This is a genomic window from Pantoea trifolii (genome assembly GCF_024506435.1).
GTDB classification, from domain to species: Bacteria; Pseudomonadota; Gammaproteobacteria; order Enterobacterales; family Enterobacteriaceae; genus Pantoea; species Pantoea trifolii.
Window position 1 is genome coordinate 2352876 of sequence record NZ_JANIET010000001.1, and the last position, 922746, is coordinate 3275621.

The 922746-nt window shown below is 54.3% G+C and carries 824 protein-coding genes, 19 tRNA genes, 3 rRNA genes, 1 other RNA gene, 6 pseudogenes, 1 riboswitch and 2 other annotated features (2 of these 856 running past the window's edge); of the genes and pseudogenes, 338 read left to right on the forward strand and 515 right to left on the reverse strand.

Features of this window, described 5'->3' with window-relative positions; genetic code table 11:
* Positions 1-306, forward strand: the 3' portion of a protein-coding gene (cmoA, locus tag NQH49_RS10945) for a carboxy-S-adenosyl-L-methionine synthase CmoA (RefSeq protein ID WP_097097065.1). Its footprint begins 423 nt before the window's first position; only the last 306 of its 729 coding nucleotides appear in the window; the start codon falls outside the window, past its left edge; it ends in the stop codon at positions 304-306.
* A complete protein-coding gene (gene cmoB, locus NQH49_RS10950; protein WP_256696628.1) occupies positions 303-1271 on the forward strand; it encodes a tRNA 5-methoxyuridine(34)/uridine 5-oxyacetic acid(34) synthase CmoB in 969 nt (322 codons plus the stop codon). The genes cmoA and cmoB overlap by 4 nt, the downstream gene beginning before the upstream one ends.
* A gap of 3 nt (positions 1272-1274) precedes the next feature.
* Here cmoB and NQH49_RS10955 read toward each other — a convergent pair whose 3' ends face one another.
* From NQH49_RS10955 to cutC, 3 genes are all read right to left on the reverse strand, one after another.
* Positions 1275-1895 (reverse strand): LysE family translocator, encoded by a 621-nt coding sequence (locus NQH49_RS10955; protein WP_256696629.1) that lies wholly within the window; start codon positions 1893-1895, stop codon positions 1275-1277.
* A gap of 162 nt (positions 1896-2057) precedes the next feature.
* Positions 2058-2915, reverse strand: a complete 858-nt coding sequence (locus NQH49_RS10960; protein WP_256696630.1) for a hypothetical protein — start codon at positions 2913-2915, stop codon at positions 2058-2060.
* 169 nt (positions 2916-3084) lie between these two features.
* Positions 3085-3837 carry a copper homeostasis protein CutC gene (gene cutC, locus NQH49_RS10965; protein WP_008110505.1) on the reverse strand — a complete coding sequence of 251 codons (753 nt, stop codon included), beginning with the start codon at positions 3835-3837 and terminating at the stop codon, positions 3085-3087.
* A gap of 85 nt (positions 3838-3922) precedes the next feature.
* On the opposite strand from cutC, the gene NQH49_RS10970 reads away from it, so the two are divergent.
* Positions 3923-5062, forward strand: a complete 1140-nt coding sequence (locus NQH49_RS10970; RefSeq protein WP_256696631.1) for a MalY/PatB family protein — start codon at positions 3923-3925, stop codon at positions 5060-5062.
* Here the strand turns inward: NQH49_RS10970 and NQH49_RS10975 are convergent.
* Positions 5059-5619, reverse strand: a complete 561-nt coding sequence (locus NQH49_RS10975; protein ID WP_256696632.1) for a VOC family protein — start codon at positions 5617-5619, stop codon at positions 5059-5061. The two genes, NQH49_RS10970 and NQH49_RS10975, sit on opposite strands and share 4 nt — an antisense overlap.
* A 311-nt stretch (positions 5620-5930) precedes the next feature.
* Here NQH49_RS10975 and NQH49_RS10980 point away from each other — a divergent pair, with 311 nt between their 5' ends.
* The 6 genes from NQH49_RS10980 to aroQ all read left to right on the forward strand — a co-directional run bounded on the left by NQH49_RS10980 (position 5931) and on the right by aroQ (position 12273).
* The gene (locus NQH49_RS10980; RefSeq protein WP_007889544.1) at positions 5931-6053 is read left to right on the forward strand and encodes a hypothetical protein; all 123 of its coding nucleotides are present in this window, start codon (positions 5931-5933) and stop codon (positions 6051-6053) included.
* A 170-nt stretch (positions 6054-6223) separates the two neighbouring features.
* Positions 6224-7954 (forward strand): arginine--tRNA ligase, encoded by a 1731-nt coding sequence (argS, locus tag NQH49_RS10985; RefSeq protein WP_256696633.1) that lies wholly within the window; start codon positions 6224-6226, stop codon positions 7952-7954.
* Between the two features lie 394 nt (positions 7955-8348).
* Positions 8349-9728 carry an MFS transporter gene (locus NQH49_RS10990; protein ID WP_061718574.1) on the forward strand — a complete coding sequence of 460 codons (1380 nt, stop codon included), beginning with the start codon at positions 8349-8351 and terminating at the stop codon, positions 9726-9728.
* 18 nt (positions 9729-9746) lie between these two features.
* Positions 9747-11006 carry a gallate dioxygenase gene (locus NQH49_RS10995; protein ID WP_256696634.1) on the forward strand — a complete coding sequence of 420 codons (1260 nt, stop codon included), beginning with the start codon at positions 9747-9749 and terminating at the stop codon, positions 11004-11006.
* Entirely contained in the window at positions 11006-11845 is an 840-nt protein-coding gene (locus tag NQH49_RS11000; protein ID WP_256696635.1) for an amidohydrolase family protein, read from the forward strand. Before NQH49_RS10995 ends, NQH49_RS11000 begins: the two co-directional genes overlap by 1 nt.
* On the forward strand, positions 11842-12273 hold the full coding sequence (aroQ, locus tag NQH49_RS11005) for a type II 3-dehydroquinate dehydratase (RefSeq protein WP_256696636.1): 432 nt from the start codon (positions 11842-11844) through the stop codon (positions 12271-12273). Before NQH49_RS11000 ends, aroQ begins: the two co-directional genes overlap by 4 nt.
* Here aroQ and NQH49_RS11010 read toward each other — a convergent pair whose 3' ends face one another.
* On the reverse strand, positions 12274-13500 hold the full coding sequence (locus tag NQH49_RS11010) for a LysR family transcriptional regulator (protein WP_256698414.1): 1227 nt from the start codon (positions 13498-13500) through the stop codon (positions 12274-12276).
* Positions 13501-13630: 130 nt separating this feature from the next.
* On the opposite strand from NQH49_RS11010, the gene galB reads away from it, so the two are divergent.
* The 8 genes from galB to NQH49_RS11050 all read left to right on the forward strand — a co-directional run bounded on the left by galB (position 13631) and on the right by NQH49_RS11050 (position 21094).
* The gene (galB, locus tag NQH49_RS11015) at positions 13631-14371 is read left to right on the forward strand and encodes a 4-oxalmesaconate hydratase (RefSeq protein ID WP_061718569.1); all 741 of its coding nucleotides are present in this window, start codon (positions 13631-13633) and stop codon (positions 14369-14371) included.
* Positions 14368-15081 (forward strand): 4-carboxy-4-hydroxy-2-oxoadipate aldolase/oxaloacetate decarboxylase, encoded by a 714-nt coding sequence (locus tag NQH49_RS11020; protein WP_256696637.1) that lies wholly within the window; start codon positions 14368-14370, stop codon positions 15079-15081. Before galB ends, NQH49_RS11020 begins: the two co-directional genes overlap by 4 nt.
* A gap of 3 nt (positions 15082-15084) precedes the next feature.
* A complete protein-coding gene (locus tag NQH49_RS11025) occupies positions 15085-16173 on the forward strand; it encodes a 4-oxalomesaconate tautomerase (RefSeq protein WP_256696638.1) in 1089 nt (362 codons plus the stop codon).
* 3 nt (positions 16174-16176) lie between these two features.
* On the forward strand, positions 16177-17061 hold the full coding sequence (locus NQH49_RS11030; RefSeq protein WP_256696639.1) for an NAD(P)-dependent oxidoreductase: 885 nt from the start codon (positions 16177-16179) through the stop codon (positions 17059-17061).
* A 116-nt stretch (positions 17062-17177) separates the two neighbouring features.
* On the forward strand, positions 17178-17633 hold the full coding sequence (locus NQH49_RS11035) for a GlcG/HbpS family heme-binding protein (protein WP_061718565.1): 456 nt from the start codon (positions 17178-17180) through the stop codon (positions 17631-17633).
* 15 nt (positions 17634-17648) lie between these two features.
* Positions 17649-18176, forward strand: a complete 528-nt coding sequence (locus NQH49_RS11040; protein WP_256696640.1) for a sugar dehydrogenase complex small subunit — start codon at positions 17649-17651, stop codon at positions 18174-18176.
* Positions 18169-19770 carry a GMC family oxidoreductase gene (locus NQH49_RS11045; RefSeq protein ID WP_256696641.1) on the forward strand — a complete coding sequence of 534 codons (1602 nt, stop codon included), beginning with the start codon at positions 18169-18171 and terminating at the stop codon, positions 19768-19770. Before NQH49_RS11040 ends, NQH49_RS11045 begins: the two co-directional genes overlap by 8 nt.
* A 10-nt stretch (positions 19771-19780) precedes the next feature.
* Positions 19781-21094 (forward strand): c-type cytochrome, encoded by a 1314-nt coding sequence (locus tag NQH49_RS11050; RefSeq protein ID WP_256696642.1) that lies wholly within the window; start codon positions 19781-19783, stop codon positions 21092-21094.
* 45 nt (positions 21095-21139) lie between these two features.
* Here NQH49_RS11050 and flhE read toward each other — a convergent pair whose 3' ends face one another.
* The 10 genes from flhE to NQH49_RS11100 form a co-directional block, all read right to left on the reverse strand.
* Positions 21140-21547, reverse strand: coding sequence for a flagellar protein FlhE (gene flhE / locus NQH49_RS11055; RefSeq protein WP_256696643.1), 408 nt, complete (start codon positions 21545-21547; stop codon positions 21140-21142).
* Positions 21547-23634 carry a flagellar biosynthesis protein FlhA gene (gene flhA / locus NQH49_RS11060; RefSeq protein ID WP_008110540.1) on the reverse strand — a complete coding sequence of 696 codons (2088 nt, stop codon included), beginning with the start codon at positions 23632-23634 and terminating at the stop codon, positions 21547-21549. The genes flhE and flhA overlap by 1 nt, the downstream gene beginning before the upstream one ends.
* Positions 23627-24778: a flagellar biosynthesis protein FlhB gene (gene flhB, locus NQH49_RS11065; protein ID WP_256696644.1), complete on the reverse strand. Its 1152-nt coding sequence runs from the start codon at positions 24776-24778 to the stop codon at positions 23627-23629. The genes flhA and flhB overlap by 8 nt, the downstream gene beginning before the upstream one ends.
* Before the next feature lie 284 nt (positions 24779-25062).
* Positions 25063-25893, reverse strand: coding sequence for a uroporphyrinogen-III C-methyltransferase (gene cobA / locus NQH49_RS11070; protein ID WP_256696645.1), 831 nt, complete (start codon positions 25891-25893; stop codon positions 25063-25065).
* Positions 25894-25904: 11 nt separating this feature from the next.
* Entirely contained in the window at positions 25905-28508 is a 2604-nt protein-coding gene (locus NQH49_RS11075; RefSeq protein ID WP_256696646.1) for a nitrate reductase, read from the reverse strand.
* Positions 28505-32572 carry a nitrite reductase large subunit NirB gene (gene nirB / locus NQH49_RS11080; protein WP_256696647.1) on the reverse strand — a complete coding sequence of 1356 codons (4068 nt, stop codon included), beginning with the start codon at positions 32570-32572 and terminating at the stop codon, positions 28505-28507. Before nirB ends, NQH49_RS11075 begins: the two co-directional genes overlap by 4 nt.
* Before the next feature lie 10 nt (positions 32573-32582).
* Complete coding sequence (locus tag NQH49_RS11085; protein WP_256696648.1) at positions 32583-33371, reverse strand: ABC transporter ATP-binding protein; 789 nt, start codon at positions 33369-33371, stop codon at positions 32583-32585.
* 70 nt (positions 33372-33441) lie between these two features.
* Entirely contained in the window at positions 33442-34314 is an 873-nt protein-coding gene (gene ntrB, locus NQH49_RS11090) for a nitrate ABC transporter permease (RefSeq protein ID WP_256698415.1), read from the reverse strand.
* Between the two features lie 11 nt (positions 34315-34325).
* Entirely contained in the window at positions 34326-35582 is a 1257-nt protein-coding gene (locus NQH49_RS11095; protein ID WP_372340025.1) for a CmpA/NrtA family ABC transporter substrate-binding protein, read from the reverse strand.
* Positions 35583-35846: 264 nt separating this feature from the next.
* Positions 35847-37067 (reverse strand): nitrate regulatory protein, encoded by a 1221-nt coding sequence (locus NQH49_RS11100; RefSeq protein ID WP_256696649.1) that lies wholly within the window; start codon positions 37065-37067, stop codon positions 35847-35849.
* A gap of 484 nt (positions 37068-37551) precedes the next feature.
* On the opposite strand from NQH49_RS11100, the gene NQH49_RS11105 reads away from it, so the two are divergent.
* The 8 genes from NQH49_RS11105 (at position 37552) to NQH49_RS11140 (ending at position 46536) form a co-directional block, all read left to right on the forward strand.
* Positions 37552-38046: an SH3 domain-containing protein gene (locus tag NQH49_RS11105; protein ID WP_154156458.1), complete on the forward strand. Its 495-nt coding sequence runs from the start codon at positions 37552-37554 to the stop codon at positions 38044-38046.
* 84 nt (positions 38047-38130) lie between these two features.
* The gene (gene icmH, locus NQH49_RS11110) at positions 38131-39345 is read left to right on the forward strand and encodes a type IVB secretion system protein IcmH/DotU (RefSeq protein WP_256696650.1); all 1215 of its coding nucleotides are present in this window, start codon (positions 38131-38133) and stop codon (positions 39343-39345) included.
* The gene (tssM, locus tag NQH49_RS11115) at positions 39345-41459 is read left to right on the forward strand and encodes a type VI secretion system membrane subunit TssM (protein WP_256698417.1); all 2115 of its coding nucleotides are present in this window, start codon (positions 39345-39347) and stop codon (positions 41457-41459) included. Before icmH ends, tssM begins: the two co-directional genes overlap by 1 nt.
* Before the next feature lie 13 nt (positions 41460-41472).
* Positions 41473-42171 (forward strand): type VI secretion system-associated protein TagF, encoded by a 699-nt coding sequence (gene tagF / locus NQH49_RS11120; protein WP_008107694.1) that lies wholly within the window; start codon positions 41473-41475, stop codon positions 42169-42171.
* A 33-nt stretch (positions 42172-42204) separates the two neighbouring features.
* Entirely contained in the window at positions 42205-43317 is a 1113-nt protein-coding gene (gene tagH / locus NQH49_RS11125) for a type VI secretion system-associated FHA domain protein TagH (RefSeq protein WP_256696651.1), read from the forward strand.
* Positions 43314-44090, forward strand: a complete 777-nt coding sequence (locus NQH49_RS11130) for a PP2C family protein-serine/threonine phosphatase (protein WP_256696652.1) — start codon at positions 43314-43316, stop codon at positions 44088-44090. Before tagH ends, NQH49_RS11130 begins: the two co-directional genes overlap by 4 nt.
* A gap of 13 nt (positions 44091-44103) precedes the next feature.
* Positions 44104-45054: a hypothetical protein gene (locus NQH49_RS11135; RefSeq protein WP_256696653.1), complete on the forward strand. Its 951-nt coding sequence runs from the start codon at positions 44104-44106 to the stop codon at positions 45052-45054.
* Between the two features lie 66 nt (positions 45055-45120).
* A complete protein-coding gene (locus NQH49_RS11140; RefSeq protein WP_256696654.1) occupies positions 45121-46536 on the forward strand; it encodes a serine/threonine protein kinase in 1416 nt (471 codons plus the stop codon).
* A 6-nt stretch (positions 46537-46542) separates the two neighbouring features.
* On the opposite strand, the gene NQH49_RS11145 is transcribed toward NQH49_RS11140, so the two are convergent.
* Positions 46543-47214 carry a gamma-glutamylcyclotransferase gene (locus NQH49_RS11145; protein ID WP_176971707.1) on the reverse strand — a complete coding sequence of 224 codons (672 nt, stop codon included), beginning with the start codon at positions 47212-47214 and terminating at the stop codon, positions 46543-46545.
* A gap of 543 nt (positions 47215-47757) precedes the next feature.
* Here NQH49_RS11145 and chaA point away from each other — a divergent pair.
* The gene (chaA, locus tag NQH49_RS11150) at positions 47758-48843 is read left to right on the forward strand and encodes a sodium-potassium/proton antiporter ChaA (protein WP_256696655.1); all 1086 of its coding nucleotides are present in this window, start codon (positions 47758-47760) and stop codon (positions 48841-48843) included.
* Between the two features lie 118 nt (positions 48844-48961).
* Here the strand turns inward: chaA and kdsA are convergent, their stop codons facing one another.
* From kdsA to hemA, 6 genes are read right to left on the reverse strand one after another with little or no spacing between them, the layout of a single operon-like run.
* Positions 48962-49816, reverse strand: a complete 855-nt coding sequence (gene kdsA / locus NQH49_RS11155; RefSeq protein ID WP_256696656.1) for a 3-deoxy-8-phosphooctulonate synthase — start codon at positions 49814-49816, stop codon at positions 48962-48964.
* Between the two features lie 30 nt (positions 49817-49846).
* Positions 49847-50656 carry an invasion regulator SirB1 gene (sirB1, locus tag NQH49_RS11160; RefSeq protein WP_256696657.1) on the reverse strand — a complete coding sequence of 270 codons (810 nt, stop codon included), beginning with the start codon at positions 50654-50656 and terminating at the stop codon, positions 49847-49849.
* Entirely contained in the window at positions 50653-51051 is a 399-nt protein-coding gene (locus NQH49_RS11165; RefSeq protein ID WP_256696658.1) for a SirB2 family protein, read from the reverse strand. The genes sirB1 and NQH49_RS11165 overlap by 4 nt, the downstream gene beginning before the upstream one ends.
* Entirely contained in the window at positions 51026-51892 is an 867-nt protein-coding gene (gene prmC / locus NQH49_RS11170) for a peptide chain release factor N(5)-glutamine methyltransferase (RefSeq protein ID WP_256696659.1), read from the reverse strand. Before prmC ends, NQH49_RS11165 begins: the two co-directional genes overlap by 26 nt.
* On the reverse strand, positions 51892-52974 hold the full coding sequence (gene prfA, locus NQH49_RS11175; protein ID WP_256696660.1) for a peptide chain release factor 1: 1083 nt from the start codon (positions 52972-52974) through the stop codon (positions 51892-51894). Before prfA ends, prmC begins: the two co-directional genes overlap by 1 nt.
* 41 nt (positions 52975-53015) lie before the next feature.
* Entirely contained in the window at positions 53016-54272 is a 1257-nt protein-coding gene (hemA, locus tag NQH49_RS11180) for a glutamyl-tRNA reductase (protein WP_061718543.1), read from the reverse strand.
* A 216-nt stretch (positions 54273-54488) separates the two neighbouring features.
* Between hemA and lolB the strand changes: the two genes are divergently transcribed.
* The 4 genes from lolB (at position 54489) to NQH49_RS11200 (ending at position 58454) form a co-directional block, all read left to right on the forward strand.
* A complete protein-coding gene (lolB, locus tag NQH49_RS11185; RefSeq protein ID WP_101764109.1) occupies positions 54489-55112 on the forward strand; it encodes a lipoprotein insertase outer membrane protein LolB in 624 nt (207 codons plus the stop codon).
* Positions 55109-55978: a 4-(cytidine 5'-diphospho)-2-C-methyl-D-erythritol kinase gene (ispE, locus tag NQH49_RS11190; protein ID WP_256696661.1), complete on the forward strand. Its 870-nt coding sequence runs from the start codon at positions 55109-55111 to the stop codon at positions 55976-55978. The genes lolB and ispE overlap by 4 nt, the downstream gene beginning before the upstream one ends.
* Before the next feature lie 124 nt (positions 55979-56102).
* The gene (prs, locus tag NQH49_RS11195; RefSeq protein ID WP_006118899.1) at positions 56103-57050 is read left to right on the forward strand and encodes a ribose-phosphate diphosphokinase; all 948 of its coding nucleotides are present in this window, start codon (positions 56103-56105) and stop codon (positions 57048-57050) included.
* 228 nt (positions 57051-57278) lie between these two features.
* Positions 57279-58454: a GGDEF domain-containing protein gene (locus tag NQH49_RS11200; protein WP_256696662.1), complete on the forward strand. Its 1176-nt coding sequence runs from the start codon at positions 57279-57281 to the stop codon at positions 58452-58454.
* Here the strand turns inward: NQH49_RS11200 and ychH are convergent.
* Positions 58451-58726, reverse strand: coding sequence for a stress-induced protein YchH (gene ychH, locus NQH49_RS11205; protein ID WP_256696663.1), 276 nt, complete (start codon positions 58724-58726; stop codon positions 58451-58453). The genes NQH49_RS11200 and ychH overlap by 4 nt on opposite strands.
* 257 nt (positions 58727-58983) lie before the next feature.
* On the opposite strand from ychH, the gene pth reads away from it, so the two are divergent.
* The 4 genes from pth (at position 58984) to NQH49_RS11225 (ending at position 62979) form a co-directional block, all read left to right on the forward strand.
* The gene (gene pth / locus NQH49_RS11210; protein ID WP_256696664.1) at positions 58984-59571 is read left to right on the forward strand and encodes an aminoacyl-tRNA hydrolase; all 588 of its coding nucleotides are present in this window, start codon (positions 58984-58986) and stop codon (positions 59569-59571) included.
* A 111-nt stretch (positions 59572-59682) separates the two neighbouring features.
* A complete protein-coding gene (gene ychF / locus NQH49_RS11215; RefSeq protein WP_008107633.1) occupies positions 59683-60774 on the forward strand; it encodes a redox-regulated ATPase YchF in 1092 nt (363 codons plus the stop codon).
* Between the two features lie 214 nt (positions 60775-60988).
* Positions 60989-62182: a tyrosine-type recombinase/integrase gene (locus tag NQH49_RS11220; protein ID WP_256696665.1), complete on the forward strand. Its 1194-nt coding sequence runs from the start codon at positions 60989-60991 to the stop codon at positions 62180-62182.
* 179 nt (positions 62183-62361) lie between these two features.
* Positions 62362-62979, forward strand: coding sequence for a Fic/DOC family protein (locus NQH49_RS11225; protein ID WP_256696666.1), 618 nt, complete (start codon positions 62362-62364; stop codon positions 62977-62979).
* Here NQH49_RS11225 and NQH49_RS11230 read toward each other — a convergent pair.
* Positions 62976-63146 (reverse strand): hypothetical protein, encoded by a 171-nt coding sequence (locus NQH49_RS11230; protein ID WP_256696667.1) that lies wholly within the window; start codon positions 63144-63146, stop codon positions 62976-62978. The genes NQH49_RS11225 and NQH49_RS11230 overlap by 4 nt on opposite strands.
* Before the next feature lie 265 nt (positions 63147-63411).
* On the opposite strand from NQH49_RS11230, the gene NQH49_RS11235 reads away from it, so the two are divergent.
* Both NQH49_RS11235 and NQH49_RS11240 read left to right on the forward strand, forming a co-directional pair.
* Positions 63412-64398, forward strand: coding sequence for an AAA family ATPase (locus NQH49_RS11235; RefSeq protein ID WP_047053749.1), 987 nt, complete (start codon positions 63412-63414; stop codon positions 64396-64398).
* Between the two features lie 8 nt (positions 64399-64406).
* Positions 64407-66896, forward strand: a complete 2490-nt coding sequence (locus tag NQH49_RS11240; RefSeq protein WP_256696668.1) for a S8 family peptidase — start codon at positions 64407-64409, stop codon at positions 66894-66896.
* Between the two features lie 103 nt (positions 66897-66999).
* On the opposite strand, the gene NQH49_RS11245 is transcribed toward NQH49_RS11240, so the two are convergent.
* Together NQH49_RS11245 and NQH49_RS11250 are read right to left on the reverse strand one after the other, a co-directional pair.
* Positions 67000-68673, reverse strand: coding sequence for a retron Ec67 family RNA-directed DNA polymerase/endonuclease (locus tag NQH49_RS11245; RefSeq protein WP_256696669.1), 1674 nt, complete (start codon positions 68671-68673; stop codon positions 67000-67002).
* Between the two features lie 260 nt (positions 68674-68933).
* Positions 68934-70376, reverse strand: a complete 1443-nt coding sequence (locus tag NQH49_RS11250) for a hypothetical protein (RefSeq protein WP_256696670.1) — start codon at positions 70374-70376, stop codon at positions 68934-68936.
* Positions 70377-71360: 984 nt separating this feature from the next.
* Here NQH49_RS11250 and NQH49_RS11255 point away from each other — a divergent pair.
* Together NQH49_RS11255 and NQH49_RS11260 are read left to right on the forward strand one after the other, a co-directional pair.
* On the forward strand, positions 71361-71813 hold the full coding sequence (locus NQH49_RS11255; protein WP_001543683.1) for a hypothetical protein: 453 nt from the start codon (positions 71361-71363) through the stop codon (positions 71811-71813).
* 70 nt (positions 71814-71883) lie between these two features.
* Positions 71884-73026 (forward strand): restriction endonuclease, encoded by a 1143-nt coding sequence (locus NQH49_RS11260; protein ID WP_256698418.1) that lies wholly within the window; start codon positions 71884-71886, stop codon positions 73024-73026.
* A gap of 55 nt (positions 73027-73081) precedes the next feature.
* Here the strand turns inward: NQH49_RS11260 and NQH49_RS11265 are convergent, their stop codons facing one another.
* The 3 genes from NQH49_RS11265 to NQH49_RS11275 form a co-directional block, all read right to left on the reverse strand.
* Positions 73082-74770 (reverse strand): DUF927 domain-containing protein, encoded by a 1689-nt coding sequence (locus NQH49_RS11265; protein ID WP_256696671.1) that lies wholly within the window; start codon positions 74768-74770, stop codon positions 73082-73084.
* A 166-nt stretch (positions 74771-74936) separates the two neighbouring features.
* Entirely contained in the window at positions 74937-75764 is an 828-nt protein-coding gene (locus tag NQH49_RS11270) for a hypothetical protein (protein WP_256696672.1), read from the reverse strand.
* Positions 75765-75772: 8 nt separating this feature from the next.
* Positions 75773-75964 (reverse strand): helix-turn-helix transcriptional regulator, encoded by a 192-nt coding sequence (locus tag NQH49_RS11275; RefSeq protein ID WP_050919365.1) that lies wholly within the window; start codon positions 75962-75964, stop codon positions 75773-75775.
* Positions 75965-76187: 223 nt separating this feature from the next.
* Here NQH49_RS11275 and NQH49_RS11280 point away from each other — a divergent pair, with 223 nt between their 5' ends.
* Positions 76188-76763, forward strand: coding sequence for a hypothetical protein (locus NQH49_RS11280; protein WP_256696673.1), 576 nt, complete (start codon positions 76188-76190; stop codon positions 76761-76763).
* Between the two features lie 16 nt (positions 76764-76779).
* On the opposite strand, the gene NQH49_RS11285 is transcribed toward NQH49_RS11280, so the two are convergent.
* The 5 genes from NQH49_RS11285 to NQH49_RS11305 all read right to left on the reverse strand — a co-directional run bounded on the left by NQH49_RS11285 (position 76780) and on the right by NQH49_RS11305 (position 80026).
* Positions 76780-77709, reverse strand: a complete 930-nt coding sequence (locus tag NQH49_RS11285; RefSeq protein ID WP_256696674.1) for a tyrosine-type recombinase/integrase — start codon at positions 77707-77709, stop codon at positions 76780-76782.
* Positions 77710-77755: 46 nt separating this feature from the next.
* The gene (gene radC, locus NQH49_RS11290; protein WP_256696675.1) at positions 77756-78208 is read right to left on the reverse strand and encodes a RadC family protein; all 453 of its coding nucleotides are present in this window, start codon (positions 78206-78208) and stop codon (positions 77756-77758) included.
* A 1-nt stretch (position 78209) separates the two neighbouring features.
* Positions 78210-78671: a hypothetical protein gene (locus NQH49_RS11295; protein WP_305961261.1), complete on the reverse strand. Its 462-nt coding sequence runs from the start codon at positions 78669-78671 to the stop codon at positions 78210-78212.
* Positions 78672-78789: 118 nt separating this feature from the next.
* Positions 78790-79182, reverse strand: coding sequence for a DUF2787 family protein (locus tag NQH49_RS11300; protein ID WP_256698419.1), 393 nt, complete (start codon positions 79180-79182; stop codon positions 78790-78792).
* Positions 79183-79528: 346 nt separating this feature from the next.
* Positions 79529-80026, reverse strand: coding sequence for a hypothetical protein (locus tag NQH49_RS11305; RefSeq protein WP_256696677.1), 498 nt, complete (start codon positions 80024-80026; stop codon positions 79529-79531).
* A 121-nt stretch (positions 80027-80147) separates the two neighbouring features.
* Here NQH49_RS11305 and NQH49_RS11310 point away from each other — a divergent pair, with 121 nt between their 5' ends.
* From NQH49_RS11310 to NQH49_RS11325, 4 genes are all read left to right on the forward strand, one after another.
* The gene (locus NQH49_RS11310) at positions 80148-80426 is read left to right on the forward strand and encodes a helix-turn-helix domain-containing protein (RefSeq protein ID WP_050320674.1); all 279 of its coding nucleotides are present in this window, start codon (positions 80148-80150) and stop codon (positions 80424-80426) included.
* Positions 80427-80428: 2 nt separating this feature from the next.
* Positions 80429-80956, forward strand: coding sequence for a hypothetical protein (locus NQH49_RS11315; RefSeq protein WP_256696678.1), 528 nt, complete (start codon positions 80429-80431; stop codon positions 80954-80956).
* Between the two features lie 13 nt (positions 80957-80969).
* Positions 80970-81329, forward strand: a complete 360-nt coding sequence (locus NQH49_RS11320) for an acyl-CoA dehydrogenase (RefSeq protein ID WP_256696679.1) — start codon at positions 80970-80972, stop codon at positions 81327-81329.
* A gap of 393 nt (positions 81330-81722) precedes the next feature.
* Positions 81723-82115 carry a hypothetical protein gene (locus NQH49_RS11325; protein WP_256696680.1) on the forward strand — a complete coding sequence of 131 codons (393 nt, stop codon included), beginning with the start codon at positions 81723-81725 and terminating at the stop codon, positions 82113-82115.
* Positions 82116-82266: 151 nt separating this feature from the next.
* Here NQH49_RS11325 and NQH49_RS11330 read toward each other — a convergent pair.
* Positions 82267-82521: pseudogene (locus tag NQH49_RS11330) on the reverse strand (IS3 family transposase); the annotation flags it as partial.
* A gap of 338 nt (positions 82522-82859) precedes the next feature.
* Between NQH49_RS11330 and NQH49_RS11335 the strand changes: the two are divergent.
* The 7 genes from NQH49_RS11335 (at position 82860) to NQH49_RS11365 (ending at position 92219) form a co-directional block, all read left to right on the forward strand.
* A complete protein-coding gene (locus NQH49_RS11335; protein ID WP_256696681.1) occupies positions 82860-83822 on the forward strand; it encodes a helix-turn-helix transcriptional regulator in 963 nt (320 codons plus the stop codon).
* 3 nt (positions 83823-83825) lie between these two features.
* Positions 83826-84815 (forward strand): dynamin family protein, encoded by a 990-nt coding sequence (locus tag NQH49_RS11340; RefSeq protein WP_256696682.1) that lies wholly within the window; start codon positions 83826-83828, stop codon positions 84813-84815.
* A 220-nt stretch (positions 84816-85035) separates the two neighbouring features.
* The gene (locus NQH49_RS11345; RefSeq protein ID WP_256696683.1) at positions 85036-87090 is read left to right on the forward strand and encodes a dynamin family protein; all 2055 of its coding nucleotides are present in this window, start codon (positions 85036-85038) and stop codon (positions 87088-87090) included.
* A 6-nt stretch (positions 87091-87096) separates the two neighbouring features.
* Entirely contained in the window at positions 87097-87966 is an 870-nt protein-coding gene (locus tag NQH49_RS11350) for a hypothetical protein (protein ID WP_256696684.1), read from the forward strand.
* A 13-nt stretch (positions 87967-87979) separates the two neighbouring features.
* Positions 87980-91219: an ATP-binding protein gene (locus tag NQH49_RS11355; RefSeq protein ID WP_256696685.1), complete on the forward strand. Its 3240-nt coding sequence runs from the start codon at positions 87980-87982 to the stop codon at positions 91217-91219.
* A complete protein-coding gene (locus NQH49_RS11360) occupies positions 91216-91818 on the forward strand; it encodes an HNH/ENDO VII family nuclease (RefSeq protein ID WP_256696686.1) in 603 nt (200 codons plus the stop codon). The genes NQH49_RS11355 and NQH49_RS11360 overlap by 4 nt, the downstream gene beginning before the upstream one ends.
* On the forward strand, positions 91815-92219 hold the full coding sequence (locus NQH49_RS11365; RefSeq protein WP_256696687.1) for an SMI1/KNR4 family protein: 405 nt from the start codon (positions 91815-91817) through the stop codon (positions 92217-92219). Before NQH49_RS11360 ends, NQH49_RS11365 begins: the two co-directional genes overlap by 4 nt.
* A 327-nt stretch (positions 92220-92546) precedes the next feature.
* Here the strand turns inward: NQH49_RS11365 and NQH49_RS11370 are convergent, their stop codons facing one another.
* Positions 92547-93782 carry an MFS transporter gene (locus NQH49_RS11370; protein ID WP_179450519.1) on the reverse strand — a complete coding sequence of 412 codons (1236 nt, stop codon included), beginning with the start codon at positions 93780-93782 and terminating at the stop codon, positions 92547-92549.
* A gap of 63 nt (positions 93783-93845) precedes the next feature.
* Positions 93846-94799 (reverse strand): sugar phosphate isomerase/epimerase family protein, encoded by a 954-nt coding sequence (locus NQH49_RS11375; protein WP_256696688.1) that lies wholly within the window; start codon positions 94797-94799, stop codon positions 93846-93848.
* 321 nt (positions 94800-95120) lie between these two features.
* Between NQH49_RS11375 and NQH49_RS11380 the strand changes: the two genes are divergently transcribed.
* Positions 95121-96002, forward strand: a complete 882-nt coding sequence (locus NQH49_RS11380; RefSeq protein ID WP_256696689.1) for an SIS domain-containing protein — start codon at positions 95121-95123, stop codon at positions 96000-96002.
* An 11-nt stretch (positions 96003-96013) separates the two neighbouring features.
* Positions 96014-96946 (forward strand): ribokinase, encoded by a 933-nt coding sequence (locus NQH49_RS11385; RefSeq protein ID WP_256698420.1) that lies wholly within the window; start codon positions 96014-96016, stop codon positions 96944-96946.
* 75 nt (positions 96947-97021) lie between these two features.
* Here NQH49_RS11385 and NQH49_RS11390 read toward each other — a convergent pair whose 3' ends face one another.
* The 3 genes from NQH49_RS11390 to NQH49_RS11400 are packed head-to-tail and all read right to left on the reverse strand — an operon-like array spanning position 97022 to position 100387.
* Positions 97022-98002: a LacI family DNA-binding transcriptional regulator gene (locus tag NQH49_RS11390; protein ID WP_256696690.1), complete on the reverse strand. Its 981-nt coding sequence runs from the start codon at positions 98000-98002 to the stop codon at positions 97022-97024.
* A gap of 56 nt (positions 98003-98058) precedes the next feature.
* Positions 98059-99132, reverse strand: a complete 1074-nt coding sequence (locus NQH49_RS11395; protein ID WP_256696691.1) for a sugar phosphate isomerase/epimerase family protein — start codon at positions 99130-99132, stop codon at positions 98059-98061.
* Positions 99133-99148: 16 nt separating this feature from the next.
* On the reverse strand, positions 99149-100387 hold the full coding sequence (locus tag NQH49_RS11400; protein WP_256696692.1) for an MFS transporter: 1239 nt from the start codon (positions 100385-100387) through the stop codon (positions 99149-99151).
* A gap of 215 nt (positions 100388-100602) precedes the next feature.
* Between NQH49_RS11400 and NQH49_RS11405 the strand changes: the two genes are divergently transcribed.
* Entirely contained in the window at positions 100603-100992 is a 390-nt protein-coding gene (locus NQH49_RS11405; RefSeq protein ID WP_256698421.1) for a cupin domain-containing protein, read from the forward strand.
* Here the strand turns inward: NQH49_RS11405 and NQH49_RS11410 are convergent.
* Positions 100989-101663, reverse strand: coding sequence for a GntR family transcriptional regulator (locus tag NQH49_RS11410; RefSeq protein ID WP_008107597.1), 675 nt, complete (start codon positions 101661-101663; stop codon positions 100989-100991). The genes NQH49_RS11405 and NQH49_RS11410 overlap by 4 nt on opposite strands.
* Positions 101664-101778: 115 nt before the next feature.
* Between NQH49_RS11410 and NQH49_RS11415 the strand changes: the two genes are divergently transcribed.
* From NQH49_RS11415 to NQH49_RS11430, 4 genes are read left to right on the forward strand one after another with little or no spacing between them, the layout of a single operon-like run.
* The gene (locus NQH49_RS11415; protein WP_256696693.1) at positions 101779-102459 is read left to right on the forward strand and encodes a DUF2848 domain-containing protein; all 681 of its coding nucleotides are present in this window, start codon (positions 101779-101781) and stop codon (positions 102457-102459) included.
* Positions 102460-102467: 8 nt separating this feature from the next.
* On the forward strand, positions 102468-103811 hold the full coding sequence (locus NQH49_RS11420; protein WP_256696694.1) for an amidase: 1344 nt from the start codon (positions 102468-102470) through the stop codon (positions 103809-103811).
* Positions 103812-103813: 2 nt separating this feature from the next.
* Positions 103814-104449, forward strand: a complete 636-nt coding sequence (locus tag NQH49_RS11425) for a DUF4286 family protein (RefSeq protein WP_256696695.1) — start codon at positions 103814-103816, stop codon at positions 104447-104449.
* Entirely contained in the window at positions 104442-105755 is a 1314-nt protein-coding gene (locus NQH49_RS11430) for an MFS transporter (RefSeq protein ID WP_222233300.1), read from the forward strand. Before NQH49_RS11425 ends, NQH49_RS11430 begins: the two co-directional genes overlap by 8 nt.
* Before the next feature lie 74 nt (positions 105756-105829).
* Here NQH49_RS11430 and NQH49_RS11435 read toward each other — a convergent pair whose 3' ends face one another.
* On the reverse strand, positions 105830-106033 hold the full coding sequence (locus NQH49_RS11435; protein WP_101764092.1) for a hypothetical protein: 204 nt from the start codon (positions 106031-106033) through the stop codon (positions 105830-105832).
* A gap of 61 nt (positions 106034-106094) precedes the next feature.
* Positions 106095-106712 (reverse strand): TetR/AcrR family transcriptional regulator, encoded by a 618-nt coding sequence (locus tag NQH49_RS11440; protein ID WP_372340033.1) that lies wholly within the window; start codon positions 106710-106712, stop codon positions 106095-106097.
* Between the two features lie 297 nt (positions 106713-107009).
* On the opposite strand from NQH49_RS11440, the gene NQH49_RS11445 reads away from it, so the two are divergent.
* A complete protein-coding gene (locus NQH49_RS11445) occupies positions 107010-107219 on the forward strand; it encodes a CsbD family protein (RefSeq protein ID WP_008107582.1) in 210 nt (69 codons plus the stop codon).
* Between the two features lie 43 nt (positions 107220-107262).
* On the opposite strand, the gene NQH49_RS11450 is transcribed toward NQH49_RS11445, so the two are convergent.
* The 5 genes and pseudogenes from NQH49_RS11450 to NQH49_RS11470 all read right to left on the reverse strand — a co-directional run bounded on the left by NQH49_RS11450 (position 107263) and on the right by NQH49_RS11470 (position 111021).
* A complete protein-coding gene (locus NQH49_RS11450; RefSeq protein ID WP_256696697.1) occupies positions 107263-107541 on the reverse strand; it encodes a hypothetical protein in 279 nt (92 codons plus the stop codon).
* Between the two features lie 195 nt (positions 107542-107736).
* Positions 107737-108180 (reverse strand): annotated as a pseudogene (locus NQH49_RS11455) (aldo/keto reductase); the annotation flags it as partial.
* A 118-nt stretch (positions 108181-108298) separates the two neighbouring features.
* Positions 108299-109117, reverse strand: a complete 819-nt coding sequence (locus NQH49_RS11460; RefSeq protein ID WP_305961185.1) for an alpha/beta hydrolase — start codon at positions 109115-109117, stop codon at positions 108299-108301.
* A gap of 29 nt (positions 109118-109146) precedes the next feature.
* A pseudogene (locus NQH49_RS11465) lies at positions 109147-109791 on the reverse strand (carboxymuconolactone decarboxylase family protein); the annotation flags it as partial.
* A gap of 18 nt (positions 109792-109809) precedes the next feature.
* Complete coding sequence (locus NQH49_RS11470; RefSeq protein ID WP_256696700.1) at positions 109810-111021, reverse strand: multidrug effflux MFS transporter; 1212 nt, start codon at positions 111019-111021, stop codon at positions 109810-109812.
* Between the two features lie 194 nt (positions 111022-111215).
* On the opposite strand from NQH49_RS11470, the gene NQH49_RS11475 reads away from it, so the two are divergent.
* Both NQH49_RS11475 and gap read left to right on the forward strand, forming a co-directional pair.
* A complete protein-coding gene (locus NQH49_RS11475) occupies positions 111216-112196 on the forward strand; it encodes a GlxA family transcriptional regulator (protein ID WP_256696701.1) in 981 nt (326 codons plus the stop codon).
* A 78-nt stretch (positions 112197-112274) separates the two neighbouring features.
* The gene (gap, locus tag NQH49_RS11480; RefSeq protein WP_256696702.1) at positions 112275-113285 is read left to right on the forward strand and encodes a type I glyceraldehyde-3-phosphate dehydrogenase; all 1011 of its coding nucleotides are present in this window, start codon (positions 112275-112277) and stop codon (positions 113283-113285) included.
* 43 nt (positions 113286-113328) lie between these two features.
* On the opposite strand, the gene phoA is transcribed toward gap, so the two are convergent.
* The gene (gene phoA / locus NQH49_RS11485) at positions 113329-114735 is read right to left on the reverse strand and encodes an alkaline phosphatase (protein ID WP_256696703.1); all 1407 of its coding nucleotides are present in this window, start codon (positions 114733-114735) and stop codon (positions 113329-113331) included.
* A gap of 244 nt (positions 114736-114979) precedes the next feature.
* Here phoA and NQH49_RS11490 point away from each other — a divergent pair.
* Positions 114980-115067 (forward strand) — tRNA-Ser (locus tag NQH49_RS11490).
* Between the two features lie 78 nt (positions 115068-115145).
* Here NQH49_RS11490 and NQH49_RS11495 read toward each other — a convergent pair.
* The 32 genes from NQH49_RS11495 to putP all read right to left on the reverse strand — a co-directional run bounded on the left by NQH49_RS11495 (position 115146) and on the right by putP (position 152412).
* Positions 115146-116489: a VasL domain-containing protein gene (locus NQH49_RS11495; RefSeq protein ID WP_256696704.1), complete on the reverse strand. Its 1344-nt coding sequence runs from the start codon at positions 116487-116489 to the stop codon at positions 115146-115148.
* Positions 116490-116525: 36 nt separating this feature from the next.
* Positions 116526-116966, reverse strand: coding sequence for a type VI secretion system baseplate subunit TssE (gene tssE / locus NQH49_RS11500; RefSeq protein WP_061718496.1), 441 nt, complete (start codon positions 116964-116966; stop codon positions 116526-116528).
* Positions 116967-116968: 2 nt separating this feature from the next.
* Positions 116969-117502 carry a type VI secretion system lipoprotein TssJ gene (gene tssJ / locus NQH49_RS11505; RefSeq protein WP_256696705.1) on the reverse strand — a complete coding sequence of 178 codons (534 nt, stop codon included), beginning with the start codon at positions 117500-117502 and terminating at the stop codon, positions 116969-116971.
* The gene (gene tssG, locus NQH49_RS11510) at positions 117477-118574 is read right to left on the reverse strand and encodes a type VI secretion system baseplate subunit TssG (RefSeq protein ID WP_256698423.1); all 1098 of its coding nucleotides are present in this window, start codon (positions 118572-118574) and stop codon (positions 117477-117479) included. Before tssG ends, tssJ begins: the two co-directional genes overlap by 26 nt.
* On the reverse strand, positions 118529-120292 hold the full coding sequence (gene tssF / locus NQH49_RS11515) for a type VI secretion system baseplate subunit TssF (RefSeq protein WP_256696706.1): 1764 nt from the start codon (positions 120290-120292) through the stop codon (positions 118529-118531). Before tssF ends, tssG begins: the two co-directional genes overlap by 46 nt.
* A gap of 29 nt (positions 120293-120321) precedes the next feature.
* Positions 120322-120819 carry a DUF805 domain-containing protein gene (locus tag NQH49_RS11520; protein WP_256696707.1) on the reverse strand — a complete coding sequence of 166 codons (498 nt, stop codon included), beginning with the start codon at positions 120817-120819 and terminating at the stop codon, positions 120322-120324.
* A gap of 41 nt (positions 120820-120860) precedes the next feature.
* Positions 120861-121571 (reverse strand): YidX family protein, encoded by a 711-nt coding sequence (locus NQH49_RS11525; RefSeq protein WP_256696708.1) that lies wholly within the window; start codon positions 121569-121571, stop codon positions 120861-120863.
* Positions 121572-121590: 19 nt separating this feature from the next.
* Positions 121591-123174 carry a type VI secretion system protein TssA gene (gene tssA / locus NQH49_RS11530; protein WP_256698424.1) on the reverse strand — a complete coding sequence of 528 codons (1584 nt, stop codon included), beginning with the start codon at positions 123172-123174 and terminating at the stop codon, positions 121591-121593.
* Positions 123171-126464 (reverse strand): ImcF-related family protein, encoded by a 3294-nt coding sequence (locus NQH49_RS11535; protein ID WP_372340026.1) that lies wholly within the window; start codon positions 126462-126464, stop codon positions 123171-123173. Before NQH49_RS11535 ends, tssA begins: the two co-directional genes overlap by 4 nt.
* Before the next feature lie 119 nt (positions 126465-126583).
* Complete coding sequence (locus NQH49_RS11540; protein WP_256696709.1) at positions 126584-127702, reverse strand: KPHS_23130 family T6SS system protein; 1119 nt, start codon at positions 127700-127702, stop codon at positions 126584-126586.
* Positions 127703-127707: 5 nt separating this feature from the next.
* On the reverse strand, positions 127708-127962 hold the full coding sequence (locus tag NQH49_RS11545) for a PAAR domain-containing protein (protein WP_256696710.1): 255 nt from the start codon (positions 127960-127962) through the stop codon (positions 127708-127710).
* Positions 127963-128513: 551 nt separating this feature from the next.
* Complete coding sequence (locus NQH49_RS11550) at positions 128514-129611, reverse strand: Tli4 family immunity protein (protein ID WP_256696711.1); 1098 nt, start codon at positions 129609-129611, stop codon at positions 128514-128516.
* The gene (locus tag NQH49_RS11555; protein WP_256696712.1) at positions 129608-131215 is read right to left on the reverse strand and encodes a Tle4 family T6SS lipase effector; all 1608 of its coding nucleotides are present in this window, start codon (positions 131213-131215) and stop codon (positions 129608-129610) included. The genes NQH49_RS11550 and NQH49_RS11555 overlap by 4 nt, the downstream gene beginning before the upstream one ends.
* Positions 131216-131217: 2 nt before the next feature.
* On the reverse strand, positions 131218-133734 hold the full coding sequence (locus tag NQH49_RS11560) for a type VI secretion system Vgr family protein (protein ID WP_256696713.1): 2517 nt from the start codon (positions 133732-133734) through the stop codon (positions 131218-131220).
* 159 nt (positions 133735-133893) lie between these two features.
* Positions 133894-134346: a putative T6SS immunity periplasmic lipoprotein gene (locus tag NQH49_RS11565; protein WP_331482575.1), complete on the reverse strand. Its 453-nt coding sequence runs from the start codon at positions 134344-134346 to the stop codon at positions 133894-133896.
* Between the two features lie 90 nt (positions 134347-134436).
* The gene (locus NQH49_RS11570) at positions 134437-134886 is read right to left on the reverse strand and encodes a putative T6SS immunity periplasmic lipoprotein (RefSeq protein WP_256696715.1); all 450 of its coding nucleotides are present in this window, start codon (positions 134884-134886) and stop codon (positions 134437-134439) included.
* A 52-nt stretch (positions 134887-134938) separates the two neighbouring features.
* Positions 134939-135376 carry a putative T6SS immunity periplasmic lipoprotein gene (locus NQH49_RS11575; protein WP_256696716.1) on the reverse strand — a complete coding sequence of 146 codons (438 nt, stop codon included), beginning with the start codon at positions 135374-135376 and terminating at the stop codon, positions 134939-134941.
* Positions 135370-135927: a type IV secretion protein Rhs gene (locus NQH49_RS11580; protein WP_256696717.1), complete on the reverse strand. Its 558-nt coding sequence runs from the start codon at positions 135925-135927 to the stop codon at positions 135370-135372. The genes NQH49_RS11575 and NQH49_RS11580 overlap by 7 nt, the downstream gene beginning before the upstream one ends.
* An 85-nt stretch (positions 135928-136012) precedes the next feature.
* A complete protein-coding gene (gene yiaA, locus NQH49_RS11585) occupies positions 136013-136450 on the reverse strand; it encodes an inner membrane protein YiaA (protein WP_256696718.1) in 438 nt (145 codons plus the stop codon).
* Positions 136451-136482: 32 nt separating this feature from the next.
* Positions 136483-139083, reverse strand: coding sequence for a type VI secretion system ATPase TssH (gene tssH / locus NQH49_RS11590; protein WP_256696719.1), 2601 nt, complete (start codon positions 139081-139083; stop codon positions 136483-136485).
* Positions 139084-139415: 332 nt separating this feature from the next.
* Complete coding sequence (gene hcp, locus NQH49_RS11595) at positions 139416-139907, reverse strand: type VI secretion system effector Hcp (RefSeq protein WP_064741351.1); 492 nt, start codon at positions 139905-139907, stop codon at positions 139416-139418.
* A gap of 3 nt (positions 139908-139910) precedes the next feature.
* Positions 139911-141434 carry an OmpA family protein gene (locus tag NQH49_RS11600; protein WP_256698425.1) on the reverse strand — a complete coding sequence of 508 codons (1524 nt, stop codon included), beginning with the start codon at positions 141432-141434 and terminating at the stop codon, positions 139911-139913.
* Positions 141435-141568: 134 nt separating this feature from the next.
* Entirely contained in the window at positions 141569-142222 is a 654-nt protein-coding gene (gene tssL, locus NQH49_RS11605; protein ID WP_256696720.1) for a type VI secretion system protein TssL, short form, read from the reverse strand.
* On the reverse strand, positions 142219-143556 hold the full coding sequence (gene tssK / locus NQH49_RS11610; RefSeq protein WP_256696721.1) for a type VI secretion system baseplate subunit TssK: 1338 nt from the start codon (positions 143554-143556) through the stop codon (positions 142219-142221). Before tssK ends, tssL begins: the two co-directional genes overlap by 4 nt.
* A gap of 15 nt (positions 143557-143571) precedes the next feature.
* On the reverse strand, positions 143572-145119 hold the full coding sequence (tssC, locus tag NQH49_RS11615) for a type VI secretion system contractile sheath large subunit (RefSeq protein WP_256696722.1): 1548 nt from the start codon (positions 145117-145119) through the stop codon (positions 143572-143574).
* A gap of 29 nt (positions 145120-145148) precedes the next feature.
* Positions 145149-145646: a type VI secretion system contractile sheath small subunit gene (tssB, locus tag NQH49_RS11620; protein ID WP_154157404.1), complete on the reverse strand. Its 498-nt coding sequence runs from the start codon at positions 145644-145646 to the stop codon at positions 145149-145151.
* 412 nt (positions 145647-146058) lie between these two features.
* Positions 146059-146847: a phosphate starvation-inducible protein PhoH gene (gene phoH / locus NQH49_RS11625; RefSeq protein ID WP_008105319.1), complete on the reverse strand. Its 789-nt coding sequence runs from the start codon at positions 146845-146847 to the stop codon at positions 146059-146061.
* A gap of 72 nt (positions 146848-146919) precedes the next feature.
* Positions 146920-147123, reverse strand: a complete 204-nt coding sequence (locus tag NQH49_RS11630) for a hypothetical protein (protein WP_061718478.1) — start codon at positions 147121-147123, stop codon at positions 146920-146922.
* A gap of 297 nt (positions 147124-147420) precedes the next feature.
* Entirely contained in the window at positions 147421-148698 is a 1278-nt protein-coding gene (efeB, locus tag NQH49_RS11635) for an iron uptake transporter deferrochelatase/peroxidase subunit (protein WP_256696723.1), read from the reverse strand.
* A gap of 2 nt (positions 148699-148700) precedes the next feature.
* Positions 148701-149819, reverse strand: coding sequence for an iron uptake system protein EfeO (efeO, locus tag NQH49_RS11640; protein ID WP_256696724.1), 1119 nt, complete (start codon positions 149817-149819; stop codon positions 148701-148703).
* A gap of 54 nt (positions 149820-149873) precedes the next feature.
* Positions 149874-150707 carry an iron uptake transporter permease EfeU gene (gene efeU, locus NQH49_RS11645; RefSeq protein WP_256696725.1) on the reverse strand — a complete coding sequence of 278 codons (834 nt, stop codon included), beginning with the start codon at positions 150705-150707 and terminating at the stop codon, positions 149874-149876.
* Positions 150708-150927: 220 nt separating this feature from the next.
* Positions 150928-152412, reverse strand: a complete 1485-nt coding sequence (gene putP / locus NQH49_RS11650) for a sodium/proline symporter PutP (protein ID WP_256696726.1) — start codon at positions 152410-152412, stop codon at positions 150928-150930.
* A 390-nt stretch (positions 152413-152802) separates the two neighbouring features.
* On the opposite strand from putP, the gene putA reads away from it, so the two are divergent.
* Positions 152803-156747, forward strand: a complete 3945-nt coding sequence (gene putA, locus NQH49_RS11655) for a trifunctional transcriptional regulator/proline dehydrogenase/L-glutamate gamma-semialdehyde dehydrogenase (RefSeq protein ID WP_256696727.1) — start codon at positions 152803-152805, stop codon at positions 156745-156747.
* A 39-nt stretch (positions 156748-156786) separates the two neighbouring features.
* Here the strand turns inward: putA and NQH49_RS11660 are convergent, their stop codons facing one another.
* From NQH49_RS11660 to NQH49_RS11725, 14 genes are all read right to left on the reverse strand, one after another.
* Positions 156787-157869: an acyltransferase family protein gene (locus NQH49_RS11660; RefSeq protein WP_256696728.1), complete on the reverse strand. Its 1083-nt coding sequence runs from the start codon at positions 157867-157869 to the stop codon at positions 156787-156789.
* A gap of 456 nt (positions 157870-158325) precedes the next feature.
* Positions 158326-159414 (reverse strand): acyltransferase family protein, encoded by a 1089-nt coding sequence (locus NQH49_RS11665; RefSeq protein WP_256696729.1) that lies wholly within the window; start codon positions 159412-159414, stop codon positions 158326-158328.
* A gap of 358 nt (positions 159415-159772) precedes the next feature.
* Positions 159773-160525 (reverse strand): L-cystine ABC transporter ATP-binding protein TcyN, encoded by a 753-nt coding sequence (gene tcyN / locus NQH49_RS11670; protein WP_256696730.1) that lies wholly within the window; start codon positions 160523-160525, stop codon positions 159773-159775.
* Entirely contained in the window at positions 160522-161190 is a 669-nt protein-coding gene (gene tcyL / locus NQH49_RS11675) for a cystine ABC transporter permease (RefSeq protein ID WP_008105335.1), read from the reverse strand. The genes tcyN and tcyL overlap by 4 nt, the downstream gene beginning before the upstream one ends.
* Positions 161190-161990, reverse strand: a complete 801-nt coding sequence (gene tcyJ / locus NQH49_RS11680; RefSeq protein WP_256696731.1) for a cystine ABC transporter substrate-binding protein — start codon at positions 161988-161990, stop codon at positions 161190-161192. Before tcyJ ends, tcyL begins: the two co-directional genes overlap by 1 nt.
* 107 nt (positions 161991-162097) lie before the next feature.
* A complete protein-coding gene (locus NQH49_RS11685; RefSeq protein ID WP_256696732.1) occupies positions 162098-163084 on the reverse strand; it encodes a D-cysteine desulfhydrase in 987 nt (328 codons plus the stop codon).
* Positions 163085-163215: 131 nt separating this feature from the next.
* Entirely contained in the window at positions 163216-163719 is a 504-nt protein-coding gene (gene fliZ, locus NQH49_RS11690; protein ID WP_007891377.1) for a flagella biosynthesis regulatory protein FliZ, read from the reverse strand.
* A gap of 51 nt (positions 163720-163770) precedes the next feature.
* Positions 163771-164493, reverse strand: a complete 723-nt coding sequence (locus tag NQH49_RS11695; protein ID WP_007891379.1) for an RNA polymerase sigma factor FliA — start codon at positions 164491-164493, stop codon at positions 163771-163773.
* A 143-nt stretch (positions 164494-164636) separates the two neighbouring features.
* The gene (locus NQH49_RS11700; RefSeq protein WP_256696733.1) at positions 164637-165605 is read right to left on the reverse strand and encodes an HNH endonuclease signature motif containing protein; all 969 of its coding nucleotides are present in this window, start codon (positions 165603-165605) and stop codon (positions 164637-164639) included.
* 211 nt (positions 165606-165816) lie between these two features.
* Positions 165817-167208 carry a hexose-6-phosphate:phosphate antiporter UhpT gene (uhpT, locus tag NQH49_RS11705; protein ID WP_256696734.1) on the reverse strand — a complete coding sequence of 464 codons (1392 nt, stop codon included), beginning with the start codon at positions 167206-167208 and terminating at the stop codon, positions 165817-165819.
* A gap of 137 nt (positions 167209-167345) precedes the next feature.
* Positions 167346-168674, reverse strand: a complete 1329-nt coding sequence (gene uhpC / locus NQH49_RS11710; protein WP_256698426.1) for an MFS transporter — start codon at positions 168672-168674, stop codon at positions 167346-167348.
* Positions 168675-168684: 10 nt separating this feature from the next.
* Positions 168685-170181, reverse strand: a complete 1497-nt coding sequence (gene uhpB / locus NQH49_RS11715; protein WP_256696735.1) for a signal transduction histidine-protein kinase/phosphatase UhpB — start codon at positions 170179-170181, stop codon at positions 168685-168687.
* On the reverse strand, positions 170181-170771 hold the full coding sequence (uhpA, locus tag NQH49_RS11720; RefSeq protein WP_256696736.1) for a response regulator transcription factor UhpA: 591 nt from the start codon (positions 170769-170771) through the stop codon (positions 170181-170183). Before uhpA ends, uhpB begins: the two co-directional genes overlap by 1 nt.
* Positions 170772-171046: 275 nt before the next feature.
* The gene (locus NQH49_RS11725) at positions 171047-172825 is read right to left on the reverse strand and encodes a FliC/FljB family flagellin (protein WP_256696737.1); all 1779 of its coding nucleotides are present in this window, start codon (positions 172823-172825) and stop codon (positions 171047-171049) included.
* A 337-nt stretch (positions 172826-173162) separates the two neighbouring features.
* Here NQH49_RS11725 and fliD point away from each other — a divergent pair, with 337 nt between their 5' ends.
* From fliD to fliT, 3 genes are read left to right on the forward strand one after another with little or no spacing between them, the layout of a single operon-like run.
* Entirely contained in the window at positions 173163-174587 is a 1425-nt protein-coding gene (gene fliD, locus NQH49_RS11730; RefSeq protein ID WP_256696738.1) for a flagellar filament capping protein FliD, read from the forward strand.
* A 12-nt stretch (positions 174588-174599) separates the two neighbouring features.
* Positions 174600-175007 (forward strand): flagellar export chaperone FliS, encoded by a 408-nt coding sequence (gene fliS / locus NQH49_RS11735; protein WP_008105355.1) that lies wholly within the window; start codon positions 174600-174602, stop codon positions 175005-175007.
* Positions 175007-175360 (forward strand): flagella biosynthesis regulatory protein FliT, encoded by a 354-nt coding sequence (gene fliT / locus NQH49_RS11740; RefSeq protein WP_061718461.1) that lies wholly within the window; start codon positions 175007-175009, stop codon positions 175358-175360. The genes fliS and fliT overlap by 1 nt, the downstream gene beginning before the upstream one ends.
* Positions 175361-175710: 350 nt before the next feature.
* Here the strand turns inward: fliT and yedD are convergent, their stop codons facing one another.
* Positions 175711-176178 carry a lipoprotein YedD gene (gene yedD, locus NQH49_RS11745; protein ID WP_256696739.1) on the reverse strand — a complete coding sequence of 156 codons (468 nt, stop codon included), beginning with the start codon at positions 176176-176178 and terminating at the stop codon, positions 175711-175713.
* A 195-nt stretch (positions 176179-176373) separates the two neighbouring features.
* Between yedD and NQH49_RS11750 the strand changes: the two genes are divergently transcribed.
* The 3 genes from NQH49_RS11750 (at position 176374) to NQH49_RS11760 (ending at position 179668) form a co-directional block, all read left to right on the forward strand.
* Entirely contained in the window at positions 176374-177918 is a 1545-nt protein-coding gene (locus tag NQH49_RS11750) for a methyl-accepting chemotaxis protein (protein ID WP_256696740.1), read from the forward strand.
* An 8-nt stretch (positions 177919-177926) separates the two neighbouring features.
* The gene (locus tag NQH49_RS11755; RefSeq protein WP_256696741.1) at positions 177927-179219 is read left to right on the forward strand and encodes an ABC transporter substrate-binding protein; all 1293 of its coding nucleotides are present in this window, start codon (positions 177927-177929) and stop codon (positions 179217-179219) included.
* A gap of 125 nt (positions 179220-179344) precedes the next feature.
* Positions 179345-179668 carry a DUF6388 family protein gene (locus NQH49_RS11760; protein WP_256696742.1) on the forward strand — a complete coding sequence of 108 codons (324 nt, stop codon included), beginning with the start codon at positions 179345-179347 and terminating at the stop codon, positions 179666-179668.
* A 195-nt stretch (positions 179669-179863) separates the two neighbouring features.
* Here NQH49_RS11760 and iraP read toward each other — a convergent pair whose 3' ends face one another.
* Complete coding sequence (gene iraP, locus NQH49_RS11765) at positions 179864-180157, reverse strand: anti-adapter protein IraP (RefSeq protein WP_061717593.1); 294 nt, start codon at positions 180155-180157, stop codon at positions 179864-179866.
* Between the two features lie 63 nt (positions 180158-180220).
* Between iraP and NQH49_RS11770 the strand changes: the two genes are divergently transcribed.
* Positions 180221-180460: a DinI-like family protein gene (locus NQH49_RS11770; RefSeq protein WP_008105373.1), complete on the forward strand. Its 240-nt coding sequence runs from the start codon at positions 180221-180223 to the stop codon at positions 180458-180460.
* 20 nt (positions 180461-180480) lie between these two features.
* Here the strand turns inward: NQH49_RS11770 and NQH49_RS11775 are convergent, their stop codons facing one another.
* From NQH49_RS11775 to NQH49_RS11790, 4 genes are all read right to left on the reverse strand, one after another.
* Complete coding sequence (locus NQH49_RS11775; protein WP_256696743.1) at positions 180481-180747, reverse strand: hypothetical protein; 267 nt, start codon at positions 180745-180747, stop codon at positions 180481-180483.
* A gap of 156 nt (positions 180748-180903) precedes the next feature.
* Complete coding sequence (locus NQH49_RS11780) at positions 180904-181242, reverse strand: hypothetical protein (RefSeq protein ID WP_256696744.1); 339 nt, start codon at positions 181240-181242, stop codon at positions 180904-180906.
* Positions 181243-181324: 82 nt separating this feature from the next.
* The gene (locus NQH49_RS11785) at positions 181325-181654 is read right to left on the reverse strand and encodes a hypothetical protein (RefSeq protein WP_179450302.1); all 330 of its coding nucleotides are present in this window, start codon (positions 181652-181654) and stop codon (positions 181325-181327) included.
* Positions 181635-182024: a hypothetical protein gene (locus NQH49_RS11790; protein WP_008105381.1), complete on the reverse strand. Its 390-nt coding sequence runs from the start codon at positions 182022-182024 to the stop codon at positions 181635-181637. The genes NQH49_RS11785 and NQH49_RS11790 overlap by 20 nt, the downstream gene beginning before the upstream one ends.
* Before the next feature lie 144 nt (positions 182025-182168).
* On the opposite strand from NQH49_RS11790, the gene NQH49_RS11795 reads away from it, so the two are divergent.
* Entirely contained in the window at positions 182169-182816 is a 648-nt protein-coding gene (locus NQH49_RS11795; protein WP_256696745.1) for a helix-turn-helix domain-containing protein, read from the forward strand.
* 120 nt (positions 182817-182936) lie between these two features.
* A complete protein-coding gene (locus tag NQH49_RS11800; RefSeq protein WP_256696746.1) occupies positions 182937-184148 on the forward strand; it encodes a diguanylate phosphodiesterase in 1212 nt (403 codons plus the stop codon).
* A 32-nt stretch (positions 184149-184180) separates the two neighbouring features.
* On the opposite strand, the gene NQH49_RS11805 is transcribed toward NQH49_RS11800, so the two are convergent.
* Entirely contained in the window at positions 184181-184888 is a 708-nt protein-coding gene (locus NQH49_RS11805; protein WP_256696747.1) for a YnfC family lipoprotein, read from the reverse strand.
* Between the two features lie 138 nt (positions 184889-185026).
* Positions 185027-185338 (reverse strand): flagellar hook-basal body complex protein FliE, encoded by a 312-nt coding sequence (gene fliE, locus NQH49_RS11810; RefSeq protein WP_008105389.1) that lies wholly within the window; start codon positions 185336-185338, stop codon positions 185027-185029.
* A 258-nt stretch (positions 185339-185596) separates the two neighbouring features.
* Between fliE and fliF the strand changes: the two genes are divergently transcribed.
* The 15 genes from fliF (at position 185597) to NQH49_RS11885 (ending at position 199449) form a co-directional block, all read left to right on the forward strand.
* Positions 185597-187327 carry a flagellar basal-body MS-ring/collar protein FliF gene (gene fliF / locus NQH49_RS11815; protein WP_256696748.1) on the forward strand — a complete coding sequence of 577 codons (1731 nt, stop codon included), beginning with the start codon at positions 185597-185599 and terminating at the stop codon, positions 187325-187327.
* The gene (gene fliG, locus NQH49_RS11820; RefSeq protein ID WP_101763955.1) at positions 187324-188316 is read left to right on the forward strand and encodes a flagellar motor switch protein FliG; all 993 of its coding nucleotides are present in this window, start codon (positions 187324-187326) and stop codon (positions 188314-188316) included. Before fliF ends, fliG begins: the two co-directional genes overlap by 4 nt.
* Positions 188309-189010 (forward strand): flagellar assembly protein FliH, encoded by a 702-nt coding sequence (fliH, locus tag NQH49_RS11825; protein WP_137386041.1) that lies wholly within the window; start codon positions 188309-188311, stop codon positions 189008-189010. The genes fliG and fliH overlap by 8 nt, the downstream gene beginning before the upstream one ends.
* On the forward strand, positions 189010-190374 hold the full coding sequence (fliI, locus tag NQH49_RS11830) for a flagellar protein export ATPase FliI (RefSeq protein ID WP_008105395.1): 1365 nt from the start codon (positions 189010-189012) through the stop codon (positions 190372-190374). Before fliH ends, fliI begins: the two co-directional genes overlap by 1 nt.
* 19 nt (positions 190375-190393) lie before the next feature.
* Positions 190394-190837: a flagellar export protein FliJ gene (gene fliJ / locus NQH49_RS11835; RefSeq protein ID WP_008105396.1), complete on the forward strand. Its 444-nt coding sequence runs from the start codon at positions 190394-190396 to the stop codon at positions 190835-190837.
* The gene (locus NQH49_RS11840) at positions 190834-192096 is read left to right on the forward strand and encodes a flagellar hook-length control protein FliK (protein WP_256696749.1); all 1263 of its coding nucleotides are present in this window, start codon (positions 190834-190836) and stop codon (positions 192094-192096) included. Before fliJ ends, NQH49_RS11840 begins: the two co-directional genes overlap by 4 nt.
* 129 nt (positions 192097-192225) lie before the next feature.
* Positions 192226-192711, forward strand: a complete 486-nt coding sequence (gene fliL / locus NQH49_RS11845; RefSeq protein ID WP_176970358.1) for a flagellar basal body-associated protein FliL — start codon at positions 192226-192228, stop codon at positions 192709-192711.
* Between the two features lie 4 nt (positions 192712-192715).
* On the forward strand, positions 192716-193723 hold the full coding sequence (gene fliM / locus NQH49_RS11850; RefSeq protein WP_008105401.1) for a flagellar motor switch protein FliM: 1008 nt from the start codon (positions 192716-192718) through the stop codon (positions 193721-193723).
* Entirely contained in the window at positions 193716-194126 is a 411-nt protein-coding gene (fliN, locus tag NQH49_RS11855; RefSeq protein ID WP_008105402.1) for a flagellar motor switch protein FliN, read from the forward strand. Before fliM ends, fliN begins: the two co-directional genes overlap by 8 nt.
* Positions 194127-194128: 2 nt before the next feature.
* A complete protein-coding gene (fliO, locus tag NQH49_RS11860; RefSeq protein ID WP_256696750.1) occupies positions 194129-194524 on the forward strand; it encodes a flagellar biosynthetic protein FliO in 396 nt (131 codons plus the stop codon).
* A complete protein-coding gene (fliP, locus tag NQH49_RS11865; protein ID WP_154190575.1) occupies positions 194524-195255 on the forward strand; it encodes a flagellar type III secretion system pore protein FliP in 732 nt (243 codons plus the stop codon). The genes fliO and fliP overlap by 1 nt, the downstream gene beginning before the upstream one ends.
* Positions 195256-195280: 25 nt before the next feature.
* Complete coding sequence (gene fliQ, locus NQH49_RS11870) at positions 195281-195550, forward strand: flagellar biosynthesis protein FliQ (protein WP_008105408.1); 270 nt, start codon at positions 195281-195283, stop codon at positions 195548-195550.
* Positions 195550-196338 (forward strand): flagellar biosynthetic protein FliR, encoded by a 789-nt coding sequence (fliR, locus tag NQH49_RS11875; protein WP_256696751.1) that lies wholly within the window; start codon positions 195550-195552, stop codon positions 196336-196338. The genes fliQ and fliR overlap by 1 nt, the downstream gene beginning before the upstream one ends.
* A 629-nt stretch (positions 196339-196967) precedes the next feature.
* Positions 196968-197603, forward strand: coding sequence for a transcriptional regulator RcsA (gene rcsA, locus NQH49_RS11880; protein ID WP_008105413.1), 636 nt, complete (start codon positions 196968-196970; stop codon positions 197601-197603).
* Positions 197604-197745: 142 nt separating this feature from the next.
* Positions 197746-199449, forward strand: a complete 1704-nt coding sequence (locus NQH49_RS11885) for a methyl-accepting chemotaxis protein (protein ID WP_256696752.1) — start codon at positions 197746-197748, stop codon at positions 199447-199449.
* A gap of 124 nt (positions 199450-199573) precedes the next feature.
* Here NQH49_RS11885 and dsrB read toward each other — a convergent pair whose 3' ends face one another.
* Together dsrB and NQH49_RS11895 are read right to left on the reverse strand one after the other, a co-directional pair.
* Positions 199574-199768 (reverse strand): protein DsrB, encoded by a 195-nt coding sequence (gene dsrB, locus NQH49_RS11890; RefSeq protein ID WP_008105417.1) that lies wholly within the window; start codon positions 199766-199768, stop codon positions 199574-199576.
* A gap of 68 nt (positions 199769-199836) precedes the next feature.
* Positions 199837-199995: a YqaE/Pmp3 family membrane protein gene (locus NQH49_RS11895; RefSeq protein WP_007891469.1), complete on the reverse strand. Its 159-nt coding sequence runs from the start codon at positions 199993-199995 to the stop codon at positions 199837-199839.
* A 314-nt stretch (positions 199996-200309) separates the two neighbouring features.
* Between NQH49_RS11895 and NQH49_RS11900 the strand changes: the two genes are divergently transcribed.
* The 3 genes from NQH49_RS11900 to NQH49_RS11910 all read left to right on the forward strand — a co-directional run bounded on the left by NQH49_RS11900 (position 200310) and on the right by NQH49_RS11910 (position 202939).
* Positions 200310-200543 carry a DUF2525 domain-containing protein gene (locus NQH49_RS11900; protein WP_256696753.1) on the forward strand — a complete coding sequence of 78 codons (234 nt, stop codon included), beginning with the start codon at positions 200310-200312 and terminating at the stop codon, positions 200541-200543.
* A gap of 358 nt (positions 200544-200901) precedes the next feature.
* The gene (locus tag NQH49_RS11905) at positions 200902-201693 is read left to right on the forward strand and encodes a mannosyl-3-phosphoglycerate phosphatase-related protein (RefSeq protein WP_256698427.1); all 792 of its coding nucleotides are present in this window, start codon (positions 200902-200904) and stop codon (positions 201691-201693) included.
* A gap of 25 nt (positions 201694-201718) precedes the next feature.
* Positions 201719-202939 (forward strand): glycosyltransferase family protein, encoded by a 1221-nt coding sequence (locus tag NQH49_RS11910; protein ID WP_008105424.1) that lies wholly within the window; start codon positions 201719-201721, stop codon positions 202937-202939.
* A gap of 49 nt (positions 202940-202988) precedes the next feature.
* Here NQH49_RS11910 and NQH49_RS11915 read toward each other — a convergent pair whose 3' ends face one another.
* The 5 genes from NQH49_RS11915 to NQH49_RS11935 form a co-directional block, all read right to left on the reverse strand.
* Positions 202989-203168 (reverse strand): YodC family protein, encoded by a 180-nt coding sequence (locus tag NQH49_RS11915; protein ID WP_256696754.1) that lies wholly within the window; start codon positions 203166-203168, stop codon positions 202989-202991.
* 182 nt (positions 203169-203350) lie between these two features.
* Entirely contained in the window at positions 203351-203485 is a 135-nt protein-coding gene (locus NQH49_RS11920) for a hypothetical protein (RefSeq protein WP_255253243.1), read from the reverse strand.
* A 44-nt stretch (positions 203486-203529) separates the two neighbouring features.
* Entirely contained in the window at positions 203530-204432 is a 903-nt protein-coding gene (locus tag NQH49_RS11925; RefSeq protein WP_256696755.1) for a DUF808 domain-containing protein, read from the reverse strand.
* 14 nt (positions 204433-204446) lie between these two features.
* Positions 204447-204719: a hypothetical protein gene (locus NQH49_RS11930; protein WP_008105433.1), complete on the reverse strand. Its 273-nt coding sequence runs from the start codon at positions 204717-204719 to the stop codon at positions 204447-204449.
* 69 nt (positions 204720-204788) lie between these two features.
* A complete protein-coding gene (locus tag NQH49_RS11935; protein WP_256696756.1) occupies positions 204789-205265 on the reverse strand; it encodes a very short patch repair endonuclease in 477 nt (158 codons plus the stop codon).
* Positions 205266-205393: 128 nt separating this feature from the next.
* Here NQH49_RS11935 and dcm point away from each other — a divergent pair, with 128 nt between their 5' ends.
* The gene (gene dcm, locus NQH49_RS11940; RefSeq protein ID WP_256696757.1) at positions 205394-206785 is read left to right on the forward strand and encodes a DNA (cytosine-5-)-methyltransferase; all 1392 of its coding nucleotides are present in this window, start codon (positions 205394-205396) and stop codon (positions 206783-206785) included.
* Positions 206786-206909: 124 nt separating this feature from the next.
* The gene (locus NQH49_RS11945; protein WP_256696758.1) at positions 206910-208502 is read left to right on the forward strand and encodes a methyl-accepting chemotaxis protein; all 1593 of its coding nucleotides are present in this window, start codon (positions 206910-206912) and stop codon (positions 208500-208502) included.
* A 41-nt stretch (positions 208503-208543) separates the two neighbouring features.
* On the opposite strand, the gene NQH49_RS11950 is transcribed toward NQH49_RS11945, so the two are convergent.
* Both NQH49_RS11950 and NQH49_RS11955 read right to left on the reverse strand, forming a co-directional pair.
* Positions 208544-208792 (reverse strand): hypothetical protein, encoded by a 249-nt coding sequence (locus NQH49_RS11950; RefSeq protein ID WP_256696759.1) that lies wholly within the window; start codon positions 208790-208792, stop codon positions 208544-208546.
* A gap of 76 nt (positions 208793-208868) precedes the next feature.
* Entirely contained in the window at positions 208869-209567 is a 699-nt protein-coding gene (locus NQH49_RS11955) for a phosphohydrolase (protein ID WP_256696760.1), read from the reverse strand.
* A 569-nt stretch (positions 209568-210136) separates the two neighbouring features.
* On the opposite strand from NQH49_RS11955, the gene NQH49_RS11960 reads away from it, so the two are divergent.
* From NQH49_RS11960 to NQH49_RS11985, 6 genes are all read left to right on the forward strand, one after another.
* A complete protein-coding gene (locus tag NQH49_RS11960; RefSeq protein ID WP_008105447.1) occupies positions 210137-210811 on the forward strand; it encodes an ASCH domain-containing protein in 675 nt (224 codons plus the stop codon).
* Between the two features lie 202 nt (positions 210812-211013).
* Positions 211014-211790, forward strand: coding sequence for a DgsA anti-repressor MtfA (gene mtfA / locus NQH49_RS11965; RefSeq protein ID WP_256696761.1), 777 nt, complete (start codon positions 211014-211016; stop codon positions 211788-211790).
* A gap of 103 nt (positions 211791-211893) precedes the next feature.
* Positions 211894-211969: transfer RNA gene (locus tag NQH49_RS11970), tRNA-Asn, on the forward strand.
* Between the two features lie 282 nt (positions 211970-212251).
* Complete coding sequence (locus NQH49_RS11975) at positions 212252-212584, forward strand: XRE family transcriptional regulator (protein WP_256696762.1); 333 nt, start codon at positions 212252-212254, stop codon at positions 212582-212584.
* Positions 212569-212880, forward strand: coding sequence for a HipA N-terminal domain-containing protein (locus NQH49_RS11980; RefSeq protein WP_256696763.1), 312 nt, complete (start codon positions 212569-212571; stop codon positions 212878-212880). Before NQH49_RS11975 ends, NQH49_RS11980 begins: the two co-directional genes overlap by 16 nt.
* Positions 212877-213896 (forward strand): HipA domain-containing protein, encoded by a 1020-nt coding sequence (locus NQH49_RS11985; RefSeq protein ID WP_256696764.1) that lies wholly within the window; start codon positions 212877-212879, stop codon positions 213894-213896. Before NQH49_RS11980 ends, NQH49_RS11985 begins: the two co-directional genes overlap by 4 nt.
* A gap of 117 nt (positions 213897-214013) precedes the next feature.
* On the opposite strand, the gene NQH49_RS11990 is transcribed toward NQH49_RS11985, so the two are convergent.
* From NQH49_RS11990 to NQH49_RS12020, 7 genes are all read right to left on the reverse strand, one after another.
* Positions 214014-214181 carry a hypothetical protein gene (locus NQH49_RS11990; RefSeq protein WP_256696765.1) on the reverse strand — a complete coding sequence of 56 codons (168 nt, stop codon included), beginning with the start codon at positions 214179-214181 and terminating at the stop codon, positions 214014-214016.
* A 136-nt stretch (positions 214182-214317) separates the two neighbouring features.
* Positions 214318-215730, reverse strand: coding sequence for an EmmdR/YeeO family multidrug/toxin efflux MATE transporter (locus NQH49_RS11995; RefSeq protein WP_154157375.1), 1413 nt, complete (start codon positions 215728-215730; stop codon positions 214318-214320).
* 120 nt (positions 215731-215850) lie between these two features.
* The gene (locus NQH49_RS12000; RefSeq protein ID WP_256696767.1) at positions 215851-216600 is read right to left on the reverse strand and encodes an ABC transporter ATP-binding protein; all 750 of its coding nucleotides are present in this window, start codon (positions 216598-216600) and stop codon (positions 215851-215853) included.
* Positions 216593-217468: an ABC transporter ATP-binding protein gene (locus tag NQH49_RS12005; RefSeq protein ID WP_256696768.1), complete on the reverse strand. Its 876-nt coding sequence runs from the start codon at positions 217466-217468 to the stop codon at positions 216593-216595. The genes NQH49_RS12000 and NQH49_RS12005 overlap by 8 nt, the downstream gene beginning before the upstream one ends.
* On the reverse strand, positions 217461-218741 hold the full coding sequence (gene livM, locus NQH49_RS12010) for a high-affinity branched-chain amino acid ABC transporter permease LivM (RefSeq protein WP_256696769.1): 1281 nt from the start codon (positions 218739-218741) through the stop codon (positions 217461-217463). Before livM ends, NQH49_RS12005 begins: the two co-directional genes overlap by 8 nt.
* A 10-nt stretch (positions 218742-218751) precedes the next feature.
* Complete coding sequence (locus NQH49_RS12015) at positions 218752-219666, reverse strand: ABC transporter permease subunit (RefSeq protein ID WP_008105462.1); 915 nt, start codon at positions 219664-219666, stop codon at positions 218752-218754.
* Positions 219667-219748: 82 nt separating this feature from the next.
* Entirely contained in the window at positions 219749-220864 is a 1116-nt protein-coding gene (locus tag NQH49_RS12020) for a branched-chain amino acid ABC transporter substrate-binding protein (RefSeq protein WP_008105464.1), read from the reverse strand.
* Positions 220865-221265: 401 nt separating this feature from the next.
* Between NQH49_RS12020 and NQH49_RS12025 the strand changes: the two genes are divergently transcribed.
* Positions 221266-222714 (forward strand): AMP nucleosidase, encoded by a 1449-nt coding sequence (locus tag NQH49_RS12025; RefSeq protein ID WP_154189992.1) that lies wholly within the window; start codon positions 221266-221268, stop codon positions 222712-222714.
* A gap of 51 nt (positions 222715-222765) precedes the next feature.
* Here NQH49_RS12025 and NQH49_RS12030 read toward each other — a convergent pair whose 3' ends face one another.
* The gene (locus NQH49_RS12030) at positions 222766-223281 is read right to left on the reverse strand and encodes a hypothetical protein (RefSeq protein WP_256699409.1); all 516 of its coding nucleotides are present in this window, start codon (positions 223279-223281) and stop codon (positions 222766-222768) included.
* A 261-nt stretch (positions 223282-223542) separates the two neighbouring features.
* The gene (locus NQH49_RS12035) at positions 223543-224841 is read right to left on the reverse strand and encodes an NCS2 family permease (protein ID WP_008105472.1); all 1299 of its coding nucleotides are present in this window, start codon (positions 224839-224841) and stop codon (positions 223543-223545) included.
* A 387-nt stretch (positions 224842-225228) separates the two neighbouring features.
* Between NQH49_RS12035 and NQH49_RS12040 the strand changes: the two genes are divergently transcribed.
* Entirely contained in the window at positions 225229-225975 is a 747-nt protein-coding gene (locus NQH49_RS12040) for a response regulator (protein WP_061717630.1), read from the forward strand.
* Here the strand turns inward: NQH49_RS12040 and NQH49_RS12045 are convergent.
* From NQH49_RS12045 to NQH49_RS12070, 6 genes are all read right to left on the reverse strand, one after another.
* Entirely contained in the window at positions 225912-226961 is a 1050-nt protein-coding gene (locus tag NQH49_RS12045) for a carbohydrate kinase family protein (RefSeq protein ID WP_256696771.1), read from the reverse strand. The genes NQH49_RS12040 and NQH49_RS12045 overlap by 64 nt on opposite strands.
* A 4-nt stretch (positions 226962-226965) precedes the next feature.
* Complete coding sequence (locus tag NQH49_RS12050) at positions 226966-227826, reverse strand: ketose 1,6-bisphosphate aldolase (RefSeq protein ID WP_256696772.1); 861 nt, start codon at positions 227824-227826, stop codon at positions 226966-226968.
* Positions 227827-227837: 11 nt separating this feature from the next.
* Entirely contained in the window at positions 227838-228521 is a 684-nt protein-coding gene (locus tag NQH49_RS12055) for a D-lyxose/D-mannose isomerase (RefSeq protein WP_061717633.1), read from the reverse strand.
* A 128-nt stretch (positions 228522-228649) separates the two neighbouring features.
* Positions 228650-229588, reverse strand: a complete 939-nt coding sequence (locus NQH49_RS12060; RefSeq protein WP_008105486.1) for an ABC transporter substrate-binding protein — start codon at positions 229586-229588, stop codon at positions 228650-228652.
* Positions 229589-229772: 184 nt separating this feature from the next.
* Positions 229773-230756, reverse strand: a complete 984-nt coding sequence (locus NQH49_RS12065; RefSeq protein ID WP_008105488.1) for an ABC transporter permease subunit — start codon at positions 230754-230756, stop codon at positions 229773-229775.
* Positions 230757-230766: 10 nt separating this feature from the next.
* Complete coding sequence (locus NQH49_RS12070) at positions 230767-232272, reverse strand: sugar ABC transporter ATP-binding protein (RefSeq protein ID WP_256696773.1); 1506 nt, start codon at positions 232270-232272, stop codon at positions 230767-230769.
* 144 nt (positions 232273-232416) lie between these two features.
* Here NQH49_RS12070 and NQH49_RS12075 point away from each other — a divergent pair, with 144 nt between their 5' ends.
* Positions 232417-235005 carry an ATP-binding protein gene (locus NQH49_RS12075; protein WP_256696774.1) on the forward strand — a complete coding sequence of 863 codons (2589 nt, stop codon included), beginning with the start codon at positions 232417-232419 and terminating at the stop codon, positions 235003-235005.
* Here NQH49_RS12075 and phnE (NQH49_RS12080) read toward each other — a convergent pair.
* From phnE (NQH49_RS12080) to phnF, 13 genes are all read right to left on the reverse strand, one after another.
* Positions 234959-235843: a phosphonate ABC transporter, permease protein PhnE gene (gene phnE, locus NQH49_RS12080; RefSeq protein WP_154181652.1), complete on the reverse strand. Its 885-nt coding sequence runs from the start codon at positions 235841-235843 to the stop codon at positions 234959-234961. The two genes, NQH49_RS12075 and phnE (NQH49_RS12080), sit on opposite strands and share 47 nt — an antisense overlap.
* Positions 235840-236703 carry a phosphonate ABC transporter, permease protein PhnE gene (gene phnE / locus NQH49_RS12085; RefSeq protein WP_256696775.1) on the reverse strand — a complete coding sequence of 288 codons (864 nt, stop codon included), beginning with the start codon at positions 236701-236703 and terminating at the stop codon, positions 235840-235842. The genes phnE (NQH49_RS12080) and phnE (NQH49_RS12085) overlap by 4 nt, the downstream gene beginning before the upstream one ends.
* 180 nt (positions 236704-236883) lie before the next feature.
* Positions 236884-237810 carry a phosphonate ABC transporter substrate-binding protein gene (phnD, locus tag NQH49_RS12090; protein WP_256696776.1) on the reverse strand — a complete coding sequence of 309 codons (927 nt, stop codon included), beginning with the start codon at positions 237808-237810 and terminating at the stop codon, positions 236884-236886.
* 26 nt (positions 237811-237836) lie between these two features.
* Positions 237837-238667 carry a phosphonate ABC transporter ATP-binding protein gene (phnC, locus tag NQH49_RS12095; protein WP_061717640.1) on the reverse strand — a complete coding sequence of 277 codons (831 nt, stop codon included), beginning with the start codon at positions 238665-238667 and terminating at the stop codon, positions 237837-237839.
* Between the two features lie 171 nt (positions 238668-238838).
* Positions 238839-239369 carry a ribose 1,5-bisphosphokinase gene (gene phnN / locus NQH49_RS12100; protein WP_256696777.1) on the reverse strand — a complete coding sequence of 177 codons (531 nt, stop codon included), beginning with the start codon at positions 239367-239369 and terminating at the stop codon, positions 238839-238841.
* Positions 239369-240505: an alpha-D-ribose 1-methylphosphonate 5-triphosphate diphosphatase gene (gene phnM, locus NQH49_RS12105; RefSeq protein ID WP_256696778.1), complete on the reverse strand. Its 1137-nt coding sequence runs from the start codon at positions 240503-240505 to the stop codon at positions 239369-239371. The genes phnN and phnM overlap by 1 nt, the downstream gene beginning before the upstream one ends.
* A complete protein-coding gene (gene phnL, locus NQH49_RS12110) occupies positions 240502-241206 on the reverse strand; it encodes a phosphonate C-P lyase system protein PhnL (protein WP_008105503.1) in 705 nt (234 codons plus the stop codon). The genes phnM and phnL overlap by 4 nt, the downstream gene beginning before the upstream one ends.
* 95 nt (positions 241207-241301) lie before the next feature.
* A complete protein-coding gene (phnK, locus tag NQH49_RS12115; RefSeq protein WP_256696779.1) occupies positions 241302-242063 on the reverse strand; it encodes a phosphonate C-P lyase system protein PhnK in 762 nt (253 codons plus the stop codon).
* Positions 242053-242901, reverse strand: coding sequence for an alpha-D-ribose 1-methylphosphonate 5-phosphate C-P-lyase PhnJ (locus tag NQH49_RS12120; protein ID WP_256696780.1), 849 nt, complete (start codon positions 242899-242901; stop codon positions 242053-242055). Before NQH49_RS12120 ends, phnK begins: the two co-directional genes overlap by 11 nt.
* Positions 242894-243970: a carbon-phosphorus lyase complex subunit gene (locus NQH49_RS12125; protein WP_256696781.1), complete on the reverse strand. Its 1077-nt coding sequence runs from the start codon at positions 243968-243970 to the stop codon at positions 242894-242896. The genes NQH49_RS12120 and NQH49_RS12125 overlap by 8 nt, the downstream gene beginning before the upstream one ends.
* Positions 243970-244545, reverse strand: a complete 576-nt coding sequence (gene phnH, locus NQH49_RS12130; protein ID WP_256696782.1) for a phosphonate C-P lyase system protein PhnH — start codon at positions 244543-244545, stop codon at positions 243970-243972. The genes NQH49_RS12125 and phnH overlap by 1 nt, the downstream gene beginning before the upstream one ends.
* Positions 244545-244991 carry a phosphonate C-P lyase system protein PhnG gene (phnG, locus tag NQH49_RS12135; protein WP_008105514.1) on the reverse strand — a complete coding sequence of 149 codons (447 nt, stop codon included), beginning with the start codon at positions 244989-244991 and terminating at the stop codon, positions 244545-244547. The genes phnH and phnG overlap by 1 nt, the downstream gene beginning before the upstream one ends.
* Positions 244988-245704 (reverse strand): phosphonate metabolism transcriptional regulator PhnF, encoded by a 717-nt coding sequence (phnF, locus tag NQH49_RS12140; protein ID WP_256696784.1) that lies wholly within the window; start codon positions 245702-245704, stop codon positions 244988-244990. The genes phnG and phnF overlap by 4 nt, the downstream gene beginning before the upstream one ends.
* A 309-nt stretch (positions 245705-246013) precedes the next feature.
* On the opposite strand from phnF, the gene NQH49_RS12145 reads away from it, so the two are divergent.
* Positions 246014-248179 carry a bifunctional diguanylate cyclase/phosphodiesterase gene (locus NQH49_RS12145; RefSeq protein WP_256696785.1) on the forward strand — a complete coding sequence of 722 codons (2166 nt, stop codon included), beginning with the start codon at positions 246014-246016 and terminating at the stop codon, positions 248177-248179.
* Positions 248180-248225: 46 nt separating this feature from the next.
* On the opposite strand, the gene NQH49_RS12150 is transcribed toward NQH49_RS12145, so the two are convergent.
* From NQH49_RS12150 to NQH49_RS12160, 3 genes are read right to left on the reverse strand one after another with little or no spacing between them, the layout of a single operon-like run.
* Positions 248226-250172, reverse strand: coding sequence for a hydantoinase B/oxoprolinase family protein (locus NQH49_RS12150; protein ID WP_256696786.1), 1947 nt, complete (start codon positions 250170-250172; stop codon positions 248226-248228).
* 1 nt (position 250173) lies between these two features.
* Positions 250174-252222: a hydantoinase/oxoprolinase family protein gene (locus tag NQH49_RS12155; protein ID WP_256696787.1), complete on the reverse strand. Its 2049-nt coding sequence runs from the start codon at positions 252220-252222 to the stop codon at positions 250174-250176.
* Between the two features lie 15 nt (positions 252223-252237).
* On the reverse strand, positions 252238-252684 hold the full coding sequence (locus NQH49_RS12160; RefSeq protein WP_256696788.1) for a GNAT family N-acetyltransferase: 447 nt from the start codon (positions 252682-252684) through the stop codon (positions 252238-252240).
* A 288-nt stretch (positions 252685-252972) separates the two neighbouring features.
* Between NQH49_RS12160 and NQH49_RS12165 the strand changes: the two genes are divergently transcribed.
* Entirely contained in the window at positions 252973-256437 is a 3465-nt protein-coding gene (locus tag NQH49_RS12165) for an Ig-like domain-containing protein (RefSeq protein ID WP_256696789.1), read from the forward strand.
* A gap of 287 nt (positions 256438-256724) precedes the next feature.
* Here NQH49_RS12165 and NQH49_RS12170 read toward each other — a convergent pair whose 3' ends face one another.
* The 18 genes from NQH49_RS12170 to NQH49_RS12255 all read right to left on the reverse strand — a co-directional run bounded on the left by NQH49_RS12170 (position 256725) and on the right by NQH49_RS12255 (position 278733).
* A complete protein-coding gene (locus NQH49_RS12170) occupies positions 256725-257234 on the reverse strand; it encodes an Lrp/AsnC family transcriptional regulator (protein ID WP_008109584.1) in 510 nt (169 codons plus the stop codon).
* 140 nt (positions 257235-257374) lie between these two features.
* Complete coding sequence (gene gabT / locus NQH49_RS12175; RefSeq protein ID WP_256696790.1) at positions 257375-258691, reverse strand: 4-aminobutyrate--2-oxoglutarate transaminase; 1317 nt, start codon at positions 258689-258691, stop codon at positions 257375-257377.
* A 115-nt stretch (positions 258692-258806) separates the two neighbouring features.
* Positions 258807-259940: a M20 aminoacylase family protein gene (locus tag NQH49_RS12180; protein WP_256698428.1), complete on the reverse strand. Its 1134-nt coding sequence runs from the start codon at positions 259938-259940 to the stop codon at positions 258807-258809.
* Between the two features lie 7 nt (positions 259941-259947).
* Positions 259948-260874: a 2-hydroxyacid dehydrogenase gene (locus NQH49_RS12185; RefSeq protein WP_256696792.1), complete on the reverse strand. Its 927-nt coding sequence runs from the start codon at positions 260872-260874 to the stop codon at positions 259948-259950.
* Positions 260874-261719, reverse strand: a complete 846-nt coding sequence (locus NQH49_RS12190) for a GNAT family N-acetyltransferase (protein ID WP_256696793.1) — start codon at positions 261717-261719, stop codon at positions 260874-260876. Before NQH49_RS12190 ends, NQH49_RS12185 begins: the two co-directional genes overlap by 1 nt.
* Before the next feature lie 204 nt (positions 261720-261923).
* Positions 261924-263588, reverse strand: a complete 1665-nt coding sequence (locus NQH49_RS12195) for an ABC transporter ATP-binding protein (protein WP_256696794.1) — start codon at positions 263586-263588, stop codon at positions 261924-261926.
* On the reverse strand, positions 263585-264436 hold the full coding sequence (locus NQH49_RS12200; RefSeq protein ID WP_256696795.1) for an ABC transporter permease: 852 nt from the start codon (positions 264434-264436) through the stop codon (positions 263585-263587). Before NQH49_RS12200 ends, NQH49_RS12195 begins: the two co-directional genes overlap by 4 nt.
* Positions 264436-265389, reverse strand: a complete 954-nt coding sequence (locus NQH49_RS12205; RefSeq protein WP_256696797.1) for an ABC transporter permease — start codon at positions 265387-265389, stop codon at positions 264436-264438. Before NQH49_RS12205 ends, NQH49_RS12200 begins: the two co-directional genes overlap by 1 nt.
* Positions 265390-265487: 98 nt before the next feature.
* A complete protein-coding gene (locus NQH49_RS12210) occupies positions 265488-267092 on the reverse strand; it encodes an ABC transporter substrate-binding protein (protein WP_256696798.1) in 1605 nt (534 codons plus the stop codon).
* 96 nt (positions 267093-267188) lie between these two features.
* Positions 267189-268466, reverse strand: coding sequence for an NAD(P)/FAD-dependent oxidoreductase (locus NQH49_RS12215; RefSeq protein ID WP_256696799.1), 1278 nt, complete (start codon positions 268464-268466; stop codon positions 267189-267191).
* A gap of 14 nt (positions 268467-268480) precedes the next feature.
* Positions 268481-269149 (reverse strand): haloacid dehalogenase type II, encoded by a 669-nt coding sequence (locus NQH49_RS12220; protein WP_256696800.1) that lies wholly within the window; start codon positions 269147-269149, stop codon positions 268481-268483.
* A 29-nt stretch (positions 269150-269178) separates the two neighbouring features.
* Positions 269179-270648 carry an aldehyde dehydrogenase family protein gene (locus NQH49_RS12225; protein WP_256696802.1) on the reverse strand — a complete coding sequence of 490 codons (1470 nt, stop codon included), beginning with the start codon at positions 270646-270648 and terminating at the stop codon, positions 269179-269181.
* Between the two features lie 383 nt (positions 270649-271031).
* Positions 271032-272489, reverse strand: a complete 1458-nt coding sequence (locus NQH49_RS12230; protein WP_256696803.1) for an NAD-dependent succinate-semialdehyde dehydrogenase — start codon at positions 272487-272489, stop codon at positions 271032-271034.
* A 160-nt stretch (positions 272490-272649) separates the two neighbouring features.
* Entirely contained in the window at positions 272650-273609 is a 960-nt protein-coding gene (gene cbl, locus NQH49_RS12235) for an HTH-type transcriptional regulator Cbl (protein WP_008109354.1), read from the reverse strand.
* A gap of 268 nt (positions 273610-273877) precedes the next feature.
* Positions 273878-274795: a nitrogen assimilation transcriptional regulator NAC gene (gene nac / locus NQH49_RS12240; RefSeq protein WP_256696804.1), complete on the reverse strand. Its 918-nt coding sequence runs from the start codon at positions 274793-274795 to the stop codon at positions 273878-273880.
* 450 nt (positions 274796-275245) lie between these two features.
* On the reverse strand, positions 275246-276277 hold the full coding sequence (locus tag NQH49_RS12245) for an ABC transporter permease (RefSeq protein WP_091003268.1): 1032 nt from the start codon (positions 276275-276277) through the stop codon (positions 275246-275248).
* 14 nt (positions 276278-276291) lie between these two features.
* Positions 276292-277776, reverse strand: a complete 1485-nt coding sequence (locus tag NQH49_RS12250) for a sugar ABC transporter ATP-binding protein (RefSeq protein ID WP_256696805.1) — start codon at positions 277774-277776, stop codon at positions 276292-276294.
* A 33-nt stretch (positions 277777-277809) separates the two neighbouring features.
* Positions 277810-278733 carry a sugar ABC transporter substrate-binding protein gene (locus NQH49_RS12255; RefSeq protein WP_256696806.1) on the reverse strand — a complete coding sequence of 308 codons (924 nt, stop codon included), beginning with the start codon at positions 278731-278733 and terminating at the stop codon, positions 277810-277812.
* 506 nt (positions 278734-279239) lie between these two features.
* Between NQH49_RS12255 and NQH49_RS12260 the strand changes: the two genes are divergently transcribed.
* A tRNA-Asn gene (locus NQH49_RS12260) sits at positions 279240-279315 on the forward strand.
* Positions 279316-279380: 65 nt separating this feature from the next.
* Here the strand turns inward: NQH49_RS12260 and NQH49_RS12265 are convergent.
* The 5 genes from NQH49_RS12265 to NQH49_RS12285 all read right to left on the reverse strand — a co-directional run bounded on the left by NQH49_RS12265 (position 279381) and on the right by NQH49_RS12285 (position 284603).
* Positions 279381-280673, reverse strand: a complete 1293-nt coding sequence (locus tag NQH49_RS12265) for an NtaA/DmoA family FMN-dependent monooxygenase (protein ID WP_256696807.1) — start codon at positions 280671-280673, stop codon at positions 279381-279383.
* Between the two features lie 11 nt (positions 280674-280684).
* Positions 280685-281884: a M20 family metallopeptidase gene (locus tag NQH49_RS12270; protein ID WP_256696808.1), complete on the reverse strand. Its 1200-nt coding sequence runs from the start codon at positions 281882-281884 to the stop codon at positions 280685-280687.
* Positions 281885-281995: 111 nt separating this feature from the next.
* Positions 281996-282652 carry a methionine ABC transporter permease gene (locus tag NQH49_RS12275; RefSeq protein WP_256696810.1) on the reverse strand — a complete coding sequence of 219 codons (657 nt, stop codon included), beginning with the start codon at positions 282650-282652 and terminating at the stop codon, positions 281996-281998.
* Positions 282633-283763, reverse strand: a complete 1131-nt coding sequence (locus NQH49_RS12280) for a methionine ABC transporter ATP-binding protein (protein ID WP_256696811.1) — start codon at positions 283761-283763, stop codon at positions 282633-282635. The genes NQH49_RS12275 and NQH49_RS12280 overlap by 20 nt, the downstream gene beginning before the upstream one ends.
* Positions 283764-283775: 12 nt before the next feature.
* The gene (locus tag NQH49_RS12285) at positions 283776-284603 is read right to left on the reverse strand and encodes a MetQ/NlpA family ABC transporter substrate-binding protein (RefSeq protein ID WP_256696812.1); all 828 of its coding nucleotides are present in this window, start codon (positions 284601-284603) and stop codon (positions 283776-283778) included.
* Between the two features lie 212 nt (positions 284604-284815).
* Between NQH49_RS12285 and NQH49_RS12290 the strand changes: the two genes are divergently transcribed.
* The 3 genes from NQH49_RS12290 to NQH49_RS12300 all read left to right on the forward strand — a co-directional run bounded on the left by NQH49_RS12290 (position 284816) and on the right by NQH49_RS12300 (position 287760).
* Positions 284816-285457, forward strand: a complete 642-nt coding sequence (locus tag NQH49_RS12290) for a TetR/AcrR family transcriptional regulator (protein WP_154157341.1) — start codon at positions 284816-284818, stop codon at positions 285455-285457.
* Between the two features lie 74 nt (positions 285458-285531).
* The gene (locus NQH49_RS12295; protein WP_256696813.1) at positions 285532-286914 is read left to right on the forward strand and encodes a D-arabinono-1,4-lactone oxidase; all 1383 of its coding nucleotides are present in this window, start codon (positions 285532-285534) and stop codon (positions 286912-286914) included.
* 18 nt (positions 286915-286932) lie between these two features.
* The gene (locus tag NQH49_RS12300; protein ID WP_256696814.1) at positions 286933-287760 is read left to right on the forward strand and encodes a glycosyltransferase family 8 protein; all 828 of its coding nucleotides are present in this window, start codon (positions 286933-286935) and stop codon (positions 287758-287760) included.
* A gap of 86 nt (positions 287761-287846) precedes the next feature.
* Here the strand turns inward: NQH49_RS12300 and tmaR are convergent, their stop codons facing one another.
* The 5 genes from tmaR to dacD form a co-directional block, all read right to left on the reverse strand.
* Positions 287847-288167 (reverse strand): PTS system regulator TmaR, encoded by a 321-nt coding sequence (gene tmaR / locus NQH49_RS12305; RefSeq protein WP_008110563.1) that lies wholly within the window; start codon positions 288165-288167, stop codon positions 287847-287849.
* Positions 288168-288328: 161 nt separating this feature from the next.
* Entirely contained in the window at positions 288329-289387 is a 1059-nt protein-coding gene (locus NQH49_RS12310) for an FUSC family protein (RefSeq protein WP_256696815.1), read from the reverse strand.
* 242 nt (positions 289388-289629) lie between these two features.
* On the reverse strand, positions 289630-289986 hold the full coding sequence (locus NQH49_RS12315) for a GyrI-like domain-containing protein (RefSeq protein WP_256696816.1): 357 nt from the start codon (positions 289984-289986) through the stop codon (positions 289630-289632).
* The gene (locus tag NQH49_RS12320) at positions 289967-290095 is read right to left on the reverse strand and encodes a hypothetical protein (RefSeq protein ID WP_256696817.1); all 129 of its coding nucleotides are present in this window, start codon (positions 290093-290095) and stop codon (positions 289967-289969) included. Before NQH49_RS12320 ends, NQH49_RS12315 begins: the two co-directional genes overlap by 20 nt.
* An 88-nt stretch (positions 290096-290183) precedes the next feature.
* A complete protein-coding gene (gene dacD / locus NQH49_RS12325) occupies positions 290184-291350 on the reverse strand; it encodes a serine-type D-Ala-D-Ala carboxypeptidase DacD (protein ID WP_256696818.1) in 1167 nt (388 codons plus the stop codon).
* A gap of 201 nt (positions 291351-291551) precedes the next feature.
* Between dacD and sbcB the strand changes: the two genes are divergently transcribed.
* Entirely contained in the window at positions 291552-292973 is a 1422-nt protein-coding gene (sbcB, locus tag NQH49_RS12330; RefSeq protein ID WP_256696819.1) for an exodeoxyribonuclease I, read from the forward strand.
* Positions 292974-293100: 127 nt separating this feature from the next.
* On the opposite strand, the gene NQH49_RS12335 is transcribed toward sbcB, so the two are convergent.
* The 5 genes from NQH49_RS12335 to ltnD all read right to left on the reverse strand — a co-directional run bounded on the left by NQH49_RS12335 (position 293101) and on the right by ltnD (position 298097).
* Positions 293101-294453: a GntP family transporter gene (locus tag NQH49_RS12335; protein WP_256696820.1), complete on the reverse strand. Its 1353-nt coding sequence runs from the start codon at positions 294451-294453 to the stop codon at positions 293101-293103.
* A 116-nt stretch (positions 294454-294569) separates the two neighbouring features.
* On the reverse strand, positions 294570-295349 hold the full coding sequence (gene otnI, locus NQH49_RS12340; protein ID WP_256696821.1) for a 2-oxo-tetronate isomerase: 780 nt from the start codon (positions 295347-295349) through the stop codon (positions 294570-294572).
* Positions 295349-295975 (reverse strand): 3-oxo-tetronate 4-phosphate decarboxylase, encoded by a 627-nt coding sequence (gene otnC / locus NQH49_RS12345; protein ID WP_256696822.1) that lies wholly within the window; start codon positions 295973-295975, stop codon positions 295349-295351. Before otnC ends, otnI begins: the two co-directional genes overlap by 1 nt.
* On the reverse strand, positions 295972-297231 hold the full coding sequence (gene otnK / locus NQH49_RS12350) for a 3-oxo-tetronate kinase (protein WP_305961189.1): 1260 nt from the start codon (positions 297229-297231) through the stop codon (positions 295972-295974). Before otnK ends, otnC begins: the two co-directional genes overlap by 4 nt.
* Positions 297232-297233: 2 nt before the next feature.
* Entirely contained in the window at positions 297234-298097 is an 864-nt protein-coding gene (gene ltnD, locus NQH49_RS12355; protein ID WP_372340034.1) for an L-threonate dehydrogenase, read from the reverse strand.
* A 304-nt stretch (positions 298098-298401) separates the two neighbouring features.
* Here ltnD and ygbI point away from each other — a divergent pair, with 304 nt between their 5' ends.
* Positions 298402-299163: a DNA-binding transcriptional repressor YgbI gene (gene ygbI, locus NQH49_RS12360; RefSeq protein ID WP_061717696.1), complete on the forward strand. Its 762-nt coding sequence runs from the start codon at positions 298402-298404 to the stop codon at positions 299161-299163.
* A 184-nt stretch (positions 299164-299347) separates the two neighbouring features.
* Here ygbI and NQH49_RS12365 read toward each other — a convergent pair whose 3' ends face one another.
* Positions 299348-300706 carry an APC family permease gene (locus tag NQH49_RS12365; protein ID WP_256696823.1) on the reverse strand — a complete coding sequence of 453 codons (1359 nt, stop codon included), beginning with the start codon at positions 300704-300706 and terminating at the stop codon, positions 299348-299350.
* A 372-nt stretch (positions 300707-301078) separates the two neighbouring features.
* Positions 301079-302494, reverse strand: a complete 1416-nt coding sequence (locus NQH49_RS12370) for a glutamine synthetase family protein (protein ID WP_061717698.1) — start codon at positions 302492-302494, stop codon at positions 301079-301081.
* 213 nt (positions 302495-302707) lie between these two features.
* On the opposite strand from NQH49_RS12370, the gene puuD reads away from it, so the two are divergent.
* From puuD to NQH49_RS12385, 3 genes are read left to right on the forward strand one after another with little or no spacing between them, the layout of a single operon-like run.
* Entirely contained in the window at positions 302708-303472 is a 765-nt protein-coding gene (gene puuD / locus NQH49_RS12375; protein ID WP_256696824.1) for a gamma-glutamyl-gamma-aminobutyrate hydrolase, read from the forward strand.
* Positions 303469-304026, forward strand: a complete 558-nt coding sequence (gene puuR / locus NQH49_RS12380) for an HTH-type transcriptional regulator PuuR (RefSeq protein ID WP_008104818.1) — start codon at positions 303469-303471, stop codon at positions 304024-304026. Before puuD ends, puuR begins: the two co-directional genes overlap by 4 nt.
* A 24-nt stretch (positions 304027-304050) precedes the next feature.
* Positions 304051-305328: an NAD(P)/FAD-dependent oxidoreductase gene (locus NQH49_RS12385; protein ID WP_137386093.1), complete on the forward strand. Its 1278-nt coding sequence runs from the start codon at positions 304051-304053 to the stop codon at positions 305326-305328.
* Between the two features lie 102 nt (positions 305329-305430).
* On the opposite strand, the gene NQH49_RS12390 is transcribed toward NQH49_RS12385, so the two are convergent.
* A complete protein-coding gene (locus tag NQH49_RS12390; protein WP_256696825.1) occupies positions 305431-306258 on the reverse strand; it encodes an SDR family oxidoreductase in 828 nt (275 codons plus the stop codon).
* Positions 306259-306434: 176 nt separating this feature from the next.
* On the opposite strand from NQH49_RS12390, the gene hisL reads away from it, so the two are divergent.
* From hisL to NQH49_RS12460, 14 genes are all read left to right on the forward strand, one after another.
* A complete protein-coding gene (gene hisL / locus NQH49_RS12395) occupies positions 306435-306482 on the forward strand; it encodes a his operon leader peptide (protein WP_100396937.1) in 48 nt (15 codons plus the stop codon).
* Positions 306458-306579: a sequence feature (His leader region), on the forward strand. Its footprint overlaps the gene before it by 25 nt.
* Before the next feature lie 53 nt (positions 306580-306632).
* On the forward strand, positions 306633-307532 hold the full coding sequence (gene hisG, locus NQH49_RS12400) for an ATP phosphoribosyltransferase (RefSeq protein WP_008104821.1): 900 nt from the start codon (positions 306633-306635) through the stop codon (positions 307530-307532).
* Positions 307533-307536: 4 nt separating this feature from the next.
* Entirely contained in the window at positions 307537-308844 is a 1308-nt protein-coding gene (gene hisD, locus NQH49_RS12405) for a histidinol dehydrogenase (RefSeq protein WP_256696826.1), read from the forward strand.
* A complete protein-coding gene (gene hisC, locus NQH49_RS12410; protein ID WP_256696827.1) occupies positions 308841-309917 on the forward strand; it encodes a histidinol-phosphate transaminase in 1077 nt (358 codons plus the stop codon). Before hisD ends, hisC begins: the two co-directional genes overlap by 4 nt.
* Positions 309914-310981 (forward strand): bifunctional histidinol-phosphatase/imidazoleglycerol-phosphate dehydratase HisB, encoded by a 1068-nt coding sequence (hisB, locus tag NQH49_RS12415; protein ID WP_256696828.1) that lies wholly within the window; start codon positions 309914-309916, stop codon positions 310979-310981. Before hisC ends, hisB begins: the two co-directional genes overlap by 4 nt.
* Positions 310981-311571 carry an imidazole glycerol phosphate synthase subunit HisH gene (gene hisH / locus NQH49_RS12420; protein ID WP_008104825.1) on the forward strand — a complete coding sequence of 197 codons (591 nt, stop codon included), beginning with the start codon at positions 310981-310983 and terminating at the stop codon, positions 311569-311571. Before hisB ends, hisH begins: the two co-directional genes overlap by 1 nt.
* Positions 311571-312308: a 1-(5-phosphoribosyl)-5-[(5-phosphoribosylamino)methylideneamino]imidazole-4-carboxamide isomerase gene (hisA, locus tag NQH49_RS12425; RefSeq protein ID WP_256696829.1), complete on the forward strand. Its 738-nt coding sequence runs from the start codon at positions 311571-311573 to the stop codon at positions 312306-312308. Before hisH ends, hisA begins: the two co-directional genes overlap by 1 nt.
* Positions 312290-313066, forward strand: coding sequence for an imidazole glycerol phosphate synthase subunit HisF (hisF, locus tag NQH49_RS12430; RefSeq protein ID WP_137386100.1), 777 nt, complete (start codon positions 312290-312292; stop codon positions 313064-313066). Before hisA ends, hisF begins: the two co-directional genes overlap by 19 nt.
* The gene (hisIE, locus tag NQH49_RS12435) at positions 313060-313671 is read left to right on the forward strand and encodes a bifunctional phosphoribosyl-AMP cyclohydrolase/phosphoribosyl-ATP diphosphatase HisIE (protein WP_256696830.1); all 612 of its coding nucleotides are present in this window, start codon (positions 313060-313062) and stop codon (positions 313669-313671) included. The genes hisF and hisIE overlap by 7 nt, the downstream gene beginning before the upstream one ends.
* A 292-nt stretch (positions 313672-313963) precedes the next feature.
* On the forward strand, positions 313964-315106 hold the full coding sequence (locus NQH49_RS12440; protein WP_256699410.1) for a type II toxin-antitoxin system HipA family toxin: 1143 nt from the start codon (positions 313964-313966) through the stop codon (positions 315104-315106).
* A complete protein-coding gene (locus NQH49_RS12445) occupies positions 315103-315438 on the forward strand; it encodes a helix-turn-helix domain-containing protein (protein WP_256696832.1) in 336 nt (111 codons plus the stop codon). Before NQH49_RS12440 ends, NQH49_RS12445 begins: the two co-directional genes overlap by 4 nt.
* A complete protein-coding gene (locus NQH49_RS12450) occupies positions 315425-315901 on the forward strand; it encodes a YbaK/prolyl-tRNA synthetase associated domain-containing protein (RefSeq protein WP_256696833.1) in 477 nt (158 codons plus the stop codon). The genes NQH49_RS12445 and NQH49_RS12450 overlap by 14 nt, the downstream gene beginning before the upstream one ends.
* A gap of 66 nt (positions 315902-315967) precedes the next feature.
* Positions 315968-316765, forward strand: a complete 798-nt coding sequence (locus NQH49_RS12455) for an ABC transporter substrate-binding protein (protein ID WP_256696834.1) — start codon at positions 315968-315970, stop codon at positions 316763-316765.
* Between the two features lie 111 nt (positions 316766-316876).
* Entirely contained in the window at positions 316877-317992 is a 1116-nt protein-coding gene (locus NQH49_RS12460; RefSeq protein ID WP_256696835.1) for a succinylglutamate desuccinylase/aspartoacylase family protein, read from the forward strand.
* A 30-nt stretch (positions 317993-318022) separates the two neighbouring features.
* Here NQH49_RS12460 and wzzB read toward each other — a convergent pair whose 3' ends face one another.
* From wzzB to wbaP, 32 genes are all read right to left on the reverse strand, one after another.
* Positions 318023-319033 (reverse strand): LPS O-antigen chain length determinant protein WzzB, encoded by a 1011-nt coding sequence (gene wzzB, locus NQH49_RS12465; protein ID WP_256696836.1) that lies wholly within the window; start codon positions 319031-319033, stop codon positions 318023-318025.
* 71 nt (positions 319034-319104) lie between these two features.
* Positions 319105-320514, reverse strand: coding sequence for an NADP-dependent phosphogluconate dehydrogenase (gene gndA / locus NQH49_RS12470; protein WP_256696837.1), 1410 nt, complete (start codon positions 320512-320514; stop codon positions 319105-319107).
* 151 nt (positions 320515-320665) lie between these two features.
* A complete protein-coding gene (locus NQH49_RS12475) occupies positions 320666-321079 on the reverse strand; it encodes a WbuC family cupin fold metalloprotein (protein WP_256696838.1) in 414 nt (137 codons plus the stop codon).
* Positions 321066-322280, reverse strand: a complete 1215-nt coding sequence (locus NQH49_RS12480) for a glycosyltransferase family 4 protein (protein ID WP_256696839.1) — start codon at positions 322278-322280, stop codon at positions 321066-321068. The genes NQH49_RS12475 and NQH49_RS12480 overlap by 14 nt, the downstream gene beginning before the upstream one ends.
* Positions 322280-323410 (reverse strand): non-hydrolyzing UDP-N-acetylglucosamine 2-epimerase, encoded by a 1131-nt coding sequence (gene wecB / locus NQH49_RS12485; RefSeq protein WP_256696841.1) that lies wholly within the window; start codon positions 323408-323410, stop codon positions 322280-322282. Before wecB ends, NQH49_RS12480 begins: the two co-directional genes overlap by 1 nt.
* Positions 323411-323419: 9 nt before the next feature.
* Positions 323420-324547, reverse strand: a complete 1128-nt coding sequence (wbjC, locus tag NQH49_RS12490) for a UDP-2-acetamido-2,6-beta-L-arabino-hexul-4-ose reductase (protein WP_256696842.1) — start codon at positions 324545-324547, stop codon at positions 323420-323422.
* Between the two features lie 3 nt (positions 324548-324550).
* Positions 324551-325594, reverse strand: a complete 1044-nt coding sequence (locus NQH49_RS12495) for a polysaccharide biosynthesis protein (protein WP_256696844.1) — start codon at positions 325592-325594, stop codon at positions 324551-324553.
* 26 nt (positions 325595-325620) lie between these two features.
* Entirely contained in the window at positions 325621-326736 is a 1116-nt protein-coding gene (locus NQH49_RS12500) for a glycosyltransferase (RefSeq protein ID WP_256696845.1), read from the reverse strand.
* Positions 326714-328078 carry a hypothetical protein gene (locus NQH49_RS12505; RefSeq protein ID WP_256696846.1) on the reverse strand — a complete coding sequence of 455 codons (1365 nt, stop codon included), beginning with the start codon at positions 328076-328078 and terminating at the stop codon, positions 326714-326716. Before NQH49_RS12505 ends, NQH49_RS12500 begins: the two co-directional genes overlap by 23 nt.
* Positions 328069-329535 (reverse strand): capsular polysaccharide export protein, LipB/KpsS family, encoded by a 1467-nt coding sequence (locus NQH49_RS12510; protein ID WP_256696847.1) that lies wholly within the window; start codon positions 329533-329535, stop codon positions 328069-328071. The genes NQH49_RS12505 and NQH49_RS12510 overlap by 10 nt, the downstream gene beginning before the upstream one ends.
* Positions 329532-330599, reverse strand: a complete 1068-nt coding sequence (gene pseI / locus NQH49_RS12515) for a pseudaminic acid synthase (RefSeq protein ID WP_256696848.1) — start codon at positions 330597-330599, stop codon at positions 329532-329534. The genes NQH49_RS12510 and pseI overlap by 4 nt, the downstream gene beginning before the upstream one ends.
* Complete coding sequence (gene pseH / locus NQH49_RS12520) at positions 330592-331125, reverse strand: UDP-4-amino-4,6-dideoxy-N-acetyl-beta-L-altrosamine N-acetyltransferase (protein WP_256696849.1); 534 nt, start codon at positions 331123-331125, stop codon at positions 330592-330594. Before pseH ends, pseI begins: the two co-directional genes overlap by 8 nt.
* The gene (pseG, locus tag NQH49_RS12525; protein ID WP_256696851.1) at positions 331122-332222 is read right to left on the reverse strand and encodes a UDP-2,4-diacetamido-2,4,6-trideoxy-beta-L-altropyranose hydrolase; all 1101 of its coding nucleotides are present in this window, start codon (positions 332220-332222) and stop codon (positions 331122-331124) included. Before pseG ends, pseH begins: the two co-directional genes overlap by 4 nt.
* Before the next feature lie 2 nt (positions 332223-332224).
* Complete coding sequence (gene pseF / locus NQH49_RS12530) at positions 332225-332914, reverse strand: pseudaminic acid cytidylyltransferase (protein WP_256696852.1); 690 nt, start codon at positions 332912-332914, stop codon at positions 332225-332227.
* On the reverse strand, positions 332911-334071 hold the full coding sequence (gene pseC / locus NQH49_RS12535; protein WP_256696853.1) for a UDP-4-amino-4,6-dideoxy-N-acetyl-beta-L-altrosamine transaminase: 1161 nt from the start codon (positions 334069-334071) through the stop codon (positions 332911-332913). Before pseC ends, pseF begins: the two co-directional genes overlap by 4 nt.
* Before the next feature lie 98 nt (positions 334072-334169).
* Positions 334170-335396: an MATE family efflux transporter gene (locus NQH49_RS12540; protein ID WP_256696855.1), complete on the reverse strand. Its 1227-nt coding sequence runs from the start codon at positions 335394-335396 to the stop codon at positions 334170-334172.
* A 550-nt stretch (positions 335397-335946) separates the two neighbouring features.
* Positions 335947-336960 (reverse strand): UDP-glucose 4-epimerase GalE, encoded by a 1014-nt coding sequence (galE, locus tag NQH49_RS12545; RefSeq protein WP_256696856.1) that lies wholly within the window; start codon positions 336958-336960, stop codon positions 335947-335949.
* 48 nt (positions 336961-337008) lie between these two features.
* Positions 337009-337902, reverse strand: coding sequence for a UTP--glucose-1-phosphate uridylyltransferase GalF (gene galF / locus NQH49_RS12550; protein ID WP_256696857.1), 894 nt, complete (start codon positions 337900-337902; stop codon positions 337009-337011).
* Positions 337903-338190: 288 nt separating this feature from the next.
* Positions 338191-339531 (reverse strand): MOP flippase family protein, encoded by a 1341-nt coding sequence (locus NQH49_RS12555; RefSeq protein WP_008104858.1) that lies wholly within the window; start codon positions 339529-339531, stop codon positions 338191-338193.
* Positions 339528-340751, reverse strand: coding sequence for a glycosyltransferase (locus NQH49_RS12560; protein ID WP_036648512.1), 1224 nt, complete (start codon positions 340749-340751; stop codon positions 339528-339530). The genes NQH49_RS12555 and NQH49_RS12560 overlap by 4 nt, the downstream gene beginning before the upstream one ends.
* Before the next feature lie 4 nt (positions 340752-340755).
* Positions 340756-342018 carry a colanic acid biosynthesis pyruvyl transferase WcaK gene (gene wcaK, locus NQH49_RS12565; RefSeq protein WP_256696858.1) on the reverse strand — a complete coding sequence of 421 codons (1263 nt, stop codon included), beginning with the start codon at positions 342016-342018 and terminating at the stop codon, positions 340756-340758.
* A 226-nt stretch (positions 342019-342244) separates the two neighbouring features.
* Positions 342245-344455 carry a phage tailspike protein gene (locus NQH49_RS12570; RefSeq protein WP_256696859.1) on the reverse strand — a complete coding sequence of 737 codons (2211 nt, stop codon included), beginning with the start codon at positions 344453-344455 and terminating at the stop codon, positions 342245-342247.
* 57 nt (positions 344456-344512) lie between these two features.
* Complete coding sequence (locus tag NQH49_RS12575) at positions 344513-345547, reverse strand: glycosyltransferase (RefSeq protein WP_256696860.1); 1035 nt, start codon at positions 345545-345547, stop codon at positions 344513-344515.
* 157 nt (positions 345548-345704) lie between these two features.
* On the reverse strand, positions 345705-346457 hold the full coding sequence (locus NQH49_RS12580; RefSeq protein ID WP_256696861.1) for a glycosyltransferase family 2 protein: 753 nt from the start codon (positions 346455-346457) through the stop codon (positions 345705-345707).
* A gap of 73 nt (positions 346458-346530) precedes the next feature.
* Positions 346531-347448, reverse strand: coding sequence for a glycosyltransferase family 2 protein (locus NQH49_RS12585; RefSeq protein ID WP_256696862.1), 918 nt, complete (start codon positions 347446-347448; stop codon positions 346531-346533).
* Between the two features lie 74 nt (positions 347449-347522).
* The gene (locus NQH49_RS12590) at positions 347523-348701 is read right to left on the reverse strand and encodes an acyltransferase family protein (protein ID WP_256696863.1); all 1179 of its coding nucleotides are present in this window, start codon (positions 348699-348701) and stop codon (positions 347523-347525) included.
* Positions 348702-348725: 24 nt separating this feature from the next.
* Complete coding sequence (locus NQH49_RS12595; RefSeq protein ID WP_256696864.1) at positions 348726-349448, reverse strand: SGNH/GDSL hydrolase family protein; 723 nt, start codon at positions 349446-349448, stop codon at positions 348726-348728.
* Between the two features lie 15 nt (positions 349449-349463).
* A complete protein-coding gene (locus tag NQH49_RS12600) occupies positions 349464-350600 on the reverse strand; it encodes an EpsG family protein (protein ID WP_256696865.1) in 1137 nt (378 codons plus the stop codon).
* Positions 350601-350781: 181 nt separating this feature from the next.
* Positions 350782-352959 (reverse strand): tyrosine-protein kinase Wzc, encoded by a 2178-nt coding sequence (gene wzc, locus NQH49_RS12605; protein WP_008104875.1) that lies wholly within the window; start codon positions 352957-352959, stop codon positions 350782-350784.
* A gap of 12 nt (positions 352960-352971) precedes the next feature.
* On the reverse strand, positions 352972-353406 hold the full coding sequence (locus NQH49_RS12610) for an arsenate reductase/protein-tyrosine-phosphatase family protein (RefSeq protein WP_256696867.1): 435 nt from the start codon (positions 353404-353406) through the stop codon (positions 352972-352974).
* Positions 353407-353415: 9 nt separating this feature from the next.
* Positions 353416-354546, reverse strand: a complete 1131-nt coding sequence (locus tag NQH49_RS12615) for a polysaccharide export protein (RefSeq protein WP_008104879.1) — start codon at positions 354544-354546, stop codon at positions 353416-353418.
* Between the two features lie 273 nt (positions 354547-354819).
* Entirely contained in the window at positions 354820-356253 is a 1434-nt protein-coding gene (wbaP, locus tag NQH49_RS12620; protein ID WP_256696868.1) for an undecaprenyl-phosphate galactose phosphotransferase WbaP, read from the reverse strand.
* Positions 356254-357042: 789 nt separating this feature from the next.
* Between wbaP and NQH49_RS12625 the strand changes: the two genes are divergently transcribed.
* Positions 357043-358599: a TerC family protein gene (locus NQH49_RS12625; RefSeq protein ID WP_256696869.1), complete on the forward strand. Its 1557-nt coding sequence runs from the start codon at positions 357043-357045 to the stop codon at positions 358597-358599.
* A gap of 32 nt (positions 358600-358631) precedes the next feature.
* Here NQH49_RS12625 and asmA read toward each other — a convergent pair whose 3' ends face one another.
* The 3 genes from asmA to udk all read right to left on the reverse strand — a co-directional run bounded on the left by asmA (position 358632) and on the right by udk (position 361867).
* Entirely contained in the window at positions 358632-360428 is a 1797-nt protein-coding gene (gene asmA, locus NQH49_RS12630; RefSeq protein ID WP_256696871.1) for an outer membrane assembly protein AsmA, read from the reverse strand.
* Between the two features lie 146 nt (positions 360429-360574).
* Positions 360575-361156 carry a dCTP deaminase gene (gene dcd / locus NQH49_RS12635; protein ID WP_256696873.1) on the reverse strand — a complete coding sequence of 194 codons (582 nt, stop codon included), beginning with the start codon at positions 361154-361156 and terminating at the stop codon, positions 360575-360577.
* 72 nt (positions 361157-361228) lie between these two features.
* Positions 361229-361867: a uridine kinase gene (udk, locus tag NQH49_RS12640; RefSeq protein WP_008104883.1), complete on the reverse strand. Its 639-nt coding sequence runs from the start codon at positions 361865-361867 to the stop codon at positions 361229-361231.
* A 230-nt stretch (positions 361868-362097) separates the two neighbouring features.
* Between udk and NQH49_RS12645 the strand changes: the two genes are divergently transcribed.
* The 3 genes from NQH49_RS12645 to yegD all read left to right on the forward strand — a co-directional run bounded on the left by NQH49_RS12645 (position 362098) and on the right by yegD (position 366865).
* Entirely contained in the window at positions 362098-362709 is a 612-nt protein-coding gene (locus NQH49_RS12645; protein WP_008104884.1) for a phosphatase PAP2 family protein, read from the forward strand.
* A 161-nt stretch (positions 362710-362870) separates the two neighbouring features.
* Positions 362871-365435: a diguanylate cyclase gene (locus NQH49_RS12650; RefSeq protein ID WP_256696874.1), complete on the forward strand. Its 2565-nt coding sequence runs from the start codon at positions 362871-362873 to the stop codon at positions 365433-365435.
* 77 nt (positions 365436-365512) lie between these two features.
* Complete coding sequence (gene yegD / locus NQH49_RS12655) at positions 365513-366865, forward strand: molecular chaperone (protein ID WP_256696875.1); 1353 nt, start codon at positions 365513-365515, stop codon at positions 366863-366865.
* Positions 366866-366980: 115 nt separating this feature from the next.
* Here yegD and NQH49_RS12660 read toward each other — a convergent pair whose 3' ends face one another.
* Together NQH49_RS12660 and NQH49_RS12665 are read right to left on the reverse strand one after the other, a co-directional pair.
* Positions 366981-368315, reverse strand: a complete 1335-nt coding sequence (locus NQH49_RS12660; RefSeq protein WP_256696876.1) for a carbohydrate porin — start codon at positions 368313-368315, stop codon at positions 366981-366983.
* A gap of 218 nt (positions 368316-368533) precedes the next feature.
* Positions 368534-369496, reverse strand: coding sequence for an aldo/keto reductase (locus NQH49_RS12665; RefSeq protein WP_256696877.1), 963 nt, complete (start codon positions 369494-369496; stop codon positions 368534-368536).
* A 238-nt stretch (positions 369497-369734) separates the two neighbouring features.
* Between NQH49_RS12665 and NQH49_RS12670 the strand changes: the two genes are divergently transcribed.
* From NQH49_RS12670 to yegS, 8 genes are all read left to right on the forward strand, one after another.
* Positions 369735-370955 (forward strand): MdtA/MuxA family multidrug efflux RND transporter periplasmic adaptor subunit, encoded by a 1221-nt coding sequence (locus NQH49_RS12670; protein WP_256696878.1) that lies wholly within the window; start codon positions 369735-369737, stop codon positions 370953-370955.
* The gene (locus tag NQH49_RS12675; protein ID WP_256696879.1) at positions 370955-374077 is read left to right on the forward strand and encodes an MdtB/MuxB family multidrug efflux RND transporter permease subunit; all 3123 of its coding nucleotides are present in this window, start codon (positions 370955-370957) and stop codon (positions 374075-374077) included. Before NQH49_RS12670 ends, NQH49_RS12675 begins: the two co-directional genes overlap by 1 nt.
* Positions 374074-377142 (forward strand): multidrug efflux RND transporter permease subunit MdtC, encoded by a 3069-nt coding sequence (mdtC, locus tag NQH49_RS12680; protein ID WP_256696880.1) that lies wholly within the window; start codon positions 374074-374076, stop codon positions 377140-377142. The genes NQH49_RS12675 and mdtC overlap by 4 nt, the downstream gene beginning before the upstream one ends.
* A gap of 84 nt (positions 377143-377226) precedes the next feature.
* Positions 377227-378633, forward strand: a complete 1407-nt coding sequence (mdtD, locus tag NQH49_RS12685; RefSeq protein WP_256696881.1) for a multidrug transporter subunit MdtD — start codon at positions 377227-377229, stop codon at positions 378631-378633.
* Positions 378630-380015: an envelope stress sensor histidine kinase BaeS gene (gene baeS, locus NQH49_RS12690; RefSeq protein ID WP_256696882.1), complete on the forward strand. Its 1386-nt coding sequence runs from the start codon at positions 378630-378632 to the stop codon at positions 380013-380015. Before mdtD ends, baeS begins: the two co-directional genes overlap by 4 nt.
* Before the next feature lie 9 nt (positions 380016-380024).
* Positions 380025-380732 carry an envelope stress response regulator BaeR gene (baeR, locus tag NQH49_RS12695; RefSeq protein WP_008104910.1) on the forward strand — a complete coding sequence of 236 codons (708 nt, stop codon included), beginning with the start codon at positions 380025-380027 and terminating at the stop codon, positions 380730-380732.
* Between the two features lie 145 nt (positions 380733-380877).
* Positions 380878-382245: a prephenate-dependent tRNA uridine(34) hydroxylase TrhP gene (trhP, locus tag NQH49_RS12700; RefSeq protein ID WP_256696884.1), complete on the forward strand. Its 1368-nt coding sequence runs from the start codon at positions 380878-380880 to the stop codon at positions 382243-382245.
* A gap of 231 nt (positions 382246-382476) precedes the next feature.
* The gene (yegS, locus tag NQH49_RS12705; protein ID WP_256696885.1) at positions 382477-383376 is read left to right on the forward strand and encodes a lipid kinase YegS; all 900 of its coding nucleotides are present in this window, start codon (positions 382477-382479) and stop codon (positions 383374-383376) included.
* Positions 383377-383416: 40 nt separating this feature from the next.
* Here yegS and NQH49_RS12710 read toward each other — a convergent pair whose 3' ends face one another.
* The gene (locus NQH49_RS12710; RefSeq protein WP_256696886.1) at positions 383417-384538 is read right to left on the reverse strand and encodes a Gfo/Idh/MocA family protein; all 1122 of its coding nucleotides are present in this window, start codon (positions 384536-384538) and stop codon (positions 383417-383419) included.
* Between the two features lie 306 nt (positions 384539-384844).
* Between NQH49_RS12710 and NQH49_RS12715 the strand changes: the two genes are divergently transcribed.
* The 5 genes from NQH49_RS12715 (at position 384845) to NQH49_RS12735 (ending at position 389866) form a co-directional block, all read left to right on the forward strand.
* Positions 384845-384920 (forward strand) — tRNA-Asn (locus tag NQH49_RS12715).
* A gap of 278 nt (positions 384921-385198) precedes the next feature.
* Positions 385199-386209 carry a Zn-dependent oxidoreductase gene (locus NQH49_RS12720; protein WP_256698430.1) on the forward strand — a complete coding sequence of 337 codons (1011 nt, stop codon included), beginning with the start codon at positions 385199-385201 and terminating at the stop codon, positions 386207-386209.
* 83 nt (positions 386210-386292) lie between these two features.
* Positions 386293-387576 (forward strand): MFS transporter, encoded by a 1284-nt coding sequence (locus tag NQH49_RS12725; RefSeq protein ID WP_007889540.1) that lies wholly within the window; start codon positions 386293-386295, stop codon positions 387574-387576.
* A gap of 44 nt (positions 387577-387620) precedes the next feature.
* Entirely contained in the window at positions 387621-389081 is a 1461-nt protein-coding gene (locus tag NQH49_RS12730; protein WP_256696887.1) for a mannitol dehydrogenase family protein, read from the forward strand.
* 98 nt (positions 389082-389179) lie between these two features.
* The gene (locus NQH49_RS12735) at positions 389180-389866 is read left to right on the forward strand and encodes a GntR family transcriptional regulator (RefSeq protein WP_256696888.1); all 687 of its coding nucleotides are present in this window, start codon (positions 389180-389182) and stop codon (positions 389864-389866) included.
* 156 nt (positions 389867-390022) lie between these two features.
* On the opposite strand, the gene fbaB is transcribed toward NQH49_RS12735, so the two are convergent.
* From fbaB to thiM, 3 genes are all read right to left on the reverse strand, one after another.
* On the reverse strand, positions 390023-391075 hold the full coding sequence (fbaB, locus tag NQH49_RS12740) for a class I fructose-bisphosphate aldolase (protein WP_256696889.1): 1053 nt from the start codon (positions 391073-391075) through the stop codon (positions 390023-390025).
* A gap of 147 nt (positions 391076-391222) precedes the next feature.
* On the reverse strand, positions 391223-392023 hold the full coding sequence (thiD, locus tag NQH49_RS12745; protein ID WP_256696890.1) for a bifunctional hydroxymethylpyrimidine kinase/phosphomethylpyrimidine kinase: 801 nt from the start codon (positions 392021-392023) through the stop codon (positions 391223-391225).
* A complete protein-coding gene (gene thiM / locus NQH49_RS12750) occupies positions 392020-392805 on the reverse strand; it encodes a hydroxyethylthiazole kinase (RefSeq protein ID WP_256696891.1) in 786 nt (261 codons plus the stop codon). The genes thiD and thiM overlap by 4 nt, the downstream gene beginning before the upstream one ends.
* 33 nt (positions 392806-392838) lie before the next feature.
* Positions 392839-392934: riboswitch (TPP riboswitch) on the reverse strand.
* Positions 392935-393202: 268 nt separating this feature from the next.
* Between thiM and chiP the strand changes: the two genes are divergently transcribed.
* From chiP to NQH49_RS12765, 3 genes are all read left to right on the forward strand, one after another.
* Positions 393203-394600, forward strand: a complete 1398-nt coding sequence (chiP, locus tag NQH49_RS12755) for a chitoporin ChiP (RefSeq protein ID WP_256696892.1) — start codon at positions 393203-393205, stop codon at positions 394598-394600.
* Positions 394601-394651: 51 nt separating this feature from the next.
* Complete coding sequence (locus tag NQH49_RS12760; RefSeq protein WP_256696893.1) at positions 394652-397315, forward strand: beta-N-acetylhexosaminidase; 2664 nt, start codon at positions 394652-394654, stop codon at positions 397313-397315.
* Positions 397316-397609: 294 nt separating this feature from the next.
* Entirely contained in the window at positions 397610-397813 is a 204-nt protein-coding gene (locus NQH49_RS12765) for a hypothetical protein (RefSeq protein WP_256696894.1), read from the forward strand.
* A gap of 73 nt (positions 397814-397886) precedes the next feature.
* Here the strand turns inward: NQH49_RS12765 and ahpF are convergent, their stop codons facing one another.
* Entirely contained in the window at positions 397887-399455 is a 1569-nt protein-coding gene (gene ahpF, locus NQH49_RS12770) for an alkyl hydroperoxide reductase subunit F (RefSeq protein ID WP_256696896.1), read from the reverse strand.
* A 67-nt stretch (positions 399456-399522) separates the two neighbouring features.
* Positions 399523-400086, reverse strand: coding sequence for an alkyl hydroperoxide reductase subunit C (gene ahpC / locus NQH49_RS12775; RefSeq protein WP_007889514.1), 564 nt, complete (start codon positions 400084-400086; stop codon positions 399523-399525).
* Between the two features lie 316 nt (positions 400087-400402).
* On the opposite strand from ahpC, the gene NQH49_RS12780 reads away from it, so the two are divergent.
* Positions 400403-400855 (forward strand): GNAT family N-acetyltransferase, encoded by a 453-nt coding sequence (locus tag NQH49_RS12780; RefSeq protein ID WP_256696897.1) that lies wholly within the window; start codon positions 400403-400405, stop codon positions 400853-400855.
* Here the strand turns inward: NQH49_RS12780 and apbC are convergent.
* Positions 400852-401964: an iron-sulfur cluster carrier protein ApbC gene (apbC, locus tag NQH49_RS12785; RefSeq protein ID WP_256696898.1), complete on the reverse strand. Its 1113-nt coding sequence runs from the start codon at positions 401962-401964 to the stop codon at positions 400852-400854. The two genes, NQH49_RS12780 and apbC, sit on opposite strands and share 4 nt — an antisense overlap.
* 284 nt (positions 401965-402248) lie before the next feature.
* Between apbC and metG the strand changes: the two genes are divergently transcribed.
* Complete coding sequence (gene metG / locus NQH49_RS12790) at positions 402249-404282, forward strand: methionine--tRNA ligase (RefSeq protein WP_256696899.1); 2034 nt, start codon at positions 402249-402251, stop codon at positions 404280-404282.
* Between the two features lie 134 nt (positions 404283-404416).
* On the opposite strand, the gene NQH49_RS12795 is transcribed toward metG, so the two are convergent.
* Positions 404417-404773, reverse strand: coding sequence for an endonuclease domain-containing protein (locus tag NQH49_RS12795; protein WP_256696900.1), 357 nt, complete (start codon positions 404771-404773; stop codon positions 404417-404419).
* 153 nt (positions 404774-404926) lie between these two features.
* On the opposite strand from NQH49_RS12795, the gene NQH49_RS12800 reads away from it, so the two are divergent.
* The 5 genes from NQH49_RS12800 (at position 404927) to sanA (ending at position 409728) form a co-directional block, all read left to right on the forward strand.
* Positions 404927-405310: a CidA/LrgA family protein gene (locus NQH49_RS12800; protein WP_256696901.1), complete on the forward strand. Its 384-nt coding sequence runs from the start codon at positions 404927-404929 to the stop codon at positions 405308-405310.
* Positions 405303-405995, forward strand: a complete 693-nt coding sequence (locus NQH49_RS12805) for a CidB/LrgB family autolysis modulator (RefSeq protein ID WP_256696903.1) — start codon at positions 405303-405305, stop codon at positions 405993-405995. The genes NQH49_RS12800 and NQH49_RS12805 overlap by 8 nt, the downstream gene beginning before the upstream one ends.
* Before the next feature lie 124 nt (positions 405996-406119).
* Positions 406120-407016, forward strand: a complete 897-nt coding sequence (gene cdd, locus NQH49_RS12810) for a cytidine deaminase (RefSeq protein ID WP_256696904.1) — start codon at positions 406120-406122, stop codon at positions 407014-407016.
* A 160-nt stretch (positions 407017-407176) separates the two neighbouring features.
* Positions 407177-408874 (forward strand): NAD-dependent malic enzyme, encoded by a 1698-nt coding sequence (locus tag NQH49_RS12815; protein WP_256696905.1) that lies wholly within the window; start codon positions 407177-407179, stop codon positions 408872-408874.
* Between the two features lie 134 nt (positions 408875-409008).
* On the forward strand, positions 409009-409728 hold the full coding sequence (gene sanA, locus NQH49_RS12820; RefSeq protein ID WP_008104952.1) for an outer membrane permeability protein SanA: 720 nt from the start codon (positions 409009-409011) through the stop codon (positions 409726-409728).
* Between the two features lie 93 nt (positions 409729-409821).
* Here sanA and mglC read toward each other — a convergent pair whose 3' ends face one another.
* The 7 genes from mglC to NQH49_RS12855 form a co-directional block, all read right to left on the reverse strand.
* Complete coding sequence (gene mglC, locus NQH49_RS12825) at positions 409822-410832, reverse strand: galactose/methyl galactoside ABC transporter permease MglC (RefSeq protein ID WP_007889502.1); 1011 nt, start codon at positions 410830-410832, stop codon at positions 409822-409824.
* Between the two features lie 18 nt (positions 410833-410850).
* Positions 410851-412371 carry a galactose/methyl galactoside ABC transporter ATP-binding protein MglA gene (mglA, locus tag NQH49_RS12830; protein WP_008104954.1) on the reverse strand — a complete coding sequence of 507 codons (1521 nt, stop codon included), beginning with the start codon at positions 412369-412371 and terminating at the stop codon, positions 410851-410853.
* A 70-nt stretch (positions 412372-412441) separates the two neighbouring features.
* Positions 412442-413437, reverse strand: coding sequence for a galactose/glucose ABC transporter substrate-binding protein MglB (gene mglB, locus NQH49_RS12835; protein WP_256696906.1), 996 nt, complete (start codon positions 413435-413437; stop codon positions 412442-412444).
* Between the two features lie 302 nt (positions 413438-413739).
* The gene (galS, locus tag NQH49_RS12840; RefSeq protein WP_256696907.1) at positions 413740-414780 is read right to left on the reverse strand and encodes an HTH-type transcriptional regulator GalS; all 1041 of its coding nucleotides are present in this window, start codon (positions 414778-414780) and stop codon (positions 413740-413742) included.
* Positions 414781-414922: 142 nt separating this feature from the next.
* Complete coding sequence (gene yeiB, locus NQH49_RS12845; RefSeq protein ID WP_256696908.1) at positions 414923-416083, reverse strand: DUF418 domain-containing protein YeiB; 1161 nt, start codon at positions 416081-416083, stop codon at positions 414923-414925.
* Between the two features lie 53 nt (positions 416084-416136).
* Positions 416137-416802 carry a GTP cyclohydrolase I FolE gene (gene folE, locus NQH49_RS12850; RefSeq protein WP_008104975.1) on the reverse strand — a complete coding sequence of 222 codons (666 nt, stop codon included), beginning with the start codon at positions 416800-416802 and terminating at the stop codon, positions 416137-416139.
* Positions 416803-416919: 117 nt separating this feature from the next.
* On the reverse strand, positions 416920-418047 hold the full coding sequence (locus tag NQH49_RS12855; RefSeq protein WP_256696909.1) for a YbfB/YjiJ family MFS transporter: 1128 nt from the start codon (positions 418045-418047) through the stop codon (positions 416920-416922).
* A 99-nt stretch (positions 418048-418146) separates the two neighbouring features.
* Between NQH49_RS12855 and ptrR the strand changes: the two genes are divergently transcribed.
* The 3 genes from ptrR to fghA all read left to right on the forward strand — a co-directional run bounded on the left by ptrR (position 418147) and on the right by fghA (position 421104).
* On the forward strand, positions 418147-419058 hold the full coding sequence (ptrR, locus tag NQH49_RS12860) for a putrescine utilization regulator PtrR (protein WP_101763711.1): 912 nt from the start codon (positions 418147-418149) through the stop codon (positions 419056-419058).
* Positions 419059-419124: 66 nt separating this feature from the next.
* Complete coding sequence (locus tag NQH49_RS12865; RefSeq protein ID WP_064739274.1) at positions 419125-420249, forward strand: S-(hydroxymethyl)glutathione dehydrogenase/class III alcohol dehydrogenase; 1125 nt, start codon at positions 419125-419127, stop codon at positions 420247-420249.
* 12 nt (positions 420250-420261) lie between these two features.
* Positions 420262-421104: an S-formylglutathione hydrolase gene (fghA, locus tag NQH49_RS12870; protein WP_008104985.1), complete on the forward strand. Its 843-nt coding sequence runs from the start codon at positions 420262-420264 to the stop codon at positions 421102-421104.
* A gap of 165 nt (positions 421105-421269) precedes the next feature.
* On the opposite strand, the gene NQH49_RS12875 is transcribed toward fghA, so the two are convergent.
* The 4 genes from NQH49_RS12875 to yieE form a co-directional block, all read right to left on the reverse strand.
* A complete protein-coding gene (locus tag NQH49_RS12875; RefSeq protein ID WP_008104987.1) occupies positions 421270-422055 on the reverse strand; it encodes an ABC transporter ATP-binding protein in 786 nt (261 codons plus the stop codon).
* Entirely contained in the window at positions 422055-423134 is a 1080-nt protein-coding gene (locus NQH49_RS12880) for a FecCD family ABC transporter permease (RefSeq protein WP_154181553.1), read from the reverse strand. Before NQH49_RS12880 ends, NQH49_RS12875 begins: the two co-directional genes overlap by 1 nt.
* Positions 423135-423296: 162 nt before the next feature.
* Entirely contained in the window at positions 423297-424763 is a 1467-nt protein-coding gene (locus NQH49_RS12885) for an amino acid permease (protein ID WP_256696910.1), read from the reverse strand.
* A 136-nt stretch (positions 424764-424899) separates the two neighbouring features.
* A complete protein-coding gene (yieE, locus tag NQH49_RS12890; RefSeq protein WP_256696911.1) occupies positions 424900-425766 on the reverse strand; it encodes a DNA-binding transcriptional regulator YeiE in 867 nt (288 codons plus the stop codon).
* 139 nt (positions 425767-425905) lie between these two features.
* On the opposite strand from yieE, the gene NQH49_RS12895 reads away from it, so the two are divergent.
* Together NQH49_RS12895 and nfo are read left to right on the forward strand one after the other, a co-directional pair.
* On the forward strand, positions 425906-426949 hold the full coding sequence (locus NQH49_RS12895) for a YeiH family putative sulfate export transporter (protein WP_256696912.1): 1044 nt from the start codon (positions 425906-425908) through the stop codon (positions 426947-426949).
* 56 nt (positions 426950-427005) lie between these two features.
* The gene (gene nfo, locus NQH49_RS12900; RefSeq protein WP_008104999.1) at positions 427006-427851 is read left to right on the forward strand and encodes a deoxyribonuclease IV; all 846 of its coding nucleotides are present in this window, start codon (positions 427006-427008) and stop codon (positions 427849-427851) included.
* 57 nt (positions 427852-427908) lie between these two features.
* On the opposite strand, the gene fruA is transcribed toward nfo, so the two are convergent.
* From fruA to NQH49_RS12920, 4 genes are all read right to left on the reverse strand, one after another.
* Entirely contained in the window at positions 427909-429606 is a 1698-nt protein-coding gene (gene fruA / locus NQH49_RS12905) for a PTS fructose transporter subunit IIBC (RefSeq protein ID WP_256696913.1), read from the reverse strand.
* Between the two features lie 16 nt (positions 429607-429622).
* A complete protein-coding gene (gene fruK, locus NQH49_RS12910; RefSeq protein ID WP_256696914.1) occupies positions 429623-430561 on the reverse strand; it encodes a 1-phosphofructokinase in 939 nt (312 codons plus the stop codon).
* Complete coding sequence (gene fruB / locus NQH49_RS12915; RefSeq protein WP_256696915.1) at positions 430558-431688, reverse strand: fused PTS fructose transporter subunit IIA/HPr protein; 1131 nt, start codon at positions 431686-431688, stop codon at positions 430558-430560. Before fruB ends, fruK begins: the two co-directional genes overlap by 4 nt.
* A gap of 279 nt (positions 431689-431967) precedes the next feature.
* Entirely contained in the window at positions 431968-432222 is a 255-nt protein-coding gene (locus tag NQH49_RS12920; protein WP_008105007.1) for a YkgJ family cysteine cluster protein, read from the reverse strand.
* A gap of 152 nt (positions 432223-432374) precedes the next feature.
* On the opposite strand from NQH49_RS12920, the gene yeiP reads away from it, so the two are divergent.
* The 9 genes from yeiP to yejF all read left to right on the forward strand — a co-directional run bounded on the left by yeiP (position 432375) and on the right by yejF (position 443309).
* On the forward strand, positions 432375-432950 hold the full coding sequence (yeiP, locus tag NQH49_RS12925; RefSeq protein WP_256696917.1) for an elongation factor P-like protein YeiP: 576 nt from the start codon (positions 432375-432377) through the stop codon (positions 432948-432950).
* A gap of 106 nt (positions 432951-433056) precedes the next feature.
* Positions 433057-434031 (forward strand): CobW family GTP-binding protein, encoded by a 975-nt coding sequence (locus NQH49_RS12930; RefSeq protein WP_256696918.1) that lies wholly within the window; start codon positions 433057-433059, stop codon positions 434029-434031.
* Between the two features lie 45 nt (positions 434032-434076).
* On the forward strand, positions 434077-434784 hold the full coding sequence (locus NQH49_RS12935) for a phosphatase PAP2 family protein (protein WP_154181557.1): 708 nt from the start codon (positions 434077-434079) through the stop codon (positions 434782-434784).
* A 513-nt stretch (positions 434785-435297) separates the two neighbouring features.
* A complete protein-coding gene (gene mepS, locus NQH49_RS12940; RefSeq protein WP_008105015.1) occupies positions 435298-435873 on the forward strand; it encodes a bifunctional murein DD-endopeptidase/murein LD-carboxypeptidase in 576 nt (191 codons plus the stop codon).
* 282 nt (positions 435874-436155) lie between these two features.
* Positions 436156-437721 carry a cyclic di-3',5'-guanosine monophosphate phosphodiesterase PdeN gene (locus tag NQH49_RS12945; protein WP_256696919.1) on the forward strand — a complete coding sequence of 522 codons (1566 nt, stop codon included), beginning with the start codon at positions 436156-436158 and terminating at the stop codon, positions 437719-437721.
* Between the two features lie 65 nt (positions 437722-437786).
* A complete protein-coding gene (locus NQH49_RS12950) occupies positions 437787-439595 on the forward strand; it encodes an extracellular solute-binding protein (protein WP_256696920.1) in 1809 nt (602 codons plus the stop codon).
* A gap of 10 nt (positions 439596-439605) precedes the next feature.
* Positions 439606-440697, forward strand: a complete 1092-nt coding sequence (locus NQH49_RS12955) for a microcin C ABC transporter permease YejB (protein WP_256696921.1) — start codon at positions 439606-439608, stop codon at positions 440695-440697.
* The gene (locus tag NQH49_RS12960) at positions 440697-441719 is read left to right on the forward strand and encodes an ABC transporter permease (protein ID WP_008105023.1); all 1023 of its coding nucleotides are present in this window, start codon (positions 440697-440699) and stop codon (positions 441717-441719) included. Before NQH49_RS12955 ends, NQH49_RS12960 begins: the two co-directional genes overlap by 1 nt.
* Entirely contained in the window at positions 441720-443309 is a 1590-nt protein-coding gene (gene yejF / locus NQH49_RS12965; RefSeq protein WP_256696929.1) for a microcin C ABC transporter ATP-binding protein YejF, read from the forward strand.
* On the opposite strand, the gene NQH49_RS12970 is transcribed toward yejF, so the two are convergent.
* The 3 genes from NQH49_RS12970 to rsuA form a co-directional block, all read right to left on the reverse strand.
* Positions 443303-443629 carry a YejG family protein gene (locus NQH49_RS12970; protein WP_008105027.1) on the reverse strand — a complete coding sequence of 109 codons (327 nt, stop codon included), beginning with the start codon at positions 443627-443629 and terminating at the stop codon, positions 443303-443305. The two genes, yejF and NQH49_RS12970, sit on opposite strands and share 7 nt — an antisense overlap.
* Before the next feature lie 383 nt (positions 443630-444012).
* The gene (locus tag NQH49_RS12975) at positions 444013-445206 is read right to left on the reverse strand and encodes a Bcr/CflA family multidrug efflux MFS transporter (RefSeq protein ID WP_256696931.1); all 1194 of its coding nucleotides are present in this window, start codon (positions 445204-445206) and stop codon (positions 444013-444015) included.
* Between the two features lie 12 nt (positions 445207-445218).
* Positions 445219-445941, reverse strand: a complete 723-nt coding sequence (gene rsuA, locus NQH49_RS12980; RefSeq protein ID WP_061717809.1) for a 16S rRNA pseudouridine(516) synthase RsuA — start codon at positions 445939-445941, stop codon at positions 445219-445221.
* A 166-nt stretch (positions 445942-446107) separates the two neighbouring features.
* On the opposite strand from rsuA, the gene NQH49_RS12985 reads away from it, so the two are divergent.
* The 3 genes from NQH49_RS12985 (at position 446108) to NQH49_RS12995 (ending at position 452324) form a co-directional block, all read left to right on the forward strand.
* On the forward strand, positions 446108-447862 hold the full coding sequence (locus tag NQH49_RS12985) for a DNA repair helicase RadD (protein WP_256696933.1): 1755 nt from the start codon (positions 446108-446110) through the stop codon (positions 447860-447862).
* Positions 447863-447993: 131 nt separating this feature from the next.
* Complete coding sequence (gene rplY / locus NQH49_RS12990; RefSeq protein ID WP_256696934.1) at positions 447994-448278, forward strand: 50S ribosomal protein L25; 285 nt, start codon at positions 447994-447996, stop codon at positions 448276-448278.
* A 218-nt stretch (positions 448279-448496) separates the two neighbouring features.
* Positions 448497-452324 (forward strand): S6 family peptidase, encoded by a 3828-nt coding sequence (locus NQH49_RS12995; RefSeq protein WP_256696935.1) that lies wholly within the window; start codon positions 448497-448499, stop codon positions 452322-452324.
* A gap of 35 nt (positions 452325-452359) precedes the next feature.
* Here NQH49_RS12995 and yejK read toward each other — a convergent pair whose 3' ends face one another.
* Positions 452360-453364, reverse strand: a complete 1005-nt coding sequence (gene yejK, locus NQH49_RS13000; RefSeq protein ID WP_256696936.1) for a nucleoid-associated protein YejK — start codon at positions 453362-453364, stop codon at positions 452360-452362.
* A gap of 158 nt (positions 453365-453522) precedes the next feature.
* On the opposite strand from yejK, the gene NQH49_RS13005 reads away from it, so the two are divergent.
* From NQH49_RS13005 to NQH49_RS13020, 4 genes are all read left to right on the forward strand, one after another.
* Positions 453523-453750, forward strand: a complete 228-nt coding sequence (locus NQH49_RS13005) for a YejL family protein (RefSeq protein WP_036648480.1) — start codon at positions 453523-453525, stop codon at positions 453748-453750.
* Positions 453751-453772: 22 nt separating this feature from the next.
* The gene (gene yejM, locus NQH49_RS13010) at positions 453773-455527 is read left to right on the forward strand and encodes an LPS biosynthesis-modulating metalloenzyme YejM (RefSeq protein WP_256696937.1); all 1755 of its coding nucleotides are present in this window, start codon (positions 453773-453775) and stop codon (positions 455525-455527) included.
* A gap of 70 nt (positions 455528-455597) precedes the next feature.
* Positions 455598-455674, forward strand: a tRNA-Pro gene (locus NQH49_RS13015).
* 214 nt (positions 455675-455888) lie between these two features.
* Entirely contained in the window at positions 455889-456548 is a 660-nt protein-coding gene (locus NQH49_RS13020; RefSeq protein ID WP_256696938.1) for a phage integrase central domain-containing protein, read from the forward strand.
* 3 nt (positions 456549-456551) lie between these two features.
* Here the strand turns inward: NQH49_RS13020 and NQH49_RS13025 are convergent.
* From NQH49_RS13025 to NQH49_RS13055, 7 genes are all read right to left on the reverse strand, one after another.
* Positions 456552-457720 (reverse strand): IS3 family transposase gene (locus NQH49_RS13025; RefSeq protein ID WP_192415075.1). Its coding sequence is split into 2 segments (ribosomal slippage): positions 456552-457471 and positions 457471-457720, totalling 1170 coding nucleotides; the frame shifts between segments, so codons are not numbered across the junction.
* A 67-nt stretch (positions 457721-457787) separates the two neighbouring features.
* On the reverse strand, positions 457788-458462 hold the full coding sequence (locus NQH49_RS13030; RefSeq protein WP_256696939.1) for a DUF6387 family protein: 675 nt from the start codon (positions 458460-458462) through the stop codon (positions 457788-457790).
* A 466-nt stretch (positions 458463-458928) separates the two neighbouring features.
* The gene (locus tag NQH49_RS13035; protein WP_256696940.1) at positions 458929-460743 is read right to left on the reverse strand and encodes a DEAD/DEAH box helicase; all 1815 of its coding nucleotides are present in this window, start codon (positions 460741-460743) and stop codon (positions 458929-458931) included.
* A gap of 10 nt (positions 460744-460753) precedes the next feature.
* Positions 460754-461635, reverse strand: coding sequence for a HamA C-terminal domain-containing protein (locus tag NQH49_RS13040; protein ID WP_256696941.1), 882 nt, complete (start codon positions 461633-461635; stop codon positions 460754-460756).
* 466 nt (positions 461636-462101) lie between these two features.
* Positions 462102-462527, reverse strand: a complete 426-nt coding sequence (gene arsC, locus NQH49_RS13045; RefSeq protein ID WP_256696943.1) for a glutaredoxin-dependent arsenate reductase — start codon at positions 462525-462527, stop codon at positions 462102-462104.
* A 13-nt stretch (positions 462528-462540) separates the two neighbouring features.
* On the reverse strand, positions 462541-463830 hold the full coding sequence (locus NQH49_RS13050) for an arsenic transporter (protein WP_256696944.1): 1290 nt from the start codon (positions 463828-463830) through the stop codon (positions 462541-462543).
* A gap of 41 nt (positions 463831-463871) precedes the next feature.
* Positions 463872-464192 carry a metalloregulator ArsR/SmtB family transcription factor gene (locus NQH49_RS13055; RefSeq protein WP_256696945.1) on the reverse strand — a complete coding sequence of 107 codons (321 nt, stop codon included), beginning with the start codon at positions 464190-464192 and terminating at the stop codon, positions 463872-463874.
* 306 nt (positions 464193-464498) lie between these two features.
* Here NQH49_RS13055 and NQH49_RS23475 point away from each other — a divergent pair, with 306 nt between their 5' ends.
* The 3 genes from NQH49_RS23475 to NQH49_RS13070 all read left to right on the forward strand — a co-directional run bounded on the left by NQH49_RS23475 (position 464499) and on the right by NQH49_RS13070 (position 465953).
* Positions 464499-464729, forward strand: a complete 231-nt coding sequence (locus NQH49_RS23475) for a hypothetical protein (protein ID WP_372340027.1) — start codon at positions 464499-464501, stop codon at positions 464727-464729.
* A 217-nt stretch (positions 464730-464946) separates the two neighbouring features.
* Positions 464947-465150, forward strand: a complete 204-nt coding sequence (locus NQH49_RS13065) for a hypothetical protein (RefSeq protein WP_008105079.1) — start codon at positions 464947-464949, stop codon at positions 465148-465150.
* Positions 465151-465227: 77 nt separating this feature from the next.
* Positions 465228-465953, forward strand: a complete 726-nt coding sequence (locus NQH49_RS13070) for a 4'-phosphopantetheinyl transferase family protein (protein WP_256696946.1) — start codon at positions 465228-465230, stop codon at positions 465951-465953.
* Between the two features lie 156 nt (positions 465954-466109).
* Here the strand turns inward: NQH49_RS13070 and NQH49_RS13075 are convergent, their stop codons facing one another.
* The 3 genes from NQH49_RS13075 to apbE form a co-directional block, all read right to left on the reverse strand.
* A complete protein-coding gene (locus NQH49_RS13075; protein ID WP_256696947.1) occupies positions 466110-467762 on the reverse strand; it encodes a multidrug ABC transporter permease/ATP-binding protein in 1653 nt (550 codons plus the stop codon).
* Between the two features lie 533 nt (positions 467763-468295).
* A complete protein-coding gene (alkB, locus tag NQH49_RS13080; protein WP_256696948.1) occupies positions 468296-468937 on the reverse strand; it encodes a DNA oxidative demethylase AlkB in 642 nt (213 codons plus the stop codon).
* Positions 468938-468948: 11 nt separating this feature from the next.
* On the reverse strand, positions 468949-469986 hold the full coding sequence (gene apbE, locus NQH49_RS13085; protein WP_256696949.1) for an FAD:protein FMN transferase ApbE: 1038 nt from the start codon (positions 469984-469986) through the stop codon (positions 468949-468951).
* 402 nt (positions 469987-470388) lie between these two features.
* Here apbE and NQH49_RS13090 point away from each other — a divergent pair, with 402 nt between their 5' ends.
* On the forward strand, positions 470389-470547 hold the full coding sequence (locus NQH49_RS13090) for a hypothetical protein (RefSeq protein WP_176973727.1): 159 nt from the start codon (positions 470389-470391) through the stop codon (positions 470545-470547).
* 3 nt (positions 470548-470550) lie between these two features.
* On the opposite strand, the gene NQH49_RS13095 is transcribed toward NQH49_RS13090, so the two are convergent.
* Positions 470551-471006 (reverse strand): nuclear transport factor 2 family protein, encoded by a 456-nt coding sequence (locus tag NQH49_RS13095; protein ID WP_256696950.1) that lies wholly within the window; start codon positions 471004-471006, stop codon positions 470551-470553.
* Positions 471007-471099: 93 nt separating this feature from the next.
* On the opposite strand from NQH49_RS13095, the gene NQH49_RS13100 reads away from it, so the two are divergent.
* Positions 471100-471663: a TetR/AcrR family transcriptional regulator gene (locus NQH49_RS13100; protein WP_256696951.1), complete on the forward strand. Its 564-nt coding sequence runs from the start codon at positions 471100-471102 to the stop codon at positions 471661-471663.
* A gap of 24 nt (positions 471664-471687) precedes the next feature.
* On the opposite strand, the gene ompC is transcribed toward NQH49_RS13100, so the two are convergent.
* The 4 genes from ompC to NQH49_RS13120 all read right to left on the reverse strand — a co-directional run bounded on the left by ompC (position 471688) and on the right by NQH49_RS13120 (position 478241).
* Positions 471688-472812, reverse strand: coding sequence for a porin OmpC (ompC, locus tag NQH49_RS13105; protein ID WP_256696952.1), 1125 nt, complete (start codon positions 472810-472812; stop codon positions 471688-471690).
* Between the two features lie 597 nt (positions 472813-473409).
* A complete protein-coding gene (locus NQH49_RS13110; RefSeq protein ID WP_256696954.1) occupies positions 473410-474579 on the reverse strand; it encodes a beta-barrel domain-containing protein in 1170 nt (389 codons plus the stop codon).
* Positions 474576-476708, reverse strand: coding sequence for a type I secretion system permease/ATPase (locus NQH49_RS13115; RefSeq protein ID WP_256696955.1), 2133 nt, complete (start codon positions 476706-476708; stop codon positions 474576-474578). The genes NQH49_RS13110 and NQH49_RS13115 overlap by 4 nt, the downstream gene beginning before the upstream one ends.
* Positions 476709-476780: 72 nt before the next feature.
* Positions 476781-478241 (reverse strand): Ig-like domain-containing protein, encoded by a 1461-nt coding sequence (locus NQH49_RS13120; protein ID WP_256696956.1) that lies wholly within the window; start codon positions 478239-478241, stop codon positions 476781-476783.
* A gap of 219 nt (positions 478242-478460) precedes the next feature.
* Here NQH49_RS13120 and NQH49_RS13125 point away from each other — a divergent pair, with 219 nt between their 5' ends.
* Genes NQH49_RS13125 through rcsB form a run of 4 tightly spaced genes read left to right on the forward strand, consistent with a single transcriptional unit; the run spans position 478461 to position 483295 of the window.
* On the forward strand, positions 478461-478805 hold the full coding sequence (locus NQH49_RS13125; protein ID WP_256696957.1) for a hypothetical protein: 345 nt from the start codon (positions 478461-478463) through the stop codon (positions 478803-478805).
* Positions 478802-479956 carry an MFS transporter gene (locus tag NQH49_RS13130; protein ID WP_256696958.1) on the forward strand — a complete coding sequence of 385 codons (1155 nt, stop codon included), beginning with the start codon at positions 478802-478804 and terminating at the stop codon, positions 479954-479956. The genes NQH49_RS13125 and NQH49_RS13130 overlap by 4 nt, the downstream gene beginning before the upstream one ends.
* Before the next feature lie 23 nt (positions 479957-479979).
* Positions 479980-482643 (forward strand): phosphotransferase RcsD, encoded by a 2664-nt coding sequence (gene rcsD, locus NQH49_RS13135; RefSeq protein ID WP_256698431.1) that lies wholly within the window; start codon positions 479980-479982, stop codon positions 482641-482643.
* A gap of 1 nt (position 482644) precedes the next feature.
* Positions 482645-483295: a response regulator transcription factor RcsB gene (rcsB, locus tag NQH49_RS13140; RefSeq protein WP_007889370.1), complete on the forward strand. Its 651-nt coding sequence runs from the start codon at positions 482645-482647 to the stop codon at positions 483293-483295.
* 48 nt (positions 483296-483343) lie between these two features.
* Here the strand turns inward: rcsB and rcsC are convergent.
* Positions 483344-486200: pseudogene (gene rcsC / locus NQH49_RS13145) on the reverse strand (two-component system sensor histidine kinase RcsC).
* Between the two features lie 163 nt (positions 486201-486363).
* A complete protein-coding gene (gene gyrA / locus NQH49_RS13150) occupies positions 486364-489003 on the reverse strand; it encodes a DNA topoisomerase (ATP-hydrolyzing) subunit A (protein WP_256696960.1) in 2640 nt (879 codons plus the stop codon).
* A gap of 176 nt (positions 489004-489179) precedes the next feature.
* Between gyrA and ubiG the strand changes: the two genes are divergently transcribed.
* From ubiG to yfaE, 4 genes are all read left to right on the forward strand, one after another.
* The gene (gene ubiG / locus NQH49_RS13155) at positions 489180-489905 is read left to right on the forward strand and encodes a bifunctional 2-polyprenyl-6-hydroxyphenol methylase/3-demethylubiquinol 3-O-methyltransferase UbiG (protein ID WP_256696961.1); all 726 of its coding nucleotides are present in this window, start codon (positions 489180-489182) and stop codon (positions 489903-489905) included.
* A gap of 578 nt (positions 489906-490483) precedes the next feature.
* Positions 490484-492769: a class 1a ribonucleoside-diphosphate reductase subunit alpha gene (gene nrdA / locus NQH49_RS13160; protein ID WP_110866577.1), complete on the forward strand. Its 2286-nt coding sequence runs from the start codon at positions 490484-490486 to the stop codon at positions 492767-492769.
* 53 nt (positions 492770-492822) lie between these two features.
* Positions 492823-493953, forward strand: a complete 1131-nt coding sequence (gene nrdB / locus NQH49_RS13165; RefSeq protein ID WP_007889356.1) for a class Ia ribonucleoside-diphosphate reductase subunit beta — start codon at positions 492823-492825, stop codon at positions 493951-493953.
* 2 nt (positions 493954-493955) lie between these two features.
* On the forward strand, positions 493956-494216 hold the full coding sequence (gene yfaE / locus NQH49_RS13170) for a class I ribonucleotide reductase maintenance protein YfaE (protein WP_008105122.1): 261 nt from the start codon (positions 493956-493958) through the stop codon (positions 494214-494216).
* 36 nt (positions 494217-494252) lie between these two features.
* Here yfaE and NQH49_RS13175 read toward each other — a convergent pair whose 3' ends face one another.
* Positions 494253-495449 carry a nicotinamide mononucleotide deamidase-related protein YfaY gene (locus NQH49_RS13175; protein WP_256696962.1) on the reverse strand — a complete coding sequence of 399 codons (1197 nt, stop codon included), beginning with the start codon at positions 495447-495449 and terminating at the stop codon, positions 494253-494255.
* A 145-nt stretch (positions 495450-495594) separates the two neighbouring features.
* Positions 495595-495903 carry a stress response protein ElaB gene (gene elaB / locus NQH49_RS13180; RefSeq protein WP_256696963.1) on the reverse strand — a complete coding sequence of 103 codons (309 nt, stop codon included), beginning with the start codon at positions 495901-495903 and terminating at the stop codon, positions 495595-495597.
* Positions 495904-496194: 291 nt separating this feature from the next.
* On the opposite strand from elaB, the gene NQH49_RS13185 reads away from it, so the two are divergent.
* Positions 496195-497853, forward strand: a complete 1659-nt coding sequence (locus NQH49_RS13185; RefSeq protein ID WP_256696965.1) for a glucan biosynthesis protein D — start codon at positions 496195-496197, stop codon at positions 497851-497853.
* Positions 497854-497882: 29 nt separating this feature from the next.
* Here the strand turns inward: NQH49_RS13185 and NQH49_RS13190 are convergent, their stop codons facing one another.
* From NQH49_RS13190 to lrhA, 15 genes are all read right to left on the reverse strand, one after another.
* On the reverse strand, positions 497883-498335 hold the full coding sequence (locus NQH49_RS13190; protein ID WP_256696966.1) for a GNAT family N-acetyltransferase: 453 nt from the start codon (positions 498333-498335) through the stop codon (positions 497883-497885).
* Between the two features lie 189 nt (positions 498336-498524).
* Complete coding sequence (gene nuoN, locus NQH49_RS13195) at positions 498525-499982, reverse strand: NADH-quinone oxidoreductase subunit NuoN (protein ID WP_008105131.1); 1458 nt, start codon at positions 499980-499982, stop codon at positions 498525-498527.
* Between the two features lie 6 nt (positions 499983-499988).
* A complete protein-coding gene (gene nuoM / locus NQH49_RS13200) occupies positions 499989-501509 on the reverse strand; it encodes an NADH-quinone oxidoreductase subunit M (RefSeq protein WP_036648497.1) in 1521 nt (506 codons plus the stop codon).
* 84 nt (positions 501510-501593) lie between these two features.
* On the reverse strand, positions 501594-503429 hold the full coding sequence (gene nuoL, locus NQH49_RS13205; protein WP_179450028.1) for an NADH-quinone oxidoreductase subunit L: 1836 nt from the start codon (positions 503427-503429) through the stop codon (positions 501594-501596).
* The gene (gene nuoK / locus NQH49_RS13210) at positions 503426-503728 is read right to left on the reverse strand and encodes an NADH-quinone oxidoreductase subunit NuoK (RefSeq protein WP_007889334.1); all 303 of its coding nucleotides are present in this window, start codon (positions 503726-503728) and stop codon (positions 503426-503428) included. Before nuoK ends, nuoL begins: the two co-directional genes overlap by 4 nt.
* Positions 503725-504276, reverse strand: coding sequence for an NADH-quinone oxidoreductase subunit J (gene nuoJ, locus NQH49_RS13215; RefSeq protein ID WP_008105138.1), 552 nt, complete (start codon positions 504274-504276; stop codon positions 503725-503727). Before nuoJ ends, nuoK begins: the two co-directional genes overlap by 4 nt.
* Positions 504277-504286: 10 nt before the next feature.
* Positions 504287-504829 carry an NADH-quinone oxidoreductase subunit NuoI gene (gene nuoI, locus NQH49_RS13220; RefSeq protein WP_007889332.1) on the reverse strand — a complete coding sequence of 181 codons (543 nt, stop codon included), beginning with the start codon at positions 504827-504829 and terminating at the stop codon, positions 504287-504289.
* 11 nt (positions 504830-504840) lie between these two features.
* Positions 504841-505818 carry an NADH-quinone oxidoreductase subunit NuoH gene (gene nuoH / locus NQH49_RS13225; protein WP_256696967.1) on the reverse strand — a complete coding sequence of 326 codons (978 nt, stop codon included), beginning with the start codon at positions 505816-505818 and terminating at the stop codon, positions 504841-504843.
* Positions 505815-508538, reverse strand: a complete 2724-nt coding sequence (gene nuoG / locus NQH49_RS13230) for an NADH-quinone oxidoreductase subunit NuoG (RefSeq protein WP_256696969.1) — start codon at positions 508536-508538, stop codon at positions 505815-505817. Before nuoG ends, nuoH begins: the two co-directional genes overlap by 4 nt.
* A 103-nt stretch (positions 508539-508641) precedes the next feature.
* On the reverse strand, positions 508642-509982 hold the full coding sequence (gene nuoF, locus NQH49_RS13235; RefSeq protein ID WP_256698432.1) for an NADH-quinone oxidoreductase subunit NuoF: 1341 nt from the start codon (positions 509980-509982) through the stop codon (positions 508642-508644).
* Positions 509983-509984: 2 nt separating this feature from the next.
* Positions 509985-510500, reverse strand: coding sequence for an NADH-quinone oxidoreductase subunit NuoE (gene nuoE, locus NQH49_RS13240; RefSeq protein ID WP_008105146.1), 516 nt, complete (start codon positions 510498-510500; stop codon positions 509985-509987).
* Between the two features lie 2 nt (positions 510501-510502).
* The gene (nuoC, locus tag NQH49_RS13245) at positions 510503-512302 is read right to left on the reverse strand and encodes an NADH-quinone oxidoreductase subunit C/D (RefSeq protein WP_008105149.1); all 1800 of its coding nucleotides are present in this window, start codon (positions 512300-512302) and stop codon (positions 510503-510505) included.
* Between the two features lie 116 nt (positions 512303-512418).
* Positions 512419-513099 (reverse strand): NuoB/complex I 20 kDa subunit family protein, encoded by a 681-nt coding sequence (locus tag NQH49_RS13250; RefSeq protein ID WP_008105151.1) that lies wholly within the window; start codon positions 513097-513099, stop codon positions 512419-512421.
* Between the two features lie 15 nt (positions 513100-513114).
* Positions 513115-513558, reverse strand: a complete 444-nt coding sequence (locus NQH49_RS13255) for an NADH-quinone oxidoreductase subunit A (RefSeq protein WP_007889316.1) — start codon at positions 513556-513558, stop codon at positions 513115-513117.
* Positions 513559-514218: 660 nt separating this feature from the next.
* Positions 514219-515142 carry a transcriptional regulator LrhA gene (gene lrhA / locus NQH49_RS13260; RefSeq protein WP_007889314.1) on the reverse strand — a complete coding sequence of 308 codons (924 nt, stop codon included), beginning with the start codon at positions 515140-515142 and terminating at the stop codon, positions 514219-514221.
* A 969-nt stretch (positions 515143-516111) separates the two neighbouring features.
* Here lrhA and NQH49_RS13265 point away from each other — a divergent pair.
* Positions 516112-517329, forward strand: a complete 1218-nt coding sequence (locus NQH49_RS13265; RefSeq protein WP_256696970.1) for a pyridoxal phosphate-dependent aminotransferase — start codon at positions 516112-516114, stop codon at positions 517327-517329.
* Positions 517330-517399: 70 nt separating this feature from the next.
* Complete coding sequence (gene yfbR, locus NQH49_RS13270; RefSeq protein WP_008105157.1) at positions 517400-517999, forward strand: 5'-deoxynucleotidase; 600 nt, start codon at positions 517400-517402, stop codon at positions 517997-517999.
* 27 nt (positions 518000-518026) lie between these two features.
* On the opposite strand, the gene NQH49_RS13275 is transcribed toward yfbR, so the two are convergent.
* The 3 genes from NQH49_RS13275 to yfbV all read right to left on the reverse strand — a co-directional run bounded on the left by NQH49_RS13275 (position 518027) and on the right by yfbV (position 519798).
* Complete coding sequence (locus tag NQH49_RS13275) at positions 518027-518686, reverse strand: sugar phosphatase (protein ID WP_256696971.1); 660 nt, start codon at positions 518684-518686, stop codon at positions 518027-518029.
* A 14-nt stretch (positions 518687-518700) separates the two neighbouring features.
* On the reverse strand, positions 518701-519195 hold the full coding sequence (locus NQH49_RS13280) for a YfbU family protein (RefSeq protein ID WP_008105160.1): 495 nt from the start codon (positions 519193-519195) through the stop codon (positions 518701-518703).
* 150 nt (positions 519196-519345) lie between these two features.
* Positions 519346-519798 carry a terminus macrodomain insulation protein YfbV gene (yfbV, locus tag NQH49_RS13285; RefSeq protein ID WP_256696972.1) on the reverse strand — a complete coding sequence of 151 codons (453 nt, stop codon included), beginning with the start codon at positions 519796-519798 and terminating at the stop codon, positions 519346-519348.
* A 338-nt stretch (positions 519799-520136) separates the two neighbouring features.
* On the opposite strand from yfbV, the gene ackA reads away from it, so the two are divergent.
* From ackA to NQH49_RS13300, 3 genes are all read left to right on the forward strand, one after another.
* A complete protein-coding gene (gene ackA, locus NQH49_RS13290; RefSeq protein WP_256696973.1) occupies positions 520137-521339 on the forward strand; it encodes an acetate kinase in 1203 nt (400 codons plus the stop codon).
* Between the two features lie 73 nt (positions 521340-521412).
* The gene (pta, locus tag NQH49_RS13295) at positions 521413-523557 is read left to right on the forward strand and encodes a phosphate acetyltransferase (RefSeq protein WP_008105167.1); all 2145 of its coding nucleotides are present in this window, start codon (positions 521413-521415) and stop codon (positions 523555-523557) included.
* Positions 523558-523684: 127 nt separating this feature from the next.
* The gene (locus tag NQH49_RS13300) at positions 523685-524944 is read left to right on the forward strand and encodes a 4-aminobutyrate--2-oxoglutarate transaminase (protein ID WP_256696975.1); all 1260 of its coding nucleotides are present in this window, start codon (positions 523685-523687) and stop codon (positions 524942-524944) included.
* 43 nt (positions 524945-524987) lie between these two features.
* Here NQH49_RS13300 and yfcD read toward each other — a convergent pair whose 3' ends face one another.
* The 3 genes from yfcD to NQH49_RS13315 all read right to left on the reverse strand — a co-directional run bounded on the left by yfcD (position 524988) and on the right by NQH49_RS13315 (position 526492).
* Entirely contained in the window at positions 524988-525533 is a 546-nt protein-coding gene (gene yfcD / locus NQH49_RS13305; protein ID WP_007889295.1) for an NUDIX hydrolase YfcD, read from the reverse strand.
* Between the two features lie 111 nt (positions 525534-525644).
* Positions 525645-526286, reverse strand: a complete 642-nt coding sequence (yfcF, locus tag NQH49_RS13310; RefSeq protein ID WP_154155829.1) for a glutathione transferase — start codon at positions 526284-526286, stop codon at positions 525645-525647.
* Positions 526287-526294: 8 nt separating this feature from the next.
* On the reverse strand, positions 526295-526492 hold the full coding sequence (locus NQH49_RS13315; protein WP_256696977.1) for a hypothetical protein: 198 nt from the start codon (positions 526490-526492) through the stop codon (positions 526295-526297).
* Between NQH49_RS13315 and NQH49_RS13320 the strand changes: the two genes are divergently transcribed.
* A complete protein-coding gene (locus tag NQH49_RS13320) occupies positions 526491-527384 on the forward strand; it encodes a TIGR01777 family oxidoreductase (RefSeq protein WP_256696978.1) in 894 nt (297 codons plus the stop codon). The two genes, NQH49_RS13315 and NQH49_RS13320, sit on opposite strands and share 2 nt — an antisense overlap.
* Positions 527385-527411: 27 nt before the next feature.
* On the opposite strand, the gene NQH49_RS13325 is transcribed toward NQH49_RS13320, so the two are convergent.
* From NQH49_RS13325 to dalD, 3 genes are read right to left on the reverse strand one after another with little or no spacing between them, the layout of a single operon-like run.
* Entirely contained in the window at positions 527412-528692 is a 1281-nt protein-coding gene (locus NQH49_RS13325; RefSeq protein ID WP_256696979.1) for an MFS transporter, read from the reverse strand.
* 22 nt (positions 528693-528714) lie between these two features.
* Entirely contained in the window at positions 528715-530184 is a 1470-nt protein-coding gene (gene xylB / locus NQH49_RS13330; RefSeq protein WP_256696980.1) for a xylulokinase, read from the reverse strand.
* Positions 530185-530194: 10 nt separating this feature from the next.
* Positions 530195-531589, reverse strand: a complete 1395-nt coding sequence (dalD, locus tag NQH49_RS13335) for a D-arabinitol 4-dehydrogenase (protein WP_256696981.1) — start codon at positions 531587-531589, stop codon at positions 530195-530197.
* Positions 531590-531784: 195 nt separating this feature from the next.
* Here dalD and NQH49_RS13340 point away from each other — a divergent pair, with 195 nt between their 5' ends.
* Positions 531785-532732: a sugar-binding transcriptional regulator gene (locus NQH49_RS13340; protein ID WP_256696982.1), complete on the forward strand. Its 948-nt coding sequence runs from the start codon at positions 531785-531787 to the stop codon at positions 532730-532732.
* Positions 532733-532903: 171 nt separating this feature from the next.
* Here NQH49_RS13340 and hisP read toward each other — a convergent pair whose 3' ends face one another.
* The 15 genes from hisP to NQH49_RS13415 form a co-directional block, all read right to left on the reverse strand.
* A complete protein-coding gene (hisP, locus tag NQH49_RS13345; protein WP_008105186.1) occupies positions 532904-533677 on the reverse strand; it encodes a histidine ABC transporter ATP-binding protein HisP in 774 nt (257 codons plus the stop codon).
* Between the two features lie 8 nt (positions 533678-533685).
* Complete coding sequence (locus tag NQH49_RS13350; RefSeq protein ID WP_008105190.1) at positions 533686-534402, reverse strand: ABC transporter permease; 717 nt, start codon at positions 534400-534402, stop codon at positions 533686-533688.
* Positions 534399-535085: a histidine ABC transporter permease HisQ gene (locus NQH49_RS13355; RefSeq protein WP_008105192.1), complete on the reverse strand. Its 687-nt coding sequence runs from the start codon at positions 535083-535085 to the stop codon at positions 534399-534401. Before NQH49_RS13355 ends, NQH49_RS13350 begins: the two co-directional genes overlap by 4 nt.
* 194 nt (positions 535086-535279) lie before the next feature.
* On the reverse strand, positions 535280-536062 hold the full coding sequence (argT, locus tag NQH49_RS13360) for a lysine/arginine/ornithine ABC transporter substrate-binding protein ArgT (protein ID WP_008105195.1): 783 nt from the start codon (positions 536060-536062) through the stop codon (positions 535280-535282).
* 279 nt (positions 536063-536341) lie between these two features.
* Positions 536342-536911, reverse strand: a complete 570-nt coding sequence (locus tag NQH49_RS13365) for a UbiX family flavin prenyltransferase (protein WP_061717852.1) — start codon at positions 536909-536911, stop codon at positions 536342-536344.
* A 116-nt stretch (positions 536912-537027) separates the two neighbouring features.
* Positions 537028-538545, reverse strand: coding sequence for an amidophosphoribosyltransferase (gene purF / locus NQH49_RS13370; RefSeq protein ID WP_101763639.1), 1518 nt, complete (start codon positions 538543-538545; stop codon positions 537028-537030).
* 36 nt (positions 538546-538581) lie between these two features.
* On the reverse strand, positions 538582-539067 hold the full coding sequence (gene cvpA / locus NQH49_RS13375; protein ID WP_008105200.1) for a colicin V production protein: 486 nt from the start codon (positions 539065-539067) through the stop codon (positions 538582-538584).
* Between the two features lie 250 nt (positions 539068-539317).
* Positions 539318-540043 carry a cell division protein DedD gene (gene dedD / locus NQH49_RS13380; RefSeq protein ID WP_331482593.1) on the reverse strand — a complete coding sequence of 242 codons (726 nt, stop codon included), beginning with the start codon at positions 540041-540043 and terminating at the stop codon, positions 539318-539320.
* The gene (folC, locus tag NQH49_RS13385; RefSeq protein WP_256696983.1) at positions 540033-541298 is read right to left on the reverse strand and encodes a bifunctional tetrahydrofolate synthase/dihydrofolate synthase; all 1266 of its coding nucleotides are present in this window, start codon (positions 541296-541298) and stop codon (positions 540033-540035) included. Before folC ends, dedD begins: the two co-directional genes overlap by 11 nt.
* A 66-nt stretch (positions 541299-541364) precedes the next feature.
* A complete protein-coding gene (gene accD, locus NQH49_RS13390; RefSeq protein WP_008105205.1) occupies positions 541365-542273 on the reverse strand; it encodes an acetyl-CoA carboxylase, carboxyltransferase subunit beta in 909 nt (302 codons plus the stop codon).
* Between the two features lie 132 nt (positions 542274-542405).
* Positions 542406-543059, reverse strand: a complete 654-nt coding sequence (locus NQH49_RS13395) for a DedA family protein (protein WP_061717855.1) — start codon at positions 543057-543059, stop codon at positions 542406-542408.
* A gap of 36 nt (positions 543060-543095) precedes the next feature.
* The gene (truA, locus tag NQH49_RS13400) at positions 543096-543902 is read right to left on the reverse strand and encodes a tRNA pseudouridine(38-40) synthase TruA (protein WP_091003723.1); all 807 of its coding nucleotides are present in this window, start codon (positions 543900-543902) and stop codon (positions 543096-543098) included.
* Positions 543902-544912: an aspartate-semialdehyde dehydrogenase gene (locus tag NQH49_RS13405; RefSeq protein ID WP_256696984.1), complete on the reverse strand. Its 1011-nt coding sequence runs from the start codon at positions 544910-544912 to the stop codon at positions 543902-543904. Before NQH49_RS13405 ends, truA begins: the two co-directional genes overlap by 1 nt.
* A 101-nt stretch (positions 544913-545013) precedes the next feature.
* Entirely contained in the window at positions 545014-546138 is a 1125-nt protein-coding gene (gene pdxB / locus NQH49_RS13410) for a 4-phosphoerythronate dehydrogenase PdxB (RefSeq protein WP_256696985.1), read from the reverse strand.
* 56 nt (positions 546139-546194) lie between these two features.
* Positions 546195-546974 carry an AraC family transcriptional regulator gene (locus NQH49_RS13415; RefSeq protein ID WP_256696986.1) on the reverse strand — a complete coding sequence of 260 codons (780 nt, stop codon included), beginning with the start codon at positions 546972-546974 and terminating at the stop codon, positions 546195-546197.
* A gap of 94 nt (positions 546975-547068) precedes the next feature.
* Between NQH49_RS13415 and NQH49_RS13420 the strand changes: the two genes are divergently transcribed.
* Positions 547069-547974, forward strand: coding sequence for a DMT family transporter (locus NQH49_RS13420; RefSeq protein ID WP_256696987.1), 906 nt, complete (start codon positions 547069-547071; stop codon positions 547972-547974).
* 112 nt (positions 547975-548086) lie between these two features.
* Entirely contained in the window at positions 548087-549118 is a 1032-nt protein-coding gene (gene flk / locus NQH49_RS13425; RefSeq protein WP_256696988.1) for a flagella biosynthesis regulator Flk, read from the forward strand.
* Here the strand turns inward: flk and NQH49_RS13430 are convergent.
* Positions 549115-549558 (reverse strand): rhodanese-like domain-containing protein, encoded by a 444-nt coding sequence (locus tag NQH49_RS13430; protein ID WP_256696989.1) that lies wholly within the window; start codon positions 549556-549558, stop codon positions 549115-549117. The genes flk and NQH49_RS13430 overlap by 4 nt on opposite strands.
* Before the next feature lie 86 nt (positions 549559-549644).
* On the opposite strand from NQH49_RS13430, the gene pdxR reads away from it, so the two are divergent.
* Positions 549645-551081, forward strand: a complete 1437-nt coding sequence (pdxR, locus tag NQH49_RS13435) for a MocR-like pyridoxine biosynthesis transcription factor PdxR (RefSeq protein ID WP_256696990.1) — start codon at positions 549645-549647, stop codon at positions 551079-551081.
* On the opposite strand, the gene NQH49_RS13440 is transcribed toward pdxR, so the two are convergent.
* Together NQH49_RS13440 and fabB are read right to left on the reverse strand one after the other, a co-directional pair.
* Positions 551044-552225: an MFS transporter gene (locus NQH49_RS13440; protein WP_256696992.1), complete on the reverse strand. Its 1182-nt coding sequence runs from the start codon at positions 552223-552225 to the stop codon at positions 551044-551046. The two genes, pdxR and NQH49_RS13440, sit on opposite strands and share 38 nt — an antisense overlap.
* A 217-nt stretch (positions 552226-552442) precedes the next feature.
* A complete protein-coding gene (gene fabB, locus NQH49_RS13445) occupies positions 552443-553663 on the reverse strand; it encodes a beta-ketoacyl-ACP synthase I (protein ID WP_008101249.1) in 1221 nt (406 codons plus the stop codon).
* 154 nt (positions 553664-553817) lie between these two features.
* On the opposite strand from fabB, the gene mnmC reads away from it, so the two are divergent.
* Positions 553818-555830 (forward strand): bifunctional tRNA (5-methylaminomethyl-2-thiouridine)(34)-methyltransferase MnmC2/FAD-dependent 5-carboxymethylaminomethyl-2-thiouridine(34) oxidoreductase MnmC1, encoded by a 2013-nt coding sequence (gene mnmC, locus NQH49_RS13450; protein WP_256696993.1) that lies wholly within the window; start codon positions 553818-553820, stop codon positions 555828-555830.
* A gap of 29 nt (positions 555831-555859) precedes the next feature.
* Here mnmC and NQH49_RS13455 read toward each other — a convergent pair whose 3' ends face one another.
* From NQH49_RS13455 to prmB, 6 genes are all read right to left on the reverse strand, one after another.
* Positions 555860-556141, reverse strand: a complete 282-nt coding sequence (locus tag NQH49_RS13455) for a YfcL family protein (RefSeq protein ID WP_008101252.1) — start codon at positions 556139-556141, stop codon at positions 555860-555862.
* Positions 556142-556171: 30 nt separating this feature from the next.
* On the reverse strand, positions 556172-556717 hold the full coding sequence (locus tag NQH49_RS13460) for an elongation factor P hydroxylase (RefSeq protein ID WP_256699411.1): 546 nt from the start codon (positions 556715-556717) through the stop codon (positions 556172-556174).
* 66 nt (positions 556718-556783) lie between these two features.
* Positions 556784-557581 (reverse strand): sulfite exporter TauE/SafE family protein, encoded by a 798-nt coding sequence (locus NQH49_RS13465; protein ID WP_256696994.1) that lies wholly within the window; start codon positions 557579-557581, stop codon positions 556784-556786.
* Between the two features lie 8 nt (positions 557582-557589).
* Positions 557590-558414, reverse strand: coding sequence for a penicillin-insensitive murein endopeptidase (mepA, locus tag NQH49_RS13470; RefSeq protein WP_256698434.1), 825 nt, complete (start codon positions 558412-558414; stop codon positions 557590-557592).
* 8 nt (positions 558415-558422) lie between these two features.
* Positions 558423-559508: a chorismate synthase gene (gene aroC, locus NQH49_RS13475; protein WP_256696996.1), complete on the reverse strand. Its 1086-nt coding sequence runs from the start codon at positions 559506-559508 to the stop codon at positions 558423-558425.
* Between the two features lie 46 nt (positions 559509-559554).
* Positions 559555-560487, reverse strand: a complete 933-nt coding sequence (gene prmB, locus NQH49_RS13480; protein WP_256696997.1) for a 50S ribosomal protein L3 N(5)-glutamine methyltransferase — start codon at positions 560485-560487, stop codon at positions 559555-559557.
* Between the two features lie 159 nt (positions 560488-560646).
* On the opposite strand from prmB, the gene smrB reads away from it, so the two are divergent.
* Positions 560647-561195, forward strand: a complete 549-nt coding sequence (smrB, locus tag NQH49_RS13485; protein WP_256696998.1) for an endonuclease SmrB — start codon at positions 560647-560649, stop codon at positions 561193-561195.
* A 63-nt stretch (positions 561196-561258) separates the two neighbouring features.
* Here the strand turns inward: smrB and sixA are convergent, their stop codons facing one another.
* The 4 genes from sixA to NQH49_RS13505 form a co-directional block, all read right to left on the reverse strand.
* Positions 561259-561741, reverse strand: a complete 483-nt coding sequence (gene sixA, locus NQH49_RS13490) for a phosphohistidine phosphatase SixA (RefSeq protein WP_256696999.1) — start codon at positions 561739-561741, stop codon at positions 561259-561261.
* Between the two features lie 195 nt (positions 561742-561936).
* Positions 561937-564066 (reverse strand): fatty acid oxidation complex subunit alpha FadJ, encoded by a 2130-nt coding sequence (fadJ, locus tag NQH49_RS13495; protein WP_256697000.1) that lies wholly within the window; start codon positions 564064-564066, stop codon positions 561937-561939.
* On the reverse strand, positions 564066-565376 hold the full coding sequence (gene fadI / locus NQH49_RS13500) for an acetyl-CoA C-acyltransferase FadI (protein WP_256697001.1): 1311 nt from the start codon (positions 565374-565376) through the stop codon (positions 564066-564068). The genes fadJ and fadI overlap by 1 nt, the downstream gene beginning before the upstream one ends.
* A 166-nt stretch (positions 565377-565542) precedes the next feature.
* Positions 565543-565839, reverse strand: a complete 297-nt coding sequence (locus NQH49_RS13505) for a YfcZ/YiiS family protein (RefSeq protein ID WP_256697002.1) — start codon at positions 565837-565839, stop codon at positions 565543-565545.
* Between the two features lie 359 nt (positions 565840-566198).
* Here NQH49_RS13505 and fadL point away from each other — a divergent pair, with 359 nt between their 5' ends.
* Positions 566199-567482 carry a long-chain fatty acid transporter FadL gene (gene fadL, locus NQH49_RS13510; RefSeq protein ID WP_008101276.1) on the forward strand — a complete coding sequence of 428 codons (1284 nt, stop codon included), beginning with the start codon at positions 566199-566201 and terminating at the stop codon, positions 567480-567482.
* Positions 567483-567529: 47 nt separating this feature from the next.
* Here the strand turns inward: fadL and mlaA are convergent, their stop codons facing one another.
* Genes mlaA through ccmA form a run of 10 tightly spaced genes read right to left on the reverse strand, consistent with a single transcriptional unit; the run spans position 567530 to position 575288 of the window.
* Entirely contained in the window at positions 567530-568297 is a 768-nt protein-coding gene (mlaA, locus tag NQH49_RS13515) for a phospholipid-binding lipoprotein MlaA (protein WP_256697003.1), read from the reverse strand.
* 35 nt (positions 568298-568332) lie between these two features.
* Positions 568333-569544, reverse strand: coding sequence for a c-type cytochrome biogenesis protein CcmI (gene ccmI / locus NQH49_RS13520; protein WP_256697004.1), 1212 nt, complete (start codon positions 569542-569544; stop codon positions 568333-568335).
* Positions 569544-569999 (reverse strand): cytochrome c-type biogenesis protein, encoded by a 456-nt coding sequence (locus tag NQH49_RS13525; RefSeq protein WP_256697005.1) that lies wholly within the window; start codon positions 569997-569999, stop codon positions 569544-569546. The genes ccmI and NQH49_RS13525 overlap by 1 nt, the downstream gene beginning before the upstream one ends.
* Complete coding sequence (locus tag NQH49_RS13530; protein ID WP_101763614.1) at positions 569996-570553, reverse strand: DsbE family thiol:disulfide interchange protein; 558 nt, start codon at positions 570551-570553, stop codon at positions 569996-569998. The genes NQH49_RS13525 and NQH49_RS13530 overlap by 4 nt, the downstream gene beginning before the upstream one ends.
* Positions 570550-572508: a heme lyase CcmF/NrfE family subunit gene (locus tag NQH49_RS13535; protein WP_256697007.1), complete on the reverse strand. Its 1959-nt coding sequence runs from the start codon at positions 572506-572508 to the stop codon at positions 570550-570552. Before NQH49_RS13535 ends, NQH49_RS13530 begins: the two co-directional genes overlap by 4 nt.
* A complete protein-coding gene (gene ccmE, locus NQH49_RS13540) occupies positions 572505-572990 on the reverse strand; it encodes a cytochrome c maturation protein CcmE (RefSeq protein WP_008101293.1) in 486 nt (161 codons plus the stop codon). The genes NQH49_RS13535 and ccmE overlap by 4 nt, the downstream gene beginning before the upstream one ends.
* Positions 572987-573220 (reverse strand): heme exporter protein CcmD, encoded by a 234-nt coding sequence (gene ccmD, locus NQH49_RS13545; protein WP_256697009.1) that lies wholly within the window; start codon positions 573218-573220, stop codon positions 572987-572989. Before ccmD ends, ccmE begins: the two co-directional genes overlap by 4 nt.
* Positions 573217-573957 (reverse strand): heme ABC transporter permease, encoded by a 741-nt coding sequence (locus NQH49_RS13550; RefSeq protein ID WP_256697010.1) that lies wholly within the window; start codon positions 573955-573957, stop codon positions 573217-573219. Before NQH49_RS13550 ends, ccmD begins: the two co-directional genes overlap by 4 nt.
* Before the next feature lie 57 nt (positions 573958-574014).
* Positions 574015-574674 (reverse strand): heme exporter protein CcmB, encoded by a 660-nt coding sequence (gene ccmB, locus NQH49_RS13555; RefSeq protein WP_256697011.1) that lies wholly within the window; start codon positions 574672-574674, stop codon positions 574015-574017.
* The gene (ccmA, locus tag NQH49_RS13560; protein WP_256697012.1) at positions 574674-575288 is read right to left on the reverse strand and encodes a cytochrome c biogenesis heme-transporting ATPase CcmA; all 615 of its coding nucleotides are present in this window, start codon (positions 575286-575288) and stop codon (positions 574674-574676) included. The genes ccmB and ccmA overlap by 1 nt, the downstream gene beginning before the upstream one ends.
* A 243-nt stretch (positions 575289-575531) precedes the next feature.
* Between ccmA and NQH49_RS13565 the strand changes: the two genes are divergently transcribed.
* On the forward strand, positions 575532-576446 hold the full coding sequence (locus NQH49_RS13565; protein WP_256697014.1) for a formate/nitrite transporter family protein: 915 nt from the start codon (positions 575532-575534) through the stop codon (positions 576444-576446).
* Between the two features lie 87 nt (positions 576447-576533).
* Positions 576534-576608 (forward strand) — tRNA-Arg (locus NQH49_RS13570).
* Positions 576609-576628: 20 nt separating this feature from the next.
* Here NQH49_RS13570 and NQH49_RS13575 read toward each other — a convergent pair.
* The 4 genes from NQH49_RS13575 to NQH49_RS13590 form a co-directional block, all read right to left on the reverse strand.
* The gene (locus tag NQH49_RS13575; RefSeq protein WP_137386226.1) at positions 576629-576838 is read right to left on the reverse strand and encodes a hypothetical protein; all 210 of its coding nucleotides are present in this window, start codon (positions 576836-576838) and stop codon (positions 576629-576631) included.
* A gap of 25 nt (positions 576839-576863) precedes the next feature.
* The gene (locus NQH49_RS13580; protein WP_210081370.1) at positions 576864-577115 is read right to left on the reverse strand and encodes a hypothetical protein; all 252 of its coding nucleotides are present in this window, start codon (positions 577113-577115) and stop codon (positions 576864-576866) included.
* Positions 577116-577136: 21 nt separating this feature from the next.
* Positions 577137-577448, reverse strand: coding sequence for a hypothetical protein (locus NQH49_RS13585; protein ID WP_256697016.1), 312 nt, complete (start codon positions 577446-577448; stop codon positions 577137-577139).
* A 106-nt stretch (positions 577449-577554) separates the two neighbouring features.
* A complete protein-coding gene (locus NQH49_RS13590) occupies positions 577555-578424 on the reverse strand; it encodes an AraC family transcriptional regulator (protein ID WP_179449975.1) in 870 nt (289 codons plus the stop codon).
* Between the two features lie 180 nt (positions 578425-578604).
* Between NQH49_RS13590 and NQH49_RS13595 the strand changes: the two genes are divergently transcribed.
* Positions 578605-579504: a DMT family transporter gene (locus NQH49_RS13595; RefSeq protein ID WP_256697017.1), complete on the forward strand. Its 900-nt coding sequence runs from the start codon at positions 578605-578607 to the stop codon at positions 579502-579504.
* A gap of 38 nt (positions 579505-579542) precedes the next feature.
* On the opposite strand, the gene NQH49_RS13600 is transcribed toward NQH49_RS13595, so the two are convergent.
* Positions 579543-579782: a hypothetical protein gene (locus NQH49_RS13600; RefSeq protein WP_008101313.1), complete on the reverse strand. Its 240-nt coding sequence runs from the start codon at positions 579780-579782 to the stop codon at positions 579543-579545.
* A 269-nt stretch (positions 579783-580051) separates the two neighbouring features.
* Here NQH49_RS13600 and NQH49_RS13605 point away from each other — a divergent pair, with 269 nt between their 5' ends.
* Together NQH49_RS13605 and NQH49_RS13610 are read left to right on the forward strand one after the other, a co-directional pair.
* Positions 580052-581269, forward strand: a complete 1218-nt coding sequence (locus NQH49_RS13605) for an L-lactate MFS transporter (RefSeq protein WP_256697018.1) — start codon at positions 580052-580054, stop codon at positions 581267-581269.
* Positions 581270-581554: 285 nt separating this feature from the next.
* Entirely contained in the window at positions 581555-581713 is a 159-nt protein-coding gene (locus tag NQH49_RS13610) for a hypothetical protein (RefSeq protein WP_256697019.1), read from the forward strand.
* 70 nt (positions 581714-581783) lie between these two features.
* On the opposite strand, the gene NQH49_RS13615 is transcribed toward NQH49_RS13610, so the two are convergent.
* From NQH49_RS13615 to NQH49_RS13630, 4 genes are all read right to left on the reverse strand, one after another.
* Positions 581784-582065, reverse strand: coding sequence for a putative periplasmic lipoprotein (locus NQH49_RS13615; RefSeq protein ID WP_008101319.1), 282 nt, complete (start codon positions 582063-582065; stop codon positions 581784-581786).
* 251 nt (positions 582066-582316) lie between these two features.
* The gene (locus NQH49_RS13620) at positions 582317-583120 is read right to left on the reverse strand and encodes a hypothetical protein (RefSeq protein WP_008101321.1); all 804 of its coding nucleotides are present in this window, start codon (positions 583118-583120) and stop codon (positions 582317-582319) included.
* A gap of 9 nt (positions 583121-583129) precedes the next feature.
* Positions 583130-583582, reverse strand: coding sequence for a universal stress protein (locus NQH49_RS13625; protein ID WP_008101323.1), 453 nt, complete (start codon positions 583580-583582; stop codon positions 583130-583132).
* A 7-nt stretch (positions 583583-583589) separates the two neighbouring features.
* Positions 583590-584375 (reverse strand): IclR family transcriptional regulator, encoded by a 786-nt coding sequence (locus NQH49_RS13630; RefSeq protein ID WP_256697021.1) that lies wholly within the window; start codon positions 584373-584375, stop codon positions 583590-583592.
* A gap of 150 nt (positions 584376-584525) precedes the next feature.
* Between NQH49_RS13630 and NQH49_RS13635 the strand changes: the two genes are divergently transcribed.
* From NQH49_RS13635 to ypdK, 3 genes are all read left to right on the forward strand, one after another.
* Positions 584526-586127: an MFS transporter gene (locus NQH49_RS13635; RefSeq protein ID WP_256697022.1), complete on the forward strand. Its 1602-nt coding sequence runs from the start codon at positions 584526-584528 to the stop codon at positions 586125-586127.
* A gap of 5 nt (positions 586128-586132) precedes the next feature.
* A complete protein-coding gene (locus NQH49_RS13640) occupies positions 586133-587161 on the forward strand; it encodes an HlyD family secretion protein (RefSeq protein ID WP_256697024.1) in 1029 nt (342 codons plus the stop codon).
* Between the two features lie 202 nt (positions 587162-587363).
* Positions 587364-587435, forward strand: a complete 72-nt coding sequence (gene ypdK, locus NQH49_RS13645; RefSeq protein ID WP_099686956.1) for a membrane protein YpdK — start codon at positions 587364-587366, stop codon at positions 587433-587435.
* 41 nt (positions 587436-587476) lie between these two features.
* Here ypdK and alaC read toward each other — a convergent pair whose 3' ends face one another.
* Complete coding sequence (gene alaC, locus NQH49_RS13650) at positions 587477-588715, reverse strand: alanine transaminase (protein WP_008101332.1); 1239 nt, start codon at positions 588713-588715, stop codon at positions 587477-587479.
* A gap of 118 nt (positions 588716-588833) precedes the next feature.
* On the reverse strand, positions 588834-589358 hold the full coding sequence (locus tag NQH49_RS13655) for a GNAT family N-acetyltransferase (RefSeq protein ID WP_256697025.1): 525 nt from the start codon (positions 589356-589358) through the stop codon (positions 588834-588836).
* 124 nt (positions 589359-589482) lie between these two features.
* On the opposite strand from NQH49_RS13655, the gene NQH49_RS13660 reads away from it, so the two are divergent.
* From NQH49_RS13660 to NQH49_RS13670, 3 genes are read left to right on the forward strand one after another with little or no spacing between them, the layout of a single operon-like run.
* Positions 589483-589638 carry a hypothetical protein gene (locus tag NQH49_RS13660; RefSeq protein WP_256697027.1) on the forward strand — a complete coding sequence of 52 codons (156 nt, stop codon included), beginning with the start codon at positions 589483-589485 and terminating at the stop codon, positions 589636-589638.
* 27 nt (positions 589639-589665) lie between these two features.
* Positions 589666-591357 (forward strand): sensor histidine kinase, encoded by a 1692-nt coding sequence (locus NQH49_RS13665; protein ID WP_293793441.1) that lies wholly within the window; start codon positions 589666-589668, stop codon positions 591355-591357.
* Entirely contained in the window at positions 591354-592079 is a 726-nt protein-coding gene (locus tag NQH49_RS13670; RefSeq protein ID WP_008101343.1) for a LytR/AlgR family response regulator transcription factor, read from the forward strand. Before NQH49_RS13665 ends, NQH49_RS13670 begins: the two co-directional genes overlap by 4 nt.
* Before the next feature lie 31 nt (positions 592080-592110).
* On the opposite strand, the gene glk is transcribed toward NQH49_RS13670, so the two are convergent.
* Both glk and NQH49_RS13680 read right to left on the reverse strand, forming a co-directional pair.
* Positions 592111-593076: a glucokinase gene (gene glk, locus NQH49_RS13675; RefSeq protein WP_256697028.1), complete on the reverse strand. Its 966-nt coding sequence runs from the start codon at positions 593074-593076 to the stop codon at positions 592111-592113.
* A 160-nt stretch (positions 593077-593236) separates the two neighbouring features.
* A complete protein-coding gene (locus NQH49_RS13680; RefSeq protein WP_256697029.1) occupies positions 593237-594889 on the reverse strand; it encodes an alpha-keto acid decarboxylase family protein in 1653 nt (550 codons plus the stop codon).
* 214 nt (positions 594890-595103) lie between these two features.
* Between NQH49_RS13680 and mgrA the strand changes: the two genes are divergently transcribed.
* Both mgrA and NQH49_RS13690 read left to right on the forward strand, forming a co-directional pair.
* Positions 595104-596093 carry an L-glyceraldehyde 3-phosphate reductase gene (gene mgrA / locus NQH49_RS13685; protein WP_256697030.1) on the forward strand — a complete coding sequence of 330 codons (990 nt, stop codon included), beginning with the start codon at positions 595104-595106 and terminating at the stop codon, positions 596091-596093.
* A 159-nt stretch (positions 596094-596252) separates the two neighbouring features.
* On the forward strand, positions 596253-596609 hold the full coding sequence (locus tag NQH49_RS13690; RefSeq protein WP_256697031.1) for a DUF2502 domain-containing protein: 357 nt from the start codon (positions 596253-596255) through the stop codon (positions 596607-596609).
* A 45-nt stretch (positions 596610-596654) separates the two neighbouring features.
* Here NQH49_RS13690 and NQH49_RS13695 read toward each other — a convergent pair whose 3' ends face one another.
* The gene (locus NQH49_RS13695) at positions 596655-597896 is read right to left on the reverse strand and encodes an Nramp family divalent metal transporter (RefSeq protein WP_008101352.1); all 1242 of its coding nucleotides are present in this window, start codon (positions 597894-597896) and stop codon (positions 596655-596657) included.
* A 369-nt stretch (positions 597897-598265) separates the two neighbouring features.
* On the opposite strand from NQH49_RS13695, the gene NQH49_RS13700 reads away from it, so the two are divergent.
* The 4 genes from NQH49_RS13700 to NQH49_RS13715 all read left to right on the forward strand — a co-directional run bounded on the left by NQH49_RS13700 (position 598266) and on the right by NQH49_RS13715 (position 602942).
* Positions 598266-599456 (forward strand): NupC/NupG family nucleoside CNT transporter, encoded by a 1191-nt coding sequence (locus tag NQH49_RS13700; protein WP_008101354.1) that lies wholly within the window; start codon positions 598266-598268, stop codon positions 599454-599456.
* A 192-nt stretch (positions 599457-599648) separates the two neighbouring features.
* A complete protein-coding gene (locus NQH49_RS13705) occupies positions 599649-600743 on the forward strand; it encodes an LLM class flavin-dependent oxidoreductase (protein ID WP_256697032.1) in 1095 nt (364 codons plus the stop codon).
* Positions 600743-601333 (forward strand): cysteine dioxygenase family protein, encoded by a 591-nt coding sequence (locus NQH49_RS13710; protein ID WP_256697033.1) that lies wholly within the window; start codon positions 600743-600745, stop codon positions 601331-601333. Before NQH49_RS13705 ends, NQH49_RS13710 begins: the two co-directional genes overlap by 1 nt.
* Complete coding sequence (locus NQH49_RS13715) at positions 601326-602942, forward strand: rhodanese homology domain-containing protein (protein ID WP_256697034.1); 1617 nt, start codon at positions 601326-601328, stop codon at positions 602940-602942. Before NQH49_RS13710 ends, NQH49_RS13715 begins: the two co-directional genes overlap by 8 nt.
* A gap of 138 nt (positions 602943-603080) precedes the next feature.
* Here NQH49_RS13715 and NQH49_RS13720 read toward each other — a convergent pair.
* Together NQH49_RS13720 and NQH49_RS13725 are read right to left on the reverse strand one after the other, a co-directional pair.
* Positions 603081-603156 (reverse strand) — tRNA-Ala (locus tag NQH49_RS13720).
* Between the two features lie 42 nt (positions 603157-603198).
* Positions 603199-603274 (reverse strand) — tRNA-Ala (locus NQH49_RS13725).
* Positions 603275-603637: 363 nt separating this feature from the next.
* On the opposite strand from NQH49_RS13725, the gene NQH49_RS13730 reads away from it, so the two are divergent.
* Together NQH49_RS13730 and NQH49_RS13735 are read left to right on the forward strand one after the other, a co-directional pair.
* On the forward strand, positions 603638-604426 hold the full coding sequence (locus tag NQH49_RS13730) for a formate/nitrite transporter family protein (protein WP_256697035.1): 789 nt from the start codon (positions 603638-603640) through the stop codon (positions 604424-604426).
* 111 nt (positions 604427-604537) lie between these two features.
* Complete coding sequence (locus tag NQH49_RS13735; protein ID WP_256697036.1) at positions 604538-604891, forward strand: YfeC-like transcriptional regulator; 354 nt, start codon at positions 604538-604540, stop codon at positions 604889-604891.
* A gap of 35 nt (positions 604892-604926) precedes the next feature.
* Here NQH49_RS13735 and gltX read toward each other — a convergent pair whose 3' ends face one another.
* The gene (gene gltX / locus NQH49_RS13740; RefSeq protein ID WP_256697037.1) at positions 604927-606348 is read right to left on the reverse strand and encodes a glutamate--tRNA ligase; all 1422 of its coding nucleotides are present in this window, start codon (positions 606346-606348) and stop codon (positions 604927-604929) included.
* A gap of 273 nt (positions 606349-606621) precedes the next feature.
* Here gltX and NQH49_RS13745 point away from each other — a divergent pair.
* From NQH49_RS13745 to NQH49_RS13765, 5 genes are all read left to right on the forward strand, one after another.
* Positions 606622-606697: transfer RNA gene (locus NQH49_RS13745), tRNA-Val, on the forward strand.
* 49 nt (positions 606698-606746) lie between these two features.
* Positions 606747-606822: transfer RNA gene (locus NQH49_RS13750), tRNA-Val, on the forward strand.
* Positions 606823-606862: 40 nt separating this feature from the next.
* A tRNA-Val gene (locus tag NQH49_RS13755) sits at positions 606863-606938 on the forward strand.
* Between the two features lie 4 nt (positions 606939-606942).
* Positions 606943-607018: transfer RNA gene (locus tag NQH49_RS13760), tRNA-Lys, on the forward strand.
* A gap of 161 nt (positions 607019-607179) precedes the next feature.
* The gene (locus NQH49_RS13765) at positions 607180-607509 is read left to right on the forward strand and encodes a FlxA-like family protein (protein ID WP_154155757.1); all 330 of its coding nucleotides are present in this window, start codon (positions 607180-607182) and stop codon (positions 607507-607509) included.
* On the opposite strand, the gene NQH49_RS13770 is transcribed toward NQH49_RS13765, so the two are convergent.
* Positions 607506-608426, reverse strand: coding sequence for a LysR family transcriptional regulator (locus tag NQH49_RS13770; RefSeq protein ID WP_256697038.1), 921 nt, complete (start codon positions 608424-608426; stop codon positions 607506-607508). The genes NQH49_RS13765 and NQH49_RS13770 overlap by 4 nt on opposite strands.
* A gap of 102 nt (positions 608427-608528) precedes the next feature.
* Between NQH49_RS13770 and NQH49_RS13775 the strand changes: the two genes are divergently transcribed.
* A complete protein-coding gene (locus NQH49_RS13775; RefSeq protein WP_256697040.1) occupies positions 608529-609530 on the forward strand; it encodes a bile acid:sodium symporter family protein in 1002 nt (333 codons plus the stop codon).
* Between the two features lie 31 nt (positions 609531-609561).
* Here the strand turns inward: NQH49_RS13775 and NQH49_RS13780 are convergent, their stop codons facing one another.
* From NQH49_RS13780 to zipA, 3 genes are all read right to left on the reverse strand, one after another.
* Entirely contained in the window at positions 609562-609780 is a 219-nt protein-coding gene (locus NQH49_RS13780; protein ID WP_008107783.1) for a DUF3820 family protein, read from the reverse strand.
* Between the two features lies 1 nt (position 609781).
* On the reverse strand, positions 609782-611800 hold the full coding sequence (ligA, locus tag NQH49_RS13785) for an NAD-dependent DNA ligase LigA (RefSeq protein ID WP_256697041.1): 2019 nt from the start codon (positions 611798-611800) through the stop codon (positions 609782-609784).
* Positions 611801-611868: 68 nt separating this feature from the next.
* Positions 611869-612846, reverse strand: a complete 978-nt coding sequence (gene zipA, locus NQH49_RS13790; RefSeq protein ID WP_256697042.1) for a cell division protein ZipA — start codon at positions 612844-612846, stop codon at positions 611869-611871.
* Between the two features lie 217 nt (positions 612847-613063).
* On the opposite strand from zipA, the gene cysZ reads away from it, so the two are divergent.
* From cysZ to crr, 5 genes are all read left to right on the forward strand, one after another.
* Entirely contained in the window at positions 613064-613822 is a 759-nt protein-coding gene (gene cysZ / locus NQH49_RS13795) for a sulfate transporter CysZ (protein WP_256697043.1), read from the forward strand.
* A 140-nt stretch (positions 613823-613962) separates the two neighbouring features.
* Positions 613963-614934 (forward strand): cysteine synthase A, encoded by a 972-nt coding sequence (gene cysK, locus NQH49_RS13800; protein WP_008107790.1) that lies wholly within the window; start codon positions 613963-613965, stop codon positions 614932-614934.
* A gap of 388 nt (positions 614935-615322) precedes the next feature.
* On the forward strand, positions 615323-615580 hold the full coding sequence (ptsH, locus tag NQH49_RS13805) for a phosphocarrier protein Hpr (RefSeq protein WP_008107792.1): 258 nt from the start codon (positions 615323-615325) through the stop codon (positions 615578-615580).
* A gap of 157 nt (positions 615581-615737) precedes the next feature.
* Positions 615738-617465, forward strand: a complete 1728-nt coding sequence (ptsI, locus tag NQH49_RS13810; protein WP_008107802.1) for a phosphoenolpyruvate-protein phosphotransferase PtsI — start codon at positions 615738-615740, stop codon at positions 617463-617465.
* A gap of 41 nt (positions 617466-617506) precedes the next feature.
* A complete protein-coding gene (gene crr / locus NQH49_RS13815) occupies positions 617507-618010 on the forward strand; it encodes a PTS glucose transporter subunit IIA (protein ID WP_008107804.1) in 504 nt (167 codons plus the stop codon).
* Positions 618011-618224: 214 nt separating this feature from the next.
* Here crr and NQH49_RS13820 read toward each other — a convergent pair whose 3' ends face one another.
* The 11 genes from NQH49_RS13820 to NQH49_RS13870 form a co-directional block, all read right to left on the reverse strand.
* Complete coding sequence (locus tag NQH49_RS13820; RefSeq protein ID WP_256697044.1) at positions 618225-619586, reverse strand: ATP-binding protein; 1362 nt, start codon at positions 619584-619586, stop codon at positions 618225-618227.
* On the reverse strand, positions 619583-620263 hold the full coding sequence (locus tag NQH49_RS13825; protein WP_008107810.1) for a response regulator transcription factor: 681 nt from the start codon (positions 620261-620263) through the stop codon (positions 619583-619585). Before NQH49_RS13825 ends, NQH49_RS13820 begins: the two co-directional genes overlap by 4 nt.
* 177 nt (positions 620264-620440) lie before the next feature.
* Positions 620441-621322, reverse strand: a complete 882-nt coding sequence (cysM, locus tag NQH49_RS13830) for a cysteine synthase CysM (RefSeq protein WP_256697045.1) — start codon at positions 621320-621322, stop codon at positions 620441-620443.
* Between the two features lie 72 nt (positions 621323-621394).
* Positions 621395-622483, reverse strand: coding sequence for a sulfate/thiosulfate ABC transporter ATP-binding protein CysA (gene cysA / locus NQH49_RS13835; RefSeq protein WP_008107812.1), 1089 nt, complete (start codon positions 622481-622483; stop codon positions 621395-621397).
* Positions 622473-623345: a sulfate/thiosulfate ABC transporter permease CysW gene (cysW, locus tag NQH49_RS13840; RefSeq protein WP_256697046.1), complete on the reverse strand. Its 873-nt coding sequence runs from the start codon at positions 623343-623345 to the stop codon at positions 622473-622475. The genes cysA and cysW overlap by 11 nt, the downstream gene beginning before the upstream one ends.
* Positions 623345-624178: a sulfate/thiosulfate ABC transporter permease CysT gene (cysT, locus tag NQH49_RS13845; protein WP_256697047.1), complete on the reverse strand. Its 834-nt coding sequence runs from the start codon at positions 624176-624178 to the stop codon at positions 623345-623347. The genes cysW and cysT overlap by 1 nt, the downstream gene beginning before the upstream one ends.
* On the reverse strand, positions 624178-625194 hold the full coding sequence (locus NQH49_RS13850) for a sulfate ABC transporter substrate-binding protein (RefSeq protein ID WP_256697048.1): 1017 nt from the start codon (positions 625192-625194) through the stop codon (positions 624178-624180). Before NQH49_RS13850 ends, cysT begins: the two co-directional genes overlap by 1 nt.
* Before the next feature lie 207 nt (positions 625195-625401).
* Positions 625402-626298, reverse strand: coding sequence for a Dyp-type peroxidase (locus tag NQH49_RS13855; RefSeq protein WP_256697049.1), 897 nt, complete (start codon positions 626296-626298; stop codon positions 625402-625404).
* 102 nt (positions 626299-626400) lie between these two features.
* A complete protein-coding gene (locus NQH49_RS13860; RefSeq protein ID WP_256697050.1) occupies positions 626401-627021 on the reverse strand; it encodes an RpoE-regulated lipoprotein in 621 nt (206 codons plus the stop codon).
* A gap of 63 nt (positions 627022-627084) precedes the next feature.
* The gene (locus NQH49_RS13865; protein WP_256697051.1) at positions 627085-627546 is read right to left on the reverse strand and encodes a DUF2919 domain-containing protein; all 462 of its coding nucleotides are present in this window, start codon (positions 627544-627546) and stop codon (positions 627085-627087) included.
* The gene (locus NQH49_RS13870; RefSeq protein ID WP_007889032.1) at positions 627546-627971 is read right to left on the reverse strand and encodes a GNAT family acetyltransferase; all 426 of its coding nucleotides are present in this window, start codon (positions 627969-627971) and stop codon (positions 627546-627548) included. Before NQH49_RS13870 ends, NQH49_RS13865 begins: the two co-directional genes overlap by 1 nt.
* 211 nt (positions 627972-628182) lie before the next feature.
* Between NQH49_RS13870 and amiA the strand changes: the two genes are divergently transcribed.
* Together amiA and hemF are read left to right on the forward strand one after the other, a co-directional pair.
* Positions 628183-629040, forward strand: coding sequence for an N-acetylmuramoyl-L-alanine amidase AmiA (gene amiA, locus NQH49_RS13875; RefSeq protein ID WP_008107837.1), 858 nt, complete (start codon positions 628183-628185; stop codon positions 629038-629040).
* Between the two features lie 48 nt (positions 629041-629088).
* Complete coding sequence (hemF, locus tag NQH49_RS13880) at positions 629089-630000, forward strand: oxygen-dependent coproporphyrinogen oxidase (protein ID WP_256697052.1); 912 nt, start codon at positions 629089-629091, stop codon at positions 629998-630000.
* 39 nt (positions 630001-630039) lie between these two features.
* Here the strand turns inward: hemF and maeB are convergent, their stop codons facing one another.
* The gene (gene maeB / locus NQH49_RS13885) at positions 630040-632319 is read right to left on the reverse strand and encodes an NADP-dependent oxaloacetate-decarboxylating malate dehydrogenase (protein ID WP_256697054.1); all 2280 of its coding nucleotides are present in this window, start codon (positions 632317-632319) and stop codon (positions 630040-630042) included.
* Between the two features lie 289 nt (positions 632320-632608).
* Between maeB and tal the strand changes: the two genes are divergently transcribed.
* The 3 genes from tal to ampH all read left to right on the forward strand — a co-directional run bounded on the left by tal (position 632609) and on the right by ampH (position 636954).
* On the forward strand, positions 632609-633559 hold the full coding sequence (tal, locus tag NQH49_RS13890; RefSeq protein ID WP_256697056.1) for a transaldolase: 951 nt from the start codon (positions 632609-632611) through the stop codon (positions 633557-633559).
* 69 nt (positions 633560-633628) lie between these two features.
* Positions 633629-635638, forward strand: a complete 2010-nt coding sequence (gene tkt, locus NQH49_RS13895) for a transketolase (protein ID WP_256697057.1) — start codon at positions 633629-633631, stop codon at positions 635636-635638.
* A 146-nt stretch (positions 635639-635784) separates the two neighbouring features.
* Positions 635785-636954, forward strand: a complete 1170-nt coding sequence (ampH, locus tag NQH49_RS13900; protein WP_256697058.1) for a D-alanyl-D-alanine-carboxypeptidase/endopeptidase AmpH — start codon at positions 635785-635787, stop codon at positions 636952-636954.
* Positions 636955-636993: 39 nt separating this feature from the next.
* Here ampH and NQH49_RS13905 read toward each other — a convergent pair whose 3' ends face one another.
* On the reverse strand, positions 636994-638067 hold the full coding sequence (locus NQH49_RS13905; protein ID WP_256697059.1) for a DUF1176 domain-containing protein: 1074 nt from the start codon (positions 638065-638067) through the stop codon (positions 636994-636996).
* Positions 638068-638555: 488 nt separating this feature from the next.
* On the opposite strand from NQH49_RS13905, the gene NQH49_RS13910 reads away from it, so the two are divergent.
* The 8 genes from NQH49_RS13910 to NQH49_RS13945 are packed head-to-tail and all read left to right on the forward strand — an operon-like array spanning position 638556 to position 646482.
* Positions 638556-639386: a DeoR/GlpR family DNA-binding transcription regulator gene (locus NQH49_RS13910; RefSeq protein ID WP_256697060.1), complete on the forward strand. Its 831-nt coding sequence runs from the start codon at positions 638556-638558 to the stop codon at positions 639384-639386.
* A 12-nt stretch (positions 639387-639398) separates the two neighbouring features.
* Positions 639399-640382 carry a substrate-binding domain-containing protein gene (locus NQH49_RS13915; RefSeq protein ID WP_176971105.1) on the forward strand — a complete coding sequence of 328 codons (984 nt, stop codon included), beginning with the start codon at positions 639399-639401 and terminating at the stop codon, positions 640380-640382.
* 2 nt (positions 640383-640384) lie between these two features.
* Positions 640385-641890, forward strand: coding sequence for a sugar ABC transporter ATP-binding protein (locus NQH49_RS13920; protein WP_256698436.1), 1506 nt, complete (start codon positions 640385-640387; stop codon positions 641888-641890).
* On the forward strand, positions 641883-642872 hold the full coding sequence (locus tag NQH49_RS13925) for an ABC transporter permease (RefSeq protein ID WP_256697061.1): 990 nt from the start codon (positions 641883-641885) through the stop codon (positions 642870-642872). Before NQH49_RS13920 ends, NQH49_RS13925 begins: the two co-directional genes overlap by 8 nt.
* Positions 642873-642888: 16 nt before the next feature.
* Positions 642889-643938, forward strand: a complete 1050-nt coding sequence (locus tag NQH49_RS13930) for an ABC transporter permease (RefSeq protein WP_179449942.1) — start codon at positions 642889-642891, stop codon at positions 643936-643938.
* Complete coding sequence (gene alsE, locus NQH49_RS13935) at positions 643938-644630, forward strand: D-allulose 6-phosphate 3-epimerase (protein WP_256698437.1); 693 nt, start codon at positions 643938-643940, stop codon at positions 644628-644630. Before NQH49_RS13930 ends, alsE begins: the two co-directional genes overlap by 1 nt.
* Positions 644627-645520 (forward strand): allose kinase, encoded by an 894-nt coding sequence (gene alsK / locus NQH49_RS13940; protein WP_256697062.1) that lies wholly within the window; start codon positions 644627-644629, stop codon positions 645518-645520. The genes alsE and alsK overlap by 4 nt, the downstream gene beginning before the upstream one ends.
* Positions 645520-646482: a ribokinase gene (locus NQH49_RS13945; protein ID WP_256698438.1), complete on the forward strand. Its 963-nt coding sequence runs from the start codon at positions 645520-645522 to the stop codon at positions 646480-646482. Before alsK ends, NQH49_RS13945 begins: the two co-directional genes overlap by 1 nt.
* A gap of 80 nt (positions 646483-646562) precedes the next feature.
* On the opposite strand, the gene nudK is transcribed toward NQH49_RS13945, so the two are convergent.
* The 8 genes from nudK to NQH49_RS13985 all read right to left on the reverse strand — a co-directional run bounded on the left by nudK (position 646563) and on the right by NQH49_RS13985 (position 653787).
* A complete protein-coding gene (gene nudK, locus NQH49_RS13950) occupies positions 646563-647141 on the reverse strand; it encodes a GDP-mannose pyrophosphatase NudK (protein ID WP_061717931.1) in 579 nt (192 codons plus the stop codon).
* A 167-nt stretch (positions 647142-647308) separates the two neighbouring features.
* The gene (gene napC / locus NQH49_RS13955) at positions 647309-647893 is read right to left on the reverse strand and encodes a cytochrome c-type protein NapC (protein ID WP_008107860.1); all 585 of its coding nucleotides are present in this window, start codon (positions 647891-647893) and stop codon (positions 647309-647311) included.
* A gap of 7 nt (positions 647894-647900) precedes the next feature.
* The gene (gene napB, locus NQH49_RS13960) at positions 647901-648332 is read right to left on the reverse strand and encodes a nitrate reductase cytochrome c-type subunit (protein ID WP_007890846.1); all 432 of its coding nucleotides are present in this window, start codon (positions 648330-648332) and stop codon (positions 647901-647903) included.
* A gap of 11 nt (positions 648333-648343) precedes the next feature.
* A complete protein-coding gene (gene napA, locus NQH49_RS13965; protein ID WP_256697063.1) occupies positions 648344-650830 on the reverse strand; it encodes a nitrate reductase catalytic subunit NapA in 2487 nt (828 codons plus the stop codon).
* Entirely contained in the window at positions 650827-651105 is a 279-nt protein-coding gene (locus tag NQH49_RS13970; RefSeq protein WP_256697064.1) for a chaperone NapD, read from the reverse strand. Before NQH49_RS13970 ends, napA begins: the two co-directional genes overlap by 4 nt.
* Entirely contained in the window at positions 651095-651565 is a 471-nt protein-coding gene (napF, locus tag NQH49_RS13975) for a ferredoxin-type protein NapF (RefSeq protein ID WP_256697065.1), read from the reverse strand. Before napF ends, NQH49_RS13970 begins: the two co-directional genes overlap by 11 nt.
* A gap of 163 nt (positions 651566-651728) precedes the next feature.
* Complete coding sequence (gene ansP, locus NQH49_RS13980; protein WP_256697066.1) at positions 651729-653219, reverse strand: L-asparagine permease; 1491 nt, start codon at positions 653217-653219, stop codon at positions 651729-651731.
* A gap of 295 nt (positions 653220-653514) precedes the next feature.
* Positions 653515-653787, reverse strand: a complete 273-nt coding sequence (locus NQH49_RS13985) for a YdgH/BhsA/McbA-like domain containing protein (protein WP_256697067.1) — start codon at positions 653785-653787, stop codon at positions 653515-653517.
* Between the two features lie 237 nt (positions 653788-654024).
* On the opposite strand from NQH49_RS13985, the gene narQ reads away from it, so the two are divergent.
* The 3 genes from narQ to acrD all read left to right on the forward strand — a co-directional run bounded on the left by narQ (position 654025) and on the right by acrD (position 659718).
* Entirely contained in the window at positions 654025-655713 is a 1689-nt protein-coding gene (gene narQ / locus NQH49_RS13990; protein WP_256697068.1) for a nitrate/nitrite two-component system sensor histidine kinase NarQ, read from the forward strand.
* A gap of 58 nt (positions 655714-655771) precedes the next feature.
* Positions 655772-656407: a response regulator gene (locus NQH49_RS13995; protein ID WP_256697069.1), complete on the forward strand. Its 636-nt coding sequence runs from the start codon at positions 655772-655774 to the stop codon at positions 656405-656407.
* Between the two features lie 194 nt (positions 656408-656601).
* Entirely contained in the window at positions 656602-659718 is a 3117-nt protein-coding gene (acrD, locus tag NQH49_RS14000; RefSeq protein ID WP_061717936.1) for a multidrug efflux RND transporter permease AcrD, read from the forward strand.
* Positions 659719-659865: 147 nt separating this feature from the next.
* On the opposite strand, the gene ypfM is transcribed toward acrD, so the two are convergent.
* A complete protein-coding gene (gene ypfM, locus NQH49_RS23525) occupies positions 659866-659928 on the reverse strand; it encodes a protein YpfM (RefSeq protein WP_139221414.1) in 63 nt (20 codons plus the stop codon).
* A gap of 405 nt (positions 659929-660333) precedes the next feature.
* On the opposite strand from ypfM, the gene NQH49_RS14005 reads away from it, so the two are divergent.
* Genes NQH49_RS14005 through NQH49_RS14015 form a run of 3 tightly spaced genes read left to right on the forward strand, consistent with a single transcriptional unit; the run spans position 660334 to position 662041 of the window.
* Positions 660334-660702, forward strand: coding sequence for an ArsC family reductase (locus tag NQH49_RS14005; RefSeq protein ID WP_008108371.1), 369 nt, complete (start codon positions 660334-660336; stop codon positions 660700-660702).
* A gap of 1 nt (position 660703) precedes the next feature.
* A complete protein-coding gene (gene dapE, locus NQH49_RS14010) occupies positions 660704-661831 on the forward strand; it encodes a succinyl-diaminopimelate desuccinylase (protein WP_256697070.1) in 1128 nt (375 codons plus the stop codon).
* 21 nt (positions 661832-661852) lie between these two features.
* Positions 661853-662041 (forward strand): YpfN family protein, encoded by a 189-nt coding sequence (locus NQH49_RS14015; protein ID WP_008108368.1) that lies wholly within the window; start codon positions 661853-661855, stop codon positions 662039-662041.
* 46 nt (positions 662042-662087) lie between these two features.
* Here the strand turns inward: NQH49_RS14015 and ypfH are convergent, their stop codons facing one another.
* The 6 genes from ypfH to dapA all read right to left on the reverse strand — a co-directional run bounded on the left by ypfH (position 662088) and on the right by dapA (position 668638).
* Positions 662088-662783 carry an esterase gene (gene ypfH, locus NQH49_RS14020; RefSeq protein WP_256697071.1) on the reverse strand — a complete coding sequence of 232 codons (696 nt, stop codon included), beginning with the start codon at positions 662781-662783 and terminating at the stop codon, positions 662088-662090.
* A gap of 73 nt (positions 662784-662856) precedes the next feature.
* Positions 662857-664788: a tRNA(Met) cytidine acetyltransferase TmcA gene (locus NQH49_RS14025; protein WP_256698439.1), complete on the reverse strand. Its 1932-nt coding sequence runs from the start codon at positions 664786-664788 to the stop codon at positions 662857-662859.
* A 26-nt stretch (positions 664789-664814) separates the two neighbouring features.
* A complete protein-coding gene (gene ypfJ / locus NQH49_RS14030; RefSeq protein WP_256697072.1) occupies positions 664815-665684 on the reverse strand; it encodes a KPN_02809 family neutral zinc metallopeptidase in 870 nt (289 codons plus the stop codon).
* 174 nt (positions 665685-665858) lie between these two features.
* Entirely contained in the window at positions 665859-666572 is a 714-nt protein-coding gene (gene purC, locus NQH49_RS14035) for a phosphoribosylaminoimidazolesuccinocarboxamide synthase (RefSeq protein ID WP_256697073.1), read from the reverse strand.
* A gap of 144 nt (positions 666573-666716) precedes the next feature.
* Positions 666717-667745 (reverse strand): outer membrane protein assembly factor BamC, encoded by a 1029-nt coding sequence (bamC, locus tag NQH49_RS14040; protein WP_256697074.1) that lies wholly within the window; start codon positions 667743-667745, stop codon positions 666717-666719.
* Between the two features lie 14 nt (positions 667746-667759).
* Positions 667760-668638: a 4-hydroxy-tetrahydrodipicolinate synthase gene (gene dapA, locus NQH49_RS14045; RefSeq protein ID WP_007884824.1), complete on the reverse strand. Its 879-nt coding sequence runs from the start codon at positions 668636-668638 to the stop codon at positions 667760-667762.
* Between the two features lie 143 nt (positions 668639-668781).
* On the opposite strand from dapA, the gene NQH49_RS14050 reads away from it, so the two are divergent.
* Together NQH49_RS14050 and bcp are read left to right on the forward strand one after the other, a co-directional pair.
* Positions 668782-669348, forward strand: coding sequence for a glycine cleavage system transcriptional repressor (locus NQH49_RS14050; protein ID WP_256697075.1), 567 nt, complete (start codon positions 668782-668784; stop codon positions 669346-669348).
* Positions 669349-669489: 141 nt separating this feature from the next.
* A complete protein-coding gene (gene bcp, locus NQH49_RS14055) occupies positions 669490-669957 on the forward strand; it encodes a thioredoxin-dependent thiol peroxidase (protein WP_008108351.1) in 468 nt (155 codons plus the stop codon).
* Between the two features lie 34 nt (positions 669958-669991).
* Here the strand turns inward: bcp and NQH49_RS14060 are convergent, their stop codons facing one another.
* From NQH49_RS14060 to NQH49_RS14105, 10 genes and pseudogenes are all read right to left on the reverse strand, one after another.
* Positions 669992-671065 (reverse strand): AI-2E family transporter, encoded by a 1074-nt coding sequence (locus NQH49_RS14060; protein WP_256697076.1) that lies wholly within the window; start codon positions 671063-671065, stop codon positions 669992-669994.
* 65 nt (positions 671066-671130) lie between these two features.
* The gene (locus tag NQH49_RS14065) at positions 671131-672723 is read right to left on the reverse strand and encodes a sensor domain-containing diguanylate cyclase (RefSeq protein ID WP_256697077.1); all 1593 of its coding nucleotides are present in this window, start codon (positions 672721-672723) and stop codon (positions 671131-671133) included.
* 165 nt (positions 672724-672888) lie between these two features.
* On the reverse strand, positions 672889-673707 hold the full coding sequence (locus NQH49_RS14070; RefSeq protein WP_305961278.1) for a phosphodiesterase: 819 nt from the start codon (positions 673705-673707) through the stop codon (positions 672889-672891).
* A gap of 100 nt (positions 673708-673807) precedes the next feature.
* On the reverse strand, positions 673808-674791 hold the full coding sequence (locus tag NQH49_RS14075; RefSeq protein WP_256697079.1) for an ABC transporter ATP-binding protein: 984 nt from the start codon (positions 674789-674791) through the stop codon (positions 673808-673810).
* Complete coding sequence (locus NQH49_RS14080; RefSeq protein ID WP_256697080.1) at positions 674788-675600, reverse strand: ABC transporter permease; 813 nt, start codon at positions 675598-675600, stop codon at positions 674788-674790. Before NQH49_RS14080 ends, NQH49_RS14075 begins: the two co-directional genes overlap by 4 nt.
* A pseudogene (locus tag NQH49_RS14085) lies at positions 675597-676480 on the reverse strand (ABC transporter permease). The gene NQH49_RS14080 and the pseudogene NQH49_RS14085 overlap by 4 nt, the downstream one beginning before the upstream one ends.
* Entirely contained in the window at positions 676480-677493 is a 1014-nt protein-coding gene (locus NQH49_RS14090) for an ABC transporter substrate-binding protein (protein ID WP_256697082.1), read from the reverse strand. Before NQH49_RS14090 ends, NQH49_RS14085 begins: the two are co-directional and overlap by 1 nt.
* The gene (locus NQH49_RS14095) at positions 677490-678515 is read right to left on the reverse strand and encodes a substrate-binding domain-containing protein (protein ID WP_256697083.1); all 1026 of its coding nucleotides are present in this window, start codon (positions 678513-678515) and stop codon (positions 677490-677492) included. Before NQH49_RS14095 ends, NQH49_RS14090 begins: the two co-directional genes overlap by 4 nt.
* Positions 678516-678641: 126 nt before the next feature.
* Complete coding sequence (locus NQH49_RS14100) at positions 678642-679250, reverse strand: DsrE family protein (protein ID WP_008108337.1); 609 nt, start codon at positions 679248-679250, stop codon at positions 678642-678644.
* A 23-nt stretch (positions 679251-679273) separates the two neighbouring features.
* Positions 679274-679879 (reverse strand): DsrE family protein, encoded by a 606-nt coding sequence (locus tag NQH49_RS14105; protein WP_008108336.1) that lies wholly within the window; start codon positions 679877-679879, stop codon positions 679274-679276.
* Between the two features lie 641 nt (positions 679880-680520).
* Here NQH49_RS14105 and bepA point away from each other — a divergent pair.
* Together bepA and arsC (NQH49_RS14115) are read left to right on the forward strand one after the other, a co-directional pair.
* Positions 680521-681984, forward strand: coding sequence for a beta-barrel assembly-enhancing protease (gene bepA / locus NQH49_RS14110; RefSeq protein WP_256697085.1), 1464 nt, complete (start codon positions 680521-680523; stop codon positions 681982-681984).
* A gap of 109 nt (positions 681985-682093) precedes the next feature.
* Complete coding sequence (arsC, locus tag NQH49_RS14115; RefSeq protein WP_256697086.1) at positions 682094-682441, forward strand: arsenate reductase (glutaredoxin); 348 nt, start codon at positions 682094-682096, stop codon at positions 682439-682441.
* On the opposite strand, the gene hda is transcribed toward arsC (NQH49_RS14115), so the two are convergent.
* The 3 genes from hda to upp all read right to left on the reverse strand — a co-directional run bounded on the left by hda (position 682438) and on the right by upp (position 685211).
* Positions 682438-683139 carry a DnaA inactivator Hda gene (hda, locus tag NQH49_RS14120; RefSeq protein WP_036649513.1) on the reverse strand — a complete coding sequence of 234 codons (702 nt, stop codon included), beginning with the start codon at positions 683137-683139 and terminating at the stop codon, positions 682438-682440. The genes arsC (NQH49_RS14115) and hda overlap by 4 nt on opposite strands.
* 93 nt (positions 683140-683232) lie before the next feature.
* Positions 683233-684516 (reverse strand): uracil permease, encoded by a 1284-nt coding sequence (gene uraA / locus NQH49_RS14125; protein ID WP_256697087.1) that lies wholly within the window; start codon positions 684514-684516, stop codon positions 683233-683235.
* Positions 684517-684584: 68 nt separating this feature from the next.
* Positions 684585-685211, reverse strand: a complete 627-nt coding sequence (gene upp / locus NQH49_RS14130; protein ID WP_008108331.1) for a uracil phosphoribosyltransferase — start codon at positions 685209-685211, stop codon at positions 684585-684587.
* Positions 685212-685441: 230 nt separating this feature from the next.
* Between upp and purM the strand changes: the two genes are divergently transcribed.
* Positions 685442-686482, forward strand: coding sequence for a phosphoribosylformylglycinamidine cyclo-ligase (gene purM / locus NQH49_RS14135; protein WP_256697089.1), 1041 nt, complete (start codon positions 685442-685444; stop codon positions 686480-686482).
* Positions 686479-687117, forward strand: a complete 639-nt coding sequence (gene purN / locus NQH49_RS14140) for a phosphoribosylglycinamide formyltransferase (protein ID WP_256697091.1) — start codon at positions 686479-686481, stop codon at positions 687115-687117. The genes purM and purN overlap by 4 nt, the downstream gene beginning before the upstream one ends.
* A 43-nt stretch (positions 687118-687160) precedes the next feature.
* Here the strand turns inward: purN and pstB are convergent, their stop codons facing one another.
* The 3 genes from pstB to NQH49_RS14155 are packed head-to-tail and all read right to left on the reverse strand — an operon-like array spanning position 687161 to position 691628.
* Positions 687161-687928, reverse strand: coding sequence for a phosphate ABC transporter ATP-binding protein PstB (gene pstB / locus NQH49_RS14145; RefSeq protein ID WP_256697092.1), 768 nt, complete (start codon positions 687926-687928; stop codon positions 687161-687163).
* Positions 687929-687939: 11 nt separating this feature from the next.
* Positions 687940-689538 (reverse strand): phosphate ABC transporter permease PstA, encoded by a 1599-nt coding sequence (pstA, locus tag NQH49_RS14150; RefSeq protein ID WP_256697093.1) that lies wholly within the window; start codon positions 689536-689538, stop codon positions 687940-687942.
* Positions 689535-691628, reverse strand: a complete 2094-nt coding sequence (locus tag NQH49_RS14155; protein WP_256697094.1) for an ABC transporter permease subunit — start codon at positions 691626-691628, stop codon at positions 689535-689537. The genes pstA and NQH49_RS14155 overlap by 4 nt, the downstream gene beginning before the upstream one ends.
* A gap of 182 nt (positions 691629-691810) precedes the next feature.
* Here NQH49_RS14155 and ppk1 point away from each other — a divergent pair, with 182 nt between their 5' ends.
* The 5 genes from ppk1 to mgtE all read left to right on the forward strand — a co-directional run bounded on the left by ppk1 (position 691811) and on the right by mgtE (position 697924).
* Positions 691811-693871 (forward strand): polyphosphate kinase 1, encoded by a 2061-nt coding sequence (ppk1, locus tag NQH49_RS14160; RefSeq protein WP_008108325.1) that lies wholly within the window; start codon positions 691811-691813, stop codon positions 693869-693871.
* 5 nt (positions 693872-693876) lie between these two features.
* The gene (gene ppx, locus NQH49_RS14165) at positions 693877-695403 is read left to right on the forward strand and encodes an exopolyphosphatase (protein WP_008108324.1); all 1527 of its coding nucleotides are present in this window, start codon (positions 693877-693879) and stop codon (positions 695401-695403) included.
* Positions 695404-695424: 21 nt separating this feature from the next.
* Positions 695425-696030: a tellurite resistance methyltransferase TehB gene (gene tehB, locus NQH49_RS14170; protein ID WP_372340035.1), complete on the forward strand. Its 606-nt coding sequence runs from the start codon at positions 695425-695427 to the stop codon at positions 696028-696030.
* Between the two features lie 154 nt (positions 696031-696184).
* Positions 696185-696370: a YfgG family protein gene (locus NQH49_RS14175; protein WP_008108322.1), complete on the forward strand. Its 186-nt coding sequence runs from the start codon at positions 696185-696187 to the stop codon at positions 696368-696370.
* A gap of 120 nt (positions 696371-696490) precedes the next feature.
* Entirely contained in the window at positions 696491-697924 is a 1434-nt protein-coding gene (gene mgtE / locus NQH49_RS14180; RefSeq protein WP_008108321.1) for a magnesium transporter, read from the forward strand.
* Here the strand turns inward: mgtE and NQH49_RS14185 are convergent.
* Complete coding sequence (locus NQH49_RS14185; protein WP_256697096.1) at positions 697921-698421, reverse strand: helix-turn-helix transcriptional regulator; 501 nt, start codon at positions 698419-698421, stop codon at positions 697921-697923. The two genes, mgtE and NQH49_RS14185, sit on opposite strands and share 4 nt — an antisense overlap.
* A gap of 487 nt (positions 698422-698908) precedes the next feature.
* On the opposite strand from NQH49_RS14185, the gene NQH49_RS14195 reads away from it, so the two are divergent.
* A complete protein-coding gene (locus NQH49_RS14195; RefSeq protein WP_008108319.1) occupies positions 698909-699088 on the forward strand; it encodes a GDFGVC terminal motif YodC-like protein in 180 nt (59 codons plus the stop codon).
* A 27-nt stretch (positions 699089-699115) separates the two neighbouring features.
* Here NQH49_RS14195 and NQH49_RS14200 read toward each other — a convergent pair whose 3' ends face one another.
* The 3 genes from NQH49_RS14200 to guaB all read right to left on the reverse strand — a co-directional run bounded on the left by NQH49_RS14200 (position 699116) and on the right by guaB (position 703198).
* Positions 699116-699892, reverse strand: coding sequence for a DUF3750 domain-containing protein (locus tag NQH49_RS14200; RefSeq protein ID WP_061717957.1), 777 nt, complete (start codon positions 699890-699892; stop codon positions 699116-699118).
* A 186-nt stretch (positions 699893-700078) separates the two neighbouring features.
* Positions 700079-701659, reverse strand: coding sequence for a glutamine-hydrolyzing GMP synthase (gene guaA, locus NQH49_RS14205; RefSeq protein WP_256697099.1), 1581 nt, complete (start codon positions 701657-701659; stop codon positions 700079-700081).
* 72 nt (positions 701660-701731) lie between these two features.
* Positions 701732-703198 (reverse strand): IMP dehydrogenase, encoded by a 1467-nt coding sequence (guaB, locus tag NQH49_RS14210; protein WP_008108316.1) that lies wholly within the window; start codon positions 703196-703198, stop codon positions 701732-701734.
* Positions 703199-703367: 169 nt separating this feature from the next.
* Here guaB and xseA point away from each other — a divergent pair, with 169 nt between their 5' ends.
* The 4 genes from xseA to NQH49_RS14230 all read left to right on the forward strand — a co-directional run bounded on the left by xseA (position 703368) and on the right by NQH49_RS14230 (position 706412).
* Positions 703368-704741, forward strand: coding sequence for an exodeoxyribonuclease VII large subunit (gene xseA / locus NQH49_RS14215; protein ID WP_256697100.1), 1374 nt, complete (start codon positions 703368-703370; stop codon positions 704739-704741).
* 48 nt (positions 704742-704789) lie between these two features.
* Positions 704790-705815 carry a M4 family metallopeptidase gene (locus tag NQH49_RS14220; protein WP_256697101.1) on the forward strand — a complete coding sequence of 342 codons (1026 nt, stop codon included), beginning with the start codon at positions 704790-704792 and terminating at the stop codon, positions 705813-705815.
* Entirely contained in the window at positions 705800-706126 is a 327-nt protein-coding gene (locus tag NQH49_RS14225; RefSeq protein WP_256697103.1) for a protealysin inhibitor emfourin, read from the forward strand. The genes NQH49_RS14220 and NQH49_RS14225 overlap by 16 nt, the downstream gene beginning before the upstream one ends.
* Before the next feature lie 103 nt (positions 706127-706229).
* The gene (locus NQH49_RS14230; protein WP_045814915.1) at positions 706230-706412 is read left to right on the forward strand and encodes a con-10 family general stress protein; all 183 of its coding nucleotides are present in this window, start codon (positions 706230-706232) and stop codon (positions 706410-706412) included.
* An 87-nt stretch (positions 706413-706499) separates the two neighbouring features.
* On the opposite strand, the gene NQH49_RS14235 is transcribed toward NQH49_RS14230, so the two are convergent.
* The 13 genes from NQH49_RS14235 to NQH49_RS14295 form a co-directional block, all read right to left on the reverse strand.
* On the reverse strand, positions 706500-708938 hold the full coding sequence (locus NQH49_RS14235; RefSeq protein WP_256697104.1) for a glucose/quinate/shikimate family membrane-bound PQQ-dependent dehydrogenase: 2439 nt from the start codon (positions 708936-708938) through the stop codon (positions 706500-706502).
* Between the two features lie 328 nt (positions 708939-709266).
* Positions 709267-709494, reverse strand: coding sequence for a zinc ribbon domain-containing protein (locus NQH49_RS14240; RefSeq protein WP_256697106.1), 228 nt, complete (start codon positions 709492-709494; stop codon positions 709267-709269).
* 96 nt (positions 709495-709590) lie between these two features.
* Positions 709591-711081, reverse strand: coding sequence for a ribosome biogenesis GTPase Der (gene der / locus NQH49_RS14245; RefSeq protein WP_256697108.1), 1491 nt, complete (start codon positions 711079-711081; stop codon positions 709591-709593).
* Between the two features lie 178 nt (positions 711082-711259).
* Entirely contained in the window at positions 711260-712441 is a 1182-nt protein-coding gene (gene bamB, locus NQH49_RS14250) for an outer membrane protein assembly factor BamB (protein ID WP_256697110.1), read from the reverse strand.
* Between the two features lie 19 nt (positions 712442-712460).
* Positions 712461-713078 (reverse strand): YfgM family protein, encoded by a 618-nt coding sequence (locus NQH49_RS14255; RefSeq protein ID WP_256697111.1) that lies wholly within the window; start codon positions 713076-713078, stop codon positions 712461-712463.
* A gap of 39 nt (positions 713079-713117) precedes the next feature.
* On the reverse strand, positions 713118-714392 hold the full coding sequence (gene hisS / locus NQH49_RS14260; RefSeq protein ID WP_256697113.1) for a histidine--tRNA ligase: 1275 nt from the start codon (positions 714390-714392) through the stop codon (positions 713118-713120).
* Between the two features lie 106 nt (positions 714393-714498).
* A complete protein-coding gene (gene ispG / locus NQH49_RS14265; RefSeq protein WP_101763487.1) occupies positions 714499-715620 on the reverse strand; it encodes a flavodoxin-dependent (E)-4-hydroxy-3-methylbut-2-enyl-diphosphate synthase in 1122 nt (373 codons plus the stop codon).
* A 38-nt stretch (positions 715621-715658) separates the two neighbouring features.
* Positions 715659-716675: a cytoskeleton protein RodZ gene (gene rodZ, locus NQH49_RS14270; protein WP_256697115.1), complete on the reverse strand. Its 1017-nt coding sequence runs from the start codon at positions 716673-716675 to the stop codon at positions 715659-715661.
* Positions 716665-717399: a type IV pilus biogenesis/stability protein PilW gene (pilW, locus tag NQH49_RS14275; protein ID WP_256697117.1), complete on the reverse strand. Its 735-nt coding sequence runs from the start codon at positions 717397-717399 to the stop codon at positions 716665-716667. Before pilW ends, rodZ begins: the two co-directional genes overlap by 11 nt.
* A gap of 75 nt (positions 717400-717474) precedes the next feature.
* Positions 717475-718644 (reverse strand): dual-specificity RNA methyltransferase RlmN, encoded by a 1170-nt coding sequence (locus NQH49_RS14280; protein WP_007884898.1) that lies wholly within the window; start codon positions 718642-718644, stop codon positions 717475-717477.
* 188 nt (positions 718645-718832) lie between these two features.
* Positions 718833-719264, reverse strand: a complete 432-nt coding sequence (ndk, locus tag NQH49_RS14285) for a nucleoside-diphosphate kinase (RefSeq protein WP_007884899.1) — start codon at positions 719262-719264, stop codon at positions 718833-718835.
* Between the two features lie 168 nt (positions 719265-719432).
* Positions 719433-721757 carry a peptidoglycan glycosyltransferase PbpC gene (gene pbpC / locus NQH49_RS14290; RefSeq protein WP_256697118.1) on the reverse strand — a complete coding sequence of 775 codons (2325 nt, stop codon included), beginning with the start codon at positions 721755-721757 and terminating at the stop codon, positions 719433-719435.
* A 6-nt stretch (positions 721758-721763) separates the two neighbouring features.
* Positions 721764-726647: an alpha-2-macroglobulin family protein gene (locus tag NQH49_RS14295; RefSeq protein WP_256697120.1), complete on the reverse strand. Its 4884-nt coding sequence runs from the start codon at positions 726645-726647 to the stop codon at positions 721764-721766.
* Between the two features lie 147 nt (positions 726648-726794).
* Here NQH49_RS14295 and sseA point away from each other — a divergent pair, with 147 nt between their 5' ends.
* On the forward strand, positions 726795-727634 hold the full coding sequence (sseA, locus tag NQH49_RS14300; RefSeq protein ID WP_256697122.1) for a 3-mercaptopyruvate sulfurtransferase: 840 nt from the start codon (positions 726795-726797) through the stop codon (positions 727632-727634).
* A 43-nt stretch (positions 727635-727677) separates the two neighbouring features.
* On the opposite strand, the gene sseB is transcribed toward sseA, so the two are convergent.
* From sseB to trmJ, 5 genes are all read right to left on the reverse strand, one after another.
* On the reverse strand, positions 727678-728445 hold the full coding sequence (gene sseB, locus NQH49_RS14305; RefSeq protein ID WP_179449864.1) for an enhanced serine sensitivity protein SseB: 768 nt from the start codon (positions 728443-728445) through the stop codon (positions 727678-727680).
* A gap of 49 nt (positions 728446-728494) precedes the next feature.
* Entirely contained in the window at positions 728495-729781 is a 1287-nt protein-coding gene (pepB, locus tag NQH49_RS14310; RefSeq protein ID WP_256697123.1) for an aminopeptidase PepB, read from the reverse strand.
* Positions 729782-729843: 62 nt separating this feature from the next.
* Positions 729844-731016, reverse strand: a complete 1173-nt coding sequence (locus tag NQH49_RS14315; protein WP_256697124.1) for an IscS subfamily cysteine desulfurase — start codon at positions 731014-731016, stop codon at positions 729844-729846.
* Between the two features lie 208 nt (positions 731017-731224).
* Positions 731225-731722 carry a Fe-S cluster assembly transcriptional regulator IscR gene (iscR, locus tag NQH49_RS14320; RefSeq protein WP_008108287.1) on the reverse strand — a complete coding sequence of 166 codons (498 nt, stop codon included), beginning with the start codon at positions 731720-731722 and terminating at the stop codon, positions 731225-731227.
* A 135-nt stretch (positions 731723-731857) separates the two neighbouring features.
* Positions 731858-732601 carry a tRNA (cytosine(32)/uridine(32)-2'-O)-methyltransferase TrmJ gene (gene trmJ, locus NQH49_RS14325; RefSeq protein ID WP_008108285.1) on the reverse strand — a complete coding sequence of 248 codons (744 nt, stop codon included), beginning with the start codon at positions 732599-732601 and terminating at the stop codon, positions 731858-731860.
* A gap of 121 nt (positions 732602-732722) precedes the next feature.
* Here trmJ and suhB point away from each other — a divergent pair, with 121 nt between their 5' ends.
* Positions 732723-733526, forward strand: a complete 804-nt coding sequence (gene suhB, locus NQH49_RS14330; RefSeq protein ID WP_008108283.1) for an inositol-1-monophosphatase — start codon at positions 732723-732725, stop codon at positions 733524-733526.
* 35 nt (positions 733527-733561) lie between these two features.
* On the opposite strand, the gene NQH49_RS14335 is transcribed toward suhB, so the two are convergent.
* From NQH49_RS14335 to NQH49_RS14345, 3 genes are all read right to left on the reverse strand, one after another.
* Entirely contained in the window at positions 733562-734575 is a 1014-nt protein-coding gene (locus NQH49_RS14335) for an MFS transporter (protein WP_256697125.1), read from the reverse strand.
* Positions 734576-734765: 190 nt separating this feature from the next.
* On the reverse strand, positions 734766-735746 hold the full coding sequence (locus NQH49_RS14340) for a nickel/cobalt transporter (protein ID WP_256697126.1): 981 nt from the start codon (positions 735744-735746) through the stop codon (positions 734766-734768).
* Positions 735737-736363, reverse strand: a complete 627-nt coding sequence (locus NQH49_RS14345; RefSeq protein WP_256697127.1) for a DUF1007 family protein — start codon at positions 736361-736363, stop codon at positions 735737-735739. Before NQH49_RS14345 ends, NQH49_RS14340 begins: the two co-directional genes overlap by 10 nt.
* Before the next feature lie 155 nt (positions 736364-736518).
* On the opposite strand from NQH49_RS14345, the gene csiE reads away from it, so the two are divergent.
* Complete coding sequence (csiE, locus tag NQH49_RS14350; RefSeq protein ID WP_008101480.1) at positions 736519-737787, forward strand: stationary phase inducible protein CsiE; 1269 nt, start codon at positions 736519-736521, stop codon at positions 737785-737787.
* On the opposite strand, the gene NQH49_RS14355 is transcribed toward csiE, so the two are convergent.
* Together NQH49_RS14355 and glyA are read right to left on the reverse strand one after the other, a co-directional pair.
* Complete coding sequence (locus tag NQH49_RS14355) at positions 737784-738923, reverse strand: 3-phenylpropionate MFS transporter (RefSeq protein ID WP_256697128.1); 1140 nt, start codon at positions 738921-738923, stop codon at positions 737784-737786. The two genes, csiE and NQH49_RS14355, sit on opposite strands and share 4 nt — an antisense overlap.
* Positions 738924-739052: 129 nt before the next feature.
* Complete coding sequence (gene glyA / locus NQH49_RS14360) at positions 739053-740306, reverse strand: serine hydroxymethyltransferase (RefSeq protein ID WP_176971039.1); 1254 nt, start codon at positions 740304-740306, stop codon at positions 739053-739055.
* 336 nt (positions 740307-740642) lie between these two features.
* Between glyA and hmpA the strand changes: the two are divergent.
* A pseudogene (gene hmpA, locus NQH49_RS14365) lies at positions 740643-741830 on the forward strand (NO-inducible flavohemoprotein); the annotation flags it as partial.
* Between the two features lie 48 nt (positions 741831-741878).
* Here the strand turns inward: hmpA and glnB are convergent.
* The 5 genes from glnB to purL form a co-directional block, all read right to left on the reverse strand.
* Positions 741879-742217 (reverse strand): nitrogen regulatory protein P-II, encoded by a 339-nt coding sequence (glnB, locus tag NQH49_RS14370; protein ID WP_007886217.1) that lies wholly within the window; start codon positions 742215-742217, stop codon positions 741879-741881.
* Positions 742218-742292: 75 nt separating this feature from the next.
* Positions 742293-743624: a two-component system response regulator GlrR gene (gene glrR / locus NQH49_RS14375; RefSeq protein ID WP_256697131.1), complete on the reverse strand. Its 1332-nt coding sequence runs from the start codon at positions 743622-743624 to the stop codon at positions 742293-742295.
* A gap of 2 nt (positions 743625-743626) precedes the next feature.
* On the reverse strand, positions 743627-744298 hold the full coding sequence (qseG, locus tag NQH49_RS14380; protein ID WP_256697132.1) for a two-component system QseEF-associated lipoprotein QseG: 672 nt from the start codon (positions 744296-744298) through the stop codon (positions 743627-743629).
* A gap of 3 nt (positions 744299-744301) precedes the next feature.
* Positions 744302-745729, reverse strand: coding sequence for a sensor histidine kinase (locus NQH49_RS14385; RefSeq protein WP_256697133.1), 1428 nt, complete (start codon positions 745727-745729; stop codon positions 744302-744304).
* A gap of 614 nt (positions 745730-746343) precedes the next feature.
* Complete coding sequence (purL, locus tag NQH49_RS14390) at positions 746344-750234, reverse strand: phosphoribosylformylglycinamidine synthase (RefSeq protein WP_256697135.1); 3891 nt, start codon at positions 750232-750234, stop codon at positions 746344-746346.
* 270 nt (positions 750235-750504) lie between these two features.
* Between purL and mltF the strand changes: the two genes are divergently transcribed.
* Positions 750505-751962, forward strand: coding sequence for a membrane-bound lytic murein transglycosylase MltF (gene mltF / locus NQH49_RS14395; protein WP_256697136.1), 1458 nt, complete (start codon positions 750505-750507; stop codon positions 751960-751962).
* Here the strand turns inward: mltF and tadA are convergent.
* Together tadA and yfhb are read right to left on the reverse strand one after the other, a co-directional pair.
* Entirely contained in the window at positions 751959-752453 is a 495-nt protein-coding gene (gene tadA / locus NQH49_RS14400; RefSeq protein WP_008101500.1) for a tRNA adenosine(34) deaminase TadA, read from the reverse strand. The two genes, mltF and tadA, sit on opposite strands and share 4 nt — an antisense overlap.
* Before the next feature lie 64 nt (positions 752454-752517).
* A complete protein-coding gene (yfhb, locus tag NQH49_RS14405) occupies positions 752518-753156 on the reverse strand; it encodes a phosphatidylglycerophosphatase C (protein WP_008101503.1) in 639 nt (212 codons plus the stop codon).
* A 167-nt stretch (positions 753157-753323) separates the two neighbouring features.
* Here yfhb and NQH49_RS14410 point away from each other — a divergent pair, with 167 nt between their 5' ends.
* On the forward strand, positions 753324-754163 hold the full coding sequence (locus NQH49_RS14410; RefSeq protein WP_256697137.1) for a MurR/RpiR family transcriptional regulator: 840 nt from the start codon (positions 753324-753326) through the stop codon (positions 754161-754163).
* Positions 754164-754218: 55 nt separating this feature from the next.
* Positions 754219-754467, forward strand: a complete 249-nt coding sequence (locus NQH49_RS14415; RefSeq protein ID WP_008101505.1) for a YfhL family 4Fe-4S dicluster ferredoxin — start codon at positions 754219-754221, stop codon at positions 754465-754467.
* On the opposite strand, the gene acpS is transcribed toward NQH49_RS14415, so the two are convergent.
* The 11 genes from acpS to rpoE form a co-directional block, all read right to left on the reverse strand.
* Positions 754464-754844, reverse strand: a complete 381-nt coding sequence (acpS, locus tag NQH49_RS14420; RefSeq protein WP_061718003.1) for a holo-ACP synthase — start codon at positions 754842-754844, stop codon at positions 754464-754466. The two genes, NQH49_RS14415 and acpS, sit on opposite strands and share 4 nt — an antisense overlap.
* Entirely contained in the window at positions 754844-755575 is a 732-nt protein-coding gene (pdxJ, locus tag NQH49_RS14425; protein WP_256697138.1) for a pyridoxine 5'-phosphate synthase, read from the reverse strand. The genes acpS and pdxJ overlap by 1 nt, the downstream gene beginning before the upstream one ends.
* A gap of 70 nt (positions 755576-755645) precedes the next feature.
* Positions 755646-756374 carry a DNA repair protein RecO gene (recO, locus tag NQH49_RS14430; protein WP_256697139.1) on the reverse strand — a complete coding sequence of 243 codons (729 nt, stop codon included), beginning with the start codon at positions 756372-756374 and terminating at the stop codon, positions 755646-755648.
* 3 nt (positions 756375-756377) lie between these two features.
* Entirely contained in the window at positions 756378-757283 is a 906-nt protein-coding gene (era, locus tag NQH49_RS14435) for a GTPase Era (protein ID WP_256697140.1), read from the reverse strand.
* A 49-nt stretch (positions 757284-757332) separates the two neighbouring features.
* Positions 757333-758013: a ribonuclease III gene (gene rnc, locus NQH49_RS14440; RefSeq protein WP_036620136.1), complete on the reverse strand. Its 681-nt coding sequence runs from the start codon at positions 758011-758013 to the stop codon at positions 757333-757335.
* 118 nt (positions 758014-758131) lie between these two features.
* Positions 758132-759103: a signal peptidase I gene (lepB, locus tag NQH49_RS14445; RefSeq protein WP_176971030.1), complete on the reverse strand. Its 972-nt coding sequence runs from the start codon at positions 759101-759103 to the stop codon at positions 758132-758134.
* Between the two features lie 9 nt (positions 759104-759112).
* The gene (gene lepA, locus NQH49_RS14450; protein WP_256697141.1) at positions 759113-760912 is read right to left on the reverse strand and encodes a translation elongation factor 4; all 1800 of its coding nucleotides are present in this window, start codon (positions 760910-760912) and stop codon (positions 759113-759115) included.
* Between the two features lie 218 nt (positions 760913-761130).
* Positions 761131-761595 carry a SoxR-reducing system protein RseC gene (gene rseC, locus NQH49_RS14455; protein WP_008101521.1) on the reverse strand — a complete coding sequence of 155 codons (465 nt, stop codon included), beginning with the start codon at positions 761593-761595 and terminating at the stop codon, positions 761131-761133.
* Complete coding sequence (gene rseB, locus NQH49_RS14460; protein ID WP_256697143.1) at positions 761592-762548, reverse strand: sigma-E factor regulatory protein RseB; 957 nt, start codon at positions 762546-762548, stop codon at positions 761592-761594. The genes rseC and rseB overlap by 4 nt, the downstream gene beginning before the upstream one ends.
* Complete coding sequence (gene rseA / locus NQH49_RS14465; RefSeq protein WP_008101525.1) at positions 762548-763204, reverse strand: anti-sigma-E factor RseA; 657 nt, start codon at positions 763202-763204, stop codon at positions 762548-762550. The genes rseB and rseA overlap by 1 nt, the downstream gene beginning before the upstream one ends.
* Positions 763205-763231: 27 nt before the next feature.
* Positions 763232-763810 (reverse strand): RNA polymerase sigma factor RpoE, encoded by a 579-nt coding sequence (gene rpoE / locus NQH49_RS14470; protein WP_007886161.1) that lies wholly within the window; start codon positions 763808-763810, stop codon positions 763232-763234.
* Positions 763811-764251: 441 nt separating this feature from the next.
* On the opposite strand from rpoE, the gene nadB reads away from it, so the two are divergent.
* Positions 764252-765889, forward strand: a complete 1638-nt coding sequence (gene nadB, locus NQH49_RS14475) for an L-aspartate oxidase (RefSeq protein ID WP_256697144.1) — start codon at positions 764252-764254, stop codon at positions 765887-765889.
* Here the strand turns inward: nadB and trmN are convergent.
* Positions 765855-766604 (reverse strand): tRNA(1)(Val) (adenine(37)-N(6))-methyltransferase TrmN, encoded by a 750-nt coding sequence (gene trmN / locus NQH49_RS14480; RefSeq protein ID WP_256697145.1) that lies wholly within the window; start codon positions 766602-766604, stop codon positions 765855-765857. The two genes, nadB and trmN, sit on opposite strands and share 35 nt — an antisense overlap.
* Positions 766605-766745: 141 nt before the next feature.
* Between trmN and srmB the strand changes: the two genes are divergently transcribed.
* Complete coding sequence (gene srmB, locus NQH49_RS14485; RefSeq protein ID WP_256697146.1) at positions 766746-768074, forward strand: ATP-dependent RNA helicase SrmB; 1329 nt, start codon at positions 766746-766748, stop codon at positions 768072-768074.
* Between the two features lie 186 nt (positions 768075-768260).
* Here the strand turns inward: srmB and grcA are convergent, their stop codons facing one another.
* Positions 768261-768644 (reverse strand): autonomous glycyl radical cofactor GrcA, encoded by a 384-nt coding sequence (grcA, locus tag NQH49_RS14490; RefSeq protein WP_256697147.1) that lies wholly within the window; start codon positions 768642-768644, stop codon positions 768261-768263.
* A 265-nt stretch (positions 768645-768909) separates the two neighbouring features.
* Here grcA and ung point away from each other — a divergent pair, with 265 nt between their 5' ends.
* Positions 768910-769587: a uracil-DNA glycosylase gene (gene ung / locus NQH49_RS14495; RefSeq protein WP_256697148.1), complete on the forward strand. Its 678-nt coding sequence runs from the start codon at positions 768910-768912 to the stop codon at positions 769585-769587.
* A 45-nt stretch (positions 769588-769632) separates the two neighbouring features.
* On the opposite strand, the gene grpE is transcribed toward ung, so the two are convergent.
* Entirely contained in the window at positions 769633-770211 is a 579-nt protein-coding gene (gene grpE, locus NQH49_RS14500; protein WP_154155627.1) for a nucleotide exchange factor GrpE, read from the reverse strand.
* Positions 770212-770333: 122 nt separating this feature from the next.
* Here grpE and nadK point away from each other — a divergent pair, with 122 nt between their 5' ends.
* From nadK to bamE, 3 genes are all read left to right on the forward strand, one after another.
* Positions 770334-771212 carry an NAD(+) kinase gene (nadK, locus tag NQH49_RS14505; protein ID WP_008101540.1) on the forward strand — a complete coding sequence of 293 codons (879 nt, stop codon included), beginning with the start codon at positions 770334-770336 and terminating at the stop codon, positions 771210-771212.
* Positions 771213-771297: 85 nt separating this feature from the next.
* Positions 771298-772959 carry a DNA repair protein RecN gene (gene recN, locus NQH49_RS14510; protein ID WP_256697149.1) on the forward strand — a complete coding sequence of 554 codons (1662 nt, stop codon included), beginning with the start codon at positions 771298-771300 and terminating at the stop codon, positions 772957-772959.
* A gap of 187 nt (positions 772960-773146) precedes the next feature.
* Positions 773147-773494, forward strand: a complete 348-nt coding sequence (bamE, locus tag NQH49_RS14515) for an outer membrane protein assembly factor BamE (protein WP_061718027.1) — start codon at positions 773147-773149, stop codon at positions 773492-773494.
* Between the two features lie 54 nt (positions 773495-773548).
* Here bamE and NQH49_RS14520 read toward each other — a convergent pair whose 3' ends face one another.
* Together NQH49_RS14520 and NQH49_RS14525 are read right to left on the reverse strand one after the other, a co-directional pair.
* Positions 773549-773839, reverse strand: a complete 291-nt coding sequence (locus NQH49_RS14520) for an RnfH family protein (protein WP_061718029.1) — start codon at positions 773837-773839, stop codon at positions 773549-773551.
* Complete coding sequence (locus tag NQH49_RS14525; RefSeq protein WP_008101549.1) at positions 773832-774266, reverse strand: type II toxin-antitoxin system RatA family toxin; 435 nt, start codon at positions 774264-774266, stop codon at positions 773832-773834. Before NQH49_RS14525 ends, NQH49_RS14520 begins: the two co-directional genes overlap by 8 nt.
* Before the next feature lie 159 nt (positions 774267-774425).
* Here NQH49_RS14525 and smpB point away from each other — a divergent pair, with 159 nt between their 5' ends.
* The 5 genes from smpB (at position 774426) to NQH49_RS14550 (ending at position 779476) form a co-directional block, all read left to right on the forward strand.
* Complete coding sequence (gene smpB / locus NQH49_RS14530; RefSeq protein ID WP_007886141.1) at positions 774426-774908, forward strand: SsrA-binding protein SmpB; 483 nt, start codon at positions 774426-774428, stop codon at positions 774906-774908.
* Positions 774909-774952: 44 nt separating this feature from the next.
* Positions 774953-775316: a transfer-messenger RNA gene (ssrA, locus tag NQH49_RS14535) on the forward strand.
* Between the two features lie 193 nt (positions 775317-775509).
* Entirely contained in the window at positions 775510-776715 is a 1206-nt protein-coding gene (locus tag NQH49_RS14540; protein ID WP_256697151.1) for an integrase domain-containing protein, read from the forward strand.
* Positions 776716-776726: 11 nt separating this feature from the next.
* Positions 776727-778808, forward strand: a complete 2082-nt coding sequence (locus NQH49_RS14545; protein ID WP_256697152.1) for a DEAD/DEAH box helicase — start codon at positions 776727-776729, stop codon at positions 778806-778808.
* Entirely contained in the window at positions 778805-779476 is a 672-nt protein-coding gene (locus NQH49_RS14550; protein WP_256697153.1) for a DUF2290 domain-containing protein, read from the forward strand. The genes NQH49_RS14545 and NQH49_RS14550 overlap by 4 nt, the downstream gene beginning before the upstream one ends.
* A 246-nt stretch (positions 779477-779722) precedes the next feature.
* Here NQH49_RS14550 and NQH49_RS14555 read toward each other — a convergent pair whose 3' ends face one another.
* Positions 779723-779992: an ogr/Delta-like zinc finger family protein gene (locus NQH49_RS14555; RefSeq protein ID WP_256698440.1), complete on the reverse strand. Its 270-nt coding sequence runs from the start codon at positions 779990-779992 to the stop codon at positions 779723-779725.
* Positions 779993-780621: 629 nt separating this feature from the next.
* Between NQH49_RS14555 and NQH49_RS14560 the strand changes: the two genes are divergently transcribed.
* From NQH49_RS14560 to NQH49_RS14580, 5 genes are all read left to right on the forward strand, one after another.
* Positions 780622-780888, forward strand: coding sequence for a helix-turn-helix transcriptional regulator (locus NQH49_RS14560; protein WP_256697154.1), 267 nt, complete (start codon positions 780622-780624; stop codon positions 780886-780888).
* Between the two features lie 218 nt (positions 780889-781106).
* On the forward strand, positions 781107-781646 hold the full coding sequence (locus NQH49_RS14565) for a host cell division inhibitor Icd-like protein (RefSeq protein ID WP_256697155.1): 540 nt from the start codon (positions 781107-781109) through the stop codon (positions 781644-781646).
* Positions 781643-781867: a hypothetical protein gene (locus NQH49_RS14570; RefSeq protein ID WP_097096377.1), complete on the forward strand. Its 225-nt coding sequence runs from the start codon at positions 781643-781645 to the stop codon at positions 781865-781867. Before NQH49_RS14565 ends, NQH49_RS14570 begins: the two co-directional genes overlap by 4 nt.
* Positions 781864-782187, forward strand: coding sequence for a DUF5375 domain-containing protein (locus NQH49_RS14575; protein WP_256697156.1), 324 nt, complete (start codon positions 781864-781866; stop codon positions 782185-782187). Before NQH49_RS14570 ends, NQH49_RS14575 begins: the two co-directional genes overlap by 4 nt.
* 14 nt (positions 782188-782201) lie before the next feature.
* Positions 782202-784526: a phage/plasmid primase, P4 family gene (locus NQH49_RS14580; protein WP_256697157.1), complete on the forward strand. Its 2325-nt coding sequence runs from the start codon at positions 782202-782204 to the stop codon at positions 784524-784526.
* A 217-nt stretch (positions 784527-784743) separates the two neighbouring features.
* On the opposite strand, the gene NQH49_RS14585 is transcribed toward NQH49_RS14580, so the two are convergent.
* Complete coding sequence (locus NQH49_RS14585; protein ID WP_256697158.1) at positions 784744-785412, reverse strand: hypothetical protein; 669 nt, start codon at positions 785410-785412, stop codon at positions 784744-784746.
* A gap of 355 nt (positions 785413-785767) precedes the next feature.
* Between NQH49_RS14585 and NQH49_RS14590 the strand changes: the two genes are divergently transcribed.
* Positions 785768-785983, forward strand: coding sequence for a DUF1471 domain-containing protein (locus NQH49_RS14590; protein WP_256698441.1), 216 nt, complete (start codon positions 785768-785770; stop codon positions 785981-785983).
* 143 nt (positions 785984-786126) lie between these two features.
* Here NQH49_RS14590 and NQH49_RS14595 read toward each other — a convergent pair whose 3' ends face one another.
* Entirely contained in the window at positions 786127-786444 is a 318-nt protein-coding gene (locus NQH49_RS14595; RefSeq protein ID WP_256697159.1) for a DUF4440 domain-containing protein, read from the reverse strand.
* A gap of 260 nt (positions 786445-786704) precedes the next feature.
* Between NQH49_RS14595 and dsr1 the strand changes: the two genes are divergently transcribed.
* The 3 genes from dsr1 to NQH49_RS14610 all read left to right on the forward strand — a co-directional run bounded on the left by dsr1 (position 786705) and on the right by NQH49_RS14610 (position 792786).
* Positions 786705-790520, forward strand: coding sequence for an anti-phage defense-associated sirtuin Dsr1 (gene dsr1 / locus NQH49_RS14600; RefSeq protein ID WP_256697160.1), 3816 nt, complete (start codon positions 786705-786707; stop codon positions 790518-790520).
* 714 nt (positions 790521-791234) lie between these two features.
* Positions 791235-791534: a hypothetical protein gene (locus NQH49_RS14605; protein ID WP_256697162.1), complete on the forward strand. Its 300-nt coding sequence runs from the start codon at positions 791235-791237 to the stop codon at positions 791532-791534.
* Between the two features lie 607 nt (positions 791535-792141).
* On the forward strand, positions 792142-792786 hold the full coding sequence (locus NQH49_RS14610) for a hypothetical protein (RefSeq protein ID WP_256697163.1): 645 nt from the start codon (positions 792142-792144) through the stop codon (positions 792784-792786).
* Between the two features lie 253 nt (positions 792787-793039).
* On the opposite strand, the gene NQH49_RS14615 is transcribed toward NQH49_RS14610, so the two are convergent.
* Positions 793040-794245 carry a potassium channel family protein gene (locus NQH49_RS14615; protein WP_256697164.1) on the reverse strand — a complete coding sequence of 402 codons (1206 nt, stop codon included), beginning with the start codon at positions 794243-794245 and terminating at the stop codon, positions 793040-793042.
* A 1116-nt stretch (positions 794246-795361) separates the two neighbouring features.
* Between NQH49_RS14615 and NQH49_RS14620 the strand changes: the two genes are divergently transcribed.
* The 6 genes from NQH49_RS14620 (at position 795362) to NQH49_RS14645 (ending at position 804011) form a co-directional block, all read left to right on the forward strand.
* Complete coding sequence (locus tag NQH49_RS14620; protein ID WP_256697165.1) at positions 795362-797560, forward strand: P-loop NTPase family protein; 2199 nt, start codon at positions 795362-795364, stop codon at positions 797558-797560.
* Positions 797560-799266 carry a LeoA/HP0731 family dynamin-like GTPase gene (locus NQH49_RS14625; RefSeq protein ID WP_256697166.1) on the forward strand — a complete coding sequence of 569 codons (1707 nt, stop codon included), beginning with the start codon at positions 797560-797562 and terminating at the stop codon, positions 799264-799266. Before NQH49_RS14620 ends, NQH49_RS14625 begins: the two co-directional genes overlap by 1 nt.
* Positions 799267-799281: 15 nt before the next feature.
* The gene (locus NQH49_RS14630; RefSeq protein ID WP_256697167.1) at positions 799282-800361 is read left to right on the forward strand and encodes a PDDEXK-like family protein; all 1080 of its coding nucleotides are present in this window, start codon (positions 799282-799284) and stop codon (positions 800359-800361) included.
* A 185-nt stretch (positions 800362-800546) separates the two neighbouring features.
* Positions 800547-801539, forward strand: coding sequence for a PDDEXK family nuclease (locus NQH49_RS14635; RefSeq protein ID WP_256697168.1), 993 nt, complete (start codon positions 800547-800549; stop codon positions 801537-801539).
* Between the two features lie 682 nt (positions 801540-802221).
* A complete protein-coding gene (locus tag NQH49_RS14640) occupies positions 802222-802914 on the forward strand; it encodes a hypothetical protein (RefSeq protein ID WP_256697169.1) in 693 nt (230 codons plus the stop codon).
* Between the two features lie 242 nt (positions 802915-803156).
* Complete coding sequence (locus NQH49_RS14645) at positions 803157-804011, forward strand: PA4780 family RIO1-like protein kinase (protein ID WP_256697170.1); 855 nt, start codon at positions 803157-803159, stop codon at positions 804009-804011.
* Here NQH49_RS14645 and NQH49_RS14650 read toward each other — a convergent pair.
* Entirely contained in the window at positions 803978-804895 is a 918-nt protein-coding gene (locus tag NQH49_RS14650) for a LysR family transcriptional regulator (protein WP_256697171.1), read from the reverse strand. The genes NQH49_RS14645 and NQH49_RS14650 overlap by 34 nt on opposite strands.
* A gap of 106 nt (positions 804896-805001) precedes the next feature.
* Here NQH49_RS14650 and NQH49_RS14655 point away from each other — a divergent pair, with 106 nt between their 5' ends.
* The 3 genes from NQH49_RS14655 to NQH49_RS14665 all read left to right on the forward strand — a co-directional run bounded on the left by NQH49_RS14655 (position 805002) and on the right by NQH49_RS14665 (position 807643).
* On the forward strand, positions 805002-806321 hold the full coding sequence (locus NQH49_RS14655; RefSeq protein WP_256697172.1) for a serine hydrolase domain-containing protein: 1320 nt from the start codon (positions 805002-805004) through the stop codon (positions 806319-806321).
* 182 nt (positions 806322-806503) lie between these two features.
* Positions 806504-806860 carry a KPN_00521 family repetitive protein gene (locus NQH49_RS14660; RefSeq protein ID WP_008101580.1) on the forward strand — a complete coding sequence of 119 codons (357 nt, stop codon included), beginning with the start codon at positions 806504-806506 and terminating at the stop codon, positions 806858-806860.
* Between the two features lie 123 nt (positions 806861-806983).
* Positions 806984-807643, forward strand: coding sequence for an epoxyqueuosine reductase QueH (locus NQH49_RS14665; protein ID WP_008101584.1), 660 nt, complete (start codon positions 806984-806986; stop codon positions 807641-807643).
* A gap of 133 nt (positions 807644-807776) precedes the next feature.
* On the opposite strand, the gene mgtA is transcribed toward NQH49_RS14665, so the two are convergent.
* Complete coding sequence (mgtA, locus tag NQH49_RS14670) at positions 807777-810500, reverse strand: magnesium-translocating P-type ATPase (RefSeq protein WP_256697173.1); 2724 nt, start codon at positions 810498-810500, stop codon at positions 807777-807779.
* A 737-nt stretch (positions 810501-811237) separates the two neighbouring features.
* Between mgtA and NQH49_RS14675 the strand changes: the two genes are divergently transcribed.
* From NQH49_RS14675 to speG, 6 genes are read left to right on the forward strand one after another with little or no spacing between them, the layout of a single operon-like run.
* Positions 811238-812806 carry an ABC transporter substrate-binding protein gene (locus NQH49_RS14675; RefSeq protein ID WP_176971466.1) on the forward strand — a complete coding sequence of 523 codons (1569 nt, stop codon included), beginning with the start codon at positions 811238-811240 and terminating at the stop codon, positions 812804-812806.
* A complete protein-coding gene (locus NQH49_RS14680) occupies positions 812806-813858 on the forward strand; it encodes an ABC transporter permease (protein ID WP_154181619.1) in 1053 nt (350 codons plus the stop codon). Before NQH49_RS14675 ends, NQH49_RS14680 begins: the two co-directional genes overlap by 1 nt.
* Entirely contained in the window at positions 813855-814712 is an 858-nt protein-coding gene (locus NQH49_RS14685; protein WP_256697175.1) for an ABC transporter permease, read from the forward strand. The genes NQH49_RS14680 and NQH49_RS14685 overlap by 4 nt, the downstream gene beginning before the upstream one ends.
* Entirely contained in the window at positions 814702-815535 is an 834-nt protein-coding gene (locus NQH49_RS14690) for an ABC transporter ATP-binding protein (protein ID WP_256697176.1), read from the forward strand. Before NQH49_RS14685 ends, NQH49_RS14690 begins: the two co-directional genes overlap by 11 nt.
* Complete coding sequence (locus NQH49_RS14695; protein ID WP_061718040.1) at positions 815528-816220, forward strand: ABC transporter ATP-binding protein; 693 nt, start codon at positions 815528-815530, stop codon at positions 816218-816220. Before NQH49_RS14690 ends, NQH49_RS14695 begins: the two co-directional genes overlap by 8 nt.
* Positions 816217-816762, forward strand: a complete 546-nt coding sequence (speG, locus tag NQH49_RS14700) for a spermidine N1-acetyltransferase (protein ID WP_008101618.1) — start codon at positions 816217-816219, stop codon at positions 816760-816762. The genes NQH49_RS14695 and speG overlap by 4 nt, the downstream gene beginning before the upstream one ends.
* Positions 816763-817165: 403 nt before the next feature.
* Here speG and NQH49_RS14705 read toward each other — a convergent pair whose 3' ends face one another.
* The 4 genes from NQH49_RS14705 to NQH49_RS14720 form a co-directional block, all read right to left on the reverse strand.
* The gene (locus NQH49_RS14705) at positions 817166-817585 is read right to left on the reverse strand and encodes a hypothetical protein (protein ID WP_256697178.1); all 420 of its coding nucleotides are present in this window, start codon (positions 817583-817585) and stop codon (positions 817166-817168) included.
* An 84-nt stretch (positions 817586-817669) separates the two neighbouring features.
* Positions 817670-818605: a homocysteine S-methyltransferase gene (mmuM, locus tag NQH49_RS14710; RefSeq protein ID WP_256697180.1), complete on the reverse strand. Its 936-nt coding sequence runs from the start codon at positions 818603-818605 to the stop codon at positions 817670-817672.
* Positions 818595-820010, reverse strand: a complete 1416-nt coding sequence (mmuP, locus tag NQH49_RS14715) for an S-methylmethionine permease (protein ID WP_256698442.1) — start codon at positions 820008-820010, stop codon at positions 818595-818597. The genes mmuM and mmuP overlap by 11 nt, the downstream gene beginning before the upstream one ends.
* A 132-nt stretch (positions 820011-820142) precedes the next feature.
* Positions 820143-820481 (reverse strand): DUF2002 family protein, encoded by a 339-nt coding sequence (locus NQH49_RS14720; RefSeq protein ID WP_008101622.1) that lies wholly within the window; start codon positions 820479-820481, stop codon positions 820143-820145.
* A gap of 150 nt (positions 820482-820631) precedes the next feature.
* On the opposite strand from NQH49_RS14720, the gene NQH49_RS14725 reads away from it, so the two are divergent.
* From NQH49_RS14725 to emrB, 11 genes are all read left to right on the forward strand, one after another.
* The gene (locus NQH49_RS14725; protein WP_008101623.1) at positions 820632-820952 is read left to right on the forward strand and encodes a DUF883 family protein; all 321 of its coding nucleotides are present in this window, start codon (positions 820632-820634) and stop codon (positions 820950-820952) included.
* A 434-nt stretch (positions 820953-821386) separates the two neighbouring features.
* Positions 821387-821629, forward strand: coding sequence for a glutaredoxin-like protein NrdH (gene nrdH, locus NQH49_RS14730; RefSeq protein ID WP_008101624.1), 243 nt, complete (start codon positions 821387-821389; stop codon positions 821627-821629).
* A gap of 3 nt (positions 821630-821632) precedes the next feature.
* Entirely contained in the window at positions 821633-822037 is a 405-nt protein-coding gene (gene nrdI, locus NQH49_RS14735) for a class Ib ribonucleoside-diphosphate reductase assembly flavoprotein NrdI (protein ID WP_256697182.1), read from the forward strand.
* Positions 822016-824154 carry a class 1b ribonucleoside-diphosphate reductase subunit alpha gene (gene nrdE, locus NQH49_RS14740; RefSeq protein WP_256697183.1) on the forward strand — a complete coding sequence of 713 codons (2139 nt, stop codon included), beginning with the start codon at positions 822016-822018 and terminating at the stop codon, positions 824152-824154. Before nrdI ends, nrdE begins: the two co-directional genes overlap by 22 nt.
* 8 nt (positions 824155-824162) lie before the next feature.
* Positions 824163-825122, forward strand: a complete 960-nt coding sequence (gene nrdF / locus NQH49_RS14745) for a class 1b ribonucleoside-diphosphate reductase subunit beta (RefSeq protein ID WP_256697184.1) — start codon at positions 824163-824165, stop codon at positions 825120-825122.
* A gap of 399 nt (positions 825123-825521) precedes the next feature.
* A complete protein-coding gene (gene proV / locus NQH49_RS14750; RefSeq protein WP_061718054.1) occupies positions 825522-826712 on the forward strand; it encodes a glycine betaine/L-proline ABC transporter ATP-binding protein ProV in 1191 nt (396 codons plus the stop codon).
* A gap of 2 nt (positions 826713-826714) precedes the next feature.
* Positions 826715-827890 carry a glycine betaine/L-proline ABC transporter permease ProW gene (gene proW, locus NQH49_RS14755; protein WP_154155567.1) on the forward strand — a complete coding sequence of 392 codons (1176 nt, stop codon included), beginning with the start codon at positions 826715-826717 and terminating at the stop codon, positions 827888-827890.
* A gap of 63 nt (positions 827891-827953) precedes the next feature.
* Positions 827954-828949 carry a glycine betaine/L-proline ABC transporter substrate-binding protein ProX gene (gene proX, locus NQH49_RS14760; protein WP_256697185.1) on the forward strand — a complete coding sequence of 332 codons (996 nt, stop codon included), beginning with the start codon at positions 827954-827956 and terminating at the stop codon, positions 828947-828949.
* 708 nt (positions 828950-829657) lie between these two features.
* A complete protein-coding gene (gene mprA / locus NQH49_RS14765) occupies positions 829658-830188 on the forward strand; it encodes a transcriptional repressor MprA (RefSeq protein ID WP_008101638.1) in 531 nt (176 codons plus the stop codon).
* Between the two features lie 148 nt (positions 830189-830336).
* A complete protein-coding gene (gene emrA, locus NQH49_RS14770) occupies positions 830337-831509 on the forward strand; it encodes a multidrug efflux MFS transporter periplasmic adaptor subunit EmrA (RefSeq protein ID WP_256697186.1) in 1173 nt (390 codons plus the stop codon).
* Positions 831510-831526: 17 nt separating this feature from the next.
* Positions 831527-833062 carry a multidrug efflux MFS transporter permease subunit EmrB gene (gene emrB / locus NQH49_RS14775; protein WP_256697187.1) on the forward strand — a complete coding sequence of 512 codons (1536 nt, stop codon included), beginning with the start codon at positions 831527-831529 and terminating at the stop codon, positions 833060-833062.
* Between the two features lie 37 nt (positions 833063-833099).
* Here the strand turns inward: emrB and NQH49_RS14780 are convergent, their stop codons facing one another.
* Positions 833100-834212, reverse strand: a complete 1113-nt coding sequence (locus tag NQH49_RS14780) for a tRNA/rRNA methyltransferase (RefSeq protein WP_256697189.1) — start codon at positions 834210-834212, stop codon at positions 833100-833102.
* Positions 834213-834368: 156 nt separating this feature from the next.
* On the opposite strand from NQH49_RS14780, the gene trxC reads away from it, so the two are divergent.
* The 5 genes from trxC (at position 834369) to NQH49_RS14810 (ending at position 840125) form a co-directional block, all read left to right on the forward strand.
* A complete protein-coding gene (trxC, locus tag NQH49_RS14785) occupies positions 834369-834788 on the forward strand; it encodes a thioredoxin TrxC (protein WP_008101648.1) in 420 nt (139 codons plus the stop codon).
* A 91-nt stretch (positions 834789-834879) separates the two neighbouring features.
* Positions 834880-835584: a tRNA-uridine aminocarboxypropyltransferase gene (locus tag NQH49_RS14790; protein WP_256697190.1), complete on the forward strand. Its 705-nt coding sequence runs from the start codon at positions 834880-834882 to the stop codon at positions 835582-835584.
* An 87-nt stretch (positions 835585-835671) separates the two neighbouring features.
* The gene (locus NQH49_RS14795; RefSeq protein WP_256697192.1) at positions 835672-838329 is read left to right on the forward strand and encodes a bifunctional acetate--CoA ligase family protein/GNAT family N-acetyltransferase; all 2658 of its coding nucleotides are present in this window, start codon (positions 835672-835674) and stop codon (positions 838327-838329) included.
* A gap of 116 nt (positions 838330-838445) precedes the next feature.
* Positions 838446-839801, forward strand: coding sequence for a CDP-diacylglycerol--serine O-phosphatidyltransferase (gene pssA / locus NQH49_RS14805; protein ID WP_256698443.1), 1356 nt, complete (start codon positions 838446-838448; stop codon positions 839799-839801).
* Positions 839802-839804: 3 nt separating this feature from the next.
* Complete coding sequence (locus NQH49_RS14810; RefSeq protein ID WP_256697193.1) at positions 839805-840125, forward strand: YfiM family lipoprotein; 321 nt, start codon at positions 839805-839807, stop codon at positions 840123-840125.
* Here NQH49_RS14810 and NQH49_RS14815 read toward each other — a convergent pair whose 3' ends face one another.
* From NQH49_RS14815 to rluD, 9 genes are all read right to left on the reverse strand, one after another.
* A complete protein-coding gene (locus tag NQH49_RS14815) occupies positions 840126-841430 on the reverse strand; it encodes an MFS family transporter (protein ID WP_256697194.1) in 1305 nt (434 codons plus the stop codon). It lies immediately after the preceding gene.
* Between the two features lie 233 nt (positions 841431-841663).
* Positions 841664-841779, reverse strand: a 5S ribosomal RNA gene (gene rrf, locus NQH49_RS14820).
* A gap of 105 nt (positions 841780-841884) precedes the next feature.
* Positions 841885-844790: ribosomal RNA gene (locus tag NQH49_RS14825) — 23S ribosomal RNA — on the reverse strand.
* 201 nt (positions 844791-844991) lie between these two features.
* Positions 844992-845067, reverse strand: a tRNA-Ala gene (locus NQH49_RS14830).
* 116 nt (positions 845068-845183) lie between these two features.
* Positions 845184-845260 (reverse strand) — tRNA-Ile (locus NQH49_RS14835).
* Between the two features lie 73 nt (positions 845261-845333).
* Positions 845334-846873 (reverse strand): 16S ribosomal RNA (locus tag NQH49_RS14840).
* The 16S, 23S and 5S rRNA genes sit together here with 2 tRNA genes alongside, the layout of an rRNA operon.
* Before the next feature lie 475 nt (positions 846874-847348).
* Positions 847349-849922 (reverse strand): ATP-dependent chaperone ClpB, encoded by a 2574-nt coding sequence (gene clpB, locus NQH49_RS14845; RefSeq protein WP_256697195.1) that lies wholly within the window; start codon positions 849920-849922, stop codon positions 847349-847351.
* A gap of 126 nt (positions 849923-850048) precedes the next feature.
* Complete coding sequence (gene yfiH, locus NQH49_RS14850) at positions 850049-850777, reverse strand: purine nucleoside phosphorylase YfiH (RefSeq protein WP_256697196.1); 729 nt, start codon at positions 850775-850777, stop codon at positions 850049-850051.
* On the reverse strand, positions 850774-851754 hold the full coding sequence (gene rluD, locus NQH49_RS14855; protein ID WP_256697198.1) for a 23S rRNA pseudouridine(1911/1915/1917) synthase RluD: 981 nt from the start codon (positions 851752-851754) through the stop codon (positions 850774-850776). The genes yfiH and rluD overlap by 4 nt, the downstream gene beginning before the upstream one ends.
* Positions 851755-851884: 130 nt before the next feature.
* Between rluD and bamD the strand changes: the two genes are divergently transcribed.
* The 4 genes from bamD (at position 851885) to pheA (ending at position 854634) form a co-directional block, all read left to right on the forward strand.
* Positions 851885-852625, forward strand: a complete 741-nt coding sequence (gene bamD, locus NQH49_RS14860) for an outer membrane protein assembly factor BamD (RefSeq protein WP_008109011.1) — start codon at positions 851885-851887, stop codon at positions 852623-852625.
* A gap of 275 nt (positions 852626-852900) precedes the next feature.
* Positions 852901-853227: a ribosome-associated translation inhibitor RaiA gene (raiA, locus tag NQH49_RS14865; protein WP_008109009.1), complete on the forward strand. Its 327-nt coding sequence runs from the start codon at positions 852901-852903 to the stop codon at positions 853225-853227.
* Between the two features lie 96 nt (positions 853228-853323).
* Positions 853324-853448: a sequence feature (Phe leader region), on the forward strand.
* On the forward strand, positions 853325-853372 hold the full coding sequence (gene pheL, locus NQH49_RS14870; protein ID WP_100703679.1) for a pheA operon leader peptide PheL: 48 nt from the start codon (positions 853325-853327) through the stop codon (positions 853370-853372). (Overlaps the previous feature by 48 nt.)
* 22 nt (positions 853449-853470) lie before the next feature.
* Positions 853471-854634, forward strand: a complete 1164-nt coding sequence (pheA, locus tag NQH49_RS14875) for a bifunctional chorismate mutase/prephenate dehydratase (protein ID WP_154155473.1) — start codon at positions 853471-853473, stop codon at positions 854632-854634.
* 33 nt (positions 854635-854667) lie between these two features.
* Here the strand turns inward: pheA and tyrA are convergent, their stop codons facing one another.
* Both tyrA and NQH49_RS14885 read right to left on the reverse strand, forming a co-directional pair.
* On the reverse strand, positions 854668-855789 hold the full coding sequence (gene tyrA, locus NQH49_RS14880; RefSeq protein WP_008109005.1) for a bifunctional chorismate mutase/prephenate dehydrogenase: 1122 nt from the start codon (positions 855787-855789) through the stop codon (positions 854668-854670).
* Positions 855790-855795: 6 nt separating this feature from the next.
* On the reverse strand, positions 855796-856875 hold the full coding sequence (locus NQH49_RS14885; RefSeq protein WP_061719955.1) for a 3-deoxy-7-phosphoheptulonate synthase: 1080 nt from the start codon (positions 856873-856875) through the stop codon (positions 855796-855798).
* A gap of 287 nt (positions 856876-857162) precedes the next feature.
* Here NQH49_RS14885 and NQH49_RS14890 point away from each other — a divergent pair, with 287 nt between their 5' ends.
* Positions 857163-857684 carry a GNAT family N-acetyltransferase gene (locus NQH49_RS14890; RefSeq protein WP_256697199.1) on the forward strand — a complete coding sequence of 174 codons (522 nt, stop codon included), beginning with the start codon at positions 857163-857165 and terminating at the stop codon, positions 857682-857684.
* Positions 857685-857741: 57 nt separating this feature from the next.
* On the opposite strand, the gene rplS is transcribed toward NQH49_RS14890, so the two are convergent.
* From rplS to ffh, 5 genes are all read right to left on the reverse strand, one after another.
* The gene (rplS, locus tag NQH49_RS14895) at positions 857742-858092 is read right to left on the reverse strand and encodes a 50S ribosomal protein L19 (RefSeq protein WP_007893316.1); all 351 of its coding nucleotides are present in this window, start codon (positions 858090-858092) and stop codon (positions 857742-857744) included.
* 42 nt (positions 858093-858134) lie between these two features.
* On the reverse strand, positions 858135-858899 hold the full coding sequence (trmD, locus tag NQH49_RS14900) for a tRNA (guanosine(37)-N1)-methyltransferase TrmD (RefSeq protein ID WP_036649673.1): 765 nt from the start codon (positions 858897-858899) through the stop codon (positions 858135-858137).
* Between the two features lie 35 nt (positions 858900-858934).
* Positions 858935-859483: a ribosome maturation factor RimM gene (rimM, locus tag NQH49_RS14905; RefSeq protein WP_008108998.1), complete on the reverse strand. Its 549-nt coding sequence runs from the start codon at positions 859481-859483 to the stop codon at positions 858935-858937.
* 18 nt (positions 859484-859501) lie between these two features.
* Entirely contained in the window at positions 859502-859750 is a 249-nt protein-coding gene (gene rpsP / locus NQH49_RS14910) for a 30S ribosomal protein S16 (protein ID WP_007893313.1), read from the reverse strand.
* 143 nt (positions 859751-859893) lie between these two features.
* Positions 859894-861255, reverse strand: coding sequence for a signal recognition particle protein (gene ffh / locus NQH49_RS14915; protein WP_008108995.1), 1362 nt, complete (start codon positions 861253-861255; stop codon positions 859894-859896).
* A gap of 167 nt (positions 861256-861422) precedes the next feature.
* On the opposite strand from ffh, the gene NQH49_RS14920 reads away from it, so the two are divergent.
* Both NQH49_RS14920 and NQH49_RS14925 read left to right on the forward strand, forming a co-directional pair.
* Entirely contained in the window at positions 861423-862217 is a 795-nt protein-coding gene (locus NQH49_RS14920; RefSeq protein ID WP_008108993.1) for a cytochrome C assembly family protein, read from the forward strand.
* Positions 862218-862227: 10 nt separating this feature from the next.
* A complete protein-coding gene (locus NQH49_RS14925) occupies positions 862228-863514 on the forward strand; it encodes an HlyC/CorC family transporter (RefSeq protein ID WP_008108991.1) in 1287 nt (428 codons plus the stop codon).
* Between the two features lie 53 nt (positions 863515-863567).
* On the opposite strand, the gene luxS is transcribed toward NQH49_RS14925, so the two are convergent.
* The 15 genes from luxS to tam all read right to left on the reverse strand — a co-directional run bounded on the left by luxS (position 863568) and on the right by tam (position 874365).
* Positions 863568-864083: an S-ribosylhomocysteine lyase gene (gene luxS / locus NQH49_RS14930; protein WP_007893307.1), complete on the reverse strand. Its 516-nt coding sequence runs from the start codon at positions 864081-864083 to the stop codon at positions 863568-863570.
* A gap of 150 nt (positions 864084-864233) precedes the next feature.
* Positions 864234-865838, reverse strand: coding sequence for a glutamate--cysteine ligase (gene gshA / locus NQH49_RS14935; protein WP_256697200.1), 1605 nt, complete (start codon positions 865836-865838; stop codon positions 864234-864236).
* A 31-nt stretch (positions 865839-865869) separates the two neighbouring features.
* Positions 865870-866298, reverse strand: a complete 429-nt coding sequence (locus NQH49_RS14940) for a YqaA family protein (RefSeq protein ID WP_256697201.1) — start codon at positions 866296-866298, stop codon at positions 865870-865872.
* Positions 866295-866861, reverse strand: coding sequence for a fructose-1-phosphate/6-phosphogluconate phosphatase (gene yqaB, locus NQH49_RS14945; protein WP_256697202.1), 567 nt, complete (start codon positions 866859-866861; stop codon positions 866295-866297). The genes NQH49_RS14940 and yqaB overlap by 4 nt, the downstream gene beginning before the upstream one ends.
* Positions 866862-867101: 240 nt before the next feature.
* A tRNA-Arg gene (locus NQH49_RS14950) sits at positions 867102-867178 on the reverse strand.
* Positions 867179-867222: 44 nt separating this feature from the next.
* Positions 867223-867299: transfer RNA gene (locus NQH49_RS14955), tRNA-Arg, on the reverse strand.
* 55 nt (positions 867300-867354) lie between these two features.
* A tRNA-Arg gene (locus tag NQH49_RS14960) sits at positions 867355-867431 on the reverse strand.
* 85 nt (positions 867432-867516) lie between these two features.
* Positions 867517-867593: transfer RNA gene (locus NQH49_RS14965), tRNA-Arg, on the reverse strand.
* Positions 867594-867601: 8 nt separating this feature from the next.
* Positions 867602-867694, reverse strand: a tRNA-Ser gene (locus NQH49_RS14970).
* Positions 867695-867999: 305 nt separating this feature from the next.
* Positions 868000-868185, reverse strand: a complete 186-nt coding sequence (csrA, locus tag NQH49_RS14975; RefSeq protein ID WP_008104508.1) for a carbon storage regulator CsrA — start codon at positions 868183-868185, stop codon at positions 868000-868002.
* A 249-nt stretch (positions 868186-868434) separates the two neighbouring features.
* Positions 868435-871062, reverse strand: a complete 2628-nt coding sequence (gene alaS, locus NQH49_RS14980; RefSeq protein ID WP_256697203.1) for an alanine--tRNA ligase — start codon at positions 871060-871062, stop codon at positions 868435-868437.
* Between the two features lie 135 nt (positions 871063-871197).
* Positions 871198-871653 carry a regulatory protein RecX gene (locus tag NQH49_RS14985; protein ID WP_256697204.1) on the reverse strand — a complete coding sequence of 152 codons (456 nt, stop codon included), beginning with the start codon at positions 871651-871653 and terminating at the stop codon, positions 871198-871200.
* Positions 871654-871828: 175 nt separating this feature from the next.
* Positions 871829-872899, reverse strand: a complete 1071-nt coding sequence (gene recA / locus NQH49_RS14990) for a recombinase RecA (RefSeq protein ID WP_008104515.1) — start codon at positions 872897-872899, stop codon at positions 871829-871831.
* Positions 872900-872991: 92 nt separating this feature from the next.
* On the reverse strand, positions 872992-873486 hold the full coding sequence (gene pncC, locus NQH49_RS14995; RefSeq protein ID WP_256697205.1) for a nicotinamide-nucleotide amidase: 495 nt from the start codon (positions 873484-873486) through the stop codon (positions 872992-872994).
* Positions 873487-873588: 102 nt separating this feature from the next.
* A complete protein-coding gene (gene tam / locus NQH49_RS15000) occupies positions 873589-874365 on the reverse strand; it encodes a trans-aconitate 2-methyltransferase (protein ID WP_179452275.1) in 777 nt (258 codons plus the stop codon).
* Between the two features lie 166 nt (positions 874366-874531).
* On the opposite strand from tam, the gene NQH49_RS15005 reads away from it, so the two are divergent.
* Entirely contained in the window at positions 874532-875419 is an 888-nt protein-coding gene (locus NQH49_RS15005; protein ID WP_256697206.1) for a dihydrodipicolinate synthase family protein, read from the forward strand.
* 32 nt (positions 875420-875451) lie between these two features.
* Here the strand turns inward: NQH49_RS15005 and NQH49_RS15010 are convergent, their stop codons facing one another.
* The gene (locus tag NQH49_RS15010) at positions 875452-875787 is read right to left on the reverse strand and encodes a zinc ribbon domain-containing protein YjdM (protein WP_256697208.1); all 336 of its coding nucleotides are present in this window, start codon (positions 875785-875787) and stop codon (positions 875452-875454) included.
* Between the two features lie 85 nt (positions 875788-875872).
* Entirely contained in the window at positions 875873-876955 is a 1083-nt protein-coding gene (mltB, locus tag NQH49_RS15015) for a lytic murein transglycosylase B (protein ID WP_154192294.1), read from the reverse strand.
* A 366-nt stretch (positions 876956-877321) separates the two neighbouring features.
* On the opposite strand from mltB, the gene mutS reads away from it, so the two are divergent.
* On the forward strand, positions 877322-879865 hold the full coding sequence (gene mutS / locus NQH49_RS15020) for a DNA mismatch repair protein MutS (RefSeq protein ID WP_256697209.1): 2544 nt from the start codon (positions 877322-877324) through the stop codon (positions 879863-879865).
* A 108-nt stretch (positions 879866-879973) separates the two neighbouring features.
* Here mutS and NQH49_RS15025 read toward each other — a convergent pair whose 3' ends face one another.
* From NQH49_RS15025 to cysG, 15 genes are all read right to left on the reverse strand, one after another.
* Positions 879974-880720, reverse strand: coding sequence for a GolD/DthD family dehydrogenase (locus tag NQH49_RS15025; protein WP_256697210.1), 747 nt, complete (start codon positions 880718-880720; stop codon positions 879974-879976).
* Positions 880721-880746: 26 nt separating this feature from the next.
* The gene (locus NQH49_RS15030; RefSeq protein WP_256697211.1) at positions 880747-882054 is read right to left on the reverse strand and encodes an MFS transporter; all 1308 of its coding nucleotides are present in this window, start codon (positions 882052-882054) and stop codon (positions 880747-880749) included.
* 371 nt (positions 882055-882425) lie between these two features.
* Positions 882426-883424: an RNA polymerase sigma factor RpoS gene (gene rpoS / locus NQH49_RS15035; RefSeq protein ID WP_007893257.1), complete on the reverse strand. Its 999-nt coding sequence runs from the start codon at positions 883422-883424 to the stop codon at positions 882426-882428.
* Positions 883425-883472: 48 nt separating this feature from the next.
* Positions 883473-884588, reverse strand: coding sequence for a murein hydrolase activator NlpD (nlpD, locus tag NQH49_RS15040; protein WP_256697212.1), 1116 nt, complete (start codon positions 884586-884588; stop codon positions 883473-883475).
* Positions 884589-884760: 172 nt separating this feature from the next.
* Entirely contained in the window at positions 884761-885387 is a 627-nt protein-coding gene (locus NQH49_RS15045) for a protein-L-isoaspartate(D-aspartate) O-methyltransferase (protein ID WP_008104533.1), read from the reverse strand.
* Positions 885381-886142: a 5'/3'-nucleotidase SurE gene (gene surE / locus NQH49_RS15050; RefSeq protein ID WP_256697214.1), complete on the reverse strand. Its 762-nt coding sequence runs from the start codon at positions 886140-886142 to the stop codon at positions 885381-885383. Before surE ends, NQH49_RS15045 begins: the two co-directional genes overlap by 7 nt.
* On the reverse strand, positions 886123-887166 hold the full coding sequence (gene truD / locus NQH49_RS15055) for a tRNA pseudouridine(13) synthase TruD (RefSeq protein WP_256697216.1): 1044 nt from the start codon (positions 887164-887166) through the stop codon (positions 886123-886125). The genes surE and truD overlap by 20 nt, the downstream gene beginning before the upstream one ends.
* Positions 887163-887645: a 2-C-methyl-D-erythritol 2,4-cyclodiphosphate synthase gene (ispF, locus tag NQH49_RS15060; protein ID WP_061719965.1), complete on the reverse strand. Its 483-nt coding sequence runs from the start codon at positions 887643-887645 to the stop codon at positions 887163-887165. The genes truD and ispF overlap by 4 nt, the downstream gene beginning before the upstream one ends.
* Positions 887645-888361 carry a 2-C-methyl-D-erythritol 4-phosphate cytidylyltransferase gene (gene ispD, locus NQH49_RS15065; RefSeq protein WP_061719932.1) on the reverse strand — a complete coding sequence of 239 codons (717 nt, stop codon included), beginning with the start codon at positions 888359-888361 and terminating at the stop codon, positions 887645-887647. Before ispD ends, ispF begins: the two co-directional genes overlap by 1 nt.
* A 3-nt stretch (positions 888362-888364) precedes the next feature.
* Positions 888365-888682 carry a cell division protein FtsB gene (gene ftsB, locus NQH49_RS15070; protein WP_007893240.1) on the reverse strand — a complete coding sequence of 106 codons (318 nt, stop codon included), beginning with the start codon at positions 888680-888682 and terminating at the stop codon, positions 888365-888367.
* Positions 888683-888853: 171 nt separating this feature from the next.
* On the reverse strand, positions 888854-889174 hold the full coding sequence (locus NQH49_RS15075) for a DUF3561 family protein (protein WP_008104547.1): 321 nt from the start codon (positions 889172-889174) through the stop codon (positions 888854-888856).
* Between the two features lie 55 nt (positions 889175-889229).
* Complete coding sequence (gene cysC / locus NQH49_RS15080) at positions 889230-889835, reverse strand: adenylyl-sulfate kinase (protein ID WP_154192311.1); 606 nt, start codon at positions 889833-889835, stop codon at positions 889230-889232.
* Complete coding sequence (cysN, locus tag NQH49_RS15085) at positions 889835-891262, reverse strand: sulfate adenylyltransferase subunit CysN (protein WP_256697217.1); 1428 nt, start codon at positions 891260-891262, stop codon at positions 889835-889837. The genes cysC and cysN overlap by 1 nt, the downstream gene beginning before the upstream one ends.
* 10 nt (positions 891263-891272) lie before the next feature.
* Positions 891273-892181 (reverse strand): sulfate adenylyltransferase subunit CysD, encoded by a 909-nt coding sequence (gene cysD / locus NQH49_RS15090; protein ID WP_007893231.1) that lies wholly within the window; start codon positions 892179-892181, stop codon positions 891273-891275.
* A 9-nt stretch (positions 892182-892190) separates the two neighbouring features.
* A complete protein-coding gene (gene cysG, locus NQH49_RS15095) occupies positions 892191-893606 on the reverse strand; it encodes a siroheme synthase CysG (protein ID WP_256697218.1) in 1416 nt (471 codons plus the stop codon).
* A 248-nt stretch (positions 893607-893854) separates the two neighbouring features.
* Here cysG and NQH49_RS15100 point away from each other — a divergent pair, with 248 nt between their 5' ends.
* Positions 893855-894877 (forward strand): aminopeptidase, encoded by a 1023-nt coding sequence (locus tag NQH49_RS15100; RefSeq protein ID WP_256697220.1) that lies wholly within the window; start codon positions 893855-893857, stop codon positions 894875-894877.
* Positions 894878-894886: 9 nt separating this feature from the next.
* Positions 894887-895171: a YciI family protein gene (locus tag NQH49_RS15105; RefSeq protein WP_008104557.1), complete on the forward strand. Its 285-nt coding sequence runs from the start codon at positions 894887-894889 to the stop codon at positions 895169-895171.
* Positions 895172-895236: 65 nt separating this feature from the next.
* On the opposite strand, the gene NQH49_RS15110 is transcribed toward NQH49_RS15105, so the two are convergent.
* From NQH49_RS15110 to cysJ, 3 genes are read right to left on the reverse strand one after another with little or no spacing between them, the layout of a single operon-like run.
* Positions 895237-895971, reverse strand: coding sequence for a phosphoadenylyl-sulfate reductase (locus NQH49_RS15110; protein WP_101762598.1), 735 nt, complete (start codon positions 895969-895971; stop codon positions 895237-895239).
* Positions 895968-897692 (reverse strand): assimilatory sulfite reductase (NADPH) hemoprotein subunit, encoded by a 1725-nt coding sequence (gene cysI / locus NQH49_RS15115; RefSeq protein ID WP_256697221.1) that lies wholly within the window; start codon positions 897690-897692, stop codon positions 895968-895970. The genes NQH49_RS15110 and cysI overlap by 4 nt, the downstream gene beginning before the upstream one ends.
* The gene (gene cysJ, locus NQH49_RS15120) at positions 897692-899494 is read right to left on the reverse strand and encodes an NADPH-dependent assimilatory sulfite reductase flavoprotein subunit (protein ID WP_256697223.1); all 1803 of its coding nucleotides are present in this window, start codon (positions 899492-899494) and stop codon (positions 897692-897694) included. The genes cysI and cysJ overlap by 1 nt, the downstream gene beginning before the upstream one ends.
* A 293-nt stretch (positions 899495-899787) precedes the next feature.
* Between cysJ and queD the strand changes: the two genes are divergently transcribed.
* Together queD and NQH49_RS15130 are read left to right on the forward strand one after the other, a co-directional pair.
* Positions 899788-900150 (forward strand): 6-carboxytetrahydropterin synthase QueD, encoded by a 363-nt coding sequence (gene queD, locus NQH49_RS15125; protein ID WP_256698444.1) that lies wholly within the window; start codon positions 899788-899790, stop codon positions 900148-900150.
* Positions 900151-900279: 129 nt separating this feature from the next.
* Positions 900280-900879, forward strand: coding sequence for an inorganic diphosphatase (locus NQH49_RS15130; protein ID WP_256697225.1), 600 nt, complete (start codon positions 900280-900282; stop codon positions 900877-900879).
* Positions 900880-900912: 33 nt separating this feature from the next.
* On the opposite strand, the gene queE is transcribed toward NQH49_RS15130, so the two are convergent.
* The 6 genes from queE to rlmD form a co-directional block, all read right to left on the reverse strand.
* Positions 900913-901584, reverse strand: a complete 672-nt coding sequence (gene queE, locus NQH49_RS15135; protein WP_256697226.1) for a 7-carboxy-7-deazaguanine synthase QueE — start codon at positions 901582-901584, stop codon at positions 900913-900915.
* Between the two features lie 149 nt (positions 901585-901733).
* Positions 901734-903032 carry a phosphopyruvate hydratase gene (gene eno, locus NQH49_RS15140; protein ID WP_256697228.1) on the reverse strand — a complete coding sequence of 433 codons (1299 nt, stop codon included), beginning with the start codon at positions 903030-903032 and terminating at the stop codon, positions 901734-901736.
* Positions 903033-903107: 75 nt separating this feature from the next.
* The gene (gene pyrG / locus NQH49_RS15145; protein WP_007891723.1) at positions 903108-904745 is read right to left on the reverse strand and encodes a glutamine hydrolyzing CTP synthase; all 1638 of its coding nucleotides are present in this window, start codon (positions 904743-904745) and stop codon (positions 903108-903110) included.
* A 241-nt stretch (positions 904746-904986) separates the two neighbouring features.
* Complete coding sequence (mazG, locus tag NQH49_RS15150; protein ID WP_256697229.1) at positions 904987-905778, reverse strand: nucleoside triphosphate pyrophosphohydrolase; 792 nt, start codon at positions 905776-905778, stop codon at positions 904987-904989.
* A gap of 112 nt (positions 905779-905890) precedes the next feature.
* Complete coding sequence (gene relA / locus NQH49_RS15155) at positions 905891-908122, reverse strand: GTP diphosphokinase (RefSeq protein WP_256697230.1); 2232 nt, start codon at positions 908120-908122, stop codon at positions 905891-905893.
* A gap of 32 nt (positions 908123-908154) precedes the next feature.
* Positions 908155-909471: a 23S rRNA (uracil(1939)-C(5))-methyltransferase RlmD gene (rlmD, locus tag NQH49_RS15160; protein WP_256697231.1), complete on the reverse strand. Its 1317-nt coding sequence runs from the start codon at positions 909469-909471 to the stop codon at positions 908155-908157.
* A 90-nt stretch (positions 909472-909561) separates the two neighbouring features.
* On the opposite strand from rlmD, the gene barA reads away from it, so the two are divergent.
* Positions 909562-912291 (forward strand): two-component sensor histidine kinase BarA, encoded by a 2730-nt coding sequence (gene barA, locus NQH49_RS15165; protein WP_256697232.1) that lies wholly within the window; start codon positions 909562-909564, stop codon positions 912289-912291.
* A 111-nt stretch (positions 912292-912402) separates the two neighbouring features.
* On the opposite strand, the gene NQH49_RS15170 is transcribed toward barA, so the two are convergent.
* The 6 genes from NQH49_RS15170 to NQH49_RS15195 all read right to left on the reverse strand — a co-directional run bounded on the left by NQH49_RS15170 (position 912403) and on the right by NQH49_RS15195 (position 919395).
* Positions 912403-913542 (reverse strand): glycerate kinase, encoded by a 1140-nt coding sequence (locus tag NQH49_RS15170; protein WP_256697233.1) that lies wholly within the window; start codon positions 913540-913542, stop codon positions 912403-912405.
* Between the two features lie 84 nt (positions 913543-913626).
* Entirely contained in the window at positions 913627-914511 is an 885-nt protein-coding gene (garR, locus tag NQH49_RS15175) for a 2-hydroxy-3-oxopropionate reductase (protein ID WP_008101398.1), read from the reverse strand.
* A gap of 19 nt (positions 914512-914530) precedes the next feature.
* Entirely contained in the window at positions 914531-915298 is a 768-nt protein-coding gene (gene garL, locus NQH49_RS15180; RefSeq protein ID WP_256697234.1) for a 2-dehydro-3-deoxyglucarate aldolase, read from the reverse strand.
* Positions 915299-915350: 52 nt separating this feature from the next.
* Positions 915351-916682: a glucarate dehydratase gene (gene gudD / locus NQH49_RS15185; RefSeq protein WP_256697235.1), complete on the reverse strand. Its 1332-nt coding sequence runs from the start codon at positions 916680-916682 to the stop codon at positions 915351-915353.
* A 16-nt stretch (positions 916683-916698) separates the two neighbouring features.
* Positions 916699-918039 carry an enolase C-terminal domain-like protein gene (locus NQH49_RS15190; RefSeq protein WP_256697237.1) on the reverse strand — a complete coding sequence of 447 codons (1341 nt, stop codon included), beginning with the start codon at positions 918037-918039 and terminating at the stop codon, positions 916699-916701.
* A 9-nt stretch (positions 918040-918048) separates the two neighbouring features.
* A complete protein-coding gene (locus NQH49_RS15195; protein ID WP_256697238.1) occupies positions 918049-919395 on the reverse strand; it encodes an MFS transporter in 1347 nt (448 codons plus the stop codon).
* Between the two features lie 509 nt (positions 919396-919904).
* On the opposite strand from NQH49_RS15195, the gene garD reads away from it, so the two are divergent.
* Entirely contained in the window at positions 919905-921464 is a 1560-nt protein-coding gene (gene garD / locus NQH49_RS15200) for a galactarate dehydratase (protein WP_256697239.1), read from the forward strand.
* 123 nt (positions 921465-921587) lie between these two features.
* Here garD and NQH49_RS15205 read toward each other — a convergent pair whose 3' ends face one another.
* Together NQH49_RS15205 and truC are read right to left on the reverse strand one after the other, a co-directional pair.
* Positions 921588-922034, reverse strand: coding sequence for a flavodoxin (locus tag NQH49_RS15205; protein ID WP_256697240.1), 447 nt, complete (start codon positions 922032-922034; stop codon positions 921588-921590).
* Between the two features lie 12 nt (positions 922035-922046).
* Positions 922047-922746 carry the 3' portion of a tRNA pseudouridine(65) synthase TruC gene (gene truC, locus NQH49_RS15210; protein WP_256697241.1) on the reverse strand. The gene runs 80 nt beyond the window's last position, so 700 of the gene's 780 nt are visible here — the last part of the coding sequence; the start codon falls outside the window, past its right edge; it ends in the stop codon at positions 922047-922049.

A 922746-nucleotide genomic window follows, 5' to 3' on the forward strand; every position in this document is an offset into this window, starting at 1 on the left:
GCCCGCCTCGAGCTGCTGAAGAAGATCGTTAATGGATTGAATCCGGGCGGCGCGCTGGTGCTGTCGGAGAAGTTCAGCTTTGAAGATGCCGATGTCGGTGAGTTGCTGTTTAACATGCATCACGATTTCAAACGCGCTAACGGTTACAGCGAGCTGGAGATCAGCCAGAAACGCAGCATGCTGGAGAACGTGATGCTGACCGATAGCGTCGAAGCGCATAAGGCGCGCCTGAAAACCGCCGGTTTCAAACATGCGGAGTTGTGGTTCCAGTGCTTTAATTTTGGTTCGTTGGTGGCGTTGAAATGATTGAGTTTGGCCGTTTTTATCAGCAGATTGCCACCGGCCCGCTGGCCAGTTGGCTGGAAGTGTTACCGGCGCAAGTTGCCGCATGGCAGCGTGAGAATTTGCACGGTAAGTTTCGCGACTGGGAGAAGTCCGTTGATTATCTGCCGCTGCTGACGCCGCAGAAGCTGGATTTGTTGCACAGCGTGAGTGCGGATGTTGAGGATCTGACCGATCGTCAGCGTCTGGGCATTGAGAATCTGCTGCGCAATTTGATGCCGTGGCGCAAAGGTCCCTATTCGCTGTACGGCACCGAGATCGATACCGAATGGCGTTCCGACTGGAAATGGGATCGCGTGTTGCCGCACATTTCGCCGTTGCAGCATCGCACGGTTTTGGATGTCGGCTGCGGCAGCGGTTATCACATGTGGCGCATGATTGGCGCGGGCGCGAAGCTGGTGGTCGGCATCGATCCGATGCAGCTGTTTTTGTGCCAGTTTGAAGCGGTGCGTAAGCTGTTGGGCGACGATCGTCGGGCGCATTTGCTGCCGCTGGGCATTGAGCAACTGCCGGCGTTACAAGCGTTTGATACCGTGTTTTCAATGGGCGTGCTTTATCACCGCCGTTCGCCGCTCGATCATTTGATGCAGTTGAAAAATCAGTTAGTCAGCGACGGTGAGTTGGTGCTGGAGACGCTGGTGATTGAAGGCGATGAGAACGCGGTGTTGGTGCCGGGTGAGCGTTATGCGCAGATGCGTAATGTGTACTTTATCCCTTCTGCGGCGGCGCTGAAGAGCTGGCTGGAGAAGTGCGGATTTGTCGATGTGCGCATCGCAGATTACGCGGTGACGTCCGTGGAAGAGCAGCGTCGCACCAGCTGGATGACCAGCGAGTCGCTGGCCGAGTTCCTTGATCCGCATGACAGCGGTAAGACCGTTGAAGGTTATCCTGCTCCGCTGCGTGCTGTGTTAGTGGCGCGCAAGCCGTAATGCTTAACGCCGCGATAGCGCCAGCTTCGCGGCAAAGCCAATAAAGACGCAGCCCGTCAGGCGATCCATCACTTTCAGCACCGCCGGACGGCGTAAATGCGTCGCAAAGTACTGGCTGCTGCCGATTAGCACCGCATTCCACACCAAACCAATCACCATGTGTGTGAGCGCCATCAGCGTACACCACAGCGGTACCGATGCGCCCGCCGGGATGAACTGCGGCAGGAAGGTGACGTAGAAGACGCCGACTTTAGGGTTTAACAAGTTGCCAAATAGCCCGCGTGTGAAGCAGGCAACATAGCTTTGCTCTTTACTCTGCGCATGCTGGCCTTCTTCCGCTTGGGTGCGCGGGTTGATGAGTAATTTGACGCCGAGATAGAGCAGATAGGCCGCACCGATCCATTTCAGCAGGTTATACGCCATTTCCGAAGCCAGCAGCAGCGCGCCCAATCCCAATCCCACCGCAACGCCCCACACCAGGCAACCCAGCGTGACGCCAAACGCCGTGGCCGATGCACGCTTCCAGCCTTGCGCGGCGGCTGAACGCAACACTAATGCGGTATCAAAACCGGGCGTGAGCGTGAGGATGGTGATGGCGAAAAGGAATGAAAGGATCATTGTCATGTGCGGGCTCCCTGTTTAGTTCCGTGCGTTTCAGGCAAAGAATCAGGGCCGCTCCGTAAAGTCGTCGTGAACACATCCTTGTGGACTCTGCCGCCGCATCCATGCGGCGGAAGCTTTACTCTGCGGCCCTGATTCTTTGCCTTTATGTGGATTTTGTGCGGTTTAATCTTGTGCGGCTGTTTCGCCAGAGGCGTTCCAGTATTGGTATTTATAAGCGGAGCTGAGATGGCGTTCAATGGTGCCTTTGGCGAATACTTCGGTTTCATGCAGATAACTGAGCGTGCAGTTGCCCACTTCATCCCACAGTTGGCACTCATCCACCGAGCGTAGCGTGCTGACTGGCGTGGTCGAGGTGCCGTTCAGGCGCAGTTCCCGCCACTGGTTATCGTAGCTGTAAGTATCTTTGCTACGCGCGCTGCTGGATGAAGTCACCAATCCTTGTGGATTCCAGCGCCAGCTGCTTTCGCCGTTGGTCATGCTGTCGCTGCCGCGCGCCACGCTTTTTTCCACTCTGAACTGTTTGTCATAGCGGTAAGTGGTATCGGTAAAGCCATCTTTGCCCATGCTGGTGAATTTATCGGATGAGCTGACGATGTTGCCGTGCTGGCCGATTTGCCAGCTGATGGTGCCCTGACGGTTATCGACCACTTCCTCCTGCCCCGCTTTGATCACTTTGACCATGTAGGCATATTCCGCCACCCAGCCGCGCTGTACGCGGGCGATATGCTGTTCCATCGTCAGCAAGACGTTGCCTTCATTTTTGTCGTAGGAGATATCGGCCACCATTAAATCGCCGCACTGATCAAACTGGCCGAGTACGCGCTTTTGCGAGTCCACGTCTTTGCCAAATTCGCCCACCACCACCTGACGCACCGCGCCTTTGGCATCGCCACCCAGCATGATCCAGTTGTTGCTGCTGGTGATGTTTTTGCTCATCGGTGGACACGCCGTGCTGACCGCCAGCGCGACACCGCAGTAAGGGAGAATCAGCAGTAAAACTGTATAAGGGATGGATTTCATGAAGGTTATCCGTACGAGACCATAGAGTAATCAAAGCATCATTTACACGATCACGCTATCTCTGCAGGAACGGCAGATAAAAAGAACCCCAGTTAGAAGAACTGGGGTTGGTACTTGCAAACATCACGTCGTTTGGACTGGCGTGCTGCGCGGCAAAATCGGGGCGAATTCAGGCTACCCGGACGGCGCTCATCTGCGTCATGCTTTTCATGGCTTCAACCACATCACCATCAACGCAATAGCGACTGAATTCATCGGTTTCCGCTTCGGAGCACATTGAAACACCGGCTTTACGGTAGCGCATCGGCGAAGCGACTAAACGGCTGGCGGAGCTGTGAACTTCCTGCAATCCACTGTCGATGAACTTCTGGATGTTGCTCAAACGGACGCCCGCACCGGCCATAATAATCGGACCTGTGCTGTGTTCATTTAGTTCCCGTAATAATGCAATTCCTGCTTCGGCGCTCTGTTGCTGGCCAGACGTCAGGATGCGCGCGATGCCTAAATCAGCCAGCACCTCAAGCGAGCGTTTTGGACTGTGGCATAAATCAAAGGCGCGATGGAAAGTGACGTCCATGCCGTCACACAGCGTCATAATTTGCTGCATACGAGCGATATCGACATGCGCATCTTCATCCAGCATGCCAATCACTAAGCCGGGGAAACCGAGTTCACGCATGAGCGCTACGTCCGATTTCATCGACTCAAACTCATAGTTGGTGTAGCAAAAATCGCCGCCACGCGGACGGACGATAGGATGTACCGGGATCGAAATTTCACGTCGTGCCGCTTCCAGCACGCCGGCTGAAGGCGTCAACCCACCTTCGCGCGGTGCGCTGCACAGCTCCACGCGATCGGCACCGGACAGCTGCGCAGTCATTGCGCAGTCGATGCCGTAGCAACAAATTTCCAGTTTCGTCATACCATGCTCCTTCTCATGACTTCTGGCTCGGGATGAATGCTTCAGTTAGTCTACTTAATTGGACAGTTTACGTGGAACTCGCACTATGGCATTCGATTTTAATCAATGGATAGACCGTCGTCACAGCGATAGTTTGAAATGGCACAAATATGGTGATCGCGATGTGCTTCCGCTCTGGGTAGCGGACAGCGATTTCCGTTCGCCGCCGAGTGTGATTGAGGCCATTAAACAGCGTGCTGAGCACGGCGTTTTTGGCTATGGCGCAACGCCAACCGGATTGATTGATATCACCCTTTCCCGTTTAGCGCAGCGCTACAACTGGCAGATTGAGCCGGACTGGATTGTGTTGTTGCCTGGCGTGGTGTGCGGTTTGAATCTTTCGGTCCGCGCATTCACAGAAACGGGCGAATCCACGGTTTCCCCAACGCCGATTTATCCGCCGTTTCGCGGTGCAGCAAGACTGGCCGATCGCGCGCAGGTGCATTTACCGCTGCGTTTACAGGACGATCGCTGGGTGATGGATCTCGATGCCAGCGCCATGCAGGGCAATGAGCGCCTGCTGATGCTGTGTAATCCGCAGAATCCAGGCGGCACGGTTTATCGTCGTGACGAGCTGGAAGCCCAGCTGGCGTTTGCGCAGCAGCATGATTTGATCGTCTGCTCGGATGAAATCCACTGCGATTTATTGCTGTCACCCGGCGCGCAACACATTCCGTTTGCAGCATTAAGTGAAGATGCCGCACAGCGCAGCATCACGCTGATCTCGCCATCGAAAACCTTTAATATTGCCGGATTGGGCGCCTCGATGGCGATCATTCCCAATCCCGAGTTGCGCGCGCGCTTCAAACGCGTGCGTGAAGGCATTGTGCCTGGCGTGGATATTCTGGCGCTGGTGGCGGCCGAAGCGGCGTGGCGCGATGGCGATGAGTGGCTGGCAGCGCAGCTGGATTATCTGCGCGCTAATCGCGACTGGCTGGTGGCGCAGGTCAATGCGCTGCCAGAACTGCAGATGGCCGCGCCGGAAGCGACTTATCTCGGTTGGATCGACGCCAGCAAACTGGATGTCGCCAGCCCAATGGACTACTTCGAACAGCGCGGCCTCGGTTTTTCACCGGGTCACGATTTTGGCGACAATAATTTCGTGCGCTTCAACTTTGGCTGTACGCGCGCCACGCTGGAACAGGCGGTGGCGCGTTTGCAGCAGGCAGTAGCAGCGCGCCGTTAAGCCTGTTCGCTGGCGACAATCTCTTCCAGTCGCCACGGATGAAACTTGATGGTGGTTTGCCCGTCCGTTACCGCCAGCGTCGGATTGGGCAAACGCTCATTCTTACCTTTAGGCGCGCTGGTTTTGAACGAGATGCCCGGCTGCGTCAGCGCATCATCCGAGAGCAGCGCCATCGCGCGCACACCCAGCGTTTCCGGTTCACCGCGCAGCACAATCTCCACGTGTTCCCACCCTTCATGGCGATACAGTTTCTCACCCGGCCACGGCAGTTCAATCACATCGATTTGCCAGCCCGCGAGGTTCAATGGCTGATGCAGTTTGAACAGGCAGATCGGGCGACCATTGATCATGGCCTCAGAAAACTGCGTGCCGATTTGCAGCAGTCCGGTTTTCCAGCGTTCTGCCGTCGCAAACTGGTGGCAGCGTACCGCAACGTGATCGGCTTCATGTTCAGCCAGGTTAATGCCTAAACGTTCAGCAAATCCCTTCAAAGAGTGCTCAAAACGAGCCAGTTCTTGTTTTAAATCATCCAATTCCATAGGAAAGTTGGTCCGCATCACGTTTTACCTCTAATTCAGTTCAGGTTTACTAATCAATATGAAATTTGCTAGCCGTTGATTCCGCTTGACAAAATTGTCGGATTCATCCGATTTAGGCGTCAAAAAGGCTGAAAACCGCATAAATAGACCATTCATTTCGGATTTATCGTCAAAACAGGTCCAGCAGTTACTTTATGAAAGTGGCTTAACCTTCTGTTATTATTCAGGATAGTTAATACAATGAGATAACTCTTATTTAAGTTGCAAACAATTGCAGCCTGATACCCTTTCTTATAAATTTGTGTTTCACAACTACAAGGAACGGCCTTATGTCTATGCTCATTGTTGTCGCGGTCCTGATTGCATTAATGGGATTTGCAATTTCCCGCCATTGGAAGGTGCGTGAAGACAAAAGCGTTAAAAATCCTCGTCGTCACCCACGGCGCCGTTAATCGGCGCTGAGGGCCCGATGTTACGTCTCACTGAATACCGAATAGCTGACTCACTTTAACATTTCACGTATACTTCCCCTCTTATTTTTCCATCCCGCCGCGCAGTTGCGGGATGACGACATCGGCTCGCCGCCTACAGGCGGGCCTTTTCAGCATATGAAGGTAACGCGGTGAATATTCAGGCTCTTCTTTCCGACAAAGTCAGTCAGGCAATGATTGCGGCGGGTGCGCCTGCCGATTGCGAACCTCAGGTTCGTCAGTCTGCAAAAGTACAGTTCGGTGATTACCAGGCAAACGGTATGATGGCCGTGGCGAAAAAGCTCGGTCAGGCACCGCGACAACTGGCTGAGCAGGTAATTCAGCATCTGGATCTTAACGGCATCGCCAGCAAAGTCGAAATCGCCGGTCCCGGCTTTATCAATATCTTCCTCGATCGTGCATGGCTGGCGGCGCAAACCGCACAGGCGCTGCAGCTGCCGCGCCTCGGTGTGAGCAGTGTCGCGCCGCAAACTATCGTGGTGGATTACTCCGCGCCCAACGTGGCGAAGCAGATGCATGTCGGTCACGTTCGCTCCACCATCATTGGTGATGCCGCGGTGCGTACGCTGGAGTTCCTCGGCCACAAAGTCATCCGCGCCAACCACGTCGGCGACTGGGGCACGCAGTTCGGTATGCTGATTGCCTATCTGGAAAAGCAGCAGAACGAACACCACGAAGAGATTGCGCTGGCTGACCTGGAAGCCTTCTACCGCGAAGCCAAAGTGACCTACGATGCCGACGAAGCTTTCGCTGAACGCGCACGTAACTACGTGGTGAAACTGCAAGGTGGCGATGAATATTGCCGCAGCATGTGGAAGAAGCTGGTCGATATCACCATGAGCCAGAACCAACTGGTCTATGACCGCCTGAACGTGACGCTGACGCGCAACGATGTGATGGGTGAAAGCCTGTACAACGACATGCTGCCGGGCATCGTCGCCGACCTGCGTGAAAAAGGGTTGGCGGTGACCAGCGAAGGCGCCACGGTAGTTTTCCTTGATGAGTTCAAAAACAAGGAAGGCGAACCGATGGGCGTGATCATTCAGAAGAAAGATGGCGGCTATCTCTACACCACCACCGACATCGCCTGCGCCAAATACCGCTTCGAAACCCTGCATGCCGATCGTGTGCTCTATTACATCGATTCCCGTCAGCATCAGCATCTGCAGCAGGCGTGGACCATCGTGCGTAAAGCCGGTTACGTGCCGGAATCGGTACCGCTTGAGCATCACGCGTTCGGCATGATGCTGGGCAAAGATGGTCGTCCATTCAAAACCCGCAGCGGCGGCACGATTCGCCTCGCCGATTTGCTGGATGAAGCCGTCGAACGCGCGCATGCGTTGGTCAGCGAGAAGAATCCAGAGATGTCAGCGCAAGAGCTGAAAGATCTGTCGGAAGTGGTGGGTATCGGCGCAGTAAAATACGCTGACCTGTCAAAAAGCCGCACCACCGATTACATCTTCGACTGGGACAACATGCTGGCATTCGAAGGTAACACCGCGCCTTACATGCAATACGCCTATACGCGCGTGCTGTCGGTGTTCCGCAAAGCCGGTATTGATGCCGATAGCCTGAGCGGTGACATCGTGCTGACCGAAGAGCGTGAAGCGCAGCTGGCTACGCGTCTGCTGCAGTTCGAAGAAGTGATTACGCAGGTCGCTCGCGACGGTACGCCACACGTGATGTGTGCTTACCTGTACGATCTGGCCGGCCAGTTCTCTGGCTTCTACGAACACTGCCCGATTCTCTCCGCCGAGGACGAGAACATCCGTCAGAGCCGTCTGCAGCTGGCCGCGTTAACCGCGAAAACGCTGAAGCAAGGTCTGGACACGCTGGGCATCAAAACCGTCGAGCGCATGTAATACCAATAGCGGAGAGCGCCGCAAACGGCTCTCCGCTGCTTTCCATCTTCCTTCCTGTTAAACATCCCCCTTAATCTGCTCTGAACTTGGCTTTTCTCCAGCCCAATATCTGCAATTTCTCTCGCTTCATACGCTTTCTCAATTTTCCGACACAGCTCACCAAATAAACAAAACTCATACCTTCATAACCATTTTATGGCAGACAAAGTCGCATGCCATCCCTAATTTGGTAATGGAAGCAAGACAGTTGAAACATGCAACAAGCTGTTTTAAAAGCTAAAAACTATAAAAATTACCCCTGCAATCGGGTTAAAGTGATGCCCCCGGCCCATGTCAGGGCGGAATAAAATCTCAACCCGATAACGTCATTAATAAAAAAATCAGAGCGTATCCTATGAGCAATCACGACATTATCGATGTAAAAGGCTGGATCGACGCCCGCCCGATCACCGGATACCAGTGGCTGACCCTCAGCCTGTGTTTCATCATCATCATGTTTGATGGCTACGACGCGGCAGCGATGGGTTTCATTGCGCCCGCGCTAATTGAAGACTGGGGCATCAGCCACGCGGAAATGGGGCCGATCCTCGGCGCTGCGATGTTCGGCGTGGCGATTGGCGCGCTGATCGCCGGTCCGTGGTCCGACAAATTCGGCCGCAAGCGCGTGCTGCTGTTGTCGATCGCCGTCTTCGCCTGCTTCAGCCTGATGAGCGCCTTCGCCCGTACGCCGCTGGAAATGGGCGCGTTACGTTTTCTCACCGGCCTTGGTCTCGGCGCGGTGATGCCCAACTGCGTCACGCTGGTGTCGGAATACATGCCGGAACGCCGCCGCAGCCTGATGATCACCGTGATGTACAGCGGGTTTAATATCGGTTCCGGATTGGGCGGATTCATCGCCGCCGGCATGCTGCCGCACTTTGGCTGGCAAGCGGTGCTGGGTTTGGGTGGCCTGTTGCCGTTGCTGATGTTGCCACTGCTGCTGTGGCTGCTGCCGGAATCGGCGATGTACATGGTGGTGCGCAAAGTCAGTCGCGACAAGATAGCTGCGGTGCTCAAACGTCTCGGCGGCGAATTCTCCGCCGGTACCGCCTTTGTGCTCAATGCGCCGATTATCCCGAAAAAAGCCCAGGTGCTGCAGCTGTTCAGCCGCGGCTATGCGGGCGGCACGGTGGTGTTGTGGCTCACCTACTTCATGGGTCTGTTCGTCATCTACCTGCTGAACGGCTGGCTGCCAACCATCCTGCGTTCTGGCGGCGTAACGCTGGAGCGCGCGGCGATTGTCGCGGGCTTGTTCCAGCTCGGTGGCACCTTTGGCGGCCTGATGGTCGGCGGATTGATGGACCGTTTCAAAGCGAAATACGTTATCGCCCTGTTCTATCTGCTAGGCAGCTTCTGCCTGGTGTCGCAGGGCATCTGGAGCTTTGGCCCGAATGTGCTGGCGCTGCTGGTGTTCCTCGCTGGCGTCTGTATCAACGGGGCGCAAACCGGATTGCAGGCATTTTCTCCGGCCTTTTATCCCACTGAAATGCGTGCCACCGGCGTGTGCTGGATGCACGGCATTGGTCGCAGCGGCGCCATTATCAGCTCTTCACTGGGCGGCGTGCTGCTCGGCGTGTTCCCTGGGCAAACAGCCATTTTTATCGTTTTGTCGCTCCCGGCAGTTTTAGCGGCACTTTCCATCACCCGACATCACCCTGCACAGGTGGCCCGTCAGGTTAAAGGCATCGACCTTAATGACCTGCCGTCCCTGTCGCGTACCCTCAATAATCGATGAAGTAGAGGTCAAAAAATTATGGCTAAAATCATAGGCGGTTTAGCGGTTTCTCATACCCCCACCATTGGCTTTGCGGTTGATCACAACAAGCAGCAGGAAGGCGCATGGGCTCCGATTTTCGATGGTTTTGCGCCGATGCAGCGCTGGCTGGAGGAGAAAAAACCGGACGTGCTGCTGTACGTGTTTAACGATCACGTCACCTCCTTCTTTTTCGATCACTATTCGGCCTTTGTGCTGGGCATTGATGACGAATATGCCGTGGCGGACGAAGGCGGCGGCCCGCGCGATCTGCCACCGGTAAAAGGCCATGCGGCGCTGTCACAGCACATTGGTGCCAGCCTGATGGCAGATGAGTTCGATATGTCATTCTTCCAGGACAAAGCGCTGGATCACGGCCTGTTTTCGCCGCTGTCGGCGCTGGCACCGTGGCAAGGCGGCTGGCCGATGCAGGTGGTTCCGCTGGCGGTCGGCGTTTTGCAGTTTCCGATTCCGACGGCGCGTCGCTGCTATAAACTCGGCCAGGCACTGAAGCGCGCGGTGGAGAGTTTCCCGGAAGATCTGAAAGTCGCGGTGGTGGCGACCGGCGGCGTTTCACATCAGGTTCACGGTGAGCGCTGCGGCTTTAACAATCCCGAATGGGACGCGCAGTTTATCGATCTGCTGATCAACGATCCCGAACGTCTGACTGAAATCACTCTGGCGGAATACGCTACGCTCGGCGGCCTGGAAGGCGCGGAAGTGATTATGTGGTTGATCATGCGCGGCGCGCTGTCGGCCAACGTCGAGAAACTGCATCAGGATTACTATCTGCCTTCGATGACCGGTATCGCCACGCTGATCCTCGAAAACCAGTCTCGTGAAGCGCCAGTTGATGTGCATCAGCGTCAGCGTGACAAGATCAACCTGCAAATGAGCGGCGTGGAAAAACTGCCCGGCACCTATCCGTTCACCCAGGCGCGCAGCCTGAAAGCGCTGCGCATCAACCGCTTCCTGCACCGCATGATTCAGCCAGAGTGGCGTAAGCGTTTCCGCGAAGCTCCGCAGGCGCTGTATCAGGAAGCCGGGCTGAGCGCTGAAGAGCAAACGCTGATTACCCAGCTCGACTGGCGCGGCATGATCCATTACGGCGTCAGCTTCTTCCTGCTGGAAAAACTGGGTGCGGTGGTGGGCGTGTCTAACCTGCATATCTACTCGGCGATGCGCGGCGAAACGCTGGAACAGTTCCAGCAGACGCGCAATCAGCAGGTGCTCTACTCGGTAGCGGGGAAAAAAGAGTGATGTTCACGCAACCGGTTATCGACTGCCATCACCACGTTTTTGATCCAGTAAACTTTCCCTGGGCGCCCGAAAGTGCCTACAACCCGGACGGACACGAGCTGGCGACGCCGGATTACTATCGCGCCGTGATGCAGGCCTACAACATTCGCCACTCGCTGATTGTCGGCCCGACGTCGGGCTATAACACCGACAATCGCTGCCTGCTGGATACCATCAAGCGCGGTGAAGGACGCTTCAAGGGCATTGCCGTCACGCCGCGAGACGTGGATAGCGACACGCTCGCCAGCCTAAAAGATCAGGGCATCGTCGGCATTGCGCTGAACGTGGCGATGCTCGGCACCGAGCCGTTTCTCCAGCTTGATGCTCTGATGGGCAGGCTGGCGGAGCTGGATCTGTTTGCCCAGATTCAGGTGCAGAACGATCAGTTAATGGCGCTGATGCCGCTGCTGTCACGCACCCGCACGCGCCTGCTGATCGATCACTCCGGCCGACCAGACGTCAGCGCAGGCGTTGCACAACCGGCCTTTCAGGCGCTGCTGTCGCTGGCCGGTCAGCAACGCACCAGCGTGAAACTCTCCGGGCTGGCGAAATTCTCCCGCCAGCCGTATCCCTTCAGCGATGGACATCCCTATCTGCTGGCCTTGCTGGACGCTTTCGGCGCGGAAAATTGCATGTGGGGATCGGACTGGCCCTTCCTGCGCGCCACTGAACGCATGGATATGGGCACGCAACTGCTGCTGATCGAACAGCTGATCCCCGATGAAAACAGTCGCCGTCAGGTGCTTTGGCACACGCCACAGCGGCTGTTTGGTTTTACTGAATTACAGGAGTCACGATGAGAACCATCTATGTATTGAACGGCCCAAACCTCAATCTGCTGGGCACCCGTGAGCCAGCAACCTACGGCTCCGACACGCTGCAAAGCGTGGAAGCGCTGTGCCGCGCAACGGCGGAAGAGCTGGGCGTGGCGATTGAGTTTCGCCAGACCAACCACGAAGGTGAAATGATTGAGTGGATTCAGCAGGCGCGTTTCGAGGCGCAGGCGCTGGTGATCAATCCGGCGGCGTGGACGCACACCTCAGTAGCGATTCGCGATGCGGTGACCGGCGTGGCGTTGCCGCTGTGGGAAGTACATATTACCAACGTGCACAAGCGTGAGCCCTTCCGTCACCACTCCTATCTCTCCGATGTCGCGCAGGGCGTGATCTGCGGTTACGGCATTCGCGGTTACCGCTATGCGTTGATGGAAGCGGCGCGCACCGGCTGATTATTGGTCCTGCCCGCACACTTCACGCAGGCAGCGGATCAGCGCATCCGCTGCCGGTGAGTGCAGACAGCCCGCCCGCACCGTCAGCCCGATGGCGCGATCGGTATCCGGTAACGGAACCGGTAGCGCCACCAGCGCGCCGGACGCCAGTTCCACTTCCAGCTGGTGCGCGGAGACCGCCGCCAGCATATCCGACTGCATCAGCAAGCCGCGCACCAACGCCAAATCGCCGGTTTCCACCACCGGATCGGGTGCCGGAATGCCCATCGCCTGAAAACTGTTATTCAGCAGATATCGCGCTGGCGTGGCCGAACGCGGTAGCACCCAACGCGCAGCGCGCAGATCTTCGGTAGAAAGCTCACGCCCGACTAATGGATGATCGTGACGCGCCAGCAGCACCATGCGTTCCGAGAACAGCGTCTCGCGCGTGACGTCCAGCGCATCTTCATCGCGGCGCAGCGCGCCAAAGATAAAATCGATATCGCCGGAGCGCATCTCCGAGGCCAGCACGCCAAAGGCGCTTTCACTGGTTACCACGCGCACGCCCGGATAACGCGCCGTCAGCATCACGATCGCCTGCGGCAGGATACGCGTGCGTCCCAGCGGCAGTGCGCCCACGCGCACCGTTCCCTCGAGTATCCCGCTGCGGGCAGCGATATCGGCCGGAATGTGCCGCAATTCATTCAGCGCACGCCGCACGTTGGCTTCTATTTCACGTCCGGCCAGCGACGGCATCATGCCGTGCGGCGTGCGCTCCAGCAGTGCGATACCCGCGCCGTTTTCCAGCACACGCAGCGCGGCGCTCACCGCTGGCTGGCTCAGTCCGAGCCGTGCCGCCACCGTCTGCATATGCCGCGTCTGACACAGGGTGATAAAAATTTGCAGCCGACGCACGTTAAATAGCCACAGCGGTTCCGCATCGTTACGCTGTGCGCCGCGTCCCTGCAACTTTGCCAGCCGCTGCGGCACCTGATGCAGCTCCTCAATCGCCCGCAACGCGCGCGGCAGCACGCATTTACCGAAGTCAGTCAGCATCATGCCACCGGCATGACGTTCAAACAGCGTCACACCTAAGGTGAGCTCCAGGTCGCGAATGGCGCGGGTAATGGCCGACTGGGTGCGAAATAATTCATCTGCCGCCCGCGAGACACTGCCTTGTGCCACCACCTGACTAAATGCCCTGATTTGCATCAGATTTGTCAGCTCCTGCGTGCCCTTTTCCGCCATCATTCCCTGCCCATTTTCGCCGCCGATCGATGTCGCAATATAAATAAAACGCATACCCGCTGCAATTAAATGAATTATCGCCGCCAGGTTGGCAGTGACAGCATGGAAAAAAACAGCGGAGGAGTATGCCATGACTAACAACACCCCAAAAAAAACCGCGCTGGTGGTCAGCGCGCACTCAGCGGATTTCGTCTGGCGCGCCGGCGGTGCCATCGCGCTGCACCATGCGCAGGGCTATGACGTTCACGTTGTCTGCCTCTCGTTTGGCGAGCGCGGCGAGTCGGCCAAGCTGTGGCGCAAAGGAGAGATGAGCGAGGCGAAAGTCAAAGCCGCCCGCCGCAGCGAGGCGCAGGCCGCCGCCGAGATTCTCGGTGCCAGCATTGAATTTTTTGACCTCGGCGATTATCCGCTGCGTGCCGATAAAGAAACCCTGTTCCGCCTTGCCGACGTCTATCGCCGGGTGCTGCCGCATTTTGTTCTGACCCATTCGTTGCAGGATCCCTACAACTACGATCACCCAATGGCCACGCATCTGGCGCAGGAAGCCCGCATTATCGCCCAGGCCGAAGGCTACCGTCCGGGCGAAAAAATTGTCGGTGCGCCGCCGGTTTACTGCTTCGAACCGCACCAGCCTGAGCAGTGCAACTGGAAGCCGGATGTGCTGCTGGATATCACCTCGGTGTGGGACAAAAAATATCAGGCGATTCAGTGCATGGCCGGGCAGGAACATCTATGGGAATACTACACGCGCGTGGCACAGCAGCGCGGCGTGCAGGCCAAGCGCAACGTCGGGATTACCACCAGCCGCGACATCATTTATGGCGAAGGCTATCAGAGCATCTTCCCGCGCGTAACCGAGGATCTGGCATGAGCATCATCGCGAAAAAAGGCGTCGCGGTGCGCCACATTCCCCGCGCGGCAACCGCGGATATCGACGCGCTGGCGCGCTTTGGCGTCGCTACCGTGCACGAAGCGCAGGGCCGCAAAGGCTTGCTTGATCCCGCTATTCGTCCGATTCAACAGGATTGCGCCATCGCGGGTAGTGCGGTCACCGTGCTGGTGGCACCAGGCGATAACTGGATGTTCCACGTCGCGGTGGAACTCTGTCAGCCGGGCGATGTGCTGGTGGTTGCGCCAACCTCACCGTGCAGCGACGGCTTTTTCGGCGATCTGCTGGCGACCTCGCTACAAGCGCGCGGTGTGCGTGGACTGGTGGCGGATGTCGGTGTGCGTGATAGCCGCACGCTGCGCGAGATGGGCTTTGCCGTCTGGTCGCGCGCGGTGTATGCGCAAGGCACCGTCAAAGAGACGCTCGGTTCGGTGAACGTGCCGCTGGTGTGTGCCGGGCAGCTGATCTGGCCGGGTGATGTGATCGTCGCCGATGACGACGGCGTGGTGGTGTTGGCACGCGATGAAGCCGCCAGCGTGGCAGCCAAAGCGCGTCAGCGTGAAGAGCTGGAAGAGAGTAAACGCCTGCGTTTAGCGGCCGGTGAGCTGGGACTGGATATCTATCAGATGCGCCCACGCCTGGCGGAAAAAGGACTGCGCTATCTCGACACGCTCGATCAACTGGAGGAGTAAAGCATGCGCCAGCGTCGCATTCCCTGCTTACTGATGCGCGGCGGCACCTCCAAAGCCGCCTGCTTTCTGGCCCAGGATCTGCCCGCAGATCCTGCGGCCCGCGATCGGGTGCTGCTGGCGGTGATGGGATCGCCCGATATCCGCCAGATTGACGGTCTCGGCGGGGCCGATCCGCTCACCAGCAAAGTGGCGATCGTCACCGTCTCACACCGGGACGATGCCGATGTCGATTACCTGTTTGCCCAGGTCAACGTCGATCAACCCAGCGTCGATTATGGGCAAAACTGCGGCAATATCCTCGCCGCCGTTGGGCCTTTCGCCGTAGAGCGCGGGCTGGTAAAGGCAGGCAATCAACGCACCCGCGTGCGCATTTTCATGCAGAACACCGGGCAGATTGCCGAAGCAGCGTTCGCCACGCCTGATGGTGAAGTCGACTATGACGGAGACCTGCGCATTGATGGCGTACCGGGCAGCGCAGGCGAGATCGCCCTCACCTTCAAAGACATTGCCGGATCATGCTGTGGCGCGCTGCTGCCGACCGGTCAGCCGCGCGATCGTTTTGATGGCATCGATGTCACCTGCATCGACAACGGCATGCCGGTGATTTTAATCCGTGCGGCAGATGTCAATCGCAGCGGCTATGAAAGCCGCGAAACGTTGGATAACGACAGTGAGCTCAAGCAGCGGCTGGAGTCGATTCGCCTGCAGGCCGGGCCGCGAATGAACTTAGGGGATGTCAGCCAGCGTACGGTGCCCAAAGTCACGCTGCTGGCCGAAGCACGTCACGGCGGCGCGATCAGCTCACGCACTTTTATTCCGCACCGCTGCCACGCCTCGATTGGCGTGCTCGGCGCGGTGAGCGTCGCCAGCGCCTGCCTGATCCCCGGCAGTGTCGCCGACGGACTGGCGCGCACCAGCCAGCAACCTCAGCAGCGTCTGAGCGTGGAACATCCCAGCGGCGAATTCAGCGTATTGCTGCAGCGCGAAGGCGATAACCCGCTGGCGGGCTGTGGTCTGCTGCGCACCGCGCGCGCCATTTTTGCCGGTGACGTCATGATTCCGGCGGCGGTCTGGCCCTTCAGCAAGGAGTAAATAATGAACATCACCTTCATCGGTTTTGGCGAAGCGGGCGGCATTCTCGCCCAGGACTTACAGGCGCAGGGCAACACGGTGACGGCGTGGGACCGCAAAGCCCTCGCGGCAGAAACCCTGCCCGCGCTGCAGCAAAAAGCACAACAAGGCGGCGTGCGATTGGCCGCTTCACTGGCGGACGCGCTGCAGGATGCCACGCTGGTGTTCTCCACCGTTACCGCGTCGCAGGCCCTCAACGTGGCGCAGCAGGCGGTAGCGCTGTTAAAGGCTGGGCAGCATTTTCTCGATCTCAATTCCGTCGCGCCGCACACCAAACGCGCCGCGGCTGAAGTGATTGACGCCGCCGGTGCCAGCTATATCGACGTGGCGGTGATGGCGCCGGTGCCACCCAAGCGGCTGGCGACGCCGCTGCTGATTGGCGGCGCTCAGGCTGCACAGGTGCAGCCGCTGCTGCAACAGCTGGGCCTCAACAGCCGCCTGCTGGGTAGCGAAGTGGGTGAAGCTTCAGCGATTAAGATGTGCCGCAGCGTGATGATCAAAGGCCTCGAGGCGCTGACCACCGAATGTTTGAGCGCGGCGCGCCAGTATGGCGTAGAGCAAGCGGTACTCGACTCGCTGCACGCCAGTTTCCCGTCGCTGGGCTGGGACGATCAGCTGCCGCACTACCTGATTAGCCGCGTGGCGGAGCACGGCCAGCGACGCGCCGAAGAGATGCAGGAAGTGGTGAAAACGCTGCAGGACGTCAAGGTACCAGCCGCCATGAGCGCAGCGATTGTTGCCACGCAGCAAGGGCTGATTGATGCGTTAAACGCTCGTTCCCTGCGCTATCAACAACTGACGCCGTTCGTCTGGCAACAGACGCTGGATAAGATCTATCCACCTCAATGAGTTATACGCATAGAGGTATGCGTTTTGTTTATCGGCAATTGTTTACATTTTTGCAACAGCGTAGCGTAAGCGAGACGAGAAGCAGGTTTTAAAACAATAACTATCGGAAGCAAAACATGAAGATTAGAGCATCTGTCGCCCTTTCCCTGCTGCTGGCAGCGGGTATTGGCCAGGCCAGCGCAGCCGCGCTGGACGCCAGCCACACCAACCAGGTTATCACCAGTGTGAAAAACAGCATCAGCGCCCAGCACAGCACCGGCTGCGTGGCGGTGGTTGATGCCAGCGGCACGCTGCTGGCCTTCCAGCGCCTTGACGGCGCGTCGCCGGGCTGTGTCGATGCCGCGATTGGCAAAGCGCGCACCTCGGCGCTGTATCACGCTCCTTCCCTGAAATTTATGCAGCGTCTGCAGAGCGGCGAAACCACCGTGCTTGCCATCCCGCACGCTGTAGCGCTCGGCGGCGGTTTCCCGCTCACGCTGCAAAATGAAGTGGTCGGCGCGGTCGGCGTCAGCACCCCTAAACAGGATCTGGATAACCAGGCTTCAGAGGCTGCCGCTCAGGCGCTGAAATAACGTTCGGGAATTTCCATGATGACTCTTTCACGCCGCCGGTTGCTGACCGGCACGGCGAGCCTGCTGGTGGCTGGCGTCCTGACGCAGGCGCTTCCCGGCAGCCGGGCTCTCGCCTCGCCGCCGCTGGCCGCCGCAGTCGCGCCTTCTGCCAGTTTCACTGCGATTTCTGCCCGATTAACCGGACTGGACCAGCCGGATGCCCTGCTGGCGCAGCGCCTCTACAGCTGGCTGCACGACCACTTCCCGCAGCTGGATAGCCAGCTCGATACGTTCAACGCGCTGCTGCAACAGCAACCCGCCGCCAACGGCAGCAGCCTGCTGGCGCTGCTGAATACGCAGCCTAAAACCCTTAACGATCTTTATCAGGCGCTGGTTTCCGGCTGGTATCTCGGCGTTGTTGGCCCGCTGCCGCGCCCGCAATGCATCGCTTTTGAGAATATCGTCAGCTATCAGCTGCTGCGCGATTCCCTGTTACCGCCGAGCTACGCGCCGGGGCAACCTAACTTCTGGACGCAGCCGCCGGCAAGGAGAGCACATGTCTGATTCATTAAGCGCCGATGTGGTGGTGATTGGCGCTGGGATTGCCGGTTCACTGGCAGCGTTAAAGATGGCCAAAGCCGGCGCATCGGTATTGATGCTGGAGTCCGGCCCGGAGATTAAACGCGATCAGGCGGTGGAGTATTTCCGCAACTCGCCGTTTAAGGGCGACTTCACCGAACCTTATCCGCCGCAGCCGTGGGCACCGCAGCCGAAATTCATTCCCAGCGATAACAATTACCTGATCCAGAAAGGCCCGGATCCCTATCGCGCCCAATATCTGCGCGGCACCGGCGGCACCACATGGCACTGGGCTGGACAAGCGTTCCGCCTGTTGCCGAACGATATGCGCATTCAGTCGCTGTACGGCATTGGCCGCGACTGGCCGATCAGCTATGACGAGCTGGAACCTTATTATTGCGACGCCGAATACCAGATGGGTGTTTCCGGCGACAGCGATCTGGATTCGCCGCGTTCACGCCCTTATCCGCTGCCGGGCATTCCGCTGCCGTACGGCTTCGATCGTCTGAAGCAGCGACTCGGTCCGCTGGGTTATGAGGTCGGCATTGGCCCGCAGGCGCGCAACAGCATCGCCTATGACGGTCGCCCGGCCTGCTGCGGCAACAATAACTGCATGCCGGTTTGCCCGATTGACGCGCAGTATCACGGCGGTATCGCCGCACGTAAAGCGCTGGATGCCGGTGTGAAAATCGTTACCAACGCAGTGGTGTTTCGCATTGAGGCCGACGACAAAGGCACCATTCAGGCGGTGCACTATCTCGATCAGAACAAAGCGCGCCATCGCGTGACCGGTAAACAGTTTGTCCTCACCGCCAACGGCATCGAAAGCCCGAAAATCCTGCTGCTCTCCACCAGCGATCGCTACCCGAACGGCATCGCCAACAGTTCCGGCATGGTGGGCCGCAACCTGATGGATCATCCAGGATCGTCAGTGGAGTTCTACGCCGATGAGCCGGTGTGGTTTGGCCGTGGGCCAATGCGTCCCGGCAGCATCAACAATATGCGCGACGGCGCTTTCCGTGGTGAGCGCTCGGCGCTGCGTATCGATCTCGCCAACACCTCGCCGGTGCGCTATCTCACCGAACGACTGGTGCGTCAGGGCTATTACGGCAAGGCGCTGAACGACAAACTGGCCTTCCAGGCCGAGCGCTTTGTCCAGCTGAAGTGTTTGCTGGAGATGCTGCCGGAACCGCAAAACCGCGTCACGCTGAGCAAAACCGAGAAGGATGCCTGGGGCATTCCCCGCCTTGAGGTTTACTACAGCTTCCCGGAATACGTGCATCGCGGCTATGACCAGTCGATGATCGACTTTCAGCGCATGGCGAAAGAGATGGGCGGAACGGAAGCGGTTTACAGCAAGCGCGGCGTTTACGACAACAACCAGCACATCACCGGCACCATGATCATGGGCAGCAATCCGCAGGATTCGGTGGTGGACGGTCACTGCCGTACTCACGATCACCCGAACCTGTTTATCGCCGGTACCGGCATTATGCCATCGGCCTCGACGGTTAACTCAACGCTGACCGGCACCGCGCTGGCGCTGCGTATGGCCGATAGCGTTCTGGCAAGCTTGTAAGGAGCACCCGATGAAACCTGTATTTATTCAGGCCGCTATCGCGGTGGTCCTGATGCAGTGCGCCATGGCGCAGGCGGCGGACAATGCCGCCCAGATTAAGCGCGGCGAATATCTGGCGCGCGCCGGTGACTGTACCGCCTGTCACACCGCGACCAACGGCCCGCTGTTTGGCGGCGGCTTTGCGGTCAGTACGCCTTTTGGCCAGATCTGGGGCAGCAATATCTCCTCCGATAAGCAGTACGGTATTGGCAGCTGGAGCGACGATCAGTTCGTGGCCGCAGTGCGCGACGGCATTGGCAAAAACGGCGAGCAGCTCTATCCGGCAATGCCGTATGACTCCTTCACTAAAATGAAGCGCGACGATGTGCTGGCCATCAAAGCCTATCTGCTGTCGATGCCGCCGGTGCATCAGGCTTCACCGCAAACCGACCTGCCGTTCCCGTTCAACCAACGCTGGGGCATGCGCTTCTGGAAGTGGTTCAACTTCGATAAGGGCGAATTGCAGACCGATACGCAGCAGAGCGCGCAGTGGAATAATGGTCGTTACCTGGTTGAAGCGCTGGCGCACTGCGGCACCTGTCATACGCCACGTAATCTGACCATGGGCATGGACAACGATAAAGCACTGGCGGGCGGCGATCTCGGCGGCTGGATGGCGTTCAACATTACGCCAGATAAGCAGGCAGGCATCGGTGACTGGAGCCAGCAGCAGCTAGTGACCTATCTGAAAACCGGGTTTGTTGCCAATAAAGCCAGCGCCTCTGGTCCGATGGCCGAAGCGATTGAGCACAGCCTGCAATATCTGCCGGAGAGTGATTTGCAGGACATCGCCACCTATCTGCGCAGCGTCAAGCCGCAGCCGGACGCGCAGCAAACCCGTGCGCGCGACAGTTGGGGACAACCTTCCACCGCGTTGATTGCACTGCGCGGTGCCGATGATGCGACCCGCAACGCCCAGCCCGGCGCGGTCGTGTTTGCCGGTAACTGTGCCAGCTGTCATGGCGCGGAAGGTGCGGGATCGGGCAGCGGTTTCCATGCCTATCCGTCACTGTTCCATCACACCAGCACCGGCGCGGCAGATGCGCTGAACGTGGTATCGGTGATCCTCAACGGCGTTCATCGCCATATGACCGAGGGCGAAGTCTTTATGCCGGCCTTTGCGCCGGAACTGAGTGACCAACAGGTGGCGGATGTCAGTAACTTTGTGACCCAGCAGTTTGGTAATCCGGCGGCGGCCAAGGTGGATGCGAAGCAGGTGAAAGAATTAAGAGAGGATGCAAAACTGGCTTCACCACCGATTTACGGTCAGGGAGATAAGCCTTAATTAACGTATTCGGCGGTGCAGGACGCGCCGCCGATGTAACACGCGTTACTGGTAATTCACCGTCACTTCACTGCTCACCACGCGCAAGCCCGGCGGCAATGCGCCCTTCCCCTGAAAGCCAAACGCCAGATGCAGCGTCTCTTCCGCCGCAACGTTGGCTAAGCCACGCGTACTGCCGCTAGCACCTTCAATCTCGACACAACGATCGCCCGCGCACAAACGTACCTGCAAACCCGAAGGCGCAGGACGGCTGAGCTGATAACGCCAGTTCACCAGCGAGATGTTACCCGGCGCGCTGGAGGGCGCGCGCAGCGCTGGCGTCATCAGCCAGTTACCGCGTACGCCCATGCTCGGGCCGCTGGCGCTGGCGCTCCAGGCACCGCTGGCCGCATCGACAGCGAGCGGCAGCGCCATCATCGGCAACATCATCAATGCCCAGCACCAGCGACGCATTACTTGCCTCCAATGGTGGCGGTCATACGGATTTGACGGTTGTCGGTCAGCTCCATATTCGACAGCACAATCAGCTGCGGCAGGTTGCGGCGCAGGAAACGCGCCAGCAGCGCACGCAGCGGATGATTGACCAGCAGCACCGGCGGCGCGCCCGCCATCTCTTGCTGCTGCAGTGCACCTTGCGCCTGCACCAGTAAGCGATCCGCCAGACCCGGCTCAAGGCCGCCGCCACCCTGCAGCGCCTGCAGCAGCAGACGTTCCAGCGTAGCGTCGAGGCCAATCACCTGCACTTCGCCGTTGCCAGGGAACCACTGTTGGGTAATCGCCCGTCCCAGCGCCACACGTACCACGCTGGTCAGCTCTTGCGGATCGTTCTGCACCGGCGCATGTTCCGCCAGGGTTTCAATAATGGTGCGCATATCGCGAATCGAGACGCGCTCGGTCAGCAGGTTTTGCAGCACTTTGTGCAGCGTGGTCAGGGTAATGACGCCTGGCACCAGATCTTCGGTCAGCTTCGGCATCTCCTGCGTGACGCGATCCAACAGCTGCTGCGCTTCCTGACGGCCAAACAGCTCGCTGGCGTATTGTCCAATCAGGTGATTGAGGTGCGTCGCCACCACGGTGCTGGCTTCGACCACGGTAAAGCCCTGAATCTGCGCCTGCTCTTTCAGGGCGCTGTCGATCCAGATCGCCGCCAGACCAAAGGCCGGATCGACGGTCGGCTCGCCCGGCAGCGAACCGGCGGCGGTGCCCGGGTTGATCGCCATCCAGCGGCCAGGATAGGCATCGCCGCTGCCAATTTCCACGCCTTTCATCAGGATGCGATAACGCGCGGGCGGCAGCTCCATGTTGTCACGGATATGCACCACCGGCGGCAGGAAGCCGACCTCCTGCGCCACCTTCTTACGAATACTGCGGATACGCCCCAGCAGTTCGCCGTTTTGCAGGTGATCGACCATCGGAATCAGGCGATAACCCACTTCCATGCCGAGTGAATCTTCCAGCTGCACATCGGTCCACGACGCTTCCACGGTGGCCGGCGTTTCCTGGGTTTTCACCAGGCTTGAGGCTTCGGTTGGTTTCTTCGGCTGCATTTCGCGTCCGCGTAACCACCAGGCCAAACCCAGCAGCGCAGCGGTAAACAGCAGGAACACCAGGTTTGGCATACCCGGCACCAGGCCAAGCAAACCAATCACGCCGCCACTCAGCATCAGTACGCGCGGGTTCTTGAACAGCTGGGTCACCATCTGCTCGCCGACATCCTGATCGGTGCCCACGCGCGTCACGATGACACCCGCCGCGGTGGAGATCACTAGCGCCGGGATCTGCGCCACCAGGCCGTCACCGATGGTTAACAGCGTGTAGGTTTCGCCCGCATGGCCGAGATCCATGCCGTGCTGCACCACGCCGACCAACAGGCCGCCGATGATGTTGATCACCATGATCAGGATACCCGCGATGGCGTCACCACGAACAAACTTACTCGCACCGTCCATCGAGCCGTAGAAATCGGCTTCCTGCGTCACTTCCGTACGGCGCTGTTTGGCTTCCTGTTCGCCAATTAAACCGGCGTTGAGGTCGGCATCGATCGCCATCTGCTTACCTGGCATACCATCCAGCACAAAACGCGCGCCGACTTCGGCGATACGTCCCGCACCCTTGGTGATAACCATAAAGTTGATGATGACGAGGATGATGAACACCACGATACCGATGGCGAAGTTACCGCCAACGAGGAAGTGACCAAAGGCTTCCACCACGCGTCCGGCGGCATCGGCACCGGTATGGCCTTCCAGCAGAATGATACGGGTTGAGGCGACGTTCAGCGCCAGACGCAGCAGCGTCGAGAACAGCAGAATGGTCGGGAATGCGGCGAACTCCAGCGTGCGCTGGGTGAACATCGCCACCAGCAGCACCATGATTGACAGCGCAATGTTGAAGGTGAACAGCAGGTCAAGAATGAATGCGGGTAACGGCAGCACCATCATCGACAGGATCAACATGATCAGTACCGGTCCCGCCAGCACCTGCCATTGCGTGTCTTTAAAGTTGCCCGGTAAACGCAGCTTCTCGGCTAAATTAGCCATCGTTAGTGTTCTCTCCTGCAAAGTCCATGTCTGCCGGAACCGGCAGGTTTTTTGGTTTGTTTGGAATCAGGCCGCCTTCGCGCTTCCAGCGTCGCAGCTGCCAAACCCAGGCCAGCACTTCTGCCACCGCACCATACAGCGCGCCGGGGATGAACTGACCAATTTCTGTGTGTCGATACAACGCACGCGCCAGCGGCGGTGCTTCGAGAATCGGGATACGGTGCTCTTTGGCGAGCTCACGAATCTTTAGTGCGATATCGCCGGCGCCTTTGGCAATCACTTTCGGCGCACTCATCTTGCCTTCCTGATACTTCAGCGCCACCGAGTAGTGCGTTGGGTTAGTGACGATGACATCGGCTTTCGGCACATCGGCCATCATGCGACGACGGGCGGCGGCGCGCATCGCCTGACGAATGCGCCCTTTGACGTGCGGATCGCCTTCGTTCTGTTTGTGTTCGTCACGAATTTCCTGGCGCGTCATCTTCAGCTTTTTGAAGTAGCTATAAAGCTGCCAGAACACGTCAAAGCCGACCATCGGGAACAGGCCGAGCATGATCAGCCCGCAGCAGGCGGCGATCATTGATAAACCATGATGCAGCGCGTTGATGGGCGATTCGCTCATCAAACGCAGCATCTCTTGCCAGTGGCTCCAGATGTACCAACCGGCGACGATGCCCACCAACACCGCTTTCATAATCGATTTCACCAGCTCAGCGGCGGTTTGACCAGAGAACATGCGGCCGATACCGGTGAGCGGGTTAAGTTTTTTGAGATCGAACTTGATGGATTTACCGCTGAAGTTAAGGCCGCCCAGCGCCATCGGTCCGGCAATTGCCACCACCACTAAGCCACCCATCAGCGGCAGCAGCGCGATCACCGCCTGCTTAATCAGGCTGCCGATATGACCGATGATGACTTTGTCATCGCTGACCATGCCATGGTCAAAACGAAAACCGGTGGCGACCATGCTTGCCAGACGCTCCGCCATGCTGTTGCCGCCAATCCACAGGATCAGCAATCCAATCAACAGCATCATCACTGAAGTCAGCTCGCGCGAACGCGGAATCTGCCCCTCTTCACGCGCTTTTTCAAGTCGGTGGGGCGTGGGCGATTCTGTTTTGTCCTCGTTACTCTCTTCAGCCACGACATACCTCAGCTGGCAGGAATTCTGAGCATAGAATGCCAAAACCCCGTCAGGCTAAAGCGCGGATTAAAGGGGGGAAATGTGAGCTTATTTAGCCATAAGTGAAATTGTGGGCTGATGGGTCGCCATAAATGACGAAACGCCGCTCAGTTAAGCATTAGTTTGCATATGTATGCAGGTGCGCATGAATGCAGGTGCGCATGAATGCACACCCTACGAAAAGCGCGCTAATCCTTTGTAGGGTCGCCATTTATGGTGACCGAAAGATGCTTAACTGACGTGCATTACGCCATAAATGGCGCCGCGACCTTACTCGAATGTGCGTTAATGCTGACCGGATGGCGATAAAAGCGCACCACGTCACCAATCAACAATAACGCCGGTGATTGTGCTTGTTGCACCTCAACGGTATGTGCCAGCTCAGCCAGTGTAGTGATCATCACCCGCTGATCGGCGCGCGTGCCGTTCTCAATAATGGCTACCGGCGTCTGCGCGCTGCGGCCCTGCGCCTGCAGCTGTGCGCTGATGCTGGCACTCCATTTCAGCCCCATATAAAACACCAGCGTCTGGTTGTCGGCGGCGAGGCTAGCATCATCCAGCTGCGGTTCACCGCTTTTGCCGTGACCGGTAATGAACCGCAGCGACTGTGCGCAATCACGGTGCGTGAGCGGAATGCCGCTGGCTGCCGCGCATCCGGCGGCGGCGGTAATACCCGGCACGATCTGGCAGGTGATTCCCGCCTGTTGTAGATAGAGCATCTCTTCACCGCCGCGCCCGAAAATAAAGGGATCGCCACCTTTGAGCCGCACCACTTGCCGCCCGCTGCGGGCTAAATCCACCAGCAGCTGATTAATTTGCGCCTGCTTCAAACCGTGGCTGCCGGGCTTCTTGCCGACATCAATCGCCAGCGTCTCCGGCGGCACTTCCGCCATGATCGCCTCGCTCACCAACCGGTCATACACCACCACATCGGCGCTGTTGATCAGCCGCCATGCTTTTAAGGTGAGCAGTTCTACGTCCCCCGGCCCGGCCCCAACCAGCCAGACGCCACCTTGCGCTTGTTCGCCGTCACGCGGATTAAACAGCTTGTCGAGGGATTCACTGGCTTGAGTCATGATGTTTTCCGTTACTGCGCCACGCGCAGAGATGAGAGCAGTTGTTTGAGCTCCGGAATACAGGAGCCGCAGTTGGTGCCGCATTTCAACACCGCGCCAAGCGCCGCCGGGGAATCACAGCCCTCGGCGATAGCCCGGCGAATCGCCACTTCTCCGACGCCAAAGCAGCTGCAAAGGGTTCGTCCGTGGCTGCCACCCTGCGTTGGTCGTCCACCTAACAGCGCATGTCGCTGCTGCGGCGAATCGGGCGGCTGGCTGAAGGCCTGCGCGATAAAGGGGTGATCGATTTCTGGCAGCCAGGGCGCGGCATAAAAGGCACATGCCAACTTGTCCTCGCGCCAGCCAAGCCAGTGCAATTGCTGTCCTGCCTGCGCCTGCTGCCATTGCAATGCGGACATGCCGGGCAGTTGCATCAGCCATTCTCCAGCATGAGCGTTGCCCGCCAGCACATAGCGCTGTACGCCGGGCTGCGGCGCACGCGACCAGTAGAGTAACGCAGGCGGCGTGATGATGTCCGGCAGCCACAGCCAGCCTTGCCACGTCGGACGCAGGGGTTGCAAACGCACCACTGTTTGTTTCAACGCTGGCTGAGCGGAATCGGGACAACAGGTGGCCGCGACTAATCCATCGACGTTGGCCTGCCCGCTGAACTGCCTTGTCCAGTGCATCGGCACAAAGAGTTGCCCACGCTGCAGGCCGCTGTCGAGGGTCACGCGTCCGCTGTACCAGCCCAGCACCGACTGCACGCGCGTCACATCGCCGTGGCGCAAGCCGTGGGCCGCCGCATCCAGCGGGTTTAGCGCGACAAAGGGTTCATCGTAATGCTGCATCAGGCGCGACACGTTGCCGGTGCGCGTCATGGTGTGCCACTGATCGCGGATGCGGCCGGTGTTCATCAGCAGCGGATAATCATTGGTCGTGAGGGTTTTAATCGGCATCGCGGGCGGCAGCAGACGCGCTTTGCCATCGGCATGGTAAAAGCGGCGATCGGCAAACAGCTGCGCGGTGCCGTTGGGTGACGCGGCAGTGATCGGCCACTGCACCGGCGCTAACTGGTCATATTGCTCACGAGTGATGGTTGCCAGCGCGCTGATATCAAAGGCGCGCGTGCCGTGATTCTCAAAACCGGACAGCGCGGCATGCTCGGCGAAAATCTCGCATGGATGCTGCCAGGCAAAGGCCGCGCCAAAACCGAGCCGCTGCGCCACCTGCGCCAGCAGCCACCAATCTGCTTTGGCCTCACCGGCTGGCGCGGTAAAACTGCGCTGACGTGAGATACGCCGCTCCGAGTTAGTCACGGTGCCGTTTTTCTCACCCCACGCCTGCGCCGGAAGTAGCACGTCAGCAAACTGTGCCGTGTCGCTGTGGGCGCTGACTTCCGACACCACCACCAGCTCGCAATTCGCCAGCGCCTGCGCCACGCGGTTACCTTCCGGCATCGAAACGGCGGGATTGGTACCCATGATCCACACCGCCTTGACGTCGCCGCGTTCGATGGCGTTGAACAGATTTACCGCCGTCAGTCCCGGCTGCTGCGCAACACGATCGCTCCCCCAAAAGCGCGCAACACGATCAACCTCTGCTGCGCTAAAGCCCATGTGCGCCGCCAGTTGATTGGCTAAGCCGCCCACTTCACGGCCGCCCATGGCGTTGGGCTGTCCGGTAAGCGAAAACGGTCCGCAGCCCGCACGGCCGATTTTGCCGCTCAGCAGATGCGCATTGAGGATGGCGTTGTTGTTATCGCTGCCGGTTTGTGACTGATTGATGCCCATGCACCACAGCGTCAGCACGCGCGGTTGCGCGGCGAACAGCTGCCAGAACCCCACAATCTCATGCTCACTCAGCTGGCAAGCAGCGGCGACCGCCGCCACATCCCACGCCTCACAGGCCGCTAAGGTCGCCTCCACATTGGCCAGATGTGGCAACATGCTGGTATCAATACCCGCATTGCGCGCCAGCCAGTTCAGCAGCCCGGCAAACAGCGCGCTATCGGATCCCGGTTGCAGCGCCAGATGCAGGTCAGCAAGGTCACCGCTGGCCGTACGACGCGGATCGATCACCACCAGCTGCATCTCTGGGCGTTCGGCTTTGGCTTGCACCAGCCGCTGCCACGCCACCGGATGCGCCCATGCTGCATTGGAGCCGACCAACACCACGACATCAGCCTGTTCAAGATCGTCATAGCAGCACGGCACCGCATCGGCACCGAAAGCGCGTTTGTAACCCACCACCGCCGACGCCATACACAGCCGTGAATTGGTATCGATGTTGGCAGCGCCGATAAAGCCCTTCATCAGCTTATTGGCGGTGTAATAATCCTCCGTCAGCAGTTGACCGGAGCCGTAAAAGGCCACCGCCTGCGGGCCATGTTGATCGATGATGCGCCGGAAACCCGCTGCCACATGGTCCAATGCGGCATCGATACTGACGCGCTGACCATCAATCTGCGGCCAGAGCAAACGACCGTCATGCGTCAGGGTCTCGCCCAGCGCCGAACCCTTAACGCATAGCCGACCGAAATTAGCCGGATGCTGGCGGTCGCCGCTTACCGGCACATCCAGGGCTTTCACCTCCACGCCACAGCCAACGCCGCAGTACGGACAGGTGGTTTTCATGAGGCCGCCGCCAGCGCAATAATCGGCTGAGGGCCGAGCCACACTTTGCCGCCCTCCACGCGCACCGGCCAGCAGCGCAGTTGATGGTCTGCGTTATCGAGGCTTTGTCCGTCGCGCAGCCGCACGCGCTGCTTGTAGAGCGGTGATATCACCACCGGCTCGCCCGCTACATCGCCGAGAATACCACGCGACAGCACGCTGGCTTGCGTGCCGGGCTCAATATCTTCCAGCGCATAAATCGCCTCGCCCAAGCGGAACAAGGCCACACGCTGGCCGCCCAGCCGCGCACCCATACCCGCAGACGGCGGGATAGCGTCGACAGGGCAAATGGCACTCCAGGGTTCTGCCGGCAACGTGGTGACCGGAATGCTGTCTGCTGTCGCTGGCTGACGCTGACCGCGCACCTGCACATAGTTGAGCGTCTCGTCGGGCTGCGCGCTGTTCACGGTGGCGGTAAACAAGGCGCGACGCGAAGGATCCTGCAGCGTGCTGTGCCATTCGCACTGATAGCGATCCACTACGCGCTGCATCTCCTGCTCCAGTTGCGCGGCCATGCCAAGTGAATCCTCGATCACCACCTGACGCAGATAGTCGAGTCCACCTTCCATGTTATCCATCCACACGCTGGTGCGCTGCAGACGATCGGCGGTGCGGATATAGAACATCAAAATACGGTCAACGTAGCGCAGCAGGGTTTCATCATCAAGATCGCTGGCAAACAGATCGGCATGACGCGGTTTCATCCCGCCGTTGCCGCAGACATACAGGTTCCAGCCTTTTTCCGTGGCGATTACGCCAATGTCCTTGCTCTGCGCTTCGGCGCATTCACGCGTGCAGCCGGAAACCGCCATTTTAATTTTGTGCGGTGCGCGCAGCCCTTTGTAGCGATTCTCTAATGCGATGGCAAATGCGGTGGAATCCTGCACGCCGTAGCGGCACCAGGTTGAACCAACGCAGGATTTTACCGTGCGCAGCGATTTGCCATAAGCGTGACCGGTTTCGAAACCCGCCGCGATTAAGTGTTCCCAGATATCCGGTAGCTGATCGAGCCGCGCACCGAACAGATCGATGCGCTGACCCCCGGTGATTTTGGTGTAGAGATCGTAACGGGCGGCTACTTCACCAATCGCAATTAACCCTTGCGGCGTAATTTCACCGGCTGGCACACGCGGTACCACCGAATAGGTGCCATCTTTCTGGATGTTGGCGAAGTAGCGATCGTTGGTATCCTGCAGCGGCAGATGTTCGGGCTTCAGTAAGTAGTCATTCCAGCATGATGCCAGCAATGATCCCACCAGCGGCTTGCACACTTCACAGCCCTGTCCGCGCCCGTTGAGCTGCAATAGCTGCTCGAAGGTGGTGATGTTGCCGACGCGGATCAGGTGATACAGCTCCTGACGTGAGTAGGCAAAGTGCTCGCAGAGATCCTTCTTCACTTCCACGCCCTGGCTGGCGAGCTGGAACTCCATCACCTGTTTGACTAATGCGCTACACCCACCGCAGCCGGTCGCCGCTTTGGTGCAGCTTTTGATCGCCGCCATGTCACCGCAGCCGCCCTGCACCGCGCCGCAAATGTCCGCCTTGCTGACGTTATGGCACGAGCAGATTTGCGCGCTGTCTGGCAACGCGGCGACGCCCGGCGCTTTAGCCGGCGCTCCCGCTAACTGAGGCAATATGAGGCTCTCTGGCTCTTCCGGTAGCGGTAACTGATTTAGCATCATCTGCAGCAGGCTGGCGTAATCTGCGCTATCGCCCACCAGCACGCCGCCAAGCAGCGTTTTGCGATTTTTGCACACCACCAGTTTTTTGTAGATGCCCTTTGGATTATCGATCCACTGATAGCTTTGGCTGTCAGCGGTACGCCCGTGCGCATCGCCAAAAGAGGCCACTTCCACGCCGAGCAACTTCAGTTTCGTGCTCATGTCGGCACCGCTGAACGCCAGCTCTTCCTGCGCCAGCTGCGCCGCCAGTACGCGCGCCATTTGATACCCCGGCGCAACCAAACCGAAAATTTGCCCTTGCCACAGCGCGCATTCGCCAATCGCATAGACATCTGCGGCGCTGGTGGCGCAAGCGTCGTTGATCAGAATGCCACCGCGTTCGCCCAGTTGCAGTCCAGCGGCGCGCGCCAGTGCATCGCGCGGACGGATGCCGGCTGAAAATACCAGCAGGTCCGTTGCCAGCAGGCTGCCATCGGCAAAACGTAGTTGCAGGCTGCCATCCGGCAGGCTTTCAATCGCTTCAGTTTGCTTGCTGGTATGAACTTGTACGCCCAGTGCGCTGATTTTGCCGCGCAGCATCTGCGCGCCGCCGTCATCCAACTGCACCGCCATCAGACGCGGCGCGAACTCCACCACATGGGTTTCCAGACCGAGCTGTTTCAATGCGTTGGCGGCTTCCAGTCCGAGCAGCCCGCCTCCAATCACCACTCCGCGCGTCGCCTTTCGGGCACAGTCAGCAATCGCATCCAGATCGGCCAGTGTGCGGTATACAAAACAACGCGCATGATCGTGGCCGGGAACCGGCGGTACAAACGGCACCGAGCCGGTCGCCAGCACCAGTTTATCCCAGCTCAATTCCGCGCCGCTGGTATCACGCAGGCTGCGTTTTGCACTGTCAATTGCCAGCACTTCACAACCGCTGCGCAGTTCGATGCCGTGTTGCTGGAAGAAGTTATCGCTGACCAGTGACAAATCGCCCGCACTTTTGCCGTTGAAGTATTCGGTAAGGTGCACGCGATCGTAGGCCATCTGCGGCTCATCGCCGTATACCACGATGTGATAGTGCTGATGCAGTTCACGACTCACCAGCTGTTCGAGAAAATGGTGGCTGACCATGCCGTGTCCAACCACGGCGAGAAGAGGTTTGCTCATCATCTGGCTTCCTGCAGCGCTTGGCTGCGTTGTGTTGTCGTCAAGACCGAACAGCGCGTTAATGCCCACCTGCGCGGCCTGTTGAAGTTGCGGTAGCAGCGTGCCTGCCGCCTGGCTGTCGCCAAACATCAGCACGCCGCGCAGTGCGCCATCGCGCAAAAACAGACGGCGATAGTGCTGGTGCAGCGGGTCAAAGCTGCTGATGGCGTCGCCTTCGCGGATATCGCCCGCACTGAACATCTCTATGCCGCTGACTTTCAGCCGCGTACCGTTTTCCTGGTAGTGAAAGTCGGCCACGGGTTCACCCGCCAGTTGTGCTGCCAGTACGGCGGCCTGCGCCAGGCAAGGCGCAATCAAGCCAAAGGTTTCGCCGCTGATTTCGCAGCACTCGCCGAGCGCATACACATGCGGTAGCGCGGTCTGCAGTTGACGGTTAACCAGAATGCCGCGCTGGCAAGGCACGCCCGCCGCCTGCGCCAACGCGATCTCCGGCTGCACGCCGATGGCGATCACCACCTGTTCCGCCGCGATAATCGCGCCGTCGCTGAGCGTGACGCTTTCCGCGTCAATGGCCTGCAAAGAGACGCCGAGCCGACAGCGAATACCGCGCTGTGTCAGATGCTGCTGCAAAAGCGCACCCGCTTTGGCATCCAGCTGGCGATCAAGCAGCCACGGGCGATGATGCAGCAGCGTGACGTCACGTCCACGCTGACGCAGCGCTGCTGCGGCTTCCACACCAATAAATCCTCCGCCCAGCACCACCACCGGACCTTGCTGCGTTAGCATGGTTTCCACGTCTCGCACCGTGCGAAAACCCTGCACCTGTGGGCGATGGATGCCGGGCATTTCCGGCATGCGCGGCCTCGAACCGCAGGCGAACACCAGCTTGTCCCAGTGCAGTCTGCGCTGGTCGGTTTGTACTGTGCGCGCAGGGATATCCACCTGCAGCGCCTCTTCACCCATCAGCAGTTGCACTTGATGTGCCGCATACCATTCGGGCGCGTGGAGCACCGTGTCAGCAAAGGCTTTTTCGCCCGCCAGCACCGGCGACAGCAGCACCCGGTTATAATTGCCGTGCGGCTCACGGCCAATCACCGTGATGGCGTAGCGACCCGGCGCACGTTGCAGCAAGGTTTCCACCATGCGCATCGCCGCCATGCCGTTACCGATCACTACCAGTCGCTGCACCATGGTTGTCCCCTTACGCCACAGCCGTTTGCTTTTCATACAGGAAATGCAGAATCCGTTGGCGCAGCTGGTGATAACGCGGCTCGTCGGCCAGCGCTACCCGTGAACGTGGACGCGGCAGGTCGATGTTGAGGATGTCACCGACCTGCGCGGCGGGGCCGTTGGTCATCATCAGCACGCGATCTGACAGCAACACCGCCTCATCGACATCGTGCGTAATCAGCACGATGGTGGTGTTGAGCTCCTGCTGGATGCGCATCACGCTGTCTTGCAGATGAGCGCGCGTCAGTGCATCCAGCGCGCCGAACGGTTCATCCAGCAGCAGCACACGCGGCTGCATGGCCAGCGCCCGCGCAATACCGACACGCTGCTTCATGCCGCCGGAGATCTCCGACGGACGCTTATGCAGCGCGTGACTCATCTGCACGCGATTGAGGTTGTGTTCGATCCACTCGCTCATCTCACTTTTGCTCATCTTTCCTTTGAACACTTGCTGCACCGCCAGCTCCACGTTTTGGTAGGCGGTCAGCCACGGCAACAACGAATGGTTCTGGAACACCACCGCACGCTCTGGACCGGGACCGCTGATTTCGCGGTTGTCACATAGCAACACGCCGCTACTCGGCTGTGTTAGGCCGGCGATCAGATTGAGAAGCGTAGACTTTCCGCAGCCGGAGTGACCAATCAGGCTGAGGGTTTCACCTTCCTGGATATCAAAACTGACGTTATCAAGGGCGAGGAACTCGCCGCCTGCGGTATTGAAGCGCTGGCTCATCTGCTGTACGCGAATAATTGGATTCATTTTTCAATTCCCGGTGATTCTGAGTTTTCGGTCGCCATAAATGGCAACCCTACAAAGGCGTCGGATGCCCTTATTTTTCCCAGCTAAAGCGGCGTGCCAGTAGCATCAGCGCCTGTTCGAGCAGTAACCCGACCACGCCGATCACCACGATGGCGATCAGGATGTTTTCCACATTGAGGTTGTTCCACTCGTTCCAGATCCAGAAACCGATACCGAGCCCACCGGTGAGCATTTCTGCGGCGACAATCACCAGCCACGCGATGCCCATCGACAAACGCATGCCGGTTAACACCGCGGGCAGCACCGCCGGGAACAGAATGCGGCGCATCACTGTCCACTCATTGAGCCGCAGCACGCGCGCCACATTGAGATAATCCTGCGGAATTCGCTGTACGCCTTCGGCGGTGTTGATCACCATCGGCCAGATGGAGCAGATGAAAATGGTCCAGCTTGAGGCCGGTTCAGCGCGCTGGAACAGCAGCAGGCCAATCGGTAACCAGGCAAGCGGACTGACCGGACGCAGCAACACGATGATCGGGTTGAGCATGTGCGCGATAAAGGTAAAACGGCCAATCAGGAATCCGGCGGGAACGCCCACCAGTGCCGCCAGACTAAAGCCGATTGCCACCCGCTGCAGCGAAGCGACCACGTTCCAGCCGATGCCCTGATCGTTAGGCCCGTTGTTGTAAAACGGATCGGCAAACAGCGTGACGGCGGCTTGCCAGGTGGCGTACGGCGTGGGGAAGCCTTTGCTCGACATTGAGGCCAGTTGCCAGATAAACAGCAGCAAAATCAGGCCACAACTGGCGGGGATTAGCCGCTGCAGCAGAGGACGGAGCCAGCGTTGACTTCGACGCGGTGCGGGCGTCACCTTGAGCGCAATCACCTGCGCGGGTTGCGCGGCGATCGGCGCGGCATCTAGCGTGCGTGCTTCAGATTTCATCATGACCTCACTTAACTGCGTTTAAGGGCAAAACTGTCGGCATAAGCGGCGGGATTGCTGCCGTCCCACACCTTGCCGTCGAACAGCGTGCTGCTGCGCATCTCGCCGGCTGGGACGCTGATGCCGCCCACCGCGCTGGCGGCCTGTTTGTAGATATCAATTCGGTTGATCTGACGTGCCACTGCTGCGTAATCAGGCGCGGTTTGCACCATGCCCCAGCGCTTCATCTGCGTCAGGAACCACATGCCGTCAGAAATCCACGGGAAGCTCACTTCACCGTCGCGGAAAAAGCGCATACCGTGCGCGTCCTGCCAGCGCTGACCGAGCCCGTTTTCGTACTGACCGAGCATGCGCCCTTCCAGCGTTTCCACTTTGGTGTTGATCCACGCGCGCCCGGCCAGCACCTGCGCGGTCTCTTTGCGGTTAGCGTCGGAGGCATCGATCCAGCGCGCGGCGTCCAGCACGGCGGCGGTCAGCGCGCGGGCGGTATTCGGGTTCTCTTGTACCCAGGCGGCGCGCGTGGCGAGAATTTTTTCCGGATGATCCGGCCAGATTTGCTGCGTGGTCGCGGCGGTAAAACCGATGTTGTCGCTGATGGCGCGCTGATTCCACGGCTCGCCAACGCAGAAGCCACTCATGTTGCCCATCTTCATGTTCATCACCATTTGCGGTGGCGGGACCACCACGGTGCGCACATCCTCAAACGGGTCGATTCCAGCGTTGGCCAGCCAGTAATAGAGCCACATGGCGTGCGTACTGGTTGGGAAGGTATGCGCGAAGGTCAAGCTGCCTTTCGCTTGACTGGCGATTAACTTTTGCAGGCCGGCCGCATCGGTGACTTTCTGATCTTTAAGCTGATTCGCCAGTGTGATGGCCTGCCCGTTGTTGTTGAGCGTCATCAGGTTAGCCATCTCATGCTGAGGCCCGGCAATGCCCAAATGCAGACCATAAATCATGCCGTACAACGCGTGCGCGGCGTCCAACTCACCAGCGGTGAGTTTGTCGCGCACTGCCGCCCAGCTGGCTTCTTTACTCGGTTGCAGCGTCAGGCCATATTTTTTATCGAAGCCTTTTACTGAGGCCATCACCACAGGCGCGCAGTCGGTGAGCGGAATAAAGCCGACGCGAATGTTGCTCTTTTCGGGCGCATCGGAACCGGCAGCCCACACCGCATTGCGTAATCCCGGCAGTAAATAGCTGCCACCGACCACCGCGCTGCCCAGGAGAAATTGACGTCGTGACACCGTGAACCGCGTTTTGCTCATCATGCGCATCCCTAAAAAAAAAAGAATAAAAAAAGGCGTCCTCCCGCATGTCGCAAAAACATGGGGCCGGACGCCTTTATCCAAAGCACTCGCTTCACCGCCGTTGGCGAAACAAATGCGCAATGTCTGTAAGGTAATGCAAAGCCTGTGCCAAAAATATCAGGCCGTTTTATCAAGCCTGGCGCTACAAATGCGCGGAGGGTGCGTCATTTTTGCACTGCGCTGACGCACCCTACGCACAGGGTTTGTGCAGCTACCTCCTTCGGGTTATGCCCTGAGCGTGGCGGCAACCGCCAGCACTGCCTGGGCAATTTCCAGCACCCGTTTGTTCTGGTTCATGGCGCTTTTACGCAGCGCCTGCCACGCATCCTGCTCGCTGAAACCGTGCTGCTGCATCAACCAGCTTTTCGCCTGATCGATAATTTTGCGTTCATCCAGTGAAGCGCGCATCGAGGCGAGTTCATCAGCCTGCGTCTGCAGACGCTGCGACTGCTCACGGATCAACGCCAGCACCGAACGCCCGAGTTGGGGCGCAAGGCCATTGCTGTCCAGCGTGGTTTCAGCGCCTGACAACCAGCTGGCACCCGCGACATAGAGCGAAAAACTGGCCTCTTCTCCGATGGCAATCGGCGGATGTTCGCTGTGCTGGGCAGCCGCAATCGCACACTGACAGCGGTGCATCAGCGTCGCGCACAGCGTATCTTCGATCTGTTTCATCTGATCGAGACGCGAGCTGAGCAGACTAAACCACTGCAACACGCCATTTTCACCGCACTGTGCGCCGGTGCAGGCGATGCGTCTTAGCCGCTCAATCTGGCTGCTGGCATCGGCTATCGCCTGCCAGCGTTGCAGATTTTCCGCATCACAAAATTGGCTGAAGGTCGCAAAGCTTTGCTCCTGCGCAGCGATTAGCACTTGGATGCGCTGCCGTTGCGTCTCGGTAAATGCACCGGCAGCGAAGCCCGCCGATCCGGTGGCGCGCTCCTGTCCGGCCAGCTCTTTGCCTTGCATAAAGCTAAATAGCGCGATTAATGCACGCGAGATGTCCGGCTCACTGGCGGTGTCCGCCGCTTCAAAGACCAGATTCAGTAAGGTGCAGATGATGTGATTAAACGCCTCCATCGCCTGCGCCTGCGTCACGGTGCGGCTGTGTACTTGCTGACGCAGCGCCGGTAGTCCGTCCAGCGCCTGAAGCGCAGTCGCGATCAACATGCAAAATCGGCTATAGCCGGGTTGCGCCTCTGCTTCTGGCAGCACCGCCATCGCACTCTGCTCACGCAATTCAACCTCGGCCGCGCGCTGTGCCAACTCTTCGCCAAACAATTGACCAGCTGAGCACAGCCAAATATTGCTGGCTCCACGTTCACGCTGCAGCACATGGATCAATTCACTGATGGCGGTAATCTGTTCGCCGGTTCGCAACAGCCGTTGCAAACTGGCTATTTCGCTGGCACGGCTGGCACGCAGATAGTTCAAAGCCCGATTCATTGTTTTCTCCAGCGGTTTAGCGGAGTAAACCGAGAATTAAGCAAAAGCCATGCCGTGCTGCGGGTAAAAGTGGCAGAATTGAGCCCGGAAATTCCGAAATTACGAAAATTGTTTCGTTGGGCAATCTTTTTTACTTATCATAAATAGATTAATCTTATTTACCATTTTCGTTTGGCACTAACAGTGACCAAATGTCGTTGCGCATCCGCGCATCGCTAACTGCGACAAATAAATTAACTAAGCTTATCTATCACCGTGACTATGTGTTTTATATCATCGGCCTGCGCTGCTTTTTCGCCCGCTAGCATGGGATTTCTCATGGTGCAATGGTTTGAATTCTCAAAAGTCTTAGGTAGACTTAGTTCAGCACTATCTTTCTGTAATCTGACTGTTTTTTTGATGGCTTTCTCGCTGCCTAATCTGCCTGCCTTAAAGGCTCGTGCCGCAGATTACTCTGCAGCTAATCTGATGAAATTTGAGGATCATGGTGAATAAGAGTCTCGTGCTTGTGTTGCTGGCGGTGTTAAGTTTGGCTGCGTGTAAAGCGCCACCGCCACCCGTCACTGATGACACGCTGGTAACCAGTGAAGTGAATGGCGTCCAACTGGTTCATCGTCATGCGGTGGCAGCACCTGGCGAATTCACGCCGGTCAATGAGAGTTATCGCGCGCTCTATGCGGCATCCGTGATGACCACGCCTGATTTTGGTGGCAAGGTAGTGCGCTATCTTGATAACGCCAAACCGTTTGAAGTGCTGGGCCGCGTTGAACACAGCTGGCTGGCGGTGGCCGATGAGCCTAACGGCCAGTTAATTGGCTATATTCCGCCGAAAGCGGGCGTAGAGAGTAGCCGTTATGACGCGACCATTCGCAGCGATCGCCCGCGTCCTCGCCGCAACAGCAAACAGGTCTGTGTGGCCGTTGGGGGCGCCAGTAAAGCTTGTCGCACTAACGATACCGCGACCTGGATTTTAGATTGATAATGCAATCCGGCGCACAATGCCCGCAGCAGCTTTCGCCGTGCGGGCTGTGATTTTCGCCCTTGCCTGGATAACCAAGATTTAATGACTCAGGATTCCCTTGCTCGCGATGGCATTGTCGCGGGCAATGATAACCTTTTGCTTAATGCCGCAGCACCTATCCTGAATGCCGTGGTACGTATACGGCAGGCCGCTACGCATGACGATCCTGCCGGATTGCGCCAATTACTGATCGAAGAGATCCGCCAATTCGAACAGCGCTGCAAACAAGCGGGCTTACCTTTTGAGATGATCATTGGTGCGCGCTACTGCCTGTGCAGCGTGCTGGACGAAGCGGCGGCACAAACGCCGTGGGGCACGCGCGGCGTGTGGTCCGGTAACGGCATGCTGGTCACTTTTCATAATGAAAGCTGGGGCGGCGAGAAAGTGTTCCAGCTGTTATCGCGCGTTTCACAGAGCCCGCAGCAGCATTTGTGGCTGCTGGAACTGATCCACTATTGCCTGTTGCTCGGCTATGAAGGTCGCTATCGCGGCAGTGACAGCGGTCGCGCGCAATGTGAAGCGATCCGCAAACGCCTGGCACAACTGATTAATGAGCATCGCCCGTCGAGCGCCAATCCCGCTGCACCGCTGGTGGAAGTGCATCCGCTGGTTAGCACCCTGACGCGTCCAATGGTGCCGCTCTGGGCATGCGTTACCTTAGCCACGCTGGTGGCGAGCTTGATTTACAGCGGCCTGAACTGGCGACTCGGCAACGCCGCCGAACCATTGTTGCGCACCATCTATCAAACCCCGCTGCCACAAATCACGCCAGGCCGTCGTCCTACTTCCCCTCAAGCGCTGCTCGATCTGCATCAACGTCTCAATGATGTGATTGCCGCCGGACAGCTGGAAGTGAGCGATGGCGCGTTCGGCAGCAAAGTGATTATCCCCGCTGACAAACTGTTCTCCAACGACGGCACGGTGGTGAATCAGGTCGGTCGTGCGCTGCTGGCGCATGTGGCCAGTGCGATGAAAACCGTGAAAGGCACGGTTTTGGTGTCGGTGTATACCGACAACAGCCCGGTCGATGGCCGTTTCGCCTCCAGCTACGAATTCTCCTCTGCCCGCGCACGTGCCATCACGCAGTTGCTCAATCCGCAACTCGCCGAAGGTCACAGTGTGAAAGCGGAAGGTCGCGGCGACAGCAATCCGCTGCTGCCGAACGACAGCAATGAAAACCGCGCCCGCAACCGTCGGGTGGAAATCACCCTGTTTGTGACACCGGAAACCCTCGGCAATCATCAGGGAGGCCAATGATGCGCGCATCACTGCAACATCTGTTAACCCATCGCCTGCTGTGGAGCCTGATTGGCGTTACGGCACTGAGCTGCGTGCTGTGGATGCTCGGACCGCTGTGGAGCTGGGGCGATACGCGCCCGCTCGAGCCAGTGTTGCCGCGCCAGTTAGCGGTCGGTCTGCTTTATCTGCTCTGGCTGCTGTTCCAGTTTATCCCTGCACTGTGGCGCGGCTGGTTTAACAGCAAGCTGCTCAACCGTTTGCAGCAGATGAGTCAGGAAGAGTTATCCGATCGTCAGGCCACCGAAACCCTGCTGGCGCAGCGCTTCAGTGAAGCGGCGCTGCGTTTAAAGCGTACCCAGTTTGGTCGTCGCCATCAGCAGAGCTGGCTGGCACATTTTCAAAGTCATTACCTTTATCAACTGCCGTGGTACGTGATGATTGGCGCGCCGGGCGCCGGTAAAACCACTGCGTTACTCAATGCAGGCCTGGAATTCCCGCTCACCGACAGCCTCGGTAAAGCAGCGATTCGCGGCGTGGGCGGCACGCGCCATTGCGACTGGTGGTTTACCGATAGCGCGGTACTCATCGATACCGCCGGGCGTTACGCCCTGCAGGAGAGCCAGCGCGCGCGCGACGGCGCGGAGTGGCAGAGTTTTATCAATCTGCTGAAGCGCTATCGTACCCGCCAGCCGATTAACGGCGTGATCATGACCATCAGCGTCTCCGATCTGCTCACCGATTCAGCCGAAGCGCGTCATGCGCAGGCCAGCGCGCTGCGTGAGCGCATGGCGGAGCTGCATCAGCACACCGGCATTCACTTCCCGGTTTACGTGATGGTGACCAAAACCGACCTGCTGAAAGGATTTATGAGTTTCTACGGCAGCCAAAGCAAGCCGCAGCGCGATGCGATTTGGGGCTTTACCTTCCCGTGGGAACCGGGCAAACCGCACAAAGATGACTGGCATCGTAGCTTCAGCCAGCAATATCAGCACTTAGAGCAGCGTTTACAGCAGCAGTTGGCCGAGGTGATGGCAAGCGAACGCGATCTCACCCAGCGCGCCGACAGCTTCCTGTTCCCGCAAGAGTTCAGCTCGCTGCGTCCGCTGCTGAATGAGTATCTCGATGTGGTGTTCTCCAGCCATCAGGAGCCGATCGCCTGGTCGGCGCGCGGTCTGTTCTTCACCAGCGGCACGCAGGAAGGTTTACCGTTTGACCGCATCATGGGCGAGCTGAACCGCAAACTTCAGCTGCCGCACACCGGCGAAAGCAGCCTCGCGGCCTGGGATAGCGTTAATCGCAGCAGCCCCATTCCCGGCAACAAAGGACAGAGTTTCTTTATCCGCGATTTGTTGAGCGATTTGGTGTTCCGCGAAAGCGGTCTGGCGGGCAGCAATCGCCATTGGGAATACCGCAACCGCCTGTTCCATTGGATTGGTTATGGCGTGCTGACCGGCGCGCTGCTGCTGCTCTCCTGTTTGTGGCTCACCAGCTATATTCAAAATCAGCGTTATCTCGATCAGGTTGCAGAGCGGATTGGCCCAATCGCCACGCAAAGTCAGCAGGTGATCCATCAGCCCGCCGATAATATTTTTGATCTGCTACCCTTCTTAAACAACCTGGTGAAACTGCCGCTCTCCGAGCGTTTTTCCCTCGACAATCCACCGCTTACCATGCGCGTTGGGCTGTATCGCGGCAACCAGGTCAGCGATGCGGCGTGGGCGCTTTATCAAAATGCGCTTAAGTCTTTACTGTTACCGCGCGTGGCACAGCAGATCACCAATTTGCTGCGTGACGATCCGGGCACCAATAACGAATACAGTCGCAATGCGCTGCGCGCTTATCAAATGCTGTATCAGCCGCGCAATTATGACGGCGAGTTCCTGCGTGGCTGGCTGATGCAAAACCTGCAGCGCACGCTACCGGATGATGTCAGCGCGCGTGATTTGCAGCAGCTCGACTGGCATCTGAGCCAGCTGCTGGATCAACAAATTCAGTCTTCGCCCTATGCGCGTGACAACGCGTTGATGATGCGCAAGCTTGCGGAGAATCTGAAAAATGCCGGTGACAGCAGCAACACGCTGGCGATTGCGCCGCACGTCGTTTCGCAGCGATTGACCAGACACAGTGAGTAATGGTGAGGTAATCATGCCGACACACACTGCGCCGGGCTGGTACGGCAAGTTACCGGCTACCGGCGATTTTTTGCGCCAGCGTCTGAGCGAAAATACCGTGACGCCGTGGAGCCACTGGTTTCAACAGGGATTGACGCACTGGCATCAGCAACCGGATGCCAGTCCAGCACAGTTTTTACGTGCGCCGGTGTGGAATTTTGTGTTACCGCTTTCGCCGCTGCGTCAGCAGGTGCAGATGGGCTGCCTGCTGCCCTCGTGCGATCGCGTGGGCCGCAGCTGGCCACTGTTGGCGCTGCGCAGCTTCCCGCTGAGCCGCTGGCACAGCGCGCAGCTGGCCATGTCCGGCGACTGGTTTCAGGAGCTGGGCGCGCTGCTGCTGCACGCGGTGCGCGATCGGCTCAATCCCGATGCGCTGGAGCAGCAGATGCAGCGTCTGTCGCCGCTGCTGGTGCCGGATACGCAGCGCAGCGACATCATGGATGTGATTGGTTTTGATGATTTGCCCTGCACGCTGAGCTGGCGTGAAGTGGCTGACAGGTTCGATCCGCAGCAGCACATGAGCTACTGGTGGAGTAATCGCAGTGACGGTTTCAGCCATGCCACGCATAAACACAGTGGCCCGCTGACTGCGCAACTTTTTTCATTATTGTTTAACCCGGCGTCTGGTGCACAGCCGGGCCGCAACGGCCTCTATCCACCGATGTTTGAATAGGCCGTGGCGTTTGCCTTGTTAACGGGATGACTCATGCAATTTACCATTGTGCAGTGCAATACGGATGTGCCCGCCAAGACGGTAGCCTTCAAACCGCCCGGCGGCACCATCGGCCGCAGTCAGGATAACGATCTGGTGCTGCCTGACGAATCGCGCGCCATATCGCGCTTGCAGGCGCTGGTGCACCTTTCGCCAGAGGGTGAGTGTCGCCTGACCAATCAGGGTAGCGTCACGTCGGTGGTATTGAACGGCGTCGCGCTGCAACGCGGCTCGCAAGTGGCGCTGCAGGATGGCGACACGCTGCAAATTGGTGAGTACGGGCTCGAAGTGCGCGATCCCAACAATCTCAAAACCCGCCAGGACGATCCGCTGACGTTCTTTGCCGACAGCAGCGATGACCCGCTCGGCATGATGCAGGAGCCCGAGGTGATTCCCGAGCCGGTGGCGCGTCAGGAACGTCGCAACGATCCGCGTCTCGCCATCGATCCGCAAAGCGATGCGCCGACGCTGCCCGCCACCTTGCCGGGCGTCTCTCAGGACAAACTGATTGCTGCGTTGCTGGAAGGCATGGGGCTGAACAACGGCCACCAAACCACCATCACCGAAGAGCAGATGCGTGTCACTGGTCGCATGCTGAGCCTGTTTTCGCAAGGCACCGTCGCCCTGCTCTCCTCGCGCTCGATTCTCAAGCGCGGCGTGAAAGCCGACATGACGATGATCCTCAATGAGGCCAATAACCCGTTCAAAATTCTGCCGTCCGGTAAAACCGTGTTGATGCAGATGTATCAGAGCCAGATGCCGGGCTTTATGCCGCCGGAACCGGCGGTGCGTGATGCGCTGGTGGATTTGCAGGCGCATCAGCTGGGGATGATTGCCGGCATCCGCGCGATTATCGCCGCCATGCTGCAATCGTTTAACCCGCAGCGCTTAGAAGAAGAAGCGCGCAAAGATGGCGTGCTGCCCAAAATGGCGTTTAGCACCGGACGGAAAGCGGCGCTGTGGGATTACTTCTCTCGCCACTATCAGCGCACCGCTGGTGAAATTGAAGATGACTTCCACACGCTGTTCGGCGAAGCCTTCCTGCATGCCTATGATATGGAAGTGAATCAATACAAAGATTCTCAGACGCGGACCGAAGACGCATGAAGATGATGTTTGCCAGCCGCTGCCAGCAAGGCATGCGTGACGAAAATCAGGATCGTACCGGCGCCGAGCTAGACGACCAAAAAGCCTGTTTTCTGGTGTGCGACGGCGTGGCCGGTTTGCCTGGCGGTGATATGGCAGCGCAGCTGGTGCGCGATACGCTGCTAACGCAGTTACAGCACCACGACACTTTCACCCCTGAAAGCACCCGCGCCGCCATCGAACATTGCCAGCAGGTGCTGATTGAGGCACAGGGAAACAATCCGAATTTTTCCCGGATGAGTACCACGCTCGCTGCGCTGTTTATCGACCGTGAAAAACAGCTCGCATGGTGGGCGCACGCTGGCGACAGCCGGGTTTATCACTTCCGTCATGGGGTGCTAAATCAGGTGACGCGTGATCACAGTTTGGCCCAGCAGTTACGCGAAGCGGGCTATGAAAATACCGGCATTAACAGTAATTTACTCTATAATGCGCTCGGTGTTGAACCGGCCCGTCCGGCCACCTTTAGCGAGGTGATCACGCTGGCCGATGGCGATGCGTTTTTAGTTTGCAGCGATGGATTCTGGCTCAATCTCACCACCCACGAAATGGAACTGGCCCTGCGCATGGTAAATGCCTGCGAAGAGTGGCTGACTTTGATGGAACAAGCCGTTAACCGCAGTGTAAAAAGCGACAATCTCAGCGCTCTGGCAGTCTGGATTGGCGAACCGCAGGAAGCGACGCTGCTTTATTCCCAGGCTGATGCGGCACGTTTTCTGCCGTCACGTTATTGATCCAAGGATTCTTATGAAAGTGTGGTTGACGGGCTTCGCAACCCTGTTGCTGGCCGGAAATGCGCAGGCAGAAGATTATCGCGTGGTCTATTCACCGAGCCTGTCATTGGAAGTCTACATTGATGACGTGGCGAGCAAAGCGCCCAACGATTGGTGCAAAGAGACGCTGCCGCTGCGCATTGTTTCGGGCAAAAGCACCGACTCCAGCGTCCTGACCAGCTTCCTGCCGCGCGTCGGTACGCTGCTGGCCAATCAGTGTGGCTTGCTGGATGAGCTGCCGTGGCAGATGACTAACAAAGAGGGCAGCGTGCTGGCAAACGGTAGCGCGGCCAAATTACAGAACTGGCGTCCCATCGTTATAAACGATGCCACGGCCAGCGCAACGGCCAGGAATGCCGCGCCGCTCGATCTCTCGCGCCCGGCGGATAGCACGCCGCTGCAGAATTTTGCCTTGCCGGGCGGCTGCCATTTCCGTACCTGGTGGGATGATAAAGGTGAATCGCTGTTTATCCCGGATAACCCGAGTCAGCACTGCTCAACCGAAGGCTGGCTGGAAGGCCCGAGCGAAATGACGCTGATGATCGACGGTAAAACGCGCAATACGGCACTGAATTTCTATCAGGGCTACCCGATTGCAGATTTGAAACTCGGCGGCCCGCCGTTGGAAGTGGTCTCGGTGAATAACCAGCGCATGATCGTTACGCGTCCGGATGCCGATGATAGCTGGTTAGTGCTGCCGTTTGATGCACAACAGCATGTGTGGCGCTTCAGCGGCACACTTCTGGTGAAGATGGACAAAACCGCCGAACAGGACAGCGATGTGCTGAAGAAGCGGGTTGAGACGTTACGCGGCGTTTGGTCGCCGCAATTTATGCCACAGCAAAAAGTGACTGTGTTACTGATTGACACCCTGCATGCGGATCTCGCCGATCCGGCGATTGGTGCCTGGCGTAACATTAATTAATTAGCGGTCGTTGCCCGCCGTCATCCTGATGACGGGGCGCTACAGGACGTGTTCAGAGAGTTCACTATGTCGGCAAACGAAAACCATACACCTAATGCCCTGCCTGCGGGCTACCGGTTTAATGAATTTGAAATCAAGGAAGTGATTGGCGGCGGCGGCTTCGGCATTGTTTATCGTGCCTGGGATCATCAGCTGGAACGCACCATCGCCATCAAAGAGTACATGCCCGTCTCGCTGGCGGTGCGTGCGGCGGATATGTCGCTGGAACTGCGCGGAGAGCGTTTCCATAAGCTGTTTACCGCCGGTCGCAATAGCTTTATTCAGGAGGCGCGCCTGCTGGCACGCTTTAATCATCCCGGTTTGCTGCACGTCTTGCGTTTCTGGGAAGAGAACGGCACCGCCTACATGGGCACGCTCTATTACAGCGGCATGACGCTAAAAGAGTGGCAGATTACCAGTCCGGACAGCATTGATGAGAGCTGGATCCGTCGTCTGCTGCCGCCGCTGTTTGGTGCCATCGATACCATTCACGCCGCCGGTTATCTGCATCGCGATATCTCGCTGGATAACATCCAGATTCAGGAAAATCAGCTGCCGGTGCTGCTCGATTTTGGCTCGGCGCGCAAAGAGATCGGCAACCTCTCCGATGAAACCGAGATCATGCTGAAGCCCGGCTTTGCGCCGATTGAGCAATACAGCGAAGAAGGCGAGATAGAGCAAGGTCCGTGGACCGATATTTATGCGCTGGGCGCGGTGCTGCACAACCTGATCACCGGCCATGCGCCGCCGGTGAGCGTGGTGCGCTGCATTGAGGATAACTATCAGCCGTTGGTGGAGCGCAAGCCGGAAGGCTATTCGCTGCCGCTGTTGCACGCCATTGACTGCGCGTTGGCGATGAAGCCGGAAGATCGTCCGCAAAGCATTGATGCCTTTGCCAGCTTGATCGATCTGCCGGTGAGTGATGTCGAAGCGCTCTCCACCACCATTCCTGTCGTAGCTGAACAGGTTGTACCGGCGGAGCCGATGGTGGCAACGCCGGAACCGCAGGTGTTGGCGGTCAATCATGCCGCTGCCGCGGTTGAACCCTTGACGCCGCGCAACGTGCGTCGTTTGTCGCCAGGTTTAGTGGTGGCCGCCGCGATTGCGGTTTTGGCGGTTGTGGTGGTGGTGTGGAAAGCGAATCGTCACAGCGAAGTACCGCCGGTGGCCGCGAGCACCACGCCAACTGCACCTGCCGCGCCAGCCAATACTGTGGCGAGCAGCGCACCGACGGTGGCGACGGTTTATCTGCGTTTGCAGGCGGGTGAGAATGTGATGCTGAATGGCGAAGCCCGGGATGTGAAGCCCTCCAGCAGCGGGTTTGCTTCATTGAATCTGGCTGCGGGGAACTATCGCATTGAAGTGCGTAACGGCAACCAGGTGCACAGCCAATCGTTGACCATCGATAAGCCGGGAACCTGGCTGATTAATCCAGCGCAGTAATGCACATTAGCGCGCTGCTGAATGACTCTGCAGCGCTCTGACCTCTGCCGCCAGGCGCGTCAACGCCGCTTCCTGCATCCCACGTTTGCCCAGCTCCTGCTCCAGCGCATAAAGATATTGTGCGTTGGTGCCGAGCGGACCGCTGGCCTGGGCAATCAGCGGCGCGATGGTGCTGCGGCATGAGTCGGTTTCATACAGCGGATGACGCGGATCCATAATGAACACCAGCGCGGTGACGTTGCGTCCATCCTCCAGCTCCAGCTCACACCAGGTTGGCAGATAGCAACCGGTGATCATTTCACGCTTCCACAGCAGCTCCAGCTCATCATGCAGACGCGATTCCGGCAAGCGGAATGCCAATCCGCTGGTGGAACCACCCTCTTTCAGCGCCAGCATCCGGCCAGGTGCGGTGACGGTGCCGCGACCGGCGATCAGACGCAGACAAAACGCACGGTGCCAGCCCTCTAATCGGCCTGGCGCCACTTCGGCTGCTTCAAAAATCGGATTCCACATCAGCGAGCCGTAGCCAAAAATCCACACCGGGCTTTGGTCAGGACGACAGGCAAGCGTCGCTGACAGCGATGCCGCACGCTTTTCACAGCTCCAGAACAGCGCTTCATCAATATCGCCAAACGATGTTTTACAATCTGCTTTTAATAAAAATTCCCGCGTTAACACTGTGGTCTCCTCTACTTCGCTGACATCTTGCCGGTGTGGTTCCTTAAAACTGATGTCTACAGGCGACGCGCATTGCATCGTCTTAAGAGAAGACATTAATTCATTTTTAACAAAACATTCAAGATTGACCCCGATCACAAAAGGGAAATTCTGTGTAAAGAGCATCGGCTGCCTGGCGAGGAACTTCAATACTGGAAGGAAAAGTGCGAGACGGGCCAAAAAAATCCGCATAAAGTCCCACTTTTACTGGAGGAATGGATTTAAGAGAGTTAAACCTCCATAAGCCGCATTAAACAGGGCAATTATCCAGACCAATCTCATCTTTAATTTAGTGTATGACTGATGCAACATAATGAATACAGGCGTTAATCCAGCGATAACAGGCTCTTTTGCCGTGTTATACATAATAATCGCTTTTGGTAAAATCGCGTAAAGTCACAGCAGCACAGTTGTTGAAAAGTTACACTGCGTTGCGTCAGAAAACTCATTATATTTATCAGGCAATGATTGCCTGCTTTGTACTTTTTCCGGAGAGGATGGTAAATGCCTGGACATGAGAAAACCCGCCATACCGAGTACTCACTGATTTTCCCCGTTGCTGCGCTGGCGGTACTGAGCTTCTTCGGTAACCAGACAGCGCTTCTGCCGGTTATCGGCATCAATCTGCTCGCATTAGTTGCCATTCTGTTTAGCGCGTTCAGCGTGGTACGTCACGCTGACGTTCTGGCACACCGTTTGGGCGAACCTTACGGCTCGCTGATTCTCAGTCTTTCCGTCGTCATTCTCGAAGTGAGCCTGATCTCGGCGCTGATGGCCACCGGCGACGCCGCGCCCGCGCTGATGCGCGACACGCTCTACTCGATCATCATGATTGTGACCGCCGGTTTAGTGGGCTTTGCCCTGCTGCTGGGCGGGCGCAAGTTTGCCACGCAGTACGTTAATCTGGCGGGCGTTAAGCAATATATGATCGCCATTTTCCCGCTGGCGATTCTGGTGCTGGTGTTTCCCAACGCGTTACCCGGCGGCAACTTCACTACCACCCAGGCGCTGATTATCGCAGCGATTTCCGCCGCGATGTACGGCGTGTTCCTGCTGATTCAAACCAAAACGCACCAAAGCCTGTTCGTTTATGAGCATGAAGATGATGGCGACGATCCGCATCATGGCAAGCCTTCTGCGCACAGTTCAGTGTGGCACACCGTATGGCTGATCGTGCATCTGATTGCGGTTATCGCCGTGACCAAGATGAACGCCAATCCGCTGGAGAGCCTGCTGACGGAGCTGAACGCCCCAGCGCAGTTCACCGGCTTCCTGGTCGCACTGTTGATCCTGTCACCGGAAGGATTGGGTGCGATTAGAGCGGTGCTGATGAATCAGGTGCAGCGCGCAATGAATCTGTTCTTCGGTTCGGTGCTGGCGACCATTTCACTGACCGTGCCTGCGGTGACTATTATCGCTACCCTGACCGACCAGCAGTTGGTGTTTGGCCTTGAGCCGCCGCAAATGGTGATGATGAGCGCCGTGCTGATTCTGTGCCACATTTCGTTCTCAACCGGCCGCACCAACGTGTTGAACGGTGCCGCGCATCTGGCGCTGTTTGCCGGGTATTTGTTGACGATTATGCTGTAAGTGCCAGGCCGCCATGAATGGCGACCCTACGGAAATCGTGGATGTTGTAGGGTCGCCATTTATGGCGACCAGCCAATAAAAAAGGCGCCATCGGCGCCTTTTTCACATCTAAAAACAATCAGTTGCTGGTGTCCAGCGCTGGGAAGCTCTTCACCAGATCGTCGATCGCTTTCATCTGTACCAGGAACGGCTCCAGCTTATCCAGCGGCAGCGCCGATGGACCGTCGCATTTCGCGCTGTTTGGCTCTGGGTGTGCTTCGATGAACAAGCCAGCAATGCCCACCGCCATACCGGCACGCGCCAGCTCAGCCACCTGGGCACGACGGCCGCCAGAGGCAGCGCCGAACGGATCGCGCGTTTGCAGCGCGTGGGTAACGTCGAAGATCACCGGGCTATTTTGGGTAACATTCTTCATCACGTTGAAGCCAAGCATATCAACAACCAGGTTGTCATAGCCGAAGTTGCTGCCGCGATCGCACAGAATAACCTGATCGTTACCGCCTTCAACGAACTTGTCATAGATGTTGCCCATCTGACCTGGGCTCACAAACTGTGGCTTCTTCACGTTGATGACCGCGCCGGTTTTCGCCATCGCTTCCACCAGATCGGTTTGGCGGGCGAGGAAGGCCGGCAGCTGAATCACATCAACCACGTCAGCCACCGGCTGCGCCTGCGATGCTTCGTGCACGTCGGTGATGATTTTCACGCCGAAAGCCTGCTTCAGCTCCTGGAAAATCTTCATGCCCTCTTCCAGGCCTGGACCACGATAGGATTTGATTGAAGAGCGGTTGGCTTTATCAAAAGAGGCTTTGAATACGTAAGGGATGCCGAGTTTGTCGGTGACCTTAACGTAGTGTTCGCAGATGCGCATGGCGAGATCGCGCGATTCCAGCACGTTCATGCCGCCGAAGAGAACGAATGGCAGATCGTTTGCGACCTTGATATCGCCGATTTTCACTACTTTCTGTGTCATGCCCTTTCCTTTCCTTTTATCGGGTAACGCTTAGTGCAGCGTGACCTGTTTCTGTTCAATTGCGTGAATCTGCACTTTAATCATCTCGCTGACCGGATCTTCAGGACACTGTTCAACAAAATAGGTCAAATCAGTTAGCGCGATGTGTTCACACTCTAATTGCGCGTAAATCAAACCACGGTCGCGAATCTCGTAAGGATCATCAGGATCGATCTGCAGCAGCACTTTGCTGACGTTCAGCGCCAGCTCCATCTGTTTCTCTTCCATCAGCGCGGATTTCAAGGTGTCGAGCATCTTGCGCATCACGTTGATGGTTTTGGCTTCGTCGAGATCATCGTTATACAGCCTGGCGGTTGGGCTGATATTGCCTTTGAGCCACACTTCTAACGTGTGCGTATCCAGCGTTTCGCCGTTGAACGGGTTGATCAGCCACATTTCGCCATCTAACCAGTCGGCACGCAGAATCAGCTGCGTTGGGAAGATCACTGGCATCAGCGGTAATTCCAGCTCATCGGCGATGTGCAGCAGAATCACGCCCAGCGACACCGCGGTGCCCTGACGGCTCTTCAATACTTTGTCGATCCACAGCGCGTCAGAGAGATTGTAGACGCCGCTGGCGCCGCCAAATCCCCACTGACGATAGAACAGCTCCAGCAACTTACCCAGCTGCAAATCGGCGTCCTGCTCGCTGCTGATGAACTCACGGGCTTCATCGACCATTGCCGCCAACTGTTGTTGCACAGAAGGCGCAGAAAAATCATTGCGTATGGCGCATGTGGCGCCAATCACCGCTTCACTCAACGGTGTTTCACTGTAATCGAGTTGCTCTGGCGAGGTCATACAATCCCCAATAACGGCATTTTGGTCATCGCCAGCTTAATCACAAACAGCAAAGCTACGATTGCAATCAGGAAGGCGATCCAACGTGTCCCTATTTTACGTGGGCGACGGCTCAATGCCACGGAACCTAAGGCGATGTAGATAATAACCGCTAACAGCTTCTCCGTCAGCCAGCTTCCTTGCGGGGTGAACGGATAAAAGTGCGTAATCATCACCAGCAGCGCACCGCTTAACAGCAAAAAGGTGTCGTTGATGTGCGGCGCAATGCGCACCCAGCGGCGCTGCAGCATCGCCGAGCCGGTGGTTTGCCAGTAAAAGCGCAGTAAAAACAGACAAATCGTCAGCGCGACGGTCAGCAAGTGAAAATGTTTAATCAGGGGATACCAGCTCGCCATCGTTATTCCTTGTTAAAAATTGTCCTAGTGTGACGCGCGGATGACCGCCGTAATCGTCAACGGTGCTCACCGCCTGATAACCGTGCTGCGTCATGATGGCACGCACGGCTGCGCCTTGCTGCCAGCCATGTTCCAGCAGCAGCCAGCCACCCGCGTGCAGCCAGTGCGGTGCGCTATGAATGATGAAACGTAAATCGGCCAAACCCTTATCGTCTGCCACCAGCGCGCTGAGCGGCTCAAAGCGCACATCGCCCTGCTGCAGATGTTCATCGGCGGCATCGATATAGGGCGGATTGCTGACAATCAGATCAAAACGTTGGGCGGGAAGATCGCTGAACCAGTTGCTGAGGATGAAGCGGGCATTTTCAATATGCAGACGTTGCGCGTTGTCCTGCGCCAGTTCCACCGCTGCGGCAATACGATCGCAGCCAATAACCTGACAGCCTGGCCGTTCGCTGGCCAGCGCCAGCGCAATCGCGCCGGTGCCGGTGCCCAGATCAAGCAGTGAGGTTGCTGTGGCCGGCAGATGCGCCAGCGCCTGTTCCACCAGCACTTCGGTGTCCGGGCGCGGAATCAGCGTGGCATCGCTGACGCGCAACGGCAGCGACCAGAATTCACGCTCGCCAACCAGATGCGCAATCGGCTCACCGTTGACGCGGCGCGCCAGCAGCGCGTTCAGCTGTTCTTGCTGCTGTGCGTCCAGTTCGGCATCGTCAAAGGCGATCAGCCAACTGCGCGGTTTGCCCGTCACGAAACCCAGCAATATTTCCGCATCGCGCTTCGGGCTGTCGCCGCCACAGAGCGCGATTACAGCCTGCTGTAGCCAGCGACGGATGATCATTAGTCCTGTCCAGCCAGCGCGGCCAGCTGATCGGCTTGATACTCCTGCACAATCGGCTCAATCAGTGCATCCAGCTTGCCTTCCATCACCTCGTCGAGACGATAAACCGTCAGGTTGATGCGGTGATCGGTGACGCGGCCCTGCGGGAAGTTGTAGGTGCGGTTACGATCCGAACGGTCGCCGCTGCCGAGCAGGTTACGACGCGTTGAGGCTTCTGCAGCATTACGCTTCGCCGTTTCCGCCGCATGAATACGCGCGCCCAACACCGCCAACGCTTTGGCTTTGTTTTTGTGCTGTGAACGTTCGTCCTGACACTCCACCACAATGCCGGTTGGCAAGTGGGTGATACGAATCGCGGAATCGGTGGTGTTAACGTGCTGACCACCGGCTCCGGAAGAACGGAAGGTGTCGATTTTCAAATCGCCGGCGTTGATTTCCGGCATTTCCGCTTCTGGCAGCTCCGGCATCACCGCGACGGTACAAGCTGAAGTGTGAATACGGCCCTGCGATTCGGTTTCCGGCACGCGCTGGACGCGATGACCGCCGGATTCAAATTTAAAGCGGCCATACGCGCCGTCGCCGATGATGCGGGCGATCACTTCTTTATAGCCGCCGTGCTCACCTTCGTTGGCGCTGATGATCTCAACCTGCCAGCGACGCGCTTCGGCGTAACGGCTGTACATACGGAACAGATCGCCGGCAAAAATCGCCGCTTCATCACCGCCGGTACCGGCGCGCACTTCGACAAAGCACGAACGTTCATCGTCGGGATCTTTCGGCAGCAGCAGCACATGCAGCTGTTGTTCCAGCTCTTCACGCTTCTCGCGTGACAGCTTCAATTCCTCCTGCGCCATCTCGCGCATTTCCGGGTCTTCCAGCAGCATTTCGGCAGTTTCAACATCTTCCTGCACCTGCTGCCATTCGCGGAAACAACGGGTGACGTCGCTAAGCTGGGCATATTCGCGTGATAACGCACGGAAACGATCCTGATCGGCAATCACGCCGGCATCGCCCAGCAACGCTTCCACTTCCTCGTGGCGTTCCTGGAGCGCTTCCAGCTTGGCAACAATAGAGCTCTTCATGTAATAGCGGGTATCCCAGTGATAGGTCGTGACTGACCAGATTACTCTAAACCGAGGCTGTCACGTAAGATCTGCAGGCGTTCGCTGTCGCCGTCGCGCGCGGCCTGCTGCAGTGATTTGGTTGGTGCATGAATTAAACGGTTGGTCAGCTTGTGCGCCAACTCTTGCAATACTTTCTCGGCGTCAGCACCCTGCTGCAGCGCGGCCAGCGCGCGTTCCTGTAACTCGGCGCGCACCTGATCGGCCTGCGAGCGGTATTCACGGATGGTCTCAACCGCGCTTTGCGCGCGCAGCCAGGCCATAAATTCGCCGCTCTCCTGCACCACAATGCTTTCGGCCTGCACAGCGGCGGCTTTACGCTGCGCCATGTTCTGCTCGATGATCGCTTGCAGATCATCAACGCTGTAAAGATAGGCGTTCGCCAGCTTGCCCACTTCTGGCTCGACATCGCGCGGTACGGCGATATCCACCAGCAGCATCGGCTGATTGCGACGCGCTTTCAGCGCGCGCTCCACCATGCCTTTACCGATAATCGGCAGCGGGCTGGCGGTAGACGAGATAATGATGTCGGCATCGGCCAGACGCGTTTCGATATCGCCGAGGCCAATCACTTCTGCCCCCACTTCATCGGCCAGCAGCTGTGCGCGCTCGCGGGTGCGGTTGGCAATCATCAGCTTCTTGACGGAGTGTTCGCGCAGATGACGCGCCACTAACTCGATGGTTTCACCGGCGCCGACCAGCAGCACGTTAACGGTGCTGAGCGATTCAAAGATTTGACGCGCCAGGGAACAGGCGGCGAAGGCGACCGAAACGGCGCTGGCGCCAATCTCGGTTTCAGTGCGTACACGCTTGGCCACCGAGAAGGTTTTCTGGAACATGCGCTCCAGTTCACTGCTCAGCGCATGATCGCGTGACGAATCAACAAAGGCTTTTTTAACCTGACCTAAAATCTGTGGTTCACCCAACACCAATGAATCCAACCCGCTTGCTACACGCATCAGATGGCTGACCGCCGCGTTATCCTGATGCCAGTAGAGGCTGTTGCGCACATCCTCTTCCCGCAGATCGTGATAGTCACACAGCCAACGCACCAGCTTCTCCTGCAGGTCGGCTTGCTGCTCTACACTGAGGTAGAGTTCCGTACGGTTGCAGGTCGAGAGGACCACGCCGCTCTGCACCATCGGCTGGGACAGCAGGCTATTCAGCGCCAGTTCCAGCGTGTCTGGTGTAAACGCCACGCGTTCGCGTAGCGCAACAGGTGCAGTTTTGTGGTTGATTCCGAGTGCAAGCAGCGTCATGTGATTCGGGTTGGGATATCCCAATAGTTGTCAGGGTTTTGTGCAGCGCATTCTACAAGATGCCACAGGTCAAGAAAAGCCATACAAAGCCTATGACTGTAATAAGATTAAACTGATCGTGCGCAATTATTGCCATAACAGCATTGACGGCTTACATGCGGATGGTTAGCGTTACCGGTTACGAAGTAAAAACGTGTCTGAGGAGATGACCACGTGATGCATTTGCCCCCGCGCAAGTTACTGCGCCTTTTACCCCTTGCCAGCGTGTTACTGGCTGCATGTACCATTAACAAACCACAAGGCCCGGGCCCAAGCACCACGTCACCGCAATGGCAGCAGCATCAACAAGCCGTGGCGAAAATCAGCCAGTATCAGACGCGCGGTGCGTTCGCGTACCTGTCGGATAAGCAAAAAGTCTATGCGCGCTTTAACTGGCAGCAAACCGCTGCCGATCGCTATCGTTTGCTGTTAACTAATCCGCTCGGCAGCACCGAATTGCAGCTGGATGCGCAAGGTTCCGTGGTGCAGATCGTTGATAACAAAGGTAAGCGCTACGTCAGCAACGATGCCGAGAAGATGATTTCACAGCTTACCGGCATGGATATCCCACTCGCTAATCTGCGTCAGTGGATGATGGGCTTGCCAGGCGATGCCAGCGATTATCAGCTGAACAACAATTACCAGCTGCAAAGCCTGAACTACAGCCGTAACGGTCAGCAGTGGAAAGTGAACATTTCTGATTACGACAGCAAAGTGAATCCACCGCTGCCGGCGAATCTGGAGCTGTCTGAAGGCGGCCAGCGCATCAAATTACGCATGGATAGCTGGACCACCCAATGATCACCACGTGGCCCGCGCCAGCAAAACTGAATCTGTTTTTGTATATCACTGGCCGTCGTCCTGACGGCTACCACAACCTGCAAACGCTGTTTCAATTTCTCGATTACGGTGACACGCTGGAAATCACGCCAGACAGCAGCGGCAAAATTACGCTGCTGACGCCGCTGGATGGCGTGCCGGATGAAGAGAACCTGATTGTGCGTGCCGCGCAGGCGTTAAAAACCTTCGCCGCCGCGCGAGGCACCTTGCCCACGCAAGCCGGTGCGACCATCGCGCTGGAGAAGGTTTTGCCGATGGGCGGCGGTCTCGGCGGCGGTTCTTCGGATGCAGCAACGGTGTTAGTGGCGCTGAATCATCTGTGGCAAACCGGCTTAAGCGTTGCTGAACTGGCAGCGATTGGCATCAAGCTGGGCGCGGACGTGCCGGTGTTTATTGGTGGTCACGCGGCCTTTGCTGAAGGCGTGGGTGAACTGTTGCAGCCGGCTGAACCGGCAGAAAAATGGTATCTGGTGGCGCATCCGGGCGTGAGTATCGCAACGCCGGATCTGTTCCGCGATCCCGATCTGACGCGCGATTCACCAATCCGCACATTAGATGAACTGTTACAGCGTCCTTTTCACAATGATTGTGAGGCTGTGGCAAGAAAACGTTTTCGTAAGGTTGATGAGCTGCTTTCCTGGCTGCTAGAATACGCGCCGTCGCGCCTGACTGGGACCGGAGCTTGTGTGTTTGCTGAATTTGACACCGAATCCGACGCACGTCAGGTGCTGGAGCTTGCCCCGAAATGGATTTGCGGATTTGTGGCGCGCGGGCTTAACCTCTCGCCGTTGCAGCGCACACTTTCTGGGCTAAAAGCGTCTACGTGACAGTGTCACCCGTTCCAGACACTGCACGTTGCGCATTAACACACCCGTATGAACATGCTCTTTGGTATTCGCCGGTTACTCTAGAGCCGTTCATTCTCTGGACGCCAAGCCTGAGGTTCTTCTCGTGCCTGATATGAAGCTATTTGCTGGTAACGCCACCCCGGAACTAGCACAACGTATTGCCAACCGCCTTTACACTAGCCTCGGAGACGCCGCTGTTGGCCGTTTCAGTGATGGTGAAGTAAGTGTACAGATCAACGAAAATGTACGCGGTGGTGATATTTTCATCATCCAGTCCACCTGTGCCCCCACCAACGATAATCTGATGGAGCTGGTTGTGATGGTCGACGCCTTGCGTCGGGCTTCTGCTGGTCGTATTACTGCTGTTATTCCTTACTTTGGCTATGCGCGTCAGGATCGCCGTGTGCGTTCTGCTCGTGTACCGATCACCGCCAAAGTGGTTGCCGATTTCCTTTCCAGTGTGGGCGTTGACCGTGTTCTCACCGTTGACCTGCATGCTGAACAGATTCAGGGCTTCTTTGATGTCCCGGTGGATAACGTCTTCGGCAGCCCAATCCTGCTGGAAGATATGCTGCAAATTGGCCTGGAAAATCCCATTGTGGTTTCCCCAGACATCGGTGGCGTAGTGCGTGCCCGCGCCATCGCTAAACTGCTTAACGATACCGATATGGCTATCATCGATAAACGCCGCCCGCGCGCGAACGTTTCTCAGGTGATGCACATTATTGGTGACGTTGCGGGTCGTGACTGTGTACTGGTCGACGATATGATCGACACCGGCGGTACGCTGTGCAAAGCGGCTGAAGCGCTGAAAGAGCGCGGCGCGAAACGTGTCTTCGCTTACGCCACTCACCCAATCTTCTCTGGCAACGCGGTGGAAAATCTGCGTAAGTCGGTGATTGACCAGGTGATTGTCTGCGATACCATTCCGCTGTCTGAAGAGATGAAATCTCTGCCAAACGTGCGTACTTTGACGCTGTCTGGCATGTTGGCCGAAGCGATTCGTCGTATCAGCAACGAAGAATCAATCTCCGCGATGTTTGAACATTAATTCATCGCGTGAAACCGGGCCCTGTGCCCGGTTTTTCTTTGTTCGCTGCCCTAAACCTGACTCACCGATTAAGCCACTTTCGCCGCTGATATTTGCGCGATAAATTTCGTTAAATCCCGCTATTCTCGCTGCCATCCACTCTTTTCCCGCAACTCGCATTGCCGCCCTTTAGCGCTCCAATAATTAATGGTATTTTCTCCCCCACTTTTGCCAAGAGCTCCGACCACTATGACTCTCGACATCTACACACTGTTTATTTGCGAGCTCTATGTGCTGGGGTTTTTAAGTATCATTTTGGTTTTTGCCTGGATTGGCGCGCAGTACGATCGCGTATTGGGTTGCACCACGCTGGCGCTGGTTTTAACGTTGGCCGCGGTATTCCTTAGCAGCTTACGCAGCGCGGGGTTCCAGTTTTTACCGGTGGCGGTCGGCAACATCATGCTGCTGCTGGCTTATGGCAATCTGCTTAATGCCTTCCGCATCTTCTGCGGTAAAACCATTGGGCTCAGCTGGTTAGGCGGCGGTTTATTGTGGGCTATTCTTTGTCTTTTCCCCGAGTTTTATCACAGCCAGCCGAAGCGCGTGCTGGTGGTTTGCCTGCTGTGCATCATCTATACCGGCGCGCTGATCCGCTTGCTGTGGCGCGTGCGCGCTTCGTTAACCGTCACCTTCTGGCCGGCCCAAATCCTGCTGTGGATCCATCTGCTGTTTCACGTGGCGCGCATCTTTCTTGATGATGCGGTGGCAACGCCGGTGCGCGGTGCAATTGGCGGCTCCAGCTTCTCGGTTTATGTGATTCTCGAATCGATTCTGTTTGTCATTGGCCTGAGCTTTACCATTCTGGCGATGGTGAATGAGCGCACGCAAATCGCCCACAAACTGGCATCAATGCTTGATCCGCTCACCAGCGTGTGGAATCGTCGTGCGCTGTTTGAGCAGGCAGATAAAATGGTGCTGCGCAGCGCGCGACAATCACAGCAATTTGTTTACAGCGCGGTGCTGTTCGATCTGGACCATTTCAAAAGCATCAATGACCGTTTTGGCCATCAGCAAGGCGATCAGGTATTAATCGATTTTTGTCAGGTGGTGCAGGCGTTATTGCCAGAGAGTGGACATTTTGCTCGCCTGGGCGGAGAAGAGTTTGCGGCGATTATTCCCGGCGATGCCGAGCAGGCACAGCGCGTGTGTGAACGCATCCGTTTAGCGACACAGCTGTCGCAACCAAACGACGTACGCTATACCGTCAGTATCGGCTTTGCCACCGCGCTGCGGCCTGGCGAACCTTTCCCGCCGTTGCTGGCGCTGGCCGATGAAGCTATGTATCGTGCAAAAGCCAGCGGCCGTAACCGCATCGAATGTTATCTCGCGCAGTTACAGCCGCTGCAGCAAACCGTACTCACTTAATGTGATGAGTGATTGCGACGGCAGCGCTTATCGCCGTAATGACGCAACCAGTAATAGCGATCTTCTACGCGCTCACGTCCGCTGACGCGCGCACCGACCAGCCACAGCAAAGCGCCAACGAAGATGCTGAACATGGCACCGTGCGCGAGAAATTGTGGCAGGTTGAGTGAAGGAAGCTGATTGATAATGGAATAGCCAACGCCTAGAACCATCGTCAGTAAACCCAAACACATCAAACCGTTACCTACAACGCGGCAATTTTGACGTTTCATGATCCACCTCCATCCTTATAAAAGCAAAACAGCACGTATGGTTAACTAGCCATAAGCTTAGGCAATAGTTGCCGCTTAAGTTGCGTACAGGATCACATATCCTTCACAACCTTTGACAAATCTTTACCGCCAGAGCCTTGATTTCGATAGAAAATGATTAGTCACGCAGAGACATTATCTGCTGCTTGCGGCCTTTGTCATCCGTGCCGCCAGGCAGTAAACTATCGCCCTTTCCGCAGCAAGACAGGATAAACATCGTGAGCAGCATTAAACTGATTGTGGGGCTGGCCAATCCCGGCGCTGAATACGCCGCAACGCGCCATAACGCGGGTGCCTGGTATGTCGATTTACTGGCGAGCCGCAACAATCAGTCGTTAAAAGACGAGCCAAAATTCTATGGCTTTACCGCGCGCCTGTCGCTGGCGGGAGAAGATGTGCGCCTGCTGGTGCCCACCACGTTTATGAACCTCAGCGGCAAAGCGGTGGCGGCGATGGCGACTTTCTATCGCATTGCGCCAGAAGAGATTTTGGTGGCGCACGATGAGCTGGATTTATCGCCAGGCGTAGCAAAATTTAAACAAGGTGGCGGCCACGGCGGCCATAACGGCTTGAAAGACATCATCAGCAAGCTGGGCAACAACAATAATTTTCACCGTTTACGCGTCGGAATTGGCCATCCTGGCGACCGCAATAAAGTCACCGGTTTCGTGCTGGGCAAGCCGCCAGCCAGCGAACAAAAGCTGATTGACGATGCCGTAGACGAAGCGGTGCGCTGCACCGAGCTGTGGCTGAAAGAAGATAAGATCAAGGCCATGAACCGCCTGCACGCGTTCAAGGCGGGCTAAGGCCAATTCCCGCGCCGCAGAAGGCAATTCTGTGTATAATGCGCGAAATTTTTTGAATCTGTCGGCGCTGTTTAACGGCGACGCACACTCAGTGAGAAAGGTAATCAGACCATGGGATTTAAATGCGGTATTGTGGGCCTGCCGAACGTCGGTAAATCCACCCTGTTCAACGCGCTGACCAAAGCGGGTATCGAAGCAGCCAACTTTCCGTTCTGCACCATCGAGCCAAACACCGGTGTGGTGCCAATGCCCGATCTGCGCCTCGATCAGCTGAGCGAGATTGTTAAGCCACAGCGCGTCGTGCCAACTACCATGGAATTCGTCGATATCGCCGGTCTGGTGAAAGGCGCGTCCAAAGGTGAAGGCCTCGGCAACCAGTTCCTGACCAACATCCGTGAAACCGAAGCCATCGGCCACGTAGTGCGCTGCTTCGAAAACGACAACATCATCCACGTAGCGGGTAAAGTTAACCCAGCGGAAGATATTGACGTGATCAACACCGAGCTGGCGCTGTCGGATCTCGACACCTGCGAACGCGCGATTCAGCGTTGCCAGAAGAAAGCCAAAGGCGGCGACAAAGATGCCAAAGCCGAGCTGGCTGCGCTGGAGAAGTGCCTGCCGCACCTGTCAGAAGCGGGCATGCTGCGCGCACTGAATCTGGATGCTGACGAGAAAGCGGCAATCCGCTACCTCAGCTTCCTGACGCTGAAGCCAACCATGTACATCGCTAACGTCAATGAAGACGGTTTCGAAAACAATCCGTACCTAGATCAGGTGCGTGCGATTGCCGAAGCTGAAGGTTCAGTCGTGGTGCCGGTGTGTGCTGCGGTTGAATCTGATATCGCAGAGCTGGAAGATGACGAGCGCGATGAGTTCATGGCTGAACTGGGTCTGGAAGAGCCGGGCCTGAACCGCGTGATCCGCGCCGGTTATGCGCTGCTGAACCTGCAAACCTACTTCACCGCTGGCGTGAAAGAAGTGCGTGCATGGACCATCCCCGTTGGCGCTACTGCGCCACAGGCGGCCGGTAAAATCCATACTGACTTCGAGAAAGGCTTTATCCGCGCTCAGACCATCGCGTTTGAAGATTTCGTTGCGTTCAAAGGTGAACAAGGCGCGAAAGAAGCCGGCAAGATGCGCTCAGAAGGTAAAGAGTACATCGTGAAAGATGGCGACGTGATGAACTTCCTGTTCAACGTCTAAATAAAATGTGTTGTCTCATGAGGTTTCATTCAATCTCATAGCTTTCACAAAAAATGATTAAATCCACGTACTTGCGTGGATTTATCGTTTCATAGCGTCTCAAATGATTTCGTAGAAGCGCAGTCAAAAATGAGTACTTAGGTGAGTATATCAAACTTCCATCTTTATTTTTAGTGAGTACAATAACGGTATAATAAATATACAAGGAATTGATATGCTCACTGATACTCAATGTCGCACAGCAAAACCGAAAGAAAAGCTCTATCGTCTAAACGATTTCAATGGGTTATACCTTGAAGTTAAACCTAATGGCAAAAAGGCGTGGCGCTATCGGTTTAAACTTAACGGCAAATCCAGCATGTTTGCTCTGGGTGAGTACCCGTCGGTTAAACTTTCCGAAGCTCGCGAAAAATGCGAGCAAGCGCGTAAACAAGTCGCGAATGGAGTTAGCCCTACTCAGGCTCGCCAGTTAGACAAGATCCGCAAGGTCAATGACGCATCCAACACCTTTGAGCTAGTCGCCAAAGAGTGGTTGCAGATGAAAGACTGGGCCGAAATCACCAAAACGCGGCGACTAGATATGCTTAAACGTGTGGTTTTCCCCGCAATAGGGAAGCTCCCTGTCAAGGAAATAACCCCGCACCACATTCTAATAATTCTTCAGGAAACGGCTAAGCGCGGCGCTCCGTCCGTTGCCGCTGAAGCCCGCCGCACCATTTCATCGATTTTTGAACTAGCAGTAGCGACGCTCAGAGCAGATAGCGATCCTGTCTGGCCAGTGCGTAAGGCGATCCCGGCAAATAAAACGCAGCACAAACAGGCATTGTCTCCACAGCAAATCGGGAAGCTATTAAGTTGTTTTGATAACAGTCGCGGCTCGTATCAGGTTAACTATTGCATGTGGCTAATGTGGTGGACGCTGGCTCGACCAGCCGAAGTCACCGAAGCAGAATGGGCCGAATTTGATCTTGATAATGCACTATGGACCATTCCGGCTACGCGTATGAAAGCTCGCAGAGTACACGTTATTCCCCTGCCCTTCCAGGCTGTCAAAATGCTCAGAACACTACAAGGATTAACCGGGCATCGGCCGCACCTTTTCCCGGGCAGAGATAATCCGCTAGGTTCAATGACATCGCACTCTCTGCGACAGTTACTTAAAAGCCTCGGCTGGAGTGGTATTTATAGCCCACATGCTACCAGAACAACAGGCAGTACACGTTTAAACGAGATGGGCTATCGACCTGATGCTATTGAGGCTCAACTTGCACACGCAGATACAAATAATGTTCGCCGAACCTATAACCATGCGACCTATCTTGATGAACGGAAAGTGATGATGCAGGCATGGGCTGATAAGCTTGATGAATGGGTAAGATGCGCTGACAGCAGGGCTGCTGTTTCGTAAATGATGATGCATTGGTGTGTTAATGCTGATTATTAAAGATTATTTTCAACCAGAGAATAAAAACTACATTTTAACCTACACTTTTGTAACTATCTGATTTTAAGAATATTGTTTGCTGTACTCATCCAGCGTTATACTCCCTCTGTTTTCCCATCCTTCTAATAACACAGGGCATCTCCATGAGCCGATACCATGTATCCAGCAGTGAAGGCCAGTATGAGAAAGACTCTGGCGAGCAGGTTTTGGCTAATAAGCTGGGGATCGCGACTTCTGATGAGATGGATGAGGCTGAACTTGTCCTGTTAGAACAACTCTACCAGTCTGTTTTTGAAGAACAGTTCCCGGAAGGACAGCTCAGCGTAGCCATGCTAAAAAGCTGGCATCGCCGCTGGTTAGGCAACATCTACGAGTGGGCTGGACAAGAAAGAGCGGTTAATATCAGCAAAGGCGGCTTTATGTTTGCCCCCTCAGCACAGTTGCTAAAACTGCTGAACGAGTTCGACACGAAGTATCTGGCTCAAAACACACCATGTAGCGGCATGGACGAAGAACAACTCATCACCGCTATCGCCATCACCCATGTAGAGCTGATACTTATCCATCCATTCAGAGAGGGAAACGGACGCCTATCGCGACTGCTAGCCGACGTGATGGCCGTTCAGGGAGGATACAAACCTCTGGATTATCAAAGCTGGGAGCAAAACAAAGCCCAGTATATCTCGGCTATCCATGCAGGCGTATCAATGGACTACGAGCCGATGAATCACTGGGTCAGTGAGGCATTAAGAAGGGGTTAAACAGCAAGACGCAAATGAGCAAATTTTTTGCGCGTGGCTTCAAGTGAAGCTTCGATCTTCGCGGAGGACTGTCCTGTTTCAACAGCCGTAGATGTTGTAACTGAGCGAACGATGTCAGCACGAGATGGCTTTACGTAGGTTGCCTGCGTTTTTTTGCTATTACCCATCACGATTCCTCAACTCTTAAATGTGTAATCTATAACCATTATACCAAAGTTTCCACACGACTTCACATGCTCCATTTAGTTTGGAGTTTTCGAGGAGCTATCGCGCCTATTCTATGCATGAAACGGCTAACCAAACGATCGCATCCTTATTGATTGATAGTGTAAGCCTGCACACAAATCTTGCCTTAGCTTAAGGTAACGATGTCGAACACCGTGAATCTATAGTAAACTTTGCCAGAGGAGTTTCTGGTATTTATGAGGTTATATGGCTACTGCTGAGCAGATTAAAGCATTATTGAAAAGCCACGTTGATCGCGATGATCAGCGGTTCTTTTCTATTGCTTTGCAAGTAGCAGCTAAAGAGGCAAGACAAGGCCACCATAAACTTGCAAACGATATCAAAAATTTAGTCGATAAAAGCCAGAAATCTACACATACAGTGGGTTTAGTCGAGAAACGATTAAGCACATTTGTGAAGCAGCCTGATGGTGATCTCAAGGGATTGCTTGAACAAATAAACAGGCCAGTGCACCTTCAAGAACTAGTTATGTCTTCAAGTGTAAGGGAGCGGTTAAATCAAGTCCTCCTTGAGCAGAAGCAGAAGGATAAACTTTCTGAATTCGGGCTTATTCCCAGAAGAAAATTACTCTTTACAGGTCCTCCAGGCACCGGTAAGACGATGTCAGCCTCAGTCATCGCTACAGAGTTAAAGTTGCCTCTGTATACAGTTGTTCTTGATAATTTGATAACTCGCTATATGGGTGAGACAGCAGCAAAACTTCGTTTGATTTTTGATCACATAAAACAAACAAGAGCGGTGTATTTCTTTGACGAATTTGATGCTATCGGGACTCAGCGAGGAGCTCAGAATGATGTCGGAGAGATCCGTAGAGTTCTTAACTCCTTTTTAATTTTCGTTGAACAGGATGATTCTGAAAGCATAGTTTTAGCCGCAACAAACCATCCAGAACTGTTAGATCGCGCCTTATATAGACGATTCGATGATATTATACCATTCACAAAACCAGAAGGTGAGTTAATCAAAGCTCTTATTGAGCAAAGATTAGCCGTTTTTGACTTGAAGAACCTATCATGGAACACGATTATTGAAAGTTCTTCAGGGTTAAGTGCGGCCGAGATTACCCGAGCCAGCGAAGATGCTGCTAAAGAGTCAGTACTTTATAATGGGAATAATCTAACCACTGAATTATTAGTAAAGGCTATACAGCGTAGGCAAGAAAGCAGACAATAAGGGATGCAATGACTACCAGCAAACAACATATTTTATTAAATGGATATATTTCTCCTGAAAATTATCGCTCAAGAAGCACTGGTCGAAGCCCTCAAGTTTTGGCGAAAGATAGACTACCCCATGGTACATTATTATTAAATCAGTATAATCAGATAATAGCTCGCTATACTGAAAGGCCGAGAATTCCCCCTATCACTGATGAATATGGGATTTATGTAAGGTTAGTTAGTTTCGAACTTTGTGAACTTCCTATTGACAAGATTGATAACTCATACTTCAAGCTCTGTTCTTTAACTAAGAGAGCCAATCGGGAAATTGCCATCCTGTTCATCAGTGATGCAAATAGAACTAAATTCATTAATAAAATAAATGAATACTTAGATCCCTTAAGAGATGGTGCAGAATTCCCTAGGAACCATTTATTAATTGATAGTATAGAATCAATTGAGCTAGCTGATATTACTTCTTTCTGGACTGATAAAGCAGAACTTATACCTGCTGATCGCAATGAAGAGAAATGGTTTGAACTTTGGTTAAAGGGAAATATTGATGATGCTACAAACATTGCTCAATCGATATGTGAAAGAATTAATGGAAGGTTAGGGAACTCTTCGATTAATTTTTTTGACACTACAGTTCTTCTTATTAAGACAAGTTTAGCAAGGTTAAGCATTTGTCTTGAAATAATCTCAAATTTAAAAGAATTAAGAGCAGCTAGAGATGATATTTCTGTTTTAGTAAATTCACTTCCTACAGAACAACATCAGTGGGCTGATGATGTTACTGTTAGAATTAACCGCAGTATTGATGCAGATGTTTCTATTTGTGTCTTAGATACTGGAGTGAACTATAACAACCCTCTTTTATCTAGTTTTTCTAACACATTGCTATCAACTGCGTGGGACTCATCGTGGCCCCTATTCGATGATTATAATCAAAGGCCCTATAACGATCATGGTTCCAGGCAAGCAGGGCTATGCATTTATGGGGACTTTCTATCAGCGATTTTGAGCAACCAGTTAATTTCAATTCCCTACCATATAGAGTCTGGAAGAATACTACCTCCTCGGACTGCTAATAATCCGGCACTATATGGAGCCATTACTACGGGGACGTCAAGCCGCTTAGAATTGGAAAATCCAAATTGGCGTAGAGTTTATTCACTTGCTGTAACTGCTGAACCTAATGCTATCGGCGGGCAACCATCATCATGGTCTGCTGAAATTGATAAATTTTGTTTTGGTCTAGAAGACGACATCCAAAGGTTATTCGTTATATCAGCAGGGAATTCCCAGCCAACAAACTTAAATTTAGATTATTGGGATTCTGTTACTCTCGCTGAAATTGAAGATCCAGCTCAGTCATGGAATGCCTTAACGATAGGGGCTTATACAGATAAAACCACCCATACAGATCCAGAATACATGGGATGGTCTCCTTTTGCAGCTTCGGAAGATATTGCACCTTCCACAAGATCATCTATATCGTGGGGCTGGAGAAAACATGCGCCTTATAAGCCAGATCTAGTTGAAGAAGGTGGAAACAAGCTTTTATCTCCTAACCGCGATGAAATGACAAACACAATCGAGTTATCGTTACTTACTACGTCCGGTAGAGCCTCAAATCAGTTATTTGAGGTTAATTCTGACACTAGTGCCGCCTGTGCCCTTGTATCAAGACAAGCCGCATTGCTAATGGCTGAGTATCCAGAATACTGGCCTGAAACTATAAGAGGTTTATTAGTCCATACAGCTAAGTGGACTAGCCGTATGCGTGAACGATATAGAACTGAGCTAAGTAGAAGCACAGCAAAATTAGCCAAAGAAACTCTGCTCAGAATGGTTGGTTATGGCGTTCCTGATTTGCAACGAGCAATGCACAGCGCAGAAAATGCTCTGACATTAGTCTCCCAATCAGAAATGACCCCATTTAATCGAACTGGCTCAGGGGATCCCACTCTTAATGAAATGCATCTATTTTCACTTCCTTGGCCTATTGAAGCATTACGCCTGCTACCTCCTGAAACCAATGTCACTTTAAGAATAACGTTATCCTATTTTATTGAACCAAATCCAAGTCAAAAAGGGTTCAGACGACAGTATACTTATCAATCTCACGGCTTAAGATTTGCGGTTATAAGACCTAACCAGTCACTTGATAATTTTAGAGCATCAATAAACCGCAATGCTAATAGTGAGGAGTACAATGGGCCGGAAGGAGATGCATCAGGATGGTCTCTGGGACCTCAGTTGAGAGCTCGAGGTTCCTTACATTCAGATGCCTGGAAAGGTAGTGCTGCGGATTTAGCAGAGATGAATATTATAGCAGTTTATCCCGTAGGTGGATGGTGGAAATATCGAACTGCACAGGATCGCTACGCTAATCGGGTTAGATATAGTTTATTAGTCAGTATTGATGTTCCTGATGAAAATATTGATATATACAGTGAGGTTGAAAATTTAGTTAACATTGAAAATCAAATAAGCATTGATGTATAGTCAATAGCCTTATTTTAACTGTAAAACTAGAAGCAAGGCTGCCTCATATTAATGGTAGCTTTGTTTTCTGGTCTAAGATTATACAGATTATATATGAACAACATTAACTCAGTCTTTTTTGATAATCACAAATCACAAGATAAAACAAATCTATTATCATTTTAAAATTAGAAAAATCTATCTCTTTATGATTTTGTTTGACAATCAATTCTGCAAATTTTCTTTTCCCAAAGTAAAGACTTTTGTCGAAATTATTACTGGCTGAGAATGTTTTATCACCTAATTTTTTTGAGAGGGTTTTACAATCAAAAAAATCTTCAATTTTTGTTTCTCTTTTTTCGTCTATAAGAGGTGTCTTTACAACATAAAGATTTTCACAAACATATGTATATCCATCATGTATTTCTCTCGTATCTGAGAAATCGCGATTAATTAATCCCTCAATACCATTAGAACCACTATCATTATCCATAAGTAATATCACAGGATAATTTTGAGGTGGGCAAACAAATCCACTCATATTTTGCTTATAGGTTTTAATTAACTTAATATTATTTCCAGCACCATCAGTTACATTTAGCAAATGACTTAATGTTTTAGTCTGTTTATAAAGGAATATGTTTATCTTCTTTTTTACTCCCTTTTTAATTAATTGTAATTCTGGATAGCTCCCAACAAGATTCTGGAAAGCATATTGCAGATAGATATTATCTGTTTCTCCTTCACAAATAACTACCGTACTCTTGTTTGCAGCAAATGTTTTGTAAAAAAGGAATTTAGAATACATCTTATCAAAGGAATCAAGCGTGCCTTTATTTTTTGTATCATTATTGTCATTCATTTTACTCCTGATGTGGTAGATAAAACTCAATATTCCATTTAATCTATCTAAGCTAACCTCCTCTATCCTATTATCAATAGAGATATATGCAGAGTTAAGTTTGAAAAAACTATTCGTCATAGCCCTGGCAATATGCTTCAACTCATGCTTAACATTTACTTTTTTATTTACAACCAAACCTGTAACATCTTGTCGTGAGTTTTTAAATTGCAATCTTGTCTTACCGGAATTAATTTTAAATCCGGCTCTTTCAATTTCTTTCTTTAGTTGCCCACTAACAACCACCTCACGTTTCTGAAGACTAATTATTGACGCAGGAAATTTGTTTTGATTCGTAGAAAATGTAATATCATCAACATATCTGGTATAATAGCAATTATATTTTTTCGCTAAAGCGCTGAGTTTTACATCCAATATTTGAGCTATCAGATTAGATATTACAGGAGAACAAGGACTACCTTGAGGAAGCTTATTGTCGTAGCACGCAATTTGAGCAAGGATAGATGAAACCTTATCAGACAAAGCAAACTCTCTATTATGGATAAAATACCCACGAACTCTACCGAAATTAATGGAATCAAAGAAGTTGGCTAAATCTATATTAAGCACCAGATCCTTATTTTTATGTTTATAGGCGTTGGTAAAAATTGATTTCCCTTTCACAAATCCGTGTGAAGATGTTTCAAATTTCCTTTTTGCATTTATCTCATTAATACATTCCTGCAAACCTTTAGAAAGACGCCGTTGCAGTTCTTTAAGCTTCTTTTCTGGAACAGATATAATTCTCTCTCCTCCATTTTTCTTCTTTATTTTGAACTCTGTATATTTAGTCCTATTTTTGTATAAAGTATAAGTCAATGCTGCCGATGAGCATCCAAGGATTTTAGCTATATCAGACGTACTTTGAGCTTGTTTCAGTTTAGCTAAAAATGACATATATAAGCCTTAAATAAAAAATAGTGGGCACTATAGAAACTCTTTAGCACAGCGTGAGGTATTTCCCTCTGGCGTAAAGCATACTAGGGGCGTTGCCTCTAACATTTTTTTCACATATCACGAAACATGATACAAAATCTATCTATAGGCCCGTTTTTTATAGTAACCAATTTTGACTAATTTTTCAACAGGTTACACTGCATAAATTTAAATCAAGATATATTCAAAAATAAATGGATATCGCCCAATGAAGGTGTACTTTAATGTTTTGTCTTCAATTCAAGATAAGGATGGTTCCAGCATATCTCACGGTTGGACACAAGCCCGTCATGCTCAATCGAACCGCATACCCCTGGATTAGCCACCACTGCTTCATACACCGCCTTACTTTCAATACCCTGGATCATATGCGAAAGCACACACCGACGAACACTCGCGGTGATCTTGCCCGGTTTAACCATAAAAGTCTGACGAACGGCATTACGTATGGCCCAGCCACGACCGGGGCAATTAACATGCTCACCAAGATAACGCGCCACCAACTTGTTAAGTGCCCTTCTCACTGGCTGCACAAATTCAATCCACTCGTCAGCCACACACACCGCTTCATTGTAACCATATAGCTCGCAAAGCTTCCGAAACGCAGCGCTGTCCTTGTGCTTACGGAACTCACCCAGAGAGTAAATCAGACTATATATAAGTAACTTAGCAACTTTTTGATCAACGTTGAACCGACGCATGATCTTCTTCTTGGTGATCTTCGCCAGCCGTTTACATTTGATGCCGTATCGCTCCAGTTCATGTTTCAGGATATTCAGTTGGCTGCTTTTGATATCATAGTTAATACCCTCAGCAACTTCCCATTTTATAGCAGCCTTTAGCGCCTGAAAGCCGCCGTTCTTCTCAAAGGAACGTGTTCCCCGCTCCGCCAGTTTATATTCAGGAAAGTATTCAACCACCAAAGGAACGCTTGAAACCATCCTGCAACCACGCTCAGCCAAATGCTGAAGGAAGTGAGACTTCAGAAGAGCCTCCCTTTCGTCCTCAGGAACGTAAGCCTGAAGCTTATCAAGGTTGATACGCAACGCGCCCATACTGAGATATACCTGACGCATATATTGCTGGGTTTCACGGGATACATGCCGCGTAGAGTGGCGAGGCTTATTAAAGTGAGATAATGCTGTGTGGATTAATTGCTCTTCAGTCATGATCTTTTGGTCACGCTGGCGTTTACCCACAGACAGATAAACGTAACGGTCATCGCGCTGTTTGTAGTCATCAGGCGAGCTTTCAAACCAGCGTTTGAGGTATGCCTTAGACAAAGCAAAAGTGCGGCTTTTCCCGTTTCCATAGGAGTGGCTTTTAATATCGATAATTCCTGCATCTTTCAGCAACTCCAGCGCCCGGTCACAACACTGATATTTATCCTGTTTAAAAACGAAAGGTAATTCCTTTTTACCCAGCTCATTATATATTGGCGAATACTTTGTCCATGGATTATCCTCCGGAGTGTCTTTAGTATAAAGAAAGTTATTACAAATCAAATGCTGCAAAAACCGTTGAATATCCAGATAGTATGACGGAGACTGGCGACCATCTTTCCCAATAAAAGGTATGTTATGTACATCCTCAATGAACTTATTATAAGTATCGAGTGTAACCAGAATAGCACGCTTAATAATATAACCCGCAGAATATTTCACAGAACACCTCGTGATTGAAAGTTGCATAACACAAGAAATACAGTCGTTTTTTACAACTGTCCTTTTACACCATTAATTACGAATACCTTCACGAAGGCCAATTTTTTTTCATATTACCAATACGCTCATAACACTCACGCTCTTCTCGCTCTATTCCGCTGCTGCTGATTATCACTATTAATATGGCACTGACATACATATACTATATAGTGAGTATTATAGGGTTATACCTGATAACTACCTTGATGGTTGCATTAACCGGCATAATTAACAAAAATGTAGAGTCGTAAATACAAACATAGATTCTGTGTTATGGGGATAATCATTAATCCCTGCGGTTAATACTGGGATACTAAAGTCAATATTCGGAATAAAAAATCATCGGCGGTTTTCCCCTACCATTGTACGAGGTGCAGATCTGACACAAAACGGCATCGGTAGTTAGCCGGTCTGTCATATCAAAATCCGCCAACGTTAGGCGGTTTAAAGCGATGCTTTTTCGCAAATGATGTATTTCTCCTCCCCCTCTGGCCGACCAATCAATGAAGTAACAGGCCTATAAATCTGCCGGACTGGTCGCCATACAACAGGCTGATGACGAAGCGGACAGTCCCCTTGCTTATGAACGAATTGCTGGTGAAGAACAGCAACCCGACTCTGCGCTGAATGCAGAATTGCACAGCCAGAAACCAGGTTTGCCCACAAAGCCGCAATCACTAAATCACTCAATCACTTTTTTCAAAGCGCCAAATGTTTTCGTCATCGTTAGCCTGCCAGTGCTGAGTAGTGTTGATCGCCCATTTTCAGCAACCAGGCGAGTTAACCCATCTACATACCCTCCCGATATCCTCTTTGAACGATTTCAGCGAAAAGCTCATCAACAAACCTTGTTGCGATTATGGGTATTCAGCGACAGAATAGTCATCACAATCGATCCACATTTCAACAGATTGCGATCACTTACAACGTAAGGTTAAGAGGCCTATGAATACCGATTTGATGCCCAATTTCTGGAAGCTGTCACATGGCTGGAAGGAGTTCTCATTCCTGGATATGGTCGAATGTATTGATGAAAAGCTCGTCTACATTCACCGCACGACCGCTGGTAAAGGGCAGTCTTCCGTCAGCCAAGCAGAGGAGTTTGTAAACGCTCCGATTGGTGATTACTTCTACCTGACCCACGGTAATCAGGGTGTATACCTGCTTGGTCAGTTCACTGGCCCGGTTAACTACTTCACAAAACATAGTGATGGTTGGATGGACAGACCATTCCGGCTGATCCACAAAGCTAATGCCAGAGAGGCGTATTATGGCGTCGAGAAATGGTGGACACCTAATCACAACTCTACCTTTGTTAAGGTTCCGCACCACGAATATGATTTATTTGAAGAGCTGATATTGACGCCCTATTTTGATATCAACCTGAAAGATTTTTAGATAAATCTCAAGGATGATTCTCTAAGGAGAAAATCACTAAGCAATCACTGTAAAATAATAAGGGATAATGATGATTTATCAATGCTATTCATGTTCTAGAACAACCTTCGAAACAAGCTGTCCGTGGTGCTCTCCAGATGTATCTGGAACATTTCGGCAAATGACGCCATTAGATCCATCCTATTACCCTGATTTCCAGTACCAGTCTAAAGGCATCATAAAAGATTTATTTGGTAAGAAGAAAGAGCAGTCCCAACTCAACGCCCTGCTTGAAAATGTTCTTCTGAAATATGCCACACTGAAAGATCCTTATTTTACCAATTTCATTCACACATCAAGATTTTCATATAACAATCAGGAGGGCAACAGTAAAATAAATAGTGAAAGCAATAGTGATTATTCAGAGATCCGATTATTCCAGGAAGTACTGATTAGAAAAGGCTTCAACGAACTGGAGCAGTTACCATCTTTATTAGACAAACTATTGCTGACAACTTCGTTCAACTCTATATATTCAGGGTTTGCCCGTGAGGTTAAGCGCCATATCAAGCCAACCCTTACCGAGACATTAAAATCATGGATAGAAGAGGCCGGTACAACTTATCGTGCAGATCTTTCTTTATTCCTGTATTACCTGTGGAGTAATAAGATTCAGTACCCTGCTATAGTATATAACGAGCAGGCAGAAAGTACACCGGGCACACCATTATTATCATTTGACTCTATCGAAAAATTCCTTACTCTCTGCGAGAGTATATATTTTGATATTTTAGTAGACAGATTAGCCACCCGCCTTGAACATTTTAACCCAAACAAATTTGTCACAATGTATCTTGTCGATGCAATGGATGGTTTCCAGTTTGAGGCCTTCCTGGTTGAAATATTCCAGACTATAGGGTATGACGTTAAAGAAACAAAGAAAACACAGGATCAGGGGGCAGACTTATTCGTTACCCGCTTCGGGAAGAATATGGTTATACAGGCAAAGAATTATTCTGGCTCAGTTGGAAATTCGGCAGTGCAGCAGGCAATTTCAGCAAAAGCATTTTATGGATGTGATGAAGCAATGGTTGTGACAAACTCTTACTTCACCCGGTCCGCTAAGGAATTAGCTGATTCCGCAATGGTTCGTTTGATTGACCGAAAAGAACTTCAAAACTACCTGGATGATTACAATCAGAAAATAATTGAAGATTTCCAGTCAGAATCATGAGGTCACAACGGAGTGGTTATAGGCCACTCCGCTCCCCCCTTATCAAGCTGTAAAACTATTCTTTCATAAACTTATCGAACTTGTTGCATACAAAACAATACCGGCGACCCACCTGCTTACGTTTATAAATAATCTGAATGGTACTGTACTCCTTGTTCACATCAGATAATAATACCCCTTGCTTTGTTAATAATGTTAGAATGCCTTTGCGCTGAGATTTTGACAAGTAGTTGTGTACCAGATCCTTATCAACTGCATATACGGCACGACCTTTAACTTTGTGGATAATGACCGGTGCCTTTTTAATCACCGTTTGGGTTACGCGATCATTTCCAATAAGATTTAAAAGATCATCTTTTTTGCAAAAATCAATAATTGCATTCAATGAATTTCCCATTAGGGGTTTAGTTATTTCAGGTTCAGACAAAACTGCCTTAAGAGAATCCTGGTAGCAGGTTGAGATCCCCTTCATGATCTCCTGCTTTGTAAAGGGTAAAACACCATATTTCACAGCCATGGAACCTGCTACATAAGCGATGGCAAAACGTTTGGCGATACGCACCTGAATGCCGGAGTTACGATCTACCTTGTGCTTATCCAGAAAGAACTCAATCCCTTTTTCAAGCTTCCGTTTTACACTCTCACGATCGTCCTGAATATCAGCCACCAGGCGCTTGAGAAAGGCAGGTTTGGCACTGCCATAATAGCGGTGAGTTGCATCCTTGATCGCATGAACAAGTTCGTTACTGGAATTGACATCATCTGGCAGTGATTCGAAAATCCCCATTTCAGCACCAGCATCTGCATTAACGTCGATTACACGCACATTTTCGCCTTCAAGGCGCTCAATGTTCCCGGAAGCAGCCAGTTGTTGAAGGCTGCACTCGCCCGTACTGAAAATGCTTACCTGCCATTCAGCAACTTTGTTCTCATACATTGCAGAACGTGTTTTCCCTTTACCACCCGATAACGTATACACGCGGTTCTGCATGATTTTAGCGGCTGCCAGTACGTCTTTATCTAACAGCTTCGACTCATCAAGAACCAGGTAGCTGTCGTTATGGGCCACGGCAATCTCCTCAAGCCCCTTATCCGTATTGTTCCACAGTACGACAACATCTTTAGGTGATCCTGCTAATGATGCAAGCATGTAGGCACTGGACGTTTTTCCTATACTACTCATCCCCCACAAATGAAACCCGCCCCCTTCCATACCTGAAAGCTTAAGGAGAAAGCCAGAAAACCCGCAGCACAGAGCCAACATAATGCGCGAGCTATGTAGCGCGTATGGAGCAACATTGATTTTCCATAATTTTAATGTTTCCTGTTTTCCCTCGACAGGTAAATGATTTTTTGCGCTGGGGTGTAATATTGGTTTATCTCCTTTTATCTCACCAACGACTTTATCATTAGCACGCAAATAAGCATCACCATAAAAACCAGGCTTATAGCACAGTGTGATTGCCTTATCAGTTTCCTTAATTACTGCCTGATACGCCCGGCTCCAGTATTCTTTAGTTACATTGGGATTATGCCCACATTTTAATAACATTTTCTTTAGCTCTAATACACTGACAAGTGCCCTTGCCGGTACAAGTACACATGTCGACTCCAGCCCCTGCGAATCAGTTATTTTAATAAGCCGGTATGCAACTGGACATGATTCTGAAATCTTTGTACGAGCCAACAATGTAACAAGTAATTTTTCTTCTTTGTCACTTAATTTTTCTTTATATACTTTCATTAACAGAGCCTTATTTTTATTTAAAGATCCCCTCGCAGTTATTACGATTAACGTCATAATTAGGGCGTGAGGGATTCCTTGCATGATGTCTCATACAACATTAGTATTTGTTTAAAAATCGCAGAAACAGTTTACAACTGGTACATATCGCTAATAGATCATGAAATTATTTTAATATCAAATGATCACCATACTTCCTTACCTTATACATAAAAGTCAATCCGGCTATACCAATAGAATCTAGCTTAATCAGAGAATTAACATATTGCTTACGCAATAGACGGTATTTTTTAGTCCAGCGCTTCCTTTTCCTTTCCTTGCTCCCCAGCATATGATAATCATCATACTGAATTGATTCGACTCGCCACCAGATAGCTTTAAAACGATAGCTCACCTGTCGCATTGGTTTTTTTAACTTGCTCACGAGCACAGGACGGTTTATTACATTCTTTCGCTTATTCATATTCCTTTTGTTCTTCATCTTTAGACGTAGACGTTCAATAGCATTTTTGTCATTTGGAATGATAAGATGGAAATGGGGCATCCACTTATTATCCTCACTATGAAAATCCAATTCGAACCCACCAATCACCATTTCATCAAAGCCGCATTCTTTTAACCAGCGACGAAGCCGTGCTATTAATTTATCGGGTTGCCAGTAAAGCAGTTCATTGTCATAAAATGCATCCTGATAGAATATTAAGGTAGCACTTCGCCATTCCTTGAGGTTCTTACATAAGCGAAGCACCTCGCTAATCATTTCCAGTCGGTGCTTCCTGAAGCATTCAGGACATGCAGCACTCCCGCAAGGATAAAGTGGATGGCAATCTTTAAGTTTTTTAAAAAGATCCCTATAAACTTTCCCTTGGTATTTCTGCAATGACTTTTCCCTGAGACACTTTTCCGCTCGGGCCTTCTCTACTGTTTCAAATTTCGGTAATGCTTCGGCTAACGCTTCATTCTTATCACTTAACCTTGCCAGTGGTATTTTCATTCCTCTCCTTATTGATTTATGGTTGGGCGCTCATCAATCCAGCGCTGAATATCCTCATCTCGCCAGGCAACGGAACGATTTCCAGTTACCGAAACCTGATTTGGAAAATTTTTATTAGCAATCAGGCGATATAACGTTGCCCGGCTAATGGCACAGCGCTTTAATACCTCTTGAATCTTAATTAACTTGCTCTCTTTCATATTTGCCTCCCCGTTAGCTGATGGAGCCATTCTATCAAACTCGAAATATCAGGCTTACAGGAGAAGCGGCTCTTAAAAATGAACAAATTCTTGGATTTTCCCGGCTAAAACCCTGATAGTTGAATCCTAAGAGCCGCTTCTCATCATTGAGGAGTCCTCGACTCTAAAAAGCTCAATTAATAGTCAATATTTCGTAAGAAATTCATGTACTGAGGGGCCATTGATGGCAAATAACAGCAACAAAACCGAAGGCACAGCAGATGATACTGTTCTTTTGGATTTTTATAACATCAAACGCCAAAGGGATGCCGCCAACAAAGCTAGGAAAGAGAAAAAATATACGGACGCAGGATTTTCAAGAACAAAGATATACTTAGGTAAGGACACTTATGAAAAACTTGCCGCAATATTCGAAGACCAGCGGGGAGGTGTACTCAACATTGGGGGGCGTAAAGACATTGATTCACTTAGCCGGGTTGTCAGCTACTGCATCAATAAGGTTTACAAAGAAGTGCATATCAAAAAGAAAGGTGGTCAGTTAGCTGATGTCACTCCCGCTTTTAACGCAAAAAGCCAGGAACTATACGATCTCTACCAGGCTGTGAGCTTCATGCACAGTAAGGGGCTAAGCATCGCTAAAATCAGAATGAAAATGCATACTGATGGGTATCCTGCCCCCAATACATTCACGCTGAATGGTTCGGGGAATCGTTTATCGGTCTGGACGGAACAGCAGGTAAGAGACTTACTGGATTTAGAAATCCTCAATCAAGATATTGATGACCTTCAGAAGCGCTGATATCGACTATTATGAGTTACCAGCATTTAATCCGCATGCTGGCGCTGATTTTCATGCTCTCACCACGACAGTCATAGCGGGTTGTCGTGGATATGTCGCTGTGGCCTGCCAACTGGCGGACGGTGTTGATATCCACGCCCTGCTCCAGTAAGCGGGTAATGAAGGTCCGCCGCATGTCATGCGGGGTAAAACGTGCTATGCCTGCCGTTTGCTGTAACTCAGCCAGGATACCCGTTAACCCGGTTGTTGTCAGAGGCTGGCCTGCGACCTTACCACTGCGCTGGATACGGTTGAACAGTGCGCTGTCAGCCTCTTCTGCGCCAACTTTCAGCCACGCGCGGATAGCCCTGTCTACTGCATCCGCCACGTGAATTTCTCGATATTTACGCCCCTTCCCTTGCCTCACTGTCAGGATGCCGTTGTCATAGTCCCGGCGCTCAAGTTTAACCAGTTCACCGGCCCGCAGGCACGTGCCACACAGTGTCAGCACAATAGCGGCATCACGACAACGCCGTACATGCCGCGGATGCTGTTTTGCTGCCTGAATCAGCGCACGGATTTCCTGCTTATCTAACGCCCTTCCCTTACGCTGAGTATCTCCATTAACGCGCTTAACTGACCGGATACGTGCCAGCGTTTCGGCATTCATGCCATTGAGGTTAAAAGCCGTCTGCGCCACGCCCCGGAGTGCTGACAGCGCCATGTTGACAGATGACACGGCGTAACCGTCATCCAGCAGTGCCGCACGTACTTTAGCGACGGCGGCGTAGTTAAGTTGTTCCCACGGATAACCAACTGCATCCGCACCGTGTTTAAGTATGCTGGCGCTGCGGTTTAACAGGCTGGTGATGCCCCGCCGTCCCGAGGGAGCAAGACCGCCAGTATACGCATCAAACACGGTAGTTTGCACCACCGACTGAATCTGACGTAACGCTGTCCTGCTCATGCGCCTAACCCGCAATAACGTACATTAAACCAAGTAACTGCTCGCATCAGACCAGTCCTCGTTCAGCCATCGAAACTGTTTCAGCGCCAGCAACGATAAAGTGATCCAACAACCGTACGTCCAGCATCTCCAGCAGCCCCTTTAGCTTTTTAGTCAGATTGATATCACTTCGGCTGGGTTCCGGCTCGCCGCTGGGGTGGTTGTGAACGAGGATTGCTGCGGCGGCGTTGTGTTTCAGTACAAGCTTGATTACTTCGCGGGGGTGAACGCTGACCGTATTCAACGTGCCCCTGAACAAAGTTTCCCGATGTAACAGCTGGTTCTGGTTATTTAGCAGGATGATGCCAAACTCTTCATGTTCAAGCGTTGCCAGCTCAACCATTACGCACCGTCTGACATCATCAGGACAGGATAGCTGAACGCCACACTGATAAGACTTGCTGATAATGTCACGTGCCTGCTCAAGGATGCGGGTTTCACGAGTTGTAAACATCGTCATGTCAGAACTCCCGTTCAATAAAATAGATAGCATCTGCAAATAGCTGGCGGTGAGTCAGACCAGTGCGCAGTGAGAAGGCTTTACGTGGCATAGTGGTGCGCCCGTTACTGTCGAAGAACCAGAGCGTTTCTTCATCTATTTTGACCAGAAGGGACCAGTGAAACTGATCGCTGAGAAGGATGAGGCGGGAATGGTCAGTGACGTCCAGAAACCGCTGCATTTCCCTGAAAAGTCGTCCGTCTGCCAGCACCTTCTTTCCAGCAAAGGGTTTGGTGATTTGAACCGGGAACTGGCGGCTGTAATGTCCTTTCTGCAACACCTGAGCTATCAGACAGTCTAAACGGTCTTCTTCAATCCCTTCAGTCAGCCATTCATGCAAAGGCCAGCGCTGCTGATAAGCCTGAACAAGCCGGTTCATTAACGGGCGTCGTTTCACCCTGCCGTCAAACAGCCAGCTCAGCATGTTAACCACGCAATAAGCACCGCAAAGACAGTCCAGTTCTCCCTGTTGAGACGCACGTATCCCTCTGTTATCAGTCACAGATAATTCCTCATAAATAGTTATGGTTAGTGCAGAGGGATTAGCTTTCCCAGAGAACGGTAATGGTGTAGACGTTCATGGTGTGATATTGAATAAAGTTGGATTGCCAGAGTTCAAACAGCTCCCTTCCGGCGTTAAGAGACAGGTCACCCACATGAGCCAGAAAGACGTATTGCTGACTCCAGCTGATATCAATTTCCTTTTCCAGTTCGGGGTATACTGTCCCCATATAACTGTAATCGGTAATGTAATCAAAACACCATTCATCATTGCGTGAAATAAGCCGTATTTCGACAGGATGGTAGCCACCCTTTTCAGCGCCGTAACTCAGATCTTTAAATAATAAACTAACAGCGGTTATTCTGGCTTTATGCGGCGGCGGACTTCCCGCCTCATTTAATATAATGTTTATTAATTCCTGAGCGACGGGCATAGCAAGCCCTTCCTGATGTATTTTATTCATTTCAATCTCATACATTATTTGACTGGTAAATCATTAGTTTCATTTAATAGATTATTAACTAAATCAAGCCTTAAAACATGGTCAGACTGACATTCTTTAAATACAACCATCCCTCCAGTGAAGGATTACTATAAAATGAACATTTAATTAAGTGATAACTTGAATGACTGGCTAGCTGCTAATAATAACACTTTCCAGTAATGGTATTATATCAAACCAATACATAACGAGCAAATAGTTTCATAGGGAAACTATTATTGCGTAAATTAGAAAAGAAGAAAGCAACTCAGGGAAATAAGCGTTTCAGCGCGAACTATTACTTCGAAATAGTCTCCAGCAATTTTTTACGCTGCTCTTCCGAAAACGTCAGTAACTGATGCGCCAGTGAAATCACTTCTGTTGGCAAAGCTGGCTGGGATAACGCAAGATCATCAGCCACCTGTTCAAGCGCCTGCTTCAACAAGCGGTCACGGGAATGGGGCTTCATCGTTTTGAACAACTGAACCCAGAGATTAAGCTGTTCGTCAGTACCATAAGGAGAAACGACAGATTGAGTGGCTTGCTCTGCCCGTTCACTTTTTAGCGACATTCCCGCAGCGCGAATATGGTACTCAAAGCCCTTATGCCCTGTTCTCTTTCTCCTGATTTCCGGGTGCATAGCTGCAAGCTTTTCCAGACGCAGGCGGCAGCCCTTTGCCGTACCCGGCATCCCCGGTTTTCCTGCAAATGCCTGTGCCGGGAGCCACTGCTCACTGCTATCAATACTGCCACTTTGGTTCTTATCAGCAGGCAATATGTCCAAAATATTTTTCATTAACTTAATCCATAATATCAATACGTTAAAAAGGAACACTAGAAAAGACCACAAAGAGAACTTGATAAGTTCCTTTTATTCGCATTTAATATCCCTGTACTGATACAGAGGAGTTAACACTGTGAATAACCACGTAGCATCGCAAAAAAAGCGAACTAAAGGAAGGGTTAAGGACTGGCACAGGGCCGACATTGTGGCTGCACTACACAAACGTGGATTAAGTCTGGCGCAGTTATCCCGCGATCAGGGATTAGGCTCCCGTACACTGAACAATGCCTTCAGTCAGCACTATCCGAAGGCAGAACGGTTGATAGCTGCGGCGTTGGGCATGATGCCCGAGGAGATATGGCCCAGCCGCTATTTTGATAAACAACCTTCAATACATTCCGGCAAGGATTAGCCATGGCTACCACCATCACTTCGGTAACGGAAAGCTTTGAGTACTTCTTTCATTCCCTTTACCGCACTGAGCTTGTAAAAACACTACGCCTTAACGAGTGCAGTGAAAGGGAACTTCTACCGCTAGTTCGTTGCTACCTTTTAGGATGCTTTTCGGATGATGTCTCACCGGAAGTGAAAGGGAAGCTTCCAGGCTCAATCACAGGGAATGGCTATATCGATTTTGTAATTGATGATGTGGCGGTGGAATTCGCCGTCCGTAAGCCCACCGCAGCCAAATCAACGGTATCAGCCACGGTCAATAGCACGGAAATGAAGAAGTTGATGAAGTTCGACGGCAAGGCGTTGCTCGTACTGTTCGACTTCTCTACTACTCCCTATTCGGAAGCCCAGATTGAGGCTTTCCCCGACTGGCCTTCTCTTGTTAAGGGCAATCATAAAAAGTCGGCGTTCAATGTTGCCTATTTTTATGTCGAGAAACGCAGACCGCTCACTTTCGGGAAAATCACCAAAAACATTCGTATTAACTGACAAGGAATAAATAATGAAAAGAGTCATTTTAGCCACCCTGCTGTTGAGCACATCAGCCCTGGCTACCGCTACAGAATACGTTAAACCTGACGGTTCATTATCACTGGCAGCAGGCGGTGATGGCATTGAATTCAGCATTAACGCTGCACCCAAAGAGGCCTCCGGCATCTGCAATATGGAAGGTTCAGCGCAATCTGTTGGTGCCGCAGAAAACCAGGAGCATCGCTGGGTTTATAACGATAAATCGAGCCAGTGCGTAGCTGTCATTAGTGAACAGAACAACGGCAAAATCAGGGTAATAACTAAGGGATGTGAAGGTTATTGCGGCCTGGCCGCTACAGGTGCAATGGATGGGATTTACCGGAAGAAATAACAGTAAAATGAGGAGAACGTAAACGATGAATATAATGAATGGGGCAGCCATCGGTGCGATTGCAGTTTGCATCTGGCACGTCATGCAACTTACCCGTCGCGTTGAAAGACTGGAGTTATTAATAAATACAGATAACGATTCACAACTATCAGCCAGTAAAGAAAGTGATCGCGATAGGGAGTGAAGAATATTATAAAACACTCAGCCTAAAAATGGATAAAGAGCTTTATGAAAAGACTATAAAGTTCATTTCTCAGAACGGGCTAAAACACCTTAATACTAAAACAGCCCAGTTTCACTTTCGCACAGACTTTAACCTCGCAACCAGAGTTATCGAACACATTCGCCTGGAACAAAGTGTTACCGGAAAAAACATCAATAAGGACTAACTCAATGAATATACGATTAGCATTACTGTTTATATCTGCAAGCCTGATGATTGGTTGCGGAGATAACACACCTGAATGTAACAGTAATGATGCCAAAAGGCTGGTTGTTAATATTGCTCAAAAACAGATAAAGAAACAATTCGAGCAACTCAGAAATTCTCAGATGGAAGGGATGGTGCCCGGTAATACCGACAGCCTGATGTTGAAGATTATTAACGTCAGAACATTAGATCATAATTCATCATTAGATACTTATCAGTGTGCCGCCAGTCTTCAAATGGCCCTGACAGATGAGCAATCTAAACTTCCTAATACAACCGAACTACCGATAACTTATAAGATTCAAAAGACAGATGATAATAACGGGCAATTCTATATAAACGTATCTGGTTTATAATCACCTTAGCTAACATCAGGGTTCCTTTTGGGTGAAGTAATTGATGCTTTATCCCAAGAGGAAATACCATGAAAAAAAACGTCACATTCCCCATTATGGCTATTGCCGCATTTAGTTAGTTCATTACACACAACACTATTGTCAGTGCCTAACGGTTAAAATCATTGATAACATTCAGCAGACGGACTGAGCAACCATCTGATAGCTGATCATGCATGAAGTCCATCGACCAGCATTCGTTGCTGCTTTCAGGCACCACCCGCGGTTCAGGTTTATCCCGTTTCAGTCGTTTTTTCAGCTTTATTCGCATGTTCAGCGACAACTCGTAGTAAATTCGGCACACCCTCTTGTGGTTGAACCGGAAGCCTTTTACGTTACTCAGGTATAAATAACACTGACCAAATCCTCAGTTGTGCTGACGACAAACAGCTTACAGACAAAACGCACGCTGACGCTTCGACTTCTGACCACGTGCTGTGCCATCTGCTTTCTACACCATGGCGTCACCACTTAAAAACCTATCAACGATTTTCTCTCTAACCTACCTATATTTTCCTTCCGTTCGCGTCAACATTTTTTGCTATCTCTTAACTGACTGTTATCAAAAGATTTTCAGATAAAAAGTCAAATCAAATCATCTTTCTATGTTTTTAACACACTGTTACTTATCAAGTTTATGTATAATTTGCCGTTAATCACTTCAGGGCAAAAAGTATATCGCTGCATTTATTGATCGTGTCAGGTGTGACACTCCCTGTCATTTCGCCATGGCAAGATGCCTGTGTTCAGGAAAAAAGGGACAGACAGTCAATGAGTAAACGAAATACACAGCTAGCACTTCGCATCGCGGATATTCTGACACGCTTGAATAATGGCGAGACGTTGCATCTGGCAAAACTGGCAGAACAGTATGATGTCTGCACGCGCACGATCCGGCGTGATATTGAAGAACGCCTGCAATTTCTTGAACTCCAGCGCGATGCAAATAATGGTGGCTATACGCTGTCACCGGAAATGCTGGGGCGTTTCGACAGCAACAGTATTGAGCGCTATTCCGGGCTGGCTGGGATTAAAGGCCTGTTTCCGGCACTCGATAAATCGATGCTGAATACCATTTTCCGCCCTTCCGGCCAGCATAATTTTCAGGTGCACGGTCATAAATATATCGACGATGACATGCACAGCGTTAATTTCCCGCGCCTGCAACGTGCGATTGACGAGCAGCGTATTGTGGGGTTTCGCTACCGTCGTAAAGATGCGTTACGCCACTATACCGTTGAACCTTATAAACTGATTAATTACAACGGCATCTGGTATCTCGCCGCTCGCCATGCTGAAAAAATCAAACACTTCACCCTCAGCAAAATCGCCACGCTGGAGTGTACTTTCGAACGCTTCAGCGCCGATGAGAATTTACGCCAGAACATTAATAAGGAAGAAAGCGTCTGGGCAAGTGAGGAGAAGTTCGAAGTGGTGCTGAAAGTCTCAGCGCAGGTAGCCGAATATTTTGAACGCCGTCAACTTTTAAATGAACAGGTCATCGAAAAGAAAATGGCCGATGGCGGTTTAATTATCTCCACGCGAATTTCCCATAAAACTGAAATAACGCCAGTAGTGCGCTACTGGATCCCACATCTGAAAATTATTGCGCCCCAGAGCTTACAAAATGAGCTGGCGCAGGAAATTAAAACTTGGCTGGATGAATAAAATATGTCCTCGTTGAAAATACGAATTATGCGCAAGAATAAAAAACAGCCGCCCCGTCATCTCGTGCGCACCTTACCCAAGGTGAATATAATTGTTGCCGCAACAATGAGCGCCGGGAAAACATCGCTGATCAATGCCCTCCTCGGCACGGATTTACTGTGGTCGGCGAATGAAGCGGCGACGGCAGCCATTACTCGTATTCAGCATGCCGGTCAGGATGAAAAGACCATGCGCGGCATCTGTTTTACCTGGGAGGGAAAGCGCTATCAGATGGCGGACGCCGTGGATAATCAGCTTCTGCACGCCTGGAACGACAGCCCGCTGGTGAAACATATTGAACTTAGCGGTTACGTGAAAGCCTTCAGCAAAAGCCGTTTTTTACCGGTCATTTACGACACGCCTGGCGCGAATAACAGCCAGGACACCAGCCATGCGCAACTGCTGAAAGAGGCGCTGGAAGGGTGTGATGACGGCATTGTTGTCTATGTGCTTAACGCCACCCAGCCCGCAACGCGGGATGATGCCCGTCTGCTGGGGGACATCAAACAGCATCTCGATGCCAGACCGGGTAAGCAGATTATCTTCGTACTAAATAAGGTCGACGAACTTGACGAAGATAAAGGTGAAACCACTGAACACGCCGTGCAGTCCGCCGCCCGCTACCTGGAACAAAATGGCTTTAGCGCGCCGGTCATCATTCCGGCAATGATGCAATGTGCCTTAGTGGCGAGAAAAATGCTCACCCGTCTGGGCACAACCCGTTCACAGACCCGCCATTTGCGTAACGAACTCGCACGTTTTCGTCTGAATAAACACGTTCTTAACAATGCCGCCCTGATCCCGCAACCGCTACGGGAAACATTGCGGCAGGAATTAACACAACGCGCGGTATCCACCGTCAGCAACGATGAGTTTTGCCGGAGCGAACTGCGCCAGTTTGCCGCCTACAGCGGCGTACGGACGCTGGAACTCTATCTGACACATTATCTTTGAAGAGCGCATCATGAATAAAATATATATCGAACATAACCCGTTTATTGTTGAAACCCGCTTTTTAATCAACGGTTCCGAACCTGCCGAAGGCTGCAAACTGTCAAGCTACAAAGAGTTGCGTCTTCAGCTTTGGGTAGAAACTCTTTTCGATGAACTTAGCCGTCTGCTTAACGGCGATCTGGCTTTTAATGTCGAATTCAAAGGCGTTGAATCCGATTATATGGATGTGCTGGAAGCGGCAGACGCCGCCCGCCAGAAAGGTATGACGATCGAACTGGAGCTGACCCGGGTTAAAGAGGTTCATCACCGCCTGAATGTGATTCAGGCAATGATGGAAGAAGCCCGCCAGAATCCGCAGTTTAACGACTACATCGAAAATAACGAAAAGGTCAGCCGCGGGTTCGAGGAGGCGTTTAACCGCGACTTCAACCTGTATGTTGTCGCCACCATGTCATCGGGTAAGTCCACATTAATTAACGCCATGCTCGGCCAGGATCTCCTGCCCGCCGCCAACGAAGCGACCACCGCCACCATCGCGCAGATAACCGACGACAAGATGCTGGGCACCTCCTTTATGGCGCGTCGTATCAGCAGCCACACGGGGCCAGGTGAAGAAATTCCGGTATCGTTAGAGTTGCTTAAAGAGTGGAACCAACTGGAGGACACCCACCAGATTGATCTGCGTGGCAACATTGTCTCGATGCAAGAGCGCGATAATGTGCGCCTGGTGCTAACCGACACCCCAGGGCCAAATAACAGCCAGGACGGCGAGCACGAACGTGTCACCATGAGCTACATCCAGGATTCGCAGCGCAATCCGCTGATCCTGTACGTGCTGAACGCTTCACAGCTGGGGATCAATGATGACCAGCACCTGCTTCGCCTAGTCGCGCAAACCATGATGCGTGGCGGCAAGCAGAGCAAAGATCGCTTTATTTTCGCCGTCAACAAGATGGATAACTTTGATCCTGAAAACGGGGAAAACGTCGGCGCGGCGCTGGAGCGGATCAAAACCTATTTGCAGAATAATGGCATTCAAAACCCGCAGGTTTACCCAATCTCGGCCAACCTGACGCGCCTGCTGCGTAAAAAACCCGATGCTCTCACCCGCAAAGAGCGCGGCGAGCTCAACACCATGACCGAGCTTTTCCTTGAAGAAGCCAGCATGAATCTACCCTCTTATATGCCGCTCACTTCACGCGTCAGCCGTGCGCTGGAGCAACGCAACCTGTCGCGCGCCCTTTACCGCAGCGGGCTGCCCGCCGTTGAGGTGATGATTGACGAATATATTGATAAATACACCTTCCCGAATCGCCTGAAACGGGCCTATGAGGCTCTCAATCAGGCGATAGAGAAAGGCATGCGTGAAGCCGAGCTCACCGAGCAACTGGATCAGGATGAACGCGCGCTCACGCACCTGAACGAACAAATCAGCCAGCTCGAACAAAAGCGCAAAGAAAGCGCAGATACCGACGTGTACAAGCAATCACTGCGCCAGAAAGGGAAAGAACTGCCGCTGCACATTGCTGCCGTGTTCACGCAAAAACTGGCGCAGGTGCTGGCAGCCAGCAAAGCACAAGGTAACGAATTCACAAAAGATTCGCAGCTCACACCAGCCGATGCGCAGCGCCGTCTGGATGCAGCAGAGCGCGACGCAAGTTTTCGTTTTAAAGAGCTGATCAATGCGTTCGAAGCCACATTCCAGACTGCGCAAACGTTAATTAAGGACGAGTTGCAGGTGGAGTATCGCCGCTATATCAGCGAGTTGTTCGGCGACACCCGCGAACTCAAGCTGCCATTGTTCCAGGGGCTGAAAGAAAGCATGGCGAACTTTTCGCTCAATTTGAGCCTAAACGCCAACAATATTAAAAGCCGGGAAGAACGTTATAACCCGCGCGAAGTTAGCGACTCATCGTGGTGGAACCCCTTCTCCTGGTTTAGTACCCGTACCGTCTGGGATTACCGCACGGTGGAATTTGTTGACATGTCCGAACTCTGGAATGAAAAACGCAGCCAAATTGAGGGCAACTTCAGAGATCTGATTGATGCGGCGCGGAAAAAAACCGAAACGGATAAAGACCGCTTAGTCGAAAGCTACATCGCATTTATCGAACGCGAATTTAACAGCAAATTCGACGCCTTGATCACCAGTCTGAAGGAGAAAATGAGCGACCAGCAAGCGCGTGAGAACGCCATTGCCCGGGCTCGTGCGCAAAAATCGTGGATCAGCGAATTTAAATCACGCCTCGACAACACATTGAGCCTGAAGGAGTAACCCCGCATGGAACAGAATTTTCACCACGCATTTTTGGCAGCGCTCAACAGTCCGCAGCGTGATTTTGCGCTGCTGAACGCCATGCTGGAGGAGTCTTACGCGGCGAAACCGGCGCTTTTCGACCCCCACCGGGAGGATAGCGTCTGTGAGGCCATCAACCACGACACCATCGACTGGAACAGCGGTTACTTTGCGTTGCAGGTCAGAAGCCTTGAGCACAACTTCTCGCTGGAACGAGCGCAGCATCTGATTGCCCTCAGCCAGTGGCTGACCGAGCACCAGCATGATGGCTTTCTCGCCCCCCCTGCCGCGCATAAGGACAACGGAAACAGAAACATGAACAACAATGAAACCACAACGTTTACGCCTGGCCAGAGCCTGCTTGCCGCGCTTGAGTCCGGCTCCCTCAACCGCCTGCGTTCAGCACTGGTTGCTGAACTGGAAAATAACCGACTGGATGCACAGACGGTTCGCCAGGCGATGAAATGGGCGGAATCTCGCGCATCCGGACTGTTTGCCGACTATGAAGAAAACACGCTGGCGCTCGGTTTCGAGGCCGATAAAAGCAAGTGGGATGTGGATTACTACAATCTTCAGTCCGCGTATCTGATGATGAACTTCTCACGGGATCGTTTTGAGCACCTGATGGACATCTACCAGGTATTGCGCGATCGCGCGGTTTCCGGCTTTGTCCACCAGCCGAAAGCCGCACCGCGCCCTGCAAGTGCCGCGACGGCATCGGCAGCACCGCGCAGCCCGACGCCTGCACCTGGCGCACCGGTGCGTCAGAGCGGTTCCACTTCGGCCCTGCGCGTTGCCGCGCTGGCAGGGGGTGCGCTCGCCGCGCTGGCGCTGCTGATTTTCGCGCTGCTTTAACGGAGCCATCACCATGAAAAAACCGATGATGCCGCTGCAAATTCAGGAGATGGAGCAGCGCGCGGCAGGTACGCTGGCGTCTGCCAACACGCTGATTAATCGTAGCTATCTGGCTGAGATGCGTCACTACCCGGTGCAGCCGCTTGAAGATTATCAGGGGGTGCCGATCCACCGCGCCGGTGATATCCGTCTGTTTCGCATCGAGCGTATAGTTCAGGAAAACAAGCAATCGGTGCTGGAGAGCACCACTGCCGCCTACACCGCATTAGGCGCGGCCGGGTATAGCGTTTTTTTGCTGCTGAAATCCGATGGCCGGGAAACCGATGTCTATATCGGCACGCGCGGCGCGCCAGGAAAAATGCTGGGACAAAACTCCGGTGAGCTGCTCAATGAGACATTCAAAGGGCATTTCCCCGGCAGCAAGTTGATTGCCCAGAATGCGCAACAAACCGCACTGTTACTGGATGGGGCGCTGGCACAAAAAGAAAACCCGTCATCTTCCGTCACCGCCGTAACGGGAGTGCCGTCGCTGGCAACAGAAGACAGCGAACATTTTATGCAGGGGCTGGAGCATTTTATTGATGCCGCCGAAAGCCGCGTTTATCAGGCCATTATCCTTGCAGAACCGGTTACGCCGCCTGAGCTGGATCGCATTCGCACCGGTTACGAAAAAGTCGCCACCCAGCTCTCGGTGCTGGCGAAGCGCCAGTACTCTTTTGGCGTGCAGGACAGTGACAGCGTAGGCCTGAGCATCAGTGAAGGGCTGAGTCAGTCTCTCGGTGAAAGTTTAGGCATGACGGTATCTCAGGGCACGTCTTTCACCCGTGGCACAAACCACTCCACAAGCGTTGGCACCTCAAGCAGCGAGTCCACCTCCGGGGTCATCGCTGATGTCATGGCGGGCTATAAAAATGGCAGCCAGATATCGCTCGGCGCGGCCTTTAAAGGTGTACTGAAGGGTGCGATCCTGAACCGAACCCACTCTGACAGCGTGAGCGAAAACACCACCACTGGCACGTCGGAAACCTATGGCAGCAACACGTCCGAAAGCGAATCGCGCACGCTGAACCGCAACGATACCACTACCCGCACTGATGGCCAGACCGTCAATAAAACGACCGGCAGCAGCCAGCAGATTTCGCTGGAGGTACATGACAAAACCATCGAGAACCTGCTGGCAAAAATCGATCACCATCTGGAACGTGTAAATGAAGCGCGAACCTACGGGGGTTGGCAAACTGCCGCCTATTTTATTGGTGACAGCACCGCCTCATCAGAATCGCTGGCCAGTATTTTCCTAGGGTTAATGCGTGGGACGCGCTCAAGCACGGAGGATTTTGCTTTAACCACCTGGAACTCACAAAGCAAACGCCCCATTCTTGACTGGCTGTCGGTACTGGCTCATCCACTGCTGAAACCCACTATTGCCCCGGTGCTGGCTATCGACTGGCTCACCCCGGCAACGCTGGTTTCGGGTAAAGAGATGGCCATTCAGTTGAGCCTGCCGCGTCGTTCAACCTCCAGCGTCGCGGTACTGCACACCCAGTCATTCGGGCGCAAAGTCCTGCATCTCGACGGGCCGGAACCTGACGGACAACAGACCCGCGCACTGCGGCTCGGCCAGATGCGTCATTTGTGGAACGATCTGGATATGCCCATCGATCTGGATGTGGACAGGCTCACCAGCCATGTGTTTATCACCGGCTCCACCGGCGCAGGCAAAAGCAACACCATTTACGCGTTGCTGGAACAACTGGGTCAGCACAATGTGCCATTTTTGGTTATAGAACCCGCGAAAGGTGAATATAAGCAAGTCTTTGGTCATCGTGATGATGTCTCGGTCTTTGGAACGAATGCGCGCTTTTCGCCGCTGTTGCGTATTAATCCGTTCCGTTTTCCTGAAACCACCCACGTTTTTGAGCATATTGACCGCCTGGTTGATGTCTTCTCCATGTGCTGGCCGATGTATGCGGCCATGCCAGCTGTATTAAAAGATGCCATTCTGCAAGCCTACACCGTGTGCGGCTGGGATCTGGTAACGTCGGAAAACCACTGGCACCCCGCCACCCTTTTTCCGACCTTTGCCGATCTCCAGGAGCAACTTCGTCAGGTCATTGAACAATCGGAGTGGTCGCAGGAGGTGAAAAGCAACTACATCGGCTCGCTGGTGACCCGCGTCAACTCACTGACCAATGGCCTGAATGGACAAATATTTAGCGGTGAGGAGATAGATAACAGCCTCCTTTTTGACAGTAATACCATTATCGACTTAAGCCGTATCGGCTCTCAGGAAACCCGATCGTTTATTACCGGTATTCTGGTGATCCGCCTCAGCGAGCATCGTGCCGCAATGAGCGGGATGAACCAGGCTCTACGCCATGTGACCGTGCTTGAGGAGGCCCATCACCTGCTGAAGCGCAGCGGCGGCAACGCTGGCGCAGAAGGCGCGGATATCACGGGTAAAGCCGTGGAAATGCTCGCGAATGCCATTGCCGAAATGCGCACCTGGGGCGAGGGTTTTATCATTGCCGATCAGTCACCTGCGGCAGTGGACATGGCCGCCATCCGCAACACTAATACGAAAATCATCATGCGTCTGCCGGAAGATATGGATCGCCGCACTGCCGGAAAATCAGCGGCTCTGAGCGATGAACAACTTGATGAACTGGCGCGCCTGCCACGCGGCGTCGCAGTGGTGTATCAGAACGACTGGCTGGAGCCCGTGCTGTGCAGAGTCAGGAAGTTTGAGTCCCCGGCCGAGCCATGGCAGTACAAACCCACGGCAGCGCCGGTTGCCACAAACCCGCAGGCCTGGACGCCGCTGTTAAGCTGGTTGCTCAGTCACCGTCTGGCTGATCCGGTCGACATCACGGCGCAACAACTGGTCGAGCAGGTCGATACACTGATGCTGTCGACGCGTAACAAAATCCTGCTGCGTTCGTTAATTGCCGAGTTCGCGACCCATCGTACCCTGCGTATTCAACGTGAAGATCAGTTCCGCCAGCTTGCCAGCACCATTACCGGGTTACTCGATTTTCGTCGCGAGATGATGTACCGGCTCAGCCAGTGCAGCGACTTCAGCACTGTGAGTAATACGCTTGATAGCCTGGTGACCCGACGCACCGGTGAGTTACCCGCAGCGCTGCGCATTGCAGTACAACAGTGCCTGATGAAAGACGTTTCGGGGGAATCAGAAACATGGCTGAAGACCTACGCCGGGTGGCGTAAACACGTACAGGAAACCCTGCAATGAGCGAAATGCTGGTTTTAGAAACGACCCTTGAGATCGTGGGTGAGCACGAAGGGCTGACTGAACTCACTAGAGATATCGATATTATCGACATTGACATTGATAAGCTGGATGAGCCACTGAAGACGGTTGATACGCCGCTGACTGAACTGAGTGACGAGATGCGTGAGACGCTGCGTGATAACGGCTACAGTGAAGACGTCATTGAACGCATCGGCAGCGAGCAGGAAGCGCAGATTTACCTTGATGCCGGGCTGGAGTGTGAATCAGTCAACGGGAAAGATGTGCTGGTGCAACCGGATATCAACCCCGACCAGGTGGATGAACTGGGCAGAACGAATCTTGAGCGAATGGAAAAAGGTCTGCCGCCGCAGGATGCCGACGGCAAACCTTATCAGCTTCACCATATCGGACAAAATGCAGATTCACCGTTAGCTGAGCTGACGCAAAGCGAACATATGGGCGGTGGTAATAATAAAATCCTCCATGATGTCACCAAAGAGTCGGAAATTGATCGCGGTGATTTCAAAACGGAACGCATCGACCACTGGAAACAGCGTGCAGAAGATATTAAAAATCAACGCAGCGAGGCCGCAGCATGAAACAACTGAAAACGTTTATCGAACAACATGATGTGATTACCTGCCCGGTTGACACGGCAACGATCAACGCCGCGGAAAAGGCGCTTCATATTACCTTCACCCCGGACTATAAAGCCTGGCTGGAAAACGTCGGGTTCCTCTCTTATGAAGCCACCGAAGTGTGCGGACTGGGGGTGAAGGAGACCGCGTGGTTGAACATTCTGCGCTCGACCGCGGAGTTACGTCAGCAACATCCTGACTTCCCGGCCTGCGCGGTTCCGCTAATGGATGCGGAGGATGGTCACTATTATCTCTATGACAACGCCACCGGCAACACTGTGCGCTGGTCGCCGCTGTCTGGCGTGCGCGAAACCCTGAACGTCTCATTGGAAACCTTCGTGCTACAACAAATCGAGCAATAAAACACGACTGTTGCGTCCCCTGCCATTACAAGGGGCGCAACATTATCGGTTTAACAAGGCCGAACTAAGCTCTCATTCACTCAACATGCAACGTATAGCTAGCAGCTACCATGACAGGTCTTCAGCCTAAATAGCAGGCCTTGGACTGTCAGGCATCATTTTTGCCAAAATGAGTATAGCATTGAGTACAATTTTATTTAACTTAAAAAATAGCATTTAATATCAACAAAATAATATAAAAATCACCGTTCAACGTCTAAACTGTTGATCCCAATAAAAAGCCCAGTTTATTAACTGGGCTTTTTTTATAACAAAATCTCACGTCTGTCAGGCGGCTTTATCCGTCATCGCTACCCGCGCATCCAGTTCTTCAGGCGTTTTGAGGAATGGCGTCAGTACGCCGCTCAGCACATAAAGCCCGGCATAAATCCCCAGCACCCCGCCCGCACCCAGTGATGAATAGAACAGCGCAGTGATGGCAGGTGCGATAAATGCGCCCAGACCTGCGCCCAGATTCAGCACCGACATCGCCGCGCCCTTGCTGTCCGGGGCCAGTAACGGGAACAACGCCGACAGCGGCACATAGCCCGCCATGGTAATGCCGCACAGGCACAGCACGAACGCCATCACATAGAAGTTATGGCCCAGCACCTGCGGCACCGCCCAAACCAGAATCAGCACCGCGGCATAGCCAAAGCCGCCGACCCACATAATGGTGGTACGCCAGCCAAACTTATCGCCGAAGAAGCCAAAGAACAGGTTGGCGAAAATCGCCACCAGGAACACCGCCGACCACATATGCAGCCATTCAGTTTTGCTGTAACCGAAACTGATCAGATACAGCGGCAGGAAGGTGGCTAAACCATATTGCGCGATACCGTTGACCGATTTCACCACCAATCCCATGGCAATAACCGGGCGCTGCAAAATGGTGATGCCTTTAATTAACTCCGCCGCACTGAAGGGATGAATTTCAGATGCCGGCACCACGTCACGGTTCACCCAAATGCCTAACACTGAGCCCACCACCACAAACACCATGCCGATCCACAGCACATGAATTTCGCCCATCACCGGCAATGCCAGCGAGGAGAAGAACGGACCGATGACGCTTAAACCCAGCGAGAAGGTAAACCAGAACCAACCCACTGCGGTAGAACGGCGCTCCACCGGCGTGCTGTAGTTAATCCAGATGAGAAACGAGTAGGCAAACAGCGGATAACCGATGCCGCGAATGGCATAAAACGGCAGCATCCAGGCCATGTGCATGGTCTTGAGGCCAATGCCGATAAACCCGATGCTACCGATGACGAAGGTGATCAGCCCATACACCATCACTTTGCGCGGGCCGAGGGTTTGCACCAGCACGCCGGTAACCCAGGCCGCCAGCGTCACCGTGACACCGTATGCGGTGATCAGATAAGAGGCCTGCGCGACAGACAGCCCTTTATCCACCAGCCAGATGGCAATCCACGCTTGTTCTACACCATCACCGATCATAAATATCGCGAGGCCGATATAGCCCCAAAGCAAGTTTTTAGGCAAACCTATTTTATCGAACATAGTTTCCCCCAGTGTCAGACACTGACTGGTCGTAGTGAATAGAGGTAAGTTTTGATTTTGTTTTTATTCAGCGATGATTTTCATCAGCATGCCCTGCACTTTCAGCGCATCCTGGCTTTTAATCAGCTGATCGATCTCATCAATGCTCAGTCGGTCGATAAAGCTGGAGAGCGCTTTATACATGCGAATATTTTGCGCGCATTCGGCAACCGGATCTTCACGGCTTGGGAAGGTATCGAAATAGATCAGGCCGCTAAAGTTAACGCGTTTTGCGTAATAGATGTATTCCAGCGTCTGCATCAGATGCACGGAACCCAGCATCAACCCATCATCAAAATGGCCATAACCATCATTCAAGTGGAAACCCACCAGACGGTTTTTACGTGCAGACTGGAACAGCGAGAAAGCGGGATTCTCTTTCTTCATGATCATGTGGCAGAAATCGAGGGTAATACCGAGATTATCGGAGCCCACGTCATCAATCAGCATCAGCGTTGAAGAGACATCGCCAATAAAGGAGAAGGTGCGCGGCTCATACGGCTTGTATTCAAAGCTGAATTGCATATCCGCGTGGGCCTGCGTCACGGTCCGTAGTGCGCTGACCAGCCACTCATAGGCGCGGAAATAATCCTGCTGGAACGGATAATCGTAACCATCGTAGCCAAACCACAGCGTGACGGTATTGCCGCCAAGGTATTTGCACATCTCTGCGGCTTCAAGGGTAATGTCAATTGCTTTTTTACGCAGTGCGGCATCCGGATTGGTGAATTCACCGTTAATGAACTCTTTGTCATAACGCAATGCGATGCCACCGACCTGCAAATTGTTATCGGCGATGGTCTGCTTGATAAGCGCTTTATCCTGACCAATAAAATGTTCCGGATAATTCAGCTCAATATGCGTCAAGCCCGCAACGGTACCCATACGCGTAATAAGATCGCAAGTATCCATTTTGTTCTTCGCCGCAAACAGATCGGCTCTGGAGCGAAATGAATTTATACGTGATGAGAATTTCATTTTTAAATTACCTTTAATGGGATTTCCACTTTCTTATAAATGAGAATAGTCATCAGGTAAATGCGGTGAGATAAATACTACCGTTAATAAAATAAATGATAACTTTGTAATAGTGAAATTTTACTGTGAGTAAAATCATTACATTACAATAGGTTAAATACCCATTTTACCGTAAGTAAAATAACACCCGCAAATGTGAACCTTTTATTTTACTACCAGTAAAATTCATCAGTAAAACGTTTTACAGCATGTGATCCAGTTAACACTTTTCCCCTAATCACCATGCTAGCTTAGCGACAACGTTTTTATTGAGTGCTCAACATGCATAACCGACTTAAAGGTAATGAGATATTCCTGCTGGCTCGCACGCTTGCACCTGAGCTGGGAAAAAAGGAACGTTCTATTGCACGTTTTATTGATGATAATCCGCAGTCATTATCTAAAATGTGTATCACTGATATTGCGAATTATCTGAATGTCAGCGTATCGAGCATTACTAAAGTATCGAAGAAACTCGGCTTTACCGGTTTTCACGATCTGAAAATCAATATCGCCCGACAAGTCAGCACGCAGGAAGAGATTATCGATATTCCGGTGATCCCGGATTCAGAGAAATACGTTGAGCAGGTGATTGAAAGCACCTTTTTAAATTCGGTGCTGGCGCTGCAGGATTCCCTGAGCGTGATTAACAGTGCCGTGATCAAAGCGGTGGCCTATCTGTTTATTAATAAGCCAGAAAGCGCGCGCATTTTTATTGCTGGATGCGGTGGCTCAGGCTCAATCTGTGATGACTTCAATCATAAGCTGCTGAAAATCGGCATCTTCTCGTCGGTTTTCAGTGACAGCCACAAGCAATTGATGACTGCCTCATTGATGCAACCCGGCGATATCTTGTTGGCGATTTCCCACTCCGGCCAAACCACAGACATTATCCAGATGGTAAAAGCGGCGAATGAGAACGGCGCAGAAACCATCTGCCTGACCAATTATCCCAACAGCCCACTGAGTTTAATTGCCAGGCACTCGATTATCTCCTCGGTGAAAAACAATCCGATTACCGGAGAAAACGCCACCACGCGCATTGTGCATCTGAATATTCTCGATGCCATTTTTACCATTATCGCCAGCAAGACCAGCGAAAAAAGTCAGACCAGTTTACACAACACCAGAAATGCGGTTGCGTCCAAACGCACCGCCAATTAAGGGCCGAAATGATGAAACATAATATTGTTGTTATTGGCAGTCTTAACTACGACATTCTTGTCCAGCAGGATCGCCTGCCGGAGATTGGGGAGACGTTTACCGGCAACGAGTTAATGCTAATGCCGGGCGGAAAAGGAGCAAACCAGGCGGTTCAGTGCGCCAAGCTGGGCTTGAACGTCAATATGGTGGGCTGCGTGGGCAATGATATTTATGGCAGTGAGCTCATAAAATCGCTGAATGAAAACGGCGTATCGGTGGATAACATTAGCCAACGCGGAAAAACCTCCGGTATTGGCATCGTGCAGATTCTGGAATCCGGTGATTACTGCAGCACCATTATTAAGGGCGCAAACTACCTGATAACCGAATCTGATATTCACGATGGGTTATTCAGCGATCGGCCACTGTTAATCCTGCAGTCGGAGATTCCCGACCATGTGGTTGAACGTGCCATCAGCGTAGCGCGCCGTCACGATTGCCAGATTTTGCTTAACAACGCGCCAGCACGCGAAATCTCTGCGCAGGCGCTGAGCCAGGTTGATTTTCTGGTGGTGAATGAGACCGAAGCCAGCTTTATGAGCAAAACTTCCGTCACGTCGGTCAAGGAAGCGATGGCCTGTGCGGCAGCGTTACAGCAGAAGGTGAATGGCCGGGTGATTATTACGCTGGGCGAGAAAGGCGCGGTGTTATCCGGTGATGCCGGTGCCAGACATTATCCCGCTGTGTTCTGCCCGGATGTGGTGGATACCACCGGCGCAGGCGATTCCTTTATTGGCGGCATCGCCTATTGCCTGGTGAATAACATCGCTCTGGAAGAAGCGATTCCTTTCGCTGCTGAAATCAGCTCCTGCTCAATCCAGAAATATGGCGGCCAGAGTTCTTTCCCGATGCTGCCTGATGTGGCACACGCGCTGACGCAAAACCGCCAGCGGCTGTTTGGGTAAACTGGAAATCCGTGAAGCATTAGTACGTCTCTATCGCCCTCTTAGGCTGTATTAAATCCTTCCGCAAGCAACCGCTCAAGTACTGGCACGCACCACAAAGTGCCAGTCCATCATAATGCGTTGAGCCGGCGAATCAGGTTGGTCGATCTTATTCAGCAGCAAATCGAACGCTTCGCGCCCCATATCGCGCGACGGCTGCGCCAGCGTGCTCAGTGGCGGCGTGACCATTTCGGCGAGGTCGGTGCCATCAAATCCGGTCACCGCAATATCCTGCGGTACGCGCAGTCCGGCGGCGTGAATCGCTGAGAGCGCGCCCGCCGCTAAGGTATCCGACACCGCGAACACGGCATCGGGACGCTCGGGCGCTGCCAGCAAGGTTTCCATCGCCTGTTTACCGGCATTAAAACTCAGATCGTTGGCGTACGTGATGGCCTGCCAGCTGCGCGCTTCCTGCCTAAGCTGCTGCTGATATCCCGCCTGCCGCAGCTGCGCATACTTATAGCTGAGATCGTGGTTGATTAGCGCAATACGCTGTCGTCCCCTGCCCGCCAGATAGGCCACTACGTGTTTTGATGCCTGCACATCATCAATGCCGACGCAGGAGACATCCCCGGCATCAGCGTATTCCGCGCATTGCACCCACGGCGTTTCGCCAATCAGCTGCGCCAGTTCTGGCAACTTACTGAACGCATCCATAGTGATAATGCCATCCACCATTTTACCGGCCAGCAATTGCAGACTGGAGCGGGAGCGCTCGAGGTCTGAGCCAGAATTACACAACAGAATGCGATAGCGGTTCTGTTCCGCCTGCTCCTCAATGCCTTTCACCAACTCGGCGCAGAAGGGATTGGAGATATCCGACACCATAACGAGAATCATTGAGCTACGTGCAGTGCGCAACTGACGCGCTAACAAGTTTGGCTGGTAATTACTCGCTTTAATGGCTTGCAGGACTTTCTCACGATTCTGCGCTTTTACCGTGTCGCTGTTATTCAGCACCCGTGAAACTGTCGCCACAGAAACGCCCGCTAAGCGGGCGATTTTTTGGATGGACATGCTTGAACTCTTGCTCAGTCAGATACTACGGAGGCTACCATAAATCCGCGCCCACCTTAATCATGCGACTCTGCCGCGCTCAAGCCCAGCTGCACGCGGATGCTGGCCGCTTGCTGTGGTTGTGCGGCGAAGTCATCGAATGCCCGATCGGCTACCGGAATGATGTGGCGACGGATGAACTCAGCGCCCTCGCGCGCGCCGGTTTCCGCCTCTTTCAAACAACATTCCCACTCCAGCACCGCCCAGCCGTCATAATCGTACTGCGCCAGCTTGCTGAAAATAGCCGGGAAATCAATTTGTCCGTCACCGGGTGAGCGAAAGCGACCAGCACGATCTATCCAGCGCTGATAACCGCCATACACGCCGCTGCGCCCGTTCGGCAGATACTCGGCATCTTTAACGTGAAATGCCTTAATGCGCTGATGGTAGATATCGATGAACTGCAGATAGTCGATATGCTGCAAGTGCAAGTGACTGGGATCGAACAAGATGGTGCAGCGCGGATGATTATTCACCAACGCCAGGAAGCGTTCAAACGTCACGCCATCATGCAGATCCTCACCCGGATGGATCTCGTAACACACATCAATGCCGTAGCGGTCAAACTCGTCGAGCACCGGCAACCAGCGCCGTGCCAGCTCTGAGAAAGCTTCATTCAGTAGCTGAGGATTGTGCGGCGGCCACGGATAGACATACGGCCAGGCCAGCGAACCGGAGAAGGTGGCGTGGGCCTGCAATCCCAGCCTGGCCGACGCGGCTGCCGCCAGCTTCACCGTCTGAATCGCCCATGCGGTGCGCTTTTCCTTGTCACCGCGTAAAGCGGCGGGTGCGAAGCCATCGAAGGCGACATCATGCGCTGGGTGGACAGCAATCAGCTGGCCTTCCAGGTGCGTCGATAATTCACTGATCTGCAAGCCGTAGTTCGCCAGTAAACCTGTCACTTCGTCGCAATAGGTTTGACTGGTTGCGGCGCGCGACAGATCAAAAATCTGCGGATGATTACAGGGCATTTGTAGCGCTTTATAACCGAGCGCAGAAGCCCATTGCGCCAGCCCTTCCAGCGAATTAAACGGTGGCTGCGGGCCAATAAACTGCGCGAGAAAAATTCCAGGTCCTTTTACCGTTTTCACGTACACCTCCAGTCAATCAAACCTCTTCATCCCGGTATTTAAAGGAGAAGAGGAAAAGAACGGCGATCGCTGCCGCCGCAATCGCGGGGATCCACCAGAATGTTGCCCAGTTTTGCGCCGAGCCTTGTCCGGCAATCAGGCGGTTGTAGAGTGCGCCGGAAATCTGCGAGCCCAGCAACATGCCGATACCGTAGGTGAACATCACCACCATGCTTTGCGCCTGCCCTTTCACTTTTTCCCCCGCGATACGGTCGGTGTAGATAAAGCCCACCACGAAAAAGAAGTCGTAACAGACACCGTGCAGCAGAATGCCCATGTAGATCAGTGCGCGGCTTTCATCGTTCATCCCCGTGGCGAACAGCGCGTAACGCACAAACCACGCCACCATGCCGACCAGCAACATGTATTTGACGCCGAGACGGCGGAACAGCAGCGGGATCACCAGCATGAAGAAGATTTCCGACATCTGACCAAAAGACATCGCGGTACTGACGTTACTCACGCCCGCATCCGCCAGCCAGGACGCGGTGTAGGCGTAATAGGTGCCGAGCGGGATGGAGATCAAGGTGGCGCAGAGCGCAAAGACGAAGAAGTGGCGAATTTTCAGCAGCGCGAAGGCATCCGCGCAGAACAGATCGCGCACTTTTAGCGGCATGCCTTTCGCCGGTGCAGGCGTATGCGGCAGCGTCAGGCTGTAGATCGCTAACGCCACGGAACAAATTGCGGCCAGGGTGAAAATCCCGGTGCTGGATGCAATGCCGGTGACACCAATAAAGATGCCCGCCACAATCCAGCCAATGGTGCCAAACACCCGTACTACCGGAAAACTTTTGTCGCTGCTGGCCAGGCTGTGAAAGGCGATGTTGTTGGAGAGCGCCAGCGTCGGCATAAAACAGAGCGTGTAGCCAAACAGCAATCCGATCAGCAGCGCACCGTTTTCGGCCACCAGCGCGGCCGGGACAAACCATAAGATCACCGCGCCCGCCAGGTTCATCACCGCCATCACCTTCTGCGAAGGAAAGAAGCGGTCAACCAACATGCCCAATACAAACGGCGACAGAATTGAGGCGATCGGCCCCGCCGAAAAGGCGTCACCAATCAGTAATGACATGTTGTGTTGCGTCATCACCAGCCCGAGCGTAACGGACCAACTTCCCCAAATGAAAAACTGCATGAACATCATTAACGACAAGCGGGGAATCAGCAGACGCTGCTGCCTCACCGCGATTTCAGAACCTGTAGTTGTCGAAACCATGCTGACCTCACGCCGAAAAAGAAATCGATTACATTCCACAGAAGGACATAAAGTAATCGATTACTTTAAGCCGTTCTCGGTGACCGATCACAATTCTTTTACAAGCGTCTTGCCCTTGATCGATAGACTTGTATTGGAAGTGAGCGTGCGCGCAGCCTTGCAGATTTGCACTATCCTGTGCGGGAGAGATTTTAATGACTATTCAGGGGAACAAGATGAAAGGTGCCGATAACGAGCATGAAAACAGTGCGGAAACGCTGCTGCAAAGCGGGCAAGCATGGAACGGCCAGCATATTGAACACTATCCCGCCGGTAAGCCCGAGATCACCGTGATGAAAATGACCATTCCTGCGCATTCCGAGCTGCCGTGGCATACGCATCCGATACCTAACACAGCCTATATTTTATCCGGCTCGCTCACCATCGAGGACAAAGCCAGCGGCGAGACTAAAACCTTTAATGCAGGCGAAGCCTTTAATGAATCCATCGACATTGCCCATCGCGGCTTCACCACCGACCAGCCTGCCGAGCTGATCATTTTCTATGCCGGGGTTGCAGGCATGGATCTTTCCATTCCGCTGCCGGGTGAAGAAGCGGAATATTAATTATTCAGCAGCGCCTGCTTAAACGAATAGATATGCACCCGCGCCGCCTCTTCTGCCTGTTCGGCATTTCCCTGCTCCAGCGCGGCAATGATCGCTTCGTGTTCGGCGATCACTTCGTTCATGTGCGCAGCGCTGGAAAGCGTGGTGGCCCAGAAACGCTGTGCCTGCGCGTGGATGATGCTGAGAATATCGGCCAGACGACCATTGGCGGCGATATCCGCCAGCACCTGATGAAATTCGCGGTCCAGCAGCATCATCTGTTCGCGATCGCGTGAAGCGCTGGCATGAGCAATGCGCTGATTCATCTCCCGCAAATAGGCGATCTGCGCCGCATTGACCCGCTGCGAGGCCAGCCGCAAGCACAGCGCCTCATTCACCAAACGCACCTCAATTAACTCCAGCGCATCGTCAATCGACAGCGGCGATACCATCACGCCCTTGCGCGGGATGATCTGCAACAGCCCTTCCGTCTCCAGCCGATGCACCGCCTGATTCACCGGCGTTCTGCCCATCTCAAGATCATCCATCACCTGCGCGATATTGAGATAGTCGCCCGGTTTATAGCGCAGCGTGATCAGCCGGTGCTTGAACGCCAGATAGGCGCGCTCATTAAGCGAAATGCTCTTCGGTGTCGTCGGCGAGCTCACATTTTCAGCCATCACATTACTCATCGCGCAAATCCTTATTAGGTAACTGAGACATATTACACAAAAACCTGGCATGAAAATGGCTAGATTGAAATCACAGTGAAATTTCACACGCATTTCTCAACTGGAGATCTATCCCATGCAATTACGGTTTACGACAGATTACGCCGATGCGGCACTGCTGGATGTTGAGGTAAATCAATTTGTTATCGCGGGCTGGGTTGGACGCGATCAGGAAGCGGTGCTGCACCATATCAGGGAGCTCGAAGCGCTCGGCGTGCCCGCTCCTGGTGCAGTGCCGCTGTTTTACCGTGTCGCGACCAATCAATTAAGTCAGCAAACGCAGCTGGAAGTGGTCGGCGATCAAACATCCGGTGAAGCCGAACCCTTTGTGTTTTTCCATCGCGGCGAATATTGGGTTTCGCTGATTTCCGATCACACCGATCGTCATCTGGAAACCTTCAGCGTGGCGCTATCGAAACAGGCGTGCATCAAACCGGTTGCCGGTCACGCGTGGCGCATGTCCGAAGTCAAAGCGCACTGGGATCAACTGGAGCTGCGTGCCTGGATCAACGTCAACGGAGACTGGGTAACTTATCAGCAAGGCGCCCTCGCCTCTTTGCTGACACCACTTGATCTGCTAAGCCGCTATTTTTCCACGGGCCAGGTCGCGGAGGGTTTTGCCATGTCGTGCGGCACGCTCAGCGCTATCGGCGGGATTCGTCCTGCGAGTGAATTCCGCATGGCGCTGCACGATCCGGTGCTGAACCGCACGCTAGAACACACCTATATCACTGGCTCGCTGCCGGTTATCGCCTGAGGTTTCCTATGACAACGTTATGGCAAGCGAGCCAGCAGCTGCTCGCCGGGCAAATCAGCCCTGAAACCCTGACCCAGGATGCGCTGCGTGCCATCGCAGCGGAAAGCGGAGAAGGCAAGCGCGTCTTCACTAAGGTGTATTCCGATGCTGCACGTCAGCAAGCGGCACAAGCCAGCGCGCGCTGGCAGCAGCAACCGCCGCGCAGCGCGATTGATGGTCTGCCTATCAGCATCAAAGATCTGTTCGATGTCGCCGGAGAAGTGACCACTGCCGGTTCCCGCTTGCTGAGCAACGCCAGTGTAGCCACGGCGAATGCCAGCTTAGTTGATCGGCTGCAGCAGGCCGGTGCCGCCATCGTTGGCAAAACCAATATGAGCGAATTCGCCTTCACTGGCCTCGGCGTCAATCCGCATTACGGTACGCCCGCCAATCCGTGGCAGCGCGCTCAGCAGCGCATTCCTGGCGGTTCCTCTTCCGGTGCGGCGGTGGCGGTGAGCGATGGCATGTGCCTGGCGGCGGTCGGTACCGATACCGGCGGTTCGGTGCGCATTCCAGCGGCGCTGTGCGGCTTAACCGGTTTCAAACCCAGCGCCAGCCGCATTGATCAACGCGGAACGCTGCCGCTGGCGGCTTCGCTCGACAGCATCGGCGTGATCGCCCACGACGTGCGCAGCTGCTGGCTGCTCGATAGCGTGATCGCCGATCAACCGCTGCAGATCGATGAGCGGAATCTGTCGGAGGCGCATTTCGTGATTCCGCAGACGCGGGTGCTGGCTGGCCTTGATGAACACGTCAGCGCCGCCTGGCTGCATGCGCTTGATGTGCTGCGCGCGCAGGGCGTGAAAATCACCGAGCTGCCGCTGCAAGAGCTGGCGGAACTCGACACCATCAACGCGCGCGGCGGCATTACCGCGTGGGAAGCCTGGCAATGGCATCAGCATTACGCCCAATCTCAGCCGGAAGCTTACGATCCGCAGGTTCTGACGCGCATTCAACGCGGCAGTTTGCTGAATGGAGAGGATGCCGCCGAACTTTACCAGCTGCGCGCCAACTGGAAACAGCGCGTCGAGCAGGCGGTCGCGCCCTTCGACAGCATATTGATGCCAACGGTGCCGCTGATTGCGCCGACGCTGGCCGAGCTCGAGGATCCCGCGCGTTATATGCAGGTCAATCTGCTGATGCTGCGCAACACCAGCGTGATCAACATGCTGGATGGCTGTTCAATTTCTCTGCCTTGTCATCAGCCCGGCGCTGCGCCGGTTGGCCTGATGCTCTCTTCCTCCCATGGCAACGATGCTGCATTACTCAGCTGGGCTGCCGCGATTGAAACCACCCTGAAACGGAGTAGCTGATCATGACTCAACCCCACGGCATGCTGTTTGTCGCCACCAATATCGATGCTGCAGATGAAGCGGATTTCAACCAATGGTACGACCACGAACACGTTGAAGAGCGCGTGGCGATCAGCGGCTTTCTTAGCGGTACGCGTTATCAGGCGGTGAATGCCGAACGCAAATACCTCGGCCTGTACGAAACCACATCGCTGGAAGCCTTTACCAGCGCGGATTATCACGCCGCCTTCACAAGCCAGACCGCATGGTCGGTGAAGAATCTCAACAAGATGGTCAATCCGATGCGCCGCGTCTGCACCATCTCCCATCAGCATGGACAAGGCACTGGCAGCCATCTGGCGGTGCTGACGTTGAAAGCCGGTACAGATGTTGCATCGCTGGGCAACTGGCAAAGCAGCGTGCAGCACACGCCGGGCTACATCGCCTCACGTTTGCTGACGCCTGACACCACGCTGAGCTCGCCGCTGCCACGTGAAACCAGCGCAACGCGACCGATGCATCCGATGCTGCTGCTGATCTGCCGCGACGCGCAGGTGTGTAAAACCCTCGCCGCCGACGCCGCGCAGGCGCTTAACGTGGATGTACAGCTCTACTCCCTCAGCTGGCAGTTAACCAAACAGGAGATGGCTCATGGCTAATACCGACTCAACGTTGCCGCACGCTTCCGGCGCGCGCGCCAGCCACAGCAAAACAGGTCGCCTCGCGGCGGCCAGCTCCATTGGAACCGCGCTGGAGTGGTATGACTTCACGGTCTACAACATCATGGCGGCGCTGGTGTTTAACCACGTATTTTTCCCCAGCTTCGATCCGCTGGTCGGCACGATTCTGGCGTTTTCCACCTATGCGGTCGGCTACATCTCCCGTCCGGTGGGCGGCTTTATCTTTGGTCATCTCGGTGATGTCGCCGGGCGTAAAGCGGTATTAATCACCACATTAGTGATTATGGGCGTCACCACCGCGCTGATGGGCCTGCTGCCCGGCTATGCGGTGTGGGGCATCTGGAGTCCGGTGCTGTTGGTGGCCTTGCGCTTTATTCAGGGCATTGCATTAGGCGGTGAGTGGGCCGGTGCGGTGTTGCTGTCGATGGAGCATGGCGATGCCAACAAGCGTGGCCGTAACGCCTCGTTTGCGCAGGTGGGGCCATCGTGCGGGACCTTGATTGGCACCGGATTTATCACGCTGGTGACGGTGGCCTTGAGCGGCGAGCAGTTTCAGGAGTGGGGATGGCGCATTCCGTTCCTGCTGAGTCTGCTGCTGGTGATGTTTGGTTTATGGCTGCGTCGCGGCGTGGAAGAGACACCGACCTTTGTCGCGATGCAGCAGGCGGAGAAAACCACCCATACGCCGCTGAAAGAGGTGTTTGTGCGCTATCCGCGCGAGCTATTGATCGCGGGCGGTTCACGCATTGGCTCTGACGTGCTGTATGCGCTGGTGGTGGTATTCACTCTCACTTACGTCACCACTGTGCTGCAGCTGCCGCGTCCGCTGGCGTTGATGGCCACCATGCTCGGTGCGATCGGCAATGCGATCACGGTACCGATGTTTGGCGCGCTCTCCGACAAACTCGGCCGTCGCCCGGTTTACATTGCCGGTGCGCTACTGGCCATTGTCTGGTCGTTTGTGTTCTTTGTGCTGCTGGATAGCTCACAGCCGGTGCTGATCGTGCTGGCGGTGATTGGCGGCTTGCTGATTCATGCGGTGATGTACGGACCGCAGGCGGCGTTTGTCACCGAACAGTTCCCCAGCCATGTGCGCTACGCCGGATCGTCATTGGCTTATACGCTGGCGGGCATCATCGGCGGCGGCTTTGCGCCCTTGATCATTACAACCTTGTACAAAGAGATGGGCAGCACGCTGTGGGTATCGCTGTATGTCAGCCTGGCATTACTGATCACGCTATTTGCGCTGTGGAAGGCGAAAGAGACCGCGCATCGCCCGCTTTAATCAGAGAGGTGTTTGGCGAGGGATTGCCAGACTTCAGCAGAGGGGAACAACAAGGCGCGGCACGCGCGACCTTATTAGTGCAGTTTTTTCGCCAGGATACGAATGGCTTTCTCGCAGGCAACTTTGGTTTTGCTATCAGTGGAACGCAAACTCAGGCGATACAACGCGCCAATAAGTTCCTGAACGGTAAGCGCTTCATCAGGACGAAGGATACGTGTCACCACCCTTCCCACCAATGCGCGAATCTCTTCCGTAATATCTGAATCTTCGTCTTTCACTTGCCCTCCGGCTTTACGCTTCGCTTATTTAGGAAGTATCCGCCTCCTAATTAGACAAATTTTAGTCCAGCAGCTTCATTACTAACTTGATGGTCTCAGGTTCATCTTTTACATCCGTGATCTTGCCCACAACGCGCATGCCAAAGGCGATACAGAGGATCAATCCGGCGGCGGTATCGACATCCAGATTGGGCGTTACCGATCCATCTTCCTGGCCCTGCTTAAGTAACGAGGCAAGGAAGTTTTTATTGCGTATGACCGCTTCACTCACCAGTTGCGAGAGATCGTCATCCAGCACCTGTAGCTCCACTGCGCTGCCCACCACTAAACAGCCGGTGCGACCTTCCACCGCCCGCGCGGAATCGAGGTAAAACTGCAGCAGCTCGCTGAGCTTCTCGCGGCCCGTGGTGAACTGCGCCAGACGCTGACGCAGATCGGCATTGCGCACCGAAAGGTAGCGTTCAAACACCAGCAGAAACAGGCTGCGCTTGTCTTTGAAAGCCTTATAAATGCTGCCCGCCGTCAGCCCCATCGCCTCGCCCAAATCGTTCAATGAAGCGGCATGAAACCCCTTTTGACGAAAAACGATCATGGCTTTGTCCAGAGCCTGTTCGATATCGAACTCTCTTGGGCGGCCACGCTCTCTGCTTTTCGTGTCGATGGTTGGCGTTTTGCTCATAGCGGATGGCATTGGGTAATGCGGATTTCCAAAATTTGACGGAAATGTCTTATCGGCGGTTACTATATCGCAACAAACCATTGCCTGTATAGCCAGGTAAACATAACGCCTTTTAGAGCAATGAGTTAGCTTGTAAAGCCTGACTTTATCACCGCTCCACCTCACGCAATTTCAAATCTTCGAGTTAGCTCACAGCCCTGCCAGGCAAATCGCAAATCCTGTGCCAGGATTAATTCACCCGCTGGCATCAGGCCAGCAAAGGGGAGCACACAGTAACCACTAACCAGGGAGTTCGACATGAACGAAGATCGTATTAGCGGCAACTGGAAGCAGTTCAAAGGGAAAGTGAAGGAAAAATGGGGCGACCTGACTGATGATGATATGACCGTGGTCGAGGGAAAACGCGATCAGCTGGTCGGTAAAATCCAGGAACGCTACGGTTATGAAAAAGACCGTGCGGAGAAAGAAGTCAAAGAGTGGGAAGATTCGAATAAGTTCCACTGGTAAATCCTGACGTTATGCCGGACAACCCGTGTCCGGCATGCAACCATCAGTGCTTGGTGGAGTCATCCGCCGCGACGTTTTTAGCCCTAAAGCTCATCACGTTCTCTTCAGATTTCTCAGCGTTGTTGGCTGTGCTGCTGCTCTTCACCAAATCTAAAGCCAGTCGGGCGACTCGCACATCTTCCGCCGTGTCACCGGCATGAATCATCTTCTCTAATTGCGCGAGCAGCGTGGTGCGCGAGACCGGTGCATCCTGATTAAATAATTCAAGCACGGCATCACCAATCGCAATGTCGCATAGCTGTTTATCATTACTGTTTTTCATGGGCTCTCTGTAACCGTCTAAACCAATCCTGGCCGGAGGATCCTGACGTGGCTGAGCATACCCATTGAGAAAAAAACGTCAAATATAAAAAAATGTCGATGCAATCGAAAATGCATCGACATGAAGCGCCAGGCATTAAACGTCGAGTTTGCGGCCTGTCAGCCACTCCACCATCGCGGGATCGCGGTGCGAGAAGAAGGCGATGAGATCCGCCAGACGATCTGGCTGGAAGTTGCTGACACCAATCGCTTTGATCTTACCCGCCTGCTGCAACTCTTCCATCGCACGCCAAGCGCCGTGCATATCGCCGTACGGCTGGTGAATCAGATAGAGATCGACATAATCCATCTGCAAGCGATTGAGTGAGCGCTCAAACTGCGCCTTGGCACCTTCATAATTCGTGTCCTGCAGCCACAATTTGGTAGTGACGAACAGCTCATCGCGCGCGATGCCGCTCTGCTTAAGGGCATTGCCCACCTGAGTTTCGTTTTGGTAGGAGGCGGCGGTATCGATCAGGCGATAACCAGTTTCAATGGCGTCGATTACCGCGCGCTCGCACTCGGCGGCATCGGTCATCTGAAACACACCAAAGCCCAGCAGAGGCATATCGAGGCCGTTATTGAGTTTTACAGTGTGCATGGCGTTATCCTTTTGAGAGTTTCCAAAAGCATAACGCCAGCGCATTGATTTGGTCAGACCCGGTAATCAGCTAGGGTTTATTAGTTGTATTCATCAATCCATAAACCCTGCCGTTGAGCTATTGCAGATGCTTCTGCTGCAAAAAATGGCTGACCTGATCGGCGATCTGTACGTTATTCAGGTCGGAGAACGGGAAATGGGTGTTGCCTTTAATGCCGATTTCCGGCAGGTGAATTACCTGCACATCGCCACCGTGTTTATTCACCACATCTCGCCACTGGCGCGCCATCGCCAGCCTTACGCGCCAGCTGTCCTGCGAATGGGTAAACAGAATAGCGGGACCGCTTTTATCGACCACGGCGGAGAGCGCATCCGAAATCACATTGACGTCAAACGACCCGGTATTGGGCGTCATCTGGCGGAAGTATTGGTTCAGCGCCTCTTTGTCCTGTGAGAACTGCACGCCTTTGAAGAAGTTGGGCCACACGCCGAGACGGAACTGATTGAACCACAGCTGCTCATCCGGTTTCGGCGTTAGCGTGCTCTCCACCGTACTGCGACCGGCGCTACCGCGACGCGGCTGATCAACCAGATAGGTGGCAAATCCGCGCCGCAGAAAGAGGTTCTGGAAGCCTTCGCGGCCATCCGGCGTGCTTTCCCAGGTGCGGGAAAACTGCCCGGCGCCGTGCAGCATCACGATGGGATATTTATGCGCATGCGGTGGAATTTGATAAAACACCGCCGCGTGATCGCCATGATAAGTCTGGCCTGCGGCATCCAGCGGCTTTTTGGCATCGAACTGCCCTGGCGCGGTTATCACCGTGCCGCCCGCCGCAAAACTACCTTGTTCCTGAATCACTAAAGGTTCCGCCTGTGCGGCGGCGATAAAGCTGGTCGCCAGCAGACAGATGCTCCAGATTTTAAGCGTATTTTTCAACAATCTTTCCTCTCTAATCAACAGCTAACCTAGATTGCCAGCAATGCGCATTCCGCGCGTTCCGCCGCCTCAACTTCCCCATTAGCGCGCAACACCTCCGCCAGCTGCTGCAACTGGCCGCGCGTGATCCCTACGCGCAAGCTGGCGCGCGTATGTGACAGCAGCTGCGATTCTGCGCCCGGCGTGGCGGCCAATGCGCCGACTGTCGCCAGCTCGCGGCTTTGCCAGTCAAGGTTGTCACGGGCAAAAATATCGCCAAACAGATGGGTTTGCAGGAACTGGTTGATCACCGGTGCGAAGTCGAAAAGTGGTCCTTGCACCGGCGCGCCAGAAATTTTGGTCTGGTTATCGGTGCCCAGCTGACGCAGCGCATCGCCCACCGGAACCGGCTGCACCGGCTCTTTGCCCACTTCATCCCTGATACCGCGCTGCTTGCGCGCTTCCGTGACTTTCATCAGCGCGCTCAGGGCGTTGAGACTGCGCGGAAAACCGGTGTAGGCATACAGCTGCACGAGGATCTCTTTGGCTTCGTTTACCGTCAATCCGGCGTCCAGCCCCTGATTAAGTGCGCCATCCAGTTTTTCCATATTGCTGGTTGCCATAAACGCCGCCATCAGCGGAATGGCTTGTTGACGTGCCGAGAGCGTCTCGGGCTGCATTGTTGATGTATTCATATGAAGGTTTTCCTCGTTTCAGTGGTGCGACTTTGCCGTGGCGGCGGTGATCGCCATGACCGCACTCGCCACGGTAAACAGCGCGATAATCCAGCCCATGGTCCACGGCGTGCCGTCGCTTAACAGCGCCAGCAGCAACGATGAGATGATGCCGCTGCCGTATTGCAGCGAGCCAATCAGCGCCGAGGCGGAACCCGCCATATTCGGCACCGCATCCATCGCTGCCGCAGTTGAAGTGGCGGCGATGATGCCGTTCATCGAGAAGAATACGAACACCGAGAGAATGATCATCACGATGCCGCCGAACTGCAGTTTGCTGCAGAGCGCGAGGATCAGCGCCGCCACGGTGGCGGTTAACACCGCACACTTCAGCAGCGACTCAAGCGGATAGCGATGCACTAAACGTCGGTTGACCATGCTCACCGCCATCAAACCCACCACGTTGACCGCAAACAGCCAGCCATAGTGCTGCGCATCAATGCCGAAGTAAGAGATGTAGACAAAAGGCGAGCCGGTAATAAAGGCATAGGCCGCAACGTAATAGCACGCCACGCACAGGGTAAACCTCATGAAATGGCGATTTTTCAGCAGTGCGAAATAGTTGCGAAACGCGCCTGGCAGCGAGGCTTTCACCCGTTTCTCCGGCGGCAAGGTTTCCGGCAACCAGCAGATCAACATCAGCATCACGCCGCCGATAGCCGCTAAAAGCCAGAAGATGGCATGCCAGGATGTCACGCGGATCATCTGCCCGCCCAACAGCGGCCCGGCAATTGGCGCAATCGCCATAATTACCATCAGCGTCGAGAGCATCTGCGCAGCACGCGAGCGAGCAAACAGATCGCGAATCATGGCGCGCGCCAGCATCGGTCCGGTACAAGCGCCTAAAGCCTGGAACACACGCCAGAACACGATGTGGGTGATGTCAGTGGAGAGCGCACAACCCACTGAGCCGATGACAAACAGTGTCAGGCCAATAAACAGCGGCGTTTTACGGCCGAAGTGATCGCTCAACGGCCCCCAAATCAGCTGGGCAATACAGAAGCCAATGAGAAATCCGGTGATGGTGAGTTCCGCATCGCCGTGCAACTCGCGCGCCATGATCGGCATGGCGGGCAGATAGATATCCGTGGATAGCGAGGTGATCGCCATCAACGCACTCAGAATGAGAATAAACGGCAAACCGCGCGACTTGACGGTGAAGGATTGCGTACGCGTTGAGGCGTGACCCATGTTGAATTCCAGAGAGATCGAATTCCTCCATGTTAGCGGATGGTATTGTGAAGATAATGGCCTGAAATAGTATTGGGTCTATGAGGTTGATTCATTAATACGAGGTCGTCATAAATGGTGATCGGTTGTACATGGCGTTAATCCCTGCCTTATGAGACACTTGGCCTATTCCGTAAAAAAATCCATTTCACGCCATGAAAACCTTTCTGATTATTGTGCCCGACGGCGGCATGCTGTTTGAAGCGGCGGGTATCGCCGACATCCTGATGCGCGCCAATCAGCACCTTCCGGTTGGCGTTGACCAGCAACGCTATCGCGTCAGCCTCGCCACCACTCAATCGCATCAGGTGATCCACGGCCAATCCGGCCTCAATCTATTAGCCGACCTCAAACTGGCCGATCTCGATCCGCGCAGTGCGTGGGACACCATCATGATCACCGGACGCGGCGACAGCGCGGAAGAAGGCAATATGGTGGTCGATTTCATTAAGCTGGCGGCTCCGCAGGCGCGCCGCGTAGTGTCGGTGTGTGGCGGCGCGATGCTACTGGCGGAATCCGGCTTGCTGGCGGGTCGCCGCGCCACCACGCACTGGCGCTTGCTCGATACCTTGCAGTCGCGCTATCCCGAGATTCAGGTGGAAGGCGGCCCGCTGTTTATTCAGGACGGACCGATCTGGACCTCCGGCGGCGTCAGCTCGGGCTTTGATCTGACATTGGCGCTGGTGGAGGAGGATTTCGGCTTTAGCGTGGCGCGTGATATCGCGCAGGATATGGTGATGTATCTGCGTCGTCCCGGCGGACAGATGCAGTTCAGCCGTTTTCATCTGCAAACGCCGAGCGGCATTGGCCCGATCGCTGAACTGCAGCGCTGGATCCGCGCCAACCTCGCCGACGACCTGTCGGTGGAGAAGCTGGCGGAGCGCGTCGCCATGAGCCCGCGCAACTTTACCCGCGTGTTCACCCGTGAAACCGGCGCACCGCCCGCGCGCTATGTGGCCGAAGCGCGCCTCGCCGCCGCGCGTGAACAGCTGGAACAAAGCAACGACACGCTGGATCGCATCGCGCAACATACCGGCTTCGGCAGCAGCATCAATTTACGACGCAGCTTTGAGCGCCAGTTGCATCTCACGCCGGGCGAATATCGCCAACGCTTTCACTGCAGAAAATTGGCGTAAAGTGATCCTTTTTTGGCGTTTACGCCATCACACCATCGGCTTAGAGTGACTCCAGCATCCTCGGAAAAGGAGTCAATCATGACTAAGATCGGCATCAACGGCTTTGGCCGTATCGGACGTAACGTTTTTCGCGCAGCGCTGGGCAGCGATGATATTGAAATCGTCGCCATCAACGACCTCACCGACAGTAAAACCCTCGCGCATCTGTTGAAACACGATTCCCTGCTCGGCAGACTGCCGGCAGAAGTGGAAGCAGGCGAAGGCGAATTGCGCATTGATGGCAAAGCAGTGCGCGTGTTCAGCGAGCGCGATCCGGCGAATATTCGCTGGCGCGATGTCGGCGTGGATATCGTGATTGAAGCCACCGGCTTCTTCACCGAACGCGACAAAGCCGTTGTGCACATCACCAGCGGCGGTGCTAAGCGCGTGATTATCTCCGCGCCGGGCAAGAACGATGACCTGACGATTGTGCTGGGCGTGAACGATCAGCGTTACGATCCGCAGCAGCACTTTGTAGTGAGTAACGGCAGCTGCACCACTAACGGCTTAGCGCCTGCGGCGGCGGTGCTGCATCAAGCGTTTGGCATCGAGCACGGTTTAATGAATACCACGCATGCTTATACTAACAGCCAGGTGCTACACGACCAGCCAGAGAAAGATCTGCGCGGTGCGCGAGCGGCGGCGCTGTCGATTGTGCCTTATTCAAGCGGTGCGGCGAAGGCGCTCGGTCGGGTGATTCCGGAGCTGGACGGTCGATTGACTGGCTATTCCCTGCGCGTGCCGGTGCCGGTGGTTTCGATTGTTGATTTGACCGTGACGCTGAAACGCGATGTGACAGCAGAAGAGGTGAACGACGCCTTTAAAGCGGCGGCGGCAGAAGGTCCGCTGAAGGGGATTCTCGGATACAGCGATGAGCCGCTGGTATCGAGCGATTATCAGGGCGATGCCCGTTCATCGATTATCGATGGGCTTTCTACGCTGGTGATTGGCGGCAATCTGGTGAAGATCCTTGCCTGGTATGATAACGAATGGGGCTTCTCGAATCGTTTAGTGGATTTAGCGCGCTTGATGGCAAAACGCGGATTGTAAGCCAGGGTCGCCATTTATGGCGACCCTTCCAACAATAACGCCGTTACTTCAACCCCATCGCATTCTTCAGGGTAAAGAACAGATCGGTCTGATCGGTCAAGCCCACCACGTTTGCCGCATGCGGGCCATACGCCGCAATACGCACCTGCGAACCGGTGTGCTCTTGCGAATCCTCTTCTGAATTGCCGTAGCTGATGGTCATCACCGCACCATCTTTGGTGTTCACCGCCTGCGTCAGGCCCGGTGCTTTGGTGCCGTTTTCCACGATCTGGCTGCTGTGCGCGTGATCGGCGGTCACCACCACCAGCGTGTCGCCGTGCTCGCGCGCAAATGCCAGCGCCTGCTGCACCGCTTCATCCAGATCGACGGTTTCACCAATCTGACCGCATGGATTAGCCGCATGATCCTGCTTATCAATCGACGCGCCTTCTACCTGCAGGAAGAAGCCTTTCTCATTAGTGCTCAACAGATCGATAGCTTTTTTGGTCATCTGCGCCAGCGTTGGTACCGAAGCTGGACGCTCTTTATTCACTTCGCAGGTCACTACCGGCTTATCAATGTTGCCATGATAGCTGGCTTTCGGTCCCTGCCAGCGCACCGGCATATTGCCGTCGGCGAACAGGCCAAGCACCGGTTTATTCTGATCTGCCTGCTGAATGGCGTTCATGCCATCCAGATTATCAATCCACTGATAGCCCAGCGCTTGAGCCTGTTCGCGCAGGGTTTTGCCCTGATACTCGCCGGCTTTGGCGGTTTCGCCGAAGGATTTCGCGCCGCCGCCTAACGTAACGTCCGCACGGGTTTTCAGCATCTGCTCGGTAATCGATCCTTTACCGCCCTGCTCCAGCGCATTGGTTGGGCACAGCTCGCTGGTTTTCTCCGGGCCGTAGCATTTGCGCGAGGTAACGTGGGCGATCAGGGCCGCTGGCGTGGCGTCCTGCAGCTCAGCAGTGGAGACGTTGCCGGTGGCTTTACCGGCGGCTTTCGCCAGCTCAAGAATCGTTACCTGATCTTTGCCGTTCACGTCGACGCCTATCGCGCCGTTATAGGATTTGGTGCCGGTGGCCCACGCGGTGGCTGAGGCGGCGGAATCCGTCACGTAATTTGGCTTATGGGTTTTCTTGTCTAATGAATAGTGCGTGTATTGACCGGTAAGCGGCAACGCATCAAGACCGGGGAAGAAACCGCCTGCACCACGCGCCTGATTACGCGCGGCGGTGATTTCCGAATCTCCCATGCCGTCACCAATCAGCAGAATCACGTTTTTCGCGGTGCTATTGCTTAGTGAAGCTTTCAGCGCTTCGGTCTGGTCGCCGGTGAGACGACGCGCGCCGCCGTGTTCGGTGACATCACCGTTAGCGGCGCGGGAATATTGCGCATCTTCTGCCACTGCTGATGTCGCGATCAGCGAAGCCAGCAGCGTAACCGTAAAGAGAGGTATCTGTTTCATTTATAAGCATCCTTATCCATAGATATAACCAAATGTTTCCGCGGACAAGTCTGCGACAGTGCGGTGACATTTTTGTGACAGAAAGGGAATGATTTGATGACAGAATCACCATGATGAGCAGGCTAACGGCAATACGCTCAGAGCTTAAGCGAATAGAAAAAAAGGAGAAAATAGCACTTGACCCTTTTCAGCGATCTCCCTATAGTAGCGCCCCGTTGACCCAGCGCGGTTGACAAAAAAATGTGGTGAGGTGTCCGAGTGGCTGAAGGAGCACGCCTGGAAAGTGTGTATACGGCAACGTATCGGGGGTTCGAATCCCCCTCTCACCGCCATATTTTGAAAGAGAGTCTGAACTAACGTTCAGACTTTTTTTTTGCCTGTTTTCTGTAGACCGCAGATTTTGCTTAATCCTATTCTCTTGCTGATGTGACTAACTCTTGATACCTGGCGATAAGCTGCTTCAAGTGCGTTTCCGCTTGTGCTAATTGATGGGGTGGAACGTCACCATCTGATTGCTGCAACACCCGCAACTCCTCTTCCAGTGGCACCGTCCCGTTGAACGCCTGCGTCATATCATAGACTGCCGTTTTCAGTTCGCTCACCGTCAGATACTTTCCGCGCTTCTCGTCCAGTCCGTTCAGGCGCTGTGACAACATGTTGAGCTGCTCCATGCCCTGTTGCCATCCCTGCATCTTCTCAGCAGGCAGCGCTGCCGCTTTAAGTTGCTTGTGCCAGCGTGCACTCAACGTTTTAACCGCATCCGAATCAGGCAACAACAGATTGGCCTGCGTCACCAGTGCATTACCGTGCTGCAGATTCCAGTCCGGCGATACGCCCAGCAGCCAGCTCAGTTGCTGCTGCGTTTGCTCCAGCCATGCACCGTCGTTCAGCCATTCAGGTGGATTAGCCTGTAGTTCGGCAATCCTTTCCGGTGTAAGCGGCGCAGGAATTGGCGATATAGAAGTCAGCAATGCCTGCTGCAACGGTGATTCCTGCTCAGTATTTTGCTTAACGAAATAGTAAGCGGCGAAGATCAGCGACACACTCAGCAGCGTTGCGCCCACACCACTGATAAATGTCCGATGGCGCAGCCGCCTCACATCCGGTAGAGGCGCACCGGGAGCCGGCACATACACCCAACTGCTGGCTTCTGCATCCGCCAGCGCCAGCACGGGCTTCTCAAACGAAACCACTTCAGGCAGCGCTGAAACGGCGTCAGACGTTGAGATATCGCAGCGCTCCAGCATCACCACTGCATTGCGAATGCGGTCCAGTAGCGGATCAATCTGGCTAAGCTGACGCAGTTCAAGACGTTGCAGGTGATCGCCAGCTTCGCTAAGCAAACGCGCCGCCTGGCTGAGAGCCGTTGAGTCAGATTCGGTTATCGTTTGAGTACGCAGGAACTGCTGCAACCGACGGCTCAATCCAGACAACAGTTCCATACGTGAATGCGTCGGCAGCGGCCATAGCGTCGACCATTCACGGGTGACCAATGCTACCAGCACCGCTAGGCCTTCGGCCATCCCTGCCGTTCCTGCCACGTGAGAGCGAGAAAGTGTATACCAAACTGCACTTTGCAATTCGACGCCGTTTTGTTCGAACAGCGTCAGACTGAGCGCAGAGACGTGCGGCCAATCCACATCCGGACGCGCCGGATGCGTGAGTTTCTGCATTTCCTGACGCAGCGCGGCATATTCCGCTAACGCACGCGGATCGCCACCGGTTTTGACATAGCGAGGTTGAGATGAAGTCATTGCTGTGTTCCAAAAAGCCCTAATCAGGCTAAAAAGTTAAACAGATGCCCTGGCATCAAGGTATTGCTGTTGCTTCATGTGGCGGATCATCACGCGCCCTTCCGGCATAAATTCGGTGCCGAAGCGCACCAATCCGCCCTCTTTGAGTTCGGCATCAATGGCATACCGCAGCTCGCCGGGCATGCTCTGTTCCAGTAACACCACATCAATGCGCTTCAGGCGTGGCTCATATTTCAGCAGCACGCCGGAAAGTGTGTGCATCAACTGGTGTGCGGTGCCGGGCATGCCCTGCAGGATACGCGTCATATCGGGCAGGCCGTAATCCGGCAAATGTGCCAAAGCCCCGGCACGGCTGTTGAGAATGCGCTGCATATTGTCCAGCACAGATAAAATGACCTGATTCTCTTCACTGACGGCGTCGAGTTCGAGGTCACCTTCAAAGTTGCCATATAGAATGTCATAGAGTGAAGGCGTCATGATTACTCCTTCTTCACGGCCAGCAAGGTCAACGTTCCGTCGCCCAGCTCAATAATGCGCGCCTTGTCGGGATCGAGGTCGTCGCGCGTCATCACCAGTCGCCATTTTTCATTCTGCTGGTCCGGCGACAGGAACATGCCCGCAATCGCCACAAACTGGGCGCTCTCTTCCATCGGCACATCGATACTCACTGACTCGCCGGGACGCACGCTCACCGATTTCTCCGCCACTAAATCGGCCTTAAGCGCCTGGCTGTCGGCAGCGAGCAGAGACGGATAATCGGAGGTATCAAACGCCTTACGGTCTTTAATTTGCCAGACGCGCACCACGGTGGTCAGTGCCGCGCCCTGCGCGTTGCTGTTAACACCTTCGCGTGCGACAAAGTCGAGATGCAGCGTTTTAATCTGCTTATAGAAAATGGCTTTGGTCATCGAAACAGTGCCGTCCGTCACTTTCTGCGTCAGCCCGCAGCCGCTGACGGCCAGCGCGAATATTATGGGGAGCAGGGTTTTACCAGCGGTAATCGCCTTCTTCATCGGTCTCAATCCTTGATGTGTTTAACCGGACTCGCTCATAGCGGCCGAGCTGAATAGTAATGACGTCTTTTATTTTTACACTCTGCTCCGCTAACTGCGGCAGCACGGCGGTGCGCCCCAGCTGCACAGCGCTGGCACTTTTGCAGCTTAGCTGCGCATCCGGCAGCAGCTGGCGCTCCACGCACAGCTCTAGCCGCGCATCTAGCTTCGCCCCGAGATAAACGTGCAGCATCGCCATAAAATCGCCGTGCAGTTGTCCGCCTGGCAGCCAGCCGCTCACTTCGTCGGGATTGCGCGTGAACAACCGTATCAGTACCTGACCGTTAATGTCGGTGGCGTGCGTGCCCATCACCGGCCGATTTTTCATGCTCACCGGCTGACGTACGCTCATCGCCAGTACGTTACGCTGCTCAATGCGTCGCGGCTCCCAGTGCATGACCTCCGCTCGCGTATCCGGTGCCAGCAGACTCACTAGCGAACTCACGCCCTCGCCGGTACGCCCCGGCAGCAGCATCACCGGTAGCAGCGCCAGAAAACGTGACACTGGCGTTGCCACATTTTCGGCGCACCCTTTAATGCCCAGTCCGGCCAGCCCCAGCAGATACTGCGAGGTATTATCGCGGCCACCTTCTGCGAAGGTTGCCGGATAGGAATACTTGCGCCAGATGCGGTAGAACTGCGTGGTCAGACGGTGATTGAAGATGTCGAGGAAATCCTGCATCGCCTCGTGGCCATCGCGACGCTGGGCGATGTCATCGATATAACGCGTTGGCAGCGGCGATTCGGTGCCATATAACCCCATAAAATTGACGCGCACCGTCGGCGGCAAACCGGGACGGGCAGGATTTTCATAGCCGCGGATTTCGCCCGCCGGGAAGCCCATGCCCGGATGCGGCCGAAAGCGCACCGGCTCATGGCGTACCTGCCAGCCGCTGCCGGGCACTGGTGCATCGGGGTCGCTCCGCTCAAGCAGCTGGCAGAAGCGGTAAAAGTTCATGTAAGGCAGCTGTTCACCCAACTGCGCGATTAGCCGGGCAGGCGCTGGCTGTGATTCTCTTTCCACCGGATGTATTTTCCTTCTGGCCGGATGATGAGGGAGAGCTGAATGAACTGATTCATGTCGGCGTAAAGCGAAAGGAAGCGGTTGAGCATCTCGCCGAAAAGGTTGATGTCGCCGTCACCGGTGAAACCGTTGCTGTCTAGAGTGATTTCCACCTCAAGACCACGCAGCAGATGACCGTTTTCAAAGCGCTGCAGGCGGTGATGCTGCACGTCGAGAATGGCGTCGAGCTTGCGGTTACACAGCTCGTCATCCTGCCAGTTGTAGAGCGCCAGCGTGCCGCGTAGCACTTCTGCACTGCTCATCATATTGATGAAGCCAGAGCCGAGATGGCTCAGCACGCGCCAGTGAAAGCGATCTTCTGCCGGTGGATAAGCGGGCAGCGTTGGACGACATAGGTTGCGCACCGTCACCGGCGTCTGTAATACCTGTTCGCAGCGATCCAGCAGCGTGCTCTGCAGCGCCCGACGCGGTAGTTGACCGTTAGTGCCGGTGATGCGTAGCGACAGCGTGTCTTTCGCCAGCTCCTGACCCGCTTCCCATTGCTGGCCGCCGAGAATGAGCCAGGTATCATGTAGCCCGCTTACGCCTTTACGCACACGAGTATGGAAATAGCGCTCAGGTGCCTGTCGACGCATCATGCCGCCCTTGTGGCGGAAACTGGAGAACGGCACGTAATCCGCGCTGCCGCCAATGCCCGAACCGTTAACCGCATCCACCGCGTAGATTTCGGTATGCCCGTCCTGCAGTCGCTTCGGACGAAGCAGGTATTCGCTCTCCAGTCCGCTGACCGTTAACGGATCGGCCTCCAGCGTGAACAGGTTAATCACCGGCACGCAGTGCAGGCGCAGCGACTCGTCCGTCACCGGCAGATCACTCTGCCACTGCGCGCTGAACACCACCTCAATATCGAAATACGCAAGGCCCGGCGGCAGCGTGATATTCTCCAGCCCGTTGAGATGAACAAAGCGGAATTTCTCCGGGAAGGTGAAGTATTCGAGCAGCAGTTGATAGCCACTAAAAGCGCTATCGCCCTTGGGCCACAGCCGATCCTCCTCGCCAAATCCGCCGGGGCTGAACCAGCCGTCGAGCCGCGCACGCTCTCCCTGACCCGCGAGGCGGATGTACAACGCCGCCTGACGACGCGTCAGCATCTGGTGCAGCGCATTGCCAACCGGCACGTCTTCGCCCAGCCAGAAGCGCAGGCGGCTCAAATCGGTCTGATTCCAGTCAGCCTGGCCGCTGCTGTTGATGCGGATGCGCAACAGTGAACGCCCGTCCGGCTCAGTTGCCATTGTCACACCAGCGACTTCCAGCGGATTCAGCGTCAACGCCTGCGTGGTACGGTAGCGGCACACGGTGTTTTTCGGGCCAACCGGACGTGAATAGACTTCCAGTCCGGCTGGCGCGACCTCTGCCATTTTCATTTTCGGCAGGTCCGGCGTCATCGCCACCACCGACAGCGACGGAATAGTGCGCAGGTAGTGTGGCCACAGCATGCTGACCAGCCCTTCGGTCAGTTCCGGCAGGTCGTCGTCAATTTTCTGCCGCAGCCGACCGACGGAAAAGGCAAAGCCCTCCAGCAGACGTTCAACAAACGGGTCCGGCGCGCCAGCCCGGTCAAGGTTAAGCATCGCGGCGCGATCAGGATGCGTAGCCGCGAATTCCTTTGCGGCATCACGCAGGTAGCGCATTTCGGTATCGTAATAGCGCAGGGTGAGATCTTTCATTATGTAGCTCTGATTTTATTTTTATTGCGTTAATGTGGAAGCGGTGATGGTCTTACTGAAGGTTTGCAACACAAATATGTCAGGTAAAAAATAACGCTCAAATTCAATACGAGACTTGCCCAAATCGATATAGAGAGTGCAATATCCCATGAAAAATGATTTGCAATACTGCTGACCAGAGCACCAAGGAATGCAGGAATAATAAAAATATTGCTAAGTAGCAGGCTACTAAACCACCAGCCACTTCGACCAATATCATGCATTCTTCTTACGCCCAAAGACATAACAGGGATGATAAGGATGCTTATAAATAAAAGTTGAAGAGAAAACCCCATCGAAAGGTACAACAAGATATCAATTATGCCATTGCCGGTAAGAGTCAGCATTCCAGTTATTGCTGAATATAAATTCAAAGCTAATAAGTTTATCAGAATGAAACCCCAAAACTCTTTCCGACTTGCGCATCCTTTATAATTAAATATGTTTCGCCACCCACCGGTGTAACATCTGATGATGCATCTAATCATCTCACCCTCTTATTAGATTGATGAATATCCCTATCCTATTACTACTTTGCAGTAAGTAGATATAGCGGAATAAAAACAACATCCCCAATTAACGTGACAGGTGTCAATGCAAGTTTTAAGGCTACCGAGCCACTGTCGAACTTATCGTAACGATATGATGAATAAAATCGCACCTGATAGCTTTCATCGAGTGATGTTGTCTGAGGGAAAGATGAACCTAACCTCATTCTATTGATAATGATGCCCTCAACGGTCACTGAACGCTGTAAATAGCCTTCAACTGATGAAAACCGCTTATCCTCAAGCGCTTTCTTTTGTGATTGAGTTAATGTAGCTAAAGGTTTTCGAGTTCTAACGCTCACTGTTTTTTGGAATTCTGCATTAGTGTTCTTACTGTAGTAGCCTTTAAGATTCATATCGATAAATTTATCATCATTGTTCATTCTTAATGGCACTTTCTTCATCAAATCGTTCAATGCCAATAATTCATTACCGTTAACCGTCACAAAATAGATATTATCGTCCCCAACGAATCCTACGCCTTCATCTGGAAGTCTAATAATGTCTCTTCCAGTGCCATTATCTCCTTCAGTCAGATGTACATTTTTATACTCGAACATCCCGCTAATTCGATCAGAGAAATTCATTTCTCGCACAGTTGTTGAGCGGGTGTCACTTAAGCTCCATAAGTAATAAGTACAGCCTGTTAATGAAAAAACCATCATTACAATAATCGCGCGTAAAACCAGCATATTAAATTCCTTTTTGTTTTTAACCCAGTAACACCACAGCGCGTGCCGCATCGATATGAACCAGCCCAGCTAACAGTTGTTCCATTTCCGGCTGCACTCGCGCTTTATCCGCTTCACTACGCCCGGCGCGAGTGCGTAGGAGTTTTAACCGCCTCGATTTCACTTCAAACAGCAGTGACGGTTCCCACTGGCCGAGCGTCATGTCATCTGCGCTGCTATCAAGCCCGCTAAGCAGATGTAACGCCATTTCCTGACGCCCGAACTGCTCAGCGACGCGCGCCATCAGCAGACGCAGCAGCCACTGCTGTCGCGGTAAAGCAGTTCCCGGCCGATGCTGCAACCATGTCAGCGCCGTTTCGATACCTTCGCGATCGGCCAGCTCTACGGCTTCGCTTTCCAGTTGCAGAATGTCATCTTCATTGCTGGCACCGGGAGAAGCTGACGACCCTTCGCCCCAACCGGGTTCGGTGTTCATCACCTGCTGCTGTATCCAGCCGAGCGTCACCTCATCGGCAAACGGCGTACCGTCGCTGAACGCCAGCGTTTCCAGCCCGGTCAGGCGCGACAACAGTCCTTTAAGATCGTCCTGCACGATGGCGGCAAGCGTGGTGTTGCCGGCGCGCGTCAGCGCCTGATGGATGTACCACTGCAGGTCAAGCCAGAAATGGTTACCACCACGCGAAAACAGGCTGTCGGCCTGCTCGGTCAGTTCCTGCCAGCTCTGCTGCAGCCAAAGACGTTTAAGCTGAGCGCGCTGGTCGGCCTTAGGCGGTTCGATACGGCTTTTGCCGTCGCCGGAAAGCGGCGGCAGTTGCAGCAGCGTATCGTGGCGCAGGGATTTCATCAGACGGTGCGCAGCAAGCCAGCCGCCAGGTTGATCGCGCAGGTATTTCGACAGCGTGCGCGCCTGATCCAGCAACTCGCGCCCGGAGGCAATCGCCACCATCTGTGGCTCAGCCGGACCGCTTGTTTGATGCTTATCCCCTTCACCCGCTGCCTGCGGCACCACCGCATCCGGGCCACCCGCTTTGAGCAGACGATTTTCCAGTGCCGCATACAGACTGCCCAGCCCGGCACCGCCGTGCTCCAGGCTCGCGTCTTCAATCAGCAACAGTGCGCCTGCGATACGCAACACATCCTGTTTGGTGACTTCTGGATAAAGTGAAAGTGTGTCGAGCATGCGCGAACCGGCGGGCCAGCGCAGCGCCGCTTCACGGCTGCGCGCACGTTGTGGATGCAGGCTGCTGCCAAATTCCGCCAGCAGCCCGGCCATCAATGAAAGGCCATCAGCCAGCCCGGCTTCGCCATCAAGCTGCAGGCGTGCCCAGCTGTACCAGGCCGCCACGCGGATATCTTTAGTAACAGAGGTGAGAAGGTTTTCCGCCAGCTCGCAGATAAGCGTGGTGTCCGCTCCGGAAAGGCGGTTCACCTCCTCTTGCATCTGCTGAAAACCGTCGTGATAGGTCGGGTCTTCCCCGGCGGGATTGTCCGCCGATATCGGCTGCAGCCAGTTATTCCACAGTGCAGTCTGCTGTTTTGCCTGGGCGCGCAGCGTCTCAGCATCGACACCGCAGGCGCTGATTAAGGATTTAAGCGGCATTATTCGTCCTCCGTGACGTTCAGGTCTTCCGGCGCGGCAGTTGTGGCGCTCTGGAGAAAAATATCGGACGGCAGCGTGAAGTTGCGCAGCCGCAATAGCGCCAGCGGGCCTTCACCAGCCTCGGTGCGCAGAATGTAATTCAGCATGCGGCCATCGGGCGCTGTCCAGCTGAGTTGCCAGCTGCTGCTGATACCCGGATTAGCGGTGACCTGCGCCTTGTCCAACAAACGCATCAAGCCCCAGCCTCCCGGCATATCGCCATACAGGCGGGTACCCGCCTCGGTGCTGACCCAGCTCAGCGTTGCGCCCGGCGCTTCGGTATCCGCCGGCCAGGTGAAGCGCTTCCAGGCGGGCATCTGGTTCACGTACTCCAGCTTCTGGCTGTCGATGGTCAGCGTCGTCTGCGAAACACCCGCCGCCGTACCGGGACGCAGCTCAAAGTGCAGTCCCGCTTCACCGGTGGTAAACACCACGTCGGAAATCTGACTCAGTTGGTTAATCGCCTTCAGGAACGCAGGGTTGAAGGTCAGCCCCTGCGCATTGATGCTGTCCGGCACCCAGCGTGTGCCTTCGCGGTGCAGCACGCCGTTAAGTCGCGTTTGCAGGAAGCGGGTGATGCGGCCGGTATCGCTGTTGAGATACTTCGCCAGTAGCGGCAGAGAAACTTCGCTGCTGACGTTTTTGAACGGATAGCGACCGCCAAAGGCACTGTTCCACTCGCTCACTACCGCCTGTTGCCACTGGGCGTTGAGACTTTCAGCCGCCGGACTTAATACCTGCTGCCAGGCCTGCTCCATCGGGCGCACAAACACCGTCTGCCCGAAGCCGCTCCACTCCTGTCCCAGACCAGCAGCAATCAGACTGCCGTAGTCGCGGGTTTCAGTCAGATCGACAGTTTTGCCCTGGAACACCGTCTGCGCCAGCGTCTGCGTCATCGCCTGCGGATCGGCAGCGTTGGTGACCTGCTGCAGACGCAGGCGCACCTGTGTGACGCGGGTCAGGAAGGTACGCAGATTCATTGACGACGTGCTGCCCTGCGCGTCGGTCAGCGACAGCAGCGGACCGAAGGTCGCATCCAGCGGACCGCTCGGCCCGGCATTCTGATCAATTGCCGGCAGCTTCTCTTTGCTGAACAGGTTCTGCGCCGACTTCACCAGCGAGTCGGCCAACGCTCCGCCGGTCTGACCGGTGCGTCCCTGCACGTTCAGCGTGTTCATCAACGCCACTAGCGGCGACTGGCGCACGTCGGCCATCAGCGTCAGCTGGTCAATGGCATCCGACAGTGTCGGCGCGGGCTGCAGGCGCAGGCTGTTGAGGAAGTTCAGCCAGGCCGCGCTGTAATCGGCGAAGTACCGACTTGTGAGCTGTGCTTCCAGTGCATCAGGCGAGGAGGATTTCCCGGTCAAGGGCGGATTATCGCCCAGCACCCAGTCCATCTCCTCGCGCCGGGCATTGGCCACTTTATCAATCGCGGGTTTCACGCCGTCGTCCCATGCCTGACGGGTGAACATACCCGGTACCACTTCATCAGTGCTGAACAGCAGCGCCGCATCGGTATCGCCAGTCATGTCAGTAAGGCGCATATCGGCATAGTTGCGCGACACCTGCGCCAGCACCTGCTGATACAGACGCGATTCGCTGTTGCTGACGCCTAGCTGACGCACCAGTAGCGCGCGCACCTGGCCGGTCATTTCCGGGTCCGCCTTTAGTTTCCATTCAGGATGCGTAACCAGACCTGCGCCGTAAAACGCCAGTAAGCCGGGCGCTGTGCCCTGCCAGTAACCTTTAGCCACATCTGCGCGCTGCGCCCAGTCCTGCATCAGCGCCTGGCTGAACCATGCTGAATCCATACGCTCCGGGCGCACCAGCATCAGCCACAGCTTGAGCTGGGCGTAAGCCGGTTTGGCGAGCGTGTCGCGCAGCGGGCTGTCGGGCGGAAGGTCAGCGATCGTCTGCAGCTCCTTACGCAAATGCGTGGCTGCCGCATCGCGCAGTAACGGCAGCGCCGCCTGCGCGTAACGCGGCCACAGTGCCGCCAGCAGCGCGTCGTTTTGATTCAGCCCAAGACGGCTGTACCAGGGCGCACCGTGCTCCGCACGATGTTGCAGGCGCTGCATGGTTTTCTGCAGATCAGAAAGCGCCATCAGACGCTGCTGCAGCGGTTGTCCAGTATCGGCCGCCTGCATCGCCTGCGTGTGGGCGTTGCTGATAACGCTGCTGTTGGTGGTGAACGACACCAGCAGGCCCGTGCCCCAGGCAATCACCGCCAGGCACGCCACGGATGCTAGTAGCCGCGACCAGGAAAAGCCGCGACGCTGCGGACGCAGGTGCGCCGGCAGCGAAGTGAATGTAGACGGCAGCGCATCCCAGCGGTTATCGCGGCCCCAGTGATTGGGCACCGCACGTTCAGCACCTTCAGACGGCGGGCTGAATACCAGCCCCGCCAGCGGTAGCGGTCGATACGGATTCTGCAGTGGTGCAATAAGCGCGTTGAGTGTTTCAGGCTCATGCGTCAGTTGATCTGCCAGGCTCAGCAGGAAACGATGCTGCGGCGAACCAGCCGCCTGCTGAATACCCTGGGTGGTGAGCTGCGCTGCCAACTCCGCCAGCAACTTGTCTATTTTGCCTGTTGTCAGTGTCTGAACGCCCACCGCCTGAGTAATACGGCCTTGCTGCTTTTCGGCGCGCGGATGCAGCGACCAGACATAAAGCGGCAGCCGCCAGCCTAGCTTCTCATAGCGTGCCGATAACGCATGCGCGGTGGCGTCCATCATGGCTGCAGAGGGCAAGGATGTGGCAGATACACCCGAAATATCGGCAAGATGGTCAATGGCAGAGGTAACCCAGATCATCGCATCCACAGGTCGACGACGCAGACGTTTGAGGGCAGTCAGCCAGCTTTCATCGGGTGAGGATGCGGGATCGCCGCCCCAGAGTATTAATGTGCCGCGATCTTCTTGCCAGAGCTGGTTAGTCAGTCCGGGTGTGAGTCGTTCAACATCAGCCATGCTTCCGGTGACAAGCAGGATCCGTACTTTGCATTTCCAGAAGTGGCCATACTGAAGGCGCAGTGCGTGGCGTATCTGATGGAGGGTATCACCATAATTTTGAGCAGAAACATTTTTAGCTTGTTGTGATGATTTGCCGCTTTCAAGAACTTTTTGAGGATTATATTGCTGCTGACCTTTACTGCTATCCATTTTTTGCAAAAAATAAACAACAAAAACTGCCATTACTAATATCGCAATACTACAGCCCCAAATAAGCCAGACATGTTCCCTGCTCATCCCCATAGCATCAATGCTATTTCTGAAGATATAAATCAGGAATGCACTTGCGCATGCAAGCGCTACAACTAATATGGCATATCCAGTCATACTTATACGTTGTGTAACGGGCAGCATTTTTGTTGTCATGTGAACAACTTCCTTGTAATCAGACAAAGTGAATAAGTTTTATCTCTATTGCCTGAGATTAATAATTGCATTTCTTCCGTCTTAATTGCCGCATCGATTAATAACGAAAGCGAAACAGGAAAAGAGAGTGGCCCCGCAGGTCCAAAAGAATCATTGATAACCAAAAAAGGGTGCCGCGAAGGAAGGGCCCATTTATTGGAGTCTGCATACTGGGCAAGCTTGATTTGATCTGCTTTCTCGATTCCTGACAACCAAACTTTCTTGATATCAGAACCATTCAACTTGTTATATTCAATCAACATGTCAAGTGACTGAATCAATGATTCAGAATGTAAAAATCGTCCAACACCTGCTCTGATATTCAAGGAATCACTCTTGATTACATCTAAATTACATATAAGGCTGGCAGTAATAAATTCGCTATAGTCACCTTCTCTCGCATTGGGCCAATCTTGCAACACAATGATGAGTGTCATTCCTTTCATCGTACAAGATTCAGTTCCTGAATAAAAATCATCAAATGAAGAAAGAATATCCGGAATCATATCCCATTGTCTAAATACTGCCTGAGAAATGGATTGGGTATCATGCTTATTTGTTTTTAGCACAGCGATATTATATAAGTCATTTCTATAACCTGGAGATTCACGCTCAATACCTTCGTCTAAAAACTTAAGCCGGGCGTTTATATCTGAGAGTCTATTATGCAGGGCCCTACACTTTTCAGGATAGGCTGGAATATCCTTCAATTCCCCTATTAAAGACTGACTCCCCTTTTCTTCAGGACATAAGATAATATTCGCTACTATTGGTCTTTGCCACATAGCCCAACGTTGCCATTGAGATTTAGTATGTTGTGTCTGAGCCTCCCATAAAATTGCAGCATTAGTCGATTTCTCATAACGAAACCATGCGATTCCTAATAGGCATAGCCATGCTAACACGCACGGCAATGCTCCATTTATAAAAATATCGATGTAATTTTCGGCATGGAATATAAAAATGGAAAAAAATGCACCAGCTACAATCAAACCTAACAGAGCAATAAGCCAGAATTTACTAGATGGAGCACTCAATGACTTCTTCTGTGGAATGTCAGGAATTGGCCAATTCATCTTATTTATTCAACCATTTCATTCCGAAAACTAATTATTTTACAGCCACATTCACAAATACAATCATGAGTTACCACCTGAACTCCGTTATCCAATAAAGTAGGCTCACCCTGTTTAATGAGGTTATTCCCATGCAATGGACATGACACTATATCTCCTACTAACGCAACTTTCGCTCCTTCAATATACATGGTTGATGAAGCGGATATTACTTTACCGCCGTGTGATGTTTCATCTCCTAAGCAAGTCACTGCTGGCATACATTTCACCTAAAAATTCAAAGTTAGCCCTAATGAACATCATTCGAAAATTGAATGATTTTCAAATTATATAGATACATAATAAATAATGAGCATAGTAACCACATACCCTCCATTGAGTAGACAGGACAAAAAACTTATCAAACTAAACTTTTGACACTTAGTCTTATTAGCAACTGCAAAAACCAATGATCAAATACAAAAAAAGAAGCGAAAAGCATTGATATAAAATAGGTTAAGAAGGATTTTAAACCATTCGCTAAATCAGGCCATGAACCGTGACAAGTCAACGATGAATTAATATATTGAGAAATGAAAACCACTACCACACCTACAAAAAAAGACAATAATGGAAATAGCTCCGTCCAATTATATTTCTTATGATATGACATCTGATAATCACTCTCTTACTTATGACTACTTGCATGACGCTACTGATGTGTTAAAAAACTGCCCTTTTCACTGATGTACTAAACTGGCATTAAAGAAAATGTCAGTACAGTACACATTTATTTCAAAAGAAATGAAGTATTTTAACTGGTTGAGGATGCCTAATTTTTAAAAGCATTCGGACGTATACGAATAGTTTCGGTTATTTTTTGCCAAATTGTCACCGCTTCAACTTGTGTTAGCCTGCCCTCTCCCTCCAGTCCCTGCTGCAGAAAAGTCAGTGATAACATGGGAGTTAAAGGTGACGCTGTTTTTTCATTAATGTTGATTGCAAAGCGCAGAGCTTTTTCGCCATAGGTATCACTTAGCAATCCCTCTGCTAGCCACTGCTCGGCATATAATCCATTCAGATCGCGGCGGCCATTAGCTATGGTATAGCCTTCGGCTTTTTTGATGTTTCGTTCCATCATTTCACTTCTTTCCAACAATGAATCCTCAGAGGCGCTGTAATTATCGCTGTCAAAATCGAAGTCCAACGCAGGATACTCGGATGCTTTATAAACAAAGCCGTATCTTTCCTTTTGATTTTCATTGACATCTTTAATGAATAGCTCTGGCAAGCAGAATCCAGGCTCTACAGGAATTTCATCACTCTGCTTACCAGTAACTCTTTTTAAAAGATCAGTTAATTCAATTATTTTATTTGGGACTGTATTCCCGTAAATTTCTGGAATATCTTTTCGATCCTCATCATAGCGTGAGGATGTTCCATTCCTTGCCTTCATTGTTATTTCAACTGCAACGCCATTAGTATAGATATGGGCTTCAAGAATACGAGAGGAGTCAAGGATTTGATAAGACTCATTTCGTTCAAATATTACCCCATGCATGCCATCAGGCAATGGATATACACCCTTCAGATAGGGCATATCAAGTGTTCTCATTGTCTTTGTGGCTGCTAACTCTGCTTCTCTGAGTTTGATTTTTTGCTCAAATGCTGGACGATAAATACGCTTATATTTAACAGGTGATTTATTAACATAAGCAATTGAACTATCTGACGGAGAAATAAATTTTTCAGGCATGTCAATTAGAAAACGACCAATGCATCGAGTGGTCATTCCTTTTAAAAAATGCGTCACGTTTTTATGCTCCTCACTAGACAAATTTACTCTTGGTGGCAACCAGTTGTAGCCATACCAGCCAACCGAACCGATGGAAAAAAGTAACAGCGCGATAGTTTTTTTTTTGATTTTCATTTGTCCCTCAACGCTGTGTGTTGTATTAGCTGCACGATTTTCACCAGCACCTTAAGAGTGAACTGCTGAGCCTGCCTATTTTGAAAGGCGGGTTCATGTTCAACCGGAACCTGAAACCGACACTGCAAATATTGTTCAGCAATACGCCCAGACCTTTCTGGAACAGTCCCGTCCCCCGCCTCTTCAGCAGGTAGCAATTTATAAGTTTGATTTATACCCTTCGCCCATCCGCTGCCAGATAGAGGAGCAGAAATGGTTCTCTTATCAAACATTTCAGTTTTGTCAAGTGCACGTCCTGCGAGCCCATCACGCTGACGGTTACGATTAAGCCACGAATCAGCACGCGGTGTATTAGCCCTCCAGCAGACATTACCATAAGCTGGATATGCCATATCCGCGCTGTAGAAAGCCCAACTTTTAGGATGGTATTTTCCTGTTAGCTCTTCAATAAATGGCTTCACTTGTTCTTTTATTATTTCAGCGAATATTTTCCAGTCATTGTCACGCTCTGTTTGATTAGTACTCTTATCCGGATTGATAAACTGGTCTTCACACAACCCCCACCACTTATTTCTTTGCAGATAAATTTCGCTATAAGGATCTGTTTCCGGTAATGAAGAAATATTTTTTTCATCCATAATCTTCAGCCAGCGCTGCCCATAGGCTTTTCCCGGTAGAAGTTGCAGAGGACCGGGAGATTGAGAGAGTACTGAAGTCATTGCTTCGGCATTTCCTCCCAATACCTTTGCAGCAACCCAGCCGATGGTGTCGCCCGTACCGTTTTCCGAGCCGGCCTTCATTCTGCGGTAAGTAGCAGCTGCCCCTAATGCAGGCATAACTCCATGTATCACACCCAATACCTTATCTGCCCCACTGAGGTTCTGAGTGTAATGCCGGGCAACTAATCCGCCCATCGAATGGGTAATTAGAATCACTTTTTCGCACTGCCGTCCTTTATGAAGGTAAAACTGTATTTGTTCATCAATATATTTACTCAACGCGGTTGCTGAATCAGCGTTTGATTGCAGCCAGTTATATCCCATGGCAAAGACAGGAAAAAGATAGTTGTACGTTAAATCTACTTCCTCCTTACTCAAGGAAATATCACCAGTTTCAGTTTTCAAAACAGTTGTAAGTAAAGCAACTCTTTCACCATTCTGATAATTATCAAAATCATTAAGAGTATTTTGTAGCCAATCAAGAAAAGTGGCATAGCTGGTGTAACCTACAGTCCCCCAACCGCGTTGTCGTCGGGTTTTAAGTAGATAGGGTTCTTTTTTATCAACTAGATTTCCACCATCATCCACATCTGTCATATTTGGATCCAATAGTTCTTTCCTGGTAACGGAGTTTGCACTAAACCAATCACCTACAATTTGTTTTTTACTATCCAGTCGCCAGACACTTCCTTTTCTACCATTAGTACTTTTTAAATTGCTCCCCATCACTCCCGGAATAAAAATTACAGGAATAACTCTATCGGGATAGACAACACACTGTTGAACAATATTTTTTTCTTTAGGAGTACTATAGAGTTGATAACAAGCATTGCCATTTTCATCAAAAGCAGGCTGAATTTTTGATGCCGTTTGTCCCTCAGACATAATTAACGTTCCTTATTCAAATTTAACTTAGCGCTAGCAATGTCTGGGAAGTTCTGTGGCGTTACATTTCCTGCACCGTCAGAAGTGGCGATGTTTTTGCCAAGGCCGCTATTTATATTTCCCTGAACACTTTTTACAGCTTCTTCCGTTCCTGCCCGAATCAGTTGAGAATTGACTTCATAGTTTCCCTGTTGCCAGGTATTAAACATTTCACTGGCGCTCTGACCACCAAATTTTTGCCATACTGCCGCCCGCTGAATAATTTTATCCGGCGCACCACTTTCAACCTCACCATTACCGATACGCAGATAAGCACCACCACTACCAACCAACAAAATATCCTGCTCTGCACGTATAACAATCTTCCCCTGGCTGCTGCTTACATTTACATCTTTAAGCGCATCCAAAGTCATCTCATCATCTTGAGCTTGAAGCTCAACTTTGCCTTTAGCCGCGAATATTTTTATGCCCAGCTTTTGAGCAAATAGGCTTACTGCTTCTCCAGCCGCCACGGTGAATTTTTCCATCACGCTCAGATCGGTATTCTTTCCCCCGGTCAGCATTAGATTTTCCCCAGCTGACAACTGAATACTTTTCGGTGTACTGGCAGCAATCCCTGCGGGAGCCGATAACAGCAAGGCAGCCTGTTTCAATTCCTCAATACTGTCCTTCAACAACATCTTCTGTGTTTGCAAATCAGCTAATTCAGCTTTCGCCGTTTCCGCCGCTCCACGCAGGGATTCCGTCAACAACTGCGCCTGGTGTAGTTGGCTAATTGCAGCCTGCATTTCCAACATCATTCCACTGGCCGAAGACTGGCAATCCGCCGTGATAAATATGCCGCTACCACCGCGTATTGAAACATGCTTATCACTACGTAGTTCCGCACCTTCCCCACGCAGTGTTCTTGAAGCATCAACGTTATGCCCCAGATTCAGCTGAGTTTTGCCGCCATATTCGGTACTGAGTTTGATGTGCTCTTCGCCGCGCTTATCTTCCATGCGCAGCTTATTCAGCCCAGCGGTGCGAATGACGTTGCGGGTGCTGTTTTTCTCTGTAACGTGATCGACGTGTCGCGAGTCATGCAGCGCATGAGCAATGTAGGGCTGGTCAGGATCCCCTTCACGGAAGGCAATCGCCACCTCCGTTCCCTGAATCAGCGGGAAGTGGAAACCATACATATCACCGCCATAAGGTTTGGCGAGGCGCACCGGCATGCTTTCCTGACCGCGATCTTTGCTCTCTTCATCTGCATCAAACACCACGCGGTACAAACCGGAGGCATCCTGCCAGGCGTAGATATCATTGTCTTTTGCGCTGGTGACACGCGCTGTCATGGTGCCGCTGACTTTTGGCCGTGGTAACAACCTTGGACGCCAGCACAGCGTTTCGCTGTAAGGCACACCGTTGAGGTTAATCTGTAACGCCGACTTACGGCTGGCACTGAGGTGGATGCGGGTGACGACGACCGGACTCTGAAGCTGTTCCGGCAGCGTTGGCAAAACACCATCAATAATGGTCAGCACCTTGCCTGGAGCCAGCGATGCGTCATTGCTGATGCCAGTAATCAGCGTCTGGCCGCACAAAAAACGTTCGTGATCGAGGCGCGCGTAATAGTTCGCAGTCTCCGGCGCGGGCACATATTTATCGCCGCTGTCAGGATGACGCGGACGGTAATGATAAACCTGCCCGTAGTTGATCTCATCACCATCGCCGCGCGACATATCCGCCTGAACCGAACGTAAAATACGTTGCGCCTCGCGATGGTTGTAATCTTTCGCGACCACCCCTGCTTCGACCACTTTGTGGATGATATTCAGTCCCCAGATCGATTCCTGTCCGTTATCTTCCAGGCCGGAAGGGCTGTTAAGTGGCAACGGCTTACCCTGAATAAGCGCAGACTGAGCATCACCAAACCGAACAACTTCAGTCTGGGTGTCTGGCTGGAGCGTGAACATGTAAAAGATGCCGACTTCCGACAGCAAGCGGCGAATAAACTGAAGGTCACTTTCCTGGTACTGATTTATCTGCTCACGCCTGGGATATTCATGCTTCAGGCTGAATTCATATTCCCAGCCCTGAAAACCGTGTTCATCCAGTATCTGGCTTACTACTTCCGGAACCGATTTATTCACAAAGAAACGGTGGGAGCGATATTGCTTATCCAGCAATGCAAGGCGTGGCTCAATAACTATTAGATAAGTCACCTGATCGGCCGAACCCGTCAGACGGTGAAAATCGGTGATGTAACCATGCACCATTTTTTGCCCCGACAGCCCCATCAACTCGCCCGTACCCATGGTCAGCGTCGCTGGTTTACGCAGCATCTGCGCGGCCGTGATGTCTTTATCCGGGCTGGTGAACAGCACATCGTAGCGGTAGTTCTCGCTCAGCGCTTCTGCGCCGTTGAAGTTCTCGACGTCAATACTGGACGAGCACGAAGGGATAGAAAGTTGGTAGCGGTTCAACGTCCCGTTTATTAACGAGGATGCACCTTGCAGTAAATCAGTCATGTTCATGTCATTCACTCCTTGATGACAGCCGGCCACAACGTCTCTGTCACTGGTGGGGACGTTGAAGACTTTCTCTAGGCTTTGTTAGCGTTTTTTTGACAGCGGCTGGATAGATTGTCGTGGATGCTATTACGAGACCGCATTTCACGAATAGTTAACTTTGATTTAGAAATTATTCCCGAGGTAATGCGTAATTTCATTTTCCTGCAGTGGGATGTTTTTAACCTGCTGCCCATTAATTTGGATGGCATTTGAAAACACCCTCGAATTTTGATGCTTTTTAATCGGCTTCAAACTGAATCTCACGACATATTCTCCATCACTAAACCTGTCAATTACTGACTTGCAAAGACAGATAAACCGCCCGTCCTTTAAGTTAGTATTATTGGACATTAAAGATTGTCTATCATCTTCATGCCCCCTTCTGAATATACTCATGGATTTTAGCGTGTAGTCGCTGGCTCCTTGCACTTCAAAGCATGCTGCATTTTCTCTTTGAGTGATATTCGCCGTTTCTGAAAACGTCACCTTATCGCCAAGGCAGCTAGTGAGAAAGACGGAACTCATTATCAGAGTGAAGGAAAACCCTGTTTTATAAAACAGATGACATTTCATCATGATTATCTTAGCGTCATATTTAGTATTTGCCTTACCATTAAAACACTTATCTTGGTGGTTATTTTAGGCGCCAGCTACACACCGATTAAATTATTGATAGCTTCGCGCCATTTCAATATTATGTAACTGAAAGCTACCCACGTTTCCATTAACCACTTTAACAGCAACGACAAAGCTTCTAATCGAATCAAAACCCCCGCCGTTTTTAAGAATAAATTTAACTATATATTCTTTTCCTTCAACAGGCGAAAACTCATCCGGGGAAAGACATAGCATGCCATTTGAGATTTCAACGTCCCTGACAATCCTGTTTTTTTGCTCTGTTCGCGGAGTATATCTCAGATTAACTGACAGATAAGTTGGGATATATCCTTCTGCATTTTTTATGGGAAAGCAAACATCATTTCCTTTATGTACTGCTTTCGTTGTTTCATCGCACCATCCTCTGTCCCCCGAGCCCGGACATCCGCTAAGAAATACAGAACTTATGATCAAAGTAGAAATGACTATATTTCTATTATAAAAACCACGAGCAATCATTTTAACTCACTGAGCGATAAAATTCTTAATCCTTAGATAACTCAAAAACAGATCATTCAGAAATAAAAGAGGGAAGATAATCGGAGTTATATAACTTTAAATTTAAAACCCTCCCATCTATAACCATTATGGATGCGACTTTTCTAAAGGCAGGGAGTTTCGTTGAGGTTGAAAGCAAAGTGTAATGAATGGTATATGCAGTATTTTCTACCATAGGCCACTGTGATGATGAAAGACAACGCTTAGTATTCACTGCTAACAACTCACTTCCCGCGTACGTTTTCCTTAATCCTGAACCATCCTTGTTTTTTATAGAAATGATGCTCAAATAATACGAATCATTTTGGGGAGTGCTAATACAAAGCATATCCTTAACCAGAATAATATTTGCATCACGCTTAAACCCAACCTGTTCTTCTCCCAAAGTACATCCGATCAGAAATAAGCATGTGAGTAAGCTAATAAAATAGTTTTGTAAATGCTTCACCATGGAAACCCTCTAAGAGCTACTTTATGTGCTGCACTGGCTTCAGTCTCACTCATAGCCTTGATTAATTTAACGTAATTATACATTCTAAATTGATTCCAGCGGTCAAATCCCCATTCGGAGAGAATGTAGTTATCAGCAATAATCTGAGCTTGCTGTTCCATCGGGTATTCACTCAATAACCGACCATCAAGGTCATAGGTGTAATCAGCCATAAAACTGACCACTCCCCGGCAGATGACACACATGCCTCTTTCACGTTGCCAGACATGACTGAGTTCATGAATAAATACATGCATGTCAGCGATATCACTCTGTAATAGGTCAGAGAAATCAGCCCTGTATAGCGCGGTTCTGTAATATATTTCACCATTTGGTGTCATGGCGACGCGCTCATGCTGTAGGCCAAAAGGCAAATAACTGTCATGATGGATCCAGACCTTGCCGTAAGAGATCTTCTCGCCAAACACCTTTTTGGCAAGTTGTATTTCACCTGCGGTCATCAAGCGCAGGCTCCCCTCTTTAATAGCCGCTTTTCTAGCTTTATCTGTCATGCTTACTCACCCAAAATCATTACACCGCCCTCCTGGCGTCAACGTTCTCCCGCCACAGCGACGGCAGCGGGAGAGTTCGGAAATATCAGGCCTGAGGTTCGTGCGGCGTTTCATCAGCGCTGTCAGACACGCTGTGCATGCTGTCACGGGTGTTTTTCTGTACCGCTACAGCACCGAATAACGCCATGAAAAATGACACGCCGTAAAAGCCTTTTTCGCTCGGCATCAGCGTTGCATTCCACAGCCCAGCAACCAGCAACACCACGGCAATAGTGAAGGCCAGTAGGCAAACCATGTGATAAAGGTGTGTAGTCGGAATACCTTCCAAACGGTCGCGTACGGTTTTTTGCAGCGAAACCGCCGCGAACAGTCCGAGGATCAGCACCGCGAAGTAATAGCCTTTTTCATTCAGCTCCATCTCCGCGCGCCACAGGCCCGCCAGATAAACCAGCGTGCCGCCAAGCATGGCAATCCAGGAAATCGCGATAAAGGCAGGTGAAACGGGGATATTTTGAGTTTTCATACACACTCCTTGTTATTAAAAACGTCACGTGTTCAGAAGATAAAGCTCACTTCACCCTCTTCATTGGTATCCAGAGTCAGGCTGTTGCCTAAGGTGCCGCTGGCGCGGTGCTGCAAAATCATCTGGCTCAGCACCGGCAGAATCTGCTGATTGAGCAGGCTGTCGACGTTGCGCGCGCCGGTGTCCGGCAGCAGGCAGGCATTGGTGAGCATCTCGTGCAGACCTTCGCCAATGCTGGTGCGGATGCCGTAATGACGCTGCAGACGTTTGCTGACCTGGCTGAGCTTCATTTCCACGATGATGCGCATCGCGTCGCGCGCCAGCGGGCGGTAAATCACCGTCTGGAAGCGCGCCATCAGCGCGGGCTGGAAGTGGTCGCGCAGGATCGGGCGCAGGCACTCCTGCAGTTCGGATTCGCTCGCGTCCGTGGTTTCGTCCAGCAGCTGCATCAGCGCGTCGCTGCCGAGATTCGAGGTCATCAGGATCACGGTGTTACGGAAGTCGATTTCGCGCCCTTCGCCGTCGCGCATAAATCCACGGTCAAACACCTGATAAAACAGGTTAATCACGTCGCGGTGCGCCTTTTCCATCTCGTCGAGCAGCACCACGCTGTACGGGCGCTTGCGCACCGCTTCGGTGAGGATGCCGCCCTGGCCGTAGCCGATGTAGCCCGGCGGCGAGCCTTTGAGCTGGGAAACGGTGTGCGCTTCCTGATATTCGCTGAGGTTGATGGTAATCCGCGACTTATCGCCGCCGTACAGCAAATCCGCCAGCGCCAGCGCGGTTTCGGTTTTGCCGGTGCCGCTGGTGCCGACCAGCAGGAACACACCCTGCGGGCCGTTTTCTGAGGTGAGTCCGGTTTTCGAGGCGCGCAGGCGCTGGGCGATGGCGTTAAGCGCCGCGTCCTGCCCGACCACGCGGGTGGCGAGCTGGTTTTCCAGCGTCAGAAGTTCGGCCTGCTCGTCCTTCATCAGCGACGACAGCGGCACGCCGGTCCAGTCGGCAATCACGCCCGCCACGATGCGCGCGTCCACGTCGGCGGTGAGCAGAGGCTCGCCGGGCTGCAGCGCGTCGAGGTCAGTCTGGAGCTGTGCGATGGCGCTGCGCTGGCTGGCATCTTTGCGATCTTCCAGCATCTGTTGCATCAGCGACTGCACGATGCCGTAGCGCTGCTCCAGCGCCTCCAGCTCTTCATCGGTTACCGCAATCAGGCCGGCGATTTCGGCCAGTCGTTCCTGCGAGATAGCGCCACCTAGCGCCTCATCATCAAGGATGGCGCGCTGCTCAATGTTCAACGCGTCCAGCTTCGCTCTTAAACGGGTAATCGCTTCCGGCGTGGTGTCCTGGCTCATGCGCACGCGCGCGGCGGCGGTGTCGAGCAGGTCAACCGCCTTGTCCGGCAACTGGCGGCCGGTAAGGTAGCGGCGCGACAGCGTGACGGCGGCGCGCACCGCCGCGTCGGTGATGTGCACGCCGTGATGCTCCGCGTAGCGTGATTTCAGGCCGCGCAGCATCAGGCACGCGGTGTCGTCGTCCGGCTCGTCGACCTTCACCATCTGGAAGCGGCGCTCCAGCGCGGCGTCTTTCTCAAAATACTGTTTGTATTCGCTCCACGTGGTCGCCGCGATGGTGCGCAGTTCGCCGCGCGCCAGCGCCGGCTTCAGCAGGTTGGCCGCATCCGCGCCGCCCGCTACGTTGCCCGCGCCGATGATAGTGTGCGCCTCGTCGATAAACAGCAGCACCGGATGCGGCGCGTTCTGCACCTCGGTGATGATGTTCTTCAGGCGCTGCTCGAACTCGCCCTTCACGCCCGCGCCCGCCTGCAGCATACCGAGGTCGAGCGTGCGCACGCTCACCGGCTTGAGGCTGTCCGGCACGTTGCCTTCGGCGATACGCAGCGCCAGCCCTTCGACCAGCGCGGTTTTGCCGACGCCCGGCTCGCCGACCAGAATCGGGTTGTTCTTGCGGCGGCGCGACAGGATATCGACCATCTGGCGGATTTCGTTGTCGCGGCCAAACACCGGGTCGATTTTTCCGCTACGCGCGTCACTGGTGACGTCGCGGGTGAAACGAGTTAGAGCTTCGGTTGATGCAGCTTTGGCTTCGCCTGCGGGAGCTTTCTCGATAGTGCTGATCGGCATCTCCGGCGGCTCCGCTTCCGCACGCTCGTCGGACTGTGCTTCGAGCATCGGCTGTAAACGCCCCAACTGGCTCATGCGCAAACTCAGCAGCGGCCACAGACCTTCGCACTGCGCAAGTTTTGGCTGCTCAGACAGCGCCATAAGCAGGTGGATACTGCGAATTTGCGGGGAATTATCAGATGCTGACGCCATCAGCCACGCCTGTTTTAACAGCGCTTCTAATGAAGAGGAAAGCTGCGGACGTACTCGCACTGCGCGCGGCTGGCGGTCGAGAAACGCCAGCAAATCCTGCCAGATAGCATCCATATCCCACTCGTAGCGGCGCGCAATTACGGTGATATCGCACTCGCCCTGCTCCAGTAGCTTGAGCAGCCAGTGTTCCGGCTGGATTTCAGCGTGGGCACGGGTCTGGCACAGCGACGCGGCGGCTTCCAGCGCCTGCGCGCAGAACGGGTTGAGGCGACGCAGTAAAGCGGCTGACTGACTGTCCATAGCAAAATCTCCTGATTGTGGGCACGCTACCGCCCGTCGCCGTATACCGAAGCGCATAAGGCAGGTAGGTTGAAAGGTGGAAAATGACTTGTGATTTCACCCAACGAGGATGGAATCACTAGGCATCTGCCGTGGTGTGTTTTCGGTCACCATAAATGGCGACCCTACGAAAAGCGTGCCGGACTGAAAGAACAGCCCGGCTGGCGATTACGCTAAATATTTCGTGTCGCAGGAAGGCGGCAAGCGAGTGCAGCCCCGGGAGCTTACATAAGTAAGTGACCGGGGTGCGCGAGCGCAGCCAACGCACCTGCGGCGCGAAATATGACGCGTAATCAGGCTGTGGCGCGTTCGTTCCAGGAATCGGAATGAATGATGTTGCCGTCTTTATATGTCCAGGTGATTTTTTCGTAGCGCAGCTCGATCTGCTCCAGATGGTTGTGTTTCTCTTTCGACGGGTCCTTAACGTCGTGCATCACCGGATTGACCTTCACCACCTTCACGTTCTCCAGTTTGGTGTTGAAGTACTCCACTTCCTGGCCGGCGTCGCTGATGCGATACCACTTGAACTCGGCAGACTTCAGCGTCTGGCCGGTGGTGACCGCCTTGTAAAGGTACGGGCTGGACGAGTCGATTTCCTTGGTGAACAGGAACGGCGTGTGAATACGCGTGCCGGTCAGCTTGCCGGTGTTGTTGTCGGTCGGGATGTACAGGTTATGTTGCTGTGCCACCACTTCGATGCTGCCTTCACGGTCCTGCACGTCCACCGATCCCTTGATGTCCGCACCGCCGTCGTCCTTCAGCCACAGATAAACCGGAATTGCCATGTGTTACTCCTTTTCTTCATGATTGCCGTCACCATCCTGTGATGACGGAGGGATTGCGTCCGGCGCCTTGCAGGCATCGGCCTGCGGCACCAAACTGATTTCTACCCGCCGGTTGGCCGCGCGGCCTTCCGGCGTGTCGTTGCTCATAATCGGGCGGCTCTGACCGAAGCCCTGCACCGCGAAGCAGCTTTCGTCTACGTCGCCGGTGTCGCGCATCCAGTCGCGCACGGATTCGGCGCGCTTCAGCGAGAGGCGCTGGTTCAGCGCCGGATTGCCGCTATCGTCGGTATAACCCGCAACCACAATCAGCCAGCCCGGCTTCGCCTTGATGCCGACCAGCGCGTTGACCAGCACTTTGGTGGAGCCGGTTTTCAGGTCAGATTTACCGGAGTCAAAAAGCGACAGGCTGTCGAGGCGCACGGTCTTCGGCCCTTCAACAATCTGCTGGATAACCGGCGGCGGAGGCGGCGGAGGCGCCCAGCTGTTGATGGCGGCGTCGACCGGCGCGAACAGGCGCATGCCCTGATACAGTCCCAGGCCAAGGCGAAGCGGTTCACCGCCGCGCTGCCAGCCATCAAGCAGTGTGCGATCGGCGATTAACTGCGCGCGCGCGTGAACCTTCGGCTCTGCCGGTTCACCAGACAGGTGTGCCCACAGCGTCAGGTGGTCACCAATAGTGCGGATCAGCCGCTGGTTGTTGAGGAACGACGCCAGCAGCGCCAGCGCCAGAAACACCGCCACAATCATGCCCGCCGCGCGCGCCAGCCGCAGGCATCGGCTGACGCCCTGCCTGCGCGGCAAGCCAGCCAGCAGCGCATCCGGCAATGGCAGCGCGACATCGGTGCCTGCGGGTGCATAAGGCAGCGTGGTCAGCCCAGTAAGATGCTGCTCCCACAGGTTGTCCGCCAGCGCCGTTACCGGCGTCAGGCAAATCCCGGCGCGGCATGGCTTCATCTGCGTCAGTGGCGTAAGGTGCTTTTCCTGCCACATCAGCAGACTGTCCAGCCACTGCATTTGCACCAGGCGCGACGGCTGCTCCCGGAACCATTCAGTCAGCGGCATCGTATCGTTGCCGGCGATGCACGCCTGCAGCGCCCCCTGGCCCGGCGTGATGCTGAACCATTCTGCTTCGTGGTTCGGGTGTGATACCCAGCATGCAGTCCACAGCGGTGGCGCGCACTTCAGCACGCGACGGCACTGCAGCAGCGCACGCTGCCAGCCGTGAAAGTGGGAAGTAAAGTCTTCAGCAGACGTGTGCTGCTCCGGCACCACTGTCAGCAACAGCGAGACCTGTGGCAGCAGAGCCGGACGCTGAGTGGTGATGTAGTCGGCCATCGCAGTCAACTGTTCTGGCGCATCAACCGGCAGATACCAGCCCTGCACGGTTTCACGCGGCTGATTGCCGGAGAACAGCGATGCACTGTCGCCACACACCAGCACTACCGCACCGCGAAAATCTTCAGGCGGCAGACGATCATCGGCCACAGCGATTTCCACATAACGCTGGCGTGCCTGCCGCCATAGCATCAGCCCGGCGACCAGCAACACCAGCAGGCACAGCGCCGCCGCAGTAATGCCCGAAAGCGGCCAGAAGCCGAGGATCAGCCACAATGTAAGCAACGCGGCCAGCACGATCAGGGCGAAGTTGCCGATCCCGCTTCTCACTTGTTCATCCCCGCAATGCCGGACACCATCTGAGCCAGCCAGCCGTCGAGGACGAACCACAGGCCGCCAAGCAGCACGGCGACGACCACCCAGCTCATCCAGTAAAAACGGCGACCTGTGCGCATGCCTGCCGGACGCACCACCAGCGGCGCATCCTGCGCCAGGGCAAACGGTGGCACACGCGTCGCCAACTCGCGCACCACGTCCTCGCGGCGTTCATCATCCTGCTCGCGGTAATGACCAACAAAACCCAGTTGTAACGTGCGATACAGACAGGTCAGCACCGTCTCGTCCGCAGCGGGTTCGCGCAGCAATTCGCGAATACGTTCCCACAACGCCTCGCCACCGTTAAGCGAGTTAAAGAAACGCACCTGCAGCGGGTCACGGCTCCAGCGCAGCCAGCCGTCATCCTGCTGACCGCGGTTCAGCACCGCTTCGTCCAGCAACACACAAAAGGCGTACAGCATGTGGTCGCGATTGGCTTCGCTAAAACCCGCCTCCGTCAGCGCCTGGCGGGCATCGTTCACCCAGCCGGTAGCGCGACGATAGATCGCATCGCCATTGTCAATCTGCTGACCGCAGCGTAGCTGGCTGACCATTAGCCAGCCGGCAAAGAAAAGGCGCTCGGTCAGCGCGTTATTGCTGTTCATGAGCGCAGTACCGCATAGAGTTCAAGTTTCAATTCGCCCAGCGATTCCGGGGTGTAGAAGGTGCAGCCACCGGAATCGAGCATGGCGCGCGCTGCCGCTGTTGACAGGTCTAGCGCAAAGTACTGATTTTCCAGACGCAGCGGGATGGCGGCAGGCACATGCGGCAGCGGGCGGATGGTCATGCCGCTGAGCGCGATGTTGACCACCTCCGACACGTCGTCATGGCTGCCTGCTTTACACAGCAGCGGGAAGCGGCTCTGCAGCTCGTGGTTTGGCAGCGTGGAGCGCACCGACAGATAAAAATCTGCCCCTTCGCGCAGCCGCGCGTCGTGGAATCGCCCCTTCCACAGCACGCCTTCACGGCTTAGGTCGATGGAGATGACGCGCGATGGCAGGCTGGCTTCCAGCAAAGAATCCAGCAGCGAAAACAGCGGCGGAAACACCTGCTCCGGCGCGTCGTGCCGATAAGCCGGGATATTTCCGGCATCGTGTTCGAGAGAGAAAGTCAGCAGGCCGCCAGCCAGGCGCGCCAGCTCGCGGTACAGCAGTTCCGGATGACGGGTTGGTGACTGGAACAACTCCAGCAGCACCGGCTCGGCGCTGTTCAATGCGTTGAGCAGCCAGAACAGCGAGACGTCGGCGACAGCAAAATCGGCCATGCGCTCGTTGCTCTCGCGCCGCAGCGCCATCAGTCGCTGACGGCGGGCACTCAGACGATGTAGCAGGTCACCCAGCGCTGTCAGCACCGCCGGACTGGCCGACAGCGACAACATTGGTGGAATAAATGACGCATCGCGTGTCCACTGTCCCTGCGCGTTACGCACAAGGCGCGCCACCGGACAGGTGAGATACGCGCCGTTTTCCTGATTCGCAAGACGCAGACGCAGAGCAAAACGCTGCACGGCAATGCCGGTGCGCTCCTGCCCCGCCAGCTCCTGCACCTCTTCACGACCGGCCACCCAGCGGCGCGGACGTTCGCTGTCGCTGCCGTCGTCGAGATTACCGCCATTAGCGCTCAGCAACGGCAAAGCCAGCACCACTTCAACCTGTTCCTGGCCGGCTGCAACGGACAGGTCGCAGGCCGGTGGCAGGTTGTCGGAGAGCGCGGTGTCCGTCAGCGTTCCGTCGGGAAAGCGCACCGTCAGGCGGGTGGCGTTGAGACGTGACAGCGCCAGCGCGCCATCGTCAAATTCCGCATGGACCACGCCCCACGGATGCGCCAGGCCCATACGCGCCACTGTGTCGGCGACGTGAGCGTCCCACAGCGACTGCTGCTGAAACTGCTGCGGCGTCAGAAACGCCCCGTCTTCCCATAACGGTCGGTAGATTTTCATCGCGCCTCCTGCGCCTTAAGCCTTGGCCTTCGGCATCTGAGATACCAGCGACAGGTTCACGTCCATGCCTTCCACCTGGAAGTGCGGGATGGCGAACAGCTTGACGCGGAAGAAGCCCGGGTTGTCCTCGATATCTTCCACCAGCACTTTCGCATCGCGCAGCGGGTGCGAGGATTGCAGCTCGTCGCCTGGATCGGTCATCTCGGTTACCAGCGTGCGCACCCAGGTGTTGAGCTCCAGCTCCAGCAGGCGACGATCTTTGGTGGTGCCGATGTTTTCACGCTGAATCAGCTTCAGGTAGTGCGCGATGCGCGACAGCAGGAAGATGTACGGCAGGCGCGCGTTGATGCGGCTGTTGGCCGTCGCATCTGCGGTGTCGTACAGCGCCGGTTTCTGCGTTGAGTTAGCCGAGAAGAAGCAGGCGTAATCGCGGTTCTTGTAGTACGAAAGCGGGATGAAGCCGAGGTTAGCGAACTCAAACTCGCGGGTTTCCGGGATCATCACTTCAGACGGGATTTTCACCTGATTGCCGGTGCCCAAATCGTACAGGTGGATCGGCAGATCCTGCACCGCACCACCGGCCTGCGGGCCGCGGATTTGCACACACCAGCCGTTGCTGATAAAGCTCTGCACCATATTGGCAGCGAAGGCGAACGAGGCGTTGGTCCACAGGTATTTATCATGGTCCGGGCCTTTCACCTCTTCGATGTAGTTGAAGCTGCGCACCGGCACGGTATCCGGGCCATACGGCAAACGACCGAGCACACGCGGCATGGTCAGGCCGATGTAGCGTGAGTCATCGGTGTCACGGAATGACTTCCACTTGATGTATTCGGCGCGGTCAAAGTAGTTGCCGATGTCTTTAATCGCCGCCACTTCTTCCATTGAGTCCTTGAGGAAAAACTGTGGGCCGACCGAACCGATAAACGGCATGTGTGCAGAAGCAGCCACTTTCGACAGGTTGCGCAGCAGCGCCACGTCCTGCGCCGAGGCATCAAATTCGTAAGCTGAAATCACCGCGCCAATCGGCTCGCCGCCCGGCGTGTCGTATTCGGCAACATAGGTTTGCAGATAGAGGCCGCTCTGAATGATTTCCGGCGAGTCTTCAAAGTCCTGACGCAGGTCGTCTTTCGACACGTCGAGCACTTCGATTTTCACGTTCTGGCGGAAGTCGGTTTTATCCACCAGCGACTTCAGGCCGCGCCATGCGGATTCCACTTTTTGGAACTCGTCGTGATGCATTACAGCATCCAGCTGGCGGCTGATCTGGCGATCCAGCTCGGCGATGTGATGATCCAGCAGGTTTTTATCCAGCTTTTCCACTTTCGCGCCGCTGATTTTCAGACGCGTCAGGAATACCTGCATCGCAGCGGTGACGCGCTCGTCGGCGGTGGCATCAGACATCGCCTGATTGTCCTGCCAGACGTTGAGATCACTCAGCTCTGACACCGGGTTGAGGTTGATTTTTTCAAACAGCGACGCGTAGACGCCGCCCGCAGCGGGGCGATCCAGCACGGTGGTTTCACCGGCGGTACGGCTTTCATTATGAACTGACATCAGCATTCTCTCTCTATAGTCCGTTACGGGGATGATCAGGCTTGATCGGTGGCTAACGCAGACAGCTCGCTGCGCAGTTCGTCGCTGAGTGCCGGGTCTTTCAGGATGGCTTCCAGCTCTTTGCGGAAGGTGACGTTATCCAGCAGGTTGGATTTGAGGTCGCGCAGCAGATTGCGCATCGCCAGCATGGCGCGCAGCTGAGGGATTTGGCGGGCAACCTGCTCCGGCTCGAAGTCTTTCATGTCGCGGAAGTTCAGCGCCACGTTCTCTTCGCTGCCGTCGCCGGCCAGGGTATTTGGCACGGCAAATGACACCGCAGGCGCGATATCGGCCAGCACGCTGTTGAAATTGTTTTTGTTAACGTTGATTTTTTCGCGTTCAGACAGCGGGCGGTCTTCCGCGCCGTTGCTGAAATCGCCGGTCACCAGCAGTTTGAGTGGCAGCTCGGTCTTCTTCGCCGCCCCACCTGTGTGCAGGTCGAGTTTTAGATTGATACGGGCTTTGGGGATTTCATTCTGGTAAGAGTTGCTCATGTTTACTCCTTGTAAAAATGGCGTGGAAAGCACGCGTAGGCACACTTTCCCTGTGTGTTACCGCGCGAATATATAGCTGGAGATTTTGGAAGGCAATAAAGCGAGGTGATCTTTGCGACCTGATTTATATAGGAAATTTCTTAATATTTGAGTTAAGGTATTGATGAGCACTGAAAAAACAGCCAGGAATATTCCCAAAATTATTTTTTAGGTTATCGGGATATTTTTTCACCTGACACTTTTTCAAGGATAAACAATAAAGCGATGTTAATCGTTGTCGTAACGTAAAATTTTGGAGGGCTGGGGCAGGCGATAATGTGAAAAAAACGCCCAATGGTATGCCGCCATCATCCCGCACATAAAAAACCCGGCTCACGCCGGGTTTTGCTTAGCTACATTCTCAATCAAACGGTTAACTGTAAGCGTGCAGCGTGCGTTGGCAAAGCGCTGAACGGACGCAATCCTCTTTGCCGAAACGCACCACACCAATCATTTCATCCTCTTCAAAGCGCGCTAACGCATCGGCGAGGCCAGATTTGGCATGGGACGGCAGGTCGCACTGGGTGATATCGCCGTTGACGATAACCGTCACGTTTTCCCCCAGGCGAGTCAGGAACATCTTCATCTGTGCGGCGGTGACGTTTTGTGCCTCATCAAGGATCACCACCGCATTTTCAAAGGTACGTCCACGCATGTAGGCGAAGGGCGCGATCTCTACCTTGGCAATTTCGGGCCGCAGGCAGTATTGCATAAAGGAAGCGCCGAGACGTTTAACCAGAACGTCGTATACCGGTCGGAAATAAGGCGCGAATTTCTCGGAAATGTCTCCGGGGAGGAAACCGAGATCTTCATCCGCCTGCAGAACCGGGCGCGTAACGATAATCCTTTCGATATCCTTATTGATCAGGGCCTCAGCCGCTTTGGCTGCGCTAATCCAGGTTTTTCCGCAGCCGGCTTCACCGGTGGCGAAAATAAGCTGTTTCGTTTCTATGGCATGGAGATAGTGTGCCTGAGCTTCATTTCTGGCTTCAATCGGCCCGCGGTCACGTGCATCACGTGCCATACCAATCGAATCCAACCCACCCATTTGCACCAGCGAAGTGACCGATTCTTCTTCACGCTGACGGTGACTGCGAGAGTCGCTACGAATAACGCGTCTTGCTTCACGACGTGCTTTGATCACTGCTTTCTGTCTTCCCATAGTGGCACCTTACAGTTGGTTTCATTTATCGCGGCGGATCACCCGCGGCGATGACTTGAACGCTTTAGAGGTTTAGTTGGCTTCCTTGTAAGCCGTGTCGAGCCAGTGAGAATGGTACGCATCAGCGCCGAGACGCAGGCGCGCACCGGTAAAGAAAATGAGATTGAACGAGAATGACGTTTGAAAAGTAGAGAGGTTATTTAGCAGGGAAGAAATGCCCCGCAGTGTACTGCGTGTGTTGAAACTATTTAACTGTCCCAGAGAGAGACGAATCATGCGCGAACTCCAGTGGCTTAGCCACACAACTGACAACGCTTATGAATAAAGTGCATCATATTTACGGTGGTTTGCAACATTAATTTTACGTCCCGATAAAGAAAAAAAGATAAGCGAAGCCTGAGGTCTTTTACCTTAAATTAAATTATGTAGATTTATCAGATGGATATTTTATTGGCGGGTGGTAGAACTTTTTAGGAACATTCGGAAGCGGCTGCATCCAGCGTAAAGTTTAAGGAATGTTCAACAAACGCGCCTGCGTATCGCTAGCCTACGCAGGCGCTGCTCATTTATTAATCAGGCCTGCAGTAAAGATTGCCCGAGATAATGGTTTTTATCCGCCACGCCCGGCAGCGCGAAAAAGTATCCGCCGCCAATCGGGCGAATATATTCTTCCAGCGCTTCGCCATTGAGGCGCTGCTGCACGGTAATAAAGCCTTTGGCTAAATCATGCTGGTAACAAACAAACAATAAACCCATATCCAGCTGACCCGATCCGGTAATACCGCTGGAATAGCTGTAACCGCGCCGCAGCATCAAGCTGCTATCGGTCTCCGGCGTACGTGGGTTGGCGAGACGAATATGGGCATCCAGCGCAATCAAATCACCATCGGGATCTTTGCTGTAATCCGGTACGTCATGCTCGTTTTTCATGCCGAGCGGCGCACCCGATAACTTCTCACGGCCAAAGATGGTTTGCTGCTCACCGAGCGGCGTGCGGTCCCACATTTCGACATGAAAACGGATGATGCGCACCGCCTGATAGCTGCCGCCACGCGTCCATGCCGGTTCCTGCTGCTCGTCGGTAACCCACAACAGCTGGTTCATCAACGCTGGATTATGCGTATCAGGATTGGCGGTGCCATCTTTGAATCCCAACAGGTTGATTGGCGTTTCTTTGCCGTTGCTGCGCGCCGCATGGTCGGCAATAAAGCCGTCGCGACGCCAGCGCACCGCCAGCAGATCCGGCGTACGTTTGATGATATCGCGCAGCGCGTGAATCACCGTGTCCTGCGTGTTGGCGCAAATCTGTAGCAGCAGGTCGCCGTGGCACTGTTCAGCATCCAGCGAATCGTTGGGAAAACGCGTCATGGTTTGCAGTTGCGCCGGCTTATGCTTGCTCAGACCGAAGCGCTCATCAAACAGCGAGGTGCCCACCGACAAGGTCATGGTGAGATTATCGGGCGCGATATCGGCACCGAGAATTCCCGAATCCATTGGCGGCAACTGCGGATTGGTGACTGCAGGCGCCGGTCCACCTTGCGTGAGAAACGCGAAGCGCTCGGTCAGTAAGCGTAACAGGCGTTCAAGCTCGGCTTTATCGCTGGCCAGCACGTCAAACGCCACCAGCATCATCGAGGCCTGCTGCGGCGTCACGATCCCGGCTTGATGATCGCCGTAAAAAGGTTGCGCCTGCTGGCGCGAATTGGGTGCAACCGTGCCGGGAGAGAAGCTGTCGGCGGCTGCCGTGTGGAACGGACAACCGCCGCCGAGGGCGGCCGCGCCGCCCAACATGCCTAATCCCTGCAATAATCGACGACGCGACGGCTGCGCCGCGTCATTTTTATCACTCATGATCAGTCGAGACCCAAGGTTCCACGCAGCAGAGAGAGATCTTCCGCCAGCGTGGTAATCGGGCCTTTCAGCGCGTTACGGTCAGCGGTGGTCAGTTTTTCGTACGACTCAAAGCCGTCTTTGGTGCGATATTTGCTGAGGATCCCGTCCACTTTCCTGAAGTTGGCATCCACTTTCGCCAGCAGCTGCGGATTGTTTTTCTGCAGCAGCGGACGCAGCAGATCAACAATTTTCTGCGCGCCATCAATGTTGGCCTGGAAGTCAGAAAGATCGGTACGGCTGTAACGGTCTTCTTCACCCGAGATTTTGCTGGAGGCCACTTCTTCAATCAGACCGGCCGCGCCGCCGACCACTTTCGCCGGTGGGAACGCCAGTTCGCTGATGCGGGTTTGCAGATCCAGCACATCCTGATTCAGCTTAGTGGCGAACTCTTCGGCACCTTTGGTGGTGTTATCGGCGAACAGGATTTTTTCCAGGCGATGGAAACCAGTAAATTTCGGGTCTTCGTTTTTCTTCTCGAAGTCATCTTCACGGGCATCAATGCTGCCATCGAGGTCAGAGAACAACTCCGCGATCGGTTCGATACGCTCGTAATGCACGCGCGTTGGCGCATACAAGGCTTTGGCTTTCTCGACGTCACCGGCTTTCACCGCATCGGTAAACGCCTGGGTGCCCGCCACCAGCGCTTTCACTTCGTTCATCACGTAGACTTTGTAGTCGGCGATAGGGCCAACCAGTTCCAGCACATCCGGTTTGCCGGATGCCGCTTTCTTCGCGTCACCGCTGACGACCAACTTGCCTTTCGGGTTGCTCAGCAGGCCGCAGGTCATGTCATATTCGCCCGCTTCCAGATTGGCGGTCAGTTTCTGGCTGAAGCCTGGCGCGATGTTTTCACGCTCTTCCACCACCATCACTCCTTTCAAAATCTCCCACTCCAGCGCTTTCTGGCTGTTGTTTTTGATGATGAACTGGGTTTTACCGGCCTGCACGTTGAGCGACATCGGCTCACATTGTTTGTCGGTCACAGTAACCGTGACTTGCGGGACGGCAGCAGCAGAAGCGGCACCGGAAAGCGCCAGCATAGCAACCAACAGCGCCTTACGGCGGAAGCGAATCGTCATAGTGATATCCCTGTTACATGGAAGAACAGGCGCGCAATCGCGCCTGATTTAATTTCAGCGAGTGGTACGCGCCGCGTTGATCGAAGGTCGCGCCGGGAAGAAGAACAGCAGTAGCGCTGGAATAATATAGATGAGCCACATCGCCACTTCGCTGACGCTTGGCGCTTCCTGATAGCCCAAAATCCCTTCCAGCAGCGTGCCGAATACCGAGTGCGTTGAGAGCGTGTTGCTCATATCAAACGCCACAGCCTGGAAGTGATTCCACAACCCAGCTTCATGGAAGGCGCGAATGGCACCGGCGGCCAATCCGGCAGCAACAAACAAAATGAACAAGCTGGTCCAGCGGAAAAAGTGCGCGAGGTTGAGGCGAATACCGCCGTAATAGAGCAAAAAGCCCAGCGCTACAGCGGTTGCCAGGCCGAGCACCGCGCCGAGCGGCGGCGCATACCCGACATCCTGAGTGAAGGCGGCCAGCAGGAAGAATACTGATTCCAGCCCTTCACGCGCCACCGCCAGAAACACCATCAGCACCAGCGGAAAGCCGCTGCTACCCTGCTTCTGCAGCGCCTGATCAACCGACTTTTCCAGCGTGGCTTTGATATTGCGCGAGACTTTGCGCATCCAGAACACCATCGAGGTCAGGATCACCACGGCAATCACCGCGACAATGCCTTCGAACAGCTCCTGCTGTTTTTGCGGGAACTCACCGGTGGTTTCATTGATGAAGATGCCCAACGCTAAGCAGAGTGCGGCAGCAATAAATACGCCAGCCCACATGGCGGGAAACCATTGGGTGCGCTGGGTACGTTTGAGATAGCTAGCAATCAGGCTGACGATGAGCGCTGCTTCCAGACCTTCGCGCAGCATGATGAGAAAGGGAACGAACATCACCAACCTCTTGAATTTTAAGAAGAGTAAAGCTTGGGTAAAAAAACGTAAAGTGCGAACGATATCGATTATCATTATCGCAAGAAGAAATACAAGTCACAGCGGGAAATTAATTTTGATTTTGCGGGTTGGTGAAGGGGTTTTGTAAGGTGCGCATTGATGCGCACCTGGGTTTTTAGCGATGTCGGAATGAGGTCGCCATGAATGGCGACCCTACGGGTTATTTGCTCTGATATTCGGCTTCGGCTGCGGCAAAACGCTGCTGCGCGGCTTCAGATGGGCCACGACCCAGCAGGCTGAACACCACAATTGCGATACTGGCAAAGGCGAAGCCAGGAATGATTTCGTACAAATCGGTGTAGCCGTAGGATTTCCACAGCAACACGGTCAGCGCACCCACCACCATACCGGCCAGCGCACCATTGCGCGTCATACGCTTCCAGCACACGCCGAACAACACCACCGGACCGAATGCGGCACCGAAGCCCGCCCACGCATAGCTGACTAAGCCGAGTACGCGGTTTTCCGGATTGGCCGCCAGCGCGATAGCGATCAACGCAATCAGCAGCACCATTAAGCGCCCTACCCACACCAGCTCTTTTTGGCTGGCATTTTTGCGCAGGAAGCCTTTATACAAGTCTTCGGTCAGGGCACTGGAGCACACCAGCAGCTGACAGCTCAGCGTAGACATCACCGCCGCCAGAATCGCAGAGAGTAAGATTCCGGCAATCCACGGGTTGAACAGAATACGCGCCAGCTCAATAAACACGCGCTCGCCGTTCTGGCTTACGTTAGCCGCCTGCTCTGGATGGTTCTGGAAATAAGCGATACCAAAAAAGCCGACGGCAACCGCACCCGCCAGACACAGGATCATCCAGATCATGCCGATGCGACGCGCAGTGCGGATGGTGTGATGCGAATCGGCTGCCATAAAGCGCGCCAGAATATGCGGCTGGCCAAAGTAGCCGAGGCCCCAACCGAGCAGCGAAATCACCGCGACAAAGTTCAGCCCTTTCAGCATGTCGAGATTCTCAAGGCTTTTCGCCTCAATCACCGCCATCGATTCATCCAGGCCACCGACCGCGACAATCACAATCACCGGCGTCAGAATCAGCGCGAAAATCATCAGGCTGGCTTGCACGGTATCGGTCCAGCTCACCGCGAGGAAACCGCCCACCAGCGTATACAGAATGGTGGCTGCGGCACCGGCCCACAGCGCGGTCTGGTAATCCATGCCAAAGGTGCTTTCAAACAGACGCGCACCGGCGACCACGCCAGAAGCGCAATAGATAGTGAAGAAGATCAGAATCACCACCGCCGAGATAACGCGCAGCAGTTTGCTGTTGTCCTCGAAACGGCTGGAGAAGAAGTCTGGCAGGGTTAACGCATTGTCGTGATGCTCGGTCTGGACACGCAGACGTCCCGCAACGATGCGCCAGTTCAGCCATGCGCCAATAATCAGGCCGATGGCGATCCAGCTTTCTGAAATACCAGAAAGGAAAATCGCGCCCGGCAAGCCCATCAATAACCAGCCGCTCATATCGGACGCACCGGCAGACAACGCGGTGACCACGCTACCTAAACTGCGTCCGCCGAGAATGTAGTCGTCAAAACTTTTGGTTGAACGGTAAGCAATGAAACCGATTAACACCATCCCAAGGATATAAACGATAAAGGTCACCAACATCGGTGTACTTATACTCATCTGACTCTCCACTTATTATTTGATCCACTAAGAGAAATCTTTTAATCATCGCTGCCGGAACGGGGCAACGGCATGATTTGACCGCATCCAGAGAAAGCGATTTCTCTTAAGGCGCGGTATCCTGCCGCAAAGGTGCGGCGCGCACAATGCATTTAACACAGCTGTCACATTGGTGACACTAATGCTGCTTTTTTTCTGCTTAGAGGTTGCACTCGATCACATTAAGGTTGCACCTCGGTCGCCATGAATGGCGCCCCTACAGAAAACGCCTGGCTTCGTAGGGTCGCCATTCATGGCGACCGCCCCGCAACACTGGTTGCACAAAGTTGCAACATAGGTGATATTGCTGCCACGCAAGCGATGAATCACTTTTTCGAGGACGAGGACATCATGGGAACCACTACCATGGGGGTGAAGCTGGATGAAGCCACCCGCGATCGCATTAAACTGGCAGCACAGAAACTGGACCGCACATCACACTGGCTGATCAAGCAGGCCATTTTTAACTATCTGGAGCAGCTGGAAGCCGGTGAATCCGTGCCGGAGATCCCGCAACAGGTAATCGATGCGCTGGGTGATGAAGGCCTGCCAGAAGAGTCACTGCAGCCTTTCCTCGACTTCGCAGAACATATTTTGCCGCAGTCGGTAACGCGTTCAGCGATCACTGCCGCATGGCGTCGTCCTGAGACCGACGCCGTGCCGATGCTGCTGGAGCAAGCGCGCCTCCCTGCCCCGCTGGCAGAGAAAACTCATCAGCTGGCTTACAGCCTCGCCGACAAGTTGCGGCACCAGAAAGGTGCAACCGGCCGCGCGGGCATGGTGCAAAGCTTGCTGCAGGAGTTCTCGCTCTCCTCACAGGAAGGTGTGGCGCTAATGTGTCTGGCGGAGGCGTTGCTGCGTATTCCGGATAAGCCAACGCGTGATGCGCTGATCCGCGACAAGATCAGCAACGGCAACTGGCAGTCGCATCTCGGCCGCAGCCCATCGATGTTTGTCAACGCCGCCACCTGGGGCTTGCTGTTTACCGGCCGTCTGGTCTCCACCCACAACGAAGCTAACCTGTCACGTTCGCTTAATCGCATTATCGGCAAGAGCGGCGAACCGCTGATCCGTAAAGGCGTGGATATGGCGATGCGCCTGATGGGCGAACAGTTTGTTACCGGTGAAACCATCGCTGAAGCGCTGGCGAATGCGCGCAAACTGGAAGAGAAAGGTTTCCGTTACTCTTACGACATGCTGGGCGAAGCGGCGCTGACCGCCAGCGATGCCAAAGCCTATTTGGTGTCCTACCAGCAGGCGATTCACGCCATCGGCAAGGCGTCGAATGGTCGCGGTATTTATGAAGGTCCGGGCATCTCGATTAAACTGTCGGCGCTGCATCCGCGCTACAGCCGCGCGCAGTATGAACGCGTGATGGACGAGCTTTATCCGATTCTCAAATCCCTGACGCTGCTGGCGCGCTCGTATGACATCGGTATCAACATTGATGCGGAAGAAGCCGACCGCCTTGAGCTGTCGCTCGATCTGCTGGAAAAACTCTGCTTCGAGCCGGAGCTGGAAGGCTGGAACGGCATTGGCTTTGTGATTCAGGCGTATCAAAAGCGCTGTCCGTTTGTGATTGATTCGCTGATCGACCTGGCGCAGCGCAGCCGTCGCCGCCTGATGATCCGCCTGGTGAAAGGCGCGTATTGGGACAGCGAAATCAAGCGCGCGCAGATTGATGGCCTGGAAGGCTATCCGGTTTACACCCGCAAGGTGTACACCGACATCTCTTATCTGGCCTGCGCACGCAAACTGCTGGCGGTGCCGAACCTGATTTATCCGCAGTTTGCTACCCACAACGCGCACACGCTGGCAGCGATCTATCAGCTGGCGGGCAACAACTACTATCCGGGCCAGTACGAATTCCAGTGCCTGCACGGCATGGGCGAACCGCTGTACGAGCAGGTTGTCGGTAAAGTGGCCGATGGCAAACTGAATCGTCCGTGCCGTATTTATGCGCCGGTTGGCACCCACGAAACGCTGCTGGCGTATCTGGTGCGTCGTCTGCTGGAGAACGGTGCCAATACCTCGTTCGTTAACCGCATCGCCGATAACACCTTGCCACTGGATGAGCTGGTCGCCGATCCAGTGGCTGCCGTGGAGAAGATGGGCGTCGCGGAAGGTGCGGTGGGTTTACCGCATCCGAAAATCCCGCTGCCGCGCGATCTGTATGGTGCCAAGCGCGCCAACTCTGCTGGTCTGGATATGGCCAACGAACATCGTCTGGCGTCACTCTCCAGCGCCCTGCTTAACAGCGCCAGCCAGCCGTGGATTGCTCAGCCGCTGGTGGAAGGTGAATTAGGTGAAGGCGTCAGCCGTCCAGTGCTCAACCCTGCCGCGCCAGCGGATGTGGTGGGCAGCGTGCGTGAAGCCACCGAAGCCGAAGTGTCAGATGCGCTGGATGCGGCGGTGAATGCCGGTCCAATCTGGTTCGCCACGCCGCCGCAGGAACGCGCCGCGATTCTCGAGCGTGCTGCCGAAGCGATGGAAGGCCAGATGCAGCAGCTGATTGGCTTGCTGGTGCGTGAGGCCGGTAAAACCTACAACAACGCCATTGCCGAAGTGCGTGAAGCGGTCGATTTCCTTTACTACTACGCGGGCATGGTACGCGACGATTTCGATAACGAAACCCATCGCCCGCTGGGTCCGGTGGTGTGCATTAGCCCGTGGAACTTCCCGCTGGCAATCTTTGCCGGACAAGTTGCCGCTGCGCTGGCAGCCGGTAACAGCGTACTGGCGAAACCGGCGGAGCAAACTCCGCTAATCGCTGCGCAAGCGGTGCAAATTCTGCTGGATGCTGGCGTACCGAAAGGTGTGCTGCAACTGTTGCCGGGCCAGGGCGAAACCGTGGGCGCGCAACTGACTGGCGACGAACGCGTGCGCGGTGTGATGTTTACCGGTTCAACGGCGGTAGCAACGCTGCTGCAGCGCAATCTGGCCGGTCGTCTTGATCCTCAGGGTCGTCCAACGCCGCTGATCGCCGAAACCGGCGGCATGAACGCGATGATCGTGGATTCCTCGGCGCTCACCGAACAGGTGGTTGTCGATATCGTTGCCTCAGCGTTTGATAGTGCCGGTCAACGCTGCTCGGCGCTGCGTCTGCTGTGCATCCAGGATGATGTGGCCGATCACACCTTGAAAATGCTGCGTGGCGCGATGGCGGAGTGCCGCATGGGCAACCCGGAACGTCTCTCGACTGACATAGGCCCAGTGATTGATGCCGAAGCCAAAGCCAATATCGAGCGTCATATTCAGGCGCTGCGTAATAAGGGCTTCAAGGTGTATCAGGCGGCGCAGGAGAATCCGCAGGACACCAAAGAGTGGAACAGCGGCACCTTCATTAAGCCAACGCTGATTGAGCTGGATCAGGTCAGCGATCTCGATAAAGAGGTGTTTGGTCCGGTGCTACACGTAGTGCGTTTCTCGCGTAACAACTTGCCGCAGCTGGTTGAGCAGATTAACGCGTCGGGTTATGGCCTGACGCTCGGCGTGCACACGCGTATCGATGAAACTATCGCGCAGGTTACGGCGACCGCTAAAGTCGGCAACCTTTACGTGAACCGCAATATGGTGGGTGCGGTGGTTGGCGTGCAGCCGTTCGGCGGCGAAGGTTTGTCGGGTACCGGTCCGAAAGCCGGTGGCCCGCTCTATCTTTATCGCCTGCTGGCCAATCGTCCCGATGGCGCGCTGCGTATTACCTTTGATCGTCAGGATGCCGAGCGTCCGGTTGACAGTACGGTGCGTGCCGAGTTGATGCGTGCGCATCAGGCCTTGCAGCAATGGGCGCAGGATAAGCCCGAGCTGCTGGCGCTGTGTCAACGTTACGACGAACTGGCTCAGGCCGGTACGGTGCGTCTGTTGCCGGGCCCAACCGGCGAGCGCAACACCTTCACCCTGCTGCCGCGTGAACATGTGTTGTGCATTGCCGATAACGCGGAAGATGCGCTGACGCAGTTGGCGGCGGTAACCAGCGTCGGCAGCCAGGCCCTCTGGCAGGATGATGAGTTGCATCGTGCGCTGCGTAAGTCTTTACCGGCGGAAGTGCAAGCGCACGTCAAGCTGGTGAAGGATGCACTGGCGGCGGAATTTGATGCGGTGATTTATCACGGTGATGCCGATCAGCTGCGGAGTGTGTGTGAGCAGGTGGCGGCACGCGATGGCGCGATTGTTTCGGTGCAGGGCTTTGCGCGCGGCGAAACCAATCTGCTGCTGGAACGTTTGCTGATTGAGCGTTCACTGAGCGTCAATACCGCCGCAGCGGGCGGTAATGCGAGTTTGATGACCATCGGTTAACAGTAACAACGTAGGGTCGCCATTCATGGCGACCTTTTTTCACGCCGCAGACTTACCCCGCTTCAACCCAATCAACGTTGGAAACACAAACAGCGACTGCCCCAATCCACGATTGGTCACTTGCCACACCGCAACCGAACACAGCGAACAGATCCCGACGATCGCCAGCGGATAGAAGCAGGCCCACAGTATCGAGAACCACGCTTGCTCAAACAGGTGATGACGCTGGGCGAACAGAATCGCTGACATACCGAAGAACTCAATGAAGATGCGGTGTATCACGTAGATTTGCAGCGTGTTACGCCCAACCCAGTTCAGATAACTCATCTTGAAGTGTGCATTGAGCCAGCGACACGCCGCCACGCTGAACAGCACCGCAAGGATGCACAGGAACAAACTCTTATCCAACCCAAAGATGACGTGCAGGCCAGATACCGCGGCCAGGATCGCCCAGGGCACAATGTTGTCGCGACGCCATTCACTGAGACGCAGCATCATTGGGCTCCAGAACGCCCCCAGCAGGAAGAACAGGAAATACTGCGCCACGCTCTGTGGTCCCCAATAGGGAATGATCTTCTCCACCGCCAGATAGTTCAGCGTAATTGCCACCACCAGCAACGCCACTTTCTGCTGTTTAAAGATCTTGGCGCACAGGAAATAGAGCGCTAAGCCGTAGAGATACCACGAGGTGCTCATGGCGAGGAACGTGAGCTTTAAGAACTCCAGCAGCGAACCGGCATACGCCGCATTGAGGTTCTGCGAAATACGCTGTCCGGTGATCTCGGTTGAGATGCCAACAATCGACCACCATTGAATAAAGCCCCACAGAATATAGAGATAAAACAGGTTGGTGATGCGGCTGGTAAACACCTGTTTCCACGGCCGATTTAAAATACCGTTGGTAGCTAATAAACCCGAAACAAAGAAAAACGCTGGCATACGCAGCGGCGACAATACGGTATTAAACTGCACCCATATTTCTGCAGGGATCCAACCCGCCGTCAATAATTTAACCGTACCTTCGAATCCAGGTAATACGGTGTGATACAACACCACCAGTAATATGCAGGCTCCCTTGAGGGTATTTATCCATGCGATATCTTCTTTCCTGGCGTTATTCATATGATGACTCCCGCTGCTGTTGCTGTGTAGGTCTTAAAGGAGAAGGTTGAGGAAATAAGCGTTGAAGCATTTATGATTATTCAACGATTATTAAACAGCGGGCGAAGGCATGATGTAGCGAAAGTCCTAAATGTTTTTTTGTGGTCCTGATATAACAATACTTTACACATCCAGACAAAAATAGAACCCTGAGCAGGCTAAGGAAATTTGCCTTAATTAGAGTCACTAAAAGGTTATTAAGTAAAATAAGTGTGAGCGGTGTCGCGCAGGGAAATTAAGAACAATCCACCCTTTCTTATGCCAGATTAAATTCAAATCCTAAATAAAGAATTACTTAATGTGGTAAATGGATAAGCGTGAATATTAGCGTTGTGGTAACGCGGAAGTTGTAGGGTCGCCATTAATGGCGACCGAATAACAAACAAAATCAGGACCAAAAAAACTGGCCCGATTAAATTATTGCTGCGGCGCGCTTTTGCTTTCGAGCGCAGATTTACGCAACAGGCGCGGATAGAGAAATAGCATGCGGCCCGGCCCCCGGTTGAGCAGCGTCCACACCAGCAAAGAAATACTGGTACACAACGCAACGCCGGTAATTGGCATCAACAGCGCCCATACCCAGCTAAAGGCGGTATTGTCAAACCAGCCATAATGCACCGCCAGCACGATCGCACTCAACCCCAGCAGCTCAATAAAGATGCGGTGCAGTACGTAAATTTGTAGCGTGTTGCGGCCAATCCAGTTGAGCCACGCCATATTGAATCGTTCATTGAGGAAGCGGCACAGCACAATACCAAACACGATGGTCAGCAGGCTGTAGAACGGATTTTTGTAGATGCCACCGACATGATGCAGCAGACCGATCAGCGCAATGCCGCCCAGCATCAACCAGTGCTGACGCTTCAGCTCACTCAACTCAATCAACGCCTGGCTGAAGAACACGCCGAGCAGGAAGTAGAGATAGTTCTGCGCCACGCTGGCAGGTCCCCAGCCGGGAATCAGGCTGAATTGTGCCGCGTAGGTGGCGACAATCGCCAGCGCCATTAAGGCCAGCTTCTGTTTGTGGAACAGCTTGGTGAACAGGAAGAATCCGGCCAGCGCGTAGAGATACCACAGGCTGGTCATTGAGGTCATCAGCAGCTTCACGAACTCAAACGGCGTGTCGGCATAGGCGGCGTTTTTGGTACTAGAGAGCCGTTCACCCAGATGCGTGGAGATGTAGTGAATACTTAACCACTGAATCACGCCCCACAGCAGGTAGAGGTAGACGATGTTGCTGAACTTCTTGGTAAACACCTCTTTCCAGCTTTTTTTGGTGATGGAACTGGCGGCCAGCAAACCGGAGACAAAGAAGAAGGCCGGCATGCGCAGCGGTGACAGATAGGTGTTAAATGCCACCCACCAGTGTGCGGGCAGCAGTCCAGCGGTGAGATGATGCAGCGAAGGCGCGAACGTGGTGATGATGGAGTGATGTAACACCACCATCAAAATACAGCCCCCTTTGAGCGTGTTGATCCAGAGGACCTCTTTCCTGGCAGTCGTCATTGCTATGTCCTAATTGCGCCATGAATTTGTAAAGAATTATTTATATTTACAAAGATGTCTCAATCAGGACTTTCCTAATAAGGAAAATCTCGGAAGCACTAAGGCGAGAGGAAGTTAATTTATCATTAAATTCAATGCGTTATATTTAATTCTGAAATTAACTTTAGGATAAAACCGAGAGATAAAGACCAGCAGATAATGAGTAAAAACCGGTTATTTCTTTAATGTACGTCTTGCAATTGAGTAGAAATATCGATGAGCGGTTAAGCGGTGCGCATGAATGCGCACCCTACGATGTAGCGTGCAGGATGCGCATGGTCTTCGTAGGGTCGCCATTTATGGTGACCTGCCGTTTAAATCACTGGTTCAAAAACTTGTCGAGAAATTGCCGGGTACGCGCCTGCTGCGGATTAGTGAATAGCTCTTTTGCCGCGCCCTGCTCCACGATGCGTCCCTGATCCATAAAGATGGCGCGATCCGCGACGTCACGCGCAAAGCTCATCTCATGGGTGACGATCACCATGGTGCGTTTCTCCTGCGCCAGCGCGCGAATGGTGTTGAGCACCTCGCCCACCAGCTCAGGATCAAGCGCCGACGTCGGCTCATCGAACAGAATCACTTCCGGACGCATCGCCAGCGCGCGGGCAATCGCCACACGCTGCTGCTGTCCGCCAGAAAGACGACGCGGAAAACTCTCTTCCTTGCCGTGCAATCCCACTTTCTCCAGCAAACTGCGCGCCCGCGCGATGGCTTCCGCCTTCGGTTCACCTTTGACGATCACCGGCCCTTCAATGATGTTCTCCAGCACCGAGCGGTGCGGGAACAGATTGAAGTTCTGGAATACAAAGCCAACCTGCTGACGCAACTGGCGCACCAGCTGCTTCTGCTTATTGAGGCCGAGCGCCGCATCAATGGCAATATCACCGACTTTAATACGTCCGCTTTCCGGTACTTCCAGCAAATTGATACTGCGCAGCAGCGTGGTTTTACCGGAGCCGCTTGGCCCGATAATGGCCACCACTTCGCCAGGTGCCACGTCGAGATCGATGCCGTGCAGCACCGTCTGGCCGTGAAACTGTTTCACCAGCTGACGGACTTCAATTGCACTCATTTGCCCTCCCGATCCTGTCGATTCACATGCGCTTCCAGGCGATTTTGCAACGCCGATAGCACGGTCGCCATCACCCAGTAAATCAGCGAGGCCGCCAGATACATAGTGAACACCTCCAGCGTCCGTGAGGTGATCAGCTGCGCCTGACGAAACAGCTCCGGCACCTGAATTGTGGCGGCCAGCGAGGTATCTTTCACCAGGCTGATAAAGCTGTTGCCCAGCGGCGGCAGCGCGGTGCGCGCGGCCTGTGGCAGGATCACGCGACGTAGCGTTTGCCACGGCGTCATGCCGATGCTGGCAGCGGCTTCCCACTGCCCGCGTTCAATCGAGGCAATCGCGCCGCGCAGTGATTCAGAAGCGTAAGCGGCGGTATTCAGCGACAGACCAATCATCGCCGACGGAATCGGATCCAGCTCGATACCAAACTGCGGCAGACCGTAATAGATCATAAACAGTTGGGCGATGAGCGGCGTGCCACGGAAAATCGACACGTAGATGCGCGCCAGCCAGTTGATTGGCCAGAAGTGCGACAGACGCATTAGCGCCAGCACGAAGCCAAGTATCAGGCCGAAGAACATCCCGCCGATACTCAGCTGCAGCGTGAACAGCGCGCCTTTCAGTAAAAATGGTGCTGAATCCAGCACCAGTTGTAAGCTTTCCTGCATTATTTAGTGACGTCCGCGCCGAACCATTTCTCAGACAGTTTGCTCAGCGAGCCATCTTTCTGCATGTCCGCGATGGCGGAGTCGATGGCTTTCAGCAGATCGTCGTTGCCTTTACGCAGCGCCACGCCTGATTCCAGACGGGAGAAGGCCGGACCAGCCACCGCCATGGTGTCGCCGGTTTTCTTCACCAGATCCAGCGCCGCTAAGCGGTCCACCAGAATGGCATCTAAACGGCCTGAACGCAGGTCCTGATACTTGGTTGGGTCATCATCATAGGTACGCACATCGGCTTTCGGCACGTTATCCTTCAACCACTGCTCGTAGTTGGAACCGAGACCGACGCCGACTTTCTTGCCGGCCAGATCGTCTGGCTTAGTGACGGTGGCCGCGTTTTTCTTCAGCGTCAGCGCCTGCACGCCAGAGATGGTGTACGGCGTGGAGAAGTCATACTTCTTCTTACGCTCTGGCGAAATAGTGACCTGATTAATCACCACGTCGATACGTTTGGAATCCAGCGAGGCCAGCATGCCGTCCCATTTGGTCGGACGCAGATCGGCTTTCACGCCAAGGTGTTGAGCCAGCGCCTGCGCGAACTCCACTTCGAAGCCGGTCAGCTGGCCTTTTTCATCCTGAAAACTGAACGGCGGATAAGTGCCTTCCAGACCGACGCGCAGCTCGCCTTTACTCTTTACTTTTGCCAGCAAATCTTCTGCGGCGAAGGATTTAACGTTAACGCCCGCAACCAGCGCGACCGCCATCATGCCCATCACCATTTGGCGACGAATAGGAGAGAAAATCATGTTTACCCCATTTATTGTGATGTGTTGTTGTGTGCTTTGTAGGGTCGCCATGCATGGCGACCTCTTCTGAATAACCGCCGGATTATAAACCGTTTTTACGTTCTGTCTCAGATCGAAGGGTGATAAGCAAATAACGCCGGCGATCCACCGGTATGCACGAACAGCAGCGGACCTTCACGACGGAAGCGATTTTGCGCAATGCCATCAATTAATCCCGCCATCGCTTTGCCGGTGTACACCGGATCGAGCATGATGCCTTCCAGGCGCGCCAGCAGTTTCACCGCCGCCATGCCCTCTTCGTTGGGTTCGCCGTAACGCGGCGCGAAGTAATCATCCCACAAGGTGATCGGTGCTTTGGCCTGCACTTCCAGCTGCTCGACTAACGCGCTACGAATGCGTTCCACCACCGGCAACTGCGCCTCAACTTTACGCGATACGGTGACGCCAACCAGCTCGGTTTCTGGCAGCAATTGCTCCAGACCAATCGCCAAACCCGCGTGCGTGCCGGCGCTGCCGGAAGCAACCACCACTGCGGCAAAATCCACCACGCCTTCGCTTTGATGCGCAATCTCCTGCGCGCACTCAACGTAGCCGAGCGCACCGAGCGCATTAGAACCGCCGACCGGTACAATATACGGTCGGAATCCCTGTGCTTCGAGGTGTTCGGCCTGCGCGGCCAGCTGTTCAGTGGGATTGTGCAGCGCATCGACCATGACGATTTCCACATCCATCAAATCGAGCAGCAAGCGGTTGCCGTTGCTGAGATAGTTTTCTGCTGTGGTGCCAATCGGGTTTTCCAGCAGCGCCACGCACTTCAGGCCGAGCTTCGCCGCCACGGCGGCGGTTTGGCGCACGTGGTTAGATTGAATCGCACCCGCCGTCAGCAGCACATCCGCGCCTTCACGCAGCGCATCCGCAGCCAGGAATTCGAGTTTACGCAGTTTGTTACCGCCGAGAGCGACCGGCGTGAAGTCATCGCGCTTAATAAAGATATCGCGACCCAGATAGTCAGAAAGCCGTGGCAAATGCTCAAGCGGCGTAGGTGCACCGAGTAATTCAAGACGTGGGAACTGGTGCAGAAGATGTAAGGACAATGCAGCCTCCATTCGGGCAATGTGCAGTTATCCATACAGTGTTGCAGAAGATGAGAAAAGTCGCACCCGGAATTCACCGCGTGCTGCCCTTGTTGCTGTCATGCTCGACAACAACAAGGGTGGATTCACCATCAGCCCTGCTGCCAGCCTAAAAACTGGTCATATTTGCGCAGTGCGATGCGGTAATTGTTATTGCCCGCATCAGGCAGATCGTTCTCCAGACACTCATGCCAGCTATTGCCCCGTAAACGATCGGCCGGGAAATTTTTCGCCTTCAGCATGTCATCAAGCCGACGCAAACGTACTACATACTCACGTATGGTACTGTGGCTCATCTCCGTCTGCTCAAACAGGTATTGCTTAAACGCCATAATGTCGAAGTAATTCGGATGGGTATTACAGAAAATATCGCTGCAGAAACGACACAAGGCGGTCAATTCTGGCTGGAGTTTCATCCACACCTGATCGTCAATCATTTGGTCCATGCGTGCGATGGCCTCTTTATTGATGATCTGGCCGCGAAAGACTAACGCCATACGATCTAAAACTTTGCCACAGTGTGAACAATTGCTTTGGCTGTGCTTATAGTCTTTAAGATAGCGACTTAACGGTCTGGCTTTAACTTTGGCTCCCATTGCTGAGTCCCCGGTTTTATTGTTTTTTTCGATCGCCAGGAACTGAGTCTGTTAGCGCGCCCCCGATAATCGGGCACGCAGGCGTTTGATCGCCTGACTGTGCAGTTGGCTGACGCGGGATTCCCCCACTTCCAGCACCGCGCCAATCTCCTTCAGGTTCAGTTCTTCCTGGTAGTACAGTGTGAGCACGAGTTTTTCACGTTCAGGCAACGCCTCAATCGCTTCAATTACGCGGTCACGTAGGTTTCCTTCCAACAACTGATGAAGCGGGTTGGCTTCCTCATGCCCCTCCGTCACCAGCTCCGCACTGTCGCCGTGTTCTTCCCGATACTCGTCGTAGGAGAAGAGTTGGCTGTTGTTGGTATCGAGCAGAATCTGCCGATACTCCTCCAGCGAAACATTCAGTCGCTCAGCCACTTCCTGCTCAGTAGCCGAGCGCCCCAACGCTTGTTCTACCTGATGCATGGCACCTGCTACTTCGCGCGCATTTCTGCGAACGCTGCGTGGTGCCCAGTCGCGACTGCGCAGTTCATCCAGCATTGCTCCCCGGATACGCTGCACGGCGTAGGTGGTAAAGGCGGTGCCCTGTAGCGCATCGTAGCGCTCCACGGCATTCAATAAGCCAATGCCACCGGCCTGCAGCAGATCGTCAAGCTCAACGCTGGCTGGCAAACGTACCTGCAGGCGTAGCGCTTCATGCCGCACCAGAGGAACGTAGCGCTGCCAGAGCGAATGTTTATCCATCACGCCATCGGCGGTATAGAGATCGTTCACGTTGACTACCCTGCGTTAGTAAAGTTATCGGCATGATTATCCAATTCTGTAGGGGTTTTGATTGGCAGAATAGGCGGGCAAAAGCGAGGTTATTTCAAATTTGTTATGGATGGCGGTGGATCGCACCGCCATCCGCGCGGGCGTTAGCGCAAATTACGCAGTCTTTCCCGCGTGCCAGGCGGCACCGCATCCCATAATGCGCAAACTTTGCCCTCAAGTGCCTGATAAAAAGGGGTAATCAACGCTTCAGTTTCCAGCGCAGGATTAAACAGCACCTGACCCGTTTCCGCGTTGATGCTTATCATTTTGTTGATAAACAGCCGCTGCAGGTCGCTGCGCAGGAATAAGCCGTTATCGGCGCTGTTATCCGCCAGAAAGCCCTCTTCATTCTCTTGCGTGTCGATGTAGCAGGCTTCCACCCACGGCCAGCTGTGACGTTCGGTCAGCTGCGTGCCGGTGATAATGCAGGCGCCGTAGCGCGCTTTCACCGCCGAGGTGAACTCCGCCTGGCTGCTTCGTTGCAGCACTTTGGCCTTCACGCGGCGTCCGACTTCGGTGCCGGGCATCACGCCGCTCGGTACTTTGTATTGCGGCGTGCTCAGCACCACCAGAAACTGGATTTTGCGTGACAGCGGGAAGCACGGATGTGCCTGCGCATCGAACAGTTGCCAATACTCCTCCTCTTCGGTCTGGCGCATCAGCACCAGTTTAAAGCCCCGGCTATTGAGCAGATTCTGTGCCGCTGCCGAATTGGGATCGAGCATGGCAAACACCTGGGTTTCTCCGACCACTTTCCAGCGCCCCTCTTTACGCGCTTCATCGTCGCGACGAAAGTAGAGAAACGCCTGCTGGTTTTTCAGGTAGTGCTCAAAGCGGCGCAAATAGTTTTTGCGCTCGTTGTCGTCCGAGACAAACAGCAAATCTTCAATCGGGCTGTTGAGCTCCTCCTGCGCGAACAGCGCGCGGATCACCAAATTGCGAAAACTGGTCGACGGGCTCAGCAACCCGCGTGCGGTGAGTTCCTTTTCATCAGGATGCTGCTGCGTGTAGCGCAGGGCAATCTCTTCGAAGGTCAGTAGCTCACCCGGTAACAAGTCATAATTGAAGCGCATAGACACCCCAGAAACGGAAAAATGTGGTTCAAAAATTGGAATGGTTCTGAGGGGAGTTATCGGCAATTTGGGGGCGGACTGTAACAAGACGGTTACTTTTCTGAGGAAGTAGTGCAGCAGCTAAAATCGTCCATTCCCCTGCGTATGAATTTGTTTTAGGTCAGCAGGATTTATCGCCCGAAAAAGCCCCGGTGAAAACCGGGGCTAGACATCATGCTGCTTTCAACCGTTGCAGACGCTTTTCACGGCGAATCTTACGCTCTTCAAATACCGCCACCATCGCCATTAAGGCTATACAGCCAATCGCGGCGGCATCCAGCGCCGCAAAGGTCCCGGCCCAACCGGTTAAGCCAAAGATTGGCGTGCCATCGGCGATCATTCCCAAGCCTAACTTGGCGAAGCTGTCACCAATCAGGTAAGCAAAGGTGCCTTTGATACCATCGGCGGCACCAATAGCTTTTTTCGGCACAAAGCCGACGGCGGCAACGCCAATTAACAGTTGCGGACCAAACACCAGGAAGCCCAGAGCAAACAGCGACGCCAGATAAACATACTGATTGCTGGCATGTTGATAGATGCCGAGCGTGGCGATAATCAGCGCCAGCGCCACACATGCCACCAACGCACGACGACCATTCGCCAGATCCGACAACCAGCCCCACAGCAGCGTGCCGACTAACGCACCGACTTCAAATAGCGTGAAGCCCTGAATCGCCACCTCTTTTGAGAGTTTTAACTCCTGAAACGCATACACCGTCGACCACTGATCGATACCAATACGCACCACATACAGGAAAATGTTGGCGAAACACAGCAGCCAAATCACTTTGTTTTTCAGCACGTACTCGACAAAGATCTGCCATTTGGTCATCGCCTGATCTTCAGTTTCCTTGTCCTCTTCGCTGATCTCTTCACCAAACAGCTCTTCGGCTTTGCCGAGACCGTAGGATTCGGGTGAATCGCTGCCGTAACGCAGACCGATAAAACCGACCACCAGCGCAATCAGTGACGGGAACACAAACATGCCGACCACATGACCATCAAACAGGTAGTTGGCACCAAACAGCGCCACACCGGCTGCACCTGCGCCGCCGAGGTTGTGCGAAATATTCCACATCCCCAGATAGCTGCCGCGTTTCCGGCGCGGCGTCCATTTGGTGATGGTGGAATAACTACAGGAGCCGCCGGTACTTTGGAAGAAGCCACTCAGTGCATAAAACGTGATCATCAGGAACAAACTCACCGAGCCCGCGCCCATGCTGGCGCTGAAGCCCAGCATGCAGATGGCTGAGAGGATCAGCATAAACGGCAGGAACTGCTTGGTATTTTTCCCATCGGCGTAATAGGAGACCAGCGTTTTACCGACGCCGTAAGTGATGGAGAAGCCGAGCCCAATCATCCCCAGCTGGGTCATGCTGAGTCCGTAGGTGGTGATCATGTCGTTCTGCGCAATGTTGAAGTTTTTGCGGATCAGGTACATGGTCAGGTAGCCGATAAAGACCACCAGATAGGACTGCATAAAGGGTTTGAACCACATCTTGCGCCGCTCTTCGAGCGACAGATTCAGGGTCGGCTTGCGCACCTGATTTAAGAAAGCCAGCATGGAGTGCTCCTGATTAATGACCTGCGTGATGGCAGGCATTGTAAAAATCAGCAGCGGTTTCGGCCTGAGACAACTGCCCGGCGCAACCGGGAAAATTTCTTAGTTTTGTCGATGTAAGGGTAAAAAGCGGGGATGCATCACACTTCCTCGCGCTGGCGCGGCGTTTGAGCATGCAGGAATGGCAACAGCAGCAAGGCCGAAATGCCCGCCGCGCAGGCGATGACCGCAAAGAAACCGTTCCAGTGCCAGACATCGATTACCAGCGCCAGCGGCCAGCCGGAGAGCGATGCGCCCAGATAGGCAAACAGGCCAACAAATCCGGTCGCCGCGCCCGCCGCGTCTTTATGCGAACACTCCGCCGCCGCCATGCCAATCAACATCTGCGGGCCGAAGACAAAAAAGCCGATGGTAAAGAAACACGCAGCCTGCATCACGTAGCTGGCAAACGGCATCAGCCACAGCGATCCCACTGACAGTAAAATGCCGGCGGCAAAGATCAGGTTCATCGGGCCACGATTGCCGTTGAACAATTTATCCGATCCCCATCCCGCCACTAACGCGCCACCGAAGCCACCGAGTTCAAACATGGTCACCGCCGAGTTGGCCGTCACCAGATTCACGCCCAGCGTCTCGGACATATAGAGATTGCCCCAGTCGTTAATCGCGGCACGCACCACGTAAACCAGCACGTAACACAGCGACAGCAGCCAGATGTAAGGGTTGAGCAGCACATATTTGGCAAGGATCTGTTTGTGACTCAGCCCTGCGCCCTCTTGCTGCTGGGCGATCTCCAGCGCATCGTGGCGCCAGTCACCGACCGGCGGTAAACCCACGGTTTGCGGGCGATCGCGCAGGCGCCAGCAGAGAAAAATACCGGCGACGATCGCCAGTCCGCCCGCGATCATCATGCCGGCGCGCCAGCCATAGTGCAGCGCGGCGGCACCGACGATCATCGGGATCAGCGCACCGCCAACGTTTTGTGCTGTGTTCCACAGCGCCCACCAGCCGCCGCGTTCGGTGCGGGAAAACCAGCTGGTCAGCAGACGCGCACAGACCGGCGATCCCCATCCCTGGAAAAAGGCATTTAACACCCACAACACGGCGAAAGCCCACAGCGACGTGGAGAAGCCAAACAGAATATTCACCACACCTGTCGCTATCAGCCCAATGCCCATGAAATAGCGCGCGTTAGAGCGATCGCTGACGATGCCAGAGAAAAATTTCGACAGGCCATAAGTGATGTAAAACAGCGTCGCTAACAGGCCGATGTCCGTGCGCGTCATTACGCCCGCCGCCAGAATTTCCGGCGACGCGGCGTTAAAGCTTTTACGGGTGAAATAGAACAGCGCGTAGCCGAGCCAGATGGTGATCATGATATGGCGACGCCAGTAACGGTAGCGTGCATCAATGGTCGCTTTATCCCCGATAGGCTGCGCGCTGAGTGGTGCTTTGAGAAATCTGAACATCATCTTTTGCTTATCCATTACGCAGCGGTAACGTGACGCTAACGCGCGTGCCGTGGGTACAAGAGATCCCCAGCGAGCCGCCCAGCGCGGTCACGCGTTCGCGCATGCCGGCAAGGCCAAAACCTTGCTGCGGGGAACCCACGGGTAAGCCGCAGCCATCGTCTTCAATCACCAGCAGCAAGCGCTGCTCCTGCAATGTGCCTTGCAGCGTCACCGCGCGGGCGCTGGCGTGTTTCACCACATTGTTGAGTCCTTCCTGACAGACACGGAACAGCGTGACGCGTTGCGCTTCACTCAGTCGCGCTTCATCAATCTGCCAGTCGAGATGGCTGATGATGCCGTGCCCTTCCAGCTCCATTTCCCGCATCAGCGAACGAATTGCCTGCTCTAGCGAAAGATCGTCCAACTGGCGCGGACGCAAGCGCCCCAGCAAACGGCGCACCGAATCGTAAATGCCCAGCGACAGTTGCTCAATCAACATGCCGCTCTGCTTGACGCCACTTTCCGGGCTGATGCGCTGCATGATCCCGGCCTGGGTGCGAATCGCGGTGATGGTCTGGCCGATATCATCGTGCAGCTCGCGCGCCACTTCGCGTCTGACGCTCTCTTCGGTCTCCAGCAGTCGCTCCGTCAGGCGGCGATTGCGCACCAATTCGGTTTGCAGCGACTGATTGAGTTCACGTAAACGCTGAATACCCGCGCCGAGCAGCAGCCCGGTCAGGCTTTGCGCCAGCAGGGAGAGCAGCAGATCGACCGCGTGATCGTGCCAGGTCTGGCTGGCGATCAGCGCGATGGCGTTCATCAGTGTGGCAATCAGCGCGCCCTGCCAGCCGTAATGCCACGCCAGCGCAATGATCGGCAGCGCCAGACAAAACGGTGTGAAGCGCGACAGCTCTGCGGGCAGCCCCAGCTGCAACCACAAACTGACCATAAACAGCAGCACATAACCAAACAGATGGCGCACGCGCCAGTTAACCGGCTGACCGACCAGCGACGGGCCGAGCGGCTGCCAGCGCGTGCTGGTGAGGTAGTGCCAGATCACCAAACAGGTTGGTGCCACGGTCAGTGCGCCGGTGAGCGTTAGCAGCACCGCATTCAGCGCGGTGGGTTGAGCGAGCCACGGCAATGCCTGCAGCAGCCCCCCACACACCATCGCGCCGCCCTGCCACAGCAAGGTGTGCCAGTCGCGTTGATGACGATAACGGGAGATCAGCGCCACCGGCAGCAGCGTCAATAAGCTACCCAGCATTAATAGCGGCAGATGTGCCAGCGCCACTTCGCGCGACAGCCAATAAAGCAGCAACCACTCAGCACCGAGCAGCACCGGCCAATAGGCACGCGGGGACTGCAACATCAGTCCAAGGCGCAGGCCAAAGGGAAACAGCAACACCGCCAGCTCAGGACGATCCGCCAGATGCAGGCTGATGCTCCACAGGCAAAACCACGCGGCAGAAAAGATACAAAAACTGGCGATAACGGCAATCAGCCGCGAAAAGAGTGGCTGCATTACCAGCTATCGAACATGCGGCGCGCCAGTTCAACGTCGTTACTGACATTGAGCTTTTCCAGCAAATTGGCGCGATGAACGTGAACGGTTTTCGGCGACAGACCCAGTTCAGCTGCGATCTCTTTCACCGCTAAACCTTGCGCCAGTTTTTCCGCCACCTGGCGTTCGCGTTTGGTGAGCGGGTCCTGACGTCCGGAGGCGAGCTTCATAGCAATATCGGGCGTCAGATAGCAGCCGCCTTTGGCCACGGTATGCACCGCCGCGATCAGTTCATCGGGGCTGCATCGTTTAGAGAGGAATCCGCGCGCGCCCGCATTAAGCGCCTGCTCCACCAGCGCCGGACTATCGTGTACTGACAGCATGATGGTCGCCATACCTTTCGGCAGCTGGCTTAACAGCTCCAACCCGGAGATATCCGGCATCGAGATATCGCAGATGCACACCTGCACGCCACGCCCCGGCAATTGGTTGAGCGCTTCTCGCCCGGAACCACATTCGGCAACAACCTGGAAATCCGGTTCCAGCCCCAGCAATTGGGCAAAACCCGAACGGACGATCATATGGTCGTCAATGAGCGCGATGGTGGTCATGAGGTTTCCTGGTGGCGAAAAAACGCGCTTACCTTAGCGATAAGCGGGGGAAGCTTCAAGGGGATTGGGTGGCGGGGTTAGTTTGTGCAATGACGTATCGGTCGCCATAAATGGCGCCCCTACGCGATTTTGTAGGGGCGCCATTTATGGTGACCGACTTGTATCACTTGGAGAATTTACCGGCGAATTATGAGTAATTACCTGCATATTCATAATATGCAGGTATAAAAAAACCCCGCCGAAGCGGGGTTTGATAAGCAAGAAGCTTAGAGCGATTAGCCCTGCAGCAGAGACAGAACCTGCTGTGGAACCTGGTTAGCTTTAGCCAACACTGAGTTACCCGCCTGCTGGATGATCTGTGCTTTAGACATGTTTGAAACTTCAGTTGCGTAGTCAGCATCCTGAATACGAGACTGTGCTTCAGACAGGTTAGTGGTGGTGTTGTTCAGGTTAGTTACCGCTGAATCCAGACGGTTCTGAATCGCACCCAGGCTTGAACGGAACTTATCGATGCTGCTGATAGCGTCGTCCAGAGCGGCCAATGGATCTGAAGTTGCAGTACCAGCGCTGGTTGCATCAGTGGTGATCTTACCGCCAGCAGTTACGTTTACAGCTGCACCGACGGTTTTCGCGTTCGGGTTAGCAGACGAGTTGTCAACGGTGGTGCCATCAGCCAACAGGTTAGCTTTAACAGTTACCGCTCCGGTGTCTTTGTCTACTGCGTACTGAGTAGTGAACTTGTCTACGCTGGTGAAATTGCCGTTAGCGTCTGAGTAAGTGTCGCTTGATTTGCCAACATCAGCGCCGCTGAAGTTAACAGAACCTTTCATCACGCCAGATTTGTAATCGATAACTGCTGATTTAGCAGTACCTGCTGCGGTTGCACCATCATCAGCGGCTGCAACTTTAGCCATCACTTCATCTTTAGAGATAGAAGCGGTGTAAGTTACGTCACCAGTAGTTGCAGCGAAGCCGTAAGTTGTACCACCGATTGCAACAGTAGAGTTGTAGTCACCAGCAGCTGCTTTAGCAGAAGACTGGGTAAATACAGAGTCCAAAGTAGCCTGAGTCAACGTGCCGCTGGCGTTGTTGGTGGTCAGGTTACCGGTGGTGTCCATGTATGCAGTCTGGCCACCAATGGTTAAATTGCCATTGTTGTCTGCTTCGAACTCAACAGTGTCAGTTGAACCGCCAACAGCTGAATAAGTACCAGTGATTTTGCCAGTATCTGGAGCCAGTTTTGCACCGAATGCGCCTGCATCAGCACCAGCTGTACCTGCATCAACAGTTGCAGTGTAAGAGAAGTTACCTTTGGTTGCATCGTAGGTGTATTTAGTATCAGTACCTGCGCCATCAGTTACAGTAACTTGGTCACCGGTAGCCAGTTTAGAGAATGCTTGTGATGCAGTCAGCGCGCTGTTTTCGGTAACCAGGTTATAGACGCCAGAACCGGTAGCAGTTTCAGTTGCGCCAGCTGCAGTCAGGTTAGAAACGGTAGCGGCTTTGTTAGCTACAGTACCGGTGCCGTTTACGTTGAAGCCGTTCAGACCCAGAGTAGAAGAGTCAATCTTCTTCAGGTCGATAGAGATGGTCTGGCCATCGTTCGCGCCAACCTGAATTTTCAGGGAGCCGTCTTTAGACAGTACGTTCACGCCGTTGAACTGAGTCTGACCCGATACGCGGTCAATTTCGTCCAGACGTGATTTGATTTCGTCCTGAATTGAGTCCAGATCAGACTGGCTGTTGGTGCCGTTCTGAGACTGAACGGTCAGTTCACGAACACGTTGTAAGTTGTTGTTGATTTCTGACAGCGCGCCTTCAGTGGTCTGCGCAGCAGAGATACCGTCGTTAGCGTTACGCGCAGCCTGAGTCAGGCCGGTGATGTTAGACTGGAAGCGGTTAGCAATGGCCTGGCCCGCTGCGTCATCTTTAGCGCTGTTAATACGAAGACCAGAAGACAGACGCTCGATAGAGGTAGACAGAGCAGACTGGTTCTTGTTGATGTTGTTCTGAGTGATCAGCGAGAGGCTGTTGGTATTAATGACTTGGGCCATGATAATTTTCCTGTTAATCAAGTCTTTCGGTTAAGGTGTGGGCTTCAACCCGCCGGCTTCAGCGCCGTCAATGTTGTTATCGTCTGCCCTTAAACAACCTTTAGATTTTTTTTAGGACCAGGTGAAAATTTTTCCCTTCAACCTGTCACGTTTATCTTTATCGCCCTGCCCGCAGTGTTCTTTAGGCCAACCTGATCATTTTTCTAGCGTCCGAAATACCCTTCTCTATATACGCTATTCGCTTTATTACCCGCCGGTAAATAATTCTAAACTTTGCCCATAAAGAGCCGATAACCCGCGGTATTGATTCTCCGTGTCGACATAGAAAGGAAACAACATGACCACCATTTCTACCCTCGGTATCGGTTCAGGCCTCGATTTAAGTACCATCCTGGATAACTTGAGTACGGCTGAGAAAGCGTCTTTAACGCCTATCTCTAATCAGCAGACGGCTTATACCGCGAAGCTGAGCGCTTACGGCACCTTGTCGAGCGCGTTAACCACCTTCCAAACCGCCAACACGGCATTAAACAGCGCTGATTTGTTCACCGCAACCAGCGCAGCCAGCAGCACCACTGCGTTCAGCGCCACCACGTCTGGCAGTACCATTGCCGGGAAATACAGCATTAGCGTGACGCAGCTGGCGCAGGCACAGACGCTGACTTCCGGCGTGCAATCCAGCAACACCACTGCGCTGGGTAGCTCGGATGCCAGCCGCACGCTGTCGATTAAACTGGCCGACGGCACCAGCAAAGACATTACGCTGACCAGTGCACAAACCTCATTAACCGGCATGCGTGACGCGATTAACGGTGCCAATGCCGGTGTCAGCGCCAGTATTATCAAAACCGGTGATGGCGCTTATCGTCTGTCGCTAACCGCGTCGAAAACCGGAGAGGCCAATGCGGTTTCTTCAGTGACCGTGACTGGCGATGACACGCTGCAGGGTATTGTCGGCTTTGATTCAACCAAAACCGATGCCGATAACCCGCTGGACGTCAGCGTTGCCGCACAAGATGCCGAGTTAACGGTAAATAATGTCGCCATCACCAGCAGCACCAACACCATTAGCGATGCGCTGGAAGGAATTACGCTGAATCTGAATGATGTCACCAGCGGTAATCAGACGTTGACCATCACGCAAGATACCTCTAAAGCCTCCACCGCAATTTCCAACTTTGTGGATGCCTACAACAATCTGCTGGATCAGTTCACCAGCCTGACTAAATACACCGCAGTGGATGTCGGTTCAGATACACAAGACTCCAGCAACGGTGCGTTGGTGGGCGATAGCACGTTGCGCGGCATTCAAACCCAGATCAAGAGCCTGCTGACCAACACGGCCAGCTCTTCAACCTACAAAACGCTGGCGCAAATCGGTATCACTACCGACCCAACCACCGGTGAGCTGTCGTTAGATTCTGACAAGCTGAAAACCGAGCTGACCAAAGATCCAGCCGGCGTGAAAGAGATGATTGTGGGTGACGGTAAAACCACCGGTATCACCACCAAACTGGCAACGAACCTGACCAGTTGGCTGTCATCAACTGGCAGCATTCAGTCAGCGAAAGATGGCGTCAGCAAGACGCTGAATAACCTGACTGAGCAGTACAACAACATGAACACGCGTATCAACGCCCTTATTGCGCGTTATAAGACGCAGTTCACGCAACTCGACGTCACCATGAGCTCGCTGAACAGCACCAGCGATTACCTGACACAGCAGTTCGATAGCATGACTTCGAGCAGCAGTTCTAAATAGTAAGGAGTGACCATGTACAGCGCTACAGGCACACAAGCCTACGCAAAAATCGGGGTGGAGAGCTCAGTGATGAGCGCCAATCAACAGCAGCTGATTACCTTGCTGTTTGACGGTGCGATCAGCGCACTGGTCCGCGCCCGCCTGTTTATGCAGGACAACAATATCCAGGGAAAAGGTAACTCGATTTCCAAGGCCATTAACATCATCGAGGGCGGACTCAAGCAGGGCCTCGATGAGCAATCAGGCGATGACCTGACCGACAACCTGTTAGGACTCTACTCCTACATGGTTCGCCGTCTGGTTCAGGCTAATCTGCGTAATGATGTCGAAGCCCTCGAAGAAGTTGAAGGTCTTCTGCGCAATATCGCTGATGCCTGGAAAGAAGTCGTACAACCTCAACACCTTCAGGACGCCGTTTAATGAATATTGCACCGTCACTTGTCACCGTTTACCAACAGTTACTCGACCTCAGCCACGGAATGCTGCGTTTGGCAGCAGACGGCGAATGGGATGATTTGATTACCAAGGAAGTGGACTATGTCAGTGCGGTGCAAAGACTGGCGCAAACAACCGAAGCCGCCGCACCGTCGCGCCAGCTGCAAGAGCAGTTGCGTCCGGTGTTACGCCATATTCTCGATAATGAGAGTGAAGTGAAACGTCTGCTGCAGTTGCGTATGGACGAATTGACGCAGCTGGTGGGCCAGTCATCGATGCAGAAATCGGTGATGAGCGCGTATGGCAAGCAAGGTAGCGTGTATTTGCCGCAGGGTTGATTCGGACTCTGCGCGCTGATGCCCTCACCCCGGCCCTCTCCCACAGGGAGAGGGAGATGCTGCAATATGTCAGATGGGCTCGATCGGTTCCCTCTCCCACAGGGAGAGGGAGATGCTGCAATATGTCAGATGGGTTCGATCGGTTCCCTCTCCCACAGGGAGAGGGAGATGCTGCAATATGTCAGATGGGTTCGATCGGCTCCCTCTCCCACAGGGAGAGGGAGATGCTGCAATATGTCAGATGGGCTCGATCGGTTCCCTCTCCCACAGGGAGAGGGAGATGCTGCAATATGCCAGATGGGCTCGATCGGTTCCCTCTCCCTGTGGGAGAGGGTTAGGGTGAGGGAAAACTACTTCTGCGTCGCCGTCGAAACCGGGCGCATAATCTCTGGCTCGATATCCTGAATCACCGCCTCGTTCGGACGTTTCGCCACCTCTTCCAGCGCCTGCTGGCACTCAACGGTTGGCCGATCCACTTTACGCAGTCTCAACCCATCGTAACGCAGCTCACCGTTCTCCAGCACCAGCGGCATCACGCGCACCTGGCGCGTCACGTTGACCCAATCATCGCCCAGACGGGTTAATTTGCCCGGTTTGGCAATCACGCGCTGCCACTGACGGCAATCCAGCGTGTCGCCTTCGGCACCGATAATCAGGCTGCCCATCGCTTGCTTGCTGATCAGCTTGCTTTGCGGGCCCACGGTTTGCCAGTTGCCTTGCAGCTCCAGCGGCGCCGGGGTTTTCACCGCCTGGTCATAATTGCTGATCTGCGCACAGCCACTCAGCGCCAGCGCGGCCACTATCATCCACTTTTTCATTCTCGGTCCCTACACTCGCATCAATGGCGGCTACGTTATAATTTTTCCCGCAGGTTGCGCAAGGTATCTGCTGCGCGCCACATGATTTTCCTCAAGCTGCTCACTTCTGCGCCGATAACTCTTCTGGAGTTAAAAGTGCCTGTAAAAACAATAATGACCGATTACACACTCACCTTCGTTACGGAGAATCCCGTTATGCGATTGACCCTTCGCGCGCGTCTGACATCGATTGTTGGCCTGCTGTGCATTTTACTGATTGTTGCCGCCATCTGGGGAATTATTGGCCTGCGCGCCGCCGACCAACGGGCGCAAAACGCCTACCAGAATGAGCTGTTACCGCTGCAATATTCATCCCGCCTGTACCGCATGGTGCAGGAACAGTCCGCGACCCTGTTCGATGCCCTGCGCTACTGGACCGACAGCAGCGAAGTGGAGAAACGTCTGGCGCGCATCGCGCATTACGGCGAGCAGATTGCGAAAGACCGTCAAACCTGGCAGCAGCTGGCGTTTGATGCACAAACCAAACCACTCAGCCAGCAATTCATCACCCATCTCGACGGCTGGCAAAGCGCGCTGAAAGATGCCGGAGAACTGCTGAAGGGCGGCAACCCATCCGGCGCGCTGGTGGTGATTGAAACCCGCCTGCGCAGCGGCAGTCAGCTGCTGCAACAGGACATCGATCAGCTTGATGCGTTAATGCGCCAGCATGCAGAACTCACCTATCGGCAGAGCAACAGCGATTACCAGCTGGCGCGTAACAGCCTGATTATCATATTGCTGGTCGGGCTGAGCGTGGCGCTGGTGTTTGGCTGGTTGCTGATCCGCTCGATCAACCGGTCGATTGGTCAGGCACGCGAACTGGCCGAATCGATTGCGGCCGGTGAACTGAATCATGATATCGGCAGCGTTTCGCGCGATGAGATGGGCGAACTGATGCAGTCGCTACTGCGCATGGATGTGCGTCTGGCGGAGATTGTGCGCGACGTAGGCGAAAGCGCCAGCGCACTGAGTGATGCGGCGCGTCAGATGGCCGACGGCAATGACGATCTCTCTGAACGCACCCATTCGCAGGCCAGCTCGCTGGAGCAAACCGCTGCCAGCATGGAGCAGATGACCGCCACGGTGAAACACAACGCTGATAACGCCGCGCAGGCCAATGAACTGGCCACCGATGTGCGTCATCAGGCCGAACGCGGCAGCAGCGTATTGCGTGACGCGGTCAGCGCGATGGAGGAGATCGAATCCTCCAGCAAACGCATCGCCGATATCAACCGGGTGATCGATGAGATCGCCTTCCAGACTAACCTGCTGGCGCTGAATGCGGCAGTCGAAGCGGCACGCGCAGGCGAACAAGGACGCGGCTTTGCCGTGGTGGCATCCGAAGTGCGTCAGCTGGCACAGCGATCCGCCGGAGCCGCGCACGAGATCAAAGCGTTGATTGATGCCAGCGTCGGCAAAGTAGAAGCCGGCAGCGCGCTGGTGCAGCGTTCTGGCGCGATGCTCAATGACATCAATCAGGGCGTGGCGCGCGTGGTGGATATTGTCGGTGAAATCGCCGTGGCCAGCCGCCAGCAATCCAGCGGTATTGAGCAGGTGAATACAGCGGTGATTCAGATGGATGGTGCGACGCAGCAAAACGCCTCGCTGGTGCAGGAAGCCAGCGCCGCCAGCCAGACCGTCAGCGAACATGCCGGATTGCTGGTGGAGAAGATGGCCTTCTTCCGCCTGCAGCCGCGCTAAGGAGCGACATGATGCGTAAATTTCTCGCGATATTACTCGCCACGCCGCTGCTGAGCCACGCGGCGACCACACTGAATATCGCCACCATCGCCAACGGCGATATGACCATCATGCAGCAGCTCGCCACGCGCTACGAACAGGAGCATCCGGACGTCAAACTGCAATGGCATGTGATGGACGATGGCGCATTGCGTGAGGCGGTGCTGTCGGCGATGAACAGCGGTCAGGCGCAGTTCGATGTCATCACCGTCGGCACCTATGAAGCGCCGCTGTGGGGCGAAAAAGGCTGGCTGGCGCCGCTCAATAAGTTGCCCGCCGATTACGACAGCGATGATCTCATCGCGCCGGTGCGCAAAGCGCTGTCGTTCCAGCAAACGCTTTACGCCCTGCCGTTCTACGGGGAAAGCAGCATGACCTACTACCGCAAAGATCTGTTTGCGCAGAAAGGGTTAACCATGCCGGATAATCCCGACTGGACCGATATCAAGAACTTCGCCGCCAAACTCACCGATGCGCAAAAAGGCATTTATGGCCTGTGCCTGCGCGGTCAGCCCGGCTGGGGCGATAACGTGGCATTCATGACCACCATGGCGAATGCCTATGGCGCGCAGTGGTTCGATGATAACTGGCAGCCCACGCTCAATTCGCCGGAGTGGCGCGAAGCGCTGAGTGATTATCTGCAGGTGGTAAAGCAGGATGGACCGCCGGATACGGTGAAAAACAGTTTCGGCCAGATTTTGCGTCTGACCGCGCAAGGCAAATGCGCGATGTGGATCGACAGCACGGTAGCAGCCGGTTTGCTGGTTAATCCGCAGATCTCATTAGTCGCCGACAAGCTGGCCTTTGCGCCTGCGCCGGGCGGCATCACACGTAATGGTTCGAACTGGTTATGGTCGTGGGCGCTGGCGGTACCGGCTAACACGCCGAATCGCGAGGCGGCGATAGCCTTTATTAGCTGGGCGACATCCAAACAGTACATTCAGCAAGTGGCCGATACCGTCGGCTGGGGCGCGGTGCCGCCCGGCAGCCGCAATTCCACTTATCAGCAGGCGAGCTATCAGCGTCTGGCGCCGTATGCCGCGCAGGTACGTGCGGCGATTGATTCGGCGACCGTCGAGCAGCCCACGCTCAACCCTGTGCCTTATCAGGGCGTGCAGTATGTGAGCATTCCCGGATTTGACCAGATGGGGAACGCCGTCGGGCAGAATCTGGCGGATATGCTGAGCGGCAAACTGACGCTGGATGAGACACTGGCGAAGAATCAGCAGGACGTTACGCAAATTTATCAGCAGTTGCATTGATTGCTTTCGTAGGGAGCGCATTAATGCGCACCTGGTTGCCATGAATATCGATTCAACAGCGGAATCCTGACAACGCAGCTTGCGCGCGTTACACTAGCGCGCAAGTTGATATGCAGGAACACCGAATGAAAACCACAGAAGAGTATTACGCTCAGGCACGCACGATGTTTTTCACCGCCCACCCCGATTTCCAGTCCGCCCTGGATGAACTCACCGAAAGCGATGCACGCCAGGCGAATTTGTCATTAGCGCAATTACGTGATTGGCATGCAGAGCGCATTTATGCCGCATTTTTGCGTCAGAAGAAGCTGGACGGCATGCTTTTTTCCATTCAATTGGCGGAACCCGATAAAGCCGTCGCTGCGGATGCCATTGAAAAGTATCTGAAATCTCACGCGGAAGCATTAGGCATGACGTGGGAAGAGTTCTGCATCAAAAACGAGTTGTAATCGGCCACGTACTGTAACGGCATCAAAGATACATCGCCAACCACACAAAATGTTCAGGAAAAAGTTGTACAAGTTGAGAAAACTTGTATAACTTACTCATCACGACGTCAGTCGTAGATTGTCCTTGAACGAATGGTGCTGTTGCACCGCCTCTGGAAGTGTTGCTGGATTTCCACTTCCAGAGGTCATATTTTTCTACCCTTCCCGCTCGATCCCTTTGACTTCGATATAACTCGCCACCGCCAGTAGACGATTGACGTGGGTTAGCAGCAGATCCACATCCGACTGTAAAAACTCCTGCGACGCGCGCGATGCGGTGACGATCGCCTCCTGCACCGTGTCGGAAATGGTCAATGAGTTATTCTCTTTTGCCTGAATCAGTAGCGCCGCGATCAATAACGACTGCGCCTCAACCTGCGCCACCAGCTCTTTTGCTTCCACATCCATTTTTGCCATTTTCAATAAGATATCGATAACCAGTTGGCGCATATTTACCCCTGTTTTTATTTACAGTACTATATCGCACCCGATCCAATGAATGGAACGACCCTGATGTTTGTGGAGTTGATTTACGATAAGCGTAACGTGGCTGGATTACCGGGCGCACGTGAGATGATTTTGCAGGAGTTGGAAAAGCGTGTACAGCGCGTCTTTCCCGATATTGAGGTACGCGTCAAACCAATGGAACGTAACGCCATAGATACCGATTTGAGCAAGAACGATAAAGCGACGGTTGCGCGGATTGTCGAAGAAATGTTCGATGAGGCAGAAATGTGGCTGGTGGCCGATTAGGCCACCAGTGCGTCAGAGGCTTAGCTCTCCTGCTCAGCATTGTTGATGGCGATTTCCAGATCCTGAATCGCCTCATCAATGTCATCCAGCAGTTTACCTTGTTTGTTTAGCAAGGTGTCGAAGCGACCCGCGTATTCGGTGTCTTTATATTCACCCGCGTCAAACGCCAGCCAGTGGGCAGACAGCGTCTCAGTGTTAGTCTGCGCGTAGTGGCGCATCTCTTTAAGCTGGGAGGTGACATCACGCAGGTAGTCAATTTTGGTTTTTACAATTTCTGTATCACTCATGCTATCTTCCTTTTCGCTTAATAAGACGATTTAAATAACGCTTGAAGGGTTAATGATAGTGCAAAATATCGAAGCTGCCTTAGGAATAATCGGAAGTGACTAAAACCCGTGAGTAAACAGGGGACATCCGGGTCCCCGATAATGCAACCTCAGGCATTACAAATATTTCCTCGCCAGCTCAATCAGCTCATCCTTCGCGGCATCACCCAGTTTTATTACGCCCTGCTCGACAAAGCTAAACGCGCGGCCGAAATCCTTCACGCCTTCTGAGAACGCCTGACTGGCGTCATGGCTCTGCGTCGCTGCGGCGGCTGGCGGCGCGTCGGCTGCAACGGGAGCAGCAGCTTCCGGTGCGCTGGGCGGCGCTGCCTCAGCTGCAGCAACAGGCGCAGCCTCCACAGGTGCCGCGGCGGGCGTCGCCACTTCGTTGGCGAAATCTTCCGCAGGTGACGATGTGAGGGTGCTGGTTGGATTGATAACAGTTTGATCGCTCATAATGCTCTCCTTCTTACTGAATAAAGATCGCAGTCGGATAACAGTGGCTGCAATCCACGTGGTGATAAGCATGATGCCCTCCTTAACGCTTAGGTTGAGGTGGCGATTTATCTCCTTCAGCCGGTTTCCCCTTATCCGCAGGATTGCTGATTGGGTGCTTTGCTATCCCATCGAGTTTGTTTTGCAGCGCAACCAGCTGGCTGGTGAGCTCCGCCACGCGTGCTTCGCGCCGTTCTGAAATCGTTCGATATTGCTGTCGAATCTCCTCAACGCGCTGATTAGCACTGTTGCTAACGAACAGGAACAACACCGTCATCGCCACGCACATCAGCGACAGCATCAGCAGAAAGCCGCCGAAGAACAGTTGGCGTCGATGGTTTTTCACTACGTACTCACTGTTTATCTGCATCATCACGACTCTCCTCCAGAGTGGTAATCAGTTGATTCACCTGGCTGCGAAACTTATCGCTATGCTCGGTTTCGGTGGTTGCCAGTAAAATACTCAGGGCGTTTTTGATCAGCCGCAGATCGGTTTCCAGCGAAGAGATTCGCCGCAGGTTTTTGTCATGTCGGACGCGCAACTCATCGTTTTCCTGACGCATCAAGGCGTGACCCTCTTTGAGCAGCATCACCTGTTCTTTGTAGCTGGTGATGATCTCTCCGCCGGCACGATTGCTGGTGACGATAGCGGCGATCCCCGCCATTAACGGTTTCCAGAACACAGCTGCTGCGCCGCCGCCGAGAAGCAACGCACCTACGCTGGTGACTAAACTACTTTCCATGCTTCACCTCTCACCCCTGGCAAGGGTTGTGCCCCATTAGCACGCTGACCACCCTTGCCAGCTTCGCGGTCAACGCCTGAATTTAAGTTTACTTTAAATGGTGAATTTAAGTATACTTAAGTCGTTCCTTCAGGAGATGTCAAGATGATGAAAAAAGAATCTTCCGGTGAGCGCATCCGGGCACGACGTAAAGCACTACAGTTAACGCAGCAGGCGCTAGCCAAAAGCATCGGTGTTTCGCATGTGGCTGTATCGCAATGGGAAAAGGAGGAAACGGTTCCGCGTGGCGAGAACTTATTGCGATTGGCGGAATGGCTGCAATGCACAGCAGCGTGGATTATTGATGGGGACGGCGAAGTGTTTGCCACGTACGCTAAAGCCGCGCCGGTCACGGCGGTGCCATTGATTAGCCTCGCGCAAGCGTCAGCGTGGTTAGGCGAGCAGCGTTTATTGTTGAAACAGCAAGCAACGCGCTTTCTCTACAGTGAAAGTCAATTAGGCGATGGCGCACTGGCGGTCACGGTGGAAGACCACGCAATGCAGCCGGATTACCGGCCCGGTGACAGTGTGATCTTTGATCCAGATGTTCAACCGCAGCCGGGCGATGTGGTTTTGGCGCTGGTCGATGGCGTGGCGCTGATGCGGATTTATCGTCTGCAAACGCAGCAGCAGGCTGAGCAAATCTTCACATTGCGCGCGTTGAATAATGACTTTCCGCAGCTGCATTCGGCGGAATCGGCGCTAGAAATTATCGGCACGCTGATGGAGTTGCGACGTTACCGAAGCGGCTAGCCGCTTCGCTTAAGCTGTTATAATAAAAAAAGTTTAGCCTGATCGCGGTAAGCTATGGACAGACCCCGCAGTAAGGCTGCTAATCTAGTCGCAAAATAATAAATTATCCGGACAATCTCGATGCTCACCACAATTATTTACCGCAGCCATCTGCACGATCACGTGCCAATCAAAACGCTCGAAGATATGGTTGCTAAAGCCAATAGCAAAAACAAAAACTTCGACGTTACTGGCATCCTGCTGTTCGACGGCCTGCACTTCTTCCAGCTGCTGGAAGGACCGCGTGAGTCCGTTCAGGGCATATACAAGCGTATTTGTCAGGACGCACGCCACCATAATCTGGTGGAGTTAATGCACGACTTCGCGCCCGAACGCCGTTTTGGCAAAGTCGGCATGGAGCTGTTCGATCTGCGCGAGCATGACAAAGACACTGTGCTGCAAGCAGTGCTGGATAAAGGCACCTCGCGTTATCAGCTCACCTACAAAGATCGCGCGCTGCAGTTTTTGCGTACCTTCGTGGTGGCGCGCGACAAAGAGAACTACTTCGAGATCCCGCCAGCCAATACCTGGGAATTTGTTCCGGATAATGAATGGCAGAACGATCTGGATGGTATCGATCAGAGCCTGCAGGATTGCCGCTTTGCTTTTCAACCCATCATCGATCCCTTCGCGCGCCGCGTCACTTCGTTTGAAGCGCTGATCCGCACGCCAAACGGTGGCTCACCCGATGAGTATTTCTCCGCGTTTGGCGGCGAAGCGATTTATCACGCGGATATTCAGTCGAAACGTCTGGCATTTAACGTGGCAAGCAAACTGGGGATTGGCGAGCATCGTCTGTCGATCAACCTGCTCCCGATGTCGCTGGTGACGGTGCCAAACGCGGTGGATTTCCTGCTGGCGGAGATCAAAGCCAGCGGGCTGGTGCCGCAGCAGGTAATCGTTGAAGTGACCGAAAATGAGATCATTTCGCGCTCGGATGAATTTGCTGCCGAAGTGAGAAAGTTGAAAGCGGCGGGGATCAGCCTGGCGCTGGACGATTTTGGTGCCGGTTTTGCTGGCTTGTCGCTGTTATCGAAATTCCAGCCGGACAAAATCAAAATCGATCGCGAGATTATCCGCGATGTGCATAAAAGCGGCCCGAAGCAGGCGATCATGCACGCCATCATTAAGTGCTGCGCATCGCTGGAAATCGCGGTGATTGCCGAAGGTGTCGAACAAGCCGAAGAGTGGATGTGGCTGGAAGCGGCGGGTATCAGTCAGTTCCAGGGTTTCCTGTTTGCGCATCCGCTGTTGAATGGATTCCCGGCAGTGGCGTGGCCTGAGATTAAATAGTGTGGTGGTCGCCATCAATGGCGACCAACAAACTAATAATATGTCGCCTCGATATTGCCATACTGCTTATCCACCACCTCGCCCGCTGCGTCGGTGGTAATAATGTCGCAATAATAGGGAACATCGTTTTTATATTTGCAGACATTGCTAACGGTTTTAATCTGGTTATTACGTTTTACCGTGGTGACCACGTCGGAAATCTTTTTCTTATCTTCTGCCCGCACTGCAGTAGCACGCGACACTTCCGTTCCGGCCTGAGTAATACTCAATACCGCCATTTCACCCGCGCTGTTATAGGCGAGATGAAACGCTGCATCTGAAGCGGGCGATGAGATTTGTTCCACCAAGCCCTGTTTGTTATAGGTAATATCCACGGTCATGCTCGGCGTGACTTTCTTCACCATGGCGCAGTTTTTATCCAGCGTCACCACTACGTCCTGACCATTCTCGCTGCCTTTTAATGTGTTGCCGTCGCGCGCAACCTCAATCACTTCGCCCTCTTTGCCCACCGATTTAACATGCGTTGGACAGCCGTTATGATCGAAATCGACATTCACTTCAAAGATTTGCTGGCCGTCGGCGGTGAACAGCGTTTGATGGGTATTTTTGACTTTTCCGGGTAGCGCTTCGAATTGATAAAGATAGGCAAAGTTTTTCATTTGCGGATAATACGTCGCGTCATCCTTGTCACATCCTGCAAGCAGAATGATGGCGACTAAAAACAGTAGGTTTTTCTTCACGTGAGAATCCTCTTCTCAAAATAAGGCAGCGCGTTGGGCGGTGTATTCACTGTGATGCTGCAACCTTCCCGCCTGAGATAAAACCATCACCGCGCTGAACTATACTCGAAAGAAATACCCGAAAGAAACCCGAAAAAACTACACCTGCATACTCATAATATCGGTGTAAGCCGACACCAGTTTGTTACGCACCTGCACACCCATCTGCATGGAAATTGAGGATTTTTGCAGATCGACCATCACATCGTTTAACTGGATGCCCGGTTTACCCATTTCAAAATCCTGCGCCTGAGCGCGCGCCGTTGTCTGAGTTTCGCTGATCTTGTCGAGTGCTGCTTTCATGGTGGCACTAAAATCGACCTGATTGGTGGATTCCGCCTGCTTACCACTGGCCTGCAGAGACGTCATCTGCAGCTGCTGCAGCACACCCTCAATCGCCTGAATTGACATTGCCTGACCCCTAATGAAGACGTGATTAAATTTTCACGATGAGAAAGTTAACACACTGTCAATAGGACAAAGGCGCTAAATGACCGCAAAAAACCCGGCTTATCCACCCATCGATGAGACCCGAATCATCAAATAATGCCTGCCAATAAGTGGAATTTAATTTTTCTCCTCTCCCGGTTTTAGGGGAGAAGTCTTCAGGGAGTACGTTTTGTCACCACACCACCTCACCCGATCAATAATGTCAGGCAGGAATCGGTCATGAATGCGAGTGCAGCCGCTACACAGGATACAGCTAAGAAAGGCTTCAATGACCTTCTCGCCCGCCTGCGCGCCAATCCGCGTATTCCCTTAATTATCGCCGCTGCTGCGGTTATCGCAGTGGTGTTTGCGTTGGTGCTGTGGGCAAAGGCGCCAGATTATCGCGTGCTTTATAACAATCTCTCCGATGAGGATGGTGGCGCGATTGTCACGCAGCTGACGCAAATGAACATCCCTTACCAGTTCGCCGATAACGGTGGAGCACTGATGGTGCCCGCCGATAAAGTGCATGAGCTGCGTCTGCGTCTGGCGCAACAAGGTCTGCCGAAAGGCGGCAACGTTGGCTTCGAACTGATGGACAAAGAGAAGTTCGGTATCAGCCAGTTCAGCGAGCAGATTAACTATCAGCGTGCGCTGGAAGGTGAACTGTCGCGCACCATCGAAACGCTCGGTCCGGTGAAGAGCGTACGCGTGCATCTGGCAATGCCGAAACCGACCTTATTCGTGCGTGAGCAGAAAGCCCCTTCCGCTTCGGTCACGCTGAATCTGCAACCTGGCCGCGCGTTAGATGAAGGTCAGATTCAGGCCATTCAGCATATGGTCTCCAGCAGTGTGGCCGGTCTACCGCCGGGCAACGTTACCGTTGTCGATCAGGCTGGTCGTCTGTTGACCCGCTCCGATAGCGAAGGTCGCGACCTGAATGATGCGCAACTGAAATATGCCTCTGAAGTGGAAGCGCGCTTCCAGCAGCGCATCGAAGCAATCCTCAACCCGATTGTTGGCCAGGGTAATGTGCACGCGCAGGTGACGGCGCAGATCAACTTTGACCGCAGCGAGCAGACCGACGAGAAATATCAGCCGAACGCCAATCCAAACAATACCGCCGTGCGTTCACGCCAGACCAGCAATTCAGAACAGAATGGCAGCGCCTATCCGGGTGGCGTACCGGGTGCATTGTCGAATCAGCCTGCGCCAGCCAACACCGCGCCAGTGGCCAATCCACCGGCCAATAACAACAATAATGCCAACGGTCAGAACGCGAACGCGCAAAACGCCAATGCGCAGAATAACGGCAGCACCACCAGCACCGCACAGCCTTCTGGCCCGAGCAGCTCAACACGCAACGACACGGTGAACTACGAGCTGGATCGCACCATTCGTCATACCAAGCTGAACGTCGGCGATGTGCAGCGCCTGTCGGTTGCGGTGGTGGTGAACTACCGTGACGACGGCAAAGGCAAAGCGGTGGCGCTGAACGAACAGCAGATCAAACAGATTGAAGACTTAACCCGCGAAGCGATGGGCTATTCGCAAACCCGTGGCGACAGCGTCAACGTGGTGAACTCACAGTTCAACATGACCGAGCCAGCCGGTGGCGACCTGCCATTCTGGCAGCAGCAATCGTTCTTCGATCAGCTGATGACTGCCGGTCGCTGGCTGCTGGTGGCGTTGGTTGGCTTCATCCTCTATCGCAAGCTGGTTCGTCCACAGCTGATGCGTAAGAAAGAGCAGGAGAAGGCTGCGGCTGAAGCGCTGGCGGCACGCTCTGCGGCCATGGAAGAAGAAGAAGCCTTTAACGTTCAGCTCAGCAAAGACGAGCTGGATCAGGAGCGTAAATCTACTAACCGCATGAGCGCCGAGGTGATGAGCCAGCGTATCCGCGACATGTCTGAAAACGATCCGCGCGTCGTCGCGCTGGTTATCCGCGAATGGATGAGTAAAGAACTATGAGTCTGACCGGTACAGAAAAAAGCGCCATCCTGATGATGACCATTGGCGAAGAGCGCGCGGCGGAGGTGTTCAAACATCTCAATCAGCGTGAAGTTCAGCACCTGAGTGGCGCCATGGCCAACATGCGCCAGGTATCTCATAAGCAGCTGACTGAAGTGTTGCGTGAGTTTGAAGCCGATGCAGAACAGTTTGCGGCGCTGAGCCTCAACTCCAACGATTACCTGCGTTCGGTGTTGATCAAAGCGCTGGGCGAGGAGCGAGCCTCAAGTCTGCTGGAAGATATTCTCGAGAAAAACGAGACCACCAGCGGTATGGAAACGCTCAACTTCATGGAGCCACAGGCGGCCGCCGACCTTATTCGCGACGAGCATCCGCAGATTATCGCCACCATCCTTGTCCACCTCAAACGTGGCCAGGCGGCGGATATTCTGGCGCTGTTCGACGAGCGTCTGCGTCACGATGTGATGCTGCGTATCGCCACCTTCGGCGGTGTCCAGCCGGCGGCGCTGGCGGAACTGACCGAAGTACTGAATGGCCTGCTCGACGGCACCAACCTCAAGCGCGCGAAGATGGGCGGCGTGAGAACGGCAGCAGAAATTATCAACCTGATGAAAACCCAGCAGGAAGAAGCGGTTATCGAAGCAGTACGCGACTTCGATGGCGAGCTGGCACAGAAGATCATCGACGAGATGTTCCTGTTCGAAAACCTGGTGGAAGTGGACGACCGCAGCATCCAGCGCCTGTTGCAGGAAGTGGAATCCGAGCAGTTGCTGGTGGCATTGAAAGGTGCCGAGCAGCCGCTGCGCGAGAAGTTCCTCAAAAACATGTCCGCCCGTGCAGCCGATATCCTGCGCGACGATCTGGCCAACCGGGGTCCGGTCCGTATGTCGGCGGTGGAGAACGAACAGAAGGCGATTCTTCTGGTGGTGCGCCGCTTAGCAGAATCCGGCGAGATGGTCATTGGTGGTGGCGAGGAAACCTATGTCTGATGCCTTTTCCGCCCGCGCGTGGCAGCGCTGGCAGCCTGATGATTTAGGCAGCCCGTTCGGCGCCGAACCGGAGCCTCAGCTTGAGGAGCCCGAGATCGATGTTGAACTGAGCGCCGAAGCGGAACAGCAGCAGCAGCTGGAACGCATGCAGCAGCAGATGCGTAAAGATGCGCAGACGCAAGGCTACAGCGAAGGCTATCAGAAAGGTTTCGCCGAAGCGCAACAGAACGGTTATGACGCCGGTTTCCAGCAAGGCTTAGCCGATGCGCAGCAGCAGCAAGCGCCGCTGCAGGCACGCATGCAGCAGCTGGTGACCGAGTTCCATCACACGCTGGAAGCGCTCGACAGCGTGATCGCTTCTCGTTTGATGCAGCTGGCACTGGAAGCTGCACGTACGGTGATTGGCCAGGCCACGCAGGTGGACGGCACCGCCCTGCTGCGTCAAATCCAGCAGTTGATTCAGCAGGAACCGATGTTCAGCGGCAAACCGCAGCTGCGCGTCCATCCTGACGATTTACAGCGCATCGAGCAGACGCTCGGTCCCACGCTGGATCTCCACGGCTGGCGCTTGCTGGCCGACAGCACGCTGCATCCTGGCGGCTGTAAGCTTAGCGCCGAAGATGGCGACCTTGATGCGAGCGTGGCAACACGCTGGCAGGAATTGTGCCGCCTGGCCGCTCCGGGGACACTGTAATGACCTCCTCACGCCTTTCACGCTGGCTCGGCGCGCTTGACGCCTTCGAAGAGCGTATTTCACAGGTGCAAACCGTGCGTCGCTACGGCCGCCTGACGCGCGCCACCGGTTTGGTGCTGGAGGCCACCGGCCTGCAACTGCCGCTCGGCGCAACCTGCATTATTGAACGTACCGATGGCAGCAAGATCACTGAAGTGGAGAGTGAAGTGGTCGGCTTCAACGGCCAGAAACTGTTAATGATGCCGCTGGAAGAAGTGGACGGCATTTTGCCGGGCGCACGCGTTTATGCGCGCGTCAGTGGCGACAGCGGGCACAGTGGCAAGCAGATGCTGCTGGGCCCGGAACTATTGGGTCGCGTCCTCGACGGCAGCGGCAAACCGCTGGATGGTTTGCCGGCGCCGGAAACCGGCTATCGCGCCCCGCTGATCACCGCACCGTTTAACCCGCTGCAACGTACGCCGATTGAAGATGTGCTGGATACCGGCGTGCGCGCCATCAACGCCCTGCTCACCGTGGGTCGCGGTCAACGTATGGGCCTGTTCGCGGGTTCCGGCGTCGGTAAAAGCGTGCTGCTCGGCATGATGGCGCGTTACACCAAAGCCGATGTGATCGTGGTGGGTTTAATTGGTGAACGTGGTCGTGAAGTTAAAGAGTTCATTGAAAACATTCTCGGTGCCGAAGGCCGCGCGCGTTCGGTAGTGATCGCCGCACCCGCAGACGTCTCGCCGCTATTACGAATGCAGGGTGCTGCGTATGCCACGCGTATCGCCGAAGATTTCCGCGATCGCGGCCAGCACGTGCTGCTGATTATGGATTCCCTCACCCGCTACGCCATGGCGCAACGTGAAATCGCGCTGGCCATCGGTGAGCCGCCAGCGACCAAAGGTTATCCGCCTTCGGTGTTCGCCAAACTGCCCGCGCTGGTGGAACGCGCCGGTAATGGTACGCACGGCGGCGGTTCGATCACCGCGTTTTATACCGTGTTGACGGAAGGCGACGATCAGCAAGACCCGATTGCCGACTCGGCGCGTGCGATTCTGGACGGCCACATTGTGCTGTCGCGTCGTCTGGCAGAAGCCGGTCACTATCCGGCGATTGATATTGAAGCGTCGATCAGCCGCGCCATGACCTCATTAATTGATGAGACGCACTATGCGCGCGTGCGCCAGTTCAAACAGTTGCTCTCCAGCTTCCAGCGTAACCGCGATCTGGTGAGTGTGGGTGCGTATGCCGCAGGCAGCGATCCGATGCTGGACCGCGCCATCAAGCTCTATCCCGAGATGGAAGCTTTCCTGCATCAGGGCATTTTCGAACGCAGCGACTACGACGATGCCTGTTTGCATCTGCAGGCGATGTTCGGTTAACGCCAAACGAGGTTAAGTCATGAAAACGGCCAGTGCGATCAACAAGCTGCGCGATATGGCGGAGCAGGAATTGGAGAGTGCGGTGATTCACCTCGGCGATATGCGTCGTGGTGTGCAGCAGGCCGACGAACAACTCAGCATGCTGCTGGATTATCAGGATGAGTACCGCAACAAGCTCAATCAGGATATGTCCGGCGGCATCGCCAGCACGCGCTGGACCAATTATCACCAGTTTATTCAGACGCTGGAAAAAGCCATCGAACAGCATCGCCAACAGCTTTCCCAGTGGAATCAGCGCCTTGATACCGCGCTGAGCAACTGGCGTGAAAAGCATAAGCGACTCAATGCTTATCAAACGCTGATTACGCGCGCTGAGGAAAACGCATTACGACAAGAAAACCGTCTCGATCAGAAACGGATGGATGAATTTGCCCAACGGGCCGCATTGAGGAAAGGCGAATGATTACGCTGCCAACAGTTGCTACGCAAACCTCGGTTTTGGGAGACGCTGACAGTTCAGTTTCCTCCGATCTTTTGCAGGGCACAGATAACCTGCCACAGGGATTTATTACTGAACTCGGCAACCGCTTGCTGACGCTGGTAAAGCAACAAGCTGTTAACACGCAATCGACTGATCTGACAGCAGAAGTTGATGAAAAAGACGTCAGTAAAGCCTCGTTAAGCGCGTTATTACAGGCTCTAGAGAAACCAGATGCGTTAAACGCACTTTTACAGCCGGAAAACACTAAAGCCACGCTGAAATCAGCCGATGATAAAGACAAGAGTGAGGCAAGTTCGTTAACTGCCAGCGACTTACAGAATGTGCAGGCGTTATTCGCCATGTTGCCGGTAGCGGTTGAGAACCGCACCAGCACAGCCATGGTAAGCAGCACGGGCGAAGGCAAAACTGACACTCGCGCTTCGCTTAATGCAGCATTGTTAAGCGGTTCGCTGGCCGGTGCAGTAAAAGAAGAGCAAGCGCAGCCGGATGGTGCACAGAATAAATCCAGCGATGCTGGAACGCGCTTAACGCAAACGGCTGCCAACACGCAGATCAGCAGCAGCGTCACCACCACCGCCAGTACCAGCAGCGGCTTGACGCTGGATGAGAGTTTTAAGCAGGTGCTGAATGCGCTGAGTAAGCCGGAAGAGCGCACCGCCGCGCAAAGCAGGGATGACCAGGTAGCGCCATTAACCAGCGCCCCCCTGAGCGCCACCAGTTCGCTGGTGAGCAGCACCGCCTCGACCAGCACCACGCCGTCGACGCCCATGCTGAATGCGCAGCTCGGCAGCAGCGAGTGGCAGCAGGCGCTGAGTCAGCAGATTGTGATGTTTAGCCGCAACGGGCAGCAGAACGCCGAATTGCGTTTACATCCACAGGATTTGGGCGCTATCCAGATCAGCCTGACCCTCGATAAGGATCAGGCACAGTTAAGTATGGTTTCCAGCCACAGCCAAGTGAGGGCCGCGCTGGAAGCGGCTCTCCCTCAGCTGCGTACAGCGCTGGCGGAGAGCGGAATAAACCTGGGACAGAGTAACGTCAGCAGCGACGCCTTCGCACAGGGCCAGAGTTATCAGGGCCAGCAGGAAGGACGTCGTGACGGACAGCACGGCAGCTTTACCCTCTCCCAGGACAGTGACAACGAGATAACGCCTATTGCCGTCCCGGCAGCCCTTCAAGCGCGCGCGGCCGGTAACGGCGCTGTCGATATCTTTGCCTGACAGCCGCTAAACGCTGAAGGTAAGCGTAAAACCCGCGTCTTTTCTTCCCATTGTTTGACTTAAGACGCGGGATAATCTGTCCAGGTAAGCCGAGAGGCTTGCCCATAATTCACAGGAAGTAACTGCAAGATGTCTGATAACGCGAAAGCTAAAGGCCGCAAACGTTCACTACTACTACCGGTGTTACTGATTGTAACGCTGGCCGCTTGCAGCGTGGCAGGCTATGCAGTCTGGCGAATGATGAATAAACACGAAGGCAGCCAACCGGACGCGGCGAAAGTCGAGCCACCGGCTGCTCCCGTATTTTTTGCAATGGATACGTTTACAGTAAACCTGGTCAATCCTGACAACGATCCCGACCGTGTGCTGTACGTGGGTTTCACCCTGCGTCTGCCCGATGAGGATACCCGTCGTCGGTTGAACGATTACCTGCCGGAAGTGCGCAGCCGTCTGCTGTTACTGCTTTCACGTCAAAGCGCGACGGCACTGGCAACAGAGCAAGGCAAACAGGCCCTGGTTGAGCAGATCAAACAGGCACTGGCGCCGCCGCTGGTAAAAGGTCAACCGGCTCAGGTTGTCAATGACGTGCTGTTTACCGCCTTCATTTTGAGGTGATTTAATGGGCGATAGCATTCTCTCCCAGGCTGAGATTGACGCGCTGCTTAATGGCGACAGTGACAGCGCGGAAGTAGAGAACAGTTCCAAAGGGACCGATGGCGACATCCGTCCCTATGATCCCAATACTCAGCGCCGCGTCGTACGTGAGCGTCTGCAGGCGCTGGAGATCATCAACGAGCGCTTTGCCCGTCATTTCCGTATGGCGCTGTTTAACCTGCTGCGCCGTAGCCCCGATATTAGTGTGGGTGCGATCAAGATTCAGCCGTACCACGAGTTCGCCCGCAACCTGCCGGTGCCAACCAACCTGAACCTGATCCACCTGAAGCCGCTGCGCGGCACGGCGCTGGTGGTGTTTTCACCGAGCCTGGTATTTATTGCTGTCGATAACCTTTTTGGCGGCGACGGTCGTTTTCCGACCAAAGTTGAAGGTCGTGAATTTACCCATACCGAACAGCGCGTGATTCGCCGCATGCTGAAGCTGGCGCTGGATGGTTATAGCGACGCATGGAAAGCGATTTATCCGCTGGAAGTCGAGTATGTGCGTTCTGAGATGCAGGTGAAATTCACCAACATCACCACTTCACCGAACGACATCGTGGTTAACACGCCGTTCCAGGTGGAGATTGGTAACCTGGTCGGTGAATTCAATATCTGTATTCCGTTTTCAATGATTGAGCCGCTGCGCGAGCTGCTGGTCAATCCGCCACTGGAAAACTCACGTCGTGAAGATAATCACTGGCGCGACAATCTGGTGAAACAGGTGCAGCACTCGGAGCTGGAGCTGATTGCCCACTTCGCCGAAACATCGCTGCGCCTGTCACGTATTTTGCAGCTAAAACCTGGTGACGTCCTGCCCATTGAGAAGCCGGACCGCATCATTGCTCACGTCGATGGCGTGCCGGTGCTGACTAGCCAATACGGCACCATCAATGGCCAGTATGCCCTGCGTGTAGAACATTTGATTAACCCGATTTTGAATTCGCTGAACGAGGAACAGCCCGATGAGTGACAGCAAGAAACCGTCCGACGACGACATCTCCGCGGACGATCTGTGGGCTGCAGCTATGAACGAACAAACCACCACCAGCGCGCCAGATCCGACTGAAAATGTCTTCAAATCGCTGGAGAATCCTGGCATCAGCGGTTCGCTGCAGGATATCGATCTGATCATGGATATTCCGGTCAAACTGACCGTGGAACTGGGTCGCACCAAAATGACCATCAAAGAGCTGCTGCGCTTGACGCAGGGTTCAGTGGTGGCGCTGGATGGCCTGGCCGGTGAACCGCTGGATATTCTGATTAATGGCTATCTGATCGCACAGGGTGAAGTGGTGGTGGTGAACGACAAATATGGCGTGCGCATCACCGACATCATTACCCCGTCTGAACGTATGCGTCGTCTGAGCCGTTAAGCATGTTAAAGCACACGCAAGCGGAACAACCGGTAGCGAGCCAGCCGGTGGTCTCTACCGGTTCGGTGATTGGCCAGGTCAGCAGCGTGCTGGCGGTGATTGTTCTGCTGATTCTCGGCTGCGGCTGGCTGGCGAAACGTCTCGGCTTTGCGCCGAAAACGGTGACCGGCCAGGCGCTGAAAGTCAGCGCCACCGTGCAGGTGGGTCAGCGCGAGCGTGTGGTGATTGTCGATACCGCCGATGCGCGTCTGGTGTTGGGCGTCACCGCCCAACAGATTACGCATTTGCACTCGTTACCGCCGCTGCCGCCGGAAGAACTGGCGAATAGCAGCGCTACCCCGCAGGATTTTCGCCAGCTGTTCCAGAATCTGGTTAAACGTCCCGGAAAACCCCAATGATGCGTCGATTCCTTGCTCTTCTACCGCTGCTGTTGCTGGCACCGGTTGCCCATGCGCAGCTGCCAGGTTTAATCAGCCAGCCGCTGGCCAATGGCGGCCAGAGCTGGTCGCTGCCGGTGCAGACGCTGGTTTTCATCACCTCGCTGACCTTTATTCCGGCCGTACTGCTGATGATGACCAGCTTTACACGCATCATCATTGTGTTTGGCTTACTGCGTAACGCCCTCGGCACGCCATCTGCGCCGCCTAACCAGGTGCTGCTCGGCCTGGCGCTGTTTCTGACCTTCTTTATTATGGCGCCGACCTTCGACAAAATTTATTCCGACGCCTATCTGCCGTTCAGCCAGGACAAAATCAGCATGGCGGACGCGATTGATAAAGGTGCACAGCCGCTGCGTGAATTTATGCTGCGCCAAACGCGCGAAGCCGATTTAGCGCTGTTTGCGCGTCTGGCCAACACCGCGCCGATTCAGGGTCCGGAAGCGGTACCGATGCGCATTCTGCTGCCGGCGTATGTCACCAGCGAACTGAAAACCGCCTTCCAGATTGGTTTCACCGTGTTTATCCCCTTCCTGATCATCGACCTGGTGGTCGCCAGCGTGCTGATGGCGCTGGGGATGATGATGGTGCCGCCGGCGACTATTTCCCTGCCGTTCAAGCTGATGCTGTTCGTGCTGGTGGATGGCTGGCAGCTGCTGGTGGGTTCACTGGCGCAAAGTTTCTACTCGTAACCCGACATTTCCCGAGGAGTGCAACATGACACCTGAATCAGTAATGGTTATGGGCCAGGAAGCAATGCGCGTCGCGCTGCTGATGGCCGCGCCGATGTTGCTGGTGGCGTTGATCAGCGGTTTGATCATCAGCGTGCTGCAAGCCGCGACCCAGATTAACGAACAAACGCTCTCCTTTATCCCGAAGATTCTAGCCGTTGCCGCTACCGCAGTGATCGCCGGTCCGTGGATGCTGAATCTGATGCTGGATTACATTCGCACGCTGTTTAGCAATCTGCCGTACATCATTGGCTAATGATTAACCTCGACAGCAGCCAGCTGATCCATTGGGTCGCACAATTCTTCTGGCCGATGGTGCGTTTGCTGGCGCTGTTTGCCAGCGCGCCAGTGCTAAGCGAAAAATCGATTCCCAAGCGCGTTAAGATTGGCCTCGCGGTATTAACCACCTGGATCATCCTGCCGGTGCTGCCGCCGGTGGAAGCTACACTTTTTACCCCCGCCGGATTTTGGTTACTGCTGCAACAGTTGCTGATTGGCGTGAGCATCGGCCTGACCATGCAGTTCGCCTTTGCCGCAGTGCGCATGGCGGGTGAAGTGATTGGTTTGCAGATGGGTTTGTCCTTCGCCACTTTCTTCGATCCGGGCAGCCGCCTGAACATGCCGGTGCTGGCGCGTTTTCTCGATATGCTGGCGATGCTGTTGTTTCTCACCTTCAACGGACACCTGTGGCTGATCTCGCTATTGGTGGACAGTTTTCACACCTTGCCGATCAGCGATCAGCCGCTTAACGCCAATGCCTTTATGGCGTTGGTGAAATCCGCCGGATTAATTTTCCTTAATGGCATGATGTTAGCGCTGCCCTTAATAGTTCTACTCCTCACGCTAAACATGGCACTAGGTTTGTTAAACCGTGTTTCACCTCAGCTCTCCATTTTCGCGGTTGGCTTCCCGATTACCTTAACGGTGGGCATCCTCAGCGTGGGGTTGATGATGCCGCTGCTTGCTCCCTTCTGCGAACATCTGTTCAGCGAAGTCTTTGATTTACTCGCCCAGTTTGTGTCAGAACTTTCCCGCGGCAGTTGATTAACTATTCTGTAGGTGTTCTTAAGTAATACTTAAGCAACCAAAAACTGTCTGTGCATTTTCTGAACCATATTTCTCAGAAATCAACTGAGGAAATTCTGATAAATGCGCATTTTTGGTGAAAATTATTCTTATTAAACCGCGCTTCGCGTATTTTAGTCAGACGATTCCTAAGGGGCTAAACCTTGTGAATTGGTTGATGAAATGCTCAAAGGGCTGTTTTTAAACAAAAAAAATTTCAAAGCGATTTTTCTTGTCTAAATCCCTTTTTTCCGGCATTGTCAACGCTCGCTGAAGCGTCATACTTTCGCTAAACAAATGTTTTTAAGATTTGTCCTATCAGATTTGTCTGTGATCTGCGCGATAGTGACAGGGCTCTCAAAACAGAGCGAATTAAACACTTAATGCAAATCCTCAGCTATTCCCACTATGGCTGAGATGAGAGTGACGTGGATGTACTATAAAAATAACTTCGCAGCACGGTTCAGGGAAGAGTCATGATGGCGCATGGATAACTATCGCCAATCTGCCGAGCAGAATAAAAAAGTGTCTTTGGAAATTTCTCTCGTACCGCAAACGCGTATTCATCGTTGATTTAAACGGATAACAAATTGGTGAGGGTCGCTATAATGCCAACGATTATTATGGATTCATGTAATTACACACGCCTGGGTTTGTCTGACTATATGTCTGCGAAAGGAGTTAAAAAGAAAAATATTACTCCTGTCTCTGACATCGACCAATTACAACAAAGATGTGAGCAAATAAAGCCGGGCGTCGTGTTTATCAACGAAGAGTGTTTTATTCACGAATCTGATTCAAGCGATCGTATTCGTGCTATTATCATGCAGCATCCTGATACCTTATTCTTTATTTTCATGGCGATCTCGAATATCCATTTTGAGGAATATCTCTACGTTCGTAAGAACCTGATTATTACGTCAAAATCGATAAAAACTTCGACACTGGATTCTTTGTTAGGCACCTACCTGCAAAAGAAACTCAACGCGTCGCCACGTATTTCTGCTGGGCTCGACGTTCATCCACTGACATTAAGTCAGACTGAATCAAATATGCTGAAAATGTGGATGTCAGGTCATGACACCATTCAGATATCTGAGAACATGCAAATTAAAGCTAAAACCGTTTCGTCACATAAAGGTAATATTAAACGTAAAATTAAAACCCATAATAAGCAGGTTATTTATCATGTCGTACGTCTGACTGATAATGTCACCTCAGGGATTTATGTTAACGTGCGATAATTTCCTTCAGTGAATAAAGGGGCCAATCCAGCGATTGGCCCCTTTCTCGTTTTGCGAGTTTGATCTCACTTTCCTGCCTAATCCTTTCCCCTCGCCTGCCGATGCTTATTCTCATAACACCTACCTACATGAGAGCAAGGATATGAAAACAGCATCGATTGATGAGCAATATAAGCTCAGCATCTGGCAGAACCTACGCCTGATGCCTTTGTTCAGTATGATCTTTGGTGGCATTCTGCTGCTTTTTGCCCTGTGCATTGGACTCGCCAGCTACTTTTTGATTCAGAGTAATAACTCCCTCAATGATGCTACGGAAGAAATTCAAATCCGCATGGGCATCTCCAACAGTTCTAACCATCTGCGCACTGCGCGACTGAATGTGCTGCAATCCGGTGCCGCCGCGCGTATTGGCGAGATGGAGGGTTATCGTGCCGATTTAGCGCGCACCGAGACGCGAATTAAACAAGCGCGCGAAGGCTTTAAACTCTATATGGACCGCAAAGCGAAAACGCCGGCGGATATTGCCCTCGACGAACCGCTGACCGCCAGCTTCAATGCCTATATTGATAAAGGCCTTAAGCCGATGATTGAATCGGCTAAGCAAGGCAGTTTTGAAGGTATCGTGGCGCAGGAAACGGATGTCACACGTAAGCTGGATGACGCCTATAACGCCGTGCTGTTAAAGGCGATTAAAATCCGTACCGACCGCGCCGAAGCGATTAATGCCGCAGCGGCACATCAATCACGCGTCGGCTTTATTGCGATGGCTATCGCATTTGTCGCCGCATTAGTGTTAGTGCTGTTGACCTTCGTGTTCCTGCGTCGCGTGGTGATTAACCCGCTGCGCCAATCCGTTGACCGCATCGAACGTATTGCGCAAGGCGATTTGACCGCGCCGGAGCAAGCCTATGGCCGCAGCGAGATTGGAAGCTTGCTGCATAACCTGCAACTGATGCAGGCATCGCTGGTGCGTACCGTAGGCACGGTGCGTGAAGGTGCGGTGGCGATTTATCAGGGTTCCAGTGAGATCTCAGCCGGTAACACCGACCTCTCATCACGTACCGAAGAGCAAGCCTCAGCGCTGGAGCAAACCGCCGCCAGCATGGAGCAGCTTACTGCAACGGTGAAACAGAACGCCGAGAACGCGCATCACGCCAGTCAGCTGGCTGCTGATGCCTCTGGCAAAGCTCGCAGCGGCGGCGATCTGGTGAGCGGCGTGGTGCAAACCATGACCAACATTTCTGGCAGCTCGAAGAAGATTGCCGAGATCACCAACGTCATCAACAGCATCGCTTTCCAGACCAATATTCTGGCACTGAATGCCGCCGTTGAAGCGGCGCGTGCCGGTGAGCAAGGCCGTGGTTTTGCCGTGGTAGCCAGCGAAGTGCGTAATCTGGCACAGCGCAGTGCGCAGGCGGCAAAAGAAATTGAAACGCTGATCGCGGAATCAGTGGGTTTGATTACCAACGGTTCACGCCAGGTCGGTGAAGCCGGTAGTACCATGGGCGAGATTGTTGAAGCGGTGCGGCGCGTCACGGACATTATGGCGGAGATTGCTGCCGCGTCGGATGAGCAGAGCCGTGGCATACAGCAGGTGAGCCTGGCGGTGACCGAGATGGATAACGTGACGCAGCAGAACGCCTCGCTGGTTGAGGAAGCCTCTTCGGCAGCGGCTTCGCTGGAAGATCAGGCTGGCCGATTGACGCAGGCGGTAGCGGTGTTCCGTTTGAATGATGCGCCAGTTGCGCAGGTGGCTAAAGCGGCGCAGCCCGCGTTGCGTACGCCGAATCTGGCGCCGCGTCCGGCATTGGCGACGTCGGGAAATGATAACTGGGAGACGTTTTGATTTGAGGTAGTGCGCGTTGTCCCTCACCCCGGCCCTCTCCCACACGTGGGAGAGGGAGTGGATGGTGCGCCGATCTGTCCCCTCTCCCGCTGGCGGGAGAGGGATAGGGTGAGGGAAAAATCAATCAAGCCCCTTCATACGGCTCAACAAACACGCCTTCGGCATGATCGCTTTCATTAAAGAACCAAATCCCCAGCGGGTAATCTTCCAACGCCACCAGATACATGGTGCCCTCATTGAATGCTTCCACTGCCAGCACCGTACCCACACGACGCGGGCCGCCGTCGGTTTTAACCGTAACGCGATCGTTCACCTTCATTGATTACTCTCCACAAATTGTCCTGCGACACAGTTTAACGGAAGATAATCAACACTGCCTGATCGCGATCAGCGTCGGGCGATAACCCACACCGCATGAACGATACCTGGAATGTAGCCGCACAGCGTCAGCAGGATATTAAGCCAGAACGCCCCGCCGAACCCGACCTGCAAGAATACGCCCAGCGGCGGTACCAAAATGGCGATGACAATACGTAAAAAGTCCATATTCACTCCCTGATATCACTTAACAATCAATCGCTAAGCATAGACGCTGTTACGCACTGTGCACTTAAAGGCAGGTAAAACTCTGTCAAGACGCACTTTTTCGCTTTCTTAACGTTTCATAGAGAGACTTTTGACGCGGGCTGCTCGTACACTTCTCCTCACTGCACCAACCCCAAAGGCGCAGTCAACCTAAAAGTAACAAGGATTTTTGCCCGCGCAGCGCGGGCTTTTTTTTGCCTGCAATTTGCCCGCGACGCCCTCTTTTCAGCACCGTCTATACTGTTAACTCATCCAATCGCCTCTGGGAGGGCGCTATGACGACGGCAAAAGAGTACAGCGAGAATGTGCAGCGCGAAGTCAATATTGATGTCGAAGCGCTGCTGGAGGCGATTCAGAAGAAATCGTCGGGCGAGATACAAGAGTTTATGGCAGCCGAAAATGCCCATCGCGTTAACGTGAACGGCGAGGCGTATGGCTCTTACACTGAGTTAGCGGAAGCTTTCGAACTCGACATTCGCGACTTCGCCATCAGTGAAGTGAACCGCTGAAATCGATTTCAAAAAAATACCCGGCGGGATGGCCGGGTAAAATAAATCAGTCAATTCGTTACACCAGGGAATTCTTAACACCCAGTCAGATTACGCTTTAGTTCGATTAAGACAAGTCTCATCCCTGCATGTAAATCGAACAATTTTGTATAACCATTCATGCGAATCGCACTGCGTCCCGCGTCACGACTGGTTTCAGCTGTGCACAAAATGTGCATCGCGCGTCCCATCGCGTCTGCTGTTTAAGAATTATCCTGGATGTCGCTGGCCGGGTCGCCGGAAAAAGTGTGATCGTGATTCCGCTATTATACTGATTACTCTTCGCTTTACGGATGCCACTGGCGTAAGGAGTGTGATGATGCTGAGTCTTACCTCTTCCCTGATGATCGTTACCGATCTTGATGGCTCATTACTGGATCATCATGACTACAACTGGGATGCGGCCAGTGAATGGCTGGCGCGTCTGAAACAACATCAGATTCCGCTGGTGATTTGTTCCAGCAAAACGGCGGCAGAGATTATTCCACTGCAAAAGAAGCTGGGCGTTGCTGGCGCACCTTTTATTGCTGAAAACGGAGCACGCGTGGTGCTGGGCGGTGAACAGACTCCGCCAACCGAAACCAGCGCCAACTATCACGCGCTGTGCCAGACGCTGCACACATTGCAGGCGCGGTTCCGTTTTAATGGCTTTCATGAATTTAGCGATGCCGAAGTGGCACGCTTTACCGGTTTAACCCTCACCGAAGCCAGCCAAAGCCGCCTGCGCGAAGCGTCGGAAGTGGTGCTGTGGCGCGATGATGAATACCGTTTGCAGGAGTTCCGTGAGGCGCTTGCCGAGCACCATCTGGCGTTAACCCAGGGCGGACGATTCTGGCATGTGATGCCCGCCGGTACCGGCAAAGGCATCGCGCTGGCGGAAATCCAGCAGCATCTTGCCGCGCAAGAAGGAGAATCGCGCATCGTCATCGGCCTGGGCGATGGCCCCAACGATGTGCCGATGCTGGAGCGCGTTGATTATGCCGTGGTGATCAAAGGCTTCAGCAAAACGCCGGTAGAACTGCAACGCACCGATACCGAGAACGTTTACCACACCGCGCACGTCGGTCCGCAGGGCTGGCGTGAAGGTCTGGACTATTTTCTTGCCGAGTAACGGCCTTTAACCAGAGGATGAGACGATGAGTGATTTTTACCAGAATGGTGTTATTACTAATTTCCATAATCTCACCCACCGCAGCGTCGAATCGCTGGAAAAGGAGATGGTGCGTTTCTCACGCAAACGCAAAATGGGGCTGATTTTGCCGTCGTTGTTTTCGGAACTGGAAGGCCCGGCACTGGATAATATTGTTAATGAACTGGCGAAAGTGCCCTATCTGGATGAGATTGTGATTGGCCTCGACCGCGCCGATCGCGACCAATTTCTCTTTGCGCGCGAGTTCTTCTCCCGCCTGCCGCAGCGCCATCGCATTTTGTGGAACGACGGCCCGCGCCTGAAAGCGCTGGACGCCGAACTGGATAAAGAGGGTTTGTCACCGAGCCAACCCGGTAAAGGCCGCAATGTGTGGTTCTGTACCGGCTACACATTGGCTTCGGATCGTACCCAATGCGTGGCGCTACACGACTGCGATATCGTCACCTACGAACGCGGCATGCTGGCACGTTTGCTCTATCCGCTGGCCAATCCGTCGTTTCAGTATGAGTTCTGCAAAGGCTTTTATGCGCGCGTAGCCGATGGCAAGCTGAATGGCCGCGTTGGTCGTTTGCTGGTGGGTCCGCTGCTGCGCTCCTTGCAGAAAGTCTACGGTCACTCGGAATACCTCGATTACCTCACCAGTTTTCGCTATCCGCTCTCTGGCGAGTTTGCCATGCGCACGCACGTGCTCAACGGCATCAAGATTCCGGGCGATTGGGGATTAGAGATTGGCGTGCTGTCGGAGATTTACCGCAACTACACCACGCGCCAGACCTGTCAGGTAGAGATTGCCGATAATTACGACCACAAACATCAGCCGCTGGCCGAAGATGATGGCACCGGCGGATTGAAACGCATGAGTAATGACATCGTGCAGTCGCTGCTGCGTAAGCTGGCAACCATGGGCGTGCCGCTCACCAGCGATTCGTTCCGCGTGTTGAAAGCCACTTACTACCGCAATGCGCTGGATATGATGGAGATCTACAACCACGAAGCCACCATGAACGGCCTCAAGTTTGACCAGCATATTGAAGAAGCGGCGGTAGAGATGTTCACCCAAGCGATCCTCGATGCCGGACAAGCCTTTATTGAGCGTCCGAACGAGAAACCGTTTATTCCCAGCTGGAGCCGTGTGCAATCCGCTTTCCCGGATATTCTGCAGCGTATTTATCAGGCGGTGGAAGAGGATAACGACGGCAAGGTGTGATGCAGGGTTGAACCACATTCGGGACGACTGGCATCGTCCCGAATGTGTTTTAACTGGCCAGCTGTTGCGCGCTCGATAAGTGACAGAGTTCGTCACTGTGGAACGCCTCACGTCGCACGCTGAAACCATCATACCAACGACACTCTACCATTCCGCTGGCATAGCCGGTGACCACCATGGTGGGTCCGCCCTGTTTGTGCTGAACTTCGTCACTGATTGCAAAGATCATACCGCACCTCCCTCTTTCATCGTTAAATGACCGAATTTAGGTATAGCAGCTGTGACCGATTTTTTCCTATACGATAAATCTATTACTTCTACTAAATCAGAATAAGCAGTTAAAAACTCTGCAAATAAAAAAAGCCGACAAGATTTATTGTCGGCTTTGATAGCACTTCCCGAACAGGAAAATTAGATTTTGCAGCCTTCGCAGTCCGCTTCGTCGCTGATATCAGCCGGGACTTCGTTGGCTTTCTCTGCCGCTTTGGCTTCAGCCTGTTCCAGCTGTGCATCGATATCAAATTCAAACATATCGTCGTTCATCATCGTTCTCCTGACCGTGATTAGAAATTTACAGCGCTTTATAACTGCTAGCCGCGCAGCTTAGCAATCAGATTTACGCCCAACAGCACGATCGACCCAATGATAAAGCCGATCACCAGATTGGCGCCGTTGGTCAGCAGTGCCGAGACCACACCGTTGAATCCGGCGCTGTATTCGCTGATGGCGTGATGTAACGGCGTAATGCCGTGCACCACAATGCCGCCACCGACCAAGAACATCGCGAGGGTACCGACCAGCGTTAAGGCTTTCATTAACCATGGCGCAAAGGCAAGCAATACGCCGCCAATCGCCTGCGCGACGGTGGAGGATTTCTCTTTGAGCCAGAATCCCAAATCATCGATTTTGACAATCATCGCCACGATGCCGTACACGCCGATGGTCACCAGAATAGCGACGCCCGCCAGAATCAACACCTGATTCAGCAGCGGCGCCTCTGAAACGATGCCCAGCGTGATGGCGACAATTTCTGCCGAGAGGATAAAGTCGGTGCGCACCGCGCCTTTAACTTTGTCCTTTTCAAACGCACGCGGATCCTGCTGCGCCAGTTTGTCGAGACGCTGTTGACGCGCTTCTGGACTCTGCTCAGCCTTATCATGATTCAGGCTGTGCAGCACTTTCTCCACGCCCTCGTAGCAGAGATACGCGCCGCCAATCATCAGCAGCGGCGTAATCAACCAGGGCGCAAACGCCGAGATCAATAATGCCAGCGGCACCAGAATGAATTTATTGAGAAAGGAGCCTTTTGCCACGCTCCATACAACCGGCAATTCACGGTTGGCTTTGACACCGCTAACCTGCTGCGCATTCAGCGACAAATCGTCACCCAATACGCCTGCGGTCTTCTTTGCCGCAACTTTGCCCATGACCGAGATATCGTCGAGCAGTGTTGCAATATCATCCAGAAGTGTAAGTAAACTGGTTCCTGCCAAAGTGGTATTCCTTATTATTCCGGTTCGTGATCCTGACAACAGGGGCAACGCTCAATCGCCGTCACTGACATATCGGCGATGCCCGCACAGTCCCATTCAACGCGTAATGGTCCCGTCAGATCCCCGGCGTGCAAATACTTGCTCACCGGACTTTCCGTCATGCCGCTGATCTCTTCGGTAGCAACCAGTCGATCGCCAAGATAAATGCGCGCCGTGGCTTGGGTTGTCACCATCCGCTCATCGCGGAGTTGATACAGGCGCTTAACGGTAAGTTTGATGCTGCTCATGGCTCATTCCGCGTCCCAGAGAAAAGGGAGATCTAAACTGTTATGGCGGCTAAAAGCAACAATCTCGCACTATTCAACGCGATAGTAATGCAAGCCCTGATGGTCGATTTCGCTACTGTCGGTTGCCGCCAGCAGCCACTCTTCTAAACGTTCTATCAGCGCGCTGTCCTCCAGCTGCAGTTTGCCGCGTAGCGCGCACTCCCAAACAATCAATACTTTCCAACCTCCTTCGCGCAGTTGTGCGACGTAACGCCGGTCGCGCTCAACGTTACTGTTTATTTTGCCGCTCCAAAATTCGGTACGCGTGGCGGGCATCTTGAATAAGTAGCAGTGATGACGATGCCAGAAGCAACCGTGAACAAAGATTATCGCTTTCTCGGCGGGCAGGACAAAATCCGGGCGGCCCGGTAGCGCTTTATCCTGCACGCGATAGCTAAAACCACGATCTTTGAGAATCAACGCGATACGCTGTTCAATCGCGGTATCCTGATTGCGAATGGCGCGCATGTTTTTGCTCCGAATGGCTTGCGAGTGAACGTCTGCCATAGCGTCTCCTTATTTTAGCGCTTCTTCAACTTTAGCGGCTTAGGGCAAAAGTGAAAGCACACCGCACGCCAATTTCCTCGTTGCGTGATGAGTGTTAGCATAGCCGCTTCACTGTTAAGGAAAAACGCATGCTCGCTATCGACCCCGTCTCGCCCTCCCCGTTAACTGCCAATCAGGATGACGCGACGTCGCTGTTACTGCAGGTGCTCGATATCTATGCCGCACGCGATGTGGTTATTACCTTAACCGACGCCGGTGGCCGCGACTGGAGCGTGCCGCGTTTGAATCGCATTCGCGCCGGTAAAAGTGCCGTGCCGGCGCTCTCCAGCCGCGAAGTCGCCAGCCTGCAGGCCTTGCTGCCGCAGCGTCCGGCACATTACGACGACGCCAAATTCCAGTTTGTTGATCTGTTTGCCGGTATCGGCGGCATTCGCCGTGGCTTTGAGCAAATTGGCGGCCAGTGCGTGTTCACCAGTGAATGGAATAAAGACGCGGTGCGCACTTACAAAGCCAACCTGTATAGCGATCCGCAGCTGCACCACTTCAACAGTGATATTCGTCTGGTGACGCAGCCGGCAGGCATCAGCGATGAGCAGGCAATTTATCAGTATATCGATCGCACCATTCCCGATCATCAGGTGCTGCTGGCCGGTTTTCCTTGCCAGCCCTTCTCGCTGGCGGGCGTGAGCAAGAAGAATGCGCTGGGTCGCGCGCACGGTTTTGAGTGTGAAGCGCAAGGCACGCTGTTCTTCGATGTGGCGCGCATTCTCGCCGCGAAAAAGCCGCCGTTTTTCGTGCTGGAGAACGTGAAAAACCTCAAAAGTCACGATAAAGGCCGCACCTTCGCCATCATTATGGCCACGCTGGATGAACTCGGTTATGACGTGGCGGATGCCAACGACAGCTGTTTGCCGGATGCTAAGGTTATCGATGCGCGCCATTTTCTGCCGCAGCATCGCGAGCGTATTGTGCTGGTGGGCATTCGTCGCGACACCGGGCTCAGTAATGGCTTTTCGTTGCGTGCCCTGCCCGCGCTCTATCCGCAAAAGGTGCCGTCGCTTTACAGCCTGCTGGAAACCCAGCCGGAAGCGAAATACACGCTGTCACCGACGCTGTGGAATTATCTCTATCAATACGCGAAAAAGCACAAAGCCAAAGGTAACGGCTTCGGCTTTGGCCTTAACGATCCGCGTAATCTAAACATCTGTGTGCGCACCTTATCGGCGCGCTATTACAAAGATGGTTCGGAAATCCTCATCGATCGCGGCTGGGATCACGCGCAAGGCGAAAGCGATTTCCAGCAGGCAGAGAACATGGCGCGTCGCCCGCGTCGTTTAACCCCGCGTGAATGCGCTCGCCTGATGGGTTTTGAAGCGCCGGGAGAAGCTAAACTGCGTATTCCGGTGTCCGATACGCAAGCCTACAAGCAGTTCGGCAACTCGGTGGTGGTGCCGGTATTTGCTGCGGTGGCACAACTGTTATTACCGCTGATTGAACAGCACGCCGCGCAAAAGGCGTAGCTATTCAGGACCACAATTTTATTTAGGGCCGCGCTTTATGCTGTTTTCCGCCTAATCGCGCCCGCTGTCACCAAACTGTCACGCGTGCTGCCAATACTCCTGTTTTATTTTTTGGAGGCGTGTGATGTCACTCCTGTCTGTTATCTCTCTGCCGCTGCGGCTGCGCGCACGGTTATCCCTGAAAATTCCATTGTGGCTCACCAGTTTGCGTAGCCAGTTTTTGCTGTTCATTGTGGTGTTCTGCTCGCTGCAGTTTGCCGGTGTGCTGCTGCTGAATACCCACGTCAATCAGACGCAAACGTCGCTGCAGCAGGCCAATCAACTGCGCGAACGTCTGGCCCTGCTGGATAAAGCGCGTATCGAACTGCTTACCGCCAGCGATAACAGCCATCGCGCCGGTATTTATCTGATGCAGGATCAGCAAAGTGGCTCGGTGGATAGCTGGAAAAGTCTGGCAGCGTCAGCTGATGACTCATTGAAAAAGGCGCAACAACAGTTCGCCGCCTACCACGCCAAAGCGGATAGCCCGCTGGCGCAAGGTTTCGCTATGCTGGCCGAAGGATTGCAGGAGCAGCTAAAAGGATTAGCGGCCAACGACATCAACGCCTTTTTTATGGTGCCGATGCAGGCGTTTCAGCAACAGTTTAATGATGCCTGGTTTAGTGAAATCGAGCAGGCCAATCATCAGCTCAGCAGCGTGAATCAGAACACGCTCAGCACCTTGAAGCTGAGCCGCAATATGTCGCTGATTGTCAGCGCGGTGCTGATGGCGCTGTTAGTGCTGGCCTCCAGCTTGCTGATGCGCGGCGTGCTGTTGCCGCTGCGTCGCGCTAACGCGCAGCTGGAACGGGTCGCCACCGGTGATTTGGTCGATGCGCAAAACCATCCGCGTCGCCAATCGCTGGAAACGCGCCAGCTGTTCCAGTCGATTGATGCCATGCGGCGCGGCTTGCAGCAGATTGTGCGCGACATCAACACCGTGGCGGTCAGCGTCGCCGCCGGTGCCGAGGATATGCAGCAGCACAACGAAAAAGTGATGCAGCAACACCAGAAGCAAAATGCCAGCTTTCATCACCTGTCGCAGCGCCTGGATCGCGTTTCGGAAGAGGTGGAGATCGGTGCACAGTTCTCGCAGCAGGCGACGCAGGAAGCGCAATCAGCGGATGCGTTGATGCGCAACTGCGCGGTAGAGGTCGATAAGATGGAAACCCAGATGCAGCAGATTGTCACCGCATCCGATGATATCGCCGGGATTGTGGGCATGCTGGATGACTTGTCGATGCAGACGCGGTTGTTATCGCTGAATGCCGCCATTGAGTCGGCACATGCGGGCGCTTACGGCCGCAGCTTCTCGGTGGTCGCCAAAGAGATGGGCTTGCTCTCGCAGCAAAGCGGGGCTTCCACGCGCCAGATCGATGGCTTGATTCAGCATACGCAGCAGCATGTGCATGATGGCTTCGATAAGGTGAAAGCGCTGGAAGTGCTGTTCGCGCAGATCAGCGCTGCGGTGTCTGGCGTGGTAACGCAGCTGAACGAGCTGCAGCAAAACAGTGCCGCGCAGAGCCATCGGGTAAAAAATATTGCGCTGGAAGTGGTGGAGATGAGCAGACAGCTGCAGCAAAACGAAGCGCTGAACGCGCATCAGGTGCAATCGGCGGTGCAATTGCGCGCGTTATCGGACCGCCTGGCGCAGCGCGCGCAGCAGTTCCGTATTTAATCTGCAGGCATAAAAAAACCCGTCAATGACGGGTTTTTCGCTTATTTTTTCTTCTTACTTTTCTTCAGCAGCGCACGAATCTGCTTCAATTCCGCAGCGGAGAGCTGATCTTCCACTGCTTCCTGGGTATCCAGACTATCAATGGCCGGTTGCTCACCCGCATCTAAACTGGCCTGCAAGCGATTAACGATCTCCTGACTCATGGAGATTTGGTTATCTGCGGCTAACTGTTTGATGTGCTCTTTCAGTGCCGGGTCAATTTTAATGGTTAAGTTAACAGTCTCGGTCATTTTCATACTCCCTTTTGATTTACAACAACGTAGCGGAAGCAGCTGAAAGTTAACAGACTGTCATAAAAATTTAATATTACGAGTGTATAGGGCTAAAATCCCTTAACACCGATTCATCGACCGACGTCAGATTGCCCTGCAACTCGGCGCACAGTTTGCCCATGTAGTGCACGAGAAAATCGGCGTTATGTTCGGCCAGCAGGCGTCCGGCTTCGGTTTGCATGGTTTGCGGCAAACCCAGCAGCTTTTTCTGGAAGTGATCCAGCGTCCACTTCACATCATCCAGTTCACGCTCTTTTCCTAACGGATCTTCGCTATCAAACAGCGGACGACCTAGCGCGCCCGCCGTGTAGAAAACCCGCGCCAGGCCGATAGCACCTAATGATTCGAGACGATCGGCGTCCTGCACAATTTTCGCTTCCAGCGTTTGCGGCGCGATACGCGCGCTAAAGCTGTGAGCCTGCACCGCGTGCGCGACGGCATCCAGCAGTTCAAATGGGAAGTCCGGGAAATCCTGCTGCAGAATGCGACGCGTCTCTTCCGCCGCATAGGTTGAGGCTAAATGACGTTCAGGATGGTTTTTCGGCAGGTTAACCACATCGTGAAAGTAGCAGGCGGTCATCACGACCATTGGATTGGCGTCGCTGTGCTGCATGATGCGCTTCGCACTCATCCAGACGCGGCGCAGGTGCGCGATATCGTGGGCTTTGTCGTCGTGCAGCCAATTGAGCTGCAGCCAATTCTCGTAGCGTTGTTGCCAGTGAGTAAGTGACATCGTGCTTCTCCTGTTATTGCTGTTATCTAGGTTCCTGCGGACATCATAGCGGCCTGGTCATGACACTTTTTTTACATCCTTCCAGGATGTGCAAAGCGTAAAAATGAGATCCCGATCTTGTTATAGCGCTGTTAACGTCACTTGCACAGCAGCCATGACGATTTCGGTATTTCCTTAGTGCGTTTTAGTTAAATAACTCTGTTCAATAGGTTTAATATATTCGCGTCATCAACAAATTTCGCTTAAGCGCTTAATTCCAGTTATCTATGCTGATAAATGGGGCTTCTTAGAGGCAGATCAACACGGCATAATCTGAAAAGGTTCCCATTCTGGCCTTTATAACGTACTGTATCTGGAAAATTTATGACTTCGGATCCTTGCGAAGTCCTTTTCAGCACACATTTTGCTTACGAACCATTTTTAAAATCTAAAATTGCCAGATTTGCCTGATACTAAGGCGACAAATTATTAAGCAAACTGATTCAAACCCATTATGCTAGCTCTCACATCTTCGGATGTTGGGGGATTCTTCGCAGTTTCCGGGTTTGTGACACAATAAGAGGTATGCAATGAAAGAACGGCCGATTCTTTTTTCCGAACAGCGGGTGCGCGCCCTGCTGGTTGGCCAGCAAACGCAGACCCGGCGCATTATGAAAACTCAAGCTTTCGGTCCGGGTCAGGATCACCATGAAGGCGTACACGCGTTTGACGTCAGCGCCAACCATCTGCACGGCTATAAATTGATGTCGATGACCGACGTCAGTTCGCACTGCCCATTTGGTCAGGCGGGTGATGGTTTGTGGGTCCGTGAAACCTGGCGCGGCCCGATTGTGCCGGAAAACTTACTGGCGGATTACGAACGCGATCCCCTGCCGTTCCGCAATGCGGCGTATTGCCAATACCGCGCGGACAGCAATGAGCTGGGGCAGCTGGATGAGAATTTGCAGAATGCCGAGCAGTTTGGCTGGCAGACCGCCATTCACATGCCGCGCTGGGCCAGCCGCATCGATCTGCAAATTACCTCGGTACGTGCCGAGAAGATTCAGGATATCAGTGAAGATGACATCATGGCGGAAGGCGTGCAGACCGATTCGCACTTCCTCAATAACTTCTTCACCATGAATATGAATTCTGAATCGCCGAAAGAAGCCTACCGTAAGGCGTGGCAGAAACAGTACGGCGCCACCAGCTGGGAAGTGAACCCGTGGGTTTGGGTGATCGCGTTTCAACGGGTTGAACGCTAAATAAATGCTGCAAAGCAGGCAAACGTAAGGTCGTCATTCATGACGACCTTTTTAATGTCCTCACCATGACTTTCCCGCTTTGCCACGCTAATCACAGACAAATCCTCGACTAACTGGTTGAATAGCTGGCTTTGATCACGCGCTGGTAATTCCTCCTTTGCCGCGCCAGGATACTGTTTTCGTCTGAAGAGTGAGTGACGCAATGTTCAAATGGCCGTGGCATGCGCAAATAGAGACTTCAGTACTGGCACTTCCCTGGCAGCAGGCGCTGGCGCAGCCGATCTTTTCACTGCTCGATGCTGATGAAAAAACCGCACTGGTTACGCTGGCACAACGCTTCCTGCAGCAGAAAAAAATTTCGCCGCTGCAAGGCCTGCAGCTCGATGAACTGTTACTGACACGTCTGGCGTTACTGTTCTGTTTGCCGGTCTTAAAGCTGGGTCTCGAATGGCTCGATGGCTTCCATGAAGTGCTGATCTATCCCGAGCCGTTCAACGTCGACGATCGCTGGGAAGATGGTAACGGTCTGGTACACCACGCGCCGGCTGTGCACGCCGGACAAAGCTGGACGCAAGGTCCAGTGGTGTTAAACGCATTGGATATTCTGGATTCACTCGATCTCTCCGGTTTTAACCTGGTGATCCACGAAGTAGCGCATAAACTCGATGCGCGTGGCAGCGGTTATACCAGCGGCATTCCGGTGATAGCGCTACGTGATGTCGCCAGCTGGGAGAAAGATTTGCAGCAGGCAATGGCAGAAATTGAAGCTGAAGTGGAATTAGTCGGTGAACAGGCGGCAACCATCGATCCCTATGCCGCCAGCGATGCAGCAGAGTGTTTCGCGGTGCTGTCAGAGTATTTCTTCAGCGCACCGGATTTACTGGCTAACCGCTTCCCGGTGATGTATCGCCATCTGCAGCAGTTCTATCGTCAGGATCCACTGGCGCGATTGGCGATGCTGACAGCAGAACCTGCTTAAATCGCGATCGCTTTGTACTAATGCTAGCCAGTTGAATACAAATGTGTTTTAAGCTGTTGACACCTGCAAGGGGCGCCATTAATATTCGCCTCGTTCACACGATTCCTCTGTAGTTCAGTCGGTAGAACGGCGGACTGTTAATCCGTATGTCACTGGTTCGAGTCCAGTCAGAGGAGCCATATTTAGAGAAGCCCGCTTAGGAAACTAAGCGGGCTTTTTGCTTTTCTTATATTCTTTCCTGCCGTTCATTTCTGAAACTTTTGGCATAATTCTGCTTATCTGAGGGTAAAAGAATTACCAATCAACCCAAAAGTATCAAAAATGACACTTTGAATCCCTGGACTCCATTTTTTTAGTAGAAATTGCATGAAAAGACGCTAAAGGTTCAAAAATGAACCTTTTAGTATTATATTCAGGCAATGTCTATGCATGCCGCTTAAAAAACCAGGAAAGAGTCATAAATGAACCTTGATGAAATTAGGTCTCTACTTAAAAGCCTCTCTCATGCAGACAAGCAGAAATTGCTCGATGAGTGGCCACTTGATGTTCAACCTTTCACTGAATTCGCAGCATCCGATAAGCCAATACTGAGCGCCCTTGAGCTTTCATTACTGCCACCCATACTGACCAATGAGTTGAAGCGGCAAAATATCACCTATGAAGAGATGGCGATGCAAATTGGCGTGTCTATCTCAACCTTCAAAAGAATGATCGCCAATCCCGCAGCCGCAAAGGCGATGAATCTTCATGCCTTACTTAAGGAACTCGGAGTAAAAGTATGGCTCGAAAAATAGAGGTGTGGCTCTATGACAAGTCTGTCGGTACCTTGACAGAGGAGGACGCCGGTTTCACTTTCTGTTACCGGCCCAATTATAGCGGTCGCGCGATTTCATTAAGTATGCCGGTAAGGCGAGAACCTTATTTTAATGAAGAGCTCCATCCTTTCTTCAAAGGGTTGGCACCAGAAGGTTGGTTGCGTAAACGATATTCTGAAATTCAAAAAATTGATGATAAAGATCTGTTTGGATTACTCATGCAGAACGGTAACGACTTGCTTGGTGCAGTAGTACTCAAGGAGATAACATCATGAATTCAGCATGCTGCCTGATAAATTTAGCTCAACTCAAGGAATCCGAGCTTGATACGAACTATTCCCTTAAAGGCATTAAACATCTGTTTGGTAGTGTAAACGTTGCCCTTAGTTTGCCCTTTACGCGAAGTCAGTTTATTCAGGAATTGCCTGAACGTCAGAAAGGCATGAGTATTTCCGGCTATCAACCGAAGCTTTCGCTGTGTCTGGAAGAGGGGGAACTGCAGGTTGTCAGTAATAACGGCACGTATATTCTTAAACCCTCACCTGAAGAGTACCCACATCTGGCGGAAAATGAGCATGCCACAATGTGCGTCATGCAACGTCTAAGATTTAACGTTCCTCCCTTTGGCTTAATCCCCTTTCAAGCAGAAAAAGGCCGACCAAATGAGTTGGGCTTTGTGATCAAAAGATATGATCGCTTAGAAGACCTAACGCGATTACATCAGGAGCAGTTGGATGGCGCGATGGGACTCGATGATAAATATGGCAAAATTGATAATAAAAAAGCCATCAGTTATGAGAGGGCTGCCAAATTTCTGAATAGCGCAGTCAGCAATAGTTTAAACAGTAAGCGCGACCTTTTTTTACGCATCGTCTATGCCTATGTGCTGGGGAATAATGATTTTCATCTGCGTAATATCGGGATCATACTTCCCGAAGCAGGACCCGCTTACCTGGCACCAGTGTATGATTTTATTAGCGTGGTGCCCTATCCCGCTGCATTCGGCGAGTACTTAGCGCTGCCTCTGCTTGAATGTGAAGAAAATGATGCCGGGAGCGCGCCAGGAATTGATTCAGGCTATGGGGAATATGTCGGTGCGGACTTTATCCTGCTTGCTCAGGGTATGGATATTCAACCCGCGCTGGCCCGCAAATGGTTGGTCGATGTGGTGAAGAGTCACTCGCTGATCATTGCTACCTACGCTGAAAGCCATATGCCTGAAGAACAGCGTAATCTCGTACTTGATTATGTCGTACGCAGAATGACGTTACTGGCCGTGACCGAACTGTAACGCGTCTTTCGCGCGTGATCACAGACATAAAAAAACCCGCTGGCCTAAGAGCGGGTTCTTTATTCATCAGCGCACAGTTCATTCCAGTAGCTGTAGCGGATCACATGGTGCAGGCGCTTATCTCTCATAGTAGCGATACACCGAAGGATGGAACTCAACGCCGTAAAGTTGGCTGATGGGAATCAGCAGGTCGATATGGTTGCTGAGATCGAATTCGCGCTCTTCTGCGGTTCCAGTCTCGCCATTGATCAGTTGGTTAAACCACTGCTGCAAGAGGTGTTTCATTGCCAGCTTCTCCACAAATGATTGAGGCTGACAGTAAACCGCATTCACACATATAACCAAAACGATTAGTTGTGCGCTTCTTTGCCAAATATTGCATATATGCAGGGTCGCCATTCATGGCGACCTGCCCAATGCGTTATCCCCGACTCTTCGCCATCATCTTGCGATAATTGTTCAGCCATTTGCCGCTGGTGAGTCGCCACCAGAAGAATACGCCGCGCACCGTCCAGTCGAGGAACATGCCGAGCCACACGCCAATCACGCCCATTCCCAGCACAATCCCGAGGAAATAACCGGCCACCACGCGTGCGCCCCACATGCTGAACATCGACACATACATGGTGTAACGTGCATCGCGCGCACCTTTAAGGCTGGCGGGCAACACCCATGAGGCGGTCCAGATCGGCATAAAGGCGGCATTGAGCCAAATCAAATGCTTGGTGACCGAAATTACTTCCGGATCGCGGCTGTAAAACTGCGCAAGCGTGCCGGCGAGCGGCACGGTAATCAACGCCAGCGAACACAATCCAATCATTGCCAGCCAGAACACGTGTTTAATTTGCCGTTCCGCCTGCATCACCTGATTCAGCCCCAGCCTGCGCCCGGTAATAATGGTCGATGCCGATCCCAGCGCGTTACCCGGCAGGTTAATCAGCGAAGCAATTGAGAAGGCAATAAAGTTACCGGCGATTTCATTGGTGCCCATGCCAGCGACAAAAATCTGCGTCAGCAATTTGCCGCCGTTAAACAGCACCGATTCAATACTGGCGGGCACGCCAATGCCCAACACTTCCATCAGAATGTTGCGGTCCCAGCGCCGGAAATAGCTGGCGATGGAGATCTTCAATGCTGGCGTAATACCGCGATACAGCACGTATATCGCCGCTGCCGCGCCGATATAGCGCGAGATGGTTAAACCCAATCCGGCACCGACAAAGCCCAGCCCTTCCCAACCCATACAGCCGTATATCAGCACGCTACTGATCACGATGTTGAGAATGTTCATGCCGCCGTTGATCAGCATCGGGATTTTGGTATTGCCCGCGCCGCGCAGCGCGCCGCTGCCAATCAGCGCAATCGCCGCCGCAGGATAGCTCCACGCCGAGGTTTGCAGATAGCTTAGCGCCAGCTCTTTCACTTTGGGATCGGCGCTACCGGCAATCACATCAATGATCAGATGTCCCCAAAACTCGATGGCGATCACCAGCACAAACGCCAGCGCGGTCATCAATCCCAGCGACTGTCGCGTCGCGGCTCGCGCACGTTTGCCGTTGCGTTTTGCCAGGCTGAACGCCACCACCACCGTGGTGCCGAGATCGATGGCGGCAAAGAAGGAGATGATCACCATGTTAAAGCTATCGGCCAGACCGACGCCCGCCATCGCTTCTTTACCCAGCCAGCTTACCAGGAAGGTACTGAGGACGCCCATCAGCATCACGCACAGGTTTTCGATAAAGATGGGCACGGCTAATGGGGTGATTTCTCGCCAGAACAACGTACGGTAAGAGCGGCGTTTGGGATACCACGCCGTATTTCTGACCGCCCGCATCACTGCTACGCCAGGATTTTGCAAGGGATTACCAAATCACTTTGGAGAGGAAGAAGAGTAATAATGATGATAGGCCACTAACAATTATGCAAAGTGTTTCCCCTCACCATTTAATCATTATTACAAACTTTTTGTCGCCACTACCGCAGGATCGGCTGCGCCCCCCAAATAGGCGCTGCGCACGTCATCATTGTTGAGCAGCTCGGCACCGCTGCCGCTCAGACGAATCTCGCCGTTCACCATCACATAGCCACGATCCGCCAGCTGCAATGCATGGCGGGCATTCTGCTCCACCAGAAACAGCGTCATGCCTTGCTGAGTCAACTCGCGCAGAATGCCAAAGATCTGCTTCACCACAATCGGCGCGAGGCCAAGGCTGGGTTCGTCGAGCAGCAACAACCTGGGTCGACTCATCAGCGCGCGGGCAATTGCCAGCATCTGCTGTTCGCCGCCGGAGAGCGTCATGGCGCGCTGCTTGCGCCGCTCCAGCAGGCGCGGAAACAGCTGATACATGCGATCTTTGTCCTCTTTGACAAACCGCTCGCCGATGGCGATGGTGCCCATTAGCAGGTTCTCTTCCACCGTCATATCAGGAAAGATGCGCCGCCCTTCCGGTGCCTGGGCAATGCCGCTAGCGGCGATGAAGTGGGTCGAGCGCTGGCTGATGGCTTCACCGCGCAACCGAATCTCGCCGCTGGCAATGCGCGGCTGACCAAAGATTGACATCAGCAGCGTGGATTTCCCCGCACCGTTAGCGCCAATCAGCGCCACGGTTTCGCCCTGATTTACCGTCAGCGATACCTGCTTTAGCGCCTGCAAAGGACCGTAAAACACATCGACCTGCTCAAAAGCCAGCATCGGTTCAGCCATGATCGCTCTCCTCTTCTGCGCCGAGATAGGCGGCAATCACTTTGGGATCGTGACGAATTTGCTGCGGCGTGCCTTGGGCAATCACATCGCCATGATCGAGCACTACGATGTGGTCGGAAATGCGCATCACCATTGGCATGTCGTGTTCAATCAGCAACACGCTGATGCGATGGTCGGCGCGCAGACGATGCAAAATCGCGCTCAACGCCTCGGTTTCCACCGGATTCAGCCCAGCCGCCGGTTCATCCAGACAAATCAGTTCCGGTCGCGTACACATGGCGCGCGCGATCTCCAGCCGCCGTTGCTGACCGTAAGAGAGCGTACCGGCCAGGCGGTTGGCGCTGGCGACCAAGTCGACGTTCTCCAGCCAGTAGAAAGCGCGATCCAGCGCGCGATTCTCCGCTTCCTGGTAGCCGCGCGTGTTCAGCACGCCCGCCAGCAGCTGACGATTGACCTGCATATGCTGCGCCACTAGCAGGTTCTCAATCACCGACATTTCACGGAACAGCCGAATATTTTGGAACGTACGCGCCAACCCGGCGCGGTTCACCAGATGCGCGCCGCCAAACATTTTGTACCAGAGCCGCGAGCCGAGCCGGCTGGGATTGATCCAGTCGCCCGCATGGATTTTCTGCCCCAGCACCTGAATCACATCGGTGCTGCGCTGGTTGGCGTTGAGCACAATGCGCCCGCCGGTGGCGCGATAAAAACCGGTCAGGCAGTTGAACACCGTGGTTTTACCCGCGCCGTTGGGGCCAATCAGCGAGGTCACTGAACCGCGCTCCACCGCCAGGCTGACATCATTGAGCGCCTTAATGCCACCAAAGCGCATCATCAGATTGTTCACTTGCAGAATGGCATCACTCATGGCGCACTCCTTTTCGCAACGGCACGCCGACGCGTGCGGTGCGCACCAGCCCGCGCGGCCGCCAGATCATCATCAGCACCATTAACATGCCAAACAGCAGCACGCGGTATTCGGCAAAGCTGCGCAGTAGCTCCGGCGCTACCGTCAGCACAAACGCCGCCAGCACCACGCCAAGCGTCGATCCCATGCCGCCGAGCACCACAATGGCAAGAATCAGCGCCGACTCAAAAAAGGTGAACGAGGTAGGATTGACGAAGCCCTGATAGCTGGCGAAAAACACTCCAGCAATGCCCGCCGTTGACGCGCCCAACATAAAGGCCGAAAGCTTAACCAGCACATGATTGAGCCCCATTGCGCGGCAGGCAATCTCATCTTCACGCAGCGCTTCCCAGGCACGACCAATCGGCATGCGCGTCAGGCGATGCTTGATCCACAGCACCAGCAACACCACCAGAACCAGCACTACGTAGATGAAGATAAACTTCATATTGGGGTTGTAAGTGACATGCAGAAACTCGTGATACGGCACGCCGCCATCGCGCGCGCGACGGGCAAACTCGAGGCCAAAAAAAGTCGGCGACGGCACGGAAACCCCGTTCGGACCGCCAGTGAAGGCTACCCAATTGGTCAGCACCAGACGAATGATTTCACCAAAGCCGAGCGTAACAATCGCCAGATAATCACCGTGCATACGCAGTACCGGGAACCCAAGCAGCGCACCGGCAAACGCCGCCAGCAGCGCCGCCAGCGGCAGCATGCTCCAAAAACCCAACCCGAGATATTGATAGCCGAGCGCCAGGCCGTACGCACCGATGGCATAAAAGGCGACGTAGCCGAGATCGAGTAATCCAGCGAGGCCAACCACAATATTCAAACCCAGTCCGAGCAGCACATAAATCAGGCCGAGAATCGCCACCGTCAGCAGGTATTTGCTGGAGAGGAAGGGAAAGGCCAGCGCTACGACCAGCAGCAACGGCAATATCCAGCGCAAACGCGAACGATAGCCGGGTTCGCGCACGTAAACACCGTCATCGCTGCTGGCAAACTTGCGCATGATGCGCTGACCAAAAGGTGATTGCAGAAACACGCTAAACAGTAAGCGCCCCGCCATCACCACCGCCACCAGCAGCGCCACGCGCTGGGGCGACAGCTTGAAGCTGTAACCGTCGAGCACCACGCCAACAATCGGACCAAACACCACCAGCGCCACCAATCCCGCCAGCAGCGTGTCGAACAGCGCCTGGCGCACAGGACTTTGCGTCATTGCATTCATCGGGGCTTCCTCACACTTTAGCGACCAGCGGCCGTCCCAGCAGTCCTTGCGGGCGGAAGATCAAAATCACCACCAGCAGCGAAAACGAGAACACATCTTTGTAATCAGAATTCACCATGCCAGCGAACTGCGCTTCCGCGACGCCCAGCAATAATCCTCCGAGCATCGCGCCCGGCAATGACCCGATGCCGCCGAGCACCGCCGCAGTAAAGGCTTTGATGCCAATGATAAATCCGGCGTAAAAATCAAAGGTGCCGTAATTCATGGTCACCAGCACGCCAGCCAATCCCGCCATCGCCGCACCAATCACAAACACCAGCGAGATAACGCGATCGGTATTGATACCGAGGATTGAGGCCATACGCCGATCCTGCTGCACCGCGCGGCAAATACGCCCGAGTTTGGTGTACTGGATAATCCAGGTCAGCAGCGCCATGCCGCAAAATGCGGCGATCAGGATGAAGATTTTGGTCCAGGTGATCTGCACCACGCCGCCATCAAACTCCATGCGCAACACGCCGGTGAGCAGTGTAGGGATACCCTGTTGATTCGGTCCCTGACTGAGCTGCACATAGTTCTGCAGAATCAGCGACATCCCGATCGCTGAAATCAGCGGTGCGAGGCGCGTCGAGTTGCGCAGCGGCCGATAAGCGATACGCTCAATCGCCCAGCCGTAAGCCGAAGTGACAATGATGGTGAAGATTAAGGTGCCGAAAATCAGCAGCGGGAAGGAGTGAATGCCGAAAAAGCTGAGTAGCGATAAGCCAATGGCACACAGATAGGCAGATATCATATACACCTCGCCGTGGGCGAAGTTGATCATGCCGATGATGCCGTAAACCATGGTGTAACCGATGGCGATCAGACCATACACGGCACCGAGCGTTAAGCCGTTGATCAGTTGCTGTAAGAAGAAGGCGTCCATAATGTCGTCTCGTACTCAATGGGAGCGCACACCTCGCGCTCAATCGCGAATGGCCCCGCACTGCGCGGGGCCGCGTGGCACATTACAGCTGGTGATATTTGCCTTTGTCGTCCCATTGATACACGACGTAATCCGACACCTTGAGATCGCCTTTGCTGTCCCAGGCTTTTTTGCCCATCACGGTATCGACGCTGTTGGCTTTCAGCCAATCACTGGCCTTGGCGTTGTCTTTGCCTGCCGCTTTGTAAGCAGCCGCCAGCGTCTGCACGGAGGCGTAGGCATACAGGGTGTAACCTTCTGGCTCAAATCCGCTGGCGCGGAATTTCTCGATCACCGCTTTGCCATCGGCGATGGTGCGCGGATCGTTGCCGAAGGTCATGTAAACGCCTTTGGTGTATTGCGGGCCGCCTGCTGCCGTCACCATCTCTTCAGTCACGATGCAATCACCGGAGAAGAAGGCGGCATTAACGCCCTGCTCACGCATCTGACGCACCAGCGGACCGGCCTCCGGATGACAGCCACCGAAATAGACCACGTCCGGTTTCAGCGCGCCAATTTTGGTTACCAACGCATTGAAATCTTTCTCACCGCGCGACAAGCCTTCATACAAAACTTCTTTCACACCACGCTTTTCAAGCGAGGCTTTGGTGGCATCCGCTAACCCCTGGCCGTAAGTGTCTTTGTCATGAATAATGACCACGTTCTTGGCTTTGAGCTTGTCGATGATGTAATCCGCGGCGATAGCGCCCTGCTGATCATCACGGCCACACATACGGAACATGGTTTTCATGCCGCGTTCAGTAATTTTCGGATTGGTTGATCCAGGAGTGATCGCCAGCACGCCGGCTTCATCATAGACTTCCGAGGCGGGCATGGTGGATGAGGAGCAGAAGTGGCCGACCACCGCCATCACCTTGTCCTGATCAACCAGACGGTTAGCGACGGATACCGCCTGTTTCGGTTCACAAGCATCATCGCCCTGCACCAGCACGATTTTCTCGCCATTGATGCCGCCCGCCGCATTGATATCCTCCGCAGCCTGGCTCGCACCTTTCCAGTATTGCGCGCCGTACGTCGCATTAGGCCCAGAGAACGGACCGGCCACACCAATTTTAATATCTGCCTGAGCGTAAAAGGCCACGCTTAAACAACCTGCAATCGCCACCTTCATTGGGTGTTTTATGAATTTCAAAGACATGCTTTCAATCCTCAACGGGTCAGGAACGGAGCCATACCACGGCATGGGAGAAATCAATTTCTGAAACTTTGGCAAAACAGCATGCGGCCCACAAACCCGTAGGGTCGCCATTCATGGCGACCTGCTTTCAGGACAGAGATAGGCTCATTAAGGCCACGGTTGAAAACTAAGCAATAAGCTCGCCAATACCGCGAAGGTAGACAATTTATTACTCGGGCATCGCTCCAGAACAGGAGACACGCGATGTAACATCCCTGCTGATCATAAACATAGCTATGGTTACGCCACGCACCAGCACCGTGATGGTGCAGAATGCGGTCGATCACAGATTCTTCATCGTCGCGCTGGGTTTATCCGCTATGCTCTGGTGAAAGCGGTCCACGTTTCCTAAAGGAGAACCCATGAATACACAACGGAACGGATTGAGCAGCCAGCAAGCGCTGGACGAATTAGAACGCCTGTACGATGCAGCCGTTGACGCGTTGCGCAACGCCATCCGCGATTTCACCGCCAGCGGGCAGTTGCCGGATGAAGGCGCTCGCCAGCAAGGGCTGTTTGTCTATCCTCAACTGCGTATCACCTGGCTTGGCGAAGGCCCGCAAAAAAATCGTACCCGCGCATGGGGACGTTTTACCCATACCGGCAGCTACAGCACCACCATCACGCGCCCGGCGCTACTGCGTCATTATCTCAGCGAGCAGCTGCAGATGCTGGAGAAAGAGTACGACGTGCTGATTGAGGTCGCGCCATCCCAGCAGGAAATTCCTTATCCTTATGTGATTGATGGCTTGTCACTGGACCGCTCAATGAGCGCCAGCATCGCACGCCATTTCCCGACCACCGAACTGTCGCAGATCGGTGATGAAACCGCCGACGGCTTGTTCCACGCCAATGCGATTTTCCCGCTGTCGCACTTTGACGCGCTGCGCACCGATTTCTCACTGGCTCGCCTGCGCCACTACACCGGCACCGGCGTAGAGCACTTTCAGCCGTTTGTGCTGTTCACCAACTACACGCGCTACGTTGATGAGTTCGTGCGCTGGGCAATTGAGCAAGTACAGGATCCCAACACGCCTTACGACAGCCTGGCCTGCGCCGGTGAAGTGGTGATCACTGCCGATACTCAAGACCCCACGGCGATGATGTCCGATCTGGCGTGGAAGAAGCACCAAATGCCCGCCTGGCACCTGACATCACCGAATCGTCGCGGCATTACGCTGGTGAACATCGGCGTTGGCCCGTCCAATGCCAAAACCATCTGCGACCATCTGGCGGTGATTCGTCCGCACGCCTGGCTGATGATTGGCCACTGCGGCGGTCTGCGCGAAAGCCAGACCATCGGCGACTATGTACTGGCGCATGCCTACCTGCGCGACGACCACGTACTGGATAGCGTACTGCCGCCAGATATCCCAATCCCAAGCATCGCCGAAGTGCAGCGCGCCTTGTATGACGCCACCAAAGCGGTGAGCGGCATGCCCGGTGAAGAAGTTAAACAGCGCCTGCGCACCGGCACCGTGGTCACCACCGATGACCGTAACTGGGAGCTGCGCTACTCCGCTTCAGCGCTGCGCTTCAACCTGAGCCGCGCCGTTGCGGTTGATATGGAAAGCGCCACCATCGCCGCGCAGGGTTACCGCTTCCGCGTGCCCTACGGCACCTTGCTGTGCGTATCGGATAAACCGCTGCACGGCGAGATCAAGCTACCGGGCCAGGCAAACCGTTTCTACGAAGGCGCAATCTCAGAGCACCTGCAGATTGGCATCTGCGCGGTGGAACTGCTGCGAGCTGAAGGGGATAAGCTACATTCAAGGAAGCTGAGAACCTTTAACGAGCCACCGTTCAGGTAATGATGATGGCGTTCCGGCCCTTAAAGGGCCGGAACATTGCAGTAAAACGCGTTATGACGTTTTCAAAACGATATTCTGCACAAACCACGCCAACACCAGAAGGCCGGTCGGTATCATGATTTTCCAGGTTATGCTGTTATTGAAGGCAGCTATTTTATCCTCCAACTGATTGAATCGTTGGTCAACTCTTTCGAACTTCTCATCAATCCTCTCGAACTTCTCGTCTATCTTTTCAAACTTTTTATCAATTTTGTCGAATTTTTGGTCGAACTTTTCTTCCATCCGCTCAAACTTCTTATCGATACGTTGTTCCAGCGCCCCCAGCTCGACCATAATCTCTACCCGCATGACGCCCTGCTCGGCTCTGACCTTTTCGATATCCGCTTTGGTGGCAAAATGCTCTGAACGCGCCGTAAGCACCGCAACATCTGTCTGAATCTGCTGTGTGGTTTTTTCCAGCTGTTCAACCCGTTTGGTTAATTGTTCCATTTGATGATCTCCTTTGTTTCCAACGTCAAAAATAAGCGGTGGGAACACACGAGTTGTATTGCTAATGGGGTAATCCATTACCGAGTCCTCTTCCATCGCGTTGCTCAACCTTTCCACCACACCGTTAGTGAAACAGATTTGCGCAGCGTTAACATTCCACGATCCCGCCATTCGCAGCACATTTTTTGCGGGCAGGTTTACACAACACGCACAGCCTGGGCCGTTTTGAGATTGAAGGAAAGTGAGTATCAAAAAGGATTGCGAGGTGACACGCAGAAAATAAACGAAGGGATGCAACAGCAGACACGGAAGCCCGAGCGGGCTTCCGTTAAGCAAGATTTACGCGCTCAGCCAGCCCAGTTTGATGACAAACAGAATCGACAGAATGATCAGCGCCGGGTTGACCTCTTTGGTGCGACCGCTCAGCAGTTTCACCACTGTCCAGGTGATGAATCCGAAGGCAATACCGTTGGCGATTGAGTAGGTCAGCGGCATGGTCAGCGCTGTCACGGTAACCGGCGCGGCGGTGGTGATGTCTTTCCAGTCAATATCAGCCAGACCAGATGCCATCAGCACCGCAACAAACAGCAGCGCTGGCGCAGTGGCATAAACCGGTACGCTGCCCGCCAGCGGCGAGAAGAACAGGCTCAGCAGGAACAGAATCGCCACCACAATTGCTGTCAAACCGGTACGGCCACCGGCGCTGACGCCCGCAGCAGATTCCACATAGCTGGTGGTGGTTGACGTACCGAGCAGCGAGCCAAACAGCGCGGCGGCGCTATCTGCGATCAACGCACGACCCATTTTCGGCACGTTGCCCTGCTCATCCGCCAGTCCAGCACGCTTGGTCACACCTAGCAAGGTGCCGGTGTTATCGAACACGTCCACGAACAGGAAGGCGAAGATCACGCTGACCAGGCCAACGTTAAACGCACCCGCGATATCCAGCTGCATAAAGGTTGGCGCGATAGAGGGCGGAGCTGAGAACACGCCGCCAAACGGCGTCAGGCCAATGCCCATGGAAATAAAGGTCACCACCAAAATACCGATCAGCACCGCGCCGGTAACGCGACGCGCTTCCAGCACCACAATGATGAAGAAGCCGAGCAGCGCCAGCAGCGGGCCCGGTTTGGTCAGGTCGCCCAGGCCAACCAGCGTAGCTGGGTTATCCACCACGATGCCCGCGCCTTCCAGCGCGATGATCGCCAGGAACAGGCCGATACCGGCACCAATACCGGCACGCAGTGGCAGCGGAATGCTGTTAATAATCCACTCACGAATTTTGAAAAGCGACATGGCAAAGAAGATCACCGCCGACAAGAACACCGCGCCCAGCGCGACTTGCCACGTGTAACCCATATGCAGAACCACGGTATAGGTAAAGAAGGCGTTGAGGCCCATGCCCGGTGCGAGTGCAATCGGATAGTTAGCGATCAAGCCCATTAACACACAGCCAATCGCCGCAGCCAGACAGGTCGCCACGAAGACCGCACCTTTATCCATGCCGGTTGCACCGAGAATGCTCGGGTTAACAAACAGGATGTAAGCCATTGCCAGGAAGGTAGTGATACCCGCAATGATTTCTGTGCGAACCGTTGTGTTGTGCGCTTTTAATTTGAAGAGTTTTTCTAACATCATCATCTCTCATGAGCGGAGTCGGCACGAATGCGCGCGCTCCTTGCCAATGTGGTTTACAGACTTATTGTTGTATTGGACGCAAGGCGTTTAACCTTCCCCTGTCCTCATAGCAATAGCTATGCCATCACCCTACGCAATCGATTACGTTTCCGAATAATGCTTCGCTTAGGATAATTCCGAACCAGAATGAGGCGCGATTATGGTGCATTGCACCAGCGCCGCGCAATCGTTTTCCCTCGTTGCGATTGTTTGGCAAAAAGAGTGCGGCACTGCACGCTTCCGCACTCTGCCAGGCGATGGCGCTCACGTTTCTGTTGCTTGAATCTGCAGCTAAAAAACATCGGGTTACACTGCATTTAACCCTTTCGTAACAAAAGAGGCGCATCCATGAAGCCCGCGATTTTGGTGGTCGATGATGATCGTGCAGTGTGCGAATTGCTGCACGATGTGTTGAATGAACATGTGTTTACCGTTTATTGCTGCCATCAGGGTAAAGATGCGCTGGCTCTGCTGGCGCTACATCCGGAAATTTCGCTGGTGATGCTGGATATGATGCTGCCAGACACCAACGGCTTGCTGGTGCTACAGCAAATGCAGCGGCAGCGTCCCGATCTGCTGGTGATCATGTTGACCGGCATGGGCTCGGAAGCGGATATGGTGGTGGGACTGGAGATGGGCGCGGATGATTACATCGCCAAGCCTTTCAACCCACGCGTGGTGGTGGCACGAGCGCGCGCTGCACTGCGTCGCTGCGGACGACTGGCGCAGCCGGAAGCGTTGCCGGATGAAGGCTGGCAATTTAACGGCTGGCGGCTGGACGATGCGCGCTGTCAGCTGTTCAATCCACAGCGCGAAAGCGTGCCGCTGACGCAAGGTGAATACACGCTACTGCGTGCGCTGGTGGCGCATGCGCGCAAAGTATTAACCCGCGATCAACTGCTCGAACTGACGCACAGCGAAAGCCTCGAGGTGTTTGATCGCACCATTGATGTGCTGATTATGCGGCTACGACGCAAGATCGAAAGCAACCCGCATCAACCGAGCCTGATCCGCACCATTCGCGGTCTCGGCTATGTTTTCTCCGCCGATGTGATGCGTCCTGCCTCTTCGGCGCGTGAAACGCAAATCGCCTGATCCATCCAGCGCTGCATCTCGGCTAATGGCCGCGTACCGTCCAGCGCGTTGGCGGCATGCAGATTAAAACAGGCGCAGGTGTGCGCCAGCTTCAGCGTTTCCGTCAGCGACCAGCCTTCGTGGCTGGCATAAAGCACACCGGCGCAAAACGCATCGCCCGCGCCAACGCTACCCACGATCTCTTCCGGCGCTAAACACCACGCGGGCTGCCAACGCCCTTCGCCTTCTGCTTGCTGGCCCCACGCCCCTTCCGGTGCGTGAATCACCACCCGCTGACGTACGCCTTGCTGCAGTAGCCAGGTCGCCGCCTCGGCAAACGCTGAAGGCGCGGCAAGCCCTTGCGGGGTGCGCAAACTGATGCCGGTGAGCGATTGCGCCTCCAGTTCGTTGATCACCAAATAATCGAGCCAGCGCAGCGCGGGCACCACCAGCGGGCGATATTCGCCCACGCGCGACACCAAATCGAGTGAGGTGAGATAGCCGCGCTGCTGCATCTGCGCCAGCAATCGTGCGCTGCGCGTGCCGTATTCCTCGTCCGGCACATCAAGGCTATCCAGCAGCAGCAAATAACCAAGATGGAATATGCGATGGGATGTGGAGACGTCGGCGAAATGCGCCAAATCGAGCTTGCCATTGGCACCGCGAGCATGGAAGAAGGTGCGCTGGCCGTCCGGCGTAGTCATCACCTGCGTCATCGCCGTGTTGATGCCTGCGGTGCGCTGCACAAACTGGCGGTCGATGTGATGATCGTCCAGCAGTTGCAGGATGAAGTCGCCGTCGCTGTCCTCGCCCACCATGCCGACGCCCGCCAGCGGCAAATTCAGCTGCATACGCGCCAGGGTAAACAGCACGTTGAGCGCCGCGCCGCCGCTGCACTTCTCGCTGTGCTGAATCTCCGTCAGCCAGCCCTGTTCCGGCCAGTGGCTGATGCGCTGCACGTGATCCACCAGCATGCTGCCGGCACCGATGATTCCGTTACGCACCATGCTGTCAGGCCCTCCCGGCGCTGCCGAACACCTGCATCTGCTGCGCCACCACGTTGGCGATGTCACGCTCCACGGCCATCAGCAATTCGGCAAAGGCGTCGTAGCGTGCATCGCGCTGAGTGATCTGCGCTTCAATCGCCCCGAGCGCCGCCTGCGACATGCCGGTGTAAAAGTTGATTTTATTGATGCCGAGGCTAACGGCGCGGCGGAAGTCCGCATCGCTAATGCCGGAACCGCCATGCAGCACCAGCGGAATGCCAGCGGTCGAGCGAATCGCTGCCAGCCGGTCAAAGTCGAGTTTGGGTTCGCCTTTGTATTTGCCGTGTGCATTGCCAATTGCTACCGCCAGACAATCAATGCCGGTGGCGTGCACAAAATCAGCGGCCTGCGCCGGATCGGTAAATTTATCGCTGTCGGCCTCGCCAAACAGCGCCCCGCCTTCATCGCCGCCCACCGCACCCAGTTCGGCTTCCACCGAAACGCCGAGCGCGTGGCACATCTTCACCACTTCGCGCGTCTGGCGGACGTTTTCCTCGTAGCTGAGCGTCGAGCCATCGAACATGACCGAGGTAAAGCCAAGACGAATCGCCTGCATCACCGCCTCAAAATGCAGGCCGTGATCGAGATGCAGCACCACCGGAATATCGTGCAGCGCCGCTTCGGTGCGCACGGCGGCGACCAGATGTTCGAGGTTGACATACTTAAAATGCACTTCGGCGATGCTAATGATAAATGGCGAGCGCTGCCGCTCAGCCGCCTGATAAAGCGCGCGCAGAAAATGGGTATCGAGGACGTTAAACGCGCCGAGCGCGTAGCCGTTCTGTTGCGCATGGGCCAAACCCTGCGCCAGGGAAATCAGTGCCATATCAGGCTCCTTTAGGCCAGCCAGCGGTGATATTCGTTACACAGCAGCCAGCGCGGTTCTTCATCTTCATCAAGCGGATTGAAGCGTGCCAGCGGGGTAAGAAACACGTTGTCGTGTTCGTCGTCGTTGGGCATTGAGACTTCGCCCACCAGTACATCGCCGTAACCCTCTTCACCCCAAAAGCTGTGCCAGATGCCCGGCAGCAAAGTGACGCTTTCGCCCGGCGATAAACGCAGCTGCGAACCGGCGGCGTGGGTTTGCCGAATGCCATCCAACGTGACGTTGACCGCCGTCTCGGCCAGCTGATTGCCTGCGCGGTTATGCAGCGTAACGATCAGATTGCCGCCGCCGCGATTGATAATGTCTTCCATCTTTTGCGGGTGATAATGCATCGGCGTGACCTGCCCTTCGCGCACGTGCATGATCTTTTCGGCGTAGGGTTTGGCCCACGGCTGGCCACCGCGCGAACCGTTGCGCAAAGTGAACAGGGTTAAACCGGTTTGATTGAAATCGTCAGCGCCGAAGCTGGTGACATCCCAGCCGAGGTGCAGCGCCAGCAGTTCATCGGCATCATGTTTATCGAGCGCGCGCCACTGGCTGAGGCCGTAATCGGCCCACGGCGGCAGATGCACATCCTGGCGCATAAAGAATTCGCGGGTACGTTGTAGGATCGCATTCACTTCAGAGCGTTGCATCGTCTCCTCCTTTACTCGCTGGCCCTCACCCCAGCCCTCTCCCGCAAGCGGGCGAGGGAGCTGACCGAGCAAACCTAACTATCCCCTCTCCCATTGATGGGAGAGGGTTAGGGTGAGGGAACCCGCAATTATTTCACCGTCCAGCCCTTGTAACTGCTAACGCTGTTACGATCGATCATCGTCACCGGAATCAGCACCGGCTTATCTGGCGCGGGTTTGCCCTGCAGGATGTCATAGCCGATCTCCACCGCTTTCGCCGCCATCACCTGCGGGTCTTGCGCAGGCGTGGCCACGAACAGCGAGCCTTTGCGTTTCAGCGCCTCTTCACCGTCTGGCGATCCATCGACGCCGACAATAAAGAACTCATTGCGCTGCGCCTGTTTCGCCGCCAGATCGGCACCAATCGCGGTTGGGTCGTTAATCGCGAACACCGCATCAATCTTCGGATTAGCCGACAGCAGGCCGGTCATCACTTCGAGGCCACCTTCACGGCTGCCTTTGGCGTTCTGGTTGTAGGAGAGCAACTTGATGTCCGGATGGGTTTTCAGCTCGTTCATGCAGCCTTCCACACGGTTCTGCACCGCAGAAACCGGCGGTCCGTTGATGATGACCACGTTGCCTTTGGCTTTCAGGCGATCGGAGATGTATTTACACGCCATGGCACCGGCGGCGGTGTTATCGGAGGTGATCGTGGCGTTAGCGCCGTCTGCCGCCACGTCGACTGCCACCACCACAATCCCGGCATCACGCGCACGTTTAACCGCGGGTGCGATGCCTTTGGAATCAGCGGCGTTGAGGATAATCATGTCCACTTTGGCGGCGATGAAGTTATCAATCTGCCCCACCTGCTGGCCAAGATCGTAACCGCTGGAGACCAGCGTTACGTTGACCTTGTCACCCGCCAGCTCGCGCGCCTTCAGCTCCGCACCTTTGGTGATCTGCACGAAGAACGGGTTGGCGAGATCGCCGACGGTCACACCAATGGATTTCAGCTCTTTGGCCTGCACCAATGGCGCGCTCAGAAGCGTAGCCGCCAGCAGTCCGGTTAGAATCGGATTAAAACGCATAGTCGATGTTCTCCTGCTTTTTGGTTTTTATGATGGGTGCTTGCTGTCCCCCTCCTCGGTCCTCCCCCACCAGTGGGGGAGGAAGATGCTGCCATATGCTCGTACTGAAGCTGCATGTGGCTACGTCTCCTTCCCCCGCTTGCGGGGGGAAGGCCGGGATGGGGGACAGCAAGCACGATATAACTCAACCCACGTGATGCCGCGTCCGGTACTTATCGATCAACACCGCGATAATGATCACCGCGCCCTTAATCACTAACTGCCAGAAATAGGAGACGCCCATCAGCGTCATGCCGTTATTCAGCGTGGCGATAATCAGCGCGCCAATCAGCGTGCCGGTGATGGTGCCGATACCGCCGACAAAGCTGGTGCCGCCGAGGATCACCGCCGCTATCGCATCCAGCTCATAGCCGACGCCGAGGTTGCCATTAGCGCTGTAGAGCCGCGAGGCGCTCATCAATCCGGCCAGCCCCGACAGCAAACCGCTCATGGCGTAGACAAACAGCAGCACCACGCTGACTTTGATGCCGGTCAGGCGCGCCGCCTGTACGTTGCCGCCAACCGCATAAATGTGCACGCCTAAGGTGGTGCGACGCAGAATGAACCAGCACAGCGCGATGACGGCAAAGGCGATGATGATCAGCCACGGCACCGGCCCGAGATAGCCGTTGCCTATCCACTCAAAGTTGATGTCGGAGTTGATTACCGTGGTGCCGTTCGCCAGCAGATAAGCCGCGCCGCGCATCGCGGTGTAGGTGCCGAGCGTGACAATAAAGGGCGGTAGCCCTGCCCACGCCACCAGAATGCCGTTGAACAAGCCCATAATCAGCCCGGCACCTAACGCCGCTGGAATCGTCAGTGATGCAAACGCCGGATCGAGCGACACCACCATCGCCACTACCGCTGTGGTACCGAGCATCGATCCCACCGACAAATCGATGCCGCCGGTGAGAATGACAAAGGTCATGCCCGCCGCCAGCACGATGTTGATTGAGGCCTGACGCGTAATGTTGAGCAGATTGCCCTCGGTGAAGAAGTTCGGCGTGACAAAGCCAAATACCGCCACGATCAGGATCAGAATCGGCAAGATACCGACGGTTTGCAGCAGGTCACTCATTAACGCGCGCTTTAGGGTTGGGCTTTTTACGCGTGCGGATTCACTGGTCATTGCGCTCTCCTCAGGCCTGAACCGGCTGCGCGCCGGTGGCCAGTGTCATAATGTTTTCCTGGCTAATCTCTGCCCCACTCAACTCACCGGCGATGGCGCCTTCCCGCATCACATAGACGCGATCGCTCATGCCCACCACTTCCGGTAACTCACTGGAGATCATCAATATCGCCACGCCCTGCTGCGCCATCTGCTGCATCATGCGGTAGATTTCGCTCTTGGCGCCGACATCGACGCCGCGCGTCGGCTCATCGAGAATCAGAATGCGTGGCGCAATCGCCACCCAGCGTGAAATCAGCAGCTTCTGCTGATTGCCACCGGATAAGCCGCCCGCGCGCACCTGCGCATGCGGCACGCGGATGTTTAGCGCATCAATCGCCTCGCTGGCGATCTTCTGTCCTTTGCGCCGATTGAGCAGGCCGTAACTGGCGTCGCGCTCCAGCGTGGCCATCACAATGTTGTCCTGCGCCGCCAGTTCGAGGAACAAGCCCTGCTCTTTGCGGTTCTCGGTGAGAAACCCGATGCCGCGCGCAATCGCGTCGCGCGGCGAGTGAATTTGCACTTTTTCCCCGTCGATCCAGATCTCGCCGCCGCTCGGTTGATGCACGCCAAAAATCAACTGTGCCAGTTCGCTGCGCCCGGCGCCGACCAGGCCCGCCAGACCGACGATCTCACCGGCCCGCACCGACAGGCTGCTGGGATGCACTTTGTGTTTGTCGCACAGGTGATTGACGGCGAGACGGATGTCGCCGAGCGGAATGTTGCGGTCTTTGTTGAACAGATCGCTGAGCGGACGCCCGACCATCATGCGCACCAGCTCGCTGGCATTAAGCTGCTCGCGCGTCAGGCTGCCGACGTACTGTCCGTCGCGCAGCACGCTAACGCGATCCGACAGCTCATACACCTCCGCCATGCGATGGCTGATGTAGATGATCGCCATCCCTTCGCTGCGCAGACGTTTTATCAGCGCAAACAGCTGCTCGGTTTCACGGTTCGAGAGTGCGGCAGTCGGCTCATCCATCACCAGAATGCGGCTGTTGCGATGCAGCGCGCGGGCGATTTCCACCTGCTGCTGCTCGGCAATGCTCAGGCGACTAACCAGATCGGTGGCGCTGAACTGTGCGCCCAAACGATCAATCACTCGCTGCGCCTCTTCCGCCATCTGGCGACGCTTCACCAGACCCGCGCGGGTGATTTCACTGCCGAGAAAGATGTTCTCCGCCACCGTCAGATTCGGTGCCAGATTGATCTCCTGATAAATCAGGGTAATGCCCGCCGCCAACGCCTCTTTTGGGCCTTTAATGGTGTACGGCTGGCCGTCGATAAGGATTTCCCCGCTGCTGGCGGTATAAGCACCGGCCAGAATTTTCATCAATGTACTTTTGCCTGCGCCGTTTTCGCCCATCAGCGCATGCACTTCACCGGGCCAGACCGTGAGATCGACGCCTTTCAGCGCATAGAAGTTGCCGAAGCGTCGGGTGATCGCGCGCATTTCTAATATCGGTGCTGTCGCCATTACGAGGCTCCTGCTGGCAAAGGTTGCAGCGAGTAAAGCCTCCTTAGATAAATGGAAAATGTCAGCGGCCATTCATATTTGTCATATTTCGCCCCGATCGCGCTTCTATACTCGCCAGCAGTTGAGCGGTAAGGAGTGGCAGCCATGAGTCACAGTCTGCACTGGCACGCGGGCGCACGCAGTCGCCTGCTGCTGTTTAATCTGCTGGTGATGTCGGTGACGCTGGCGGTGAGTCTGGTGGCTATTTTTGGATTTCGCCACGCAGGTCACATTCAGGAACAGGCGCAGGCGCAAACGCTGGCCGATATGAACGGCAGCCTGGCGCTGGCGCGCGATACCGCCAATGTGGCGATCGCCGCGGTGCGTTTATCGCAGGTGGTCGGCGCGCTGGAGTATCAGAGCGAATCGGCGCGCCTGCAGCAAACGCAGCAGGAGCTGCAACGGTCGCTGAGCTTGCTGGCGAATGCGCCACTGGCGTCGCAACAGCCGCAGCTGCTGACGCGCATCCGCGAACGCAGCCAGATGCTGGAACAGACCATCAACCAATTGCTGCGCGCCGGACATCAGCGCCATCTGCAGCGCAACGTCATGCTCAGCGGGCTGTGGCAATCGCAGCTATTACTCAATCGCATTGACCTGCTAACACGCACCGATTCCCCATCCACCGCGCTGCGCCAGCAAACCCACAGCTTATTCAGCGTGGCGATTCAATCCAGCGCGCCGCAGGCCGCAGTGCAGCAGCTGCAATCGGTGCTCAGTCAGTGGCGGGCGTTAAGGCTCAACGGCGTGCTGAATACGCAAGTACAGCGGCTGATCGCCACCAGCAATGATTTGCAGCCGGTGGCGCAGCAACTGGAACAGAGTGATATCGCCATCGCCTACGCCACTTATCGCATCAAAGCGCTGGTGGCGATGCTCAACGACGACATCACCCATTACGTGCAGCTGGTGGCGCAGCAGAGCGACGCCCGCAGCGCTGTAACCCATGAAGAGCTGGATTCGATCATCGGCTTTATCGGCCTGTTTATGCTGCTGGCGCTGCTGATCACCGGTTACGCCGGTTACTACATCTACCGCAATCTCGGTTCGAGTCTCACCGCCATCGCGCACGCCATGACCCGGCTGGCGCAGGGGGAAAAGAGCGTCAACGTGCCGGGTCTGGCGCGGCGCGATGAGCTGGGCGATCTGGCGCGCGCCTTCAACGTGTTTGCGCGCAACACCGCGTCGCTGGCGCACACCTCGCGCCTGCTGAAAGAGAAAAGCAACCAGCTGGAATCCACCTTCCTCGCCATGCGCGACGGCTTTGCGCTGTTTGATAACAGCGGCCAGCTGGTGGTGTGGAATGCGCAATATGCCGAGCTGCTGGGCATTGCGCCGCGCGAACTGCATCGCGGCTTGCACTATCAACAGCTTTTAAAACGCGTCGATGTTGAGCTCAATGGCTTAGCCGATGCGCAGGAAGTGCGGCTGGCGGATGGACGCACGCTGGAGCTGCGTTTCAGCCCGGTGCCACGGCGCGGCATGGTGAATACCGTGCTGGAGCGCACCACGCGCAAGGCGCTGGAAGAGGCGCTGCTGCACAGCCAGAAGATGAAAGCGGTTGGACAGCTCACCGGCGGACTGGCGCACGACTTCAATAATCTGCTGGCGGTGATCATCGGCAGCCTGGCGTTAACCGTCGATCAGCTGCCGCCCGGCACGCTCGCCAGCCGTATCGATCGTGCACGTCAGGCTGCCGACCGCGCGGCGCAGCTGACGCAGCGTTTGCTGGCGTTCTCGCGCAAACAGGCGCTCTATCCGCGCGCGGTGTCGGTGGTGGAACTGGTGGATAATCTGCATTCGCTGCTGCAACACGCACTTTTGCCCGGCCAGCAGCTGGTGATCGATGCGCAACGTCCCGGCTGGCCAGCGTGGATCGATGCCGGACAGCTGGAGAATGCGCTGATCAATTTGGTGGTCAACGCGCGCGATGCGATGACGCAGCAGAGCGGCGAAATCCGCCTGCGTATCTGGAATCAGCGTAAACAGGAAGCCGACGGCAAGCGCGATCGCGTCACCATTGAAGTAATCGATCACGGCTGCGGCATGTCGGCCGAGGTGCGCGAACAGGTGTTCGAGCCGTTCTTCACCACCAAAGCGATCGGCAGCGGCAGCGGTTTGGGCTTATCGATGGTGTATGGCTTTGTGCGTCAATCCGGCGGCCAGATCGAGCTGGAAACCGCGCCGGGGCAAGGCACCACCGTGCGGCTGTTATTGCCGCGCGCGCCCGAAGCGGCACAGCCGCTCAACGTGCCGCCGCCGCTGGTGCCGCAGGCCAGCAACGATCGGCTGGTGTTGGTGCTGGATGATGAACCGACGGTGCGACAAACGCTGTGCGAACATCTGCATCAGCTGGGTTATCTGACGCTGGAGTGTGGCGACGGCGAAAGCGCGCTGACGCTGCTGCGCCAGACGCCGGATATCGATCTGTTAATCAGTGATTTGATGCTGCCGGGCGGCATCAACGGCGCGGATGTGATTCGCCAGGCGCAGGCGCAGTGGCCACATCTGGCGACGGTGTTGATCAGCGGTCAGGATCTGCGCCAGACGCAGGTGACGCTGCCGCTGTGTGAGCGGCTGGCGAAACCCTGGCATCAGGCGCAGCTGGTGCAGGCGCTGGAGCGCGCCTGGCAGCGCAGTGAACGGCTTAGTCGCGCGCGGCAGGCTGCCACAACGGCACCCCTTTCCCCGTGATGTAACGTTTACGCAGCTTGCTGGAGACCATGTCCATGATCATCACCACCGCCACCAGAATCAGGGTCAGGAACATCACCACATCCCAGTTCCACAAGCGCATGTTCTCGGCATACACCAGACCCACGCCACCCGCGCCAACAAAGCCCAGCACCGCTGCGGAGCGGGTGTTGGACTCTATCTGATACAGGCTGAGCGCGAGGAAGGTCGGGAACGACTGGGTGAAAATGCCGTAGCGATGTTTTTGCAGGCTGTTCGCGCCGACCGCGCTGAGGCCGCGACTCGGTGAACGCTCCACCGCTTCGTGCCCTTCGGCATAGAGTTTGCCGAGCAAGCCGACATCCTGCATCACAATCGCCAGCACGCCAGCCAGCGGTCCCATGCCGACGGCGCGCACAAAGATCAGCCCCCAAATCGCCATGTCGATGCCGCGCAGCACATCCAGCACGCGGCGTACCACCAGTGAAATCGGTCGCGTAACCGGATCGTGCATGACGTTTCGCGCCGCCAGGAACGAGACCGGCAAGGCAATTAAAGATGCGGTTAGCGTGCCGGAGAACACAATCGCCAGCGTAATCCCGACCTGCGTGAAGTAGTAACCAAACGGCCAGTTGAGGAAATCCTGCCAGACAAACATGCGCAGGAAATAGCGGCTGAGCTGCTGGCAGCCAATCAGAAAACGGCTCCACTCAATGCCAAAGAACTCGAAGAAGAACAGGTAATAGAGCGCGATGGCAAGCGCCACCAGCGCAACGCGGCGCAGATAGCGGTTCTGCGCGGCAAACAGGGCGGCATGCTCCTGCTTGAGTTTGGCGACATCCGGCGCTAAGGCGATCATGCTGTGTCTCCTTCCACTACGCGGCGACGCAGCCAGCCGGACAGCGTATCCAGCAGCGACACCACCACAATGATCAGCAACAGCGTGATGCTGACCTGATCGTAACGATCGAGTTTGATATTGGTCATCAGCTCTTGCCCGATACCGCCCGCGCCGACCAAACCAAGGATGGTTGAGGAGCGGAAGTTGATTTCCAGACGCATAAAGCTGTAGGAGAGAAACGTCGGTTTGACCTGCGGCCAGAAGGCAAAGCGCATGCGCTGCAGTTTGCTGGCACCGCACGCCGCAAGTCCGCGCACCGGTTTATCCGAGGCGCTCTCAATCGCTTCGTAAAACAGCTTGGTCAGGCTGCCGACAGTGTGCAGCGCCAGCGCGAGGAAGCCGGGAATAGCGCCAATGCCGAACGCCATCACGAACATCACCGCCCACGCCAGTTCCGGCATGGTACGCAGGAAGGCGACAAAGGCGCGGATCGCCACGCGCAGGCTGCGCGGCGTTTGCGTGTTGTCGGCGGCGAAAAACGCCAGCACGCCCGCCACGGCCACCGCCACGATGGTGGACGACAGCGCCAGCTGCAAGGTTTCCCAGATCAGCGGCAGCTGGAAGTGTAAGCGATAGCCCCAATAGGCCAGCGAGCCCTCGGTTTTGCCGTCGGCGAACAGCAGTGAAAGATGCAGCACCGGCATAGTTTCGCCGATGTAGTCAAAAAAGTGTGGCAGCGACTGCCAGACGGTGAGCAGGTTAAATTCCGCCATCTTGCCCGCGGCCAGATAGAGCGCCAGCAACAGCAGCGACCACAGCAGCGAGTCGCGCTTTTGCTGGCGGCGGATGCGTTGGTAGTAGTGTTCGAAATCGGTCAAGGGGGGATTCCTGTTGGTTGGGGACTGGAGTGTGCTCGCTGTCCCCCTCCTCGGTCCTCCCCCATTAATGGGGGAGGAAGATGCTGCAAAATGCGAGTTTGGGAGTTGCATGTGGCAGCATCTCCTTCCCCCACTTGTGGGGGAAGGACGGGATGGGGGACAGCGAGCACCCCACCTAAATTAACCGCGCGTACCCTTCATCAAATCACGCTTCATATCGATGATGTTCTGATAATCCGCCACGGTCGCTGGACCGATGTGCTGGGCACCGCCAACCGCTTTAACAAAGCAGCCGTGATCTTCTTTATCCAGTTTCTTGATGGTGGCCACCACCTTCGCTTTGAAGTCAGCGGGCAGATTGTTGCTCACCAGAATCGGACCGTTCGGGATCAGCGGCGACTGCCAGATGATGCGGATCTGCTTCATCAGGTCAGGATGATCCATGCGAATCAAACGGCCAAAGGCACCCGAGGTATAACCGGTTTCACGGTCGCCAATCAGCGACGTCCAGGTCACCGCGCCGTCGAACTGACCGTTCAGCACGCCGAGGATGTCCTGCTCGTGGCCGCCGGAGAAGGTGACGCTGGAGAAGGTGTTGTTGTACTTATCGTCCACCGTGCCGCCGAACTCTTTCTTGAACGCCTGGTTCGGCATCAGGAAGCCCGAGGTTGAATCGGGATCGGCCATGCCGAACGATTTGCCTTTCAGGTCTTCCAGCTTTTTGTATGGGCTGTCAGCCTTAACGATCACCACTGAGTGATAACCCTGAGACCCGTCTTTGTCGTCCACCACGATGCCCACCACATCCACCGCTTTCGGGTTTTGCAGGTAAACCGAGGCATACGAAGCCGGCGACATGCTCAGCACCAGATCGATTTTGTTACCCAGCAAGCCCTGAATCACGCCTGAATAGTCAGACGAGTTGCGCAGTTTGGTATCCACCTGCAACTCTTTGTCGAAGAAATCTTTCACACACTGGTTGTCACCAATCTGCTGCGTGGCGTTCTGGCCGCCAAGAATCCCGAGGTTCAACTCTTTTGGTGCATCCGCTGCGTTTGCGCCAAATGCCATCGCAATAGTCAGTAAAGCTAAAGAAGTCAGTTTCATTCTTAGGTTTTCTCTTGCTGTGGGAGTTAGTGGAGCTGGTTAATTTCGTCGCCGTACAGCTCATGCATCAGGCCGTCGGTCAACTGGGAAGGATGTCCATCGAACAGGATTTTGCCGCGCTGAATGCCGATCACGCGGGTGCAGTAGCTTTTAACCAGTTCGATGGAGTGCAGGTTTACCATCACGCTGATGCCCTGCTCGCTCACCTGACGCAGCACATCCATGATGCGTTTGGTGTTTTTCGGATCGAGTGACGCCACGGGTTCATCCGCCAGCAAAATGCGCGGGTTCTGCATCAGCGCCCGACAAATCGCCACACGCTGCATCTGGCCGCCGGAGAGGTTTTCCGCACGCTGCAGCGCCTGCGGCAGCATGTTCATCCACTGCAGCAGTTCGATAGCGCGAGCGCGGTCGGTTTCGGAGAAGACCTTGAAGAACGATTTCAGCGTCGAGGTCTGGCTCAAACGACCGAGCAGTACGTTGGTCAGCACATCGAGGCGTGGCACCAGACAGAAGTCCTGGAAGATCATGCCGCATTCGGTGCGCCACTCGCGCATCTGGCGGCTATTCAGCGTCACCACATCGCGATCCACTTCGCCGTGGCGATTGCTGAGGATGGCGCCCTGCGACGCACTGATGGTGCCGTTCAGCATGTGTAACAGTGTCGATTTGCCTGCGCCTGAGCGGCCAATCACCGCCACCAACTCGCCCGCATGCAGATCGAAGCTGACGTTATCCAGCACCTGATTGGCGCCGTAGGTTTTGCACAATCCCTGCACCGACAACACCTTGTTGCCCTGCCCTGTAACATGCGGGTAAGGATTGTCGACCACGGTTTTCAGTAATGCCTGTGCCATGTTGCACTCCATCTCTTCTGAGGTGTTGATTGCCCGCTATTACGGGCAAAGCGGATGAAAGCTTGATGACAGTAAAATGATTAAACAGTGACAGCATCCGCCGCCGCCGTAGGGTCGCCATTTATGGTGACCTCATTACACCGATGCACCAGGTCGCCATGAATGGCGACCCTACGGGGCAATGAGCTGGCGTAGATGCTCGAGCGTGTCGCTTAACGCACCATCGTTATTCAGCGCATGACAATGCGCGGGCAGCGGTTCGGCGGCGCGCGCCAGCCGTCTTTCGATCTCCGCTTCCGACTCGCGCCCACGCTGTCGCAATCGCGTCTCCAGCACCGCTGGCGAAACCTGCAACACCAGCGGCAGCAGCTGCGTGCCGTAATGCTGCTGCACAATCGGCAGATGCAGGCGTGAACCGTTAACCAGCACGTTCAGCCCGCGCGCCAGCCACAGATCGATCTCCTCGCCCAGCCCGTAATGCATGCCGTGCGCCTGCCAGCTCACGGCGAACAACCCCAGCGCCTCGCGCCGTCGGAATTCCGCCTCGCTCAGCGCCACATGGTTCTCGCCGCCCGCATCGGCGGCGCGCGTGATGTAGCGATGGGCGATCAGCAGATTCTCCGGCGGCGCTTCCCGCAGCGCGTTCAGCAGGCTGTCTTTTCCCGAGCCCGAAGGCCCGGTAAGCCAGATCAGGCGCGCCATCAGAACACCTGCTTGCCTTGCGACCAGACGTGACGAATGTGCGAATGACCATGTTCGGTATGCGCCAGCACCAGATCGGCACGCAGCCCTTCGGCGATGCGGCCGCGATCGTGCAGGCCAATCGCCCGCGCCGGATTTCTGGTCACCAGCGCAGCCGCCTGCGGCAGCGTCAGCGTGTTGCGCTCATCGGCCACCAGGCGGAACACCGCATCCAGCAAGCTGGCGGGATAGTAGTCGGAGGAGAGAATATCCAGCAGGCCGTGGCTGGCGAGGTCCGCCGCCGCCACGTTGCCGGAGTGCGAACCGCCGCGCACGATGTTGGGCGCGCCCATCAGCACCTGCATGCCGCATTCACGCGAGGCGCGTGCCGCCTCCAGCGTGGTGGGGAATTCAGCGATGGCGCTGCCGACGTCATGAGATTCCGCCACGTGCGCCGCCGTAGCGTCGTCGTGGCTGGCGAGCGGAATACCGCGCGAACGGCACAAACTGGAGATGGCGTTGCGATTCGGCGTGGAGAACTCGGCGGCCAGCGCCAGCTGCTCACGCTCAAACTGATCCATCTGCTCGTCGTTGAGCTGATATTTGCCTTGATAATAGGTGCGATACATCTCCAGCGAGGCGTACTGACGCTGACCCGGCGAGTGATCCATCAGTGACACCAGCGACAGTTCTGGCGTGTTCATCAGCTTTTCAAACAGTGGCAGCGTGGTGTGATGCGGCAGCTCACAGCGCAGATGCAAATGGTGATCGGCGCGATTAATACCTTTGCGATTGCTGTCCTGAATCGCCTCAATCATCTTGTTGAGGTTTTCAATGCGATGCCCGCCATCGCGCACGTCGCCGACGCCAATTGCATCCAGCACCGTGGTGATGCCGCTGGCGACCATCAGCGCATCGTGGCTGCTCATCGCCGAGTGCGCCGGCCAATCCACTTTTGGGCGTGGCGTGAAGAACTTGTCGAGATTATCGGTGTGCAGCTCCACCAAACCCGGCAGCAGGAAGGCGTTTTCGCCATCCAGCGCGCCCGGCAATTGGCTGACGCTGTCGCTAAAGCTGGCGATGCACCCGTCGCGAATCTCCAGTGAACCCGGCACTACGGCCTGCTCCAGCACCAGCCGGACGTTATTAATGATCATGCTTCTGCTCCTGCTTTCATTGGCTGCATGACGTGCAGGCGATCGGCTACGCGTTCGCGCACCGCTTCGTCATGGAAAATACCGACAATGGCGGCACCGCGGGCGCGCGCCTGTTCAATCAGTTCCACTACGGCGGCGCTGTTGGCGCTGTCGAGCGAGGCGGTTGGCTCATCCAGCAGCAGCACCGGATAGTCGGCGATAAAACCGCGCGCGATGTTGACGCGCTGCTGCTCGCCGCCCGAGAAGGTGGACGGCGCCAGCGACCACAAACGCTCCGGCACGTTAAGGCGCGTCAGCAGCTCTTTGGCGCGCTTCTCGCAGAAGGCGCGCTCGGTGCCACGCTCCAGCAGCGGCTGCATGACGATCTCCAGCGTCGGCACGCGAGGAATGACGCGCAAAAACTGGCTGACCCAGCCGACGGTGTGACAGCGAATCGCCAGAATCTGCCGCGCGGGGGCGTTGGCCATGTCGATCCATTCGCCCTGATGTTGCAGCCAGATGTGGCCGCTGTTGGCCTGATAGTTGCCGTACAGCGCACGCAGCAGCGTGGATTTTCCGCTGCCGGAGCGGCCATGCAGCACCACGCATTCGCCGCCGCTGACTTCAAGATTGGCGTCCTGCAATACCGGCAGCGCAGCGCTGCTTTGGTTGTGCAGCACAAAGGTTTTGCTCAGATGCTCGACGCGCAGTAAAGGTTGCATAGTGATGTCCTGATGGTTTTGGAGAAGGTCGCCATAAATGGCGCCCCTACGACGTGCCATATGTAGGGTCGCCATTTATGGCGACCTTGTTCATCTCAACTCAGCACCGATGAAACCAGCAGCTGGGTATAGGGATGATGCGGATCGTCCAGCACCCGATCGGTCAACCCGCTCTCCACCACGCGGCCCTGCTTCATCACCAGCAGGCGATGTGCCAGCAACCGCGCCACGCCGAGATCGTGCGTCACAATCACCACCGCCAGGTTCAGCTCGCGCACCAGCGTGCGCAGCAGATCCAGCAGGCGCGCCTGCACTGATACATCCAGCCCGCCGGTCGGTTCATCCATAAACACCAGCGTTGGCTGCGTCACCAGGTTGCGCGCAATCTGTAAACGCTGCTGCATGCCGCCCGAGAACGTGGTGGGCAGATCGTCGATGCGATTGGCGGGGATCTCCACATCCTGCAGCCAGCGCATCGCCTCTTTGCGGATATCGCCGTAATGACGCTGACCTATCGCCATCAGGCGCTCGCCGATATTGCCGCCCGCTGTCACCTGCGGACGCAAACCGTCGAGCGGATGCTGATGCACCACGCCCCATTCGGTACGCAGCAAGCGGCGGCGATCGCTCTCGCTCAGCTGATAGAGATCCTGGGCGCGATAGAGAATGTTGCCGTGCTGCGGCGCCAGGCGTGCCGACAGGCTGCGCAGCAAGGTGGTTTTACCGGATCCGGATTCCCCCACGATGCCTAGCACTTCGCCGGGATAGAGCTCAAAACTCACCTCTTCAAAGCCTTTACCGGGCGCATAAAGGTGGGTGAGATTGTTGACCGCAAGCAGCGGTTGTTCACTGTGCATGCTGTTGTTCCTGCTGCTGGTGGCAAAAATCGGTATCGGAGCAGACAAACATGCGCGTACCGGCGTCATCCATCACCACCTCGTCGAGGTAGCTGTGGCGCGAACCGCACAGCGCACAGGGTTCTTCCCACTGCTGCACGCTGAACGGGTGATCGTCGAAGTCGAGGCTTTCCACTTTGGTGTAGGGCGGCAGCGCATAAATGCGTTTTTCCCGCCCGGCACCAAACAGCTGCAGCGCCGGCATCATGTGCATCTTCGGGTTGTCGAATTTGGGGATTGGCGACGGATCCATCACGTAGCGATCGTTGACCTTCACCGGATAAGCGTAAGTGGTGGCGATGTGGCCGTAGCGGGCGATATCTTCATACAGTTTTACCTGCATGATGCCGTACTCCTCCAGCGCGTGCATGGTGCGGGTTTCGGTCTCGCGCGGCTCGATAAAGCGCAGCGGCTCGGGGATTGGCACCTGGAAAATCAGGATCTGGTCTTCCTCGAGCGGCGTTTCCGGAATGCGGTGACGCGTCTGGATCAGCGTGGCGTCACGGGTCGCTTCGGTGGTGCCCGCGCCGCTGACGCGCTGGAAGAAGCGGCGAATCGATACCGCATTGGTGGTGTCATCCGCGCCCTGATCGATCACCTTGAGCACATCGGCATCGCCAATGATGCTGGCGGTGATCTGAATGCCGCCGGTGCCCCAGCCGTACGGCATCGGCATTTCGCGTCCGGCAAACGGCACCTGATAACCGGGAATCGCCACCGCTTTCAATATGGCGCGGCGGATGGTGCGTTTGGTCTGCTCATCCAGATAACCGTTGTTGTAGCCGGTTAACTCACTCATGGTTCTGCTCCTGATGCTGTTGGCGCAGCCGTTTCAGCAGCTCAAGCTCCGCCTGGAAATCGACGTAGTGCGGCAGTTTCAGATGCGAGACAAAGCCCGCCGCTTCCACGTTGTCGGCATGCGACAGCACAAACTCTTCGTCCTGCGCCGGACCGGCAATGCGTTCGTTGTACTCAGACGCCTGCAACGCGCGATCCACCAGCGCCATCGCCATCGCTTTGCGTTCGGAGCGACCAAACACCAGGCCGTAACCGCGCGTAAAGTGCGGTGCGCTGTCAGTTTCGGTGGTGAAGCCGTTGACCATCTCGCATTCGGTCAGCAGGATTTCGCCAATCTCAATTTCAAAGCCCAGCTCTTCCGGGCAGATGGCGACGCTGAGATAGCCGGTACGAATTTCGCCCGCGAACGGATGGTTGCGACCGTAGCCGCGCTGCGTCGAGTAGCCCAGCGCCAGCAAGAAACCTTCGTCGCCGCGCACCAGCTGTTGCAGGCGTGCGGCACGCGTGGCCGGATAACCCGGCGGTTCGCGGGTGATGTCGCACGGCTCGCTGCCGTCATCCTCTTCGCGTGCTGCTAATCCTTCTGCGGTCATCATGCTGAACACGTGCGGACAGCGCTCGGGCAGCGCCTGATGGTCACGCGGTGCGGCGGGCGTTTCGCCGTTTGCTAACAGCGTGAAATCAAGCAGACGATGGCTGTAATCGTAGGTTGGACCGAGAACCTGGCCGCCCGGCAGATCTTTGTAGACGGCGGAGATACGGCGTTCGAGGCGCATCTCCTCTGTTTTTAGCGCCAGGCTGTCGGCGAGGCGCGGCAGCGTGGTGCGATAGGCGCGCAGCAGGAAGATCGCTTCGACCAGATCGCCACTCGCCTGTTTAATCGCTAAGGCCGCCAGCTGCGGATCGTAGATGCCGCCTTCGGTCATCACGCGATCGACCGCTAAACCCAGCTGTTGCGCGACCTGATCGCAGCCCAGTTCGGCGACGTCGCGATCGCCACGGCGCAGATCGGCCTGCAGCTCATGGGCGCTGGCAATCGCCTTTTCGCCCCCTTTCACCGCAACGTACATCAGCACACCTCCACGTCGGTGGTGCGTGGCAGCGCCATCATCACTTCACCGCAGGTGAAAATCAGATCCACGCCCTGTGGGAACGGATGCGGACGCTCGCGCAGATAGTGCAGAATCGCTTCCGGCAGTTGCGGCGCAATGGCACGTGATTCACGTAAGCCGGGACCAGAAAGACGCAGCGTTAAACCGCCGCTCAGTGACGGCACTTCCACAATCAGCGTGGTGCTTTTTTCCGGGGACAGATTGTCGCCAGAGGCGAATAGCGCCGGATCGGGATTGGCCGCCGCGTGCGTCAGCGCAAAGGGGGCATCGCGCTCATCGACAATCGGCACGCCGGTATGGAAACGCAGGTTGCTGCGCACCACGTCGTTATCAATGCGATTATCCAGCCACAATGCGCTCTCCTGATCGACCAGCGTCAGCAGCACCGCTGTAGCCGCCGGCGAAAGATCGCCCCAGCCCTGTTGCAGCGGCAGCGACACCATCACGCCCGGCTCGCTCATCGCTTTGAGAATGCGGCGAAAGGCACGTTGGGCATCAGCCACCGGATGGTTAAAACTTGCCAGTAAAGTCATCAGTTATCTCCGCGAACCAGCGTAAAGAAATCCACTTTGGAGCTGGCGATTTCACGCGCGCGCAGCTGACGCTGCTCTTCACGCAGTGCCGCCAGCGGGGCAATCAATTTTTCCTGCAACAGCGCCTGGGTTTCCGGCTGTTGCAGCAGCGCATCAATCAGCGCGCAGCGTTCAGCGTGCGCTTTGTCGCGCCCCAGCACGTAGCTAAAGCCGAGCGTGCCGTCGTGCAGTTTCACTACCGCGCGCGTTACCGTGGCATCGCCCATCACGAAGCGCTTGCCGCTGCCGCCCATACGCGCCTGCAAACGGGTTAAGCCGGTTTCTGCCGGACGGATACGTTCAAAATCCGCGTTGAGGCGTAACGGCTGCCAGTGCGCCTCGAGCTGGTTGGCATCGCTGTGCGCCAGCACCGAGAGCCAATGCTGGCGGGCTGTTTGCTGTGTCATTCGTGCTCCAGAGTCAGTTCAATCATGTCGCCACGCGTCAGGCTGACGGAGTATTCCGCTACCTGACCGTCGCGGTGTTTATTCAGGGTGCGTACGCACAGCAGCGGCGACTGCAGCGCAATCTCCAGCTGCTTGCACTCTTTGGCCTGCGCGCGACGGGTGCTGATGCGGGTTTGGCTACGCGTCAGGCTCAGGCCGAGCTGCTGCTGCATAAAATCGTGCAGCGAACCGCTGTGGAACTGCTGCAACGCCGGCCACCAGCTGAGTTCCGCCAGGAAGTGATTGATGACGCACACCGCCACGCCATTGACGCGGCGCAGCGTGCGCAAGTGAATGACGTTGTCGCCTTCATTTACGCCCAGCGCGCTGGCCACATCGCTGCTCGCCGGACGCAGCACCGCCAGCAGACGTTCGCTGGTAGGATGGCTGCCCTGCTCCATCAGGTTCTGGCTGAAGCGGGCTTGCGCATGCAGCGGATAATCGTAAGGACGCATCAGCACTAAAATGCCGACGCCGTGACGCCGTTGCAGCAGGCCTTTATTGACCAGCTCGTCAACCGCGCGGCGCAAAGTGTGACGATTCACTTCGTAGTGATCGGCCAACTGCTGCTCGGAAGGCAGATAGTCGCCGCAGCGATAGCGCTCCTGCAGCGCCTGCTCCAGTTGGGCAGCAACGGCCTGATACACAGTGGTCGGATGTCTGGATATCTCCATCACGCTCAATACCTCATTCGCATTGGTTGAGGAACGCAGCGGGCTTGCTGCGGGATGGCGATTACATTGCGCATGTCAGATGACAGCGCCGTGACGGCTCAATGACGGGCGGATGAATTTGTTTTAGGGCAGCAGAATCGCAGCGAAACGGCAGCGGTTTTAATAAATTATTTTTAACTGTTCTGTTTGTGACAGTGTTCAAAAATTTACCGCTTATTTACATCACGATTTCAACAGCCTGACAGAATACAGCCTGTGGATGTTCTGCTAAGTTAAAAGATGAACCCTTCTTGTCAGGCCCACCTTGAAATGATTAACGCAATAAAACTATCGGATGGTTTTCGCCGCAACTTTGTTCGTGAAGTAATTATGCCGCTGATGGCGATTTTGCTACTGACCTTTGTCGGCGCGGGCGTGGGTCTGTTCTGGGGAACATCATTAACCAATACCGAAGCGCGCGATCAGCAACAGCGCATGATCGAGGCTTCGTTCACCCAGAGCCTGACGGAACATCTGCGCCAATTGCGCAGCCTGACGCGCTGGTCACCGCTGGCCGATCAGCTGGCGTCGCCGCATCCCGACCAAAGCTGGCTGACACAAAATGTCGGCGGCTGGCTGTATGACATGTTTGATCACCAGCTGGTGGTGCTGCTGGATCGTGATAACCAGCTGATCAACGTGTGGCGCAACGGCCAGCCGGTGCCGGACAAACGCATCGGTCCTTATTTGCAGGACATGCTGAACAGCCCGCTGGTGCAAAACAGCGATGTGGTGGCGGGCCCAACCGATCACGCCGATTTCGTGCGCATCGGCCAACGCGCTGCCGCGCTGGCGGTGGGCGATATCAGCAGCACCAAACAGGCCGGTCGCTATCGTCTGGTGAGCATTAAGTTTCTTGATGCTGGCTATCTGCGCAACCTTTCCGATCGCAGCCAACTGCGCCAGCTGCACTTCAGCGACAGCGAACCGGCCGGAGAAACCAAAGCGCGCTTTCTGCTGAATTCACAACAGGGCGATCCGGTCGGCTATCTCAGCTGGAATCCGGATAAACCGGGCGCGCAGATGATGCGCACTATTGGCCCTTCTACTTTGTTGTCGGTGCTGCTGATTACTCTGCTGTGTTTGGTGATGGTGCGGCGCATCTGGACCTCGTCACTTAAGCTTTCGCAGTCGCTGCTGAAACTCGGTGCCAGTGAAGCGCAGGCGCAGCATCTGGCCTTTCATGATGTGTTAACCGGTTTGCCGAATCGTTCACTGGTGGAAGATCGCTTAACCCAGGCGCTGGCGGTGGCCGGACGCCACGATCAGCGCGTGGCGCTGCTGCTGCTGGATCTCGATCGCTTCAAAAATATCAATGATACCTACGGCCATCACGCTGGCGATGAACTGATTATTGAGGTGGCGCGTCGACTCAACGAGATTGTGCGCGCCAGCGATACCGTGGGGCGCATCGGCGGCGACGAGTTCATTATTGTGATGCCGGATGTGGAGAATATTGGTCAGGTGCAATCGCTGGCGAAACGCATTATCAGCCGCCTGAGCGAACCGTATCAGCTGGTCGGTAGCGAGCTGTGGATTGGCGTGAGCGTCGGTCTGGCGCTGGCACCGAAGGATGGCATTGATCGAATGGAGCTGATGCGTAAAGCGGACATCGCGCTGTATGACGCCAAGAATCACGGGCGCGGTCAGTATCGCCAGTTTGAGAAAGTGATGGATGAATCGCTGCGCACTCGCCAGCAGATGGCGGCGGATTTGCGTCAGGCGCTGGTGAAATTTGAAGGATTAGCGGTGTGGTATCAGCCGTTGATGGATATCAGCGGCCAGCATGTGGTGGGATTGGAAGCGCTGTTGCGCTGGCATCACGCCATGCGCGGCGACGTTTCGCCCGGTGATTTCATCGCCATCGCCGAAGAGACCGGCATGATCATTCCGCTCGGCGAATGGGTGCTGCGCGAAGCCTGCAAAACCGCGCTGAAGCTGCCGGATATTGTGGTGGCGGTGAACGTCTCGCCGGTGCAGTTCCGCGCGGTGAATTTTGTCGAGCGCATCATCCATATCGTGCAGGAAGAAGGCGCCGATCCGAAACGTATGGAGCTGGAGATCACCGAAGGCGTGCTGATTGAGGATGAACACGAGGCGCGCAACAGTATCATCGCGCTGCGCGAAGCCGGTTTCCGCATTGCATTGGATGATTTTGGTACCGGCTATTCGAGCCTTAATTACCTCAGCACCTTCCCGGTGGACAAGATCAAAATCGACCGATCCTTTACCCAGTCGCTGGGCGTGGCGCAAAACTCGACCGCGATTGTTGAATCGGTGGTGCGGCTGGGCCACGCGATGGGATTGACGGTGACCGCCGAAGGGGTGGAAACCGAAGGCCAGAAAAACGCGCTGGCCGATGCGGGCTGCAATCAGCTGCAAGGGTATTTGTTTAGCCACGCGGTGCCGTTTAGTGAGATTGAGAAGATGATGTGAGTGACATCTCCGTAGGGTCGCCATTTATGGCGACCGGGTTAAACATTCACACCGAATAACGCGCTCTGAGATCCGCGAAAACGACATCCATCGGCACATCACTGTCTGCGGCTACCGCCGTAAACACCTGCTGCTTAAGGAAGTGACGCCAGCTCACCGGCGCGGCGGCCAAAAATGCCGTCAGCACGCGATAGCGCTCCGGCGTCCAAACCGCTTCAAACGCAGTACGCGCCGCTCCATGATCGAAATGCTGCGCCGCCGAAGATAGCATCTCAGCCCGCAGCCGCGCGGTCGCAGCTTCATCAATCTCACCATCGCACAGCGCCACGCCGTAGCTGTCGCGCGCCACCTGCTCAGAGACAAACCCGCAGCGCACATCCTGTAAAACCTGCTGCACATCGCGCTCCACCGGCAAACCGTAACCACCCGCGCCAGGTCCGCGCACTTCGACGATATCGCCCGGCTGGCAGTGAATGACATCGGTGTTGCCGTGCTCTATTGTGGTGCCGTTACGCAGCGTGCGGAAGTGCGAAAGGCCGCCACATTCGCCGCCCAGCACGCCCGCCGAGGCGAACACCGAACGGTTGCGGTTGCGCGCCGTCACTGTGGTATTTGGTGCAAAAACTTCAAACGCCATCTCGGTGGCTAAACCACCGCGAAAACGCCCGGCTCCGGCGCTGTCGGCGGCTAAGCCGTAGCGATGAAAATGGATTGGCACTTCCGCTTCATTAATCTCAATCGGCGTGTTTTTCAGGAACGCCGATAACCCGCCCGATCCGTCCGGGCCATCGTGGCGGGGCGTGCCACCTGCCCCGCCGCCGACTGGGCCGAGCGAGGCCACCACGCTGCGGTTGGCGCTGTCGGTGGTGCGGATGTTCATGATCGAGTTGCCGCCCGGCGAATTGGCCGGTAAGCGATCGGGGATCGCCTGCGAAAATACGCCGAGCGTGGCGATTTGCGACAGCGCGCAAGTCAGCGAGCGCATGCCGACCGCCGCCGGGGCTTCGCAGTTCATCACCGTGCCCGGCGGCAGAATGGCGCGCGTTGGCCGCAAAGTGCCGGCGTTGAGCAGCAGGTTACGATCCAGCGTCGACAGCACATACGTCACGCCAACCAGCGCCAGCGGATGACGCTCGCGTCCGCCGGTTGGCATGTTCAGCGACGAAGCCAGCTGCGGATCGCTGCCGGTGTAATCCAGCTCCAGCGTGTCGCCGCTGACGCGCAAGGTGATCGCCACGCGGCACGGGAAGCCGCCTTCACCATCTTCGTCGGCAAAATCGGCGTAGAAGTATTCACCATCCGGAATGGTGTTGATGATGCTACGCGCCTGCGCCTCGGCGTAATCGAGAATGCCTTCAATGCCTTGCAGAAAATCGGTGACGCCAAAGCGCGCAATGATGTCGTGGATCTTACGTTCACCGACGTTAACCGAGGCGATCTGAGCTTTGAAGTCGCCCCAGTTCTGCTCCGGCGCGCGCACGTTGAGGCGCATGATGCGCGCCACTTCCTCATTCAGCTCGCCATTGCGCACGATTTTCAGCGGCGGAATGCGAATCCCTTCCTGCACGATATCGGTGAGCGAGCGCGATAACGATGCAGGTACCGCGCCGCCGACGTCAGTGTTGTGGATGTGTCCCACCACAAAGCAGACAATCTCGCCGCCATGAAACACCGGCTTCCAGATATGGATATCCGGCGAGTGCGTGGCGACGTTACCGGCGTAGGAATCATTGGTGATGCAGATATCACCTTCCTCGTAGCTATCGATCAGTGCCAGCACCGGGCCGTAATCGATGCCGCTGTACCAGGGCGCGCCGAAGCTGCGCGGTGAAGCAAACGCCAGGCCGTCGCGGCTGACAATCTGGCAGGAAAAATCTTCCGTCTCTTTGACGAAAGTGGAGTGCGCGGTGCGCATCAAGGTGAAGGCCATCGCATCGGCGGCGGCCGCGCAGTAGTTGGCCAGAATTTGCAGGTTACGTCCGTCAATCGCCATGTTAGTTCGCCTCCACTGGCGTGATCAGCAGGTTGCCAAAGTTATCCACATCCACTTTCATGTTGGGCGGCACGCAGGTGGTGCAGTCGTCCTGCGCCACAATCACCGGGCCGATCAGCTGATGTCCGGCGCGCAACGTGGCGCGCAACACCACATCCACCTGATGCGCCGCGCCATCGATCCACGCGCTAACCTGCTGCGCCACCTCAACCGGTGCGTCGGCGGCGGCCAGCTGATTGAGCGTCGGTTTCGGCGTGGGCGAGGCGATCACTAAGCGCAGGTTGATGATTTGCACCGGCGCATCGGCATCAAAGTGACCAAACAGCTGCTGATGCTGGCGATCAAACGCGTCATGCAACGCCGCGACATCGGCCTGCGCCAGCCAGTGCGGCTCCAGCGCCACTTCAATTTCAAATGACTGGCCGCGATAGCGCATGTCAGCGCTGTAGTGCAGCGTGAACGGCATATTTGCGCCATGCTGGCTGCTGAGCCAGTCACGCGCGCGCAGGCTCAGCGCCTCGGCTTCGGTCGCCAGACGATCCGCCAATGAAGCATCGAGATCGCTATACAGCGTGCGGATAAAGTCGTTACGGATATCTGCCACCAAACCGCCGAGCGCCGACAACACGCCTGGCGTCGGCGGCACAATTACCCCTTTCATGTTCAGCTCGCGCGCGAGGAAGCATCCCATCATCGGACCTGCGCCGCCAAAGGCGAGGAACCAGAATTCACGCGGATCGAGGCCGAAGCGCGATAGCAAGCCGCTGGTGTCACCATACATGCTGGAGATCGCCAGCTCGATGGCGGTTTCGGCGGTCTCTTCAATGCTGATGCCAAGCTTATCCGCCAGCGGCTGCCACGCAGCGCGCGCGGCGGCGACATCCACTTGCACCGCGTTGTAGCCGAGATCGCCGTGACCAATCATGCCGCAGGCGGCAAAGGCATCGGTGGCGGTCGGCTGCGTGCCGCCGCGCTGGAAGCACACCGGACCTGGCAGCGATCCGGCGCTGTCCGGCCCCATTTGCAGCACGCCTTGATTATCGATCCACGCCAGCGAACCGCCGCCCTGCCCAACGGACGTCACCGCCACCGACGGAATGTAGATCGGGAAATCACCGATGATTTCGCCGTTACCCTGCGCGACCTGGCCTTCAACGATCACCGCCACGTCGGCGCTGGTGCCGCCAATATCAAGGCTAAGGATTTTGTCGAAGCCGCAGGCGCTGGCGAGGAAGCTGGCACCGATCACGCCCGATGCGGTGCCGGACAGCACCATCTGCACGCATTCACTTTTCGCCTGCTCGACGCCCATCACGCCGCCGTTGGATTTGGTGATGCGTGGTGGCGGTTTAACGCCCATGGTTTTTAGCGCGCGCTCAAACGATTCGAGGTAGTTGATCACCATCGGCTGCACGTAGGCGTTGATGGTGGCAGTAATGGTGCGTTCGTATTCACGAATGATCGGCCAGATATCGGCGGAACAGGAAGTGAGCAAGTCGGGCGCGTGTTGATTAATGATGGCTTTCACCGCCGCTTCGTTGTGGCGGTTGCGATAGCTGTGCAGCAGCGATACCACAATCCCCTGACAACCGGCGGCGCGCGCGGCGTTGATCGCCTCCAGCACGCTTTGCCGATCGACCTCGGTCAATACGTTGCCGTGGCGATCGGTGCGCTCTTTAATGGCAAACACCCGATCGCGCGAAATCAGCGGTGCCGGGCGGCGCGAAAACAAGTCATGAATGTGCGGGATCTTCAGGCGCGCCAGCTCCAGCACATCGCAAAAACCGTCGGTGGCAAACAACGCCAGCTTTACGCCGCGCCGCTGGATCACCGCATTAATGCCAACGGTGGTGCCGTGCGTGAAGTACTCAATCTGTTTTGGATCAAGGCCATCGCGCTGCTGCAGCTGGGTTAACCCGGTGAGAATTTCGCTGCCGGGCTGATCCGGTCGCGACAGCACTTTTAGCGTGTGAATTTGATTGGTGTGTTCATCCAGCACGGCGAAATCGGTAAACGACCCGCCAATATCGACGCCAACGCGGTAACCCATGTGAAAACTCCAGTGTCAGGAGGGAGGAAATTCCATCAGTTTTTGCGGATCCTGCACCACGCGCCAGCCAAGGCGCTGATACAACGGATGCGCATCATTGGTCGAGAGCATCCAGCGGTGCACTGTGGCCAGCTCCGGATGCGCCCGCACGCACGTTGCCAGCCAGCTGCCTAATCCGTGACCGCGCCAGTTTTCATCAATCATCACGTCACACAGCCAGCCGAAACGGGTGTAATCGGTTACCAATCTTGCAAAGCCAATCTGCTGATCCTGGTGATACAGCCCGAACGGCAATGAACCAGCAAAGGCGCGCTCGGTTTTGGCACGCGGCTGGTCTTTCGCCCAGTACGATTTTTCCGTCAGCTGTTGGTGGATGTAATCAAAATCCAGCCGTGCGCGCTCGGTGGAGAGCGTGAAGGCATCGCGCTGCCAGATGTGATCGGGAATGTTGAGTGTGCTCATAACAACTCCTTGTAACGGTTGGAATCAGTGTAAAAGCGACGCGCTGAGTTTACCGGCTGAAGCGCGGGTGTTTATCCGCAAGATACGGTGAATTTGGCGATGAGAAGAAATTTTATGCTGTGGCGGTCGGTCGCCGAGTAAACGTGGCTGATACACACGAGAGGGTTCCGACTTTGCAGACGTGTCTTGATTCGGGCCTGTTATACGCTGCACTAACATGCTCGCCGCCACGCGATCGCATAAGTCCGTCGGCTTACAACACTTTTAAAAACTTGATGGAAAATTCTTATGATCGATTTATTCAAACATGATGAAACTCATTATTACCAACGAGCCAGCGGCGACCTGGTCATGGGCAACACTAAACCTCTACAAGAATTCGGTACAATCGAACTGGTTATTGGTGAAGAACGCTTTTTCATCCCGGTTGATGAGAATGGCTTCTGGCGCTGGAAAAGTGACACACCGTATGAAGACGGCAATTACAGCTTTTCCATACGCCAGTTTGATGAGGCTGGCAACCTCTCGCACCCGACGCAGGGCGTGATCATTGTCGATACCCTTCCGCCGGAAGCCCCACTGTTAATCAAACTGTACGATGACTTCGGTGCAGACAAGCGCGGCTTTGAGCCCGGCGAAACCACCGACGACAAGCGCCCGGAGCTGACCGGCGTAGCGCAGAAAGGCACCACGGTTTTCCTGATCAATGACCAGGGTAAAAAAATCGGCAGCGCAATCGCGGATAAAACCACCGGCGTATGGAAGATGGAACCCTCTCAGGATCTTGACGAAGGCAGCAATGAGCTGCGCCTTGTCGCCCAGGAAGTCTTTGGCGGCGTGACCCGCGAAGGTTCCCCTTCTGCGCCTTTCAGCATTATTGTGCACAATGACAGCCCCCTGCCGCCGGATACCATCACCATTACCCATGCTATCGATGACGTCGGTAGCGCCACCGGCCCCCTGAATAACGGCGCGCTAACCGATGACACCGTTCCGGAACTGCGTGGTACCGCATCGGCGGGTAGCAGCGTTATCGTCTACTATCGCCTTGTTGGCAGCAACACCTGGCTGGGCAGCGCCACCGCCAGTCTGAACGGCGAAAGCTGGAGCTGGACGCCAGACAGCGCACTGACCACTGGTCAGTACGAGTTCCAGGCCAGCATCGGCAACACCGCCAGCGCGCTGTTCACCCTCGACATCGCCAATGCCACTGACATCCAGAGGAAAACCCGCATTGAATCGGTAGAGGATAATGTGGGTAGCTGGCAGGGTCCGCTCAGTCACCGCGCCATCACCGATGACGCCACGCCGACCTTCAGCGGTCGCGGCGAAGCCAACGGCAAAGTGGTGATTCGATACGGCCAGCCGGGCCAGTCAAGCAGCTCCGTGGTTGTCGATGTCGACAGCAGCGGCCACTGGACGTGGACGCCGGCTTCCGGTTTGCCGACCGGCAGCTGGAACTTTGAGGTGCAGCCGCAGGGCAGCGCGAACTGGTCAGACACCTTCTCGCTGAACATTACCGGTAGCGGCGGCTTTGACCCGATTATCACCCACGCTTACGATAACGTCGGCACGCCGGTTAACCTGGCTAACGGCGACACCACCGATGACACCACGCCAACCCTGCATGGCCGCGCGGAAGCCAACAGCACCTTAACCCTGCGCTACCGCAGCGGAACCGGCAGTTACGCTTCTGTCCAGGTTGATGCCGACAGCGCAGGCAACTGGAGCTGGACACCACCCGCGCTGGCCAACGGCAGCTGGAACTTTGAAGTGCAGAAAGCCGGTCAGAGCGGCTGGAATGCGTTATCACTCATCATCGATACCACTTCTGACCGCACTCCGCTTATAGAATATGCCAGCGATAACGTCGGCAGCCTGCGCGACGATCTCTTCAGTGGCGACACCACCGACGACACCACGCCAACCCTGCACGGCACCGCTGCGGCCAACAGTGAGTTCAGCCTGCGCTATCGTCTGGGCAAAGGAAGCTGGACCACCATTAAGCTGACCGCCGACAACAAGGGGAACTGGAGCTGGACGCCATCGGCGCTGGAGAACGGCCAGTGGACCTTCGGGGTTCAGAAAGCCGGTCAGAGCGGCTGGAACAACATGGTTTTGCACATCGATACCACCTCCGACCGCAGCCCGCAAATTGCCTACGCTGAGGATAACGTTGGCAGCCAGCAATTTGATCTGCACAGCGGCGACACCACCGATGACGCCACCCCGACCCTGCACGGTACTGCCGCCGCCAACAGTGAGTTCAGCCTGCGCTATCGTCTGGGCAATCAAAGCTGGACCACCATCAAGCTGACCGCCGACAGCAAGGGGGACTGGAGCTGGACGCCATCGGCGCTGGCGAATGGCCAGTGGACTTTTGAGGTTCAGAAAGCCGGCCAGAGCGGCTGGAACAACATGGTTTTAAACATCGATACCACCTCCGACCGCAGCCCGGAAATTGCCTATGCCGGAGATAATGTGGGTAGCAAGCAGGATGATCTGCACAGTGGTGATACCACCGATGACACCACCCCGACCCTGCACGGTACCGCCGCCGCCAACAGCCTGGTTTATCTGCAGGCGAAAAAGGGGACGGATACACAGATTTTCAGCCTGAAAGCGGATTCGAGCGGCAACTGGGAGTGGACGCCCTCCACTGAGCTTGCATTGGGCGATTGGTCGTTCAAGGTCAGTAAATCGAAGGATTCCGGGTTCGGTGATGCCTTTGATTTGAATATTAAGAACTCGGGCGCGTTTTCTTATATTATTGATTTTGATAATCCACCAGCCGGTGTCCCAACAACTTTTGAGGATGGAAAGTTTTATGACTTTGGAAATGGTGTTTCCTTGGTTTCGAATAAAGGTGCAGCAAGTGGTTATGGTAATCCCAAGTTTGTTTCTACAAAACTAATTGGAGAACCTTCATTTGGTTCGCAATCAGTTGAAATTTCTCAAAAACAACAGATTTATGTTTATTTTAGCAAGCAAGATGCTTATGCGCATCTCGCGACGAACTTTAGCCTTGATATTTATAACACCGACATAAAAAATTTCAAGATAATTATAGCCCTATCATCCCCTAATTACCAGGACCCTCAAGTGACATATGAATATGAGTTGAAACCAGGAGTTAATAATATTAGCCTCGGAGATCTTGTTAATTCATCAAATGTTGCCCCTTCAATGATTTACAATATAGGCATAGCTAACACGGACTTAAACAATTCTTATAACTCTCCCATCATAATCGATAACTTTAGCTGGGAATCAAGAGCCAGCAGCATCGGTAATTTTACATTAGCTGCTGAAGAGAACGACCTGCATTCTTTCTCTGGCATTGAGGAATTTGCGCAATCTGAAGCATTTGGAAGCGAAGCCAGAATCGACACATTAGAAATTACCGGTAAAGATCAGCTGTTGGATCTCAACGCATTGCGCAGCAAAATCGACTCCATTGAGATCTTCGATATCACCGGAGCCGGCAACAACATCCTGAAGCTGGATCTCAACGCCCTGCTCCAGCACGGCGAAAAAGAGCTGTTTATTGAAGACGGTAAAACGCAGCTGATGGTGAAAGGTAACGAAGGTGACGTGGTGCAGCTGAAAGATATTCTGCCTGCAGGCAGCGATTTAAGCGAATGGCAGCATCAGGAAGGCACGGTGACCGTGGCGGGCGTGGAATATCAGGTTTATCGTCACGACGATGCGGAACTGCTGGTGCAGCAAGGGGTGAAAACAGAGCTGGTTTAACGGGCATGAGTTAATCGATAAAGACGATTAAATAAAAGCCATCGCTGATAGCGCGATGGCTTTTTTATTGCAAAAAAGAGTTTTGTCACGGCACGATTATTCGCGTGGAATGAATGGTGACTTATTTATAACGTGGCATCGCACAATTATTGTGCTGCTACGGAAGGTGCGGTTCGTTACGCTAATGTGCTGCTTTAGTCCAGGTCGCCATAAATGGCGACCCTACAAAACCTCGCATTCGTAGGGTCGCCATTTATAGCGACCTTCATTACAGACACATAATTAACTCAACCAAACTCCACCGAATTCTGTTTTGAAATTAACGATCGCAACGGCACGCTGCTTTTCATAATCGGTGATTTAATCACGATATAGCTGAAATATTTATCGATGCCAATCTGCGCATCCAGCATCTTTTCAATCACTTCCTGGTAATGTTCAATGCTGCGGGTAATAAAGCGCAGCAAATAGTCGTAGCCGCCGGTGATTAAATGGCATTCCATTAATTCATCCACCTCACGCACCGCGTTTTCAAATTTCATAAAATCTTCACGGCGATGGCCAGAGAGCGTGACTTCGGTAAATACCGTCACGGAATCGGTGATTTTGGTCAGATTGATGTGGGCTTCATAACCGTTGATAAATCCGGCTTGCTCCAGACGCTTGACGCGTTGCAGGCACGGACTGGGCGAAAGTCCAACGGCATCGGCGAGATTGACGTTGCTGATACGGCCATCTTTCTGGAGTTGCACCAGAATATTGATGTCGATGCGGTCGAGTTTCATTAAGCCGTTCATAGCACCCCTCATTGCCAACCGATTAGGTTTAACCTCCCGAAGATATAACACGCTTTAAGGTAAATGTGCTATCTCGTTAACTGGTTATACCAGCGGGAGGTTTTCAAATTACTGCAATAATTTCAATGAGGAAGCGCTTTTTAACCCAGTCGACCGCTGGCGCGCGCCAGCGCGATATCAAAGATATGCAGCGCTTCTTCCAGTTGCGAATCGGTGGTGACCAGCGGCGCGAGGAAGCGCACGGTGTTGCGATGAATACCGCACTTAATCAGCAGCAAACCTTCCTGACAGGCGCAGTCGAGAATTTTCTGCGTCATCGCCGCATCCGGCTTTTTGGTCTCGAAATCTACGATCTCAACCGCCTGCATAAAGCCAATGCCGCGCACATCACCGATGCAAGCGTACTTCTCCGCCAGCTGTTGCAGGCGCGCGTTAAGCTGCTCGCCCAGTTGATTGGATCGCGCCAGCAGGTTGTCATTTTCCAGCAAATCCAGCACCGCCAGCGCCGCCGCACAGGCCAGCGCGTTGCCGCCGTAAGTGCCGCCTAAACCACCCGGCTGTGGCGCATCCATCATCGCCGCTTTACCCACCACGCCTGAGATCGGCAAACCGCCGCCGATACTTTTCGCCACCGTCACCAAGTCCGGCGTGATGCCGAGATGCTGGAAAGCGAACATCTTGCCGGTGCGACCAAAGCCGGTTTGCACTTCATCAAGGATCAGCACAATGCCGTGCTTCTCGGTGATGCGGCGCAGCGCCTGCATAAAGTTAGCGCCAGCCTGCAGGAAGCCGCCATCGCCCTGCACCGGTTCGATGATAATCGCCGCCACGCGTTCTGGCGCGATTTGCACAGCGAACAGCTGATCCAGCGCTTTCAGGCAGTCATCATCGCTCACGCCGTGAAATGCATTCGGGAACGGCAGACGATAGATATCGGATGGGAACGGGCCGAAATTCTGTTTGTAAGGCGCGGACATGCCGGTCAGCGTGGTGCCGAGCAATGTGCGGCCATGAAACGCGCCGTCGAAGGCGATGATGCCGCTGCGTTTGGTGTGGGCACGCGCAATCTTCACGGCATTTTCTACCGCTTCCGCGCCGCTGGTGAAGAACACGCTTTTGAAATCTTCACCGCCGCCGACCAGCGCATTGAGGCGCTTCGCCAGCTCGATGTAGCCCGGATACGCCACCACCTGGAAACAGGCGTGCGACACCAAACCGAGTTGCTTGGTGACCGCGTTGACTACCGCCGGATGATTATGACCGACGTTGAGCACGCCAATGCCGCCAACGAAATCGAGATAGCGATTGCCCTCAACGTCCCACACTTCGCTGCCTTTCGCCCGCTCGATCACCAACTGATGCGCCGTGATGACGCCACGTGGCACATGCTGCTCACGCGCGTCCAGTAACAGGCTGTTATCGGAATATGTTTGCTGCTCCGCCATGACATTCTGCATTTTTAAAACCTCTTTCCACGTAACGTTCGGATGGCTCAAGTATCGCAACCTGTTGGTTTCTCACGCTGCCGTAATCCAGCGGGCAGCGGCATTTCCTGTCAAAATCCACCGCCAATCAGCAGGGAAATTCTGCACCCAGCGCATGCCGTGCCAGTGCCGTCAGCGTCTGGATGCCGTGCGGAATCAGCTGATCGTTAAAGTCGTAGGCCGAGTGATGTAGCGGCTGGCTCGGCGCAGAGCCAATCCACAGATACGCGCCGGGTCGCGCCTGCAACATAAAGGCGAAATCTTCGGAGGTGAGCGCTGGCTGTTTGGCCTGCTGTACGTGAATTCCGGCCTGATCCAGCGCGTCTATCGCCAGCTGCGCCATTGCCGCGTTATTCACCGTGGCCGGGTAATAACGCAGATAGTTCACCTCCGCCTGCAAGCCGTGTGCGGCGGTGACGTGCAGCGCCATTTCCCGCAGGCGATTTTCGATGATGTCCTGCGCCGCAGGGCTGAAGGTGCGCACCGTGCCGGTGATGCTGGCTTCTGCCGGGATCATGTTGTGCGAGAAGCCGCCCTGCATGCGCGTCACGCTGAGCAAACCTGGCTCGCAGGGATCGAGCGCGCGCGCCACCAGCGTGTTGAGCTGCACCACCAGTTCGCTGGTCGCCAGCAACGTGTCGCGCGTTAAATGCGGCTGCGCGGCATGTCCGCCACCGCCTTTGACGGTGATGTCGAAGCGATCCGCTGCCGCCATGATTGCGCCGGCCCGCGTCTGCACGTCGCCGAGCGGCAGCTCCGGCCAGTTGTGCAGCGCAAACACCGCATCGCAGGGAAACTGCTGAAACAGGCCGCTATCGATCATCGCTTTCGCGCCCGCCAATCCCTCTTCGGCAGGCTGGAAGATAAACACCAGCGTGCCGTCAAAATCGCCCTGCTCGGCCAGTTCAATCGCCGCGCCCAGCAGCATCACGGTGTGACCATCATGGCCGCAGGCGTGGCACACATTGTCGTGCACGCTTTTCCACGGCTGGCTGCCGTTATCCTGCATCGGCAGCGCATCCATATCGGCGCGCAGGCCAATCATGCGCGTGCCGTTGCCGCGTTTCAGCACGCCGACCACACCGGTTTTACCGAGGCCGCGATGCACCTCAATACCGTGTTCCTGCAGCAGCTGCGCCACGATGTCGCTGGTGCGCTGCTCCTGATAACCCAGCTCGGGATGGGCGTGCAGATCCCGTCGCAGCGCGACTAATTGTTCCAGTTGCATCTCAATATCCCCGGTTGCGATCGATCAGGCCGACCATCGGTTCACCGCGCTGATAGCGGCGCAAATTGTCGAGCAGCGCGGCGACGGCGCTGTCGGTTTGTGTTGCGCTGGCGATGTGCGGCGTCAGCCAAATGGCCGGATGCTGCCAGAACGGATGTCCGGCGGGCAGCGGCTCGGGATCGGTGACATCAATCACCGCCGCGCTGAGTTTGCCGCTTGCCAGCGCAGCCAGTAAATCCGCTTCGTGAAGCTGCGGACCGCGTCCCACCTGCACCAGCGCTGCGCCGTCAGGTAGCTGCGCGAACAGTTGCTTATTGAGCAAGCCGCGCGTGCTGTCGGTGAGCGGCAGCAGGCACACCAGAATGTCGCTGTGGGCGAGGAAATCACCCAGCTGATCGCTGCCGTGCCAACAACGCACACCGCTGATTCCACGCGGGGTGCGGCTCCAGCCAGCGCAATCAAAACCCAGCGACACCAGTTGTTTTAAGCAAGCCTGGCCGAGTTCGCCGAGGCCCATCACGCCCACACGGCGCTGGCTGGCGGTGCGAATTGGGTGAGTTTGCCACTGCTCGGCGCGCTGCTGCTGAAAGTAGCGCGGCATATCGCGATGTAAGCCCAGTACTGCGAAAGTAACGTATTCAACCATACCTTGCGTCAGGCCCGGTTCGATCATGCGCACCACCGGCAAATCCGGCGGTAGCTGCGTGAGATCGAACTGATCCGCGCCCGCGCCGACCGATAACAGCGCTTTGAGATTGGGAAAGGTACGCATCAGGTTTTCCGGCGGCTGCCACGCCACCAGCAGTTCAACCTGCTCGGGATCGCCGATATCCGGCCAGATGTGCAGCTGAATATCCGGCGCATGTTGCGCCAGCCAGCGCTGCCAGTGCGCGCCACGCGTGGCTTCTGATTTGTAGACGATATGCATCAGGCCATCGCCTGGGTCATCAACCCGAACGCCTGCATCTCACCTTGTTGCGGTGACCACGGCGTTCCCCGAATCATGGTGGTCGGCGCATCAACCTGCGCCAGGCCCAGGGTTTCCAGCCAGCTCGCCAGCGGCAGCGCGCCATCGGTATCAATACGCACGAACTCGCCGCGCAGGCCTTGCATCAAGGCGGAAATCAGCGTTTGCGCGATATCGACATTCAGCGCGATCACCGGACCAATCGCCCAGCCGTGACCGAAGCGGCGCAGGCTGGCAAAACCGTGCACGCGCTGTTTGGCATCCTGCAGCAGCACGGTTTGGAAATCAGTAATCAGGCTGTGAATTAGTGCCGGACGCCACATGCCGTGCGCCTGATGATCGCGTTCGATCAGCAGATCGGCGTCTGCGGCTTGTGCGTTATGCAGCGTTAAACCGGCTGGAATAGTGACGGTTGGCACCGCCGCCAGTTCGCGCGTTTGATGCTGCTGAATGTGGCCGGTGACCTCAAAGCCGAGCTTCTGATACAGCCCTTTGCCCATTTCAGTGGCGTGCAGGCGGATGTTGTAGTCGGGGAATTTTTCCAGCAGCGCCAGCATTAATTGCTTGCCGGTGCCGCGGCCTTGAAACTGTGGATTGACCACCACCAAACCGATGGTTGCTGCCTGCTCGCCCCAGCGCCAGCCAAAGGCACTGCCGACGAATTCGCCGTTTTCTTCAGCGACCACGCCTTCACCCAGCGCCAGCGCCTGCTGCCAGTCTTCCCGGCGGTGCGGCCATTTGAGCTGTTGGGTGATGGCGTAGCCGTGTTCGATGTCGTTTTGCGTCATTGCGCGTAGTGTGATCATGGTTGTTCCTTTTTGTGTTTCTTTATCGCTGGCTTGAAATCGTGCTCGCTGTCCCCCTCCTCGGTCCTCCCCCATAAATGGGGGAGGAAGATGCTGCCACATGTGAGTGTTGAAGCTGCATGTGGCAGCATCTCCTTCCCCCATTTATGGGGGAAGGCCGGGATGGGGGACAGCCAGCACGATCTGGGGACAGCGAGCACAACCCTACTCCGCCTTCAACACCTCTTCGTGCTCGTCCAGCCAACCTTGCCGCAACTCTGGCACAGCGCGTTTCAGGCGTTCGAAATAGAGTTCGCTGGTCGGCTTATCGTAATCGGCGCGGGCAATCTGCGTAACGATCTTGCCGGATTTCATCACCACGATATCGTCGCACACCGCACGCACCGCGTGCATATCGTGGCTGATAAACAGCACTGACAATCCCAGCTCGCGACGCAGTTCGCTGATCAAATCCAGCACCGCCGCAGCCACCACGGTATCCAATGCAGATGTCACTTCATCGCACAGAATCAAATCTGGCTCGGCGGCCAGCGCGCGCGCCAGATTCACACGCTGCTTCTGTCCGCCAGACAGCGCCCACGGACGACGCCACAGCACGGTGCGCGGCAGCTTCACCAGATCCAGTAACTGATGCAGCCGCGCTGTGAGCGCCGCACCTTTTAATCCGTGGAACAGCACCAGCGGACGCGACAGAATCTGCTCAACGCTGTGCGCCGGATTCAGCGCGGTATCGGCCATCTGGAACACATACTGAATGCGGCGCAGCTCATTGTCCGGGCGCTTATGCATGTCGCCGTTAATGTAGTGGCCGTTAAACAGAATATGGCCGTGGCTCGGCGCGTTGAGTCCGGCAATGGCGTGCGCCAGCGTGGTTTTACCCGAACCGGACTCGCCAATAATGCCAATCGCCTGGCCTTTCCACAGCTTCAGATTGATGTCTTCGAGAATACGGATTTTCGGCTGGCCGTTGCTGTCGCGCGGACCGTAACCGGCGCTGAGATCGCGTACTTCCATCAGCGGCTGCATATCCGCATCGGCGCAGGTCCAGCTGCTTGGGCGCTCTTTTTGCCGCGCCGCATCCATCAGCAGTTTGGTGTAATCCGCCTGTGGTGAGCCAATCAGTCGTTCGGTGGTGCCGTATTCGGCCATCTGGCCGCGCAGCAGCACCAGAATGCGGTCGGCCATCTGCGCCACCACCGCTAAATCGTGGCTGACGTAGATCGCTGTCACGCCGCGCTGCGCCACCACGCGACGAAACGCTTTCAGCACTTCCACCTGCGTCGTCACGTCGAGTGCGGTGGTCGGTTCGTCGAGGATCACTACATCCGGATCGCCAATCAGCGCCATCGCCGTCATCAGGCGTTGCAGCTGACCGCCGGAAACCTGATGCGGAAAGCGGTCGCCGATGGTGTCGGGATTAGGCAGCGCCAGTTCGCGGAACAGCGCAATCGCCTTTTGTCTGGCGTCTTTGCGCTTCATGGTGCCGTGAATCACCACCGGCTCAATCACCTGATCGAGAATGCGCATGCCAGGGTTAAACGACGCCGCCGCACTCTGCGCGATGTACGCCACTTTGTTACCGCGAAACTCACGCAGCTGGCACGGCGACAGGCTGCGCACATCGGTGCCCGCCATGTGAATATTGCCGTCGGCGATGCGACAGCCGTGGCGCGCATAGCCCATCAGCGCCATCGCAATGGTGGTTTTGCCGGAGCCGGATTCACCAATCAGCGCCAGCACTTCGCCCTTCTGCACCGTGAAACGAATATCAGAAACCAGATCGATCTCTTCACCTTTGTCGGTCTGCGCCGTTACGCGCAGGTTCTCCACCGAGATCACCGGCATGGCGGTATGTGGCGTCACGTTCATGCTCCCTCCTTCGCCAGCGTCAACGGACGCATCTGCTGCAGGCTGTCGATAAACAGGTTCGCGCCAATGGTCAGGCTGGCGATAGCCACTGCTGGCATCAGCACCGCTGGCGAACCGTTAAACAGGCCCTGAATGTTTTCACGTACCAGCGTGCCCCAATCGGCATACGGCGGTTGCACGCCGAGGCCAAGGAAACTCAAGCCGCTCAACAGCAGCACGATATAGACAAAGCGCAGGCCGAAGTCAGTGAGCATCGGGTGCACCATATTGGGCAGGATGTCGTGGATCGCCACGTACCAGCGGCTTTCCCCGCGCAGACGCGAGGCACGCACGTAATCCATATTGCGCAAGCTGCTGGCCATGGCGAAGGCGATACGGAACGCGCCCGGCCAGTAAGTGAAGATGGCGGTGAGGATCAGCATCGGCAGCGATGAACCGAACACCGCGACAATCATCAGCGACAGCACTTTGCCCGGCAGCACCAGCAGCGCATCGTTAACACGCCCCAGCACCTCTTCCAGCCAGCGCCCGGCAACCGCCGCCAGCAGCGCCAGCAAGGTGCCAACGATGCTGGCGCACAGCGCGGCGGTGAGCGCCAGGCCAATGGAGAATTTCGCGCCGTAGAGAATGCGGCTGAGGATATCGCGCCCCAGATAATCGGTGCCGAGTAGGTTGGCAGACGTCATGCCACCGAGCATCGGCCCGCCGCCAATGTCTTCGACGTTATGCGGCGCCAGTTGGTTACCAAACAGCGCCATCAGCAGCCAAAACAGCGAGATCAGCAGTCCGATGCGGCCCGAAAGCGACAGCGACTGAAACAGACGTACAGGCAGCAGTAACGTATTCATCAGCTTCTCCATTTCGGGTTAAAGGCGATGGTGAGGATATCGGCCGCCAGCAGCAGCACCAGATAACAGGCGGCGAACAGCATGACGCACAGCTGCACCACCGGCAGATCGCGGTTGCTCACCGCATCCACCAGCGCACTCGCCAGACCGGGATAGCTAAAGATGGATTCGATGATGATCACGCCACCGAACAGATACGACAGGCTGAGCGAGATGGCGTTGGCAATCGGCCCGACCGCATTCGGCAGCGCGTGACGCAGCACCGCACGCAGCGGCGAAACGCCTTTCAGCAGCGCCATCTCCAGATACGGGCTGTCGAGCTGGTTGATGATGGCGGAGCGCGTCATGCGCGCCATCTGCGCCACCAGCACGCAGCACAGGGTTAACACCGGTAGCGCGTAGGCTTTGAGGTAGCTGATGACGTCCATGTCCGGGCTGCCGAACGACATCGCCGACACCCAATGCAGTTTTACTGCGAAGATCAGCACCGCCACCGTGGCTACCAAAAACTCCGGCACCGCAACGGTTGCCATGGTGCTGATCACCAGAAAACGATCCAGCGCCGAACCGCGATTCATTGCCGCCACAATGCCGATAATCAGCGCCAGCGGCACGCAGATCACCGTGGTGATGCCGGCTAACTCCAGCGTGGCGGGAATGCGCTGCTCCACCAACTGCAACACCGGCAGATGGCTGGCGAACGAGGTGCCAAAATCACCCTGCAACATGCCGGTAAGCCAGCTGAAGTAGCGCACCAGTAGCGGTTGATCGAGTCCCAGCTGCTGGCGCAACGCCGCCACCGTTTCCGGCGTGGCGTTTTGCCCGAGAATCATCTGCGCAGCGTCGCCGGGCAGCAGGCTGGTGATAAAGAACACCACCGCCGAGACGATAAGCAAGGTCAGGATGCCTGCGCCTGCGCGCCGGGCAATCAGGAACAACATGTATCGATTCATCGGCGATCTCCTTGTACGGAATCTTCAGGCACTAATTGTGCGGTCGCCATAAATGGCGACCCTACGGTGCGGTGCGTATATGGCGTGATGCCGAACAATCAGGCATTCAGCCAGGCAAACTCATGGAAGCGGTAACCCATCATCATGCCGCTTGGCCAGGCTTCCACGCCGCCGACTTTCTTGCTGTAACCGTCGGTGGAGCTGATAAAGGTTGGGATGATGGTGCCGCAGTGATCGTAAATCAGCTTCTGCATGTCACCGTACATCTGCTTGCGTTTGGTCTGTTCACGCTCGCCGCGCGCCGCCACCACCAGCTGATCAAACTGTGCATTCTTCCAGCCCGATTCGTTGTTTGATGCGGTGGAGAGATAGAACTGCGAGAACAGCATATCCAGCGTCGGGCGCGGGTTGATTGAGCCGTAGCCGACCGGATCTTTGGTCCAGTGCGTTGACCAGTAACCGTCATACGGCACGCGACGCACTTTGATGTTCAGACCAGTGCTGCGCGAAACCTGCTGGATTAGCTGGCCGCCCTCCACCGAGCCTTCAATGTTTGGCGTGGTGATGATCTCCACCGTCGCGCCTTTCATGCCGGCTTTCTCAATGTGGAATTTGGCTTTCTCGGCATCCAGCGGACGCGGTTTGAGATCGGCGTTATACAGCGGATGCCACGGCGGTACCGGCGTATCGTTACTGACATCGCCGTAGCCTTGCAGCACGGTTTTCACCAGAATGTCGCGCGGCTGCAGGTACTTCATCGCCAGCACGAAATCTTCGTTGCTGCCCGGCTTCACGTCGGTGCGAATAATCAGGTTGGTGTACATGCCGGATTTACTCTCCAGCACACCGAAATCCGAGGTGGCTTTAATACGGTTGCAGTCGGCGGCGCTCAGGGTGGAGACGATATGCAGATCGCCCGACATCAGCGCATTGACGCGCGCCGCCTGATCGGTGACGCCCAGCAGCTCGACTTCATCCAGATGCGGCAGGCCCGGCTTGAAGTAGTTGGGGTTTTTCACACCGACTGAACGCACGCCCGGCGTGAACTCTTTCAGCTTGAACGGGCCGGTGCCGATGCCTTTGCTAAAGTCTTTGGTGCCGTCCTGCACGATTAGGAATGGCGCGCTGGCCAGCATAAACGGCACGTCGAAGTTGGCCTGCGCCAGCTCCAGCGTGACTTCATTGTCATTCACGGCGGTGAAGGTTTTAAACTGATCGGCCAGCTTGAAGGCGTTGGACGCTACCGCCGGATCTTTGTGGCGGCTCAGCGAGTAGATGACATCTTTGGCGGTCAGCGGTTTGCCGTCGTGGAAAGTGACGCCTTTGCGCAGTTTGATCTGCCAGGTGATGCCGTCGCTGGAGTCGATGGATTCCGCCAGCGCCGGTTGCACCGCGAGGCTTTTATCCAGTTCGGTCAGACCGCTGTAGACCATGAATTGACGGGTGTAATCGCCGCTGTTGTTGCCTTTGGCCGGATCGAGCGTGTCGGTGGCGGAGGCGTTAGACATGGCGGCGCGCAGCTTGCCACCTTTCACTGGGGTGGTTGCCGCAAAACTCATCTGCGGGAAAGCGATCAAACCGCTGCTCATCACGGCACCGGCAGACAACAACTTCATCAGGCCACGGCGCGACATCGACCCTTCGGTCAGCATGCGGGCTAAGGCCGGATTTACAGCGTCAGACTCTTTATCGAATTTACTCATCTGCACACCCTCAATATGAATTGTTGTTGATTTCGTTTTTCGTCTTGTAGGGTCGCCATTCATGGCGACCGTTTCGATAACCGCACGACCTGGATTTCACGACAACCGATCCTTGGCTTTGTAATACAAACCCGCCAGGGGCAAAAACCACGGTTTCCCGTGGTAACCGGGCAGCGCAGGCCAGGTATCGCGCTGCCAGGGATTTTCATTGCGTTTTTCCGCCAGCAGATCGGCCATCACGCGGCCCATCCACACCGACATCTGCGTACCGTGGCCGCTGTAGCCCATTGAATAAAACACGCCATCCTGTTCACCGGCGTGCGGCAAGCGGTCGGCGGTCATATCCACCATGCCGCCCCAGCAGTAATCGATGCGCGACTTGCCCAGCTGCGGGAACAGCGCGGTCATCGCCGCACGCAGTACGTCACCGCTGCGTGTGTCCGACGTCGGATTACTCACCGCAAAGCGCGCGCGGCCACCAAACACCAATCGACGATCCGACGTGGTACGGAAGTAGTTGCCAATATTCAGCGAGGTCACATAGGTGCGGTCTTGCGGCAGCACCTGATTGATCAGTTCGTCGCCGAGCGGTTCCGTCACCACAATAAAACTGCCGACCGGCACGATGCGGCGCTGGAACCACGGGAAAGGCCCTTCGTTGGAGACGCCGGTTGCCATCATCACTTTGTCGGCGATGATCTCGCCCTGCGCAGTGCTAACGCGGTGGCGGTAGCCGTCAAGGCGCGTTAGGCCGGTCACCGCGTGATGCGGGAAGATTTTCGCCCCGCTGCGCGCCGCCGCTTCCGCCAGCCCGATACCAAACTTACCCATGTGCATCTGGCCGCCGCGCTTCTGCAGCAGACCACCGTGAAAGGCATCGCTGCCCACTTCACGGCGAATCTCATCTTTGCTAATCAGCTCGATTTCCGGATCGACGGTGTCGCGCATCATCTGCCACGCGCTGCGCAGACCAGGAAAATGCGAGGCTTTGCTGGCGAGTTTCAGCTTGCCGCACAGGCGGAAATCGCAATCAATCTGCTCTTCGCGCACCAGCTGTTCGACGTAGCTCACCGCGTCGTCATAGGCGCGATAGAAGCGGCTGGCCTGCTCGATTCCCTGGCTCTCCACCAGCGAGGCAAAGTTCTGCGCCACGCCGGTATTGCAGTGTCCACCGTTACGCGCCGACGCCTGGCTCATTACCTCGCCGCTCTCCAGCAGCACCACGTTGATGCCGCTGCGTGCCAGGTTGAGCGCCGTCGAGACGCCAGTAAAGCCGCCGCCGATCACCACCACCTCAGCGGTGCTCGGCAGTGCGCCAGTGGCTGCGCCGCTAAAGGTGGGTGCTGTGGCTTGCCAGAATGATTCGAGTTTCATCGCCGCCTCCGGGCTTAGAGTCCAACCACAGCGGGCAGACCGCCGATATCGTTGATTTCGGTGTATTGATACGCCGGATTGGCGGGATCGTGACCGCGATTAACCCACACCTTGTTTTTGATGCCCATGTCGTAACAGGTCATCAGGTCATAACGCAGGCTGGAGGAGACATGCAGAATCTCTTCCGGGCCGCAGTTCAGCTTGTCGAGCATGTACTCGAAGCCTTTCATCTGCGGCTTGTAGGCGCCGACTTCTTCGGCGGTGATGGTCATATGGATTGGCGCGCCCAGACGCGGCACGTGATGCGGGATCAAATCGTTCATCGAGTTAGTGAGCAGCACCAGCGGGAACTCTTTGGCTACTTTGGCTAAACCGGCGGGCACGTCGGAATGCGGACCCCATGTGGCGCAATCGGTGTAGATAAAGTCGCTGTCCGCCTGGCTCCACGCCACGCCCCACTTTTTGCAGGTGCGCTGAATGGCATCGCTGACCACGTCGTAATACGGCTTCCACGCGCCGAGCACTTCGTCAAAACGGTAGCGGGCGAAATCGGTGGTGAATGCCAGCATCTCCTGCGCAGAAACACGATCTTTGAAGCAGCGTTCGGCTGCGCCTGCCATGTCAAAATTGATCAGGGTGCCGTAGCAATCAAAAGTGATGAATTTCGGTTTAAACAGTGCCATGAAGCGACCTCGCGGTTGAGAACACAATATTAGAAATCGATTAACACGCTCTTCTGGCGCTGACAGGCCTGGAATGCCTGACGTCCCAGATCCTTGCCAATGCCCGAGCCAAGGAAGCCACCGGTTGGAATAATGAAATCGCCGGAGCGGCCATAGCGATTGACCCACACGGTGCCGGATTCCAGCGCGCGCACCGCACGCAGCGCACGCGGCAGACTCAGCGTATGCACGCCGGCGCACAGGCCGTAGGTTTCGTGTGCCGCCAGCGCCAGCCCTTCCTCTTCGTCGTCAAACTGTTGCACGGTGAGCACCGGACCAAAAATTTCCTGCTGCACCGCCGGATTATCGTGGGTAACACCGCACAGCAGCGTTGGCTGCCAGAACCAGCCTTCTGCGGTGTCGGCAAAGCGTTCGCCGCCGACCAGCACTTCCGCGCCCTGTGCTTTGGCATCGGCGATTACTGACGCCACTTTGTTGCCCTGACGCGCATCGATCAGCGGCGCATAGCGGCTGCTCTCCTGCCAGGTCACGCCCGGACGCGGCTGCTGACAGAGCGCGACCAATCTCTCCAGCAACGGCTGCGCAATGCCGCGCTGCACAATCAAACGGGTTCCGGCGACGCACGCCTGACCGCCGTTGGCGGTGAAGCCGCGCAGAATACGCTGCGCTAACACGTCGATATCACCGGCATCGTCGAACACCAGCTGCGGGCTTTTACCGCCCAGCTCCAGCGTGACCGGTTTCATGCCGTGCTGCGCGATATCGCCCATGATGCGTGCGCCGGTCAGCGTGGAACCGGTAAAGGAGACTTTGCGCACTAGCGGATGGGTGACCAGCGCGTTGCCAGTTACCGCGCCGCTGCCCTGAACGATATTTAGTACGCCCGCCGGTAAACCGGCCTGTACCGCCAGTTCGGCCATGCGCACGGTGGAGAACGGCGTCAGCTCCGAAGGTTTCAGCACCACAGCATTTCCTGCTGCCAGCGCCGGACCACATTTCCATGACGCCATCGACAGCGGGAAATTCCACGGGGTAATTGCGCCGATCACGCCGTACGGCTCAGCAATCAGCATGCCGAGGCTGCTTTCCTGGGTGGGGAACAGGTCGCCACTGTATTTGTCGGCGCACTCGGCGTAGAAGCGAATGGCTTCGGCGGTGAAGGGAATTTCGTGCTGCATCACGTCGCTGATGGGTCGCGTGGAGCCGAGCGATTCAAGCTGCGCCAGTAACGGATCGTTCTCAATCAGGTCGGCCCAGCGACGCATGATTTTGCCGCGCTCACGCGGCGCACAGGTGCGCCAGCCGCTGGTTTTCAGCGCCTGATGCGCCGTGGTGACGGCGCGATCAACATCTTCAATCTGCGCTTCGGTGAGTTCGGCATAGACTTTGCCATCGGACGGACGTTTAACGGCAAAACGCGCGCCCGCCGTTTTTAAATGTTGCCCGCCAATATAATGACCGGCAGGAAGTAAAACTTTTTCAGGGTCGAAACTTAACATGGAAAATTCCTTATTTGTTACACCCATCACAGACGCGCTAATTAACGATTTGCACTGCGTTTTTCTGTCACGCTAATAAGCTAATGCAGAAAGTATGCCAGCCCGGTAAAAAATAAAAATGCGTAAAAAACAGCGCAAAAAAATTTTCTGCCGTATTGGTGAGCGAAATTTTGCGGAATTGCCGAAGGAATAAACAGATGATTTACTTCACAAAATATGTGCGTCGCGACGGTGCAATGCGCATGAAACTTGCACTAAAACGGTGATAGGCGGCAAAGTATGACGCGACGCACAAAATAAACAGCGCCGCAAACCTGAGGGTTGCGGCGCTGTTTTTTGGCGGTCGCCATTAATGGCGACCCTACAAATAGGGCGAGTTAAAATTAAAGACTGCCAATATGAAACGTCTTCTGTTCTAAATACTCTTCAATACCGTAACGCGATCCTTCCCGACCTAACCCGGATAATTTAATTCCGCCAAAGGGTGCGGCGTCTAATGAAATTGCACCGGTATTAAATCCGACCATGCCAAATTCTAATGATTCTGCCACGCGCCATGCCCGGCGAATATTCTCGGTAAAGAAATAAGCTCCAAGTCCATAAGGCGTGTCATTCGCCATGCGGATCGCCTCTTCTTCCGTGTCGAAGACAAACAGCGGTGCTACCGGGCCGAAGGTTTCTTCATGTGCAATACGCATGCTGCTAGTCACATTGCCCAACACGGTGGGCTCGACAAAGGTGCCGTTTGGCGCGCTGATGCCGCCGCGCAACAAGGTCGCGCCCTGGCTGAGTGCATCGTCGATATGGCTGTTAACTTTCTCGACGGCGCGGTCGTTGATCAGCGGCCCTATGGTGCTTTCCGGCGAAAATCCGTCACCGACTTTCAGCGCGGATACCGCCTCCAGCAGGCGTTCACTGAAGCGCTCATAGATGCCGCGTTGCACCAGAATGCGGTTGGCGCAGACGCAGGTTTGTCCGGCGTTGCGGAATTTACTCGCCATCACGCCGGGAATGGTCACATCGAGCTCGGCATCATCAAAAACAATGAGCGGCGCGTTGCCGCCAAGTTCCAGGCTCAGGCGCTTGATGCTGTCGGCACTCTGCTGCATCAACAGCTGGCCGACGCGGGTGGAACCGGTAAAGGAGATTTTGCGCACCGTGCGGCTGGCGGTCAGCGTGCTGCCAATCTCGGTCGGCAAGCCAGTCAACACTTGCAACACACCGCTGGGGAAACCGGCGCGTTCGGCCAACACCGCCAGCGCTAATGCCGACAGCGGCGTTAACTCCGACGGCTTAACGATAATCGGGCAACCTGCGGCCAGCGCGGGCGCGACTTTGCGGGTGATCATCGCAATCGGGAAGTTCCACGGCGTGATTGCTGCCGCCACGCCAACCGGCTGCTTGAGTACCAGAATACGGCGATCGTCGCTCGGCGCGGGAATGGTGTCACCGTAGATACGGCGCGCCTCTTCAGCGAACCATTTCACGAAACTGGCGCCGTACAGCACTTCGCCTTTGGCTTCCGCCAGCGGTTTGCCCTGCTCGGCGGTCATGATGATCGCCAGATCGTCGGCATTATCGATAATCAGCTGATGCCATTTTTCCAGCAGCGCGGCGCGCGTGCCGTTGGGGGTTTTGCCCCAGCTGACGCGCACCGACTCAGCATAATCTATCGCCTGCTCGGTTTCCGCCGCACCCAATGCCGGAATGGTGGCAATCGGCTGCTGCGTGCCGGGATCGATCACCTCAAGCGTTGCGCCCTGATGCGCATCCTGCCAGCGACCGCCAAACAGCGCCTGCTGGCGCAGTAATTCCGTATCTTTCAGTTGAATTCGCGACATGACAATCCCCTGTATCTTCGTCATTTCACTGTAACGTGACGCAACAGCGCAGGATATTTTTCTGGCAGAGGGAATTTGTGTCGGTGTCTGTTTTGCGGCGGGAAAAGAAATTTTATGCTGTGTGGGGGAAGGTCGCCATAAATGGCGACCGAAAAAAACATTAAATCTGAAAGTCGATGGCCGGTTCGTTTTCGGTCTCGTAGGAGAGCGCCTGACGCTTAATCTCTTCCAGCGACAGGTTGGCATTACACAGCTCAAGGAACTGCCAAACGTAATTGCGCTGCAACTGACCGCGTTTCAGGCCGAGCCACACAGTGTTGGCATCGAACAGATGATGGGTGTCGATTTTGACCAGATCTTCGCCTTCATAAATATCACACGCCTGATCGGCCAGAATCCCCACGCCCAAACCAAGCTCGACATAGGTTTTTACCACATCCGAATCCTGTGCGCTGAGCACGATATCCGGTCTCAGTCCTGCCGCCTGGAACGCACGATCGACCCGCGAACGGCCGGTAATGCCCTGACGATAGGTGATCAGCGGATAGCGGCTAAGGCTGGCGAGTGTCACCGGCTGATGCTGCAACAGCTCATGATCGTGCGGCACTAAAAGTGAGTGATGCCAGCTGAACCACGGGAACGCCGCGAGACTGCTGTTATTCACCAACTGCTCGGAGGCGATGCCGATGTCGGCTTCACCCGCCAGCAGCATGGCGACGATCTCCTGTGGCGATCCCTGATTCAGTTCGAGACGTACGTTGGGATAGAGTTGACGAAACGCTTTGATCACGCGCGGCAGGCTGTAACGCGCCTGCGTGTGCGTGGTGGCGATGGTCAGCACACCGCTGGTCTCATTGGTAAACACATCCGCTAAGCGGCGAACTTTGCCCGCTTCATCAAGGATGCGCTCAGCAATGGTCAACAGCGCCTTGCCCGGTTCGGTCATGCCTAACAGTCGCTTGCCACGACGAATAAAAATTTCTACGCCCAGTTCATCTTCCAGATCGCGAATATGGCGGCTCACTCCTGATTGGGAGGTAAACAATGTATTCGCCACTTCGGTCAGGTTGAACTCGCAACGGGCTGCTTCACGTATAATTTTAAGTTGCTGGAAATTCACGCCCTTTTCTCCTGATTCCTGCCCCTGTTTCGTCCATGTTATGAAGTTGGCGTCATCGCAACAAATAATAAAAAACGGTGTGTTATGCGGAATAGTAATAAGGGAGGGGTTTGAAGGATGCCCTCACCCCAGCCCTCTCCCGCAAGCGGGCGAGGGAGTTGATCGAGCGGCTGGATGGTGAGGTGATAATAGTGCTACGTGAGGGCTGGATCGATCCCCTCTCCCGCGCGCGGGAGAGGGTTAGGGTGAGGGAAAAAGCACGTTTAACTCATCCCACCAACATCAATTCACGATCCTCTACCGCTGGCTTATTCACGAGCGACAGCAGAATATTCTTCACCGCCTGCGCCGATGGCGACAGCGGCAGACGCGCCGAGATGTTCAGCGACAGCGGCAGATTCAGCGATGGACTGTTAATCCGCGCCATCCACGCATGGGTGGAACTCACCAGCGCACGCGCCGCAGATTCTGGCAGCACCGTGACGCCCATGCCGCTGGATACCGCCGCCGTCAGCGTGGAGATCGATTCGATTTCGCCGATGATGCGTGCGCTTAAACGACGCAGCGAGAACGCTTCATCGACACGTTTACGCACCGCGCTGTAGTCGCGTGGCAGGAACAGGCTCATCTGCGCCACGTCCGCCAGATCGACAGTCGACCCCGGACATGCCGTAGCGCCCACCAGATAGAGCTCTTCTTTCATGAGGGGAATGCTGTTGATGCCCGCTGTTGGCGCACGATCGTACAGCACCGCCATGTCCAGCTGGCCGTTCATCACTTTTTCATTCAGCGAGGTGCCGCTGTTTTCATGCAGATACACCAGCACATCCGGGAACTGCTCACGCACCGTCTGCAACAGCGGCATGGTAAGCGAGGATGCGGCAGTGCCCGGCGCTAAACCAATGGAAACCTGGCCGTTCAGTGCCTGGCCGGCGTTGATGACTGCCGTTTGCGCCTGTTCACACTGGCGCAGAATGGTGCGGGCGTGGGCATACAGAATTTTACCGGCTTCAGTCGGCGTCACGCCGCGCTTGGTGCGGATCAGCAATTGCTGATCGAGTTCATTTTCCAGCGTAGCGACCTGCTGGCTAAGCGCAGGCTGCGCGATGTGCAGCACTTCTGCTGCCTGAGTCAGGCTGCCGATATCGACGATTTTTACAAAATACTTGAGTCGTCTTAAATTCATGTTGCCTCCGTCAATCCCCGAATACCCAGGTTGGGCGTCTCAGCCTGCTGGCTTGTGGAAATGAAGTTGCAATATGCAGGCCAGGTTTGTTCGCGATGCAAAATTGCCTTGCCGGATTTATCCTAATGGCACGGAAAATAAGCGTTTGTGATTACCTCGAAGGAGTTAATAAGCGCGAGCGATGACGCAAAAAGAGTAAGAATCAAACGAATTGCACTGCAATGGGGCAGGAAATGCGAGTCAGGCGTGCAAAAAAGTGATGACCGGATGAGTTGGTTTGGTGCAGATAACGCAGAAAATGAGCAGAAACAGCGGGAATGAAACAAATGCGCGGAAAAGAACGGGTTTAACCAGTTGGAAAACTTATGTGGGTGGCGGTGCGCGTTGTCCCTCACCCTAACCCTCTCCCGCATGCGGGAGAGGGAACTGACCGTGCAAACAATTACATGATTATCTTTTTTTACGGTTGCGATGCATATCGATTGAGACCGCTGCCACGATGATGATGCCTTTAATGATGTCCTGCACATAAGCATCCACACCGACAAAGGTGAAGCCGCTCTTGATCAGGCCAAGAATCACCGCACCAATCAGCGTACCGGTAATGCGTCCTACGCCGCCCATCAGGCTGCTGCCGCCGATAACGGCTGCGGCGATAGCATCCAGTTCGTACGCCATCCCCATGCTTGACTGACCGCTACTGACACGCGCCGCCAGCACCACGCCCGCCAGGCCTGAGAGCGCACCGGCAATGGTGTAGACGATGATCAGATACTTATTAACGTTGATACCGGACACCTTGGCGGAGGTCATGTTGCCGCCAATCGCATAGACATATTTACCGTAGCGGGTATGTTTCAGCGCGATGTGGAACAGGAATGCCACCACGAGGAAGATAATTACCGGCATCGCGCCCTGGCCGATGGAGGTGAAGCCATCTGACAGGAAGCTGATTGGGTTACCCTGCGTGTAGTACTGCGCCAGACCGCGTGCCGACACCATCATGCCGAGCGTGGCGATGAACGGAGGAATACCGGTTTTGGTGATTAACACGCCGTTCATCACGCCGCACAGCAGCCCGACGCCGATCCCGGCGACGATGGGTATCACCGCCGGCAGGTTGACCAGCGACGGATACATCGGCGACAGGCTGTCTGAGGTTTGCGCCAGACTGGCCGCCACAACTGCGGTTAAGGCGATAACCGAACCGGATGACAGGTCGATACCGGTGGTGATAATGACCTGGGTCACGCCCACCGCGATGATACCGATGATCGCGACCTGCAGAATAATCAGCACTAAACGGTTGGTGTTCATCAGGAAAGATTGGTCACGTACGTACCAACCGGCAATTTCGAAAATCAGGGCAATGCCCACCATCACGACAAAAATCCCGGTGTCTTTTGGCAGCTTGTGACGCAAGTTGCTGAAGAAGGAACTCTGATCTGCGGCCTGCGGGGCCGTAATTTTTACGTTACTCATAGATGTCTCACGCCTCACTCGGATGCCAACGACAAAATGGATTCCTGATTGGCCTCTTCTTTATCGAGGATGCCGGTTATACGTCCGCCGTGCATAACCATCACGCGGTCGCTCATGCCGAGAATTTCTGGCAGCTCGGACGACACCATGATGATGGCCACGCCGCGATTCGCTAGTTCACTGATTAAGCGATAAATCTCTGCTTTTGCACCAACGTCGATACCGCGCGTTGGTTCGTCGAGAATCAGGATCTTCGGTTGCGCCAGCAGCCAGCGGGCAATCAGCACCTTCTGCTGGTTACCGCCGCTGAGGTTATTGATGATCTGATCCATGGTTGGGGTTTTGATGTTCAGCTTGCGAATCTGATCCATGCAGTCCTGCGCCATTTTGATGTGGCTGACAAAACCGCTTTTATGGGTGTAATCGGGCATGTTGACGATGCTCATGTTCTCCATCACCGACAACACCAGGAACAGCCCCGACTTTTTACGGTCTTCGGTCAGGAACGCCATGCCCTTCTCAATCGCCGTTGAAGGCGAATCGATCTTGACCGGCACGCCATCAATCAGGATTTCACCGCTGTCGAAACTCTCCATGCCGAACAGGCTTTCCATCACTTCGCTGCGTCCGGCACCCACCAATCCCGCCACGCCAAGGATTTCGCCTTTGCGCACCGTGAAGTTGATGTCAGTGAAACGATCTTTGCAGGTGAGATTGCGTACCGTCAGCACATCCCCACCGATTTCCCCGTTGAATTTCGGGAACAGTTGGGTCAATTCACGACCTACCATCTGCGTAATCAGTGACTGGCGGGTGTATTCGCTGGTGTTATTGCTGCCTACCCACGCACCGTCACGGAAAATGCTGATCTCATCGGTAATGGTGAAAATTTCATCCATCTTGTGGCTGATATAGATGATGGCTTTGCCCTGCTCGCGCAAGTCGCGGATGATGGTGAACAGATGCGCCACTTCGGTTTCCGTCAGTGCCGAGGTCGGTTCATCCATAATCACGATGTCCGAATTCCAGGAGACCGCTTTGGCGATTTCCACCATCTGCTGCGAGGCGATACTCAGCTCGCCCACCATACGATCGGCTTTCAGACGGATGTTCAGTCTGTTTAGCAGTTCCTGCGTCTGTTTGTTCAGCTTGCCGTGGTCAACAAAGCCGTACTTCATCGGTTCGCGACCGAGCCAGATGTTTTCGGCTACGGTCATGTAAGGCACCAGATTGAGTTCCTGGTGAATCATGGAGATGCCGGAACGCAGCGCATCCATGGTGTCCTGAAACTGCACTGGCTCCCCTTTAATGCGAATGGTGCCCTTATCGGGACGATACATCCCGATAAGGCATTTCATTAAAGTGGATTTGCCCGCGCCATTTTCGCCCATCAGGGCATGTACCGACCCCGGTTTAATACGCAGTGAGACATTGTCGAGTGCCTTCACTCCGGGGAAGAACTTGCTGATGCCTTCGGCTTCAAGCGCAAAAGCGGTCATACATCACCTCCGTACGGCTGAGTCGTTTACGGTTTATTTCTGGTTCTGACTGGCGAATTTTTCGTAGTTATCTTTGGTGATCAGCTGGAACGGGATATCGACCACTTTCTGCACTTTCTCGCCGTTAATCAGTTTGACCGCCGTTTGCACAGCGCCTTCACCCTGACCTTTCGCATCCTGGAACACGGTAGCGACCATTTTGTCGTTCTTGATCATCTGCAGTGCATCCGGTGTACCATCCACACCTGCGACCAGGATGTGATTCGGGTTTTTGCCCAGCGCCTGCAGCGCACCAATCGCCATTTCATCGTTGTTGGAGGCGATTGCCTGAATGTCATCGCCCGCCGTCAGCCAGTTACTCACCACATCGACCGCATCGTTACGGGTAAATTTTGCCGTCTGTTTCTGTACCACTTTAATACCCGGATATTTCGCTACCACCGCTTCAACACCTTTGGTGCGCTCACGCGTCGATTCGTTAGCCAGATCGCCCAGCAGAATCGCCACGTTGCCTTTGCCGTTCATCTTTTTAGCCAGCGCTTCCATCTGCAGACGGCCCGCCAGTTCAGAATCCGAACCCACAAACGCCATTTTGTCTTTCAACTCGCCAGCCGGTTTACGGTTAACGAACACCAGCGGCACGCCGGCTTTCGCGGCGGCATCCACCAGCGGTTTCACGGCGTTGGTATCCACCGGGTTAACGATGATGGCGTCAACGCCCTGACCAATGAAGTTCTGCACCTGTTGCAGCTGCTGAGCCACGTCGCCTTTGGCGTCTTCAACCTGGCCTTTAATATTGTCTTTGGTCATCTCTTTCTGCATTGCGGTGCGCAGAATAGTGAGGAAGTTGTCATCAAACAGCGCCATCGAAACGCCTACCTGAAGGTCTTTTGCCATCACGGCGGCAGGTAACATGCAAACTAACAGGGAAGTTAATAACGCTTTTTTGAATTTCATAGGGAACCCTTCTATATCGTTAACATGCTCAGGTTGGCTGATACCGCGAATGAAAAATATCTTTTACATTCACTCAACGTCACTGGCGCTTTTTATGTGGTTGTAGAGGTCAGGCTTCTGGTCTAACGCTATTGATTTACTGCATCATTTCAATGTAACTCACTACTTATCAGCCAGTTATTTTCGAAATGCCGTTTTAGATGAAGGAACTCGTTTCGTCGGTGATGATTAACAGTTCATTTATTTCATCTAACTTGCATTTGAAACTTTCATCATAAAAGCACTGAAATGATTGTTTTAAAATCGGCAAATAACAAAACTTTGACATGCCTCTAACATCTCAAAGGAATTGGTTTTAAAGTGAGATCTTGCTGGCAGTTTAGAATCTGATCATTCAAGGCAGAAAAGCAGCATTCCGCTGCTTTTACGCGCACTTAAACAAAAGTGTGCAGTCGGGCTTTGACAACGGGGATCGGCATCGCTAATATGCGCCTCGTTCACACGATTCCTCTGTAGTTCAGTCGGTAGAACGGCGGACTGTTAATCCGTATGTCACTGGTTCGAGTCCAGTCAGAGGAGCCAAATTTAGAAAGCCCGCTCAGGGAAACCTGAGCGGGCTTTTGTGTTTTTGCAGTTTTGCCTGGTCGCTACGCCAACGCAGCCAGCTCCAAACTGCTGCGGAAATCGTTGCCGACATAATCCGTATCAATCAGCTGGCGGCGACGCAGTTCTGGCAGCAGCCCATTGAGCAGCAAATCTTGCTGATCGGTCTGGCCGAGTCCATGCAGTGAAATCACATCCAGCACGCCAGCGCGGTAACGCTGTTCAATGGCTTCGGCCAAAGTTACTGGCGTACCGGCGACAAACCAGTGGCCGGTCTCTTCGGCTTTAACGATCAGCTCGCGCAAGGTTAATCCTTCCAGCGCATAGCCACGGAAAATGGCGGCACGGCCCTGACGACGATGCACCTGCGCCAGCTCGGGAATAAAGGCGGCGGGCAGCGGTTGATCCAGCGGCAAATCGCGCAGATCCACCTCGCCGCCCAGCATATCGGCCACGCGTAATCTGCCCTGCTCGTAGTTGATGCGTTCATGCTTATCGCGCAAACGGCGCGCCACGTCAGCATCGCTGTCGCCAATGATGGCGTGGAAAGAGTTCATGATCAGCGGCGGATTGTGTTCGCGACCGAAACGTCGCGCCCGCTGCTGCACATCAGCCACGAAGGATTGTGCCGCCTCAAACGTGGGCTGCGAGGTGTAAATCACTTCGGCATAACGTGCGCCGAGCGTAACGCCCGCTTCAGATTGTCCCGCCTGAAACTGCACCGGACGGCGCTGTGGCGGCGGCGGTACGTTGAGCGGACCTGCCACCTGGAAATAGTCACCGCGATAATTAATCGGATGCAGTTTAGTGTGGTCGAGCTTAATGCCACCGCTGGCGGTGCGCTGCACTGCTGCGCGTTCATTGGCGTCATACAGCGCGTTCATCACTTCGATAAATTCGGTGGCGCGCGCGTAGCGCTCCTGCGGTGGCGGCAGCTGGCTTTCACCAAAGTTCTCTTCGCCAACCGATGAGGTCACCGCATTCCAGCCCGCGCGACCGCCGCTAATGTGATCGAGCGTGCCGACCTGACGCGCCAGATTGTACGGATGCAGCCAGCTGGTGCTGACGGTGGCGATCAAGCCGATATGCGAGGTTACCTGGCTCAATGCCGCCAGCGCAATCAGCGGATCTTGCGTGCCGGTGGTGCCGGCTAATCCTGCCGGATCGGCTTGCAGCAAATCGGCGGTAAACAGCCCGGTAATCTTTTCGCGCTCGGCAATCTTCGCCAGTTCGATAGCGCGCGTGATGCCCACGCTCGGCTGGCTGTCATTGGCGGCGGAAATCACGCTGCTGGCGCCGACCAGCGTTTTCAGTTTTCTGCGATAGGTTTGCGACACAACACTCTCCTTTATAATTGTCGCGCGAAATCCGCTTTGACATGGTTTAAGGCGTCCGCATCGGTCAGCAGACGTAAGCCGGTGCGCGCCAGCACGCGGGCGCCAATCAGCAGCGCCTGATAGCCGCGCTCAGAGTTGGCCGCTTCACGGAATGGCACGGTATGGAAAATCAGATCGTCGGGGCCGATTTTCAGCCACGGATGCGCCGTCGGCACCGCATGGCTGATGTCGCCGGCATCGGTCGAGACTTTGTTCTTCTGCGGTGACAGATCGACGGTTTCGCCCGCCGCCGTGAACTCTTCCAGCAGCAAGGCATCCAGCGCTGCGTTCAGTTTGAAATCGCGTGGGCCAATCTGATGATCAATCTCGACGCGTGCGCCGGTCGCCAGCGCCACGCCTTCGGCAATGGCACGCAGACGCGGCTCAAGAGATTCCACCACTTCGCGGCTGTCCGCGCGGATGTAGTAATGCGCCGAGGCGTATTCCGGGATGACATTCGGGGCCTGGCCGCCGTTGGTGATAATGCCGTGCACGCGCACGCCATCCGGCAGTTGCTGACGCAGCACGCTGATGCCGTTGTAGAGCAGCACCAGCGCATCCAGCGCGTTGATGCCTTCATGCGGCGCGCTGGCGGCGTGCGACGGCTTGCCGTAGAAGTGGAAATAGAGATGATTATTGGCGAGCGTCGATTCGGTCAGCCGGGTTTTGCCCGCGGGATGCACCATCAGCGCCACGTCGACATCTTTGAGGTATCCGGCTTCGACAAAGCGCTTTTTCACGTTGCCTTTCGGGCCGCCCGGTCCGGCTAATCCGCCCTCTTCCGCTGGCGTACCTAACACCACCACACGGCCACCGGTTTGATCCAGCACCTGCGCCAGCGTGGTGGCTGCCGCCACGCTGGTGGTGCCAATCAGGTTGTGACCGCAGGCGTGGCCGATGCCGATCAGCGCGTCATATTCTGCGAGGAAAGCGATGGTGGGGCCCGGTTTGTCACTGGACTTGACCGCATAGAACGCCGTTTCATGCCCGGCGACGTTGCGCGTGACAGCAAAACCCTGCGCCGTGAGTAATTGGGTGAGCTGCTCGCTGGCGAAATATTCGTTGTTGCCGGTTTCGGGGTTTTGAAATATCGCTTTGGCGACCGAGATGAATTTAGCGCTGTGCTGTTCGAGGGTGTTTTCGAGCGTAAGCTGAAGCGGATTCAGCGACATGAGCATTCTCCTTGTTGCATATCGGTCGCCATAAATGGCGACCCTACGTGAATTTGTAGGGTGACCATTCATGGCCACCGTTTAAATGGCCGCAATAATTTGGGGTGTGAATCAATGACGCTTATCGATACGCTGCACCATCCGATCGCCGACCCACTGAATGCCGCACACCAGCACAATCAGCACCGCGATCACTGCGATCATCACCGAGGTTTCAAAGCGCTGATAACCGTAGCGGATCGCCAGATCGCCCAGTCCGCCTGCGCCAATTGCGCCGGCCATCGCCGAAGCGCCAATCAGCGCGACGAGCGTGACGACAAAACCAGACAGAATGCCGGGTAGCGCTTCCGGGATCAGCACATCCCAGACAATGCGCAGCTTGCTGGCGCCCATGGCGCGCACCGCATCAATCAATCCGCGATCGACATCACGCAGCGACACTTCCGCCACGCGCGCGAAGTACGGCGTGGCGGTGATCGACAGCGGCACAATCGCTGCCCAGGTGCCGAGCGAGGTGCCGACCAGAAAACGGGTAAAGGGGATCAGCGCCACCAGCAGAATAATGAACGGCAGCGAGCGGAAGCTGTTGATGATCAAGCCCAGCACGCGATTAACGCCGCGATGCTCGGCGATGCCGCCGGGGCTGGTCATCACCAGAATCAGGCCGAGTGGCAAGCCCGCCACCAGCGAAAACAGGCCGGAAATCACCGTCATTAATACCGTTTCGCCTAACGCATTAAGTAAAAGATCAATCATGACTGGCGACATAGCCCACCAACTCCACTTGAGCCTGCTGCGCGTGCAGCCAGCTGAGAATCTGTTGCTCGTCGGCCGCGTTGGCTGCCGAGAGCGCGATAAAGAAACGCACCACCGCGTAGTGCTGGATGTGATCGATGCCGCCCTGCAGCAGGCGGAATTTGCCCGGCAGCGCACCGGCAAAGCGGGTGAGCAGATCGCCCTGCGCATCGTCACCGGCAAAGTGCACGCTGTAGATGGCATCGCCCTGCTTCTCATCGCTGAGGCGCGCGGCAATATTTTCCGGCAGCTGCGGCAGCAAACCGCGCAGCAGCGTGCGCGTCAATTGCGACCTGGGATGCGCAAACACCTGCCACACCGGACCTTGTTCAATGATTTCACCGGCATCGATCACCGCCACGCGATGCGCGACAGATTTGATCACTTCCATCTCATGGGTGATTAGCAGAATAGTGATGCCGAGTTTTTGATTCAGGGATTTGAGCAGCGCCAGAATCGAGCGCGTGGTTTCCGGATCGAGCGCGGAGGTGGCTTCGTCGCACAGCAGCAGCGCCGGGCTTGCCGCCAGCGCGCGGGCAATGCCAACGCGCTGTTTTTGGCCGCCAGATAACGCCGCCGGATAGCTTTGCGCTTTGTCCGCCAGCCCCACCAGCTCCAGCAGTTCCGCCACGCGCTGCTGGCACTGCGCTTTATCCATGCCGGCAATTTTCAGCGGCAGCGCCACGTTCTGCGCCACCGTTTTGGCCGATAACAGATTGAAGTGCTGAAACACCATGCCAACGCGACTGCGCACCGTTTGCAGCTGTTTTTCCGACAGGCCGGTAATGTTGCGGCCTTCAATTTCAATGACGCCTTCATCAGGTTGTTCCAGCCCGTTGAGACAGCGGATCAGCGTGGATTTACCCGCGCCGCTGCGTCCAATCAGGCCAAGAATTTCGCCTTTCTGCACCGTCAACGAGATATCGCGCAGCGCCTGGGTTGATCCAAAGCGACGTGACACGCCTTGCAGGCGCACCACGCTGCCGCTGTCGCGAAACTTCACCTGCGCCTCGTCATGGGCACTTTCCGCCACGCCGCGTTTGACGGCGGTAAATGGCGTTTCGGCTGCTGAGAATAACGTCATCTTTTTCGTTCCTTACCAGGCCGTTTCGCCCGTGCCTTTGTAGACCTTGTCAAACACGGTCTTCACGGCATCGTTCTGATAAGAAGCCACCAGCGTTTTCACCCACGGCGCGCTGACGTTCTCTTTCTTCACCGCAATAAAGTTGTTGTACGGGTTATCTTTTACCGGCTCCTGCGCAATGCGGTCTTCTACGGTCAGGCCACTTTTCAGCGCCCAATCGGTGTTGACGACGGCGGCATCCAGATCTGGAACGGAGCGGCCGATGATGCCGGAATCCAGCTCTTTGATTTTCAGATGATGCGGATTGGCGGTGATATCGGCGGTGGTGGCCGCGATGCCAACGCCCGGCTTCAGCTTGATCAGGCCTTGTTGCTCAAGCAGCACCAAACCGCGCGCTTCGTTAGAGGGATCGTTGGGCACGCCAATCACCGCGCCCTCTTTCAACGCTTTGGCACTTTTCACTTTCTTAGAGTAGAGACCAATCGGCCACACCGCAGTATCGCCAACGCGCACGATGTCGTAGTGATTCACCTTGATTTGGTTATTGAGGAACGGCTGATGCTGGAAGGCGTTGGCATCCACTTCGCCGTTTTGCAGTGCTTCGTTCGGCTGGTTGTAATCGTTGAAGATCACGGTTTTCACCGTTAAGCCTTTTGCCGCCGCCTGTTTGATCACTTCGCGCCAGACATCTTCATCTTCGCCGCTGATGATGCCGACTTTTACCGAGGTTTTATCCGCTGCGTGCGCGATGGATAACGGCGACAACGCCGCGCTGGCCAGCAGCAAAGCCCCAGCACTTAACAAGAATTTATTTTTTACCGACGACAGACGTGTGTGCATAAAAAGCTTCCTAATCGTTATAATTGCGCGAGTCAAAATAAGCTGTCGTAACGACAGATGACCGCAGTATACGCAGTTGCTTATTCCTGCATTATGATTTATTCAGGAAAGCTATTCCTGAAAAGCATAAAGCCGCCGTGTGGCTCGCATCGCCACCAGCGAGAAAATGGCTGTGTTATCCTTTCCTTTTGATGGATTTATTACTGAGCGCTATGTCGGACACCACAACTAAACGCAAAAATGACCCTGAAGGGCTGAAGAAACGCATCCTTGCCGGTGCGCTGAAGATGTTCGCCGAGTTCGGCATGCAGGGCGCGCGGCTGGAGCAGATCGCTGAGCACGCGCAAACCACCAAACGCATGGTGGTGTACCACTTCAGCAATAAAGAGCAGCTCTATATTGAGGTGCTGGAGCAGGTGTATCAGGCGATTCGTGAGCACGAAACCGGCCTCAATCTCGCCGAGATGGAGCCGGAACTGGCAATGACCAAACTGGTGGAAGCCAGCTTCGATTACCACGTTTCCCACCCGGACTTTATGCGGCTGGTGTGTACCGAAAACCTGCTGCGCGGGCGCTACATCATGCAATCCGAACGTATCAAGGCATTGAATAAGAGTGCGCTCGATCTGCTGGATGACATTCTGACGCGCGGCCAGCAGCAAGGGCTGTTTATTGATGGGCTGGACACCGTCGACGTGCACCGCTTGCTCAGCAGCATTTGTGTGCACCACGTCTCCAATCGTTACACCTTTCACACGCTGTTCACGCCAAACGATAGCGAGGAAGACAGCATCCGTCGTAACCGTCAGTTAGCCGTCACCGCCACGCTGCGTTACGTGCGCAAAGCCCCGTAGACTGCGGCTTTGCAGTGATGGTCTACGCTTTAAATCCTGGGACCGTCACAGACCTCAATTTAAGGAACGCCGTAGTGAACAAAGACCCCCACCTTTATCCCTTACGCCATACGCACAATACTGACCAGGACAGCGCACTGTGGAACTGGGCGCAAAACACGGTGGTTGGTCAGCGCAGTCAGTTACAACAGCCGCAAACTGAAGCGGAGTTACAACAACTGCTGCGCGCCGCCAGCGGCAAAGTGCGCGTACTGGGCAGTCGCTTGTCGCCGGGCCGTATGCTGGGCGTGAATGAGCAGGATTTGCTGCTGGATCTCAGCGCGTTCAATGGCGTGATTGCACAAGATGCCGACAGCGTCACCTTTGCCGCCGGCACGCCGCTGGAGCAGGTTTACAGCACCTTAACCGAGATGGATCGCATGCTGGCTTCGTCCCCGGGTGTGATCGCGGTGCAAACGCTGGCGGGCGCGATGGCCACCGGCACGCACGGCCAGGGTTTGGCACAAAGCTCAATCGCCGATGAAGCGCTGCGCATCCGCATGGTGTTAGCCGACGGCAGCGTGCGTGAATTCGTGCGCGGCGAGCCCGATTTCGCCGCCGCGCAGGTTTCGCTCGGCACCTTAGGCATTGTTACCGCCGTGACGCTGCGTACCCGCCCTTTCCGCCTGTTTACCTGCCACAAGTTTGCCGTCTCCGCCGATACGCTGGAAAAGGATCTGGTGGAGTGGAATCAGCAGTATGAGATGAGCAAAGCCTGGTGGTTTGTCGATGACAACCTGATGCACGTATGGAACGCGCATGAAGCCAGCGACGAAGAGGTTGAAGCCTGGCATGCCAATCAGCGTGAGGTGATTGAGCATGGCGATGACACCGACAGCAGCCTTAATGAGACCATCGATCAGACGCTGGCACAGATGCATCGAGATACGCAGATTCACGGCAAAGGCGGCAAGCAGTTCCGCACCGTGACGCGCTTCCGCGATTTCACCGACATCAGTGGCGATATCTATCAGCTGTTTTGTCGCGGTATTGCCGTACCGCAGATCAACGTCGAAATCGGCGTGCCGCTGGAGAAAACGCCGCAGATTATCAGCAAGATCAAAGCGTGGTATGCCGAGAATCATCCGCATATGCACTATCCGATCATTCTACGTTGCACGGGCGCGTCTGAAGCCTGGCTCAGTCCGGCGTATCAGCACGCCACCTGCTTCTTTGGCTTCGTGGTCTATTACGCCGATGACGGTTCGCTGTCGCAGGATGGCCTGCATTTTCTCACTGAGGTGGAGAAGCTGCTGGCAGCCGAAGGCGGACGTCCGCACTGGGGCAAATATTACGACCCGCAGCGCTATCAGTGGCGCGATATCTATCCGCAGTGGGACGCTTTCCGTGCGGTGCGCAACCAGCTCGATCCACAACGCCGTTTTAGCAATGACTATGTCACTGCTTTGTTTGATTAAGTTTGAGGGGGAGAAACCATGTTTGCATGGGTAACGCTGTTAACGCAGCCGGACTATTTTATTGGCGTGAAGGCGCTGCACCGCTCGCTGAAGCGCAGTGAAACCCGTTGGCCGCTGATTGTGATGGTCACCGATGCCATCGATCTGGAGACGCGTGAAGCCTTGCAAGCGCTGGGCTGCGTAATCCATCCGGTGGATCCGCTGATGCCAAATGCCGAACTGGAGCAGCATTACGCTTCGGCGCAGTTCGGTGAAGTGTGGAGCAAACTGCGCGCGTGGGAGTTGGTGGATTGCGAGCGCGTGGTGTTTCTCGATGCCGATATGCTGGTGCTGCGCAATATGGATGAGCTGTTTACGCTCGATCTGGGCAAGCATGCGCTGGCAGCGTGTCACGCCTGTCGCTGCAATCCCAACAAGATCGCTAGCTATCCGACCAGCTGGCAGCCTGAGAATTGTCACTATACCTGGCAGGATCGCGGCGAACCGGCACCCTCCACGCTTGATCGCTATCTGAACGGCGGTTTCCTGGTGCTGAAGCCGGATCTGGCGGTGTTTGAGTGGCTGCAGGAGAAAGTGGCGGGCATTACCGATTTGCGTCGCTATCCGTTCTCCGAGCAGGATTTACTCAATGAAGTGTTCGAAGATCGCTGGCTGCCGCTTTCGTATAAATACAATGCGCTGAAAACTTTGCCATTCCAGCACAGCAAGATGTGGCGCGAAGATGAAGTGAAGAACCTGCACTTCATTCTGGCGAAACCGTGGAAACGCGATTTGAATCAGCCCGAGTCGGAACGCGACCGTTATTACGCGCTGGATAAGCTGTGGTGGGAGTTGGCGGCGGAATAAAAAAAACAGCGCGATGATTATCGCGCTGTTTCATATGAATTGCGCATTACTGCGCGCCAGGTCGCCATGAATGGCGACCCTACGATTTATTGCGCTTTTGGCTCGCCCATCGCTTTCAACTTCTTCGACAGCTCGCGACGCTCTTTGGAGAGGTCAGCGTTTTTGATGATGTACTCATCAACGCGGTCTTCATAGTCCACACGCATGCTGGCGATAATTTCCTGCACCGCCTCGATGCTCATGCCTGGTTTGATGTATTCACTCAGGTTGTCCAGCAGCAGCACACGTTTCTGGTTATCACGGACTTTCTTCTCGTTATCCACGATTTCGCGCTGCAGTTTGTTTTTACGACGGAACATACGCACAAACTCCAGTACGTCCTGAAATGATTGCTTTGCATTTTCCATGTTGGCACCTTTCTTGAGGCCTGCGTCGGCAGGCGGAATAGTCATAACGTTTAGCTTAGCGGCTTGGCCGCCAGGGTTGCAATTCTCACCGCTAAATTCGGACTGGCGCTTATCTTAGCGCAAAGAAAGGGTGATTCACATTAAGTCATTGCCTGAGAAAACTATTTACGCAGCGCCAGACGCACTAAATCGGTCATACGCTCCAGCTGACGCGCCTGTTCAAGGCTCAGCCAGACGTAACCGTAAATCGCCGTGGTTTCAGAACGTCCGCTGCGATTGGCAATTAGCTGCTCCAGTTCCTGGGTGATCTCCTCCAGCGCGTGACTATTGGCGGTGATCTGCTCGGTTTCGCCTTTCACCATCAGCGTTGCCAGCGCATTCAACGTGTCTTCAGTCATCTGCTGGGTGCGACGCAGCGTGGGCGCGTTGAGCATAATCAAGTGGCTTTCACGTGACGACCACCATGCATCAATCTGCATCTGCATGGTGTTCACCATATTACGATTAATCGTTTGGATCGCCTCAAACACCGATTTCGGAATGCGCGTCTCTTTGCTCGCCGGTTCCAGCAGCGCACGCATTTTGATCTCGCCGCTCAGCAGTTTCTGGAATGGTTTATTGAGGCGTGGCTTTTCCAGCAGATTGGCGGAGAAGCCGGTGTGATGCAGTTTTGCCATAGCGATAAACGCATCCGACAGCTGGATACGCCAATGCGTGTACGCGCGTTGCGCCCAGATGGCGCTAAACAGCAGCGCCATCAGCGAACCAAGAATCACGTCGCCGCCGCGCCACATGGCGATGGTGAAATCCCCGGCCGGTGCGCCTACCACCACGCCGAGCGTGATACCGATCAACAACGCCATGTAGGGATGCTTGCCCAGCGTCAAATAGCCGCAGACCACCATCACGATGGCGCACCACACCAGCATGACCGGCAGCGAAAATAGCTCAAGCTTGAGCGCGATTAGGCCGGATATCAGACCGGCGAAGGTGCCGCTAATACGCTGCACTACGCGCGGCAGCACGTTGCCCCAGGTAGAAATCGGCCCCATCACCACTACCAGCGTAATCAGCGGCCAGGTGCCTTCGGGAATGTCTGTGAGGCGTACAAAAAGGAAGCACAGCACAAAGGCGATAGCGATGCGCACGCCGTGCACGGCGCGATAGTGGCGGTAGAACCAGAACTCAATCTGCGAGATGGGCTTGTCAGCGCGTAACATGGTTGTCCGGGAACGCTAAAAATTTGCGCGCTATGTTACCCTGGCAACGGCTGCATCATCAGGGTCGAACGCAATTATTTTTCGTGTTTTGCTGAAATACAACATGGGTGTTACATCTAATTTTCCCAATGGAAACATTGATGTAACGCAATGGGTTTGGTGCGGTTATTGATAAGGTCGCCATGAATGGCGACCCTACGGGTGCGGTTTTGTAGGGGCGCCATTTAGGGTGACCGCGTAATTTAATCAGCCACACGTACCGGAATATACATATCCACCAGCCAGTCGCCGCTATCGGATCCATCAGAAAGGTAATGCTCAAAGCACGGACGATTGTCCACTTGCCAGCCGCCCTGCGCATTTAAGCTATCGAACAAACTGCGCCACGCGCTGAAGAAATCGTTGTTAAGCACTTCAACACGCGCGTAAAAATAGCGGCCGCCCGGCAATAAGCCTTTTTCAATATCGTCGCCCGCCGCCGGAATCATCTCCTCTGGCGCGGTAATCACCGTTTCCACGCGCAGCGCTTCGGGCGTCAACTCCTGCGGATTGCCGTAATAGATCGCCAGCCATTCGCCTTCAACCTTGTGCTCGCTCACCCAGCTTTTTCAGCTGATTAAAGCCGCGCGGCACGGTTTCCTGCCACGGACCTTGCAGATGGTAACCGAGCCAGCTTTGCGGATTACGTTCAACAATCGATACTTTCATACCTTGCCTCTCATCAGCAGCAGAAACAGCGATTGTGCCATCACCGCCGCAGCACGGCGACGATGATGGCGCGGAAATACGCGACAGATTACAGTTTCTGTTTCACGTAATCGCTGATGCGCGTAATGATGCCCGCCTGATCAACCGCTTGCAGCGCGTAGAGCGGATAGCTTGCCAGCTGCTTATCTTTATCCATCACCTGAATTTCACCAATCTGCTCGCCCGCTTTCAGCGGCGCTTCCAGATCTTTACGATCGATAACGTATTTCGCCATCACGTTGGCCACTTCGGTGCGCGGCAGCGACAGGTAGATATCCTGCGTGGTACCGACATCCACTTTATGCGGATTGCCATACCAGACGTTTTCGCTGCCGATTTTTTTGCCTGCGTGGAACAGCTGCACGGTATCAAAGGTGTTTTGGCCCCACACCAGCAGCTTGCGCGCCTGATCTTCACGTCCTTTCGGGCTCTTTCCGCCCATGATCACCGCGATCAAGCGATGACGCCCAACGACGTTGGAGGCGATGATGTTAAAGCCAGCGCTTTCGGTGTGGCCGGTTTTCAGGCCATCGACGTGCAGATTTTGATCCCACAGCAAGCCGTTGCGGTTGTTCTGGGTGATGCCGTTCCAGCTCAGGGTTTTCTCACCGTACATGGCGTAGAAATCGGGCTCGCCGCTGATGATAGCGCGCGACAGCACTGCCAGATCGCGTGCGGTGGTGTGCTGACCCGGCGCATCAAGGCCGTGCACGGTTTCGAAATGGGTGTGCGACAGACCGAGCTTCTGCACATAGCTGTTCATCATGGTAACGAAGCTGCCTTCGCTGCCAGCCACGTGATCCGCCAGCGCCACGCAGGCATCGTTACCCGAATCGATAATCACGCCACGCATCAGGTCGCGCACCGTGACCTGATCGCCCGGCTTGAGGAACATCAGCGAAGAACCTTTAAACACCGGATTGCCCGCACCCCACGCATCTTTGCCAATGGTGACTTTGTCATCGCGGCTGATTTTGTTCTGATCGATCGCGCGATCCACGACATAACCGGTCATCAGTTTGGTCAGGCTGGCCGGATTACGCTCTTCATCCGGATTGCCGGCAGTGAGAATTTGTCCGGTTGTGGCGTCCATCAGCACCCACGAAGCCGCATCAATCGGCGGTGGCGTCAGGGGAAACGGCATGCTGTCGTCGGCCTGCGCCAACGATGCCCAAACAATCATTCCAGATACAGTTACCAGCAGACGCCTTTTCAACACTTCTTCCTCAAAATCAAAAAATGAATTTACCGCCGCACGTTTTACGGCAAATAGCGCTTACAGATCTGAATAAATTGAAAAAAAGTATGAACTGCGCATAAAAGCTGCGCGCCTGCTCGCAGCGAGGAGGATCGAGGTTGTACTGCTATCCAGGGACGACTATCCTGTGCGTTGATTCTCCATTGCCAGGATAACGCCGTGCCCGCCTCTGAGTTCACCTTCTTATTTCACGATTATGAAACCTTCGGTAAAAGCCCGTCGCTGGACCGTCCTGCGCAGTTTGCGGGCCTGCGTACCGACAAAGAATTCAACGCGGTAGGTGAACCGCAGGTGTTTTATTGCCAGCCAGCGGACGATTATTTGCCGCAGCCGGAAGCGGTGATGATCACCGGCATTACGCCGCAAACCGCCAAAGCGCGTGGCGTAACAGAAGCGGCGTTTGCCGAACGCATTCACGGCCTGTTTAGCGAGCCGCAAACCTGTGTGATTGGTTACAACAATGTGCGCTTCGACGATGAAGTGACGCGCAATATCTTCTATCGCAACTTCTATGATCCGTACGGCTGGAGCTGGCAAAACGGCAATTCACGCTGGGATTTACTCGATGTGATGCGCGCCTGCTACGCGTTGCGCCCGGAAGGCATTGAGTGGCCGGAAAATGACGATGGCTTCCCCAGCTTTAAGCTGGAGCATCTCACCAAGGCTAATGGCGTGGCGCACGAACAGGCGCACGATGCGATGTCGGACGTTTATGCCACGCTGGCGATGGCGAAACTGGTGAAAGAGAAGCAGCCAAAATTGTTTGAGTTTCTGTTTACCCATCGCAACAAACAGAAACTGATGACGTTGATTGATATCCCGCAGATGAAACCGCTGGTGCACGTCTCCGGCATGTTCGGCGCGGCGCGCGGTAACACCAGCTGGATTGTGCCGCTGGCGTGGCATCCGGATAACCGTAATGCGCTGATTGTCGCCGATCTGGCCGGTGATATGTCGCCGCTGCTGGAGCTTGGGTCAGATGAACTGCGTGAGCGTTTGTATACCCGTCACAGCGATTTGGGCGATCTGCCTGCGGTGCCGATCAAGCTGGTGCATATTAATAAGTGTCCGGTGCTGGCGCCCGCGAGCACGCTGCGTCCGGAAGATGCCGCACGCCTGAATATCGATCGTCAGCAGTGTCTCGCTAACCTTAAGCTGCTGCGCGAACACGCGGAAATACGTGAGAAAGTGGTGGCGCTGTTTGCCGACGCCGAACCGTTTACGCCCTCGGATGATGTGGATGCGCAGTTGTATGACGGTTTCTTCAGCGACGCCGATCGCGCGGGTATGAATATTATCCGTCAGACGCCGCCGCAAAACTTACCGGCGCTGGATTTGAGCTTCGAAGATAAGCGCATTGCTAAGCTATTGTTCCGCTATCGCGCACGTAATTTCCCTGGCACGCTGGATGACGCCGAGCAGCAGCGCTGGCTGCAGCATCGCCGCGAAGCGCTGAATGCCGAGCGCGTGCAGGCGTTCCTGTTGGAGCTGGAGTCGCTGGCGAGTTTGCATGAAGGCAATGCGGAGAAGATGGCGCAGCTGAAGGCGCTGTATTTGTATGCGCAGGAGCTGGTGTCTTAGTTTGTCCTCTGCGGTTTGATGCCCTCACCCCGACCCTCTCCCACGGGAGAGGGAGATGCTGCCGTATGCCTGCTCCGATCGGTTCCCTCTCCCGCTCGCGGGAGAGGGTTAGGGTGAGGGAAAACCCTTAAATCATCCCCCACACCAGCCACGTCAGCGCGAAACCGCTCAGCCCCATCACCGTAGTCAACACCGTCCACGTCTTCAGGCCATCAGCTACCGACAGGCCCAAATAGCGCGTCACCACCCAGAACCCCGCATCATTCACGTGCGACAACCCTAAGCCGCCGAAACAGGCCGCCAGCGTTACCAGCACGCGCTGCATATCCGTTACATCGCCCACCGCCTGGCTTAGCAAACCGCTGGTGGTTAAAATGGCGACCGTTGCCGATCCCTGCGACGCACGTAGCGCCAGTGACAAAATAAACGCAGCTGGCACTAGCGGCAGATGCAAGGTTTCCAGCGTCAGCGCCAGCGCTTTGCCCACACCCGACTCCACCAGAACCTTACCAAAGGCACCGCCCGCACCCGCTACCAGAATCACGCTGGCAGAGCTGGGAATCGCACGTCCGGTGAGGTCTTCTAACTTCTCTTTGCTCCAGCCGCGACGCACGCCAAGCAGCCACGCCGCCAGTCCCAGCGCAATCAGCAGTGCAATCGCTGGCGTCCCAATCACCGTCATCACCGAACGCAGCGTGCTGCCTTCTGCTAACGTGGTGTGTGCTACCGTTCCCATCACGATCAACAGAATCGGCACGACAATCAGGCCGGTAATGGTTAGCGCACCCGGCGCTGGCGCGTCGTTTTTCGGCTTGCCTTCCGGCTTCGCCAGCTGCAACTGCTCCAGCACATCGACGGAAAGGTGATATTGACGCAGGTTCATCGCTTTTGCGACGTAGTAACCGACGATACCGACCGGAATCGAGATCAGGATACCGAGCATCATCAGCCAGCCCATGTCGGTATGCAAAATCCCTGCAGCCGCTGCCGCGCCCGGATGCGTTGGCAGCGCTACGTGCACCGTCAGCATCACGCCCGCCATTGGCAAGCCAAACTTCAGCGGTGATACGCGTGCCACTTTGGTGAAGCCATAAATCAACGGAATCACGATGATGAAGCCAACTTCGAAGAACACCGGAATACCGAGGATAAACGCCGCCATGGTCAGCGCCGCAACGGTACGCTTGATGCCCAGCGATTTACTGAAGCGTTGTGCCAGCGACTCCGCACCGCCCGAGGCTTCAATCACTGCGCCGAGCATCGCCCCCAGCACGATGATAATGGTGATATGCCCCAGCAAGTTACCCATCCCGCTAAAGATGGTTTCCATGATTTTGTCGGCGGGAATGCCAGTGGCAATCGCCACCAGCAGGCTGACAATCAGCAGCGCCACAAAGGGGTGAACTTTGGTTTTAATCACCAGCAACAGCAAAATCACGATGCTGGCGGTAGCGATAGCTAACAACAACGCGGTTGACATGATAATCCTCTATTTTATAAGTATTTTTAGGGTACAGCTTTCTTTGGTATTGGCAGATTCAGATATGACTTATCCAACACAGCGGATAGGCCGCTGCGTTGGCGATAAACAAGAATTTATTTGGCGTAAGGCGCGAACCAGCCAAGGCCCGCTTCGGTGCGGCCACGCGGGATATATTCACAACCCACCCAACCGTCGTAACCCACTTCATCCAGCAGGTTGAACAGATAGGAATAGTTGATCTCGCCTTCATCCGGTTCGTGACGATGCGGCGCAGAGGCGATCTGGATATGGCGATAACGACCGGCGTATTCACGAATCAGATGGGTCAGATTGCCGTCCACCAGCTGCGCATGGAACAGATCGAGCTGGGTAAAAACGTTGGGCCGATCGATTCGCGCCATCATCGCCAGCGTCTGATACTGGCTGGCGTAGAGATAATTCGGCTTAGTAACCGGGTTGAGCGCTTCCAGCAGCAGGCGAATGCCGTGCGGCGCAAAACGCTCACTGGCGTAATGCATATTGCGCACAAAAGTCGCTTCATAGGCTGCACGATCGGCCCCGTTTGGCACCGTTGCCGCCATTATATGCACCTGCGGCACCTGAAGCGCTATCGCGTAGTCCAGCGCGCGGTCGATATCCGCATGCGCCTCGGCTTCACGGCCCGGAATAGCAGAAACGCCCCACTCGCCCGCCTGCACGTTGCCTGCGGCGGTGTTGAACAGCACCAGTTCCAGCTGATGTTTTTCCAGTTCGGCTTTAATCACTTCGGCAGGAAAGTCATACGGGAACAGGAATTCCACCGCGCGAAAACCGGCGTTAGCGGCGGCGGCAAAGCGCTCGATAAACGGTAGCTCACCGAACTGGGTATATAAATTGGCTGCAAACTTAGGCATTAGAAATTCCTCAATTCCGCGACTTCGCTATCGGTCAGATAACGAATCGAGCGGTCGCCGAGCGTGAACATCAGACGCGCGGTCTCTTCCAGTTCTTCGGTGTTATTGGCGGCTTCGCGCAGGGATTTACCCACCACCACCGGACCGTGATTGGCCAGCAGGAAGGCGTTGTAACGCGAGGCCAGATTGGCCAGATCGTCGGCCAGTCGCTGGTCGCCCGGCTTGTAATACGGCACCACTGGCACATCACCGACGCGCATCACCACGTACGGCGTGAACGGACGAATACAGTTTTCAGTGTCGAGATCGTTCAGGCACGAGAGCGCCGTCAAATAGTGACTGTGCAGATGCACCACCGCTTTGCACTCGGGATTATTCAGGTACAGTGCGCGGTGAAATTCCACTTCTTTCGATGGCTTGTCGCCGGAGATCCATTCGCCCTGAATTGTCACTTTCGACAGACGATCGGCCTGCAATTCGCCGAGGCAGGAGCCGGTTGGCGTCGCCAGCAAGTTGCCATCTTCCAGCAGCAGCGACAGGTTGCCTGCCGAACCGGTGGCGTATCCGCGCTGAAAGAAGGACGCGCCGAGCTGCACCATTTCTTCGCGTGCTTGTTGTTCCGTCATGCTGAAAACTCCTGTTGTGCGCGGGCAAAGAACTGTTCATCGCCAAAGTTGCCGGATTTCAGCGCCAGCGACAGCGGCTGATGGATATCGCGCACCCACGGCACGCCCGGCGAAATCATTGGGCCAATGTGGAATGCGGTGACGCCAAGGCTTTGTGCCACCACGCCCGAGGTTTCACCACCGGCGACGATAAAGCGCTGCCAGCCACGGCTTTTCAGCTCCCGCGTTACCGCAGCAAACAGCTGCTCAACCGCTTCACTGCTGCGCGCCGCGCCGTATTGCTGCTGAATCGCCTGCAGCTGCTGCGCATCGGCGGTAGCAAACAGCAAGGGCGCCAGATCGGGCTGATGATGCGCTTCCACCCAATCACAGAGTTCCTGTGCATAGCTTTCAGCGTTATCGAGGCAGCGCTCCACCAACACTTCGTGCGATGGCGCTAGCTGGCGATACGCCTGCACCTGACGATTGGTCATCTGCGAGCAGGAGCCCGAGATCACCACCGCGCGCTCGCCTTGTGGACGTCCGGCGTGTTCAGCGTCGCTATTCTGCTGCTGCGTCGCCCAGGCGCGGGCGATACCGATCGCTAATCCTGAACCGCCGGTCACCAGACGCGTCTGTTTTAGCGCTTCGCCCTGCGTCAGCAGATGCTGCTCGTGCAGCGCATCCAGCACCACGTAGTTGATGCCCTGCGCTTTTAGGGTATCCAGCTGCGCACGCACCGCATCGGCACCTTGATCGAGCTGCGCGGCGTTGATCACCGCCGCCTGACCTTTGGCCTGGCGCGTCATCAAACGCACCAGATTGCTATCGGTCATTGGCGTCACCGGATGATGGCGCATGCCCGATTCGGACAGCAGCTGATCGGCGACAAACAGATAGCCCTGATACACCGTACGACCGTTAACTGGCAGCGATGGCGAGATCACCGTTTGCGTTTCGCCTAACGCCGCCAGCAGCGCATCGGTTACCGGACCGATATTGCCCTGCTCGGTGCTGTCGAAGGTGGAGCAATATTTGAAGTAAAAACGATCGCAGCCCTGCTGTTGCAGCCACTGCAGCGCGGCCAGAGACTGATCGATCGCCTGATGCGTCGGGCAAGAGCGCGACTTCAGGCTGATCACTATCGCCTGCGCGCTCAGCTCGTCATGACTTTCCGGCACCCCGTTGAACTGAATGGTCGGCAGACCGTTTTGCACCAGGAAGCTGGCGATGTCGGTCGCACCGGTAAAATCGTCTGCAATGACGCCTAAACGCATGATTACTTCTCCTTCGCCTGCGGCAGCGTGATGCCGCTGAAGATCTTGATCACCGCGCTATCATCTTCACGACCGTGACCGGCGTTGCTGGCTTCGGTAAACATGTTGAGCGCGGTGGAGGCCAGCGGCAGCGGGAAGTGCAGCGACTTGGCGGTATCCGCCACCAGATTGAGATCTTTAACGAAGATATCGACTGCTGATTTCGGCGAATAATCGCCATCCACCACGTGACGCATGCGGTTCTCAAACATCCACGAGTTACCGGCGGCGTTGGTGACCACGTCGTACATGGTATCGAGCGGAATACCGGCGCGGGCGGCCAGCGCCATCGCTTCAGCGCCCACGGCAATGTGCACGCCCGCCAGCAGCTGGTGAATGATTTTGACGGTTGAGCCGAGACCGATTTCGCTGCCCACGCGATAGACTTTCGCCGCCACCGCATCCAGCACCGGCTTCAGCAGGGCAAAAGCTTCGTCGCTGCCGGAGGCCATCACGGTCATCTCGCCAACCGCTGCTTTAGCTGCGCCGCCGGAAACCGGGGCATCCAGCATCAGCAACTGATGCTGCGCCAGCTGTTGTTCAATCGCCTGCGCATCCTGTGAAGAGATGGTAGAAGAGACCATTACCACGGTGCCGGGCTTGAGCTGCGCCGCCACGCCGTTTTCACCAAACAGAATCGCTTTAACCTGCGCGGCGTTGACCACCAGCAACAGCACCGCATCGAGTTCGGCGGCAAAGCGGGCAGCGGAGGTTTGCGCATCACGCGCACCGGCCTGACGCAGGGTTTCCAGCGCCTGCGGATTGAGATCAACACCCCAGGTATTTAATCCTGCACGGATGCAAGACTGCGCTGCACCCATGCCCATGGAACCTAAACCAATCACGCCGATGTTATTCACGGTTGCTGACACAGCAAACCTCCATTGTTAATTTAAGTGATAATTTGTTCATTGGTGTTAAGTCTGCCGCAGTCAGTGGCGAATAAACGTGCGTTATCTCACAAAAATTAACTTCACCGCGCAACGCTTAACAGGGATTCACAGGCAGAGTTTAGCGCGCCGCACCCAGCTGATACGGGATTTCTGCTTACATATCGGGAAGATAAATTGTGCTGCGAGCTGTGAATCGATGATCTACAATGTGAAAAAATGATAATTCAGGGAGAGCAATGTGATTCCGGTTGAACGTCATCAACAAATTTTAGCGCTGGTTGGCGAACGCGGCGTGGTCAGCATTGCCGAGCTGACTGAGCGGTTGGGTGTGTCGCATATGACGATTCGTCGCGATGTGCAGAAGCTGGAAGAGCAAGGTGCAGTATTGTCTGTTTCGGGCGGCGTGCGCTCGGCGGATCGCCTGGCGGCGGAGCCGTCGCATCTGGCGAAAACCAATATGTACAGCGGCGAGAAGATGGCGATTGGTCAGTATGCCGCACGTCATATTCCGCGCAATAGCTGCATCTATCTCGATGCCGGCACCACCACACTGGCGCTGGCGCGTGAGTTAGTAGAGCGTGATGACTTGCTGGTGGTGACCAATGATTTCGTGATTGCGCGCCTGCTGATGGAGAGCAGCGGCTGCAAACTGATTCACACCGGCGGCACGGTGTGTCGTGAGAACCGTTCCAGCGTCGGTGAAGCCGCTGCACGTAGTTTGCGCCAGCTGGCGATCGATATCGCATTTATCTCCGCGTCCTGCTGGGGCCCGCGCGGACTGTATACGCCGGATGAGGATAAAGTGCCGGTCAAGCAGGCGGCGAGCGATGTCAGTAGTAAGCGCGTATTGCTAAGCGACAGTTCGAAGTACAACAAGATTGCGACGCATCTGGCATTGCCGCTGGAGCGCTTTGATACGTTGATTACGGATGCGGAGTTGAGTAAAGCGGGACGCGAAGCGTTGAGTGCGGGGAGTTGGGAGTTGGTGTTGGCGAGTTGAGTTTTTATGACTGTGCACGCTGTCCCCCTCCTCGGTCTGTGCTCGCTGTCCCCCTCCTCGGTCCTCCCCCATAAATGGGGGAGGAAGATGCTGCTATATGCTAGATCAGGCGTTGCATGTGGCAGCGTCTCCTTCCCCCGCTTGCGGGGGAAGGCCGGGATGGGGGACAGCGACGTCGATCAAATCACACTTCTTCGCTGAACTGCGGAACCGGGTTGCGGAAGGTACGGGTCACAAACGCGAGGTAAATAATACCAATCGCCGCCCACACCAGGCCGAGCACCATTGAGGTCTCTTCCAGGTTAATCCACAACGCACCCACTGTCAGGGCGCCCATCACCGGCAGCACCAGATAGTTGAGGTGATCTTTCAGCGTCTTGTTACGCTTCTCACGGATCCAGAACTGCGCAATCACCGACAGGTTCACAAAGGTGAATGCGACCAGCGCACCGAAGTTAATCAGCGCAGTTGCGGTGACCAGGTCGAAGTTGATTGCCAGCAGCGCCACACCGCCTACCAGCAGCACGTTCAGTGACGGCGTGCGGTAAGTCGGGTGAATGAAGCCAAAGAAACGCTGTGGGAATACGCCATCACGGCCCATCACGTACATCAGACGCGAAACGCCTGCGTGCGCCGCCATACCGGATGCCAGCACCGTCACCACCGAGAAGATCAGAATGCCAATCTGCAGCGCTTTACCCGCCACGAACAGCATGATTTCTGGCTGTGAAGAGTCCGGATTGGTGAAGCGTGAGATGTCCGGGAAGTACAGCTGCAGGAAGTATGAGACACCGATAAAGATCACACCACCAATCAGCGCGGTGAGGAAAATCGCGCGCGGGATAGTGCGTTCAGCATCTTTGGTCTCTTCTGACAGCGAACTGATACCGTCAAAGCCGAGGAACGAGAAGCAGAGGATGGTCGCACCGGTAATCATCGGTACTACGTGCGCATTCTCAGACCAGAACGGTTTGCTGCTGGTCAAGGTTCCTGCGCCAACACCGTGTGCCACACCGTAAATCACCATGCCGGTGATCACTACCATCACCACCACTTGCAGCACCACGATCACGCTGTTGAAGTTGGCAACGGTTTTGATTCCACGCAGGTTAGAGATGGTCATAAAGGCCACCAGCAGCACCACGAAAATCCACGACGGAATGCCCGGTACCAGCGTCTCAAAGTAGCTTTTCGCCAGCAGGATGTTGATCATCGGCATGAACAAGTAGTCCAGCAGTGATGACCAGCCCACCATAAAGCCGACGTGCGGACTGATTGCCTTCTGAGCATAGGTGTAAGCGGAGCCCGCAGATGGGAAGCGGCGTACCAGCTTGCCGTAGCTCACGGCAGTAAACAGAATCGCGATCAGGGCGAAAGCATAAGCGGTGGCGACGTGGCCGTCGGTCAATCCAGACACGATACCGAAGGTATCAAACAGGGTCATTGGCTGCATATACGCCAGGCCCATCATGACAACCGGGATCAAGGTCAGGGATTTTTTCAGGTGTGCACGCTGAGGTGCGGCAGAGGTGTTAAGCGACATTGTTCAGGCCCCCGCAGACGACAACCGCGATCGGTTGGGCTACAGGGCTACTGCGCAATTTGCTGCAGTGAGAAGTGATATAAGAGTTTGCGATTGTCGCGGCGCCGTAGTCATCACGGAAGCGAGAACCAGCCTGCGCTGGTGCAATGTTAAACAGTCCCATCTTTGTTTTCCTCAAATCTCACGCACAAGCGTGTTTGTCAGTATCTATCTATCCGGATGCGTGTCCGGCCTCGTTTGAAAGTCAGTGAGTACATCATGCAAAAAAATAACCGACGGGATAAGCGTCGGTTATGTTTCTCATTTTGCAGGGCGCGTATTTTGCCCCAACTTATGCCATCGGCACAAGACGTTAGATCAAATCTTCCTGCGTCAGGCGTTCTTCAGCATCCAGTCGATTTCTGTTGAGGTGATTAAGCGCTCAAACTGCATCAATTCATACTGTTTGCAGCTGTGCCACACGCCGCTGAAACGCTCGCCCAACAGCTTCTGCAGCGGGTAGCTATTCTCGAATTCATACAGCGCATCGCTCTGCCGAATCGGTAATGCCAGCCCTTCTGCTTCATGTCCATTGCCCTGCACCGGATGCGGTAAGGGTAGCTGATTATCCAGACCGTGCAAAATACCGGCAAGAATAGTTGACACCACCAGATAGGGATTTGCATCCGCGCCAGCCACGCGATACTCAATGCGATGGTTATCCGCATCGCCACAAGGCACGCGCAACGCGACCGTGCGGTTGTTATGTCCCCACGACGCCTGCAGCGGTACATAGGCTTCCGGCAGGAAGCGGCGATAGGCGTTCACGTTCGGCGCCAGCAGCGCCATCGAAGCCGGCATTAAATCGATCATGCCCGCCAGCGCGCGTTTCATCAGCGGCGAATCGCTACCGTCATCCAGTGCGAAGGCGTTGTGATCGGCGGCATCCAGCATGCTGATGTGCACATGCATGCCGCTGCCCGCGTACTCTTCGTAAGGTTTAGCCATGAATGTGGCGGTCATGCCGTGATTTTCCGCCACCTGACGCACCAGCCGTTTCAGCTGAATGGCGTGGTCGCAGGCTTTCAGCACGTCGCGCGTATGATGAAGATTAATTTCGAACTGACCGGGCGAAGCTTCCGCTAGTGCGCCATCGGCGGGAATGCCTTGCAACTTGGCTAAATGGTCGATATCCCGCAGCACGTCGGCGAAGTGATCGAGATTATCCACCGAATAGACCTGGCTCTGCATGTTACGTTCATCACTGCCCGGTGAGCACGGCGGCTGAATAAAACCTTCGGCATCGCGCTTTTTATCCACCAGATAGAACTCCAGCTCTACCGCTACCACCGGGAATAATCCTCGATTGCGCAGCTGTTGCCACAGCCGATTGAGGACATTACGGGGTTCAACGTCAAAGGGAGTGCCATCTTGGTTACACATGGTCAGCAACAGCTGGGCGATGTGCGTGGGATCGGCGGCAGAGGGAATTAAGGTTCCGGGAACCGGCATGCAGAGGTGGTCGGGTTCGCCCAGTGACTGACCAAGTCCGGCGTCTTCGACGGTATTACCGAGAATATCCATCGCGAAAACGGAGGCCGGGAAGTAACACCCTTTTTCCAGTTTTGCCAATGCGGAGATGGGAATGCGTTTACCTCGAAATACCCCATTTAAATCATTAAGAAGAATATCGACATACTGCGTTTCAGGATGGCGTTCCAGCCAGGTTTTGACCTCCAGCTGGAACGCGCTTGTTCGTTTCTCTTCACTGTGTCGTGTGAAGTCTTCTACTTCTACGAGGTTCGTCATGATCCCACCCGCCCTTTACCGTTTAATATTGGTGCGCGTAATGCTCAAAATAACAGCCACTCCTCTAACATAGCTCTAACGCAAAAAGTGTGCAAATGTAACAAATCTGTTTGAAGAACACTCAACTGGTTGCTAGATTGACAAAATATTGCACACTTTACAGGCCAGCCGCGCATTTCCGGCGAAAATATTGAACAGCAACGCGGAGACGTTATGGGCATTATTTTTGACAAGCCCTTGATTGGCGTAGTGATGTGCCAGAACTTTATCGGCAGCCATGCGGGGCAAACGGTTCACAACAAATATCTCGACGCTATCGTGCTCGCCGGTGGCGTGCCGCTGCCATTGCCGCATCAACTGATGCAGGCGCCTCATCTATTAGAAAACAGTATGACCGTGCTGGATGGCATTTTGCTGACCGGCAGCCCCAGCAACATCGAACCCTGGCATTACGGCGAAGACGGTAGAGAAGCGCATGCCGATCCGGCGCGCGATCGCCTCGCCTTCGGGCTTATCACCCATGCGACCGGTAAAAAGATGCCGATGTTCGGCATCTGTCGTGGCCTGCAGGAGCTGGTGGTGGCCAACGGCGGTGCGCTGCATCGCCAGCTGCATATGACACATTTATTCCAGGAGCACCGCGAAGACGATGCGCTGCCGCTGGAGAAGCAATATGCGCCGGTGCATGACGTGCTGCCAGAAGTGGATGGCATGCTGAGCCAACTGCTGGGCAGCGCCGAACCCTTTGCGGTCAATTCGCTGCACGGACAAGGCATTCGCGAAACCGGCCCGCTGCTGCGCGTGGAAGCGCGCGCACCCGATGGTCTGATTGAAGCGGTTAGCTTGCCAAAGCACCCTTTCTCCCTTGCGGTGCAATGGCATCCGGAGTGGCATTCCGACCGCGATCCGATCTCACGCCGTTTGTTTACGGCCTTTATCCACGCCGCTGTCTGTTATCACAAGGAAAAACAGCCATGAATGATGCCACTCTGGCACCCGGACGTCGCTTATCGCAGATCCGGCAGGAGTTGGGATTGTCTCAGCGTCGCGTCGCTGAGTTATCAGGTTTAACGCACAGCGCCATTAGCACCATCGAACAGGATAAAGTCAGCCCGGCCGTCAGCACCTTACAGAAGCTGCTGAAAGTTTACGGGCTATCGCTGTCGGAGTTTTTCTCCGAACCTAAAATCAATGCCACGCCGCGGGTGATTGTGCGCCCGGAAGAGTGCGTGGAGATCGGCAGCCTTGGCGTATCGCTGATGCTGATCGATAACGGTGCCGCGCGACGCGCGCTGGCGATGCTGCTGGAGCGTTATGAACCCGGCGCCAGCACCGGCGAGAAGTTACGCCATCCGGGTGAGGAAACCGGCACGGTGCTGGAGGGTGAAATCACGTTGGTGGTGAATGGCCAGAGTTACCATCTCTATCGCGGTGAAAGCTATGTAATTGATACCGGCTTGCCGCACAGTTTTACCAATACCTCAGATCAGCCGTGTCGCATTGTTAGCGCGCATACGCCCGCCAATTTCTAAGGTTTCGCGCTTAAGGAGGATGTAATGCAACATGTGGGAAGTTATTACGCCGCTACCGCCAACGCGCATGAGCCGTGGCCGGAGCTGCAAGAATCAGTTCAATGCGATGTTTGCATTATCGGCGGCGGATTTACCGGACTTTCGTCCGCGCTGTTTCTCACCGAAGCAGGTTACGACGTGGTGCTGCTTGAAGCGGCGAAAATCGGCTTTGGCGCCAGCGGCCGCAATGGCGGCCAGGTCGTCAACTCCTACAGCCGTGACGTGGATGTGATTGAGCAGCGCTACGGCAAGCAAACTGCACAAATGCTCGGCAGCATGATGTTTGAAGGCGCGGAGATCATTCGCGATCGCATCGACCGATATGCCATCGCCTGCGACTATCGTCCTGGCGGCATTTTCGCCGCACTGAATCAGCGGCAAATGGGCCATCTGCGCAGCCAAAAAGCACTGTGGGCGCGCTACGGTAATCACGATTTGGAATTGCTCGACGAACGTGGCATTCGGCGCGAAGTGGCGACCGATCGCTACGTCGGTGGCTTGCTGGATAAACGCGGCGGCCATCTGCATCCGCTTAATCTGGCGCTGGGTGAAGCCGAAGCGATTCGCCGTCACGGCGGACGCATTTATGAGCAGTCAGCGGCGATTGAAGTGAAATACGGCGCACCGCATCGCATAAAAACCGCTAAGGGCGAAGTCAGCGCCACCTTCGTGATTTTTGCCGGCAACGCCTATTTGCCGTCGCAGCTTGAACCGCGCCTGACGGGCAAAAGCATGCCGTGCGGCTCGCAGATCGTCACCACCGAACCTTTAACGCGCGATCAGGCGCTGGGTTTGCTGCCGAACAATTACTGCGTTGAAGATTGTAACTATCTGCTCGACTACTTCCGCCTCACCGCCGATAACCGCCTGCTGTACGGCGGCGGCGTAGTGTATGGCGCACGCGAGCCGGATGACATCGAAGCGCTGATTCGCCCCAAGCTACTGCGCACCTTTCCGCAACTGCGTGACATCAAAATCAGCCACCGCTGGAGCGGCAATTTCCTGCTTACGCTGTCGCGCATGCCGCAGTTTGGCCAGGTTGAAAAGAATGCCTTCTTTATGCAGGGCGACAGCGGGCATGGCGTGACCTGTACGCATCTTTCGGGGAAGTTGATTGCTGAAGTGCTACGTGGGCACGCCGAGAGATTTGATGCGTTCGCAAAATTGCCGCATCTGCCGTTTCCAGGTGGGAGACGGTTTAAGGTGCCGCTCACGGCGATGGGGGCGGCATGGTATGCGCTGAGGGATCGGTTTGGGGTTTGATCTGCTGCGTGCTGATGCCCTCACCCCGGCCCTCTCCCACAGGGAGAGGGAGCAAAACATTCCCTCGCCCGCTTGCGGGAGAGGGTTAGGGTGAGGGGAAAATCATTCCAACGGCATTTTCATCGGGTCATCATAGGTGTACTCAAACCCCAGCTCATTAGCGATTTTCGAGCCATCAATCACCTTCCCGTTAGAACGCTCCGGCTCCGCCACAAACGTCGGCGGTTCCAGCCCCAGCTGCTTCGACACGCTGGGATAAAAGCTATCGCGCGACGGGTGTTTCGATGCACACAGATTGTAAATGTGCCCGCCTTTTGGGGTTTGCAGCAACAGGACAATCGCATCCACCACATCATCGAGATGCACCAGATTGACCGCATGACCGCCGTTTTCCAGCCCGGTTTTTCCTGCGAGGAAACGACCTGGATGACGATTCGGCCCCACTAATCCCGCGAGGCGCACAATATCCACGCTGGTGCCGGGCAGATCGTGCAGCCAGTTCTCCAGCTCCACCAGCGTTTTGCCGGCGACAGTTTCCGGCTGCAGTGGGCTGGTCTCTTTCATTACACCTTCGCCGCTGCCGTACACTGACGTTGAGCTGGTGAAAATGATGCGCGGGACTTTTTTCGCCAGCGCGGTGTCCACCACGTTCTGCACCGCCTGCATGTAATCTTCACCGCCTTTCACCGTGCGGCTAGCGGGTAACGTCACCACCAGCGCATCGACGGACATCAGCGTATCTAACTCTTCGGCTTCACACTCCAGCTCGGGCGTCAGCACCAGTTGGAAGGCTTCGATGCCACAGCGGCGTGCGGCGTCCACGCCATCCGGCGAGGTTTTACTGCCGGTGACCTGCCAGCCGCGTGCCGTTAGCGCCATCGCCAGCGGCATCCCCAGCCATCCCAGACCTACAATCGCGACCTTTTTCATATCGACTCCTGCTATGGGCTCACACTTCATCTTAGTGCGGCCAGATGTGCCAAACCAGCGCAAACTGTTTCGGGAGATTCCGGAAATTGACGGTTAAAAAAGGGTTGCCAATTGTCACCATCTTCGTTAGGTTATTCAGCACGCAAATGAATACTCATTCAGCAACGGAATTTACTATGACACGCGTTCAGTTCAACCACCATCATCACCATCATCCTGACTAGTCTTTCAGGCGATGTGTGCTGGGAGACGATTAGGATCTTCCAGTGGTGCGAACGCAAAGAGAGCCCCCGGAAGATCATCTTCCGGGGGTTTTTTTATGGGCGAACGCAAACCAACACGTTCAGACAGGATTGAATAAGAGGACAGGAACCATGTTAGATAACACCCGTATTCGCATAGCTATGCAGAAATCTGGCCGTTTAAGTGATGAATCACGCGAACTGCTGGCACGCTGCGGTATCAAAATCAACCTTCAGCAACAGCGTCTGATTGCGTTTGCGGAGAACATGCCGATCGACATCCTGCGCGTGCGTGATGATGATATTCCTGGCCTGGTGATGGATGGCGTCGTCGATCTCGGTATCGTCGGTGAAAACGTGCTGGAAGAGGAGCTGCTGAACCGTCGTGCTCAGGGCGAAGATCCGCGTTACTTCACGCTACGTCGTCTGGATTTCGGCGGTTGTCGCCTGTCGCTGGCAATGCCAGTTGATGAAGAGTACACCGGCCCGCAATGCCTGAATAACGCCCGCATCGCCACCTCTTATCCACACCTGCTGAAGAAATACCTCGATAAACAAGGCGTCGCCTTCAAATCCTGTCTGCTGAACGGTTCTGTTGAAGTTGCACCACGCGCTGGCCTGGCCGATGCGATTTGTGACCTGGTTTCAACCGGCGCCACGCTGGAAGCTAACGGTCTGCGCGAAGTCGAAGTGATCTACCGTTCTAAAGCGGTGCTGATTCAGCGCGACGGCGAACTGCCGGCCGCCAAGCAAGAGCTGGTCGACAAAATGATGACGCGTATTCAGGGCGTGATTAAAGCGCGTGAATCCAAGTACATCATGCTGCACGCGCCAAGCGAGCGTCTGGATGAAGTGATTGCGCTGCTGCCGGGCGCTGAGCGTCCAACCGTGCTGCCGCTGGCCGGTGATGTCAGCCGCGTGGCGATGCACATGGTGAGCAGCGAAACGCTGTTCTGGGAAACCATGGAGAAGCTGAAGTCGCTGGGTGCCAGCTCGATCCTCGTGCTGCCAATCGAAAAAATGTTGGAGTAACACCATGAGCACTCTGATGACACCCATTGATTGGCAGCAATGCAGCGCAGAGCAGCAGCAAGCGCTGCTGATGCGTCCGGCGATTTCGGCTTCAGAAAGTATCAGCCAGATCGTGCGTGACGTGTTGGTACAAGTGAAAGAGAGTGGTGATGCGGCGCTGCGTGAATTTAGCGCGCGCTTCGACAAAGCGCAGGTGGATAACCTGCGCATCAGCGCCGAAGAGATGCAAGCCGCCAGCGATCGTCTCAGCGACACGCTGAAGCAGGCGATGGCGGTTGCGGTGGCGAATATCGAGACCTTCCACAACGCGCAGATTCTGGCGGAAGTGGATGTGGAAACCCAGCCTGGCGTGCGCTGCCAGCAGATTACCCGTCCGGTGAAATCGGTGGGTTTGTATATTCCTGGCGGTTCCGCCCCGCTGTTTTCAACCGTGTTGATGCTGGCGACACCGGCACGCATCGCCGGTTGCGGTCGCGTGGTGCTGTGTTCGCCGCCGCCGATTGCCGATGAAATTCTTTATGCCGCACAGCTGTGCGGCGTGAAAGAGGTGTTTCAGGTTGGCGGCTCGCAAGCCATCGCCGCCCTCGCCTTCGGCACCGAAACTGTGCCGAAAGTGGACAAGATTTTTGGCCCAGGCAACGCGTACGTGACCGAAGCTAAACGTCAGGTGAGTCAGCGGTTAGATGGCGCGGCGATCGATATGCCGGCCGGTCCATCCGAAGTGCTGGTGATTGCCGATGAAGGCGCTACGCCAGCATTCGTGGCATCCGATTTGCTGTCGCAGGCGGAACACGGCCCGGATTCACAAGTAATTCTGCTGACGCCGTCGCTGCAACTGGCCGAAGGCGTGGCGCAAGCGGTTGAAGAGCAACTGGCGCAGCTGCCGCGTGCCGCTACCGCGCGTCAGGCGCTGGAAAGCAGCCGCCTGATTGTGCTGCGCGATTTGGATCAGTGCATCGAGATCTCCAACCTCTACGGCCCGGAGCACCTGATCATTCAGACGCGTCAACCGCGCGATCTGGTGGATAGCATTACCAGCGCCGGTTCGGTATTCCTTGGCGACTGGTCACCGGAATCAGCGGGCGATTACGCGTCTGGCACTAATCACGTGCTGCCGACCTACGGTTACACCGCCACCTGTTCCAGCCTTGGCCTGGCCGATTTCCAGAAACGTATGACGGTGCAAGAGCTGACGCCGCAAGGCTTCCTCAACCTTGCCGCGACGATTGAAACGCTGGCCGCCGCCGAGCAGCTGGAAGCCCACAAAAATGCCGTTACCCTGCGTGTTGCCGCGCTGAAGGAGCAAGCATGAGCCTGAATATTGAAGCGTTGGCACGCGCCAACGTGCGAGCGCTGACGCCGTATCAATCGGCGCGTCGTCTGGGTGGTAACGGTGATGTGTGGCTGAACGCCAATGAATTCCCGCTGCCGGTGCCTTTTGAACTGTCGCAGCAGACGCTGAACCGCTATCCGGAATGCCAGCCAAAAATTGTTATTGAGCGTTACGCCGCTTACGCCGGTTTGACGCCGGAGCAGGTTCTGGTCAGTCGCGGCGCGGATGAAGGTATCGAACTGCTGATGCGCGCCTTCTGCGAGCCGGGCAAAGATGCGATTCTGTTCTGCCCGCCAACCTACGGCATGTACAGCGTCAGCGCCGAAACCATCGGCATCGAATACCGTACCGTGGCGGCACTCGATGACTGGCAGCTAAATCTGCCGGCGATTGCCGACCAGCTCGACGGCGTAAAAGTCGTCTATATGTGCAGTCCAAACAATCCGACCGGCAACCTGATCAATCCCGATGACATTCGCGAGCTGCTGGAAACGACCGCCGGTAAAGCGCTGGTGGTGGCCGATGAAGCCTATATCGAGTTCTGCCCGGAAGCGACGCTGGCGGGCTGGCTGCAGGAGTATCCGCACTTAGTGATTCTGCGCACGCTGTCCAAAGCCTTTGCCTTGGCCGGATTGCGATGCGGCTTCACCCTGGCGAACAAGCCGGTGATCGATCTGCTGATGAAGGTGATTGCACCCTATCCGCTCGCCACGCCGGTGGCGGATGTGGCCGGACAAGCGCTGAGCGAGCAAGGTATTGCGCTGATGCGTCAGCACGTTGCCGAGCTGAACGCCAATCGTGCCTGGCTGTTTGAACAGTTGCCGCAGATTAGCGTGGTGCAACAGGTGTTCCCAAGCGAAACCAACTACATTCTGGCGCGCTTCACTGATTCGCCAAAAGTGTTTAAAACGCTGTGGGATCAAGGCATTATTCTGCGCGACCAAAACAAAAACCCCGGCCTTGCGGGATGCCTGCGCATCTCCATCGGCACCCGTAAAGAGTGCGAGCGCCTGATCGCCGCGCTGCAAGCCTTATCAGTGGAGCAAGCATGAGTCAGAAGATCCTTTTTATCGACCGCGACGGCACCATCATCTCTGAACCACCCACCGATTATCAGGTGGATCGCATGGAGAAGCTGGCGTTTGAGAAGAACGCCATTCCTGCGCTGCTGGCGTTGCAGGAAGCGGGTTTTCAGTTGGTGATGATCACCAATCAGGATGGCCTCGGCACCGCTAGCTTCCCGCAGGCCGATTTCGACGGCCCGCACAACCTGATGATGCAGATTCTCAGCTCACAAGGCGTGAATTTCAGCGACATCCTGATCTGCCCGCATATGCCAGAAGATAACTGCGATTGCCGCAAGCCGAAGACCAAAATGGTGGAAGCCTGGCTGGCCGCTGGTGCGCTCGATACCGCTAACAGTTACGTGATTGGCGATCGTCTCACCGATATTCAGCTGGCGCAGAATATGGGCATTCAGGGCCTGCGTTACGGCGCGGAAGGCGAAGATTGGGATGCGATTCAGGCGCGCCTGACCAAGCGCGACCGCTATGCGCTGGTGCAGCGCAACACCAAAGAGACGCAGATTAAAGTCGAAGTGTGGCTGGATCGTGAAGGCGGCAGCAAAATTAACACCGGCGTCGGCTTCTTTGATCACATGCTGGACCAGATTGCGGTGCACGGCGGTTTCCGCATGAACATCGATGTGAAAGGCGATCTCTACATCGACGATCACCACACCGTGGAAGATACCGGTCTGGCGCTCGGCGAAGCGCTGCTGAAAGCGCTGGGCGACAAACGTGGCATCGGTCGTTTTGGCTTCGTGTTGCCAATGGATGAGTGCCTCGCGCGCTGCGCGCTGGATATCTCCGGCCGTCCGCACATCGAATTCAAAGCCGAGTTCAGCTACCAGCGCGTGGGCGATCTCAGCACCGAGATGGTCGAGCACTTCTTCAGCTCGCTCTCCTACGCCATGATGAGCACGCTGCACCTGAAAACCAAAGGCCGCAACGATCACCATCGCGTGGAGAGCCTGTTCAAAGCCTTTGGCCGCACGCTGCGCCAGGCGATTCGCGTGGAAGGCAACACCTTGCCGAGCTCGAAAGGAGTGCTGTGATGAACGTGGTGATTCTCGATACCGGCTGCGCCAACCTGTCGTCGGTGAAGTGGGCGATTGAGCGCCTCGGCTACACGCCGCAGGTGAGCCGCGACCCGGATGTGGTGCTGCATGCTGACAAGCTGCTGCTGCCTGGCGTGGGCACCGCGCAGGCGGCGATGAACCAGCTGCAGGAGCGCGATCTCATCGACCTAATCAAAGCCTGCACCCAGCCGGTGCTCGGCATTTGCCTCGGCATGCAGCTGCTCGGTCGTGGGAGCGATGAGAACGGCGGCGTCACCACGCTGGGCCTGGTTGATGAGCCGGTCACGCTGATGGACACGCAGGATTTACCGCTGCCGCACATGGGCTGGAACCAGATCACCGCTAAAGCGGGCCATCATCTGTTCCGCGACATTCCCGATGGCAGCTACTTCTACTTCGTGCACAGCTACGCCATGCCGGTGAATGCGGCCACCATCGCGCAGTGCGATTACGGTCATCCGTTCACTGCCGCCTTGCAGAAAGATAACTTCTTCGGCGTGCAGTTCCACCCGGAGCGTTCGGGCAAAGCAGGCGCGCAGTTGCTGAAAAATTTCCTGGAGATGTGATGATTATCCCCGCATTAGATTTAATCGACGGCAAAGTGGTGCGCCTGCATCAGGGCGATTACGGCCAGCAGCGCGATTACGGTAGCGATCCGCTGCCGCGCCTGCAGGATTACCAACGCCAGGGCGCTGAAGTGCTGCATCTGGTGGATTTGACCGGCGCGAAAGATCCGGCCAAACGTCAGATCCCCCTGCTCACCACCTTACTGCGCGGCGTGAACGTGCCGGTGCAGGTGGGCGGCGGCATCCGTAATCGCGATGACGTGGCAGCGCTGCTGGCAGCGGGCGCTACGCGCGTGGTGGTCGGTTCCACCGCGGTGAAGCAGCCGGAAGACGTCAAAAGCTGGTTTAACGAGTTTGGCGCCGACGCCATCGTGCTGGCATTAGATGTGCGCATTGATGCCAACAACCGCAAAGAGGTGGCGATCAGCGGCTGGCAGGAAGCAGCGGGCGTAACGCTGGAAGAGGTGATTGGCTGGTATCAGCCGGTTGGCCTCAAGCATGTGCTGTGCACCGACATTTCGCGTGACGGTACGCTGAGCGGCTCCAACGTCGAACTGTATAAAGAAGTCTCTGCGGCCTTCCCGGACATCGCTTTCCAATCTTCGGGCGGCATCGGTTCGCTCGATGACATCGCGGCGTTACGCGGCAGCGGCGCGCAGGGCGTGATCGTCGGTCGCGCTTTGCTGGAAGATAAATTCACGGTTGCGGAGGCGATTGCATGCTGGCAAAACGGATAATTCCTTGTCTCGATGTGCGTGACGGGCAAGTGGTAAAAGGCGTTCAGTTCCGTAACCACGAAATCATCGGCGACATCGTACCGCTGGCGCAGCGTTATGCGCAGGAAGGTGCGGACGAGCTGGTGTTCTACGATATCACCGCCTCATCGGATGGCCGCGTCGTGGACAAGAGCTGGGTATCGCGCGTGGCGGAAGTGATCGACATCCCGTTCTGCGTGGCGGGCGGCATTAAGAGCGAAGAAGACGCGGCGCGCATTCTGCAGTTTGGTGCCGACAAGATTTCGATAAACTCGCCGGCATTAGCCGATCCTACGCTGATTACGCGTCTGGCCGATCGCTTTGGCGTGCAGTGCATCGTGGTGGGCATCGATACCTGGTTTGACGAAGCGAGCGGCAAATATCACGTCAATCAGTACACCGGCGACGAAGCGCGCACCAAAGTGACCACGTGGGAAACCCTGGATTGGGTGCAGGAAGTGCAGAAGCTGGGCGCGGGTGAAATCGTCCTCAACATGATGAACCAGGATGGCGTGCGTAACGGCTACGATTTGGTGCAACTGAAGAAAGTGCGCGATGTATGCAAAGTGCCGCTGATCGCCTCCGGCGGCGCAGGCACCATGCCGCACTTCCTTGACGCCTTTGAGCAGGCGAACGTTGATGGCGCGCTGGCGGCTTCGGTGTTTCACAAACAAATTATCAATATCGGCGAGTTGAAAAACTTCCTGATCGACAACGGTGTGGAGATTCGCGCGTGTTAACTGCAGAACAACTGGCCAGGCTGGATTGGGTCAAAACTGCGGGCATGATGCCCGTTATCGTCCAGCACAACGTTTCCGGCGAAGTGCTGATGCACGGTTATATGAACGAAGAAGCGCTGCAAAAAACCCTCAGCGAGGGCAATGTCACCTTCTTCTCACGCACTAAAAATCGTTTATGGACCAAAGGCGAAACCTCGGGCCACTTCCTGCAAGTGGCAAGCATCACGCCGGATTGCGATAACGATACCTTGCTGGTGCTGGCCAATCCGATTGGCCCAACCTGCCATCTCGGCACTTCCAGCTGCTTCTCACCGGCTGCGCCAGACTGGACGTTCCTCTATCAGCTGGAGCAACTGCTGGCTTCGCGCAAAAGCGCCGATCCAGAGAGTTCGTATACCGCGAAACTCTACGCCAGCGGCACCAAGCGTATCGCCCAGAAAGTGGGTGAAGAAGGCGTGGAAACCGCTTTGGCAGCAACGGTTAATGATCGTTACGAGTTGACCAATGAAGCGTCTGATTTGCTGTATCACCTGATGGTGCTGCTGCAGGACCAGGAGCTGGATTTGAGCACCATCATCAATAATCTGCGCGCGCGTCATAAATAGCAGATTGCGCAACATGCTGCTCAAAATTGGCTGATGAAGCGAAATTTGAGCAGCATCCTTCTCAAGGGAAGCAAAACGAACTAGAATTGAGCAATATGCTGCTCAAATAAGGTTTACCATGCTTACTATGCAGATTTATCTAGATGGATGCTGGCATGATGCCGCAGTGCTCGATTTCAAAGAGCCGCTCAAAGGCCGCGATGGCGAAGCCCTGCTTGCCTACGACTTCAACTATGCCGTTGATCATTTAGACCGCAACGATATTGCCAGCTGCAGCATTAACTATCCCGTAATGCTGATCGGCAGCCATTTTGCTAAACCCTGGTTTGGTTTTCTTGATGACATCATTCCCGCCGGTGCCAGCAGGCGTTACTGGATTACGCAGTTAGGTCTGCAAGGCAAACCTGCTAACGAGCAAGATTACATGCTACTGAAGGCTGGAACCATCGCGCCTGTTGGTAACCTGAGAATAAAAGAGTCACTGCCGCAGCTGCCGCCAGATAGCCAACTCAAAAGTCGTCGTTTTCCCGCCGAATGGGCGATCGAACGTGATACCGACTTTCTTGAGTACGCGCAGCAAATGGGCGCGGCCAGCGGTGGTGCAACGGGCGCAGGCGGTGAAGCACCAAAATTATTGTTGCGTCGTAATAGCAACAGCGAAGTGTGGATCGATACCTGGCAAGATGATCAGGTGAATCAAGACACACCTTATCTGGTCAAATATCCTCGTGGCGCACGCACGCCAATTGATTGCGACATTCTGCGAGCGGAATACCATTTTTACCATGAGCTATCTGCTCTTGGCGTAGAGACCATCGATACAAAGCAGATGCTGCTGTGCGAAGGCGAGCGCTACCCTTCCCTTTGGTTGCCGCGTTTTGATATGGCGTTTATCAAAGGTAAAAAAGCGCTGTATGGACTGGAATCCGTTTACTCAATGATGCAAAAAGCACCGGGCAGCTATCTCAACCATTTTGAGGTGATACGTTGTTTGGTGCGTACGCTGCCACTGGATACCGAGCAAAAAGCAGAATTGGTCATTGAATGGGTGAAACGCGACATGCTGAATATCGCCTTTGGTAATTCTGATAATCATGGCCGCAATAGCGCTATCTTGAAGAAAATAGACGGCATGTGGCTGGCGCCTGTTTATGATTTTGCCCCAATGAAAGCCGACCCGGAAGGCGTCGTACGCACCACACAATGGGGATCGCCGTATGAGGAAGGTGGCCATTATCAATGGCACCTCATTGCTCAGCAACTTAATGACCTGGTTTCTGCAGATGTTCTTCTTCTGCAACTCAGCGGACTAGCGAATAATCTGAAGGGTTTGAAAGCACGGCTTGCTGCACGTGGCGTACCACCATCAATACTGGAAATGCCGGGCATCGGCTTTAACTATCTGGATGAACGCATCGCGGGATGGCAATTATGAAAAAAAACATGTCGCCATTTGAGCGCGAAGCCTTATTACTAGAGCTGCTGCAGCAGTTTCTTGAAGAGAAATTCAGTCAGGGCACGTTGCTGATGCAACTGCGTAAAAAAGTGCTGGGTTTCTCTCAGGAGCGTTATGCGACGCTGGCAGGGATTAGCCGCCGTACGCTCTCCGATATTGAGCGGGACAAAGAGAGCGTCACCTTGACCATGCTAAATCGCGCTTTTAAGCCATTGGGTTTAAAACTCGGCTTGCTGCCACGTCAAACGCATATGATGCAGGCACTTCTTACTCAACTCACCCAACACGGAGAAGGCCATGACCACACATGAAAAACTGATAGCGCTGCTCGACCAGCATCAGGCGCGCTATCGCGTGATGGAGCATGAAGCGACGGGCAAGTGTGAAGCGGTGGCGGCGATTCGCGGAACTGAAGTTGGGCAAGGCGCGAAGGCGCTGGTGTGTCATGTGAAAGGTAACGGCATCAAGCAACATGTGCTGGCAGTGTTGCCTGCCGATCAACAAGCGGATCTCAGCAAAGTGGCAGCAGCGGTTGGTGGTCGACGTGCTTCATTGGCCTCACCGGCAGAAGTGGATGCGCTGACCGGCTGCGTGTTCGGCGCTATTCCCCCGTTTAGCTTTCATCCGGATTTACAGCTGGTGGTCGATCCGCTGCTGTTTGAACGTTATGACGAAATCGCCTTCAATGCCGGATTGCTGGAGCAATCAGTGGTGCTAAATGTTGCGGATTACCAGACGCTGCATAATGGTAACGTGATGAAAATAATCCTCTAATTGCCTTGCCAGGCCCTGAGCGGTACTCTTTCTGACTCAACATCACATCAAAAGAAGACCGATATTATGGCAATTTCTCGTTTAACCGCCCGCCTGCGTCAGACGCTGGCGCTGGCTGTACTGGCAGGTTGCGCATTTGGCGCGCAGGCAAAAATTGAACAGGTGCGTTTCGCGGTTGATCCTACCTATCCTCCTTTCGAATCCAAAACCCCGCAGGGCAAACTGATCGGTTTTGATATCGATCTCGGCAATGCGTTGTGTGAGCAGATGCAGGCCAAATGTGTGTGGGTGGAAAGCCAGTTCGATGGCATGATCCCGGCGCTGAAAGCGCGTAAGTTCGACGCCATCCTCTCTGATATGGGCATCACTGAAGAACGTCTGAAGCAGATTGATTTCACCGTGCCGCTTTACGACACCCATACGCAGCTGATTGCGCGTAAAGGTTCTGGCCTGCTGCCAACCGCTGAATCGCTGAAAGGCAAAACCGTGGGCGTTGAGCAAGGCACCGTGCAGGAGCGTTATGCGCTGGCAAAATGGCAGCCGCATGGCGTGCAGGTTGTACCTTATGGCGATCAGGCACAGGTTGAGAGTGATTTGATTTCGGGCCGTCTTGATGTGGTGTTTACTGATGCTGCCCAGGCCGCAAATGGTTTCCTGAAACATCCGCAGGGCAAAGATTTCGAATTAGCAGGCCCGATTGTGCAGGATCCAATTATTGGTCCGGGCACTGCGATTGGTCTGCGTAAAGGTGACACCGAACTGAAAACCGCGCTGGATAACGCGTTTGCCGAGCTTAAGAAGAACGGCACTTTCGATAAAATCCAGAAACAGTACTTCGCGACTGACATCTCTATCCAGCAGTAATCTTTTGGGCGGCTTTTTGCCGCCCTTTTCGCACTCAGCACTATAATTCCATCAGAAAATAAATCAGGCGTCGCTGAATGCGTGCCATGAATAAAGGACATCGATAGCGTTATGCAACAACAACATCATCCTCTATTAAGCGCCTCGCTGGGCACGCAACGCGAAATTGTCAGCTTCCACTTCGGCACGGATTCACAGCAACGCGTCTACATTCAGGCTGCACTACACGGCGATGAGCTGCCGGGCATGGCGGTGGCATGGTATTTGAAACAGAAGCTGTTAGCGCTGGAATCTGCGGGTCAGCTTAAAGCTAAAATCACGCTGGTGCCGGTCGCGAATCCTCTAGCGATGGGACAACACTGGCACGGTAGCCATCTCGGGCGTTTCCATACGTTATCAGGACAAGACTTTAACCGCCGCTTCCCGGCATTGGGTGAAGCCTTGGTTGAGGAACTCGCTGGCTCACTGACGCAAAGTGAATACGAAAACAAACGCCTGATCAGGGAAGCGATTGATCGCCATTATCGTGACCGCATTGCCCGCACCGAACTGGATGCACAACGCTTTACGCTAATGCGTATGGCGAGTCAGGCAGATTTAATGATTGATTTGCATTGCGACTGGGATGCGCTACCGCATTTGTACACTACGCCGCACGCGTGGCCGGACATTGAACCTTTGGCGCGTTGGTTAGGCAGTGAAGTGCAGTTGCTGGCGCAGATATCTGGCGGTGAACCGTTTGATGAGGCTTGCTGTGAGCCGTGGCTGACATTGGCAGAGCGTTTTGGTGATGAGTATCCGATGCCGCGCGGCTTACTGCCGGTGACGCTGGAACTTCGCGGTGTGGCGGATGTATCGCCAGAGCTGGCGGAGAAAGATGCTGACGCGATTATCAATGCACTGATTGAGGGCGGCTATATTGCCGGTGAAGTGGGTAAATCCCCTGCCCTGATTCATCCGGCGACGGCGCTGGCGGGATGTGAGTATATTCATGCAGCGCAATCTGGATTGGTGTTTTACCGACGTAATTTGGGCGAGTGGATTAAGGCTGGGGAAGTGGTAGCTGAGGTTGTTGACCCGATTACTGACCAGGTGATGCCGCTGGTGGCTGAGTTTGGTGGCGTGTTGTATGCGAGGAATTTGACCAGGTTTGTGACGGCTGGGATGTTGGTGGTGCGGTTGGCTGGGGAGAATGCGGGGAGACGGGGAGAGTTGCTGGTGGGATAAAATAACCGGCCTAAAAGGCCGGTTCTAAAATTAGTGTCGATTGCGATAATTAGCTACAACGTTACGACCAATTACAATTGAAGAGCCTAATACACCGCCTAAAATTAACGCTAACAATACAGTTAATGTTTTCTTAGGGCTATCTCTTCTAAATGGTAGATCCGCTTTTGCAATATAACGGAAAGATTGCAAATTATCTGTCTGAATCTGGACATGAGTTACTGAGAGTAGCGCACGTTGTGCAGTGTAATAATCATCATCATAGTCTAATGGTTTTGTTGCTTCATTGGCGATCATAGCATTTAATGCATCGCTTCCTAAAAGATACAAAGTGTCGTCGGAGAGGTATGATGCTTCTTTTAACTGTGATTTGGTTAAACCCGACTGCATTGCTACTTTTAATGCTTGGTTAATCACGTCAATACGATGCTGTTTTTTATTAATGGCAATTTGTTTATGAGCATCAAGTATATTTGACAACTCCTTGGCTTTAACACCTAGATTCTTTTTGATATCAGAACCAAAGTCATCAACAACATCTTTATTAACTTCTGCGATATATTTTGAAAGGGTTTCCTGCGCTTGCTTTCCGCTTTCAGCAACAAAAGAGATAGCAAGAGAATCATTACTTCCTTTATTTACCTGTTCAATGCGTAAGGTTGTTGGTTTCTCTTGATTAGCAAGGGAACCTGACAATGCATTCATTGATGCACTAAAACGAATGAACATTTGATTTTGCAAGTCAGTAATCGAAGGTTTATCTTGTGGGTTTTGCGCATATAACGTACTTAACGTCGCGTTATAATTAGCAACCTGACCGGCAGCAGGAAGAGTAACTATGGCTTTTGACGTCCACTTTTCCTTTACAACGTTTAAATAAACGAGACTCAACGCCAAAGTAATTATAACCGTTACCACTATAGTAACTTTACCTTTCCAGAGTTGTACTATTATATCAACCAGATCAACTTCATTATCATTATTGTAAGAAACCTGCTGAAAATTTGAACTTTCTGAATTGGAATTTTCACTGTCTTTCATATATAAAATGACTCACAAAACAAAAACCTAATGAAAAAACACCTCTCACAACTGAGAGGTGTTAAATAATATTAATCCAACCACTCGGTGTGGAACACACCTTCTTTATCAATGCGTTTATAAGTATGCGCACCAAAGTAGTCACGCTGAGCCTGAATCAGGTTAGCAGGCAATACTTCTGAACGATAGCTGTCATAGTAAGCGATCGCAGCAGAGAAAGTCGGCGTTGGAATACCATTCTGAATCGCATAGGAGACGACATCACGCAGCGCCTGCTGATATTCATCGGCAATATTCTTGAAGTAAGGATCCAACAGCAAGTTAGCAATATCAGCATTGCTTGCATAAGCATCAGTGATTTTCTGCAGGAATTGAGCACGAATAATGCAACCGGCACGGAAAATCTTAGCGATTTCGCCGTAATGCAGATCCCACTCGTTTTCTTCTGATGCTGCACGCAACTGTGAGAAGCCCTGCGCGTAAGAAACGATTTTACCCAAGTAAAGAGCACGACGCACTTTCTCAACGAACTCAGCTTTGTCGCCAGTGAAAGCTTGCGCTTGTGGACCACTAAGCACCTTAGATGCAGCAACACGTTGAGACTTGAGTGAGGAGAGGTAACGAGCGAAAACAGATTCGGTAATAAGAGACAATGGCTCACCAAGATCTAATGAACTTTGGCTAGTCCACTTACCGGTTCCTTTATTTGCTGCTTCATCAAGAATCACATCAACAAGGTATTTACCATCTTCATCTTTCTTGGTGAAGATATCTTTGGTGATATCGATCAGATAGCTGCTTAGCTCGCCGTTATTCCAATCGGTGAAAGTTTTAGCCAACTCTTCGTTGTTCAAACCCAGCGCGCCTTTCAGCAATGCATAGGCTTCTGCGATCAATTGCATGTCACCATATTCAATGCCGTTGTGAACCATCTTCACATAGTGACCAGCACCATTAGGACCGATGTAAGCAACACAAGCCTCACCATCTTCAGCACGCGCAGCAATCTTATCGAGAATTGGAGCAACCAACTCATACGCTTCTTTCTGGCCGCCAGGCATGATTGATGGGCCTTTCAATGCGCCCTCTTCGCCACCGGAAACACCCGTACCGATAAAGTTGAAGCCTTGATCCGAAAGTTCTTTATTTCGACGAATAGTATCTTTATAGAAGGTGTTGCCACCGTCGATAAGGATGTCGCCTTTGTCGAGATGAGGAGTCAGTGAAGCGATGGTTTTGTCTGTGGCTTCACCCGCTTGCACCATCAGCAGGATACGACGAGGCTTTTCAAGCGATTCAACGAACTCTTCTACAGTGTAAAAAGGAGCAAGTTTCTTACCTGAATTCTCAGCAATCACTTCATCGGTCTTCTCACGCGAGCGGTTGAAGATGGATACCGTGTAGCCACGGCTTTCGATGTTCAGAGCTAGATTGCGGCCCATTACCGCCATACCTACAACGCCGATTTGTTGCTTGGACATTACATACTCCTGTCAGATGTGTTCGCTGCGTTGTTTTAGCAGCACAAAAGTAGTTCGATGTTAACTCACTAAAGATGACGCTGGATAGCGTTAGATGCTATACGGTATTTAAATGGATAAATGTCCAGCACGGAGAAAGCTGCTGCCAACGTTATCCACAACTCCATTGTGGAAAAGCTTTAGCAAATTTATCGTCAAATGGTCCTTCTTTAACTTCGAGCATTAATGCTCGCTCAGAAATACACTCAACACTATGAATATCACCTGGTGCAAACTCGATTAACGTAGTATTAGACGTTGGCCCAGCAGTGAACTTGCTAAGTATTTCACCATTTTCATTATATAAAGTTATTTCAAGTTCACCTTCTAACACAGTGAACAACTCCCACTGATGAGGTAATTCATGATAATGAGGCTCAACATAACTACCCTGAACTAAACCAATCAATAATCTCTGCACTTTATCTTGATGAGAATAATGGAGTAAAACGTGAGATCTTTTTCTTTCCGAACTAACAGCTGAATCAAATAATGATTGAATCATCGCATCATCAATGAGTCGCATAATTTCCCTCGAAGGCGTTTTCAATAATATTGGCTGCGGAAGAAACTGTAAATTCATCTTCCAATAGTTTGAATGCAGCACTACCTATGCGTTTTCGCAATTCAGAATCTTCAACCAATTTCACTGCAGACTGAAATAATGCCTCATCATCACCATTGATATGGATAAATCCAGCTCCATGGTTATTTACTAAACTCTCCAGGTCATTACCGGCATTAATACTCCCTAATATCGGCAAACTTTCAACCATATATCCCAATATTTTTCCAGGGAAATTAAATGCGGTATGATTAGCAGACAACGAAAATAATCCGATATCGATTTCAGCGAGTATATTTTTAAAATGAGCCTGAGGAACTGAAGGGAGATAACTAAAATTATTAAGCGCCCAGTCGTTTGCCAGTTTTTTAACTAGCTCAACCTCATCACCCTGACCAATAAACAAAAAATGTGCGTCGGGATATTTTTCCATGCGCCTTGCGAGACGCATCAAATTTGACATGTCTTGGGCATGGCCAATATTCCCTCCGTAAAAGAATATAATCTTCTTGTTTAAGTTTAATGATTGCCTAATAGGTACATAATCAACTGGCAGCACGTTGGATGGCCGAACATCAGCCCAATTACGCAACACCTCACAATTGGTAGAAGGATTACATTTTCGGAATAAAATTAAGTTGTTCTCAGACATAAGCCCGATTTTATCGGCCTGATTATAGGAGAACCTTTCAAAGTATTTGAAGAATTTCTCTATGACGGAGCCACTTTTAATCATTCCGGCATCAATAGCCCATTGAGGGAATAAATCACGAAGAACAAGATATGATCTACAATGACATCGTCTCTTTATTTTGTTTACCAAATGCCCCCAAAAAATAGAGGGGGAATAGTAGACAATTCCATCAAAAGTGTCGGCTTTAACCAGTTGACGGATGGTTTTCCAGGCACGCAGCGATAATAAAGCCTCATTGATTCCACGAGTTAGATGTCTGACATCCTTTATTGGCCCATTTTTAAAACGCCATACCTGGACATTGTCAAATGTCTCAATGACGAGCTTTTCCTTTTGCTCTGAACACGGCGTAATAACAGTCACATTATGCCCGCGTTTCAGGAACTCCAGAGCCAGTTCATGAAACATCTTAGCGCCAACGCGCGTGCTTTGTGGAAGATAATCGTCAATGATTAGAGCCAGATTCATTAATATTCTTTCCAAACAACTCGCTTAATATAATCAGTGTAAGACTGAACAATTCTTACTACTTTATCTGATACATTCGGCATACTATAATCATAAACCTGTCGCAGTAACCTTTCATCTCCGCGCGGTTGATTCTCTAATATAGAGAGAGCTTGCAAGACACGTTCTGTTTCAAGCCCTACCATCATGACTGATGCTTCTTCAAAGCCTTCAGGTCGTTCGTGAGCTTCACGAATATTTAGCGCTGGAAAGTTCATTATTGAAGATTCTTCAGTGATGGTGCCACTGTCTGAAAGAACCGCTCTTGCATTTTTTTGCAAATGATTATAATCATGAAACCCAAGAGGCTTCAGCAACTGAATATTTTTGTGGAAAACGATGCCATTTTCTTCAACACGGTTTCTTGTACGAGGGTGCGTAGAAACAATTACAGGCAATTGATACTTTTCAGCAATGGTATTGAGTATGTCAGCAAGTTTAGATAGCTGCTTGGGTGAATCAACATTCTCTTCACGGTGAGCGCTAACAACAAAGAATTTATTCTTTTGTAGTCCAAGCCGATTTAAGACGTCTGAAGCATTAATCTGGGGCATATAGTGGTTCAGCACTTCAAACATCGGGCTACCCGTCTTAATAACTCGGTCTGCTGGTAAGCCTTCAGCGAGTAGATATTCTCTCGCGATGTCACTGTATGTAAGGTTAACATCGGCTGTGTGATCAACAATGCGGCGATTAGTTTCTTCAGGTACGCGTTGATCAAAACAACGATTACCTGCTTCCATATGGAAGATAGGTATCTTGCGTCGTTTTGCAGCGATTGCAGAAATACAAGAGTTCGTATCACCTAAAACCAACATAGCTTCAGGTTTAACCTCTTCGAAAACTTCATCAATTTTTATAATGACTTGCCCGATTGTTTCAGCTGCATTCTTGCCTGCAGCATTTAAAAAATAATCCGGTTTTCTTACTTGAAGATCATTAAAGAATACTTCGTTAAGCTCATAATCATAATTTTGACCTGTATGAACCAAAATGTGTTCACAATATGAATCAAGTTTTGCCAGAACTCGCGACAAGCGAATAATTTCTGGACGAGTGCCAACCACTGAAACTATTTTCAACTTTTTCATAGGGTTCCTTCATAATAAAGAAGCTGTAGTATCTGGATTTTGAGCGTCAAAATTTTCATTAGCCCAAACAATCGCTATCAGTTCTTCATCTCCAATATTGGTAACATCGTGTGACCAGCCAGGAATCGTTTCGACGATGCATGCTTGAGCCTTACTGGTAACCAATTCATAACGTTCATTGGTAAGCAAATGGCGAAACCTAAACTTAGCAGTGCCTTGAATAACTAGGAACTTTTCCGTTTTGCAATGATGATAATGTCCGCCACGAGTTACTCCAGGATGTGCAGTAAAATACGAAACTTGTCCTGAATCTATAGTTTTGATAATTTCTACAAAACGCCCACGCGGATCCTTATGTTCTTTGATTGAATAAGTAAATTTATCAACAGGGAGATAGCTTACATAAGTTGAGTATAAGGCTCTTAAAAAACCATTCCCAACCCTTTCAGTCACTAAGTTTTCACGGCTATCAGCAAAGGATTTTATCGTGTCAGCTAGCTCTCCAACTGTCGTATGATACTCAGGCTGAATTTCTAATAAAACATCTCGAAGCGGATTAACGTTCTTTCTATCTAATATCGAGATGAAGGTGGTTAAAACATCATCGATATGAACTAATTTAAGCGGATGATGTTTGTCAGCAATTTCTATTGGCTTGTCATTCGCAATGTTATGGCAAAATGTTGCAACAACAGAATTATAATTTGGTTTAGCCCATTTACCAAAAACACCAGGCAAACGACAAATATAGATAGGGATTCCATATTTGTTATTCAAGCGTAATAAAACATTCTCGGCTTCTCGCTTGGAATTTCCATATGGTGTTTCTAGTACAGCGTGAATAGATGAAGTCAACAATACAGGGATCATACGCCCTGTTTTCTCGAAGATATCGGCGATACAGGAGCAAACGCTTTGCGTGAGATTAATATTTCCTGTAGTAAATTCCTCAGGATTCAACGGGCGGTTAATACCCGCTAAATGAAATACAAAATCTACGTCCTGCAACAGTGCTGATAATTCTTGCTCATTCTGCTGACGACTAAAATTGAAGGCAGTAATGCCCTTAATTTCACTCAGACGAAGAGAGAGATTTTTTCCTATAAATCCGTCAGAACCTGTAATCAGGACATTCACTGCTTATTCCTCCGGGTCCGCATATTCGCCATGCGAAATTTTACGCATAAATTCAAGTTTTAAAAGCAATTGAGTCATACCTTCAACATCCAGACGTTGTGTATTATGAGAGTTGTACTCTTCACCGCACAATGCATCTGTCATTTTTTGTTCACCTTCTTCTACAAATTTCGCGTAATTTAAATCACGCGTATCTGCAGGAACACGGAAGTAATCCCCCATATCTTCGGCGCATGCTCGTTCTTCTTTACCGAGCAGTGATTCAAACAGTTTTTCACCATGACGCGAACCAATAATACTTACCTGATGCTCAGGTTTATTCATTAAATTCAGAATGGCTTTTGTTAAAGTTTCAACAGTAGCAGCAGGTGCCTTTTGTACAAAAATGTCGCCATTATTTCCATGCTCAAAAGCATACAGCACTAGATCGACTGCATCGGCAAGCGTCATCATAAAACGTGTCATGCTTGGCTCAGTAATAGTAATCGTCTTGCCCTGCTGAACTTGCTGGACAAAAAGCGGAATGACCGAACCTCTTGACGCCATGACGTTGCCATAACGAGTACCGCAAATCACCGTTTCTGTACCCTCCAGATTACGGCTAGCAGCAACCATGACTTTTTCCATCATCGCTTTGCTGATACCCATTGCATTTATGGGATAAACTGCTTTATCCGTGCTCAAACAAACAACACGTTTAACACCTGCTAAAATGGCACAATTAAGTACATTTTCAGTACCTAAAACATTGGTGCGTACCGCCTGCATTGGATGAAATTCGCATGACGGTACTTGCTTTAAAGCTGCTGCATGGAAAACATAATCAACACCGCGCATTGCAGCTGCAATGCTGTTCTCATCTCGCACATCACCCAGATAGAATTTAAGCTTGCTGCTATTGTATTTTTTCCGCATGTCATCTTGTTTTTTTTCGTCGCGGCTAAAAATACGTATTTCACCAATATCTGAATCGAGGAACCGTTTAAGAACAGCATTACCAAATGATCCTGTACCACCAGTGATAAGAAGAGTCTTACCTTTAAACATTGTTTTCTCCTAACTTATTAGCATTTCTAAAGTAAACGTTCTAAATATAATTCTGCTCGTTTGTTTGCATTTGCAAATGTCAAAGCGCGTTCATATGATTCATCAATTTTAGTCTGGAAATCATTTTGTAAATATACATTTTTAAAATAATGAGCGATCTTTTCTGCAGCATCATGTGCATTAGTGGCTTCAAAATAAATGGCACCATCGCCGCAAACATCATGATTAAAGGGTTTATTAGAAGCAAACAATACTTTTTTTGAAATCATAGCCTCTAATGGTGTTGCGGAAAAACATTCCAATAGGCTTGGGAAAATGATGGCATCAATATTACTATAAAACGATGGGCACTGATCTACAGTTAAAACACCCACGTTTTTAATTTCATTTCTGAATTCATTGCTACATAGCTCCCATTCTTTATCATTAAAAGTGACATAAAATTCAACTTCAATTCCGTATTTGGACGATAGGATTTTTTTTATCTGTGGGAAAATTTTGGTATTTTTATGTGCATAATTTCTTCCTACAAAGCCTAGCTTAATCCTGTTTGGATCGAATAAGTAGTTGATTTCCTTCCAACGACTGGGATCAAGGTAGATTGAACTTAGACAATTATGAATAATCTTTACATGCTCTTTGGTCGCAATATTTTTTTTAATCACACCTTTTGCAACATGTTCAAGTTCAACAATAATTTCATCAGATTTATTAAAAAATTTCTGCTGAAGTGAAAATTTCAATTTGGTTTTTAATCGCGTTAGAAATGGTAGTGAATTATAAACTTCATTATCAGAATATATAATCCAAGGTTGGGCAAATCCAACTATACTATAAAAATGACGATTGTATGTATAAAGTGGGCCAAATATAGTCAGTACCTTATTGAATGAATTAAGGTGTTTCACATTAGCCGGAAATAGCGCCTTGATGCCAAAATTATTTTTAACTTGGTAATCGGGAAGCTTCGACAAATCATAATTGAGAGATTTTAAATTTTGATTAACGACTGATGATGACCAAATGGTCAAATTAGATGGAATATTTTCCATCATTGTAATTTCACCAATCACTGAAGTCGCGACTTGAACTCCGCCTCCAACGTGTAAATTGCTTGCATTAAGTAAGACTCGATCTGCCATCACAATTTTTGCCTTTAATTTTTGAAATTGACTTAGTGGCTAATAAATAAATTAAAATTGCGATTACAGTCAGCACAGTTCCCTTCCACGCTGAAAACATTACCGCATGCCAGATTAGAAATATAGAAAATGAAAGTTTGAATATTAAGAAACCCATTATAAAGTTTCTATCTTTATTGAAAAGAACCATTTTAGCTTGGAGAAAACCCAATAAAACAAAAATGATTGTTTGCAAAATCAAAGTTGGTAATAATCCCATAAAATGGATTTGAACTGCGGGAGAAAAACCTGATAAGTTCGTACCGGTTGCATTGTAATGCAAGTATGTTTGAATCGGCAAAAGATCATAAGATATATAATCGTAAACATTAGTGAAATTATCACAACCTGTCAGACAATATCTTTCATTACTAACAATATCAGGGAAGGAGTGATTTATAACACTCCACATAACTTGCCCCTGTAGGACTACACGCGTTAATATGAACGTGACGTCATATCCTTGCAGTGAGTAAGAAAGAGCAAGCATTAATACTAACAGTGCAAAAATAGCAAAAATGAAAAATAGACTTTTCTTTTTAAATTTCAAATAATCATTAAATGAAGGATATAAAGCGAAGAAAATAGTGATATACACTATAAAAGCACTGAACTTTTGACCTAATACCATGAATGTAATGAAAATATAAAATATCAATAATAATAGCGATAGCTTACTGTTCTGTCTATCAAATCGCTTTAATAAAAAATAATAGGCCGAAAAATAAAAGGTTTGAATCACCAATGTTGGATAAAATGAAAAGCCAGTGTTACCCATCGAATCCCAAAATGCGACTCTATTTACCCCTTTTAGCACTGGCCCAGAGTAAAAAATAAGAATGGCCAGACCTAAAATAAAAACAACACTCATAGTTGAAAGTAAAAATTTACTAATAATATTAGCCGGCAATCGTGCTATTTTTATTTTATTAGGTTTCTTTAATGTCCATTCAAAACTTACTTTTGAAATTCCGACTGAATAAATAAAGAAAGATAGCATCATAAAGGCGGCACCATTTGGAGTGCCAGTTTCATTTATCTCTATCATCAGCATACCAGTGCTGGCTATTACTAAACTAACCAACATACCGATATAATAATAAAATGTCATGCCGCTAGTGTACAAAAATGCTGGTGAATTCCTATAACAATAAATAACAAGTGAAATTACACTTACAGGAATAACTATAAACTCTAAATAAACAGCATTTGATATATACCCTAAATACTCCGCATATCCAATAATAAAAAATGCAACTGGCGCGCAAAAAACCAGAAAAAGATCAGATTTATTTATAACCATATTTTCTCATTTTCAACCGCATCAATATCTGAAAAAACAATTTCTTTAATTACAGACAGATAGATTTCTTCTGCTTTGACTTCAGCTGCTCGTCCCGTTAGCATTAAATTCATCGTACCAGGATAAGTAGCGAGGTAACAAGCCGCAACAAAATTTTTCGCATATTCAATGTCATTATTAAATGGTTTTAAGTTCTCATTGAATATATTAAACAACTTCTCTGGGGATTCAACTTTCACCACATTTTTATGATATTCATAGAATACATTGCCGTATAAAAAAACTTTTTTTCCTAGCAGCAAGGCTTCATATCCAACCGTACTGGTCAGAGTGACAACACCTAAAGAACTCTTAATTAAAAGTTTGGTTTGTTCTGTAGGCGCCAAAATCTTAACATTTGGTAGCTTCTTTAATTTGTTATAAAAATCCAGTGATGGATAGCCCCATGCACTGATATGATCTTTCACATAAAGAAAAACACCTTGCGGAAGGTTAAATGAAATGTTTTTGATTACTTCATACTCATTTAAAAAGTTACCCGCTAAAATAGAAGTAGATGATTCAGGATGAAAATGCATTGGATAAAGTAAAAAGCTTTCATCTAATGAGGAGTCATCATAATAATGCTTGAGTTTTTTAATTTTTAACTTGCGCTTCACATTTCTTTTAAAAAGATTGAAATATGTTTTAACTGGGTTTCCTGACTGGAAAGAATGATAACCATCGTCATTGACATGTTTAAATATACGTTTTAATGTATTTATTTTATTAGGGTTAAAATATCTGGTAATCAGATTAATGTTATCCAAACCATTTATTTTCATATAATCAGGTACAACAGTATCAATATTCTCTAAATACTCTGCTGACCATTTTTTTACTTCTTCAGGAACTTCAATGCTATTTGTTTCGATTAATTTACTAAACGTTTTTGCTCTTGAGTCGTCTAATGGATTTGACGAAATTGAAAACCGACCAGGAATTCTCGAACCACCAATGCCAAGATATTTTTTGCCATGTTCCGTTGCCACCGCCCATGCAACATGTGAGAAGGTATTCGATACATTTTCATACAGAATATAATCAATGTTTTCCTTTTCAATGATCATCTCATAGAAACTGCATAACGCACTTAGGAGACGACTTAAATAACCTTTATCTTTCTCTCCCCAGACGCCATAAATCTCAGCACGTTCAAAGTCGGATAGCAGCATGAAATTAAGATTATATTTATTATATCGCTGTAATGTATAGATATTAGTCTCATGCTGTCGAAAATATGATGAAAACTCATACACATTGAGATTTAATTCATCTAATGCGTTATTATCTCTTGATAACTCACTATCAACTGCAAACGCTACGTTGGCTTCATCTTTGGATAAAAGTCGTGCCAAATGATTAAAGAAATAATGATAATTAGGTGCGCCATTAGATAAAATTAGAACATTTTTCATTTTTCAAACTCTACGAGCGACTCTTCCGTGACAGGTGTGTTAGGTTCAATATTACGACTAACAATTTTTCCAATAACTTTTTCTATATATTTAGGCGCTAAACCAAAACCGGGCCTAACACTTCGGATACTGTCTTCAGTAACAATATCTCCCTTTTCTAAGGATTTCACAAAATAGAGTGAGCGTCTAAATTGCACATTACCTTGCTCACTGGATTTGCGACCATAATCTACTTTACCGAGGGCTGACCATGCAGTTTTAGCCCCATTGCAAAGCTCTTCCATCTCCAGAGGTTCAAGTGAAAAGCTGTCATCTGGGCCGCCCCCTGAGCGATCTAATGTGAAGTGTTTTTCAATAATAGATGCACCTAACGCAACACTCGTAATAGCTGTTGTGTTATCCAGCGTGTGATCAGAAAGGCCGGTAACTAAATTGTGCCGATTGATCATGTCAGAGACCGTACGCAAATTGTAATCTTCAGCTGGTGCAGGGTAACCACTTACGCAATGTAATATAGCAAGCTCCTTGCAACCACCAGAACGCGCTGCTTCAATCGCTTCTGATATCTCATCAGCATCAGCCATACCTGTTGAAATGATCATCGGTTTGCCGGTACTGGCCACATAACGAATAAGAGGAAGGTCAATAGCCTCAAACGAAGCTATTTTGTACGCTGGAGCATTTAAATCTTCCAACAAATCTACAGCTGTTGAATCAAATGGAGAACTAAAAATTGTAATGTCATTTTTAGATGCGCATTCAAAAAGTATTTTATGCCATTCCCACGGCATCGCTGCTTGCTGATAGAGATTATAGAGAGTTGTTCCGTCCCATAATCCACCTTTGATTTGGAAGTCGTCTCTATCGCTATTTAGCGTGATCGTATCAGCTGTGTAAGTCTGTAATTTTATTGCATCAGCGCCAACAATTTTAGCTTGTTCAATAAGTTTCATTGCATTCTCAATTCTCCCATTATGATTTGCAGAAAGCTCCGCGATTATATATGGAGAATAGTCCAAACCAATTTTTCGACCTGCAATTGTTATATATGGATAATTATGCATTTGAAGTTACCTTTTTTTTCCATTCATTTTTCAAGAGGCCAAAACATATTACATCATGGTATTTTACGCCGTCATAATGCTCATCGCGTAGAACACCTTCTTCAGTAAAAAAAAATTTATTATGTAGATGAAGTGACCGTTGATTAAAGTCGATTACGCGAGCACTAATTTTATGTAGATTTAAAGATTCGAAAGCGTATTTTAAAACGTTCAAAGCCATTTGCTGCCCAGTTCCCCTCGGAGAAGATGGATCCACATAGAATCCCCATTCAGCAACGCCTCCTTTCAATACTGATAACTGGACAAAGCCAACACTGAATTTGTTCTTTTCAAAAATGAGAAGATGTTTTTTCTCATCTTTTACAGTCCGCTTGAACCATGCTTGATGATCAGCTAATGCAATGACATCGCTATTAAACATAAAATGCCTAATTTTATCATCATTGCGCCATTGCAAGATGATGTCTAAATCTTCTTCCTGTAACTGCCGGAGGTTATTACTATTAGACGATAGAAACTCGATCATCTTAACTTCTCCAATTCAGTTACCACTTTCTCTGCTCCTTTACCATCGGTGAGCAAAGAACTAAAATATGACATTTGTTCTAAAATCTCTGGGTTTTCGTGGATAAGATCAAAACAATGAATTATTTTATTTTTCACATTTTCTTCTAAATTGATAATAAATGCTGCATTACTTTTTAATAAATTTTCAGCAATTATTTTCTGATTATCAGCAACAACTATCATTATTGTAGGTACTCCCATGGCACATCTTTCCCATGCGGAAGAACCTGCTGCACCTATAGCAATGTCACTGTGACTGAGCAGTTTGGCCATTTCCGTTGTATCAACGAAGAGATTGTAATTCCATGGAAGTTTATCTGCATTACTTCGAACAACTTCGATCCATGGTGATTTCCCCCCCATGACAATGGTTAGCTCACATTCATCAGGTAGACCACATTCCGAAAGAGAGTCCATAACCTCGGAAGTAATGTTGTCTTTATCAATACCGCCCAAAGATATTAATATAGATGTTAACTTCCCTCTTTCTTTTTTATTAATACTTGCGTTTCTGTATTCTGAAAACTCATCTCTTAGCAAAGAATAGCCTGGCCCAAAGAGTGTTATACATTTTTCTGGCAATAATAATTTATAGTCATCCCATGAACGCCCTGCATTCTGATCCAGAATAAAATTGCAAAAATGCTTTCTATTAGCTAAATCATCAATGACAGCAATATAAGTCGTTGAAGCTTTGACTGCAGATTCCCAGACAATATCTAAAGCGTAGTGGTCGATAATAATTAAATTAACGGTGATATTATCTAAAATCTCTAATGTTTCTTTTGAATCAATTTCTTGAGTGCATCCTAGCCAATCTTCATATCCCTTTGATGCATCATTCACGGCATATTCATTAGATGGGAGTATTAAACATCTAAATCCTCTTTTTTCTATTGCGTTAATAGCGTTCCCTGGATGTGGTCGAGTGACAAAATAACAAATTGCACCTCTTTTTGAGAGTTCATCCGCAAGAGTCAAACACCGCATAACATGCCCGGTGCCAATGCTCAGCGATGCATCAACACGAAAAACCACATTTTTCCCAAAAAACATATTTAGCCTCTATTAAGCAAGTAAAAGAGCTGCTCAGCTCTGTCCCAGTCTTCCTGTGTATCTATATCCTGCACGCGTGTACGAGGAAGTATAACTGGCACCGAGCTGCTGCTAAAAATCGGCCGTTGATTTAACCATGCTTGTGATGTTCCCCAATAGAACTGCCCTGCATCATGTAGCGCTTCTTCGAGATCCTGTGAACGAGTATTGTAGTGCTCGGGAAAAAACATTTCAGTTCTGCCCTGAGAATTAACTTTTATCGCTCGCTGTATTGGAAAAGGGTAATGCGTTACAGAAAATGCATAATCAGATTTATGAACAATCAGTTCTTGCAAGCCTTTAATCAAGTCTTCCGAAGTGATGAATGGAGCTGTAGCATAGATGCAACATGCAGCAGTAACTTTCTGAACGTTGTCTTCAATCCATTTAACTGCATGAGAAATAACCGGCACAGTCCCAGTAAAATCATCTGATAACTCTCTAGGCCTGAGAAAAGGAACCTCAACGCCATATGCCCGAACAACATCAGCAATTTCTTCATCATCTGTTGACACAATAATTTTGTCAAAAATCATGCTTTTTTGAGCTGAAAGAATTGAATGAGCAATCATTGGCATGCCACAGAATTCACGTATGTTTTTTCTCGGAATTCGTTTACTCCCACCACGGGCTGGGATCACAGCAACTTTCATGACATCAATGCTTCTTTAAGCACATTAACAACCTCATTTTGTTGTTCAATTGTTAATGTTGGATACATTGGGATACTAATTGCTTCCAGGTAATATTGCTCAGATTCTGGATAATCCCCTGGCTTGAAGCCCATTTTTTCATAATATGGTTGTGTATGAACAGGAATATAATGCAGATTAACAATTATTTCCTTGCTACGCATATAGTTGAATACTTCAAGATGTGTTTTATTAATTCTATTTAGTTGCAAACGAATAACGTAAAGATGCAAACCAGAATAACTATCAGGGTGCTGCCATGGCACAGTTACTGCAACGTCAGAAAAAAGCTCATCATATCTCTGCGCAATAGCATGCCTGCGAGCTACATACTCATCAAGCCTGTTAATCTGACTGGCTCCCAATGCTGCTTGCATATCTGTCATACGATAGTTATAGCCAAGAGCAACCTGCTGATAATACCAAGGCCCATCCATTTCCTTTGTCATCAACTCAGGCTCACGAGTAATGCCATGACTTCTTAACAGACCCAATTGTGTAGCCAACTCATCATCATTTGTCACTGCCATACCGCCTTCAGCAGTGGTAATGATTTTCACTGGGTGAAAACTGAAAATCGTAATATCGCTAAATTCGCAATTACCAATTGGCTTATTTTTATACTTCCCGCCAATAGCATGAGATGCATCCTCAATGATACGGAAGCCATATTCTTTGGACAATTTATGGATTGCTTCCATATTGCATGGTTGCCCAGAAAGATGAACTGGAACTACTACCTTAGGCAGTCGATTTTCTTTTTTTGCTCTGACTAACTTTTCCTCTAATTTTTCGGGGCATAGGTTGTAAGTTCTTGCATCGATGTCAACAAAGTCAACTTTTGCACCACAATAGAGCGCACAATTTGCTGAAGCGACAAAGGTATTCGGTGTCGTCCACAACCAGTCACCTTTGCCCAAACCTAAAGCTAAGCAGGCTATATGTAAAGCTGATGTGGCGCTATTAACTGCAACGGCATGTTTAACATTGCAATAATTTATCACCGATTGTTCAAAACGAGTAATAGCAGGACCCTGGGTAAGATTAGTTGATTTTAAAACTTCGACAACCGCATCAATATCAGCCTGTGTGATATCTTGTTGACCATATCTTATCATATTGAAGTCCAGTTTATTCCGTGTATTAATGTTTTGTTAGATTATCTAATTGGTAGAGTGAATATAACGATAAGATTTATTTCTTATCAACTGCTCAGTTAACTTGATTTTCGTTCAATAACTAACGCTAGCGTCTTGAAAATGAAAATATAAAGAAAGGCAACATTGAGACCCAACGGCACACATAATATTGCACTCCATTTAGAAATAGTTACTGTAGCTAATGCGAAAACTATCATAGATGTGACATGACTGATTATAATAATTTTGTCTTCACCTTTTGCATACAATGCATAGTGTGAAATCATTCCTAACGCATTGAAAATCGTAGCTGACATCAATACGTAGTAAATATCAAGATATTCAAAGTAAACGGTTTTTCCAGTCCACTTTAGTAAGTAGGGCATAACCAGTAAACTGACTGCCACGAAAACAATTGTTAATAATATCGTCGAAAGTGTCATTTTAGATAACTGTTTGCTGAATTCAGTTTTTTTATTGTCGTTGTGTAGTTTAATTAGTGTAGGGTAACTGAATGAAAATACACCTGCATCCAGGAACGTCATTAAGGTACTAGCCATACCTATAAATAGTACGTAGGCTCCCACTACATCCAACCCATTGAGACTCTGAATCCAGTAACGATCAACTGTCTGTATACCGCGTAAAGCTAATGTGGCAATTAAAAAGATGCCACTGGTTTGTATTCCTAATTTAATCCAGTGATAATCAATTTTATCTCGCCACCCGCCCATACCAACTTTATGAAGGCAAAGAAGTCCTAAGACAAATGTTAGCACTCCAGATGCAAGCCATAATGCAAAAACAAACTCAAGCGTTCTTAATACTGGATAGAACATCATAAGAACTACTACAATTATTGCCCACAGACCTTGTCTTAGGAACAATAAAACACTTGCTACAGTTTGCTTATGAATCGCAATAAGTAATCTAGAAATCTCTTGATTCAAATGCTCAAAAAATAAAATAACAAAAAACCACAAAGTTTGAATTATAGTGATTTTTTGCAATGCAATCAAAAACACTAATGCAATCAAGAGAAATACATATAAAACAGAAGAGACGCATGCTTGATTTTTAAGGAACCCGCCCCATCTTTTTTTGTCATTTTTGAGGATCTCGCGTGTTGTAAACACATAAAAATCGAGTCCAACGAAATACAATGCATAGCCTACTGTGGCAGTGAATATTCCATATGCACCTAAAATAGATGGTTCTAAATACTTAGCCAAAAAGAATATAAATAGAAATCGACTTATTAAAGTAAGGCCTCTTAATGTTACATTAAAAATTCTTTTATTCATTAATTTGACCTAAAAAAACACTTGGATAGGTAGCAGCAAGGCTTTTATTGTGTACACATAAGCTGTTAGCATCTTTGTATGCTTATAAGTATTCAAACTCATCATTTGATAATTGTGTGATATTAATCAACAAAAACAGACAACCAATTGGCACGCTACCGCCCCTGGCTTACGGCAACCACACGCCTTTACTTCTCTGTATTTGCCAAAACGACTAACAATGCCCACCATGCTTACAACCATTTTAAATCAATCTAACCTGAAGATTCATCCTTACATCGTACAACAAATGAAAAAAAATCCGCTTTAACAAAATTCCTAATATAACTAATCTCACTAACTGCCTTCATTGTACAAACACCACACAATCAGTTCATTTATCAGCCAACCACTCTAATATCTCACTCATCTCACGTAATCACTTTGGTAAGTTTAACTAAATCTATAAATAAAAAAAGGCCTCTGTTTCCAGAAGCCATTTCAATTGATTTAAACTACCTGATGGTGGTCATAGTTACAACGCTTTAACTGCACAAAGTTAGGTCGGCTTTCACGCAAACCCATTCGGATTCTTACTCTGCCAGTTCCACGTATCACGCATCATGGCATCAATCCCGCGCGTCACACGCCAGTCCAACTCAGTATTTGCGAGACTTGCATCTGCCCAGAACGCTGGCAAATCGCCGTCACGGCGTGGCTTAAACTCGAACGGAATCGGCTTACCGGACGCTTTCTCAAACGCCTTGATCATCTCCAGCACGGAGAAGCCCACGCCGCCACCGAGGTTGTAAGCTTTGTAGCCTTCAACCTTGGCTAAGTGGTCCAGCGCTTTCAGGTGCCCTTCTGCCAGGTCGACAACGTGAATGTAGTCGCGCTGTGCGGTGCCATCCGGCGTGTCGTAATCATCGCCAAACACGCCCAGCTTCTCCAGACGGCCAATCGCCACCTGCGCGATATACGGCAGCAGGTTGTTAGGAATGCCGGTTGGATCTTCACCGATTTCGCCAGATTCATGCGCGCCAACCGGGTTGAAGTAGCGCAGCGCGATGGCTTTGAAGTTCGGGTCCGCTTTAGCGAAGTCGCGCATCACGAATTCGATCATCAGCTTCGAGGTGCCGTACGGGCTGGTAGTTCCACCGATTGGCGTGGTTTCCACGTAAGGAACCGGTGCATCCGCGCCATAAACGGTCGCAGATGAGCTGAAGATGAAGTTCCACACGCCAGCAGCGCGCATCTCTTCCAGCAGCACCACGGTGCCAGCCACGTTGTTTTCGTAGTATTCCAGCGGCATGCGCGTGGATTCGCCAACGGCTTTCAACGCAGCGAAGTGAATCACGGCACTGATGTCGTTGGTGGCAAACAGGTCACGCAGGCAGGCGCGATCGCGGATGTCGCCTTCAACGAACACCGCTTTTTTACCTGAGAGCTTTTCCACGCGGTTAATGGCTTCGCGGGAAGCATTGCAAAGGTTATCCAGGACCACAACGTCGTCGCCACGCTCCAACAGCGCCAGCACCGTATGGGAGCCGATGTAACCCGCTCCGCCCGTTACCAAAATAGCCATGTGTACTCCTTTAAACCGCGCTAATGGCGCGGTAGAGAATGAGGAAGCTTATTTCGCCAGGATTTTCTGAATGGATTCGCGGAAATCGCGGCCCTGATCGTTGTTACGCAAGCCGTAAGAGACGAATGCCTGCATGTAACCAAGTTTACGACCGCAATCATAACTGGTTCCGGTCAGCAGTTGCACATCAACCGGCTTCTTCTTGCTCAGGGAGGCGATAGCATCGGTCAGCTGAATACGGCCCCATGCGCCTGGCTCGGTGCGCTCCAGCTCTTCCCAGATATCTGCAGAAAGCACGTAACGGCCAACTGCCGTCAGATCAGAGTCGGTTGAGCCCGCTTCTGGCTTCTCGATAAAGCTGGTGATGGTGCTGATATCGCCTGGGTTATCAATCGGCTGTTCGGTGGTCAGCACGCCGTATTCGGTGAGATCTGCGCCTGGCATGTGTTTCGCCAAAACCTGGCTGTGGCCGGTATCTTCGAAGCGAGCCACCATTGAGGCGAGGTTATAACGCAGGTGGTCAGCGGTAGAGTCATCCAGCAGCACGTCTGGCAGCACCACCACAAATGGGTTGTCACCAATCATTGGACGCGCGCACAGCACGGAGTGGCCCAGACCCAACGGGTTAGCCTGACGCACGTTCATGATAGTCACGCCCGGCGGACAGATTGACTGCACTTCGCTCAGCAGCTGACGTTTAACGCGCGCTTCGAGCAGCGCTTCCAGCTCGTAGGTGGTATCGAAGTGGTTTTCCACTGCATTTTTGGAAGCATGGGTGACCAGCACAATCTCCTTGATGCCAGCCGCGACGCATTCGTCAACAATGTATTGAATCATTGGTTTATCGACGATTGGCAGCATCTCTTTCGGAATGGCTTTGGTCGCAGGAAGCATATGCATACCGAGGCCCGCAACGGGGATTACTGCTTTAAGCTTGGTCATATTTATTCCATTTCATGAAGTGAATACGTGGGGTCGATTATGCAGGATCGGCCGGTCGAGCAAGTATAATCTTTATCTGAAAATCCGACACTAACTCTCTGTCCCGCCATCAAAAATCGCCAATTTGGCCGGTAAAAATGCCAGGCTTCCAATGAGAAACGGATGCGCTAAACCGCTGAAAAACCGCGAGAGGATGGAATGAGAGCGACGAAGGAAAAGACCAGCGATTTTCAGAAAAGTTAACGTGTAGGAATTGTAAGGTCACCATTAATGGTGACCTTACGAAGGTTACAGCCAGCCCTCAAACCATTCCGGCATTACGAACAGGTTGAAGTGGTTTACCAGCATCATCAGCGCGACAAACACCACCGACACTGAAACCCACTGGCGCGCATACGGCATAAAGCGGATGCCAATCACTGGCTTGATAAAGAACGGATGCGCGAAGGCAGAAATCAGTACCTGCGAGATCGACAGCGTCAGCGCTACATACAGCACGTTCGGCCAGATGTAGGTTGTCGCCAGCACCGCGACCACCACCAGGCTCGCCACAATGTTCCAATAGAACTCAACATTGGTGCGGCCGTTGGCCTGCGAAATTGCGCCGGTTAAGCCGCCCATCGGACGCAGCATGCCAAACAGCAGCATCAGCGGAATCAGATGGTAAACCTGCTCATGCGAAGCGCCGTACAGCACGCGCACAATCACCGGTGACAGAATGCCAATCGCCAGATACATCGCGCTGCTGAACAGCATGATGACGAAGGTGCCTTTCAGGAACAGCTTTTTCAGCTGCTCTGGATCGTGCTGCTTCTCAGCAAAGCGCGGGAGCGCCAGGCGGTTAATCACCGGCGAAACCAGCTTTAGCGGTTGCAGAATCAGCTCTTTTGCCAGCGAGTAAATCCCCAGCATTTCCGCGCCCATCACTTTACCGACGATCAGCGCATCCGCCTGCGTACGCAGCTGGTTAATGGTCTGCGAACCGAGCTGATACACGCCATAACGCACCGCGCTGACGAAGGTTTTGCCGTCGAATTCCCAGGTCGGTCGCCACGATTTCTCGCCGAAGTAGATCATGCAGAGAATACGCGTGAAGGCATTGATGAACAGACCAAGAATCGCCGCCGCCACGGTGAGCGAGGTGTAATACAGCATCGCGACGGTACACAAGAACGCAAACAGCTTGGTGGCCATCTCAATCTTCGCCAGCGTCACCATGCGTTTGGTTTTCACATAGTGCGCCTGATACTGCGACAAATGTCCCAGCACCAGGAAGTTGAGGCTGGTGAGCATGATTAAGCCCACCAGCTCCGGCAGGTGATAGAACCACGCCACCGGATAGGCAATCGCCAGCATAATCAGGCCGGTGCAGAAACTGAGCGACACGTTCACCCAGTAAATGGTGCTCTGCTCGCGGCGATTAATGTCCTGGCGATGCACGATGTAGCTGCTCATGCCCATATCCTGCAGCACGGTCGCCACCGCCAGAATCGCATTGATGATCGCCAGTAAACCCAGCTCGTGCGTTTCCAGTTTGCGCGCCAGAACGGCGAGCTGTAACACCTGAAGCAATGCGGCAAAACAGGTACTACCAAACAGCCAAACGGCCTGTTTTTTTAATCCGCTCACACCATGCGCTCCAGAATTTTCGCCAGCTCACCGTAAGCGATGTGCTGATTGAACTCAGTTTCGACTTTCTGGCGCGCGGCCGCGACCACCGGAGCCACATCGACATCGCCGCGCGACAGACGCAGCAGCGTCGCCGCCAGCTCGTCAGGATCGTTCTCAGCCACCAGCCATCCGCTGACGTCATTCTCAATCAGCTCAGGAATGCCGCTGTGATAGGTCGACACCACCGGCAAGCCAACCGCCATCGCTTCCATCAGCGCCACCGGAATGCCTTCCATATCGCCATCTGCGGCGGTTTTGGATGGCAGCAGGAAGATGTCCGCTTCGTTTAGCGCCTGACGAATCTCGTCCTGCGGCTTAAAGCCCGGCATGTCGACGCAATCCTGCAATCCGGCACGCGCAATGTGCTCGCGCATCATGCCGTCCTGTTCGCCGTTACCGATGATGGTGAACTGGAACTGGCCGCCATTATTGCGCAGGATTTCGCTGGCTTTCACCGCGACATCCAACCCTTTCTTCTCGGTCAGACGCGCAACAGAGACGATGCGCAGCGGTTGATGGAAGGCTTCGCGCGGGCGGAAGTTAAACTTCTCCGGCTCGATGCCCATACGCGTCACGTGCACTTTGGCACGCGGACAGCCCATCTCAATCAGCTTGTTCTCCCACAAGTGGCTGATAGGCAACATCAGTTCACTCTGTTTGAACAGGTTGATGTAGTCGAGCTTGTGCTCTTCGAGGATGTGACGACGTGAAATATCCGCGCCGTGGAACACCGTCGCCTGCTTGCCTTTCAGCACGCCAAGCTCGCGCAGTTTGTTCGCCAGCGCGCCGGCATAGCCGAAGTGCACCAGAAACACATCTGCGGTGTATGGCTGCTTAGTGTTGGCGACAATCGCCGGCAGCAGCAGTTTGCTGGCCTGTGCGCCGTAACGACGCACATTCAGCGACTTGAGCAGCGCGCCTTTGGTGATTTTCGGCAGTATCAAGCCGATACGCTGCGTCAGCTTATCGAGGTTGGATACTTTCTCTTCCGGCAGTAAATAGTGGGTTTTCGCTGCCAAATTGTAGTCATCGAACGCGGCGTGGCGATTGATCATATCGCCCGGAAACACGGAGATAATCTCCACGTCGTAGCCTGCGTCAATGAAATGCGTTACCTGATTGAGCACAAAGGTCTCAGAGGCAACAGGAAAACGCATGGTGAAAAAGGTCAGCTTCATCACTTCACCCCAGGACGTTGAGAATTTCTGCTGTAATGCGGTTACCAATCTCACGCTCCTGCGCCACCGCGGTATCCACTTTGCGTTTCACGTTGTCGTAGTCGGCCAGCACCGTCTGCACTTTATCGATGAGCGAACCGTCCATCAGGCTCTGCACATCGGTGGCCATCTGCGGCAGGCCAAGCTGTTTCATCACGCCGAGCGACTTGTGCTCGTAGTTGATGGCCACGGCTGGCGTACCAAAGTTCATGGAGATGATGGCGGAGTGCAGGCGGGTACCAATGGTCAGATGACAATGGCTGAGGAGGATGCCGAGTTCGAGGTCGTTGAACTCGTCCATGATGACATGGTAATGCTCGGGATGCTCGACATGATCGCGCAACGTTAGCGCCACCATGCGGTCATCTTTGGCGTAGCTATCAATACCGGTACAGGTAGAGAAGGCAACCACCTGATAACCTTCAGCAATCATCGCGTTAATCACGCGGCCAAAGGCAGCTTCATACTCTTTCTGCGTCACACCGAGACGTTTGTCAAACGGCGCCAGTTCGCGCACGGTAATCGCAATGGTTTTGCGTGCGCTGATAATCGCTTGCCAGTGCAGCAGGTTATGGCTTGGATTGGCCACCTCACGCGCTTCAACCAGAAACGCGGTATCAACGCCCTTCTTCACCTTGCTGGTGGTCACGCCATCTTGTTTCAGGCGGTCGTAGCTCACCTCTTCGCGCAGTACCAGGCTGTCGACGCGATCAAAGACAAAGTTCGCCAGCGCATTCACGCGCGGGTTTTCGAATGGACCGACCGAGTGACCGACCATATGCAGCGGCTTTTTCGCCATCAGCGCACAGAGCGCGTGGTCGAATTGGGTTACGCCGTACAGGTCGACGAAAAACGAGCCACCAACCTGAATAATCGCGTCATACTGCGCAAGGCTTTTGGTAAACGCCGCCAGATGCGGTGGCACCGAGAAGGATTTGTACACGCCGCCTTTGCCGAGGTGCGCCATCATGATGTCCGGCATCAAACGGTTCGCTACTTTGCGTTTCAGGCTACCGACTAACCCTTTGCCCGACTTGCTGTTGTGCAGGAACAGGGAATCCTGCTGGATGTCCTGCTGCAGTAAATAGCCAGAGCTTGTTGGATAACGGCTGATCACATCGATATCCAAATCCGCGCGCGCGGATTTCAGTGAATCAATCAGCCCACGTAAAATCGCGCCATCCCCACGATTTCCACAGGTATGGTTTCCTACCAATAAAATCTTCATAAAAAAACTCCGGAAAAATTTTTGTAATTTTTACAAGCCGCCAATAGCTGCACTGGCAAAGTGAACTCTGATTCAAAGGACTGCAATGGGAGTAAACCCCAAAAAGTGGTGCTTAACGTCGGTGCTGCTCTCTGGTGCGCATGAATGCGTACCCTACAAAACCCATCATCCAATGCCGATTTAACGTAGGGTCGCCATTAATGGCGACCGATTTACAAACCACTCATTACGACTTCACAGCGAAATACGGCATAGCCACCTGCTCGCCATTTATCACTACCGAGATGAAACCTTTGGGTTCGCGGGTATCAACCTGTTCCGGCTTGAGCGCGCGCGATGCCATCAATAAATCGCCCTGCTCGTTACCGCCGATGCCAGCCTTACCGTTGTGCAGGCTGAAACGCTGCGGCGCCTGCTGTGCGCCACTGCCCGGTGCGCCTTTGTCCATCACCGCATCCACACGCGCACATTGGCCGGTCAGGAAGCGATCCTTGGCGGTGCTTTTGATCAGCACGGCGGTGGTCGGCGTCCAGCCCGCCAGCTTGACGTAGACTTTGGTGTCGGTATCGCTTCGCGCTTCTAAACGCACATCAACCACCGGCGAGCTACCTTCCGCTGACCAGCTGGCTTCGGCTTTGTTTTTCTTGCGCTGCAGATGAATCACCGCGCGGCCGCCAGTGCCTTTACCGTTGATCACATCCATCAGCGGCTGATTGGCAGTACCGTTATTAAACTGCGACTGGCCAAACACCTCGATCTCCCAGCTATCGCCCACCGTTGGCGAGTAGAAGTTGCCGAGTTCAAACCAGGTTTGCTGATCGCTGTTATTGGTCAGGCGGAAGCGCGAGGTGATGTAGTTGTATTTCAGGCTGCCATCGATGGCGACGCCGTAAGATTCGACGCGCGTTGAGCCCATTTCCCAGATGTTCAGCCAGCGCTCGCCTTCAAGCGAGTTATCAATCCAGCTGCCCGACTGCAGATTGGTCTGACGCATATTAAGGCGCGAGTTACGCGCGTTAAGCGGGTTCTTACAATCCTCAATGCTCAGCGCATCGACAATCCACTGGCCGTTCGAGATGTCGCCAGGGAAATCGCTGTGCTCAATCCAGCCGTTATGGATGATGGATTGGCTGCAGCGTGGCAGATTCAACACCATGCCGCCTTTACAGTGCTGAGCGTTAAAGTTGGAGAGCTCAATCGCGGTGCTGTGATCCCATGCGCCGGCCTTTTGACCCGACCAGCTGGCTTTAATCACATCGCCGGTACAGGCGTTGGCATACCACTGGTCGATTTTGCAATCCAGCGTATCCAGCAGGCTAAGGGAGACGCCGCCAACCTGATTGAAGCGCAGGCAAGCGCCACGGAAGAACTGGCCGCCCGGACAGGTATTGCGGAACAAACCCTGTTTGTTCGGACGCTTGTCAGTGTTGCCGTTGAAATTCAGGTTGGAGATTTCCGTCCAGCGCGCATTCACCTGGAACAGGAATTCGGAGCGTCCGTCAGAAACCAGCGTGGTCGCCGGGAAATAACCGAAGTTGACCATCGCGCCCGAGATGCGGAAGAAGCGACGACCTTCGTCACCGAAATCACATTCGGAAACGAAGAAGGTACCGGCCGGGAACTGCACGCAGATCTGCTGGCTGGCATCAATCGACCATTGATACATGGCTTTGATCGCCGGCGCGGTATCGGTTTTGCCGTCGGCGATGGCGCCGAAATCAAACAGCGTCAGGCGGTTAAAATCTTCCACCACACGACGCCAGGTGAAACCGTTGCCGCTGAAGTTCACGCCGCCATCATCTTTGCCATCACCGAAGGTGCCGACGAACTCGCCGCCGCCCACTTCCAGCCCTTCGTGCCAGCTTTTCAGCTTGATTTTGGCACCGGCAAACAGCGGACGGGTTTTGCGCAGTTCTTCAACCGACGGAATTTCGCCAATCAGCTGGTAGCCGTTCGGCTGCGCCAGACGCTGGCTAAAGTTGCTCTGATTAGGACGTGAAACATCGCTGATGGAGAACAGCGTGTGGCCTTGATCGTCCTCCACCACCATTGAGTGTGATGGATTAGCGATCAACGCCGCATTGTCGTGAATGAACTGGGCGAAGTTCCCTTTGTTCAACGCAATCGGCTGGCTGATTTGTGACACTTTGCCATTGGCATCGCGCAGAAACACCGGGATCTGATTACCAGACTGGCTGGCATCACTGCCTGCCTTACCGATCCACAGTTTGCCCTCAAAGTTCTGCCAGAACTGCGGTGGCATGGTATAGACGTTTTCTGGCGTCAGAATCGGCACATCGCCCGCCGGTACGCTGGACGGATCCACAGATTTTAACGTTGGCTGACCACTTTTTGCGGCGTAGCTGGAAAACGCACTCACTGAGAGCGCAGTAACAATCGAGGAGGCTGCGGCCTGCAAGACTTCTCTTCTTTTCATGCTTCAATTCCCGTGGTTGTACGGCCAAAAAGGATTCCCGAGGCACGATAATTGTCGCTAAACAAGCGCGAGCCAGCTCTGCTTGATCTGGTTACCGTCAAACTTGAGCGCGGTTTCTTTGGTTTTTTCACTCATCGCATAGAACAGGCCATCATCGCTGGCGAGCTGCTCCATACGCTTAATAAACGTGGTTTTGTCATTCATCGGCACAAGGAAGCCATCTTCACCGTGATTGATGATCTCCTGCGGCCCGGTTGGGCAATCGTACGCCACCACCGGCAGCGACCAGGATTTGGCCTCCAGCAGCACCAGCGGCAAACCTTCATAGCGCGAGGTCATCAGCGCCATGTCGCTTTCGCGGTAGTAATCGTTGATGTTGCTGACTTTGCCGACGAAATTGACGCTGTTAGTGATACCTAACGCGGCAGCCTGATCGTGCAGCTGCTGGCGCAGTTCGCCGTCACCGGCAATCACCAGTTTCCACTCGGGATGCTTCTTACTGAAGTCGGCCCAGATATCCAGCAACAGGTCGAAGCCTTTCTGGTTATCAAGACGCCCCACCGCCAGCGCCTGACGGCTGCGCGTTTGGCGTTGAAACGCTTTGTACACCACCGGATTGGGGATTTGCTGGCTGGCAATATTCCAGCGGTTAAAGACCTGATGATCTTTGTCAGTCAGGACGATCACCTGATCGTAATAGCGCAGCATCAGCCACTTCAGCAGCTTAATTGGCTTGCTGAACGAGTTGATCGCGATGTGTTCGCAGGCATACGCCTTGAAGCGCTTCTTCTTCAGCGCCATCAGGTTCCAGAAGGCGAACATCACGCTCAGGCGGCCCATGCTGATCAGGAATACGCTGTCGAAGCCTTCCTGGTGGATGCTGGCAACGGCGCTTTTAATCGGGTTGCTGTGGCCTTCAAAGCTGACAATTTTTTTCACACGTTCGAACGGATAAAAGGTTTTGCCGTGGCCTTCCAGCGAGTAAATGGTGACTTCATGCTGTTCGCCAAGGCACTCAGACATAAAGTTGCAGATGTTTTCCGTGCCCGCATATGAGTAGGCATCTTTAATCACCAAAACGATCTTTTTCATAAAATCCTTTCCACCTCAAACGACTGTTTAATTGAGACCCAAATCCTTCGCGCTGCAACAAGGCGGCAAGTACGACCATCCCCCGGAGCTTACTTCAGTAAGTGACTGGGGTGGACGTGCGCAGCCAACGCAGTTGCAGCGTGAAGGATGCCGGGTATCAACGGTGTTTTAAGGCGAAAAGAACGCCGTTCACCATATACCAGACGTAATAGTAATATACTTTTAACGGATTGTTTTTATAGATAATTCTTAATAATTCGAGGTGCCACTTCGCCGCTTTATTTTTGTTGCGCGACAGTGAATCGCCCAACTCGTAATAGTTGACCAGGGTTTTCTGGATCACGCGGGCTTGTTTGTAGCGGAGGAACAATTCATAGAGGAACAGGAAGTCTTCGTGGCCTTTACGCTGGAAGAAGATGCCCTGTGGAGGACGGCGGAAACACACCGAGGAGAAGCAAACGCGATATTGCTTCTTCACGAAGTTTTCCTGCTGCAGGTAGGGTTTGCTGTAGTTGATATCGTGATCAGCGGTTTTGGTTTTGTAGTGATAATGCGTGATCACGAAATCGTCGCCGGCGGCAATCGCAGCCGTCTGTTCGGCCAGTTTTTCGCGGTGCCACTCGTCGTCGCTGTCGAGAAACGCGATGATCTCTTCTTTCGCTGCACGCAATCCAACGTTACGGGTTTCGGCTGCGCCCTGATTCACTTCATTGTCGAGAATGGTGATGCGTGCGTCCCGACAATGTTCACGCACAAAGGCCAGTGAATCATCGGTGGATTTGTCGTTGATGAGGTAAAGATGCCAGTCGCTGTAGGTCTGGTTGATGATCGACTCAACCGCGCGCAGAACGGTATTTCGCGCGTTATACATCGGCATCACAATACCGACGGTGCCAACATGATTTGTCATTTGTCTACCCGGAGTTTCAGGAACCAAAAAATTGCCCCCATGTAGGGAGCAAGTGAAAGTGTTTAAAAGTGAATCAGGAGACGGCTCTTCTGCCCGAGAAGCGCGACTTCACCTTATCGAGCAGGCGATTCATGAAGTAGGCGCGATTGTCACGGTTGGTGAGGAAGAAGTAGCGTGCAAAGCTGAGGCTGGCCTGCAGCGATTTACCATCCATCTTATAGCGCAGCGGCAGCTTGAACGCCTTATAAGTATGGATGTCGCGTGTGGTCAGATGCGGCTTCATGGTGTCGAGCCAGAAGAAGGAGTATTTGACCGATTCGCCTTTGTGCTTGGAACCAAATTTGGTCACCAGGTGGTAGGTTGCCAGCGGCTTGTCGATCATCACGAACGCGTAACCCATGCGGTCAGCGCGGATGCAGAAATCATAATCCTGATGGCGAATATAGCGCGCATCAAACTGAATCTTCGCCGCATCTTCGCGCTTCAGCACAATGGTGCTGGTTTGAATGAAGCCGTAACAGCCAAACAGATATTCGGCCACGGTTTCGTTCTTACCGGGCGGCTGCATCGGCATCACCTTGAGGAAGCTGCCATCCTGATGGATGTTCACCTGACTAAAGATGACGTAGCGCGATTTGCCCTGCGCTTCCAGTTTGGCGATGGTTTCACTCGCCACTAATAACTTGTCCGGATGCCACTCATCGTCGGCATCGAGAAAGCTAATAAAGTCGCCGCTTGCCAGCTCAATACCTTTGTTACGGGCGCCGGCGCCGTTGAGTTTGACCTCAGACAGCTCCAGTTTTATAGCCAAATCCTGATAACGCTCGCTGCGCACCACCTGCGCCAGTTCGGCCGCATCGGCCGATTTGTCATCAACAATAATGACTTCAAAATTGCGATAGGTTTGCGCTTTGACACAATCTAGCGTCGTGACAATTGATTTCGACGCGTTATACGCGGGAATAACAATTGAGAAGCGAATCTCCTGCATTGCCAGCACCTCATTAAAAAAGTTACAAAATCAATGATATAACTTGTGGGCTCAAAAGAATAATGGGTGGTGTCCTAATTTGTCGGCGAGGTCTTCATCGCCACTTTCTTCTTGTTGCTACTGCCGATAAACGGTTTCTCGACAAACAGGTAAGTCAGTTTCGCCACATAGAAAGAGGCGACAAAGAACAGCGTTGAAAGCAAGGTGTAGAACAGGAACGAATGCGGATAGAGCGTTTCTGGGATCTGCTTGATGAAATAGAGCACCACACCGTGAATCAGATACAGGCTGTAACTCACCTCACCAATCGACATCAGGGTTTTGTTTTCCAGAATGCCAAACACGGCGTTACCGCTGCTGACAATAAAGAAGATCACCGTCAGGCAGCAGAGGAAAATCAGATACCAGAAGGTGTTGCTGGTGAACGACAGCGAGAACAGCGACAGCACAATCACCGCAAAGCCAGCCAGGCTGGAGGTTTTGTAGTGCGCAAACCTATCGCGATATTTATACGCCAGATAGCCCATGGCGAAGCCCAGCACCGGACGCGGATCGGTATAGGTTTTACCCCACAGACGCAGGCCGACCGCCACGCAGAAAATCACGCCGATCGAGCCGAGAATCAGCAGCGTTTTGTATTTGCCTTTGGTGGCGCGGTTAAGGACGTAAATCAGCGGAATCGACAGATACAGCAGCCATTCGAGGCGCAATGTCCACTCAACACCGGCGTTCACATCCGCCGTCAGGAAATCACCCATGCGATAGCTGCCGATAAACAGCAACCACAACACGGCATCTTTCACCGCCGTCAGGCTGTAAGTCAGATCGCCCTGCACCACGCCCACCGCGATGATGACAAAACCGGAGAACCAGAACATTGGGACAATACGGCGGATACGCGACTTGAGCAGCTTGTGCGTCAGCTGCCCTGGCGTCAGGGTTTCATTATCCAGCCAGCGATAGAACAGGAAGGCGGAGATCATGAAGAACAGCAGTACACCGAATTTACCGGAGTTAACGAAGAAGTTGCCTTCGGAGAACCAGGCAAAATAGTCTTTATCGAACACCCACTGACCATCCAGCGAATAGATGTAGTGCGCGAAGTGTGAGAACGCCACAATGCTGGCCAGCAGCGCGCGCATACCAGAGATACTTTTAATACCGCTCTCGTTGTAAACGCCTTTGTGGAAGGAGAATACTCGCAGAATGATTAGCGCCAGACAAAATGACAGCACCATGATTAATACATACATGTCAGCTCCTGAATCTGAGTTGGGTTAGCTGCTGTGCCGTGACAAAACGCTATCGAAAGTGCTGCTTAAGACATTGAAGGTTCTTTCTGCTTTCTGTTTATAAAGCATCTCATTGGGGTGAATGCAATCGGGCGACATCTCAGATTGCCAGTCACGGTTTTCTTTGATGACGCTGAACTGCTTCACAATCGGAACTTGCTGCTCTTTAGCCACTTCATTTAATTGGTAAACATACGGCCAGACGTTCCAGCGCTCGGCTTTGCCACAAATGGGATTCGGTTCCTGAAGAACCACCAGTTTGTTATTCGCCTTCGCGCCTTTTACCAGCTCGGTGATGATGCGCTTGTACTCTTCCGGCGTTTCAATGCGCTCGCCTTTATCTTTGAAGAAGTTGATGCGCGCATCATTGATCGCATAGTTAATCAGAATCATGTTGGCATCGGATTTCGCCATGCGGTCTGACCAATCCATTGGCGTATTGTCTTTGTTGTAAACCAGCACCGAAACCTGCGCGCCCGGCATGCCGTGATTCTTCACCTCAATGTTGTTACCGTACTTCTCGCGCAACATTTGCTGCAAAAAACTCACTTCGTTGTTTTGACTGATGATGTTGCGATTGCCCGACGCGGTAACGCCTGCGGTGGTGGAGTCACCGTAGGCCGCGATGATAAAGGTGCCGGGATGATCGTCTGCCTGCGCCAGCAACGGCGCAGAGGTGATCAGCATTGCCAGTAAGGTCTTCCGCATATTTCCTCTCATCGGTTAATGAAACAATTTGAATTCACGAGCAACTTCATAGCCGACAACGGCTTGCTTCAGTGAGATCGTGTTGTAATAGAGGTAATAAACAAGGAAGAAAGCAAACATCGCAAACATCGCCGGCTTCAATACCCGTTTCGACTGATAAATCAGCGACGTCAAAATAATCGGTTCGACCTGCAGCAGGTAGTTCGACAGGCGCGCACCCGATGAGTAGTTATAGAAGAAGATCCTGATGCCGCCGCCGATCGCAAAGGTCAGAATCAGCAGGTAGTTCAGCTTCCACACGTCGTACTGCTCGCGCTTGAGCTGGTTGCTCAGCATGAAGTAGACAAAGATAAACACCAGCATGATGTTTTTCAGGTTCGACACCGACACCACGCTGCCGTCACCGGCATTCGAAGCTTCGTTACTGTAGCCTGCAGCCCTTTCCCCCATCGATCCCAGATGTCCGGCGATCAAGGCGATAAAGCCGGTCCCGCCCACCACCGAAAGGGGCACACTTAATATGATGATGGCCACTGGCCACCAGCGTGATTCCCGAATAAACAGGAAAGGAATGATGGTCACCACCATCACTGCGGTGTTGTGACTGAGGAAGGAGAGAATAAAGAAGGCAAACGCCCACCAGTATTGCTTGAGGTAAATCGTCCAAATCACGCCAAGAAACAGCGCCGAACTCAGGCCAAAACGAATCTGGTTCACGTCTTTGTTAATAAAGATATGCGCCGAGTAAAGCGCCAATGCCAATACCGGATACGGCGACATCTTTTTAAAGAAGATAGCGTTAGTCGATACCGCCAGAATACTAAACACAAACAGGAACACGCTGGCATTGTGTGAAAACAGGCTGGTGATCCACGCGATAGCAAAAATCAGCGGTTCGTAACGGAAGAAGGCGACGGTGTTAGCAAAACCGTTGACCTCAATACGGCGGATGAAGTCAGCAAAGAAGCTGCGATATTGATAGTCATCCATCCCGGTGCCGAGACCGCGAATACCGGCAAAGATAATTAGCGTGACGGTGGCGATGCACAGCAGATAAGTCAGAATATGGGTGGTTCGTTCGTCTTTCTTCAACAGGATTTCGACCAGCGCAAGCAACAGTACAAACCCTGATAAATACCAATATGGAGCCATGGTGTGATTCCTTAATTCCACAAGTTCTCATGCCAACAGTGGCTTTTTTTGGCGTTATAAAGAGAATCACCTGTGTCAATCGTTGCGTGTCGTCATTCAAACGGTGCAATCAAAAGGGGCGGTCAACCCGCCCCTCTATTCACCGGATTACCCTCATCATTAACAGTGAATGACGGGCAAATTAACTTTTAGTCGGTTTGCCATACTCGTAATCGTAATAGTCGTAACCGTAACCATACGAGTTGGCGGCTTTGCGCACCACGGCGTTGAGGATCACACCTTTAATCTCAATACCGTTCTGGGCAAAGCGTTTGAAGCTGACATCCAGCTCTTTCGGCGTGTTGGTTTCAAAACGCGCCACCATCAGCGAAGTACCGGCCAGTTTACCGATGATGGATGCATCGGTTACCGCCAGAATCGGTGGCGTATCAATCAACACCAGATCGTAGTTCTTGCTCGCCCAATCCAGCAGCTCACCCATGCGACGATGCATCAGCAGTTCAGACGGGTTTGGTGGTACCTGGCCGCGTGGCAGGAAGTCAAAACCATACGCACCTTTCTGAATCAGCGCTGGGCTGAACTCGGTTTTGCCCGACAACACGTTGGACAGACCGGATTTGTTATCGGCTGACAGCAGTTCGTGGGTGTAACCGCGACGCATATCACCATCGATGAACAGTACTCGTTGGCCCGCTTTTGCTACCAGCGTTGCCAGGTTGGCACAGATAAAGGTTTTACCAATGCCTGGGCTCGCGCCGGTGATCATCAGGATGTTGTTTTTCGCTTCCATCATCGCGAAGTGCAGGCTGGTACGCAGGCTACGAATCGCTTCGATTGACAGGTCAGTAGGATTACCCAGCGCCAGCAGCGTTTCGTGTGGATCGGTTTTCACCTTGTTGCCACGACGCGCCAATGCTTCGGTATCTTTCTTACGTTGCCATTCTGACAGCGGCACGCTCGCATACACGTTCATGCCCAGCTCTTCCAGCTGTTCTGGATTTTCGATGCCGTGATGCAACAGCGCTTTCATCAGAACCAGACCAACAGAAACCATCAGACCCAGAATCAGGCTCGCCGCGATGATCAGCAGTTTCTTCGGTGCTACCGGGCTGTTGCCGGTTGCTGCGCCATCGATGATACGTACATCACCCACGGTGCTGGCTTTACTGATACCCAGCTCTTGCTGACGGTTCAGCAACTGCATGTAGATTTCCTGACCAGACTGCACATCACGCGTCAGACGCAAGATCTCTTGCTGCGTTTGTGGCATCTGAGAAATCTTTTTGTTCAGCGTGGCCTGTTCGTTTTCCAGCGTTTTGCGTTTTTCCAGCAAGGCGCGGTAGGTTGGGTGATCTTTGGTAAACAGCTGAGAAACTTCAGCTTCACGGAAGGTCAGTTCGTTCAACTGGCTCTGCACGCTGACAGAAGAATCCAGCGCAGATTTTGCTTCCAGCGACAGGTCAACCGACTCGTTCTGGCGACGGAAGGTATTCAGCTTGTCTTCCGCATCATCCAGTTTGCCACGCACTTGCGGCAGCTGATTGCGCAGGAATTCAAGGCTCTTTTCCGCTTGCTCAGATTTACGCTCAACGTTCTGCAGCAGGTAGTTATTGACGATTTGGTTCAGCACTTTGCTGATCTGCTCTGGATCTTCACCCAGATATTCCAGACCCAGCACGCCGGTGTCTTTGCCTTTGTCCGCAACGGTCAGGTTCGCCAGCACCGAGTTAATCGCCTGCAGCTCGTTCAGCTTGGTGACGCTGAAGCTGGTGCCTTCATCAGCATTGATGCCGCTCACCAGCATGGTCACTTCACCGTGCGTTTCCAGCTGACCGACTTTACCTTTGAACAGTTCATCACCATCCGCTGACACGGTGTACGAGTCAGGACCGGTCACTTCCAGTTCAACGGTGCGCTTATCGATGGTGCGTGGAATTTCCAGGCGGGAGATGGCGACCGTCGATGGCTTATTTCCCATCAGGCGCGACAGACCTTTACCAATCACCGGGAAATAGTTCTGAGTGACAACGGTGTCCAGACCCAGATCGTCAACGGTTTTACCGATAACCATACGTGATTCAAGAATCTGAATCTCGGTATCGGACGCCGGCGTTGGCGGCAGAATGCTGTCTAACTCATTCAGTACTGAGCTGGCATTCTTCTGCTCAACCTGCACTAACGCATCTGCGCTGTAGATTGGTGTAGCAAACAGTGTGTAGAGCGTCGCCACCAGCATGAAGAAGGCGGTAACGGCAACAATGATCCAGCGATGATCAATCAGCTGTCCCACAAGATGCGCCAGATCCCATCCATTCGAATCTTCCTTTGGCGCGGTCATAACCTTGTTTTTGATATTCATGGATAATCCCAACTATCGGCTTAATACGTTGACCCATTTCTGGGTAGCGTTTTCCAGTAACCCGTAGACCTCTTCAAAGGCCTCGCGACTTTTTTTGTACGGATCCGCAATTTCCTGCTGATTGAGCCAGTGGCCAAGCAGCATGGTTTTTCCGCGTGCGGCTGGATCGATGCGATTCACCTGCTCAACGTGGCGCTTTTCCATTACCAGAATCAGGTCATAGTCACGGCACATGCTGGCCGTTAACTGCTGTGCCTGATGACCATCGAGCGACACGCCGTGATCGGCGGCCACATCAAGGGCTTTCTGGTCCGCCGGATAACCTTTCAGGGCACTGAGCCCTGCTGAGGCAACCCGGATGTTTGGTAGCGCGCGTTTGAACAGACGCTCCCCGGTTGGGGAGCGGCAAATGTTGCCGACGCAGACGACTAACACGGACTTAATCATGGCGAACCCTTAGTTCGACCAGTTGCGGAAACGAAGCGCCGCGGAGCTGGCATCGTCAACACCTACGATGGTCGGCAGCAGGCTTGAAATCACACGGTTCCAACGGGTAAGTGGTGTAGCGGTGACATAGACGATGTCGTATGGCTCCAGTTGGAATTCGGTGCCCATCACCATCGATGCCGCATCTTTGGTATTCAACTGATAGATGTTGGCGATCTTGGTGCGGTTGGCGCCGCGAATCGGACGAATCACGAACACGCCGGTGGCATCAGAAGTGGTCTGATCCATACCTTGCGAGTTGCCCAGCGCTTCGGCCAGCGTCATGCCGCTGCGGTCCATCTTCAGCGTTGACTGCTGCTTCACTTCGCCCATCACGAAGACTTTGAGATCGTCGTTACGTGGCACGTAAAGGATGTCGCCCGGATAGAGCAGATGGTTTTGGCTCAGGTCGCCGTTTTGCATCAGCGCCTGCAACGAAAGACGTTGTTCTTTGCCGTTGTGCGTCAGCACCACATTGCGCCAGTCAGCGTCGGCGGCTAAACCGCCCGCAGCGTTGACGGCATCCAGCACGGTCAGCGGCACGTTAGTGATCGGCTGCTGTCCGGAGGTGGTGACTGAACCGGTCACATAGGCTTTCTGTGAACGGAATGAGGCGACGTTTACGTCAACCTGCGGGCTTTCAATGAACTGTGCCAGTCGACGCGCCACTTCGGTGCGGATCTCGGTGACCGTTCGGCCTGCTACGCGCACTTTACCGATGTATGGATAGAAAATAGTGCCATCCGCCTGAACCCAGTTGCCGGTGTCGCTGGCGCTACGGTACTGACCGGCGGGTGTGGTCAACTCTGGGTGATCCCAGACGGTGACGTTCAGCACGTCACCCACACCGATGCGGTATTCGTAACTCTGAATTTCATTTTGCAGCATTGGGTTAGCCTGAGCGACTAACGGCTTCGGACGCATCTGTTCAACCAGACGCGGCGTCAGCGGGAAGACGTTGACATATTTGTCGATGTCATAGTTGCTATCCTGTTGCTCTATGACATCTTTTCCACTGGTGGAAAGGTGAGAACCCGGCTCAATGGTACATCCGGAGAGAAAAGTCGCGGATACCAGTAAAGGTATCAATTTAATTTTCATTATCATCTGATTCTTCGCTATCAGTTATTGATTGATAGAGGCGAAATCGCCCGCTGTGTAGCGTCTTACAAAAATGGAATATGACAGGTTAAACACTGAAACTGTGGGTCATTATTATGCGCTCCCTTGGTTTTATGTTGTCACCGAGTCTAAAGACGACATCAATTAAAATGGTTTATACAGACTCAATCAGTGCAGCTGTCAAATAACGACACACTCAGCACCCGCAGTTTTCAACCGGGGAAATAACGCCCTCCCCGGCTTCGCTGTCTATCAATAGGCGCCATCGCGTTTCAGCACTACGCCAACCGTCTTAAACAGAATCGCAATGTCATTCCACAGCGACCAGTTCTTGACATACCACGAGTCAAAATAGACACGGGTTTCATAGTCAACGTCGTTACGACCGCTAACCTGCCACAATCCCGTCATGCCTGGTTTCGCCATCAGGTAATAATCGACATCACCGGCATAACGGCAGAGTTCATCTTCAATAACCGGGCGCGGCCCCACCAGGCTCATATCGCCACGTACTACGTTCCACAGCTGCGGCAGCTCATCCAGACTGGTTTTACGGATGAAATGACCGACTTTGGTAATGCGCGGATCGTTCTTCAGTTTGAAATCTTTATCCCACTCGGCGCGGGCAACAGGATCGGTACGCAGTACCTCTTCCAGCACCTCTTTCGAGTTGATCACCATGGAGCGGAATTTCAGGCATTTGAACTTACGTCCGCCCAGCCCCACACGTTCATGACCGTAAATCGGAGGTCCGCCATCGCGGCCAACCATAAATCCGAGCACCATCAACGCCGGTGACAGCGCCAAAATAATGCTCAGCGCGCCGACGATATCGAATGCACGCTTCAGGAAACGTGAAGTGCGCTTCGCCAGGTTGTTATTTACACGCAGAATCATCACTTCATGGCTGAAGATGTAAGCCATATCGGTGCCGTACAGCGGTACACCACGCAGCGTTGGGATCACTGAAACAGAACGGCAATTGTGCATTGCCAGCGTTTTCAGCCAGTGATCGCGGTGCTGGCTCTGTTCGAACTCCACCGCCACGATGAATTGGGTTTCGCTGTTGGTCAGTTGCCACAGCTCTTGTTCGTTGTGTAGCACAGGTACGCCAGAGATGCTGGCCTGCGGGCTGCTCTTATCAACATCGAAGAAGGCGATTACATCAAAGCCCATCACCTCTTCACTCTGCAGCGCCTGCCAGGCTTCCTGCGCGTTGCGGCTGCTGCCGATGATGATGGTTTGCTTCTTCCACATGCCGTAATGATTCAGCACACGTTTAGAGATGGCGCGCGCTAGTGGAATCAGAATCAACGCCAGAACCCAGGTCGCTACCCAGACAAAGCGCGACATTTGCCATTGTGAAAGTGCCGAAATTGACAAATCAATTACAGAGAAAATAAGAATGGTACGAAAGATCTCTTTGAGCTCGAACCAGAATGGTTTGCGGTAAGTATAATGTCGCAGACGAACCCAGAACCAGCCTACGCAAATAACCGATAACGCAATGTGCGTAGCGATTTTCAAATGCAGGTATTTTTCAGATATATCTGCCAGTGGAGAATGGGTGAACGAATTAATCATCGCCATCGCAATAAATAATGCTGCGTTGAAACAAATTAAATCCGAGCACGCCAGTAAAATTTTGGTCAGAAGACTTTTATAAGTAATTTCGTTATCGCGCATATTTAACTCTTTTATATTATTTCTTTAATCCCTAATGCCTCAACGCTGTTTAATAAACGAGCGAAACTTTCACTGCATTTGTTGAGGCAATCTGCGGTAAATTCTCTGAGGCCAAATCAATTCTCACAATAGTAAGCAAGAGAATTGTGATTAATACCAACAGATTAGTCCGACTTCCCTTACCACAGTGGCAGACCGTTAAACCAAGAGAAAGGCGCTTCAGGCACGCTACCGCCCTTGGCTGTCGCTGCCAATACCGCTTTCATCATCCTAATTACAACTTGTTGTATGCGGCATTTTTGCGCTAATTACTGGCCGTGGTCCGCGTGCGATCACAATTCGCAACATTAAGAGGCTATGGAGCACGCTATTAACAACATTGGCGCAGACATTTACTAACACGTTGCTATACTAGTTATTACTGGCTTGTTTACAAGTAGGCCCCGTGTTCCCTGCACTACTTTAGGAAAAAGACTACCAGCCATAAGTATTGATGCCACCCCTTTCAGGCCTTTCCTCTGCAAAATTCAGATTAATTCGATACTCAACGACGCAATACACTGCATTAAAAATGTACGCACTTGTCTGCTGAAAAAAAATAATAGCCGCCGTTATTCAGGTGCAATTTTTATCCATACTTTCATCTTATCTGTGCAAATCGGCAATCAGGGTTATTCTTCTTGCCTGGACATAGCCCGGATTGACCGGGTCAACGGCTATTTGTACGCTTTACGCCAATTCACTATCATCAGATTTAGCTCAATTCGAAGACATTAAGGTGATTAACACATGTTGGAGTGGATCATTGATCCGTCGCTCTGGGCCGGATTAGTAACGCTAATCGTTCTCGAGCTGGTGTTGGGCATTGATAACCTGGTTTTCATTGCCATCCTGGTAGAAAAGTTGCCGTCGAAAGAACGCGACCGCGCGCGCGTGATCGGCCTGCTACTCGCGCTGGTGTCGCGTTTAGCGCTGCTCGCCTCACTTTCCTGGCTGGTTACGCTGACAAAACCGCTGTTTACTCTGCTGGATCATGGGTTCAGCGCCCGCGATCTGCTGCTGCTGTGCGGCGGTTTCTTTCTTCTTTATAAGGCCACCACCGAGTTAAACAGCCGTCTGGAAGGGGCTGACGAGGAAACTGGTCAAAATAAGAACGGTGCTAAATTCTGGCCAGTGGTGGCGCAAATAGTGGTGCTGGACGCCATCTTCTCGCTGGACTCGGTCATTACCGCCGTTGGCATGGTCAATGAGCTGCCGGTAATGATGGCGGCGGTCACAGTGGCAATATTGCTGATGCTGCTGGCGAGTAAGCCGCTGACGCGTTTCGTCAACGGCCATCCGACCATTGTGATTCTTTGCTTGAGTTTCCTGCTGATGATCGGCTTCAGTCTGGTGGCCGAAGGGTTAGGCTTTATTATCCCGAAAGGTTATCTTTACGCGGCGATTGGATTCTCCATCGTCATCGAGATACTCAATCAGCTGGCGATGTTCAATCGCCGCCGCTACCTCACCGCCGGACGTCCGCTGCGCCAGCGCACTTCAGAAGCCGTATTGCGTATTCTGCGCGGCGAAGCGCAGCGTGCGGAGCTTGACGCCGATACCGCGTCACTGGTGGCCGACGGCGAGGAAGGTGCACTCTTCAATCGCCAGGAACGCCGCATGATTGCGCGCGTGTTGGGGCTTGGACAGCGTCAGATTAATAGCATCATGACCTCGCGCCACGACGTTGAGCATATCGACCTCAGCGAAGATCCGGCGGAGATTATGGCGAAGCTCGATCGTAATCAGCACACGCGTATTCTGGTGACCGAACAGGGCCGCGACCCGCTCGGCGTGGTGCACGTGATTGATTTACTGCATCAATCGTTGCACAGCAAATCACTGGATTTACGCTCGCTGATTCGCCAGCCGCTGATCTTCCCTGAGCGTGTCACCTTATTGCAGGCGCTGGAGCAGTTCCGCAATGCGCGCACCCACTTCGCCTTTGTGGTGGATGAGTTTGGTTCGGTAGAGGGCGTGGTTACGCTGAGCGACCTAATGGAAACCATCGCCGGCAATCTGCCGATTGAAGGGGAGAAAGTTGATGCACGCTATGATATTCAGGCGCTGCCCGACGGCGGCTGGGTGGCAAACGGTCATATGCCATTGGAGGATTTAGCCGTCTACGTGCAGTTGCCACTCGATGAAAAACGCAATTACCACACGCTGGCGGGATTGCTGATGGATAGCCTGCAACATGTGCCGCAGGAAGGCGAAGAGTTGCAGATCGGCGATTATCTTTTGCGCACGTTGCAGGTTGAAAACCATCGCGTGCAGAAGGTGGAGATAATGCCGATCGCGCCGTAATTAACCGGGTCGCCATAAATGGCGACCTTACGTTAAGGTTTCGCCGGTTGCTGGCGGTCCAGCCACTGATTCAAGCGCGACTTCGCTTCACTTTGCAGCTGTTGACGTACCACGTCATCCACCGGCAAGGAGTACTGCAAATTATTCCAGCCGCCGTACATGCGCAGCGGAATAGTTTGCTGGTTCAGTAAAGCAGCTAATTTGTCGTCGCCCTGCCAGCCGCGCAGCATCATATTAATGGTGACGTCGAGCTGCTGTTTGACCATATCCACATTGCCTTTGGTCTGCACCGCCAGACGACTGTTGCCACCCTGCAGATCCGGTAAGCTGAAGATGCCCTGTTTGAGCGTGACGCGTCCACTCAACTGCTGAATACCCTGATCGTCGGGCTGATCGTTGGTGACACGATTACTTACGCGCGCCACCGCACGTCGCACCATCTGTTGCAGATTCAGCTGCGAAAGCTGCAAATTAGTCGCTTCCAGATCCGCACTACCCTGCCAGTTGCGTTTTGCCTCTTCAATGCTTAATCCCGCTCCGCTGATATCACCTTTCAGCGAAACGGTACCTTGCAGCGTCTCTGGCAGTTCTAAAGCCTTCAGCAATGGCGCTATGGCGATGTTATTCAGCTCAGGCTGAAACGCCACTTGCGTCACCGGTTTGCGGATATCTACCGAGCCGGGCACCGAGAAATGCCCTTCACCGAATTTGCCTTGCAGCTTACTCAACGTCATCAGACCCTGCTGATTACTGCCGTCGAGCTGCAAATTGGTCAGCGTCAGGCCGCGCCACACGCTGCTATCGGCGGTGAGGTTGAGGGTCAAATCCAGCTGATTCAGCGGCGAATCGCTGTTGTCACGCATCCGCGGCTCCGCAATCACTGGCGTGCTCACCACGTTGGCACGCTGCGGCGCGCTGCTATCCGTCACCGGTGCATTCGCCATCAACGCGTCGATGTTTAAACTGGTGGCATGCAGCGCCAGATTAAGCTGCTGCGGCAACGCCAGACGTCCCTCGGCGCTGCCATCCAGTGCGCTGTCATTAGCGGTAAGCTGCATCTTCTGTAAGGAGAAACGCTGATTGTCGCCGTTCCATTCGCCCTGACCACTCAAGGTACCTTTAATCCCCTGCGTCGGCAGATTGGCGCCGTCGATGGCGTAATTCAACTCATCCAGCTGTCCGACTAAACGATGCGGATACTGCGCCACATTCATTTGCCCTTTGAGATTGACGCTGACATTGCGCTGATTGCGCGAAATTCGGGTAGACAGATTGATGCTGGCCTGTTTGCTGGCATCCTGATCGAGGTTGAGATTGAGGTCGCGGAAATTGTATTCATCGCCGCCTGGCTGCTGCCAAATCAACAAACTATCGGCAAGACGCAATTTGCCAATGTTGAATGACCAGCCGTTATTGCTGTTGCTCACCGGCTCGGCATCGCCCGGTCCAACTGGCGCACCGGTCGGTTTTTGCGCGGCGCTGTCTGGCGTCACGCGGATGATGGCGTTTTTCAGCATCACCTGGCTGACGCTCAATTGATGCGACAATAACGGCCAGAGATTGACATCCAGTCGCATATTATCGGCGGTGACCATCGGCTGCGTGGCGCCAGGCGCAGTCAGACTCATGCGCCCGGCGAGAATGCTGAGCTGCGGCCAGACGTGCCAGCGCAGATCGCCGCCTACCTGAAGCTGATAACCACTGCGCTGCTCTACCTGCTGTACCATATAGGTACGAAAGTCGTTGGGATTGACCAGCAACACCAATGCTGTCATGCCCGCTACGACCACCACTAACAGGATGGCCAGCGTTGTTATCACTCTTCTCATCAATTCCTCATTGCCATCATACTTCAAGTTGCCGCAGCGTTGGCTGCGCTCGCTCACCCCGGTCACTTACTGATGTAAGCTCCCGGGGATTTACTCGCTTGCCGCCTTGCTGCAACTCGAATTATTTTGGCAAGCATTAGTTTTAGTCAGTCTTTATCTATACGGCTGGCATCCGCGCCCTGCTGACCACGATATTTGGCATCTTCGCGACGGTTATACGGTCGCGCAGCGGGGCCCGACAGCGGCTCAAAGCTTAATGCACCAATTAACATGCCGGGACGCAGTGCCAGCGGCAGTTTACCTGAGTTATAGAACTCCAGCACGATGCGGCCTTGCCAGCCCGGATCGATACGGTGCGCCGTGACGTGCACCATCAAACCCAGGCGCGCCAGCGAGGAGCGTCCATCCAGCCAGCCGACCAGATCGTCGGGAATGGTGACCGATTCCAGCGTTACCGCCAGTGCCAGTTCGCCAGGATGCAGGAAAAAGGCTTCGCCTTCTGGCAGCACAATCTCATCGCTCATGACGCGGTCCAGCGCGGCACTGACTTCGTGCTTAGGACCACTCAAATCAATAAATGCCGCCGTGTGGCCGCTAAAAGTGCGGAACTGGTTGCCGAGGCGCACATCCACCGTGGCGCCATTAATGCGTTCCACCGGCGGGCGCGGCTCAATCGCCAACTTTCCGCTGTCCAGCCAGGCTTCAATATCGCGATCGCATAATCTCATCGCAGGTACTCCGTGAATTAAGTGTAGCGAATGGCTACGACAGCGCGTCACGCCGGGGCGGACGCGATGTCGTTAAAGATACTGATTAATCTTGGCCTTGAGGATATCAATCGCGATACGGTTCTTTCCGCCGCGCGGCACAATGATGTCAGCGTACTGCTTGGAAGGTTCAATAAATTGCAGGAACATCGGACGCACGGTCTTCTGATACTGGCTCATCACCGAATCCATTGAGCGGCCGCGCTCATTCACATCGCGCTTCATACGACGCATTAAACAGATGTCCAGCGGCGTATCGACGAAGATGGAGAAATTCATCTCCTGGCGCAGGCGCGCATCGGTTAACAGCAAGATGCCTTCAAGGATGATGACTTTCTTCGATTTGAGATGAATGCAATCGCTGGTGCGGGTGTGCTCAACGTAGCTGTAAACCGGCAACTCAATTTCCTGGCCGGCTTTCAGCGCGCGCAGATGCTGCAACAACAGATCATGATCCATCGCACTCGGATGGTCATAGTTGGTTTTCACCCTCTCTTCCATGGTGAGGTGGCTCTGATCTTTATAGTAGGCATCTTCGGGGATCACACCGATATGCTCGTCACCGACCTGGTCACGGATTTCACGATAGAGCGTGCTGGCGATAAGACTTTTTCCGGATGCGGATGCACCTGCGATGCCAACGATCACGCACTGATGAGACTTGTCAGTCATACTTTTTTAAGACCTGATAACTGGAGCCTGCCTAAGCCGAAGCTGCAACGGGCCGAATGAGAGGGTTTGTTGGCGGCAATTATAGGTATTTCACCGGTTTGATGCCAGAGAAATGGGCCAACGGCTTTTCAGAATATCCCCTTTTGCAGCCAGACGCTTAATCGATACACTGTTCATCTGCCAACACTGTCGCAGGCGTTGGCACTCCGAATGTAGCCACAAGGAAAAGTATGAGCTGGAAAACCCTGACCTATTTTGGCGACAGCATGTTGCTGATCCCGACTGCGGTGATCATCGCGCTGGTCTTGCCATGGAAAAGCGACAACCGCCAAACCGTGTGGTATTGGGTGCTGGCGTTTGGTCTGGCTGGCCTGGTGGTGAGCGTCTCGAAAATACTGTTTCTCGGCTTTGGCATTGGTAGCGCCAGATTTAACTTCACCGGCTTCAGCGGACACAGCGCGATGTCCGCCACGCTCTGGCCGGTGATGATGTGGTTGATCTCCGGTCGCTGGTCGCCGCGTTGGCGTCTGTTTACCATCGGTATCGGCTATCTGATCCCGTTGATGGTTGGCCTATCACGTTTGGTGATCCACGCGCACTCAAAAAGCGAAGTGCTGGCGGGCCTGATGCTCGGTTTCACACTCAGCACCGCATTTCTGCTGACGCAGCGCCGCACTTCGCTGAAGGGCTTTAGTCTGCCGCAGATCGGCGTCGCGCTACTGGTGCCGCTGCTGCTGCTGGGCCACGGTCGCGTCGCCACCACACAACAATTCCTCGAGCGCTTCTCTGCCAATCTTGCCGGCTTAGAAAAGCCTTATACCCGCGCCGATCTTTTTCGCTAACAGCGGTTGGCCCTTTGCGTGCAAAGGGCCAATCAATTCAGTGAATAACGGCTGAAATGCAATTCCCGGCAGAAATCTCAAACAGATGTGCTAGCATGCGAAATAGTGATTGATTGGCGCATTTTCCATCGTGAATCAGGTGCGCGCAGCTGGATTCTTGCATGACCCTCGAAATATTGACTTCACGAGAAAGACCACAACGAATTTGGCTCAATGCCTTGCTCATTGGCGGGCTCACTTTTCTACTGACGCTATTTTGTCTGGAACTGATCGTTGTCAGCGGACGTATTTCACCGCTTTGGTACTCCACCGCGCTGATGACGGTGATCGTGTTTCGTGCCCACTCAAAACACGTTCCCTTGCTGCTGCTTGCTTGCGTGATGGGTACCGCGCTGGCCAATCTGATCATTATTGGTCCCGCGCTCAGCAACATTAAATTTGCCATCTTAAATATGGTGCAGGCGATTCTGGGCGGCTTGATGCTGCGCGCCCTGCTCGATCGCCGCGCCCCGCTTAATTCGTTACTCGACTGGGTACGCTTTGCCTTGTGCGCCGGTCTGATTGCGCCGCTGCTCGGCGGCGTGGTGGCGTTGTGGATGCTGCATGTCGGTAGCAGCGCGTCACTGCCCTTCTTCTCAACCTGGGTGATTTCTGAAGTGATCGGCGTGCTGGCATTTGGTCCGGTGTTATTGCTGTGGCCGAACAAACCGCTGCGCCAGATTTTAACGCCAGGTCGTCAGCTGGAAACCTGCCTGACGCTGCTTGGCACGCTGCTCGCCAGCTATTTATCGCTGCGTTTTCTGCCGTGGCCCTTCACATTTATTGTGGTGATCCTGTTCTGGTGTGCGGTGCGGCTGCCAAAATTTGAAGCCTTTCTGCTGTTCTTCCTGAACGCCAGTTTTATCTCGATTCTGCTCGCCTTTAATTTGGTCAACCTGGCGCAAAACGGCATGCTGCTCGGCCAGGTCAGCACCTGGCTGCCGTTCCTGTTAGTGCTGCTGCCAAGCCACGTGATGGCGCTAGTAATGGATGCCTTCCAGCGCGAAAAACATCACATCAGCGAGAGCGAAACCCGCTTCCGTAACGCCATGGAATATTCTGCGATCGGTATGGCGCTGGTTGCGCCGAATGGGGGCTGGCAGCAGGTCAATCAGTCGCTGTGCCAGACGCTGGGCTTCCCGGCCGATGAACTGAAAAAGCTCACTTTCCAGCAAATTACCCATCCCGACGATCTCAACAGCGATTTGCACCAACTCGAACGATTGGTGGCGGGTGAAATCATGACCTACACCCTGGAGAAGCGCTATTTCCGCAAGGATGGTGAGATCGTTTGGGCGCGCCTGACGGTGTCGATGGTGCGCGACGCCGCGCAGCAGCCGCACTACTTCATCGCGCAGATTATCGATATCTCCGAGCTGAAGCAGAGCGAGCAGGTCAATCGCCGCCTGATGGAACGCATCACGCTGGCCAACGAAGCTGGCGGTATCGGCGTGTGGGAGTGGAATCTGCTGACCGGTGAAATGCTGTGGGACAAGCGCATGTACGAGCTGTTTGGCTTAGGTCCGCATCAAACGCCCACCTACGATCTGTGGGTGCATTTGCTTGATCCCGCCGAGCGGGAAACCGCCGCGCTGGTGGTGCAGCAAGCCATCGAACGCCGCAGCGCTTTCCAGCTGGAATACCGCATCAATTTGCCGGAAGGCCCGCGCTATGTGCGTTCTGAGGCCAACCGCATCCTCAGTCAGGATGGACAGATTGAACGTATGCTTGGCATTTGTCAGGACATCACGCCGCTGCGCGCGCTGAATGAAGCGCTGTTCCAGGAAAAAGAGCGCATGGCGATCACCCTCGACTCCATCGGCGAAGCGGTGATCAGTACCGATGATGAAATGCGCGTTACCTTTATGAATCCGGTGGCCGAAACGCTGAGCGGCTGGCCGCAGGAAAAAGCGGCAGGCGTGCCGATTACCGAGCTCCTCAACATTACGCGCGGCACAAGCGGGCCGCGTGTAGACAACCTGTTGCTGTGCCAGCTGCCGGGCGAAAAAATTTCCCCCGATCTCGATGAAGAGCTGGTGCTGCACACGCCAGACGGCACGCGCGTCGAGATTCATTACAGCATCACGCCGCTGAAAACCCTGACCGGCGCCAGCATCGGCGCGGTAATGGTTATTCAGGATGTCAGTGAATCGCGCAAGGTGATGAAGCGCCTGAGCTACAGTGCCTCACATGACATGCTGACGCGCCTGCCCAATCGTCACAGCTTCGAACAGCGCTTAAAACAGTTGGTGAACGATGCGGCGGCCAATGACAGCCATCACGTATTGGTGTTTATCGATCTGGATAAATTCAAAGCGGTGAACGATACCGCTGGCCACGCCGCCGGTGATGCGCTGCTGCGCGAACTGGCAGAGCTGATGCCGCATCATCTGCGCAGCAGCGATATGCTGGCGCGTTTGGGCGGCGATGAGTTTGGCGTGTTGCTGCCGAATTGCGAAGTGGATCAGGTGCGCGACGTGGTGCAGCGCATCGTCAGCGCCGTGAGCGAATACCGTTTTATCTGGCAGGATCAGCCTTATCACGTGGGCGCGAGTGCCGGCATCACGCAAATTGATCAACGCAACTGTATCAGTAATGTGGTGATGTCCCAGGCTGATGTCGCCTGTTACAGCGCGAAACACGCGGGCCGTGGTCAGTATCACGTTTATCAGGAAGTGCAGATGTAATCTGCCACGTCTGCCCATTGCCAGCCCGCGCTGGCTGCGCTAAAGTCGCCCCCTTTTTTCCGGCATGGGGGATAAATATGTTTATCGGATTCGATTACGGCACAGCAAACTGCTCAATTGCGGTCAGCGATAATGGCACGCCGCGCCTGCTGACACTGGAGAATGGTCAGCGCCTGCTTCCCTCCATGATTTGTGCACCAACGCGTGAAGCGATCAGCGAATGGCTGTATCGCCATCATCAGGTTCCCACGCCCGACAGCGAAGGCACCGCCTTATTGCAGCGTGCGCTGCGTTATAACCGTGAAGAAGACATCGACGTCACGCCAGGCAGCGTGCAGTTCGGGTTGACTGCGCTGCAGCAATACATGGTCGATCCCGAAGACGTGTGGTTCGTGAAATCACCGAAATCCTTCCTGGGCGCGAATGGCCTGAAACCGCAGCAGATCGCTTTCTTTGAAGATCTGGTGTGCGCCATGATGCTGCACATTCGTCAGCAAGGTGAAACCCAGCTCGATCGCCCGATTGAGCAAGCGGTAATTGGTCGCCCGATTAACTTCCAGGGTTTAGGCGGTGAAGAAGCCAACCAGCAGGCGCAAGGTATTTTGCTGCGTGCAGCACAGCGCGCCGGTTTCCGTGATGTCGAGTTCCAGTTTGAGCCGGTGGCGGCAGGCCTGGATTTTGAAGCCACGCTGCAGAAAGAGACGCGCGTGCTGGTCGTGGATATCGGCGGCGGCACCACCGACTGCTCGATGCTGCTGATGGGCCCAGAATGGCGTCACAAAACCGATCGCCGTGAAAGCTTGCTCGGACACAGCGGATGCCGCGTGGGCGGAAACGATCTCGACATTATGCTGGCGTTCAAAACCCTGATGCCGCTGCTGGGCCTCGGTGGCAATACGCAGAAAGGCACCGCGCTGCCCGCGCTGCCATGGTGGAATGCGGTGGCGATCAACGATGTTCCAGCGCAAAGCGACTTCTATTCCGCAGCCAGCGGCAAACTGCTGCGCGATTTGATTCGCGATGCCGAACACGGTGACAAAGTATCGCACCTGCTGAAAGTGTGGCAGCAAAAGCTGAGTTATCGTCTGGTGCGTGCGGCGGAAGAGAGCAAGATTGCGCTGTCGGAGATGAAAGAGACCGACACCTCGCTGGCGTTTATCGCCGCCCAATTGCAGGCGCAGATCAGCGCAGCGCAGCTGGAAGAAGCGATTAACCAACCGCTGGAACGGATTCTGGAGCAAGTGCATCTGGCGCTCGCCACCTGCGAAACCAAGCCAGAAGTGATTTATCTCACCGGCGGTAGCGCACGTTCGCCGGTGCTGCGCGCTGCACTGCAGCATGCGCTGCCCGACACGCCTATCGCCAGCGGCGATGACTTCGCCTCGGTGACCGCCGGCCTGGCGCGCTGGGCCGAAGTGATGTTCAGTTAGTTCCCTCTCCCGCTTGCGGGAGAGGGTTAGGGTGAGGGACAGAACGCACGGTGCGATTTTCCCCTCACCCTGCCCTCTCCCAAAAGGAGAGGGAAAAGCCAAAGATTCTGCCAGATTAGAAATTCACGTTCGCACTGATCCCGCCTACAAACGCATCTTTCACTTCACTCACCGCACCCGGCGCAACCACATATTGCAGGTTCGGACGCAGCTGCAGCCATTTGGTCAGCTGAGCGTTGTAGTAGATCTCATAGTTGTACTCTGAGCCATCCTGAATTGGCAGATAGGTTGGGCTGTTGAAGTCCGTCTCGCCGTTAGCGTTGTTCTGCTCACGCAGTGAACGCGTGTAAGCGCTATTCACGTGAATACGCGCCGCACCGACACCAATCTCATCCTGCGGACGCGCATCAAACGGCCCTTTCCAGGTGAAGCTCACCGACTGATAGTTATCGGTTTTCGAGGTTTTGTGGTCGTTCATCACCGCCTGTACGGTAACGCCCAAGCCACGGCTGGCATCGCCGCCTTGTGCCGTCAACTGCTGTTGCAACAGCACGTAGCCGCCGTAAGCATGATCCTGGCTTTGATAGGCGCCATCGCGCCAGCTGCCGTAGTTGTCGCCGTTAGCCGATGAGTAGTAATACCCGATGCGATAATTACCCGGCAGCTTGTCTGCGCCCAACGTCGGTTTCCAGCCCAACTCTACCGGCACCATATTGCCTTCGGAGTTGCTGGTATCCAGGCGGAAGCCGTCACCGCGATCGTAGTTGGCGCTGTTCTGGTTATAGAAGCCAACCTGGAAGAACACTTCTGGCGTGATATTCACCTTCACGCGGCCGCCCCATTGGGAAACTGGCCAGTTGAACCAGCGATCGCCACGCCAGTTCCCTGCCTGGCCGCTACCAAACGCCAGGTTCTGGAACTTGCTGTCAAAGTTATCGAAATCTTCACCCACGGTCACACGACCCGCTTTCAGGTTCACGGTGTTATCGAACAGACCCTGGCTCAACCAGAACTGGGTCAAGCGCCAGGTTTGGCCGCGTCCGTACACTTCCTGAGGTGATGACAACATGCCAGTACGAGAATCGGCAACCTGATCGGCGATGTTCTGACCATTACGATCGGTAATCGTCACCTGGAATTGCGCGTCCTGCCAGTTGAGCAGTTTTTCCAGGTCGAAGTTAGCGCCAAATGCCCACTGGTCGCTGTAGCGCATGGTGGTGTTGGTATCGGCACCGCCTGCCAGGTTGGAGCCGGTTTCCATGGTGTAGTTAACGTCGAATTTAATGCCGTCGTTTTCCAGCTGCGTTCGGTAACCGCCCCAATCACCAAACATATATGGAGAGTCGTAACTGAAAGCATCAGCGGCCAGCGCAGATGCACTCAGCATCGCAAACATCAGGGTTCCCGCTGCCAGGCGGGGTAAATGCTGCACTGCTTCTTTTCTGTTCATGATGGTTATTCTTATATGAAGTTACTGGAGTGGATCGAACAGAGGATAGTGCTGAGGATTTGTCAGTTTTTGCAAATATGTGCGCAGTTAACCTGAGGTTGATAGTGCGTTAGCGCAATTGTGACGCCTGTCTATGATTGAAAATCTTTTGGCGAAAATGGCATTTTTTGTGAGGCAGAGCAGGAAAATGGCGGGACGCCGCAGCGTCCCTGAAAACATTACAGTTTGCTGGCGCTCGCCAGCTCTTCGATCTCTTGCTTGCTGAGTTCCAGCTGAGTAGCTTTCACCAGCTCATCCAGCTGCTCCAGTGAAGTGGCACTGACAATGGGCGCGGTGATGCCTGGGCGCGCAATCTGCCACGCCAGCGCAACCTGCGTCGCCGACACATCGTGCGAGGCGGCGACATCTTCTAATGCTTCAACAATGCGCTTGCCGCGTTCATTCAGATATTTATCTACGATGCCCTGCCCGCGCTTACTTTTGCTGGCATCTTCCGGCTTTTTGTATTTGCCGCTGAGGAAGCCGCTGGCCAGTGAATAGTAGTTGATCACCCCGAGGCCATTTTTCACCGCGACCTGCTCCAGACCGCTTTCGTACTCCTGACGATCGTAGAGATTGTATTCCGGCTGCAGCGTTTCATAGCGCGCCAGGCCGTGCTGCTTGCTCACATCCAGCGCTTCCTGCAGACGTTTCGCGTTGTAGTTTGACGCGCCAATCGCACGCACTTTGCCCTCTTTGATCAGTGAATCGAAGGCTTTCAGCGTGTCCAGCAGCGGCGTGGTTTCATCATCGCGATGCGCCTGATAGAGATCGATAACGTCGGTTTGCAGGCGGCGCAGTGAATCTTCCACCGCCTGACGAATGTAAGCCGGTTTAAGACCGGTTTTCTCTGGCGACAGCTCCATGCCGACTTTAGTAGCCAGCACGATGCTGTCGCGCTTGCCGCTTTTCTTCAGCCATTTACCGATGATGGTTTCCGATTCGCCCCCTTCGTTACCCGGCGCCCAGCGCGAATAAACGTCGGCGGTATCGATGAAGAACAAGCCCTTCTCCACCAGCGCATCAAGCAGTGAAAACGAGGTTTTCTCATCCACCGTCCAGCCAAACACGTTGCCGCCAAAGGTGAGACGGGGAACGTCGATACCGCTGTCGCCAAGCTGGCGGAGTTTCTGTTGACTCATTTTGTTCTCCTTATTTAAACGAGACAGGTCTGCTATTGAGCTTAGCAAAGGAATTCGTCGCGCTTATGCCTATTGCTGGCAGAATATTTACAGAATATGAATACTTACCTTCGCCAGGACGATATTCTTATTTCCTTCAATTTTTGCCCGATCCGGGCGACTACAATCATTCGTTTGCGTAGTGGCATTTTTATTACGCACCTTGGGAATACGAAACCGCTGGAGAGCACACACCTTGATGAACCGTCGACTCAAAACAAGCTTGCTGGCCGTAGCCGTGATTGCCGTATTGGCTGGCGGATATTACTGGTGGCAACATCCAGCGGAACCGAATAAACAGACGCAGGCTGAAGGTCAGCAGCAGCGTGGACGCGGCGCAAGCGGCAAACGCCCTTTAGCGCCAGTGCAAGCCGCCGCTGCCACAACCAGTAGCGTGCCGTATTTCCTTAGCGGCCTCGGCACCGTCACCGCCGCCAACACCGTCACCGTGCGCAGTCGCGTTGATGGGCAATTGATGGCGCTGCACTTCCAGGAAGGACAACAAGTGGCCGCTGGCGCTTTGCTGGCGGAAATCGATCCGCGTCCTTATCAGGTGGCGTTAACCCAGGCGCAGGGCCAATTGGCAAAAGACCAGGCCACACTCGCCAATGCGCGCCGCGATCTCAGCCGCTATGAGAAACTGGCAAAAACCTCGCTGGTATCGCAGCAGGAACTTGATACGCAACGTTCGCTGGTGAGCGAGACACTAGGCACCATTAAGGCCGATGAAGGCAACGTCGCCAGCGCCCAGCTCAATCTGACTTACAGCCGCATTACCGCGCCAATTGGTGGACGCGTCGGCTTGAAGCAGGTTGATGTCGGCAATTACATCACGTCCGGCGACACTACCGGTTTAGTGGTGATCACCGAAACGCATCCAATTGACGTGGTGTTCAGCGTCGCCGAGAACAACATCAGCCAAATCCTCAAGGCGCAGAAAAGCGGACAGCCGCTGATCGTCGAAGCCTGGGATCGCAGCAACAAAACGCTGCTGACCAGCGGCACGCTGTTGAGTCTCGATAACCAGATTGATGCCACCACCGGCACCATCAAGCTTAAAGCGCGCTTTAGCAACGAAGATGACACGCTGTTCCCGAATCAGTTTGTGAACGCGCGTCTGAAAGTCGATACCTTGCAGGATGCGGTGGTGATTCCGACCGCCGCGCTGCAGATGAGCAACGACGGTCACTTTGTTTGGGTGGTCAACAGCGACAACAAAGTGAGCAAGAAACGCGTTACCGCTGGGTTGCAGGATAGCCAGAAAGTGGTGATCAGCGCGGGCCTCGAAGCAGGCGATCGCGTGGTGACCGACGGGCTGGATCGTCTGACGGAAGGCGCCACCGTTGAAGTGGTGGCACCGCAAAGTGCCGCGACACACAGCACGCGCGCTGCGCAGCCCGCACGCGGAGAGCGTCAATAATGCAGGTGATGCCTCCTGACAGCAGCGGTGGACCTTCGCGCCTGTTTATTCTGCGCCCGGTCGCCACCACGCTGCTGATGATCGCCATTCTGTTAGCTGGCGTGCTCGGCTACCGTTTTCTGCCGGTTTCCGCTCTGCCTGAAGTCGATTATCCAACCATTCAGGTAGTTACGCTCTATCCCGGCGCCAGTCCTGATGTGGTGACTTCATCCATTACCGCGCCGCTGGAACGCCAGTTCGGCCAGATGTCCGGCCTGAAGCAGATGTCGTCGCAGAGTTCGGGCGGCGCTTCCGTGGTGACATTGCAGTTTCAGCTGACGCTGTCACTGGATGTTGCCGAGCAGGAAGTGCAGGCGGCGATCAACTCCGCCACCAACCTGCTGCCTAACGATCTGCCGAATCCGCCGGTGTACAGCAAAGTGAATCCGGCCGATCCGCCAATCATGACGCTCGCCGTTACCACCACCAGCATGCCGCTCACGCAGGTGCAGGACATGGTGGAAACGCGCGTGGCGCAGAAGATTTCCCAGGTTTCGGGCGTGGGTTTGGTGACGCTGTCAGGCGGGCAACGCCCTGCGGTGCGCGTGAAGATGAACACCCAGGCGCTGGCCGCGCTCGGCCTGACCAGCGAATCGGTGCGTACCGCCATTACCAACGCTAACGTCAACTCGGCGAAAGGCAGCCTCGACGGCCCAACGCGCTCGATTACGCTGTCGGCCAACGACCAGATGACCTCGGCGGAAGATTATCGCAAGCTGATCATCAGCTTTAACAACGGCGCGCCGGTGCGACTGGGCGATGTCGCCACCATTGAACAAGGTGCCGAGAACAGCTGGCTCGGCGCCTGGGCAAACCGTCAGCAGGCGATTGTGCTCAACGTGCAGCGCCAGCCCGGCGCCAACATCATCGCCACCGCCGATAATATTCGCGCCATGTTGCCTGGATTAACCGCCACGCTGCCGAAATCGGTGGATGTGAAACTGCTTACCGACCGCACCACCAACATCCGCGCTTCAGTCAGTGATACCCAGCACGAACTGATGCTGGCGATGGCTTTGGTGGTGATGATCATCTACCTGTTCCTGCGTAACGTCCCGGCAACCATCATTCCTGCCGTCGCCGTACCGCTGTCGCTGATCGGCACCTTTGCCGCGATGTATTTCCTTGGCTTCTCGGTCAACAATCTGACGCTGATGGCGCTGACCATCGCCACCGGCTTTGTGGTTGATGATGCCATCGTGGTGATCGAGAACATCTCGCGCTATATCGAAAAAGGCGAAAAGCCGCTGACGGCGGCGCTGAAAGGCGCGGGCGAGATTGGCTTCACCATTATCTCCCTCACCTTCTCGCTGATTGCTGTGCTAATCCCGCTGCTGTTTATGGGCGATGTGATTGGCCGCCTGTTTCGCGAATTCGCCGTGACGCTGGCGGTGGCGATTTTGATTTCCGCCGTGGTGTCGCTGACGCTGACGCCGATGATGTGCGCGCGCATGTTAAGCGCCGAATCGCTGCGCAAGCAGAACCGCTTCTCGCGCGCCAGCGAAGCGATGTTTGACCGCGTTATTGCCAGCTACGGACGCGGCTTAACGCGCGTGCTGCTGCATCCGTGGATCACCTTGTCGGTGGCGCTCAGCACCTTGCTGATCACCGTGTTGCTGTGGATCGTCATCCCCAAAGGCTTCTTCCCGCAGCAGGATAACAGCATTATTCAGGGTACCTTGCAGGCACCGCAGTCGGTTTCCTACGCCAACATGGCGGAGCGCACGCGCGATGTCGCGTCGATCATCATGAAAGATCCGGCGGTGCAGAGCATGACCTCGTTTGTCGGCGTCGATGGCACCAACGCCGCGCTCAACAGCGCTCGCCTGCAAATCAACCTCAAGCCGCTGAATGAACGTGACGATCGCATTCCGGCGGTGCAGCAGCGCCTGCAACAGGCGCTAGCCAAAGTGCCAGGCATTTCACTGTGGCTGCAACCGGTGCAGGATTTGACCATTGATACCCAAGCCAGCCGCACGCCGTACCAGTTCACGCTGCAATCCGGCTCGCTCGAGTCGCTGAGTTTGTGGGTGCCGAAACTGCTGGAGCAGCTGAATACGCTGCCACAGCTGCGTGACGTCAGCAGCGACTGGCAGGATCAAGGACTGGAAGCCTTTGTGCGCGTCGATCGTGACAGCGCCAGCCGGCTGGGCATCAGCATGGCCGATGTAGATAACGCGCTATATAACGCCTTTGGTCAGCGGCTGATCTCCACCATTTACACCCAGGCCAACCAATATCGCGTGGTGCTGGAACAGAACAGCGATGCCACGCCGGGGCTGGCGAGCCTCGACGGCATTCGTCTGACCAGCAGTGACGGCGGCAGCGTGCCGCTTAGCGCCATCGCACAAATTGAGGAGCGCCACGCCGCGCTCAGCATCAACCATCTCGATCAGTTCCCGTCGGCAACCTTCTCGTTCGATGTCGCTGACGGCTATTCGCTGGGCGATGCGGTGAAAGCGGTGAGCGCGGCGGAAGATCAGGTGGGCATGCCCGCCGAGATGATGACGCAGTTCCAGGGCAGCACGCTGGCCTTCGAAGCCGCGTTGTCCAGTACCGTGTGGCTGATCGTGGCGGCGGTGGTGGCGATGTATATCGTGCTCGGCGTGCTGTATGAGAGCTTTATCCACCCGATCACCATTCTCTCGACGCTGCCCACCGCTGGTGTGGGTGCGCTGCTGGCGCTGATGCTGAGCGGCAACGAGCTGGATATCATCGGCATCATCGGCATTATCTTGCTGATCGGTATCGTGAAGAAAAACGCCATCATGATGATCGACTTCGCGCTGGCCGCGGAGCGTGAACAAGGCATGCCGCCGCGCGAGGCAATTTATCAGGCATGCTTGCTGCGTTTCCGTCCGATTCTGATGACGACATTGGCGGCGCTGCTCGGTGCGCTGCCGCTGATGCTGAGCACCGGCGTCGGCGCAGAGCTGCGCCATCCGCTGGGGATCGCCATGGTCGGCGGCTTAGTGGTAAGTCAGGTGCTGACGCTGTTCACTACGCCGGTGATCTATCTGCTGTTTGATCGTCTGTCGCACGCTACGCGCCGTCGCTTTAAACGCTCGGAGGCGCAGTCGTGAAGTTCTTCGCGCTGTTTATCCATCGCCCGGTCGCCACCACGTTGCTGACGCTGGCGATTGCGCTGGCCGGCATTCTCGGCTTCCGTCTACTGCCGGTGGCGCCGCTGCCGCAGCTCGATTTCCCGGTGATTTTGGTCTCGGCTTCGCTGCCCGGCGCATCGCCGGAAACCATGGCGGCCTCGGTGGCAACGCCGCTCGAGCGCTCGCTGGGGCGCATCGCCGGCGTCAGTGAAATGACCTCCACCAGCTCACTGGGCAGCACGCGCATCATTCTGGTGTTCGATTTTGATCGCGACATCAACGGTGCGGCGCGCGATGTGCAGGCGGCAATCAACGCGGCACAAAGCCTGCTGCCAACCGGTATGCCAAGCCGTCCCAGCTACCGCAAAGCCAATCCTTCCGATGCGCCGATCATGATTTTGACGCTGACCTCGGACATTTATAATCCCGGTCAGCTGTATGATTACGCCTCAACGCAGCTGGCGCAGAAGCTGTCACAAATTGAAGGCGTAGGCGATGTGACGGTCGGCGGCAGCTCGTTGCCTGCGGTGCGCGTCGAACTCAACCCGCAGGCGCTGTTCAATCAAGGCGTGTCGCTGGATGCGGTGCGCACCGCCATCAGCAACGCCAACCAACGCCGTCCGCAGGGCGCGATTGATGATGTGCAGCAGCGCTGGCAGTTACGCACCAACGGAGAATTGCAAACCGCCAGCGAATATCAGCCGCTGGTGGTGCATTACAACAACGGTGCGGCGGTGCGGCTCAGCGATGTCGCTAACGTGCAGGATTCGGTGCAGGACGTACGCAACGCCGGGATGACCAACGGCAAAGCGGCGGTGCTGCTGGTGGTGCGCAAATCGCCGGAAGCCAACATCATCGATACCGTTGATCGCATTCGTGGCGAATTGCCGGAACTGCATGACGTGATCCCCGCCGCCATCGATCTGCAAATTGCACAGGATCGCTCGCCCACCATTCGCGCCTCGCTGCATGAAGTGGAACAATCGCTGATCATCGCCGTCGCGCTGGTGATTCTGGTGGTGTTTGCCTTCCTGCGCGACTGGCGCGCGACGCTGATCCCCGCCGCTGCGGTGCCGGTTTCGCTGATTGGCACCTTTGCCGCCATGTATCTGTGCGGTTTCAGTCTGAATAACCTGTCGCTGATGGCGTTAACCATCGCCACCGGTTTTGTTGTCGATGACGCGATTGTGGTGCTGGAGAACATTGCGCGCCACGTCGAAGCGGGCATGAAGCCGCTGCAGGCGGCGCTGACCGGCGTGCGCGAAGTCGGTTTTACCGTGCTGTCGATGAGCCTGTCGCTGATTGCCGTGTTCCTGCCGCTGCTGATGATTGGCGGCATCATTGGCCGCTTCTTCTCAGAGTTTGCCATCACGTTGTCGGTGGCGATTCTGATCTCGCTGTTTATCTCGGTCACGCTGACGCCGATGATGTGCGCTTATCTGCTCAAGCCGCAGGTCAAGCGTAGCCAGCCACGCACGCGCGGTTTCGGCAAGCTGCTGATGAAGGTGCAAAACGGCTACGCGCGCTCACTAGGTTGGGTGCTGAACCACGCTATTTGGGTGCTGATGCTGCTGCTCGGCACCGTGGCTCTTACGGTTTGGCTGTTCATCTCGATCCCGAAAACCTTTATGCCGGAGCAGGATACCGGCCGCTTACAAGGGTTTATCTCGGCGGACCAGAGCATTTCGTTCCAGGCGATGCGCGGCAAGCTGCAGGATTTCATGAACATCATCAAAGCCGATCCGGCGGTGGATAACGTCACCGGCTTTACCGGCGGTTCGCGCACCAATAGCGGCTCGATGTTCGTCTCGCTCAAACCGCTCTACGAGCGCAGCGAAAGCGCGCAGCAAGTGATCGCCCGGCTGCGTATCAAGCTGGCAAAAGAGCCGGGCGCCAATCTCTATCTCAACGCGGTACAGGACATTCGCATTGGCGGACGTGAATCCAACGCCAGCTATCAATACAGTTTGCTGTCGGACAACCTGAATGATTTGCGCGAATGGGAGCCGAAAATCCGTCAGGCGTTTACCGCCCTGCCCGAGCTGGCGGACGTCAACTCGGATCAGCAGGATAACGGCAGCGAAATGAATCTGACCTACGATCGTGAAAGCATGGCGCGGCTCGGCATCGATGTGTCTGCCGCTAACGCGCTGCTGAATAACGCCTTTGGTCAGCGCCAGATCTCCACCATTTATCAGCCGCTCAATCAGTACAAAGTGGTGATGGAAGTCGATCCGCGTTACACCCAGGACATCAGTTCACTCGATCAGATGTTTGTGATTAACAGCGACGGCAAAGCGATTCCGCTGAGCTGGTTTGCCAAGTGGCAACCGGCCAACGCGCCGCTGTCGGTGAACCATGAAGGCTTGTCGGCGGCGTCCACCATTTCGTTCAACCTGCCGGAAGGCGTGTCGCTGTCGCAGGCGTCTGAAGCCATCGATCGCACCATCACCGCGCTTGGCGTGCCCTCCAGCGTGCGCGGCAGTTTTGCCGGCACCGCGCAGGTGTTCCAGCAGTCGCAATCCAACCAGCTCTACCTGATGCTGGCAGCGATTGCGGCGGTGTATATCGTGCTCGGCATTCTGTATGAGAGCTACGTGCATCCGCTGACCATTCTCTCTACGCTGCCGTCGGCGGGCGTCGGCGCGCTGCTGGCGCTGGAACTGTTCGATACGCCGTTCAGCCTGATTGCGCTGATCGGCATTCTGCTGCTGATCGGTATCGTGAAGAAAAACGCCATCATGATGGTCGACTTTGCGCTGGATGCCGAGCGCAACGGCAATCTGTCGCCGCGCGACGCCATCTTCCAGGCATGCCAGCTGCGCTTCCGCCCGATTCTGATGACCACGCTCGCCGCGCTGTTTGGCGCGCTGCCGTTGGTATTGACCAGCGGTGACGGCGCGGAACTGCGTCAGCCGCTCGGCATCACCATCGCCGGGGGGTTGGTGATGAGCCAGCTGCTGACGCTCTACACCACGCCGGTGGTCTATTTGATGATGGATAAGCTGCGGCGGCGTAAGAAAAAAGTGTTGGTAGCGGGTTAAGGGAGGTCGCCATGAATGGCGCCCCTACCCACCCAGCATTCGTAGGGTCACCATTTAGGGTGACCGTATAGCAGAGGAGATTCAGTGAACACGCAAAACGCCACCGTGCGCTGGCAGCTGTGGATCGTCGCGTTTGGCTTCTTTATGCAGGCGCTGGATACCACCATCGTTAACACTGCGATCCCCTCGATGGCGCGCGATCTCAACGTCAGTCCGCTGAATATGCACTCGGTGATCGTTTCCTATGTGCTGACCGTGGCGATTACGCTGCCAATCAGCGGCTGGCTGGCGGACCGATTTGGCGTGCGCAATATCTTCTTCTGCGCCATTGTGCTGTTCAGCATCGGCTCGCTGCTGTGCGCCTTCTCCACCACGCTGGATGAGCTGATTATGGCGCGCGTGGTGCAAGGCATTGGCGGTGCGATGATGGTGCCGGTTGGCCGTTTGACGGTGATGAAAATCGTGCCGCGCGAGCAATATATGTCGGCGATGACTTTCGTCACCACGCCGGGACAAATTGGTCCGCTGCTCGGCCCGGCGCTGGGCGGGATTCTGGTGCAGTACGCCAGTTGGCACTGGATCTTCCTGATCAACATTCCGGTTGGGATTATTGGCGCGATTGCCACGCTAACGCTGATGCCCAACTACACCATGCAGACGCGGCGTTTCGATTTTCTCGGCTTTGTGCTGCTGGCTGTTGGCATGGCGACTTTAACGCTGGCGCTGGATGGCCAGCGCAGCTCCGGCGGATCGCCGCTGTTGCTCGGCTTACTGATTCTGGTTGGCGTGTTCTCGCTGCTGTTCTACCTGATGCATGGCCGCAATAACGATAACGCACTGTTTAGCCTGAAACTGTTTGATAACCGCATCTATTCGATTGGCCTGCTCGGCAGTTTTACTGGTCGTATCGGTAGCGGCATGCTGCCGTTTATGACGCCGATCTTCCTGCAGGTCGGACTCGGCTACAGCCCGTTCCACGCCGGATTGATGATGATTCCGATGGTGCTCGGCAACATGGGCACCAAACGCGTGGTGGTACGCATCGTTAACCTGTTTGGTTATCGCCATGCGTTAGTCGGCGCGACGATCGCGCTGGCGCTGGTGGTGCTGCTGTTCCCGCTGGTGGCGCTGCTCGGCTGGATCTGGCTGCTGCCGGTGGTGCTGTTGCTGCAAGGCATGGTGAATGCCATCCGCTTCTCCTCGATGAACACCTTGACGCTAAAGGAACTGCCGGACGATCTGGCTTCGAGCGGCAACTCGTTGTTATCGATGATCATGCAGCTGTCGATGAGTATTGGCGTCACCGTGGCCGGTTTGCTGCTGGGCGCATTCGGTCACGGCGTGGTGACCGACAGCGCGGCGGCCCATCAAACCTTTATTTACACCTATCTGTGCATGGCGCTGGTGATAGCGCTGCCGGCGTTTGTATTTTGGCGCGTACCGAAGGATGTCAGTAAAAACGTTGACCTTAGAGGCAGGAGCAAAGGATGAAACGGCCGGTAAAATGGGGCATTGGCGCCAAACTGTTTGCGGCGATTTTTTCCACCTGCATGCTGGTGATCATCACCATGCATTGGGGCGTGCGGCTCAGCTTTGAGCACGGCTTTGTGGACTACATCAAAAAAGGCAACGAACAGCGCTTAACCCTGCTGAGCGATGCGCTGGCCGATCAGTATGAGCAGCACGGTAGCTGGGATTTTCTGCGTACCAATGACAAGCTGATTTTTTCTATCTTGCGCTCGCTGGAGCAGAATCCTGGCAGCGTTAACCAGCTACCGCCGCACGGCTGGCGCACGCAGTTCTGGATTATCGATCAGCAATACAAAGTGCTGTCAGGGCCGCGTCAGCCAGTGCCGCCGGAAGGCACACGACGCAATATCACCACCAGCAACGGCAAGATTGTTGGCTGGGTGATTGCCTCACCGGCCGAACGTCTAACGCGCAGCACCGACATCAACTTTGATCAGCAACAGCGACGTACCAGCTGGATGATCGTGGCGTTAACCGGTTTACTCGCTGCGTTGGTCACCTGGCTGTTGGCGCGCGGTTTACTGGCACCGGTGAAACGACTGGTAGATGGTACGCACCATCTGGCGGCGGGCAATTTCGCCACCCGCGTGGAAGTCGGCAGCAGCGATGAACTCGGTCAACTGGGCCGCGACTTCAACCTGCTTGCCAGCTCGCTGGAGAAAAACGAAAGCAACCGCCGCGCCTTTATGGCCGACATCTCCCATGAACTGCGCACGCCGCTGGCGATACTGCGCGGTGAGCTTGAAGCGATGCAGGATGGCGTACGCAAGCTGACGCCCGAAGCCATCAGCTCGCTACAAAGCGAAGTGGTGGTGCTGACTAAACTGGTCGACGACTTGCATCAGCTGTCGCTGTCCGATGCGGGCGCCCTCGCCTATCGCAAACAGCCGGTTGATTTGGTTAATCTGCTGGAAGTGGTGGCTGGCAGCTTCGGCGAACGTTATCGCAGCCGCGGCTTATCGCTGAATCTGGCATTGCCCGCGCAGGCCGAGAGCTTTGGCGATCCCGATCGTCTGATGCAGCTGTTCACCAATTTGCTGGAAAACAGCCTGCGTTATACCGACAGCGGCGGCGCGGTGCAGCTCTCGATGGCGCTGGCGGGTGAAAACTGGCAGCTGAAGTTTGCGGATAGCGCGCCGGGCGTCGATCCGGCCCATCAGGCACAATTATTTGAACGATTTTTCCGCGCGGAAAGTTCGCGTAATCGCGCCAGCGGCGGCTCGGGGCTTGGCCTGGCGATCTGTAAAAACATCGTGGAAGCGCATGACGGCAGCATCAGTGCGGATCACTCTGATTTAGGTGGACTGCAAATCACGCTAAACTTGCCGTATGTTCCTCACTAGACGTCCCATATGAGCCCGGAAAATAGCGATCCTCTGATCCTTGTTGTAGAAGATGAACCCAAACTGGCGCAGCTGATGATTGATTATCTGCAGGCATCCAACTATCGCACGCACCACATTGCCGACGGTAACGAGGTGTTGAGCTACGTACAGCAAACACCGCCGGATCTGATGCTGCTGGATTTGATGCTGCCCGGCCGCGATGGCTTAACGCTGTGCCGCGAAATTCGCCGCTTCTCCGAGTTGCCGATCATCATGGTGACCGCGCGTACCGAAGAGATTGATCGCCTGCTGGGGCTGGAAATCGGTGCCGATGACTATATCTGCAAGCCGTTCAGCCCGCGTGAAGTGGTGGCGCGCGTCAAAACCATTTTGCGCCGCGTCAAACGTTCACCGGAAGAAGCGCAGCAGGAATCGCATCTGCATATTGATGAGAGCCGCTTTCAGGCCAGCTGGCGTGAACAGCAGCTGGAGCTGACGCCTGCGGAGTTTCGTCTGCTGAAAACGCTGGCGCTGGAGCCGGGAAAAGTGTTCTCGCGCGAGCAGTTGCTCAATCATCTCTACGACGATTACCGCGTGGTCACCGATCGCACCATCGACAGCCACATCAAAAACCTGCGCCGCAAGCTGGAAAGCCTCGATGCGGAACAGCCGTTTATCCGAGCCGTATACGGCATGGGCTATCGCTGGGAAGCGGACGTCTGCCGCTTGCTGTAACCTGCAGCGGCTTACGTTGATCAAGGTCAATTTACATCGGGTGCGGGCCTGCCTACAATTCCCCACCTTTTGCAGGGCCGTATAATGCGGCCGCTGCACCTGCCATCCGCGATGGCATGCTGACCTGACATCAGTGAGAAAATCCATGTTAAAACCTGAACTGCTTTCTCCAGCGGGATCGCTGAAGAATATGCGCTATGCCTTTGCCTACGGCGCTGACGCCGTCTATGCCGGCCAACCGCGCTACAGCCTGCGCGTACGCAATAACGAATTCACCCACGAAATTCTGGCCAAGGGCATCAATGAAGCCCATGAACTGGGTAAGAAATTCTACGTGGTGGTCAACATCGCCCCGCACAACGCCAAACTGAAAACCTTTATCCGCGATTTGACGCCGGTGGTGGCGATGCAGCCGGACGCGCTGATCATGTCCGATCCCGGCTTGATTATGCTGGTGCGTGAAGCCTTCCCGCAGATGCCAATTCACCTGTCGGTGCAGGCCAACGCGGTTAACTGGGCGACGGTGAAATTCTGGCAGCAAATGGGGCTGACGCGCGTGATTCTGTCGCGTGAGCTGTCGCTGGATGAGATCGCCGAAATCCGCCAGCAGGTACCGGAAATGGAGATTGAAATCTTCGTGCACGGCGCGCTGTGCATGGCCTATTCCGGCCGCTGCCTGCTCTCCGGCTATCTTAACAAACGCGATCCTAATCAAGGGACCTGCACCAACGCCTGCCGCTGGGAATATAAAGTGGAAGAAGGCAAGCAGGACGAGGTTGGCAATATTGTCGGTTTCCATGAGCCGGTTAAGGTGCAAGAACCTACGCTCGGCGTTGGTGCGACCACTGACCGCGTGTTCCTGCTGGAAGAGAAGATGAAACCGGGTGACGTGATGAGTGCCTTTGAGGACGAACACGGCACCTACATCATGAACTCAAAAGATCTGCGCGCGGTGGCGCACGTTGAACGTCTGAGCCAAATGGGCGTGCATTCGCTGAAAATTGAAGGTCGCACCAAATCCTTCTACTACTGCGCGCGCACCGCGCAGGTTTATCGTCGCGCCATTGACGATGCCGCTGCCGGCAAACCGTTCGACCCGGTGCTGCTGGAGACGCTGGAAGGCCTGGCGCATCGCGGTTACACCGAAGGTTTCCTGCGTCGTCATACCCATGACAGCTATCAGAACTATGAGCAAGGTTTCTCCATCTCCGAGCGCCAGCAGTTTGTCGGTGAATTCACCGGCGAACGTCGCGGCGACTGGGCGCAGATTGCGGTGAAGAACAAGTTTATGCTCGGGGATGCTGTCGAGATCATGACGCCAGAAGGCAACCTCAACTGCACGCTCGAAACCATGCAGAACGATAAAGGATCGGCGGTAGACGTGGCGCCAGGCGATGGGCATCGCGTGTGGATCCCGGTACCGGAATCGGTCAACCTCACCTTTGCCCTGCTGCTACGTAACTTCACCGATGGCAACAGCACCTACGATCCACACGGGAAAAATCGCACGTAATGAAAAGATTTCGGCGAAGTTAGATTAGGATCACAGACCACCTCTTCGCCTCGCTTTAGAATCCCGCCTGCTGCTAACGAGTAAGAATAAAAGCAGGTAGTACCAGGAACCACCTCATTCACCCGCCCGGCTCCCCCGTGCGGGTTTTCTTTTTTTCGTCTCCCGCCGATAAAGTTCTCTCCCCAGCTATGCTATAACCAGTGCTCTGTCTCTCGCATCAAGGAACTGATAATGCAAAACAAACCGCTGACGCTGCTGATCCTCAATGGGAAAGGCGCCGGTAATGAAGATTTGCGCGCTGCGGTGAATAAGCTGCGTGATGAAGGCTTTAATCTGGCGGTGCGCGTCACCTGGGAAAAGGGTGATGGCGATCGTTATGTACAAGAAGCGGTCGCTTTGCAGGCAGAAACCGTGGTGGCGGGAGGCGGCGATGGCACCATCAATGAAATCGCGACCGCGTTAGCGAGATTGCCAGAGCAACAACGTCCAGCGCTGGGCATTTTACCGCTCGGCACCGCCAATGATTTCGCCACCAGCGTCGGTATTCCCGAAGGCATGGAACCGGCTTTACGCTTAGCGCTGGTGGGAAAAGCCACGGCGATCGATTTGGCGCGCGTGAATGGCGATCGCTACTTTATCAATATGGCGACCGGCGGATTTGGCACCCGCATCACCACCGAAACCCCTGAAAAGCTGAAATCGGCGCTGGGTGGCGTGTCGTACTTTATTCATGGGTTGATGCGTGTCGATGCGCTTAAGCCTGACAGCTGTGAAATCAGCGGCCCTGGCTTTAACTGGCAAGGCGATGCGCTGGTGATTGGCATTGGCAATGGACGTCAGGCCGGTGGCGGGCAAAAGCTCTGCCCGGATGCGCTGATCAATGATGGACAGCTCAACCTCAGCATCGTCACCGCGCAAGAGCTGCTGCCCACGTTGCTGCATTCCCTGACGCGTGACGATGAAAATCCAAATATCGTCACCGCGCAGTTGCAGTCACTCACCATCCGCTCACCGCATGAGATGACGTTTAATCTGGATGGCGAACCGCTGACGGGAAGTGAGTTTGAGATTGAAGTGATGGCGGGCGCACTGAGCTGCCGCTTGCCGCCGCAGTGCCCATTATTAGCGTGATTTTTCGCGGGTCGCCAATCATGGCGACCCAGTCGCTGATTTAGACTTTCATCCAGCGGCGTTCCAACGCGGAAACCGCTACCGCTTCCAGCACCTTCTGCACCTGCAATCCTTCGGCGAAATCTGGCCACATGCGATCGCCAGCGGCAATGCCATTGATCAAATCGCGGATCTCGACGGTTTTCTGATCGTTAAAACCGATGCCGTGTCCGGCAGAGACGCAGAAATTGGCGTAATCCGGATGTGCCGGACCGGTCAAAATGGTTTTGAAACCCTGACGTCCTGCCGGTTCATCGTGGATGTACAGCTCCAGCTCGGCCATACGTTCCTGGGTATAACGCAGCGTGCCTTTGGTGCCGGTGACCACATAAGTCAGACCCATTTTGCTGCCGCAGGCGATACGCGAGGTTTCAAACACGCCGTGCGCCCCGTTTTTAAAGCGCAGCAAGGCACTGGCCTGATCTTCATTTTCCACTGGCAGCAGGCGCGCCTTGTCCTTTGGATCCGGACGCTCTTTAATCACCGTCATCATATCGCCGCTGACTTCTTCAATATCACCGACCAGATAGTGCGCCATATTCACAATATGCGCGGCGAGGTCGCCTAACGCGCCTAATCCCGCCAGCGCTTTCTGGCAGTGCCAGTCGAGTGGGGTTTCCGGGCGTGCCAGATAATCTTCGTTGTGCGTGCCGTAGAAATGCACCACGTCGCCGATTTCACCACGAGCGATAATCTCGCGCGCCAGCTGGCTGGTCGGGTTTTTCATGTAGTTGAAACCGACCAGCGTTTTCACGCCCGCCTGCTGCGCCGCTTGCACCATCTCTTCCGCATCGGCCACTGACAGCGATAACGGTTTCTCGGAGTAAACGTGCTTGCCGTTACGAATCGCTTCCAGCGCCATCTCTTTGTGCAGGAAGTTTGGCGCACAGATATCAACCACATCGATGTTTGGATCGCGTACCAGCTCACGCCAGTCGCCAGTAGAACGTGCAAAGCCAAAGGTTGCCGCTTGTTTCGCCGCCAGCTCTGGATTTACCTCCGCCAGCATCTCACGCACGATCTCGCCTTTCAGGGCAAAAACCGTGGGGGCCTGAGCGTAGGCAATCGCGTGACAACGACCGATGTAACCACTGCCAATAATACCGATTCTGACTTTGTTCATGACTAATCCTGCATTCGGGTAAGCGTTGATGTGGAATATATGTTTCGCTTTTTGCCCCGACAACGGTGAAATGAAATATCTGTGATCATGCATGCGAGGTATCTGACAAAATCGACAAATCAGAATGTAATTTTGCATAGAGTTGGTGATCATCGTCACAAAATGGATTCTGTCAGCCGTGATTCTACTGCTCTGAGTTCGCTTATAACGTGCAATTGACGCTTTATTCAGCAGTCAGAACGAATTGTGAAAAAGAGTTTTGACAAGGCGAGGTCCGCTCGATAATATGCGCCCCGTTCAAACGATTCCTCTGTAGTTCAGTCGGTAGAACGGCGGACTGTTAATCCGTATGTCACTGGTTCGAGTCCAGTCAGAGGAGCCAAATTCTTGAAAAGAGCAGCCTATAAGGCTGCTTTTTTTGTGTCTGCGATTTGGGTGCTGTTTTCCCCCTCACCCTGGCCCTCTCCCACTGGGAGAGGGAACCCTCCCCTGCATCATGCCTTTATGCACTCGCCGATCGGCACCCTCTCCTTTGGGAGAGGGTTGGGGTGAGGGGAACATGACGCTCTGTGATTCTGTTCACAACTCTTTTAACGCCGACTTGTATGGTAGTATTTGTGCGCGTATTTTTTCATCATTGCATTCCCGTTGGAGTAGATGATGAAAAGTGTAGTGATAGAGCAACCGGGTGAACTGGTACTAGCAGAGCGTCCACTGCCGCAACCCGCTGCAGGTGAAGTACGCGTGAAGGTGCAATTTGCCAGCATCTGCGGTTCCGATGTGCATATCTGGCACGGTCACAATCCTTTCGCTAAATATCCACGCGTCATTGGTCACGAATTTTTTGGCCTGATCGATGCAGTCGGCGCTGACGTTGCCGCCAGCCGCATTGGCGAACGCGTGGCTGTCGATCCGGTTGTCAGCTGCGGTCACTGCTATCCCTGCTCCATTGGTCGCCCAAACGTCTGCAAAGAGTTGCAAGTGATTGGCGTGCACCGCGACGGCGGCTTTAGCGAATATGCCGTCGCACCAGCTAAAAACGCCTTCCGCCTGCCGGATAGCATTCCCGACAAACTCGCCAGCATGGTCGAACCTTTCACCATCGCGGCCAATATCACCGCCTTCCTCAAACCACAGCCAAACGATGTGGCGCTGATTTACGGTGCCGGTCCAATGGGCCTCACCGCCATTCAGGTGCTGAAAGGCGTATACGGCGTTGAACAGGTCTTGGTGGTTGATCGTCTGCCGGAACGTCTGGCGCTGGCGCAGGAAAACGGTGCCGATCAGGTGTTCAACAACAGCGAGATTCCATTAGCCGCGCAGCTGGAAGGCGTGCAGCCAACGCTGATTATTGATGCCGCCTGCCATCCGACGATTCTGGCCGAAGCCGCTGCCCTCGCCTCACCTGCAGCGCGTATCGGCCTGCTGGGCTTCTCTGGCGAGCCGTGCAGCATTACGCAGCAAAGTCTCACCAGTAAAGAGCTGTCGCTGTTCACCTCGCGCCTCAACAGCAATCGCTTCCCGCAGGTGATTGAGTGGATTGAGCAAGGCCAGATCCAGCCGGAGAAACTGGTGACGCACTATTTCTCGCTGGCCGAGGTGGAGCAAGCCATGACGCTGTTCGAAAAAGATCCCCGCACCTGCTGCAAAGTGATCCTACAAATGGGTTAAGTTAACCCGCACACCAGGTGTCCCCATGCCGGTCCCTTACCCGCCGGCATTATTACTATAAAAATGACGATGACGGAGTTTCTATGTTTAAGAACCTGCGCTGGACCCTCGTACTGCTGTTGTTCCTGGTGTTTATGATCAACTACCTGGATCGTATCGCCCTCTCTCTGACCGTACCGCTGGTGGAAAAAGACCTGATGATCAACGCCGAACAGTTCGGCATGATTTTCGGCAGCTTCTTCTTCGGTTATGCCCTGTTCAACTTCATCGGTGGCTTAGCGACCGATAAATTCGGCCCGACTATCGTGCTCGGCACCGCCGTTGGCATGTGGTCGCTGTTCTGCGGCCTGACCGCGATGGCGACCGGCTTCTGGTCGATGATGATTCTGCGCGTGCTGTTTGGCATGGCGGAAGGCCCCATCTCGGCGTCGGCGAACAAAGCGATTAACGGCTGGTTCCCGAAAAAACAGGCCGCCACCGCGATGGGTTTACTCAGCTCGGGTTCACCGCTGGGTGGCGCGGTTGCCGGCCCGATTGTGGGTTATCTGGCGCTGTCGTTCGGCTGGCGTCCGGCGTTTGTGGTTATCGCCGCGATTGGTTTTGTCTGGCTGGCGCTGTGGTTCTTCTTCGCGTCAGATAACCCGGCGAAAAGTAAGCGCGTATCGGCGGAAGAGCGTGCCTTGGTGGAAAAACTGAAAGCAGAAGAACCGGCTGACGTGATCGACCCAAGCGGCAACGCGCACGGTTTGGGCTTCTATCTGCGCCAGCCGATCATTCTGGTCACCGCCTTTGCCTTCTTCTGCTACAACTACATTCTGTTCTTCTTCCTGAGCTGGTTCCCGGCGTATCTGGTGCAGGCGCACGGCCTCGACATCAAAGCGATGAGCATCACCACCATGATCCCGTGGATTGTTGGCTTCGTGGGCCTGGCATTGGGTGGCTGGATCTCCGATAAGATTTTCAACATCACCGGCAAGCTGCTGCTTTCACGAAAAATTGTGCTGGTGGTTTCACTTACCGCCGCCGCGATTTGCGTGGCGCTGGCAGGTACGATAAAAGAGGTCAACTCGGCGGTGATCATGATGTCGATCTCCATCTTCTTCCTCTACATCACCGGCGCGATTTACTGGGCGATTGTGCAGGATGTGGTGCATAAAAGCCGTGTCGGCAGCATCAGTGGCTTTATCCATCTGATTGGTAGCCTGTCAGGCGTGATCGGCCCAGTGGTGACGGGCTTCATCGTGCAGCACTCCGGTAAGTTTGACAGCGCCTTCATCCTCGCAGGTGCGGTGGCAGGCGTCGGTGCGCTGCTGGTGCTGCTGGTAATTCGCGAACCCAAGGCCAACAATAAACCGGTTTCAGTGTAAATCTCATGGGGCGCTGAGCGCCCCATTTGCCAAAAGGAATGACTATGTTAGAGCTTGAACGCCTCCCCGCTGATGTCCAACGTCCCGCTTACGATCGCAGCCAACTCAAAACCCGCATGGTGCACATCGGCTTTGGTGCCTTCCATCGTGCGCATCAGGCGCTGGCAACCGATAAGCTGGCGGCACAGGGCAGCGATTGGGGTTACTGCGAAGTGAATCTCAACAGCGGCACGCTGATTCAGGCGCTGCGTCAGCAGGATCTGCTCTACACGCTGACCGAAATGGCCGATGAGAGTTTACACACGCGCGTGATTGGCGTGGTGACGCAAGCGCTGCATGGCAAAGGCGACGGCATTGATTCAGTGATTGAGGCGATGAGCCAGCCGGATGTGGCGATTGTCTCGATGACCGTGACCGAGAAAGGTTATTGCTACATGCCCTCGAGCGGCAAGCTCAATCCCGATCATCCCGATATTGTGCACGACATCGCGAATCCCACCGAGCCACGCTCGTTGCCCGGCCTGATTCTGGCGGCCATTATCCGCCGCCGCGAACGTCATCTGCCGCCGTTTAGCGTGATGTCCTGCGACAACATGCCGGAAAACGGCCATGTCACGCGCAACGTGATCACCCAGCTGGCCGAGCGCCACAGCGCTGAACTGGCGGAGTATATCCAGACGCACATCACCTTCCCTTCAACCATGGTCGATCGCATCGTCCCGGCCATGACCGATGCAGCGTTCGACACGCTGGCGGAACGTTTGGGCAGCCGCGATCCGGTGGCGGTTGAAGCCGAACCGTTTTTCCAGTGGGTCATCGAAGACAACTTCGTTAACGGACGTCCGGCGTGGGAAAACGCCGGTGCGGAGCTGGTCAGCGATGTGCTGCCGTTCGAAGAGATGAAGCTGCGGATGCTCAACGGCAGCCACTCGTTCCTCGCCTATCTCGGTTTTCTCGCCGGTTATGAGCACATCAGCGATTGCATGGCCGATGCCAGCTATCGTGCGGCGGCACGCGCGCTGATGTTGCAGGATCAGGCGCCGACGCTGCACACGCAGGGCGTCGATCTCGAAGCCTATGCCGATTCACTGATTGCGCGTTACGAGAATCGCGCCATCAAACATCGCACCTATCAAATCGCCACCGATGGCACGCAGAAGCTGCCGCAGCGTCTGCTGGATAGCGCACGCTGGCATCTGCGCAACGGCACCTCCTGCGATTTCGTGTTGCTGGGCGTGGCAGGCTGGATGCGCTACGTCAGCGGCGTGGATGAGCAAGGCCAGGCCATTGAGATTCGCGATCCGCTGAAAGATCAGCTGGCAAATATCGTGGCTAACAGTGATGACGGTGCAGATCGTGTTAAAGCGTTGCTCGGCCTAACTGCCGTGTTTGGCGACGATCTGCTTCAGCAGCCGGCCTTTGTCTCACGCGTGACCGAACTCTATCTGCAGCTGGTGCAACAGGGTGCGCGCGCCACGGTGCAAAGCCTCGTCACACAAGGCTAAGCGCCTGCACAAATGTGTAGCGCAGACGCAGCGCGCTGATTAGACTGAACCTTTCTTAACGGGCTGGCAGATGCCAGCCGTAATACGGATATTGCTGCATGTCGACTGCCTATACCATAACCACCAGCGAACCGGTAAATCAGCAGATCTATCGTTATCTGCGTAAAGATATTGTGACCTGCGTTATACATCCGGGCTCGCTGCTGTCGGAGAAGGAAGTGTCGGCGCGTTTTAACGTATCGCGTCAGCCGGTACGTGAAGCTTTCATCAAGCTGGCGGAAGCCGGACTGGTGCAGGTGTTACCGCAGCGCGGCACCTTCGTACGCAAAATCTCTGCCCAACGCGTGGCCGACGGCCGCTTTATCCGTGAAGCGGTAGAGATCGCCGTGGTACGCCGCGCCGCGCAGGAGATTGGTGCCAGCGGATTGATGGCGCTGGAGCACAACCTGCAACTGCAGCGTCTCGCCGCCGAACGTCATGACAGCCAGGCCTTCTTAGGACTGGATGATGAGTTTCACCGTCTGATTGCGGAAGGGATTAACTGCCTGCTGGCGTGGGAAACGGTGGAGAACATCAAAGCGGCTATGGACCGCGTGCGCTTTCTGACCCTGAGCGAAGTGTCACCGCCGGAGCGTTTGATTCAGCAGCATGAAGATATCTATAACGCGTTGAAAGCGCATGATGTTGACGCGGCTGAAAGCGCGATGCGTCGTCATCTACAGGAGATGATTTTGACCATTACGCCGATTGCCGAGCGTAATAGTGAGTGGTTCGAAGCGCCTTGATTTAGTGCTCGCTGTCCCCCTCCTCGGTCCTCCCCCATTAATGGGGGAGGAAGATGCTGCAATATGTAAGTGTTGAAGCAGCATGTGGCAGCATCCCCTTCCCCCGCTCGCGGGGGAAGGCCGGGATGGGGGACAGCGAGCACAGCCCCCACTCAATCAGGCAATGGTCACATCTTTCGACAGATAAACATCCTGCACCGCATTAATCAGCTGCACGCCCTCTTTCAACGTCTTCTTGAACGCCTTGCGCCCCAGAATCAATCCCATGCCGCCGGCTCGTTTGTTGATCACCGCCGTGCGCACTGACTCCGCGATATCCGTTTCCCCGGCAGAAGCGCCGCCAGAGTTGATCAATCCCGCGCGCCCCATATAGCAGTTCGCCAGTTGGTAACGCACCAAATCAATTGGGTTCTCGCTGGTCAGCTTGCTGTAGACGCGTTCATCGGTGTGACCAAACTTCACCGCGTTATAGCCGCCATTATTCTCCGCCATCTTCTGCTTCACAATATCCGCACCAATGGTCGCCGCCAGATGGTTGGCCTGGCCGGTTAAATCGGCGCTAGCGTGATAATCGACGCCGTCTTTCTTGAACGCGTCATTACGCAGATAAGCCCACAGCACCGTCACCATTCCCAGCTCGTGCGCGCGTTCAAAGGCCGCCGAGATCTCTTCAATCTGACGACGCGATTGCTCGGAGCCAAAATAAATGGTGGCGCCAACCGCCACCGCACCCAGATTAAAGGCCTGCTCAACGCTGGCGTACAGCGTCTGATCATATTGCGTCGGATAGCTCAGGGTTTCATTGTGGTTTAGCTTCACCATAAACGGAATGCGGTGCGCATAACGGCGTGAAACCGCGGCCAGCACGCCGTAAGTGGAGGCCACACAGTTACAGCCGGCTTCAATCGCCAGCTCAACGATGTTTTTCGGGTCGAAATAAGCCGGGTTAGCGGCAAAGGAAGCACCCGCTGAGTGCTCAACACCCTGATCGACCGGCAGAATCGACAAATAGCCGGTGCCGGCTAAACGTCCGGTGTTGTACAACGTTTGCATGTTGCGCAGTACGGTGGGAGAACGATTGTTGTCGATCATCACGCGATCAACATAATCCGCGCCTGGTAAATAGAGGCTATCCGCTGGAATGGTCATGCAGCGATGTTGAAGAAGGCTGTCCGCCTCTTTGCCCAATAACTGTACGATGTCCGTCATGTTCGCTCCTGATAAATGGCTGGATTGGAACCGGCCAATGCCGATTCGCCCCCAACAGCCTGGACCGGAAAACGCCAGGCTGGCAAATTGCTGACTCCATTTTTCAGACGGATGCGCAGTGAAAAAGCGGCAATCTGGCGTTACGCCCTACCACCATTGATGGAAATGGTGCACCGGCCCAATGCCTTTGCCGACCTCCAGCGAATCGGCGTGCAACAGCGCCTGTTGTAGCCACGCCTTGGCTTCGGCCACCGTTGCCGCCCAATCATCATGACGCGGACGCAACGCCGCCAGCGCGGCGGAGAGCGAGCAACCGGTGCCGTGCGTGTGGCGTGTGTTAACACGCGGCGCGGTAAAGCGCTGGCGTCCTTCGCGCGTGATTAGCCAGTCCGGGCTTTCGGCATCGCTGAGATGTCCGCCCTTCATCAGCACCGCTTCACAGCCAAGATCGAGCAGCGCATCGCCCTGCTGCAACATGGTTTTCTCATCCTGCGCCATCGCGCGTCCCAGCAGCGCGGCGGCTTCCGGCAGGTTTGGCGTGATCAGCGACACCTGCGGCAGCAGCAATTCGCGCACGCTGGCTACCGCATCTGGCGACAGCAGCGCATCGCCGCTTTTGGCAATCATCACCGTATCCAGCACCACAAACGGCAGGCTGGCCCGTTTCAGCCGCTCGGCGACCACCTCGACTATCGCGGTTTCGGACAACATGCCGATCTTCGCGGCATCAATGCGCACATCATCCAGCACCGAATCGAGCTGTGCGCCGACAAAATCAGGTTCGATGCGATAGACCGATTGCACGCCACAGGTGTTTTGCGCCACCAGCGCGGTAATAACGCTGGTGCCATAAGCACCCAATGCGGAGAAGGCTTTGAGGTCGGCCTGAATACCCGCGCCGCCGCTGGGATCGGTGCCAGCAATGGTCAATGCGTTGATGCGTTTCATGCTTTCACCTCCAGCGTCCACAGCGTATCGAGGAAGGCAGCAACAAAGCTGCCCGGCCCGGCGACCTGGCGTGCTGTCAGCTCACCGGCCAGCGACATCACGCGGCACGCCGCTGCCACATGTTGCAGGCGATCGCCAGGCAAGCTAGTGAAGGCCGCAGCCACTGCCGACAATGCGCAACCGGTGCCAACCACGCGCGTCATCAGCGGGCTGCCGCCGGGGATTGCCAGGGTACGCGCGCCATCGGTGACGTAATCGACTTCACCGGTCACCGCCACAACGGTGTGGTAATCACGCGCCAGCTGCTGGGCGGCGCTCAGCGCGGCATCGGTTTGATGCAGGCTGTCCACGCCGCGTCCGCCGCTTGCCTGATGCGCCAGGGCGAGAATTTCTGAAGCGTTACCGCGAATCGCCGCAGGTTGCAGGCTCAGCAGCTGCTGGCAGAAGGTGGTGCGCAGCGTTAATGCGCCGACCGCCACCGGATCCAGCGTCCACGGCGTGCCTGCCGCTTGCGCTGCTTGCACCGCCGCCAACATCGCATCACGACGATCGCAGGTTAAGGTGCCTACGTTGATCAACACCGCATCGGCAAAACCGGCAAACTGCGCCGCTTCATCGGGGTCGATCACCATCGCGGGCGAAGCTTGCAGTGCCAGCAGCACGTTGGCGGTAAAGGTTTGCACTACGTCATTGGTCATGCAGTGCACCAGCGGCGCTTGCTGACGCAGCAGTTGCAAAGAGTGCGCGAGTTGCGCGGGGGAAAGAAGGTCAGGCTGTTTCATAAGGCTCCCAACCGGCGATCAAGAAGGCGAATGCGGTCAGGCATCTGACTTCCCTACGCTGGCATTATCCAGATCAGGTCGGCGGGTGTATCTCAGCCCTGTATTAGAGGGGCACCCCGAGTCAAAACTACGTTGGCGAGCATAGGGAACAAGCCAGATTAAAGCAAGCTATCGACACTTTGCCTGTGGATCTTGCTCGCAAATTTACATTTTACAGGTTCATCTAACTGATTGAATAAACTCCTTAAAAACCCTTCTTTTTGCGTGCCATGTCATACTTTGTAATAAACCCCATTGATAATTCGCGTCGCGAAAAATAGCATCCCTCGCAACTTGTTTCATGACGAAACAATACGGATTTATTAATTGTTCATGGAAGTATCACGGAGGATTTGCTATGCGTCAAATTCCACGCGCGCCGCTTTCTGCGGCCATTATCTCTGCCCTGTTCGCCGGTACGTTTGTGCCTGTTCCCTGCGCCCACGCTGCGGGTTTTGTCGAAGACTCATCGCTCTCTGGCAACCTGTTTTACTGGCAACGCCAGCGCGATCGTAAAGAGATGGATCCGCAAAAAGGCGCGTATGGTCAGTACGATGCCAATCTGCATCACGCCTCTGCCAACGCCAATCTTGACTTCTCATCCGGTTATGCCGGTGATGTAATTGGCCTCGATCTGGCGGCGTTTAGCGCTTTGGAGTTAAGCAATAGCGGCCCGGCGGCACCGAATGAAATTGGTTTCAGCAATGCCCGCACACGCTGGGATGAGGACTGGAGCGGAGATAAGAGTGGCTTAAGTCTTTATAAAGCGGCGATCAAGGCAAAATGGCAGGATAACTGGCTACGCGCAGGCTATTTGCAACCCAGCGGACAGACGCTGCTGGCACCACACTGGAGTTTCCTGCCCGGCACTTATCGCGGTGTTGAGGCTGGCACCGTCTTCGATTTTAGCGATGCGGGCGCCCTTTCCGTCTCCTGGATGTGGACAGACGAATACAAAGCGCCGTGGTATCGCGACATGTACAACTTCCGCAAAGCCGATGGTGTGACGGAGATTCCGTGGCTGCAATCCTTTGGTGCCAAATATGATTTCAAAAACTCGCTGTTGCTGGAAGGCGCTTACGGCCAGGCGGCGAATTACATGGATCAGTATTTTGCTAAAGCGTCTTATCAGCTGCCGCTGGCCGATGCGCCACTGCGCACCAGCTATCAGTTTTACGGCGCGAAGGATCGTGACAACAGCGGCGTGGGCCAGGTCAACGATGTTTATGATGGCCTCGCCTGGCTACAGGCGCTGACGTTCGGCTACACGCTGGGCGCGTTCGATTTCCGCCTTGAAGGCACTTGGGTAAAAGCCGAAGGTAATCAGGGCTTCTTCCTGCAGCGTATGACGCCATCCTATGCCAGCTCAAATGGCCGCATGGATGTGTGGTGGGATTCCCGCTCTGACTGGAACGCCAACGGTGAGAAAGCGCTATTCGCCGGTGTGATGGTCGATCTGGGGCACTGGCAATTACCCGGCTGGCAAGTCGGTACGTCGTACGCCTACGGCTGGGACGCTAAGCCTTCCACCAATCCGATTTACGACCAAAACCAGCGCCTGAAAGAGTCGGCGTGGAACCTCGATCTGGTTTACACCATCCAGCAAGGCCGCGCCAAAGACACGCAATTCAAACTGCACTACACCCGCTACGACAATCACAGCGATCTTCCCAGCTACAGCGGCGGTTACGGCAACATCTTCCAGGACGAGAAAGACATCAAATTTATGGTCGTCGCGCCATTCACCCTATTTTGACCCCGATCTGGCAGGAGCCAGAGACTTACCTCCGTGGAAAAGGATAACAGTATGAAAAAGTTAAAAATCAGTTTACTGGCGCTGACCGTGATGGGCCTTGCCGCCTGCAGTTCATCCCCGCGCAGTAATCAGCAGGTCGTCGACCAAATCAGCCAGTTCGGCGTGCAGTATCAGGTCACTGACAATCAGGCGGCCGATCACGGCGTGAACTGCGCGAAACTCGGTGCCGATTGGGCATCCTGCAATACCGCCACCATTACGCTGACCAACAACGGCCCGGCGCTCACCAGCAAAAACTGGGCGATCTACATGAGCAACGTGCACGAAACGCTGCGGGTCGATAACGATCAGTTCAAAATGACGCACATCGTCGGCGATCTTACCCGCCTGGAACCGACGGAAAAATTCAAAGGTATCGCGGCTGGCGAGTCGATTGAGATCCCGATCGTGAATGAATACTGGCAGCTGTTTATCACTGACGTGATGCCGCGCTGGTACGTTACCGCCGCCAATGCCTCGCCAAAAATCATCACCAGCACCGATACCGAAAACCTCAGCGACTTCGTTAAGCCGTTTGGCGACCAATGGAAGCGCATCGCCGACGATAAAAACGTGCTGATGCTGCCGCAAAGTCGCTTTGCCAGGAATGCCGATGTGGCGCCACTGCCTGCTAGTGCACTACGCGGACAAATCACCCCAACGCCCCGCACGGTGAAAGTTCATGCTGCTGATGTCGATCTGAGCCGTGGCGTCGCCCTGCATCTTGAGGCATTGGCGAACAACCAAGCCGATGCGGTTAAGCAGCGTTTCGATTTGATGGGACTCAAACAGCAGTCAGCGGGTTATGCCGTTCATACTCGTATCGCCGTTAATCATTTCCGTGGCGCAGATGCGGTTTCTGGTGCTTATGAACTGCGCATCACGCCACGCGGCACCGATATCATTGGTTACGATCAGGCTGGCCTCTATTACGGCTTGATGTCGTTACTGTCGCTGGTGCCCGCTGAAGGTAAACCGATTATCGCCACGCTCGAAGCGAAAGATGCTCCGCGCTTTGCCTATCGCGGCGCCTTCCTCGACGTCGCGCGTAACTTCCACAGCAAGCAAGCGGTGCTGCGCATGCTCGATCAAATGGCGGCTTGGAAGATGAATAAATTCCATTTCCACCTGACCGATGATGAAGCCTGGCGCATTGAAATTCCCGGTCTGCCTGAGTTGACCGATGTTGGCAGCAAGCGTTGTCACGATCTCACTGAGCAGCAATGCCTGCTGCCGCAGTTGGGCTCCGGGCCGTTCACGGATAACAACGGAACCGGGCATTTCAGTCGCGCCGATTATATTGAGATCGTTAAATACGCGCAGGCACGCAACATCGAAGTGATTCCGGAAATCGATATGCCTGCGCACGCGCGCGCTGCGGTGATCTCGATGGAAGCGCGTTATCAGCAACTCATAAAAGCGGGTAAAACGCAGCAGGCCAGTGAATATCGTCTGGTGGATCCCACGGATACCTCGAATACCCGTTCCGTGCAGTTGTACGATCGCACCAGCTATCTCAATCCTTGCCTCGATTCCTCAAAGCGCTTTGTCGATAAAGTGATGGGTGAAGTGCAGGCGATGCACCGCGAAGCGGGCCAACCGTTGACCACCTGGCACTTTGGCGGTGATGAAGCGAAAAACATCCGCCTCGGTACCGGCTACAGCGATATCAAAAAACCGAAAGCGGGAACGGGCATTTTAGACCAAAGCAAAGAGGACAAACCCTGGGCAAAATCTCAGGTCTGCCAGGCGGAGGTGAAATCCGGCAAGGTGGAAGATCTGGAGCATTTACCGAGCCACTTCGCGCTGGAAGTGAGCAAAATGGTAAAAGCACACGGCATTCCGGTAATGCAGGCCTGGCAAGATGGGCTGAAAGATGCCGCTGACGCGCACGCCTTCGCCACCTCGCGCGTACGCGTTAACTTCTGGGACACGCTCTATTGGGGCGGCTTTGACACCGCTAACGACTGGACGATGAAAGATTACGAAGTGGTGATCTCCAATCCGGATTATGTCTACATGGACTTCCCGTATGAGGTGAATCCCAACGAGCGAGGCTATTACTGGGGCACGCGCTTCAGCGATGAGCGCAAGATGTTTGGCTTCGCGCCAGACAACCTGCCGCAGAACGCGGAAACCTCGGTGGATCGCGATGGCAAAACCTTCGATGCCATCTCGAATAAGCCGTGGTCGGGCGCATACGGCATTTCGGTACAGTTGTGGAGTGAAACCACACGTACCGATCAGCAGATGGATTACATGGTGTTCCCTCGCCTGCTGTCGGTGGCTGAACGTGGCTGGCATCGCGCGGAGTGGGAGCTGGATTATCAACAAGGCCGCACCTTTAAAGGCGGCGAAACCCACTTCGTTAACCAGCAGCAGCGCAATCTGGACTGGCAGCGTTTCGCCAACCTGTTAGGCCAGCGTGAGTTGGGCAAGATGGATAAAGCCGGTATTCACTACCGTCTGCCGGTGCCGGGTGCGCGCGTGGAGAATGGCTCGCTGACCATGAACATTGCGCTGCCGGGTCTGCCGCTGGAGTACAGCGTGGATAACGGTAAAAACTGGCAACGTTATCTGCCGCATGCCAAACCGACCATCTCAGCCGCCGATAAAGTCTGGGTGCGCAGCGTGAGTCCGGATGGCAAACGTTTCAGCCGCGCTGAAACGTTGTAAAATTAATGCCCCTTGCTACCATGCAAGGGGCAATCTAACCAAAAAAATGATCAAGATCGTCTTTTATTAAAAACTTAAAGTGATGGAGAATCGCTTTTATATCGGCTAAATCAATTTTTATAAAAACAAGATTCTCCATCTCTCTTATTCCTCTTTATCACCAGCATTTAAATCGTAAATTTGAGACAGACCTCGTTTCAGCTTGATAAATATCAATCTTGCATCAGGAGAAAATCGGCCTAATTGCATCCCGGACTTGAAGACCGACACCGCCCCCCAAATCCGGTAGCGATAATGAAATTAAAATTCTTCAGCTTTCTTCCGCATGCACACAAATGGCACAACATCTGTATTTCCCGTAAAGGCGCTATTTCTCCCACTGGACGAGCCTATTTCTCAACCCATGTTGAAGCACAATGCAAAGACTGTGGCGAACGGCTGCATAAAATTTATTATCGCGATATTAGCGATGCGCAAGCCCTACGCTGGATAGGGTAATCACTGGTTTTCTTGAAATAAAAAAAAGCCCCGCAACACAGGTTGCGGGGCTATTGCGTGGCTATCGCAAAATTTATTCAGCCGGTTTGGTGCGAATCAGATAATCAAAGGCGCTGAGTGAGGCTTTCGCGCCTTCACCGCTGGCGATGATGATCTGCTTGTACGGCACCGTGGTGCAGTCGCCTGCGGCGAATACGCCTTTCAGGCTGGTTTCGCACTTGGCATCAATGATGATTTCGCCCATTTTGTTGCGCTCTACCGCACCTTCAAGGAAGGTGGTGTTCGGCAGCAAACCAATCTGCACGAAGATGCCGCTCAGCGCGATTTCGTGGCTGGTCTGGTTGTTACGGTCGATATAGGTCAGGCTAGTGACTTTGCTACCATCGCCTTTCACTTCAGTGGTCTGTGCGTTCAGAATCACCTCAACGTTTTTCAGGCTGCGCAGTTTGTCCTGTAGCACTTTGTCAGCGCGCATTTCGCTGGCAAATTCCAGCAGCGTCACGTGCTCAACAATACCGGCCAAATCGATAGCCGCTTCCACGCCGGAGTTACCGCCGCCGATTACTGCGGTGCGTTTGCCTTTAAACAGCGGGCCGTCGCAGTGTGGGCAGTAGGTTACGCCCTTAGTGCGATACTGCTCTTCGCCCGGTACGCCCATATTGCGCCAGCGTGCGCCGGTGGCAATGATGATGCTGCGTGATTTCAGTACCGCGCCAGAGGCGGTTTCAATCGCGTGCAGACCGCCCTCTTTCGCCGCCGGAATCAGCTTGATGGCGCTCTGGGTATCAATCACATCGACGTCATAATCATCAACGTGAGCACGCAGAGAACCGGCCAGCTTCGCGCCTTCGGTTTTCGGTACCGAGATGTAGTTTTCGATGTCTACGGTGTCCAGCACCTGACCACCAAAACGCTCGCCCATCAGGCCAGTACGGATGCCTTTACGTGCAGAGTAGATGGCCGCAGCCGCGCCCGCCGGGCCGCTGCCGACGATCAGCACTTCGTAGGCATCACGCTTATTCAGCTCTTCCGCCGCACGCTTCTCTGCATTGGTGTCCACTTTACCGACGATTTCCGCCAGGCTCAGACGGCCCTGACCGAACTCTTTGCCGTTAAGGAACACTGCCGGCACGCCCATCACGTTGCGTTCCGTAATTTCGTTCTGGAACATACCGCCATCAATCGCGGTATGGCTAATGCGCGGGTTCAGTACCGCCATCAGGTTCAGCGCCTGTACCACGTCAGGACAGTTGTGGCACGACAGTGAATAATAAGTTTCGAAGTGGAAGTCGCCTTCCAAAGCCACAACCTGATCAAGCAGGCTCTGCGCTTCTTTCGAAGGGTGTCCACCGGTTTGCAGCAAGGCTAAAACCAGTGAAGTGAATTCATGGCCCATGGGCGAACCGGCAAAGCGCGGACCGCTTTGACTGCCTGGGTTTGTGATCAGGAAAGAGGGTTTACGAACCGGACGATCGTTCTCTTCACGGAAGCTGACTTTGTCTGACAAGCCCGCGATATCAGCCAACAGAGAGCGAATCTCTGCGGATTTGGCGCCATCATCCAATGTGGCAATCAACTCAACCGGTTTCGTTAGTTTCTCAAGGTAAGCCTTGAGTTGGGTTTTTAAATTGGTGTCGAGCATAGTGAGTTCCTGTCATGAAAATCGGGTGCCGTAGCACCCGATTGAGAAAGATCGAATGGCAGCTAACTTAGATTTTGCCAACCAGGTCCAGTGATGGAGCCAGAGTGGCTTCGCCTTCTTTCCATTTTGCCGGGCATACTTCACCTGGGTGAGAAGCAACGTACTGTGCTGCTTTCACTTTGCGGATCAGGTCAGATGCATCACGGCCAATGCCTTCGGCAGTGATTTCGATCGCCTGGATGATGCCTTCCGGGTCAACGATGAAGGTACCGCGATCTGCCAGACCTTCGTCTTCGCGCATGATTTCGAAGTTGCGGGTCAGCGCGCCAGTTGGGTCACCGATCATCGCGTATTTGATTTTCGCGATGGTGTCTGAAGAACCGTGCCAGGCTTTGTGGGTAAAGTGCGTGTCAGTAGAAACAGAGTAGATATCTACACCCAGTTTCTGGAACTCTTCGTGATGGTCTGCAACGTCACCCAGTTCGGTTGGGCATACGAAGGTGAAGTCAGCCGGGTAGAAGAAGAAAACACTCCATTTACCTTCAACGTCTTTCTCGGTGACTTCGATGAATTCGCCGTTTTTGAACGCTGCGTTTTTAAATGGTTTGATCTTGGTATTAATGATGGACATGGTGACCTCCGTTAAAAGATGTGATGCAGGCTACAGAATTTTCGGGCCAACTTCTAATATGCAGACGTTATCAATTAGATAACCAAAAGCTATCAAAGCGCCGACACCTGATTTCATGCGGCTCGCGCGGGCATTCTACACAGAAAAAGCTCTGATTAAACAGGCTTTATCTTTTCGTCTCGCTGCTGCTATTTTTAGGAATACGAACAGGTCACCACAAATGGCGCCCCTACGGAGAGCAGAGTCATTTTCGTAGGGTCACCATTTATGGTGACCTGGCAAAAGCGTCAAATAATCGTGCGAATGGAGTGCTTAAGTGGATATACGTTTATTTGAGGAAACCGATCGGCCTTTTCTGCGCACGCTCTATCTTGCCGCGCGACGCCATAACTGGACGTGGCTGGATGGCGAAGATTGGCAGTTAGAAGATTTCGATGCTGTGATTTTGGGCGAAACCGTGCTGGTCGCTGAGCTGGACGGACATCGCGTGGGGTTTGCGGCGGTGCTGGATAATGACAACTTCCTGCATAGTCTGTACGTCGATCCAAACGCACAGGGAAAAGGTGTGGGCAGCGCGTTGTTAGAAAAAGTGCAGTCGCGATTTAGCTCGACTGGCGCATTGAAATGCCTGCAACAGAATCAGGCGGCAATGGATTTCTATCTCAAACACGGCTGGCGGCGTGAAGCGGTTGGCGAGAGCGAGCAGGGAAAATATGTGCTGATGCATTTTCCGCTGGCGAAACGCGCCAGCGGAAATGGAGGCCGTTAAACGGCGCGGAAGGCGATATCGCCAGGGATGATGTCTCCCTGCCAATAGAGCTGAGCCGCCACACGCCCCGCCAGCTGGCGGTAGAGCGCGGTGAAATCACTATCCGGACGGCGCACCACGGTGGGTTCGCCATCATCCAGATCTTCACGCAGCGTAATGTGCAGCGGCAGTTGTGCCAGCAAACGCGTGTTGTAATCTTCCACCAGCTTCTGCGCACCGCCGGTGCCGAATATCGGCTCGTGATGTCCGCATTGGCTGCAGATGTGCATGCTCATGTTCTCGACCACGCCCAACACCGGCACGTTGACTTTCTCGAACATTACCATCCCTTTACGCGCATCAATCAAGGCGATGTCTTGTGGCGTGGTGACCACTAACGCGCCGGTCACCGGCACGTTTTGCGCCAGCGTCAGCTGAATATCGCCGGTGCCCGGCGGCATATCGAGGATCAGATAATCCAGATCCGGCCACATGGTTTCATTAAGCAGTTGCATCAGGGCTTTGCTCGCCATCGGACCACGCCACACCATGGCGTTGTCGTCGGTGACCAGATAACCAATCGAATTGGTTGCCAGACCGTGCGCCATGATCGGCGCCATATGCGTGCCATCTGGCGAGGTTGGACGCTGATTTTCGGTACCGAGCATGTTCGGAATCGACGGGCCGTAAATATCCGCATCGAGAATCCCCACGCGCGCTCCTTCGGCGATCAGCGCCAGCGCCATATTCACGGCGGTGCTGGATTTACCCACGCCACCTTTGCCTGAACTGACGGCGATGATGTTCTTCACACCGGTCGCGCCCGGATGATTTTTCACCCGCTTCAGCGTGGCGATGTCATGACGCAGCCGCCAGTCAATGGCGCTGGCATCGGTCAGGCGCAGCAGCTCGGCGCTGGTTTGCGCTTTCAGCTCTTCAAAGGCGCTGGCCCACGCGAACGGCATCACCAGTTCGATATGCAGCTTGTCATCCAGCAGCGCGACGTGGCGCAGCGCTTTCAGCGTAGTCAGGTTGTGTTGCAGCGTCGGATGTTCAAAGTCACTTAGCACGCCGATAACTAAGGCTCGCAGCGCTTCAGGTGAATGATGTTGCTGGGATTGTGAAGTCATCCCCTCTCCTTGTTTATTCTTCACGCCAGATTGCGGCGGTGTCTGTTCAATAGTATCAGATAGGCGCTAAAAGTGATGGGGATGTGCTGCTGTGTTTACGCCAGAGGGTGCTTCGGTTACCATCATTCCCCTAAATAATTCGTGTTGCAGGAAGGCGGCAAACGAGAGAATCCCAATGAGCTTACTCAAGTAAGTGATTTGGGTGAGCGAGAGAAGACAACGCGCCTGCAACGCGAAGTATGACGGGGAAACCCGCTTTTTCATCAATGGAACGCTACGCAATCATGACTATAGTCGCTAAAAAAATTCTGGTAACGTGCGCGCTGCCGTACGCAAACGGTTCAATCCATCTCGGTCACATGCTTGAACACATTCAGGCTGACATTTGGGTCCGTTACCAGCGAATGCGTGGCAACCAGGTTCACTTCATCTGTGCAGACGACGCCCACGGCACGCCAATTATGCTGAAAGCGCAGCAGCTGGGCATCGCGCCGGAGCAGATGATCGCGGAGATGAAGCAGGAGCACGAGACCGATTTCGCTGGCTTCAACATCAGCTATGACAACTATCACTCGACGCACGGCGACGAAAACCGCCAGCTGTCTGAGTTGATTTATGGTCGTCTGAAAGAGAACGGCTTCATCAAGAACCGCACCATCTCGCAGCTGTACGATCCTGAAAAAGGCATGTTCCTGCCGGACCGTTTCGTGAAAGGCACCTGCCCGAAATGTAAGTCACCGGATCAGTATGGCGATAACTGCGAAGTGTGCAGCGCGACCTATAGCCCGACCGAGCTGATCGACCCGAAATCGGTGGTTTCAGGCGCGACGCCGGTGCTGCGTGATTCCGAGCACTTCTTCTTTGATCTCCCTTCTTTCAGCGCGATGCTGCAGGCGTGGACGCGTTCAGGCGCGCTGCAAGAGCAGGTGGCGAACAAGATGCAGGAGTGGTTTGAGTCGGGCTTGCAGCAGTGGGATATCTCCCGCGATGCGCCTTACTTTGGCTTCGAAATTCCTGGCGCGCCGGGCAAATACTTTTACGTCTGGCTGGATGCGCCAATCGGTTACATGGGTTCGTTCAAAAATCTGTGCGACAAGCGCGGCGATCTCGATTTCGACGAGTTCTGGAAGAAAGATTCCACCACCGAGTTGTATCACTTCATCGGTAAAGACATCGTCTATTTCCACAGCCTGTTCTGGCCGGCGATGCTGGAAGGCAGCAACTTCCGCAAGCCAACCAACCTGTTCGTACACGGTTATGTGACGGTGAACGGCGCGAAGATGTCCAAATCGCGCGGTACCTTTATTAAAGCCAGCACCTGGTTGCAGCATCTGGATGCCGACAGCCTGCGTTATTACTACGCGGCCAAGCTCTCTTCGCGCATCGACGATATCGACCTGAATCTGGAAGATTTCGTTCAGCGCGTGAATGCGGACGTGGTGAACAAAGTGGTGAACCTGGCGTCGCGTAATGCGGGCTTCCTGACCAAACGCTTTGGCGGCAAGCTGGCGAGCGAACTGGCCGATCCGGCACTGTATCAGACCTTTGTTGATGCCTCTGAGAAGATTGGCGAAGCCTGGGCCAGCCGCGAATATAACCGCGCGATCCGTGAAATCATGGCGCTGGCCGATCTGGCGAACCGCTATGTCGATGAGCAGGCACCTTGGGTGGTGGCGAAGCAAGAAGGCCGCGATGCCGACCTGCAAGCGATCTGCTCAATGGGTATCAACCTGTTCCGCGTATTGATGACCTGGCTGAAGCCGGTGCTGCCATCACTGACCGAACGCACCGAAGCCTTCCTGCAGAGCGAACTGAGCTGGGATGCGATTGCCCAACCGCTGCTGGATCATGAAGTAGCACCGTTCAAAGCGCTGTATGGCCGTATCGAAATGACCAAAGTTGACGCGCTGGTTGAGGCTTCGAAAGAAGACGCGGCGGCGGCGAACAAACCTGCAGCAACCGGTCCGCTGGCCGATGCGCCGATTGGCGACACCATCACCATTGATGATTTCGCCAAGGTCGATATGCGTGTGGCGCTGATCGAAAAAGCTGAGCTGGTTGACGGTTCCGACAAGCTGCTGCGTCTGGAGCTGGATTTGGGTGGCGAGAAGCGCCAGATTTTCTCTGGCATTCGCGCAGCCTATCCGGATCCGTCCGTGCTGGTCGGCAAGATGACCATCATCGTGGCTAACCTCGCGCCGCGTAAAATGCGCTTCGGTATTTCAGAAGGCATGGTGCTGTCAGCGGGTCCAGGCGGCAAAGACCTGTTTGTGTTGTCCGTCGATAGCGGTGCAGTGCCGGGTATGCCGGTTAAGTAAGGGATTTTTGCCCTCACCCTAGCCCTCGCCCGCTTGCGGGAGAGGGAACCGCTCAGTGCGGTCATTTAATCTTGATTCTACTTTTTGCAAACCTGCTCCACCTAATCATTCCCTCGCCCGCTTGCGGGAGAGGGCTAGGGTGAGGGCCCAGGCAGCAACAACTGCCGATATATCTCCTCCATCACCGCATCAAACTCTTCGAAAACCTGATGATTCCAGAATCTAATCACTCTCCAGCCACCGCGCTGTAAATAATCCGTTCTTCGTTGATCATAAATTTTCGCTTCATCTTCATTATGTTGTCCGCCATCCAGCTCAACGATCAGCAGCCTTTCAATACAGGCGAAATCCACGATATAACATCCAATCGGATGCTGACGCCGAAACTTCACGCCGCATAAATTCCGGTTACGCAAAAAACGCCATAATAGATGCTCCGCTTCTGGCATCGCCTGACGCAGTTGTCGCTGACGCGTAATCGCTTTCATCATCGCCCTCACTTTCACGCTATCGGCTTACCCTACGTCATGTTTAAAGGAATAAAAGATCGCGATGAAAAAGCTGGAATCTGCATTCCAATGTGATCGCTAGCACGCTAATCGCTTAATGCGTATGATAAAGCGCTACGAAAACAGGAGCCTGACATGCCTGCCGTACTCTCTGCTTGTTGGCGCTATGTGCGCGCCTTCGCCATCATCTATGCGGCGCTTTACGCCGGAATGGGGATTTCTGCCCTACTCCCGATAACCATTCCTGGCAGCATCATCGGCATGCTGCTGCTGTTCCTGTTGCTGGCGCTGCAAATCATGCCGGTTGAGTGGGTGAAACCCGGATGCCATTTACTGATTCGCTATATGGCGCTGCTGTTTGTGCCGATTAGCGTCGGCGTGATGGGCTATACCGATATCCTCACCGCGCAGTTTGGACCGATTGTGGTGTCGTGCATTGTCAGTACTTTTATGGTGCTGCTGATTGTCGGTCTAAGTGCAGAACGTTTGCAGCGCCCGCAGGAGAAGCCGAATGATTGACGCATGGTGGTCGCTGCCGCTGACCGTAATCTCCTATTTTCTGGCGCGCAAACTGGCGGCGAAAATCAATATCTCCATCGTCAATCCATTGCTGGTGGCGATGACGATTGTCATTCCGATTCTGCTGCTCACCAATCTGCCTTACACGCGCTATTTTGCCGGCAGCAGCCTGCTCAATCAGTTGCTGCAACCGGCGGTTGTCGCGCTGGCGTTGCCGCTGTATGAGCAGATGCATCAGATTCGCGCGCGCTGGAAAACCATCATCAGCGTCTGTTTCATCGGCAGCATCACGGCGATGGTGTCAGGCACCGCGATTGCGCTGTGGATGGGCGCAACGCCGGAAATCGCCGCCACCATTATGCCGAAATCCGTTACCACGCCGATTGCGATGGCGGTCTCCGCCTCGCTGCACGGTATTCCCGCCATCAGCGCTATTTGCGTGCTGATCGCCGGTGTGCTGGGTGCGGTGTTTGGTCATATGCTGCTTAATCTGTTTAAGGTGAAAAACAAATCTTCGCGCGGCTTGGCGATTGGAAACGCTTCGCACGCATTAGGCACCGCGCGCGCCGCCGAGATTGATTATCAGGAAGGTGCCTTCAGCTCACTGGCTTTGGTGATTTGCGGCATCATCACTTCGTTACTGGCACCCTTCCTTTTTCCGCTATTAATGCATTGGTGGGGCTGAAACTTGCGAGAGATCTCGCAAAGTTGAAACAACCCAATCAGCTTGCATTGTCAGAGCGACTTGGATCACATATAAAACCTCTGGCGGCGCATCGCCGCTAACGCGTAACTGAGGCCATCACATCATGCATTCACGATTCCTTACTGCTTTTTCTGCCCTGCCCACTGCGCTGCAAGCTGCAATTCAGCCGCTGCTCGATGCGCCGGATTTTCACGGCGTATTGCGTCCGCAGGATGTCGCGCAACTGAAACAGCTTACCGGTCTGGATGATGATGCGCTGGCGCTGGAACTGCTGCCGCTGGCGGCGAGCTGCGCGGTGGCAACCGTATCAAATTTTAATGTCGGCGCGATCTCGCGCGGCGTCAGCGGCCACTGGTATTTCGGCGCCAACATGGAGTTCCTGCACACGCCGCTACAGCAGACGGTGCACGCCGAGCAAAGTGCCATTACGCATGCCTGGCTGCGCGGTGAAGAGAAACTGGCAGCGATTACCGTCAACTACACGCCGTGCGGACATTGTCGTCAGTTTATGAACGAGCTGAACAGCGGCACGGCGATTCGCATCAGCCTGCCTGGACGCGCGGTTAGCACGCTGGGCGACTATTTGCCGGATGCGTTTGGTCCAGCCGATCTGAACATCACTGAACGTCTGCTGACGCCGATCGATCATGGTTTTGCCGTTCAAGGTGATGCGTTGCAACAGGCTGCCATTACTGCCGCCAATCACAGTCACGCCCCTTATAGCCAGAGTTACAGCGGCGTGGCGCTGCGCAGCCTGAGCGGCAAGGTCTTTACCGGTCGCTATGCGGAAAACGCCGCCTTCAACCCAAGCTTGCCGCCGCTGCAGGCCGCACTGATTTTGATGAACATGAGCAACGAAGCGCTGGAGACTATTCAGCAAGCCGTTTTGGCAGAATGTCAGGAGAGCACGCTGAGTCAGTTGGATGCGACTCGCGCGACGCTTAAGGCGTTGGGATGTGAGGATTTCTCACTTACTTTAGTTTCGAAAACATCAGTTTAGTGATCCTTTTACCGCTTTTGTGACCTTCTGTTAACAAAAGCTGTACATCTGCAGGAATTTTCATAGGATCGGGCGCCAGAACCTCTTCACTTCAAGATGGACTGGCGTGACCTTTTCCCGGCGATACGTCAGAAAACACTGCAACCGGAGCAAGCACTGCATGGAACTCGACTACGAAAGTAAACGCCCGCTGTATATTCCTTATGCGGGTCCGATCCTGCTGGAATTTCCGCTGTTGAATAAAGGCAGCGCCTTCACCCTCGAAGAACGTAACGAATTTAACCTCAACGGTCTGCTACCGGAAGCGGTAGAAACCATCGAAGAGCAGGCAGAACGTGCCTGGCGCCAGTTCCTGGATTTCAAAAACAACAACGACAAGCATGTCTATCTGCGCAACATCCAGGACACCAACGAAACCCTGTTCTACCGCCTGCTCGACAATCATCTGGAAGAGATGATGCCGATTATCTACACCCCAACGGTCGGCGCGGCCTGTGAACACTTCTCTGAAATCTACCGTCGCGCGCGCGGCGTGTTCATCTCTTATAACAACCGCGATCGCATTGAAGACATGCTGCAGAACGCCACTAAGCAGAATGTAAAAGTGATCGTGGTGACCGATGGCGAACGTATTCTTGGTCTCGGCGATTTGGGTATCGGCGGCATGGGCATCCCAATCGGTAAGCTGTCGCTGTATACCGCGTGTGGCGGCATCAGCCCGGCTTACACCTTGCCGGTGGTGCTGGATGTTGGCACCAACAACCAACAGTTGCTGAACGATCCGCTCTACATGGGCTGGCGTCATCCGCGTATCACTGGCGAAGAGTACGAAGAGTTTGTTAACGAGTTCATCCAGGCAGTCAACCGTCGCTGGCCGAACGTGCTGTTGCAGTTCGAAGACTTCGCGCAGAAAAACGCCATGCCGCTGCTGGAGCGCTATCGCGATGAGATCTGCTGCTTCAACGACGATATTCAGGGCACCGCCGCAGTGACCGTCGGCACGCTGATCGCCGCCAGCCGCGCTGCGGGCAGCCGCCTGTGCGAGCAGAAAGTGGTGTTCCTCGGTGCCGGTTCTGCCGGTTGTGGTATCGCCGAGCAAATCATCGCGCAGATGAAGTCGGAAGGTTTGAGCGATGATGAAGCGCGTGGCCGCGTGATGATGGTCGATCGCTTCGGTCTGCTGACCGACAAACTGCCGAACCTGCTCAATTTCCAGAGCAAGCTGGTGCAGAAGAGCGAGAGCCTGAAAGATTGGGATACCGATAGCGATTCAATTTCTCTGCTCGACGTGGTGCGCAACGCCAAGCCGGATATTCTGATCGGCGTGTCAGGTCAACCTGGCCTGTTCACCGAAGAGATCATCCGCGAGATGCACAAGCACACCAAGCGTCCAATCGTTATGCCGCTGTCGAACCCGACGTCACGCGTGGAAGCAACGCCAGCCGACATCATCGCCTGGACCGACGGTGCCGCGCTGGTTGCCACCGGCAGCCCGTTCTCACCGGTGACCTGGAAAGGGAAAACCTATCCAATCGCCCAGTGCAACAACTCCTATATCTTCCCTGGCATCGGTTTGGGTGTCATCGCTGCGGGCGCCAGTCGCGTGACGGATTCGATGCTGATGACCGCCAGCCGCGCACTGGCCGACTGCTCACCGCTGGTTAACGATGGCGAAGGTCCGGTTCTGCCGGAGATCAAAGATATACAAGGCGTGTCCAAGCTGATTGCCATTGAAGTGGGCAAAGCCGCGCAGCTGGCTGGTGTGGCGGTGGTGACCTCGGAAGATGTGCTGTCGAAAGCCGTCAGCAACAACTTCTGGCTGCCGCAGTATCGTAATTATCGCCGTACTTCGATCTGATAAATCCGTTGCCGGATCATTTAGATCCGGCAACGTTTAAAAAAACGTCAGCCAACGGGCGTTTACTTGCTTCCCCCGCCCGCCTCAAGTAGCCTTTATCCATTCTGAATTCTGCCAACCGAGTGCCCGCGCGCATGATTAAACGCGTTTTCTTTGGTCTGTTTTTCATCATCTTACTGATGGTGGCGACCGCGCTCGGCCTGGATCGCTGGATCAGCTGGAAAACCGCGCCCTTTATATATGAAGATGTCACCTCGTTGCCACATCGTCAGGTCGGCGTGGTCTTGGGCACGGCGAAGTACTACCGCACGGGCGTGATCAATCAGTATTACCTCTATCGCATTCAGGGCGCGTTGAACGCTTATAACAGCGGCAAGGTCAATTACCTGCTGCTGAGCGGTGATAATGCGCAGCAAAGCTATAACGAACCGATGACCATGCGCCGCGATTTGATTAAAGCGGGCGTCGCGCCGTCGGACATCGTGCTGGATTACGCCGGCTTCCGCACGCTGGATTCGATTGTGCGCACGCGCAAAGTGTTCGATACCAACGATTTCATCATCATTACCCAGCGCTTCCACTGTGAGCGCGCGCTGTATATCGCACAGCATCTGGGGATTCAGGCGCAGTGTTATGCGGTGCCGTCGCCGAAAAACATGTTGTCGGTACGTTTCCGCGAAGTGGGTGCACGTTTGGGTGCGCTGGCGGATTTGTATTTGATGAAGCGCGAGCCGCGTTTCCTCGGCCCGCTAGTGCCGATTCCTGCGGTGCATGAAGTGCCGGAAGATGCGCAGAGTTATCCGGCAGTAACGCCAGAGCAGTTGCTGGAGCTGGAAGAGAAACTGCAGAAGTAAGTGGTAGCGGTGCATTTTGTAGGGTCGCCATTTATGGCGACCACCAATGTAAAAGGGCCGCATTGCGCGGCCCTTTGTTTGTTGTGTGATGTCTTATTTTTTACGTGCGTACTTCAGTGAATCCAGCGCCACAGCGAAGATGATGATGCCGCCCTTGATGATGTACTGCCAGTAAGGGTTGACGCCGATGTAGGTCAAGCCGTAGTTGATGACGGTAAAAATGATGACACCGGTCACCACGCCCGCTACAGAACCCACGCCACCGGCAAACGACACTCCGCCGACCACACAAGCCGCAATCGCATCCAGCTCATACATAAAGCCGAGGTTGTTGGTAGCGCTGCCGATACGGCCCGCTTCCAGCATCCCGCCGAACGCGTAGAACACGCCTGACAATGCATACACCAGAATCAGGTTGAACGGTACGTTTACGCCAGACACTTTCGCCGCTTCCGGGTTACCACCGATAGCGAAGATGTTGCGGCCGAAACGGGTTTTATTCCACAGCACCCAAACAAATACGATGGCAATCACGGCGTAGAAGGTGATGAACGACAGTTTGAAGTCACCGAAACGCAGGAAGCCCTGAGCAAATTTGGAGAAGCCAGGATCGAAACCGGCAATCGGTGATGCCCCCACAAAGTCGTAATAGAGTGAGTTGATGCCGTAAACGATGATCATGGTGCCCAGGGTGGTGATAAATGGCGTTACCTTGAGGTAAGCAATGATCACACCGTTTACCAGACCAATCACGCCGCCGATGATGCACACGGTCAGGATAACTACCGGGATTGGCACGGTGTCCAGATGCGGGAACACCTTGTTCGCGTTATCCATCGCCTGCAGCAGCGTTGCTGCCACCACCGCCGCTAAACCTACCTGACGACCCGCTGAAAGGTCCGTACCTTGAGTGACAATCAAACCGGCCACGCCCAATGCAATAATAATACGCACTGAGGATTGGGTCAGAATATTACTTAGGTTCATTAAACTTAAGAACGTTGGATCCTGGAAAATAATAATTGCCAGCAGTACAAACAGGACAACGTAAATGCCGCCCTCTTTTAACCAGGTTAGCGCATTCTTTTTAGTAGTCGCTTTCATGTTAAAGCCCTTGCTTCATTAAAGGTGTAATGACGCTAAACGCAGGATTTCATTCTGCGAGGTCGTTTTGGTATCAACAATGCCTGCTACTTGGCCATTACTCATCACTAAAATACGATCGGTAATACCCAACAGTTCTGGCATTTCAGAAGAGATAATAATGATGCCCTTCTCTTTCTTCGCCAACTCAGCAATAAGTTGGTAGATTTCGAATTTCGCGCCCACATCAATCCCGCGCGTTGGTTCATCCAGCATCAATATTTCCGGCTGCGTTAATAACCAGCGACCAATGATCACTTTTTGTTGGTTACCACCGGAAAGCGAACCAATTTGCGTATGATGACCTGGCGTTTTCACGCGCATCGAATCAATCACCCATTGGGTATCGCTTTTCATGCGTTTATTATCGAGCAGCCCCATGCTGGATTTATACTTTTTAATATTGGAGATAAGCGAGTTAAAGCCAATATCCAGATACGCATAAATACCGGTGGAACGACGCTCTTCCGTCACCAGCGCAAAACCGTGGTTAATGGCTTCGTTGGCACTGTGGTTATTAATCGCCTTACCGTGCAATTTAATCGTGCCGCCCGACTTTTCGCGAATCCCAAACAGAGTTTCGACGATGTCGGTACGCTTGGCGCCCACCAAACCGGCAATACCCAGAATTTCACCTTTACGCAGATCGAACGAGATATCACGAATTGAAGGCTGACGCAGTGAGGTTAAATGACGCACCTCAAGAATGGTTTCCCCCGGCACGTTGGTTTTGTCCGGGAAACGCTGGTTCAATGAACGGCCAACCATCATCGAGATGATCTTGTCCATATCCAGCCCTTCCAGCGGCTGAGTGGCGATCCACTGCCCATCACGCAAAATGGTGATCTCATCGCACAGCTGGAATATCTCTTCCATCTTATGCGAGATATAGACAATGCCGCAGCCGCGATCTTTCAGCTTACGAATAATCGTGAACAAGTGATTCACTTCTTTTTCGGTCAGCGATGATGTCGGCTCATCCATAATGACAATCTTCGCGTCATAGGAAAAAGCTTTGGCGATTTCGATCATCTGCATCTGCGAGACAGATAAGGTGGCGACTTTATCGCGCGGATCGATATCAATATCTAATTCATCAAAGATCGCTTTGGTATCGCGATACATTTTATCCTGATCAACAAATACGCCTTTACGTGGATAACGGCCAAGCCACATGTTATCCATGACGTTGCGTTGCAGAACCAGGTTTAATTCCTGATGCACCATGGAAACGCCATTTTCCAGCGCCTCTTTGGAGCTCTTATAATCAATTTCTTCACCCTGAAACAGGATGCTCCCCGTATCCTTTTTATAAATCCCAAACAGACATTTTAATAATGTAGATTTCCCGGCGCCGTTTTCTCCCATTAATGCATGAACGGAGTGCGGCCGCACTTTTAAATTCACATTATCTAAGGCTTTAACCCCTGGAAATGATTTAGAGACATTCGTCATCTCCAGCAGATATTCACGCTGTGTGGTCGGATTCTCACTGGCCATAATTTACCTGGCTAAATAAAGCGTTGGTCAGATGCAATAAGGCGCGGCGAAATGCCGCGCCCAGGATGAATTACTTCACAAACTGCGACAGATTTTCTTTATCTACTGGTACGTAAGGAACACGTACGATTTTGTTGTCCATCTTGAAGTTGGTGCCAGCGGTTGGCTCTTTGCCATTGGCCAGATTGTTAGCAATATCCAGCGTCGCTTTCGCCTGGTTTTCCGCATCGTTCAGCACGGTACCGGCCAGTGCGCCTGATTTCACCAGCGCCAGCGCTTCTGGCAGTGCATCGACACCGAACACTGGAATGCTGGTTTTGTTGTGCGCTTTCAGCGCTTCAACCGCACCCATTGCCATCGCATCGTTGTTGGCGATAATCACTTCAATCTTGTCGGCGTTCGGGCCAGAGAGCCAGGCGTCAACTTTGTCTTTTGCCTGTGCGGTGTCCCACATCGCGGTATCCATCGCCAGCTGCTGCGTTTTCAGACCGTCTTTGTTCAGGGTATCGATCACGTATTTGGTACGCGCTTCAGCATCCGGATGGCCCGGCTCGCCTTTCAGCAGCACAAACTGAATCGTACCGTCTTTGTTCAGATCCCACGCTGGCGTAGCTTTCCAGTGCTTCTCAATCAGCTGACCCTGGATAATGCCTGACTCTTTAGAATCGGTACCGACGTAGTAGGCTTTCGGATAGCTGGCCAGCACTTTGGCGTTAGGTTCTTTATTGAAGAACACCACCGGCACGTCGTTGCCGCGCGCTTTATCAATCACCACTGCCGCAGCAGCCGGATCCACCAGGTTGATAGCCAGCGCTTTCACGCCTTTAGCCATCAGCACGTCAATCTGGTCGTTCTGTTTGGACTGGTCGTTCTGTGAGTCGTTCATCAGCAGCTGAATGCCGCCCAATGATTTCGCTTCTTTCTCAATGTCCTTACGCACCATCGACATGAAGTTGTCGTCGTATTTGTAAATCGTCACGCCAATGCGGGTATCGGCGGCGTGCGCAGTTGCACCAAACATCATGCTGGCAACCAGTGCTGTGAGCGTGAAAACCTTCTTATTCATGGTATCTCCGGTTTTTATGTAGGGCATTTCATTGCGCTATGTGCCTGCGGGCAAACAGCGCCGTCGGTTGTAAACCTGATAATGGGCGGACGCGTAACGCAAAGCCGGGCCACCATCGCAATCCTGACTTCCCTGTAGGTAAACGCTTCCTGAAGAGTGTTGTGAACTATTTCAATCGGCTACTGAAACCGGCTGGGAAGTGGATTTCTCAGCGTTACATGATGTTTCAGTCCGGTAAGACGCTGCCATCATAGTGAGCGGCATGTTAATTAACTGTGAATGCAATCACAGATTGGAAACGGTTACACTGAGCTATCGCCTGAATTAGTGACCGACTCCACAATTTGCCGCTGGGCGACAGAATGGCGACGTACCAGCGTGGGCATAAAGCAGTGTGATGCATTGATATCCAGCTCACCAACAGCACCTTTCAGCGCCAGCTCAGTGGCAAGTTTTGCCATAGAAACAATAGGATAACGGACCGTAGTTAACTGTGGATCGGTGTAACGTGAGATGGGAATGTCATCAAAGCCAATGACAGAGAAATGCTGTGGAACCTGGATGCCGTTGTCCTTTAAAGCGGTCAATGCACCCGCTGCCATGCCGTCATTGTAGGAAAACACCGCTGTTAAATGTAAGTTACGGCCAAGTAATTCCACCATCGCTGCTTCGCCGCCTTGCATGTCAGGTTCAGCATGCGCAATCCATGACTCCTGCGGGCGAATTCCCTGCTCTGACAAGGCCTGCAGCCAGCCTTCGCGTCGTTGCGTCACATCCTCAATCGGATGACTGGAGCTGAGGAAGCCAATGCGTTGATGTCCCTGTTGTAACAACATGCGCGTCGCTACCTGAGCACCGGTGACATTATCCAGGCAGACGCAGCGGTGTTCATAACCGGGAATTGTACGGTTAATCAAGACCATACCCGGAACCTGATCCATAAACTGCGTCAGTTCAGCGTCTGAAAGCGTTTTCGCGTGCACCACCAATGCGTTGCAACGTTGACGTATCAGCACCTCAATTGCGTGACGTTCTTTCTCTTCCTGATGCCAGGAGTTACTGATTAACACGTGTTTATGCACGCGCTGCGCCACGGTATCGACCGCTTTCACCAGCGCGCCAAAGAAGGGATCGGAAACATCCATCACCACCACGCCAATGGTGTCACTGATTTGCGTGGCCAACGCCTGCGCGTTGGCGTTCGGGCGATAGCCTAACGCTTCAACGGCGGCCAGCACGGCTTCACGGGTATCGGCGGTGACTGCACTGCTGTTATTGAGCACACGTGACACGGTGGCTACTGACACACCGGCCTGACGGGCGACATCACGAATCGTTATCATGCAGCTGTTCCACAAAGGCTGAAAATGCGCGACAAGCGCGTAACGGCGCTATTCTGTCAGGGCATCTGGCACGACTACGTGAATCACGTCACATCAATGAAAACGGTTACATACAATTCTGCAACCTTTGTGATGAACATCATTATCTGAGCGAGGAGGAAGGGTCAGATTTTCCAGCAGCAAGACGCGTCAGTTTGCGCCAGATCCACTCCATTGGCCCCTGCGGGAAGACGCGCAGCCACAGCACGGAAAACAGGATATTAACCAGCCAGATAGCCGGTACAAAGGCCAGCAGCTGCAGGCGGTCAAACTTGAGGAACAGGTTGAAACGGTAGAACAGCGTGGTGCAAATCAGCGTCTGTAACAGGTAATTGCTCAATGCCATGCGGCCAACGCATTGAATGGCGTAACTGATGCGCGATGACGCAATGTGCGGCCAGAATCCCAGACAAAGTGCGGCATAACCGAGGCTGATAAACGGGCTGGCAAGATCGCGCGGCACCTGTAGGAAGAAACCGGTCCAGCGGAATTCCCAGCCAATCATCCACTGCGCGGCGATGCCGGGAATGGCGATCAGCCAGCCGATAGTGAGCAGCAGCGCCGCCGCACGGCGATAATGCTCCACGCTGAATTGCCCGCTCAGCCAGCCGCTGCGCATCAATGCCGCACCAATCAACATCAACCCCGCCAGCTGCCAGCCATATTGTGACGCCAGCGCCATTAAGCCGGATGACAGGTGATCCAGCCGATTCTGCACCGCTTCCCAACCGCCGAGCAGTTTCCAGTAGCTTTCATATTGCAGCTCCGCCGCGCCCGGCAGCCAGGAATTCGTTGGATTGGGGCTGGAAATTAAGCCGAATACCACCAACACGCCACAGCCGACCAAATAGAGTAATGCGCCGGTTTGTAACAGCGCGCGGTCGGACGGCACATCACGCAGCATGCGCCAGATAATCAGCCCAATCAGGCCGTAATCCAGCAGGATATCGCCTTCCCAGAAAAAGATGCCGTGAATGAAACCGAGCAGCACCAGCAGCGTCAAACGCGCCGACATCCAGCGGCTGCCGCGCGGTGCCTGCATGTACAGGCCAGCACCAAACAGCAAGGCAAACAGCGTGAGGAATTTCAGTTGCGCCAGGCCATCCATAATCGCCCATGTCCAGGCATCAGATATTGAAGCTTCTCCGCGCCACGCCGGATTGAGATAGGCCGCCGAGGGCAACGCAAAGCCGACAATGTTAAGCAGCAAGATGCCGAGAATGGCGCAACCACGAATGAAATCCAGCGCGAGATAGCGTTGCATCGAGTGCCCTGACGGAGAGAAGAAATCGGGCGACACGCTGCCGCCCAAACAGATTAGCTGTGGCGAACCGCGCGCAAAAACTCCTGACGCGTGTTCTGGCTGGATTTGAACAAGCCGCCCAGCGAGGTGGTGGTGGTGGCGCTGGTGGCATCTTTCACGCCACGCGCTTTCACGCAGTAATGCACCGCATCAATCGATACCGCAACGTTATTGGTGCCCAGCAGCGTTTGTAGCGCCACCAGCACTTGCTGCGTCAGGCGCTCTTGCACCTGCGGACGCTGGGCGAAGAACTGCACGATACGGTTGATTTTCGACAGGCCGATCACTTTCTCTTTCGGGATATACGCCACGGTGGCTTTGCCATCGATAATCACAAAGTGGTGTTCGCAGGTGCTGGTCAGCGTGATATCGCGCACGGTCACCATCTCATCCACTTTCATCTTGTTTTCGATGACGGTGATTTTCGGGAAGTTGGCGTAATCCAGACCTGAGAAAATCTCATCCACATACATCTTGGCGATGCGGTGCGGCGTCTCCATCAGGCTGTCATCTTCCAGATCCAGGTTCAGCAACTGCATGATTTGCGTCATGTGGCCGGCAATTTCGCGTTTACGTGCGTCGTCATCCATTTCACGCACCGGGGCGCGTAACGGCGTTTCCAGACCACGCGCCAACAGCGCTTCGTGAACCAGGGCGGCTTCCTGACTTAAGATACTCATTTACTCTTCTCCGGCAGGTGATGCGCCCGCGGGTCTTCGCCCACGGGGGAAATTCTGAGCGCGTATTGTGAAATACTCCGCGCCCTTAATCCAGTAATCATTCCGATAAGCTTTTCATCACGTGCGGCGACGTAAAACCAGCATCCCGGCAACGATTAAACTGGCGCCCGCCACCCACAGCGCCGGTTCCAGTTGATGCCACAGCATGCTGGAAATCCACGACAGCAGCGGACCGGCCAGCTGCCCAACCGCATATCCGGTGGTGAGCAAACCGGCAAGATAGCGCGCATGCTGCGGTGCCAGCTCACGACCATATTGCAGCGTCAGTTGCACCACGCACAGGAAGCCGCCGCCAATCAGTGCGGCGCCCAGCATCAGGCCATTCAAACCCGGCAGCACAATCGCGGCAATAACGCCCAATGCCTGCGCCCACAGCACCATTGCTAAACGCGCATGGCTGCTGCCCCAGCGACGCGTCAGGATGCCCAACACGATGCCGATCACCGCCGCGCCGCCAAACACCGGCCAGACAAACTGGGCAAAGGCGCTGTCAGGAAAACGCGCCGCCGCCATTTGCGACAGAAAGGTGGCGGGCAGAATGTAGCCAAAGCCGGCAAGGCTGTAGCTAAACACTAGTCGTTTTAAATCGCCATTCAGCACCAGCGGCGATGCCGCTTGATCGGGACGGTGCAATTGGCCGGTACGCGGCAGAAAACGTGCAATCGCGCCAATCAACAACAGCGCCAGCAAACCATACGCCGCCCACGCAAAGGCGGCGCTGACGCCGCTGGCATGCAGCGCTACGGCCAGCATGCCGCTGATAAAGATGCCGGTGCCGGGGCCGGCAAACACCGCTGCCAGCAAGCCTGGACGACCATGATGATGCAGCTGATCGCTGGCCCATGCCGCCAGCAACACCATGGCCCAGCCGCTGGCCCAGCCAATCAGGAAACGAATCAGGCCATGTAACCACGGACCGCTAACGCAGGCCGACAACAACGTTAATATCACCGCGCCCCACACGCCCGCCTGTAAGCGCCACTCGACGCGTTTGCGCGCACGCATCGCATCAAATGAGCCAAACAGATAGCCAAGATAGTTGAGTGCTGCCACCAGACTGGCGCTGGTGAGCGTCAGTTGATGGTCATGAATCATCAGTGGAACCTGCGGCGTGAAAGCAAATCGCCCAATCCCCATTGCAACCACTAAACTTAAGAACGCGCTCAGCGCGACACGAAACGCCATACCGACCTCAGGATGTTTTATCACTTGTCACTAGCATGCATGACGTTTAAAATCACGGAAAGTGAATAATACTAACCAAGTTGTTTACGAGAAGAGAATATGGATTTAGTACAGCTCCGCATGTTTTGCTCCGTCGCCGAATCCGGTTCGCTGGCGCGTGCCGCCGAGCAACTCCATCGCGTACCTTCCAATCTCACCACGCGTCTGCGCCAGCTGGAAGATGAAATTGGCGTTGATCTGTTTATTCGTGAGAAGCAACGCATTCGTTTGTCGCCAATGGGCCACAATTTCCTCAACTATGCGCAGCGCATCCTGGCGCTGAGCGATGAAGCGCTGAATATGGCGCGCGCCGGTGAGCCGGGCGGTAATTTCGCACTCGGTTCGATGGAGAGCACCGCCGCGACGCGGCTGCCCGCGCTGTTGGCGGCCTATCACCAGCGTTTTCCTGCGGTGGAGCTGTCGCTGATCACCAATACCTCCGGTGAAATCATCGACAAGGTGCGTGAAGGTACGCTGGCCGCCGCGCTGGTGGATGGCCCGGTGGCGCACGACGATCTCAACGGCTGTATTGCCTTTAACGAGCAGATGGTGCTGATCACCAGCCCGGAACATGCGCCGATTGCCAGCGCGCGCGATGTACAAGGCGACACGCTGTTTGCTTTCCGCAATAGCTGTTCCTACCGCACCAAGCTGGAAGCCTGGTATCGCGAAAGCCAGACCGCGCCGAGCAGCGTGATGGAGATTCAGTCCTATCACGCGATGGTAGCGTGCGTGGCCGGTGGCGCGGGCGTGGCGATGATTCCCGCCTCGGTGCTGGCGCAAATGCCGGCGCGCGCACGTGTGCAGGAACATGCGTTACCGCCCGCTTACCGCGATACCGCCACCTGGCTGATGTGGCGGCGCGATGCGTTTACCCCCAACGTGGAAGCGCTGAAGTATTTGATTATTGAACTGTTTGACGATCGCCCGGTTAACGACGAGTTGCGGCATCCGCTGCACGTTGCCGAGTGAGTTTCTGTTTTATCGACATCACGACCATCGGGGCTTTTGTCCCGCATCTACAGGAAGAGGGATTGCATGAACATGATCAAAACCCGCGCCGCCGTTGCCTGGGCAGCTGGCGAACCGCTGAAAATTGAAGAAGTGGATCTGATGCCACCGCAGAAAGGTGAAGTGCTGGTGCGCATCGTGGCCACCGGCGTGTGCCACACCGATGCTTACACCTTGTCTGGACAAGATCCGGAAGGCGTATTCCCGGCGATCCTCGGCCACGAAGGTGGCGGCGTGGTGGAAGCGGTTGGTGAAGGCGTGACCAGCGTGGCTGTCGGCGACCACGTGATTCCGCTTTACACCCCAGAATGCGGCAAGTGTAAGTTCTGTCTCTCTGGCAAAACCAACCTGTGTCAGGCGATTCGTGCCACCCAGGGCAAAGGTTTGATGCCAGACGGCACCACCCGCTTCTTCAAAGACGGTAAGCCGATTTTCCACTACATGGGCACTTCAACTTTCTCTGAATACACCGTGGTTCCGGAAATCTCGCTGGCGGTGATTAGCAAAGAAGCGCCACTGGAAGAAGTGTGCCTGCTGGGCTGCGGCGTCACCACCGGCATGGGCGCGGTGATGAATACCGCTAAAGTGAAAGAAGGCGATACCGTGGCGATCTTCGGCCTCGGCGGCATTGGTTTGTCAGCGATCATTGGCGCGAAAATGGCGAAAGCCGGCCGCATCATTGGTATCGATCTCAACACCAGTAAATTCGATCTGGCGCGCAAACTGGGTGCAACCGATCTGATCAACCCGAAAGATCACGATAAGCCGATTCAGGATGTGATCGTTGAACTCACCGACGGTGGCGTCGATTTCTCCTTCGAGTGCATCGGAAACGTCAACGTGATGCGTTCGGCGCTGGAGTGCTGCCACAAAGGTTGGGGCGAATCGGTGATCATCGGCGTGGCTGGCGCAGGCCAGGAGATTTCTACCCGTCCATTCCAGCTGGTGACCGGTCGCGTATGGCGTGGTTCCGCATTTGGTGGCGTGAAAGGCCGCTCACAGCTGCCGGGCATCGTGCAGGATTACCTCGACGGAAAATTCGCGCTGAACGATTTCATCACCCACAACCTGCCGCTGGAAGAGATTAACGACGCCTTTGATCTGATGCATGAAGGGAAATCAATCCGTACGGTGGTGCACTTTACTAAGTAATCAGGAGACGTTATGGCTTCCACTTTGGAGCTGTTAGAAGAGCATCGCATCTTTGGTGGCTGGCAGCAGCGCTGGCGTCATCAGTCGGCGGTGCTGAACTGTCCGATGACCTTCAGCATTTTTCTGCCGCCGCCGCAGAGTGACGCACCGCCGCCGGTGGTGTGGTTTCTCGCTGGGTTGACGTGCAGCGATGAGAACTTCACGACTAAAGCCGGTGCACAGCGCGTTGCTGCGGAGCTGGGTTTGGTGCTGATTATGCCGGACACCAGCCCGCGCGGTGACGAGGTGGCGAACGACAGCGGTTACGATCTCGGCCAGGGCGCAGGTTTCTACCTCAACGCCACGCAGCAGCCGTGGGCGGCGAACTTCCGCATGTTCGATTACCTCAGCAGCGAGTTGCCGGAGCTGGTGGCGGATAACTTTAAGCTGAGCGATCGTCAGTCGGTGATGGGGCATTCGATGGGCGGACACGGTGCGCTGGTGCTGGCACTGCGTCTCGGCGGGCGTTTTGCGTCTGCTTCGGCTTTCGCGCCGATCGTCAATCCGACCGAAGTGCCGTGGGGCCAGAAGGCCTTTGCCGCTTATCTGGGTGAAGATCGTCAGACGTGGCGTGAATGGGATAGCTGCCTGTTGATGCGTGACGTGGAACAGCGCTTGCCGATTCTGATTGATCAAGGGGATAGCGACCAGTTCCTCGCCGATCAACTGCGTCCAGAGCGACTGGAAGCCGTGGCGCGTGAGCAAGGTTTCCCGCTGGAGTTACGCATTCAGCCGGGTTACGACCATAGCTATTTCTTTATCGCCAGCTTCGTGGAAGACCATCTGCGTTTCCACGCGAAGCATTTGTTGGTGTAATTGTGCTGGCTGTCCCCCTCCTCGGTCCTCCCCCATCAATGGGGGAGGAAGATGCTGCAAAATGTGAGTTTGGAAGCTGCATGTGGCAGCATCTCCTTCCCCCGTTTACGGGGGAAGGCCGGGATGGGGGACAGCGTGCACTATATGGGGACAGCGTGCACCCTACTAAACCAACGTCTCCGCCAGCCCGTCGATCATCACCTGCGGCATGCCGCGTGAGCAGTGCTCGATACGGCCGCGCACGCCATACACCTGCGCCAGCGTCTCTGGCGTAATCACCTGCGATGGCTCGCCGTCCGCCAGTAGATTGCCATCCTTCAGCATCAGCGCGTGATCCGCATGACGCAGCGCGATGTTGATATCGTGCACCACCACCACCGTCACAATATTGCGCAGTCGGGTTTCACGACGTACCAGATCCATCACGTGGAACTGGTAGTTGAGGTCCAGCGCGCTGAGCGGTTCATCCAGCAGCAGCAGTTCCGGGCGACGAATCAGCGATTGCGCCAGGCCAACCAACTGCTTCTGTCCGCCCGACAGCTGATCGAGATAGCGCATGGCTAAATGCGCGATGCCGAGTTGCTCGAGCAGATGCATGATCTCCGCTTCGCTCGAGGCGCTGTGTAAGCCACCCGACGCGCGCTGCGCCACGATAATCGACTCCAGCACATGCAAATGCACGCCCGCTGGCAGACTTTGCGGTAGATAAACCACACGCTGCGCCCGACGCGCAAACGGCTGGCCCATCAGCTCTTCACCGTTCAGCCACAGCTCGCCCTGCCCTTTGCCGAGACCAGCCAGCGCGCGCAGCAGCGTTGATTTGCCGCAGCCGTTGGGGCCGAGCAACACGGTGATTTTGCCCTGCGGCAGTTCCGGCACGTTAAGATCTTCAATCACCTTGCGCTTCGGGTAACCGGCGGAGAAATGACTCAGACGTAATCCCTGTTCCATTACACCGTCCCCCGATGACGCAGAATAATGCTGAGGAAGAACGGCACGCCGACCAGCGACGTCACAATCCCCACCGGAATGATCACGCCGGGAATCAGGTTTTTCGACGCCACCGAGGCCAGCGACAGCACCAGCGCACCGACCAGCGCGCTGGCTGGCAGGTAATAGCGGTGATCTTCACCAAACATCATGCGTGCAATATGCGGCGCGACCAGACCGATAAAGCCAATCGGACCGACAAAGGCCACCGCCAGCGCGGAGAGAATACTGATGCGCAGCAGTGTCGCCAGGCGCAGACGGCGCACGTCGATACCAAAGCTGACCGCGCGATCTTCGCCGAGGCGCAGCGCGGTCAGCTTCCAGCTGCTGAGCATCGAGAACGGAATCAGGATGGCAAAGGCGGCGGTTAATACGCCGAGCTTTTCCCACGACGCGCGTGCGAGACTGCCCATGGTCCAGAACACCAAGCCCTGCAAGGTATCTTCGCTGGCGATGAACTGCATCATCGACACTAATGCGTTGAAGGTGAACACCAGCGCGATACCAAACAGCACCACGCCAGAGGTTGAGACTTTGGTCCAGCGCGTCACGCCATCCAGCATCAAGGCGGCAAACAGCGCAAACACAAAGGCGTTGGCGGAGATAAACCACTGATCCGGTACGCCCGGAATGCCGATGCCGAGAATGATCGCCAGCGCCGCACCAAAGGCCGCCGCTGACGAGACGCCGAGCGTAAACGGGCTGGCAAGGGGGTTATTCAGAATGGTTTGCATCTCTGCACCGGCAAGGCCAAGCGAGAAGCCCACCACCACCGCCATCAAGGCGTAAGGTAAACGGATATCCCAGACAATCACGCGCGTACCCGCATCGACCGCATCGGGATGGGTCAGCGTTTGCCATAAGGTATCGAGGGAGAGCCCAGCCGGGCCGAGCGTGAAATCCAGAATCACTGAGGCCAGTATCGCCAGCACCAGCACGCCAATTAACAACAGTCGCTGGCGCAATACCTGACGATAATGTGTGATGGTATCGGTTTCGAGGCCGTTTTCCGCCAGCAGCGTGGCGTCGGTGGTACGCATTGTTCTACCCGTTTCTTGTCGAAATCATAACGGCAGCCACAATAGTGCAGGTGATAATAATTATCAATTCAATCTGAGTAACAAAATCCAAAAAAAAGTGCGCATAATTGCGCACTTTCCAGGATTGTCGTATCGCCATTTATGGCGACCTTCGTACAACAATCACTCTTTAAACGTCGGGAATTCCATCTCGCTGTATTTCACGAAGCGCGAGCCGCGTGTCAGCTTGTAACCCAACCAAATCACCAGGAACAGCGGCAGACCAATATAGGTTGCGGCGACGCCATACCAATCAATGCGATCGGCAAGGAACGCCTGATAGTTCTGCCCCAGCGTGATGATCAGACACAGAATAAAGGCGAAGATCGGTCCCAGCGGGAAGAAGCCCGAACGGTACGGCAAATCGGCGAGGCTGTGACCCTGCGCGATATAACCGCGACGGAAACGGTAATGGCTGATGGCGATACCCAACCAGGCGATAAAGCCGGTCATACCCGAAGTGTTCAGCAGCCACAGGTAAACTTCCTGGTTACCAAATTTCGAGCTCAGGAAGCACAGTCCCGCCACCACGGTGGTGGCAATCAGCGCGTTACGCGGCACGCCACCTTTCGACAGTTTGCCGAAAATGCGTGGCGCTTTGCCTTCGCGTGCCAGGTTGAACAGCATGCGCGTTGAGGCGTACATGCCGGAGTTTCCCGCAGACAGCACCGCCGTCAGAATCACCGCGTTCATCACCGCCGCCGCAGAGAGCAGACCGGCATTCTGGAACACCAGCGTAAACGGGCTGATGGCGATATCGGTGACGTCGTTATGCAGCAGCTTCGGATCGGTGTACGGCAGAATCAGGCTGATGATCAGAATGGCAAAGATATAGAACAGCAGAATTCGCCAGAACACCTGACGCACCGCGCGCGGGATGTTCTTCGCCGGATCCTCAGATTCACCGGCCGCGATACCAATCAGTTCGGTGCCCTGGAAGGAGAAGCCGACGATCATCGCCACGCCAATCATCGCGGCAAATCCACCGGCAAATGGCGCTTCGCCGACGGTCCAGTTGTGCCAGCCAGCGTTTTCTGCGCCACGCAGAATGCCGGTGATCATCAGCACGCCCACCACAATAAAGATGATGACGGTGGTCACTTTGATCAGCGAGAACCAGTATTCCGCTTCGCCGAAGCCTTTTACGGAGATGTAGTTGAGCAGGAACATTAGGCCGAGGAACAGTGCGCTCCAGATCCAGCCGGGCGTGTCCGGGAACCAGTAGTTCATGACGAGCTGCGAGGCGACGAGGTCAACGGCGATGGTGACCGCCCAGTTGTACCAATAGTTCCAGCCCAGCGCGAAGCCGAAGCCTTCTTCAACGTATTTCGAACCGTAGGTGGAGAAAGAGCCAGAAACCGGCATAAATGCCGCGAGTTCGCCGAGGCTGGTCATCAGGAAGTAGACCATCAGGCCAATCAGCGCATAGGAGAGCAGCGCGCCGCCAGGTCCGGCCTGAGAAATGGTGGCACCCGAGGCGACAAACAGGCCGGTACCGATGGAGCCGCCAATGGCGATCATGGTGAGATGACGCGCTTTTAATTCACGGCGCAATCCAGGTTGTTGTGTTGTTTTTGAGTCATTATGCATGTGTAAACGCTATGCTGGATAAAAATGAGGCGAGATTGTAGCAGCTAGCCCCAAGCTGTATAGCATTCACGTCGGGTTATTAGTTACCTTCATGATCGGCCAGGAATTATTAGCCGCAGCGTGTTGAGCGCTGCGATTATTCGCGGCAATACGACAGGAAACGGCTCAACGCTTTGGAGACATGCTTCTGTCGATGATGGATGCGATACAGCGTACGCGTCAGACGCGGCAGCGGGATCACTACTTCCACCAGCGTGCCGGCTTCCAGCAGATCTTCAATCACCCGCCGCGACAAACAGCTGATGCCCATGCCGTGACGCACCGCATGTTTAATCGCCTCTGAGTTGCCCAACTCCATGCCGAGTTGAAACTGTGGCAGATGCGACAGCAGCAGATAATCCACGATCTCGCGCGTACCTGAGCCGCGCTCGCGCAGAATCCACGGCGCGGCGGCGAGTGTTTCCAGCGTAATCGGCTGCTGCAGGATGGCAGCATCCGGCGCGGCAAAGACCACCAGCTCATCTTCCAGCCACGGCTCGCTGATAATATCCAGCTCGTGACATGGACCTTCGATCAAGCCGATGTCGACGCGAAAATCCGCCACCGCATTAATTGCATCCTGACTGTTGCCGACGCTGAGCTCGAGCGGCAGCGCGGGAAAATCACGGCGATAGGCGGCAATCATGCCTGGCAGCAGGTAGTTGCCGATGGTGCTGCTAGCGAACAGGCGAATCGCCCCGTTATCTTCTTTAAACAGCTGTTCGATTTCGCCGGCCTGCTCCATCAAACCCACGGCGCGCGGATAGAGCAAACGTCCATGCTCATTCACCACCAGCCGCTTACCGACGCGGTCAAACAGCTGCACGCCAAGCTGGTTTTCCAAATCCGCTAACGCGGCGCTCACCGCCGACTGCGACAGCGCCAGCACTTGCGAAGCCTGCGTCGTCGAGCCGCTTTTCAGCACTTCGGTAAACACTTCAATCTGCCGCAACGTGATGTGCATGTGTTCCTCGCATATTACTTATTCTGGTTAATTATAAATATATTATCAATTTTACTTTTATACCAGTGCGGCGCACGCTTGAGGCAGAGATTGAATGTTAGAAGGTCGCCATAAATGGCGCCCCTACAGGAGAAAAAGTATGGCTGAGCTAAGCGTGAATAAAACCCCGTTTCATCTACATCATTGGCTGCCGGGTTTGCTGCTGACTGTCGCGATTGCCGGAATCGCGGCGTGGCTTGGCAATCAGTCGTGGCTGGCCGGTGCCGGATTCGGTGCGCTGACGTTAGCGATTATTTTGGGCATCGTGCTCGGCAACAGCCTTTATCCGCAGATTGCTGGGGCCTGTGACAGCGGCGTGCTGCTGGCGAAACAGCGCTTGCTGCGCCTCGGCATCATCTTGTATGGCTTTCGTATTACCGTGCAGCAGATTGCTGATGTCGGTCTGAGCGGCGTATTGATTGATGTGATGGTTCTCAGCTCCACTTTCCTGCTGACCTGTTTTATCGGCATTCGTTTGCTGAAGATGGATCGCGAAACCGTGTGGCTAATTGGTGCGGGCAGCAGCATTTGCGGCGCGGCGGCGGTGCTGGCGAGTGAACCTATCGTTAAAGCTGCACCGTCAAAAGTCGCGGTAGCGGTTGCCACCGTGGTGCTGTTTGGCACCGTTGGCATCGTGCTGTATCCGCTGTTGTGGTCGCTACTGCCGACTGTCAGTGCAGAACATTTCGGCATCTTCACCGGATCGACGCTGCATGAAGTGGCACAGGTTGTCGCTGCTGGACATGCGATGGGCGCAGAAACTGAAAATAGTGCGGTGATTGCCAAAATGCTGCGCGTGATGATGTTAGCGCCCTTCTTGCTGATTCTGGGCAGTTGGCTGAAGCGTCAGCGTCGTCACAGCGCGCAGCAACAAGCGATCAGTTTCCCGTGGTTCGCGCTGCTGTTTATTGTGGTTGCGCTGTTTAACTCGCTGCATCTGCTGCCTGCTAACGTGGTTGGTGCGCTGAATCAGCTGGCGAATCTGCTGCTGGCGATGGCGATGGCGGCGCTGGGTTTAACCACACGTTTCAGCGCCTTAAAGCAGGCCGGTTTAAAACCGCTGCTGCTAGGATTGGTGGTGTTTGGCTGGTTAATTCTCGGTGGCGGCGCACTCAATGTGCTGGTGCAACATTTCATGGCGTAATCGCATCCGCTATAGTGGGCGTTTTGCAGTAGCAATCGCCCAATCAGGAGAGCGGCATGAAATATATCGGCGCACACGTCAGTGCATCAGGCGGCGTGGACCAGGCAGTTATCCGTGCCCACGAACTCGAAGCCACCGCGTTTGCTTTGTTCACCAAAAATCAGCGCCAATGGAAAGCAGCACCGCTGTCTGGGGAAGTGATCGATGCGTTTAAAACCGCCTGCGATCGTTACAACTTCACCTCTGCGCAGATCCTGCCGCACGATAGCTATCTGATTAACCTTGGCCATCCGGTGATGGAAGCCCTGGAGAAATCGCGCGAAGCTTTCCTCGATGAGATGCAACGTGCCGAGCAGCTGGGCTTGACCTTGCTGAACTTCCATCCCGGCAGCCATCTTAAGCAAATTGATGAAGAAGCGTGCCTCAAGCGTATCGCCGAATCGATCAACATCGCGCTGGATAAAACCAGCAGCGTGGTGGCGGTGATCGAAAACACCGCCGGTCAGGGCAGCAACCTCGGTTTCCGCTTCGAACACCTCGCTACCATTATTGAACACGTGGAAGATAAGTCGCGCGTTGGCGTGTGCATTGATACCTGCCACGCCTTTGCGGGTGGTTACGATCTGCGTACCGAAGAAGCATGCGCTGAGACGTTTAGCGATTTTGAGCGCATCGTCGGTTTCCAGTATCTGCGCGGGATGCACCTGAATGATGCCAAGAGCACGCTGGGCAGTCGCGTCGACCGCCATCACAGTTTGGGTGAAGGCAATATCGGCAAAACCGCATTTAGCTGGCTGATGAAGGATAAGCGTTTTGACGGCATTCCAATGATTCTGGAAACCATCAATCCGGATATCTGGAAGGATGAGATTGCGTGGCTGAAGTCAGAGCAGCAGGGTTAATTATCTGATAAAAAACAAAAAGGGAGCCGAAGCTCCCTTTTTCATGTCTGGCGAAGATTACGCTGCTTTTACCAGCTCTTCTTCCGGGCGTTTCAGGATGGCGTAGCCAAGGCCTGCCACCGCAGTACCAATCACAATCGCCATCAGATAACCCAACACTGGGGTAATCGCGCCTGGAATCAGCAGAACGAACAGGCCACCGTGCGGTGCCATCAGTTTCGCGCCAATCGCCATGGAAATCGCACCGGTTACCGCGCCGCCAATGATACAGCACGGCAGTACACGCATTGGGTCACGCGCTGCAAACGGAATGGCACCTTCAGAGATGAAGCACAGACCAAGCACCAGCGCCGCTTTACCGCCTTCCTGCTGACCTTTGTTGAACTTACGACGCGCAACAATCGTCGCCAGGCCCATCGCCAGCGGTGGCACCATACCGGCTGCCATAATGGCTGCCATCGGTGCGTAGGTTTGTGAACTGAGCAGACCAACACCAAATGCATAAGCCACTTTGTTCACCGGACCGCCCATGTCGGTACACATCATGCCACCGAGAATCGCGCCCAGCAGCACAGCGTTCGCCGTACCCATGTTTGCCAGCCAGGTTGTCAGGCCAGTCATGATGCCAGCAACCGGCTTACCAACCACGTAAATCATCAGCAAACCGGTTATCAAACTCGCTACCAGCGGAATGATCAGAATCGGTTTCAGCGCTTCCATACTCTGCGGCAGTTTTACTTTGCTGCTGAGCATCTTCGCGGCGTAACCGGCAATGAAACCGGCGATGATGCCGCCAAGGAAACCGGCGTTAATGCTGGTGGCGATCATGCCGCCAATCAAACCTGGCGTCAGACCCGGACGATCCGCAATCGAGAAGGCAATAAAACCGGCCAAAACCGGCACCATCAGCGCAAAGGCGCTGCCGCCACCAATCTGCATCAGTGCAGCCGCTAACGTGCCCGGCTCTTTAAATGCGGTGATACCAAAGGCGAATGACAACGCGATGCTCAAACCACCCGCGACCACCATTGGCAGCATGTAGGACACGCCGGTCAGCAGGTGACGATAGGCACCGGCTTTCTCTTTGCTGTCGCCCTGTGCGCTGGCCGCCTGATTGCCGCTCGGCTGATAGGTTTTCGCTTCAGCCTGCGCTTTATCCAGCTCCTGCGCGGTTTTCTTCAGCGCCAGACTGGTTGAGGTGCGGTACATCGGCTTACCGGCAAATTTCGCCAGATCCACATCGATATCCGCCGCGACGATGACCAGATCGGCTGCCGCCACTTCTTCTGGCGTAATCGCGTTGCCAGCGCCCACAGAACCACGGGTTTCGACTTTCACCCACCAGCCACGCTTAGTCGCTTCGGCCTGAATAGCTTCGGCAGCCATAAAGGTGTGCGCAACGCCAGTAGGGCAAGCGGTCACCGCCACAATACGTTTCTGACCACCGCTCTGCGCCGCCACTGGCGCGGCAGCGGTTGCAGCAACAGGCTGCCAGGTTTTGGCACTTGCTTTGGCTTGATTGATTGCCGCCTGCGGATCGCGCAGCGCTTGCTGCACATCCACCAGCGCCAGCGATTTACCCGCCAGCTCTGCGTCGTGCGGCGCATCATGACCAGCAACCAGCACCAGTTCCGCTTCGGCGGCATTATCGGTCAGCTTCAGTCCGGCTTGTGCCGCCGTCGCGCGTAAACGTTCCAGCGCCAGATGTCCTGAAGCCAGTCCCAGTGAAGAATCTTTTATCAGCAGCGTTTTCATTATCGCTCTCCTGCTGTTAGTTAACGGGTTGTAAGTCGACGCGCGCCATCATCGCGGCCAACTGGGTACGATCTTTAACGCCAACGTTGCTTTGGCTGACGGCCATCGCCGCCACTGCCGTCGCCAGACGCAGCGTGTGCTCGCTGGATTCACGCATCAGCAAGCCGTAAATCAGGCCGCCGACCATCGAATCGCCGGCACCCACGGTGCTGACCACTTCGCAAGCGGGCGGTTTGGCGATCCATTCGCCGGAGGCATTCACCCACAGCGCGCCTTCCGCACCGAGAGAAATCACCACGTGCGCAATACCTTGCTCACGCAGTTCATGTGCAGCACCGATCACGTCCTGCAGCGCAGGCAATTTGCGACCAGCCCAAATCTCCAGCTCGCGGCGATTCGGTTTCACCAGCCACGGCGCGGCTTTCAGACCGGCAACCAGCGCTTCGCGGCTGCTGTCGAAGATGATGCAAGGGCACAGCGTGCGCAGATCGCTCATCCATTTAGTGAATGCTTCTGGCGCCACGCCGGCTGGCAAGCTGCCGCTGACGCACACCATGTCGAACTGGCCCAGCCAGGTGAGTGAATCAGCGGTGAAACGCTCCCAATCCTGCGCGGTGACCTCAAAGCCAGAGAAATTCAGGTCGGTCACATCACCATCTTTTTCGGTCAGCTTGACGTTGATACGCGTACGGCCCTGCACCACCTGAAAACGGTTAGCAATGCCGAGCTCGCTGAACAGCTGCTGAAAGCCGTCCTGATTCTCTTTACCGAGGAAACCGCCGACGGTGACATCGATACCAAGATCTTTCAGCACCTTGGCAACGTTGATGCCCTTACCCGCCGCGTGCAGGCCGGTGGTTTTCACCAGGTTGACTTCACCGTGCTCAATTTCTGGCGTGTAACCGACCAGATCGTAAGCCGGGTTTAAGGTAATTGTTGCGACACGACGACTCATGCTGCCCCCTCGCCTAAACCGGCGTTAATGGCTTCTTCAATCGCGTTTAGCGCCTGCTGCGCATCATCACCGCTGGCGGTAAAGCGCAGGCGATGGCCTTTTTTCACGCCCAGCGCGACGACTTTCATCAGGCTGCGGCCGTTAGCCGGTTTACCGCTGCCATCGAGATTGGTCACGGTGATATCGCTGTTGAACTGTTTGATCACGGTAACCAGCGCCGTACCCGGACGCGCATGCAGACCGTGTTCATTGCGGATGGTGAACTCAGCGGTCAGCAGCTCGGCAGCTTCATCGACTTCGCTGGTCAGCAGCGCCAGAATCCCGGCTGCATCGGCCTTCAGCAGACGTTCAGCTTTGTTGGTCAACAGTAGGTTGCTGAGGTAGCCCAGCACTTCCAGCGGACGCTGATCGTTAGCCGCCACGGTCAGCAACAGCGCGACGTTTTCGCCCTGATGCTGGAATGGCCTAGCAGCGCGGCTGACTGCCACTGCGCTGCCGAGATTGCCGTTGGCGCTGTCGCTCAGCCAGATGCCCTGACCCAGACTTAGCGGTGCGCGGGAAATCACATCAGCAATAAAGGACGCGTCCACCGCGCCAGCAGTCTGCAGACGACCGGCGTTCAGAGCCTGTAAGGTGATTAAATCGCTGGCCGCCACATCAACGGCAATCAGCGAGGTATCGAATTTGAATTCTGCCGCCTGGTTTTCGCCCATCAGCAGCGCACGTAGATCTTCCGCCGAGGCGGTTTTCAGCTGTTCAGCAATGCTGTCGTCGCTTAAGACGTGGGTGAGCTGACGCAGCAACGCGAGGTGTTCATCAGACTTGGCGGCAATACCGATTGCCACATACGCTGTTTGCCCCTCGCCCCAATCCACGCCATGCGGGAACTGATAAACCTGTACACCGGTTTTCAGTACCAGGTCGCGGGTGTCGGTAGTGCCGTGCGGAATGGCAATCCCGTTACCCAGGAAAGTGGTGGTTTGCTGTTCGCGCGCCAGCATGCCGTTAACGTAGCCTTCGGCCACATTGCCCGCAGCGGTCAACGCAGCGGCAACCTGACGAATGGCCTCTTCTTTATTCTGTGCGCTAGCACCGGTATGAATGGCCTGAACTTCGAGCTGGAACATATCTCTCCTCGCTTGCTGTGTTGAATCGTTTCAGCTAGGTGTTGAAAAAAAATGCTCTGCATCGCGGACTTAGCCGGAATGACAACGCTGAAACGTTTCAGGGAATATGGTACAGCCACGTACAGCAGGCAAGAAAATGCGCGATCTGAGTAGCAGATTTTTGACGTTCCGCACACTTCATGTTGGATTTAAGATTTTTACGGACAGTCAGGCTGATGCTTTTGCTGTACAGACCAGCGGCATTAAGCCAAATTCTTCAGCTCTGCGTCAGCAACCGGTTCAAGGTGCAGTATCGGCTTCCAGTTTTAACAAAAACGTCATCGCGCTATCACGGCTGCTGCCGCACATTTCCGCGCTTGGTTGTAAGCCGGCGCAGACCGCAGGACGCAGCGGTGAACCAAAGATTTTGCAGCGCTGCTGCTCATCGAGCTGCACGCAACGCGTGTTGGCCGGCTTGCCGTGCGGCATGCCAGGAATCGGGGATGAAATTGAGGGGGCTGTGCAACAGGCACCGCACTGGTCACGACAAAACATCATGCGCTCCTGTAAACAATTCGCCGCGACAATAACAGTCTGAGGCCGCGAATGCCATGCACCGGAAACAATTTTACATTGCCTCGCTTGCCAGTTTTTCGCCGCACGAGTAACGTGACGCGCATTAACCTCCTGTCAGCGAGAAAACCACCATGCCAAAGGCAAATGAGATCAAAAAAGGGATGGCTGTCACCTGGAACGGCAAACTGTTGCTGGTGAAAGACATTGATGTACAGAGCCCAAGTGCTCGCGGTGCCGCGACGCTCTACAAAATGCGTTTTACCGATGTTCGCACTGGCCTGAAAGTGGAAGAGCGCTTTAAAGGCGACGATATTATTGACGCCATTTCACTTAGCCGCCGCGCCGTCACCTTCTCTTATATAGATGGTGATGAGTATGTGTTTATGGATGATGAAGACTACACGCCGTACAACTTCAAGAAAGATCAAATCGAAGAAGAGCTGCTGTTTATTCCTGAAGGCGGCATTCCCGGCATTCAGGTGCTGACGATGGACGGCCAGGTATTGGCACTTGAACTGCCTCAAACCGTCGATATGGAAATTGTTGATACCTCACCGGGCATCAAAGGTGCCTCCGCCAGCGCGCGATCCAAACCCGCTGTCATGAGCACCGGTTTATCCATTCAGGTGCCAGAATATCTGAGCAATGGCGAACGCATCCGTATTCATATTGCAGAACGTCGTTACATGGGACGCGCTGACGCATAACGTGCTTCCGTCCGGCCGCCGGTGATTGTTATAGTATAACAAGGCCGTGCGCGCCGGATGCCCCTCATCCGCGCGCGATTTATTCTCTTTTTTTGGGAGCCCTTTTGTGACGCGCGTAAACCTCATCACCGGATTTCTCGGTAGCGGAAAAACCACCACGCTGCTGCATCTGTTAGCCAACAAACCCGCCGACGAAAACTGGGCGATTCTGGTCAACGAATTTGGCGAAATTGGCATCGATGGCGCACTGCTCGCCGATCGTGGTGCCACGCTGAAAGAGATTCCCGGCGGCTGCATGTGCTGCGTTAACGGCTTGCCGCTGCAGGTTGGGCTGAACATGCTGCTGAAGCAGGCGAAACCCGATCGTCTGATTATCGAACCTACCGGCCTTGGCCATCCCAAACAGTTGCTGAACATGCTGCGTGCTGCGGTCTATCAACCCTGGATTCAGGTGGATGCCACCTTAACGCTGCTCGATCCACGCCAACTCGCCGACGCGCGCGTGGTGGAGAATGAGAACTTCCGCGATCAGCTGGTGGCGGCCGATATTATCGTGGCGAACAAAAGCGATCGCTGGAGCGACGAGGATCGTCAGCGTTTACAGGATTGGCAGCAGCAATATTTAGGTGAGCGCCAGCTGGTGGAAGCGGCCTGGGGTGCGATCGATCCCGCGCTGCTGACCCAACCCGCCTTGGCGGATCGTGCGGTTCCCGATGCAGCTCACCACCACCATGCTTCACGTCCTCAGGGCTTAGCCGCACTGAAACTGGATGGTCAGGCGCGCTGGCGTCGGGCGCTCAATGAAGGCCAGGGTTATGCTTCCTGCGGCTGGATTTTTGATGAGGAAACCGTGTTTGATACTATTGCCGCACTAGAGTGGGCGCGGCTTGCGCCGGTGGATCGCGTAAAAGGCGTACTGCGCACGGCGGACGGTTTAGTCAACATCAATCGCCAGGGCGAAGACCTGTTTATCGAAACGCGGCCTACTACGCCGCCGGATAGCCGCATCGAATTAATCCATCATCAGCCCGTAGACTGGAACCTTTTGCAGAGCGCCTTGTTGAAGATTCGTTTAAATTAGGTGCGTTAGCTTGCCCCGTTATTTTCACTTTGGATTTATTTTTTTATGCGCGCGTCACGATTAATCACCATCCTGCTGCTGAATGCGCTAGGGATAATGCTGTTTATTTCATGGTACCTGCCGCCCGATCACGGATTCTGGTTTGGTATCGATAAAGCCATCTTTTATGGCTTCAATGACCAGATGGTTGACCATCACGGCTTCGCGCTGTTAGTGGCCATCACTAACTTTCGCGGCTTCGATCTGGTTTCACTGCTGGCGATGGGTGCGCTGTATCTGTGCTTCTGGCGTCGCGAAACACCGCAAGGCCGCCGCCGCATGCTCGCGATTGGCATCACCATGTTGCTAAGCGCCGTGATCCTGAACCAGCTAGGCCATCTGTTGCCGGTGCAACACTCCAGCCCAACGCTGTTCTTTGACAATGTACATCGCGTCAGCGAACTGACCGGCATCCCAGCCAAAGATGCCTCGAAAGATAGCTTCCCAGGCGACCACGGCATGATGCTGATGATCTTCACCTGCTTTATGTGGCGCTATTTCGGCTTCCGCGCGTTTCTGGTGGGCCTGGCGATTAGCGTGGTGTTTGCGCTGCCACGCGTGATGGCGGGTGCGCACTGGTTTACTGATATCGCTGTTGGTTCGTTGTCGGTGGTGCTGGTTGGTATGAGCTGGTGCCTGTTAACGCCATTCAGCGACAAGCTCGTCAATTGGCTGGACCGTTCGTTGCCGGGCAAATATAAGCCGCGCCGTTAATTGTTAAGCGCGAGTGATCATAGAAGAAAAAGTCGATCGCTCGCGCTTATTTAAAACCTGAATAAACTATTAGCAAACTAACATTATTCAGGTAAAAGAAAAGATTATGATGAAAAACGCGGAACAATAGCTTTATCTGAATCTGTCCATCCCGAACCCTCTTAAAATCGGCCTTAGCGCCAGAATTACCCCCTTATTCCACCGCTGTTTGGTTATTAAATCGCTGCCAATTGTTGATAAACTAGCCATTGTGTTACAGATTGATTTCACATCGAAAAAACCTTTGAATATTTATATAAAAGCACTCGCCACGCGGTCTGTAATCGGTTAACCTCAAATCCGATTAGTAAGCAACAGCATAAAATGCGGTGCTTAAAGCTACAAAAATGTGTGCATTAACACATTTTAGTAATTAAGGATTTGTCTTAGACGGCCGTCCTTATTAATCTCAACCCGTTTTGTCATCTGGCTGACGACATTCTGTCGTAAGGAAACCGAAGGAATTCACGTACAATGGTCAAGTCTCAACCAATACTGAGATACCTCAGGCGGATCATTCCCGCAGTTGCTCTGGCAACACTTTTATCAGCATGTAGCAGCACCCATAACGGTCAGAACGCGAATAACGAGAATCATGAAGTTAACAACCAGAATGGTTTTTTACTTCAAGCGTCTCAGGACGAATTTGAACAGATGGTGCAGAACGTGGACGTTAAGTCCCGCATCATGGAACAGTACAGTGACTGGAAAGGTGTACGTTATCGCTTAGGCGGCGACACTAAACGCGGCATTGATTGTTCTGCTTTTGTTCAGCGCACCTTTCGCGAGCAGTTTGGTTTAGATTTGCCACGCTCAACGTCAGAACAGCAAGACACCGGCAAAGAGATTTCACGCAATAAATTGCGCGCAGGTGACTTAGTGCTGTTCCGCGCCGGTTCTACCGGTCGCCACGTTGGCATCTATCTCGGCAACGATAACTTTGTTCACGCGTCCACCAGCAGTGGCGTGATGATTTCCAATCTGAACGACAGTTATTGGAAAAACCGTTATCGTGAAGCGCGTCGGGTTCTCGCTAAAAACCCGAGCTAACGTATTCCTTTGAAGATCCTCTCAGCCAGAGAATCAGAAAACGCTGCCCCGGCAGCGTTTTTTTTCGCCCACGGTTTTTAACTCAAATCTAATCGATAAAAGTAATTGAGAATCAAAAATATAACGAGACATTCTTCGCGCTCTCGTTATATTCTCGTTGACTTCCTGATACCCAAATATCGCCCTTCAGACGCCGTGATTACAGCGATGTCGGCAGGACTCTGGGTAATGACCAAAGTGATAAACATAATAAAAAATGGCAAGACAAGGGGAATACACTCCATGCCACTTTCGGGGACATTAAAACACCACGCCAGCTACTCAAGACGCATCGCCTGGAGTAGCGTAATCATCGGCACATTGTTTTTTCTGCTGTTTGTCACCGTCCTGTTAACGCTGACCTGGCAAAAACGCGTACAGCAACACCAACAACTACTGGCGCACAGCCGTGACGATTTACAACAAGTCATTACAACCCTGGTGGATACGCTTTATCCACTGCAGCAATACACACAATTAACCTGCAGCAGCGTCGGCCGTGAGCTGACTTCTCGCGCTGCGTTTGCGGGAAATATCCGCGCCATCCTGCTGGTCCGCGACAGTAATGCTTACTGCTCTTCTGCAACAGGCAGTTTTTTGTTGGCTGCCAACGCGATATCGCCTGAATCTGAACTGGAACGCGATCGCGATATGCGCTTACTGGAAGGCACGCCATTGCTGCCAACGAAACCGGCGCTGGCGCTTTGGCTGAAAAATCCAGGTTCGGCAGAGACCGGCATTCTGGCCACCATGAACATCAGCCTGACGCCTTATCAGTTGCTGGCTTCCTATCATCCCGAAATCACCGGCATGGCGTTGGTGATCGGCAATAAAGCGCTACTCAGCGGCAGCAACAAAGTGGTGCACGCCAGTGATTTGCCTGCATCGCTGCATGAAATAGCTTTTAACAATAGCGACCTACACTTTGTATTGTTTGGCAGCACCTTAGCGCCACGCGATTACTCACTGACGCTGCTGACTGGGATATTATTTTCCTTACTGGTTTCCGCTTTGAGTTGGCTATTGCTGACTCGACATCAGCGTCCGGGTAAAGAGATTATGCAGGGAATCAAACGTGGCCAGTTTCACGTTGAATACCAACCGCTGGTCACCGCGCATGATGGACGACCATACGGCGTGGAAGCGCTGCTGCGCTGGACACATCCCACTGAAGGCATGATTCCGCCGGATGCTTTTATTAGCTACGCCGAAGCGCAAAACCTGATTATTCCGCTCACCCAGCATCTGTTTACTTTGGTGGCTCGCGATGCACAGTTTCTCTGTAAACAACTGCCGCGCGGCACACGTCTGAGCCTCAATCTCTCGCCGCTGCATCTCGCTTCTGAGAGTTTCCGTCATGATGTGCAGGTATGGATTAACGCCATGCCGCCTGATCATTTTAACTATGTGTTTGAGATTACCGAACGCACCATGGTGGGAGAGAAAAACGCCGGTGAGATCTTCGCCTGGCTGCACGAAAACCATTTCAAAATTGCGATTGATGATTTTGGTACCGGACACAGTGCGCTGATCTATTTGGAAAAATATCCCTTCGATTACCTGAAAATCGATCGTGGATTTGTGCAAAGCATTGGTACGGAAACCGTCACCTCGCCGGTTCTTGATGCGGTGCTGCTGCTGGCGAAAAAACTCAACCTGAAAACCGTGGCGGAAGGCGTTGAAACCGGCGACCAGGCGGCATGGCTGGTGAATCGCGGCGTGACGCATTTGCAGGGTTATCTGTTTAGCCGACCGCTAAGACCTGAAAAACTCGCCAGTTACTTCCAACGCCAGCGTGTGCTGAGTTAGCATCACGCGAACCCCATGAAACTGCTACCATAAAGTGCGGAACACCACAGGAGATCGCCCCACTTATGCTGCTGCGTCTTGTCACAGCGTTATTGTTTTGTAGCGCCATTGCGCCGCTGCATGCCGCAACCATCAACGAAAGCTATGCCTTTGCTAAACTGGGCGAGCCTAAATATGCGGTCAATTTCACGCACTACGATTACGCCAATCCCGCCGCGCCCAAAGGCGGCAAAATTACGCTGGCGGTGGTCGGTACCTACGACAACTTCAATCGCTTCGCCTCGCGCGGCAATCCCGGCATTGGCACCGATACGCTGTATGACGGCCTGTTTACCACCTCCGATGATGAACCTGGCAGCTACTATCCGCTTATTGCTGAATCGGCGCGCTATCCCGACGACTATCGCTGGATGGAAGTGTCGATCAATCCTCATGCACAGTTTCAGGACGGAACACCGATTACCGCGCAGGATGTGGCTTTCACCTTCCAGAAATTCATGACGGAAGGTGTGCCGCAGTTCCGCGTGGCGTTTCGTGACGTGCAAGTGAAAGCGCTAAACCGTCTCACCGTGCGTATCGACATGCCGAAACCGGACAAAGATCGGATTCTCAGCTGGCTGACGCTGCCGGTTATCCCGGAAAAATTCTGGCAAAATAAAAAGTTTAATGAGCCGATTGGGTATCCGCCGCTGGCCAGCGGGCCTTATCGCGTCACCTCCTATAAATCGGGTCAGTTTATCCAGTACAGCCGGGTGAAAGATTACTGGGCCGCCAATCTGCCGGTGAATCGCGGGCGTTTTAACTTCGATACTTTGCGTTATGACTATTATCTTGATGACAACGTGGCGTTTGAGGCCTTTAAAGCCGGCGCTTACGATTTGCGCGAAGAGAGTTCAGCGAAGAAATGGGCGACACAATATCGCGGTCGCAACTTTGACAGTCACGCCATCGTCAAATCGACCATTCCCAACACCGTTTCCACCGACACGCAATGGCTGGCATTTAACAACGAAAAACCGCTGTTCGCCGATCGTCGCGTGCGTGAAGCCATCACGCTGGCGTTCGATTTCGAGTGGATGAACAAAGCCTTGTTCTATGGCGCTTATAAACGCACGCGCAGCTATTTCCAGAACACTGAATATGCAGCGCTTGGCTATCCCAAAGCCGAGCAGTTGATCCTGCTGGCGCCCTACAAAGCGCAGCTGCCGCCCGAAGTGTTCAACAATGAGTATGCCCCGCCACGTTCTGACGGCAGCGGTTTCGATCGCGGCAACCTGTTGCAAGCCATGACGCTGCTGAAAGCGGCGGGCTGGGAGATTAAAAACCAGCAGCTGGTGAACGTGAAAACCGGTCAGCCGTTTCGTTTCGAACTACTGATGCGCAGCGGTACGCAAAACGACTGGGCGTTGCCGTTCCAGCACAGCTTGCAACGGCTTGGCATTCAGGTCTCGCTGCGCCAGATTGACAGCTCGCAATATCTCCGCCGTATGCGCGAAGGCGACTACGACATGATCCCATCGCTCTATTACGCCATGCCATGGCCCTCGACCAGCCTGCAAACGATCTGGCAATCTCAATTTATTGACTCTTCCTGGAACAGGCCGCGCGTGAAAGATCCCATCGTCGACCATTTTGTGCAGCAGATCGTTGAGCATCAGGGCGATGAGAAAGCGCTGCTGCCGCTCGGCCAGGCGCTGGATCGCATCCTGCTGTGGAATGCCTACATGATTCCGATGTGGTACAGCGCGGAAGATCGCATGGCGTATTGGGACAAGTTTTCCCATCCCGGGATTAAACCCGCGTTTGCTACCGGTCTGGAAAACTGGTGGTACGATGTGAACAAAGCCGGGCGATTGCCGGCCAATCGACGCTGAGGAGCACGGTTTGGCAGCCTATTTTCTTCGCAGGTTACTGCTGATCATCCCGACACTTTGGGCGATCATCACCCTGAACTTCTTTATTGTGCAGATAGCACCCGGCGGCCCAGTGGATCAAGCGTTAGCCAACGTGCAGTTTGGTCACAGCACTGGCATTCCCGGTTCAGGCAGTGGCGACAGCGGCGCGCGCGGATCGCTGGTGCGCGACAATCCCGGCGACAGCCAGTATCGCGGCGCACGCGGCCTTGATCCGGAAGTGATCGCGGAAATTAAGCATCGTTACGGCTTCGATAAACCGCTGCTGCAGCGTTATGGCGAAATGCTGTGGAACTACATCCGTTTTGACTTTGGCGACAGCCTGTTCCGCAGCGCATCGGTGCTGCAGCTGATCAAAGAGAGTTTGCCGGTCTCCATCAGTTTGGGATTGTGGAGCACCTTGATCATTTATCTGGTGTCGATTCCGTTAGGCATCAAAAAAGCGGTGCGCAACGGCAGCGCCTTCGATATCTGGAGCAGCACCTTTATCATCATTGGCTATTCGATTCCGGCATTTCTGTTCGGCATCATGCTGATTGTGCTGTTCGCCGGCGGCAGCTACTTCGACTGGTTCCCGCTGCGCGGCCTGACGTCACCACAGTTTGATGCGCTGCCGTGGTACAGCAAAATCACCGATTACCTGTGGCACATCACGCTGCCAGTGCTGGCGACGGTGATTGGCGGTTTCGCCACGCTGACCATGCTGACCAAAAACGCCTTCCTCGATGAGATCCGCAAACAATACGTGGTCACCGCGCGCGCCAAAGGGCTGAATGAGAAGCGCGTGCTGTACGGCCACGTGTTCCGCAATGCCATGCTGCTGGTGATCGCCGGTTTTCCTGCCACTTTTATCAGCATGTTTTTCACCAGCTCGGTGTTAATTGAGGTGATGTTCTCGCTCAATGGTTTGGGCCTGCTCGGCTACGACGCCACCATCCAGCGCGATTATCCGGTAATGTTTGGCACGCTTTACATCTTCACCCTGATTGGCCTGCTGATGAACATTCTCAGCGATCTGACCTACACGTTGGTCGATCCGCGCATTGATTTTGAGGGACGCTGATGCGCTTATCTCCTGTTAACCAACAGCGCTGGCAGCGTTTTCGCCATAATCGTCGCGGTTACTGGTCGCTGTGGATTTTCCTGATCATTTTTGTCCTGTCGTTGGGCGCTGAGTTGCTGGCCAACGACAAACCGCTGCTGGTGCATTATCAGCAGCGCTGGTACATGCCGCTGCTGTTCAACTACAGCGAAAGTGATTACGGCGGTGATTTCTCTACGCCCGCTGATTATCAGGATCCGTGGCTGAAGCAGCGCATCGATCAGCAAGGCTGGGCGATCTGGGCGCCAATTCGCTTTAGCGACAGCACCATCAATTTCGCTACCGATGTGCCCTTCCCTTCTCCACCTTCGGCGCAAAACTGGCTCGGCACCGATGCTAACGGCGGCGATGTGCTGGCTCGCCTGCTGTATGGCACGCGCATTTCATTACTGTTCGGCATCATGCTGACGCTGTTCTCCAGCGTGATTGGCATCGTGGTCGGCGCGGTGCAAGGCTACTTCGGTGGCCGCATCGATTTGGTCGGCCAGCGGCTGATAGAAGTGTGGTCCGGCATGCCATCGCTGTTCCTGCTGATTCTGCTCTCCAGCGTGATTCAGCCCGGCTTCTGGTGGCTGCTGCTGGTCACGGTGGTGTTTGGCTGGATGAGCCTGGTGAGCGTGGTGCGCGCCGAATTCCTGCGTGCCCGTAACTATGATTACATCCGTGCGGCGCGCGCGCTCGGCGTCAGCGACAGCCGCATTATGCTGCGCCACATGCTGCCGAACGCCATGGTCGCCACGCTGACGTTTTTGCCGTTTATCCTGTGCGGCTCAATCACCACGTTAACCTCGCTGGATTTCCTGGGTTTTGGTTTGCCGGTGGGATCGCCATCGCTTGGCGAGCTGCTGTTACAGGGCAAAAACAATTTACAGGCGCCGTGGCTGGGATTGGCGGGCTTCTTTGCCCTCGCCCTGCTGCTGTCATTACTGATCTTTATCGGCGAAGCGGTACGCGATGCCTTTGACCCGAGCCGAGGACGCTAAATGAGCCTGTTAACGGTGAATCATCTGGCGGTGGCCTTTCAGGATCGCCGCGTGGTGGACGACATTTCGCTGCAAATAGATGCCGGCGAAACGCTGGCGCTGGTGGGCGAATCCGGTTCCGGTAAAAGCGTGACCGCGCTGTCAATCATGCGCTTATTGCCGCAGCCGCCGGTCAACTATCCGCAAGGCGAAATCCTGTTTAACGGCCAGGATATTTTGCAGGCCAGCGAACGCGCCATGCGCGGGCTGCGTGGCAACCAAATGGCGATGATTTTTCAGGAGCCGATGGTGTCGCTCAATCCGCTGCATAACGTGGAAAAGCAGCTGTATGAGGTGCTGTCGGTGCATCGCGGGATGCGGCGCGAAGCCGCGCGGGGCGAAATGCTCAGCTGCCTGGATCGCGTCGGCATTCGTAACGCGGCATCGCGTTTGCAGGATTTTCCACACCAGCTTTCCGGCGGTGAGCGACAGCGCGTGATGATCGCCATGGCGCTGCTGACGCAGCCGAAGCTGCTGATCGCCGATGAACCGACCACCGCGCTGGATGTCACGGTGCAGGCACAGATTCTGCAATTGCTGCGCGAACTGCAGCGAGAACTTAACATGGGCATGCTGTTCATCACCCATAACCTGAATATTGTGCGTCAGCTGGCGCACAGCGTCACAGTGATGAGAAATGGCCGCAGTGTGGAACACAATCGCTGCGATTTGCTGTTTAGCCAGCCGCAGCAGCCCTACACGCGCGAGCTGATCGCCGCCGAGCCGGATGGTCAACCGGTGCCGCTGCAGGATGCTAAACCGCTGTTGCAGGTGAAGAATCTGCAGGTTGGTTTCCCGATCCGGCGTGGATTGCTGCGTCGCACCGTGGCAGAGACGCTGGCGCTCAAGGATCTTAGCTTTACGCTACGGCGTGGCGAAAGCCTGGGATTGGTCGGCGAATCGGGTTCGGGTAAAAGTACTACGGGCCTGGCGCTGCTGCGCTTAATCACCGCGCGCGGTGAGATCTGGTTTGAGGATCAGCCGCTGCATCAGCTATCGCCAAAGCAGTTATTGCCGCTGCGCCAGCGCATTCAGGTGGTGTTTCAGGATCCCAATTCCTCGCTCAATCCGCGCATGACGGTGCAACAGGTGATTGCAGAAGGCTTAGCAGTGCATCGTCCGCAACTCAGTGCTGCCGAGCAGGAAGCCCGGGTGATTGCGGTGATGCAGGAAGTGGGGCTCGATGCCGACAGCCGTTTACGCTATCCGGCGGAGTTTTCCGGCGGTCAGCGTCAGCGTATCGCCATCGCCCGTGCGTTGATCCTGGAGCCGCAGCTGATTGTACTGGATGAACCCACCTCGTCACTGGACCGCTCGGTGCAGAAGCAAATTCTGACCTTACTGCGTCGTTTGCAGCAGCAGCATCAGCTCGCCTATCTGTTTATCAGTCATGATTTGCAGGTGGTACGCGCGCTCTGCCATCAGCTGGTTGTGCTGCGTCAGGGCGAAGTGGTGGAACAAGGTGATTGCGAAGCGTTGTTTAACGCACCAGCAGCCGATTACACGCGGCAGCTACTGGCGTCAGCGCAGGGAAAAGATCTGAGTCAGTGACCATCGAAGGTTTCGGCGATAGCGACACCCTGATTTTTCAGGCAGCAGTTGGTGGCGCTTTCGTCATCGCGTTGAATCAGCAGACAAGGTTGCCCTTCACACTGGGCGATTTTGCACTCGACCTGAATCTGCGCCAACGTTTCTTTCAGCTGGTGCAGAATTTCCAGCGCCGGATGGCCATCGTGGCTCAGCAGGCGCAGCACCACTAAATCTTCGGCATGCACGCCATTCGCCGCTTCCTGACGCTCAATTTCTCCTGCATGTTCAAGCGACCAGCGATAATGTTGTGGCAAGCGATGCACAACGGAAAGTTGCAGCATAGATATACGGCCCCCAGAGACGTTAACTTTATTCACGACGACGGCACAACGTGGTGAATCCCAACCTGGTTAGCTCAGAAAACCCACTCAGTCTGCCTTCTCGTTTTCAGTACAAAGCATGTAGCCAATTTATAATTTGCGAGGCTTCTCACATTTATGCCTATGTTTACCGTGTTCGGCTGCGGTTAACAATCATTTTAGACGCAATCTCGTTACTTTTTTATCTCTAAATTTTCACATAACGGAAACATTAAGCATAACGAATGAATGGGGATTAGCGAGTGAGGGGGAGAAATTTAAGAGAGGCCAGGTCGCCATGAATGGCGACCCTACGGAAAGATTCAGGATATGTAGGGCCGCCATTCATGGTGACCTTGGGGATATCACGCTGGCTGTTGAGGCCGTGAAGCATAGGTGAACAGCACAATCGAGAGGGTGGCGCACAGCGCAATCGTAGCCACCATCGGCCAGGCGCTGTTAATGCTGACTAATGAGAGCAGCGCGCCAACTAAGGCACCCACACCAAAACGCAGTGTGCCCGCCAGCGAAGAAGCCGTGCCCGCCATGTGCGGGAACTCATCCAGAATCACCGCCATCGCATTCGACGACACCGTTGAGACGCAGCCAATAAACATCGCCACGCCAAACACCAGCGACAGAAAACCTAAATCCAGCGCACTGGAGATCAACAGCCAAACGCCCATCGCGAACTGAATCACCAATCCTAAACGGAACATTTTCACCGGACCAAAGCGGCGCACGGCACGGCTATTAATCAGCGTCATCACGAACAGGAACACCACGTTCAAACCAAAGTAGTAGCCGAAGTTCTGCGGTGAAACGTGGTTCACTTCGATGTAAACAAACGGACCGGCATTGAGGAAGGTGAATAATCCGGCAAAGGAGAAACCGCTTGCCAGCATATAACTGAAGGCACGCTTGTGGCGCACCAGTGCCACGAAGTTACCCAGGGTGGTACGCAGATGAAAACGCTGCCGCTGTTCGGGCTTGAGCGTTTCACGGATTTGCGTCACCACCAGCATCGTGGTGATCAGCGCGGCACCCGCCAGCGTCCAGAAGATGGCGTGCCAGTTCCACAGCAACAGCAACCAGCCACCAATAATCGGTGCCAGCAGCGGTGCGATGGTGGTCACCAGCATCACAAACGACATCATGCGCGAGAAGTCCTCTTTCGAGTAGGTATCGCGCATCAAGGCGTTAATTACGACGCTGGCAGCGGCGGCCGATAAGCCGTGCAGGAAGCGCATAAAGATCAGCTGGTCGATGGTTTGTGACAGCGCACAAGCCGCAGCGGCGCAGGCAAAGATCAGCGTGCCCAGCACAATCACCGGTTTACGTCCGTAGCTGTCCGCCAGTGGGCCATACACTAACTGGCCAATGGCGAAACCGAGGATGTAGAGGTTGAGCGTCATCTGCACGCTGCCCGCCGAAACCGCAAACTCATGGGCGATTTGCGGCATGGCCGGCAGATACATATCAATCGAAAGCGGCATCAACATCGCCAGCAATCCGAGGATGACCACTAAACCAACCGGAGAATTCTTTTCCTTGCGCACCGCGTTCTCCCGCTATTTGCGTTGTTTGAGTTCTTCTGGCAGGCCGATGCTGTCGACCTCTTGCTGCGTCAATTCACGATATTCACCTTCACCGAGATCTTCATCGAGTTCGATGTCACCAATACGTTCGCGATGCAGCGCCGAGACATGGTTACCCATCGCCGCAAACATGCGTTTGACCTGATGATAGCGCCCTTCGCTGATGGTCAAGCGTGCCGCTTTCTCATCAAGAATCTCCAGCACCGCCGGTTTGGTGAGCTCTTTTTCATTGTGCAGCTGTACACCGGCAGCGAACTTCTCAACCAGTTCTGGATCGATCGGCTCTTCCACTTCCACCAGATAGGTTTTTTCCAGGTGATGCTTCGGTGAGGTAATGCGGTGTGACCATTGGCCATCGTCGGTCAGCAGCACCAAACCAGTGGTGTCGATATCGAGACGTCCCGCCGCATGCAACTTGAACGCCGCAGGTTCTTCGATAAAGAACAGCACGGTGGGATGATCGGGATCGTCGGTTGAGCAGACGTAACCTTGCGGCTTGTTCAGCATGAAGTAGCGCGGACCTTGCTGCACCACCAGTGGATTGCCGTCGTATTCGACTTCATCGTCTGGCAATACCTTGTAAGCCGCATCGCGCACGACTTCGCCGTTAATGGTGACTTTTTTGGCGCGGATTTCGCGTCCGGCGATAGCACGGCTAACTTCCAGTTGCTGAGATATGAATTTTTCGAGTCGCATGAATTCGCTTTGCCTGTTACTGCGGGGGAAACTGAAACGGTGTTTTTGTCCGTTAAGAAAGTGTGGGCAGTATAGCTTGATCCTTAGACTGCTAACAGTAGTGAACCTGCGTTTAACTGGCTTTCATGCCATAATGCGCGTCCGTTCCAGAAAAAAGTTTGCCCCGATGTCATTCACCCTGCGCCCATACCAACAAGAGGCGGTTGACGCCACGCTCAACCACTTTCGCCGCCATACCACGCCGGCGATGATTGTGCTGCCAACCGGTGCGGGTAAAAGCCTGGTGATTGCTGAACTGGCGCGGTTAGCGCGCGGACGCGTATTGGTGCTGGCCCACGTGAAAGAGCTGGTGGAGCAGAATCACAGTAAATATCAGGCGTATGGCCTGCAAGCCGACATCTTCGCCGCCGGTTTGCAGCGCAAGCAGAGCGAAAGCAAAGTGGTGTTTGGCAGCGTGCAGTCGGTGGCGCGCAATCTCGATCGCTTCGACAGCGCCTTTTCGCTGGTGATCGTCGATGAGTGTCATCGCATCAGCGATAACGAAGAGAGCCAGTATCAGCTGCTGTTCGCCCACCTGCGGCAGCATAATCCGCAGTTGCGACTGTTGGGTTTGACCGCCACGCCCTTCCGTCTCGGCAAAGGCTGGATTTACCAGTTCCACTATCACGGCATGGTGCGCGGTGATGAGAAAGCGCTGTTCCGCGACTGCATTTATGAGCTGCCGCTGCGCTATATGATCAAACACGGCTTTCTGGTGCCACCGGAGCGCTTAGATATGCCGGTGGTGCAGTACGATTTCAGCCGGCTGATCCCGCAGAATAACGGGCTGTTTAGCGAAGCCGATCTCAACCGCGAGCTGAAACAACAGCATCGCGTCACGCCGCATATTATCCGGCAGATTGTTGAGTTTGCTGAAGATCGACGCGGCGTGATGGTGTTCGCCTCCACCGTGGAACATGCCCGTGAAATTCTCACGCTGCTGCCCGAAAACAGCGCGCTGGTCTCGGCGGAAACGGCGGTGAAAGATCGCGACCGCTTGATTGCTGAATTTAAAGCGCAGCAGCTGAAGTTCCTGGTCAACGTCGCCGTCCTGACCACTGGCTTTGACGCGCCCCACGTTGATTTGATCGCCATTTTGCGTCCCACCGAATCCGTCAGCCTCTATCAGCAGATTGTAGGTCGCGGTTTACGCCTGTCGCCCGGCAAAACCGATTGTCTGGTGCTGGATTACGCCGGAAATCCACACGATCTTTTTACCCCTGAAGTCGGCGCGCCGAAAGGTGCCAGCGACAATCAGCCGGTGCAGGTGTTCTGTCCCGCCTGCGGTTTCGCCAATACCTTTTGGGGAAAAACCACTGAAGATGGTCACATCATTGAGCATTTTGGTCGCCGCTGTCAGGGCGTGCTGGAAGATGATGAAGGCGAGCGCGAGCAGTGTGATTACCGCTTCCGCTTTAAAAGCTGCCCGGATTGCGGCGCCGAGAATGACATCGCCGCGCGGCGCTGCAATCAATGCGACAAAATTCTGGTCGACCCGGATGACATGCTGAAAGCCGCGCTGAAACTGAAAGATGCGCGCGTGTTGCGCTGTGCTGGCATGGTGCTGGAGCAAGGACGCGATGACAAAGGTGAATGGCTGAAAGCCACCTATTTCGATGAGGATGGCACCAGCGTCAGCGAGCGTTTTCGCCTGCAAACGCCAGCGCAACGTAAAGCCTTTGAGCAGCTGTTTATGCGTCCGCATCAGCGCGCACCGGGCGTGGAACTCGGCTGGCAAACCGCAGCAGATGTCATCGCCTTACAGCCTTTATTACGCCATCCGGACTTCGTGGTGGCGCGCGCCAAAGGCCATTTCTGGCAGATCCGCGAAAAAATGTTCGATTATCAGGGCCGTTACCGCCGCGCCAATGAGCTGCGATAAGCGGCGGAATCATTTGCCCCTGCGGCACCATTGAGGCTATAATGCCGCCCGCTTTTGCATCCGTAAAAGCAGTTTGAATAACCGTCCTGTTGCTGGGTCGCCTGTAGCAGGAACTATTGAAGAGACATCAAATGTTCACTATTAACGCTGAAGTACGTAAAGACCAGGGTAAGGGTGCGAGCCGCCGCCTGCGTGTAGCAAACAAATTCCCAGCCATCATCTATGGCGGAAATGAAGCACCAGTTGCTATCGAACTGGACCACGACGCTGTAATGAACGTGCAGGTTAAACCTGAGTTCTACAGCGAAGTGCTGACCATCGCGGTTGATGGTAAAGAAGTTAAAGTTAAAGCTCAGGCGGTACAGCGTCATCCGTTCAAGCCAAAACTGTTCCATATCGACTTCATTCGCGCTTAATCGCGAAATGAGTTGTAAGTAGAAGGGCCGGTTGCGAAACCGGCCCTTTTATTTTGTCTAAGATCTACTTCGTTTCAATATCCACTTAATTAGCTTTGTTCCCTTCTCAGCCTTGTTATTATTGTATTTAAGACCATTCTTCACGATGAAGTCATAGGACTTTCTGGACAATGCGGTTTGCTCAGCATTTTCAAGGAAACGCCCCCTAAGGACTTCAAATGAATAAAATCACCGCTTTATTTTACAGCGCGCTGCTTGTTGCGCTCCCCTCGTATGCGGGAGTCATGCGCCATGATACCAATGTGCAAGATTACCGCGATTTTGCTGAGAATATGGGCAAATTTCGTCCTGGCATCAGTAATATTCCAATTTATAAAAAAAATGGCGATTTATCGGGTAATCTGAATTTCCCTATGCCTGATTTGAGTAGCATATCCCGTCGCGGCTTCGCTGCCTTAACCGCACCTTCGTATGTTATTACTGCTCGCCATATGAAAGATTTAAACAGCGTATTTTTTGGTGGTCCTTCCGAATATTCACCACGCTATGTTTTTATCAATCGCAATGCCATTCCAGACGATATTGATCGCGATTACATGATGCCGCGGTTAAATAAAGTGGTAACAGAAGCGTTACCGGTTGGACGTGTTGAAAGTATTGATCTAAAAAATGGTCATGGCACTCGCTACACAGCGTATGCGCGCGCCGGGGCGGGCATCATGTACCAAGTCAGCGAAGATCAAAAAGATATGGTACATATTGCCGGCGGGTATTCATGGCTAGCCGGTGGATCTATTGATCCTAATCTCGTCGAATTTACCAAGAATTATTTTTATTTTACGCAGTTATCACCTGATAACCCTCTTTCCACAGCTCTGACCATCACAACTCAACCCGGCGACAGCGGCAGCCCTTATTATGGCTATGACTCGATTGATAAACAGTGGAAACTGGTCGCTGCGCATTCAGCAAGCCGTTACGGTGCAATCCCAAATCCTTACTCACGAGAGTCATTGGGTGCGTTAATCCCAGATGGTTTTTATGACGGCATCGTTGCAGCCAATATCTCACCTGATGTTAAGGACAGTAACAACGCAGAAGCCATTTTATGGAATAAGGCAACAATTGATCAAGGCAGCCAACAATGGGACTGGCAGGGTCTGGATGAAAAGTATCGTCACGTGGCACCTGCCAAAGCCAGTTATCCCGAGTTGGACGCTACCAAAGATATCCGTTTCAACGGTGCTGGTGGCGAAGTTATTTTAAGTGATGCGGTAAACCTTGGCGCAGGTAAACTGCAGTTTTCTAATAATTACACGCTTAAATCTGCCGATGGTGCTGATGCCACCTGGGTGGGCGGCGGTGTTGAAGTCGACAAAGATAAAACCGTTCTTTGGCAGGTTAATGGCCTGAAAGATGACGACCTGCATAAAATTGGCGGTGGCGTGCTGCACATTAATGCAAAAGGCATCAATGAAGGGGGGCTGAATATCGGCGATGGCACCGTAATTCTGGATCAACAAAAAGATACTTTGGGCAGTCGTCAGGCTTTTTCCCAAGTCTATATTGCCAGCGGACGCCCAACAGTGGTATTGAACAGTGGCGACCAGGTGGACGCGAATAGCATCTTCTTTGGCTATCGTGGCGGCAAGCTCGATTTAAATGGCAATAACCTTACGATGCGTAAGATTAATCATACGGACAGCGGCGCATCAATCATCAATGGGCATTTAAAGAACAACTCAAATTTGACGTTAACCGGATTTATTGCCAAAGACATCGCTATTCAGGAATGGCAGGGTAATAACTCTGCGGGGAACATCGGCGATATTTACGAAGATTACAATGAAAAATCAAAACGCTGGGAATATTTCCAGTTAAAGACACCTAAATATAGCTGGTTCCCAACCAATCAGAAAGACAACACCTACTGGAAGTATATTGGATTTGATCCTGTAGAGGCACAGGAATACCGCGCTATAGAACTAAACCACCTGGTGTATCGGGGATTTCTGGGAGCAGATAACACATCCGCTGTTAATGGGAAACTGGACTTTACCTTTTCACCCACGATGGCCAGTGCCAACCTGGCATTAGCCGGCGGGGCGAATCTCAATGGTAATATTAACGTCAACAATGGCACGCTATTACTCTCGGGCCAGCCCGTTCCTCATGCCGGTGGCCTGATTATTGACGATGACTGGTATGCCTCTTCTTTCTCAGCCAATAACGTAGTGGTCGCCAGTGGCGCTCGCTTCCAGGTGGGTGAATACGCGCAGGTTAAAACCGATATTCAGGCCGGTGATAACAGCCAGCTTATCCTTGGCTACAATTCTGATGCGCAGGATGAGGATCAGATCTTACGCTGCACCTCGCCGGTTCAGAGCAGCAAAGGCAGCTGTAAAGTTGCACAGCGAAACGCTGAAGAATTGCGCTTTCTTCCCGCCAGTACAGTCGAAGGCAATATCACGCTGGGTGATAACGCTGCGCTCCACCTTGGCAAGGTCAATTATCACGGCCACATCAACGACAGTCACGTAGCGCGAATGACCCTGAGCAGTGAGACGTTCTGGAACATGAACGGTAACAGCCGCGTGCATCGCCTGGATGCAGGTAAAGGCGGTATCATTTCCCTGCTTTCTGCAGATGAAATGGCCTGGACGCCGAAGCTGCTCTCTGTTGAACATCTGACGGCAAATAACCTGCAGCTTGGTTTCGGTATCGCGCCACAATCCGCCATCAGCGACAGCTTATACATTGGTTCCAGCGCGCAGGGCGGCAGCAACATCCTCGATCTCGGTTTTATGCTGGGCGAAACCTTCCCCAACCGCATCGCAAAAGAGATCGTGCTGGTCAACGCACCCGCCGGTACCGCGCATGATTATTTCACGCTACCTCCGGTCAAACGCGGGTTCTCGCTGTATACCGCCGATCATCAGGTTGTGGAAGAGAATGGTCGCGTGAAATGGATCATTGCCAAAACGCCCGATCCGGTGCTGCCCCCCGATCCGGTAACCGATCCCGATCCGGTAACTAACCCCGAGCCAGAACCCGAAATTAAGCCAGAACCCGAAATTAAGCCTGAGCCTGAAGTAAAACCTGAGCCAGAGATCACGCCAAAACCGGGTACTGCAGAAGACTGGTTTGACGTCATTGATAATCAGCCGCTGGTGCAGAGTACTCGCGCCCTGCTCGCTTCGCGTCACTACCTGTTTAGTGAAATCAGCAGCATGCTGACCGATCGCGCTCAGCTGCTGCGCGGTAGCCATGAAGACAGCGGCGCATGGGCCAGCCTTAGCCAGAATCGCGGCGGGATGGATAGCGTAACGTTAAAAGACAGCAAGCTAGAGATCGGCGCCGATACGCAAGCGGATGCCTGGCTGTACGGCGTCACCGCCAGTTACAGCCAGGGAAATGCCAGGGATGAAGCCAGCGTCAGCCATAAGCTGAGTACTCTGGGTCTGTATGCAAGCGGCATGAGCGAAAATGGATGGTTTATGGATCTTGCTGCCAGCTACCTGCACCTGCGTCAGGACATCAACCTTGACCCGGTACTGGGAGTGGAAAGCACCTCAAAAACCAGCCATATGCTGGCCGGCAGTGCAAAACTGGGTAAATCCTTCCCTCTGCTGGACACGTCGTTCACGCTGTCGCCTTACGTGAAGGCCAGCGCAGGCTATGTGCCGGGTTATACGCTGCAAAGCCGAGATGCCCGCATTGCTCTGAGTTCAGCCATGCCGTGGGGACTCACGCCGGGTATTGAAGTCAGCAAGCAGGGGCTCGGTGCGCTGCTACCAAGGGTGCGATTCAGCGCAACCGTTGAAAAACAGTTTTCACCGGGCAGCTCCGGCTCTTCACTGACTCTTGAGGATCGCCACAGCCGACGCGTGTATGGTGCGCTGGATGACGATCGTTACCGGGCTCATCTGAGCTTCGAAGGAAAAATCAGCGACAACTGGTCAGCGAATATTGGCGCGAAACACAGCTTTGGTGGCAAGTTCCGCACCGATTCACTCATCAGCAGTGGAATAAACTATTCGTTCTGATAAAAAAGCCGGGCACTTTGGTGACCCGGCTTTTTTTATTTACCGCTGGTACGACGTTGCAACTGATCGCGCAGATTTGGTGGCGTACCTTTGATAGTAAGCGTGTCAGTGGTGGGATCCCAGAAGATGCGCTCGCCAAGCAGCATGGCATCGAAGTTCAGGGTTAAGCCACCGCCGCTACCTGCGAACTTGGTCAACTGGCGCAAGGTGCTGCGATCCGCTGGGAAGGTCTCTTCCAATTCGTAACCCTGCTCCTGAGTAAACGCCTGGAAGGTTTTTTCGCCTAATGGCGGTAATTCGCTGGAGAGATCGTGCAGCGCAATCTCTTCGCCGGCCTGCAGCTGATCGTTGCAGTACGTGTAAACCTGCTGACGATAGTTCTGGCGCTCGTTTTTATCGAGATCTGATTCGGCACAATAATCATCAACCGCTTGCAGCAAGCCACGGTTTTGCGCTTTGGTGTCTAAACCAACGCTGGCACCGAGAAAATCCATAAAGAAATCCGCCACTTTACGGCCCACGCGACCGCGCAGGAAGGTCAAATAGCGGGTCGATTCCGGGTTGGTTTCCCACTCGGTGAGATCAATACGTGCCACAATATCTGCATGATTGATATCCAGATAATGGGTGCTGCTGATATCCAGCTGTTCATTAACGCGCATGCTCGACTGGCTGTTCAGTACCGCAATCAGCAAATACTCGACCGCCAGATAGCGATAATGCAAAAACAGCACCACGCCGCCTTCCGCAAACGGATATTTACCCAGCTCATCGCGCAGACGTCCGGTTGCCGCACGGCTAAATGCCAGAAAGTCATCTTCCCCTTTGCGGCAGTTACGCAACGCATCGGCCAGTTCACTGTCCTCGTTAAACAGGCCGTAGGCTTTGCTTTTGGCGCTGTAAACCCGATGCAGCTCTTCTGCCATCTCTTCAACCGCGCGGGTCGCAGGCAGCAAAGTGTCGCGCAGTACCAGTTCCAGCTGGTTTTCATCACGTTTGACTAACTGATGCAGGGCAATCTGGTCGATATCCAGACTCATGGTAGACTCTCCTTTTAGCTCAGGCGCGTATTCAAACACCGCCTGCAGCCGCTTTCAACTGCCAGCACAAACTGATCGCTCTGCTTGCGATAAAATTGCGGAAAAAAGTGCGTTGTTACGGTAATATACCGCCTTTTCACCCTTGATTAGACGACGATATGCCACAATCATCCCGTTACAGTGACGAACGCGTGGAAAAGCTCCTCGCAGAGATGGCGCAGATTCTTGAAAAAGACAAAGCGCCAACCGACCTTTCCCTAATGGTATTGGGTAACATGGTAACTAACTTGATCAATACCAGCGTTTCACCGGCTCAACGCCGCACTCTGGCACGATCTTTCGCGGATGCGTTGCAGTCATCCGTACGCGACGATAACGCTCATTAATATGCAGATTTGACCTCATAATATGGTAACCAACCGGCAGCGCTACCGCGAAAAAGTCTCCCAGATGATCAGCTGGGGGCATTGGTTTGCCCTGTTTAATATTATCTTCGCGTTTATATTAGGCAGCCGCTACCTGTTGGTCGCCGACTGGCCCGCGTCGCTCGCGGGACGTATCTATGCCTTTACCAGCTGGATCGGTCATTTCAGTTTCATTGTCTTCGCGGGCTATCTGCTGATCATTTTCCCGCTCACCTTTGTGGTGATGTCACAGCGATTGCTCAGGGTGCTGTCGGCGATTATCGCCACCGCCGGGCTGACGCTGATCATGGTCGACAGTGCGGTATTTAGCCGCTTCCACTTGCATCTTAATCCGGTGGTGTGGGAGCTGGTGATTAACCCCGATCAAAGCGAGATGGCGCGCGACTGGCAGCTGATGTTTATCAGCGTGCCGCTGATTTTCCTCGTCGAGATGCTGTTCGCGACCTGGAGCTGGCAAAAGCTGCGTAGCCTTAATCGGCGTTCGTTCGGTAAGCCGCTGGCGGCTCTGTTTATCAGCGCCTTCTTCGCCAGCCATCTGCTGTATATCTGGGCGGATGCTAACTTCTATCGCCCGATTACCATGCAGCGCGCCAATCTGCCGCTCTCCTATCCCATGACCGCGCGTCGCTTCCTTGAGCGTCACGGTTTGCTGGATGCGCAAGAGTATCAGCGCCGTCTGGTGCAGCAAGGCGATCCTGAAGCGTTGTCAGTGCAGTATCCGCTGAGTGACATAACCTTCCGTGATGGCGGTACGCGCCACAATCTGCTGGTGCTGACGGTTGATGGCCTGAATAACGCCACCGTCGATAAAGCGCTGCCGTCGCTTCATCAATTCGCCAGCGAAAACGTGCGCTTCACCCAGCATTACAGCGCGGGAGTGCAGCCGGAAAAAGGGCTGTTTGGCCTGTTCTACGGCATCTCTTCCAGCTATATGGATGGCGTATTAGCGTCACGCACGCCTTCCGTTCTGCTCAATGCGCTGAATGCGCAAGGTTATCAGTTTGGCTTGTTCTCATCAGACGGCTTCAGCCAACCGCTGTATCGCCAGGCTTTATTAGCGGACTATTCGCTGCCTCAGGCCGATAACCAGCCGAATAGCACCACGGTGACGCAGTGGCAAAACTGGCTCAACGGCCAGAGATCTAACAGCGCGCCGTGGTTCTCGTGGATTGCCCTGAACGGTGTCACGGTCAATGGCGACAACCTGAAGGCGCGCCAGCGCAGCTATACGCGTCAGGCAAGCGGTGTCGATGAGCAGATTAATGCGGTGCTGCAAACCTTGCAGGATCGCGATTTGCTGAAAAATACCGTGGTGGTGATTACGGCGCAGCGTGCGGTCAATCTGGATAGCAACGATGACAATCCAGGTAATCGCGCGACCCTGCAGGTGCCGCTGGTGGTGCATTGGCCGAATACGCCCGCGCAAACCATCGATCGCCTGACCGATCAGCAGGACGTGATGACCACGCTAATGCAGCGTCTGCTGCACGTGCGCACCAACCCCGCCAACTTCTCGCAGGGTGAAGACCTGTTTGCCGCGCAACGCAGCCACGATTGGGTGGCGAGCAGCGAAGATGGCAAGCTGGTAGTGACCACGCCAACCGTGACGCTGGTGCTGAATAACAATGGCAGCTACAGCGCTTACGATGCGCAGGGTCATAAGCTAAAAGATCATAAACCGCAGCTGGCGTTGCTGCTGCAGGTATTGACGGAAGAGAAGCGATTCGTCGCAAACTGATTAATTATGAGGCAGTTAAATGCTGCTCATATTGCAATCGTGCGCGGAAACAGTAATATTCTTCCACGTTCGGCACGTAGCGCAGCCTGGTAGCGCACGGTCATGGGGTGTCCGGGGTCGGAGGTTCAAATCCTCTCGTGCCGACCAAATTCTCCCAACGTTTTGTCTGGTGAAGTCCAGAGAGAACCATAAAAAACAGTTTAAACAGTAGGTTGTTGAAACCTGCTGTTTTTCTGTTGTCTAGTGAAATCCTGATTGATACAGTGGAATCCACCTGATTTAGGCATACTCATGGGCATACGTTTCTAAGACTGCCTTTTGATATGCCTAAGCCTTCCGAGGAACAGAATGGAGACTGCTTATGGCAAGACAGACCAAGCCCTTAAACAATACCGAAGTGAAGAACGCCAAAGCTGCTGAACGAGCATTGGTTCTTTATGACGGGGATGGTCTGGAACTGCAGGTAACTCCCGGAGGCTCAAAACTCTGGCGGTTTCGTTATTACAAACCCTTCACTCGTAAACGGGCCATGATCAGCTTTGGTTCATACCCTTCCGTTTCGCTTTCCGAAGCTCGCCAAAATCGTGAATCAGCCCGCGCTCTTCTCAGCAAAGACGTTGACCCTCAAGAGCATAAAAAGGCAGAGCAACTTCGTCAGAAGAGTGTGAGTGAAAGTACGTTTGAAAAAGTTGCAGCTGAGTGGTTTAAGACCAAAGAGGCAGCAGGATTAACAACTCACACTCTTAACGATATCTGGCGTTCAATGAGTAAATATGTGTTCCCACATATTGGCTCTATGCCTATTTCCAACATTACAGCCCAACAGTTCATCGGATCCCTTAGCCCAACTCATGCTGCAGGCAGACTCGAAACTGTTAAAAGGTTGAGTCAGCGTATTAATGAGGTTATGGATTACGCTTTGAATTCTGGCTTAGTCACTTCAAACCCAGCGACAAAAATCGGTAAGACGTTCCATAAGCCAAAAGTAAAACATCGCCCCGCCCTCTTACCTGAACTGTAGTGGTCAACTAAAACTGGCCACCGCTTTAGAGTTTTTCCAGTATCGGTATTCCGATTCGTTCGGTGGTAATCCACCGTTATATTCATGCGGCCTGAGTGAGCTGTAATACCCGACGATATAGTCTGTGATCGCACGAGCTGCTTCGCTGAAGTTAATATAACCAGTCACCGGCACCCACTCGTTTTTTAGGCTTCTGAAAAACCGTTCCATTGGGCTATTATCCCAGCAGTTTCCACGACGGCTCATACTCTGTTTTATCCGGCATTTCCACAGCAACTGGCGGAACTCCGTGCTTGTATAATGACTGCCTTGATCACTATGGAACATCACACCAGATGGCCTTCCTCGCGTTTCCCATGCCATTTCCAGCGCTTTCATGGTCAGTTTGCTGTCGGGCGAGAATGACATTGCCCAGCCGATTGGTTTTCGGGAAAACAAGTCGAGGACAACGGCAAGATAAGCCCAGCGTTTGCCGCTCCAGATATAAGTGACATCGCCACACCAGATTTTGTTGGGTTCCGCTACAGCAAACTGGCGATCAAGCGCGTTTGGGATGGCAACATGTTCCTGGCCTCCTCGCTTATATCTGTGCTTTGGTTGCTGGCAACTGACTAAGCCTGCTTCCTTCATCAGCCGCCGGACAAGCCAGCGTCCCATCCTGCGACCACTGAGCGTTGCCATTGCCGCAATGCTTCTGGTGCCCGCCGAGCCGTGGCTGGCACTGTGTAGCTCCCGGACCAGACTGCGCAGCTGTACCCGCTCAGCATCGGGTTCAGCAGGACGACATCGCCAGTATTTAAAACTGCTTCGGTGGACTCCAAACACATGGCATAGCAGCGCCACAGGATAACGCGCCCTGAGTTCGCTGATTAGCGAGAATTGTTCAGGGAGTCTGACATCAAGAGCGCGGTAGCCTTTTTTAAAATATCGTTCTCCATTTCAATGCGTTGAAGCTTTTTCTTTAATTCACGTATTTCGATTTGTTCAGGTGTTATGGGGGAGGCTTTGGGTGTTTTACCCTGGCGTTCATCACGAAGCTGTTTTACCCAGCGCGTCATCGTGGAAAGGCCAATATCCATGGCTTTAGCGGCTTCAGCCACGGTGTAGTTCTGGTCGAGAACAAGCTGAGCGGATTCACGTTTGAACTCTGCACTGAAATTTCTTTTTTTCATTCGGACACCTGTGTTGTTCTGAGGTGAGCATATCACCTCTGTTCAGGTGGCCAAATTCAGTAAACCACTACAACAAGAGTCTCGAAAGCCTGTCATCAGAGAGACGTAACTCGTTCATTTTTGCCCATAAAAGCACGTCAAGCATGGCTATAAGCCTGTAAGTAATAATCTTCTTTATCGTCCCATATCCGAAGCGTACCGCAACTGACTCGTCTGCTTTTATACCTTTCACGCTCCGCCATTGCGGAAGTGCTGTTTTGATTGACTCTGCAATTTCGTCGTCTGTACCACTGGCAAGATCGATTTCCAAAAGAACTGTTTTCTCACATATTGCTGACATGACAGTTGAAACATAAGCATCGTGTTGAGGCAGGTTAACACCATATTCATCACTTCCCTGCTTCCATGAGATGAGATTAACTCTCAATGCGGTTATGCTGAGTTCAGCAAGCCTTGTTATATCCGTAATAAAGATATGAGGGGGACTCTGAAGGGGGTGGTCATCTTCCATGTAGTCGAGTTGTTCAGATCTGAATAACATGGGCTTTCCGTTGAAGATCTGTCTCATGTATCCCCCAAGCCCGATCTTTTCTTCTTCAGTAGGCCATGGCTTAAAAAGCAGCGCTCTTGCCCAAAGCTCGTGGTAAAGGCAGTTTAGAGTTATTTCTTCAAATCTTTTGTAGTTTTCAATGTCCAGCCATGTCTTGACGGCTTTGGTGTCTTCTATTGACCAGTTTTTCATGCCCATGCCCTATTATTTTATGCTTTTCAAATACATTAGACATATTTACAAAATATTTTATACTCAATTTCACTCAACTTGGATTTAATCTGTCCTCTGATTTTATTAAACACCTCTTGGACTTCTTGAAAATTTTCACAAGAAATAAAAAAATCTGAAAGTTTACCAATCATCTCCCTGGGTATCCCAGCATCCCTCAAGATTATTTCGTGATTCTCATTAGTTCCATATTCGAGTAATGCAACTATATAATCTAAACTCAGTGTTTTTTTGTTCTTTTCAATTGCAACAAAATTAAATATAGCCTCGAAAGCTTTGAAGTAACGGGGCCAAATAAACTCAAAGTATTTTGTTATTGTGTCAAATGTAAGTCTAATCCTTGCATTTTCATTTGGACTTAAATACCTCATTGTGTTGGAATTTAGCAATGCATGGAAAGTTGGTTGTTGATATATATAGTACTTAGTTAAATCCAGAAGAATTTTTTACCATACTCACTGTTCTCATTATTGAACCTCTGTCCTTTATTACTTTCAGTGAATAAGTAATCATAAATCACACTTAAGATAGCTTCTGTTTTATCTAATGTAGGTCTCTGTGAGGTGTAGTGATAAAGTTCAAAATTGCTGATATTTCTCAAATGATTAATCAGCGCTATCTGGCCTGTTATGCTTACGAACTTATTTTCCTTCAATAATGCAAGAGGAATGTTTTGTTCGTTTAAAGACTGTACAAATTTTATAAAGTCTGCCTTCTGTTCATCTGTAATGTCGCGTTCTTCTAATTGTACTAAAGTCTCCATATTTGGCGTCGAGCTATCAACAAATTCTATTTCAACATTGGTAACTTTATCTAATTCCTTCTCTACTTTTTCAAAATAGAACACCCTTCCAAGAAAGTGACGCATAAACCTTCCTGCGCGTCCCTCAATGTTTCTTCTATCTAAATTAGCTAATGGCTCGCCATTTCCAATCTTTAAGTCATATAAAATAACATTCTTTGCTGTTGAATTTACTCCTTCAGTCAAAGACGTTGTGCAAAAAAGATATTTCAAATCTCCTTCGGTTGAGTTGAATTCATCTATAATTAGATCTTGAATATGTCTTGGCATCGCCCCATGATGGAATGCAACACCTTTTTTTAAACAATCATTTAGAGACCATGTTTTAGAAATATTTTGCTCCAAATAATTTATCAACTCTTGGTTGAACGGAACCAACGGTAAATCTTCTAAAAACTTCTCGGCCAGCTGTTCTACATATCTTTTCTGATAGCGATAAATTAAAAACTTACCGTCCACATTACTTCCCCGTGTAACTCTTAACAAGTTTTTGTATTTATCACCTATTATTTTTAGAGCAACACCTTCAACTTCCTTAGTCCCCCTTGAGTTTATGTAGTCAAACTCATAGTAATCCTTTTGTACTATCTCAAGGTCATATTTCAACATTGTAATATTGAATTTTTCGCGAAACCTCTTGCTAAAATCATTTATGTAAGGGCCAATAAGATATAGATCTGCACCACTTTTTGTTAATCTATATAGTACATCTGCAAAAACCCTGAATCTTTCATCATTGAGTTTGTAGTCTGCTTTGTAAACTTCATCCATTACAAAAAAATCTATTTCCAGCAAGGGGTTATCCTGAATAAGTACGCTCATACGCTCAGGAGTTAGAACAAGAATATATTTCTTCTCATTGCTTATTTTTATTTTTGATGACTTTGATACAAGGTATTCAGTATTGAATTCATTTTTGAAGTCATGATATGCCTCTGATAACAATGATATGGTTGGCATTATTATCACGACTACTTTGTAGCTATTATGCGATATGATTTCTCTAATAATCCTAGTTTTACCGAAAGAAGTAGGAGCACTTACTATTAAACGTTTGTTCTTTTGAAATGAATTAAATATTTCTTTTTGAGGTTTCGTTAAGGTTGTTTCTGATTTCGAACTTGTATAAAACCCCCTCAAAAATATATCCTGTGGAGACACTTCTGGATTGTAGTTTATTTCATTTCGTGAAAGCATATCATCATACATAAAGATTCTGGACTTAACGATGCAATCATGAAGTAACTGCTGAATCATTTTATCTTTAATCTTTTTATCCGCTATGAAGCATATTAACTTCACACATAAATTATAATTCTCTGAGTTATCCAATTCTCTATAAATTCTAATGAGTGCATGTTCTATTCTTTCAAAATCAGGTTGACCTTTATCTTTAAATAGTTCACAGAGTTCAATTTCGATATCGTAAATATTTTCCATAATATATCCTTCAGAACCTCATCGCCATTTCTACCATTTCGATTTTTTCTTTTAATTCTGTTACATTTTCGAAAGGGAAAAGAAAAAACACCAACCTAATATTTTTATCTTCAGGCCATGTCTTTTTATAAATGGTATCAAAATGAGTTTGTAATTCTTTTTTGACCTCGGAAATAAACGGTTCACTTTTTATAGATGTATTTTTATTTCCATTGCATGAAGATATATATTTACTATCGTAAGTAAGCAATACCGGAATGGCTATATCGATTGAATCCAGTGATTTACCACCATCCACATAACTTTTTAACTTATAATATGCATTTTCATCTAATAATTTATTGATTTCAATCTCTCCCCCAAGCAACCTTAATTCACTCTTAATTCTATTTTTATCACCTATATGCTCTGTGAGTGATTCCAGTGCTGACGAGATTGCATTACTGAGCGTTTTATGAAACTTAGCTTCTCCTAACCATAAAGTAACTTTTTCTCCATCTAATGAAAAATGAGCGCAGTCAAACCCTTTGATTTGTTCTCTTGTTGTTGATCTTAAACGAGCTTTTGTAACAAATTTAGGGACATCATAAAAGATACTCAGAATCAGATATAAAAGAAGCTCACCATAATCTCCTTTTGACTGCTTTCTTGCATCGGAGATACGAGTGAAACTCCTTCGATGCAACTCTGATATTTCTAGTTCTTCCAGTTCACTTTGTGTTAATGAAAAGTAAGGTACTACATCCCTTATGAGACCAACGAGATCATTTTGCCTATAGACTCCTTCTTCAAAGTCTAAAGTGAATGTACTGTCGTGAATCCCGCAGCCCGCAAGAGGGATTTCATACTTGAAAATCTGATTTTTTGTCCTTAATTTCAACATGTTATCCATGCTTACTTCCCTTGATAAACTATATGCTATATTTGTATATGCATAAGAATTACTTGATTGATTAAGATTTTATCAATATCAGATGTAATGACAAGGCGAAGAAATTCCCTACAACCACATTAAAGCCAAATCTAATTTTACATCCTTTAATTTCAATGAGTTAAAATGTAAACATAACGGTCCTTTTTTTACCAATCTTCCATTAATAAATTCTCTTTATTTTCCTTATGTTAATCGATTACTTCGTGTTGGTTTTATGACCAACTTTTAAAGCATGCTTTTCATATTATCGGCAACAATATTATAAAAAATATTTAGGCATACCATTAGGCATATCAAGTAAGACAATAATTAATTAAATTCATATAAAACAGTCAGTTAAAGATAAAATTCAAATCCTCTCGTGCCGACCAAAATCCCAAAAAAGCAGCCCTAATGGCTGCTTTTTTATTGCCTGAGATCTGGTCTAAACGATTCGATTTCCGTGCTGATCGATCACCTTCTCACCATCTTCTTTGATGAATGCTCCCTGCTGCGCATCGGGAAGAATATCAAGTACCGTTTCTGAAGGCCGACATAAGCGTGTTCCCAGCGGAGATACGACGATCGGGCGGTTAATCAGGATGGGATAGTTCAACATCGCCTCGATGAGTTGCTCATCATTAAATCTCTCCTCAGCCAAACCCAGTTGCTCAAAAGGTTCGACATTTTTGCGCAGCAAGGAGCGCACGCTGATACCCATCGCACTGATCAACGCTTTGAGCTTTTCACGACTGGGCGGCGTTTCAAGATAGAGAATAATGGTCGGCTCAATGCCGCTGTTGCGAATGAACGCCAGCGTGTTGCGCGATGTACCGCAGGCAGGATTGTGGTAAATGGTGATGTCGGTCATGATTGCTCTCATTTTAATGGGACAGTGTCAGGCGCAAGGCCAACGCACTCAGGGTGACCAGCAGCACGGGCAAGGTCATCACGATCCCCACGCGAAAGTAATAACCCCAGCTAATGTTGATGTTCTTCTGATCGAGCACATGCAGCCATAACAACGTGGCGAGACTACCAATCGGCGTGATTTTTGGTCCAAGGTCGCAACCAATCACATTGGCATAAATCATCGCTTCCTTTATCACGCCCTGCGCGGTGCTGGCATCAATCGACAGCGCACCAATCAGTACCGTCGGCATATTGTTCATCACTGATGAAAGCAGCGCCGTCACCAAACCGGTACCCAAGGTGGCAGCCCATAAACCCTGGCTGGCAAAGTAGTTGAGCAAGTCAGTAAGATGTTGCGTCAGCCCGGCATTTTTGAGGCCATAAACCACCAGATACATGCCCAGCGAGAAAATCACGATCTGCCAGGGTGCGCCGCGTAACACATTAGCGGTGTTAATTGCATGACCTCTTTTGGCAACGATAAATAGAATTAACGCGCCCAATGCGGCGATAGCACTAACCGGAATACCCAGCGGCTCCAGCAGGAAAAAACCCACTAATAGCAGCAACAGCACCAGCCAACCGGCTTTGAAAGTTGCGGGATCTTTGATGGCTTCTGCTGGCAGTTTAAGACGTGAAACCTCATAGCTGGCGGGTATCTCTTTGCGGAAGAAAAGGTGCAGCACCACCAGCGTTGCGATGATGGCGGCAATATCAACCGGAACCATCACCGCCGCATAATCGATGAATCCCAGTTTGAAGAAATCAGCGGAAACGATGTTAACCAGATTGGAGACGATCAGCGGCAAACTTGCGGTATCGGCAATAAATCCGGCTGCCATGACAAAAGCCAGCGTTGCGCCTTTACTGAAGCCTAGCGCCAGCAGCATGGCGATAACGATCGGCGTCAATATCAGAGCCGCACCGTCATTGGCGAAAAGCGCAGCAACACACGCGCCGAGTAACACGATATAGGTGAACAGCCGCCGCCCTCGCCCCCTTCCCCAACGCGCGACATGCAAAGCGCACCACTCAAAAAAACCGGATTCGTCCAGCAACAAGCTGATGATAATGACGGCGATAAAAGCAGCCGTCGCATTCCAGACGATATGCCAGACAGCGGGAATATCGTTTAACTGGATAACGCCGGTCACCAGCGCCAATAAAGCCCCTATCGTTGCCGTCCAGCCAATGCTCAGGCCGCGCGGCTGCCAGATGACAAATACCATGGTCAAAACAAATATTGCGCCTGCCAGAAACATCGCGCCTCCAATGCATTCGAAAAATCAAATGTGTTTAATGATTATTCACAACCCGTAGCGGCGGCGTTCTTCAGCGACTCACGCACGTCCTCACGTTGGCTATTCCAGGCCGTATCGATAATCGATGCGGCCCAGGCCGGCATATGCGGAGAGAGACGATAGTGAATCCACTTACCTTCACGTCGATCCACAATCAGCTCAGCATCGCGCAGCAAGGCAATGTGGCGTGAAATCTTTGGCTGTGATTGTTGGGTAACGGCGCAGAGATCGCAGACACACAACTCTCCGGCCTCTCGCAATAATAAAACGATCGTCGTACGCGTTTCGTCGGCAAGCAGTTTGAAAAGTTGAACAGGAAGCATCGATTTTGGTTCCAGTGAAAATTTAATACATATGATAATTCATATGTGTTCGAAGTAAAGGCTGAATTTACTGTCTGGAGATTTTCACATGACCTCATTTCCTGCCCTTGTGACTGAACATTTTGATCCTTCCATTGCCGAACAGATCGGTGAACCTGGGCGGCCAGCGAAATTTCTCGTTCTTTACGGTTTAGTGCGTGAACGCTGTTTAGCTGATTCTCGGCAGAAGACGCCGCTCGCTTGCTAACCAGGTCCCGATCATTCAATGCCGTCAATCAGATGCGCGTGCTGGGTTGATGGATGCGGATGTTCACCCTTCCCAATCAGTCATCGATTGCGAAAGCGTGGCAGGAATTTGATGAAGAAGGCCGGATGAAACCCTCGGCGTACGATGATCGGATTGTTGATGTGGCCGAAGAGTTATTCAAAATCACGCAGATCCTGAAAGGCCACGCTGACTCTCTTGCGGATCGCTTTAGCGAACGTAAGGAGAATCATCCACAGCTTTCTTCACGCGTGAATCAGGCGAAGATTTAAGGATGGCAGGCTAACCGTGCCTGAACCGCAAACCATTATCAGATTATCGCCAGGATTTGAATGATTATTAGCTTTTAATCAGTAACTTAACGAAAGCAACCTGACCCGAGCAAGATCACATTTTTGGATAAATATGACAGCACTTCATCAAACTGAAACAAAACTGTCACAGAATTCTCTTACTCTTGAGTCTCTTGTTTTTTCGATGGAAACCATTATGGTCATCAAAGCAAAAAACCTGCAGGATGCGGAAGAACTCCTGCACTCGGGTATCAATAAAGTTGAACTGGCTTACGATATCGGCAGCGACGATTTCTTCCGTCTCGCCTCGCGCTGGTGCGATCGCGGTGCGCGCATCACCAAAGGCCATCAGCACTTCGTGGTGCAGATTAAAGGAATGGCGATTCCGCCAAACAACTAAAAGCAGGCGAGCCCCTTTGGCTTGCTCTCCATCCGGCTGGCTGGTAAAACTACGTTTTCCGTCAGCCGTGATTTTTTATGTTCGCCTCTCAAACGCCGCTTGCTCTGCCCTCTTCCCCGTTTATCCACGCTGCTGGCACGTCGCTGCATGCCTTACCGATCGCCTGGTGTGAATTCGATCAACAACACTGGCATGCCGAACTGCATCAGGCGTGGCAATTGCCGCTGCCCGCGTCGCTACAGAGCGCGGTGCCCAAACGCAAAGCCGAACATCTGGCGAGTCGCTGGCTGGTGCAGCAAAACCTCTCGCAATTAGGTTTATCGAACTTTGTATTGTGTAATGCGCCCGATCGCTCACCGCTGTGGCCCGCCGGCATTCAGGCGTCGCTGTCGCACACGCACCGCGTTGCGGTGATGGCTGCGACGCGCGAACCACTGTGCGTAGGCGTGGACGTTGAGCAGATAATGGCGGAGGAAACCGCTGATGAAACCGCCGGGATGTTGATGAGCACGGCGGAAAAACAGCGTCTGCTGGCGCAACCTTTGCCCTTTGCCCAGGCCGCTACGCTGCTGTTTTCACTGAAAGAGAGTGTATATAAAGCGTTGTGGCCGCAGTTGCATCAGCCGATGGATTTTCTTCAAGCGGAAGTCGTAGAGCTGGACGTACAGCAAGGCCGCGCAACGCTGCGCTTGTGTCGGGATTTTGATAGGCATTTCACCACGAAAGTATTGCTGCAGGCGCGTTTCTGGCTCGCTGGAAACCGCGTGATTACGCTGCTGACGCATCCGCTACCGACAAAATAAAAAACCGGCTCAGAAATAAACCCGAGCCGGTGACAACACAAGACGACAGAAAAGTGTTCCAGGGACGCAGAAACGAGGATTTCTGCTGGAAGTCACTTTACTCACTCCGCAACCTCTTGCCCAATAAGGGTTTTCGCTAAGCTTTCCCGGCTAGCGCTAATGGCCAGTATCGGTACGTTGCACCGCATCCAGCGTTGCCATCTCGCGTTCGTTGCCGGTCAACTCACTCAGCTGACCTTCGCGCATCTCCAGCAAGCGATCGGCATGAATGAAATAGTGATCATCGTGGCTGATGGCGAACACCGTTTTGCCCGATTCCTGTAACCACGGCAGCAGCTCACGATAGAAGATACGACGGAAATGCGGGTCCTGATCCGCCGCCCATTCGTCGAGCAGCAGAATGTCGCGCTCTTCGGCAGCCGCCAAAAGCAGCGCCAGACGTTTGCTCTGCCCTTTCGACAGTTGCAGATTGAGCACTCTGTTGCCTTCCAGCTTGAGCTTGTCTTGCATCTTCAGACGCTCCAGCCACTGCTGCACCAGCGTTGGGTTGGCTGGTTGCCCTTGGTCACCGATCAAGCGATCAAACAGATGCACGTCGGTAAACACCGCTGAGAAATGTTTGCGATAGGCGTCGAGGTTTTGCCAGTCAACCACCTTGCCATCCAACAGTAAACTGCCCGATTGCGGTTGATAAAGGCCAGTGAGCAGCATTGCCAGCGTCGATTTTCCGCTGCCGTTGCCGCCAATCAGGAACACCAGTTCGCCGCGACGCAGCGTCAGATTGATCGGCCCAACCTGGAATCCGTGCTCACCATAATGGAAGCAGACATCGCGCAGCTCCAGCGTTTGCCATTCGCTGACGTTTGGCAGCGCCTTGAAGGTTTCTTCATACGGCGCCAGTTCGAATGTGTTGAGTTTGCGGAAGGCAACCTGCGCGCTGAGCAGCGTCGGCAAAGCACCCACCGCCGCCAGCAACGGCGTGCGCAGGAACAGCAGCGTCAGCGAATAGGTTGCCGCCACCGCCGTGTTGGCCCATCCTAATCCGTTCGCCATAAAGAACACGATGCCAATCGCGCCCAACATCATGATATTCGACCAGTTTACCGCGCTGAGATGGAAGGTATCGGCGCGCACAATATGGTGGCGATAGCTTTTGGCATTTTCCTGATAAACGCTGTCGTAAATCAGCTGCGCACGTTCGCGGTTGAGCTGCAGCTCTTTACGTCCTTCAATAATGGTCTGGAAATCGCGATACAGATCATCTTCGGTTTCACGCAGCTTTGCCATGTGCTGATAAACCCGTGACACCAGCAACCAGCCGCCAACCAGCGTCACCACCAGCCACAGGCAGGTAATCAGCAGCATTTTGGGCGAGAGCCAGGCAAGATAAAGCGCCGAACCGAGCGTAATAATGATGCCCTGAATCAGCTCGGGTAAACGCACGAAGGCGATAGTGATGGCGCGCACATCGCTGGTCAGGCCGGCTAGCAGCTGGGCATTGCCGATCTGCTCGATGCGCTCCACGCGCGTATCAAGAATCCGCTTAATGAATTCGCCGCGCAGCCGCCAGACAAAGTGGTGGCCCAGCATGGTCAACGCCAGCTGGGAGCCGAGCGTCACTGCCATCAACAGGAACAGCTGGCCAAGGAAACTCGGCAGCACTGAAATCGAAGTATTCACCGCGACGATCAGCTCATTATTGATATAGGCAATCAGGCCAATACCGAGCACGGCGCTTAACAACGTGAGAAGAATGACGCCAATAAAAGGCCAGCGGTACTGGCGAAAAACGACTTGCAGCAATGCCATCAAAGGGTTCCAGCGGTCAATAAAGCAGCCTGCAGTTTAATGTCGCCTTGGCTGATAGCAAGAATAATTCTCATCTCATAGTTGTCTGAGCACAGCGTTTCTCGCCGCTTGTTTGGTAGCGGCGCGATTTATCGCGCATTAACTTGCGCAATGCTTGTCAGATAAGGAGAAATTTCGATTTAAAGCTGGTACGGGCGCTGCCACAGCAGACGCGCCAGCGCCTCTGCTAATGTGCCCTTTTTAATAACGCGCAATGAAGGTTCGGAGCTGGTCGGGGCCACTTTTGGGCCGGCATTCCGCAGCGCTAGCGCTGAACGAAGCGAGGAAGCCAGGAGAGCCCGCAGGACGCGGGCGAAAGGCGGAGCCGGGACAAGGATGTCCCGTCTCCGCCGGTCCGTCAGGCAGACGAACGAAGTGAAGGAACCGCGCTAGCGGCGCGAGGACCGCCGGCCCAAAAGTGGCACCGGTCAGCGCCCTCATCACTGGCTTAACTAACATGTATTACGCAATAAATTGCGCCGCCACAAAAATGGCTAAAAAGCACGGCGGAAAGTCAGGTTAAAACGGAAAGCGCCTGCCTGCGGATGAATACCGGGTTTGAGCGGCAAAATGCCGTGATAACGCAGGCGCGATGGCCCGCCCCAAACCACAATATCGCCATGTTCCAGCAGCACACGCTGGGTGGCATCGCCGCGTTCGAAACCACCGAACTGGAACACTGCAGGCAATCCTAATGAAACCGACACAATCGGCTGGCGCAGATCCTTCTCATCTTTATCCTGATGCAGCGTCAGTTTTGCGCCGGGTTCGTAGCGGTTAATCAGGCAGGCATCAGGATTGAAACCGGCAAAACCCGCTTCGCGTGCGGTGTGCTGCGCCAGTTCGCGGAACAGCGCGGGCATCGGCGGCCAATGGTGTCCGCTGTTACTGTCCTGCTCGGTATATTGATAGCCGCGTGAATCTGTGGACCAGCCAAAATCGCCGCAGTTGGTCATCGCCACCGACATGCGATGGCCGCCGGGCGTGATGCGATGGGCAAAGGGATTTTTAGCGGCGATGTCGTGAATCGCCCCCAGCAGCATATCAGCCTGATCGCGGGCGCGACGCCGCAGAATCACCGCGCCATCCGCCAGCGGTTCCTGCCACGGCGCTTCGTCACTAAATAAATCCAGCATGTGCGCCTCCTTTATTGAGATGCCTGATCGATGAGGAAGGTTTTAAACTGCGGCGACATCCAGTGAGTAAAGCCGTCGCCCTGCTTGCTGATCAAATAAACCGCCAGATGCTCTTTTAACGCCAACGCTTTAGCACGTTCGCTGCCGAGCACCATCAAACCGGTATCCCAGCCATCCGCCTCCAGCGCAGTGGTAGCAATCACCGTCGCCGAAACCAGCTTGTGCTCAATCGGCCTTCCCGTGGTGGGATCGATGACGTGCGAAATGCGTTTGCCGTCCAGTTCATAATAGTTGCGATAGCTGCCGGAAGTGCTGATGCCATGCCCTTGCAGATCAACGCGCGCTTCCACCGCGTTTTCGCGATCGGTGGGTTTCTGGATCGCCACGCGCCACGGCTGCTGATTGGCATTAGCGCCACGGCTCAATACCGCGCCACCCACCGAAACCAGATAATTGGTGATGCCTTGCTGCTCCATCAGGCGCGCCAGATGATCGGTGGCATAACCTTCGCCCATGGTGGAGAGATCGACATACAAGCCAGGCAAATCTTTCTGCAGCCATTGGCCATCAACACCCTGAATGACGCGCAGATGCTGCAAACCGGTCAGCGCTTTAGCGGCGGCGATTTCCGCCTCGCTGGGCGTGTGCGCCGGTTGCTTCGTCGGGCCAAAACCCCACAGATTGACCAGCGGGCCCACGGTGATATCCATCGCACCCGATGTTTTATGCCCGATTCGCAGCGCTTCAGTGACGATGTCCGCCATGTCAGCACTTACCGGCTGCGGTGCGTTGCCTTGATACTGATTAAAGTGCGACAGCACCGAATCGCTTTTCCATGTCGAGAGTTCGCCGTCATCGCGATCAAGCTGTTGCTGGATCAGCTGCTGCAACGCCGCTTTACGCTGCGGATCAACGCCGGCGACGCTGACGCGCCACACGGTGCCCATGGTTTTGCCTTCCAGCACCAGCGCGGGTTGGCTGCTGTTTTTTTCGCAACCGCTGAGTCCTAATGCCAGTAGGCTAATTAGCAGAATGTTCTGAAAACGCATCAATTCCTCATCTGTAACGCATTACTACAGCCAATTACAAAGCATAACTCGCTTGTAAAGCAGTCTAAAGCTGCTTGATGTTCGATAAACGCTGACACAGGATAAGCGCTTCCTGCAACGTTATGCCTACAGGAGCATCAGATGGTTTATATGATTGTCGCAATTACCGCCGCGCTATTTATTTATAGCAGCTTCAAATGTTGGCAGACTTACCGCCATCGCCTGATTCAGCACTATCCTGCACGCCGACGTTAAATTATTGCACCAGAAAATCACCCTTCTGCACCGCTTCAGCGCTGGCGCAGTGTAGCAAAGTCGCTGCAAGGCGCGTGGCGCTGAGAGCGGTGCGCTGGCATGAATGCTGCATTGTTGAAGATGAGTTGAACTTCAGCGAGGTGCAGAATGGAAAATACTAAAACACAAAACAGTAAATGGCAGCACTGGCTTAGCTTCTCCGCCTTCACGCTGGCGGGTGTCGCGATGGAAGGCAGCCTGACCGCCATCACCAACCCGCCGCCGCAACCGGCGCCAAAAGCCAAAAAATGGCGCGGTATGCAATAAACGCTATAACCCCAACTCACTCAGGCCCGGATGATCGTCCGGGCGCGTGCCAGCTGGCCAGTGAAAAAGACGCTGGTCGGCGCGGATCGGCAGATCGTTGATGCAGGCGAATCGCTGAATCATCAAACCATCGGCGCCAAAGTGCCAGTTCTCATTGCCATAGCTGCGGAACCAGTTACCGCTGTCATCATGCCATTCATAGGCAAAGCGCACCGCCAGCTTATCTTCATGCCACGCCCATAACTCTTTGATCAGTCGATAATCCAACTCTTTTATCCACTTACGTTGCAGGAAAGTCACGACTTCTGCGCGTCCATTGACGAATTCACTGCGATTGCGCCAGCGCGTATCTTCGCTGTACACCCGCGAAACACGCTGCGCATCGCAGCTATTCCAGGCATCTTCCGCCATGCGGACTTTCTGTAACGCGGTTTGTTGATTGAACGGTGGCACCAGCATGTTAATTCTCCTGATTATGTAGACAGATCTGTCTACTTGATTCATCCTGCCGTATGTAGACAATTCTGTCTACATGCAAACACAGGAATTTTTATGCTTGAGCCTCTGATCTTTGATGCCACCGCCTCCGCGCGCGATCGTATCTTGCTGTGCGCGCAGCAGCTGTTTTACCAACAAGGCATTCGCGCCACCGGTGTGGATAAGGTGATTGCGCAAGCGGGCGTGACCAAAGTGACTTTCTATCGTCACTTTCCGGCGAAGAATGCGCTGGTGCTGGCGTTTTTACAGCAGCGCCATCAGCGCTGGATGCTGGCGTTTCGCCAGGCGCTAAATCAGCACGCGGCATTGATCGATGCGCTGCCCGCGGCTTTACTGAGCTGGTTCAGGGATGACGATTATCGTGGCTGTGCGTTTATCAATACCGCTGCGGAGCTGGGCGACACGTTAGCGGAAGCCAGCGAACTGATTCGTCAACATAAGCGTGAGATGGCGCAGGCGATCAGCGACAAGTTGATGCCCGATCAGCAGGTCAAAACGGCGCAGATTGTGTTACTGGTTGAGGGTGCGATTGTGCAGGTACAGATTGGCGAGGAGTCGGAACGGGTGGTCGAGGTGCTGCGTGCCGCGCTGGATGCGCTGCTGAAAACGGGAGCGTGACCGGCAAGTCACGCTCCATCACCCTTAGAACTGGTAAACCAAGCCCAGTGCTACGACGTCATCGGTATTGATACCGGCTGCGTCGGTGAAGTTGTTGTCGTCCAGCAGGTTGATCTGGTAATCAACGTAGGTCGACATGTTTTTGTTGAAGTAGTAAGTTGCGCCTACATCAATGTATTTCTTCAGGTTCTGGCTGCCGTAACCTTCGATGTCAGAGCCGCGAGAAGAGACAAACGCCAGAGATGGACGCAGGCCGAAGTCGAACTGGTACTGTGCCACCAATTCCCAGTTATCCGCTTTGTTGGCGTAACCGTAAACGGTGCCGCTATCGCTGGCGCCGAAACGCGTTGCGTTGTATGAACGGCTGTACATTGCGGCCAGGTAAACGTTGTTAGCGTCATACTTCAGCGCGCCGCTGTAAGCTTCGGCTTTATCACCGCGACCCAGGATGTTGGCGGTACGTGGATTGTTACCGTTCTGGTTATTGGTACGGTCAGACTGGAACATCGCTGCACCAATACCGAAACCTGAACCCAGATCGTAAGTGGTGCTCAGACCGTAGCCGTCACCGTTCTCGCCCAACACATCACGACCAGAGCCAGTAGATTCGGTTGGGTTATCGTTTTTGCCTTGATACTGAACCGCGAAGTTCCAGCCATCCACTAAACCGAAGAAGTTGGTATTACGATAGGTTGCGAGGCCGTTGCTGCGCTGGAACAGGAAGTTGTCCGCGCCGTAGGTATCGCCACCGAACTCTGGCAGAACGTCAGTCCATGCGCCGAGATCGTACATTACGCCGTAGTTACGGCCGTAATCGAATGAACCTGCATCACCAAATTTCAGACCAGCAAAACCAACACGCGTATAGCTGTTCGCGGTGCCTTCGCTCTCTGCGGTGTTCAGTGCAGCCTGGTATTCCCACTGGCCGTAACCGGTCAGCTGATCGGTCACCTGAGTTTCACCTTTGAAGCCAAAACGCAGGTAAGACTGGTCACCGTCTGAGCCAGAGTTATCAGAGAAATAATGCAGACCATCCACTTTGCCGTAAAGGTCTAATTTGTTGCCATCTTTGTTGTAAATTTCAGCTGCGCTTGCTGATCCTGCAACCAGCAATGCAGGAATCATCAGGGAGAGAACGCGAAGTTTCATTTTATTACCCTCTATAATGTGCCTTTATTTTTGCCACTGCGAGCTGAACGATTAAAAAATCAGCCGGCAAGCCATTGTTATTTTATGTTGGGCAATAATCTATCACGAAAATGCTACTAAATTTCCAAAACTGTTTCATTCTATTAAATAGTTATTTCAGGATGTAAATATCGGGGAACTAATAACCAGCACAGATAGGTAAAAAATATAGCACTTTTTGACAACATATAATTTAATCGTTTAAAAACATAAAATTACATGAGTTACAATTCCGCACTGAATGACAAAACTTTAACCCATCCAGAGCATACAATTATCCCCGCTATCATCATTTATTTCATTATTACCTTCATTCACCCCGAATGATTTGATTTACCCTAATTTCCCGCCGGGCTAGATTGCCCGGCATTTTTTTGCCCGAAATTCAGATATCACCCTATATTGCGTAAAGTTAATTATGCGAGTTAAATTAACCACAACCATCGCTATGCATTATTTGCTGCTTTCCGCACATTTTGTTCAATTCATAGTCTTAAAATGGCAATGTTAATTTCGGAGCGTAACAAAGATCGCTGCGATAATAATCGGTGCAGATTATCAACGCTCGCGCAGTGATTCCTGCGCTTTATTCAGCGGCTTAAGTAAATATTCCATGACGGTTTTCTGACCGGTTTTAATTTCAACATTGGCCACCATGCCGGGCATGATGGCGAATTTGCGTCCGCTTTTATTGGTCAGCTCGGCTTTTTGCGTGCGTACATAGACGCGATAGTAAAATTCGTCGTGCCGCACGTCGTCCTGCAACGTATCGGGCGAGACGGTTTCGACTTCACCGCGCAGATCGCCATAGATGGAAGCGTCGTAAGCGGTGATCTTCACTACCGCAGGCAAACCTGGCCGAATATAGCCGATATCGCGCGGATTGATGCGCGTCTCAATCAGTAGCTGATCCTCCAGCGGCACAATCTCCATCAGCTTGCCACCCGGCTCCAGCACGCCGCCCACGGTGGTGACGCGTACATCTTTCACAATGCCGCGCACCGGCGAAGTCAGCGTGGTGCGCGTCAGCAGATCCTGTTTGCCCGCCGCCACCTGCAATTGCGCATCCAGCTCACCGTTGTTCTTCACCTGCTCTTCGTGAGCGCGCACATAATAATCGTTGCGTGCTTCGTCGATTTTGCCGCGCAGATCGCTCACCTGACGACGCAGACGAATCACGTCCACCTTGCCCGCCGCGCCGCGCAGCATCAGCGGTTCCGTCACGTTAAGTTCTGCCTGCACCAGCGCGAGGGATTGCTGCAAATTACCGATGGTCTCGATAAAGTTCTGCCGCCGCGCCTGGTAAAGCTGCGTTTCACGCGTCACCAGATCGGGATGTTGCAGGATATCGGCACTGAATTTCAGCGGCGTGTCGCTGAGCTCGGCCTGTAAACGTTCAGAGGAAGCTCTCAGCGTGCGCACCCGCGCAATCGCTTCACCAAAGTTGGTTTGAAAGCGCGTGGGATCGAGCGTTGCCAGCACCTCGCCGCGCCGCACGATAATGCCTTCGTGCACATTGAGCTGTTTGACGATGCCGCCATCAAGGCTATCGATGATCTGCGCGCGGCTGGAAGGCGTGACTTTGCCGATGCCCACCGTCACTTCATCCAGCACCGCAAAGTACGCCCATAGCAGAAACAGCAGCAGCGCTACCACGCACAGCCAGATGATGGCCGAGGTGCGACGTTCACGCCGCGCCAGATCTTTATCCAACAGCACCACGCTCATGCCGCATCTCCTTTTTTACTGGCGGCATGACGCAGAATCTCGTCGCGCGCGCCATCAGCCACAATACGGCCGTTATCCATCACGATAATGCGATCAACCATGCATAGCAGCGCGGGACGATGCGTGACCAGCACCAGCGTGCGCCCGGTTACCCATTGCGCCAGCTGACGAATCACCTGCGCTTCCAGCTGTTCATCCATCGCCGCCGTCGGTTCATCCAGCAAAACCACCTGCGGCTGGCGCAGAATCAGCCGGCTGAGCAGCACCATTTGCCGCTGGCCGCCGGACAAGCCGCGTCCGCCTTCATGAATAATGCGATCGAGGCTGGCAGCGTCCTGCTGCACCAGCGCAAGCGCGCCGCTGATGCGCAACGCCTGTAGCATCTCCTGCTCGCTGGCGTGCGGATTGCCGAGCAGCAGGTTCTGGCGCAGCGTGCCGAAAAACAGCCGTGCATCCTGCGACAGCCAGCCAAGCTGACGCCGCAGATCGACCGGATCGATGCAGGTGAGATCGACGCCGTCCACCAGCACTTTGCCCTGACTGGCGCGCGCCTGACCGGCCAGCATCTTCAGCAGCGTCGATTTACCCGCGCCGACTTTACCGAGGATCGCCACACGTTCGCCGGGCGTAATCTGCAGCTGCGGAATGTTGAGCACGCTATTTCCGCTCTCCTCTTCGTAGTGGTAATGCACGTTTTGCAGTTGATAGCTGCCGGTCAGCACCGGACAGTGCGCCAGCGTGGCGTGATCGGGTTGGTCGAGCGGCTTTTTCAGCAGCTCATCCAGCCCTTTCATTGCCGATTTAGCATGCTGCCAGCGCGAGAACACCATGGTGAGCTGCATCAGCGGCGCGATGGTGCGTGACGAGAGCAAGCTGCATGCCACTAGCGTGCCGGTGGTGATCTGATTGTCGAGCACCAGATAGACACCGACCACCAACATGCCGGCATAGGTGAGCTGCTGCACGCTGGCGGACCAACCGGTGAGGCGCGCGCCCCACAAACGTTGCTGATTGCTGATGGCCGCGCTGACTTCGTGCGTTTGCTCCCATTGCCGCTGAAAATAGGGTTCCGCTTGCAGCGCTTTGATGTCTTCGACACCTTCAAGGGTTTCCACCAGCACCGCCTGGCGCAGCGCGCTTTCACGCAACCCTTCCTGCGCCAGCCGCGCCATTGGGATCTGAACCAGCAAACCGGGAATGACAATCAGCGGAATAGCCAGTAACGGAATCAGCACCAGCCAGCCGCCAATCGACGCCATGATCAGCAGAAACAGCAGCACAAACGGCAGGTCGGCGGCGGTATTCACCGTGGTGGAAGTCAGCAGTTCACGTACCTGATCAATTTCACGCAGTTGGGCAATAAAGGAGCCGGTGGAACGCGGACGCGCCTCGTTGCGGATAGTCATCGCCCGCGCGAACAGCATGGCGGATATTTTCAGGTCGATGCGTTTGCCCATCAGATCGGAAACCTGGGTGCGCATCAGGCGAATCAGATACTCGATCGCCGCCGCCAGCACCACACCGGCAAACAGCACCCACAACGTCGGCTGCGACTGCGCCGGAATCACCCGATCGTACACCTGCATGGAAAACAAAATGCCCGCCAGCGCCAGCACGTTACCGACCAGCGAGGCCAGGCAGATCTCCGCGATGCGCCGCTTCATGCCACGAAAGTTATGCCAGAACCAGTGCGGCTGATACGGCTGCACAAACTGGTCGATGCGCGCATCGCGCGCCCGTGCCGCCACGCCAATCACGCCAACCTGCATGTCAGCCTGCAGTAACAAATCCTGCAGCTGACCTGCGCGCACCACATCGCCACTTTCGCTCAGCCAGTAACGCACGCCACCGTTGCGATCCACCTCTTCTATCAACGCCACGCTGCCGTTTTCCAGCAGCAGCAATACCGGCACAATTTCCTGCCGCCAGCGCAGTTTGCTATGCGGCACCAGCATGAAATGCAGGCCTAACAGCCCGGCTAAACGTTCTAGTTGTTGCGTGGGTGCCAGATGTTGAAACCAGCGCATCTGCTGACGCAGCGTGCTGGCGTCTGCGGGTTTACCGAAGCGTGCCGCCACGCGCAGCATCGCCGCGATGCCGCTGTCGCTGTTGAAGGCTTGTACAGTCATCCCTGTTGTCCCGTGAGAAATGATAGTGGGCTGGCAACCGCTAGCCGAGGTCGCTAGCGGCTGATGTGCGGATTACGCCAGGCTCTGAACCTGATGTTGCTGCAGATGATCGGCGAGGGTGTAGCTGCTATCGCTGGCGTTGTAGTGGTTTTCCGTGGCGCGCGCATCGCTGTGCGGAGCGGCGGCGCTGTCGCCTGACGGTTGATTCAGCGTAACGGTCGGCACCTGATGCGTGGCGACGGTGAACAGGTTCTCGATGATTTGCGTGTCGTGGTTACCGTACTCATCCCAGCGCGTGGCCAGCGGCGACACTTCACCATCCGGCAGCGCCTGCAGATCGTCGGCGCTGATGGTCACCATGCCATTGACCGGCGTGTAGTTTTTGCCGTTGAGCGTCAGCTCCTTTACGCCTTCGAGATAGAAACTGAGATCGTGCTGTGCTTCCTGCTGACTCAGCGTGGTATCGCCGCCAATATCAATTTCGTAATAGATGTCTGGCAGTTTGGTGACCACGTTGAGTTCCAGCAATGCGTCGGTGCTGTTGCCGGCGCCATCCTGCGCATATACACGCACTTCGCCCAGTGAAATGAAATTCGCTACGTCACTGGACGGAATCGTTGCCTGCCAGTGACCATCGCTGCCAATCTGAGCGTGATAGACCGCATCACCGCTGCACAGCAACAGTTGCTGGCCCGGCACCATCACCGAGAGGTCACCGCTAAAGGTGAGATCGTTTTGGCTCTCATCTTTATTGATCACGTTGTCTGCCGTGACCTTATCGAAGCTGATGTGCGGCAAACTGCTGACGTGGGTAATTAAGGTGACATCCTGCTGATAAACGGTGGTTTTGCCGTTGGGATCGGTGGCGCTGACTTTCAGGCTATAGATGCCATCCTGTAATGCCTGAAGATCTTGTGAGGGAATGGCGGCGGTCCATTCGCCTTTGTCATTAACGCCGCCAATATATTTATTACCGGCTAAGATCACCGTGAGATGGCTGTTCGCCGGCATATGCGTGACGCTACCGTGCACCTCCACGCCGTAAATGCCTTCTGCCACGTTAACCGCGTTATCCCCGCTGATTGGATCCACCGTCAGCGTGGGCTTGATGGTTTTATCCATGTAAACCCCGAAGCCCACCTGCGTATCGGTGCTGTTGCCAGCTTTGTCGGTGATGGTTAGCGTCAGCGAATAGGCGCCGTCGGCTAATCCGTTGAGCACCGAAGGCGGCATTGAGGCATTCCAGTAACCCCATTTATTCACCGTGCTGTGCCAGCTTTCACCGTTAAAGGTCATCGTCACGGTGGCGCCGGGTTCGGATTCGGCGCGACCACGCAGGTGAATGTTCCTGCCGGATTCCCACGCGGCGATCACACCATCCATCGCTATGGGTTCATACGGACGTAGCGGCGCGGGCGGCGTGGTATCCACGCTGCGCGTTTGCAGAGTTGAAGCGTCGTCTGCCACCGGATAAAGGCTGACCGCGGATTGTAGAATCGCCGCTAATTGTTGTTCTGATTGATGTAAAGACATGGGTAACCTCGTTACAGGGAATCTATTGCAGCGGCCATTAAGCTTATTAATGATTTAAGCGTACCGGTGCGCCATACAGGCCGTTAATAAACGGTCCGCTTCGCCTGATGAAAACGGGTTACCAGCAGGTAACAAGGATTAAAAGAAGACACAGCAAAACTCTCCCAATCGGGAGAAATATTCTCGATCTCGCTATATTCCGCATCGGGAGCCGATGGGATGACTAACATATCGGTTTTAGGTGGTCGCTGCCTATTGGCGAAAATCCGGAAATGCATGCTTTGCGACAGCGCCAAAAAATTGACGTGTAAGCCGCGTCTGGCGCGGAATCTTTCATCAGTATACTGCATCATTCAGCAGAAAAAATTTTACTTAAGTCACTCCAGTTATGGTTGGCACATGCCAGGAAAGTTCTGGAAAAGCGCAGCGACGCGTGAAAAATCGGTAATATGCCTGTTTCTGGCGTTTAATCGCTGCCATCCGAATTGTCTGATGCGCGGTGTGACGCCCGCTTTGATGCTAAACTTCGTCGCTTCAACCGCTAATGAAAAATACTCTTTATGACAGCACTGGACGCCGCGCCGCACAATAAATTGCATCACCGTGTCAACCTTGGGACACGCATCGTTTTCCTCATCGCCGGATTGGGCATGTCCGCATGGGCACCGCTGGTGCCGTTCGCCAGCCAGCGTCTGGCGTTGAGCGGCGCGTCATTGGGCGGTTTGTTGCTGTGTTTAGGCATTGGATCGCTGGCGGCGATGCCGATTACCGGCGGGTTAATCGCGCGTTTCGGTGGTCGTCGGGTGATGTTGTGCTCCACGCTGGTGGTGCTGGCGGTGTTACCGCTGCTGGCGACGCTCAATGTGATGTGGCTGATGGCCGCCACTTTAATGGTGTTTGGTGCCGGACTCGGCATGCTGGATGTCGCGATGAACGTGCAGGCGGTTGAAGTGGAAAAAGCCGCGCGCAAGCCGATGATGTCCGGTTTCCACGGTTTCTTTAGCCTCGGCGGCATTATCGGCGCGGGCTCCGTCAGCCTGCTGCTCGGCAGCGGCCTGACGCCGTTGCAAGCGGTTGGCGCGGTGATGGTGCTGATTGTGTTGCTGTTGGTATGGAGCCTGCCAACGCTGATGACCGAACGCCTGCATCAGCCCGATCAGCCGTGGCTGGTTATTCCGCGCGGCTGGGTGGCTTTCCTCGGTTTGCTCTGCTTTATTCTGTTTCTTGCCGAAGGTGCGGTGCTGGATTGGGGCGCGCTGTTGCTGCTGCAAAGCCCGGAGATGAGCCCGGCGCACGCCGGTTTAGGTTATGCGGTGTTCTCGGTGGCGATGACCATTGGTCGTCTGACCGGCGATAAAGTGATTCAGCGCTTTGGCCGTTATCCGGTGATGTTGACCGGTGCGCTAGCCGCTGCAGCGGGCATGACGCTGGCGGTGTTGCTGCCGTGGCCGCAAATTGCGCTGCTGGCTTTCCTGCTGGTGGGTTTTGGTCTCGCCAATACGGTGCCGATGTTGTTCAATGCTGCCGGGAATCAACACGATATGCCGTCGAATCTGGCGATTTCGGCCATGACAACGTTAGGCTATGCAGGTATTCTTTCAGGTCCGGCTTTAATCGGATTAATTTCCCAGTGGATCAGCCTGAGTGGTGCATTTTTGCTTATCGCTCTGCTGCTGCTGGCCGTCGCTGCCAGTGCCCGACGGGTTGCGCGCTAATTCCATGATCCTGAGACACTATGCTGCCTTATAAATTTCCTCTGACATCCGGCAATGTAACGCGCTTTTTCGTGGTGTTTAACCTGGTGCTTTTTCTGGCGCTGGGCGCGATAGTGCACAACAGCGTGAATGCCTGGATTACAGAGAAGCGCTATGCGATGACCGATTTGGCGCGTGCGATGCAGAAACGCATCGATGCGTCGCGCTTCGCTACGTGGCAGATCTATGAAAACCTGGCCACCAGCGCCGCCGGTTCGTCGCCGAACAGCAATCTTCAGGAAACCCGCCTGCGCCCGGATGTCTATTATCTGGAAAAAACCCGCCGCAAAACCGAAGCGCTGATTTTTGGTTCGCACGATAGCAGCACGCTGGATATGACCATGCGCATGTCCAACTATCTCGATACGCTGTGGGGCGCGGAAAATCCGACCTGGTCGATGTACTTCCTTAATGGTCAGGATAACAGCCTGATTATGATCTCCACGCTGCCGCTGAAAGACATGGCGACGCGTTATAAAGAGAGCGCGATTAATACGCTGGTTGATAGCCGCCGCGCCGAAATGCTGCAGCAGGCTAATGCGCTGGATGAGCGCGAAAGTTTCTCGCCGCTGCGTCATTTCGCCTGGCAGAACGATCACTACTTTACGCTGCGTACTACCTTCAATCAGCCAGGCCACTTAGCCACCGTGGTGGCGTTCGATTTGCCGGTTAACGATCTGATCCCGCGCAATATGCCGCTGGAGAATTTCCAGCTGCGTCAGGACGCCACGCAAACTTCCACCACCGCCACCACCAGCGACGACACCAGCAGCGAAAGCACCCACGTGGCGCTGGTGAATCCGAATCTGGAGATCGCCGCATCGCTGCCAAGTACGTCGCTGCAGCTGGTGTACCGCGTGCCGCTTACCAGCCTGGCGCTGGATACGCTGCATAACCTGATGTGGCCGCTGTTGATCAACCTTGTGCTGTTTTTATTGTCGATTGCCGGTATTACGCTGCTGCGTCAGCAGTCGCTGCGCCCGAACGAAAACCAGAGCGCCGAGCTGGATTCGCTGCGCATGCTGAATGAAGAGATTGTCGCCAGTTTGCCGGTCGGCTTGCTGGTGTACGACTTCGCCACCAACCGCACGCTGCTCAGCAATAAAATCGCCGAACATCTGCTGCCGCACCTGAATTTGCAGAAGATCATCAATATGTCGGATCAGCATCAGGGCGTATTGCAGGCCACCATCAATAACGAAGTGTATGAGATTCGCCACGCGCGCAGCGTGCTGTCGCCGCATACCCAGCTGTTTATGATGCGCGATCAGGACCGTGAATTACTGGTGAATAAGAAGCTGCAGAAGGCGCAACAGGTGCTGGATCGCAATCACCAGATGCGTCAGCAATTAATGCATAACCTCGGTCACGCGCTGAACCGTCCGCTGCAAAGTATGGTTAAGCAGTTGGTGCAATTCAGCCAGCGTGACGATGACGAAAGCGTGCTCGATCTGCTCGACGAGAGCCAGGGATTGGCGCGCCTTGTCGATGACATCGTGCTGCTCAATCGCCTTGAAGCGCATGACTGGTCTCCAGATGCCAGCGTGTTCAACCTGCAGGATATGCTGGATGAAATCGCGCTGGAAAGCCTGCCGCTGCTGCGCCGTAAAGGTCTGGCTTTAGTGGTGAACAACCATTTAGCCAATGACGAGATGCGCTTTGGCGATCGTCGTGCATTGCGTAAAGTGCTGACCACGCTGATGCACTATTCGCTGACCACCACGCGCTGGGGCAAGATTTCGCTGGAGATTAAAACCACTGAAGACAAGCCTAATCAGGTCTTGCTGCAGCTGGTGGATACCGGCTCCGGCTTAAGCGTCGATGAACTGGCGAATGTCGATTTCCCCTATCTTGGTGAAACCACGCAGGATCGTTTTGGCCAGGCATCCGGCATGGCATTTTTCCTCTGTAAGCAGCTGTGCAAACAGATGGGCGGCCAGCTGGAGATCATCGCTAAACCTGATATCGGCACACGCTACAACATCCAATTGCCGCTGGCGTTAGAGCAGCAAGGTGAGCAGGAAGAGAAACTGCTGGAAGGCGTGACCGCGTTGGTGGATATCGCCGTCGAAGATGTACACAAGATCGTTTGCCGCCACCTCGAAAACTGGGGCGCGAAATGCCTGACGTCGGATGAACGTTTGACCGGTCAGGATCATGATGTGCTGGTAACCGACGATCCCGCCCGTCTGAACGGTTGGGCGCTGTTACTGGCTGGTGACGAAATGGGTCATCACGCGTTGAACGATCAACAATTCCGGGTCAACTTCAATCTCAGTAATGCACTGCTTGATGCGCTGCTGGCCCTGATTGAAAAGCAGCTTTCTCATGATTTGTTAGAGGAGAGTCGCGAAGATGAAGAAGCCACGCCGCTGATGAGCGGAGGCTATTTCCAGCTGTTTACCGAGACAGTACCGCCAGATGTGAAGAGACTGTATACTGAAGCGGCGGAAAAGGATTATCCCTCGCTTGCTCAGACAGCACATCGCCTGAAAGGCGTGTTTGCCATGCTCAATCTGGGGTCAGGTAAACTGCTTTGTGAAGCGTTAGAACAACACATTAAAGTATGTGACGATTTAACCATTAAAAATACCACCAGTGAAATTGACGCGTACGTCAGCCAACTGCTGCAGCAAGGTAACCAATAAGATGAATAACTTGAACGTAATTATTGCCGATGACCATCCGATCGTTCTGTTCGGTATCCGTAAGTCACTGGAACAGATTGAATGGGTTAACGTTGTAGGTGAGTTTGAAGACTCAACAGCATTAGTAAACAGCTTGCCCAAACTGGACGCCAATGTCCTGATTACCGACCTCTCCATGCCAGGCGAGAAGTACGGTGACGGTATCACCCTGATCAAATACATCAAACGTCACTATCCGGATCTCTCGATTATCGTTCTTACCATGAACAATAACCCAGCGATCCTGAGCGCGGTGTTGGATCTGGATATCGAAGGGATCGTACTGAAGCAAGGTGCACCAACCGATCTGCCAAAAGCGCTGGCTGCTCTGCAGAAAGGCAAAAAATATACGCCGGAAAGCGTGGCAAAACTGCTGGAGCGCATCAGCGCTGGCGGTTACGGTGACAAACGTCTGTCACCGAAAGAGAGTGAAGTACTGCGTCTGTTCGCAGAAGGTTTCCTGGTGACTGAGATTGCTAAGAAACTGAACCGCAGTATCAAAACCATCAGTAGCCAGAAGAAATCAGCCATGATGAAACTGGGCGTGGAAAATGATATCGCGCTGCTGAACTATCTCTCTTCGGTTAGCGCCACTCAGGTCGACAAAGAGTAATCCTCAATGGGCGGCGTCTTCTGACACCGCCCATTTTTTGCTCGCGTATTACGCCCCTTCCCTGCCCTTTCTGACGCGTTCCGCATACACCGCCAGCGTACTTTTCAGCACATCCAGTGTAACCGGCTTCGACAAACAGTTATCCATGCCCGCATCCATACAGCGCTGCTTCTCTTCCGCTAACGCATTGGCCGTGACGCCAATCACCGGGAAAGTATGTCCTAACTGACGCAGACGTTGTGTCAGACGATAACCATCCATGTTCGGCATGTTCACATCGCTCAGTACGATATCAATATGGTTGCGGCTCAGCACGTTCAGCGCATCCACGCCGTCCTGCGCGGTTTTGGTCTGATATCCCACGGTGCCGAGCTGTTCTGACAGCAGCATGCGGTTGATCGGATGGTCATCAACAATCAGCACGATGATATCTTCGAAGGTCGCAGCTGCTTTTGCCGCGGTTAACGGCAGCGGCGTGGCGGTTTCGCTATTGATGTTGATGCGGTAGATGCGGCCGAGCAGCTGCGGCAGATCGTGCAGCATCGCGCTGCTCTGGATCCATTGACCCGGCGCGGTTTCGTGCGGCATATCGATGTGCTGACCACAGATACGAATATGCGCGCGTCCGCTTTGCGCAGCGAGCTCATCGTGATCGCTAATGATCACATCATCCGCTGCCGCCTGACCGCGATAATACGCCACCTGAATGCCCTGCTGTTGCAGCAGACGCAGCAGGAAGCTGGCGAGGTATTCATTACGCATATCCAGCCAGATGGCTTTTTCCTGCAAGCCGTCCAGCAGCGGTGGTGCCGCCATCTGACCGGAATAGATCGGAATGCGCACGATAAACTGACTGCCCATGCCCGGTTCGGAATCAACTTCGATATCGCCGTCCATCATGTTGATCAGCTTTTCACAGATCGCAAGCCCTAAGCCGGTTCCCTGGAAGTTACGTTGCACGCCCGAACCTACCTGGAAGAACGGATCGAACAGGCGCGTCACCTCTTTGGCCGGAATACCGACGCCGGTATCACGCACGCGGAACGCCAGATATCCCTCTTTGACGTAAGCATGCAAGATGATACAGCCGGTATGCGTGAATTTGATGGCGTTGTTCAGCAGGTTAGATATCACCTGCTGCAGGCGCATGGCATCGCCATCCAGGGTCAGCGGCACATCGTTTTCGATAAACACGTACAGCGTCAGGCGTTTGCGCACCACCAGCGAGAGATAGTTGCTGGCAATGTGGTTGACCACTTCACGCGGCGAGAAAGGATGGGGCTCAATTTTCAGCTGTTCGGATTCAATCTTCGAGAAGTCGAGGATGTCGCTGATGATCTTCAGCAGCAGGCTCGACGAGTTGTTCATCGCCGTCACCAGTGAATCGACGCCTTTCGGCAGCACTTTGGTTTGCAGCAGATCGAGGTTACCGATAATGCCGTACAGCGGCGTGCGCAGTTCGTGGCTGACGGTGGCAAGGAACATTGATTTCGACTGGCTGGCCTGCTCGGCCGAGTGCGCCATCTCCTGCAGCGACTGCTCCATACGCACGCGCGCCGAGACATCGACCAGCACGCAAATCGCCACGTTTTCATTGCGATAACGCGAATGCACAAAGCTGATTTGCAGGTTAGTGTTGCTGCCGGTCAGCACATCGACAAAGTTAACCTGCTGACCACCGATGATTTCATTCAGACGCTGACGATCTTCCTGCGTCAGCAGCGTCAGATAGTTATGTGCCAGCTCGTTACTCAGAATGTTGGTGCCGTCGCTGGTGCGCAGAATACAGATGCCGACCGGCGCCGAGGCGACAATTTTGCGGTTGAACTGTTCGTGCTCCTCCAGTCGATGCGCATTCTCTTCAGCCGGCAGGAACATGCGGCGCTCAAAAAACCCACGCCAGCGTGAACAAAATTACCGCCGTAAAGATATTAAGCAGCAGCGCGTTAATCAGCATCAGCTTGAGTTGATCCATCAACACGTCGGTGGAAAGCGACCACACCACATTGAGATTGGAAGGTGGCAGCGGCTTCTTCAGCACCAGCTGGCGATAGCTGTCGAGATAGCCGAACCAGGTGCTGTTGTCCGGCAGATCGTCAAGCGAGTAGCCCGGCCCGCCGCGACGTGAACTGAGCAGCGGACGGTAATTTTCATCGGTGATGGTGGCCACCAGCGGCAAACCGCCCGGCTGAATGAACTCATCCAGGCGGATATTCTGCTCCACGCCCAGCAGCGCCTGCAGTTTGTTCGCCACATACACCGGCATCACCATATAGAAGTTGCCGACGCCCGGCTGCGCGCTGCTGGTGATCCAGTACATCGGCTGGCGGCGCTCTTCTTCATTGCCGTTGCGATAGTGCAGCACGCGTTCACGCAGCGCTTTCAGGCTACGTTCACGATCGACTGAATTGTTGCTGCCGATGGTGAAATCGGCCAGACACTGGTTCTCGCCACCGATGAAGAACACGCGGTTCAATTCATAGGCAGAGGCAAAATTGCTTTTCCAGTAATTGATGTAGTAGCTGAGCGAATCCAGCGAGTTGCGCCAGGTGTTGCTCATTGAGGTGCAGTCGCCATCGGAAAACAGCGGCGTGAACTGCGGCAGCGCACCTTTGCCCGGCGGCAAACCGTTGAGCACATCCAGACCATTAGCGCTGCTGCTCAGGCGATTTTCGGTGATGTATTTCAGCTCGCGCATCACATCCGCCGAGTGGCGTACGTACCACTCAGCCTGACCGTAATTGGTGGCAAACTCCTGACGCACCGCGTTCTCTTTCTCGTGCAGCACGTTGATGATGTAGAAAGTGGTCAGCAGCGCACCCAGCGCCCAGAGCAGCAACGCCAGCGCACGAAATAGATAGCGCGAAATTCGAAGCGTAGTGCGAAAGGAGACAAGATATTTCAAAAGAGGCTCACTGGCGGTAAGAGTTATCAGGATGTTGAAAAGCTTTCATACACTAGCTTTATCGGCCCTAAAAAGCCAGCTAGCCCGCGCCTTTAGGGGAAAACTCAGATAAAAAAACGGCAGGTCAGTTTCCTGACCTGCCGTTTAATAAAGCCGTTACGAATTACTCTTCGTCGTCAGCTTCGGGTGCTTCGTCGTCGCTGTCCACTTCCGGCGCGATATCCTCCTCGCCTTCCGCGACGCTACCGTCGATGGCGTCGAGTTCTTCCTCTTCCACCGGCTCAGCAACCCGTTGCAGACCCACCACGTTTTCATCTTCCGCAGTACGGATCAGAATCACGCCTTGGGTGTTACGGCCAACCACGCTGACTTCCGATACGCGAGTACGCACCAGCGTACCGGCATCGGTGATCATCATGATCTGATCGCCATCCACCACTTGTACCGCACCGATAACCGGTCCGTTACGATCGGTGACTTTAATCGAGATCACACCCTGGGTCGCACGCGACTTGGTTGGATACTCGGTATTGGCGGTACGTTTACCGTAACCATTCTGCGTCACGGTGAGGATCGCGCCCTCTTCGCGTGGCACAATCAGCGACACCACTTTATCGCGTTCAGCCAGCTTGATACCGCGCACGCCCGAAGCCGAACGGCCCATCGCACGTACCGCAGTTTCAGCGAAGCGCACCACCTTACCGGCGGCAGAGAACAGCATCGCTTCGTCGCTACCGTTGGTCAGCGCCACACCAATCAGCTCATCATCCTCACGCAGGTTGATGGCGATAATGCCCGCGCTACGCGGACGGCTGAACTCTTGCAACGCGGTTTTCTTCACGGTACCGCTCGCGGTGGCCATGAAGATGTTGAAGCCTTCGGTGTATTCACGCACCGGCAGAATGGCGGTGATACGTTCGTTAGCTTCCAGCGGCAACAGGTTGACGATTGGACGACCGCGCGCGCCACGGCTGGCTTCCGGCAGCTGATAGACCTTCATCCAGTAGAGACGGCCACGGCTGGAGAAGCACAGAATGGTGTCATGGGTGTTGGCCACCAGCAGACGGTCGATAAAGTCTTCTTCTTTAATACGTGCGGCGGATTTGCCTTTACCACCGCGACGCTGGGCTTCATAGTCCGTCAGCGGTTGGTATTTGACATAACCCTGATGCGACAGCGTCACCACAACGTCTTCCTGATTAATCAGGTCTTCGATGTTGATGTCTGCACTGTTCGCGGTGATTTCAGTGCGACGTGCATCGCCGAACTGATCGCGCATCAGCTCCAGCTCTTCACGGATCACTTCCATCAGGCGCTCAGCGCTCTGCAGGATGTGCAGCAGTTCAGCGATCTGATCCAGCAGCTCTTTGTATTCGTCGAGCAGTTTTTCATGCTCAAGGCCGGTCAGTTTCTGCAGACGCAGATCCAGAATCGCCTGCGCTTGCTGTTCGGTCAGATAATATTGACCCTCGCGAATACCAAACTCGGCTTCCAGCCACTCCGGACGCGCGGCATCGTTACCTGCACGTTCCAGCATCGCGGCAACGTTACCCAAATCCCACGACTGCGCCAACAGGCCCAGTTTCGCTTCGGCTGGCGTGGGTGCACGACGAATCAGTTCGATGATTGGATCGATGTTCGCCAGCGCAATCGCCAGGCCTTCAAGGATGTGAGCACGATCGCGCGCTTTACGCAGTTCGAAAATGGTACGGCGCGTAACCACTTCACGACGGTGACGCACGAAGGCCTCGATGATGCCTTTCAGCGTCATGATCTTCGGCTGGCCCTGATGCAGCGCCACCATGTTGATGCCGAATGAGACCTGCAGCTGGGTCAGCGAGTAGAGGTTGTTGAGAACCACTTCACCGACCGCATCGCGTTTGATCTCAATGACAACACGCATGCCGTCTTTGTCAGATTCGTCACGCAGCGCGCTGATGCCTTCCACGCGCTTCTCTTTCACCAGCTCAGCGATCTTCTCGATCAGACGCGCTTTGTTCACCTGATACGGCAGTTCGTGCACGATGATGGTTTCACGGCCGGTCTTGGCATCGGTTTCCACTTCGCCACGTGCGCGAATGTAAATCTTACCGCGCCCGGTGCGATAGGCTTCTTCAATACCACGACGACCATTGATGAAGGCCGCCGTCGGGAAGTCTGGCCCGGTAATGTGCTCCATCAAGCCTTCAACGGTGATCTCTTCATCTTCGATGAACGCCAGGCAGCCGTTGATCACTTCCGTAAGGTTGTGCGGTGGAATGTTGGTTGCCATACCTACCGCGATACCAGAAGAACCGTTTACCAGCAGGTTAGGAATTTTGGTTGGCAGGACTTCAGGGATCTGCTCGGTGCCGTCATAGTTCGGCACGAAATCGACGGTTTCCTTTTCCAGGTCAGCCAGCAGCTCCGAAGAGATCTTTGCCATGCGCACTTCGGTATAACGCATCGCTGCGGCGGAGTCGCCGTCGACCGAACCAAAGTTACCCTGACCGTCAACCAGCATGTAGCGCAGGGAGAATGGCTGGGCCATACGCACGATACTTTCGTATACCGCGGAATCGCCGTGCGGGTGATATTTACCGATGACGTCACCGACCACACGGGCGGATTTTTTATAGGGTTTATTCCAGTCGTTGCCCAGTTCGCTCATGGCAAAAAGCACACGGCGGTGTACCGGCTTCAGACCATCACGCACATCGGGTAAGGCTCGGCCAACAATGACCGACATGGCGTAATCGAGGTAGGAGTTTTTTAACTCTTCTTCGATATTGACCGGTGTAATTTCTCTCGCAAGGTCGCTCATGGAGCCGCTATCCCTCTACATAATCCCGGATTTAAAGGTGCGAAAGTATATCACATCGCTTCCCTTCGGTGAACGTTAACCAGGCCTTAATCCCGCTTTTCCTTGAGCGTGAAAGATGCGTTCGCGTGACTTAAGCGTTTATACTGAGGGAATATTTTGTCTGGAGTGATGATTCAATGAGTGAACAACCGCAGGAAAGCCGCCAGAACGTTGACCACGCCGAGATTGCCAAGTTTGAGGCCGTGGCATCCCGCTGGTGGGATTTAGAGGGTGAATTTAAGCCGTTGCACCGTATCAATCCCCTGCGACTCGGCTGGATAGCACAGCACAGCAATGGCCTGTTCGGTAAGAAAGTGCTTGATGTCGGCTGCGGTGGCGGCATTCTGGCGGAGAGCATGGCGCGTGAAGGCGCTGAAGTTACCGGCCTGGATATGGGCGCGGAGCCGCTGGAAGTGGCGCGTCTGCACGCGCTGGAGAGCGGCGTTAGCGTTAACTATGTGCAGCAAACCGTGGAAGATCACGCCGCAAGTCATGCCGGGCAATATGATGTGGTGACCTGCATGGAGATGCTCGAGCATGTGCCTGACCCGCGCTCGGTGGTATTGGCCTGCGCGCAGCTGGTGAAGCCCGGCGGCGAAGTGTTCTTCTCCACCATCAACCGCAATCCAAAAGCCTGGCTGCTGGCGGTGTTTGGTGCGGAGTATGTACTACGCATGGTGCCGCATGGGACGCACGACGTGAAGAAATTCATCCGTCCTGCCGAACTGCTGAACTGGGTCGATGAAACCCCGCTGCGTGAAAGAAACATGATTGGCCTGCATTACAATCCGCTGACCAATCAGTTCCGTCTGGGTCGCGGGGTCGATGTGAACTACATGATTCATACGCATCGCCAGGAGTGATGTCATCCCGGTGCGCATGAATGCGCACCCTACGAAAAATCGCACCATCGTCGTATGTCATCCCGGCGCGCATCAACACGCAGTATCACCGTAGGGTCGCCATTCATGGCGACCTCTTATCCAGATCAATTTCCTTTTAGACGCGTACCCGCCTTTTTTATAGGCTAAGCAAGTCACAAAAAATTCATAAGCAATTTTAGATAAGTTCGCTGCTGACGGCCTTGTCGGGGCTTTTTTCATCTAAGAAAATTCCTGAAGCACGGTGGTTGAGCAAGAAACACGCGTCCGATCATAAAGTGAAAAAAAAGTGCTTAGCGGTTGACACTAAGTGCAGGCCTTGCGGCATGCGGATCCAGGATTTTAGCCAGCCGCTAAGGACGATTTTTTAGTGAAAATCAACTCTTGTTAAGAAGAGATTGCTGACTAGAATACTCACCATATTGTTGTTCAAACTTCCCGCACCCCCTATATATAGTGTTTATCCACAGGCTTACTCACAACGAGCGGCTTGTGCATAAACCTTGTGCATAGATGGGGGATAAATACGTCATTCATGCATGGACAGGTAAAAACGCGACATGAACCAAAGTCTGCTCGTTACTAAACGCGATGGCCGCCAGGAGCGCATTGATCTCGACAAAATTCACCGTGTACTGGATTGGGCAGCCGAAGGGCTGAACAACGTTTCCGTTTCACAGGTTGAACTGCGCTCACACATTCAGTTCTACGATGGCATCAGAACTTCTGATATTCATGAGACCATCATTAAGGCTGCCGCAGACCTGATCTCTCGTGATGCGCCGGATTACCAATACCTGGCCGCGCGTCTGGCTATCTTCCACCTGCGTAAAAAAGCGTACGGCCAGTTTGAGCCGCCGAAGCTGTACGATCAGGTGGTGAAGATGGTGGAGATGGGCAAATACGACCGTCACCTGCTGGAAGATTACAGCACCGAAGAGTTCGAGCAGATGGACGCGTTTATCGACCATTGGCGCGACATGAACTTCTCCTACGCAGCGGTTAAGCAGCTGGAAGGGAAATATCTGGTGCAGAACCGCGTCAGCGGCGAAATCTACGAAAGCGCCCAGTTCCTCTATATCCTGGTAGCAGCGTGCCTGTTCTCTGGCTACCCGCGCGAAACCCGTATGGACTACGTGAAGCGCTTCTACGATGCGATCTCAACCTTCAAGATCTCACTGCCAACGCCTATCATGTCCGGCGTGCGTACACCAACGCGCCAGTTCAGCTCTTGCGTATTGATCGAGTGCGGCGACAGCCTCGACTCTATCAACGCCACTTCTAGCGCCATTGTGAAATACGTTTCACAGCGCGCCGGTATCGGTATTAATGCTGGACGTATTCGTGCGCTGGGTAGCCCGATTCGTGGCGGCGAAGCCTTCCACACCGGCTGTATTCCGTTCTATAAACATTTCCAGACTGCCGTGAAGTCCTGCTCACAGGGCGGCGTGCGCGGTGGTGCAGCGACGCTGTTCTACCCAATGTGGCATCTGGAAGTTGAAAGCCTGCTGGTGCTGAAAAACAACCGTGGTGTTGAAGGCAACCGCGTGCGTCACATGGATTACGGCGTGCAGATCAACAAATTGATGTACACCCGCCTGCTGAAAGGTGAAGACATCACGCTGTTCAGCCCGTCTGACGTGCCTGGCCTGTACGACGCGTTCTTCGCCGATCAGGACGAGTTCGAGCGTCTGTACACCAAATACGAGAAAGACGACAGCATCCGCAAGCAGCGCGTGAAAGCCGTTGAGCTGTTCTCCCTGATGATGCAGGAACGTGCTTCTACTGGCCGTATCTACATCCAGAACGTCGATCACTGCAACACGCACAGCCCGTTCGATCCAAGCATCGCGCCGGTTCGTCAGTCGAATCTGTGCCTTGAGATCGCCCTGCCGACCAAACCGCTGAACGACGTCAATGACGAAAGCGGCGAAATCGCTCTGTGTACGCTGTCTGCCTTTAACCTCGGTGCAATTAACAGCCTCGACGATCTGGAAGAGCTGGCCACCCTCGCGGTGCGTGCACTGGATGCGCTGCTGGATTATCAGGATTACCCCATCCCGGCAGCACAACGCGGCGCAATGGGCCGTCGTACCTTGGGTATTGGCGTGATCAACTACGCGTACTACCTGGCGAAAAACGGCGTACGCTACTCCGATGGCAGCGCCAACAACCTGACGCACAAAACCTTCGAAGCCATTCAGTACTACCTGCTGAAAGCCTCGAACGAATTGGCGAAAGAGCAAGGTGCCTGCCCGTGGTTCAAAGAGACCACTTACTCGCAGGGCATTCTACCCATCGATACCTATAAAAAGGATCTCGACGCGGTGTGCAACGAGCCGCTGCATCTGGATTGGGAAGGTCTGCGTGAGTCCATCACCACGCACGGTCTGCGCAACTCAACGCTTTCTGCGCTGATGCCGTCTGAAACCTCTTCGCAGATTTCGAACGCCACTAACGGTATTGAGCCACCGCGCGGACATATCAGTATCAAAGCATCGAAAGACGGCATTCTGCGTCAGGTAGTGCCAGAGTATGAGCGTCTGAAAGATCAGTACGAACTGCTGTGGGAAATGCCGTCTAACGACGGTTATCTGCAGCTGGTTGGCGTGATGCAGAAGTTCATCGATCAGGCGATTTCGTCGAACACCAACTACGATCCGAGCCGTTTTGCTAATGGCAAAGTGCCGATGAAACAGTTGCTGAAAGATCTGCTGACCGCGTACAAGTTCGGCGTGAAAACCCTGTACTATCAAAACACCCGCGACGGGGCGGAAGATGCACAGGACGATCTGGCGCCTTCCATTCAGGATGATGGCTGCGAAAGCGGCGCATGTAAGATCTAATCTCATCTTGTCAGGGCCGACATTGGTCGGCCCTCTTCACATTTGGACTCAAAATGGCTTACACCACATTCTCGCAGAACAAAAATGACCAGCTGAAAGAGCCGATGTTCTTTGGCCAGTCTGTCAACGTTGCCCGTTTCGATCAGCAGAAATATGACATCTTTGAAAAGCTGATTGAAAAACAGCTCTCCTTCTTCTGGCGTCCCGAAGAAGTGGACGTCTCGCGCGATCGTATCGATTATCAGGCGCTGCCAGAGCATGAAAAGCACATTTTCATCAGCAACCTGAAGTATCAAACGCTGCTGGACTCGATTCAGGGCCGTAGCCCGAACGTGGCGCTGTTGCCGCTGATTTCCATCCCTGAGCTGGAAACCTGGATTGAAACCTGGGCGTTCTCCGAGACTATTCACTCGCGCTCTTACACCCACATTATCCGTAACATCGTTAACGATCCGGCAGTGGTGTTTGACGATATCGTCACCAACGAGCAGATTCTGGCGCGCGCCGAAGACATCTCGAAGTACTACGATGATCTGATCGAGATGACCAGCTACTGGCATCTGCTGGGCGAAGGTACGCATCAGGTCAACGGTAAAACCGTTACCGTGAACCTGCGCGATCTGAAAAAGCAGCTCTATATCTGCCTGATGAGCGTCAACGCGCTGGAAGCGATTCGCTTCTACGTAAGCTTCGCCTGTTCATTTGCTTTCGCCGAGCGCGAGCTGATGGAAGGTAACGCCAAAATCATCAAGCTGATTGCACGTGATGAAGCGCTGCACCTGACTGGCACTCAGCACATGCTGAACCTGCTGCGCACCGGTGAAGACGATCCAGAGATGAAAGCCATCGCCGCAGAGTGCCGCGACGAATGCTACGACCTGTTCAAGAAGGCAGCCGAGCAGGAAAAAGAGTGGGCAGAATATCTGTTCAGCGGCGGTTCGATGATTGGCCTGAACAAAGACATTCTGTGCCAGTACATTGAGTACATCACCAACATCCGTATGCAGGCGGTCGGTCTTGATCTGCCGTTCCAGACGCGTTCGAACCCGATTCCATGGATCAACTCGTGGCTGGTGTCGGACAACGTGCAGGTTGCCCCGCAGGAAGTTGAAGTGAGCTCGTATTTGGTCGGTCAGATTGATTCTGAAGTGGGCGAAGACGATTTCGACGGCTTCCAGCTGTAAGCATGAGCCGCTCTGTTGTTATTCTGCGCAGCTCCGGCTCCCGGCTGGAGTGCGCAGAAGATCATCCCAATCTGCTGACGACGCTGGAAGCTAATAATCTGTGCGTTGAGTTTCAGTGTCGCGAAGGCTACTGCGGCTCTTGCCGTATGCGCTTGCTTAAAGGCGAAGTGGATTATGCGGAAACCCCGTTGGCGTTTGTGCAGCAAGGCGAGATTTTGCCGTGCTGCTGTCGCGCCAAAGGGGAGATTGAGATCGAGTTGTGATTTTAAGTTGGTCGCCATGAATGGCGACCCTACGAATTAACGTTTCACGGTTTCCAACACATCAATCCAGCCGTGCCCGGTGCTGACTTCGCTGCCGTGCAGCCAGCGACGCAGCATGTTCATCGCCATCATCGCCACCACTTTCTGCCGCGTTTCCACGTTATGACGTCCATGAGTGAACTTCACGCGTTGGCCCCAGCTCGCTTCGGGCGTGTGCAGCGCAATCGACACTTCGCCTTCGACTAAATGTCCCACCGACAATGCCAGCGCTGCGCCCTGCTGTTTCGCCCAGTCACGCGTGCGCGCAACCTGCGCTTCCAGATCTTCATCCTGCGGCGGCAGAATCTCGGCTTTGCTGAGCGCCACGTCTGCCGCGGCCAGCTGCCAGTTAAGCAAACCGGCGGTGAACTGCTCGCTGAGCGCCAACTGGAAGCCGCGCTGCTGCAACTCGCGCGCCAGTAGCGCCGGTAAACCTTCGGTGCCTTCAAAGATGGTGCACTCCGCCAGCAACAGTTTTACCTGCTGCCACACCTGCTCCATCGCCGCGCGCTGGCTGGCGGGTCCGGTAAGTTTGATTTCAATAATCGGCATTGATGAGCGATAGCCCATCACCACGCCTTCCGGCAGCGGTAGCGGCTCCAGCTCAGCGGCAATATCGCTCTCGCCGCGGCCAAAGGTGGTGAGGCGTAAACACAACGGTGGTTCCGGCAATTCGAAGCGTGCTTTGAGGCGCGGAATAATCTCCTGCTCGACCATCACTTTAAATTCCGACGGCACACCAGGCGTGAAGAAAATCCAGCAGCGATTGAGCTGTATCGCAAAGCCGCACGCGGTGCCGACCGGGTTATCCAGCATCTCGGCGATGGCGGGAATTTCTGCCTGCTTGCGATTGCTCGGCGCCATCATGCGTCCGCGACTGGCGAACCAGGCTTCCATTTTTTCCAGCCAGGCTTGCTGAATGATTAACTCGCTGCCGCTGGCAATGGCTGCGGCCTGCGCACTGAGATCGTCGCTGGTCGGTCCTAAACCACCGTTAACAATCAGCACGTCTGCAATCTGGCTCCGGCTCTGTAGCGCCTCCACCAGCGAGCTCATCGCATCACCGACGGTGCTGCGGCTGGTCATCGGCAAACCGTGCTGGAACAGCACATCGGCCAGCCAGGCGGCGTTGGTATCGACAATCTGCCCATGTAACACTTCATCGCCCGTTGAGAGCATTTCTACACGTATCACGTTGCGTTCTCCTTTTCCCTGTCGCTTTACTGTAGGAAGCGCGCAGGTGAAACACAATCGCGGATGATGCGAAACAGGGATTTAGCGGGAATAAGCGGCGGGATAATCAGGAAGCGGGCGCGAAGCGTGTCGCGCCCGTTGGAACTTAACGTCGAGCCAGCAGTAAACCGACAAACAGGCCAGCGGCGGCACCGATGCCAATCCCCTGCCACGGTTTTTCATGCACATAATCATCGGCACGGTAAGCCGCATTTTTGGCACGATAGTAGTAGCTGTCTGATGCCTGGCTAACGCGCGATTTCACGTCTTCAAGTGCTTGTTCAGCTTTGAGTTTCAGCTCGATATATTTCTGGTCGGCCGGATCGCCCGATGCGCGTAACACTTCTTCCAGCGTTTCCGTCAGCAGCGTCAGGTCGTCGTCAAGGTGCGTTTCAAATTGGTTTGAAGATGACACTATGTAGTTCCTCCATGTTCCTAACTCGTTGTGGTTTAACTATAGTCTTAAATTCCAGCTTTGCTGGGCGGCAACTGCCAGGATTTAACCGAGTTTCGTCTATCTCAATGCAAAGTTGTGTCATGCCGGGTGGAGCGGCGCGAATTCTGCTTCGCTTATTTGAGTAATCTGATAAATTTTCCGCAGACTGAATTTTTTATTTCCACGACTGTCGTAACTCCCTGTAGTCAGACGTTTCTCGTCTTACGAGAGTCAAAATACACCCGAGCAGCTAAGGATTAGATCTCCGGCATGAATCGTAGAAAATTTATGAAAGCGTCCATGGCCCTCTCCGCTGTTAGCGGCATGACGGGTCTCTCCACGCTGTTTGCACAATCCGCCTGGGCCGATGATGGTATCGCCGACGGTACCGCGGTGCGCTTCGATTTCGATACATTGAAAAAGAAAGCCTCCGCACTGGCAAAACAGCCCTGGGGCGGCGCACCCGGCCCCTTGCCCGACACCCTGGCCAATCTAACGCCTCAGGCCTATAACGAAATTCAGTACGATGCTAATCACTCGCTGTGGAACAACATTGCCGATCGTGAGCTGGACGTGCAATTCTTCCACGTCGGTATGGGCTTCAAGCGCCGCATCCGCATGTTCTCGGTCGATGCCGACAGCCGTGAAGCGCGTGAGATCCACTTCCGCCCGGAGCTGTTCAATTATCACAACGCCAACGTTGATACCAAACAGCTGGTGGGTAAAACCGAGCTCGGCTTTGCCGGTTTCCGCGCGTTCAAGAAGCCAGAACTGGCGCGCCGCGATATCGTCTCTTTCCTCGGCGCCAGCTATTTCCGTGCAGTTGATGAGACCTTCCAGTACGGCCTCTCCGCACGCGGCGTGGCGGTCAACACCTTTAGCAACGGCAAGGAAGAGTTTCCGGACTTCACCGCGTTCTGGTTTGAAACGCCAAAAGCCGATGACACCACTTTTGTAGTTTATGCCCTGCTGGATGGCGCGAGCGTTACCGGTGCCTATAAGTTCACCATTCACTGCGAAGAGAAACGCGTGGTGATGGAAGTGGAAAACCACCTGTTTGCGCGTAACGACATTCGCCAGCTCGGCATTGCACCGATGACCAGCATGTTCAGCTGTGGCACCAACGAGCGCCGCATGTGCAACACTTACCATCCGCAAATCCATGACTCCGATCGTCTGGCGATGTGGACCGGTGAAGGCGAGTGGATTGCGCGTCCGCTGAACAACCCGCAGCGTTTGCAGTTCAACGCTTATCAGGATGAAAACCCGCGTGGTTTTGGCCTGCTGCAGCTGGATCATGACTTCAAAAATTATCAGGATGTGATTGGCTGGTACGACAAACGTCCAAGCCTGTGGGTGGAACCGATTGGTAAATGGGGCAAAGGCGCCATTAACGTGATGGAGATTCCAACCACCGGTGAAACCCTGGATAACGTGGTGTGCTTCTGGCAGCCGTCAGAACCGGTGAAAGCCGGCAGCGAGTTCAACTTCCAGTACAAACTCTACTGGAGTCAGTTACCGCCAGTGCGCAGTGGTTTGGCGCGTGTCGATGCCACGCGCACCGGTATCGGTGGCTTCCCGGAAGGTTGGGCGCCAGGCGAACACTTCCCGGAAACCTGGTCACGTCGTTTTGCGATTGATTTTGTTGGCGGCGATCTGAAAGCCGCAGCGCCGAAAGGCATTGAGCCGGTGATTACCGTTTCGGAGGGCACATTCAAGCAGGTTGAGATTCTTTACGTCGAGCCATTAAACGGTTACCGCATTCTGTTTGACTGGTATCCGAACAGCGACTCAACCAAACCGGTTGATATGCGCCTGTTCCTGCGTACTAAGGATGAGACGCTGAGTGAAACCTGGCTTTATCAGTACTTCCCGCCACCGCCGGATCAACGTAAATATGTTGATGACCGGCAGATGACGCCGGGCTGATGATTAACGGCGAGGAGCAATCCTCGCCGTTATGCTTTCTGCATGCCGATGTGGGGAATGTCATCTTCCATATACACTTCGGTTACCGCTTTAAAGCCCAGACGACCGTAGAAACCTTCCAGATGTGCCTGCGCAGAGAGATAGATAGCGCGCTGCGACCAATGCTTCTCGCAGCTCTCAAGCGCCTTCTCCATCAAGCGATACCCCAGCTTCAAACCGCGCGCCTCTTCAGAAACGATCACACGACCAATCAGCACGGGTGCAGAGTCTGAAGCTGGCGTTAACACGCGTGCATAGGCCAGCAGCTTACCGTCAAGGAATCCCAAGATGTGGCGGTTATCAGCGGCTAAATCCTGACCATCAATATCCCGATAGGGACAGTTTTGTTCCACGATGAAGACATGATTGCGCAGCGCCAGCAAAGTATAGAGTTGTTGCGCCGTCAGTTCACTGTGATGGCAATCAAGCCAAAGCATTTCCATGGTGCTTCCTTGTCTGAGCAAAAAAAGTGATCCGTTGAGAATATCACACCGGCTAGGCCAAACGCAGTGAGCAGCAGCGGCAGCTGAAAAGCTCGTGATGACTCTGTGCTCAATCTCTCACTACACAGTAAATTGCAGGCAAAAAAAATCAGGCCCGAAGGCCCGATTTAGTCATGACGCGGGTCTGTATTACATCAGCGGCTGCGCCATCTGCACCAGTGTAATCAGCGGCTGCGGATAAACACCGAGCAGCAATACCAGAATCGCAGAGATTAGCACCACAACACCGCCCGCCGTAAACGCCCAGTTGGCTTGCGTGTCGCGGTTGTGCAGTTCCGGCGGGCTGAGGTACAGACTTACCGTTACGCGCAGATAGTAGTAAAGACCAATCGCACTACCTGCAACCACCGCACCACTCAACCACCATAGGTGTGCATTCACACTCGAGGCGATAACGTAGAACTTACCGATGAAGCCGAGCGTCATTGGAATACCGGCCAGTGACAACATCATCACCGTCATTACCGCAGACAGAATCGGACGATGCCAGAACAGACCGCGATAAGAATAGAGCGTGTCGGCATCCGGACCGCGATACGGGCTCGACATCAGGCTTACTACGCCGAACGCGCCCAGGCTGCTGAACAGGTAACCGGCCAGATAAACGCCCGCGGTTTCCAGCGACAGCTGATGAGTTTTCACCGCAATCAACGCCACTAACAGATAACCAAGGTGCGCGATTGACGAGTAACCAAGCAGACGCTTGATGTTGCTCTGGGAAATCGCCATCAGGTTACCGAACAGAATCGACGCGAAGGCAATGATGCCCAGCACGGTACGAACAGCTTCGCTATCTGTAACTGGCGCGTACATGAACAGGCGCATAATCACGCCAAAGATGGCGATCTTGCTGGCGGTGGCGAGGAAGGTTGAAACCGGCGCAGGCGCACCCTGATAAACGTCTGGCGTCCACAGGTGGAAAGGTACCAGCGACAGTTTGAAGCCCAAACCGATAATCATCATACCCAGACCCAGCAGCAACAGCGGCTCCTGAATCATGCTATCGCTCAGACTTTTGCCGAGCTGCACAAAGCTCAGGCTGCCGGAATCAGCATAAATCAGCGCGATACCGAACAGCAGGAACGATGAGGCCGCCGCTGAAAGAATGGTGTATTTCAGCGACGCTTCCAGCGAACGTTTCTGGCGGAAAGCGTAACCAATCAAACCAAACAGCGGCAGTGACAGCAGTTCGATACCGATGAACAGCGCGGCCAGATGGTTGGCGCTTGCCAGCACAATCCCGCCGAGTGCTGCAATCAGCACCAGCAGATAGAACTCATCTTTGTTGTCCGGGAAACCGGCCAGCCACGGATAAGCGAAAGTGCAGGTGGCTAAACTCGCCAGCACTACCAGCGCGGTATAGAACATCGAATAGCCATCAACGCGCAGCAGCGGCGTGACATCCATCGCTCCCGCCTGGCCCACAAACCACAGAGAAAACAGCGCAATGTTAAGTCCGATCACCGTCAACGTGGCATTAACAAAGTGATTGCGTCGCCACGCAATGGACAGCATCACCACCACCACCGTCAATCCGACGATCAACAGCGGCAGTAACGCGATCAGATGTTGAGGAGTTATTGTCATGGCGAATTACGGCCTTGTAGTTGAAATTGAAGCGGTAAACCACTGCTGAATATTGCTCATCGCAGCATGGGATGTGTCGAGGATTGGCTGTGGATAAATCCCCAGCAGCACCAGCAACACTACCAATACGCCGATAGTCAGGAACTCACGCGGTGACATGCCTGGCAGCGGATCTTTCGACTTGGCTTCGCCGAAGTAAGCGCGCTGCATCATGATCAGGGAGTAAACCGAAGCAAACACCAGACCAAAGGTTGCGATGACGATAATCACCGGCACCACCTGGAAACTGCCGGTCAGAATCATGAATTCGCCAACAAAGTTACCGGTGCCCGGCATACCGAGGTTTGCAACCGCAAAGAACAGTGACAGACCCGGAATCCATTTGATTCGTGACCACAGACCGCCCATCTGACGAAGGTCGCGGGTATGCAGACGCTCATACAGCTGACCGCACAAGATGAACAATGCCGCAGCAGAAAGACCGTGCGCAATCATCTGAATGACCGCGCCCTGGAAGGCCAGTTGGCTGCCGGTGTAGATGGCGATCAACACGAAACCCATGTGCGAAATCGAGGTGTAAGCAATCAAACGTTTGATATCGAACTGGGAGAACGCCATCCATGCACCGTAGAAGATGCCGATGATACCGAGCCACATGGCAATCGGTGCGAACTCTGCTGACGCATTTGGGAACAGCGGCAGGCTAAAACGCAGCAAGCCGTAGGCCGCGGTTTTCAGCAAGATACCTGCGAGGTCAACCGAACCGGCGGTTGGTGCCTGGCTATGCGCATCTGGCAGCCAACCGTGCAATGGCACCACCGGCATTTTTACCGCAAAGGCAATGAAGAAGCCGAGCATCAGCAGATACTCAACGGTGTGCGACATCGGCGTTTTCAGCAACTCTTCGTAGCTGAAAGTCCAAACGCCAGTGGCGTTATAGTGCACAAACACCAGCGCCAGAATCGACACCAACATGATCAGACCGGATGCCTGGGTGTAGATGAAGAACTTGGTTGCCGCGCTGATACGCGTTTTACCGTCGGATGCTTTATGGCCCCAAAGTGCGATGAGGAAGTACATCGGCACCAGCATCATTTCCCAGAAGAAGAAGAACAGGAACATGTCGATGGAGAGGAACACGCCAATCACACCACCGAGAATCCACATCAGGTTGAGGTGGAAGAAGCCCTGATATTTCTCAATTTCGTTCCAGGAGCACAGCACCGCCATCAAACCGAGCAGTCCGGTCAGCACCACCATCAGCAGCGACAGACCATCAATCGCCAGATGGAAGTTGATGCCAAAGCGCGGAATCCACGGTACTGAGAAAGTCGATTGCCATTGCGGAATGCCCGCAGCCTGCGTCAGTGAATAGCCTCCCTGCAACCACAGCTGCAGGCCAAGCGCTAGCGTCAGGCCCATGGTGATCATGGCAATCCAGCGCGGTACCTTTGCGCCGAGGCGCTCTGCCAACCAGCAGAGTAAGCCCCCAACGAAGGGGATAATTATTAGCCAAGGTAATAACACGGCGAACTTCCCTTTTTATTGCCTTACTTCAGGCAATTTTTGACATTCTAATTGGGCGAGCGAACCCGCCCCGCTCATCAATCTTTAAATCACCAGCAGCAGCGCCAGCACCACAACGGCACCGACACTCATTGAAGCCACGTACCAGCGCAGATAACCGTTTTCACTCACTACCAAACCTTTGTTACCAATGCGCGACAGCAGCGCAGGCAGGTTCATCAGTGAGTTCAGCGGATCGCTTTTCAGTAACCAGGCAATGCCGAGATAAGGTTTTACAAACACCTTGTCATACAGCCAGTCGAAGCCCCAGGCCGCGAACCACCAGGTGCCGAAGAAACGACCCGGCGCACTGTTAGCAATGCTGGTCACCAGCTGACGTTTACCCAGCCACAGCGCTGCAGCGATCAGGATACCGACGATAGCCACTACGCCTGAGGTGATTTCCAGCATCACTTTGCCGCCTTCACCAAACTCGTTCTGCGGCAGCACGCCAGCCAGAGGAGGCGTAATCAACGCACCAATAAAGGTGGAGAGCACCATCAGAACAATCAGTGGCAGGTGATGTGTAATGCCTTTACCGGCGTGAGCATGAATTTTCTCTTCACCGTGGAACACGATAAAGATCATGCGGAAGGTGTAGATCGAGGTGAGGAATGCACCCACCAGACCCGCCACCATCAGATTGATGTGGCCATTTGCCATCGCACCAAACAGGATTTCATCTTTACTGTAGAAACCTGCGGTGATTAGCGGCAGCGCAGCCAGCGCGGCGCCACCCACCAGGAAGCAGACATACACCAGCGGGATGCTTTTACGCAGGCCGCCCATTTTGAAAATGTTCTGCTCGTGATGGCAGGCCAGAATGACTGAGCCTGAAGAGAGGAACAGCAAGGCTTTGAAGAATGCATGCGTCATCAGGTGGAAAATCGCCGCGTCCCATGCCTGCACGCCCAGCGCGAGGAACATGTAGCCGATCTGACTCATCGTTGAGTAAGCCAGCACGCGTTTGATGTCGGTTTGCACCAGCGCCGCAAAACCTGCCAGCACCAAGGTAATCGCACCAATGATGCCTACCAGATGCAGCACTTCCGGCGTTAACAGGAACAGACCGTGCGTACGTGCAATCAGGTAAACACCGGCGGTCACCATGGTCGCGGCGTGAATCAGTGCCGAAACCGGAGTTGGACCGGCCATCGCATCCGCCAGCCAGGTTTGTAATGGCAGCTGTGCAGATTTACCAACCGCACCACCCAACAGCATCAGAGTTGCCCACTGCAGCATATGGTTGTCGGCAGCGAAGTGCGCTGGCGCCAGTTCAACCAGTTCGCGGAAGTTCAGCGTGCCCAGCTCGTTGTAGAGGATGAACAAAGCGAAAGCGAGGAACACATCACCCACGCGGGTGATGATAAAGGCTTTCATCGCCGCTTTGCCGTTCTCTGGATTGCTGTAGTAGAAGCCAATCAGCAGATATGAGCACAGGCCCACGCCTTCCCAGCCGAGATACATCAGCATCAGGTTATCGGCCAGCACCAACACCACCATGCTCGCAATGAACAGGTTGGTGTAAGCGAAGAAGCGCGAATAACCCTCTTCACCACGCATGTACCATGAAGCGAACATGTGGATGAAGAAGCCAACGCCGGTGACGACGGACAGCATGGTCAGCGAAAGACCGTCCAGCACCAGATTCACTTTAATGTCGAAGTTGCCAACGTGAATCCAGGTCCACAGCGCCTGGGTGAACGGCTGCTGACCCTGGTTGAAGAAATCGAAACCGGCATAAATAGTGGTTAATGCTGCAAGACCAACAGAACCCATACCGATTGCAGCCGACAGGTTCTCCGACCAGCGACCGCGTGAAAACGCCAATAGCAGGAAGCCAATTAGCGGAAATAATACGGTTAAATAGAGAAGATTCATCCGCGCATCTCGCTCACTGTGTCAATGTTCAGCGTCTGACGACGACGATAGAGCTGGAGCAACAGCGCCAGACCAATACTCGCTTCCGCCGCCGCAAGGCTGATCGCCAGAATGTACATCACCTGACCATCAGCTTGTCCCCAATAGCTGCCTGCTACCACCAGCGCTAACGCGGAGGCATTGATCATGATTTCCAGACCAATCAGCATAAACAGGATGTTACGACGCAGCACCACGGAGGTCAGGCCGAGAACAAACAGCACAGCGGCCAGCATCAGGCCGTGTTGTAACGGGATCATGCGTGATCCTCCTTATTCGCTTGCGCATCAGCTTGACGATTGCTCAGCACTTCGCCATGACGCTCTTCACGTCCAATATGGAAGGCCACGACCAGACCGGCGAGCAGCAGCATTGATGCCAGCTCCACCGCCAGAACATAGGGACCAAACAAGCTGATACCGACTGCTTTAGCGTCGATGACGGTGCCATCAATGCCTTGATCGGTTGCTGTGCTAATCGCGTAAATCATTACCGCCAGCAGCAGTAAAGAGACGATGCCCGGACCAATCCACAGCGAAGGCTTCAGCCACTCACGCTCCTGGTCCTGCTGGGTTTTGCCCAGGTTCAGCATCATTACCACGAAGACGAACAGCACCATGATGGCGCCCGCGTAGACGATGATTTCCAGTGCACCGGCAAAGTAGGCGCCCATCGAGAAGAATACGCCTGCAATCGACAGCAGCGAAACGATCAGGTACAGCAGCGCATGTACCGGATTGGTGTGGGTGATGACGCGCAGCGTCGTCAACACCGCCACCAGTCCGCAAAGATAAAACGCAAATTCCATACCTGGCTCCTTAAGGTAACAACCCTTTGACGTCGATCGGCTTGGCTTCGTTTTCCGCTTCGCCCTTCTCTTTTCCGTCGATCGCCATACCAGCCATACGATAGAAGTTGTACTCCGGATATTTACCCGGACCGGAAATCAGCAGGTCTTCTTTCTCATACACCAGATCCTGACGCTTAAACTCACCCAGTTCGAAATCGGGTGTCAGCTGGATCGCGGTGGTTGGGCAAGCCTCTTCACACAGGCCGCAGAAGATGCAGCGTGAGAAGTTGATGCGGAAAAACTCGGGATACCAGCGTCCATCCTGCGTCTCGGCTTTCTGCAGTGAGATACAGCCGACAGGACACGCTACCGCACATAAGTTACAGGCAACGCAACGCTCTGCACCGTCCGGATCGCGCGTCAGCACGATACGGCCACGGTAGCGTGGCGGCAGGTAAACCGGCTCTTCCGGATACATTTGGGTTTCGCGCTTGGCGAAGGCATGCATGCCTATCATCCAGATACTGCGCACTGTCGTGCCGAAGCCAACGACAATATCTTTTAAAGTCATCTCAATGTCCCTTACTGCGCGGTGTACAGAATCACTGCGGCGGTCGCCAGCAGGTTCAACAGCGTCAACGGCAGACACACTTTCCAGCCGAACGACAGCACCTGGTCATAGCGTGGACGCGGCAGCGCAGCACGAATCAGGATAAACATCACCATAAAGAACGCTGTTTTCAGAGCGAACCAGATGAATGGCGGCAGGAATGGACCATGCCAGCCACCGAAGAACAGCGTCACGATCAACGCTGATACGGTGGTGATTGCCACGTATTCACCTACGAAGAACAGGCCGAACTTCATACCGGCGTATTCGATATGGTAGCCGTCCGCCAGCTCCTGCTCTGCTTCAGGTTGGTCAAACGGATGACGGTGACATACCGCTACGCCCGCGATGCAGAAGGTGATGAAGCCGAAGAATTGAGGAATGATGTTCCACAGATGCGCCTGGCTTTCGACGATGGCATTCATATTGAACGAGCCGGCTTGCGCCACTACGCCCATCAGTGACAAACCAAGGAACACTTCGTAGCTCAGCGTCTGCGCCGATGCACGCATCGCACCCAACAGCGAGTATTTGTTGTTACTCGACCAGCCCGCAAACAGCACGGCATACACCGCCAGACCCGCCATCATCAGGAAGAATAGCAGACCGATGTTCAGGTCAGTGACCATCCAGGTTGGCGAAACCGGCACAATGGCGAAGGCCAGCAGCAGCGATACGAAGGCGATAACCGGTGCCAGCGTAAAAATGAAGCGGTCGGTAAACGGTGGAACCCAGTCCTCTTTAAAGAACATTTTGATCATGTCGGCAGCCAGTTGCAGCGAGCCGCCCCAGCCAACACGGTTCGGTCCGTAACGGTTCTGCCACAGGCCGAGCAGACGACGCTCGGCAAAACTCATGAAAGCACCGCAACCGACAACCACCAACAAGATGACCAGCGCTTTGCCGATGTTGATCAGGATTTCAATAACGTCCGGTGTCAGCCAACTCATTGCGCGGCCTCCTGCAGTTTGTCAATTTGCGCACCTGAGAGGAACGGCGGCACACCCGGCATACCGAGCGGTAAACCAACCTGCCCTGCTTGCAACGACGCAGAGAAACGTACCGGCAAGCGCAGTGTTTCGCCCGCACAGACGAGCTCAACGGAAGCACCGTTATTGACGCCCAGTTTCTCAGCATCAGCCGGGTTAATCACCAGCGTGGCTGGTGACATGCGTTTCTGGAAGGTGGTTGAACGCTGAGTCATCTCCTCGCTACCAAACAGCTGGTAGTAAGGTGCGACGCGCCACTGGCTGCCTTCAACAAAGCTTTCCGGAATCGCGGTAAACCACGGAAGCGAGCGATCGCTGGCTTCGAACAGACGTACGCCTGGATCGCCATGACGCAGTTTGCCGCCCACTTCAGCCTGGAACTTGTTCCATGCTTGCGGTGAGTTCCAGCCTGGCGCCCAGGCAAATGGAATCTGCGAACGCGGTGCGCTTGGTTGGTTGTTACCTTCCATGGAGAAGGCAAACATGGTGTCTTTATCTTGCGGCTGACGCGGTTCATGCACGCTGATGTTGGCGCGCATTGCTGTACGGCCACTGTTACGGTGCGGTGATCGTGCCAGTTTTTGACCGCGGATTCGGAAGCTGGCGTCTGGCGCAGCATCCTTAATGCCTTTCAGCTGCGGCAGCGCCGCAACGGTGGCATCAATCACGTGATCCAGCTGAGTCCAGTCGATGTGACGGCTCTCAACCGCGCTGTGCAGCGAACGCAACCAGCGCCAGCTTTCCAGCATCACTACGCTCTCATCGTAATAAGCGGGATCATAAACCTGGAAGAAGCGCTGCGCGCGGCCTTCGTGGTTGATTGAGGTGCCATCGCTTTCCGCGAAGCTGGCGGTGGAGAGCACTAAACCGGCTTTTTCCAGCGTGGCGGTGCGTTGATGATCAACCACAATCACGTTAGCGGTAGTATTCAGCGCCGCATCGACGTTGACTTTAGGTGCATGACGATAGAGATCGTTTTCCAGCACCACCAGCGCATCAGCTTCGCCTTTGCTCAGTTGTTCCAGCGCGCTATCCAGCGATTGACCGCCCATCAGGCCGAGGCCAAAACTGTTCGCCGCGCCCGCAAGGAAGGTAATACCGACATCGGCACCGCGCGCTTTCAGGGCTTTCGCCACGTTAGCAGCGGCTTCAATCATCGCGATGCTACCGGAATGGGTTCCGGAGATAATCAGCGGTTTTTTCGCCCCTGCTAACGCCTGAACCACCACATCAACTTTGCCGTTGAGTTTGCTGTCGAAGTCGCTGACTGCCGGCGCACTTTCATCCAGCGCATTAGCAATCGCGAAGCCGAGACGCGCCTGATCTTCCACCGGAGCACGATAGCTCCATGCAGCGATATCATCCAGGCGGGTTTCATCGACGTTGGTGACGAACAGCGGATGTTTGGCATGCTGACCGATATTAAGGATTGCTGCGATCTGCCAGTCAGCCACTTTCTGCGCTGCTGCCATCTCACGTGCTTTGCCTTTTACTGCCTGACGTACAGACAACGCCACGCGTGCGCCAACCTGAGTCAAATCTTCACCCAGCACCAGCACCGCATCGTAGCTTTCAATCTCGCGCAGTGATGGCGTGTAGATGCCGCCGTCCTGCAGGACTTTCAGCATCAGTTCAACGCGAGCCTGCTCACCTGCTGGCATACCGGTTGAGAAGTTGGCTGCGCCTACCAGCTCACGCAACGCGAAGTTGCTTTCAATGCTGGCGCGTGGCGAACCAATACCGATCACTTTTTTCGCCCGGCGCAGCACATCCGCCGCCGCATTCACCGCTTGTTCAGCATTCAGGCTGACCCAATCGTTGCCGCGTTGCTGTACCGGATGACGTGGACGATCTTTGCGGTTGACGTAGCCGTAACCGAAACGACCGCGATCGCACAGGAAATAGTGGTTTACGGTGCCGTTGTAACGGTTTTCGATACGACGCAATTCGCCATAGCGCTCGCCTGGGCTGGTGTTACAACCCACGCTGCACTGCTGACAGATGCTTGGCGCGAACTGCATATCCCATTTACGGTTATAGCGTTCGGAGTGCGTTTTATCGGTAAATACGCCGGTCGGACAGATTTCCACCAGGTTACCGGAGAATTCGCTTTCCAGCGTGCCATCTTCCGGACGACCAAAGTAAACGTTGTCGTGAGCGCCATAAACGCCGAGATCTTTGCCGTCGGCATAATCTTTGTAGTAACGCACGCAGCGATAGCAGGCGATACAGCGGTTCATTTCATGCGAAATGAACGGGCCGAGATCCTGATTCTGGTGGGTACGTTTAGTGAAGCGATAACGACGGAAACTGTGTCCGGTCATTACCGTCATATCTTGCAGATGGCAGTTACCGCCCTCTTCGCACACCGGGCAGTCGTGAGGATGGTTGGTCATCAGCCATTCCACCACGCTTTCACGAAACTCTTTGGCTTCGCCATCGTCGATGGAGATAAAGGTGCCGTCTGACGCTGGAGTCATGCAGGACATGACAAGGCGACCGCGGGTATCTTCGGCATTCTGGAATTGCTTCACCGCGCACTGGCGGCAGGCCCCTACGCTTCCCAGCGCCGGATGCCAGCAAAAATAAGGAATATCAAGGCCCAGAGAGAGACACGCCTGCAGCAGGTTGTCCGCTCCGTTCACATCATATTCTTTACCGTCTACATGGATTGTAGCCATAGTGAACATGCTTCCGTAAGGCTCGCCCTAAGACGAGCGTTAAACATCTAATTCTTTCCCCACGCCATTTCGGCGTAAGGTGAGTTCCGTGTACGGCGGCTGATTACCAGCGCGCTTTCAGCAGGTTCGGCTGAATACCGCCGATGGCTCGGATATTGCCAAACACCTGCGGCGCAATGCCAGCTTCAAACTCTTCACGGAAATATTTAATCGCGCTCTGCAATGGCTCGACGGCGCCCGGTGCGTGGGCACAGAAGGTTTTACCTGGGCCAAGCTGACGGCAGAGTTGCTGCAGGGTTTCGATATCACCCGGCTGACCTTTCTTCTGCTCCAGCGCACGCAGGATCTTCACGCTCCATGGCAAGCCATCGCGGCACGGCGTACACCAGCCGCAGGACTCGCGCGCAAAGAACTCTTCCAGGTTACGTACCAGCGAAACCATGTTGATTTCGTGATCGACCGCCATCGCCAGCGCCGTACCTAAACGGCTGCCGGCTTTACCAATGCTGGCAAACTCCATCGGCAGATCGAGGTGCTGATCGGTGAGGAAGTCAGTTCCTGCGCCGCCTGGCTGCCAGGCTTTGAATTTCAAGCCATCGCGCATGCCGCCGGCGTAATCCTCGAGGATTTCACGCGCGGTGGTACCGAACGGCAATTCCCAGACGCCAGGATTTTTCACGCGTCCAGAAAAGCCCATCATTTTGGTACCGGTATCTTCACTGGTAGAGATGTTTTTGTACCAGTCAACGCCGTTAAGGAAGATGGCAGGTACGTTCGACAGCGTTTCCACGTTGTTAACGCAGGTCGGCTTGCCCCACACGCCAGCACTGGCCGGGAATGGCGGCTTAGAACGTGGGTTGGCACGACGTCCTTCCAGCGAGTTGATCAATGCAGTCTCTTCGCCGCAGATATAACGACCTGCACCGGTGTGGACGATCAACTCGAAATCAAAACCGGTACCAAGAATATTCTTGCCGAGGTAGCCGGCTTCAGTGGCTTCGGCAATCGCGCGACGCAGATTGACGGCCGCTTCGATGTACTCACCACGCAAGAAGATATAGCCACGATAAGCTTTCAGCGCGAACGCACTGATCAGCATACCTTCCACCAACTGGTGCGGCAGTTGCTCCATCAGCAAGCGGTCTTTATACGTGCCCGGCTCCATTTCATCGGCATTACACAGCAGGTAACGGATGTTCATGGATTCGTCTTTCGGCATCAGGCTCCATTTCAGGCCGGTGTTGAAGCCTGCACCACCGCGGCCTTTCAGACCGGAGTCTTTGACCGCCGCGACGATTTCGTCCTGGCTGAAATCTTTCAGCGCTTTTTCTGCGCCGACATAACCGTTTTTACTGCGATATTCATCGATCCAAATCGGCTGCTTGTCGTCACGGAGACGCCAGGTCAGCGGATGCGTTTCGGCAGCACGAATGATCTGTTTAATGGTCATTGATACTGCTCCAGCAAGTTGGCGATGCCTTCAGGCGTCAGATGAACGTGGGTATCTTCATCCACCATCATGGTTGGCCCTTTATCGCAGTTACCCAGGCAGCAAGTTGGCAGCAGCGTAAAGCGTCCATCCGCCGTGGTTTGGCCCGGCTTGATGTTCAGCTTCTGCTCCAGCGCATCCTGAATGCCCTGATAACCCGTGATATGGCACACCACGCTGTCACAGTAGCGAATAACGTGACGGCCAACCGGCGTACGGTAGATTTGGCTATAGAAAGTCGCTACGCCTTCAACATCACTGGCTGGAATTCCCAAAACGTCTGCGATGGCGTTAATCGCGCCGTCCGGCACCCAGCCACGCTGTTTCTGCACGATCTTCAACGCTTCGATCGAAGCGGCGCGTGCATCTTCGTAATGGTGTTTCTCGTGCTCGATAGCGTGGTGCTCGGCCTCGCTCAGCACGAAGACCTCAGTAGGGTCGATGGTGTGAATAGCAATTTTTTGATCGTGCATAATTAGCGGTCCACGTCTGACATAACAAAATCGATACTACCGAGGTAAACGATCAAGTCGGATACCAGGCTGCCGCGGATCACCGATGGGATCTGCTGCAGATGCGGGAAGCTCGGCGTACGCACGCGGGTGCGATAGCTCATGGTGCTGCCATCGCTGGTCAGGTAGTAACTGTTGATCCCTTTAGTCGCTTCAATCATCTGGAAGGATTCGTTGGCCGGCATGATTGGGCCCCACGAAACCTGCAGGAAGTGAGTGATCAGGGTTTCAATGTGCTGCAGCGTGCGCTCTTTCGGCGGCGGCGTTGTCAGCGGATGATCCGCTTTGAACGGGCCTTCAGGCATGTTGTTCAGACACTGTTCCAGAATGCGCAGTGACTGCCACATCTCTTCCATTTTCAGCTGAACACGGGTGTACGCATCACTGATGCCAGCGCCAACCGGAATCTCGAAATCGAAGTTTTCGTAGCCTGAATACGGACGCCATTTACGCACGTCAAAATCTAAACCGGTGGCACGCAAACCTGCGCCGGTGGTGCCCCACGCCAGTGCTTCATCCATGTTGTACGCCGCAACGCCTTGCGAACGGCCCATCAACACGGTATTGCGCAGTGCGGCTTTGTCATACTCTTTCAGACGCTTCGGCATCCAATCGAGGAAGTCACGCAGCAATCGTTCCCAGCCTTTCGGCAGGTCATGCGCTACGCCGCCGATGCGGAACCACGCCGGGTGCATACGGAAACCGGTAATCGCTTCCACCACGTCATAAATTTTCTGACGGTCGGTAAAGGCGAAGAACACCGGCGTCATCGCGCCGACGTCCTGAATAAAGGTGGAGATATAGAGCAGATGGCTGTTGATGCGGAACAGCTCGGACAGCATGACTCGAATCACATTGACGCGATCCGGCACGGTGATGCCAGCCAGTTTTTCCACCGCCAGCACGTAAGGCATTTCATTTACGCAGCCGCCAAGGTACTCGATACGGTCGGTGTACGGAATGTAGCTGTGCCAGGATTGGCGCTCGCCCATCTTCTCAGCACCACGATGGTGGTAGCCGACATCGGGAACGCAATCGACGATCTCTTCACCATCCAACTGCAGAATGATACGGAAAGCACCGTGCGCAGAGGGGTGGTTTGGACCGAGGTTGAGGAACATGAAGTCCTCATTGGTGGTACTGCGCTTCATGCCCCAATCTTCAGGCTTAAAGGTCAGCGCCTCCATTTCCAGATCTTCTTTCTGCTTGGTCAGTTCGAAGGGATCGAACTCGGTGGCACGCGCCGGGTAATCTTTACGCAGCGGATGGCCTTCCCACGTCTGCGGCATCATGATGCGCGTCAGGTGCGGGTGACCATTGAAAGTGATGCCAAACATCTCCCAGGTTTCACGCTCATACCAGTTGGCGTTGGCGAAAATTTTGGTGATGGTTGGCACATTCAAATCGTTTTCAGATAAAGCAACCTTGAGCATGATGTCGCGGTTGCGTTCAATTGAAAGCAGGTGATAGAAAACGGAAAAATCCGCGGCGGGCAAACCGGCGCGGTTAGTGCGTAAGCGCTCATCAAAACCGTGTAGGTCATACAACATGACATATGGCTTTGGCAGCTTGCGCAGGAATTCAACAATTTCTAATAGCTGTTCACGCTTTACCCAGACAACCGGAATCCCGGTGCGGGTAGCCTGAACGGTAAAGGCATCCGGCCCAAAACGGTTACGCAGCTCGCCGACCACTGGGTCATCCAGGTGATCGCGGGTTTGCCATGAAGGCTGTGCGAGGTCTTGCGTGGTTAAATCAGTCATACGTTACTCACCATTCCGGCCTGTAATCAGGCGCTCAAAAGAAGGCGTCAGGATGGCGGCGCACATTAAATTGTGATGTTCTGCTGTGGCCGTGGCTCCATCCGTGTACGGGAAGCTTAAACTTCGTCTGGCGATCTCAGGTTGGTGACGGCAATACGCTCGCCACGCTTTCTTTCACGCTCTGGCTGCATATTGGCGCGATAAACCCCCTGATCACCGACCACCCACGACAGTGGACGACGCTCTTTACCAATCGACTCGCGCAGCAGCAACAACGCCTGCATATACGCTTCTGGACGCGGCGGGCAGCCGGGAATGTACACGTCAACCGGCAGAAATTTATCCACGCCCTGCACCACCGAGTAGATGTCGTACATGCCACCCGAGTTAGCGCAAGCGCCCATGGAAATCACCCATTTCGGCTCCAGCATCTGGTCATATAAACGCTGAATAACCGGCGCCATTTTGGTAAATGGCGTACCGGCGATCACCATGAAGTCAGCCTGACGTGGCGAGGCGCGCATTACTTCGGCACCAAAACGTGCCACGTCGTGCACCGCGGTGAAGGAGGTGGTCATTTCCACGTAGCAACAGGAAAGGCCGAAGTTATACGGCCAGAGAGAATTTTTACGACCCCAGTTCACCATGTCATGCAGGGCGTGCTCGAGCTTGCCCATGTAGACGCTGCGGTGAACATGTTGTTCCAGCGGATCGGTAACCGTTTCCTGTTTCTGCAGAGGATAACGATCGTTATCGCCGCCCCCGTTCGGGTCTACGCGTGTCAGCGTGTAGTCCATCTTATTGCCTCGCTTTTACTGCTTATGAGGGTTGGTGTGGCTGTGACTGACCGGGACAGATTTGACCACTACGCGACGACGCGCAGGAGCCCAATCCAGCGCACCAATGCGCACCAGATAAACCAGGCCTGCCAAGAGCACCAAAATGAAAATTGCGGCTTCGACAAAGCCGACCCAACCGCTTTCGCGAATGGACGTCGACCATGCGTATAAATAGAGGGCTTCGACGTCGAATATGACGAAGAACATCGCAACCAGATAGAATTTTGCAGAGAGGCGAATATGAGTGTCACCAACCGACTCAATACCCGATTCGAACGGAGTGTCTTTGTGTCGCGCACGCGCGCGACCACCTAACAACCAGCCACCGGTCAACATAAAGGCACACAGGCCGAATGCGATAACGATAAAAACAATAAATGCCCAGTGATGAGCGATCACTTCTGTAGTTGTCGACATACTCTTTGCTTACTCATCAAAAGTGGTGATGGCATCCTGCTCTGTTGCAGCAAACACACCACATCGATTCAAGGGAAGGATAAAAAACCTTATAAATTTTGCTGTCATTAGCAATAAAGCAGCAATTTTATAGGGGTTTTTACTCCTTTCTATAACCTTTTGTCAACTTTGACAAAAGTATCCAAACATTATTTTACAGCTGCATCATATTATTAACATTCAACCCTCTGAGCGCCAGCTAAATCGCTTCAGTTTGTGAGGTTAATTTTAGTGTAGCGGGTATTCACATGCGTGGATCGTGCATTTAACAATCATATTTTGACAGGTCTCGCCCGAGATTCCCCCCCCTTATCAGGGGTATTTTTTTGATCTAAAGCACATAACTGGGTTTTATGCTGCAAAAAACAGCGAAGAGGACGGGCAAGTGCCCCGGAAAAGTTGGCACGAATTGATAAAACCATTCCAAGTTGGATAAAAATGGAACGTGTTTCATATTTAAGAATGAGGTCAAAATTAAGTCGAGGGAATTACATCTAAAATGAAAAGTTTAATGGCATAAAAAAAGCCTTAGCGGGTAATTATCTCGCTAAGACTCGTTTTTATACGTTTTAACAATTAACCGGTATTCCATATGCGAGGAATTACCAGCAACTGTAGCCCTTACTCTTCGTCATCCAGCAGCAAAGTACCGTCTGGATTAGCGCTCAGATTGTAAGGATCATTGGTAGACTGCATGGCATTGAAGATGGCCAGCGCCAGTTCGTTATCGCTGTCTGGATTGCGGCACAGCAGATATTGAGTATCCGGTAGCACTGGCAAACCTTCTGCCGCGCCCATCACTCGCAATTCTGGGCTCATCATCTCGACCGGACGCGCTGTCACACCCAAGCCCGCTTTAACCGCCGCACGAACGGCAGCTAGCGTAGAGGCAACATACGAGATGCGCCACGGAATGCCAGCTTCGTTGAGGTGATCAATCGCCATATCGCGATACGGGCTTGGCTCATCCAGCAGGACCAAAGGAATGGCTTCCCCACGCTGGAAGATATAATCTGCCGCGCAGTACCACAACGTTGGCGAAGTACGCAGTACCTGATGAGTAAAGTTTCCTGGGCTGGACGTCGTCACAACCAGATCGACTTCACCTTGATTAAGCATTTCCATCATGAACGGGTTGCGCTTAACACGCACATCAATGGCCAGCTTCGGATAGACCGACGTTACGCGGTTAAGCAGGAACGGCAGAATGGTATCTGAGGTATCATCTGAAGCGCCAATGGTCAGAACGCCCTGGATGTTGCTGTACATTAAAGAGGTGCAAGCTTCGTCATTAAAACGAAGGATTTTCCTGGCGTAACCCAGCAGTTGAATGCCATGCTCCGTCAGCAATTTATTACGTCCATGTCTGGCAAACAGCTCTTTACCTACCAATTGTTCCAGACGTTGCATCTGCTGGCTCACTGCTGACTGCGTTCTGCACACGGCGGCAGCGGCTGCTGCAAAAGTGTTCAGATCGGCAACGGCAACAAATGTACGCAGCAGATCGAGGTCGAGATTCAGTATCGGACGATTTGCATTAGTCATGTTTTTTCTTCACTTATAAGATTTTTTTAAAACTACTACCCTGGTGTATTACCCGACTTATCAAAGAGATAAGAGGCAATGGTGCTTAATGACAGCCCTGTGTGGAGCTGCCATGAAAAAATTTTGTCAGGCGGATGCCGACGATCGCACCACTCTGAGATCAGAGCAGCGTCGTCATTATAGACAGCAGAACTTCTGGGCCGAAAACGTATGTCGTACAGGTGCTGGAAGCTGCGTAGTTGTCTATGTATCCCGCGTAAAGTCCCTGCGGGCTAAAAAGAAATAACATCATGTTATGTAGATGCGAAGCGATAAAGTGCATCAAATAATAAATTATACTTAATCATTTTTACGTTATAAATGGAAATGTTTTTGTTCAAAACATCGCAATTTTTGACCAAAAGCCTTTCCGCACAGATCCTGCCATAACGCTGCTCTTTTTTTAAGCCCTCCAGGTTCTGAATCTTGAGCATCAGCGTTAAAGTGACAGTGTAAATGCTATTTTAAGACTGTTTTACACGATATTAGGTCCGTTACTGACGCTTAATCTCGCCCTTGATAAGTGAATAAGAATGCACTTCATTTTAAGACGCCAGCCAGAACTTAATCCTTACCAGACACTTTTTCGCCATCTAACAAGAATCCTTTAACTATTTCGTCTGGTCGCTAATATTTTTTTAAGCCAATTGTGACTGAAAAATTTCTGAATAGTCCCGGATGCGAATGGAAGAAGGCATTTACACGTCAGGCACAGCTTACCAGTGTTTAATCTTATCATTCTTCACATTTGTGGACTAATAAACCAGATTAATTGATTTTCAATGACTTTTACGCCATGCGAAGCGGGAAAGAATGGCAAACGCGCCAAAACCCAGCGGTGCCCTTCTTTTGTTGAGGTGAGAAGAGTAAATTGGGCGAGTTTGATTTTTGGTGGCAGGTTAAAGGACTCTGCCCATAAAGGCGGTAACGATGAATTTTCAAATTGATAAATCCGGCAAGCTGGAAAATGTCTGTTATGACATCCGTGGTCCGGTACTGAAAGAAGCTAAACGTCTTGAAGAAGAAGGCAACAAAGTTCTCAAGCTGAATATCGGCAACCCTGCCCCATTTGGTTTTGAAGCACCTGATGAAATCCTGGTCGATGTCATTCGCAATCTGCCGAGCTCGCAGGGTTATTGCGACTCTAAAGGGCTGTATTCGGCGCGTAAGGCGATCATGCAGCATTACCAGGCGCGTGACATGCGCGATGTCACCGTTGAAGACATCTATATTGGTAACGGCGTATCTGAACTGATTGTGCAAGCGATGCAGGCATTGCTCAACAGCGGCGATGAAATGCTGGTACCTGCACCGGATTATCCGCTGTGGACCGCCGCCGTTTCGCTGTCGAGTGGCAAAGCGGTGCATTATCTGTGTGATGAATCAGCAGGTTGGTTCCCTGATCTGGATGATATCCGTAGCAAGATCACCCCACGCACCCGTGGCATTGTCATCATTAATCCGAATAATCCGACCGGCGCGGTTTACAGCAAAGAGTTGTTGCTGGAGATTGTTGAAATTGCGCGCCAGCACAATCTGATTATTTTCGCCGATGAAATCTACGACAAGATTCTCTACGACGAAGCACAACATCATTCAATTGCTGCGCTGGCCCCTGATCTGCTGACCGTGACCTTTAACGGCTTATCGAAAACCTATCGCGTGGCGGGCTTCCGTCAGGGCTGGATGGTTTTGAACGGTCCGAAGAAACACGCAAAAGGTTACATTGAAGGGCTGGAAATGCTGGCGTCGATGCGCCTGTGTGCCAACGTTCCGGCACAACATGCGATTCAGACCGCGCTGGGTGGTTATCAAAGTATTAGTGAATTCATCGCGCCCGGCGGCCGTTTGTATGAACAGCGTCAGCGTGCGTGGGAATTAATTAATGATATTCCAGGCGTCAGCTGTGTGAAGCCGCAAGGTGCGCTGTACATGTTCCCGCGAATTGATGCCAGGAAATTCAACATCTTTGACGATCAGAAGATGGTGCTGGATTTCCTGTTGCAAGAGAAAGTGCTGTTGGTTCAGGGCACCGCGTTCAACTGGCCGTGGCCGGATCACGTGCGCATTGTTACGCTGCCGCGCGTGGACGATTTGGAAATGGCCGTCAGCAAGTTTGGTCGTTTCTTACAAGGGTATCGCCAGTAAATTGTGACGCGTATACTGTTCGCATTTCGGGGAAAAGATATCTTCCCCGCCGTGCGAACAGGAACCGTCCATGACTCGTAGCCATTTTTTCGCCCACCTTTCCCGCCTCAAACTAATCAACCGCTGGCCATTGATGCGCAATGTGCGCACTGAAAACGTCTCCGAGCATAGCTTGCAGGTGGCGATGGTTGCTCATGCGCTCGCCATCATCAAAAACAAAAAGTTTAACGGCAATCTCAATGCCGAGCGTATTGCCATGCTGGCGCTCTATCACGATGCCAGCGAAGTGCTGACCGGTGATTTACCGACGCCGGTGAAGTACTACAACGCACAGATTGCCCACGAATACAAAAAGATCGAGAAAATTGCGCAGCAGAAGCTCATTGATATGCTGCCGCCTGAACTGCAGGACGCTTATCGCCCGCTGATTGATGAACATTTGCATACCGAAAGTGAGCAATCCGTGGTGAAGCAGGCGGATGCACTTTGCGCCTACGTGAAGTGTCTGGAAGAATTATCGGCAGGTAATAACGAGTTTCTGCTGGCCAAAGCACGCCTGGAAAAAACCCTCACCCAACGGCGTTCACCGGAAATGGATTATTTTGTTGAGGTCTTTATTCCCAGCTTTAGCCTGTCGCTGGATGAAATATCACAAGATACGCCGCTGTAAAAAAACGGGCCGCATCGGCCCGTTTTTTTATGCGGTGATTGAAAGTGTAAACTCGCCGCTATCTTCTTTGATGACATTAACCGGTTCAAGCGTTGCGACGCGGAAGCTTACTTCATTGAGGCGCGGTGCATCGGCTGGTGCATTCATGGCGATCACCGCACTACCCGCATCCAAACCTGAAATAATGCCCGCCGGCGCATCCTCAACCACTACACACTGCGTCGCTGAAAGCCCCAAACGTTCAGCACCCAGCAGATAAGGCTCGGGATTGGGCTTACCGTGCTTGATGTTCTCAGCGGTAATAAACACTTTTGGCATCGGTAGATTTGCGGCTTTATGGCGCGCGTGGGCGACAGGAATCGAACCCGAGGTCACAATCGCCCACGGAATCTGCAACTCGTTCAACGTAGACAGTAACGCTAATGCACCCGGAATCGCCTGCACGCCTTGCGTGTCTTCCGCTTCAAGACGTTCAAGCCAGAGAAATTCCGCCTGAATAGCCTCTTCAGATTGCCCTGCCATGAAATGGCGCAACGAATTGATAGCAGGCTTCCCGTGTATATAACTCAGGACCTCTTCCGCCGATAAACCGTGGCGCTCGCCCCACAGTGACCATGCGCGAATCACTGCAGGCAATGAATCCACCAGCGTACCGTCTAAATCAAACAGAAAACCCCTGTACTTCACGCGTCGCTCCTTATTCAGGCATTGATAATCTGCGCGATCTCATTCGCGCTGAGATGATATTGACGCGGGCAAGTGTGCCACACCGTTAGCATGCGTTGGTATTTTTCCCACATCGGCGTTTGAGCATTGAAGCCGTGGGTGCCGGAATCAAAGTGGGTATAGCGCCCTTCAACATTCACCATAAAGCGCACGTAGCCGAGATAGCGCGCTTCGGTAGCCGCATCAAAACCAAGAAAAGCCAGGCGGCGCTCGTCAATCGCGCTGCCATCTTTGAGATTCGACCAGGAAACATGCAGCGCATGGTGCATTTCCATAATATCGATTAGCAGGCGACAGGTCGCTTCAGTTAGCTCGCCGAACTCTTTATCGAGTTCACGTAACTGCAAGCCATAGCCGCGTTCAATAATGGTCTGATAACGACGATAACGTTCAGCGTTATCAGGCTCCAGCATGGCCATCATTTTGTATTGATTGGAGAGGATCAATCGTTGGGCGTGGGTCATTTCCATGGTTTGCTCCCGGGCCAGACGGCCGCTTAAGATTTAAACAATGAAGAAATGATTACACAAGGAGAGTGATGCGTGTATGTCCGCACCACTTTTCTTTGATTTGAACCGGGATTTGGCTCAAATTCTCTAAAAGATAAAGGCGTCAGCAGATCAAAGATCGTCGAGGAAAGTGCGATCGAGCTGTTTGAAGGCCCGTTTCAACACATCGGCGAGCGACTGATATGTCGGCTTACCATCAACCGGTGCAATTGCCTGCCCCGCTTCTTCCAGCTTGGTGCGCACTTCATGAAACCACTGCAGCAACGTCGGCGGCAACGGCGTCACAGAACGTTTCCCCAACCACCATAATCCTTGCATCGGCAGGCTGCAGGCAAACAGCGCGGTGGCAATTGCTGGACCGAGTTGTCCACCCATCGCGATTTGCCACGTCAGCGTGAAAATCGCCAGCGGCGGCATAAAACGAATGGCAAAGCGGGTTGCATTGACCACGCGATTTTCAGGAAACACCGGCGCCAGGCGCTTGTCTGCAGGCCAGGTCTTCATGTATCGCTGTCCGCGCTGGAACAAGCCGAACCAGCCGGGATTGTCTGTCTCATTCGCCATGATAGACCTCAACTAAATCTGCAATTTTTAAAATAAACCGATAACTACACAACTTTACGTGACATCCTTCAAAAGTTTTTGTCTTTGCGGGTGACTGTGAGTATTCTGACGCCGTTTCAGTAACATTACCGGAAGCTTTAGCTCAATAATAGAGCGGCCAGAGCCATGTTTCGCTAAGTGCTTATCAAAAATAAGCGTAAAATCACCAAAATTTTTTGCATGTCAGTGAAATTTTGACTAGCACATGATGTTTATCATTAACCTACCAGCTTTCATGGGCTACGCTGTTAGTCTGATTGCGTTTTTTTTAGCCACTATTTAACAAAATAGGTACTTCCATGTCGACGAAGTTAGTTCTGGTTCTGAACTGCGGCAGTTCTTCACTTAAGTTTGCCATCCTTAACCCTGTTACCGGCGACGAATACTTGTCCGGTCTGGCTGAATGCTTCCACTTACCGGAAGCACGCATTAAGTGGAAACTGGACGGCAGCAAACAAGAAGCTCAGCTTGGCGCGGGTGCGGCACACAGCGAAGCACTGAACTTTATGGTTAAAACTATTCTGGCACAAAAACCAGAGCTTTCGGCACAAATCGCTGCAATCGGCCATCGTATTGTTCACGGCGGCGAGCAGCTGACCAAATCGGTAGTCATCGACGAATCCGTTATTCAAGGCATTAAAGACGCCTCTTCATTTGCGCCACTGCACAATCCTGCGCATCTGATCGGTATAGATGAAGCGCTGAAAAACTTCCCGCATCTTTCCGATAAAAATGTGGCGGTTTTTGACACCGCATTCCATCAGACAATGCCGGAAGAGTCCTATCTCTATGCTCTGCCGTACAAATTGTATAAAGAGCACGGCGTTCGTCGCTACGGCGCACACGGCACCAGCCACTACTATGTGACGCAGGAAGCCGCGAAAATGCTGAACAAACCGGTTAGCGAACTGAACATCATCACTTGCCACCTCGGCAATGGCGGTTCTGTTTCTGCTATTCGCAACGGCCAGTGTGTTGATACCTCAATGGGCCTGACGCCGCTGGAAGGTTTGGTGATGGGCACCCGCAGCGGTGACATTGATCCGGCCATTATCTTCTTCCTGCATGATTCCCTGGGCATGAGCGTTGATTCCATCAACAAGCTGCTGACCAAAGAGTCTGGCCTGTTAGGTTTGACCGAAGTCACCAGCGACTGCCGCTATGTGGAAGACAACTACGCCACCAAAGAAGATGCCAAGCGTGCGATGGATGTGTTCTGCCACCGTCTGGCGAAGTACATCGGCAGCTACACCGCGCTGATGGAAGGCCGTCTGGACGCCGTGGTCTTTACCGGCGGTATCGGTGAAAACGCCGCGATGGTGCGCGAGCTGGCGCTGCAGAAACTGGGTCTGCTTGGCTTCGAAGTCGATCACGAACGCAACCTGGCGGCACGCTTCGGCAAATCAGGTTTCATCAACAAAGAAGGCACGCGCCCAGCCGTGGTGATCCCAACCAACGAAGAGTTGGTGATTGCTCAAGACGCCGCGCGTCTCACCGCTTAAACACACTTCTCTCCGTCAGCTTAGGCTGACGGAGTTGTTTTAGACAGTCTGCAACACCTGAGAGGTTTCTATCGTGTCACGTACAATTATGCTCATTCCTACCGGCACCAGCGTCGGTCTGACCAGCGTCAGCCTCGGCGTGATCCGTGCCATGGAGCGCAAAGGCGTGCGCCTGAGCGTATTCAAGCCGATTGCCCAGCCACGTGCGGGCGGCGATGCGCCAGACCAAACCACCAGCATTATCCGTAAAAGCTCCGCGATTCCTGCCGCTGAACCGCTGCAGATGTCACGCGTTGAGTCGCTGCTCGGTTCTAACCAGCAAGACGTGCTGATGGAAGAGATCATTGCCAACTACCACGCGAACGCCAAAGACGCGGAAGTGGTGCTGGTTGAAGGTCTGGTACCAACGCGTAAACATCAGTTCGCCTCTGCGCTGAACTATGAGATCGCCAAAACCCTGAACGCAGAAATCGTCTTCGTGATGTCGCTGGGCAACGATTCTCCGGCGCAACTGAAAGAGCGTATCGAACTGACGCAAAGCAGCTTTGGCGGCAGCAAGAACAAAAACATCACTGGCGTGATCATCAACAAACTCAATGCGCCGGTGGATGAGCAAGGCCGTACGCGCCCGGATCTGTCAGAGATTTTCGATGACTCCACTAAAGCCAGCATCGCCAACATCGATCCTAAGCAGCTGTTTGCGAACAGCCCGCTGCCGGTATTGGGTTGTGTGCCGTGGAGCTTTGATCTGATTGCTACCCGCGCCATTGATATGTGCCGTCACCTTAACGCCGATATCATCAACGAAGGTGAAATCCAGACGCGCCGTGTGAAATCCGTGACCTTCTGTGCGCGTAGCATTCCGCACATGCTGGAGCACTTCCGTCCGGGTTCACTGCTGGTGACTTCCGCCGATCGTCCTGATGTGCTGGTTGCCGCCTGTTTAGCCGCGATGAATGGCGTTGAAATCGGTGCAGTGCTGTTGACCGGTGGATATCAGATTGAAGCGCCAATCGCACGCCTGTGCGAACGTGCGTTCCAGACCGGCCTGCCGGTCTTTATGGTGAAAACCAACACCTGGCAGACGTCGCTCAGCCTGCAGAGCTTCAACCTGGAAGTGCCGACTGACGATACGCAGCGCATCGAAAAAGTGCAGGAGTACGTGGCCAGCTTCATCAACGAAGATTGGGTGGAATCACTGACCGCTACTTCAGAGCGCAGCCGTCGCCTGTCCCCACCGGCATTCCGTTACCAACTCACCGAGCTGGCGCGCAAAGCCGGCAAACGCATCGTGCTGCCAGAAGGCGACGAGCCACGTACCGTCAAAGCCGCAGCGATTTGCGCCGAACGCGGCATCGCCACCTGTGTGCTGCTCGGCAACCCGGAAGAGATTCAGCGTGTTGCGGCGGCGCAAGGTGTTGAACTCGGCAAAGGCATCGTGATTGTCGATCCAGAAGTGGTGCGCGAAAACTATGTGCCGCGTCTGGTTGAGCTGCGTAAGAGCAAAGGCATGACCGAAGTGGTGGCGCAGGAGCAGCTGGAAGACAACGTGGTGCTCGGCACCATGATGCTGGAGAGCGGCGAAGTTGACGGTCTGGTATCCGGCGCGGTTCACACCACGGCGAACACCATTCGTCCACCGCTGCAGCTGATCAAAACCGCACCAAACAGCTCTCTGGTGTCGTCGGTGTTCTTCATGCTGCTGCCGGAGCAGGTTCTGGTGTATGGCGACTGCGCCATCAACCCGGATCCCAATCCAGAACAGCTGGCAGAAATCGCGATCCAGTCTGCCGATTCAGCCAAAGCCTTCGGTATCGATCCACGCGTCGCAATGATCTCCTACTCCACCGGTAACTCCGGTGCCGGTAGCGACGTTGAGAAAGTGCGTGAAGCCACGCGCATCGCGCAGGAAAAACGCCCGGATCTGGTTATCGATGGTCCGCTGCAGTACGACGCCGCGATTATGGAAGACGTCGCCAAATCCAAAGCGCCAAACTCTGCGGTTGCCGGTCGCGCTACCGTGTTCATCTTCCCGGATCTGAACACCGGTAACACCACTTACAAAGCGGTACAGCGTTCTGCCGACCTGATCTCCATCGGGCCGATGCTGCAAGGCATGCGTAAGCCGGTGAACGACCTGTCACGCGGCGCCCTGGTGGATGACATCGTCTACACCATCGCATTGACGGCGATTCAGTCCCAGCAGGCCGAAGGCTAGTCCCTTCCCGGCCCGGCAAAAAAGCATGCACTTCGGTGCGTGCTTTTTTTTGCCCCGCACTTCACTGGCATAAACCCTGCGCTGCGCTAACACTGATTGAAGTCTGCCGCTAATTGCGAGGTGAATAATGAGCAACAGTGATGTGCACAGCCGTCGTTTACAAGCCACGCCGCGTGGCGTGGGTGTGATGTGTGATTTCTATGCGGTGAAAGCCGAGAACGCCACGGTGTGGGATCAGCATGGCCGCGAATATACCGATTTTGCCGCAGGCATCGCGGTGCTTAACACCGGACATCGTCACCCGAAAGTGATGGCGGCGGTACAGCAGCAGCTTGAATGTTTTACCCACACCGCATTTCAAATCATCCCTTATGAGAACTACATTCACCTGGCTGAGCGGCTTAATGCGTTAGTACCGATTAACGGCGCGGTGAAAACCACCTTTTTCTCGACCGGTGCAGAAGCGGTCGAAAACGCGGTGAAAATTGCGCGTGCGGCCACCGGTCGTCCCGGCATCATCGCCTTCACCGGTGCGTTTCACGGTCGTACCATTATGACAATGTCGCTAACCGGTAAAGTGGTGCCGTATAAAACCGGCTTCGGCCCCTTCGCCAGCCCGGTGTTTCACGCGCGCTATCCCAACGCGCTGCACAACGTCACCGTTAGTGATGCGCTCGACAGCCTGGAAGCGATTTTCCGCAGCGATATCAGTCCGCAGCAGGTGGCGGCCATTATCTTTGAACCGGTTCAGGGCGAAGGCGGTTTCTACAGTGCGCCGCCAGAGTTTGTCGTAGCACTGCGTGAGTTATGCGATCGTCACGGCATTCTGCTGATCGCTGATGAGATTCAGAGCGGTTTTGCGCGCACCGGCAAGCTGTTCGCCAGCGACTATTACGCCGTGCAGCCCGATCTTATTACCATGGCAAAAAGTCTCGCTGGCGGCTTTCCGCTCTCAGCGGTGTCGGGACGTGCGGAAGTCATGGATGCGCCTGAACCTGGCGGCCTGGGCGGAACCTATGCTGGCAGTCCACCGGCGATTGCGGCGGCGCTGGCGGTGTTAGAGATTATCGAAGAAGAAGCGCTGTGCAACCGTGCCAATCAATTAGGCAGCCGATTAAAACAGGTTTTACAGCGTGCGGAGTGTAAAGCGCTGGCGGAGATACGCGGATACGGCTCAATGATAGCGGCGGAATTCAATGATGGGGCGGGTAAGCCGTCGGCGGAGATTGCTAAAGCTATTCAGCAGCAGGCGCTGGAACAAGGTTTGATTCTTCTAACCTGCGGCGTGTACGGCAACGTGATTCGCTTCCTCTATCCGCTGACCATTCCCGATGCGCAGTTCGAGGATGCTTTGACGCTGTTGACGGGTATTCTGCGGGAACATTAACAATGTGTATAAGGTCGCCATAAATGGCGACCCTATGGCATGATTATGCTTCGCTGCTCTGCTTACGACGAGCAGCGTCGCTGTTACGGCTCAGCCACAGTGACAACGCCTTAAGCGAATCATCGGTGAACTCATCACAGCGTGCGGTGATCTCTTCCGGCGTCATCCAGAAGATCTCGTCTACTTCCTCTTCCTGCATAGCAAACGGACCATGGGAAACGCAGCTGAACAGCCCGCCCCATACGCGGCAATGCTGATCTTCAAAGTAGAACTGTCCGTGCTCGGCGAACGGAACGGCCGCAATACCCAACTCCTCTTCCGCTTCACGACGCGCCGATTCCAGCAGGTCTTCTCCGCTCTGCACCACGCCACCGGCAGTGGCATCCAGCATACCCGGCATGAAGTCTTTGATTTCAGTGCGACGCTGCACCAGAATTTTGCCCATGCCATCGTGCACCACAATATAGGTCGCACGATGACGCAGACACTGCGCACGCATTTGCGCACGGCTGGCCTGCGCAATGACTTCGTTCTCTTCGTTAACGATATCAACCCACTCGATACCGTCACCTGCCGTTTGATCCACCATCCGTAACCCTTTTGTGTTTTCGGCGTGCCCAGCACGCGCCTGTTTGCCATGCTTTATTAGAATAGGCGGTAAGGTAAAGCGTTCTTTTCGCCATCGCAAGGCGCATCGTGCTCAGCGTGTTTTACCGGATTCCGCTAACCAGAGTTGCACCGAAGCACGCTGCCACTGGAACTCAGCATAGTGCTGTAACTTCACTGGTAGCGCATCGCCGTGCAGCGCCAGGCGATTAATCATCACGGCTAAATCGGTATCCGCAATCGACCATTCGCCAAACAGATTTTGCTGTCCGTCAGGCAAAAGGCGCTGCACCGCAGCAATGAGTTTATTAGCGGCTTGCTCACCGGCTGGCGTAAGCGGCGCAAAACGTTCGCCAGCAAACAGCACTTCAGTGGGGCGCTCTGAGCGCAGTGCCATCAAGTCGCTGCGCAACCACGCCTGCACTTCGCGCGCATGCGCGCGTTTCTCACGATCGCGCGGATAGAGCCGCTCGAACTCTGGTGCCGGAAAACGCTCTTCCAGATACTCGGCAATCGCTGATGATTCCGTCAGCAGCACATCATCGATTTGCAGCGTCGGCACGCGGCAGGTCAGCGACAGTGCGCGGTACTCATCATCCCACTGCGCATTCTGCGATAAATCGACGCGCTTCAGGGTGAAGGGAATGCCCTTCTCGGTTAGCGCAACATAAACCGACATGGCGTAAGGACTGAAAAAGCAAGAATCTGACCACAAGGTAATGGTTGGATAATTCATTGGCTGCCTCAGGAAAGCGTCAGGTGTGCATCATGTTTACCGATTTTTATTTGTGAAGGCAATGGTGCGCTGGTCGGATCTTTAGCTGCTAAGACCAGCGCTGACTTTTCCTTTTTCTTCATAAGCGTAAGCAGAGTCACGCCGCGCGCACGCTTCTCTTCTATGCTCAATCTGAGCAGATAAAAAATGACAAGGAGGCTCAACATGCATTTACTGATCACCGGCGGCACCGGCCTGATTGGCCGCCACCTGATTCCGCGTTTGTTGCAGCTTGGCCATCAGGTGAGCGTTGTGACGCGCGATGTCGCCGCCGCACGCGAGAAACTCGACGCCAGCGTCGCGCTGTGGTCCGGCATCCATCAGCAAACTGATTTAAATGGCATTGATGGTGTTATCAATCTCGCGGGCGAACCGATCGCCGATAAACGCTGGACCGAACAGCAGAAGCAGCGGCTATGCGAAAGCCGCTGGCAGATTACCGAGCAACTGGTGTCGCTGATTCATGCCAGCAGCAATCCCCCACAATTTTTGATTTCCGGCTCGGCTACCGGCTTTTATGGCGATACCGGCGATCTGGTGCTGACCGAAGAGGATCCGGGGCACGACGAGTTTACCCATACGCTGTGCGACCGTTGGGAGCAATTGGCGCTGACTGCACAGAGCGATCGCACCCGCGTCTGCCTAATGCGAACTGGCGTGGTGCTGGCGAAAGAAGGTGGCGCGTTATCGAAGATGAAGCTGCCGTTTAAGCTTGGCGTCGGCGGCCCAATTGGCAGCGGCAAACAGTATCTGCCGTGGATTCACATCGACGATTTAGTTAACGCGATGCTGTGGTTGATCGACCATGCTGAACTGCGCGGCCCCTTCAACATGGTTGCGCCCTATGCGGTGCGCAATGAGCAGTTCGCCGCCACGCTCGGCCATGTAATGCATCGTCCGGCCTTTATGCGCACGCCAGCCAGCGCCATCAAGCTGATGATGGGTGAATCGGCGGTACTGGTGCTCGGCGGCCAACATGTGTTGCCGAAGCGCCTGGAAGAGTCAGGCTTTGGTTTTCGCTGGTACGACTTAGAGGAAGCCTTGCGGGAGGTCGTGTAGGGTCGCCATTAATGGCGACCTGGTTAATTAACTCCGCTGCTGCACAACACGTGATTTCAACGCAGCCGGTTCATGCGCATGTCCCGGCTGCGGCACACGAATAATAAAGGTCAGTACACCAGCAAACACATACAGCGCGGTATACGCCCACACCACGCCAACGATATCGAAAAACGGCAACATCACCGAAGCGATCGCAGGCGCAACAAAGTTACTTAGTCCAGCCGACAGATTGTAAATGGATACCGCAGCACCTTTATGATGCGGCTCCAGCGTTGGAAACACCGCAGTCATCGGCACAAAGGCCGCAACAAAAACTCCTAACATCACCGCCGGAATCAACGCCACCCAGAAGTTATGCCCGGCATACAGCGGCAGGTAGTAAAACGCCAGACTGGAAATGGCCATACCGAGGCAGCCAAACCAGCGCACCTGACGGATCCAACCCAGTTTCTCGCCGGTAATGCCCCAGAAGATGTTGGTAAAAATGGTGACGAAGAAGAACACCGCCCAGATTTGCAGCCACTCGGAAATGGTAAAACCAAGGCGATCAACGAACAGCAGCGGCATGATAATGGCGAAACCAAACAACGACAGCGTGTTAATGATGCGAATCAGGCAGGCATAAAACACGTGCTGGTTGGTAAACAGAATGGTTACCGCGCGCGACATTTCGGTCATTTTGTCGCGCATCGGCAAATTGACGCGCGAACGGTCAACCGGCACATGACGCAAGCTGAAGTAAGCCAGCACGCCACCGCAGGCAACCCAAATGATCGCCAGCCACAGCGTACCGGTTTCGCCCAGCATCGGGATGGTCAGACTCGGCAAATAGCTGCCAACCACACCGATGCCGACGGAATACATCGCCCAGAACCAACCGGTTGCGGCCGCCAGTTTTTCACGCGGCAGCACCTGTACCAGCATCATCATGAATGAGTAAATGAATAGCGGATACGCCAGACCGCGAATGCCGTAGAACAGCACCATCAGCGGATAGTTGCGCATGCCAAGACCCAACGACATAAACAGCGTGTGCATCACGATCCACAGCACGAAACCAATCATCATGGCACGCTGAGGCGTAATCAGTTCCGCCACCACGCCCGATGCCCAGGCTGCCAATGCCGCCGCCAGTCCGTAGAAGGTAAACACCACCGCTGACTGCGCCGGCGTGAAGCCCATATCGGTGATATGGCGCGATAGAAACGCCATTTCAAAGCCGTCACCCGCCATAAAAATAGCAATGGCGAGGAAGCCCCAGAACATCTTTTTCGGTAAGCCAAACCAGTAATCATTCGATTGCATCTCATTCATCCTCTGTCTGGAATTATTCAGGTAGCAATGCTCGCGCCTGCTGTTGTTGGGCATAGAGCGTGCGGAACAGCTGCAATCGCTGCTGCAGCACCTCGCCACGCTCAGCATCTGGCTGATAACGCGCCTGCACCGGCGGTTTAAGGCAAACTTCGCTCTCCACACCACCCGCGGCCAGCCACGCCAGACGCGCAGCTCCTAAAGCGCCGGACGCGCTGGCGGGATGCGTGACGATCGGCAGTTGCAGCACATCTGCGATCAACTGCGCCCACAGCGTGCTGCGCGCCCCGCCGCCGGTCAGGCTGCACTGCTGAATCTGGCGCTGCGCATCGCCAAGCACCGCGAAACCGTCGGCCAGACCAAATGCCACGCCTTCGATCACCGCGTAGCCGAGCAGCGCGCGTGGCGTTTCATGGCGCAGATTGAAGAAAGAACCGGAGGCGTCAGGATCGTTGTGTGGCGTGCGTTCACCGGAGAGATAGGGCAGGAAAACCGGCGCATGCCGCCGCTGTTCTTCGCTGAGCTGTGCCATCTCTTCCATTAGTTGGCTTTCGGTAACGGAGAGTAGATTGCACAACCAGCGCAGGCAGCTGGCGGCACTGAGCATCACGCTCATCTGGTGCCAGCGTCCGGGCAAGGCGTGGCAGAAAGCGTGCACGCCCGATTGCGGATCGGCCAGTAAGCGATCGTTGACCACAAAGATCACGCCGGAGGTTCCCAGCGAGATAAAGGCATCGCCAGGATTGACCGCGCCAACGCCGACTGCCGAAGCAGCATTGTCGCCCGCGCCGCCCGCCACGCAGACTGCGGCCGATAAACCCCATTCACTTGCCAGATCGGCTTTTAATGTGGCGCTGACGACGCTGCCTTCTACAAGCTCCGGCATGTTGGCGCGCGTCAGTCCAGTGATAGCCAGCAATTCGTCAGACCAGTCGCGCTTTGCTACGTCAAGCCACAGCGTGCCCGCCGCATCTGAAGGTTCACTGACAAAGCGTCCAGTCAAACGCCAGCGCAGATAATCTTTCGGCAGCAGCACTTTGTCGATGCGACGGAAAATCTCTGGCTCATGTTCCGCCACCCAACGCAGTTTGGGTGCGGTAAAGCCCGGCATGATCATATTGCCGCTAACTTGCATCATCTCTGGATGTTGCCTGCTCAACGCTTCACACTGCGGCGCGCTGCGCGTGTCATTCCACAGAATGCACGGACGCAGCACCTCGCCCTGCGCATCCAGCAGCACCGCGCCGTGCATTTGTCCCGACAAGCCAATGGCGCGAATCTCGCTCCACGCCTGTGCAGCCTGCTGGCGTAATCCAGCAAGCACTTCACCACACGCTTGCCACCAGCGTTCCGGATCCTGCTCCGCCCAGTGTGCATGCGGGCGTTGTACGTTAAGCGTGGCGTGATTCGAGGCGATGATCTCGCCCTGCGCATTGATGATCAGCGCTTTGAGCTCCGAAGTACCAATATCCATTCCCAGATACATGCTGCGCTCCTTACACTGCGGCCAGCGCGCGTTCTGGCTGTTTCAGCCACAGCTGCAGATCCGCCACGCTGCGCGTCACCAGCGCATGAAACGCCTTCTCCTGTGCCAGCTCGCCAAACAGCGCGCTATCGCTGAGGAAAGCGTTCAGAGCATCGGAGCGGCTAAACTGCTGGCGCAGCGCATCGGCTTGCAGCACGCCATCCTGATAGGTGTAAGGCAAATCATCACTGGCCCAGCGCTGCAGGAACAGGAAGAACAGCGCAGGCAGCATGGCGGTGGCCGCTGGTTCTGCACCGCGCTGATAGCATTCGCGCAGTGTTGGCGTCACCATGCCGGGGATTTTCGACAAACCATCCGCACCTACACGCTGGTTGGTGTCTTTGATATAGGGATTACTGAAGCGCGCCAGAACCACATCGCGGTACTCAGCCAAATTCAGCGGGCTTGGCGACAGCGATGGCATCACATCCTGCGTCACGTAGTCATACGCCAACTGATAAATCGTTGGCTGACGCGTGCTGTCATCGATGTAATTGAGGCCAATCAGCGTGCCTGCCCAGGCAATCGCCGCATGCGTGGCGTTGAGGATACGGATTTTCGCCTCTTCCCACGGCAATACCGATTCCACCAGCTCAACGCCAACCTTCTCCAGCGCCGGGCGACCGGCAATGAAGTCATCTTCAATCACCCATTGAATAAAGGATTCGGCCATCACTGATGCGCCATCGTCCTTACCGGTGGCGGCCTTGACGCGCTCAGCCACATCCGGCGTCGGGCGCGGCGTAATGCGATCCACCATGGTATTGGGCGAGGTGGTATTTTCGCGCACCCAATTCGCTAAGGCGCTGTCACCTTTAGCCGCAAGAAATGCCAGGAAGCCGTGACGAAAACGTTCGCCGTTGTGGCGCAGGTTATCGCAGTTGAGCAGCGTAACCGGCGCGCCACCGTTCGCCACGCGCTGCGTGAGGATGCGCGCCAGCGCGCCATAAATCGTGCGGATGTCGCCTTTCACATCGGCCTGTACATCCGGTTGCGTCAGGTCCAGTTCGAATTCTGGCGTCAAATAGTAACCGGCTTCAGTGACGGTAAAACCAATCACGCGGGTTTCACTTTTCGCACCCTGCTCAACCAGTGCGCTGATATTGCTATCCCACGGCAGGATTTTACGCAGTGAAGTGATGGTTTCGTAGGCCCGTTCGCCCTCTGGCGTCACAGTTTCCAGCACGTACTTGCCATCTTGCGCAGCGAGTTTCTGCAGCAACGGCGCGGCATCCTCGCGGATATTGCCGAGGGCGATGCTCCAGCTGTCATCGCCCTCGGCACGTAATTTATGCAGATACCATGCCTGATGAGCACGGTGAAAAGAGCCTGCGCCGATATGCATCCACACTGATTGATTGGTCATAGCTGCCTCAAAATAAACATTTGCCACGATTAAGGGCATTTGCCCGATGACGCGTAGCATAGTGCGAGCCCGCAGCCATGTTCTGCGAGCCAAATCACAATTAATACTTTTGCTCTTTTTTAGGGCTTTTGCTCAGTTAACACTTAACCGGCATCTCGCGTTAACATGGCGCACCGGTTTTGACGGAACAGCGCGATGAGCAGAGAAGAGAAAAAACAAGAACTGGCAGCACGTGCGGCTTGGATGTATTACGTGGCGGGCGTAACGCAGCAGGAGATTGCGCGCGCATTAGGATTGTCGCGTCAGGTGGCGCAGCGTTTGGTCTCCAGCGCGCGTGAAATGGGCATGGTCAGCGTAAAGATCGATCATCCCGTCACCCACTGTTTGCATCTGGCGCGCGAGGTTCAGGAGAAGTTTGGCCTGCAACTGTGTCGCGTGGTGCCTTCCGCCAATCTGGATGATGACGCTATTCAGCAGATGCTGGCAGTTGAAGGCGCGGCCGTGATGGCGCAATACATCAGCGAGGAGCAGCCGCAGGTGTTTGGCATTGGTTCTGGTAAGACGCTGCGCTCGATGATCGATGTGCTTCCCTGGGTTGAGCGACCACAGCATCAATGCGTGTCGATGATTGGCGCGATTGCGCGGGACGATTCGGGTACGCGTTACGACGTGCCGCTGAAAATGGCAGAGAAGATGCAGGGCAAATATTTCTTCATTCCTGCGCCGCTGTATGCGGATACGCCCGAAGATAAAGCGATGTGGATTCAGCATCAGGTTTACCAACGCGTGACACAGCGCGCATTGCAGGCGGATGTCGCCTTCGTCGGCATTGGTGAAGTGCAACCCGGTTGTCCGCTGCATGCCGAAGGCTTTATCACCGATGCGCAAGTAGCAGCGCTCAACGCACGCGGCGTGGTCGGCGAAATGCTGGGGCATTTTTTCAATCAGCAAGGTGAACGCGTATTGGGTGAAACCGATGAACTGCTCACCAGCGTGTTGCTGGAGAGTAAGACGCAACGCCAGATTATTGGCTTTGCCGGCAGCGAGCGTAAATATCCGGCGATCCGCGCCGCGCTGCAGGGCGGCTGGGTGTCAGGTCTGGTGACCGATGAGGATACAGCGCTGAAGTTGTTGCGGGGGTAGAGGGTGTTGGTTGTCCCCCATCCCGGCCTTCCCCCGCAAGCGGGGGAAGGAGACGCTGCCACATGCAACTTCAACACTGACATATTGCAGGATCTTCCTCCCCCATTTATGGGGGAGGACCGAGGAGGGGGGCAGCCAGCACGGACCAGGATGGGGGACAGCGGGCACAATCTACTTCAACGATCCCTTTAAAAACTGCTGCAAGCGTGGGCTCTTCGGGTTACCGAACAGCTCATCCGGCGAACCTTGTTCCTCAATCTTGCCCTGATGCAGGAAGATCACATGATTAGAGACGTGACGAGCAAACTCCATCTCGTGCGTCACCACCACCATGGTTTTGCCCTCTTCCGCCAGCTTCTGCATGATGCGCAGTACTTCGCCGACCAGCTCTGGATCCAGCGCCGAAGTGGGTTCGTCAAACAGCAAGACTTCGGGCTCCATCGCCAACGCACGCGCAATCGACACGCGCTGCTGCTGACCACCAGAGAGATGCACCGGATATTTGGCACGCGCACGCGCATCAATGCCGACTTTATCCAGATACTTAATCGCCCGCTCACGCGCTTCCGCCTTGCTCAGCCCCAGCACCTGAATCGGCGCTTCGGTGACGTTATCCAGCACCGTCATGTGGCTCCACAGGTTGAAGTGCTGAAACACCATCGTCAGACGCGTACGCAGCATACGCAGCTGCTCTTTATTCGCGACTTTCAGTTGGCCATCGGTGTCGCGCACCAGATTGATCTGCTGGTTGTTGACCACAATGGTGCCTTCGCTCGGTTTCTCGAGGAAGTTAATGCAGCGTAAGAAGGTACTTTTCCCGGAACCGGACGAGCCAATAATGCTGATCACATCGCCGGCATTCGCCTGCAGCGATACGCCTTTCAGAACTTCATGTTCACCGTAACGTTTGTGCAGTTCGGTAACGCTTAATTTATTGTCAGCCATAGTGATACTCAATGCGATGAAGAAGGTTTTACGTGCGCCAGGAAGCGTTGTTCAGCTTTGCGGAACAAGCTAATCAGCCCGTAAGAGATAATCAGATACAACACCGCAGCGATGCCAAACGCGGTAAACGGCTGATAGGTGGCCGAGTTGATATCGCGCGCGATTTTTAACAGATCCGGCACCGTCGCGGTAAACGCCAGCGCGGTGGAGTGCAGCATCAGGATCACTTCGTTGCTGTACGCCGGCAGCGCGGTACGCAGCGCCGAAGGCAGAATGATGCAGCGATACAATTTAAACGGCGAGAAGCCATAGGCGCGCGCCGCTTCGATTTCCCCGTGCGGCACCGAACGAATCGCACCGGCAAAGATTTCGGTGGTATAGGCGCAGGTATTCAGCGTGAACGCCAGCAGCGTACAGTTAAGTCCACTGCGGAAGAAAGCGTTCAGCAGCTCAGTGCCTTTCACCACTTCCAGCGTGTACATGCCGGAGTAGAACACCAGCAGCTGCACATACAGCGGCGTGCCGCGAAACACATAGGTGAACAGCCAAACTGGCGTGGAGATAAAGCGGTTAGAAGAGACGCGCGCAATCGCCAGCAGCACGGCGAGCGAACCGCCGATCACCACCGAGATGATCAATAACCACAGCGTAATCGCGATGCCGGTAAAACGGTAACCATCGGTCCAGAGCAGCTGTTTCCAATACTCCTGAATAATCTCAATCATAGCTCTGCCCTTTTCACACCCACCGTGTAGCGACGTTCAAGCCACCACAGCACGCCGTTCGACAGCGTGGTAAACACCAGATAAATCACACCCGCCACGATGGCGAAATAGAACGGCTGCCAGGTACTTTTGCCAGCCAGCTGCGTGGCTTTCACCACATCTTCCAGCCCCAGCAGCGAAACCAGCGCCGTGGCTTTGAGAATAACCTGCCAGTTGTTACCGATGCCCGGCAGCGCAAAACGCATCATCGCCGGGAACAGAATGCGACGGAAGGTTTGCGAGCCGGTGAATCCGAACGCGGTTGCCGCTTCGATCTGCCCTTTAGGCACCGCCAGAAACGCACCACGGAAGGTTTCGGTGAAGTAAGCGCCGTAGATAAAGCCGAGCGTGATAATACCGGCGACCATCGGATCGATATCAAACTGCGCCAGTCCCAGCGCATCGGTGAGGGTATTCAGCGCGATCTGCAGACCGTAGAAGATCAGCAGCATCAACACCAAATCAGGCACACCGCGGATTAAGGTGGTGTAGCCTTCAAACAGCATCGCCAGCGGGCGACTGCGTGAAAGTTTGGCGCCAGCGCCAATTAAGCCGAGCACCACCGCCAGCAACACGGAACTGAGTGCCAGCTCCAGCGTCACAAGGGTGCCCTTGAGGATTACTTCGGAATAGCCATACAACATGGGTTCAATCCTGTCGTGAGGGTAAATGTCAAACGCTGCCCAACTGACGGACAGTCCTAACCAGGAGATTTGAATCGCAGGGTGGATGGCGGCAAGCGTATGAAGCCGGGCAGTTTACATATGTAAGCGCCCGGAGTGAATACTTATGTGCAACCTTCCTGCATTTCACAGACCAGGATTAGGAAACAGGATAATTAATCGCCGTACACGTTGAAATCAAAGTACTTCTTAGCAATCTTGTCGTAAGTGCCGTCTTTGCGCATCTCGTTAAAGGCTTTATCGATCGCCGCTTTCAGGTCTGCGTCATCTTTACGCAAGCCCATACCGGTACCCACGCCAAAGACTTTTTCATCTTTCACCGCTGGACCCGCAAAAGCATACTTAGCGCCAACAGGCTGTTTCAGGAAGCCTTCGCTCGCCTGCACTTCATCCTGGAACGCGGCATCAATACGACCTGCATTCAGATCCTGATACACCAGATCCTGGTTAGCGTAAGGCGTAACGGTGACACCTTTTGGCTGCCAGTACTCTTTTGCATAAGTTTCCTGGGTGGTGCCCTGCAGCAGACCGATGTTTTTGCCCTTCAGCGATTCAATGGTCGGTTGCAGCGTTGAGCCTTTCGGAGCCACTAAGCGCGCGTTGGCGGCGTAGAGTTTTTCAGAGAAGTTGATCTCTTCCTGACGCTTTTCGGTGATGGAGAGAGAAGAGATGATGGCGTCGATCTTCTTCGCTTTCAGCGACGGGATCAGCGCATCGAAATCACTTTCCACATAAGTACATTTAGTCTTGATACGCTTACAAATTTCGTTCGCCAGATCGATATCAAAGCCAACCAGCTGACCTTGCGCGTTCTTGGATTCGAATGGCGGATACGTCGGGTCAGTTCCGATGCGCAGCGACTGCGGTACAGCGGCGAAGACGCTCGCGCTACTTACCATTGTCAGCATCAGAGAAAGAGCCAGAACTCGCTTTTTCATAGGTAACCCTCAAGTGAAGTGCTTATTGTTATGTGGTGCGTGATGTGTTGGTTTTGCGCTGTAAGCTGTGCAGGTTTCATGCCAGTTATGCGAATTGGCTAAACGCTGCGCAAGCGCGCTAAATACTGCGCCGGTTAGCGGCGCAAGCACTTAGTTTGTGAGGGAAATATAACAGCGGTGTGAGGAAGAAAAAGCGACATTGTTAACTTTTGGTGCACAAGATGCACGAAGAGTGATCGCACACGCGAATTTGCACACGAGCAGTGCATTAATGCACCATTATGCGCCACTCCAGCGAGTGAAAAGATCTTCCGGCAGCTCAATATCGAACTGATCAAGCACGCGATTCACCGTTTGATCGACTAAATCGCCGATGGATTGCGGACGATGATAGAACGCCGGCACCGGCGGCATAATCAGCGCGCCCAACTCTGCTGCGGTGGTCATCATGCGCAGATGTCCCAGATGCAGCGGCGTTTCACGCACGCACAGCACCAGTTTACGCTGCTCTTTCAGCACCACGTCAGCGGCGCGGGTCAGCAGGCTGTCGCTGTAGCTGTGCACAATGCCCGACAGCGTTTTCATCGAGCACGGCGCAATCGCCATGCCGAGGGTTTTGTAGGATCCGGATGAGATGCTGGCAGCGATATCGCGTACGTCATGCACCACATCGGCCATCGCTTGCACTTCACGCAGGCTGAAATCGGTCTCCAGCGCCAGCGTTTGCCGCGCGGCGGGGCTGATCACCAAATGGGTTTCCACCTCCGCCAGCGGTTGCAGCACTTGCAACATGCGCACGCCGTAGATCGCGCCGCTGGCGCCGGAAATACCAATGATCAGTCGTTTCATAATTCAGCCTTGCAGGTTCAGATTGCGGCAATGATAGCGGCTCGCTGAACAAAAATACAAAAACAAACAGGGCGGGATTGCGCCCGCCCTGCTTTTACTTTGCCACAACCTCCGGCTTAGCCTTCGTTGTGCAGCTCCAACCCTTCCACTTCAGTCTGACGCGCAATGGCTTTGGAATCGTCATTACGCAGCGACTGCAGATACTCAAGGTACTGTTGATCGACGTCTTTGGTGACGTAGATGCCGTTAAATACCGAGCACTCGAAGTTTGCGATATCCGGATTCTCTTCACGTACCGCTTCAATCAGATCGTTGAGATCCTGGAAAATCAGCGCATCGGCTTTGATCAGCTGGCAAATCTCATTCACTTCACGGCCGTGCGCAATCAGTTCGGTCGCGCTAGGCATATCGATGCCGTAGACGTTCGGGAAACGAATTTCCGGTGCCGCCGAGGCGAGATATACTTTTTTCGCGCCCGCTTCACGTGCCATTTCAATGATTTGCTCAGACGTGGTGCCGCGTACGATGGAGTCATCCACCAGCAACACGTTCTTATCACGGAACTCAGCGCGGTTGGCGTTCAGCTTACGGCGAACCGCGCTGCGGCGCTGCTGCTGTCCCGGCATGATAAAGGTGCGGCCAACGTAGCGGTTTTTCACGAAGCCCTGACGATACGGCTTGTCAAGGATGCGCGCGATTTCCAGCGCGATATCGGTCGAAGTTTCCGGAATCGGAATCACCACATCAATATCCAGATCTTCCCACTCGCGGGCAATTTTGTTACCCAGCTTGGTGCCCATGCGCACGCGCGCGCTGTACACCGAGATTTTGTCGAGGAAGGAGTCCGGACGGGCAAAATAGACGTACTCGAACAGGCATGGATTGGTTTTCGGGTTCTCGGCGCACTGACGCGTCGAGAGCTGGCCCTGCTCGGTGATGTACACCGCTTCGCCTGGTGCTACGTCACGAATGAACTCGAAGCCCAGCGTATCCAGCGCCACGCTTTCTGACGCCACCATGTATTCGGTGCGGCCGTCGGCGATAACGCGCTTGCCCAGCACCAGCGGACGAATACCGTTGGGATCGCGGAAGGCGACCATGCCGTGTCCGATAATCATTGAAACCACTGCGTAAGCGCCGCGCACCTGCTGATGCACCGCCGCCACCGCAGCAAAAATGTTGTCAGCTTCCAGCGGATAGTGCTGAAAACGGTCCAGCTCCTGCGCAAAGATATTCAGCAGGATTTCGGAATCTGAGGTGGTATTGACGTGACGGCGACCCGTTTCGAACAGCTGTTTACGCAGTTCATGAGCGTTGGTCAGGTTGCCGTTATGCGCCAACGTGATGCCGTAAGGGGAGTTCACGTAGAAAGGCTGCGCTTCAGAGGCGCTGGAGCTGCCTGCGGTTGGGTAGCGCACATGGCCAATGCCGATGTTGCCCTGCAGACGCTGCATGTGGCGGGCTTCGAACACATCGCTGACCAGGCCGTTAGCCTTACGCAAACGGAAGCAGTTAATAGCATCGATGGTACAAATGCCGGCGGCATCCTGCCCGCGGTGCTGAAGCACCGTTAACGCGTCATAGATTGACTGGTTTACTGGCATAAAACCGGTGATACCAACAATACCGCACATATTGTCTTTTCCTCATTAGCCGCACGCCCGATGGTGTCACCGGGGTAAAAAACTCGACGTACTTTTCAGGTAATCGAAAAACCACCTGATGATGTAACTGAATTCGGGGATAAGTTGCGACTGTTGCCAGTCCGGACTTTTCGAAAAGCCGGTGAATGTATCGAGGAAGAACAGCATAGCAGACACGATCAGCACGCCACGCAACGCCCCGAAACAGACACCCAACACCCTGTCGGTTCCCGACAAGCCAGTTTTTTCAACCAGCGAGCCGATGACATAGTTGACGATGGCACCCACAATCAGGGTAGCAACGAATAACACCGCGATGGCGATGCCGTTGCGTACCAGTTCGTCGCTAAAACCGGTAAACCAGACTGCAAGGTAGGCGTAATAATGACTGGCGACAAAAAACGCGCATCCCCAGGTAACGAGAGATAAGGCTTCCCGGACAAACCCACGAATCAGGCTGACCAGAGCCGAAAAACCAACTACCGCAATAATGACGTAATCAATCCAGATCATGAACTCTTCCAGCCCAGTGCTATCGCACCCCTGCATCCAGTTCGGGGCGCATTCTAACAGAAAAAGAAAACGTTTGCGTAGGGTTTTCCGGTTCTGTTTCCGCAAAAAGGGCGATGAAAAAAACTTTCCTCGCCCTGTGTATTATCAGGGATTTAATCCCCTGATATTCAATGATTTTATCGCCGCGCTTCGCTACGAAAATTTTGTAAAGCCGCGCCTTTTACTGTTATCGGCGCGGCTTATCAGCACTTTATCTGGCGCTATACGGTTTCACCACACCACCGAGGCCGGAGATGCTTTGCAGCTCACTCAGCGAGCCTTGCAGCTTGGCTTTGTTCGCGTCCGGACCGACGTAAATACGGGTGATTTGTCCCTGCACCGGCGTCGACGGCACGGTGAAGGCGCGATAACCGGAAAGCCGCAGCTGCGCCACAATCTCGCTTACTTTCGCCGCATTCTTCAGCGCACCGAGCTGCACCACAAACGCCTGACCGGCTGGCGCTGCAGGTTCACTCTGCTTCGGCGTTTCCACCGGTTTTGGCTGTTCAACCGGCTTCGGTTGCTCAACCGGTTTTGGCTTCGGCTGTTCAACCGGCTTCGGTTTCGGCTGCTCGACCGATTTTGGCTTCGGCTGTTCAACCAGTTTCGGCTGCACTTGCTGATGCACCGGCGGCGGCGTTACCACGCTTGGCTCGCTATTCTGCGTGGGCTGCTCGCTGCCGTTAGTGGCGGTCTTACCGCCGTTCTGATTTTGTGCCGCGCCCGCCCCTTCCGGCGGCTGCGCCGGTAAGGGTTGCGTCACTGGCGGCACCATTTCGCTATCCTGCTGATCGTCCGGTTTTGGCACCAGCGGAATGGCGGCGAACTCTTCTTTATAGTGCTTCTTCTTACCGTCCAGCAGGCCGGGCAATACGATGACACCAATCGCCACCAGAATGACCGTACCGACTAAGCGATTTTGGAACTTACTTGCCACTGCCGTTCTCCGCTGCCATCGATTCCATAACCTGCGCTACGGTGTGGAAAGAGCCACACACCAGAATCACATCTTCGGGACGCGCCTGCTGACGCGCCGCTTGCCAGGCTGCATCAACGTTGCTGTAAGCCACGCCGCCATCCAGATGAGCGAGAAGCTCATCGGCGGAGGCACCGCGCGGGCCGTCGAGCGGCGCGCAGTACCAGCGGTCAACCTGAGGCGCCAGCGCCGCCAACGTCCCCGCGATATCTTTGTCGTGCAGCATCCCGACCACCGCATGCACTTCACCGCTATGTGGCTCTTCTTCCAGGCGTGAAGCCAGATAATAAGCGGCATGCGGATTGTGCGCCACATCGAGGATCACGCGCGGCGCTTCGCTGACGGTCTGAAAACGCCCCGGCAGAATCGTAAGCGGCAGATGCTGACGAATAATCGCTTCGCTCACCGTTAAACCCGACGCACGCAGCGCAGTCAGCGCGGTGGCGGCATTGGCTAACGGCACCTGCGGCAGCGGTAAATCACGCAGCTCGCCATGCGCATCCTGCAACATCCAGCTGGTGCCGGTTTGCTGCCACTGCCATTCGCGATTGCGCTGCAACAATATTGCGCCCTTCTCCGCCGCAACATCCGCGATGGTGCCCGGCATATCGGCTTCACCGACGATGGCCGGTTTACCTGCACGGAACACGCCGGCTTTTTCCCGGCCGATACTTTCACGATCCGGACCCAGCCAATCGGTGTGATCCAGCGCGATGCTGGTGATCACTGCCACATCGGCATCGACAATATTGGTGGCATCAAGACGTCCGCCCAGGCCGACTTCAAGGATCACCACGTCGAGATTCGCCGCGCGGAACAGATTTAAGGCCGACAAGGTGCCGAACTCAAAGTAGGTCAGTGAAATGTCACCGCGCCCGGCTTCAATCGCGGCAAAACTGGCGCTGTGCTGCGCGTCATCCAGTTCAGCGCCCTGCACGCGTACACGTTCGGTGTAACGCACCAGATGGGGCGAGCTGTAAACGCCCACGCGATAGCCCGCGGCCATCAACAGCGTTTCCAGCGTGCGGCAGGTGGTGCCTTTGCCGTTAGTACCGGCGACGGTGAAGACAAAAGGAGCGGGTTTGAGCAGGTCGAGGCGTGCGGCGACGCGTTGAATACGATCCAGACCCAGTTCAATGGCCTGCGAGTGCAGATGCTCAAGATAATGAAGCCACGTGGCCAAAGGCGACGTGGCTTGAGGAAGAGAATTATCCATGTGTCCCGTTTACTGATTTACGGTGCATTGATAAAAAGGCGCATTGCTGCGCCTTTCCGTTGCCTGTCAGGCTTCGTTGCTCTCCGGCTCAGCCACATTAGGCTGATCACCATCCAGCTGCGGCGCTGGCAGGTTCATCATTTTCGCCAGCAGGCTTGCCAGCTTAAAGCGCATTTCCGGACGACGGATGATCATGTCGATCGCGCCTTTCTCAATCAGGAACTCGCTGCGCTGGAAGCCCGGCGGCAGTTTTTCACGCACGGTTTGCTCGATAACGCGTGGACCGGCAAAGCCGATCAGCGCTTTCGGTTCCGCCACGTTGAGATCGCCCAACATCGCGAAGCTGGCTGAAACGCCGCCCATGGTTGGATCGGTCAGCACGGAGATGTACGGCAAGCCGCGCTCCTGCATTTTCGCCAGTGCCGCACTGGTTTTCGCCATCTGCATCAGCGACTGTAGCGCTTCCTGCATACGTGCACCGCCTGACGCGGAGAAGCAGATCAGTGGGCAGTTGTCTTCCAACGCCTGCTCAACACCACGCACAAAGCGCGCGCCAACCACTGAACCCATTGAGCCGCCCATAAAGGAGAACTCAAAGGCCACAGCAACAATCGGCATGCCGTGCAGCGTGCCTTTCATCGCCACCAGCGCGTCTTTCTCGCCGGTATCTTTCTGTGCGGCGACCAAACGGTCTTTATACTTCTTCGAGTCGCGGAACTTCAGCAGATCCTTCGGTTCCAGCTCGCTACCTAGCTCAACCAGCGAACCTTCATCCAGCATGCTATGCAGACGCTCACGGGCGTGCATGCGCATGTGATGGTCGCACTTCGGGCAGACCTCGAGGTTACGCTCCAGCTCGGCGCGGTACAGCACCTGTCCACAGCTATCGCACTTGGTCCACACCCCTTCCGGGATGCTGGCTTTGCGCGTTGGCGTGGCAGTGCTTTTATTCAGTATGCGTTCAATCCAGCTCATTGATGACCTTTCTATTTAATGCTGACCTGGTCCAGTCTTCTCATTGCTGCTGAAATCACCTTCAGCAGGCCGTAAATGTCGCTCATTAAACCACAACCCGTTCACGCTGTGGATAAAAATCTGGTTACGAGCTTACTGTGACTTCTGCTGACGGCGGTGACGCCACACTTCAATTACGCCTGGCAGTATGGAAACCACGATGATGCCGACGATCAGCAGCTTCAGGTTCTCCTGCACAATCGGCAGGTCGCCAAACAGGTAACCGGCGTAAGAGAACAGCAGCACCCACAGCAGTGCGCCCGTAACATTGTAGAGCGCGAAGTGGCGATAAGACATGTGTCCCATCCCTGCCACAAAGGGGGCAAAGGTTCGCACGATTGGTACAAAGCGCGCAAGTATAATGGTTTTGCCACCGTGGCGATCGTAGAACGCGTGGGTTTTATCCAGGTAACTGCGACGGAAAATTTTCGAATTCGGGTTACTGAACAGCTTCTCACCGAACAGACGACCAATGGTGTAGTTCACCGCATCACCGAGGATGGCGGCGATCACCAACAGCGTCACCATCAGATGCACGTTGAGATCGTTACCCGGCAGCGCCGCCAGCGCACCGGCAACAAACAGCAGGGAATCGCCTGGCAGGAACGGCGTGACCACCAAACCGGTTTCACAGAACAGAATCAGGAACAGAATGGCGTAAATCCAGATGCCGTACTGCGCCACCAGTTCGGCCAAATGCACATCAATATGCAGAATAAAATCGACTAAAAAGTGGATGAAATCCATATAACCACAACTCCCCTAACACCCAACAATTAACGGTTAATCCGCGAGGAACAACGGTCCCAACGCAGGCTGAGGTAATGCAAAGTGGGATGGATAATCCACCGCCACCAGATAAAGCCCCTCGGCTTTGGCGGTCGCCGCCGCCAGCTTACGATCTTTGGCCGCCAGCAGCGTCGCCATCCACTCTTCCGGCTGATTACCGGTGCCGATTTCCATCAGGCTGCCAACAATGTTACGCACCATGTGATGCACAAAAGCATTGGCTTTGATATCCACCACCACATACGGTCCATGACGCGTGACATTGAGATGCATCACGTTGCGCCACGGCGTGCGTGACTGACACTGCACCGCGCGGAACGAGGTGAAGTCATTCTCGCCAATCAGCGCCTGCCCGGCGCGCTGCATCTTCTCCGCATCCAGCGGATGGTAATAATGGGTAATACCATTGCCCAGAATCGCCGGGCGCAGCCGATGGTTGTAAATCACGTAACGATAGCGGCGTGCCGTCGCGCTAAAACGCGCATGGAACTCCTCCGGCACCGCTTTCACCCAACGCACCGCGATGTCATCAGGCAGATTGGCATTCACACCCAACGTCCAGGCTGCGTCAGCACGCGGCGAAGTGGTTTCGAAATGCACCACTTGTCCGGTGCCGTGCACGCCAGCATCGGTACGGCCCGCGCAGAACACTACTACCGGATGATCGGCCACTTTCGACAGCGCCTTTTCCAGCTTTTCCTGCACGCTGCGCACTTCATTTTGCCGCTGCCAGCCGTAATAACGGCTGCCATCGTATTCAATACCCAACGCCAGCTTAAGCGTCTTACCTTCAGGCAACATTAATAGAAATACTCCTGCACCAGTTTCTCAGCCGTTTTCACCGCCATCAGTGCACCGCCGAAACGGATGTTGTCTGCCACCGACCAGAACTGCAGCAGCTCTGGGATGCCGTAATCATTGCGTACGCAGCCAATGCTTAGCACGTCGCTGCCAGATGCATCGCCCACCTGCGTTGGGTAATCGCTCTCTTCGCTCAGGTTGATATCTCCGGAGCGGCCCAGTTCATCGCGCGCTTCTTCAGCGGAAAGCGGGCGCAGATTCTCCACGTGCACGATCTGCGCATTGCCGTAGAACACCGGTGCCTGCACGCTGCTTACTGCAATTGGCAAACCTTCGTCCTGCAGCACTTTACGCACCTGCTCAACCACGCGACGCTCACTCTCCACGCTGCCATTGCTGTCAGCCAGCAGCGGCAGAATGTTGAACGCCAGCTGGCGGCCAAAGTAATGCTGCTCCGCAGGTACGCCGTTCAGCAAACGCGCACTTTCACCAGCCAGGCCATCAACCGCCGCTTTGCCGTGACTGGAAGCCGCAATCAGGTTGGTGACCTGCAAACGGCTCAGACCGGCGAGATCCACCAGCGGTTTGATTGCACACAGCAGCTGGCTCACCAGGCTGTCGGCAACGGTAATGATGTTGCGATTGCGGTAATCCGCCAGCACTTGTGGATTCACATCTGGCACCACCAGCGGCACGTCCGGTTCGAGCGCGAACAAGTCGCTGCTATCGATGACCAGACACCCCTGGCTAGCGGCTTCTTCGGCATAGCGCGCCGAGGCTTCACGACCCGCAGTGAAGAACGCCAGCTGCACCTGCGTCCAGTCAAATTCGGCCGCGTCCTGAACCAGCACGGTACGTCCCTCAAAACGTTTGTTCTCACCGGCACCGTTTTCACTCGCCAGCAGATACAACTCACCAACCGGGAACTGGCGTTCAGCCAGCAGTTCCAGTACAGCGTTCCCTACTGCGCCTGTTGCGCCCAAAAGCGCGATATTCCAGCCGTCAGACATGTTGGTTACTCCAGAGATTGACACAAAAACAGAAGGCGGTGAAAACACCGCCCGAGATTTAGGAATTATCCCCCGCAATATTGCAGGTGATTGAAATTTCTTTACAAACTGGCGCGGAAGCCAAGTTGATTGAGCATCAACGCCGTCTCCGCATCATCGCAATGCACCTGCAGCGATGACCATTCACGACGCTCTTCATATTGCTTGCGCAGGCGATCAAACTCGCCTGGCTTTGCCGCCACTTTACGCAGTGGCGCATCGTCGCGGCGCACATCATACACCAGATGCACCAAGCGTTTTAGCGTTGGCTGATCGAGCTTGCCGCGCAGGGTGACAGAACCAAATTCCGGTGCGGGCAGCAGGCTTTCCAGCGCCACCTGTTGCGGCTGGCCAATAAAGTCGCACCAGGCTTCAAACACCTGTGTGGTGCCGCGCGCTTTACCTTCCAGCGTGTAGCCGGCGATGTGTGCGGTGGCGATATCGACTTTATCCAGCAGCTCGAGCGACAGATCCGGCTCCGGCTCCCACACATCCAGCACCACGCTGAGATCGTGGCGCATCTTCAGCACTTCCAGCAGCGCTGCGTTATCCACCACCGGACCGCGGCAGGCGTTGATCAGAATGGTGTTGGGTTTAAGCGCCATCAGCAGCGCCGCATCGGCCAGATGCCAGCTTTTATACGGGCCATCTTTAAACAGCGGCGTGTGGAAGGTTAGGATGTCGGCCTGCGCTACCAGAGCATCCAGCGAATGGAAGGTTTCCCGATCGCCACGATCGGCGCGCGGCGGATCGCACAGCAGCGTTTTCACGCCCCAGGCCTGCAGACGCTTCTGCAGGCGGCCGCCGACATTGCCCACGCCAACTATGCCTACCGTACGATCGCGCAATTCAAAACCATCGCGCTCCGCCAGCAGCAGCAGCGACGAGAACACATACTCCACCACCGCAATGGCGTTACAGCCAGGCGCCGCAGAGAAGCTGATGCCGGCCGCCGCCAGCGATGCATCATCAATATGATCGGTGCCGGCGGTCGCAGTGCCGACAAACTTGACCGGCGTACCGGCCAGTAGCGCCGCATTCACTTTGGTGACGGAACGCACCATCAATCCGCTGGCATCCTGCAGCTCAGCTTCCGGCAACGGACGTCCCGGCACCGCCACAACATCGCCAGTGCGGCTGAACAGTTCACGGGCATAAGGCATATTTTCATCGACGAGAATTTTCACTGCGGCGGTCCTGTCTGCAAAAATTTGAGGCGCGTATTTTGCCATAAAGCCGGGGATTAACCTAACCGGCTGCGATAGCGATCCGGCGTGGTACCGGCCTGCTGCTGGAACATCACAATCAGCGCCGAGGCCGAGCTGTAACCCAACTCATGCGCGATGCCCTGCACGCTGCAGCCCTGCTCCAGCAGCGCGATAGCACGCAGAAAGCGTAAACGTTGTCGCCACTCGCTGAACGACATATTCAACTGCTGCTGACAGCGTCGCGCTAGCGTACGCTCGGTGGTGAACACGCGCTTCGCCCATTGTGCCAGCGTGGTGTTATCGCCGGGATGCGCTTCGAGCGCGCGCAGAATCGGCGCGAGGAATTTGTCATCCGACATCGGCAAATAGCTGTTGTGCACCGGCGCCAGACGCAGGCGATCAATCAACACTTCACACATGCGCCAGTCGGCTTGCGTTTGCGGCTGCTCCAGTTCACGGCGGGCAAAATCATTCATGATGGCGTGCCCAATGGCATCGACATGCAATAAACAGGCTTTATCCGGCAGGCCCGCGCAGAGATCGGCGGCGAGATTAAAGGTACGAAAACGCGCCTCGTTGTGGTTGTAGCTGCTGTGACGATGGCGGGCCGGGATCCAGATCGGAATATCGGCGGGCGTCAGCAGACGTTCACCCTCCACTTCCATCTCCAGTACGTGGCTGGTGACAAAAATCACCTGGCCCCAATCATGCGCATGCGTGAGGTACTCGGTTTTGGCGTTGACCTCATCGTAACGCATGAAGAAGCGCAGCAAGGGCGCATCAATCGGCGGCTGGTATTCGACTTGTAGATTCATTCTGTCCGGTCACTAACAAATATTGTCCGATTTTAATTATCTGCTTTAAACCGGTCAAACGTAAACTATTCGCGATTATCTGAGGAGCTGTATCATGAATTTACTGTTTCCGCTGATCGCGGTGCTGATTTGGTCGATCAACACTATCGTCAGCAAACTCTCGGCGGGAAGTATCGATCCTGCGGCGATCTCCTTTTATCGCTGGCTGCTGGCGCTGGTGGTGCTGGCACCGTTTTGCCTGCCGGGCGTGTGGCGCCATCGTCACACCATTAAAGCCAATGGCTGGCGATTGCTGATCCTCGGCCTGCTCGGCATGGTGCTGTATCAAAGCCTCGCTTATTACGCAGCGCACAGCGTTTCTGCGGTGATGATGGGGATTCTTGGCGCGACCATTCCGCTATTGACCATTTTGCTCAGCCTGGTGGTGCTGCGCCTTGCGCCGACGCGCGGCATTTTGATTGGCGGCTTGCTGTCTTTCGCCGGTTTGGTGTGGCTGGTGAGCGAAGGTAATCCGGCACAGTTGCTGAATCAACGGCTCGGCAATGGTGAATTGATGATGCTGGCAGCGTCCACTTCCTACGCCTTGTACGGCGTGCTGACCAAACGCTGGGCGATTCCGCTGCCAACCTGGCAAAGCCTGTATGTGCAGATTTTCTTTGGCGTGCTGCTGTTGCTGCCTGGCTTCCTACGCGCGCCGGATGTCACGCTCAACATGCACAATCTGCCGCTGGTGCTGTATGCGGGGCTGTTTGCGTCGATCATCGCACCATTCCTTTGGATCCTTGGCGTGCAGCGTCTGGGTGCCAGCACCACCAGCATTTTTATGAATTTCGTACCGGCGTTTACGGCCATTATTGCCGTGATGTTCCTGCATGAGCAGCTGCACGCCTATCACTGGATTGGCGGTGGCATGACGTTAGTCGGCGTTATTCTGGCGCAACGTCTGAAAACCCCGCTGCGTAAGCCACGTAGCGCAACCCTTGCCGATCCCGCCGCCTGATTTTATTATCCGGAAAGGCCGCAGCCCCCGTGGATTTCCTGGGGGCTTTTGCTATCATGTGGCCTCTTTTTTCCGGCGCACCCGGATCTGACCCGTTTTCAAGGATTCCGCCATGCAACCTCTCAGCGGTCCCGGTGTGCCCGCGGGCGATCGTTCCCCTTTATCTCAGGCCACTGGCCCGACGCGTCCTGGCGGTCCAGCCGGTGAGCAGCCGCTTTCTCCTGCCCAGCGCACCACGCTGGAACGCCTGATTGTGCGCATCATGTCTTTGAGTACGCTGAAAGCGCCGGAACTCTGGGCTGGCGTGCGGCACGAAGTTGGGGTGAAGAGTGAAGCGGAGCTGCAATCGCGCCACTTCCCGGCGGCGGAACAGCATCTCAATGGGCGCTTAACCCAGGTGCAAAACAGCCTCGCTACGCGCCAGCTGCTGCAACAGCTGCTGGAGAAATTGCCGCAGGGCAATAATCGCCAGGCGGTGAGCGAATTTATTCGTCAGCAGTTTAATCAAACGGTGTTGAGCGCGTTGTCGCAGGATCAGCTGCGTCAGGTGCTGACCATGTTGCAAAACGGCCAGATGGCGATCCCGCAGCCGCAGCAAACGCGCGTGTCCGATCGCAGCTTGCTGCCAGCAGAGCAGCAATCGCTGAATCAGCAGGTTACGCGTCTTGCGGCAAAAACCGGTGAATCGCCGGTGAAACTGCTGACCGATACGCTGAAGCTGGTGCAGCTGAAAAGTGGCGATCCAATTCCATCACGCCACTTCCCGCTGCTGACGCAGTATTTGCAGGTGCGCCAGACGCTGGCTCAGCACAGTGCGCCGACTTTGCAGATGCTGGAAACCTCGCTGCGCCAGCCGTTAACACACGATGAGCAGCGATTGCTGGAAGATTACAGCCAGCAACGTTTCCAGGCGCTGCCGACCACCGTGCTGACGCCAGCGCAGACGCAGGATCTGCTGAATCTGCTGTTTAGCCGCCGCGCAGAGAAACTGCATGAGCAGCCGCTGGCCGATAGCCAAATTCGTCCGCAGCCAATCTGGTCGCCGTTTATTCAGATGCTGCCGCAGCCGCTGGCCCAGCGTCCGGCACTCACGCTGATTGCCGGTATCCTCCTGTTTATCTTCCTGCTGTGGCTGTTTATCTAGCAGCCGCAGTTGGCAGCGGACGTGGCGTGCGGCCATTCACCCGCTGCCGCGCCCCACGCCATTGGATGGCCATCGCGCTTCCAGAAATCCAGCCCGCCAATCAACTCCTTGACCTGAAAACCCAACGACGCCAGCTTGAGCGCAGCTTTGGTTGAACCGTTACAACCGATGCCGTCGCAATAGGTGATGTAAACTTTGCTGCGATCGAGATGCGCAGTGGATTCCGCATTCATGGTGCGATGCGGAAAAGAGAGAGCTCCGCAAATATGGCCTGCCTGATACACCTCGTCAGAACGCGCATCAATCACCACAATTGCCGTGATGCCCTGCGCCAGATCCTCCGCTAAATCCCACGCATCGGTGTAGTACGCCAGTTTATGTTGCAGATACGTCACGCTCTCACTGGCGCTGGCTGGGGCAAATTTCAAAACCGCTGACATCGCATTCTCCTGTTGTGATTTCCAGCCAGTTTACGGCAAAGTGGTCTGCATATTGATACCACTTCCAGCATAGTGATAAGACCATTGTGACCACTTCATTTCTCGCGCTGTTTAGCCATCAAACCCAAGGCGGTTTACGTGAGCGACTGTGCAATACCTTGCGTCAGGCCATCGCCAACGGGCATCTGCGCCATGAGCAGAAGTTGCCGTCCAGCCGCCAGTTAGCCAGCGATTTATCGCTGTCGCGCGTTACGGTGGAGGCGGCTTACGCACAGTTAGAGAGCGAAGGTTATCTGCAGCGTCACGCTGGGCGCGGAACGTTTGTGTCAATTCGCATGGCGTCGCCCACCCAGAAACCCCGTATCGAGCGCTCACCACACTTTTCCCGGCGCGGCCAGCAGGTTTTGGCAACCGGCGGCTGTCAGGATCCGCCCTTTCCTCACGCCTTTGCCGCCGGTTCGCCCGAGTTACGCGCTTTCCCGCACGCGCAGTGGCGTCGTATCAGCAATCAGGTTCAGCGCTCGCTGGGCAGCAAAGTGATGGGTTACGGCGATCCGCTTGGATTGCCGTCGCTGCGGCAAGCGGTGGCGGATTATCTGGCACTGTCCCGCGGCGTACGCTGCACGGCGGAACAAGTGGTGATCCTCACCAGCTCGCAGCAGGCGCTGCAGTTGCTGGCGCTGATGTTCCTCGATGCGGGTGACGAAGTGTGGCTGGAAGAGCCGGGTTATCCCGGCGCGCGCAATGCGTTTCTTGCCGCCGGGGCGCGCTGTCGCGCCATGCCGCTGGATGCTGAAGGTGCAGTGCCGCTGAGCGGCAGCGCGAAACTGGTCTATCTGACACCGGCGCATCATCATCCCACCGGCACAGCCATGAGCCTGGCGCGGCGCTTGCAGTGGCTGGCGTGGGCGCAACAGCAGGATGGCTGGCCGATCGAGGACGATTACGACAGCGAATTTCACTACGAGGATCGCCCCGCTCCGGCGCTGCAAGGATTAGCCGCAGATGGCCGGGTGATTTGCCTGGGTACCTTTTCCAAAACGCTGTTCCCGTCGTTGCGGCTGGCGTGGATAGTGGTGCCGCCACAACTGGTGGAGCCGTTGGGCCGCGCGCGCAGCGTGATGGATGGTCACAGCGCGTTGCTGCCGCAGGCGATATGCGCGGAGTTTCTGCAGCAAGGCCATTTCGCCAGCCATTTGCGCCTGATGCGCCAGCTTTATCGCAGCCGACGTGACTGCTTGCTGGCGCAAATTGAAACGCGCCTGCAACTGTGGCTCAAACCGCTGCCAGCGGCGGGCGGCTTACAGTTGACGGTACAGCTGTTGCAAGGAGATGAAGCGCGACTCACGCAACAAGCCAGCGAAGTCGGATTGCTGCTGCCGCGCCTGTCGCCGCTTTATGCCGGTGAAGTGCAGCAAGCGGGCTGGCTGCTGGGCTTTGCCGCGCTGACGCCCGGTGAGATTGTCAGCGCCTGCGATAAGCTGGTTACGCTGTTGTCGCACTCCGTGCAAACGTCCAGGTGACCAGAATACCCAGCGCCGCACAGCAGGCACCCGCGACATAGACCGATCCGTAACCCAGCGCCGTCGCCAGCAAGCCGGTCAACGGGCCGCTGGCACCGTAGGCGATATCCTGAAATGCCGAGAAACCGCCAAGCGCGGTGCCGCGAATCTGTGGCGATACGCGCTTAATCACTTCAACGCCCAGCGCCGGGAAGATCAGCGAGCAGCCACAGCCGGTCAGGGCCGCGCCAATCAGCGCCATCCAGCCGGAACTGGCGAACGCCAGCAGCAGCAAGCCGGCAGTTTCCACCAGCAAAGAGACCATCGCCACTTTTACGCCACCGTGACGATCCGGCAAGCCGCCAAAGAACACGCGCACCAGCACAAACGCACAGCCAAAAGCGGTCAGCGCGAAACCGGCATTGCCCCAATTTTCCGCAGCAAAATAGAGTGACGTAAAGGTACCGATTACCGCAAAGCCGGTGCCCTGCAGCGCCAGCGCCAATCCCGGCTGAAAGATAATTTTCACTACGCTGAACAGCGATGGCCGATCGCCACCGGCGACCGGCACTTTATCAATCCAACTGTTGATCCCCAGCGCCAACAACGGCAGAACCAGCGCGACAGCGCCTAACGCAGCAAAACCGCCGTGCTGATTGATCAGCAAGCCGAGCGGTGCACCAGCCGCCAGCGATCCGTAAATCGCCATGCCGTTCCACGACATTACTAATCCGGAACGTTTGCTGCCCACCAATCCCATGCCCCAGGTCAGATTGCCGGTCAGCAGCAGGCTTTCGCCGAATCCTAACAGCAAGCGCCCCACCGCCAGCAAACCAAACTTCGTCCATGGAGAAACCGGTAACAACGCCGCCGCCAGATACGCCACGCCCACCAGCGCGATGGCCAGCATGCCGTGCTGGGTGGTGAGTTTTGCACCGTGCTGATCGGCACGACGTCCGGCAAAGCTGCGCGTTAACAGCGTGGCAAAGAACTGAATCCCCACTGCCACGCCAACCATCAGGTTACTCATGCCAAGTTCATGATGGACATACAGCGGGATCACCGGCAGCGCGAGGCCAGCGGTCAGATAAGTGAGGAACACCGCAAATGAGGTGCAGGCCAGCGGCATAACGGATTGCGTCTGCGCGTCAGCAGTCGTGGTCATGAAGGGTCGAACTCCTTGTACTAACCAGACACGCGCTTGCTGCCAAAACAGAAACGGCATATTTGGTTCACGTTAGTGTGAAGTGATAATTTTATTTCGGATGGAGTGAGAGTGTAGGTAAGCAGAAGGTGGATTGTCAAAACAACAAAGGCCGGATAACCGGCCCTTGTGATAGTGCTTGCATAATTTGGTCGCCATAAATGGCGACCCTACGGGATTATGCTGGCAACTTACGCATTGTTAAGGTGGCGTTGGTGCCGCCGAAACCGAAGCTGTTCGACATCACGGTGGTCAGCGCTTTTTCAGTTGGCTTGGTCACGATGTTCAGACCTTTACCCGCTTCATCCAGCTCTTCCACATTGATGCTTGGTGCGATGAAACCGTGCTCCAGCATCAGCAAGGTGTAGATCGCTTCCTGCACGCCCGCCGCACCCAGTGAGTGACCGGTCATGGCTTTGGTAGCAGACAGTGATGGGCAGTTGTCGCCGAACACTTCACGAATCGCACCCAGCTCTTTTACATCACCAACCGGCGTAGAAGTGCCGTGGGTGTTGAGGTAATCGATTGGGGTATCGAGACCTTGCATCGCCATCTTCATGCAGCGCACTGCGCCTTCGCCTGAAGGAGCCACCATATCTGCGCCATCTGAGGTTGCGCCGTAGCCAACGATCTCAGCGTAGATGTGTGCACCACGTGCCAGAGCGTGTTCCAGCTCTTCAACCACCACCATACCGCCGCCGCCGGCGATGACGAAACCGTCACGGTTGGCATCGTAAGTACGTGAGGCTTTTTCTGGGGTTTCGTTGTATTTGGTCGACAGTGCGCCCATCGCATCGAACTCACAGGCCATTTCCCAGCTCAGCTCTTCGCCGCCGCCAGCAAATACGATGTCCTGTTTACCCAGCTGAATCTGCTCAACCGCGTTACCTATGCAGTGTGCAGACGTGGCACAGGCTGAGCTGATGGAGTAGTTCACGCCGTGAATTTTGAACGGGGTTGCCAGGCAAGCAGACACACCTGAACCCATCGCTTTGGTCACCACATAAGGACCAACCGCTTTCAGGCCGCGTGGGCTACGCATCGCGTCAGCACCAAATACCTGATAACGCGGAGAACCGCCGCCAGAACCGGCAATCAGACCGACACGTGGATTCTGCTGATACTGCTCTTCAGTCAGGCCAGAATCTTTGATCGCTTCGGCCATGGAAAGGTAAGCATAAATAGAGGCATCACTCATAAAACGCACGATTTTGCGATCGATGAGCCCGTTGGTATCCAGTTTGACGTTGCCCCATACGTGGCTGCGCATACCGGCATCTCTCATCTCTTCAGAGAAAGTAATACCGGAACGGCCTTCACGCAGAGAAGCCAGCACTTCTTGCTGGTTATTACCAATGCTGGAAACAATACCCAGGCCAGTAATCACTGCACGTTTCATTCAATAATCCTCGTTCCACATATTTGGATGACGTGCACTCTAGCGTACAGTTGTAAGCCGAACAAGTCCGATCAGCCATTTCCTTTTGTAAATTTGCGTCATGTGACGTCTATCGCTAAACTCGCGCCACTGCCTGAAATATGAGCCTTTCCCCGTGAAATTAACCCCGGTTGAACACGCCCAAATAAACTGGAATGAACAGGGTACACCTGTGTCCCGAGCGTTCGGCGACGTCTATTTCTCCAACGATAATGGACTGGAGGAAACGCGCTATGTGTTCCTCGCTGGCAACCACATCCCACACCGTTTTGCCGCACATGCGCGCGATTTATTTATTGTCGCCGAGAGCGGTTTTGGGACTGGTCTGAACTTTCTCACCCTGTGGCAAGCCTTCGATCGCTTCCGTAATGAGCAACCCAACGCCACTTTGCAGCGTCTGCACTTTATTAGCTGCGAGAAATTCCCGCTGACGCACGCTGATCTCGCTGCCGCGCATGCCCATTGGCCGGAGCTGCAGCCGTGGGCCGAACAGCTGCAACAGCAGTGGCCGCAGGCGTTGCCGGGTTGTCAGCGCCTGCTGTTTAATGGCGGCGAAGTCACGCTGGATCTCTGGCTTGGTGATATTAACGCGCTAATTCACACCTTTGATGACAGTCTTAATCGTCAGGTGGATGCGTGGTTCCTTGATGGCTTCGCGCCAGCGAAAAATCCGGAGATGTGGACGCCAGAGCTGTTCGCCGCGATGGCGCGCCTCGCCCGTCCAGGCGGCACGCTGGCAACCTTCACCGCGTCGGGGTTTGTGCGTCGCGGGTTGCAGGACGCCGGTTTCAGCATGCAGAAGCGCAAAGGCTTTGCTCACAAGCGTGAAATGCTGGTCGGCGTAATGGAACAGGCTGCTGAATTGCCGCACAGCCAGCCGTGGTATGCGCGCCCGCCGGCCAGCAGCCAGGATGTGGCGCTGATTGGCGGCGGCGTCGCCAGTGCCGTATTGGCGCTGGCGCTGTTGCGACGCGGTTGGCGCGTGACGCTCTATTGCGCGGATGATGCGCCTGCGCTGGGCGCCTCCGGCAATCGTCAGGGCGCGCTCTATCCGCTGCTGAACCAGCACGATCCCGCGCTGGCCACCTTCTTCCCGGCGGCTTTTGGTTTTGCCCGTCGCCTGTACGATCGGCTGCCAGTGGAGTTTGAGCATGACTGGAGCGGTGTGTTGCAGTTGGGCTGGGATAGCAAAAGCGCGGAGAAAATCAAGCAGATGCTCAACATGGCACTGCCGCATGAGATCGCCTACGGCGTTAATAAAGAAGAAGCGCAACAGCTGGCGGGCGTCGAACTCAGCCTTGGCGGAATTTTCTATCCGCAGGGCGGCTGGCTGTCGCCTTCTCAGCTAACCAGCAATTTGCTGGAATACGCGCAATCGCTGGGATTACGCCTTCACTGGCTGCATCGCGTCACGCAGTTAACGCGCGATGAAGATAACTGGACGCTGCACTTTAGCCAGCAGCCGCCAGTGCAACATCCCCAAGTGGTGCTGGCGAATGGTCACGCGCTGCTGGATCTCGAACAAAGCAAAATGCTGCCAGTATACGCGGTGGCGGGACAGGTGAGCCACGCGCCGACCAATCCGTCATTAGGCGCGCTGCGCACCGTGCTGTGTTACGACGGCTATCTCACGCCGGTCAGCCCGAACTTCGCCACCCATTGCATCGGCGCTAGCTATCATCGCGGCGAAACCGCGACGGATTTCCGCGCCGACGATCAGCAGGAGAATCGCCAGCGGCTGATCAACTGTTTGCCGGAAAGCCAATGGCCGCAGCAGGTTGATGTGTCAGATAACCAGGCGCGCAACGGCGTGCGCTGTGCCACGCGCGATCATCTGCCGATGAGCGGCAGCGCGCCGGATTATGACGCCACCCTGGCGCAGTATGCCGACTTGCCGGAGCAGCGTGCGCGCGCGACAAACGTGGACGATGCGCCGGTGCATAACGATTTGTTTGTGTTGGGCGCATTAGGTTCGCGTGGCTTATGCAGCGCACCGCTGGCGGCCGAAGTGCTGGCGGCGCAGATGAGCGGCGAGCCGCAACCGCTGGATGCAGCCACGCTGGCGGCGATGAATCCAAATCGCTACTGGGTACGAAAACTGCTGAAGGGTAAAAAAGCGGGTCGATAATCTGCGGGGCGAGCGATCGCCCCGAGACGTTAAGCGGTTTGACGTGCCTGCAGGAACAAATTGTCCCACATGCCGGTGACCAGCGCCTGATCGCGTGGCGACAGTTCACCGGCAGCAATGGCTTTTTGCAGGCTGTTAGTAACGTGAGTTTGCAGCGCTTCCGGCGTGTGTTCACCGCTCAGCTCAATCTCCGCCACTGCCAGGGTCAGATGACCACGCAGATAGCCGCCCGCAAACAACTCGTCATCGCTGGCGTGATCGACCATATCGTCAATCAGGGCCAGAATTCGGGTTTCAAATTCTACGATCATCTCTTCCTCTCTTCTTATAACCTTCGCGGATTACAGATCTTCCGGCCAGGGGAATTGTGCCGCCGTCAGTGCCGGCGTGCCGTAATAATTCGTCAGTGCATCAATGAAACGGGCCGGTCGCAGCGGAATGCCCTGCTCCAGATACGTCATCACCTGCGCATGAACCTTGCGCTGAAACGCAATGCGATCTGGCTCACAATCGCCTTCGAGATTGTCACAACTGACGTTGAAGGGAAAGCCCGCCGCCACGCAGAACAACCACTCCAGCGCCTGCGGTTTCACCTCAACTGCTTCGAACTGGCTCTGCGTTTGCGCATCGCGTCCGTCCGGGCAATACCAATAACCAAAATCCACCAGCTTGCGGCGCGCTTCACCGGCAATGCACCAGTGGGAAATTTCATGCAGTCCGCTGGCGTAGTAGCCGTGTGCGAACACCACGCGATTCCACGGGGAGGTTTCATCCGCTGGAAGATAAATAGGTTCGTCGTCGCCTTTAATTAGACGGGTCTGAAAATCGTCAACGAAGCAGCCATCAAAGATGGCAATCAGCTGATCGTAATGGTGTGTTGTACTCATAATTTTTAATCTTTAAAAAAACCGGCGCCATTGTCGCATTGGCAGCCGGTCTTGACGAGTGTTGGATTAAAGCGTGGACAGCCAGGCCATCAATTCTGCGCCATGACTGTCCCATAACAATTTGGCGCTCATTACCGCAGAAACGAGCACCACCATGGGGCGAATCAGTTTCTGACCGCGGCTCAACACCAGCCTGGCGCCGAGACGCGCGCCGATAACGGCGCCGAGCAGCATAATCGCGCCGGTGCCCCACACCACTTTGCCGCCGAACATAAAGAACAGCAGACTGCCAAAATTCGAGGTGAAATTTAGGATTTTGGCGTGGGCAGTGGCTTTCGCCAGATTGAAGCCGCACAGCGTAACGAAGGCCAGCGCATAGAATGAGCCGGCACCGGGACCAAAGAAGCCGTCGTAGAAGCCGACGCAGCCGCCGCCCACCAGCGCATAGGGCAAACCGTGCAGACGACGTTCGCGATCGGCTTCACCCAAACGCGGCATCAGCAGGAACCACAAACCGATGCAGATCAACAACAGCGGCAAGATTTGGCGCAGCACGTCGGCTTGCAGATGTTGGATCAGGATAGTGCCGGCCACGGCGCCGAGAAAGGTCATGGCGATATTCAGCCACTGCTCGTTCAGCTTTACCGCGCCGCGACGAATGAAGTAGAGGCTGGCAGAGAACGAACCACCGACCGATTGCAACTTATTGGTGGCTAACGCCTGCGCTGGAGAGAGTCCGGCCGCCAGCAATGACGGCACGGTAAGCAATCCACCACCGCCCGCGATCGAGTCGATAAACGCCGCCAGCACCGCCACGAAAAACAGCACGCCGAGCACCAGCGGGCTGACAACAAACCAATCCATTGAGATACCTACAGAAGATGTTTATCTAACAGCGCCTGACAGGACGGCGGTAGTGGCGGCGGCGTTTTCTTCACCGGCGGCGTGCTGCCTGGTTTTTTCGGCAGGAACCAGCTATCCAGCTCTGCGCCACAGCCATCGCCTGCCGGTTGAGGCGCCTGATCTTCACACTCCAGACTGCCCGCCGGGCAGCGCAAACGCACATGCATGTGCGCGCGATGGGCAAACCACGGACGTACCTTATTTAGCCACGCGCGATCGCTACCGGCATCGGCACAAAGCTGCCGTTTAATCGCTGGATTGACGAAGATACGCGTTACTTCGTCGTCTTTCGCTGCCAGTTTAATCAGGCTATCAATTTGTGGTTGCCAGTGACGTGCGATCACCTGCTTATCATCGGCAGAAACCAGATCGAGCGGCTGCGGCTTGAGCAATTGCTGCGCCGTCCAGCGGGTTTTCGGCAGCTGCAGCCAGATATCAACATCCAGACCCGTTTGATGGCTGGCGTGGCCGCTGCTAAAACGGCCGCCCGCCGCCATGCCCATATCGCCAATCAGCACTTGCCCCAGCTGAAGCTGATGAACCTGGGTGCTGAGACGCTGAATAAAGGCGATCAGATCGGGATGGCCGAAGTAGCGGCGCTGATCCTGACGCATCACCTGATAATTGGCTGAGTTAAGCGGCAGCTGCTGCGCACCGACAATACAGCCATTGGCGAAGCCGCCAATCGACTGCGGGCTGCCGGCAATCGGCTGATGAATTTGCTGCCACGGCGTGGCGGCAACGGCGGCCGCACTGCATAACAGCGCGGCACAGGTGATGAGCAGACGGCGCATCATCAGGCTTACCAGCGCGGTACGCTGCTGTTGACGTCACCGTTTTGCGCACGCTGGCGCAGCAGGTGATCCATCAACACAATCGCCATCATCGCTTCGGCAATGGGCACCGCGCGAATACCAACGCAGGGATCGTGACGACCTTTGGTGATCATCTCGACTTCTTCGCCGTCGCGGGTGATGGTGTTGCCCGGCACGGTAATACTGGAGGTCGGTTTCATCGCCAGATTGGCGCTGATAGTTTGGCCGCTACTGATGCCGCCTAAAATGCCGCCGGCGTGGTTGCTCTGGAAACCGTTGGCACGAATCTCATCGCGATGCTGGCTGCCGCGCTGGTTGATCACCGCGAAACCGTCGCCAATTTCCACGCCTTTCACCGCGTTGATGCTCATCAGCGCATGCGCCAAATCCGCATCCAGACGATCAAATACCGGCTCGCCCAATCCCGGCGGCACGTTCTCTGCCAGCACGGTGACTTTCGCACCGATGGAGTCGCCCTCTTTTTTTAGGCCACGCATCAGTTCATCCAGCGCTTCCAGCTTCGAGGCATCCGGGCAGAAGAACGGGTTCTCTTCCACGATGTTCCAGTCTTTCAGTTCACAAGCCACATCGCCAATCTGCGCCAGATAGCCGCGCACCACAATGCCGTGCTTCATCTGCAAATACTTCTTAGCAATCGCACCGGCCGCTACGCGCATGGCGGTTTCACGCGCCGAAGAGCGTCCGCCGCCACGATAGTCGCGCAGGCCGTATTTCTGCTCGTAGGTATAATCGGCATGGCCAGGACGGAACAGATCTTTGATTGCGCCGTAATCCTGTGAACGCTGGTCGGTGTTCTCAATCAGCAGACCGATTGAGGTTCCCGTCGTCACGCCCTCAAACACGCCGGACAAAATTTTCACCTGATCCGGCTCGCGGCGCTGTGTGGTGTAGCGCGACGTGCCAGGACGACGACGATCGAGATCGTGCTGAATGTCGGCTTCCGTCAGCGGAATGCCGGGCGGCACACCGTCAACGATGCAGCCCAGCGCAATACCATGCGACTCGCCAAAAGTGGTTACGCGAAAAACTTGTCCGATGCTGTTTCCGGCCATGCTGGTTCCTTGTTGCGATGTTGCGGGCGAGCGCTCGCCCTCTTATTTAGTCTTTGTAGAATGAGAAGTGATGCTGTGCCGCGACGATTTGCTCGCGCGTCAGCATAAACACGCCGTCACCGCCGTTATCAAACTCCAGCCAGGTAAACGGCACGTCTGGGTACTGATCGATCATGTGCACCATGCTGTTACCGACTTCGCAAATCAGCACGCCTTGTTCGGTGAGGTAATCTGGCGCACAAGCCAGAATACGGCGCACCAGTTTCAGGCCGTCGCTGCCCGCTGCCAGACCCAGTTCCGGCTCGTGGCGATATTCGTTCGGCAGATCGTCCATATCTTCCGCATCCACGTAAGGTGGATTGGTGACGATCAGATCGTATTTCACCGGCGGCAAATTACGGAACAGATCGGCGCGGATTGGGGTTACGTGGTTCAGCAGGCCGTGCTCTTCGATGTTCTGCTCGGCAACCGCCAGCGCATCGGTGGAGATATCCACCGCATCCACTTCCGCTTCCGGGAAGGCGTAAGCGCAGGCAATGGCGATGCAGCCGCTGCCGGTGCACATATCGAGAATGTGATGAGGTGACTCGCCGATCAAACCGGCAAAACGGTTCTCAATCAGTTCACCAATCGGTGAACGCGGCACTAATACGCGCTCATCAACGTAAAATTCGTGGCCGCAGAACCAGGCTTTGTTGGTGAGATACGCCACCGGAATGCGCTCGTTGACGCGGCGAATCACGCGCTCAACAATGCGATGACGCTCGCTGGCAGTCAGGCGCGCATTGCGCATATCTTCTGGAATATCCAGCGGCAGCCACAGCGTGGGCAGAACCAGTTGGACGGCTTCGTCCCAGGGATTATCCGTGCCGTGGCCGTACCAAATGCCTGCCGCCGAAAAACGGCTGACAGCCCAGCGCAGCATGTCCTGAATGGTGTGCAGTTCATTCACTGCCTCATCGACGAATATCTTGTCCACGTAGCCCTCCGCAGGCCATAAAATCAATCGGCCGATAGTGTGCCACGAAGCCGGGCAGAATTCAGCGCAGCGAGGTGAAAAAGCTGACATTTGTTAACAGTAACGGTTAAGGTATGCCACCGGCTGTTTACCAGCTTTTTCTTAACTTATCACCGAGCCATGAGTAAAAAAACGCCGCTAAGCCAGGACGATCAGCAAATGTTTCGCCAGTTAATGACCGGAACGCGCAAGCTGAAACAGGACACCATCGTGCACAAACCGGTGGTGAAAACGCGCCAACTGCCGTTGAAACGCCTGATATCAGAGCAAGCCGATAACAGTCATTATTTCTCTGACGAGTTTCAGCCGCTGCTGTCCAGCGAAGGTCCGGTACGCTATGTGCGCGCCGATGTGAGCCACTACGAGCAGAAGAAGCTGCGTCGTGGCGATTACACGCCGGAAATTTTTCTCGATCTGCATGGCTTAACGCAGATGCAGGCCAAGCAGGAGCTCGGCGCGCTAATCGCCGTCTGCCGTCGTGAGCATCTGTTCTGCGCCAGCGTCATGACCGGACACGGTAAACATATCCTCAAGCAGCAAACACCGCTGTGGCTGGCACAACATCCGCATGTGATGGCGTTTCATCAGGCACCGAAAATGTTCGGCGGAGACGCCGCGCTGCTGGTGCTGATAGAAGTGGAAGAGTGGCAGCCGCCTGAACTGCCGTGACGTGCCGCGCTACAAAAGGATAGGGCCGCGAATGCGGCCCACAGTAGTTGCAATTTCAGAGAATTAAATTGCTTTAGCCAATTTTGACGGGCTGACCTGCCACTCCAGCTTGCCTTCGCAGGCCTCTGCATCAAAGTTCACACAGGCTATCGCAGAGGTCGCGAACATCGGCGGCGCTTCCTGCGGGCAGAGTTCAGAAACCAGATAACCCACCAGCGGCAAGTGTGAAATCACCAGCGCCGATTTAACCCCTTTCTGCGCCAGCACCTGCAAATAGCTGGCTACCATAGCGGGATCGCCGCCTGGCGTCAGTTCCGGCAACACATCCTGCCCTTCCGGCAACTTCAGCGTTTCACGTACCGTTGCCAGCGTTTGCTCGGCGCGCAGATACGGACTCACTAATACCCGATCGATTGCTGGCGTTTTGCTGTTGAGCCAACTCGCCATCGCTCTCGATTCATCACAGCCACAGAGGGTGAGAGGTCGAACTGAATCACTCGCTGCTTCCAGAGCTGCGTCGCCATGACGCATGATAAAAACTTGCATAAAGCACCGCTGTTGTTTGTCGATATCGCCCGGTACCACAGCACCAGACGCTTCATTCTGCGAATGAACGGTGTGTTTTACCCCAATGGCTTCAGTATAGTCAACCGGTTGTTTATTAAATAAGCATATCTCAGAATGGTGCTGCGCTTACCGCTGCGCAGCCCTCTAACTAACCCGCTGAATCTGTGCGCCTATTCACGATTGTGCAGAAGTGTAAAAATTCGTTTGCTGTTCTGACATTGCGATCAGCGCTTCACTTGGCGCAAAACGCTCGCCGTGTTGCTGCATTAATGAGCTTAATGCTTTGACGATATCGCCAATGCCGCGCTGATCCATATAGCGGAACGGACCGCCAAGGAACGGCGGGAAGCCGATGCCAAACACCGCCGCAATATCGCCATCCCGCGCGTTGCGGATCACCGCTTCATCCAAACAGCGTGCCGCTTCGTTCAGCATCATCAATACGCAGCGCTCAGCAATCTGCGCTTCGCTCTGCTTCGCCTGCGGTTTGATGTTCAACAGCGTGTAGATTGACGCATCGGCTTTGCGCTTGCCCGGCCAGCGCGAACGTTGGTAGAGGTAGAACCCTTTGTGGTTCTTACGCCCTTTTCTGCCATCAGCCAGAATGGCGTTCGCGGCGTTGGGTGCGCTGAAGCGAGAACCGTAAGCCTGCTCGAGAATCGGGCTGATTTTGCTGCCGACATCAATGCCCACTTCATCCAGCAGCTGCAGCGGCCCAACCGGAAAACCGAATTTCACTAAAGCGCGATCGATATGCTCGATCGGCTCACCCTCCTGCAAACAGTGCATCGCTTCATTTATATAGGGTGCGAGAATGCGGTTAACGTAAAAGCCGGGACGATCCGCCACCACCACCGCTGTTTTGCCCTGCTGACGCGCCAGCTGCACCGTGTTCGCCAGCGTTTGCGCTGAGGTATTGGCATGCGGAATCACCTCCACCAGCGGCATTTTGTCCACCGGGCTGAAGTAATGCAGGCCGATAATATTTTCCGGTCGCTGCGCATGGGCGGCAATGTCGGCAATCGGTAGCGACGAGGTATTGGAGGCAAATATGGTGTGCGGCTGGCAATGGCTTTCGATTTCGCTGACCATCTGCTGCTTGAGCGCCAGATCCTCAAATACCGCTTCGATCACCAGATCGCGCTGGCTGAATCCTTGATAATCGTTGCCGCCGCTAATGCGCGCCATCTGCTGCTGACGTTCGGCCGCTTTCAGCTGACGCCGCTTCACCTTGTTGCTCAACAAGTCCCAGCTGTATTGCAGTGCATGATTCACACCGACGAGATTGATGTCTTTAATGCGCACCGGCAAACCGGCTTTCAGCGCCGTGACGCTGGCAATGCCGCCGCCCATCAATCCGCCGCCAAGCACGCCAATCTGCTTCAGCGCTTGCGGTTCAACACTGGCCATCGAGTCTTTCTTTAAGGCAGTTGAGGCGAAGAACAGGCTGCGCAGCGCGGCCGATTCTGGCGTCATCGCCAGTTGTCCAAAGGCGCGCGCTTCCGCTTCATGTCCGGCACTGCTGCCCTGCTCCAGACCGATGCGCACCACTTCAAGAATACGGTCAGCCGCAGGATAGTTGCCCTGGGTTTTGCTGTGGGTTTGACGCTGTGCCAGTGAAAACAGCACCTGACGCGCAATCGGTCCTTGCAGTAAACGATCGCGGCGCGAAAGTTCCCGGCGTGCGCCTTTTCCTTTATGTACGCGTGCAATTGCCGTTTCCAGCAGAATCGATTGCGGCACCGCGTCATCCACAATCCCGAGTTTGAGCGCCTGTTTGGCACGCAGCTGTTTGCCAGTGAGAATCAGCGGCAGCGCCTGCTGCACGCCAATCAGGCGCGGCAAACGTTGCGTACCGCCAGAACCCGGCAGCAAACCGAGCTGTACCTCCGGCAAACCGAGGCGCGTTTTGTCATCCAGCGAACAGATGCGCGCATCGCAGGCCAGCGCCAGTTCGAGGCCGCCGCCAAGGCAGGCACCGTGAATCGCCGCCACCACCGGAAACGGCAGCGCGGCAATCATCGCCATCACATCTTGTCCCTGCTTTGCCAGCGCTTCAGCTTCTTCAGCCGTTTTGCAGCTGGCGATCATGCTGATATCCGCACCGGCAACAAAGTTGTCTGGCTTGCCGGAGATCAACACTAATCCGGCTAAATCCTGATGGCTGCGCGCGTCATCCAGCACCGCTTTGATCTGCGGCACAAACTCGGCCTTCAGCGTGTTCATCTTCTCGCCCGGCACATCGATGGTAATCACACCGACATGGTCGAGGCGCATATGTAAATGAAAGGCGGATTCGCTCATTATTCGGCCTCCAGAACCATTGCTGTGCCCAGGCCGCCCGCCGCACAGGCGGTGACCAATCCTAAACCGCCGCCGCGCCGCCGCAGTTCGTGCAGCGTTTGTGTGATCATGCGCGCGCCGGTGGCAGCAAACGGATGACCATAAGCAATCGATCCGCCGAGCACGTTAAAGCGTTCTTCATTCACTTCGCCTAACGCATGCGGACGATTCAGCACCTCGCGCGCAAAGCGTTCGTCACGGAACATTTTCAGGTTGGCTAAGGTTTGTGCGGCAAAGGCTTCGTGCATATCAATCAGCGTCAGATCGTTGAGCGTGATGCCGGCGCGGTCCAGCGCCAACGGCGAAGCGTACGCCGGACCGAGCAACATGTCCTGCCAGACATCAATCGCCGTAAAGGCGTAGCTGCGCAGATAGCCAAGCGGCTGAATGCCGAGTTCGCGCGCGCGCCCTTCACGCATCAGGATCACCGCTGCGGCGCCATCGGTCAGCGGCGTGCTGTTGGCGGCGGTCACCGAACCGTGGCGACGATCAAATGCCGGGCGCAGTTTGGCATAATCGGCGGCGCTGGCGTTGAAGCGAATATTGTTGTCTTGCTCGATGGGCGCTTTCCACGGCGGCACAAACGCCGGCATCACTTCCTGAGTGAGTACGCCCGATTGCCAGGCGCGCGCCGCATGCTGGTGCGAACGCAGCGCTAACGCATCCTGCTGTTCACGGGTGATGCCGTGGCTTTTCGCCATCTGCTCGGCGGTATCGCCCATGCGTAAGCCAGTGGAATACTCCGCCACCGCCGGTGGCACTGGCAACAAATCGCGCGGACGCAAACGACGCAGGATGCTGAGTTTTTGGCTGAAGCTGCGCGCTTTGTTGAGATCCACCAGCGCACGCGCCAGCGTTTTACTGACGCCAATCGGCAGCACCGAGGATGAATCCGCGCCACCGGCAATGCCGACATCAATGGTGCCCGCCATCAAACTTTCCGTCACGTTTGCCACCGCCTGAAAACTGGTGGCGCAGGCGCGACTGACGCTATACGCATCGGTATGTACGCTTAGTCCGCTGCTCAGAACAATTTCACGCGCAATATTCGGCGCTTCCGGCATCTGCACCACCTGGCCAAACACCAGTTGATCGATAATCTCGACCGGTAATTCACTGCGCGCCACTAGTTCGCTGATCACCATGCGTCCCAACTCCAGCGCGGGAATGCCGTGAAAATCGGTCGCCTGACGGGCAAAAGGGGTGCGTAATCCGTGGGTTATGGCGATACGTTCGCCCTGACGCGTCAGCAGCGGCTGCGCTTTGCTCATTGCAATCACCTGTAATTTTTGACCGGGGCATCATTGCCAAACAGGTCTGACCTGATCATCAGTGTTAACTAAGTGTTGCTAAGTAGCCAATAAGCAGAGGAAAAAAGTGCGAGGGAATACACGAAAATGAGTTAAGGCTGCCGAAGGGGTTTCGGCAGCGACGGGATTAGCGTAGGCCGAGCTGGAAAATCAGGGTTTCCGCCTGGCAGGCAAAGGTGAAGTCGATAGACAGGCGCACAGCGTCGCCTTCATTGGCAAATTCCGCGCGAATATCGCAAGGATCGGATTCCACCTGACGCGCGCGCTCAGTCAAATGCGCCAGCATCGCTTCCGCCGCATGACGATCGGCAAACACGCCAGACCAGCTTGCGGTGCAATCGGTGTTATCCATCACGGTTCCCACATCGACACAGCAGCAGGCCGCCGTTTCGTTCGCACTACATTTTTTAATGGCATCAGTCATGGTTTTCTCCTGACGATAAATTCAACACAATCGGATCATTTTCTGCCGCAAAGTGTACGCCTGCTGCGTTTTCACATCCACGATCAAGCCGCTAAGTGACGAATATCACACTAAAAATTGATCCACAGCAAAATTGAACGTTATGTTTAAGTCGAACCGCTAAGATTTTGTTAAGCAGATCTGATTTTATCGATCAAATCAGAAATATTTAAAAAACAATATTGCAACAAATACACAGGTCGGACCTATACTCGTCGCACTGGTCTGATATGTGGTTTTGTCGTCAGTCCCTACAATTCGCCGCTCTTTGTTACGCGACGTAACAACGTTAAATAATAAATCTAGATGAGGTTGTGGTCATGAACCATAAAAACCTGTTTGCAAAGTCAGCTGTGGCAGCTGCAGTAACGCTCGTCTGTTCTCATGTTTACGCCGCGGGCTTTCAACTGAATGAATTCTCAGCAATTGGTTTAGGTCGTGCGTATTCCGGTGAAGGTGCGATGGGTGATACCGCCGCCTCTGCCAGCCGTAACCCGGCAACTATGGCGTTGATGGATCGCCCTTCTTTCTCTATCGGCGCAGTTTACATTGACCCTGAAGTGGATATTAGCGGTCAAAGCCCTTCTGGTCGCAGCCTTGATGCCAAGAATATTGCACCGAATCAGTGGATCCCTAATCTTCACTATGTGCATCCGATTAACGATCAGTGGTGGATTGGTGCGTCTGCAACCTCAAACTATGGTCTGGCAACCGAATTCAATAATGGCTATACCGCAGGGGGTTATGGCGGCAAAACCGACCTGATGACCGGCAACTTTAATATCAGCACCGCTTATCGACTGAATGAGAATTTCAGCTTTGGTATCGGATTTGATGCGGTTTATGCCAAGGCGAAGATTGAGCGTTATGCTGGTGAATCTGGCGCAGCGCTGGGCATTCCTGCCGATACCCAAATTGCCCATTTAAAGGGTGATGAATGGGGTTACGGCTGGAACGCCGGCATTTTGTATGAAGTGGATAAGAACAACCGCTTCGGTTTCACCTATCGCTCAGAAGTTAAAATCGACTTTGACGGCGATTACAAAAGCAGCCTGCCGGGTTACGTGAACTCTCTGCCACAGGCACAGCTGTTAGGCCTGCCTTACGGTACCGGCGGCTCAACCATTCCGGGTTCTCTGACACTGAATCTGCCTGAGATGTGGGAATTGTCCGGCTACCATAAAGTCGCACCACAATGGGCGGTTCACTATAGCCTTACGTATACCAGCTGGAGCCAATTTCAGGAGCTGAAAGCCACCGGCAGCAATGGCCAGACGCTGTTTTACAAGGATGAAGGCTTCCACGATGCCTATCGTATCGCGTTAGGTACCTCGTACTTCTATGACGACAACTGGACCTTCCGTACCGGTATCGCCTTTGATGACAGCCCGGTTCCGGCCGATAAGCGTTCTATCTCCATCCCGGATCAGGATCGTCTATGGTTGAGCGCCGGTGCGTCATACGCGTTCAATGAAGATGCTTCCGTCGACTTGGGTATTTCTTACATGCACGGTCAGAAAGTCACCGTGAAAGAAGGCCCGTATACCTTTAACTCTGAAGGTAAAGCCTGGCTGTACGGCGCGAACTTTAACTACAAGTTCTGATGCTTAGCTTGATAAAAAAAGGCGACTTAATGAGTCGCCTTTTTCTTTTACTGCGAATCGATATCTTTCAGATCATCCTGAATCGCACTGGCGTTCGGATTATCTTCCGGCTTCAACTTACCGCCATTGGCGATAAAGTCATGTCGCTGGAAGTAGGCATTACGAATGAAGGCGTACGGATCTTGCTGCTGACGCAAAATGGCGTCCGAATCCAGCAACTGTGCACGGGTTTCAATCCCTTCCAGCGTCCATTTACCCACCGAAATCGGCCAGCTCAGCCAGCTTAATACCGGATAGAGCGTATCGACGAAGTCACCGCCATCTTCACGGATGGTGAAGCTGCCGTAAGCCGGTAGTTCAACATACGGACCGTAACCAACGCCATAGCGTCCCAGCGTGCTACCAAAGCGATGCGGCACTTCACGCGCCAGCTCCGGATTGGCTTTTCCCGCCACGTCAATTAATCCACCCAGTCCTAACACGGTGTTCAGGAAGAAACGGGTGAAGTGGATACCTGCCTGGCGCGGCTCACCCACCAGAATGGCGTTGACCATGCTGGCAGGTTCTTCAACGTTAGCTAATACATTACTTATGCCGCTACGTGCCGGCACCGGCACATAATCGCGCCAGGCTACCGCCACCGGGCGCAGAACATACGGATCCAGCACGTTGTAGTTGAAGTTAAACATCGTGCGGTTAAAGCCTTCCAACGGATCGCTGCGCTGTGCAGGTTCCGTATTGTCAGCCGGTTTTGAGCTGGCACAACCTACCAGCAGTAAGCTGGCTAACGCCAGACCGGTCAGGCGGTTATTCATTCTTCTCTCCCTGTGCGGATCAGTAAGGTATCGCTTCAGGGCTGCTGTTGATTAATTTCCACAGCCAGTTGCTGATGACCATTCCAGGGGGTAACCGCGCTTAATCCAAACCAGTCGCCAGACTGCGGATTGGCACTGCCGTCGCGCGAAATACGCACCCTGACTTGCACCTGATGCTGCGCCGAAAGTAGGCGATCCGGCATCATGGCATTGCTGTCATCCAGCGTGAGCGATAACGGGAAGTGGCTGAGCGGTAAACGCTTCACAGCCACAGGCACCGGTGAAACACCGTCAGACACAGAAATATACAACACTCCGCCTTGCGGTAACATTTTTTCTGCCTGCGGCGTCAAACTCACCGTCAATGCCAGATTGCTATTTTGCTGTCCCGCGTCAGTTTTCGCTTGTTCAATGCTGCGCTCGATCATGGTGATGCGGCGATCGCCTGCCGGTAACAGTTTCAGCATCACCTGCCATGCACCAATTGCCTCGTTGTACTGCTGCTGTTCGAAGGCGTTAAACGCCAGCAGACTCAGCGTACGCACATCGCTGTGATCGCGTTTCAGCAGCTCTTTCAGCAACACGTTGGCCTGACGGTTATCCTGCGGATCGCTGGAGCGCGTCAGCACTTCGGCGTAATCCTGCTGCAGTTCGATATTGTCTGGCGCCAGCTGCAGCGCATGTTCAAATGCCTGGCTGGCATCGGTGGCGTTATTCAGCACCATGCCCAGGCGGCCCAGCATCGCCCAATCGTTGAGGTTCGTAGAGTCATTTTGCAGCGAGCTGCGCAGACCCAGCTGCAGACGCGCCAGCTCTTCCATAGTCAGCGGCTGCGCTTTGGGATCCATCACGCGCGCACGTAAGGCAGGATACTCTTGTTGCACGCTAACAAACGCGATTTGCTGCGCTAGTCCGCCGGTTTTCAGATACATGCCAACCGACACCACCAACAGCACAATCACGCCCGGCAACAATACCCAGCGGCTGCTGCGATGAATGGTGGCGGCATCCTGCTGCGGCACATCGGTTAACAGCGTTTGTTGCAGTTCGCGCACCATTTCCGGGCGCTCAGCCACCACGCCCTCTTCTTCATCACGCTCCAGCTCGCGCAGGCGTTGCTGATAGAAATCGGTATTGAGACGATCGCGATCGCCACTGCTGGCCTCGCGCTGACGCCAGCCGGCACGCAGAAACAGCGCGATAGCCGCCAGCAGTAAAATAATCAGGGTAATCCAGAATCCAGTCATTACGGCTTCCCGTCACGCTTAAGTAACGCCGCAAGGCGCTGTTGTTCACTGTCGTCGAGTTCGCTACGCGCTCTGCCGCGGCGATTGCGCAGAATAATGATCAGCGCGCCCAGCACCACAAACAACGCTGGACCCACCCACAAAATCAGCGTGGAAGGGGTTACCGGCGGCTCATACGTCACGAAATTACCGTAACGCGCCACCATGTAATCAATGATCTGCTGGCGGCTTTCGCCCTGCTTCATCAACTCGTAGACTTTGAGCCGCATATCCGCCGCGATCATCGCATTGGAATCGGCAATGCTGTTGTTCTGGCATTTCGGGCAACGCAGCGATGCGGTGAGATCGCGGTATTGCTCTTCCTGCTGCACCGAATCGAATTGGTATGTATCAATCGCCGCCCACAGGCTGGTGCTGAGCAGAATGCCCGCTAACAGTAGAAGCAGCCGTTTCATACGCCCGCCTCCTTATTGTATTTGTCCCACAGCGGTTTCACTTCTTCGAGCCAGACGCGATCGTTCATGTCGCCTGCGTGGCGATAACGAATGATCCCTTTGCCGTCGATCAGGAAAGTCTCCGGCGCGCCGTAAACGCCAAGATCGAGACCAAGCATCCCGTTGCCGTCATACAGGCTGAGCGCATACGGATTACCCAGCGTGTTCAGCCAGGTCACCGCTTTGGTGCGATCGTCTTTATAATTCAGGCCAACCACGCGAATGCCTTTTTCCGCCAGCGTATTGAGGTATTGATGCTCAGCGCGGCAGGTTGGGCACCAGGTGGCCCAGACGTTGAGCAGAATCGGTTTGCCGTCGGTTAGCACCTGCTGATCGTAGATTTTGCCGGGCTGATCCAGCGCTTCCAGTTTGAATACCGGAACGGGCTTGCCGATCAGCGCCGATTCGAGACGCGTGGGATCATCGCCGTTGGCGTTGCGCGACAGCTGCCACAGCAGCGCCGCAGCCAGCAGCAGAAACAGAACTAACGGGATAAACAGGATTTTTTTGTTCATTCCAGCTCCTCGCGCTCTTCTTTTTTACGTGAGCGATAGCGCGGATCGAACAGGCAGAACAAGCCGCCAACCGCCATAAACACGCCGCCGTACCAAATCCAGCGCACGAAGGGTTTGTAGTAAATCCGCACCGCCCATGAACCGTCATCCAGCTCTTCGCCCAGCGCCGCATAGAGGTCACGGGTGAAACCGCCGCTGATCGCCGCTTCGGTCATCATGGTGCGCGCGGCTGCATAGAAGCGTTTTTCCGCCTGCATCACTGCTTCCAGCTTGCCGTTGCGCGTCACTTCAATCACCGCTACGCCGCCGCTGTAGTTTGGTCCTTGCAGGTTGCGTACGCCGTGGAAGGTAAAGTGGTAATTGTGGATATCAACGGTATCGCCCGCCTTCATGCGCACATCACGCTCAACGCTGTATTGGGTGCTAAAGGCGATACCGACCACGGTCACCGCCACGCCCAGATGCCCCAGCACCATGCCCCAATGGCTGCGCGATAGATGACGCAAACCTTTGAAGAAGGAGTGACGATGGGTGGCGCGCTCGTGCAGTTCCATCAACGTCAGCATGATCACCCAGATCGACATCAGCAGGCCGATAACCGTCATGGCTTCAATACGATCCTGCAGCAGCCACGGCAGCGCGATCGACAGAATCAGCGTCACCAACAGACCCACACCAAGACGTTTCCACAGTTTCTGTGGTTGGTCACGACGCCAGCGCACCAGCGGACCGATACCGAGCATCAGTGCGAAGGGTGCCATCAGCCAGGTAAACATGGTGTTGAAGAACGGCTCGCCCACCGAGATGCTGCCGAGACCCAGCTGTTTATGCACCAGCGGCAGCAGCGTACCGAGTAACACCACCAGCATCGCGGCGATCAGCAGCACATTGTTACCCAGCAGGAAGGATTCGCGTGACCAGGCTTCGCTCTGCACACGACTGCGCACCTGACCGCCTTTCAGCGCATAAAGCAGCAGCGAGCTACCAATCACAATCACCAGGAAGGCGAGAATAAACATGCCGCGCGCCGGATCGGAGGCGAAGGAGTGCACGGAAACCAGCACGCCGGAACGCACGAGGAAAGTACCAAGCAGGCTTAACGAGAACGCGGTAATCGCCAGTAAGACCGTCCACGATTTGAAGCTGCCGCGTTTTTCCGTCACCGCCAGCGAGTGCATCAGCGCGGTTCCGGCCAGCCACGGCATAAAGGAGGCGTTTTCGACCGGATCCCAGAACCACCAGCCGCCCCAGCCGAGTTCGTAATAGGCCCATGCCGAACCGAGCACGATGCCGATAGTCAGGAACACCCACGCAGCGGTGGTCCATGGACGTGACCAGCGCGCCCATGCGGTATCCAGACGTCCGGCCATCAGCGAAGCAATAGCAAATGCAAACGCCACCGAGAAACCAACATAGCCCATGTACAGTAGCGGCGGATGGAAGATCAGCCCGATATCCTGCAGCATCGGGTTGAGGTCGCGCCCGTCAATCGGGAAGTTTGGCAAGGTGCGGGTAAACGGGTTCGAGGTGAGAATGATAAACAGCAGGAAGCCGAGGTTAATCATGCCCATCACCGCCAGCACGCGCGCCAGCGCATCCTGCGGCATACCGCGACTGAAGATCGCTACCGCCAGCGTCCAGGTGCTGAGCAGCAGCACCCACAACAACAGTGAACCTTCGTGCGCGCCCCAGGTTGCGGCGATGCGATAGTAAACCGGCAGCAAGGTGTTGGAGTTAGTGGCGACATAGCCAACGGTAAAATCATTCACCACAAAGGCGTGCACCAACACGGCAAAGGAGGCGGCGACGCAGATGAACATGCCCCAGGTTAACGGGCGTGCCATCGCCATCAAACGCGCATCCTGACGCGCCGCGCCCCACAGCGGATAGACACTCAACAGTAGCGCTAAACCCAGCGCCAGACACAGCAGAAAGCTACCAATTTCCGGCATCATGATTGCGCACCTGACTGCTGATAGGCTGCCGCAGGTCCTGTGTGATTCTTCTTCATCGCATCTTCGATTTCAGGTGGCGTATATTTTTCATCGTGTTTCGCCAGCACTTCTTTGGCGTTCACCAGATTGCCCTCTTCGAGCACGCCTTGCGCCACCACGCCCTGCCCTTCACGGAACAGGTCCGGCAGAATGCCTTCGTAGGTAACACTGACCACGCCGTTGGCGTCATACAGTTTGAAAGAGACCGCGAGGGTTTTCGGATCGCGCTTGACGCTGCCCGGCATCACCATGCCGCCAATGCGCAAACGCTGGCCCGGTTCAGGCTTCTGATGATCTTCGCCCTTGCCATTGATGATTTCACTCGGGGTATAAAACAGGTCGATGTTGGAACGCAGCGCGTACATCACCAGCGCGGTCGCCAGGCCAAGCCCGATCAACACCGCGATCGCCACGTACAGGCGATTACGACGACGGATATTCACACGGATTCTCCCGCTGCTTCATCGGCAGCTTTTTTCGATTTAGCCGCGCGAATGCGGCGCTCCCTGGACTGACGCTGGCGAATGTCTACCAGCAAACGGCGGCGGAACAGCACGGTGTGCAGCACCAGACCGAATAATGGGATCAACGTGAGGATAACGGCGAGCCAAACGTAAAAGGCATAGCCGCCCATGGCGAAGAAATCGCTCCACGATGCAAAGGCTGGCGTCATGATTTGCTTCCTCGCTGCGCCACATCAATCGCCCACGGACGATGACGTTCGGTAAACAGAATCAGATTGCGCAAGCGCATTAAGGTCAAAGCACCAAACACCAGCAGATAGCCGAGAATGGACCAGCGCAGCGGTGTGCGCATGCTGGGATCGATGGCCTGCTGCAGAATACCGGATGAGCCCTGATGCAGCGTGTTCCACCACTGTACCGAGAAGTGAATGATCGGCAGATTAACCACGCCAACCAGAATCAAAATGCCAGCAGCGCGCCCGGCGGTGCGACGGTCTTCAAAGGAGTGATAGAGCGCGATTACGCCCATATAGAGAAACAGCAGCACCAGCTCGGATGTCAGTCGGGCATCCCAGATCCACCAGGTTCCCCACATCGGTTTACCCCAGGCGGAACCGGTAATCAGCGCGATAAAAGTAAACACCGCGCCAATTGGCGCCATCGCCGCCGAGACCAGATCGGCCATCTTCATCTGCCACACCAGGCCGATGAACGCCGCAATAGCCATTGACGCATACACGCCCATCGACCACATCGCTGCAGGCACGTGAATGTACATAATCCGGAAGCTGTTGCCCTGCTGATAATCTGCCGGTGCAAAGCCGAAGCCCCAGATCCAGCCGAGTAACAGCGTGCCAACACCCAGCACCGAGAACCACGGAATTAAGCGACCGCATAGCTGGTAAAGCCGCTCAGGCTTTGCCCACTGGTGTAACCATTTCCACATTTTGCATAGCTCACAATAAAGAGAATTCAGGTTTCGGCCGCTCTGAGGCGACACGAATTAATGCAGACTGATACGCAAAGCTGCTGCTGTCGCAAACGGCGACAGCGTTGCGCTGACGGCCAGCATCGCGCCGAGAATCGCCAGATAACCCCCGATCGGCAATCCCATTCCGGCGGCATCAATCGCCGCGCTGGCGAATATCAGAACCGGTATCGACAACGGCAATACCAGCAGACTTAGTAATACGCCGCCGCGCCGCAGCCCAACGGTTAACCCGGTCCCAATCGCGCCGAGAAAGCTTAGCGTTGGCGTGCCAAGTAGCAGCGTTAACGCCATCGCGCGCCAGCCGGCAAAATCCAGCGACAGCAACAATGCCGCCAGCGGCGACAGTAAAATCAGTGGCAGCCCGGTAATCAGCCAGTGTGCAATCACTTTGCCCAGCACCGTAACCGGCAGCGGTGTTGGCAGCAGAAGGAGTTGCTCGAGCGAACCATCAAGAAAATCGTCATGAAACAGTCGTTCCAGCGCCAGCAATGAGGCCAGTAATGCGGCAACCCACGCCACGCCCGGCGCAATGCGCGCCAGCTGCTGCGGCTCCGGTCCGATACCTAATGGAAACAGCGTGATAACAATCAGGAAAAACCACAGTGGATTGATCACTTCCGCGCCGCTGCGAAAGGCGATTTTTAATTCGCGCTGAATGACCCGACCTAACATCAAGCCCACTCCGAAGTAAGACGAATTTTACGCACGCGCGCGCTGTTATCGGGCAGATCCTGATGCGTAGTCAGAATCACCGCTCCGCCGTTATCGGCATGGGTGGCGAATCGCGCCATTAATTTTTCCACACCGCCTTTATCGATGGCGGTCAAAGGCTCATCGAGGATCCATATCGACGCCGGGCTGAGCCACAGGCGGGCTAATGCCACACGCCGCTGCTGTCCGGCGGAGAGTTGCGCCACTGGCACCTCTTCAAAACCCAGCAGATCGACCTGCTCAAGCGCGTCAAAAATCGCGTCTTCATTGCTGCTGCCGTGCCAGAAATGCAGGTTCTCCAGCGGTGAGAGTACCGATTTCACGCCGGGGTGATGGCCGAGATAGAGCAGATTTTGTTGCCATATTTCGCGCTGCTGACGAATCGGCTGTGACTGCCACATCACGTCGCCCTCTTCCGCCCGGCTTAATCCCGCTAACAGGCGTAGCAGCGAGGTTTTCCCGGCTCCGTTTGGCCCTTCAATTTGCACAATGTCACCCGGTTGCACACAGAAGCTCAACCCATGAAACAAGGTTCGCTCATCACGAACGCATGAGAGATTAATGACTTCGAGCATAGAAGGGAGAATCACGGCAATGAATGAGGCGGCGATAATACCACATTGAATCTGTGGGCCGAAGTCTGTGAGCTGGCTCCCACTTACCCCAAATGGGGTATTCGTGCGCATCAGATCAAGAAATTGCTCAAAAAACCAACTCAGTTAAAATTTCGTTACTCTTAAATTGAATCTTCGTAACAAAATGACCTTGCCAAAACCAGCTACGCTTATTGCGCAATGGCATTATCACCCGAGGGAAACATGAAACAATCACCATCGATTTCAAACAGTGACAACGATGTAGAGAGTGATGAGAAGGAACAAGGCAAGGAGATTGAAGTGGATGAAGATGCCCTGCCCTCGCAGGCGGCGGCAATTCATGAGGAAATACGTCAGGACGGTGAAAAAGAGCTCGAGCGCGATGGTATGGCACTGCTTTGGTCGGCGGTAGCGGCCGGATTGTCAATGAGCGCTTCGCTGATGGCGAAAGGCATTTTCCAGGTCCACCTCAAAGGCGTGCCCGGCGCTTTTTTACTCGAAAATCTGGGTTATACCTTTGGCTTTGTCATTGTCATTATGGCGCGCCAGCAATTGTTCACCGAGAACACCGTTACCGCCGTTTTGCCGGTAATGCACAAACCGACCGGCAGCAACTTTGCGCTGCTGTTGCGTCTCTGGTGCGTGGTGCTGCTCGGCAATCTGATGGGTACCGCGTTGGGCGCGCTCGCTTTTAATCATATGCCGATCTTCGACGATGCGACGCGTCAGGCGTTTACCGCCATCAGTGAAAAAGTGATGGTCAATTCCCCCAGCGAAATGTTCGCTAATGCGGTGATCTCCGGCTGGATTATCGCCACCATGGTGTGGATGTTCCCGTATGCGGGCGCGGCGAAAATTGTGGTGATCGTGATGATGACCTGGCTGGTGGCGTTAGGGGATTTAGCGCATATCGTGGTCGGTTCGGTCGAGGTGCTGTATCTGGTGTTTGCGGGCACGCTGCCATGGTACGAATTCTTCTGGCCATTTGCTCTGCCAACGCTGCTTGGCAACATCACGGGCGGTACGCTGATATTTGCCTTGATTAGCCATGCGCAGATTCGTAACGATATGAGTGAAGCGGCGAAAGCCAAAGCACGTGCGGAACAGAAGCGGAAAGAGAAGCAAAAACAGGCGTAAGCCTGGTCTTAAATTGCTGATAGATTGAGCAAACAACCGCTGCATAGTTAAAATCAGGTTCGCGGTGCGCTATACTGCGCGCCCGGCGTCTCCTTAGTTAAATGGATATAACGAGCCCCTCCTAAGGGCTAGTTGCAGGTTCGATTCCTGCAGGGGACACCAGATTTTCATCGTTCTCCCGCTTAAAACAGCCATCTTGCCAGAGCAAGTGTCAGTCCAGCGGTGCTCATTATTCCCGCCACAATCCATTTCGTTTGTTGATTTATCGCCTGATGAAGATCGCTTTTAGTGGCGTAGTTCGATTTAATCACCGCGATATCCGTTTTCATCAGCGCCATATCGGTTTTGATATCGTCGATATCCGCTTCCAGCTTTGAAACGCGCTTTTCCATGTTCACTCCTTGATCATCAACTCACTCAAAACAACCAGCGAGCCAGTGCCAGCGTCATGCCCGCAGTGCTCAGCATCCCCGCGACAATCCATTTTGTCTGTTTACTTAATTCCTGATGAATTCTCCCAATATCCTGATGCACTTTGCCAATCTCCTGATAAAGATCGCTCTTGGTGACGTAATTCGACTTGATCACCGCAATGTCTGTCTTCATGACAGCCATATCGGTTTTGATATCGTCGATATCCGCTTCCAGCTTTGATACGCGCTTTTCCATGTTCACTCCTTAATCATTCACTTAAAACAACCAGCGAGCCAGCCCCAGCGTCATACCTGCAGTGCTCATCATGCCCGCCACGATCCATTTCGTCTGTTTGCTGATCTCCTGGTGAATTTTGCCGATCTCCTGATGAAATTCACTTTTGGTGACGTAATTCGATTTGATTACCGCAATGTCCATTTTCACCTGGGCCATATCGGTTTTAAGACCATCAATATCCGCTTCCAGCTTTGATACGCGCTTTTCCATAATTACGGCCTCTCGTAACTTGTCATTGTAATCAATGTGATAGCTTAATTTTCCTGCAAAGCATCCTACTCCAAAATCCATGGAAAAAATGCCTTACAGAGTGTGAGAAGGCCTAACTGAGAGATGTGTTCAGAAAAAAACAGGGGTTATTGCAGCCGATTACATCGGTTTAAGAGTGAGATCGTAATCAGGCCTGATCGTGTCGCCATGCCGACGGCGTCACGCCATGCAGTTGACGAAAGCGGTTACTGAAGTGGCTTGAGGAGTGAAAACCGCAGCGCAGCGCGATTTCTGTTAGCGGTAAACGGCTGAATTTCAGCAGCTGTAACGCAGCATCCATGCGGCGGCGCATCACATATTGGTGCGGTGCCTCGCCAACGCTGCTACGGAACATGCGTGCAAAATGGTATTCGCTCAGCGCCGCTTCGGCGGCCAGCTGCGCCAGCGTTAATGGCTGATCAAGCTGCGCATCAATATATGCCATCACTCGCCGCAACACGGCGGGGGCCAATCCACCACGCACCTGCGGCGCTTGCCATTGCACATCGCTGTAGCGTTGCAACAAATGCGTCATCAGCAACGTTGATGCGCTGCTGAGCATCAATTGATTCGCCGGCTGCTGCCAATCGGTGCTCAGCAAGAAGTGGCGATAAAGTTGGGTGATACGATCGTCCGCCGCGAAGATCTTTTCATGCAGATTGAGCTGCGACGGACTGCGGTCCCAGATCTGTTCGCCCAGATGGCGCAGATGTTCATCGGTGCAGTAGAGATGCACAAACGATAAATCGGCACGAATATCCCACACCGATTCCACTCCGCTGGGCATCAGGCAAAAGCGATCCGGCCCGCCGCCGTTGCGCCAGCCGTGCTGGGTTTTATGCCAGGTTTCATAACCGTCGGCGGTATACAGGCTCAGCGTGTGATGATCGCTAAGATTGGTGACGCGGTCGCCGCTGTTAAACCAGGCCGCCAGCTTAATGCCGCTCGACAACTGCACGCTGTCGCGCAGCTGCGCTTTGTGGCGCTGGAGCATGTTGAAGGTCTGGTAATCAGCCATGGTTGATATCACTCGCAGTTCATGAGCGCCCAGTGTACGGATCTCCGCAGACAGAAAACAGGTCACAGCCGGACGCAAAAGTAAAAAGCGCAAGATTTTGCAATTGCCGCGCAAAAACGTGCAAGCCGCGCGTTGCTTTTCACGCCACACTGCGGGCCAGATTGTGTCGGAGAGTGCGTTATGAATGTGATGTTATACCTTGCCGTGGTGATGATTTGGGGAACTACCTGGATTGCCATTTTCCTGCAACAGGAAGCAGGCGATACGCCGGTTTTGGTGGCGGTATTTTGGCGTTTCTTACTGGCGTCGCTGGTGATGCTGGCGATCCTCAAACTGCTGCGTCGGCTGCGAACGCTGGATAAGCGCGATCATCTGTTTTGTCTGCTGCAGGGTTGCTGCGTGTTTGGCTTCAACTTTGTCTGCTTCTATCATGCTGCCGCGTGGATCAGCAGTGGACTGGAGTCGGTGATCTTCTCGATGGCCGTGCTGTATAACGCGCTCAACAGCTGGATTTTTTTCCGTCAGCGCCCATCATTTCGCCTGCTGCCAGCGGCGGTGCTTGGCCTGGGCGGCATTGTTGCCCTGTTCTGGAATGATATTCAGGCGGCGCATCCCGCTCCGCAATTGCTGTGGGGCGTAGGCCTCAGCGCGCTTGGCACGCTGGGCTTCTCCTTCGGCAATATGATTTCGCTGCGCCATCAGCGTCGTCAGCTCGATATTCTGACCACCAATAGCTACGCGATGCTGTATGGCGCTTTGGTGATGGCCGCACTGGCGTTAGTGAATGGCGATTCACTGGCACCCGCGCTAAATATGCAGTGGTTGGGTGCGATGAGTTATCTGGCAATATTGGGTTCGGTATTGGGATTTGGTGCCTACTTCACCCTAGTTGGTCGCATTGGTGCCAGTCAGGCCGCCTATAGCACCTTGCTGTTCCCGCTGGTGGCTCTGACGCTCTCCACGCTTTATGAAGGTTATCACTGGCATAGCAATGCAATTGTCGGATTGGTGATGATATTGGCGGGGAATATGGTGATGTTTGTGCGCTGGCCGACGCTGGGTCGATTACGTACCGCATAAATAACGAGAGCGGGCATTGCGCCCGCTCTTTTGTTCCTCTAACGCCAGCCCTGAACGCCGATATTGAGCTGGTGAGGTTTAGTTATGGCTTTTCTGGCAATCCAGTAAAGCAGGACGCGTTCATCATCTTTGTCGCGGTCGGCCATTGCCAGTAATTTCAGCGACAACGTGGATTTGTTCACTGGTTGATGCTCATCGCTTAACTCGATCACCGCCTGACCGATAATGCAGCAAACCTCATCCTCATTAGACGCGGATTCATATGTTCGGTCTTTCATATTTCCTCCTCTTGAATGAATTTTAAGCCTGGCAAACATCCGCGACTTTGCAGGCATTATGGCGTGATCGATACAAATGCTTACACATGGTTACCCGTAGCAACCGCTACGCTTTAAATGACATCACTTACTGTCATCACAATGTCATTCATACCCGTTTAGCTGCATTTCATTCCACCGTCGGGTGCATTCACGCCACGGTTTCCCCCGCACGCGCGAGAGCAACTTATTATCTCCACAGATTCCGCTTTCTCGAGTGAGAGATAAAAATGACAACAGCAACCCCCGCGAATTACCAACGTACCCGCACGTTGACCCTTATCGGCACCATTATCACGCAGTTCGCTTTGGGCTCGGTTTATACCTGGAGCCTGTTTAACGGCCCGCTGGCGAATAAGCTGGATGCGCCCATCAGTGAAGTGGCGTTCTCGTTCGGTTTGCTCAGTCTTGGCCTGGCGATCGCTTCTTCACTTGCCGGAAAACTGCAGGAACGCTTTGGCGTGCGCAACGTTACCCTCGGCGCGGGCATTTTGATGGCTGTCGGTTTCTGGCTGACCGCGCATGCCGATAATCTGATGATGCTCTACCTCAGCGCCGGGATATTGGTGGGACTGGCCGATGGTGCCGGATATCTGATGACGCTCTCTAACTGCGTGAAGTGGTTTCCGGAGCGCAAAGGGCTCATTTCGGCCTGTTCAATTGGTGCGTATGGGTTGGGCAGCCTTGGCTTCAAATTCATCTGCGGTGCACTGCTGAGCGCACAAGGTCTGGAGAATACCTTTATGATCTGGGGCGTGCTGGCGATGAGCATGATTATTGTCGGCGCGTTGCTGATGCGTGATGCGCCGATGCAGAAGAGCAGCGGCAATACGCAGCTGGAAGCGAAAGATTACACGCTGGCGCAATCGGTACGTTTACCACAGTACTGGATGCTGGCGCTAATGTTCCTAACCGCATGCATGAGCGGCCTGTACGTGATTGGCGTGGCGAAAGATATCGGTGAAGGCATGGTGCATCTTAGCGCGCAGACGGCAGCGAATGCGGTTACGGTGATTGCGATTGCCAACCTCAGCGGTCGCCTGATTCTCGGCGTGCTGTCGGATAAAATGGCACGCATCCGTGTGATTACGCTGGCGCAAATTGTCTCGCTGGTGGGCATGAGCATTCTGCTGTTCACCCATATGAACGAATCGACCTTCTTCCTCTCCTTAGCCTGCGTGGCCTTCAGTTTCGGTGGCACCATCACCGTTTTCCCGTCGCTGGTCAGCGATTTCTTTGGTCTGAACAACCTGACGAAGAACTATGGATTGATTTACCTTGGCTTCGGTATCGGCAGCGTGCTGGGTTCACTGGTGGCTTCCGCCTTTGGTGGCTTCACCGTTACTTTCAGCCTGATTATGACCTTGCTGGTGATTTCGCTGGTGTTGTCGCTGAGTATCCGTCTGCCAAATCGCCAAAACGTGGTAGAACCTTTACTGCATAATTAAGTTCGCTGGGATGCCGTATCAATTTGCGGCATCCCATTCCTCCACAATTGATCCACAATAAAGCGTTAATTGAGAACCACTATTATTAACCCTTGCCTTTCGGAGTAATCTCGTTATTATTAGCAGGCATTCAGCTTATTCCGATTGGTTTATTTTACCCCGCGACTTTTTTAGCATTTAATTGACACACTCCGTAATACATTCAGCAATAACTCTACATTTCCTGCATCTTCACTCCACTATTCCCCTGTAATCTGGCGTCATTGGAACAGAGGAGGACTCTCCATGAAGAAAGTTATTAAGGTTGCATCGGTTGTAGCCATTATGACGATGTTGAGTGGCTGTATTATCGATCATCATCGTGGAGGCGGCGGCCAAGGTTGGGGCCATCATGGTGGCGGCGGCTGGCATCATGGGCACGGCGGTTATGGACACCGCAGATAGTTGGGCAAAGAACATACACAGCAAATAATAAGAAAATAAAAAGGGCGGGAAATTATCCCGCCCTATTTTTTTAGCTTTTTACCGCGTAATTACATTGATACCAGGCTTTCTTTAATCCGGGCAAATGGCTATTTTGCGACGGCAGTGATTCCACCTTATCAAATCCACGCTGACTGCAATAATTCGCAAGGTCGATCTCCATTGCGTCTTTATTCAGCGTGTGCGGATCGTAACGATACTGCACGGTATTTGAGCTGGTATCTTCATCGACACGCTCAAATCCTCCTGGTTTGCTGACGCTACAACCGGCCAGCATAAAAAGCGCCAATGCGCTAATAAGCATTTTTTTCATTAGGGTTTCCTCTAAAGCGTCGCAGTCTAAAATGCAACGCCGCGCTTATCTATAGGAATTAAGCGCGAAATGTTCGGGATTATTGAAGCTTTCGCCAATCAAATCGATAAAACCAAACGGTTTCTCTTATCAACTCAGTGGTGCGATTATGTACCCAGACAAAACGAAGTCTGCACCACACCAGGTGAGTTAATAATAAACATACTGATAGTGACCTTCATGCCCGCGCTGAGCGGGCTTTTTTTTGCCCGCTAACCGGTAAGGCTGACCATCTTACGTAAAAGATTGGCCGCTTGTTTGTCAGGCAATGCGAGAATGCCGCTGTAGAGATCAATCGACATCGCACACATCGCACCGCGATCGACCGCGGTATCCGCTGGCATGTTCAGCTGTTGCAGCCTATCGCCCCACTTGCCATAGAGTTTTTCCACCACGCTTTGCAGATCGCGCTGCGCCGCAGCCTGATCCAGCGGCTGTTCATTGCCGGTGCTTTGCTGTAGCAGCGTTTCGAGCGCCTGCGCATCGCGCTGATTTAATTCCGGTGACAGCACCTGTTGCAAATTGACGCCGCCATTCACCTGCGGATAGAGGAAACGGAAGCAGCGCTGCGGTTCCTGCTGCTGCAGTGCCTGCATCTCCTCGACCGAGACGCGGATGTAGTCAATGATCGCAGCATCGCTGGCACGCGTCAGACGCTGATTGACCAAATCCATCAACCAGCCGCGCATATCTCCCAGCGCCTGATCGGCGGGAACGCCTTCCAGGCGTTTATGCAGCAGTTCGCGATTGAGCAACTGCCACAATGCCGGTTCCTGAATTTTTAGCAGACGATAACCGGGCGCAAGGCTGAGTTGGGTTGCCACCTCTTCCACCAGCGCCTGACGCTCCTGACGCGGGTGCAGCCAGCTGAACCACAGCAGATTCGCCAGAATCAGCGGCAAGATAAACAACAGCACGCCTTGCCACAGTCGCAGCGAAGTGGTGCGCACCAGCAGAATAATAATGATCGCCAGCAGCGCAAACGCCGCTAGCGTAATCGGAAAAAGCGAGAGCATCGAGCGGGGTTAATCCTTACGTACATCAATTAAAACGGGGCAATTGGCGCGCTCAATCACTGCGGCGCTGACCGACCCTTTTAGCAGACGATTAAACGGTGACAAATGGCGACGCCCCATGATGATCATGCTGGCCTGCAAAAGTGTGGATTGCGCCACAATGGTTTCCGCCGCTTCACCGGCCAGAATCAATCCCTTCGCCGCCACGCCCGCGCGCAGCAGCGGCGCCAGCGCGTGACGCACCACCATTTCGGCGGTGTTCTGCTCATCTTTCGCCGCCACAAAATCATCCGGATCTTCACCGGCGTCAATCTCAATCGGTTGATTACAGGAGGAGTAAGCGGGATCCACGCAGCACAGCACCGTGACCTGCGCCTGATGCGCCAGCGCCTGTTCAATGGTCAACGCAATCACTTTTTCCGCCACCGGAGAGTTATCGATGGCCATCAGCAAGGTTTTCATCAGTTGGTTATCCTTCCACAGCGGTCATTTTGCCAATTTCACGAATCAAGGCGTCTTTGCACTTGATGATTTGCTCACGATAGTGCGCTTCCTGCTTATGAAAACGCGCCGTCGGCACCAGCAATGAGATAGAGAAGCGGCCAAACAGCGTATCAATGGCAACCGCCATGGTCGAAATGCCCTCCAGCGTCTCGCCGCGATCGATCGCTAATCCGCTGGCGCGCACTTCGGCAATCAGCTCCAGCAATTGCGGCAGGGTTTTCACCGTCATCTCGGTTAACTCTTTATAGGCTTCGCCCACCATCACGCGCACATCTTCATCGCTCTCCAGCGCCAGCAACGCGCGGCCGCCCGATGTGCTGTAAAGCGGCAGATTCAGACCCATGCGCGGCACCACACGCAGTTCGCGCGAGGCCACCACATAATGCACGATCGCCAATTGCGTGCCGCTGGCCCGCGCCAGCGATACCGTTTCATTGATTTCGGCAGAGAGTTGTTCGAGGAACGGACGCACGATTTCCACCACGTCGCTGTGCACGCTGGAGATCAGCTTGAGCAACGCCGGACCGAGACGTAAACCGCCGGCACCGCTGCTGCGCACCAGCTGTGCGCTGTCCAGCGCGCCAATAATGCGCTGCACCGTCGAGCGAGGCAGATCAACCACCTGCGCAATTTCACCCAAACTCATGCCGCCGGGATGTTCACCCAGCGCATTCAGAATTTTTGCCGCACGCGCGATGACCTGAATGCCACCCGCTTTTTCATCCTCACGGCTTGAGGGAAGTTCAACCATGATGCGTTCCTTTTTGGCCTGCCCTACTTTAACGCGAATGATCGCACTTTTACACCCTGTATCACATTGCAATACAGCATATCGATATGTAAGATGCCATCTGTATCACATCGCAATACACTGCATCAACAATATAACGAGAAACCTGCTATGAACGCCCAGCCCATTGCGGCTCCGGCACCCCATCCGTTTACTCTGCGCCTGGCGCTGGGATTGGTTGGCGTGCTGATTGCCGCGCTCACATCGGGATTAAACGATCGCGTCACCGATATCGCGTTAGCCGATATCCGCGCCGCCATCGGCATCAGTTACGATCAAGGCAGCTGGATTATCTCCGCTTATCAGGCTGCTGAAGTGGCGGCAATGATGATTGCGCCCTGGTTCGCCGTCACCTTTTCGCTGCGTCGCTTTGCGCTCACCGTTTCCGCCGGATTTATGTTGAGCGGCCTGCTGCTGCCGCTGATGCCCAATGCCACGCTGTTTATCACTTTGCGCGTGGTGCAGGGATTATTTGGCGGTGCGCTGCCGCCGATGCTGATGACCGTTGCACTGCGCTTCCTGCCGCCGCCGATCAAATTATACGGTTTAGCGGGTTATGCGCTGACTGCCACCTTTGGCCCGAATATGGCCGCTTCTCTGGCGGCGTTCTGGACCGATGACGTCAGCTGGCTGTTTGTCTTCTGGCAAGTAGTGCCGGCCATGCTGATTGCCATGCTGCTGATTAGCTGGGGTTTACCGCAGGATCCGCTGCGCCTCGAGCGTTTTAAACAGATCGATCTGTTCGGCATGCTAACCGGCTGCTCCGGTATCGCGCTGCTGATTCTGGCGCTGACGCAAGGCGAGCGGCTCGACTGGCTCGAATCGCCGTTATTCAGCGGCCTATTATTCAGCGCGCTGGCGTTGCTGACTGTGTTCTTTATTAATGAATGGTTTCACCCGCTGCCGCTGTTCAAATTACAGATGCTGGGGCGGCGCAATCTCGCACACGGCTTGCTGGTGCTGGCGGGCGTGCTGATTTTGTCGCTGTCGGGTTCAGCGCTGCCGTCGGCCTATCTGGCGCAGGTGCAAGGCTTCCGCACGCTGCAGTTTGCACCGCTGGCGTTGACCATCGGCTTGCCGCAACTGCTGATCGCCCCATTTGTTGCCGCGCTACTGAATATTCGCTGGGTGGATTGTCGCTGGATGTTGACGGCGGGCGTGGCGTTGTTGGTGACGTCCTGCCTGATGGGCATGCACATTACCACTGATTGGGCGCGGCAGAATTTCTGGCTGATACAGATTCTGCAGGCGTTCGGTCAGCCGATGGTGATTTTGCCAGTGCTGATGAGCGCCACCAGCGTGGTCGCGCCGCCGGAAGGCCCGTTCGCCTCGGCGATGTTCAACACCGTGCGCGGTTTCTCCAGCATCGCCGCCAGCACGCTGGTGGAGTGGTTTATCAGTCACCGTGAAAAATTCCACTCCAACGTGCTGGTCGATAGCGCCGCCAGCCGTGCGTGGCTGATGACCGCACCGAACAGCGCGCAATCCAGCAGCAGCTTGCCGTTGCTGCCGGATGGCAGCGCTAGCAGCGCGGAAAACCTCAGCGGCTTCGCCACCTTGCTGAAGCAGCAGGCGATGGTGCTGAGCCTGAGTGATTGCTACCAGATGCTTATTGCCTTCGCCGCCCTGCTTTTACTGTTAACCGCCTGGCTGCCGAAACGCGTGTGGCCACCACAAACACTGATTCAACCTGTTACGACGACGTCGAGATAATTGATATGCAAGCTTTTGCTCTGAAAAGAACGGTGCTGTTGAGCGCCCTATTACTGGTGTTATTGGCGATGGCCTTTTTTGTCTGGTCATCGATGACCGGCAACGATCATCGCACCACCGATGCCTATGTGAATGCCGATTACACGCTGGTTGCACCGAAAGTTTCCGGCTACATCGCCAGCGTCAACGTGCAAGACAACCAGCGCGTAAAGGCCGGCGAACTGCTGGCCACGCTCGACGACCGCGATTATCGTGTGGCGTTAGAGACCGCGCAGGCCAATTTGCAGGTCAGCGAGGCCAAGCGTTTGAGTAGCCAGGCGCAGCTGGAACAGCAGCAATCCACTATCGACCAGGCGAAGGCCACGTTAGCGGCGAGCCAGGCTTCCGCGCAGTACGCCGGACAGAGCGCCGCGCGTTACAACCAGCTGTATAAAAGTGGCACCATCGCCGCGGACGATCAGCAAAAAGCCAACTCAACGCAGCGTTCCGCCTCGGCCACCGTACGCCAGAGCGAAGCGGCGCTGGCTTCTGCCGTCAAGCAAGTTGGCGTGCTGCAAGCTGCAGTGCGTCAGGCCGCCGCCGATGTAACTGCCGCGCAGGCCAGCGTCGATCAGGCGCAACTCAATCTTTCCTATACACGGATTGTAGCGCCGGTGGATGGCATGGTCGGTCAGCGCTCAGTGCGCCTCGGCGCTTACGTTAGCGCAGGCACGCGTTTGCTGGCGGTGGTGCCGCTGCAGCAAACCTATATCACCGCTAATTATCTGGAAACGCAGCTGGCGGATGTGCAGCAAGGGCAGAAAGTGAGCGTGAAGGTGGATGCCTTGCCAGGCAAGGTATTTAGCGGTCACGTCGACAGCATTGCTCCGGCGACGGGCGCGACCTTTTCCGCCATTTCGCCGGACAACGCCACTGGTAATTACACCAAAGTGGTACAGCGTTTACCGGTGAAAATTGTGCTCGATGAGAACCAGCCGGATCGGGCAAAACTGCGCGTGGGAATGTCGGCGATACCGGAGATTGAGACCCGCTGAAAATGTGAGCGATATCTCAGAAGCGGCCTATTTATTTTTGGGACAAATCCGCGTAAATTAGCCCTCGATCCTGTTTCGGGCTTGCCTGGAGCGACCTGAGAAGAAAGCGTGTAGCGATGATGAACTCCACCTTTCTCTTATTCTGTTCGGGTTACGCGGGTTTGGGATCGCCCGCCGGGTAGCCGCTCAGAGGAGTTGTTTTGTGAGATACGCTTTGATGGGAATTTCTTTCTTCCTGTTGCTTTGGGTCGGTACCTTTGTACTGATGCTGTAGAGCCGCCAGGCGGGGCGACGCTGAGTCGCCCCACTTAATGGTTATTCCTCTTCTTCTTCCAGCGCTTTCACCGTTCCCGGCAAAATGCCATCGGCACGGAACATCGATTTAATCCCCCGTACCGCCTGACGAATACGATCGCTGTTTTCAATCAGCGCGAAACGCACATGGGTATCACCGTAATCACCAAAACCAATGCCCGGCGAGACACACACTTTGGCTTCCTGCATCAGTAATTTGGCGAACTCCAGCGAGCCAAGATGCGCGTAGTGATCGGGAATTTTCGCCCAGACGTACATCGACGCCTTCGGCAAATCGACCATCCAGCCCGCTTCGTGCAGGCCTTTCACCAGCACATCACGGCGGCGTTTGTACTGTTCAGCGATATCGCGCACACACTGTTGATCGCCTTCCAGCGCCGCTATCGCCGCCACCTGCAACGGTGTGAAGGTGCCGTAATCGTGATAACTCTTGATACGCGCCAGCGCAGAAACCAGCTCTTTGTTACCGACCATAAAGCCGATACGCCAGCCCGCCATGTTGTAGCTTTTCGACAGGGTAAAGAATTCCACCGCCACATCGCGCGCGCCCGGCACCTGCATAATCGATGGCGCTTTCCAGCCATCGTAGGTGATGTCGGCATAGGCGAGATCGTGGATCACCAGCACATTGTACTGCTTCGCCAGCGCGATGACGCGTTCGAAGAAATCGAGTTCAACGCATTGCGCCGTAGGATTCGACGGGAAGCCAAGAATCATCATTTTCGGTTTGGGATAGCTTTCGCGAATCGCCCGTTCCAGCTCGTTGAAGAAATCAACACCCGCCACCAGCGGAACAGAACGCACCTGCGCACCGGCAATCACCGCGCCGTAAATGTGAATCGGATAGCTGGGATTCGGCACCAGCACGGTGTCGCCGTGATCGAGCGTGGCCAGCATCAAGTGCGCCAAACCCTCTTTCGAGCCGATGGTGACAATCGCTTCCGATTCCGGATCGATTTCCACCTGATAACGGTCTGCGTACCAGCGCGAAATCGCGCGACGCAAACGGGGAATGCCTTTCGAGGTTGAGTAACCGTGCGTGTCTTCGCGCTGCGCCACCTGACAAAGTTTTTCAACGATGTGCGGCGGCGTAGGGCCATCCGGATTGCCCATCGAGAAATCGATAATGTCTTCGCCGCGCCGACGCGCAGCCATCTTCAATTCAGCGGTGATGTTAAAAACATACGGGGGAAGGCGTTCAATACGCGAGAAACGACGGGGTGTGCTGTTATCAGCCATGATGTCCTCTGGTTTACGTAAGCGCCCGGACCGTCCGAGCGACGTGGGTCACTGTGGTGACCGCACCAAGAACATAACGCGCTGATAACAAGATTGTCGAGAGCGGAATAAAATAATTTTAATTATTTGGATTCAGGCGGCCAAACACCCAATCGCTTACCCATTGGCCGTTTAGCAGATAATTATCCCGTAACGTGCCCTCAAGGGCGAAACCATTCTTCTCCAGAATACGGCGCGACGGCCAATTCCCCTCAATCACCATCGCTTTCAGCTTATGAAATTCTGCCTGCAGTAAAAACTGGCACAGCGCGTCGAGCGCTTCACTGCCATAGCCTAAACCGGTAAACGCCGCGCGTAGCATGTAACCCACTTCGGCCTGACGATACGGATGCCATTCGGCGCTACAGCCAAACAACCCAATCGGCTCACCGCTTTCCCGAATGCGTGCCACCAAACACAGCATATGAAAACTGCTCGCCTGCCACGGCGCCAAACGCTCGTTAAAGCGTTGACGGATATCGTTTTCATCCGGGATTTCACTAACCCACGTCATGGCGGCGGCGTCCTGGTGTACCGCTTTGAAAATCTGCCAGTCTTCTGGCTGAAGTCGGCTGAGGGATAAACGTGGAGTGAGTAATTGCATGGCTGAGCCCCCCTTTTTTTATACGGCAACATAGCAAACCGGCGTATTCACAACCAGCGATCGGCGCACGCTTTCGCTAATCCTCTTTTTGTGAGTCAGGTATTCCTCTTTTCGGGAGGTCGCCATGAATGGCGACCCTACACAGGCGGAGTACGATTGCCATTTATGGCGACCTGGCATGTTAAAAATTGATCTCGACTACGAGAAAGGTCTGCACATTGCCGTGGCGCTGGCGGAACGTGATCACATTTTTTATCATAGCCTCCCGTTTCTTGCCTGAGAGATGCCCTTGCCTTCCCACTTCGACATGCTGCTGGCGGTTTTTGACCGCGCGGCGCTGATGCTGATTTGCCTGTTCTTTCTCACTCGCACGCGGGTGTTCCGTCAGCTGCTGCAAAAAGATGAGCATTCGGTACGCGAAAAAGTGGTGGTGACGGCCATATTCTCGCTGTTTGCGCTATTCAGCACCTGGTCGGGCATTAACGTCGACGGTTCGCTGCTCAATGTGCGTGTCATTGCGGTGATGTCCGGCGGCATTCTGTTCGGTCCCTGGGTGGGCATCGCCACCGGTGTGATTGCCGGTTTGCATCGCTATCTGATTGATATGGATGGCGTCACGGCGGTGCCTTGCCTAATCACCAGCATCATTGCCGGCATTGCCTCAGGCGTGATTAATCGCCGGGTAAGTAAAGAGCAGCGCTGGCGCGCCGGTATTCTCGGCGGCATGTTGTGCGAAAGCCTGACCATGCTGCTGATTGTATTGTGGGCCAAGCCGATGACGCTGGGCCTGGCAATTGTGTCTGAGATTGCGCTGCCAATGATTTTGGGCGCATCAAGTATCGGTTTAATCGTGCTGCTGGTACAGAGCGTTGAAGGTGAGAAAGAGGCGATTGCGGCGCGTCAGGCCAAGCTGGCGCTGGAAATCGCCAACAAAACGCTGCCGCTGTTTCGTCAGGTTGATAGCCAGTCGCTGCACAAAGTGTGCGATATCATCCGCAGCGACATTCACGCCGATGCGGTCGCCATCACCAATAACAAACAGATTCTCGCTTACGTCGGTTATGGCGAGCAGAACTATCACAACGGCGATGATGCCATCAGCCCAACCACTGCGCAGGCGATCGCCAGCGGCAAAATCATCATCAAGAACAACGATGAGGCGCATCGCACCAAAGATATTCACTCGATGTTGGTTATTCCCCTTTGGGAAAAAGGGGAAGTGACCGGCACGCTAAAAATCTATTATCGCCGTGCGCATCGCATTACCGGTTCGCTGAAAGAGATGGCGATTGGGCTGTCGCAAATCATCTCCACCCAGCTGGAAGTGTCGCGGGCTGAGCAGTTGCGTGAAATGGCGAACAAGGCTGAATTACGCGCGCTGCAGAGTAAAATTAACCCGCATTTCCTGTTTAACGCGCTGAATGCTATTTCCTCATCGATTCGCCTTAATCCAGACACCGCGCGCCAGTTGGTGATCAACCTGTCGCGTTATCTGCGCTACAACCTCGAACTCAACGATGACGAGCTTATCGATATCAAGAAAGAGTTGTGGCAGGTGAAGGACTACATCGCGATCGAGCAGGCGCGTTTCGGCGACAAGCTGTCGATGATTTATGACGTGGATGAAGATCTGCACTTCACGCTGCCCAGCCTGCTGATTCAACCGCTGGTGGAGAATGCCATTGTGCACGGTATTCAGCCTTGTCGCGGCAAAGGCGTGGTAACGCTGAGCGTGAAAGATTTGGGCGATCGGGTACGCGTCGCAGTGCGTGATACCGGCGACGGCATCAGCGAGGATGTGATGAGCCGCGTGGCGCGTAATGAGATGCCCGGCAACAAGATTGGTCTGCTGAATGTGCATCATCGCGTAAAATTGCTGTCTGGTCAGGGGTTGGTTATCACCCGCCATCATCCGGGCACTGAAATCGCCTTTACGCTTAGCAAGAATGGTCAGTCGCTACCTGCGCCGCTGCGCCCTACCACGGAAACCACCACGTGAAAGCCATCATCGTTGAAGACGAGTTTCTCGCCCAGCAAGAGTTAAGCTGGATGATTCAGCAACACAGCCAAATCAGCGTTGAGGCCTGCTTTGATGATGGGCTTGAGGTGCTGAAATATCTGCAGAATCATCGGGTGGATGTGATTTTCCTCGACATCAACATTCCGTCGCTAGATGGCATGCTGCTGGCGCAAAACATCAATCAGTTTGCCCATAAGCCGTTGATTGTGTTTATCACCGCGTGGAAAGAGCATGCGGTTGACGCGTTTGAACTGGACGCCTTTGACTACATTCTCAAGCCGTATCACGAGTCGCGCATCATGACAATGCTGCAGAAACTGGAAGCCAGCGCCCAGCAGCAGTCGCAACCGCAAAACGCGGCGGCCAGCTCGCCACAAACCGTCAATCTGGTGAAAGACGAACGCATCATCGTCACCGACATCAACGAGATCTATTACGTTGAGGCGCACGAGAAGCTGACGTTTGTTTATACGCGGCGCGAAGCCTATGTGATGTCGATGGTGATCAGTGAATTCTGCAGCCGTTTGCCGGAACAGCAATTCTTCCGCTGCCATCGATCTTACTGCGTCAATCTGAGCAAGATTCGTGAAATCGAGCCGTGGTTTAACAATACCTATTTGGTTAAGTTGCGTGATTTGGATGCGCAGGTGCCGGTGAGTCGCAGCAAGGTGAAAGCCTTTCGGCAGTTGATGAGGTTATAAGGCGAACGGCGGATGCCGCTCGCCTGCGTGCTTACAGTTCGCGGCCCAGCACCTGACGCAGGTGCGCACCGGCGCCCAGCAAGCCCGGCTGATCGTGACTGATCATATACACCGGAATATCAACCAGGTAATCGCGGAAGCGACCTTTATCTTCAAACGCCGCGCGGAAACCGGACGCTTTAAAGAAGTCGAGGAAGCGCGGCACAATACCGCCGGCGATATAGACGCCGCCGAAGGTGCCCAGATTCAACGCCAGGTTGCCGCCGAAACGACCCATAATCACGCAGAACAGCGACAGTGCGCGACGGCAATCGATGCAGCTGTCTTGCAACGCGCGCTCGGTAACATCTTTTGGCTTGAGGTTTTCTGGCTCACGCTCATCAGACTTCACGATGGCGCGATACAGATTGACCAAACCGGCACCGGACAGTACGCGTTCAGCCGAAACGTGGCCAATCTCCGCGCGCAGCACTTCGAGAATGTCACCCTCTTCTTCGCTATTTGGCGCAAAGTCAACGTGGCCGCCCTCGCCCGGCAAGCTGATCCAGCGTTTATCCACGTGCACCAAATGGCTGACGCCGAGGCCGGTGCCCGCACCGTAAATCGCGATGGGCTTGCCTTCAACGGGCGCTTTGCCGCCAAACTGAATCACTTCCTTTTCGCTCAGCATCGGAATCGCCATCGAAACGGCGGTGAAATCATTGATGATTTCCAGGCTTTCCAGCGCCAGATGCTCTTTCATCACTTTGGTGGAGAACGCCCAATCGTGGTTGGTCATCTCTACCCAATCGCCGGTGATCGGACAGGCAATGGCGATACAAGCGTGCTTAATATCCTGTTTTTGCTCATCAAGATAGTGACGAATCACCGCTTCAAGATTGTCGTAGTCTGATGTTGAGAAGGTTTGGGCTTGCGAGATAGCACCGTTTTCTACCTCACACAATGCGAGACGGGCATTGGTACCGCCCACATCGCCGACCAGGGCGTATGTTGTCATTCTTCTGCTGCTCCGCTTGGGTCATAAACAATTGCAGGACACTATAAAAGCCTGCCAATAAAACAACAACGCCCACCTGCACGATGGGCGTAATCCATTTAAAGATGCTGCACAGCCTACCGATCGCCTGCCCGACTTCCCAGCGGCAACTTTCCGAAATTTAGCCACTATTACGCTGATGCAGTGCGGCGGTGACCTTACGCAGCAGCGGCGGCAAATCCTGTTTGTCCATCACCACTTCCACCAGCGACAGACGCCGATTCCGCATTAATTGCGCCATCACCGCGTCCAGCTGCACCGTTTCGCTGACGCGCCAGCTCTGCGCCGCGCACTCTTGACTCAGCGCCTGCGGCAGCGCGGTCCAGTTCCATTGCGCGATATCATTGTAACGTTGCTCAGCACCGTGAATCGCGCGCTCAACCGTGTAGCCATCATTGTTAATCAGGAAAATGATCGGCTGCTGGCCGTCGCGAAGCATCGAACCCAACTCCTGAATCGTCAGCTGCGCGGAGCCATCGCCAATGATCAGGATGACCCGGCGATCCGGCTGCGCGGTTTGCGCACCAAAGGTGGCGGGTAAAGTATAGCCAATCGATCCCCACAGCGGTTGCACCAGCAATTGCGCATCCTGCGGTAACCGCAGCGCCGCAGCGCCAAAGGCTGCGGTGCCTTGATCGGCGAGGATAATATCACCCGGCTGCAGGAAGCGCTGCATTGCCTGCCAGAATGCCTGCTGACTGATTACCGCCGCAGCAATTTGCTCACTTTCTTCGCACTCAGGCGCATCCGCCAGCCGCCAGTGCGCGCAGTGACGCTGATAAATGGGCGTCAGCGCCGCCAGCGCCTGCTGCATGCTTAACGGCGCAAACACCTCGCCAGCGACCGTGGCCTGAAACGGCTGCAGATCGATCACGCGCTCGGCAGGCAGATTTTGCGTGAAGCCGGCGGTTAAGGTATCGGTAAACCGCACGCCGACGCACAGCGTGACGTCGGTATCTTCGATGGCCTGGCGCACCGCATCGCTGCTGCCTTGCGCGGCGTAAGTGCCGACGTAACCCGGCTGCTGCTCGTTGAGCACGCCTTTGCCCATCAATAAGGTGGCGGCAGGAATCGCGCGCAGCTGGCGCAACGCCTCAAGCTGCGGCTGCAACTGCCAGCGCGCGGCAAGGAAATCCGCCAACAGCGCCACGCGCTGCGCCGGTGCCAGCAAGCGCTCTGCCGCATCAGCAAAGGCTGCGGCAACCTGCTGATGTCTGTCTGCCGCTGTAATTTTTTCCTCTGGCAGCGAAATCTCAGCCGCCGCCACATCCACCGCCAGCAATAAATAGCCGGGACGATGTTGCGTTAGCGCCTCGCTGATAACGCGATCGATCTCCGCCACCGCGTTCTCCGCCGTCAATACCGCAGAGGCCACACTCACTTCCTGCGCCATCCGCAGGAAGTGACCAAAATCGCCATCACCCAGCGAATGGTGCACGCAATCGCCCTGCTGCTGCGCCTGACTCGCGGGCGCGCCAACGATATGAATCACCGGTACATATTCGGCATAGCTGCCGGCGATGCCGTTAATCGCGCTAAGCTCGCCGACGCCAAACGTGGTCAGCAGTGCCGCCGCGCCGTTGCAGCGCCCATAGCCATCTGCCGCATAGGCCGCATTCAATTCATTGGCGCAGCCAACCCAGGCAATTTCGGGATGCGCAATTACACTGTCGAGGAATTGCAGGTTGTAATCGCCCGGCACGCCGAACAGATGTCGGATGCCGCTTTGCTGTAATCGGTGCAGTAAATAATCGCCAACGTTGGGGGTTTTCATCGACAGCTCCTTGTTAAGGGGATAATCAGGAGTATTAGCGATGTGGCTGAATTGGCGAGATATTCACCATCGTGTGATGCTGATTTGTGGCAAGCATTCGTTACGACGATAGATAATTCTGTAAGTTGCGATCTTCGGCGCGTTTCGCCTTAGTGTAAACGCATACACTGCTATGCTGATGTCACTTTCTCCCCTACTGAGACAGGAACGCTGCATGAGTGCTTTTCCCCATCCCGAACGTTATCAACAGATGCAATACCGTCGCAGTGGCCGTAGCGGCTTGAAGTTACCGGCGATTTCGCTGGGTTTGTGGCATAACTTTGGCGACAGTACACGCGTTGATAACAGCCGTGAACTGCTGCGCCACGCCTTTGATCGCGGCATCACCCATTTCGATCTCGCCAATAATTACGGCCCACCGCCGGGATCGGCTGAATCTAACTTTGGTCGCATTCTGCGCGAGGATTTTCAGGGGCTGCGCGATGAGCTGGTGATCTCAACCAAAGCCGGTTACACCATGTGGGACGGCCCATACGGCGATTGGGGTTCACGTAAGTATCTGATTTCCAGCCTCGATCAAAGCCTGAAGCGCATGGGACTTGAGTACGTTGATATCTTCTATCACCATCGTCCCGATCCCGAAACGCCGCTGGAAGAGACCATGCGCGCGCTGGATCAGGTGGTACGTCAGGGCAAAGCGCTGTATGCCGCTATCTCTAACTATCCGGCAGACAAAGCCGCCGAAGCGATTGCGATTCTGCGCGACCTCGGCACGCCATGCCTAATCCACCAGCCGCGTTATTCAATGTTTGAACGTACGCCAGAGCAGGGTTTGCTGGATGTGCTGGGCGATAACGGCGTCGGTTGTATCGCCTTCTCGCCGCTGGCGGGTGGCGTGTTAACCGACCGCTATTTGCAGGGCATTCCGCAAGATTCGCGCATCGCCAGCGGCAGTAAGTTCCTGAATGAAAACCAGTTAACGCAAGAGAAGATGGAAAAAGTGCGCCAGCTGCAGGCGATTGCCCAACAGCGCGGCCAGAAACTGGCGCAGATGGCGCTGAGCTGGGTGTTGCGCGATGCGCGTGTTACTTCGGTGCTGATTGGCGCCAGCAAAACTGCGCAAATTGATGATGCGGTTGAGATGTTGAGCCAGCCGGTGCTGAGCCAGGACGAGATCGACACCATCCACAATATCTTAGTGTAAACGTTTACCCGCCCGGCATGTGTCGGGGATTTTCCGCAGCAGAAAATTCTCATTTCAGATTTCCCTTAGCGTTTTCAGACTGATTCTCAAGGCTTACCTGGTCCGATGTGGCAAACTAGCGCAACGGTGGCAGTGATAAGCTACTGAAAAGGAGAAGTTATGAAACGTGCCATTTTGTTTGCCGCCTTGCTGGCAACTTTATCCCCGTTGGCTATCAGCACAGCACAAGCCGACAGCGCCACCATCAATTTGGGTCCGGGCGTTACGCTGCATCTCGGCGATCGCGATCGTCACGGCAATTACTGGGACGGCGGTCACTGGCGTGAACCGCGCTGGTGGAACGATCGTTATCGTTACGATGAGCATCGCTGGTGGCGTCATGAAGAGTGGAAGCGCCATCGCGCCTATGAACGTGAGCGCGAACGTCGCTGGCATGAACGTGAACGTCGTGACCATTGGCGTCACGATCATCGCCATGATGATCGTCGTGATCACCGCGATCACCATCATCACTAAACAAAAAATCCCGCTAATAAGCGGGATTTTTCTTTTGTAGCGCTGTTACCAACCAAGCGCTTCGCCGACCAGCAAGTAGAGATTGAGGGCGATGACCAGCACCACAATCAGCCGTCCAGCATTCTGCATCAGGCGCGAGTTCACCATCTCATCACCCATCAATTCGCGGTTGCCGGTGAAGGACAACAGCGGAATTAGCGCCAGCGCAATACCGAAACTCAGCAACACCTGGCTCATTACCAGAATGCGCGTGGGATCCCAGCCCGCCCAGATGACAATAAATGAGGGCAACATGGTGATAGTGCGGCGGAACCACAGCGGAATGTGGAAACGAATAAAGCCCTGCATCACCACTTGTCCCGCCAGCGTGCCGACCACGGTTGAAGAGAGACCGGCAGCCACCAAACTCAAACCAAACACAATCGCCGCCGCTTCGCCCAACAACGGTTGCAGCGTTAAGTAAGCCTGATCGAGATCGACGATGCTGGAGTGGCCGCTAAAGTGAAATGCCGCAGCAGCGGTTGCCATCATCGCCAGATTCACAAAGCCAGCGATAGTCATGGCAATCGCCACATCCAGTTTGGTTGAGCTGTAGCGTTGCGCCTTGCTGCCTTTATTACCGTGCTGCGTCAGCGCCGAGTGCAGATAAATGACGTGCGGCATAATGGTGGCACCTAACACGCCAGCGGCGAGGAAGACCGCGTCCGACGTCGGCAACGATGGCAGCGCCATGCCAACCACCAGCTCACTGACTTTCGGCTGGGAGAAAAACAGCTCCACGATATACGCCGCCGCCACAAACAGCAGCAGGCCGCCAATCACCAATTCCAGTGGCTTTTGGCCGCGACTTTGCAGCATCAGAATCAGGTAAGTTGCGATACCGGTTAACACCGCGCCCTGCAGCAGCGAAATGCCGAGTAACAGCTTGAAGCCGAGCGCCGCGCCGATAAATTCAGCGAGATCGGTGGCCATGGCGATGATTTCCGCCTGCACCCAATAGAACCACACCGCCGGACGCGGAAAGCGATCGCGGATGTGTTCTGCAAGATTTTTGCCGGTGGCAATGCCGAGCTTGGCGGACATCAGCTGGATCAGCATCGCCATAACGTTGGCCCACACCACCACCCACAACAGCTTGTAGCCGTAGGCGGCACCGGCCTGAATGTTGGTCGCGAAGTTGCCGGGATCGATATAGCCAATCGCCGCAATAAAAGCGGGACCCAGCAGCGCGAGTTTAATCTTTCTGGCTCCGCGAGCGGCGCGCTCAGCGGTGCGGCTTTCTAGCATAGTTTTACCCTGTCTTAACACTTGTTGACCCGACCAGCTTAAGGGGCATTCAAGGCAGATGAAATGTGGTTATAGTTATTGTATTAATAGATGGTGCTATGAAGTATAGCCATTGCTATACATTGCGGTAAAGCCCGTTCTTGCCAAAAATACTCGCAACGCAAATGACTCTACTCTTGGGTCATTTTATAGACAATGTTTTTGTGGATATTTCTTGTGATGGATTTGTAATGGGGTTGTGAGCGGCCAGACTTATCTGAGAAAAATCGCGATAGCGAATACTTATAATGTGGTTTTGATCTCGTTTTTAAGTAACGCGTTACATAGAATACGCAACAAAATACAACCCTCCTCAAATTTGGAGCCGACATGTCCCATGTTTTGCATTTTATTTTAGCACTAGTGGTGGTAGCGGTGCTGGCCTTGCTGGTCAGCAACGATCGTAAAAGCATCCGTCTTCGTTTTATCGTACAGCTTCTGGTGATCGAATTGTTGTTGGCGTGGTTCTTCCTGAACTCCTCCATCGGTCTCGGCTTCGTGCAGGGCTTCGCTGGGTTCTTTGATCATCTGCTCAAATATGCCGCCGAAGGCACCAACTTCGTGTTTGGCAATATGAGTGAAAAAGGTCTCGCCTTCTTCTTCCTCAACGTGCTTTGCCCAATCATCTTTATCTCTGCGTTGATTGGTATTTTGCAGCACTTCCGCATCTTACCTTGGGTGATTCGCGGTATTGGTACCGTACTGTCAAAAGTAAACGGTATGGGCAAACTGGAATCTTTCAACGCCGTAAGCTCTCTGATTTTGGGACAGTCAGAAAACTTTATCGCCTATAAAGATATCCTCGGCAAAATGTCACAGCGCCGCATGTACACCATGGCAGCGACCGCCATGTCGACGGTTTCCATGTCAATTGTCGGCGCCTACATGACCATGCTGCAGCCAAAATATGTAGTGGCCGCGCTGGTATTGAACATGTTTAGCACCTTTATCGTGCTGTCGCTGATTAACCCGTACCGCGTCGATAGTGAAGAAGATCTGCAATTGCAGGATCTGCATAAAGGCCAGAGCTTCTTCGAAATGCTGGGCGAATACATCCTCGCCGGTTTTAAAGTAGCGATGATCGTCGCTGCGATGCTGATTGGTTTTATCGCCTTAATCACCGGTCTGAACGCGCTGTTCGATCTGATTTTCGGCATCAGCTTCCAGGGCGTGCTGGGTTATGTGTTCTATCCATTTGCGTGGGTGATGGGCGTTCCTTCACACGAAGCGCTGCAAGTGGGCAGCATCATGGCAACCAAACTGGTTTCCAACGAATTCGTGGCGATGATGGATCTGCAGAAAATCGCTGGTCAGCTGTCACCGCACTCGGAAGGCATTCTCTCGGTGTTCCTCGTCTCCTTTGCTAACTTCTCTTCTATCGGGATTGTGGCGGGCGCGATTAAAGGTCTGCACGAAGAGCAAGGTAACGTGGTTTCACGCTTTGGTCTGAAACTGCTGTACGGTTCAACGCTGGTGAGCGTGCTGTCAGCCGCTATCGCCGGCCTGGTGTTGGCCTTCTGATCAAAGGGGCGAGCTACGGCTCGCCCTTCTCTTCTTATTTATTTCAATCGGTTCTATCCCGCCTCGCCCCGGCTTTTCCCCCGCCATCACCCGCTTCACCGTGAAACGCAAAACCTTTGCACAATATTGAATTTCCGTTCATACCGCCTGCGCCCGTAGTTTTTCTCCATGACGTCACTTCAGGAGAACCGCATGAGCATTCAATTCCTTGGCATGATTGGCCACCGCCTCGCCTCCGAGATTATCCCGGCTAGCGGCCCGCTGTTCGATAAAGAGTACATTGCACGTTTTGCGCGTGCGCATGAAGACGCTGGTTTTGATCGCATTCTGGTGGGCTATTGGTCGGATCAGCCGGATGGCTTTCTGGTGACCGCGCACGCGGCGGCGCACACCTCAACGCTGAAATTTTTGCTGGCGCATCGCCCCGGCTTTGTCTCGCCGACATTAGCGGCGCGCAAACTGGCTTCCCTTGATCACCTCACCGACGGCCGTTTAGCGGTGCACATTATTAGCGGCGGTAGCGATGCCGAGCAGCGCCGCGACGGTGACTTCCTCAACAAAGCCGAGCGTTATGCGCGCAGCAATGAGTTTCTCACCGTGTTGAAGCAGAGCCTCGAATCTGCGCAGCCGTACGATCATCAAGGTCCTTTTTATCAGGTCGAACAGGCGTTTTCGGCCATCAAACCGTTGCAGAAAAAACTGCCTATCTATTTTGGCGGATCGTCGCAGGAAGCGATTGATGTCGCTGCACGGCATGCCGATGTGTTTGCGCTGTGGGGCGAACCGCTGAAAGGTGCTGAGGAGACGGTACGCAACGTGCGCGCTGCTGCTGCCAGACAGGGGCGCGAAATCAACTTCAACATTTCGTTCCGCCCGATTCTTGGCAAAACGGAGAAAGAAGCCTGGGAACGCGCGGAACACATCCGCGCTACGGCAGAGAAACAGCTCAACGAAACTGGCTTTGCCTTTGGCAAGGCGAAACCGCAGAGCGTTGGCGCACAGCGTTTACTCGCCGCCGCCAATGAAGGCGATCGTCTGGATAAAGTGTTGTGGACCGGCGTCGCAAAACTGGTTCAGGGCGGCTACAACTCCACCGCGCTGGTGGGAACACCGGAACAAGTCTCCGATGCGCTGCTGGAATATTATCGCCTTGGCATCCATAGCGTACTGATTCGCGGCTTCGACCCGCTTAACGATGCAGTGGAATATGGCCGTGAGCTGATCCCGCTGACGCGCGAGAAAGTCCATGCGCTCTCCGCCGCCGATAAAAGGAGCGCCTCAGTCTGATGAGCCATTATCAGCACCATCGTCTGCGCGATTTCGTCGCCAATCTGGCTAATCTGCTGGAGACAAAGCCCGAGGAAGCCACGGTGTTACAACGTGGCAGCGAGTGGCTTGGCGAGCTGATTCGCCACGACGACTGGCTGGACGACGCCTTTACTCAACCTCATCCCGAACACTATCAGCAATATTTGTTATATGCCGATGCGCAGCAGCGCTTCTCGGTGGTGAGTTTCGTTTGGGGGCCGGGCCAGCAAACGCCAATTCACGACCATCGCGTATGGGGATTGATTGGCATGATGCGCGGCGCGGAAATTTCACAATCCTGGCAGCCGGGGCCGAACGGATTGCAGCCGGAAGGCGCTCCCGTTCGACTCGATCCTGGCAGCGTTGAAGCGGTATCGCCAACGGTGGGCGATATCCATCGCGTCAGCAACGCCTATGACGATCGCGTCTCCATCAGCATTCACGTTTATGGCGCCAACATTGGCGCGGTCAAACGCGCGGTCTACCGCGAAGACGGCAGCGAAAAAACGTTTATCTCCGGTTACAGCAACCGTTACTTACCGAACATTTGGGACCTTTCACATGACTAAACCGGTTTTCCCTTTACGCCAGGCGGCGGAACTTATTGATGCGCTGCGTCAGCAGCAGGAAGTGGCGATTGTCGATGTGCGCGATGAAGCGCTGTTTGCCACCGCGCATCCGCTGTTTGCGGTGAATATTCCGCTGTCAAAACTGGAGCTTGAGCTGCTCGACCGCATTCCGCAGCGCACCACCGCCATCACGCTGTATGACGGTGGCGAAGGCCTGGCACAAACCGCCGCCGAGCGCATTGCCGCACTGGGTTACAGCAATGTCGCGCTGCTGGCAAATGATTTGGCCGGCTGGCAAGCGGCGGGCGGCGAACTGTTTATCGACGTGAATTCACCCAGCAAAGCGTTTGGCGAGCTGGTTGAGCATCACAATCACACGCCCTCTTTGTCAGCGGACGACGTGCATCAGCTGATTAACAGCGATGCTAACGTGGTGGTGCTGGATGCACGCCGTTTCGATGAATATCAAACCATGAGTATTCCAGGCGCTACCAGCGTGCCGGGCGGTGAGCTGGTGCTGCGCGTGCGTGATATCGCGCCGTCGCCGGAGACCACGGTGATTGTTAACTGTGCCGGTCGCACACGCAGCATCATCGGTACGCAATCGCTGGTGAACGCCGGGATTCGCAATCCGGTGTTCGCGCTGCGCAATGGTACCATCGGCTGGACGCTGGCCGGACATGCTCTGGATCAAGGCCAGGCGCGCCGCTACGGCGAGACCAGCGAAACCGCCCAGCGTCAGGCGGCGAGTAATGCGCGCAGCATCGCCGATCGCGCCGGTGTGGAACGTATCCCACTCGCCACGCTGAAACGCTGGCAGCAGGAGACGCGCACCACTTATCTGTTTGATGTGCGTGATGCCGACGAGTACGCCGCCGGGCATCTGCCGGGCAGCCATCACGTGCCAGGGGGCCAATTGGTGCAGGAGACCGATCATTACGCCAGCGTACGCGGTGCGCGCATCGTGCTGATTGATGATGATGGCGTGCGCGCCAATATGACCGCATCCTGGCTGGCGCAGCTTGGCTGGCAGGTTTCGGTGCTGGACGAGCTGCAGTCCAGTGATTTCAGTGAAAGCGGAAACTGGAAAGCGCAGGTGCCGCCCGTCGCTCAACCCGAATTCATCTCACCGCAGCAGTTAGCGGAATGGTTGCAGGAAGGGCAAACGCAGGTGCTGGATTTCACCACGCGCGCAAACCATCTCAACAACCATATTCCGGGTGCGGCCTGGTTGCTGCGCTCTACCCTGCAGCAGCAAGGCAAAGCGTTGTTGCCGGAGGCGCGTCGCTATGTATTAACCTGTGGCAGCAGCCTGCTGGCAGGCTATGCGGTGGAACAGGTGGCTGAGCTGACCGGTAAACCGGTGTTTGTGCTGGAAGGCGGTAACGCTGCCTGGCGTGGTGCGGGTTTGCCGACGGAGCAAGGAGAACAGCATCTGCTGTCACCGGCTATTGATCGCTATCGTCGCCCGTATGAAGGTACCGATATTGAAGCAGGCGTGATGCAGGCTTATCTGGACTGGGAATACGGTTTAGTGGCGCAGCTGGATCGCGATGGCACGCACGGTTTCCGTGTGCTGCAATTGCAGCCGCAGGTAGCAACCGTCTGATAGCGTATTCTGTGGGGGCATTGCTCTCATGCAGATTGGTCGCCATAAATGGCGACCCTACGAAACGACAAAACCGCAGTTAAATGCGTTGCGTTTAGAAGGTGATTTTTTTGAATGTGTTCAGAATGAACAGAGATTTGGTGGAGATAAGCGGGATCGAACCGCTGACCTCTTGCATGCCATGCAAGCGCTCTCCCAGCTGAGCTATACCCCCACATCTGGAAATCATTTTTCGGTCAAACCGTTGGGAGCGGTTTGGTGGAGATAAGCGGGATCGAACCGCTGACCTCTTGCATGCCATGCAAGCGCTCTCCCAGCTGAGCTATACCCCCGAACCGAAAAACTGCCGAGTAAACTCGACGGACGGGATAATATGAAACCGCCTCATGAGTGTCAACGTCAAATTCTTGATCTGTGTTTGATCGCTGAAAAAGGCGTCAACCCCGCGTCGGCATGGCTTTTTTTTCAACACTTCATCCCATATTGCCTCTGTTTATATGCGCTATTTAACAATACTCACCAAACCCAACCTCAACCCAGCGTTAATTTAAGGTTAAAGATGTTAGGAGCGGTCTTGTTTTCGTTAAAAGTGCGTGTAAAACTTAGCGCGCTAATTAACCGGTCATCCTGCCAGGGTGTTCTCTCAATGACCGGCCAGCAACGTCCCCCATTAATCCATATAAGAAAAGTGAATTATGTCGCTGCATACACCTAAAGAGATCGCCCAACTGGCGATTCAAGCTGGCGTGACTAAAAGCCGCCTTCCTATCTCCACCTTGTTAATTCTTGGCTTTATGGCCGGTGCGTTTATCGCTACCGGTTTCCTGCTTGATCTGCATGTCATTAACCAACTGCCTGCTGAATGGGGCTCATTCGGCGTGCTGCTCGGCGCAGCGGTGTTCCCGGTTGGTTTGATCATGACGGTGCTGGCGGGCGGTGAGCTGCTGACCGGCAATATGATGACGATGCCCATCGCCTGGTTCGCGCGTCGCATCAGTGGCTTCAGCGTACTGCGTAACTGGTTTTGGGTGACCGTCGCTAATTTTATTGGCAGCGTTGCGGTAGCATGGTTTTTTGGTCACATGCTGGGCATGACCGAGGGCGATTACCTGAAGAAAACCGTGGCAATTGCGCACGCTAAAGTGAATGCCGATTTCCTGCACGCCTTTATTTCCGGCGTGGGCTGCAACTGGCTGGTGTGTCTGGCGGTGTGGCTCGCCTTCGCCAGTAAAGATGTGGTGGGTAAAATCTTCGGTATGTGGTTCCCGGTGATGGCGTTCGTGGCGATTGGCTTCCAGCACGTTGTCGCTAACATGTTTATTGTTCCGGCGGCGATTTTTGCCGGTCAGATGAGCTGGGCGGAATTTGCGCCAAACGTGATTGCGGTGTTCCTTGGTAACGGCGTGGGTGGTGCAATTTTTGTTGGTCTCACCTATTTCATCGCTTTCCGTCCGGAACAACCCGCAGTGAGCGAAGCACAATAACCGAATTTTGCCTTTTGTTGGAGTACAGAAGGCATTTTCTACCCAGGTTACTTTTCCCCGTTACGTTTTGTTGTAATATGTAGAACTAATGTATTTAACAGGGACTGCATCGTGAAAAAGGAATGGCTTACTCCCGAGGAGCTCGCGCTGGAAACGGGCTACAGTCGGCAAACGGTGAATAAATGGATCAAGCGTGAAAACTGGACAACCACGCCAAAGCCCGGTGTTCAGGGCGGTAAAGCGCGATTGATCCACATTGATGAGCGCGTAAAGAGCTTTGTTCAATCCACCCGCCACGCTAACGAACCCGCGGCTAATTACGGTGCACAACAAAATACGTTACCTGCGTTATTAATAAATTCTGTCCAGCAAATGACGGCAGCGGAGCAAGAGCAATTTGCGGCGTTGTTACTGCGGGAGGGAATTCGAGGCGTACTGGAACGTCTGGGGATTCAGGAAGCATAAATAAGCCGGAAGCAGATGCTTCCGGCTTTTTCATATTATGCGTTTGCTTCACGCTCAGCGATGAATGCCAGCGCTTTCTCAATACGCGCAACGCTGCGGCTGCGTCCAATCGCTTCTACCGTCACATCCAGCGCCGGTGACTGGCCTGAACCGGTCACCGCCACACGCAATGGCATTCCAACTTTACCCATGCCCAGCTCCAGCTCATCTGCCGCAGACTGAATTGCATGATGTACATTCTCAGCGTTCCAGTTGCTGTCGCTGATGGCGCCCAGTTTGTCGCGTACCACTTCCAGCGGCTGACGCGCGACCGGACGCAGATGCTTCTTCGCCGCGTCAGCATCAAAGGCTTCAAACTCTTCATAGAAGTAACGGCAAGATGCCGCGATCTCTACCAGAGTTTTGCAACGCTCGCTCAGCAAGGTAACCAGCTTGGCCAGTTCTGGACCAGTGCGGGTATCAATCTTCTGCTGCTCAATGTGCCATTGCAGCTGCGTAGCAACATATTCTGGCGGCAGCGTATTAATGTAGTGATGGTTCAGCCACTGCAATTTTTCAGTGTTGAAAGCACTGGCCGATTTGCTCACCGCATCCAGTGTGAACAGCTCTGCCATTTCCGCCACGCTGAAAATCTCCTGATCGCCATGTGACCAGCCGAGGCGCACCAGATAGTTGAGCAGCGCTTCCGGCAGATAACCGTCATCGCGATACTGCATCACACCGACAGCGCCATGACGCTTAGACAGCTTCTTACTGTCATCGCCAAGGATCATTGAGACGTGCGCATAGGTTGGCACTTCTGCACCGATCGCTTTCAGGATGTTGATCTGGCGTGGCGTGTTGTTGATATGGTCTTCACCACGAATCACGTGAGTGATGCCCATATCCCAGTCATCCACTACTACACAGAAGTTGTAGGTTGGCGAACCGTCGGTACGACGAATGATCAGATCATCCAGCTCCTGATTGCTGAATTCAATCGGGCCACGAATCTGATCGTCAAAGATGACAGAACCATCCTGCGGGTTGCGGAAGCGCACCACGCACGGCTCATCAGCAGCGTGATGTTCATGGCTGTCGCGGCAGCGGCCGTCGTAACGCGGCTTTTCGCCCTTTTCCATCTGCTCTTCACGCAGCGCATCAAGACGTTCTTTACTGCAGTAGCATTTATAGGCCGTGCCCGCTTCCAGCATGTCGTCGATCACCGCGTTGTAGCGATCAAAACGCTTGGTCTGATAATACGGACCTTCATCCCAGTTAAGGCTCAGCCAGTTCATACCATCCATGATGGCTTCAATGGCTTCCGGTGTGGAACGCTCCAGATCGGTATCTTCGATACGCAGAACAAATTCGCCCTTGTTATGGCGAGCATAAAGCCAGGAGTAAAGAGCAGTACGAGCACCGCCTACGTGCAGATAGCCGGTTGGGCTGGGTGCGAAGCGAGTTTTGATTTTCATTCAGCATTGCCTTAAATGCGCAGGTTTCATTGTCTGGATGACAAAAAAACGGGTTAACGCGAAAAAACAGTGCGCACATTCTAGCAGGTGAGGCTGATTCCTCAATGATTGTCGCGGTGGCATCCCGGTTTGCTGTGCGCTTTTCTGCTAATAAAACCAGCACATTGGCGAAAAGCACCCCACGATGATTATTTTTAAAGCGAACGCACATTTAAGTTTTAAAAACCGTTGACTCACTTTGAAGGATCCCTATAATGCGACTCCACACAGCGGGGGTGATTAGCTCAGTTGGTAGAGCATCTCCCTTACAAGGAGGGGGTCGGCGGTTCGAGCCCGTCATCACCCACCACTCTTTAGAAGGTTTAAAGATGGCCCGCAGTGAACAAGAGATAAGATATGGGTGATTAGCTCAGTTGGTAGAGCATCTCCCTTACAAGGAGGGGGTCGGCGGTTCGAGCCCGTCATCACCCACCATATCTTAGTCAGATGACACTCTTGTTAAGCAGTACGAAGTGGGTGATTAGCTCAGTTGGTAGAGCATCTCCCTTACAAGGAGGGGGTCGGCGGTTCGAGCCCGTCATCACCCACCACTTCGGGTCGTTAGCTCAGTTGGTAGAGCAGTTGACTTTTAATCAATTGGTCGCAGGTTCGAATCCTGCACGACCCACCAATGTAGAAAGGCGCCCTAAAGGCGCCTTTTTGCTATGCGTAGAATTTGTCCTCACGCTCGCCAAATCCCAACACATCTTTTCGCAAGCTTAACACTCCCTGCCCTCAAGCCTCCTTATGCTTTGACCGATAACGATAATGGTCTATTGCAAGGAGAAAACCATGTCTATATCCAGCGTTAGTAGTGTCAGCACCGCAAGTAGCGGCGGCGGATCGACCTCAGAAATCGCCAGCCTTAACAAGCAGATTCAATCCATCACCAAGCAGCTGAAAGATCTTTCCAGCGACGATACGCTCACCGATGAACAAAAATCGGAACAGGAGCAGATGCTGCAATCACAGATTCAAATGATTGAAGCGCAAATCGCGCAGATTGAGCAGCAGCAAGCCGAGAAAGCGCAGCAGAAACAGGAAGCTCAGCAACCAGCGGCGAACAAAGCCGATGGTATCAACCGTCCAACCGATACCAATCAGATCAACGTGTACGTTTAAAACGCCGGCTTTAGCATGCGTTGTTGCGTCAGCAGAGCCGCCTGCTGACGCACTTCCTGCCAGATCGCTTCTGCGGCGGGTGTCAGCGAGCGGTTTTTACGCTTGATCAGCATCAGGCTGCGATTAATTTCCGGATAGAGACGTCGCACCGTGAGTTTGCGTCCTGACGGCAACGGCAAGGCCAGCGCGGGCAGAATACTGATGCCAATCCCCGCTTCCACCATTGGATAAAGCGTGGCGGGATGGCCGATTTCCTGCACCACATTCACACTCAATGCCAGCTGTTGCAGCGCGGCATCAACTAATACGCGGCTGCCAGAAGCATAATCCTGCAGCACCATATTGCGTCCGGCCAGCATCGACCACTGCGCCTGCTCAATTTGCGCCAGCTCGTCATCTTCATGACACAGCAGCAAAAAAGGCTCCTGCAAAATCTCTTCGCTATCGAAATCGGTGTCGTTGAGCGGGCCAATCACAATGCCAAAATCGACCTCCGCATTACGTACGCTTTGCAGCACCCATTGCTGCACGCGGTCATGCAGGATGACACGGATATCCGGATAGCGCTGCTGGCTGCTGGCCAGACACTGCGGCATAAGATGGGCAGAAGGTGTTTGGCTGGCGGCAACACGCACCGTGCCACTGCGCTGTTCGCCATAACTGCGCACATCCAACACCGTGGTATTGAGATCTTCCAATAAACGATTAAGCCGCGTGGCCAACTGCTGCCCCGCTTCGGTCAGCATCACTTCTCGCGTGGTGCGATCCAGCAAACGTACGCCCATTTCCGCTTCCAGCTCTTTAATGCTGTGACTTACCGCCGACTGACTCAAACCAATCGCTTGACCCGCCAGACTGAAGCTGCCGTGATGCGCCACCGCCACAAAGGTTCGCAGCTGACGTAAAGTGTAATTCATCGATATCGCTCATAGATTGATGCAATAAATCAATTTTATTTCTAAACCCAGCGGGCGCACAATTAGCACCATCAATTTTTTAAATTTAACCGGATTTTAACAATGGGATTTTTACGCCTCGATCCGATGATGATTAAACTCATCATCACCGTGCTGCTGGCCAGCTTCGTTCCTGCCAAAGGCGTGTTTGTCGACATCTTTGAATATCTGACCACCGCCGCCATTGCGCTGCTGTTCTTTATGCATGGCGCCAAACTGTCACGCGAGAAGATCATTGCCGGCAGCAGCCACTGGCGTTTGCACTTGTGGATTATGTGCAGCACCTTTGTGATTTTCCCGATTATTGGTTTGCTGATTGTCTGGTGGCATCCGGTTAACGTCAGCCCGGAAATCTACACCGGCTTTATCTATCTGTGTATTCTGCCGGCGACCGTGCAGTCGTCTATCGCCTTCACCTCAATGGCGGGCGGTAACGTCGCCGCAGCGGTATGCGCAGCTTCGGCATCCAGCCTGCTCGGCGTTTTTGTTTCGCCGCTGCTGGTGAATCTGGTAATGAATGTGCATAGCGAAATGCCGGGCAACGGCCTGGAGCAGATTGGTAAAATCATGCTGCAACTGCTGGTGCCGTTTGTTTTAGGACATTTGTCGCGTCGCTGGATTGGCGCGTGGGTTGAGAAACATCGCAGCCTGATTGGTAAAACCGACCAAACCTCAATTCTGCTGGTGGTTTACTCCGCGTTCAGCGAAGCGGTAGTGAACGGCATCTGGCATCGCGTTGGCGTGGATACGTTGCTGTGGATTCTGGTTGGCAGCGTGCTGGTACTGTTTATTGCACTGGCGATTAACCTGGCGGCATCGCGCTTGTTTGGCTTTAGCCGTGCGGATGAGATTGTGGTGCTGTTCTGTGGCTCGAAAAAGAGTCTGGCGAACGGTGTGCCGATGGCCAACATCCTGTTCCCGGCCAGTTCCGTGGGGATTATCGTGCTGCCGCTGATGATCTTCCATCAGGTGCAGTTAATGGTGTGTTCTTTCATTGCCCAGCGCTATAAAGCCGGCAATGAAAAACGGCTGGCGCAGCAGCAAGTCGAAGCGCAGAAGTCCTAAGTAAAACGGCCCGCAAATGCGGGCCGTTTTGTTATTCACTGCGCTTGAGCGGTTTAATTAAACCTTCCAGACCTTCGATCTTAATCGTCAGCGTCAGCTGCATCAGTTCGCCTAACTTACCGGCCGGAAATTCATCTTTACGGGCGAACCACAGCAAATACTCCTCCGGTACATCAATCAGCACTCTGCCCTTGTACTTGCCGAACGGCATCACGGTATTGGCGATTTCAACCAGTTGCTGTTTATCCACGTTAGGCTCCGAGCAGGCGAATCATTTCCGCTTCGTCGATCACCGCAATGCCGAGTTCCTGCGCTTTCGCCAGCTTGGAACCGGCCGCTTTACCCGCAATCAGCAAATCGGTTTTCTTCGACACGCTGCCGCTCACTTTAGCGCCCAGCGCCACCAAACGTTCTTTGGCATCATCACGGTTCATCTGCGACAGAGAGCCGGTCAAAACCACGGTTTTACCGGCAAACGGACTATCAATCTCTTCGACATTGACCACTTCAACCTTTGGCCAATGCACGCCAATCTCTTCGGTGAGATCGCGAATAACGGCGCGGTTGCTCTCTTCATCCATAAAATTACGCACATGTGTCGCCACCACTTTGCCGACATCCTGCACTTCAATTAGCGCATCAAGATCGGCGTTCATCACTTTTTCCAGCTCGCCAAAGTGATTGGCAAGGTTAGCGGCGGTAGCTTCGCCGACTTCACGAATACCCAGCGCATAGAGGAAACGCGCCAGCGTGGTGGATTTGGCCTTTTCCAGCGCATCAACCACGTTCTGCGCCGATTTCGGCCCCATGCGATCGAGTCCGGTTAGCTTACCGGCGGTAAGACGGAACAGATCGGCGGGCGTTAAGACGTACTCTTTCTCAACCAGCTGATCGATGATTTTGTCGCCCATGCCATCAACATCCATCGCACGACGCGAAACGAAATGTTTGAGCGCTTCTTTGCGCTGCGCGCCACAAATCAGACCACCGGTGCAGCGCGTCACCACTTCCCCCTCCACGCGTTCAACGTCTGAACCGCACACCGGGCAATGACTTGGAAAAACGATTTCACGCGTCTCTTCCGGGCGCTCCGATTCCACCACATTGACCACTTGCGGAATCACATCACCGGCGCGGCGAATCACCACTTTGTCGCCGATGCGCAATCCCAATCGGGCGATTTCATCAGCGTTATGCAAAGTTGCGTTGCTCACCACAACACCGGCAACCTGAACCGGCTCCAGTCGCGCCACTGGCGTAATCGCGCCGGTGCGGCCTACCTGGAATTCGACATCGCGCACGAACGTCATCTGTTCCTGCGCCGGAAATTTAAAGGCCACTGCCCAGCGCGGTGCGCGCGCCACAAAGCCGAGCTGCTCCTGCAGCGCCTGTGAATCGACCTTGATAACCACGCCATCAATGTCGAAGCCGAGCGACGGGCGCTCTTGCTCAACCTGACGATAAAACGCCAACACTTCATCGGCGCTGTGTGCCAGGCGAATACGATCGGTGACCGGTAATCCCCACGCCTTAAACTGTTGCAGACGTTGCCAATGGCTGGCGGGCATTTCACCGCCTTCCAGCAGACCAAAACCGTAGCAGAAGAAGGTCAGCGGACGTTTGGCGGTAATGCGCGGATCGAGCTGACGCAGCGAACCTGCCGCTGCGTTACGGGGGTTTGCAAAGACTTTCGCGCCGGTGCGGCGTGCTTCTTCATTCAGCTTTTCAAAGCCGCTTTCGGTGATGAATACTTCGCCACGCACTTCAACGCGTGCGGGAATGTTATCGCCATGCAGACGCAGCGGAATGGCGTGAATAGTACGCACGTTCGCCGTGATGTTTTCCCCGGTAGTGCCATCTCCACGTGTCGCCGCGCGCACCAGCAGGCCATCTTCATACAGCAAACTCACCGCTAAGCCATCCAGCTTGAGCTCGCAGCAATAAGTCAATTCGTCAGTGCTTTTAAGGCGATCCTGCACGCGTTTATTGAAGGCAAGGAAGCCCGCTTCATCAAAGGTGTTATCCAGCGACAACATCGGCACTTCATGACGCACTTGCTCAAAAGCCGCCAGCGGTGCCGCGCCCACGCGTTGTGTCGGGGAATCAGGCGTAATCAAGTCAGGATGAGCGCTTTCCAGCTCGCGCAGCTGAACCATCAATCGGTCATACTCTGCATCCGGAATCTCCGGCGTATCCATCACGTGGTAGAGATATTCGTGGTGACGTAACGTGGTGCGCAGCGCGGTAATCTGCTCCTGAACCGATTTCATAGTCTCTTATCCGATAAAAAACCCCCGACATGCGGGGGTTGTATTTGTTTTGACTCAGCTAGCGGCGATTAACCGATAACTTCGCGAATACGCGTTTTGTAGGTTTCCAGCTTCTGCGGCGTCATCATGCGACGCTCATCATCCAGCACCACGCCGCCCACATCATCAGCGATACGCTGCGCGGATTGCAGCATCAGTTTGAAGTTCTGGTTCGCATCGCCGTACGACGGCACCATCATAAAGATGGAGATGCCAGGCGTTGAGAAGTTGCCCATCTGATCCGGATCGAATGAACCCGGTTTCACCATGTTCGCCAGGCTAAACAGCACCGGACCGCTGCCTGCTGGGCTAAGATGGCGATGGAAAATGTTCATCTCACCAAACTGGAATCCGGCCTGCAGAATTCCCTGCAACAGCGCTTCACCGTTCAGTTCGCCGCCCGCGTGTGCAGCAACGTGCAGCACTAATACGGCTTCTTTTTTACTGCCCGGCGCAGCAGCCGCTGGCTGTGGCGCTTCCGGTTGATGTGCGACTGGCGCTTCAGGTTCGAATTCTGGCTCTTCTGCCGCTTGGAACTCTGGCGCAGGCTGCGTTGCGGAAAGCGGTTCGTTATCCAGCAGCGGATCGGCCTGAATCGGTTGTGGTGCAGGCGCTGACGTTGGCTTCGCCATGGGCGCTTGCGGCGCCACTGGCTTACGCACTTCAGGTTCGTCATCCAACAAAGGATCGCCCAATAACGGGTCGGCCTGACGTGATGCCGGTTGACGCACAGGTTCAGGCGCACGCGGTGCGCTCGCTGGACGCGCAGTGAATTCAGGTTCTTCATCCGCATCACGATGACGACGTACACGGACTTCGCCGACGCCATCATCTTCTTCGCTCAGCAGATCTTCATCGGCTTCTTCGCGCTGTTTCAGACGTTTGTGCGGGCGATCACGAAACACGGAGGAGCGCTCTTTACGGCTGGTCCACAGTCCATGAAGTAGCAGCGCTATTATGGCGATCGCGCCAACAACGATTAATATCAGACGCAAATCCTGCATCATTGTATTCTCTGTTGTTCCAATACCTTGCCACCACGGCAAACTTTATCCTCTAACTGTATTTGCCCAGCTAAACAAGTGCAAGTCTGTGCAGTATTTTCTGACAAATTAGATAGCTGCCCCACGCTTTTTTGCTGTTTTTTCGCGCAAAGCAGGCCTGAAGCCGACAAAAAGCCAGGTTATGATGGTCGCGCCGCTATATTTAGGAGAAAGGCTCGCTATGCCCGCAGGAAATTCGGTCTCAACTTTTAATGGTGTTCACTACTTCGCTGAAGGATGGAAACTGGTGCGCCTGCCCGGAATTCGTCGCTACGTTATCATGCCGCTACTGATCAACATCGTGCTGCTTGGCGGTGCTTTTATCTGGTTGTTTCAGCGTTTGGGGCAGTGGATCCCAGCATTGATGTCACATATCCCCGACTGGTTGCAGTGGCTAAGTTATCTGCTGTGGCCGCTATCGGTGATTTCGATTGTGTTAGTGTTCAGTTACTTCTTTTCGACGCTGGCGAACCTGATTGCCGCGCCCTTCTGTGGCTTGCTCGCCGAACAGCTTGAAGGGCGATTGACCGGAACGCCACTGCCCGATAGTGGCTGGATGGCCATGGTTAAAGATGTACCGCGCATCATGAAGCGAGAGTTACAGAAGCTTGGCTACTATTTGCCGCGTGCGCTTGGTTTGCTGTTGCTGCACTTCATCCCTGGATTTGGACAAACGGTGGCACCGGTTCTATGGTTTTTATTCAGTGCGTGGATGCTGTCCGTGCAGTATTGCGATTACCCCTTTGATAACCACAAAGTGAGTTTTCAGCAGATGCGTCAGGCGCTGCGCCAGCACAAAAGCGCCAATATGCAGTTTGGTGCGCTGGTGAGCCTGTTCACCATGATCCCGATTATCAATCTGGCGATTCTGCCAGTGGCGGTATGCGGAGCAACGGCCATGTGGGTCGATCGTTATTATGCACAACATGCGCGCCGCTAAAGCTTTAAAATGCCTTATGCATTTTTGCGTAAGGCTTATGGTTGTGCGCTATATAGATATGCGATTTCTTTCCTTCCGCACATCATTAGAACAGGTATGCTCTGAGGGTTCCCAATATTTCATACAGTTAAGGACGAGCTATGAGTAAGATCTATGAAGACAACTCTCTGACAATTGGTCATACGCCGCTGGTTCGACTGAACCGCATCGGTAACGGCCGCATTCTGGCTAAGGTCGAGTCGCGCAACCCGAGCTTCAGCATCAAATGCCGTATCGGTGCCAATATGATTTGGGACGCGGAAAAACGCGGTATTTTGAAGCCGGGCGTTGAACTGGTGGAACCCACCAGCGGTAATACCGGTATTGCGCTGGCTTACGTTGCCGCAGCGCGCGGTTACAAGCTGACGCTGACCATGCCAGAAACCATGTCTATTGAGCGCCGCAAGCTGCTGAAAGCGTTGGGTGCTAACCTGGTGCTGACCGAAGGTCCAAAAGGCATGAAAGGTGCCATCGCGAAGGCGGAAGAGATTGTCGCCAGCGATCCGGATAAATATGTGCTGCTGCAGCAGTTCAGCAACCCAGCCAACCCGGAAATCCACGAAAAAACCACCGGCCCAGAAATCTGGGAAGATACCGATGGTGAAGTTGACGTGTTCATCGCAGGCGTGGGCACCGGCGGTACGCTGACTGGCGTGAGCCGCTACATCAAGAACACTAAAGGCAAGAAAGAGCTGATTACCGTTGCCGTTGAGCCAACCGATTCACCGGTCATCGCTCAGGCGCTGGCGGGCGAAGAGATCAAACCGGGTCCACATAAAATTCAGGGCATTGGTGCCGGTTTCATTCCTGGCAACCTTGACCTGAAATTGATTGACCGCGTAATCGCCATCACCAACGAAGAAGCCATTAGCACCGCACGTCAGCTGATGGAAGAAGAAGGCATTCTGGCAGGTATCTCTTCAGGTGCTGCCGTTGCCGCTGCACTGAAGCTGCAAGAGGATGAAGCCTTCGCCAACAAGAACATCGTGGTGATCCTGCCCTCCTCCGGCGAACGCTATTTAAGTACCGCACTGTTTGCCGACCTCTTCACTGAGAAAGAACTGCAGCAGTGATGCTCAAAGTCTGAAACTGACGAAAAAAGCACCCGCATGGGTGCTTTTTTGTGGTGCAGATCCCACTTTTATCACCAGACAGATTGCTTTCAGTGATGCGGCTCTGGTATTTAAGCTTCCAATTATTTCGGTGCCTGAAATTAATCTGCCTTTGAAGTGGATCAAGCTGAATCGATTTACTGATTTGGCGTAACGGCGAATCACGGCATAATGAGAAGAGTGACGCATTCGTGCAGTTTTTGATCTGTCACTGTTAATGACGTACTCATTCGAGCGCATTTTATGGTGAGCTTAAAACCATACCAGCGCACCTACGCAGGCTAAAGTTACGGCTCCAGGCTAGACTTTAGATCCATAACACCAAACCTGATAAAGTTGGGGAAATAGAATGTTCCAGCAAGAAGTTACCATTACCGCACCTAACGGCCTTCATACTCGTCCTGCAGCCCAGTTCGTTAAAGAAGCAAAGGCTTTCCAGTCAGAAATCACTGTGACCTCCAATGGCAAATCTGCCAGCGCGAAAAGCCTGTTCAAACTGCAGACTTTGGGTCTGACGCAAGGTACGGTTGTTACGCTGTCTGCCGAAGGTGAAGACGAGCAGAATGCGGTTGAGCACCTGGTCAAGCTGATGGCTGAGCTGGAGTAACCGGCTCAGTTCGCAACTAAACCGACCCCTTTGCCCCATTGAGTGCAAATATCTTGATCGCGGACAACCTGTCCGCGTTATTGCATCTTTAGAGTACTGCTCCGCGACAGTGGCGACGCATCGGGTCAATGAGCCATCGTGATTAAAAGGTAGGGTTATGATTTCAGGCATTTTAGCATCACCGGGTATCGCTTTCGGCAACGCACTTTTGCTGAAGGAAGATGAGATCGTCATTAGCCGTAAAAAAATTACTGACGATCAGGTTGAGCAGGAAGTTCAGCGCTTCCTCGATGGACGCAGCAAAGCTGCTTCACAGCTCGAAGCCATTCGCATTAAAGCCGGTGAAACCTTCGGTGAAGAGAAAGCGGCGATCTTTGAAGGTCACATCATGCTGCTCGAAGACGAAGAGCTTGAGCAGGAAATCATCGACCTCATCAAAAAAGACCACGCTACCGCTGACGCCGCTGCTCACACCGTGATTGAAGGCCAGGCCGTTGCACTGGAAGAGCTGGATGACGAATATCTGAAAGAGCGTGCGGCTGACGTACGTGATATCGGTAAGCGTCTGCTGCAGAACATTCTCGGTCTGCACATTGTTGATTTGAGCGCGATTGCTGAAGAATCTATTCTGGTGGCGAAAGATTTAACGCCGTCAGAAACCGCACAGCTGAACCTGAAAAAGGTGCTGGGCTTTATCACCGATATTGGTGGACGTACCTCTCACACCTCTATCATGGCGCGTTCACTCGAGCTGCCAGCCATTGTCGGCACCGGTAACGTGACCACCACCGTGAAAAACGGTGATTTCCTGATCATTGATGGCGTGAACAACAAGATTTACGTCAATCCTTCCGAGCAGGAACTGGAAGAGCTGAAAGCGATCCAGACGCAATATCTTTCTGAGAAGCATGAATTGGCGAAACTGAAAGATCTGCCAGCTATTACGCTGGACGGCCATCAGGTTGAAGTCTGCGCTAACATCGGTACCGTGCGCGATGTCGCTGGTGCAGAGCGCAACGGCGCAGAAGGTGTTGGCTTGTATCGTACCGAGTTCCTGTTTATGGACCGCGATTCACTGCCAACCGAAGAAGAGCAGTTCCAGGCATACAAAGCGGTTGCTGAAGCTGTGGGTTCGCAGGCGGTTATCGTGCGTACCATGGACATCGGCGGCGATAAAGATCTGCCTTACATGAACCTGCCAAAAGAAGACAACCCGTTCCTCGGCTGGCGCGCGATTCGTATCGCGATGGACCGCAAAGAGATTCTGCATGCGCAGCTGCGCGCGATTCTGCGTGCATCCTCTTTCGGTAAACTGCGCATCATGTTCCCAATGATCATTTCAGTAGAAGAAGTTCGCATTCTGAAAGGCGAGCTCGAGCTGCTGAAAGCGCAACTGCGCGAAGAAGGCAAATCCTTTGATGAGTCCATTGAAGTGGGCATCATGGTTGAAACGCCAGCATCCGCAGTGATTGCTCGCCACCTGGCGAAAGAAGTCGACTTCTTTAGTATTGGGACAAATGACCTGACGCAGTATACTCTGGCGGTCGATCGTGGTAATGATTTGATTTCACACCTCTATAACCCAATGACGCCGTCTGTTCTGGGCCTCATTAAGCAAGTGATCGACGCATCACATGCCGAAGGGAAATGGACCGGCATGTGTGGTGAGCTGGCTGGTGATGAACGTGCTACACTACTGTTACTGGGAATGGGGCTGGACGAATTCAGCATGAGCGCCATTTCAATCCCAAGCATCAAGAAAATCATTCGTAATACTAATTTCGAAGATGCGAAGGCATTGGCGGAGCAGGCTCTGGATCAACCAACAGCGGATGATTTGATGAATTTGGTCAACAAGTTCATTAAAGAAAAAACGCTCTGCTGATCCACGGACGCTAGCCTCAAATTACTGCTTAGGAGAAGATCATGGGTTTGTTTTCTAAACTTTTTGGCGAAAAATCAGAGAGCGCGTCAGGCACTATCGATATCGTTGCGCCTCTGTCAGGCGAAATCGTAAATATCGAAGACGTACCTGATGTGGTATTCGCTGAGAAAATCGTTGGTGACGGTATCGCAATCAAACCAACCGGCAACAAAATGGTTGCACCGGTTGATGGTACTATCGGCAAGATTTTCGAAACTAACCACGCATTTTCAATCGAATCTGATAACGGCATCGAACTGTTTGTTCACTTCGGTATCGACACGGTTGAGCTCAAAGGTGAAGGTTTCAAACGCATCGCTGAAGAAGGCCAGAAGGTTAAGAAAGGCGACGTGGTGATCGAGTTTGATCTGGCACTGCTGGAAGAGAAAGCGAAATCCACGCTGACGCCGGTTGTAATCTCGAACATGGACGAGATTAAAGACCTGATCAAACTCTCCGGTCAGGTAACTGTGGGCGAGACTCCGGTTATCCGCATCAAGAAGTAAGCTTCGGCTGATTCGTGAGAATTGTAAAACGGCACCCAATGGGTGCCGTTTTTGTTTACTTAAAAATTAGAGTTCTGAATGCGCGAGGTGAGGTCAGGACGACGGGCCAGAGGAGTAAAGCGTCTCGCGCCAGGGAAGGCGCGAGCCGAGGCCCAGGGACGGTTTATGCCGTCTTTACGATCTGCCCCGTCGTCCTGACCGACAACACCAAGCCTCAATCCTGCTTCCAACGCGGCAACCTTAATGTCAGCTCCAACCCCCCTTCCGGGCGATTTACCGCCTGCACTTCTCCGTGATGCGCCAGAATCACCTTACGCACAATTGAAAGCCCTAAGCCGTAGCCTTTGCCCATCAGCGGAGAATTCACGCGGACAAACGGGTCGAAGATACTCGAGAGCTTCTCATCGTCAACTCCCGGCCCTTGATCGCGCACGCTTATCGCCAGCCACTGATTCTCCGCCTGCAGGCGTACATGGATATGCTGCCCTTTATGCGAGAAACGCAGCGCATTACGCAGCACATTCTCCACGCCACGGCGAATCAGCTCTGCATTGCCGTGAACGGTGTAATCCGCGTTCTCATCAACCTGAAAATCGACTTTCACGCCTGGAATTTGCGCCTCGTAGCGCACATCAGTCACCACCGCATGCAGCAGGCCGGTAAGGTCGAAATACTGTTCGCCCGGCATACTCTCGTGCTCAGCACGCGAAAGTGTCAGCAGCTCACCAATCATCTTGTCGAGGCGCCGAGCCTCCTCATCAATACGATTGAGTGAGGATTCGACGGATTCTGGGGTCTGACGTGCTAAGCCGGTCGCCAACTGCAATCGCGCCAGCGGTGAACGTAGCTCGTGGGAGATATCATGCAGCAGCTCCTCGCGCGCTTTTACCAGCGTATCGAGGCGCTCCACCATCGCATCAAAATCCTGCGCAACGTTTGACAGCTCGTCATGGCGTTTACGCATCACCGGATAGAGCCGCACCGACAAATCGCCGCTGGAGACACGCGCAAAGCCCTCGCGCAGCTGCCGCATCGGCCGCGTCAGGTTCCACGCCAGCAGCAGGCTAAACAGCAGCCCCAGCGCGCCGGCGAAGGTAAACATCGGTTCTGGGATATTCAGGATGCGACGCGGGCCGCCGCCGCCCATCGAGCTATCTTCACGCAGGCCTTTAACGTCATAACGCAACTCGTACTGTTTACCATCCTGCCCTTTCACCCAACGCACAATCACATTGGGAAAAGGCCCATGAAACGGTGCGCTAAAGGTTTCCGGTGGCGCATCGCCCGGCGTGGTAACGGGTTTATCGTGCTGAATGACGGAGAAAAACTGACGATCGTTCGGCTCCCAGTCCGCCATCATGTCATCCAGCGAGCTCAGCCCGCCGCGCTCCAGCACTGAGACGGCGGAAGCCATTTGCAGATTAACGATACGGCGAATCGCGACAATCTCGGGCGGCTCATGTCGATTACCGGAGAGCGTAAAGCCCAGCCACAACAGCTGGCTGATGATGACAAACACAATCCAGAAGCCGAGCAAAATCTTCCAGAACATGCGGCCGCGATAGCTGTGTTTCATCGAATGCGATAACCAATGCTGCGCACAGTTTCAATATTGACGCTGTCGGCGGTTAACGCAGCCAGCTTTTGACGGATGTTGCTGATATGCACATCAACGCTACGATCGTAAGCTTCGCGCGGACGGCCAAGGCCTTTTTCCGACAGCTCATCTTTCGATACCACGCGGTCCGGCGCACGCAGCAGCAGATCCAGTAGATTGAATTCTGAAGCCGTCAGGTCGAACGCTTTGCCCTGCCATTCGGTGATACGTGTGGCGGGATTGAGGCTGAGATCGCCCCAGCGCAGCAGCTCTTTCTTATCCGGCAGCGGAGTTTGATCTTCAAAGCGCCGCAGCACGGCACGCAGACGTGCCACCAGTTCACGCGGGTAACACGGTTTCGGCATATAATCATCCGCGCCCATTTCGAGGCCGATAACACGATCGATGTTGTCGCCTTTCGCCGTCAACATAATCACCGGCAAACGGCTGTTCTGGCGCACCTGACGCAGCACATCGATGCCGCTCATATCAGGCAGCATGATATCGAGAATCATCGCGGTATAATTACCCGACAGCGCACCTTCAACACCGGCGCTTCCGGTTAAAACCAATTGCGTTTCAAAGCCTTCCGCAATCAGGTATTGGCTCAGCATGGTGCCAAGCTCTACATCATCATCAACCAGCAGGATTTTCATTTTTATCTCTCGTACAAAATTGCCGCTATTTTGTCCTGACTCCGCCGCGAACGCAGCCGGTTTTACGCGATCCTTACAGTGCTTACGCTAGACGATTATTAGGGGAACTATAGACAAAAATGGCCCAGTCATACTTTAAAGGTATGCATAGGCCAAATTAAATGCGGGGAAAATCGCTCAATGGAAAACGCCGGTGGAGAGATAGCGATCGCCACGATCGCAAACAATCGCTACCACCACGCTGCCTGGCTGCGCGGTTGCGATACGCAAGGCGCCCGCCACCGCGCCGCCAGAGCTAACGCCACAGAAAATCCCTTCACGCTGCGCCAGCGCGCGCATGGTCTCTTCCGCTTCGCGCTGCGCCATATCGATCACCTCATCCACCAGCTCCGGACGGAAAATACCGGGCAGATAGGCTTCGGGCCAGCGACGTATACCGGGAATGCTGCTGCCCTCTTGCGGCTGCAGGCCAATTACCTGCACCGCAGGCGCGAACTCTTTCAGGTAACGTCCCACGCCGGTGATGGTGCCGGTGGTGCCCATGCTGGAGACAAAATGCGTCATACGGCCAGCGCTTTGCTGCCAGATTTCCGGGCCGGTGGTGAGATAGTGGCCCAGCGGGTTATCGGGATTGTTGAACTGATCCAGCACACGCCCTTCGCCACGCTCGGCCATTGCTTGCGCCAAATCGCGCGCCCCTTCCATGCCCTGCTCGCGCGTCACCAGTAATAACTCAGCGCCATAGGCGCGCATCGCGTCCTGACGCTCCTGGCTCATGTTATCAGGCATCAGCAGACGCAGCTTGTAGCCTTTCATCGCGGCGATCATCGCCAGCGCAATGCCGGTGTTGCCGCTGGTGGCTTCGATTAGGGTATCGCCCGGTTTGATATCACCGCGCAACTCCGCCTGATGAATCATCGACCAGGCCGCACGATCTTTCACGGAACCGGCTGGATTGTTGCCCTCCAGCTTTAGCCAGATCTCGCTGCCGTTATCAGGCGTCAGGCGCTGCAACTTAATCAACGGCGTATTGCCGATGGTATTTTCCAGTGTGGTCACGGTTTGATTCCAGACGAAAGAAGTGCAAATAAAACGGGCGGGAAAGTCCCGCCCGAAGGAGTGTCAAAAATATCAGGCGCTCTCGGCAAAGGCAACCGGGCGCAACGGCGTAGTGCCATGGTAAATTCGCGCCTGTTGCAGGCCAACGAACAGGCGTTCACCGCGAATCGGTGCGTTATGGTCGCCATCAAACACCACCGAGAACACATCGCCCTGCCAACCGCTCGGCTGCACCACCAATTGCCAGAAGTGACCACGCGGGCTGATCTCCAGCACCTGCACCGGTAAAGGCGTTTCCAGACTGCTCTGGCGTGAAATATCGATTTCCCACGGACGCAGGAACAGCTCAACCTCGCCCTGATGCGCCGGCGTATAGCCCAGCGGCCAGCGATGCGCGGCAACATGGAACTGCGAGCCGTGCACTTCGCCCGCAAAGCGATTCACTTCACCGAGGAATTCGAGCACAAAGCGCGTCGCCGGGTCGCGCCACACGTCATCTGGTGTGCCAACCTGTTCGATGTTGCCCTGGCTCATCACCACCACGGTATCCGCCACTTCCATCGCTTCTTCCTGGTCGTGGGTGACGAACACGCTGGTGAATTTCAACTCTTCATGCAGCTGACGCAACCAGCGACGCAGCTCTTTACGCACCTGCGCATCAAGCGCGCCAAACGGCTCATCCAGCAGCAGAATTTGCGGTTCTACCGCCAACGCACGCGCCAGCGCCACACGCTGCTTCTGTCCACCAGACAACTGCGCCGGGAAACGGTTTCCGAGATGGGAAAGTTGTACCATCTCAAGCAGACGCGTAACGCGCTGTTTGATCTCAGCAGCGCTCGGACGTTCACGACGTGGCAGCACCGTCAGGCCAAAGGCGATGTTGTCGAACACCGTCATGTGGCGGAACAGCGCGTAATGCTGGAAAACGAAGCCCACCTGACGATCGCGCGCATGGATGCGACTGACGTCTTTGCCATTGAAATGGATTTGTCCGCTGTTCTGATGTTCCAGCCCAGCGATGATACGCAGCAGCGTTGTTTTACCGGAGCCGGACGGCCCCAGCAGCCCCACCATCTTGCCGGAAGGAATATCCAGAGAGATGTCGTTCAGTACCGACGTGCGGTCAAACGATTTGTTGATTTGTTTAATCTCAATGCTCATGATTTTCCTCCTGTAGGCGCTTCTGCTGATGCTCTAATCGCCACTGCACCACGCTTTTCAGAAACAGCGTTACAATTGCCATCAGGGTCAGCAGCGCGGCGGCGGTAAAGGCGCCCACGGTGTTGTAATCCTGATGCAGTAATTCAACCTGAAGCGGCAAGGTATAGGTTTCGCCGCGAATCGATCCCGAAACCACCGAGACCGCACCAAATTCACCAATCGCTCGTGCGTTGGTCAGAACCACGCCGTACATCAGCGCCCAGCGGATATTTGGCAGCGTCACGCGGCGGAACATCTGCCAGCCGGATGCGCCAAGCAGCACCGCCGCTTCATCTTCGTGGCTACCCTGGCTCAGCATCACCGGCACCAACTCACGCACCACAAACGGACAGGTAACGAAGATGGTGGCCAACACCATGCCCGGCCAGGAGAACATAATCTGAATGTTGTGCGCATCCAGCCAGCCACCGGCAGGACCGTTGACGCCCCAGAACAGCAGATACATCAAACCGGCAACCACCGGCGACACCGCAAACGGGATATCAAACAGCGTCAACAGCAGTTGGCGACCAGGGAAAGTAAAGCGCGTTACCAGCCACGCCAGCAGCGTACCGAACACCATATTGACCGGCACGGTAATCAGCGCCACTAACAGGGTCAGCCAGATGGCGTGCAGCATGTCACCATCTTTCAGGTTATTCAGCGAGGCAACCAAACCCTGGTTGAGCGCTTCCCAGAAGATGGAAACCATCGGCACCACCAGCAGCAGGATGGAAACCAGCGCGCCGATGCCAATCAGCAGCCACTTACCCCAGTTGACTGGCTGGCGGTCAGCGTGATTGATGTGTGAAATTTCCGCCATCAGTGGCCTCCTAAGCGACGGCCAAAGCGGCTCTGCAAGGTGTTAATCGCGAACAGCAGCAATAAGGAAGCGGCCATGATCACTGACGCGATGGCGCTCGCCGCCGGATAATCAAACTCCTGCAGACGCACGAAAATCATCAGCGAAGTCACTTCGGTTTTCCACGCGATGTTACCGGCGATAAAGATCACTGCGCCGAACTCACCGATACTGCGGGTAAACGACAGCGCGGTACCGGCCAGCAACGCCGGTGCCACTTCTGGCAGCACCACGCGACGGAAGCTCTGCCAGCGCGTAGCGCCGAGGGTTTCCGCTGCTTCTTCATATTCCGGACCTAACTCTTCCAGCACCGGCTGCACGGTACGCACCACAAACGGGATGCTGGTAAAGGCCATCGCCACGGCAATACCGAGCCAGGTATAAGAGACTTTGATATCAAAATGCGCCAGCCATTGGCCGTACCAGCCGTTGACCGAAAACAGGCCTGCCAGCGTTAAGCCCGCCACCGCAGTTGGCAGCGCAAACGGCAGATCCATCAAACCATCAAGCAGCGTACGTCCGGGGAAGCGATAGCGGGTCAAAATCCACGCCATCAGCATGCCGAATACCGCATTGAACAGCGAAGCCACGCCCGCTGCCAGAATCGTCACTTTGTACGCAGCAACCAGCTGTGGATGAGTGATTACATCCCAGTATTGCGCCAGCGTCATCTGCGACAATTGCATCAGCAGCGCGCTGATCGGCAGCAGCAGAATCAGGCAGGTGAAGAGTAAGCTGGTGCCGAGGCTCAATCCAAAGCCGGGCAAGACACGTTTTTGAGCGAGCGCAAACATTAACCGCGCCCCGCTGCCAGTAGTTTGTCCAGCTCACCGCCACTGGCGAAATGGATTTTCATCACGTTGTCCCAGCCGCCAAAGGCATCTTTGACGTTGAACAGTTCAGTTTGTGGGAAGCGATCTTTCTGCTCCGCCATCAACTGCGCATTGTTCACGCGATAGTAGTAACTGGTGATAATTTTCTGCGCTTCAGGCGTGTAGAGATAATTCAGATAGGCTTTGGCCGCGTCGGTGGTGCCGTTGTGCTCGACATTTTTGTCGACCCACGCCACCGGGAACTCCGCCAGAATATTGGTTTTCGGCACGATCACGTCGTACTGATCTTTGCCGTACTGATTACGGATGTTATTCACTTCCGATTCAAAGCTGATCAGCACATCGCCCAGCCCGCGCTCGGCAAACGTAGTGGTAGCGCCGCGACCGCCGGTATCAAACACTTCAACGTTCTTGAGGAACTTCGCCATATAAGCTTCAGTTTTAGCTTTATCGTTGCCATCAGCCTGATCGGCAGCGCCCCACGCGGCTAGATAGGTATAACGACCGTTACCGGACGTTTTTGGATTTGGGAAAATCAGCTTCACGTTATCGCGCGCCAGATCGGCCCAGCTGTGAATCTGCTTTGGATTACCCTTACGCACCAGAAACGCCATGGTGGAGTAAAACGGTGAGCTGCTGTTTGGCAGACGCTGTTGCCAGTCAGCGGGAATCAGTTGGCCTTTATCATGCAGCACCTGCACATCAGTAACCTGATTGTAAGTCACCACATCGGCGCGCAGACCTTGCAGAATCGCCAGCGCCTGCTTAGAAGAACCGGCGTGCGACTGCTTGATGGTCAGCTTGTCATTGGGATGCGCAGCGTCCCACTGCTTTTCAAAGGGTGCATTCAGGGCAACAAACAGTTCGCGCGAAACGTCGTAGGAGCTATTCAGCAACTCGGTTGCTTGCGCCGCACTGGCTAAAGCACACGACAGCGCGATACCGCCAAGCCATTTTTTCGAAATCGGAAGTGTCATGCTGCACCCTGAAAGACGGCAGTTAAGCCAATGCCATTAGATGCTGTCAGTGTATTTATAACTCAGGGGAAAGCTGTAACGGTTTTATATATCGTTTAGGGATTTCAAAGTCTAAAAAGGCATAAGACGGCGGGAGAATTTATGCGGTGAGTGGGATTGAAGTGTGCGGCGTTTCGTAGGGTCGCCATTTATGGCGACCTCGCTTAATTACAGCGCTGTAAGCACATCCAGCGACGGCGCAAAAAAGTAGCTTCCACTCACCGGTTTAGTGAAGCGCAACATCGCGTCCATTTTTCCGTCGCGCTCGCCAAACATACTCAGCAGCTGCTGCTCAATATTGTAGAGACGATGACAGTAAGAAATGAAAAAGAGGCCATGCGTACCGCTGGCGCTGCCGTACGGCAAGCTTTGGCGCAGAATCTTCAGCCCTTTGCCCTCTTCTTTCAGATCGACACGGCTGAGATGCGACGTCACCGGACGTCGATCGCCTGGCAGCTCTTCATCCGTCTCTTTGGTACGACCAATAATCGCTTCCTGCTTCTCTACTGCCATACGATTCCACAGCTTGAGGTTATGCTCCCAGCGTTGGGTAAACACATAGCTGCCGCCCGCATCGGGGCCTGCGCTGATAATCGCCACATCCTTGCGCGCTTCGCCCTGCGGGTTTTCCGTGCCATCGACGAAGCCCGACAAATCGCGGTCTTCAATCCAGCGGAAACCGTGCGTCTCTTCTTCGATATTGACGGCAGCAGCAAAGGCGCTGAGTGCGGCCTGAGCGAGCGCGAAGTTCACGTCGTGTCGTTGAGATTGAATATGGATCAGCAAATCGCGCTGCGTGGCCGGCGCAATGCCGTTACCGAGCGCGGCGAAAGCTTTGAGTTCAGGTGCAGAAGCGTTGCCTTGCAGATCGCGCCACAGCGCATCGCCAAAGGCGATCACCGCGCCCATTCCGGCATCACTGAATTTAGTTTGCAGCGCTTCAAGCTGCTGCAGGAAGGATTTGCTGCCCTGGCGCAGCGCGTCAAGATCGCCCGTGACGCGGGCTTCGAGCCAAATGGCGAAACGGCGGTGTTCCAACAGGATCCCGCTCTGAAACTGAGACATTGCACTGCTCTCCGGCATGAAAGTTAGACGATGTTTTTTTCGCCCGTATCATACCGGAAAGCCACACTCTTTGAGCGGGTGTTTAAGCAAGTTTTATCTTGTTTAACGCTGCCAGACAATCTTGCTGATTTTCCAGCTTTTCAGGGTATCGTCCGACGGCATCAAGCCTTCCGGACCATGCCATTCTCCGCTATAGATGTAGGAGAGGTGCTGACTACCCGGCGCACGGCACTCAACATTACGTGCATCGAGACCGGTGACCATTTTGCAGTTATTAAAGGCTTTGCTGAACTTCGCGCTGAACAGATCGCCGATCTTGCTGCCGTCCGCCGCTTTGGCATCGGCATCCTGCACTTCAATGCGCTCAACGCTGGTGCTGCCGTTAATCACCAATTTAACCTTGTCGCCATCCAGCGCCTGCCAGAAATCCACCACCTGACCATTCTGCGTGCGCATGCCCTGACGCAATTTGTAATCGCCGTTCAGCGCTTTATTAATGGCGTCTTCCGACATTGAGGTGGTGCTCGTCAGGCCCGCAACGCCTTGCTCGGTGACCTCCAGCGATCCACCAAACCAGCCGAGCGGATTGAGCGCCGACCAGTGATAGCTCAGCGGATTGTACCAATGGCTTTCGCTATCGCTCGCGTTGGTTGAGGAACCCGAACTGGCGCAGCCGGCCAAAACCATGCTGCTAACCAGCAGTGCGTGACGAACAACTTTCATGAAAACTCCTTGATCTGCTAAGCCGATTGGCGTGCCTGTTGGAGTAGCAAACCGGCAAAAAGTTTATTCGATGTGCTGATGTTCCGGCAGAAAGCAGTCGCGCAGGCGCGGTTGCGTTTGCAGCCAGAACAGCGCCAGCAGGTCAAATAGCGTCAATAACAGCGGCAGCGGCGAGTCGGGAAAGGCGCCTTGCAGCAGGCTGGAACCTTGCCACAGCAGGCTGATGAGCAGCGATGCACTTAATACATGGCGCCAGCTTTGCCACAGGCGCGGCCAGCGCTGGCGATAGCCGGTCAGTAACAAGCCAATCGCCGCCGGAATGCCTAACGCCAGTCCCAGCCAGAAGCTTTGGCGATCGGGATAGAACAGCGCCAGCAAATCATTGCCCTGCTGACGCGATGCGCCCGCCATCACCAGCAGCAGCCAGGTGCGCGCCTGTAATAACAGGATCAGCCAGAAAAGAAATGGCAGCCGCAGCTGCCCTTTCGCATCGTACTCTTCAGGAAGGTATTTCAAACCGACCATTAATACTCGCGATCTTCAATCAAACGCTTGCCCAGCAGCAGCGAATCCACCGGCTCGTACTCGAGCTTTTCGTAGAACGCCACTACCTGATCGTTCTCTTCACGCACCATCAAATTGATTTTTGGGCAACCGCGCGCAATCAGCTTCTTCTCGAGACGATTCATCAACGCATTAGCAAAGCCACGCCCCTGATAATCAGGATGCACCGCCAGATAGTAAACGGAGCCGCGATGGCCGTCGTAACCGCCCATCACCGTACCGACCACTTCGCCACCGACTTCCGCAACCAGAAACAGTTCCGGGTCGTGGTTCATTTTGCGTTCGATGTCCAGCTCGGGATCGTTCCATGGGCGTAACAAATCGCAACGCTCCCAGAGCGTGATCACTTCTTCAAAATCTTCCTGGCGGAAAGAACGGATTTCCATCGACGTTACCCTGCTGTTAGGCACAATTCGCTGATTATCACGCATTCTTTGCCAGGCGCAACCCTCACGCGTGACAACGGGGCAAAAAAAGCGCGACATCGCTGTTAGTCAGTTGCAATAGAAAGTAAACACTTGAAATAGTTACGAGGTCGCCGCCTGGCAATTGTTACGCTATAACACTGGGCAGGATTTACCTGCCATGGACCCGTAAATGAAGAAGATTTCACTGCTTAAGCGCCTTACCAATCGTCGCCAACTGATACTTTCCGGTTTAGCGCTGGCGGTGTTGTCACCGCGCGCGGTACAGGCCAAAGAACAGAACAGCGATTTGCGCGTCAGTCCGCGTCATACGCCACCGAAACCCGCCAGCAACGGCAAACGCATCGTGATGATCGATCCCGGCCACGGCGGCATCGATTCCGGCGCTGTCGGCGAAGAGGGTTCGGAAGAGAAACACATCGTGCTGGCGATCGCTAACACCGTGAAGACATTGCTGCAGTCGCATCCGCGCATCGAAGTGCGCCTGACGCGCGACAGCGACCACTTTATTCCGCTCTATCAGCGCGTCGAAATTGCCCATCAGCACGGCGCTAACCTGTTTATGTCGATTCACGCCGACGGCTACACCAGCCCCGATGCGAACGGCGCATCGGTATTTGCCCTTTCCAATCGCGGTGCCAGCAGCGCGATGGCGCGTTACCTGTCACAGCGTGAAAACGACGCCGACAAAGTGGGCGGCGCCGAGGTGCAGGATAAAGATCATTACCTCAACCAGATTCTGTTCGATCTGGTGCAGACCGATACCATCCGCAACAGCCTGACGCTGGGTAAACACGTGCTCGATCAGATTCGCCCGGTGCATCATCTGCACAGCCAGCACACCGAACAAGCCGCGTTTGCGGTGCTGAAATCGCCGTCGATTCCGTCGGTGCTGGTGGAAACCTCCTTCATTACCAATCCGCGTGAAGAGCAATTGCTCGGCACGCAGGCGTTCCGCCAGAAAATTGCCAGCGCCATTGCCGACGGCATCGCCCGCTACTTCGATGAGGTCGATCGTCGCGAAGCATAGCCTTTATCCTGTGGTAGAATCGCGGCAAATTTCTGGAACGAGTGACTGATGAGCAATCCCGATATTTCCCGCGTCAAAGCCTTTTTGCTGGCGCTGCAAGATGATATTTGCGCCCAATTAGCGGCGGAAGATGGCAAGGCGAGCTTTGCCGAAGACGAGTGGCAGCGTCCCGGCGGCGGCGGTGGACGCAGTCGCGTCTTGCGTGATGGCGCGGTATTTGAACAAGCTGGCGTTAACTTCTCGCACGTACACGGCGATCAAATGCCAGCATCCGCTACCGCACATCGTCCCGAACTGGCTGGCCGCAGCTTTGAAGCGATGGGTGTGTCGCTGGTGGTGCATCCATCCAATCCTTACGTACCAACCAGCCACGCCAACGTGCGCTTCTTTATTGCGGAAAAACCGGGAGCCGATCCGGTGTGGTGGTTTGGCGGCGGTTTCGATCTCACTCCCTATTACGGCTTCGAAGAGGATGCGCTGCACTGGCATCAAACCGCACACGATCTGTGCCAGCCGTTTGGTGAAGAGATTTACCCGCGCTACAAAAAGTGGTGCGACGATTACTTCTATCTCAAGCATCGCGACGAGCAGCGCGGCATCGGCGGCCTGTTCTATGACGATCTGAACACGCCCGATTTCGATTACTGCTTCGATTTCATGCAGGCGGTCGGCAACGGTTTCGCCGCTGCCTATCTGCCGATTGTGGCGAAGCGCAAAGCGCTGCCGTGGGGCGATCGCGAGCGCCAGTTCCAGCTTTACCGTCGTGGTCGCTACGTCGAGTTCAATCTGGTGTGGGATCGCGGCACGCTGTTTGGCCTGCAAACCGGCGGCCGCACCGAATCGATTTTGATGTCGATGCCACCGCTGGTGCGCTGGGAATATGATTATAAGCCAGAAGCCAATTCCCCCGAAGCCGCGCTGTACCGCGATTTCCTGCCAGTCAAAGATTGGCTGAAATAACCCGTAGGGTCGCCATTCATGGCGACCTTTTTGATAGTTTTATAACGGTTCAGTCTGCGCCTCCACCACCGCTAACGCCACCATATTTACAATGCGCCGCACCGATGCGATGCGCGTCAACACATGCACCGGTTTGCTGATCCCCATCAGCACCGGTCCCACCGTGACACCCTCGGAGCAGGAGACGCGCAGCAGGTTATAGCTGATACGCGCCGCTTCGACGTTCGGCATAATCAGCAAATTTGCGGTGCCTTTCAGCGGGCTATCTGGCATCAGTTCGCGGCGAATGCTCTCAACCAGCGCCGCGTCGCCGTGCATCTCGCCATCAATTTCCAGTTCCGGGGCGCGTTGCTGAATCAGCGCCAGCACGTCGCGCATTTTGCGCGCGCCCGGCGCATTCGAGGTGCCAAAGCTGGAGTGCGACAGCAGCGCCACGCGCGGTTCAATGCCGAAGCGTCGCACCGTTTCCGCCGCCAGCAGCGTGATATCCGCGAGCTGCTCGGCGCTGGGATCTTCATTGACGTAGGTGTCGGCAATAAAGGTGTTGCCGCTCGGCAGCAGCAGCGCATTCATCGCGCCCGCCACCTTCACGTCTTCACGCAGCCCAAACACTTTCTCCACCACGTCGTAATGTTCCTGATAATCGCCGATGGTGCCGCAGATCAGCGCGTCAGCCTCGCCGCGATGCACCATGATTGCGCCAATTAACGTAGGATTGCCGATCACAGCGCGCTGGGCGGTTTCCGGCGTCACGCCACGCCGTTTCATGATCTGGTAATACTCGTTCCAGTACTCTTTGAAACGCGGATCGGACTCGTTATTAACGATCTCAAAATCTTTACCCGCCTCGATCTTCAACCCCTGCTTTTGCAGACGCATGGCGATGACGTTCGGGCGACCAATCAGAATCGGTTTCGCCAGGCCCAGTGTTACCAGTTCCTGCGTGGCATGCAGCACGCGCACCTCTTCGCCTTCGGCCAGCACCACGCGTTTGGGATCTTTGCGCGCCTGCGAGAAGATCGGCTTCATAAACAGGTTAGTTTTGTAGACGAACTCGGTAAGCTGCTCACGATAGGCATCAAAATCTTCTATTGGTCGCGTGGCGACGCCCGATTCCATCGCCGCTTTGGCTACCGCTGGCGCGATCTGAACAATCAAACGCGGATCAAAAGGTTTGGGGATCAGGTATTCCGGGCCAAAGCTTAGATCCTGATCGTCATACGCCGACGCCACCACATCGCTCTGTTCCGCCTGCGCCAGCGCCGCAATCGCGTGTACCGCCGCCAGCTTCATCTCTTCATTGATCGCCGTGGCACCCACATCCAGCGCACCACGAAAAATAAACGGGAAGCACAGCACGTTGTTCACCTGATTGGGGAAATCAGAGCGACCGGTGCAGATAATCGCGTCGGGCCGCACCTGTTTCGCCAGCGGCGGCATGATTTCCGGTTCGGGATTGGCTAGCGCCAGAATCAGCGGATCCTGCGCCATCTTCTGCACCATTTCCGGCGTTAAAGCTTTGGGACCAGAACAACCGAGGAAGATATCTGCGCCGCCAATCACCTCATCCAGCGTGCGTGCGCCGCTGTCGGCTACCGCGTACGCGGCTTTGGTCGGCGTCATATTCGGCTCGCGATCGCGATAGATCACGCCTTTGGAATCGCAAACCACAATGTTGTGCTGCTGCATGCCGAGCGCCACCAGCAGATTCAGGCAGGCAATCGCCGAAGCACCCGCGCCGGAGACCACCAGCCGCACATCGCTGATGGCTTTTTTGACGATGGTTAAGCCGTTGAGTACCGCGGCAGTACAGATGATCGCCGTGCCGTGCTGATCGTCGTGGAACACCGGAATCTGCATGCGCTCACGCAGCTGTTGCTCAATATAGAAGCACTCGGGCGCTTTGATATCTTCCAGGTTGATGCCACCAAAAGTGGGTTCCAGCGCGGCAATCACCTCAATCAACTTATCGGGATCGCGCTCATCGATTTCGATATCAAATACGTCAATGCCAGCGAACTTTTTAAACAGCACGCCCTTGCCTTCCATCACCGGCTTACTCGCCAGCGCGCCAATATTGCCCAATCCCAGCACCGCCGTACCGTTGGAGATCACCGCCACCAGATTGCCGCGCGCGGTGTATTTGCGTGCCGCCAGCGGATCGGCGGCAATTTCCAGACAAGGCGCGGCGACGCCGGGCGAATAGGCCAGCGCCAGATCGCGCTGTGTGGCTAACGGTTTGGTGGGTGAAACCTGAATTTTTCCGGGCGTGGGGAATTGGTGAAAATCGAGCGCGCTTTGCTTGAGTTGATCGTCCATTGGGCATCCTTTGGCACCGCTAAATGAGCCATCAGTATAGGAATTTGCGGCACACAAGAGGGTGAAGGCGCTCAAAGAACGCACAGTACAAAGGGCACGGATTGCTACCGCTGCGCCTGCGGCTTTGTCACAGCCTGCTATCCTTATTGATGGCAAAACGCGTGGCTGAAGCGTTTCAGAGAAAACGCATTTTCTTCGTGAAACGTCTGTAGCACTGTGTTGGACCGGACTATAACAGGAATGGGCACCACAGATTTGCCCACAAATTTGCTCATCAAGGAGTTAAGCGATGAACCAGCTAGATGCATTAAAACAGTACACCACCGTGGTGGCAGACAGCGGCGATATCGAATCCATTCGCCATTATCACCCGGAAGATGCGACCACCAACCCATCATTGATTCTGAAAGCCGCCGGTCTCGACGCCTACAAACATCTGATTGATGACGCCATCGACTACGCGAAAAAACAGGGCGGCAGCAAAGAGACGCAAATCATCAACGCCAGCGACAAAGTGGCAATCAACCTCGGTATGGAAATTCTGAAAAGCGTACCGGGCCGTGTTTCGACCGAAGTGGATGCGCGCCTCTCCTTCGATCGTGGCATGTGTGTGACCAAAGCCGAGAAGCTGGTCCGTCTGTACGAAGAGCATGGCATCGACCGCTCACGCATTCTGATCAAGCTGGCTTCGACCTGGGAAGGCATCAAAGCCGCCGAGGAGCTGGAAAAAAACGGTATTCAGTGCAACCTGACGCTGTTGTTCTCCTTCGCTCAGGCGCGTGCCTGTGCTGAAGCCGGTGTGTTCCTGATCTCGCCGTTTGTTGGCCGAATTTACGACTGGTACAACTCCCGCAAACCGATCGACCCGTACGTGGTTGATGAAGATCCGGGCGTGAAATCTGTGCGTCGTATCTACGATTACTACAAGAAGCACCGTTACAGCACCGTCATCATGGGTGCCAGCTTCCGTAAAGTAGAACAGATACAGGCGCTGGCCGGCTGTGACCGTTTGACCATTTCCCCTAACCTGCTGGAAGAGCTGGCCAACAGCGATGCGCCGCTGGAGCGTAAGCTGGAGCCATCAACCGAAGGCTTCCATCAGCCGGCTTCACTGTCTGAAGCGGAATTCCGCTGGGAACACAATCAGGATCCGATGGCGGTAGAAAAACTGTCAGACGGCATCCGTCAGTTCGCCATCGACCAGCAGAAGCTGGAAGACGTGCTCTCTTCTCGTCTGTAATCCGCACTCACTCTTATGGCGGATGGGCATTTGCTCATCCGCTATCGCCAAATCACAAGGGAGAACCTTATGTCTTCACGCAGAGAGTTGGCTAACGCGATTCGTGCACTCAGCATGGATGCGGTACAAAAAGCAAATTCCGGACATCCCGGCATGCCGATGGGCATGGCCGATATCGCCGAAGTTTTATGGCGCGATTTTCTCCACCATAATCCCAATAATCCGGCATGGATTGATCGCGATCGCTTCATTCTTTCCAACGGTCACGGTTCAATGCTGCAATACAGTTTGCTGCATCTCACCGGTTACGATCTGCCGATGGAAGAGTTAAAAAACTTCCGCCAGTTACATTCCAAAACGCCAGGTCACCCGGAACTCGGATACACGCCAGGCATCGAAACCACCACCGGTCCGCTCGGCCAGGGTTTAGCCAATGCCGTGGGCATGGCGATTGCCGAGCGCACGCTGGCGGCGCAGTTTAATCAACCCGATCACGATATCGTTGACCATTACACTTACGTGTTTATGGGCGATGGCTGTTTGATGGAAGGCATCTCGCACGAAGTGTGCTCGCTGGCCGGTACGCTCGGTCTTGGCAAGCTGATTGGTTTCTACGACCACAACGGTATCTCGATTGATGGTGAAACCGAAGGCTGGTTCACCGACGATACGCATAAACGCTTTGAAGCCTATAACTGGCATGTGATCGGCAGCGCAGAGGGTATTGATGGCCACGATCCAGAAGCCATTGCGGCGGCCATCAAGGAAGCGCAAAGCGTTACCGATAAGCCGTCACTGATCATCTGCCGCACGGTGATTGGTTTCGGTTCGCCGAATAAAGCCGGTAAAGAAGAGTCACACGGCGCAGCGCTGGGCGAAGAAGAAGTGGCGCTGACGCGACAGAAACTCGGCTGGAAGTACCCGGCGTTCGAGATTCCCAAAGAGATTTATCAGCAATGGGATGCTAAAGAAGCCGGCAGTCAGCGTGAGAAATCCTGGAATGAAAAATTTGCCGCCTACAAAGCCGCCCATCCGCAGCTGGCAGAGGAATTCAGCCGCCGCGTGAGTGGCGAAATGCCGGTAAATTGGGAAACGGAAACCCAGAAATTTATTGAGCAGTTGCAGGCTAATCCGCAAAAAATTGCCAGCCGTAAAGCCTCGCAAAATACGCTGGAAGTGTATGGCAAGCTGCTGCCGGAATTCCTCGGCGGTTCGGCGGATTTGGCACCAAGCAACCTCACTATTTGGTCGGGTTCAAAATCGATCAAAGAAGATCTCGCCGGTAACTACATTCACTACGGCGTGCGTGAGTTTGGTATGACGGCGATTGGCAACGGCATCGCCACGCACGGCGGCTTCGTGCCGTACACTGCAACCTTCCTGATGTTCGTCGAGTATGCGCGTAACGCGGTGCGCATGGCGGCGCTGATGAAAGCGCGTCAGGTGCTGGTGTATACGCATGACTCCATCGGCCTCGGCGAAGATGGCCCGACGCACCAGCCGGTTGAGCAAATCGCTGGCTTGCGCGTTACGCCAAACCTCAGCTTGTGGCGTCCATGCGATCAGGTGGAAACCGCTGTAGCCTGGAAAGCTGCCGTTGAGCGCCATCACGGGCCAACCGCGCTGATTCTGTCGCGTCAGAATCTGTTGCAGCCGGATCGTAGCAAAGAGCAGGTGGCGAATATCGCGCGCGGGGGTTACGTGCTGAAAGATAGCGCGGGCACACCGGAAGCGATCATTATCGCCACCGGTTCAGAGATTGAAATCGCGCTCGGCGCGGCGGAAAAACTCACCGCCAACGGCCACAAGATTCGTGTCGTGTCGCTGCCGAGTACCGACGTGTTTGATAAGCAGGATGCCGCTTATCGCGAATCGGTGCTGCCATCTGGCGTGAAAGCGCGCGTGGCGGTCGAAGCCGGTATTGCGGATTACTGGTACAAGTATGTCGGGCTGGACGGCGCGATTGTCGGTATGACCACCTTTGGTGAGTCTGCTCCGGCCGGCAAACTGTTCCCGGAATTTGGTTTCACCGTCGAGAACATCGTTAGCCATACCGAAGCATTACTCAAGCCACACTAATCGATCTGGCCCTGCGTCTTTTTGGCGTAAGGGCCATTTTTTGATCACAGCCTGATACAGAAAAAAATCTGCCCTGCCCTCTTCACGCCTCGCTCAAACTGATTACTATAAGCTTTCCTCCGATTCTCATAGCGGACGCTTTCCCGTTGAAAAAACGTACTCCTTTTTTACTGGCCTTAATGGTTTCAGTGCTTCCATTAAAAAGCATGGCGCAGTCATCGCCCGATCCACTGTTGGCATCGCAAATTGTTGATCGTTACGCTGAGCACATTTTCTATGGCAGCGGCGCAACCGGCATGGCGCTGGTAGCGATTGACGGCAATCAGCGGGTTTTCGCCAGCTTTGGTGATACGCGCCCCGGCAACAACGTGCGTCCGCAGCCCGATTCGGTGATTCGTATTGCCTCGCTCAGCAAGCTGATGACCAGCGAAGTGATGGTGAAGATGGCCGAGCGCGGTCAGCTGCGTCTTGACGATCCGCTGAGCAAATACGCGCCGCCTGGCGCGCGCGTGCCAAGCTATAACGGCCAGCCGATTCGCCTGATTAACCTCTCCACGCATACCAGCGGCCTGCCGCGCGAGCAGCCCGGCGGTAAACCGCATCGTCCGGTGTTTGTCTGGCCAACCAAGTCCGATCGCTGGCAATGGCTGAGCGGCGCCGCATTAAAGGCCGCGCCGGGCACCAATGCCGCCTATTCCAACCTGGGCTTTGATCTGCTGAGCGATGCACTCGCCAAAGCGGCGGGCATGCCGTATCCGGCGCTGTTTCAACAGTTGATAACGCGTCCGTTGGGCATGAAAGACACCACTTTCACGCCGTCACCGGATCAGTGTCAGCGCCTGATGATTGCGGAGAAAGGCGCCAGTCCGTGTAACAACACGCTGGCGGCTATCGGCAGCGGCGGCGTTTACTCAACGCCAGACGATATGGGCCGCTGGATGCAGCAGTTCCTCAACTCGGCGGTGAATCACCGCACGCCGCAAATCGATCGCCTGCAAACGCTGATCTACCGCCGCGACCAGTTGACCAAAGTCGAAGGCATGGATGTGCCGGGTCGCGCCGATGCGCTGGGCATGGGTTGGGTGTATATGGGGCCGAAGGAAGGTCGTCCGGGAATTATTCAGAAAACCGGCGGCGGCGGCGGTTTCATTACCTATATGGCGATGGTGCCGCAGCACAACATTGGTGTGTTTGTGGTGGTGACGCGCTCGCCGTTAACGCGTTTCACCCCGATGAGCGATGGCGTGAATAATATGCTGACGGAATTGGTGGCCAATCAGTCGGGTTCACCGATGACGGTGCAAGCGATTCGTTAATCATATGGGGAAGGTCGCCATTAATGGCGACCCTACAGATTAACGCGACTGCACCGGGTTCTGCGATTCGGTAACCCACAACGTTGGCCAATCTTCACTGCTGTGCCACGCATCGCAGGTCTTCTCTTCCGCATACTCCGCCAGCACAAATTCGTTGCCGTCATATTGCCAGCGCGTCGCCACGCCGCAATCCCCCAATCCACGTCCTTTACTGAAGGTGTAAAGCAATCCATGGCTGGCATCGAATTCGGCGTTCACCAACTCCAGCTGATTATCGCTGCGTGATGCTGGGGTGAACGGCAACGTTAAGCTCAAGCCACGCGACACATAAGGCGCATCACGCGTCACTTCAAATGCCAGATCGATAACGTTGTAAGCACCGGTTTCACAGCTGATCAGCAGCAGCGCTTTGCTGTCGGTCAGCGGTGAAACGCTCACTTCACGCCGCAGCGGATCGAGCGAGCAGTTATCGGTATTCACCCGCCAGGTACCAAAATCAATCAAACCGCTGGTCTCTTCCTGCGTCAGCGGCGGCGGCGGCGGTAACGGCGCGGGTAACGCCGGCAACGCGGGTTGCGGCGGCACATCCCACTGCACGCGGTCGCCACGCTTCACCCAGGCGCTGGCACCGTTGACGCGGCCCTGCACGTCATCCATCAACAATAACGCTGCCTTCATGCCGCTGAGCGGAATGGTGGCGTTGGCTTTGTAGGTCAATTGCAGATTCTGCGCATCCAGCGTCTGCGCCAGGAACTCGTCGATGGCGATAGCATTGCTGGTCGCCAGATGATGCGGCTCCACCGTCCAGTGTTTGAGATCCGGCGTCAGACGGCGTTGATCGAGCAGCAAATTATCCTTGAGCGGGCCGCCAGGCAGCTCACCGCTGTAGGCGCTGCCGTAATCGATGCGCAGTAAGGGGCGATCGTTGACGCCAGCATGACGTGAAATCGTCATCACTAAGCCGTTGTCACCGGGAAAACTGCGTGCCACGCAAAAAGCCGCATTGTTACAGGTCAGTTGCCAGTCAGAAAATGACTTTTGCAGTGGCTGAGCCTGTACGCACGCGACAAAAAGAAAGGGCAATAAAAGCAGTAACTTCATCCAATACGACATCAAAAAAATCGGTCCCCAAATTCCTGGAAAGAAAATAATAGCGCAACGGGAACGCTGTCAGCAGGCCTAAACTGTGAGCCGGCCCTAAAAGCGGGGTCAACCGCTGAAAAAGACATCACCTTGTAGCGATCGGGTATTGGATGACGCAATGGCTCATCATCCGTTTTGACCGATTCCTGCTCAATCGGATTCGTCGCACTCTTGTTGGCGCATCACAAACGGTCAAATACACACAAACGGTCATAAGCGGTCATGTTAGATTAAATCCATGTTGAGGCTATGCAACGCGCGTAGAGCGCGGATTTCGCGGCATCAGGCGCTTTTATGCGAGTCGCATCACGTAATTTTGATAACCAGACATCTCATTTACATCAAAGAAAGATCCAGATCACTCTAATCAGCTAAGGCGTTTTGGTGACTGTGGACTCGTGCGCAGCCCACACTTTCCAAATGCGCTATCCAGTAATTTATATCCATCGGAGGTTAGTATGTTGCCGATTGAAAGACAGCAGCGAATTATTGACGAATTAAATGTAAATGGTCGGGTCATTGTCGCTGAATTAGTCACGTTATGTCAGGTTTCACAAGAAACCATTCGGCGTGATTTAACTCAGCTGGAGAAACGTGGTCTGTTACAACGCAGTCACGGTGGTGCGGTACCAGCAAAACGACAGGCCGCTAACATTCAGGGGAATACAAGAGGCGTTAACGAGTATGAATTATCTTTCCGCCAGAGAATAAATGAACACGTTGATGCCAAGATGGCGATTGCCAAACGCGCACTCGATTTCATTAGCCCCGGCGATTGTCTATTACTCGATAGCAGCACCACTTGCTGGTATTTAGCGCGACAGCTGCCAGATATTGAATTAACGGTATTAACCAATTCCATCAGGATTGTGCAAACCCTTGCGGCGCGCGGCAGCATCCGCACCATCTGTCTGGGGGGAGAATATTCTGACCGTTATGAAGATTTCCACGGCGTGGTCGCCGAGCAACCGCTCAGGGAATTTCAGATCAATAAGATCTTTTTTTCCTGTAGCAGTTTAGGCAATGACGGTTATTTACGCGAAGGTAACGAAAACAACGCACATTTAAAACAGCAAATGTTATTAGCAGCGGAAAGAAAACATCTGTTGCTGGACGGAAGTAAATTCCTGCGGCCCTCATTCGCGCGTATTTGTCATTATCGCGATGTGGACTTTCTCATTACTGACCAATTAAAAGACAAAGAGCTGGAACAAGAATTAGCGTGGAACGGCGTCAATATTATTGATTGCTCCCAGCGCAGCCATTCTATGCAGCTAATAAAAAATTAAATCGGAGTCTTTATGAAAAAACATCTTATCGCCTGTTCTCTGCTCGCCCTGTTTGCCGCCTCCGGCGCGCACGCTGCTGACAAATTACGCATGGGCATCGTGGTGAAAATTGGCGGTATTCCGTGGTTCAACGCCATGGAAGCGGGCATCAAGAGTGAAGCGGCGAAACGCGGCATTGACGCGTGGATGGTGGGCCCAACGGCGGCCGATCCGGCTCTGCAGGTGCGTGCTATCGAAGATTTGATTGCCCAGAAGGTCGACATCATTGGCGTGGTGCCGAATGACCCGAAGGTGCTGGAGCCGGTGCTGAAGCGCGCCCGTGATGCTGGCATTGAAGTCATCACCCACGAATCGCCGGATCAGAAAGGCGCTAACTGGGACTTCGAACTGGTGGATGCGCCGACGCACGGCATCAACCATATGAAAGCGCTGGCGAAATGCATGCATGAAGAGGGCAAATACGCCATGTACGTCGGCAGCCTGACCGTGCCATTGCATCAGCAGTGGACCGATGCGGCGTTGAATTACCAGAAAGAACACTATCCGAAGATGCAGATGGTCACCGACAAGTTTGGCGTCGGCGAATCGCTGGATGACTCGATTCGTACCACCAATGAGCTGATGTCCAAATACCCGGATTTGAAAGGGATTATGGCCTTTGGTTCACAAGGTCCGATTGGCGCCGGTCGTGCGGTGATGAACCGTAACAAAATTGATCAGGTGTGCGTGATTGGTGCCTTCAGTCCTGGCCAGGGCGCATCGCTGGTGCAGCGCGGCGCAATCAAAGGCGGCTACATCTGGAACCCGCAGACCGCTGGCGAAGTGTTCGTGCGCATCGCCGACATGATGCAGAAGAAAGAGCCAATCACCGACGGAATGACCATCGAGGGTTTAGGCAAAGTGAAAGTTGACGAGGCGACCCACACCATCCTCGGCAACAACACCGAAAGCCTGGACAAAGAGAACCTGCCAAAACTGGTGAAAATGGGGCTGTAATGATGAAAGAGGTGATCCCACAGACGCTGATTGCGCTCGACAACCTGTCGAAAACATTTGGTGGCAACCGCGCACTGAGCGATATCTCGCTGACCTTACTGGCTGGCGAAGTGCACTGTCTCGCTGGCACCAACGGCTGTGGCAAGAGCACCTTAATCAAAGTCATTTCCGGGGTGCACGCCCCGGATAGCGGCAGCCGCATTACGCTGGGCGAAGGCCCAAGCTTCCCGCGTCTGACCACACGTCAGGCGCGTGACTTCGGCATCCAGGTGATTTATCAGGATCTGTCGCTGTTCCCCAATCTCAGCGTGGCGGAAAACATCGCCTTCGAGCACAACCTGAGTAGCCTGCTCGGCTGGCACCGCAAAGCCAAACTGCGTGAATCGGCGCAGCGCATCATTGATGAGCTGAAGTTTGACCTCGACCTCGATGAAAAAGTGGCATCGCTGTCGATTGCCGCCCGCCAGCAGGTCGCGATTTGCCGTGCGCTGGTCGCCGATGCGCGGCTGGTGATCATGGATGAGCCGACTGCTTCATTGACGCGCACCGAAGTGAATCAGCTGCTGCGCACCGTGCGTTACCTCAAAGACAAAAACATCTGCGTGGTGTTTGTCAGCCATCGTCTGGATGAAGTGCTGGAGATTTCGGATCGCGTGACGGTGATCCGCGACGGCCGCAAAATGGGCTGCTGGCCCGCCAAAGCGATGACGCCGCACCATCTGACCGAACTGATGACCGGCCTGAAACTCGACTATCAGCTAAAAACGCCGACGCGCAATGACGATCGCCTGATCCTCGAAGTCGAAAAGCTGACGCGCGCCGGACAATATCACGACGTTAATTTCAAACTCTATCAGGGCGAAGTGCTGGGCCTGTGCGGCCTGCTGGGATCTGGGCGCACCGAACTGGCACTGTCGCTGTTTGGCATGACCAAGCCCGACAGCGGCAAGATCTGGCTCGACAGCAAACCGGTGCGCTTCCGTGGACACGAGGACGCGATCAAAGCGGGTATCGGTTATGTCTCTGAAGATCGCTTAACGCTGGGTTTGGTGCAGCAGCAATCGGTGGCCGACAACATGGTGCTGCCGATCCTCGACAAACTGCAAAACCGTTTCCACCTGATTGACGAATACCGCAAGAATAAGCTGATCCTGCAGTGGATTCAGCAGCTTGGCGTGCGCGTCGCCGATCCCAATCTGGCGATCTCCACGCTCTCCGGCGGCAACCAGCAGAAAATCGTGCTGGCGAAATGGGTGCTGACCCAGCCGCGCATCCTGATCCTCGATTCGCCCACGGTTGGCGTGGATGTCGGCGCTAAAGCCAGCATCTATCAGCTGATTCATCTGCTGGCGAAGGAAGGTTTGTCGATCATCCTGATTTCCGACGAAGTGCCCGAGGTTTGGTACAACTGCGACCGCATCCTGCACTTCCGTGATGGCACCGTTCATGCCGAATACCAACCCGATACCGTTGAGCAACAGCAGCTGGCGGAGGTGATCAATGCCTGATTTTTCTCGTTTACGTCCGAGCTCCAGCCAGGGCTGGCTTGCCTGGGTTTTGCTGGCGTTCATCGTGTTTTTCTCTGCCGCCAGCGACCAGTTCCTGACGGTGCAAAACCTGCTGGATCTGGCGGAAAGCTACGCCGTGACCGGCATCTTCGCCCTCGGCCTGTTTGTGGTGCTGGTGACCGGCGGCATCGATATCTCCTTTGCTGCGGTGGCGTCGGTGGTGCAATACCTGATCGCCTCGCTGTTTGTGCAGTTCCAGTTTGATAACGCCCTGCTCAGCATTCTGCTGGCGGTGGTGTGCGGCACGCTGTTTGGCGTAATCAACGCCCTGCTGATTACCTCGCTGCGCGTGGTTTCGATCATCATCACCATCAGCATGCAGTCGCTGCTGTTTGGCCTGTTGATGTGGGTAACCGGCGGCAAAAGCCTCTATTCGCTGCCGGACTGGTGGATCACGCTGCGCAGCGTGCTGCCCTTCAACTGGCAAGGCAACAGCTTCCAGATTGGATTGCCGCTGGTGACCATGCTGGTGATTGCCGGACTCACCGCGCTGCTGCTGAACAAAACCAATCTTGGCCGCCAGCTGTATGCGGTAGGCGGCGATGCGGAATCGGCGCGCCGTATCGGTATTCGCGTGGGTCTTATCCACATCTTCGCCTACGGCTGGCTGGGTGCGATGGCGGCGATTGGCGGCTTAGTGCAGGTCTATCGCATGGGTGAAGTGGTGCCGAATGCGCTGGTTGGCGGCGAGCTGGATGTGCTGGCGGCCACGGTGCTGGGCGGTGCCAGCCTGATGGGCGGCAAAGGCACGGTGAGCGGCACCTTAATGGGCGTGTTCCTCATCGCCATTCTGAAGAACGGCCTCAACCTGATTGGCGTCTCCAACTACTTCATGAACATCGTGGTGGGCGGCGTGATCATGGTGGCCATCGCCGTGACTCACTACAAAAAACGTAAAGAAACTGATGTCAGTTTCGTCTAACGGAAGGCGCATTCACATGAAATCACTCTCTGCTCTGCGTCCGGACGGCACCAATATCGGCCTGATGCTGCTCATTGCGCTGGCGCTGGCGACCTTCACCATCATGCTACCGGGCCGCTTTCTCACGGATTCGACCTTTATGAGCATGGCGTTCCAGTTGCCTGAGCTCGGCTTGCTGACGCTGGCGATGTTTATCGCCATTCTCAGCGGCGGACTGAATCTGGCGATCATCGCCACCGCTAATCTGACGGCGCTGTTTATCGCCTGGACGCTGATGCGCGCCCTGCCCGCCGATGCGGGAACCGGTATGCAACTGTTGTGGCTGTTCATCGCCATCATCGGCGCGATGCTGATTGCCGCGCTGATTGGCGTGATTACCGGCGTGATGGTAACGCGCATCGGAGCGCACCCGATTCTGGTGACGCTGGCGACCATGATGACGCTGAACGGTATCGGCATCTGGCTCACCAAAGGTGCGGCGGTCAGCGGCATGCCGTCGGTGGTGCAGGCGCTCGGTTCCAACACGCTGCTTGGTGTTCCGCTGCCGCTGTGGGTGTTCCTGATTGCCGCCGCGCTGCTAGCGCTGTTCCTCGGCAAAACCCGCGCCGGTAAATGCATCTATATGGGCGGCAGCAACATCAACGCCACCTGGTTTAGCGGCATCAACACCCATCGCATGGTGATTCTGGTGTACGTCATCTCCAGCCTGCTGTGCGTGTTGGCTGGCTTGATCATGATGGCACGCTTCAACTCGGCGCGTATGGGTTACGGCGATGCGTATCTGCTGCTGACGGTGCTGGCGATCATCCTTGGCGGCACCGATCCCAACGGCGGCTTTGGTCGCGTCACCGGCGTGGTGCTGGCGCTGATCGCGCTGCAAGTGCTCTCCACCGGCTTCAACCTGATGAACATCAGCCAGCACGTCAGCCTGGCGATGTGGGGCGCGGTACTGATTGTGGTGCTGGCCTTCAAACAATTCAAAACCCGCTTTAACGAACATCGTGCCGTCAAACTCAGCAAGCTGGCCGCGGCGCTTAACCCTTTGACCGAAAAAAAGGAAGTATGATGCGTATTCAAGTCTCCCCGTCGTTGATGTGTATGAATCTGATGGAGATCAAGCACCAGCTCGCCGTGCTGGACTCCCGCGCCGACTTCCTGCACATCGATATTATGGATGGTCACTACGTGAAAAATATCACGCTGTCGCCGTTCTTTATTGAGCAGATTCGCCCGTTCACCAAAGTGGCGCTGGATGTGCATTTGATGGTCGAGCAACCCACCGATTTCATTGAAGTGATTGCCAAAGCCGGCGCGGATTACATCTGCCCTCACGCCGAAACCATCAATCGCGATGCATTCCGCGTGATCAACATGATCCGCAGCTTCGGCAAGAAAGTTGGCGTGGTGCTCAACCCCGCGACGCCGGTCTCCTTTATCCATCACTACATTCATCTGGTGGATAAGATCACCGTGATGACTGTGGATCCGGGCTATGCCGGACAACCGTTTATTCCGGAAATGGTGCTGAAGGTCCAGGAGCTGAAAGCGCTGAAGCAGGCCAACGGCTATCAATACCTGATTGAGATCGACGGTTCCTGTAACACCCGCACTTACAACACGCTGGTTGGCGCGGGCGCAGAAGTGCTAATTGTTGGTACTTCCGGTTTGTTCAATATTCACGACGATCTGGAAACCGCCTGGAATATGATGCGCGAAAGCATTGATGAGGCTCAGGGATTGGCGCAGGTATCCGCATGAAAAAATGCTGGCTCGGTATCGACATTGGCGGCACCGGCACACGTCTGCAGCTGATGGAAGCAGGCCGCGTTTGGTCAAGCTTCCGTAAAGTGCCGACGGCCAGCTGGGCGCAGCAACCTGATGCGCTGAGCGCGTTGGGCGAGTTAATCAGTGAAACGCTGGAGCAGCAGCCGGTGAGCGGCGTGATGCTCGGATTACCCGGCATTCTCAGCCGCGACCGCCAGCAGGTGATCTCGCTGCCGTTTATCCAGGCGCTGGATCAACAACCGGTTGCCGCGCTGCTCACCGAGCGTCTTGGCGTGCCGGTAGCGATGGACAAAGATGTTAACCATCTGATGCTGTGGGATTTGTTGCAGCTGGAGCAGTTGCCGGACAGCGCGGTGGGTTTGTATCCCGGCACCGGCATGGGCAACAGCTTGTGGATCAACGGTCAGTTTTATCATGGTCAGCACGGCGGCGCGGGTGAGCTTGGCCATGTGCCCGTTGCCGGCAACGATCTGCCCTGCCCGTGCGGCAATCGTGGCTGTGCGGAAACCGTCACTTCCGGCCACTGGCTAAGCCGCTGGGCGAGCGCCAACGTGCCGGAGACCAACATGTCGGCGCTGTTTAGCCAGCATCGTGAGCATCCGGAGCTGCAGGCTTTTGTGCAGCGTCTGGCGCAGTTGATTGCCACCGAGATGAACATCCTCGATCCGGAATACCTGATTCTCGGCGGCGGCGTGCTGGCGATGGCGGACTTTCCGCTGGCGCAGTTGCGCAGCCAGATTCAGCAGCATCTTCGTCCACCCGCCACGCGCGACGGTTTGAAGATCGTGTTTAGCCAATCCACCGATCACACCGGTTGTCGCGGTGCCTGTTTAGCCGCCGAACGTCTGTTCAGGAGTGCATGATGAAAGGAAAAGTGTGTGTGTTTGGCTCGTTCAACCTCGACGTGGTCGCGGTGATGAACCGCTTTCCGATGCCGGGCGAATCGCTCACCGCCCATACCAGCATGATGGGACCGGGCGGCAAAGGTGCCAATCAAGCCACGGCCGCGCTGCGTGCTGGGGCACGCGTGCACTATATCGGAAAGATTGGTAATGATGACTTCGGCATGTTTGCGCGTCGTCATCTGGAAAAGACCGGTTTCGATGCTATCACCTTGTTTACCTGCAAGGAGAAACCCACCGGCAATGCGCTGATTTACGTTGCCGGTGACGATGCCGAGAACATGATTTCGGTCTATCCCGGCGCAAACACCACGGTAACTGCCGCCGAAGTGACGCGCTGCCAACCCACCATTGCCGCCGCCGATATTTTGCTGGTGCAGCTGGAGAATAATCTCAGCGCCATCCAGCGCATGATCGACAACGCGCGCGCTGGCGGCACCTTTGTAATTATGAATCCCGCACCGTGGCAGAAAGTTACTGATGCGCTGCTGGCGAAAGTGGACTTGTTGACGCCGAACAGCACCGAAGCGATGCAGCTAACCGGCGTGAAAGTCACCGACTTCCCCAGCGCGCAGCAAGCGGCAGAAAAGCTGCACCGCAAAGGCGCGCGTCAGGTGATTATTACCTTGGGGGTGTCCGGCGCGTTGCTTTCGGTAGCCGGGCAGCCGCCGCTGCGTATTCCGCTCTTCCCGGCGCAGCCGCTGGATACCACCGGCGCAGGCGATGCGTTTAACGGCGCACTGGCGGCGCGGCTGGCTTCTGGCGATGAACTGCCGCAGGCAGCGCTATTTGCTTCAGCTTACGCTTCGCTGTGCGTGGAACGCTCCGGTGCGGCTCACTCGATGCCCTCTTACGCCGAAGCGCTGGCGCGGTTGCAGGCGTATCCGCAGTGCGTGCCGGAAGCGTTGGGTGAGTTGGTATAATCCTGTACGGTAATGGACAAGGTCGGCATAGTTGTGCGGTGATTGGCCAGGTCGCCATAAATGGCGACCCTACGTAAAAACTACGGCTTTAACCAACCGGCGATCTGGGCATGCTGCAACAACATAATGGCTTTGCCGTCACGAATGCGGCCGTCTTTCACCATCGCCAGCGCTTCCGGGAAACTCAGCTCCAGCACGGTAATCTCTTCATCCTCAACGCCACCGCCGTTGTTGGCGCGCTGCGCATCGCTGTATTGCGCAGCGAAGAAGTGGATCAATTCGGTGACACCGCCCGGCGACATATAGACTTCGTAGAGTTTCTCCACCTTGCCCACCTGATAACCGGTCTCTTCAATCGCTTCTTTGCGAATGCACTCTTCCGGCGAGTCGTCATCCAGCAGCCCCGCGCAGGTCTCAATCAGCTCGCCGCTTTCGTTGCCATTCACATAGGTAGCTATACGGAACTGACGCACCAGCAGAACGCTATTTTTTTCAGTGTTATACAGCAGGATGGTGGCGCCGTTACCGCGATCGTAAACTTCGCGCTTGTGACGCACGACTTCGCCGTTGTTGCGGGTGAGTTCGTAGGTGAAGTTGCGCAGCACAAACCAGTTTTCTGACAGCAACTTGTCTTTGATGATGTTGATCTTTAACGACATAACCGCTCCACTGCTAAATTGAGGGAGCCTGAGATGATAGGACGAAGCGGCGGGGAAAACTATCTGAATTGTGAGGATGGTGGAGGTATAAAAAGGAGGTCGCCATAAATGGCGACCCTACGGGGGAAACACGCTCGAACGTAGGGTTGCCATTTATGGCAACCGCTTCAAAAACCGTTCGGCTGGTCTTTCATATCCGGCAGATGGTGCGCGATACCTTTGTGGCAATCGATACAGGTTTTCCCTTCCTCAATCGCCTTGCTGTGCATCTTCGCGGCCACGGTTTTCTGCGCGGTGAAATCCATATAATCGAAGTTGTGGCAGTTACGACACTCTTGCGAATTGTTGTTTTTCATCCTGCGCCACTCGTTTTGCGCCAGCTCGATGCGGTGATCCTCGAACTTTTGCGGCGTATCGATGATGCCGAAAATCTTGGCATACACCTCTTTGCTCGCCTGGATCTTACGCAGCATTTTCGGGCCCCACTCGTGCGGCACATGACAATCCGGACAGGTGGCGCGCACGCCGCTGCGGTTGTTGTAGTGCACCGTCTGCATATATTCCTGATAGACGTTATTGCGCATCTCGTGGCAGCCGATACAGAACTGCTCACGGTTGGTCATCTCCATCGCGGTGTTGAAGCCGCCCCAGAAAATGATGCCGCCAGCAAAGCCCAGAATCAGCAAGGTGCCGAGCGCCAGACGACTTGGACGTCGCCACCAGCGCCAGATGCGCAGAAGTTTCTCTTTCATCATGTCCTCACTTACCGAAGCCGTCAGCCGGTTTGAAGGTGTTTTCCACCACCGGTTTGGCATCGGTTTGCGGTACGTGACACTGCAGGCAGAAGTAGCGGCGCGGCGACACGGTGCTGCTCACCAGACCATCGCGATCGGTAAAGTGCGTTGGGCTGACACGCGGTGCGCCGGTGGTGAGATAGCTCTGCGTGCCGTGACACTGCAGACAACGGTTCACGTTTTTCGTCACCTGATAGCCATCCACGCTGTGCGGGATCACCGGCGGCTGATTCACGTAGTTCAACGGCTTGCGGCTCTGCTCTTTGGGCTGATGAATAGTGCCCTGCTGCGTGGCCGTCACTTCTGGTGACTGGTTGAGATCGACGCCGTTATTGGCGTAAACCGTGCCGCCCAGCATCAGGGCGGCCAAAGTAACGAGTGTGATTAAGGGTTTCATTGCATCCTGCCTTAAATTTTAACCAGCTTGACGGCGCATTTTTTGTAATCGGTCTGCTTCGACAGCGGATCGGTGGCGTCCAGGGTGACGTTGTTGGCCAGCACGCCCGCATCAAAGAACGGCATAAATACCAGACCTTTGGGCGGCTGATTGCGACCGCGCGTCTCCACGGTGGCAAGGGTTTCACCACGACGCGATACCACGCGGACCTTCTCGCCGCGACGGAAATTGCGCTCTTTGGCATCCAGCGGATGTATATAGAGTAGCGCCTGCGGCACCGCGCGGTGCAGTTCCGGCACGCGACGCGTCATGGTGCCGGTATGCCAGTGTTCCAGTACGCGACCGGTACAGAACCACAGGTCATACTCTTCATCCGGCGATTCGGCTGGCGCTTCGTAAGGCAGCGCAAAAATGGTGGCTTTGCCATCCGGCTTGCCGTAGAAACGCACGCCTTCACCGGCTTTGACGTAGCTGTCGTATCCTTCGCGATAGCGCCAGCGCGTCTCTTTGCCATCCACCACCGGCCAGCGCAGACCGCGCGCCTGATGGTAAGCATCGAACGGCGCGAGATCGTGGCCGTGACCGCGACCAAAACTGGCGTACTCCTCAAACAAACCTTTCTGGATGTAGAAGCCAAACTCGCGCGCTTCATCATTCAGCTGGTCATCTGCCACTTCACTCAGCGGGAACTGATTGACCTGGCCGTTGGCGTACAGCACATCAAACAGCGTTTTGTCGCGCAGCTCAGGATTCTGCGCCAGCAGCGCTTCCGGCCACACTTCCGCTACTTTGAAACGTTTGGAGAAGTTCACCAGCTGCCACAGATCGGATTTCGCATCGCCCGGCGCTTTCACCTGCTGATGCCAGAACTGGGTGCGACGCTCGGCGTTGCCGTAGGCGCCCTCTTTCTCCACCCACATCGCGGTCGGCAGAATCAGGTCAGCCGACAAGGCGCTGACGGTGGGATAGGGATCGGACACCACGATGAAGTTGCGCTCATCGCGCCAACCCGGCATACGCTCCTGCGTCAGGTTCGGACCGGCCTGCATGTTGTTGTTACACATAACCCAATAGGCGTTGAGCTTGCCATCTTTCAGCGCGCGATCCTGCGCCACGGCGTGCAAACCAATTTTGGCCGGCACCGTGCCCTGCGGCAGCTTCCACAGCTTCTCGGCGGTGGCGCGGTGTTTGTCATTGTTGACCACCATGTCCGCCGGTAAACGGTGGGCGAATGTACCAACTTCACGCGCCGTGCCGCACGCCGACGGCTGGCCGGTGAGCGAGAACGGACCGGTGCCCGGACGCGAGATTTTGCCGGTCAATAAGTGCAGGTTGTAGCACAGGTTATTAGCCCACACGCCACGCGTATGCTGGTTGAAGCCCATGGTCCAGTACGACACCACGTTCACTTTCGGGTCGGCATAGAGTTCGGCGAGTGCGATCAGCTGATCTTTCTCTACGCCGCTCATTGCGCTGGCTTTTTCCACCGTGTACTCGGAAACAAACTTCGCAAACTCGTCGAAGCTCATCGGCGTGGATTCGCCGCTGTCCGGGTTCTTCGCCGCAGCCTGACGCGGATCGGTGGGACGCAAGCCGTAACCAATGTCCGTCACACCTTTGCGCAGCGTCACGTGGTTCTGCAGGAAGGTTTTATCGACCTTGTTGTTCTGAATAATGTAGTTGGCGATGAAGTTGAGGATCACCAAATCGCTCTGCGGCGTGAACACGATCGCGTTGTCAGCCAGCTCAAAACTGCGATGACGATAGGTGGAAAGTACCGCCACTTTGACGTTGTCATTGCTAAGACGACGCGCGGTGATACGTGACCAGAGAATCGGGTGCATCTCCGCCATGTTCGAGCCCCACAGCACAAAGGCGTCGGCCTGCTCGATATCGTCGTAGCAGCCCATCGGTTCATCCATACCGAAGGTGCGCATAAAGCCGACCACCGCCGAAGCCATGCAGTGACGCGCGTTCGGGTCGAGGTTGTTGGTGCGAAAACCGGCTTTCATCAGCTTGGAGGCCGCGTAACCTTCCCATACCGTCCACTGGCCGGAACCGAACATGCCGACCGAATCCGGGCCGTTGGCTTTCAGCGCCGCTTTGAACTTCTCTTCCATGATGTCGAAGGCTTGATCCCAGCTGACCGGCGTGAACTCACCCTCTTTGGCATATTTACCGTCGGTCATGCGCAGCAGCGGCTGGGTCAGGCGATCTTTTCCGTACATGATCTTCGGCAGGAAATAGCCTTTGATACAGTTCAGACCTCGGTTCACTTCGGCCTGCGGATCGCCCTGCGAAGCCACTACGCGGCCATCCTGGGTGCCGACCAGCACGCCACAGCCGGTGCCGCAGAATCGGCACGGCGCTTTTTCCCAGCGAATCGGCGCAGCCAGCGAGGTCGCGGCTTTGGTCACGGTAGGAATGGTGAGTCCTGCAGCCGTGGCAGCAGCAGCCGCCGCATTGGCCTTCATAAAATCACGACGACTTATACTCATGATGCTTCCTTACAAGGTTCTTCAATTTCGTCTTGCTGGTGATACACCAGCGATACCGCCAGCACGCCAGCGATGTTGCGGCTCTCTTCAATATTGCGCAGCAGCGCGGCGCTATCTGCCGCACCCAGCGTCACCGCCAGCGTGCCGCGCGTGGCGTCTTCGGCAGCGATATCGCAATCGTCAAAGGCCAACAGCGCACTTTTCACGGCGGGAATCGACGCCGGGCGCGCCTGAATCACCAGGCCGCAGACGTGCCAACTGTGTTCATGGTTCATGATGTAATCCTGTGGCTGAGACCGGGCAAGGCGCGATGCAGGCGCCGCAACCGGTGCAATGCTGCGGAAGGGTTTCAGGCTGTGCGATGCCGTTCGGCATCAAATGGAAACGGATGGCTTGCTGTTCGCAACTCTCCTGGCAGCTGCGGCAATTCACGCCAAGAAAGGTGATGCAGCGGTTGTCGATGCGAATGCGTTGCGGAAACGGCTCGGTTTCACGCGCGTGGAACAACGGCTGCGGGCAAGCCTCTGCGCAGGCGGCGCAGAACGTGCATTCACCCTGCAGAAAATCGAGGTGCGGTACTTCACCGGCAGCCAGGCGGATGATGTGGGTTTCGCAGGCCGATATACATTTGCCGCAGCCATCACAACCGTTCTCTCCACGCCACCACGGCAAAGCGATGCCATCAGCAGACGCTACGCGCTGCCCGGTAAAGAGTTCACGTCGCGACAGCGCCATCGGTTCACCTTAAACGGGGGAAAGAGAGATGGTGCGTAAAATAACCTGACGCTAATGAGGGCTATATCACCCCAAAGGGGTAAATCCCGACGTGGGATCAAGTGAAGGGGAATTGAAATAAAAACGGGGGCCAAAAGGCCCCCGCAGATGAGAATCGCTGTGATTAGCGCGGTGAATCTTCCGCCAGCGTATCGTGATTCTCAGCATGATGTTCATGCTCTTTCTGCGCTTCAGCATGCACGCGTTTGCGCACGCCAAACCAGCCCAGTACCAGAATCACGGCAATTAACGGGATTGAGGCGATGGTGTAGGTGCCGTTTGGATAGTCAAACGCCATCAACACCAGCACGCTCGCCAGGAACAGCAGCGTCAACCATGAAGTAAATGGCGCCCACGGCAGTTTAAAGCTGACGTCGTCTGCCTTGCCTTCTCTAATCGCTTTGCGCAAACGCATCTGGCACACCACGATAAAGCCCCACGACGAAATGATGCCGAGCGAAGCAACGTTCAGAACGATTTCAAATACCTGTGAAGGCACGTAGTAGTTGAGTACCACACCAAATATGTATACACCGATGGTCACCAGAATACCGGCATACGGCACCTGCTGTTTGCTCATCTTCGACATGAACTGCGGTGCAGAACCGCCCATCGACATCGAACGCAGGATACGACCGGTAGAATAAAGCCCCGAGTTGAGGCTCGACAGCGCGGCGCTCAGCACCACAATGTTCATCACGCTACCGATGTAAGGCACGCCAAGTTTAGAGAAGAAGGTCACGAACGGGCTTTGTCCGGCCTGATAGGCATTCCACGGCAGCAGCAGCACCAGTAACACCACCGAACCGACGTAGAACAGGCCGATACGCCAGATCACGCTGTTGATGGCTTTCGGCAGCATGGTTTTGGGATCTTTACACTCGCCTGCTGCAGTTCCCACCAGCTCAATCGAGGCAAAGGCAAATACCACGCCCTGCACCAACACCAGCGCTGGCAGTAAACCATGCGGGAAGAAGCCGCCGTTATCGGTGATTAAGTGGAATCCTGTGGTGTTGCCGTCGAGCGGCTTACCGCTTCCCAGGAATATCGTTCCCACAATCAGGAACGCCACAATCGCCAGCACTTTGACCAGTGCAAACCAGAACTCCATCTCGGCGAACCACTTCACGCCGATCATGTTCATGGTACCGACAATGGCCAGCGCGCCCAGCGCAAACACCCACTGCGGCACATCGCCAAACGCGCCCCAATAGTGCATATAAAGCGCGACGGCGGTGATATCGACAATACCGGTCATCGCCCAGTTGACGAAGTACATCCAGCCCGCAACGTAAGACGCTTTTTCCCCAAGGAATTCACGCGCATAAGAAACAAAGCTGCCGCTGGAAGGACGGTGTAATACCAGTTCGCCCAACGCACGGAGGATAAAGAAGGAGAAGATACCGCACACCAGATAAACCAGCGCCAGTGCAGGACCGGCCATTTGCAGGCGCGCGCCAGCACCGAGGAACAGACCGGTACCGATAGCACCGCCGATGGCGATCATTTGTACCTGACGGTTACCCATTGCTTTTTGGTAACCGCTGTCGTGCGAGTTGAGCCAGCGTCTTTTCGCAGCGCGTTGTTCGGCTGCGGTTTTTTTAGTTGATTTCATAGCCATCCTGTTTGTCCTGACCATCAATCACCGCCAAACCAAACGATTGCGTAGGGCGGTGCGAAATGGGGTAAAAACCCGGCGTCACGCGGCGGAACGATGTCGCGTGGCGGGGTGGGAATTTACGGCGATGAATCCTACCCGTTCTGCAAGAACGAAGCAAAAAATACCGCCAGGCTGCACAAGATGAATTGTAATAATCCGTCGCGGTGCACAAAAAAACCGGTCAGAGGGCTGACCGGTAAAGGGATGGCTACAGGGATAACGACTACTACAGGGTTACTACTGGAGGGAATTAACGGTAAATCTCTGCGGTGCCGCTCCACAGGCTGGAATCCCCTGGGGTTTGTACACCAATCACGCGATAGCCGCTGGCACCTTGCTCCTGCGCTTTCTGCGACAGATGGCGCGTTGCATCATCCAGCGTACCGCGTACGCCGCTGATGGAAACGGTGCCCGCGCTTTGCAGGTTTTGCGCTTCTGTAGCGCTTACGGGCTGGGCTGCCAGCGTCGAGAAACTTGCGGTGGCAAGCAGTGCAGCAGTCAGAACGGCATAACGTCTCTTCATGTGATGCTCCTGTTGTCTTCCGTTAAGGGTTACAGGACTCATTATCACGCAGGGAATGAAAACCAGGTTGAGCAAGCCGTAAAGGCGTTTAATAATTCGCCAGCGAAACGCGAGTTACTTAGGGAAAGGTAAAGAGAAAGGGTTTTATCTGCTAAAAGTAACCTGATGTGACGAGATCGAACTCGCCGTTATCGCACGGCTGCCCTATAATCCCACGCTCTTATAAGGGTTATTATTGTGATTGTGAAACGTCCCGTTACTCGAACCATTGCCCGCGCACTCAGCGTGATTGTGCTGCTGTCGCTGTTGACCACCGGGCTGGCGCTGATGACGCTCTCCAGCAGCCTGCGCGATGCCGAAGCGGTGAATGTCGCCGGATCGCTGCGCATGCAGATTTACCGCCTGGCGTGGGACAGCACGCGCGATCCGCAGCAGCTGGAACATCACATTCAACTCTACCGGCAAACGCTGGAATCCCCGGCACTGCAACATCTGGAGCGCGCGTGGGTGCCGCTTGAAGTGAGCAGCCGCTATCGCTATCTGCATGACAGCTGGCCGATGTTGCAGGAGACCTTGCAGCCCGAGCGGGCACAAATCTACCAGCAGCGTGTCGCGGGCTATGTCAGCGAGATCGACCGCTTCGTGCTGGCATTGCAGCATTATGCTGAGCTAAAGATGCATCTGGTGGCCGCCAGCAGCCTGTTTGGTTTTCTGGCGATTGTGGCGCTGGCGCTGTGGACGATTCGTTTCATCCGCCGCAACGTGGTGCGACCGCTCAACGCGCTGGTGACCGCCAGCCAATATGTTGAGCAGGCGAATTTCGCTTTTCCGCCGCTGCCGGTGCAACAACCCAATGAACTGGGTGTGCTGGCGCAGGCCTTCACCACCATGGCGGAACGGCTGCATTCGCACTATCGCCTGCTGGAGTGCGCGGTGCGCGATAAAACCGAAGATCTCACGCAGGCCAATCGCACGCTTTCCCTGCTGTATGAAAGCTCACAAATTCTCACCAGCAGCCCACCCAATCCCGAACTGTTTCAGGGATTGCTGCGTCTGGTGCAGCGGCGTGAAGCATTAACGGTGCTGCAAATTGTCAGCGAGGGGATTGAGTTTCAGGCCGGTGTGGCGGCGGATGATTTAAGCTGGCAGCGTTTACCGTTAATGCAGGAAGAGCAGCGGCTAGGCGAACTGTGTTGGCAAACCCGCCGTGCACCGCCCGCCGACGAACTGATGCAGAGCCTGGCGAACATGCTGGCGCGCGCGCTGTGGATCTGGCAGACGCAAAAACAGTATCAGCAGATGCTATTAATAGAAGAGCGCGCCACCATTGCGCGCGAATTGCACGATTCACTGGCGCAGTCGCTCTCTTTCCTGCGCATCCAGCTGGCTTTGCTGCGGCGTAATGTCGATGAGTCGCAACCGCAGGCGCTGGCGATTATCGCTGATTTTGATCGCGCGCTGGCCGAAGCCTATCAGCAGCTGCGCGAGCTGCTGACCACTTTCCGCCTGACCATCGAACAGGCCGATTTGGTGCAGGCGATGCAAGCGATGATTGCGCCACTGCAGGAGCAATCGCAGGCGGCCATCGACTTCGATTATCAGCCCGGCCTGCAGATGCTGGATGCCCAGCAGCAAGTGCATGTGCTGCAGATTGCGCGTGAAGCGCTGCTCAACGCGATTCGTCATGCGCAGGCGAAAAATATTCAGATTCATTATCAGCGTGTCGCTGATGAGGACCACCTGCTGACCATTGAAGACGATGGCTGCGGTATCAGCAGCCTTGAAGAACCGCCGGGACATTATGGTTTAACCATCATGGCGGAACGCGCCGCACGATTATCCGGCACGCTGATGATTACCCCGCAGGTGCAAGGCACGCGCGTGACGCTGCGTTTTCCGCCGCGCCCGGCGCATCGGCTGAGTTAACAATGAGCATGAGGTCGCCATGAATGGCGACCCTACGAGATTAAAAACTGGAGAGATTATGGCTAACCCTTCCCTGACAATTATGATCGTTGATGATCATCCGCTGATGCGCCGTGGCATTCGCCAGCTGCTGGCACTGGAGCCTCGGCTGGAAGTGGTGGCCGAAGCCAATAACGGCACCGAAGCGCTGGCCGAAGCGCGGCGTTTATCGCCGGATGTCATCCTGCTGGATCTCAACATGAAAGGCATGTCGGGGCTGGATACGTTGAAAGCGCTGCGAAACGAAGGCATCGCCGCGCGCATTTTGGTGCTGACGGTTTCTGATGCGCGCAATGATATCTACGCGATGGTGGATGCCGGCGCCGACGGCTATTTGCTAAAAGACAGTGAACCTGAACTGCTGCTGGCGCAAGTGATGCGCGGCGCAAAGGGTGAAAACGTGTTTAGCGATGCGGTGGCCGATTATCTTGCAACGCGTCAGCCAACGTCGAATCCGTTCAAACAGCTGACGGAACGCGAGCTGGATGTGCTGCAGGAAGTGGCGCGCGGATTATCGAATAAGGAGATCGCCGCCACCTTGCATATCTCCGAAGAGACGGTAAAAGTGCACATTCGCAACCTGCTGCGCAAGCTGGATGTCCGTTCGCGCGTTGCTGCGACGGTGCTGTGGCTGGAGAGTCGACGACATGTGTAATCGCGCACATAAAATCATCACGACATTCACACTTTCTCCATAATTTACTCACGATTCTCTAATTTGCTCAGCGTAAAGTACTATCAGCAGGCGTTTTCGTTAGAGGACCTTGCACTCCGCCAGCGTGACGCCATCCGCGCATCGCGCTCATCATAATAAAAGTAAAAAATACGCAGTTGAGGAGTGTCGGTTACATGTCGAATTTTTTTATCGACCGCCCCATTTTTGCCTGGGTTCTGTCTATTTTGCTCTGCCTGTGCGGCACGCTGGCAATCATCTCGCTGCCGATTGAGCAATATCCCGACCTCGCACCGCCCAACGTGCGTATTACCGCCAACTATCCCGGCGCATCCGCAGAAACACTGGAAAACACCGTCACACAAGTTATCGAACAAAACATGACCGGCATCGATAATTTGATGTACATGTCCTCCAACAGCAGCAACACCGGCCAGGCCCAAATCACCCTCACCTTTACCGCTGGCACCAATCCTGATGAAGCGCGCCAGCAGGTGCAAAACCAGCTGCAAAGTGCGCTGCGTAAACTGCCTGCAGCGGTACAGTCACAAGGCGTGACGGTGAATAAAACCGGTGATAGCAATATCCTGATGATTGCCTTCGTCTCCACCGACGGAAGTATGGACAAACAGGATATTTCAGATTATGTCGCCAGTAACATTCAGGATCCGCTCAGCCGTATCGATGGCGTCGGCCAGGTTGATGCTTACGGCTCGCAATATGCGATGCGCATCTGGCTCGATCCCAATAAGCTGATTGCCTACGCGCTGACCACCGAAGATGTGGTGAGCGCGATTGAATCACAGAACGCGCAGGTCGCGGTGGGTCAGGTCGGCGGATTGCCGTCGGTTGACAAGCAAGCGCTCAACGCCACGGTAAATGCGCAGTCGATGCTGCAAACGCCTGAGCAGTTCAAAGCGGTGACGCTGAAAACCAACAGCGACGGCTCGGTAGTGACGCTCGGCGATGTGGCGGATGTGGCGATGGGCGCGGAAAAATATGACTTCCTCAGCCGCTACAATGGTCAGGCGGCTTCGGGGCTCGGCATTAAGCTGGCTTCCGGTGCCAATGAGATGAACACCGACAAACTGGTGCGCGCGCGCATTGCTGAGCTGTCGCACTACTTCCCGCACGGGCTGGAGGCCAAAGTTGCCTATGAAACCACGCCGTTCGTGAAGGCCTCGATTAAAGACGTGGTGAAAACCCTGCTGGAAGCGATCCTGCTGGTGTTCCTGGTGATGTATCTGTTCCTGCAAAACTTCCGTGCCACGCTGATTCCAACCATCGCCGTGCCGGTGGTGCTGCTCGGCACCTTTGCGGTGCTCTATGCCTTTGGTTACAGCATCAACACCCTCACCATGTTCGCCATGGTGCTCGCCATCGGCTTGTTGGTGGATGACGCCATCGTAGTGGTGGAAAACGTCGAGCGCATCATGAGCGAAGAAGGTCTGTCGCCGCGCGCCGCCACGCGTAAATCGATGGGGCAGATTCAGGGCGCGCTGGTCGGTATTGCGCTGGTGCTGTCGGCGGTGTTTGTGCCGATGGCGTTCTTTGGCGGCACCGTCGGCGCCATCTATCGCCAGTTCTCGATCACTATCGTTTCGGCGATGGTGCTGTCGGTATTGGTGGCGATGATTCTGACGCCTGCGCTCTGTTCCACGCTGCTGAAACCGCTGGAGCAAGGTCATCATCACGGTCGTCGTGGCTTCTTCGGCTGGTTTAACCGCACCTTCAACGCCAGCGCGGAACGTTATGAGCGCGGCGTCGCCAAAATTCTGCGCAAAGGCGGTCGCTGGCTGCTGCTCTATCTCGCGATTATCGGCCTGATGGCGTTCCTGTTTATCCGTCTGCCCACCTCGTTCCTGCCGCTGGAAGATCGCGGCGTGTTCCTGACGCAGGTGCAATTACCTGCCGGTGCAACGCTGGAGCAAACCTCGAACGTGGTGGCGAAGGTCGAGAACTACTACATGACCCAGGAGAAAGACAATGTGGTCTCGGTGTTCTCCACCATCGGTGCGGGTCCCGGCGGTAACGGTCAGAACGTGGCGCGACTGTTTGTCCGCTTGAAAGATTGGGAAGAGCGTCCGGGCAGCGATCGCACCTCTTTCGCCATCATTGAGCGCGCAACCAAAGCCTTCCACAAGATCAACGAAGCGCGCGTTATCGCCAGCAGTCCACCCGCGATTACCGGCATGGGCAGTTCGTCGGGCTTCGATATGGAGCTGCAGGATCACGGTGGAATCGGCCACACGCAGTTGATGGCGATGCGTGACAAGTTACTGGAGCTGGCCGACAGTAATCCGGCGCTGTCGCGCGTGCGTCACAACGGCCTCGACGACAGCCCGCAGTTGCAGATTGATGTCGATCAGCGCAAAGCGCAGGCGCTGGGCGTGTCGCTGGATACCATTAATGACACCTTAACCACCGCGTGGGGCTCGACCTACGTCAATGACTTCCTCGATCGCGGCCGCGTGAAGAAAGTCTACGTGCAGGCAGCGGCAGAGTTCCGCATGCTGCCGGAAGACGTCAACAAGTGGTACGTGCGTAACAGCAGCGGCGGCATGGTGCCCTTCTCCGCCTTCGCCACCAGCCACTGGCAGACTGGTTCGCCGCGTCTGGAGCGTTACAACGGTTACTCCGCACTGGAGATTGTCGGTGAAGCGGCGAACGGCGTCAGTAGCGGTACAGCGATGGACGTGATGGAAAAACTGGTTGGGCAGCTGCCGCTCGGCGTCGGCTTCCAGTGGACCGGCGCATCCTATCAGGAACGCTTATCCGGTTCGCAGGCGCCCGCGCTGTATGCGATTTCGCTGCTGGTGGTGTTCCTGTGTCTGGCGGCGCTGTATGAGAGCTGGTCAATTCCGTTCTCGGTGATGCTGGTGGTTCCGCTCGGCGTCGTGGGTGCGCTGGTGGCAACCTGGATGCGCGGGCTGGAGAACGATGTCTATTTCCAGGTGGGCTTGCTTACGGTGATCGGCTTGTCGGCGAAGAATGCCATTTTGATTGTCGAGTTCGCCAATGAGATCAACAGCAAAGGGCGCGAACTGATGGAGTCGACGCTGGAAGCCTCACGTCAGCGCCTGCGCCCGATCCTGATGACTTCTCTGGCGTTTATCTTCGGCGTGCTGCCGATGGCGATCAGCAGCGGTGCGGGTTCCGGCAGCCAGCACGCGGTAGGTACCGGCGTAATGGGCGGGATGATTTCCGCTACCGTGCTGGCGATTTTCTTTGTGCCGTTGTTCTTTGTGGTGGTGCGCCGCCGTTTCCCACTGAAAGAGAAGCCGCACGATTAAGCATGCCATTCCGCTGCGTGTATTTATTCGGTCGCCATGAATGGCGACCCTACAAAAAAAGCCGCCATGAACGTCATGGCGGCTTTATTGTTGTGTGTGGTAAGAATCACAGCAAGTTGGGAAATGCCCTGCTTTTGTCTTCACGCGTTACTTGTTGCGTAACATCGCTTCGATGAATTCTTTCCAGTTTCCCATTTCGGTGTCGACCATAAAAATCCTCTCTTATTGTAGCGGCAATTCTACGCCGTTTTTTTCTACAGGTGAATACGTTCCCACCTGTTATCACTATCGGCAAAAGCGTCGAAAATCTTCAATCTGCTGAAATTGCGTACTGACGCACATTTCAGCAACTCTATAATGCGTCAGGAAAAATGCCTGACTTAAATCGCATAGCAGAAAATGGCGATTAGGATAATCCTTAGTGGCTTAATGATGTCGCAGGCAATTATTGAGTGCGTAAGTGAAAGCGCTTCCTGGCCCTAAGTAATAAGTTTTATAACGGCAAAAGAGTCATGAAAAATACCTGAATCAGGCAGGCTTTCGCCGTCAGCGCTCACAGCCCTTAGAGCGCTGTGGTAAACTCGCGCTTTATTTTTTACTAAACGGGAATAAGCGATGACAGCGCAGTGGGTGATGTACGGAATTAAAAATTGCGACACGATTAAAAAAGCACGCAACTATTTAGCGTCTTCCGGTATCGACTACTGTTTTCATGACTATCGCGTGGATGGCATTGATGACGCGTTGCTGCAATCGTTTATCGATCAGCTCGGTTATGAGGCGCTGCTCAACACGCGCGGTACCACGTGGCGCAAGCTGCCGGAAGCCGAACGCGATGCGGTAAACGATGCCGCCAGCGCCAAAGCGGTGATGCTGGCGCAACCTGCCATCATCAAGCGTCCGGTGTTAGCCGCACCGAATGGCGATCTGCTGGTCGGCTTCAACGATTCCCTTTATTCCGCCTTTATCCAGGAGAAGTCATAACATGTTCTGTCCGGTTATTGAGCTGGCTCAGCAGCTTATCCGTCGCCCGTCTCTCAGCCCGGATGATGCCGGTTGTCAGGCGCTGCTGATTGCGCGTCTGGAAGCCATCGGCTTCAGCGTTGAGCCGATGCACATTGGCGATACGCTGAACTTTTGGGCGACGCGCGGCCAGGGCGAAACGCTGGCGTTTGCCGGTCATACCGATGTGGTGCCGCCGGGCGATGCCAACCGCTGGATCAGCCCGCCGTTTGAACCGAGCATCCGCGATGGCATGCTGTTTGGTCGTGGCGCGGCAGATATGAAAGGCTCGCTGGCAGCGATGGTGGTGGCAGCGGAACGCTTTGTTGCCACTAATCCGCAGCATAAAGGTCGTCTGGCGTTTCTGATTACCTCCGATGAAGAAGCCAGCGCGGTTAACGGTACGGTGAAAGTGGTTGAACGCCTGATGGCGCGCAACGAGCGCATGGATTATTGCCTGGTCGGCGAACCGTCGAGCACCGAAATCGTGGGTGATGTGGTGAAGAATGGCCGTCGCGGCTCGATGACCGCGAATCTCACCATTCACGGCGTGCAGGGCCACGTGGCCTATCCGCATCTGGCGGATAATCCGGTGCATCGCGCCATGCCGGCGCTGAATGAGCTGGTGGAAACCGTGTGGGATGAAGGCAATGAATTCTTCCCGCCGACCAGCATGCAGATCGCTAACGTGCAGGCCGGCACCGGCAGCAACAACGTGATTCCTGGCGAATTCTTTGTGCAGTTTAACTTCCGTTTCAGCACCCAATTGACCGATCAGATGATTAAAGATCGCGTGGCGGAACTGCTCAATCGCCATCAGCTGCGCTACACGCTAGAGTGGAATGTTTCCGGTCAGCCGTTCCTGACCTCACGCGGTAAGCTGGTGGATGCCGTGGTAAACGCTGTGACGCACTATAATGAGATTAAGCCGCAGTTACTGACGACCGGCGGCACCTCTGATGGGCGCTTTATCGCGCGCATGGGTGCGCAGGTGGTGGAACTGGGCCCGGTGAACGCCACCATTCATAAGATCAATGAGTGCGTGAAAGCGTCAGATTTGCAGATGCTGAGCCGTATGTATCAGCGCATCATGGAACAGCTGATTGCCTAAGCGCACAGAAGGAGAAAGGGGATGGAATTCTTTAAAGAGTACTGGTGGATCCTGGTGATCCTGCTGATGGTTGGTATTTTGATGAATGTTTACAAAGACCTAAAACGTATCGATCATAAAAAATTCATGGATAACAAACCGACTTTGCCGCCACATCGTGATTTCAACGATAAATGGGATGACGAAGACGACTGGCCGAAAAAGAAATAACCTCCATATAGCTAACGGCGCGAAAATCGCGCCGTTACGCTTTCTGCTACATCATCATCACCACATCATCATCGCCCGGCCTGGCACCGCTTAGCGCCTCATCGAAGTAACGACGCGGTACGGTATAACGCAAATGATTTAGCGCCAGCTCCATGCTGCGATCGTTAATCGCGTGCGGTAAATCTTCCACCACATCCAGCGTGACATCGCCGCCCAAGGACATCAGACGTTGCTTCGCCTCTTCGGCCCGTTGCAGCGGGACCTGTTCGTCGTAATCACCGTGAATCAGATGAATGGTGTTGCGCGTGCTGGCCCGCAGCGGCAGCGTGGCATAGCGACCGCTGAAGACAATCGCGCGTCCGGCTAAATCCGGCTGCGCTTTTATGCCTTCCAGCACCATGATGCCGCCCTGTGAAAAACCCACCAGCGCCGTTGCTTCGGCACGCACGCCGCTCTCCTGCTGCCAGTGACGCACCGATCCCACGAATTCAGGCATGATCGCATCCACGCCCTGCTGTTCCGAACGATCGTGTGGCGGAATATCGGCAAACCACTGACGTCCTTGCGGCATGCTGCCCGCGTAAGGTGCGCCGACCGACACCACCAGCGCCTGCGGGAACGCCTTCGCGAACCAGCTGCCAATCTGCGCCATTGAATCCGGGTTGTCGTTGATGCCGTGATACAGCAGGAACAGCTGTGCTGCACTGCTGGGTTGCTGAACAATTACATATCGTAGTGCCATAAGATCCTCCTCACATCACTATACGCCGCTACACGCGCAGAGATATCGGGAAAATTTGAACGAGATAATGGATTTATTGCAATGAACGCAGCCGCTGCGCGGCATCGGGATTAAGGTGAATCAGTGCTGCGGCAGCTTCCGATCGCAGCTGGTTAATCAAGGCTTTACGCCCGCTGAGACCGGCATATTGCGCGGCTTGGGTTAGCGTCTGTTTTTGCAGCAGGATGGCATTCAACAGCGGTGAAGGAGACTGGCGCACCAGCCGCTGTAGCGCCGCATAACTGGCTTCAAACGGGCGCTGTGCCCAGGCAAAACCGGCCAGGAACGTCCAGTCATCGTCGTTGAGCTGCTGGCTGGCATCGCTTGCCAGCGTTAGAGGCAGTTCGATGATATCTCGCAGCCACGGCCAATCCCGCGCCAGGCGCTGCGCTGCCTGCTGTTGTAGAACTTCACCTGCCGCAGATGTTGCCAGCATCGCCATCGCGGCATAGCAGCCGCTGCTGGCTTCGCGCTGCGAGCCAATACGCACCAGCGTAAAACCGCAGGCGCGCCAGAAGTGCCACAAGGATTCGGTGTAGCCGAAACTCACGGAGAGATAATCACAGCCCTGCGCCTGCTGACGTGCGGTGGCCACCAATGCTTTGCCAATCCCACGCTGACGTTGTGACGCCTGCACCGCGATTCGGCTAATGCGCTGTGAGCGCAGCGTCGCCGCCTGCGCGAAACCGGCATGGGCCGCCAGCGATTGCGCCACCAGATTGCCGCGCGGCCGGCGATAACCGGCCCACACCGCATCGACCAATGGCTGATCTAATCCGCCCTCTTCCACCAACCACAGCGCGCCAGTTACCTGATCGGCTTCACCTGCCAACCATAAGCGCATGCCGGGCGCATCCAGCATGCGCCGCAAATCCAGTGGCGAAGTGCGATAGTGCGCGCTGGCAAGCAGGCGATATCCCGCCTCAAGCGCCTGGAGATTGTGTTCTGGTGTGGCTGGATAAATCGCGATCTCACCGCTTATATTGCTCTCCTGCGCATCTTCAAACAGCAATGCCTGGCTGAGCCACTGCTCCAGCGGATCGTTTGGCGACCAGCGCAACGGCTCGTCGAGCTGGAAGAGGCGCACATCCGGCAAGGTGGCGCAGAAGCGCAGCATAAAGCCGCGTCCGGTGCCTTCGTAACCTTCCACGGTGGTAATAAGCAGCACGCGCGGGAAACGTTGCACCAGTTGCTGCAGGATCGGCGCGGGAATGGCGGCAGCTTCATCGACAATCAGCCACTGCGCCTGAGGCGGATTTTCCTGCGCGAGGATGGCATCAGGCGCCATGAAACTGAAATACTCACCGGCAAACTCTGCCAGCACCGCCGTGGAGACTTTGGCTGGCGCCGTGACTAAACAGTGTTGATTGCGCTGCGCCAGCATGCCGGCCAACGCGGATTTTCCTCGACCGCGCGCGGCGGTGATCACCGCAACGCCATGCGGCATCGCTTCAAGCTGTTCGAGGATTTGCGCCTGCTGCTGCGGCGCCCGGCAGCGCCAGTCGGGCAGATGCGTTTCCACGGGATAACGCACCGCTTGATGCTGACGTTGCAACATCACCTGCGCATCTTGCAGCATCAGAGATTGCAGATGGTGGATAAAGTGCGGCGTGGCGATCGGCTCCGCGACATCCGCCCAGCGCAGGCTGTCGGCATCGGTTTGGTTGGGCCAGCTTTCCCAGGCAGGCGTTAACAGCAACAACCAGCTGCCCGCGCGCAGGGTTCCGGCCAGCGCGGCAAAAGCTTCGGCGTGAAAACCGTTGCGCGCATCGAATATTGCATGCTGGAATTCACGTCCTAGCAAGGTACGCAAAGCTCCGGGCGCGACGGCCTGCGGGAAATCAGCGCTGTCGCTCACCGTCAGCCAGTCGCCGGACAGCGCGGCGCGCCGATTAATGGCTTGCTGCTGCGCCCACTCCGCATCACCCGCTATAACGCAAAGGCGGCGAATGCCTGCACGCTGCATCGCCGCCGTTTGTTCAATCAAGGGGATCACTTGCTAGCGAAGGTGTTGCACTGGCCAGGATCGCCGCTATCGAAACCGCGTTTCAGCCAGGTATAACGCTGCTGAGAGGTACCATGCGTGAAGCTGTCCGGTACCACGCGGCCCTGACCTTTCTGCTGCAGACGATCGTCACCAATCGCTTCAGCGGCGTTAAGCGCTTCCTGCAAATCGCCCACTTCGAGAATGTCTTGCTGCTGCATGTAATGGCCCCAAACACCCGCAAAGCAGTCCGCCTGCAGCTCCATTTTCACCGACAGTTGGTTCGCCTGCGCCTGGCTCGCGCCCTGCTGCATCTGACGCACTTTAGGCTCAATGCCCAGCAGCTTTTGTACGTGATGGCCGACTTCATGCGCAATCACATAGCCTTGCGCAAAGTCGCCACCGGCACCGAGTTTGTTTTTCATATCATCGTAGAATGACAAATCGATATAAACAGTTTGGTCGGCAGGACAATAAAACGGCCCCATCGCCGATTGGCCGGTACCGCAGTTGGTGCGCGTCGCCCCGCGATACATCACCAGCTTCGGCGGCACGTACTGTTTGTTCATCTGCTGGAACAGCTTGCTCCAGGTATCTTCGGTGGTGGCCAGAATTACCGAGGTGAATTTTGCATCTTCGTTGCTCTGCGCGCTGTTCACCTGCCGCTGCTGCGACGTGGGCGCGACGCTGCCGCCGCCTTCCAGCAGCGCGGTGAGGTCGTAGCCGTAATAGCCGGCAACGGCGACCACCACCAGCAAGATAAGGCCGCCTTTGCCGCGTGGAATGCGAATTTGTCGTCCACCGCCGCCGCCAAGGCCAGGTGAATCATTGCGTCGATCTTCTACGTTGTCGCTCTCACGACGCCCTTGCCAGCGCATGGTCTAACTCCTTTAAACATGTTTGGCATGATTTTAGTTGGCGGCAGCAGGAAGCACCAGTGTTGTCGTTGCAGAACACCGTAGGGTCGGCATTCATGCCGACCTGAACACGCTATATTGCGGGCATAAAAAAGGTCGTCATAAATGACGACCTTACGGGAGAGGTGGACGAACTTAGTCCAGCTTGACACCTAAACGGTGTGCAACTTCTTCGTACGCTTCAATCAGGCCGCCGAGGCTCTGACGGAAACGGTCTTTGTCCATTTTGTCCATGGTGTTTTTGTCCCACAGACGTGCGCCATCTGGCGAGAACTCATCGCCCAGCACCACTTCGCCGTTGAACAAACCAAACTCCAGCTTGAAGTCGACCAGGATCAAACCTGCGTCATCAAACAGTTTGCTCAGCACTCCGTTAGCTTTGAAGGTCAGCTCTTGCATGCGTGCCAGATTCGCTTTGCTCACCCAGCCGAAGGTTTCGCAGTAGGATTCGTTGACCATCGGGTCGTGTTTGGCGTCATCTTTCAGGAAGAGATCAAACAGCGGTGGATTGAGCACAATGCCCTCTTCCACGCCCAGACGTTTTACCAGCGATCCTGCCGCACGGTTGCGTACCACGCACTCCACGGGCACCATCTCCAGCTTTTTCACCAGCGCTTCGTTATCCGACAGCAGCGCTTCCATCTGGGTCGGAATGCCCGCTTCCTGCAATTTGGTCATGATGAAATGGTTAAACTTGTTGTTTACCATGCCTTTGCGATCAAACTGCTCGATTCGTGCACCGTCTCCTGCTGACGTATCGTTGCGGAATTCAAGTACCAGCAGATCCGGATTATCGGTGCTGTATACGGTTTTCGCTTTACCGCGATACAACTCAGCTCGCTTTTGCATCTTGTTAACTCCAAACATGAAAGAACCCGTGTTCAGCGGTGTTTCACCGCGCGCCGATTGCGTGACGCAATCGTTTACTTCGCCGGGCGCTATTATGCCAAATCCAAAACAAAAAGGCCGGAGAATCTCCGGCCCTTTGGCAATTTATTTCAGCGCGCCTTGAATCACCTGCACCAGCGCGTCGTTCTGCGCCTGGGTTAGCACGTGACCTTTCGGATCGATGAACTGCAGACTGCTGCGGTTATCCAGATCGCCAACCTGCAATTTGTAATCGCCGTTCGGTAATTCTGGATCTTTGGCGCCGATCTGATCCCACACGCCGCTGCCCGGCTGTTTGTAGGTCACTTTCAGGCTGCCCTGCGAACGGTTGTCATCATTGATTTCCATGCCCACGCGTTTCAGCGCCGCTGGCAAACGCTGCCAGGTGACGTTAAACGGTGCACGCAGAATCAACAGCGGTAAACCGGTGTCATCCGCGCCGCTCTGCACATCAATCTGTCCGGTAGCACGGTTGGCCGCCGCATCCTGGCTGGCAGAATCCACTTTATCCAAACCGGTGCTGATGTCGTTCAACATCTGGCCGGTATAGCGTTGAATCTGTGCCGGAGACGTCACCGCCTGACCAGACTGCTGCAGTTCCAGCAGACGAACGGTCAGCACTTGCTGATAGCTCTGATTCTGTACGCTAATCTGATAGCGACCGCGATACTGGTTATCTTCGTCAGCACGGTTCCACTGCACCCAATCGGTAGTCAGCTGTTGGCCAGCATCATCACGTTGAGCAATCGGGAACTTGTAAGACTGAATCACACCCACAACCTGCGACCAGATAGAACCGCGGCTGCTTTCCACGGCCAGCACGCCCGTGTTACCGGTGAACTGTGCACGCGTGCCATTCAGCAGCGCCAGCGGCTGGGCTGGCGGACGAATATCCAGCTCTTTGCCAACCGCGCCTTTCGCCACGCTATGCGGAACATCGTAGTCACCATTCTGCAACGGCAGAATCATGCCCGCTGGGGCTTTTAAATCATGCAGCTCAGGCGCCTGCAGGTAAGATTCATCACCGCTGACCTGGCGCTTATAACGCTGATCGTTGGAACACGCTGTTAGCAGCATCAGGGTGGAAAGGCCCACTACCGTTGCCAGCGTCGAGCGCTTAACTGAATAACTCATTGATTCTCCCTAAATTATCGCAGACCCGCTTTAATCAGCGCTTGCGCCGTTTTCGCCTGACCGGCTTCGGTCAGTGGCGTCATTGGCAAACGCAGCGTGTCATCCGCGATTAATCCTAGCTGTTTTGCTGCCCATTTCACCGGGATTGGATTGGGTTCACAGAAAAGCGTCTGGTGCAGATGCATCAGACGCTGATTCAGGCGACGCGCTTCGGCAAATTTGCCCTGTTGCGCCAAGGCACAGAGTTCAACCATTTCACGCGCTGCAATGTTAGCCGTGACCGAAATTACGCCTTTGCCGCCCAGTTGCATGGAGTCCAGCGCCGTCGCGTCATCGCCGCTGACGATGATGAACTCATCATTAACCAGCTCTTGGATCTGTGAGATACGCGATAAGTTCCCGGTGGCTTCTTTGATTCCGATAATATTTTTAATTTCGGCTAAGCGCGCAACGGTTTCCGGCAGCATGTCGCAACCGGTACGCGAAGGAACGTTATACAGCATCTGCGGCAGATCGGTACTTTCCGCAATGGCTTTAAAGTGCTGGAACAGGCCTTCCTGCGTCGGACGGTTGTAATAAGGCGTGACCGTCAAACAGCCCACGACACCGCTGCCGGTAAAGCGTTTGGTCAGAGAGATGCCTTCAGCAGTAGCATTTGCGCCGGTGCCAGCGATAACCGGAATACGGCCATCCGCCAGTTCCAGCGTTTGCATAACCACATCACCGTGCTCGTCATGGCTGAGCGTGGCAGATTCGCCGGTGGTGCCAACAGAAACAATCGCCGCGGTGCCGCTGGCAACATGATAATCAATCAGTTTTTTCAAACTTTCGCGGCAGACATTACCTTTTTCATTCATTGGCGTAATGAGCGCAACAATACTTCCGGTGAACATGGGCTATCCCCTCGACAAACAAGTGCCTCATGTTACGTTTTACATTGAAAGAAAAGCAAGCGAGCCACGCCATTCCCGCGCTTGTCAGCAGTTTTTTTTATGTTTACCTTATAGTTATTAGCGAACGTACAGGAAATGCCATTTTGTCGCAGTCACAGCCTCACCATCTGGTGATCACCGCACTGGGCGTTGATCGTCCGGGTATCGTCAATACCATCACCCGCCACGTCAGCAGCTGCGGCTGTAATATCGAAGACAGCCGTTTGGCGATGCTGGGCGATGAGTTCACCTTTATCATGCTGCTCTCCGGTAGCTGGAATGCGATTACCCTGATTGAGTCGACGCTGCCGATGAAAGGGGCCGAGCTGGAACTGCTGATTGTGATGAAGCGCACCAATGCACGCGTCACGCCTCCGATGCCCGCCACCGTATGGGTGCAAGTTGAAGTGCCGGATTCACCGCACATCATTGAACGCTTTACTGATTTGTTCGATAAACATCAAATGAACATCGCCGAACTGGTCTCGCGGATTCAACCCGCTCAGGACGACGTTGCGCCCACGCTCTATATTCAAATGACGGCGCACAGCCCGGCCAATCAGTTCAGTGCGCCCATCGAACAGGCTTTCAATCAGCTGTGCGAAGAACTGCATGCACAGGGCTCAATTCGTCTTTATAGTGTCACCGACGATGCTAACAGCACCGTTTAATCAGGCTCCGGGTTATTTCGCCACACACTCTGCCGCTGCGGCAAACCGTGTTGTGAAATAACCCTGACGGTAAACACCACCTGGCACTTTTGCTCTTGATGGTGTATTACCCACAGCATGTAGAAAAAATGGAGAGTTGTGATGAATCCACTGAAAGCCGGTGATACTGCACCGAAATTTAGCTTGCCCGATCAGGACGGCGAACAAGTAAATTTGGCCGACTTCCAGGGACAGCGCGTTCTGGTCTATTTCTATCCGAAAGCCATGACGCCGGGTTGCACCGTGCAGGCTTGCGGACTGCGCGACAACATGGATGAGTTGAAAAAGATTAGCGTTGAGATTTTGGGTATCAGCACCGATAAGCCCGAGAAACTGTCGCGCTTTGCCGATAAAGAGCTGCTGAACTTCACGCTGTTATCGGATGAAGATCATCAGGTATGCGAGCAGTTTGGCGTTTGGGGTGAAAAAACCTTTATGGGCAAAACCTATGACGGCATTCACCGCATCAGCTTCCTGATTGATGCCAACGGCAAAGTTGAGAAAGTGTTCGACGATTTCAAAACCTCCAACCATCACGACATTGTGCTGGATTATCTGAAATCAGCCTGATGTAAACGGGTGCGCAGGTCGCACCCGTTTTCTTTTATTCGGTGCGCGGCTCCTCGAGCGCCGGGGTTTCTGGCCACGCACGCACCACCGCTTTCACCAGCGTCGCCAGCGGAATTGCAAAGAACACGCCCCAGAATCCCCACATCCCGCCGAAAATAACCACCGACAGAATGATCACCAACGGATGCAGATTGACCGCTTCCGAGAACAAAATCGGTACCAGCACGTTACCATCTAGCGCCTGAATCACCAGATAAATGGCGATCATGGTCCAGAAATCGCTGCCCAATCCCCACTGGAACAGGCCAACGCCAATCACCGGAATGGTCACCACCATTGCGCCGATATAAGGAATCAGCACCGAAATACCCACCAACACCGCCAGCAGCAACGAATAGTTGAGGCCCAGCAGCAGGAACGCCAGCCAGGTGACAAAGCCCACCGCCACCATCTCCAGCACTTTGCCGCGAATGTAATTGGTGATCTGCTGATTCATCTCTTGCCACACCACGCCCGCCAAACCGCGATTGCGCGGCAGCACGCGACGTACCGCATTCAGCATCTGCTCTTTATCTTTCAGCAGGAAGAACACCATCAGCGGCACCAGCACCAGATAGATCATCAGCGTCATCAAACCCACCAGCGATGCCAGCGAATACTTCACCAGCGATTCGCCGAGTCCGGTGAGACGGCTGCGCAGGTTCTCAACGATGATATCGATGATGCCGGCATCGACCAGCGCCGGATAGCGCTTCGGCAGGCCAGCAGCAAACACATAGAGCTTATTCAGCATGTTAGGCAGGTCGCGCGTCAGGTTGATGCCCTGTTGCCACGCCACCGGCGCGACAATCAGCACCATCACCAGCAAGATACCGGCAAACACCACCAGCACCGCGCTGGTCGCCCAGGTTCGGCTGCAGCCGACGCGCTGCAAGCGCACCGTTGGCCACTCCAGCAGATAAGCCAGCACTAACGCCACTAACAGCGGAGCCAGCAAACCGCTGAGGAAGAACAGAATGCAAAACGCCGCCAGCAGAATCACCAGCAGCCCGATGGCCTGCGGATCGCTGAAGCGGCGTTTGTACCATTGATAAAGCAGAACGAGCATTTTTACTTCCAGTTGAACGTAGGGTCGCCATTCATGGCGACCGATTGATAATTTGATTGAGGGGATTAATGCGTAATGCTACTGACCAACGCATCCTGACCGGAGATCATCACGCAGTTGCGCCCGGCATTTTTCGCCTGATAGAGCGCGGCATCGGCCTGTTTAAGACTCTGCTCCTGCGAACCACTTTCCGGCTGCCAGTCGGCAATGCCCACCGACAGCGTGACATTGCCGACCTGATCGATCCAGTTTTCCGCGATGCTGATGCGCACACGCTCGGCCAGAATACGCGCATCTTCGACCGAGGTCGCAGGCAGCAGCATCAGGAACTCTTCCCCGCCGCTACGGCACACCACATCGGTTTGACGTGCGCTGCCGCGTAAGGTTCGCGCCACATGTTTAATGACGTCATCACCCACGTCATGACCAAAGGTATCGTTGACCCGTTTGAAGTGATCGATATCCAGCGCCAGCACCGAGAACGGTTGGCGCATAGTGGTGAAGTAGTCAAGCACCGCGCTCAGGCCACGGCGGTTAAGCAGATTGGTCATGGGATCGCTCTGCACTTCCGATTTCAGGCGACCAATTTTGTCCTGCACTAAACCAATGCCGGTAAGCAGCGCGCGTTTGACCTGCGCCGCTTCGAAATACCAGGCGCGAATGCCGCCAATCTCGCTCGACACACCTTGTGAATCCATCTGGCTGGCTTTACGCGCCAGCTGCCACAGCGGCAGCGCAATCAGTCGCGCCAGAATCACCGCCACCAGCAAGGTCAGCAGCGCAAACGGCACCGAGTTTTTCAACACTTTCAGCAGTAAGCCGGTGAGCGGCGCCAGTGTGACATCAGTCGGTTTTAACGCCACCACCATCCAGCCGGTGGTGGGCACGATGGCGTAACCGGCCAGCTTAGGTACGTTCTCTTCTGTCAGTTGCACTTCACCGTTGGTTTTCTCTTCGCGCTGGCGATCGCTGACGATGCCCGGCACGCTTTTGCCAATGAGCTGGCTGTTCTGGTGATAGAGCACCTGATTATTGCGATCCAGCACGTAAACATGCGTGCCATCGCGATAGAACTGCTCGCCGAGCAGCGCGTTGAGGATGCTTTTCTTCTTCAGGTAGATGGTGCCGCCGACGTAGCCAAGGTAGCGTCCGTCTTTGCTCCAGATCGGCCAGGAGACAAACACAATCAGGTTATTGGCGGCGGAAATGCTGGGTCTGCTGACCATCGGCTGACGCTGCGCCAGTGCTTCACGCGAAGCCTGGCTGGTCAGCTGCATGCCTTTTAGCATCAGCGATTCGGGTGAAATGGCTTTCACGATGCCGTTGCTGTCCACAACGGCCACCGAGTTAAAGCTGTTGGTTTGCTCACGCAGGCGATTCACCTCCTGCTGCGACAGATCGGCATTATCAAAATCATTACCCAACTGTGTCGCGCTGTAGTGCAGCTGCGACTGAGCCAGCTGAAAGAAGACCTCGGTGGTCGCCGCCAGTTTGGTGGCGTAGGCGCGATTGGCTTCGAGTGTACTTTCGATCAGGACCATACGTTGCACGCGCCAGGTGGCGTACAGGGTGTTGGCGAGCGTGATGACGATGCTGGTGATCGCCAATAGCGCGATCAGCGTTCGCAGGTCAGTTTTTGGCCGCAGGCGCATTAGCATGGCGCGCCGGCCTTAGTGGATAGATTCATCAATATGTGTGCCTGACAGTCTTGTTATTGTTGGATGCACTTGCCCTGGTGAGCTAACGGGCGATTGTACACCCACAACTCAAATTGAGCACGAAGCATCCTGTCAGCCACACAGATTTCTTTCTCTGCGCTGGCGCTAATCGATCAAACCATTGGCATCGTAAAACGGCCACGGACCGGGATAATCGCCGATGGCACACAAATGGGTGCTCATGCCCTGCTGCGCATGCCAGCGATGCAGCAAGAAGCCCGGCGGCTCCAGCACAAAATTGGCTGGGCCATTTTCGGCGAGATCAAACGCCACCTGATGCGATACGCCCGGCGCCACACAGGCCAGGGTACCGGCAAAACGTGCCTGCACTGAGCGATGCAGATGGCCGCTGAGCACGCGTTCCACCTGCGGATGACGCTGGATAATCGCCGCCAGCGCCGCCGGATTGCGCAGCGGTTGGTTATCCATATGTTCTATGCCGCAGAGAAACGGTGGATGATGCAGCATCACCAGCGTCGGCAAATGCGGCTGGCGCTGCAACTGCTCATCAAGCCAGTGCAACTGCGCTTCATCCACATAGCCCCACGGCTGCTGCGGCACGCTGGAATCAAGCGCCAGCAGTTGCACCCCTTTCACTTGCATCTGCCAGTTCAGGGTTTCACCGCGCTGCAGATAGTGATGATCTGGAAACGCCGCACGCAGCGCCTGGCGATCGTCGTGATTGCCTGGCATCAGCAGAAACGGCAGTTGCAGCTGGCGCAGCGCCTGCTTCAACGTTTGATACTCTTCTGCCGTGCCGAAATCGACCAGATCGCCGGTGATCACCACCCTGTCGGGGCGCGGCGAAAGGCGGTTTAGCGTCTCGATAACCCGCAGCAGCGCGGCTTGGGTGTCGACTTTTTTGTAGGACAAACGGCCGTTGGCCTTGATGTGTAAATCGCTGATTTGTGCGATTAGCGTCATTGCTTCAGACACGAATTTTTTCCTTTGGATATTCAATGCTAGTCGGTCGCCATTAATGGCGACCCTACGACGGTACATAGATTTATGGCGACCGGACCGATTATGAAAACTGCAGCGCAGCGTCCTGCGCCAGCGCCCAGCTCACCGCTTGTCCGGCATGCCAGGCTTCACGCGCGTGGCGATCCACCTGAATCGGTGTGGCCAGCCCGATATCGATCATCAGCCGCTGCGACGCGCCCAAAAAGGTGCTGGCGACAATAAAGCCCTGGCGCTGATAGCGATCATCGCTGGCCAGCAGCACATCTTCCGGACGGCAGAAACGCTGCGGATTGCCGCGTGTATCGACATCCACGCAGTTAATCGCGCCAACAAAATCGGCGACAAATTTTGATGCCGGATGCTGATAGATGTTCTGCGGCGTATCGATTTGCACCAAACGTCCCTGCTCCATCACCGCAATACGGTCGCCGAGCGCCATCGCTTCCTGTTGATCGTGCGTCACGTAGACTGCGGTGATCGCCAGCTTCTTCAGCAGCGCGCCGATCTCCAGACGCAGACGATCGCGCAGGCGCGCATCCAATGCCGCCAGCGGCTCATCAAACAGTAGCACTTTAGGCCGCGCAGCTAATGCGCGCGCCAGCGCCACGCGCTGCTTCTGCCCGCCGGAGAGTTTGTCGATGCGGCGCTGTGCCAGCGCGGTGAGATCCACCAGCGCCAGCATCTCCTGCACGCGCGCTTCGCGTTCGGCACGCGCCACGCCCTGCACTTTCAGACCGTACGCTACGTTCTCGGCCACATTGAGATTCGGGAACAGCGCGTAGTTCTGGAACACCATGCCGACGTTGCGTTTTTCAATCGGCAACGCGGTAACGTTGCGATCGTCAAACCACACTTCGCCGCCGACGTCGCAGCTCTCCAGCCCACTGATAATGCGCAGCGTGGTGGTTTTGCCACAGCCAGACGGCCCCAGCAGCACCAGCGTTTCGCCGGCATGAACGGTGAGATCGAGCGGTTGCAGCGCCTGATGATGATTAAAGTGACGTGCGCAGCCGCGCAGCGTCACGGTAACGGCCGCAGGATTCATGCTGCCTCCTTGTGTTGGCGCGAAACCGCGCGGTTAAGCCAGTGATTCACGGCATTAAGCATCAGCAGCAGCGGCAGAATCATCAGAATGAAAATCAGCGTATAGGCGGAACCCACTTCCAGCCGCATCGATGCGTAGCTGTCGGCCAGGCCAACCGGCAAGGTTTTAGTCAGCGGCGTATGCAGCATCCAGGTGATGTTGAATTCGCCCACCGACAGCGTGATCACCATAAAAGCACCGGCCAGAATGCCGTTGCGGCAGTTCGGCACCACCACGGTAAAGAAGCGCTGCCACAAGCTGGCACCAAGGCTGGCCGAGGCTTCTTCGAGGCGCGGCATATCCACCGCCTGCATCACCGCCAGCACCGGCCGCATCATAAACGGCAGGGTAAACAGCACGTGACCAATCAGGATAAACAGCCAGCTGTCGCGCAGGCCGGAAAACTGGCCGTAGAGCAGAATGATACCGAGCGCGGTCGCCAGACCGGGCAGCGCCACCGGCAGCATCAAGCACTCTTCAATACGCGCTGCCCAGCGGCCCGGCGCTTTCAGCAATCCCCACGCGGCAGGCACGCCAATCAACAAAGTGACTAAAAGGCAGAACAGCGCGATCAGCAGCGACAGCCAGAAGGTATCGGCGTACATCTGCCACACTTGCTCCACCCACTTCAGCGTGAAGCCGCTGCGCAGGCCGATAAAATAGTTATTGGTGACGCCCGCCAGCATCGACAGCACCACCGGCACGATCATAAACAGCGCGGTGATGGCGGTGATCAACAGTTGCAGGCTAAACAGTCCACGACGCTTCATGATTGCGCCTCCCTAGCCTGCGCCAGACGGCGCGCCAGCATCAGCGCCAGCCAGGCGAATCCGCCCATCAACACCGACAGCGCAGCGGCGGTGGCAAAGTTGGCGTAGTTGGTGAACTCGCCGTAAATGGTCAGCGGCAGCACCGCCAAATCGGTGCCGAGCGTAAAGGCGGTGCCAAAGGCGCCCATGCTGGTGGCGAAACAGAGCGCACCGGTAGAAAGCAGCGCCGGTTGCAGGCCGGGCACAATCACATCCCAGGTGATGCGCCACTGGCTGGCGCCAAGCGAACGCGCCGCTTCTTCCAGCGAGCGATCGAGTTTTTCACTCGCCGCCACCAGCGTGACGATGGCGCGCGGTAGCGAGAAATAGAGGTAACCAATAAACAGCCCCGCCAGCGAATAGGCCAGCGTCCAGCGCTCATGCACCAAGCTCATGCTGATTTGCGCCAGCAATCCCTGACGCCCGGCCAGCATCACCACCAGAAAACCCACCACCACACCGGGAAACGCCAGCGGAAAGGTCAGCAGCGCCAGCAAGGTGCCGCGCCCGGTAAAGCGCTGACGCGCCCGGTAAAGCGCTGACGCGCCAGAAAACAGCCGACGATAGCGGCAATCAGCAAGGTCACCAGCGTCACCGCCAGCGACAGTAGCACGGTGTTCAGCAGGCTCAGCAGATAGTGCGGCTGGGTGATCACCGTCCAGTAACCGCTGTGCTGGATGCTGCGGTCGTCCTGCATGCCGATTTGCAACAGGCGGGCAAACGGCAGCAGCCAGAAAGCGCAGAAGAACAGCAGCGCGGGCAGCGTCAGCCACAGCCAGCGGCTGCCCGGTTGTGTAGGTATCTGGCGGCGCGAGGCCGCCAGGGTGTCAGCCATCGACATTAACGGATCTCGCTCAGGTATTTCGCCGAGAAGGCTTTCTGCGCATCGGCCATCTGCTGATAGTTCACGGTTTGCGCGCGCGCATAATCGCTGTCTGGCAGGAAGAATTTCTTCGCCTCTGCGGACATTGCCGAGGTACGTACCGGACGCAGGAAGGCATTGGCCCAAATCGACTGCCCTTTATCCGACAACACGTAGTCGATCACTTTCCTGCCGTTGTCTGCGTGCGGCGCGTTCTTCACCAGGCTGATGACGTACGGCACCGTGACCGTGCCCTCTTTCGGAATCACAAAGGCGACATTGGCGTGATCTTTATATTTGGCGCGATAGGCGTTGAAGTCATAGTCGAGCAGGATGGGAATCTCACCGGAGATCAGGCGCGCGTAGGCGGTTTGCTTCGGTACGATCGGCTGATTTGCCTGTAATTTTTTGAACCACGTCAGCGCAGGCGTGAAGTCATTCATATTGCCGCCCTTCGCCTGGTTGACCGCCACGGCCGCCACGTAACCGACAAACGCACTGGCCGGATCGAGGTAGCCGATCATCCCTTTGTATTCTGGCTTCAGCAGATCGTCCCAGGATTGCGGCACCGGCGCGCCGCCCAGCGCATCGACGTTAACCATAAAGCCCATAGTGCCGGAGTGCAGCGCCACCCATTTACCGTCGGGATCTTTCATTCCGGCTGGGATCTCGTCCCAATGCGCGGGCTTATAGCCGCTGATGACACCGGCGCTGTCCGCCTGGATGCCAAAACTGACGCCGTAATAAACCACATCTGCCACCGGATTACCCTTCTCCGCCACCAGCTGCGCCAGCGCCTGACCGGAGTTTTTGTTGTCCTGCGGCACCTGAATCCCGGTGTCTTTGGCAATGGCGTTAAGCTGGGTTCCCCAATCCGCCCACTCGGGAGGACAGTTGTAGCAGATCGCCGTATCGGCGGCCTGCGCCAGCGAACTGAACAGCGAGCCGGCGGTCAGTGCGAGCGCCCCGGTAATCATTGTGACTTTTTTCATGATGGTTCCCTGATATTGGCAATGGAAGAAAAAGTGGTTGCTGGCGCGGCGATACTGGCGCCGAGCCTTAATCGATGTGGCAGCACGCGCGTGCCGCGGCTGGCTTGTTGTAACAGCATGTCGATCGCCCCGGCGCCGAGCATGTCGGCTGGCTGGCTCACGCTCGCCAGCGACGGCGCGATGTGCTCGCCGATATCGATGCCATCAAAACCCATCACCGACAGCTGCTGCGGAATGCGCACACCGGCGCGCGCGGCGTCACCAATCAGGCTGATGGCGAGCAGATCGTTGGTGCAGATCACCGCGCTCAGCGGCGTGTCGCCACTCAGCTGCGGCTGAAGCAGCGTGAAGTCGGATTGGGTATGGCTAGGCATTTCAATGACCGGCAGCGCGTCGAGTCCGGCTTGTTGCATCACATCGCAATAGCCCTGATAGCGCAGACGTGCGCGATCCGATTGCAGCATCGGCCCGGCCACCATGCCGATGTGGCGATGGCCGAGCTGCAGCAGATGTTCAGTGGCTTCTTGCATCGCCTGACGGTTATCGACGCAAATGGCGGGCCAGTGGGTTTCCTGCGGCACGTTGTGCGTCAGGACAAACGGCATGCTGGCTTGATGCAGTGTATGCAGAATGGCGCTGTTATCGGCGTCGGCAACGGTGAGAACCAAACCGGCCACGCGCTGATTCAGCATGTGCTCGACAATCGCCGCTTCACGTTCTGGTTGATAATCGCTGGTTGCCACCAGCAGACCGTAACCGGCGGCACGCGCCTGCCGCTCCATCGCTTGCAGTTGGCGGGCGAAGATCGGATTGAGCAGCGACGGCAGCAGCACGCCGAAGGTGGTTGAACTCTGGGTACGCAGTTGGCGGGCAATGTGATTGGGGCGAAAGCCGAGCTGCTCGGAGGCGCTCAACACTTTTTCCAGCGTGTCAGCACGTAGCAGATGCGGATCAGAGAAAGCGCGTGCAGCGGTGGCGCGAGAAACGCCAGCCAGTTTGGCCACGCTGATTAAATCGGACATGTTCGCCTCGTAAAGTGCCAATGAGATCGATCTCATTGGCGCTTAAACTAGCGGCGAACTGTGACAGCAACATCGCGGAGAAATGACAGCGAGATGACAGCAGCGCGAACTGCTGTCAGGCAGAAATTACAACATCAGGAAGGCGTAACCTTCGTTTTGCAGCGACGCCACGGTGGTGCCGCTCGACAGCGTGTGGGTGACGCGCGTATCAATCCAGTCACGTTCCAGCTGATGGAAAGCCACCGACTGATCGCAAATAGTCACCTTCACGCCGGCTTTTCTCAGCTCATCAATCAGCTTGAGATTCGGGTTATCGGTGCCGTACGCTTTGCGGAACTGATCGTTGTTCAGTGCAGCTGGAACCGCATCGCTGTTGATCGACACCACAAACTTCAGCTGATCGAGCGGTACGCCCGCCGCGTAATAAAGGTTGGTGACGCGCGCCACGCGCTCCAGCCCGAGATTGGCCTGATGAATATCCCCTTCATTACGGTTGATCTGGAAGACGATTTTATTGCTCAATCCCGGCGTGGTGGCCGGATTGTAGTCCGGCACGCTCACATAATGGATTTTGCCGTAGCCGTCGATCGCCGGCGTGCTCCAGAAGTCAGCCGGTTCGGTTTTCTTGTCGGCGAATTTATCGCTGACCTTGTCGACCAAATCGGGCAGTTGTAATACATTGCCGCCGACAAAACCTGCCAGGGCCGCAATAACGATATAGGATGCTGGACGCATTTCACTTCTCCTGTGCCTGAGATTTACATCTGTAAGAGTGCATAACCCTGATTTTCCAGCGTCGACACGGTGGTCGGGCTGGAGAGTGCATGAATCACCGATGGGTCAATCCACTCTTTCGGGAAGTGATGGAACGCCACCGACTGATCGCACACTGAAACTTTCACGCCCAACTTATTCAGCGCGCCAATCAGCGCCAGATTAGGGTTGTCCGCTTTGTAGAACTGCTGGAAATGCGCGTTATCCAGCATCGCAGGCGTGGCATCACCCGTAACCGACACCACAAAGTGCAGGTCGTCGGCCGGTACGCCCGAAGCGATATAGAGATTCACCACGCGCGCGACACGTTCAAGACCAAGATTTGGCCGCGTCATCTCTCCTTCACTTTTGGTGATTTGAAACACCACTTTGTTGCTTAAACCCACCACCGGTTTAAAGGCGGCATCCGGCTCATAATGGATTTTGCCGTAGCCGTCGACGGCCGGCGTGCTCCAGAAGCCGTCGGGATCGGTAGGTTCGGCAGAAAAATGGCTGACAACACGCTGATATAAGTCATCACCTTTGCTCACGGTGGCGCCAACAAAGCCACCGACAATCGCAATAAGGGCGTATGAGACTACAGAACGCATAAAAACTCTCCGGCATGCACTGCGCGTCAATTCACAGTCCGTTTGAATAAAGTGCTTTATCTATACCACAGCGTGAGCATGGCAAAAGTCCTGTAGTGACGGGCTGTCCGGCTGAATGGTTGCGTGCAAAATAATTAGCAGGGTTAATTGAAAAAGGCTTTCGATTGACGCTTTGGCAGGCGTTGAGAAAAGAGTGGCCGTGAAATTGTGGCCATAATTCAGAAGGGATACGTTTACGTGCGTTTAAAATCTGTCCGATGATTACTGTGCAAATTGCCTTTCACACCACAATCACGATTAAAATCACTGATGGATAAAACGGGCCAACCGCGCTGATATGCCGCTTCTTTTCAGAGTAAACCTGGAAAAGTTCATGCCAGGCTCAATAATTTTGAGCAACTTTACGTAACTTTAACTTTTGCGGATGAAGAAGCCGGTTTTAATCGCGGCGTGCTGTTCAATTTTTTGCTGCAACTTCGTCATGCTGTAACCTTTTTTTCATTTATAGCTTATGAATCTTCATCGTTTGCTTGTCGCCGCAGTCTGGTTAAGATAGAGCACGTTCAGTAAATGGGAAAATAGTGCAGAACATCTGAACCACTTACCTGTCTAATTTCGGGTGACTTTTACAGGATCAAGGCATGTTTAACCGGTTGAAAAAATCACTGCTGGCGGCCCTTATTCCTACGCTGCTGCTGACGCCTGCACTGAGTGCGCGCGCTGACGTCAGTGATACGCTGCCCGACATGGGCACCACAGCAGGTTCGACGCTCTCGATTAATCAGGAACTGCAGATGGGCGACTTCTACGTGCGCCAGCTGCGCGCCAGTGCGCCTCTGATTAACGATCCGCTGTTGAATCAATACATTAATGAGCTCGGTCAGCGTCTGGTGGCGCATGCCAACTCGGTACGCACACCGTTCCACTTCTTTTTGATCCAGAACGATGAACTCAACGCCTTTGCCTTCTTTGGTGGCAACGTGGTGCTGCATTCGTCGCTGTTCCGCTACACCGATAATGAAAGCCAGCTGGCGTCGGTGATGGCGCATGAAATCTCGCACGTCACCCAGCGCCATCTGGCGCGCGCCATGGAAGAGCAGCGACGCAATGCGCCGCTGACCTGGGTCGGCGCATTGGGGTCGATTCTGCTGGCGATGGCCAGTCCGCAAGCAGGCATGGCGGCGCTGACCGGTACGCTGGCGGGCGCGCAGCAAGGCATTATCAGCTTTACTCAGGGCAATGAACAGGAAGCTGACCGCATCGGTATTCAGGTGCTGCAACGTGCCGGTTTCGATCCGCAAGCGATGCCGACTTTCCTGCAGAAGCTGGCGGATCAGAGCCGCTTCTCCTCCAAACCGCCGGAAATTTTGCTGACGCACCCGTTACCCGACAGTCGACTGGCCGATGCGCGTAACCGCGCCAACCAGATGCGTCCGGTGGTGGTGCAGTCGTCGCAGGATTTCTACATGGCGAAAGTGCGTTCGCTCGGCATGTACGCCACGGGCCGCAATCAGCTGACCGATGATTTGCTGAACGAATACGCCAAAGGCAACGTGCGCGAGCAGCAGGCGGCGCAGTACGGCAAAGCGGTGCAGTTCCTGCAGGCCAAAAGCTTTGACAGCGCCAAACGGGTGATTGCGCCGCTGCTGGCGAAACAGCCGGATAACGTCTGGTTCCTCGATATCATGACCGACATCGATATCGGCCTGAATCAGCCGCAGCAGGCGATCGCCATGCTGAGCAGCGCCAAAGGCAGCAGCACCAATCCGGTGCTGCAACTGAACCTGGCTAACGCCTATGTCGAAGCGAAACAGCCAGCCAACGCCAGCCGTATCCTCAATCGCTACACCTTTGCCCATCCAGACGACGTTAACGCCTTTGATCTGTTGGCGCAGGCTTCGGCGGCGCAGGGTTTACGGGATGAAGAACTTTCAGCGCGCGCTGAGGGGTTGGCGCTCAACGGCCAGCTTGATCAGGCGATCTCTACCTTGAGCAGCGCCAGCGCGCAGGTGCCGCTCGGCAGCCTGAAACAGGCGCGCTATGACGCACGTATCGACCAGTTCCGTGAGCTACAAAAACGCTTCAAGGTGTATCAGAAAGGGTGACTTTCCCGGTGCGCATAAATGCGCACCCTACAAAACCCACATCGAACACGCGTAGGGTCGCCATTCATGGCGACCGCCGGTTTCAACATATCAAAGGAATGCCCAAACTATGGTCAGCATTTATCACAACCCGCGCTGCAGCAAAAGCCGCGAGACGCTGGCGCTGTTGCAGGAGAAAGGTATTGAGCCTAAAGTGGTGCTCTATCTTGAGACGCCGCCGGATGTGCCAACGCTACAGCACCTGCTGCAACAACTTGGCATGCACAGCGCGCGCGAACTGATGCGCCGCAAAGAGGATTTGTATAAAGAGTTGGCTTTAGCGAATAGCGCGTTAAGCGAGGATCAGCTGCTGCAGGCGATGGTAGAACATCCGAAACTGATCGAACGCCCAATCGTGATCAATGGCGAACAGGCGCGTATTGGCCGTCCGCCTGAAGCGGTGCTGGAGATTCTCTAAAGTTCCAGCGCTTCTTTAACAAAGGGAATGGTGAGTTTGCGCTGAGCACTGATGGAGGCGCGATCGAGACGATCCAGCGTATCAAACAGCGTGCGCATCTCACGGTCGAGGCGTTTCAGCAGGAAGCGTCCGACATCTTCCGGCAACTCAAAACCCCGCAATCCAGCACGCAGCTGCATCGCCTGTAATTTGTCGTCATCCGAGAGCGGCTGCAAACGGTAAATCTGCCCCCAATCGAGGCGTGACGCCAGATCCGGTAAGCCGAGATTCAGCTGGCGCGGCGGTCGATCGCCGGTAATCAGCAAACGCGTTTTACCGATTTCCAGAATGCGGTTGTAGAGATCAAAGATCGCCATTTCCCACTCCGGATCGCCTGCAATGCACTCGATATTATCGATGCACACCAGCGCCAGATTCTCCATCCCTTCCAGTACTTCCGGCACAAACCAGGTGCGCTTATCCAGCGGCACATAGCCCACCGCTTCGCCGCGCGCCGAGAGTTCCGCACAGGCTGCGTGCAGCAGATGACTGCGGCCACCGCCTTCGCGCGACCAGAAATAGAGATAGCTACCGTGTTGCTGAGAAAGTGCGCCTTGCAGCGCCGCCAGCAGAGACGTGTTTTCCCCCGGCCAGAAACTGGCGAAGGTTTCATCATCGGGTAAATAGAGTGGCAATGAGAGCTGTGCCGGCGTGTTCAGAAGTACCTCAACGGATGAGCGGGCAGAAAACCGCGCAAGTTTATCACGATCTTTGCCGGAGATGAACCGGGCTTCCCTGCCCGGCTTGCAGCCTTAACTTTCGCGCTTCTCTTCAGCGTCCAGCACCACTTCTTCCGGGCGTAATACGCTGATTAAACGGAAGATCAAAGCCAGGCCAACGCCAACGATGGTTGCCAGCGCCATGCCTTTCAGCTCGGCCGCGCCGATATGCACTTTGGCACCGCTCACGCCGATGATCAGGATCACCGAGGTCAGGATCAGGTTCTGCGCTTTGTTGTAATCCACTTTAGATTCGATTAGCACACGAATACCGGATGCGCCGATCACGCCGTACAACAGCAGCGATACGCCGCCCATCACCGGCACGGGAACCGCCTGAATCGCCGCCGCCAGTTTGCCGACGCAGGAGAGCAGAATGGCAAAGATCGCCGCGCCGCCAATTACCCAAGTGCTGTAAACGCGGGTAATCGCCATTACGCCGATGTTCTCGCCGTAAGTGGTGTTCGGCGTGGAGCCGAAGAAACCGGAGATCATGGTGGATAATCCGTTGGCGAACATCGAGCGGTGCAGGCCCGGATCGCGGATCAGATCTTTCTTCACGATGTTGGCGGTAACCACTAAGTGACCCACGTGCTCGGCAATCACCACCAGCGCGGCTGGCAGAATGGTCAGCATCGCCACCCACTCAAAACGCGGCGTGTAGAAGGTTGGCAGCGCAAACCACGGCGCATTTTCCACTGCGGTCCAGTCCACAATCCCCATCATGTAAGAGAGCGCATAGCCGACCAACACGCCGACTAAAATCGGGATGATGGCGAGGAAACCACGGAACAGCACCGAACCAAACACGGTAACCGCCAGCGTGACCATTGAGATGATCACGGTTTTGCTGTCTGGTGATGTGCCGTCAGCGGGCAGCAAACCGGCCATATTCGCCGCCACGCCCGCCAGTTCCAGACCGATAACCGCGACAATCGCGCCCATCGCCGCCGGTGGGAACATCACATCAAGCCAGCCGGTACCGGCTTTCTTGACGATCAGCGCCACAAGGCAGAACAGCAAACCGCAGAGAATAAAACCGCCCAGCGCCACTTCGTAACCCAGCGGCAACAGCAGCAGCACCGGCGAAATAAAGGCAAAACTCGAACCGAGATAAGCCGGGATTTTGCCCTTACAGATAAACAGATAGAGCAGTGTTCCAACGCCGTTAAACAGCAACACCGTGGCCGGGTTGATGTGGAACAGAATCGGCACCAGCACAGTTGCGCCAAACATGGCGAACAGATGCTGCAAGCTGAGTGGAATGGTTTGTAAAAGCGGTGGGCGTTCATTAACGCCGATTGCACGACGGGTCATATTTTTCGCTATCCCCATTGAATATTTTTAGACAAAAAAAAGCCGACTCTCTGGCCGGCTGGTTTCTTTTATTTGGTTCCGAAAATCTTGTCCCCGGCATCGCCGAGTCCAGGAATGATGTAGCCCTTCTCGTTCAATCCCTGATCGATAGATGCGGTGTAGAGCTCCACATCCGGATGCGCTTTCTCCAGCGCGGCAATACCTTCAGGCGCAGCTACCAGCACCAGCACTTTAATGCTGGTACAACCGGCTTTCTTCAGCAGATCGATGGTAGCGATCATTGAACCACCGGTTGCCAGCATCGGGTCGACCACCAGCGCCAGGCGCTCTTCAATGTTCGACACCAGCTTCTGGAAATACGGCACCGGCTCCAGCGTCTCTTCATCACGATACACGCCAACCACGCTGATGCGCGCGCTTGGCACGTGCTCGAGCACGCCTTCCATCATGCCGAGGCCAGCACGCAGAATCGGAACTACAGTGATTTTTTTACCTTTGATCTGATCGATTTCTACTGGACCGTTCCAGCCTTCGATCGTCACACGTTCGGTTTCCAAATCGGCGGTGGCTTCATAGGTCAGCAAGCTGCCCACTTCCGAGGCCAGCTCGCGGAAACGCTTGGTGCTGATATCATGCTCACGCATCAGGCCCAGTTTATGTTTGACCAGCGGGTGTTTGACTTCCACGATCTTCATGATTGTTCTCCCGGAATTGAGTTGAGCTAAAAAAAAATCGCCGGATTATACCGCCTTTTCGCCGCTGCGCCATATGTCATCGGTCAATAGCCTGCGTCATCTAAGGATTGGCGAAAATCTGAGGCGATGCAAAGGCAGCATGAGATGGGACTCGCAAACGTTTGCCTGCGCTGTTAGAATTGCCGCGCTTAATTTTTGCCACCAACCGCAACTCGCGTGGGGATTCCGCAGTGACCGACAAAACCTCTCTCAGCTACAAAGACGCCGGTGTTGATATCGATGCTGGTAACGATCTGGTTGACCGTATTAAAGGCGTAGTGAAAAAAACCCGCCGCCCGGAAGTTATGGGTGGATTGGGCGGATTCGGCGCGCTCTGTGCGCTGCCGCAGAAATACCGCGAGCCTGTGCTGGTCTCCGGAACCGATGGCGTCGGCACCAAGCTGCGTCTGGCTATGGATCTCAAACGTCATGACAGCATCGGCATCGATCTGGTCGCGATGTGTGTTAACGACCTGATTGTTCAGGGTGCTGAGCCGCTGTTCTTCCTCGATTATTACGCGACCGGCAAGCTGGATGTGGATACCGCTTCATCGGTCATCACCGGCATCGCCGAAGGTTGCTTGCAGTCGGGTTGTGCGCTGGTCGGCGGTGAAACCGCTGAAATGCCAGGCATGTACCACGGCGAAGATTACGACGTGGCGGGTTTCTGCGTCGGCGTGGTGGAAAAATCAGAAATCATTGACGGTTCGAAAGTGCAGGACGGCGACGTGCTGATCGCGCTGGGTTCCAGCGGCCCGCACTCGAACGGTTATTCTCTGGTGCGCAAGATTCTTGAAGTCAGCCAGACCGATCCGGCCACTAAACAGCTGGATGGCAAGTCACTGGCCGATCATCTGCTGGCGCCAACCCGTATCTATGTGAAAAACATCCTTCGCCTGATTGAACAGGTTGATGTGCATGCGATTTCGCATCTGACCGGCGGCGGCTTCTGGGAAAACATCCCGCGCGTGCTGCCAGACAACACCCAGGCGGTGCTGGAAGAGAGCAGCTGGCAGTGGCCTTCGGTGTTCAGCTGGTTGCAGCAGGCGGGCAACGTTAGCCGTCACGAAATGTACCGCACCTTCAACTGCGGCGTGGGCATGGTGATTGCGCTGAGCCCGGCAGAAGCCGATAAAGCGGTACAGCTGATGACCGACGCGGGCGAAAAAGCGTGGAAAATCGGTGTGATTAAAGCGTCTGATTCTGAAGAGCGTGTGGTTATCAATCCATGAAGAAACTGGTTGTACTGATCTCCGGCAACGGAAGCAATCTTCAGTCCATCCTCGACGCCTGCGCAAGCGGGCGTATCAACGGCAGCGTCGCTGCCGTTTTCAGTAATAAAGCCAGCGCCTATGGCTTAACGCGCGCGCAGGAAGCCAATGTCCCGCCGCATGCGTTAGCTGCCAGTGATTTTGCCGACCGCGAAGCCTTTGATTGCCAGCTAATGCAGGAGATTGATGCTTACGCGCCGGATCTGGTGGTGCTGGCCGGTTATATGCGCATCCTCAGCAGCGCTTTTGTCGCGCACTATCACGATCGTCTGGTGAATATTCATCCGTCGCTGTTGCCGAAATATCCGGGCTTGCACACGCATCGTCAGGCGCTGGAAAACGGCGACGAAGAGCATGGCACTTCAGTGCACTTTGTCACTGACGAGCTGGATGGCGGACCGATTATTTTGCAGGCGCGTGTGCCGGTGTTTGCAGGCGACAGCGAAGACGAGATCAGCGCGCGCGTGCAGCATCAGGAACACGCGATCTATCCGCTGGTGATCAGCTGGTTTGTTGATGGGCGTTTGCAGATGCGTGAAGGTAAAGCGTGGCTGGATGGGCAACCGTTGCCACCACAGGGATATGCACACGACTAACGTAGGGTCGCCATTCATGGCGACCTTCATCACGTCCGCACCATTAACCAAACCGTCCCGTAATGTAATCTTCGGTACGCCGCGCTTTTGGCGAGGTGAAGATGCGATCGGTTTCGTCAAACTCCACTAATTGTCCGTTATGCATAAACGCGGTGTAATCCGACACGCGTGCCGCCTGCTGCATATTGTGCGTCACTAACACCAGCGTGAAATGCTGCTTCAGCGTAGTCATCAACTCCTCGATCACCAGCGTTGAGATCGGATCAAGTGCCGAGGTGGGCTCATCCAGCAGCAACACTTCCGGCTCAATGGCGATGGCGCGCGCAATCACCAGGCGCTGCTGCTGGCCGTTAGAGAGCGTTAAGGCGTTCTGCCCCAGCTGATCTTTCACTTCGCCCCACAATGCCGCTGCACGCAGCGCACGTTCACAGGCTTCATTCAACACGCGACGATCTCGCACGCCCTGCAAACGCAGGCCGTAAACTACGTTTTCGTAAATCGATTTAGGAAACGGATTCGGCCGCTGGAACACCATGCCAATGCGGCGACGCAGCGCGGGAAGATCCTGATTTGCCTGCATCACCGCGTAATCATCCAGCAGAATCTCGCCTTCGATGCGGCAGCGATCGATTACATCATTCATGCGATTAAAGCAGCGCAGCAGCGTCGATTTGCCGCAGCCGGAAGGACCAATCAACGCCGTGATGCGGTTTTTCGGGATCTGCAGATCAATGTTATTCAGCGCCTGGCGTTCGCCATACCACAGCGACAGCTGATTAACGCGAAGGGCAATGTCGTAGTCGGGCGTCATCAGAAACCTTTTTAGTGCGTCATAAGCCGGTAACGCTCACGCAGCCGATGGCGCAGCGCCATCGCCAGCAGATTGAGCGACAGGATGATCACCACCAGCAGCAAAGCGGTGGCGTAAACCAGCGGTCGATCAGCATCGATATTGGGGCTCTGGAACGCCAAATCGTAGATCTGAAAACCGAGGTGCATGAATTTACGATCGAGGTGCAAATAAGGGAACACCGCATCAACCGGCAGCTCTGGCACCATCTTCACCACGCCCACCAGCATCAGCGGCGCGGTTTCTCCAGCCGCACGCGCCACCGCCAGAATCAGGCCGGTAAGCATGGCCGGTACCGCCAACGGCAGCACCACGCGCCACAGCGTTTCCGCCTGGGTTGCGCCCAGCGCCAGCGATCCCTGACGCAGATTATCCGGAATGCGCGACAATCCCTCTTCGGTCGCAACAATCACCACCGGCAGCGTCAGCAGCGCCAGCGTCAGCGCCGCCCACAGCAAGCCCGGCGTACCAAAAGTCGGATTGGGTAAGGCGCTGGAGAAGAACAGCTGGTCGATGGTGCCACCAATCAGCCAGACAAAGAAACCGAGGCCAAACACGCCATAAACGATCGACGGCACGCCCGCGAGATTCACCACCGCGATGCGCACCAGCCGCGTCAGCGCATTGCGTCCAGCGTATTCGTGCAACCACACCGCAGCGATGACGCCGAGCGGCATGACGATGATCGACATCAACAGCACCATCAGCACAGTGCCAAAAATTGCCGGAAACGCCCCGCTTTCGCCGCCACCGGAAGTCGGTGAATCGCTGACGAATTGCCAAATCTGGCTGAAGAAGTGCAGCGTTTTGTTGGTTAAGGTCATGGCATTCGGATACCACGCATCCACCACCTGCGCCAGCGGGATGGTGTGATCCACGCCGTTCACATCGCGCAGCACCAGCGTATCGCGCTGACTTTCATGCTGCAGATGGGTTAACTGCTGCGCCAGCACGTTGAAGCGGCGTTGTAACGCGGTGCGATTGGCATCAAACTCGGACTGCACTTCCAGGCTGAAGCTGCCGTTACGCTGCTGCTCATCGGCCTGCTGCTGCAGGCTTTCCAGTTGTGCATTCAGGCGCGCCATCTCAATGCGGCGGATGTTACTCGCCTGGCGCAACTGCTCATGTACCTGCTGCAAACGCTGATGCAGCAAGGCATCGCGGCTTTGCGCAGTCATCACTTCATTATCCTGGCGCAGCTCCACCAGCCAGCCATAGGCATTGCCGCCGTTGCGGCGCTGTAGCACCAACACCTCGACTGGACGACGGGTTTTCGCCTCACCCTGGCTGTAAAGCACGCGGAAATCCGGCGCGGCAAAGTCACGGTTACCGGTTTTCACCACATAGCGCCACTGTTCGCCCTGCTGCTGCTTTTGCAAAGTTTCGCCCAGCACCATCACCGCGCTGCCTTCAGGCGGCTGGAACTGATATTGATCGACCGGCTGCGGCCAGAAAGCGCGCACGCCTTGCCAGCCGAGCAAACCAATCAACAAGGTAAACGCCAGCAGGCAAACCGCGACAGCCCCGGCGGTGAGCCAGCGCCAGCGATCGTTCTGTTTCATCGCCGTCATCCGTGGCCCTCATGCTGGCTGTAGCGTTGACGCAGACGCTGACGAATCAACTCGGCGATGGTGTTGATCACCAACGTGAAGATCAACAATATCAACGCGCTGAGGAACAGAATGCGGTAATGCGCGCTGCCCGCTGCGGCTTCGGGCATCTCAATGGCAATGTTGGCGGAGAGCGCACGCAGACCAGCAAATAAGCCGCCTTCGCTGACCGGCGTATTGCCAGTGGCCATCAGCACAATCATCGTCTCGCCGACGGCGCGGCCAAAGCCAATCATTAATGCAGCGAAGATGCCCGCCGAGGCGCCCGGCAGCACCACACGCGTCAGGGTTTGCCACGGCGTGGCACCCAGCGCCAGCGAGCCCTGCCCGAGCGCGCCCGGCACGCTGAACAGCGCATCTTCCGATAAGGTGAAAATCAGCGGTACCAGTGCAAAACCCATCGCCAGCGCAGCGACTAAGAGGTTGCGCTGTTCGTAATGCGCTAAACGCTCGCCAATGTCCGGCCAGAACAGCGTTGGTAGCCACAGCGTTAACAGCGTAACCACCAGCAACACCGGCAGCAGCAAAATCACTTCAAAGCCGGGACGTCGCCAGCTGGCAGGCAACCGCGGACTGAGCACACCGCACAACAGTAAGGTGGCCGCCAGCACCAGCGGCAGCAGCAACACGCCGACCAGCGCGGTACTGATGTGCGGCGCCAGCCACACGCCAGCGATCAAACCAATCACCACGCTTGGCAGCGCGCCCATCATTTCGATCGCCGGTTTCACCCAGCGTCGTAAACCCGGCGACATAAACCACGCGGTATACATCGCGGCAGCCAGCGCCAGCGGCGTGGCGAACAACAGCGCCAGACTGGCAGCTTTTAGCGTGCCCAGCACCAGCGGCATCAGGCTGAACTTGGCTTGATAGCTGTCGCCCGCCGCAGTGGATTGCCATACCCAATCGGCCTGCGGATAGTTTTCGTACCAGATTTTCTGCCACAGGTTGCGCCAGGTGAAATCCGGCCACGGATTATCTAAAGCAAACTGCTGCCATTCCCCGGCGCGTTCGATGATCAAGGCATCACCGCGCGGCGCGAAGGCCAGCGCCTGAATGCCCGGTGCCAACTGGCGGGTTAAGATCGCGCCCTGCTGCTTGCTGGCGAACAGCTGAACCTTGCCCTGCGCATCGTAAGTGGCAAACACGCGGCGCTGCGGTTCCGGCGTGATGCCGCGCACCTGCTGGCTGCCGTTGTAAGTATGAATCTGTTGCAGACGCGGCCCTTTATCACTGGCGATAGCGAACCATTGCTGCACGCCTTGCGCATCCTGAATCAGCAAGGTGCGTCCACCGGCCAGCATATGCAGACTTTGCGGTGGCAGATTGAGAGTTTGGGTTTCGCGTAGCTGCGCGCCATCCGGCGTGATTTGCCACACGCGCAGTAAGCGCCCGCTGCTGGCGTAGAGTAAGGTGCCGTCCGGCGACAGCAGCAGATGATCGGCCTGCTGCTGCGGCAACAGGATCTGATTTACCTTTTGCTGATTTTCTAGCGTCAGCAGGCTGATGCCGGCTGCGGTTTGCGCGGCAATCAACCATTGATGATCGTTGAGAGACGTCAGCGCCATATTACTGACCGGGCCTTGCGGTAAGCGCAGCGGACGATCGCCGAGCGGGAAACCCCATTCGCCGCTGCCGTTGCGGATAACCGGTTGCATTAACAGCAGTTCGCCCTGCATATTGAGCAGCACGCTGCGGTTATCTGGGCTTGCGATCGCCGCATCAGGCTTGCCATTCAGCGCCAGTGCAGGTGCCGCAGGTTGACCATCGAGCGGGATAAAGCGCGCTTCGTTGCGGCTGATGCGCCAGCCCAAATGCCCGTCGCTGCCCATCGCCAGCATTGGGGCTTTGTCCCACAGCTGAATATTGGTGGTGGCATGCATTCCGGGCGCGCTAAACAGCGGCAGCACCACCCAGATCAGCCAGAAGAACAGCAGTAACATCAGCAGCAAAATTCCCACGCCGCAAGCTGTGACAACGCGGCGCACTACATTATCAGTGGCGCGTCGACGACGGTCGCTAAAGTGGACGGGAATACGATTTATGCTCATGCAGGCCAGGTTACCGGTGGAAACAAGTCGCTATGTTGCCCGTAGCTGATTGATAAGACAACCTTTGACGTTGGACAAGCCTGCCATACTCTCGCCATAATGGTGACGGACACTGAGCGGTAACGCATTTTTGTGCATTTTCCGCCGGACATTCCGTCCAGCATCAGCATCTCGGAGTCAGAATGGGTCAGGATAAGCTGTATATAGAAAAAGAATTAAGCTGGTTAAGCTTCAATGAACGTGTGTTACAGGAAGCCTCGGATAAAAGTAATCCGCTGATTGAGCGCATGCGCTTTCTGGGAATTTATTCCAATAACCTCGAAGAGTTCTATAAAGTCCGCTTTGCCGATCTCAAGCGGCGGATTCTGATCAGCGAAGAGCAAGGCAAACCGACCTCTTTGCGACATCTGTTAAAGAAAATTCAGCTACGGGTACAGAAGTCGGATCAAGAGTTTGATGCGCTGTATAACGATCTGCTGCTGGAAATGGCGCGTAATCAGATCTTCCTGATTAACGAACGTCAGCTGTCACCGAATCAGCAAGAGTGGCTGCGCTACTACTTCAAACATCAATTACGCCAGCACGTCACGCCGATTCTGATTAACCATGACACCGATCTGATCGAATTCCTGAAAGACGATTACACCTATCTGGCGGTGGAGATCATTCGCGGCGACGATATTCGTTATGCGCTGCTGGAGATCCCGTCGGATAAAGTGCCGCGCTTTATTAATCTGCCGGCTGAATCGCCCCGTCGCCGCAAACCAATGATTCTGCTGGATAACATCCTGCGCTACTGCCTTGATGAAATTTTCAAAGGCTTCTTCGATTACGATACGCTGAATGCCTATTCAATGAAGATGACGCGCGATGCCGAGTACGATCTGGTAACGGAGATGGAATCGAGCCTGCTGGAGCTGATGTCGTCGAGTCTGAAGCAGCGTCTCAATGCCGAGCCGGTACGTTTCGTTTATCAGCGCGATATGCCGGATGCGATGGTGGAAATGCTGCGCCATAAGCTGTCGATTTCGAACTACGATTCGATTGTGCCCGGCGGCCGCTATCATAACTTCAAAGATTTCATCGGCTTCCCGAACGTCGGCAAAAGCAATCTGGAAAACCGTCCGCTGCCGCAGATTCGTCACATCGGCTTCGACGGCTTCCGCAACGGTTTCGACGCCATCCGCAATCGCGATGTGCTGCTCTACTATCCGTATCACACCTTTGAGCATGTGCTGGAGCTGCTGCGTCAGGCCTCATTCGACCCGAACGTGCTGGCGATTAAGATCAACATTTACCGTGTAGCGAAAAACTCGCGCATCATGGATGCGATGATTCACGCTGCTTATAACGGCAAGAAAGTCACGGTGGTGGTGGAACTGCAGGCGCGCTTCGATGAAGAGGCCAACATCCGCTGGGCGAAACGCCTGACCGAAGCGGGCGTGCATGTGATCTTCTCCGCGCCGGGTCTGAAAATCCACGCCAAGCTGTTCCTGATTTCGCGCCGTGAAGGCGAAGAAATAGTGCGTTATGCGCATATCGGTACCGGGAACTTCAACGAAAAAACCGCGCGCATTTATACTGACTATTCATTGCTGACCGCCGATGCGCGCATCACCAATGAAGTGCGCCGCGTGTTCAACTTCATTGAGAATCCGTATCGCCCGGTGACCTTCGAGCATCTGCTGGTGTCGCCGCAGAACTCACGCGACATGCTGTATAAGTTCATTGATGCCGAGATTGCCAACGCGCAGCAAGGCAATCCTGCCGGCATTACCTTGAAGATCAACAACCTGGTGGATAATGGTTTAGTTGATCGGCTGTATGCCGCCTCGTCGGCAGGCGTGAAAGTGAATCTGCTGGTACGCGGCATGTGTTCGCTGATCCCCGATTTACCAGGCATCAGTGAAAATATTCGTATTACCAGCATCGTTGACCGCTATCTCGAGCACGACCGCGTCTATATTTTTGAGAACGGCGGCGAGAAAAAGGTGTTCCTCTCTTCCGCGGACTGGATGACGCGTAACATTGATCACCGCATTGAAGTTGCCGTGGCGATTCTTGATCCACGCGTGAAGCAACGCATTCTGGACATTATCGCCATTCTGTTTAGTGATACGGTGAAAGCCCGCATCGTCGATAAAGAGCTGAGTAATCGTTATGTGCCGCGCGGCAACCGTAAAAAGGTGCGTTCGCAGCTGGCCATTTACGACTACATCAAGAAACTGGAACAACCCGAATAACGCCTATGCCAATCTCACATAAAAGTACGCCGAAACCTCAAGAATTCGCGGCAATCGACCTCGGCTCGAACAGCTTCCATATGGTCATTGCCCGCGTGGTGGATGGCGCTTTGCAAGTGCTGGGACGTCTGAAACAGCGCGTGCATCTGGCCGATGGGCTGGATGCACACAATCGCCTGAGCGAAGAAGCGATTGAGCGCGGGCTGAGCTGTCTGGCGTTGTTCGCCGAACGTTTGCAGGGCTTTAGTGCCGCCAACGTGACGATCGTCGGTACGCATACGCTGCGTATCGCCAGCAACGCCGAAGAGTTCTTGCAGCGCGCGGCTGAAGTGATTCCCTATCCAATCGAAGTGATTTCCGGCAACGAAGAGGCGCGTTTGATCTTCATGGGCGTGGAACACACGCAGCCGGAAAAAGGCCGCAAGCTGGTAATTGATATCGGCGGCGGCTCAACTGAACTGGTGATTGGTGAAGACTTTGAGCCACAGCTGGTAGAAAGCCGCCGCATGGGCTGCGTCAGCTTCGCCAATCTGTTCTTCCCGAAAGGAGAAATCACGCCCGAAAACTTCCGCCGTGCGCGCCTCTCCGCTGCGCAAAAGCTGGAAACCATGGCGTGGCAATATCGTCTGCACGGCTGGCAATATGCGCTGGGCGCTTCGGGCTCCATCAAAGCCGCCTGCGAAGTCCTGCTGGCGATGGGCGAAAAAGAGAAACTGATTACGCCCGAAACGCTGGAGTTGCTGACCACCGAAGTGCTGAAGCATAAGTCGTTCAACGCGCTGAGCCTGCCGGGCTTGTCGGAAGAGCGTAAAGCGGTGTTTGTGCCGGGCTTAGCGATTTTGTGTGGCGTGTTTGATGCGTTAGCGATTCGCGAACTGCGTCTTTCTGACGGCGCTCTGCGGGAAGGCGTGCTGTATGAGATGGAAGGCCGTTTCCGCCATCAGGATATTCGCAGCCGCACCGCGCAAAGTCTGGCCAATCACTACGCGATTGATAGCGATCAGGCGCGCCGCGTGCTGGAAACCACCGAAAAGCTCTATTTGCAGTGGCAGGAGCAGAATCCAAAGCAAGCCAATCCACAACTGTCGGCGCTGCTAAAGTGGGCCGCGCTGCTGCATGAAGTGGGATTGACCATCAATCACAGCGGCATGCAGCGCCATTCGGCCTACATCCTGCAAAACTCCAACATGCCGGGCTTTAATCAGGATCAACAGATGCTGTTGGCGACGCTGGTACGTTATCACCGCAAAGCGGTGAAGCAGGATGAGATGCCACGTTTCACCTTGTTTAAAAAGAAACAGTTTCTGCCGATGGTATTCCTGCTGCGTCTTGGCACGCTGCTGAATAATCAGCGCCAGGCGACCACTAAACCAGATTCGCTCAAGCTCAGCACCGACGACGGCCACTGGACGCTGACCTTCCCTGCCGGCTTCCTGAGCCAGAATACGCTGGTGCAGCTGGATCTGGAGCGCGAGCAAGCTTACTGGAATGATGTCACCGGCTGGAAACTGATGCTGGAAGAAGAGGAGTAAAGCGGGCAGTTGGCCCGCAATCTGGTTATGACTACACGCCCCGATAACTATTACGCTGAAAAATACGCTCTAACGCCGACCCATTCTGAAGTGCTGGCGGCCCTGCCACATCTTGAAGTGGGGATAGCGCTGGATTTGGGCTGCGGCCAGGGCCGCAATAGCCTGTTTCTCAATCAGCATGGCTTTGAGGTAACGGCCTGGGACAGTAATCCCGCCAGTCTGGAACGCCTGAACAGCATCATCGCGGAAGAGGATCTGCAGAACATTCACACCGAGCTGTGCGATCTCAATAGCGTACGGTTCAACGGCGCCTATCAGTTTGTGCTGTCGACCGTGGTGATGATGTTCCTGCAACCGGCAACCATTCCGCAGTTGATTGCCGATATGCAGGCCAGCACGCGTAAATATGGCTACAACCTGATTGTGGCGGCGATGGATACCGATGATTATCCCAATACGCAAAATTTCCCGTTTGCGTTTAAATCCGGTGAGCTCAGCCACTATTACCGCAACTGGCACATCGTGAAGTACAACGAAGATGTCGGTGAACTGCATCGTCGTGATGAAAACGGTAACCGGATTAAATGTCGTTTCGCCACGCTGCTGGCGCAGAAAGCCAGCTACTAAGCTAACGGCCGCCTTGTGCGGCCGTTACTTTGTCTGATGTTGATCTATGTGCTGAACCTTTTTTGCTCATTTTTCACACAGCGATTGCTTTAGCGATCTAAGTGTGACTAAATATTGCCTCCGCCCAACCGGGCAATTACAGGAACCACCCCGCGTGAACAGCGCTATCTCTGCACGAAGACGTCCCAAAACCGGTACCATGACCCGCGTGGTATTACTGGTCAGCTTCTTAATTTTGTTTGGCCGCCTGCTTTTCATCATTCCCGGTGCCATCGAGCATCATCAGCAAAAGAAAGCCATCCCTGAACCGGTCACGCTGAGCACCAGTGATTCGCGCTAAAACATTGCGGGTCGCCTGTCGCTGCTAAACATTGTCCTTTGAGACAATGCTGCTTTTTACGTCCTGTTACCCGCAACGCGCTACACTGTGAGCTGACTTTACAGACACAAGGAACGCGTTATGTCTGCTTCGCATTCACAAAAATTAGCTGAAACCCGCCATCACATCCTGAACCTGCTGCTCAACGAGCATGATCTGGTTGATGTTCTGCTGGATAAATCCGTCGATCTTAATGCGGGTGAACTGCGTGATATCACCGACTGGCGTCATGAATTAGAGCGTGAGCTGCAGCAATTACACGCCGCGGATTTGGCCGACATCCTCGAAGCCTTGCCGGAAGAAGAGCGTCAGGCGCTGTGGCGTTTAGTGCCGACGGCACAGCGCGGCCATGTGCTGGTTGAGGCTTCAGAAACCGTTTGGGCCAGCCTGACGGAAGAAATGTCTGATCGCGATATTCTGCACGCCATTGAGCCGCTGGATATCGACGATCAGGTATATCTGGCGCGCTACTTGCCGCGCGATTTAACCGGGCGTCTGCTCACCACTCTTGAGCCAAGCCTGCGCGCACGGTTGATGAGCGTGATCGAACTGGATCGCGACCGCGTCGGGCAGATCATGGATTTCAACATCCTGACGGTACGCTCTGACGTAACCTTAGCCACGGTGCAGCGCTATCTGCGTAAAGGCAAAAAAATGCCTGACGGCACCGATAAGATCTTTATCACCGATGAACAGAACCAACTGCAGGGCGAACTCACGCTCACGGATATTCTGCTCAACAAACCGAAGATGCTGGTCGCCGAAGTGATGAATCCGCATCCCACTACGTTTCAACTCAACGACAAAGCGGAAGACGCCGCCAGTGCGTTCGAACGTTATAACCTGATCTCCGCTGCGGTAACCGATGCACAAGGTAAGCTGATTGGCCGTATCACCATTGAAGACGTGGTCGATTTGGTGAACGAAGAGAATGAAAGCAACATCCGTAAAATGGGTGGTATCAGCCAGGGCGAAGACGTGTTTGCGCCGGTGCGTAAAGCGGTGGGCAAACGCTGGGCCTGGCTGGCGGTTAACCTGTGTACCGCGTTTGTCGCTTCGCGCGTGATTGGCCTGTTTGAAGCCACCATATCGCAACTGGTTGCGCTGGCGGCGCTAATGCCTATCGTTGCGGGCATCGGTGGCAATACCGGCAATCAAACCATCACCATGATTGTGCGCGCATTGGCGCTGCATCAGGTTGAACCGGGTAACTTCTCGTTCCTGATCATGCGTGAACTCGGCGTGGCATTAATAAACGGCCTGTTCTGGGGCGGTATTATGGGCGGCGTCACCTGGCTGATGTACGACAATCTGCAACTCGGCGGCGTAATGATGCTGGCGATGGTGCTGAACCTGCTACTGGCCGCGCTGATGGGCGTGCTGATTCCGTTAATCATGACTAAGATGAAACGCGATCCTGCCGTTGGCTCCAGCGTGCTGATCACCGCCATCACCGATACCGGCGGATTCTTTATCTTCCTCGGGCTTGCGACGATCTTTTTGCTGCATCATTAAGGCTTTAAACAGTGTGCGTAACGTTGCAGCATCTGCTGTAAATTGAGTTGCAACGTTGCGCGCGCCAGTTCACTCAATGCTGGATTGACCCGCGTTGAACCACGCTGATTTAACCATTCCAGCACATCAATTAAATGCCATAACGCTGTTTTTCCATCATGAATTGGGCGTGGAAACTGCGGGCTGTGGCTCAGCATTAGCTTACGCATGTTCTGCCGCGAAACACCTATCAACTCTGCAATATCGGTCAGCCCGACTAAATCCGGCGCGGCCTCGATCAGTTCAGCATCTGGCAATGCCTGAAAAACATCATCTAACGCGCTGCGCACCGCATCCTGTGCAGTGCTGGCTTCCCGGCTGAACGTCATGCTTAATTTTCCCGCCACACCCGCGCCAATTAACGCATCATCGCAACCTTGCGAGCCGAGACGCTCAAGCGCTTCATCAGTGTCGATTTCATCGTTAAGCTGAAAACGCAGCGTAAACTCAAATTCCATGTTTCACTCCCCGTCACTTAATCCGCTTAGGACTTTCACTGCAGTTATCCACCACGCGCCGTAGTAATTTGGCATGCGTTTCAGGATTTTTTGGCGTGCTCCAGATGCAGGTAATACAGTAATCCCCACATCGACACTCTGCCGAGTTATCGGGGCAGTACATCTTGCCCCACGCATGGTGGCCGCCGATTGCAATTTTCCAACCTCTCGCTTCCGCATACCGCAACGCTTCTTCTACCGCTTTATGCGGATGCCGCTTCCTGTCTGACATCGCAGGTTACCTTATGCTCACCGCACCAAGTTGTCAACTGACAACCATAGAATAATTCGATACTATTTCAGCGGTGAACGCTGCGGTAAATAACCAGAACGGTCTCAACGAGCTGTGCTTGTGTTTTGTGCTGGAAGACAGCGCACAAAATCAAGCGCACAGCCCATGAAGTGCATATAGACTCTGTTGTTAACACTGACCTGATGGAGAAGAAGCATGTTTAACGTGGATGATTTTGTGCAGTCTAAGACCGGTGGCCCAAAGATGCAGGTGCTGCGCGTGGAAGGCGATATGCTGTGGTGCGCTCGTGTTGACGATCACATCAAGCGCGAAATTGAAGTCAGAGCCGATACCGTAAATCTGTATCACGAAGACGGCGATTTTGGCGTCTGCTAAAAAAACGGCCCCAAAACGGGGCCATTTTTAGGGATTGTCGCGCTGCACATTATTCTGCCCGATGCCGCCGATAAACGGCAGACGCAGCCTGAACGGTGTGAAATCCAGCCCCATGTTCAACCCCAGCAGGTTCACTTCCAGCCCCTCTTCCGCGCCAACTGTCACGCCCAACACACCCAGTAGCGAAAGCTGCACGCCGCGACCTGAAGGCGGTAAACCCACCGGGTTAAGCAGTGAGCGATAATCTTTGCCGAGCGCGTTAGCCGGTAGATCCAGCTTCAACGCCGGTACCTCGCGGCCAATGTGCGCCATAAAGGTATTGCTGTTGGGTCCAGGCCAGGCGTGATAGGTCGTCGGCCACGGATAGGATTTTATCGCCGCTTCGATCTGCGGAATCATCGCTTCTGCGCTACTGCCGCGATGATCAACCAGCAGACGCGGCTTCGCGCCGTACCAGTAGCCATCCGGGAGATTACTGTTGCGCCGCACCTTATCGCCGCTGCCCCAGCTAATCACTTCATAGCGGTTGTAGCGGGTTTCACCGGCGCGTTTAAAGATAATCCATGGATGCACCGCTACGGCGCCCTTCCAGCCATAAGTCGGCGCAGCATAAACCTGCACGATAGCTTCAGCCGCATAACGCTGTGGATCCGGTGCGATACCGGCAGAATCGCGCCTTGCGGACGCCCAGCCACCGCGTTCAGAGGTGAGCTCACCGCTTCGCGTTGCCTGCGCCAGACTCGCGCCTAATGAAAGCAAGATGATGCAAAGAAAAGAGATCATTACGGCTTTGAAAGGCAACATCGAAGGCATCCTGATGAGTAAAAATCACTCGTTATCTTGCAACGAAACGAGTGAGTTTGTATTCACTAACTATGCGATTCATTTAGCCGTTTCATTTGCCACCAGATTCATTTGCCACCAGAACGTTTGAAAGAAAAAGCCCGCAATTAAGCGGGCTTAGTTTTTACGCAGTAATCAGAGCAGGATTTATTCCCACTCGATCGTCGCAGGTGGTTTACCCGAAATATCATAAACCACGCGGGAAATGCCGTTCACTTCGTTGATGATGCGGTTAGAGACGCGGCCGAGGAAATCGTACGGCAGGTGCGCCCAGTGCGCGGTCATGAAGTCGATGGTTTCCACCGCACGCAGTGAAACTACCCAATCGTATTTACGCCCATCGCCCATTACGCCAACAGAACGCACTGGCAGGAACACGGTGAACGCCTGGCTGACTTTGTTGTACAGGTCAGCTTTATGCAGCTCTTCAATGAAGATGGCGTCTGCACGACGCAGCAGGTCGCAGTACTCTTTCTTTACTTCGCCCAGCACGCGCACGCCCAAACCTGGACCTGGGAACGGGTGACGATACAGCATATCGTACGGCAAGCCGAGTTCCAGACCGATTTTACGCACTTCGTCTTTGAACAGCTCTTTCAGCGGCTCAACCAGGCCCATCTTCATCTCTTTTGGCAAACCGCCCACGTTGTGGTGCGATTTGATTACGTGCGCTTTACCGGTGGCAGAAGCCGCCGATTCGATCACGTCAGGATAGATGGTGCCCTGCGCCAGCCACTTCACATCTTCCAGACGCAGTGCCTGCTCATCGAACACTTCAACAAATACGCGGCCAATGATTTTACGTTTAGCTTCAGGATCGTTCTCGCCCGCCAGCGCATCAAGGAAGCGCGCTTCAGCCGCCACGTGCACGATGTTCAGGCCGAAGTGGTCGCCAAACATGTCCAGCACCTGCTCAGCTTCGTTCAGACGCAGTAAACCGTTGTCGACGAACACACAGGTCAGACGCTCGCCGATGGCGCGGTGCAGCAGCATCGCGGTCACAGAAGAGTCCACGCCGCCTGACAGGCCGAGGATCACTTTGTCTTCGCCAACCTGCTCACGAATACGCTCAACCGCATCTTCGATGATTTTGGCTGGTGTCCACAGCGCTTCGCAGCCGCAGATGTCACGAATGAAACGCTCGAGCATGCGCAGGCCCTGACGCGTGTGCGTCACTTCCGGGTGGAACTGCACGCCGTAGAATTTCTTCTCTTCATTCGCCATGATGGCGAACGGACAGGTTTCGGTGCTGGCAACGGTTTCGAAACCGGCTGGGATGGCGGTGACTTTGTCGCCGTGGCTCATCCACACGTCCAGCAGCGGTTTACCTGCTGCGCTAATCGCATCTTCGATGTCACGCACCAGCGCACTCTGGGTCAGCACTTCAACCTGCGCATAACCAAATTCGCGCTCGTTAGAGCCTTCTACCTTGCCGCCCAGCTGCATCGCCATGGTCTGCATGCCGTAGCAAACACCCAACACGGGCACGCCGGCGTTAAACACGTATTCCGGCGCACGCGGGCTGTTCAACTCGGTGGTGCTTTCCGGGCCGCCAGAGAGAATGATGCCGTTCGGGTTGAACTGGCGAATTTGCTCTTCGGTGACATCCCACGCCCAGAGCTCGCAGTAAACACCCAGTTCGCGCACGCGGCGCGCAACCAGCTGCGTATACTGAGAACCAAAATCGAGGATCAAAATACGATGTTTATGAATATTTTCAGTCGTCATTGAGGCGTTTCCATTGGGATGGACTTAATAATAAAAGCGCCCGGCGAGTGCCGGGCGCTAAATTTTACGGGATTATGAACCCATGCGGTAGTTTGGCGACTCTTTGGTGATGGTCACGTCATGCACGTGGCTTTCGTTGATGCCCGCGCCGCTGATGCGCACGAACTCCGCTTTGGTACGCAGATCGTCGATGGTTGGGCAACCGGTCAGGCCCATGCAAGAGCGCAGGCCGCCCATTTGCTGGTGCACGATCTCTTTCAGGCGGCCTTTATAGGCAACGCGACCTTCGATACCTTCCGGTACCAGTTTGTCAGCGGCGTTATCGCTCTGGAAGTAACGGTCTGAAGAGCCTTTAGACATCGCGCCCAATGAACCCATACCGCGATAAGACTTGAACGAACGGCCTTGATAAAGCTCGATTTCGCCCGGAGACTCTTCGGTACCGGCCAGCATCGAGCCAACCATCACGGCCGCTGCGCCTGCTGCAATCGCTTTAGCGATGTCGCCAGAGAAGCGGATGCCGCCATCAGCGATAACCGGAATGCCGGTGCCTTCCAGCGCGGCAACCGCATCAGAAACCGCGGTGATCTGTGGAACGCCAACGCCGGTAACGATACGCGTGGTGCAAATTGAGCCAGGGCCGATACCCACTTTCACCGCGCTCACGCCAGCCTGCGCCAGCGCCAGTGCGCCTGCGCCGGTAGCGACGTTGCCGCCAATGATTTCCAGGTTCGGGTATTTTGCACGGGTTTCACGAATGCGCTGCAGCACGCCTTCAGAATGACCGTGTGACGAGTCAATCAGCAGCACGTCAACGCCAGCAGCCACCAGCGCATCGACACGCTCTTCGTTGCCTGCACCAGCACCTACCGCCGCGCCTACGCGCAGGCGGCCTTCCGCATCTTTACAGGCGTTAGGTTTACGTTCGGCTTTCTGGAAATCTTTAACGGTGATCATGCCCAGCAGGTGGAAGCTGTCATCAACAACCAGCGCTTTCTCAACACGCTTCTCGTGCATTTTGTGCAGCACAACTTCGCGGGCTTCACCCTCTTTCACCGTGACCAGACGCTCCTTCGGGGTCATCACCGCAGAAACCGGCAACGTCAGGTCGGTAACAAAACGCACGTCACGGCCAGTGATGATGCCCACCAACTCGTTCTCGGTGTTCACTACCGGATAACCGGCGAAACCGTTACGTTCGGTCAGCTCTTTCACCGCCGCCAGCGCGGTGGTTGGCAGCACGGTTTGCGGATCGGTAACTACGCCGCTTTCGTGTTTTTTCACCTTACGAACTTCGTCTGCCTGGCGCTCAATTGACATGTTTTTGTGAATAAAGCCCAACCCCCCTTCCTGCGCCAGTGCAATGGCCAGACCGGCTTCGGTCACGGTGTCCATGGCAGCAGAGAGCATTGGGATGTTAAGACGGATGTTTTTCGTCAGTTGAGTGCTGAGATCAGCGGTGTTTGGTAAGACAGTGGAGTGAGCGGGAACGAGCAGAACGTCGTCAAATGTGAGGGCTTCTTTAGCGATTCTTAACATTGCAATATCTCCACCTGGGGGCGATTAAAACAGATAAAATATTGCCGCGGCATTATACAGGCCGAAACCGATTGCCTCCAGTGTTTTTTCAGAAAATGTCTTGATCCTCGGGGCAAGCAATGTAGTATCAGTTGATTAACCCTCTGATTTAAAATTTGATCTACATCACATGTCGCTACCGCCAACCGCCAATATTTTTACCGTCAGCCGCCTGAACACCACGGTGCGCCAACTACTGGAAAATGAGATGGGCCTGGTGTGGCTCAGCGCTGAAATTTCAAATTTCACTCAGCCCTCTTCCGGTCATTGGTACTTCACGTTGAAGGATGATGGCGCACAAGTGCGCTGCGCAATGTTCCGCAACAGCAATCGTCGCGTCACCTTCCGTCCTCAACATGGCCAGCAAGTGTTAGTGCGCGCCAGCATCACGCTGTATGAGCCGCGCGGCGATTATCAGCTGATTATCGAAAGCATGCATCCGGCCGGTGAAGGCTTGCTGCAGCAGCAATTTGAACAGCTGAAAGCGCGTTTAGCCGCGGAAGGCTTATTCGATCAACAGTTTAAACAGCCGCTGCCGGATCCGGCGCGTCAGGTGGGCGTGATTACCTCCGCCACCGGCGCGGCGCTGCACGACGTGCTGCGCGTGCTGCATCGACGCGATCCTTCACTGCCGGTGATTATCTATCCCACCGCGGTGCAAGGCGTGGATGCGCCGGCTGGTATTGTGCGTGCCATTGAGCTGGCTAACCAGCGCGATGAGTGTGACGTGCTGATTGTCGGTCGTGGCGGCGGTTCACTGGAAGATTTGTGGAGCTTCAATGACGAGCGTGTGGCGCGGGCGATTTTTGCCAGCCGCCTGCCGATTGTCAGCGCCGTTGGGCATGAAACCGATGTCACTATCGCTGACTTCGTAGCGGATTTACGTGCGCCGACGCCGTCTGCTGCGGCAGAATTGGTGAGCCGTAATCAGCTTGAACTGTTGCGCCGTTTGCAGTCGCAGCAGCAGCGCATGGAGATGGCGATGGATTTCTATCTGGCTCAGCAGCAGCGTCGTTTCACGCGCATTCAGCACCGCTTGCAGCAGCAGCATCCACAGCTGCGTCTGGCACGCCAGCAAACCGCGTTATTTCAGCTGCAGCGCCGTCTCGGTGAAGCGATGGATCAGCGCCTGCGGGTGGCCAACCGTCAGCAGGATCGCCTGCTGCAACGCCTCAATGCCCAGCAGCCGCAGGGACGTATTCTGCGCGCTCAGCAGCAGCTCCAGCAATGGCACTATCGCTTACAGCAGGGCATGGAGAAGCAGCTCAATCACAATCGTCAGCGCTTTGGCACGCTGGCGGCACAGCTGGAAGGCGTGAGCCCGCTGGCGACGCTGGCGCGTGGCTTCAGCGTCACCACCGACACCCAAGGTCAGGTGGTGAAGAAAACCCAACAGCTGAGCAAAGGCGACTTGCTGCGCACCCGGCTGGACGATGGCTGGGTGGAAAGCCAGGTTACCGCACTCGAACCGCAGAAATCCCGGAGCCGCAAAGCGCGTTCATAGCGGGAAAACTATACTTCTGGCATGTACCTCAATGGCCAGGAGTTTTTTATGTCTTACAGCGTTATTCCTCCCTACATTCTGCGCAATATCATTGATAACTGCTCCGGCGCGCAACAAGACTACGCGCGCCGCACCCTCACCCACGTCCAGCACTTGATGGGCGAACATAACGCTAAACCAGCAAGCACCGCCACCGCTCAGCCAGGCACGGTGCTGCGTGCTATCTATGACGCCGAAGGAACGCAAAATCTGCCCGGCACGTTGGTGCGCGAAGAAGGCCAGCCGGGAAATGGTGATGTTGCAGCCGAAGAAGCCTGGAACTATCTCGGCATTACCCACGATTTCTTCTGGCAAATCTACCAACGCAACTCGCTGGACAATAAAGGCCTCAAGCTCGATGGCACCGTGCATTACGGCAAGGAGTATCAGAACGCCTTCTGGAACGGGCAGCAGATGGTGTTTGGTGACGGTGACGGCGAGATTTTCAATCGCTTCACTATCGCGCTGGATGTGGTGGCGCACGAGCTGACGCACGGCGTGACAGAAACCGAAGCGGGATTGATCTATTTCCAGCAGGCAGGCGCGCTGAATGAATCGATGTCTGACGTGTTTGGTTCGCTGGTGAAGCAATTTCACCTCAAGCAGAGCGCCGATCAGGCCGACTGGATTATCGGCGAAGGGTTACTGGCGCAGGGCATCAACGGGCGCGGATTGCGCTCGATGTCGTCACCGGGAACGGCCTACGATGATCCTGTGCTGGGTAAAGATCCGCAACCGGCCGATATGGCGCACTATATCGAAACGCGTGACGACAACGGCGGCGTGCACCTCAATTCCGGCATTCCCAATCGCGCTTTTTACCTCGCCGCTAAAGCGCTGGGCGGCTTTGCGTGGGAACAGGCCGGTCAAGCCTGGTACGACACGCTGTGCGACGAAACGCTGCCACAGGATGCCGATTTCAGCACCTTTGCGCGCTTTACCGTGCAGCACGCCAATCAACGATTCAACAGCTCAGTGGCGGAAAAGATCCAATCCGCCTGGCAGCAGGTAGGCGTAACATGGACATCCAACTGACCGATGACGCAATCATCGAGCTGGCGCGGGAAGGCGGAATCGCTTTTATCCCTAAACTGCGCGGCGAACGGCGCTTTGCGCTGGCGGAACTGCCGGAACCGCAAAAGCAGCGCGTCTGCGAAGTACTGGAACAAGCAATGCCCTTGGGGGAAACGGAAGATCAGGCGGCAAATGTCGGTCGTGGCGATCAGCGCTACTACCGCATTCAAATCTCTTACACCACACATCGTGAAGCGGGAAGTTTCGTGATTTTAATTCCCGAACAACTGGCGCCCCCCGAGCTGCAATCGCTGTGGCGAGACGGTGAATAGGTTATAGGAGATCTCTCAAGGCAGAGCGTAACTGATTGACTATACTCATTATGTGGCTAGCTAGTCCACGTCGAAGAAAACACCCTTAGATGAGGTCTCTGCTATGACACAAAAAAAGCAACGAGGTGGTGCCGGGAACTTTGCAGAGGACCCGGAGCGCGCCAGGGAAGCCGGTAGCGCTGGCGGCAAAGTCAGTGGGGGTAATTTCAGAAACGATCCTGAAAGAGCCAGGGAAGCTGGAAGAAAAGGAGGTCAAAAAAGCCGTCGCCCTTCTAAGCAGCAGTAATTAAGGTGCCTTAAAGGAAGAGATGTGCCACGGAGGGTGATAAAAAAAAGGCCGACATCATGATGTCGGCCTTTCTCCTTTTTTAACTTACTTGCTGTCTGGCAGCGCGTAAGCAATCACGTAATCACCACGGTCTGGCGACTGACGTGCACCGCCTGCGGAGATCAGGATGTACTGTTTGCCGGTTTTCGGCGAAACATAGCTGATTGGACCGCCCTGGCTGCCGACTGGCAGACGTGCTTTCCACACTTCTTTACCGGTTGAGCTATCGAAAGCGCGCAGATAGTAATCCTGCGTACCCGCGATGAACACCAGGCCACCCTGCGTTGCCAGCGTGCCGCCTAAGGTCGGCATACCAATTGGCATTTTCGCGCGCATTTTGATACCAAACGGACCGGTATCTTCTACCGTACCCACCGGCACCTGCCACACGATCTGACGGGTTTTCATGTCAATCGCTGACAGCGTACCGAACGGCGGAGCCTGGCACGGAATGCCCAGCGGCGACATGAAGCGGTTTTTGTTCACCGCGTACGGTGTGCCTTTCAGCGGAACCGCACCCATACCGGTGTTGATAGCTTCACCACCGTTGCTGGCCGCCGTTTTGCTGGTGTCTTGTGGAATCATCTGTACCCACAGACCCAGACGCATATCGTTAACGAACATGTACTGGTTGTTCGGGTCAAACGAGATACCGCCCCAGTTCATACCGCCCAGTGAACCTGGGAAGCTGAGGGATTTATCGGTATCCGGCACGGTGAACAGACCATCGTAACGCATGCCTTTAAAGGCAATACGGCACGCCAGCTGATCAAACGGTGTTGCACCCCACATATCCGACTCCGTCATTTTCTGGTTGCCGATATTTGGCATTTCCACAGAGTGCGGCTGAGTTTTGGTGTACTGCTCGTTCGGGATGTGACCCTGCGGCATCGGCAGCTCTTCAACTTTGGTCAAAGGCTTGCCGGTCAGGCGATCCAGCACCCAGATCATGCCGGTTTTCGCGCCGATAACGACGGCTGGCTTGTTGGTGCCATCCTTCATCGGGAAGTCGACCAGGCTCGGCTGCATTGGCAGGTCGAAGTCCCACAGATCGTTATGCACGGTCTGATAAACCCACTTCTGCTTACCGGTGGTGGCATCCAACGCCAGAATTGATGCGCCGTAAGTGTGATCCAGTTTGGTACGGTTCGCACCCCACAGATCCACTGACGAGCTACCCATCGGCAGGAACACGGTGTTCATTGCCGGATCGTAAGACATTGGCGCCCACGAGTTTGGCGTACTGCGGGTGTAATTTTTACCCGGCATCAGCACCGCATTTGGGTCGTCGTTGCCTGGGTCAAACGCCCAACGCATCTGACCGGTGATGACGTCAAAACCACGCAGCACGCCGCCAGGCATGTCGGTCTGTACGTTATCGGCGACACGACCACCCACAACAACAGTGGTACCGGCCATCGCTGGCGGTGACGTCAGCTGATATTGCGGATCTGGCGCACTGCCCAGACCGGTTTTCAGGTCAACCACACCGTGCGTACCGAAGGTGTCGCACAGCTCACCGTTGTCGGCGTTGATAGCAATCAGACGCGCATCAATGGTGTTCATCAGAATACGACGCTGACAGGTATCGCCAGCAGGCAGCACAGCGGCAGTAACCGGCGTTGAACCCGGCTCGGTTGGCTGCTGCAGCGGTTTAGTCGCATCGAAATAGGCTAAGCCACGGCAGCGGTTCCACACTTCTGCCTGCGCGTTGATTTCGCGTTTCCAGATTTCCTTACCGCTGTCTGCGGCAACCGCAATCACATTGTTATGCGGGGTGCACAGGAACAGCGTGTTGCCCACCTGTAATGGGGTTTGCTGATCTTCCGCACCGTTACCGGTTGGGCTGATTGGCGTATCGCCAGTGTGGAAAGTCCAGGCAACCTGCAGATCTTTCACGTTGTCGCGGGTAATCTGATCGATGGCAGCGAAGCGGTCGCCACCCGGCGTACGGCCGTAGCTGCTCCAGTCTTGCTGAGGTTTTGCTTTATCGACCGGAATCAGCGGCAGCTGTTTACCGTCAAATGCCACGGTAGGATGCGGCTGGAACATCTGCACGAAGGTCGCCACCATGCCCACCACGATCACCGCAGACAGCACATAAGAGACTTTCGCCAGGGAGCTTTTGCCTTCGCTTTTACGCAGGGCTGGCCAGGTGAGGAATGCAAACAGCATCAAGCCGGCCGGCACCATCAAGCGCGAGACCAGCGGCCAGAAATGCAGGCCTGCATCAAACAGTGACCAAATCAACGTGCCAGCAAACACCAGAATAAACAGGGTGACGGCGGATGATTTGCGACGGAAGAACTGAATGGCCGACAGCAACATGACGATACCGGCGATGAGGAAGTACCAGCTGCCGCCCAGCGCAACCAGCTTGCCGCCGCCGATAGCGAAGAACAAACCGATAGCCAGCAGGACCAGGCCAAACAGTACGGACCAGATGCTCAGCCCTTTGCCGGGACGAGCGGAATTTTCTGCCATAACAAAAACTCTCCTGAAAAAATAAAGCGCTGGCGCCAGTAAATCTGTGGCAGCCGATAACAAGGCTCCAGCCGCAGCGGGAGACAGGAATAATTCCGTTACGCTTTATTTTATATCTATTGGTACGGGTGCAATGCCCGTGATTCGGCGCTTGTGAGCGAGGACACAACGCAGGTGAGAGTGATTCTCGCTACAAGGCGGCAGGATTGTACCACCTGGTACAATAAAAAGTGAATATCCATAACGCGGCAGTCACTGGTTAATAGCATTTTTGCTACAAATCCAGCCGTAAGCTATTCATAAATATGACGGCTTATCGTGACTTTTATTATTGCGACGTTAAGTCAGGGATGAATTCGACACGTTTTTTGGAAATTAGGCCGTCGCCGTGCTGGCAGAAGTAGTCCACCGCACCGCAGGCTTTCAGCACCTGCAACGGTTGGTGGCAATCCGGGCATGAGGCGATGTGTGCGAAATGACGTTCACAGTTGGGGCAGTCAAAACCGGTTTCATTGTGAGTGAGTCGTTGCTGACAGGCTGGGCAGGAAAAATTCATCAATCATCCTCTGCGCTTTGGATGGCGGTCGCCATGAATGGCGACCCTACGCGTTACAGGTTCATAAAAAAAGGGCCCTGCTGGGCCCTTATCATCTTAACGCTTGTTCTTCTTCAGATGCGACATCAGACGCTGGCGTTTACGCTGCTGCGTTGGCGTCAACAGGTTGCGTTTGCCCGCGTACGGGTTATCGCCCTCTTTGAACTGAATGCGAATCGGCGTACCCATCACGTTGAGTGAACGACGGAAGTAGTTCATCAGGTAACGTTTATAGGAATCGGCCAGATCTTTCACCTGGTTACCGTGAATCACCACGATTGGCGGGTTATAACCACCGGCGTGCGCATACTTTAGCTTCACGCGGCGACCACGCACCAATGGCGGCTGGTGATCGTCGGCGGCCATGGTCATGATGCGCGTCAACATGGCGGTGCCCACACGTTTGGTGGAGCAGTCGTAGGCTTCGGTCACCGATTCGAACAGGTCACCGACGCCGCTGCCGTGCAGGGCTGAAATGAAGTGGATGCGCGCAAAATCGATAAAGCCCAGGCGGAAGTCCAACATCTCTTTGACTTCATCTCTGGCTTCCTGCGTCATGCCATCCCATTTGTTGACCACGATCACCAGTGAGCGCCCACTATTCAGGATGAAGCCAAGCAGCGACAGATCCTGATCGGAAATTCCGGCACGCGCATCAATCACCAGCATCACAACGTTAGCGTCTTCGATCGCTTGCAACGTTTTAATAACCGAGAATTTCTCGACTGTTTCGGTGATTTTACCGCGCTTACGTACGCCAGCGGTATCAATCAGGACATACTCACGTCCATCACGTTCCATCGGAATATAGATGCTGTCGCGCGTGGTGCCAGGCATGTCGAAGACCACGACACGATCTTCGCCAAGAATACGGTTAGTCAGCGTTGACTTACCCACGTTGGGGCGGCCGACGATGGCGAGTTTGATTGGCAGTGTGGTTGGGTCGAAGTCTTCTTCTTCCTCTTCCTCCAGCGCCTTCTCACTCTCTTCTTCTAAATCGGCCCAATAGGCGGCGTTCTCTTCTTCTTCAGTGAGTTCGACTTCTGGAACAATTTCTTCCATCCACGGCAACAGTGCGGTTTCCAGCAGGCTGTTAACGCCACGGCCATGCGAAGCTGCAATGGCGTGAATCTCGCCTAAGCCCAGCGCATAGAAATCCAGCACCGCCGCTTCCGGGTCAATACCGTCAGTTTTGTTGGCGACCACAAAGGTGGCTTTCTCACGCGCACGCAGATGATTAGCGATTTGCTGATCCGCCGGCATTACGCCCGCGCGCGCATCCACCATAAACAGCACCACATCGGCTTCTTCAATCGCCAGCAGCGACTGCTCCGCCATGCGGTTTTCTACGCCCTCTTCGGTGCCATCAATACCGCCGGTATCAATAACAATGAATTCGCGCCCTTCCACTTCGGCGCGACCATATTTGCGATCGCGAGTCAGTCCAGGAAAATCCGCCACCAGCGCATCACGTGTGCGTGTTAAACGGTTAAATAGCGTAGATTTTCCCACATTGGGACGCCCAACCAGCGCGACCACAGGTACCATAACACTTGCCTCAGTTTTTAAAATAATTCGCCCGAATGGCGTGATTATAACGACATTTGACGCCAGGCGTCAGGCTGAAGGCGCAAAGAATACCATGCCTGACTAAAAACGAAACGGCCCCTGACGAATCAGGAGCCGTGTAAGCGAGCGGGAAACGCGTTCCCGCAGAGCCAAATCCTTAACGGGTGATGGCGTAAACTTCTCCGCCTTTCGCCTGGATCAGCAGCTTGTCACCGGCAACAACCGGTTCAGTCTGGAAGCCATCGCTGTCCAGTTTCTGCTGCGCCACGAAGCGGCCGTCAAGGGTGTTAATCCAGTGCAGATAACCTTCGCTATCACCGACAACCAGATAACCGTTGAACAGCACCGGCGAGGTCAGATTACGATGCAGCAGATCGCTTTGACGCCAGATGGCTACGCCACCGTCAGCATTCAGGGCAATCACGCGGTCATCCTGATCGACCAGATAGATACGACCCGCATCCACCACCATGTCTTTCACGCCGCCAATCTCACGTTTCCACAGAACCTGACCAGAACGCAGTTCCAGCGCGGTGAGGTTACCGTTATACGCCAGCGCATAAACCACACCGTTTACCACGACTGGCGTAGTATCGACGTCGCTTAGGCGATCGATTTCCGTGGCGCCGCTTGGCTGCGAAATACGCTGCTGCCAAATCAGCTGACCTTGATTGACGATGACTGCGCTCACGCGGCCATTATCGCCACCCACAATTGCGCCACCAAAGGCCACGGTCGGGGCTGATTCACCGCGCAGTGACAGCGCAGGCATATCGAGGTTGACGGTCCATTTGATTACGCCAGTGCTCTGATCAAGACCTTGCAGCATACCGTTGCTGGTGTGGATCAGCACTAAACCGTCGCTCACTACCGGACGCGACAGCGCTTCACCGGCGACCTTGGTCTGCCAGGCAATGCCACCATCGCTGGTATTCAACGCAAATACCTGACCACGTTCGCTACCGATGTAGATGCGATCGCCGCTGGCCGTTACGCCGCCAGAAAGCAGTGCCGAGATGTTTTTCGAGAAGAAGCCGGTTTTCTCAGAGAGATCAACTTTCCACTTCTCTTTACCATTGCTGGCATCAAGCGCTTTAACTACACCAAAACGATCCGCAGCATACACGGTACCGTCCAGCCAGGCTGGATGCAGATTGGAATAGAAATCACCAACGCCGTCGCCGACTGAGGTGCTCCACGCGGTCTGCGGCGTAAACTGGTTTTCCACTTTAGGCAGCGGGGCCATTTTCACTACATCTTCTTCGCCGCTGAACAGCGAGCAACCGCTGAGCAGAGTGACTGAAATCAGCCCTGGCAGCAGGTATTTACGTAATTCCATGTGCGCTCTCTTGACTGGCTTAACTTAAGTTATTCATCTTCATCTGCAGCATTTGCTTCAGCGCAGGAGAGGCCTGCGATTCAGCACCTTTGCTCCAGGCATCACGTGCGCCCTGCTTATCGCCTTTGCTCAGCAGTGCTTCGCCACGAATGTCCGCCACAATGGCTGTCCAGCCATCACCTTTAACATTGTTAAGGGTAGAAAGTGCGGCATCGGCCTGGCTTTGCTGCAACTGAATGCGTGCCAGACGCAGGTTAATCACCGCCTGCAGATTGGCATCTTTGGTATCTTTCAGCCCACTCTGTAACAGAGTGATCGCTTTATCGAGCTGATTGGTTTCAACATACTGCTTCGCCAGATCCAGCGACGCCAACGCACCGTAGGTGTTGTTGTTTTCGCTGGCGAAAGTGGCGACCGCTTGCAGCGAATCCGGCTTGTCCGCCTGCATCGCGCTGGTCAGCTGTTGATATTCTGCTGATGCCGCTTTATCGGTTCCTTCCTGATGGCTGGACCAGAAACGCCAGCCACCCAGCGCAGCGATACCGATGATTACGCCAACGGCCAGGAATTTGCCATTGTTGGCAAAGAACTGACGCAGCGCGTCAACTTGTTCGTTTTCGTTGCTGTAAACTTCCACGCAATCCCTCTCTTTAAAATGGCTGTTGCAGTGCTGCGCTTACTGCAGCAGCGTGCGCAACGTCGCAGCGGCGTCGCTCTGAGCCAGCGTCTGTTGATCGCCAGTACGCAAGTCTTTCACCACAACCTGGCCCGCTTTCACTTCATCTTCGCCCAGCACCAGCGCAATGCGTGCGCCCCACTTGTCTGCACGTCCAAACTGCTTCTTGAAGTTACCGCCACCGAAGTTGGTCATTAGCTTCAATGCAGGATCAGCATCACGCAGTTTTTCCGCCAGTTGCATCGCGGCGGACTGAACGCCCTGCCCCGAAGCGATAACATAGACATCAACAATGCGCGTCGGTTCAAATTCTGGATTAACCGCTTGCACCAGCAACACCAAACGCTCCATGCCCATGGCAAAACCAACCGCTGGCGTGGCACGGCCACCCAACTGCTCAACTAAACCATCGTAACGTCCGCCACCGCATACGGTGCCCTGCGAACCGAGGCTGCTGGTCACCCATTCAAACACGGTACGGTTGTAGTAATCGAGGCCGCGCACCAGGCGCTGGTTGATACGATATTTAATGCCCGCGTCGTCCAGCAAGGCGCACAGCCCGCTGAAGTGCTCGCGCGACTCCTCATCAAGGAACTCGCCCAGCGTTGGCGCATCATTTAACAGTTTCTGGATGTCAGGATTTTTGCTGTCGAGCACGCGCAGTGGATTGGTGTACATGCGGCGTTTGCAATCTTCGTCGAGTACGTCCTGATGTTGCTCCAGGAACGCCACCAGCGCGCTGCGATAGTTGGCGCGCGCGTCCAGCGAACCGATAGAGTTCAGTTCCAGCTCAACGTGTTCGGCGATACCTAACGCTTTCCACCAGCGCGCGGTCATCATAATCAGCTCAGCATCCACGTCCGGGCCTTGCAGACCAAAGACTTCCACACCCATCTGGTGGAACTGACGATAACGACCTTTCTGCGGACGCTCGTAGCGGAACATCGGGCCGGTGTACCACAAACGCTGTTCCTGGTTGTACAGCAGGCCGTGCTCAATACCGGCGCGTACGCAACCTGCGGTACCTTCCGGACGCAGCGTCAGGCTTTCGCCGTTGCGGTCTTCAAAGGTGTACATCTCTTTCTCAACCACGTCGGTGACTTCACCGATCGCGCGGCTGAACAACGGGGTGTGCTCAACGATTGGCAGACGGATTTCACTGTAACCATAGCTGGCCAGCACCTGCTTCAGGGTGCCTTCAATACGCTGCCAAATCGCGGTATCCGCCGGCAGGTAATCGTTCATCCCGCGAATCGCTTGAATATTCTTCGCCACGTTAGAATCTCTTTAAGACAAAAAAACCTGAGCGGCATCATACCTTATGAGGATGAAACCGCACAGGTTCAATCACAAACTGGCACGCGACAGGCGCGCACCACGATTATTTTTCCAGCTGCTGCACGTTGATGCGGCGGCTTTCATCCAGCATGCTGGCCTTGGCGCGAATACGCGCTTCCAGCTGGTCGATCATGTCGTTGTTATCGAGACGATCACGTTGGCGCACACCATCTTCATAGAAGCCGCTTTTCTTGGCGCCACCGGTCACGCCAAGAGTAGACACTGTCGCTTCACCCGGACCGTTCACCACGCATCCGATAATGGAAATATCCATCGGCGTGATGATGTCTTCCAGACGCTCTTCCAACGCATTCACCGTGCCGATGACATCAAACTCCTGACGCGAACAGGTCGGGCAGGCGATAAAGTTGATGCCGCGCGAACGAATGCGCAGAGATTTGAGGATGTCGTAGCCGACTTTGACTTCTTCAACCGGATCGGCCGCCAGCGAAATACGCAGCGTATCGCCAATGCCTTCGGCCAGCAGTAAACCTAAACCGATCGCCGATTTCACTGAACCCGCACGCGCGCCGCCCGCTTCGGTGATACCGAGGTGCAGCGGTTGATCGATGGCTTTCGCCAGCAGACGATAGGACTCAACGGCAAGGAACACGTCGGAGGCTTTGACGCTCACTTTGAACTGATCAAAATTGAGGCGATCGAGATGATCCACATGGCGCATCGCGGATTCGAGTAGCGCCTGCGGCGTGGGCTCGCCGTATTTTTCCTGCAGATCTTTTTCCAGCGAACCGGCATTCACGCCGATGCGGATCGGAATATTGTAATGACGCGCACAATCCACCACCTGGCGGATACGCTCATTGTTGCCGATGTTGCCTGGATTGATACGCAGACAATCCACGCCATATTCAGCGACTTTTAGTGCGATGCGATAGTCAAAGTGAATGTCCGCTACCAGCGGCACGTTGACCTGTTGCTTAATCAGTTTGAAGGCTTCAGCCGCATCCATCGTAGGAACAGAGACGCGCACGATATCAACCCCGACGCGCTCAAGCTGGCGAATCTGGTTAACGGTGGCGTCCACATCAGTGGTGCGGGTGTTGGTCATTGACTGAACGGCGATGGGCGCGCCATCGCCAACTGGCACCTTGCCGACGTAAATCCGTGTTGATTTGCGACGGATAATGGGTGCTTCGTTATGCATATTCTCTCTCCACAATTACCCGGAAAGCGCGCTGCGCGTTATTGCGCACCCAGCGTCAGACGGGCAACCTGGTTATTACGGATAAAACGACTTAAATCAACGGGCTGATTCTGATATTGCACGTCAACCGCACCTGGTGCGCCAATTTTCAGACGATACGGAGCCGTTCCGGACAAACTCAGCTTACCGCCGCTACGTTGCAGACCGCTGAACAACTTCTTGCCGGTCGCATCGCTGACTTCCAGCCAGCAATCGGCTTTGAAGTTCATCACGATGGCATTCGGATCGCCTGCCGGTTGGCTGACAGCCGCATTTCCGGTAGGCATCTGGCCGGCAGGAACGCTGTTCGCTGGCGCCGGAGACGTCGCCGCTGGCGGCGCCGTATCAATTGGTGCCTGGCTCGGCGAAACCACGGCGTTGTCGCTGCCGTTGGTTTGCGCTGGAGTGCTAGTGCTCGCCGCAGGTGCGGCGGTGTTACTTTCCGGCGTGGCGACAGCGCCAGCACCGTTATCAATTGGCGTACCGGCTGCGTTGGTATCTGCATCGGCATTGCTGTCGGTGCTGTTGTCGCCCAATGGAATCGACTGGCTATTGTCGCCGCTGCCGTTTTGATCGGCCATCGACACCAAATCAGCCTGGGACGCTTTATGGTTCTGCCACCACCACGCACCGGTTAAACCGACTACGACAAAAATCACCAACCAGGTGAAGATCATCAGCCAGCCATCGCGCTTTTTACGACGCTTACCCAATGAGAAGCTCTGCATTGGCTCGATCTTGGCCGCGCGCACCGGAGCCTGTTTTGCCATCATCGGCAGCAGGTCATCTTCCGGCACATGCACCAGTCGGGCATAGGAGCGAATGTATCCGCGCAGGAATGTCGAAGCTAAATCAGCGGGTGACTTATCCTCTTCAATATCACGCACGGTAGTAAGTTTCAGGCACAGGCGTTCAGCGACGTTTTGCTGGGTCAGCCCCATCTGCTCACGGGCCAGACGCAGGCGTTCACCTGTGGAATGTACTGCAGAATTCTCTTGAGTGGCTTCAGTATTCATTAGCTAAATAACGCTGGTACTGTATCGATTGTGGAAAACTTCGCGCCAACCGGTCGCCATAACGTGTAACGTCAGCAGCGTTTCCCTGTTGCGCGGCGAAACGTATCTGTAACCACAGGCTCTCTGCCGTTGTTGGCAAACGCTGATGGTAAACTTCTAAAAGCAGCGGAACCGACTGCTGTTCCTGCTGTTCAAGCCGCCTTTCCACTTCCCTTAGCAGTTGACTGCCCTGCTCCGGTGCGGCATCCAGCGCATAACCTAACTGCTCGCGCGCTGCGGCACTCTCATCAGCCTGCAGGTAACAATAGCCCGAAAACAGGAATGCATCCTGACGAGCATCGATTTCCTGCGCCTCAATGGCCAGCTTAAACTGTTGATGCGCTTCGTCATACTGCCTTAAACCGCAGAGAAACGCACCGTAATTGTTAGCCACATAACCATTCAGCGGCGCTAACTGCTGCGCCCGCTGATAGTGCCAGCGGGTTTGTGCGCTGTTCTGCTGCGCCTGTGCCACCCGAGCAAGGGCCAACGGGACGCGATAATCTTTCGGCGCTGCCTGCTGAGCACGCAATAAATTGCGCTGTGCAGCGGCATAATCCTTCACCGCCAGATAGTGCAATCCGAGCTGCAAACGAATATCCGCTGCGCTTTGCCTTGCGGGATAATTGACACAACCGGTTACAAGAAAGCTAGCCAGAATCGCTACGGGTAATCCTTTACGCATTTCAGTCTCTCCATAAAAAATATGCGGAGAGACTGACATGAGTTACGCCCGGTGAATATCAGCAGGCGCTGGCTTTCAGAGCGCCTTCACAGAGATGGCTTCACCCGCCATTTTCTTACGCAGCGTACGCTTGGTACGGTCGATCACATCGCCCGCCAGCTGACCACAAGCAGCGTCGATATCGTCACCACGGGTTTTACGCACGATGGTGGTGAAACCGTAATCCATCAGGACTTTGGAGAAGCGATCGATACGGCTGTTGGAGCTACGGCCATACGGCGCGCCGGGGAACGGGTTCCATGGAATCAGGTTGATTTTGCACGGCGTCTCTTTCAGCAGTGCCGCCAGTTCATGCGCGTTGTCGGTGCTGTCATTGACGTGATCCAACATCACGTACTCAATGGTGACACGGCCCTGATTGGCGTTGGACTTGCCGATGTAGCGTTTTACCGCCGCAAGGAAAGTCTCGATGTTGTACTTTTTGTTGATCGGCACGATCTCGTCACGAATGGCATCGTTCGGCGCGTGCAGCGAAATTGCCAGCGCTACGTCGATCATGTCGCCCAGCTTATCCAGCGCCGGCACTACACCCGAAGTGGAGAGCGTAACGCGACGTTTTGACAGGCCGAAACCGAAGTCATCCAGCATGATGTCCATTGCTGGAACCACATTGTTCAGGTTCAGCAGCGGCTCACCCATGCCCATCATCACCACGTTGGTGATCGGACGCTGACCGGTAATTTTTGCGGCACCGATAATTTTCGCGGCGCGCCATACCTGGCCGATAATTTCTGATACGCGCAGGTTGCGGTTAAAGCCCTGCTGCGCCGTCGAACAGAATTTGCACTCCAGCGCACAGCCTACCTGCGAAGAGACGCACAAGGTTGCGCGATCCGCTTCAGGGATATAGACGGTTTCAACCAGCTGGTCGCCCACGCGAATCGCCCATTTAATGGTGCCATCGGTGGAACGCATCTCTTCCGCCACTTCCGGCGCACGGATTTCAGCGCGCTGCATCAGCTTACCGCGCAGCACTTTGTTGATGTCGGTCATCTGCTCGAAATCATCGCAGCAGTAGTGATACATCCACTTCATGACCTGATCGGCACGGAACGGCTTTTCGCCCATCTCAAGAAAGAATTCGCGCATCTGCTGACGGTTAAGATCCAGCAGGTTAATTTTTTCGTTTTTTGGGGAAACAACCACGGGGGAAGCGGACGACGGCGTCACAATCTGTTCGGACATAATGTTCTCTGGCCTCGTTGTTACACGTTACGGCTCTGGTTAATAGTAGGAAAAAAACAGCGCCCTCGCTGAGACTGGCTCAACAAGGGCGCATAATTGTACTACATCTGCTGCATGATGCCAGGGGAACCGTTTCACAGATGTTGAACAGCTGTAAAGACGCGTGTCCGCCTGGGCGATCAACGCATTTAGCGAGTGCGTGGGCAGACTTCGTTTTCTGCGAAGAAGTACGCGATTTCGCGTGCTGCAGATTCAGCAGAGTCAGAACCGTGGGTTGCGTTCTCGGTGAAGCTGTCCGCGTAATCCGCACGCAGAGTACCTGCCAGCGCGTTGTCTGGGTTAGTTGCACCCATCAGATCGCGGTGACGCTGAACGGCGTTTTCGCCTTCCAGTACAGAAACCACAACTGGGCCAGAAGTCATGAATTCAACCAGACCATCAAAGAATGGACGGCCTTTGTGCTCAGCGTAGAAGCCTTCAGCCTGCTCTTTGGTCAGGTGCAGCATTTTTGCGCCAACGATTTTGAAGCCCGCGCTTTCAAAACGGTTATAGATTGCACCAATCACGTTCTTAGCGACGGCGTTTGGTTTCACGATTGAGAAAGTACGTTCGATTGCCATGTTGACCTCTAGTTAGCATCCTGAAGAATCCGGGAGCTCCTCCCGGTAAGAAAACGCGCCGATTATAGGGATATCATGGCGCGTTGCCTATTAGCGATTAGCGGAATTATTGAAAATAATTGATTTTTGTCGGGGCGCGCAGGCAAAAAGTATGCCATATCCATGCACTCAACCGCGGGTAAAGGCCACCGATGAGAGCTGCCCCGCTTCATCCATCACCACCAGTTGATAACTGCCCGGCTCATCCAGCACCAGCGCCGCACCCTTATTATTCGCGTCCCGCTCCAGCGGCTGCCCGTTTAAAAACCACCAGCGCTGCTCACCTTGTCCGCCCTGCACCGCTACCGGCATCACCAGCACCACTTTGCCCGGCAGCGGCTGTACGCGCTGGCCGTTGATCACACCGGTAATCACCATCGGTGGCGCATTGCCCTGATTGAGTGGCGGACAAGCGGGATCAATCGGCGGCAAGCGCTGCGCACGGCGTTCAGCAACCGGCAGCCAGGGTTCAAGCGGCAGCGGCCACATCAGGCGCTCGCGACTTTGTGCATCCGGGCAGTCTGCTGCTACGCGCAATCCCCGGCTATTCTGCCAGTAACGCTGGCGCAAACCATTAACGCCTTCCTGCCCCGGCGCCAGCAGCGTTGGCGGTACGGTTTGATTCAATACCCAACTCTGACGACGTTGACGACAGTTCTCGTCGCCGAGGGGCAACGGCTGACCGCCAGGCCAGCAAATGCTCATGGCGCTGACCGCTTGCGGGCGCGGATCGCGCGGCGCACCGTTCACTGGCATATGGCCAGCCAGCAGATTATTGACCTGATTCATCACCGGTACCGCCGAAGCAAAACCAAATTGCCCGGCGACCGGTGTCGCATCCGGTCGCCCAACCCACACGCCAATCAGATAGCGCGGGGTAATGCCAATCGTCCATGCATCGCGATAGCCGTAGCTGGTCCCGGTTTTCCACGCCAAAGGCGCAATCTCCGGCACCGCGCCGCTGGCCGGCGGTTGCGCCGCGCCAGCCAGAATGCGCCGCACAATCCATGCTGCGCCCGGCGACAACAGCGGCCTCTCCTGCAGCGGCTGTGTCGTCAGCCAGCGCAACTGCGCCGCGTTGCCGTGACGGGCAAAGGCGCTGTAGGCCGCCACAATCTCATCCATGCGTGCGCCGGTGCCGCCCAGCACCAGCGACAGATTGGGTTCTGCACCGGCAGGAAAGCGCAGATTCAATCCGACGTTACGCAAGCGCGCGGCGACGGTTTTTGGCCCCAGCGCATCCAGCAACTGCACCGCCGGGAGATTGAGCGATCGCTCCAGCGCATCGCTGGCGCTCACCGGTCCGTGAAAGCCCGAGTCAAAGTTGCCGGGACGATAGTCACCGAAGCGGCGCGGCACATCCTGCAGCAGCGATTCGCCATGAATTAGTCCATCGTCCAGCGCCATGCCATAGACAAAGGGCTTCAGCACCGATCCTGGCGATCGCACGCTGGCGATCATATCGACGTGACCAAAACGGCTGTCGTCATTGAAATCCACCGATCCGACATAGCCGCGCACTTTCATGTTTTGGTGATCCACCACCAGCAGCGCCAGCGAGGTGCGCGGCGGCAAGTTGCTTTTCAGCGACGCTGCCAAATTCTCGAGTTCGCGCTGCAGCGACACATCAAGGGTTGAGGTGATTTTGTTGTCGGGTGACAGCGACAACAATCGGCGAGCCAGCAGCGGCGCACGTTGCGGCATTTGGCGCGGCGGCAGCCACACCGCTTCTTGTTTGATATCGGCGACATCCTGCTCTGACCAGACGTGATATTGCGCAAGGCGATCCAGCACTTTATTGCGTGCGGCTTCGGCGCGCTGTGGCCAGCGGTCCGGACGCAGGCGGCTCGGCGCCTGTGGCAGCACCGCCAGCAGCGCCGCTTCACCTTTGGTGAGCTGGGACGGCGGTTTGCCCAGCCACATCCAGCTTGCCGCGCCAACGCCCTCAACCGTGCCACCAAAAGGGGCACGATTGAGATACAGCGTGAGGATATCGCGTTTGGAGAGATGATATTCAAGCTGCAGCGCGCGCCACGCCTGCACCACTTTACCGCGCAGCGTGCGCGGTTGCGGATCGATAAGCCGCGCCACCTGCATGGTGAGCGTGCTGCCGCCGGAGACCACGCCGTGATGCAGTACGTTCTGCCCGACGGCGCGCACAATCGCCATCGGATTGATGCCGGGATGCTGCCAGAACCAGCGGTCTTCGTAGGTCAGCAGCGCCTCGATATAAGCGGGCGAGACATCCTGCAGCGTCACCGGATAGCGCCACACGCCTTGCTGGTCAGCAAAGCGCCACAGTGGCGTACCGTCTTCGGCTACTACCACGCGCGCCGGCTGCAAATCACGCAGCGGCAATGGCGTAAGTCGATCCAGCAGCCACAGCGCGGCCAGTAAAATCAGTGAAAAAAGCGGCAGCCAGCGCCACCGCTTTAGTCGCTTACTTCCAGACATTAAGGGTTAACGCACATTGAGTTTTTCCGGCGTGCTGCCAATCGCGCGCCATTCCGGCACATACATCGATTCCACCTGTGGCGGCGGCAGGCGATAGCTGCCCGGCGTCACCGCGCGCGCCAGATACAACAACGTGCCCGGCGTGTAGCCATCCAGCGCCAGCGCGGCGACAAAACGGTCGTCACGGAATTCGATATGCTTAATGTTGGCTTGCTGCATATCCATCATGCTCTCTTTCAGCGCATCGGCGCTGTCGCCTAAACTGGCGCTGCTGTCGCTCAGGTTCTGGTTTTCCAGCTCAAGTCCAGCAGGCAGCAGATCCACCACCAGCGCATCACTGACGCGCTCGCTAGCCGCGACTTTGAGCCGCACCACCAGCAGTTCGCCACTTTTCAGGTTGGTTAGATCCGCTGGCTTACCATCCAGCGTGAAGTACTCACGACTGATCTGCAGCACGTTGCTCATCGGCGACGGTGCGGTGCGCGGATAGCCCACCACATTTAGCGTGCCGTAAAGCGGCGACGAATTGTCGCTTTTCACCGACACGCCCTGACGCAGCTGATCTTCCGTCATACCAATATTGAGCGGCTGATTGCTGCTGAGCGGTTCCGCTTTGCCTTGTAGTGTCGCCTGCCAGCTTTCGCCTTTATGCTGCTGCAAGGTGCGGGCGGCGAGGAACAACGCGTTGTTTTCCTGCGTCGAGAACCAGCGCTGTCCGTGCACCGCTTTCGCCAGATCGATCAGCAACGGACCTTGCATCTCCGGCAGCAGCTGGTTTTCCGTCAGCAGCGACAGAATCAGCGCGCGATCGCGCACCGGGCTGCCGTAATCGCCGAGCCAGTTGTTCGGCTTACGTTCCAGGCCAATGCCCTGCGCCAGCGCCAGTTGTGCACGCTGTTGATCGCCCATCAGCTTCAACGCCACGCCAAGCTGCACCATCGCCAGACCCGATTTCGCCTGATCGCGTTTTTCATACAGCGCACGCAACGCACCGAGCGGTGCCTGCTGCTGACGTGCCAGCACCAATCCGGCATAGGCCTGCACGCTGAAACGCAAACCATCGGCATCGCTGCTCCAGCTGGTTTCGATCTGCGTGGGATCCTGCAGATAGCGCAGCAGACGCTCGTCGGCACGGGTAATCACGCCATCCGGCACGCTGTAGCCGGCTTCGCTGGCGCGCAGCAGGAAATCAGTGACGTAAGCCGTCAGCCAAAACTCTTCCTGACTCTCTTTGCTCCACAAACCAAAGCTGCCGTTGCCGCGCTGCATGCCGGCAAGGCGCGCGATGCCAGTATCAATCGAGGCACGACGCGCTTCATCATTGCTGGTTTTGATGCCCATCGCCGTCAACTGCGCATGGTTGGTGAATACCGACGGCCAAATGCCGCTGGCGGTCTGTTCAAGGCAGCCATAAGGATAGGCATACAGCGAGCTGATATAGCTGGCGATATTCAGCGGTGGACGGTTGCTGAGCGACAGCTGTCCGCTCAACGTATCCTGCTGCAAGCCGTTGAAGGCGCTCGCCATCACCTGCCAGCTTTGGCCGGTTTGCATCACGTTATCGAAGCTTAGCGTTTGTGCCGGATAAGCCGGACGCACGCCAATTTTCCATTTGCGCTCGCTGGCTGCCAGCGTTTCGCCCGGCAAACTCATGCCGGACACCTTGACCTGCACATCGCCCTCACCAAAGCCGCCCTGCGCTTTGACCGGAATTTGCAAAGTGGTGCGCGCGCCTTTCGCCAGCTGCACGCTGGCGGGGATCTGGCCGTTGAGCGCGATCTGGCCACTGGCCGTGACGTTGATTTTCAGCGTCTGCGGTTGATCGGTGAGGTTGGTGAGATCCAGCGCCAGCGTGGATTGATCGCCGCTGGCAAGGAAACGCGGTGTCGCCAGTTCACTGATCAACGGCGCAGCGACCACCAGCTTGCGATCGGCCGAGCCGAAGCTGTCGGCGCTCCACACCTGCGCCATTAAACGCAGTTCGCCATTAAACGCCGGAATCGGCAGTTCCAGCGTACCTTCGCCGTTGGCATCCAGCATTACCGGCTGCAACTGCTGCGCCACGATCTGCACCTCAGTAATCGGCTTTTTACCGCCGCGCGACAGCGCATCGGCATCGTCGCCGTCACCACCGAAACGCAGCGCGGCCAGCTTGCCACCGCCTTCAATCAGCTGACCGAACACATCGTACTGATCTGCGTTGTAGCGCTTGCGGCCAAAAAACGCGTCCCACGGATTCGGGGTTTTGTAGTCGGTAATGTTGAGCACGCCGCTGTCCACCGCCGAGAGCAATACCTGAACCTGCTGCGGCAACGCGCCACCTTCACGGCTGGCTTTGACCTTCACTTTTAGCGTCTGCTCAGGACGGATTTTATCTGACGCGTCGAGCGCTACGCTGAGGCGACGCGCTTCGGTCGCCATCGGCAGATGCAGCAAGCCCACCGCACGTTTCGGCGTGACGCCGCTGGCTTTGTCGCCATCACGCACCACGATGGCGCTGAGATAGAGATCGTGTCGCTTCCAGCTGTCGCTAATCGGTACATCAATGGTTGCGCCGCCGGCCGGAACCTCCAGCGGTTGCCACCACAGCGTGCCGCTGCTGGATTCCACCATCAGATAACCTTTACCGGCAGCAGGCGATTCCACCTGCACGTGCGCGGTGTCGCCCGCCTGATAGGCGGTTTTATCGATTTTCAGTTTGACCTGATCCGGACGCAGCGCGCCGGTGCCGTTGGTGTTGTCCTGCCACCCGTATCCGGCCTGGAAGCGCACACTGCTAATGATGTTGTCGCCGGCATGCACTTCCAGGCGATAGGTGCCCCACTCCACCGGGAAGCTCACTTTCTGGCTGCCGCCCGCCGCAATGGTGATGCGCTGCTGCTCCTCCTGCAGATCCTTTTGATCGAAGCGCGACTGCCAGCCTTCGCTGTCGGAGAAGCTCCAGTAATAGTCGCGGCGTTCGTGGATCAGGCGCACATCAAGATCTGACGCCGCCAGTTTTTCGCCCTGCGGATTGGCGTAGACCACGTCGAACTCCGCAAGGCTGTTTTCCGCCACGGTCGGCTCATCGTGATAACGGTCGCTACGATAGTCATACACCGATTCGCTGTTAAACAGCGGACGAATGCCGGGCAGCGCCGGAGCCGGCCAAATCGCCTGAGTCGCGCGGCGCGTCACTGGACGGCCGCCGGTTTCCAGCAGGCTGGCTTGCAGAATCAGATTAAGCGGCGAATGACTCTCTTTCCAGCTGCTCTCAACGTTGAGTTGCAACTTACCGCGCTCATCCAGCTTCTCATCCACATCATCCAGCGAGCGTTTCAACTCTTCAGTGATGTCGCCAAATTGATAGCCTGGCAGCGCGGCAACCGCTTCACGCGCCGGGCGCAGGAACAGCTGCCCTTGCAACTCGTTACCTGCGGCAGGCGCACCGTACAAATAGCGGCCTTCGACCGCAAAAGTAATGTCGTCATCTGGCGTCACCGGCTGCGCGCGGTTGGTTAGATCCAGTGCCATGCGCTCTGGCAGGAAGTCTTCTACGTGGAACGGCCAACTGCGCGGCTGGTTATCACCGCTGTTGATGCGCAGCGTCCATTCGCCAGTCATTGCGGAAGCGGGCAAGGCGAAGCGATGTTGATAGATGCCGTTATCTGGCTGCCAGACAAAGGTCTGCGACACTTCGCCATTCGGCTGCACCACGTCGGCTTTCACCGGCTGCGGCGGCAACGGTTTGCCATCAGCATCACGCAGCAGCGCGTTAACGATCACCGTTTCACCCGGACGATAGAGATCGCGCGGACCAAATACGAAGAACTGTTTGTCGTAGCCTTGCGGGCCATCAATCGGAAATTCAGCCAGATCCAGCGCCGGACGATTGAGATCGATCAGCGAGGTTTGGCCCTTTTGCGTTGCCAACAGCAGTTTGCCTTTAGCATTCGCCGGCAAGCGCAGATGACCGTTGCTGTCGCTGGTGCCGCTGGCGAGTTGTTTGCCTTTTTCATCCAGCAATTGCACGCTAACGTCAGCCAGCGGCGCGCCGTTGAACAGGCTTTGGGCGAACAGTTCCAGCTGTGCGGGGAATTGGTGCAGCGACAACCCGATGTCGCTCAATGTAAACAGTGTCGCCGGCTGCGTGTAGTTGTAGGTTCCGGCCTGTTTCATCACCGCCAGATAGACGCCCGGCTGTTTCAGCGCATCGACATCGCCCAGCGGCAGCTGCATTTTCTCGCGCGTGTTGCGCGCCGGATTGAGATCGAAGCGGGCGCCGTAAACCAGATCGGCATTTTTCAGCAGCTCGCGCGATTCCCAGTACGACATGTTGTTGCCGTAATTCCACTGCGCCAGAAAATCGGCCAGCGAAGCACTTTTCACGCGGAAGAAATCGACGTCGACGTTATTCACATTCAACGCCAACACCGGCAACCCCTGCGTCAAACGCAGCGGCAGCAGCGATCCGCGACTGGCAAAACCTACCATCGGCTGGATATCGCGCGTGGTGAGCGTTTGGCTAAAAGGCGCGGATAAGGTGCTGCCATCGGCCGCTTTGAGACCGGCATCGACGTTAACCGTCAACTTGCGCGACGGTTCAGGATGACGGAAACGCAATGCTTTACCGTTTTGCGCCAGCTCCCAGCCGCCGTCGACCTTGCCGCTTTTCTCATCGATAATGTGCGCGCGCGCGGCAAAATCCTGTTTGCTGTCAAGCGGCGCGTTGAAGGTCAACACCAGCGCGGCAGCACCGTCGAGTTGCAGTTCGGAGAGATCGATAACGGACAGTGATTGCGGCGCTGCTGCTGCTGCCGTTTCCTGCGCGTGAATCGGCGACGTTCCGCCGCCCAGTAATACACCACCGATCAGCGCGCTGAGCAGCAGCCGGTTAAAACGTTTTGCCATGGTAATTCCCTCACCAGTCCCAGAAGTTAAGAAAACGCAATTTCGCGCAATTTCACATCAACCCGCCAACTTTAGCAATCACACCCTTGAGATAGCGTTCACATTCCCGGACACTGGTCGTTTCCCGTTTGCTGAGAAGAGGTTGCTATGACAGCCATATTTGTGTCCGCTGATTGGTTGAAAGAACATTACACCGAGGAAACATTGCAGGTGCTTGATGCCCGCATGTTGCCGCCTGGCCAGGAAGCCGTACGCGATCTGCAGGCTGAATATCTGGCTGGCCATCTACCGAATGCCCCGTTCTTTGATATCGAAGCGTTGTCCGATCACACCTCGCCTTATCCGCACATGATGCCGCGCGCCGAATCCTTTGCGGTGGCGATGCGCGAGTTGGGCGTCAGCCAGGATAAACATCTGGTGGTGTATGACGAAGGTAACCTGTTCTCGGCACCGCGCGCATGGTGGATGCTGCGTGCCTTTGGCTGCGAAAATGTGTCGATTCTGGCCGGAGGATTGCAGGGCTGGAAAGCGGCTGGTTTCGATGTCGCCACCGGACCGGTTAGTTTGCCGGAGGGTGAATTCGAGGCGACTTATGATGGCACACAGGTGAAACGCCTGACCGACGTGCTGCTGATCAGCCACGAAGGCGGCGCGCAAATCGTCGATGCACGCGCGGCCAACCGTTTTAACGCCGAAGTGGATGAACCGCGTCCGGGATTGCTGCGCGGGCATATTCCTCACAGCCTGAACGTGCCGTGGAACAGTTTGGTGGTAAATGGTGAACTGAAATCGGCAGCGGAACTGCGCGATCTGTTTGCTCTGGCGGGCGTAAAACTGGATCAGCCCGTGATCGCCAGCTGCGGGTCGGGTGTTACGGCGGTGGTGGTGATTCTGGCGCTGACGTCGTTGGGTGTGCGGGATGTGACGCTGTACGACGGTTCGTGGGGCGAATGGGGCAGCCGCGACGATTTACCGATCGAGAAGTGATAGCAGGTCGCCATAAATGGCGACCCTACATGTAAGGTGCGGATTATATAATCCGCTGACTGCCCTTGAAATCGCGCAGGAAACTGCCCCAGCGACGTTCATAGAATGGCGTGATGTGGGCAGTAAAGAAGTGGCTTACGCCGCGATCTTCATTCACCACTTCACAGATATCAATCGGCGCATCATCGGCCAGCGTGTCTGTTGCTACGCCGCCCGCCGCCTGAATAATCTCATCGATATCGCTATCGGCTTCGATACCAATCAGCAGGTTGGGTTCTTCGGTGGCACTTTCGCGAATGCTGGCGATGTAAGCACGGCGCACCTGCTTGTACTTGGCAAACAGCTGCGTCAGTGAATCAATCATCTGCGCTGGCGGCTCGGCCACTTCGGACAACAGCAGCGCCTGGCCACCTTCCAGCACGGTTTGCTGGCTCAGCGCACTGCCCTCTTCGCCAATCAAATGGGCGATTTCACCCGGCGAAAACTCTTTGCCCGCAGGCAGCTTCGGATTGAGGAACAGCGTTTCGCCTTGCGTAATCTCAAACAGCGTACGCACCGGCATGCGCAGATAAGGCTGCTCATCTTTGATTGCCTCGCCCATCGCTTCTTCGGAGGTGAAGAACGGGATCACGCTGCCACCACCCTCTTTTTCCCAATGCTGTAATTCCACCGGCGAAGTCGCATCAAACTGCTCAGCGGGACTTTCGCCTGGCACCCAAACATCGGCTTCCAGCAGCAGTTGGAAAAATTCCGGACGGTGCGCAGGCTCGGTGGCCGCCAGCTTCAGCACCTCTTCAAGACGGTTACTCATTTATCGTATTCCAAAAAAGACGGCAAGCTTACGCCTGCCGTGATGAGGACTATTTTAGTAACAGATTGGCGACGGTGCGCACACCCAAACCGGTCGCACCAGCGGACCACTGATCCACCGCGCCTTTGCGATACGTCGCGGAGCAGTCAATGTGCAGCCAGCCTTGCTGATATTTGCTGACGAAATGCGACAGGAACGCCGCCGCGCTGCTGGCACCTGCCGCATGTGACGGGCTGGCAATGTTATTCAGATCGGCAAAGTTCGAAGGCAGATGGCTGCGATGAAACTCGGCCAGCGGCAAGCGCCAGAAGGCTTCGTTTTCGCCGGTCGCGCTGCCAAGCAGCGATTCCGCCAGCACATCGTCAAAGGTAAACAGCGCGTGGTAATCGTTGCCCAGTGCGGTTTTTGCCGCGCCGGTCAGCGTTGCCGCATCGATTAGCAGTTCCGGATTCTGCTCGCTGGCATCAATCAGGCCATCAGCCAATACCAGACGACCTTCCGCATCGGTGTTCATCACTTCCACGGTTTTACCGTTGCGATAGCGAATGATGTCGCCCAGACGGAACGCGTTGCCGCTGACCATGTTGTCGGCGCAGCACAGATACAGTTTCACGCGCTTATTCAGACCGCGTGAAATCGCCAGCGCCAGTGCGCCGGTCAAGGTTGCCGCGCCGCCCATGTCGGACTTCATCGAGTCCATAAAAGCGCTTTGCTTCAGGCTGTAACCGCCGGTATCGAAGGTGATACCTTTACCGACCAGACACGCGTAAACCGGCGCACTTTCATCGCCGCTTGGGTTGTAATCGAGCGCGAGTAATACCGGCGAGCGGGTAGAACCGCGACCCACGGTGTGAAGTCCGGCATAACCCTGCTCGCGCAGATCGTCGCCTTTGGTGATGCGATAGCTCACCGCTTTGCCGCCCACTTCATTGATCAGATCAACCGCGTTGTGTACCAGCTGCTCTGGGCTGAGATCTTCCGCTGGCAGGTTGATGGTGTCGCGCACCCAATCGACAATCTTCAGACGGCGCGCAAATTCAGCCTGATCGGCCTCATTGAATTCCGGCCACTCGACCTGACGTTTGCCTTTCGGGCTGCGATAGCCTTGCCAGAATGCCCAGCACTTCTCCAAATCCCAGCTTTCGCCCTGCAGGGCGACGTGACGAATGCCCTGACCGTCCAGCTTGCGACCCGCGCGCTGGATGCTCATCAGCGCATCTGCGCCAGTCAGGTGAATGGTCATGCCACTTTCGTTGCTGCTCAGCAGCGCTTTATCACCCCAGCGCGCGTCGGCGGCCTGGGAGCTGAGCGTAATTATCATCGGTTGTGTTGTCATCGCGTGGCTCCGTTTGCGTTAGGTGTCACCTTGCGCCAGAACCGGCGCAAGGGGTGCATGAATTAGCGGGCGTTTGTTGCAGGCGAGAGCGCCCGCAGACGGGTTACCGCTTTGTTGACCAGCTCGATAGCGTACTCAATTTCCTCTGCGCTGGTGAAGCGTCCGAGCGAAAAACGCAGCGAGCTGTGTGCCAGCTCCTGTTCGACGCCCATCGCGCGCAGCACGTAGGAAGGTTCGAGACTGGCCGAGGTGCAGGCGGAACCGGATGACAGCGCCAGATCTTTCAGCGCCATAATCAGCGATTCGCCATCGACGTGGGCAAAACTGATATTGAGGATGTTTGGAGCGCCCTGATCCAGCGAACCGTTGAGGTTCACGTTACCCAGTTGACGAATGCCGCGCCACAGACGCTGGCGCAACCCGGACAGACGCGCCATTTCGCTGCTCATCTCTTCACGTGCAATGCGGTAGGCTTCGCCCATGCCGACAATTTGATGCACCGGCAATGTGCCCGAACGCATGCCGCGCTCGTGGCCGCCACCGTGCATCTGCGCATCTATTTGCAGACGCGGTTTACGGCGCACCCACAGCGCGCCGATGCCTTTCGGTCCATACAACTTGTGCGCCGAGAAGGACATCAAATCCACTGGCAGTTCAGTGACGTCTATCGGCAGTTTGCCAACGCTTTGCGTGGCATCAACGTGGAACAGGATGTCACGCGCACGGCACAGCGCGCCGAGGGCGGCGATATCCTGAATCACACCGGTTTCATTATTAACGTGCATCAGCGACACCAGCACCGTGTCGTCGCGCAGTGCAGATTCGAGCATCTGCGGCGTGACGATACCGTCGCTGCCCGGCTGTAAGAAAGTGACATCAAAGCCTTCGTGCGCCAGTTGCTGGCAACTGTCGAGCACCGCTTTGTGTTCGGTTTGGCTGGTAATAATGTGCTTGCCGCGCGCCTGATGGCATTGCGCTGCACCTTTAATCGCAAGGTTGTCCGCTTCGGTCGCGCCGGAGGTAAAGACGATTTCACGCGGATCGGCGTTGACCAGCTCCGCAATCTGATTGCGAGCTACATCAACAGCTTCTTCGGCCTGCCAGCCAAAACGGTGGGAACGGGACGCGGGGTTACCGAAAGTGCCATCCATCGTGAGGAACTGCATCATTTTGGTGGCGACACGCGGATCCGCAGGCGTAGTGGCTGCGTAATCCAGGTAAATCGGTAATTTCATTGCGCTAAAACTCCGTATAAAAAATCATACGTCTTTATAGCACGAATCGGCCTTTCCAGTATGAACCCGTCATGCTTCAAGTTATAGGTGCGTTGGCTGCACTCACTCACCCCAGTCACATACTTATGTATGCTCCTGGGGATGCGCTCGCTTGCCGCCTTCCTCTAACTCGAATCATTTAGGGTTGGGAAAACCACGCTAAGCTATATTACGCGCGCAGATTAACGTTGATGGTTTCTTGCACACGATGCTGCTGGAAGCGGCGATTATCGACCGTGTTCTGGCGATCGGCCACTTCGAGGATTTCCTGATTATTCACCAGTTCCGCCAGCGTGATGTTGTTGAGGAAATCGCTAATGCGCTCACTCAGGTCACGCCACAAAACGTGGGTCAGGCAACGCTCGCCGCCCTGGCAGCCTTCTTTGCCCTGGCATTTGGTGGCGTCGACAGATTCGTCAACGGCGGTAATTACCGCGCCCACAGCAATCGCGCTTGAATCTTTACCTAACAGATAACCGCCACCTGGACCACGAACGCTGGCCACCAAGCCGTGCTTACGCAGACGCGAGAATAACTGCTCCAGATAGGACAACGAGATGCCCTGACGCTCAGAAATGTCAGCTAGCGGCACCGGACCCTCATTGGAGTGCAGTGCAACGTCCAGCATAGCGGTTACGGCATAACGTCCTTTGGATGTCAGTCTCATAGCATACAACCTCGTAAGCGTCCGTCCGGTTATCGGCGGGTTATCTGATGAATTGGATGCAGTCTGACATTCCTGAGTAAAACGGTCAACTATTTAACCGAGTAATTTGCTCAACTATTTAACCAAGTGTTTTACTCAACTATTATCCACATTACCTTTGCGCTTTTCGAACGATGCCATCATGCCGCGCAGGATGTTCAGTTCATCGCGTTCCGGACGCGCACGCGTATATAAACGACGCAGCTTGCTCATCACCTGGCTTGGCGTACCTTCACGGATAAAGCCGCTGTTCAGCATCATCTGCTCGATGTGCTGATAGAAGCGCTCGAGATCGTCAACCAGAGGATACGGTGACTCGACAGCTTGCTCCGTCGGCGCGGCTTTTTCCTGCGCGTCCAGCCAGGCCATGCGCACTTCGTAAGCGATGATCTGCACCGCCATCGCCAGGTTCAGTGAGCTGTATTCCGGATTGGCCTGAATCGCGACGTGATAGTGACACTTCTGCAACTCTTCGTTGGTCAGGCCGACGCGCTCGCGGCCAAACACCAACGCAACCGGCGCCTGCTGGCCCTCTTCAACACTTTTAATGCCGCACTCACGTGAATCCAACATTGGCCACGGCAGTGAACGTGAACGTGCGCTGGTGCCAACCACCAAACTACAGCCGGCAATGGCTTCATCCATGGTATCGACAATGCGCGCATTACCAATGACATCGCTGGCACCGGCGGCGAGGGAAATGGCCTGTGAATCCGGTTTCACCAGCGGATTGACCAGATAAAGGTTGGTTAAGCCCATGGTTTTCATCGCGCGTGCGACCGAGCCCATGTTGCCCGTGTGCGAGGTTTCTACCAGTACGATTCGGATATTCTGCAGCATAATTAGAAGCGGTCAGGGAAATGATGGCGCGCATCCTAACATAAAAAGAGGACATTTGCTGAACACACTGATATACTCCGCGCCGTTTTCCCCGTTCTTTAACATCCAGCGAGAGATACCGATGCATCCGATGCTCAACATCGCCGTGCGCGCAGCGCGCAAGGCCGGAAATTTAATTGCCAAGAATTATGAAACCCCGGACGCAGTTGAAGCTAGCCAGAAAGGCAGCAACGACTTCGTTACCAATGTTGACCGTGACGCAGAACGTCTGATTATCGAAGTAATTCGTAAATCGTACCCGAAACACACCATCATCACCGAAGAAAGCGGTGAACTGGCGGGCGAAGATCAGGACATTCAATGGGTAATCGATCCGCTGGATGGCACCACCAACTTCATCAAGCGTCTTCCACACTTCTCAGTATCTATCGCTGTGCGCATTAAAGGCCGCACCGAAGTCGCTGTGGTTTACGATCCAATGCGTAACGAACTCTTCACCGCCGTACGCGGTCAGGGCGCCCAGCTGAACGGCTATCGCCTGCGCGGCAGCACGGCTCGCGATCTGGATGGCACCATTCTGGCTACCGGCTTCCCGTTCAAGTTGAAGCAGCACGCAACGCCATACATCAACATCGTTGGCAAACTGTTTACTCAGTGTGCCGATTTCCGTCGCACCGGTTCAGCGGCGCTGGATCTGGCTTACACCGCTGCGGGTCGCGTTGATGGTTTCTTTGAGATTGGCCTGAAGCCGTGGGATTTTGCCGCGGGCGAACTGCTGGTGCGTGAGGCGGGCGGCCTGGTGACTGACTTTACCGGCAACCACGGTTACGTGATGTCAGGTAACATCGTTGCGGGTAACCCACGCGTAGTGAAAGCGATGCTGGCATCGATGCGTGAAGAATTGAGTGAAGCGCTGAAGCGCTAAGTGAGAAAAGGCGGCTGAATCAGCCGCCTTTTTTATTACCGACGTTCGTGACTTAATACCTGACGCGGTTGCGTCTTGCGTCCTACGCGTCCCATCAAGGCCGCCAGTACCGCTTCAATCACCAGCATGAAGAAGGTGAACCAGCTTGCTTTCGCCGTCGCGGCAGCCGCTTGCTCAGCCACTTCACGCGCTTTCTGCTCCGCTTGCTGTTTCAATTGCTGATATTGCTGTACGGCTTTTTTGTAGCTCTCTTCAGTCTGCGTCACAATCTGCTCAACTTCCTGATCGCTTTTACCGGTACGCGCTTTAATAATATTTTTCAGCGCATCACGATCGGCAGCCTGCAATGTATCTGAATGACGATTCATAACGCCTTTCAACCAATTAGCCAGATCATTATCAGCATTCTGTGGATTTTGTGCGGTTTGTTCCGCTTGATTTTGCGCATTATTGGCTTCGTTATTTACATCCTTTTGCAGATTCTCAGGTTGTAATTCTGACTTACCCGTTTGACGCAGCGTGGTTTGTAATTCGTTTTTTAAATCATCTAAATTGATATTACTTTCCTGCAGCTTCTCTTTTGCCATATTGGTCAGTGATGGCGCAGCTGCGGAAATTCCATTGCCCACGGCATTTACGCCAGCACCTAAAATATTAAAGGCACCGCCAATAACGCCAGTCGCAAGGGTAATGGCAAGCCATAATGTCAAAATGGTGCTGACGCCAAACATTAATAATCCGTGCATCGCCCCTTCGCGCTGTGCCAAACGTCCCGCCACATAGCTACCGACGGCCATGGCAATCAGCATACTCACGCCAGTCCAGATTAATGCACCGGTTCCCAGATGCTGCAGCGGATTTTGTTCCTGTTGTGGATCGATGGATGTTGCACCGATCGCAGTACCTAATATCCCCAATAAAAGATGAATGATTAGCGCAGCGATAACGCCGGCAAACACTGCGCTCCAGGAAATACGCTTTAATGGTAGGCCGCCATGCACTTCGTGCACCGTATCCACGCTGCCATTATTAATCCGAGTTTCAGGCATCGTTTTCTCCTCGCAGAATGTTTTTCTGAAATATTATAATTTCTCAATTCACCAGAGCATTGACTGGTGTAATTTATCTTAGACAGAGAAATCTATTTTCACCAGCACACCAGGAGGAGATATTTAATTAACTATTGAAGGGGGAACACTTGCAGAAGTGGGTTATTTACACTACCCAAACATCCTAATTTCAAAAAGGACGAATTCCGCCGCCAATGCCCGGTGAAGCACTTTGCCATAATGCAACGCCCGCAACGATTAACAGCACGCTGCCCAATAAGGCGAGCAGCGGAACCAGCAGCCTGGCCGCAGGATGGCTGCCGCCAGCCTGTCCTAAACGTTGCGCCAGCACACGGGAACGCTGCACTAACAAGCCGAGCGCCGAAACCGTCAACGCCGTACCCACCGCCATCGCCACGGCAGAGGCAACGCCCCACGCATAAACGCCGATCACTTTGGCAAACAGCAGCATCATGATGGCACCGGAACAGGGCCGCAGCCCCATGGAAAACACCACCAACGCCTGCGTTTTAGCGCTAACCGCCTGATCCATTTGCGCGGCGCTGGGCAGATGCGCATGACCGCAGCCGCAGTGTTCATCATGCTGATGTGTAGGACGAATAGCGTGGATCTGCAGCTTTGGCTGAGGGCGCAGTTGCTGGCGCAGCGATCGTAGTGCACGCCAACCGACCCAAACACCCAGCGCGACGACTAACAGATAACTGCCTTTCTCCAGCCAGTAACTGCCGAGATGCATCTGACGCGACGAAGTTTGCAGCACCACCAGCATTAGCGTCACCAAACCAATCGCCACGCCGCCTTGCAGCAATGCCGCCAATAGCGTCAGTTTCATGCTGGTTTTCAACTTTGCCGGATGAGTGGCGAGGAAGGTGGTGATCACCACTTTGCCGTGTCCCGGCCCCAGCGCATGCAACACGCCATACACAAGGCTGAACAGCATCAGCGTCACACCCGCCTGCTGCGGTTGTTCAGCGACCTGCTGCAACAGCTGCGTCATCTCGCGATTCAGGACTTTTTGCCACAGCACGCTTTGCAGCAAAATCTGCGACCAGTGCTGCCACAGCAGCACGCCCGCTAGCAGTAATAACGCCGTCATCAGCCACAGCGGCCATAAACGACGTGAGCGGGAAGGCAGCGAAATCAGTGACATGTCAGCGTTACCGTTTGGGCGAATTGCTGGCCAAGGTCCATATCCTCCGGCGGCGCATCGGCTTTATCCAGCGACAGCGCATATTGCTTCAGCGAGTCATCCGGTTTCGGCGTGTGCAGTTCGATTTGGCAGTGCGATTTAACGGTGTCGTCCATGGTTAATGCCTGTGGATTATCGTAATACATATCAATGAAATAGCTGGGATCAAAGGTCTGAATACGATACTGCTTCGCACTTAATAACTGTGGCTCGCCAAACGGCACGATGAACTCCAGCACCGCTTTGTTGCCGTTACGCGATAAGTTGTACTCTTTCGGCAGGTTGAGGAATTTAACCCGATTCTTATCCTGCCACACTTCAGTGAAATAGTGCTGACCGAGCACATTGGCCATCACCTGCGCCGCCAGCTTTTTCCATACCACATCGCCAGGTTTGGCCTTACCTGCGTCGTACAGCAGATCGGCGGAGGTAATCTCATCCATGGTCCACACCATTTTCATGCCGCTGAGATGTTGGTTGTCACTGATGAACTCGGTTTTCATGTCAATAAAGCTGTGCGGATGTGACCAGGCTGCGGTGCTGAACAACAGCGTAAACGTAATGAGTGCAATTTTCATGTGTTATAAAGTAACAATTTTAAAGTGAAGTGTAGAGTGGTCCAGAAAAATTGTGACCCGCCCTAAAGCTCTGAACAAAAGTCACGACAAAGTGCAAGGTTACCGCGTGGAGTTAGCTATTCTTAGCTCAAAAGTGACCTGCGGATAAACCATTGATGAGTTCTGCACCTTCCTCTGCACCACTCTTCAGCCGCTCCCAGCGTCGTTGTCATCTGTTACTGCTGCTATTTCTGCCCGCTCCCGCGTTGACGCTTGAAAAGCTCTGCCAGTTAAATGGCGTGGCGCCTGTTGTCGCCCGACAGGATATCGCGGATGTGGGAGAGGAGATACAGCGTTACCATCAACTGGAGCTACACCAGATGGTCGATGGCAGCTTCCGCATTCATGGGACGGAACTGGACAGGCGGCTGTGCCTGATCCACTGGCTGCGACGCGCGCTGCGTTTGTCGCAGGATTTTGTCTGCGAGCATTTTGCCCCGGTGCTGCGTCAGCGCCTGAAAGTACTGAAAATCGAGAAAGCGCTGTGGGATGAAACCAACCTGCAGGCGCTAATCCAACACTGCAGCCTGCGTCTGGCGCGCGACTTCAGCGCACGCGACCGCCTGTTTCTGCAAATCTTCATGAAGTATTCGCTGTGTCAGCGACAAAACGCGCTGTTCAATGACGGGCAACGCGCATGGCTGGCGGAAAAAGCCGAACGTGCTGCCGCCGACGACGTGATTCATCACTGGCAGAAACGCTGCCACATAGCGCCGGATGTGAGCGAAACCGACTTCTGGACGTTGTTGTTTAGCTTGATTCACGCGCCAACCGCTACGCAACTGGAACATCCACAAGCGGTAAAGCTGATGCAGTCAGTGGAAGCGCTGATTACGCGCTTTGAGCAACTGGCACAAACCACCTTCAAAAATCGATCCGAACTTACTCAGCAACTCTTTACGCATCTGGCGCAGGCGCTGGATCGCAGTCATTTCGCCATCGGCATTGATAACAGCGTGGCGTTGGATGTCGCACGACTTTATCCGCGCCTGCTGCGCACCACGGAACGCGCACTTGAGCATTTCAGCCGTAATTTTGCCACGCGCTTTAGTGCTGAAGAGGTGAGTCTGGTGGCGGTGCTATTTGGTGCCTGGCTGATGCAGGAGAGCGCATTGCAGGAAAAGCAGGTGCTGCTGCTGACGGGCGCGGATGCGGCGCTGGAGCAGTTGCTGGAGCAGCAGCTGCGGGAAATGACGCTGCTACCGATTAACATCAGTTATCAGGACGTCGTGCACTTTCAGCGTGAAGGCGCGCCGCGCGATATCGCGCTGGTGATTACGCCGTACGCCATTTCGTTACCGCTGTTTTCACCGCCGCTGATCCAGGCGGAGCTGCCGCTGAGTAGTCATCAGCAGCAGCGCATTCGCCAGTTGCTGGAGAGCTAAGCGGCGCGCGGACGCAGGAACAGCGCCGGCAGCGCCACTAACGCCATCACCCAGAACAGATGTCCTTGCAGATGCGTAAACAGCACGCCGCAAATCATGGTCATCACCGCAATACCGCCACCCATGGCCAGCGCCGAATAGAGCGATTGCAGACGAATCACTTCCGCGCCTTGGCGCGCGGCAATAAACCGCATCGCCGCTAAATGGCAGACGGTAAAGCTGCCACAGTGCAGAATCTGCGCCACGATCAGCAACGGCAAGGCGGTGCTGGAGCCCAGCATTGTCCAGCGGATAATAGCGCACACGCCCGATAACAACAGCAGATCGCGCGCACTCCAGCGGCGGAACAGTCGGCTGCTAAGGGCAAAAATTATGATTTCAGCCACCACGCCCAGCGACCATAAATAGCCGATAATCGATGCGGCATAACCGCTCTCCTGCCACCAAATCGCGCTGAAGCTGTAGTAAGCCGCATGTGCGCCCTGCAACAATGTCACGCATAACATAAAGCGCCACACCGCATTTTCGCGCAGCAAATCACGCCATGCCTGCCAGCCACCATCGGTGGATGTCTGACGTTCACTGCCCTGCGGCTTCGTCGCAGGCGTTAACATCATCCCACCCAACATGCTGATCGCGCCCAGTGACAGCAGCACCAGAATCGCCTGAGACGAGAACGCAGTAACTAGCATACCGGTTAAGGCAGAACTGATGACAAACGCCAGCGACCCCCACAAACGAACCGGACCATAAGTCAGACCGATTTGCTGCGTCCAGGTGGCGGCCAGCGCATCACTTAACGGCACCAGTGGTGAGAAAAACAGATTAAAGCCGATCATCACGAACAGCAGCCACATCCACTGTTGCCCCAGCCAATAACCGATGGCGAACAGGCAGGTCATTAGCGACAGCAGGCGCAGCGCGGTGATCAGCTGTGAGGGATTTTTTACCTGCGAGGCAATCAGCAAACTGCCGACAAAACGCGCCACCATGCCACAACCCAGCAGCAGGCCGATTTTTTCCGCATCGAGTCCGGTGCCTTTTAGCCAGACGCTCCAGAAAGGTAGGTAAATGCCGTAACAGAAGAAGTAAGTGAAGTAGCCCAAACCGAGCCATTTGGCGGAGCCGATTGCCATATTCCCTCCAGCAAAAATACTGCTGAGCAGCACGAGTGGCCGCTACTTTGTCAGAGCGCTGCCGCCACGGCAATAAAAAAAGGATGGCTTGCGCCATCCTTTTTGGAACTGCATAGAGAAGCGTAAAACTTACGCGTACACCGGCAGACGGCTGCAGATTTCCAGCACTTTCTGTTTGGTACGTTCGATGGTCGCTTCGTCGTTGATGTTGTCCAGCACGTCAGCGATCCAGCCAGCCAGCTCGCGAACGTCAGCTTCTTTGAAGCCACGACGCGTCACCGCTGGGGTACCGATACGCACGCCAGAGGTCACAAACGGGCTTTTCGGATCGTTAGGTACGCTGTTTTTGTTCACGGTAATGTTGGCGCGGCCCAGAGCGGCATCGGCTTCTTTACCGGTCAGGTTTTTGCTGACCAGATCGATCAGGAACAGGTGGTTGTGTGTGCCACCGGAAACGATGTTGTAACCGCGCTCCAGCAGAACTTCCACCATCGCTTTCGCATTCTTAGCCACCTGCTGCTGGTAAGTCTTGAACTCTGGCTCCATCGCTTCTTTGAACGCCACTGCTTTACCAGCGATCACGTGCATCAGAGGACCGCCCTGACCGCCCGGGAACACTGCGGAGTTCAGTTTTTTATACAGATCTTCGTCACCGTTTTTCGCCAGGATCAGGCCGCCACGCGGACCCGCCAGGGTTTTATGGGTGGTAGAGGTCACGATATGTGCATGAGGAACCGGGTTCGGGTAAACGTCTGCGGCGATCAGGCCCGCAACGTGTGCCATATCAACGAACAGGTACGCGCCGACGCTGTCTGCGATTTCACGCATTTTGGCCCAGTCGCACACGCCAGAATAAGCAGAGAAGCCGCCGACGATCATTTTTGGCTTGTGGGTTTGCGCCAGTTCAGCCAGCTCTTCGTAGTTGATTTTGCCGGTTTCATCGATGCCGTAAGGGATAACGTTGTACAGCTTACCAGACAGATTCACCGGAGAACCGTGCGTCAGGTGACCACCGTGCGCCAGGTTCATACCCAGAATGGTGTCGCCCGGCTGCAGCAGCGCAGTATATACCGCGAAGTTGGCCTGAGAACCCGAGTGCGGCTGCACGTTAGCGAAATCTGCGCCGAACAGCTCTTTAGCGCGATCGATCGCCAGCTGCTCAACGATATCGACGTATTCACATCCGCCGTAATAACGTTTGCCCGGATAGCCTTCGGCATATTTGTTGGTGAGCTGTGAACCTTGGGCCTGCATTACGCGTGGGCTGGTGTAGTTTTCAGAAGCAATCAGTTCAATGTGCTCTTCCTGACGCACTTTCTCTTGCTCCATAGCCTGCCACAACGCGGCATCATAATCGGCAATGTTCATATCACGCTTTAACATCCGGACTCTCCTGACTCAGCTAACTTTTTAACGGCAGTTTAGGCCCCGGCTAGGGGGCGAAGGCGAACAGTGTAAACGGTTTTGACAGGTGACGGTAGCGTCAATCCCCTCTTTTTGCGCAAACGATTGGCATGGCGCTGGAACGGGTTTTTTACGCTTTTTTGCAAACCGGAAAATCACGAAATTTGCTCACTTTCATCGCGAAAGAATTTCAGCTTTGCGGGCCAGCTCGCACCTCTTTTGCTTAATCCTTAATCACAACAGGGGATTTACAGGCGCTGCGATTACCCATAAGATGCATTTAAAATACATGTTTAAGTTCACCTTGAGGATTTCACCATGCTCGACGCGCAAACCATCGCCACCATCAAATCGACCTTGCCCGCCATTGCCCAGATCGGTCCGCAACTTACCGGCCATTTCTACCAGCGTTTACTGACGCAACATCCTGAACTGAAAAACGTGTTCAACATGAACAATCAGCGCAGCGGCAATCAGCGGGAAGCATTGTTCAACGCCATTGTGGCGTATGGCAGCAATCTGGAAAATTTGGCCGTGCTGTTGCCGGCAGTGGAGAAAATTGCGCAGAAGCATGCCAGCCTGAACATTCAGCCTGAGCAGTACGCGATTGTCGGTGAAAATCTGCTGGCGACGATTGATGAGCTGCTGCATCCGGGTGAAGAGGTGTTGACCGCGTGGGGCAAAGCGTATGGTGTGCTGGCCGATGTGTTTATACAGCGTGAAGAAGCCATCTATTCGGCCTCCGAAGAGAAAACCGGCGGCTGGCGCGGTGCGCGTGATTTCCGTATTCGCGCCATCAATCAGGAAAGTGCGGTGATCAAGAGTTTTGAACTGGTGCCAAACGACGGTCAGCCAGTAGCAACCTTCCTGCCCGGTCAATATCTGGCGATCAGCTTACAACCGGCAGGTTTTGAAAATATCCAGCATCGCCAGTATTCGCTGACGCACCAGCCCAATGGGCAGTTTTATCGCATCGCGGTTAAACGCGAAGCGCTGGGCAGCGTGTCGGGCTGGCTGCACGATAACGCGCAGGTGGGCGATATCGTGCAGTGCGCTGCGCCAGCCGGTGATTTCTTCCTGCAGGCTGAAGCCGCTACGCCGATTACGCTGATCTCGGCTGGCGTCGGTCAAACCCCCATGCTGGCGATGCTGGCTAACCTGGCGCAGCAGCAACATCCGGCGGCGGTTAACTGGCTGCACGCCGCAGAAGCCGGTTCGCAGCATGCATTTGCCGAAGAGGTGAAATCCCTTGGCGCACGCCTGCCAAACTTCACCAGCCACGTTTGGTATCGTCAGCCGGAAGGTGCAGACGCCGGACGTTACGACGCGCAAGGCTTGGTGGATTTAGCAAGCGTATCCGCCGCGCTCAACCAGGCCGATCGTCAGTTCTGGATCTGTGGTCCACTGCCGTTTATGCAGTTTGTCGCGCGTCAGCTGGTTGACGCCGGCATCAATGCCGATCGCATCCACTACGAAGTGTTCGGCCCGCACAAGGTGCTGTAAAACAAAAACCTGCACAAGGCAGGTTTTTCAGGCAATGCGCGAAGGGGCTTAGATCGCCTCTTCGTCCTCTTCACCGGTACGGATACGCACCACGCGCGCCACGTCAAAGACAAAGATTTTGCCGTCACCGATTTTGCCGGTCTGCGCGGTTTTCATAATGGTTTCTACGCAGGTATCGACGATATCGTCACCCACCACCATTTCGATTTTCACTTTTGGCAGAAAATCAACCATGTACTCAGCGCCGCGATACAGCTCAGTGTGACCTTTCTGACGACCAAAGCCTTTCACTTCACTGACCGTCATCCCGGTGATGCCCACTTCAGCTAACGCTTCACGTACATCATCGAGTTTGAATGGTTTGATAATTGCATCGATCTTTTTCATGACAGATCCTTTTTAACTCCCTCCATGATGGACGGATAAATATAGTATACGTGTTCCTGCCGCCGCCGCAGCAAGCTACTCTTTAAATTCGCTGGCGTCCAATTCATGGCGCGACAGCAGCTTATAGAATTCAGTGCGGTTACGTCCAGCCAGACGCGCAGCGTTGGTGACATTTCCTTTGGTCATCTGTAGCAATTTACGCAAATAGTTGAGCTCAAACTGATTACGCGCTTCGACGAAAGTGGGCAACGCGGTATTTTCGCCCGCCAGCGCCTGTTCAACCAAAGCATCACCGATCACCGGCGCGGTACTCAAGGCGACGCACTGCTCAATCACGTTGACCAGTTGGCGCACATTGCCCGGCCATGCCGCGCTGACCAACCGCTTCATTGCATCCACCGAGAAGCTACGCACAAAAGGTTTATGGCGATCGGCCGACTGGCGCAGCAGATGATTTGCCAGCAGCGGAATATCTTCAGCGCGCTCGTGCAGCGCGGGAATCTTCAGGTTCACCACGTTTAGGCGATAGTAGAGATCTTCGCGGAAACTCTTCTTCTCCATCGCTTTGGGCAAGTCGCGGTGCGTCGCGGAAATAATCCGCACGTTGATATCCAAATCGCGGTTGCTGCCTAACGGCCGCACTTTGCGCTCCTGCAGCACACGCAGCAGTTTCACCTGCAGCGCCTGCGGCATGTCGCCAATCTCATCGAGAAACAGCGTGCCGCCCTCGGCCGCCTGGAACAGACCTTCACGTGCGCTAACCGCGCCGGTAAAGGCGCCTTTAGCGTGGCCAAACAGCTCGGACTCTAAAAGCTGTTCCGGCAGCGCACCGCAGTTGATGGCGATGAACGGCTTAGTGGCGCGCGGGCTGGCGGCATGAATTGCCTGCGCCAGTACCTCTTTACCGGTGCCACTTTGCCCATTGATCAACACGCTGACGTCAGATTGCGCCACCATGTGCGACTGGTCCAGCAAACGCAGCATCTGCGGATTGCGCGTCACAATCGCTTCACGCCAGCAGTCATCGCTGATCGGCGCGCGCTGGGCCAGCGCTTCATCTATCGCTTTGTACAAGGCGTCACGATCAACCGGTTTGGTCAGAAAACTGAACACGCCTTGTTGCGTGGCGGATACCGCTTCCGGGATCGATCCGTGCGCGGTGAGAATGATCACCGGCAAGCCCGCATGACGTTTCTGCACTTCGCCGAACAGCGCCAGACCATCCATTTCGTCCATGCGCAGGTCGCTGATCACCAGATCGACCTTCTCTTTTTGCAGATGGCGCAGGGCTTCTGGCCCGCTGGCGGCCGTCGCGACCTGATAGCCTTCACTGCTTAGGCGCATGCCAAGCAGTTTCAATAAGCCCGGATCGTCATCCACCAGCAATAAACGTGCGGCTTGTTTCATGGTTACTGATCCTCACTTTGCACATCGCTGCCGCCGTGCGATGTGTCGCTGCTGTCGGGCGCTTTGCGCGACGATAGCTGGCGTTCAATATCGGTTAAACGCTCTAACTTGCGTTGGGTATCGGCCAGCGACTGACGCATTTTGGTTTGCTGCTGGCGCAGGTTATCCATCTCCGCATCATTACTCTGCTGCAAAGCGGCGTAGCGTCCACGCGCTTCACTCAGCTCCAGTTGAGCCGCCTGATTGCTGCGCCACAGCTGCAACAACGGACGCACCGCCGCCGGATACGCCGCGCTGTAACCGTCTAAGGTGGTGACAAAATCACGGCGCTCAACCGGCGTGACGTTACCGTTAGCGAGCAAGATGCCCTGCTTGAAGGCGCGCGCCCAGCCTTGCACCGGCCAACGACGTGCTTCAGCCCGCGCTTCGGCCGGCGATAAGCGCTCGGCGCAATCCATGGCGCGCTGCCAATAAAGCGGATTGCCTGAAGCGGTTGGCGTTTCGATTTGCCAGACGTTTTGGCAATCGGTCGCCAGATAATCCGGCAAGCGCACGTCCGGTTCTGGCACGCTGACGCCATTATGCTGCGTACGATCTTGTGACGGTGCCTGGCAGGCGCTGAGGCCCAAAACCAGCACGGCACTGGCCACAAGTTTGAATAGGGTTAATTTCATTAATCAGGCATTCCCGGCGCTGGTCGTCAGAATGATACGAAAACAGACATCCGCATCCTTGCGTGTTACCAACTGCAGATCGCCGTGCATCCTGCGCAGACAATCTTTGGCGATGCTCAAACCCAGCCCGCTGCCTTTAACCGGCCCTTTGCGCTGTTGGCTGCCCTGATAAAAGGGCTCAAAAATCATCGCCTGCTCTTCAGCCGGAATCGGTGTGCCGGTGTTTGCTACCTCAATCCACACCTGGTTGCCCTTCTGCTGGCTCTGCAGCCAGATGTTACCGGATTCGCTGCCGTAGTTCACGGCGTTCGAATAGAGGTTATCAATCACTCGCTGCAGCAGCGTCGCTTCCGCCAGACAATGATGCACTTGCAGATCAACATGGGTGGTCATTTCACGCGCATTGGCGGGCAACGAGTGCACTTTTACCACCGAATCAATGATTTCATTTAGCGCCACGGGCTTCAGCGCCATTGGGCCATCGGCCAGTTTGCGGTTGTAATCGAGCAGCTGCTCGATTAGCCGCTGTAAATGGCGGCTGCTGGTATCGAGGATTGCCACCACTTCCTGCTGCTCGGCATTCAGGGGACCTGCGACCTGATCGGCCAGCAGTTCTGTGCCTTCACGCAGACTGGCAAGCGGCGTTTTCAGCTCATGCGACAGGTGGCGCAAAAATTCGTGGCGCTGCTCTTCCAGCCAGCTTAGCCGCTCACTCAGCCAGACGATGCGCTGCCCCAACGAACGGATCTCACGCGGACCACGGAAACTGCCGCTATCGCCCAGCGCCTTACCTTCGCCCAATCGATTGATCATGCGTTCAACCCGCTTCACCGGACCGATGATCATCCCCGTGAACAGCAAAACCAGCACCAGGCTAATCAGGAACAGAATCAGCGCCTGCCAGCCAAAAAACTGACCGCGATCGGCGATTTCACGCTGCAGCTGTAAACCGCGCGAAAACACCACTTCGCGCGTTGCCTGCACCATTTGCGTATTGTTATCTGAAAAGCGCTCCAGCGCGCTGGCGGCTTGTGCCTCAGGATTGCCGTTGTCGCACTGCAACTGCTGCAGCTGCGGCAAGGTGGTTTGCAGCACTTTAAAGGAAGGCAGATCGGGCAAACTGGCGGCGTGGCTGCTGAGCATTTGGCCGTAGCGCGTCCATTGCGTTTGATACAGCTTCGCCAGCGACACATCGCCGAGCACGCAATATTGACGATAGCTGCGCTCCAGCTCCAGCGCGGTTCGCGCCATCGCTTCACTGCGACGCACATCGGTAAAGGTGTTGCGGTTGGTATCCGCCGCCTGGTTGCTTAATGCCGAAAGACTTTCCCACGCTTGCCACGCCAGAACTAGTAACGGCAGCAGAACCAGCAGGAAAGCCATTAACACTAACTGCCGCAGAGATCGGGGAAACAGACGCCATTTCATCACAACCGCGCTTCCTTAAATGTGAGCTGCAGGCATGCTAGCGAAGTATCAAAAGGGAAGAAAGGCCAGATATGAAAACGGCAGGCCTTTTGGCCTGCCGTGGGAGCGACGCCGCAGCATCGCTTGCAAATTAGGTGGAGCCTAACTCAACGTTGCGTCCGATGTTTGATAACGTTGCAGAGCAAACGATTATCGGTGAGGTGGACGACAGGCTCCGTTTGGTGCGTCATTCGGTTTTTATGAGCTCAGCCGCTAAAGCGGGGCAATCATAAACTGGTGAATGAGCCACGTAAGGAGTATAGCAAGTATCGTGCCAATAAATAAATAGCGTTTATTATCAGAGGAATGCCAGACAGGAAGCGGGATCCGGGAGAAAAGCGGACCGGACGGTCAGTGAAAAGTGTCGCTGATTAGCAACGAGTTTAGTACGCTAATTTACTCGCTATATAAATCAATAATTTAAGTGTCACCTTTTGGCGACAACATAAAGGCGGGATTGTCGTTGTTTTCCGACAGTCTCAGAATCATGCGGATTTCAGCAAGGTCGCCATGAATGGCGACCCTACAAAACGCGCAGTTCAATAAAAAAGGCCGCTGTTTAGCGGCCTTTGTTTTGCTTATCCCAACTGCTTACGCGCGTTGCGGAAGATACGCATCCACGGGCTGTCCTCGCCCCACTCTGCCGGATACCAGGAGTTGCTCACGGTACGGAACACACGCTCTGGGTGTGGCATCATAATGGTGACGCGACCGCTTTCGTTGGTTACCGCAGTGATGCCGTTAGGCGAACCATTCGGGTTGGCCGGATAGCTTTCTGTCACTTTGCCGAAGTTATCGACGAAGCGCAGCGCCACTAAACCTTTGCTCTCCAGCTGTGCCAGATGCGCGCCGTCACGCACTTCGACAAAACCTTCACCGTGCGATACCGCGATTGGCATATGCGATCCGACCATGCCATCCAGCAGCAGCGATGGACTCGCCGCCACTTCAACCAGGCTGAAACGCGCTTCAAAACGCTCGGACTGGTTGCGCACAAAGCGTGGCCACAGCTCGCTGCCTGGAATCAGTTCACGCAGGTTCGACATCATCTGGCAACCGTTACACACGCCAAGTGCCAGCGTTTGTGGGCGATGGAAGAAGTTCTCGAACTCATCACGCACGCGGCCATTGAACAGAATGGATTTCGCCCAGCCTTCGCCCGCGCCCAGCACATCACCGTACGAGAAGCCGCCGCAGGCGACCAGCGCCTGGAACTCTTCCAGACCGCGACGACCAGCCAGCAGATCGCTCATGTGCACATCAACCGCAGTAAAGCCTGCACGATGGAAGGCGGCAGCCATTTCCACGTGTGAGTTAACGCCCTGCTCACGCAGCACTGCCACACGCGGACGTGCGCCCGTCGCAATCATCGGTGCCGCAACATCTTCTTCTGGCTTGAAGGTCAGATGAACGTTCAGACCTGGGTCGTTATCGTCTTTTTTCGCTGCATGCTCCTGATCGGCACAGGCTGGGTTATCACGCAGACGCTGCATCTGCCAGGTGGTTTCTGCCCACCAGGTACGCAACGTGGTACGGCTTTCGCTGTACACCGCGCTGTCGCCAGAACGGATCACGAAGCGATCGCCCGGCAACGCTTTACCAATCACATGCAGGTTAGCGCTCAGGCCGTGGTCAGCAAACACCTTCTCGACTGCTGCACGATCCGCTGCATTGATCTGCAACACTGCGCCGAGCTCTTCGGTGAACAAGGCGGCTAACGCATCGCTGCCCAGCGCGGCGATATCGGCTTCGATACCGCAGTGACCGGTGAAGGCCATCTCCGCCAGCGTGACCAACAGGCCGCCGTCAGAACGGTCGTGGTAAGCCAGCAGTTTCTGCTCAGCCACCAGCGCCTGAATGGCGTTGAAGAAGCCCGCCAGCTGCGTGGCGTCACGCACGTCGGCAGGCTTGTCGCCCAGCTGACGATAAACCTGCGACAGCGCGGTCGCGCCAAGCGTGTTCGCGCCGTTGCCGAGATCCACCAGCAACAGCAGGTTGTCTTGATCCGCTTGCAGCTGTGGCGTCACGGTGAGACGCACATCTTCAACGCGCGCAAAGGCGGTGATCACCAGCGACAGCGGCGAGGTCATTTCGCGCTGTTCGTTGCCATTCTGCCAGCGGGTTTTCATCGACATCGAGTCTTTGCCTACCGGAATGGTGATACCCAGCGCCGGACACAGCTCTTCGCCGACCGCTTTCACCGCAGCGTACAAGCCGGCGTCTTCGCCCGGGTGACCAGCAGCGGCCATCCAGTTTGCGGACAGCTTAACGCGTTGCAGCGAACCAATTGAGGTTGCAGCGATGTTGGTTAGCGCTTCACCGACGGCCAGACGACCTGAAGCGGCGAAGTCGAGCAACGCCACTGGCGCGCGCTCGCCGAGGGAGAAGGCTTCACCGTGATAGCTATCGAGGCTGGCGGTGGTGACGGCGCAGTTCGCAACCGGAATCTGCCACGGACCTACCATCTGATCGCGCGCGACCATGCCGGTTACGCTGCGGTCACCAATGGTGATCAGGAAGGTTTTTTCTGCCACGGTCGGCAAGTGCAGCACGCGATTTACCGCATCCGCCACGCTAATGCCGTCACGCTGCAGCGCATCACCTTTAGCCTGCTGGCTGGCAACATCACGCGTCATCTTCGGCGTTTTGCCCAGCAGCACGTCAAGCGGCATGTCGATTGGCTTGTTGTCGAAATGGCTGTCGGCGAGGTTCAGATGCAGCTCTTCGGTGGCTTCACCGATAACGGCATAAGGTGCGCGTTCACGCTTACACAGCTCGTCAAACAGCGCCAGTTGTGCAGGGGCAACCGCCAGTACATAACGTTCCTGCGACTCGTTACACCACACTTCCAGCGGGCTCATGCCTGCCTCATCGCTGAGGATGTCGCGCAGGTTGAAGTTACCGCCACGATTACCGTCGCTCACCAGTTCAGGCATCGCGTTCGAAAGTCCGCCCGCGCCGACGTCATGGATAAACAGAATCGGGTTGGCTTCGCCCAGCTGCCAGCAGCGGTCGATCACTTCCTGGCAACGACGTTCCATTTCTGGGTTGTCGCGCTGTACTGACGCAAAGTCGAGATCGGCATCCGATTGGCCAGATGCCATCGAAGATGCCGCGCCGCCGCCCAAACCGATGTTCATCGCCGGTCCACCCAGCACGATCAGTTTGGCGCCCACCACGATTTCGCCTTTCTGCACGTGATCGGCACGGATGTTACCGATGCCGCCCGCCAGCATGATTGGCTTGTGGTAGCCGCGCAGCTCCACGCCATTGTGGCTGTTGACGCGCTCTTCATAGGTACGGAAGTAGCCGTTCAGGGCAGGACGACCAAATTCGTTGTTGAACGCCGCGCCGCCCAATGGGCCTTCGGTCATGATATCCAGCGCGGTGACAATGCGATCCGGCTTACCGAAATCCTCTTCCCACGGCTGTTCAAAGCCTGGAATACGCAGGTTCGATACCGAGAAACCGACCAGACCGGCTTTTGGCTTCGCACCACGTCCGGTTGCACCTTCGTCACGGATTTCGCCACCAGAACCGGTCGCGGCACCCGGCCACGGTGAAATGGCGGTTGGGTGGTTATGGGTTTCAACCTTCATCAGGATATGCGCGTCTTCCTGATGGAATTCGTATTCGCCCTTCTGCGCATCGGCGTAGAAGCGGCCAACTTCAGAACCTTCCATTACTGCAGCGTTGTCTTTATAAGCAGACAGCACGTGCTCAGGATTATGTTCAAAGGTGTTTTTGATCATTCTAAACAGCGACTTCGGCTGCTTTTCGCCGTCGATAATCCAGTCGGCGTTGAAGATCTTGTGACGACAGTGCTCGGAGTTTGCCTGCGCAAACATGTAGAGCTCGATGTCGTTCGGATTGCGGCCCAGCTTAGTAAAGGCATCAAGCAGGTAATCGATCTCATCATCGGCCAGCGCCAGGCCCAGCGTGGTGTTGGCCTGCTCCAGCGCGCTGCGACCGGCGCCCAGCACGTCAACGCTCTTCAGCGGCTGCGGCTGATGGTGAGCAAACAGCTGCTGCGCATCATTGAGGTCAGCGAACACCGTTTCCATCATGCGGTCATGCAGCAGGCTCGCCAGCTGCTGCCACTGTGCTTCCGTCAGCTCAGGTGCCTGCACATAGAAGGCCATACCGCGTTCAAGACGCAAGACCTGTGGCAGATCGCAGTTATGGGCGATGTCGGTGGCTTTCGATGACCACGGTGAGATGGTGCCGGGACGCGGCGTTACCAGCAACAGACGCCCTTGTGGCGCGTGTTCGGCGAGAGAAGGACCGTATTTCAGCAGGCGTTGCAGGCGGGCTTGCTCATCCGCGCTGAGCGGTGCACTAACATCGGCAAAATGGACGTACTCGGCGTAAATATCACTCACCGGAAGGTGAGCGTCCTGAAAGCGGGTCAGCAGTTTGTTTACACGAAATGCCGACAGAGCGGGCGAACCACGCAGAATTTCCATCATTAAAGATCTCTCGTCTTTGAAGTGCCGGGCGACGCTTCATTGGGCGCAACAGGGGAAAACGGGCGGTATTATAGAGAAACAGCACGGGTTACGAAACCGTTTGCGCATAAATTCTGGCACCTGGCGTTTGGCTGAATTTTGCACAATTCTTGCTATAAAAGTTGCCCTGCCCCTTTTTGTTGCGCAAAATGCCCCTCGCTCTGGGAGTTAAAACAACATAAATACTGCCTTTAAAAGACAGAGGCCTGTGAGCCATTACGAGACAACTATTTGAAACGCCTAAAAATAAACTATCTGTTTATCGGTCTGATCACCGTGCTGCTTGCGCTAGCATTGTGGCCTTCCATCCCGTGGTACGGGGGCGGAACAGACGCGCTATCACAGATCAAATCACGCGGAGTGCTGCGCATCAGTACCGTTAACTCTCCGCTGACTTACTACACCATTAACAATGCACCAGCCGGTATGGATTACGAGCTGGCGAAGCGCTTCGCCGATTACCTGGGCGTGAAACTGGAAGTTGAGGTGCGTCCTAACCTCGGCGATCTGTTTGACGACCTCGATGACGGAAAAGCGGATTTGCTGGCTGCCGGCTTGATCTACAACAGCGAGCGCCTCGCACACTACCAAAGTGGCCCGAGCTACTATTCGGTGTCGCAGCAGCTGGTGTACCGCATTGATAAGCCCCGGCCGAAGAATCTGGGCGATCTCAAAGGCCGCCTGATTGTGCAGTCCGGTTCGGCATATCTGTCAACTTTACGTTCCGCCAAAGCTGACAGCTATCCCGATCTCGACTGGGCTATCTCCACCGATCAGGGCCAGAAAGCGCTGCTTGAAGCGGTTGCCGACGGCAAACTCGATTATACGGTGGGCGATTCGGTCACCATCGGCCTGCTACAGCGCATTCATCCGCAGCTGGCGGTGGCATTTGATGTGACCGATGAAGAGCCGGTAACCTGGTATTTGCCGCGTAACGATGACGACAGCCTGAGCGCTGCGATGCTCGACTTCTACAGCCAGATGGGCGAGGAAGGCACCATGGCGCGGCTGGAAGAGAAGTATCTCGGCCACGTTGGCACCTTTGACTACGTTGATACCCGCACCTTCCTGCGCGCCATTGATAACACGCTGCCGGATATCAAACCGCTGTTTGAGAAATATTCTGCCAGCATGGATTGGCGTTTACTGGCGGCGATCTCTTATCAGGAATCGCACTGGAATCCGCAGGCTACGTCGCCAACCGGCGTACGCGGCATGATGATGTTGACGCGCAATACCGCCGATAGCCTCGACGTTGACGATCGCCTCGATCCCGAACAGAGCATTCGCGGCGGCAGCGAATATCTCAAGCGCATGATGGAGAAAGTGCCGGAGACCATTCCGGAAGAGGAACGTATCTGGTTCGCGCTGGCGGCATATAACATGGGCTACGCGCACATGCTGGACGTGCGCAAGCTGACGGCAAAACAGGGCGGCAATCCGGACAGCTGGGCCGATGTGAAGCTGCGTCTGCCAATGCTCAGTCAGAAGCGCTACTACACGCAAACCACTTACGGCTATGCGCGCGGCCACGAAGCCTATAACTACGTTGAGAACATCCGTAAGTATCAGATCAGTTTGGTGGGATATTTGCAGGAGCAGGAGAAGCGTTTAGCGCAGCAGTCGGCGCTGGAAGCGGAATTAGGCGCCGGTTACCCGGCGGTCGAACCGAAAATTGCGATGAATTAACCGGTGCGCTGCGCCTGACGCAGCGCCTTCTTCTGCTCGCGACGCATGCGGAAGAAGTCACTCAGCATCCCGGCACACTCTTCCGCCAGCACGCCGCAATCAATCTGAATTTGATGATTCATGCCGGGATGACCAATCACATCCAGCAGTGAACCGGCCGCGCCGGTTTTCTCATCTTTAGCGCCATACACCAGCCGCGTGATGCGGCTGTGCACCATCGCACCGGCGCACATCACGCAGGGTTCCAGCGTGACGTACAGCGTGGTATCCAGCAGACGATAGTTTTCCAGTACTTTGCCGCCCTGGCGCAGCGCCATGATCTCGGCATGTGCGGTAGGATCGTGCTGACCAATCGGCCGATTCCAGCCTTCGCCAATCACCTTGTCACCCTGCACCAGCACCGCACCAACCGGCACTTCGCCCTGCTCCCACGCGCGCTTCGCCAGTTCCAGCGCATAACGCATCCAATATTCATCAGTTTGTGGGTTCACCGGGCAGCTCCTGCGGACATTTAAGGCGGCGCATTATAGCGATGCTGCTGCCGGAATCGAAGCGTTATTCCAGCTGTTGCAGCTCACCGCTTGGCGTGACGCGCCAGCGGTGCTGACAGAAGAACAGCAGCGGGTTGTCCTGTTTGCTGTCGCTGTAGCCGCTATACAGTTGCAGCGGCGTGCCGATTTTCTCCTCCAGCTGCGCCACCTTTTCATGGCCGAGGCAGCGCATTGACAGCAAACGTCCGCCACGGCCCGGTTTCATCTGGCTAGCGATCAACTGCACGCGCGGTAAGAAGGCCGAATCGAAATAGACTTGCTCCACCAGCGACTGCGGCGAACCGGTAATCAGCCAGACATCGGCATCGTTACTGCTGAGGTAGTCGGTAAGCCGCTGCTGCACCACCGGAAATGCGGTAACACGCTGGCGGAACCACTCGGCGAATTCAGCCTCACGCTGGCGCAGACGTGTTTCGCTGTGGCCGAAAGTGATCGCCCACAGTAATAAACTCATCGGCCAGCGTGCGGCGCGGCCTTTGAACAACATGCCGAGACCGATCACCGGCAACAGCGGCACCACCAGCAGCAGATTGATCGGCTGACGTCGCAGCAGATAGCGCATAAAGGTGCCAAACATGTCTTGCTGATGTAGCGTGCCATCGAGATCGAAAAACACCACGCGTCGTTGTGTACCCTTTGTCAAACAGCACTCCTTCTCTATCCTTCGCGGTTTCTGCACTACAGTGTAGCCAGCTTCGGCGTTCGAGGCGAAAGCTGCTATTTTTAATTCCAATGACTACAATGCCATTTGAATAGTTTATTCTTCGCGTTTACGCGCTGTTTGCGGATAAAGGAATTAAGGATCGAACCATGAGTTCATTGCTGCGCATTCGTCAGCTCTACCCGCGACTGGCGCTAAATGAGCGTCGGCTGGCGGATTTTTTGCTGTCGCAGCCGGATCGTGCACGGCATCTCAGTTCACAAAAACTTGCCGAGGAATCGGGCGTTAGCCAATCCAGCGTGGTGAAGTTCGCCCAGAAGCTCGGCTATAAAGGCTTTCCGGCGCTAAAGCTGGCGCTGAGCGAGTCGATGGCCGATCGCGATGCGATTACCGTGCATAACCATATTCTCAGCGACGATCCGCTGAAAGTGGTTGGCGAAAAGTTGCTGACCGAGAAGATCTCGGCGATCCGCGCCACGCTGGATATCAACAGCGAAGAGAAGCTGCTGCTAACCTTGCAGCTGCTGAAAAACGCTAATCGTATTTTGCTGGTCGGCATCGGTGCGTCCGGTTTAGTGGCGAAAGATTTTTCGTGGAAGCTGATGAAGATCGGCATCAATGCGGTGGCGGAACAGGATATGCACGCCTTGCTCGCCAGCGTGCAAGCAATGGCGCCAGGCGATGTGCTGCTGGCGATCTCCTATACAGGCGAACGCCGCGAAATCAATCTGGCGGCGCAGGAAGCCGCGCAGGTCGGTGCCGATGTGCTGGCTTTCACCGGTTTTACGCCGAATGCCCTGCAGCAATGCGCCACGGTTTGCCTCTACACCGTGGCGGAAGAGCAAAGCACGCGTAGCGCGGCGATCTCGTCGACCAGCGCGCAGCTGGCGCTGACCGATTTGCTGTTTATGGCGCTGGTACAAAACGATCCCGAACGCGCCTCCAGCCACATTCGCCACAGCGAAGAGTTGGTGAAAAAGCTGGTCTGATGAGATCAGGCGCGTATAATACCCGCGCCTTTTCTGCTGTTATTGGACTTCCGCTATGGCCCTGCTCATCACCACTAAATGCATCAATTGCGATATGTGCGAACCTGAATGCCCAAACCAGGCAATCAGCTTAGGCGATGCGATCTATGAGATTGATGTCGACCGCTGCACCGAGTGCGTGGGCCATTATGATGTGCCGACCTGCCAAAGCGTCTGCCCGATTGATAACACCATTATTCTCGATCCACAGCACCCGGAAAGCCGCGAGGCGCTGTGGGAGAAGTTCGTGGTGTTGCACCCTTAGTTCTCGATAATCACCGTTGCGCAGGCGTAATGGCGTTCATCCGCTAACGTCACATGCACGTGCTTCACGCCGAGCTGGCTGGCAATCACTTTGGCCTGCTCAAAGAAACGTAATCCCGGCTTGCCCAGCGCATCGTTGTAGACTTCGAACTGATTGAACGCCAGCCCACCGCGAATGCCGGTGCCGAAGGCTTTTGCTGCCGCCTCTTTCACCGCAAACCGTTTGGCAAGAAAGCGCACCGGTTGCTGGTGCGCCTGATATTGTTGCCACTCGGCTTCGCTTAATACGCGGCGCGCCAGACGGTCGCCGGAGCGCTCAATGACGCCCGCAATGCGCTCGATCTCTACGATATCGCTGCCGAGTCCGAGAATGGCCATTAGCGACGCGCTTCCCGTATCAGCTGCTTCATTTCGCTGACCGCATCTGCCAGACCGCTGAACAGCGCACGACCAATAATCGCATGGCCGATATTCAGCTCGTGCATTTCCGGCAGTTCAGCAATCGGCTGCACGTTGTGGTAGGTCAAACCGTGGCCGGCATTCACTTTCAGGCCAAGGCTGGCGGCGAAAGTCGCGGCTTTACGAATGCGTGACAGCTCTGCCTGGCGCGCGAGACCTTCGGGCGCTTCGGCATAGGCGCCGGTATGAATTTCGATGTAAGGCGCGCCGCTGGCAACCGCTGCTTCAATCTGGCGGTGATCGGCATCAATAAATAACGAAACCAGAATGCCGGCATCGCTCAACAGGCGCACCGCAGCATTGATTTTATCCTGCTGGCCCGCCACATCCAGCCCGCCTTCGGTCGTCACTTCCTGACGCTTTTCCGGCACCAGACAAACAAAGTGCGGCTTGATTTCGCAGGCAATGTCGATCATCTCGTCAGTGACCGCCATCTCCAGATTCATGCGCGTCTGGATGGTGTCACGCAGAATGCGCACATCGCGATCGGTGATGTGGCGGCGATCTTCACGCAGATGCACGGTAATGCCGTCGGCGCCGGCCTGCTCAGCTACAAACGCGGCCTGCACCGGATCGGGATAGTTTGTGCCACGTGCATTACGTACGGTGGCAATGTGGTCAATGTTGACGCCTAACAGCAACTCAGCCATGACAATCCTTAAATGTGTTCAGTGTGTTTGCAGTGTACCGCGCTGAATATATCAGGCGGTACGACCAGCGCTAGCCGTTTGCCACATCGGGTTTCTTTTTTGGCACAAACTGGCGAAACAGTTCCTGACTCTTCAGCGGCTTACCGCCAAGATAGGGCTTCAGCGCCATACGCGTAAAGCGTTTGGCGGCGCGCAATGTATCGGCATCGGGGAATTCGCGTTCCCACAACGCCCGCAGTTGGCGGCCGGTAAAGCTGCGCTGATTGACCACCAAACTGGCGATAAAGCCCTTCTCTTCGCGGTAGCTGTAGGTCATGCCGTCAGCGACCTCTTCGCCACTGCCGGCACAATGCAGAAAATCCACGCCGTAGCCGAGATGCCCAAGCAGCGCCAGCTCAAAGCGGCGTAGTGCCGGTTCAGGCGAGCCGTTGCCTGCCGCCAGCGTTTGGATGCAATTCAGGTAATCGAAGAACATGTCAGAGAAGGGAATTTGCTGCTCCAGCACGCGCGATAGCAGCTCGTTGACGTAGAGTCCGCAATAGAGCGTGATGCCGCTGAGCGGCAATGCCAGCGAAACGGCTTCGGCACTGCGCAGCGTTTTGACGTCACCGCGTCCACCCCAGCGCACCAGCAATGGCGTAAAGGGTTGCAGTGCACCTTTTAATTGAGAGCGGCGCGAGCGGGCGCCTTTGGCAAGGACGCGGACGCGCCCTTCACTTTCGCTGAACAGATCGAGGAGCAGGCTGGTTTCGCTGTAAGGGCGACTGTGCAGCACAAAGGCGCGTTGCCAGCCTTCCATCAATTAACCTTCGTCAGAGTAACCTAAGCTGCGCAGCGCACGTTCATCGTCCGCCCAGCCAGATTTCACTTTAACCCACAGTTCGAGATGCACTTTCGCTTCAAACATCTCTTCCATGTCTTTACGCGATTCAATGCCGATGGTTTTGATCTTGGCGCCTTTATTGCCGATGACCATCTTCTTCTGGCCTTCGCGCTCAACGAGGATCAAGCCATTGATGTCGTAACCGCCGCGATCGTTAGACACAAACTGCTCAATTTCTACAGTAACGGAGTAAGGCAGCTCAGCACCAAGGAAGCGCATCAATTTTTCACGGATGATCTCAGACGCCATAAAGCGCTGTGAGCGGTCAGTGACATAATCTTCCGGGAAATGGTGCTCAGATTTTGGCAGGCATTTGCGCGCAATTGCTGCAATAGCATCAACGTTTTTGCCGCTTTCCGCAGAGATCGGTACGATTTCGAGGAAGTTCATCTGCTGGCTGAGGAACTGAAGATGCGGCAACAGAATGCTCTTGTCCTGAATGTTGTCGACTTTATTGATCGCCAATACCACAGGAACTTTGTTATCACGCAGCTTGTTGAGCACCATCTCGTCGTCTGGTGTCCAGCGCGTGCCTTCAACTACAAAAATCACCAGCTCAACGTCACCGATGGAGCTACTGGCGGCACGGTTCATCAGGCGGTTGATCGCCCGCTTCTCTTCCATGTGCAGCCCTGGCGTATCTACGTAGATCGCCTGATAAGCGCCTTCGGTGTGGATGCCCATGATGCGGTGACGCGTGGTTTGCGGCTTGCGTGAAGTGATCGACACTTTCTGCCCCAGCAACTGGTTCAGCAAAGTGGATTTACCGACGTTTGGTCGGCCTACAATCGCGATAAAGCCGCTATATGTTTCGAGTTCGCTCATTCGAGTCCTGACTTGGGCAGCGTCGCTGTCGACGCTGCGATGTGACTATTTATTCGAGGCCAAGCTTAATTAACGCCTGTTCGGCGGCTGCTTGCTCGGCTTTACGGCGGCTGGAGCCAATGCCCACCACCGGTTCTGCCATGCCACTCACCTGACAGTGAATGGTGAATTCCTGATCGTGGGCTTCGCCACGCACCTGCACCACCAAATACGATGGCAGTGGCAGATGACGTCCCTGCAAATACTCCTGCAGGCGCGTTTTCGGATCTTTTTGTTTATCGCCCGGACTGATCTGTTCCAGTCGCGAGTGATACCAGTCGAGAATTAACTTTTCGACGGTTTGAATGCTGCTGTCGAGGAAAATGCCGCCGATCAAGGCTTCAACGGTATCCGCGAGGATCGATTCGCGACGGAAACCGCCGCTTTTCAGCTCGCCCGGACCGAGGCGTAAACATTCGCCAAGGTCGAACTCGCGCGCCATCTCCGCCAGCGTATTGCCGCGCACCAAGGTGGCACGCATGCGGCTCATGTCGCCTTCGTCCACGCGCGGGAAGCGGTGATAGAGCGCATTGGCGATCACGTAGCTGAGAATAGAATCGCCAAGAAATTCAAGACGTTCATTGTGTTTGCTGCTGGCGCTACGGTGCGTCAGTGCCTGCTGCAATAAATCCGGATGAGTAAAAGTGTAGCCCAGTTTGCGCTGCAGCTTGTTAATGACGATGGGGTTCATGCTATTCCAGTTGTTCTGTGCGTCTATCACTGCATACGAAACAGGGCTGAGGTTCCAACCTGTTCTGTTTGGTGTGCACTGGCCTCCCGAAAGAGAGGCCAACCTTTTTTGAAGCTAATTAGTGAATCCCACCAATGCGGCTAAAGCGCACGCCGGTCGGCCACTGTCCTTCTTGTTTTTCGAAGCTCATCCAGATAGCCACCGCTTTGCCGACCAGATTCTTCTCGGGCACAAAGCCCCAGTAGCGGCTGTCGGCGCTGTTATCGCGGTTATCGCCCATCATGAAATACTGCCCTTGCGGCACAATCCAGGTCGATTGCGGCTGGCCCGGCTGCTGATAATACATGCTTGCCTGACTTTGCGCTTCGTTTACCAGCAAGATATCGTGCGTTACGTTGCCCAATGTCTCTTTACGGGTGCCGAGACGCAGGCCGCCCTTCATGGTTTCGCCCTGCGGCGCCTGGAAGAAGCCGTTGCCGGTTTCATTGCCATCAAAGCCGCTGAAGGTCTGAATGAAGTTGCTTGGCTCAACGTTAGTGTAAGTCACCGGCAGCGCCGTGTCGCAATTGCCGCTGCTGCAACCCGGATTGATGGTCAGGGTTTTGCTGTAAGGATCAAACACCACTTTGTCGCCCGGCAAGCCAATCACGCGCTTGATGTAATCCACGCTGGGATCTTTCGGGTATTTGAATACCGCGACATCACCGCGCTGCGGATGGCCAGTTGGGATCAGCGTGGTTTGGGTAATCGGATCTTTAATGCCGTAAGCAAACTTCTCCACGAGGATGAAGTCGCCAATCAGCAGCGTTGGCATCATTGAGCCCGATGGAATCTGGAACGGCTCAAAAATAAACGAACGTACGATCAATACCACCGCCAGCACCGGGAACACCGATGCGGTGGTTTCTACCCAACCCGGCTGCGCCGCTACTTTCGCCAGCGTTTTACTGTCGAGTGCGTTGCCAGCCTGCGCTTGCGCAGCAGCCTGCTTCGCACGACGCGCCGGTGCCCATTTAAAGCGATCGATACACCAGATAACGCCAGTGATCAGTGTGGCGATCACTAAAACCAGGGCGAACATGTTAGCCATTAAAAATCCTTATTTGCTGTCTTTACCGACATGCAGAATGGCAAGGAATGCTTCCTGCGGCAGCTCAACGTTGCCGACCTGCTTCATTCGCTTCTTACCGTCTTTCTGCTTCTGCAACAGTTTCTTCTTACGGCTCACGTCACCGCCATAGCATTTCGCCAGGACGTTTTTACGCAGCTGTTTTACCGTTGAGCGAGCGATAATGTGGTTGCCGATTGCCGCCTGAATCGCAATATCAAACTGCTGACGTGGGATCAGATCTTTCATCTTCTCCACCAGATCGCGGCCACGATATTGTGAGTTATCACGGTGAGTAATCAGCGCCAGCGCATCAACACGTTCTGAGTTAATCATCACGTCGACACGCACCATGTCAGAGGTCTGGAAACGTTTGAAGTTATAATCCAGCGAGGCATAACCGCGCGAGGTTGATTTCAGACGGTCAAAGAAGTCGAGAACCACTTCTGCCATCGGAATCTCATACGTCAGCGCAACCTGCTTGCCGTGGTAAACCATGTTGGTTTGCACGCCACGTTTTTCGATACACAGCGTAATGACGTTGCCGAGGAACTCCTGCGGCAGCAGCATGTGACACTCCGCAATCGGCTCACGCAGCTCAGCAATATTGTTCAGCGGTGGCAGCTTCGACGGGCTATCAACGTAGATAGTTTCGCCGTCGGTGGTTTCCACTTCATACACGACGGTTGGCGCGGTGGTGATCAGATCCAGATCGTATTCACGCTCCAGACGCTCCTGAATGATCTCCATGTGCAGCAGACCGAGGAAGCCGATGCGGAAACCGAAGCCCAGCGCCGTTGAGCTCTCTGGTTCGTAGAACAGTGACGCATCGTTGAGGCTCAATTTGCCAAGCGCATCACGGAACGCTTCATAGTCGTCAGAGCTGATCGGGAACAGACCGGCGTAAACTTGTGGCTTCACTTTCTTGAAGCCTGGCAACACGTTCTCCGCCGGATTGCGCTGCAAGGTCAGGGTATCGCCCACTGGCGCGCCGAGGATGTCTTTAATCGCACACACCAGCCAGCCTACTTCACCGCAGTTCAGTTCATTGCGATCAACACGCTTCGGCGTGAAGATGCCGAGACGGTCAGCGTTGTAGCTTTGACCGGAGCTCATGACTTTAACTTTGTCGCCTTTGCGCAGCGTGCCGTTCTTAATACGAATCAGCGATACCACACCCAGGTAGTTATCGAACCAGGAATCGATGATCAGCGCCTGCAGCGGACCTTCCGGATCACCTTCTGGCGGCGGGATGTCACGCACCAGACGTTCCAGCACGTCGGGCACGCCGACGCCGGTTTTCGCCGAGCAACGCACCGCATCGGTCGCGTCAATGCCGACGATATCTTCAATCTCTTCCGCTACGCGCTCTGGATCGGCGGCAGGCAGGTCGATTTTGTTCAGTACCGGTACCACTTCCAGATCCATTTCCATTGCGGTGTAGCAGTTTGCCAGCGTCTGCGCTTCAACGCCCTGCCCTGCATCGACCACCAGCAATGCTCCTTCACACGCCGCCAGCGAGCGGGAAACTTCATAGGAGAAGTCAACGTGACCGGGAGTATCGATAAAATTGAGCTGGTAAGTTTCACCGTTCAGCGCTTTGTAATCGAGCGTCACGCTCTGCGCTTTAATGGTAATGCCGCGCTCACGTTCCAGATCCATGGAGTCCAGAACCTGCGCCGCCATCTCACGATCGCTCAGGCCACCACAAATTTGAATCAAACGGTCAGAGAGCGTTGATTTGCCGTGGTCAATGTGAGCGATGATGGAGAAATTTCGTATGTGCTTCATTTATATGAATATCTTCACGTAGAAAATCAGTGGGAAACTTGAGCACGGACACATTCAGGAAAGTGAGCTTTACCCGGAACCCTGTCGGCCTCATTAATGACGACGCATATTACACTGTTAACGCCGCGCGTTAAAGAATGGAACTGTGGGGAATCGCAACAGATTTCAGCGGTTAAGCCGATTGAGAAAGGCCGCATCAAATGCGGCCTGGACGGGGATCACGCTTCGCTTTCCACGCGCAACGCATCAGGCGGTAACGCAACGCTAAGAATCACCGGCTGGAAAGCCTCGCGATCGCCGAAGAGTTTGGATACACCTTTAGCTACGATAAAGCCGCCAATGCCGCCTAAGAGCGCGCCACAGGCCGCAGCCAGATCGCTGGCAAACAGCATCTGAAAGATGCCCGCCACTAAAAACAGGCCAAACAGCGGCGTCATGTAAACCAGCAAAGCGGAACCCAACAAGCTGCTTTCGCGGATGCCTAACTCGATGCGCTGGCCGGGTTGCAACGGCTCCGCACTGGCGATAGTCATCACGTGGGCATTTTTCGGCCCCAGCTGATTAAGCGCGTGGCTGCCGCAGCCTTTACGCGCTGAGCAGCTGTTACAAGACGTTTTCGCTTCCGTGTGCAGGGTGGCAATGCCTTCTTTCCACGCCACCACGGTGGCCCATTCTCTCATCATTTTGGTGAACCCGAATCTATGCTGTCCGCAATACGTTTAGCAGTGGCTGGCGGTAACTCGCCCACCACCGTGATTTCGTTATTATTGCGTACTTCTGTCTGCACCGTACGACGCCCAGTGCGCAATGCCTGCACGCTGCTGCTTTTATCGGCTGGCGTAACGTTGATGGCGAAGCTAAACAGACCATCGCTGTACAGGCGCGATTCGACAGTTTTATTCATCGATGGGATATCGCGGCGACTTTGTGAGATCAGTTTCATGCCCGCCGGGAGCCAGCCAGGCTGCCAGCTGAGTTCAACTTTGTCGCCCGCCGGTAAAGACAACGATGGCGGCAAGTTGGCCTTCTCCAGCCCTTGCATCAAGTTGCGCACGCCTTCATCGACGGCAAAGCTGATGACGCGGAACTGCTCCAGCGTTTCACCATCACGATCGAGCAGATCGATGCGCAGCGGCAATTTGGTATCCACATCCAGCCACACGACATAGCTGTAGCGCGTGCCATCACGTGACACGATGCGCACCACTTCGCACATTTGATCGGCCATGCGCGAGCGACCAACAGGAATGAAATCATAGGCTTCACCCAAACGGGAGAAGTCGGCGAACATCAAACCGGGTAACGCATCGATGATGTGATTGCCCGGCAGCGAGAAGGGATCTAATCCCGGCTCGAAATAGCTGATGTCGTTTCCACGCTGGATCACTTCACGGCGCGGCCCGTCCATCTGCAACAGTTGGGCGAAGATACGATTGTCGATAACCGCGTGGCGATAACGCAGGGATTCAATGCCGAGACGCGAGACATTGATGTAGGCAAATTCGTAGTTGAGGTTCTGGCTTGCCTGCTCCATCTGTTGTAACAACACCCCGGACGCAGAGGTCTGCGCCGAGGCGATAGATGAGCAAAACAGGCTGCCTGCCAGCAGGCTAACGGCACACCAAAGCTGCTTCATTACTGCTGCTGAGTTCCTAACGACTGATTTCCGGGAACATTAGCCTGAGCCTGTTGCGGATCGTTTTTCTCAAACTGAACCTGATCGGCATGCAGACGACGTTGCAGTTCATAATCCTGTAGCATGGCATTGACGCGACGACGCTGCTCCTGCACCTGCTGATTAGAGCTGTTGGTGTCAAAGGCTTCAGAAGGCACGCCTAAGCTAACCGGAGAAGCTTTACCCATCATCGGCAAGGTATTGAATGCCGGTGAATCGGACGCTTCAGTCGCGCTGCCGGTGGGTGAACTGTTGTAGTGCTGAACACCGACAATCACCGCCAGTGAAACACAAGCAGCAACACCGACTTGCGTCAGCTGTGCCGCCCAACTGCCACCGCGACGCCAGAACGGCATCTTCTCGTAACGTGACGGCTCAGGCTGCGCTTCAGGGATCAGCGGAGTGACTTTGCGTGCCGGCTCGTTTTCGATGGCCGCAGCCACACGTGCGGAGATATCAAAATGCAGCACTTCTCCGATATCACCTCGTAAGGTGTCGCGGATGAGATGGTAGCTTTCCCAGCTTTGCTGAAGATCCGCATCCTTAGATAACGACGCCAACAGCTCGTTATCTAATGTTTCACCATCCATTAAAGCGGAAAGTTTTTCTTTCTGCATGCCTTGGTACCCTTCCAGTAGCCGTTATCACTGACGTTGGATAAGCGGTTGAACTTTATTATCAATAGCCTCTCGTGCACGGAAGATACGCGAACGTACGGTACCGACCGGACAATCCATGATGACGGCAATCTCTTCGTAACTCAGGCCATCCAATTCCCTGAGGGTAATGGCCATGCGAAGATCTTCGGGAAGCGCCTCAATGGTACGAAAGACGATTTGTTTCAGTTCCTCAGACAACATTAAGTTCTCAGGGTTCGAAATTTCTTTCAGTGCACCTGCACTTTCGAAATTTTCCGCATCAATTGCATCCACGTCACTGGATGGCGGACGTCGCCCCTGAGCAACCAGATAATTTTTCGCTGTATTGACCGCGATGCGGTACAGCCATGTATAAAAGGCGCTGTCGCCACGGAACGATTCCAGTGCGCGATACGCTTTAATAAAGGATTCCTGAACCACATCAGGCACATCGCCTGACGGAACATAGCGTGAAACCAGGCTCGCCACTTTATGCTGGTATCGAATCACCAGTAAATTAAAGGACTTTTGATCTCCCTTCTGAACCCGCTCAACGAGAACCTGATCCGTTAACTGCTCGCTCATCCGAGGTAATATCTCCCCAAAACTTTTTTATGCGTAAGTGAACTGCCAGCACATCTCATTGTTCTGAGCAAGCATGCGCTTAGAGTGACCTAATGGTCTGAAGTTCACTACGACCAGAATTTTTCCGTATCGGAACCACGACATCATTGTTGTTGATTGTCTTTCAGTGTAGCGACTTGCCACGCTGGTGGTGTCTTTTGCGGCACCGATAATCGCTGGCAGAGTACCTTATGACGCCGTCATTTTCACCTTTATTACCTGAATTTTCAGAGTGTTTGATATAAAAAACACATTGTGCGCAATTTCAGAGTTAACTTACTGAATTCACGTTATTATCTTCCTTTGCTGAATAATTTTTCCGCGCAATTTGTTCAAAATACTTCACAGCATCCCCATCCGGGCTTATGCTCAAGCCACCTTTTGTTTAGTAAATTAAACACCATGACTTCTCTCCCGGAATATCAGTGTGATGTCCTCATCGTCGGCAGCGGTGCGGCAGGTTTATCGTTAGCGCTGCGCTTAGCGCCGCATTATCAGGTTACCGTGCTGAGTAAAGCGCAGGTGAATGAGGGCTCAACGCTGTATGCGCAGGGCGGGATTGCGGCGGTGTTTGACGAAACAGACAGCATCGAATCACACGTTGAAGACACGCTGGTTGCTGGCGCAGGCTTATGCGACCGCGATACGGTGAGCTTTATCGCCAGCAACGCGCGTCACTGCGTACAGTGGCTGATTGATAACGGCGTCGCCTTCGACAAAGAGCCGCAGGCTGATGGCGAAGCGCGTTATCACCTTACGCGCGAAGGTGGACACAGTCATCGCCGCATTCTGCACAGCGCCGATGCCACCGGCCGCGCGGTAGAAACCACGCTGGTAAGCCAGGCGTTGAGCCATCCGAATATCCGCATTATCGAGCGTACCAATGCGGTGGATTTAATTCTCTCCGATAAGCTTGGCCTGCCCGGCAAGCGTCGCGTGGTTGGCGCGTGGATCTGGAATCGCAAGCGTGAACAGGTGGAAACCTGTCGCGCGCGCGCCGTAGTGTTAGCCACTGGCGGCGCAGCGAAAGTCTATCAGTACACCACCAATCCGGACGTAGCGTCTGGCGATGGCATTGCCATGGCATGGCGCGCCGGTTGCCGCGTGGCGAACCTCGAATTCAATCAATTCCATCCCACCTGTTTATTTCATCCGCAGGCGCAAAACTTCCTGCTGACCGAAGCACTGCGCGGTGAAGGCGCCTGGCTGTTGCGTCCTGACGGTACGCGCTTTATGCCTGACTTTGATGAGCGTGCCGAGCTGGCGCCGCGCGATATTGTGGCGCGCGCCATCGATCATGAGATGAAACGGCTGGGCGTCGATTGTATGTATCTCGACATTAGCCACCAGCCGGAAAGCTTTGTGCGCGCGCACTTCCCGATGATTTACGAAAAGTTGCTGACCTTCGGCCTCGATCTCACCAAACAGCCGATCCCAATTGTGCCAGCCGCGCATTACACCTGCGGCGGCGTGATGGTCGATCGGCAAGGCCGCACTGACGTAGAAGGGCTGTATGCGATAGGCGAAGTGAGCTACACCGGCTTACATGGCGCAAACCGTATGGCGTCTAACTCCTTGCTCGAGTGCCTTGTTTACGGTTGGTCAGCGGCTGAAGATATGATCGCACGCTTGCCAGACGTCGCGGCGGTAGAACATCTGCCCGCGTGGGACGAAAGCCGCGTTGATGATGCCGATGAACGCGTAGTGATCCAGCATAACTGGCATGAACTGCGGCTATTCATGTGGGATTACGTGGGCATTGTGCGCACCACTAAGCGTCTGGAGCGCGCACTGCGGCGCATTAATTTGCTGCAACAGGAGATCGACGAGTACTACGCGCACTTCCGTCTCTCTAACAATTTGCTCGAGCTGCGCAATCTGGTGCAGGTCGCCGAACTGATGGTGCGCTGTGCGCTGGAGCGTAAGGAGAGCCGAGGGCTGCACTTTACCCTCGACAATCCCGATTTGCTGGATGAAGCGTTACCAACCATCCTGCAGCCCGAAGTTAGCGGAATAGGTAAAAGTCTTTCACGAGGCTGAGCCAGTCGGCTGAATAGCTTTTATCTTCATCACGAATGGCGAGACGTTCCAGCAACGTTTCGCCGGCGGAGGGCGAAAAGCCCAATACCACGCGATTCGGCGGGCGCTGCGCATAGGCGGCGACATCGTAGCGATAACGCAGATGCCAGCCATCCGCCAGCGCCAGTGAAATCAATGCTTCGCCCGCTTCAGCCGGCAGCACCACACAAAATAGCCCTTCCTCTTCAATCAACTGGGCGGCACAGCGCAGCAGCGTGAGATGGTCGAGTGTGGCGGTGCTGCGTGCGGTATCACGCGCGACACTGCCTGTTGCCATGCCGGGCGCAAAAAACGGCGGGTTGCTAACGATGAGCGAAAAGCGTTTTTCACACTGCTCGCTCCAGCTGACAATATCCTGATGGTGCACATGAATGCGATTTGCCCACGGCGAGGCCTGCATATTTTCCTGCGCCTGTTGCGCCGCACTGGCTTCCAGTTCGACCGCATCAATCTCTACCGAATCGGGCGTGCGTTGCGCCAGCATCAGCGCTATCAACCCGCTGCCGCAGCCAATATCGAGGATACGACGCGCACCTGCCACTGGCGCCCAGGCCCCGATTAACACGCCATCGGTGCCGACTTTCATCGCACAGCGATCGTGCGCCACGAAAAATTGCTTAAAGGTAAAACCATCTTTTCTTAACGTCGGCCGCACCTGCGGCTGGTCCTGAGACATACTTCACTACCATTGAATTTTTTACTGCCGGAAGTGTAACGTGGTGGCGATGGGAATTCACCTGCGCCTGTAATACCTACACAAACAGATGAAGATTATATTCGTTCTGTCTATAATCAGCGCCCCAAACTGAGGTAGACCATGACCGTAACCACATTCTCCGAACTCGAACTCGACGAAAGCCTGCTACAAGCTTTGCAGGAAAAAGGCTTTACTCGCCCTACTGTTATTCAGGCCGAGACCATTCCTGCCGCGCTGGAAGGCCGTGACGTTCTGGGTTCGGCTCCAACCGGGACGGGGAAAACTGCAGCGTTTTTGCTGCCCGCTTTACAGCATTTGCTCGATTTCCCGCGCAAGAAATCAGGCCCACCACGCATTCTAATCATCACCCCAACGCGCGAACTAGCGATGCAGGTTGCCGATCACGCGCGCGAACTGGCTAAACACACGCATCTGGATATCGCCACCATCACCGGTGGTGTGGCGTATATGAACCATGCCGAAGTGTTCAGCGAAAACCAGGACATCGTTGTCGCGACTACTGGCCGTTTGCTGCAGTACATCAAAGAAGAGAACTTTGACTGCCGCGCAGTAGAAACGTTGATTCTTGATGAAGCTGACCGCATGCTCGATATGGGCTTTGCGCAGGACATCGAAACCATCGCCGCAGAAACCCGCTGGCGCAAACAGACGCTGCTGTTCTCAGCGACGTTGGAAGGCGATCACATTAAAGACTTCGCCGAGCGCTTGCTCAACGAGCCGGTGTTTATTGAAGCCGACCCAAGCAAAAGCGAACGTAAAAAGATTCAGCAATGGTATTACCGCGCCGACGATCTGCAGCATAAAAACAAGCTGCTGATTCACCTGTTGAAACAGCCAGACGCCACGCGCGTCATCGTGTTTGTGCGTAAACGTGAGCGTCTGCATGAGCTGGTCACCTGGCTTCATGAAGCCGGCATTCGCACCAGCTATCTCGAAGGCGAAATGGTGCAGGTTAATCGTAACGAAGCGATCAAACGTATGAATGATGGCCGCGTTACGGTGATGATTGCCACTGACGTTGCTGCGCGCGGTATCGACATTGACGATATCTCGCACGTGATTAACTACGATTTGCCGCGCACCGCCGATACCTATCTGCACCGCATCGGCCGTACCGCGCGTGCAGGCCGTAAAGGTACCGCCATCTCGCTGGTTGAAGCGCACGATCACGTGCTGCTGGGCAAAATCACCCGTTACATCAACGAGCCGTTGAAAGCGCGTGTGATTGATGAGCTGCGTCCGGAAAGCCGTGCGCCAAGTGCTAAAGTGACGGGAAAACCGTCGAAAAAAGCCCTTGCGAAGCGTCAAGAGCGTAAAGAGAAAGAACAAGAGAAACCGCGCGTCAAACAACGCCATCGCGATACCAAAAATGTGGGTAAACGCCGCAAGCCAAGCGGTAGCGATACACCCGAGTCTGGTGCGGAATAAAACAGCACTCGCTGTAATTAATCGCCTCTTTTGAGGCGATTTTTTTGTTTTAAGCGTAGCGAAAAAGCACTTTCGCTATCAAACGCCCTCAAGCAGCTTTCTTTTAAACTCGGCCTATAAAAAAAGCCGCGCCAATCAACATTGGCGCGGCTTGTATTGCTGTGTGTCTTTTCGTCAGCGCTGCAATTACAGGCTTTCGGTGAATGTACGTGTAATCACGTCACGCTGCTGCTCTGGCGTCAGCGCGTTAAAGCGCACGGCATAGCCCGATACGCGAATGGTCAACTGCGGATATTTTTCCGGATGATTGACGGCATCTTCCAGCGTTTCGCGACGCAGCACGTTGACGTTGAGATGCTGACCACCTTCGATGCGCACCTGCGGCTTCTGCTCAAGTGGAATTTCACGGTAAGCGATTTCGCCGAGGTCGCTGATAGCAACAACCTGATCTTCTGAGAAATCGCCTTTGGCGCACAGGCAGCGCGCTTCGGCTTTATCATCGTCCAGCAGCCAGAATGAGTTCAACAGCTGTGGATTATTTGCCTGAGTAATTTGAATACCGGTAATCATAGTAGGTCTCCAGGGCTTTACGCTGTCGCAACCGGACAGCGAGGTTCATAAGGTTATGGAATGCTGTGGTATATCACTACAAGAAACCCGCCGTTTTGACCTGTATCAATTTCGTCCAGTTACTATTGCAAGCTGAAAACCTAACAACTTGATTCATAACAACTTCATTCGCTAACTTTTTACGTAAATATTCAAATTATTTTTACCCTTCTGCTGTTGAGTGCGACACGTTAAGCTAGGCGCACTATTTTGCAGGGAGTCAATGATGGCTGAGAAGCTGACCTGGCACGACGTGCTGGCTGAAGAGAAAGAGAAACCTTACTTCGTGGAAACGCTGAAAGCGGTGGCCAATGAACGCGCTGCTGGCGTAACGGTGTATCCGCCGCAGAAGGATGTGTTTAATGCCTTCCGGCTGACCGAACTGGGCGATATCAAAGTAGTGATTTTGGGCCAGGATCCTTATCACGGCCCAAATCAGGCGCATGGTCTGGCCTTTTCTGTGCTGCCCGGCGTGGCGATCCCGCCGTCATTACTGAATATGTACAAAGAGCTGGAGCAGGATATACCCGGCTTTGTGCGCCCTACGCACGGTTTTCTTGAAAGCTGGGCAACGCAAGGCGTGATGCTGTTGAACACCGTGTTAACGGTGGAAGCCAGCAAGGCCCATTCGCACGCGCGCTTCGGCTGGGAAACTTTCACTGATAACGTCATTAGCGCCATCAATCAGCATCGCGAAGGGGTGATTTTCTTGCTGTGGGGTTCGCATGCGCAGAAGAAAGGCAGCATCATTGATACGCAACGCCATCATGTATTGAAAGCGCCGCACCCTTCCCCGCTCTCCGCGCATCGCGGCTTTTTTGGCAGCAAACACTTCTCGCAGGCGAATGCGCTGCTGAACCAATCAGGCCAGTCACCGATCGATTGGATGCCGGTGCTGCCTTAAAAACAAACGGCCGCATTAAGCGGCCGTTGTTATGATAGCGACGGATTAGCCTTTGGCTTTGGTCACTGCCACCATCGCCGGACGCAGCAGGCGACCGTTGAGGGTGTAACCGCGCTGCATCACCATCAGCACGTGATTGGGTGCCATCTCTTCTGATTCCATCATCGACATCGCCTGATGAATCTCTGGATTGAATGGCACATTGGTTTCGCCAACCACTTCCACGCCAAACTTGCGCACCGCGCCCAGCAGCGACTTCAGCGTCAGCTCGATACCTTCAATCATCGAAGCCAATTCAGCGTTATCTTTGTTTGCGACTTCCAGCGCGCGCTCCAGGCTATCGATCACTGGCAGCAGCTCGTTGGCAAATTTTTCCAGCGCAAATTTATGCGCCTTTTCCACATCCATTTCAGTACGACGACGGATATTCTCGATTTCCGCCTGCGCACGCAGTTGTGCATCACGCACGCCGGTTTGCGACACGGCTAGCTCGGCTTCCAGTTGCGCGATACGCTCATCACGCGGATCCACCTCAGCGGTTGTCTCTGCGTCCACGTGCTGCTGATCCTGTTGAATTTCGTCTGAGACTTGCTCGTTTGGGGTGTTCTGTTCTTTACTACTCATGAATTTCTCCGCGTTTTGCACATTCATCTCGCTGGTTGGCTTATTATGGGGATCAGTTTGACGGTTTCAAGTAAACCCATCACATTGCCTGGCCGTTTTGGCTTATAAGGAACTCGCGCTAAATGAACAAACACTTTAACTGCATCGGGATTGTCGGCCATCCGCGCCATCCTACTGCGTTAACCACCCATGAAATGCTCTGGCGCTGGCTAACGGCAAAGGGTTATGAGGTGATTGTCGAGCAGCAGATTGCGCGCGAACTGGATTTGAAAAATGCCGAAACCGGCAGCCTTGCGGATATTGGTCAACGCGCTGATTTAGCGGTTGTAGTAGGTGGCGATGGCAACATGCTTGGTGCTGCCCGCGTGCTGGCGCGCTATGACATCAAAGTCATTGGCATTAACCGTGGCAACCTCGGTTTTCTTACCGATCTCGATCCGGACAACGCGCAGCAGCAGCTGGACGATGTGCTGCAGGGCGATTACTTCGTTGAAAGCCGCTTCCTGCTGGAGGCACAGGTGTGCAAAGAAGATTGCTCGCCGCGTATTGGAAGTGCTATCAATGAAGTGGTGCTGCATCCCGGTAAAGTCGCGCACATGATTGAATTCGAAGTCTATATTGATGAGGTGTTTGCCTTTTCACAGCGCTCCGATGGTTTGATTATCTCCACGCCAACCGGTTCAACCGCCTACTCGCTCTCGGCGGGCGGTCCCATTCTGACGCCGTCACTGGATGCCATTACGCTGGTCCCGATGTTCCCGCACACGCTCTCTGCGCGCCCGCTGGTGATTAACAGCAGCAGCACCATCCGCCTGCGTTTTTCTTCCCTGCGCAGCGATCTGGAGATCAGCTGTGACAGCCAGATTGCCTTGCCAATTCAGGAAGGTGAAGACGTTCTGATTCGCCGCAGCGCTAATCACCTCAATCTTATCCATCCAAAAAATTACAACTATTTTAATACCTTAAGTTCAAAGTTGGGTTGGTCTAAAAAATTGTTCTGAAAATCAGCACTGACTACTTTACTGTATAAAAAACCAGGATATACTGTATGTAAAACCATATCTGTTTTTACATACAGGTGATTCTATGCTGGCACAACTGACCATCAGTAACTTTGCTATCGTTCGTGAACTGGAGATCGACTTTCATCGTGGTATGACCGCGATCACGGGTGAAACCGGCGCAGGTAAATCTATCGCCATCGATGCGCTAGGCCTGTGTTTAGGCGGACGCGCTGAAGCAGATATGGTGCGTCAGGGTGCCAGTCGCGCGGATATCTGCGCCCGCTTCCAACTCAAAGCTTCGCCTTCCGCACAGCGCTGGCTGGTCGAGAATCAGCTGGATGAAGGCAATGAGTGTCTTCTGCGTCGTGTTATTAGCGCGGATGGTCGTTCGCGTGGCTTTATCAACGGCACGTCGGTGCCGCTGTCGCAGCTGCGTGAACTCGGTCAATTATTGATTCAGATTCACGGCCAGCATGCCCATCAGCTGTTGCTCAAATCCGATCACCAAAAACATCTGCTGGATGCTTATGCAGCCCACGATGATTTGCTGTCTGAAATGCGCCAGCACTATCAGCGCTGGCATCAGAGTTGTCGCGCGCTGGCGCAGCATCAGCAGCTCTCGCAAGAGCGTGAGTCCCGTCGCGAGCTGCTGCAATATCAGCTGAAAGAACTCAATGAATTTGCCCCGCAGCTGGGCGAATTTGAACAGATTGATGAAGAGTACAAACGTTTGGCGAACAGCGGCCAGTTGCTGTCCACCAGCCAGCAAGCATTGCAAATTCTCGCCGATGGTGATGACACCAACCTGCAGAGCCTGCTGTATAGCGCCCGTCACATGCTGGGTGAACTGGTGACGTTGGATAATAAAGTCAGCGGCGTGTTCAATCTGCTGGAAGAAGCCGCAATTCAGCTCAGCGAAGCCAGCGATGAATTGCGTCACTACTGTGAACGTCTGGATCTCGATCCCAATCGCCTGCATGAGCTGGAGCAACGTCTGTCACGGCAGATCGCGCTGGCGCGTAAGCATCATGTCTCACCTGAAACCTTGCCGGTGCTTTATCAGCAGCTGCTGGATGAAGCAGAACTGCTTTCGCAGCAAGAGAGCGATCAGGAAACCCTGCAATCTGAAGTCGTCGCGCACCATAAAGCCGCGCTAGCAAGTGCTGAAAATCTGCATCAATTGCGTGAACACTCTGCTCAAGAGTTGAGCCAGCTGATTACGCAAAGCATGCGCACGCTGGCGATGCCGCACGGCCAGTTTGCAATTGTGCTGGAGTTCAATGCCGATCAACTTACCGCAGATGGCGCAACGCGTATTGATTTCCGTGTCACGACTAACCCAGGCCAACCGCTCCAGCCGCTGGGTAAAGTGGCATCCGGCGGTGAGCTGTCGCGTATTGCGCTGGCGATTCAGGTGATCACCGCACAGAAAATGGAAACGCCAGCGATGATCTTCGATGAAGTGGATGTCGGTATCAGCGGCCCAACCGCCGCAGTTGTAGGCCAAATGCTGCGTCAGCTGGGTGAGTCAACCCAGGTGATGTGTGTGACGCACCTGCCGCAGGTTGCTGGCTGCGGTCATCAGCACTTCTACGTCAGCAAAGAGACGGATGGCGCGATGACAGAAACCCATATGCAGCCGCTGGATAAACGCGCGCGTCTGCAAGAGTTGGCGCGTTTACTGGGCGGCAGCGAGGTGACGCGCAACACGCTGGCCAACGCTAAAGAACTTTTAGCCGCCTGATACCGCACTTTTTTCCCGGCTGGTGGTCATATGCTTGCTCTGTAGAGGTTTCAAATAGCGAAAAGGTTTATTATCATCGGCAGTTATGTCGTCTGAGTAATAAAGCCTGCCGCAGGCAGAGTTCAGAATTTGATGGCAAAAAAATAGCCTGCTGAAAGGCGTTTGGCCCCAGAAAAGGAATGTATAGATGCGCTGTAAAACGCTGACTGCCGCGGCAGTAGTAATGTTGATGATGACCGCTGGATGTTCCACCCTTGAGCGCGTTGTGTATCGTCCGGATATCAATCAGGGGAATTACCTGGTCGCCAACGATGTGTCGAAGATTCATAACGGCATGACGCAGCAGCAGGTTGCCTACACGCTCGGTACGCCGATGATGCGCGATCCATTTGGCAGCAATGTTTGGTATTACGTGTTCCGCCAGGAACCAGGTCATGAAAGTGTGAAACAGCAAACTCTGACGCTAACCTTTGACAGCAATGGAACGCTGACCAACATCGACAACAAGCCGAAGCTCACTGGCAAAGAAGGCTAAGTGAACGGCAATAAAAAAGGCGCTTAAGCGCCTTTTTTAGTTTTTACTTTCTGACTATTTCTTTTCAGCTGAACGCTCTGCGCGTTGACGCCGCAACTCTTTCGGATCGGCAATCAGCGGACGATAAATCTCAATGCGATCACCATCCTGCACGACATCAGCCAATTTTACCGGGCGGCTATAAATCCCGACCTTGTTCGAATTCAGGTCAATATCTTTACGCAGTGACAACAAACCCGACGCCTTGATAGCTTGCTCAACGGTTGCGCCTTCCTCAAGCGTGACGGCTCGCAAATACTGCTTATCCGGCAGTGCGTAAACCACTTCCACGCTAATATCAGGCACGATAAACCTCTTTCGCGCGCTGGCTGAATGCCTGCACCATGCTGTTCGCCAGCTCTTTAAAGATGCGGCCGAACGCCATTTCTACCAGCATATTGGTGAACTCAAAATCGAGGTTCAACTCAACTTTGCAGGCATCATCACCCAATGAGGTGAAATGCCAGCCGCCTGTCAATTTACGAAACGGGCCATCAACCAACTGCATCAATATGCTTTGGTTGCTGATCAGCGTATTGCGCGTGGTGAAAGTTTTACTGATGCCGGCTTTCGAGACATCAACGGCCGCGGTCATTTGATCTCCGCTGTTATCCAGCACGCGACTGCCGGTGCAGCCCGGCAGAAATTGAGGATAAGCATCCACGTCATTTACAAGACGGTACATCTGCTCAGCGCTATAAGGGACCAGCGCTGAACGACTAATCTGGGCCATAATGGTTCCTGTTCATCACAAAACCATTGAATAATACCATTTTCGGTCACCAAACAAAAATTCACGACTTTGCTTGCTGTGCTAAAATGGAGTGTTTTTTACCGCCCTGCAGGACAGGGGATGCGCCCATAAACTGAGTGATGTAGACTACGCCGCACTATGACAAAGAAAAAAGTTAACAAACCCGGTTCAGCCACTATTGCCCTCAATAAACGCGCACGTCATGAATACTTCATTGAAGAAGAGTTCGAAGCGGGTATGTCGTTACAAGGATGGGAAGTCAAATCACTGCGTGCCGGTAAGGCAAACATCAGCGATAGCTACATTCTGCTGCGTGATGGTGAAGCTTACCTTTTCGGCTCCACTTTCCAGCCGCTAGCGGTGGCTTCAACGCATGTGGTGTGTGATCCCACCCGAAGCCGCAAGCTGCTGCTAAAGCAACGCGAACTCGATTCGCTGTATGGCCGCGTCAACCGCGAAGGCTTTACCGTGGTTGCGCTGTCGATGTACTGGAAAAATGCCTGGGCCAAACTGAAGATCGGTGTGGCGCGCGGTAAGAAAGAGCACGACAAGCGTGACGACGTTAAAGAGCGCGAATGGAAGATGGATAAAGCGCGTATTATGAAGAATTCAAAGCGTTAAGCGCTGGATTTTGCCGTCACTTGTCTGTAGTATTGAAATTTCTTGGGGCTGATTCTGGACTCGACGGGATTGTGAAGCCTTAGGAGCATGCCGAGGGGCGGTTTGCCTCGTAAAAAGCCGCAAAAAAAATAGTCGCAAACGACGAAAACTACGCTTTAGCAGCTTAATAACCTGCTTTGAAGCCCTCTCTCCCTAGCTTCCGCTCTTAAGACGGGGATCAAGAGAGGTCAAACCCAAAAGAGATCGTGTGGATGCCTTGCCTGGGGTTGAAGCACTAAATCTAATCAGGCTAGTTTGTCAGTGGCGTGTCTGTCCGCAGCTGGCCGGCGAATGTAAAGACTGACTAAGCATGTAGTGCCGACGGTGTAGTAATTTCGGACGCGGGTTCAACTCCCGCCAGCTCCACCAAAATCCTTCGAAGATGATTCCAGAGTCATCCGTAGAAGTCCTGAAAGCCCGCACGGCACAAGCCCTGCGGGCTTTTTTGTGTCTGTAACCTTCCGAGACGATACGCCTGAATCCAGAGATAATTGGTATACGAATTGGTATACGCTAGAATGTATGCCAATTACGTATACCAATTCAGGGAGGAAATGCAGACATGGCAAGGACTACACGCCCGTTAACTAACACAGAAGTTCTGCGCGCTAAGGCAACAAATAAAGACATTACCTTGCATGATGGTGAAGGGCTTTTTTTAGTGGTTAAAACTACCGGAAAAAAACTTTGGCGCTTTCGCTACCAACGTCCGTCCACAAAAAACCGTACAATGGTTGGGTTGGGGGGCTTCCCCGCCCTTTCACTTGCAGACGCGAGACGTATGCGCGCAGAATACCTCTCATTACTTGCTAACGGCATTGATCCACAGACACTGGCCGAAAAAGCCTCAGAGCAGCAGCAGATCGAGTTAGACAGCATTTTCTCAACTGTGGCAGCTAACTGGTTTACTTTGAAGCAAGCCAGCGTTACACCGGATTACGCAAAGGATATCTGGCGCTCTATTGAGAAAGATGTTTTTCCTGCCATTGGTGAGATCCCCGTTCAGGAAATCAAAGCTCGCAAGCTCGTTGAGGCACTGGAGCCAATTAAGGCCCGTGGTGCTCTTGAAACCGTTCGCCGTCTGGTGCAACGCATTAACGAGATCATGACTTATGCGGTTAATACAGGACTGATCGATGCTAACCCAGCTTCAGGTATTGGTATGGCATTTGAGAAACCTAAAAAACAGCATATGCCGTCGCTGAGGCCGGAGGAACTGCCAAATCTTATACACTCTTTAGCAAATTCCAATCTATCCGTTCCAACTCGCTGTTTAATTGAATGGCAGCTTCTGACTCTTGTGCGCCCCTCTGAAGCTTCTGGTGCGCGATGGGAAGAAATTAATCTTGATTTAAAGCTCTGGACGATTCCAGCCGAACGAATGAAATCAAAACGCGAACATATCGTCCCTATATCGCCTCAATCTTCAGAGCTACTTGAGATGATGAGACCTATAAGTGGTCACCGTAAACATATTTTCCCAAGTAGAAACGATCCTAAAAGCCCAATGAATAGTCAAACTGCTAATGCTGCTTTAAAAAGGATTGGTTATGGGGGGAAACTCGTTGCTCATGGACTACGTTCTATCGCTAGCACTGCATTAAATGAAGCAGATTTTAATTCAGACATAATTGAATCAGCGCTAGCTCATTGTGATAAAAATGAAGTTAGAAGAGCATACAATCGCTCAATTTACCTTGAACAAAGAATAAAAATGATGGCATGGTGGGGAAATTTTGTTGCTTCCGCCAAAAAAATATCTAATTGAGGTCAAGTTATATGAAGCTAAATGCAGACAGAGATAAGCTTTCTAAGAACGTTGAAGCTGGAAGACTTTTCAATTGGCTCAACGAACTGGATCAAGAACAAAAAATACATTTATATGAATCAGAATTATATTATGATTTCCCTCTTTATAAGGATGATGAAGATAGGTTAGTAATATCACCATTAATGCTAGTTTCACGCATGTATGGAATAATTATATTTTACCTATCAGATACTCATGAGAGAGATGCACACGCAACTTTAGCAAAAAATGACTCTTCCTTAGAAAACGTTTACAGCCAAATTTATTCACGACTGTTAAAGCAAAAAAACTTAAGGAAAAATCGTAAGGATTTGAAGCTTAATGTCGAATCAGCAATTTTTGCACCCTATGCTGACCCATCTGTTGAGTATCAAACTGAGAGTAAGGTAATTGTCTCAAAAGCTTCATTAGAAAGCTTCATAGAAGAATTGGAAGAACCTATCGATGAAGATATTTATAGCGAAGCAGCATCAACAATTGAAGGTGGAAAAGGCCTTATAAGGCTAAAGCCACGTGATATCGATGGTTTTCCTGATGAATCAAAGGTTCAAGTTATTAGTAAACTTGAATCGGCTATAGCCCGATTTGATAGTAATCAACTGGGTAGCTGCGTCAATGAAGTAGAAGGTATTGAACGCATAAGGGGATTAGCTGGTTCTGGAAAAACTGTAGTATTAGCTATGAAGGTCGCCATAACTCACTTACGCCATCCTAATAAGAAAATATTATACACCTTCAGTACCAAAGCTTTATACCAACATGTTAAAAGGCTTATTACTAGATTTTATCGCCAGTTCGACGATTTAGATCCTGACTTTGAAAACTCGATAGACATCTTACATGCATGGGGCGGTGGGAATACGCCCGGAGTTTATTATAATGCATGCCTGAACAATTCAGCAAATTACCTAAACTTTGCTGAGGCGAATAGAATTTCGCCGAAAGATCCTTTTTCATATGCATGTAAGTCTCTCCTAGAGAAAAGTGAAATCATTAAACAGTATGATTATGTTTTTGTTGATGAGGCCCAGGACTTCGATAGTCCATTTCTTCAGCTTTGTCTAAAGCTGGCTATAGAAGACAAAATGGTTTTTGGCTTGGATGTATTCCAAAACATATTCCAAACCACCGCCCCTTCAATCGAAGATATATTGGGTGAAGGTAAATCATTAAGCTTAGATAAGTTTCTGAATAGTTGTTATAGAACACCATGCGCAACTTTGGTTTGCGCACATGCAATAGGCTTAGGAATTTATCGAACGCCGGTACAAGCAATTAAGACGACTGAAGACTGGAAAAATCTTGGGTATCAAGTGGAAGGGCAACATGCCGAGCGCTTCAGATCTGGAGAGGTTATTTCAGTTTTAAGAACTGAAGAAACGTCACCAACTCTTTATCATGCAGATAAAGACAAGATTATTATAACGCAAGCCTTAGAAAACATAATTGATGAATGTAGCTGGGTGGCTAATAGAATAAATAATGACATTAAGTCCGAAGGATTAAATGCCTCTGACATACTTATAATATGCGCAGATGATAAACACTATAAGAACTATTACAACCAGATTTCATATTTCCTCTCACAAAATGAAATTGATGTTAATAATGTCAATGCAGATAAATTTAACATAAGTGATTTCTCGATTGATAACAAAGTAACTTATTCTACAATCCACAAAGCAAAAGGTAATGAAGGTTATAGTGTTTATATAATTGGAAGTGAATCACTATATAACAATCCAAATGTAAAAAATAGAAACTTGTTGTTTACAGCGATGACAAGGACTAAAGGATGGCTAACTATGACGGGTATTGGAGTAGTTGCATTAGAGTTATTCGACGAAATCCAAGATGCAAAGAACAATGTTCCTCATCTTAAGTTAACCTATCCATCAGGTGAGTTATTAAATAAAATTGAGGTTGATCTTCAGCGATTTGAAAACAATGAAGAGCCTGATGACTTCAAAAAGGTTCTGGAGGCGCATGGTATTGATGCGCTTAAAGCTATGATTCGAGAGCATGAAGCTAAAAGGACTAAAAAATCATGATTTCGACAGCTAATTTTACTATATCTAAACAAGAAGCAGTTAAGTTAGTTAGAAATGCAAATCTTTTGGGCAATTTCAATAATCAAATTGTATACCCAGACAATATGCCATCAGAGCTTCGTCCATTAAGTTATGAGAAGGCTTGGGAGAAATGCACTGTTCAACAATGGTTCAACATACAACTTGAAGACGGTTCATTGCTCATTTTTAAATACGGAAGCTATTCTTACCTAATGACACCTTTGAAAACTTTAGATTATGATGAGTATATTAAAGCGTTTTATCCAGAGGATGAATGGAGTGATTCAGAAGAGTACAGAGTCATGATCTCTCAGGAATATGATAATTATATAATCACACATACTAAAAACCATCCAGCCATGCCTGTAAGATTTGATATTGACGACATCCATTATTGTGAGCACTCTCACCCATATTGCCACTTACATTTTGGGTCAGACAATGATGGAAGAATTGCAACAAAAAAAATATTAACACCTTTAGCTTTCACCGCATTCATATTGAGATCTTTTTACCCCAAACTTTGGAAAATCTATGCAGAGTCACACTTGATGGAAGAGCATTTGCCTCATTTTAAACGTAATTTACAGGCTCCCGAAAATTTACTCTGGAAGGACCACGAAGATAATTTCCTTTTTGTGGGCTAGCTCTATTCATATACGTTGCGCGCGCTCGTACCCCCGCCACGCCTGCCCGCTTTATGTAGCAGTTTTCATGCGGCTGCATGAGTCCCTTCAGGCCGCGCCACTGCTGGCCTCAATAGCATAAACTCAGCAGCATTTATTCATGCGCTTTCATGCAGCATAGGCATGCACTCATGCGCTTCAGGCTGGCCAGAGAAAAGGGATGTAAAAAAACCGGCTCGATGGCCGGTAAAGTGTGGCTGATAAAACTCAGCATGAGGCGTTCTGACGGTTCGAAAGCCTGCTGGCTGATCCATAACGGTTTAGCGTCTGCCGTGGTGGCGGTAATTCTTTTTCTGGGACGTCTTCAGCTACCTTCTGTGGTTTCATGATAATGGTGTCCAGACTCTCCAGCGTTGTGAACGTGCAGGAGCAGTCGATATTACGACACTGATACCACGTCTTTTTTAACGTACCTGTCTGATATTCGCTGGTACGCGTGTGTGCGGTCATGCTGCATTCAGGGCATTTCATTGCCATCACGTTTTATCCTTCTGTTTAGCGCCAGTTCCCCGTTCAGGGTGGAGTTAACGGTTTATTAAAGCCGTTATCGTTAGCTTTCTTTGTTGGGGAGAGCCAATGGCGGCTCCGGTGAATGCATTGTGCCGTTGCTGGCACAGGCGAGCTATCGGATGGCGTTGTGTGATGGCCCAGACAAAGTGACCTTCTTCTGGCTGGCAGCAAGGTGACATATTGGCTATCTGCTCAACTTTTAGATTTATATATATCCTTCACCATTCTTCACCTTAATAAAAAAGAGAGTAAATACAATACATTAAAGGATGAACTATTAATGGTTATCCCTTCACCCAGTGTTCACCATGCTTCACCTGGGTTTTTATGCAGATAAACTTTATCGAGTGTTTATTTCGATTGTTTTAATGAAAATCAATCATTAAAAACGATTTGCTTAATTCATCTCAGCACTATTGGTCTATATTGCCCTATATTTACCTGTGCAAAAAACAGCCGGCTAATTTTTACGCGCTTGTGCCAGCCGCAGCACCATTTTGCCTTGTTGCTTTGGCAGTAAATATGCTGAGAATAAAGAGCTACCCGACTCCGGACGTATCTGTCCGTATCACCACGGACTCAATAAGAGGTAGCTCATGCACACCGTATTATCCGCAAACTCTTCCGCTCCTGCGGCTCCGGCTTTACCCGTAAACCCGGCGCTGAACGATCGCTTCCTGCGACTACCGGAAGTCATGCACGTCTGCGGCCTGTCCCGCTCCACCATTTACGACCTTATCAGCCGTAACGCCTTCCCGGCGCAGGTGTCGCTTGGCGGCAAGAACGTGGCATGGCTCGCCAGCGAAATCAGCGTCTGGATGAACGATCGCATTGCAGCACGCGGTCAGGAGCGCACCGCATGAGGTTTTTGAACCGTGCCGGTAAATCACGCCAACCCTTTGTCGCGCATACAGTGCCGCCTGTGCATGCGACTGGCGCCGGGAAGGGTAAACCGCTACAGACGCAGCGTTCCGGCACAACGCAGCCAGCCTTAAGCCTGCAAAGCACAGGCGTCCCACCCTCCGGTATCCGGACTTTTTCCCGTGGCGAGATTCATCCCGCCAGCTGCTGAGGTTGACTGATGTCATTTTTAACTGCTGCCTCCGGCTTGCGCGCCGGGGCCATTCCCTGGTACAGTAAATCCGCTGTCGCAAAATCGGCAGCCGGGCGTAGGAACCCGAGTTACTCAATGGCGACACCAGACGCGCCATGCGTCTTTTTTTGTGTCCAAGCCTCAGTGCACCCATTTTTCGGGCAACGGTTCTGTATCCGTTGCGCCGTCTGCGTAATGGTGGCCCGGGCGGGGCAGCCTTCGGGCTGGCCGGTATCCATTGAGGCCGGTATTCCTACCCCCGTTCGGGCTACCACCCATGAGTGTAGGAACTCCGGTGGTAGCGATAACCGCTACTCTTTGGAGACTGCCATCATGGCTACGGTCCTTAATTCCCCATACCCTCAGTTTGTTTTCGTCTTTGCCGCCGTGCGCCGCTGCGAGCGCCAGCAGCATATTCATATGCTCCGCACCGTTGCCGCCGATGAGCGCGCCGCCCGCCTTTTGCTGGCCCGCGACTACGTGCTGTCCTTTGCCGCCCGCCTGCCGGTCCGGGAGGTGCGCGCATGACTCACGCCACGATTTCTCACGCCGACCTGGTACGCCTTGAGCACCTGCGTAACGCCGGGCGCTTCGTCAGCGACATGACCGCCTTTCAGGAGTGCCACGAACTGCCGCAGCCCGCTCAGCGCGCGCAGCTGGCTTCGCTGGTCTTTCTCATCACCGAGCAGCTGGATGACGTGGTGACGCGCTGCCAGAACAACTGGATGAACGCGGAGGATGAATCATGAAAGACCGCACCCTTTCGCCTGAACTGCGCGCCGCGCTTTCTCGCCGCGCCGTCGCCTGCGCGTGGCTGACCGTCTGCCGCGAGCAGCAGCGCTACCCCGGCCTGACGCTGGCACGCCTTGAGCACGTCATCGAAACCGAGCTGGAGGGCTTTTACCTGCGCCAGCACGGACGCCTGCGCGGTCAGGAAATTGCCTGCGCGCTGCTGGATGACCTGCTGTCCAGCGGGCCGCTGAAGTCGGCCCCGCGCCTGAGCTTTCTCGGTCAGGTGATGATGGATGAACTCTGCGGGCGCATGACAGACGCGCCGGTGCTGCACTGAGGGAGAACAGAACGATGAAAATGACCGTATCAGAGGCGGCCACCGCAGCCCGGGGCCACTGGCCCCGCATACTCCCCGCGCTGGGCGTGAAAGTAATCAAAAACCGCCACATGCCGTGCCCGGTCTGTCAGGGAACGGACCGCTTTCGCTTCGACGATATAGACGGGCGCGGCACGTGGATTTGTAATCAGTGCGGAGCCGGTGACGGCATGGACCTGGTGAAAAAGGCGCTCAGCATTACGTTCATAGAGGCCGCCGCGCGCGTAAACGACCTGACCGGCAACCTGCCGCCGGTGGCTGCCGGCAACAGTACGGCAGCCGGTCCCGAAACGGACGAGGCCTCCCGCGCCGCAGCTGCTGCACTGGCGCAGCAGCTGGTCAGCACGGCAAAGGAAGCGGCGGGTAACGCCTACCTGTCGCGCAAAGGCCTGCCAGAGCAGACGTGCCTTACGCTTTCGAAGGCGCATAAGGTGGCGTTAACGACCTACCGCACCGGCGATGTGGTTGTGCCCCTGCACGACATGAGCGGCCAGCTGGTTAACGTGCAGCTTATCAATGCCAGCGGAGAGAAGCGCACGCTCAAGGGCGGCCAGGTGAAAGGCGCCTGCCACGTTCTCAGCAGCGCTAAGCCGGCAAAGCGCATCTGGCTTGCCGAGGGCTACGCGACCGGCCTGACGGTGCACAACCTGACCGGTGATGAGGTGTGGGTTGCGCTCTCATCGGGCAACCTCCTTTCTCTGGCTGGCCTTGCCCGTGAAAAGCACGCCACGCTGCAGCTGATGATTGCCGCCGACCGCGACCTTAACGGCAACGGTCAGGACAAGGCGAAGAAGGCCGCCGATGTCAGTAACGCCGTCGTCGCGCTGCCGCCCGTGTTCGGCGACTGGAACGACGCCTTTTTGCAGCTCGGCGACGTCCCGACGAAGCAGGCGCTTGCTGAGGCCGCCGCGCCCGCCACCGCCAGCCCGTTTGACGTGATGAGCGAAGCGGAGTTTTCGGCGATGAGCGCCAGCGAAAAGGCGGAGCGCGTTGCTGAGCATTTCCGCAATGCGCTTGCGGTGGATGCCAGCGGCGAAATCCTGTCACGCTACAGGGCGGGCGCGTGGAAGGTCATTTCGGGTAAGCAGTTTGAGCGCGACGTGGCGAAGCTGTTCCAGCGGCTGCGCGCGCCGTTCTCGGCGGGCAAAATTTCAGGCGTGGTGGATACGCTGAAGCTGATGCTGCCGCAGCAGTCCGACCCGGCGCGCCGCCTGATAGGCTTTCGCAACGGCGTACTGGACACGCGCACCGGCAGCTTCAGCCCGCACAGCAAACGCTTCTGGCTGCGCACGGTCAGCGAGGTGGACTTTACTCCGCCGGTTAAGGGCGAGACGCTGGCAGCCCACGCGCCGCACTTCTGGCAGTGGCTGGACCGCGCCGCCGGACGCGACGCGGCAAAGCGCGATATTATTCTCGCCGCGCTGTTTATGGTGCTGGCGAACCGCTACGACTGGCAGCTGTTTCTGGAGGTCACGGGTCCCGGCGGCAGCGGTAAAAGCATCATGGCCGAAATTGCCACCATGCTGGCCGGAACGGACAATACCGCCTCCGCGACCATCGAGACGCTGGAGTCATCGCGCGAGCGCGCGGCGGTGATTGGCTACTCGCTGATAATTCTGCCCGACCAGGAGAAGTGGAGTGGCGACGGTGCGGGCATCAAGGCGATTACCGGCGGCGACGCGGTTTCCGTGGACCCGAAATACCGCGATGCCTACTCAACGCACATTCCGGCGGTAATCCTGGCGGTAAACAACAATCCGATGCGCTTTACTGACCGCAGCGGCGGCGTATCACGCCGCCGGGTCATCCTGCACTTCCCGGAAATCATCCCGGCAAACGAGCGGGACCCGCAGCTGAAGGAAAAAATCAGCGGCGAGCTGGCCGTTATCGTGCGCCAGCTGATGCAGCAGTTCAGCCAGCCGCAGGACGCAAGGGTGCTGCTTCAGTCGCAGCAGAACTCCGATGAGGCGATGCGCATCAAGCGCGACGCGGATCCGATGGTGGACTTCTGCGGCTATCTGTTCACCACGCCGGAGCCTACTTCGCTTTATATGGGGAACGCCAGCATCAGGCCCTTACAGCCGAGACGCTATCTTTATCACGCCTATCTGGCTTATATGGAGGCGAACGGCTACAGGAATCCACTCAGCATGAAGATGTTCAGTCTTTCGCTGGAGAGCATTATGCGCGAGTACGGGCATCATTATCTGAAGCGGCGCACGAAGCTGGGGATGCAGACCAATCTCGATCTGACTGAGGAAAGCAGCAGCGACTGGCTGCCTAAGTGTGATGCCACCTGAAATTCATAATATTTAGAACCGGCGAAAGCCGGTTTTTTTGCGCTAAAGGTGGCCGTTAAATTTAGTAGGCCACCAATAGATCTATTCTCATCCTTTGTAAAAGTGCTAGGACAATCAGATTTTATTAATATGATATAAGGCTACTATGAGCGCTCAAAAGACATTCAAAATACATGTTTTATTGTCCTGTGTTATAGATGAGTCATTCAAAAAAACATCAATAAAAGGTGGCTAGACTAACAATTTTGGAATTGTCACCAGTTATGGCCGTTACCCTGTAATTTAAGCTATTTCCCTTAGAAGATTCCACCAAGTATCCGCCGCCTTCAAACTGCTTGAGCTGAACTTTATTCCCTAATAAATCGATGCCGTTTTTATAATAGCAAAATCTTACATTGCCAAATCCTTCATTTTTAAGATTAGCGGATTTAATTCTTTTGAAGCAGGAGGAAACCTCCTCACCATAATAAATTGGAATGTTTATTCGTAGCTCTATTTTTTTTACTGAGTGCTCTGCGATAGTAGTTGGGGTAAGTAAATTGTCTGTTGTTTTTTGGTCTAAAGGGTTGAACATACTAGCGTAACTCACAGCAGTACCGTCCTTGACTAATTCGACTTGGATTTTTTTTATCGTAACAGGCCTGCTCATGTTATTTGACACCTCAAGGATTATCGAGGCGGGGCCAGCAAATCTAGTGCTATCTCCATATAGTGCTCTAGGCACAGCAATATCTTTGTTTAGTTCTAATTCGGAACTAGCTACAAAACCTGTATTAACGGCTACATCAAGCTTATCTGTTTCAGGTTTAAATTGATTGTAGTAGCTACATGCAGCAAGAACTAGCCCCAACGTAGCTATTATAGTGTTTATATTTTCACGTTTCATTAATATCTTCACGATTTATTAAATTCTAAAAATTAATTTTTAAAAGCCATTATATATCAAAGCTGTAACTTTCCTAGATGACATGCCCATCCTTGGCACGACGGGGCCAAACTGGCTGAACTAAAGGTCCGCTGTGAGTAAAAAGCGCACGTCAAAATGATAGCTACAGGAATGTTCTCCACATTAAACATAATAACCCAATGCCGAACCGATAAGCGATTACACTTACTGCCACGATAGTTAGCATGATCACAATGCCATAACTTATTGTGAAAAATCTAATCGTAACCTTAATTATTATGATCTCATCGCAAGCAAACACGCTTTCAACCATAAAAACTAAGGAATAAAGATTATTAAAACCATTAAAGCTATGTCTATCGCCGCCGTTGCCGCTCTTTCAATGATGTCAGCAGCCAGCATCGCGAAGAGCGTGACCGTAAGATCTCTGACTAAGGACGGTACCGAGGCCAAAATCGCAGCGCAGGCCCAGCAGCAGAGCGCGCAGTACAAAATCATTGAAGCCAGCAACGGCAACGTCGTTCATATGACTGCTGAGCTGTACAAATAACGGATGGTCACAAAAGGAAGTGCCAATGAAGGTCGCACGCAGGCGGCCTTTTTTGTATCTGAACCGTTATACAGGCAAATTGAACAGAACATCTAAGCAGCAAGCCTAAGCAGTGCCTTCAGCTAGCGTTCTCTGGTGAAAAATCAGAGTCCATTGTCCATTATTCGAATACAGCCAGCAGGAAGAACGTAATGCAGGACGATTGCCGTCAGCATAAGACGTACGGTAATGAAGCGTGGCGCAGCCTCCCCCACTCCGGTGAGTCGGAAATTACTGCTGATAATAGACGATGACGTTTTATCGCTTAATAGTGACGAGATCGTTTCTGAAAGTTCAACCATCACGCGTGAACGAGTGATCTCCCTAAAATCAGGATGGAGAAGCTGCTCAAGCCACTCCACATCATTGCGCCTATCACCGTGAATGCTCCATTCGAGCAAAATGAGCTTATCCAGAAGCATCCAACTTATCCTCCAGTAATCATGCCGGATGTTCAAATTACCATAACAGTTCATGCGCTACTTCTTCTCTTAGATCTGGGCGGACTGATTCGTAGAGCGATGTCCGCTCTGAGCGAATTTCGGACGTTTGAATTCGCGACCTTACGAGGTAGAGTGGCATGCAAGGAAGCCGACCCTGCACGATCGGTATAGTAAGTTGTTAGACCCATTGCATCCTCATTTGCTCGAATGAAAATACACATTGGATAGGAAGAAAAGGAATGCAATTTATCATCAACGGCCCTGACATTCCGGATGCACTTTTACAGGCGCACGAGGAAGGCCGCGTGGTGTTCTTCTGCGGAGCAGGAATTTCCTACCCTGCCGGTTTGCCGGGTTTTAAGGGGTTGGTGGAACAGATCTATCGGCTGACCGGAACAACACTTTCGGAAATCGAGCGGGAGGTCTTCGAGCGAGGGCAGTTCGATGCCACACTTGATTTGCTAGAACGGCGCTTACCGGGTCAGCGTATGGCCGTTCGCCGCGCGCTGGCAAAAGCCCTGAAGCCAAAGCTACGTCGCAGAGGTGCTATTGATACACAAGCGGCGCTGTTGCGCCTGGCGCATAACCGCGAAGGCGCAGTTCGGTTGGTCACTACCAACTTTGATCGCACCTTTCATGTGGCAGCAAAACGTACAGGCCTAACGTTCAGCGCTTATGCAGCGCCAATGCTGCCAATTCCAAAAAACAGCCGCTGGGACGGGTTGGTCTATCTGCATGGCCTGCTTCCTGAAAAGTCTGATGATACCGCCCTGAATCGCCTTGTGATCACTAGCGGCGACTTTGGCTTGGCCTATCTCACTGAGCGCTGGGCAGCGCGCTTCGTAAGCGAATTGTTCCGTAACTACATAGTCTGCTTCGTGGGCTACAGCATAAACGACCCGGTACTGCGCTATATGATGGATGCGCTGGCAGCCGATCGGATGCTTGGTGAAGTCACGCCGCAAGCATGGTCACTAGGTGATTGTGAGCCCGGGCAGGAGCACCGGAAAACCATTGAGTGGGAGGCTAAAGGCGTCACACCCATCCTTTACACCGTACCGGCTGGCACATACGATCATTCAGCGCTACACCAAACGTTGCACGCTTGGGCAGATACTTATCGCGATGGTGTGCAGGGCAAAGAAGCCATCGTTGTCAAACATGCACTGGCCCATCCACAGGATAGCACTCGGCAGGACGATTTCGTTGGCAGGATGCTATGGGCTTTGTCAGATAAATCAGGTTTACCGGCAAAACGCTTTGCGGATCATAATCCAGCCCCACCGCTGGACTGGCTGCTGGAAGCTTTCTCGGACGAACGCTTTCAGTACAGCGATTTGCCACGCTTCCAAGTGCCTCCGCACATAGAGGTAGACACCAAACTTCGATTCAGCCTGATTCGGCGGCCTGCATCCTATGACCGTGCGCCGCAGATTCTGCTTGCTTCTGGAGGCGCAATTAATAGTCAGTGGGATGACGTGATGTTTCATATAGCCCGTTGGCTGGTTCGTTATCTGGACGATCCAAGATTGATCATCTGGATTGCAGAACGTGGCGGGCAAATGCACGACCGTTGGCCGTTTTTAATCGAGCACGAGCTGGATCGCTTCTCAGCGCTGGAGCAGGATCGCAAGACCTCCGAGCGGGATGAAATTCTTTTGCATGCCCCCAAGGCTATTCCCGGCTCCCTGATGTCCACCTTATGGCGGCTTCTGCTCAGTGGTCGTTTGAAATCGTCATGGCGTGACCACGACCTGTATCGCTGGCAACGTCGTCTGAAGCGCGAGGGCTTGACCACAACATTGCGCCTGGAGTTACGCGAGTTACTTTCTCCTATGGTGGCGTTGAAAAAGCCGTTTCGCTTGAGCGGGGACGACCAGAACAGCCTCTATGGACCCATGCGAATTAGGCAATTGGTGGACTGGCAGCTAGTGCTAGCCGCCGATCACGTGCATTCAGTCCTGATTGACCTTGCCGACGAGTCGTGGAAATTGGCTTTGCCGTACTTAGTTGAAGATTTCCAGCTGTTGTTGCGTGATGCACTGGACCTGCTGCGGGAGATGGGCGATGCCGACGATCGTAGCGACCGCTCGCATTGGGATCTGCCATCCATCACTGAGCACTGGCAGAATCGAGGTTTCCGAGACTGGGTGAGCCTGATTGAATTGCTGCGCGATGCATGGCTGGTAGTTCGATCCAATGACAGCGCTATCGCTACACGCATCGCTCTGAATTGGTTTGAATTACCATATCCCACCTTCAAACGTTTGGCTCTGTTTGCCGCGAGCCAAGATAACTCAATACCACCCGAGCAGTGGGTCAATTGGTTGCTGGCGGAAGGCGCGTGGTGGCTGTGGTCCATAGAAACCAAACGGGAGGTATTCAGGCTGTTTGTTTTACAGGCTCAGCATTTGACAGGAACTGCACAAGACAATCTAGAAGCAGCCATCTTGGCAGGACCTCCACACGAAATGTACCGGGATGACCTGGATGCAGAACGTTGGCAAGACTTGGTGACACATTCCGTTTGGTTGCACCTGGCCAAGCTAAGCACATCGGGCCTTGATTTGGGTGCATCTGCCGCGGCACGTTTGGCGGAAATATCCACCGCCTACCCACAATGGCAGATGGCAACTAATGAGCGTGACGAGTTCTCTCACTGGATGAGCGGAACCGGTGACCCAGACTTCGAGGACAGTAAAGATGTCGACATTGCGCCCCGTAAGCGGCAGGAACTGGTGCAATGGCTAGCAAAACCGATGCCACATCATCATCCTTTATACGAAGACACGTGGTGTGACGTTTGCCGCACGCGCTTTTTTCACAGTATTTCCGCGTTACATAAGTTATCACAAGATGGTCTGTGGCCAGCGGGCCGATGGCGTGTAGCTTTACAGACTTGGGCCGAAGAAGGGATGGTGTTGCGTTCTTGGCGGTATGCCGCACCGCTGGTACAGTCGATGCCCGATGAAGTACTTCAGGAGATTGAGCACTCTGTTACTTGGTGGATGAAGGCGGCCTCCAATTCCATCAGTCGCCACGAGGAGATTCTGCTGAGCCTTTGTCGCCGTGTTCTGGAGCTGGAAACAGGATCTGGATCTTACGAAATCGAGACTTATCACCCAGTAGGGTCGGCGATCAACCATCCTATTGGGCATATAACGCAAGCATTGTTCAGCCTGTGGTTTAAGCAGAACCCGAATGACAATGATCTGCTTCCTATTGAATTGAAGACCATATTCACAAAGCTGTGCGATTTACAGATAGATCAATTCCGCCATGCCCGGGTGCTGCTGGGTTCACGGCTTATCGCATTTTTCCGCGTGGATCGCCCGTGGACCGAACAGCACCTGTTGCCCTTGTTTAGCTGGAGCAATCCCGTCGAAGCAAAAGCCGTGTGGGAAGGTTTCCTCTGGTCGCCGCGCCTGTATCAGCCTTTGTTGACAGCCTTCAAGTTGCAGTTCCTGGAGAGCGCAAACCACTATGATGATCTTGGCGAGCACCGCCAGCAATTCGCAACCTTACTAACTTACGCTGCACTGGGCCCGACCAAGGGTTACACCGTGGAAGAGTTCCGAGCAGCGATTGGCGCGCTTCCACAAGAAGGTCTGGAGGTATGCGCGCAAGCGCTCTACCAAGCGCTTGAAGGTACTGCCAATCAGAGTGAGGACTATTGGAAAAATCGTGCCCAGCCATTCTGGCAACAGATCTGGCCAAAATCCCGTGACCTGGCTACCCCACGCATCTCCGAGTCATTAACTCGTATGGTCATTTCAGCCCGTGGTGAATTCCCGGCGGCTTTGAAGGCGGTGCAGGACTGGCTGCATCCGATCGCACACTCGGATTACGTCGTTCACCTTTTGCATGAGTCTGGGATATGCAGCCGGTATCCTGCCGACGCACTGGACCTGCTGAATACAGTGATTGCCGACCAACAGTGGAGTCCCCAGGAATTGGGACAGTGCTTAGATCAAATCGAGCAAGCTGCAATCCAGCTTGGGCAAGATGCCCGTTACCATAGATTAAGGGAATACCTACGAAGGCGCGGCAGGTGAAAGTGACACGCGTCGAGCAGCTTGTTCATCGCTATATAACTTTTATCTGCTGGTGATATTCGCCATTAATGGTCCGCTTCTAGCACTGAGCGGACCTGCTAGCTAAAGGGTACGCAATGAGCTAAGAGCGGAAGTGCCATGCAAAACCCTTAATATTAAGAAAAATTGTAAGCTCGATAATAATTGGGTCTAACGATTTATTTTCACAATCTTTTATGATTACCAGTCGTGGTATTTTTATTTTTAGCCCATAGCCGAAATAATCATCTTTGCATTTCGAAATAAAAAATGACCAATAAAATCAGCCTCCTAAAAATGATTAGCAAGCTAATGTTTGTGAATAAATTAAATAGTCTTTTTATAAACAATGTTATGTTAAAATTCATTAGATGAACTTACTAAAATTAAAATCAAAACATACTATTAAATTACAGTGTTACATTTTTTCTCATTCAGTTTAGGTTTTGTTGTAATGCTAAATACAACTTCAATAAAGCGCTTAATTTCATTAAGGTGTATACACGCAGTGGAAAAAATTGATGAGTAAATATTAGTTACATGTGGTGTTTATATCTGGTTAAATCTCGCCCCTGATTTACTTCTCACTTAAAGTTAAAATGCCATCCAGATGGATTTCTTTAAAACAAACGTTCCATTGTTACTGGATTTTTAATAATTTAATTTTATTATTGTAATTTCAAAAGCGAGATTTATATGAGTAACATTGAAAATGTGAATAAAATCGAATCAGCACTAAAAGCAATAGATGACCTTGAAATATTAGCTAAATCAACAAGGCCAGCTGATTTAAATGGTTTTTGTGGAGAGTATAATTACAAATGGAAAAATAAAGTCGATGAAGCAGTCGCTATAGTTGATGGGCCACTTAGCCCTGTTATTTTAAAGCTCGTGCCCTACTTACCCATCTTGCTTTCGATAATTAAATCTCTTCAACTGGGTGTTGAACAATCTTGTCAGGTTACAAATGCCGTCGAACATCCCAAAAGTGAGTGAATAGTATTTCTTTTGGATGTGTATGGCTATAGTTAACTAGTAAGTTTTCTTTAGGTTTTTTCAATAATTTATTCATTCCTAACGAAATAAAATAAGTTGCTTTTTATTGATTTTACATCAAAGAAAAACAAGGAGTTCTCTTTATTAATAAAATTATCCTATGATTAAAGGTTGATGTGGTTTCCAGAGCATTGACACATGCAAAAAAATTAATAATTCATAAGTTGCGGCAAAGTAAAAACCAAAAAGAACTTTGAAGGAAACTAAACTTTACTTAGCAGTTTTCTTCATTTTTAAAATACATTACTGGGATTTATCATGGCTCTCAATAAGTATTTTCACTTGAAAATTTTGACATTTACGCTGCTTTTACGGGGAGCTTATGTTCTTGGGCAGCTAAGTGTGACCTTTAGGAGGGCATAAGTACTTCGCTTGAACATTCTGGACTTTGTAATTTTAACGTCAAAAACAGATCTTTTAAGGTAACACCAACCCAACAGGCAGCTTGCCTGACTAGAGAAGTGAAGCGACTGGGCATTATAGGTAACGAAACTATATCCCGTTTCTCAAAGAGCTATTTAGCGGGTCAGTGCCTTCAATTTCGAGGATGCAAGCTCTGCTTGATTCTCAGCAAATCAAAGCAGAAGATGTTGGCGGAGACCTCAATAGGCCCATTTCAGCTAACTACTTTATAATCCACGACACCAGTGCTCCTAATTGCTCAGACATGGGAAAGTTAGCTTCTTGCGAAATACGCGGTGAGTTCCCATCAGATAGAGGTAATGCCAATTGGAACTACAATATTAATAATGGTGGTCATCCTAAAAAGTATCCGAATCGAGTGGATCATGTATTTACGAATCATATTGGCTCTTCAATTACCGAGGTGAATTTAGCTGAACATATAGCAACGACGAAATTTGAATCATGTGTTGATGTGTCAGAAAAACTAAATCTTTTAGTAAGCGTGAAAAATATTCAACCTCGTGTAGGTGATCCCAAAATTCCCGACTCGGGAGCGAAAGTGAATGATTTTGAATCACCAAACCTAGGATTTACGAATCCGCAATATGAACGGCTAGCATTGATATATATAGTTGCGAGTTCACGCCGTGGTCAATGGTTGATCCCTGCCTTTCATGCAGAACTAGATCAGCACTACAAAGATGGACATGATGACCCACAAAAATTCAAGATGGAGGAGTTTAGCAAAGCAGGTCAGAAATATATAAAAAGTGTAACCTCACTTTAGGTTAGTGCAAACCTACAAAGATATCTGCAACTACTGCTTTTGGCACTCAGATGTCGCAGGCAATATCAAGAGTGCGGCAATGAGCGAAGAGCTGCCGTTCTTAATTGCCCTATAAGTAAATTGAGGAGTTGCCGACATGCTTTAAAGTTAATCAAAGCGGAGTTGTCCAATTTAAAAATCAGAAGATAAATTTAGGCCGGCGTAGTCAGATATGCCAACCTAAAGCTTATACTATCAACTTATATTTTTTAGATCATCTGCGTGGATAGCGAGGCAATTTTTTTTGCGCGATTAAAGTATCTATTGCGGACTGGGCGAGCCTATTTGAGATTGTCAGATTAGCAGCTATGCTTCTATGTATGCCTTTTCCCCAGTTAGTTTTATTTCCTTCAGGCATTAAATCATAAACTTCATTAAGTAGCTTAGGGTTTATGATAGTTTTATGTGATACAATAATTTCACTCAACCGTTCCTGCATCAGTCTTTTTATTTTTCTTATCCCCACCAACAAACTGTCATTGTCATTATATTCTTTTGTGGCTGTGATGTTTTCCAGCTTATTATATATAAATAATCTTACGAGATTATAAACAGTAACTAAGGAAGAAAGTGATCTAGGATTGACTTCTTTTGAGGGTAATTTATTTTTAACTTTGATGAGGAGTGCATCGGTGTAACCATAACTTTTCATTGAGCGCACATGCAATTTATACATAATACTAATTAATGAACAACTTCTTTTTGCAAGTGCTAAACTACGATTAAATATCAACTCGTCAGGAAAAGACTGTTTATGTGTTTGAATTGTGTGGCAACTTTCCTGAATCAGATTAAGTACATGGTAAAATTTCATAAGTACAGAATCATTGCCAAATCCCGTCAAGTCAGACTGATTAGCATGAAAAATAATATAATTAGAGCTAGCTTCAAATCGTGATGTTATTGTTTTCAATGTAGATTGTGTTAGCGGGACATTCTGTGCACTAAATGCACTTATGAGCTCATCATTGAGCTTATAAAGCTCAATACAAAAGGCATCAATGCGTCTCTGGCAGTCGCTTGTGTGTATTAAAAGCAGCATGGCTTGCTGCCGTTCAGATGCAAATTTACCTATCAATAATGATGTGAAAAGCAATCCACTTAATGTAAGTAATACTGATATAAAACGAGCAAACCCGACAGGAGTAAGATCCCCATAACCTAGCGTTGTAAATGTCACAAAACTGTAATAAATCGAATCGATAAAGCCATCGGAATTATTTAACTTTCCAAAAAGCGTGATTAAAGTCGAAGCCAGCAATATAGCAATTATAGCACCTATAATTAAGTCAATGTATGTGGCCTTTTGAATTAACTTTCCGATCGTAGATGACAGTTCATATTTAACATCTGGTGGGTTGACTGATGATTCGTCATCATCAGAAATGAGATGTTCTGTTTGTAGTGGCATTTTTTTCATAAGTAAAAAATTCCTTTTTAGAGATGAGTTATAAAATAGATAATGAAAAACCAGAACGAAAAGCAACTGTTCAAATTCATTATGTGTTGACAGGGTCAAAATTGCCAAGCTCTGTTTAAGTTAATAACTGCCCAACCAATCCATTAAAAGCTTAAAGAGAGACCTAACGCAATCAACCATCCACAATTTCCAGATGTTGTCAAACTGCGTTAGAAAACATTAAATATACATAATCGCACCGCATAAAAAGGGATATCGTGTCGATGCGGTTACGGTCTGATGTCATGCATGCTTAAACTAGGCTTATTGTACTAATAACGCATTTTCTTCATGACAGTCAATACGCCAAAGAATACCATAATAGACTTAAACACGTGCCTTACAGCCGCCAAATCAAACTCATTCTGCCTTTAAGAATCACGCAAATCGCTATTGAGGTATCCCCATTCAATACTGAGCCATCTTCGTTCGATGGTTTCTGCAACGCATTCTTCGTAAATTTATTGTTCAACTCCCAAGTCGGTATCGGAAGGTTAAGTGCAATGTCGAGCCGGTCAAAACATTGGCGGCCTAGCCAAACCCAGAATTGTGGATCAATATGCTTTGGCTAAAACAAGCTACTCCAGAAACTTCGGCTTTAGGCATGAAGCGGACGCGTAAGTTAGAAGAGCTATGAGCGAACAGCTACTGTCCGCAGTTATTCTAAATAGATGGAGAATCAGCTAATGAAGCCGCGGATTTGCTAACACGGAGCAGGCTACTTCATATTCTATGATTTAACACCTTTTACCGCCTCTATTTGAAACTGACGATGTTGACGGATTTAACATGGGTCACTCCCTTGAATAGTTATCTCAGACGATGGCACATGAGCGCGTTGGATTATCTATCCTGCCTGATTGAATCACTTTTTTGCATGCATTTCATTAAAGGTATTGCTCATTCTGCCGATTCAACGATGAGAGCTATGTAATTAATCGGAGCGCCGGAACCAGTTAACAACTGGTGGGCGCCGGGAGACGCGGATGCCGATGGTGAAGGGGTTTATCTTGGCCTTAACCACCCACGCCGCATGTTACAGCCACGCCAGACGGATTGATTTGAAAAGGATGCTGAATGTCTGTTGCCAGTGAGACCTCCGCACAGGTCTATAAAAAAATCTCGCAGGAAGTAGAACGGATTATCGACAACCTGACTCTGCCTGTAAATGACCCTTCCCTAAAAAAAGCTAATAGCAATGCCCGCCTTCAACTGGGGTGTTTCCAGACGCGGCTGGACGAGGCAATCGACAGCCTGAGTTCTAACGCCGAGTGGGAAACTTTCACCATCGCCTTTTACGGGGAAACAAATGCGGGGAAATCAACGGTCATCGAGGCGCTGCGCATCCTGCTTAAAGAGGAAACCAAACTCGCCAGGCAGGCAGATTTTCGTCAGTTTCAGCAGCAGCACGATCTCTCACCTGAGGCGCTTGAAAATGCTGACCGGGCTTTAAAAGAAAACGAAGCATTGGCAATCTCTCTCAGTCAGGCTCTGGCGGAGGTGCGAGGGCGATATTTAGATCGCGAAGCTGAACTCGGGAAAGAGTTGTCGCAGCTGAGCGTGTTGATTGAGGATCAGAAGAAGCGCTGGTCCGTGATACGCCGGCTGCTGGCTCTGTGGATATCATCACCAGAGCAAAAGCAGCAGCTACAGGTGAAGAAACAGCAGCAGGCATTAGAGGCAGAAATTCGTCAGGAGACACAATCGCTTGCCGTGCAGCAAGCGGACTGTGATGCACAACGGCAAACGATGTTGAAGCAGCGCGCGCGGTTGGATGAAAAGTTTGCCGAACTGAACGCGCTGGCGGACGGTGAAATCATCGGTACGGGTATGTCCGATTTCACCTTAGACGCCACTCTCTATCCTTTTGAGTCATGCGGTCATCGCTTTGCCCTGCTGGACGTACCCGGTATTGAAGGTAAGGAGAGCAAGGTGCGCGAGCAAATACAGCGGGCGGTCGAGAAAGCGCACGCCGTTTTTTACGTCACTAGTAAAGCCACGGCGCCACAGAAAGGTGATGAAGCCAATCCCGGGACACTGGAGAAAATCAGGACACATCTCAATGCGCAGACTGAAGTCTGGACGCTGTTTAATAAGCGTGTAACGAATGCTATGGCCCTCGGAAGTTCCCTGGTTAACGAGGATGAAGCGCAGAGTCTTCAGGATCTGGACGAGAAAATGCGCGAGCAGTTGGGTGACAACTATCGTCAAACGCTGGTTGTCAGCGCCATGCCTGCGTTTCTCAGTCTGGCCGAACATTTGGTCCCCTGCGGGTCCAACGCGAAGAGTCGCGATAAGTTCCTGAAAGCCTTTACCCCGGAAGAATTGCTCGAAAAAACGGGCATTTCAGCGCTTGCGCGCGTTCTGACCCAACAGCTTGTCGCCGACAGCAAGGCAAAAATTACTCGATCGAACACACAGAAAACCAGCGTTGTGCTGGATGATATTGCTGCACAGGTAAGTGCGCTGCAGTCGGACACCTACGCAAAAATTGCCCGACAGCTTAATGAGGACAAAAACAGCGCACACAAGCAGCTTGATCACGCACTGAAATCACTGCGGCAGCGTCTGATTGACCGCGCGGAGGAGAGCGTTAGCCGGTTCCGCAACCAGGCGCGCGAACGTATCTATAAAGTGATTGACGGTGATATCAGTAATGATCGCTTCAAAAGTGAGCTGGAGGCATCGATCAGCCTGGAGCACGGTTCGCTTGAAAAGTTGCTTCCAGGAGTACTGAAAGCCGAACTTGAGCGCTTTCAATTAGAGATCAGTGACATTGTTGCGCAATTTCAGCAGCACGCCCGCGGGATCCTCAAAACTTTCTCACGCCTCCTGACGCACAAATTCAGCAGCAATATTCCCCTCACGATTGATATCGATAACGGCATCAATGTCACGGGCCTTCTGGCGACACTCGCGGGCGGCGCGCTGCTTTTCTGGAATCCCGCCGGATGGCTTGTCCTTGGCCCGGCGCTGGCGAACCTGGCATTTGCGGCCTACAAAGCCCTGCGCAGCATGATCAGCTCCAGTTACAAAATGTCGCAGCAGAAGCAGTCCGCTGACAAAAATCTCAGCAACGTGGCGGCCCACATGAACGATGCCATTGTCGACGGCATTCAGAAAGCCTTCCCGGAGCTGCAGGAGAAGATCGCTGAGATTAAAGACATGCTGGAGGAGCCTGTGAAACAGGTATCGGGCATCAATAAGATCCTGATCCAGGCCGCGGCCGGATTACGCCTTTTATCCACTGAAATTGATTTTTCTGGAGCGAAATAATGGAAAAAACGCTGGATATTTTTAAAGCGCAGCAGTTCCGCAATGTTCACATTCTGGATGAACTCACCGCCTTTCTTGAGCAGGGTGAAAAGGTCGGCGTCCCGGTCGATGTGCAGCTCATCAATAAAATTGAGGCTGCCAAAGAGAATGCTACGAACGGGAAATTAAAAATCGCGCTGATTGGAGGATTCTCTGAAGGGAAAACCTCAATAGCTGCCGCCTGGATGGGGCGTCTAGATAAAGCCAGCATGAATATCAGCCATCAGGAATCCTCCAACGAAGTCAAAGTATACGACGTGGGATCGGACTTTGTCCTGATTGACACGCCCGGGTTGTTTGGCTTCAAAGAGCAGTTCAACGAAGACACCCGGGCGGTCGAAAAATACAAGGACATGACCAAAAAATACATCAGTGAGGCGCATTTGATCCTCTATGTCATGAACTCCACCAACCCGATAAAAGAGAGCCATAAGGCCGATCTTGAATGGCTGTTCCGCACCCTAAACCTGCTTGACCGTACGGTGTTCGTTCTAAGCCGCTTCGATGAAGTCGCGGACGTTGAGGATGAGGACGATTACGCCGCCAACGTAGAGGTGAAGCGCCAGAACGTGCACGCGCGCTTGGACGACCTGATCGCGCTCACCCAGTCGGAACATGATGCGCTCAATATCGTTGCCGTCGCGGCTAACCCTTTTGATATGGGGACCGAATACTGGCTAGATAATCCGGAGAAATTCCGTGCGCTGTCTCATATCAGTGAACTGCAAGACGCGACGAGCGGCAAGATTGAAAAAAGCGGGGGAGCACTGGCGCTGAGTGAAGAAACGAAAAAAAGTGTTATCAGGGATATCCTGACACGGAAGCTGCCGGAAGCCATCGCAAATGATGTGCGTATCCGACAGGAAGTTGAAGATCTCTCATCCATTCATGTCCGGCTCAGCAAAGAACTGCTAATCATGCAGCGCGATATCGCGGAAGCGCGTGTCAGTCTCAATAACTTTGTACTCGACTACTTTAAAGATTTGATACTTCGCGCCCAGGGCCTGAGCCTCGAAACCTATATGGAGTTTTTCGAGAGTGAAATCGGTGAGCAAGGCATCATCATTGATACCCGGTTGGACAACGAGTTCGCCCGCCGCGTGCAGTCCGTTAACAATGCCATCCAGAAGATACATCTGGGCTACAACGCTGAAATCAATCACTACAACGGCAATATGGCGGCCATGGGGAAGCAGGGACTGAATTATGTCGTTAAGAGTAATTTCATTAACAGTGCAACAGTGATTGCCGCTCGTGATGGGGTGGTGTCCGTTGGCAGAATGGCCGGGTTAGAGCTGGGAAAACTACTGAAGTTTAAACCCTGGGGGGCCATTAAATTTGCTAAAGGCTTGAACGGGGCGCTGGTGTTTGCCGGCGTGGCGCTGGAAGTGTGGGATACCTACAACCAGGCAAAGCGTGAGGCGCAGTTCAAAAAAATGATCGACGCCATGATTTCGAACTTTAAGCAGCAACGCGATGGGGTGATCAGTGTGCTGGGAGGAAGTGATTTCGCACGCGATTATTTTACTGGTTTCGCACTGATGCAGGATGAAATGGCGAGCCTTGAACGCGCAATGCTGGCGATCCAGGAGCAGCAGTCTCTCTTTGCCCGCTGGCGTGCGGATGCGGAAGCGATTGACGCGGAATACACGCGTTTGAACGATTAAGTCCCGGGAGAAGAAATGGACATATTAGCGCTGGAAGCGTTGCTGAACCAGATGAAAAACCTTCCCCAGCCACGTAAAACGGAAGCGAACATTTTTTCCTCAGGTGCCCGCGGGCACTATGAAAATCCGGTCAGCGATTTGCTGGCCTTCTTTCTCGATCCCGATGGTGGTCATGGGCTGGGGCCGCTGGCGGCAGAGGCGCTGTTCAGCTGCTTGGGGCTGGCAGATACGTTCAACGCCGAACTGTCCGCACCGCCTCAGCGTGAGGTCAGCACTGAAAGAGGGAACCGGATCGACATCCTGCTTGAGGGTGATGACTGGGTGATGATCATCGAAAACAAGGTCTGGCACCTGCAGAATAACCCCTTTGGCGATTACCTCACCTGCCTGCAACAGGGGGCATATCAGGGCAAAACGCCCCTTTGCGTGGTGTTATCACCCAACGGTTCTGCGCCTGAGGGATGGGTTGGGGCCAGTTACCGGCAGCTTACCGATGCATTGTCTTCGCGGATCGGGGAAGCCTACATGGCTTCATCATTAAACAAATGGCTGGTCATACTGCGCGAGTATGTTCTGCATCTGGAGTCACTTGTGAGCCACCCTGCTGTTACAACTGAAACCGAAGCGTTTGTTCTGACGAATCTCCACCGCATTGCAGAAATAGAAGAGCTTAAGAAAACCGTCATTAAAACGTTGTCAGGAGAATGCCAGCGTTATCTTACTGAACATTTCAGCGACAGGGGCTATGAGATCAAAGCCCGTCTGACTAACTGGTATGGCTTTCCGGTGCTGCGATTTAAATGTTCCCACTGGCTCTCACCCTCAGATGTGGTTCTTTATCTGAACGGAACGGTGGATGAGTGGTTTGAAGTGATCACTTACGCCTGCGATCTTGAAAATGAGCAGATGCGTGAACAAGCAATCGCGATGCTCAACGTTGAGGGGAGTGAGGAAGAGTATGAGGAAGAAGCCAACGGAAGAATTTTAGGTTTCTTTTCCTGCCATGCCTCGCAGGAAACACTTAAATCTGAGTTGCTTTCGGATCTGGCAAAGCGGATGACGTTACTGGATAACTTTGAGCGTGAGCACCGCTGACCACTGTGGCCTGAGGAAACCCCGGCATATTTTTCGTTAGGGTTTAATAGGCAACGGATGAATAACAGTGTGGCACCGGCTCAACGCTCATCAAGTTGCTTTGCCCGGATACGTTTTCAAATGATACTTTGAAGATGGCGTAGGGCTTATTTTTTTAAGTTGTATATTTCTAACATGGAGAATGTATGGGGTTGTTCACCTTAGAAGAGCAGGAATTTCGGGAAGTTTCGAAAACGACATTTGTGCGCGAATCAATTCTTGAACGCAGAGATATCCAGTCGGCCTTAGCCAGAAAGATCGGCCATTTTGTTCCTGACTGCATGGTCATTCAAGAAGAGTTTAATAACTGGGAGGACAGTCATCGCAGGATCGATTTGCTCTGCATCGATAAAAACTTCAACCTGGTCGTTGTTGAGCTTAAACGTGATGAACAGGGCGCCCATATGGAGCTTCAGGCATTAAGGTATGCTGCTATGGTTTCGCAAATGACTTTTCATGAAACTGCTGAGTGCTACCAAAAATATCTCGATAAAGAAGGTGTCGAGAAAAATGCAGAGAATGAAATCCTCAATTTCTGTGAGAGAGAAGAAAACGAAATCGCTGACTTTAATACCCAAGTACGGATTGTATTAATATCAGCTGATTTCTCTAAAGAGATCACCAACACAGTCCTGTGGCTTAACAACAATGGCCTTAATATCAGCTGTTTCAGGCTAAGTCCATATCTTCATCTAAACAAGCTGCTGGTGAATTTCGAACAAATAATCCCGTTGCCAGAGGCAAAAGATTTCCTTGTCCGACAAAAGCGCAAAGAAATAGAAGCCATGAAGGCAAATGAAAAATCGGAGAAGGATTACTCTAAATTTGTCTTTAAAGGCGCTATATATAATAAGCGTAACCTGGCTTTTGAGCTAATGAGCGACTGGATATCGGAGAATGAGCCTGAGAATATAACTTCTATAGTATCGATCTTTGGAAAGGATATTCATCGCAGTCTTATAAAATCGGAACCCGACGTAACTCAGTCACGGCTAAAGCGTTTCCACGAGGCTTCTGTTGAGCTTGCATCCGGCGAGACGGTACTGATTACCAACCAATGGAGTATCGGCTCCATACAACGACTGATTACAAAATTTGAGACGTTTGGTTATAAAATAATCGCGCAACGACCTGAATAAACTAAATGAAAGCTGGGAGCCAACATTGGCATCAAAAACACCTGATGTGTAAACCAAATGTTCGGCTGAAATAATTATGAACTGAGCCCCTAAAACTATGATGCTAAGCTGCAAGCGAAGTGCGCTATTGGCGCAAGCAATTAGCAAGTTAGGCACAAAAGGTACCCATGATCTAGCCTCGGAAGCTGTAGTGCCCCCTATCCCCGACTCGCAAGTGGCTGGATTACTCCTGGCGATTCATTAGGCAACGCCAGCCTAAGCGCTACTTCTACCAGCATATCTGGCCTCCATAGAGGCCAACAGCTATGAGAGTCCGATTAGCATCAAGATGTTTGGTTTTTCGCTTAAGAGCATCATGCGGGAGCAAGGAATCACTACCTGAAGTGTCGTACTAAGCTGAAGATGCAAACCAATATTGAAATGACTGAAAAAAGCAGCAGCGAGTGGCTGCCAAGATGTGACGATCCAATAGCAATATGACTTACCAGAACCGGCGAAAGCCTGTTTTTTACGGCCATGCTTCACCAGCGATGAATGATATCTCTCATCATTCATAGATAAATAATCACTCAAAACCTTGTTTTTATTTACAAAAAACAAAAGGTGAACATTGTGAAGGATAAATCCAAAAAAAACTTTTTTCACGTATTATGAAATGATGATTTTTATAGAAGGGATTCAAATGAAAGCCACAAAAAAATTCATCTTAGATGGTTTAGCTGAATTTGGCTTAAGCGATCTACCAGGAAGGCCTTACGACAGTGCCTTTGAACTTTTAGCATCTCCTCCAGATCGAAAGCGCGTAATAATGATGGGATTCAATGGTTCCCTCGTAGATGCTCACATTACCAACGCGCAATCCATTGAGAAAGATTTCGAGTCCCCTACCATCTCAAATGTTCAGAACGGAATCGAAGGTGCCTGGGGAATAACTCACCTCGCGAAGAGGTTGCAACAAATCCCTGTTGGGCTTGGTTATGATTGGCAGGATGTCGTTTACACCAACGCTCTTATGATGTGTTCCCAAAATGCAGCATCCATACAAAAGGAAGCATTGAAGCAGAATCTAACCGTTGAGCAACTGGTGAAAAACTCAATGGGTTTCTTTGAGAATGTAACGCTACAGCTTTGCAACCCAGAGGTGATTATCGCTTACAGCAATGGGCTGACTTCACTGTCCGCCGCCAGTTTGTTGCTCAAATATTTTGGCGAGGCTGGTACGTTGAAGTATTCCCATCCTAAAGGGTATTACACCACATACGCCTTTTATGCTAAATTCCACACCCACCGGGTTCCGGTTGTGTGTGTGCGGCATATGTCGAGGTTTAAACCTCATGAAGAGTATATTAAATCAGCTATTTCGCTGATGAGATAAGATGGCCCAATTTCGAGTTTTGACCTGTTACTTTCCTGAATTGGTATACGTTTAGGTATACGATGGAAACTTGAATTGAATAAAACATTTTGTTTTCATAGGGTTATATTGCTTTTTCAGACTCCGCCAGCACCAAAATTCTCCATCGATGATTACCAGAGTCATTCGATGAAGTCCTAAGAGCCCGTATGGCGCAAGCCTTACGGGCTTTTTTGTATCTGGACTCTTTCAAGGCGACTCGCATGAAAATCCCAAACCGACTCCAGCCTCTCGTCGATGATGGCCTGGTAGATGAAGTACTACAGAGACTAAGAAGCGGCAAAGAAGCTGACGTTTATACCGTGTTAACGGGCGGCAAAATCCAATGTGCCAAAGTGTACAAGGACGCCACGCAACGAAGTTTTAAGCAGGCCGTGCATTATCAGGAAGGACGTAAAGTCCGTAACAGCCGCAATTCACGTGCGATGCAAAAAGGGTCGAAATTCGGGCGTAAGCAGCAAGAAGAGACCTGGCAAAGTGCCGAAGTGGATGCGTTATTCCGTCTGGCGAATGCCGGCGTACGCGTCCCACAGCCCTACATTTGCATCGATGGCGTATTGTTGATGGAGCTGGTCACAGATGCAGAAGGCCTGGTTGCGCCACGCCTGAGTGATGTGTTCCTCTCCAAAGAGAATGCCATGAAGGATTTCGATACCATGATCCGCAATATCGTGCGCATGCTGTGCGCCGGTATTGTTCATGGCGATCTGTCGGAATTCAACGTGCTGCAGGACGCCAACGGACCGGTCATTATCGACTTGCCACAAGCTGTCGATGCCGCCGCAAATAATCACGCAGAATCGATGTTTGAGCGCGATGTGAATAACATCACCGCCTATTACGGGCAATACGCTCCTCAAATTTTGCAAACGCGCTATGCGAAAGAGATCTGGCAGTTATATGAAGACGGAAAGCTAACGCCAGAAACGCCGCTTACCGGTCTCTTCGTAGAAGAGTTGCATGAAGTGGATATGAATTCGCTGATGGATGAGATCATCGCCGCCGAGGATGAGTTCTACGATCGTCAGCGCGCGGCTAAAGAACGCGACGAGGAATAAATGCGGCTCCACAGCTCGGGCAGGCTGGCAATAAACGCCTCGGCTATCGCATGTTTATTGCCCCCGGGATTCCATAACGTTACCAGCGTAACATTCAATCCCTGATTGCCGACTTCGGTGGGCAATAGCTGCACATTGCGCCACTGCTGAGCCTGAAAATGCATCGGCAGGAATCCCCAACCCGCACCACTTTCCAGCAAATGCTGCAGGATGGCGCGATCGTTAACGAACAGGCACTTGCCAGAAATTTGCAGGCGTCGGCTAATCTGTTCATCGTGGTGGGGATGCATTAGCAACTGCGGAATCAGTGACAGATCGAGCAGCGTCACCGGTTGCTGCTGTTCGCGGAACAGCGTGTGGGCGGCGAAAAAATTAAGTTCGATGGTTCCGAGCGCCTGCCATTCCATCTCATTTCCCAACGTACGATGCTGCGCCTGGCAGATAGCAACATGCGCCGTCCCATTTTTGAGCGCCGCTTCAGCCTCATCACGCGTACAACTCCATGCGTTAAAACGGATGTTCTTCTCAGCCATATATTCAATCACAGCGTGAAGAAAAGCGTGCGGAATAAAAGGATCGTAAACCAGCACCAGTTCCTGCTCGACGGCAACAGGCAATGCACGCGCGTAGGATTCAAATGCCTGCGCCTGACGCAGAAAAAGATGCGCCTGACGATGCAGCTGTTGGCCTTTTTCCGTTAGCAGTAACCTGCGCCCTTCCCGTAAGAACAGCGTGTAACCCAACGCATCTTCAAGATAATCCAGAAGGTCACGCACCGTGGTACGATCCTTCCCCAGCAACAGGGCAGCTTTCGAAATGCTGCCGGTTTCAGCAATCGTGGCAAAGGCTTCAATCTGCGAAAAAGAGTAGCGCAACGCGGTCATAGCAGACTCCAGAATTGAGAGGGATTTTCCCCCATTAAGTGATTTTATCAGGGGATTAACCGTTCATATACTGCTGCGTAATCACTCCTCAAGCGCAGAGAAAAAAATGCATAAACGTCTTTTACAACCGATCCTGATGGCCGCATCGCTGAGCGCGATCGCCCTTTCCTTCACCTCACACTCCTTCGCGGCGGAAACACAGAATTGCGGTGGCGTAATGCTGCAATCTTGTCCGCAGCCTTTTGATAAGAAGCTGCCGGATCCGCATCAGATGCTGAGCTGGAGCCAGGCCGAGCGTGTGGTGGGATTCCGCAATGATTATCGCAACTATGCGGGCGATGTATTTCATCATGGCGATTCAACGGCTTTGAAAGCCGCCAGTAAGCCGCTGACCGACGCCTCTTACACCTTCAACGGCAAACGCTATTCGTTGTCCGACTACCTGAAAAGGGAAAATGTCAGCGGCATGCTGGTGCTGAAGAACGGGAAAATTGCCTATAAGTATCTCGGCGCAGGCAATACCGACCAGACATTATGGACGTCTCGTTCAGTGGGTAAATCGGTGGTTTCCACGCTGGTAGGTATCGCCATCAAGCAAGGTAAAATCCATTCGCTTGACGATCGGGTAACGGATTACGAGCCGGATCTCAAAGGCACCGCCTGGGATGGCGTCACGCTGAAGCAATTGATCCAGCACACTTCCGGTGTCGCCTGGAACGAGGATTACACCAATCCTAACTCTGACTTTGCGCATCTGACGCAGTGTGAAGCGCGCCCTGGCACCTACGATTGCGTGCGCAATATCATCAGGCAACTGCATCGCGCACATCCGGCGGGAGAATCCTGGTCGTACTCATCCGGCGGTGCGTGGTTGCTCGGCGATGTACTGGAGAAAGCCACCGGCATGTCAATCGCCTCCTGGCTGGAGCAATCCATCTGGAAGCCTTACGGCATGGCCAGCGATGGCGTATGGCATGCTTATGCCAAAGGCCAGCACGACGTTGGCGCACATGGCTTTAACGCCACGCTGGAAGATTGGGGCCGCTTCGGCTTGTTCATCATGAATGAGGGTCGTTTGCCAAATGGTCAGCAGATGTTGCCCGATCACTGGCTGGATGATGCATCCAACTGGACGCAGGCGCGCAACTCGCTATCCGCCGCTCATCCTGAAGGCACTTATGGCTATCAATGGTGGAACAACGCGGTTGCCGCCAATGCGCAACATGTCGCTCCCACCGCCGATAAATCGTTGAAAAATTCACTGTGGGCGCTGGGTATTTATGGTCAGGTGATTATGGTGAACCGTGCTGAAAACCTGGTGATCGTGCAATGGTCAACCTGGCCTGAAGCTGAACCAAAGATGAATGCTCAGCCACTTGAAGCCGCGCTTATGTTCAGCGCAATTGCGCAGCAGCTGGCAGATTAACGCTGCGGGGCCACTGTTAAGGTGGCTCCCTTCACTCTCTGTAACAACCTAAAATGCTATCTGGTGTCGATTTAACCAACGAAACTAGACCTTTTTCATTCCTGGTTTATTCTTAAATCTTTCCATCCCGGCCTATGCCAGGATGAATACCTGAGACGACATATTTCATGAAAGAGGGAATTATGAAAAAGACCATTATTGCACTGTCAGCCATTCTGATGGCTTCTTCGGCTTTTGCCGCGACCACACATGCAACTGATGAGACTGTCGCTAATGCGCAGGCCGGTGCTAACACCGCTAAAGAAAAACTGCATCAGGCGCAGAACGAAGGTAAAGAGCAGCAGCTCAAAGCCAAGCATGCTGCTGAAGGTAAAAGCGACAGCATGACCAGCAAAGCCAGCGAAGGGACGCAGAAGGCCTGGAACAAAACCAAAGAAGGTTCTGAGAAAGGTTGGGATGCTACCAAAGAAGGCACGCAGAAAGGCTGGAATAAAACCAAAGAAGGTGCCAGCGATTTGAAAAAGAAAGTGACTGAATAACTCTCTTTGCTGAACCAAGAGGCCGCGTTTGCGGCCTTTTTTAATGCCAGTATTTCCTCAACTTTGCATCTTCCGCGCTATCCCCTTAGACTTTACGCAACACTCCATTAACCAATAATTCTTATGTCTGACACCTTTACCCGCCAGCCGCTGCCTTTACCCAACGGTCACAACAAAGTGCTGCTGCACTCCTGCTGTGCGCCCTGTTCGGGCGAAGTGATGGAAGCGATGCTGGCTTCCGGCATCGATTACACCATCTTCTTCTACAACCCAAATATTCACCCGCTGAAAGAGTACGAGCTGCGTAAAGAGGAGAATATCCGCTTTGCCGAGCAGTTTGGTGTGCCCTTTGTTGATGCCGATTACGATAAAGACAATTGGTTTGAGCGGGCGCGCGGCATGGAGTGGGAACCGGAACGTGGCGTGCGCTGCACCATGTGTTTCGACATGCGCTTTGAACGCACCGCGCTGTATGCACATGAAAACGGCTTCCCGGTGATCACCAGTTCACTCGGTATTTCGCGCTGGAAGAATATGCAGCAGATCAACGACTGCGGCGTGCGTGCGGCGGCGCACTATCCGGATATGCTTTATTGGGAATTTAACTGGCGTAAAGGTGGCGGCTCGTCACGCATGATTGAGATCAGCAAGCGCGAACGCTTCTATCAGCAAGAGTATTGCGGCTGCATATATTCGCTGCGCGACAGCAATCGCCATCGCGTAGCCAGCGGCCGCGAGCGCATTGAAATCGGCGTGCAGTATTACCAGCCAGACGAAGAGTAAAGAAAAGGGCAGGAAATCCTGCCCTTTTTCGTTAACGAAACACCAGCGTTAACACCACGATGACGATCATCATCAGTATCAGGTGAAACACCACCTTATTGAGATTGCGGTTACGCATTTCGCCTCCATGTGTTTAAAACCACTGACCAAAACGCTTGATGTAGAGCATTTTCATGCCCTGCGCGACCACGCAATAACCGAGCAGCGTTGCGACCAGCCATGGGAAGTAAGACCACGGCAGCGGCACCAATCCCACCATCGCGCCCAGCGGTGAGAACGGCAGCAGAATACCGGCGATCATCACACACGCAGTGGTCAGCAGCACCGGCAGCGCTGCACGGCTCTGGATAAACGGAATCTTTTGCGTGCGCAGCATGTGCACCACCAGCGTCTGCGACAGCAGGCCTTCAATAAACCAGCCGGACTGGAACAGCGACTGCATTTCTGGCGTATTCGCCGCGAACACGTACCACATCAGCGCGAAGGTGGTGATATCGAAAATTGACGACGTTGGCCCAATCCACAGCATAAAGCGTTTGATATTACGCGCGTCCCATTTACGCGGTTTGCGCAGGAACTCGCGGTCCATTTTGTCCCACGGCAGCGCCAGCTGGGACAGATCGTACATCAGGTTCTGAATCAGCAGATGAATCGCCAGCATCGGCAGGAACGGAATAAAGGCGCTCGCCACCAATACCGAGAACACGTTGCCGAAGTTGGAGCTGGCGGTCATGTTCAGGTACTTGATGATATTGCCGAAGGTTTCGCGTCCCTTCATGACACCCTCTTCCAGCACCATCAAATCTTTTTCCAGCAGGATGATATCGGAGGACTCTTTGGCGATATCCGCCGCGCTATCCACGGAAATCCCAACATCGGCATCGCGCAGCGCCGGGGCATCATTAATCCCGTCGCCGAGGAAGCCCACGGTATGCCCTTGCTGTTGCAGCGCGCGCAGAATGCGTGATTTTTGCAGCGGCGTGAGTTTAGCGAATACCGAACTCTGCGCGGCGGCATCGGTCAGCTGCTCGTCGCTCATCAGGGCAATCTGGTCGCCGGTGATGATGGCGCCGCTGTCGATGCCAACCTGCTGGCAAATGCGCGCGGTGACCACCGGATTATCGCCGGTCAGCACTTTGACGCTGACGCCATTGTCGCGCAGCGCGCTGATGGCTTTGGCGGCGCTCTCTTTCGGTGGATCGAGGAAAGTCAGCAGCCCTTCAACCGTTAACCCTTGCTCATCGGCCACGCTCAGCGGCTGCTGCAAACCCGGCTCCGCCAGCACGCGACTTGCCACCAGCAGCACGCGGAAACCCTGCTCATTATATTGATGTGCCAGCGCCAGCAGTTCTGCGCGACGCGTTTCGTTCAGCGGCTGTACCAGTTTGCCTTCACGCTCGGCAGTCGCGATGCTCAGCATCTCTTCCACCGCGCCTTTGCAGATCAACATCTGTTGATTGAGACGACGATCGCGCACCACCACCGAAACGCGACGGCGAATAAAATCAAACGGCAGTTCATCCACTTTAATATAGGTGTCGCCCACCGCCTCGCTGACGCGGTTTTTGCCGTACTGCAAAATGGCGCGATCCATCAGATTCAACGTGCCACTTTGATAGTGGCTGTTGAGCCAGCTCAACATCAGCACGCGAGAATTCTCCACGCCAGCACAATCCAGATGATGCTCCAGAATGATGTTGTCCTGCGTCAGCGTGCCGGTTTTATCGGTGCAGAGAATATCCATCGCGCCGAGGTTTTGAATCGCGTTCAGGCGTTTGACGATCACTTTACGCCGCGACATGGCGATGGCGCCTTTCGCCAGATTCGAGCTGACGATCATCGGCAACATTTCAGGCGTCAAACCTACCGCCACCGCCAGCGCAAACAGCGAAGCATCCAGCCAGTCGCCTTTGGTCAAACCATTAATCAGCAACACCACCGGCACCATCACCAGCATGAAGCGGATTAACAGCCAGCTCACGCTGTTGACGCCGCGGTCAAAGGCGGTTTGTGAGCGGTTACCCACAATCGATTTCGCCAGGCTACCGAAGTAGGTTTCACTGCCGGTTGCCACCACCACCGCTTTGGCGCTACCGCTGGACACGTTAGTGCCCATCAGGCAGACGCTGCCGAGTTCCAGCAGCGATGTGCCCTGCTCGCTGGCACCGCTGCTTTTACTGGTGACGTGGCCGGTGACGTCATATTTTTCAACCGGTAACGATTCGCCGGTCAAAATCGCCTGGCTGATAAATAGGTCGCGTGAATCCAGCAGCCGCACATCGGCAGGCACCAAATCCCCCGCCGACAGATAGATGATGTCACCCGGCACCAGCGTGGCGATATCCACTTCCTGTTTGAGCGGCGCTTGCTGCGCTGACTCACGACGCAGCACCGTTGCGGTGGTGCGCACCATTGATTTCAGCGCCTGCGCCGCTTTGTTGGTGCGGAACTCCTGCCAGAAGCGCAGCAAACCGCTGAGCGTTACCATCGTCACAATGATGATGACACCGGTCAGATCGGTCTCCTCGCCGTTGCGCAGCGGCAGCCAGAAATCAGTGAAAAAGCTCACCAACGCCAGCGCCATCAGGACATAGATAAACGGATTGTTGAACGCCTGCAGCAACTGCAATAACGCCGGTGGCGCTTTGTCGTGTTCAACCTGATTGCGGCCATACACGTCTAAACGTGCCTCGGCTTCACGTTCACTCAGGCCAAGCGCATCGCTGCGCAGACGCACCAGCGTTTCGTCGGCAGTGAAGCCGGCTTCATCTTCAATCAGGTAACGCGGTGTTTTTTGACGCGGCTGGCGCGTGGTATTCCAGGCTTTTTTTTCCTGGTTGAGTTTCATGTCAGTCATGGTGACATTCCTCTTTATTACGGCAATAAAAATCCCTGCGTGCGTGGCACACAAATTAAATTAACGGCAATGCTTTTTTAAATTAAAAATAACCTGTCGGGAATTTCCATATCACCTCCCGGAAATTAAAGACGAAAAGAGTCGCTCGAAAAATAACGAGTAATAAATAAAGACGAAGGTAAACACCACGCAATCGAACAGCGAAAAGCTGTCTAATGCGCAGCGCAAATCAGCACGCTGAGGTTCAGCGCGCGTATCGAGGCGGAGGGAAAAGTGTGTTAAAAATCATGTGCATGATGATCTTCCCACGGGTTTTGGCCCGTTACAGTGTCGTTTTAAGGGAACAATCATCAGAAAAGGGAGGATTGCTGCCCGCCAGGATGGCAAGCAGCGACAAAAAAGTTCGCGCGTCAGCTTGCCTTGTGATGCCAACTAAAAGGGTGACTGTCCAACTGAACTCTCCTGCTTTGAAATTGCGGCCATTATATTCCCGGAAGGAACGAAGTAAAGTTAATTATCGGTTAATCACAGAACATTTATATTTCGTTGCAGTTGAGTTGATATATCCCATTTCGGTCGCCATAAATGGCGACCCTACGACGGCCATGCAGCCTACCTTCCTTATAACTGAACCACCCGACTTAGATCATTAATGCATATGCATAGCCTGAAATTGACTATTCTTCACTGCTGCGCTCTCGTAAACTCGCGTTACTTTTTTTAGGCAAGGAAACAACATGAAAAAAATTATTCCCTCACTGCTGGCGTTATCGCTGGTAGCCGCCTTCTCTGTTCAGGCAGCGACGCCGAAAGATACGCTGGTTATTGCCCAGTCCACCGATGATGCCGACAGTTTCGATCCCGCGCAGGGCTTTGAGCTCACCACGGTGCAAGCGTTCACTAACATTTATCAGCGCCTGGTTCAGTCCGATCCCACCAATCCAACCGATTTGCAGCCAACGCTGGCGACCTCCTGGCAAGCGGGCAGTGATAATCGCAGCCTGACCTTTGAACTGCGCAAAGGCGCTCAGTTCGCCAGCGGCAATCCGTTGCGTCCGGAAGATGTGATCTTCTCGCTGGGCCGCGTGGTGAAACTCAACCTCGATCCCTCCTTTATTCTTACCCAACTTGGCTGGAATAAAGACAACGTCGATACCTTCCTGAAGAAGGTTGATGACAACCACGTACAGATCAGCTGGAGCGCCAACGTCAGCCCGGCGTATGTCCTCAGCCTGCTCTCCGCGCCGGTCTCTTCGATTGTTGATGAGAAAACCGCGCAGGCCAACGCGAAGAACGGTGACTTCGGCCACGCGTGGCTCGGCACCCACTCTGCCGGTAGCGGCCCGTATCAGATTCGTAAAGTGGTGCTGCATGAAGCGATTCTGCTGAGCGCCAACCCAACCTCTCCGGCGGGCGCACCGAAGCTGAAAAACATCCTGATCAAAAACGTTCCAGAACCGGCTGCGCGTCGTCTGCTGCTGGAACAGGGCGATGTGGATATCGCGCGTAACCTCGGCGCGGATCAGATTGCCTCGCTGAAAGGCAAAGCGGGCGTGAAGACCGAAGCGATCCCGATGGCATCGCTCTATTACATCCAGTTCAACATTGGTGAGAATCCGGTACTGAAGAACCCGGCGCTGTGGGAAGCGGCTCGTTACCTGTTCGACTATAAAGGTATCGCTAATGACCTGCTGAAAGGCCAGTTCGACGTGCATCAGACTTTCCTGCCGAAAGGTTTCCTCGGCGCAATCAACGACACGCCATACACTTACGATCCTGAGAAAGCCAAAGCGATTTTGAAGAAAGCCGGTCTGACCAACGTCAGCTTCAAGCTCTCCACCAGCAATCAGCCGCCTTACCTCGACATCGCGCAGGCGCTGCAGGGCAGCTTTGCTAAAGGCGGCGTGAAGGTTGAAGTGCAGCCTGGCTTGAGCTCTGAAGTCTCTACCCGCGTGAAGGCGCACAAATACGAAGCCACCCTGAACGCCTGGGGCGCAGACTATTTCGATCCAAACACCAACGCCGCGTCCTTCGCTTACAACCCGGAAGATGGCAGCAAAACCGTGGCTTACCGTTCTGACTGGCATATCCCAGAGCTGAACAAGCAAACGCTGGCCGCCACCGCCGAGAGCGATAACAACAAGCGCGTTGAACTTTATCAGGCGATGCAGCGTGAAGTGCTGAAAAACTCGCCGTACGTGATTGGCTTGCAGGCGAAAAACCTGATTGCGCTGCGCGACAATCTGCAAGGCTATGTGCAGGGCATCAACCCGGACATGGTCTATTACTCGCAGGTTTCTAAGTAATGGCAGTGTCAGCTTCACAGGCCGGGTTCGCCCGGCCACTCTGGCAACGCGTTAGCCACCTCGTTACCAGCCTGCTTTCGCTGCTGGTAACGTTGGTCGGTTTGTTAGCGTTCACTTTTATGCTGTCGCACCTGTCGCCTGTCGATCCGGTGCAACAGATCGCCGGCGATCACGCCAGTGAAGCCACTTACGCGCAGGTGCGCCACGATCTCGGCCTCGATCAGCCGGTGCTGGTGCAGTTCTGGCGCTATATCAGCCATCTGGCGCGCGGCGATCTCGGCTTATCGCACCTGACCAATCAACCGGTCAGCGCCGACCTGATGCGTACCTTCCCCGCCACCATTGAGCTGGCCACCTGCGCGATGATTTTTGCCGCAGTGTTTGGCATTGCCTTAGCGCTGCTGGCGGCGTGGAAACCGGGCAGCATTATCGATAACGTGGCGCGTTTTGTGTCGCTGCTTGGCTACTCGGTGCCGGTGTTCTGGCTCGGCCTGCTGGGTTTGCTGCTGTTTTACGCCGTGCTGCACTGGTCTGCCGGACCGGGCCAGCTCGATGACATCTGGATCTACACGCTGGAGCCGAAAACCGGCTTTGTGCTGATTGATAGCTGGATGTCCGGCGATCCCGAGATGTTCCGCAATGCGATTGCCCATTTGTGGCTGCCGGTGGTGATTCTCGGCCTGCTGGCGATGGCGGGTATTACGCGCCTGCTGCGCGCGGCGCTGCTGGAAGAAAGCAGCAAAGAGTACGTGGTGCTGGCGCGCGCCAAAGGTGCCAGCCGTGGCCGCATTTTGCTGCGACATATTTTCCCCAACGTGCTGGGCACGCTGATTACCGTTATCGCCCTCTCCTACGCCACGCTGCTGGAAGGTTCGGTCTTGACCGAAACGGTATTTGCCTGGCCGGGCGTCGGTCGCTACATGACCAACGCGCTGTTTTCCTCTGATGTACCGGCGATTCTCGGCTCGACCTTGCTGATTGGCAGCTGCTTTATTCTGCTCAATGCGCTGGCCGATGCCCTGACCTGGTTAACCGATCCGAGAACCCGATGACTCAACAACTCTCTGAACTGGAAACGCTGCGTCCGCGTCGCCGCCGCGCGCGCGTGACCTCACTCACCATCGGCCTGACGCTGGTGCTGATTGTGGTGGCGATGGCGTTGTTCGCGCCGTTGCTGGCGCCTTTCGATCCCAATGCGCAGATCATCTCCCAGCGTTTGCAGGCGCCGTCGGCGCTGCACTGGTTCGGCACCGATGGCTTTGGCCGCGATCTGCTGTCACGCGTGATTTACGGCGCGCGCCCAACGCTGCTGCTGGTGTCACTGATTCTGGTGCTGACCATTCCGGTTGGCCTGCTGGTCGGCATTACCGCCGGTTACCTGGGCGGCTGGACCGAGCGCGTGTTGATGCGCATTACCGATATCTTCCTGTCGCTGCCGAATCTGGTGATTGCGCTGGCGCTGGTCGCCATGCTCGGCCCCGGTTTGATGAATGGCGCTCTGGCGTTGGCGCTTACTAGCTGGCCGCCGTTTGCCCGTCAGGCGCGTGCGGAAACGCTGGCGCTGCGCCGCAGTGATTACCTCGCCGCCGCGCGCATGCAGGGCATCACCGGCTTGCGATTGATGTTTGGTCATATTCTGCCGCTGTGTATGCCAACGGCGGTGGTACGCGCCGCGCTGAGCCTCGGCGGCATTATTCTTTCAGCCGCTGGCCTCGGCTTCCTTGGCATGGGCGTGCAACCGCCTACCGCTGAATGGGGTTCGATGGTGGCAGAAGGCAGTAAAGTGATCTTCGACCAATGGTGGGTAGCCGCCGCACCCGGCGGCGCGATTCTGTTCGCCAGCCTGGCGTTTAACCTGACAGGCGATGGCCTGCGTGACCGACTGGATACTCGCCATGCCAAATGATCTGTTAATTGATGTACAAGGCCTGACGATTCGCAGCGATGATGCGCTACTGGTCGATAACATCGGCTTTCAAATTGGCCGCGAGCGCGTGGCGTTGGTAGGGGAATCCGGTTCCGGTAAATCACTCACCGCGCGCACGCTGATGGGCTTGCTGTCGCCTTCGCTGCATTTGCAGGCTGAGCGTTTGCAGATTGTTGGCACCGATGCGCTGAGCCTGCGCGAACGCGACTGGATCCAGCTGCGCGGTAGCAAGGTGGCGATGGTGATGCAGGATCCGAAATATGCGCTCAATCCCACGCGCACTATTGGCTGGCAGGTGGAAGAACCGCTGGTGCTGCACCACAAACTGAGCCGCGCCGAGCGTAAAGAGAAAGTGTGCGAGATGCTGGATGCGGTGGGTCTGCCCAATCCGCGTCAGTTGATGAAACGCTATCCGCATCAACTCTCTGGCGGCATGGGCCAACGCGTGATGCTGGCGATCGCCTTGATCACCGATCCTGAATTGCTGATCGCCGATGAACCCACGTCGGCACTCGATCACGCGATGCGCGATCAGGTGCTGGCACTGATTCGTCGTCTGGTGGAGCAGCGCAACATGGGTTTGCTGCTGATCAGCCACGATCTGCAACAGGTTTCCGAACACTGCGAACGCGTGATGGTGATGTATCAAGGCCGCGTGCTGGATACCTTGCCGGCGTCCGAGCTCTCCAACGCCAGCCATCCTTACACCAGCACCTTGTGGGCCTGTCGTCCGAGTAAAGCCACACACGGCGAGCGCTTGCCGGTGCTGGATCGTGCCGCGCTGGAGAAAAATTATGATTGAGTTATCGAACCTCAGCGTTTCGCACAAGCAAGGTTACGAGCTGCGCACCGTGGTGCACGATGTGTCGCTGCAGGTTGCGGCCGGTGAGTGTTTTGGTCTGGTTGGCCCATCCGGCTGCGGCAAGTCGTCGCTGCTGTGGGTGCTGGCGGGATTGAATCCGCACTGGAGCGGCAGCATGTCGCTGGCGGGCACCGCCGTGCAGCCCGGCAAAGCGTTTACCGGCCAGCTGCGCCGCGATGTGCAGATGGTGTTTCAGGATCCCTACGCTTCGCTGCATCCGCGTCATCGCCTGCGTCGCACGCTGGCGGAACCGCTGAAAATGCTTAAGCGTGATAACATCGACGACCGCATTAATGCCGGGTTCCGCCATGTCGGGCTCGATCCGGCGCTGGCGGATCGCTATCCGCATCAGCTTTCGGGCGGTCAGCGTCAGCGCGTGGCGATTGTGCGCGCCTTGCTGCTGGAACCGAAGATCCTGCTGCTGGATGAGCCGACCTCGGCGCTGGACATGTCGGTGCAGGCCGAGATCCTCAACTTGCTCAACGATCTAAAGCAAAAAGATGGTTTAACCATGGTGCTGGTCAGCCACGATCCGGATGTGATCGATCACATGTGCGATCGCGCAGCGCGCATGGCGCAAGGCCGCATCGTGGAACAACATTCAACAACAAGGAACACCGTATGACGGTTAAGTTACGTCCGCTGGAGCGGGAAGATTTACGCTTTGTGCATCAACTCGATAACAACGCCAGCGTGATGCGTTACTGGTTTGAGGAGCCGTACGAAGCCTTCGTCGAGCTTTCTGATCTGTATGACAAACACATCCACGATCAAACCGAGCGTCGCTTTGTGGTGGAGCATGATGGACACAAAGCCGGTTTGGTGGAGTTGGTCGAGATTAATCACGTGCATCGCCGCGCTGAGTTTCAGATCATTATCGATCCTTCACATCAGGGCAAAGGCTTAGCCACGAAAGCGGCAAAGTTAGCGATGGATTACGGCTTTTCAGTGCTGAATCTCTACAAACTCTATCTGATTGTCGATGAAGAGAATAAGAAGGCGGTGCATATCTACACCAAGCTGGGTTTTGAGGTGGAAGGCGTACTAAAGCACGAATTTTTCATCAACGGCGAATACCGCAACACCATTCGCATGTGCATTTTCCAGCAGCAACATCTGGCGCAGCATAAAAGCGCCAATGCCATGGTGAAGCCAACCGCGCAGTAATCATTGTCTATGCATTCATGCGCACCAGGTCGCCATGAATGGCGACCCTACGGGGTTTGTGGCGATGGTGAGTCAGAAAAACGCATTGTCGCTGCAGCGACGGTGTTGAGGCGACATCCCAAACCGCTGAGCGAATAAGGGATTCCAGGGCGAGCCGCATGGATGCGGCGAGAGGTGGCGCTGAGCAGGAGCGAATCGCCACCGGTCCGTCAGGAATCGTGAATGAGTGAAGGTACCGCGAAGCGGCGGATTGGGCTGGCGCAAGGCCCGGGAGTGCAGAGGGCGCGGCCAGGCGCTCTCTGCTCGGTCGCCGCACCAGGATACTGCAACTGCCTCAGTACATGGCGAACGAAAGTCGCTCTGCGCTTAACTGAGCGGCATTACGCCATAAATGGCTGCGTGATTAACCGCGTGCGCCGACGACGTTCAGCTTCGGCTGCGGATGTTCAGGTTTGAGATCGTACATGCCGCCATAGAAAGGATCGACCAGCAACCAGCCGGGGAAGCCCAACAGCGGAATATTGCCCAGCACATACCACAGATTGGCACTGGCCTCGATCGGCAAGGTTAGCGGCACGTAGCCCGGACTTTCCAGCATCACCTGATAGTGCTTCTTACCAAAGTAATTCCCGGTCGATTTCGCCAGCTCAACGGTTTGCGGCGTATAGCCCTGCGCCACCGCGCGGCCGGTCTCATCCTGCACGGTGAAACGCGCGCCTTGCGGCAGGGAGTCGATTTTTACCGGTTGCGTTTCAGTGCCAACAATGGTGGCGCAGCCGCTCAGCAGCAGCGCACAGGCAGGAAAAAGAGGTCGCAGGTTCATAGCAGGTCCGCTTCAGCATCAGATAGGACAGTGTAAACTGCCCTTCTGTGCTTAATCGCGCTATCACTGATGATTTTCTGCGCTTTATTGCGGTTGACAACAGGCAGCAATCGCCGCGATATCCTGCGGCGTGGTACGGCAGCAGCCGCCAATCAGACGTGCGCCCGCCTGCTGCCATTCAGCGAATTTGTCATGCAGCGTGCAGCCCGACGGCGCGGAGTGCCAGGTTTTGCTGCTGGCATCGTACTGCTCGCCGGAGTTCGGATAGACCAGCAGCGGTTTGTCACACAGCGCCTGTAAGCTGCGCAGAGCGGGCGTCACGCTCTCCAGCGCCACGCAGTTGATGCCAATCGCCACCACTTGCGGTGCCGCATTCACCAGCTGCGCCACTTTGCTCAGCGGCGTGCCGTCGCTGAGGTGTTCGGCATCGCGCAGGGTAAAGGAGAACCACGCGCTGCTGTCAGGGAATTCGGCCAGTAAACTCACCAGCGCCTGCGCCTCAGCGAAGGACGGCAGCGTTTCGCAGGCCAGCAGATCGACACCCGCTTCCAGCAACGCCTTCACGCGCGGACGGTGGAACGCTTTCATCTCCTCTTCCGGCAGCGCGTAATCACCCCGATACTCCGCGCCATTGGCCAGAAACGCGCCATACGGCCCGACGGATCCGGCCACCAGCAATGGCGCGGTGCTGGCCGAAGATGCGCGATAGTCGTCACGCGCGCGCTGCGCCAGCTGTACGCTCTGGGTAATCAGTGCCAGCGCCTGCGCTTCATCTAATCCACGTGCAGCAAAACCCTGCGGTGTGGCCTGATAGCTGGCGGTGATCGCCACATGCGCGCCAGCGGCAAAGTAATCGTGATGCACCTGATAAATCAGCTCAGGATTTTCTACCAGCACTTTGGCCGACCACAACGCATCGGCCAGATTGCAGCCGCGCGCTTCCAGCTCGGTCGCCAGCGCACCATCGAGAATCAGCGTGTCAGTTTGGGTTAGTGCCTGCGCGATGGGATTACGCGACATCGTTGGCCTCCTCAGCCTTAAGGGATGACTTACGTCGTTGCGTGACATGGTATGCGGCATAGCAGAACAGCACAAACGGAATGCCGCACCACAACGCAATACGCTGCGACGGATCGAACGCCAGTCCGACGCACGCCAGCAGGCAAAGCAGGAAGCCGAGAATCGGCGTCAGCGGATAGAGCGGCGCGCGATACGCCAGCTGTAGTAAGCTGCCACCCGCTTGCAGATGGCGACGACGGAACACATAGTGCGAGGCGCAGATGCTGAGCCACACCGCTACCACGGCAAAACCGGAAATCGCCGACAGCGCCACAAACACCGTGTCCGGCGCAATTACGCTGGAGAACAGCGCCAGTAGGCCGCCAATCATGCTCACGGTCAGCGCCAGCACCGGAATGCCGCGGCGATTAACGCGCGCAAAACAGCGCGGCAGCGTGTTCTCATTGGCCAGCGACCACAACATGCGGCCAGAAGCATACAGGCCGGAGTTAGCGGCGGAGAGGATGGCGGTCAGGATCACGAAGTTGAAGATATCCGCTGCGTACGGGATGCCGATCTTTTCAAACACCAGCACAAACGGGCTTTTGACGATCCCCGCCTGATCCATTGGGATCAGCGCCGCCAGCACGAATACCGTGCCGATAAAGAAGATGATCAACCGTGCCACGGTGGTGCGGATCGCCAGTGGCAGCGCTTTTTGCGGCTGCTCGGTTTCACCGGCGGCGATACCGATCAATTCTGTGCCCGAGAACGCGAAGTTGACCGCCACCATGGTCATCAGAATCGGCAGCGTGCCGTGCGGCAGCCAGCCGGACGCGGTGAGATTGAGCAATCCCGGCGCGGCGCTGCCGTCTTTCATCGGGATAAAACCAAAGATCGCGCCTGCGCCGAGAAGGATAAAAGCGATGATGGTGATCACTTTGATGATGGAGAACCAGAATTCACCTTCGGCAAAGAAGCGCGTTGAGACGATATTCAGCAGATAGATGGCGATGCAGAACACCAGACACCACGTCCATACCGGCACGCTTGGGAACCAATACTGCATACAGAATCCGGCGGCAGTCAGGCTGGAACCCAGCGCCACCGTCCAGGTGAGCCAGTACAGCCAGGCGACGGTATAACCGGTGGCCGGGCTGAGATAGCGTGCGGCATAGACGTGGAATGCGCCAGTTTCCGGCATCGCCACGGCCAACTCGCCGAGACAGACCATTACCAGCCACACCACCAGCGCACCAATCAGATAGGCCAGCAAGGTTCCGGCTGCGCCGGTGGTTGAGATGATATAGCCGGTATTGAAGAACAGTCCGGTTCCGATCACACCGCCAAGCGACAGCATCACCAGATGCCGTACTTTCATGGTGCGCTTAAAATTTTCCTGCGGAGGCGTAGCCTGAGTTTGCATCATATTTATCCGTATGGACGTCTGAACATCTATATGGACACAAGGTTATACGCGTCAGCGTGCGGATTTGCAACGGGGCAGAAGGAGAGGATTCAGTGAGGGTTTGCGGCCCCGCGTTGACGGGGCGCAAGATCAGGCGCCGAATACGCCTTGCAGATAACGCTCAAGCGCAACGCGCGAGCTGAAGCCGTGCGGAATACCGTAATGCTCCTGCGAATCGCCCATTAAATAGAGTGGGAATTGCGTGTAGTGATCGCAGGTTTTCATCTCTGAGGCCGGTTCAGCAAAGCTCTGGCTTTTCTCTTTCAGCGTCGGGTGAATGATTAAGGCGGTCCGTCCCATTCGCGCTTCGCGATTAACATACACATAGTTTTCGCCGCGACGATAACCGTAAATTTTTGGCGTTTGGGTATCCATTTCGAAGCCTACTTTCTCAAGTACGCGCGCTACCTCATCTGGTCGTAAATACATGCTTGCTCCTCTCTTCTCACAGCCCCGCAACCTTACAGCAGCAGGATGGCATGGGCATTCGGAATTTTCCCTAAAGCCTGGCACATCCCTGCGTTTAATCACGCTTCGTCTACACTGAGTATTACGTTTTAAATCAAAGGGAGCTAAAAAATGTTTAATCGAAGCGCAAAAAACGATGACATTGATATTAATCAGGATGTAAACGAACTGGCCGATTCGCTAGAGGCGTTACTTAAATCTTATGGCAGTGAAGCTAAAGATGAGGTTGATAATGCACGCAGCCAGGCGCAGGCGCTGCTGAAGCAGACGCGTGCCAAACTGAGCGGCGGACAGAGTCGCGTATCGCAAGCGGCGCGTGACGCCGGTACGCAGGTTGATGCCTATGTCCACGACAAGCCGTGGCACGGCGTGGGCGTTGGTGCGGCAATCGGTTTAGTGCTAGGTGCGCTGCTGGTGTCTTCACGCCGATAAGCCTGAAAGTAGACTCAATAAGCCTCGCTGATGCGGGGCTTTTTTGTGGGCGCGAGATAGTGCGCGCTTTCCCTCACCCTAACCCTCTCCCGCAGGCGGGAGAGGGAATAATTAGCTGGATCGGCTCCTTCTCCCGCTTGCGGGAGAAGGCTGGGATGAGGGCCAAATCGCACAAAATCCAACCAACCTTCCCACTCCATTCCCTTTACAAAAAACTTTTCCGGCCTGGAAGGCGCAGGATCTCTGGCCTTAGCGAATATCCGAAGATCAAAATCAAAAAACCCTATATCTGGTGGGCTTGACCGCCACGAACACTACATCTAGTATTCAACCCATCAACCAGCTACCAGATGTCGTCAAGGACGAAGTTCGATGCAAACAGGAATTTGCTTCGTATCTCGCAATCTGACCGCAATCAAAGGGAAATACGAATCATGCGCATTATTATTTACACTAAAGATAACTGTGTCCAGTGCAATGCGACAAAAAATGCCATGGACCGCAAAGGTATCGACTATCAGCTGATCAACCTTGATACCCAACCCGAAGCCATCGACAACCTCAAATCTCTCGGCTATCGCCAGGTGCCGGTGGTGATGACGCAAGACGATCACTGGAGTGGCTTCCGTCCCGACAAAATTGCCAGCCTGCGCCAGCTCGCGGCCGTCGGGGGATAAGCCATGTTTCCACTGGTCTATTTCTCTAGCCAGTCGGAAAACACGCACCGATTCATCACTCGTCTGGGGCTGCCTGCCCGCCGCATTCCGGTTGACGGCAAGCAGCGCCTTTATATCGAACAGCCCTACATTTTAGTGGTGCCGAGCTACGGCGGCGGCAGTTCGCGCGGTGCGGTGCCGAGACAAGTGATTCAATTCCTCAATGATGATGCCAACCGACGCGGGATTCGCGGGGTGATCGCTGCCGGTAACCGCAACTTCGGTGAAGGCTATTGCCTGGCGGGCGACATCATTGCGCAGAAATGTCAGGTTCCCTATCTCTACCGCTTTGAGCTGATGGGAACCCCCGACGATATCGCTAATGTAAAAGCGGGAGTGACCCAATTTTGGCAACGACAGACACCCTAAACAGCTCGCTAACGGATTACCACGCGCTTAACGCGATGCTGAACCTGTATGACGCCGACGGCCGCATCCAGTTCAGCAAAGATCACGAAGCGACGCGCCAGTTCTTCCTGCAGCATGTGCAACCCCATACCGTGCAGTTTGCCTCTGCGGGTGAACGCCTGCGCTATCTGGTGGCCGAAGGCTACTACGAAGCCGAAGTGCTGAATCAGTACGATTTCGCTTTCCTGTGCCAGCTGCACGATGAAGCCGATGCGGCGGGTTTCGCTTTTCACACCTTCCTCGGTGCGTGGAAGTTTTACACCAGCTATACGCTGAAAACCTTCGACGGCAAACGCTATCTGGAAACGTTTGAACAGCGCGCCTGCATGGTGGCGCTGACGCTGGCACGCGGCAATGAAACCTTAGCGCGCGAGCTGCTGGCGGAAATGCTGAGCGGTCGCTTCCAGCCCGCTACGCCAACCTTCCTTAACTGCGGTAAGCAGCAGCGCGGCGAGCTGGTTTCCTGTTTCCTGCTGCGCATCGAAGACAATATGGAATCGATTGGTCGCGCGGTGAATTCGGCGTTGCAGCTGTCGAAACGCGGCGGCGGCGTGGCGTTCCTGCTCTCCAACCTGCGTGAATCGGGTGCGCCGATTAAGCGCATTGAGAACCAGTCATCGGGCGTGATTCCGGTGATGAAGATGCTGGAAGATGCGTTCTCCTACGCTAACCAGCTGGGTGCACGTCAGGGCGCAGGTGCGGTGTGGCTGAATGCGCATCACCCGGATATTTTCCGCTTTCTCGATACCAAACGTGAAAACGCCGACGAGAAGATCCGCATCAAAACGCTGTCGCTCGGCGTGGTGATCCCGGATATCACCTTCCAGCTGGCGAAAGAGAATCGCGATATGGCGCTGTTCTCGCCGTACGATGTCGAGCGCATCTACGGCAAAGCCTTTGGTGATATCAGCATCAGCGAGCATTACGACGAGATGCTGGCGGACGATCGCATCACCAAAACCTACATCAAGCCGCGCGATTTCTTCCAAACGCTGGCGGAGATTCAGTTTGAGTCGGGCTATCCGTACATCATGTTCGAAGACAGCGTGAACCGCAGTAACCCGATTGCCGGTCGCATTAACATGAGTAATCTCTGCTCCGAGATTTTGCAGGTTAATAGCGCCAGCGAGTTCTATGACGATCTTAGCTATCGTCGCATCGGCAAAGATATCTCCTGCAACCTCGGCTCGCTCAACATTGCCCATGCCATGGATTCGCGCAATCTGGCGCAAACCGTGGAAACCGCCGTGCGTGCGCTGACCGCCGTTTCCGAAATGAGTGAGATCAATTCGGTGCCGTCGGTGGCGGAAGGCAATCGCCGCTCGCACGCGATTGGTTTGGGTCAGATGAACCTGCACGGTTATCTGGCGCGCGAAGGCATGGCGTACGGTTCAGAAGAAGCGCTGGATTTCACCAATCTTTACTTCTATTGCGTCACCTATCACGCCGTGCGCACCTCGAATCTGCTGGCGCAGGAGCATCAGAAGAGTTTTGACGGTTTCGCCGACTCGAAATACGCCAGCGGGCAATATTTCGATAAGTACATCGAACAAGCGTGGCAACCACGCACCGCGCGTGTGGCAAAACTGTTCGCTGATGCCGGACTGGCTCTGCCGACGCAGGCCGACTGGCAAGCGCTACGTGCAGCGGTGATGCAGCATGGACTGTACAACCAGAACCTGCAGGCGATTCCGCCAACCGGTTCGATCTCGTACATCAACCATGCAACCTCCAGCATTCATCCGATTGTGTCGCGCATTGAGATCCGTAAAGAGGGCAAAACTGGCCGCGTCTATTATCCGGCACCGTTTATGACCAACGACAATCTCGACCTCTATCAGGATGCGTACTCGATTGGGCCGGAGGCGATTATTGATACCTACGCCGAAGCCACGCAGCACGTCGATCAAGGCCTGTCGCTGACGCTGTTCTTCCGCGACGACGTCACCACGCGCGATATCAACAAAGCGCAGATTTACGCGTGGAAGAAAGGCATCAAAACGCTCTATTACATTCGTCTGCGCCAGATGGCGCTTCAAGGCACCGAGGTGCAGGGCTGCGTCTCCTGCTCACTGTGATGAAAACTATGCAACTAAAACAGATTCAAGCGATTAACTGGAACCGCATTCAGGACGAGAAAGACCTCGAAGTGTGGAACCGACTGACCAGCAACTTCTGGCTGCCGGAAAAAGTGCCGCTCTCCAACGATTTGCCGGCGTGGCAGTCGCTGGACCACCAGCAACAGCAGCTGACCATTCGGGTGTTTACCGGTTTGACGCTGCTCGACACCATCCAGAACGTGATCGGTGCGCCGGGCCTGATGGAGGATGCGATGACACCGCATGAAGAAGCCGTGCTGTCGAACGTCTCCTTTATGGAAGCGGTGCATGCGCGTTCATACAGTTCGATTTTCTCCACGCTGTGTAACACCGCAGATGTCGATGCGGCGTATCGCTGGAGTGAAGAGAATGACGCGCTGCAGAACAAGGCGAAGATTGTGCTGGAGCACTATCGCGCCGAGGATCCGCTGAAGAAGAAAATCGCCAGCGTGTTCCTTGAATCGTTCCTGTTCTACTCCGGTTTCTGGTTGCCGATGTATTGGTCAAGCCGTGGCAAGCTGACCAACACCGCTGACCTGATTCGTCTGATCATTCGTGACGAAGCGGTTCACGGTTACTACATCGGCTATAAGTACCAAAAAGCGCTGGAAAATGTTGATGCTGGTCGCCGTGAAGAGTTGCAACAGTTCGCGATTGATTTGCTGCTGGCACTGTACGAAAACGAAGTGGTGTATACCGAAGCGTTGTACGGCGAAGTCGGCTGGGCGGAAGAGGTGAAAACCTTCCTGCACTACAACGCCAACAAGGCGCTGATGAACCTCGGCTACGAAGCGCTGTTCCCGGCGGAATTGACCGCAGTGAACCCGGCGATCTTGTCTGCGCTGTCGCCCAACGCCGATGAAAATCACGATTTCTTCTCCGGCTCGGGCTCTTCTTATGTCATGGGTAAAGCAGTAGAGACCGAAGACGAAGACTGGAATTTTTAACATTAATACCCGGTGCGCATTAATGCGCACCCTACGTCGTAGGGTCGCCATTTATGGCGACCTGGATTCCACATTTATTCCCCTCGCCTCGTCATAATTGACATTTAAATATCCATCAATCGCCCCTTTCTATTTCCACTCACAACATCTTTTTTCACGCCATTGACACCATTTCCGCCGTGAAATAGTGATAAATCACACTATCCTTCATAAAAATTTAATCCACGCGCATCCCTTGTGAGCACTGGCGATTTTAGCCATTGACCGCTGCGCGTGCCGCCGAATATCGCCATTCAGGGTTGTCAGATAATTTCACTATGCTAGGGTATAGGGCGCTTAAATTTAATCAGGACCACAACAAGAAATAGTTAAACATTTAACCGGGAAATTAATTACTGCATGGCAATTAAACTCGAAGTAAAGAATTTATATAAGGTATTTGGGGATAATCCCGAAAAGGCATTTAAGCTGATCGATAAAGGCGAAAGCAAAGAGAGTATTCTGGCGAAAACCGGTCTCTCTGTTGGCGTCAAAAATGCCAGTCTGGCCATTGAAGAAGGCGAGATCTTCGTCATCATGGGGCTTTCAGGTTCAGGTAAGTCCACCATGGTTCGCCTTCTCAATCGTCTGATCGAGCCCACGCGTGGCCAGGTAATCATAGACGGTGTCGATATTGCCAAAATATCGGAATCGGAACTGCGTGAAGTACGCAGAAATAAGATCAGTATGGTATTCCAATCCTTCGCATTAATGCCGCACATGACGGTGCTAAATAACGCGGCTTTTGGCATGGAATTAGCCGGCATCGCTTTGGCCGAACGTCAGGAAAAAGCGCTGGAAGCATTGCGTCAGGTTGGCCTGGATAATTACGCTCACTCTTATCCCGATGAACTTTCTGGCGGCATGCGTCAACGCGTTGGATTAGCCCGCGCATTGGCGATTAATCCAGATATTTTATTAATGGATGAAGCCTTCTCAGCACTTGATCCGCTGATTCGTACCGAAATGCAGGATGAACTGGTAAAACTGCAGGCCAAACATCAGCGTACCATCGTATTTATTTCTCACGACCTCGATGAAGCGATGCGCATTGGCGACCGCATTGCCATTATGCAGGGCGGCGAAGTGGTGCAGGTCGGCACGCCGGATGAAATCCTCAATAATCCTGCCAACGATTATGTGCGCACCTTCTTCCGTGGCGTCGATATCAGTCACGTGTTTAGCGCCAAAGATATTGCGCGTCGCAGTGCGGGTTCACTGATCCGCAAAGCCGCCGGTTTTGGTCCGCGATCCGCCATCAAGCTGCTGCAGGATGAAGATCGCGAATATGGCTATGTGCTGGAGAAACAGAAGTTTGTTGGCGTGGTGTCCACCGATTCATTGAAAGCCGCGCTGGCGGCCGGTGAAGGGCTGGATAGCGCGCTGCTCGACACGCCGTTAGCGGTTCCTGCCGATACCTCCCTGAACGATCTGCTGTCGCATGTGGCACAAGCGCCCTGCGCCGTGCCGGTGGTCAGCGAGGAGAATCAGTACGTCGGTATCATTTCGAAAAGCATGTTGTTGCGTGCTTTAGACCGTGAAGGAGCCTAATCATGAGTGAACAAACAGCGAATCCGTGGGAAAGCGCCAGCCAAACCACCCAGCAACCTGCCACAACCGATACCAGCGCCGCTGCCAGCAGCAGCGATCCCTGGGCGAGCGGCGGTGCCGCGCCTGCGGATAATAATAGCGCCGATGCATGGGGCGATCCCTCCGCCGCCAGCAGCGGTGGCCACGATGCCGCCAGCAATGCTGCCAGCAGCAGCAGCGACTGGCTGAGCAGCGCGCCCGCTCCCGCGCCTGAGCATTTCAACATCATGGACCCGTTCCATAAAACCTGGATTCCCCTTGATAGCTGGGTGACTGAAGGCATCGATTGGGTGGTCAGCCATTTCCGTCCGGTGTTTCAGGGGATTCGCGTGCCGGTGGATTACATCCTCAGCGCGTTCCAGCAGTTACTGCTCGGCATGCCCGCGCCGGTGGCGATTGTGGTGTTTGCGCTGATCGCCTGGCAGATTGCCAGCCCGGCGATGGGCATTGCCACGCTGGTCTCGCTGATTGCCATCGGCGCAATTGGTGCCTGGTCGCAGGCGATGGTTACGCTGGCGCTGGTGCTGACCGCCCTGCTGTTCTGCATCATCATCGGCTTGCCACTCGGCATCTGGCTGGCGCGCAGTGAACGTGCCGCGCGCATTATTCGTCCGCTGCTGGATGCGATGCAGACCACGCCCGCCTTCGTCTATCTGGTACCGATCGTGATGCTGTTTGGTATCGGCAACGTGCCGGGCGTGGTGGTGACCATTATCTTTGCGCTGCCACCTATTGTGCGCCTCACCATTCTGGGCATTAAGCAGGTGCCGGCCGATCTGATTGAAGCGAGTGAATCCTTCGGTGCCAGCCCGCGTCAGATGCTATTCAAAGTGCAGCTGCCACTGGCGATGCCGACCATCATGGCTGGTGTAAACCAGACGCTGATGCTGGCGCTGTCGATGGTAGTCATCGCCTCGATGATCGCCGTTGGCGGTCTTGGCCAGATGGTGCTGCGCGGCATTGGTCGCCTGGATATGGGCCTCGCCACCGTCGGCGGCGTGGGCATCGTGATTCTCGCCATTATTCTTGATCGTTTGACCCAGTCGATGGGCCGCGACAGCCGCAGCCGTGGCAGCCGCCACTGGTACAGCACTGGCCCGCTGGGTCTGCTGCTGCGCCCCTTCAGTAAAAAAGCCTGATTTCCATGGGCGGTCCACTGCGGCCGCCCGTCTCCGACGTAACACGTAAAATAAGGAATGACTATGCGCAAGACAGCTCTCATCGCTGCCGTCCTGACGACGTTCGCCGCGACGCACGTGTCCGCCGCCGACCTGCCCGGTAAAGGCATCACCGTTAAACCGACTCAAAGCACCATCTCTGAAGAGACCTTCCAGACGCTGCTGGTGAGCCGCGCGCTGGAGAAACTCGGCTATACCGTTGAGAAGCCAAGCGAGATTGATTACAACGTGGCGTACACCACTATCGCAGCCGGTGATGCCACCTTTATTGCCACCAACTGGAAACCGCTGCACGACGATATGTATAAAGCAGCGGGCGGCGATGCGAAGTTTTATCGTCAAGGCACTTACGTCGGTGGCGCTGCGCAGGGTTACCTGATCGATAAGAAAACCGCCGAGCAGTATCACATCACCAATATCGAGCAGCTGAAAGATCCAAAAATCGCCAAGCTGTTTGATACCAATGGCGATGGCAAAGCGGATTTGACCGGCTGTACGCCAGGCTGGGGCTGTGAAGCGGTTATTAATCACCAGATTGAAGCCTACAAGCTAAGCAATACCGTTGAGCACAATCAGGGCAACTACTCGGCGATGATCGCCGATACCATCACGCGCTTTAAGCAGGGCAAACCGGTGTTCTATTACACCTGGACGCCGTATTGGGTCAGCGACGTGCTGAAGCCGGGTAAAGATGTGGTATGGCTGCAGGTGCCGTTCTCTTCACTGCCAGGCGAGCAGAGCAAAGTAGATACCAAGCTGGCGAACGGTGCTAACTACGGTTTCCCGGTGAACACCATGCACATTGTCGCCAACAAAGCCTGGACCGAGAAAAATCCGGCAGCGGCAAAACTGTTTGCTGAGATGAAGCTGCCAATTGGCGACATCAACGCCGAGAATGCAGCGATGCATGCGGGCCATGCGTCTGAAGCCGATATCAATGGCCACGTTGATGGCTGGATCAAAGGTCACCAGGCGGAATTCGATAAGTGGATTCAGGACGCGCTGGCGGCAGCGAAGTAACGCGATTTACATTAGCGTTGGTATTGTGGCGGCGCGATTTATCGCGCCGTTTTTCTTGCGATAAATGCACTACAACCACTCTGCACAATGAATTGCGCCGCTATGGCAAGTTTCTTCCTTACCCACTCTCATCCCCCCGATAAGCGAAGCGTATGCTATAGCGCACTGGTACGTCCTGTTAATTAACACACCATTGAAATAATTTTTTCGGTTACTATTACCCACAAATGATTATCTTTCTTCTCCTCGCGCAATGACTGCTTCCCGCTTAGCGATCGAATTCCATCATTTTTGCTGGTATCGCATCCGCGCGGGCGTTGTTAAGAGCATGTTAATCAACGCCTTGATTTTAGTGGACAAGCTGCGTGCTAAAAGTGTTTAGAAATCGTAAAGATGAGACCAAACCGCTGAGCGATACTGTTCATTGATGATTGGCTTTGTTATGGTTAGCAGCGCAGTTATTCACCAGAGTTATTTTTTCTCGCGAAATTATTTATCAGTAAAAAGATTTCCCGGGATTAATTGATGACATCGGCTGCCTGCATGATCAGGCGGGATGTCAGGGCGAAATGCCCTGGGTTAAGGAACAACCTGGAATGTCAGATGTTGACAATGTGATCGTACTAACAATCACCTGCGGAAATTGTGACTACGCTTAATCTGTCACCATCATTACTATACCAGTTGCAACTAAGAGGTTTTTTTAAAATGGAAAGTTCGTTTACTCCCATTGAACAGATGCTAAACATCCGTGCTAACCGCCATAAAGATTTTCCGCTGCAGGAGATCATTCTGACCCGCTTGTGCATGCATATGCAGGGAAAACTGCTGGATAATCGCAACAAAATGTTGAAGGCGCAGGGAATTAACGAGACCTTATTCATGGCGCTGATTACCCTTGATGCGCAGGAAAATCAGAGCATTCAGCCTTCAGAACTGAGTTCTGCTCTCGGCTCTTCACGCACCAATGCCACGCGTATCGCCGATGAGCTGGAGAAGCGCGGCTGGATCGAACGCCGTGAAAGCGAGAACGATCGTCGCTGCCTGCATCTGCATTTGACCGAAAAAGGTAATGAGTTCCTGCGTCAGCTGCTCCCACCGCAGCATCAGAGCCTGCAATACTTGTGGTCTTCGCTCTCCACTAACGAGCAGGATCAGCTGGAATCGATTACCCGTAAGTTACTTAACCGTCTCGATAAAATGGACGAAGATCAGGTTATCGCTTCCCTGTCGCGCTAATAGCAAGAAGTGCGACACAATCACCTTCCGAAATCGCTATTTTAATCCCCTTTTGTCCGGCCAGCGCTCAAGCGCTGGCTTTTTCGACTCGGGCAACCGTGTTGAAGGATCAGCACATCCCGACTAAATGGAAAACGTGGAGAACGACATGAGTGCGACAGCGGAAGCTCAAAGCCCGCAACAGCCAGCGAATAAAAAGAAGAAGCGCAAAGGTGTGCTGATCCTGCTGGCTATCGTGTTTGTAATTATTGGTGTTTCGTATCTGGCTTACTGGTATCTGGTGCTGCGTCACTTCCAGGAAACCGATGATGCGTACGTGGCGGGCAACCAGGTGCAGGTGATGGCGCAGGTTTCCGGCAGCGTAAACAAAGTGTGGTTCGACAACACCGACATCGTGAAGAAAGGCGATGTGTTGGTGTCACTGGATAAAACCGATGCAGAGCAGGCGTTTGAGAAAGCGCAGACCGCGTTGGCCACCAGCGTGCGTCAAACCCACCAGCTGATGATCAACGGCAAGCAGTATCAAGCCACCATCAAGTTGCAGCAAACCGCGTTAGAACAGGCCGAAGCTGACCTGAAACGCCGCGAGCCGCTGGGCGCGTCAAATCTGATTGGTCGCGAAGAGCTGCAACACTCGCGTGATGCCGTGGCAACTGCCAAAGCACAGCTGGATGTGGCAGTACAGCAATACAACGCTAACCAGGCGATGATTCTGAATACCTCGCTGGAAAACCAGCCGGCGGTACAGCAAAGTGCGGCTGAATTGCGCGATGCCTGGCTGGCGCTACAGCGTACCGAGATTCGTAGTCCGATTGATGGCTTCATTTCCCGTCGTAGCGTGCAGGTGGGTTCGCAAATCTCCACCACCACGCCGCTGCTGGCGGTGGTGCCGTCCACTAACCTGTGGATCGATGCGAACTTCAAAGAGACGCAGCTTGCGGGTGTGCGTATCGGTCAATCGGCCACGGTGATCAGCGATATCTACGGCGATGACGTGGAGTATCACGGCAAAGTGGTGGGCCTGGATATGGGTACCGGCAGCGCCTTCTCGCTGCTGCCTGCGCAGAATGCCACCGGTAACTGGATCAAAGTGGTTCAGCGTCTGCCGGTGCGTATTGAGCTGGATCCGAAACAAGTGGCGGAACATCCGCTGCGTATCGGCCTCTCCACGCTGGTGAAAGTCGACACGCAGAACAAAGATGGCGCCACGCTGGCCAGCGCCGTGCGTTCGCAAGCCGCGTATGAAAGTAATGCGTTGGCAATCGACCTCGCGCCGGTTAACCAGCTGATTACTGACATCGTTCGTGCCAACGCTGACTAACGCCGCGGGAGGCTGTTATGGCACAAAAACCGCTTGAAGGTGCGCCGTTAGTCCTGATGACCATCGCCCTGTCGCTGGCGACGTTTATGCAGGTACTCGACTCCACCATCGCTAACGTGGCGATTCCGACCATCGCCGGTAACCTCGGTGCCTCGAACTCGCAGGGCACATGGGTAATTACCTCTTTCGGGGTGGCAAACGCCATCTCGATTCCGATTACCGGTTGGCTGGCGAAGCGCATCGGTGAAGTGAAGCTGTTTACCTGGTCGACCATTCTGTTTGTGCTGGCGTCCTGGGCGTGCGGCATGTCCGAAAGCCTTGAGATGCTGATCTTCTTCCGCGTCATTCAGGGCGTGGTTGCCGGTCCGCTGATTCCGCTGTCGCAGAGTTTGCTGCTGAACAACTATCCGCCGGCGAAACGCAGCGTGGCGCTCTCGCTGTGGGCGATGACGGTGATTGTCGCGCCGATCTGCGGCCCGATTTTGGGCGGCTGGATCAGCGATAACTATCACTGGGGCTGGATCTTCTTCATCAACGTACCGATTGGTTTGGTGGTGGTGTTGCTGACGCTGCAAACGCTGCGCGGACGTGAAACCCAAACCGAAATCCGCCCGATCGATATGGTGGGTTTGGTGCTGTTGGTGGTGGGCATTGGCTCGCTGCAGGTGATGCTGGATCGCGGTAAAGAGCTCGACTGGTTTAGCTCCACCGAAATTATAGTGCTGATGGTGGTCGCCGTGGTGGCGCTGCTGGTGTTGCTGGTGTGGGAGCTCACCGATGACCATCCGATAGTCGATTTGTCGTTGTTCAAGATGCGCAATTTCACCATCGGCTGTTTGTCGATCAGTCTGGCCTATATGCTTTACTTCGGCTCGATAGTGTTGCTGCCGCAGCTATTACAGGAGGTATATGGCTACACCGCCACCTGGGCCGGATTAGCGTCGGCACCGGTGGGGATTCTGCCGGTGATCCTGTCGCCGATCATTGGCCGCTTCGCGCACAAGCTGGATATGCGTAAGCTGGTGACCTTCAGCTTCATCATGTATGCCGTCTGTTTCTACTGGCGCGCCTACACGTTTGAGCCGGGGATGGATTTTGGTGCATCGGCGTGGCCGCAGTTTATTCAGGGCTTTGCGGTGGCGTGCTTCTTTATGCCGCTCACCACCATTACGCTGTCAGGCTTACCGCCAGAACGTATGGCGGCGGCATCAAGCCTGTCGAACTTCGTGCGTACGCTGGCGGGTTCCATCGGTACCTCGATTACTACCACCATGTGGAGTAACCGTGAATCGATGCATCATAGTTATTTGTCGGAGTCGGTGAATCCGTACAACGTCAATTCACAGCAGATGTACGACCAGCTGCAAAGCATGGGCATGACCCAGCAACAGGCCTCGGCGTATATCGCGCAGCAAATTACCAATCAGGGTCTGATTATTTCGGCGAATGAGATCTTCTGGGCATCGGCGGGCGTGTTCTTGATCTTGCTGGTGCTGGTGTGGTTTGCGCGTCCACCATTCGGTGCGGGCAGTGGCGGCGGCGGCGCTCACTAAGCGATACAAATAAAAACGGGCCTTGCGGCCCGTTTTTTTATGCGTTCTGACGCCACCATTCGGCGAGCAGAATACCGGTCGCCACGGACACGTTGAGGCTTTCAACGTTGCCGGTGCCGCCAATCGACAGGCTGAGATCGCCCTGCTGGAAAGCGCTGTCTGACAGACCTTCGCTCTCCTGACCCAACACCAACACCATTTTGGCAGGCAGCTCGGCTTTCGCCAGCGGTGTGCCTTCATGGCTTGAGGTGGTAACGATGGTGTAACCCGCTTTACGGAACGCTTCCAGACCATCGGCAAAGCTTTCGCCGCTGATTGCCTGGACGTGCTCAGCGCCACCTTCGGCGGTACGGACTGCCGCACCCGATTCCAGCAGCGAAGCATCATTCACCAGCAAACCTTTCACACCGAAGTGCGCGCAGCTACGCATAATGCCGCCAAGGTTGTGCGGGTTGCTGACATCTTCCAGCGCCAGCACGCAATCTTTGGTCGGTGCCTTTGTCAGCCACTCGGTAACCGGCATGCCCATGCGTTTTTTGATGATGAAGCACACGCCGCCGTGGTGTTCAGTACCTGAGGCTTTGGTCAGCTCAGCATCTTCTACCACATGATAGGCTTTGCGGTTGGCCGCCAGCCAGCGCAGGGTTTCGCGGAAACGCGGCGTTACGCTTTGAATAAACCAGGCACGCACGATGCTTTCCGGGCGGCTCAGGAACAGCGCCTGACAGGCATTTTCACCGTAGACGCGCGTCTCTTCCTGACGCTGACGGCGAATCTGCTCTGGATCGATCACCGGCTTGTTCGCGGCCTCATCCAGCTGGCTGTCATCGGCAACCGGTGGACGAGAAACGGTGCGCCACGGCGAATCACCGAAGCTGCGGTTGTCGTCACCACGATCGTCACGACGTCCAAAGCTGCGGCCACGTTCGGTATTGCTCGCACCGCGCGGTGCCGAGCTGCGTGCGCCGCTACGGCCACCTTCTTCATTATTACGTGCACTGCTGCGAGGACCAGAACGACGATTATCTTCCTGGCGCGCAGCAGGACGGCCGCCTTTGCCGGTACGGGGATTCGGCTTTTGACCACCCTCCTCATCACGTACGTACATCACTTTTACCTTGCCGCTTTTGCCTTTAAATTCGTCGTTCATCTGTTCCTCCAGCATTGAGAGCGCGAAGATTACCTGATGTGTCGGTGCTTAGCTATCAACTATTGAACCTATTGGGCAATCCAGATTGAGCATAGCACTCAACCTTTTCATAATGTTCGGCAATCATCAGATTTACAGGTCCGGGTTGAGGTAAATATGAATACAGTTTGTGCCTCCTGTCAGGCAACCAACCGCGTGCCCGAGTCGCGCATTGCCGATGGAGCAAAATGCGGTCGCTGCGGCGGCGAGCTGTTCAACGGTGAAATCGCCAACGCGACGGCCGCCACGCTGGATAAGTATCTGCAAGACGATCTGCCCGTGGTGATCGACTTCTGGGCACCGTGGTGCGGTCCGTGCGTTAACTTCGCACCGGTGTTTAAAGATGTCGCAGACGAGCGTCGCGGGAAAGTGCGCTTCGTGAAAGTGAATACCGAAGCTGAACCTGCGCTCAGCTCGCGTTTCCGCATTCGTAGCATTCCTACGATTATGCTGTTCAAGAACGGCGAGATGGTCGACATGCTGAATGGCGCAATGCCAAAAGCGCCCTTTAACGAGTGGCTCGACGAATCGCTGTAAACCGCTGATGGCCAGCCGCATGCTGGCCTTCCTTATTACCTTTCCCGGCTAATTCCATTACACTGGCGTTTTTTATCCTGCCTGCGAACCTATGTTTGAAAATGCCGTTCTGCGCTTACGTGCGCAACGTTTAGCGCGCGCCACGCGCCCGTTTCTTGCGCGCGGTAATCGTGTCATCCGTTGCCAACGCTGCCTGCTGCCGCAGAAAAACTGTCTGTGCGCCACCATCCAGCCTCAGCAAGCGCGCAGTCGCTTTTGTCTGGTGATGTTCGATACCGAGCCGATGAAGCCGAGCAATACCGGAAGATTAATCGCCGATGTGCTGCCGGACACCGAGGCGTTTGGCTGGTCACGCACTGAGCCAGATCCCGCGCTGCTGGCGGCGGTGAAGAATGAGCTTTATCAGCCGCTGGTGGTTTTCCCTGCGTCTTATGCTGATGCCGGTCGTGAAGTGCTCACCAGCCCGCCGCTTACCGGCAAACCGCCGCTGTTTATTATGCTCGACGGTACCTGGACTGAAGCGCGCAAGATGTTCCGCAAAAGCCCGTGGCTGGATGCGTTGCCGGTGATGTCGTTAAACGTTTCTGCGCCGTCGCGCTACACGCTGCGCGAAGCCCACGGCGAAGGCCAGCACTGCACCGCCGAAGTGGCTGCCGCGCTGCTGGAACAGGCGGGCGATCTCGTCGCCGCCGCCGAGTTACAGCACTATTTCGCCCGCTTCCGTCATGCTTATCTGGCGGGGAAACCGCATCATCCGATTCATGCTCTGGAAGAAGCATTGAGTAGCGGAATCTGAAGCTGGTTCTCAGCCTGCGATCGGCGAATCGGCAAGCGCGGTAAAAAGCGTTTACAATCATGCCAATCTTGATAGCAGGAGCGGATGATGAGCCAACGCGGACTGGAAGCGCTGTTACGACCTAAATCAATCGCGGTAATCGGTGCATCAATCACACCGGGCCGCGCCGGCTACTTTATGATGCGTAACTTGCTGGCCGGTGGATTTAGTGGTCCGGTATTGCCGGTAACGCCTAAGTATAAGGCGGTGAGCGGCGTGCTAGCGTGGCCCGATATCGCCAGCCTGCCCTTCGCACCCGATCTCGCCATCATCTGTACCCACGCCAAACGTAATCTCGAGCTGCTGCAACAACTGGGTGAAAAAGGCTGTAAGGCCTGCATTATTCTCTCGGCGCCGTCCAGCCAGTTGGAAGAACTGAAAGCCTGTGCGAGCCAATGGCAAATTCGCCTGCTTGGGCCCAACAGCTTAGGTTTGCTGGCACCGTGGCAAGGGTTGAATGCCAGCTTCTCGCCGGTGCCGATTGCTAAAGGTCGCATTGCTTTTATTTCGCAATCCGCTGCGGTCTCTAACACTATTCTCGATTGGGCGCAGCAGCGTAACCTCGGTTTTTCCTGGTTTATCGCCTTAGGGGATAGCCTGGATATCGACGTGGATGATCTGCTGGATTTCCTCGCGCGCGACGGCAAAACCAGCGCCATTCTGCTCTACCTCGAACACCTCAGCGATGCGCGTCGCTTTGTTTCCGCTTCGCGCAGCGCCTCACGCAACAAACCGATTCTGGTGATAAAAAGTGGTCGCAGCCATCAGGCGCAGGCGATGCTCGGCACTCACAGCGGACTGGATGCTGCCTGGGATGCGGCGATTCAGCGCGCCGGTTTGCTGCGCGTGCAGGATACGCATGAGCTATTTACGGCGGTTGAGTCGCTGAGCCATATGCGTCCACTGCGCGGCGATCGCCTGATGATCATCAGTAACGGCGCGGCCCCGGCAGCGCTGGCACTGGATGAACTGTATGCACGTAACGGTAAGCTGGCGACGCTGAGTGATGAAACGTTGCAGGCGCTGGCCGCACTGCTGCCGGAAGGCGTTGGGCGCGGCAATCCGCTGGATTTGAAAGATGACGCGACACCCGCGCGCTATGTCGCCTGCATTGAACGGCTGCTGGATAGCCATGAACTCGATGCACTGATGATCATTCATGCGCCAAGCGCCGTATCACCCTCCAGCGAAACCGCCGAGCAGATTATCGCGGCGGTTGCCAAACATCCGCGCGGCAAGCAGGTCACGCTGCTGACGAACTGGTGCGGCGAATACTCCTCGCAGTCCGCGCGGCGTGCTTTTACTCAGGCCGGCATTCCCACCTGGCGCACGCCGGAAGGCACCGTCACCGCCTTCATGCATCAGGTGGAATATCGCCGCAACCAGAAGCAACTGCGTGAGACGCCCGCGCTACCGATCGGTTTGACGCAGAACAGCGCGCAGGCGCATCAGCTGATTCAACAAGCGCTGGATAAAGGCATCACCACGCTGGATACCCATGAAGTGCAGCCAGTGTTGCAGGCTTACGGCCTGGCGACGCTGCCCACCTGGATTGCCAGCGACAGTGCCGCTGCTGCCAGCATTGCCGATCAGATTGGTTATCCGGTGGCGCTCAAGCTGCGTTCGCCGGACATTCCGCATAAGTCCGAGGTACAAGGCGTAATGCTCTATCTACGCAGCGCTGCAGAAGTAAAACAAGCAGCTGAAGCCATTTTCGAGCGCGTGCGTGAAACTCATCCGCAGGCGCATATTGATGGCCTGCTGGTGCAGAGTATGGCGAACCGCGCCGGGGCACAGGAGTTACGCGTGGTGGTCGAACAGGATCCGCTGTTTGGCCCGATTATCCTGCTGGGTGAAGGCGGCGTGAAGTGGCAGCCCGACAAGCAAGCAGCCGTGGCTTTGCCACCGCTGAATATGACGCTGGCGCGCTATCTGGTGATTCAGGCAATGAAAAGCGGCAAAGTACGCAGCCGTAGCGCGTTACGACCGCTGGATATCACCGGGCTTAGCCAGCTGTTAGTGCAGGTTTCCAACCTGGTGGTCGATTGTCCAGAGATTCAGCGGCTGGATATTCATCCGCTGCTAGCATCGGCCAATGAATTCACGCTGCTGGATGTGACGCTGCAGCTGGCGCCTTTCAACGGTGATAACGAAACGCGCCTGGCGATTCGTCCTTATCCACACCATCTTGAAGAGCGGGTGCAGCTAAAAGATGGGCAATATTGCCTGTTCCGCCCCATCTTGCCGGAAGATGAACCGCAGCTGCGCGCGTTTATTGCTCAGGTAACTAAAGAAGATCTCTACTATCGTTACTTCAGTGAAATCAATGAGTTTACCCATGAAGATTTGGCAAATATGACGCAAATCGATTATGACCGCGAAATGGCGATTGTCGCTGTGCGCCAGCACAATGGCGTCGACGAGATCATTGGCGTAACGCGCGCGATCTCTGATGCCGACAATATCGATGCTGAATTCTCAGTGCTGGTGCGTTCCGACCTGAAAGGCTTGGGCATGGGCAGGCGCTTGCTGGAGAAGATGATTCGCTATACGCGCGATCATGGCCTGCAACAATTGAACGGTATCACCATGCCAAACAATAGCGGCATGATTACGCTGGCGCGAAAACTCAATTTTCGCGTGAATATTCAACTGGATGATGGCATTGTCAGCCTGAATTTGCCGCTCGGTGATGTCATCAGCTAACCTGTACAGAAAGGTAAAAGTCCTCCTCTACAGGCCGGTTGATGGTATTATTTACCGTTAGGATCATGATTTGATGGCAAAAGGCCATGCAATGAACAGAGAAGAAGTGCACTGTGATGTTGTCTAAATTCAAACGTAATAAACACCAACAACACCTCGCACAGCTGCCTAAACTGTCACAATCCGTGTCGGATCTGACGACGCTTTACTCGCCTGCCGAGTTTCGCGAAACCCTGCTGACGAAAATTGCCGCAGCAGAAAAGCGTATCTGTATCACCGCGCTGTATCTGGAGAATGATGACGGCGGACGGGGAATTATGCAGGCGCTGTACGCAGCGCGTCAGGCACGTCCGGAGTTGGATGTCTGTATTCTGGTTGACTGGCATCGTGCGCAGCGTGGTCGCATTGGTGCCGCCCGTGGCGTGACCAATGCTGACTGGTATTGCGAAATGGCGGCTCAGCATCCGGATATCGCTATTCCGGTTTACGGCATTCCGGTTAACACCCGTGAAGCGCTCGGCGTGCTGCATCTTAAAGGGTTTATCATTGATGATACGTTGCTCTATAGCGGCGCGAGCCTGAACGATGTCTATCTGCATCAGCATGATAAATACCGTTATGACCGCTATCAGCTGATCCGCAATCCACAGCTTACCGATACTATGTATGCGTGGATCTGCGAAAATCTCAAGGAATCCGATGCGGTTAATCGGCTCGATAAAACTGAGCGTCCTTCCAGTCCGGAAATTAAGAACGAAACGCGTCAGTTCCGTCAGGAACTGCGCAGCTTTAACTATCAGTTTACCGGCAATGCAGATAATGAATCCCTTGCCGTCACGCCGCTGGTTGGCCTGGGTAAACGCAGCCTGCTGAACAAGACCATTTTCCATTTGATGCCCTGCGCCGAGCGCAAGCTGACGTTGTGCACGCCCTATTTCAACCTGCCCGCTATTCTGGTACGTAACCTGATTCATTTACTGCGTCAGGGCAAAGAGGTTGAGATCATCATTGGCGACAAAACGGCCAATGACTTCTACATCCCGCCAGAACAGCCGTTTAAGATTATCGGCGCGCTGCCTTATCTTTATGAGATCAACCTGCGTCGCTTCCTTAGCCGTTTGCAGTATTACGTCAATAATGGTCAGCTGACGGTACGCTTGTGGAAAGATAGCGAGAACAGTTATCACCTGAAAGGCATTTGGGTGGATGACGAATGGATGATGATCACCGGTAACAACCTCAATCCACGCGCGTGGCGACTGGATCTTGAGAATGCGGTGCTGATTCACGATCCGCTGAATCAATTGGCCGAACAGCGTGAAAAAGAGCTGGCGCTGATTCGTGAGCATACTTCCGTGGTGCAGCATTTCCGCGAGCTGGAAAGTATCTCCGATTATCCAGCGAAGGTGCGCAAGCTGATTCGTCGCCTGCGCCGTATCCGCATCGATCGTTTGATTAGCCGTCTGCTCTAGCCGATGCGTGCGCTCATCCTCTGCGTGGTTTTGCTGTGTAGTGGATGTGCGCATGTCGCCCAGGATAAATGGACCGGCAAAGATAAAGCACAACACTACTTCTCTTCCGCTGTGCTGGCTGCCGCTGGTAGCGAAATTTCTCAGCATCAAAATCACAGCCGCGGGCAGAATTTGCGTTTCGGCTTTCTGTTTTCGTTGAGTTTTGGTGTGGGAAAAGAGTTATATGACAGCCGCTCAGCAGGGAGCGGCTGGAGTTGGAAAGATCTTAGCTGGGATGTCGCCGGTGCCGCCAGCGGTATCGTACTGTGGAATCTCAGTCAGTAACTACAGCGCAATCCCCTTCCCTTTGCGATGCAGCATCAGCGATACCAGGAATGCTAAAGCGCCCATAGCCGAAACATACCAGAAGAAGCTGGTTTCAATGCCTTCCCTTTTCAGCAGCAAGGCTACGTATTCTGCCGAACCACCAAAAATAGCATTCGCCACCGCATAGGAAAGACCAACGCCCAGCGCACGAACTTCTGGCGGGAACATCTCTGCTTTCAGGATGCCACTGATCGCGGTGTAGAAACTGGTGATGATCAGCGCCAACATGATCAGTGCGAATGCCAGCCAACTGCTCTGCACATTTTGCAGCAGCATTAGAATTGGAACCGTGCAGATTGCCGCCCCGGCACCGAAAATCATCATTGAGGCGCGACGACCGATTTTATCTGACAATGCGCCAACAATTGGCTGAATCAACATAAACACCAACAAGCAACCGGTCATTAATCCACTGGCACTGCGCGCATCCATCCCGGCGGTGTTCACCAGATATTTTTGCATGTAGGTCGTGAAGGTATAGAAGCTCAGCGAACCGCCTGCGGTGAAGCCCAGCACCATCAGAAACGCACGGGGGTGATTGCGCAATAATCCCGTAATGCTGCCGGCATCACGGTGTTCGCGATGTTTTTTCTCTGAGGTTTCGTTGAGCGAACGACGCAACCACAATGCCACGATAGCCAGCGCCGCACCGAGGAAGAACGGGATACGCCAGCCCCAACTACGTAGTTCTTCATCGCTAAGAATTTGCTGCAAAACGACGACGGTCAGCACCGCCAATAGTTGGCCGCCAATGAGCGTCACATACTGGAATGAGGCATAAAATCCTTTTCGTCCTTCCAGTGCTACTTCGCTCATATAAGTGGCGCTGGTACCGTATTCCCCACCAACCGATAATCCCTGAAACATACGCGCCAGCAATAGAATCACGGGTGCGGCCAGCCCTATTTCGCCGTAGCCAGGTAGGCAAGCGATTACTAATGATCCCAGACACATCATGCACACTGAAATCAGCATTGAGGCTTTACGGCCGTGACGATCTGCGATGTAGCCAAATAGCCATCCACCGATCGGACGCATGAGAAAACCAGCGGCAAAAACGCCAGCAGTTTGCAGCAATTGGGTGGTGGTATCACCGCTTGGGAAGAAAACGTGGGCAAAATAGAGTGAGAAGAAGGAGTAGACGTAGAAATCGAACCATTCGACCAGATTGCCGGAAGAAGCGCCAACAATCGCCCAGATGCGCTTTTTACTGTCGGCTACCGTTTCAGATCGTGCCACTTTTTGTTGTTGTGAGTCAGTCATGCTTACCTCTTTTCCTTGCGAAGAATTAACGCCAAAGGATTCAGTAAAGCATCTATTAAGTGGTTGCGGTAATTGTCTCTAATCCTGGATTACAAAATGTGACTACCAGGGAGTTTTTAGTGCAATTTTTTGCTGTTTTTCATGCAAATTCAGTAAACTACTGGCTTTAAACAGCTATGTATAGACGTAAAAAAGCCCCGAACTTTCGTTCGGGGCTTCTTCACTTATTTGATGCCTGGCAGTTCCCTACTCTCGCATGGGGAGACCCCACACTACCATCGGCGCTACGGCGTTTCACTTCTGAGTTCGGCATGGGGTCAGGTGGGACCACCGCGCTAAAGCCGCCAGGCAAATTCTTTGCGCAAAAACGAATGACATCCGCTTCCGCTGAATCTTTAATCCGTAAAACAAGCTGAAAATCCGGTCTCTCAGACCAAAACGCCTCTGGCGTTGTAAGGTTAAGCCTCACGGGTCATTAGTACCGGTTAGCTCAACGCATCGCTGCGCTTACACATCCGGCCTATCAACGTCGTAGTCTTCAACGTCCCTTCAGGACTCTCAAGGAGTCAGGGAGAACTCATCTCGGGGCAAGTTTCGTGCTTAGATGCTTTCAGCACTTATCTTTTCCGCACTTAGCTACCGGGCAGTGCCATTGGCATGACAACCCGAACACCAGTGGTGCGTTCACTCCGGTCCTCTCGTACTAGGAGCAACCCCCCTCAATTCTCCAGCGCCCACGGCAGATAGGGACCGAACTGTCTCACGACGTTCTAAACCCAGCTCGCGTACCACTTTAAACGGCGAACAGCCGTACCCTTGGGACCTACTTCAGCCCCAGGATGTGATGAGCCGACATCGAGGTGCCAAACACCGCCGTCGATATGAACTCTTGGGCGGTATCAGCCTGTTATCCCCGGAGTACCTTTTATCCGTTGAGCGATGGCCCTTCCATTCAGAACCACCGGATCACTATGACCTGCTTTCGCACCTGCTCGAGCCGTCACTCTCGCAGTCAAGCTGGCTTATGCCATTGCACTAACCTCCTGATGTCCGACCAGGATTAGCCAACCTTCGTGCTCCTCCGTTACTCTTTGGGAGGAGACCGCCCCAGTCAAACTACCCACCAGACACTGTCCGCAGCCCGGATTACGGGCCTACGTTAGAACATCAAACATTAAAGGGTGGTATTTCAAGGTTGGCTCCACGCAGACTGGCGTCCACGCTTCAAAGCCTCCCACCTATCCTACACATCAAGGCTCAATGTTCAGTGTCAAGCTATAGTAAAGGTTCACGGGGTCTTTCCGTCTTGCCGCGGGTACACTGCATCTTCACAGCGATTTCAATTTCACTGAGTCTCGGGTGGAGACAGCCTGGCCATCATTACGCCATTCGTGCAGGTCGGAACTTACCCGACAAGGAATTTCGCTACCTTAGGACCGTTATAGTTACGGCCGCCGTTTACCGGGGCTTCGATCAAGAGCTTCTCCTTGCGGATAACCCCATCAATTAACCTTCCGGCACCGGGCAGGCGTCACACCGTATACGTCCACTTTCGTGTTTGCACAGTGCTGTGTTTTTAATAAACAGTTGCAGCCAGCTGGTATCTTCGACTGGCTTCAGCTCCGGGAGCAAGTCCCTTCACCTACGCGCCAGCGTGCCTTCTCCCGAAGTTACGGCACCATTTTGCCTAGTTCCTTCACCCGAGTTCTCTCAAGCGCCTTGGTATTCTCTACCTGACCACCTGTGTCGGTTTGGGGTACGATTTCGTGTTACCTGGAGCTTAGAGGCTTTTCCTGGAAGCAGGGCATCAGTTACTTCACCACCGTAGTGGCTCGTCGTCACGCCTCAGCCTTAAGATATCCCGGATTTACCAAAGATATCAGCCTACACGCTTAAACCGGGACAACCGTCGCCCGGATAACCTAGCCTTCTCCGTCCCCCCTTCGCAGTAACACCAAGTGCAGGAATATTAACCTGCTTCCCATCGACTACGCTTTTCAGCCTCGCCTTAGGGGTCGACTCACCCTGCTCCGATTAACGTTGAACAGGAACCCTTGGTCTTCCGGCGAGCGGGCTTTTCACCCGCTTTATCGTTACTTATGTCAGCATTCGCACTTCTGATACCTCCAGCATGCCTCACAGCACACCTTCAACGGCTTACAGAACGCTCCCCTACCCAACAACACATAGTGTCGCTGCCGCAGCTTCGGTGCATGGTTTAGCCCCGTTACATCTTCCGCGCAGGCCGACTCGACCAGTGAGCTATTACGCTTTCTTTAAATGATGGCTGCTTCTAAGCCAACATCCTGGCTGTCTGTGCCTTCCCACATCGTTTCCCACTTAACCATGACTTTGGGACCTTAGCTGGCGGTCTGGGTTGTTTCCCTCTTCACGACGGACGTTAGCACCCGCCGTGTGTCTCCCGTGATAACATTCTTCGGTATTCGCAGTTTGCATCGGGTTGGTAAGCCGGGATGGCCCCCTAGCCGAAACAGTGCTCTACCCCCGAAGATGAGTTCACGAGGCGCTACCTAAATAGCTTTCGGGGAGAACCAGCTATCTCCCGGTTTGATTGGCCTTTCACCCCCAGCCACAAGTCATCCGCTAATTTTTCAACATTAGTCGGTTCGGTCCTCCAGTTAGTGTTACCCAACCTTCAACCTGCCCATGGCTAGATCACCGGGTTTCGGGTCTATACCCTGCAACTTAACGCCCAGTTAAGACTCGGTTTCCCTGCGGCTCCCCTATACGGTTAACCTTGCTACAGAATATAAGTCGCTGACCCATTATACAAAAGGTACGCAGTCACCCCATTAAAGAGGCTCCCACTGCTTGTACGTACACGGTTTCAGGTTCTGTTTCACTCCCCTCGCCGGGGTTCTTTTCGCCTTTCCCTCACGGTACTGGTTCACTATCGGTCAGTCAGGAGTATTTAGCCTTGGAGGATGGTCCCCCCATATTCAGACAGGATACCACGTGTCCCGCCCTACTCTTCGAACTCACAGTATGTGCACTTTCGTGTACGGGGCTATCACCCGGTATCGCGCGACTTTCCAGACGCTTCCACTAACGCACAAACTGATTCAGGTTCTGGGCTGTTCCCCGTTCGCTCGCCGCTACTGGGGGAATCTCGGTTGATTTCTTTTCCTCTGGGTACTTAGATGTTTCAGTTCCCCAGGTTCGCCTCGCAACACTATGTATTCATGTTGCGATGATGCACTGAGTGCACCGGGTTTCCCCATTCGGACATCGTCGGCTGTAGCGGTTCATATCACCTTACCGACGCTTTACGCAGATTAGCACGTCCTTCATCGCCTCTGACTGCCAGGGCATCCACCGTGTACGCTTAGTCGCTTAACCTCACAACCCACAGGCGTTTTGCAACGCTGCGGACTGCAGGCATTGAGAGACTCGAACATGTTGTTATTCATTTCTTATTACGGAGAAATGAACCAACACGTCGTTTCAATTTTCAGCTTGTTCCGGATTGTTAAAGAGCAATAACTTCGCAATGTACCCGAGGATACATTCTGAAGTTAGTTATCAACGTGGGGTCGTTGATGGTGGAGCTAAGCGGGATCGAACCGCTGACCTCCTGCGTGCAAGGCAGGCGCTCTCCCAGCTGAGCTATAGCCCCATAGAGTTTTGCAAAACGCGTGCTTACCAGGAGAATTCTTTCAGGTTCAAGGCGTGTCGATGCGAAGCATACTCAAGTATGCGAGCTATCGGCACAACGCGGAAACTGGAAGAATTTGGTAGGCCTGAGTGGACTTGAACCACCGACCTCACCCTTATCAGGGGTGCGCTCTAACCACCTGAGCTACAAGCCTGCAGGCGTTTTACGCTCTTCTTTAATTTCATCAGACAATCTGTGTGAGCACTGCGCGGGAAGGTATCTTCAGGTAAGGAGGTGATCCAACCGCAGGTTCCCCTACGGTTACCTTGTTACGACTTCACCCCAGTCATGAATCACAAAGTGGTAAGCGCCCTCCCGAAGGTTAAGCTACCTACTTCTTTTGCAACCCACTCCCATGGTGTGACGGGCGGTGTGTACAAGGCCCGGGAACGTATTCACCGTAGCATTCTGATCTACGATTACTAGCGATTCCGACTTCACGGAGTCGAGTTGCAGACTCCGATCCGGACTACGACGCACTTTATGAGGTCCGCTTGCTCTCGCGAGGTCGCTTCTCTTTGTATGCGCCATTGTAGCACGTGTGTAGCCCTACTCGTAAGGGCCATGATGACTTGACGTCATCCCCACCTTCCTCCAGTTTATCACTGGCAGTCTCCTTTGAGTTCCCGGCCGAACCGCTGGCAACAAAGGATAAGGGTTGCGCTCGTTGCGGGACTTAACCCAACATTTCACAACACGAGCTGACGACAGCCATGCAGCACCTGTCTCACGGTTCCCGAAGGCACTAAAGCATCTCTGCTAAATTCCGTGGATGTCAAGAGTAGGTAAGGTTCTTCGCGTTGCATCGAATTAAACCACATGCTCCACCGCTTGTGCGGGCCCCCGTCAATTCATTTGAGTTTTAACCTTGCGGCCGTACTCCCCAGGCGGTCGACTTAACGCGTTAGCTCCGGAAGCCACTCCTCAAGGGAACAACCTCCAAGTCGACATCGTTTACGGCGTGGACTACCAGGGTATCTAATCCTGTTTGCTCCCCACGCTTTCGCACCTGAGCGTCAGTCTTTGTCCAGGGGGCCGCCTTCGCCACCGGTATTCCTCCAGATCTCTACGCATTTCACCGCTACACCTGGAATTCTACCCCCCTCTACAAGACTCTAGCCTGCCAGTTTCGAATGCAGTTCCCAGGTTAAGCCCGGGGATTTCACATCCGACTTGACAGACCGCCTGCGTGCGCTTTACGCCCAGTAATTCCGATTAACGCTTGCACCCTCCGTATTACCGCGGCTGCTGGCACGGAGTTAGCCGGTGCTTCTTCTGCGGGTAACGTCAATCGGTGAAGCTATTAACTTCACCGCCTTCCTCCCCGCTGAAAGTACTTTACAACCCGAAGGCCTTCTTCATACACGCGGCATGGCTGCATCAGGCTTGCGCCCATTGTGCAATATTCCCCACTGCTGCCTCCCGTAGGAGTCTGGACCGTGTCTCAGTTCCAGTGTGGCTGGTCATCCTCTCAGACCAGCTAGGGATCGTCGCCTAGGTGAGCCATTACCCCACCTACTAGCTAATCCCATCTGGGCACATCCGATGGTGTGAGGCCCGAAGGTCCCCCACTTTGGTCTTGCGACGTTATGCGGTATTAGCTACCGTTTCCAGTAGTTATCCCCCTCCATCGGGCAGTTTCCCAGACATTACTCACCCGTCCGCCACTCGTCACCCGAGAGCAAGCTCTCTGTGCTACCGTTCGACTTGCATGTGTTAGGCCTGCCGCCAGCGTTCAATCTGAGCCATGATCAAACTCTTCAATTTAAGTTTGATTTGCTGAAACAGGTTCAGCGGTGCTCATCTGTAAAACGTCATAATGAATTTCATTATGTGTTCACTCGTGAGGCTTTGATATTTTGCTGCGTCCTAAGACGCTGATATCAATCCTGCGAGTGCCCACACAGATTGTCTGATAAATTGTTAAAGAGCGTTGCGAGCAGCGGCTGAACCGTCTGTCGCGAGGTGGCGTATACTACGCTACTCTCCTTCGGAGTCAAACACTTTTTTCAGCGTTTTCATCCGGCGGGATGAATTTCTTCACTCCCTGCTGAGCCGTCTGCGTTGCCGCTTTGCCGTCTCAGTGGTGGCGCATTATAGGGAGTTCCTTTCAGCTGACAAGTGCTATTTTGAAGTTTTCGCGCAACCGCTCACTTTCCAGGCTATACGTTGCAAAAAGCAGCTAATTCTTGCGATAAGGCCAAAAAAAACGGGCCCGCAGGCCCGTTTTAATCGAACGTGATTACTGGTGAGCAACAATCACATCGTCTTTTACATCCATTTCGATGGTTTTTCCCGGAACCAAAGCACCAGAAAGAATCTGCTGCGCCAGCGGATTTTCAATCTGCTGCTGGATAGCACGTTTTAATGGACGCGCACCATAAACCGGGTCATAGCCATTCTCGCCAAGCAGTTTGAGCGCCTCATCGGAGATATGCAGTTGATAGCCGCGCTCCTCAAGACGTTTATACAATCGTTGCAGCTGAATCTGCGCAATGGAAGCAATGTGTTTTTCGCCCAACGGATGGAACACCACCATGTCATCGATACGGTTGATAAACTCTGGGCGAAAATGCTGCCCCACAACCGTCATCACCACCTCTTTCATCTCCACATAATCCAGAGAACCGAAACGTTCCTGAATAAGATCGGAGCCAAGGTTCGAGGTCATGATCACCACGGTATTGCGGAAATCGACTGTACGCCCCTGTCCATCGGTTAAGCGACCATCATCCAGCACCTGCAACAGGATATTGAAGACATCAGGATGCGCCTTCTCCACCTCATCCAGCAAAATTACCGAATAAGGACGACGACGCACCGCTTCAGTCAGATAACCGCCCTCTTCATAGCCGACATATCCCGGAGGCGCACCCACCAGCCGCGATACCGAGTGTTTTTCCATAAACTCGGACATATCAATACGCACCATCGCGTCATCGCTGTCGAACAGGAAGTTAGCCAGTGCTTTACACAATTCGGTTTTACCGACTCCCGTTGGTCCAAGGAACAGGAAGGAACCAATTGGACGATTCGGATCCGACAAGCCGGCGCGGCTACGACGAATCGCATTCGAAACCGCTTCTACCGCTTCGTTCTGACCGATAACCCGTGAGTGCAGCTCTTGCTCCATACGCAGCAACTTATCGCGCTCCCCTTCCATCATGCGTGCGACAGGTATTCCGGTCCAACGCGCCAGTACATCGGCAATCTCCACATCCGTTACGCGATTGCGTAACAGCTTCATGGTTTTGCCTTCAGACTGCGTAGCGATGGCTAACTGTTTCTCCAGCTCCGGTATTTTACCGTACTGCAGTTCAGACATCTGACCAAGGTCACCCACGCGACGCGCTTGCTCCATCGTCAAGCGCGCTTGCTCCAGCTCGGCTTTAATGTTCTGCGTGCCAGTTAAAGAGGCTTTTTCCGCTTTCCATTCCTCTTCCAGTTCAGCGTATTCACGCTCTTTCTGGTTAAGTTCGCTTTCCAGCATTTCCAGACGCTTCACGCTGGCATCATCAGACTCTTTCTTCAGCGCCTGCTGCTCCAGTTTTAACTGGATGATGCGGCGCTCAAGGCGATCGAGTGATTCTGGTTTCGAATCCATCTGTAAACGAATACTTGAAGCCGCTTCGTCAATCAGATCGATGGCCTTATCCGGCAGCTGGCGATCAGAGATATAACGGTGCGACAGCGTCGCCGCGGCCACTATCGCCGGATCGGTGATCTGCACATGGTGGTGCAGCTCATAGCGTTCTTTCAGTCCACGCAGAATCGCAATGGTATCTTCCACACTCGGCTCAGCGACAAAGACTTTCTGGAAACGACGTTCCAGCGCCGCATCTTTCTCGATGAACTGGCGATACTCATTCAGCGTGGTTGCGCCGACACAGTGCAACTCACCGCGAGCCAATGCGGGTTTCAGCATGTTGCCCGCATCCATTGCGCCATCGGCTTTACCGGCGCCAACCATGGTATGCAGTTCGTCGATAAACAGAATGACGTTACCTTCCTGCTTCGCCAGGTCGCTAAGCACACCTTTGAGGCGCTCTTCAAATTCACCACGATATTTGGCGCCCGCCACCAGCGAACCCATATCCAGAGCCAGCACGCGACGACCTTTCAGCCCTTCCGGCACTTCGCCATTGATGATGCGCTGCGCTAAACCTTCGGCGATAGCCGTTTTACCGACGCCGGGTTCACCAATAAGTACCGGGTTATTTTTGGTGCGACGCTGCAACACTTGAATGGTGCGGCGGATCTCTTCATCACGACCAATTACCGGATCCAGCTTGCCGAGTTCGGCACGCTCTGTAAGGTCAATGGTGTATTTTTTTAATGCCTGACGCTGATCTTCAGCCCCTTGATCGTTCACGCTATCTCCTCCCCGTAATTGCTCGATGGCCTTAGAGAGTTTTTCCGACGTCGCGCCAGCTGATTTCAATAGGTCAGCCAGCGAGCCACGTGAATCGAGGGCCGCCAATACAAATAATTCAGATGATATAAAGTTGTCGCCGCGCTTTTGCGCCAGCTTGTCGCACAGGTTAAGTACCCGAATCAAATCGGCAGATGGCTGTACATCGCCGTCGGTCCCTTCAACCTGCGGTAGTCGATTAATTGCTTGTTCAATGCTGGTACGCAGGCCAGCCACGTCGGCACCCGCTGCGCTGAGCAACGGACGCACCGATCCGCCTTCCTGATTGAGCAAAGCGCTCATCAAATGAAGGGGTTCAATGAATTGATTGTCATGTCCCAGAGCAAGGGACTGTGCATCGGCAAGTGCCAGTTGAAATTTATTAGTAAGACGATCCAGACGCATAATTCCTCCCATTACAGGTCAAAATGCTACTGGAGATTAAATGAGGTCATCCCTCAAATTTTTCAAGGTTAATGACCTGTGTTGTGAGCAAAAAATACGCTAACTGGACCGTCTTGTGGCGTAAGGTTATCTCAGCCAAATCAAAGTTGCCATACGCCCGGTGATTCCGTCGCGTCGGTAGGAGAAAAAATCATCGCGCTCATGGAAGGTACAACGCGTTGAACCACTGATGGAATGTACGCCGGCAGCTTGTAACCGCTGACGAGCCAGCAGCCAAATATCGGCGAAGTATTTGTCACCAGCCGGGCGGAAAGCTTCTTCCGCTTTTGAATCATGCGCCATAAATGCCGTTCTGACTTCCGGACCAACTTCAAATGCCTGCGGCCCAATTGCCGGACCAAGCCATGCATGAATGTCATGTGGCGCGGAGTTGAACTGTGACAATGTCTGTTCCAGCACGCCATTACAGAGACCACGCCAACCCGCATGCGCTGCTGCGACTTCACTGCCATCCTTACTACAAAGCAACACCGGCAAACAATCCGCCGTCATCACTGCGCAAACAACCCCACTTTCACGGGTGATGGCGGCATCAGCGCGCGGTAGCGGATCGCTGGCGGGTAAACGCGCAACCACTTGACCATGGATCTGATCAAGCCATTGTGGCATCGCTGGTAGCGTCAGTTGTTCAACCAAGCGTTGACGATTCTGAGCAACATGCGCCTCAGCGTCGCCAACGTGCCCACCAAGATTCAACGAATCCCAGGGGGCAGCGCTGACGCCGCCGTATCGCGTGGTGGAACATGCCCGAACATGCTGCGGCGCAGGCCAATCCGGGATGATCCATTCACTCATAGCCAATCCATCTGATCGCGGAATTCAAGGGTATCGGCTTTCAGCGCATCAATTAAATCGACCATATCCTGCGGCAACGGTGCGTGCCATTCCATCTCAATACCGGTAATGGGGTGATAGAGACGTAACATCGTGGCATGCAGCGCCTGGCGATCAAAACCACGTAGCGTAGTGATGAAAGCTTCAGATGCACCTTTTGGCGGACGCGGACGACCACCGTACAGCGGATCGCCCACCAGCGGATGGTTGATATGCGCCATATGCACACGAATCTGATGCGTACGACCGGTTTCAAGGCGTAAACGCAAACGCGTATGGGCACGGAAGTGCTCCATGATGCGATAGTGCGTGGTAGCCGGTTTACCCATCGGATGCACCGCCATGTGTGTGCGTTTGGTAGAGTGGCGCGCCATGGGTTGATCCACAGTACCGCCTGCGGTCATGGTGCCGATCGCTACCGCTTCATATTCACGCGTGATTTCGCGCAGCTGCAGCGTTTCAACCAGGTGAGTTTGCGCAGGAACGGTTTTCGCTACCACCATCAAACCGGTGGTATCTTTATCCAGACGATGAACAATCCCTGCGCGAGGCACATCAGCGATAGGCGGATAGTGATAAAGCAGTGCGTTAAGCACCGTGCCATCAGGATTACCGGCGCCGGGATGTACCACCAAACCGCGAGGTTTGTTGATGACCAGAATGTCGTCATCTTCATAGACGATGTTCAGTGGGATGTTTTGCGCTTCCCAGCGTTGTGCTTCTTCGATCTCAGCATCAATCGAGACATGCTCACCGCCAAAAACTTTTTCTTTTGGTTTATCGATGATAGTGCCGTTGACGCTGACTCGGCGCTCAAGAATCCATTCTTTTATGCGAGAACGTGAATAATCAGGGAACAATTCTGCCAAAGTCTGATCTAAGCGTTGTCCAAGTTGTGCTTCGGACACCGTTGCGGTGAGTTGAACTTGTTGTGCCATATACAGCTTCTTCGTTAACGTTGGGTTTTCACGGCGATGCCGTTTAATATAATGTGCTATCGTACCTGGTCATAACTGGGAGCTATACGGACAGCTTCTGCTACAACACTTTGAGGATAATCATTTCGTCATGACGCGTATGAAACATCTGGTGGCTGCTGCCACACTGAGCCTGAGCCTGGCGCTTGTGGGTTGTTCTGGCTCATCAGATCCAGTCCCGGACAGCCCGCCGTCTGAAATTTATGCCACGGCCCAGCAAAAGCTGCAGGACGGTAACTTTAAAGCGGCGATTAAGCAACTGGAAGCACTGGATAACCGCTATCCATTTGGTCCTTACTCGCAGCAAGTACAACTGGATTTGATCTACGCGTATTACAAAAATGCCGATCTGCCACTGGCGCAAGCCGCTATATCTCGCTTTATGCGTCTCAATCCAACCCATCCTAATATCGACTATGTCATCTATATGAAAGGTCTGACGGATATGGCGCTGGATGATTCTGCACTGCAGGGCTTCTTCGGTATCGATCGTTCCGATCGTGATCCGACGCACGCTCGTGATGCTTTCCGTGACTTCTCGCAATTACTGCGCGGTTATCCAAACAGCCAATATGCTGCGGATGCGCAGAAACGTTTGGCATTCCTGAAAGAGCGCCTGGCGAAGTATGAACTCTCGGTGGCGCAATTCTATACCAAGCGCGGTGCCTATGTCGCTGTTGTTAACCGCGTGGAAACCATGATGAAGGATTATCCGGATACTGAGGCGACGCATGAAGCGCTGCCGTTGATGGAAAATGCTTACCGCCAGCTGCAGTTGACGGCTGAAGCCGACAAAGTAGCAAAAATCATTGCGGCAAATAATCAGTCCTGATTATGACACCCACAAAAAAGCAGCCCATGAGGCTGCTTTTTTATGTCATTTAGAAGATAACTCAACAATTTTAGAGATTTATCGCTGCGGTTATCCATTCAATCATGCGCCCTTCCGCACTCGTCTTCAAGCATTTCCGGCTACTTTCCCGGCCGTTCTCACAATTAAGCGGCATTGACAAAAAGTGACATTTCAATGTGATCTAGATCACACATTTTCTTGATATCCGCGGTATGCTGGTCCTACCCCGACGGAAATGACAGAGAGGTTTAACTATGATTCTGAACATTACCAGCAAACAAATGGAAATCACCGAGGCCATCCGTAACCACGTTGAAGAGCGTCTCGCCAAGCTGGAAAAATGGCAAACACATCTGATAAACCCTCACATTGTGTTATCGAAAGAGCCGAAGGAGTTTGTGGCTGACGCCACCATTAATACGCCTAACGGAACGCTGGTTGCCAGTGCGAAACATGATGATATGTACACGGCCATCAATGACTTGATTGCCAAGCTGGAGCGACAACTTAATAAAGCGCAACACAAACCCGAAGCACGTCGCGCCAACAGCAGTGTGAAAGATTTTCTTCCGACAGAATAAACAAACATCTCTAGTGACGCGCCTCCGGGCGCGTTTTTTATTGACAGCTTTAAATCACTGCGGTTACTCTCAAGCCACTTCATTTATGGAAACAACCATGAAACATCTGCCGTTCTTCTTCGCATTCTTTTTTACCTTCCCCTGATTGGGAGGCGATTCGTCATGTGAAAATGAATGCGAAGACGAACAACAAAGCCTCCCAAATGGGAGGCTTTTTTATTGGACATTTTACAGGTGAGCCCTATGAATCCCGAAAATCCGCTGCTGGCCTTACGCGATAAAATCAGCGCCGTTGATGAAAAACTCTTAGCGCTTTTGTCGGAGCGTCGCACACTGGCTGTTGAAGTTGCCCAAGCTAAACTGGCAACGCATCGCCCTATCCGAGACGTAGAACGTGAACGCGCACTGCTGGAAAACCTGATTTCTCTGGGTAAAAAGCATCAGCTTGATGCGCATTACATTACCCGCCTGTTCCAGCTGGTAATTGAAGATTCTGTTCTTACCCAGCAAGCGTTGTTGCAAAAGAATCTCAACCATCCACACGCTCACGCGCCGCGCATTGCATTCCTTGGCCCGAAAGGTTCTTACTCACATCTAGCGGCGCGTAAATATGCCACCCGACATTTCGATTCGATGGTGGAGATTGGCTGCCTGAAATTCCATGACATTATTCATCAGGTAGAGAGTGGCCAGGCGGATTACGCCGTAATGCCGATTGAAAACACCAGCTCTGGCTCGATTAACGACGTTTACGACCTGCTTCAGCAAACTACGCTATCGATTGTGGGTGAACTGACCATTCCAATTGAGCACTGTGTGCTGGTCAACGGCAGCACCGATCTACAGCAGATCGAAACGGTGTACAGCCATCCACAGCCATTCCAGCAGTGCAGCCAATTCATCAATCGCTTCCCGCAATGGAAAATCGAATACACCGAAAGCACCGCTGCAGCGATGGAGAAAGTGGCCGCGATGAATTCCCCGAAGGTTGCCGCATTGGGTAGTGAAGCGGGCGGTGAGCTGTATGGATTGCAGGTACTGGAGCGTAATCTGGCCAATCAGCAGCAGAACCATACGCGCTTCATCGTGCTGGCACGTAAAGCAATTGAGGTTTCCGGTCAGGTTCCGGCAAAAACTACGTTGATCATGGCGACTGGCCAACAAGCGGGCGCATTGGTTGAAGCGCTGATGGTATTGCGTAACCACGGCCTGATCATGAGCAAACTGGAAAACCGTCCAATCAACGGCAATCCATGGGAAGAGATGTTTTATATTGATGTGCAAGGCAATCTGCAATCAGAGAATATGCAGTTGGCGTTAACGGAGTTAAGCGGCTTAACCCGTTCATTAAAAGTTCTCGGCTGCTATCCAGGCGAGAATGTGGTGCCGGTTGAACCTCGCCTCTAAGCAAAAAGGCATCCTCGCGGATGCCTTTTGTTTTTACTGCCGGCTGTCGTTCGCCGATCGCAGCATACTTCTGCTTTCGACCAGGAAGCGTTTCGCGTAATCACCAAACCAGTGTTCAACGCGTTCGAAGCTATCGATGAAGGCTTGCTTATCGCCCTGCTCGAGCAGTTTGATCGCATCGCCAAATCGTTGGTAGTAGCGTTTGATTAGCGCCAGATTACTCTCCGAGGACATAATGATGTCCGCGTAAAGCTGTGGATCCTGCGCAAACAGACGTCCAACCATCGCTAGTTCAAGGCGGTAGATCGGCGAAGATAACGCTAACAGCTGATCCAGATTAACGTTCTCTTCCGCCAGATGCAGACCATAAGCGAAAGTCGCAAAGTGACGCAGTGCCTGAATAAACGCCATATTCTGATCGTGCTCAACGGCACTGATACGATGCAGGCGCGCGCCCCAAACTTGAATCTGCTCAAGGAACCACTGATAAGCTTCCGGCTGACGGCCATCGCACCACACCACAACCTGCTTCGCCAGGCTGCCGCTGTCCGGGCCAAACATCGGATGCAAGCCCAGAACCGGTCCGGTGTGCGCGGCTAGCATCGCTTGCAGCGGGCGATTCTTCACCGAGGCCAGATCGACAAGAATGCAGTCTTCTGGCAATTTCGGCAGCTCACCGATAATTTGCTCTGTCAGATGGATTGGCACACTGATGATCACCATGCCCGCATCTTTCAGCAGCTCATCCGAACGATCCCAATCGCCTTTATCGAGAATGCGAACCTGATAGCCAGAAAGTGTCAGCATCTTTTCAAACAGACGCCCCATCTGGCCGCGGCCACCCACTATTACCACCGGACGCAGCGTAGGACACAGTGTTTTGAAGCCTTTGTCATTTTCATGCGCATAAGATTCACGCATCAAGCGACGTAATACATCTTCAATCAAATCCGGCGAGACACCGAGCGCTTCAGCTTCCTGGCGGCGTGAAGCCAACATGCTGGCTTCACGCTCAGGAACATAGATCGGCAAACCGTAGCGGCTTTTAACTTCCCCTACTTCGGCTACCAGCTCCAGTCGTTTTGCCAGTAACCCAAGCAGTGCTTTATCTACTTCATCGATTTGATCGCGTAGCGCGGTCAGTTCAGCCACCATGACTCATTACACCTCGTGTGACAGACGCGCCGACAGCACTCCCTGCAGATCCTGATGGATTTCACGCAGCAACGTTTCAGTGGTTTCCCAGTCGATGCAAGCATCAGTGACGGATACACCGTATTTCATTTCGCTACGTGGCTGTTCAGAAGACTGATTGCCTTCATGAATGTTGCTTTCCAACATCAGGCCAATGATGGAACGGTTTCCATCTTTAATCTGCGCGATAGCCGATTCGGCTACGCCAGGCTGGCGGCGATAGTCTTTGTTAGAATTACCATGGCTGCAATCTATCATTAAGGCCGGACGCAGTCCCGCTTTCAGCATCTCTTTTTCACACTGAGCGACATCTTCTGGGCCGTAGTTTGGTGCTTTGCCGCCGCGCAGAATCACATGTCCATCTGGGTTGCCCTGGGTTTGCAGCAAGCAAACCTGACCAGCCTGATTGATACCAACAAAACGGTGCGGCATCGCAGCCGCGCGCATGGCGTTAATCGCGGTACCAAGGCTGCCATCCGTACCATTTTTAAAACCAACCGGCATGGAGAGACCTGAAGCCATTTCACGGTGGGTTTGTGATTCGGTGGTACGCGCACCGATCGCTGACCAGCTAAACAGATCGCCAAGGTATTGTGGGCTGTTGGGATCCAGCGCTTCGGTCGCCAGCGGTAATCCCATCTCGACGAGATTAACCAGCAGCTGACGTGCGATATGCAGGCCGGCTTCCATATCAAACGAGTTGTTCATGTAAGGATCATTGATCAACCCTTTCCAGCCGACGGTGGTTCGAGGTTTTTCAAAATAAACGCGCATAACGATGTACAGCTGATCCTTCAACTGTGCAGAGAGAGATTGCAACTGACGGGCATAGGCAAGTGCGGCTTCGGTATCGTGAATTGAACAAGGACCACAAACCACCAACAGGCGCGGATCGCGGCCCGCAATAATGTCGGCAATGGTCTGGCGAGAAGACGCAATTTGCGCTTCCTGCGCCGCAGTGAGCGGGAATTTGGCTTTCAGCTCTTGCGGGGTAATCAAAATTTGTTCGTCGGCGATATGCACATTGTTCAGCGCGTCTTTTTGCATGATTGCGATCCTTTTTACTCGTTTATGCGGTTTGGGATCCTCACTGAGGATGGCGCTTACTTTATCACATCATGTACACCATGCAATCCACACATGTACACTTTTATTACCATCAAAATAAAAAACCACTTAAAAACACATAAAAACCTTAAATTACAATAATTTAATTTAGCGCACCAAAACACCAGCCTGTAAACATATAATTACATCATAATGAGTCCCGTTAGTGATTTTTGCCATCAGCCAAGCTAGCATTCTGTTATTCATTATTTTTCAGGGATCGTGCGATGTCCATTTCGCTTATCACACTGCGTCCTTTCACGTTGCAGGATATCAATGCTTTTACTCAGGCCGTCAACGAATCGCTGAGTACGTTAAAACCCTGGATGGCCTGGGCCCACGACGATTATCATCCTGATGAAGCGGCCAGCTGGATCGATTTCACGCGCATTCAACGCAGTAAAGGCGAAGCGGAAGAGTTCGCGATTGTGGATGGCAACGATCGGTTGCTAGGAAGCGCCGGTATTCGTTTCGCAAAGAATCCGGACGAAAGGAGTGCATTAGGATATTGGGTGCGCAGTGATGCTCAGCGGCAAGGCGTTGCGACGCGTGCGGTGGCGCAGTTGGTCGAATTTGGCTTCCAGCATCCACATATCAATCAGCTAGAGATTCTTGCAGCAGAAGAGAATCACGCCAGTCGCGCGGTTGCCTTACGCTGCGGCTTCACTTTAGTTAATTATTGCTTTGGGCTAATCATTCTGGAGAGCGGAGCGGTGAACGCCGCGATTTATCATTTACAGCGCCCATAAAAAAAGGGGCCGGCCAAATGGCCAACCCCTTGTTTGCTATTAACTTTGAGAAGTCGCTTACGCGCCAAGACGCTCTTTGATACGAGCTGACTTACCGGTACGCTCACGCAGGTAATACAGTTTGGCTTTACGCACAGCACCACGACGTTTAACAGCAATGCTGTCAATTACTGGAGAGTGAGTCTGGAAGACACGCTCAACACCTTCGCCGTTAGAAATCTTACGAACAGTGAATGCAGAATGCAGACCGCGGTTACGAATAGCGATAACCACGCCCTCGAATGCCTGCAGACGCTTCTTAGAACCTTCTACGACCCATACTTTCACTTCCACGGAATCACCCGGACGGAATGAAGGTACGTCCTGCTTCATCTGCTCTTGTTCAAGTTGCTTGATAATGTTGCTCATAATTAAATCTCTTATCCTGGGTAAACTGATAGTGAGGGAAGATTACTCTCCCGCCTCATCGTTTTGTTGCTGCTGATGTTCACGCTGGAACTCATTTAGCAACCGTGCTTGCTCTTCAGTCAGAGCCAGGTTTTCCAGAAGTTCAGGTCTTCTTAGCCAGGTACGGCCTAACGACTGTTTCAGGCGCCAGCGGCGAATATCGGCATGGTTGCCCGACAGTAAAACTGGCGGAACTTCCATCCCTTCTAACACTTCAGGTCGGGTGTAGTGCGGGCAATCCAGCAAACCATCCGAGAACGAATCCTCATCGGCTGACGCCTGTTTCCCCAGTACGCCGGGAATAAACCGGGCGACCGAATCAATTAACGTCATGGCTGGTAGCTCACCGCCACTGAGAACGTAATCACCGATTGACCATTCTTCATCAATCTCTGTGTGAATCACGCGCTCATCTATCCCTTCGTAGCGACCACATACCAGAATCAACTTCTGATTGGTCGCCAGTTCGCAAACGCCCTGTTGGTCCAGTTTGCGTCCCTGAGGTGAAAGATAAATCACCTTAGCGCCTTCTCCCGCCGCCGCTTTCGCTGCGGAGATGGCATCCCGTAAGGGTTGCACCATCATCAACATTCCCGGTCCGCCGCCGTAAGGACGATCGTCCACGGTACGGTGCCGGTCATGCGTGAAGTCACGAGGACTCCAGCTTTGAATGTCGAGCAGGCCATTTTTTACTGCCCGGCCAGTTACCCCGTACTCGGTAATAGCGCGAAACATCTCTGGAAACAGGCTAATAACACCAATCCACATCGCGTTCGCCGTTACGTTACCGGATTGTCCGGAGATCAAAAACCAGGATCCCAATCTACTTCAATAAGGCCAGTAGAGAGATCGACTTTCTTGATAACCTGTTCATCAAGAAACGGAATTAACCGCTCTTGCGCACCGAATGCATCCTTCAGGTTTGCCTTAACGACGAGAACGTCGTTCGATCCGGTTTCCATCAAATCAATGACTTTGCCCATCTCGTAGCCTTCGAGGTTCACTACTTTCATACCCATAAGGTCTTTCCAGTAGTAATCACCTGCTTCCAGCGCTGGCAGCTGCGTGGAGTCAACCGTAATTTCGCAATTGGTCAACTGTGCTGCAGCGTCCCGATCGTCAATGCCTTTGACTTTGATGATCAGGTCCTGATTGTGGTGCTTCCAGCCCTCGAGTTCGACCTGCTGCCATTTACCGGCGCGCTGGATGAACCAAGGTTGGTAGTCGAAGATGCTTTCAGCGTCTTCAGTGGAGGAAAACACTTTGAGCCAACCCCGAATTCCGTAAGCCGCGCCCATTTTTCCCAATACAATCGGGTTAACGGGAGGCTGCCCGGCAGGTTTAATGCTCATGCTCACCACCGTGACAGATTAAGCTGCTTTCTTTGCTTCTTTGATCAGCGCGTTAACGCGATCAGAAAGCGTTGCGCCCTGGCCAACCCAGTGCTCAATACGGTCCAGATCCAGACGCAGACCTTCAGCCTGACCAGAAGCGATCGGGTTGAAGAAACCTACGCGCTCGATGAAACGACCGTTACGAGCATTGCGGCTGTCAGTGACGACGACCTGATAGAACGGACGCTTTTTAGCGCCGTGACGTGCCAAACGAATTGTTACCATAACATCCTCATTAGTTAATAAAGCGCTCGGGCCCCATCGAGGAACGGGGCCCGAGCGCGATATAAAAAGCCCGAAAATTTTACTCATTTTGGCGCAAAAAGCAACCTGAGTGTGTCAAATAACCGGCTTTCTCTGCGGCCGCCTTAGCGACCAGGGAATCCAGGCGGCATCATACCTTTCATGCCACGCATCATTTTGGCCATGCCGCCTTTCTTCATTTTCTTCATCATGCGCTGCATATCATCGAACTGTTTCAGCAGTCGGTTGACGTCCTGCACCTGCATGCCTGAGCCCAGCGCAATACGACGTTTGCGCGAACCCTTGATAATTTCTGGCTTCTCACGCTCTTTACGCGTCATCGAATTGATGATGGCTTCCATGCGAACCAGCACTTTGTCATCCATCTGCGATTTCACGTTGTCAGGCAGTTGTCCCATGCCCGGCAGTTTGCCCATCAGGCTCGCCATGCCGCCCATGTTGCGCATCTGCTTCAACTGCTCAAGGAAGTCGTTGAGATCAAAACCGTCGCCGGTTTTCAGTTTCTTCGCCAGTTTCTCCGCCTGATCGCGGTCAACTTTGCTCTCGATATCTTCGATCAGCGACAGAACATCGCCCATGCCGAGAATGCGCGACGCGATACGCTCTGGATAGAAAGCTTCCAGCGCTTCGGTCTTCTCGCCCATCCCCATAAATTTGATTGGCTTGCCGGTGATGTGACGAATCGACAGCGCCGCACCACCGCGCGCATCACCATCGACTTTCGTCAGGATCACACCGGTCAACGGCAGCGCTTCGTTGAAGGCTTTCGCGGTGTTGGCGGCATCCTGACCGGTCATGGCATCGACCACAAACAGCGTTTCCACCGGATTGATCGCGGCGTGTACCTGTTTGATTTCGTCCATCATCGCTTCGTCGACGTGTAAACGACCGGCGGTATCCACCAGCAGCACATCGTAGAATTGCACTTTGGCTTGTTTCAGCGCGTTCTGAACAATGTCGACCGGCTTTTGGCTCAGATCGGACGGACAGAAATCAACGCCGACCTGCTCAGCCAGGGTTTCCAACTGTTTGATCGCCGCAGGGCGATAAACGTCAGCAGAAACCACCAACACTTTCTTCTTGTGCTTCTCGCGCAAGAATTTACCCAGTTTTGCCACGCTGGTAGTTTTACCGGCACCTTGCAAACCGGCCATCAGCACCACGGCTGGCGGCTGAGCATTCAGATTGAGCGCATTATTTTCAGCGCCCATCGCCGCAACCAATTCGTTGCGCACGATTTTGATGAACTCCTGGCCTGGCGTCAGGCTTTTGTTCACATCGTGGCCAACGGCGGCCTCTTTCACGCGATTAATAAATTCACGCACCACCGGCAGCGCAACGTCAGCTTCCAGCAGCGCCATGCGAACTTCACGCAGCGTGTCTTTGATGTTGTCTTCGGTCAGCCTTCCGCGGCCGCTGATATTGCGCAGGGTTTGCGACAAACGATCGGTTAAATTATCAAACATGCTCTCTCACTTAGAACCGTAGCGAGGCCGCCATAGGCGACACAATGCGCCGGATTATAACACGAAGACGAAGCGATCTCTGCAATTGACCGTCAGATCGTTTGGAGCCTGCTGCTGCTGGCGCTATACTGCTTTTTTCCTTATCTGACCGATACCTGAAAGGATCTATGTTCGTTTTCGCGATCGTGGCGCTGTTCGCCTACTCCCTCAGCCTTGCATTGATCATTCCCAGCCTGCTTAAACGCAACGGTGGCTGGCGTCGTTTTGCTGTGCTTTCCGCCTGCGTGGCGCTGATTGCGCACGCCGTTGCCCTGCAGCAGCGCATTTTTGCTGTTGATAACGGGCAAAACCTCAGCCTGCTTAATATCGGCTCGCTGGTTAGCCTGCTGATCTGCGCCATCATGACGATTGTCGCCTCGCGCAATCGTGGCTGGCTGCTGCTGCCGATTGTTTACAGCTTTGCATTGATTAATCTGGCCTTTGCCACCTTTGTGCCCAATGCCTTTATTACGCATCTGGAAACCACGCCGGGCATGATGGTTCACATCGGTCTGTCGTTGTTTGCCTATGCCACGCTGATCATCGCGGCACTGTATGCGCTGCAGCTGGCGTGGATCGATTACCAGTTAAAAAATAAGAAACTGGCTTTCACTCAGGATATGCCGCCGCTGCTCAGCATTGAGCGCAAAATGTTCCACATCACGCAGATTGGTGTCGTGCTGTTGACGCTGGTGCTCTGCACCGGTTTGCTCTTCATGCATAACCTGTTTAGCGCGGAGAATGTGGATAAAGCGGTTCTCTCCATCATTGCCTGGTTTGTCTACATCGTTCTGCTTTGGGGACACTATCGTGAAGGCTGGCGCGGACGCCGCGTCGTGTGGTTTAACTGTGGCGGCGCGCTGCTGCTAACCATGGCCTATTTCGGCAGTCGCGTGCTTCAGCACCTGCTCACTTCTCACTAAGGATTTTGTGTTGGAACACGTTTCAACCACCACGCTGATCATTACGCTGGTCATCATGGTGCTGGTCTCTGCGTATTTCTCCGGTTCAGAGACCGGCATGATGACGCTCAATCGTTACAAACTGCGCCATAAAGCCAAAAGCGGTAATCGCGGCGCGCGTCGGGTGGAAAAACTTCTGCGTCGTCCCGATCGCCTGATCAGCCTGGTTTTAATCGGCAACAACCTCGTTAATATCCTCGCCTCCGCTCTTGGCACCATTGTTGGTATGCGCCTGTATGGCGATGCCGGCGTGGCGATTGCTACCGGTATTCTGACTTTTGTGGTGCTGGTATTTGCTGAAGTGCTGCCGAAAACGGTCGCGGCGCTCTATCCAGAAAAAGTCGCCTATCCCAGCAGCGTGTTACTGGCTCCGCTGCAGTACGTGATGTTGCCGCTGGTGTGGCTGCTGAATACCATCACCCGCATTTTGATGCGCATGGTGGGCATTAAAACCGACGGTTCCATCAACTCGGCGTTGAGCAAAGAAGAGTTGCGCACCATCGTGCATGAATCACGTTCGCTGATGTCGCGCCGTAATCAGGATATGCTGCTGTCAGTACTCGATCTGGAGAAAGTCAGCGTGGATGACATCATGGTGCCGCGCAATGAGATCGTCGGCATCAACGTCAATGATGACTGGAAATCCATTGAGCGCCAGCTGAGTCATTCGCCGCATGGACGCATCGTCCTGTTCCGCGATTCGCTGGACGATTGCGTTGGTATGCTGCGCGTGCGTGAAGCCTGGCGCATGATGACCGAGAAGAAAGAGTTCAACAAAGATCGCCTGCTGCGTGCTGCTGATGAAATTTACTATGTGCCGGAAGGCACGCCGCTTAACGTGCAGCTGGTTAAATTTCAACGTAATAAAAAGAAAGTCGGCATGGTGGTTGATGAATATGGCGATGTTAAAGGCTTAGTGACGATCGAAGATATTCTGGAAGAGATCGTCGGCGATTTCACCACCTCAATGTCGCCATCGCTGGCCGAAGAAGTGATGCCGCAAAACGATGGTTCGGTATTGATTGAAGGCAGCGCCAATGTGCGTGAAATCAACAAAGCCTTTAACTGGACGTTGCCGGAAGAGGATGCCCGCACCATTAACGGCATGCTGCTGGAAGCACTGGAAGAGATTCCACTGGTTGATACCCGCGTTACCCTTGGTGCCTACGATATCGATATCCTCGATGTGCAGGACAACATGGTGAAGCAGGTGCGCATCACGCCGCACCACGCACTGAAATCCTCCATCGGCTCCTGAAGCCTGCAAACAAAAACGCCGCGATAATCGCGGCGTTTTTCATTGTGTCTCAACTAGATGTGCAGCTCTTTCAGCTTTTCAGCTGGCAGCTTCAAATCTTCGTTGCGGTTCACGCCGATGTCGTGAGCCAGCACATTGCGCGCGATCTGCTGCGCTTCATCCAGTGAGTGCAGTTTGTAGCTGCCGCACTGATATTCGTTCAGCTCTGGAATCTGGCCCTGCTCTTTGACTTTCAAAACATCTTCCATCGCGCCTTTCCAGGCTTTCGCTACACGCTGCTCGTCAGGCGTACCAATCAAACTCATGTAGAAGCCAGTACGGCAACCCATCGGAGAGATGTCGACGATTTCAACGCCATCACCATTCAGGTGATTACGCATGAAGCCAGCAAACAGGTGCTCCAGCGTATGAATGCCACGCTCAGTCAGAATTTCAATATTCGGACGGCAAAAACGCAGGTCGAAAACGGTGATGGTATCGCCATGCGGAGTTTTCATGGTTTTTGCTACGCGTACTGCAGGTGCGCCCATGATGGTGTGATCAACAGTAAAACTATCCAGTAGTGGCATACGTCACCTCCTGTTTTGAGATTTTTTTTAAAACGATGAAACTTTTCTGTTCGTCCAGCGTCTGAATATATGAAAGACGCGCATTTGTTATCATCATCCCTGACAACAGAGATGTTTATTTTGGCCACATTGATGTGGCCATTTTCTTTTCTAGCCTTCGCGGCCCGCAAGGTAACTTTCGAAATCCAGCGTATCGCTCTGTTCCAGCTTCTCTTGTGCCTGCACCGACTCCAGCGCCTGACGACTAAAGTCCTCTTCAGTCAGAATCTCTAACGACTCTTCACACAGCAGATGACGGTATTGCTCCGCCAGGGCCACGCCAGCGCCGGTCAAACCGTTTTCTTTGATCGCATGCAGAATGCGCGCCGAATAGGTTAGCTCAGGATCGTCGAAAGATGCCACCAGTTGATCGCAAACCTGTTGATATTGCGTGTTGCCGTGATTGCTGTCGAGCACTTCCGCCACGCGACGCAGATCGGCAAACAGCGCTTTGCCCACTTCTACCAGCGTATGTTCGGTTTCGCTACAACCCACAGCAATGACCTGGCCGGGTTTACGCCCTTCCATCACCACACGGTTCCAGTTTTTACGCGTGCACAGCAGCTCATCCGCGCTCATTTCTGGCGCATCAGCCAGCGTGCACCAAATCAGGAACAGATCGAGGAAGCGCGCCTGATCGGCATCTACACCAATCGCGGAGAATGGGTTGATGTCCAGCGAACGCACTTCAATATATTCAATCCCGCCGCGCAGCAGCGCATCGGATGGCGCTTCACCTGAACGCGTAACGCGTTTTGGACGAATCGGTGCATACAGCTCGTTTTCAATCTGCAGCACGTTGGTGTTCAGCTGCAGCCAGTTGCCATCGGCATCTTTTGTGCCCATGGCGGCATACTCTTCCGACGGCGTTTTGATCGCCGCTTTCAGTGCCGCAACATAACCTTCCAGCGAGTTAAAGGTGATGCCCAATCCGCTCTGAGATTTATTGGTGTAACCGAGATCGCTCAGGCGCAGCGAGGTGGCATGAGGTAGCCACAACGTGCCTTTGCCATCAGTTTCAAACGGCAGATTGCTCTCACGCCCTTGCAGGAATGAGGAGCAGATCGCTGGCGATGCACCGAACAGATACGGAATGACCCAGCCAAAACGATAGTAGTTGCGAATCAAACGCAGATAGCCGGCAGAGATGGTCTCTTTGCCGCTTTCGGCATCTTTCACATCCGCCCACTCCTGCCAAAACGACAGCGGCAGCGAGAAGTTGTAGTGCACGCCAGAAATAATCTGCATCAACGTGCTATAGCGGTTCTTCAGGCCCTGACGATACAGCGTTTTCATTTTGCCGATATTCGAGCTGCCATATTGCGCCAGCTCGATGCTATTAACATCATCAATGAAGCCAGGCATGCTGAAAGGCCACAAGCGCTCATCGCCCAACTCACGCGCCACATGGCGGTGAATATCGCGCAGGAATGCCAGTGAACGATCGATGCTCTGATCAACCGGCGTGATGAACTCCATCAGCGTCTCAGCAAAATCGGTGGTGATCCAGTCGTGCTTAAGCGCTGAACCGAGTGACTCAGGATGTCCTGTGGTTGCCAGGTGACCATCGGGTTTTACGCGTAACGACTCGCGCTCAATACCACGGCCGATACCCTTTAACGCGTCAGGATGCGCTTCCAGCCAGGAAAGTGCCTTAGATACGTCCGGGATCACATTAACCTCCCGCTGTGTGAATAATTTATTTTTGTTCAGCATAATGTTAACCGTAGCCTCGAATCTGTGCGAATCAATGCCACCATTGCATTGTTTGTAATGTGGCGGTCGCGATAACGATATAACGCAGCGTTTTACCGATGGCGAGAAACAGCACCGAAGGCAGCCAGGCAAAGCGCAACCAACCTGCGAGCACGCAGAGTAAGTCGCCCACTACCGGCAGCCAGCTGAAAATCAGTGCTGCAGGTCCCAATCGGTGTAACCACGTCATTGCTGTGTCGTGCCATCGCCCTTGCCCTTTTTGTGGCATCAGGCGACCAAGAAGAATGTTGGTCAGGCCGCCCAGCGTGTTTCCCACTGATGCAGCCAATAACAATCCATAAACCGAACCTTTTTGGGCGATCAGCAGTGCAACCAGCACCGCTTCCGAGCTCCCCGGTAACAGAGTCGCACTCAGGAAGCTGCTGCCGAATAACGATCCATAGGTCAGAAATTCATTCACAGTAAACGGACATCAACCACGTCCATGCCTGCTGCTTTGGCGGCTTGTACACCGAAGTCAGCATCCTCAAACACCACACAGCGCTCGGGCGCGATGCCCATTAATTCAGCGCAGCGTAAAAAGGTATCCGGCTGCGGTTTATGACGCTGTACGTCATCCGCTCCGACAACCGCATCAAACAGGTGGTAAACGCCTAGCTCTTCGAGCAGGGCTTTTGCCAGGCTGTGTTCACTGCCGGTGCCCACCGCCATCGGACGGCGACCATGATAGGCTTTGACCACGTCCATCAACGGCAGCGGACGCACGTCATCCAGCAACATCGCTTTCAGCGCAGCGGTTTTTTCCGCCGCCAGCAGATGCGGATCGTGCGTTGCATTGTTCTGCTCAAGAATGAACTGCGCCAGTTGCCAGGTTGGAGCGCCATTAAAGCTCACCATTTTTTCTTCATCCATGGTGAAACCATAGCGGCCAAGCACCTGTTGCCAGGCTTTTCGATGTGTCGGCTCAGTATCCAGAATTGTGCCGTCCATATCGAAAATCAGGGCATCATATTGGTCGTACATTGTCACTCCATCGAGCACCACAAAATGAGCCATTACTTTAGCGTAATGCGCTCAGGTTGTCGCCAGGCGCGCTTAACCGCAAATGCTTTGAAAGCATTAGTTTTTTTCGTTTTCGGAAAAAGGTCAGAGTGCAATGCCGGGCATAAACGCCGGTTAATTCAGCAATTTTTTTACCAGTGGATTTGATTGGCGCAGGATTCAGAAACTGAGAGTCGAAACAGAGAGGTAATGAAGAAGAGATGGTGCATCCAGGAGGATTCGAACCTCCGACCGCTCGGTTCGTAGCCGAGTACTCTATCCAGCTGAGCTATGGATGCATCGAGTTACTGCTGAAGTCAATGTTGAGAAGTGTGAAGAGGAATGGTGCATCCAGGAGGATTCGAACCTCCGACCGCTCGGTTCGTAGCCGAGTACTCTATCCAGCTGAGCTATGGATGCATTGAGGTTTTCTTACGATGGACTAACTGAAACAACCTGAGGATGATACGAAGAATGGTGCATCCAGGAGGATTCGAACCTCCGACCGCTCGGTTCGTAGCCGAGTACTCTATCCAGCTGAGCTATGGATGCATCGAGTTAATTCTTGTACAACGCAGGGTGCTAACAACTCACCATGAAAGGAACTGCTCGTTCACTCTTACTTCACCATTCCGAATGGTGCATCCAGGAGGATTCGAACCTCCGACCGCTCGGTTCGTAGCCGAGTACTCTATCCAGCTGAGCTATGGATGCATCGGAAATGGCGGTGAGGCGGGGATTCGAACCCCGGATGCAGCTTTTGACCGCATACTCCCTTAGCAGGGGAGCGCCTTCAGCCTCTCGGCCACCTCACCTTACGCGTTCTTCCGAACCGTGCTTCTGAACTTGTTTCTGCTCATCGGCACTGCGTGGCGCACATATTACTTTCCCGGACTTATAAGTCAAACATTTATTTCCAGCCTTTTGTTTGATTGCACAAATGACGCTCAATTCGCATGCTTTAACGACAAAAAGAGTGATTTATCAACAAAGAAAGGCTACTGGAGAACACAAATGAGGATTAAAAGACTGGAGGGATTGAGAAAGAAAAACGGGAGATGTGCGGGACTTGAGGGGAAAAACCGGTAGCGCCTCGCTCAGGAGCGAGGCGCTGAATCCGTTAGTAACTCGAGGCTTGAGTTTTTTCGGCTTGAATACGCTGATAGATCTCTTCGCGATGAACCGAAACTTCTTTAGGCGCGTTAACACCAATGCGGACCTGGTTACCTTTTACACCCAGCACCGTTACAGTCACCTCATCGCCAATCATGAGGGTTTCACCAACTCGACGAGTTAGAATAAGCATTCTTTGCTCCTTGAAAGATTAAAAGAGTCGGGCTTGTTCGGTCTCCCGGCCGTATCCATCATATAACGCTGAACAATGCCTATGACAAATACACCATTGTGCTTCGCCATGCCAATACATTCTGCTGATAGTTAGTTTAGCCGAAATACACTACATCAACCGGACTTTGTCATTACCTGGTGTGCACCGCGTTAAAAAAGCGCCAGAAAACCGGCTTCTGGCGCTTATCACAATGCGAAGTTTTATACGTTACAGTCGGTTACTGACCCATTCCTGCACGCCAGCTAGCGCGCCAGCCAGCGCCTGCGGATTTGTACCGCCGGCCTGAGCCATATCTGGGCGACCACCGCCTTTACCGCCAACCTGAGAGGCAAGTTCGCCAATCAGCTCGCCAGCTTTTACGCGGTCAGTAAGATCTTTGGTCACACCAGCAATTAGTGAAACTTTGCCATCATCAACCGTTGCCAGCACGATGATGGCAGACGTTAATTGGTTTTTCAGGTCGTCGACCATGGTACGCAACATTTTCGGCTCAACGTTGCTCAGTTCACTGACCAGTAACTTCGTGCCTTTAACGTCAACAGCCTTACTGCTCAGTGAAGCGCTTTCCTGCGCAGCTTGCTGATCGCGCAGTTGTTGCAACTCTTTTTCCAGCGCGCGGACGTGATCAACCAGGCCGCGCACCTTCTCATTCAGATTACTGCTATTGGCTTTCACCAATTGCGCCACATCCAGTAGCTGTTGGCTCTGCGCATTTACTTGTGCCAAAGCACCTTCGCCGGTTACGGCTTCAATACGGCGTACACCTGCAGCAGTACCCGATTCAGACTGAATGCGGAACAGGCCAATATCACCGGTACGCAGTGCGTGGATACCACCACACAGCTCAGTAGAAAAATCGCCCATGGTCAGCACACGTACGCGCTGATCGTATTTCTCGCCAAACAGCGCCATTGCGCCCTTCTGTTTTGCGTCATCGAGATCCATGATTTCGGTCTCAACGGCAAGGTTGCGGCGAATCTGCGCGTTAACAATATCCTCAACCTGACGGATTTCCTGCGGTTTCATGGCTTCAAAATGAGAGAAGTCGAAACGCAGATACTTATCGTTAACCAGCGAGCCTTTCTGTCCTACGTGATCACCTAATACCTGACGCAGTGCGGCATGCAGCAAGTGCGTGGCGGAGTGATTCAAGCGGATGCGCGCGCGGCGGGTTTCATCAACCTGGGCATGCAAACGGTCACCAACGCGTAACTGACCGCTGCTCAGCTTACCGATATGACCAATCGCTTTACCATACTTCTGCGTGTCCTGAACGCTAAATTCAGCATTCTGCCCAGCCAACACGCCGGTATCGCCAACCTGTCCACCTGACTCGCCATAGAATGGCGTTTCGTCAAGCACGACCACCGCGTCCTGACCTGCGCTGATCTGCTCGACTTGCTGACCGTCGACGAACAGCGCTTCGACTGTCGCGTTCAGTTCCAGATGATCATAGCCTTTGAAGTCGGTTGCGGCATCGATGCGAATGACATTGTTGTAGTCGGCACCAAAACCACTGGCTTCACGCGCACGCTGACGTTGCTGCTCCATCGCGGTTTCAAAACCAGCCTCATCAATCTTCAGATTGCGCTCACGGCACACGTCAGCGGTCAAATCCGCCGGGAAACCAAAGGTATCGTATAGACGGAACACCGTTTCGCCATCAAGCGTATCGCCCTGCAGCTTCGCCAGTTCTTCATCCAGCAGCGCAAGTCCACGCTCCAGCGTTTTAGCAAACTGCTCTTCTTCGTTCTTCAGCGCGTTTTCAACATGCTTCTGCTGACGCTTCAGGTCTTCACCTGCGGCACCCATCACCTCGATCAGTGGCGCAACCAGCTTGTAGAAGAATGCCTCTTTCGCGCCCAGCATATTGCCGTGACGCACCGCGCGACGAATGATGCGACGCAATACATAGCCGCGGTTTTCGTTCGATGGGATTACGCCATCGGCGATCAGGAAGGCACAAGAGCGAATATGGTCAGCGATAACGCGCAGCGACTTGTTATCCATATCGGTTGCGCCAGTTACCTGTGCAACAGACTTGATCAATTTGGCAAACAGATCGATTTCATAGTTGGAGTTAACGTGCTGCAGCACGGCAGCAATACGCTCCAGACCCATGCCGGTATCCACTGACGGTTTCGGCAGCGGATCCATGGTGCCATCGGCCTGACGGTTGAACTGCATGAAGACGATGTTCCAGATTTCGATGTAACGATCGCCATCTTCTTCCGGGCTGCCCGGCGGGCCACCCCAGATATGATCGCCGTGATCGAAGAAAATTTCGGTGCATGGACCGCAAGGACCGGTGTCGCCCATCTGCCAGAAGTTATCTGATGCGTAAGCGCTACCTTTGTTGTCACCAATACGGATAATGCGCTCGCGCGGCACACCAATATCGTTAGCCCAGATTTCGAAGGCTTCATCGTCTGTTTCATAGACGGTCACCCACAGGCGCTCTTTAGGCAGCTTAAACCACTGCTCACCCGTCAGCAGTTCCCATGCATAAGCGATCGCTTCTTTCTTGAAGTAATCACCAAAGCTGAAGTTGCCCAACATTTCAAAGAAGGTGTGATGACGTGCCGTGTAGCCCACGTTTTCGAGGTCGTTATGCTTGCCGCCGGCACGCACACAACGCTGAGACGTCGTTGCGCGCGCATAGTCGCGCTTATCCTGACCGAGGAAAACATCTTTAAACTGGACCATCCCGGCATTGGTAAACAGCAAAGTCGGGTCGTTGTTCGGTACGAGGGAGCTGCTGGCTACAACCTGATGTCCCTTGCTATGAAAAAAGTCGAGAAACGCTTGACGGATCTCAGCAGTGCTCTTGCTCATAAAATTCCTGGAATCACGCTAACGAACGTTCCCTTTCGCTGGCAAACCTTATCCATCCGGCCTGCCGCTGACTGAGGAACAAAAAGTGGGAATAAGATAAATTTTCTTCAGTGGGAAGTAAAATCACATCGCCTTTCAGTCGTCACTATTTCTGAAAACAGCCTGAATATCTTCCATCATAAAGCCTTTCGACATCAAAAAACGCTGAACCTTGCTTTTCTCGGTCCAGGTTTGCGGTAAGGGTTCGCCAAATTTGCGTTTGGCAAGGTCGGCTGCGCACTGGCTCCAGTCCACCTCGGTATCGAACAGCGCCTGATTGATCTCATCGCGGCCAATGCCCTTTTGCTGCAACTCCATACGCACACGCTGTGGACCATATCCCTTACGTGCACGGCTTTGAATAAAGCGTTCGGTAAAGCGCTCATCGTTGAGCCAACCGCTCTCCTGACACCAGTCGAGCACTTTTTCCAGTAACTCATCGGGAATCGGCGTGTTTTCCTGCTGCTGCAGATAGGCCGCACGTTGGGAAGAGAGCTGCAACTTACGCTTCAGCTCTTCGCGACTGTGATCGCGCTGCGAGAGGATACGCATAGCACGGTCCAGCAAACGGGAATATGTTGGCACAGGTGCCGCAGATGGTGACGATGACATAGGATCAACCTTGTTCTAACAGTCGTGCAGGGACGCAGGGTAAAGCAAGAAGGCAGAGAGGAAAAGCACTGGCGGGGAAAAGCAAAACGGGAGCATCTCTGCTCCCGTTAATATTTTAGAAATCTTCGTTAGTTTCGCTGGCTTCTTCGCGATCATCAGCGGAGATTTTCGCGGTGTCTGCGGCGGCGACCTCACCACTTAGCAGCAAGTCACGCAGCTTCTTGTCGATCTCATTCGCAATCGCTGGGTTCTCTTTAAGGAAGTTGGTGGAGTTAGCTTTACCCTGACCAATCTTCTCACCGTTGTAGCTGTACCACGCACCGGCTTTCTCAACCAGCTTGTGCTTCACGCCAAGATCCACCAGCTCGCCGAAGGTGTTGATACCTTCGCCATACATGATTTGGAATTCAGCTTGCTTAAACGGTGCCGCAATTTTGTTCTTCACGACTTTCACGCGGGTTTCGCTACCCACCACTTCGTCGCCCTCTTTAATCGCACCGATACGGCGGATATCCAGACGAACAGAAGCGTAGAATTTCAGAGCGTTACCGCCGGTTGTGGTTTCCGGGTTACCGAACATCACACCAATCTTCATACGAATCTGGTTGATGAAGATCAGCAGCGTGTTGGACTGCTTCAGGTTACCCGCCAGCTTACGCATTGCCTGGCTCATCATACGGGCGGCCAGACCCATGTGTGAATCGCCGATCTCGCCTTCGATTTCCGCTTTCGGCGTCAGCGCCGCCACGGAGTCGACGATGATGACGTCAACTGCGCCTGAACGCGCCAGTGCATCACAAATTTCCAGCGCTTGCTCACCGGTATCCGGCTGTGAACACAGCAGGTTATCGATATCCACGCCCAGTTTTTTTGCGTATACCGGATCCAGTGCGTGCTCGGCATCGATAAAGGCACAGGTTTTGCCTTTGCGCTGTGCAGAAGCAATAACCTGCAGCGTTAGCGTGGTTTTACCCGAAGACTCCGGTCCGTAAATCTCAACGATACGTCCCATCGGCAAGCCACCCGCGCCCAGCGCGATATCCAGTGACAGTGAGCCGGTAGAGATGGTTTCGACATCCATTGAGCGGTCTTCACCCAAGCGCATGATGGAGCCTTTACCAAATTGCTTCTCAATCTGGCCCAGTGCGGCAGCTAAAGCCTTCTGTTTGTTCTCGTCGATCGCCATTTCCACTCCTAATCATGCTGGGTGAGTCGACATCAAGTATGTCGCTCGTTCTGTTGCCGCTAATTATACTGTATGGTCATACAGTATCAAGTTTAATTTATCAGAAATTCATCAAGCAGCGTTTGCAGCGCCCAGACCACTGATTGACGGCGCACCGCATCACGGTCGCCAGCAAAGATCTGGCGCTGCGCTAATACGCGCCCCTCTGGTCCCACAATCGCAAACCACACGGTGCCCACCGGTTTATCGGGCGTGCCACCATCTGGACCGGCAATACCGCTTACCGCGATGGCGTATTCCGCCGCCGCTGCTTTTGCCGCACCGGTCGCCATCTCACGCACCGTCTGTTCACTTACGGCGCCATGCTGCTGCAGTGTTGTGTCCTGTACGCCCACCATCTGCTGCTTAGCTTCATTGCTGTAAGTGACGAAACCGCGCTCAAACCAGGCGGAGCTGCCGCTGATATCGGTAAAGACTTTCGCAATCCAGCCACCGGTGCAGGATTCCGCTGCGGTCACCGTTGCCTGACGTTTCTTCAGCTGCTCGCCAATGCGGCGACTTAGCTGCTGTAACTGTTCATCGTTCATCGCCTTCTCCCGTTGTGGCGCTTCACGTTAGCAGTAAATGGTGCGCTGAAAAGCCCTTTTCAACCTTCAGCCATCATTTCTGCGTACTGGCTTCCAGATACCTCAGCCTGTTTTCACTGCAACCATAAACAGGCGCGGGAAGGCTAACAAAACCTGGCCGTTGCTGCGTGCGGGGTAAGCCGGAATAAGTGCCTGATGATAGTCATGGAGAAATGCTGCCTGCTGGGTTTCATCAAGCCCAGCAAGGAAAGGACGCAGCCCGGTGGCACGCAACCAGGTAATGATGCCCTGCGCATCTGCCATCGGGTGATAATAAGTGGTGCGCCAGATATCAACCTTGCAACCCGCATCGGTCAACAAGTCGTAATAATGATCGGTAGTCAGCAGACGTTTGCGATCCGCCGCCTGAGGTGAAATCAACGCCTGCCACTTTTCATTCGCCGCCACTTCACGCATCAAGCGGTGCGACGGTTCTTCAAGATTATCGGGCATCTGAATCGCTAACGCGCCACCGATGGCCAATTGATCAACCAGATGCGGCAGCAATGTGTGATGCTCGGTCAACCACTGCAGCGAGGCATTGGCATAGATAACCTGCTGCGGCTGTTCGGCCTGCCAGCGGCGAATATCAGCCTGCTGAAAATGGCAGGTGGGCAGACGTTCACGCGCCTGCTCTAACATTGCGGCAGAGCTGTCAATTCCGGTTATCTGCGCCTTCGGCCAGGCTTGCGCCAGTAGCTCGGTACTGTTGCCGGGTCCGCAACCAAGATCAGTGGCAAAGCGCACATCATCGAGCGGAATGCGCTCCAATAGCTCACGCGCCGGGCGGGTTCGCTCTGATTCGAATTGGCGATACAGCTGTGGATTCCAGTCTTGCATGGCAATGCTCCTGTCTTGGCTGAGGGGCTAAACACTACCTGCTTTTCTCGCCTTAATAGAAAGAGAAAAGTGCGATATCTCACCTTTTTATCCTCGCTAACTGGTTAGCCTGCGCAGATAGCATTAAGTTAAAACGATGTTTCATTTTCTAACTAAGGAGCTTGTTATGTCTGCACAACCCGCATTTTCCGGCGTATGGTGTCCGTCAGTAACGCCCTTCGACAGCAACAATAATCTGGATATTGATGCGCTTAGCCGCCATTTTTCGCGCCTGAATCAATCAGGCATTGATACCTTGCTGTTGATGGGCAGCATTGGCGAGTTTGCCTCGCTCTCTCAGCAGGAGCGCCTGTTGCTGATCCGCGAGGCGCGCCAACTCTCGCCACTGAGCATGGTGGCAAACGTCTCCAGCACCTGTATTGCGGATATGCTGCAGCTGGCGGATGCGGCCTGGCAGAACGGATTTGATGCTGTGATGGTGCTGCCTCCTTACTATTACGGGCAGACACACAAACAGCTGCTGAGCTATTTCAAAGCGCTGGGCACACAGCTGGGCGGCAAATGGTTCGCCTACAATTTCCCCGCGCGCACCGGCTGCGATTTAACGCCTGCGCTGGTCGCAGAACTGGCGTCGGAGTTACCCAACTTTATTGGCATCAAAGACACCATGGATTGTTTGTCGCACAACCGCGCAATGATTGAAGAAACGAAGAAAGTGCGTAGCGATTTCACCGTACTTTCCGGCTATGACGAATATCTGCTACCCAATCTGCTGGCTGGCGGTTCAGGTGTGATTTCCGGCTTGAACAATATTGTACCGGAGCTGTTTGCCCGTGCGATGCAGGCCTGGCGGGCGGGCGATTTAGCGCAGCTCAGTGAGATTCAGCAACGCATTGGTAAACTGATGGCGATTTACACCATTGGCGATGATTTTGTTACCACCATAAAAACGGCCGTTGCACGCCGATTTGATTCAATGCGCAGCTACTCGCGCAATTATGGTGGCGAGCTAACAGCGGAACAGTGCGAGGAGGTGGATCGGTTGCTGAATTGAAACAAGCAGGACGGCGCCGAGCCGTCCTGTGATTAGTTCTTTTTGACGAACTCAGATTTGAGTTTCATCTGACCAAAGCCATCAATCTTGCAATCAATGTTGTGATCGCCTTCCACCAGGCGAATGCTTTTGACTTTGGTACCAATTTTCAGCGTAGAAGAGCTGCCTTTAACCTTGAGATCTTTAACGACAGTTACGCTGTCGCCATCCGCTAGCAGGTTGCCGTTGGCATCGCGCACCACCAAGCCGTCAACTGCATCATCGGCGTTTGCCGTCCAGATGTGGCCGCAAGATGGGCAATTCAGGTTCTCGCCATCTTGCCAGGTGTAATCGGCCTGGCATACAGGACAGGCAGGTAAGGTACTCATAAGCGCTCCTCAGAAGTCGGATGCGGTGAAGATGGCACCGCAAAAGGGGCGCCATCTTATACCCTCACACTTTATATGGACAGCATTAAAACATGCCGCCCTGACGTGCTTTAGCCACGGCTTCACCCAACTGCCACACCGCCATTGCATAGTGGGTGCTGTGGTTGTAGCGCGTAATGGCGTAGAAGTTGGGCAGGCCGTACCAATATTGATAACTGGTGCCGAGATCCAAACGCAGCAAGCTTACCTGAGAGTTACCATCCAGCGATCCTTGTGGCGTTAAACCACTCGCGGCTAAGGTGCTTACCGGGTACTTGGTTTTAAAGCCATTCTCCAACGCTGGAGCCTGACCGCTGGCTGGCACTGCAACGTTTTCGCCCGCACGCCAGCCGTGTTCTTTAAAGTAGTTGGCTACGCTGCCAATCGCATCAACCGGATCCCAAAGGTTGATATGACCATCGCCATTAAAATCGACCGCATATTGCTTATATGAGGATGGCATGAACTGTCCATACCCCATCGCACCGGCAAAGGAGCCGCGCAGATCCAGCGGATCGTCTTGCTCTGTGCGCGCCATCAGCAGGAAGGTCTCCAGCTCACCACTGAAGTAAGCTGCACGACGCGGGTAGCTAAATGACAAGGTTGCCAGTGCATCCAGCAAGCGCGTTTTGCCCATTACCCTGCCCCAGCGCGTTTCAACGCCGATAATGCCAACAATGATTTCCGGCGGCACACCGTAAACCTGCTGCGCACGCTGTAGCGCATCCTGATACTGATTCCAGAATGCCACGCCATTCTGCACGTTATCCGGCGTAATAAACTTATTGCGATAGCGAATCCATGCACCGTTTGGTCCGGTTGGCGGCGTGTAGCTCGGCGCTTGCTGATCCATCAGGCGCAGTACGTAATCCAGACGCTTCGCCTGGCCAATCACCGCGTGCAGCTGCTCACGGTTAAAACCGTGTTTTGCCACCATTTGATCAATAAATTGTTCAGCGGCAGGGTTACCCGCAAAATCGCCAAACATCGGTTGAACCGCGTGCGAAGGTTCCAGCAAAAAACCGCCTTTAGGTGCAGGCACAACGGCGGGCTGCTGATGGGATGCAGGCTTACTGCTGCAGGCAGCAAGCAAAGTAATAAGCGGAAGAAGAGCAACCTTAAAACGCATTGGATATCCATAAGCCAGGTGAAACCGTAAGCACTCATGGTAATCGTTCATCGGAGTGACATACAGAGCAATATCTTAAAATTTAACCGTTTCCCGCCTGTTTCAGCCGGTTACAACGTGAATTTGCGAAACGGCTCCACACTTTACCTTTTTCATTAAATTTTGCTTTTTACCGTTTGCAGCAATTTGTTATGGTCGGCAGCCATAAAGCCCTGCTGGCGGATGAAGGTCCGGTGGCAAAAATGGTAATATCCCGCTTTCGTTATCCGTCCACACGATAACGACACTTCCGGGCTGTATTGACCCAGCCTCAGGTAATTAAAAGAATGAACGTTGAGTGAGAATGAGATGAAAGGAGCAGAGCAAATGGACTTTAGTGGCCATACGCCGATGATGCAGCAATACCTGCGCCTGAAGGCCGATCATCCTGACATCCTGCTGTTTTACCGCATGGGCGATTTCTACGAGCTGTTTTACGATGATGCGAAACGCGCTTCACAGCTATTAGAGATCTCCCTGACCAAACGCGGCGCTTCTGCCGGTGAACCGATCCCGATGGCGGGCGTGCCTTACCATGCGGTTGAAGGCTATCTGGCGAAACTGGTCCAGCTTGGCGAATCGGTGGCGATCTGTGAACAGATTGGCGATCCGGCCTTGAGCAAAGGCCCGGTTGAGCGAAAAGTGGTGCGTATCGTTACACCCGGCACCATCAGCGATGAAGCCCTGCTGCAAGAGCGCCAGGATAACTTGCTCGCCGCTATCTTCCAGAGCCAACGTGGTTTTGGTTATGCAACGCTGGACATCAGTTCTGGCCGCTTCCGCCTGAGTGAACCCGGCGATCTGGAGACGATGGCAGCAGAACTGCAGCGCACCAATCCAGCTGAACTGCTCTATCCCGAAGATTTCCAGGCCATGACGTTGATCGATCAACGCCGTGGCCTGCGTCGCCGTCCGCTGTGGGAATATGAAATCGATACGGCGCGCCAGCAGCTGAACCTGCAATTTGGCACCCGCGACTTAAATGGTTTTGGCGTTGAGCAGGCGCATCTGGCGCTACGCGCTGCAGGATGCCTGCTGCAATATGTCAAAGACACGCAACGTACTTCGCTGCCGCATATTCGCTCGCTGAGCATGGAGCGCCAGCAGGATAGCGTGATCATGGATGCTGCTACGCGCCGCAACCTGGAAATTACGCAGAATCTGGCTGGCGGCATTGAAAACACGCTGGCGGCGATCCTGGATAAAACCGTTACGCCAATGGGCAGCCGTATGCTGAAACGCTGGCTGCATATGCCGCTGCGTGATGTCACGACTATTGCTCGCCGTCAGGAGTCTATTGCCGAACTGCAATCGCTCAGTCAGGAACTGCAGCCGATACTGCGTCAGGTGGGCGATCTTGAGCGTATTCTGGCGCGACTGGCACTGCGCACCGCGCGCCCACGCGATTTGGCACGTATGCGACATGCCTTCCAGCAGTTGCCAGAGTTGAACCAGCAACTGGAAGGCGTTGAAGCTACCCAATTAATTCATCTGCGCTCTCAGATGGGTGAATTTAACGAACTGCGTGAGTTGCTGGAAAAGGCAATAATTGAATCGCCGCCGGTGCTGGTACGTGACGGTGGCGTGATCGCTCCGGGATACAACGCTGAGCTCGACGAATGGCGTGCGCTGGCCGATGGCGCTACCGATTATCTTGATCGTCTGGAAATTCGTGAACGCGAAAAACTCGGTCTGGATACGCTGAAAGTTGGCTTTAACGCGATTCATGGCTACTACATTCAGGTCAGTCGTGGTCAAAGCCATCTGGTGCCGATTCACTATGTTCGTCGCCAGACGCTGAAGAATGCTGAACGCTATATCATTCCTGAACTGAAAGAGTATGAAGACAAGGTTCTGACGTCGAAAGGTAAAGCGCTGGCGCTGGAAAAAGGCCTTTACGATGAACTCTTTGACCGCCTGCTACCGCATCTTGAAGCCCTGCAAACCAGTGCGGCTGCACTCTCTGAACTGGACGTGTTAGCGAACCTGGCCGAACGCGCCTGGACACTGAACTATTGCCGTCCGGTGCTGCAAGAAAAAGCGGGCATCCGTATTACTGCGGGCCGCCATCCGGTGGTCGAACAAGTATTGAAAGAGCCGTTTATCGCTAACCCGCTTTCACTCTCACCGCAGCGTCGCATGCTGATCATCACCGGTCCCAATATGGGCGGTAAAAGTACCTATATGCGTCAGACAGCGTTGATTGCACTGATGGCGTGGATTGGCAGCTATGTGCCAGCGGAAGAGACCGTCATCGGTCCAATCGATCGCATCTTCACGCGCGTCGGTGCCGCTGATGATCTGGCTTCCGGACGCTCAACCTTTATGGTGGAGATGACGGAAACCGCCAACATCCTGCATAACGCCACCGAAAACAGTCTGGTACTGATGGATGAAATCGGACGCGGCACCTCAACTTATGATGGTTTGTCGCTGGCATGGGCCTGTGCTGAAAATCTGGCGAACCGCATTAAAGCCATGACACTGTTCGCCACCCACTATTTCGAGCTGACCACGCTGCCAGAAAAAATGGAAGGCGTCGTAAATGTGCATTTGGATGCGGTCGAACACGGCGACACCATCGCCTTTATGCACAGCGTGCAGGATGGCGCTGCGAGCAAAAGTTATGGTCTCGCGGTGGCGGCGCTGGCGGGCGTGCCGAAGGAAGTGATTAAGCGCGCACGTAACAAACTGAAGGAGCTGGAAGCGTTATCTGGCAGCTCTGCCGCATCCACGGTGGAAGGTTCGCAAATGCAGTTGCTGGTGGCGGAAACCTCACCGGCGGTTGATGCTCTTGAGGCGCTGGACCCTGACAGCTTAACGCCGAAGCAAGCGCTGGAATGGATCTATCGCTTGAAAACGCTGGTGTAGTTATTCGCCCGCCCAGAAGCAACGTTCTGTGCGGGCTATTTTTTCTGTCTGACAATTCCCTAGTGTTTAGCAATATCAGCAGGCTCATCCCAATCAACTCGCCCCGCTTTAAATCACGCTATATCCCCCATCAATCACTAAATTCTCACCATTGACCATGGCCGCTTCATTGCTGCTGAGATACAGCACTGTGCTCGCGACTTCGTCTGGCGTGGCAAAACGTCGCGAAGGAATTTTTGATTTCATCTGCTCGGCTCGCTCCCCATGCCAGTAACGCTTACCTAATTCCGTCTCAACTACCGTAGGTGAAATGGCATTGGCGGTAATGCCAAACGGCCCCAACTCTGCTGCCAACACGCGCGTAAAAGAAACCATGCCTGATTTGCTGGTGCAGTATGCCGCGTGCTCATTGAGCGCAATGACGCTGGCCTGTGAGGCGATATTAATCAAGCGGCCAAAACCTTGTGCCTTCATATAGCGGGCACAATGCTGAGCGAGGAAGAATGGCGCGGTCATGTTAATCAACATCGTGGTATTCCAGCTGGCGAGTTGCACTTCGCCGACGGCTTCCAGCATGCCAATACCGGCGTTATTGACCAGAATATCGATACGGCCAAAATCCTGATGGATTTGCTCTACCAGCTCGCCAAGCGCCTCGACGTTAGCCAGATCGAAAACGTAACCTCGCGCAGGATTGTCCATCTCGTTGGCAACCGATTTGACCTCTTCTGCGCGATCAACCATCGCGACTTGCGCGCCCGCAGAACTTAAACAGCGAGCAATAGCGTAGCCAATTCCCGATGCGGCGCCGGTGACAATGGCGACTTTATTTTGCAGTGAAAATAGTGTTGTCATGTTGCTATCCTTTTCATTGAGGGTATTTATTCGGATTCGGTAGCTGTTGTCTTCAACGGTACGTTACGCTCTAACCTTGGTTGGGGATTACGAATAAAGAATGTCATCACGCCGCCGGAAAAATAGAGCAGAGAGAAAGTAATAATCACGTGCTTGATTTCAAATGACAGACCGAACATCAGTGCAGCAACCGCCGGGCCAATTAGATTGCCGAAACCACCGCCCAGATTTTGTACCGAGACAGCCGCGCCTTTATGTTGCGGCGCCAGCATCGGGAATATCGCTCCCATCGGCACAAAGGAAGTGAGTGTTAAAGCTAATAACAGCGCGCAGACGATGGCCAACGCCAGATTGCCAGGGAAAAGCGAGGGTAAATAATAGAAAGCGGCAGTGGTAATCGTGCATCCGAAGAAGCCAAACCAGCGCATTTGAAAAATCCAGCCAATACGATCGCCAATAATGCCCCAAAGTACATTGGTTAAAGGTTGCACGAGGAAAAACACGCCCCAGATAGTCGCCCACTCTTTAGTAGAAAAACCTAATTCACGGGTAAAGTAGATCGGCATAAACACCGGCAAACCAAATAATGCCACATTACATAAGATGCGCGTTATCAGTGCAAAGAACATACTGCGATCTTCAAAGATTAAGGTTATTCCACGTGATATTTCACGTAACTTTTCTTTGCGGCTAACGCCTTCGCTATTTAGATTTTCTTCACTCTGATTTTTAACCGTAAGGAATATAATCACGCCACCCACTCCAGCAAACAGCAGTGAAAGCCAAAGCGTATTGATGAATCCAATTTCAGGCACCAGAAGGCCGGAAAGGAAGGAAGCCGTGATGCCATAACCAATGGTAAACATCGACCATATCCAGCCGGTTGCGGAGGCAAGTCGATGCTCAGGCGTGCGCTGCACTACTAATACATAGAATCCATAAAAGAACAGCGGATAAGCGAAGCCGCGCAACGTATAACTAACCAACATCCAGGTAAAGTTATTTTCACTTACGCCAAAATAAACGAATATGGCATGTAACACCATCCACCAAATAGCACCGGTGAGCATGATTTTCTTCGGGCCATAAATTTCACTGACGGCACCGGAAAGCCAACTTGAAACTGCTGCAGTTAACGCATAAACGGTGAAAACTAATGAAACTTGTTTTTCTCCATAGCCGAGATCGTAGAGATATCGGGAGAGATGAGCCAGTTCGATGCCATCGCCGGTCATGAAGATGGCCATCGCAATATATCCCCATAGCAGAGATATTGGCATTCCGAAAACCACTCTGGAGTATTGTGACTTTGTACTTCTGCTTTGCACACTCATTGTTTTTCTCACTCCCTTTTAGTTATTCATTGCTTGAATATCCTGGTGATACAGCGAGCAAGAAAATGGCATAGCACCGTGTTAAAAACTTTTATCAGAGTGACATGGAGAAAGGAATTAAGGCAAAATTGCAAAGAAAGTCGTGCGCAGCATTACAGTTTGTTAAATGAGAGCAAGATAAATAGAGCATTTATTAGATGTTTAATTAACATCTAATGGGTTTAATTTACGTTTATTTATTTAGGCGAGAATTTAAGTGATAGCGTTACAAGCTTTTATTGCGATGAGTTAAAGAAGCACTGTCAGTATATTATAACCAATAAAAAAGCGGTGGTTTTCACCACCGCTTCTTGTATTAACCACGTATTCTGTTATTCGCGAAACAGTGCTTCGATGTTCAAACCTTGCGTCTGCAGAATCTCACGCAGACGACGCAGTCCTTCCACCTGGATCTGACGTACGCGTTCACGGGTCAACCCGATTTCACGACCTACATCTTCCAGCGTTGCCGCTTCATAGCCTAACAGGCCGAAACGACGCGCCAACACTTCACGCTGCTTGGCATTCAGTTCAAACAACCACTTAACGATGCTCTGTTTCATATCATCGTCTTGCGTGGTGTCTTCCGGACCGTTGTCTTTCTCATCGGCCAGGATATCCAGCAGCGCTTTTTCGGAATCGCCACCCAAAGGTGTATCGACCGAGGTAATGCGCTCATTGAGACGCAGCATACGGCTCACGTCATCAACAGGCTTGTCTAGCTGCTCGGCAATCTCTTCAGCACTTGGCTCATGATCAAGCTTGTGCGAAAGTTCACGCGCGGTACGCAGGTAAACATTTAACTCTTTAACGATGTGAATTGGCAGACGGATGGTACGGGTTTGATTCATGATCGCCCGTTCAATTGTCTGACGAATCCACCACGTGGCGTAAGTTGAGAAACGGAACCCACGTTCTGGGTCAAACTTCTCTACGGCGCGAATCAAGCCGAGATTGCCCTCTTCAATCAGATCCAGCAGCGCCAGACCACGATTGCTGTAACGACGGGCAATCTTTACTACCAAGCGTAAGTTACTTTCAATCATGCGGCGACGAGAAGGAATGTCACCCCGCAGTGCACGGCGCGCAAAGAAGACTTCTTCTTCTGCCGTCAGCAGCGGTGAATAACCAATCTCGCCGAGGTAAAGCTGCGTCGCATCCAAAACGCGTTGCGTCGCACCCTGTGACAACAGCTCTTCTTCCGCTACGTCGTTGTTATCACCAGGTTCGTTCTCAACGAGAGCCTTCTCATCAAAAACCTCAGCTCCGTTGTTTTCCTCGAATTCCGCATCTTCATGTAAATCGTTAACTTTCAGCGTATTCTGGTTCATTAGCGGCTCCTACCCGTGATCCAAGGGCAGAACCAAGGTTCTGCCGGATTATCGCTGCGGTAAATAACGCAACGGGTTTACGGATTTCCCCTTGTAACGAATTTCAAAGTGCAATCGTACTGAACTGGTACCGGTGCTACCCATGGTAGCGATTTTTTGCCCCGCCTTAACTTCCTGTTGTTCCCGGACCAGCATAGAGTCGTTGTGGGCGTAGGCGCTCAGGTAGTCATCATTGTGTTTGATGATGATTAAATTACCGTACCCACGGAGCGCGTTGCCTGCGTACACCACTCTTCCCGAAGCTGTGGCGACAACAGGTTGTCCACGCGAACCGGCGATATCGATACCTTTGTTTCCGCCTTCCGCAGCGGAGAAGTTATCGATGATCTTCCCATCAGTCGGCCAACGCCAGCTTCCCACTGGAGTTGTGCTGTTTGTCGTGCTGCTGACTGTAGGTGGTGCGACAACCGGAGCTGTGGTCGTTGCCACATTATTTGCTCCTTTCGACGGCAGCAACTTGCTACCCGACGAATTACCCGAATCATCAGAATACGTAATAACAGGTTGCTGTGCAACAGGGGTGGATTTAATTTGCGTCTGGCTCGGGGTAACCGGCACGCCGCCCTGTGTTGCATCAGCCACGGTGATAGCGTTTCCACCGGTGATGGTTTGGCCGTTGCCGTTGCCCACCTGCAGCGTTTGCCCAGCATTCAAGCCATACGGGGCTGCGATGTTGTTACGCTGTGCCAAATCGCGGAAATCGTTGCCGGTAATCCAGGCAATATAGAACAAGGTATCGCCACGCTTTACGGTATAGGTTTCACCGCCGTAACTACCTTTAGGAATATTCCCATAATTGCGATTGTACACAATGCGACCATTTTCTGTGGCCACATTGTTATTGTCACTTACCATTCCACCTGACGGTTGCGCTGATGGTGTGCCGCCACTTAACATTCCGCCACGCGGCATCGCAGGCACAGCGCTGTTTTGCGAAGAGATCATGCCGCCACTTGGGGCTGAAGCTATACCGCTATCGCCGCTGTTACCACCAATCTGGCTAATGGGTGCCTGTGTATTATCGCCAGAACTACAGCCCGCCAGCCAAAAACCTACCAAAGAAAGTGCCGCCAAACGGCGTAATTGAAATGCTGTGCTTCCCATGCTCACTGATCCCCCGTGATGGCAACCCTGAATATAAATGTGTAACGGCGTTAACCGCATTATCCACTGCGCGTAACGTTAAAAACGGTTTTTAGCATTGATAAACAAGGATAGTAACAATATCAACTGCGCCGTGCCATGTAACAGTTGTGAAGAATTGCGTAAGGATGGCTCAGGCCAGATCGCCCTGAACCAACGGCACAAAGCGTACGGGCTCGATGATTTCTTCAATTAATTCATCGCCCTGACGACGCAAACGCTTCAACACCTGCTGATCCTCACCAACCGGCAGCACCATTTTGCCGCCGTCACCTAATTGCGCTATCAGTAAAGTCGGAATTTCAGGTGGTGCGGCGGTCACGATAATGGCATCAAACGGGCCACGCGTTGCCCAGCCCTGCCAGCCATCGCCATGTCGGGTAGAAATATTGTGCAGATCGAGTTGCTTGAGGCGGCGCTTAGCCTGCCACTGCAAACCCTTGATGCGTTCGACGGAATAAACATGATTAACCAGATGCGCCAGAATAGCGGTCTGATAGCCAGAACCGGTGCCGATTTCCAGCACGCGCGATTCCGGCGTGAGCTCTAACAAGGCGGTCATGCGCGCCACCATGTAAGGCTGAGAGATAGTCTGGCCGTTGCCAATGGGCAGCGCGACGTTTTCCCAGGCTTTATGTTCAAACGCCTCATCGATAAAACGCTCGCGCGGCACATCGGCAATGGCTTTCAGCAGGTGTTCATCATGAATGCCCTGCGCGCGCAGTTGCTCCAAAAGCGTTTCGATGCGGCGATTCACCATGCGAGTTTTACCTCTGCCTGGATCAGCCAGTCACTTAATACCTCTTGTGCTGCATGCGCGGTCAAATCCACATGCAACGCGGTCAGCGAAACATAGCCCGCATCCACCGCAGCGAAATCGGTATCCGGACCAGCATCCAGCTTTTGCCCCGGCGGGCCAATCCAGTAAAGCGGTTGGCCGCGCGGATCTTCGGTGCAGATAACCTGATCGGCGGGATGACGACTGCCGCAGCGGGTAATGCGGAAACCTTTGATCTCCGCTAACGGCAAATCCGGCACGTTGATATTGAGAATGCGGCCAGTACGCAGCGGAGCTCGCGATAGCGCGCGTAACAGCGTACAGGTGATGGATGCGGCGGTGTCGTAATGCTGATGTCCGTTGAGCGAGACGGCGAGTGCAGGCAAGCCCAGATGGCGCCCTTCCATCGCCGCAGCGACGGTACCGGAGTAAATCACATCGTCGCCAAGATTCGGACCGGCATTAATGCCGGACACCACGATGTCGGGACGCGGCTGCATCAGCTTGTTGACGCCGAGGAACACGCAGTCAGTTGGCGTGCCCATCTGCACCGCGATATCACCATTTTCGTGCGTAAAAGTACGCAGCGGCGTTTCCAGCGTTAACGAATTTGATGCGCCGCTACGATTGCGATCGGGCGCGACAACCTGCACCTCGGCAAACTCACGTAAAGCACGCGCCAGCGTCTGAATACCCGGCGCATGAATTCCATCATCGTTACTCAGCAATATCCGCATCGTTACCTTCTTGTTGGAGAAGCTCACGCACCACGCTGGTGGCAAAACTGCCGGCGGGCAGCCAGAACTGCATCTCCAGCGTCATATCGTCCCACCATTCCCAGCGCAAATCCTTTGGCACCACCAGCATTGCACGACGCGCGGCATCAACGCGCTCGCGCTCAAGCAGTGTAATCAATTCTTCTGCGCCTGCCAGGCTCTGTTGCTCAAAAAGCAACGCGTCACCTTCTGGACCCGGATCGCCACGCCCAGGCAGCGGCGCAGTGATACGCAGTTGGTGATTATCAACGCGCTGCTGTACGTCAGGCAACTCTTCCGCCTGCGCCACAAACCAGCTGCCGCGTCCGGCCAGCTGCACCGCATCGCCCACCTGCACCACGTCCAGAGCGCCATCACGCTGCAAACGCGCGCTGGTCACCTGATTAAACAGATGGCTGCGGGTCGCTGACAACAGCAAACCTTTCATATTGCGATCGCGCGGACGGAATGTCTCCTTCGCCCACTGTTTCGCCTGCGTCAGGTTATTGCCGCCGCGACCAAAGCGCTGCTCACCAAAGTAGTTCGGCACCCCGCGCTGTTGAATCTGCTGCAAACGTGCGTCGACTTCACGGCGATCGGAAATCTGACGCACCACTAAGCGGAACGCATTGCCCGCCAGCGCGCCGGTACGCAGTTTACGCTTGTGGCGAATTACCTGCAGGATCTCAACGCCTTCCAGCTGGAATCCCGCCAGATTCGGCATGCCATTGCCGGGCACACGGAAACAGAGCGTTTGCTCGGTGATCGCATGACGATCTTTCATGCCGGCGTAGCTGAGATCGCGCACCGGTACGCCAAGAAATTTGGCAATGGCCTCGGCGACAAAGCGCGTATTGCAGCCAATTTTACGGATGCGCACCAGCAGCTGCTCGCCTTCGCCATCGTAGGGATAGCCGAGATCTTCAATCACCACAAAATCTTCGGGATTGGCTTTGATAACGCCGGTGGCTGCGGGCACGCCGTGCAGGTAATGCAGCTCACTCATGCCTGATCGGCCTTTATCAGTAGCGCCACCGCTTCACAGGCAATGCCTTCGCCACGACCGGTAAAGCCCAGCTTTTCGGTGGTGGTGGCTTTAACGTTGACGTCGTCCATATGGCAACCGAGATCTTCGGCGATATTGACGCGCATCTGCGGCACATGCGGCAACATTTTCGGTGCCTGCGCAATGATGGTCACATCGACGTTACCGATGCGATAGCCTTTCAGCTGAATACGACGCCAGGCTTCACGCAGTAAACCGCGGCTGTCAGCGCCTTTAAACGCCGGATCGGTATCCGGGAATAATTTGCCGATATCGCCCATCGCCACCGCGCCGAGTAAAGCATCCGTCAACGCATGCAGCGCCACGTCACCATCAGAATGGGCAATAAAACCGTGTTCGAAGGGAATACGCACCCCGCCAATCACTAACGGACCTTCGCCGCCAAAAGCGTGAACGTCAAAACCGTGACCGATACGCATCATGCGCTCTCCTGTAACTGAATCTGGGTAAGGTAGAAGGCCGCCAGCGCCAGATCTTCTGGCCGCGTCACCTTAATATTGTCGCTACGTCCGCTCACCAACGCCGGGTGATAACCGCAATACTCCAGCGCCGACGCTTCATCGGTAATGGTAGCGCCTTCATGGAGTGCGCGCGTCAGGCAAGCGGTGAGCAGCTGATGCGGGAAAAATTGCGGCGTTAACGCGTGCCATAAATCCTCGCGTTCAACGGTGTGGGCAATGGCGGTTTTGCCGGGTTCGGCGCGCTTCATGGTGTCGCGCACCGGCGCGGCCAGAATCCCGCCAACCTTGCTGTATTCACGTACCGCTAACAGGCGCGCTAAATCGTCCGGATGCAGGCAAGGACGCGCGGCGTCGTGCACCAGCACCCATTCGCTGTGTTGAATGGCGTTTAAACCCGCCAGCACTGATTCGGCGCGCGTGTCGCCACCGGTCACTCTGAGAATGCGGGAATCCTGCGCCAGCGGCAGTGAATCGAACCAGCCATCATCATTACTGACCGGCACAATTACCTGTTTTACCGCAGGATGTGCCAGCAGACGGGCGACGCTGTGTTCAAGAAGGGTGAATTGACCAATGGTCAGATACTGTTTTGGGCAGGCAGCCTGCATACGGCTGCCCACACCTGCGGCGGGCACCACAGCAATCACATCCGCAAGGATCGGGCGCTTGTTCATGGCTTATCGTTGTTGATTTTGCGCAGCTTGTTGCGCGTTACGTTTGTTCTGGTCTGGCACCAGACGATAGAAAGTCTCACCGGGCTTAATCATGCCCAGTTCATTACGTGCGCGTTCTTCGATCGCTTCCGAGCCGCCATTGAGATCGTCAATTTCGGCGAATAGCTGATCGTTACGCGCTTTAAGCTTGGCGTTATTCGCCTGTTGTGACGCGACGTCTTCGTTGACGCGCGTATAGTCATGAATACCGTTCTTACCCAGCCACAGGGAATATTGAAGCCATCCCAGCAGCACGAGTAGCAGTAACGTCAGTTTTCCCATCCCCGCCCCCTGAAAAACGGCCCAATCATCCCATAACTTGACGCTGGACTCCACAGCGGCGGCGAAAATGCCGCGCACGGGCGTTTAGCCGGACAAATAATGCCAGAGTAGGAGGCGAGACGGCAGGTAAAGTTTTGTAACCTGCCGATGCGTTTGCACATCTGCTGGGCGTTACCAACCGGAGAGAAATGAGAACAGCAGCCAGAACAGGCATATCACCACCATCGCCGTGGCGATACCGCTCCAGAACAAGTGGGTGCGGATCATCAGGCTGAGCACGATGCCAATCAACACCGAAACCGGCAGCAGCGCGAGGAAAAATGGCCAGGTGTAGAGGAAGAAGAACAGCGTGTTGGAGCCGTAGAGCATGAACGGAATCGCCAGCGCGCACCAGTACGAGAGAAAGCCAAACACGCCGCCCGGCAGTGACGAGCGAGGCTCATCCGGGGTGCGTTCATCTTTACGGGCTAGCATGGGCGTTACGTTCTGCATAGAGATCCTGTTGACGCTAAGCGCGGCAAACCCAGAGGGATTTGCCGCTGTCGGTTCAGGATCTGATGATATCGCGGTGACGCAGCAGGTCTAACAATTGGCCGGCGAGTTTTGTAACCAATTGTTCGCCATCAAGGTGGATTTCCGGGGCGTCTGGCGCCTCGTAAACGCTGTCGATGCCGGTGAAATTTCGCAGCTCACCGGCACGGGCTTTTTTGTACAAACCTTTGGGATCGCGCGCTTCGCACACCGCCAACGGCGTATCGACAAACACTTCGATAAACTGCCCTTCCGCGAGCAGATCCCGCACCATGTTGCGTTCCGCACGATGCGGCGAGATAAAGGCGGTCAACACCACTAAACCGGCATCGACCATCAGTTTCGCCACTTCGCCGACGCGGCGAATGTTCTCTTTACGATCGTCATCGCTGAAGCCGAGGTCACGGCACAGGCCGTGACGCACGTTGTCGCCATCCAGCAGATAAGTATTCACCCCCGCCCGATGCAGCACCTGCTCCAGCGCGCCGGCCACGGTGGATTTCCCCGAGCCGGACAGCCCGGTGAACCACAGCACCACGCCTTGATGGCCGTGCTGCTGTTCGCGCTCCTCGCGCGTTACCGGATGATCGTGCCACACCACGTTTTCATCGTGCTGCGCCATTACTTGCCACCCAGCAGATCGCGTGCGTTCCAGTGTGGGAAGTGACGACGTACCAGCGCGTTCAGTTCCAGCTCGAAATCGCTGAACTGGCCCGCTTGCGCACGCATATCGGTCAGCGGCTGATTGATCATGCCCGCGCCAACCGTCACGTTGCTTAGGCGATCAATAAAGATCATGCCGCCGGTTACCGGATTTTGGCGATAAGCATCCAGCACCATCGGTTCGTCAAAGGTCAGTTCCACCAGGCCAATGCCGTTAAGCGGCAGGCTGTCCACCGTGCGCTTCTCCAGCGAATTGATCTCCACCTGATGGATCACTTTCTCAACGCGTGCGCGGGTTTTCTTACCGGCGATCTTCACTTCATAACTTTGCCCCGGCTGCAGCGGCTGTTCCGCCATCCACACCACGTCAACGTTGGCGGATTGCACTGCCTGCAGTTCGGCTTCCGCATCCACCAGCAGATCGCCACGGCTGATGTCGATCTCATCTTTCAGCACCAGCGTAATCGCTTCACCGGCGCCCGCTTCAGGCAGGTCGCCATCAAAGGTGACGATGCGCGAAACGGTGGATTCCACGCCTGAAGGCAGTACTTTCACGCGCTGGCCGACTTTCACCACGCCCGAAGCCAGCGTACCGGCATAACCACGGAAATCGAGGTTAGGACGGTTGACATACTGCACCGGGAAACGCATCGGCTGATGATCCACCACGCGGTTCAGTTCAACGGTTTCTAGTACATCGAGCAGTGTTGGGCCGCTGTACCACGGCATGGTGACACTTGGCGTTGCCACGTTATCGCCTTCCAGCGCCGACATCGGCACAAAGCGAATATCGAGATCTTCCGGCAGCTGCGCGGCAAAATCGAGGTAATCCTGTTTGATCTGCTCGAAGGTCTCTTGCTTGTACTCGACCAGATCCATCTTGTTGATGGCGACCACCAGATGCTTGATGCCTAACAGCGTGGAGATAAAGCTGTGACGACGCGTCTGGTCCAGCACGCCTTTACGCGCATCGATCAGCAGGATCGCCAAATCGCAGGTTGATGCACCGGTCGCCATGTTACGGGTGTACTGCTCGTGTCCCGGCGTGTCGGCAATAATAAATTTGCGCTTTTCGGTCGAGAAGTAGCGATACGCCACATCGATAGTGATGCCCTGCTCACGTTCGGCCTGCAAGCCATCAACCAGCAACGCCAGATCCAGCTTCTCGCCCTGGGTGCCGTGGCGTTTGCTGTCGTTGTGCAGCGAGGAGAGCTGATCTTCATAAATTTGACGCGTGTCGTGCAGCAGGCGACCAATCAAGGTACTTTTGCCGTCGTCGACGCTACCGCAAGTCAGGAAACGCAGCAGGCTTTTGTGTTGTTGCGCGGTCAGCCAGGCTTCTACACCGCCCTGATCGGCAATCTGTTGTGCAATAACGGTATTCATCTGCGTCTCCTTAGAAATAACCCTGACGTTTCTTCATTTCCATCGAACCGGCCTGGTCGCGGTCAATCACGCGGCCCTGGCGTTCACTGGTGGTGGAGACCAGCATCTCTTCAATAATTTCCGGCAGCGTCTGCGCCTCTGATTCCACCGCGCCGGTCAGCGGCCAGCAGCCAAGGGTACGGAAACGCACCATGCGCTGTTTGATCACTTCGCCTGGCTGCAGATCGATACGGTCGTCATCGATCATCATCAGCATGCCATCACGCTCCAGCACCGGACGCGGCGCGGCGAGATACAGCGGCACGATCTCGATATTCTCGAGGAAGATGTACTGCCAGATATCCAGCTCGGTCCAGTTGGAGAGCGGGAACACGCGGATGCTTTCGCCTTTGTTAATCTGGCCGTTGTAGTTGTGCCACAGCTCAGGACGCTGATTTTTCGGGTCCCAGCGGTGGAAGCGATCGCGGAAGGAGTAGATACGCTCTTTCGCGCGCGACTTCTCTTCATCACGACGCGCGCCGCCAAAGGCCGCATCAAAGCCGTATTTGTTCAGCGCCTGCTTCAGGCCTTCGGTTTTCATGATGTCGGTGTGTTTGGCGCTGCCGTGGACAAACGGGTTGATGCCCATCGCCACGCCTTCAGGGTTGCGATGCACCAGCAGCTCCGCGCCCATCGCTTTCACGGTGCGATCGCGGAACTCGTACATTTCACGGAATTTCCAGCCGGTATCAACATGCAGCAGCGGAAACGGCAGCGTGCCCGGATAGAAGGCTTTGCGCGCCAGATGCAGCATGACCGAGGAGTCTTTGCCGATGGAGTACATCATCACCGGATTGCTGAACTCGGCCGCCACCTCGCGGATGATATGGATACTCTCTGCCTCCAGCTGGCGCAGATGAGTAAGTCGATTTTGGTCCATAATTTTTCCTCAAGCCAAATTGACAACGGCGGACTCGCGAGCCCCCTGCTGTGCCGAATGTTGGAACCAGGCCAATTGCCCGTGCAAATTTACGACTTCGCCAATCACTAACAGTGCTGGCGTGGGCGCGGCGGCTGCCAGCGCTTCCAGTTGTTCTAAGGTTCCGGTCAGCACCTGCTGATCCTGACGCGTACCGCGCCCAATCACCGCCACCGGTGTGGAGGCCGCGCGGCCATGTTCGATAAGCCCGGCAGCGATTTCCGCCGCTTTCACCGTGCCCATGTAAATCGCTAAGGTTTGACGTGCGCGCGCCAGCGACGGCCAATCAATGCCGTCGCCATCAGCGCGGCAGTGACCGGTAATAAACAGCACGCTCTGCGCGTGGTCGCGATGGGTCAGCGGAATACCGGCATAGGCGGTTGCGCCTGCCGCCGCGGTGATGCCCGGCACCACCTGGAACGGAATGCCCGCCGCCTGCGCCGCCTGCAACTCTTCGCCACCGCGGCCAAAGATAAACGGATCGCCGCCTTTTAGCCGCACCACGCGTTTGCCCTGTTTAGCCAGCGTCACCAGCATCTGATTGGTCTCTTCCTGCGGCACCGAATGCGCACCGGCGCGTTTACCGACGCAGATGCGGTCGGCATCACGGCGCACCAGCTCAAGCACTTCGTCGCTGACCAGATGGTCATACAACACCACATCGGCCAGCTGCATCACCTGCAAGCCACGCAGCGTCAGCAAACCGCTGTCGCCCGGACCGGCGCCTACCAGCGTGATTTCACCCTGATTGTCGTTATCGTTTTCCAGCTCGTGATCCAGCGTACGGCGCGCTTCATTGACGTTGCCCGCCGCCATTTGGCTGGCGAACCGACCGTTAAAGGCGCGCTCCCAGAAACGACGGCGTTCAGACATGCGGTGATAGCGCTGCTTCACCTTGTCGCGCCACTGCCCGGCCACTTCAGCCATCTGTCCGAGATTGGCCGGCAGTAAAGCTTCAATTTTCTCACGCAGCAGACGCGCTAACACCGGCGCGGTGCCGCTGGAGGAGATCGCTACCACCAGCGGTGAGCGATCGACAATCGACGGGAAGATAAAGCTGCACTTCGGCTGATCGTCCACCACGTTCACCAGCTTGTGGCGCGCGTTGGCGGCATCGAACACCTGCGCGTTAAGCGCGTTGTCATCGGTAGCGGCAATCACAAGGAACACGCCATCCAGCTGCGCCGGATCGAAGCTGTGGGCGATCCATTCAATCGCCTCAATTTCCAGCAGCGCCTGCAGCTCATGGCCGAGTTCGCGCGCGGCGACCAGCACGCGCGCACCGGCACGCCGCAGCAGTTCTATTTTGCGCGCAGCGATTTCGCCACCGCCGACAACCAGCACCGGACGGCTTTTAAGATCGGCAAAGAGAGGCAGATAATCCACGTTAACCTTGCTAGTTTTACAATAAGTTAACGCGACTATACGTCCCGCCCTTCGGACAGATGAAATTACGAATTGGAATGAGTAGTTACCGAATGGAATAACGACCCAGGATTGCTGATAACATTTTGTGCTTAACAAATGATATTGCTGGTGTTTCGGAGCAAATCAAATTGTGCAAGCGTCGTCACAGTTTCATACTAAGTCGGAATTTTTTTAGCATGACCGGATGTCAGAAAAGGACGCTAACTATGTTTGCCACTCTCCGCCGCACTGTGCTGGCTGCACTGCTCGCGGGCGGTTTGCCTTTCTTTGTTCAGGCTGCGAGCAACAGCACGCCAGGACATTTTGCCGAACAGCAGCTTCGCCATATCGCCACCTATTTTCCCGGCCGCATGAGCGGCAGTCCCGCCGAGTTGCTGACTGCCGATTATCTGCAACAGCAGTTCAGCCAGCTGGGATATCAGAGTAATACCCGCCAGTTTAAAACCAGCTATAGCTGGCTGGAGAAAAAGGGCGAAAGCCGCACGCACAAAGTCACGGCCACGTCGGTGATTGCCGCACGTGCCGGTGAAGTACCGCAAGAGATTCTGATCGTCACGCATCTGGATACCTGGACGCCGCTTAGCCGCCATGAAGCCGATAACAATCTCGGCGGCCTGCGTTTGCAGGGCGTGGATGACAATGCCTCCGGGCTTGGCGTGATGCTGGAACTGGCGCAGGCGCTCAGCAAAACGCCGCTGCACTACGGCGTGCGCTTTGTGGCGCTGAGCGCCGGTGAAGCGGGTTTGCACGGCATGGATGATTATCTGGCGCGCATGAGCGTGCAGGAGAAGAAGAACACGCTGCTGGTGATCGATCTCAACAGTTTGATTGTCGGCGATCATCTCTACTTTAATAGCGGCATCAATACGCCATCAGCGGTACGCAAACAGACCAGCGCGCGGGCCGTGCAGCTGGCGCACCGTTACGGCATCTCCGCCGCCAGCCACGCGATGACCGCACGCGATTATCCCGGCGTCAATCCGTTCGATAAAGCTGGCATGCCATTGCTGGATGTCACCGCCGCCAACTGGGCGCTGGGCAACAAAGATGGGCAGCAACAGCGCGCGCGCTCCAGCCATTTCCCGGCAGGCAACGTGCGCCATCAAACCGAGCGCGATAACCTCAACTATCTCGATCACTGGCTGCCAGGCCGCATCACGCAACGCACGCGTGACAGCGTGAAGATTCTGCTGCCGCTGCTAACCGAGCTCGCTAATCCGACAACCTGAGGATTCACTATGTACGTGGTATATCTGAACTATTTTCGTCCGGTAGAAGAAGTGGAAGCGTTACTCGACCCACATGTTGCGTGGCTTAACCGCTACTTTGACAGCGGCGTATTTATTGCGGCGGGACGTAAAGATCCGCGCACCGGCGGCGTGCTGCTGGTAAAGGATATTGATCGTGCGCGGCTGGACACCATTCTGGCGGAAGATCCGTTTGTGGCAGTGGCGCATTACGAAGTGACGAAAGTGAATGTGACGCGTGCGGCGGAAGAGTTTGCGGTGTTAAAAGGGATTTGATTAAAAAGGAGCGCATGAATGCGCTCCCTACGTTGTAGGGTCGGCATTTATGCCGACCTGGTCAATCAACCCTCATGCAACCCGCATTCGCGCTTCAGGCCGAAGAAGCGCGTCTCTTCTTCGGCCATGCCCGGTTCCCACTTTTTGGTGGTATGCGTATCGCCCACTGACAGATAACCTTCATCCCACAGCGGATGGTATTTCAATCCGTGTTGGGTCAGATATTGATGCACCTGACGGTTATCCCAGTCAATGATCGGCAGAATCTTGAACACGCCGCGCTGCACCGCCAGCACCGGCAAGCTGGCGCGACTGCCAGATTGATCGCGGCGCAGGCCAGCAAACCAGGTTTGCGCGCCCAGCGTTTCCAGCGCGCGGTTCATCGGTTCTACTTTGTTGATCTGGTTGTACTGCTCAATCCCTTCGACGCCCTGCTCCCACAGTTTGCCGTAACGTGCTTCCTGCCAGGCCGCTGACGTCTCAGCACGGAAGATCTGCAGGTTAAGATTGAGCTTATCGGTCAGCTCATCAATGAAGCGATAGGTTTCCGGGAACAGATAACCGGTATCGGTCAGGATCACCGGAATGTCCGGCTTCTGCTGCGTCACCATATGCAGCAAAACCGCCGCCTGAATACCAAAGCTGGATGACAGCACAAATGCGCCTGGCAGCTGTTCTAATGCCCAGCCCACACGTTGTTCAGCAGAGAGTTTCTCCAGCTGCACATTGCTTTCCGCCAGCGCCATAATGCGATCAACTTTTGATGAACCATTCAGTGCTGCGAGATCGAGTACCGTCATACTGCCTCCGAGTCCCAGAAATCACGGGCGGGATCAACCACGGCTTTAATGATGCCGGTGCGAATCACGAAGTCGCCGAAGCCTTCATCGGCCTGACGCTCGGTTGCCCAGCGCGCCACCAGTTCATCGATGCTGGCAAGGATTTCGCCTTCGTTGATGTTCTCGCGGTACATGCGTGGGATGCGCGTACCTTCGCGGTTGCCGCCAATATGTAAGTTGTAACGGCCCGGCGCTTTGCCCACCAGACCCAACTCCGCCAGCAAAGCACGGCCACAACCATTTGGGCAACCGGTAACGCGTAACACTATGTGCTCTTCGCCGACGCCGTGCTTGTGCATGATCTCTTCCACTTTGGTGACGAACGACGGCAGGAAGCGCTCAGCTTCGGCCATCGCCAGCGGACAGGTCGGAAACGCCACACACGCCATCGAGTTCTCACGCTGCGGCGTGACCGCTTCCATCAAACCGTGTTCACGGGCGATGGCTTCGATCTGCGCTTTTTGCTTCTCCGGCACGCCAGCCACAATCAGGTTCTGGTTGGCGGTCAGGCGGAAATCGCCCTGATGCACTTTCGCGATTTCAGCAATGCCGCGTTTCAGCGGACGGCCAGGATAATCCAGCAAACGGCCGTTCTCGATGAACAGCGTCAGGTGCCATTTCTCATCGATGCCTTTCACCCAGCCAATACGGTCGCCGCGCGAAGTGAACGCATACGGACGAATCGGTTCGAAGGTCAGACCGGCACGCTTTTCCACTTCCGCTTTGAAAGTCTCTACACCGACGCGTTCCAGCGTGTACTTGGTCTTGGCATTTTTACGATCGGTACGGTTACCCCAATCGCGCTGCGTGGTGACCACCGCAGCCGCCACGTCGAGGATCTTCTCAACCGGCAGGAAGCCGAATTCGCTCGCGGTGCGCGCGTAGGTCGCTTTGTTACCGTGATCAATCGACAAACCACCGCCAACCAGCAGGTTAAAGCCAATCAGCTTGCCCTTCTCGGCGATGGCGATGAAGTTCAGGTCATTGGCGTGCAGATCGACATCGTTATGCGGCGGCACCACAACCGTGGTTTTGAATTTACGCGGCAGATAGGTTTCGCCAAGAATCGGCTCTTTATCGGTGGTCGCGACCTTCTCTTTGTCCCACCAGATTTCAGCGTAAGCGCGGGTTTGCGGCAGCAGATGTTCTGACAGCTTTTTCGCCCACTCATATGCTTCCTGATGCAGCTCTGATTCCACCGGATTCGAGGTACACAGCACGTTACGGTTCACGTCGTTAGCGGTCGCCAGCGCATCCAGCCCGACTTCATGCAGCATCTGGTGCGTCGGCTTCACGTTCTTCTTCAGAATGCCGTGAAACTGGAAAGTCTGACGGTTAGTCAAACGGATGCTGCCGTAAATGGTTTTATCGGTGGCGAACTTATCAATCGCCAGCCACTGCGTTGGCGTGATGATGCCGCCCGGCAGACGGCAGCGCAGCATCATGGCGTGACGCGGTTCGAGTTTCTGCGCAGCGCGCTCGGCACGAATATCGCGGTCATCCTGCTGGTACATGCCGTGGAAACGGATCAGCAGGAAGTTGTCGCCGGTGAAGCCGCCGGTCAGACCATCGTCGAGATCGTCGAGGATGGTGCCGCGCAGGTAGTTGCTCTGTTTTTTCAGACGCTCAGCGTCGACCAGCTTGCCTTCAACGACCAGCGGTCCAGGATGTTTTTCGCTCATTAGTAAACGTCTCGCTGATAACGGCGCTCAATGCGCAGCTCACTTAAAAATTCGTCAGCCGTTTCACGATCCATGCCGCCGTGTTCGACCACCACATCCAGTAATGCCTGCTCAACGTCTTTCGCCATACGATTGGCGTCGCCGCAGACGTAAAGGTGCGCGCCTTCCTGTAACCAGCGCCACACCTCCGCACCTTTGGCGCGGATTTTATCTTGTACGTAAACTTTCTCGGCCTGATCGCGTGACCATGCCAGATCGATATGGGTCAGCAGGCCATCTTTGACGTACTTCTGCCACTCCACCTGATAGAGGAAATCATCAGTAAAGTGCGGGTTGCCGAAGAACAGCCAGTTTTTACCGCCTGCGCCATCGTTGTCACGCTGCTGCATAAAGGAACGGAACGGCGCGATGCCGGTGCCCGGACCAATCATGATCACTGGCGTTTCCGGATTAGCCGGTAAGCGGAAGTTATCGTTGTGCTCGATGAAGACGCGGATTTCGCCATCCTCTTCGATACGATCCGCTAACCAGGTTGAGGCGCCGCCCCCGCGCTGGCGACCGTCAATTTCAAAGCGCACCGCACCCACGGTGATGTGCACTTCGGTTTCGTTCTCCGCCTGTGATGAGGCGATGGAATACAGGCGCGGCGTCAGCGGGCGCAGCAGGCCAGTTAATTGTTCGGCATTCAGTTCTGTCGGTGCCTGACGCACCATATCGACAATCGGGAAGCTCTGCGCATAGCTCTGCAGCTTCGGCTTGTCACCGGCCAGCGCCAACAGCGCATCATTGCGGGACAGCCCCGCATACTGCTCAACGATTTGTGGCGTGTTGACCGTCAGCTCGAAATGCGTTTTCAGCGCTTCGGCCAGCGACAGATTTTTGCCCTGCACCTCTACCGGCTCATCACCTTTTAACCACACCAGCTGCAGCAGTTCCTGCACCAACGCGTCATCGTTTTCAAACCACACGCCCAGCGCATCGCCCGGCTGGTAGCGCAAGCCTGAATCGCCGAGGTCGATCTCGATGTGGCGTACATCTTTATCCGAATCGCGCCCGGTGATCTTCTGGTTAGCCGCAAAGCTGGCCACCAGCGGCTCTTCTTTGGTATACGGACTGCTGTCGACCAGATTAACGCTGCCCGCCGCCGTAACGGCGGCCTGCGCTGGCGATTGGCTCGGCACACGCGCTTTCAGAATCTCAGTGATCTGCTGACGCCACGCGTTCGCCTGATCTTTGTATTCAACATCGGCATCCACACGATCCAGCAGACGTTCTGCCCCCAGCTCAGCCAGACGCTCATCAAAGTCTTTACCGGCTTTGCTGAAAAACTCATAAGAGGTATCGCCAAGGCCGAACACCGCAAACGCGGTGCCTTCAAACTTCGGCGCTTTCTTCGACAGCAGGAACTTGTGCAGCGCCACAGCTTCTTCCGGTGGCTCGCCCTCGCCTTGCGTGGAGGTCACCACCACCAGCAGCTTTTCCTGAGCGATCTGCTTGAATTTGTAATCGCCGGCGTTAACCAGATTGACGCTCAGCTTGGCGGCCAGCAGGTCATCACGCAGCTGTTCAGCCAGGCGACGCGCGTTACCGGTCTGCGAGGCGGAGATCAGCGTAATGGTCGGGGTTTCTGCCTGAACCGGCGCTGGCGCGGCAACCGCACCCGGCGTCTGATTGACCATGCCCCAGAAGTAGCCGGAGAGCCAGGCCATCTGAGTGGTGTTGAAATCCGTGGTCGCCGCCTGTAAGCGCGCGAGTTGCTCCGGTGATAACGGAAGCAGTGAACCTGGTGCCTGAGTCGTCATTGCGTTAAAAATTCCAGTGTCAGAAGTCCGGATCAATATGTTGCGAAAGAATGCGTAGGTTACCGGGCTGTATATTAACGATTAAATACGCCTTCGACATATTAAATAACCAAAATGACTAAGTGGTTTTTCGGGTAAAGTTAACCAGCAAAAGTGGTAAATGAAGGCGATATGATTCAATGAGTTAATTAGACGTTTGGCGTTGAGAAGGCGCAAAATGCCCTTTTCGTTGCCAGCGGGTGCGAAAAATCTGCAATTCAGGTAGACTTCAGCGGTTTTTAAGTCTGAGAGCCATTATGTCTACCACGTTATTTAAAGAGTTCCAGTTCGAATCTGCCCACCGCTTACCTCACGTGCCGGAAGGCCACAAATGTGGGCGTTTGCACGGCCATTCGTTCCTGGTGCGATTAGAAATTACCGGCGAAGTGGATGCGCATACCGGTTGGGTAATGGATTTTGCCGAACTGAAGGCGAAGTTTAAGCCACTGTATGAACGCCTCGATCATCACTATCTGAATGACATCCCGGGTTTAGAAAACCCGACCAGCGAAGTGCTGGCGAAATGGATTTGGGATCAGATGAAGCCGATTCTGCCAGAATTGAGCGCGGTGATGATTAAAGAGACCTGCACCGCCGGCTGCGTTTACAAAGGTTAATTGTGTTTTCGGGCTGCGCCAGTGCAGCCTGACTTTCCTGCTGTACGCTTCTTTACTTACCTTTCATCCCACTGTCATCTGCCGCATCTACGTTGTTGTCTCCTTCATTAAAGATCAAGAGAATCAACAATGAATCTGGTAAAACGCCTTTCCCTGATTGCAGTTTTTGTTTCCGCCTCTGCCGCCGTTCAGGCGCAAAATATTCTCGATTTTCCGCAACCGGATAAAGTGCCGGATGAGTTCTTTGCCGTAACCGAAATTCCAGCGGGCGGCATGATCAAATATGAAACCGACGCCAAAACCGGCTTTATTTTTGCCGACCGTTTCCAGTCAATGCCGGTTGCCTATCCTGCAAACTATGGCTCGCTGACGCAGTCGCTGGCGGGAGATGGCGATCCGCTGGATGTGATTTTCTATACCCGCGCGCCGCTACAACCAGGCACACTGATCAAACTCCGTCCGATTGGCGTGCTGAAAATGATTGATGGCGGCGAAAAGGACGACAAAATCGTCGCCGTGCCAACCAGCAAAATCGACCCGACCTATGACGAAATTAAAGAGATGAGCGACCTGCCGAAGATCGAGCAAGAGCGTTTGCAGGCGTTCTTCCGCGTGTATAAGCAATTGCCGGATGGTCGGAAGAAAGTTGAGCTAAATGGTTTTGAAGATGCGGCGAAAGCCAAAACTGAAATCAAACAGGCGTTTGATGCGTACAAAGCGAAACAGTAAGTTTGCGGTCGCCATGAATGGCGACCCTACAATTTAGGCGATATTCAAATATTTGTGCGTCTGCATCGAAAGCCGCCAGTTGCGGGCGATACAGGTTTCAATACAGAGCTTGGTGGCCGCATCGCCGCGACTGATCGGTTGCAGCGCCACAATGCGCTTTTTCTCGTCGTGCAATCCCGCCAGCAATTCATCTAACGCTTCCACATCACGCTCACGCGCCACCGGATGCTTGATTTCATCTGCGCGCTGCAATGCCTGCGGCAATACGTCGTAGCCACCGCGCATGTTCACCTTGGGTGAAACTGTCACCCAGGTCGCGTCAGAACACTGCACGTCATGCGTGCCGCTGGTTTCGATCTGGCAGGCAAATCCCGCCGCTTCTAATTGTTCCGTCAAAGGGCGCAGATCAAAAATCGCCGGTTCGCCGCCGGTAATCACCACATGACGTGCGGTCCAACCCTGACGTTGAATGGTGTCGATCAGCATCGCCGCATCGGCGCTGCCCCACGCATCGCTTTCCACGGTTTTAACCAGAATATCGCCGAGCGAGGTCTCCCGATCCGCCCGCTTTTCCCAGGTATGTTTGGTATCACACCAGCTACAGCCCACCGGACATCCTTGTAAGCGGATGAACAGCGCCGGAACACCGGTGTAAAAACCTTCGCCCTGCAGCGTCTGGAACATTTCGTTAATCGGGTAGAACATTTTTCACTCACGTCTAAAATTTGAGGCGCAGATTATGGCAGATCTTGCGCGCTGAGTAACAGCTGCTTCGTGCCAAATAAAAGCAAAAGCCCCGCACAAGGCGGGGCTTTATTCAGACGATGCTGCTCGCAGGCAGCATACTCAGGCGATTACGCCTGGCCTTTAACTTCTTTCAGACCGTTGAACGGTGCTTTGCTGCCCAGCGCTTCTTCGATACGAATCAGCTGGTTGTACTTAGCAACACGGTCAGAACGGCTCATAGAACCGGTTTTGATCTGGCCAGCTGCAGTACCTACCGCCAGGTCAGCGATGGTTGCATCTTCGGTTTCACCTGAACGGTGTGAAATCACCGCAGTGTAGCCCGCATCTTTCGCCATCTTGATTGCAGCCAGAGTTTCGGTCAGTGAACCGATCTGGTTGAATTTGATCAGGATGGAGTTAGCGATGCCTTTATCGATACCTTCTTTCAGGATCTTGGTGTTGGTTACGAACAGGTCGTCACCCACCAGCTGGATCTTGTCGCCCAGCACTTTGGTCTGGTAGGCGAAACCAGTCCAGTCAGATTCGTCCAGACCATCTTCGATAGAAACGATTGGATACTGATTAGCCAGATCTTCCAGGAAGTGCGTGAACTCTTCTGAAGTGAAGGCTTTGTTGCCTTCGCCAGCCAGCACATATTTGCCGTCTTTGTAGAATTCAGATGCTGCGCAGTCCATCGCCAGGGTGATGTCTTTGCCCAGCTCGTAGCCTGCTGCTTTTACCGCTTCAGCGATAACAGCCAGCGCTTCGGCGTTAGAACCCAGGTTTGGCGCGTAGCCACCTTCGTCACCAACAGCGGTGCTCATGCCTTTCGACTTCAGCACTTTCGCCAGGTGATGGAAGACTTCAGAACCCATGCGAATGGCTTCTTTCAGGGTTGGCGCGCCAACTGGCTGAATCATGAATTCCTGGATATCGACGTTGTTGTCGGCGTGCTCACCACCGTTGATGATGTTCATCATTGGCAGTGGCATAGAGTATTTGCCTGGGGTGCCGTTCAGTTCAGCGATGTGTGCGTACAGCGGCAGGCCTTTAGAGGCAGCAGCAGCTTTAGCAGCAGCCAGTGAAACCGCCAGAATGGCGTTAGCACCGAAGTTAGATTTGTTCTCAGTACCGTCCAGCTCGATCATGATCTTATCGATGTTCGCCTGGTCTTTGGCATCTTTACCGGTTACCGCGTTAGCGATTGGACCGTTAACAGCCGCAACCGCTTTGGTTACGCCTTTGCCCAGGAAACGAGATTTGTCACCGTCACGCAGCTCCAGTGCTTCGCGAGAACCGGTTGATGCACCTGATGGCGCAGCAGCCAGACCAACGAAACCGCCTTCCAGATGCACTTCTGCTTCTACAGTTGGGTTGCCACGGGAGTCGATGATTTCGCGACCGATGACTTTTACGATTTTGGACATTCGATTTTCCTCAGTACAAGTTAGTCAATCCTAAGACAAACAACGCGCGAAAAGTTCGCGCGTTGTTCGTGAAACTTACTTCGCTAAACGCTTCTGGTGTTCCTGCGCGGCTTTCACAAAGCCAGCGAACAGCGGATGACCATCGCGTGGGGTCGACGTGAATTCCGGGTGGAACTGACAGGCAACAAACCACGGGTGGTTCGGGATCTCAATGATCTCAACCAGCTGATCGTCGCCAGAACGACCGGCAATATGCAGACCCGCCGCTTCAATCGGCTTCAGCAACATATTGTTTACTTCGTAACGATGACGGTGGCGCTCGGTAATGATTTCAGAACCGTACAACTGACGCACTTTGCTTTCCGGCGTCAACTGGCACTGCTGGCTGCCCAGACGCATGGTGCCGCCCAGATCGCTCTGCTCAGTACGCTGCTCAACGTTGCCCTCTTCGTCACGCCATTCGGTGATAAGCGCAACCACCGGATACTTACAGTCTGGCACAAATTCCGTAGAGTTCGCGCCTTCCATACCGGCAACGTTGCGGGCAAATTCCATCAGCGCAACCTGCATGCCAAGGCAAATCCCCAGGTAAGGCACGTTGTTCTCACGGGCGTATTGCGCCGTCATCATTTTGCCTTCCACACCGCGGTAGCCGAAGCCGCCGGGGATCAGAATAGCATCCAGATCTTTCAGTAATTCGACACCGCGCGTTTCAACATCCTGCGAGTCGATCAGTTTGATGTTCACGGTAACGCGATTTTTCAGGCCGCCGTGTTTCAACGCTTCAATCACTGATTTGTACGCATCCGGCAGTTCGACATATTTGCCGACCATACCGATGGTCACTTCGCCGCCCGGATTGGCTTCTTCGTAAATCACCTGTTCCCATTCGGCCAGGTTCGCTTCCGGCGCGTTCAGATTGAAACGCTTACAGATGTAATCATCCAGACCTTGCGATTTCAGCATGCCTGGAATCTTATAGATGGAATCCACATCTTTCAGGGAAATAACCGCTTTTTCTGGCACGTTACAGAACAGCGCGATTTTAGCGCGCTCGTTCGCCGGCACAGCGCGGTCAGAACGGCAGATCAGCACGTCTGGCTGAATCCCGATCGACAGCAGCTCTTTCACTGAATGCTGGGTTGGCTTGGTTTTCACTTCGCCTGCGGCCGCCATATACGGCACCAGCGTCAGGTGCATATACATGGTGTGTTCACGACCGACATCGACCGCCATCTGGCGAATCGCTTCGAGGAACGGCAGAGATTCGATATCACCCACGGTACCGCCGATCTCAACCAGAACGACGTCATGACCTTCGCCGCCTTCAATGATGCGTTCTTTGATGGCGTTGGTGATGTGCGGGATAACCTGAATCGTAGCGCCCAGATAGTCACCGCGACGCTCTTTGCGCAGCACTTCTGAGTAGATACGACCGGTAGTAAAGTTGTTGCGGCGCGACATTTTAGTGCGGATGAAGCGCTCGTAGTGACCTAAATCCAGATCGGTTTCGGCCCCATCATCGGTAACAAATACTTCACCGTGCTGCGTTGGGCTCATGGTACCCGGATCGACGTTGATGTACGGATCGAGTTTCATGATGGTCACATTCAGACCACGTGCTTCAAGGATAGCTGCGAGGGAGGCTGCGGCAATGCCTTTGCCCAGAGAGGAAACGACCCCGCCGGTCACAAAAATATAATTCGTTGTCATGCTGAACCTGAGAGTTTAGGTTTAAAGACGGTGGAATAACCAAGACGGGAAAATAGTATACTTGAAGTCGTCTTAAGCCACAATTGATGAATCACACCATCGTCCTCCACAGGTAAGCCGGTAACATAGCGGATAGCATGGTGCGAAATGTTGATGTATGTCACAAAGTCACCGCAAGGCTGAATCGAGTAAGCTCAAGCGGCGAATTTATGCGCAGTGCTGGAATAATCGCCAGAATCGCTTATTGCTTGTTCTCCAACACTTTCACCTGCTGCCAGGCCTCTTCCATTTGATCCAGGGTGGCATCGCTCATCACTAAACCTTGTGAGGAGATAATGGCTTCAACCTGACGGAAGCGGCGCTCAAACTTATCGTTGGCTTTCTGCAACGCGACTTCCGCTTTGCTGCCTAAATGGCGTGATAAATTGACGGTAGCGAACAGTAAATCACCGATCTCCTCTTCCAGCTTGTCGTTATCCACCACCGCTTGCTGCGCTTCGTGCATCACTTCGTCGATCTCTTCATGCACTTTATCCAGCACCGGACCGAGATTATTCCAGTCGAAGCCCACCGTGCTGCAACGCTTCTGAATTTTGTGCGCGCGCATCAATGCCGGCAGCGCTTTAGGGATGTCATCTAACGCAGAGTGCTGCGATTTTTCCGCGCGCTCGCTGTGTTTGATCGCTTCCCAGTTTTGCAGCACTTCTTCGCTGGTTTCGGCCTGAACATCGCCAAAAATGTGCGGATGACGGCGCTCAAGTTTGTCGCTGATGGCGTTGCAGACGTCGTCAAAATTGAAGCGCTGCTGCTCATCGGCCATCTGTGCGTAAAACACCACCTGAAACAGCAGATCGCCAAGTTCACCGCGCAGATCGGCAAAATCTTCGCGCTGAATGGCATCGATCACTTCGTAGGTTTCTTCCAGCGTATAAGGCGCGATCGAGGCGAAGGTTTGCTGACGATCCCACGGGCAGCCGCGCTCCGGGTCGCGCAAGGTTTGCATGATGGTAAGCAGGCGGTTTAAGGGCGTCATGAGAGGATCCTTTGGGAAAATTTAGGGAGAGAATGCGCCGATGTCGCATATGGCAGCGTCTCCTTCCCCCGTGAACGGGGGAAGGCCGGGATGGGGGAACAGCCAGCACTTACTAATGCAAACGGCGCGCGTCGATAATGTCCGGCACCTGATTAAGGCGTGCCAGCACGCGGCCAAGCACTTGCTGGTTATAGATCTCAATATCCATATCAATGGTCGCCAGCTGTTTTTTGGTGTCGCTACGGCTGGAGACGCCGAGCACGTTGACCTTTTCGTTAGCCAGAATGGTGGTGATATCGCGCAGCAAACCGCTACGGTCGTTGGCAGTGACGCGCACCACCAGCGAGTAACCGCTGGAGTAATCTTCGCCCCACACCGCATCAACGATGCGTTCCGGTGCGTGCGAAATCAGCTCGGTTAACTGGTCGCAGTCGGCACGGTGAATTGAGATGCCACGTCCCTGGGTGATAAAGCCCACGATATCGTCGCCAGGAATCGGCTGGCAGCAACGGGCGATGTGGTGCAGCAGATTGCCCACGCCTTCCACCACCACGCGACCGCTCTCTTTGCGCGCCGACGGCGCATGTGACTTCTGCGTCAGCAGGCGCAGCGCCTCGCGATCTTCCTCTTCGGCGCTCGGCTTGTTGAGCTTGCCTTGCAGGAAATTCACCATCTGATTGAGGCGAATATCGCCGCCGCCAATCATCGCCAGCAACTCATCCTGCGAACTGACGTTATAGCGCGGCAGCAGCAGTTTCTCCGCTTCGCGCATGCTGATATCCATCTGATTCAGCTCGTTTTCGAGGATCTGACGGCCAGCGATAATATTTTTGTCGCGATCCTGCTTACGGAACCAGGCGTGAATTTTCGAACGTCCGCGGCTGGTGGTGATATAGCCGAGGTTCGGGTTCAGCCAGTCGCGGCTTGGATTCGGCTGCTTCTGGGTGATCACCTCAATCTGATCGCCCATCTGCAACTGATAGGTAAACGGCACGATGCGCCCGCTGATTTTAGCGCCAATGCAGCGGTGACCGATATCGCTGTGAATGTGATAGGCAAAGTCGAGCGGCGTTGATCCCGCCGGCAGATCGACCACGTCACCTTTCGGGGTAAACACATACACGCGATCGTCGAATACCTGGCTGCGCACCTCTTCCAGCATCTCGCCGGAATCAGCCATCTCTTCCTGCCAGCTAATCAGCTTACGCAGCCAGGCGATGCGCCCTTCATGTCCCGCCGCGCCGCGCGCGTTGCTGGAGGTTGGACCTTCTTTGTACTTCCAGTGTGCGGCGACGCCCAGCTCGGCATCTTCATGCATCTGGCGCGTACGGATCTGGATTTCCACCGTTTTGCCCTGCGGCCCAAGCACCACGGTATGAATCGATTGATAGCCGTTGGGCTTGGGATTGGCAACGTAGTCGTCAAACTCACTCGGCAGATGGCGAAACAGCGTATGCACCGTACCGAGTGCGCCGTAGCAATCTTGCAAGCGTTCCGCCACGATGCGCACCGCACGCACGTCAAACAGCTCATCGAACGCTAACGACTTCTTCTGCATCTTGCGCCAGATGCTGTAGATGTGTTTTGGACGACCATAAACTTCGGCACGCACGCCCTCTTTCTGCATCTCGGCGCGCAGGTTGGCGACGAAGCTTTCGATGTAGCCTTCGCGATCGATACGGCGTTCGTGCAGCAGCTTAGCAATACGTTTGTATTCATCGGGATGCAGATAGCGGAAGCAGTAATCTTCCAGCTCCCATTTGAGCTGGCCGATACCCAGGCGGTTGGCCAGCGGCGCGTAGATATTGGTGCTCTCTTTCGCCGCAAGCACGCGCTCATCTTCTGGCGCGTCTTTCATTTCACGCAGATGGGCGATACGTTCCGCCAGCTTGATGACCACGCAGCGGAAATCTTCCACCATCGCCAGCAGCATGCGGCGCACGTTATCCACCTGCTCGGAGGCCATCGAATCGTTGTGAATCGCTTTCAGCTGACGAATAGCATCCATGTCGCGCACGCCGTGCACCAACATCACAATCTCTTTGCCAAAGGCTTTTTCGAGATCCTCTTCGCTCACCACATCGGCGTTAGCGAGCGGGAACAGCAGCGCCGCGCGTAGGCTGTCGATATCCATGCTGAGCATGGTGAGAATTTCCACCATCTCAATACCGCGCCACAGCAGCAGAGCTTGATCAGGATGGTTGTGCGTTTCGGCTTCACAGTAGCGCCACGCATCCGCCAGTCGTTGACAGGATTGCGGGTTGTTAATACTTAAACTGGCGATCCACTGGTCGAGGGCAAATTCGCCCGCCGTATTTAAATGCGCACTTCTAACCGCAACCATATCCTCTCCTGCCACAGCGATGTGGACATCGCTTATGCTTTGCTAAACAGCACCATGGATTCGAGATGACTGGTATGTGGGAACATATCCAGCATCGCGACCCTTTCCAAATGGTAGCCCGCTGACAGCAATGTCTGACTGTCACGCGCCAGCGTTGTAGGGTTACAGGAAACATAGACCACACGTTCTGGCGCAAGTTTAACCACATGCGTCATCACGCCCGCGGCCCCAGCACGCGCTGGATCCAGTAACACCTTGTTAAATCCCTGCGTCGCCCACGGCTGACGCGATACATCTTCCTCCAGGTTATGCTGGAAGAAGCGAACATTCTCAAGATTATTCTGGACTGCATTATACGCTGCCTGCTGCACTAATGCTGCAACGCCCTCCACACCTACAGCATTTTGTACGAACTTTCCGAGAGGCAAAGTAAAGTTTCCCATGCCACAGAACAAATCCAGCACACGATCTTCTGGCTGCAAATCCAGCCATTCGATGGCTTTGGCCACCATCTGCTGATTCACGCCATCATTGACCTGAATAAAATTCTGCGGGCTAAAGGTTAGCGGCAAATTCAACGAGTGATAAAAAGGTTCACGCGCATTCAGCGCCTGCAAACTTTCACTGCCATCAGCCAGATAGAGCGACAGTTGCTGCTCATGCGAAAAACGTTCCAGTTTTGCGCGATCCCCTGCAGAGAGTGCATCAAGATGGCGCAGCACCATCAGCGGGCCATTGTCCGCCAGCACCAACTCAACGTGGCCCAAGCGTTTGACCGCTTGTAAATCACTGAGACACTGGTGCAACGGTTGCAGTAACGCTTCAAGTTCGTGCACCAAAACCGGGCATTGCTTCAGCTCAACCAGATCGTTGCTGGCGGCCTGGCGGAAACCCATTTGCAGGCGCTGCTGTTTTGGCTGCCACTGCAAGCCTAAACGCGCACGACGACGATAGCCCCACGCGTTGCCGCTGATGATCTCATCGACCTTTACTGGCAGCGGCGCTTCGCGGCTTAACATGCGGCTCAAGGCGCGCGCTTTGCTCTCCTGCTGCAAAGCCACCGACGCATGCTGCTGCTGGCAGCCGCCGCATACGCCGAAATGGACGCAGCGCGGTTTTTCCCGCTGTGGGCTGGGATTGATGATCTTGTTGGCTTTGGCGCGCGCGTATTTGCTTTTATCCTCGAACACCGTCACTTCCGCCTGTTCACCAGGCAGCGCGCCGCTGACAAACATCGCCTTGCCTTTATGGCGCGCAACACCTTGTCCGAAAGGATCGAGGTCTTCGATGGTGACGGATATGCGCGCCTTAGTCGTCACACGCTGTTTTGCAGAGTAAAATTGCGCCATAGTATTGTGAAATCTCTACTTTAATTGGGTGTGCAGCCGTTCAATGCGCTCGCACAGGGAAAAAATGCCAGGAATCGCCAGGCCACAATTATGACCAAATACAGCCTGCGGGCGCGAATGATGATTTTGATACTGGCACCAACGCTGATGATTGGCCTGCTGCTCAGTACCTTCTTTGTGGTGCACCGCTACAACGAATTACAGCATCAGGTGCACGACGCGGGGGCGAACATCATCGAACCGCTGGCGGTCTCCAGTGAATACGGCATGACGTGGCACAACCGCGATGCGATTCGCGAATTAGTCAGCCTGCTGCATCGCCGCCACTCCAATATTGTCCGTGCCATCACCATTTTCGACAACAACAATCACGTCTACGTCACCTCGAATAACAACCAAAACCTCTCGTTATTACAAAAAGAGGACATCTCCACGCTGGAAGATGGCGTCTCGGTGGAGCGGCAAGGCAATGTGATGATTTTGCGCACGCCAATCATCTCTGAACGCTATTCGGTGGATGAATTGCCGGGCGAAGATGCCAAACCCGCCGGGAATCCGCTGGGTTATGTGGCAATTGAGCTGGATCTGCAATCGGTGCGGCTGGAACAGTACAAAGAGGTGTTTGTCGCCACGCTGCTGCTGCTGTTCTGCCTGTGCATCGCCATGCTGTTTGCCTATCGCCTGATGCGCGACGTCACCGGCCCGATTCGCAACATGGTCACCACCGTGGACCGCATTCGCCGCGGCCAGCTGGACAGTCGCGTGGATGGCTACATGCTGGGCGAGCTGAGCATTCTGAAAAACGGCATCAACGCCATGGCGATGTCGCTCACCGCCTATCACGAAGAGATGCAGCAGAACATTGATCAGGCGACTTACGATCTGCGTGAAACGCTGGAGCAGCTGGAGATTCAGAACGTGGAGCTGGATCTGGCGAAGAAGCGCGCGCAGGAAGCGGCGCGTATCAAATCGGAGTTCCTCGCCAACATGTCGCACGAGCTGCGTACGCCGCTGAATGGCGTGATTGGCTTTACCCGCCAGATGCTGAAAACCGGGCTGAGCACCAACCAGCGCGACTACATGAGCACCATCGAGCGTTCGGCGAATAACCTGCTGAGCATCATTAACGACGTGCTCGATTTCTCGAAACTGGAAGCGGGCAAGCTGGTGCTGGAGTCCATTCCGTTCCCGCTGCGCGCCACGCTGGATGAAACGCTGGTGCTGCTGGCGCCGTCAGCCCACGACAAAGGGCTGGAAATTACCGTGTGCCTGGAAAAACAGGTGCCGGACAACGTGATTGGCGATCCGCTGCGCCTGCAGCAGATCATGATCAACCTGATCGGCAACGCGATTAAATTCACCGAGCACGGACATATCGATCTGCGCGTTGAGCTGCGCAGCATCAGCAACACGCGCGTCGAGCTGGAGATTCAGGTGCATGACACCGGCATCGGTATCTCCGAACAGCAGCAGTCGCAGCTGTTCCAGGCGTTTCGCCAGGCCGATGCCAGTATTTCACGTCGTCATGGCGGCACCGGTTTAGGGTTGGTGATCACACAGAAATTGGTGAGCGAGATGGGCGGCGAAATTGCCTTCCACAGCCGTCCGAATCAGGGTTCCACCTTCTGGGTGCATATTCATCTTGATCTCAATCCGAACGCACCGGCCATTCCGCGCATGCTGGATGATTTGCGCGCCACGCCGCTGGCCTATATCGAACCCCACCCGGCGGTGGCGAAAGCGGTGCAGGAGATGCTGAGCATCACGCCGTTGCAGGTGCAGCACTTCTCCAGTCTGGAAGAGATGCCCGATACGCACTTCCCGCTGCTGCTGATGGGCTTGCCGGTCACCGAACCGCATCCTGCGACGCTATCGGATGCGTTGATTACGCGTCTGCATGCGCGTGCCGATTCGGTGCTGCTGGCGCTGCCGAGTGAAATGATGCTGTTTGCCGACGACTTGCGCGCGCGCGGCATTGCCGGTTGTATCGCCAAGCCGGTTTCGTTAACACGCTTGCTGCCAATGCTGCTCGACTTACATGACTGGCAAAGCGATGCGCTGCCGCGTGGCGCACGTCAGCCGCTGACGGTGATGGCGGTGGATGACAATCCCGCTAACCTGAAACTGATTGGTGCCCTGCTGGAGGAGCAGGTGCAGCACATCATTCTGTGTGATAACGCCGAGCAGGCGATTCGCCAGGCGCGCCTGCACAAGCTGGACGTGATTCTGATGGACATTCAGATGCCAGATATCGATGGCATCCGCGCCAGCGAAATCATCCGCAGCCTGCCGCTGCACGCCACCACACCGATTGTCGCCGTTACTGCGCATGCGCTGGATGGTGAACGTGCGCAGCTCATCAATGCTGGCATGAATGACTATCTGGCGAAGCCGATTGACGAGGACAAACTGAGCCAGCTGCTGCAACGCTACGCGCCGAACCGAATCGCGCCGCAACCACAACCGCCTGAAGTGGCGCCGTCCCTGGATTGGACGTTAGCGCTGCGTCAGGCCGCCAATAAACCTGATTTAGCCCGCGATCTGCTGCAAATGCTGCTCGATTTCCTGCCAGAAGTGGAAGAGCACGTTGAGAGTGCGATGGCGAGTAACGATGTGGTGGGCTTGCGCGAGATTATTCACAAGCTGCACGGCAGCGCCAGCTACAGCGGCGTGCCGCGCCTGAAGCAACTGTGTCAGCAGCTGGAGAAGAGTTTGCATCAGGAGAGCGATATCGACGCGCTTGAGCCGGAGCTGCTGGAGTTGAGCGATGAGATGGCGAACGTGGCGCGAGAGGCGAGAAAATTGTTGGCGTTGGGCTAGTGCGGTGCGGTTTTCCCCTCACCCCAGCCCTCTCCCGCAAGCGGGCGAGGGAGCAAAATGTGCACCGAACAATTCCCTCTCCCTCTGGGAGAGGGTGAGGGTGAGGGAAAACTATCTCCCTCTACCCACCTTAATCACCGCCGCCACATTGCGCGCCGTCAAACGCACGTTCTGCGCCGCATTGGCCAGCGCGTCTTCCAGCGAACAAATGCTAAACAGCACGCTAAATACCGCATCCAGCCCATGTTGATGCACCACGCCGACATCCGCCGTCAAACTCCCGGCAATGCCAATCACCGGCTTATTAAACTGCTTCGCGACTTTTGCCACACCAATCGGCACCTTGCCGTTGATGCTCTGGCTATCAATGCGTCCTTCGCCGGTAATCACCAGATCGGCATCTTTCACCTGCTCGGCCAGGCCCAGGGCTTCGGTGACAATCTCGATACCGCTGCGCAACTCGGCCTGGCAAAACGCATGCAGCGCCGCGCCCATGCCACCGGCCGCGCCGCCGCCATCAATGTGTAAAACATCAATATCCAGATCGCGATGAATCAAGGTGGCGTAATGTTCCAGCGCTTTGTCCAGCTGCTGCACCAGCTCCGGCGTTGCGCCTTTTTGCGGACCAAAAATCGCCGATGCGCCCTTTTCACCGGTAAGCGGATTACTGACATCGCAGGCCACTTCAAAGCGGCACTCTTTAATACGCGCATCCAGCTGTCCGATATCAATGTGTGCCAGCTGCGGCAATGCACCACCGCCATAGGCAATTTCCTTGCCGTGCTCATCCAGCAGCTGCGCGCCCAGCGCCTGCATCATGCCGGAACCGCCATCGTTGGTGGCGCTGCCGCCAATGCCGATGATGATGTGATCGACACCGCGATCGAGCGCATCTTTGATCAGCTCGCCGGTGCCAAACGAGGTGGTAATCAGCGGATCGCGCTGTGCGGCGGGCACTAACTCCAGCCCACTGGCCGCCGCCATTTCGATAAACGCGGTACGCTCATCGCCTGACAAACCGTAGAACGCTTCCACTGGCTTGCCGAGCGGTCCAGTAACCGTCAGCCGGACAATGTTTCCCTGCGTTGCCGCCACCATCGCTTCAACCGTGCCTTCGCCACCGTCGGCAACCGGTATTTTCACGTAGTCAGCTTCAGGAAAGATCTCGCGGAATCCCGCTTCAATCGCCGAAGCCACTTCCAGGGCGGATAAACTCTCTTTATATGAATCCGGTGCGATGACAATTTTCATAGGCAATCCAGCGCGGTTGATGACGGACATCCGTCCTGCGAAGGCAGCGAGCCGCCCGGCATCCGCAGACGCCGGACGATTGCACTACCGAGTGATCTCAACTTTCGCTAATTTTTCATAATAGCAGGCCAGCGCGCTATGGTCGGAAGTGCCCTGTCCGTCCACCTTGAGCGCCTGCATCATCTCCATGACCGCAGCGGTGAGCGGCAGATGCGCGCCAATCTCGTGTGAGGTATCCAGCGCATTGGCCAGATCTTTGATGTGCAGATCGATACGGAAGCCCGGTTTAAAGTTACGATCCAGCACCATCGGCGCTTTGGCATCCAGTACGGTGCTGCCCGCCAGGCCACCACGAATCGCCTGATAAACCAGCTCAGGATTAACGCCCGCTTTGGTCGCCAGCGACAGCGCTTCTGACATCGCCGCGATGTTGAGCGCCACGATCACCTGATTCGCCAGCTTGGTAACGTTACCCGCACCAATGTCGCCGGTGTGGACCACCGAACCCGCCATCGCTTTCATGATGTCGTAGCACTGATCGAACACCGCTTTATCACCGCCGACCATCACCGACAGCGTGCCTTCAATCGCTTTCGGCTCGCCGCCGCTCACCGGCGCATCGAGCATTTTGATGCCTTTCGCCGCCAGCGCATCATGCACTTCGCGGCTGGCCAATGGCGCAATGGAACTCATGTCGATCACGATCAGACCCGGCTTCGCGCCTTCAATGATGCCGTTAGCGCCGAGGCACACCTCTTTAACCTGCGGCGAGTTCGGCACCATGGTGATCAGCACATCCACCTGTTCAGCCACCTCTTTTGGCGTCTTCGCCACGGTGGCGCCCAGCTCCACCAGCTCGGCTTCGTTGCCGACATTATGGTCGCGCACCACCAGCGAATAACCGGCTTTCACCAGGTTTTTACTCATCGGTTTGCCCATGATGCCGAGGCCGATAAATCCAATTTTCATTGCCTTTCCTCTCAGTCAGTTATTTTTTAAATTTGTCACACAGCGCCTGCGTGGCGTGACGGAACACGCCCAGATCGCTGCCAACCGCCACAAAGCTGGCGCCCCACTCCAGATAACGGCGCGCATCGACTTCCACCGGCGCCAGAATGCCGCTCGGTTTCCCCGCCGCTTTGGCGCGTTCGAAAACGTGTTTAATCACTTTCAATACTTCGGGATGCGCAGGCTGGCCGAGATAGCCGAGCGCTGCCGAAAGATCGCCCGGCCCCACGAAGATGCCATCGACACCATCGACTGCGGCGATAGTATCGATGTTGTCCACCGCCTGTTGCGTTTCGATCTGCACCAGCACCGTGATGTTGTCGTTGATGGTGCTGTTGTAGTCCGGCAGCGTGCCGTACATGTTGCTGCGGTGCGAAACCGAGACACCACGGATGCCAGCCGGTGGATAGCGAGTTGATGCCACCGCGCGAATCGCCTCTTCCTCGGTTTCCACGAACGGCACGAGGAAGTTGTAGAAGCCGATGTCCAGCAAGCGCTTGATGATGATCGGTTCGTTGCACGGCGGACGCACCACCGGCGCGCTGTGGCTGCCCTTCAGCGCCATCAGCTGCGGCACAAAGGTGGTGATGTCGTTTGGCGCGTGTTCGCCATCCAGTACCAGCCAGTCAAAGCCCGCCAGGCCCAGCACTTCGGTGGTTAATGGATTAGCCAGCGCGCACCAGCTGCCAATCAGGGTTTCTCCTGCCAGCAAACGGCGACGAAAAGGGTTCGGCCAGGCATTGCTCATTGTCTTCACTCCTGTCGGTTACAGCAGGCTCCCGCGCGGGGAGCCGGAAAAGTTAGCGCACCAGGCACGGACGCTTGTTATCAAAGGTCCAGTTCGGTACGAGAAACTGCATGGCTTGCGCATCATCGCGCGCGCCCAAACCGTGTTTCTGATACAGCGCGTTGGCCTGCATCACCTGATCCATATCCAGCTCGACGCCGAGGCCCGGTTTTTGCGGCACCTGCACCATGCCGCCTTTAATCTGGAACGGCTCTTTGGTCAGGCGCTGATTGCCTTCCTGCCAAATCCAGTGGGTATCGATGGCGGTAATCGCGCCCGGTGCGGCAGCGGCAACGTGGGTGAACATCGCCAGTGAGATGTCGAAGTGGTTGTTGGAGTGCGAGCCCCACGTCAGGCCGAAGTCGTGGCACATCTGCGCCACGCGCACCGAACCCTGCATCGTCCAGAAGTGCGGATCGGCCAGCGGGATATCGACCGATTGCAATGACAGCGTGTGGCCCATTTGACGCCAGTCGGTAGCGATCATGTTGGTGGCGGTCGGCATGCCGGTGGCGCGGCGGAACTCCGCCATCACTTCACGACCGGAATAGCCTTGCTCGGCACCGCACGGATCTTCCGCATAGGCCAGCACGCCTTTCAGCTGCTTACCGAGCAGAATCGCCTCGTTCAGCGACCATGCGCCGTTAGGATCGAGCGTCACGCGCGCCTGCGGGAAGCGCTTCGCCAGTGCCGTTACCGCTTCGGCCTCTTCGCCGCCGCGCAGCACGCCGCCTTTCAGTTTGAAATCGTTGAAACCATATTTTTCATACGCCGCTTCCGCCAGGCGCACCACCGTATCCGGCGTCAGCGCTTCTTCGTGGCGCAGGCGATACCAATCGCATTTGTCGTTTTCCTGGCTTTGATACGGCAGCGAGGTTTTCTTGCGGTCACCGACATAGAACAGGTAGCCGAGCATTTCCACGCGGTCACGCTGCTGACCATCGCCGAGCAGCGAGGCGACATTCACGCCCAGGTGCTGCCCCAGCAGATCGAGCAGCGCCGCTTCGATGCCGGTCACCACGTGAATAGTGGTACGCAAATCAAAGGTTTGGTTGCCGCGCCCGCTGGCATCGCGGTCGGCAAAGGTGCTGCGCACCAGATTGAGGATATTTTTGTATTCACCAACGGTTTTCTGCACCACCAGCGCCGCCGCATCCTCCAGCGTCTGACGAATCTTTTCGCCACCCGGAATCTCACCCACACCGGTATGTCCGGCATTGTCTTTAATGATGACGATATTGCGGGTGAAAAACGGCGAATGCGCGCCGCTCAGGTTGAGCAACATGCTGTCGTAACCGGCCACCGGAATGACCTGCAGCGATGTAATTTTCGGTGTCTGACTCATTTACTGCTCCTTAGACTTAGCCGCGACCCAATGCTGGGCGCTTGCGGTCGAATGACCAATTGGGCACCAGATACTGCATAGCGGTGGCGTCATTACGTGCGCCCGCCGGCAGCGATTTGTACAAAGCGTTGGCCTGATGCAGACGATCCCAATCCAGCTCGACGCCAAGGCCCGGCTTATCCGGCACGGCGATCTTGCCGTTGCGGATCTGCAGCGGCTCTTTGGTCAGGCGCTGATCGCCCTCCTGCCAAATCCAGTGCGTATCAATGGCGGTGGGTTTGCCCGGCGCAGCCGCGCCAACGTGGGTGAACATCGCCAGCGAAATATCGAAGTGGTTATTGGAGTGACAGCCCCAGGTTAATCCCCAGTCGTCGCACAGCTGCGCCACGCGCACGGCGCCGCTCAACGTCCAGAAGTGCGGATCGGCCAGCGGGATATCGACGGAATTGAGCATTACCGCGTGGTTCATCTCGCGCCAGTTGGTGGCGATCATGTTGGTGGCGACCGGCAAGCCTGTCGCACGGCGGAATTCAGCCATCACTTCGCGACCGGAATAGCCCTGCTCGGCACCGCACGGATCTTCGGCGTAGGTCAGCACATCGCCCATGCCTTTACACAAGCGAATGGCTTCGTCGAGCGTCCAGGCACCGTTGGGATCAACGGTGATGCGCGCATCGGGAAAGCGTTTTTTCAGCGCCGCCGCCGATTCAATTTCCTGCTCGCCCGGCAGCACGCCGCCTTTGAGTTTGAAATCTTTGAAGCCGTATTTGTCCTGCGCCGCTTCCGCCAGCCGCACCACAGATTCCGGCGTCAGCGCTTCCTGATGGCGTAAGTGATACCAATCGTGGCTGGCATTTTCGCCGGTCAGATAGGGCAAATCGGTTTTGCGACGATCGCCGAGATAAAACAGATAACCGAGCACCGTGACTTCATCGCGCTGCTGGCCCGGACCGAGCAGTTCCGCCACCGGCACGCCGAGGTATTGGCCGAGCAGATCGAGCAGCGCAGCTTCCAGTGCGGCCACCGCATTGACGCGCAGCTCGAAGGTCCACGCGCCTTTGCCGAAGGTATCGAAATCCGCCGACTGATTGCCTTTGTGCACCTGCTGCACCAGACGATTCATGCGCGCAACCTGCTGACCTTTTACCTGCGGAATCGCCTCAACCAGCGTTTGGTAGATGGTTTCACCGCCCGGTGCTTCACCGACGCCGGTATGTCCGGCGCTGTCAGTCAGCACCACAATATTGCGGGTGAAGCAGGCGCTGTGCGCGCCACCGATGTTGAGCAGCATGCTGTCGTAACCGGCAACCGGAATCACCTGCATGTCGGTGATGACCGGCGTGCTTTGCGTAGTCATAGTCCGTCCTTATGGCCTTGTTTTCAGCTCGACGCGTTTGATATCGCCGGCAATCACCAGGAAGCTAAATGCGGCGACAAAGGCATGGATACCGACATAAATCAGCGCGCCTTCGAAGGAACCGCTGGTGGCGATGATGTAACCGATAGCGATTGGCGTGACGATGCCGGAAAAGTTACCGAACATATTGAACAGACCGCCGCTCAAACCGCTGATCTCTTTCGGTGCAGTATCTGCCATCACCGCCCAACCCAGCGCGCCAATGCCTTTGCCGAAGAACGCCAGCGCCATGAAGAACACCACCACCCATTCGGTGTCGGTGTAGTTACACATCACCATCGAAATGGAAAGCAGCATGCCAAGCACAATCGGCGTTTTACGCGCGATATTCAGCGAACCGGTTTTGCGCATCAGATAATCAGAAATCACACCGCCCAAGACGCCGCCGAGGAAGCCGCATACCGCTGGAATCGAGGCAATAAAGCCCGCCTTCAGAATCGACATACCGCGCGCCTGCACCAGATAAACCGGGAACCAGGTGATAAAGAAGTAGGTTAAGGCGTTGACGCAGTATTGGCCGAGATAGATGCCCAGCATCATGCGGGAAGTCAGCAGCTGTTTGATCTGGAACCACTTCTCGCTCCAGCTCACTTTGCGGTCGTCCTTTTTGACGTCCATGTTGATCAGCGCGCCGCCCTGCTCCATGTACTCCAGTTCGGCTTTGTTAACGCCCGGATGATCGGTGGGATCGTGGATCACTTTCAGCCAGATGAAGCTGAGGATGATGCCCAATCCACCCATGAACCAGAACACGTGCGCCCAGCCCACTTCGGATACCAGCCAACCCATGATCGGCGCGAAGATCACCGTGGCGAAGTATTGCGCCGAGTTGAAGATCGCTACTGCGGTGCCGCGCTCCTGCGCCGGGAACCAGGCCGCAACGATGCGGCTGTTACCGGGAAAGGATGGCGCTTCCGCCAGGCCAACCAGGAAGCGCAACAGGAACAGCGAAATGATAATGCCAAAGCCGCTGAACAGATCGACGAAGCCCTGCAGCAAGGTGAACAGCGACCAGAGGAAGATGCTCCAGAAGTAGACGCGTTTTGAGCCGAAGCGGTCGAGCAGCCAGCCGCCCGGAATCTGACCAATAACGTACGCCCACGAGAAGGCGGAGAAGATGTAACCCAGGCCGACCGAATCAAGGCCGATATCTTTGGACATCGCCGAACCGGCAATCGAAATGGTTGCGCGGTCACCGTAGTTGAACGAGGTGACGATAAATAACATCACCACAATCCAGTAACGGGCATTGGTGCGCTTTTGCACCGCTTCCGCTGTCTGGCCGAAACTATTCATGATGCACTCCTGAAATATAGCGAACGCTACATCCACTCTGACTGCATACACATCGCGTTGGGTATCAGAATGATGTTGGGTTAAACACGGCGATTTTTATATTTGGCAATACGATGATGCGTCGTGACGAATAACCTAACGTTGAAGAACGAGAATCAGTATAGGAACAGCCTGGCGGCGAAACACTGGAAGAACGCATGAGGATGAAGGGCGAATGAGAATGATTTTATGGCATCTGCACATAACGCTGCGGCGTGGCTCACGGAACGCTTTTTTTCACCGCGATTTTGCCTGGTAAACGTACAGGCCAAGAGCAGTTTGTGAGTCCCTTCACTTGCGTTTGGATAAACGAACCAAAATCCTCTGATAAATCTCCTTAAAGCCAGTCAGTTGCACAATGCATCCGGCAAATACCCCTGCATATACTGAGGCTGGCAAAAAACGATGACGTGATGGACGTATTTTAAACCGCGCTGCTAAGTACAGTGCGACGAACTGGAAGGTGAGCAATGAACCGTCCTCTGACAGAAAAACCGCTCTATATCAAAGTGCACGATGCCGATAACGTGGCGATCGTGGTCAACAATCAGGGATTGCCGTCCGGCACCCGTTTCAACGATGGGCTGCAACTGACGGAGCATGTGCCGCAGGGACATAAAGTCGCGCTGAGCGACATCCCGCAAGCGGGCGCGATCCTGCGTTATGGTGAAGTGATTGGCTACGCGCTGCGTCCGATCCCACAAGGTAGCTGGATTGAAGAATCACTGGTGGCGCTGCCCGAAGCGCCACCGCTCAACAGTTTGCCGCTGGCAAACAATGTGCCGCCCGCGCTGCCGCCGCTGGAAGGTTATACCTTCGAAGGCTATCGCAACGCGGATGGCAGCGTGGGCACGCGTAACCTGCTCGGTATCACCACCAGCGTCCACTGCGTGGCAGGCGTGGTGGATTATGTGGTGCAGATCATCGAGCGTGATTTGCTGCCGCGCTATCCCAATGTCGATGGCGTGGTGGCGCTCAATCATCTGTATGGCTGCGGCGTGGCAATCAATGCGCCGGCCGCAGTGGTGCCGATTCGCACCATTCATAATCTGGCACTGAATCCCAATTTCGGTGGCGAAGTGATGATCGTCAGCCTTGGCTGCGAGAAATTACAGCCGGAACGTCTGCTGACCGGCACACCGGACGTGCAGGCAATTTCGCTGGATGACAACGACATTGTGCGTTTGCAGGATGAGCGGTTGGTGGGCTTTGGCGCGATGGTGGATGAAATCCTGCAGGTCGCCGAACGTCATCTGAAGAAGCTGAATCAACGCCAGCGCGAAACCTGTCCGGCATCAGAGCTGGTGATTGGCACGCAATGCGGCGGCAGCGATGCTTTCTCGGGCGTAACGGCGAACCCCGCCGTGGGATTTGCCTCCGACTTGCTGGTGCGCTGCGGCGCAACGGTAATGTTCTCAGAAGTGACCGAGGTGCGTGATGCCATTCATCTGCTGACGCCGCGCGTGGTGGATGAAGCGGTCGGTAAACGACTGCTGGAAGAGATGGCGTGGTATGACGATTATCTCAGCCAGGGCCAAACCGATCGCAGCGCCAATCCCTCGCCGGGCAACAAAAAAGGCGGGCTGGCGAATGTGGTGGAGAAAGCGCTGGGCTCGATTGCGAAGTCAGGTCGCAGCCCAATTGTTGAAGTGTTGTCGCCAGGTCAGCGCCCTACCAAACGCGGGCTGATTTATGCGGCCACGCCAGCCAGCGATTTCGTCTGTGGCACGCAGCAGATGGCATCGGGCATTACCTTGCAGGTGTTCACCACCGGGCGCGGCACGCCTTACGGTTTAGCCGCCATTCCGGTGATTAAGATGGCAACGCGCAATGCGCTGGCCGATCGCTGGCATGATTTGATGGATATTAATGCCGGAACCATTGCGACGGGCGAAGAGAGTATTGAACAGGTCGGTTGGCGACTGTTTGAGTTGATTCTGGAGATTGCCAGCGGGCGCAAACAGACGTGGTCGGATCGTTGGGGGATTCGTAATCAGCTGGCGGTATTTAATCCGGCGCCGGTGACGTGATGGTTGTTGCCCTCACCCTAGCCCTCTCCCACTTCGCGGGAGAGGGAACAAACCGTGCGGGCTGCACCCTCTAAATATTCCCTCTCCCGCTGGCGGGAGAGGGTTAGGGTGAGGGAAAAGTCATTACAGCAACTTACCCCAGCTCTCCACCCAAGGTGACGTCACTGATTCTGGCTCAGGATCTTCCGTCGCATCCACCAGCAATACCTCGCCGATACGCTGTGCGCTCTGCTCCTGCAAAGTGGCATCGAAGGTTTTACCGGCACCGCAGAAATGGTCATAGCTGCTATCGCCCAAGCCAATCACGCCGTAACGCAATTCAGGTTGATAACCCAGCTCATCGCGCACCTTAACATAGAGGCGGGCAATGTTATCCGGGAAGTCGCCCTGGCCAGTGGTTGAGGTGACAATCAGCACCACCTCTTTGCTATATGCCTGCCAATCCGCCATCGACGGATCTTCAAACACCTTCACCTCGTGGCCCTGCTCTTCCAGCACCGTCTGTGCTTCTTCAGCCACCAGCAGCGCATTGCCGTAAACCGTACCTGTAAAAATGCCAATCTTTGCCATCTTGCCGCTCCTTTATTCTGTTGGCTTATCCTGGACTGCATCAATGGCAAACTCAACCCTAGGAACATCAGGGATCTGATCCTGCCAGCCAAATTGCTCAAGCATCTGCTGCCAGACGCGATCCAGCCCGGCGCGAATCACTAAGGGCGCGCCGGTGACGGGATGGGTAAAGCTAAGTGCGCTGGCATGCAGCATCAGGCGATTAAGGCCAAAGTGTGCCGCCGCACCACGATTCTGGCGCAGATCGCCGTGCGCGCTGTCGCCAATAATCGGATGACGCAGATGCACCATGTGGCGGCGCAGCTGATGTTTACGGCCGGTGTGCGGCGCCATCTCCACCAGCGTATAGCGCGCGGTGTCATAACGGCTGATAGCGACCGGCATCTCAACGTGTGCCAGCGCCTGGTAATCCGTTACCGCCGGTTGGGCAACAGGTTCTTGAGTGGCGAATTTGTCGGCAATCTTATCCAGCTCTTCCACCAGCGGATAATCCAGCGTCGCGCCGCCTTCCAGCCAGCCGCGCAGCACCGCATGATAGGTTTTCTGCATCTGATGCTGTTCAAACTGCTGCGCCAGTAGATGGGCGACTTCGCTCGATAACGCCATCAGCAACACGCCAGACGTTGGGCGATCGAGGCGGTGCACGGTGAAGACATGCTGACCAATCTGGTCGCGCACCGTTTGCATCACTACCACTTTTTCATTGCGATCG

Excerpts from the sequence above, each read along its gene's own strand:
- apbC (WP_256696898.1), bottom strand. The coding sequence starts at position 401,964 with ATGACTTCACAATCCCAGCAACATCATTCACCTGAAGCGCTGCGAGCC.
- gltX (WP_256697037.1), bottom strand. The coding sequence starts at position 606,348 with ATGAAAATCAAAACTCGCTTCGCACCCAGCCCAACCGGCTATCTGCAC.
- wbaP (WP_256696868.1), bottom strand. The coding sequence starts at position 356,253 with ATGCGCGATAACGAAATTACTTATAAAAGTCTTCTGACCAAAATTTTA.
- NQH49_RS13090 (WP_176973727.1), top strand. The coding sequence starts at position 470,389 with ATGGAAAATACTAAAACACAAAACAGTAAATGGCAGCACTGGCTTAGC.
- gudD (WP_256697235.1), bottom strand. The coding sequence starts at position 916,682 with ATGAGTCAGACACCGAAAATTACATCGCTGCAGGTCATTCCGGTGGCC.
- glyA (WP_176971039.1), bottom strand. The coding sequence starts at position 740,306 with ATGTTAAAGCGTGATATGAACATTGCCGATTATGATGCCGCGTTGTGG.
- NQH49_RS13075 (WP_256696947.1), bottom strand. The coding sequence starts at position 467,762 with ATGGCATTGCTGCAAGTCGTTTTTCGCCAGTACCGCTGGCCTTTTATT.
- NQH49_RS13575 (WP_137386226.1), bottom strand. The coding sequence starts at position 576,838 with ATGGAAAAGCGCGTTTCAAAGCTGGAAGCGGATATCGACGATATCAAA.
- relA (WP_256697230.1), bottom strand. The coding sequence starts at position 908,122 with ATGGTTGCGGTTAGAAGTGCGCATTTAAATACGGCGGGCGAATTTGCC.
- NQH49_RS12120 (WP_256696780.1), bottom strand. The coding sequence starts at position 242,901 with ATGAGTGAGTTAACCGGCTACAACAACGGTTATCTGGATGAGCAGACC.
- NQH49_RS13265 (WP_256696970.1), top strand. The coding sequence starts at position 516,112 with ATGAATTTTCAAATTGATAAATCCGGCAAGCTGGAAAATGTCTGTTAT.
- fliO (WP_256696750.1), top strand. The coding sequence starts at position 194,129 with ATGTTAAAGCACACGCAAGCGGAACAACCGGTAGCGAGCCAGCCGGTG.
- trxC (WP_008101648.1), top strand. The coding sequence starts at position 834,369 with ATGAATACAGTTTGTGCCTCCTGTCAGGCAACCAACCGCGTGCCCGAG.
- NQH49_RS13665 (WP_293793441.1), top strand. The coding sequence starts at position 589,666 with ATGCTGCTGGCGGTTTTTGACCGCGCGGCGCTGATGCTGATTTGCCTG.
- ispD (WP_061719932.1), bottom strand. The coding sequence starts at position 888,361 with ATGAACAAGCGCCCGATCCTTGCGGATGTGATTGCTGTGGTGCCCGCC.
- radC (WP_256696675.1), bottom strand. The coding sequence starts at position 78,208 with ATGACGATGTTTACAACTCGTGAAACCCGCATCCTTGAGCAGGCACGT.
- NQH49_RS12445 (WP_256696832.1), top strand. The coding sequence starts at position 315,103 with ATGAAAAAAAACATGTCGCCATTTGAGCGCGAAGCCTTATTACTAGAG.
- NQH49_RS14615 (WP_256697164.1), bottom strand. The coding sequence starts at position 794,245 with ATGAAAAAAATGCCACTACAAACAGAACATCTCATTTCTGATGATGAC.
- rluD (WP_256697198.1), bottom strand. The coding sequence starts at position 851,754 with ATGGCACAACAAGTTCAACTCACCGCAACGGTGTCCGAAGCACAACTT.
- phoA (WP_256696703.1), bottom strand. The coding sequence starts at position 114,735 with ATGAAACAGATACCTCTCTTTACGGTTACGCTGCTGGCTTCGCTGATC.
- mazG (WP_256697229.1), bottom strand. The coding sequence starts at position 905,778 with ATGACGCCCTTAAACCGCCTGCTTACCATCATGCAAACCTTGCGCGAC.
- NQH49_RS12765 (WP_256696894.1), top strand. The coding sequence starts at position 397,610 with ATGAAATTAAAATTCTTCAGCTTTCTTCCGCATGCACACAAATGGCAC.
- NQH49_RS13065 (WP_008105079.1), top strand. The coding sequence starts at position 464,947 with ATGGTCATCAAAGCAAAAAACCTGCAGGATGCGGAAGAACTCCTGCAC.
- NQH49_RS12245 (WP_091003268.1), bottom strand. The coding sequence starts at position 276,277 with ATGAGTAACGTAAAAATTACGGCCCCGCAGGCCGCAGATCAGAGTTCC.
- fliM (WP_008105401.1), top strand. The coding sequence starts at position 192,716 with ATGGGCGATAGCATTCTCTCCCAGGCTGAGATTGACGCGCTGCTTAAT.
- bamE (WP_061718027.1), top strand. The coding sequence starts at position 773,147 with ATGCGCTGTAAAACGCTGACTGCCGCGGCAGTAGTAATGTTGATGATG.
- NQH49_RS12895 (WP_256696912.1), top strand. The coding sequence starts at position 425,906 with ATGGCTGAGCTAAGCGTGAATAAAACCCCGTTTCATCTACATCATTGG.
- NQH49_RS13340 (WP_256696982.1), top strand. The coding sequence starts at position 531,785 with ATGAGCAGAGAAGAGAAAAAACAAGAACTGGCAGCACGTGCGGCTTGG.
- mglA (WP_008104954.1), bottom strand. The coding sequence starts at position 412,371 with ATGGCCAGTGAGAATCCGACCACACAGCGTGAATATCTGCTGGAGATG.
- wcaK (WP_256696858.1), bottom strand. The coding sequence starts at position 342,018 with ATGAAGATTTTATTGGTAGGAAACCATACCTGTGGAAATCGTGGGGAT.
- ompC (WP_256696952.1), bottom strand. The coding sequence starts at position 472,812 with ATGAAACTTCGCGTTCTCTCCCTGATGATTCCTGCATTGCTGGTTGCA.
- NQH49_RS14885 (WP_061719955.1), bottom strand. The coding sequence starts at position 856,875 with ATGCAAAAAGACGCGCTGAACAATGTGCATATCGCCGACGAACAAATT.
- NQH49_RS11100 (WP_256696649.1), bottom strand. The coding sequence starts at position 37,067 with ATGAATCGGGCTTTGAACTATCTGCGTGCCAGCCGTGCCAGCGAAATA.
- purF (WP_101763639.1), bottom strand. The coding sequence starts at position 538,545 with ATGTGCGGTATTGTTGGTATCACCGGTTTTATGCCAGTAAACCAGTCA.
- NQH49_RS14605 (WP_256697162.1), top strand. The coding sequence starts at position 791,235 with ATGAGTAACATTGAAAATGTGAATAAAATCGAATCAGCACTAAAAGCA.
- NQH49_RS14655 (WP_256697172.1), top strand. The coding sequence starts at position 805,002 with ATGCATAAACGTCTTTTACAACCGATCCTGATGGCCGCATCGCTGAGC.
- NQH49_RS12170 (WP_008109584.1), bottom strand. The coding sequence starts at position 257,234 with ATGAACGGCTTAATGAAACTCGACCGCATCGACATCAATATTCTGGTG.
- NQH49_RS11405 (WP_256698421.1), top strand. The coding sequence starts at position 100,603 with ATGAAAGGTGCCGATAACGAGCATGAAAACAGTGCGGAAACGCTGCTG.
- NQH49_RS11030 (WP_256696639.1), top strand. The coding sequence starts at position 16,177 with ATGAACATCACCTTCATCGGTTTTGGCGAAGCGGGCGGCATTCTCGCC.
- NQH49_RS14650 (WP_256697171.1), bottom strand. The coding sequence starts at position 804,895 with ATGACCGCGTTGCGCTACTCTTTTTCGCAGATTGAAGCCTTTGCCACG.
- sirB1 (WP_256696657.1), bottom strand. The coding sequence starts at position 50,656 with ATGACCTCGCCAGAGCAACTCGATTACAGTGAAACACCGTTGAGTGAA.
- NQH49_RS12025 (WP_154189992.1), top strand. The coding sequence starts at position 221,266 with ATGAATACACAACGGAACGGATTGAGCAGCCAGCAAGCGCTGGACGAA.
- NQH49_RS12065 (WP_008105488.1), bottom strand. The coding sequence starts at position 230,756 with ATGACCAGTGAATCCGCACGCGTAAAAAGCCCAACCCTAAAGCGCGCG.
- NQH49_RS13070 (WP_256696946.1), top strand. The coding sequence starts at position 465,228 with ATGTTCGCCTCTCAAACGCCGCTTGCTCTGCCCTCTTCCCCGTTTATC.
- yfcF (WP_154155829.1), bottom strand. The coding sequence starts at position 526,286 with ATGAATTATCCAACCATTACCTTGTGGTCAGATTCTTGCTTTTTCAGT.
- NQH49_RS14565 (WP_256697155.1), top strand. The coding sequence starts at position 781,107 with ATGTCATTTTTAACTGCTGCCTCCGGCTTGCGCGCCGGGGCCATTCCC.
- NQH49_RS12580 (WP_256696861.1), bottom strand. The coding sequence starts at position 346,457 with ATGACAAATCATGTTGGCACCGTCGGTATTGTGATGCCGATGTATAAC.
- NQH49_RS13710 (WP_256697033.1), top strand. The coding sequence starts at position 600,743 with ATGAGCCATTATCAGCACCATCGTCTGCGCGATTTCGTCGCCAATCTG.
- prfA (WP_256696660.1), bottom strand. The coding sequence starts at position 52,974 with ATGAAGAGCTCTATTGTTGCCAAGCTGGAAGCGCTCCAGGAACGCCAC.
- guaA (WP_256697099.1), bottom strand. The coding sequence starts at position 701,659 with ATGACGACTGAAAATATTCATAAACATCGTATTTTGATCCTCGATTTT.
- NQH49_RS11285 (WP_256696674.1), bottom strand. The coding sequence starts at position 77,709 with ATGAGCAGGACAGCGTTACGTCAGATTCAGTCGGTGGTGCAAACTACC.
- NQH49_RS12230 (WP_256696803.1), bottom strand. The coding sequence starts at position 272,489 with ATGTCGCGAATTCAACTGAAAGATACGGAATTACTGCGCCAGCAGGCG.
- NQH49_RS11265 (WP_256696671.1), bottom strand. The coding sequence starts at position 74,770 with ATGAAAGTATATAAAGAAAAATTAAGTGACAAAGAAGAAAAATTACTT.
- otnC (WP_256696822.1), bottom strand. The coding sequence starts at position 295,975 with ATGACGGAACAACAAGCACGCGAAGAAATGGTGCAGCTCGGCGCGTCC.
- NQH49_RS12665 (WP_256696877.1), bottom strand. The coding sequence starts at position 369,496 with ATGAGTCAACAGAAACTCCGCCAGCTTGGCGACAGCGGTATCGACGTT.
- yeiB (WP_256696908.1), bottom strand. The coding sequence starts at position 416,083 with ATGCAACGCTATCTCGCGCTGGATTTCATTCGTGGTTGCGCCATTCTC.
- bcp (WP_008108351.1), top strand. The coding sequence starts at position 669,490 with ATGAATCCACTGAAAGCCGGTGATACTGCACCGAAATTTAGCTTGCCC.
- NQH49_RS12160 (WP_256696788.1), bottom strand. The coding sequence starts at position 252,684 with ATGAGCACACTCAACATTCCCGATCACATCTGGCAGCGCGATGCCTTC.
- NQH49_RS13440 (WP_256696992.1), bottom strand. The coding sequence starts at position 552,225 with ATGACCACGACTGCTGACGCGCAGACGCAATCCGTTATGCCGCTGGCC.
- asmA (WP_256696871.1), bottom strand. The coding sequence starts at position 360,428 with ATGAGAAGAGTGATAACAACGCTGGCCATCCTGTTAGTGGTGGTCGTA.
- mutS (WP_256697209.1), top strand. The coding sequence starts at position 877,322 with ATGGACTTTAGTGGCCATACGCCGATGATGCAGCAATACCTGCGCCTG.
- NQH49_RS14090 (WP_256697082.1), bottom strand. The coding sequence starts at position 677,493 with ATGAAAAAAGTCACAATGATTACCGGGGCGCTCGCACTGACCGCCGGC.
- NQH49_RS12570 (WP_256696859.1), bottom strand. The coding sequence starts at position 344,455 with ATGAAAAGAAGAGAAGTCTTGCAGGCCGCAGCCTCCTCGATTGTTACT.
- barA (WP_256697232.1), top strand. The coding sequence starts at position 909,562 with ATGACCAAATACAGCCTGCGGGCGCGAATGATGATTTTGATACTGGCA.
- zipA (WP_256697042.1), bottom strand. The coding sequence starts at position 612,846 with ATGATGCAGGATTTGCGTCTGATATTAATCGTTGTTGGCGCGATCGCC.
- tssM (WP_256698417.1), top strand. The coding sequence starts at position 39,345 with ATGCGCGCATCACTGCAACATCTGTTAACCCATCGCCTGCTGTGGAGC.
- dcd (WP_256696873.1), bottom strand. The coding sequence starts at position 361,156 with ATGAGATTATGCGATCGCGATATTGAAGCCTGGCTGGACAGCGGAAAG.
- NQH49_RS12800 (WP_256696901.1), top strand. The coding sequence starts at position 404,927 with ATGCCTGCCGTACTCTCTGCTTGTTGGCGCTATGTGCGCGCCTTCGCC.
- yejM (WP_256696937.1), top strand. The coding sequence starts at position 453,773 with ATGGTAACCAACCGGCAGCGCTACCGCGAAAAAGTCTCCCAGATGATC.
- truD (WP_256697216.1), bottom strand. The coding sequence starts at position 887,166 with ATGAGTGAGCTGCATTACCTGCACGGCGTGCCCGCAGCCACCGGCGTT.
- NQH49_RS13985 (WP_256697067.1), bottom strand. The coding sequence starts at position 653,787 with ATGAAGAGACGTTATGCCGTTCTGACTGCTGCACTGCTTGCCACCGCA.
- uraA (WP_256697087.1), bottom strand. The coding sequence starts at position 684,516 with ATGACCCGTCGTGCAATCGGCGTTAATGAACGCCCACCGCTTTTACAA.
- fbaB (WP_256696889.1), bottom strand. The coding sequence starts at position 391,075 with ATGACGGACATCGTACAGTTATTGGGCAAAGAGGCGGACAGCCTTCTT.
- alkB (WP_256696948.1), bottom strand. The coding sequence starts at position 468,937 with ATGCTGGATTTATTTAGTGACGAAGCGCCGTGGCAGGAACCGCTGGCG.
- NQH49_RS13615 (WP_008101319.1), bottom strand. The coding sequence starts at position 582,065 with ATGAAAAAAATGCTTATTAGCGCATTGGCGCTTTTTATGCTGGCCGGT.
- NQH49_RS14790 (WP_256697190.1), top strand. The coding sequence starts at position 834,880 with ATGTTTGAAAATGCCGTTCTGCGCTTACGTGCGCAACGTTTAGCGCGC.
- NQH49_RS11300 (WP_256698419.1), bottom strand. The coding sequence starts at position 79,182 with ATGCCCGTCGCTCAGGAATTAATAAACATTATATTAAATGAGGCGGGA.
- tagF (WP_008107694.1), top strand. The coding sequence starts at position 41,473 with ATGCCGACACACACTGCGCCGGGCTGGTACGGCAAGTTACCGGCTACC.
- arsC (WP_256696943.1), bottom strand. The coding sequence starts at position 462,527 with ATGACCGACATCACCATTTACCACAATCCTGCCTGCGGTACATCGCGC.
- yegD (WP_256696875.1), top strand. The coding sequence starts at position 365,513 with ATGTTTATCGGATTCGATTACGGCACAGCAAACTGCTCAATTGCGGTC.
- NQH49_RS13030 (WP_256696939.1), bottom strand. The coding sequence starts at position 458,462 with ATGAAAAACTGGTCAATAGAAGACACCAAAGCCGTCAAGACATGGCTG.
- udk (WP_008104883.1), bottom strand. The coding sequence starts at position 361,867 with ATGACTGACAAGTCTCATCAGTGCGTGATCGTTGGCATCGCAGGTGCA.
- NQH49_RS14070 (WP_305961278.1), bottom strand. The coding sequence starts at position 673,707 with ATGACGCTAATCGCACAAATCAGCGATTTACACATCAAGGCCAACGGC.
- NQH49_RS14690 (WP_256697176.1), top strand. The coding sequence starts at position 814,702 with ATGCCAAATGATCTGTTAATTGATGTACAAGGCCTGACGATTCGCAGC.
- NQH49_RS11990 (WP_256696765.1), bottom strand. The coding sequence starts at position 214,181 with ATGAAACACCTCTTGCAGCAGTGGTTTAACCAACTGATCAATGGCGAG.
- ccmD (WP_256697009.1), bottom strand. The coding sequence starts at position 573,220 with ATGACGCCAGCCTTTGCATCGTGGAGCGATTTCTTCGCCATGGGCGGC.
- ispE (WP_256696661.1), top strand. The coding sequence starts at position 55,109 with ATGATCACCACGTGGCCCGCGCCAGCAAAACTGAATCTGTTTTTGTAT.
- NQH49_RS14005 (WP_008108371.1), top strand. The coding sequence starts at position 660,334 with ATGACAGCGCAGTGGGTGATGTACGGAATTAAAAATTGCGACACGATT.
- trmD (WP_036649673.1), bottom strand. The coding sequence starts at position 858,899 with ATGTGGATTGGTGTTATTAGCCTGTTTCCAGAGATGTTTCGCGCTATT.
- NQH49_RS13005 (WP_036648480.1), top strand. The coding sequence starts at position 453,523 with ATGCCACAATCATCCCGTTACAGTGACGAACGCGTGGAAAAGCTCCTC.
- NQH49_RS11390 (WP_256696690.1), bottom strand. The coding sequence starts at position 98,002 with ATGTCCATCCAAAAAATCGCCCGCTTAGCGGGCGTTTCTGTGGCGACA.
- nrdB (WP_007889356.1), top strand. The coding sequence starts at position 492,823 with ATGGCTTACACCACATTCTCGCAGAACAAAAATGACCAGCTGAAAGAG.
- otnK (WP_305961189.1), bottom strand. The coding sequence starts at position 297,231 with ATGCGTTTAGGCGTCATTGCAGACGATTTTACCGGTGCGACCGACATC.
- phnG (WP_008105514.1), bottom strand. The coding sequence starts at position 244,991 with ATGACACAGCAAACAGCCCGCCAGCATTGGCTCTCGGTGCTGGCGCAC.
- NQH49_RS12600 (WP_256696865.1), bottom strand. The coding sequence starts at position 350,600 with ATGGCTCCATATTGGTATTTATCAGGGTTTGTACTGTTGCTTGCGCTG.
- icmH (WP_256696650.1), top strand. The coding sequence starts at position 38,131 with ATGACTCAGGATTCCCTTGCTCGCGATGGCATTGTCGCGGGCAATGAT.
- NQH49_RS15010 (WP_256697208.1), bottom strand. The coding sequence starts at position 875,787 with ATGAGTACCTTACCTGCCTGTCCTGTATGCCAGGCCGATTACACCTGG.
- NQH49_RS12985 (WP_256696933.1), top strand. The coding sequence starts at position 446,108 with ATGTCATTCACCCTGCGCCCATACCAACAAGAGGCGGTTGACGCCACG.
- fliH (WP_137386041.1), top strand. The coding sequence starts at position 188,309 with ATGTCTGATGCCTTTTCCGCCCGCGCGTGGCAGCGCTGGCAGCCTGAT.
- NQH49_RS13405 (WP_256696984.1), bottom strand. The coding sequence starts at position 544,912 with ATGTCTGACGGCTGGAATATCGCGCTTTTGGGCGCAACAGGCGCAGTA.
- raiA (WP_008109009.1), top strand. The coding sequence starts at position 852,901 with ATGATTCTGAACATTACCAGCAAACAAATGGAAATCACCGAGGCCATC.
- garD (WP_256697239.1), top strand. The coding sequence starts at position 919,905 with ATGAACCGTCCTCTGACAGAAAAACCGCTCTATATCAAAGTGCACGAT.
- mgtA (WP_256697173.1), bottom strand. The coding sequence starts at position 810,500 with ATGACTGACATGAAACTCAACCAGGAAAAAAAAGCCTGGAATACCACG.
- hisC (WP_256696827.1), top strand. The coding sequence starts at position 308,841 with ATGAGCCTGAATATTGAAGCGTTGGCACGCGCCAACGTGCGAGCGCTG.
- NQH49_RS15025 (WP_256697210.1), bottom strand. The coding sequence starts at position 880,720 with ATGACAACACTATTTTCACTGCAAAATAAAGTCGCCATTGTCACCGGC.
- NQH49_RS15130 (WP_256697225.1), top strand. The coding sequence starts at position 900,280 with ATGAATCTGGTAAAACGCCTTTCCCTGATTGCAGTTTTTGTTTCCGCC.
- NQH49_RS13585 (WP_256697016.1), bottom strand. The coding sequence starts at position 577,448 with ATGGATTTTGGAGTAGGATGCTTTGCAGGAAAATTAAGCTATCACATT.
- NQH49_RS15045 (WP_008104533.1), bottom strand. The coding sequence starts at position 885,387 with ATGGTGAATCGCCGCATCGAAACGCTTTTGGAGCAACTGCGCGCGCAG.
- NQH49_RS11000 (WP_256696635.1), top strand. The coding sequence starts at position 11,006 with ATGTTCACGCAACCGGTTATCGACTGCCATCACCACGTTTTTGATCCA.
- rimM (WP_008108998.1), bottom strand. The coding sequence starts at position 859,483 with ATGAGCATTAAACCTGCCGGGCAGCCTCCCGTTAACCCGATTGTATTG.
- dapE (WP_256697070.1), top strand. The coding sequence starts at position 660,704 with ATGTTCTGTCCGGTTATTGAGCTGGCTCAGCAGCTTATCCGTCGCCCG.
- rplS (WP_007893316.1), bottom strand. The coding sequence starts at position 858,092 with ATGAGCAACATTATCAAGCAACTTGAACAAGAGCAGATGAAGCAGGAC.
- mepA (WP_256698434.1), bottom strand. The coding sequence starts at position 558,414 with ATGCGCCGTCTGCTCATCACCTGTGCCGCGCTGTTATGCAGTGCGGCC.
- thiM (WP_256696891.1), bottom strand. The coding sequence starts at position 392,805 with ATGAAACAGCCTGACCTTCTTTCCCCCGCGCAACTCGCGCACTCTTTG.
- NQH49_RS13055 (WP_256696945.1), bottom strand. The coding sequence starts at position 464,192 with ATGCTTCCTGTTCAACTTTTCAAACTGCTTGCCGACGAAACGCGTACG.
- uhpA (WP_256696736.1), bottom strand. The coding sequence starts at position 170,771 with ATGACCACCATCGCGCTCATTGACGACCATATGATCGTCCGTTCGGGT.
- rlmD (WP_256697231.1), bottom strand. The coding sequence starts at position 909,471 with ATGGCGCAATTTTACTCTGCAAAACAGCGTGTGACGACTAAGGCGCGC.
- NQH49_RS14240 (WP_256697106.1), bottom strand. The coding sequence starts at position 709,494 with ATGAATTTTTCCTGCCCAGCCTGTCAGCAACGACTCACTCACAATGAA.
- nrdH (WP_008101624.1), top strand. The coding sequence starts at position 821,387 with ATGCGCATTATTATTTACACTAAAGATAACTGTGTCCAGTGCAATGCG.
- hisP (WP_008105186.1), bottom strand. The coding sequence starts at position 533,677 with ATGGCTGACAATAAATTAAGCGTTACCGAACTGCACAAACGTTACGGT.
- NQH49_RS13860 (WP_256697050.1), bottom strand. The coding sequence starts at position 627,021 with ATGAAAGTTGTTCGTCACGCACTGCTGGTTAGCAGCATGGTTTTGGCC.
- NQH49_RS13095 (WP_256696950.1), bottom strand. The coding sequence starts at position 471,006 with ATGCTGGTGCCACCGTTCAATCAACAAACCGCGTTACAGAAAGTCCGC.
- yieE (WP_256696911.1), bottom strand. The coding sequence starts at position 425,766 with ATGCACATCACGTTGCGGCAGATTGAAGTGTTTACCGAAGTGCTGAAA.
- NQH49_RS12150 (WP_256696786.1), bottom strand. The coding sequence starts at position 250,172 with ATGGCGATTGACGGACGTAACCTGCAAATTCTGGCCAACTACTGCGCG.
- nac (WP_256696804.1), bottom strand. The coding sequence starts at position 274,795 with ATGAATTTAAGACGACTCAAGTATTTTGTAAAAATCGTCGATATCGGC.
- NQH49_RS14200 (WP_061717957.1), bottom strand. The coding sequence starts at position 699,892 with ATGTTGCCTTTCAAAGCCGTAATGATCTCTTTTCTTTGCATCATCTTG.
- NQH49_RS12450 (WP_256696833.1), top strand. The coding sequence starts at position 315,425 with ATGACCACACATGAAAAACTGATAGCGCTGCTCGACCAGCATCAGGCG.
- NQH49_RS14220 (WP_256697101.1), top strand. The coding sequence starts at position 704,790 with ATGTCTTACAGCGTTATTCCTCCCTACATTCTGCGCAATATCATTGAT.
- ltnD (WP_372340034.1), bottom strand. The coding sequence starts at position 298,097 with ATGGGCATGGGTGCAGCGCAGTCTTGCATCCGTGCAGGATTAAATACC.
- NQH49_RS12615 (WP_008104879.1), bottom strand. The coding sequence starts at position 354,546 with ATGAAAATTAAATTGATACCTTTACTGGTATCCGCGACTTTTCTCTCC.
- NQH49_RS14225 (WP_256697103.1), top strand. The coding sequence starts at position 705,800 with ATGGACATCCAACTGACCGATGACGCAATCATCGAGCTGGCGCGGGAA.
- NQH49_RS14315 (WP_256697124.1), bottom strand. The coding sequence starts at position 731,016 with ATGAAATTACCGATTTACCTGGATTACGCAGCCACTACGCCTGCGGAT.
- NQH49_RS11770 (WP_008105373.1), top strand. The coding sequence starts at position 180,221 with ATGTTTGTGGAGTTGATTTACGATAAGCGTAACGTGGCTGGATTACCG.
- NQH49_RS15075 (WP_008104547.1), bottom strand. The coding sequence starts at position 889,174 with ATGCAGAACGTAACGCCCATGCTAGCCCGTAAAGATGAACGCACCCCG.
- NQH49_RS14720 (WP_008101622.1), bottom strand. The coding sequence starts at position 820,481 with ATGTATTTACGACCAGATGAGGTAGCGCGCGTACTTGAGAAAGTAGGC.
- NQH49_RS12280 (WP_256696811.1), bottom strand. The coding sequence starts at position 283,763 with ATGACGTTATTCTCAGCAGCCGAAACGCCATTTACCGCCGTCAAACGC.
- NQH49_RS13565 (WP_256697014.1), top strand. The coding sequence starts at position 575,532 with ATGAAACAATCACCATCGATTTCAAACAGTGACAACGATGTAGAGAGT.
- NQH49_RS11800 (WP_256696746.1), top strand. The coding sequence starts at position 182,937 with ATGCTCACCACAATTATTTACCGCAGCCATCTGCACGATCACGTGCCA.
- NQH49_RS13705 (WP_256697032.1), top strand. The coding sequence starts at position 599,649 with ATGAGCATTCAATTCCTTGGCATGATTGGCCACCGCCTCGCCTCCGAG.
- glrR (WP_256697131.1), bottom strand. The coding sequence starts at position 743,624 with ATGAAACAAGCCGCACGTTTATTGCTGGTGGATGACGATCCGGGCTTA.
- fliF (WP_256696748.1), top strand. The coding sequence starts at position 185,597 with ATGAATGCGAGTGCAGCCGCTACACAGGATACAGCTAAGAAAGGCTTC.
- NQH49_RS13930 (WP_179449942.1), top strand. The coding sequence starts at position 642,889 with ATGAAATCACTCTCTGCTCTGCGTCCGGACGGCACCAATATCGGCCTG.
- NQH49_RS13680 (WP_256697029.1), bottom strand. The coding sequence starts at position 594,889 with ATGAAAACCCCCAACGTTGGCGATTATTTACTGCACCGATTACAGCAA.
- sanA (WP_008104952.1), top strand. The coding sequence starts at position 409,009 with ATGATTAAACGCGTTTTCTTTGGTCTGTTTTTCATCATCTTACTGATG.
- acrD (WP_061717936.1), top strand. The coding sequence starts at position 656,602 with ATGTCGAATTTTTTTATCGACCGCCCCATTTTTGCCTGGGTTCTGTCT.
- NQH49_RS12590 (WP_256696863.1), bottom strand. The coding sequence starts at position 348,701 with ATGTATGTATTAATCATGGTGCTGTCATTTTGTCTGGCGCTAATCATT.
- NQH49_RS12210 (WP_256696798.1), bottom strand. The coding sequence starts at position 267,092 with ATGAGTAAATTCGATAAAGAGTCTGACGCTGTAAATCCGGCCTTAGCC.
- NQH49_RS12795 (WP_256696900.1), bottom strand. The coding sequence starts at position 404,773 with ATGATGAAAGCGATTACGCGTCAGCGACAACTGCGTCAGGCGATGCCA.
- NQH49_RS11520 (WP_256696707.1), bottom strand. The coding sequence starts at position 120,819 with ATGATTAGATGCATCATCAGATGTTACACCGGTGGGTGGCGAAACATA.
- NQH49_RS11095 (WP_372340025.1), bottom strand. The coding sequence starts at position 35,582 with ATGATGAGCAAAACGCGGTTCACGGTGTCACGACGTCAATTTCTCCTG.
- purN (WP_256697091.1), top strand. The coding sequence starts at position 686,479 with ATGAAGAAACTGGTTGTACTGATCTCCGGCAACGGAAGCAATCTTCAG.
- puuD (WP_256696824.1), top strand. The coding sequence starts at position 302,708 with ATGGGCATTATTTTTGACAAGCCCTTGATTGGCGTAGTGATGTGCCAG.
- NQH49_RS13020 (WP_256696938.1), top strand. The coding sequence starts at position 455,889 with ATGGCAAGACAGACCAAGCCCTTAAACAATACCGAAGTGAAGAACGCC.
- ptsI (WP_008107802.1), top strand. The coding sequence starts at position 615,738 with ATGATTTCAGGCATTTTAGCATCACCGGGTATCGCTTTCGGCAACGCA.
- nuoK (WP_007889334.1), bottom strand. The coding sequence starts at position 503,728 with ATGATCCCGTTACAACACGGCCTGATGCTGGCCGCTGTGCTGTTTGTT.
- NQH49_RS14095 (WP_256697083.1), bottom strand. The coding sequence starts at position 678,515 with ATGTCCGATTTAATCAGCGTGGCCAAACTGGCTGGCGTTTCTCGCGCC.
- bamB (WP_256697110.1), bottom strand. The coding sequence starts at position 712,441 with ATGGAATTACGTAAATACCTGCTGCCAGGGCTGATTTCAGTCACTCTG.
- fliI (WP_008105395.1), top strand. The coding sequence starts at position 189,010 with ATGACCTCCTCACGCCTTTCACGCTGGCTCGGCGCGCTTGACGCCTTC.
- phnM (WP_256696778.1), bottom strand. The coding sequence starts at position 240,505 with ATGATCATTAATAACGTCCGGCTGGTGCTGGAGCAGGCCGTAGTGCCG.
- glnB (WP_007886217.1), bottom strand. The coding sequence starts at position 742,217 with ATGAAAAAGATCGATGCAATTATCAAACCATTCAAACTCGATGATGTA.
- NQH49_RS11270 (WP_256696672.1), bottom strand. The coding sequence starts at position 75,764 with ATGAAAATACCACTGGCAAGGTTAAGTGATAAGAATGAAGCGTTAGCC.
- emrA (WP_256697186.1), top strand. The coding sequence starts at position 830,337 with ATGAGTGCGACAGCGGAAGCTCAAAGCCCGCAACAGCCAGCGAATAAA.
- NQH49_RS14065 (WP_256697077.1), bottom strand. The coding sequence starts at position 672,723 with ATGCTAATGCGCCTGCGGCCAAAAACTGACCTGCGAACGCTGATCGCG.
- prmC (WP_256696659.1), bottom strand. The coding sequence starts at position 51,892 with ATGATCATCCGTCGCTGGCTACAGCAGGCTGTAATCGCGCTCTGTGGC.
- baeS (WP_256696882.1), top strand. The coding sequence starts at position 378,630 with ATGAAACGGCCGGTAAAATGGGGCATTGGCGCCAAACTGTTTGCGGCG.
- phnL (WP_008105503.1), bottom strand. The coding sequence starts at position 241,206 with ATGCAACCTTTACTGCGCGTCGAGCATCTGAGCAAAACCTTTGTGCTG.
- NQH49_RS13190 (WP_256696966.1), bottom strand. The coding sequence starts at position 498,335 with ATGGAAATGCTTTGGCTTGATTGCCATCACAGTGAACTGACGGCGCAA.
- NQH49_RS14725 (WP_008101623.1), top strand. The coding sequence starts at position 820,632 with ATGTTTAATCGAAGCGCAAAAAACGATGACATTGATATTAATCAGGAT.
- cutC (WP_008110505.1), bottom strand. The coding sequence starts at position 3,837 with ATGACGAAACTGGAAATTTGTTGCTACGGCATCGACTGCGCAATGACT.
- NQH49_RS14555 (WP_256698440.1), bottom strand. The coding sequence starts at position 779,992 with ATGGCAATGAAATGCCCTGAATGCAGCATGACCGCACACACGCGTACC.
- NQH49_RS11255 (WP_001543683.1), top strand. The coding sequence starts at position 71,361 with ATGAATACCGATTTGATGCCCAATTTCTGGAAGCTGTCACATGGCTGG.
- NQH49_RS11360 (WP_256696686.1), top strand. The coding sequence starts at position 91,216 with ATGAGCGAAATGCTGGTTTTAGAAACGACCCTTGAGATCGTGGGTGAG.
- NQH49_RS12595 (WP_256696864.1), bottom strand. The coding sequence starts at position 349,448 with ATGCGGAAGACCTTACTGGCAATGCTGATCACCTCTGCGCCGTTGCTG.
- NQH49_RS15110 (WP_101762598.1), bottom strand. The coding sequence starts at position 895,971 with ATGACGGTACTCGATCTCGCAGCACTGAATGGTTCATCAAAAGTTGAT.
- NQH49_RS13715 (WP_256697034.1), top strand. The coding sequence starts at position 601,326 with ATGACTAAACCGGTTTTCCCTTTACGCCAGGCGGCGGAACTTATTGAT.
- cdd (WP_256696904.1), top strand. The coding sequence starts at position 406,120 with ATGCATTCACGATTCCTTACTGCTTTTTCTGCCCTGCCCACTGCGCTG.
- NQH49_RS14985 (WP_256697204.1), bottom strand. The coding sequence starts at position 871,653 with ATGCGTATCCTCTCGCAGCGCGATCACAGTCGCGAAGAGCTGAAGCGT.
- efeB (WP_256696723.1), bottom strand. The coding sequence starts at position 148,698 with ATGAGTGATAAAAATGACGCGGCGCAGCCGTCGCGTCGTCGATTATTG.
- NQH49_RS11575 (WP_256696716.1), bottom strand. The coding sequence starts at position 135,376 with ATGGTGAAGCATTTACAAAACTATTTTATTAGCTTACTCACATGCTTA.
- hemA (WP_061718543.1), bottom strand. The coding sequence starts at position 54,272 with ATGACGCTGCTTGCACTCGGAATCAACCACAAAACTGCACCTGTTGCG.
- tmaR (WP_008110563.1), bottom strand. The coding sequence starts at position 288,167 with ATGGAAAATGCAAAGCAATCATTTCAGGACGTACTGGAGTTTGTGCGT.
- fadL (WP_008101276.1), top strand. The coding sequence starts at position 566,199 with ATGAACCATAAAAACCTGTTTGCAAAGTCAGCTGTGGCAGCTGCAGTA.
- NQH49_RS12300 (WP_256696814.1), top strand. The coding sequence starts at position 286,933 with ATGTTTGCATGGGTAACGCTGTTAACGCAGCCGGACTATTTTATTGGC.
- nlpD (WP_256697212.1), bottom strand. The coding sequence starts at position 884,588 with ATGGGAAGCACAGCATTTCAATTACGCCGTTTGGCGGCACTTTCTTTG.
- NQH49_RS13970 (WP_256697064.1), bottom strand. The coding sequence starts at position 651,105 with ATGAACCATGAACACAGTTGGCACGTCTGCGGCCTGGTGATTCAGGCG.
- NQH49_RS12290 (WP_154157341.1), top strand. The coding sequence starts at position 284,816 with ATGTCGGACACCACAACTAAACGCAAAAATGACCCTGAAGGGCTGAAG.
- NQH49_RS11045 (WP_256696641.1), top strand. The coding sequence starts at position 18,169 with ATGTCTGATTCATTAAGCGCCGATGTGGTGGTGATTGGCGCTGGGATT.
- wecB (WP_256696841.1), bottom strand. The coding sequence starts at position 323,410 with ATGAAAAAGTTGAAAATAGTTTCAGTGGTTGGCACTCGTCCAGAAATT.
- fruB (WP_256696915.1), bottom strand. The coding sequence starts at position 431,688 with ATGTTCCAGCTCGAAGTTCAGGCCATTCATACCGGTGCTAGCGCACAG.
- NQH49_RS14665 (WP_008101584.1), top strand. The coding sequence starts at position 806,984 with ATGTCTGACACCTTTACCCGCCAGCCGCTGCCTTTACCCAACGGTCAC.
- NQH49_RS14355 (WP_256697128.1), bottom strand. The coding sequence starts at position 738,923 with ATGGCAATCGGCTCCGCCAAATGGCTCGGTTTGGGCTACTTCACTTAC.
- csiE (WP_008101480.1), top strand. The coding sequence starts at position 736,519 with ATGAGTTCTGCACCTTCCTCTGCACCACTCTTCAGCCGCTCCCAGCGT.
- lepA (WP_256697141.1), bottom strand. The coding sequence starts at position 760,912 with ATGAAGCACATACGAAATTTCTCCATCATCGCTCACATTGACCACGGC.
- NQH49_RS12015 (WP_008105462.1), bottom strand. The coding sequence starts at position 219,666 with ATGGACGCCTTCTTCTTACAGCAACTGATCAACGGCTTAACGCTCGGT.
- NQH49_RS14890 (WP_256697199.1), top strand. The coding sequence starts at position 857,163 with ATGTCCATTTCGCTTATCACACTGCGTCCTTTCACGTTGCAGGATATC.
- yfbR (WP_008105157.1), top strand. The coding sequence starts at position 517,400 with ATGACTCGTAGCCATTTTTTCGCCCACCTTTCCCGCCTCAAACTAATC.
- NQH49_RS12155 (WP_256696787.1), bottom strand. The coding sequence starts at position 252,222 with ATGGGTTACCGCGTTGGCGTCGATATTGGCGGGTCGTTTACCGATTTC.
- crr (WP_008107804.1), top strand. The coding sequence starts at position 617,507 with ATGGGTTTGTTTTCTAAACTTTTTGGCGAAAAATCAGAGAGCGCGTCA.
- NQH49_RS11660 (WP_256696728.1), bottom strand. The coding sequence starts at position 157,869 with ATGAATAACGCCAGGAAAGAAGATATCGCATGGATAAATACCCTCAAG.
- folE (WP_008104975.1), bottom strand. The coding sequence starts at position 416,802 with ATGAGTATCTTAAGTCAGGAAGCCGCCCTGGTTCACGAAGCGCTGTTG.
- ung (WP_256697148.1), top strand. The coding sequence starts at position 768,910 with ATGGCTGAGAAGCTGACCTGGCACGACGTGCTGGCTGAAGAGAAAGAG.
- NQH49_RS12725 (WP_007889540.1), top strand. The coding sequence starts at position 386,293 with ATGTTTAAGAACCTGCGCTGGACCCTCGTACTGCTGTTGTTCCTGGTG.
- ispF (WP_061719965.1), bottom strand. The coding sequence starts at position 887,645 with ATGCGTATCGGTCACGGTTTTGACGTTCACGCTTTTGGCGGCGAAGGT.
- NQH49_RS13300 (WP_256696975.1), top strand. The coding sequence starts at position 523,685 with ATGAGCAACAGTGATGTGCACAGCCGTCGTTTACAAGCCACGCCGCGT.
- nadB (WP_256697144.1), top strand. The coding sequence starts at position 764,252 with ATGACTTCTCTCCCGGAATATCAGTGTGATGTCCTCATCGTCGGCAGC.
- NQH49_RS12805 (WP_256696903.1), top strand. The coding sequence starts at position 405,303 with ATGATTGACGCATGGTGGTCGCTGCCGCTGACCGTAATCTCCTATTTT.
- NQH49_RS12200 (WP_256696795.1), bottom strand. The coding sequence starts at position 264,436 with ATGAATACGTTACTGCTGCCTGTACGTCTGTTTCAGTCGCTGTCGCTT.
- emrB (WP_256697187.1), top strand. The coding sequence starts at position 831,527 with ATGGCACAAAAACCGCTTGAAGGTGCGCCGTTAGTCCTGATGACCATC.
- uhpT (WP_256696734.1), bottom strand. The coding sequence starts at position 167,208 with ATGCTGGCTTTCTTAAATCAGGTGCGCAAGCCGACCCTGAATCTGTCG.
- dsrB (WP_008105417.1), bottom strand. The coding sequence starts at position 199,768 with ATGAAGGTGAACGATCGCGTTACGGTTAAAACCGACGGCGGCCCGCGT.
- NQH49_RS12000 (WP_256696767.1), bottom strand. The coding sequence starts at position 216,600 with ATGGCTGAACCGATGCTGGCTTTTGAGCAGGTCGATGTGTTTTACGGT.
- NQH49_RS11525 (WP_256696708.1), bottom strand. The coding sequence starts at position 121,571 with ATGCTGGTTTTACGCGCGATTATTGTAATGATGGTTTTTTCATTAACA.
- nuoC (WP_008105149.1), bottom strand. The coding sequence starts at position 512,302 with ATGACTGATTTAACCACGCAAGACCTCGCACAGCCTTCATGGCAAACC.
- speG (WP_008101618.1), top strand. The coding sequence starts at position 816,217 with ATGACGGTTAAGTTACGTCCGCTGGAGCGGGAAGATTTACGCTTTGTG.
- baeR (WP_008104910.1), top strand. The coding sequence starts at position 380,025 with ATGAGCCCGGAAAATAGCGATCCTCTGATCCTTGTTGTAGAAGATGAA.
- NQH49_RS13635 (WP_256697022.1), top strand. The coding sequence starts at position 584,526 with ATGAACGCCCAGCCCATTGCGGCTCCGGCACCCCATCCGTTTACTCTG.
- NQH49_RS11665 (WP_256696729.1), bottom strand. The coding sequence starts at position 159,414 with ATGACGACTGCCAGGAAAGAGGTCCTCTGGATCAACACGCTCAAAGGG.
- NQH49_RS11200 (WP_256696662.1), top strand. The coding sequence starts at position 57,279 with ATGACTCTCGACATCTACACACTGTTTATTTGCGAGCTCTATGTGCTG.
- NQH49_RS11905 (WP_256698427.1), top strand. The coding sequence starts at position 200,902 with ATGCTGAGTCTTACCTCTTCCCTGATGATCGTTACCGATCTTGATGGC.
- NQH49_RS12440 (WP_256699410.1), top strand. The coding sequence starts at position 313,964 with ATGCTGATCGGCAGCCATTTTGCTAAACCCTGGTTTGGTTTTCTTGAT.
- NQH49_RS14695 (WP_061718040.1), top strand. The coding sequence starts at position 815,528 with ATGATTGAGTTATCGAACCTCAGCGTTTCGCACAAGCAAGGTTACGAG.
- NQH49_RS13100 (WP_256696951.1), top strand. The coding sequence starts at position 471,100 with ATGCTTGAGCCTCTGATCTTTGATGCCACCGCCTCCGCGCGCGATCGT.
- metG (WP_256696899.1), top strand. The coding sequence starts at position 402,249 with ATGACTATAGTCGCTAAAAAAATTCTGGTAACGTGCGCGCTGCCGTAC.
- NQH49_RS11245 (WP_256696669.1), bottom strand. The coding sequence starts at position 68,673 with ATGTCATTTTTAGCTAAACTGAAACAAGCTCAAAGTACGTCTGATATA.
- iraP (WP_061717593.1), bottom strand. The coding sequence starts at position 180,157 with ATGCGCCAACTGGTTATCGATATCTTATTGAAAATGGCAAAAATGGAT.
- pdxJ (WP_256697138.1), bottom strand. The coding sequence starts at position 755,575 with ATGGCTGAGTTGCTGTTAGGCGTCAACATTGACCACATTGCCACCGTA.
- NQH49_RS14015 (WP_008108368.1), top strand. The coding sequence starts at position 661,853 with ATGGAATTCTTTAAAGAGTACTGGTGGATCCTGGTGATCCTGCTGATG.
- NQH49_RS11700 (WP_256696733.1), bottom strand. The coding sequence starts at position 165,605 with ATGCGCTTCAATTATGACTTGTTACCGGGTGAGCTACTGACCTTCGAA.
- NQH49_RS11895 (WP_007891469.1), bottom strand. The coding sequence starts at position 199,995 with ATGGACTTTTTACGTATTGTCATCGCCATTTTGGTACCGCCGCTGGGC.
- ligA (WP_256697041.1), bottom strand. The coding sequence starts at position 611,800 with ATGAAATCGGTTCAGGAGCAGATTACCGCGCTGCGCACCACGTTACGT.
- hemF (WP_256697052.1), top strand. The coding sequence starts at position 629,089 with ATGAGCAATCCCGATATTTCCCGCGTCAAAGCCTTTTTGCTGGCGCTG.
- recA (WP_008104515.1), bottom strand. The coding sequence starts at position 872,899 with ATGGCGATCGACGAGAACAAACAGAAGGCTTTAGCTGCCGCACTGGGC.
- pheA (WP_154155473.1), top strand. The coding sequence starts at position 853,471 with ATGAATCCCGAAAATCCGCTGCTGGCCTTACGCGATAAAATCAGCGCC.
- sixA (WP_256696999.1), bottom strand. The coding sequence starts at position 561,741 with ATGCAAGTTTTTATCATGCGTCATGGCGACGCAGCTCTGGAAGCAGCG.
- ychH (WP_256696663.1), bottom strand. The coding sequence starts at position 58,726 with ATGAAACGTCAAAATTGCCGCGTTGTAGGTAACGGTTTGATGTGTTTG.
- NQH49_RS11960 (WP_008105447.1), top strand. The coding sequence starts at position 210,137 with ATGAAAGAACGGCCGATTCTTTTTTCCGAACAGCGGGTGCGCGCCCTG.
- queE (WP_256697226.1), bottom strand. The coding sequence starts at position 901,584 with ATGTTCTACCCGATTAACGAAATGTTCCAGACGCTGCAGGGCGAAGGT.
- NQH49_RS11910 (WP_008105424.1), top strand. The coding sequence starts at position 201,719 with ATGAGTGATTTTTACCAGAATGGTGTTATTACTAATTTCCATAATCTC.
- livM (WP_256696769.1), bottom strand. The coding sequence starts at position 218,741 with ATGAATGCAATGACGCAAAGTCCTGTGCGCCAGGCGCTGTTCGACACG.
- cysC (WP_154192311.1), bottom strand. The coding sequence starts at position 889,835 with ATGGCGCAGCACGATGAAAACGTGGTGTGGCACGATCATCCGGTAACG.
- fliD (WP_256696738.1), top strand. The coding sequence starts at position 173,163 with ATGACCACCATTTCTACCCTCGGTATCGGTTCAGGCCTCGATTTAAGT.
- alsE (WP_256698437.1), top strand. The coding sequence starts at position 643,938 with ATGCGTATTCAAGTCTCCCCGTCGTTGATGTGTATGAATCTGATGGAG.
- yqaB (WP_256697202.1), bottom strand. The coding sequence starts at position 866,861 with ATGTACGACCAATATGATGCCCTGATTTTCGATATGGACGGCACAATT.
- NQH49_RS12540 (WP_256696855.1), bottom strand. The coding sequence starts at position 335,396 with ATGAATAAAAGAATTTTTAATGTAACATTAAGAGGCCTTACTTTAATA.
- napC (WP_008107860.1), bottom strand. The coding sequence starts at position 647,893 with ATGAAAGAGAAACTTCTGCGCATCTGGCGCTGGTGGCGACGTCCAAGT.
- NQH49_RS11320 (WP_256696679.1), top strand. The coding sequence starts at position 80,970 with ATGAAAAGAGTCATTTTAGCCACCCTGCTGTTGAGCACATCAGCCCTG.
- mtfA (WP_256696761.1), top strand. The coding sequence starts at position 211,014 with ATGTTCAAATGGCCGTGGCATGCGCAAATAGAGACTTCAGTACTGGCA.
- NQH49_RS14345 (WP_256697127.1), bottom strand. The coding sequence starts at position 736,363 with ATGAAAATTGCACTCATTACGTTTACGCTGTTGTTCAGCACCGCAGCC.
- NQH49_RS15030 (WP_256697211.1), bottom strand. The coding sequence starts at position 882,054 with ATGAGTGTGCAAAGCAGAAGTACAAAGTCACAATACTCCAGAGTGGTT.
- NQH49_RS13185 (WP_256696965.1), top strand. The coding sequence starts at position 496,195 with ATGAATCGTAGAAAATTTATGAAAGCGTCCATGGCCCTCTCCGCTGTT.
- NQH49_RS13465 (WP_256696994.1), bottom strand. The coding sequence starts at position 557,581 with ATGGATTGGTTTGTTGTCAGCCCGCTGGTGCTCGGCGTGCTGTTTTTC.
- tcyL (WP_008105335.1), bottom strand. The coding sequence starts at position 161,190 with ATGCAGGAAAGCTTACAACTGGTGCTGGATTCAGCACCATTTTTACTG.
- cobA (WP_256696645.1), bottom strand. The coding sequence starts at position 25,893 with ATGACTCAAGCCAGTGAATCCCTCGACAAGCTGTTTAATCCGCGTGAC.
- ahpC (WP_007889514.1), bottom strand. The coding sequence starts at position 400,086 with ATGTCCATCATTAATACCAAGATCAAACCATTTAAAAACGCAGCGTTC.
- NQH49_RS14540 (WP_256697151.1), top strand. The coding sequence starts at position 775,510 with ATGGCAAGGACTACACGCCCGTTAACTAACACAGAAGTTCTGCGCGCT.
- NQH49_RS11440 (WP_372340033.1), bottom strand. The coding sequence starts at position 106,712 with ATGAGCAAAACGCCAACCATCGACACGAAAAGCAGAGAGCGTGGCCGC.
- NQH49_RS14635 (WP_256697168.1), top strand. The coding sequence starts at position 800,547 with ATGGGGTTGTTCACCTTAGAAGAGCAGGAATTTCGGGAAGTTTCGAAA.
- NQH49_RS11350 (WP_256696684.1), top strand. The coding sequence starts at position 87,097 with ATGGAACAGAATTTTCACCACGCATTTTTGGCAGCGCTCAACAGTCCG.
- NQH49_RS10970 (WP_256696631.1), top strand. The coding sequence starts at position 3,923 with ATGGCATTCGATTTTAATCAATGGATAGACCGTCGTCACAGCGATAGT.
- pstA (WP_256697093.1), bottom strand. The coding sequence starts at position 689,538 with ATGACGGCGATGAAACAGAACGATCGCTGGCGCTGGCTCACCGCCGGG.
- NQH49_RS12495 (WP_256696844.1), bottom strand. The coding sequence starts at position 325,594 with ATGTTTAAAGGTAAGACTCTTCTTATCACTGGTGGTACAGGATCATTT.
- NQH49_RS14630 (WP_256697167.1), top strand. The coding sequence starts at position 799,282 with ATGGACATATTAGCGCTGGAAGCGTTGCTGAACCAGATGAAAAACCTT.
- NQH49_RS13865 (WP_256697051.1), bottom strand. The coding sequence starts at position 627,546 with ATGGTCGGTTTGAAATACCTTCCTGAAGAGTACGATGCGAAAGGGCAG.
- NQH49_RS11540 (WP_256696709.1), bottom strand. The coding sequence starts at position 127,702 with ATGAATTGGCCAATTCCTGACATTCCACAGAAGAAGTCATTGAGTGCT.
- rsuA (WP_061717809.1), bottom strand. The coding sequence starts at position 445,941 with ATGCGACTCGAAAAATTCATATCTCAGCAACTGGAAGTTAGCCGTGCT.
- ppx (WP_008108324.1), top strand. The coding sequence starts at position 693,877 with ATGCCAATCTCACATAAAAGTACGCCGAAACCTCAAGAATTCGCGGCA.
- NQH49_RS11140 (WP_256696654.1), top strand. The coding sequence starts at position 45,121 with ATGTCGGCAAACGAAAACCATACACCTAATGCCCTGCCTGCGGGCTAC.
- NQH49_RS14100 (WP_008108337.1), bottom strand. The coding sequence starts at position 679,250 with ATGCGTCCAGCATCCTATATCGTTATTGCGGCCCTGGCAGGTTTTGTC.
- srmB (WP_256697146.1), top strand. The coding sequence starts at position 766,746 with ATGACCGTAACCACATTCTCCGAACTCGAACTCGACGAAAGCCTGCTA.
- NQH49_RS12275 (WP_256696810.1), bottom strand. The coding sequence starts at position 282,652 with ATGTCGCCAGTCATGATTGATCTTTTACTTAATGCGTTAGGCGAAACG.
- otnI (WP_256696821.1), bottom strand. The coding sequence starts at position 295,349 with ATGCCTAAGTTTGCAGCCAATTTATATACCCAGTTCGGTGAGCTACCG.
- ccmA (WP_256697012.1), bottom strand. The coding sequence starts at position 575,288 with ATGCTCGAAGTCATTAATCTCTCATGCGTTCGTGATGAGCGAACCTTG.
- NQH49_RS13855 (WP_256697049.1), bottom strand. The coding sequence starts at position 626,298 with ATGTCTCAGTTTCAGAGCGGGATCCTGTTGGAACACCGCCGTTTCGCC.
- NQH49_RS12045 (WP_256696771.1), bottom strand. The coding sequence starts at position 226,961 with ATGGTGCGTAACGGAATCATCGGTGCCGGCAGCATGCTGGTGGATCAC.
- rodZ (WP_256697115.1), bottom strand. The coding sequence starts at position 716,675 with ATGAATACTGAAGCCACTCAAGAGAATTCTGCAGTACATTCCACAGGT.
- NQH49_RS13850 (WP_256697048.1), bottom strand. The coding sequence starts at position 625,194 with ATGACACTTCCGATTTCGAAAAAATGGCTTGGCGGTATCGCGCTGTCG.
- tam (WP_179452275.1), bottom strand. The coding sequence starts at position 874,365 with ATGCAAGACTGGAATCCACAGCTGTATCGCCAATTCGAATCAGAGCGA.
- NQH49_RS11495 (WP_256696704.1), bottom strand. The coding sequence starts at position 116,489 with ATGACTTCATCTCAACCTCGCTATGTCAAAACCGGTGGCGATCCGCGT.
- NQH49_RS12475 (WP_256696838.1), bottom strand. The coding sequence starts at position 321,079 with ATGCGACTCATTGATGATGCGATGATTCAATCATTATTTGATTCAGCT.
- NQH49_RS11570 (WP_256696715.1), bottom strand. The coding sequence starts at position 134,886 with ATGATTGCTCGTGGTTTTTATAATAGAAATATAGTCATTTCTACTTTG.
- tssF (WP_256696706.1), bottom strand. The coding sequence starts at position 120,292 with ATGAAAGATCTCACCCTGCGCTATTACGATACCGAAATGCGCTACCTG.
- rseA (WP_008101525.1), bottom strand. The coding sequence starts at position 763,204 with ATGCAGAAAGAAAAACTTTCCGCTTTAATGGATGGTGAAACATTAGAT.
- NQH49_RS14580 (WP_256697157.1), top strand. The coding sequence starts at position 782,202 with ATGAAAATGACCGTATCAGAGGCGGCCACCGCAGCCCGGGGCCACTGG.
- bamC (WP_256697074.1), bottom strand. The coding sequence starts at position 667,745 with ATGAGTTATTCAGTTAAGCGCTCGACGCTGGCAACGGTAGTGGGCCTT.
- NQH49_RS15195 (WP_256697238.1), bottom strand. The coding sequence starts at position 919,395 with ATGAATAGTTTCGGCCAGACAGCGGAAGCGGTGCAAAAGCGCACCAAT.
- NQH49_RS14675 (WP_176971466.1), top strand. The coding sequence starts at position 811,238 with ATGAAAAAAATTATTCCCTCACTGCTGGCGTTATCGCTGGTAGCCGCC.
- NQH49_RS11550 (WP_256696711.1), bottom strand. The coding sequence starts at position 129,611 with ATGAAAATCAAAAAAAAAACTATCGCGCTGTTACTTTTTTCCATCGGT.
- nuoI (WP_007889332.1), bottom strand. The coding sequence starts at position 504,829 with ATGACTTTAAAAGATATTGTCGTTGGCTTCGGCACGACAGTGCGCAGT.
- NQH49_RS14680 (WP_154181619.1), top strand. The coding sequence starts at position 812,806 with ATGGCAGTGTCAGCTTCACAGGCCGGGTTCGCCCGGCCACTCTGGCAA.
- NQH49_RS11795 (WP_256696745.1), top strand. The coding sequence starts at position 182,169 with ATGATGAAAAAAGAATCTTCCGGTGAGCGCATCCGGGCACGACGTAAA.
- NQH49_RS12205 (WP_256696797.1), bottom strand. The coding sequence starts at position 265,389 with ATGAATCGATACATGTTGTTCCTGATTGCCCGGCGCGCAGGCGCAGGC.
- NQH49_RS12650 (WP_256696874.1), top strand. The coding sequence starts at position 362,871 with ATGACCCTCGAAATATTGACTTCACGAGAAAGACCACAACGAATTTGG.
- tkt (WP_256697057.1), top strand. The coding sequence starts at position 633,629 with ATGTCTTCACGCAGAGAGTTGGCTAACGCGATTCGTGCACTCAGCATG.
- pbpC (WP_256697118.1), bottom strand. The coding sequence starts at position 721,757 with ATGTCTGGAAGTAAGCGACTAAAGCGGTGGCGCTGGCTGCCGCTTTTT.
- phnN (WP_256696777.1), bottom strand. The coding sequence starts at position 239,369 with ATGGCGCGCCTGATCTGGCTTACCGGGCCTTCGGGCTCGGGAAAAGAC.
- mgtE (WP_008108321.1), top strand. The coding sequence starts at position 696,491 with ATGTCTGCTTCGCATTCACAAAAATTAGCTGAAACCCGCCATCACATC.
- amiA (WP_008107837.1), top strand. The coding sequence starts at position 628,183 with ATGAAGAAGATTTCACTGCTTAAGCGCCTTACCAATCGTCGCCAACTG.
- gabT (WP_256696790.1), bottom strand. The coding sequence starts at position 258,691 with ATGCAGAATGTCATGGCGGAGCAGCAAACATATTCCGATAACAGCCTG.
- napF (WP_256697065.1), bottom strand. The coding sequence starts at position 651,565 with ATGGCGCTGTCGCGACGTGAACTCTTTACCGGGCAGCGCGTAGCGTCT.
- phnC (WP_061717640.1), bottom strand. The coding sequence starts at position 238,667 with ATGGCACAGGCATTACTGAAAACCGTGGTCGACAATCCTTACCCGCAT.
- tssL (WP_256696720.1), bottom strand. The coding sequence starts at position 142,222 with ATGAACAGCAATAACGCGCTGACCGAGCGCCTTTTCTTTGCCGGCTGG.
- NQH49_RS11225 (WP_256696666.1), top strand. The coding sequence starts at position 62,362 with ATGAGCCGATACCATGTATCCAGCAGTGAAGGCCAGTATGAGAAAGAC.
- nuoL (WP_179450028.1), bottom strand. The coding sequence starts at position 503,429 with ATGAATCTTCTCTATTTAACCGTATTATTTCCGCTAATTGGCTTCCTG.
- pncC (WP_256697205.1), bottom strand. The coding sequence starts at position 873,486 with ATGAACGATGAACAGTTACAGCAGCTAAGTCGCCGCATTGGCGAGCAG.
- NQH49_RS13995 (WP_256697069.1), top strand. The coding sequence starts at position 655,772 with ATGGCTAACCCTTCCCTGACAATTATGATCGTTGATGATCATCCGCTG.
- lepB (WP_176971030.1), bottom strand. The coding sequence starts at position 759,103 with ATGGCTAACATGTTCGCCCTGGTTTTAGTGATCGCCACACTGATCACT.
- fliG (WP_101763955.1), top strand. The coding sequence starts at position 187,324 with ATGAGTCTGACCGGTACAGAAAAAAGCGCCATCCTGATGATGACCATT.
- ubiG (WP_256696961.1), top strand. The coding sequence starts at position 489,180 with ATGAGTGAACAACCGCAGGAAAGCCGCCAGAACGTTGACCACGCCGAG.
- NQH49_RS11075 (WP_256696646.1), bottom strand. The coding sequence starts at position 28,508 with ATGAAAACCACCTGTCCGTACTGCGGCGTTGGCTGTGGCGTGGAGGTG.
- NQH49_RS11980 (WP_256696763.1), top strand. The coding sequence starts at position 212,569 with ATGGCTCGAAAAATAGAGGTGTGGCTCTATGACAAGTCTGTCGGTACC.
- ahpF (WP_256696896.1), bottom strand. The coding sequence starts at position 399,455 with ATGCTCGACACCAATTTAAAAACCCAACTCAAGGCTTACCTTGAGAAA.
- csrA (WP_008104508.1), bottom strand. The coding sequence starts at position 868,185 with ATGCTTATTCTAACTCGTCGAGTTGGTGAAACCCTCATGATTGGCGAT.
- NQH49_RS14235 (WP_256697104.1), bottom strand. The coding sequence starts at position 708,938 with ATGGCAGAAAATTCCGCTCGTCCCGGCAAAGGGCTGAGCATCTGGTCC.
- NQH49_RS10980 (WP_007889544.1), top strand. The coding sequence starts at position 5,931 with ATGTCTATGCTCATTGTTGTCGCGGTCCTGATTGCATTAATGGGATTT.
- NQH49_RS11165 (WP_256696658.1), bottom strand. The coding sequence starts at position 51,051 with ATGGCGAGCTGGTATCCCCTGATTAAACATTTTCACTTGCTGACCGTC.
- NQH49_RS11750 (WP_256696740.1), top strand. The coding sequence starts at position 176,374 with ATGCGATTGACCCTTCGCGCGCGTCTGACATCGATTGTTGGCCTGCTG.
- ypfJ (WP_256697072.1), bottom strand. The coding sequence starts at position 665,684 with ATGCGCTGGCAAGGGCGTCGTGAGAGCGACAACGTAGAAGATCGACGC.
- galF (WP_256696857.1), bottom strand. The coding sequence starts at position 337,902 with ATGACCAAGCTTAAAGCAGTAATCCCCGTTGCGGGCCTCGGTATGCAT.
- trhP (WP_256696884.1), top strand. The coding sequence starts at position 380,878 with ATGTTAAAACCTGAACTGCTTTCTCCAGCGGGATCGCTGAAGAATATG.
- gshA (WP_256697200.1), bottom strand. The coding sequence starts at position 865,838 with ATGCTGAACAAAAATAAATTATTCACACAGCGGGAGGTTAATGTGATC.
- NQH49_RS11295 (WP_305961261.1), bottom strand. The coding sequence starts at position 78,671 with ATGCTGAGCTGGCTGTTTGACGGCAGGGTGAAACGACGCCCGTTAATG.
- NQH49_RS14810 (WP_256697193.1), top strand. The coding sequence starts at position 839,805 with ATGCGTGCGCTCATCCTCTGCGTGGTTTTGCTGTGTAGTGGATGTGCG.
- NQH49_RS12165 (WP_256696789.1), top strand. The coding sequence starts at position 252,973 with ATGATCGATTTATTCAAACATGATGAAACTCATTATTACCAACGAGCC.
- nuoG (WP_256696969.1), bottom strand. The coding sequence starts at position 508,538 with ATGGCTACAATCCATGTAGACGGTAAAGAATATGATGTGAACGGAGCG.
- NQH49_RS13120 (WP_256696956.1), bottom strand. The coding sequence starts at position 478,241 with ATGTCTTTACATCAATCAGAACAACAATTAGCGGCGATTCTACAATCC.
- NQH49_RS13905 (WP_256697059.1), bottom strand. The coding sequence starts at position 638,067 with ATGTCGTATTGGATGAAGTTACTGCTTTTATTGCCCTTTCTTTTTGTC.
- NQH49_RS12865 (WP_064739274.1), top strand. The coding sequence starts at position 419,125 with ATGAACATGATCAAAACCCGCGCCGCCGTTGCCTGGGCAGCTGGCGAA.
- NQH49_RS12005 (WP_256696768.1), bottom strand. The coding sequence starts at position 217,468 with ATGAGTGATGCCATTCTGCAAGTGAACAATCTGATGATGCGCTTTGGT.
- NQH49_RS14545 (WP_256697152.1), top strand. The coding sequence starts at position 776,727 with ATGAAGCTAAATGCAGACAGAGATAAGCTTTCTAAGAACGTTGAAGCT.
- pseC (WP_256696853.1), bottom strand. The coding sequence starts at position 334,071 with ATGATAAGATATGGTCAACAAGATATCACACAGGCTGATATTGATGCG.
- NQH49_RS14585 (WP_256697158.1), bottom strand. The coding sequence starts at position 785,412 with ATGAAACGTGAAAATATAAACACTATAATAGCTACGTTGGGGCTAGTT.
- hisA (WP_256696829.1), top strand. The coding sequence starts at position 311,571 with ATGATTATCCCCGCATTAGATTTAATCGACGGCAAAGTGGTGCGCCTG.
- NQH49_RS11580 (WP_256696717.1), bottom strand. The coding sequence starts at position 135,927 with ATGACAGATAAAGCTAGAAAAGCGGCTATTAAAGAGGGGAGCCTGCGC.
- NQH49_RS11475 (WP_256696701.1), top strand. The coding sequence starts at position 111,216 with ATGAAAACCTTTCTGATTATTGTGCCCGACGGCGGCATGCTGTTTGAA.
- lrhA (WP_007889314.1), bottom strand. The coding sequence starts at position 515,142 with ATGACTAATGCAAATCGTCCGATACTGAATCTCGACCTCGATCTGCTG.
- NQH49_RS11385 (WP_256698420.1), top strand. The coding sequence starts at position 96,014 with ATGAAACATAATATTGTTGTTATTGGCAGTCTTAACTACGACATTCTT.
- NQH49_RS11340 (WP_256696682.1), top strand. The coding sequence starts at position 83,826 with ATGTCCTCGTTGAAAATACGAATTATGCGCAAGAATAAAAAACAGCCG.
- argT (WP_008105195.1), bottom strand. The coding sequence starts at position 536,062 with ATGAAAAAGCGAGTTCTGGCTCTTTCTCTGATGCTGACAATGGTAAGT.
- garL (WP_256697234.1), bottom strand. The coding sequence starts at position 915,298 with ATGAGCAATGCCTGGCCGAACCCTTTTCGTCGCCGTTTGCTGGCAGGA.
- NQH49_RS14230 (WP_045814915.1), top strand. The coding sequence starts at position 706,230 with ATGACACAAAAAAAGCAACGAGGTGGTGCCGGGAACTTTGCAGAGGAC.
- rplY (WP_256696934.1), top strand. The coding sequence starts at position 447,994 with ATGTTCACTATTAACGCTGAAGTACGTAAAGACCAGGGTAAGGGTGCG.
- tssC (WP_256696722.1), bottom strand. The coding sequence starts at position 145,119 with ATGCTGATGTCAGTTCATAATGAAAGCCGTACCGCCGGTGAAACCACC.
- NQH49_RS12945 (WP_256696919.1), top strand. The coding sequence starts at position 436,156 with ATGCCACTTTCGGGGACATTAAAACACCACGCCAGCTACTCAAGACGC.
- fliS (WP_008105355.1), top strand. The coding sequence starts at position 174,600 with ATGTACAGCGCTACAGGCACACAAGCCTACGCAAAAATCGGGGTGGAG.
- NQH49_RS12370 (WP_061717698.1), bottom strand. The coding sequence starts at position 302,494 with ATGACGAACCTCGTAGAAGTAGAAGACTTCACACGACACAGTGAAGAG.
- rpsP (WP_007893313.1), bottom strand. The coding sequence starts at position 859,750 with ATGGTAACAATTCGTTTGGCACGTCACGGCGCTAAAAAGCGTCCGTTC.
- mglC (WP_007889502.1), bottom strand. The coding sequence starts at position 410,832 with ATGAAAGCGACTACTAAAAAGAATGCGCTAACCTGGTTAAAAGAGGGC.
- NQH49_RS12075 (WP_256696774.1), top strand. The coding sequence starts at position 232,417 with ATGAGTCACAGTCTGCACTGGCACGCGGGCGCACGCAGTCGCCTGCTG.
- NQH49_RS12505 (WP_256696846.1), bottom strand. The coding sequence starts at position 328,078 with ATGGTTATAAATAAATCTGATCTTTTTCTGGTTTTTTGCGCGCCAGTT.
- purC (WP_256697073.1), bottom strand. The coding sequence starts at position 666,572 with ATGCAAAAGCGAGCTGAGTTGTATCGCGGTAAAGCGAAAACCGTATAC.
- NQH49_RS11050 (WP_256696642.1), top strand. The coding sequence starts at position 19,781 with ATGAAACCTGTATTTATTCAGGCCGCTATCGCGGTGGTCCTGATGCAG.
- NQH49_RS11370 (WP_179450519.1), bottom strand. The coding sequence starts at position 93,782 with ATGTTCGATAAAATAGGTTTGCCTAAAAACTTGCTTTGGGGCTATATC.
- upp (WP_008108331.1), bottom strand. The coding sequence starts at position 685,211 with ATGAAGATCGTGGAAGTCAAACACCCGCTGGTCAAACATAAACTGGGC.
- ptrR (WP_101763711.1), top strand. The coding sequence starts at position 418,147 with ATGGATTTAGTACAGCTCCGCATGTTTTGCTCCGTCGCCGAATCCGGT.
- fadJ (WP_256697000.1), bottom strand. The coding sequence starts at position 564,066 with ATGAGCGAATCCGCCTTTCATTTACATATGCGCCTCGACCATGTCGGT.
- rnc (WP_036620136.1), bottom strand. The coding sequence starts at position 758,013 with ATGAACCCCATCGTCATTAACAAGCTGCAGCGCAAACTGGGCTACACT.
- era (WP_256697140.1), bottom strand. The coding sequence starts at position 757,283 with ATGAGCGAACTCGAAACATATAGCGGCTTTATCGCGATTGTAGGCCGA.
- phnH (WP_256696782.1), bottom strand. The coding sequence starts at position 244,545 with ATGACTTTACTGGCAAGTTTTAACCATCCGGTGGCTGATGCCCAACGT.
- gyrA (WP_256696960.1), bottom strand. The coding sequence starts at position 489,003 with ATGAGCGACCTTGCGAGAGAAATTACACCGGTCAATATCGAAGAAGAG.
- trmN (WP_256697145.1), bottom strand. The coding sequence starts at position 766,604 with ATGTCTCAGGACCAGCCGCAGGTGCGGCCGACGTTAAGAAAAGATGGT.
- NQH49_RS15005 (WP_256697206.1), top strand. The coding sequence starts at position 874,532 with ATGTCTGCACAACCCGCATTTTCCGGCGTATGGTGTCCGTCAGTAACG.
- hisF (WP_137386100.1), top strand. The coding sequence starts at position 312,290 with ATGCTGGCAAAACGGATAATTCCTTGTCTCGATGTGCGTGACGGGCAA.
- NQH49_RS13550 (WP_256697010.1), bottom strand. The coding sequence starts at position 573,957 with ATGTGGAAATGGTTACACCAGTGGGCAAAGCCTGAGCGGCTTTACCAG.
- rpoS (WP_007893257.1), bottom strand. The coding sequence starts at position 883,424 with ATGAACCAGAATACGCTGAAAGTTAACGATTTACATGAAGATGCGGAA.
- NQH49_RS13620 (WP_008101321.1), bottom strand. The coding sequence starts at position 583,120 with ATGCTCTCGCTTTTTCCGATTACGCTAGCGGCGTTTGCGCTGCTGGCG.
- nudK (WP_061717931.1), bottom strand. The coding sequence starts at position 647,141 with ATGTCGTTAAAGATCAACATCATCAAAGACAAGTTGCTGTCAGAAAAC.
- ccmB (WP_256697011.1), bottom strand. The coding sequence starts at position 574,674 with ATGTTAGGTCGGGTCATTCAGCGCGAATTAAAAATCGCCTTTCGCAGC.
- cysN (WP_256697217.1), bottom strand. The coding sequence starts at position 891,262 with ATGAATACCGTTATTGCACAACAGATTGCCGATCAGGGCGGTGTAGAA.
- NQH49_RS12270 (WP_256696808.1), bottom strand. The coding sequence starts at position 281,884 with ATGTCGCTGAATCCGCTTCAGCTTACGCTCGAAAACACCCTCGAACAG.
- NQH49_RS13355 (WP_008105192.1), bottom strand. The coding sequence starts at position 535,085 with ATGTTGTATGGCTATTCCGAAGTAATCCTCAAGGGCACCCTTGTGACG.
- recO (WP_256697139.1), bottom strand. The coding sequence starts at position 756,374 with ATGGAAGGCTGGCAACGCGCCTTTGTGCTGCACAGTCGCCCTTACAGC.
- pepB (WP_256697123.1), bottom strand. The coding sequence starts at position 729,781 with ATGACAACACAACCGATGATAATTACGCTCAGCTCCCAGGCCGCCGAC.
- tssB (WP_154157404.1), bottom strand. The coding sequence starts at position 145,646 with ATGAGCAACTCTTACCAGAATGAAATCCCCAAAGCCCGTATCAATCTA.
- NQH49_RS11790 (WP_008105381.1), bottom strand. The coding sequence starts at position 182,024 with ATGGAAAGTAGTTTAGTCACCAGCGTAGGTGCGTTGCTTCTCGGCGGC.
- alsK (WP_256697062.1), top strand. The coding sequence starts at position 644,627 with ATGAAAAAATGCTGGCTCGGTATCGACATTGGCGGCACCGGCACACGT.
- NQH49_RS12585 (WP_256696862.1), bottom strand. The coding sequence starts at position 347,448 with ATGCAGGAGATTCGCTTCTCAATTGTTATTCCCGCGTATAACGCGTCG.
- NQH49_RS14645 (WP_256697170.1), top strand. The coding sequence starts at position 803,157 with ATGAAAATCCCAAACCGACTCCAGCCTCTCGTCGATGATGGCCTGGTA.
- NQH49_RS12125 (WP_256696781.1), bottom strand. The coding sequence starts at position 243,970 with ATGTACGTTGCGGTGAAAGGGGGCGAAAAGGCGATTGCCAGCGCCCAT.
- NQH49_RS14155 (WP_256697094.1), bottom strand. The coding sequence starts at position 691,628 with ATGAGCATAAATCGTATTCCCGTCCACTTTAGCGACCGTCGTCGACGC.
- NQH49_RS13395 (WP_061717855.1), bottom strand. The coding sequence starts at position 543,059 with ATGGATTTCATCCACTTTTTAGTCGATTTTATTCTGCATATTGATGTG.
- NQH49_RS12500 (WP_256696845.1), bottom strand. The coding sequence starts at position 326,736 with ATGGCAGATCGAGTCTTACTTAATGCAAGCAATTTACACGTTGGAGGC.
- nadK (WP_008101540.1), top strand. The coding sequence starts at position 770,334 with ATGAACAAACACTTTAACTGCATCGGGATTGTCGGCCATCCGCGCCAT.
- NQH49_RS12610 (WP_256696867.1), bottom strand. The coding sequence starts at position 353,406 with ATGATTAAGTCCGTGTTAGTCGTCTGCGTCGGCAACATTTGCCGCTCC.
- NQH49_RS11410 (WP_008107597.1), bottom strand. The coding sequence starts at position 101,663 with ATGAGTAATGTGATGGCTGAAAATGTGAGCTCGCCGACGACACCGAAG.
- cysT (WP_256697047.1), bottom strand. The coding sequence starts at position 624,178 with ATGTTTGCGCTCGCTCAAAAACGTGTCTTGCCCGGCTTTGGATTGAGC.
- fruA (WP_256696913.1), bottom strand. The coding sequence starts at position 429,606 with ATGAAAACGCTGCTGATAAAAGATTCTTCACTGGGACTGGCTTCAGGA.
- puuR (WP_008104818.1), top strand. The coding sequence starts at position 303,469 with ATGAATGATGCCACTCTGGCACCCGGACGTCGCTTATCGCAGATCCGG.
- NQH49_RS14795 (WP_256697192.1), top strand. The coding sequence starts at position 835,672 with ATGAGCCAACGCGGACTGGAAGCGCTGTTACGACCTAAATCAATCGCG.
- apbE (WP_256696949.1), bottom strand. The coding sequence starts at position 469,986 with ATGCGTTTTCAGAACATTCTGCTAATTAGCCTACTGGCATTAGGACTC.
- NQH49_RS14550 (WP_256697153.1), top strand. The coding sequence starts at position 778,805 with ATGATTTCGACAGCTAATTTTACTATATCTAAACAAGAAGCAGTTAAG.
- uhpC (WP_256698426.1), bottom strand. The coding sequence starts at position 168,674 with ATGTTCAGATTTCTCAAAGCACCACTCAGCGCGCAGCCTATCGGGGAT.
- tssJ (WP_256696705.1), bottom strand. The coding sequence starts at position 117,502 with ATGAAGAAGGCGATTACCGCTGGTAAAACCCTGCTCCCCATAATATTC.
- NQH49_RS14780 (WP_256697189.1), bottom strand. The coding sequence starts at position 834,212 with ATGAACGACGAATTTAAAGGCAAAAGCGGCAAGGTAAAAGTGATGTAC.
- NQH49_RS12720 (WP_256698430.1), top strand. The coding sequence starts at position 385,199 with ATGAAAAGTGTAGTGATAGAGCAACCGGGTGAACTGGTACTAGCAGAG.
- galS (WP_256696907.1), bottom strand. The coding sequence starts at position 414,780 with ATGATAACGATTCGTGATGTCGCCCGTCAGGCCGGTGTGTCAGTAGCC.
- NQH49_RS11020 (WP_256696637.1), top strand. The coding sequence starts at position 14,368 with ATGAGCATCATCGCGAAAAAAGGCGTCGCGGTGCGCCACATTCCCCGC.
- grcA (WP_256697147.1), bottom strand. The coding sequence starts at position 768,644 with ATGATTACCGGTATTCAAATTACTCAGGCAAATAATCCACAGCTGTTG.
- NQH49_RS12670 (WP_256696878.1), top strand. The coding sequence starts at position 369,735 with ATGAACCGTCGACTCAAAACAAGCTTGCTGGCCGTAGCCGTGATTGCC.
- NQH49_RS11430 (WP_222233300.1), top strand. The coding sequence starts at position 104,442 with ATGGCTAATACCGACTCAACGTTGCCGCACGCTTCCGGCGCGCGCGCC.
- NQH49_RS13730 (WP_256697035.1), top strand. The coding sequence starts at position 603,638 with ATGTCGCTGCATACACCTAAAGAGATCGCCCAACTGGCGATTCAAGCT.
- pyrG (WP_007891723.1), bottom strand. The coding sequence starts at position 904,745 with ATGACAACGAATTATATTTTTGTGACCGGCGGGGTCGTTTCCTCTCTG.
- wzzB (WP_256696836.1), bottom strand. The coding sequence starts at position 319,033 with ATGAAAGACAGTGAAAATTCCAATTCAGAAAGTTCAAATTTTCAGCAG.
- NQH49_RS13130 (WP_256696958.1), top strand. The coding sequence starts at position 478,802 with ATGACAGCACTGGACGCCGCGCCGCACAATAAATTGCATCACCGTGTC.
- truA (WP_091003723.1), bottom strand. The coding sequence starts at position 543,902 with ATGTTGCCTGAAGGTAAGACGCTTAAGCTGGCGTTGGGTATTGAATAC.
- NQH49_RS14640 (WP_256697169.1), top strand. The coding sequence starts at position 802,222 with ATGAAAGCCACAAAAAAATTCATCTTAGATGGTTTAGCTGAATTTGGC.
- suhB (WP_008108283.1), top strand. The coding sequence starts at position 732,723 with ATGCATCCGATGCTCAACATCGCCGTGCGCGCAGCGCGCAAGGCCGGA.
- napA (WP_256697063.1), bottom strand. The coding sequence starts at position 650,830 with ATGAGTATAAGTCGTCGTGATTTTATGAAGGCCAATGCGGCGGCTGCT.
- NQH49_RS11780 (WP_256696744.1), bottom strand. The coding sequence starts at position 181,242 with ATGAGCGATCAAACTGTTATCAATCCAACCAGCACCCTCACATCGTCA.
- tssH (WP_256696719.1), bottom strand. The coding sequence starts at position 139,083 with ATGGACAGTCAGTCAGCCGCTTTACTGCGTCGCCTCAACCCGTTCTGC.
- NQH49_RS13455 (WP_008101252.1), bottom strand. The coding sequence starts at position 556,141 with ATGATCGTAGAATTTGAAACCCGAATTCTGGCCCTGATTGACGATATG.
- NQH49_RS12040 (WP_061717630.1), top strand. The coding sequence starts at position 225,229 with ATGAAGCCCGCGATTTTGGTGGTCGATGATGATCGTGCAGTGTGCGAA.
- grpE (WP_154155627.1), bottom strand. The coding sequence starts at position 770,211 with ATGAGTAGTAAAGAACAGAACACCCCAAACGAGCAAGTCTCAGACGAA.
- NQH49_RS12730 (WP_256696887.1), top strand. The coding sequence starts at position 387,621 with ATGTTAGAGCTTGAACGCCTCCCCGCTGATGTCCAACGTCCCGCTTAC.
- bamD (WP_008109011.1), top strand. The coding sequence starts at position 851,885 with ATGACGCGTATGAAACATCTGGTGGCTGCTGCCACACTGAGCCTGAGC.
- NQH49_RS12885 (WP_256696910.1), bottom strand. The coding sequence starts at position 424,763 with ATGCATAATGACTCAAAAACAACACAACAACCTGGATTGCGCCGTGAA.
- surE (WP_256697214.1), bottom strand. The coding sequence starts at position 886,142 with ATGCGGATATTGCTGAGTAACGATGATGGAATTCATGCGCCGGGTATT.
- NQH49_RS13535 (WP_256697007.1), bottom strand. The coding sequence starts at position 572,508 with ATGATGCCGGAAATTGGTAGCTTTCTGCTGTGTCTGGCGCTGGGTTTA.
- fliT (WP_061718461.1), top strand. The coding sequence starts at position 175,007 with ATGAATATTGCACCGTCACTTGTCACCGTTTACCAACAGTTACTCGAC.
- fabB (WP_008101249.1), bottom strand. The coding sequence starts at position 553,663 with ATGAAACGTGCAGTGATTACTGGCCTGGGTATTGTTTCCAGCATTGGT.
- putA (WP_256696727.1), top strand. The coding sequence starts at position 152,803 with ATGGGAACCACTACCATGGGGGTGAAGCTGGATGAAGCCACCCGCGAT.
- NQH49_RS11040 (WP_256696640.1), top strand. The coding sequence starts at position 17,649 with ATGATGACTCTTTCACGCCGCCGGTTGCTGACCGGCACGGCGAGCCTG.
- NQH49_RS14410 (WP_256697137.1), top strand. The coding sequence starts at position 753,324 with ATGAGTTCATTGCTGCGCATTCGTCAGCTCTACCCGCGACTGGCGCTA.
- NQH49_RS12390 (WP_256696825.1), bottom strand. The coding sequence starts at position 306,258 with ATGAAAAAGGTCGCGATTGTAGGTCTGGGATGGCTGGGGATGCCGCTG.
- kdsA (WP_256696656.1), bottom strand. The coding sequence starts at position 49,816 with ATGACACAGAAAGTAGTGAAAATCGGCGATATCAAGGTCGCAAACGAT.
- NQH49_RS12760 (WP_256696893.1), top strand. The coding sequence starts at position 394,652 with ATGAAAAAGTTAAAAATCAGTTTACTGGCGCTGACCGTGATGGGCCTT.
- pseF (WP_256696852.1), bottom strand. The coding sequence starts at position 332,914 with ATGAAAGTTGCTGTGATCCCAGCCCGTGGTGGGAGTAAACGAATTCCG.
- NQH49_RS12995 (WP_256696935.1), top strand. The coding sequence starts at position 448,497 with ATGAATAAAATCACCGCTTTATTTTACAGCGCGCTGCTTGTTGCGCTC.
- cysK (WP_008107790.1), top strand. The coding sequence starts at position 613,963 with ATGAGTAAGATCTATGAAGACAACTCTCTGACAATTGGTCATACGCCG.
- guaB (WP_008108316.1), bottom strand. The coding sequence starts at position 703,198 with ATGTTAAGAATCGCTAAAGAAGCCCTCACATTTGACGACGTTCTGCTC.
- NQH49_RS12050 (WP_256696772.1), bottom strand. The coding sequence starts at position 227,826 with ATGGCACTGATTTCCCTGGCGCAGGGTTTGGCCCATGCGCAACAGAAC.
- yiaA (WP_256696718.1), bottom strand. The coding sequence starts at position 136,450 with ATGAAAACTCAAAATATCCCCGTTTCACCTGCCTTTATCGCGATTTCC.
- ackA (WP_256696973.1), top strand. The coding sequence starts at position 520,137 with ATGTCGACGAAGTTAGTTCTGGTTCTGAACTGCGGCAGTTCTTCACTT.
- aroC (WP_256696996.1), bottom strand. The coding sequence starts at position 559,508 with ATGGCCGGAAACAGCATCGGACAAGTTTTTCGCGTAACCACTTTTGGC.
- NQH49_RS13125 (WP_256696957.1), top strand. The coding sequence starts at position 478,461 with ATGACTAACATATCGGTTTTAGGTGGTCGCTGCCTATTGGCGAAAATC.
- rseC (WP_008101521.1), bottom strand. The coding sequence starts at position 761,595 with ATGATGAGAGAATGGGCCACCGTGGTGGCGTGGAAAGAAGGCATTGCC.
- accD (WP_008105205.1), bottom strand. The coding sequence starts at position 542,273 with ATGAGCTGGATTGAACGCATACTGAATAAAAGCACTGCCACGCCAACG.
- pilW (WP_256697117.1), bottom strand. The coding sequence starts at position 717,399 with ATGCGTAAAGGATTACCCGTAGCGATTCTGGCTAGCTTTCTTGTAACC.
- NQH49_RS13910 (WP_256697060.1), top strand. The coding sequence starts at position 638,556 with ATGTTGCCGATTGAAAGACAGCAGCGAATTATTGACGAATTAAATGTA.
- tssE (WP_061718496.1), bottom strand. The coding sequence starts at position 116,966 with ATGACGCCTTCACTCTATGACATTCTATATGGCAACTTTGAAGGTGAC.
- bepA (WP_256697085.1), top strand. The coding sequence starts at position 680,521 with ATGTTTAACCGGTTGAAAAAATCACTGCTGGCGGCCCTTATTCCTACG.
- NQH49_RS12625 (WP_256696869.1), top strand. The coding sequence starts at position 357,043 with ATGTTGGAGTGGATCATTGATCCGTCGCTCTGGGCCGGATTAGTAACG.
- tcyJ (WP_256696731.1), bottom strand. The coding sequence starts at position 161,990 with ATGATTTTCTCTCCTATTCGTCGCCAAATGGTGATGGGCATGATGGCG.
- yegS (WP_256696885.1), top strand. The coding sequence starts at position 382,477 with ATGCAAAACAAACCGCTGACGCTGCTGATCCTCAATGGGAAAGGCGCC.
- NQH49_RS15190 (WP_256697237.1), bottom strand. The coding sequence starts at position 918,039 with ATGACTACGCAAAGCACGCCGGTCATCACCGACATGCAGGTGATTCCG.
- yedD (WP_256696739.1), bottom strand. The coding sequence starts at position 176,178 with ATGAAAAAGTGGATGATAGTGGCCGCGCTGGCGCTGAGTGGCTGTGCG.
- purL (WP_256697135.1), bottom strand. The coding sequence starts at position 750,234 with ATGATGGAAATTCTGCGTGGTTCGCCCGCTCTGTCGGCATTTCGTGTA.
- recN (WP_256697149.1), top strand. The coding sequence starts at position 771,298 with ATGCTGGCACAACTGACCATCAGTAACTTTGCTATCGTTCGTGAACTG.
- NQH49_RS13115 (WP_256696955.1), bottom strand. The coding sequence starts at position 476,708 with ATGACTGTACAAGCCTTCAACAGCGACAGCGGCATCGCGGCGATGCTG.
- dalD (WP_256696981.1), bottom strand. The coding sequence starts at position 531,589 with ATGACCAATCAATCAGTGTGGATGCATATCGGCGCAGGCTCTTTTCAC.
- cysW (WP_256697046.1), bottom strand. The coding sequence starts at position 623,345 with ATGGCGGAAATTTCACACATCAATCACGCTGACCGCCAGCCAGTCAAC.
- pseI (WP_256696848.1), bottom strand. The coding sequence starts at position 330,599 with ATGCATAATTATCCATATATAACAATTGCAGGTCGAAAAATTGGTTTG.
- phoH (WP_008105319.1), bottom strand. The coding sequence starts at position 146,847 with ATGGGAAGACAGAAAGCAGTGATCAAAGCACGTCGTGAAGCAAGACGC.
- gndA (WP_256696837.1), bottom strand. The coding sequence starts at position 320,514 with ATGTCCAAGCAACAAATCGGCGTTGTAGGTATGGCGGTAATGGGCCGC.
- NQH49_RS11725 (WP_256696737.1), bottom strand. The coding sequence starts at position 172,825 with ATGGCCCAAGTCATTAATACCAACAGCCTCTCGCTGATCACTCAGAAC.
- NQH49_RS11420 (WP_256696694.1), top strand. The coding sequence starts at position 102,468 with ATGACAACGTTATGGCAAGCGAGCCAGCAGCTGCTCGCCGGGCAAATC.
- NQH49_RS13505 (WP_256697002.1), bottom strand. The coding sequence starts at position 565,839 with ATGACTGATGCCATTAAAAAATGTAGTGCGAACGAAACGGCGGCCTGC.
- NQH49_RS11775 (WP_256696743.1), bottom strand. The coding sequence starts at position 180,747 with ATGAGTGATACAGAAATTGTAAAAACCAAAATTGACTACCTGCGTGAT.
- NQH49_RS12060 (WP_008105486.1), bottom strand. The coding sequence starts at position 229,588 with ATGCGTTTTAATCCGATTCTAACCGGACTGCTGGCGGCTACGCTTCTG.
- NQH49_RS11840 (WP_256696749.1), top strand. The coding sequence starts at position 190,834 with ATGATTACGCTGCCAACAGTTGCTACGCAAACCTCGGTTTTGGGAGAC.
- nfo (WP_008104999.1), top strand. The coding sequence starts at position 427,006 with ATGAAATATATCGGCGCACACGTCAGTGCATCAGGCGGCGTGGACCAG.
- NQH49_RS11470 (WP_256696700.1), bottom strand. The coding sequence starts at position 111,021 with ATGGGTCACGCCTCAACGCGTACGCAATCCTTCACCGTCAAGTCGCGC.
- NQH49_RS13920 (WP_256698436.1), top strand. The coding sequence starts at position 640,385 with ATGAAAGAGGTGATCCCACAGACGCTGATTGCGCTCGACAACCTGTCG.
- NQH49_RS15105 (WP_008104557.1), top strand. The coding sequence starts at position 894,887 with ATGTACGTGGTATATCTGAACTATTTTCGTCCGGTAGAAGAAGTGGAA.
- NQH49_RS12660 (WP_256696876.1), bottom strand. The coding sequence starts at position 368,315 with ATGAACAGAAAAGAAGCAGTGCAGCATTTACCCCGCCTGGCAGCGGGA.
- thiD (WP_256696890.1), bottom strand. The coding sequence starts at position 392,023 with ATGAAACGCATCAACGCATTGACCATTGCTGGCACCGATCCCAGCGGC.
- NQH49_RS12710 (WP_256696886.1), bottom strand. The coding sequence starts at position 384,538 with ATGAACAAAGTCAGAATCGGTATTATTGGCAGTGGTTACATCGGTCGT.
- proW (WP_154155567.1), top strand. The coding sequence starts at position 826,715 with ATGAGTGAACAAACAGCGAATCCGTGGGAAAGCGCCAGCCAAACCACC.
- NQH49_RS12225 (WP_256696802.1), bottom strand. The coding sequence starts at position 270,648 with ATGTTAAGTTTCGACCCTGAAAAAGTTTTACTTCCTGCCGGTCATTAT.
- flhE (WP_256696643.1), bottom strand. The coding sequence starts at position 21,547 with ATGCGTCGCTGGTGCTGGGCATTGATGATGTTGCCGATGATGGCGCTG.
- NQH49_RS11785 (WP_179450302.1), bottom strand. The coding sequence starts at position 181,654 with ATGATGCAGATAAACAGTGAGTACGTAGTGAAAAACCATCGACGCCAA.
- NQH49_RS11975 (WP_256696762.1), top strand. The coding sequence starts at position 212,252 with ATGAACCTTGATGAAATTAGGTCTCTACTTAAAAGCCTCTCTCATGCA.
- NQH49_RS13625 (WP_008101323.1), bottom strand. The coding sequence starts at position 583,582 with ATGAAAACCTTGCTGATGGCCATCGATAACTCTCCGGTGGCGGAAAAA.
- NQH49_RS14060 (WP_256697076.1), bottom strand. The coding sequence starts at position 671,065 with ATGCTCGTTCTGCTTTATCAATGGTACAAACGCCGCTTCAGCGATCCG.
- NQH49_RS11535 (WP_372340026.1), bottom strand. The coding sequence starts at position 126,464 with ATGGGGATGAGCAGGGAACATGTCTGGCTTATTTGGGGCTGTAGTATT.
- ntrB (WP_256698415.1), bottom strand. The coding sequence starts at position 34,314 with ATGAAATCTGAAGCACGCACGCTAGATGCCGCGCCGATCGCCGCGCAA.
- napB (WP_007890846.1), bottom strand. The coding sequence starts at position 648,332 with ATGAAACCCTTAATCACACTCGTTACTTTGGCCGCCCTGATGCTGGGC.
- iscR (WP_008108287.1), bottom strand. The coding sequence starts at position 731,722 with ATGAGACTGACATCCAAAGGACGTTATGCCGTAACCGCTATGCTGGAC.
- clpB (WP_256697195.1), bottom strand. The coding sequence starts at position 849,922 with ATGCGTCTGGATCGTCTTACTAATAAATTTCAACTGGCACTTGCCGAT.
- NQH49_RS12285 (WP_256696812.1), bottom strand. The coding sequence starts at position 284,603 with ATGCACACACGTCTGTCGTCGGTAAAAAATAAATTCTTGTTAAGTGCT.
- phnD (WP_256696776.1), bottom strand. The coding sequence starts at position 237,810 with ATGAAACTGACTTCTTTAGCTTTACTGACTATTGCGATGGCATTTGGC.
- smpB (WP_007886141.1), top strand. The coding sequence starts at position 774,426 with ATGACAAAGAAAAAAGTTAACAAACCCGGTTCAGCCACTATTGCCCTC.
- proV (WP_061718054.1), top strand. The coding sequence starts at position 825,522 with ATGGCAATTAAACTCGAAGTAAAGAATTTATATAAGGTATTTGGGGAT.
- NQH49_RS13825 (WP_008107810.1), bottom strand. The coding sequence starts at position 620,263 with ATGAAAATCCTGCTGGTTGATGATGATGTAGAGCTTGGCACCATGCTG.
- cysJ (WP_256697223.1), bottom strand. The coding sequence starts at position 899,494 with ATGACGACTCAGGCACCAGGTTCACTGCTTCCGTTATCACCGGAGCAA.
- NQH49_RS13660 (WP_256697027.1), top strand. The coding sequence starts at position 589,483 with ATGAATGGCGACCCTACACAGGCGGAGTACGATTGCCATTTATGGCGA.
- ansP (WP_256697066.1), bottom strand. The coding sequence starts at position 653,219 with ATGAAATCAACTAAAAAAACCGCAGCCGAACAACGCGCTGCGAAAAGA.
- mepS (WP_008105015.1), top strand. The coding sequence starts at position 435,298 with ATGGTCAAGTCTCAACCAATACTGAGATACCTCAGGCGGATCATTCCC.
- NQH49_RS13690 (WP_256697031.1), top strand. The coding sequence starts at position 596,253 with ATGAAACGTGCCATTTTGTTTGCCGCCTTGCTGGCAACTTTATCCCCG.
- NQH49_RS13700 (WP_008101354.1), top strand. The coding sequence starts at position 598,266 with ATGTCCCATGTTTTGCATTTTATTTTAGCACTAGTGGTGGTAGCGGTG.
- trmJ (WP_008108285.1), bottom strand. The coding sequence starts at position 732,601 with ATGCTGCAGAATATCCGAATCGTACTGGTAGAAACCTCGCACACGGGC.
- dcm (WP_256696757.1), top strand. The coding sequence starts at position 205,394 with ATGCTCGCTATCGACCCCGTCTCGCCCTCCCCGTTAACTGCCAATCAG.
- NQH49_RS11415 (WP_256696693.1), top strand. The coding sequence starts at position 101,779 with ATGCAATTACGGTTTACGACAGATTACGCCGATGCGGCACTGCTGGAT.
- hisG (WP_008104821.1), top strand. The coding sequence starts at position 306,633 with ATGTTAGATAACACCCGTATTCGCATAGCTATGCAGAAATCTGGCCGT.
- NQH49_RS12185 (WP_256696792.1), bottom strand. The coding sequence starts at position 260,874 with ATGCATATCGTCTACAAATCAGAAGCCACGCGTGGCGCGCACTGGCAG.
- cysA (WP_008107812.1), bottom strand. The coding sequence starts at position 622,483 with ATGAGCATTGAGATTAAACAAATCAACAAATCGTTTGACCGCACGTCG.
- ppk1 (WP_008108325.1), top strand. The coding sequence starts at position 691,811 with ATGGGTCAGGATAAGCTGTATATAGAAAAAGAATTAAGCTGGTTAAGC.
- yeiP (WP_256696917.1), top strand. The coding sequence starts at position 432,375 with ATGCCAAAGGCAAATGAGATCAAAAAAGGGATGGCTGTCACCTGGAAC.
- sseB (WP_179449864.1), bottom strand. The coding sequence starts at position 728,445 with ATGAGTAACCGTCTTGAAGAGGTGCTGAAGCTGGCGGCCACCGAGCCT.
- NQH49_RS11885 (WP_256696752.1), top strand. The coding sequence starts at position 197,746 with ATGAAAACAGCATCGATTGATGAGCAATATAAGCTCAGCATCTGGCAG.
- nirB (WP_256696647.1), bottom strand. The coding sequence starts at position 32,572 with ATGGTGCAGCGACTGGTAGTGATCGGTAACGGCATGGCGGCGATGCGC.
- NQH49_RS11010 (WP_256698414.1), bottom strand. The coding sequence starts at position 13,500 with ATGGCGGAAAAGGGCACGCAGGAGCTGACAAATCTGATGCAAATCAGG.
- fliP (WP_154190575.1), top strand. The coding sequence starts at position 194,524 with ATGCGTCGATTCCTTGCTCTTCTACCGCTGCTGTTGCTGGCACCGGTT.
- NQH49_RS12250 (WP_256696805.1), bottom strand. The coding sequence starts at position 277,776 with ATGACCGCTTTTGCGCTTGAAGCCGAAGGCATCAGCAAGTTCTTCCCC.
- NQH49_RS14685 (WP_256697175.1), top strand. The coding sequence starts at position 813,855 with ATGACTCAACAACTCTCTGAACTGGAAACGCTGCGTCCGCGTCGCCGC.
- NQH49_RS12335 (WP_256696820.1), bottom strand. The coding sequence starts at position 294,453 with ATGTCAACCGCGTTGTTGTTAGCTATCGCTACCGCCAGCATCGTGATT.
- NQH49_RS12035 (WP_008105472.1), bottom strand. The coding sequence starts at position 224,841 with ATGATGTTAGAAAAACTCTTCAAATTAAAAGCGCACAACACAACGGTT.
- NQH49_RS13605 (WP_256697018.1), top strand. The coding sequence starts at position 580,052 with ATGACAACAGCAACCCCCGCGAATTACCAACGTACCCGCACGTTGACC.
- NQH49_RS11220 (WP_256696665.1), top strand. The coding sequence starts at position 60,989 with ATGCTCACTGATACTCAATGTCGCACAGCAAAACCGAAAGAAAAGCTC.
- NQH49_RS14075 (WP_256697079.1), bottom strand. The coding sequence starts at position 674,791 with ATGAATCCTGCGGCCGTTACCGTGACGCTGCGCGGCTGCGCACGTCAC.
- NQH49_RS14815 (WP_256697194.1), bottom strand. The coding sequence starts at position 841,430 with ATGACTGACTCACAACAACAAAAAGTGGCACGATCTGAAACGGTAGCC.
- NQH49_RS11275 (WP_050919365.1), bottom strand. The coding sequence starts at position 75,964 with ATGAAAGAGAGCAAGTTAATTAAGATTCAAGAGGTATTAAAGCGCTGT.
- mlaA (WP_256697003.1), bottom strand. The coding sequence starts at position 568,297 with ATGAATAACCGCCTGACCGGTCTGGCGTTAGCCAGCTTACTGCTGGTA.
- phnE (WP_154181652.1), bottom strand. The coding sequence starts at position 235,843 with ATGATCGCCTTAGCGCCGGATGTCGCCAAACTCAAGCAGGAGCATGCC.
- NQH49_RS10990 (WP_061718574.1), top strand. The coding sequence starts at position 8,349 with ATGAGCAATCACGACATTATCGATGTAAAAGGCTGGATCGACGCCCGC.
- NQH49_RS14280 (WP_007884898.1), bottom strand. The coding sequence starts at position 718,644 with ATGTCCGAACAGATTGTGACGCCGTCGTCCGCTTCCCCCGTGGTTGTT.
- NQH49_RS13655 (WP_256697025.1), bottom strand. The coding sequence starts at position 589,358 with ATGCAATTACTCACTCCACGTTTATCCCTCAGCCGACTTCAGCCAGAA.
- NQH49_RS13430 (WP_256696989.1), bottom strand. The coding sequence starts at position 549,558 with ATGTCAGCGGTTTTGAAATTTGCCCCAGCCAGCGCCAGTGAGAGCGTG.
- NQH49_RS13770 (WP_256697038.1), bottom strand. The coding sequence starts at position 608,426 with ATGAATTACACTTTACGTCAGCTGCGAACCTTTGTGGCGGTGGCGCAT.
- NQH49_RS11025 (WP_256696638.1), top strand. The coding sequence starts at position 15,085 with ATGCGCCAGCGTCGCATTCCCTGCTTACTGATGCGCGGCGGCACCTCC.
- NQH49_RS11280 (WP_256696673.1), top strand. The coding sequence starts at position 76,188 with ATGGCAAATAACAGCAACAAAACCGAAGGCACAGCAGATGATACTGTT.
- ispG (WP_101763487.1), bottom strand. The coding sequence starts at position 715,620 with ATGCATAACGAAGCACCCATTATCCGTCGCAAATCAACACGGATTTAC.
- NQH49_RS14025 (WP_256698439.1), bottom strand. The coding sequence starts at position 664,788 with ATGCAGCGTGCAGGCATTCGCCGCCTTTGCGTTATAGCGGGTGATGCG.
- NQH49_RS13040 (WP_256696941.1), bottom strand. The coding sequence starts at position 461,635 with ATGGATAACATGTTGAAATTAAGGACAAAAAATCAGATTTTCAAGTAT.
- nuoN (WP_008105131.1), bottom strand. The coding sequence starts at position 499,982 with ATGACAATAACTCCTCAACATCTGATCGCGTTACTGCCGCTGTTGATC.
- NQH49_RS12030 (WP_256699409.1), bottom strand. The coding sequence starts at position 223,281 with ATGGATTACCCCATTAGCAATACAACTCGTGTGTTCCCACCGCTTATT.
- NQH49_RS14195 (WP_008108319.1), top strand. The coding sequence starts at position 698,909 with ATGTTTAACGTGGATGATTTTGTGCAGTCTAAGACCGGTGGCCCAAAG.
- smrB (WP_256696998.1), top strand. The coding sequence starts at position 560,647 with ATGAGTAAAAAAACGCCGCTAAGCCAGGACGATCAGCAAATGTTTCGC.
- NQH49_RS12960 (WP_008105023.1), top strand. The coding sequence starts at position 440,697 with ATGCGCTTATCTCCTGTTAACCAACAGCGCTGGCAGCGTTTTCGCCAT.
- galE (WP_256696856.1), bottom strand. The coding sequence starts at position 336,960 with ATGGCTATTTTGGTAACGGGCGGAGCGGGTTACATCGGCTCCCATACG.
- NQH49_RS13050 (WP_256696944.1), bottom strand. The coding sequence starts at position 463,830 with ATGTTTCTGGCAGGCGCAATATTTGTTTTGACCATGGTATTTGTCATC.
- NQH49_RS10955 (WP_256696629.1), bottom strand. The coding sequence starts at position 1,895 with ATGACAATGATCCTTTCATTCCTTTTCGCCATCACCATCCTCACGCTC.
- NQH49_RS14560 (WP_256697154.1), top strand. The coding sequence starts at position 780,622 with ATGCACACCGTATTATCCGCAAACTCTTCCGCTCCTGCGGCTCCGGCT.
- NQH49_RS11325 (WP_256696680.1), top strand. The coding sequence starts at position 81,723 with ATGAATATACGATTAGCATTACTGTTTATATCTGCAAGCCTGATGATT.
- nrdI (WP_256697182.1), top strand. The coding sequence starts at position 821,633 with ATGTTTCCACTGGTCTATTTCTCTAGCCAGTCGGAAAACACGCACCGA.
- NQH49_RS13610 (WP_256697019.1), top strand. The coding sequence starts at position 581,555 with ATGAAGAAAGTTATTAAGGTTGCATCGGTTGTAGCCATTATGACGATG.
- NQH49_RS13580 (WP_210081370.1), bottom strand. The coding sequence starts at position 577,115 with ATGGAAAAGCGCGTATCAAAGCTGGAAGCGGATATCGACGATATCAAA.
- nrdA (WP_110866577.1), top strand. The coding sequence starts at position 490,484 with ATGAACCAAAGTCTGCTCGTTACTAAACGCGATGGCCGCCAGGAGCGC.
- NQH49_RS13630 (WP_256697021.1), bottom strand. The coding sequence starts at position 584,375 with ATGGTTGAACTTCCCTCAAGCCGTGAGGATGAAAAAGCGGGTGGCATT.
- putP (WP_256696726.1), bottom strand. The coding sequence starts at position 152,412 with ATGAGTATAAGTACACCGATGTTGGTGACCTTTATCGTTTATATCCTT.
- NQH49_RS15100 (WP_256697220.1), top strand. The coding sequence starts at position 893,855 with ATGTTTGCCACTCTCCGCCGCACTGTGCTGGCTGCACTGCTCGCGGGC.
- NQH49_RS11240 (WP_256696668.1), top strand. The coding sequence starts at position 64,407 with ATGACTACCAGCAAACAACATATTTTATTAAATGGATATATTTCTCCT.
- phnF (WP_256696784.1), bottom strand. The coding sequence starts at position 245,704 with ATGGAGATATCCAGACATCCGACCACTGTGTATCAGGCCGTTGCTGCC.
- tyrA (WP_008109005.1), bottom strand. The coding sequence starts at position 855,789 with ATGGTGGCTGAACTGACCGCGCTACGCGATCAAATCGATGAAGTAGAT.
- nuoH (WP_256696967.1), bottom strand. The coding sequence starts at position 505,818 with ATGAGTTGGCTGACACCGGACGTTATTGAAATCCTGATCAACATCGGC.
- NQH49_RS13365 (WP_061717852.1), bottom strand. The coding sequence starts at position 536,911 with ATGAAACGACTGATCATTGGTATTTCCGGCGCCAGCGGCGCGATCTAC.
- dapA (WP_007884824.1), bottom strand. The coding sequence starts at position 668,638 with ATGTTCACCGGAAGTATTGTTGCGCTCATTACGCCAATGAATGAAAAA.
- pssA (WP_256698443.1), top strand. The coding sequence starts at position 838,446 with ATGTTGTCTAAATTCAAACGTAATAAACACCAACAACACCTCGCACAG.
- hcp (WP_064741351.1), bottom strand. The coding sequence starts at position 139,907 with ATGGCAATTCCGGTTTATCTGTGGCTGAAGGACGACGGCGGTGCGGAC.
- NQH49_RS12055 (WP_061717633.1), bottom strand. The coding sequence starts at position 228,521 with ATGCAACGCTCTGAAGTGAATGCGATCCTACAACGTACCCGCGAATTC.
- cysI (WP_256697221.1), bottom strand. The coding sequence starts at position 897,692 with ATGAGCGAAAAACATCCTGGACCGCTGGTCGTTGAAGGCAAGCTGGTC.
- NQH49_RS13415 (WP_256696986.1), bottom strand. The coding sequence starts at position 546,974 with ATGAATCTACAAGTCGAATACCAGCCGCCGATTGATGCGCCCTTGCTG.
- NQH49_RS14620 (WP_256697165.1), top strand. The coding sequence starts at position 795,362 with ATGTCTGTTGCCAGTGAGACCTCCGCACAGGTCTATAAAAAAATCTCG.
- efeU (WP_256696725.1), bottom strand. The coding sequence starts at position 150,707 with ATGTTCGTTCCCTTTCTCATCATGCTGCGCGAAGGTCTGGAAGCAGCG.
- NQH49_RS12385 (WP_137386093.1), top strand. The coding sequence starts at position 304,051 with ATGCAACATGTGGGAAGTTATTACGCCGCTACCGCCAACGCGCATGAG.
- mmuP (WP_256698442.1), bottom strand. The coding sequence starts at position 820,010 with ATGCAAACTCAGGCTACGCCTCCGCAGGAAAATTTTAAGCGCACCATG.
- nrdF (WP_256697184.1), top strand. The coding sequence starts at position 824,163 with ATGCAACTAAAACAGATTCAAGCGATTAACTGGAACCGCATTCAGGAC.
- NQH49_RS11380 (WP_256696689.1), top strand. The coding sequence starts at position 95,121 with ATGCATAACCGACTTAAAGGTAATGAGATATTCCTGCTGGCTCGCACG.
- dsr1 (WP_256697160.1), top strand. The coding sequence starts at position 786,705 with ATGCAATTTATCATCAACGGCCCTGACATTCCGGATGCACTTTTACAG.
- NQH49_RS11920 (WP_255253243.1), bottom strand. The coding sequence starts at position 203,485 with ATGATGAACGACGATATGTTTGAATTTGATATCGATGCACAGCTGGAA.
- NQH49_RS13820 (WP_256697044.1), bottom strand. The coding sequence starts at position 619,586 with ATGAAACACAGCTATCGCGGCCGCATGTTCTGGAAGATTTTGCTCGGC.
- nuoJ (WP_008105138.1), bottom strand. The coding sequence starts at position 504,276 with ATGGAATTTGCGTTTTATCTTTGCGGACTGGTGGCGGTGTTGACGACG.
- NQH49_RS10975 (WP_256696632.1), bottom strand. The coding sequence starts at position 5,619 with ATGCGGACCAACTTTCCTATGGAATTGGATGATTTAAAACAAGAACTG.
- flk (WP_256696988.1), top strand. The coding sequence starts at position 548,087 with ATGCAACCTCTCAGCGGTCCCGGTGTGCCCGCGGGCGATCGTTCCCCT.
- NQH49_RS11445 (WP_008107582.1), top strand. The coding sequence starts at position 107,010 with ATGAACGAAGATCGTATTAGCGGCAACTGGAAGCAGTTCAAAGGGAAA.
- ccmI (WP_256697004.1), bottom strand. The coding sequence starts at position 569,544 with ATGACTGGATTCTGGATTACCCTGATTATTTTACTGCTGGCGGCTATC.
- NQH49_RS11555 (WP_256696712.1), bottom strand. The coding sequence starts at position 131,215 with ATGTCTGAGGGACAAACGGCATCAAAAATTCAGCCTGCTTTTGATGAA.
- tcyN (WP_256696730.1), bottom strand. The coding sequence starts at position 160,525 with ATGAGTGCAATTGAAGTCCGTCAGCTGGTGAAACAGTTTCACGGCCAG.
- NQH49_RS13590 (WP_179449975.1), bottom strand. The coding sequence starts at position 578,424 with ATGGCTGATTACCAGACCTTCAACATGCTCCAGCGCCACAAAGCGCAG.
- NQH49_RS13320 (WP_256696978.1), top strand. The coding sequence starts at position 526,491 with ATGCATTTACTGATCACCGGCGGCACCGGCCTGATTGGCCGCCACCTG.
- yfiH (WP_256697196.1), bottom strand. The coding sequence starts at position 850,777 with ATGAGTGAATGGATCATCCCGGATTGGCCTGCGCCGCAGCATGTTCGG.
- NQH49_RS13315 (WP_256696977.1), bottom strand. The coding sequence starts at position 526,492 with ATGTTGAGCCTCCTTGTCATTTTTTATCTGCTCAGATTGAGCATAGAA.
- NQH49_RS13915 (WP_176971105.1), top strand. The coding sequence starts at position 639,399 with ATGAAAAAACATCTTATCGCCTGTTCTCTGCTCGCCCTGTTTGCCGCC.
- nuoE (WP_008105146.1), bottom strand. The coding sequence starts at position 510,500 with ATGCACGATCAAAAAATTGCTATTCACACCATCGACCCTACTGAGGTC.
- NQH49_RS11450 (WP_256696697.1), bottom strand. The coding sequence starts at position 107,541 with ATGAAAAACAGTAATGATAAACAGCTATGCGACATTGCGATTGGTGAT.
- NQH49_RS14105 (WP_008108336.1), bottom strand. The coding sequence starts at position 679,879 with ATGCGTTCTGTAGTCTCATACGCCCTTATTGCGATTGTCGGTGGCTTT.
- NQH49_RS13695 (WP_008101352.1), bottom strand. The coding sequence starts at position 597,896 with ATGCTAGAAAGCCGCACCGCTGAGCGCGCCGCTCGCGGAGCCAGAAAG.
- fliR (WP_256696751.1), top strand. The coding sequence starts at position 195,550 with ATGATTAACCTCGACAGCAGCCAGCTGATCCATTGGGTCGCACAATTC.
- der (WP_256697108.1), bottom strand. The coding sequence starts at position 711,081 with ATGGTACCTGTGGTCGCGCTGGTTGGGCGTCCCAATGTGGGAAAATCT.
- fruK (WP_256696914.1), bottom strand. The coding sequence starts at position 430,561 with ATGAGTCGTCGTGTCGCAACAATTACCTTAAACCCGGCTTACGATCTG.
- folC (WP_256696983.1), bottom strand. The coding sequence starts at position 541,298 with ATGGATAATTCTCTTCCTCAAGCCACGTCGCCTTTGGCCACGTGGCTT.
- luxS (WP_007893307.1), bottom strand. The coding sequence starts at position 864,083 with ATGCCACTACTGGATAGTTTTACTGTTGATCACACCATCATGGGCGCA.
- NQH49_RS11565 (WP_331482575.1), bottom strand. The coding sequence starts at position 134,346 with ATGATGAAATGTCATCTGTTTTATAAAACAGGGTTTTCCTTCACTCTG.
- NQH49_RS12455 (WP_256696834.1), top strand. The coding sequence starts at position 315,968 with ATGGCAATTTCTCGTTTAACCGCCCGCCTGCGTCAGACGCTGGCGCTG.
- gap (WP_256696702.1), top strand. The coding sequence starts at position 112,275 with ATGACTAAGATCGGCATCAACGGCTTTGGCCGTATCGGACGTAACGTT.
- NQH49_RS11930 (WP_008105433.1), bottom strand. The coding sequence starts at position 204,719 with ATGAGCAGCATCAAACTTACCGTTAAGCGCCTGTATCAACTCCGCGAT.
- NQH49_RS11305 (WP_256696677.1), bottom strand. The coding sequence starts at position 80,026 with ATGAAAAATATTTTGGACATATTGCCTGCTGATAAGAACCAAAGTGGC.
- alaC (WP_008101332.1), bottom strand. The coding sequence starts at position 588,715 with ATGGCTGATAACAGCACACCCCGTCGTTTCTCGCGTATTGAACGCCTT.
- NQH49_RS12950 (WP_256696920.1), top strand. The coding sequence starts at position 437,787 with ATGCTGCTGCGTCTTGTCACAGCGTTATTGTTTTGTAGCGCCATTGCG.
- NQH49_RS13640 (WP_256697024.1), top strand. The coding sequence starts at position 586,133 with ATGCAAGCTTTTGCTCTGAAAAGAACGGTGCTGTTGAGCGCCCTATTA.
- NQH49_RS11945 (WP_256696758.1), top strand. The coding sequence starts at position 206,910 with ATGTCACTCCTGTCTGTTATCTCTCTGCCGCTGCGGCTGCGCGCACGG.
- NQH49_RS11985 (WP_256696764.1), top strand. The coding sequence starts at position 212,877 with ATGAATTCAGCATGCTGCCTGATAAATTTAGCTCAACTCAAGGAATCC.
- garR (WP_008101398.1), bottom strand. The coding sequence starts at position 914,511 with ATGAAAATTGGATTTATCGGCCTCGGCATCATGGGCAAACCGATGAGT.
- cysD (WP_007893231.1), bottom strand. The coding sequence starts at position 892,181 with ATGGACCAAAATCGACTTACTCATCTGCGCCAGCTGGAGGCAGAGAGT.
- NQH49_RS12255 (WP_256696806.1), bottom strand. The coding sequence starts at position 278,733 with ATGAAATTCAAAAAAGCGTTATTAACTTCCCTGTTAGTTTGCATGTTA.
- NQH49_RS12070 (WP_256696773.1), bottom strand. The coding sequence starts at position 232,272 with ATGGCGACAGCACCGATATTAGAAATGCGCGCGATCACCCGACGCTTC.
- fliL (WP_176970358.1), top strand. The coding sequence starts at position 192,226 with ATGTCTGATAACGCGAAAGCTAAAGGCCGCAAACGTTCACTACTACTA.
- NQH49_RS13925 (WP_256697061.1), top strand. The coding sequence starts at position 641,883 with ATGCCTGATTTTTCTCGTTTACGTCCGAGCTCCAGCCAGGGCTGGCTT.
- xylB (WP_256696980.1), bottom strand. The coding sequence starts at position 530,184 with ATGTATCTGGGAATGGATATTGGTACTTCGGAGCTCAAAGCGCTGATC.
- NQH49_RS10960 (WP_256696630.1), bottom strand. The coding sequence starts at position 2,915 with ATGAAATCCATCCCTTATACAGTTTTACTGCTGATTCTCCCTTACTGC.
- ptsH (WP_008107792.1), top strand. The coding sequence starts at position 615,323 with ATGTTCCAGCAAGAAGTTACCATTACCGCACCTAACGGCCTTCATACT.
- NQH49_RS12875 (WP_008104987.1), bottom strand. The coding sequence starts at position 422,055 with ATGGAACAGGGATTACGTCTGAGTCATTTCTCCGCCGGTTACCCGAAG.
- ypfH (WP_256697071.1), bottom strand. The coding sequence starts at position 662,783 with ATGGCACTACGATATGTAATTGTTCAGCAACCCAGCAGTGCAGCACAG.
- NQH49_RS11375 (WP_256696688.1), bottom strand. The coding sequence starts at position 94,799 with ATGAAATTCTCATCACGTATAAATTCATTTCGCTCCAGAGCCGATCTG.
- NQH49_RS14705 (WP_256697178.1), bottom strand. The coding sequence starts at position 817,585 with ATGAACCTGCGACCTCTTTTTCCTGCCTGTGCGCTGCTGCTGAGCGGC.
- NQH49_RS13255 (WP_007889316.1), bottom strand. The coding sequence starts at position 513,558 with ATGTCGACAACTACAGAAGTGATCGCTCATCACTGGGCATTTATTGTT.
- NQH49_RS13035 (WP_256696940.1), bottom strand. The coding sequence starts at position 460,743 with ATGGAAAATATTTACGATATCGAAATTGAACTCTGTGAACTATTTAAA.
- NQH49_RS11935 (WP_256696756.1), bottom strand. The coding sequence starts at position 205,265 with ATGGCAGACGTTCACTCGCAAGCCATTCGGAGCAAAAACATGCGCGCC.
- NQH49_RS11600 (WP_256698425.1), bottom strand. The coding sequence starts at position 141,434 with ATGCTATGGCGGCAGGCACGCCAGCGTTATGTGGAAATCGCTGTGGCC.
- NQH49_RS14920 (WP_008108993.1), top strand. The coding sequence starts at position 861,423 with ATGTTCGTTTTCGCGATCGTGGCGCTGTTCGCCTACTCCCTCAGCCTT.
- phnK (WP_256696779.1), bottom strand. The coding sequence starts at position 242,063 with ATGCACAGTGAACAACCGCTGCTTGCGGTCAACAATCTCACCCACCTT.
- NQH49_RS11355 (WP_256696685.1), top strand. The coding sequence starts at position 87,980 with ATGAAAAAACCGATGATGCCGCTGCAAATTCAGGAGATGGAGCAGCGC.
- NQH49_RS13530 (WP_101763614.1), bottom strand. The coding sequence starts at position 570,553 with ATGAACAAAAAAATCCTGTTTATCCCGTTAGTTCTGTTTCTGCTGCTG.
- pseG (WP_256696851.1), bottom strand. The coding sequence starts at position 332,222 with ATGTTTTTTGGGAAAAATGTGGTTTTTCGTGTTGATGCATCGCTGAGC.
- NQH49_RS13870 (WP_007889032.1), bottom strand. The coding sequence starts at position 627,971 with ATGGAAATCCGTTCTTTCCGCCAGGAAGATTTTGAAGAAGTGATCACG.
- NQH49_RS13280 (WP_008105160.1), bottom strand. The coding sequence starts at position 519,195 with ATGGAAATGACCCACGCCCAACGATTGATCCTCTCCAATCAATACAAA.
- rcsA (WP_008105413.1), top strand. The coding sequence starts at position 196,968 with ATGCCAACGATTATTATGGATTCATGTAATTACACACGCCTGGGTTTG.
- NQH49_RS11900 (WP_256696753.1), top strand. The coding sequence starts at position 200,310 with ATGACGACGGCAAAAGAGTACAGCGAGAATGTGCAGCGCGAAGTCAAT.
- NQH49_RS14660 (WP_008101580.1), top strand. The coding sequence starts at position 806,504 with ATGAAAAAGACCATTATTGCACTGTCAGCCATTCTGATGGCTTCTTCG.
- fghA (WP_008104985.1), top strand. The coding sequence starts at position 420,262 with ATGGCTTCCACTTTGGAGCTGTTAGAAGAGCATCGCATCTTTGGTGGC.
- NQH49_RS12310 (WP_256696815.1), bottom strand. The coding sequence starts at position 289,387 with ATGTTACGCGCTGACAAGCCCATCTCGCAGATTGAGTTCTGGTTCTAC.
- NQH49_RS23475 (WP_372340027.1), top strand. The coding sequence starts at position 464,499 with ATGTTCACCCTTCCCAATCAGTCATCGATTGCGAAAGCGTGGCAGGAA.
- xseA (WP_256697100.1), top strand. The coding sequence starts at position 703,368 with ATGTCGCTACCGCCAACCGCCAATATTTTTACCGTCAGCCGCCTGAAC.
- NQH49_RS11260 (WP_256698418.1), top strand. The coding sequence starts at position 71,884 with ATGATTTATCAATGCTATTCATGTTCTAGAACAACCTTCGAAACAAGC.
- NQH49_RS11545 (WP_256696710.1), bottom strand. The coding sequence starts at position 127,962 with ATGCCAGCAGTGACTTGCTTAGGAGATGAAACATCACACGGCGGTAAA.
- NQH49_RS14335 (WP_256697125.1), bottom strand. The coding sequence starts at position 734,575 with ATGCCTGAAACTCGGATTAATAATGGCAGCGTGGATACGGTGCACGAA.
- NQH49_RS15205 (WP_256697240.1), bottom strand. The coding sequence starts at position 922,034 with ATGGCAAAGATTGGCATTTTTACAGGTACGGTTTACGGCAATGCGCTG.
- NQH49_RS13945 (WP_256698438.1), top strand. The coding sequence starts at position 645,520 with ATGAAAGGAAAAGTGTGTGTGTTTGGCTCGTTCAACCTCGACGTGGTC.
- hisH (WP_008104825.1), top strand. The coding sequence starts at position 310,981 with ATGAACGTGGTGATTCTCGATACCGGCTGCGCCAACCTGTCGTCGGTG.
- lolB (WP_101764109.1), top strand. The coding sequence starts at position 54,489 with ATGCATTTGCCCCCGCGCAAGTTACTGCGCCTTTTACCCCTTGCCAGC.
- NQH49_RS11135 (WP_256696653.1), top strand. The coding sequence starts at position 44,104 with ATGAAAGTGTGGTTGACGGGCTTCGCAACCCTGTTGCTGGCCGGAAAT.
- ndk (WP_007884899.1), bottom strand. The coding sequence starts at position 719,264 with ATGGCAATCGAACGTACTTTCTCAATCGTGAAACCAAACGCCGTCGCT.
- NQH49_RS14570 (WP_097096377.1), top strand. The coding sequence starts at position 781,643 with ATGACTCACGCCACGATTTCTCACGCCGACCTGGTACGCCTTGAGCAC.
- glk (WP_256697028.1), bottom strand. The coding sequence starts at position 593,076 with ATGACAACATACGCCCTGGTCGGCGATGTGGGCGGTACCAATGCCCGT.
- cysZ (WP_256697043.1), top strand. The coding sequence starts at position 613,064 with ATGCCCGCAGGAAATTCGGTCTCAACTTTTAATGGTGTTCACTACTTC.
- NQH49_RS11130 (WP_256696652.1), top strand. The coding sequence starts at position 43,314 with ATGAAGATGATGTTTGCCAGCCGCTGCCAGCAAGGCATGCGTGACGAA.
- wzc (WP_008104875.1), bottom strand. The coding sequence starts at position 352,959 with ATGAATATCAAAAACAAGGTTATGACCGCGCCAAAGGAAGATTCGAAT.
- NQH49_RS11400 (WP_256696692.1), bottom strand. The coding sequence starts at position 100,387 with ATGGTTTCGACAACTACAGGTTCTGAAATCGCGGTGAGGCAGCAGCGT.
- NQH49_RS12675 (WP_256696879.1), top strand. The coding sequence starts at position 370,955 with ATGCAGGTGATGCCTCCTGACAGCAGCGGTGGACCTTCGCGCCTGTTT.
- chaA (WP_256696655.1), top strand. The coding sequence starts at position 47,758 with ATGCCTGGACATGAGAAAACCCGCCATACCGAGTACTCACTGATTTTC.
- fliJ (WP_008105396.1), top strand. The coding sequence starts at position 190,394 with ATGAAAACGGCCAGTGCGATCAACAAGCTGCGCGATATGGCGGAGCAG.
- hisD (WP_256696826.1), top strand. The coding sequence starts at position 307,537 with ATGAGCACTCTGATGACACCCATTGATTGGCAGCAATGCAGCGCAGAG.
- ffh (WP_008108995.1), bottom strand. The coding sequence starts at position 861,255 with ATGTTTGATAATTTAACCGATCGTTTGTCGCAAACCCTGCGCAATATC.
- NQH49_RS14415 (WP_008101505.1), top strand. The coding sequence starts at position 754,219 with ATGGCCCTGCTCATCACCACTAAATGCATCAATTGCGATATGTGCGAA.
- NQH49_RS14525 (WP_008101549.1), bottom strand. The coding sequence starts at position 774,266 with ATGGCCCAGATTAGTCGTTCAGCGCTGGTCCCTTATAGCGCTGAGCAG.
- NQH49_RS13595 (WP_256697017.1), top strand. The coding sequence starts at position 578,605 with ATGAATGTGATGTTATACCTTGCCGTGGTGATGATTTGGGGAACTACC.
- fliN (WP_008105402.1), top strand. The coding sequence starts at position 193,716 with ATGAGTGACAGCAAGAAACCGTCCGACGACGACATCTCCGCGGACGAT.
- mgrA (WP_256697030.1), top strand. The coding sequence starts at position 595,104 with ATGAGTGCTTTTCCCCATCCCGAACGTTATCAACAGATGCAATACCGT.
- NQH49_RS11755 (WP_256696741.1), top strand. The coding sequence starts at position 177,927 with ATGATGCGTAAATTTCTCGCGATATTACTCGCCACGCCGCTGCTGAGC.
- NQH49_RS15170 (WP_256697233.1), bottom strand. The coding sequence starts at position 913,542 with ATGAAAATTGTCATCGCACCGGATTCATATAAAGAGAGTTTATCCGCC.
- NQH49_RS13110 (WP_256696954.1), bottom strand. The coding sequence starts at position 474,579 with ATGAGCGTGGTGCTGTTGGATAAAGATCTGGCGCGGCGTGAACGTCGC.
- mmuM (WP_256697180.1), bottom strand. The coding sequence starts at position 818,605 with ATGTCGCGTAATCCCATCGCGCAGGCACTAACCCAAACTGACACGCTG.
- alaS (WP_256697203.1), bottom strand. The coding sequence starts at position 871,062 with ATGAGCAAGAGCACTGCTGAGATCCGTCAAGCGTTTCTCGACTTTTTT.
- NQH49_RS11365 (WP_256696687.1), top strand. The coding sequence starts at position 91,815 with ATGAAACAACTGAAAACGTTTATCGAACAACATGATGTGATTACCTGC.
- mglB (WP_256696906.1), bottom strand. The coding sequence starts at position 413,437 with ATGAATAAGAAGGTTTTCACGCTCACAGCACTGGTTGCCAGCATGATG.
- NQH49_RS12560 (WP_036648512.1), bottom strand. The coding sequence starts at position 340,751 with ATGAAGCTGACCTTTTTCACCATGCGTTTTCCTGTTGCCTCTGAGACC.
- galB (WP_061718569.1), top strand. The coding sequence starts at position 13,631 with ATGACTAACAACACCCCAAAAAAAACCGCGCTGGTGGTCAGCGCGCAC.
- NQH49_RS12215 (WP_256696799.1), bottom strand. The coding sequence starts at position 268,466 with ATGAAACTCGAATCATTCTGGCAAGCCACAGCACCCACCTTTAGCGGC.
- fliE (WP_008105389.1), bottom strand. The coding sequence starts at position 185,338 with ATGTCAATTCAGGCGATTGAGGGTGTGCTGCAGCAGCTGCAGATGACG.
- maeB (WP_256697054.1), bottom strand. The coding sequence starts at position 632,319 with ATGGACGATCAACTCAAGCAAAGCGCGCTCGATTTTCACCAATTCCCC.
- hisB (WP_256696828.1), top strand. The coding sequence starts at position 309,914 with ATGAGTCAGAAGATCCTTTTTATCGACCGCGACGGCACCATCATCTCT.
- tagH (WP_256696651.1), top strand. The coding sequence starts at position 42,205 with ATGCAATTTACCATTGTGCAGTGCAATACGGATGTGCCCGCCAAGACG.
- rseB (WP_256697143.1), bottom strand. The coding sequence starts at position 762,548 with ATGAAGCAGCTTTGGTGTGCCGTTAGCCTGCTGGCAGGCAGCCTGTTT.
- NQH49_RS12645 (WP_008104884.1), top strand. The coding sequence starts at position 362,098 with ATGAGCTGGAAAACCCTGACCTATTTTGGCGACAGCATGTTGCTGATC.
- NQH49_RS13350 (WP_008105190.1), bottom strand. The coding sequence starts at position 534,402 with ATGATTGAGATTATTCAGGAGTATTGGAAACAGCTGCTCTGGACCGAT.
- NQH49_RS12365 (WP_256696823.1), bottom strand. The coding sequence starts at position 300,706 with ATGTCGCTTAACACCTCTGCCGCACCTCAGCGTGCACACCTGAAAAAA.
- cmoB (WP_256696628.1), top strand. The coding sequence starts at position 303 with ATGATTGAGTTTGGCCGTTTTTATCAGCAGATTGCCACCGGCCCGCTG.
- NQH49_RS11630 (WP_061718478.1), bottom strand. The coding sequence starts at position 147,123 with ATGATTCGTCTCTCTCTGGGACAGTTAAATAGTTTCAACACACGCAGT.
- uhpB (WP_256696735.1), bottom strand. The coding sequence starts at position 170,181 with ATGCAGCCACTCTTTTCGCGGCTGATTGCCGTTATCGCCAGTTTTTGT.
- arsC (WP_256697086.1), top strand. The coding sequence starts at position 682,094 with ATGGTCAGCATTTATCACAACCCGCGCTGCAGCAAAAGCCGCGAGACG.
- NQH49_RS12020 (WP_008105464.1), bottom strand. The coding sequence starts at position 220,864 with ATGTCTTTGAAATTCATAAAACACCCAATGAAGGTGGCGATTGCAGGT.
- NQH49_RS13775 (WP_256697040.1), top strand. The coding sequence starts at position 608,529 with ATGGGATTTTTACGCCTCGATCCGATGATGATTAAACTCATCATCACC.
- NQH49_RS14185 (WP_256697096.1), bottom strand. The coding sequence starts at position 698,421 with ATGGAATTTGAGTTTACGCTGCGTTTTCAGCTTAACGATGAAATCGAC.
- NQH49_RS12320 (WP_256696817.1), bottom strand. The coding sequence starts at position 290,095 with ATGAAAGTATCGATTGTTGAACGTAATCCGCAAAGCTGGCTCGGTTAC.
- NQH49_RS11995 (WP_154157375.1), bottom strand. The coding sequence starts at position 215,730 with ATGCGGGCGGTCAGAAATACGGCGTGGTATCCCAAACGCCGCTCTTAC.
- NQH49_RS11315 (WP_256696678.1), top strand. The coding sequence starts at position 80,429 with ATGGCTACCACCATCACTTCGGTAACGGAAAGCTTTGAGTACTTCTTT.
- NQH49_RS14595 (WP_256697159.1), bottom strand. The coding sequence starts at position 786,444 with ATGCTTCTGGATAAGCTCATTTTGCTCGAATGGAGCATTCACGGTGAT.
- NQH49_RS14625 (WP_256697166.1), top strand. The coding sequence starts at position 797,560 with ATGGAAAAAACGCTGGATATTTTTAAAGCGCAGCAGTTCCGCAATGTT.
- NQH49_RS12480 (WP_256696839.1), bottom strand. The coding sequence starts at position 322,280 with ATGAATCTGGCTCTAATCATTGACGATTATCTTCCACAAAGCACGCGC.
- NQH49_RS12460 (WP_256696835.1), top strand. The coding sequence starts at position 316,877 with ATGCAACAACAACATCATCCTCTATTAAGCGCCTCGCTGGGCACGCAA.
- qseG (WP_256697132.1), bottom strand. The coding sequence starts at position 744,298 with ATGAAATTAACCCTATTCAAACTTGTGGCCAGTGCCGTGCTGGTTTTG.
- mltB (WP_154192294.1), bottom strand. The coding sequence starts at position 876,955 with ATGCGTTTTAAGGTTGCTCTTCTTCCGCTTATTACTTTGCTTGCTGCC.
- NQH49_RS12815 (WP_256696905.1), top strand. The coding sequence starts at position 407,177 with ATGGAACTCGACTACGAAAGTAAACGCCCGCTGTATATTCCTTATGCG.
- NQH49_RS12510 (WP_256696847.1), bottom strand. The coding sequence starts at position 329,535 with ATGAAAAATGTTCTAATTTTATCTAATGGCGCACCTAATTATCATTAT.
- NQH49_RS12970 (WP_008105027.1), bottom strand. The coding sequence starts at position 443,629 with ATGCTGCAACTTTCCGTTGTGCATCGCTTGCCACAACATTATCGCTGG.
- NQH49_RS12880 (WP_154181553.1), bottom strand. The coding sequence starts at position 423,134 with ATGCGTACCACCGACGCCACGCTGCTGGCGGAAAACGGCCTCGAAACC.
- NQH49_RS12575 (WP_256696860.1), bottom strand. The coding sequence starts at position 345,547 with ATGAAAAAGATCGTTTTGGTGATTAAAGATGCCTACTCATATGCGGGC.
- NQH49_RS13325 (WP_256696979.1), bottom strand. The coding sequence starts at position 528,692 with ATGCAATCGAATGATTACTGGTTTGGCTTACCGAAAAAGATGTTCTGG.
- NQH49_RS14340 (WP_256697126.1), bottom strand. The coding sequence starts at position 735,746 with ATGTCACTGATTTCGCTGCCTTCCCGCTCACGTCGTTTATGGCCGCTG.
- NQH49_RS12220 (WP_256696800.1), bottom strand. The coding sequence starts at position 269,149 with ATGGCACTGTTTAAACCGAAATTCATCACTTTTGATTGCTACGGCACC.
- NQH49_RS11425 (WP_256696695.1), top strand. The coding sequence starts at position 103,814 with ATGACTCAACCCCACGGCATGCTGTTTGTCGCCACCAATATCGATGCT.
- yfbV (WP_256696972.1), bottom strand. The coding sequence starts at position 519,798 with ATGGCGAATGAGACAGACAATCCCGGCTGGTTCGGCTTGTTCCAGCGC.
- NQH49_RS11085 (WP_256696648.1), bottom strand. The coding sequence starts at position 33,371 with ATGAATCCAATTATTCGCGTACAGCAGATGAGCCAGCGCTTCAATACC.
- NQH49_RS11230 (WP_256696667.1), bottom strand. The coding sequence starts at position 63,146 with ATGGGTAATAGCAAAAAAACGCAGGCAACCTACGTAAAGCCATCTCGT.
- NQH49_RS14610 (WP_256697163.1), top strand. The coding sequence starts at position 792,142 with ATGCAAGCTCTGCTTGATTCTCAGCAAATCAAAGCAGAAGATGTTGGC.
- fliQ (WP_008105408.1), top strand. The coding sequence starts at position 195,281 with ATGACACCTGAATCAGTAATGGTTATGGGCCAGGAAGCAATGCGCGTC.
- NQH49_RS12190 (WP_256696793.1), bottom strand. The coding sequence starts at position 261,719 with ATGATCACACTACGCGCAATGACGCAAAACGACATCGAACACGGCTAC.
- NQH49_RS14575 (WP_256697156.1), top strand. The coding sequence starts at position 781,864 with ATGAAAGACCGCACCCTTTCGCCTGAACTGCGCGCCGCGCTTTCTCGC.
- ychF (WP_008107633.1), top strand. The coding sequence starts at position 59,683 with ATGGGATTTAAATGCGGTATTGTGGGCCTGCCGAACGTCGGTAAATCC.
- NQH49_RS12195 (WP_256696794.1), bottom strand. The coding sequence starts at position 263,588 with ATGAACGTGACGCCACATACCGCCATGCCGGTGATCTCGGTGGAGAAC.
- fadI (WP_256697001.1), bottom strand. The coding sequence starts at position 565,376 with ATGAGCAAAGCGCAGCCGCTGCTGACGCGTCAGGGCGAACGTATCGCC.
- sseA (WP_256697122.1), top strand. The coding sequence starts at position 726,795 with ATGACAGCCATATTTGTGTCCGCTGATTGGTTGAAAGAACATTACACC.
- rpoE (WP_007886161.1), bottom strand. The coding sequence starts at position 763,810 with ATGAGCGAGCAGTTAACGGATCAGGTTCTCGTTGAGCGGGTTCAGAAG.
- eno (WP_256697228.1), bottom strand. The coding sequence starts at position 903,032 with ATGTCCAAAATCGTAAAAGTCATCGGTCGCGAAATCATCGACTCCCGT.
- NQH49_RS12920 (WP_008105007.1), bottom strand. The coding sequence starts at position 432,222 with ATGTTTTGTCGTGACCAGTGCGGTGCCTGTTGCACAGCCCCCTCAATT.
- yejF (WP_256696929.1), top strand. The coding sequence starts at position 441,720 with ATGAGCCTGTTAACGGTGAATCATCTGGCGGTGGCCTTTCAGGATCGC.
- chiP (WP_256696892.1), top strand. The coding sequence starts at position 393,203 with ATGCGTCAAATTCCACGCGCGCCGCTTTCTGCGGCCATTATCTCTGCC.
- yfcD (WP_007889295.1), bottom strand. The coding sequence starts at position 525,533 with ATGGTGGATCAAACGGCAGGTGACGGTATCGAGTGGGTTGATATCGTT.
- tssK (WP_256696721.1), bottom strand. The coding sequence starts at position 143,556 with ATGAAAATCTACCGACCGTTATGGGAAGACGGGGCGTTTCTGACGCCG.
- NQH49_RS12735 (WP_256696888.1), top strand. The coding sequence starts at position 389,180 with ATGTCGACTGCCTATACCATAACCACCAGCGAACCGGTAAATCAGCAG.
- NQH49_RS11915 (WP_256696754.1), bottom strand. The coding sequence starts at position 203,168 with ATGATCTTTGCAATCAGTGACGAAGTTCAGCACAAACAGGGCGGACCC.
- NQH49_RS13420 (WP_256696987.1), top strand. The coding sequence starts at position 547,069 with ATGAATTTACTGTTTCCGCTGATCGCGGTGCTGATTTGGTCGATCAAC.
- ftsB (WP_007893240.1), bottom strand. The coding sequence starts at position 888,682 with ATGGGAAAACTGACGTTACTGCTACTCGTGCTGCTGGGATGGCTTCAA.
- NQH49_RS14080 (WP_256697080.1), bottom strand. The coding sequence starts at position 675,600 with ATGAAGCGTCGTGGACTGTTTAGCCTGCAACTGTTGATCACCGCCATC.
- mprA (WP_008101638.1), top strand. The coding sequence starts at position 829,658 with ATGGAAAGTTCGTTTACTCCCATTGAACAGATGCTAAACATCCGTGCT.
- yfaE (WP_008105122.1), top strand. The coding sequence starts at position 493,956 with ATGAGCCGCTCTGTTGTTATTCTGCGCAGCTCCGGCTCCCGGCTGGAG.
- tal (WP_256697056.1), top strand. The coding sequence starts at position 632,609 with ATGAACCAGCTAGATGCATTAAAACAGTACACCACCGTGGTGGCAGAC.
- pstB (WP_256697092.1), bottom strand. The coding sequence starts at position 687,928 with ATGACGCCCGACTACGACATTGCCCTTCGCGTTAATCAGCTGTCGCTG.
- NQH49_RS11345 (WP_256696683.1), top strand. The coding sequence starts at position 85,036 with ATGGATGTGCTGGAAGCGGCAGACGCCGCCCGCCAGAAAGGTATGACG.
- NQH49_RS11760 (WP_256696742.1), top strand. The coding sequence starts at position 179,345 with ATGAAAACCACAGAAGAGTATTACGCTCAGGCACGCACGATGTTTTTC.
- NQH49_RS12855 (WP_256696909.1), bottom strand. The coding sequence starts at position 418,047 with ATGGCGTTTCGTGTCGCGCTGAGCGCGTTCTTAAGTTTAGTGGTTGCA.
- NQH49_RS14295 (WP_256697120.1), bottom strand. The coding sequence starts at position 726,647 with ATGGCAAAACGTTTTAACCGGCTGCTGCTCAGCGCGCTGATCGGTGGT.
- efeO (WP_256696724.1), bottom strand. The coding sequence starts at position 149,819 with ATGACGATTCGCTTCCGCCGTAAGGCGCTGTTGGTTGCTATGCTGGCG.
- NQH49_RS11035 (WP_061718565.1), top strand. The coding sequence starts at position 17,178 with ATGAAGATTAGAGCATCTGTCGCCCTTTCCCTGCTGCTGGCAGCGGGT.
- NQH49_RS13600 (WP_008101313.1), bottom strand. The coding sequence starts at position 579,782 with ATGAAAGACCGAACATATGAATCCGCGTCTAATGAGGATGAGGTTTGC.
- NQH49_RS11105 (WP_154156458.1), top strand. The coding sequence starts at position 37,552 with ATGGTGAATAAGAGTCTCGTGCTTGTGTTGCTGGCGGTGTTAAGTTTG.
- fliZ (WP_007891377.1), bottom strand. The coding sequence starts at position 163,719 with ATGGGAGCCAAAGTTAAAGCCAGACCGTTAAGTCGCTATCTTAAAGAC.
- pseH (WP_256696849.1), bottom strand. The coding sequence starts at position 331,125 with ATGATCGAGTTTCTATCGTCTAATAGTAATAACCTCCGGCAGTTACAG.
- NQH49_RS13250 (WP_008105151.1), bottom strand. The coding sequence starts at position 513,099 with ATGGACTACACGCTGACACGCGTAGACCCGAACGGGGGCGGCGATAAC.
- acpS (WP_061718003.1), bottom strand. The coding sequence starts at position 754,844 with ATGGCCATTCTCGGACTCGGCAGCGATATCGTAGAGATCGAGCGCATT.
- NQH49_RS11955 (WP_256696760.1), bottom strand. The coding sequence starts at position 209,567 with ATGTCACTTACTCACTGGCAACAACGCTACGAGAATTGGCTGCAGCTC.
- rcsB (WP_007889370.1), top strand. The coding sequence starts at position 482,645 with ATGAATAACTTGAACGTAATTATTGCCGATGACCATCCGATCGTTCTG.
- NQH49_RS13765 (WP_154155757.1), top strand. The coding sequence starts at position 607,180 with ATGTCTATATCCAGCGTTAGTAGTGTCAGCACCGCAAGTAGCGGCGGC.
- cvpA (WP_008105200.1), bottom strand. The coding sequence starts at position 539,067 with ATGATCTGGATTGATTACGTCATTATTGCGGTAGTTGGTTTTTCGGCT.
- NQH49_RS12145 (WP_256696785.1), top strand. The coding sequence starts at position 246,014 with ATGATTAACGCAATAAAACTATCGGATGGTTTTCGCCGCAACTTTGTT.
- flhA (WP_008110540.1), bottom strand. The coding sequence starts at position 23,634 with ATGGCTAATTTAGCCGAGAAGCTGCGTTTACCGGGCAACTTTAAAGAC.
- NQH49_RS12935 (WP_154181557.1), top strand. The coding sequence starts at position 434,077 with ATGCGCGCGTCACGATTAATCACCATCCTGCTGCTGAATGCGCTAGGG.
- NQH49_RS13460 (WP_256699411.1), bottom strand. The coding sequence starts at position 556,717 with ATGAGTACAACACACCATTACGATCAGCTGATTGCCATCTTTGATGGC.
- NQH49_RS10995 (WP_256696634.1), top strand. The coding sequence starts at position 9,747 with ATGGCTAAAATCATAGGCGGTTTAGCGGTTTCTCATACCCCCACCATT.
- aroQ (WP_256696636.1), top strand. The coding sequence starts at position 11,842 with ATGAGAACCATCTATGTATTGAACGGCCCAAACCTCAATCTGCTGGGC.
- proX (WP_256697185.1), top strand. The coding sequence starts at position 827,954 with ATGCGCAAGACAGCTCTCATCGCTGCCGTCCTGACGACGTTCGCCGCG.
- NQH49_RS11950 (WP_256696759.1), bottom strand. The coding sequence starts at position 208,792 with ATGACCGAGACTGTTAACTTAACCATTAAAATTGACCCGGCACTGAAA.
- yejK (WP_256696936.1), bottom strand. The coding sequence starts at position 453,364 with ATGAGTCTGGATATCGACCAGATTGCCCTGCATCAGTTAGTCAAACGT.
- NQH49_RS11560 (WP_256696713.1), bottom strand. The coding sequence starts at position 133,734 with ATGAACATGACTGATTTACTGCAAGGTGCATCCTCGTTAATAAACGGG.
- NQH49_RS13525 (WP_256697005.1), bottom strand. The coding sequence starts at position 569,999 with ATGAAACGGCTGCTTCTACTGTTAGCGGGCATTCTGCTCAGCACCAGC.
- NQH49_RS11235 (WP_047053749.1), top strand. The coding sequence starts at position 63,412 with ATGGCTACTGCTGAGCAGATTAAAGCATTATTGAAAAGCCACGTTGAT.